The following is a 657,894-nucleotide window of genomic DNA, read 5'->3' as shown; positions in this document are numbered from 1 at the left end:
GCGCTGCTATGCGGACCTTGGGCGGGAAGAAAAGCTGCTTTCTTTGGTGACTTTCTTTGCAGCGGCAAAGAAAGTTACCCCCGCCCCGGGGAGGGGCAGCGCCAACAGACCGACGCGAACACGGGAAGTCCATGAAAGCGCTGGCAAACCAAACACAAGCAACCCACGCGAAGGACCAGAGCGAAGACACAGAGCGCCCCTCCAGGCATGTAACCTGCCTCCCCACCCGCATGGGTTAGACTCACCCGACCCCGTCGAACCCACTCCCCCGCCGAGCCATCAAAACCAAAACCTCGATGCGCTATTCGTTCGAAATCAGGAAGTTCATCTACAGCCAATACTTCTTCGGCGGCTTGCGCATCGCGCTCGGCGTGTCGCTGCCCGCGGTCCTGATGCTCATCGTGTTCCACAACCGCGAACTCGGCTTCACGATCGCCACCGGCGCGCTCGGCGCCTGCGTCGTCGACATGCCCGGCCCGCTCAGGCACAAGCACAATGAGATGCTCGCCTGCACCTTCATCGGCTTCCTTTCCTCGCTCGCCACCGGCATCGCCACCGCGCATCCACTGACGCTCTGGCTGACCATCGTGCCGCTGACCTTCGTGCTCTCGCTGATCGTCGTCTACGGCAACCGCTGGCCGCAGATCAGCTTCGCGACATTGTTCATGATGGTCGTCACGCTCGAAGACCATTTCACGCCGCTGCAGGCGCTCATCAACGCCTCCTGGATCCTGCTCGGCGGTCTCTGGTACACCTACTGGGCCACGCTCGTGAGCCGGCTGCTGGTCTATCGCATCGAACAGCAAGCGCTCGCCGAAAGCATCTTCAGCTGCGCCGAATACCTGCTCGCACGCGCCGATTTCTACGACGGCGACGCCGATCTCGACGAGTGCTATCGCAAGCTGATCGAAAAGCAGATTGCCGCGGTCGAGCGTCAGGAAGCTGCCCGCGACATCGTGCTGCGCAATCTGCCGAAGTTGAAGAGCGGCCGGCTCGACGCGCGCCGCGCCCGGCTGTTCAATCTGTTCATCAACGTGGTAGACCTGCACGAGTTTTTCGTCGGCGCGCACACCGACTATCCGCTGGTGCGCAAGACCTTTGCGGGTTCGGACGTGCTGATTTTCTATCGCGACCTGATGCGCAAGGCTGCCGCCGATCTCGAGGAAATCGGGCTCGCCGTGCTGCAGAACAATGCCGCCGGCCGGCAGATCAGCATGAAGGCGGAGTTGCGCGCGATCGAATACGAACTCGAACTGATGCGCAAGAACGGCCTGCCCGAAAAGAATCCCGAAGCCTACGCGGCGGCGGCGGCCGTGTTCCGCCGGCTCTGGAGCGCGACGCGCCTGATCGACAAGATGCGCCGCCGCACCCGTGACGACGCCAGCCCGACCGAAACCGAAGTGCAGATCGACCACGCGCTGTCACGCTTCATCTCGAGCCGGCGCGTGCCGTTCATGCAGATCTTCTCGAACCTGACGATGGCGTCGCCCAGCTTCAGGCACGCGCTGCGCGTGACGATCGCCGTCGGCGCGGGCTTCTGGCTCGGCCGGCTGCTGCCGCTCACCAACGCCTACTGGATCGTGATGACCACCGTCATCATCCTGAAGCCCGGCTACTCGCTGACCAAGCAGCGCAACACACAGCGGATCATCGGCACGGCCATTGGCTGCGGCGTGACCATCGCGCTCATTCTGTTCGTCAAGGAGCCGCATATCCTGCTCATCGTGATGTTCGCGTCGATGGTGATGAGCTACAGCCTGCTGCTGTTCAACTATGCGGCGAGCGTGGTGTTCACGTCGTCGTATGTGCTGTTGATGTTCCATCTGCTCGCGCCGGGCAGTCTCCGGTTGATCGGCGAGCGCGCGATCGATACGGTGGTGGGTTGCGCGATCGCCATCGCGGCCAGCCATTTGTTCCCTTACTGGGAATACCGGCTGATGGGCAAGCTCGTGAAGGATCTCCTGTCCGCCACACGCAACTATCTGGAAGCGAGCTGGTGGTGGAAGGCGAAGGCATCCGCGCAACCGGACAAGACGCGCGCCGCCGCGCCGGAAACGGCCGTCAACCCCGCCGTGTTCGCCGACGCCAACGCAGGCGCCGCGGCGTCACCCGCGGAGCAGCCGGTCGCCGCGCCCGCCAGCGCCGAAGCCGCGAACGAGCCCCTCGCCGCCACCGCGCCGCTCGATCCCGAAGTCGTCACGGACTCGGCCGTGAAGGCCGCGAACGCGACGGCGCAGAAGCTGGCGGCGGTGAGCATCGGCGAGAGCACGGCGGCCACGGCCAGCAAGGGCGCGTCCGTGGCCGCGACGGTCGCCGCCACCGCGCTCGACCGGGATTTTCGCTATCGGCTGGCGCGCAAGAACGTGCACATTGCCTTCGCCAATCTGGCGCAGGCCTTCCAGCGCATGATGCTCGAGCCGAAGGCGCAGCAACGGTATGTGGCGGAGTTGAACGACCTGCTCGTGCAGAGCCATGTGCTCGCCTCGCAGATCACGGCGGCGGCGCCGCTGTTGCAATCGCTCAATGAGACGTCTGGCCAGGACGGCCAGCGCTTCGACCCCGTGCAGCGCACCTTCGGCATGGTGCGCGAGCATCTGGCCGACGCGCAGGACGAACTGCCCGCCGCGCCTCGACCGGACGCGGCGTCAGCGCCCGCGCAAAGCGACGCGCTGAAGGAGCTGCGCCGCGAGCTCGACGCGATGGTCATTCAAGCCGAACGCGCGCAGGCGCTGCCGCCCGATGCGCTCCACGACCTGAAGCTGCTGGCGCATCAATGCAAGCAGATGCTGAGCGCATCGGCGCTGATCAGCAAGGACGCGACGCAGATCCGCTTGCCCGTGTGAGGTCCGCTATCGGGCGCGCCGCCCCATCGGCTAGTGCGATGCGCCCGTCGCCGGCAGCGCGGGACGCACGTCGCTCGCGGCGGGGGCGTTCTGCTGGTCGAACTCGCGCTTCTCGCGGATCGCATTGAACAGCACCGTGCCGATGACGATCAGCACCACCACCACAATGAACACGCTGATGGCGCGCGTCGGATTCTTTCTGGGCTTGCCGGCGGGGCGGCGGGGATCGTCGATCATGGGCAAGGCGCTTCGTGACGCGGTTTCGGAGAGACCCGACATGGTACCCGCGATGGTTTTCAGTTGGATTGCGGGATGATGTCGCACGGGCCGTGCCGATACCGTGCTCAAGCGGAATCAGAATCAGGGAAACTCGACGGTGGGCCGTACCGGCAGCGCCGTCGAGTATTTGATCTGCTCCATCGCGAAGCTCGAACTGACGTCGTACAGCGGCACCGCGCGGATCAGGATCTTGTAGACGCGGTCATAGTCGTCGATGTCGGACACCACGACGCGCAACAGATAGTCGGTCTCGCCGCTCATCCGGAAGACCTCGACCACTTCCGGGATGTCGCGCACCGCGCGGGTGAAATCTTCCGCCCAGGTCTGCGTGTGCTGATTGGTGCGGACCGCGACGAACACCGTCGTGCCCACGCCCAGCTTCTTCGGATCGCACAGCGCCACTTGTGCGCGGATCACGCCGGTCTCCTTCAGGCGCTGCACGCGCTTCCAGCACGGCGTCTGCGACAGGTTCACGCGCTGCGCCAGTTCGGCGATGGGCATGGTGACGTCGTTCTGCAGCAGTTCGAGAAGCTTGCGGTCGATGAGGTCCATTCCCATGCTGCACCCCCGGTAGGAAATTATTCTATTTCTGGATGTCCGAGCGGAATTATATGGAAACCAATTCTGGAGGCAAGCCGGTATAAATGAAGCGTGCCTTTTTCAATGAATTTCACGGTTCCTACAGCATGCAATCCGAACATGTCAGCCGCCCGGCGCGGCCTTTCGCAGCGGCGCACACCCGGCCTGGCGACGCGCTCGCCACCTTGTGCCAGGAACTCGATGCCGCCTTCGATGCCGCGTCGGCCGGCCCGCGCCACGACTTCGGAGAACGCGTGCGCGCGGCGTTGCGGCGCGCGATCGCCGCGCCGGATCTGCTGCGCCCGGAGCAGCGCGCCGCCGAGGCCCAGCGCTATTGCCGCCACCTGCTCGCCGCCGATCCGCTCAACCGTTACGCCATCGCCGCGCTGGTCTGGGCGCCCGGGCAAGCCAGCCCGGTGCATGGCCATCTGACCTGGTGCGGCTATGCGGTTATCGAAGGAACGCTGGAGGAAACGCTGTATCGCTGGGACGTGCACACGCAAGACGCGGTGCCGGTTCGCCGTCATGCACGTCCTGCCGGTGCGGTGTCCTGCGTCGAAGCAGGACGCGGCGCGATCCATCGACTCGGCAATCCCGCCGATGCCACCGCCCGCGCCATCTCGCTGCATGTCTACGGCGTCGCGGGCGCCGAGATCGCCACGCACGTCAACGATCTGCTCGCCGCCTGAACTCGTCGCGTCGCGGCAGACACACGCCGCTCAGCCCTTGCCCGGCTCCGGCGCCGTGGGAATCTGCGGCGGGATCTGCACTGATTGATCCGTCGGCGGCGGCGCGGCTTGCGGATCGTGCGATATGTCGCGCAACGCGGCAGCCTCGCTCCTGATCTGACTCTGACGCGCGGGTTCCGGACCCGCCATCGCCTCCTCGGGTTCCACCGCGGGTGGCGCCTCGCCGGTCCAGATGCGCCGCGCGCGCTCGTGTCCGAGCGCCGCCGCTTCGCCTGCGAGCGTGTCGCGCGTCATCTGCACGTGCATCTGCGGCACCGGAATCTCCATGCCAGCCTCGTCCATCTTGCGCTTGATGCGCAGATTAAACGCGCGCGCGACGCTCCATTGCTGCAGCGGCCGCGTCTTGATCTGGCCTTTGACGACCATCCAGTTCGGATCGAAGCGATCGAGTCCCCACACTTCCACCGGACCCAGCATCTCCATCCGGTAACGAAAGTCGGACATCAGGTCCGCGCCGACTTCGCGGATCATCTGCGTGACTTCATCGACATCGGCCGAGAACGGCACGCGCACTTCGAACACCGCATACGCGAAATCGCGCGACAAGTTCTTCACCGTCTTGATCTGCGAAAACGGAATGGCATGGACCGCGCCCTGGCCGTCGCGCAGGCGCACGGTCCGGATCGTCAAGCTCTCCACGATGCCTGCGTGACCGCCTTCCACTTCGATCGAATCGCCCACCGAAATGGTGTCCTCGATGATGATGAACAGTCCGGTAATGAGGTCGGCGACCAGCGATTGCGCGCCGAAGCCCACCGCCAGGCCGATCACGCCCGCGCCCGCCAGCAGCGGCGTCACGTTCAGCCCGAGGTTCGCGGCCGTGACGATGGCGGCCACCGTCAGCAGGAACACGAACACGACATTGCGCACGAGCGGCAGCATCGTGCGCGCGCGCATGCTCGGGCCGCGTCCGCCGCGCCGCGTCGAATCCGGCTTGAGCGCTTCCTGAATGCCGGTGTCGATCAGGATCCACACGAGCCACACGACGAAGAAGGTCAGCACGATCATCGCGACGGCGTGCGTGATGCCGCGCGCGGCCACGCTCTCCTCGGCCATGTGCGCGAGCGAGAAGCCCCAGAAGCGCGACGACAGTTCGAGGAACACGAGCCACACGCCGACCACGATCATCGTGCCGACGAATTTCACGAGCCTGCGCACATACGCCGACTGCCGGCGCGGCTTGCGCGACTTCGGCCGCGTGATGCGCACGACGATCGCCGACAGGAAGAACCCGACGACCAGCAGACCGGCGGTCGCGATCGCCATCTGCAGCACGTTCTCGGACGTGCCGATGCCCATCAGCGTGGCCACCACCGAGGCCGACGCCAGCAGCAGCAGCGGCAGTTGCCACAACGACGCGACCACCTCGAAGGTTTCGGTTGCGGCCTTGCGCGTGTTGCGCTGCTCGTAGCTGCGGCTGCGAATCAGATGCGCGACGGGCCGCTGGAAAGCCAGCGCGAAATACGCGGTCAGGCCGGCCGCGCCCATGTTCGCGAAAGTAGAGATGAGCGCCGAGAGGTTGGTGCCGAGCTGCTGGGCGACATCGTAGTTCGCGGCGGCATCGCCGAGCGCGCCGAGGGTGCCGATCACGAACAACAGCCGGCGCGCCTGCACGATCAGCAGATTGACCGCCACGCGCCGGTGCGCCGACCCGAACAGCGAGAACATGATCAGGCAGATGGCCGAGAACACCGCGCCCGCGACGATCGCGTAGGCGGTCACCATCGCCAGCGTGCGGCCGAGCGACAGCGGCATGTAGTGCGTGAAACTCAGCGCCGCGAGGAACGCGAACAGATAGGGCGCGACGCGGCGCAGCGTGAAGCGCAGCAGTTCGCCCGTCGTCGGGTTCGAATGCAGCCCCATGTCGATGCCGTAGCGCGCCTGCACGCGGCGCTGGAGATAGACCAGCACGAAGGCGCACAGGCCCCAGCCGGCGAGCGTCGCGAAGTAATTGAAGAGTGTGCGACCGAAGGACTCGCGGCTCTGGCTCGTGACGATCGTGAAGAGCTCGTTGCCCGCTGCGTTGAAGCGGCCGATCCAGTAGGCGAGCGGCGTCTTGCCGCGCCTGACGTCGGCTTCGATGTTGGTCACCGCCGAGGCAATCGCGCCGAGCAGCCCGGCGTTCTGCGCCATCTTCGCGACGACCGACGCCGCCGACGAACTCGACGATGCCGGCGCGACCGCCGCCGTTGTCGCATCGCTTGCGCCGCTCGCGGCATTGGCGGCGGCGCTGCCGGGGTTGGCGTCCGCTGCCTCGGCGCCGGCCGGCGCGGCTGCGACGCCCGGCGCGGGGACCCCGGCGAGCGCCGCGCGCTTCGCATCGCGCAGCCGCTTGAGTTGCGCGACCAGGGCGGTGCGTTGCCGGTCGCTGTCGAGCGTGGCGATGAGGGTGTCGAGCGAGCGCACCATGTCGGCGTCGGACGCCGTGGGCGCTCCATTCGACGCCGCGTCGGGCGCCGAGGCGGGCGTCGCGGGCTTGATCAGCTCTTCGAAGGAAGGCAGCGTGAGCGCGGCTGCGGCATGCGCGAGGGAAACGGCGGACAGCAGGACAGCGAACAACAGTGCCGGCGACGCCCGCCGCACGCGCGCGCACGTCGCCAGCCAGAAGATCGCGACGAACGCCCACGCGCCGTCACGCGCGCGGTTGCATGACTTCATGACGATACCGGTTTTCAAAAGACCGCCAGTTTAGCGGCTGCGAACTGCCGGCCGTCCGATGCGGACGTAACCGAATGTTAGCCATCGGTTGCATGCCGATTCATCTGAGGGTTCGAATGGAACCGCTCTCCATGCAAGAGAAAGCTTATTTGTCCATTTCGGCGCGCGCATTGCCGGGATCCGGGCTGGCCGTCGCGCCGGACGCCTGAGCGCCGGTCTGGCTTCCCGCCTGGGTGCCGTCCGGACGCGACGACCAGTCCTGCAATTTGCGTCCCGCCGATTGCAGGCCCGCGCCGGTCGCGCTCGCCGCGTTGTTGATCGCGGCCTGGGTGGCGCTGGCCGCGTTGTCGAGGTTGGCGCGCGCCGAGGCTGCCACCCCGCTCGCGGAGATATCGGGCATCGAACCGGCGTTTTCGACATTCTGCTGTGCCGACTGTTTCGCTGCATCGACCTTCTGGCCGACATAGCTCGCCGCCTGATCGAATTTCTGGCCCGTCTGGCTCGCCAGGTTATTGAACGCGCCCGCCGCCTGTCCGGCAGTCGCATCGTGCTTCTCGCAGGCCGCAAGAAGGGCGAGCGTCCCGAGCGCAGCGGCGATGCGGGTCAAGGGAGTCATCTGCATGGTGTTGCCTTCCGTCGTGTGTCGTCTGTCGCAATGCGGGCGCGGCGGCGCGCAATTCTGAAGACCCGTCATGGCGCAACCCTTCGCGGGCGGAATCCGGGTCAAAACTGGCGCACATCATACGCTGCTCGTGTCCAGCCTTCGTCAACCGCGCCCCGTTCGATGCCGGCAAAAGCCTGTCGGCCTGCGATCCGGGCCAACCTTGCATCAAAGGAAAACCCTAGTTGTGCCCGAGCCGCGTCGAAAAGCCGCTTTTGGTCAATTCTCAGAAAAAATCAGGCTGACTATGTCAGATAGAGGAATTCTTCTACATTTAGGAGACTTCTAGTTCTGGCAGGTTGTGCGGTTCGACTATATTTCCTCGCGTCCCGCCCTTCACGAAAGTCTCCCACCATGTTTTTCATGAGTGCCGCCATTGCCCTCACCGCAGGGATGATGCTGTTCGAACCGTTCGCACGCCCGCCCGTTTCCCGCTTCACCACGCCCCGTCTACGCCGCAGTGTGGCCGCCCGCTCCTTCTTTCAGGCCGGGGTCGCACTCTTCACAGCATTGCTCGTGGCGACCAGTCCGCCGGCCCCCGAACGCGTCTCTCCGCTGTACGTCCTGTGCGTCGCGGTGCTCCTGATCCTCGCGAGCATTTACTGGCTGCTCCGTGGCAGACGCATCCTGAAGCAGCGCCGCGTTTTCAATCATCGAAGCTGAAAGTTTGCGGACGTCTGCTGGACTCGTCATCCGCCTGACGTTAGGCAAGCTTGCGTTCCGGACGGCGCCGGGCATATGAAAGCAGGCATTTCGTTCCACTGGCTGCGCCGCTTTGCAGGTATATTCGGGTCAAAGCATCAAGCTTCGACGGGCAAAAAAAAAGGCGCTGCGTTTCCGCAGCGCCTTAAAAGTTCTAGCCATTCCGAGGGCCGTGCTAGAACCTGAGAGACCGTATCCCGAAATGTGAGAACGGGAAGCGCAAAAGCGCACGTCGCTATCAAGTTTCGAAATTCAATTCCATTTTTTATGGGAACGTTGCCCAAGTCAAGCAAAATTTCTGACTCCGAGCAACTGCCCAACTTTATTACCGAAAAAAGAACTTTGTTCCAAAAAGTTCATCGCTGATGCAGCTTATCGTCATCACTTGCATCGCTTGCAAGCTTTGAGAACTGTCCCGGTAGAATGTCGCGCCCCCGACCTTCGGAACAATGTTTCATAAAAAATAGGCTTACATGCAAAATGACCAGCCAACGGGTAAAGAGAGAGCCCGAGAAAAAGACGGCGAGGAAGTCACCGCCCTGGCGCGGGGCCTCGACGTATTGCGCCGCATCGCCGCCGCCGATGCGCCCGTCAGCAACCGCGAACTGACCGACTGGACCGGCATTCCGAAGCCGACCGTCTCCCGCATCACAGCGACACTCGTCGGCGCCGGCCTGCTGTACCGGCTTCCGGACAGCGAACGCTTCGTCCTGACTGCTTCCGTACTGGAGCTCAGCAACGGATTCTTACGCAATTTCGATATTCGTGCTCGCGCGCGGCCCTTTCTGATCCAGCTCGCCGAGCGAACCGGACTTTCGGTGCATCTCGCCGTGCGTGACCGCCTGGAGATGGTCGTCATCGACGCCATCCGTCCGCGCTCCGCCGTCCTCGTTTCACGGCTTGAAGTCGGCGGCCGGATGGATCTCACCCGCACCTCGGTCGGACGTGCCTATCTCGCGGTGCTCGCCGAAGCCGACCGGCGCGCGCTCATCGGCAGCCTGCAGACGGCCTCGGGCGACGAATGGCCGTCCATCGCGAGCAGCCTGCACCGCGGCCTCGACGACGCGCTGCGGCGCGGCTTCGCCATGTCGGTCGGCGAGTGGCACGACGGGCTGAACGCGGTCGCGGCAGGCTTCGTGGGCCCGTCCGAGGAACGCTACGCGGTCAATTGCGGCGGCGCCGCCTACCAATGCCCGCGCGACACGCTGATCGACATCGTCGCGCCCGCGCTGCTCGAATGCGTCGGGCACATCGTGCGCGAGATCGGCGGCACCTATCCGGCGCCCGCCGCGCACGCCGCCGGTTGAGTCACACGGGGCCGGTTAAACTACGCGGCCCGCCATGCCCGAAAGCCTGCGCCCGGCGCAGGCTCTTCGAAAGCCGCCGAAAGCTTGCCGGTCTGCCTGTGTAACAGTCGTAATCAGCCGAAAGAATGACCGGTGGACGGGTCTGAACGTGGGACGTAGCATCATGCTTCGCGCGTGTCGGCGCCCCGCCGGGCTTGCGGCTTGCTTCATGCGACGGCTTTTCAACCGCTTCCCGATGGTCCTGCCCCATGCCCGAGCCCACGCTGCCCGGCGGTTCGCGCTTCCCCGAACCATGATGGGTTCCTCATCCGCGTCCTTGCAAGACAGAATCGAAAGACCCAGCCACCGAACAGATGGACGATCACAAGAATCCTTCAGGGCAACCGCGCCCGACGCCTCCCTCGCCCGCTTCGCCGGCTGCCCACCCTCATGCCACCACCCGCCGTCGCAGAGTCGTGCCGCTGATCATCGCGGTGCTGATCGTGGCGGGCGCGCTGGCGTGGTGGCATCCGTGGAACCGCAATGGCACGAGCGCCCCGGGCGCCCAGCATGAGGCGCGGCAAGGCGGCCGGCGCGGCGCCGCGAACGCGACGAACCAGCCGCAGCCGGTGCATGTCGCAAGCGTCACGCAAGGCGAGATGCCCGTGGTCATCAATTCGCTAGGCACCGTCACGCCGCTCGCCAACGTCACGGTGAAGACGCAACTGAACGGCACGCTGATGGATGTCGCGTTCCAGGAAGGTCAGATGGTCAAGAAAGGCGACCTGCTCGCGCAGATCGACCCGCGTCCATACGAGATCTCACTGCGCAACGCGCAAGGCCAGCTCGCGCGCGACGAAGCGCTGCTGCAAACCGCGCGCCTCGACCTGCAGCGTTACCAGACCCTGCTGTCGCAAGACTCCATCGCGAAGCAGCAGGTGGACACGCAGGCGTCGCTGGTGAAGCAATACGAAGGCACGGTCAAGTCCGACCAGGCCAACGTCGATACCTACAAGCTCGACCTGACCTATGCGCGCATCACGGCGCCGGTGTCGGGGCGCGTGGGGCTGCGTCAGGTCGATCCGGGCAACTACGTGACGACCGGCGACACCAACGGCGTGGTCGTCATCACGCAGCTGCAGCCGATCAGCGTGATCTTCACCACGTCCGAGGACAACCTCGCCGCCATCCTGAAGCCGCTGCACGCGGGCACGAAGATGTCGGTCACGGCCTACGACCGCGCCAACATCACGGCGCTCGAATCCGGCTATCTCGAGACGGTCGACAACCAGATCGACACCACCACCGGCACGGTCAAGCTGCGCGGCACCTTCGACAACAAGGGCGGCATGCTGTTTCCGAATCAGTTCGTGAACACGAAGCTGCTGGTCGATGTCATCAAGAACGCGATCATCGTGCCGACGCCGGCGGTGCTGAACGGTTCGTCGGGCGCGTTCGTCTATGTCGTGAAGCCGGACAACACCGTGACCGTGCGCAACGTGAAGATCGGCCCGGTGGACGGCGAGCGCACCAGCATCAAGTCCGGCCTGCAGGTGGGCGAGCGCGTGGTGATCGACGGCTCCGACCGGCTCAAGGAAGGCGCGAAGATCACGATCCCGGCCGAGAAGTCGAACGCGGCGTCGGGCGCTTCGGGCGCTTCGGGCGCTTCGGGTGCTTCGGGTGCTTCGGGTGCTTCGGGTGCTTCGGGTGCTTCGGGTGCTTCGGGTGCTTCGGGTGCTTCGGGTGCTTCGGGTGCTTCGGGTGCTGCGGGTGCTTCGGGTGCTTCCAGTGCCGCTGCCGCCTCGGGCGCCTCGGGCGCGCATCACGGCGGACATCGGCGTCAGCAGACGCAATCGCAGCAGTAACCCCGAGCTTCAGGTCACGAATCCCGCATGAACCCATCTCGTCTTTTTATTCTGCGCCCGGTCGGCACGGCGCTCCTGATGGCGGCAATCATGCTGGTCGGACTGGTCGCGCTGCGCTTCCTGCCGCTGTCCGCGCTGCCCGCCGTCGACTATCCGACCATCCAGGTGCAGACCTTCTATCCGGGCGCCTCGCCCGACGTGATGACGTCGAGCGTCACCGCGCCGCTGGAGAAGCAGTTCGGCCAGATGGCGAGCCTGAATCAGATGTCGTCGCAGAGTTCGGCGGGCGCCTCGGTCATCACGCTGCAGTTCAGCCTGGACCTGCCGCTCGACATCGCCGAGCAGGAAGTGCAGGCGGCGATCAACGCGGCGGGCAACCTGCTGCCCTCTGACCTGCCCGCGCCGCCGATCTACGCGAAGGTAAATCCCGCCGACGCCCCCATCATGACGCTGGCCGTCAGCTCGAAAACCTTGCCGCTCACGCAAGTGCAGGATCTGGCGGACACGCGCCTCGCGCAGAAAATTTCGCAGGTGGCGGGCGTGGGCCTGGTGTCGGTCAGCGGCGGCAATCGCCCGGCGGTGCGCATCCAGGCGAACACGCGCGCGCTGGCCTCCTACGGGCTCAATATCGACGACCTGCGCACGACCATCGCCAATCTCAACGTCAATACGCCGAAGGGCAACTTCGACGGTCCGACGCGCGCCTACACCATCAACGCCAACGACCAGCTCACCGACGCCGAGGCCTACAAGAGCGCGGTGATCGCATACCGCAACGGCCGCCCGGTGATGCTCACCGACGTCGCGACCATCGTCCAGGGCCCGGAGAACACCAAGCTCGGCGCGTGGGTCGATTCGACACCCGCAATCATCCTGAACGTACAGCGTCAGCCGGGCGCGAACGTGATCGCGGTAGTGGACAGCATCAAGCAGATCCTGCCGCAATTGCAGCAGTCGCTGCCCGCGGCGCTCGACGTGCGCGTGGTCACCGACCGCACGACGACCATCCGCGCGTCCGTGCGCGACGTCCAGTTCGAGCTTCTGCTGTCCGTCGTGCTGGTCGTGCTGGTCATCTACCTGTTTCTCGCCAACGTCTACGCGACCATCATCCCGAGCCTCTCGGTGCCGCTCTCGCTGGTCGGCACGCTCGCGGTCATGTACCTGTGCGGTTTCTCGCTGGACAACCTCTCCTTGATGGCGCTGACCATCGCGACCGGCTTCGTCGTCGATGACGCCATCGTGATGATCGAGAACATCGCGCGCTATGTGGAAGAAGGCGAATCGCCGCTCGAAGCCGCGCTCAAGGGCAGCAAGCAGATCGGCTTCACCATCATCTCGCTGACGGTCTCGCTGATCGCCGTGCTGATCCCGCTGCTCTTCATGGGCGATGTCGTGGGCCGCCTGTTCCACGAATTCGCGATCACGCTGGCGGTGACCATCGTGATTTCGGCCATCGTCTCGCTGACCCTCGTGCCGATGATGTGCGCCAAGTTGCTGCGCCACACGCCGCCGAAGGACAGCAAGCGCTTCGAGGCGCGCGCGCACCGGTTCATCGACTACGTGATCGGGCGCTATGCGGTGGCGTTGAACTGGGTGCTGGCCCGCCAGCACGCCACCTTGTTCGTGTTCGTGCTGACGCTGGTCTTCACGGCGGTGCTCTACATCTATATCCCGAAGGGCTTCTTCCCGGTGCAGGACACCGGCGTGATCCAGGCCATCACGCAGGCGCCGCAGGCCGCGTCCTACCAGGCCGTGGCCGACCAGCAGCAGGCGCTCGCGAAGAAGATCCTGCAGAACCCGGATGTCGAGAGCCTGACGTCGTTCATCGGCGTGGACGGCACCAACATCACGCTGAACAGCGGCCGCATGCTCATCAACCTGAAGCCGCGCGACGACCGCAGCAATAATTCGAGCGACCTGATCCGCGCCATCCAGGGCGAAGTGGCGGACATTCCAAGCATCAAGCTGTACATGCAACCGGTGCAGGACCTGACGATCGACTCCACGGTCAGCCCGACGCAATACCAGTTCATGCTGACCGACCCGAATCCGTCCGAGTTCGCGGAATGGGTGCCGAAGCTCGTCGCGCGCCTGCAAGGCACGTCCGTACTGACCGATGTCGCGACCGACCTGCAGCAGAACGGCCAGTCGGTGTACATCGAGATCGACCGTGCGACGGCCGCGCGCTTCGGCATCACGCCGGCCACCGTCGACAACGCGCTGTACGACGCCTTCGGCCAGCGCATCATCTCGACCATCTTCACGCAGTCGAACCAATACCGCGTGATCCTGGAAGCCGAGCCCAGCGACGCACATTACAGCGACACGCTCAACGGCATCTACCTGCCCTCCTCCACCGCGACCAACGGCCAGGTGCCGCTTGCGGCCATCGCCAAGTTCCACGAACGCGCGGCCCCGCTGCTCGTCACGCACCTCGGCCAGTTCCCGGCCACGACCGTGTCCTTCAATCTCGCCAAGGGCGCGTCGCTCGGCGAGGCCGTGAAGGCCATCGAGCAGGCCAAGCAGGACATCGGTCTGCCCGCCTCGTTCCAGATCCGCTTCCAGGGCGCGGCGCTCGCGTTCCAGGCGTCGCTCTCGAACGAGCTGTTCCTGATCCTCGCGGCCATCGTCACGATGTACATCGTGCTCGGCGTGCTGTACGAGAGCTTCATCCATCCGATCACCATTCTCTCGACGCTGCCCTCGGCGGGCGTCGGCGCGCTGCTCTCGCTGATGATCACCGGGCACGACCTGGACATCATCGGCATCATCGGCATCGTGTTGCTGATCGGCATCGTGAAGAAGAACGCGATCATGATGATCGACTTCGCGCTCGAAGCCGAGCGCGAGGAAGGCAAGTCGCCGCGCGAGGCCATTTTCCAGGCCTGCCTGCTGCGCTTCCGGCCAATCCTGATGACCACCATGGCGGCGCTGCTTGGCGCGCTGCCGCTGATGCTCGGCTGGGGCGCGGGCTCGGAGCTGCGTCATCCGCTCGGCATCGCGATCGTCGGTGGCCTGATCGTCTCGCAGCTACTGACGCTGTTCACGACGCCGGTGATCTATCTCGGCTTCGATTCGCTCGCCCGCAGGCTGCGCGCGCGCTTTCATCGCGAACCGCCGCGCACGCCCGCCGCCGGCGAGGGACGCTGAGCCATGAACCTGTCGCGCATCTTCATCGACCGGCCCGTCGCGACCACGCTGCTGGCCATCGGCATTGCGCTTGCGGGCATGTTCGCGTTCGTGCGGCTGCCGGTCGCGCCGCTGCCGCAGGTCGATTTCCCGACCATCTCGGTGCAGGCGTCGCTCCCCGGCGCGAGCCCGGAGACGGTCGCGACCAGCGTCGCCAGTCCGCTCGAACGGCATCTCGGCACCATTGCCGACGTCAGCGAAATGACCTCGATGAGCTCGGTGGGCACGACGCGCATCACGCTCCAGTTCGGGCTGAACCGCGACATCGACGGCGCCGCGCGCGACGTGCAGGCCGCCATCAACGCGGCGCGCGCCGACCTGCCCACGGCGCTGCGCAGCAACCCGACCTACCACAAGGTGAACCCGGCCGACGCGCCCATTCTGGTGCTCGCGCTGTCCTCGCCCACACGCACGCCGGGCGCGCTCTACGACTCCGCCGCGACGGTGCTGCAACAGACCTTGTCCACGGTGCCGGGCGTCGGCGAAGTGGACGTGAGCGGCTCGGCGAATCCGGCGGTGCGGGTCGAACTGGAGCCGGGCGCGCTGTTTCACTACGGTATCGGGCTCGAAGACGTGCGCGCGGCGCTGGCCTCGGCGAACGCGAACAGCCCGAAAGGCGCGATCGAATTCAAGGGCACGCGGATCCAGCTCTACACCAACGACCAGGCGAGCAAGGCCTCGCAGTACAAGGACCTCGTGGTCGCGTACCGCAACGGTTCGGCGGTGAAGCTCTCGGACGTCGGCGAAGTGGTCGATTCCGTGGAAGACCTGCGCAATCTCGGCCTCATCAACAACAAGCGCGCGGTGCTGGTGATTCTCTATCGCCAGCCGGGCGCGAACATCATCGAAACCATCGACCGCGTCAAGGCGATGCTGCCGCAGCTACAGGCCGCGCTGCCCGCCGACGTCCAGATCACGCCGACCGCCGACCGCTCCACCACTATCCGCGCGTCGCTGCACGATACCGAGGCCACCCTCGCGATCGCGGTGGCGCTGGTCGTGATGGTCGTGTTCCTGTTCCTGCGCAACTGGCGCGCGACGTTGATCCCGAGCGTGGCCGTGCCCATCTCGATCATCGGCACGTTCGCGGCCATGTACCTGCTGGGCTTCTCGCTCGACAACCTCTCGCTGATGGCGCTGACCATCGCGACCGGCTTCGTCGTCGACGACGCGATCGTCGTGCTGGAGAACATCACGCGGCACGTCGAGAAAGGCGTGCCGCGCATGCAGGCCGCGATCATCGGCGCGCGCGAAGTCGGCTTCACGGTGGTGTCGATCAGCGTGTCGCTGGTGGCGGTGTTCCTGCCCATCCTGCTGATGGGCGGCATCATCGGGCGGCTGTTCCGCGAGTTCGCGCTGACGCTGTCGCTCGCCATTGCGGTGTCGCTGGTGGTGTCGCTCACCGTCACGCCGATGATGTGCTCCCGCCTGCTCCAGGAACCGGGCGAGCGCCGAGAGGAAGGCCGCATCGCGCAATGGCTCGAACGCCAGTTCCAGCGCCTGCAGGGCGGCTACACGCGCACGCTGGACTGGTCGCTCGCGCATCCGCTCTTGATCCTGATGACGCTGTTCGCCACCATCCTCCTGAACGTGTTCCTCTACGTGATCGTGCCGAAGGGCTTCTTTCCGCAGCAGGACACGGGACGCATCATCGGCGGCATTCAGGCTGACCAGAGCACCTCGTTCCAGGCGATGAGAGGCAAGTTCTCGCAGATGATGAAGATCGTCGAAGCCGATCCGGCGGTGGACAGCGTGGCCGGCTTCACGGGCGGGCGCTCGACCAACAGCGGCTTCATGTTCATCTCGCTCAAGCCGAAGAGCGAGCGCAAGGTCTCGGCCGATCAGGTCATCAACCGTCTGCGTGCGCCGTTGGGCGATGTCGCCGGCGCGCGCACCTTCCTGCAGGCGGTGCAGGACATTCGCGTGGGCGGGCGGCAATCCAACGCGCAGTATCAGTTCACGCTGCTCTCGGACACGACCTCCGATCTCTACAAGTGGGGGCCGCTTCTCACCGACGCGCTGCAGAAGCGCTCCGAACTCGCCGACGTCAACTCCGACCAGCAGCAGGGCGGACTCGAATCGATGGTCACGTTCGACCGCTCGACGGCCGCGCGGCTCGGCATCAAGCCCGCGCAGATCGACAACACGCTGTATGACGCATTCGGCCAGCGCCAGGTCTCGACCATCTACAACCCGCTGTCGCAGTATCACGTCGTCATGGAACTGGCGCCGAAATACTGGCAGGACCCGGAGATGCTCAAACAGATCTGGATCAGCACCTCGGGCGGCACGGCGAACGGTTCGTCCTCGACGCAATCCACCACCACGTCCGGCGCCACCTCCACCGCCTCGACCTCGGCCACCGGCTCGACCGGCGCGGGCGGCGCCTCCAACAGCGCGACGGATACCAGCGCGGCGCTCGCGCTGGCCGCGGTGAAGAACTCGGCCACCAACGCGATCGCCGCCACGGGCAAAAGCGGCTCGTCGTCGGGCGCGGCGGTGTCCACATCGATGGAAACCATGGTGCCGCTGTCGGCCATCGCGACGTTCGGACCGGGCAACACGCCGCTGTCGGTGAATCACCAGAGCCAGTTCGTCGCCTCGACCATCTCCTTCAACCTGCCGCCGGGCAAGTCGCTCTCCGACGCCACCGCCGCAATCTACGAAACCATGGCCGAGATCGGCATGCCGCAGACGATCCACGGCAGCTTCCAGGGCACCGCGCAGGCGTTCCAGCAGTCGGTCAGCACGCTGCCCATCCTGATCCTCACGGCGCTCGCCGCGGTGTATATCGTGCTCGGCATGCTGTACGAGAGCTATATCCATCCGATCACGATTCTCTCGACGCTGCCCTCGGCCGGCATCGGCGCGCTGCTCGCGCTGCTGCTCTTCAAGACCGAGTTCAGCATCATCGCCTTCATCGCGGTGATCCTGCTGATCGGCATCGTGAAGAAGAACGCGATCATGATGGTCGACTTCGCGATCGAAGCCACGCGCCACGGCGCGGCCACCCCGCGCGACGCAATCCGCGAGGCCTGCCTGCTGCGCTTCCGTCCGATCATGATGACGACCGCCGCCGCCCTGCTCGGCGCGCTACCGCTCGCGTTCGGCACCGGCGAGGGGTCGGAGATGCGCGCGCCGCTCGGCATCGCGATTGTCGGCGGGCTGATCGTCAGCCAGATGCTCACGCTCTACACCACGCCGGTCGTCTATCTCTACATGGACCGCTTCCGCATCCGCGCGGAAGCCCGGCGTGCGCGGCGCCAGGGCCGCGCGCGTCCTGCGGGCGCATCGGAATGACGCGCGGGCGGCAAGGTCCCGTGCGTGGCCCGCGCGGGATCTGAGCGCGTCATACTCGCGGCGCGGCGCTCAGTGTCCAAGTATCGAACGGAGCCGCTCGCGCAGCTGCGCTCGCGCCTCGATGCCCTCCCAGACGTCTGCGCGCACGGAATAGCTGGACGCAATGTGCGTTTGGGGCAGTTCCGCAACGCTTTGGAACTGTGGGCTATATACGATCAAGTACGCGCGTCTGCCGCCGAGCGTGCGCACCTCCAGCATGTTGGGGCCGACGCCGAAAGCGTAGAAACCGTCCCTGAAGAGGAAGGCGGCATTGTTCCGGTCCAGCCACTGGATGGTGGCGGGCACATCCCGATGCGGGTGATTCATCCACTCGAGAAACTTGCCCTTGATGCCGAGCGTCGGAATCCGGGTCACGAAATGCGTCGTGCCGGCGGGCAGGGCCGACTCCGGACGCTGATCGAAGCGGTAGAGCTGTTCGCTCGTTCCCGTGTCGCTGGCATACCTGTGGGAGTTCAGGTTCGAGGCGGGCGGCGTCACCGGCACGCCATCCTCGTCGGTCAGCTTCCAGGTCGACCGGCTGCCTGCGAACGACGCACTGACAAAAGGAACATAGACGGTGTGACCCACGGTCAGGTACTTGCCGTCTTCGGCATGCGTCAGGTGTCCGTTGGAGTAGCGGAATACGCCGTTGAGGCTCGATGAGCCCGGCACAGACCCTATATAGAGATAGTCGTCCGAGCCCACTCGCAAGGTCTTGTTCCAGTTATTCGGATAGTGGAACCGTCCGTCCGATCCCATCACGAACTGCTTGATGTTGCCGGGGTACTGGGCGCTCGCGCGATAAGTCCAGTTCACGTAGACATTGTCCGACGCGTCCGCGTAGAGAATGGCCGGATGATCCACGCCGCCGCCATAGGCGTGCAGCGTCATCGCTCCCCGGTAGTCTTCGTGCGCGGCCTGTCTGCGGCTGGCGGCGTCGAGCCGCTGGACTGCATCGCCATAGAAGTCGGCCTGGATGATGTTCGGGTTGTCCTTTGGCGTATGGCCCACCACCTTGCCGTCGCGCAGGGCGGGCACGACGAACGGTTTGTACGCCAACTCCGTCCACGCCTTCGAATCCAGCGGGAAACGCGCGAGTTGCGGTTGCGCGCCGGCGCTTCGCTGCGCTCCGTACACGTCCCATCGGTAAGCCGGATTGTCCATGAAGTTGGACGCGACGCCGTTCGCGACCTCCCACCAGCCGATGACCTGCGTCGCGTCGATAGTTCCCATCGCGGCGAACTCGTGATTGTCCGGCGCCTGGGCATGGCCGCCCAGCGTGGCATTGACGTCCACGAGGTTGGGGCCGGGCGATATCGCGTAGACGAAGCCGTCCCGCGCCTGGAGCTTGAGACGGTCGAGCGCAACCGTTGGATTCGCGAACGTGGCGAGATAGCCGGCGCTGTCCAGGCTGCGCTTGCCGGAGGCGACATCGAAGTCGTGCGTGACCAGATTGACATCCTTGAGCGACGTCGCAAGCACATGAAAGCCCCCTTCCGTGCTCATCTCGAGAGGCGTCACGGTCGACGGCCTGAACAGGAAATCCGGCTCGGCGTACCGCGCCGTGCGCGCCCCCGCGCGCTTGAAGTCGACGTGGGGGTAGGCCCCGGAAGGCGGGCGCATTGCAGTGGCGACCGGAGGCGGCAGGTCCGCCACCGGCACGACCGGGAAGGAGAGATTGAGCGTGTCGTGCGGATTGGACAGCGCGGCTTGACCCGCCGGCATGGCGCCGGCGTCCTCCGCGTACCAGGTCGTCGCGGCATCCCGCACCCCGCCTTCCGTATGACGGCCGGAAAGAAACGCACGCCGCACGGCCGACGTCATATGCTCGAAGTCGGGGTAATCGAACACGCCGTAGTCCGGCGCCAGAAGCTCGTAACGGTCGCGGCGGTAGTCATTGCCCGGCGTGATCCTCCGGATCAGGAGCGGATCGCTCCGGGCAAAGCCGCTCGCCGATGCGTCGACAGGCGGCGCCTGCCGCGCGAGATCGATCACGACCATGGTGTTGCGCGATCCGCGCGTCGCGCTGTCGCCGAAGTAGCTCGAACCGAAGTTCGCCGCCAGATGGTCGATCAGTTGATCCGCACTGCTGACACCGCTTTCTCCGGCATGCCGGATGTAGCGCGCCACATCGATGGACGAGGTCAACGGCGTGCTTCCGTGCCGGCGCTGCATGCTGTCGACCAGTTGCAGGCGGCGCGCCGGGTCGGACGCGCGCGGGTCGAGCGGCTCCAGTGCGCTGCGGAGATCCGGCATCCCATAGTCGCCGACCATCCGCAACGCAAAGCCTGCCAGCGCCTCGTTGCGGTCAACGCCCTCGAGCGGCCGGCGCGCACCTTCGAAGATCGCTGCGGGCGTCAGCGGATAGGGCCGCAGCGCGGTGTCCGCGTACAGTTGATAGTCGTAGTCCGACTCCGGCGGATTGGAGCCCGGGGTTCCGGGACGGGATGCGAGCACAGGTGCGGATGCGAATTCGCTCGATCCATGCCGTGAGTACACCTGCATCTGCACCGGCGCCGCCCGCCACTCGGTGCCGGAAAACGCGACATCCAGATAGCCGTCGAGCGATCGCTGCATGTCCGTCCGGCTGCCGTACTGGAAAGCGCCGTTGTTGGGATCGAAGATCGTCCAGTGGTCGCTTTGCCCGCGTTGCACGAGCAGCGCATGCCCCCGTTCCTGCAGGGTGCCGGACGCCTCCATGCCGATCTGCAGGTAGGCCATGTCGGCCGGTTGCATCAGTGCGATGTCGTCGCGCATGGCGCGCAGCCGATCGGCGGGCGCCGCATGCCGCGCTTTGAGATTGTCGGGCGCGAGCGGCGTGTAGTGGCTGAAACCCAGCCGGTACGCGTTGGTCTGGAAGGCGTCGACATGCTCGCAGAAGTCCCGTGCGCGGCCGAGTTCGAACTGGCGTCGGCGTCGCTGCGCATGCCCTCGACCACGGAGAACAGGTTTCGGTCCGGCTGGTCGGCGCCTCGGTCCACGCGCCGCATTGCTTCGAGGACGATGCCGTCGCACGCGCCCGTCTCCGGATAAGCGCATCTCTTCTGGTAGTCGAACTGGTCGAACTTCACGCAGTCCGCCGCTCTCGCCCGCAGCCGGTCGCCGCCGCGCCGCTCGCGAAAAATCTCTGCGTTTGCCTGCGAGCCCTGGCAAGCGCCGCGCTCGACGCGCGAAAGCGTATCTCCCGTGTCGGCGGCGTCGGAAGGCAGGGACACAGCCGAAATGTCGGCGCGTGGAAGCGGCGGCGTGGCGGCCGGTGCGTCGTCGCGTTGGCTCGCCTGCATCTGCGCAGCGGTCGACTGGACCGGCGGGTCAATCTTGTCCGGCTCGTCGGTCTTGTCCGTTTTGTCCGGCAGCGATCCCGCCTCGTTGGCCGATGCAGCCGAACCGGCCTCCGCAGGCGCGCGCGCATCGGCGGAATCCGTCGCGCCCTGAGGACTGTCGCGCGGCTCCGGCGCTGCGCCTTGCTCGTCCGACGTCTCCGCACGCGGCAACGCATCCGGTTGTGCAGCCGCGAATGATCCGGCGCCCGCGCGGGCGCCGCTGACACGGGAAACGTCCATCACTTTCTCCCAGGCACGCGAGGGAGCGCTTCGGATCATTCGGCAGGTGTGCAGCGGGGCCGACAGCGCTCAGGGGACTGCCGGCCGAGTGTAGAGGCCGCGCGGCCGTCGCACGCGCTAACCCTGCAACACCCGCGGCGACTCGCCGTCAGGGCCGCTTCACTGCACGCCCACGAGCCGGTAGCCGACGCCTGTTTCGGTCACGATGTGCTCGGGCTGCGCGGGGTCGCGTTCGAGCTTCTGGCGCAGATGCGCCATGTAGATGCGCAGATAGTGCGGACTTTCCACGTGCGACGGCCCCCACACATCCAGCAGCAGCTGCCGGTGCGTGAGCACGCGGCCCGCATGCCGCACGAGCGCCGCGAGCAGACGGTATTCGAGCGGCGTCAGATGCACGCTCTCGCCGTTGCGGGTGACGCGTCGCAAGGCGAGATCGACGCTTACGTCGCCGAAGCCGACGGCAGGCGTTTCGCTGGCCGGCGTCTGATTGCGCCGCCGCAGATGGGCGCGGATCCGCGCCAGCAGTTCGGAAACGCCGAAGGGTTTGGTGAGGTAATCGTCGGCGCCGGCATCGAGCGCGGCGACCTTCTGCTCTTCCTGCGTGCGCGCCGACAACACGATCACCGGCAGCGCGCTCCAGCCGCGCAGTTCGCGGATCACCTCGATGCCGTCGACATCCGGCAGGCCGAGATCGACGATCACGAGGTCGGGCTTGCGCGTCGCCGCCTCGACGAGACCCTGCTGCCCGCTGAGCGCTTCGTGCACGGTCATGCCCTGCGCCTCCAGCGAGACGCGCACGAAGCGGCGAATCTGTTTGTCGTCTTCGATCAGGACGACGGTCGGGGACGGATCGTTCATGTTTCAGTCGTTCAGCGTGTTCACGAACCGTCCCGCGCCCTCGTCAGGGCAGCAGGATGGTCGACCCGGTGGTGCGGCGCGCTTCGAGGTCTTCGTGCGCGCGGCCCGCCTCCGCCAGCGCATAACGCTGGCGCACGTTGGTCTTCACCTTGCCCGAGGCCACCACGTCGAACAGTTCCGCCGCCATGGTGTCGAGATCGCTGCGTTTGGCGATATAGCTGAAGAGCGTCGGACGCGTGAAGAAGAGCGAGCCGCGTCCGGCGAACTCGGACGAATCGATCGGCGGCAGCGGCCCCGACGAATTGCCGAAGCTCACGAACAGGCCCAGCGGCGCGAGGCAGTCGAGCGAGGCGATATACGTGTCCTTGCCGATCGAGTCATACACCACCGGCACGCCCGCGCCGTTGGTGATCTCGCGCACGCGCTGCGTGAAGTTGTCGCGGGTGTAGACGATCGGATGGTCGCAGCCATGCGCCTTCGCAAGCTCGGCTTTCTCGTCCGAACCCACGGTGCCGATCACGGTCGCGCCCAGCGCCTTGGCCCACTGGCACGCGAGCATGCCGACGCCGCCCGCCGCCGCGTGGATCAGCACGGTATCGCCCGGCTGCACGCGATAGGTCCGGCGCAGCAGATACTGCGCGGTCAGCCCCTGGAGCATGATGGACGCGGCATCTTCATAGCCGATCGCGTCCGGCAGCTTCACGACGTAATCCGCCGCCATCACGCGCTCTTCGGCATACGCGCCCGGCGGACGCGACGCGTAGGCCACGCGGTCGCCCGGCTTGAACTGCGTGACGCCCTCGCCCACCGCCGTGACCTCGCCCGCGCCTTCCATGCCGAGTCCGCCAGGCAGCGGCATCGGATAGAGGCCAGTGCGGAAATACACGTCGATGAAGTTCAGCCCCACCGCATGATGCTTGACGCGGATCTCGCCCTTGCCCGGCGCGCCCACCTCCACGTCGACCCATTTCATCACTTCCGGGCCGCCGGCCTTGTCGAATCGGATTGCCTTGGTCATCGCTCGTTCACCTCCATCACGGATTGGGTTCAGGACGCCCGCGCAAGGCGCAGGCGCAAGTCGTCGAGCAGCATGCGCGCCGTCGCGATATTGGTCGCGCACGGCACGTTGTGCACGTCGCAGGCGCGCACCAGCGCGTTGATGTCCGGCTCGTGCGGCTGCGGCGTCATCGGGTCGCGCAGGAAGATCACCATGTCGACGCGCCCTTCGGCCAGCTCCGCGCCGATCTGCAGGTCGCCGCCGTGCGGGCCGGACAGCTTGCGCTCGACCTCCAGCCCGTGCGCCGCCGCGATGCGGCCGCCCGTGGTGCCCGTGGCCACGAGGCTGCATTGCGCGAGCGTGGCGGCGAACTCGCCCGCCAGCGTGACGATGTCGTCCTTCTTCATGTCGTGCGCGATCAGCGCGACGCGTGTGCTCATGTGCTCCGTCCTCCTGTCATTGTCGTTATGGTGTTTCCGATGTTTCTGATGTTTCCGATGTTTCAATACGTGCCCGGATAGGCGCCGCCGTCGATCAGCAGGTTCTGCCCGGTGATATAGCCCGCATGCACGCTGCACAGGAACGCGCAGGCGCGGCCGAATTCCTCCGGCGTGCCGAAGCGTCCCGCCGGCAGACTCTCTGCGCGGCGCGCGCGGATGTCGTCGATGGACACGTTCTGCGCCTTCGCCTGTGCTTCCATCGTCACGCCGATGCGGTCCGTGTCGAAGGTGCCCGGCAGCAGGTTGTTGATGGTGACGCCCGTCGCCGCGACCTTGCGCGCGACCCCGGCGACGAAGCCGGTCAGTCCCGAGCGCGCGCCGTTCGACAGACCGAGCACGTCGATCGGCGCCTTCACCGAGGAACTCGTGATGTTCACGACGCGCCCGAAACCGCGCCCGATCATGCCGTCGATGGTCGCCTTCATCAGTTCGATCGGCGTCAGCATGTTGCCTTCCAGCGCCTTGATCCACATCTCATGCGTGAAGGTGCGGAAGTCGCCCGGCGGCGGCCCGCCCGCGTTGTTCACCAGAATGTCCGGCGCGGGGCAGGCGGCGAGCGCGGCGGCGTGGCCGGCGGGCGTCGTGATGTCGCCCGCGACGGTCTTCACGTCCACGCCGTATTGCGCGCGAATGTGCGCAGCCGTCGCCTCCAACGTCTCCGCGGTGCGCGCGGTGATCACCAGATTCACGCCTTCGGCGGCGAGCGCCTCCGCGCAGCCGCGTCCCAGTCCCTTGCTTGCCGCACATACGAGCGCCGTGCGCCCTGCGATTCCCATGTCCATCGTGCTGTTCTCCGTGATCGTTCGGCACGCGAAGCGGGCGCTGCTCGCACCCCGCTCTCGCTGCCCGGGTTCATCCATCGCGCAATTCTAGAAGAATCGGGGCGGCAACGTCGGGACTTGCCTCGGCGCAGGCATGCGACGCCGCGCAATTCTTCTTAGGCGCGGGCGGCCTTTTCGGTAAACTGTCGCCACTGTCCGCGCGAGACGCACCCGGCGTCAGCGCTTCGAAATCGCGCCGGACCCGCCGTTGCGTTGCGCCCCAGGTGCGACCCGGCAGCCCATCACACGAGCAGGACGCGCCGCGCGCGCGAGACCCATGACACACGACAGCCGCTTTCCCAATCTCTTCATCCTCGATCACCCGCTGATCCAGCACAAGCTCACGCACATGCGCGACAAGGACACGTCCACGCGCACCTTCCGCGAGCTGCTGCGGGAAATCACGCTGCTGATGGGCTATGAAATCACCCGCAACCTGCCGCTGACGACCAAGCGCGTGGCCACGCCGCTCGTCGAGATCGACGCGCCCGTGATCGCCGGCAAGAAACTCGCGATCGTGCCCGTGCTGCGAGCGGGCATCGGCATGTCGGACGGCTTGCTGGACCTGGTGCCGTCGGCGCGCGTCGGCCATATCGGCGTGTATCGCGCGGACGATCACCGCCCGGTCGAATACCTCGTGCGCCTGCCGCCGGATCTGGAGGAGCGCGTCTTCATCCTGTGCGATCCGATGGTCGCCACCGGCTATTCGGCGGTCCATGCCGTCGACGTGATGAAGCGCCGCAAGGTGCAGAGCGAGAATATCGTGTTCGTCGCGCTGGTCGCCGCGCCCGAAGGCGTCAAGGTGTTCCAGGACGCGCATCCGGACGTCAAGCTCTACGTCGCCTCGCTCGATTCGCATCTGAACGACCACGCGTACATCGTTCCGGGCCTGGGCGACGCCGGGGATCGCCTGTTCGGCACGAAGAACTGAGTTTTTCCCCGCCCGCTTCCAATCCTGCAAACCGCCGCGCCCTTCGCGCGGCGGTTTGCATTTACGCCCGCATTTGCGCGTTTTTGCGCCGAATCGACGAAATTTCCTGCGGTTTCGCGCCGCTTCCCCCGTCCGGTTCGCGCGCACGGGTACTGGGGACGGGCGCCTCCATGCTAAAATTTCGGTCTGTTCCCAATCGGGTCGGCAGCACCGGACAGCACCTGGGCGGTCTGCGCGCCATCCCGTCACACGCCCACGCCGGAACGCAGCGGCCGACGGCACGGAACCACACATTCAGCACGACAGCACACTAGGCGCCGGAGCCAAGCCCGCGCGCGACGGAGAAAGGTAATGGCGGGTCATTCGAAATGGGCCAACATCAAGCATAAGAAAGCCGCGGCCGACGCAAAGAAAGGCAAGGTCTGGACACGCCTCATCAAGGAAATCCAGGTTGCGGCGCGCATGGGCGGCGGCGATGTCGATTCGAACCCGCGCCTGCGTCTGGCCATCGACAAGGCCTATGACGCCAACATGCCGAAGGACAACATCAACCGCGCCATCCAGCGCGGCGTCGGCGGCGTAGATGGCGCCAACTACGAAGAAATCCGTTACGAAGGCTATGGCATCGGCGGCGCGGCGATCATCGTCGACACGATGACGGACAATCGCACCCGCACCGTCGCGGAAGTGCGCCACGCGTTCTCGAAGTTCGGCGGCAACATGGGCACGGACGGCTCGGTGTCGTTCATGTTCGATCACGTCGGCCAGTTCCTGTTCGCGCCCGGCACGGCGGAAGACGCGCTGATGGACGCCGCGCTCGAAGCCGGCGCGGATGACGTGGTCACGAACGACGACGGCAGCATCGAGGTCGTCTGCCCGCCGAACGATTTCCAGAAGGTGAAGGACGCGCTCGAAGCCGCCGGCTTCAAGGCGGAACTTGCCGAAACGACGATGAAACCGCAGACCGAAGTCGAGTTCAGCGGCGATGACGCGGTGAAGATGCAGAAACTGCTCGACGCGCTCGAAAATCTCGACGACGTGCAGGAAGTCCACACCAACGCGGCGATCAACGAGGACTGAGCTTCGGATCGCCTGGGGCCAGGGTGAACGCGCCCTTGCCCACGAATGGAACGTCTTTCGCTTCGGCATGATGGGCGAAGCGTGGCCGAAGCGGCGCCGCCGGATGCAGGCGGCGCGGCATCGCCCGAGGAAGGCGCGTGACGCTGCCGCAGTCCGCGCGAGCCGCCTTCTCCACGGGATGCACGCCGCCCGCGACCGCCGCCGTCCGATGACGGGGCCCATGCGCCCGCCGCCTTTTCTCAAGCCGCTTTACCGCTCGCTTTTACGCTTTTACGCCTTTAGTCAGGATTTCGGGGATTCACATGAAGTTACTCGTCGTCGGTTCCGGCGGTCGTGAACATGCACTCGCTTGGAAGCTTGCGCAATCGCCGCGCGTGCAGGTCGTCTATGTGGCGCCGGGCAACGGCGGCACCGCGCAGGACGAACGTCTGCGCAACATCGACATCACGGACCCGGCGGAACTCGCTGATTTCGTCGAGCGGGAGCATGTCGCGTTCACGCTCGTCGGTCCGGAGCAGCCGCTCGCGGCGGGCATCGTCAACCTGTTCCGCTCGCGCGGGCTGAAGATCTTCGGGCCGAGCAAGGAAGCCGCGCAACTCGAAAGCTCGAAGGACTTCGCCAAGGCGTTCATGAAGCGCCACAGCATCCCCACCGCCGAGTACGAAACCTTCTCCGACGCCGCCGCGGCGCACGCCTACATCGACACCAAGGGCGCGCCGATCGTCATCAAGGCCGACGGCCTCGCCGCCGGCAAGGGCGTCGTGGTCGCGATGACGCTGGAAGAAGCGCACGGCGCCGTCGATTCCATGCTCGCCGACAACAAGCTGGGCGATGCCGGCGCGCGCGTCGTGATCGAGGAATTCCTGGCCGGCGAGGAAGCCAGCTTCATCGTGATGGCGGACGGCAAGCACGTGCTGCCGCTCGCGTCCAGCCAGGACCACAAGCGCCTGTCCGACGGCGATCGCGGCCCCAACACGGGCGGCATGGGCGCCTATTCGCCCGCGCCCATCGTCACGCCGCAACTGCACGCGCGCGTGATGCGCGAGATCATTCAGCCGACGGTGCGCGGCATGGAAAGCGAAGGCATCCGCTTCACCGGTTTCCTGTACGCGGGCCTGATGATCGACGCCAACGGCAACCCGAAGACGCTCGAATTCAACTGCCGCATGGGCGACCCCGAGACGCAGCCGATCATGGCGCGCCTCAAGGGCGACTTTTCGAAGGTCGTGGAAATGGCGATCGACGGCAAGCTCGACGCCGTGGAACTCGACTGGGACCGGCGCACGGCGCTGGGCGTGGTGCTGGCGGCGCACAACTATCCGGAGACGCCGCGCAAGGGCGACCGCATCAACGGCATTCCGGCGGAAACCGAGCAATCCGTGACTTTCCACGCGGGAACGACGCTCGCCGACGGCAAGCTGACCACCGCCGGCGGACGCGTGCTGTGCGTGGTCGGTCTGGCGGATTCCGTGCGCGGCGCGCAATCCGTGGTCTACGATACAGTGAACCAGATCTCCTTCGACGGCATGCAGTACCGGCGGGACATCGGCTATCGCGCGCTGAACCGCAAGCACGATAAGCCGGAAAAGCACGGTTGATCCGGGCCTGACGCGGCCCGTGCCGCACGAGTACGCACGCTGCCGGACCTCGCGTCCGGCAGCGTGCTTTTGAGAGTTGCGCGACGGAGGGGTGAGCCCCGTCCTATCATGGCCGCTGAAACGGCGTAATCCAGCAATCGATGAGTGAAACGAACCGCACCGCACAGAACCACGGCGAATCCGGCACAGCCTGCGATATCGCGGCCGTGCGCGCCTACCTGACGGGCTTGCAGACGCGCATCGCCGACGCGCTCGGCGGGTTCGACGGCACGCCCTTTGGCACCGATGCCTGGACCCGCGAACCCGGCGCGCATCTGCGCGGCGGCGGCGTGACCCGCATCCTGGAAGGCGGCGGATTCTTCGAGCGCGGCGGCATCGGATTTTCGGATGTGCAAGGCGACGCGCTGCCGCCCTCCGCGAGCGCCGCGCGCCCGCAACTGGCCGGACGCGGCTTCGAGGCGCTGGGCGTCTCTCTGGTCATGCATCCGCGCAATCCACACTGCCCGACCGTGCACATGAACGTGCGCATGCTGACGGCGCTGAAGGCCGGCGAAGCGCCCATCTTCTGGTTCGGCGGCGGCATGGACCTGACGCCGGTGTACGGCTACGAAGACGACGCGCGGCATTTTCACGAGACCTGCCGCGCCGCGCTCGATCCATTTGACACGCAGTTGTACCCGCGCTTCAAGACCTGGTGTGACGAGTACTTCTACCTGAAGCATCGCAACGAACAGCGCGGCATCGGCGGAATTTTCTTCGACGACTTCTCCGAACCCGGTTTCGAGGCGTCCTTCGCGATGATGCGCAGCGTCGGCGACGCGTTCCTGAACGCCTACCTGCCGATCATCGAGCGCCGCCGCGACACGCCCTATTCCGAACGCGAGCGCGAATTCCAGGCCTACCGGCGCGGCCGCTATGTCGAATTCAATCTGGTGTTCGACCGCGGCACGCACTTCGGCTTGCAGAGCGGCGGCCGGACCGAGTCGATCCTGCTGTCGATGCCGCCCGAAGCGCACTGGCGCTACGACTGGAACGCGGAACCGGGCACGCCTGAAGCACGGCTGGTGGAGGATTTCCTGGTGCGGCGAGAATGGCTGTAAATTTGCCTGTAAAGCCGCCTGTGAATCCGCCGTGCGTCAAGCGTATCGGACTGCTCGGCGGCACCTTCGATCCCATCCACAACGGGCATCTGGCGCTGGCGCGACGCTTCGCCGAAGTGCTGCGGCTGACCGAACTCGTGCTGTTGCCGGCGGGTCAGCCGTGGCAGAAGGAAGGCGTGTCGGCGCCCGAGCACCGGCTGGCGATGACGCGCGCGGCGGCCCGTTCGCTTTCGATACCGGGCGCGGCCGTGACCGTCGCAACCGACGAGATCGATCGCCAGGGCGACACCTATACCGTCGATACCCTGGCGCGCTGGCGCGAACGCGAAGGCGCCGACGCATCCATCTCGCTGCTGATGGGCGCGGATCAGCTGGTCAAGCTGAACTCGTGGCATCGGTGGCGCGAGCTGTTCGAGCATGCGCACGTGTGCGTGGAAACGCGCGCCGGCTTCGACGTGGCTACCCTGCCCGCCGAAGTCGCCATGGAGCTCGAACTGCGCCGCGCTTCGCCTGAAACATTGCAGGCGAGCGCGCACGGTCACATGCTCATCGACGAAAGCCTGCTGCTGGACGTGTCCGCCACGTCCATCCGCGAAGCAGCCCGCACGATGCGCGACGCGCAGGCGCCGGACGAGTTGCCGGAACAGCACGCCCGCGCCCGCGCCGAGGTCCCGGCGGCCGTATGGGACTATATTGTTCAACATCATTTGTACCGGACACGGTAAAGACACCCCGATCATGGAAATTCAAAAGCTGCAACGCGCGATCATCGACGGTCTGGAAGACGTCAAGGCGCAAGACATCAAGGTCTTCAACACCACTCACCTGACCTCGCTGTTCGACCGCGTGGTCGTGGCGAGCGGCACGTCGAACCGGCAGACCAAGGCGCTCGCCAACAGCGTGCGCGAGAAGGTCAAGGAATCTGGCGGCGAGATCATCAGCACGGAAGGCGAAGAGGTCGGCGAATGGGTGCTGGTGGACTGCGGCGACGCGGTCGTGCACATCCTGCAACCGGCGCTGCGCCAGTACTACAACCTCGAGGAAGTCTGGGGCGACAAGCCGGTGCGCGTGAAGCTCCAGAAGCCGAACATGTTCGGCGGCGCGAACGTCACCGCCGACGACGAAGACGAGGACGAAGAAGACGCGAAGCCGGCCGTCAAGCGCGTCGCCCGCAAGCGCGCGTCCTGAGCCACATGAGCTGCTTGAGCCACATGAACCGCGCGGTTTCATGAAGCTCGTCATCCTGGCCGTCGGACACAAGATGCCCGACTGGATCACCAAGGGCTTCGACGAGTATGCGAAGCGCATGCCGCCCGAATTGCGCATCGAGCTCAAGGAAATCAAGCCTGAGCAACGTTCTTCGGGACGCAACGCCGAGAGCGTGATGGCGGCGGAGAAGCAGCGTATCGAGGCCGCGTTGCCGAAGAACGCGCGGATGGTCGCGCTGGACGAACACGGCCGCGACTGGACCACGATGCAGCTGGCGCACGCCCTGCCCGGCTGGCAGCAGGAAGGCCGCGATGTCGCGTTCGTGATCGGCGGCGCGGACGGGCTCGATCCCGCTGTGAAGTCACGCGCCGAACTGCTGTTGCGCGTGTCGAGCCTGACCTTGCCGCACGGCATGGTGCGCGTGCTGCTCGCCGAACAGCTTTACCGCGCGTGGAGCATCACGCAGAATCATCCTTATCATCGCGCGTGAGGCGGGTCGGCGGTTGAATCTCGAGGCCGCGCAGTCTCGCGTGCGCACTCCTGATCTCATTCGACGATGCCCACCTCCTATTCCTTCGTTTATCTCGCCTCCCAAAGCCCGCGTCGCAAGGAGTTGCTTGCTCAACTCGGCGTGCGTTGCGAATTGCTGCTGCCCCGTCCCGATGAAGATGCCGAAGCGCTCGAAGCCGAGCTGCCCGGCGAAGACGCCGCCGCCTATGTCGTGCGGGTGTGTGCGCTGAAGGCGCAGGCGGCGCATGCACGCTTGCTCGCGGGCGGTCATCATGAGGCACCGATCCTGGTCGCCGATACGACCGTGACCATCGACGGCCTGATTCTCGGCAAGCCGCTGCATGAGGACGACGCGGTGGCGATGCTCGAACGTCTGGCCGGCCGCGAGCATGAAGTGCTGACGGCGCTCGCCGTCGTCGATGCGCACGGCACGCTGCTCGCACCGGCGCTGTCGCGCTCGACGGTGCGCTTCGCGCCCGCGAGCCGTGCTGCGCTGCAACGCTATGCCGCCACCGGCGAGCCGCTCGGCAAGGCCGGCGCCTACGGCATCCAGGGCCGCGCGGCGGAGTTCATCGAGCGAATCGACGGATCCTATTCGGGTATCATGGGTCTGCCCCTTTTCGAAACCGCAGCACTCTTGCGCGTGGCGCGCGTCGAATTCTAAACAGGCCATGAACGAAGAAATCCTGATCAACGTCACACCGCAGGAATGCCGCGTCGCACTGGTTCAGCAAGGTGCGGTTCAGGAACTTCATGTCGAGCGCACGCTGTCGCGCGGGCGCGTCGGCAACGTCTATCTGGGACGCGTCGTGCGCGTGCTGCCGGGCATGCAGTCCGCGTTCATCGACATCGGTCTCGAACGCGCCGCGTTTCTGCACGTCGCCGATATCTGGCATCCGCGCATTGCGGGCGAATCGCACGCGTCCACGCCGCATGTGCCGATCGAGAAGATCGTCTTCGAGGGCCAGTCGCTGATGGTGCAGGTCGTGAAAGACCCGATCGGCACCAAGGGTGCGCGCCTCTCCACGCAGGTGAGCATCGCGGGACGCACGCTGGTTTATCTGCCGCAGGAGCCGCATATCGGCATCTCGCAGAAGATCGAGAGCGAAGCGGAACGCGAGGCCGTGCGCGCGCGGCTCACGGCCGTGTTGCCCGCGGACGAGAAAGGCGGCTATATCGTGCGGACCATCGCCGAAGATGCGACGAGCGAAGAACTGGCCGCCGACGTCGCCTATCTGCGCAAGACCTGGGCGACCATCGTCGCGCAGGCGCAGCGCGTGCCGCCGACCACGCTGTTGTATCAGGATCTGAATCTGTCCCAGCGCGTGCTGCGCGACTTCGTCAACGACGAAACCACGCGCATCCAGGTCGATTCACGCGAAACCTATCAGATGCTCGCGGACTTCGCGGCCGAGTTCACGCCGGCGGTGGCTTCGCGTCTGCATCACTACACGGGCGAGCGGCCGCTGTTCGATCTGTACAACATCGAGGCGGAGATCCAGCGCGCGCTGTCTCGGCGCGTGGACCTCAAGTCGGGCGGCTATCTGATGATCGACCAGACCGAGGCGATGACGACCATCGACGTCAACACGGGCGGTTATGTCGGCGCACGCAGTTTCGACGACACCATCTTCAAGACCAATCTCGAAGCCGCGCATACCATCGCGCGGCAATTGCGGTTGAGGAATCTGGGTGGGATCATCATCATCGATTTCATCGACATGGAGAATGTCGAGCATCGGGATCAGGTGCTGGGCGAGCTGAAGAAGGCGTTGTCGCGCGATCGCACGCGGGTGACGGTTAATGGGTTCTCGCAGCTCGGGCTGGTGGAGATGACGCGCAAGCGTACGCGCGAATCGCTCGCGCATGTGCTGTGTGAGCCGTGTCCGGTGTGTCAGGGCAAAGGGCAGGTCAAGACGCCGCGCACGGTGTGTTACGACGTGCTGCGCGAGATCATGCGCGAGTCACGGCAATTCAATCCGAAAGAGTTTCGGGTGGTGGCTTCGCAGCAGGTTATTGATCTGTTTCTCGAGGAAGAATCGCAGCATCTGGCGATGCTGATGGATTTCATCGGCAAGCCGGTGTCGTTGCAGGTGGAGAGTAATTTGTCGCAGGAGCAGTATGACATTGTGTTGATGTGATCGATTGCTCACGCGCGATCACTCTTACGTCTTCCCCATTTCGCGCCGCGCCATTCGGCGGTCTTCCTGCCTCATTTGCATCATGCAATCCCGATCGCTCGGCCATGGCAACATGATTCGCGAGCATTCTTCTTGACTGTAGGCGGCAAACCGTGTGCCGACAACCGCGTCTCGTGCCCTGACGATATTCGTCTGTCTCTACGGTCCGACCTTGGTACTCCATCCTTGCGCGGATGGCCGGAAACAGGTCCGGTATGCGGTCGCCGGACATGCGAGTTCCATCTCGCTCGTGGTGTGTTCGGTCCTGATCGGCGCGACGCATCATGAATCATCCTTCCACGCAGACGAACGGACATAAGGCAGCATGTCGACAATGGCGACCTGCACGCATGTCAATCTCACATCGAGGCCGACGTTCGGCAGCAGATCAAGCTTGATGAAACCGTCCACGCGCGACAACGTCATCTCCATGATCGTCGCCTCTTCGAGCATGGCATCGAGATCAATCTCCGATTGCCGCACATCGAGGCAATCAATCACGACGATTCGATCCACTTGTCCGTCCGTGGGCGGCGGCCCATAGCAGCTGTGAGGCCCTTCGAGCCGCACGTCTATTATGGTTCGCATTAGCCCGTGAGGAAGCTCTTGATCATCGAGTCCCATGCGAGTCTTGCGCCCCCTTCTCATGCACAAGGACCGCACGGCCGAATCATGAAAAGGCGAATGAGCGCCCGGATGCGTCACCAACACCTCGGCGTTCGTCGCCAGTTCCCAACCCCAGGTCCGGGTTTCAACGCGACCGCCCCTCAATGCGCCGCCACAATCAACCGCCAGCGAACCGCCTCCCAGCTCGGATGCTGATGATGATTCTGCGGCGGCAGCGGATGTCCTTCGGTGGACACGGCATTGTGACCGCAGGTTTCGCATCGGTAGATGCCGGAAAACGGCGTCGCGTGTCCGGGATCGTAAAGCGCACCGAATACCGCGTGGTCGCTCTGATCGAGATACTGGGAAAACCGGTAATACGCCATAGGGACGATTTGACTCGCTTGAAAGCCGCCATCATCCCGTTTGCCGCGCAACGTGTGAACGCGATATTTCTTATGTTTCTACGCAGCAAACTTCCATGCGAACCCCACCGAATCAAGCCGCCTGCTGCTGATACTGGATCCGATGCAAATGCGCATACAAGCCATCCTTGCGCAGCAATTCGGCATGACTGCCCTGCTCGGCAATCCGTCCCGCCTCCATCACGAGAATGCGGTCCGCCCGCTCGATGGTCGACAGCCGATGCGCGATCACCAGCGTCGTGCGCCCCTTCATCAGCGTCTCGAGCGCCGACTGCACATATCGCTCCGACTCGGAGTCCAGCGCCGACGTCGCCTCGTCGAGAATCAGGATCGGCGCGTCCTTGTAGATCGCGCGCGCGATGGCCAGACGCTGACGCTGCCCACCCGACAAGCGCATGCCATTGCCGCCGATCAAGGTATCGATTCCATCCGGCAGCGCACTCACCACGTCCGCGAGATTTGCCGCCGTCAGCGCCGACATCACCCGGTCGCGATCCGGCGTCTGCCCATACGCGACGTTTGCCGCGATCGTGTCGTTGAAGAGCACGACATCCTGACTCACCATCGCGAGCTGGCCGCGCAGGTCGTGCAGGTTGTAATCGGAGAGGGGCACGCCGTCGACGAGCACCTGTCCGCCGCGCGGATCGAAGAAGCGCGGCAACAGGTTCACGAGCGTCGTCTTGCCGCTGCCCGACGGACCCGCCAGCGCCACCATCTCGCCCGGCGCGACCTTGAACGACACGCGGTCGAGCGTCGGCCGGTCCGCCGAGCCATACGCGAAAGTCACGTCACGGAACTCCACTTCGCCGCGCGCGCGCTCGAGCGGCTTGCCGCCGCCCTCGGGCTCGGCGGGCTCGTCGATCAGCCCGAAAATCAGCTCCGCCGCGGTCATGCCACGCTGCATCGGCTGATTGATGTCGATCAGATGCTTGAGCGGCGAAATGACGAGCAGCATCGACGTGACGAAGGCCACGAAGCCGCCCACCGTCGTCTGGTCGCTCGCTGACTGCACCACCGCGATGGTGATGACAATGGCGAGCGCAATCGACGCGAGGAACTGCGTCAGCGGCTGCGCGAGTCCGCCCGAGACCTGCATGCGCATCGCATAGCCGCGCAGACGATGACTCATCTCGGTGAAGCGGCCCATCTCATACGGCTCGCCGTTGTGCACCTTCACGACCTTGTAGCCGCCGACCGTCTCCTCGACGATATACGACAGCTCGTTGGTGAGCGTCTGATGCTCGCGATTCAGGCGGCGCAGACGCCGGTTGATCTTGCTGACGAGCCAGCCGATGGCCGGCAGGATCACCGCGACGATCAGCGTCAGACGCCAGTTCAGGATGAACAGATAGCCGAGCAGGAACACGACCGTCAGCGAATCGCGCACCAGGGTCACGACGACGCTCGACAGCACGCTCAGGATCTGGTTCACCTCGAAGACGACCGCGTTGATGATCGTGCTCGCCGTCTCGCGCTGGAAGAAGCCCGCGCTGGTGTGGATCATGCGGTGGAACATTTCGAGCCGCAGTTGCAGCAAGATCTTGTTCGTCACATAGGAGAGGAAGTAGCCCGACGCATATTGCGCCGAGCCGCGCACCAGCGCGAGGCCGATCACGGCGGCCGGCACGAGCCATTTCGCGTGGTCGCTGCCTTTCGCACCGAAGCCGTGATCGAGCAGCGGCTTGAGCAGCATCGGAATGCCGGCCTCGCTCGCCGCGACGATGCCCATGGTCAGCAGGCCCAGCAGCACCATGCCCATCAGCGGGCGGATATACGGCCATAGCCGCTTCATGACGGCCGTCGGCGACGAACTTTCCGTGCCGCCGATCGGCTTGCGCAAACTTGCTTGCTTGTTCAAGAGCGTATCTCCACTTCGCCCGGCGGCTGATTTGTCCTGCCGCGCGGCGCGTGTTGGTGTCGTTGGTGTTTTTCAGGGGCTCCGGCCGCCTGGCCAGATGGCGATCAGCCGATCAACCGATCGGACCACGCCCCGGTTTGCCCCGCGGCTCGCGCGTGTCGTGCGTGATGACCGCGAGCAGCACGGCCCAGATGAGCGCGATGAGTGCGGTGCTCATCACCACCGTGAACACGTCGATGCTCAAACCGAAGATGATAACCGACCCCGACACCGCGATGCCGCAGTACGCGGCCGTCGATACATCGCGATGCGGCGACTTCCTGTAGCGCACGAAGTACACCAGCGGCCCGGCATACAGCAAGCCCAGGCACACGACGCCCAGCGCGCCCAATTCCGAGATGGTCGAGAAGAACTCGCTGTGGGCCCGCTGGTTGACGATATAGGCCGGCACCTCGCCCTGCTTCGCCAGATCGCGCAAGGACGACTCCAGATGCCCCTTGCCGACGCCCGTGAGCGGATGAGCCTCGAACAGGTGAATCGACGCGCGCCACAGCAGCAAACGCGCCCCGATCGAGCTGTAGGCGGTCGAGCCTTCCGCCAGCTGCGTGACATCCGACTGGGTCGCGAGAACGCGCTCGCGGCCCAGCGGCGACGCGAACAGCGCGGCCATCGCCAGCACTACGACCAGCAGCGCGACGATCCAGTGCCGCGCCTGCCTGACCCAGCCGAAATTCAGCGAGCACAGCGCGAGAAACAGCGGAATCGCCAGCCAGCCGCCGCGCGTGCCCGACAGATAGGACGCGTAGACGCCGCCCGCCAGTCCCAGCATCTTCACCGCCCGCCCCACGCGCCGGGCGAGTGCATTCGGATAATCGTCCCAGCGGATCGTCATCACGGAAAGAAAGCCGAGCAGCAGCGCAGTGTTGCCGTAGGGAATCGGATTGGTGAAGGTGTTGCCGAGCCGGTTGATGTCGTTGACCGTCATGTGAATGCTGCTGTCCACGGCCCACACGCCCGCGCCGATGGCGCCGAGCGCGCAGCCCCAGCCGAGCGCCTTCAGATGCCGGATGGGCAAGTTCACCAGCAGGAGAAAGATGGGCAGGCTCAGCGTGAAGCGCGACATGCCGTCGAATTCGCGCGGCAGGAAGTAGCCGTCCGTTGCCTGTTGCAGCGGCAGGTAGATCATGAAGCCCAGCATGCCCACGGTGTACCAGGGGTAGGCGCTGACGAGCAGGCTGCCCTTGAGCCGGAACGCGCGGCTGAAGCCCGCGAAGAGCGCGATGGCAAGCAGCACGAAAAAGCAATAACCGGTTCCACCCCGTACGACGAGCGTGCTCGCGGGCGCCAGCAAGACCATGCTGGCAATGACGTAACGAAGATTTTTTTCCAAATCGTGAACCTGACAGGGGTGGACCGGCCGGCGGCGGTCGCGCATCCCAAAAACCCGCGTTATTATAGCCGCTGGCGCCTGGCACGCTCTTCGCTCAGAGACTGCTCGAGGAACTTTGAAGTCATAGCCGGCAAGGCGCTCCAGCCATCCACGCGTTGTGAAACTGAAATGCCAGCGACACCTCAAGACACGCCGGGCGCGCCGCTCGCAAGTTTCCTGCTTATCACGTTCAATCAGCAGAATACCGTCGCCGATGCGATCCGCGGCGCCGTCGCGCAAACCTGGGCGCCGCTCGAAATCCTCATCTCGGATGACGCCTCCAGCGACGCCACCTTCGCCGCCGCCGAGGCATGCGTGCGCGAGTATCGCGGTCCGCACGTCGTGCGGCTGTATCGCAACGAGAAGAATCTCGGCATCAGCGCGCATCTGAGCGCGCTGGCCGCGCGCGCCTCGGGCGAGATGCTGTTCATCGCGGCCGGCGACGACATCTCGCGGCCCGAGCGGGTCGAGCGCGTGATGCGCGTGTGGCTCGACAGCGGCCGGCGCTACGACCTGATCGCCACCGACCTGCAGGATCTCGACGCCAGCGGCCAGACGCACGACGTGCTGCGCGTCACCGATCTCGACGACTATCGCAGCTTCGACGCGTGGTCGGGCAAGCGGCCGCATCTGGTCGGCGCGGCGCACGCCTGGGCGCGGCGGCTGTTCGACGCATTCGGCCCGATCGCGCCCGGCATCTACGGTGAGGACCAGATCATGGCGTTCCGCGCCATCATGAGCCGGGGCGCGCACACGCTGCACGAGCCGCTCGTGCTGTACCGGCGCGGCGGACTTTCCAGCAAGCGGCGCTTCCGGACGCCGGCTGATTTCGTCGCGCGCATCCGGCTCGCGAACCTGAACGGCTCGGGCGAGACCCGCCAGCTTCTGAGCGATGCCGACAAGGTGGGCGTCGGCGCCCAGATGCGCGCGCTGCTCGCGACCAAGTCCGCGCGCGAGTCCTACGTGAGCGCGATGTTCGGCGCGGGCTCGGTGGGCAGCAAGCTGGCGCTGCTCGCGCGGGCCACGGAGGTCAGCTCTGGCTTTCGCGTCAGAATGTTTGTCTACGCGACCTGTCCGTGGCTGTTCTCGCCATTCTTTTTCCTGAAGTGGCACTTGCGCGGATAATCGCGCAAGTCCGCTCACAGCCTCTTCCGGCGCGCGCCGCCTTTCTACCGCCCCATGACTCTTCCGACGCTCGGCATCGCCATCATCACGCACAATGCCGCCGCCCGGCTCGCGCAGTGCCTGCAGGCCGTCTCCTTTGCCGATGAGATCGTCGTCGTGGACGGCGGCAGCAGCGACGCGACCGTGGGCATTGCCGAAGCGCATCGGGCGCGTGTGATCGTCGCGCGCGACTGGCCCGGCTTCGGCCCGCAGAAAAATCGCGCGCTCGACGCCCTGTCGACCGACTGGGTGCTCTCCATCGACGCCGACGAGATCGTGACGCCCGAACTCGCCGCTTCGATTCGCGCGGCCATCACGGATCCGCAGGCGGACGTCTACGCAGTGGACCGGCTATCGAGTTTCTGCGGCGTATGGGTGAAGCACAGCGGCTGGTATCCGGACTGGATTCCGCGTCTGTTCCGGCGCGGCACCGCACGCTTTTCGCCGGATCTGGTCCACGAACGGCTCGTGCTCTCGACGAGCAAGCCCGTGGTGCGCCTGTCCGGCCGGCTGATGCACTACTCCTACGAGGATTTCGAAGCCGTGTTGCGCAAGCTCGACGCGTATTCGACCGCCGGCGCCGAGCAGCGCCACGCCGCCGGCAAGCGCGGCAGCTTCGGCATTGCGCTGACGCGCGGCGCGTGGGCGTTCGTGCGGACGTATGTGCTGCGGCGCGGTTTTCTCGACGGCCGCACGGGCTTCATGATTGCGCTCTTCAACGCGCAGACGGTGTATTACCGGTTCCTGAAGCTCGCGCACATGAATGAGTTCCGCTGAGTCCGAGCTGGAAACTCAGCGCGCGTTGCCCGCGATGCCGCGCGCCAATTCGACCAGCGCGCCGACGTGCGACGCCACTTCCGCGTCGTAGCGCACCGCGTCGGCGCCCACGCGTTCGCCGGGGCGGCGTGACTCGATGGCGGCCTGCACGGCGCGGCGCAGATCGTCCGCGTCGCCGGACCGGAAGACGTGTTTGGCGTGCTCCGCAATGGCGTCACAGCAGCCGATACACGCCGGAAAGATCACCGGCGTCCCGCACATGACCGATTCGATGCCGACCAGCCCGAACGGCTCATAGCTCGACGCGAGGATGGTGAAATCCGCGGCGCGGTAGGCATCCTCGATGTTCTTCACGTAGCCGATATAGCGCACGTTCGCGGCGGGCGAATCCGGCGCGCGGCCCGCGACGGCCACCACGACGTTCATGCCGGCCAGCGCCTGTTCGATCAGCGGCAGGCCCTTGCGCTCGTGACTGCTCGACGGAAACAGCAGCACCGTCTCGCCTTCCCGGAAGCCGAACTGTTCGCGCAGACGCGCGCGCGCGGCGGAGTCCGCCGGTGCGAAGCGTGCGCGATCCACCGGCGGATACAGCACGCGAATCTTCGCGGAATCGATGTGATAGAGCGTGCGCAGTTCGTCGGCCATCATGTCCGAATGAGCGACGATCACCTTTGCCTGCGCGTATTGCCGGCGTTCCAGCGCGATCTGCCGCGTATCGGATTTTTTCTCGCGCCGCCCGGTGGCGCGCAGGAAGCCGATATGCGTGCCGCCGCAGATCGCGATTTCCGATCCTTCGACGCGATTGCAGCCGATCAGCACATCCACCTTCGCTTTCTTGCGGGCGCGCTTCAATGCCCACGAGAAATAGGCGTCGCGCAGCTTGCCCGGCAGAAACGACACCTTGATGCGATGCGCGTCGACCAACTTGCTTTCCGGCAGCGAAGTATCGATCTTGCGTGCGAAGAATGCGGGCTTGTGGCGGCCTTCGAAGCCGGCGGCGGCGAGGCCGCGCACGAGGTCCATCGCGTAGCGTTCGAGACCGCCGGAATGCTTGAGCGCATTCGCCGAAATGCCGAGACGCAGCGGCATCAGTAGACGATCTCGATCGCGCTGCCCGCGAACTCGCCGCGCAGCGCCAGGATGAGCTCGTCGGTAGGCTTGACGCGCCAGGCGTCGCCCAGACGCACTTCGCCTTCCGCATGCTCGCTGCGATACACGACGCTCACATTCAGGCCGTTCGGGATAGGCGCGGACTGCCGCGAGCGGCCGCTTTCACGTCCTTCGCGTCCTTCGCGTCCTTTATCACGGCCGCTCTCGCGCGCGGGCGGCGGCGCTTCGCCCTGGGCGCCCGCTGCATGCGCTTCGAGCACGCGGCGCAGGCGCAGCGAATCCGCGTTGCCGTTCATCTCGACCTTCACGGACTGCGCGTAGCGGCTGCGGGCGCGCTCGAGATCCATCGCGGTGTCGACGGTGAAGCGGATGCCGCCCGTAAAGGCGTCGTTGCGCGCCATGCCCTGCACGACGAGCAACTCGTCTTCCTTGAACAGCGCCTTGTTCGCCTCGAACTGTTCGTTGAACACGGTGACTTCGCACTGGCCGCTGCCGTCGTCGAGATTGACGATCAGCATCTTGCCGCGCTGGGTCATCTGCGTACGCATCGAGGAAATCACGCCCGCAATCAGTTTGTCGCGCCCTTCCTTCAACTCGCCGACCTTCTGGCGCACGAAGCGCCGCACTTCGCCCTTGTAGGCGTCGAACAGGTGACCCGACAGGTAGAAGCCGAGCGCCGTCTTCTCTTCCTGCAGGCGCTTCTTGTCCGACCACTCCGCTTCCTCGACATACTCGTGCTTCGCGAGCGGCGCGTCGCCCATGTCGAAGAGACCGGCCTGCATGGCATTCGCGGCCGCCTGGTCCGCGGCTTCCATTGCCATGGGCACGGAAGCGAGCAGTTGCGCGCGATTCGCGTGCATGGTGTCGAACGCACCCGCGCGGATCAGCGCTTCCACCGTGCGACGGTTCACGACGCGGCGGTCGATGCGCTCGCAAAAGTCGAACAGGTCGGTGAACGGCCCGTCCTCGCGCGCGCGCAGGATTTCCTCGATGGCGTTCTGTCCGCTGCCCTTGATCGCGCCGAGGCCGTAGCGGATGGTCTTCGAGCGCGCGCCATTGGCTTCCGCGACGGGCTCGAAGCGGTAGGCCGACTGGTTGATGTCCGGCGGCAGCACCTTGAGACTGTTGGTCGCGCAGTCCTCGAAGAGGATCTTGACCTTGTCGGTGTCGTCCATGGCGAGCGACATGTTGGCCGCCATGAATTCCGCCGGATGATGCGCCTTGAGCCAAGCCGTGTAATAGGCGAGCAGCGCATAGGCCGCCGCGTGCGACTTGTTGAAGCCGTAGCCCGCGAACTTCTCCATCAAGTCGAAGATCTCGTCGGACTTGGCGCGCGCGAGGCCGTTCTTCGCCGCGCCTTCCGCGAAGATCTCGCGATGCTGCGCCATTTCCTCGGCCTTCTTCTTGCCCATCGCGCGACGCAGCAAGTCCGCGCCGCCGAGCGAGTAGCCGCCGATGATCTGCGCCATCTGCATCACCTGCTCCTGGTAGACCATGATGCCGTAGGTCTCTTTCAGGACAGGCTCGACACGCGGATCCGGATACTCGACAATCTCGCGCCCGTGCTTGCGCGCGCAGAAGCTCGGGATCAGGTCCATCGGGCCTGGACGGTACAGCGCCACCAGCGCGATGATGTCCTCGAAGCGGTCCGGCTGCGCGTCCTTCAGCATGCCTTGCATGCCGCGGCTTTCCAGCTGGAACACGGCGACCGTGTTGGCCTTCTTCAGGATGGAGAACGAAGCGGGATCGTCGAGCGGCACTTGCGCGAGATTCCAGTCCTGCTTCGAAGGATCCAGACGGCGGATGTAGCGCTCGGCCCAGTCCAGGATGGTGAGCGTGGTCAGGCCCAGAAAGTCGAACTTGACGAGGCCGACGGCTTCCACGTCGTCCTTGTCATACTGGCTGACGACGCCGCCGTCCTCGCCCTGCGTATAGAGCGGGCAGAAATCCGTGAGCTTGCCCGGCGCGATCAGCACGCCGCCCGCATGCATGCCGACGTTGCGCGTCAGCCCTTCCACGCGCTGCGCGAGTTCGAGCAGCTGATGCACCTCGTCTTCGGCGTCGAAGCGTTCCTGCAGCGTGGGCTCTTCCTTCATCGCGTCCGCGATGGTCACGTGCTTGCCCGGCTTGAACGGGATCAGCTTCGCGACGCCGTCGGTGAACATGTAGCCGAGATCCAGCACCCGGCCGATGTCGCGCACGGCGGCCTTCGCGGCCATGGTGCCGAAGGTGGCGATCTGCGACACGGCAGCCGCGCCGTACTTGCCCTTCACGTACTGGATGACGCGGTCGCGGCCTTCCTGGCAGAAGTCGATGTCGAAGTCGGGCATCGACACGCGTTCCGGATTCAGGAAGCGCTCGAACAGCAGGTTGTAGCGCAGCGGGTCCAGGTCCGTGATGCCGAGCGCATACGCGACCAGTGAGCCCGCACCCGAACCGCGCCCCGGACCGACCGGCACGCCATTGTTCTTGGCCCACATGATGAAGTCGGCGACGATCAGGAAGTAGCCCGGAAAGCCCATCTTGATGATCGTGCCGCACTCGAAGTCGAGCCGCGCGTAATAGGTTTCGCGCTGCGCGTCGCGTTCGGCGGTGTCCGGATACAACTGCTCCAGACGGACTTCGAGCCCTTCCTTCGACAGCTGCACGAGGTAGTCGTCCAGCGACATGCCGTCCGGCGTCGGGAACAGCGGCAGCTTCGGCTTGCCGAGTTCGAGCGTGAGGTTGCAGCGCCGCGCGATCTCGACCGTATTGGCGAGCGCGGAAGGAAGGTCCGCGAACAGCGCGCACATCTCGTCCTGCGTGCGGAAAAACTGGTCCTGCGTGAAGCGCTTCTGGCGGCGCGGATTGGCCAGGATGTCGCCTTCCGAAATGCACACGCGCGCTTCGTGCGCGGTGAAGTCGTCGGGCGTCATGAACTGCATCGGATGCGTGGCGACCACCGGCAGGCGCAGTTTCGCCGCGAGCCTCACCGCTTCCTGGATATACGCCTGCTCGCCCGGCTGGCCGGCACGTTGCAGTTCGATATAGAACGCGTCCGGAAACAGTTTCGCCCAGCGTTCCGCGTGACGTTGCGCGCTGGCCGCATTGCCGGCCGCGAACGCCATGCCGATATCCCCCGTCTGCGCGCCGGACAGCGCCAGCAGACCTTCGGCGAGCCCCTCTTCGAGCCACTCGGTCAGCACCTCGGCGCGGCCGCGATACTGGTTCGTCAGCCATGCGCGGCTCAACAGCTCGCACAGGTTGAGATAGCCCTGCTTGTCGCGCACGAGCAGGAGCAGGCGCGCGGGCTTGTCGCGGTCGGCAGGATTGGTGATCCAGACGTCGCAACCGGCGATGGGCTTGACACCCTTACCACGCGCTTCCTTGTAGAAACGCACGAGCCCGAAGGCATTGCCGAGGTCGGTCAGCGCGAGCGCGCCCTGACCGTCTTGTGCGGCAGCTTTGACGACGTCGTCCAGCCGCACGATGCCGTCGGCAATCGAGAATTCGGAGTGGACGCGGAGATGAACGAAGCGGGGATCTGACATGGCGGTATTGTACATGCGGGTCGGTGGCGCGAACCGGCGTGCGGGCGCGCTGACCGAACGGACAAGGCCCTCGCGGCGAGGCCGGCTTGCGCGAACGCAAGGCCGCGTGGATCAATCGGACAAGCCTTCGAACGCGTGCGCCGTTTGCGAGATAATACGGCCTTTGCGCGGTTGCTTCCGGCCGCACTTTTTACCCGTTACAGCCGTTTCGCGCGTCGTCCGATCATGAGCATCCTGAACCTCTCCGCCTATAAATTCATCACCATCGAAGACGGCCCGGCCTGGCGGCCGCTCGTCACCGAACGCTGCAATGCGCTCGGGCTCAAGGGCACGATCCTGCTGGCGCCGGAGGGCATCAATCTTTTCGTCGCCGGGCCCGTTGCCGAAGTCCGCGCCTTCATCGACTACCTGCGCGGCGACGTGCTCTTCGGCGGCCGTTTCGCCGACCTGCAGTTCAAGGAAAGCCTCTCCGAAAAGCAGCCGTTCCGCCGCATGCTGGTGAAGCTCAAGCGCGAAATCATCACGATGAAGAAGCCCGCCATCAGGCCGGAACTCGGCCGCGCGCCTTCCGTCGATGCCCCCACGCTGAAAGCCTGGCTCGACCGCGGCCACGACGACGCAGGCCGTCCGGTCGTGATGCTCGACACGCGCAATGCGTTCGAGGTCGATGTCGGCACGTTCGAGCACGCGCTCGACTACCGCATCACGAAATTCAGCGAGTTTCCGGAAGTCATCGAGCAGAATCGCGCGGATCTCGAAGGCAAGACGGTCGTGTCGTTCTGCACCGGCGGCATTCGCTGCGAGAAGGCTGCGATCCACATGAAGGAAGTGGGCATCGATCACGTGTATCAGCTCGAAGGCGGCATTCTCAAATACTTCGAGGAAGTCGGCGGTGCGCACTACACGGGCGAGTGCTTCGTGTTCGACTACCGCACCGCGCTCGACCCTGCTCTCCAGCCGACCGCCACCGCGCAGTGCTTCGGCTGCCGCGCAGTGGTGCCGGCGGAGGCGCAGAAGTCGCCGTACTACACGCCCGGCAAGACGTGTCCCGCGTGTCATCCGGACGCAAAATCCAGCCAGGCGGCCTGAGCCACGCCCGATGACCTACCGCGGCCGCTTCGCGCCCTCGCCGACCGGCCCGCTGCATGCCGGCTCGCTCGTGAGCGCGCTCGCGAGCTTCCTGGATGCGCGCGCGCACGGCGGCAGCTGGATCGTGCGGATCGAGGACGTCGATGCACCGCGCACCGTCGCCGGCGCCGCCGACGAGATGCTCGCGACGCTCGCGCATTTCGGCATGCAATCGGACGCGCCGCCGGTCTGGCAAAGCACGCGCGACGCCGCGTATCAAGCCGCGTTCGAGCGCTTGCAGGCAGCGGACCTCGTCTATCCATGCGGCTGCACGCGGCGTGAGATCGCGGATTCGCTCGTGCAGGCTCATGCGCGCCACGCGACGCTCGCCTATCCCGGCACGTGCCGCGACGGCCTGCATGGCAAGCCCGCGCGCGCGTGGCGCCTGCGCGTGCCGGACGGCGACGCGGCGCGGATCCGTTTCGTCGATCGCTGGCAGGGTCCACAGACCCAGAATCTCGCGACCGAAGTCGGCGATTTCGCGCTGCGGCGCGCGGACGGTCTGTGGGCGTACCAGCTGGCGGTCGTCGTCGACGATGCCGAGGCCGGCATCACGCACGTCGTGCGCGGCGCCGACCTGCTCGACTCCACCGCGCGGCAGATTTACCTGCAACAGTGTCTCGGCGCGCCGACTCCGGACTACCTGCACGTGCCGGTGGTCAACAGCGCGAGCGGCGAGAAGCTCAGCAAGCAGACGGGCGCGGCGCCGTTGGACCAACACGCGCCGCTTGGCGCGCTGATCGAGGCCGCGCGGCATCTGGGCATCGAGGTGTCGGCGGATACGCTCGACGCCTTCTATCGCGCGGCGACCAGCGAATGGGCCAAACGCTACGGCCCCGACGCACGATAGAAAAAGGCAGCCGCGCGGGCTGCCTTTTTTATTCACTCAGCAATGCAATCAGGACATCACGACGGCTTGCGCGGCATCCCCAGCCCGCCGAGCAACGCCGCGAGCGGCTGCTTCGGCGTGCTCTTGCGTTCGGGCTCGACCGCTTCGTCCTGACGTTTCATCGCTGACGGCGACGGCTCGTACGGCTTCAGGAAGAACTCGTCGACAGGCTGCTGGCGGCCGCGCGGACGATCATGCCCGGCCGGCCCGCGGCGGCGCGCACCGTCCTCGCGCGGCGCGTGACGATGCTCGCTGCGCTCGCCCCGCTCCGCACGGCCGAAGTGCTCTTCACGACGCGGCGCAGGCGAAGTCGAACCATCACGACGCGCGGGCATTTTCACTTCGAGCGGCTCGACTTCGAGCGGACGCTTGATCAGCTTCTCGATGTCCGCCAGTTGCTTGCGCTCGTTGGCGCTGCACAGCGAAAGCGCGTCGCCCGATGCGCCCGCGCGCCCCGTGCGGCCGATGCGGTGCACATAGTCTTCGGCATTGAACGGCAAATCGAAATTGATGACGGCCGGCAGCTCGACGATGTCTAGCCCGCGCGCGGCCACGTCGGTCGCGACCAGCGCCTCGACTTCGCCGCGCTTGAACGCGTCGAGCGCCTGCATGCGCTCGCTCTGCGAGCGGTCGCCGTGGATCGCGGTGGCGATGATGCCGTCGCGTTCCAGCACGCGCGCCAAACGGCTCGCGCCGATCTTGCTGTTGCAGAACACGATGACCTGCTTGAGGCCTCGGTCGCGGATCAGTTGCGCGACCGCGCCCGACTTGTCGCTCTCATGGACTTCGTAGACGATCTGCCGCACGTTCGCATTGGTCGAGTTGCTGCGCGCGACCTCGATGGTTTGCGGGTCGCGCAGATAGGTCGACGCCAGCTTCTTGATTTCAGCCGAGAAGGTGGCCGAGAACAGCAAGGTCTGGCGCTCCTTCGGCAGCAGGTTCAGGATGCGCTGCAGGTCCGGCAGGAAGCCCATGTCGAGCATGCGGTCGGCTTCGTCGAGCACGAGCATCTGCACCTGGCCGAGATTCACCGTCTTCTGCTGGACGTGATCGAGCAGACGTCCCGGCGTTGCAATCAGGATCTCGACGCCGCGGCGCAGCGCGTCCGATTGCGGATTCATGTCGACGCCGCCGAACACCACCGTGCTGCGCAGCGGTGTGTGCTTCGAGTAGGTCTGCACGTTGGCGGCGACCTGGTCGGCGAGTTCGCGCGTCGGCGTGAGCATCAGCGCACGCACCGGATGGCGCGCGGGCGACGCGCTGGTGTTGGCGTTCGGCAACAGGCGTTGAATGATGGGCAGCGAAAAGCTGGCGGTCTTGCCGGTGCCGGTCTGGGCGGCGCCCATGACGTCGCGGCCGGCGAGCACGACCGGAATGGCCTGTGCCTGGATGGGCGTCGGCGTGGTGTAGCCGGACTCGCGCACCGCTTTCAGGATGTCGGCGGACAAACCGAACTGGTCGAACGTAGGCGCGGCGGCCTCGGCGGTGGACGGGTTCGTGGCGACGGAATCGGACATGGTGACTATATTGGCTATCGCTAAAAATCCGCTCGATGCGGAAACGCTCGATGCGGAAAGCGTAAGGAACCGGTCGATCTGGCGCAACCGGTGGCTTCGGTGGCCTCAGTGCCATTCGGTCCAGTCCGGGTCCAGTCCGGTTCCCTACGCGGATGTGTTTCGGTGCGCTCGCGGCGCGTCGGACGCGCGCGGGCGCGTGGTGCCGGGCACTGCGTTCATGAGCGAGCCCGGGTCGCCCTGTTCAATTGCGAATCTGCGCGTTGCGAGTCGGCGGCTTGCAGATCTGCGTCGATGGAACACGCTTTCCGTGACGTTTCCATGGCAGCGTCGCCGCCGGACGGAGAAGCGTTGCCGGCCGGTTGATCGCCATGCAGCGGGCGAGTGCGCCGTTCCGCTGCATGGCCAGCCAGCCATTTCAGCGGCAGACTACGGCCACGTCTGGTTGGCCATGATCCTTTGGCCATGAATCTTGGGCCGCTCGCGCCTGGCTCCACCGGCGTGGCAGCAAGCTGCGCCACCACACCCGTACTGCCCGACCACGCGCTTACCGAGGCCGTAAAGCCCCACATTGTAGCACCGCCTGCACAAGCGCTTCGGCCGCATCGGCGCGCCCGCCCGGAGCGGTGCGCAGCCTGCCGCGCGCCCGGCGAGGATCCGATAGCCTGCTTTCCGGCCGTACTGGCCGTAATGGCCGCACTGGCTGTACTACTTGCGCTCGACGCAATCCGCCAGCAGCGGCGGCGAGTCTTTCGGGGGATTGGCGGGATCCTCGTCGTAGAGGGTGGCCTGCGGGCCCTTGGTCCACCATGTGTACCGGTCGGCGACGTACCTCACGCCCGATGCCGCGATGACACCGACGAACAGCAGCTTGCGCCCGTCGACGGTCAGCGCCGCGAAGCTCTGATCATTCCGCGCATTGGTGTACTGCACGGATACGGTCTTGCCGTCCTTGCAGTTGTAGCGCACGGTTTGCGTCGAATTGGTCTGGATCTGCGGAACCGTCAGCGGCATCGCTTGCGCGGCCTGGGTGCCCAGCCACCCGAGCATCACGGCGATTGCGAATGCGGGAAGTGTCTTCATCGTTCGTTTCGGGTTTGTTTCGGGTTTGTTTCGGGATTCGTTGCGGGATTCGTTGGAGATCGACGCCGCGTCGCCGGTTGCGCATCCGGCCGGTGCCCCGCCGTCAGGGATCGATGACGTCCGCGCAGACATCGGTGGGCGCGGCCGCGACATGCCCGACCACCGGCACGATCTTCAGTCCCGCCGAAGCGATCCGGCACGGCGCGGCCGCCAGTCCGCATCCCGAGAGACCCAGGGTGGCCGCGATCAACGCGGCCAACATGCTTGCTTTCACTTGTCTGCTCCCGCCGGCTCGATCAGCCGCGCATTCATTCAACCTTCACAGGCCTCACCTTCGACGCCGCCTCGCGCGCGCGTGCGCGTGCTTCGGCGGTGTCGGCGCCCGTGGCCACCGCGACGCCCATGCGGCGCTTCACGAAACTCTCCGGCTTGCCGAACAAACGCAAGTCCGCACCCGGCACCGCGAGCGCCTCGGCGACGCCCTCGAACGCGATGCCCGCCTCGTCCAGCCCGCCATAGATCACCGCCGACGCGCCGGACGTGCGCAAGGTCGTATCGACAGGCAAGCCGAGGATGGCTCGCGCGTGCAGTTCGAACTCCGAGAAACGTTGCGTGGCCAGCGTCACGAGCCCCGTATCGTGCGGCCGCGGGCTGACTTCGGAGAACCACACGTCGTCGCCGCGCACGAACAACTCGACGCCAAACAGTCCGCGCCCGCCGAGCGCTGCCGTCACCTGCGCGGCCACCTCGCGCGCGCGTTCGAGCGCAACCGGACTCATGGCCTGCGGCTGCCATGACTCGACGTAGTCGCCCGCCACCTGCACGTGACCGACCGGCTCGCAGAAATACGTCTGCGTCGCGCCGCTGGCGGGGTCCGCCGCGCGCACCGTCAACAGCGTGATCTCGTACTCGAAATCGACGAAGCCCTCGACAATCACGCGCCCGTGATTCACGCGCCCGCCCGCCATTGCGTATTGCCACGCCGGCTCAACGTCGGCTTCGCTCCTGAGCACCGACTGCCCCTTGCCCGACGACGACATCACCGGCTTCACCACGCAAGGAAACCCGATCCGGCCGATCGCGGCCTTCATTTCGTCGAGCGAGTTGGCGAACGCATAGGGCGAAGTGGGCAGGCCGAGCGTTTCGGCAGCGAGCCGGCGAATGCCCTCGCGATTCATCGTGAGCTGCGTGGCGCGCGCGGTCGGGATCACCGTGACCTGGCCCGCCGCCTCGATCGCCGCGAGCGCGTCGGTGGCGATGGCCTCGATTTCCGGCACGATCAGATGCGGCTGCTCCTGTTCGACCAGTGCTTGCAGCGCGGCGGCATCGGTCATGTCGATCACGTGCGCACGATGCGCGACCTGATGACCCGGCGCGTTGGCATAACGGTCCACGGCGATCACTTCCACGCCCAGCCGCTGCAACGCGATGATCACTTCCTTGCCGAGCTCGCCCGCGCCCAGCAGCATGACGCGCGTGGCGTGCGCCGACAGCGGCGTGCCGATGCGCACTGCGCCCGTGTTGGCTGCTTGCGGGCCGGTCGCCGCTGGGCGAGGTGAAACGATGGACATGACGTGCTCCGGAATGAAACGTGAAGTGTTGAATGCGGCGGCGGAATTCGCGGAATCCGCAGAATTGGGCCGGATGTTAACACGCAGCGTCCGCGCCACGAGACTCGTCCGTTTGGCCAGCGGACAGAATCGAAAGTTCTCCGGCGGCCCCGGCATTTCGCCTGTCGACCTGCATTGCATGATTGAATTCCGTGCCTTTCGCCATCGCTGCGCTGGCCATTCTGTCGGCGTTACACCCGGCTGATCATTTCGCTGCTGTTGTCGCTGGACAAATCGTAGGACGAGTGCGATACGCTTACGGTTTCGCCCGCTCCAGGATCATCGATGCCCACGTCCCTCTTTCGCGCGTCCGCTTCGCGCTCATCGTCCCGTTTTCTCTCGCGGATCACGCGCGCGGCCGCCGGAGTGGGCGCCGCGTTGACCGTCGCTAGCCTGGTTTCCGGCTGCGCGATACCGAAACATACGGATGCAAGCGCGCCGCCCACCGATCCGTACAATCCCGCCGCCACGCAATTGCTCGACGACACCCAATGGCAACTGGCGCGCTGGACGGATGCAACCGGCCAGACGCGCGCGCTGCCGGGCGGCGCTCAGGGCACGGCTCAAGCGGACGCCGCGAGTTCCGGCCAGCCGCTCACGCTCGACTTCTCGACTGCCAGCGGCCGCAGGCGCGCGAGCGGCTTCTCGGGCTGCAACCGCTTTGCCGGCACGTACGACCTGAAGGACGGCAAGCTCAGCTTCGGTCCGCTGGCGGGCACGCGCATGGCCTGCGCAGGCGGCGCGGGCGCCGCGCTCGAGCAGCCCTATCTCAACGGACTCGCGCATGTCGCCCGAAGCGGCGTGCAGATGAATCCGCCGCCGTCGCTGCAGCTCACGCTGGAGGACGGCCAGGTGCTCGTCTTCGCGCCGCGCGCCAAATGAGTGCAATGAGGAACGCGATGAACGTAGCGCACGTGGCGAAGCCATGAACGCATGTGTTGCATGCTTGCGGCAGGCGCCTCGTGCACACGCGCCACCCGTTAAACTGCTCGCTCCAACCGCCCGGCCTCCTCACGCAACACACACGGCCGGGCAGCACTCCCTGTCTCATTCAACATCGGTTCAAACTCAGGCATGCACATGGTAGTTCTCGGCTGGTTCGGTGCATCGGTCATCTGGTTCGGCTTCCTGCTCTGGCGTCTCGTCAGGCTGGCGTTGCCGGGCGGCGACACGCGCCGCGGCCCCGGCACGATCCGCCTCTGGCTCAGCTTCGTCGCTGTGCTGCTTTCAAGCAGCATCTTCGAGGGAACGCTTGCGCGATCGCTCGAAACGCAATTGAACATCAATCGAGGTGGGCGCGCGCTCGCATCCGCGCTGAGCGAACTGGCGCATCCGGCCGGCGCGGGCGCGCTGGCCGCGCTGGTACTGGCCATCTTCCTGCCGTCGCTGGTCGAGTTCAGCTGGCGCAGCGTGCTCGCCTGGGCCGACGAGGCCTTCGGCTTCGGCCTGCCGCAAGCGTGGCTCACGCCCCGCGAACGGCCCGCCGAAGCGCGCCCCCGGGAAAGCCGCGGTCAAGCGGCCCAAGCGGCCCGCGACAAGTCGGCCGGCTGGTTCGAGCGCCGCGCCCAGGCCCGCACCGCGCGCGCCCCGCGCGAGGTTCAGGAGCGCAGCGTCCGCGCCGAGCGCTTCGACGCGCTGACGTCGCGCGTCGCGCCCGACGAACCAACGCTCGGCCTGCCGACGGCAAAGCGCGGCAGCCGCTATCAACGACCGACGCCGTGGCGCCCGCCTGCCGTGGGCAAGAGCGCCACGCGGCACACGAACGGCGGCGTTGAAGCTCATGCGCCGCGCGCGGGCCTCGACACGGGCGACGCCGCGCATCGCCCCCAACTGAGCGAACCGGTCGCGCCCGCGGGCTGGCTGAAACCCGGAGCGCCGTCGTCAGGCGTCGCCCGTGACGGCCGTTCGCCTTATCCGGCGCGCCAGGCGTCCGCGTTCGCTGCGTCGGGTTCGGGCCTGCGGGCCTCCATTGCTGCCAACGCGCCCGCCAGCGCGAAGCCCGCTCCCATGAACCCGGGAGTGAATCCTGGTGTTAGCCGTCCGCGTGGGACGGCCACGTCGATGTCAGCACAGCGCACCGCGGCCGCGGCGAGTTCGGTGAGCGCATTGGCGACGGCCTCCGCGCCAGCCACGGCAGGCCCGCGCGCCGTTGCCCGCGGCCCGATCACGGGCTCGCAGCTTGCATCTGGCAGCGTCAAACGCGCTCCGCTGAATCCGGGCGTTGCACCCGGCGCGCGCGAATTCACCACCGCCCCGCTGGCCGCGCCCGCCTTTTCTCGCCTGGCGACGCCACCCGCACCAGCCGGCCCGCCGCCCGCACCCGAATCGATTCAGGCGACGCTGCGCTCCATCGAGGAGAAAACCGCCCTGTGGACGTCGCTCGCCGGCGCAAGCCTCGTGCGCGGACACGTGGCCATGGCGAAGTCAGGACAGCCGTCGAACGACGAAACCTCGTCCGCTCGAGGCGAGCCCGAACCGTACGGATCGCGCAAGCCTGATCTGGAGCACGTGACGATTGCCGAGGAACCGCACACGCATCGTGGAGACGCCGAATACGCCGACGCGCCACTGATCGACGCGCATCTGATCGCGCCTGCGCTCGTCGAACCTGCGCCGTTGTTCGAGATGCGCATGCCGGAGCCACCGGCATCGGCGCTGCCCGTCATGCCGCCTGCGCTCGATGCCCCTTTCGACGCCCCGATGGTCGCCCAACCGCCCGTGCCGCCGGAACCCAAAATCGGCGTACCGCCTGTCGAGCACGCGCCGGAAGCAGCCCTGCCGCCGGAACCGCCGCTGCCCGACATCAGCGAGCCCGCTCCGTCCGTGGCGCCGCTCGACGAAGCGCCGCTCGACGAAGCCCTGCGCGATGCCGACCAGACGCCGCCGTGGCTGGATCTGCCCGAAACCGGGGTCGATAGCGTCGAACCGCCCGCGCCGCCGCGCCTGCACACGCTCGACGCGCCGCGCGAGGACGCGCTGGCAGACGCGCTGGCAGGCGATCAGGATGAGGATCAACGCCAGGTGGCGGGCGACGAATGGGCGTCGCGCTCGAACGTCGTCCGCTTCCCGATCACGACGACAGCCACACTGGCCGCGACACCGGCCGCCACCCCTGCACCGCCCTCTCTCGCCGAGCCGCGCGCGCCCGTGCGCGGCTTCACGTCGACCGAATTCGAATTCCATGCGCCGCACGCGTCGCCCGTCGAATTGCCCGGCCTCGACCTGCTCGAACCCGCCGCAGACGAAAGCGAGCCCGTGTCCGAGGAGCGTCTCCTCGAAACCGGCCAGTTGATCGAGCAACGCCTGCAGGAATTCAAGGTGCCGGTGACGGTGGTCGGCGCATCGGCCGGACCGGTGATCACGCGCTTCGAGGTCGAGCCCGCGCTCGGCGTGCGCGGCAGCCAGATCGTCGGCCTGATGAAGGATCTGTCGCGCGGCCTCGGCCTCACGTCGATCCGCGTCGTCGAGACGATTCCCGGCAAGACCTGCATGGGCCTCGAACTGCCCAATCCGAAGCGCCAGATGATCCGCCTCTCGGAGATTCTCCGTGACGACGTCTATCGCACGTCGAAGTCGAACCTGACCATCGCGATGGGCAAGGACATCGTCGGCAATCCGGTCGTCACGGATCTCGCGAAGGCGCCGCACATGCTGGTCGCGGGCACCACCGGCTCGGGCAAGTCGGTCGCGGTCAACGCGATGATCCTCTCGCTGCTCTACAAGGCGAAGCCCGAGGACGTGCGCCTCATCATGATCGACCCGAAGATGCTCGAGCTCTCGGTCTACGAAGGCATTCCGCATCTGCTCGCGCCCGTCGTGACCGACATGAAGCTCGCGTCGAACGCGCTCAACTGGTGTGTCGGGGAGATGGAAAAGCGCTATCGCCTGATGTCGGCGGTCGGCGTGCGCAACCTGCAAGGCTTCAACCAGAAGATCCGCAACACCGAAGCCGCCGGCAAGAAGCTCTCGAACCCGTTCTCGCTCACGCCCGACGCGCCCGAGCCGCTCTCGACGCTGCCGCTCATCGTCGTCATCATCGACGAGCTGGCCGACCTGATGATGGTCACCGGCAAGCAGATCGAGCAGTTGATCGCGCGGCTCGCGCAGAAGGCGCGCGCGGCCGGCATCCACCTGATTCTCGCCACGCAGCGCCCGTCCGTCGATGTCATCACCGGCCTCATCAAGGCAAACATTCCGACGCGGGTGGCGTTCCAGGTGTCGTCGAAGATCGATTCGCGCACGATCCTCGACCAGATGGGCGCGGAATCGCTGCTGGGCGCCGGCGACATGCTGTTCCTGCCGCCCGGCACCGGCTATCCGCAGCGTGTGCATGGCGCGTTCGTCGCGGATGACGAAGTGCATCGCGTGGTCGAGTATCTGAAGCAGTTCGGCGAGCCGGAATACGAGGAAGGCATTCTGTCGGGTCCGACATCGGAAGGCGGTGGCACCCAGGATCTGTTCGGCGAGACGCCGGACGCCGAAGCCGATCCGCTTTACGACGAAGCCGTGGCCTTCGTCGTGCGGACACGGCGCGCGTCGATTTCGTCGGTACAGCGGCAGTTGCGCATCGGCTATAACCGCGCGGCGCGGCTGGTCGAGCAGATGGAAAGCGCCGGTCTGGTCTCGCCGATGGGCAGCAACGGCAACCGTGAAGTGCTCGCGCCGCCGGGACCAGGCGAGTAAGGCCTGCGTCCGGGCACGCGCCCGAACCTCACCACAGCCGCAAGCGGCGCAGCAGGAAGATCGTAATGGCGGCGCATGCCGTCATTACGCCGACCACGACCCAGAACGACGCCGGGTCCTTCGTGCCCGGCAGGCCCGCCACGTTCATGCCGAAGATGCCGGTCACGAGCGTGGCCGGCAACAGCAAGGCCGACATGATCGCCAGCCACAGCAGCTTGCGGTTGATGTCCTCGGAGAGCGCCGCTGCAATTTCGTCCTGCAGCAGCTTGGCGCGCTCGTAAAGTCCTTCGAGGCCGCCGCCCAGACCGTTCAATACTTGAATGGCCTGCACCAGCGCTTCCATCGAACGCGGCTCGGCCCATTCGAGCCGGCGCAGCACAAGCTGGGTCAGCGCGTTGCGCTCCGGATCGATGAAGCGCTTGACCTCCACGATGCGCCGCCGCACATCGCCCAGCAGCGCGCGGCAGCGTGAATGCCCGCCTTCGAGCACGGTTTCCTCGACATCGTCGAGACAGTCGCCGAGTTCGTCGATGCGATCCGCGAAGGTATCGTTCAGTGCGCGGATCAGGCCCGCGAGGAGATCCACCGGGTCGCGGAAGGTCGTGCCTTCCAGCAGCGCGTGACGCAGGCGGTCGGTGGATTGCAGCGGCCGCGCGCGCACCGTGATCATCCGGTGCCGATCGACGTAAAAACGCAGCGCGCCGGTCGCGCGGTTCGCCTCGCGCGCGTCGGGCGCGGCCGCATTGGCCGTCTTTGCGACGAGTTCGAGATCCGCCACGACGCCGTACATGAAGTTCGTGCCGATATGCACGCGCGGGCGCTTGTCCTCGCCGTTCAGGAATTCGCGCGCCACGTCCGGCATCGACGCGACGCCTTCGAGCCAGCCCTCCACCGTGTCGTCGTTGGCGGACAGATGCAGCCACGTCATGTTCTCGCCGACGATCGACGCACGCGCCTCGTCCCAGGTCAGCCGCAGCGCCTGGCCGCCGGTGAAGCGAAACGCAGTGATGAATCCCGGCGGCGCCGAGGCGTCGCGCTTTTCGGCGGGGTGGTGAGGATCCGTTGCGCGTTCGTGCGCTTCGATCGGTCGAGTCGTATTCAAAATGCTTTCCCTGCAATTGCCTTGCGTCTGCATCACGCGAGACTTTCGCTGCATAAGAGCCGAGGAACGGCGTTGCGTCGCATCGTACTAGAACGCGTAGCGTCCCCAAAAGAACGCGACGTCGCCGTCGTTGGGCCCGGGATGCGCGGGATGATCGCCGCCATGACGGACGCGCGCCGGTAACGCACCGAACCCACCGGCAAGGCGAGCGGCAACGGCACATAGTGGGCCACGTCGCTGCGCGCAGTGACGCCGACGAAAAATCCCCCGCCCGCCTGCAAACCGCCCAGCACCGGCTTCGTGTACCACTGACGCGCGTAACCGCCGATCGGCTCGACGTTGTGATGCGAGTCCGAAAACGCGAAGGCGAAGGCGAACAGGATGTCCTCGTTGCCGTCGGCGCCGGTCCAGTGCCTGCCCAGGCCGCCGCCATACGACCACGGATTCAATTCCCGGCGGTTGTCGAAGCCGTCGATGTGCCAGCCGTAGCCTGTCACATAGAGGTCCCAGGTGCCGTCGCGCGCGACGCGCGTCACCCGCTTGCACGCCGACGCCATCCAGTCGCGCTTGTAGTCGCACTGGCCATCGGCCGCATGCGCGACGAGCGGCGCGCACAGCGCAAGCGCCGTGCACAGCATGAGGAGGCTTCGCTTCATCGTCGTCGGAACGGCCACTGCGCGCACCGCTCGTCTTCAGGAAGGCGAAACGAACTTGAAATCGACCGGTGAGCCGATCGACAGCCGCTTCGGATCCGACGCCAGCTCGCCCGTCTGCGGGTCGCGGCGGTAGAAATACACGCTGTCGCTCTCCTGATTGCCGACGACGAGCCAGCGCCCGGTCGGATCGATCGCGAATTCGCGCGGCGTCTTGCCGAGCGTCGGATAACGGTGCAGCAGCTTCAGCTGGCCACTGGCCGGATCGACCGAGAACGCGACCAGTTCGTTCGCGTCGCCACGGTTGGTCGCATAGAGGAAGCGTCCGTCCGGCGAGAGATGCAACGCCCCGCCGCCAATCTTCCCCCGGAAGCCCGACGCGAACATCGGCACGCTTTGCGTTTGCGTGAGCTTGCCGTCGCGGTAGTCGAACACGAGCACCGACGCGCTCAGTTCCGTGGTCAGATAGGCGTGCCGGCCGCTGGCGTCGAACATCAGATGGCGCGGGCCGGAGCCCGGCTTGATCGGCGTGTAGCGCGCTTCAGTCGGGCCAAACAGGCCGCGGCTGCTCGCGACCGGGTCTGGCGTATAGCGATAGGAAAACACCTTGTCGACGCCCAGATCCTGCGCGAACAGATACTTGCCGTCAGGCGAGAACACCGTGGAGTGAACGTGCGAATTGTCCTGACGGCCCTTCACCGGACCGCTGCCCTCGTGATGCACGGTCAGGACGGAGGTGCCCACGCGGCCATCGGCGGCCAGCGGAAACACTGCAAAGCTGCCGCCCGGATTCGACGCGACCGAGTAGTTGGCTGTCAGCAGATACTTGCCGTCGGGCGAGATCGCGAGATAGCACGGATCGTTGCCTTCTGACGAGACCCGGTTGAGAAAGCTCAACTGTCCGCTCGCGCGATCGAAGCGAAACGCGCTGATGCCGCCGCGCTGCGAGGCCGGACCGTTGTCGCCGGGCAATTCGTTCACGGCGTACACGTAATTCCGGTCGCGGCTCACGACCAGATACGACGGATTTACCGTCTGCGCGGAGGCGATGCGCGACAGTTCGCCGTTGGCCGTATCGAAGCGATAGACGTAAATGCCTTCGCTCTTGCCGCCGGCCGTATAGGTGCCGATGAGCAGATCGAACACCTGTGAGCCGGCTGCGTTGCCCGCCGCGCCGCCCGCCGCACCGCTCATCGAGGCCGGCGCGGCGGGCGTTTGCGCGAAGCTCTGCGCCGCCGCCAGCGACAGCATCAGCGCGATCCCGCGCACCCAAGCCACCGGCCTCCCGCGCAAGGCCACCGGCCTCCCGCGCATCAGGCGCGCGTCTTGCAAGGTGCGGGGGAACGTGGTGACGCCGCCGATTGGGCTCGAATGCATGAAACCTCCTCTTCGTCTTTTTGCTGCGTGTTGTTCAGGGGGGCGATGCGCGACCGAACCCGAGGCGGCCCTCGCATGACCGACGACGTGCGGGAGCAAGTTCTGCTCCAAAGGACGCCGAAGGCACCCAAGGTTCATGACGGGTTCAGGACTTCATGAAGACAGTGTCGAGTCCAAGATACACCACGCACGACGGGCCAACCGATTCAAACCAACAACAGGAGTTGCCGCCATGAACGTTCATCTCGCACTGGGACCGCTGGTTTCGCTGATCGCCGGGATCCTGATTCTCATCATGCCGCGACTGTTGAATTTCATTGTCGCGATCTATCTGATCGTCATCGGGCTGATTGGCCTCTTCGGCATGGGCTCGACGCATTTCTGAGCACAGCGGCGCCTTTCCTCCGGCAACGGACGCGCGAACGCGGATGCACGGCTCATGCCGTGCATCCGCGTGGGAAGTGTTCGTAGTCGGAGAAACCCGGCTGAGGCGTGCCGGGAATAGCAGCTCAGTCAGCAGATCAGCCGTTGGCGAGCCGCTCCAGCCGAAGCCGCCCTTGCAGCGACAGCGCGCCCACCGATACCCCGCTCACGTCGAAGGTATAGCGGCTGAAGCAGCCGCGTTCGGTGAGAAAGGCGGCGGCGGCTTCCATGGCGTTACGCGACAAGCCCAGATGCCGGTGATCGAGCGTGAGCAGCGCTTGCGGATGCGCGATGTCGCTGACGGCGGAAAGGACGGCGATGCAATCGGCTTTCGACGGATAGAGCATGGAATTCCGTTCCTCGAAAACGTTACGTTGGAGACGGGCCCACTGCGCATGGCGTGGCGGCAATGAGCAGGACCAGGAAAACAGGACGGATGAAACTCAACGGAAAGACTCATGAAAGCGGCACATCGTGCGATGCGCATGAATTAGCGCTGCTACCTTTCACGAAGCTTCATTCTAAACATCAGGCCAATGGCGGATCAATGGCGCGAACGGCGCAAAAACCGTCTTTTTCCGCCAGACCGGCGTGACACGCAGTCGCATGTCCGAGGTCGCACAGGCTGCTGTCAGACGGCGCGTTTCCCTGCCCATATCGAACGATTGCGGCAGAATGCGGCCAGAAGGCATGCACGCGGCGCGCTTCAAGAACCCTAACCCGATGGCGCCGCGCTTCGCCCAGGACGCGCAGCGTCCCGGATCCCTGGCTCAACCCACGGCGCGCGTCGACGCATGACGCACGCCGCAAGCAGGAAGATGTTCGCTTATGCCCGCTTTGATTGAAGACTACGCCATGGTCGGCGACGGCCACACGGCAGCCCTGATCTCACGCGACGGTTCGGTCGACTGGCTCTGCTGGCCGCGCTTCGACTCTGCCGCCTGTTTCGCCGCGCTGCTCGGCACGCCCGAGCATGGCCGCTGGCTCCTCACCCCCGACCTGCCCGATGGCCAAAACCCCGTCATCACGCGGCGCTATCGCGGCGACACGCTGGTGCTCGAAACCGACTTCGAGACGCCCCAGGGCGCGGTGACGATCATCGACTTCATGCCCTTGCGCAATGGCCATTCGGAACTCGTGCGCATCGTCGTCGGACGGCGCGGCACGGTGCGCATGAAGATGGAGCTCGTGCTGCGCTTCGACTATGGCTCCGCCGTGCCGTGGGTCAGCCGTCTGCCCGATGACAGCGGCATCCGCGCGATCGCAGGTCCCGATCTCGCCGTGCTGCGCACGCCGGTGGATCTCGTCGGCGAGAACATGCGCACGACCGCCAGCTTCGAGATCAGCCCGGGCGAACGCGTGCCCTTTTCGCTGTGCTATTCGCAATCGCACCTGCGCCTGCCGCCCGCCCACGATCCTCACACCCAGCTCGCCCGCACTGAAAACCACTGGAGCGAATGGTCCAGCCAGAGCGAACTCACCGGCCAGTTCGCGCCGGCAATCCGCCGCTCGCTCATCACGCTCAAGGCGCTGGCCTACGAGCCGACGGGCGGCATCGTCGCCGCGCCCACGACCTCGCTGCCGGAGCAGCTGGGCGGCACGCGTAACTGGGACTATCGCTACTGCTGGCTGCGCGACGCGACCATCACCCTGCTCGCGATGATGCGCGGCGGCTACTACGACGAAGCCCGCGCCTGGCGCGCCTGGCTGGGCCGCGTGATGGCCGGCTCGCCAGCGCAGATCCAGATCATGTACGGCATCGCCGGCGAGCGCCGTCTGCCTGAGTGGGAGGTTCCCTGGCTGCCGGGCTATGAGGGCGCGGCGCCGGTGCGCATCGGCAATGGCGCGGTCAACCAGTTGCAGCTCGATGTCTACGGTGAAGTGATGAACGCGCTGCACCTCGCGCGCGTGGGCGGGCTGCAGAGCGACGAAACCGCCTGGTCGATCCAGTGCGCGATGCTCCAGCATCTCGACACGGTCTGGCAGGAACCCGACGAAGGCATCTGGGAAGTGCGCGGCGGGCGTCAACACTTCACCTTCTCGAAGGTGATGGCGTGGGTGGCCTACGACCGGGCGGTCAAGTCGGCGGAAACCTTCGAGCTGCCGGGCCCGATCGATCACTGGCGCGACATGCGCTCGCGCATCCGCGCCGAGGTGCTGAAGAAGAGCTGGAACCCGAAGCTCAACTCGTTCACGCAGGCTTACGGCAGCGAAGCGCTCGACGCGAACCTCCTGTTGATCCCGTTATTGGGTTTCCTGCCGCCGAAAGATCCGCGAGTAATCGGCACCATACATGCGATCGAGACGACTTTGACGCACGATGGTCTCGTCAAGCGGTATCACACGACCGAAGTCGAGGATGGCTTGCCGCCGGGGGAAGGCACGTTTTTGGCTTGTAGCTTCTGGCTGGTGGACAACCTGGCGTTGCAGGGCCGGATCGACGAGGCGCACGCGATGTTCGAGCGGCTCGTGGGCCTGGCCAACGACGTCGGTCTGCTGGCAGAGGAATACGATACCGTGGCGCGGCGCATGGTCGGGAATTTCCCGCAAGCCTTTACGCACGTAGCGCTGGTGCACACCGGGATGAACCTGATGCGTCACGAAGAGGAAATGGCAAAGGCGACCGGCCAGCCAACCGGCTCCGAAGGCCATGCGGAAGACGCAGCGCAAGCGGAGATCGATGCGGCTTCGGGCGAGTCCTAAATGCTTGTTTTTGCTGGCGAGAACCATGCTCGGACGGTAATATTGGTGCAATGCACAAAATGTATCCTGTTTTTAAGTAAGGTCTGAAGAGTTGTGTAAAATCTGGCAGTTTCGACCGACCGATTGAATCGAACGGGCATTACCCGGAAAATCCTGCGCTCAAGATCAAAGAGCCAGCCGTCGTTAAGTGAAAAGAGCGTCGCTTCCGTGTGAAGCGGCAGTGATCGCAGGAAGACAGTGCCTCGGCCGTGCGGCGTCAGCCCGCTGCGCAGCCGGGGATCATCCAGTACCGTTGAACGTCGTCGCCGGGCCGTGCTTTTTCGGGTCGCAGGCATCAACGGGCGTCCGGTTCCAACCGGCGTTACCGGGGCAACCATGCTCTATCAAATTCACGAATTCCAGCGAGCGGTGCTGTCTCCCCTCACAGCATGGGCTCAGGCAGCATCGAAGTCCTTCGTCAACCCGGCCAGCCCGCTCGCCTACGTGCCCGGCTCCACGCGCTTCGCCGCCGCCTACGAACTGCTCTACCGGCTGGGCAAGGATTACGAGAAGCCGGAGTTCGAACTGCATCAGATCGTCAAGGACGGTCACAACATTCCCATCGTCGAACAGACGGTGATCGAGAAGCCCTTCTGCCGGCTGCTCCGCTTCAAGCGCTTCGCCGACGACAGCGCCACCGTCACCAAGCTGAAGAACGAACCCATCGTGCTGGTGTGCGCGCCGCTGTCCGGCCATCACTCCACGCTGCTGCGCGACACGGTGAAAACCCTGCTGCAGGATCACAAGGTCTATATCACCGACTGGCTCGACGCCCGCATGGTGCCGATCGAAAACGGCCCGTTTCATCTGGACGATTATGTCGAGTACATCCAGGAGTTCATCCGTCATATTGGCGCGAAGGACCTGCATGTGATCTCGGTCTGCCAGCCGACGGTTCCCGTGCTCGCCGCCATTTCGCTGATGGCGAGCCGCGGCGAAGACACGCCGCGCACGATGACGATGATGGGCGGCCCGATCGACGCGCGCCGCAGCCCCACTTCGGTCAACTCGCTGGCGAACGAGCATTCCTACGAATGGTTCGACAACAACGTCATCTATACGGTGCCGGCGAACTATCCGGGCGTCGGCCGCAAGGTCTATCCGGGCTTCCTTCAGCATGCGGGCTTTGTCGCGATGAATCCGGAGCGGCACCTGACCGCCCATTGGGACTTCTACCAGAACCTGCTGCGCGGCGACGACGACGACGCCGAGCAACATCGCCGCTTCTACGATGAATACAACGCCGTGCTGGACATGGCCGCCGAGTATTACCTCGAGACCATCCGCATCGTGTTCCAGGAGTTCCGGCTCGCGGAAGGCACGTGGGAGGTGAACGACGAGCTGGTGCGTCCGCAGGACATCAAGCACACGGCGCTGTTCACCATCGAGGGCGAGCTGGACGATATCTCCGGCAGCGGCCAGACGCGCGCCGCGCATGATCTGTGTACCGGCCTGCCCGCAAGAAACAAGCGCCACTTCACGGCAGAGAAGGCCGGCCACTATGGCATCTTCTCGGGCCGCCGCTGGCGCACGATGGTGTATCCGCAACTGCGCGAGTTCATCCTCGAACACGACAAGCAGCCGAAGAGCGAGGCTGTGCCCGCCTGAGGTCTGCTCTGCTTTCAGCGCAGCACAAAAGAAAACGTCGCGCCCGCTTCCGAGCGCGACGTTTTGCTTTCTGCAACGCACACGGCTTTCAGCGCCGCGTCAGATAAGCCAATAACAGCTCGGTATTCATGCGCACGATCTGCTCGCGCTGATGGGCTTCGTTGAAGTCGAGTCCGAAGGTCGCTTCGAGCGTGAAGCGGTTCGACACGATGTAATAACCGAGACCCGAGAGCGTGACGTAGAACCGGAGCGGATCGACGTTATTGCGGAACAACCCGGCTTTCTGCCCGCGTTCGAGAATGGCGGTCAGCGTCGTGACGATGGGCGAGATCAGCTCGCGCATCCGGTTCGATCCCTTGATGTAGCGCGCCTCATGCAGGTTCTCGTTATTGATGAGACGCAGCAGTTCCGGATGGTCGCGGTAGTAATCCCAGACGAAATGGGCGAGGCGCGTCATGGCTTCGATGGGCGCGACGCCATCCAGTTCGAGCGTGCGTTCGGCCTCGACGAGCGCGGCCAGCGCATGCTCCAGGACCGCCGTGAACAGCTGCTCCTTGCTGCCGAAGTAGTAATAGAGCATGCGTTCATTGGTTTCGGCCCGGCGCGCGATCTGGTCGACGCGTGCGCCGAACAGGCCACCGGCTGCGAACTCCTCCGCGGCGGCAAGCAGGATACGGCGCCGGGTGCCTTCAGGATCTCTTTTGATTTTCGGCTGATTCATGGTGGCATGATTCGGGAGCCGCGTTGCCGGATGAGCGTCACGCAGCCCGAGACGGGACGCATGACGTGAACGGGCGCGCCAAGGTGATTGGGGAACACCGTCCTGCGGTCAAACAAGAGCGATTTGATTATGCGCATATCTAAGAACGTTGGCAATTGGGATTGAAAGCCAGCCGTCACCCCTCCGCCGACTTCGGCGATAATGACGGACAAAACCGGGCACGCGCCCGCAGACGGGACGCGTGACCCACCCACAATGCAACCGGCCTGGAACAGGCAGTGTGCGAGCTGCTTCGAACCGGCAGCGCTTCCAGCGCCTTCGAAGCATCCGGCCCACGCGGCGCCGTCCGCATCCACGCTGCGCCGTTCCCCCGCATCAAAGCACTTCCCCGTGACCGCAACCGTTTCCACCACGCTCGCCGAGCGCATCGAAGACCTGCTGCCGCAGACGCAATGCACCAAGTGCGGCTACCCGGCGTGCCGGCCTTATGCCGAAGCCATCGCCGCCGGCGAGGCGAATATCAACCAGTGCCCGCCCGGCGGCGCCGAAGGTATTGCGCGCATCGCGACGCTGCTCGGCAAGCCGGTGATCGCGCTCGACCCGACGCATGGCATCGAACGGCCGCGGCCGCTGGCCGTCATCGACGAAAGCGTGTGCATCGGCTGCACGTTGTGCATGCAGGCCTGCCCGGTCGATGCCATCGTCGGCGCGGCGAAACAGATGCATACGGTCATCACGGAACTGTGCACGGGCTGCGATCTGTGCGTGCCGCCCTGCCCGGTCGATTGCATCGCGATGATGCCCGTCACCGGCACGCGCACCGGCTGGGACGCCTGGAGTCAGCCCGAGGCCGACGCCGCCCGCACGCGTCACGACCGCCGCACGGCGCGTCTCGAGCGCGAACGCGCGGCCGCCGAAGCGAAGGCGAACGCGCGCCAGGCATCGCGCACGGCGCAGGCGCCGGAGGCGAGCGCGGCGACATCGACGCCGCAGCCCGCGTCTGCCGCATCGCCCGCCCCGGCAGACGATCCCGAAGCGAAGAAACGCGCGATCATCCAGGCCGCGCTGGACCGCGCGCGCAAGAAGAAGGAAGAGATGGCGAAGCTCGGCGCGGGACCGAAGAATACGGAGCACGTGAGCCCCGCAGTGCAGGCTCAGATCGACGCAGCCGACGCGCGCCGCCGCCGTCTCGGCCTGAAAGAAGACGACACGCCCGCGCCGCTGGATCCCGATAAACCCGCGTGAACCCGGACCTCGACCCATGAACGCCAGGAAGCGCCACGCGATCTTCGAAACGCTGCAAAGCCTGAATCCGCATCCGGTCACCGAGCTCGAATACACGACGCCCTTCGAGCTGCTGATCGCCGTGATGCTCTCCGCGCAGGCCACCGACGTCTCCGTCAACAAGGCCATGCGCAAGATGTTTCCGCTCGCGAATACGCCGGCGGCCGTGCTGGCGCTCGGTGAGGAAGGCGTGACGGAGCATATCCGCACGATCGGGCTTTATCGCACGAAAGCGAAGAACGTGATCGCGACCTGCCGCATTCTCATCGACCAATACGGCGGCGAGGTGCCCGACAACCGCGAAGCGCTCGAAGCGCTGCCGGGCGTCGGCAGGAAGACGGCCAATGTCGTGCTGAACATCGCGTTCGGGCAGCCGACCATCGCCGTCGACACTCATATCTTCCGCGTCGCGAATCGCACCGGTCTTGCGCCCGGCAAGGACGTGCGCGCGGTGGAAACCGCGCTCGAGAAGTTCACGCCGACAGAATTCCTGCACGACGCGCATCACTGGCTGATCCTGCACGGCCGCTACGTCTGCAAGGCGCGCGTGCCCGAGTGCTGGCATTGCGTGATCGAGCCGCTGTGCGAGTACCGTCCGAAGACGCCCGCGCCGGTGGAGTGAGCCGGGTTTGAGCGGCGAAAAGCCGTGCGGGCGTACAATACTGGGCTACGAAAACCCGCAAACCCGCAATCGAATCAGCACCTTATGTTCAATCCCAGCCGCGACGAAGTTCGCCAGTTCTTCACTGACGCCTGGCGCAAGGAACGCGCCGGCGAGATCCTGACGCCGCTCGAAAGCATGGCTGCCGACTGGATCAGCGAGCATCCGGAATATCACGACGCATTGGCCCATCCCGAAGCGCGCGAAGCAGACTATTCGCCCGATCGCGGCCAGACCAACCCGTTCCTGCATCTGTCGATGCATCTCGCCATCAGCGAACAATTGTCCATCGACCAGCCGCCGGGCATCCGGCGCGCGCATGACAAACTGGTCGCGCGCCTCGGTTCGCCGCACGACGCACAGCACGCGATCATGGATTGTCTCGGCCAGGTCATCTGGGAAGCACAGCGTTCGAACACGCCGCCCGATACCGATGCCTATCTCGCGCTGATCGAACGGCGCGCCTCGCGCGACTGACGCGCGCCAGGCAACGCCAACGCAGCCTCACCAAATGAAACACCCCGCAAGCGCGGGGTGTCGATGGAACGGCCGAAGCTTCAGTACTTACTTCTTCAGCACAAGACTGCCGTCGAGCGACTCGATGTAAGCCGCGAGATCCTTCAGATCGCTCGGTGAGAGGCTTTGCACCTGTGCCGACATGATGGCGTTATTGCGGCCGAAGTTCGGATTGTTGCCGCCGATCTGATACTGACGCAGCGCCCAGTAGATATACGTGGCGTGCTGGCCCGCGAGCCGCGGATACTCTCCGCTCACCGGCTTGTTGAGACCGGGGCCGTGACAGGCCGCGCAATTGTGGCTGTCGGACAGCGCTTTACCGTTGCTGATGTCGGCCGCGTGCGCCGTGCCGAGCGCCGTCATGCCGATCAGCGCCGCCGCGCATGCTGCCTTGATGCTGCGAAGTGCCTTCGAGGGCTTCATGAATTCTCCTTCCCGTTGTCGCTTTGCGGTGTCACGCGCGGATTACTTGTCGGGATTGTTCTTTGATTGGGGAGTCTGCGCGGCGTAGTACGCGGCGATATCGGCGATGTCCTGATCCGACAGCGTGGTCGCGATGGCGCGCATCGTGTCGAAATGACGGTCGCCCTTCTTGTAGGCATGCAGCGCGTTGGCAATGTACTGCGCGTTCTGGCCGCCCAGCATCGGCACTTCGTAGACTTCGGGATACGCGGTGCGATAGCCGGGGATGCCGTGGCAGCCGATGCACATCGCAACCTTGCCCTCTGCGGCCTTCGCGTTGCCGACGACGTCGGCCGACGCCTGGGTCGCGAAGCCGGCGAGACCGGACAGCGCTGCAATCACGGCACATTTGCCGACAAAATTGTTCATAGCTCTTCTAACCTGGCTTGAGGGGAAATCCGGCGCTCACAAGGCCGCGGCCCGCGCCGAGCGCATACAACCTTCTCGGGACTGTTTGCTGCTTCAGGGTCTGGCGCCACGCAGGCCAAAAAAATCGCGCTAATTGTACCGCGCGACCCACCCTCCGTCCACACGCGCACCCTCTCGCAGCCTTGCTGGCAAGGGGAATCGCCTGAAAAGGACTGCGCTTCGCTGCGACAATTCGTCCCTGTACAAGCAACGAGCCCGCCTGCGCACTCGCTCCGGACCCACCCGGCGCAGCGCCGAACCTGCGCGTGAAGCGGCTCACACGATACCCGGCGGCCCCCGATGTCGGAAGGGCTTCTGACTTATACTGGGATTTTTTTCTCCGACCGGATCTTCGTCATGCGTTTCGAGGGCTCATCGCAGTACGTCGCAACCGACGATCTCAAGCTCGCGGTGAACGCCGCGATGACGCTGCAACGGCCGCTGCTGATCAAGGGCGAACCCGGCACCGGCAAGACCATGCTGGCCGAGGAAGTGGCCGGCGCGCTCGGCATGCCGCTCCTGCAATGGCACATCAAGTCCACAACGAAGGCCCAGCAAGGTCTGTACGAATACGACGCCGTCTCGCGCCTGCGCGACTCGCAGCTCGGCGATGAACGCGTGAAGGACATCCGCAACTACATCGTCAAGGGCGTGCTGTGGCAGGCGTTCGAGTCGGACCAGCCGAGCGTGTTGCTGATCGATGAAATCGATAAGGCCGACATCGAATTCCCGAACGATCTGCTGCGCGAACTCGACCGCATGGAGTTCTACGTCTACGAGACGCGCGAATTGATCAAGGCGAAGCAGCGCCCGCTCGTCATCATCACGTCGAACAACGAGAAGGAACTGCCCGACGCGTTCCTGCGCCGCTGCTTCTTCCACTACATCCGCTTCCCCGATGCCGGGACGATGAAGGCCATCGTCGAGGTGCATTTTCCGAACCTCCGCCAGGACCTGCTCGCCGCGGCGATGCAGAGCTTCTTCGAACTGCGCCAGGTGTCGGGGCTGAAGAAGAAGCCGTCGACGTCCGAATTGCTCGACTGGCTGCGCCTCCTGCTCGCCGAAGACATCGCACCCGAGGCGCTGCGCTCGGCGGACGACAAGCAGATCGTGCCGCCGCTGCACGGCGCCTTGCTGAAGAACGAGCAGGATGTCGCGCTGTTCGAGCGGTTGTTGTTCATGAACCGCAATCATCGTTGAGCCGATGGTGAGCGCGCCATGCTGATCGACTTCTTCTACTCGCTGCGCGGCGCGAAGCTGCCCGTCTCGGTGAAGGAATACCTGACGCTGCTCGAAGCGCTGAAGGCGCAGGTGATCGCGCCGTCGCTCGACGAGTTCTACTTTCTCGCGCGCATGACGCTCGTGAAGGACGAGAAGTACTTCGACAAGTTCGATCGCGCATTCGGCGCGTACTTTCACGGGCTCGCACAACTGCCCGACGAAGCCTTCGACATTCCGCTCGACTGGCTCAAGAAGCGGCTCGATCGCGAGTTCACCGCCGAGGAAAAGAAGCGTATCGAGGCGCTCGGCGGTCTCGACAAGCTGATGGAGCGCCTCAAGTCCCTGCTCGACGAACAGAAGGAACGTCACGAAGGCGGCAGCAAGTGGATCGGCACCGGCGGTACGTCGCCGTTCGGACATGGCGGCTACAACCCGGAAGGGATTCGCATTGGCGGGGAATCGTCGGGGAACCGCACGGCGGTGAAGGTGTGGGACGAGCGCGCCTATCAGGACTACGACGACCAGGTCGAGATCGGCACGCGCAACATCAAGGTCGCGCTGCGGCGGCTGCGGCGCTTCGCGCGCGAAGGCGCGGCCGAAGAACTGGATTTGCCCGACACCATCCGCAGCACCGCCGCGAACGCTGGCTGGCTCGATATCAAGATGGTGCCCGAGCGTCATAACAACGTGAAGGTGCTGATGCTGCTCGACGTCGGCGGCTCGATGGATGACCACATCAAGCGCGTCGAGGAGCTATTCTCCGCCGCCAAGGCCGAGTTCAAGCATCTCGAGTTCTATTACTTCCACAACTGCGTGTACGACTATCTGTGGAAGCACAATCGGCGCCGTCATCAGGAACGCACGCCGACGCTCGACGTGATGCACAAGTTCACGCCGGACTACAAGCTGATCTTCGTCGGCGATGCCACCATGAGCCCGTACGAGGTGTTGCAGCCGGGCGGCTCGGTCGAATACAACAACGCCGAAGCGGGCGCCGTGTGGCTGCGCAGGCTCGCCGACCAGTTCCCGCATCACGCGTGGCTCAACCCCGAGCCCGAGCGTCTGTGGGAATACCGCCAGTCGATCGGTGCGATCCGCCAGATTCTTGGCAATCGCATGTACGGCCTCACGATGTCCGGCCTCGAAAGCGCCATGCGGGCGCTGTCGAAGTAATTCATAGAAAGCAAACAGCAGAACCACCATGAAAGTCCCGTCTGCGGCGCCCGTCGCGCTGCGCCCGTTGTTCGACTCGTCCCTGTCCACCATCGTCGCCGGCTTCGTCGCGATGATGACGGGCTATACCAGTTCGCTCGTGCTGATGTTTCAGGCTGGCCAGGCCGCGCATCTCAGCGATGCGCAGATCTCGTCGTGGATCTGGGCGCTGTCGATCGGCATGGCGGTGTGCACCATCGGCCTGTCGCTGCGTTACCGCGCGCCGATCGTCATCGCCTGGTCCACGCCGGGCGCCGCGCTGCTCGTCTCCTCGCTGCCGAACGTCCCGTATGCGGAAGCGATCGGCGCGTTCGTCGTGTGCGCGGCGCTGCTGACCGCCGTCGGCCTGACCGGCTGGTTCGACACGCTGATGAAGCGCATCCCCGGCGGCATTGCGGCGGCGCTGCTGGCGGGCATCCTGTTCGAGATCGGCATCGAGATCTTCCACGCCGCGCAGACGCAGACGCCGCTCGTGCTCGTCATGTTCTTCACCTATCTCGTGGGCAAGCGCTTCGCGCCGCGCTACGCGATTCCCGCGACGCTCAGCGCGGGCGTGGTCATGGCGGGCGTACTCGGGCTGCTCGATTTCTCGCGCTTTCACGTCGCGCTCGCGCATCCCGTCTTCACGATGCCCGCGTTCTCCGTGTCGGCGGCGATCAGCATCGGCATTCCGCTGTTCGTCGTCGCGATGGCCTCGCAGAACGTGCCCGGCATCGCCGTCCTGCGCGCCGACGGCTACACCACACCGTCCGCCCCGCTCATCTCGGCCACGGGTTTCGCTTCGCTGCTGCTCGCGCCGTTCGGTTCGCACGGCGTGAATCTCGCCGCGATCACGGCCGCCATCTGCACCGGCCGCGAAGCGCACGAGGACCACAACCGGCGCTACACGGCAGCGGTCTGGTGCGGCGTGTTCTATCTCGTCGCCGGCGTGTTCGGCGCGACCATCGCCGCGCTGTTCGCGTCGTTTCCGAAGGCGCTGGTCGTCTCGGTGGCGGCGCTCGCGTTGTTCGGCTCGATCATGAGCGGCCTCACGAATGCGATGCAGGATCCGCGTCAGCGCGAACCGGCGCTCGTCACCTTCATGACGACGGCGTCAGGACTCACGCTGCTGTCGATCGGACCAGCGTTCTGGGGGCTGATCGCGGGCCTGGCGACGCATCTGGTGCTCAACGCCCGGCGGGCCTGATTCGTCCGCCGATTGCGAGGATGCCGCGCGACGGCACGAGAAGTGCGCAAGGAACGCGCAAGCCGGCGCCCGGTCGAACCGGACGCGCCGGAACAGTCCGCGCACGGGATCAGCGCGTTTCCCGCGCGCGGGACTAGAATGACGGAATGGTTTTCAGGGGCGCGCCGCGCGATGGCAGTCGTTTTCAAAATCGCCGCGCGGCGTCGCAATCATGGGCAATCCGCGGGTTCGTTACCGCACTTTGACAAGGCGCCACGCGTCTGAGACTCGACATGACATCCGCTCTCGACCAGCTCAAGCAATACACGACCGTCGTCGCCGACACGGGCGATTTCCAGCAATTCATCGCATTCAAGCCGCAGGATGCGACCACCAATCCGTCGCTGATCCTGAAGGCCGTCCAGAAGGACGACTACAAGCCGCTGCTCGAAAATACGGTCAAGGAGCACGCGAAGAAGCCGATGCCGCAGATCATCGACAATCTGCTCGTCGCGTTCGGCACCGAAATCCTCAAGATCGTCCCGGGCCGCGTCTCGACCGAAGTCGACGCGCGCCTGTCGTTCGATACCCAGGCCTCCATCGCCAAGGGCCGCGAGATCATCAAGCTGTATGAGAACGCCGGCATCGACCGCAAGCGCGTGCTCATCAAGCTGGCCTCGACATGGGAAGGCATCCGCGCCGCCGAAGTGCTGCAGAAGGAAGGCATCCACTGCAACATGACGCTGCTGTTCTCGCTCGCGCAGGCCGTCGCCGCCGCCGAAGCGGGTGCGCAGTTGATCTCGCCGTTCGTCGGCCGCATCTACGACTGGTACAAGAAGTCGGCCGGCGCCGATTGGGACGAAGTCAAGAACGGCGGCGCGAACGATCCGGGCGTGCACTCGGTACGCCGCATTTACGCGTACTACAAGAAGTTTGGCTACAAGACCGAGGTGATGGGCGCGAGCTTCCGCACGGTGAGCCAGATCACGGAACTTGCTGGCTGCGACCTGCTGACCATCAGCCCCGACCTGCTCAAGAAGCTCGCCGACAGCAACGACACCGTCGAGCGCAAGCTGTCGCCGGAAGCGAGCAAGAACGAGAACGTCGAGAAAATCGCGGTGGATGAGCCGACTTTCCGTTTCGCCGTCAACGACGACGCCATGGCCACCGAGAAGCTCGCGGAAGGCATCCGCGCCTTTGCCGCCGACGCAGTCAAGCTGGAGAAGTTGATCACCGCGCTGCAATAACGCCGGCTGGGTCTGAGACACGAAGGACCGCAGCACCGATCCGGTGCGCGGTCCTTTTTCATTTCCACCCGCGCCTGGCGGGATTCACGCGCCGAACGGCCGCGCGCCCTCGATATTCCACCGCCGTTCCACTTCCGACAGTCGCAGCCGCAAGCGCTCCGCCTGCTCGACGAAGCGCATCGCGAGCCAGTGCATGCCTTCCGTGACGTGATCGCCGGGCGTCTCGGCGCATACCGTCGCGTCAACGGCGGCGGTCTCCAGCGCATGATGCAGCAGGTTCACGCGGCCGAAGCGCAGCGCGCGCGCCATCTGCAGCAACTGCCGGCGCACCGCGACTTCGCCCGGCGAGCAGCCAAGCGCAAAACGATGTCCGCCTACGGATGTCACTTCTGGCATCGACGTAACGAGCATTTCGAGCGCCGCGAGCATCGCGCGATGCAGGCGCTGGATTTCTTCGAGCCGCGCCATCGGCAGGTCCGTTTCCTTGGATACCGATTCGAGCAGGCCGCGCGATTGCACGAGCCGCTGGCTCATCCGGAAGAAGCGCTTCGCCATGGCTTCCGGCAGCAGCGGCACGCCTTCGAGCAGCGCGCCGTAGATCTTCGCGCCTTCGCGCAGATTGTCGGCGAGCCGGTAGCGCCACGAATAGGTCGCGTATTGCGGCAGCACGAACGAGAAGCCGAGCGCGATCACCACGCCGATCATCACGTTCGCCGTGCGCCACAGGCCCGTGGTGAACGGCAGGTCACCGTGGCCCGAGACGATGACCATCGTGATCGCCGTGAGCAGCGCGACGTAGCCCGCCTTGCCGATCGCGTAGTAGGCGCAGCCGCCCGCAATCGCGCACATCAGCACGAAGAACAGCATCAGCGAGCCGGTCAGCGCCTGCGCGGCAATGAGCACGAGCCCGAACGCCGCGCCGAGCATCGTGCCGATCGCACGTTCGGCGGCTTTCTTGCGGATGTTGCCGTAATGCTGCAAGCCGCCGACGACCACCAGCACCGAGACTGTCGCCCAAATGCCGTGCGGCACGTCGATGCCGGTGGTCACGGCAATCGACATCGCCACCGCAAGCGCGACCCGCACGCCATGAATCAGGTTGGCGTGGCGATAGCGAAAGTACGGCGATGCAATCCAGCTGAACAGACGCGACAGACGGCCGTGTCTGACTGACGTCGATGTCGGAGAAAACATGGTTCGCTCGCGTCGATGAACAGGGTGGTTCGTCCGGCTGCCGCGTGCGTCGCCCAAACAAAACGCCCGTAGCGGCCAGCGGCTGCTACGGGCGTTTTACCAGCTTTTCGCGAGCCGCGCCGGGTGAGCGTCCGGCGTGGCACAGGCTGCCAGATCAGGTTTCCACGATGTCCAGATAATCTTCCGGACGCGTGCGGTCTTCCGAGCGCTTGAGGCCCAGGACGCGCACGAGCAGGCTCACGGCGATCGACACGATCAGGTTGGCGATCAGCGCCCACACGGCGGCGTAGCCCGGCACGACATAGCCGAACAGATGCAGCGGATAGATCGAGCCCTTCAGCTGCAACGACACGGCCATCCAGGTACCGACGCCAATCCCCGCCGCCCAGCCAATCAACAGACCGCGATGGTCGAGCACACGCGTGTAGAGGCCCAGCACCAGCGCGGGCAGCGTCTGGATGATCCAGATGCCGCCGAGCAGTTGCAGCTGGATGGCATAGGTCAGCGGCAGCGCGAGAATGAACACCACCGCGCCGACCTTCACGATCAGCGACACCAGCTTGGCGACGTTGGTTTCCTGCTCCGGCGTCATCGACGTATTGACGAATTCGCGGTGCACGTTGCGCGTGTAGAGGTTGGCGGCCGCGATCGACATGATCGCCGCCGGCACCAGCGCGCCGATGCCGATCGCCGCGAACGCGACGCCCACGAACCACGACGGGAAGTAATGCAGGAACAGCGCCGGCACGGCGAAGTTCGCGCCGTAGGCCTTGAAGTACGGCGCGTATTCCGGCATGTCCTTCACGCCCGAGGCGAGCGCCATGTAGCCGAGCAGCGCCAGCAGGCCGAGCACCAGCGAGTACGCGGGCAACAGCGACATGTTGCGGCGGATCGTGTTGCCCGAATTGGACGACAGGATGGCCGTGACCGAGTGCGGATACAGGAACAGCGCGAGCGCGGAACCCACCGCCAGCGTCGCATAGGCGCTGTACCCGTTGAGGCTCGCGGCGTCGGGCGCTTTCAGCAGGATCTTCTCCGGCGGCACGATGCCGAAGATATGGCCGAAGCCGCCGAGCTGCGCCGGAATCACGATCATCGCGGCGATGATGGTGATGTAGATCAGCACGTCCTTCACCACGGCGATCATCGCCGGTGCGCGCAGACCCGAGGTGTAGGTGTACGCGGCAAGAATCGCGAAGGCGATGATCAGCGGCAGATCGCCGACCAGACCTTGCGTGGAGAAGCCGAGCGCGCCGATCACCACTTCGATGCCGACCAGTTGCAGCGCGATGTACGGCATGGTCGCGACGATGCCGGTCACCGCGACGGCCAGCGCCAGCATGCGACTGTTGTAGCGGGCATGCACGAAGTCGGCGGCGGTCACATAGCCGTGACGCTTTGCGATGCTCCACAGCTTCGGAAACACGACGAACGCGAACGGATAGATGAGGATGGTGTACGGCAGCGCGAAGAAGCCGGTTGCGCCCGCGCCGAACACGAGCGCCGGAACCGCGACGAAGGTGTAGGCCGTGTAGAGGTCGCCGCCGAGCAGGAACCAGGTCACGATGGTGCCGAAGCGACGGCCGCCGAGACCCCATTCATCGAGTTGGGCGAGATCGCCCTTGCGCCAGTGCGCGGCGATGAAGCCGAGAATCGTGACGCCAACGAAGAAGAGGACGAAGACGAAGGTTGCGGTGGAATTCATCATCGCGCACCTCCGCTCTTGCGGCCCGAGGGCAACGCCTTGGTCTTCTGATAGACGACCGCGGTGATCACCGCGCTGATCAGCACCCACAGCAGCTGATACCAGTAGAAATACGGAAAGCCCCACAACACGGGCTCGATCTTGTTATAAAACGGCACCCATACCACACCGATCCACGGAAGGATCAAAAGCCACAGCCAGTGCTTGTTGCGCGGTTGTCCAGTGCCGGTCGCAGCTTCTTGAGCCATGAACGGTCCTCTCCTCTTGTTTGATTTTGGTCTACGGTCCGGACGGATGACGTGCCGGTTGTCGTATCGGTTCTCACGCCACTTTACTGGCCTGGCGGCCGTTGAAAGCGCCCCGAAATAACAGGAGGAGTATATGGACCCTTAAGTGCCGGTCAAGCAAGGGGATTCCCGACTATTCCCCTGATTTGAAAGACATTTGTAACCATGCTGGAACGCACGTCCAGCACGGTGCCGCACGGTGGTCACACGGTGCGCCGTCAGATCCGGAAGGATTCGCCCGGCTTGAGGCCCGCGCTTTCGGCAAGACCCTTGACCCACTTGCGCGTGGGCACACCCAATTGATCTTCGATCAGCTTCGCGCGCGTGTCGAGCGCACTGAACGGCACGTCGAGCGCCGGCCCCGCGAATGCCAGCGCGACGCGATTGCCGTCGTGCACTTCCGGCAGCGCGATCACGCGCTGATCGAACGCCTCGTTCAGATGCCGCATATTGCGCACGAAGCTCGGATGATCGCCGAACAGGTTGATCGTCACGACGCCCGCCGCCGGCGTGAGGCACGCGCGGCAGGCGCGGTAGAACGACACGCTGTCGAGCACCGGGCGCTGCGCGGCGGCGTCGTACACGTCGATCTGCAGGGCGCCGATGGTGCCGTGATTCGCGCGATCGTTGACGAACTCCCAGGCATCGCGTTCGGTCACGGTGAGACGCGCGTCGTCATAAGGCAGATCGAACATCGCGCGCGCCGCGATCACGACAGCGGGATTCACTTCCACCGCCTCGACCTTCGCGCGCTTCAGGAAGCGGTAGCAGAACTTGGTGAGCGCCGCCGCACCCAGTCCGAGCTGCACGATCCGCTCCGGCGTCTCGATGAACAGCAGCCAGGCCATCATCTGCTGCACGTATTCGAGTTCGATGTGATCGGGCTTTCTCAGCCGCATCGCGCCCTGCACCCATTCCGTGCCGAAGTGCAGATAGCGCACGCCGCCTTCTTCCGAGAACGTCACCGGCGCGAAGCGCGGCTTGCGCGGCGCCTCGATGCGCGGCGCGTGGGCGAGATCGTCGTCATCGTGCTCGCGCGCGGCGCGCTTCTGCTTGCTGTGCTTCTTCGAGTCCTGCTTGCGTCCGAACGCGCGGGCTTCAGCGGACGCGCGTTTGATCAGTGTCGTCATGGGTGAGGAGGTCGCGCCAGAGACGCAGTTTTTGGTCGAACGAGAGCATAGCATTGGCCGCGCTCGACGACGGCAGCACCCGCGTCGCATAGCCCGCGGCGCCGATCACCGGCGCGAACCGGCCCGAGGTCTTGCCGTTGAAGCAGACGCGGCGCAGCGCCGGAAAGCGCGTGTGGAACACCGCGAAGTCATTCGGCGACGCATGGCGAATCGCGCTGTCGAGGCTGCCCTCGCGCTCGCAGGCCGCCAGCACGTCCCACAGGCCGATGCCATGCGCCAGAAGCCGCGCGAGCCGGTCGTCGTAGGCGAGTTCGTGCAGCGGCTCGCCGATCGCCACGCCCACCAGCCGCCAGAACTGGTTGCGTGGATGCGCGTAGTACTGAGCCGCCGCCAGCGAGGCGACGCCCGGAAAGCTGCCAAGAATCAGCGTATGAGTGGCGTGATCGCCGATCGGCTCGAATCCGGCGAGCGTCATTTCGCTTCGCCGCGCACGACGCGCTTCGCGTGCGAACTCAGATGCCCGTACGCGCGCGCGTGTTCGCGCCGGTGCGGACCGTGCAAGCCGTCGAGGCGGGCCCATAGCGCATCGAGCATGCATTCAGTGACCATCAGCGGCGCGCCGTGCCGCTCGAACACCGAACGGCGCGCGACCAGCGCATGGGACACGTCGTGCGGCTGCCGCAGGGCCAACCGGTAGAGCGGATGGCGCGCCGTCAGCCTGCGGCTCGCGAGCGCCGAGCGCGACACGCTGCTGTCGCTGTACAGCAGTTCCGCGAGCGGGCGCGTGCGCAGACGGCGCATCGACTGCCACACGCCCGTGCTGTGCGCCAGCGGCACGATGCTGTGCGCCACGACGAAGGGCGTGCCTTCGACCTTCAACGCGACTTCGCGCAGCCACACCGGCGTACGCGGCGTAATGCCGAGTGCGCGGGCTTCATCCAGCCAGGGAAGACTGACGGCTTCGCGCGTGACATCGACGGTCACGGCGCCGAGCGTGCGCAGATGCGCGGTCAGCGAACCGCCGCGCGTCAGCCAGTCTTGTTGAGCATCGGAGAGAACGGGACAGGGGACGACGCGCCAGTGCGCGTCGGTGGGATCGGTCGGCATGGACATGGCGGCGATTATAAAGGCCGCCCGCCAACGCCCGCCTTACACGTATGCCGACTGCAGCTTAGGAGAATTCGTATGGTCTCGGGCATTTCAGAAGCGGAAACTGAAATGCCGGTCGCGTGCCGCACCGGCTTCATCTTGAGAGGCAAATCAAATGTCGGCAAACAAGAAACAGACTTCCAAACCGGTTGCGCATCTGGCGGCGGAAACACTGCATGATCCGAAGGCATCGGCGACGGCGAAGAGCCTTGCCGCGTCCGCATTGGCTCAGACGCATACGCGCAAGCAAACCAGCGCCGAGATGGAGCACAAAGCCAGCGAAGTGCTCCACAGCACCAAGTATTCTCCGGATACCAAGACGCTCGCTGCGTCCGTGCTCGCGCAATCGAACAAGGAGCGCAAGCGCAAATGAAAACAGGCGCCGCCGGTCTCCCGGCGGCGCCTGTTTCAACCCAGCGTCAGGGCTTTCAGCGCGCGAGCAGCAGCGCGTTGGTCCGCTTGACGAAGCTCGCCGGATCTTCCAGCGTGCCGCCTTCGGCCAGCATGGCCTGATCGAAGAGCAGATGGCACCAGTCCGCGAAGTTGGCATTGTCGGCGCTGAGCGCCTTCACGAGCGGATGCTCCGGATTCACTTCCAGAATCGGCTGCATCTCCGGCGCCTGCTGGCCCGCCGCCTTCAGCATGCGTTGCAGATAGCCGCTCATGTCGCCTTCGTCGGCCACCAGGCAGGTGGGCGAATCGGTGAGACGGAACGTGAGCCGCACGTCCTTCGCCTTGCCTTCCAGCGCTTCCTTCATCTTCTCGACGAGCGGCTTCATGTCCTCGCCGACCTTCTCCTGCTGCTGCTTCTCTTCGTCGTTGAGCGCGCCGAGATCGAGGTCGCCGCGCGCCACGCTCGCGAGCGGCTTGCCGTCGAATTCATTGAGGAATGACAGCATCCATTCGTCGACGCGATCCGTCAGCAGCAACACTTCCACACCCTTCTTGCGGAACACTTCCAGATGCGGGCTGTTCTTCGCGGCCTGCCAGCTGTCGGCGGTCACGTAGTAGATCTTCGTCTGCTCGGGCTTCATGCGCGCGACATACTCCGCGAGCGAAACGGTCTGCTCGCTGCTGTCGCTGTGCGTCGAGGCGAAGCGCACCAGTTTCGCAATGCGTTCCCGGTTGCTGAAGTCCTCGCCGACGCCTTCCTTCAGCACCTGGCCGAACTCGCTCCAGAAGCTCGCGTATTTTTGCTTGCCGGCGTCATCCGTGGCTTCGGCCGATGCGCTCGCGATGTCTTCCAGCATCGACAGCACGCGCTTGGTCACGCCTTCGCGGATCGCCTTCACATCGCGGCTTTCCTGCAGGATTTCGCGCGACACGTTGAGCGGCAGGTCCGCCGAATCCACCACGCCCTTCACGAAACGCAGATATGCGGGCAGCAGTTGCTCGGCGTCGTCCATGATGAACACGCGCTTCACGTACAGCTTGAGGCCGCCGCGATGCTCACGGTTCCAGAGGTCGAACGGCGCGTGTTTCGGCACGTACAGCAGTTGCGTGTACTCGCTGCGCCCTTCGACACGGTTGTGCGTCCACGCGAGCGGCTCGTCGTGGTCGTGCGAGATGTGCTGGTAGAACTGCGTGTATTGCTCGTCGCTGATGTCGCTCTTCGGACGCGTCCACAGCGCGCTCGCCTGGTTGACGGTCTCGTCTTCGTCCTGCGTGACCATCTCGCTCTTTTCCGCGTCCCACTCTTCCTTCTTCATCAGGATGGGCAGCGCGACGTGATCCGAGTATTTCTGGATGATCGACTTGAGCTTGTGCGACGACAGCAGGTCGTCTTCATCGGCACGCAGATGCAGCGTGATGGTGGTGCCGCGTGGCGCGCGCTCGATCTCCTCGACTTCGAAGTCGCCCTCGCCCGCGCTGGTCCAGCGCACGCCCTGCTCCGCCGGCAGCCCGGCGCGGCGCGTTTCGACCGTGATCTTGTCCGCGACGATGAAGCCCGAATAGAAGCCCACGCCGAACTGGCCGATCAGCGCCGCGTCCTTCTGCTGGTCGCCCGAAAGCTTGGAGAAGAATTCCTTGGTGCCCGAACGCGCGATCGTGCCGAGATGCGAAATGGCTTCGTCACGGCTCATGCCGATGCCGTTGTCGTCGATGGTCACGGTGCGCGCGGCCTTGTCGAACGACACGCGGATGCGCAGGTCCGGATCGTTCTCGTACAGCGCGCTGTTCTCGAGGGCCTCGAAGCGCAGCTTGTCGGCGGCATCGGACGCGTTGGAAATGAGTTCGCGAAGGAAAATTTCCTTGTTGCTGTACAGCGAATGAATCATCAGGTGCAGAAGCTGTTTCACTTCTGCCTGAAAGCTCATGGTTTCTTGCGCCATGTCCGGGTCCTCTGTGTTGATTTATCTGTGTTGAAGTGATGCTGACGGCTCAGGTGGCGAAACGCGCGCCGCCCGTGCCGGCAATCCGAGCGATATCGGGGCGATCCGGCGTTTTTCAAGGGCCATTCGAGACAGCGCCTTATGATGGGTCTTTTACCTCGCCGCAGCCCGCCCCGCACCGTCATGCCGCTCCTGCCACGCCGCGCACCGCCAGGCCGTCCGCTCACGCCGGGCGAAACCGGCATGGCGCAGCTCGTGTTCGGCGACGCCATCGACTATGCGGCGGTGCGCGTCCATGCCCGCGCCTATCTGCCGTTCGGCCTGCAGCCGCCGCGCACCGCCATGGCGCCCAACGGCCAACTGTATTTTCCACGCGCCTGCTTCCGGGATGATTTCTCGTGCTGCGACCTGGGCGAGCGCATGGGGTTCATCCACGAGATGACGCACGTCTGGCAATTCCAGCTCGGCTATCCGGTCCGATGGCGCGGCGCGTTTCGGATCGGACTGTCCTACGCGTACCGGCTGGCCGTCGGCAAGCGTCTCGCCGACTTCAACATGGAAGCGCAAGGCAACCTGCTCGCGGATTATTTCGCGCTGCGCTTCTGCGACGGCCAGAACCGGCTCTACGAGCAGCGCTACCGGCAGATGCCCGGCGCGCTCACGCTGTTCGAGACCGTGCTGGCGGACTTCATCCGCGCCCCGTCCGCGCGGCGCAATCTGCCGGGACGAAGGCGTTAGCATCAAGCGTCACGCGCTGCGCCGCGACGCGCGGTCCAGATAATTCGACAGCAGTTCCGGCAGCGCCGGATCGCCGCAATTGGCGACATTGAAACGCATCCAGGTGGTCGGCGACTGCTGCGGCGAGAACAGGCTGCCCGGCGTCAGCAGAAAACCGGCTTCGTGGCCGGCGGCGGCGAGACCGTCGGAATCGACGCCCGCGTCCGCCCACAGGAACATGCCCGCCGACGGCGTCGAGAACAGCCGCAGGCCGGTCTTCTCGAGCATGCGCGCGGTCTTGTCGCGCACGCCGTCGAGCCGCGTGCGCAGACGTTCGACATGCCGCCGATAGTGACCTTCGGTCAGGATCTTGTAGACGACCCGTTCATTCAGCTCGGGGCTCGTCATGCCGACGAGCATCTTCTGATCGGCCAGCGCCTTCGCGACGTCCGGCGCGGCCGCAATATAGCCGACCCGCAGGTTCGCGGCGAGCGTCTTCGAGAAGCTGCCCAGGAAGATCACGCGTTTCAACTGGTCGAGCGAGGCCAGGCGCGTGGCCGGGAAGTTGGTCGGGCACAGGTCGCCGTAGACATCGTCCTCGACGACGATGAAGTCGTATTCCTGCGCCAGTTGCAGGATCCGGTAGGCTTGCGCGGCCGTCAGCGAGGTGCCGGTCGGGTTCTGCAACACCGAGTTGATGATCAGCATCTTCGGCCGCCAGGTGGCGACGAGCGTTTCGAGCGCGTCGAGGTCGGGGCCGTCCGGCGTGTACGGCATGCCGACGAGCCGCGCGCCCTGCGACGCGAAGCGCCCGAACATCTGGAACCACGCCGGATCGCCGACGATGACCGCATCGCCCGGCTTCACATAGAGCCGCGCGATCAGGTCGATGGCCTGCGTGATGCCCGAGGTCAGCACGATCTGCCGCGCCGCCGATGCACCGATTTCCAGTTCCTCCAGCCGCGTCTGCAATTGCTGGCGCAGCGGCAGAAAGCCTTGCGGCGTGCCGAAGCCGAGCATGTGCGCGCCACTCAGGCGGGACAGCGCGCGCAGGGCGTTGGTGATCAGTTCGCCATCGAGCCAGCGGCCGGGCAGATAGCCCAGGCCCGGCCCTTTCTCCGGACTCGACGTGTGCAGCATGTTGCGCAGCAGCCAGACCACGTCGATGGTGTTCTGCAACGGCTCGCGCTCCGAAGCGGCGGCGGGTGCCTCGCCCCGGGCGACAAGCGACGGCGCCGCCCGCTCGCGCACGTAGAAGCCGGAACCGCGGCGCGAATCCAGATAGCCATGCGCGACGAGCCGCTCATAGGCCTCGACGACGGTGAAACGCGACACGCCCTTGTCGAGCGCGAGCTTGCGGATGGACGGCATGCGCATGCCGGGCCGGAACACGCGTTCGTCGATACGGCGGCGGCCCCATTGCACGAGCTGATCCACGAGCGTGAGCTGCGCGGCGTCGTGCGGGGCGGGAATCTGGTCGAGCGGGACGGACATGCGGACCTCCGGGCGGTTGCCGATGCGTTGCCGAACTATCCGGGATCATCAAAAACTGTACCGAACACGGCTGGGTCGATTGTACCGTTACTGTTATGGTAGGAGACGCTACATTCTCCTTTCGGGTCGCCGGAATGCTGAGCGTTGCGTCATGCCAGGCGGCCCTTCCCGTCCAACCGCGCCTGTCATGACCGATTCCCGACTCAAACTCGACCACCTCGTCATCGCCGCGCGCACGCTCGAGGAAGGCGCGCAATTCGTCGCCGCGAAGTTCGGCGTGGAAACCGCGCCCGGCGGCGCGCATCCGTCGATGCGCACGCACAATCGCCTGCTGAACCTGTGGGGCGGCGCCTATCTGGAAGTGATCGCCATCGATCCGGCCGCGCCCGCCGTGGAAGCGCCGCGGCCGCGTCTCTTCGCGCTGGACGATCCGGCGCAGCAGCAGCGCATCGCGGAACACGGTCCGCAGCTCGTGCACTGGGTGGCGCGCGTGGAGCGGCCGAAGTCGCTGACGCGCTGGCGCGAGCAGTATCCCGAACGCATCGCGCCGGTCGCGGCGATGTCGCGCGGCGCCAATACCTGGGGCCTGACCGTTCCCGACGACGGCGCGTTCCCCGCGTGGCAAGGCGCCGGACAAGGCGTGCTGCCGTCGCTGATCCAGTGGGACACGCCGCTGCTGCCTAGCGACGTGCTGCCGCCCAGCGGCATCGCGCTGCGCGCATTGAGCGGCTTTCATCCCGATGCCGCGCGCATCGCCGAACAGCTCGCGTGGCTCGGCGCGGCGCACCTGATACACATCGAGGCGACCTCGGGCGCGCCCGTGCTGGTGGCGGAATTCGACTTGCCGGACGGCTCGACGCTCACGCTCGGCGAATCCGCGGAACAGACCCAGGCGCGCGAGGAAGAGGCGCTTCAGGCGGCCAAACGCCGCCGCGCGAAGAAAACCGACACGCAGGCACCGCAGCAATTCGACCTGCCCGGCACACCCCAACAAGACATCTGAGAGCCGATCCGAGGAGACACCCCACGATGAGAACCCGCGAAACCGAAGGCATGTTGCTCGGCCTGATCGGCGTCGTCATTTTCAGCCTGACGCTGCCGATGACGCGCATCGTCGTCGCGGAGGTGCATCCGCTGCTCAACGGTCTCGGCCGCGCGCTCGTCGCGGCCCTGCCCGCCGCCGCGCTGCTCGCCTGGCGGCGCGAAAAGTGGCCCACCTGGCCACAGGTCAAGAGCCTGGCCGTCGTGTCGCTGGGCGTGATCATCGCGTTTCCGGTGTTTTCCGCCTGGTCGATGAAATACGTGCCCGCGTCGCACGGCGCGGTGGTCAACGGTCTCCAGCCGCTGTGCGTCGCGATCTATGCCGCCTGGCTCTCGCACGAACGGCCGTCGAAGATGTTCTGGGCCAGCGCGTTGGCGGGCAGCGCGATCGTCGTCGCATTCGCGTTGCAGGCGGGCGGCGGCGGCCTGCAAGCGGGCGACCTGCTGATGCTGATCGCGGTCGGCATCGGCGCGCTCGGCTACGCGGAAGGCGCGCGGCTCGCCCGCCAGATGGGCGGCTGGCAGGTGATCTGCTGGGCGCTCGTGCTGTCGGCGCCGTTCCTGCTCGTGCCGGTCGGCGGCCTCGCCTGGGCGCATCACGCGACGCATCCCGGTCCGCTCTCGCTCAAGGTGTGGCTGGCCTTTGGCTATGTCACCCTGTTCTCGCAGTTCCTCGGCTTCTTCGCGTGGTACGCCGGCCTGGCGATGGGCGGCATCGCGCGCGTGGGCCAGGTGCAGCTGCTGCAGATCTTCTTCACGATGGCCTTCTCCGCGCTGTTCTTCGGCGAACACGTGAGCGGCTCGACGTGGCTGTACGCGGGCGCCGTGATCGTGACCGTCGTGCTCGGCCGCCGCGCCGCCGTGCGTCCCGCGCCGCCGCAGACTCAGGCAGCGTCGCCGCCCGCCGCCGGCCCAACGCACGCAAGATGACGCGCTCGCGCGATAATGCTGGATTGCGCGAGCGCCGCTCGCCCGCGCACCCCGATTTCTGACCCAACGCGGGACCACTCCAAAGCCAACCGAGGCACCCCATGAATCAAGCCGATCTCCGCGCCACCCCGTGGCAACTCTCCGAACGCGCCCGCAAGCTCACCAGCTCGGCGATTCGCGAAATCCTGAAAGTTACGGAGCGGCCGGAGGTCATTTCCTTCGCGGGCGGCCTGCCCTCGCCCGCGACCTTTCCGGTCGAGGAAATGCGGCACGCCTCCGAGCGCATCCTGCGCGACCAGCCGTCCGCGGCGCTCCAGTACAGCGCGACCGAAGGCTACCTGCCGCTGCTCGAATGGGTGGCGGCTCGCTACTCGGTGGACGGCGCGTCGATCCGTCCGTCGCAGGTGCTGATCACGACCGGCTCGCAACAGGCGCTCGACCTGCTCGGCAAAACCCTGGTGGATCCGGGCAGCCGCGTGCTGGTCGAGACGCCGACTTACCTCGGCGCGCTCCAGTCGTTCTCGCTGTTCGAGCCTGATTACGTGCAGGTGCCCACCGACGAATCCGGTTTGATTCCCGAAGGCCTCGACGCCGCGCTCACCGCCGGCGCGCGCCTGCTCTACGCACAGCCCAATTTCCAGAATCCGACCGGCCGCCGCCTGCCGCTCGCGCGTCGCCAGGCGCTTGCCGCCCTCGCGAAGACCGCTGCTTTTCCGGTGATCGAAGACGATCCCTACGGCGCGCTCGACTACGCCGGCGCCCCGCTGCCCACGCTGCTCTCGATGGCGCCGGATCACATCGTGCATCTCGGCTCGTTCTCGAAGGTGCTGGCGCCGGGCCTGCGCGTGGGCTACATCATCGCGCCCGAGGAACTGCACTTCAAACTCGTGCAGGCCAAGCAGGCCACCGACCTGCATACGCCGAGCCTCACGCAGCGCATCGTCTACGAAGTGGTGAAGGACGGCTTCCTCGACCAGCACGTGCCGAAGATCCGCACGCTGTATCGCGATCAGTGCGAGGCCATGCTCGACGCACTGCAACGCCACATGCCCGCCGGCGTCGAATGGAATCGTCCGGAGGGCGGCATGTTCGTGTGGCTGACGCTGCCGAAGCACATCAATACGATGAAGCTGCTCGAACAATCCGTCGCGCAGAACGTGACCTTCGTGCCGGGCGGTCCGTTCTACGCCAACGAAGCCGCACACAACACGCTGCGCCTGTCCTTCGTGACGGTGCCGCCCGCGACGATCGACGAAGGCGTCGGCCGGCTCGGCGCGCTGATCCGCGCGAGCCTCTGAATTTCCGGGGCGCCGCGCGCCCCTTCACCCGCTTGAAGTCAAGGAGCAACCGATGGCATCGAATGTGTACGACAAGCTGAAGGAACTCGGCATCGACCTGCCCACGGCAGGCGCGCCGGCGGCCGCCTACGTGATGAGCGCGCAGAGCGGCAACACGGTCTATCTGTCCGGCCATATCGCGAAGAAGGACGGCAAGGTGCACGCCGGCAAGCTCGGCGCCGACATCACCACGGAAGAAGGCAAGGCGGCCGCGCGCAGCGTGGCCATCGACCTCATCGCGACGCTGCACGCGCACGTCGGCGACCTGAACCGCGTCAAGCGCATCGTCAAGGTCATGAGCCTCGTGAACTCGACCTTCGAGTTCACGGAACAACACATCGTGACGAACGGGGCGTCCGAACTCATCGCGGACGTGTTCGGCGATGCCGGCAAGCACGCGCGCTCCGCCTTCGGCGTGGCGCAGATTCCGCTCGGCGCGTGCGTCGAGATCGAGCTGATCGCGGAAGTCGCCGAAGTCGCCTGAAGCGCGCGTCCCGTTCGCTTGTTCATCCGCGAAACCCGACGCAGCGACGCGTCGGGTTTTTTTATGCTCTGCTTCAGCGAGACACAAGCTCATGTCCTCACACAACGTTGAACGCGTAGTCCAGTTCAAGCAGGTCGACGTCTTCACCTCTGTGCCGTTCAAGGGCAACCCGCTCGCCGTGATCTTCGATGCCGACGGCCTCTCGACCGAACGCATGCAGGAGATCGCGCGCTGGACCAATCTGTCCGAAATCGCTTTCCTGCTGCCGCCGACCGATCCCCGCGCCGACTACCGCGTACGCATCTTCACGACCGCGGTGGAATTGCCGTTCGCCGGGCATCCGACGCTCGGCAGCGCGCACGCGCTCATCGACGCCGGCTACACGCCGAAGACGCCCGGACGGCTGGTGCAGGAATGCGGCGTCGGACTCGTGCCGCTCGCCGAACGCGCCGGCGGCGAGTGGGCCTTCGCCGCGCCGCCGGCCCGCATCACGCCGTTGAGCGCGGCGCAGAGCGCGCGTCTCGCGGCGGCGCTCGCCCCCGCCGCACTCGATCCCGAAGCGCCGCCCGCCGCGGTTGACAACGGCGCGCCCTGGCTCGTGGCGCGCGTGCGCGACGCGGCGCAGTGTCTTGCGCTGACGCTGGCGGGCGAGTCGCGCGAAGCGGTCCGGCAAATCGTCGAAGAGACGGGCACGCATGGCATCGTGGTCTACGGGCCGCACGCGCCCGGCGGACCGGCGACCTTCGAACTGCGCGCGCTCCTGCTGGGGGCGGAGAACATCGAGGATCCGGTCACCGGCAGCGCGAATGCCGCGCTCGCCACGCTGCTGACGCAGCAGGGCAAGCGTCCGGGCGCACACTACACGGTTCGTCAGGGCACCGTGCTTGGCCGCGACGGCCGCGTAAGCGTCACTTACGAGGACCATGAGGAGGACCATGAGGACGACCATGAAGACAACCGTGACGACGGCGCGCCGGCATGGATCGGCGGCCACTCGGTAACTGTGATCGATGGGAATTTCCGTTGCTGAAACAATGACCTGTGCATTTACCCCGGCGCGCGTATACCCCCAAGGGCGGCCTCTTTCTTAAAGGAGGAGGCTTCGCTAATATCTGACCAATGGGGATCAAAATAGCGTCGGGCGTGGCGGCGGCAACGTGACCAGGCCGGCAGGGGCGCAGCCCCGAATCCAGACTCGAAGCATCCTTCAGCGGCTCCGCGCCGGCGCGCCAGGACATCGGCGGGCGTTGCCAGGCGCAGTGCGCACAGCGAAAGCCGCGCGCCTGCATGACGCCGCGAACAGGATCTGCCAAAGAATGTCCATCCCTCAGCCGCGGCGTATTGCGCGCGGTATAGTCACTCGTTTCGGCCGAACGCCTCCGCACATGCATCGCTTCATCCACTTCGCGCAGTTCGCAGCACGTCAGCCGCTACGCGATCCAGCGTTGCAGGGAGCGCCATGAAGCGGGCGCGCACGCATGCCGTCCCGGACACCCTCACAAGCGCCCCGGCGGCGCGGCGGCGGCGGGCGCTGCTGGCCATTCCGGTTCTGGGCACCTTTGTGCTGGTGTTGCTGTGGGCGGTCATCTTCGCCCGGCTCTCGGTGGAGCGCGAAGCCACCACGCACGAATCCATGTCTTCCGCCGCCATACTGTCAGCGGCGCTCGAGCAGCACGCCATCAAGGCCATTCATCAGGTCGACCAGATCACCCGTTTCGTCAAATACGAATACGAGAAATCGCCTGACAACTTCGACCTGATCGCCACCGTCGAGAAAGGCGTCGTGCAGAGCGACACGCTGGTACAGGTCTCGCTGATCGACGAATACGGCACGCTGGTCGGCAACACCTCGGACCCGCATCCGAAACCCATCGATCTGTCGGACCGCGAGCACTTCAAGGTCCACGCGCATTCCAACGACGACCTCCTCTACGTCAGCCGCCCAGTGCGCGGCCGCGTGTCCGGCCTGTGGACGCTGCAGTTCACGCGCCGGCTCAATCATCCGGATGGCTCGTTCGCGGGCGTGGTGGTCGTGTCGGAAGACCCGGCCTATTTCACGAGCGACTTCTACAACGTCGCGTCGATCGGCCGCGAGGGCGTGATCGCCGTGGTGTCGGACAGCGGCTCGGTGCTTGCGCGCAGCACGGGCGGCGGCCTCGCCGATGGTGCCGCGGCCGCCAACGCGGCCGCACAGGGCAACCCGGGCGATGCAAGCGCTGCGGCGAGCAGCCGCGCCCGCGCGGACTTCACCGCGAGCGGCGTGTACCCCACGCTGGATCACGCGTCGGGCATCTACGTGGATCCCATCGATCACGTGAAGCGCATCGTGTCGTACCGGCACATCGACGGCTATCCGCTCGGCGTGCTCGTCGGTCTCTCCGAACGCGAGGAGATGATCGACTACAACCACACGCGCAACGTCTATCTGCTGATGGCGGGCTTCATCTCGCTTGCGATGCTCGGTTTCTTCGCGGTCGCAACCGGCCTGATCGGCAAGCTGCTCGGGCGCGAACGCGAGATGACGCATCTGGTCGAATACGACCTGCTCACCGGCCTGCGCAACCGCTACTCCACGTTGCGCGCGCTGCGCCAGGATGTCGCGCAGCAGGAGAACATCGGGCGGCTGGCGCTGCTCTTCATCGACCTCGACAACTTCAAGACCGTCAACGACACGCTCGGCCACAATGCCGGCGACATCGTCCTGCAGATGACGGCCTCGCGGCTCGCGGAGACGGTGGGCCAGAGCGGCACGCTGTCGCGCATCGGCGGCGACGAGTTCGTGGTGGTCGTAAAGGGCGACGAAGTCGAGCAGCGCGCCGTCACGCTGGCCGACGACATCTCCACCATGTTCGCCACCCCCTTCGACGTGCGCGGCAGCGCGTTCGTGCTGCATGCGAGCATCGGCATTGCGCTGTTCTCGGTGTCGAACGAAAGCGAGATCGACTTGCTGAAAAAGGCCGACCTCGGGATGTACAGCGCCAAGGACGCGGGCCGCAACTGCTATCAGTTCTATTCGCCGCAGCTGTCGCATCGCGCGGATCACCTGATGAAGTGGGAACAGCAGCTGCGCGTCGCGCTCACCGAGGAGCAGCTGTTCCTCGTGTATCAGCCAAAGATCGACCTGACGCGCCGCTGCATCACCGGCTTCGAGGCGCTCGTGCGCTGGAACCATCCGCAGCACGGGCTCATTCCGGCGAACGATTTCATCCCGGTGGCGGAATCCACCGGCTTGATCGTCGCGGTCGGCGATTTCGTGATCCACACCGCATGCAGGCAGCTCGCGCAATGGCAGCAGGACGGCTATACGGGGCTCTCGCTGGCCGTGAACATCTCGGCGGTGCAGTTCTGGCGCGGCGACTTGCTGGAGACGGTCGCGCGCGCGATCGAGGCAAGCGGCATTCCGCCGGACAAGCTCGAACTCGAGATCACCGAGACCGTGATGGTCGAATACCCCGAGCTCGTGCAGGAGAAGATCGTCGCGCTGAAGCGCCTGGGCGTGCGCATCGCGCTGGACGACTTCGGCACCGGCTATTCGTCGCTGTCGTATCTGAACCGCTTCTCTGTCGATACGCTCAAGGTGGACCGCTCGTTCATTCAAGCGATCCCCGAGGACCGCAGCGTGTGCGTGATGGTATCGGCCATCATCAATCTCGCGCGTTCGCTCGGCCTGACGGTGGTGGTGGAAGGCACCGAACGCGACGAGCAGATCGCGTGGCTCGCGGCGCTGGGTCCGGTGGAAGCGCAAGGCTTCCTGTTCTCGCGCCCCGTGTCGGCCGACGGCGTTCAGGCGTTGCTCGATCGCTTCGGCGTATGCGGCTGGTCGCGCGGACAGACGCCGCGCATCCTCGGCGACTCCGGGCGGGAGCCTTCCACGCCCGCGCTGACCGACCAGCACGGGGGCCGCTAGCGGCCGCGCGCGGCCCTTTGTCCGCGCGGTCGGGGGCCGGCGGCCGGAGGTGATCCGGGCGGATCGGAAGGAAAATCAATCGCCTTCGAACGGCTCGGCGATTTCCTGGTCAGGATGCTCCCGGTTCCAGTTGTCCCGCATCTTGTTCAACAGCGCCTGTTGCGCCTCGGCGTTCTGCCAATCCTGATATCCGTCGGCAAGACCGTTCAGCACGACGCCCGCCGTCGTGAAGACAATGCTGAAGAGTGGACCGACGACTGGAACCAGACCCACGGCGCCGCCGAGCAGGGTGAACGTTTGTCCGCCCAGATTCAGCTTGTCCTGCGTCGTCAATGTGCCATTGGCCTGCTTCTTGAGATAACTGTCGAGAGAAGCGCCGAAACCGACCGCACCCAACGCCGTGTTGATTCCCGAAGGCAAGATTTCCGTGCGCAGCGGCTTGGAAATCTTGAACCAATCCGGATAAGCGTCTGTGTGCGAGAGAAACGAATTCTGATATTTCTCGAACATTTCGCCATATTTGTTCTTCCATTCCGCAAACTTCATCTGCCGGGCCTCTTGCGTCGGCGCCTTCAGGCCTTCTCCCAACTCCTTGAGTGCGGGCAGGCCCTTGGTGATCAGCGCTTCCCGATTGGCCATCGCGAAGTTGAACTGGTCGTAGGCTTCATGCTTGAGCTTGCCTAGGTCATCGAGCCGCTTGAGCGACTCCAATGCACTGCGATCGCCGGAATTGCGGGCCGCCTCCGCTGAGTCATAGCCCATGTCGTTGAGTCTGCGCATCTGCACCTGTGACTCGGCGTCGATGTTACGAAGGTTCGCGTGCGCCGCTCTCGCCTCTTCGTCCCCGCTTTGCTTGAGGTCGACGCCCAGCTTCTGCATGGCGACGTACTCGCCAGACCTCTCGGACACGGCATCCTGCAGTGCGAGCGGCTGAGCGTCGCGATTGCTGCTCGCGACCTGGTTCGTGATCTGATCCTCGAGTTCTGTATGACGCGCCGTGACTGCCTCGTCGAACTTCGCGTTCATGGCGTCATTGCGCGTGTCGATCTCCCGGTCCATGGAAACGATCGACCTTTGATCATCCGGCTGCGATCCCGATCCGGCCTTGTTAGCCGGAGTGCCTCCATTGGTCGATTTGCCAGCACCGTTCGAGCCATTCACCGGTCCCGACGCCTGTGCACGCTCCAGTTGCCGCATCACGACCAGATGGCGCCCGACATCGGCCCCCAGTCCGACGGTCATGTCATTGATGCCCTGCCCGATCGCCGCGCCGCCCTTCAGAAAGTCGTCGGTCGGATCTTCATGGTCCCGCAGTTTCTGAAAGCCGGACTGGAAAGACGAGAATCCGGAAGTGAAATTGCTGCCCGCCGAGTTGGCGCGCGTACCGGCAAGAATGCCGAGCCGAGGGCCTTTGCCGATGGGATCGAGCACACTCACTCCCGGACGCTGGAACTTGCTGAAGGGTGTGCCCTTCAACACCTCGGATCGGTTGAAACGCCCCTCGTCGAAGATGATGGAACGTATATAGCCGCTCGCCGTCTTTCCGTACTTGCCATATTGCGCGAGGCTATGGTCCTTGTTCAGAGGCGTCAGATCCACCTTGGAATCCTTCGCGATGGTGTCGAGCGTATCCGTATCTTTCGCATGCATGAGCCCGTAGGTAAGGCGGTTCTCCCGGTCTTGCTGATCGTCAGTCGGTTTTGTACTGCCTGTGATCTGTTCGAAATCGTTGTACGCCTTCGCCGCCTCGATCATATGATCAGTCGTGTCCTGGTTCCCTTCAATGTCCTTCGTGGCGCCGCCGAGGGCGGCTGTGAAGCGGTCGCCGGCCTCCGCTGCATCGCTGTTCATGACCAGGTTCCTGGCGAGCGCTCGCGGGCTCATGCCGTCAAACGGGTCGTGTTCCGCCGAAGACCCTGTCGGCGCGGCTTGTGAAGCGTCCGATCTGTCCTGCGCCGCCGAGCCTCGGGACGTCGGCGACGCGCTCGGGGTTTCCGCAGCATCGCTGCCGTACGACGTCTGCGAGAGTGCCAGGCGGTGCGTAGTCCCCAGTCTGGCCGGGCCACCGTTCTGGCCGGTGACGGGCTCGTCCGACGCAGCCCGCGCCGTCTGCGATGCCTGCACCTCCGACGAAGGCAATGCCGGCTGCGAGGCACCATCCGCTTGCGCATCCTCCGAATTCCGCGACCCCGACGACGCGGCCGCGGCTTGAGAACCCGGTTCCGCCTCCGCGGCTGGCGAGCCAGACCCATCTTGCGAGCCCGGCTGCATTCCCGCAGGCCCGGAGCCCTGCGAAGGCGCAGCCGGCTGCGGATCCTCCGACATATCGTTGCTCCCGCTTTGCGTCTGAAGGCTTCTCGAATAGTCACTGGAAATGGAAGTCATAAGAACTCCGCAAGGAAATTTCATTGAATGAATGGTGATTTCGCGCCGTCTTTTTGACGTGACGGAATGTCATGGTCGACCTTATTTCCCGCGTCGATGCGATGAATTTTTATAGAAATAAGCGTTTTTTATCCTGTATAAAAGATGACTTAATTTTTTGACTTTAATAAGCGTGACTTAGGATTTTTCTAAATATTCCTATTGTGGCGACATAACAAATAAGACTTTCCCAAAAGCACTCATTGAATCCACCTGCTTGATGACAACCATGGAGATAAATCAACAATGACCGAATCAACCGCACCGCAAACGCCTCGCCCAAACGACACACGGCGCCGCATCGTGGCAATCGTCGGAGCGTCGTCGGGCAATCTTGTCGAGTGGTTCGACTTCTATGTCTACTCGTTCTGCGCCATTTACTTCGCGTCCACCTTCTTTCCCGCGGGCAACACGACCACGCAGCTGCTCAACACCGCAGGCGTATTTGCCGCAGGCTTCCTGATGCGTCCCATTGGCGGCTGGTTCTTCGGCCGTCTCGCGGACAAGCACGGACGGCGCGCGTCGATGATGGTGTCGGTATTGATGATGTGCGGCGGATCGCTCGTCATCGCGCTGCTGCCCGGTTATGCCGAAATAGGCGCGCTGGCGCCCGCGTTGCTGCTGGTCGCGCGTCTGTTTCAGGGACTCTCGGTGGGCGGCGAATACGGCACGAGCGCAACCTACATGAGCGAGGTCGCGCTCGAAGGCCGGCGGGGCTTCTATGCGTCGTTTCAGTATGTCACGCTGATCGGCGGGCAACTCTGCGCACTGCTCGTGCTGGTCATCCTGCAGCAGACGCTCAGCACCGAAAGCCTGAAGGCGTGGGGCTGGCGCATTCCCTTCCTGGTAGGTGCGGCGGCGGCGGTCATCGCGCTCCTGCTGCGACGCTCGCTCGACGAAACCACCACCGCCGAGTCGCGCCGCAGCAGTGAGGCCGGCTCGTTCAGCGGGCTCTGGCGGCACAAGGGCGCCTTTGTGACCGTGCTTGGCTTCACGGCCGGCGGGTCGCTCGTGTTCTATACGTTCACGACCTACATGCAGAAGTATCTCGTCAACACGGCCGGCATGAACGCGAAGACCGCCAGCCACGTGATGACGGCCGCACTGTTCGTGTTCATGCTGCTGCAACCGCTATTCGGCGCCCTCTCCGACCGCATCGGGCGGCGCAAGTCCATGATCTGCTTCGGCTCGCTCGCCACGTTGTGCACGGTGCCGCTCATGGACACGCTCAAGGATGTCAGCAACCCGCTGGCGGCGTTTGCGCTGATCGTCACGGCGCTCTGCATCGTGAGCTTCTATACGTCGATCAGCGGCCTGATCAAGGCGGAGATGTTCCCGGTGCACGTGCGCGCACTCGGCGTGGGCCTGTCCTATGCGCTGGCGAATGCGATCTTCGGCGGCTCGGCGGAATACGTGGCGCTCTGGCTCAAGCAGGCGGGCATCGAAAGCATGTTCTACTGGTACGTCACCGCCCTGTGCGCCGTGGCCGGGCTCGTGTCGCTGTGCATGCGCGATCCTTCAAAGGAAGGCTTCCTGAAAGATGGCCCGCAACTGGAGCCGCAAGCCGCGCCGCCTCAGCCCCAGACCCCCTTCACAGACCGCGTGACAACACCGCTGCACCAATCGTCACGATACCCAACACCAGATTGATCACGACGAGCCTGCGCACGGTTCCGACGGCGCGCGCGCCGTCGGGCCAGTTCTGCGCCTGCACCGCGCGCCGGATACGCGGAAACACGGCGAAGCGGATGTGCCCGAAGATCAGCATCATCACGACGCCGAGGCCGGCCATTACGTGCAGTGGCAACGCAGCGTGCGTGCCGCCGAATTCGGCCAGCAGGAAGCCGCCCGAGAGCAGGATGACGAGCACCGACGCCGCGACCCAGTTGAAAAAGCGCGTGAAGACGGCTTCCCACAGCGGCAGGCGCAGTTGCGGCGTGAGGTCGCCGAGCGCGGGACGCAGGCAGAAATGCGCGAAGATCATTCCGCCGATCCATACGGCAACGCCGAGGAGATGCAGGAAGAGCGCGGCTTCGATGGCTTTGTTCATTGTGGTTTTGAGCTGACGTCGTGGGCTTCGGGATTCAAGTTTGGCCGTTCGACTAGGACGCCGCCCACCAGTTCCTGTGTATTCGGCAAGAAGCCAAATAAAAACGCCTCGCCGCATGCTCGCGGCGAGGCGTTCCATACGATGCCAAAAGCAGCCTTGATGCTTATCCCTCGAACACCGGCCTCAGTTCCGCCACCTTCAGCGACGAATCCGGCGCCCTTCCCTTCCGCGCCCGCTTGCCGAGATGCAATTGCAGTTGCGAGCCGGCCAGCTTCTCGTCCCTGATCTTGCCGCCGCGCCCCGTGCCGATCATCACCACGCCGCGCGCATCGATGGCGAGCGCCTGGCGCAGCGTTTCCTTCGGATCGAGCGCCATCAGCGTCACGCCGCGCCCGCCGCCGGAGAGCGTCTTCATCTCGTCCATGCCGAACACCAGCAAGCGTCCCGCGCTCGACAGACACGCCACATAGGCCGCGCCCGGAATGACCGGCATCGGCGCGAGCGGCGCCGCGCCTTCGTCGATGGTCATGAACGCCTTGCCCGCCTTCTGGCGGCTCACGAGATCGCCCAGTTTCGCGATGAAGCCGAAGCTGTTGCTCGACGCCAGCAGCAGTTGTTGCTCCGCATTCGCCGCGAAGTAATGCAGCAGATGCGTGCCCGATTCGAGTTCGATCAGCGACGTGACCGGCACGCCGTCGCCCCGTCCGCCCGGCAACGCCGCGACGGACACCGAATACACCCGGCCCTTGCTGCCCCACGCCACCAGCGCGTCGGGTGTGCGCGCCTGGAAGGCCGCGTAGAGACCATCGCCCTGCTTGAAGGTGAAGCCGGCCGGATCGAGTCCATGTCCCTTCAGCGCGCGCACCCAGCCCTTCTGCGACACGACGACCGTCACCGGTTCATCGACGACGCGCGCTTCGAAGGTCGCGCGCGTGGCCTGCTGGATCAGCGTGCGGCGGTCGTCGCCATACTGCTTCGCGTCGGCTTCGATTTCCTTGATGAGCAGACGCTTCATCGCGGTATCGCTGTTGAGCAGTTCTTCGAGCTTCGCCTTCTCTTCGCCCAGGTCCTTGAGTTCCTGCTCGATCTTGATCGCTTCCATGCGCGCCAGTTGACGCAAACGGATGTCGAGAATGTCCTCGGCCTGGCGGTCGGAGAGATTGAAGCGCGCGATCAGCGCCTGCTTCGGTTCGTCGGAATCGCGAATGATGCGGATGACTTCGTCGATATTCAGGAAGACGATCATCCGTCCTTCGAGAATATGGATGCGGTCGTTGACCTTGCCGAGCCGATGCTGCGTGCGCCGCGTCACGGTGACGAAGCGGAAGCCGACCCACTCGTGCAGGATCTCGACGATGCCCTTCTGCCGCGGACGGCCGTCCGAGCCGATCATCACCAGATTGATCGACGCATTCGATTCGAGGCTCGTATACGCGAGCAGCGAATTGACGAACTCGGTCTGGTCAAGGCGGCTCGATTTCGGTTCGAACACGAGCCGCACCGGGGCGTCCTTGCCGGACTCGTCGCGCACGGCGTCGAGCAGGCCGAGCAGGGTCTGCTTGGTCTGCGCCTGCTCGGGCGTGAGCGTCTTCTTGCCGAGCTTGATCTTCGGATTGGTGAGTTCCTCGATTTCCTCGAGCACCTTCTGGCTCGACACGCCCGGCGGCAGTTCGGTGATCACCACCTGCCATTGTCCGCGCGCGAGGTCTTCGATCTTCCAGCGCGCGCGCACCTTGAGGCTGCCGCGCCCGCTTTCATAGGCCGCCGAGATTTCGGCCTGCGACGAGATGATCTGCCCGCCGCCTGGAAAGTCGGGTCCGGGCAGCTTTTCCATCAGGCCGGCGTGACCGATCTTCGGGTCGCGGATCATCGCGACAGCGGCCTGCGCGACTTCGCGCAGATTGTGCGACGGCACTTCCGTCGCGAGGCCGACCGCAATGCCCGACGCGCCGTTCAGCAGCAGGAACGGCAGGCGCGCGGGCAAGAGCTTCGGCTCTTCGAAGGAGCCGTCGTAGTTCGGCATGAAGTCGACCGTGCCCTGGTCGATTTCATCGAGCAGCAGATGCGCGATGGGCGTCAGGCGCGCTTCGGTGTAGCGCATGGCCGCGGCGCCGTCGCCGTCGCGCGAGCCGAAGTTGCCCTGCCCGTCGATGAGCGGATAGCGCATCGAGAAGTCCTGCGCGAGCCGCACCAGTGCGTCGTACGCCGACTGGTCGCCGTGCGGGTGATACTTGCCCAGCACGTCGCCGACCACGCGCGCCGACTTCACCGGCTTCGCGTTGTTCGACAAGCCCATCTCGTTCATCGCGAACAGAATACGGCGCTGTACAGGCTTTTGGCCGTCGCACACGTCCGGCAACGCGCGGCCCTTCACCACGCTCACCGCGTAGGAGAGGTAAGCGCGTTCGGCGTACTCGCCGAGCATCAGTTGTTCGCCTTCCGGTGCGGTCTGGGCGGCGAAGAGATCGTCTGTGGTTCCCATCGAATTTCCGTTATGCGAGTCTCAGGTCCTGCTCAAGTCGGGATCAGGTCGGGCTCAGATGTCCGCTTCGACCTCGTTGCCCTTCTCTTCGAGCCAGCTGCGCCGCGATGCCGCTTCGCCCTTGCCCATCAGCATCGTCATGCGCGACACCGTGAGGTCGAAGCCGAGATCGCCCAGCGCGATGGGCAGCAGGCGGCGCGTGTCGGGGTTCATGGTCGTGTCCCAGAGCTGCTCGGCGCTCATCTCGCCCAGGCCCTTGAAGCGGCTGATGGTCCACGCGGTCTCGCGCACACCGTCCTTGCGCAGCTTGTCGAGAATGGCTTCGAGTTCGCCTTCGTCGAGCGCGTAGAGCTTCTGCGCCGGCTTTTTGCCACGCGCGGGGGCGTCGACACGGAACAGCGGCGGACGCGCGACGCACACATTGCCGCGTTCGATCAGCTGCGGGAAATGCTTGAAGAACAGCGTGAGCAGCAGCACCTGGATGTGGGCGCCGTCCACGTCCGCGTCCGACAGAATGCAGATCTTGCCGTAGCGCAGATTCGACAAGTCGACCTGCTCGTCCGGACCGTGCGGATCCACGCCGATGGCCACCGCGATGTCATGCACTTCGTTGTTCGCGAAAAGCCGGTCGCGCTCGGTTTCCCAGGTGTTCAGCACCTTGCCGCGCAACGGCAGGATGGCCTGGAATTCCTTGTCGCGGCCCATCTTCGCGGAGCCGCCCGCCGAATCGCCCTCGACCAGGAAGATCTCGTTGCGGCTGATATCCGTGGATTCGCAATCGGTCAGCTTGCCGGGCAGCACCGCGACGCCCGAGCTTTTCTTCTTCTCGACCTTCTGGCCGGCGCGGGTGCGCGCCTGCGCCTGGCGAATCACCAGTTCCGCGAGCTTCTTGCCGAATTCGACGTGCTGGTTGAGCCACAACTCGAGCGCGGGCCGCGAGAACGACGAGACGAGCTTGACGGCATCGCGGCTGTTGAGACGCTCCTTGATCTGACCTTGGAACTGCGGATCGAGCACCTTGGCCGACAGCACGAAGGACACGCGCGCGAACACGTCTTCCGCGAGCAGCTTGACGCCCTTCGGCTGCAGATTGTGGATCTCGACGAAGTTCTTCACGGCCTGGAACAGGCCGTCGCGCAGGCCGGATTCGTGCGTGCCGCCGGCGGGCGTCGGAATCAGGTTGACATAGGATTCGCGCAGCAGCGGCCCCTCCTCGCTCCACGCGACGACCCACGACGCGCCTTCGCCTTCCGCGAAGGTTTCCTCGGTGTTCTTCGAGCTTTCGGCGTAGCGTTCGCCTTCGAAGAGCGGAATCAGCAGTTCGCTGCCGCCCATGCCTTCGAGCAGATAGCCACGCAGGCCGTCTTTATACTTCCAGGTCTGGCGCTCGCCGGTTTTCTCGATGACGAGCACGACTTCGACGCCCGGCAACAGCACGGCCTTCGAGCGCAGCAGACGTTGCAGTTCGCCGAGCGGCAGGTTCGGCGAATCGAAATACTTCGAGTTCGGCCACGCGCGCACGCGGGTGCCGTTCTTCTTCGCGCCGCGTTCGCCCGCGCGCGTCGTGAGTTCCTCGACGACATCGCCATTGGAGAACGCCAGCTGCGCGATCTTGTTGTCGCGCCAGACGGTGACTTCGAGACGTGTGGCGAGCGCATTCGTCACCGACACGCCGACGCCGTGCAGCCCGCCCGAAAACGTATAGGCACCGCCCGCGGCCTTGTCGAACTTGCCGCCCGCGTGCAGTCGCGTGAACACGATCTCGACGACCGGCACGCCCTCTTCCGGATGCAGGCCGAACGGAATGCCGCGGCCGTCGTCTTCGACGGACACGGAATTGTCATTGTGCACGGTGACGGTGATCTGCTTGCCGTAGCCGCCCAAGGCCTCGTCGGAGGCGTTGTCGATCACTTCCTGAATGATGTGCAGCGGATTCTCGGTCCGCGTGTACATGCCGGGCCGCTGCTTGACCGGTTCCAGGCCCTTGAGCACCTTGATCGATGCTTCGCTGTAACCGGCTGCCTTGGCGTGCATGACAGGCCGCTTGCCTCGGTCGGTTCCTGTCGCCATTGCGCTGGATTTTTTCGTGGACATAGTTGATCGTGGATCCGGCTCCCGGGCGCGCGCGGAAAAGTGCTGCAACGTGACGCTCGCGTGACGCCCGGCATGCCGGCGAATGCTGATGGAATTGCCTGGCCGGAACGGCCTGCGGCGGGGTGTCGACCCGCCCGGTGCTCCGTGCCGCGCTAGGAGAATAGCGTTTTTCGCTCGCCGCGCCCACCTCGGGAGCGTAAAACACCCGGCTGGTGGAGCGGTGATACGGCCTCGGGCCGGGACCGGGCGCCGCTTGCGCCCGTCGCGACCATTACACCCATCGCGCCGGGCACGCGCGTCATTTCCGTTTTGCTTCCAGTTCCTCCCAACGCTCCAGCGCCACCAGCAATTCCTCTTCGATCGCCGCGTGCCGCTCCGACAAACGCGCGCCTTCCTTCGCATCGCGCGCGAAGACCGAGCCGTCCTCAAGCCGCGCGCCGATCGACTTCTGCTCCTCTTCCAGTGCGGCGATGCGCGCCGGCAGCCCCTCCAGCTCGCGTTGGTCCTTGAACGACAGCTTCACGGTGCGCTGCGCATTGCGGCCCGCCGCGCTGTCCTTGGGCGTCTCGTCCTTCGGCGCTTCCTTCGCGGTCTGACGCGCCGCCTCGTCCGCGATGCGCTCCGAACGTTCGCGCTGAATCTGCCAATCGGAAAAACCGCCGACGTATTCGCGCCACAGACCGCCGCCCTCCGCCGCGAACACCGACGTCACGACGTTGTCGAGGAACGCGCGATCATGGCTTACGAGCAGGACGGTGCCGTCGTAGTCCGCGAGCAGTTCCTCGAGCAGTTCGAGCGTGGGGATGTCGAGGTCATTGGTGGGTTCGTCGAGTACCAGCACGTTGGCGGGCCGCGCGAACAGCCGCGCCAGCAGCAGGCGGTTGCGTTCGCCGCCCGACAGCGAGCGCACCGGCGAACGGGCGCGCTCCGGCGCGAACAGGAAGTCGCCGAGATAGCTCATCACGTGCTTCTTCACGCCGTTCACCTCGACCCATTCGCTGCCCGGGCTGATGGTGTCGGCGAGCGACTTGTCGAGGTCGAGTTGCGCGCGCATCTGGTCGAAGTACGCCGCCTGGATGTTGGTGCCGGTGCGCACGCGGCCTTCGTCGGGCTGCAGTTCGCCCAGGATCAGCTTGAGCAGCGTGGTCTTGCCCGCGCCGTTCGGACCGACGAAGCCGATCTTGTCGCCGCGCATGACCGTGGCCGTGAACGTGTCGACGATGGTGCGCGCGCCATAGCGCTTGGTCACCTCGGTCAGTTCAGCGACGATCTTGCCGGACTTCTCGCCTTGTCCCACGTCCAGCCTGACGTTGCCCTGCACGTTGCGGCGCTCGGCGCGCTCATTGCGCATGTCGACCAGCCGCGCAATGCGCCCGACGCTGCGCGTGCGGCGCGCCTCGACGCCCTTGCGGATCCACACTTCTTCCTGCGCGAGCAGCTTGTCGAACTTGGCCTGTTCGACCTGCTCGACTTCGAGTTGCTGCGCCTTGCGAGTCTGGTACGCGCTGAAATTACCCGGATACGACAGCAGACGCCCGCGATCCAGCTCGACGATACGCGTGGCCACGCGGTCGAGGAACGCGCGGTCGTGGGTGATGAACAACAGGCCCGAGCGCAGCGTGACGAGCAGGTCTTCCAGCCAGCGGATGCCTTCGAAGTCGAGATGGTTGGTGGGTTCGTCGAGCAGCAGCACGTCCGGCTGCACCACCAGCGCGCGCGCCAGCGCCACGCGCTTCTTCATGCCGCCGGACAGCGCGCCGGTGCGGGCGTCGCCGTCCAGGCCGATCTGCGCGAGCGTGGTGGCCACACGGGTGCGCCAGTTCCAGGCATCGCGCGTGTCGAGCGCCGCCTGCAGCGCGTTCATGCGCGACAGCAGCGTGTCGTGCTCCGCGCCTTCGGGCGTGTCGGCGAGCGCATGCGTGACGGCATCGAACTCGTCCAGCAGCGCGCGCGCCTCGGTGAGGCCCGAGGCCACGACGTCGAACACGGTGGCGTCGAGATCGAATTCAGGCTCCTGCGGCACGTAGACCGTGGAGAGCTCGCCCTGACGCGTGATGAGGCCGTCATCGGGCGCAGCGAGGCCCGCGACGATCTTGAGCAGCGACGACTTGCCCGCGCCATTGCGGCCGATCAGCCCGACCCGCTCGCCCGTTTCGAGCGTGAAGTCGGCGTGGTCCAGCAATGCAACGTGGCCGAACGCGAGCTGCGCGTCCGAAATGGAATAAAGCGACATGGGAAAACCGGATGAAGGGCGAAGGATTGCCGGCGTGCCCGGCAATCAAGGGAAGCGCTCATTGTACCGGGCGTGCCGGGCGCGAGGGTCGTGCGCCTCCCTGCTGGCCGAACGGACGACCGAAATCGTGCGGCCGGCCGTTGGGCGGGTTACTGCACGTGGATCTTGATGGTCTGGCTCATCTCCGGACCGTACGAGCGATGCGCGCCGTCGCCGAATTGCAGCGTCAGCGTGTGATCGCCGGGAGGCAGCCTGATATCGGCTTCGGTCTGGCCCTTGCCGTAATGCAACGACGTATCGTTCGCCGGAATCACCGTGCCTTTCGGCAGCGGCTTGCCGTCGATCAGCACGTGATGGTGGCCGGTGCCCTCGGTCATCGTGCCGGCGGGCGAGATCGACATGCCGTCGACGGCGAATTGCACATGCACCGGGCTCGTGACCGTCGCGCCGTCCTTCGGCTGGACGAAATAGACCCGCGCCTGCGCCTGCGCGGCGCTCGTGAAGGACATCAGCACCGCGCCCGACAGCACCGCACCCAACAGCGTCTTCTTCAACATCGTTTTCTCCATGCAAGGTAAACCGGTCGATGGCGCGGCTGCGGCGCCGGGAATTCGCAGCAGCATACACCGGGCGTTCCGGCCGTTAAATCGGGACGACCGCGAAGCGGGCGCGGCGCGGCGCGTCGTCGCGTCCGCGCGGGCCAACGGGAGATTCCTGTAAGATGCGGCTCGCCGCGCTCCTCCCCGTCCGGGCGTGTTCAGCGCGGCGCGTTCATTCTTTCTGGAATCAAGAGTCTGCCGTGAGCGAAGTCATCGAATTCAAAAGCTGGGTCTGCCTGATTTGTGGCTGGGTCTACAACGAGGAAGAAGGCTTGCCCGACGAAGGCATCGCGGCCGGAACCCGTTTCGAAGACATTCCCGCCGACTGGCGCTGCCCGCTGTGCGATGTCGGCAAGGCGGATTTCGTCGCCGTCGAATTCTGATCGTTGCGGCCGCGTGCCCGCGCGGCGGACGTTCCGCCAGCGGGCGCCGGGCGGCAGTCAGCGCGCCACCGCGATCAACTCCCGGCTTGTCTCATCCAGCGGCGCGCGCATCCAGTCTCCATACCAGTCGATGTGCGCAAAACCCGCGCGCTTCAGCAAGTCCGTCAATGCGTCAGCCGTCCAGAAGCACAACTCGCTCTCGGCGCTGAGCGTCTCGACGGCCTCCGTCCCGCCCGGCTTCGACACAAACCGGTAATGCGTCGTGAACGCGACGCGGCCCGTCGTCGCCGGATCGGGTTGCGCGTGCCGCTCTTGCCACACGTCGACCTTGCCGCCGCCGGGGGCCTCGATGCGTTTCATCGAGCGCTCCGGGGTCCAGTCCTCCCATGCCCGCGCCGCCGGATGACGGCTCTCGAACGCGATGCGGCCGCCCGGACGCAGTGCGCGGCGCGCGGCCTGCAACGCGGCGTCATCGAGCAGCACCTGCACGACGTGCCCCGTCATCACCAGCAAATCCGCCGGCGCGCCGACGAACGGCAGCGCCCCGGAGTCGCCTTCGATCCAGGTCACCCGGTCGCCTTCCGGACGCGCCCGCGCCACGCGCAGCATGGCCGGCGACGGATCGATGCCGGTTACGCGCACGCCGCGCCGCGCCAGTTCACAGGCGAGCAGCCCGGTGCCGCAGCCGAGATCCACGACATGCGCGGCCCCATCGGCCAGCGACAGATAGAACGCCGTATCGGCGGCAAACGGATTGAGGAGGTCGTAGAGCGCGACCAGGCGCGGATCGGTGTAGAGCATCAGTGACTCTGATAAGCGAGCGCGTCGCGCAGCGGCTGGCTGGCGATCATGATCGGACCGCTGAAGGGCGTGTCGAGGTCGACGATCACGAGCACGGCGGAGGCGATCGACAGCGCGCCGAGCATGATCGTCACCAGCGAGAGCGCGTTGCGCGGCGCGATCAGGCCGAAGCACAGGAAGATGATGAGCAGCCATCCCACCAGGATGCGGTCGAACGGATAGGAGAGCGAGCCGTGCGCCTCCTCGATCAGCTTCCAGCGCAGCGCAATGAGCTGCTCGAAGCGCCCGGCGCTTTCGTCGGCGAGCGCGCGGTGATAGGCGTCGGACGGCTGCAGCAGACGCACGCTGTGCTGGGCCTGGCCGAGCAGCGCGCCGAGTTCGGGGCTCGCGAGATCGCCGTTCTTGGGGGAAGGCGCAATGGCCGGATAGTCGCCCGTGGGACGCGGCTCGTCGGGCCAGGTGCTGGCGATCGCCGCCGCCGTGTAGGTGCGCAGCAGCGCGCGGGCGTCATCGAGATCGTGACCGTAGTCGCGCATCGTGCGGTCGAGCTCGATGAGCACGGTGGCGTAGGTGCGCATGTCGTTGTTGGTGGTGTCGAAGCCGGTCTTCGCCGACGCGGTCAGCAAACCGAGCACGAGCGCCGCGAAGGTCACCAGCATGCCGACCAGCAACTGGACCAGCTGCACGGTTTCCTGCGCCTTGTGTTCCTCGGGCAACAGCGGCCGCACGATGGCGCCCAGGCCCGTGCTGGCCAGCAGCAGCACGAAGACGAGCACCGCGGTCTGGATTTCCGTCATGGGTGGTTGAGCCGGAAGGGCGTGGCCAAAACATGCGCATTATGGGTGGAAATGGCGTCGCTCGTTTCGATTCCGCTAGAAGTCCAGCGGTGTCAGTCGTGGCAGTCGTTTCAGTCATAGGTGAAGGTCACGGTCGCGGTGACGCCGACCGTCCCCGCCGACATCCCACCGAGCCGGTAGTACTGCGCGACCAGCGGGATGATCATCGTGCCGGTCGGCCCGCTGGTGCCCAGCGGTACGGCGTCGCCATTGATTGGAATGGGCGTGCCGGTGGTCGCGCCCGGCCCGCTTGCCAGCAGCAGTTGCACGCCGACCCGCGCGGCGCTGCCGTTGAGGTTCTTGAGCACGGTGGGAAGCGTATCGGTCGTGCCGCTCACGGACATCGTCAACGACGTTTCCGGCTGACAGCCGGACAGCTCGATGACGAACGCCTTCGCGCCGCTCGTGGCGCCGGTGAAGTCCGCGACCGGCACGGTAGCCAGCGTGACGACCTGCGGCAGCGTTGCAGGGTTCGGGAAGCAGGACGACGCCAGAATCGAGCCGTAGAAGCTGAAGGTGGCCTGCGAGCTGGCGAGCGCCGCGGGGGCGCCCAGCATCATCGAAACGGCTGTCATGAGCCGGATGCCGCGCATTCGGTACGCTCCGTCGAGAGGTCGAGAGAGTGGCGGGCGCGAGCCCGTCATTGATAGAGCACGGTCATGGTCATGATCGTGCTCGCGTTGCCCGGCGTGACCGGGCCTGTCCGGTAGAAACGCGCGGTCAGCGGTACTTGATAGTTGCCGCCGGAGAAACTGCTGTAGCCGGCCAGGGTCTGCCGGGTGTCGAACGGCACGACCTGGCCCGTGCGGTTGTCAAGCAACTGCACACCCACGCCGCCCGCCGAGCCCGCCGCCGGCTGCAATGCGGCGACGTTGTTCGCCGCCTCGCCAAATTGCGGCGAGATCGTGTACGTGACGGAGTGAATCGAACCGGTCAGCGTGCCCGGGTCGTCGGTGCCGCCGGGACAGTTGAGAAATTGCACGTTCAACATCCCCTTGCCCGGCAGCGGCGGCGACAGCGAGCCGACCGCCGGAAAATCCGAGACCATGAACGTGCCGACGTCGACGCTCTGGTCCGGCGTCGTGCAGGTCATCGGGAGGACCATGCTGAGGACCGTCGAGATCGGAAGCGTCGGCGAAAGTGCAGTGTTCACGTAGGGCTGAAGGGTCATGATCTGCTCGCCGCCCACCTGCCCGCCTGTCTGCAAGCGGCCGGTCTTCACGAGTGCGATGGACGTCCGTGCGCCGACTGTCTTCGTGCCCGTCTGGCCGGCGAGCAACGGACTCGACGCGTCGGAATACGCTGGACCGCCCTTGCGCGTGCCTTGCCATGGGGTCGTCGAGCCGTCCGCGGATTCGAACTGCATGGCGATGGCGATCCCGATGCCCTGCGTGGCGGTGGCCAGCACGGGAATGCTCGCGCCGTTGTATGGGACCTCGACACCCGTGCGCGTCGTTGCGTCACCGTTCAGATTCATGATGACCCCGACCGTGTCGTTCTGCGTCTTGCAGGCAAACTCCACGAGGCCGCTCGTCACCCATTGGGTCAAAAGCGCGCCGGGCGGCAGGTCGGACGCCACCGAAAGGCTTGCGGGCAGCGTGAGCGTCTGCGGGGCCGAGCACGTGTAGCAGGTCGCGGAGGGATCGGGGTTGCACGCGGCCGCTTCCCGTGCCAGCCCCGCCGCCGTCAGTGCGATGAGCCGCAACCATGCGGCCGGTCTGAGGTTGAAGCGCTTTGTGTTCGTGTCCATCTTCCTGATCTCTTTGCCCGGCTTGCCCTGTTGGATGTGCAAACCTCATCGGCAACTCGCTTCCGCAAACGCCGCGATCGCCCGGCTCCGTGCCTTCGAAGCAGCCGGCCATTCGACACGCATCCGGCACCGTCCCCCGGCGCCTTCACCCCACTTCACTGTCCATTCGTCCCCGCCCGTTCTGCCGTAGACCAGCGCGCGGCTGCCCTGTCCCACCGTGCCCACGACGTCGCCCTGGGGGTTCAGCACTTCCGCGCCGAACGGCACCGGCTGGCCGTCCGGGCGCCTGATGCGCACGAGCATCACGGGTCCGCGATCTTCCGTGTCGAACTGCACGCGCACGACCGAGCCGGCGGTCGGGGCAAAGCGCTGTTCCGTGGTCTTCAGGCGCAGGCCGATCGGCAAGCCCTTCATGTCGATGCCGACCTGATTGAGCGCGTAAGGCTGCAAGCCCGCGATCAGCGCGTGGCCGTGCCTGTCGATGCGCACGCCCGGCGCACTCGATACATTCGCGCCCGCGGCGGCGTCGGCCTCGATCACGGCGAAGGTGTCGCCGCTCTGCGGCGACACGACGACGCCGCCGCCGTACGCGACGATCGAACCCGACAGCCCGCCGCCCACCTGGGTGTAGCCGTTGGCGCGGCCGGCATTCAGCTGCATCTGCGCGGCCGACGACAGAAAGCCGAGATTCGCGTTGACGCTGTCGTCCGTTTGCGCGCCGCGCCACTGCCGCCCCGTCGTGACGCCATAGTTCAGGCGATGATTCGCACCGGCCGCGCCAGTGAACGACGACTGGAGCTGGCTGCTGCCGTCGCGGGAATCGCGCGTGAAGCTGGTCACCGAGTTCGCGTGGCGCGCGCCGAGACTCAGCGGCACAGAGAGACTCATCATGAAGCGCGTGCCCCAGCGAGCCGTGCTCGAATCGAGTTCCCGCGACACCGAGACGTTCACGCCCACGCGACGGATCGACGTGTTGTAGCCGGCCTGGAACGAGGTATCGCGGCTGGACCGGTTCCAGTAGATCTGGGTGGAACCGGACAGATACATCGAGCCGTAATCGCGCAGGCTCTGATTCACGGTCAGCAGGAGCCGTCCCTTCTGCCTGCCCGTCAGCGCGGACACATTGCCCGCCGTTGCGGCATCGCGAAGGGTCATCGCGTCCGCGAAGCTGAGGAAGCCTTGCGTCGAATAGCGATAGGCGGCAAGCGTGACATCGGTTCGCAGCGGCGCGAAGCTGCGCGAGTAGGACACGCGCAGGCTCTGGCCACCGCGTGACGGCACATTCGGCAGGGACGTGTTCGCCTGGGTCACGTCGAAGCCGAACGCGCCGACCGGCGTGTCGAGCGCCACGCCCGCCGCCACCGCACCGTAGCCGGACGAGACGATAGTCCCGCCGTAGAGCGTCATGAAACGATTGAGGCCGTGCTGGACATTGCCCTGCAACACGAACGGCGTGTTGCTGCCCGTGGCGTTGCGGTACTGGCCCGCGGCGACGCTGTAGCGCCACCGTCCTTCGCGCAGCGCGTTGACGGGCGCGGCGTAGGGCAGCAGCGACGTGTGCCGGCTGCCGTCCGCTTCGGTCACCGTGACTTGCAGGTCGCCACCGTAACCCGTCGCATAGAGATCGTCGATCTCGAACGGACCCGGCGCCACCGTGGTCTCGTAGATCAGGTTGCCACGCTGCGTGACCTGCACCCGGGCGTTCGTGTTGGCGATGCCGCGAACGGTCGGCGCATAGCCGCGCTGCGATTCGGGGACCATACGGTCATCGGTGCCGATCTGCACGCCGCGCAAGCCGAACGAATCGAAAACCGAGCCGTCCGTGTAGGTGTCGCCCAGCGTGAACTGGCTCTTCAGCCGCGCAATGGAGCGCTGCGCGTTGCTCTGGATGCTCTGGCCGCGCACGCCCGCGTTCGTCGCCCCGGTGAGGTTGCCGCCATACCGGAAGCGCCACGGACCCAGGTTCACGCCGGCATTCACGCCGAGATAGCCTTGCGTGTTCGACACGCCGTTGCCGTTCGCGCGATAGACATTGCCGCTGTACTGCACGAGCGCCGCCGGGACGCCGTCGTCCCAGAACTTCGGATCAATCCAGCCGCGCGCGGTGCGGTTCATCGAGGCCTGCGGAACGCTGACGTCGAGGCGCTGTTCGCCCATGTCGAACACGGCGCTCGCGCCGGGTATCAGCTCTGGCAGCAGCGCGGCCTTCGCGGTGTCGAGCCTCGCGCGCGCGGCATCGCCCAGCTTCGTGAAATCCACGCCGATACGCGTCAGCAGCGCGCGGTCGAACAGCGGCTGCGCGGCCGTGCCAGGGCCGTTCACCTCGCGCAGGGTGATATCGGTCGTGCCGATCCAGGTCTGGTTCACGTACAGGTCGGCGTGATAAGTGCCCGCCGCGACGAGATTGCCGCGATCGAAACGGCTGATATCGAGTTGCGCCGCCGCGCTGCCGCTCAGAAACCGTGCGTTGAAGCGCACCGTCGCGGACTCCGGCGCAGCGGGTTCCCGCGACGCGAGCGCGCGGGCCTCACCGGTCGGCGCAGCCGCGTCCGGCCGCGCATTCGCAGGCGGGAGCGCCGCGCTGTCCGCCCTGGCATGCGCGGCGACGACCGCCAGCAACACCGCGACGCCAGCCGGGCTCAGCGACAGGACATCGCGGTTGGACGCGCGCGGCCTCGAGCAGCGATTCTTCTTCATGGATGCCCGGCGAACAGGCGAAAGCGCCCCCTGCCGGCGCAGGGACGCGCCGGCATCGAGGTGCGAGGGTTGATCAATCCGATTGCGGTAATGCGAAGACAGGCGCGGCGGCGGACGGGAGATCATCCGGTCACGCCGGGCGCGTGTTACTTGAATTTGAGCGACGCTTCGTGCTTCACCGGCGCGCCGTAGTCATCGAGCGTGGTGAAGGACACTGTGCCGCTTTGGGCGGGCGTGGCCGACAGCGGCAGCGAGACTGCGCCGCCCGGTGCGACCATGTCGCCGGCATCGAACCGGGCGACCGGCTCGCTCCCGCCAACGCGGGCCGAAATGATCGTGACGTAGTAGCTCGACGGATTCGACACCCGCAGCGCAGACTTGCCGCCTTCGGTGACGATGCGCCATACGAGCGTGCCCGGCGCATCGTCGACCCGGCCGGCCACGCCAGCCGGACGGAAGAAGAACTTGAGCCGGGTGCGGAAAGCCAGCTGCACGTAGTTAGGGCCCGTCATGGCTTCGGCCGGACTGGGCGGCACGTCGAGCAGGTTGAACCACAGCAGGCTCTCGCGATCCGGGGGCATCGGCTCGCCGGTGTAGACGATACGGACCGTCTGCGCCTTGCCCGGGTCGAGGCGCGCGAGCGCCGGCGTCAGCATGAAGGGCAGATTGAGCAGGCTCGGGTCGACTTTCGGATCACCCTCGTCGAGCCACACCTGGGCAAGCGCCGGCGACTTGCCGACATTCGACAGCCTGAGCGTCACTTCCTGTTCTGCTGCCGGATAGATCACCCGCGTACCCGCGATGACGACCGACGCGCAGGCCGGCACCGCCGCCAGCGCCAGCGCCACCGCCACCGCCAGCCACAGCGCGACGAGCAGGCCGACGAACGGCGCCGTAAGCGCTCGCGCGGCCGCGGGCTCGGGGCCTCGTCGTCGGAATCTCATCTGACTGTCTCCGTGGCGCCGGGCTCGGGCCGGTCACTGATACGACATCGAGTACGTCACGACCGTGCTCACCGTGCCGGCCGTCGCGCCGCCCGTGGGCGTGGTGTACTGCGCCGCGTACCGCAGCGTGGCCCGGCCGCCCGCGATCGCGACGTCCTGGGCGTTCTGCGCGCCATCCGTCTTGCTCACATCGATGACCTTCAAGCCGTTGTTCACGTCGACCAGCTGGACTTCGACGTTGCTTGCCGTCCCGGTGTTCTTGAGATTGCCGTTGGGCAGCGTGTTGGCGCCGCTCTCCCAGAAGGCATGCACGTTGCCTGTGTCCGGCGTGCAATTGGTCAAGGCGAGATTGAACGGCGTGTTGCCGCCGGAACGCCCGGCTTCGGCGAAGTCCGACGCCGCGATGGTCGGCAGCGTGACGGTGAAGTCACCGGTTCCGCCATTGCCGCTGACCTGGCAGGTGCTGGCCGTGAGCTGGCCGTTGATCGTCAACGTACCGCCGGAAGCATGCGCCGCGCCGCAGGCAGCGCCAGCCAGCAGGGCAACGAGTGCGAGCACGTTCTTCTTCATTTTCTTGTCCTGATTGATCGTGACCAATCGATCGCCCGCGCTGCGCGAAGGGATCGTCGTTGAACATGAATTCCATCTGAAAGCGTTGTCAGGAATTTGCAGGACTTTATAAGAACGTTCTTCAGATGAAGTTAGGACGATTCTTAATCGCGAACGTCGCTCTCGCGCGGCGCTCAGCCAGCGAAATAGTGCGCACGGCGCGTGCGCCATCGTTTCGCAATGCGACGACAGTCGGCTGATCGAGGGAATGAAAACGACGCGAGAAAACGCTGATCGCTGCCATGCCGCGGCGCGGGTGCAGGAAAGGCGGAGGGGTACCGCTGAACGAGCGGAAGAAGAAAGACGCGGACCACATTGTCCAGAACGCGCCGGAAAACCGTGGTCCCCCCGGCAGGAATCGAACCTGCATCTAGCGCTTAGGAGGCACTCGTTCTATCCATTGAACTACGGGGAGATGAAGGATGTGCTGCGAGGACGACAGCACCGTATGACATGTCTGTCTTCCTGCTGCGTCCGATCCACCCGCGCCACGGCTTCTCTGCTTCTTCCTAAACGAAGCGCCGTTGAGCACGAGGCTCCTGATGCGACCCGTCCCGGTGCACTTTGGAGCGGCCAGAGTATATCAAACGCCGTGACGTCGGAAAGCGCAGCGTCACCTTCGGCAGATGGCCTGCGACCCGGTAAACGTCAGAAAGAAATGCCGATCTCTCCACGATCCGTCATGAAATGTTGTAAAAACGAAACGTTTCTCATTTGAATATGAAGTGAACGCTTCATAAAAATGTCACAAAATGTAAGATCCAGGTCCACAAAAAACACACCAGACACTGGATATGACGGAGCAAGGGAAAGACCACGCGAAACGTCGTGGCATCGGGCGGGCGCACATGCTTGCAGCCATGTTGGCGTGCATCGCGCTCAGCGCTTGCGGCGGCGGTTCCGGGGGCAATGCGCAGGACGGCGCCGGCGTGACGGGCAATGCGTCGAAGGTGAATCCGACGCCGGCTTCGGACGACGCGGCAGACTCGACCACGCCCGACACGCCCGACACGCCCACGGAGCCGGCTTCGTCGGCCAGCAACGATGTACCGGCATCGGAGACATCGCAGGATTCCGATCCCGCGTCGAGCGTCGCAACGCTCCCCATGATTTCCATCGTCACAGACGCGGGCGCGGCCATCGTCGACAAGGAAAACTATATCGGCGCGAATCTGACCATCACGAACATCGATGGCACACAGGCTTACGCAGGACACACCGGGATCAAGGGCCGCGGCAATTCGACCTGGAACATGCCGAAGAGGCCGTATCGGCTGAAGCTCGACAGCAAATCGAAGATGCTCGGCATGCCTTCGGACAAGAACTGGGTGCTGCTCGCGGACTACGCCGACAAGACCCTTCTGCGTAACCGAACCGCGCTGGAACTAAGCCAGCGGCTCGGGATGGCCTGGACGCCGCGCATCGTGCCGGTCGAAGTCACGTTGAATGGCGAATACGAAGGGGTCTATGACCTGGTGGAATCGGTACGGATCGACAAGAACCGGGTGAACATCACTCAGATCGACGACACGACCACGACCGACCCCGCGCTCGGCGGCTATCTGCTCGAGATCAACGCGCGCATGGACGAGGGCTTCTGCTGGTACACGACACAAGGCGTGCCGTTCTGCCTGGACGACCCCGATCCCAGCCTGCCGACGCAGCAGGCCTATATCCGGAGCTACATCCAGTCGGCCGAAGACGCGCTCTTCTCGGATCATGCGCTCGATCCGGCGACCGGCTACGAGGCGTTCATCGACATGGACAGCTTCATCAACTGGTATCTGATCGAAGAACTGACGAAGAACGTCGATACCCCCGTCGGGCTGAGCGTTTATCTGTACAAGAACGCCAACGGCAAACTCAGCTTCGGACCGGTCTGGGATTTTGACCTCGCGCTCGGCAATGACGACTACACGGATGCGACACGGCCCGAAGGCTTCTGGGTAGCAAGCGCGACGTGGGTCGCCCGGATGAAACAGATCGACCCGAGCTTCGAGACCCGGGTGCGGGCGCGCTGGCAGGCCATCAAGGCCACCCAGATCGACACGCTCCCGTCATTCATCGACAACAGCGCGTTCGCCCTGGATGCGGCGCAGAAACGCAACTTCGACCGCTGGCCCATTCTCGGCATCTACATCTGGCCCGATCCGATCATCTCGGGTTCGTACTCCGCCGAGGTCGATTACATGCGCAACTGGCTGACGACCCGCATCGCCTGGATGGATCAGAACCTCTAGCGCCTGGCATCAGCCCCGCCGAGGCGTCGAAACCTTCGACGCCTCAAATCAGATAAATAAGGGTATTCACGTATCAAGATCCGCCGGGTGCCGCCGCCATCGCGTTAATGGACCCCATTTCCGATTCGAAGCCGCAGGGCGCGTTTTCGGCGTTGCTGGCAGACCAAGACCTGACGCACCTCGAAAAGGTGTTGCGGCGCTCGTTGTCGTGCGATCTCGGCGGTCCATTGCTGCCACCCGCGTACTGGCGCGAGCGGCTTGCATCGATCACGCGGCAGTCGCACCTCTCCCATACCCAGATTCAGACCGTGCATCGGCTGTATCTGCATATCGACGCCTTCGAGGCCCACGTTCGCAAGCTTGAAAGCCAACGCGAACGCGAGCGCGCCGCCGAAGCCGATGCTTCCGCGCTTGCCGCTCTTGCCGCCGGCGTCAAGCCGCGCAGCGCCTGAACACCCTTTGCGGATCCCCGCCTAGCCCGGTTTGCGCGCCCGCTGCTGCGCGTGCGCCGCGAGCCGCACCGCGGCGTTGGCCGCGCCATACCCATCGTAGCCGCCGCGCCGCTCGATCACTTCCAGGAAGAAGCGCTGGTCGAGTTGCTCCGTATAGGCGTGAAAGAACTCACCGCCACGCTCGTCGCGATCGTAGAGAATGTTGTGCTCGTGCATCGTCTCGATCTGCTCATCAGGCAAGCCGAAGCGCGCGACCAGATCGTCGTAGTAGTTGCGCGGAATGCGCAGGAACTTGACGCCGTCCGCCTCCAGACGGGGGATGGCATCGAAGATGTCGGGCGTGCTGAACGCCACGTGATTCAGGCCCGAGCCGCGATACGCCGACAGCGATTCCGACACCGCCGTATAGCGGTCCACCGACGCATTCAACGCGATGCGCACCGAGCCGTCGCGGCTGCGCACGGCCCGGCTGCGCACCAGGCCGTATGGGTCGGGCACGAGCACGGCCGCTTCCGTCTCGAAGCCGAACGCGCTGCGGAAGAACAGCACCCAGGTGTCGAGCGCATCGGCGGGCAGCGACAGGCACACGTGATCGATACGCGACAAGGGCCCCACTTCGTACGGTCCGTCGATGTCGGTGAGCACGAAGTCCGACTCCCAGAGCGTCGGGCCGCCGGGCGCTTCGTCGACGAAATAGTCGAGGCTGCCATCGGGCGACTGCACGCCGGGCACATGCCGTTCGTTCGGCCCGATACGCCCCGAAAACGGCTTCGATCCATAGGCGGCGGCGCGTTCGAACGCGAGCCGGGCATCGTCGACATGAAACGCCGACGCGCACAGCGACAGGCCATGCTGCTGGAAGAACGCACTGGCGAACGAGTCGGCCTCGGCGTTGAGCACGATCGAGCCCGCGCCATGCCGGTACAGCTGCACGTCCTTCGAACGATGCTGGCCCGCAAGCCTGAAACCCAGTCTGCCGAGCCATTGTGCGAGGTGCTCGCGCGTGGCCTGATCGACGGCGAATTCCAGAAACTGGAAGCCGATGTGCGCCGGCGGCGCAGGGGGATCGAACAGTTCCGGCGGCGCCTTGTCGCCCATCAGCGCGCGCGTCTGTTCCTCGAGAAAGCGCAGCGAACGATAGCCATCCGCCGCCGTGATCGCAGTGGGCGCGGCGCGGAAGCCATCGTTGAAAATCTCCAGCGACAACGGACCCGTGTAGCCCGCCTCCAGCACGCGCGCCGTGAAGCCCGCGACATCGAATGCGCCCTGCCCCGGGAAACAGCGATAGTGGCGGCTCCATTCGAGCACATCCATGGCGAGGACGGGCGCATCGGCGATCTGCACAAACGCGATGCGTTCGCCGGGAATCGACGCGATCTCGTCCACTGAATCGCCAATCGACAGCGTATGGAACGTGTCGAGCGCGAGGCCGAGGCTCGGGACGTTCACGGCATCGACGAGCCGCCACGCGTGCTTGTACGAATTCACATGCCGGCCCCACGCCAGCGCCTCATACGCGACGACCACGCCCGCTTCTTCCGCCAGACGCGCGAGCACGCCAAGCTGATCGACGATGAGTGCATCGTCGCGAATCATGTCGGGCGACACGTTGGAACACGCCAGCATGCGATCCGTGCCGAGCTCGTGCATCAGCTCGAACTTGCGTTTCGCGCGCTCGGCATTGCGCGCGAGACGCTCCGCGCTCACGCCTTCGAAATCGCGGAAAGGCTGGAACAGATAGATGACGAGGCCCAGGTCTTCACACAGGCGGCGCACGTCGGCGGGCGTGCCGTCGAAGTACAGAAGATCGTTCTCGAAGATCTCGACGCCGTCGAAACCGGCTGCCTTGATGGCCTGCAGTTTCTCGGCGAGCGTGCCGCTGATGGAAACCGTCGCGATGGATGTCCGGATTGAACGCAGCATCGCTGCCTCCTGGTTGCATTCGGTTGCATTCGGTGGGATGCGGCATGGACGGGGCGCGTCTCGTGCCAGTGTAGGCCGTTATGGGCCGCTCGCGCCGGAGATGAACGAGCACGGCGCGCAATCCATGTCAGTCTGCGGCAGCATAGCAAACTAACTAGACCGTACAAATACGTGAAAACACCGAACGACAGGGTTCATGAGGCAGTTCACACTGCGCCGTACTCGATTTCGCACTGCAGCATCGAACCCTCGCGCAGTGCCCCACTTAGCCGGAGCGCATGCATGACTCAGAAGACTTCGTATCTCATCGGCCTGATCGGCTCGGGCATCGGCGGCTCGCTCACGCCCGCGATGCACGAACAGGAAGGCCGCACGATCGGCCTCAACTACGTGTACCGGCGCATCGATCTGCAAGCGCTGCAACTCGAACCCGACGCCCTTCCGGACTTGCTCGTCGCGGCCGAGCGCATGGGCTATGACGGCCTGAACATTACGTATCCGTGCAAGCAAGCGGTGATCCCCCTGCTCGACGAACTCCATCCCGACGCCCGCGCGCTGGGCGCGGTCAATACAGTGGTGCTGAAGGACGGCAGGCGCATGGGTTACAACACGGACGGATCGGGCTTCGCGCGCGCGTTCCAGCGCGGCTTGCCGGGCGTGCCGCTCGAACGCGTCGTGCAGCTCGGCGCGGGCGGCGCGGGCGCAGCCGTCGCGCACGCGGCCCTGTCGATGGGTGCGCGCGCGCTCACGCTGTTCGACTCCGATGCCACGCGCGCCGCGTCGCTCGCCACCGATCTCGGCGCACGTTTTCCAGACCGCACGGTGACGAGCGGCGGCGATCTGCGCGAAACGCTGGCCGCTGCGAGCGGCCTCATCCACGCGACGCCCACCGGCATGGCCAAGCTGCCCGGCCTGCCGTTGCCGGCCGACTATCTGCACAAGGAACTGTGGGTCGCGGAGATCGTGTACTTCCCGCTCGAAACCGAGCTGTTAAAGGCGGCGCGCGCGCTCGGCTGCCGCACGGTCAGCGGCGGCGGCATGGCGGTGTGCCAGGCGGTCGATGCGCTGCGCATCTTCACTGGCCGCGAGCCGGATGCCGAACGCATGTTCGCGCATTTCCAGAGCCTGCTGGAAAGCTGAACGTTCATCCGGTATCACGCAAAAACGGCGGCCTCGAAAGAGAGCCGCCGTCTGGCGCTTCAGCGTTACAGCGCGTGGCGCTCAGTCGTCACGCTGCATGAAACACAGCACGGCATCGACGATCATCTCGCGATGCCGTGCCCGCGATCGCGCGCCCGACGGATCGCGGCCGAATGCGGCGCTCCAGGTGTGGCGATTGCCTACGCGATGGAAGCAGAACGAGCTGATCATCAGATGCAGGTCGATGGGATCGACATCGCTACGGAATTTGCCTGCCGCCACCCCGCGCGCGATCAGATCCTCGATGGTTTTCACGACGCTCGAGTTGCGCGCCTTGAAGGTCTTCGACTGCTCGATGTACTTGGCCGAGTGAATGTTCTCGATGGTCACGAGCCGCACGAAGTCGCGATGCTTGTCGTGATAGTCGAAAGTGAAGCCGACGAATTCCCGCAGCGCTTCCTCCGGCTCCATCTCCGCGAGCTGCAGTTCCTGCTCGAGCGCCCGGATGTCGCCGTAGACCTGCTCCAGCACCGCTTCATACAGCCCTTCCTTGCTGCCGAAGTAGTAGTACAGCATGCGCTTGGTGGTATTGGTGCGCTCCGCGATGGCGTCCACGCGCGCGCCGGTCAGGCCCATCGCCGAGAACTCCTGCGTGGCGATGTCGAGAATGTTCCGCTTGGTCTCCTCCGGGTCGTACTTGCGCCGTCCTTCTGCTGTAGTCGACGAGGGCGCAGTACTGGCGGCCTTGCTTCCTTTTATCATTTTTCTGTCTGAGAACGGCATGGAAAATCGATTCTAGCATGGGCTATATAGGCATCCTTGCCTTACGCGCCAATCCATTCCGGGCGCTTCGCCTATAATTTTCTTCCCCGCATGCAATCAAGAAAATCATTACGCATGAAGCACTCGAAACCGCTGGCAGCGCGCGCGCTGACCGCATGCAGCCTCGCTTGTGGCTTGATGGCAAGCACAGGCCTGTTCGCCCAGACCGCCCTTCCGCCGGGTCATCCCGATGCCAAGCAACTGATGGCCGCGGAAGGCGTCATGACCAGCGCGAGCCTCGCGCGCGGCGCCGCCGACGTCTGTCATATCGACGCCACGAAGATCGCGCGCTTCAAGGACGTGGTTCACACGAGCTACCCCGACGCGCCCGACTTCGACGGCGAATGGAAACTCGGGCTGGCCCAGGCGCAGGCCACCGTCGACCGCTTCGCGCGGCTCAAGGCGAGTCAGCCTGCCGAGTACAAGAAAGAGATGGGTGAGGCATGTCCGGCGCTCGCGCGCGGCATCGACGAAGTCACGGCCCAGCCGCCGCAGTGAGCCGCGGGCCGGCGTTCAGTCGTCCTTGCGCTGGCTCTCTTCGTAGTGCGCGCGCTTTTCCGTGTACATGACGGCATCCGCACGCTGCAGCATGCCCTCGAGCCGTTCGCCGTCCTGGGCCGTGGCGGCGCCCATCGCGAACGATAGCGGCATGCCCGAATAGAACTGATTGTTCACTTCGAGCAACTGCCGGATGCTGTCGATCACCGCCTCACCGCCGCGTTCGTCGGTGCCGGGCAGCAGCACCATGAATTCGTCGCCGCCGATGCGCGCCGCCTGAAACGGCTTCTCCACCGCCTTGCCGAGCACCTCGCCCGCGCGCCGCAGCAGCGCATCGCCGGCGGCGTGACCGAGCTGATCGTTCACTGCCTTCAGGCCGTTGACGTCGATCGCGATGGCGGTCACCGGGAACGGTCCCTTGCGTTCGAGCCGGTTGATTTCATCGACATAGAATGAGCGGTTCTTGAGCTTCGTCAGCACGTCATGCTTGCCGAGGAATTCGAGGTAGGCCTCGGCCTTCTTGCGCGCGGTAATGTCCGTCAACGCGACGAGCACCAGGTCCCAGCGCGCCTCGTGCCCCGGAAACACCGAGAATTGCAGATGCACATGCACCTCGTTGCCTTCCAGCGAATAGTTGACCACCTCGCGCTGATGGAAGAGCTTGTGCTCCCACAGTTCGACCAACTGCTCCTGGAAGTGCGCATGCATGTCGTCGCGGAACACCTCGGGCAAGCGCGACAGCAAGGTCGCCTTGTCGGGTGCGGCGAACATGCGCAGCGTGTGCTGGTTCACGTCGAGGACGTGGATCTCCTGCATGCAGCGCTCGACGAACTCCGGATGCACATTCGTGAAAGTGCGGAAATCGACGATGCCGCGCTCGCGCACGTCGTCCAGCAACGCCTTCACCGAACTGAAATCCTCCACCCACAGCGACACCGGCGAATGCTCGAACAAACCGCGCGCATAGTGTTCGCTGGCGGCGGCGGTGCGCCGCATCGCTTCAAGTTCGGTGATGTCCTCGATCGTCACGAGCACGCGGCTCCACGTGTCCTCATGTCCCGGCAGGACGACCGCCTTGAGCAGCACGTCGAGACGCTTGCCGTCGAGCGTGTAGTTGACCGTCTGGCTCACGAAACGCGCCTTGCCTGACCAGAGCTGCTCCAGTTCGTCGACGTGCGTCTTGAGCATGTCGTCGCGAAACACGCGGTCGAGGTTCTGCACCAGATGATCGGTGTCCTTCGCCTGGAACAGGGACAAGGTGCGCTGATTGACCTTCACCACCCGGATGCGCGACGAGCATTCCGCCACGCGCTGGGGTTCGTCGGCGAGAAACGCGCGCAGGTCCGTGACGCCCGCCGTCCGCCAGCGCTCGAACTGATCGCGCACCGCGCTGAAGTCCTCGAGCCAGAGCGAAACCGGGGCGAGGTCGAACATGTCGGCATCGTCCTCTGCCACGCTCGCCGGCGTGAATTGACCGGCAGCGCGGCGCGGGTCGTTTGGCATGGTGGTCCTTTCGGCTTGCGCCGGCTCTCGGTCATGGCTGATGCATCCGGGATGGCTCCCGAATCATCTCATTATTGTAGCGCGCCATATTTTGCGCGAGCCCGGGCCGCCGCCAAGGCTGGCGCCGGGTATCGGGGGCAGATGCTACACTCGATTCACAGGCCAGGTCCCCGGACGTCGCGCTGCTGCACTGGGCCCGGGCACGTTTGCTGCACGTCCGGCAGATCCACGGCACGTCGCTTTGTGCGCGCGCCACTCGGCACGACACATGGCACGACACACGGCGCGATGCCGCGTTCATCGACACGCAAACACCAGGAGGCATGACTCTCATGGCTGACTTTCGCATCTGGTCGGATGAATTTCCGGCGAATGGCTTCATGACGCGCTCCCACGAATTCGATCAGCAAGCCTTCGGCGGCGCGGGCGAGAATGTTTCCCCGGCGCTGCAGTGGGACGCGCCGCCCGCCGAGACGCGAAGTCTCGCGCTCACTGTCTACGATCCGGATGCGCCAACCGGCAGCGGCTTCTGGCACTGGATCGTCGTCAACATTCCGCCCGACGCCCGCTCCCTGCCGCGCAACGCCGGCAAGGCCGACGGCAGCCTGCTGCCCGCCGGCGCGCTGCACTTGCGCAACGACTACGGCACCGTGGGCTTCGGCGGGGCGGCGCCGCCGCGCGGCGACAAGCCGCATCGCTACATTTTCCGCATCCACGCGCTGTCCGCGGAGAGCCTGCCGCTCGACCTCAACTCGACCAACGCCGTGGCGCGTTTCATGACGCACCTGAACGAAATCGATTCGGCGACCTACACCGGTCTGTACGAACTGAAGTAGGCATGACCAGGGCGCGGGCTTAGAGGTCCGCAAGGTCCGCAAGGTCCGCGTCCCGCCCTTGCAGCGCCCGCGCACAAGCCATTTGAAAACGGCGTGTCATACAATGCGCCGCCGTCACTTCCTGCCCATCGATGGACTCCGATCAAGGTCTGCCGCTGCCCCAGCGTTACTGGGCCATTCTCGTCGTTGCGCTCGGCGTGACGCTCGCGGTACTCGATGGCGCCATCGCCAACGTCGCGCTGCCGACCATCGCGCGCAACCTGAACGCGTCGCCCGCCGATTCCATCTGGGTCGTCAACGCCTATCAGCTTGCCATCACCATCTCGCTGCTCCCGCTCGCCTCGCTCGGCGACCGCATCGGCTATCGGCACGTGTATGTCGGCGGGCTGGCGCTGTTCACGGTGTCGTCGCTGGGCTGCGCGCTGTCCGACTCGCTCGTCGCCCTGACGATCGCGCGCATCGTGCAGGGCTTCGGCGCGGCCGGCATCATGAGCGTCAACACGGCACTCGTGCGCATGATCTATCCCCATAAGCAGCTCGGCCGCGGCGTCGCCATCAACACGACCGTCGTGGCCGTGTCCTCGGTCGTCGGCCCGACGGTCGCCTCGGGCGTGCTCGCGGTCGCCACCTGGCCGTGGCTTTTCGCGATCAACGTGCCGATCGGTCTCGCCGCCTTCGCCATCGGCATCCGCGCGTTGCCGCGCACGCCGGGGCATCGCCAGCCCTACGACTACCTCAGCGCGATCATGAACGCGCTGTTCTTCGGCCTCGCGATCGTCGCGGTGGACGGCGCCGGTCATGGCGCGCACCGGCCCTGGGTCATTGGCGAGTTCGCGGTGGTCGTGGTGATCGGCTATTTCTTCGTCAGGCGGCAACTGACCCGCAGTCAGCCGCTGCTGCCGATCGACCTGCTGCGCATTCCGGTCTTCGCGCTGTCGATCGGCACCTCGGTCTGTTCGTTCTGCGCGCAGATGCTGGCCTTCGTGTCGCTGCCGTTCCTGCTGCAGGACACCTTCGGCATGAGCCAGGTCGAAACCGGCTTCCTGATGACGCCTTGGCCGCTCGTCATCGTGTTCGTCGCGCCACTCTCGGGCATTCTCGCGGACCGATACTCGGCAGGCCTGCTGGGCGGCATCGGACTCGCGATCCTGTCGCTCGGACTGGTCGCGCTAGCCACGCTCGGCGCGCATCCGGACGCGTTCGACATCGCGTGGCGCATGGCCGTCTGCGGCCTCGGCTTTGGCCTGTTCCAGTCGCCCAACAATCGCCAGATCATCTCCGCGGCGCCGCGTCATCGCAGCGGCGGCGCGAGCGGCATGCTGGGCACGGCCCGCCTCACCGGCCAGACCCTCGGCGCGGCGCTCGTCGCGCTGAGCTTCGGCATCGATTCCAAAAGCGGCCCCACCTTCGCGCTCGCACTTGGCGCGGGATTCGCCGCCGTGGCCGCCATTGTCAGTCTGCTGCGAATGACCGGCGGACGCCGCGTCGAGACTGCCTGAGGCACACGCCCGCACCGCTGTAGCCAACCCTTTGGGCACACCCCTTGCTGAACTTCGGGCATGGATTCCGCACACGCGAATCACCCGAAAATTGCTGACAGGAGTGTGTTCATGGGCGCATCGCTCAATGGTTGCAAGGTTGCCATTCTCGCCGTCGACGGCTTCGAGCAGGCAGAGCTCGTCGAGCCGCAACGCGCGCTCGAGGAAGCCGGCGCGCAAGTGCATGTCATTTCGCAGAAGGCTGGTCAGATCCAGGGCTTCAGGCATGTCGACAAGGGTGACAAGGTCGATGTCGATATCACCCTCGACGCCGCCAACGCCGGCGATTACGACGCCGTGGTGTTGCCGGGCGGCGTGGTCAACGGCGACGCCATCCGGCTGGACGCGAAGGCGCAAAGCTTCGTCAAGGAAGCCGACCGGGCCAAAAAGCCGATCGCGGTGATCTGCCACGGCGGCTGGCTGCCGATTTCGGCGGGCATCGTCGCGGGCCGCACGATGACCAGCTGGCCCAGCCTGCAGGACGACGTGCGCAACGCCGGCGGCACGTGGGTGGATCAGGAAGTGCAGGTGGATGGCAATCTCATCACGAGCCGCAAGCCGGACGACCTGCCGGCTTTCAATCGTGCGCTCATCGACGCGCTTGGCAAGTCGCGCGCGGCCTGAGCAGGAAACCTCGCAACGGAGCCATGCCGATGTCGAATCCGTTCAGCCGATACCGGCGCAGGCAAGCACAGGGGCGCAGTTTCCGCCTGGCGGCGCGCGCGCTGGAAAATCGCCGCGGCTGTGCCTATGGCACGGCCTATAGTGGAAAAGCGGCGTCATGATCCTCGCTCACGACATCCGGCGTGTCGCCCACCCTCGTCCCGCTTATGAGGACTCGACCATGCACATCACCTTCGCCGACGAATCCCCCGTTTTTGACGGCGACGACCTCGCCATGCACTTCGCCGCGCTCGTCGATGGCGAGCCGGTCGTCTGTTCGATCTCCGCCGAGGCGCTCGAAGATCACTTCGGCGCGCCCTCGCCGCGCGAAGACGATCTGCGCGCCGCTTTTGCAAATGGCGCAGCGCGCATCCGCGCGGTCTGCGCCGAAGCACTCGATGACAACGGCGGGCAGCCCGTCGTGCTGCGAAGCGGGCTGTTCCGCGTCGCGGGCCTGGAGCCGGAATGATCCGGACCGGCATGCCGCGCGTCGAACCCATTCACCCAGTCGATAAGGAGGGAACATGTCCCTGATCATTGCGGGCCGATTTCAAACTTTTCCCGCAGCCGAAGCGGCGGCGCAGGGCCTGTTCAAGAACGGTTTCGTCGAAGAGGACGTGACGCTGTTCTTCGTCAATCCGAGCGGGCAGCACGCGCGCCATCCGATCGGCGGCGACGTCGGCACCGATGCCGGTGCGAGCGCCGCGCCCAAGGGCGCCGGCAAGGGCGTGACCATCGGCGCGGTGGCGGGCGCGGTCGTCGGCGCGGCGATCTTCGCCGTGTTCCATGCGCCGCTGCTGGTGTCCGTAATCGCGGCGGGCGTTGGCGCGTATATCGGATCGCTGGTTGGCGCGATGTCGCATACGCGCAAGCCGCAGACGTCCGCGCAAGCCGAGGAGCCGATGCGTCATGCCGGCGTAGTGGTGGCCGTGCATGTCTCTCCCGAGTCCCAGGGCCAAGCCGCCGATACGCTGCGCGCGGCGGGCGGCATGGATATCGAGCGGGCGTCGGGACGCTGGAAACAAGGACGCTGGAGCGACTTCGACCCGCTGCAGCCGCCGCATCCGGTAGGCGAATTCGCGCAAACGCGCGCCTGAGGGATCGGCCTGCTTCTCACACGGAAACGCCCGCGAAAGCGGGCGTTTCTGCATTTGCGTCACGACTTGATTTCAGACCCAGAGTCCGGCCGGGTGTGTGGGACGCACATGCGCGCGGATGCTGCAATCGGCGCGCTGCATACGTGGCGTGTCCGTCTGGGCCGACGAAGGCTCGCAGATCGGCGCGGCATGCGAAGGCTGAACGCGTGCGGCCGGCTCCTGAGCGGCGCTGACGTGCTGCCGCACTTGCAGGGTGACCGCCGAAGCCACGATGGCCACAAGTACGAGGGACTCGCGCTTTGCAAGCCGATGCAATAAATCCATGCTGTTTTCTCCGCTTGTCGTGCACGACGCCTCAATGGGATTCGCGCTTGTAATGGCCGGGAAGCAGCAAGCTGTGTGCCGCCCTCTTCCGTTAAGAGCTTCGAGAGGCGAGCCCGAACAGCGCGCCTTGCGGGCACGCTGCATGCGCTAGATATCGGCAAGCCGCAACTCGCAGGGAGGCCGCGGCGCAGCAAGAATCTCAATCCAATAACGGAGGTATCCCATGAGCACGAACGTCGTATCGGTACTCAATGATCTCGTCGAAACCTCGAAGGACGGTGAAAAGGGCTTCCTCAAGGCCGCCGAGGATACGCGCGATCCCAGTCTCAAGCTGCTGTTCCAGAACCGCGCGCAGAAGTGCGCCGAAGGCGCGCGCGAACTGCAGGACGTGGTTCAGCGACTCGGCGGCAAGCCGGAAACCGGCGGCTCGGTGGCTGGCGCGTTGCATCGGGGCTGGGTGGATGTGAAATCGGCCGTCAGCGGTCACAGCGACCATGCCATCCTCGCCGAATGCGAGCGTGGCGAAGATGCGGCGAAGAAGAACTATCGCCAGGCGCTGGACAAGGATCTGCCTGCCGATGTCCGCGCTATCGTTGAGCGTCAATATCAAGGCGTGCTGGAGAATCACGACCGCATTCGCGACTTGCGCGATCAATATGCGGCTGCGAAGTCGTGATGCGCGTTTGATCCGCTGATGGAGAAACGGCCGCTTGCGCGGCCGTTTCTTCTTGCGGTCAGGAACGCGCAGCTTACTGCGGTGCGCCCTTGTCGTTGGTGCCCAGCGACGACGCCGCTGCGGCCGCCGAAGCGCCCTTCAGCTTGTGCGTCTTGTCCTGCTGATGCAGATAGGTGCCCTTCGACTTCTTCGCGTGCGAGCCGGTGGCCGCCGCATCCGATGCAGCCTGTGCGAAGGCGCCCGTGGAGAACGCCAGTGCCAGCGCGCCGATCAATGCCATCTTTTTCGTCTTCATGAAGAGCTCCTTTTGTCGGGGCATCGGAACGGCGCTGTTCTGCACGCTCGTCAACCACCTGTGTAAGTAACGTCCTGAACGGCCGTACTTCGTTTTTAGATTTCGAAGTGCTGCGAGGTAATGCGCACTGCCTGAAGCGGAGTCATGTTGCGACTGCGGCGCCGGATCCGTTGCGACACGAATCACGACGCCCTGATGCGAGAACCCGCGCCCGATCCGGCCGTTCGCCTTCCGGCGAACCATCGGACCCTGCGCGGGTTCCTTGCTGCTGGCACTCAACCGCGGCCCGCCGTGGCGAAGCCGGGCATACGCACTATGCCATTACTTGGCCGCAATTTTAAGATGGTTCTTCACGGATGCAACACCGGAGACGTTCGAGACGACTTCCTCGGCGGCGGTCTTGTCTTCCGCCGACGGCACCGTACCGGTCAGCGACACCACGCCCGAACGGGTCTTCACATGGACGTGCGTCGACTTGACGTTCTTCGCGCCGAGCAGTTCGGCCTTGACCTTGGTCGTGACCGCGCTGTCATCGACCTTCTGGCCCATCGTCGTGCCGGAACCGCTGGTGGACGATGCCGGGGTCACGGTCGCGTTCTGGGCGCTGGCGTTCAGCGCGAACATCACACAAGCGATACCACCGGCAGCCTTCAGGATTTGAGTCGTCTTCATGGCAATACTCCCATTTTGTCGATTTTGGTCTGGCGCACCCACTCGCTGCTAGCAAGCGCGAAGGGCCGCTCTTCGATTTACGTCGCGCCGTAGCACGCGGAACGTGACATCCCTACCGCAACTTGCGTGCCGAACCCTTGTCCACGGTCTGCGTCGGTGGCCTGGAAGCCCACAATCCCTGTGAAGAATCAACGGTTTGTTGTCGCTGCGAAGGTCCACTCGAAGGTCACCAGCGGGTGCAGCAGCAAGCCTGTGGGAATCCGTAAAATGCGCGGCGCTTTTGTCTGAGTGCGTGTAAAAAAGTGCGTGAATGTGGCCTCGGACACGCACCGAATAATCGACGCGGGTGCAAAAAAACCAGTCGCGGCACGAGCTTAACGAACGCTGGCACGGCCTGTGCTTTATAAGCGTCAACATTAGCCCGTCACAGTCAGAACAATCGAGGATCAGCACGCAATGCCGCCCATACTCGAACTCCGCGCGAAGCAAAGCCTCGCGCTTACACCGCGTCTCCAGCAGTCCGTTCGCCTCTTGCAACTGTCGTCGCTCGAGTTCCAGCAGGAACTGCGCAACGCGCTCGACACGAATCCGTTTCTCGAGTACGACGAAACGCAAACCGAAGACAATGCGCTCGGCGCCGATAACGGCAACTCCATGAGCGATTCGACGCTCTCCACTCCCACGGACAGCGCAAGCGAAGGTCCCAGCAGCACCGAATCGTCGAGCGAAAGCGAAGCCAGCGTGGATGCAGGCTCGCGCGACGATTCCATGAACGACTATTCCTCGGACCCGTTCGGACGCAGCGGGTCCCGCAACAACGGCGACGGCGAAGGCTCGGATCCGGCGGATTGGGTCCGCATCGAACCGTCGCTGCACGAAACCCTGCACGATTCGCTGCGCATGTATCAACTGAGCGAGCGTGACCGGGCGATCGCACAGCTCATCATCGAAGCCCTGGATGACGACGGATATCTGCGCCAGGAATTGAGCGATCTGGCCAATGTGGTCGAGATCGAGCCGGCGCTCGGCGAAGATGAACTCACGATTGCGCTCAAGCTGGTTCAATCGCTCGACAGGCCAGGCGTGGGCGCGCGCAATCTGTCCGAATGCCTGACCCTGCAACTCGCAGCGCTCGACGAAGACACGCCGGGCCGCGCCGTCGCGCTCGAGATCGTCGTGCATCACCTCGAGCGTCTCGCGCGACGCGAGCAAGCCGAATTGCAGAAGAAAATCGGCTGCAGCGCCGATGAACTGCGCACCGCCTGCGCACTCGTCCGCCGTCTCGATCCGAAGCCGGGTGAGAACTACGGCCAGAGCGAGGACAATTACGTCGTGCCGGACGTGATCGTGCGCCCGGTCAAGAAGCAGTGGCTCGTAACGATCAATCCCGCCGTGCTGCCGCGCGCCCGCATTCACCGCATGTATGCCGAACTGTTCGCGCAATCGGCTGGTGCCAGCCGTTCGCCGCTCGCGCAGCAGTTGCAGGAAGCACGCTGGTTGATTCGTAATGCACAGCAGCGTTTCACCACGATCCAGCGCGTGGCGGAATGCATCGTGTCGCATCAGAAGGCGTTCTTCGACTATGGCGAGATCGCACTGAAGCCGCTGGTGCTGCGCGACGTGGCGGACGAACTCGGCCTGCATGAGTCGACCATCTCGCGGGCGACGGGCAACAAGTACATGTCCACGCCGCGCGGCATTTTCGAGTTCAAGCATTTCTTCCCGCGCGAACTGTCCACGGAAAGCGGCGGCACCTGCTCGGCCGCAGCCGTGCGCGCGCTGCTGAAGGAAATGATCTCGCAGGAGAACACGCGCGATCCGCTGTCCGATGTGAGTCTCGCGAAGATGCTGGCGGACCAGGGCGTGATCGTGGCTCGCCGCACGGTGGCGAAGTATCGCCATCTGATGAAAGTGCCGCCCGCGGAGTTGCGCCGCCAGGCTTGATGCGCTTCGTTCGCGTGGGCAAGCGGCTCTCGCGGACGCACTGATTGTCACGCTCTCAAGCGCTCGGCGACGACCCGGTCAAGCGAGGCGCCTGAGCGACAGGGAGCGTAGCCGACAGGCCGTCCGTTCGCGGACGGCCTTTTTTTCGCTGTGGCGCGGCGGTTGGATGCCACGCCGCGGCATGAATCAGCGCCACGAATCAGCGCCATCCGGAAGCCCGGTGCGTGCGCTTGCGCGCTGCCGTGGCCGCGAGTTCGGCGCCCAGCAGGAACACGGCCGCCGAGTAATACAGCCACATCAGAATGATCGCCAGCGACCCGGCCGCGCCAAACATGTTGGCCGTCCCGGCGTGCGCGAGGTAGAAAGCGAACAGCCGCTTGCCGCCCTCGAAAAGCAAGGCCGCCGCAGCCGCGCCCAGCGCGGCGTCACGCCAGAGCATGCGGGTCGTCGGCAAGAACTTCAGCAGCACGGTGAAGGCAAGCATCAGCACGGACAGGGAGATTGCCCGCTGGCTGAGCCCTGACAGCACGATGAACGGACTGCCTTCGCCGAGCACCCAGCGCCCGAGAATCTCGACGAGCGCATCCAGCACGAGGAGCGCCGCGACGAGCAGCCCCGCGCCGATAACGAGCCCGAAGGACATCAACCGCACGCGCAGCAATGAGACGATGCTCTCGCGCGCACTGACCGCGGGCGTCGGCCAGATCACGTTGAGCGCGCTGTGCAAGGTAGAAAACGTAGCCGACGCCCCGACCAGCACGCCCACCAGCGACAGCAGCGCCGTGCTGCGCGCGATATCCGCATGCCACGCGTTCGCGACGATCGCTTCCAGCGCGTGAGCCGCGTCGGCGCCGACCACGCCGCTGATTTCATCGAACAGACGTCCCTGCACGGCGTCGGCGCCAAAGAAGACGCTCGCCACTGCGATGACGATGACCAGCGTGGGCGCGACCGAAAACGCCGCGAAAAAGGCAATCGACGCCGAGAACATCAGACAGTGGTCCTGCACCCATTGCGAGACCGGGTCGACCGCCCACGACAGCCAGCCGACCCGCGACGTGCGGCCGGCGGCGACCGTTGGAGCTTGTGGAGTGGTCGGGCGAAGGTTCTGGTCCATCGACAAGAAAACGAAGCGCGGCGAAAGGTGCCAGCGCTGATGTTAGCCCGTACGGACGAAGCGCACATCGGGGGCGCAAATGAAAAGCGGCACGTTCCGGCTGGAATGTGCCGCTTGCGTCTATTCACACTTCACGGTGCTCGGGGGCGCTCGGCGTCCGGATCGGCTTCGTCGTCGGCGATGCCGCGCGTCTCATCCTCCACTTCGTCGGGCAGGATGTCGCCGTCCGGCGTCAGGTGGTTGTCGCCGTCCGCGGACGCCGCTTCACCCGTGCCGTAACGGTCGGTATCGCTGTTCAACTCCGCTTCGGACTGGCCGAGCGCGTGGGCATCGAGTTCGTCTTCGATCTCGCCCGGATAGCGCTTCTCGCCCTGCACGTCCGAGCCGCTGTCCGATGAATCGCTGGGACCGAGCGCGCCCGTTCCATGTCCCTTGCCGTATTCCGCGCCGTCGTCTTCCGGCGGATTCAATGTGCTTCCACTCATCGTGACCTCCATGGTCGGTTCCTGTTCGTGTTCCATGGAGTTCCGCAAAAGCCGTTCCGCGCACCATTAAAAAACCCCGCGCTTCTTTCGAAACGCGGGGTTGCGTGCAACGTGGCTGCAGCGAGGCGTCAGGCCTGCGCTGCCGAAGGCTTGACGGCCGCCGCGCCGGCGGAACTGGTGGCAGACGACGTCGCGTTCTGCTTGACCGTCTTCACGGTCTTCTCCGTTACGGAGGCCGCGGTGGCCACACTGCGCAGGTCCGACAGGAACGAATCGCGCCAGACCGACAGATTGTTCTCGCGCAGCGGTGCCATCATGTCGGCGTGGCGCGCCTGGCGTTCGGCGAGCGGCATGGAGAGCGCGCGCTCCAGCGCTTCAGACATCTGAGACAGATCGAACGGATTGACGACCAGCGCGCCCGGCAGTTGATCCGCCGCGCCCGCAAACTGCGACAGGACCAGCGCGCCCGGATCCTCCGGATCCTGCGACGCGACGTATTCCTTCGCGACCAGATTCATGCCGTCGCGCAACGGCGTGACATAGCCGACCTGCGAGAGGCGGAACAGCGCCATCAGCAAATTGCGTTCGTACTTGCGGTTCAGGTACTGGATGGGCGTCCAGTCGAGCTGCGCAAAACGCCCGTTGATGCGGCCCGCCTCGCCTTCCAGATTCCGGCGAATGCGCTGATAGGTCTGCACGTCGGAGCGGGTCGGCGGCGCGATCTGCACGAGCGACACGCGGCCATGCCAGCCCGGCGCGTTCAGCAGCAGGCGCTCGAAGGCCTGAAAGCGTTCCACCAGCCCCTTCGAATAATCGAGCCGGTCCACGCTCATGATGAGCTTGCGGCCGCGCATGCTGTCGCGCAGGCTGTTGACCTGCTTGCGATTGGCGAATTGCTCGGCGGACTTGGCGATCGCGTCCGGATAGATGCCGATCGGATAGGCGCCGACCTTCATCATCCGTCCGAACGCCTGCAGCATGCCGTCGTCGCTGTAGTGGCCGCGCCCGGTGCGCTCGATGTAATCGATGAACGACTGCTTGTCGTTGTCCGTCTGGAAACCGACGACGTCGTATTGGCACATCGCCGCCATCAGTTCCTCGTGCGGCGGGATGGTGCGCATCACTTCCGGCACCGGAAACGGAATATGCAGGAAAAAGCCGATCGGGTTCGCGACGCCCAGTTTGCGCAGTTCCTGCGCGAAGGGAAGCATGTGATAGTCATGCACCCAGATGATGTCGTCGGGCTTCAGCATCGCCTTCAGCTTTGCGGCGAGGCTCGCATTGACGCGCATGTAGCCGGCAAATTCCTCGCGGTCGAAACGCGACAGGTCATTGCGATAGTGAAAGGTCGGCCACAACGTGGCGTTCGAGAAGCCGCGATAGTACTGGTCATAGTCGCGACGCGTGAGCCCGACCGTCGCGTAGGTCACCTTGCCGCCCTTCTCCACGACTGGCGCCGCCGCCTCGCCGACAATCTCGCCACTCCAGCCGAACCACACGCCCCCTGATTCCTTGAGCGCATCCAGCACGCCGATAGCGAGGCCGCCCGCGCTGGGCTTGCCTTCCTGGATCGGGGCGACGCGATTCGATACCACGATCAATCTGCTCATTACAGCTTCACCTCTCAGTTGCCGTTGCATGCTCGAATTGGCGATCAAGAGTACGCAAAAAATGTGCCGTTCTGTTACCTTCCGTGAATAAAAATTTGTACGTAGATGTTACGGACGAAAAAAAACACGCGGCGACCGTCCGCCGCGTAGAAATTTTTGTTCTTGAAACCAGATTGCCCGAGCCCGATCGACGCCGATCACGAATCCTGCTCGGATCCGAGGTCACGCTGATAGTCCATTCCCTCGCGCCGCACGCCGCCTTGGTTGTGCTCGCCATCGGGCGGAGCGTCAGGCGCGGCGCGGTTCTGACTGGCAGGATCATGCTCTGTCGCGGACGGCGGGCCGGCTTGCGGGCCGGCTGCCTTGGCGGCTTCGGCGCGCGCTTCACGCTTGGATGAATGACGCGCGGAGCGTCGAAGTGCGGGATGCCTCATGATGCCTCCAGAGAGAAGGCCGTCGCGATAGGACCTCGGCGGCGTCGGACCGATGCGCTCCGGTGAGCGCAGCTTCAGAAAAAACAACCGGCGACAAAGCGAATCGCCGGTCATTATTACGTCTTTCCTTGTAATCCCTACCTGAGGGATGGAAACTTATTCAAACCGTGCACGAAGTCTGGGCATGGTCCAACGTCGGCGGTCCTGCAGGCTGTCCAGCCGCCTTTCAAGCGTTCAATACACGTGCGGCGTTTCGTTCGGCCCGGGCGGCGGATCGCCGATCGGCTGTGACGGCGGCACGGGCGGCTCGCGCGTCGGATCCGGATTCGTGTCGGGCGGAATCGGAACCGGCGGCGGCTGATCGGGTGGCGTCACCGGCGGATCCGGCGGTTGCGGCGTCTGCGCCTCGAGATCGACAGCGCGGAAGACATGAGTTGAATCACTCTGGGACATGACGGGCTCCTTGCGGTCTTAAGATCGTACGTTCCCTATCCGGGGGCCGGCGCTACGGCGCAGCGCGCGGATGTCAATCAGAAGACAGCAAGGGCCATGCCCCTTGGGATCCCGCTTTCACGTACTCCCGTAACTCATTATCGGCGCAGAAAAGGCGCCTGCCAATGAAAAAACGCCTGCGCTTTTAACAGCAGCAGGCGTCTGATTCGTCTAGAGATAGACGACGTTCAGGGATTTTCGTGATCTGTCTCGCCGACTTCACCACCCTCGCCGACCGCAGCCTTGCTGGCATCCTCACCGTACTCGACGAGCCGGTTATAGAGCGTCTTGAGGCTGATGCCGAGGATCTCCGCTGCCCGCGTCTTCACGCCGCCGCACTGTTCGAGCGTGGCGAGAATCAGCTGCCGGTCCGCCTGCGCCAGCGACGTGCCGAACGGAATGGTCACCGAGGTCCCCGCCGAGGGCTTCGACAGCGAAATCTGCAACGGCACGGTGGCGGTGCTGTCAGAATCAGACGCGGACATGATGTATGCGCGCTGCACGTAGTTCTTCAATTCGCGCACGTTGCCCGGCCAGGTGTACGAGGCCAGCATTTCCCGCAAGGCAGCCGGGAAGACCTTCTTTGTGCTGTAGCGGTTGTTCAGCTCATCGAGGAACGCCTGTCCGAGCAATTCGACGTCCTTGCCGCGCTCGCGCAGGGGCGGCAGGTTGATCGGGAATACGTTCAGCCGGTGGTAAAGGTCGAGACGCAGCTTGCCTTCGAGCACCGCCTGTTCGGGATCCCGGTTGGTCGCCGCGATCAGGCGCACGTCCGTCTCGATTTCCTTGGTCGTGCCCACCCGCATGAACATGCCGGTTTCGAGCACGCGCAGCAGTTTCACTTGCAGCTCGATCGGCATTTCGGTGATTTCGTCGAGGAACAGCGTGCCGCCATTCGCGCGCTCGAAATAGCCCTTGTGCTGGCGATCCGCGCCGGTGAACGAGCCACGCTCGTGGCCGAACATTTCCGATTCGATCAGGTTCGGCGAGATTGCGCCGCAGTTCACCGCAATGAACGCGTGCTTGCGCCGCAGCGAAAGCTCGTGCAGCGTTTGCGCCGCCACTTCCTTGCCGGTGCCCGATTCACCGATCAGCAGCACCGACGCGGCCGTAGGCGCGACGCGGCCGATCTGGTCGTACACGGTCTGCATCGCCGGGGAATTGCCGAGCATCAGGCCGAAGCGACCCATGCGGCGCAATTCGCCGCGCAACGTGCCGATTTCGGCCTTGAGGTCGCCGGCCCGCGGCAGGCGCGCGAGGATCGCCTTCACGCGCTGCATGTTGATCGGCTTGACCAGGTAGTCGGCGGCGCCCATCTTGAGTGCGCTGACGGCGGATTCCACCGTGGCGTGCCCGGTGATGACGATCACCTCGACACCCGAGCGTGGGTCCAGATCTTCGAACAGATCGACGCCGGTGCCGTCGGGCAGCTTCAGGTCCGTAAAGACGACGTCCGGCGTCTGACGCACGAGCTGGATGCGCGCCTCGCGCAAATCGCTGGCAACGGCCGTTGTCAGTCCGTCTTCGCCGATGATCGCGGCTAGTGCCTCGCGGGTACTGGGATCGTCATCGACAATCAATACGTGTGGCATTGCGTCTCGAATGTTTCCAAAGCGTTTTCAGGTCACACGCCTCGATGCGGCGTGGTCTTCTCCGTGCGGGCAGGCCGCGCGGGCCGGTGCGGAGGGCAGCAGCGCCGGATCCTTTAAAGATGCGCGCGCCGTGTGATTCCGCAAAAATAGAATAATTTCCGATATTCCGCACGCTTGGAATCAACTCATCGTAAGTTTTTCCATTTACACAACTTATGAAAGAGTTTCACTGATTATAAGCGTTTATCAAGTCGAAAACGCACGCTGACCAGACGTGCGTTTCATCGGCTGGAGCGGCTGCGCGCTCTGCTTTCCCGCCGCCGCAGGCGCGCTGGGTATGCGCAGGCTCAGCTACGCGGGAAGTGCCACGCGTCAGCCGTGCCACCGACCACGCCGTGGCCATTCACCGCGCCGCCCGAGGCCGGCGTCAGCACCTTGCCGCCTTCGTCTTCCCAGCGGCTGACGTCGCGCGCGGTTCGCCGGCTGGCGTCTTGCGATTGCACCCATTTCCATGCGAGCACGCTGCCCACTGCGAACAACGCACCGAAGATTCCGATCGAAGGACGTGCCATGAGTGTTCTCTCCCAGTGTCATGAAAAATCGCCGAATCGTGGACGGGATCACAGCGTCCGGCTTTCGGCCTGTGTCATCCGTGCCCGGCGCACGCAGTCAGCGCGAGACGAGCAGCCCGACCAGGAAGCCGACGCCGGCTGCAATGCCGAGCGACTGCCAGGGGTTGTCTTTCACGTATTTCTCCGTGCAGTCCACGCCTGCGCGATAGCGCGTCTGCGCGCTCGCCTGCGCGTCCTCGAGGGCACCGCGGGCCGAATCGACGTGCTCGCGCAGCCGCGACCGCAGTGCGTCCACGCCCTCTCCCGGCAGCGTCGCGGACAGCCGCAGCAACTCTTCCGAATCGTTGAGCAGTACCTTGATGTCTTCGATGATTTTTTGCTTGCCCAACGCAAGCTGGACAGTCGTCTGACTCATGGAATGAAGTCCTCGCCCAAGTGGAGTCATGCACGCATCGCCGCTGCTGCTGGCGGGCGCGCTTGTGTTTATCGATGCGGTGTTCAATGCGTTTCGGCGACGGAGACGGCGAGCCGCTGACCTGCGGCGCCGCGCGCGCGCAGACTCCGCACGAGGCCGCTCGCCACCAGCGCGCCGCCCATCGTGCCGAACACGAAGCTCGTCACGTTTGCCGCGCGCGCCAGCGCGGGCGTTCCTGCCGCATACCCTAACACCGCGCACATGAGCGCAGTCACCAGCGCCACCGCGGCCCAGTGATAGATGTCGATCGGTTCGCTCGCCGGGAGTTCCGGCCGGTTGCCGCGCGTGCCGCGCGGCTTCGCGGGCCGGACGGGCTCGTGCACGATGCTGTCGAAATGCTGGATGTTGTCCATGATGCCCTTGCCTCTCTCGCCCATCCTCGTATCTGCGCCGCCGACCTGACTCATCACGGCGCTTTCGAATTAGTTCGATGGATAAGATGCAGCTTTCGTGCCAGCAACCGTTTTCGTGGAAAGCAAAAGGCCGCGCACGCACCGGCCGCGTCGCCATGAACAGACAGCCGACACCAGCGGGTAACAATTACGCCGTGCCTTTGTAAATTCGCGAGGCGTCCGGCGAACCTTGCCGGAATTGAGCGCCCGTGCCGCTGGCGTTCAGACAAAACACCGCATCGGCCCGAGCGCGCATTGCCGCAATGTCGTTGCGAATGGTTAAATAGCGTTTATGAGACAGGAACGTCCGCGCTCAGGCGGCCTTGAAGCAACGTCAAGGCCGCCTCGCCACGCAGACGCGCCTCGACCGACGCACGGCCAGGCAGCGACATCCGCGCAGCGCGGGGACGCATCTGGCATCGGGCGTCGCGCGTCGCCTTCCGACGCGCGCGGTACTCCACTCCCGCGTTGCTCGCGCGCCGGCCGCTGCCGGACTCAGCGCGGGCGCGCCGCCGGACGCCGCCCGGATAACCCTATTCGCAAGCACTCAGGACACATCAGGACACATGGCGTCAACCGATCTCGATCAGCCGCCCCTCGCAGTCGGCGATACACCAGCGCAGAAAAAGCGCAGCGCGGGAGAAGTGCCCGGCCTGAGGTCCTTTGGACTGATGTTCGGCTCATCGCCCGTGATGCAGGAGTTGTATGCGCAGATCGAGCGCGTCGCCGCCACCGACGCGACCGCGCTCATCATCGGCGAGTCGGGCACCGGCAAGGAGCTCGTCGCGCGGACCATTCACGACCGCAGCGCCCGCAAGGACGCGCCGTTCATCGCCGTGAACTGCGGCGCGATTCCGGACAATCTCATCGAAGCCGAGCTGTTTGGTCACGAAAAAGGCAGTTTCACCGGAGCGGTCCAGGGACGCATCGGTTACTTCGAGCACGCCAACGGCGGCACGTTGTTCCTCGACGAAGTCACGGAGATGTCGCCCGTGCGGCAAGTCAAGCTGTTGCGCGCGCTCGAGACCGGCACGTTCTTTCGTGTCGGCGGCAACGACCTGATCACATCCGACGTGCGCGTGATCGCGGCGACCAACCGCGATCCCGTCGTGGCCGTCAAGGAAAACGGCTTGCGCGAAGACTTGATGTATCGCCTGGCCGTGTTTCCGTTGCGCGCGCCACCGCTGCGCGAACGGGACGCCGACCGCGAACTGCTCGCCCAGCATTTCCTGGCCGAAATGAACGCGCAGGAAGGCACGAACAAGGCATTCAGCAAGCGCGCGCTCGATGTCCTGCGCACCTATTCCTGGCCCGGCAACGTGCGGGAATTGAAGAACACGGTGTATCGCGCGTTCATCCTGGCCGAGAAGACGGTGGAAATCGCGCATCCGCACCTTGCGTCGCGAGTGAAGAAACCGGTGACGCAGGGCGATGCAATGAACGTCTGGGTCGGAACGCCGCTCGCCGACGCGCAGAAGCAGATCATCCTCGGCACGCTCAAACACTGCGGCGGCGACAAGCGGCGTGCCGCGAAGGCGCTCGGGGTCAGCCTGAAGACCCTGTACAACCGGCTTGGCGCCTATGAGAACGACGACTCCGATGCCGGCGAGTCCGCGTCGAAGCACGAAAGCTGACGCGCTGCCGGCAACCTTGTCGATGTGCAATCAACTCGAAGCGAACGCCATGCAGCGTTCGCTTTTTTTTGCCTCCAGGCAAGCAGCCACGCGACGCGCGTTCCGTTCGTTTGCATTTGCTTGCAATTTTCACAGCCCGGTAATTAGAGGCTTGCTTCAGAATGCGCAAGGCTTTGTGAAACGTTAGCGTCGCGCTGTTCACGAGAGCCGCTCCGCCTGGCCAGACCTTGCTCCGGCGGCGGAAGTTAAAGCAGATTCGAGCACCCGGTCAGCTTTGCCGGAAACCGGAAAAATGAAGGGAAGCAACATGCAAAACAGGGAAGACCGGCGTGGCCGGCACGCCGCCGCGCTGGCTGCGCTCGTCACGGGCGTCATGGCCTGCGCGAGCCTGACGGGATGCAACTCCCTCTACAGCGAAGGTGCGGTGGCCGGCGCCGGTATCGGCGGCGCGGCCATCGCCAGCAGCGTCACCAACAATGCGGCCGTGGCCACCGGCATCGGCCTCGGCGCGGTCGCCGCGGCCAAGACTGGCGTGCAGTACAGCCAGCGCGTGGTCCATACGAACACTCAGGATCAGATCGCGTCGGCAGCCGGCCCGCTCGATGTCGGCGCGGTGGCGCCGTGGAAGATCGTGCATTCGGTGCCGATCGAGGACGACGAAAAAGGCCGCGTCACCGTGAGCCGCATCATCAGCAGCGGCGCGCTCGAGTGCAAGGAAGTGGTGTTCTCCGTCGATCGCGACGCCACGCAAGACCGTCCCGCCGACAGCGCCTTCTACGTCGCCTCGGTCTGCCGCGACGGCAACAAGTGGAAATGGGCCTCCGCCGAACCGGCGACGCCACGCTGGGGCTCGCTGCAATGACGCGTCCCATCAGCTTGCCGACGGCGTTGCGCGTCGGCCTGCTCGCCGCCGGCGCCGCGGCCTGCCTGAGCCTGAACGGCTGCGCGTCGATCGGTGCGGCCACCGGCGCCACGGCCGGCATTGCGACGGGCGCTTTCACGACCAATCCGGCCATTGGGTTCGGTGTGGGCGTCGCGGTGCAGAGCGCCACCGACGAGCTCGTGAAGCGCACGATGAAGTCGCTGCATCAGGATCAGCAGGTCATGATCGCGGTGACCGCGGGCACGGCCTCGGTCGGCGAAACGCGGCCGTGGAAGGTCAAGCACACGCTGCCGGTCGAGAATGGCCACGGCGAAGTGCGCGTGCTGCGCGAATTCGGCAGCGCGCTTGCGACCTGCAAGGAGTTCGCCTTCTCGGTCGTCGATGGCGACGACGCGAAGGCGCCCGCCGAATGGTTCGTCGCCACGGCCTGCCAACAGTCGAGTGGCTGGAAGTGGGCATCGGCGGAACCGGCGGTGGACCGCTGGGGCAATCTGCAATAAGGCCTCAACATGCAAAAGCGCGGCCGCCGTCACCGGCGCGCCGCGCTTTTGCTTCGGGCCTTTCGCGCTGTATGGACGACCGTCAGCTCTCCACGTCCTCCAGACTCAGCATCTCGGTCTGATCGTTGTACGAGAAGATCTCGCCGTAACGGCCCCAGTCGATCACCGCATCGAGCGATTCCTGCGCGGCCTTGTCGGAGAGGAAGTCCTCCAGTTCCTGCTCGAAGCGCACGCGCGGCGCCCGGTGCCCCGGCCGCTCGTTCAGCACCTTCTTGATCCGCGCCGCCAGCGGCACGTGCCGCAGCAGATGGTCGGCGAACATCATCTTGCGCTCCTGCGTGCCGAACTCCGCGAACACGCGCGCCTGCGGCGTCAGGAAAATATCGCCCTCGCGCACGTCCGCGAAACCGAGATGCTGCAGCACTTCCGCGACCGGGAACAGGTCGTCCACCTCCAGATGCAGCGTGCGCGCGATCTCCGGCATGTCCGCGCGGCCGTGGTACGGCGCGGCGGCGAGCGTTTCGATGAGACCCGCCATCAGATTGGTCGACACGGACGGCAGCCAGGTGCCGAGCTCCAGCCCCTTCTTCTTCGCCTCGTCCATCGGGCGCGCGGTCATCTTCGCGTAGATGTCGTCGACGAGCCGCCGGAACGCCGGGTCCAGCCGGTTGCGCGGATGCTTGAACGGCACCTTGATCTCGGCCATCACGCGCCCCGGATTCGAGGACAGCACCAGGATCCGGTCGCACATGAACACCGCTTCCTCGATGTTGTGCGTGACGATCAGCACCGACTTGATCGGCATGCGGCCCTGCGTCCACAGGTCCAGCAGGTCGGTGCGCAGGTTCTCGGCGGTCAGCACGTCGAGCGCGGAGAACGGCTCGTCCATCAGCAGCAAGGTGGGATCGACCACCAGCGCCCGCGCGAAGCCGACCCGCTGCCGCATGCCGCCCGACAGCTCGCGCGGATAGGCGTTCTCGAAACCGTCGAGACCGATCAGATCGATCGCCGCCAGTGCGCGCTCGCGCCGCTCGCGCGCGGCCACGCCCTGCGCCTCCAGCCCGGCTTCCACGTTCTGCAGCACGGTCAGCCACGGGAACAGCGCGAAGGTCTGGAACACCATCGCGACGCCCTTCGCCGGGCCGCGCAACGGTTCGTTCAGATAGGTGACTTCACCGGCCGTCGGCTCGATCAACCCGGCGATGATGCGCAACAGTGTGGACTTGCCGGAGCCCGAGCGTCCGAGCAGGCCGACGATCTCGCCCTCGCGCAACGCGAGGTTCGCATCGTCGAGCACCAATAGCTCGCCCTGGGTCTTGTTGAAGCCGCGGCTGACGTTCTGCACGCGCATGATTTCCGCGCCGAGCCGCGGCGGCGTGCCTTGCGGGCGCTGGAAGCCCGGTGCAGCGGACGTCTGCGGGTTTTTAGGGTTCTGCATCGGAACTCGTCCTTAATCCAGCCGGAGCCGTGCTTCGGCGTAGGCGTATAGCGGGCGCCACAACAGGCGGTTGAACAGCGTGACGAACAGCGACATCACGGCGATGCCCAGAATGATCTTCGGATAGTCGCCGGCGGCGGTGGTCTGCGCGATATAGGCGCCCAGGCCGTGCGCGACGACCTCGGTCTTGCCCCACGACACCGCTTCCGCGACGATGCTCGCGTTCCACGCGCCGCCCGACGCGGTGATCGCGCCGGTGATGTAGTACGGGAAGATGCCCGGCAGCATGCACTTCTTCCACCACTGCCAGCCGCGAATCTGGAAGTTGGTCGCGGCTTCGCGATAATCGTTCGGATAGGACGACGCCCCCGCGACCACGTTGAAGAGGATATACCACTGCGTGCCGAGCACGATCAGCGGCGACAGCCAGATGTCCGGGTTCAGGTGCCAGCGCACGATCACGACGACGAACACCGGAAACAGCAGATTGGCCGGGAACGCCGCGAGGAACTGCGCGAGCGGCTGCACCTTCTCCGAGAGCGCCGGACGCAGGCCGATCAGCACGCCGATCGGCACCCAGACCACCGACGCCAGCGCGATCAGCACGACCACGCGCAGCAGCGTGATGAAGCCGAGCACGAACACGTGGCCCACTTCGCTCCAGGTGACGCCCGTCGATACGAACGACACCACCTTCCACACGACAAACACGGTGATCAGCAGCACCGCCGCGCCCCACGCGATGTCGCCCGTGCGCGTGGACGGCACCTTCGCGCGCAACGGCAGCCCGACGTTTTCGAGCGCGCCCTGCAGCGACGGCAGCTTGATCGGCACGCGGGCGACCTTGGCGAGAATCCAGCCCGCCGGCACGAGCAGACGGTGGATCAGGCGCGTGCGGCGGATCAGATCGAGCAGCCAGGAGCTGGGTTCGTCGCCGGAACTGGTGTTCTCCATGCGGAACTTGTCGGCCCACGCGACCAGCGGGCGGAACATCAACTGGTCATAGGCGAGGATCACGACCGTCATCGCAAGGATGACCCAGCCGATCGCGGCGAGATTTCGCTCGCCGATGGCCGCCGCCAGATAGGCGCCGATGCCCGGCAGCACGATCGTCCGGTTGCCGACGGTGATCGCCTCCGACGCCACCACGAAGAACCAGCCCCCCGACATCGACATCATCATGTTCCAGATGAGGCCGGGCATCGAGAAGGGCACTTCGAGCTTCCAGAAACGCTGCCAGTTGGTGAGGTGAAAGCCGCGCGAGACTTCGTCCAGATCGCGCGGCACCGTGCGCAGCGACTGGTAGAAGCTGAAGGTCATGTTCCACGCCTGGCTCGTGAAGATGGCGAAGATCGCCGCGCATTCGGCGCCGATCACGCGCCCCGGGAACAGCGCGAGAAAGAACGTGACCGTGAACGAGATATAGCCCAGCACGGGCACCGACTGGAGGATGTCGAGGATCGGCACCAGCACGATGGACGCGCGCCGGCTCTTGGCCGCGAGCGTGCCGTAGACCAGCGTGAAGATGAGCGAGGCGACCATCGCCAGCAGCATGCGCAGGGTCGTGCGCAGCGCGTATTCGGGGAGATTCGCGGGATCGAGCGAAATGGCCTGCGTTTGCAGCGTCGAGATCGGCGCCAGGGTTTCGTGAAAGCCGACAGCGGCCAGCGCGATCAGGCAGATGATCATCGGGAAGGCGACGAAATCCCAGCGGTTAGGCAGGATCCGCCAGGCCGACGCATTCGCCGTGCGCTTCAGATTGAAACCAAATTCCATGCAAGGCCCTCCCCGTAAGGCTGTGATGCGATCGCGCGAGCGCGGGATAGTACTTGAGACGGCCATCGGGCGTCGGCGGACGGGTGAGTAGTCGCCGGCAGCCCCATGCTCAACGCACGCCGCGGCGAAATGGACGACACCAACGCCCTGCGCGCTGCCCATCGTTTCAAAGATCGCCTGTGCCGAACCGAGCGACACTACACCAAGCAACATGACACGCACAACCGTAACTGCGCGCGCACCCGTCATTCATGCGATGTTTCTGTTGCTCTTCGTCGCGGCAAGGGCACAATGAAGGGTCGGCGGGCGTTTCCGTGAGCGCCTCCCGCGTGCTTTCGCTTCCTTTCAGACGGGCTGCAATCCGTCCCGACCGGGCAGCGCTGCGAGCGGTGCGGCGAACTGCGCGAAAACCGGCGCAGTCAAGTGCGCGAACCCTTGCGCGACGCCTGTGTTGGGCGCATGTCGCAGACCGTCACGAGGCGCTTGATAGGCGGCAAAAAACATCGTCCAATCTGGGCTTGTCACGAACAATAAAATGAGCGCCGATGCAATGCGAGACGCCCGATCCGAGCCGGAAGTCCGCCTGTCCCCTGCCCGCCGTCACGGCGAGAGCCTGATTCACGCTGCCCCGGACGGGGCAGCTTGCAAGTCGCGCGCCCGCTTTGCGGGATGCACGTTCCCCGGGCGGGCGGACAGGCATCGGCCGGGCGGTGCGCCACTCATGCAGGCCGCGTGAACCACCCTTGCGCCCCAGTCCGATGAACAAGCTCATCCTGCACCGTGTGATCGCGACGCTCGGCCTGGCCGCGCTGGCGTTCGCGTGCTGGATTGTCGCGGGCTTGCTGTCGGACCGCATGGTACAGCAGGAAATGACGTCGACGGTGCGCACCGAGCGCAACATGGCGGCATCGATCGTCGACAACATGGCGCAGATCATCGCGAGCGACCTGGCGCTGTCACGCGCCATTCCCGCGACGCTCGCCCAGATGGATCTGACCCAGCGCGCCCTGGCGGAGTCGCGGAATTATGCCTCGAAGCCGGGCGAGACGGAACTCGAACGGCGCAACAAATGGGCGGCGCGTCCCGGGCTCGAGAACGTCAATCTCTTCCTGCATGACGCCCAGGGCTTCTCCGGTCTCGATACGATCTGGCTCGTCAACGAACACGGCTACTGCATCGCCTCCAGCAATGCCAGCGACGAAAACAGTTTCATCGGCTTCGACATGAGCGGGCGCGGCTATGTCGCGCGCGCGCTGCTCGGCGGCTTCGTCGAGATGTACGGCGTGGGCCGGCTGTCGGGCGAGCCGGGCATCTTCATCGCGGCGCCGTCGTATCAGGACGGGATCCTGGTCGGCGCGGTGATCGCGAAGGTGAGCATCGACCGCCTGCGCCACTGGGTATCGCGCGCGGGCACCTTCGTCACCGACGAAAACGGCGTCATCGTGATGGCGCACGACGGCCGGCTCGAATACGAGGCAATGCCCCATGCGCCCGTCAGCCGCATGACCGCGCGCGAACGGGTCGAGCATTACCGGCGCGACAACTTTCCCGAACTGCGCCTCACGCGCGTCGGCGAGCAGATGCGCGCCTCCGAACACTGGCTCGCGCCCGCGCTCGCGCAAACCTTCTATTCCGCCAACGGCAGCAACGTGCCCTCGCTGTATGACGAGCGCACCGGCCTGAATTCCGGACTCTCGGCGCATATCGTGCATCCGCTGACGAGTTGGCCGGAAATCAGCCGCAATCACAGCCGCGACCGTTTTCTGGTCTTCCTGACGATGCTCGGCGTGGTGACGCTCGCCATCGTGATCGCCACGTCGTACTCGCGTGAGCGCCGCCTGCACCGCGCCACGCGCGATCTCGCCGAGCAGTTGCAGGCGGCCAATACCCTGCTTTCCGCCGAAGCGCGCCACGACGCGCTCACCGGCGCGCTGTCGCGGCGTTATTTTCTCGACACGTTGCGGCACGAAGTGGAACTGGCGCGTTCGGTCGGCACGCCGCTCTCGGTGGCGATCGCGGATCTGGACCACTTCAAGCAGATCAACGACCGCTTCGGCCATGCGTCCGGCGACCGGGCGCTCGAACATTTCGTCGAGGTGTGCAGGACCCAGCTGCGGCCGAGCGACGCCATCGGCCGGCTCGGCGGCGAGGAATTCGGCATCCTGCTGCCGCAGACCGCGCTGGCCGACGCCCAGGCCGTGCTCGAACGGCTGCGCAAGCGCTTCCATCACGAGCATTGCGCGCACTTGCCGGACGACGCGGCGCTGTCGGTGTCCATCGGCATCACCGAACTGGCGCCCGACGACGCGCTCGAATGGATTCTCTCCCGCGCCGACCTGGCGCTCTACGAGGCCAAGTCGCGCGGCCGCGACCGCAGCGAAGTGCGGCCCGCCGACCCCGCGCCGCCCGCCCGTCATCCCGAAAACTCGCTCGCGGGCAAGTGAGGCCGCGCGCCACGGTAACGTCCGGTCATGTGCACGGTCATGCGCCCGGCGCGACGCCCGGGCAGCGCGCAGGTATCATCGACATTCGATATCGAATGACGCTGGCCTCAATCGGAGGATTGCATGAAGGGAAATCTGGTGATCGTGTGCCGGGATCAGGACGCGGAAACGTTCGACCACCTGCTCGCCGAATACGGTTCATATCAGACGCGGCTCTCGTCGACGGCCTGGTTCCTGAAGATCGACCTCGCGCCGGAAGCGATCCAGGACGAGATTCTCTCGCGGCTCGGCAAGTACACGACGCACTACATCTTCGAGGCGTCCACGGTGACGTACAACACGGTGGACAGCGAGGCGGCCTCGGCGCTCGAAACGCTGTTCGATTGAGCGCCGTCGGCGCGACCATCACGCCGCACCCGCAGTTTCCTACAGCACGCGCGCTTCCGGTTGCGAACCGGTGCGGCGCTCGTCGGCCGGCAGGGTCGCGAGGTCGAACGGGAACGTCATCCGGACTTGCAAGCCGCCTTCCGCACAATTGGCGACTTCACATTCGCCGCCCGCGCGCCGCACCAGCCGCTCGACGATCGCCAGCCCCAGCCCGCTGTGGCCGCTGCCGCCACGCGCCGGATCGAGCCGTACAAAGGGCCGGCTGGCCTTGATGAGATCGTCGGGCGCAATGCCCTTGCCGTGATCCGTGACCTGCAGGACCCAGCCGCCCGTGCCGCGCCGCGTCTCGATGACGACCGGCGGCGCGCCATAGGCATGGGCGTTGTCGAGCAGGTTCGACAGCAACCGGTCGAGCGTGGCCGCTGGCAGCGCGAAGGTCGGACCCGCCTCCAGCCTCAGTTGCACCGGCTCCGCCCCCGGCGCGACCGCCCGGTAGGCCCGCACGACGCGCTCGCACTGCTGGTCAACCGGAACCGGCTCGCTGCCGTCCGGACGGTCGTGCGCGAACACCAGGAACTGGTCGACGATATGCGCCATGGAATCCACGTCGCGCACGACGCCGTCGCGCATCTTCTCGTCATCCATCATCTCGGCGCGCAGACGCAGCCGCGCGAGCGGCGTCTTGAGATCGTGCGCGACGCCCGCGAGCATGACCGCGCGGTCGCTCTCGGCCTGCGACACCTCGCGCACCATCTGGTTGAAGCCGTGCGTCAGCTGGCGCAATTCGCGCGGCCCGCGTTCGGGCACGACCGGCGTCGGCTGGCCCCGGCCGAAACGCTGCACGGCCTGCGCCAGACCGCGCAGCGGATGCTGCAACTGCCATGCGCCGAACAAGGCCGCGAGCACCGCGGCCGAGAAAATGATCAGGAGCCACACGACCATGCGGTCGCGCGAGCGCGGCGGACGCAGCGGCTGCACCGGCACGACAATCCAGCCTGAATCCTTCGCGCCGTGCACCCACACGCTCGGCGGCCCGCCGGGCTCGTTCAGGCGTACTTCGGTGCCTTCCGGCAGCCGGTCCTTCAGATCCTCGATGAAGTGCTGCAACGGCGGCGGCAGGTCTTCGTCAGGCGGCCTCGGCACTTCGGCATTGCCGAGCGGGACCACGCGCACGCGCGGCGGCAGCGGCTGGTCCGGCGTGTTGGTGATGTGCTGGCGCACCGCCTCGACGAGAAACACCGCTTCCTCGACCGCGAAGCGCGTCTGCACGTTGTCGCGCTCGAAGCGGATGATCGCGAACCACGCGGCATGCGACAACACCAGCATGCCGATGACGATGACGACCAGCCGTCCGAACAGCGTGTCAATTGCCCGGCGCATTTTGCGCGCCGTCGGGCACGAATACGTAGCCGCGTCCGCGCACCGTCTGGATGAAGCGCGGCGCCGACGGATCGGTTTCGAGAATGCGCCGCAGACGCCACACCTGCACGTCGATGCCGCGGTCGGTGCCGTCGTACTCCGGGCCGTGCAGCAGTTCCAGCAGGCGCTCGCGGGTGAGCGTGCGCATCGGGTTGTTGACGAAGATCTTCAGCAACGCGTATTCGCTGCCGGACAGCGTGAGCGGCTTGTCGTCCTGCTGCAGCGTGCGCGACTGGAAATCCAGCCTGAAGCGGCCGAACGAATACGGCTCGCGCTGCTCCGGCGCCGCCGAGGGCACCGTGCGGCGGCGCCGCAGCACCGCCTGCACGCGCGCGAGCAGTTCGCGCGGATTGAACGGCTTGCCGAGGTAGTCGTCCGCGCCCAGCTCCAGGCCGACGATGCGGTCCACGTCGTCGGCGCGCGCGGTCAGCATGATGACCGGGATGTCGTCGCCGGACGCGCGCAGTGACTTGAGCGCGGTCAGGCCGTCGACGCCCGGCATCATCAGGTCGAGCACGATCAGGTCGGGCCGCTCGCGTTCGATGCGGCGTTCGAGGCCACCGGCGTCATGCAGCACCGATACCTCGATGCCCTGCCGGACCAGATAGTCGCGCAGAAGGTCGCGCAGTTCGGCGTCGTCGTCGACGACAAGTATTTGCGTAGTCATGGCTCGAAGTTTAGCGCGTGAGCCGGAGCGCCATCGATGACGGACCGGCCTCAAGGGTTACGGGGTGTTACCACGAAAGCATGGCGTAAACCGGCGTAACAAGCCTGAACCTTGCCGTAACACGGCCTGCATCGCAAACCCCTACGCTGTATCTCACCGACAAGGGCAATGCCGCGAACCGCTGACGGACCTGTCATACAGGCGTTGCTGCCTCGGCTTCAAAACAATCAGGGAGTTTCGAGATGAGCAAGCAATATCGCATTTTCACCGCGGCAGCCGCCGCCATCGCGCTGACGTTCGGCGCCGCGCATGCCGCCACCACGGACGCACCCCCGCCGCCGCCGGCCGGCCCGGCGATGATGGGCGGCCCCGGTGGCCCCGGTGGCCATGGCGGGCATCAGATGGAAAAGCGCATGCAGAAGCAGCTGGATGAACTGCACGGCCAACTGAAGCTGAACGCGGACCAGGAAAAACTCTGGCAGACGGCGCTCACCACGATGAAGCAAAACCATCAGGCGATGCGCGCGAACTTCAAGCAGATGGGCGAGCAGTTCAAGTCGATGGAAAACCAGCCGATCCTCGACCTCAACGCCATGCACGCCGCGCATCAGAAGGCGGATGAACAGAATGCGCAGCTGCGAGAGCAAACCGCCGCCACGTGGCTGAACTTCTACAACGCGCTGAATGACCAGCAGAAGACCACCGTCAGCACGGCGCTCAAGAAGCACTTCGCCCGGATGCACGCGCACGAGCAGCGCATGCATGAGCGCTGGAACAAGAACCGCAGCAGCGCGGACGGGGCACGGCCCACGCCGGGCGCGGCGGCCGGCGCATCGGCTCCTGCGGCACAGTGAGCATGTTTCCGAAGTCCTGAAGCACTGAAGCAGAAAGGCCGCGGAGCATCACGCTCCGCGGCCTTTTTTTAGATCAACGGACCAGGCGTTACGCGAGATCGAAAAGCAGCACCTCCGCGTTCTCACCCTGCTCCACCGAAACCTTCGCGATATCCTCGATCATCGCGGCATCGCCCGCGCCGAGTGACTTGCCGTTCACCGTCACCGCGCCGCGCGCCACGTGCACATAGACACGGCGGCCCGCCGGCACATCGAAGTCCGCGCGCTCGGCGCCGTCGAACAGCCCCGCGAAGATGCGCGCGTCCGCCCCGATGCGCACCGAGCCATCCTCGCCTTCCGGCGATGCGATCACGCGCAGCCGGCCGCGCTTGTCTTCATCGGCGAAACGCTTTTCCTCGTAGCCCGGCGCGCCGCCCGGCGCATCCGGAATGATCCAGATCTGCAGGAAGTGCGCGGTCTCGGTCGGCGACCCGTTGAATTCGCTGTGCCGCACGCCGGTCCCGGCGCTCATGCGCTGGACGTCGCCGGGACGAATGGTCGAACCGTTGCCCATGCTGTCCTTGTGCGCCAGCGCGCCGTCGAGCACATAGCTGATGATCTCCATGTCGCGATGACCATGCGCGCCGAAGCCTTGGCCGCCGGCCACGCGGTCTTCGTTGATCACGCGCAGTGCGCCGAAGTGCATGTGCTGCGTGTCGTAGTAGTCGGCGAAGGAGAAGCTGTGATAGGAGTCGAGCCAGCCGTGGTTGGCGTGACCCCGTTCGTTGCTGCGGCGAATCTCGAACATGATGTGTGCTCCCGCCCAAGGCGTTGATTTGCGATGGAGAGAATGTAAGGGCGACGCGCCCGCTGAACAACGCGTGCAACGGCACTACATCGTTCCGCTGATGCGGGTAATCGGACGCTTCCGGCTTCGCGATCTCGCGTCCGCCGGGTTCGGGTAAAATACCGCGCTTTTCCGGGATGGCAGCGGGTTCCAACCGGGCGCGGGGCCGGCCGGGCGCGGGGCCGGCCGGGCGCGGGTCGTCAGGCATCCCGGAAACCGCACTTGGACGTTTCGCGCGACGATGGCGGCTCGACAGTTGCTGGTCGGCAAGGGTTTGCGAGAAGGGCAAACCCGCGGCAATGCGCATTTTTGACCATCTAGAATACCGACCGCTGGCCTGTTCGCTGAAACACGGAAAGCTCAGAACGGGCCGGGCCAAGGAAATACAGCTGCATCGCGCGGATAACGCGCGGGCGGCCGGGGAGAAAGATGAGACCATTCGCCATGCGCGCGGCGCCGTCATCCACGGCCGCCGCCGCCCGAAGCCCTCGCGCGAACCGTCGTGCGGCGGACTCGTCCCACTGCATGCACGTCGAGCACCTTATCAAGGAATCACCATGTTGCAAGGCTACGGTCCGCTGATCCTCGCGGGCACCTGGCAAACCGTCAAGCTGGCGGTGCTGTCGCTCGCGTTCGCCTTTGTGATCGGTCTCATCGGCGCGGCGGCGAAACTGTCGAAGAACCGCCTGGCCTCGGGGGTCGGCACGATCTATACGACCCTGATCCGCGGCGTGCCCGACCTCGTGCTGATGCTGCTCCTGTTCTACAGCATCCAGATCTGGCTGAACCAGCTGACCGACCTGTTCGGCTGGGATCAGATCGACATCGACCCGTTCCTCGCCGGCATTCTCGTGCTCGGCTTCATTTACGGGGCGTATTTCACCGAAACCTTCCGCGGCGCGTTCCTCTCGGTGCCGCGCGGCCAGCTCGAAGCCGGCGCGGCCTATGGCATGACGCCCTGGCAGACCTTTACGCGCATCATGTTTCCGCAGATGATGCGTTTCGCGCTGCCGGGCATCGGCAACAACTGGCAGGTGATGGTCAAGGCGACGGCCCTGGTGTCGATCATCGGCCTGGCCGACGTCGTCAAGGCCTCGCAGGACGCGGGCAAGGGCACGCTGCGGTTCTTCTTCTTCACGCTTCTCGCGGGCGCGATCTATCTCGCGATCACCACGATCTCGAATCTGGTGCTGATCTGGCTCGAGCGGCGCTATTCCATCGGCGTGCGCCGCGCCGACCTCTAATCCTGCTACTGGTCTAATCACGAGCGTCTGGGATCATGATCGAAATCATCCAGGAATACTGGAAGAACTACCTCTTCACCGACGGCTATCGCATCACCGGTCTCGCGATCACGATGTGGCTGCTGGTCATTTCCATCGGCTTGGGCTTTTGTCTGTCGGTGCCGCTCGCGGTGGCGCGGGTGTCGAAGAACAAGCTGCTGTCGCGCGCCGTCTGGCTCTACACCTACGTGTTCCGCGGCACGCCGCTGTATGTGCAGTTGCTGCTGTGCTACACGGGCCTGTACAGCCTGCAGGTCGTGCGCGATCACATGCTGCTCGCCGAGTTCTTCCGCAGCGGCATGAACTGCACACTGCTCGCGTTCACGCTGAACACTTGCGCGTACACCACCGAAATCTTCGCCGGCGCGATCAAGGCGACGCCCTACGGCGAGATCGAGGCCGCGCGCGCCTACGGCATGTCGGGCTTCACGCTGTATCGGCGGGTGATCCTGCCGTCGGCGCTGCGCCGCGCGCTGCCCTACTACAGCAACGAAGTGATCCTGATGCTGCACGCCACCACGGTGGCATTCACGGCCACCGTGCCCGACATCCTCAAGATCGCACGCGACGTGAACTCGGCGACCTATCAGTCGTTCGAGGCGTTCGGCATCGCCGCCCTGCTCTATCTCTGCATTTCGTTCGCGCTCGTGTGGCTGTTCCGCCGTGCCGAGCATCGCTGGCTCGCTTATTTGCGGCCGCAAGGCAAATAAGTAGTCGAGTCAGTCAAGGACCGTTCATGAACTCCCAGATGCACAAGCTTTTCGTCGACGACATTCACAAGCAGTACGGCAGCAACGAGGTGCTCAAAGGCGTCTCCCTCAAGGCGAAGGCCGGCGATGTGATCAGCGTCATCGGCTCGTCGGGTTCGGGCAAGAGCACGATGCTGCGCTGTATCAACTTTCTCGAGCAACCGAACCAGGGGCGCATCTTCGTCGACGGCGACGAAGTCCGCACGCTGAAGGACAAGACGGGCGCGCTGAAGGTCGCCGATCCGAAACAGTTGCGACAGATGCGCTCGAAGCTCTCGATGGTGTTCCAGCACTTCAACCTGTGGTCGCACATGAACGTGCTGGAGAACGTGACCGAGGCGCCCATCAACGTGCTCGGGCTGCCGAGGAAGGATGCCGAGGATCGCGCACGCATGTATCTGGAAAAGGTGGGGCTCGCGCCGCGGCTGGAGAAGCAATATCCGTCGCATCTGTCGGGCGGACAGCAGCAGCGGGTGGCGATCGCCCGCGCGCTCGCGATGCATCCGGACGTCATGCTGTTCGACGAGCCGACCTCCGCGCTCGATCCGGAACTGGTCGGCGAAGTCCTGAAGGTGATGCAGACGCTCGCCGAAGAAGGCCGCACGATGATCGTCGTGACCCACGAGATGGCGTTCGCGCGCCACGTCTCGAACCACGTGGTGTTTCTGCACCAGGGGCGCGTCGAGGAGGAAGGTCATCCTGATGCGGTCTTCGGCAACACAAAGAGTGAGCGCCTGAAACAGTTCCTCTCGGGCAGCCTCAAGTAACCGCCTTCCTGCTGCACCCGCAAGCATCCCACTCCAGAAAGAGCGCCCGCGAGGCGCTTTTTTTGCGTTCGCGCGCCGCCGCATCCGACTATTGCGCGTGGCGACTCGAACTAGCGCCACGCTTCGTCCGCGTCAATAGGAGACAAACCTGACCCCGAAACTTACATTGCGCTGAAGCCTTGATGGAATAAGGCTTTGCGGGATGTTTCCCATGGTGTGGGTCATCTCCATAACACATCACCATTGCGTTTTTGACACAAACGAACGGCCTTCGTCATTTTTCTTTGGCGCGCATAACGTAATTTGTTAAATTGGTAACGAAAGTACCAAAACGAAGTACCGAAAAAGTAGTTTTACTTCAAAGAGTCCACAAGAAACTGAGGAACGACACCGATCAACGAATCGGCGTCAGATTCGCGCGTACCCCACGCGAATCGCTGCAAGCACTACAAGCCCGCGTGTCCTTCCTCTGAAAAACAATTTTCGGTTGGGTGCGCCTGCATCGAACCACACCGCAGCACTTGGGTTCTATTTCTTGACAGGGTTGGAGGAGATGATGAAGAAAGCTTTGCTCGCGTCGGCAGCACTGCTGACGTTCAGCGCGGTGGCGCACGCTCAGAGCAGCGTGACGTTGTATGGCCGCCTGGACGCGGGGCTCGAATATATGAACGGCGTGCCGACCGGTCCGGCCGGCGCACCCGCCACTGGTAGCTCGCACCGCTTCAAGGCGGAAAGCGGCGACTGGGGTACGAGCTTGTGGGGCATGAAGGGCGTCGAAGATCTGGGCGGCGGCTATCGCGCCGTGTTCCAGTTGGAAGGCAGCTTCAACACCATGACGGGCGCGGGCCCGGGCGGCGGCGGTCTCTTCAATCGCTGGGCGACGGTCGGTGTGGCGAACAACCAGTTCGGTACCCTGCTGCTGGGTCGTGAGCTGTTCATCTCCAACGGCGTGTGGGACTTCGATCCGTTCGGCCAGTCGAACTGGTCGTCGGCGTCGCTGGTGCGTGGCCGCAACTGGCCGCAATCGAGCAACAACATTTCGTACCAGTCGCCGAAGATCGCCGGCTTTGACTTCTACGGCCAGTACGCGCTCTCGAACGCGACGAACTGGAACGGTAACGGCACGACGCCGCAAGGCCGCGAGGGTGGTGCGTACATCACCTACACGACGCCGCTGTTCCAGATTCGCGGTATGTACGATGAAATCCGCAACCCGGCAAACGGTACGCTCGGCGGCGTGTACAACGCGATCGACGGCGGCGCAGGCGGCAACGGCGTGTACGGATATTCGCGTGAGTACTCGGCGATGTTCAACGTGTTCCTGGGCCAGTTCAAGATCCAGGGCGCCTATCAGGCCATCCGCAGTTCCGGCATGACGGGTCAACTGCCCGGCCAGCCGACCGCACTCGATCACGAGTGGGGCGGCGTGACGTGGCAGGCCACGCCGGCAGCGGCGCTGATCGCGGCGGTCTACCACGTGAACGGCAACAACGGCGCGGGTAACGCGAACATCTACACGATCGGCGGTTCGTACAACCTGTCCAAGCGCACGCTGCTCGATCTGCAGGTCGCATCCGTGCAGAACAGCAAGACCGCCAACTACGGTCTGAACGCCAACAACTACGGTTCGGCGGCTTCGACGGACAACCCGTTCCCGGGCCACAGCCAGACCGGCGTGTACGCAGGCATCCAGCACTCGTTCTAAAACACGAGGCTGACAAGAACAGAGTTTCGACAGGTTTTCACGCTGCTGCGAGAGGCGCGTATCGGTGCGGTACCCGAAAGGGTATCGCACCGTTTTTTATTGGAGCGCTGCGTCTGCATCACCCGGCTGACAGCCCCATGCTCACCGGACAAAATTCGACAAAAGCATCCTGCCGAATAGCATCTTTTCTCCTCCAGAATTCGAGTCGGCGGTTCATCCGGCCGCACGTCGCGTCCGATCGGATCGCCGTCGATCAAGGATAGTGGAGGAGACCATGAAGAAGGCTTTGCTCGCGTCGGCGGCGCTATGGACGTTCAGCGCGCTCGCGCAGGCCCAGGACAGCATCACGTTGTATGGACGCCTGGACGCCGGCCTCGAGTACATGACGGGCGTGCCCACCGGCGTTGCGCCGAACGGCGCGGCCACGGGCAGCGCGCACCGCTTTCGCGCCGAGAGCGGCGACTGGGGCACGAGCCTGTGGGGACTGAAGGGCGTCGAGGATATCGGCAACGGCAACCACGTGGTGTTCCAGCTGGAGGGCAGCTTCAACACGATGAACGGCCAGGGCCCGGGCAACAACGGCCTCTTCAATCGCTGGGCCACGGTCGGCCTGAGCAACGACCGGTACGGCACGCTGCGGGTCGGGCGCGAACTGTTCATCTCGAACGGCCTATGGGACTTCGATCCTTTCGGACAATCGGCGTGGTCGTCAGCATCGCTGGTGCGCGGGCGCAACTGGCCGCAATCGAGCAACAACGTCTCCTGGCAGTCGCCGAAGGTTGCGGGCTTCGACTTCTACGGCCAGTACGCCTTCTCGAACACAAGCAGCTGGAATGGCAACGGCACGAGCCCGCAAGGCCGTGAGGCCGGTGCGCAGATCACCTACACCGCGCCGCTCTTTCAGGTGCGCGGCATCTACGACGAGATCCGCAACCCGGCCAACGGCTCGCTCGGCGGCGCTTATGCAAACGGCGGCAATGGCGTCTACGCCTGGTCGCGCGAGTACACCGCGCTGCTCAATGTGTTCCTGGGTCGGTTCAAGCTTCAGGGCGGCTATCAGGCCATCCGCAGCTCGGGCATGACCGGCCTGCAACCCGGCCAGCCTTCCGCGCTCGATCAGGAATGGGGCGGCGTGACCTGGCAGGCGACGCCCGCCGCCGCGCTGATCGCCGCCGTGTATCACGTCAACGGCAACAACGGCGCGGGCAATGCCACCCTGTACTCCGTAGGCGGCTCCTACAAGCTGTCCAAGCGCACCCTGCTCGATTTCCAGGTGGCGACGGTGCAGAACAGCGGCAGCGCGAACTACGGCCTGAGTGCGAACAACGTGGGCAACACGGCCGCGACGGACAACCCGCTGCCCGGCCATAGCCAGAGCGGCGTGTACGCCGGCATCCAGCATTCGTTCTGAATTGCCGTTCAGCCCGTGTAAAAAAACCGCCGGTGTACGCCGGCGGCCTTGGCAACAAAAGCAAAGTCAGCGCGACTCCCGCGCCGACCCCGACGCGCCATGACTCAACCAGTCGAGCACCGCGCCCGCGTCATCGTCGCCGGATGCGCGCGCCTTCTCGACCGTCTCGGTGAGCTTGGCGCCCGGCTGCGGCGCCGCGCGGCGGATCGCCACGCCGACCGCGAGGATGTCGATGATCAGCAGATGCAGGATGCGCGAAATCATCGACAACTGCGACTCGCGGATCTCGATGTGATCGGTTTCCAGCGCGACCGTCGCCCGCTTGGCGAGCGGCGTGTTGCTCGACGTGATGGCGATGACCGTCGCGCCCTGCTGCATCGCCACTTCCAGCACGCGCAGCAGTTCGGGCGCCCTGCCCGACTTCGATACCGCGACGATCACATCGCCCTTGCCCAGCAGCGCGGCAGACGCGGCCTGCATGTACAGATCGCCATACGCGATGGTCGGAATGCCGAAGCGGAAGAACTTGTAGTGCGCGTCCTGCGCGACGATGTTCGAATTCCCCAGCCCATAGAACTCGATGCGCCGCGCGCCGTTGAGGATATCGATCGCGCGCTCGACGTTGTCGAAGTTCAGATGCTCGCGCAGCTGCAGGATGGCGGATACCGTGTTGTCGAGCACCTTCGCGCCGAAGTCCGTGGCCGTGTCGCCGAGATGCACCTGGCTGTGACTCACCGGAATCGTGCCGGTCAGCCCGGTTGCGAGCTTCAGCTTGAAGTCCGACAAACCCTGGCAACCAAGCGAGCGGCAGAAGCGGATCACGGTGGGCTGACTCACGTCGGCCTTGCGCGCGATGTCGATGATCGGATCGTTGATGATCGAGCGCGGATGGTTCAGCGCGAGGTCGGCCACGCGCCGCTCGGCGGGCGTCAACGCATCGCGCATTTGGCGGATGCGCTCGAACACCGCCGAGGAGCCGCTGTTCGCGCGATTCGACAACTGCTCGGACAAAATCGCCGAGACGCCGAGGAACGCCGGATACTCGGCCGTGATGATGAAGGTGGGAATGCCGGCGAGATATTGCTGGAAGCGTCCCTTGGCCTCGAAGCGCTCGCGGAACGGCGACTTGTGGAACAGCTCGCCCAGCTTGAGCACGATGCCGCCGCCGATGAAAATCCCGCCCAGCGCGCCCAGCGTCACCGCGATATTGCCCGCGAAGGTGCCGAGAATCGCGCAGAAGCAGTTGACCGTTTCGAGCGCGAGCGCTTCGCCGTCCAGCGCGCGCTGGGTGACGTCGGCGGCGCTGAAAGAGTCCGCGACGTTCACGGCATCCCGTTCAGCCAGCGCCCGATAGATCAGCTCCAGCCCTTGCCCCGCGCAGACCCGTTCGAACGACACGTGCGGAAACTTGCGGCGCGCGAAGCGCATGACGAGATCTTCGCGTTCGTCGAACGGCGAGAACGTGGCGTGACCGCCTTCACTGCCGAGCGCGATCCAGCGGTCATCGGCGGGAATCAGGCCCGACACGCCCAGGCCCGTGCCCGGTCCGAGCAGCCCGATCACGCTGTTCTGCCGGCGCGCGCCGCCGCCCACCTGGACGCGCTGCGCGTCGGTCAGGCCGGGCACGGCCATGGCCAGCGCAGTGAAGTCGTTCACGACCAGGAGCGTGTCGAAGCCGAGCGCGCGGCGCGTCGCCTCGATGGAGAAGCTCCAGTCGTGATTGGTCATCTTGACGTGATCGCCATCCACCGGATTGGCAATGGCGATCGCCGCATGATTCACGCGGCTGACCTGCGTGTCCTTCAGATACTGCTGCATCACTTCGGCGATGCCAGGATAATCCGCGCCCGGATAGACGCGGATCTGGCCGACCTCGCCCGGCGCCGTCTCCAGCGCGAAACGCGCATTGGTACCGCCGACATCGGCCAGGAGTCTCGGTCCGTCCGCGTGCTGAGCCGCTGCCTTATGCACGCCCTTATGCACACCAGTAGACATCGAGCTTCACTCCTTCAGCATGGGCCAGCGTCGAGATGGCGTTCTTCTGCGGCGCGGCGAGCGCGGCATTCAGGACGTCGAGTTTCTTCTGCCCGGCGATGAACAAATACAGTTGCCCGACCTGCGTCAGCGCCGACATCGACAGGCTGACGCGCGCATGCGGCGCCGCGCCCGGATGCACGGCGACGAAGCGGTCCGGCGTGCTGATGGCGAAGTCCCACTCGGGAGCATCGGCGAAGATGGACGCCGTATGGCCGTCCTCGCCCATGCCGAGCACGGCGACATCGGGCAGACGGCGGCGCGGGTCGGCATTCAGTTCCGCGATATGGTTTTCAAGCGGCTTCGTCGTGTCCACGAGCGGCAGGAAACAGGCGGCCGCCGCCGCGTTCTGCAGCACGGTGTTGCGCGCGAATTCCGCATTGCTCGCCGGATCGGTTTCGGGCACCCAGCGGTCGTCGACCAGGGTGACATCGATATGCGCCCAGTCGAGCGGCTCGTGCGAGAGCGCCTGCAAGAACGGCTTCGGACTGCTGCCGCCCGATACCGCGAGCGTGGCATGCGCGCCCTGGCCGGCGGCGTCGGCGTCGGCCGAGGCTGCGCCCCGCGCCGCGAGCGTCGCGCTCAGTGCGTCCGCCACGGCTTTCGCCAGCGCGTCCGAATGGGCGCGGGGGTCATCGAAAGTGTGAAGCTCGATCACTGCTCCTCCTGCTTGTTTTGGTTTATCGATCCGCTTTCTGCCTGCGCCATCGCAACGATGGGCGAAGCGGTCTGTTGTCGCCGCGCGCCTCTGACGGGCGGCGTCGGCATGACGTCTTCAGTTCTCTTCCTCGAGCCAGCAGGTGCCGTGCTGCGCGAGCATCGCGCTCGATGCCGCCGGCCCCCACGTGCCCGATGCATACGGCTTCGGCTTGTTGGCCGACGACGCCCACGCGTTCAAAATCGGCTCGACCCAGCGCCACGCTGCTTCCTGCTCGTCGCGCCGCACGAACAACGCGAGCCGGCCGTTGATCACGTCGAGCAGCAGGCGCTGATACGCCTCCATCTGTCCTTCCTTGAAGAACTGGTCGAACGCGAGGTCGAGATGGACGCTTGCCAGATTCATGCCTTCGCCGGGCTGCTTCGCAAGGCAGTACAGGCGAATGGATTCGTTCGGCTGCAAACGGATCACGAGCCGGTTCACGCCCACGCGCGACGCATTCGCGCCCAGCGCCGAATGCGGCACGGCGCGGAAGTTCACGACGATCTCCGCGACCCGGTCCGCCAGCCGCTTGCCCGTGCGCAGGAAGAACGGCACGCCCGCCCAGCGCCAGTTCTCGATCTCCACCTTCAGCGCGACGAAGGTTTCGGTGTTGCTGTCGGGACGCACGCCTTTTTCGGTGGCATAGGCCGGCACCGCCGCGCCGCGGATCACGCCCGCATGATATTGACCGCGCACCGCGACCCGGCTGATGTCGCGTTCGTCCACCGGCTTCAGCGCGCGCAGCACGCGCAGTTTCTCGTCGCGCACGGAGTCGGAATCGATGGAATGCGGCGGCTCCATGGTCACGATGGAGAGCAGTTGCAGCAAGTGGTTCTGCACCATGTCGCGCAGCGCGCCCGTATTGTCGTAGAAGTCGCCGCGCGCTTCCACGCCGAGTTCTTCCGCGATCGTGATCTGGATGCTCTCGACCCACTCGCGCCGCCACAGCGGCTCGAACAGCACGTTGGAGAAGCGCAGCGCAAGCAGGTTCTGCACCGGCTCCTTGCCGAGATAGTGATCGATCCGGTAGATCTGCTCTTCCTGAAAGATCTCGCCGACGGCGTCATTGATGGCGTTCGACGACTTCAGGTCGTAGCCGAGCGGCTTCTCCAGCACGATGCGCGCGTTCTGGTTCAGGCCGACATCCGCCAGCGCGCGGCAGATGGGCACGAACAGCGACGGGCCGGTTGCCAGATAGAAGACGCGCGTTCCGTCGTACTGCGCGAGCGCGTCACGTAACGTAACGAAGTCTTCGGCGCGCCCGAGATCGATGCCGACGTACTGGAAGCGTTCGAGGAAGCTGCGCCACGCGGGCTCGTCCACGCCGCTCTTCGACACATGCGGCTTCACGTGCTCTTCAACCCATGCGCGATACGCGGCCTGGTCCAGCGACTCGCGCGCGACGCAGACGATCCGGCCCGCCGGGTTGAGCATGCCCGCGCGATGGGCCTCGAACAGCGCAGGAAGAATCTTGCGCATGGAGAGGTCGCCGGTGCCGCCGAAGAGGACAAAGATGAAGTTCGAATCGCTTTGCATGGGTCTGAACGTGGGTTCCTGACGCTGGGTGAATCGAAATCGGTGGCGCTGTGTTATCGAACTTTCATGCTCATTACGGGACAATTTCAGCACTATTCCGAAGCAGGCGCTGAAGAACTCCTCTAAACCGGCCGTAGTCCGATAAAATTTTTTTTGACACTGAATTGTAGTTTAACTACAATTCAAATCAAGAGGAAATGTCATCGCAGGGAAAATCGCACTGTCAAAGAGAGTCGTCCTGCAGCGCGCAGTTTCTCCGCCGACCTTCCGAGCGCATGTTATCGGAGCCCCGGAACCCTTGCTTTTCACGCAAGGCGTGCCTTTCAGCTCCCAGTGCGTCCGGCCTCGCCGCCGTGCCCGGCGCGCCCCGCAACTCCGCGCGCACAGGCCGGCAAAAATCAAAAGAGGAGACAGCAGTTGCAATTCCACCCACTCATCTCTTGAGAGCCGTGCGGCCGCTATCGGTTGCCGGCCCTGCACGCACGCGGCGTTCCATGCGCCTCGCGCCTGCCGCATCCCGCCGACACCGCCGATTCCCGGCCGCCCACGTTGTGCCGTTTTTTGACCACTGTTTTTCCAACAATGCTTCTGGCGGCTTCGGGAGCCAATCGTTTCTTGTTCAGGTGTCGAGGAGATAAACAATGAAAGTCCGTAAGCTCATGGGCGCACTGTGCGCCGCAGGTCTTCTGTGCGGTGCGACGGCGTCGGCGGTCCAGGCTGCCGAGGCGGTTTCGGTGCTGCACTGGTGGACGTCCGGCGGCGAATCGAAGGCGGTCGGCGTGCTCAAGGACGACATGACCAAGCAGGGCTATCAGTGGAAGGACTTCGCGGTGGCGGGCGGCGCGGGCGCTGCGGCGATGACCGCGCTGAAGACCCAGGTGATCTCGGGCAATGCGCCTTCGGCCGCGCAGATCAAGGGGCCGCTGATCCAGGAATGGGCCGAGCAAGGCGTGCTCGTGCCGATCGACTCCGTCGCGGGTGACTGGAAGAAGAACCTGCCGCCGGAAATCGACAAGATCATCCACGCCGACGGCCATTACGTCGCCGCGCCTTTCTCGGTGCACCGCGTGAACTGGCTGTACATCAACAAGGCGGCGCTCGACAAGGCTGGCGGCAAGGTGCCGACCAACTGGAACGAGTTCTTCCAGGTCGCGGACAAGATGAAGGCCGCGGGCATTATGCCGATCGCGATGGGCGGCCAGCCGTGGCAGGATCTGACGCTGTGGGAAGACGTGGTGCTCTCGCAGGGCGCGGACTTCTACAAGAAGGCGATCGTCGACCTCGACCAGAAGACGCTGACGTCGCCGCAGATGATTCAGGTGTTCGACACGGTCCGCAAGATCCAGGGCTATTTCGACAGCGGCCGCACCGGCCGAGACTGGAACCTGGCCACGGCCATGGTCATCCAGGGCAAGGCGGGCATGCAGTTCATGGGCGACTGGGCGAAGGGTGAGTTCGCCGGCGCGAACAAGAAGGCGGGCACGGACTACATCTGCGCGCCGGTGCCGGGCACGGAGAAGGCCTACACCTTCAACGTCGATTCCTTCGTGTTCTTCCAGCAGAAGGACCAGAAGGCCGCCACGCCGGGCCAGCTCGCGCTCGCGAAGACCATCATGACGCCGGAATTCCAGGAGCAGTTCAGCCTGAACAAGGGCTCGATCCCGGTCCGTCTCGGCGTGTCGATGGCTAAATTCGACGACTGCGCGAAGAAGTCCTACGCTGATGAACAGACGGCGATCAAATCGGGCGGCTATGTTCCGTCGCTCGCGCACGGCATGGCTCAAGGCGACGCCGTCGCCGGCGCCATGACGGACGTCGTGACGAAGTTCATGAATTCGTCGCAGGATTCGAAGAGCGCGGTGGCCGCGCTCGCGAACGCCGCCAAGACGAAGTAAGTCGGCTGCACTCAGAAGCGGCGCGCCCGAGTGAGCGCGCCGCTTCCACCAACAAGCATCTGCATCACCTGCATCACGCCAGCTGCAAGCAGCGCCGTTTGCTTCCGCCGAAGCACAGCCATTCCGCCATCAGGCGCCATAAGAAAAGTGCGACAGAACGCACCGAGCGTCGGCGCATTTTCCAGGAGTCGAGTCGTGACTGCCTCCCTTACCGCGGACAAGAAACCGCAAAACCCGCCGCGTCGCGCGCCGCCCACGTCGGCGCTCGCCGACCGCTGGATCCCGAAGCTGGTGCTCGCGCCCAGCGTCGCGATCGCACTCGTGTTCGTGTACGGCTTCATCGGCATCACGGGTTATCTTTCGCTGTCCGAGTCGCGGCTGATGCCGCGTTACGACTTCGCAGGCTTCGCCCGCTACAAGCAGCTCTTCGCCAACGACGTCTGGTGGACCTCCGCCGCCAATCTCGGCTGGTTCGGCATTCCGTTCATCGGCATTTGCGTGATCCTCGGGCTGTTCCTCGCCATCCTGCTCGACCAGAAGATCCGCAACGAAGGCGCGCTGCGCGCGATCTTTCTCTATCCGATGGCGCTCTCGTTCATCGTGACCGGCACCGCGTGGCAGTGGATCCTGAACCCGGGCCTGGGCCTCGAAAAGGTGTTCCACGACTGGGGCTGGACGAGCTTCTCGTTCAACTGGCTGGGCGATCCGGACAAGGCCATCTTCTGCGTCGTGATCGCGGCGGTGTGGCAATCCACCGGCTTCGTGATGGCCCTGTTCCTCGCCGGACTGCGCGGGGTCGACGCCGAAATCTTCAAGGCCGCGCAAGTGGACGGCGCGACGCTGCCCACCATCTACCGCAAGATCGTGATTCCGAGCATGCGCCCGGTGTTCTTCTCGGTGCTGCTGATCCTCTGCCACATCACGATCAAGACCTTCGACCTGGTGGTCGCGCTGACGGCGGGCGGTCCGGGCACCTCCTCCTCGCTGCCGGCCATCTTCATGTACACGTTCTCCTTCAACCGGGGGCAGCTCGGCGTCGGCGCGGCGTCGTCGATGATGATGCTGGCCACGGTCGTCGCGGTGCTCGTGCCGCTCATGTATCTCGAATCGAGGAGCACCCGCAATGCAGCCTAAGATGACCCTGAGCCGCGCCGTCATCTATGCGGTGCTGATTCTCTTCGCGCTCTATTTCCTGTTCCCGATCTACGTGATGCTGTCGACCTCCTTCAAGGATCTCGACCAGTTGCGCACGGGCAACCTGCTGACGCCGCCGACGCACTTCACCTTCGCGCCGTGGGTCAAGGCATGGCAGGAAGCCTGTACCGGCGTGCGCTGCGACGGCATGCAGCCGTTCTTCATGAACTCGGTGCGCATGGTGATTCCGGCGGTGCTGATCTCGTCCTTCGTCGGCGCGTTCAACGGCTATGTGCTCACGCACTGGCGCTTTCGCGGCGCGGATGGCCTCTTCACGATGCTGCTGGTCGGCTGCTTCATCCCGTTCCAGGCCATTCTCCTGCCGATGGCGCGCCTGCAAGGCTTCCTCGGCCTGTCGAACACGACCACGGGCCTGGTGCTGGTTCACGTGATCTATGGCATCGCGTTCACGACGATGTTCTTCCGCAACTTCTACGTGAGCATTCCGGCCGAGCTGGTGAAGGCGGCGCGCATCGACGGCGCGGGCTTCTTCACGATCTTCACGAAGATCCTGCTGCCGGTGTCGCTGCCGATCTTCATGGTGTGCCTGATCTGGCAGTTCACGCAGATCTGGAATGACTTCCTGTTCGGGATCGTGTTCTCCGGCGTGGATTCGATGCCGATCACGGTGGCGCTGAACAACCTGGTGAACACGTCGACGGGCGTGAAGGAATACAACGTCGACATGGCGGGCGCGATCATCGCCGCACTGCCGACCATCCTGGTCTACATGATTGCCGGACGTTATTTCGTGCGCGGGCTGACGGCCGGCGCGGTGAAGGGTTGATCGCCGCGGTCGCGCGATTCCCTGTTGAAGAGACTACATAGAGGATTCACATGGCAAGCCTTTCCATCCGTGACGTGTACAAGACCTACCCGAACGGGGTGCCGGTTCTCAAGGGCGTCAACATCGACATCGAGGACGGTCAGTTCCTGATTCTCGTGGGCGGCTCGGGCTGCGGCAAATCGACTTTGCTGAACATGATCGCCGGGCTCGAAACGGTCACCAAGGGCGACATCTTGATCGACGGCAAAACGGTCAACGACCTCTCGCCGAAAGACCGCGACATCGCGATGGTGTTCCAGTCCTACGCGCTCTATCCGTCGATGAGCGTGCGCGACAACATCTCGTTCGGCCTGAACATCCGCAAGGTGCCGAAGGACGAACAGAAGAAGATCGTCGACCGCGTGTCGGAGACGCTGCAGATCGGCCATCTGCTGGACCGCAAGCCGGGCCAGCTGTCGGGCGGCCAGCGTCAGCGCGTCGCGATGGGCCGCGCGCTGGCCCGCGACCCCGTCATGTTCCTGTTCGACGAACCGCTCTCCAACCTCGATGCGAAGCTGCGCATCGAAATGCGTTCGGAGATCAAGCTGCTGCATCAACGTCTCGGCACGACGATCGTGTACGTGACGCACGACCAGATCGAGGCGATGACGCTGGGCGATCGCATCGCCGTGATGAAGGACGGCGTCGTGCAGCAGTTCGGCGCGCCGCAGGAGATCTATGATTCGCCGTCCAATTTGTTCGTGGCGGGGTTCATCGGCGCGCCGCCGATGAACTTCATCACCGGCAAGTTGGTGGAAGCGGGCGCGGGCGTCGGCTTGCAGGTGGATACCGGCGTCGCGCAGAAGGTGCTGAATCTGCCCTTCGATGCGGGCCGTCTGCGCGGCAAGGTCATGCAGGACGTGATTCTTGGCTTGCGTCCGGAGCGCATCACCGATTCGCGCAGCGCGCACGATGTCTCGGATACCAGCTTGCAACCGGTGGACGTGCGCGTCGACGTGATCGAACCGACCGGGCCGGACACGCTGGTGTTCGCCCAGGTGAATGGCAAGCGCATCGTGTCGCGCGTGCATCCGGCGTCGAATCCGCAACCGCTGTCGAACATGACGCTGCTGTTCGATGTCTCGAAGGCCGTGCTGTTCGATCCGCAGACGGAGGAGCGGCTGGCCTGAAGCCCGCGCGCGCAAGCAGTCTGGACGCCACGGTTCGCCGTGGCGTCTTTTTTGGTGATGCCCGGATTGAACCGCTGTTGCTAGTGGGATGCCGGCGCAGAGGCCGATTCGGAAACAATTCTCAGGATATTCGGATGGCTTTCCATCCTCAACGGGTTGAAGCTTCCGAAGGTCGGCGCCACGGGTGCGGGCGAGCAGGATCTGGAGTCGGGAATGACTCATGGAACCTCTCCCCGCTCTCAGAAATCAACTTCGCGCGAAAGACATGAGCATGAGCAACTGGCCGAACGGCTGGCAGTCGCGCGATGTGACGACGCGATCATGGGCGCCGGCCGCCCGGGGCCTCTCGCGTTGGCATGTGCACGGCAAAGCGGCGCCGCCGGGACGCCACCTTCTCCGCGTTGCAGAACGTGAGAGAGAGGCGATTCCCTCCGCCCGCTTCGTCGAGGCACGGCTGGCCGGATGCGGCTGGCTGGCACAATCCCTCTTTCGTCACCCGAACCTTCGCACCCCGCATGCCCTTTCTCTCCTCGCATCCCGAACTCGCCTGGCCGGCGTCCGAAGGCGCCGATCCCTTCATTGGCCTCGAAGCCCTCGACGATCCACGCGCGCAAGCCTGGGTCGACGCCCAGAACCGCCGCACGGAGGCTGCCTTCGGCGCCACGCCCGATGCGCATGCGCTCGCCGCGCGGCTGGAAGCCATCTATACATCGCAGGACCGCATCGTCGTGTGCTCGCGCTACGACGACTGGGGCTACAGCACCTGGCAAGACGACGCGCATCCGCTCGGCATCACGCGGCGCACGCCGTGGAGCGCGTGGCTCGCCGGCACGCCCGAATGGGAAACCGTGCTCGATGTCGACGCCCTCGACCTCAATACGCGCGAGGACGCCGACACGCGCTGGACGCTCGCCGGATTCGACCTGCTCTACCCCACTTATGACCGCGCGCTGGTGAGCCTGTCGCCCGGCGGCTCGGACGCGTGCGTGGTGCGTGAATTCGATATCGAGACGAAGCGTTTCGTCGCGGACGGCTTCTGCCTGCCCGAAGTCGGCAAGCACGACATCTCGTGGATCGATCGCGATACGGTCTATGTCGGCTGGGACGACAGCCGGACGAACCCGCGCCCCGAGCTCACCACGTCGGGGTTTCCACGTCAGGCGCGGCGCTGGTCGCGCGGCACGCCGCTCGCCGCGGCGCCCGTCGTCTTCGAAGGCGAACGGCGTGACATATCGGCGGGCGTGGACTACGACCCGATCGACAAGCTGCATCATGCATCGCGCGCCACCAGCTTCTTCGACACGGTGAACTACTGGCTGGACGAAGCCTCCGGCGAGTGGCGCCAGTACGAGCTGCCCGCGCACGCGGACATCGAGCATTGGCACGGCTGGCTCTTCGTCACGCCGCGCAAGTTCTGGAACGCGGGCGGCCGCCGCCATGCGCCCGGCACGCTCACCGTCATCCGCCGCGACGCCTTCCTCGCAGGCTCGCGGCAGTTCACCGTGCTATACACGCCGTCCGAGCGTCGGGTGCTGGCCGACATCGACTTCACGAAACAGTGGCTGATCATCTCGGAAATGGATGACGGCGTGCCGCGCGTCACCCTGCGGCGCCCGCCCGAGGACGACACGCAAGCATGGCAGACGCGTGCATTCGAGCTGCCGGAGGCAAGCCACGCCTATGTGTCCGCCATCGACGGCGAACGCGACGACACCGTGCTCATCGACGTCGAACATTTTCTGGTGCCGCCGTCGCTGCATTACGCGGATCTCGCCAGCGATGCGCCGTGGCAACTGCTCGCCCGCCTGCCCGCCCAATTCGACGCCGGCGGCATGTCCGCCGTGCGCCGTCACGCCATCGCGCCGGACGGAGAGCGCATTCCGTACTGGCTGATCGGACGTGACGTCGAGACGAACACGGCTGCGCGTCCCTGCCTGCTATACGGCTATGGCGGCTTCGAAGTGGCGCTGGAACCGGCCTACGACGCGACGACCGCCATTGCGTGGCTCGAACGCGGCGGACTGTACGCGATGGCGAACATTCGCGGCGGCGGAGAATTCGGACCGGCATGGCATCAGGCGGCCTTGCGCGAGAAACGGCAGATCGCCTTCGACGATTTCATCGCGGTCGCGCAGGCGCTCATCGATTCGGGCGTCACGTCGAGCAAGCAACTTGCCATCCGCGGCGGCAGCAATGGCGGCCTGCTCGTGGGCGCTTGCATGGTGCAGCGGCCGGAGCTGTTCGGCGCGGTGCTGTCGGAAGTGCCGCTGCTCGACATGGCGCGCTTCCATCAGTTGCTGCAAGGCGCATCGTGGATCGACGAATACGGCGATCCCGACAACCCCGACGACCTGCGTGTCCTGATGACCTATTCGCCGTATCAGAACGTGCGGGCGGAGACGGCCTATCCGCCGGCGCTGTTCACGTCATCGACCGTGGATGACCGCGTGCATCCCGCTCACGGCCGCAAGATGGTGGCGAAGATGCAGGCGCAAGGTCATCCGGACGTGTGGTACGCGGAAACCGGTGAAGGCGGCCACGGCGCGGGCGTGGAATTCGAAGCCGTGGCGCGGACGGAAGCCGCCGCGTTCACGTTCGTCGCGGCGAAAGTGGGTCTGCTGAGTTGAGTTGAGCCCGCGCCTCAGACCTTCACCGGCGCCGCGTGCGAACGCAGCACCAGCGTGCGCCCGGCGAAGGTCAGCACTCCGCTCACGCCGATCACGATGCCCATGCCGTGCGGCGAGACATCGTGAAAGAGTCCCACCGCAAGACTCGACAACGCGCCGAGCGCGAGCTGCATCGCGCCGAACACGGCGGCGGCCGCGCCTGCATTGTGCGGATAGCGATGCATCAGTTCGGTCGTGCAATTGGCCGAGAGCAGTCCGACCACGCCGACCACGAAGAACAGGCACACGACAATCGACCACAGCCCGCCCCACCCCGTCAGCGACACGAGCGCCACCGCGAGCGCCGCGGCGACGCTCACGAACGACGCCGCCGAGATCATCTTCATGGCGCCCACCCGGCCGACCCATGTCGTGTTGAGCACATTGCCCGCGATGATGCCCACGATGTTGAGCCCGAACAGGAAGCCGTAGAACTGCGGCTTCACATGGAAGTAGTCGATGTAGACGAACGGCGTGGCCGTGATGTACGCGAACATCGACGCGAAGGCCATGCCGCCGCAGATCATGTGGCCCCAGGTGACCGGATCGGTGAGCAGGTGCCGGTAGGCGGCAAACGACTTGGTCAGCGCCGCGCTCGCGCGCTTCTCCTTCGGCCAGGTTTCCGGCACGCGCAGGAAGGCGGTCACGGCGCAGGTCAGCCCGAACAGCGTCAGCGCGATGAATACGACGCGCCAGCCGCCCAGCAGGATCAACTGCCCGCCGATCAGCGGCGCGAGCAGCGGACCCATCGACGTGACGATGGACAGCATCGACAGCACGCGGGCGGCGTCGGCCGGGGCGTGCGCGTCGCGGGCGATGGCGCGCGCCAGCACCGAGGCCGCGCCCGCGCCCAGCGCTTGCAGGAAGCGCACGAGCACGAGGGCATCGATGGAAAACGCCGCCGCACACGCAATGCTCGCCAGCGCATACAGCGCAATCCCGCCGAGCAGGACAGGCCGGCGGCCGTAGGCGTCCGACATCGGGCCATACAGCAGCATGCCGAACGAAAAGCCGAACATGAAACTCGTCAGCGTGCTTTGCGCGGCGGCCGGGCTCGTGCCGAAGGACGCCGCCAGCGCGGGCAGGCTCGGCAGATACATGTCGATCGACAGCGGGCCGCAAGCGGCGAGCGCGCCAAGCAGCAGAATCAAACGGCCGTCGGGCCGGCGCCGGGAGGTGTCGGACATGAAGTTCGCAGGACGGGAAAGGTGGAGGCGGTGCGGCTTTCGGCCGCGTAAGAGAAGGTCATTGTACGCGACGCTTTCCCATGATCCGACCCTGAACCGCGCCATGCGCTAAGCTCGACGCTCCCTCCTTTACACACCGCGCCGCCCCGATGACCGCCTTCCTGCTGATCTGGAGCCCGAAAAAGTGGCCGTGGCCCGAACTGCCCGATTTGGCGCGCCGGGTGGCCGCGGGGGACGCCGTCACCGATGTCTGGGGCTGCGGCACCGCGCGCGGTCTGCTGCCGGGCGACCGCGTGTTCGTGCACCGGGTAGCGCAAGAGCCGAAGGGCGTGTTCGCGTCGGGCTATGTGACGCGCGCGCCCTACGAAGTGCCGGACGCCAACAGCAAGCGGGGCTACCGGCTGTGCATCGACTTCGTTTATGACTGGCTCGTCGATGCACACGAACAGGTGGTCGTCACGCGCGACGAACTGCGGGCCCATCCCTTCTCGGTGCAGACCTGGGACGCGCAGATGTCCGGCACGCTCATCAAGCCAATGGCCGAAGGCGCGCTGGAAAAGCGCTGGACCGAGCGCACCGGGCGGCGCTCGCGGCCTTCCATGCCGCCGCCGCACATGTCGGCACCGGACCCCGCACCCACCGCGCCCACCGCGCGCCGGACGCGCGCACGCACGGCCCGCAAGCCCGCTTGACGCCGGTCAACGGCCCGGCCCCGACCCGGCCCGGTCGCAACGACTCCGGTACAATTTCAGCACCGCTTTTTCGCGTCGGATCGCGCGTTCCGCGGGCCAGCGCCCGCCCGGCGCGCGGCCGGTCCGGCGCGGCTCCCGCATTCACCTTCAGCGCAGGCTTTCATCCATGTCCAAGAATCAAGCACTCTTCGAACGCGCACAGCGAACCATTCCGGGCGGCGTGAACTCGCCGGTGCGGGCGTTCCGCTCGGTAGGCGGCACGCCGCGTTTCATCGAGCGCGCACAAGGGCCGTACTTCTGGGATGCGGACGGCAAGCGCTATATCGACTACATCGGCTCGTGGGGCCCCATGATCCTCGGCCATGTTCACCCGGACGTGCTCGACGCCGTGCAGCGCGTGCTGGCGCAGGGTTTCTCGTTCGGCGCGCCGACCGAAGCCGAGATCGAAATTGCCGAGGAAATCTGCAAGCTCGTGCCGTCGATCGAACAAGTGCGCATGGTGTCGTCGGGCACGGAAGCCACCATGAGCGCGCTGCGTCTGGCGCGCGGTTTCACGGGCCGCAGCCGCATCATCAAGTTCGAGGGCTGCTATCACGGCCACGCCGACAGCCTGCTCGTCAAGGCCGGTTCCGGCCTGCTCACGTTTGGCAATCCGACTTCGGCGGGCGTGCCGGCCGACATCGCGAAGCACACCACGGTGCTCGAATACAACAACGTCGAGCAGCTCAACGAGGCGTTCAAGGCCTTCGGCGCGGAAGTGGCCTCGGTGATCGTCGAGCCGGTGGCCGGCAACATGAATCTCGTGCGCGCGACCCCTGAGTTCCTGAACGCGCTGCGCGAGCGCTGCACCGAATACGGTGCGGTGCTGATCTTCGACGAAGTGATGTGCGGCTTCCGCGTGGCGCTCGGCGGCGCGCAAGAGGTCTACGGCATTCAGCCCGACCTCACGTGTCTCGGCAAGGTGATCGGCGGCGGCATGCCGGCGGCGGCCTTCGGCGGGCGGCGCGACATCATGGCCCATCTGGCGCCGCTGGGCGGCGTCTATCAGGCGGGCACGCTCTCCGGCAATCCGATTGCGGTGGCCGCCGGTCTCGCGACCTTGCGCCTGATCCAGCGCCCTGGCTTCTACGACGACCTGGCGAAGCAGACCCGCAAGCTCGTGGACGGCCTGACGGCCGCCGCGCGCGAGGCCCGGATTCCGTTCTGCGCCGACTCGATCGGCGGCATGTTCGGCCTGTATTTCTCCGACCAGGTGCCGGCGAGTTTCGCGCAGATCCAGCAAGGCGACACGCTGCGCTTCAACGCCTTCTTCCACGCCATGCTCGACGCGGACGTGTACTTCGCGCCGTCGGCATTCGAAGCGGGCTTCGTGTCGAGCGCGCACGACGACGCCGTGATCGGCGCGACGCTCGACGCGGCGCGCGGCGCATTCGCGTCGCTTGCGGCCTGACGCCGCCGGGCCGCGCCAATGTTCTCGCAAACCGATTTCACGCACATGGAGCGCGCGCTCGCGCTCGCCTCGAAAGGCATGTACACGACGACGCCGAACCCACGGGTGGGCTGCGTGCTCGTCAAGAACGGCGAAGTGATCGGCATGGGTTTTACGCAGCCGGCCGGTCAGGATCACGCCGAGGTTCGCGCGCTGAAGGACGCGCGCTCGCGCGGCAAGGATCCGCGCAGCGCCACGGCCTATGTGACGCTCGAACCATGCAGTCATTTCGGGCGCACGCCGCCGTGCGCGCACGCGCTGATCGACGCGCGCGTCGAAAAAGTGATCGCCGCGATGGAAGATCCGAATCCGGCCGTGTCCGGGCGCGGTCTGACCATGTTGCGCGATGCGGGCGTCGACGTGCGCTGCGGGCTGCTCGCCAACGAAGCGTATGAGCTGAACATCGGCTTCGTGTCGCGCATGACGCGACGCCGGCCATGGGTGCGCATGAAGGTCGCGGCCACGCTCGACGGCCGCACCGCGCTGCCGTCCGGCGCCAGCCAGTGGATCACCGGCGAGGACGCGCGCGCCGACGGCCACGCGTGGCGCGCCCGCGCCTGCGCGATCCTCACCGGCATCGGCACGGTGCGCGAAGACGACCCGCAACTGACGGTGCGCGCGGTGGATACGCTGCGCCAGCCGCAGCGCGTGCTGATCGACAGCCGTCTTGACGTGCCGCCCGAAGCCCGCATTCTCGATGGCGCGCCGCCGTGGATCTTCCATGCCGCCGATGCCGATCCCGCGCGTGCCGCCGCGCTGCGCGACAAGGGCGCGGAGCTGCTCGAGGTATCGAACGAGCAGGGCAAGGTGGATCTCCCCGCCATGCTCACGGCCCTCGCCGATCGCGGCATCAACGAACTGCACGTGGAAGCGGGCCACAAGCTGAACGGCTCGCTGCTGCGCGAAGGCTGCGTCGACGAATTGCTGGTTTATCTCGCGCCGAGCCTGCTCGGCAGCGCGCCCGGCATGTTCGACTTCGCGCCGCCCGACACGCTCGACGCACGCCCGCATCTGAAATTTCATCGCATCGACCGTCTGGGCGACGATCTGCGCATTCTGGCGCGCTTCGCCGATGCCAACGTGGCAAGCTGACGGCACCCCGGTCTCCCGGTTTTTGATTCCGTTTTCTGATTCAAAGGAACGCTCCAGATGTTCACAGGAATTGTCGCGGCGATCGGCCGCATCGAAAAAGTCACGCCGCTTGGGGCGCAGGACGCGGGCGTTCGCCTGACGATCGCGGCCGGCGGGCTCGACCTGAGCGACGTCGAACTCGGCGACAGCATTGCCATTCAGGGCGCCTGCATGACGGTGATCCAGAAGACGCCCGAGTCTTTCGATGTCGATGTCTCACGCGAAAGCCTGAACAAGACGGTCGGCCTGGGCGAGGCCGGCGCCGGCGTGAACCTGGAAAAAGCGCTGCGCGCGCACGACCGCCTGGGCGGCCATCTCGTTTCAGGACACGTGGACGGCCTGGGCGTCGTTTCGAAGTTCGAGCCGGTGGGCGAGTCGCACGAACTGCGCATCGTCGCGCCGAAGGACATCGGCAAGTATCTCGCCTACAAGGGTTCGGTCACGGTGAACGGCGTGAGCCTCACCGTCAACGCCGTCACCGACCGCCCCGATGGCAGCGAGTTCTCGATCAACCTTATTCCGCATACCGTCGAAGTCACGACGCTGAGCGCGCTCAAGGCGGGCACCCGGGTAAATCTGGAGATCGATCTGATTGCGCGTTATGTGGAACGGATGATGAGCGCGTCGTGAGGCCGCCGGATCCGGTCTCCCGGATCGACACCAGATACAGCGTGTCCTGCGCCAGCAGATAGAGCAGCGCGTATTCTCCGGACGGCGCGTCGCCGAACTCGTGCACATACAGCTCGCCGCCCGCCGCTCGCGCCCGCTCCAGCAGCTCGACGAGATAACCCACGCAGAGCGCCGCTTCGAATTGCTCCGGAATCTGTCCGGAAACGTCGCGCCCCATGCGCGGCGCGCTCTTGAGCCGAGGCAGTACTTCAGTGTCCAGGCGTTCGATCAGAAGGTCGAACGCCTCCGCATTGCCCGCCTCGATCCACTGCCGCTCGATTTCCAGCAGCCGCGCCTCGAAATAGTCCGTGATGCGCACCGCCGCGCGATCCGGAGAAAGTGCCGGATCCGTGGCGGTCAGCGCCTGTGATCCGTTCCTGTGCTTCATGCTGATCATGGTTGTCACGCCGTGAGAGTTGAGGTCCAGCCAGTCTCTCACGCCCGGCGCGCACGCACCATTCGTCCGAATGGCCTAGGAAATTTCCCGTCCGCCGTCCCGTGGATTTCGCCGCCCGCGCGGCGGCCGTGGCGTAAAATACGCCCTTTCCCCGAACCGGACCCTTACGGGACGTCATCATGTCGCTCGCCTCCACTCCTGAGATCATCGCTGAACTGAAAGCCGGCCGGATGGTGATCCTCGTCGACGAAGAAGATCGCGAGAATGAAGGCGATCTGATCCTCGCCGCCGAATTCGTCACCCCCGAAGCCATCAACTTCATGGCGAAATTCGGCCGCGGCCTGATCTGCCTGACGCTCACCCAGGAGCGCTGCCAGCAGCTCAATCTGCCCTTGATGACGCAGCGCAACGGCACGCAGTACGGCACCGCGTTCACGGTCAGCATCGAGGCCGCCGAGGGCGTCACGACCGGCATTTCGGCCTCGGACCGCGCCCGGACCATCCAGGCGGCGGTCGCGCCGGACGCACGGGCCGACCACATCGTTCAGCCCGGCCACGTCTTCCCGATCATGGCGCAGCCCGGCGGCGTGCTGGTCCGCGCCGGCCACACCGAAGCCGGCTGCGACCTCACCGCGCTCGCGGGCCTCACGCCCGCCGCCGTGATCTGCGAAGTCATCAAGGACGACGGCGAAATGGCCCGTCTGCCGGACCTCATCGAGTTCGGCGAGCAGCACGGCATCAAGATCGGCTCGATTGCCGACCTGATCCACTATCGCAGCCGCACCGAATCGATCATCGAGAAAGTTTCCGAACGCACCATGCAGACCGCGCACGGCCCGTTCCGCGCCATCCTGTATCGCGACGAACCCTCGCATTCGCCGCACATCGCGCTGGTGCGCGGCATGCCGCGTCCCGAGCAGGAAACGCCGGTGCGCGTGCACGAACCGCTTTCGGTGCTCGACCTGCTCGAAATCGATGCCTCCATGCACTCGTGGACCATCGACGCCGCGATGAAGGAAATCGCCGCGCGCGACCTCGGCGCCATCGTCATGCTCAATTGCGGCGACACGAAGGAACATCTCGTGGCCGTGTTCGAGGCGTTCGACCAGCAGCACAAGGCGAAGGAGCTCCAGCGCCGGCCGATCGACTTCAAGACCTATGGCATCGGCGCGCAGATCCTGCGCGACATCGGCGTCGGCAAGATGCAGGTGCTCTCGAATCCGCGCAAGCTCGGCAGCATGTCGGGCTACGGGCTCGAGGTCACGGGCTTCATCCCGATGCCCGGCTGCCCCGCGACGGCCGCGCCCGTCGAGCCGCCCGTCGCCCAGCTGCGCTCGGCCTGACGCCTCTCAGGCGCCCCTCTCCAACAGAACCAACGGATTCAATTCATGGAAATCGGACAATATCAGCCGAACCTCGACGGCGACGGCCTGCGCATCGGCATCGTGCAGTCGCGTTTCAACGAACCGGTGTGCAACGGCCTCGCCGACGCATGCATCGAGGAACTGGAACGTCTCGGCGTGATCGGTGAAGACGTGTTGCTCGTCACCGTCCCTGGCGCGCTGGAAATTCCGCTCGCGCTGCAAAAGCTGGCCGAGTCCGGGCAGTTCGACGCGCTGATCGCGGTCGGCTGTGTCGTGCGCGGCGAGACCTATCACTTCGAACTCGTGTCGAACGAAAACGGCGCGGGCATTTCGCGCATCGCGCTCGACTTCGGCATTCCGGTGGCGAACGCCGTGCTCACGACCGAGAACGACGAGCAAGCCGTCGCGCGCATGACCGAGAAAGGCCGCGACGCCGCGCGCGTCGCGGTTGAAATGGCGAATCTGTCCGTCGCGCTCGAGCAGCTCGGCGGCGATGAAGAAGACGAAGACGAAGAAGACGAGGACCGCGCATGAAGAGCGCACGACGCCGTTCGCGTGAGCTCGCGACGCAAGGGCTTTACCAATGGCTGCTGTCCGGTGCGCCCGCCGGTGAAATCGACGCGCAGCTGCGTTCCACGCAGGGTTTCGACAAGGCCGACCAGGAACACCTGGACGCCATCCTGCACGGCGTGATCAAGGAAGCGGACGCGTTGTCCGAGCAGTTGCAGCCGTGTCTGGACCGGCCGATCGACCAGTTGTCGCCGGTCGAACGCGCGGTGCTGCTGGTCGCGGCCTTCGAGTTCAAGCATCACATCGACGTGCCGTATCGCGTCGTCATCAATGAAGCAGTGGAACTGACGAAGACCTTCGGCGGCTCGGACGGTTACAAGTACGTCAACGGTGTGCTCGACAAGCTCGCCGTCGCCCTGCGTCCCACCGAGGCGCAGGCGCGCGGGCGCGGAGCGTAGTCGATGAACCACGCAGCGGAGCCGCTGGTGAGGCTGGCGTCGCGGGTCGGCGCCATCGAGCCGTTCTACGTGATGGAGTTGATGAAGCAGGCCCAGGTGCTCGAACGCGCCGGCCGCGACATCATCCACATGAGCATCGGCGAACCGGATTTCACCGCGCCCGAGCCTGTCACCCGCGCCGCCGCCGAAGCCCTTACGCGCGGCGTCACGCAGTACACCAACGCGCTCGGCATCCATGCGCTGCGCGAGGCCATTGCGCAGCATTACCGCGATGCCTTCGGCCTGGATATAGACCCGGCGCGCATCGTCGTGACGGCGGGCGCATCGGCGGCGCTGCTGCTCGCGTGCATGGCGCTGGTCGATCACGGTGACGAAGTCCTGATGCCCGACCCCTGCTATCCGTGCAACCGGCACTTCGTGTCGGCCGCGGACGGCAAGCCCGTCCTGATTCCGAGCGGTCCGGTGGAACGCTTCCAGCTGACGGCCGGACATGTCGAGGAATACTGGACCGACAAGACGCGCGGCGTGCTGCTGGCGTCGCCGTCGAACCCGACGGGCACGTCGATCGAGCCGGACGAACTGCGGCGGATCATTGGCGCGGTGCGTGCGCGCGGCGGCTTCACCATCGTCGACGAGATCTACCAGGGGCTGAGCTACGACGCGAAACCCGTGTCCGCTCTCTCCTTCGGCGACGACGTCGTCACGGTTAACAGCTTCTCGAAGTATTTCAACATGACCGGCTGGCGGCTCGGCTGGCTCGTCGTGCCGCATGCGATGGTCGGCGCGCTCGAAAAACTGTCGCAGAATCTGTTCATCTGTGCGTCGGCGCTCGCGCAACATGCGGCGCTCGCCTGCTTCGAGCCCGAGACGCTCGCGATCTACGAGGCGCGCCGGGGCGAATTCAAGCGGCGGCGCGACTATATCGTGCCGGCGCTGCGCTCACTCGGTTTCGGCGTGCCGGTGGTGCCCGACGGCGCGTTCTACGTCTACGCCGATACCGCCACGGTGCACCATCCCGCCGCCGGTAACAGCGACGCGCTCACGCACGCGATGCTGCATGACGCGGGCGTGGTGCTCGTGCCGGGCACGGACTTCGGGTTTCATGCGCCGCAGCGCTATCTGCGTCTGTCGTATGCGACCGCTTACGCAAAGCTCGAAGAGGCGGTGGCGCGGCTGGGGTCCTTGTTCAGCCGCTGAACGCGTCAACCTGTCCAAATGAAAATGGGCACCCTCGGGTGCCCATTTTCTTTGATCAGACGCTTCAAGCAATCATCAAGCGCCGAATTCCGCCGAAGCAACGTGCTTCGTTTCCGTGTCGCCGTCATCCTGCGCGCCCTGCTTCTTCGGCGTATCGATCGTCACGTGAACGCGTTTTTCAGGCGAGGCGGACGCCAGCACCTGCTGCTTGGGCGCGGCCTGAACCGGCGCCTGCGGGGCGTTGATCGGCACGTTGCGGCCGCGTGCGACGTCGCGCAGACGCGAACGCTCGGCCAGCACCTTGGCGCCGTAGCCGCCGTCGTCCTGCGTCGTCGAGCCCACGTAGAAGCGCAGACCGCCCGCCACCGAACCGCCGCGCGCAATGCAGTCTTTCAGCACGAGCGCGCCGACCTTGATGTTCGCAAGCGGATCGAGCGCCGCGTGCGAGCCGCCGAAGTATTGGAACTTGTCCGAATGAACTTTCGACATCACCTGCATCAGCCCTTGCGCGCCCACGCCGCTTTCGGCATAGGGATTGAAGCCCGATTCGATCGCCATCACGGAGAGCAGCAGCAGCGGGTCGAGGCCGACTTCGCGACCGGTGTCGAAGGCTGCGCGCACGAGTTCGCTGACCGGCTCTTCGGCCACACGGTAGCGCCGCGCGATGAAGTTCGCGACGAGCTTCTGCTCGCGCGTGGAAACGAGTACGCGGTCGTCGCGCGCATCGGCGACGACGCGTTGTGCCGGGATCAGGCTCGCCAGCATGCCGACGGACGGCATGGTACGCGGGTCGAGACCGTTCGGCGACACGGCGAGACTGATGCCGCCGGTCAGCTGGCGGGTGCTGTCGTCGTCGCCGGCGGCAGCGCCGAGCGACGGCGTGACCGCGCCGGGCGCCTTGCTGTCCGCGGCGGGCGTGTTGGCGGCGCTGGCGTTGTTCGCAGCCAGGTTCACCGGCAGCATCGCGTCGTTCGACGGCCGATGCACCGCCGAGAACGGCGGCAGCGGCTGCCCCGCGAGCAGACGGGCCGGACCGGCCTGAACGGCGGCGGACACGAAAGGCATGACCCTTGCGGCAAGCGTGGTGCGCCACGAAGGCAGCAACCACAGCGACAATGCCGTGATCACGGCAACGCCGCCGACCAGGCTGAAGAGATGGTGACTCAAACGGCGCCCACGACGTAGCGCTATGCGCACCAGTTGCGCGGCGCGAGTGTCGGAACCCCACGATAACCAAGCGTTCATCGATGCTCCCAATGTTGCATGATTAGCGCAGATGAATATGAATAAAGCCCATATCAAAAGCACAAATCAGACACCGCTCGCTCTTGGCAAGCGTAAGCGGCATCGGGGATACGGCATGCGCCGTCTGGAAGGCCGGTCCGGCATGAGCACCGGATTGCGCGGCACGTACTGCATGCCCTGAGTGCGCAGATGACCTTCGACGCGAAAAACCGGCGTGAGAAACGCCGGCAGTGACAACCAACACCCATGAGTCGCCGGGCAGGTTCGGCGCAGGCGACGCATGTGCGCCTGTAAAGACCTGAGGCAACGGTAAAAAGTTTCAAAACCTGCTTTGGATGCCAAGCGATTCTAGCAGGGTTTAATGATCCGTCAATGCTATAGACTTCCGTTTCAATTACTTACAGTTATATTGAACAGTGTTCAGTGCCCGAAAGGCACGTTTTTGCTTCCGCCGACACGGCTTTTCGCTGAATGTCCCCCAACGCACGGACGCGAGCACAGGTAAAATCGACAATCGTCTGGCGCGCAGCCGTCCCGCCCTGTGCAGACCTGCCCCGCGGGCGTCCCGAGTTCACCTGCGAGCATCGATGAAATACAAAGACTTGCGCGACTTCACCGCCCGCCTCGAAGCGCTCGGTGAATTGCGCCGCATCCGGCAGTCAGTCTCCCCCGTTCTCGAAATCACCGAAATCTCGGACCGCGTGCTGCGCGCAGGCGGCCCGGCGCTGCTGTTCGAAGCGCCCACCGGCCACACCATGCCCGTGCTGGCCAATCTGTTCGGCACCACGCGGCGGGTCGCGCTGGGCATGGGCATCGAAACGGACGCGCCCGGCAGCGCGGATACGAGCCTCGGCGGCGACGTCGCCGCGCTGGGTTCGCTGCGCGACGTCGGCCGGTTGTTGTCGGCGTTGAAGGAACCCGAGCCGCCGAAGGGCTTGAAGGACGCCGGCAAGCTGCTGTCGCTCGCCAAGGCGGTATGGGACATGGCGCCGAAATCGGTCAGCGCGCCGCCCTGCCAGGAAGTCGTGTGGGAAGGCCAGGACGTGGACCTTTACCGCCTGCCGATCCAGACCTGCTGGCCCGGCGACGCCGGACCGCTGCTCACCTGGGGTCTCACGGTCACGCGCGGGCCGAACAAGCCACGGCAGAATCTCGGCATCTACCGGCAGCAACTGCTCGGGCGCAACAAGCTCATCATGCGCTGGCTCGCGCATCGCGGCGGCGCGCTCGATTTCCGCGAGTTCGCACTGGCGAACCCGGGCAAGCCGTATCCGGTCGCCGTCGTGCTCGGCGCGGACCCGGCGACCATCCTTGGCGCGGTCACGCCGGTGCCGGATTCGTTGTCCGAATATCAGTTCGCGGGCCTGTTGCGCGGCTCGCGCACCGAACTGGCGAAGTGCCTGACGCCGGGCGTCGACACATTGCAGGTGCCGGCGCGCGCGGAGATCGTGCTCGAAGGATTCATCCATCCGCAAGACGGCAATCTCGCAGCCGCGCCCGCGGGCGCGCCGCCGCGTCCCTCGACGGGCGCCGCCGCGCGCTACGAGCACGCGCTCGAAGGCCCGTATGGCGATCACACCGGCTACTACAACGAACAGGAGTGGTTTCCGGTCTTCACCGTCGAGAAGATCACGATGCGGCGCGACGCCCTCTTCCACTCGACCTACACCGGCAAGCCGCCCGACGAACCGGCCGTGCTCGGTGTCGCACTGAACGAAGTCTTCGTCCCGCTGTTGCAGAAGCAGTTCACCGAGATCACCGACTTCTATCTGCCGCCCGAGGGCTGCAGCTATCGCATGGCGATCGTGCAGATGAAGAAGAGCTATCCGGGACACGCCAAGCGCGTGATGTTCGGCGTGTGGAGCTTCCTGCGCCAGTTCATGTATACGAAGTTCATCGTCGTGGTGGACGAGGACGTCAACGTGCGCGACTGGAAGGAAGTGATCTGGGCGATCACGACGCGCGTCGATCCCACGCGCGACACCGTCATGGTCGACAGCACGCCGATCGACTACCTCGATTTCGCTTCGCCGGTGGCAGGCCTCGGCTCGAAGATGGGCCTTGACGCCACCAACAAGTGGGCCGGCGAGACGAACCGCGAATGGGGCCGTCCCATCGTGATGGACGAGGCGGTGAAACGTCGCGTCGACGGATTGTGGGCCGAACTCGGGCTCGACGCATGAGCGCGCGTGCAGCGACGCTCTATCGGGGCGACATCGTCGAAAACACGCATGCGGCACACGTTGCCGTCGTCGATGCGCAGGGCCGGCTCATGCATTCGTTCGGCGATCCGCAGCGCGTCACGTTGCCGCGCTCAGCGGCAAAGCCGGCGCAGGCGCTGGCGGTCATCGAGACCGGCGCGCTCGAACGCTTCGGCTTCACGGAAGAAGATCTGGCGCTGATGTGCGCCTCGCACAGCGGCGAGCCGCGCCACATCGAACGCGTGCGCGCGATGCTCGCGAAAGCGCAGGCGAGCGAGAGCGACTTGCGTTGCGGCGGCCATCCGCCGATCTCGGACGCCGTGCAGCGCGACTGGATCAAACGCGGCTTCACGCCGACCGCCGTGTGCAGCAACTGCTCCGGCAAGCACGCTGGCATGCTCGCGGGCGCCCGTGCGATGGGCCTCGCGCTCGCCGACTATCATCTGCCCGGCCACCCGCTGCAGGCTCACGTGAGACGCACGATGGCGCGCGCCGCCGGCTTGCACGACGATGAAGTCCAATGGGCCATCGACGGCTGCAACCTGCCGACGCCCGCCTTCCCGCTCACGCATCTCGCGCGGCTATTCATGCAGATCGCCGACGCCCCGCAAGACACGCCGCTCGCACGCATCCACCGGGCGATGACGGCGCATCCCGAACTCGTCGCGGGCGAAGGGCGTTTCTGCACGCTGCTGATGCAGGCCTTCGACGGCGCGCTCGTCGGCAAGACCGGCGCGGATGCGTGCTATGCGATCGGCGTGCGGCGCGAGCACGGCACGCTCGGCATCGCGATCAAGGTCGAGGACGGCAATACGGCGGTGCTGAACGCGGTCGTCGTGCACGTGCTCGATCAGCTCGGCATCGGCACGCAGCAGCAGCGCGACGCCCTCGCCGCCTTCCGTCAACCGGTCGTGCGCAACACCATGGGCGTGCCGACCGGCCAGCTCGACGTGCGCTTCACGCTGCATTCCCATCAGGCTTGAACATGCATGCGTGGTCGTTGCTGTCGGACGGATTTTTTCTGTCGCTGTCGCTGTGCCTCGATATCGGCATCGCCAACGTCGCGATCATCTCGCTGGCCTTGTCGCACGGCTTCAGGCCGGGACTCGTGCTCGGCCTCGGCACCTGTTTCGGCGATCTGTTCTATGCGGCGCTCGCGCTGCTCGGAATGACGGCGCTACTGCAGTTTCCCGCGGTGCGCTGGGTCGTGTGGATCGGCGGCGCCATCGTGCTGCTGTTCCTCACCTGGAAGATGGCGCGCGAGGCGCTCGATCCGGCGTCCGCGCCGCCCGTCGAAGGCGAGGCGGATCTCGCCGTGCCGCGTCCCCGGCACTGGAAGAGCTTCGTGCGCGGCTGCCTGCTGGCGGTGTCGTCGCCCAGTGCGATCCTGTGGTTCGCGGCCGTCGGCGGCGCGCTCATTGCCAAGGCGGGCGCGACCAGCGCCGTCAGCGCGTCCCTGTTCCTGACCGGCTTCTTCTGCGGCGGCCTTGCCTGGACGCTCTTCATCTGCACGCTGGCCAGCCACGGCCGCAAACGCGCCGGCACGCGGCTGCTGCGCGCCTGTCATGTGATGTCGGCGGTGCTGTTTGCATATTTCGCGTACAGCGTGATCGTCAATGGATATCGCGACCTGATCGTGCACGCGGCCAGCTGATCCTGCCTTCAGGCAAGGTACTGCGAGAGCTTCGCGAGATCGACGTTGCCGCCGGACACGATCACGCCCACGCGCTTGCCCTCGACCGGCACGATCTTCTGCAGGACCGCCGCCGCCGCGAGGCAACCTGTCGGCTCGACGACCATCTTCATGCGCTGGGCGAAGAAGCGCAGCGTCTCGATCAATTGCGCATCGCTCACCGTCACGATGCGCTCCACGTGTTCGCGGATGATGGGAAAGTTATAAGCGCCGACATGCGTAGCCGCGGCGCCATCGGCGAGGGTGCGGGGCACGTCGATATGCACGATCTCGCCGCGCGCGAGCGACTGTTGCGCATCGTTGCCTGCTTCCGGCTCGACGCCGATCACCTTGCAGTCCGGCGCGAGCGCGGCCGCCGCGAGCGCGCATCCGCCAATCAGCCCGCCGCCCCCGAGGCACACGAACAGATAGTCGAGCGGCCCGGTTTCCTCGATCAACTCCTTCGCCGCCGTGCCCTGGCCCGCGATCACGTGCGGATGGTCATAGGGCGGAATGAGCGTCATGCCGCGCTCGTCGGCGAGTTGCCGACCGATCTCCTCGCGATTTTGCGTATAGCGGTCGTAGGTAATGACCTCGCCCCCATAGCCGCGCGTGGCTTCCATTTTCGCGGCCGGCGCGTCCTCCGGCATGACGATGGTCGCGCGCATGCTCGCAAGCTTCGCCGACAGCGCAATGGCCTGCGCATGATTGCCCGATGAGTAAGTGATGACGCCGGCCGCGCGCTGGCGGGCGTCGAAGTGCGACAGCGCGTTCCATGCGCCGCGGAACTTGAACGCGCCCATGCGCTGGAAGTTTTCGCACTTGAAGAAGAGCGAGGCGCCGGCGAGCTCGTCAGCGGTACGCGACGTCAGGACCGGCGTGCGATGGGCGAAGCCTTCGAGACGCCGGGCGGCATCAGCGACGTCATCGTAGGTGGGTGCGGGAAGGAAGATCATCGGCGGCAACCTGTGCAGGGAGGAAACGGCATTGTCTTAGTTTATGCCGCCCTGCCCGGCTGCCAAAACAACAAAGGCGATGCGCTTTGGAACGCATCGCCTTTAGTTCAGGCTGATGTTCGGCTTGACTCAATGACGCCAGTAACCGGGGCCATGCCGGTAATAACCGTGGTGCCGGTAATACGGCCGGCCGTAATAGCCATAACCGCCATAGCCACCATAAACCACCGCGGGCGGCGGCGCATATACGACCGGAGGCGGCGCGACATACACCTGCGGCGGCGGGGCCACGTAGACCGGCGGAGGCGGCGCGGCGTAAACCGGATAAGAAGGCACCCCGATGCCGACGCCAATCGACACATGCGCCTGAGCCACACTCATGAAGCCGACGCCCAGCGCGCCAGCCACCAACACACTACCGAGCTTTTTCACTTTCGTTCTCCTCGTCGCTTCGCATCGTTTCCGGCTTGCGCGGAACATGAGCGACGGTATGAAACGAATTTAACGAAAAAGCACATTTATCGCTGGGACCATTTGTTGCAAATTGCAAGTTTCTTAACGCGGGTTCAGAGGTGAAAGCTGCGTGCGGCTCAGGAACTCACGTGAAAACGCCAACCAATATGGCTCTCTACGCTCAGGCAGGAACATGCGATGCGGACGCAAGAACAATGGGTAACGTCTGATTACAAATGAACGAAAAAGCCCCATCGGAGGTCTCCGACGGGGCTTTGAAGTGCGATAGGAAAGCGCCCGGGTGTCGCGCGCTTAACCAACCTTCACATAAGCGAACTCGCGCGTGACATTCGGCGGCACATAGGCGCCGCTGATGACGACACGCGGCGTCAGGCGCTTCTTCTGATCCCACCAGCAGCGCCGCTGGGTCTGGCTCAAGAATCGCAGATGCTTCCGGTACGAAAAAATGCTCATGGCGACCTCCGAACGTAGCGAATGAAACCTTAGGAAGAGGTTGAAGGCCGGTTGCACCTGCCTCTTCAGTCGAATGCTTCTTCTCTTTAGTATTTCGCGCTGTCCTCGCTCACTTCGTACGCCAGGGAACTTAATGCTGGCTTCGATGTGGGCTTGACCACATTCAGCAGAATCCATGCCGTTCTGGCCCGCAAAAATGCGCATCGCGTTAGAGGGCCGCCGATGATTCGAACACACCGATGTGCGTCCGTTTCACTTTATGCAGTCTATCCTGCCAGCATTGCGTGACGCGCGCTGTCGACCCGCGTGTCGAAATCGCAACACGGGGCGAAGTTCGGGGATCGGTCTGAAAATTACGGTTCACTTTCATTCGACTGCCATGGAAATGACGATCACGTCGCCGACGCATGCGCTCGGCCGCCCCCAACCGGCGCTGTAGCCGTGTTAAGGTGACGACCGGCGCCCCACCGTGTAGGCCCGGTGGGCGGGGAAGTCAAGTCGCCATGAACAGGATGTCGCGACGTTTCAGGGTCGGCCTGGCAGCGGCCGGCGAGTTGTCAGACTCGTCACGCGCCGCGTCGGCCAATGACGGCTTGCGATGACCTGGTAACACACTCCCGTCCCGAGAACGAACAATGATCAAGGTCAAGCACCCCGAATCGCGCCGCGCGAGCGTGCGCCCCGCTGTCGCAGCCGGCGCTGTTGCCCGCCGCGCACGGAGAGTCGGGCTCCTCCGCTAGTCCTTGGCGTCGTTGGTTTCAAGCTTCTTCCAGTCGACCCGACGCAGCCGCCACGCTGCACACGCAAACAAGAGGACCCGAGATGTTCGGCGATATCGCCCGTTTTCTGCTCAGCACCGTTTTCACCCTGTTCGGCGCGGCACTGCTGCTGCGCGCATGGATGCAGGTCGTGCGCATGCCGCCCTACAACCCGGTTTCCAACGCCGTGATGCAGGCCACCAACTGGATCGTGTTGCCGCTGCGCAAGATCCTGCCAGGCGGCAAGATCGACTGGGCGAGCATCGTCGCGGCGCTGATCGCCGCCGCTGTCTATGTCACGCTGATGGTCGTGCTCGCCGGCGTCGACCCGACGCTCATGCTGCCGATGCTCGCGCTTGTTGCCCTGCTGACGGTCATCAAGTGGGCGCTGAACCTCATCATCTGGATGACGATCCTGATGGCGCTGCTGTCGTGGCTCAACCCGCAGTCGCCGGCCATGCCGCTGCTCTTTCAGATCACCGCGCCGTTCCTCGACCCGCTGCGACGCATCCTGCCGCGGCTCGGCGGCATCGACCTTTCGCCGATCCTGCTGTTCGTCATCGTGCAGGTGCTGCTGATGGTGGTGACGCGCGTGGCGGTATCGATGACGCTGTTCGGGATCTGAGCGGCGCGCGCAATTGCGCCTGCGAAGGCGTTGCGCTTACAATTGCGTGCTCAAGCATCGGCTCAAAGCGGGCGTCGTATAATGGCCATTACCGTAGCTTCCCAAGCTACAGACGTGGGTTCGATTCCCATCGCCCGCTCCAGGTTTCTCAGCACAAGCCGCATCAAAACACCCGGAAAAGCCGCCTCCAGTGTCACACTCGGGCGGCTTTTTGATTTCCAGCATTGCCTCGCCATGAATCACGATTCCCAGAACGAAGACGCCGACGGCGCCCCCGACCATCCCGCCTCCGCCGACGATTCCTCGACGCTGCGGCACCGACGCATCCGCAGTTTCGTCACGCGGGCGGGCCGCGTCTCGATAGGACAGCAGCGCGCCCTCGATGAACTCGGTCCTCGCTACGTCATGCCCTACGCGCCGCAAGCGGCGGACTGGAATGCCCTCTTCGGCCGTGAGGCGCCGCACGTGCTGGAGATCGGCTTCGGCATGGGCGCGACGACAGCGGAAATCGCAACCACGCGTCCCGGCGATGACTTCATCGGCGTGGAGGTTCACGAGCCGGGCGTCGGCGCGCTGCTCAAGCTGATCGGCGAGCAAGGACTCGGCAATATCCGCATCCTGCAACACGACGCCGTGGAAGTGCTCGAGCACATGATCGCGCCGGACAGCCTCGACGGCGTGCACATCTATTTCCCCGATCCATGGCACAAGGCGCGTCACCACAAGCGCCGCCTGATCCAGCCGAAGTTCGTCGCGCTGCTCGTCTCGCGCATGAAGCCGGGCGGCTATCTGCATCTCGCGACCGACTGGCAGAACTACGCGGAGCAGATGCTCGACGTCCTTTCGGCGGAACCCGCGCTCGAGAATACCGCCGACGGCTACGCGCCGCGTCCGGACTTCCGCCCGGTCACGAAGTTCGAGCGGCGCGGATTGCGCCTCGGACACGGCGTATGGGACCTGATGTTCCGGCGTCGCTGAACCTCGGCATAGGGGACGGCCACGAGGCCGCACCCGTGCCACACGATCCGGCATGCGGTCCGTACCCGACGGTTCGGGAGGATGAGCTTATGACGGGACGTGCATCCACAGGTCTGCGCCCATGCAGGCGCACATGCAAAAAAGCCACGGCTCGCCGTGGCTTTTCTTCTATTGCACACCGGACATCAGTCGGCCCAGCTCAGCCCGCCGCTGTAGCCCACGATCAGGATCAGCAATCCAAAGCCGATGCGATACCACGCGAACGCCGTGAAGTCGTGCGACGCGACATAGCGCAGCAGCCAGCGCACACACACGAACGCGCTGATGAACGCCGCCACCAGCCCGATGGCGAACAAGCCGATATCCCCGACGGTCAGCGTGCGCCAGTACTTGGCCATTTCATAGAGCGTCGCGCCGAAGATGATCGGGATGGCGAGGAAGAACGAGAACTCGGTGGCAACGCGCCGCTCCAGTCCGAACAACATCCCGCCGATGATCGTCGCCCCCGAACGCGACGTGCCCGGGATCAGCGCGAAGCACTGGGCGAGACCGACCTTGAAGGCATCGGCATAGGCGAGTTCGTCGACGGACGTCACGCGCGCCGCGACGCCGCGTTCCCGTTGGCGCGACTCGGCCCAGAGAATCACGATGCCGCCCACGATCAGCGCCACCGACACCGGCACCGGCGAGAACAGCACCGCCTTGATGTGCTTCTCCAGCAGCAAGCCCAGCACGATGGCCGGAATGGTCGCGATGATGACGTTGAGCGTGAAGCGCCGCGCATCGGGCCGACTCGGCAGCCCGGTGACGACCGAGCCGATCTTTGCGCGATATTCCCAGCAGATGGCGAGAATCGCGCCGAACTGGATGACGACGTCAAAGGTCTTCGATTGCGCGTCGGTGAAATTCAGCAGACTGCCAGCAACGATCAGATGCCCCGTGCTTGAAACCGGCAGGAATTCGGTCAAGCCTTCCACGACGCCCAGTACAAGCGCCTTCACCATCAATATCCAGTCCATCCGCAGCCCTTGTTCGCCGATACAGCTGTTGTTTGTCAAGCACCGTACAGGCGGATGTCGGCTTACTTCTCGACGATCTGCACACGTATGCCGTTTGTAAGGACTGTGATTGTACCGGGTTCGTAAGACACCCCGGCGAACTGGAGTTCTTCCGGCTTGAAGGTGTGGATCGGATAGCGGTCGAGCAGCTGGGCCGCGAGCTGCGCGCCGACCGATGCAATCTGTTGGTTGTACTGCCCGGCGTCACCGCTGAACTGCGCATCGTCAACAGATGGCGCGACGAGAATGACCGAGCGGCTGGGTGCATCGTAGGCCAGTTGCGTGGACAGCGTGAACGCGCCGACCACGGGATTGGGCATGAAAGGCGTCGCGAGACGGGCATCGACGCGCACCGTCGCGCGATTGCGGTCCGGCGCCATGCCGACCACGGGATTGCTCAGCACGACATCGAAAATCTGCGAGGCCGTGCGTTGCAGCGGGAACTTGCGGGCGACGGCTTCCTGGACCTGCTGCGTCGAGAATGTGTAGTGATCCGGAATGAATGGGAAGATCGAGTTCGACGCCGCGCGGGCGGTCGATGTGAGAGCGAGCGTGGGCAGCGACAGCGCTGCCAGCACGAACCGGCGCCGCAGCGGCGCGACGGTGTGCGTCATGCGTGTTCCTCCAGTGCTGGGTTTTTCGAGTCTTTGCGCCGGCTGGCGCGGTTCGGCTTTTGGACCATCGATCAGCGGGACAGTTGCGTCGCGCGGGGCTGCGTATCCCGTTCGAGCGTTTCGATCCACTGCAACGCAAATTCGCGCGACTCGCCGCACATCTCCGCCGAAGGCTGCAAGCCGCTGCAGCATGCCGGCCTGCGCGGATCGCCGAAGAGGGCGCAGCGCAGGTCATCGCCGAGCTGCACGCAGCGCTCGCCCGCACGCTTGCCTTGCGGCATGCCCGGAATCGGGCTGGAGATGGAAGGCGCGATGCAGCACGCACCGCAAGCCTCGCGGCAGGCGTGAGGCGAAGAGTCGATCGGCATATCGATAAGGAAACGCGGGGACACGAAAATGCGAAAGCCGCATTGTCCCACGCCTTGTCTTGCGCTCCGTCAAACCGCGTATGCCGTTCTGCGACCCTGGCGCGCAGGTCCGCTGCCCGACGCCGCCCTACACTCGAACGGATTCCAGAGGCCCGCCATGACAACCGCCGTTCCGTTCTTCCGCCCCGACCTGCTCGCCCGCTACGACGCGCGCGGGCCGCGCTACACGTCGTATCCGACCGCCGTCCAGTTCACCGACACCTTCGACCCCGCCGACTACCGCGCGGCCGCCCGCCGCGGCCAGCCGCACGAAGCGCTGTCGCTGTACCTGCATATCCCGTTCTGCGACACCGTCTGCTTCTACTGCGGCTGCAACAAGGTCGCGACGAAGAACCGCGCGCACGCCCGGCCGTACCTCGAACGCCTGAAGCGGGAACTGGCGCTGCAAGCGACCTTGTTCGATCCCGCGCGCCCCGTCACGCAGCTGCACTGGGGCGGCGGCACGCCGACCTTCCTGGCGCACGACGAAATGGCCGAACTGATGGCGGCCACGCGCGCGCACTTCAATCTCGTGCCCGACGACCGCGCGGAATACTCGATCGAAATCGATCCGCGCGAGGCCTCGGCGGACACGGTCGCGCTCTTGCGCGAACTCGGCTTCAACCGCCTGAGCCTCGGCGTGCAGGACTTCGACGAACGCGTGCAGCGCGCCGTCAATCGCATCCAGCCGCGCGCGCTGACGGAGCAAGTACTCGATGCCGCGCGCCGGCATGGCTTCCGTTCGGTCAGCGCCGATCTCATTTACGGCCTGCCGCATCAGAGCGTCGAGAGCTTTTCGCGCACCCTCGACGCCCTCATCGCGATGCGGCCGGATCGCGTCAGCGTGTTTGGCTACGCGCACCTGCCGGAACTCTTCAAGATGCAGCGGCGCATCGATGCCACCGCGCTGCCCTCGCCGGCCGTGCGCCTCGCGATCCTCGAACGCGTGATCGCGCGCATGAACGAGGCGGGCTATGTGTACATCGGCATGGATCATTTCGCGCTGCCCGACGACGAACTCGCCCGCGCACACGCGGCGGGCACGCTCCAGCGCAACTTCCAGGGCTACAGCACGCAGGCGGATTGCGATCTGATCGGCATCGGCGCCTCGTCGATCGGCAAGGTCGGCGATGTCTATGCGCAGAACGCGCGCACGCTCGCGGACTACGCGACGGCGATCGACGCCGGCACGCTGGCGATTGCGCGCGGCGTGCGCCTCTCGCCCGACGATGAACTGCGCCGCGACCTCATCATGCGCGTCATGTGCGGCGGCGAGCTGCGTTTCGACGACGTCGCGCAGGCGCACGGCATCGAGTTTCCGGCGGTCTTCGCGAACGAACTCGAACGCCTCGCGCCGATGGCCGACGACGGCCTCATCGAGCTCTCGCGCGACGCGCTTCGGGTCCTGCCCGCGGGACGCATGCTGGTGCGTAATGTCGCGTCGGTGTTCGACCGTTATCTGGGACAGAGCGGCGCGCAGCGCTTCTCACGCACGCTCTGAAGGAAAGACGGGCGGCGGCGAGGCTTCAGGACGCGTATTTCTTACCTCGCTGGCTTAGAATGACAGCCACTCCGGGCGCCGGAGCCGCACGCACCGCACGCATGCATGCACTACGCGTAAGCCCCCGCGCCCGTCCATTCACGCCGATGCGAAGCGCCGGGCTGGTCGAAGGCGCATCGCGGACGGCCCTGCCACCGCCACGTCATGCCCAGCCCTTCGCCGCAGTTCGCTCCGCTCGCCCAACTTGCCGCCGATCTCCACGCCGGCCGCACGACCAGCCGCGCGCTGGTCGAGACGGCCCTGGAACGGATCGCCGATCCCGCGGGTCAGGGCTCGACCGTCTTCGTGCACGTCGATGCCGCTCAGGCCCGCGCCGCCGCCGACGCCCACGACGCGCTGCGCCGCGCCGGCACCGTGCTGTCGCCGCTCGCCGGCATTCCTGTGTCCATCAAGGATCTCTTCGATATCGAAGGCCAGGTGACGCGCGCCGGCTCGACCGCGCTGAACGACGCCGCGCCCGCCCGCGCCGACGCCGTCGCGGTCGGCCGCCTGCGCCGCGCGGGCGCGGTGCTGATCGGCCGCACCAACATGAGCGAGTTCGCGTTCTCGGGCCTCGGGCTCAATCCGCACTACGGCACGCCGCATTCGCCGTGGCGCGCCGACGTGCCGGGCGACGCGCGCATCGCGGGCGGTTCGTCGTCGGGGGCGGCGGCCTCGGTCGCGGACGGCATGGCCGCCGTCGCGCTCGGCACCGACACCGGCGGTTCGATCCGCATTCCATCGGCGCTGTGCGGCATCACCGGCTTCAAGCCCACCGCCAGCCGCATCCCGAAGCAAGGCGGCGTTCCGCTCTCCCGCACACTCGATTCGTTCGGGCCGATCGGTGTCTCGGTGGCCTGCTGCGCACTGGTGGACCGCATTCTCGCGGGCCGCGAGCCCGGCGTGCCGGCCGCCCGTCCGCTCGACGGCGTGCGCCTCGGCGTGCTGACGAACTACGTGACGGACGGCGTCGAGGCGCCGGTCGCCAGCGCGGTCGCCGCGGCCATCGATCATCTGGCGGCGGCGGGCGCGGTAGTCGAGGACGTGCGGTTCGCGCCGCTCGACCGGCTGCCGGAGATCAACCGTTATCCTCTGGTCGCGATCGAAGCCTTTGCGTGGCACCGGAAGCTGATGGCCGAACGCGGCGCGCAATACGATCCGCGCGTACTGGCCCGCCTGAAGCGCGCCGAAGCGGCGAGCGCCGCTGATTACATCGACTTGTGCGAGGCCCGCGCCGCGATGATCGAGGAAGCCCGCACGACGCTCTGGCAGCGCTTCGACGCGATCATCTGCCCGTCCGTGCCGGTGCTGCCGCCGCGCATCGCCGACCTGGACGCCGACGATGACCTCTTCACGCGCACCAACGCGCTCATCCTGCGCAATCCGACCGCCTTCAATTTCCTCGATGCCTGCGGCCTGTCACTGCCGTGCCACCCGCGCGGCGACGCGCCCGTCGGCCTGATGCTGGCCGGCGCGCCGAACGCCGACGACGCGTTGCTGTCCATCGGGCGCGCGGTCGAAGCCGTACTCGACACGACGCGCTGAAGCGGCGGCGCGTCGTCGCGCATGCGGCGTTCGCGCTAGAATTCACCGTCAAGCGGCGCAACTCAGGCACTTCCTTCTCGAATCGTTGCGGAACAATGAACAACTCTTTACATCACTTCTCGATGCACCAGGGCGACCGCGTCATGCGGCGCGAGCGGCGCCTGCTGGTGCTGCTGGCGCTCGTCTGTCTCGGGCTCGTCGGCGGTGCGCTTTATCTTCAGTTCTATCACGGCGAGGACCCTTGCCCGCTGTGCATCATCCAGCGCTATTTCTTCGTGCTGATCGCCGTCTTCGCGTTCCTCGGCGCGGGCTTCAACAATTGGCGCGGCATTGCGCTGCTGGAGACGCTGGTCGCGCTCTCGGCGCTCGGCGGGCTCGCCACGGCCGCGCGGCATGTGTACGTGCAGTCGCATCCGGGCTTCAGCTGCGGGTTCGACGCGTTACAGCCGGTCGTCGACAGCTTGCCGCCTGCGAGCTGGCTGCCGCAGGTGTTCAAGGTCGCGGGCCTGTGCGAAACCCCGTATCCGCCGATCCTCGGGATGTCGCTGCCGCAGTGGTCGCTGATCGCCTTCGCGATCATCTTCGTGCTGGTGCTGGCAAGCCTGCGCTTCAAGCGCAAGCTGCGCGCGACCGCGCGGTAATTCCTGCCGCAGCGCCCTGGTTGTCTCCGGGCGGCGCGTTCGCGCCGCCCGTCTCCCCGCTCCGCTCCGTCTTTCCCGCCACGCATCAGTCCGACCGCATACCCTTGATACGGGGCCGGCAATATTTTTTCGATATTGCGGTGCTAAGGTCGTGTCTGGATGGCGATCTACGTGCGCGCAGTCCGTTCTGCCCAGGCAAGCCGTGTTTTTCCCGGTCAGCCCCGAAACGAACGACAACCGTGTAACGCGCGCCGGGTCCGCAATGTCTCCCTGATCATGACAAAGCACACCATCCGCTTCCCCTGCCACCTCTCTCGCCGCGCACGGCGCCCGCGCGTCCTTGCCGGACCGCTGCGCCCGGCCCTTGCACATCCGACACCCGGCAGTCTCCGCGCGCGCGGGGGCGCATCGAGCCATCCCGATAAACTACGGATTGCGACGATCCACCCTCACGCCACCCTGATACCTTTCCCGGAGCTCCATCGATGCAAGTTTGGCTGAACGACCTGCAACATCTGCTCGCGCACGGCGATGCCGTCGTGCTCGTGACGGTCGCGCGTGTCGAAGGCTCCGCGCCGCGCGAGCCGGGCACGAAGATGATCGTCACGCGCGAGGATGCGCGCTACACCATCGGCGGCGGTCATCTCGAATGGAAGGCCATCGAGACCGCCCGGCAAGTCCTGAAGGAAGGCATGCGCCGGCCGCACCTGCGCAGGCTCGAACGCTTCGCGCTCGGGCCGAGTCTCGGCCAGTGCTGCGGCGGCGCTGTGGTGCTGGCTTTCGAGCGGCTCGACGTCGCGGACCTGAACTGGGTGACCACGCTCGCGAAGCGTACCGCGCAGGGTCTCTCGACCGTGCGCAGCGTCTCGTTCTCGCCGCAGCCCGACGCCGTCATGCTGTCCGATCCCGAAGCGGCCGACGCCGACGCCGACTGTCTGCTCTGGGACGGCGCCGGTTTCGCGGAAAGCGGGCCGCTGCTGACCGAAACCATCGCGCCGCGCGACTTCCAGGTCGTGCTGTTCGGCGCGGGACACGTGGGCGCGGCGCTCGTGCGCGTGCTCGCGACGCTGCCCTGCCACGTGACCTGGGTCGACGAGCGCGACGCCGCTTTTCCCGCGCCGCAGTTCGTGCCGGACAACGTGACGATCGAGCCGAACGACGCGCCCGACGAAGCCATCGACCGCGCGCCGGCCAACGCCTACTACCTCGTGATGACGCACAACCACACGGTGGACCTCGCGCTGGCGGAGTGCATCCTGCGGCGCGGCGACTTCGCGTTTTTCGGCATGATCGGCTCGTTCACGAAGAAGAAACAATTCGAGCACCGGCTCGTGGCACGCGGCATCGACCCGGCGCGCATTGCGCGGATGGTGTGCCCGATCGGCATCGACGGCATCGTCGACAAGGCGCCCGAGGTGATCGCGGTCGCGGCAGCCGCCCAGCTGCTGCAAGCGGTCGAAGCCAACACGCATGCGCGTGCGTCGTCGCAACAGAGCGTCTGAGCCCGGACACAAAACAAGCCCCAACCCATAACAGCCCATGAATCCCACATTCGCCGACAAGATCGCGCACGCGCCCAAGGCCGAGTTGCATATCCACATCGAAGGCTCGCTCGAACCCGAGTTGATCTTCGCGCTCGCGCAGCGCAACGGCGTGCCGCTCGCGTACGACTCCATCGACGCACTGCGCGCCGCCTACGCGTTCACCGACCTGCAATCGTTCCTCGACATCTATTACGCCGGCGCGAGCGTGCTGCTGCACGAGCAGGACTTCTACGACATGACGGCCGCCTACGTCGAACGCGCGCTGGCCGATCACGTCACGCACACGGAGATCTTCTTCGATCCGCAGACGCACACCGAACGCGGCGTGCCGATCGAAACGGTCGTGGCCGGCATCGAACGCGCCCTCGCCGATGCCGAAAAGCGCGGCCTCACCTCGAAGCTGATCCTGTGTTTCCTGCGCCATCTGTCCGAGGAAGACGCGCTCGCCACGTATGAAAGCGCGCTGCCGCTGTTCGACCGGTACGCGCATCGGCTGATTGGCGTGGGACTCGATTCGTCGGAACGCGGCCATCCGCCGTCGAAGTTCGAACGCGTATTCGCGAAGGCGCGCGAGCGCGGCCTGAAACTCGTCGCGCATGCGGGAGAGGAAGGCCCGCCGTCCTACGTGGTCGAGGCGCTCGATCTGCTGAAGGTGGACCGCGTCGATCACGGCGTGCGCAGCATCGAGGACGCGGCGCTGGTTGCGCGACTCGCCGATGCACGCATTGCGCTGACGGTGTGTCCGCTGTCGAACCTCAAGCTGTGCGTGTTCGAAGACATGACCAAGCACACGCTGAAAGACCTGCTCGATCAGGGCGTCGCCGTGATGATCAATTCCGACGATCCCGCGTACTTCGGCGGCTACGTCAACGCGAACTACTTCGCGATCGTCGATGCGCTGAAGCTCGACGATCACGAGGTCTACACACTGCTGCGCAACAGCCTGGAAGCGTCCTTCGTGACCGACGCAGAGCGCGCCGACATGATCGCGCGCCTGGATGCCTACTGGAAGCAGTGAGCCCATGGACACGACCGCTTCGCCCCACCAGGACATGACCGCCGTCGAACGCTTCTTCGGCGTGCGCGCGGCGGGTTCGCGCGTGAAGACGGAAGTCGTCGCGGGCATCACGACCTTCCTCACGGCGATGTACATCATCGTCGTCAATCCGGGCATCCTGTCGCAGGCGGGCGTACCGTTTCCGGCGGCGCTCACGGCGACGGTCATTGTCAGCTTCCTCGGCAGCTGCGCGATGGGCCTGTATGCGCGCAATCCGGTGCTCGTCGCGCCCGGCATGGGCATGAACGCGCTGTTCGCCTTCGTCATGGTGCACGGCGGCAAGATGCCGTGGCAAACCGCGCTCGGCTGCGTGTTCTGGTCCGGCGTGATCTTCGCGGTGCTCGCGGCCTTCAACGCGCGCAAGCTCGTCGTCGATGCCATCCCGGCCAATCTGCGGCACGCGGTGTCGTGCGGCATCGGGCTGTTCATCAGCCTGATCGGCCTCGTCAACGCGAAGTTCGTGGTGAGCGATCCGGTCACGGTCGTGCATTCGGCGTCGCTGAATCCGGTCGTGATCACCTTCCTGATCGGGCTCGCGGTCACCACCATCCTCGTCGCGCGCAAGGTCACGGGCGCGCTGATGCTGGGCATTGTGTTCACGACGCTCATCGCGCTGCCGATCGGCCGCTGGTGGGGCGACGGCACCGCCTACTGGCCCGCCGCGATCGCGACGAAAACGCTCGTGAACTGGAACGGCCTGTTCGCCGCGCCGGACTTCTCGGCCATCGGCCAGCTCGACCTGATGGGATCGCTCAAGGTCATCTACTGGCCGTTCATCTTCGTGATGCTGTTTACGTCGTTCTTCGACGCGCTCTCCACTTTCATGGCGATCTCCGAAGCCGGCAAGCTCTACGACCAGGACGGCAATCCACGCCACATCCGCCAGTCGATGATGGTCGATTCCTTCTCGGCGCTCGTGTCCGCGCCGCTCGGCACCAGCCCGGCGAACGCGTATATCGAATCGGCGGCGGGCATTTCGGCGGGCGGGCGCACCGGGCTGGTGGCGGTCGTGGCCGGCCTGTGCTTCCTGCCGTTCCTGTTCCTCTCGCCGCTGCTCTCGCTGATTCCGGCCATCGCCACCGCGCCTGCGCTCGTGCTCGTCGGCGTGTTCATGATGGAGGCGATCACGAAGATCGAATGGCAGCGTTTCGACGAAGCCATTCCCGCCTTCCTCGCGATGATCCTGATCCCGCTGACCTATTCAATCACGGATGGCGTTGCATACGGCTTCCTCGCGTTCGTCGTGCTCAAGACGGCGACGGGCCGCGCGCGGGAAGTCAAGCCGGCGATGTGGATCATCGCGGCCTTTGCCCTGGTTCTGCTTTCGCAGTTGTAGTCCATTCACAGAAACGGAGACGTTGCATCATGACTCAGACCGCCTGGCGCGCCCAGTTGCTGACTTTCCGGGAAGATCCCGCGCATGCCGCCGACGGCGCGGTGTACGAGGCCGACGGCCTGTTGATCGTCGAGGACGGCCGTGTGGTCGCGGCGGGCGCGTATGCGTCGGTGCGCGGCCAGCTCGCCGCCGATGCGACCGTCCACACGATGCGCGACAAGCTGATCGTGCCGGGTTTCATCGACTCGCACATTCACTATCCGCAGACGGACATGATCGCGTCGCCGGCGCCGGGCCTGTTGCCCTGGCTCAACACCTACACGTTCCCGACCGAACGCGGCTTCGAGAATCCGGCGCTCGCACGCGAGACGGCGAGTTTCTTTCTCGACGAACTGCTCGCCTGCGGCACGACCACGGCGTTCGTCTACTGCACGGTGCACAAGCAATCCGCCGAGGCCTTCTTCACGGAAAGCGAGTCGCGCGACCTGCGCATGGTCGCGGGCAAGGTGCTGATGGACCGCAACTGCCCCGAGTTCCTGCGCGACACCGCGCAATCCGGCTATGACGACAGCGCCGAACTCATCGCGCGCTGGCACGGACGCGGCCGTCAGCAATACGCGCTGACGCCGCGCTTTGCACCGACCTCGACGGAAGCGCAGCTCGAAGCGTGCGGCGCGCTGGCGCAACAGCATCAGGACGTGTTCATCCAGACGCACGTAGCGGAAAACACCGACGAGATCAAGTGGGTCGAGAGCCTGTTCCCGGGGCATCGGAGCTATCTCGACATCTACGATCACTACGGCCTGCTGCGCCGCCGGTCGGTGTACGGCCATTGCATCCATCTCGACGACCGCGACCGCGAACGCATGGCGGAAACCGGCGCGGTGGCGTCGCACTGCCCGACGTCGAACCTGTTCCTCGGCAGCGGCCTGTTCGACTTCGAGAAAGCCGGCGCGGCCAACATGCCGGTGGCGATGGCCACCGACGTGGGCGGCGGCACGTCGTTCTCGATGCTCCAGACCATGGGCGCCGCGCACAAGATCGCGCGCCTGACCGGCCATCATCTGACCGCGACGCGCATGTTCTGGCTCGCGACGACCGGCGCGGCGCAGGCGCTGGAACTCGATGACCGGATCGGCACGCTCGCGCCCGGCAGCGAAGCGGACTTCGTCGTGCTCGATCCGAACGCGACGCCGCTGCTGGCGCGCCGCACGTCGCGCACCGAGTCGCTGGAAGAGTTGCTGTTCGCGTTCGCGCTGCTCGGCGACGACCGCGCGGTCTTCGAGACGCATGCCGCCGGCAAACGCGTGCATACGCGCGACGGGCGCAAGACGGTCATCCTCGACAAGGCGGCGTGAAGCGGCTTATCGAAGGGTCGCGCCCGGCTCGGCGATCCGGGCCGGCCCGAGAACGCTGTTGAGCAATAGATCGCCGTTCGGCAGGAACTCCATCATCGCGTAGGCGCCATTGCCGAACAGGCCGGGGCCGAGGATCGTCGTGTGCACGTCCGCGCCCGTGCCGTCCCAGTCGAGTCCCTTGATGGTCCAGCCCTGATGGTTCGCGGGGTAATACCCGCTCACCAACACGAGCTTCGAGCGCGAACTCATCGCGGGCACCATGTTGTCCGACGAGATATCCGGGCGTGCCCACACGGATGACCATGCGTGCACCTGCGCATCCCACTTGAAACGTTCGACGCCGAGCGGCGAAGGCGGCGCACCCGGCAGGCCGCGAATGAGGTTGTCGACCGCCGGCGTCGTCCCCGTGTCGGACGCGGAGATGTTGTTCACGACGAACGCGCCGTAGCCGTTGACGGTCACGGATTGATCGGTCTGGATATCGCCGGTATAGCCGGAGGGCAAACCGCCGGTCACCGGAATCTGCCCGGCAATGCGATCCGTGAAGCCGGCGGGAATCTGGTCACGCCAGAACGCCACGAGGCCCATGCGCTTCTTGCCGTCGGTGATGACGACCAGATGATCGGGATCGCCACTGCCGAAGCCCATCAAGGTCGGCGTGCTGCCGGAACCGGACCCGAACAGCGTGTAGAACGTATCGCCGGTTGGATACGGCGAACTCCATGCACCGTCCGCCGCACCGTCCGACAAGGCCGTGCCGGTCCAGACGACCTTGCGCATCAACTTGTCGGACACGATGTAGATTCCGTTGTTCTGATCGACTGCCGCCGAGTTGCTGATGCTCTCGTCACTGCCGAAGACCAGCGACGGCACCGCACCCGTGAAGCTCCGGTCCAGGATATGCACCGAGCGCGTTCCCAGCACCACGAGCTTGCCGTCGTAGGTCATCACGATGCCGGTCAGCGCTTCGCCGGCTTGCAGGAAGGTGGTGGTGTCGATCGAGCGCAGGATGTTGATCTGCTTGCCCGCAAGCCCGTCTGACACGCCCAGCGCCAGGATCTGCGTGCCGGTATTGAGGTACAGCACGTTGTTATTGTCGACGACGCTGTAGGCCGACGAGATCCCGCCCGAGCCGCACGACAGTTGCTTGAGAAAGGACTGCGCCAAGGCCACCCTGGCTTGCGGATCGACGGGCTCTTTCAGAAGGCTGGCAAGCAGCGCGTTCAGCCGGGTCACGGTTGCCGGCTGCACGCCCGGCAGCAGGATCCGCGCGACCGCCTTGAAGCCGTGTTGGCGAACGTCGATGTATTCGACACCCGTGGCCGACACGCCCCACATGGTGTCAGCCGACGTGCTCGCGAGTGTCATCAGATTGACGGGGCCGGCCGCAACCTGCGCCACGGAGCCGGGCACTACCGTCTGCGTGCCGCGGCTCACCGGATACGGCAAGGCGTTGGTCTGCGCGGAACCGAGGTGGCTGATGGCGAGCCTCGGCGCAGCGAGAAAGGGATTCGGCGGCGGATTCGCTGCACCCGCCACGCCGGAAGCCATACAGCACAGCAACGATGCAAGCAGCCTTCGTAGTGCGACCATGGTTCGATACATGTCAACCTCTCACGTAAATCGTTGCCGCTGCGACAACCACCGGACGATGCTCGCGTCACGCTGCGTGTGCGTCGGACAAGTGGTCAGAAGCGAGCGGATTTCGGGTAGGGGAAACGCGCGATGAAAAGACAAGCGGCAAGCTGACTACGCACGCTGGCATCGATTCACTTCGCGAAACGCAGAGCACAAGGTAGCCGACTTGCCTTGGCCAGACCGGCGTTCAAACCTAATTTGACGAATCGCGGCATGCATGCGGCGGGCATGCGACGGGCGGCCATCGACGCGCATTCCTGGCATGTCCGCATCATTCGGATGAGTACGATGGCGGAGAACGAACGCACGTTACGCGTTTCGCGTCCTGTCGCCGGGCGGGGTGACATCCATCACCGCACGCGGCTGCAACGTCACCACGCCGTCCGTGGGCGTCACCCTGCCATCCGTTTCACTCTCCAGTCCTGCGAGCACCGGCGCCGTGGCAGGCAACACCCCCTTCTCGCTCGGCCTGAACTGCTCGGCCGGCACGCTGGTCAATCTCACCCTGACCGATGCCACCACGCCGTCCAATACATCGAATGTGCTCACACTGGGAAGCGGAGCGACGGCATCTGGGGTCGGCACGCAGATACCCAACGGCATGACGCCGATCGTGTACGGGGCGGATTCCAGCGCCGCGGGAAACAACAATCAATGGTTCGCCGGCACGGCTAACGGCGGTCCGATGACGCTCCCGTTGAATGTGCGGTACATACGCACCGCGAATCCGATCACGCCGGGAAAAGTCGCCGGATTGGCGACCTTCACCCTGTCATATCAATAACGATGCGCTTCAAGGAAGAGCGACCACGCGCACGCTCTCGACAGTCCAAGCACTTTTATTGCATTCTCGTTAAAGTGCAGCCTGTCACGATCCCGCGCCGCCATGAAGAAGCTCGCCGCCTGCATCACACCGTTTGCGCTGTCGATGGCGCTGGCCTCGTTCAGCGCATTCGCCCACGCGCGTGCCCTCGAAGCGCAGCTCGACTGCAAGTCGACGCCGCACGATTTCATCGCGCCGCTACAGGACGACAATCTGCTGGAAAAGAAGCCGATGCGGGTCGAGGCGAACTCGGTCAACGCGTTCCGCGCCGTGAAGGGCGCGACGCTGACGGCGTATGGTTTCAAGGTCTACGCGTTGGTCGCGTACCAGAAAGACGATCCGCTCTTCAAGCAGGGCAAGGGCGAGCCGATCGGCGATGCGGCTTATGGCGCGGTCGTCTGGGGCGGCGACGAGGAAGTCGCGCAAAAGGTGCGCGAGGCAGGCAGCGACGCAGTGGTGCACCACGTCGCGCCTTTCATCACGGCGATCTTCTGCAAGCAGTGATCGCCGGGAACGCAGCAGATCAGCGCAACAGTTCCACGAAGGACGAGATCAGCCGGTCCATGTCGGCCGTGTCGAGCGCGCCCATGGTCGAGATGCGGAACAGCTCCTTCGACAAGCCGCCCTGCCCCGCATAGATCACGAAGCCCTCGGCCTTGAGCGCGTCGTGCAGCGTTTCATAGGTGACGCCCTGCGGCAGCCGGTACGCCCGCAACACCACAGACGACTCTTCTGGCGCCAGCGCGCTCTCGATGCCGAGCGTCGCAAGCCCCGCGCGCACCTGTTCCGCGAGCGTCGCGTAACGCTGATGCCGCGCACGCCAGCCGCCTTCTTCCTCGAACTCGCGCAGCGCCTCGACCAGCGCGTAGTACGCATGGACCGACGGCGTGAACGGCGTATTGCGCTGATCCTGAAGCTTTGCGAGACGCGCGATGCCGAGGTAATACGTGCGGCTCGCGGCCTGCGCCAGCGCGGTCCGGCGCGCGATGACGAACGCCGCGCCCGGCACGCCGTGCAGGCACTTGTTGGCCGTCGCAGCGATCGCGGCGATGCCGCCGCCGTCGAAATCGATCGCCTCGGCGCCGAAGCTGCTCACCGCATCCAGCAGCAGGCCGACGCCACGCTCGGCGCATGCGCGCGACAACTGATCGAGCGCATTGAGACGCCCGGTCGTGGTCTCGTGATGGATGATGGCGAGGTTCGTGAAGGTCTTGCTGTCGAGCAGGCGGATGATCGCGTCGATATCCGGCGCCTGCATCCACTCGTACTTCACGACTTCATGCTCGATGCCGTATTGCTGCGCGATCTGCGCGATGCGCTCGCCGTAGACGCCGTTCTCCACGATCAGCAAACGCCCGCCTTCCGGCACCAGCCCCGCGATCATGCTTTCGACAGCCGCGGTCCCCGAGCCCGTCATCAGCACGGCGCTCCAGACGGCCGGATCCAGCTCGTAGGCGGCGACGAGACGGCGGCGCGCCTCATCCTGCAGATCGAAGAATTCCGGCTCGCGATGGCACAGGTCGGTTTGCAGCAGGCTCTTGCGCACGCGTTCGCTCAGCGTGACAGGACCCGGATTCAGCAAAAGCATCAACGGCCTCCAATATGGTGTTGCAAACGGGCGCGCACGTCCTCGGGCGTGACCTTCGGACGCGGCAGGTCGGCGGGCGTACCGGTGATGATCGACAAGCGCGCGAAGCGGGCGCCGTCCACATGCTGCGCGTCGAACAGGCGGTCGATCACGCCGATATCGTCGCCGTCGAGCGCGAGCGCATAGCCGCATGCCGCCGCGATCGACGCGAAATCGACGCCGCGTGACACGGTAGCCTGGCCGCCGGTCGATTCGTGCGCGCCGTTGTCGAGCAGCAGATGCACGAGGTTTTTCGGCCCGTAGGCGCCGAGCGTTGCGAAGACACCCATGCGCATCAGCGCGGCGCCGTCGCCGTCGACGGCCACCACGGTCAGATCCGGCCGCGACAGCGCGAGACCGAGCGCCATCGGCGTGACGCAGCCCATCGAGCCGACCAGATACAGCTGGTTCGCGCGATCGTCGATGGCATAGAGTTCGCGGCCGCAGAAGCCGGTCGAGGCCAGCACGACGGTCGAGTCCTGCGGCGTGCGCGCGATCACCCGTTGCAGCGCCGCGTGGCGCGTGACGCGTTCGCCCGCAAAGCGCGCGACTTGCGCCGGCGCGTCATGGGCGCGCAGGCCCGAGAGGCCGCTCGTCTTCAGCTCGTAGGGCGCGACGCTGCCCTTCTGCATCACGAGCGCATAGGGACGGCCGGTGCGGTCCATGGTCTCGGTCGCGCGGTCGAGCGCCGGGCCGATCTGCTCCGCTTCCGTCGGGAACAGTTCCCATGGAATCTCCATGGTGTCGAGCATCTGCGGCGTGATCGGGCCCATCAGCGCGTGCTGCGGCTCATCATGCACGCCCGGCTGGCCGCGCCACGTGACGATCAGCAATTGCGGCAGACGGAAGGTCCAGGTGAGCGACGTGAGCGGGCTCACGGCATTACCGAGACCGGAGTTCTGCATCATCGCGATGCCGCGGCGCTTCGTCTCACCGGAGCCGCCGCCGAGCGCGACGCCCGCGATCAGCGCGACCGCATCGCCTTCGTTCGCCGCCGACACGTAATGCAGCGACTCATCCTGCAACACGTAGTTGATGAAGGGCGTGAGATACGAACACGGCACGCCTGCGTACCAGTCGAAGCCGCGTGCGCGCGCAGCCTCGACGAACTGGGCGGCCTCAATCACGCGAGCGCTCCGTGCTGTCCAGACCGTCCGTGCCGATCGGCGTCTGGCCGTGCGCGAAATCGCCTGCGCGGCGGAAATCGTCGAGATCGTTCACGCCGCGCCAGTGGCCATGCACGTATTGCACTTCGATCTTCTGGCCCGCCGCCAGCAGCGCGTTGAGCAGCGCGGCCATGTCGAGGCTGTCGAAGTCCGGGCGCTGCTGCAATTCGCCGAGCGCGGTGAGCAGGCGCTCTCGTGCGCCCGCGCGCACATTGATGAGACCCATCCAGCGGCCTTGCGGCGCGCGACCCGGCTGCGCGTTCTGTCCCGCGCCGACCACGCTTTCGAGCCACACTTTCTGGCCGAACAGCGCGCGGTCGTCGCCGGTCGAGCAATACACGAAGTCAGTGGCGGGTTCGCCTGCCTGCGGCGCCTGCGACGAATCGACGACCACGCAGAAGTCGCTGTCCGACTCCACCAGATCGCGCAGGATATAGCTGCGGAACAACAGGTCGCCGTAGGAGATGACTGTGTCGCCATTCAGATGCCCGGCGGCGCACGCCAGCGACGCGAGTTCGCCCGTCGACGCATGCCGCTCGTTGACGACCAGACGCACCCCGCCCTTCTCGATGGCATCGGCGCGATAACCGCCCACCACGGTGATGTCGTTGATGCGCTCCTTCTTGAACGCTTCGACCAGATGGCGCAGCAGCGGCTTGCCCGCCACCGGCAGCATTACCTTCGGACGTTCTTCGGTGAGCGCTTCGAGGCCCGCGCCGCGGCTCGCGGCCAGCACCACCGCGCTGCGCTTCTCATTGGCCGCGCTCAGATAGATGTTCTCAGCGGCCGAATATTCATCCGCGTCCTGCAAACGGAAAATCTCGTTGACCGCCGCGATACGGTCTTCCACGTTGACGAGCGTCTCGCAGTCGTGGATTTCCTTCGCGATCGCCTGCATCGCCGAAACCGCGCCGCGAATCAAGTGGTTCGCCCAGATCACGCAGCTGATGCCGGCCTGGCGGAACGCGTCGGTCGGCGTGCTGTAGTACTTCGTCGGCACGATGACGAGCGGGCCGCGCCCCGCCCACTCGCGCGCGAACGTGAGGATTTCGTCCGGCTTCGAGAGCTTGCTGTGGATCAGGATCGCGTCCGCGCCCGCCCGGCGATACGCCTCGGCGCGCTTCAGCGCTTCTTCCATGCCCCAGCCCGCGATCAGCGCTTCCACACGCGCGACGATCGAGAAGTTCGGATCGCTCTGCGAATCCTTGCCGGCCTTGATCTTGCCGCAGAATTCATCGATGTCGGCGAGCGGCTGCGCTTCGCCATTGATGAAGCTGTTGGTCTTCGGAAACTGCTTGTCCTCGATGCACACGCCCGCGATGCCGCGCTGCTCCAGCTTCTTCACCAGGCGTCGCACGTTGTTGAAGTTGCCGTAGCCGGTATCTCCGTCGAGCAGGATGGGCAGGTCGCTGGCGTCCGCCATGAACTCGAGGTTGTCGACCACCTGGGTCCAGCTCGCTTCGTTGTTGTCGCGCACGCCGAATTGCGCGGAGATCGACAGGCCCGAGCCCCAGATCGCCTTGAAACCGGCTTCCTTCGCGATGCGCGCCGAAATGCCGTTGTGGGCTTCCATCAGGAATTCGAGGCGGTTGCTTTGCAGCATCTCGCGCAGGCGCAGCGTGCGCGAATAGCCGACGGGAATTTGGGTAGGTGCGTTCATTGTTGGGAGGCTCCGGCAAACTGATGCAGCGCATTGAGTTGCGGCAGGACTTCGTCAGCCGCGCGCTTCACGTCGTTCTGAAAATCGATTTCGATCCACGGTGCGCCGGTCACATCGGCGATGTCGAACACGTGGGACTTTTCCAGCAGCAGATCGCGCACCGCTTCCTCGTGCGGCAGCTTCGCGCGGCCCGTGGCGACATAATCGGCGCAAATGTCGGCGAGGCGCGTGGCCGTCGCTTGGTCGAAGCGGAAGAAGCCGACCGATTCGCCGATCGTGTCGTACTGCAAGCCGGCCGCCACCTGCTTGCGCAGTTCCACCGGCACGCCGTTTTCGACACACAGCTTCACCGGCTCGTCGCCGGCTTCGAAGTCGCGGTCGATCAGCAGGCGGTTCACGCTCGCGCCCGCCACCAGCGGCGCGAAAATGCGCTCGTCGTAGAGCACGTCGGCGTCCATCAGGAGCACGTCGCCGCCGCGCGTCATGGCTTCGCGCGCGGTATGCACGGACAGCACGCTGCCGAGCGTGAATTCATCGTTGACGACGACTTCGCTCGCCGGCTTCCAGTCGATCGAAGCGAGTTCCGCCTCGATCTGCTCGCTCTTGAAGCCGGTCACGAAGACCACTTCAGTCACGCCGGCGGCTTTCAGGTAATGCAGATGGCGTTCGAGCAGCGAGGCATCGCCGAAACGCAGCAAGCACTTGGGCTTCTGCTGGCCTTCGGGTTGCACGAGACGCAGACCCATCCCGGCCGCAAGAATAATTGCGCGCATGGTTGTTGTTCCCTTCGAGGGTGTTCAGTCGATATCCGGCACGCGCGCGAGTCGGCGGCGCTGCCAGCCTTTTTCAACGAAATGCAAGTAGACGATGCCCGGCACGCCGAGCAGCAACTCCCGCGCGCGCTTGACGAGCGACAACGCGAGCGCCGCCTCGGGCGGCAGGCCGACCAGGCGCGCGAGCAGCAAATAGCCGCCCTCCTGCACGCCGAGCGAGCCGGGAATGGCGAAGGCCGCGCCGCGGATCGCCTGGCCGAGACTTTCGAGCATCAGCGCTTCGGACCAGCCGACCGGATGGCCGAGCAGATGCAGTGCAAACCACACTTCGCCCGTGCCCACGAACCAGCCGAGCAGGCTCAGCCCGAAGCTCGACGCGACCTTGCGGCGCTCGCGATAGAGCTCGTGCACGGCGGCATCGACGGCTTCGGCGCGCGTGACGAGCGACGACCAGTCGCGCTTGGCGGAGAACTTCGCGGCGATGCCGGAAGCGAAGCGCATCGCGCGGCCGAACAGCCCGCGCCGCTGCGCCAGATAGAAGCCGAGGATCATCAGGCCGATCACGCCGATCACCGCGAGCACGGCAATCGTCACGCTCGACGACGATCCGCCCGTCGCGTAGCCAGTCAGCAGCACGACGCCGACCAGCGCGAACAGCAGTTGCGCGACCGTCTGCATGGTCGTGCTGACGGTGATGACGGCGGCGGCATCGCGCGCGCGCATGCCGCGTTGCGCGAGGTATCGGACCATCAGCATCGGGCCGCCGATCTGACCTGCCGGCATCAGGCTGTTGACCGATTCGCCGGCCCAGCGCGCCAGCAGCGCTTCGCGCAACGCCACGCTGCGCTCGTGCGCCGGGAACAGCACGCTGATGGCAACGGCGTCGATGAACAGCGGGACGAAGTGGAACGCGGCCACCGCGACCAGGCCCCAACCGGCCGCGGCGAGTGTCGCCGCGACGGAACCGAAGCCTTGCCAGCCGAGCAGCGCGATGAACAACACCACGCCGGCCGACAGCAGAAAGGTACCGGCGCGACTCATGCCGGCCCGTTCTTGCCGCTCTTGCGGCGAAAGACCTGCCGGAAACCGAAGTACGCGATCGAATCCTTCATGTTCGAGATGAAGCGCTGGAACGGCCGCATCGACGGATTCGTCACGTATTCGAAGGTCAGCGACACGCGCATCTGGTTCTCGCCAAGCGGCGTGACGCGGTGGCGCAGCTTGTCGCCGTCGAAGAACACGAACGCGCCCGGCGGATAGCGCACCGCGCCCGGCTGGTCCGGCACGCCGGGCGTCTTCGTGTGCAGTTCGTATTCGAGCGCGCAGGTGGAGTCGTCGATCACGCCGAGCAGCAAGGTGTAGCGCCGGCCTTCGTAATACGACGTGTCGTAATGCCAGCCGATGTGATCGCCCGGGCGCGTGTAGAAATACAGCGCGTAGGCGTGGGCGTCGTCGGGCGGGGAAACTTGCAGCTTGTCGCCGGTGATCGACTCCAGCCACCCGATCAGCGCTTCCGAGCGGTACAGCTCCGCGATGAACGGCGCAAGCTGGTCGAGCGTATGGCGGCTCACGCTGCCGCCCGCCTTGTGTCCCGGCAGATAATTACGGTTCACGGCCGGCGTCACGGCATGCACGGCGGCAATCAGGCGCTCGGTGAAATCAGCCGGCAGGAAGTCTTCGATGTACAGAAACGAACCTTGCTGGCCATACTCGTCGCGCAATGCGGGCGTGGGCAGCGCGGCGAGGCGCGTCTTCATTGTTGCGTCGATGTCCCGGCGCGACACCGTCGCTGCCGCGGCGGGCTGCGCCGCCGTGTTGTCGGGAAAAGCCGTTGCGCTCATCTCACCGCCTGGAAGTCTTTGCCGTCCTTGGCGGGCGATGCCTGCGCGCGCCGCTGTTTCGCGGCGACGCGCTGATAATCCACGGCCACATACACGGCAAACAGCGGCGCGCCGATGGCCGCGGCCATCAGGAAAGGCGTCATGCCGTTCAGAAGAGTGACGACAGGCAGCAGATAAAGCACGTCTTCGGTCTCGAAGCCGGCCATCGAGGCCTGTTTCGTACCGGACTTGCCGACCATCGACTCGATGCGCATGCGCAGATAGAAGATCAGCGCCACCGCGACGCCCGCGAGGCCGCCGAGCCACTGGGCCGGCACGAGCAAGGACGGATGATGCACGGCCACATAGAAGCCGATGCCGAGAAACAGCAACACCGTGACGAGCGCGTCGCACGCGAGGTCGTACAGGTGGCCGATCTTGCTCGACTGTCCGCTGATGCGGGCCAGTTCGCCGTCGGTGTGATCGACGAGATTCGACAGCGCGATCAGCGCGGCGCCGAGCGAACACAGCCAGAACTCGCCGAGCGAAAGATACCAGGCGCCGGCCAGACCGATCGCGAGGCGCAGCGTGGTCAGATGGTTGGGTGTGACAGGTGTGCCGACGAGCGGCGTGACGAGGCGTCGGGCAAGCCGTGCGTCCCAGGTGGCGGGCTCAGGAACGGCTTTGGGATGGGGCGGACACGATTTTGTCATCCCGGGAATATATCGCTAATTCGCCGAACCTGCATATATTGCGGGCCTTCGTTTCAGCGATAACTCCCTGTTTAGTCAGGGCCGGCGGGCGATTTTGAAAGTTCGACTTTCACTTTCGATAACGCCGTGAATTGTTCCATACGGCAAATATTTCCGATGCCGAACAAGCAGCCAGGCGGCTTGTTCGGCTACGCGATCATTCAACTGTCTTCTGTGCCGGCGCGGGAGCGGGCGGCGGGACTGTGCGCTCGTTCGAACTCGCCGAAGACGCCGTCTCGTTCGACATCACGCCGTCCTTGCCAACCGGCAGCGTGACGGTACGCACGGTGCCGTTGCCGAGCGGGAAGTCGGCGAGCGCGCTGCGGACGAGATAAGGCATGGCCTGGTAGAGCGAGGCGTCGCCCGTCGAATTGACGGCCGTGACCTTGTAGGCTTCGCGGCCGGTCTGACGGTCGGTCATGCGGATCTGCAGCGCGTGGATGTACACCGGATAGGTCTGGTCGACGTAGGCTGTCGGACCCCACGGGCCATAGCCGCCCCAGCCCCCTCCCCAGCCGCCCCACGGGCCACCCCATGGACCGCCCCACGGCCCGCCGTACATCCACGGATCGTAATAGACCGGCTGGCGCACGGTCATCGTGTCACCGCGGACCGAATAGCTGATCGCCACTTGATAGTTCGCGCTCGCGTCGGGCACCTGGCGGAAGTTGTACTTGGAAAGCTCATTCGCGACGAGCGTCTCGTACGTCGTCTGTTCGATGCTGTTGCGCTGCTCGTCCTTGCGGGCGAATGCGTAGGTGAGGGTCGTGTCGTTGCCGCTCCAGTCGGAGAAGGCGGTCACCTGGGTCTGCACGTAGGTCGTGCAGCCCGCGAGCCAGGTCGCCGCGAGTAACAGCGTCCATCTGAAAAACGCCTTCATGGTCCCGTTCATGGTCATCCTCACTTCGTTCCAACGCCCGTTCCGGTTTATGACCAGCCTCCGGGGCAGCCCGGAAGCCTCCTTGTTTTGTGGGGGTTGCGACGCGTCATGCCGCCCGGTTCACGATCGTCGAGCGGCTTGTACAATGATTCGACCAGGCGCGCACGCGTTCGTGCGTTCTGCGTTCGCATGCGGGACGCCGGCGCCGCCGTTCAATCCAAACTTGAAGACCCTGCCATGTCTACCACGACCGCTTCCGCAGTGATCCGCCGCGAGGACTATACGCCACCCGCCTTCCTGATCGAGTCTGTCGCGCTCGAGTTCGATCTCGTGCCGTCGCGCACCGTGGTCAGGAACACAATGAAGCTGCGGCGCAATCCCGACGCTGCCGCCGCCGGGCCTGCCGCGCGGCTCGAACTCATGGGCGAGCAACTGGAATTCGTCAGCGCGACGGTCAACGGTGGGCCGCACGCGGATGCCCGGGTTCACGAGGCGGGACTGTCGCTTGGCGGCCTGCCGTCCGATGCCTTCGAGCTTAGCATCGAGAGCATCTGCAATCCGGCTGAGAACACGACGCTCTCCGGACTTTATGTCTCCAGCGGCAACTTCTTCACGCAGTGCGAAGCCGAAGGCTTTCGCCGCATTACCTACTTCCTCGACCGTCCGGACGTGATGGCCACCTACACCGTCACGCTACGCGCCGACAAGACCGCGTATCCGGTGTTGCTGTCGAACGGCAATCTGATCGCCGAGGGCGATCTGCCGGACGGCCGCCATTTCGCGCAGTGGGAAGATCCGTTCAAGAAACCAAGCTACCTGTTCGCGCTGGTGGCCGGCAAGCTGGTGTGCATCGAGGAGCGCATCCAGTCGGGCTCCGGGAAGGAGAAGCTGTTGCAGGTCTGGGTCGAGCCGCAGGACCTCGACAAGACCCGTCACGCAATGGACTCGCTGATCCACTCGATCCGCTGGGACGAAAAGCGTTTCGGACTGGAACTGGATCTGGACCGCTTCATGATCGTCGCGGTGAGCGACTTCAACATGGGCGCGATGGAGAACAAAGGCCTCAACATCTTCAACACGAAGTACGTGCTGGCCAATCCGGAAACCGCCACCGACACCGATTTCTCGAACATCGAGGCCGTGGTCGGCCATGAATACTTCCACAACTGGACGGGCAACCGCGTGACCTGCCGCGACTGGTTCCAGTTGAGCCTGAAGGAAGGCCTGACCGTGTTCCGCGACCAGGAATTCTCCGCCGACATGGCCGCCGGCGACGCCGACGGCGCGGCCAGCGCCGCGGCGCGCGCGACCAAGCGCATCGAGGACGTGCGCGTGCTGCGCCAGATGCAGTTCGCCGAGGACGCGGGCCCGATGGCCCACCCGGTGCGTCCGGAGAGCTACGTCGAGATCAACAACTTCTACACGATGACGGTCTACGAGAAAGGCTCGGAAGTCGTGCGGATGTACCAGACGCTGTTCGGGCGCGACGGCTTCCGCCGCGGCATGGACCTGTATTTCAAGCGTTTCGACGGCCAGGCCGTGACCTGCGACGACTTCCGTCAGGCGTTGGCCGACGCGAACCATCGCGATCTCGCCCAGTTCGAACGCTGGTACAGCCAGGCGGGCACGCCGCGCGTCTCCGTGCGCGCGCAGTACGACGCCGCCGGCAAGCGCTATACGCTGTCGCTGACACAGGGCTACGGCGACGCGTCCGAAGCCGCGCGCGAAACCCAGAAGGGCCCGCTGCTGATTCCGTTCTCGGTGGGCCTGATCGGCCGCAATGGCGCCGATCTGCCGCTTCGTCTCGAGGGTGAGAAGGAGCCGAACGGCACGACGCGCGTGCTCGAATTCACCCAGCGCGAACAATCCTTTACGTTTGTCGATGTGAACGAGGCGCCGCTGCCTTCGCTGCTGCGCAATTTCTCGGCGCCGGTGATCGTCGAATACGACTATACGAACGAGGAACTCGCCTTCCTGCTCGCGCATGACAGCGACCCGTTCAATCGTTGGGAAGCCGGCCAGCGGCTCGCGACCCGCGAACTGCTGGCGCTCGCCGGGCGCGCGGCGCAGGGCGAGGCGCTGGCCATCGACGATGCGGTGATCGCGGCGTTCGCCCAACTGCTCGACGACACGACCCTCACGCCGGCCTTCCGCGAACTCGCGCTGATGCTGCCTTCGGAAAGCTATCTGGCCGAACAGATGACGGTGTCCGACCCGGCCGCCGTACACGCGGCGCGTGTTTTCATGAGCCGTCGGCTGGCAGCGCAGCTGCGCGACAAATGGCTCGCGACCTATGACGCGAACCGCACGCCCGGCGAGTATCGTCCGCTGCCGGAAGACGCGGGCAAGCGCGGCCTGAGGAACCTCGCCCTTGCCTACCTGAGCCAGCTCGACGATCCCGCCGACGCCGTCCGCCTCGCGCAGGCGCAGTACGACAGCGCCAACAACATGACCGACCGCTCCGCCGCGCTCGCTGCCCTGCTGCTCGCGAGCGCGACGCCCGGCGCGGACGCAACCGTCGCCGACGCCGCGCTGGCCGACTTCTATCGCCGCTTCGAAAAGGAAGCGCTCGTCATCGACAAGTGGTTCGCGCTTCAGGCGACGCAGCGCGGCGGGCCGGATCGGAAGGTAATCGAGATCGTGCGCAAGCTGATGCAGCACCAGGCGTTCACGCTCAAGAACCCGAACCGCGCGCGTTCGCTGATCTTCAGCTTCTGCAGCGGCAATCCGGCGCAGTTCCATGCCCCCGATGGCTCTGGCTACGCGTTCTGGGCCGAACAGGTGATCGCCCTCGACGCACTCAATCCGCAGGTCGCCGCGCGTCTGGCGCGCGGGCTGGAGTTGTGGCGCCGCTTCACGCCGCAATTGCGCGAGAAGATGCATGCCGCGCTGAGCGAGGTGGCGGCGCAGGCGAAATCGCGCGATGTGCGCGAGGTCGTGGAGAAGGCGCTCGCCGCTTGAGCGCTGTTTACTCTGGGTTTTTCTGCCGCTGAGTGATGGACGGTAACCGGCTGGAGGCCGCCGTGCGCAGCGTGGCGCGCGGCGGCCTTGCTCGTCTGGCCGATGCACACCGGCTTTGTCACACGGTGGCACGGGGTCGAGCGGTTAGAATCGCAAATATTCGTCTAACGCTCACGGAGCCTCGCATGTCCTCCATTTCCAGCCGTACCACGCTCACGAAGTATCTGATCGAGCAGCAGCGCGAACACCAGAACCTGCCCGCCGACCTGCGTCTGCTGCTCGAAGTCGTGGCGCGGGCCTGCAAGCAGATCGGCTATCACGTGAGCAAGGGCGCCTTGGGCGAAGCGCTCGGCTCCGCCGGCAGCGAGAATGTCCAGGGCGAAGTGCAGAAGAAGCTCGACGTGCTGTCGAACGAAATCCTGCTCGAAGCCAACGAATGGGGCGGCAATCTGGCCGCGATGGCATCGGAAGAAATGGAAAAGATCTTCCCGATCCCCAATCGCTATCCGAAGGGCAACTATCTGCTGACCTTCGATCCGCTCGACGGCTCTTCCAACATCGACGTGAACGTGTCGATCGGCACGATCTTTTCGGTGCTGCGCTGCCCGGACGGCGTGGAACCGGGCGAACAGGCGTTCATGCAGCCGGGCTCACAACAGGTGGCGGCCGGCTATGCGGTGTACGGTCCGCAAACCGTGCTCGTGCTGACGACCGGCCATGGCGTGAACTGCTTCACGCTCGATCGCGAACTCGGCTCGTGGGTGCTCACGCAGCGCAACATGACGATTCCGGTCGAGACGCGCGAGTACGCGATCAACGCATCGAACAGCCGGCACTGGTATGAGCCGGTGCAGCGTTATGTCGGCGAACTGACCGACGGCAAGGAAGGCGCGCGCAAGGAAGACTTCAACATGCGCTGGATTGCCTCGATGGTCGCGGACGTGCACCGTATTTTGAGCCGCGGCGGCATCTTCATGTATCCGGCCGACAAGCGCGACCCGTCCAAGCCCGGCAAGCTGCGCCTGATGTATGAAGCCAATCCGATGGCCTTCATCGTCGAGCAGGCGGGCGGCGCGGCGACCAACGGCGAGCAGCGCATTCTCGATATCGTCCCGACGAGCCTGCATCAGCGCGTCGCGGTGTTCCTCGGCTCGAAGAGCGAAGTGGATCGCGTCACGCGCTACCATCACGAAAAGAAAATTTGATTCGAGCTATTGCCAATTCGAGAAAGCGATCGCTATAATCTTGTTTCTCTGATGCCGGAATAGCTCAGACGGTAGAGCAGCGCATTCGTAATGCGAAGGTCGGGGGTTCGATTCCTCTTTCCGGCACCATCAGGATTCAGCAGTTAAAAGCCCCGCGTTCACGCAAGTGACGCGGGGCTTTTGCCTTATGCGTTCGCATTCGATCCGCACTCTTTTTGTACCCCACAAGTGGGTGGATGCGTAGACCGCACACCTATGCCACGATCTCATCTAATCCCATTGACTCGCTTCGACACGTTCGTGTCTTTCGCCGAATCTTCCTTCGCGATTTCACGTTCAGTCCGAGTGCGCGTCTGATGTGCTTTTTATGTGCGGCTTCGTACAACAACACACTATTTTCCGCTTCGCACCATTGAGCGTCAACGCAGGTTTCCCGGTATCGTTATATCCATAGAGGAAACGCTACAGTCGGACATGGTTTGAGCCTGCTGGATCGGCAAGCAAGGCGCCGTGCGCCTGACGGCGAGATCCCGCAAGGCTTGCAAGGCGCAGTTTTTGCGATATCACATATAAGGGGCGAGTATGCATTACCGATGCATCACCCTTCGGAACACGAACGATCATGCGTTGTGCTTTAGCCGTATCGATTGGATTCAAGATGAATCGGCAGCCATCCGATAACGCATTCTGAGAGGATTTTGAGTTTGACCTGCTGCTTGCGTGCGGCGGCGCAACAGCCGCACCAATCAAGTTGGCGCAATTGAGTGTAGTCATCGAGGAGAGAGACCATGGACGCAAAACCGACAAAACTCCCGACGCCCGACAAGGTGCTGTGTCCGGATCAGGATCCGGTAGCCGTCGAATTTCTCGCGACCGAATTGCCTGAGCATGTCAGAGCTTTCTTCGACGAGCAGCGCAACGCTGCACAGTCGAAATAGGCAGGATGCACTGGATCAAGCAGTCGTCGTGGGAATGATTGCCCGCCGCGTGCGGTGCAAGCGGGCGTTCGCGTCCGGACGCGGCGCGCGCCAGGTTGACACCCGTCGTTGATTCACGGGCGAGTCGCGCATGTCGGCTCGCCTGCTCAGGACGCTCCCCTCTTCCTCATTGTTGATCCCGGCCGGCGGTACGCTATTCTGGCGCTTTTGCTCGTTCATGCCGATGCGCCGTCGCTCAATCCTCTCCCTTCTCGTTCCCGCCGCTTTCGCCTGCGCGCTTGCGCTTGCCGCACCCGGATCCGCCCACGCAGATGGCGACGAGTCCGCCTTCACCAACGTCATCGCCCTGGTTTCGCAGCGTCTCGCGCTGGCGGAACCGGTCGCGCGCTGGAAGTGGGCACATCACGATGCGATCACCGACGCGCCGCGCGAGGAAGCGCTGCTCAAGCAAGTCGAACAGAAAGCGCGTGCCGCGCAGGTCGATCCTGAGTTTGCGCGCGCCTTCTTCCGCGATCAGATCGAGGCGAGCAAGGACGTCCAGAACGCCCTGTTCGCCAACTGGCGCAAGCTCAAGGCCGCGCCGGAAGGCACGCCGCCGGATCTCGCGAAGGACACGCGCCCGAAGCTCGATCAGCTCACGCGCTCGCTGATCGCGGCGCTTGCGCACGTCGAACCGCTTCGTCACACCGACGATTGCCCCGTGCGGCTCGCAAAGAGCGTCGCGCGATGGAAGCATCTGACGCGCTACGACGCCGCGATGGACGCGCCGCTCGAGCGCGCGCTGTCGCATGTCTGCGCAAGCGGCGGTTTGGGCGCGGTGGGTTGACCGAAGACTAGTACGCGGCGGCGAGCGGACGGCGGTCGAGCGGCGTCACGGGCAGACCGCGCGCGAGTCGCTCGCTCAGGATGCGATGAGTCGTCAATTCGAAGCCAGGCGCCACGATGCCCGCCGACAGCGCAGCCGCCGCGTCCAGCGAATCAGCGGAGCCAAGGTATTGCCACCGATCCACAACGTGCCATACGCGTCGTGCTGACTCGGCGTCGCGTTCCTCGACGGCAATCGCGCCCGGATACGGCCAGGGCGCGCCACGCGCTTCGCCGGAACGCGCCTTCGGCACACGGTTGTGGGCCGGCCGCAAAGCCGCAATCCACTGCGCCTCGGCAAGCATTGCACCGATTTCGCCACCCGTCGCCTTCCATTCGACACGGCGCACGAGCGACGCCAGCCGCAAGTCCTTCGCCGAGCGCTTCGGTCCGACCAGATGCGAGCGCACGCGCTGCCGCAGACGTACGCTTCGCCCGGCGTACAGCGGCGCGTCGTCGTCGCCATGGAACACATAGGCACCGCAGCCGGCGGGAATGCGCTCGATCGTGTCTTCGTCGATGTGCGTTGCAAGCTGGAACCGGCGCGTCACCCGCTCGAGATGCGCCTGCATGACATCCGGCGCGTGTGCGCGATGCAGGTGTTGCCAGAACTGCCAGAGCAGATCGGCGTCGGCGAGCGCGCGGTGGCGCGCCGACGGCACGAGCGCATGACGCTGCACGAGTGCGTCGAGACCGTGACGACTTTCAGACGGATACACCGCCCGCGACAGCTGCACCGTGCAAAGGACGTCCGGCACGAACCGAAGTCCGACGCGCTTGAACTCGCCTTTGAGGAAACTGTGATCGAAATGGGCGTTGTGCGCGATGAAGAGTCGTCCGCTCATCCGTTCGAGCAGGTTCTCGGCCAGTTGGTCGAACGTGGGCGCGTTGCGCACCATCGCGTCGTTGATGCCGGTCAGCTGCTGGACGAACGCGGGAATGGACCGCTGTGGATTGACCAGCGACGTCCACTGCGAGACGCCCTGCGGGCCAACTTCAACAATGCCGATCTCGGTAATGCGGTCGACGCCAAAGGTACCGCCGGTCGTCTCGAGATCGACGAAGACGATGGGTTCGGCCGGGAGCGTGAATCGGGATGAATCGGAGTGCATCATGGACGGCGGAAAAGCGTCGCGCCTGACAGAACCGGGCAAGCGCGTAATAAGGATGAATTGCTCATTCTAACGCAGAGCATCGCTTGTCCTCAGGCGCGCCGGCAGATCATTCAACAATTAAGCGTTCGCCGCGTTTTGCCATGGCGCAATCGAGACGTGACGAACGCGAAGGCGAAAAATAAAAACGTCGAGCATCATTTCATAATTAAACAGGCAATAGAGGCAAACCCTCAATCAAACCGACTAGTTAGCGAGTGAAAGCGGGACTTCGTAAGCTCCAGGAAGCCGAAGCGCGCACCGAGGCAGCGTGGCGCGCGGGCTCGTAGGGGCAAGGCTCGGCCTCGCTGGCGCCTTGCCCTAAGGGGGATACGCGCCGCCAAACCCGCGTAATTCAGGTGATTTTAAAGCCCGTTAATTCAAATCCAAACTGGAGTATTTACAGCGCCAGCTTCGCAAAGCGTCTTACTCATCGCTTTTAATGGCACCGCATCTATTTCAGAACTCAAACAAAGTGGCAAAACCGTGTAACGAGGGAATTACAAGAGAATACTCGACCGCTTGGTAGAGAAAGAATTCGAAGTATGAGCGCTCGCCACGCTTGCCAGATTCTCCGAGCACGTCACTACTCGCCTTTTATCCTCCATTAAGAGCGAGAACTGCATTGACTACGACTGACTTTCAGGAACTTTTCGACAGGAAGCTTTGACCGGGCCGATAAGAACGCAATAGGGAATTTTGTCTCGATGACAACCGGCATCGCCCTGCATCCAAACCCAACTTCTTGTCCAGCCAGTCTAGACAAGGCTCTGCTGATTTTTCGAAAGCGCACGCTCCCGGAGGGCACCGCAAACCGGGGCGCAAAAAAAAGCGCGACTGGGAAGTCGCGCTGACAAAGTTTGGAGATCTTTTTCCGTCAACGAAAAAGTCTGCTTCGGAAAGCAGAGCACTCAGTATAGCGATGCCCCTCGCACAAATTACCTGCATAAAACACAAACTTCTCTTTCAGATTTATCAACAATCCGATTTCCGAAATAACCTGTTGCTTCTAAACGTCAAAATGTGTCGTTCATGCGCAACGCCAATCGATTGACACCTTAGCCCTTACGACTTCATTCGCACTTAAACCGTTGTTAATAAACAGGAATAAGCAGATTTCAGATCATTGCGCGAGGGAGAATGGTTTATTGCGGAAATCGAACAATGCCCAAGATGACACGGTTCTTTACACTTCGTCTGGTCAGGAAACAAATGTGTTGGCTGCCGATGCATTGCTCTTCTGGCCGCGCCCTCTCGCAGCGCGCCGGAACGAGGTTTCCTCAAAGCCTGGGTCTTGGGCCCAATCTGCTCTCGGAGTTACAAAGATGAAAAAGACTCTCATGGTCGCCGCCCTGACGGGCGTTTTTGCTTCCGCCGCCCATGCGCAAAGCAGCGTCACGCTGTATGGCCTGATCGATGCCGGCATCACCTACACGAACAACAACGTGACGACGGCCGGCGGCACGGGCCACAGCAATTTCAAGGCGACGAGCGGTTCGGTGAACGGCAGCCGTTGGGGCCTGCGCGGTGCTGAAGACCTCGGCGGCGGCCTGAAGGCAATCTTCACGTTGGAAAACGGCTTCAACATCATGAACGGCACGAACGGCCAAGGTGGTCGCGAGTTCGGCCGTCAGGCATTCGTTGGTCTGTCGAGCACGCAGTTCGGCTCTGTGACGCTCGGCCGTCAGTATGACTCCGTCGTCGACTTCGTCGGCCCGCTGGCTCTGACCGGCACGCAATACGGCGGCACGCAGTTCGCCCACCCGTTCGACAACGACAACCTGGACAACACGTTCCGCGTCAACAACTCGATCAAGTACACGAGCGCCAACTACGCCGGCTTCAAGATGGGCGCGATGTACGGCTTCTCGAACGAGGCAGGCGGCTTTGCGGATAACCGTGCTTACAGCGTCGGCGCATCGTACAACTACGGTCCGTTGAACGTTGCTGGCGCGTACATGCAACTGAACAACGTCGGTTCGGCGACGAACAATATCGCTGGTGCAGTCGGCAACGACAACTCGCCGTTCACGGCAGGCCGTCAGCGCATCTTCGGCGGTGGCATCAACTACGCGTTCGGCCCGGCAACGGTCGGCTTCGTGTTCACGCAGACGATGCTGGACAACGCAACGTCGCTGAACAACGTCGCGACGAACGCAGGCAACATCAACCTCGGCGACAGCCACGTTCGCTTCACGAACTACGAAGTCAATGGCCGTTACAACCTGACGCCGGCTCTGTCGGTTGCAGGCGCGTACACGTACACGGACAGCCGCATCGCCGGCGAAAAGCCGAAGTTCCATCAGTTCAGCCTGCAAACGGCCTACGCGCTGTCGAAGCGTACGGACGTGTACCTCCAAGGCGAATACCAGCACATGACCGACGACGATGGCCTGCCCATCGGCGCGACGATCAACGGCGTCGGTATGTCGTCGTCGTCGAACCAGGTTTCGGCAACGGTTGGCGTGCGTCACCGCTTCTAAGCGTCACTGGCAGTCCTGCTGTAGAAAAGCCGCTCTTCGGAGCGGCTTTTTTCGTCCTGCAGTTCGTGCAAGCCGTCCCGGGTTGGACAGCTCACACGCCTCAGCCTCAGCGCGGATAGCGCACGTCGAGAATATCGATCTGCCGCACGCCCGCGGGCGTATGCAGCGCCACCGTATCGCCGATCTTCGCCTTCAGCAGCGCACGCGCCATCGGCGAGATCCAGCTCACCCAGCCGCGCTCGAGATCCACCTCGTCCACGCCGGCAATCGTGACCGTCTTCACCTCGCCATCTTCGCCCGCGTAGTCGACGGTCGCGCCGAAGAAGACCTGATCGACGTTCTCCTGCTTGCTGCTGTCCACCACCTCCGCCTTGTCCAGCCGCTTCGTCAGGAAACGGATGCGCCGGTCGATCTCGCGCAGACGCCGCTTGCCGTAGATATAGTCGCCGTTCTCCGAACGATCGCCGTTCGACGCCGCCCACGACACCAGCTTGACCACCTCCGGACGTTCGTTGTCGAGCAGTTGCAGGAGCTCGTCACGCAGGCGCTGATGCCCTTGCGGCGTGATGTAGTTCTTCGTGCCTGCCGGGACGTCCGGGTGGGCGGTTTCGAGATCGTCGTCGCTGTCGTCCGACTCTTTGACAAATGCCTTGTTCATGATGCGAATCCAGATCCGGTTGCGAGATGACACGCTTTCAAAACATCAACTTACCATGCGGAACATGCATGTCATACGAAGAAAACCGGGAATTTGCCCTATAAGCCTTCCATTTCTGGACTAGCTTGGCTATAATTCCGCTTCTGCGTGCGGCTGTAGCTCAGTTGGATAGAGTACTTGGCTACGAACCAAGGGGTCGTGGGTTCGAATCCTGCCAGCCGCACCACTTTTTCCTGATGTCTTCGTCATTGGCGGTCGCGCCATAAGATGATCGCATCGCGCGCTTGACCATAAGCGCATTGAAGTCACATTAAGCAGTACCGTTTTGCGTGCGGCTGTAGCTCAGTTGGATAGAGTACTTGGCTACGAACCAAGGGGTCGTGGGTTCGAATCCTGCCAGCCGCACCATCTAAAGAGGGCCTTCCAGACGGAAGGCCCTTTTTTCTTTTGTCAGCTGTCAGCGTGCACGCGCCCGCGTCGGACCGTGCAATCGGACCGTGCATTCACCCGCGCGGACTTGAACCGATATCGCCGATATGCTTCTCAGGCGCTGGCACGTCTTCCACCGACACCACCGCGCTCGACTCGCCGATCGCCTCCGCACGCGTCCCCAGCAACGATTGCGGGCGGCGCATGAATTCGTCATCCACGGTATCGCCGAACGCCTGCCGTACGAACGCGCGCAGCAACGCGATGCGCAACGACTCTCCGCGCCCTTCCACGCTGTCGCCGTCCTTGCCGAAGCTCACGCTGCAGACCACTTCGCCGCGCCCGTGGTCGTGCATCTCGAGCTTGCAGGCGCGCTCCAGCACCACGGAGGCGGCTTCCCATGACGTCGACGGCAGAAAGCGCCCGTCCCAAGGCCGTCCGCGATCGTTACCGCGGATGGAAAGCGTCTCGCCGCTATCGGTAAAGTGGATTTCCCGAACGAATTCGTGCAGCCCGCGCGCGACCCAGTAGTCGAGCGTGGCGCCTTCGAGATCGGATGTGTTCATTGCGGCGTTCTCTCCTGTCGATGACGGACGGAGCATGCACGCCGCATTCCCGCGCCGGGATCAGTAGTCGGCGCGTTCCCGGTCGATGCGCATGCCGCCGTCCTGATTGCGATGATGCGGCTCGTCGCTCGGGCGTTCGCGCGCGATCCGCATGACGTCGTGATTGGTTCGCACGCGGCGCATCACGTTCGCCAGATGCACACGGTCGCTGACCTGGATCACGAAGCGCAGCAGTTTGGCTTCCTGCGACACGTCTTCGTCCATCGCGATGTGCACGATGTTCGCGTCCGCCGACGTGATGTCGGCCGCGACGCGCGCGAATACGCCTTTGGTGTTCTTCACCAGCACTTTGACGGCGACGTCGAACAGGCGGCCCGGCTGCGGCGCCCAGGCGACGTCGATCCAGCGACCCGGATCGCGCCGATGAATGCGCTGCGCGACACGGCAATCGGTGGTGTGGATCGCCATGCCGAGGCCGATGCCGATGTAGCCCATGATGTCGTCGCCGGGAATCGGGCGGCAGCACGGCGACAACTGCACCGACATGCCTTCCGTGCCCGTGATGACCACCGGCGGCGCGGTATTGGTGTTGTGATGGTCGCGATGCGGATGCTCGTCGTCGTCGAGGCCGTTCATCAGCACCTCGATGCGCTTGGCCATCACCGCGGCCACGCGACGTCCGAGGCCGATATCCGCGAAGATTTCCTGGCGCGTCTTGTTGCCGGTCCAGAGCACGAGCTTTTCCCAGACTTCCGGCGTGACGTCCGACAGCGCGAGGCCGTAGCCCTTGAGACTTTGATCGACGAGGCGCTCACCCAGTTGAACGGACTCGTTCAGGCGCATCGTCTTCAAATAGTGACGAATGGCCGAGCGCGCCTTGCCGGTACGCACGAAGCCGAGCCACGCCGGATTCGGCTTCGAATACGGCGCGGTGATCACCTCGACGATATCGCCGCTCTTCAGCTCCGTGCGCAACGGCAGGAGCTCGTTGTTGATCTTCACCGCGACGCACTGGTTGCCGAGGTCGCTGTGAATGGAATACGCGAAGTCGAGCGCGGTGGCGCCGCGCGGTAACGGCATGATGCGCGACTTCGGCGTGAAGACGTAGACGGCGTCCGGGAACAGGTCGATCTTGACGTGTTCGAGGAATTCGCTCGAATCGCCCGCTTCGCTCTGGATGTCCAGCAGCGACTTGAGCCATTGATGCGCGCGTTTCTGCACGTCGTTCAGGTCGGCGCCGCCGTTCTTGTACAGCCAGTGCGCCGCAACGCCGGCTTCGGCGATCTCGTGCATCTTGCGCGTGCGGATCTGGAACTCGATGGGCGCGCCAAACGGACCGACCAGCGTGGTATGCAAGGACTGATAGCCGTTGACCTTCGGGATCGCGATGTAGTCCTTGAACTTGCCCGGCACCGGCTTGTAGAGCGCATGCAGCGCGCCAATGCACGTATAGCATTCGAGGGCGCTCTCCACGACCACGCGAAAGCCATACACGTCGAGCACTTGCGAAAACGACAACTGCTTGTCGCGCATCTTCTTGTAGATGCTGTAGATCGTTTTCTCGCGGCCGGTGACTTCCGCGTTGATCTTGGCGTCCGCGATGGTGCGCTGCACCGCTTCGAGAATCTTGCCGACCACTTCGCGCCGGTTGCCGCGCGCCGCCTTCACCGCTTTTTCGAGCGTGGCGTAGCGGGTCGGATTGAAGTTCGCGAACGAGAGATCCTGCAGCTCGCGATAGGTATTGTTCAGACCGAGCCGGTGCGCAATGGGCGCGTAGATGTCCAGCGTCTCGCGCGCCACGCGCCGGCGTTTCTCCGGCGGCACCGCGCCCAGCGTGCGCATGTTGTGCAGGCGGTCGGCCAGCTTCACGAGAATGACGCGTACGTCGCGCGCCATCGCGAGCAGCATCTTGCGGAAGTTCTCCGCCTGCGCTTCCTCGCGATTGCGGAATTCCATCTTGTCCAGCTTGGACAAGCCGTCGACCAGTTCCGCGACCTTCGCGCCGAAGCGCTCCGCAATCTCCGTCTTGGTCACGCCCTGATCTTCGATCACGTCGTGCAGGAGCGCCGCCATGATCGATTGCGCGTCCAGCTTCCAGCTCGCGCAAATTTCCGCGACCGCCACGGGATGCGTGATGTACGGCTCGCCGCTTTGGCGATACTGCCCGAGATGCGCCTCGTCGCTGAAATGGAAGGCTTGCTTGACTTCCTTGATCTCTTCGGCCGTGATGTAGCCGGAGAGCGCATTCGTCAGTTTCGCGATGGAAACGACGTCATGCTTGCGCGGCTGTTCGGGCGTGGCGGTCGGGCCGAACAGATGGCGGAAGGATTGTTCGAGAACGGCGTCGATGTACCTGCGCGCCGCATGCGGCTTGTCGGCGTCGAGCAAGGGGTCGGCGTCGGTGTCGAGATCGGGGTCCACGGCGGCGGAGACGGGCAGCGGTGTCTGACTCATGATCGCCTCCGTGGTGATGTGATTCGGCAGATTGCGGGTTGCAGATGGAACTCAGGGAACCGACGCCGGTTCCCTGCTTGCTTCAAGTCCTCAGACGGGCACCTTCTTCAGCATTTCGATGCCCACTTGCCCCGATGCGATTTCACGCAGTGCGACGACGGTGGGCTTGTCGCGGCTTTCGATCTTCGGCGTATGGCCTTGCGCCAACTGGCGAGCGCGATAGGTTGCAGCGAGTGCGAGCTCGAAGCGGTTCGGGATTTGTTTCAGGCAGTCTTCGACGGTGATACGGGCCATGTTGGTTTCCTTCTCGATATGAACTTTATTCTACCTTATGTGACCGATATGACCCGGCCACCGCGGTGGTCATGATTGCGGCGTGGAATGGATGCCGAGATCCACGAAGAGCTGCGTATTGCGGGCGTATTGCGACGTGAAGCGCAGGCGCGTCGCGGCGACGAGGCAACGCAACTCGGTGAGCGCGCGGTCGAAATTCTCGTTGATGACCACGTACTCCGCTTCCGACGCATGCGCCATCTCGCTGCCGGCTGCAAGCAGACGGCGCACGATCACCTTTTCGGAATCCTGGCCGCGTTTCTTGAGGCGGTCTTCGAGCGCATCCAGCGAGGGCGGCAGGATGAAAATCTCCACCGCATTGCGGAACTGCTTCTTCACCTGTTGCGCGCCCTGCCAGTCGATTTCGAGGAGCACGTCGTGGCCCATCTTCATCTGGTCGGCGATCCACACCTTGGAGGTGGCGTAGTAGTTGCCGTGCACTTCGGCGCTTTCGAGAAACTCGCCGCGCTCGCGCCGCTCCATGAATTCATCGACGGACACGAAGTGATACTGCACGCCGTTGGTTTCCTTCGAACGCGCTTCACGCGTCGTGTAGGAAACCGACAGCAGGATGGCCGGATCTTCGGCGAGCAGCGCGTTCACGAGCGTGGACTTGCCGGCGCCCGACGGCGCGACGACCATGAACAGGTTGCCCGGATAAATGCCGGTGTAATGGCTGTGCGAGCGGTGCGGTGCGGGGATCGACATGATGGTGCGTTACTCCAGATTCTGTACTTGCTCGCGCATTTGTTCGATGAGCAGCTTGAGCGTCATCGAGGCGTCGGCGAGTTCCTTCGCGGCGGCCTTCGAACCGAGCGTGTTCGCTTCGCGGTTGAGTTCCTGCATCATGAAGTCGAGACGCTTGCCGACCTTGCCGCCTTTTTGCAGCACATGGCGCGTCTCGGTCAGATGCGCGGTGAGACGCTGCAATTCCTCGGCGATGTCGATACGGATGCCGTAGATGGTCACTTCCTGGCGAATGCGTTCGGCGACTTCCTCGCGCGGCACGCTGGCGGCGGAGGCGCCGTCGGCGGTGGCGATGCCGAGCGCATCCTGCAAGCGCTCGACGATCTTGTGCTGATGCCGCGCGATCAGTTCGGGCACGAGCGGCGTGATGCGCGCGACGATCGCTTCCATCTCCGTCACGCTGTTGAGCAGCACGTTGCCGAGCGCGGCGCCTTCGCGGCCGCGCACTTCGATGAGATCGCCAATGGCCTGCTTGCCGCACGCCAGCACCGCTTCCCGCAGCGTTTCCTGCGATACCGAGCTTTCCGCGAGCACGCCGGGCCAGCGCAGGATTTCGCCGGTACGCATGCGTTCGGCGTCGGGAAAGATGTCGAGCACGGCGCGCTCGAGCGTGGCGAGCTGGCTGAGCGCGTCGCGATTGAGCGCGCCGGCGTTGGCCGTCTGTTCGACCCGATTCAGGTTGATGCGGATATCGACCTTGCCGCGCGAGAGCTTGTTCATCAGCATTTCGCGCAATTGCGGCTCGGTGGCGCGCACGTCTTCCGGCATACGGAAATTGAGGTCGAGAAAGCGCGAGTTCACCGTGCGCAATTCCACTGAGACCCCGACGCCCGAACCGCCCGCGCCATTGGGTCCCGCGCCATCCGCGACGACTTCGCGCGTCGCGCTGGCATAGCCAGTCATGCTGTAGATCATGGTACGTCTCGCGATTGAGACCTTCGTTGCGAAGGCCATTTCGATACGAAGCGCCCGGCGCTCCTGGAAGCCCCTTGGAGTGGCGCGTGTGTGACCGCCGGGCGAGGAACCGGCATTATCCCATTTTTGCCGTGCGGGCCGCCGATAGCGGGGGTCGGTCAGACGAGGCCCGCACGACGCCCTGCGGGGTTTGGCGATAAAATCCAGCCTTGCTGCGCGACGTCTCACGGCTGTCCTGCAAGCGTTCTCTGCCAGACGCGCGCGCGTTCACTCTCACCACTCGATCCTCATGACCGACTCTCCCCTGCTGAAACCTTCTCCCCCGCGTCCGAGCGGCCGCCGCGCGAACCAGTTGCGCGACGTGCGCATCACGCGGAACTACACGAAGCACGCGGAAGGTTCGGTGCTCGTCGAATTCGGCGATACCAAGGTGATCTGCACGGCCAGCATCGCCGAGCGTGTGCCCGAATTCCTGCGCGGCCGCGAACAGGGCTGGCTCACCGCGGAATACGGCATGCTGCCGCGCGCCACGCACACCCGCAGCGACCGCGAAGCCGCGCGCGGCAAGCAGACCGGCCGCACTCAGGAGATCCAGCGTCTGATTGGCCGGGCGCTGCGTTCGGTATTCGATTTGAACGCGCTCGGCGCGCGCACGCTGCATCTCGACTGCGACGTGATCCAGGCCGACGGCGGCACGCGCACGGCGTCCATCACGGGCGCGTTCGTCGCGGCCTACGACGCCACGAGCAAGCTGCTGGCCGCGGGCAAGATCGCGAAGTCGCCGGTGAAGGACTTCGTCGCGGCGATCTCGGTGGGTATCTTCGAAGGCTCGCCGGTGCTCGATCTCGACTACGACGAAGACTCCCAGTGCGATACCGACATGAACGTCGTGATGACGGGCTCGGGCGGATTCGTCGAAGTCCAGGGCACGGCGGAAGGCGCGCCGTTCTCGCGCGAAGAGATGAACGAGCTGATCGCGCTCGCCGACAGCGGCATCAAGGCGCTCGTGCTGAAGCAGAAGGAAGCACTGGGGATTCGCGGTGTCTGATTCGTTTGCATCCGGGGCGGCGCCGGGCCGTGTCGTGCTCGCCTCGAACAATGCGGGCAAGCTGCGTGAGTTCGCGGCGCTGCTGGAGGCGGCGGGCATCGAACTGATCGCGCAGGGCGAACTCGGCGTGCCCGAAGCGCCCGAACCGCACGTCACCTTCGTCGAGAATGCGCTGGCGAAGGCGCGCCATGCGTCGGCGCTGACGGGCCTGCCCGCGCTCGCCGACGACTCCGGCCTGTGCGTGCGCGCGTTGCAGGGCGCGCCGGGCGTGTATTCGGCGCGCTATGCGTCGCTGGCCGGCGGGGAGAAAAGCGACGCGGCGAACAACGCACGGCTGGTCGCGGATCTCGCCGGTGTGGCGGACCGTCGCGCGTATTACTTCTGCGTGCTGGTGCTGGTGCGTCATGCGGAAGACCCCGAACCGCTGATCGCGGAAGGCCGCTGGCACGGCGAAGTGCTCGACGAACCGCGCGGCGCGCATGGCTTCGGCTATGACCCGTACTTCTTCCTGCCTGCGCTGCACGCCAGCGCTGCCGAACTCGATCCCGCCCGCAAGAACGCGCTGAGCCACCGGGCGCTCGCGCTGCGCGACCTGCTGCAGCGACTGAAGGAACTGGCGTGAGCGCGGGACCGAAGACCATCAACGTGGTGCAGACGTTCACGTCGCCGGGCAGCATCCGCCTGACGTCGTTGCCGCCGCTCGCGCTATATGTGCATTTCCCGTGGTGCGTGCGCAAGTGCCCGTACTGCGATTTCAACTCGCATGAGTGGAAGGGCGACAGCTTTCCCGAAGACCGTTATCTCGACTCACTCCGCGCCGATCTCGAAAGCGCGCTGCCGCTCGTGTGGGGACGGCAGGTGCATACGATCTTCATCGGCGGGGGCACGCCTTCGCTGCTGTCGGCGCACGGTCTCGACCGGCTGCTCTCGGACGTGCGCGCGCTGTTGCCCGTCGATGCCGACGCCGAGATCACGCTCGAAGCCAACCCCGGCACGTTCGAAGCGGCAAAGTTCGCATCGTTCCGCGCGAGCGGCGTGAACCGGCTGTCGATCGGCATCCAGAGCTTCAACGAGGCGCATCTGAAGGCGCTCGGCCGCATCCACGATGCAGGCCAGGCGCGCCAGGCCGTGGAGATCGCCGCGCGGCACTTCGACAACTTCAACCTCGACCTGATGTTCGCACTGCCGCAGCAGTCGCTCGACGAATGCCGGCACGACATCGAGACGGCGCTGGCGTTCGCGCCGCCGCATCTCTCGCTGTATCACCTGACGATGGAGCCGAACACGGTCTTCGCGAAGTATCCGCCCACGCTGCCCGACGACGATGCCTCCGCCGACATGCAGGAGTGGATTCACGAGCGCACGCACGAGGCGGGCTACGGGCGCTATGAGGTATCGGCGTATGCGAAGCCGCATCGGCAGAGCCGTCACAACCTGAACTACTGGCGCTTCGGCGATTACCTGGGCATCGGCGCGGGCGCGCATACGAAGCTGTCGTTTCCGTCGCGAATCCTGCGGCAGGCGCGTTTCAAGCATCCGGCGAGCTACATGGATCACGCGCTTTCGCCCACTGAAACTCCGGTGCAGGAAGAACGCGAAGTCGGTCCGCGCGATCTGCCCTTCGAGTTCATGCTGAACACGCTGCGGCTCGTGGAAGGCTTCCCGGTGCATGCCTTCGTGGAGCGCACCGGCTTGTCGCTGTCCGCGATCGAGCCCGCGCTTCAGCGCGCGGAACAGCGCGGACTCATCACGCGCACCCCGGAGCGCATTGCGCCGACCGAGCTCGGCCAGCGCTTCCTCAACGATCTCCAGGAGATGTTCTTGAAGGATCCGCACAATTGAGCGCGTCGACGGTGGCGTCCGGCTCGGTGATGCGGCATCGTCCGTTCGCGCTGTTCTGGAGCGCGCGGGTGATGTCGTCGGTGGCGTTCCAGATGATGTCCGTGGCGATCGGCTGGCAGGTCTATTCGATCACCCACAGCGCCTATGCGCTCGGCTTCGTCGGACTCGCGCAGTTCCTGCCGATGTTCGTGCTGACGCTCGTGGTCGGGCACGTGGCGGACCGCTATGACAGGCGCACCATCGCGTACGTCTGCCAGGCAATCGAGGGGATCGGCGCGCTCGCCCTGTGTCTCGGCGCGTGGCACGGCTGGAATCATGTCGGCCCGATCTATGCCATTGCCACGATCACGGGCGCGGCGCGCGCGTTCGAATCGCCGTCGATGGCGGCGCTCTTGCCGAACCTCGTCGCGCGCACGCAGTTGCAGCAGGCGACCGCATGGTCCACTTCAGCCAACCAGACCGCGATGATTCTCGGCCCGGCGCTGGGCGGCCTGCTGTATGGCTTCGGCGCATTGACGGTGTACGGCGCGGTGACCCTCGCGTTCCTGGCGGCGGCGTGCGCCGTGGCGGCGATCAGCATCGATGAACCGGTCCGCATGCGCGCGCCCTTGTCGTTCGAGGCGCTGTTCTCGGGCATCGGGTTCATTCGCAGCAAGCCGGTGATTCTCGGTGCGCTGTCGCTCGATCTGTTTGCCGTGCTGCTCGGCGGCGCGACGGCGCTGCTGCCCGTCTATGCACGCGACATCCTGCATACCGGTCCGTGGGGACTCGGCGTGCTGCGCGCGGCGCCGGCCGTGGGCGCGCTGACGGGTTCGATCGTGCTCGCGCACTTTCCGCTGCGGCAGCGCGCGGGCACGGCGCTGTTCGGCGGCGTGATCGTGTTCGGCATCGCGACCGTTTTCTTCGGGCTGTCGCACAACATCGTGCTTTCGCTGATCGCGCTCGCCGTGCTCGGCGCGTCGGATGTGATCAGCGTGGTGGTGCGCACGTCGCTCGTCCAGTTGCAGACGCCCGATGACATGCGCGGAAGAGTCGGCGCGATCAACTCGCTGTTCATCGGCACGTCGAACCAGCTGGGGGAGTTCGAATCGGGCATGACCGCGGGGCTGTTCGGCGCGATGCCGGCGGTGTTGATCGGCGGGATCGGCACGATCGCGGTCGCGCTGCTGTGGATGCGGCTGTTTCCGGCACTGCGCGCGACGAAATCGCTCGAGGGGTGAAGGCTCGGGGCGTGACTTGCGCTACAATACGCGCCTTGCTGGAGGTGTGGCCGAGCGGTTTAAGGCACCGGTCTTGAAAACCGGCGAAGGAGCGATCCTTCCGTGAGTTCGAATCTCACCGCCTCCGCCACCCCGCCTATTTTTTCTCGTCTCGTTTCGTTGCGAATAATCGCTGAAACGCCCGCCCGACAAGCTTCTCCGCCCGATCCCTTCTGTTCGACGTGTCTCGACTCGTTGCGTTTCGGCGCGTTCAGTCGTAAATTCTTTGGTGGATGGGTTGGTGGGTAACTGATGGTGGAGGGGTTGGTGGGTATCTCCGCCGGCCCCTTACTCACGATCCCTCAGCCTGCGAAACCCGGATGAGCGACGATGCCGAAGAAAGCGAAAGAGCTTGGACCCCTTGCCGTCAGCCGGCTGAATGAGCCCGGCAAGCATGCCGTCGGCGGCGTCGATGGGCTATACCTGAGCATCTCGGACACTGGCGCCGGGTACTGGGTGCTGCGCGCGACGATCGCCGGCAAGCGGCGCGAGATCGGCCTCGGCGCCTACTCGGCGAAGGGAATGGGCGTGGCTGAGGCGCGCGCCGCAGCGCTGGAGAAGCGCGAAGAGATCAAGCGCGGCGTCGATCCGGTGATGCAACGCAAGGAAGCGGCGAGCCAGCTGCGCGCCGGCCAGGCGCTGGAGATGACCTTCGAGAAGACGGCGGAGCGCTACATCGCGGCGAAGGAAGTCGAATGGCGCAACTCGAAGCATGGCGCCCAATGGACATACACCCTCGCCGAGTACGCGCATCCCATCATCGGAAAGATGCAGGTGCGCCACGTGACGCGCTCTCACGTCCTCGAGATCCTCGAACCTATCTGGCAGGCCAAGACCGAGACGGCGAGCCGCCTGCGCGGCCGCATCGAGGCGATTCTCGACTATGCCCGCGTCAAGGGCTTCCGCGATGAAGGCGTGAACCCGGCCGCGTGGCGCGGCAACCTCGACAAGCTGCTGAGCGCGCCGAAGAAGACCAAGCGCGTGCGCAATCACCCCGCCCTGCCGATCGTGAAGATGGGCGCATTCATGAAGACGCTGCGTGCGATCGAAGGCGTCAGCGCGCGCTGTCTGGAGTTCTCGATATTGACCGCCGCGCGATCTGGCGAAGCGCGGGCCGCTGACTGGCGCGAGATCGATCTCGAAAAGGGCATCTGGTCCGTGCCGGCCGAGAAGATGAAGGCTCGAAAGGAGCACCGCGTGCCGCTGCCCGCGGCGGCCGTGCGCCTGCTGAAGGCGATCGAGCGCCAGGACGATGTCGATCTGGTGTTTCCGAGCCCGCGATCGAACCGCGCGCTGTCGGATATGTCGCTGCTAGCGATCATGCGCCGTCAGGGGCTGGAAGCGACGCCGCACGGCTTCCGCTCCACATTCCGGGACTGGGCGAGCGAATACACGAACTATCCGCGCGAGCTGGCCGAGGTGGCGCTCGCGCACATCAAGGGCGACGCGACAGAGGCTGCCTACTGGCGCTCCGATGTGCTGCAGAAGCGGCGCCGGTTGATGGAGGACTGGGCCGCATTCTGCGACAAGGTGATTGAAGAAGGGGCAGTTATCCCGCTCAACAAGAAGGCATAAAAACGACCATGGACCTCACTGAAGAAGAACCTCTCCCGAACATCAAGACACCAATGATGCAAGCGGCGATTCTCATCGATACGCTCGATGATCTTTTCGTCGAGATGTTCGGGCGCCCAGAGAATGAATTCGCCGCGGCGATGTTGGCGGACGCTGAAAAATCCGGTGAGGTTGATCCGGAGAAGATGGTTTCAGACTTCTTCTCCGAAAACGCCGAGCACCCAGAGGGGCTGTGGCACGGCGGTATAACGATGATGTGGATCTCGGCTGCTTACGCGCTTAGAGCCGTTGTGCTTTCCGCAGAAGGAAATATGGCGGACGCGTGGGTAAGCATTTGCGATGCAAACTACTGGCTCGGACTGATCAAAGGTATTCGGGCAGAGAGGACCGGGCGTATGCCGCCCGCGCACGTGAAAGGCGGTGCCGCTATCAAGGCACGCGGGCAGTTGGTTGGAGATCATGCCTATCGCCTTGCGAAGTCGGGAAACTACACCAGCAGAGCGGACGCAGTCAGAAAGATCAAATTGGACGTCATGCTATTCGCAAGGGAGCAATGCGGCTGGACGATGAGCGAATTGCAGGCACCCGACACGATTGATGGATACCTGAAACAGCGCGGCTATACCCCGAAGGCTAGCCAACAGGAGGGATAGGCTTGTCATCAAGAGCTGTTCTCTAGCTGACACGCTATTGAGCGAGCCGACAGCTAAATACAGTCGTTTCGACCAGTGCAGTTCCGCACTTTTTCGAGTCGATACGATGATCAACACTGAAGTTCGAAACTTCGACAGCCTGCCCGACGCGGCAGGCGTCCGCGTTCAAACCGTTGCGCAGCTGTGCTCCTGCAGCATCTCCGCCGTCTGGAATCGCTCCAAGCGCGGCGCCCTCCCGAAACCCCGCACGATCGGCGGCCACGCACTGTGGAACGTCGGCGAGCTGCGCGCGGTGCTCCTGGGAGAGCCTGCATGACGGATAAAAAAATGGCCGACCCGAAGGCCAGCCAGAACGATTCCCATACTGCCCGCAATGATAGCGTCACCGATGCGCAAGGCCTGCAGTTTCTCGACATCCAGAAGAGCGACAGCGAACGCTTGCGCGTGTACGTGAAGGAGTACCGCGGGCGGACCTACATCGACATCCGCGTGTGGTATCTCGCGGACGGCGGAGAGTATCGGCCCAGCGGCAAGGGCATCACGATGCGCCCGGATCTCGCTGCTCCCCTGCTTCAGGGTGTCAGCTTGGCGGCGCGGTCCTTCGACCCGAAGGAGATGTCGTGATCGCGCGAAACTACTTGCAACGGGTTTACACGAGACTGTATGATTTCAACGTGCCTGAAACAACAGGCGCCGGGTTTAGCAGCCTGGAAAATGTGAGGCGGACAACCGCCACTGTGCGGTTTTTTTACGTCCGTTCGCCTTCGCGCGCCTCTTTCTATGGGCGGGCCTTGGCGGGGAGCCTTCGGGCTGCCGGTTGCCTCCATTTCCGGTCTGCTAACCCCGCTTCGTGCCCGCTCACCCCATTTAGCAGTGGACAGCGGGCCTTCAACCTAATGGAGGCCGCAATGCGTGCCAATGCCCCTGCTCGTCCTGAGCTTTCCGAATCCCAAGTCGCAGCGCAAGCTGCCGCCTTCCTGAACATCGAGATCATCAACCGCGCGCTGCGCGACGCGGCGCTCGCTCCGACCGTCTTCGATGCGCTCGACGTGTGCGCCGATGCCCTGCTCGACCTCGCGCAACTCATCCGTGCCGAGGTCCGGCATGGTTGAAAACATCGATTCCAAAGAACTGGTTTCCCTCGTCGACACGGCGTCCGGAGATTTCGTGAGCGCATCGGAGGCATTCGCCGACATCAGCGCTCTGTTCCAGGCGATCGCCGCTGCATCTCCGGCAGACGCGATGATTCATCGCCTCGCACGCTTGGGCGAAGATCTGGCAGACCGCCGCGCCGCTGACTACGAAAAACTTCAGATCGACTTCAACGGACACACAGAGCGCTTCATGCGCGCCCTGCGCGCGAAGGAGGCATCGTGAGCACAGCCCAGGCGATCAAAGACCGCGTCAATCACCAGATCGAGCGCGAAATCGAAATCTGCAGGAAGCGAATGGGCGAGGCGGCATGGAAAATCCACGGCGATTGGGTAACGGAAAACATCGTGACGGCCGCGAAAATCTGGATTCGGCGCGAGCTGCAGGAGGGCCGGCTGTGAGCGACTATCTCGACGACATCGAGCTCACGGACGACGAGCTGCGCGCGGCGCGCGAGCGGAAGCAGGCGGCGGCCGCCCGCGCCGCATTCTTCAACAAAGGGTCCCCTGAAACGGTTGCCCCTACTGCCCTGCTCACACGTGCGACCGGCATCAAGCCGGAGGCGATTCGCTGGCTGTGGCCCGAATGGATCCCGGAAGGGAAGCTGACGCTGCTGGCGGGCTCGCCGGGCACCGGCAAGACGACCCTCGCGCTCGCGCTGACGGCGACCATCACGACGGGCGGCGCGTGGCCGGATGGCACGAAGTGCGACGAGCCAGGAAACGTGCTGATCTGGAGCGGCGAGGACAACCCTGCCGACACGATCATCCCGCGACTGATGGCGGCGGGCGCCGACCTGAGCCGCGTCTATCTCATCACCGGCCGGACCGATGAGCACGGCGCGATTCTCCCCTTTGATCCGGCGGCCGACATCGGACTGCTAGGCGAGCGCCTGGCCGGCCTCGGCGGCGCGGCTATGCTCGTCATCGATCCGATCGTCTCGGCGATCGCGAAGGATGCGCACCGCGCGAACGACGTGCGGCGCGACCTGCAGGCACTCGTCGACATGGCATCGGCCTATCGTTGCACGGTGCTCGGCATCAGCCACTTCGCGAAGGGCACGAAAGGCACATCACCGGCGGAGCGCGTGATCGGCTCTGGTGCCTTCGTCGCACTCGCTCGCATGGTGCTGGTCGCGGGAAAGGACGAGGCGGCAGAGCGGCGCATCCTCGCGCGGGCGAAGTCGAATATCGCTCCGGACGAAGGCGGGGTGAGCTATGCGATCGAGCAGGCGGACGCGGAAGGCATCCAGGCGAGTCGCATCGTGTGGGGTGAGCTGATCGAGGGCACGGCACGCGAGATCCTTGGCGATGTCGAGCAATCGGACGACGAGCGCGGCCCGCGCGAAGAGGCTCGAGACTTCCTGACGGGCCGGCTCGTTGACGGGCCCGGCCGCGCGAAAGAGTTGACGCGCGACGCGGCCCACGCCGGATTCTGTTGGCCGACGATCTTCCGCGCGGCGGCTGAACTCGGCGTCGAGAAGCGGAAGCTCGGGATGAAGGAGGGGTGGGTATGGGCGCTACCGAAGATTTCAGCCCCATGAAGATTTCACGAAGATTCCACTCTCTTTTACGTGAAATCTTCGGGATACCGTGAAATCTTCCGTACCTACGGGGGTTTCCGTCCCATCCCTTTGAAGGTTTTTGCCGAAGATTTCACGGTACAGGGAGTGCAATCTTCGGCGAAGGAGCGAGCGAAACGCTCACCCCTTGCTCTGAAAACGTATCACTGCGGAGCGATACATTAAGACATGAGAGACACGAAACGGAAGCGCGCAATCCTCGCGATGCTGGAGTCGCACGACGAACGGCAATTCTTGGAATATGGCCCTGCGCCCTACTCCGCGACCACGATAGCGGCCGAGATCGGCGGGAGCACTCAGAGCGTAGCTCGCACCCTGCGCGGCATGCTGAACGAAGGGCTGGTGTTTGCCGTGCGCGACCGGGAGGAAGTATGGAACACGATCGCACGCAACTTCATTCCTATGCCGGTCACCGCCTACTTCAGCGCCCGGACGATGCATGCAGACATCGCGGCGGCGCAGAGATGGCGGGACGGTGCGGCCGCACGATCGGACGAGGCAGGGCAAGCGCTCATGCGTGCGTTCTCGGGCCAATCGCAGGCGCCCATGCTGCCGTTGGTCACCACGAAAGTTTCGTAGTTAGACCGATACGGGAATTCCACGTATCGACCCAGGCCAAAGCCGGAATTCCGGCTTAGGTCATGCAGGTCCTAAACGTTCAGGACCTGCTTCATGCTTCTCTCCGAAGGCGTTCGATTTCATGCACGATCGCAGTGCGGTGTAACTCCATCGCCTGAAGCGCATCATTAAAGGTTGCCAGCAACTCTTCCGCGTCCTCGCGATCGTCGCCAGCGCCGTCCAGCTTACGCAGGATTAACTCCTGTTGCTTGATGCGCTCCTTCGCTTGTTCGATGTCAACATCAGCTTTCGTGAGCGTCAACAACTCTTCCTGCAGCTTGAGGGCGTCTCGCATTTTGATCCTCCTGCCTGAACGTTGCCAGGTTGACTCTCAGGATACACCGGCTCGGTAACGTTCTCTCGACGCGCGACCGCGGGAACCGTGTGCAAAAGCGCCGCTCCTCACGCAGTGTCATTTCGTTTCATCTCGTAGCAGTCCTCAATTACTCCTTTCTGCCTGCTCAAATGCGAAATATAAAAGCCATATTCCGCAAATTGAGAGGCCGCAATGCTGTTCAAAGACATTCGCAGTTTCACGCCGGAGCAATCGAAAGCGGCCCGCGTGACGGCCTATCGGCTGCCCGGCACGCTCGACTGGACTCTGTACGTGAACGGCGACTCCGTCAAGAACTCGCGCGGCGAGGCTCGCACGTTCGGCGGCCTCGATGCCATCGTCGAAACCCTCGACGCTGCCGGCATCGACACGCTGAAGCTGGATCTGAGCTTCGGCAAGACGGGGCGCACCGCCGAGACGCTGCCGGCGCTCGACGCAATGATTTCGTTTCTCGAAACCCAATCGGCCGCGACCGCGGCATAACCACGAAGGATCTCAGCATGAATGCAGATGAACTGCGCACCGGCCTGGAGCGAATCAGCACCCAAGTGCTGGAGCAAGGCCAAAAGGCGCATACCCGCATCGACGAGCTGCAAGCGCAGGTTGACGCGGTTGAAAAGAAGTACGGTCCCGGCGCGACGCGCACGGCAGCCAACACCGCGGCGCGCGTTAGCCAGATCGCGGGCAGCCTGAAGGATTCGACGCAGCTCCAGGCGTTCAAGAGCGGTGAGGCGAAGGAAGCGCGAGTCGTGATCAACAGCTACGGCACGAAGGCGACCGTAGTGTCCGATGGCGCGACGCCGAGCATCACGCCGTTCGCGCAGACGGTCGCAGGCATCACCGCGCCCCTCTTCGAGACGCCGACGCTCGAATCCCTGCTGCCGCATGCTCAGATGGGGACCGGCAAGATCGAATGGACGCGTGAAGCGGCGGGCGCGGACTGGACCGGCGCTGTTCAAGCTGAGCAGGGCGACGCGAAGAAACAGGCCGCTGTCACGTTCGAGAACCTCAGCGCGAACGCGAGCACGATCGCCGTCTACATCAAGGCCAGCGAGCAGGCGCTCGACGACTCCAGCGGCCTCGCCGCGTACATCGAGCAGCGCCTCTCCGACGGCATCGCCGTGGGCACCGAAGCGCAGATCCTGAACGGCACGGGCACCAACGGCCAGATGTCGGGCATCTTGCTGACGGGCAATCACGTCGCGCTGAACACGACGGGCCTCGCCGCCGGCGCCACCGGCCTCGACCGCCTGCGCCGGGCGCGCACTCAGGTCCGGAACGCATTCGGCCGCGCAAATGCCGTGCTGCTGAATCCGAACGACGCGGAGGATCTCGACCTGATCAAGGACTCGGAGGGTCGCTACATCCTTGGCGGCCCTTCGTCGGGTGCGCCGGCAGCCCTCTGGGGTATGCAGCCTGTCGAAACGACCGCTATCGAAGAAGGCGATTTCGTCGCGCTCGATACGCAGCGCTCGGCAACGATCTACGACCGTCAGGAGCTGGTGTTGACCATCGGCCGGGACGGCGACGACCTCACGAAGAACCTGATCACGATTCGCGCAGAGGTGCGCAAGACGCTGGCAGTGAATCGCCCGGCGCTGATCGTGGTCGGAAGCTTCGCGAGCGCGTGACGGTGTTGCGGTGTGGCGCACCAAGGGAGTTTTGATTTCGCCCTGAACGCGCTGGGATTACTGCGTGAGTGCCCGGCCTTCCATCCGAAAACCAGCAGAGCGCACGGCCGCTCCTTAGGCGGCGCGGTGAGCACTGAGCCGCTCCTGAGAGATCAGGGGCGGCTTTTTCACTTTCCATGAGAGGAAGTCCGATGAGACAAATCGTGATCGATGCGAGCATGCGCGTGCTCTATGCGCAGGGGCCGACCGCGGAGGCGGGGTACGCGCGGATCTCCAGCCTTCGGGCGGGAGAAGCGCCCTTTGCTGTTGCGCTGCCCAGCACCGACACCGGGGACGGGCCAGTCATCGAAGTCGACGGAGACACAGTCCGCTGGTCTTGGCGCGCAGCGCCGGCGCCCGTCGTCCTGCTCATTGGGGTGCGCAGCTGATGCCGTTCGGTCTGCAATGCTTCGACGCGACTGGAAAAATCACGGTGGACATCACGGACCGCCTCACACGGGTCTGCGGAACCTTCTCGACCGGCACGAATGCCGGAAGGTTCACCGTGCCCGCCGTGGGCGACGTGTGGTTCGCGCTGATCGACAATGCGCAGTTTTCCCGGACCGCGTTGTCGCCGGTCGTCACGATGAGCGGCAAGATCATCTCCTGGACCTTCCCTGACACGCAGTACGGCCGCCGCGCCGTGACAGTCATGTACGGGGTCTACTGATGGCGGATTTTGGCCTCCAAGTCTTCAACGCGAATGGCTATCTGCAGATCGATAGCACCTACGCGAACCTGGCACTCAGGCAGAAAGGCAGCTTCGTGTCAGGCGGCGCGGCATCGAGCACCGGCTGGTACAAGGCGAGTCTGACGGTTCCATACGGGGTCACGCCGCTGCTGGCAGTCCGCCCGTCGAGCGGCATGTGCTCACTCATATCGTCCAGCGTGAGCGGCAGCAATATCACCTACCTGTTCTATTGCAGTGCTAGCGCCGTTACCCTCAGCTACTGGCTGTTCGACTCGCCGGCCGGCATCGCCGGGTCAGGTTCGTACGGCCTGATCGTCAACAACGCGAGCGGCGTGCGGGTCTTCGACAGTCGCATGCCGTACCTGCGCATCCTCGACTTCATCAACGGATCGGCGACTGGCCCGACGCTATCAGCGAACTATGGGAAAACGATCGCCGTCGTCCAGACCGAGCTTTGGTACGCATACAGCGTCAGCGTGCCGCCATACCCGCAGACCGGCGGCATCATCAACTTCGATGCGATGGCCTTCTCGATCTCATCGGGAAACGCCTTCTCAGCGTCCGGCCAGCTGCTCGAGTACTCGCTCGAAGATCCGGCGCCGGACGTCAACACCACGCCGCGCACCAGTTACGCGTTCCTCGTCGTCGACGTGACCAACCTTTGACCCTGACAAACCGGACAGCGAACCCATGAGGAAGATCGAAACCGATGCCGAGAAGGCGCTGAGGCACGCGACAGAGGCAGCGCAGGCCGTGGCGCAGCGCTGCGACCTGGAGCGCGTGCTGGCGGGCTGGATCGACGGCGGACGAGCCCCAGAACGGGGTGGGTGCGGTCGAACTTCGGCCGCCGGCCGGCCGGGACCGACCGCTCCGTCGAATTTTCACGGCCGCGAAAAATGAAAATCAACTTCGAAGGAAGCCACCATGAAACAGCCACGCCTCAAGACCCTGAAGCCTCGCCTCGCCATCGCATCCACAGCACGTGTCGCGGTGCTTGAAACGAAGACTGGAACGACGCCACGCGTCCGAGGCCGGGCATGGATGGAGACGCGCTTGCGCGTGGCACTGGCGCACGGCTATCGCTGCGTGGACTGCGGTCGCGTGTGGGATGCGCAGCGCGACCAGATCGACCATGTGACACCGCTCGAGCAAGGCGGCAGCAACGACGACGGGAATCTGGCTCCGCGCTGCGACGGCTGCCACAAGGCGAAGACGGCTTCCGAGGCCGCAACGCGCTCAGGCAGGGGGTCTATCGAAAGTTCAGGACGATAGGCGAGCGGAAACCGACCGTTCAGCCATCCAGAGAAAATTTCCCTTTTTCGAAGAAATGTTAAAGCGCTTTAACACCTGTTAAACACCCCCTCAGCCTTGTAGGACGCCGCCCGGCGCGGTATTGCCGGGTCCGGAAAGATGTTGAAACCGACGCGCGGCGGTCACTTCATCGGCGGCTTTCCAGCGGCTTGAAGCTTCTCATTGAGCGCGGCTCGCTTCTGTCGCGCTTTCTCGGGCTGCACATAGAAGAAATCGAAAAGCTCTTCGAGAACATCGAGATTCCATTCCGCTTCCTCTGGCTCGACGGGCAAGATCTGTCCTGTGCTGGTGTCTTTCATCGGATGTGCAGCGAAATTGCCGATGTTGCGGATGGCATCGAGGTTGTCCGCGATCGCGCTGGGCAACGTGTTGGATGCAAGTACCGCCTCAATCGCCTTTACAAGATCCTTTTGAGCATATCCGTTCTCACGCAGAACGGCCTGCAAACAACGGCGGCTCAATGCGGCGGAGGCCTTGGCGCTATCTTCTAAGACCGCGCATGCTTCGTGATAGTCCTCGGAGATATGGTCCGGCACCTCGACAGGCGCCCGCGGCCTTCCGGTCGAGGACGGATAAACCCTCGATACTGGAATCGGTTCTTTCGTTCCCCGGTCGCCCCGCAAGTTAATTATCGGTTCGGCGCAGGCAGGGCAGGTCATGTGCGACACGAACCATCTCCTGCCTCCAATTTGTTCCTGCGTCGTTGCCCCGCCCGCAATGCCATAGACTCTAAGCCGTTCAATCTCAAAATCAGGGTGAATCTCGACGGCGCAATGGGGACACTTCATGGTCTCTCTCGTGTGATTTTTCGAGGCCGTAGAGTCCCGTAAACCTGACCCATTTTCAAGAGTTCGCGTTTGGTGGACGGGATGGTGGACGAATCGCCTACCTGGCCTTCAAAGGCCCGTAAAACGGGCGTGTTGGGCGGACACCGCCTCCGCCAGCATTCAAAAAAAACGGGCCTCTGCGGCCCGTTTTTTTTGCTCACACCCTGATCCGCCAGAAAGATACGGTCAGCGAAATCGGTGCTTCGTGACGCGTTCAACATCACGAAGTCATCCCCACCCGACGAGCCGCCCTCCAATCACTTCAACGCCGTTCGCACGCCGAGACGCAGGGTTCCGAGGGTTTCTGCCGCAAGACCATCAGTTCCAGGAGACCGTTTCCGCTAGCACGCTCGACGGGCCATGGATCGTCGCGGGACCGCTTCCAAGGTCAAGCTCCTGCGGCGTGGCACGAGTCGGCACGTAACCCGATTGTCTAGCGCTTGCGCAGCCAGATGCTCGCACCTGTGTTCTTCATGCAGAGGGGCATGTTCTTCATGAACCAGGCCTCGTGGAAATGCTGCATATAGGTGTTGAACATCACGACCTCGAACGCCGAGTTGTTCTGGAGGAACGCACGCAACATGTACGCCTCGTTCCAGGCACGCCCTTCCTCGATCCATTGGCGTGGATATTCGAACGGGTAGAAGATGTCGTGGAAGTGGACGTACACGCCGCTCGCGAGCGAGGGCAGCACGTTGAAGATGATCTGATTCACGTCGCTGCCCACCTTGCTGACGTGCGTGGAGTCGACGAACAGCACATCGTTCTCCCGCAGCGTGCCGAACGTCGCCAGATCAACGTCCTGAACGCCCGTCGGAATAATGGTGACGCGTTGTGTGTCGCCCTCCTTCAAGAGCGAATGGAGCAACTCGGGATAGGGCTCGATAAACGTGCAGTCGATCGAATTGTCGAACCAGTGCTCATTGGTATCGAGCAGCATGCACGACGAATGCCCTGAGCCGATTTCAATTACGCGGCTTGGCTTGGCGTGGCGCAACATCATGTTGAGAAAGATCGCGTCGGAATGGCCGTAAGCCGGGTTCCGATAGCGATACCGAAATCCTGCGGTTTCATCGTCACCGAATGGCAGGTCGCGATATTTTTCCAGAAACGACTCGAGCAAGGACAATTGCGACGCTTCGCGCAGGTCGATTCCCGGCAACTCGCGCGGCCATTCGCCGAAGATGCGCTGCTGATTACGTCGCACTTCCTGCAGGGCGGGAATGGGCGAATAAAAATGACCGTTGGGCACGAACGGCGGACCTTCGCCGAAACGTTGCAGCCTGTCGAGATCGGCGTGAACACGCTGCAGTATTGGGTGCTCCTGGGTTTCCAAGCTTTCGACGGAGTTGCGTAATGAATCGCGCTCCTCATGGGCTGCCTGCAGATAGACAAGCAACTCATCGCGCTCGGTAGCGAGCGTGTTGCGCTGGACCTCGATTCGGCGGCACTCGGCCGTGACTTCGTCTCGCTCGATCTTTAAGCGGTCGCGATCCGCAGCGGCGGCATCACGTTCCAGGAGGAGCGCACTCTTTGAATCGATCAGTTTTTTTATGGGAGGAGCATTCAGTGCAATTGATTTGGCGAAACTACGCAAATATCCATTCATTTGAATTTCAGCCGCCCTTGTCACGAAGGAAGCATATCCTAACTGAAACAAACGAAAAATAGATCGTTGTATTGAAATGATCGGCCAATCTTCGAAAGCCATGAGCAAAATGCAAGTTCCGGCGATGTTTCTCTTGATATCGAACGGACGGATCGCTCTACTCATGCAAACTTCGCAAGGCCTGGCAGGTCGCGGGAAGTACGCCGGTCAACGCCCTCCCAGCGGGGCGGCGGGCGAAGGGTTGGAGGCTGAGCAGAGCAGCGCATTCGTTAGAGGCGCGCTGCGCTCGTTCCGCCTTCCAGCACGTGAAGGCGCTTGATAATTTCGGGCGCCGGCAGCGCCACGTTTCGCTCGTGCTCGTCGAGGTTCACGCCCGGCGGACAAGCGTAGTACACCGTCGACGCACACGCCTGGGCCCTCATCGAATTCACCAAGGCGACGAAGCGCCACGATCAGAGGGCTCGGCGCCGCCTCGCTGCGGGTCCAGATGCTCAATGCGTGCAGTACCTGCATGACCGCTCGCACCTGATCCGGTGTCATCGCGCAGATACGGCGTCATGGCCATTCCGCACCGCCGCTCCCACATGAACGCATTCTCATCTCGCGCTCATCGTGGCGAAGCGGCCGTTCCGTACTCTATCCCTAACGCTGCTGCACCGGCCCGATCCGATTCGAACCACCCGCCTGCGGGAATAGCGAATACCACCGGAAGCAGCAGCGCAGCCGTCCTCCGGGATGGCGCCGATCTTCCTCACCTCGACGACCATGCGCTGCACCAGCCAGCCTTTATGTCGTCGTCAAGCCACGCGCACGACGGAACTGGTGGCCCGTCGTGCTTTGGTCCGGGCTCTCCGCCCGGACATTTTTTTTTGCGCGCGCCCGACACCGGAAACGCCGAGGCGAACCTCGCCGCTCCCGACCCACCGTCTTCTCAGGCTCCCGCTGCCGCGCCGCACTGGCTGCAAAACTTCGCGCCTTGCACAAGTGCCTGACGACATTGCGCGCACGACTCCGGCACGAGCGGCGTCGCACACTGCGAGCAAAAGCGCGCGCCTTCCGGATGGCCGGCATTGCATCTCGGGCAGATCACCCCGGCGGGCGGACGCGACGCTGCTGGAGCAGGCGCCCTTCCCCAGCCCTCGTTCCCCTGTCCGCCATGATGTCCATGTCCCCCGTCATTCGAACGGCCATGACCGCCTTGCGTCGAATGACCACGATGCCCGCCGAACGCGCGCTCAAACCAGTTCATATCGTCTCTCCTGAAAAGTCGAAAGTCGAAAGTCGAAAGTCGCAAATCACTTGCGCAGCAGACGCAAGCCGTTCGCCACCACGAGCAGGCTCGCGCCGACATCGGCGAACACGGCCATCCACATGGTCCCGATGCCCCCGATGGTCAGCCCCAGGAACAGCGCCTTGATTCCCAGCGCCAGCACGATGTTCTGCACGAGCACGCGATGCGTCGCCATCGACAAGCGGATGAACGCCGGAATCTTTCTCAGATCGTCGTCCATCAGCGCGACATCGGCGGTTTCGATGGCCGTGTCCGTGCCCATCGCGCCCATCGCAAAGCCGATGTCCGCGCGCGCCAGCGCCGGCGCATCGTTGATGCCGTCGCCGACCATGCCCACCGTCGTCTGCCCCGCCGAGAGCTGCTCCACAGCCCGCAGCTTGTCCTCAGGTAACTGATCGCCCTCGGCGCGCTCGACGCCCACTTCCCGGGCGATCGCCGCCGCGGTGTGCGCGTTGTCGCCGGTGAGCATGACGGTGCGCACGCCCAGCGCATGCAGCTCGGCGACGGCCGCGCGGCTCGTCTCCTTCACCGTGTCCGCGACGGCGAACAGCGCCAGCACGCGCGCATCATCAGCAAGCATCACGACGGTCCTGCCGTCTTGTTCATGGCGCTGCAGCTGCGCTTCGAGGTCCGTCGAACACAGTCCGAGCGCCTCCACCATGCGGTGGTTGCCGAGCGTATGGCGACGCCCGTTCACCCGGCCCGCGATGCCTTGCCCCGGCAGGGCTTCGAAGTCGCCGACGGGCAGCAGGCCGACTGCATCCAACGCGCCGGCGCGCGCGATGGCCGTCGATACCGGATGGTCGGAGCGGCTCGCCAGGCTGACGGCGATCGCGCGCACTTCCGCCTCCGGAAGATCGCTCGCCGTCTGCTCGAACGCGACCTGCACCGGCTTGCCGCGGGTCAGCGTGCCGGTCTTGTCGAGTGCGAGCCAGCGCAGCTTCCGACCTTGTTCGAGAAAGGTCCCGCCCTTCACGAGCATGCCCTTGCGCGCCGCCGCGGCGAGCCCGCTGACGATGGTCACCGGCGTCGAGATCACCAGCGCGCACGGGCACGCGATCACGAGCAACACCAGCGCCTTGTACAGCCAGGCGAGCCAGGCGCCCGCGAACAGCAGCGGCGGCAGCACGGCGACGCCCACCGCGACCAGGAACACGATCGGCGTGTAGATGCGGGCGAACTGATCGACGAAACGCTGCGTCGGCGCGCGCGTGCCTTGGGCGTTCTCGACCGCGTGGATGATGCGGGCGAGCGTCGACTGGCCGGCGACTGCCGTCACCTCGTACTCGAACGATCCCGACTGGTTGATCGTGCCGGCGAAGACGTCGTCGCCGGGCGCTTTCTCGACGGGCAGGCTCTCGCCGGTGATGGGCGACTGATCGATCGTCGAGCGGCCCGCGCTGATCCTGCCGTCCAGCGCGATGCGCTCGCCCGGCCGCACCCTCACGATGGCGCCCGGCGTGACCGCCGTCGCCTCGACCTCGCGCCACGAACCGTCCGGCTGCCTGACGGTTGCGGTGTCGGGCGCCAGCTTCATCAATCCTTCGATCGCATTGCGCGCGCGATCGAGCGAGCGTGCCTCGATCAGCTCGGCGATCGTGAACAGCACCATCGCCATCGCCGCCTCGGGCCATTGGCGCAGCGCGAGCGCGCCGGTCACCGCAATGCTCATCAGCGCGTTGATGTTGAGGTTCAGGTGGCGAATGGCGACCCAGCCCTTCTTGTAGGTGCCGACGCCCGAAGCCGCGATGGCCAGCACCGCGAGCGCCGCGACCAGCCACTCGGGCGCGCCGAGCCAGTTGGCGGCTTCCGCGCCCAGCGCGGCGACGCAGGCCGAAGCGAGCAGCCACATGGGCTTGCGGGACGGCGCGAAAGAGGCGGCGGGGGCGCCGGCTTTTGCGTCGTCCGCGCGTTCTGCCGCGAAGCCGAGCGACGTGAGCGCCTTGAGCACCGCATCGAGTCCATCGGGTCGATGCACGACCGTCAGCACGCGCTGCATCAGGTTGAACTGCATCTCGCGGACTTCCGGCAGGGCGCCGAGCTTCTTGCGGATCAGCGCCTCCTCGGTTGGGCAGTCCATCTGCGCGATGCGCATCTGCGTACGGACGAAACCTCCCGATACGACGGACTGGCCCAGCGCGACGGAGGCCGCTGCCGGGTGCGTGTCCGTGGCGTGGTCGTGGTCGTGACTGGGTCCGTGGTCGTGGTCGTGTTGAAGCCCGTCACGATGTGCGGCTCCAACGTCACGCACGTCCGGCTCCTTTCGACGCTCGATGATCGAATCGTGTCCTTCGCAGCACTGTTTCATTTTCGCTATCCCTTGACGCCATGGAGCGAGTAAACACCTTGGAGGAACTCCAGGGTCAAGGGACGATTCCGTGAAAACAGTGCTTTCGCGCGACAGCACGTCGACGCTTGCCTGACGCCATGCACAGGAAGGCACAAGGTGCCGGGGCGCGCAAATGATTCGAGCGTTGTCGGTCATGCGTAACAATCGCGGTGAACAGACGGGCCGCAGGTCCATCTAACCGCCCACATCGATCACTACGCGGAGACGCCTATGAAATCAAACCGCATCCTGCCCTTTGTCTTCGGCGCGCTGCTTGCCGCCAGCCTGCCGGCGCAGGCCCAGTCCAATCCGAATGCGCAATGGCGTCACTCGGAAACCACCTTCTTCGATCTGATCCAGAATGGTTACGGCATCGTCTCGGTAACGAGCGTGGCCGCCCGCAGCACTGGCCTGCCCGAAGACACGTATATCCTGCGAAAGACCAATAGCGTGTTCCGCTGCGTCGAGACCCGCGCAGCGGAAACGGACGCAGTGAGAGCGTCGGCGCCGCTGCGCTGCGCCGAACTGGTCAAACCCTACGTCGACTGATCCGGGAACACCGCGCCCCGAGGACGCCGCGTTTCAACCCACCGGCGTCTCGCCCTCGCCGGTTTCCTTGCCGGGCCGGTCGTTCGGCCCCTGCTTGCGGTTCTCGTCGCTCCGCTCCGGCAGCTTGCTCTTTTCGTTGTCGCTATGCTCGGCCGGCCCAGCATTGTCCGGCGCCTGATTGTCTGCGTTCATGATGTCCTGTCCTCCTTCGAAGCTTTCCAGATGAAAGCCGAAGCAGCAAGTCGCGCGCCCGCACCATCGTGCCGTCGCTCATCCGGCCTGGCCCGGCAAGCACTACCATGGAAGCCGTGCCTTCCACGGTGCCTTCACATGCCCGCCTTCACTCGCCCCACCCTCGCCGCCCTGGTCGGCGCGTGCGCCGTGCTCGCGCTGAGTTCGTGCACCTTCACGCCGCCGCCCGGTGTCGTCGCGGCGCGCATGGCCCCGCCGTCACCCGCGCAAGGCTCGACCCTCGATGACTACAAGCAGCGCATCGCGCAACGCATCTTCGAACGCAATCCGTCGCTGGTGCTCAAGGGCACGCCGCAAGCGATGCTGCGCTCCTTCGTGCTCGTCTCGTTCACGGTGGATCGCGGCGGCCGGCTGGTTGAGTCGTCCGTTTACCGCACCAACGGCGACGACGAAGCCGAAGCCACCGCGCTGGCCTCGCTGCGCCGCGCGGCGCCGTTACCCGCGCCACCCGCGCGGCTCCTGAACGGCCATGGCCAGCTGGAGTTGTTCGAAGGCTGGATGTTCAATGACGACGGCCAGTTCCAGCTGCAAACCTCACACTCGCCCCAGGCGACGACCATCGACTAGCATCGACCGGTGGCGGTCGCCGCGCACGCTCGTTATAATTTTTCGCACCCCGGCCGGACCCGCTTCCGGCGTGGCCTTCGCCCCGCGCCCACCCGGCGCTCCGTGCGAAGCGCCTGAGGCGCAGCCCATCTGCGTCGCGACCACGCGCGGTACTCGCGCATGCCGCCCGGCGCTGGCTCCCCGCGTCACCGCATGACCATCCCGACAAAAAGCTGACGCGCCGATCGACGACATCGTTCGTCATCCCATCGCCCTTCGTCCGGCGATGCGCGCGACAATCATCGGCGCCACGCCCCAACGCAGCAACGAATCAACGCACCACGCATCAACGCCAAGACAACGGAGACAGCATGTCCTCACCCTCGCTCTCCGCCGCCAAGCCCGGCGACGGATCTCAAAGCGCTTCCCGCGTGATTTTCGCGAGCTTCATCGGCACCGCGATCGAGTTCTACGATTTCTATGTCTATGCGACCGCCGCCGCGCTCGTTATCGGACCCGTGTTCTTTCCGCACGACTCGCCCGCCGCGCAGGCACTGTCGGCGTTTGTCACGTTCGGCATCGCGTTCGTCGCGCGGCCGATCGGCTCGTTCCTGTTCGGGCATTTCGGCGACCGCATCGGCCGCAAGTCGACCCTCGTCGCCTCGCTGCTGGTCATGGGCGTGTCCACGACGCTGATCGGCTTCGTCCCCGGCTACGATTCCATCGGCAGCCTCGCGCCGATCCTTTTGTGCGTACTGCGCTTTGGCCAGGGCATCGGGCTCGGCGGCGAATGGGGCGGCGCGGCGCTGCTGGCCACCGAGTACGCGCCCCAAGGCAAGCGCGGGCTGTTCGGAATGTTCCCGCAACTCGGGCCGTCGATCGGTTTCCTCGCCTCCAACGGCCTGTTCTTCGGTCTCGCGCTGTCGCTCTCCGATGAACAGTTCCGCAGCTGGGGCTGGCGTGTGCCGTTCATCGTCAGCGCGGTGCTGGTCGCGCTCGGCCTGTATGTGCGTTTGAAGATTGCGGAGACGCCGGCGTTCCGCGCGGCCGTCGAACGCGAGGAGCGCGTCAAGGTGCCGGTCGCGACGCTGCTCGGCAGTCACCTCGTGCCCACGCTGCTCGGCGCGTTCGCGATGGTCGTCTGCTACACGCTGTTCTATATCTCCACGGTGTTTTCGCTGTCGTTCGGCGTCGGCAAGCTGCATTTCGCGCGCGAGACCTTTCTCGGCCTGCTGTGCTTCGCGGTGCTGTTCATGGCGCTCGCCACGCCGATTTCCGCAATCGCCAGCGACCGCTTCGGACGCAAGCCGGTGCTCGCGGTCGGCTGTCTGCTTGCAATCCTGTCCGGCTTCACGATGGCGCCGCTGCTCGGCAGCGGCAACACGATCCTGGTTGCGCTGTTCCTGACGATCGAACTGTTCCTGATGGGCGTGACCTTCGCGCCGATGGGCGCGCTGCTGCCCGAGCTGTTCCCGACGAACGTGCGCTATACCGGCGCGGGCGTCGCGTACAACCTCGGCGGGATCCTGGGGGCGTCGGTGGCGCCGTATATCGCGCAACTGCTGGCGAACCGCGGCGGTCTGACGTGGGTGGGCGCGTATGTGTCGGCGGCGGCGGCGGTCAGCCTCATCGCGGTGCTGTGCATGCGCGAAACCCGCGATATTACGCTCGAATGAGCACGCTGGAATAAGCGCGCTGGAATGAACCCGGCGCCGCTCAGCGGTCGTGCCGGTTGCCTGCCTGCACGGGCACCGGCCGGCCGTTGACGAGCGCAACGCGCGGCGGCGTCGGCCGCTGCGCCTGATTGACTTCCTTGTCGCGCGCGGCCTTCGCCGCCTTGCGATCGGCCCAGTAACGCGCGAGCGTCAACAACGTGACGATCGCGATGCCATCCGCGATCAGTCCCAGGATCCAGTGCGACGGATAGCGTCCGAGTCCAAGCACGCCCATGGCCCGCAGCGCCGAGTCCAGCACGAGCGATACACACGCGCCCGCGATGAAGCACACGAGCCCTTGCTGCCCGATCGTCACGATGCCCGGCAGCTTGCGCGCGAGCCGTCCGATCCAGCCTGCATAGACGGCGCGCGCGACGATCCACGCGATGGCGGCGAAACTCACGATGCGCAAGGTCGCCAGATTCTGCTTCATGAATCCCGGCGGCGGCTGCATCTCGAAGAACAGCTTGTAGAACGCGAAGACGAGCGCAACGGCAATCGCCACGGCGGTCAACCCGCGCGCGATACGGCTCGCATGAAACCCTTCGCTGATCGGCTGGACGCGCGCAAGCATGCCGGTCACGAACATCAACTGCCACGCGAAGGGATTGAACGACCACGCTTCCGCATACGTGCCGGGCAGCGCGCGAGCAAGCGGCGCGGCCGCGAGCCAGACCAGCAGGCTCGCGAAGATCGCGATCACCGGCTTCTTCTGCGCGAGCGGCACGACGAAGGGCACGGCGAGGGCAAAGACGGCGTACATCGGCAACACCGCCGACAGATACGGCTGCTGCCTGAGCGTCACGATCTCGCCGATCAAACCGAGTGGCCGCGCGAGGAAGTTGGGCCATTCGGTGTACTGGAGCATCGGTGTGTCGATCTTCAGGGCCATCATCAGGCCGCCGCCGATCAGCATCAGCAATGCGGTGAACAGATACGCGCGATAGATCTCCCAACTGCGGCGGAAAAAACGCCGGCGCGCGGCCTTGATGCTACGGCGAGTCGCAAGCGCCGTATAAGCCGCCGCCGACGCGTAACCGCCCAGGAAGACGAACACTTCGGCGGAATCGCAAAAGGCGTATTGATGAAGCGTAAAGCGCGACAGCACGCTTCCCGTTATATGGTCCACCGCGATAATCAGCAGCACGATTCCTCGAAAGAAATCGACTTCGAGAGAACGTGTAGTCGGGGAACTCATCGGGTGAATGCTCCACGGGCTGCGGTTCGGCGCCGACGGGAAACGTCGGCGCACATACGGGGTTTGTACTGACTCCCGAGCGAAAATTCCCTTTATCGACCGTTATTTAAAGTAACACCCAATGCCAGTCGGCAAGCTGGCGGCAAAATGACTTTTTGGCCCGCTACTCAGTCATTTTTGCTGTGCTTATACTCGAAGCGGCAACAAAACGAGTTCGACAAAACCACAACGATCCGGTAGCGCTAATCGCGGATTCTTCTCCGCGCTTCAATCGGGAGGCCAACATGCGTTTTCATCTTCAAGGCTCGCATCTGGTTGCAATGATCGCCATCGCGCTGCTGAGCGCCCTGCTGCTCGCCGTGAAATTCCGGCCGGCAACCTGGCGCGGTGTGGTCGTGGAAGCGGTCGTCGCGAACGTCGGCGCCATTCTGGCGGTCGTCGCATTCGAGGTGCTCACCGCCTGACGTGCTCCCGCTCGCCCGCAAAAAATTTCAAGCTGTTTGAACTTCGCTGCCAAGAGCGCTGTCACACCGGGCAATGTCGTTCAGGCGTCCGGCTCGTTCCGGCTGTTTGAACGGCTTCCTTCTCCTCTCCGTTCCTGCTAGCGCGGGAGCGTTCCAGGGCGCCAGGCGAAAGCCTCGCGCCTGTTCTTTTTTCCGCCCTGCGCTTACTGCAACTCAAGACATGCTTCGCTCACTCGCAGCGGACATGCCTGGCCCGCTTCGTCGGTCCGAGCGTTCCCGAACCCTGCGTGTGCCCGGCATGTCGGAATGATGCGAATCAGACCCAGTGCCCCGGCACATAGCGATACTGCCCGCGATACGGCGACCACACGCCCGCCGCCCAGCGGCGGCCTGCGCGCACTTCCACCCATCGTCCGGCGGCCCAGACGTAGCGGCCTTGCCAGACCCAGTGTCCGGTCTCCCAGATGAAGCCTGCACGCGGCGGCGGAATGCGCTCGTAGCGCGGCGCGGGCGGTGCGCTCGGCGCGATGATCACTGCGGCGGCGTACGCCTCCGACAGCGTAACGGCGCCGGCGGCGATGATCGCGATCTGAACGAGCAGGCGGCGAAGGGACACTTTCATGAACGACCTCTTGTCGAAAAACATCGAACGCGCGCGCGAAGCGCGCGGCAAAGCTCGCGGCGCAGGAACCGCCGCGAAACAGTTCAATGTGTCGACAGGCCAATGCGATGACAGGCGCGAGCATGCCAACAGCCGGAATTCGAAACGATGTGTGGACAAGTGTCAGCGACTGTCGATGCGCCGATCCGCGGCGCGTCGAAGCACGGCGAACACTGCGCGCAAACGATAGCGCCTCAAACGAAAAGAGCCGGAATCATGCGATTCCGGCTCTTCCCTTGAAAGCAAACGGTGCGGCACGCAGACGCGCCGCACGACGTCACGCCTGCGGAATTTCGATCTTCACTTCCAGCACTTCGAGATCGTCCTGACGTTCGAGGCTGACCCGAATGTCGTCGTTGGAAATCTTCACGTACTTCGAAATCACCGCAACGAGTTCCCGTTGCAACGCCGGCAGGTAATCGGCGGCGGCTTTGCCACCTGCGCGCTCGTGCGCAATGATCAACTGCAAGCGTTCCTTCGCGACCGAAGCGGACTTTTTCTTCTCGCCCAGCAAAAACGAAAGAATCGACATTGCGTCCCCTTACTTGGTGCCGAAGATGCGTTGCAGCAGGCCGGGCTTTTGATAATCGGTGAAGCGCAGCGGCTTTTGCTCGCCGAGAAAGCGCGACACCACGTCCTTGTACGATTCGGCGACATCCGTGCCGTCGAGATGCACGGCGGGCAAGCCTTGGTTCGATGCATGCAGCACCGCTTCCGACTCCGGAATCACGCCGATCAGGTCGATGCGCAAGATCTCCTGGATATCGCTCAGCGACAGCATTTCGCCTTCGGAGACACGCTTCGGGTTGTAGCGCGTGATGAGCAAGTGTTCCTTGATCGGCTCCTTGCCTTCCATGGCGCGCTTGGTCTTCGACGAAAGGATGCCGAGGATGCGGTCCGAGTCGCGCACCGACGAGACTTCCGGATTCGTCACGATGAGCGCTTCATCGGCGAAGTGCATGGCCATCAGCGCGCCGGATTCGATGCCCGCCGGCGAATCGCAGATGATGTATTCGAAGTCCATCTTGACCAGCTCGTCGATCACCTTCTCGACGCCTTCGAGCGTGAGCGCGTCCTTATCGCGGGTCTGCGAAGCCGGCAGGATGAACAGGTTCTCGCACTTCTTGTCCTTGATGAGCGCCTGGTGCAGATTGGCTTCACCCTGGATGACGTTGATCAGGTCGTACACCACGCGGCGTTCGCAACCCATGATGAGGTCGAGATTGCGCAGACCGACGTCGAAGTCGATCACGGCCGTCTTGTGGCCGCGCAAGGCGAGCGCCGATGCGAAGCTCGCACTGGTGGTCGTCTTGCCGACGCCGCCCTTTCCCGAAGTCACCACAATGATTTTTGCCATACAAGTACCTTGTGTTCGTCAATAGGTCCGCTCGCGTTGCCTGGGGCGCGCGCCGGGGGGCATCGGTGGCGCGCGGGTGGAGGCGACTCGTCAGGTCAGCCGCAGCGGTTCGATCATCAGTTTTTCTTCGTTCAGCCAGATCTGCACCGGCTTGCTCAGCACGTCGGCCGGCAACGGGTTCTCGGTGGTCCGGTAGATTCCCGCGATGGAGATCAGTTCCGGTTCGAGACACGTGCAGAAGATCCGCGCGTCGAGGTTGCCGTGCACGCCCGCGAGCGCGCGGCCCCGCAACGGCGCATAGATATGGATATTCCCTTCCGCGATGACCTCGGCCCCGTAGGACACGAGCCCGAGCACGATCAGGTCGCCCTTCGCGTAGACCTGCTGGCCCGAGCGCAACGGCCGGTCGATGATGGTCGCCGGCTGCGGCAGCGTGGCGGGCGGCGGCGTATTGGCGACGGCCGCCTCGATCACGGCAGCGGCTTCGGTGTTCGGCTTCGCTTCGTCGACGGAAGGCTTCGGCGCGCCCCGGCGATCGCGTGCTTCGAGGATCGGCAGGCCGCCTTCGTTCGCCCATTGGATCGCCCACGTCTGCGCGGGCAGCGCGACCACGCCGATGGGACGCATGCGCACGCCGGCAAGCAGCTTCTCGAGTTCCGCAAGGGAAATGCGCTCGCCTTCAGCGAGACGTCGAACGTCGATGGCGACGACATCGCCCGCGAAGAATTCGGGAGTCGCCTCGAAACGCCGCGTGAGTTCGGTGCGGAGGGCATCGAGGTCGGGAGTCTTGACGACGAAGAGAAGCGTGTCGACGGAGCCGCTGCGCAGTTCGAAATAGGGCGTTTTGTTGAGCGACATAGGAACGGCCAAAAATTTTGCGTATTTTACAGGCGTTGTCGCACACGGCCATTATTTTTGGCTCGAATTCAGCTATCGAAAACGAGAGGTGCGACGAGAAGTGCGTGCCGCGCGCACGCACGAGACGGCTGCGATGCGCGCTTAGACAGGCTGCCCGGAATGCAGCCGATGCACATGGAGGGATTCGGCTTCCTGCTCGTGCAGGGGCATGGCGCGGCGCTCGCCGGTCGGGCCGAAGGCCAGGCGTTCGTAGAAGCGCATCGCGGTGCGGTTCTCATCGGCGATCCATGCGTGCACGTCGGTCGCGCCCTGCTCCGCGAGCCATTGCGATGCGACGTTCACGAGCAATTCGCCGCCGCGCAGATGACGCACTGCCGGCGCGACCCACAGCCCGTTCACGAAGGCGCGCCCGCCCGGTGCGTCTTCGATGTACGCATGCACCAGCCCGCAGGGATGGCCTTCGGTGTACAGCAGGAAAGTAGCGAGTTTGTCGGCGCTGGCGTGCAGCGCGGCGGTGTAGTCGAATTGGGCGGGTTCGAGCAGCAGCGCATCTTCCAGCGTCTCGCCGAATGCGTAAGGCGCCTCGCGCAGCGATGCCGTGCGAAGTTCGCGCAGGACCGGACCTTGTTGCGCGGCGATGCGGCTGACGGTCAATGAGGGACTCATGCGGGCAATTTCTCTCTGACTTCAGGCTCCATGCGTGCGGCTCGTGCGGCCGGTCCGGCATGTTCAGCCATGGGCGTAGCTTCAACCGATCGGGCGAACCCGTCAATTCCTAAATCCGGGAAAGTGCTTTACAGCGCACATGGCAATGCGTAGCCCTGCTCATGGTCGCTTCGATCATTCATGGCGCCGCGTACGCGCCGGTGCCGTCCGGCCAGGGCGTGAGCAATTCGAACCCCTCCTCCGTCACGGCTACCATGTGCTCCCATTGCGCCGACAGCGAACGGTCCTTGGTCGTCACGGTCCAGCCGTCGCGCGACTGCTGCGTGGCGGCGCGGCCCGCGTTGATCATCGGCTCGATCGTGAACACGAGGCCCGGCTTGAGGCGCAATCCCGCGCCCCGCTGACCGTAGTGCAGCACTTGCGGGTCTTCGTGATACACCCGGCCGATGCCGTGGCCGCAATATTCGCGCACCACGGAGAAACCATCCCGGTGCGCCACGCTCTGGATTGCCGCGCCGATGTCGCCGAGCGTCGCGCCCGGGCGCACTTCGCGGATGCCGGCCACCATCGCCTCGTAGGTGGTTTCGGTGAGGCGGCGCGCCTCCGCGTTCGGCGTGCCGGCGAAGTACATGCGGCTCGTGTCGCCGTAGTAGCCGTCCTTGATGATCGCGACATCGATGTTGATGATGTCGCCGTCCTTCAGCTCCTTCGGCCCGGGAATGCCGTGGCAGACGACGTGATTCACCGAGGTGCACACGGTCTTCGGAAAGCCCATGTAGCCGACGTTGGCGGGAATGGCTTTCAGTTCGTCGACGATAAAACGGTTGCAGAGGGCGTCGAGTTCGTCGGTGGTGACGCCGGGACGGACGTGTTCGCCGATCATCGCGAGGACCTCGGCGGCCAGGCGGCCGGAAATGCGCAACTTGTCGATGTCGGCGGGAGTCTTGAGCGTGATGGCCATTGGGCGATGCAGATGGGTTCAAGCGGCCTCCGTGCGCGGCCTTCGACCCGATTTCAGGGGGACGGCGCACGAGGACAATGGGGCCGATGATAGCATTCCGGCGCCGCCCGGCCTTGGCCGGACGGGTCAGGACGCATGTGGCGGACGTGCACTCTTGTGATGCACGCGGGTTTGTGTTTTAGTGGCCCGGGTTCAGACTTTGCCGGAGCGTGACCACCTTGTCTCGATTTGCTTATCTGTTTGCTACCGTAGCGGGCGTCGCTGCCCTTGCCGCCTGCAGTTCGACGAGCGGTCCCGAATTGCGTGCGTCGAAGCCCGTGATTCATGTGTCGTCGGCGCGGCCCGCGTCGGACATTTCGAGCTGCCTGCAACGCATGATTCCGTCCGCGCAGACGACGCGCGCGCAGGGTTCGACCGAGCTGATGGTCGGATCGAATGCGTGGCTCGTGATCTTGACGCCTTCGGCGTATGGCTCGGAGGTGAAGGTGCAGCAGTCATCCAGCGACGATGGCGGCGTGCCGGAGCCGGAGCTGCGGTTTGATATTGCTCGGTGTACGACTTGAGTGAGGCGCTCGGCGGCGACGCGCGGCTGACGAAGCGTCGAGCGAGCCTGAAACGGCCCGGATCGAAAGCGTCAGGGCATGCAGATCGAGCACCGGCCAATGCAACCGGAATCGGGACGCGACGCGACAAGCGATGAGTGACGAGCTAGGCGCTCCATATCCGCTCACTTTCCCAGCCCGGCGGGAAACCTGCAGCGCGGATGCTCACGAGCTTCGACTGCGGGAAAGCGAGGCAATGCGTTGTCACTGCATCAGACCACCCGCTTTCCGGGCAAATGACTCGCAGCAGGGTTCGGAGGATGCACAGCGTGCCGTACGTCCTCCGCCTTGCAAACTCATCTTTCGCCAGGTGGTGGAGGGTTTGGTGAAATTGAGTGTCGGGAAGCTTCGGCGGTTCGGGGTGGTTACGATTCCACAACCGGGAATGATGCGCCGCGACGTTTCGCACGAAGTTGATCGTGCGTAACCATGACGCCAGATGCTGTCCGTTGATTCCGTATCGGCTTGCGATCTTGTTCTGATCGCCGTACTTCATCCCAGCGAAAAATCTGGACAGTAAGCCGAAGTCCCAAATCTCCGTGGCGACCCAGATCGGAAGCGCTGCGCCGTATTTCTGCGCATGATGGGCGACGAAGTCTTCCTTGCGACTTTTCCTCAGTGCCTCTTTGTATTTTTCCAGCCACTCTTGATGTCGCGTGAGCCCCCTCGGGCCCTGTCGTTTCTGGCAGAAATTCGCGTCCAGATGGACGGTTGATTCATGTGCGCGACGATGCCGCCGCCCAAGCAAATGCGCGATATCGACGCGCACCGCGACCTCGACTCTCTCAATGGCGTCGAGGACGAGAAACCTCAATTTCCTGTCGAACTCGTAGAGCGCCTCGGCCAGTTCGAACGATGCTCCGTCGAGAAAATCATCGTTGCGGCGGACATCGCTGCCTGGAGTCGGGACGCGAAGCGGGAACCAGTAGCCAACGAGACGGTAATAGCCGATTCTTTGCAGCGTTGCTAAAGCCGCGGCATCGTCACCAACAGCCAAGTTTCGCGATCTCAGGAGGTCCAGTTGGTCTGCGTAAGGGCGGTGCAGTTTTAGCGGAGAGAATTCCGGCTTGTTGGTTGCCGTCATGCAAGGATCGGTCGCCACAAATGGAAATCCCCCACATGGGACACCCATCTTTCGATCGGGCTCAGAGGTGAGGGACATATTGGGGATCGATTCTAAATGACCCACAGAAACCGTCAACAAGGAAAATCAAATCGAGATGATCGCCACATAGGGGCATGGCTTTAAAGCGCCGAAATGACAAAAGGCCACCCAATGGGTGGCCTTTCAATTTGATGCTTTCGATGTTCTTGGCGGAGAGGGTGGGATTCGAACCCACGGTACGGGAAAACCGTACGCCTGATTTCGAGTCAGGTACATTCGACCACTCTGCCACCTCTCCGTCTACCCTTTCGGGCCTTCGTCAAGCGGGTCGTTGCTCAGCGAAGAACGAAACTATATCGAAGTCTCCGGGCCTTGCCAAGCCTCTTTTGCCAACCTTCAGCAAAATAAGCCTGGTCCCAGCGTCAGGCCGCAGCCGCCGCTTCGATACGCTCCTGCCCACGCATGTAAGGACGCAACGCGGCGGGAATCGTCACCGAGCCGTCCGCGTTCTGGAAGTTCTCCAGCACCGCGACGAGCGTGCGGCCCACCGCCAGTCCCGAACCGTTCAGCGTGTGCACGAACTCCGGCTTGCCTTGGGCATTGCGGAAGCGCGCCTGCATGCGGCGCGCCTGGAAGGCTTCAGTGTTCGAGCAGCTCGATATCTCGCGATACGTGTTCTGCGCCGGCAGCCAGACTTCGAGGTCGAAGGTCTTCGCCGCTGAAAAGCCCATGTCGCCCGTGCACAGCGTAATCACGCGATACGGCAGCTCCAGCTTCTGCAGAATGGCTTCGGCCTGGCCGACCATCTCGTCGAGCGCAGCGTACGAATGCTCGGGCGCCACGACCTGCACCATCTCCACCTTGTCGAACTGATGCTGGCGGATCAGCCCGCGCGTATCGCGTCCGTACGAACCCGCTTCCGAACGGAAGCACGGCGAATGCGCGGTGAGCTTCACGGGCAGCGCGCCTGCGTCGAGAATGCTCTCGCGCACGGTGTTCGTCAGCGAGATCTCTGACGTGGAAATGAGGTACTGCGTGACCGTGTTCTCCTCGCCGCCCTTCTCCACGCGGAACATGTCGTCCGCGAACTTCGGCAGCTGGCCCGTGCCGTAGAGAATCTCCGGATTCACGATGTACGGCGTGTACGCCTCGGTATAGCCGTGCTGCTCCGTGTGCGTGTCGATCATGAACTGCGCGAGCGCGCGATGCAGCCGCGCAATCTGTCCGCGCAGGAGGGTGAAGCGCGCGCCCGACAGCTTCGCGCCCGTTTCAAAATCGAGGCCGAGCGGCGCGCCGACGTCCACATGATCCTTCACCTCGAAGTCGAACGCGCGGGGCGTGCCCCAGCGCCGCACCTCGATGTTCTGCGTCTCGTCGCGGCCCACCGGCACGCTTTCGTGCGCCACGTTCGGCACGGTGAGCATCAGGTCCGACAGGCGCTTCTGCACATCGTCCAGCTTCGCCGCCGATTCCTTCATGGTGTCGCCGATCCCGCCCACTTCCGCCATCACCGCCGAGGTGTCCTCGCCGCGGCCTTTCATCGCGCCGATCTGCTTCGAGAGGGTGTTGCGGCGCGACTGCAGGTCTTCAGTGCGCGTCTGGATCTCGCGGCGCTCGGCTTCGAGCGCGGCAAACGCGGCGACGTCGAGCGTGAAGCCCCGGTCGGCGAGGCGCTTCGCGACGCCGTCCAGGTCTTTGCGGAGGGTTTGGATATCGAGCATGGCGGGGCTGCTGTATTGAGTATTCGTGAAACGTCGATTCTAGCGCACGGCCAGCGCCGGCCGGGACCGGCACGAGCCCTCAGCGCTTCTTGTCATCGCGATGCTCGCGCCGCCACGCTTGGTCGAGATCGGCAAGCCGCGCAAGCTTCTCGCCGATCTTTCCCTCGAGCCCGCGCGGCGTCGGCTGATACCACGCCGGCTCGCGCATGCCGTCGGGCAGATAGGTTTCGCCGGCGGCATAGGCGTCGGGTTCGTCGTGCGCGTAGCGATATTCGTGGCCGTAGCCGAGTTCCTTCATCAGTTTGGTCGGCGCGTTGCGCAGATGCACCGGCACGCCGCGCGACTGATCACGCCCGACGAAGCGGCGCGCCTCGTTGTACGCGTTGTAGCCGGCGTTCGATTTCGGCGCGACCGCCAGATAGATCAACGCCTGCGCGAGCGCCAGTTCGCCTTCCGGCGTGCCGAGCCGTTCATAGGTCTCGGCGGCGTCGAGCGCAATGCGCGCGCCGCGCGGATCGGCGAGCCCAATGTCCTCCCACGCCATCCGCACGATGCGCCGCGCCAGATAGCGCGGGTCCGCGCCGCCGTCGAGCATGCGGCAGAACCAGTACAGCGCGCCGTCCGGATTGCTGCCGCGCACCGACTTGTGCAGCGCGCTGATCTGGTCGTAGAACGCGTCGCCGCCCTTGTCGAAACGGCGCAGGTTCTCGGCGAGCGCGCTGCCGAGCAACGCGCCGTCGACGTCGCTCTGCTTCTGCTGCGCTGCCGCGCGCGCGACGATCTCCAGATTGTTCAGCAGCTTGCGGCCGTCGCCGTCGGCGGAACCGACCAGCGCATCGCGGGCCTCGTCCGTGAACGTGAGCCCGCCCAGTTCCCGGCTCGCGCGCTCGAGCAATTCCTTCAGCTCGTCCGCGTCGAGGCTCTTCAGCACGTAGACCGCCGCGCGCGACAGCAACGCGCTGTTCACTTCGAACGACGGATTCTCGGTCGTCGCGCCGACGAACACGAACAGGCCGGACTCCACGTGCGGCAGGAAGGCGTCCTGCTGGCTCTTGTTGAAGCGATGCACCTCATCCACGAACACCAGCGTCTGATGTCCGTTCGCGCGATGAATCTGCGCCGTCTCCACGGCCTCGCGGATATCCTTGACACCGGACAGCACCGCCGAAAGCGAGATGAACTGCGCGTGGAACGCGTCGGCCATGAGTCGCGCGAGCGTGGTCTTGCCGACGCCGGGCGGGCCCCACAGGATCATCGAATGCGCTTCGCCCGATTCGAACGCGACGCGCAAAGGCTTGCTCGGGCCAAGCAGGTGTTTCTGGCCGATCACGTCGTCGATGGTGCGGGGGCGCAGGCGCTCGGCGAGCGGAACGGTGCCACGGTTTTCTTCGAACATGGGCTGTGCGATGCAGGTTGACGCGGTTGGGTGGATCGCGGCGATAATCTCGCGCTTCCTGACAGAAGCGCCGGCCGGTGGCGTAACGGGTCATTATGACAGCCGTACCGCTCATGCAGCGGACGCGCCCGCCGGGCACAGTCTCGACAACACCTCGACCATATGAGGACGCAATCCGATGGGGCAAGAGCACACCACGAACGCCGCGGCGCACGGCGAAACGTCCACCTACGCGCCGCTCACCCCCGTGCCGCCCGAACGGCGCGCCTTCGCCACGAGCGACGCCTTCGCGCTGTGGTTCTCACTCGGCATCGGCCTGCTGGTCGCGCAGGCGGGCGCGCTGCTGGTGCCGGGGCTGTCGCTGCCGCATGCGCTTTTGGCGATCGGCATCGGCACGGTGGTCGGCGTCGTGCTGCTGGCGCTCGCGGGCGTGATCGGCACGGACACCGGCCTCGCCGCCATGTCGTCGCTGCGGCCGACGCTCGGCGTGCGCGGCGCCTCCGTGCCGGCGGTGCTCAACGCGGTCCAGCTGGTCGGCTGGGGCTCGTTCGAGATCATCGTGATGCGCGATTCCGCCGATGCCCTCGCGAAGCAATCCTTCCACTTCTCGATGCCCATCATCTGGACGCTGATCTTCGGCGCGCTCGCCACGCTGCTCGCGGTCAGCGGCCCGTTGTCCTTCGTGCGGCGCTTCCTGCGCACCTGGGGCATCTGGCTGCTGCTCGGCGGCGCGGGATGGCTGACGTGGAACCTGCTCGCGAAGCACGATCTCGCCGCGCTGATGGCGCGCCCCGGCACCGGTGAGATGGCGTTCGGCGCGGGCATCGACCTGGTGGTCGCGATGCCGCTGTCGTGGCTGCCGCTGATCGCCGACTACACGCGCTTCGGCCGGAGCGCGGGCGGCACCTTCCGCGGCACGCTGCTGGGCTACGGCATCGCGAATCTCTGGTTCTACGCGCTCGGCGCCATCTACGGTCTCGCGGCCGGAGGCGGCGATGCGCTCCTCACCACCGCGTTCGCGCAGGCGGGCGGCGGTCTGGCGCTGTTCCTGATCCTGATCGATGAAACCGACAACGCCTTCGCCGACATCCACTCCGCCGCCGTTTCGACGGGCACGTTCTGGGCGCGCGCCAGCGTGCCGCTGCTGTCGTGCGCGTTCGGGGCGTTGTGTACGCTGGTCGCGCTGGTCGTCGAGATGGGCAAGTACCAGAACTTCCTGCTGCTGATCGGCTCGGTGTTCGCGCCGCTCTTCGGCGTGGTGCTGGCGGATCACTTCATCGTGCGCAAGCGCCGCATCGACACCGCCGTGCTCGCCGACACCACCGGCCGCTATGGCTATTCCGGCGGCTGGCATGTGAGCGCATTCATTGCGTGGGCCATCGGCATTGCCGCGTATCACGCGATCAACCAGTGGCTGCCGAACCTCGGCGCGACGCTGCCCGCGCTTGCACTGGGCGCGGTGTGCTATCTGCTGCTTTTGGCGGGACGGCGGCGCGCGTACGCATAAGGCCACGAGCAAGCCGGTCGATCAACGCGCCGCGCGATACTCGACGCCCGGCAGCACGCACAGCAATTCGAAGGCGAGATTGGCGCCGAGCAGCGCCGTGGTGCCGAACGGATCGTAGGGCGGCGCGACTTCCACCAGATCCGCGCCGACGATGTTCAGCCCGCGCGCGCCCCGCACGATTTCCAGCGCCTGCGGCACCGTCAGCCCGGCGATTTCCGGCGTGCCCGTGCCGGGCGCGAAGGCCGGATCAATGCCGTCGATGTCGAACGTGATGTAGACCGGACCGTCGCCCATCTGCGCGCGCACTTCCTCCATCAGCGGCGCGAGCGACTTGTTCCAGCATTCCTCCGTCTGCACGACGCGAAAGCCTTGGTCGCGGCACCAGTCGAAATCGCCGGCTTCGTAGCCGGTGCCGCGCAGGCCGATCTGCACGACGCGGGAGCAGTCCAGCAAGCCCTCCTCCACTGCGCGCCGAAACGGCGTGCCGTGCGCGATCTTCTCCCCGAACATGGTGTCGTTGACGTCCGCGTGAGCGTCGATGTGGATCAGCCCGACCTTGCCGTGCTTCGCGTGGATCGCGCGCAGGATCGGCAACGCGATGGTGTGGTCGCCGCCGAGCGTCAGCGGCGTGCAGTCGTGCTGCAGGATCTCGCGATACGCGCGCTCGATGCGGTCGATGGAATCGAGCAGGTTGTATGGATTGATCGCGACGTCGCCGATATCCGCGACGCGCAGCGAATCGAACGGCGCCGCGCGCGTCGCCATGTTGTACGGCCGCAGCAGCACGGATTCGCTGCGCACCTGACGCGGGCCGAAGCGCGCGCCCGTGCGGTTGGACGTGCCGAGATCGAACGGCACGCCGACAAAGCACGCATCCAGCCCGGCGGCGGACGGGACATGCGGCAGACGCATCATCGTCGTGATGCCGCCGCAGCGCGGCATCTGGTTGCCCGACAGCGGCTGCGGGCGTTCGGCGCGGGCGTCGAGAAAGTGGGAATCGAAGTGTTCTGCGGGGGCAAACAGCGCGGAAGTATTCATGGCGTCGGATGAATCAGGATGGAGGTGCTGCCATTCATAGCCGCTTTCTTGCAGCGTTAAAATGACGACAAAAACAACTTCACATCGATTTTTATCGATGTATCGGCGGCCCGCATGTTCACTCACTTGTCCGATCTCGATCTGCGGCTGATCCGCGTGTTCCTCGCCATTGCCGACGCGGGCGGCGTGTCCTCAGCACAGGCGACGCTCAACGTCGGGCAGTCGACCATCAGCACGCAACTCGCGACGCTCGAAACCCGGCTCGGCTATCGCCTGTGCGAACGCGGCCGCGGCGGCTTCGCGCTGACCTCGCGCGGCGAACAGTTCGTCGAGGCATGCCGCACGCTGCTCGCGGCCATCGACACCTTCGATTCCACCGCTCGCAACGTCGGCAAGACGCTGGTCGGCACGCTCACGCTCGGGATGATCGGCAATACGCCGGTCAGCGCGAACGCACGCGTCAGCGAAGCCATCGCGCGGTTCCGGCAGCGCGATGAATCCGTGCGCTTCGCGGTGCTCGTGCGCTCGCCGGGCGAACTCGAGGAGATGCTGCTGGCGGGACGCATCCAGATGGCGATCGGCTATTTCTGGCATCGAGTGCCGTCGCTCGAATACGTCGAAATCTTCGCCGAGGAACAGCTCGCTTACTGCGGCCGCGGGCATCCGCTGTTCGCGCGCGCGGGACGGGTCCGCATGAGCGAGGCCGATGCGCACGACTGGGCATGGCGCAGCTATCCGTTGCCCGAGGCCGGGACGCTTGCGCCACGACTCGTCGGCGCGGTGGCGGACAACATGGAAGCCGTCGCGATGCTCGTGCTGTCGGGACAGCATCTCGGTTATCTGCCCGAGCATTTCGCCGCGCCGTATGTGAAGGAAGGACTGCTCGCGCCGCTGAATCCCAAAGCGATGCGCTATCGCGTCGCGTTCCAGATGGTCACGCGGGCACGGCGTGCGGGCGGCGCGCGTGAGGCGAAACGCGAGATCGTCGATGCGTTCATCGAAGACATGCAGGCCGCGCACGGCTGATATTGCGCACAGGCAAGTGTTTTAAGCCGTCAACAGCTCATCAGCAGGCATGACAATTTTCTACACATTGAATACCGGAATCGTATTGATCAGGCAATACGACTTCTCCTAATATCGATTCATGGACATCTCAAAATTGAACGCGATAACGGAGCCATACGACCGGAAGCGCGCTCGATTGCCACGCTGACTGACCATCGCGGACAGGCGGCGCCTTCTTTCAAGACGAGGGAACCATGATCGACGCAAAGCTGGGTAGGGCACGAAGTGCCGGACAACTCGTTCTGGCCAGCGCGGTGAGTTACTGCGCCATGGCGAGCGCGGGCACGAACGGCGGCGTCATCACCTTCACGGGATCGATCGTGGCCTCGTCGTTCGATGTATCGGTCGGGTCGGGGAATGCCGTTGCAACCGCCTCCCCGAAACGGATCGACCAGACGAGCGGGCGCACCGCGCACGTCATGTTTTCCGCCGAGCCCGGCGAGTCCCCGAGCGCCGCAGTGTCGACATCGGTGATCGGCCACAGCCCGGCATCCGGCGCGCGGCTGCTCGCGACCGGCTTCGTCGACAGCAAGGGGAACACGATGCCGTCCGATGCGGGCGGCACTTACCACGTAGGCAGGCTCGGCGGCACGCTATCGATGCACGCGCTCGACGACACGCCTGCCTCCGTGACCCGCGTCCTGCTGACGACGAGCTACAACTAAGCTGCAAAGAAAACGGCCCGGCGGGCGCCGGGCCATGGTCATCAAGCGTTGATCAGCCGTTGATCAGCCGTTGATCAGCCGTTGATCACGTCCGCGCCCTTCGGCACGGTGAACTTGAACGCATCGCTCTTCATGGGCGGGTTCTTCTGGATGTTCGAGAACGTGAGCAGCGTGACATTGCCGAACACGTCGTGCAGTTCCATCGCTTGCAGGTTGCCGTCCTTGAAGCCGATGCCAACGGTCTCGAACTGCGTGTCCTTCGCCTTCGGCGTGAGTTCGAGCCAGTCGATGCCGCCCTTCTCGCCCGCGTCGCGCAGGTTGAAGTTCTTGTCCAGATCGTTGCTGCCGAACAGGATCGCTGCCGGGCTCGCACCCAGCGCGCCGCCGAGCGTGCGCACGGTGACCTGGTTCAGATCCTTGTCGTACACGTAGAGCTTGTCGCCGTCCGCCTGCAAGACCTGCGCATACGGCTTCTGATACGACCAGATGAACTTGCCCGGCCGCGCGAACATGAACGTGCCGCTCGACGTCGCGCCCTTGGTCGGAACGGTCGTCGACGTGGCGCCGTTGTTGGCCTTGCCCGGCGCCTTGATTTCCTGCTGCGTGAAGTCGCCGCGCGCCGCCTTGACCTGCGACACGAACGCCTTCAGCTGTTCGGTGCCGCTTGCGAAGGCGTGCGACGCCAGCAGCATCGACGCTGAGAACAATGCGGCGCTCAGGACCTTGAGCGTGCGGCTCCCCGTATGGTGTTGCATCGTGGTGTTCTCCTTGTGTTTCGCGCCGCGCGTCATTCGGCGTCGCGTGCCGGCGTCAGGATTTCGCGGTTGCCGTTCGACGACATCGCCGACACCAGCCCCGAATTCTCCATCTGCTCCAGCAGGCGCGCCGCGCGGTTGTAGCCGATGCGCAAGTGCCGCTGCACCAGTGAAATGGACGCGCGACGGTTCTTGATGACGACCTCGACGGCCTGGTCGTATAACGGATCGGACTCGTCGTCCGCGCCGCCGGTTCCGTTCGCACCGGCCGAGCCCTCGTCGCCCTCGCCGGCGAGGCCGCCTTCAAGCAGGCCCTCGATGTAATTCGGCTCGCCTTGCTCCTTCAGCTTGTCCACCACGCGATGCACTTCCTCGTCCGACACGAACGCGCCATGCACGCGCACCGGCATGCCCGAACCCGGCGGCAGATAGAGCATGTCGCCCATGCCGAGCAGCGATTCCGCGCCCTGCTGATCCAGGATCGTGCGCGAGTCGATCTTCGACGAGACCTGGAACGCCATCCGCGTCGGCACGTTGGCCTTGATGAGGCCGGTGATCACGTCCACCGAAGGCCGCTGCGTCGCGAGAATCAGGTGGATGCCCGCCGCGCGCGCCTTCTGCGCGATGCGCGCGATCAGTTCCTCGACCTTCTTGCCGACGACCATCATCAGGTCGGCGAGTTCGTCGATCACGACCACGATGTTCGGCAAGCGCGTCAGCGGTTCCGGTTCGTCGGGCGTCAGGCTGAACGGGTTCGGAATCTTTTCGTCGCGCTTCTTCGCGTCCTCGATCTTGCTGTTGAAGCTCGCGAGATTGCGCACGCCCATCTTGCTCATCAGCTTGTAGCGGCGCTCCATTTCGGCGACCGCCCAGTTGAGCGCGTGACCGGCCTGGCGCATGTCGGTGACGACCGGACACAGCAGATGCGGAATGCCTTCATAGACGCTCATTTCGAGCATCTTCGGGTCGATCAGGATCAGCCGCACCTGTTCCGCGCTCGCCTTGTAGAGCAGCGAAAGAATCATCGCGTTGATGCCGACCGACTTGCCCGAGCCCGTCGTGCCCGCGACCAGCAAGTGCGGCATCTTGGCGAGATCGGCGCAGACCGGATTGCCACCGATGTCCTTGCCGAGACCCATGGTCAGCGGCGATGCGCCGTTCGCATAGACTTCGGAGCCGAGGATCTCGGACAGCTTGACGGTCTGGCGGCGCTGATTCGGCAGCTCGAGCGCCATGTAGTTCTTGCCCGGAATGGTTTCGACGACGCGGATCGACACCAGCGACAGCGAGCGCGCCAGATCCTTTGCGAGGCCGACGATCTGGCTGCCCTTCACGCCCGTGGCGGGCTCGACTTCATAGCGCGTGACGACCGGACCCGGATACGCCGCGACAACGCTCACCTCGACACCGAAGTCCTTCAGCTTCTTCTCGATGAGACGCGAGGTGTATTCGAGGGTATCGGCGGCGATGGTTTCCTGGTTCTTCGGCGGTGGGTCGAGCAGCGCGAGCGGCGGCAAGGTGGAGTCGCCCGGCAGGTCCTTGAAGAGCGGCACCTGCTTTTCCTTTTCCGCGCGTTCCGAGCGCGCCGGCGTGGGCACGGCGGGCACGATCATCACCGGTTCGTGATCTTCGCTTTTCTCGCGCGAACGCACGACCTTGCCTTCGCGCTTGACCGCGGCGGCCTCGCCGAGCTTGCGGTCGCGGCCGGCCTCGCGGCGCAGCTGCGCGCCGGTGATCGCGTTGAGAATGCCGTCGCCGACCTTCTCGCACACCGAGAGCCACGAGAAGCGGAAATACAGCGAGAGCCCGATGGCGAGCGCGATCAGCAGGAACAGCGTGGCGCCGGTGAAGCCCAGCGCGTGCGACACATGGCGCGCGACCATGTCGCCGATCACGCCGCCCGGCGCGCGCGGCAGTTGCACCTTGAGCGACCACATGCGCAAGGCCTCGATGCCGTCGGAGGCGAGCAGCACGAGCACGAAGGCGAAGGCTTCGGCGAGCCAGGTACGGTCCTTCGGCGCGTCGTCCTCGACGACCGGCGGTTGCGTGATGCGCCGGTAGTTCGCGATGATGCGCCGCGCGAGCAGCACGATCAGCCAGTAGGAGGAGAGCCCGAACACGAGCAGCAGGATGTCGGACGTATAGGCGCCGACGCGGCCCGCCCAGTTCGCGATGCGCTCGACGCTGACCGCGTGGGTCCAGCTCGGGTCCCTGCGGCTGTACGAGAGCAGCGCCATCACGAGGAACAGCCCGAGCGCGACCTGGAGGATCCAGCGAATTTCGGTGAAGAGCCGCGACATGCGGTGCGGCAGTGCCTGCGGGCTCGCGGAATAAGGTGCTTTGGCCATTGATTCGATGCTTGGTGTCGCCTGCTTGCGGCCTCGCCGGCCGGGGCGCCGGGACCGCCTGGAACGGTGGCCTATTGTAAACGCTGCATTGCGGGGAACGGCGTAAAAACGGCCGGCGCTTGCAACCTGTAACACACGTCACGCGGGCGTCATGGGCGCGCCTTGCCCGTACCGACCGCGCGCCGCGCCTATCGGCGCAATTGAAAGGTTCACTCGGAAGGCTTTTCGAGGCACCTTTATAATCCCCGTTTTGCACTCAAATACGGTTCATCGGAAGCGCTCCCGCGCCTCCACGCGGCCACGAGCCGCGCGGCGGGCGTCGATATTGCTGCGGTTCGCGCATGGCGGCCAGCGCCCAGCCGCGCCGGCCACGCTGCCGCAAGCTCTTTCCGCGCGCTTTCGAGCCGACCATCAAAAACGGACCAATATCATGTCTTCGCCCAAACACGCCAAAGTGCTGATTCTCGGTTCCGGCCCCGCCGGCTACTCCGCCGCGGTCTATGCGGCGCGCGCGAATCTGTCGCCGCTGCTCATCACCGGCCTCGCCCAGGGCGGCCAGCTGATGACCACCACGGACGTCGAAAACTGGCCGGGCGACCCCTCGGGCGTGCAGGGCCCGGAACTCATGCAGCGTCTCGAAGAACACGCACGCGCCTTCAATACGGACATCGTGTTCGATCACATCCACACCGCCAGGCTCAATGAAAAGCCGATGCGGCTTATCGGCGATTCGGGTGAATACACCTGCGATTCGCTGATCATCGCGACCGGCGCGTCGGCGCAGTATCTCGGCATGCCGTCGGAAGAAGCGTTCATGGGCAAGGGCGTGTCCGCCTGCGCCACCTGCGACGGTTTCTTCTACCGCAACGGTGAAGTCGCGGTGATCGGCGGCGGCAACACCGCGGTCGAGGAAGCGCTCTATCTGGCAGGCATCGCGAAGAAGGTGACGGTGATCCATCGCCGCGACAAGTTCCGCGCCGAGCCGATCCTGATCGACCGCCTGCTCGCGAAGGAAAAGGAAGGCGTGGTCGAGATCAAGTGGAACCACGTGCTCGATGAAGTCACCGGCGACCAGTCCGGCGTCACGGGCCTGCGCGTGAAGCACACGCAGACCGGCGCGACCACCGACGTCGCGCTCCAGGGCGTGTTCGTCGCGATCGGCCACAAGCCCAACACCGATCTCTTCATCAATCAGCTGGAGATGAAGAACGGCTACATCATCACGAAGGGCGGCACGACCGGCGACGCCACGTCCACCAGCCTTCCCGGCGTGTTCGCGGCGGGCGACGTGCAGGATCACGTGTATCGCCAGGCCATCACCAGCGCGGGCACGGGCTGCATGGCCGCGCTCGATGCGCAGCGCTACCTCGAGAGCATCCACGAAACGGCGACCCCGCATTCGATGAGCCACGAAGCGGATCGCTGATCCGTCGGACCGCGCGCGCGGCGAGCCGCTAGAATGTGATCGGCCCGCACGGTGCGCGAGGCGCTTCGCGCACCGTCCAGGAAGCTTGCAGAACGGGCCACGGTTCACGCCGCCGGCCCGTTTTTTTTGCGGCAGGCGCGCGGCGGGCAGGCCTGCTCTTCGTGACTGGCACGCGCGCCTCATCCTCGACTCAGTTTTCAGACGTTCCAACTGGCCGAACGATGCCGAAGAATCACCCCCATCCGAACGAACCGAAAGCCCGGCGCAAGCCTGTGCCGCAAACGGCTCAGCCAGTCGAGCCGGCCAAGCCTGCCGACGTCGCAGCCGCCGTGCGGCGCGACGGCCTCGCGGGTCTCTCGACGCTCAAACGCGCGCTCAAGGCCGACGCCGAGCAGCGCGAAATCCAGCGCGTCGCGGCGGCGCGCGCCGAGCGCGAGAACGTCGCGGATGCCGGTGAATTCCGCCGCGCCATCGACTCGATCGGCGCTGTGGAACCGCTGAAGACCCCGCCCCGCACGACGCTGACCCGCGTGCCGCCCCCGCCGCTGCCGCTGCAGAGCCGTCGCGATGAGGAAGCCGTGCTCCAGGAAGCGCTGTCGGACGAATACGATCCCGAAAGCCTGCTCGATATCGACGAAACGCTGTCCTTCAGCCGTCCGGGCATCAGTCAGGAAGTCGTGCGGAAACTGCGGCGCGGCGCGTGGATCGTGCAGGCGCAACTCGACCTGCACGGCATGCGGCGCGAGGAAGCGCGCGAGGCGCTGGCGGAGTTCATCCGCGAATCGGTGAAGCGCGGGCTGCGCTGCCTGCGCGTGATCCACGGCAAGGGACTCGGCTCGATCGGCCGCGAACCGGTGCTGAAAGGCAAGGTGCGCGCGTGGCTCGTGCAGAAGTCGGAGGTCATCGCGTTCTGCCAGGCGCGCCCGCACGACGGCGGCGCAGGCGCCGTGCTCGTGCTGCTGCAGCCGGGCGGCACTTCGCGTCAGCACAACCATCCGCAGGATCGCGGCGGCGAAGGCAAGTCCAGGCCGAGGCCCGAACGTGCATCCTAGACTGACGCTCGCGATCACCATCATGGAGGCGCTCGCGATCTTCGCGTACGCCTTCTCCGGGCTCATCGAGGCCCGCAAGCGCCGGCTCGACGCGGTCGGCGCGTTTCTCGTCGCCCTCGTCACGGCGTTCGGCGGCGGCACGGTACGCGACGTGCTGCTGTCGCGCCGGCCGTTCTACTGGGTCGAGCATCAGGACTACGTGCTCTTCATCTTCGCGATGGCGATCTTCGCGCCGCTGTTCCTGCGCGTGACCTCGCGCCTGTTCGACCAGCGCGCGCTGCTGGTCACCGACGCGATCGGCCTCGGTCTCTTCAGCGTTTCGGGCACGTCCATCGCGCTGGATGCGCAAATGCCCGCCTTCACCGCGACGATGATGGGCGTCGTCACCGGCGTGTTCGGCGGCGTCATGCGCGACGTGCTGTGCAACGAAGTCCCGCTGATCCTGCGCGATTCGCGTCCCTACGCCGTGTGCGCGTTCGCGGGCTGCTGGATCTATCTCGGACTGGAGCGGCTCGACGTCGACACAATCTACAACGTGCTGCTGTCGACGGCGTTCATCCTGCTCGCGCGCCTCGTCACCTTCAAGCTCGACATCCGGCTGCCGCACTAGACGCCCTGGGGCACACACCGCGAAGCAGGCGGGAAAACCCCTCGTTTTGCTACAATCGCTTCGTTTCCCGCCCCGTCTACGGCCACGGCGCGTATCCGCCCCAGGTCGCCACTACGCACACAGAACATGAACATCGAGCAAGCGCGTTTCAACATGATCGAGCAACAGATTCGTCCGTGGGAAGTGCTGGACCAGGACGTGCTCAATCTGCTTTCGATCGTCAAGCGTGAGAACTTCGTTCCCGCCGCGTACCGCAACATTGCCTTCGCGGACCTCGAAGTGCCGCTGCCCGGCGGCGAACGCATGCTGGCGCCGCGCGTCGAGGCGCGCATCCTGCAGGAACTCGCGGTTCACAAGGGCGAGACGGTGCTGGAAATCGGCACGGGATCCGGCTACATGGCCGCCCTGCTCGCGCATCGCGGCCGCAGCGTGACGAGCGTCGAAATCTCGCCGGAACTGGCCGACCTCGCGCGCCAGAATCTCGCGGCGAACGGCGTGACGAACGCCCAAGTGGTCACCGGCGACGGCGCGCGCGGCTGGACCGACGGCGCGCCCTATGACGTGATCTGCGTGTCCGGCGGCCTGCCGGTCATGCCGCAGGAATTCCTCGAATTGTTGAAGATTGGCGGACGTATCGCGGCGTTCGTCGGCGTGGCGCCGGTCATGAAGGCGCAGATCGTGACCCGTGTCGATGAAAAGCAGTTCCGCGTGTCGGACGTGTTCGAAACGCTGGTCGCGCCGCTCAAGAACGCGGTGCATCCGTCGCTGTTCCGCTTCTGATTGCGCTTCGCGCCGCCGTGCTTTCACGGCGGCGCCCCCCAGTCCCTTGCTGTTCTAGCTGTCGCCTTTCGAAGATCTCCATGCAAAATCTCACTGCACCCGAACTCGCCGCGTGGCTGGCCGATTCCTCGCGCCCCGCGCCCGTTCTGCTCGACGTGCGCGAGCCCTGGGAAGTCCAGACGGCGAAGCTGGACAACATCGTGTCGATTCCGATGCGCGACATTCCCGCCCGCAGCGAAGAACTCGACGACGACGCGCAGATCGTCTGCATCTGCCATCACGGCGCGCGCAGCGCACAGGTCGCGATGTTCCTGGAATCGCGCGGCTTCACGCAGATGTTCAACCTGTACGGCGGCATCGACGCGTGGTCGCGTCAGGTCGATCCGGCGGTGCCTACGTACTGATACGTCATCCGGCGCTCGACCACAGCGCCGTGCCGTTCGCGGCATAGATGACCAGATGGCCGTCCTTCTGGATCAGCGCAACCGCGCCCGGATGACCCGACGTGCCGGTCTGCCACACCCGCGCGCCGTTCCTGTCGTATAGCGCCAGATTGCCGTCTTCCTGCATGCGGACTTCGGCGCCCGGCGCGCCCGCGCTCTGCGACGACCACACGACCGCGCCGTTCTGCATCGCGACGAGATAGCCGTCCGCCTGCACTGTCAGCGTGACGCCGCCGCTGCACGCCGCCAGCGAACCACCCACGCCGAAACCTTCACCTGCCGTCAGACGCCCGCAGGCGCCCGGCGCGTTGACGCGCGGCAGCGCCGCGAACCCGTTCAGGTCGGCTGCGTTCGCGATGGCCTGCGCGCCCGCGTCGTTGGGATGCAGATGGTCGCCGCTGTCGAACGCCGGCGCATACGCGGCCTGATTGCCGGCGTCACCGGTAGCCCCTGCCTGGTCGAGCACCGCATCGCAGCCGCTGCCGGCGCGATCGCGCAGGAACGCGTTGATCTGCTCGCGCGTGGCCTCGATGGCCGGCGTCCATTCCGCGATGCCTTTGAAGGGCGTCAGCGTCGAGCAGATCACGCCGAGCCGCGCGGCGTGCGCCTGCCCGATCACACGCCGGTAGGCGTCTTCGAGTTGCGGCGCCGTGGGCGGATCGGCGTGGACGAGATTGTTGACGGCTTCGTCCGAGACAATCACCCATTTCACGTTCGCCTGCTTCAGCACGTCGCGGGCAAAGCGCGTGAGACCGGCCTGACCCGCCTGATCAGTGAAAAAATCGTTGCCGCTGATGGCCTCGCTCAGCACGCCGACCGTCATGCCCGCGCGCGCCAGCCGCACCGCCAGCCGGTTCGGCCAGCGCCGGTCGGCGTTCGCCGTGGTCCCGAGTCCGTCCGTGATCGACGCGCCGAACGCGACCACCGCGCCCGTCGCGGCGGCATTCATCACGTCGATGCCCGTCAGGAAATAGACCGACTGCCCGCCCGCCGCATTCGCGACGCCGCCGGAAAATGCGGCATCTCCGCTCACGTCGCCGGGCGCGATATAGACGTCCTGCAAGCCGAGATCGTGGCCGGTCGAGTGCGGCAGCGTCTTCGACGGCACATGCAGGCTCACGGCGAGATCGGCGAGCGCGGGCACGTCGAAGGCGACGGCATCGCTTTGCACCGATTCGCCCGCCGGAATCGTGACGTAGGACTGGCCGCTGAACGTGACCGGGCGATCGCTGCCCGCGACCGTCCCCGCCCCGCGTGCGCGTCGCGCAAGATGCACGTCGCCGATCGTCACGGGCTGCGTGCCGTACAGGTTCGAGAGCGTCACCCGCGCCGCCGTACCGCCGATGCTCGTATGCACGATGTGCCGGATCGTCTGGTTGTCGAAGCCGTCGTCGGACGCGACGGACGGCGCGATGGACCACGTGCCGGTCCATTGCGCCTGGGCGAAGACCCTCGGCGCGACGGACCCAAGAGCGGCCATCGCCAGCCATCCGACCACGAACCTGCGCAGAACCGGCTTCATATCCGCCTCCGTTTCCGGCCGGACGCCGGAGCAATGCGGTTTTCTGCAGAGCGATCGTGCATTCGTCGTACCTGCGGCGCGCGCGGGCATGGCACTACATCCAAGAAAAAAGCCGCATGAACGTTCGCTCATGCGGCTTCTATCCTTCCCGGCGCGGCACGAATCACACGACGTTCATCGCCATGGCGCTCGCGCGATAGTGTTCCGCGGCCTGCTGCGTGTCGCCGAGCTGCTCATGCAAACGGGCAAGCGCGCGATGCGTGCGGATCTTGAGCGGTTCGTTGTCGGCGAGCTTCAGCGCCGATTCGAGAAAAGCCTGCGCCTTGCCCCACAACTGCTGGTGCAGGCACAGCCGCCCGAGCGTGAACAGCAGGTCCGCGTCTTCACTGCGCTCCTTCTGCCAGGCTTCGGCGCGCTGGATCAGCGGGAAGGCGTCGCCGCCGACGATGCAGTCCGGATAACGCCGCAACAGCCGCGCATCCCAGTTGTGCGCGAGCGCGTCCTCGACGATCTTCTTCGCCTCCGCGCGACGGTCGAGCGCGATCAGCAGCTCGGCGGCGAGATCGGCGAGACGCGGCGACTGACGCTCGATGGCCGAGAGCGACTGCCAGAACTCGATGAGCGCATCGGGATTGTGACGCCGGTCGCGCAGCAGGTTTTCCGCCGCCACCTGGCGCAGCCGCACCGCCACCGCCGGATGCAGCGCCTCGCGCTTCTCCAGCATGCGCACGAGCTTCAGCACTTCGCCCCAGTTCTTCAACTGCTGCTGCGCCCGCAGCGCGATCTGCTGCGCGTGGATGCGCCGGCCGCCCTGCGCCTGCATCTCGGTCAATGCGACGAGCGCGCCATCGGCGTCGCGGCCGTCGGCGCGCATGTCGGCGGTCGCCATCAGGCGCGCGTCCTGCCACTCGGGGCCGCCCACCTGCGTGAGCCATTCGTCGCGCCGGGCATATTCGTGCAGCCGGTGCGCCGCACTCGCGCCGATCAGCCCGGCCGCGCCCTTGTTGTCGGTCACGGCGAGCGCATCGCGCGCCGCTTTCTCGGCCTTCGAAAAACGGCCGGCATACAGATGTCCGACCGCGTCGCGCAGCGCGGCATTCGCCTTCGCCAGCTTGCTGCGCGCGCGATACGCCGCTACCCGCGACGGCATTTTCCAGACGCCGCGCGCCGCACGGATCAACGCGTACAACACCAGGAACACCACCACCAGCGCGACCACGAACAGGTTCAGCGACATGTCCACGCGATACGGCGGCATGACCAGCAGGATCTGTCCGCCGTTGAAGCCGCCGACCGTCGCGACGATCACCGCGACGGCGAACAGCAGCGCAAGCCAGATGAGTCCACGAGTCGTCATCATCCGCCTCGCTTGAACTGGTGGACGGCGGCGAGGCTGTCATTGAGGTTCGGCACGGCCACCGCGAGCGACGCCTGATCGACCTGCTTCACCAGCTCGCGCACCGCTTCCACCTTCTTCGACGACGGATCGAAGTAGCGGGCCAGCGCGGCATCGGCGGCGCTCAGGTCCGATTTCAGCGTAGGTTCGCTGCGCGACAGCAGCGACAAACGCGCCGACAACAGCCGCAGCTTGACGTTCTCGCGCACGAAGTAGCCTTGATCCGGCGACGTGAGCATGGCGTCGGCGTTATCGATACGGCGCACCGACACGAGGCTCGACAACTGCTGTCCGATGCCGCTCGTGATCTGCCGCCACAGCACCTTCCAGCGCGGCTCGCCGGTGGCCGCGGCGACGGAGGCGCTGTCGGCGGGCGCGGTGGCCTCAGCGCGCGCACGGGCGATCGGCGCTTCGCCGGCGAGCGGCAACGGGTCGATCTGGCCGATGGCCGTATCGAGCTTGATGGCGAGACCGGTGAGGTCGGTGGTCGGCGCGGACTTGAGCTTGTCCATGTCCTGCGCGATGGCCTTGCGGATCGCCACGACCTGCGGGCCATTGGTGGCGGCGAGCCGCGTGTCGGCGCTCTGTAGCGCGAACAGCGCCAGTTGCACGTTGCCGGTCAGTTGGAGTTGCTGGCTCGCGCTCGACAGGATCTGTTCGACTTCGGCGACGGTCCAGTCATCGCGATTGCTCGCGAGATCCTGATATTGCTGCTGCAATGCCTGGCTGTGCGCTTCGGCGTCCGCGAGCTTGCCCTGCATCTGGATGAGCTGGGTGTTGAGCGCGGTGGTGGCGCTCGCTGCCTGATCGGCCTTGGCGCGCAACTCGGCGTTCTGCTGGTCCGCCTGCGCGAGCCGCTGCGACAGTTGTGTGCCGGCGCGGTCGAACTTGCGGTTCAGGACGAACGCACCCGCGCCCGCCGCGACCGCCAGGATGACGACGACGACCCACAACAGGACGAGGCCCGCGCCGCCGCGCCGCTTCTGCTGTTCGAATGGCGTGAACGGCGTGTTGGGCGGCAAGGGCGGTGTCACGTTCGGCTGAGGTGAGTCTTTCTTGGAATCGTTCGGATCAGTCATGCGTGATGGAGCCGGTTGATGGGCCGGTTGCTGGGCCGGTTGCTGAGCCGGGGCCGATTGAGAAGCCGGACCGGCGGCTGCGTCAGCCTCCGGATGCCGGTGGGTCTGGGCCGTATCGTGCGTTTGCTGCGTCTGGAGCGTCTGGGCCGATGCCTCCGCGTCGCTCGTACCGGACGGAAACAAGGCTTCCAGCGCGTGGACGATGCGGTCGTCCCCGGCGCCGGACACCGTCATCCTATCAAAACCCGCTCCCCGCGCGGCCTCGGCGATGCGCGGATGGGGGCAGACCAGCGGCGCACGTTTCAGGCGCGCGATTTCATCGGCGGTGAGATGTTCGTAGGCAAGTTCGTTCAGATTGCGCACGCCTTCGGAGCTGGTCAGCAGCCAGGCATGCGGGATGTCCTGCATGGGCGGCTCGCCGGTGAGCAGCGCGTGCACGCGCTCCCACTTCTGCATCGACGGCTCCGGCAGTACGCGCCGGTAAGCAGCGGCTTTCTCCACTTGCGCGCCCGCGGCGACCAGCCGCTCGGCGAGCCACTCGCGGCCGCCGTCGCCACGCACGATCAGCACGCGCCGGCCTTCGAGACCGGTCGCGCCGAACTCGGCTTCGATGGCCGCGTACAGCGCTTCGGAATCGAAACGGGGATCGGCTTCATCCGCCGACGGCGTAATCACGCGCTGCGCGGGCGCATGCACGCCTTGCCGGGCGAGCGCGGCCACCGAGCCGGGCCCGACCACCGCCACTGGAAGGTCGGCGGGCCACGGCGCGGCGAGCCGGCTGAACGCGTGATCGACCGCATTCGGCGACACGAACACCACCAGCGCGTAACGTTCGGGCGCTTCAGGCGGCAGATAGAGCTGATCGAGCGCGGCGCGCAGCGGCGCGTCGTCGGCGACGGGCGCGATATCGATGAGCGGGAATTCCAGCGAGTCAAACCCGGCGCTGGCGAGACGCGCGAGCAGCGTGGACGACTGTCCCGCCGGACGCGTGACGATGACGGTGGCGCGGCGCGAGCCCGGCATCAGGAACGCGGCCCCGCGGGCGCCGTGTTCGGACCGTCGCCGGAACGCGAGGTGGCGAGCGCAGCGACGATCTCCAGCGCGCCTTGCGCTTTGAGATCCGTCGATACGCGCTGGCCCAGCGCGAGCGCGGCGGCGAGGTCGGGCGCGCGCACGGATTCTTCCGCGCGCAACACGCGCCGGCCATCCGGCATCGACACCGCGCCGCGCAGATGCAGCGCGTCGCCTTGCCATTCGGCGTACGCGGCGAGCGGCACTTCACAACTGCCGCCCAGTGCGCGCGACACGGCCCGTTCTGCTTCGACGGCCAGCGCGGTCCGCATGTCGTGCAGCGGGGCCAGCCACGCGGCGAGCTCGGCGCGGTCGGCGCGAATTTCGATGCCGAGCGCGCCCTGCCCTGCCGCCGGCAAGCTCTGCGCCGGTTCGAGGCGCGCGCGGATGCGCGCTTCCAGGCCGAGCCGCTTGAGGCCTGCGGCCGCGAGGATGATCGCCGCATACTCGCCGCGATCCAGTTTGCCGAGACGGGTGTCGAGATTGCCGCGCAGAGGACGCACGTCGAGCAGCGGGAAGCGCGCGCGGATCATGGCTTCGCGACGCAGGCTCGAGGTACCGACGACACTTCCCGCCGGCAGCGCTTCGAGCGATTCGAAATGCGGCGAGACGAAGGCGTCGCACGGATCCTCGCGCTCGAGAATGGCGCCGAGCGTGAAGCCTTCGGGCAGTTCCATCGGCACGTCCTTGAGGGAATGCACCGCGAGATCGGCGCGGCCTTCGGCGAGCGCAGCTTCGAGTTCCTTGACGAACAGGCCCTTGCCGCCGACCTTCGACAGCGTGCGATCGAGGATCTGATCGCCGCGTGTGGTCATTCCAAGGATCTTCACGTCGCAACGTGGATATAATTTGTGCAGCGCACACCGCACATGTTCGGCTTGCCACAAGGCAAGGCGGCTTTCCCGCGAAGCGATGGTCAGGGTTGCGGGCGGTGTCGCCGAATGCGTCTCGGAATTCATTGATGCTTGATTGAATGACGGGATGGGTGAATGGACATTAGCGAACAATGGTAGCACGCACGCCACGGCTCGCCGACCCGCCGGCATCGCGCGAAAGCCTTGTCCGATGCGCCTTTCGGGGCATTCGCGGCACGTTCGGACCCTGCGGAATGGCGGCTCGGCGCCGCCTTTGCACGGTTCGCGTGGCGCGACGCGGTGAATCGCGCGGCATGCTGTCGCAAGTGTGAAGCGCGGACGCTCGCGGCCAGCGCTTTTTCGCCGTACCACGCGCCGTGCCATACGCCGGATCACGGGTTCGGCGGTTCGGCGTTTCGAGTCGATGTGCCCTGGCTGTGCCGCTTCTGAGAGGAACTCAACGTGACGTCTTCTGCATCGGCGCGCTCCACGCGCCGCAACGCCGCATCGCCCCAGTCGTCCCCCACCGGCACGCCCGCGCCGGCCAGCGACCGCCACAGTCGCAACCGCAGCCAGCCGGCCACCGTCGCCAAGGCATCGAAGGCCGCCATCGCGCCGAAACCCCGGCCCGGCATCAAGGCCGCTTCAAAACGCGCGTCGAAGTCGGCGCAGAAGTCCGTCCCCAAGCCCGCGCTCAAGACGCCCGCCGCGTCGAAGACCACGCCAAAACCCTCCGCCCGCGCGCGCGACGACAAGGACCGGCCGCTCCTCGAAGACATCCGCTTCCTGGGCCGTCTGCTCGGCGAAGTGCTGCGCGAGCAGGAAGGCGACGCCGTGTTCGACGTGGTCGAAGCCATTCGTCAGACGGCCGTGAAGTTCCGCCGCGAAGACGACGTCGAGGCCTCGCAGGCGCTGGAAAAGAAGCTGCGCGCGCTGTCGCCGGAACAGACCGTTTCGGTCGTGCGTGCGTTCAGCTACTTCTCGCATCTCGCCAACATCGCCGAAGACCGTCATCACAACCGCCGCCGCCGCATTCATGCGCTGGCCGGCTCAGGCTCGCAGCCCGGCACGATCGCCTACGCGATCGAACGCATGCGCGAGCAGCAGACCGTCAGCGCGACCCGCAAGCAGCTCGACAAGTTCTTCGGCGACGCGCTGATCGTGCCGGTCCTCACCGCGCATCCGACCGAAGTGTCGCGCAAGAGCATTCTCGATGCGCAGCACGACATCGCCCGCCTGCTCGCCGAACGCGACCAGGAACTGACCGTGCGTGAACGCGCCCGCAACGAAGCCGTGCTGCGCGCGCGCGTCACGTCGCTGTGGCAGACGCGCATGCTGCGCGAAGCGCGCCTCACGGTCGCCGATGAAATCGACAACGCGCTGTCCTACTACCGCGCCACCTTCCTCGCCGAGATTCCGGCGCTCTACGCGGACATCGAGACCGCGCTCGGCGAACACGGCCTGCCCGTGCGCCTGCCGCCGTTCTTCCAGATGGGCAGCTGGATCGGCGGCGACCGCGACGGCAATCCGTTCGTCGTCGGCGAAACGCTCGAAACCGCGATCACGCGCCAGGCAGCGGTCATCTTTGAACACTATCTGGAGCAGGTGCATTTGCTGGGCGCGGAGCTGTCCGTGTCGAACCTGCTGGCCGGGTCGAGCGAGGCGTTGCAGGCGCTCGCCGACGCGTCGCCGGACCAGTCGGTGCATCGCACGGATGAGCCGTACCGGCGCGCGCTGATCGGCATGTACACGCGACTCGCGGCCAGCGCGCGCGTGCGCCTGGGCGAAGGCGTCGTGGCGCTGCGCAGCGCCGGGCCGGGCGCGCCACAGATCCGCGCGACGCCCTATGCGGACGCCTCCGAATTCACGCGCGACCTGCATGTGCTGGTCGATTCGCTCGCCGAGCATCATGGCGCGTCGATGTCGATCCTGCGGCTCTCGCCGCTGGTGCGCGCGTCCGAAGTGTTCGGCTTCCATCTGGCGAGCATCGACTTGCGGCAGAGCTCGGACATCCACGAGGCGGTCATCGCCGAACTGCTCGCGCGGGCCGGCGTGAGCGCCGACTACGCGGCGCTCCCGGAGGAAGAAAAACGCGCGGTGCTGCTGAAGGAACTGGCCCAGCCGCGTCCGCTGCGCCTGCCTTACGCCGACTATTCCGACCTCGCGAAAAGCGAACTCGGCGTGCTGGAAGCGGCGCGTGAAACCCGTCGCAAGTTCGGCGCGCGCGCCGTGCGCAACTACATCATTTCGCACACGGAAACCGTCAGCGACCTGCTCGAAGTGATGCTGCTGCAGAAGGAAACCGGCGTGCTGCAAGGCTGCCTCGGCAACCGGGAAGACTCCGCGCGCGACGGCCTGATGGTGATTCCGCTGTTCGAGACCATCGCCGACCTGCGCAATGCGCCGGTCATCATGGGCGAGTTCTTCGCGCTGCCGGGCATCGACGCGCTGGTGCGCAACCAGGGCAACGAGCAGGAAGTGATGCTCGGCTATTCCGACAGCAACAAGGACGGCGGCTTTCTCACCTCGAACTGGGAGCTGTATCGCGCGGAACTGGCGCTGGTCACGCTGTTCAAGGAACGCGGTACGACGCTGCGCCTCTTCCACGGCCGGGGCGGCACGGTGGGACGCGGCGGCGGCCCGACCTACCAGGCGATCCTGTCGCAGCCGCCCGGCACGGTCGACGGGCAAATCCGCCTGACCGAACAGGGCGAAGTGATTTCAAGCAAGTTCGGCAATCCCGAAATCGGCCGGCGCAATCTGGAGACGGTGGTCGCCGCGACGCTCGAAGCCTCGCTGCTGCCGCATGAAAACGCGCCCGCGCAGCTGCCGCAGTTCGAAGACGTGATGCAGACGCTCTCGGACTCGGCGATGGCCGCGTACCGCGCGCTCGTCTACGAGACGCCGGGCTTCACCGACTACTTCTTCTCCTCGACGCCGATTGCCGAGATCGCCGAGCTGAACATCGGCAGCCGGCCGGCCTCACGCAAGATGCAGGACCCGAAGCAGCGCAAGATCGAGGACCTGCGCGCGATTCCCTGGGGCTTCTCGTGGGGCCAGTGCCGCCTGCTGCTGACCGGCTGGTATGGTTTCGGCAGCGCGGTGACGGCGTATCTCGACCAGGCCGGCTCCGAGGAAGACCGCGCCAGGCGCCTCGCCCTGCTGCGCAAGATGTGCAAGACCTGGCCGTTCTTCAAGAACCTGCTGTCGAACATGGACATGGTGCTCGCCAAGACCGATCTCGCGGTTGCGTCGCGCTATGCGCAACTCGTCAGCGACAAGAAGCTGCGCAAGCACGTGTTCGACCGCATCGTCGCGGAGCATGAGCGCACGTGCGGCGTGCTCGCGGAGATCACCGGCCGGGGCGAACGTCTTTCCGACAACCCGCTGCTCGCGCGTTCGATCAAGAATCGCTTCCCGTATCTCGATCCGCTCAATCACCTTCAGGTCGAGCTGCTCAAGCGTCATCGCGCGGGCGACCAGAACGTGCGGCTGCGGCGCGGCATTCACCTGACCATCAACGGCATCGCGGCCGGCTTGCGCAACACCGGCTGATGCGTGGCGGCGCCGTGTGTGTGCAGCACAACGGCGCCGCTGACTTCAGTCGCGCCGTTGCGCCTCGATCAGCATCGCATCGAGTTCGAACGAGCCATCCTCCGTCACGCTGAAGTACTGGCGCACTTCGTCAGGCGCACTGTTCCACATCGAGCGGATGGCCGTTACGCGCTCGGGCGGCGTGCGCATGCGCGTCACCCACGCATCGAACTCGAGCGGAATGCGCCAGCGTTCGCTGACACGCGCCTCGAAACCGGCGGCGTCCAGCATCGCGAGCCACTCGTCCGCGCGATAGTCGCGGATATGCGAGGCGTCGCGCAGTATTTCGATGGCCTGGATATGCGTGTCGTACAGCGGATCGTCGATACCCGCGATGTCGATGAAGCGCAGCCGCCCGCCCGGCTTCAGCACGCGATGCACTTCCCGCAGCGCCGCCGGCACGTCGCGCCAGTGATGCGCGCTCATGCGGCTCACCGCCCAGTTGAACGACGCATCCGCGAACGGCAGCGTCTCCGCCGCGCCCTGCTGCGTGCGGACAGTCGTGAGACCGCGTTCGCGCGCGGCGGCTTCGACCGTCGCCAGCATCTGCGGCGCGATGTCGTAGGCGACCACCTCGCGCACGTGCGGCGCAATCGCGAAGCTCGCGTGGCCCGCGCCGCAGCCCATGTCCAGCACCGTCGCGTTGCCGCAGGTGGCCGCGAAGGTCGCGGCGAGCGTCTGCAGATCCGCGCCGCTCGCGTGGACGGCGCTCGTGAGATAGGCGGCAGCCGTGCTGCCGAAGGCGTCCGCGACCTGTTCGTGGTGTTTCATGGAGAATCTCCGGTTCGGTGTGGGGAAGGTCTGCCGCTACTAGCCGCTACAATAGAGCCCGCCCTGTACCGGTACAAGTCAAGCAGTTATTCTGGTATCTCCACCACCTGTCATCGCTGAACCCTGCTTTCAGCGCCTTGCATGAGCTCCATCGAGAAACACGACATCCTTGCCGAAACGCCCGCCCACGCGCTCGGCGAGTTCATCCGCGCGCATCGCGAACGCCTTTTGCCGCAGGCCGTCGGGCTGGCGCCCGGTCCGCGCCGCCGCACGCCCGGCCTGCGCCGCGAGGAAGTGGCGCAACTCTGCGGCGTGAGTCCCACCTGGTACACCTGGATCGAACAGGGGCGCCCGGTGTCCGCCTCCGCCGACGCACTCGCGCGCATCGCCGTCGCGTTGCAGCTGTCGCGCGCCGAGCGCGCCTATCTGTTCGAACTGGCGGCGCAGCGCGATCCCGCCGAGCCCGACCCCGCCGGCCAGGACGCGCCCGCCGCGCTGCTGCAGACGGTCGGCCTGATCGGCGCGCCGGCTTATGTGCTGGATCGGCAATGGAACGCGCTGCGCTGGAACGCGCCGGCGGCGGAGCTGTTCGTCGGCTGGCTCGACGGCGCGCACGACCGCAACCTCCTGACCTACACCTTCACGTCGGCGGCGGCGCGCGAGCTGATCGTCGACTGGGACACGCGCGCGCGGCGGCTCGCGGCCGAGTTCCGGGCGGATTCCATCCGCCATCTGAACGATCCGCCCACCCGCGCGCTGATCGACTCTCTCAGCGCGGCAAGCGACGCATTCGCGCGCTACTGGTCCTCGCAGGACGTGTTCGAGCGCGAAGGCGGCGAGCGCGCGTTCCATCATCCGGCGCGCGGCCGCGTGGTGTTCAACCAGATCACCTTCAAGCCGGCGCATCGCGAAGATCTGAAGCTCGTGATCCTCGTCGGGGAGGCGTGACGCCTTTTGTTAAAATCCCAGGTTTCCGGCTGCGCAACGCGCCGCTTCCTCCGACCGCCACAGCACAGCACATCACCATGAGTTCCCAACTCCACAAAAAAGGCGAGGCCTGGTCCGCGCGCTTCTCCGAGCCGATGTCGGAGCTCGTCAAACGCTATACGTCGTCAGTGTTCTTCGACAAGCGCCTCGCCCCCGTCGACATCCAGGGCTCCCTCGCGCATGCAGCGATGCTCGCGGCGCAGAAGATCATCGGCGCCGACGACCTCGCGGCCATCGAGCGCGGCATGGCGCAGATCAAGGGCGAGATCGAGCGCGGCGAGTTCGAGTGGAAGCTGGACCTGGAAGACGTGCATCTGAACATCGAGGCGCGTCTGACCGCGCTGATCGGCGATGCCGGCAAGCGCCTGCACACCGGCCGCTCGCGCAACGACCAGGTGGCCACCGACATCCGCCTGTGGCTGCGCGGCGAGATCGACCGCATCGGCGAGCTGCTGAAGGATCTGCGCGGCGCGCTGATCGACATGGCCGAGCAACACGCCGACACCATCATGCCCGGCTTCACGCATTTGCAGGTCGCGCAGCCGGTGACCTTCGGCCACCATCTGCTCGCCTATGTCGAGATGTTCTCGCGCGACGCCGAACGCATGCGCGACGCCCGCAAGCGCGTGAACCGCCTGCCGCTGGGCGCGGCGGCGCTGGCCGGCACGAGCTATCCGATCGACCGCGAAGCGGTCGCCAAGACGCTCGGCTTCGAGGGCATCTGCGCGAACTCGCTCGACGCCGTGTCGGACCGCGACTTCGCGATCGAATTCACGGCGGCCGCGGCGCTCATCATGACGCACGTGTCGCGCTTCTCCGAGGAACTGGTGCTGTGGATGAGCCCGCGCGTCGGCTTCATCGATCTGGCCGACCGCTTCTGCACCGGTTCGTCGATCATGCCGCAGAAGAAGAACCCGGACGTGCCGGAACTCGCGCGCGGCAAGACCGGGCGCGTGAACGGCCACCTGATGGCGCTGCTCACGCTGATGAAAGGCCAGCCGCTCGCCTACAACAAGGACAATCAGGAAGACAAGGAGCCGCTGTTCGACACCGTCGATACGGTCGCCGACACGCTGCGCATCTTCGCGGAAATGGCCGCGGGCATCACGGTGAAGCCGCAGGCGATGCGCGCCGCCGCCTTGCAGGGCTTTTCCACCGCCACCGATCTCGCGGACTATCTCGTCAAGCGCGGCCTGCCGTTCCGCGATGCGCACGAAGCGGTGGCGCATGCGGTGCGCATTTGCGTGGACCGCGAATGCGACATCGCGGATCTGTCGCTGGACGAGATGCGTAAGGAACTGCCGAACGTCGCGCATCTGATCGGCGAGGACGTGTTCGAGTATCTGACGCTCGAAGGTTCGGTCGCAAGCCGCGCCCATGCAGGCGGCACCGCGCCGGATCAGGTGCGGGCGGCGGCGCGGGCCGCGCGCGCGGCGCTCTGAGCGCACGAGGTTTCACAGCGCCCTGAAGACCCTCCGAGGCCGTTCGCGAGAACGGCCTTTTTCGTTCCCGGCCGCGACCGAGTGTCCCTGCGCAATGCCCGGCTGATTCGCGATAATCGGGTGTCGCGCCCTCCCCACCTCCCGCCCCCTCCCCGCCATGATCATCCGCCCCAAGCTCAACTGGTTCCGGCTGTTGTTCGTCTGGCGCGGCTCCGTGCTGCCGCAGCTTCTGCCGCGGCTCGGGCTGATCTTCGTGTTGTCGGTGACGGCGATCATCATGCACGACACCATGCGCGCCTATCCGGTCGAACTCGGCACGCCGCCGTTCGCGCTGGTGGGCATTGCGCTCGCGGTGTTTCTCGGCTTTCGCAACAGCGCGGCCTATGAACGCTGGTGGGAAGGCCGCAAGCTGTGGGGCGCGCTGCTGAACACCTCGCGCGCGCTCGCGCAACAGGCGCTGTCGCTGACAACGCCGCGCGAGCCGGCGCAGTCGCGCCAGTTCCTCGCCGCGCTCGGCGCTTTGGCGCATGCGCTGCGTCACCAGTTGCGCGGCACCGACGCCCTGGCCGATCTTGCCCCGCGCGTGCCGCCCGAGCTGCACGCGCGTCTCGCGGCCGCGACCTTTCGCCCGGCGCTCATCATGCTCTGGCTCGGCGAATGGGTTGCACAGCGTCAGCGCGAAGGCGCCCTCGACGGCTATGCGGTGCTCGCCTTGCAGCACAACCTGAACGTGTTGTCGGACGTGATCGGCGGCTGCGAACGGCTCGCCTCGACACCGCTGCCGTTCTCGTACTCGGTGATGATCCACCGCACCATCTATCTGTTCTGTGCGCTGCTGCCGTTCGGTCTCGTCGATGGCGCCGGCCTGCTCACGCCGTTGTTCGCGTTGCTGCTCGCCTATGCGTTCATGGCGCTCGAAGCGATCGCGGCGCAGATCGAGGACCCGTTCGGGCTCGAGGAGAACGATCTCGCGCTGAACACCATCTGCGAAGGGATCGAAACCGCCCTGCACGACCTGGCCGCCGACTCCGGCTTCGCGCGCGCGCCGCGTTGCGCGACGAACACGCCCGACTACATTCTCGACTGACCCGCCTTCCGTCCGTGCAGGGTGCGCATGACATCGTCGATAATCGTGCGCACTCAACCTGGAGGAAACGTTTTGAAACTGTTCTACAAGGCGGGCGCGTGCTCGCTCGCCTCGCATATCGCGCTCGAAGAATCCGGTCTGGCCTACACCACCGAAGCCGTCGATCTCAAGACCAAGACCACCGCGAGCGGCGCCGACTTCAACCAGATCAACCCGAAAGGCTATGTTCCGGCGCTGTTGCTCGACAACGGCGAACTGCTGACCGAAGGTCCGGCAATCATGCAGTACGTGGCCGATCAGGCGCCGGAAAAGAACCTCGCCCCGCTCGCCGACGCGATGGCGCGCTATCGGCTGCAAAGCTGGCTCACGTTCATCGGCACCGAGCTGCACAAGAACTTCTCGCCGCTCTTCACACCGCGCCTGGCCAGCGATACCCGAGCCGCCGCCATGGCCACGCTCGAGCGCCGCCTCGCGTATGTCGCGCAGCACATCGACGACAAGCAGTTCCTGCTCGGCGACACATTCAGCATCGGCGACGCCTACCTCTTCACCGTGCTCGGCTGGGCGAAGCATGTGGATCTCGATCTCGGCAAGTGGCCGGCGCTCGTCGCGTATCAGGAGCGGGTCGGCGCACGGCACGGCGTCCAGGCGGCGATGAAGGCGGAAGGCTTGCTGTGAACCTCGCGGCCTGAGCAGCGCGTCATCGGCAGATGCGCCGCACGAGCCATTTGTACAGACGGTCGAGCGTCGGCACGATGCGGCGCTCGGTCCAGTCGAACGACAGCATGGCCACCGAGACGAGCATCGCGCTGCACACGAAGCCCGCGAACCAGGGCTCGACATGCGGCCAGTCCAGCAGCGCGCGGCATGACAGGTAGTACCCGCCCACCAGCGAGATAACGAAGAAGATCACCACGCGCCATGACGAATGCTCGCGCGAACGCGTCAGGTGAATCAGCGCGCCGCACACCACGCCCAGCGTCTGCGCCAGATCGGCATGCATGCCGGATGCAAACGGATCGCAGCAGCGCACCATGTCCATCAGGCATTCGGACCTGCAGGCAGGCGTGACCGGACAGAGAATGATCATGATCTGAAGTGTGCAACGTGGGGTTCCGGCCGGCGGCGCGCTTTATATACGCGCTGCGCCACGCGGCCGGACGTACAGCTGAAATCCTGTGTTTCCGTTTTCGGGTCGTAGGCGTCCATGCCGTACTTCGGTTCGGTCGCACCCTTCGCGCCACAGGTGTTGCCGGGGTCGCCGTTGTAGACCAGCTTGCTGTTCAGCCGGCCGCCTTCGACGTTGCGGACCCTCACGACCTCGTTCGATACCGCGTGGTTCGTCACCTTGCGCGCGTTGCTCATTTCATTCCTCTTGATCCAGTGTGAAAAGGCTTGTCTGCCTGGCGCGCGGCGTGGCCCGGGAGACAGGATCATGTTCAGGAATGCAAGGTGATCAGCACATGGAAAACCTGTGGAATACTCAATGTCCGCCGGGTCTTGCTCGCGTCCACATGAAAAGGGCCCTGGCCGACAGGCTTGATTTCATTCGAGAAGTGCAACCGCGTCCGACCGCCCCTTGCTCGATGCCTTGAAGACGCCGCGGCAACGCCTGCCGACATCCATGCGGGTCTTCAACCCGGGTGCAGCCCATCGTCTTGCGGATGTTCCAGCTAGGTCCGCCCGTGCGCGCATTCGTGCCACTTCTTCCATGGTCTTCAACCCGTCCCTGTTGCTAGGGTACGCGTCTTCAACGCACGAGGGCATGATGGACAACGCACGGAGCAGCACACGATTCGACTGGCAACACGACCGCGTCTGCAGCGGTCAGGTGGCCGCCCGCATCTCAGGCCAGGAAAAGGAAGTCCTGCGGCTGCTGGTGACGGCGCAGGGACGCGTGTGCGAACGCGAGGAACTGATGGATGCCATCTGGGGGCCGCGCGCCGCCTATATGGACGATCTCTATCTCACGCAGTTGGTGTATCGCGTGCGCAAGGCGCTGAAGCCCTTGGGCTTGTGCGAGCGCATCGTGACCCTGCCGCGCATGGGCTATCGGTTCGATGCGGAAGGCTTGCAGATGCAGGACCTCCCCGCTGCGCAGGGCGTGGACGATGCGCCCGCGAACGGGCGGCATGGATGGCGCGCGCTGCTGGAGAAATGTCGCATGCGGCGGCGCGCAGCCGGCGCAAGCGCCGCACCGCAAGCCGCACCATCCGTCTCGAGCGGCTTGCCGGTCATTCACGCCGGGCTCGGGACCGTCACCTTCGCGGGCACGACGGGCCACCTGACCGGCTTCGAACGCGCGCTGCTGGAAGCGTTTGTCGAGCAGCCGGGCGTCACGCTGCGCCGCCAGGAATTGATCATGCGCATCTGGGGCCACGGGGAGAACATCGACGTGCAGCGGCTCACGCGTCTCGTGTCCCGATTACGGCGCTCGCTTGAGCCGCTGGGCCTGGCACAGCGGATCGTCCACATGCCGGGCGTCGGCTACCGGTTCTGCGCGATGGATCCGGCCGCGGAGGCACACGCCGGGACGCACGAGTTGGCGCACGAGATGGCGCGCAAGGAACTGTCCGGTACGCCGTCGTCGTCCGCGCGCGTCGCCGTTCAGAACAATCCAGCAGTTCAGCTGCCCGGGCTGACCGCGCTGGCAATTGCGCTGCTGCTGCTGTTCGCCAACGGTCACCCGACACCCGCGCATCGAGGCGACATGCGCGCAGTCACCTCGACGCCATGTGACCGGCAGGTCATGCACGATGTTTTCGTTCGCGACGTGGCCGCTTCGCTGTTGATCAAACCGCATGGCTCAATGATCGAAGCCGTGAACGACGCCTGGTGTGACGTCGTCAAGGACCTGCGCGCGGCCGGCTGCCGCACCGTCAGCGAGATGCCCGCTTCCTATTCCGGACCCGGGCTGGGCAGCTGACACGGCGCGGCACAGGGAGACATTGCGCTGCGACAATCATGAAAAAAGCGCTCGCGCAGGCTGTTGAATCCTGCGCGGGCGCCCGATGCTCAACGCGCGCGATGAAACCGCTCGCGACGGCTCAGCCGCGCACGCAGTCGACGAAATATTCGACCCGGCCGTTGATCATCTCGCCGACCAGCCCGTGAATGTCCGTGTGGAAACCGGGGAAGCGCTCGTTGAACTCGCGCGCGAAGCGCAGGTAATCGACGATGGTGCGGTTGAAGCGCTCGCCCGGGATCAAGAGCGGAATGCCCGGCGGATACGGCGTCAGCAGGATGGACGTCACGCGCCCTTCGAGTTCGTCGATGGGCACCCGGTCGATCTCGCGGTGCGCGAGCTTGGCGAACGCTTCGGACGGCTTCATCGCCGGCTCCATGCTCGACAGGTACATCTCGGTGGTGAGGCGCGCGATGTTGTTCGCGCGGTACACGCTGTGAATCTGCTCGCACAGATCACGCAGGCCGATGCGCTCGTACGACGGATGCTGTGCGACGAACTCCGGCAGCACGCGCCACAGCGGCTGGTTGTTGTCGTAGTCGTCCTTGAACTGCTGGAGTTCGGTGACCATCGAGTTCCAGCGGCCCTTGGTGATGCCGATCGTGAACATGATGAAGAACGAATACAGCCCGGTCTTCTCCACGATGATGCCGTGCTCGGCCAGATACTTCGTGACGATCGCGGCCGGAATGCCGGTGTCGCCGAACTCGCCGTCCACGTCGAGCCCCGGCGTGATGATCGTCGCCTTGATGGGGTCGAGCATGTTGAAGTTCTCGGCAAGCGCGCCGAAGCCATGCCAGCGGTCATTCGGCTTCAGCATCCACTCTTCGCGGTCGCCGATGCCCTCTTCCGTCAGCGCGTCCGGGCCCCAGACGGTGAAGAACCAGTCGTCGCCGTACTCGGCGTCGACCTTGCGCATCGCGCGGCGGAAGTCGATCGCCTCCGCAATCGATTCCTCCACCAGCGCCGTGCCGCCGGGCGCCTCCATCATCGCGGCGGCCACGTCGCAGGACGCGATGATCGCGTATTGCGGCGACGTGGACGTGTGCATCAGATAGGCCTCGTTGAAGCGATGGCGGTCGAACGTGCTGCTCTCGCTGTCCTGCACGAGGATCTGCGACGCCTGCGAGATGCCGGCGAGCAGCTTGTGCGTGGAGTGTGTCGCGAACACAAGCGCGCCCGTGCGCGGACGGCCCGCGCCGATGGCATGCATGTCCTGGTAGAACGAGTGGAACTCGGCGTGCGGCAGCCAGGCTTCGTCGAAATGGAGGGTGTCCAGCATGTCGCCGAGCAGGTCCTTGATCATCTCGACGTTGTAGATCACGCCGTCATAGGTGCTCTGCGTGATCGTCAGGATGCGCGGCTTGACCTTCGGGTTCTTCGCCAGCGCCTCGCGCGCGAACGGATTCGCCTCGATCTTCTTGCGGATGTTTTCCGGCTTGAACTCGTCGCGCGGAATCGGCCCGATGATGCCGAAGTGATTGCGCGTCGGCGTGAGGAACACCGGAATCGCGCCGGTCATCGTGATGGCGTGCAGGATCGACTTGTGGCAGTTGCGGTCCACCAGCACGATGTCGCCCGGCGCCACCGTCGCATGCCAGACGATCTTGTTCGACGTGGACGTGCCGTTGGTCACGAAGAACAGATGATCCGCGCCGAAGATGCGCGCCGCATTGCGCTCCGACGCCGCGACCGGGCCGGTGTGATCGAGCAGCTGGCCGAGTTCCTCCACCGCGTTGCAGACGTCCGCGCGCAGCATGTTCTCGCCGAAGAACTGATGGAACATCTGCCCCAGCGGATTCTTCAGGAACGCGACGCCGCCCGAGTGCCCGGGACAGTGCCACGAGTACGAGCCTTCGTCCGCGTACTGCACCAGTTCCTTGAAGAACGGCGGCGCCAGCGCGTCGAGATACACCTTCGCCTCGCGGATCACATGACGCGCGACGAACTCCGGCGTGTCCTCGAACATGTGGATGAAGCCGTGCAGTTCGCGCAGGATGTCGTTCGGCAGATGGCGCGAGGTGCGCGTCTCGCCGTACAGGAAGATGGGGATGTCGGCGTTGCGGCGGCGCACCGCCTCGATGAACGCCCGCAGCGCGACGATCGCCGAGGCCAGCTCGGGCGTGTCGCCTTCCACGACGACGTTGTCGGCGTAAGGCAGCAGTTCGTCGTCGTCGATGGACAGGATGAAGCACGACGCGCGGCTCGACTGCTGCGCGAACGCGGCCAGGTCGCCGTAGCTCGTCAGGCCGAGAACTTCGGCGCCTTCCTTCTCGATCGCCTCGGCGAGCGCCCGGATGCCGGAACCCGAGATGTTCTCGGAGCGAAAGTCTTCGTCAATGATGACGACGGGAAAGCGAAACTTCATGAGGCGATTCTCCAAATGGAACGACCGCTGTCCAGGAAGCAATCCCGAAGCCAGCGGTCTTCGACCAAACGTCTGCCGTGTGCGTCTCGAAACGCGCGGCGATGATCAGGTTTTCGGCAGCGTCACGCCGTGCTGCCCTTGATATTTCCCGCCGCGATCCGCGTACGAGATCTCGCACATTTCATCGCTCTCGAAGAATAGGACCTGCGCGACACCTTCGTTGGCGTAGATTTTGGCAGGCAAAGGTGTCGTATTCGAGAATTCGAGCGTCACATAGCCTTCCCATTCCGGCTCGAACGGCGTCACGTTCACGATGATGCCGCAGCGCGCGTAGGTCGACTTGCCGAGGCACACGGTCAGGCACGAGCGCGGAATGCGGAAATACTCCACCGTGCGGGCCAGCGCGAACGAATTCGGCGGGATGATGCAGACGTCGCCCTTGAAGTCCACGAACGATTTTTCGTCGAAGGCCTTCGGGTCGACGATGGTCGAATTGATGTTGGTGAAGATCTTGAATTCGTCGGCGACGCGGATGTCATAACCGTAGCTCGACGTGCCGTAGCTCACGATCTTGCGGCCGTCCTCGGTGACCCGCACCTGATCGGGCACGAACGGCTCGATCATCTTGTGCTGCTCGGCCATGCGGCGAATCCACTTGTCGGACTTGATGCTCATAGGGGACGCTACTCAACGGTGAACGGCTCCGGTCTCGCGACCGCCGCCTGCTGTCAAACGAAGCCTGGCTCGCGGCGGCATTGCTTGCCGCACCCGCCAGACGAAAGCGCGTATTTTACGCGATCGGGCCGCGGCGCCCGACATGCCGCGCCGGGCGTGGCGCGAGGCACGCCCCTAGCGGCGAATCACGCCGCAGGCGAGCGCCGGTCCCACGTTGTGCGGCGCGCTCGCATACGGGTCCATGGCCTCGCGGTGCAGCATGATGGCGCGGGAAATGACCGAGCGCACGCCGTCGAGCGAGACGTCCGTCGCCACGATGAAACCGGTCGCCGCGCCGTTCGCGTCCGCGTGGATGTTGCCGAGCTCGCCCTCGAGGCGGCTCGACGTGCGCCTGCGCTCCGAGGGCAGCGCGAACACCGGGCTCGTGTCCTGGTCGTTGACGGCGATGCAGTCGCCGCGCTCATGCACGGTCAGCGCGTGGTCGCTGTCGGGCGGCATGTCGGTGAGGCTGTAGGAGACTTGCACGCCGTCGGCGCGCTCGATCAACGTGATGGTGCCGCGCGCGGCATTGCCGGGCGTCGGCTGGAGCACCGCGTCCGCGCGTTTTTCGTGGTTCTGGAAGATGAGGCCGCAGCCGCTCAGCAGGACGCTGCACACGGCCGTCGCGATCAAGGCGTGGAGCGCCTTCCCGTCGAATCTGATTCTCATGCGATCCTCTCGGCGGCCCGCTGACGCCCTGTGCATCCACGCGGCCGCGCATCGAAGGCGACATGATACCGCGAGCCGCACCGCACAAGGCTCGCGGTGCTCCGCGCAGTGATCCGTTCAGGTGTTCTGCACCACGATGCTCGGGAACTTCGAGCTCATGTCGCGCTGGCGGTCGGCCACCGCAATCGCGACGCGCCGGGCAATCGCGCGATAGGTTTCAGCGATGCGGCTCTCGGGCTGCGACACGACGGTCGGCTGGCCGGCGTCGGTGCGTTCGCGGATGGCGATGTCGAGCGGCAGCTGGCCCAGGATCTCGACGCCGTATTCCTTCGCCATGCGCTCGCCGCCGCCCGCGCCGAAGATGTGCTCTTCGTGGCCGCAGTTCGAGCAGATATGCGTGCTCATATTCTCGACGATGCCCAGAATCGGAATGCCGACTTTCTCGAACATCTTCAAGCCCTTCTTGGCGTCCAGCAGCGCGATGTCCTGTGGCGTCGTGACAATCACCGCGCCCGTCACCGGCACCTTCTGCGCCAGCGTGAGCTGGATGTCGCCGGTTCCGGGCGGCATGTCGATGACCAGATAATCCAGGTCCTGCCAGTTGGTCTGCCGCAGCAGTTGTTCGAGCGCCGAGGTGACCATCGGGCCGCGCCAGACCATCGGGTTGTCCTGCTCGATCAGAAAGCCGATGGAATTCGCCTGGATGCCGTGGCCGATCAACGGGTTCATCGTCTGGTTATCCGGCGACTCCGGACGGCCCGTGATGCCGAGCATCATGGGCAGCGAGGGGCCGTAGATGTCGGCGTCCAGCATGCCCACCGATGCGCCTTCGGCCGCCAGCGCCAGCGCGAGGTTCGCGGCCGTCGTGCTCTTGCCGACGCCGCCCTTGCCCGATGCCACCGCAATGATGTTCTTGACGCCAGGCAGCAGCTTGACGCCGCGCTGCACGGTATGCGCCACCACCTGCGACGAAACGTCCACTTTTACGTCGGACACGCCGGCAATCTGCCGCAGCGCGTCCGCCACCTGTTCGCGGATGGTCTCGAACTGCGACTTCGCCGGATAGCCGAGCACCACGCTCACCGCGACCGTCGAGCCTTCGACGGACACGCTGCGAAAACTCTTCGTATCGACGAACTTGCGGTGGGTGTTTAGATCGGTCAGTGTGGCGAGTGCGGTGTCGATCTTCACGCGATCAATGCTCATTGGGGCTCCATGGAACGCTTGTTGCTCACCGCTTTCGGGCATTGCAACAATCTGACGAAATTGAAAGTATTTGTTATGGGCCGTTGCGCGCGGCTCGCGTGCGCTGCACTATCCCGCTGCAATTGTTTCCGGGGACGCATCGCACAGGGCGCTCAGACCAGTTTCTCGTTATTGTAGAGGCTCGTCCGGAGGCCCGTCCGAAGACCCTCCCGCACTGTCGGCGCGCTGTCGCCGAATGCTTGTCGATTCAAAGGAGATCAGAGATGAATACGAAGTTCTTGACGCGCCTGTCCGTGCTCGCCATCGCGGGCTCCATTCTTGCCGGCTGCCAGACGCAGCAGGGCACCAACACGGCGGTCGGCACTGGCGCGGGCGCCGCGACCGGCGCGGCGATCGGCGCGATCTTCGGCGGCGGCAAGGGCGCGGCGATCGGCGCGGGCGCCGGCGCGGCGGCGGGCGGCATCGTCGGCTACAACTGGCAGGCCATCCGCAACAAGATTTCCGGCGACTCGAAGGGCACGGGCACGCAGGTGACCGAGCAGCAGGACGGATCGCTGAAGGTGAACATTCCGAACTCGATCTCGTTCGATACGAACAGCTACGCCATCAAGCCTTCGTTCGACCCGGTGCTGAACTCGGTCACGCAGACGCTCCAGCAGCATCCGGAGCTCGTCGCGAACGTCATCGGCCATACGGACAATACCGGCCAGCCGGCCTACAACCAGACGCTGTCGCAGAATCGCGCGCAGAGCGTCGCTTCGTACATCGCGACGCACGGCGTGGCGGCGCAACGCCTGGCTTCGCAGGGCATGGGCCAGAACCAGCCGATCGCCGACAACGCGACGGAAGCCGGCCGCGCCCAGAATCGCCGCGTGGAGATTTATCTGCGCGCGACGGCACAGCCGGGACAGGTACAGTAAAGCGATTGATTTGAAAGGAGAATTCGTCGCGCGAAACGTGTGGCGGGGAGCGGTCCGGCACGAAGACGCAAGCGCCTGAAAAAAATTTGAAACTTGGGCGCGCGGCGCGTGTCTGTCTTTACGGTAGGTGGATGGCCACGCCATCACCTGCCATTCTCCTCTTGTCGTTGTTGCTCCGGGGCCCAATTGGACCCCGGTTTTTTTTGGGCGTACGGTTTGTGAACGTGCCGGACCGATTCACGCCACCGAGATTTTGAGACGCTTGCCGAGCGACAGAAACGCCGCTTCGATGGTCTCCAGCTTCGACGAATGACGCGGGTTCAGCAGGCGGTCCACTTGCGGCATGTGGACGTTGAGCCGACGCGCGAGTTCGGCCTTGCGGACGCCCTGGTGGATCATCTCGTTCTGCAGCAGCACTTTCGAGACGACGAGCGCCGGCAGGGACACAACCGGCTGGCCCTTTCTGGCTTTCGACGGCATGGGCACTTCGCGTTTCTCGTCGAAGTAGATTTCAATTGCGCTCTCCAGCGCATCGACTGCGTTGATGAGCGCCTCGTCCTGATCATCACCGACGGACAGCGCTTCCGGAATGTCGGGGAACGTGACCATGTAGGTGTTGTTCGAATCAAGTTCCAGGTCCACTGGATACGACAGCATGACGGTGGATTCTCCAAAGTACATTCGCGCCCTCGCTTATTTCAATCCAAGTTGCTTCTTTATTCGACTGACCACGTTCGTCCCGATTTCCTTACTTCCATGGTCGGGGAAGATGGTTTCCTTGCCTTTGAGTGCTACCCGGAAGTGGCTTCCCTTTGCGGGAGTGAACACCACGCCTTGCCGGCGCAGCCACCTACGGAACTCACTGTATTTCATACGCCCTCCGCGAGTGATGGAGGCGTAAAAATACAACACGAATGTTATCCTCTGCTAAGCGAAAAACGCAACTTTTTTGATGTATTTTGTCGATGCCATAAGGCATCGATTCAAGGCTTGCGAGGCATGAGGCGTCTGCCCCTCATCCCCTGCTAGAATCGATCTTTCGCCGATTTGATAATCCTTGCACTTCCTCCAGGCCGCGCCTCCATGTCAGCACCGATTCCCGCCACCGCCGCCGCGCCCGCCGCTTCAACTTCTGCCAGCGGCCGCCGCCAGGTCCTCGTCACGTCCGCGCTGCCCTACGCGAACGGTCAGATCCACATCGGCCATATGGTCGAGTACATTCAGACGGACATCTGGGTTCGCACGCTGCGCATGCATGGCCACGAGGTCTATTACGTCGGCGCCGACGACACTCACGGCACGCCCATCATGCTGCGCGCCGAGAAGGAAGGCATCACGCCGAAACAGCTGATCGAGCGCGTGTGGAAGGAACACAAGCGCGACTTCGACAGCTTCGGCATCTCCTTCGACAACTACTACTCCACCGACGCCGAGGAAAACCGCGCGCTCTGCAATTCGATCTACGCCGCGCTGCAACAGGCTGGCCTGATCGAGGCACGCGACATCGAGCAGGCCTACGACCCGGTCAAGGAAATGTTCCTGCCGGACCGCTTCATCAAGGGCCAATGCCCGAAGTGCGGCGCCAAGGACCAGTACGGCGACAATTGCGAAGTCTGCGGTTCGACCTACCAGCCCACCGAACTCATCAATCCGTATTCAGTGGTCTCGGGCGCCACGCCGATCCGCAAGACCTCGACGCATTATTTCTTCCGCCTGTCCGACCCGCGCTGCGAATCGTTCCTGCGCGGCTGGGTCAGCGGGCTCGCGCAGCCGGAAGCGACCAACAAGATGCGCGAATGGCTCGGCGACAAGGGCGAGGCCAAGCTCGCCGACTGGGATATCTCGCGCGACTCGCCCTACTTCGGCTTCGAGATTCCGGGCGCGCCGGGCAAGTACTTCTATGTGTGGGTGGACGCGCCGGTCGGCTATTACGCGAGCTTCAAGAATCTCGCGGACCGCATCGGCCTCGCGTTCGACGACTGGATCAAGCCCGGCTCCACGACCGAGCAATATCACTTCATCGGCAAGGACATCCTGTATTTCCACACGCTGTTCTGGCCGGCCATGCTCGAATTCTCCGGCCATCGCACGCCCACGAACGTGTTCGCGCACGGCTTCCTGACCGTCGACGGCGCGAAGATGTCGAAGTCGCGCGGCACCTTCATCACCGCGCAGAGCGTGATCGACACGGGCATCAATCCCGAGTGGCTGCGCTACTACTTCGCGGCGAAGCTGAACAGCACGATGGAAGACATCGACCTGAACCTGGAGGATTTCCAGGCGCGCGTGAACAGCGATCTGGTCGGCAAGTACGTGAACATCGCGAGCCGGGCGGCCGGTTTCCTGATCAAGCGCTTCGAAGGCCGCGTGCAGGACAGCGCGATGAACCATCCGCTGCTCGGGCAGTTGCGCGCGGCGATTCCGCAGATCGCCGGGTTCTACGAAGCCCGCGAGTACGGACGCGCGCTGCGCACGACCATGGAACTGGCGGACACCGTCAACGCCTATGTCGATACCGCGAAGCCGTGGGATCAGGCGAAGGACCCCGCGAACAGCGTCGCGCTGCATGAAACCTGCAGCGTGAGTCTCGAAGCGTTCCGCCTGCTGTCGCTGGCGCTGAAGCCGGTGTTGCCGAAGCTCATCGAGGCGGTGGAAGCGTTCCTCGGCATCGCGCCGCTGGTGTGGACGGACGCGGCGCGGCCGCTGTCGTCGGCGAGTCCGATCAACGCGTACAAGCATCTGACCACGCGCGTCGATCCGAAGCAGATCGAGGCCCTGCTCGCGGCCAACCGCGAATCGCTGCAGCCGGGCGCGGAAGCGGCCACGGCAGCGGCGGCGCCGGCATCGACTGCCAAGAAGGACGCCAAGCCGAAGCAGGACCAGACGGATGAAAGCGGCGTGATCTCCATCGACGACTTCGCGAAGATCGACCTGCGCATCGCGAAGATCGTCGACTGCAAGGCGGTGGAAGGCTCCGACAAGCTGCTGCAACTCACGCTGGACGTCGGCGAGGAGAAGACGCGCAACGTGTTTTCCGGCATCAAGTCGGCGTATCAGCCGCAGGATCTGATCGGCAAGCTCACGGTCATGGTCGCCAATCTTGCCCCGCGCAAGATGAAGTTCGGTCTGTCCGAAGGGATGGTGCTGGCGGCATCGGCGGCGAACGAGAAGGCGGAGCCGGGCCTCTACATCCTGGAGCCGCACAGCGGCGCGAAGCCCGGCATGCGCGTGAAGTAAGCGCGCCGTAGGGCACCGCTTAAAAGCCGAAGGGCACGCGATTCGCGTGCCCTTTTTTTGTCCACGCGCTCGATTCGCGTGCCCTTCTTGTTTTACCCGTGCGCTCGTGCCTGAAGCGAATCAGTCCGCGTCGCCCGGCGGCGAAGCGTCGGCCGACGACGCCCCGGAAGCCGCCGCGGCCGAATCTGCGGCAGACGCAGTCGCCCGCGACGACGCCCCCGACCACAGCCGCGCCCACGAACTGAACCTGCGCGTATAGGACAGATCGACGCCCTGATACGTGCCGCCGTACACCGTCACGGCCCAGAAGCGCGACAGGTTGAGCGTCGCCTTGACCGCGTTGGCCGCTGACTGCAACCCTTGTTCGTAGCCGATCACGAGGCGCTCGTTGATCGCCTTCGAGAGCAGCACGACTTGCGGATCGGTCAGGCCCACTTCGCTCGACCCCACCGTGAATTCGTCCAGCCCGACCGTCTGCGCGATCTTCGCGCCGCCCTTGCTGCCGAGCAGCGCGAGCGCGCTCGTCATTGCGCTCTGCTGGCCGACGTTGTTGCCCTGATCCGTGCCATGCCCGAACAGCAGCCACGACAGCTTCTCGTTATCGGGCACGCTCGGCTCGGAAATCAATCGTGCGACCGGCGCCTGTACGGTGCCGGTCACCTGCACGCCCGCCTCGACTTCCTGATTGCGCCGCATCGCCAGGATGTTGATGCCCGGATTCGCCACCGGCCCGTTGAAGGTGAAAAACCCGTTCTCGATGTTCAGCTTGCGCCCGAACGCGGTGTACGACGAACCGGGCGTCGTCACGCGCACGTTGCCGACCGCGCGCAGGGGCATGTTCGGCGCGCTCGTCGCCGTGATCGAACCGGCCAGCCCGAGATCCGCGCCCGCGCCCTTGAAGCGGAAACGCTGCCCGAGGTTGATCTCGATGTTCGCGCGCGGCGTGAACGGCCCCACCGGCTTGCCGGTCGCGGCGGTGAGCTGCTGGTTGTCGCCCTTGATGGTGCCGTCGGGGCGTTCGATCACCACGTCGTCGCCGAGCTTCGGCGCGGACGACTCCGGCAAATCGATGAGCGCGTGATCCACCGTGAATTTGCCGTCGATCGCCATGCCGCCCTCCAGCCCCGCGTTGGCGATCTTCGCCTCGCCCGACAGCGTGAGTTCGCGGTCCGGCGACGCGAACAGCTCCAGCTTGTCCGCGATGATGCTCGCCGTCAGATCGGGCTGCTGCTGGTCGAGCCGCACCTTGCCGGTCGCGCGCAGCGTGCCGCTCGCGCCATGAAACTCGACGCGCTGGAAGTCCACCAGATTCTCCGCCAGCGCAATCCGGATGATGCCGTCCTTCAGCTGCACGCCCTGATCGACGACCGTCGCGGAGAGGTTGTCGCCCGTCAGCGAGCCCGACAGCGTCGGCTTCGCCACGATGCCCGCGATCACCAGCTTCAGCGCCATCCTGCCGCCGAGCAGATAGTTCGCGCCGAGCAGGCCGCCGGTCGTGCGCAGTTCGGGAATATTGGCGTCGACGGCGCCGGTGAGCGGCGCGTTGTCATCGACGGTGAGCATGCCATCGCGGTTCACGAGCGGCGTGTGCACGTTCGCGTCGATCACGCCGATCCGGCTCGCCTGCGCATGCAGCGACGCGTTGAGCCGGTTGCCGCCGGAGAAGTCCGCGCGCGCCGTGATGTCCGAGATGCCGAGCGCGGCCACGCCGCGCGTGCCGTCGATGGTCACGTCGCCGGCGCGGCGCTTGATCTGCACGTGGCCCGTCGCCGTCGTGCCGAGCGAGAAGTCCCAGTCGCCGTCGAAGACGAGGTCGGTGCGGATCGGCGGCTCCGCGCCCGTCAGTTCCTGACGCACGTCGAGCAAATGCGGCACCGAGAGATTCGTCAGCGTGCCCGCCGACTGGATGCGGCCATGCTCCATCGCGAAGGACTTGAGGCTCAGCACCGCGCCTTCGGCAACCAGCCGCGTTGCGCCGAGCACGAGCCGCTGCGGCCCGTAGCTCACGGTCAGCGGCGCTTCGAGATTGACCGAGGGCGTGCCCTTGTTCGACAGCTTCGTGATCGTGCCATCCCAGTGCGGGCCATCCGGTGCGTCGGTGAACTTGCCGTTCGCGCCGAGCGCCAGATTGACCGGCTGGCCGCGCACCTTGCCGGTCGCGGTCACGTCGAGCGTGTGATGCGCGCGCGTGCCGTTCAGGCTGGCGTCGAGATTCGCGACTTCGATGCCGTCCGTGCTCGCGTCGCGCGCCTTCAGCGTGAAGACGAGCGCGCCGTTCGCGCCGTCGCGGATATCGGCGCGGCCTTCAGCGTGGCCCAGCCGGTTGGCGCCGAACACGAGGCCATCGGCCTGATAGTTGGCCGCGACGTTCGGATGCGCAATCGAGCCGGTCAGGTCGCCGTCCGCCTTGACCGTGCCGGCGATGCCGAAGCCGAGCCGTTCGAGCGCGGGCGCATCGACACGGAAGCGCAGCCGGTCGCCGGGTGCGCCGAAGCTGCCGTTCAGATCGACATCGTTGCCCGCCACCGACAGCGACGCCTTGCTCGGCAACAGACGCGTGCCCGCGACCTGCACGGTGCCCTCGCCGGTCAGCGGCAGGTTGTCGTACATGCTGTCGTTGAGCTTGAACGTCGCTTTTGCCGTGAGCGCCGGCGCGAGCGTGCCGGCGGCGACGAGCGTGCCGTTCACGCGCGCCTCGACCGGACGCACGGCCGCCGCGGGCTTCTTCGCCGCGCCTTTCTTCACCGGCGCGGGCTTCTGCGCGATCAGTTGCTGTTGCAGCAGCAGCGGATTGAAATCGACGAACTTCGCCTTGAGGTCATAGCTGGACTTCGCGTCCTTCTTCAGCACGCCGTTCGCCTCGACGCGGCCACGGCCCACCGTCAGCTTTACTTCGTCGAGCGTGGTCTGCTGCGGATCGAGCCTGACCTTGGCCTGCGCGCGGATCGTCGCTTTCGGATCGTTGAGGTCGGCGCTGATGCTTTGCTTGTCGCCGTCCAGCACGATGCCGATGGGCCCGGCGAAATCGGTGGGACGCAACGTCGGCTCGATCGCGTTGAGATCGAGCTTGGCCACCTTCAGGTCGAACTTGCCCTTGCCGCCCGCCAGCGACCCGCCGCCGGTCACGGTCGCGTTCTTCAACAGCCGCACATCGAGGTTCGTGATGGTCTGCGCGGAGGCGTCGAGCCGCACGTCGGCGTGGGCGTCGATGAGCGGCAGCAGCTTCTTGTCGATGGAACCCGGCTTCGCGTTGACGATCGACACCGGGCCGCTCACGACGAAGCCCTTCGCATCCGCGCCTTCCACCGGTTTCACTTCCGCGCGCACGGCCAGGTCCGCCTCCGGCGCCGCCGGGCTGAAGGCCTGCGGATTCACGTGATCGAAAGTGATGAGCGCTGACTTGAGCGGCACGTCGGCGAACGGCAGCGCTTCGACATGCGCGCGGCCGTTCAGCTTCATGCCGCTGGCATCGACGTCGGCGATCAGGTCTTCGAGCGAGCCCGACAGCCGCGCGCTGACGGTCACCGCCTCGTTGGCGAGCTTGCCGGAATAGCCGGCGTCGCCCGACAGCGGGAAGGGCCGCGCGCCGCCGTCGAGCTTGAGCGACGCCGTCACCGCGCCAAACGGCGTATCGAGCCGCTGCACCGTCGCCTGGTGATGCTGGCCGTCGGTGCGGCCGCTGATGAGCAAGCGCGAGAACTCGGTGGTCGTCGCGCCCTGGTGCAGGCGCAGCTTGTCCAGCGACACATCGTTGATGACGAGCTGGATCGGGCTGCGCAGGTCCTTCGGCAACTCGGTCTTCTTGCTGGGCTCGTTGGACGGCGCAATGCGCGCATCGACCGTCCCCACGTGCAGATAGTCGATCGTGAAACGCAACGGCTCGCGCGTGAGCGCCCAGCGGCCCGAGACGCTGTCCACCGCGATGTCCGTTCCCTTGCCGTCTTTCCAGTGGACGTCGCGCAGGCGCAGGCCGGTGGCGATCGCGCCGCCGTCGAGCGTGCCGGTCAGTTGCCCCTTGAGCAGCGACGTGGCCGCGTTCCAGGCATAGCGCGTGCCGCGCTCGGTGTTCAGCACATACAAGACCGTGCCGACCGCCAGTCCGACGATCAGCAGCACGACCAGCACCAGCACGCCGAGCCAGCGCGCGAGCCGGCGCGCGGCGCTGCGGCGCGGCGGGGGAGACGGCGGCGGCGGCGGAGTTGAAGCGCCCGCGCCGGCGTCATTGCCGGGCGGCGGGGCTTCAGCGTCGCTGTGCTGGGTCGGCTCGGTCATGCGGGTTCACTGTTCCGTATCAAGGTTCTTGTGCGCGTCAGAAGGCGATGCCGAGCGTCAGGTACGGCTTGATGCTCTTGTTCTTCAAGCCATACGCCAGATCGACATTGACCGGCCCGACCGGACTGCGCCAGCGCACGCCGACGCCCACGCCCGGCTCGAACACGCGCTCGCTCCAGGTATCGGTGGCCGCGCCAATATCGAAAAACATCGCGCCGCCCCAGTCATGCGTGAACCAGTGCTGATATTCACTGCTGCCCGTGACCATGTACTTGGTGGGCAGGATCGAACCGGCCACGTTGTTGCCGATACTCAGATAGCTATAGCCGCGCACCGAGTTCGCGCCGCCCGCCCGGAACAGCAGCGACGCCGGCACGCCGCTCGACGGCCCGCTCGTGAAGACCCCGCCGAACTCCGCGCGGAACACCAGCAGGTCGTTCTTGCCCAGCGGCACGAACTGGAGCGCGTTGGTATAGAGCCGCGCGAAGGTCTGGTCGGTCATCGCGCCCTTCACCGCGAAGCCCGCTTCCGCGCGAATGATGTTGCCGCGGCGGGGAAACAGCGGATCGTCGACGTTGCGCCGCACCCAGCTCCACGCCGGCACAAGCGCACGCGCCGTCGACGGATTGGGCTCGTTCTGCGTCAGGCGGTCGTCGTAGAAGGTGAGCGAGAAAGTCGTGTCGATGTTCTGTCGCGAGCGCGAGCGCTGCACGCCGACCCGGCCGCTGTAGATGTTGGTGCTGGAGACATCGGTGATGGTGTAAGAACCGAACACGGCGTTGACCCAGCCATGTCCGTCGGGCGGCATCGCGAGCTGCACGCGTCCGTACTGCTGCGTCTGGTCCAGGCGTCCGGAGATGGTGAACGGATACGCGGCGTTGAAGGTGTTCAGGTAGCTGTAGGCGCCCTGGATGTGGAAGCCGGTGTCGGTCGCGTAGCCGACGCCATAGCGAATGCTGTTGTACGGATACTCGGACACCTTCAGGTGCAGCGGCGTGTCCTGCGGCTTGCTCACGTCATTGTCCACGTCGATGGCCACGCTCGCGTAATACGGCGTGTTCTGCACCTGGCGCTGAAGTTCGTTGATGCGCGCGACGTCGTAGACTTCGCCGGGCTGGATCGGATTCACGTGATCGACGATCCACGCCGGATAACGCCGCGTGCCGCTGACGTCGAGCTTGCCGAGCGTGAAAGTCGGGCCGCTGTCGAAGGTGACGGAGAGATCGGCGAGATGCGCGCGCGGATTGATGCGCGCCTGCGACCGCACGATCTTCGCGCCGAGATAGCGTTTCGATTGCAGCGCGCGCAGCGCGGCGTTCTTCGCGTCGTTCCAGCCGTCCTGCGTGAACGGATCGCCTTCGTTGACCGAAAACGCAAAGCGCGCCGCGTTCTCCTGCGCGCGGTCCTCGGTAGTCACCGCGCCGGTGAAGTTGAGCTGCACCGAAGCCACCCGCGTGCGCGGCCCGGGATCGACGCTGATCTTGACGGTGCGCTTGCCGTCCTCGCTCGCGACGTCGGTGCGCACGACCGGCGAGAAATAGCCTTCCGTCGCGACGAGATCGCGCACGTCCTTCGGCGCCGCCGTGATGAGGAACTGGATCTGGTCGTCGCTGACGTCGTCGCGTTTGGCGAAGCGGGACAGGTCGAGATTGTCCTTGAGCAGCTTCTTGATGCTACGCGGCGCGTCGATATCGACGTCGTATTTCGCGAAGGCCGGTGTCGCAAAACCAAACACGCCAAACACGCCCAGCACGCCGCACGCGAGGAACGCGGCGAGCACGGAGGGAAAGCGCCTCGGACACAGCGGCTTGACGCGCAGCGCGCGCAGCGGATCAAACGAACGCCCCGCCAAACGTGACCTCCGGCATCGGGATGACTGGATTTGAAAGGATGGCAACCGAGCGTGCAGCCGCCGCGTCGCCAGGCTCGCGCGGCGCGGCGGCAGGTTCAGGCGGCGCAGGCGCTATTTCACCACACTGGCGCAGGCCGGCGGCGCATTGCAGTCCGCGAAACGGTACGGACGAGCGCATGCGGTCCTGCAAGCGCGCCGGTTGGACGGCACACGGCGCGCGGGGTTCCGCGAATCGCGCACGGACGTGCATGTTGCAGCGAGCGGCGTCGGCGGCCCGGGCTTGCGGTAAAATTGCGGCGCGCGGGCAGGAGCGGACCTCAAAGCCGCTTCGAACCAGCCCCACAGCACCGCGCATCGACTCAACGGACAACGGAAGCCGGATCATGTACCAGTCGGACATCACCCAGTTCATCAATCAGCTGAAAGAGCAGAAGCCCACGCTGGAAGCCGAGCAACGCCGCGGCCGCGCGCTGCTGTGGGACAAGCAGCCTATCGACCTCGACGAGCGCGGCGAGCAGCAGCAAGCGCGCGTGCAGCAGACGCCCTACGTCTACTACCAGAACTTCTGAACGTGAGCGCAGCCGGCCACGAGCCGCCTTCGGCGCCCGGAGCGCGGCGTGAAGGCGCACGGGAAGACCGGGCAGTGGCGCTCGCCGCCCCCGCGACCGACTCGACGCCCGACACCATCGACGGCGTCGCGATCGCGCATCTGTACGGCGAACCGCTGTGGAAGCTGCCCACGGATCTCTACATCCCGCCCGATGCGCTCGAAATTTTCCTCGAAGCCTTCGAAGGCCCGCTGGACCTGCTGCTCTACCTGATCCGCAAGCAGAATTTCAACGTGCTCGACATCCCGATGACGGATGTCACGGCGCAATACCTCGGCTATGTCGAGCAGATCCGCGAATCGAATCTGGAGCTCGCGTCTGAGTATCTGCTGATGGCCGCGATGCTGATCGAGATCAAGTCGCGCATGCTGCTGCCGGTCAAGAAGGCCGACACCGGCGAGGAAGCCGAGGATCCGCGCGCCGAACTCGTGCGGCGCCTGCTCGAATACGAGCAGATGAAACTCGCGGCGCAGCGGATCGACCAGTTGCCGCAGCTCGGGCGCGACTTCCTGCGCGCCGACATTCATATCGAACAGGCGGCGGAGCAGCGCTTCCCGGACGTCGACATGAACGACCTGCGCGCCGCGTGGGCCGACGTCATCAAGCGCGCGAAGCTCGTCCAGCATCACAAGATCTCGCGCGAGGAGCTGTCCGTGCGCGAGCACATGAGCGTGATCCTGCGACGCCTGCAAACCGCGCGCTTCATGGAGTTCACCGAACTCTTCGACACCTCGCGCGGCGTGCCGGTGGTCGTGGTGAACTTCATCGCGATGCTGGAGCTGTCGCGCGAAGCCTTGATCGAGATCACGCAGGCCGAGCCGTATGCGCCGATCTACGTCAGACTCGCGTACGCTCCCGCCTGACACCGCTCACCCCTTGGCTTGTTCAGACGCCGCCGCATCCAGGCCGCGCCGACAGGAGACACCCGCTCGATGAAAGTCATCAGCTCCATTCATGAACTGCGCGACCAGTTGCGCGGCCAGAACCGCACCGCGTTCGTGCCGACGATGGGCAACCTCCACGAAGGCCATCTCTCGCTGATGCGGCTCGCGCGCCAGCACGGCGACCCGGTCGTGGCCAGCATCTTCGTGAACCGCCTGCAGTTCGGCCCGAACGAAGACTTCGACAAATATCCGCGCACGCTGCAGGACGACATCGAAAAGCTGCAGCGGGAAAACGTCTACGTGCTGTTCGCGCCGACCGAGAAGGACATGTATCCGCAGCCGCAGGAGTATCGCGTGCATCCGCCGCACAATCTCGGCGATATTCTCGAGGGCGAATTCCGCCCTGGCTTCTTCACCGGCGTGTGCACGGTGGTGATGAAGCTGATGTCGTGCGTGCAGCCGCGCGTCGCGGTGTTCGGCAAGAAGGACTATCAGCAGCTGATGATCGTGCGCGCCATGTGCAACCAGTTCGCGCTGCCGACGGAGATTGTCGCGGCCGAGACCGTGCGCGAAGACAACGGGCTGGCGCTCAGTTCGCGCAACCGCTTTCTCTCGGACGCCGAGCGCGCCGAGGCGCCGCAGCTCGTCGCGCAATTGCAGCGCGTGCGCGAGGCGCTGTTGTCGGGCAATCGCGATATCGCCGCGCTCGAACGCGAGGCGATGAACGCGCTCGCCGGACGCGGCTGGAAGCCCGACTATATCAGCGTGCGCAAGCGCGTCGACTTGCTGCCGCCGGGCGAGGCGGATGCCGACGCGCCGCTCGTCGTGGTCGCGGCGGCGAAGCTCGGCGCGACGCGTCTGATCGACAATCTGGAAATCTGAAGCATTTCAAGCATCTGAAGGAAGAGGAAAGAAGCACCATGCAGCGCACCTTGCTCAAATCGAAAATCCACCGCGCGACGGTCACGCATTGCGAGCTTCACTATGAAGGTTCATGCGCGATCGACGAAGACCTGCTCGACGCCGCCAACCTGATGGAGAACGAGCAGATCGACATCTGGAACGTGAACAACGGCGAGCGCCTGACCACGTATGCGATCAAGGGCGAACGCGGCAGCGGCATGATTTCGCTGAACGGCTCGGCCGCGCGGCGCGCGCAACTGGGCGACCTGGTGATCATCGCGGCGTTCGCGCAAGTGGACGACGAAGAGATCAAGGCGGGCTGGAAGCCGGATCTCGTGTTCGTCGACGAGAAGAACCGCATCAAGGGCAGCCGGGATCACGTGCCGGTGCAGAACTGGACGTGAGGGAAGCGCGTCTCCGTGCCATGTCGGCGGGGCGTCACGGTGAAATAGCTGCATAGCAGCTAAACTAATTTTATCCGCAAACCGGCTAAATTGCTTTTATCCGAATATCAGCTAAACTAGATTTAGCCGAATTACGGATAAACCATGACGACCGCCCTCTCCTTCCAGACTCTGGTGACCGAGTCGCAACTTCGTCAGTTGCTCGTGACGTCGCGCAAACGGCTCAAGCTGACCCAGGCTTCCTTGGCGCAACGCGTCGGCCTGAGCCAGAACCGCATCTCGTACCTGGAAAAAAATCCCGGCGAACTGAGTTTCAGGCAATTGCTGAGCTGGTGCTCCGTAATTGGCCTCGAGCTGCGCCTCGGGGAACGTGAAGCAATCGAAGCAAAAGACGTCTCGGAGTGGTAAGCATGGGTCGCCGCTCTCACAGCCAAACCCTCTCCCTCTGGGCCAACGGTGACTTCGTCGGACGCTGGACCGTCAATGCGAATGGCGCATCCGAGCTTCAGTACGATAGCGCCTGGCGCGACTCAGCCCGTGGACGTCCGATATCACTCTCGCTGCCGTTCAACCTGCGCAATGAGCCGCTGAGCGGAGCAAGCGTGTTGCACTACTTCGATGGACTGCTGCCCGACAGCGACACGATCCGCAAGCGTGTGGCGGCGCGGTTCAAGACCGGCTCCATTGATGCATTCGACCTCCTGACGGCGATCGGTCGCGACTGCGTAGGTGCACTGCAATTGCTGCCGGACGGAGCGGTGCCGGAAGGACTGGACCAGATCGAAGGAGTCGTCGTCGACGAAGAGGCCATCGAGCGACACCTTCTCGAGGTCGTCAGTCCCGACCGCTTTGCTGCGGCAAGCGACCCTGATGACGACTTCCGCATTTCATTAGCCGGCGCGCAAGAGAAAGATGCCTTTCTGCGATGGGACGGACAATGGCTGAAACCGCGCGGCACGACACCGACAACGCACATCTTCAAGCTGCCTATCGGCATCGTGGGCGGACGCAAGGCTGACTTCACGACCTCGGTCGACAACGAGTGGCTGTGTCTGCGATTGCTGAAAGAGTATGGGCTGCCCACGGCCGAGGCGAGCATCGAGACCTTTGGTTCGCAGCGGGTGCTCGTGGTAGAACGATTCGACCGGGTTCCATCGCGGAGCGGAAAACAGCTGTTTCGACTTGTCCAGGAGGACTTCTGCCAGGCGACCGGCACATCCGCATTGGTCAAGTACGAGAATGCGGGCGGTCCGGGTCTCCAGACAATGTTCAACCTGTTGCAACAATCGCAGTCTGCGGCAGAAGACATGCACACGCTGATGGCTGCACAGATCATTTTCTGGATGATGCGGGCGCCGGATGGTCACGCGAAGAACTTCAGCATCCAGCTTCTCGCCGGCGGCGCGGGCCGCTTCAAGCTGACACCCCTGTATGACGTGATGTCCGCCTATCCTGTCATTGGCAATGGTCCAAGCCAGTGGGCCGAACAGGAGATCAAGCTGGCCATGGCCCTGCTCGGGAAGAACAAGCACTATCACGTGCATAAAATCGAGCGGCGTCACTTCAACAGCACGGCCAGGAAAGTCGGATATGGTGACAACGCCGAGCCGCTCCTGCAGGAGATCGTGGGCCGCACACCCGAGCTCGTGGAGAAGGTCCGCGCGGAACTTCCTTCCGGATTCTCCGAGCGGGTCGCGGACAAAGTTCTGGGGGGCTTGCTGGCGTCGGCACGCGCGCTGGAACACATGCCCGCGAGCTGATGCGTCGGGCAACCGGGCCGCTTTCACCGCATCGGCCGTTGCTCACCCGGACAAGAGGCTCGGAAAACCTTTGACTGCACCGGCAACCCGCTAATCCGCCTCGCCCCCTCACTTCTTCCCCGCCCATTCCACGATCGGCGCCCACTGCTCCAGATCCTTCTCGACCCGGCTCTTCGCCACGTCCCACACCGTCAAGCCGTGCGCGGCGAGTTGCACGTAGTTCTGCGTGTCGCGCAGGAAGCCGAGCACCGGCAGCTCCAGCCCCTCGACGAAACGATGCAGCTGGTCCGCCGAGCGCGTGCGTGCATCGACCCGCATGCCCACCACGCCAATTTCAATCGCGCCCTTGCGCACCGCCTTTTCCTTCGCCAGCCGCGCGAGGAAGTCCTGGGTAGCGAGGATGTCGAACATCGACGGCTGCAGCGGCACGATCACCTTGTCCGCCAATTCCAGCGCCAGCGCGAGACGGTTGCCGTGCACGCCGGCGGGCGTATCGACGACGGCTTTTTCCAGACCTTTGGGCGGCTTCGCCGGGGAATCGACATCGACGCCCCATTCTTCGATCTTCGGCAAGGTGTCCGCCCGTAGCGAAAGCCACGCGTGCGAGGAGCGCTGCTTGTCGAGATCGGCGAGCGCGACCCATTCGCCCTGCGCTGCAAAATAGCCTGCCAGATTGGTCGCGAGCGTGCTCTTGCCTACGCCGCCCTTCGGATTTGCCACCACGATCACGGTCATGAAAGGTCCCGGAGAAAGTGCGGCGCGCCGCCCGGACGAGGCCGGACGACACGCGTTTTCGTCTTTATTGAATGAAATTCCTGGCGGATGCCTGTTTCGAGCGTTGATATTATCGGCAAAAGCGCGACATCCGGCATGCCGTCCGAACGGCCAGGCCGCGGCCGGCGCCTGTCGTCCCGCTTCCGACCTTCCCGCAACCCTCACCGGAACCCCTCACGCCCATGACTTCGCTTCGCCCCGATGTGACGCTCGACTTCCTGCGCAATCGTCAGAAAGGCTGCCTGCCCGAACTGCTGGGCGTGCAACTCCTGTCCCTCGATCAGGGCCGGCTGAGCGGCGAACTCGCGATCCGGCCGGAACTGCTCGCGCCCAACGGCTTTCTGCACGCGGCGACCGTGGTCGGCCTCGCGGACACGTGCTGCGGCTATGCGTGCATCGCGCATTTGCCCGAGAACGCGCAGAACTTCACCACGCTCGAACTGAAGAGCAATCACGTCTCGACGGCGCGCGAAGGCAAGATCGTCGCGGCCGCCACGGCGGTGCACCTCGGGCGCAGCACGCAGGTGTGGGACGCCACGGTGACGAACGGCGACGGCAAGCTCATCGCGCTGTTCCGTTGCACGCAGATGATTCTTTATTGACGCCGAGGCCGATACGGCGGCCCGAACGCCGCCTGTAGCGCATCCAGGTCGAGCGCTTGCGCGAACGAATCGGCCAGACGATCCAGCGACGCCTCGCGCAGCGCCGGATAGTCGAGCGCCTGCGCGTCCGTCACGCCAGCCCATGCGAGCAGGGCCGCGCAGGCTTCGGGGGTATCGAAAACACCGTGCAGATAGGTCGCGGCGATCTGGCCATCGGCCGACACCGCGCCGTCACAGCGCCCGCCATCGAGCGCGACCAGCGGCCGGGCGAGCGCCGCGCCGTGCGTGCGGCCCATGTGGATCTCGTAGCCGCGCACGGGCGCGTCCGCCGCGCCGACCGTCAAATGCCCGGTCACGTTCTCCAGTTGCTTGTGCGGCGTCAGCACGGTGGCGAGTTCGAGCAAACCGAGCCCGTCCACACAGCCGGGGGCGCCTTCCACGCCGTCCGGATCGTCGATTTCCCGCCCGAGCATCTGCATTCCGCCGCAGACGCCGAGCACCTTGCCGCCGTAGCGCAGATGCCGCTCGATCGCACGGTCCCAACCGTGGTCGCGCAGCCAGGCGAGATCGCGCTGGACGCTCTTCGAGCCCGGCAACACGATGAGGTCGGCCGGCGGTGGCGCGACGCCCGCGCGCACATAGCTGAAATCGACCTGCGGGTGCGCCCGCAGCGCATCGAAGTCCGTGTGATTGCTGATACGCGGCAGCGCCGGCACGATCACCTTCAGCGCCGGCGCACTACCGCGCGCGTGCGGCTGGCTCGGCAGCATGTCTTCGGCGTCGAGCGTGAGGCCGTGCAGATACGGCAGCACGCCGAACACCGGCTTGCCGGTCTGCGCTTCGAGCCAGTCGAGGCCCGGCTGCAGCAAGCCAATATCCCCGCGAAACCGGTTGATGACAAAGCCGCGCACGCGCGCGCGTTCGCTTTCGGAGAGACACGCGAGCGTGCCGACGAGATGCGCGAACACGCCGCCGCGATCGATGTCGGCCACCAGCACGACCGGGCAGTCGACCCGCTCCGCGAAACCCATGTTGGCGATGTCGTTGTCGCGCAGATTGATTTCCGCCGGGCTGCCCGCGCCTTCGACGATTACCGCGTCGAACTCGTTGCACAGGCGGCCGTGGGAAGCGAGCACCGCGTCCAGCGCGATGCGCTTGAAGTCGTGATAGGCGCGCGCATCGAGATTGGCGTGCGCGTGGCCGTGGATGATGACCTGCGCGCCCCGGTCGCTGGTCGGCTTCAGCAGCACCGGATTGAAGTCGATGCGCGCCGGCACGCCCGCCGCGATGGCCTGCAACGCCTGCGCGCGGCCGATCTCGCCGCCGTCCACCGTGACCGCGCTGTTCAGCGCCATGTTCTGCGGCTTGAAGGGCGCGACCCGCACGCCGCCGCGCCGGGCGAGACGGCACAGGCCCGCGACGAGCGTGCTCTTGCCGGCATCGGAGGTGGTGCCCTGGATCATCAGCGTGCCGCGAGGCGTGAAAGACATACGGGCCAAATCCTGTGATGAACGACGCGCTATCTTAGCCCGTCAGTACAATGTCGCGATGACCCCGGATCTCACTTTCATCCTCGGCGGCGCGCGCTCCGGCAAGAGCGCGCACGCCGAACAACTCGCCGACGGCAGCGGACTGCCGGTCACCTATATCGCGACCGCACGCATCGGCGACGCCGAGTTCGAGCAACGCGTGCAGCTGCATCGCGAACGCAGGCCCGCGCACTGGCCGCTGGTCGAAGCGCCGCTCGATCTCGCGGGCGCGCTGCGCGCGGCGGATCGCGCGGATGGCTGCGTGCTGATCGACTGCCTCACGTTGTGGCTCGCCAACCTGCTGTTTTCGTCCGACAACGATGGCGACGACATCGCCGGTTTGCCCGAGCGCGCCCAAGCCGCCCTCGCCGACTTCGACGCCGCATTGGCAGACGCGCGCGGCAAGGTCATCGTCGTCAGCAACGAGATCGGGCTGGGCGTGGTGCCGCTCGGCTCGGTCACGCGGCTCTATGTGGACGAGCTGGGCCGGCTGAATCAGCGCGTCGCCGCCGCCAGCGCGCGCGCCGTGCTGATGGCCGCGGGCCTGCCGCTCGTGCTCAAGGGCTGACGGAGGAATCGCTACGATGCTCCTGCTCTCCGTCTACGCCATGGCCTTGCTCGCGGTGCTTGGCGTGATCGTCGACCGTCTGTTCGGCGAGCCGCGCACTCGGCATCCGCTGGTCGGCTTCGGCCAGCTCGCGACGAAGCTCGAAGCGCGCATGAACACCGGCGTCCGCGCCCGGCCTGCGGGCATGCTCGCGTGGTTCGCGCTGGTGGCGCCGCCGGTCGCCGTGGCGTGGCTGCTGGTCAGCGTGCTGCCGTTCGCCTATGCGAGTCTCGTGCACGTGCTGCTGCTCTGGTTCGCGCTCGGCGCAAAGAGTCTGCGCCAGCACATCGCGCCGATTGCACGGGCGCTGAGTTTCGGCGACCTCGACCGCGCCCGAGCGCTGACGGCGCGCATCGTGTCGCGCGATACCTCGCAGGCCGATGAAAACGCCCTCTCGCGCGCAGCAGTCGAATCGGCGCTGGAAAACGGCAATGATGCAATCTTTGGCGCGCTGTTCTGGTTCGCCGTCGCGGGCGGACCGGGCGCGCTGATGTTCCGGCTCGCCAACACGCTCGACGCGATGTGGGGCTATCGCACGCCGCGCTTCCTGCGCTTCGGCTGGGCGGCCGCGCGCTTCGACGACGTGCTCAACTTCATTCCGGCGCGCCTGACGGCCACGAGCTACGCGCTCGCCGGCGACACGCACATGGCCTGGCACTGCTGGCGCACCCAGGCGCGTTCGTGGGACAGCCCGAATGCCGGCCCGGTGATGGCCGCGGGCGCGGGCAGCCTGAACGTGCTGATCGGCGGCGCGGCGGTGTATCACGGCAAGCTCGAGGCACGGCCCACGCTCGGCGCAGGGCACAACGCGAATCCGAAGGATGTGGTCGCGGCGTTGCGGCTGGTCGAGCGCGCGACCTTGATGTGGCTCGCGGTGCTGCTGGTGCTCGCGGTTGCGAGCGTGACGGCGGGCGGCTGACATGACTCACACCACGCAACCTGAAGACGCCGACGCTCCGGTGCGCCACGGCGGCAACCTGCGCGAAGCCGCACGCCGCTACGACCTTCCCTTCGAAGACTGGCTCGATCTCTCGACCGGCATCAATCCTCACGGCTATCCGGTGCCGCCGGTGCCGCCCGATGCGTGGCGCCGTCTGCCCGAAGACGACGACGGTCTCGCCGACACCGCAGCGCGCTACTACGGCGCTCCGTGCGCGCTGCCGGTGGCGGGCTCGCAGGCCGCGATTCGCGCGCTGCCCGCGCTGTTGCGGCCGGGCATGGTGGGCGTCGCGCCGCTGACCTACGGCGAGTACGCACCCGCATTTCGCCGCGCCGGCCACACGGTCGTGACGCTCGATATCGATGCGCAGGCGTTGCCGGATGCGCTCGATCACGTCATCGTCGCCAACCCGAACAACCCGACTGCCGAACTCCTTTCCCGCGACACGCTGCTGCGCTGGCATGAACGGCTGGCTTCGCGCGGCGGCACGCTGATCGTCGACGAAGCCTTTGCCGATGTCGATCCCTCCGCCTCGCTGGCGGGCGAGACTGCAAGCGAGGGGCTTGTCGTGTTGCGTTCGGTGGGCAAGTTCTTCGGGCTCGCGGGGATCCGCGCGGGCTTCGTACTGGCCTCGCCTGCCGTCGTCGATCCACTGCGCGCGATGCTCGGTGCGTGGACCGTGAGCGGGCCGGCGCGGCATGCGGTCGAAGCCGCGTTCGCCGACCGCGCATGGCAGCGCGACACACGCGCGCGTCTGCATCGCGACGGCGCGCGTCTTGCCGCCCTGCTCGCGGATCACGGCCTCGACGCACGCGGCACGCCGCTGTTCGCATGGATGCCCGTACCGGACGCGGCCGCGCTCCAGCATGCACTCGCGCGGCGCGGCATCTGGACGCGTCTCTTCGACCTGCCCGGCATGACGCCGAGCCTGCGCGTCGGCCTGCCGGGTGCCGAGGGCGACTGGGTCCGTCTTGCGCGCGCGCTGGCGGAGATTCGCGGATGATCGCGCGCGCGCTGCTTGCGAGCCTGCTCATGGCGGTCTGCGTGAATCTACACGCCGCCATCACCGTCACCGACGACAGCGGCGCCGCCGTCACGCTTGCGCAGCCGGCGCGACGCGTCGTCAGCCTTGCGCCGCACGTCACCGAACTGCTGTTCGCCGCGGGCGGCGGCACGCGCGTGGTCGGCGCGGTGAGCTATAGCGACTACCCGAAGGAAGCGCAGGCCATTCCCCGCGTCGGCGACAACAAGGCGCTCGATCTGGAGCGCATCGTCGCGCTGCATCCTGACCTGATCGTGGTGTGGCGGCATGGCAATGCGGCGCGTCAGCTGGACCGGCTGAAAGCGCTCGGCGTGCCGATCTATTTCAACGAGCCGAAACATCTCGCTGATATCGCGACGAGCCTCACCCAACTCGGCGCGCTGCTCGGCACGCAGCCCACCGCGCGCGCCGCCGCCGATGCCTTCACCAACGACATCGCGCAACTGCGTGAGCGTTATGCCCGGCGGCCGCCCGTGAGCGTGTTCGATCAGGTGTGGGACGAGCCGCTGATGACGCTCAATCGCGACAATGTGTTCGATGAAGTGATCACGCTGTGCGGCGGCGTGAATGTGTTCGCGGCCGAGCCGCTGCGGGTGCCGACGGTCTCGGCGGAAGCCGTGCTCGCGGCGAATCCCGAAGCCATCGTCACCGCGACGCCGGGCGCGACGCCGCCGGACCGCCCCTTGCCCGCGTTCGATCGCTGGCGGCGCTGGACCGCGCTGACCGCCGTGGCGCGCGGCAATCTGTTCGGCATCGACGGCGATCTCATCAACCGGCCAACGCCCCGTCTCGCGCTGGGCGCGGCGCAACTGTGCCGCGATCTCGACGACGCCCGCGCACGCCGAACCCGCTAATCAAGCGTTCCAGCGCACCAGCAGCCACTGTCCGCGCACGCGCCTGAACCACGCGATGCCGTTGAAATCGAGCGGCCATTGCAGCGCATGTTCATTCGCGATGCCCAGCACGTGCGCCGCCAGCAGGCGCATCACGCCCGCATGCGCGACAACGTGAACCGTCTGCTCGCCGGCGCAGGTGTCGTCGAACCAGGCGATCACGCGGCGCGCGAACTGCACCAGATTTTCGCCGCCATGCGGGCGCGCATGCTCGATGTCGGCCGCCCAGGCATCGATGAGCGCCCGCTCGATGCCGTCCCACGCGCGCCCTTCCCATGCGCCGAAGTTCATCTCGGTGAGGCGCGAGTCGAGATGAATCGGGCCATTCGGCAAAAGCGCATGGGCAAGCGACGCGCAGCGCCGCAACGGACTCGCATGCCAGCCGTCGACGCAGCCGGGCACCTTCAGCGCCTGCATGCGCGCTGTCAGATCAAGCGCTGACTCAGCAACATCACGCAGCAAGGGCACGTCCGTCTGCCCGTAGCAGACGCCGGCCTCAATGGCCACTTCCGGATGGCGGATCAGAACGAGATCCATGCGAGCCCGACGAGATAGATCGTGATTTCGAACACCTGCTGCGCGAAGCCGAGGCAGTCGCCCGTATAGCCGCCGATGCGCCGCACGAAGTACCGGCCGATCATCCAGCGCAGCACGCACAGCACGGCAATCGTCACGCCGGCAAGCCTCCAGTCCAGCGCGAAGAGCCAGGGCAAGCCGAACAGCAGCGCCCATCCGAACGATGCCCGACTCATGCGCTGCGCGACCGGCCGGGCCTTGCCTTCGGCGCGAACGTAGTCGAGGGTGACGAGATAACTGATCGCAAAGGCGCGGCTCGCGGCGTGCGCGCCGATCATCGTCCATGCGACGCGATACGGCGGCAACGCGGCCAATGTCTGCCACTTGAGCGCCAGCGCGATCACGAGCGCGATCGCCCCGAACGCACCGATGCGCGAATCGTGCATGATGCGCAGCGCATCGTCCTTCGTGTACGCGCCGCCGAAGGCATCGACGCAATCGGCCAGGCCGTCTTCGTGGAATGCGCCGGTCAGCATGAGCGTCGCGGCCATCGAAAGCAGCACGGCGACGCCCGCCGGAAACACGCGCCACGCGGCCAGCCAGACGAGCGCCGCAACCGCGCCGACCAGTACGCCTACCAACGGAAAATAACGCGCCGCCGCGTTCAGATATTCGCGCTCGAAACCGACCCAGCGCGGCACCGGCACGCGCGTGAAGTAGCCGAGCGCGGTCAAGAAGTAGCGCAGTTCGTCGAGCGGACGCTGCATCTCAGCCGGCCTGATCCGAAACGCCTGCCGACTCGAAGCTCGCCATCTCATCGAGGAAGGCGACCGCCGCGCGCAACACCGGCAGCGCGAGCGCGGCGCCGGTGCCTTCGCCCAGACGCAGGTCGAGTTGCAGCAGCGGCGCCGCTCCGAGATGCGCGAGCATGCGCCGATGACCCGTCTCGTCCGATGCATGCGCGAACACGCAGTAGTCGAGCACCGCCGGCGCGAGCGTCGCGGCGACCAGCAGCGCCGAGGTCGCGATGAAGCCATCGACGAGAATCGTCATGCCCGCACGCGCGGCTTCGAGACACGCGCCCGTCATCATCGCGATCTCGAAGCCGCCGAAAGTCGCCAAGGTATCGACGGTATCGACGGTATCGGCATGCAGTGCCAGCGCGCGGCCCAGCACCTCACGCTTGTGCGCGAGACCGCGATCGTCGAGACCCGTGCCCCGGCCGACACATTCGTCGATCGGCACGCCGCACAGACGGCTCATCAGGCACGCCGCCGCCGACGTATTCGCGATGCCCATCTCACCGAAACCGATCACGTTCGTGCCCAGCGCCGCATGCCGGCGCACGCACGCCGCGCCGCGCGCAATGCCTTCGAGCGCGGTCGCGCGGGACATCGCAGGCTCGCGCGCGAAGTTGCGCGTGCCGGGGCCGAGCGACTCGCGTTCATAGCCCACGTCCGGACCTGCCTGCACAGCTGGAATCGGCGTCGCCACGCCCGCATCGACGATCTCCAGCGCCATGCCCACGGAGCGCGACAGCGCATTGATCGCCGCGCCGCCCGCCAGGAAATTCGCGACCATCTGCGCAGTCACTTCCTGCGGATACGAACTCACGCCTTCCGCGGCGATACCGTGATCGGCGGCAAACACGATCATCGCCGGGCGCACGATGCGCGGCTTCGTCGTGCGCTGGATCAGTCCCGTTTGCAGCGCGAGCGCTTCGAGCCGCCCAAGGCTGCCGCGCGGTTTGGTCTTCATGTCGATGACGCGGCGCAGTTCGGCTTCGAGCGACCGGTCGAGTGCGGGCGGGAGCGGGATGTCGTTGAGCGTGGACATCGGTATTCCTTCAGAAACGGGGGATGGAAGGCACGAGCGCCTCGTGATCGCCGTCGCGCAGCAGCGCAAGCGGATAGCCGAACGCCGCGCTGGCGCGTTCCGGCGTCAGCACCTCGGCGACCGGACCCGCACAGGCGTGGCCGCGGCCATCGAGCAGCAAGGCATGCGTCGCGAAGCGGCGCGCGAGATTCAGGTCATGGCACGAGAACACGACGGTGCGCGCGGGGCCGGTTGAATGTACGCCGGCCGCCGCGCGCAACGCATGCAGGCACGCGATCTGATGATGCAGGTCCAGATGCGACAAGGGTTCGTCGAGCAGCAGCAGCGGCGCGTTCTGGCACAGCACCGCCGCCAGCGCGACCCGCTGCCGTTCGCCGCCCGACAGCGTGAGCACGTCGCGCGCAGCGAATGGCGCGAGGCCGAGCGCGTCGAGCGCCGCGTGCGCGGCGGCGCGATCGTCGGCGCTTTCCCAGCCCCATCCGGTCAGATACGGAAAGCGGTTCAGCAGCACGGTGTCCAGCACGCTGGCGCTGAAGGCGTCGTGAGTTGCCTGCGGCATCAGCGCCCGCACGCGTGCGAGCTGGGCGGCGCGCCATGTCGTGAGCGCTCGGCCATCGAGCGACACGCGGCCTGCCGCCGGCGCGCTCAATCCGGCCAGCACATGGATGAGCGTCGTCTTGCCCGCGCCGTTCGGGCCCGCGACGCACCACATCTCGCCGGGCGCGAAGGTCTGCGTCAGACCGTCGATCAGCGTGCGCTCGCCGGCCCGGAGCACGATGGCGTCGAGATGCAGCTTCATCGCGGTCTCCGCAGCAGCATCCAGAGGAACATCGGCACGCCTGCCAGCGCCGTCACCACGCCCACCGGCAACTGCGCGGGCGCGATCACGGTGCGCGCGGCGAGGTCGGCGGCCATCACCGCGAGACCGCCCGCCAGCGCGGCGGCAGGCACCAGCATGCGTTGATCGTTGCCGAACGCAAGCCGCAGCAGATGCGGCACGACCAGTCCGACGAAGCCGAGCGTGCCCGCCGTGGTCACGGCCGCCGCAGCCGCCAGCGACGCAACCAGGTAGACGCGCAGACGCAGACGCGCCACCGGCACGCCGAGCGCCTGCGCGGCGCTGTCGCCGCGCAGCAGCACGTTCAGCTGCGGCGCTACCGGGAGGATCAACAGCAGCGCGAGCGCCAGCGCCAGCAGTGCGGGCCACGGCGTGGCCGCGCCGTCGAGATCGCCGGTCAGCCAGAAGATCATGCCGCGCAGGCGGTTCTCCGGCGCGATGCTCAACATCAACGTGATCAGCGCGCCCCAGCCGGACGCGATCACGACGCCCGTCAGCAACAGCCGTGGCGATGCGTCCTGGGTGCCGCGCCACAGGTCACGACGCGCGAGCCCGAGCACCAGAACGATGGATGCGAACGCGCCCGCGCAGGCGGCGAGATCGACGCCCCACCACGGCAGCGAGACCAGCATCGCCGCCAGCGCGAAGCTCGCCGCGCCGCCCGAGACGCCGAGCACGTAAGGTTCCGCCAGCGGGTTGCGCAACAGCACCTGCAACAACGCCCCGGCCAGCGCGAGCAGCGCGCCCGACGCAAAGCCCGCGAGGGCGCGCGGCAGGCGCAGCGTAAGGACGATGTCGTCAGCGATATCGGGCGCGGCGGCCCGGGCATGAAAGAGCGCATGAAACAGCGCGGCAAACGCGCGCGAAGGCGGCAGCGCGACGCTGCCCAGCGCAAGCGATGCGATCAGCACGGCGCACGCCGCGGCGGCGAGGCATGCCCATATCGCGGCGGCGCGCGCGCCGTTCATGCCGCGCAGCCGCTCAGGCACGCGGCTCACGACGGATGCCAGCCGAGCGTGAGATAAGCGCCGCGTCGCGGGGTGTTGTAGGCATACGCAAGCTCATAGTCCTTGTCGAAGAGATTGTCGACGCGCGCCGTCACGGTCCATGACTTCGAGATGTCATAGCGCGCCGACAGGTTCACGATGCCGTAGCCCGCGAGCGTCGAATCGTAGTCGCTGCGCTGGCCGCTCACGAGCCACTCGCCGCCCACGCGCCAGCGGCCGACCGTGCGATGCGCGCTCAGCGTCGCGAAATGCCGCGCGCGCCGCGTCAGGTCCTGGTGATTCGTTTCATCGACGGGATTCTGGAACGTGACGCCCGCCCGCACATCCGTTCTGCCGACATGCCCCGCCCACGAACCCTCGACGCCCTGCACCTTCGCCCGTCCGACATTCTGCGCAATGTAGTAGAAGCCGCCGTCGGACACGTAGTCGATCAGGTTCGAATAGCGCGTCTGGAACAGCGTGACGCGCAGCCCGCCGAGTCCGCTCGACGCATACTGCAACGCCGCTTCGACCGAATGGCTGCGCTCCGGTTGAATCGACGGATTGCCGCTGAACGGATAGTAAAGATCGTCGAAGCTCGGCGCGCGGAACGAGGCCGCATAGCTCGCACTCGCCTTCCAGTGCGCGTCGAGGTTGTACGCGTAGCCGAGATAGTAGCTGTTCGCGCCGCCGAAATCGGAATACTGGTCGTGACGCAGGTTCGCCTGGAATTCGCTCGCGCCCAGATGGCCGACATAGCCCGCGAACACCGAATTCACATGCCGGTCGGGGGCGCTGAACTGATCGGAGTCAAGCGTCTGGTCGAGGTGCTCGTAGCCAAAGAGGAACGTGTGCGCGTCGCTGATGCGGATGTCGTTCTGCCACGTGTACTGGCGATTCCCAGAATTGAAGCGGCTCGTATAGACGCCGTTCTGTTCGATGTTCGCGCGATCCTGGCCCTGCGCGATCGTGAAGTGCGTGGTCCAGTTGCCGGTGAGTTTGCCGTTGGCAAACACCGATGCCGAACGCACGCGGTTATGCGATTCGTTAAGATCGGTTGGCTGGCCATAGGCGTCATCGAAGCTGTTGATGCCGTTCGACTGCAGGAAGCGCACGCCCGCATCCCATTGGTCATTGAACCTGTGGCGCAAGGTCGCAGCGACGCTCTCGTTCAGATAGCCGTTCGCGTTGGGATTCGCGCCAGGCGCGAGGTTTGGATCGAGCGACGAGAAGCCGTCGGTCTTCTCACGCGACACGTTCAGGCTGAAGGTGGTGCGGCCGTCTTTGTCCAGCGCGCCGTTCACGCCGGCGGACTGCCGCTGCGTGTGATAGCTGCCGAGCTCGGTCTCGAAGCTGAAACGCGGCGGATGGGGCTCGCCCTCCTTCGTGAAAATCTGCACGACCCCGCCGATCGCGCTGGAACCATACAGCGCCGAGACATTGCCGTTCACCACCTCGACGCGCCCGATCTGGTCCAGCATCACTTGCGACAGCTGCGCCGCGCCGAGCGATGCCGACTCGACCCGCACGCCGTCGATCAGCACGAGTGACTGCGAGGACGACGCGCCGCGAATGAAGAGGCCCGAGTTCGCGCCCGGTCCGCCGTTGCGCGTGATCTGCACGCCGGGCGCCAGCGCGATGAGGCCGAGTGCGTCGTCGGCGTTGCTGTCGGCGATGTCTTGTGTATCGAACAGAGAGGTCTGCGGAATGGAATCAGCGAGCGGCTGCGCTGCACGCGTTGCAGTGACGACGACAGGCGCAAGCGTTTGCGATGCATCATCCGCGGCGGCTGTTGTCGCGGCTTGTGCGGCGCCGGCGAGCGGCAGGAGGACAGTGGCAGCGGCGATGCCGCGACCGGAGAGGCCGTCCCGGACGGCGGCCCATGGCGATTGCATGACGAGTGTTCCCGTGGAGGATGAGCGCGGCCCCGCTCCCCGCGAGGTTCGATGCGCGACGAACGCGCCATGCCGCCAGGAGTCACGCAATGATCGTGCGATGACCGGCGGCAGGCGCGTGGGACTCTGGCCGGTATCCGGGCTGGCGACGGATCGTCCCGCCTTCCCGCGCATCATGCGCAGTGGCGTCGACACGTTTCTTGCAGCGGCCGATGACCGGCCCGGCACATGGATGAATCACGCGAGATCCACGCGCCCACGCTGCAAAAACGCGTATGAGACGACTTGCAACTTGCGTTGCGGTCGCTTACCGTTGCGGGGGCAGCACAGGTTGGCTCCGTCCTGTTCCGCCGCCATTCGGTGGTTTGGCGGCTTCAAGGACTTCGCTCCCTGTTTCCCGTTTGACTGCATGCGCGAGAGCCGCGCGTGCGAGCACCAGAAGTGCGGCAAGTGTAGGAGCGCGGGTCGGGACCGTCAAGAAACGGCGCACCCTGGCGCGAAGGACAGCAGGCGGCGCGTGAAGATGCGAAGAACAAACGAACTCAGCGAGCGAGAATCAGCCTGACTGTATCCACGAGCAAATCAACGCGCGTGTTTTCTGCACACGAATGCACGGCGAGATGCGCGAGAACCCGGGGTTTGCGCGCACGATCGCGTGCTGTTACGTCTCGAAACGAGACAATTATCGGTAGCTCCGTTGAACCGCGCTAAAATGCGAGGTCTTTAGAGGACGCAGCACATGCTCAACGAACTCGAATCACTGTCAGGAAATATCGGCCGGCTGATCCAGATCAGCGAGCGCCACAATCAGGCGCGAGCCGCGCTGCAAGAACAACTCGAGCAACTGCGCACCGAGTACGCCAATCTTCAGTCCGACCTCGCGCAGGTCCGCGAAGAACGCGACACGCTGCAGTCCGAACGCGATTCCCTCTCCGCCAAGATCGACGACGCGCAAGTCCGCCTCAACGCGATCCTCGAAAAACTGCCGCGCGCAAAGTCCGCGCAGCACGGCGAATCCGAAAATCAACTCGATCTCCTCGAAGCCGATTCGCAGGGTGCGCATGAACATGCGCATGCCCCCGAAGCGGAAATGCACGGCGAGCATCATCAAGGAGAGAAGGCATGACGACCACGCAAATCGAAGTCTCCATTCTGGGGCAGCCCTATCGCCTCGCCTGCTCGCCTGAAACGGAAGGCCCCTTGCGCGAAGCCGTCGCACGCGTCGATGCCGAGATGAACAAGGTGCGCAACGCGAGCAACGTGCGCGGCACGGATCGCATCGCGGTGATGGCGGCGTTATCGCTGGCGTCGGAATTGCTCAAGCTGCAGGACAGCGTGCGTCATGGCGAAGCCTTCCCGGCCGAGGAAATTCGTCGCACGATGCACTCGATGAACGACCAGCTCGGCGCCGTCATTGCACAATATGAAGTGCAATAAAGCGCGTTGATGCGGTTGATCAAGCCAGGGTTGTGAAGGGTCAATCAGCGCGCCACGGCGATCGAAAAAAGAAACCGCACCGGGGCTGCAGAAGGCAAACGATTGGTGTAGAGTGACGTTTCCCTGCCTGGTTCGCCAAGGTCATATATTCCTTGAACCAATGCTACATTGGCACGGTTGCGGAACCTTGCAACATGGGCGCGCGCGTCGCTAGTCCGATGTACCCGAAGTGTTGCTTACCGCGACCAATCTTGAACCCAGGTTCAGGATGCCGGCCTAGCGGCTATGGCGGGGACCTCATCTCAAACGGCATCGGTTTTTCCGATGCCGTTTTCATTTGATGCAGTGCTTTTGCATTCCCCTTCCCATCGTCGATCACGCATAACGAACAATCATGCGCTACTGGCTGATGAAGTCCGAACCGGACGAAGCGAGCATCGATCACCTGGCGCACGCGCCGAAGAAAACCCTGCCGTGGACGGGCGTGCGCAACTATCAGGCGCGCAACTTCATGCGCGATCAGATGCAGGTCGGCGACGGCGTGCTGTTCTATCATTCGAGCTGTCCGGAGCCCGGCATCGCGGGTATCGCGAAGGTCTGCTCCACCGCCTATCCGGACCCCACACAGTTCGATTCCAACAGCGACTACTACGATCCGAAGTCCACGCAAGAGACGCCGCGCTGGATGCTGGTCGACGTGAAGTTCGTCAAGAAGACGCCGCTGATTCCGCTCGCCACATTGCGCGAGCATGCTGAGCTCGCGGACATGCAGGTCCTCGCACGCGGCAATCGACTGTCGATCACGCCCGTCACTGATATGCAATGGCGCTTCATTACCGAGCATCTCGTCTAACAAGGAACTTACGACGCGCGGCCGCCGCCTAAAGGCGGTCGCAAATCACGCGACGCATTACATGATTGCCTTGCGTCTGGAGCCTTCGATGACCTACAAGAAAACTGCCGCCGCCCTCGCCCTGCTCGCGATGTCCGGCGCCGCGTTCACCTTCTCTCAATCCGCCGCCGCGCAGACGGTGATCAATCAACAGCCCGCGGGCGTGCTGTCGCTGTCGGCGCAATCGAGCGCGCAGGTGGCGCAGGATGTCGTGACCATCACGCTCTTCTACGAACAGGAAGCCGCCGATCCCTCCTCGCTCACCAACACGCTCAATCAACGCGCCGAGTCGGCCTTGCGCGAGGCACGGGGCGTCGACGGCGTGACGGCGAAGAGCGGCTCGTTTACCGTGTATCCGTCCACGGATCGCGACGGCAAGATCTCCGCCTGGCGCGGCCGCACGGAAGTCGTGCTCGAATCGCACGACTTCGCGGCGGTCTCGAAGCTCGCGGGCAAGATGAGTGCGTCGATGCAGGTGGGCAGCGTGGCCTTCTCGCTGTCGCCGGAAGCGCAGCGCACGGCCGAGCAGAAGCTCGTGACGCAGGCCATCGACGCATTCCGCAAGCAGGCGCAGACCGCCGCGCAGTCGTTCGGCTACAGCAACTTCTCGATCAGGGAAGTGAACATCGGACACAGCGGCGTTCAGCCGCGCCCGGTCATGATGATGCAGTCGCGCGCAATGAGCGCCGATGCGAAGATGGCCGCGCCGATCGCGATGGAAGCCGGCACGACGACCGTGACCGTCGATGTGAACGGCTCCGTGCAGATGGGACGTTAAGCGGGTTGCGGGGCCCGCACGGCCCCGCGTCCTTCAGGCCTGCGCGGATTCCGGCGGCAGGCGCAGATTGCGCTTGTACGCCCACACCATCATCAGCACGCCGGCGATGATCATCGGCAGCGAGAGCCACTGGCCCATCGAGAGATTGAACGCGAGCAAGCCGAGATAGTCGTCCGGCTCGCGCGCGAATTCCACCGTGAAGCGCGCCAGTCCATAGCCGATCAGAAACAGCGCGGAGACGGCGCCAACGGGCCGCTGCTTGCGCGAGAACGTCCAGATCAGGATGAACAGCACCAGCCCTTCCAGCGCGATTTCATACAGTTGCGACGGATGGCGCGGCAGCATGTGATAGCGCTGAAAAATCTCGGTGAGATGGTATTGCGCGTCCAGTTGCGGATTCTTCGAGAGCCACACGGCGTCGTCGTTGGTCGAGTTCTGGAACAACATCGCCCACGGCGCGTTCGGGTCCGTCACGCGGCCCCACAGTTCGCCGTTGATGAAGTTGCCGAGACGCCCGGCCGCGAGTCCGAGCGGCACCATCGGCGCGACGAAATCCGTCACTTGCAGCCAGGTGCGCTTGCGCTGCCACGCGAACAGCACCATGGCGAGCGTCACGCCGAGGAAGCCGCCGTGAAACGACATGCCGCCTTCCCACACCTTGAAGATGTCGAGCGGATGCGCGGCGTAGTAACTCACCTTGTAGAAGATCACATAGCCGATGCGGCCGCCGAGAATCGTGCCGAGCACGCCGTAGAACAGCATGTCGTCGATGTCTTTCGCGCTCCAGCCTTGGCGCGACACATAGGGCAGGCGCAGGCGCAGCCGCCCGATGACGATGGCCGACACGAAGGCCACGAGATACATGAGGCCGTACCAGCGTACGGCGAGCGGTCCGAGATGGATGGCGACGGGATCGAAATTGGGATGTATGAGCATGCTGATGTCGAAGAGCTGACGGACTTCGAGGGGGCCTCGAGCGAACCTCAAGGCCGCATCATACAGAACCGGCGCCTTGCGCCCGCGAACGGACGATGTCGATGAAGCCGGCCAGCACCGGGCTCACTTCCGCCGCGCGCCACACGAGCCCCGTTTCGACGAGCATCGCCGGGTCCTCCGGCGCGCGCAACGGCCGGTACACGACGCCCGTGCGCCGCAGATGCCGCAGCGAACGCGGCACGAGCGCGACGCCCATGCCCGCCGAGACCAGGCTCACGATGGTCTGCATCTGGATGGCCTCCTGGCCGATGCGCGGCGTCAGGCCCGCAGCGCCGTAGCAGCCCATGATGCTGTCGTACAGGCCGGGCGCGAGCCGTCGCGGAAACACGATGAGCGGCGCGCCGGCCAGCGCGGTCAGTTCGACGCCCGTGTCCGCCCACTCCGGCTCGCCCTGCCCGAGCTCGCGCGCGGTGGCGGCGGGCATCGCGACGACCAGTGGTTCGCGCGCCACCGGCAGATACGACAGCGCGCCCGCATGGCGCGCCGGCAGCGGCGGAATGACGAGCCCGGCGTCGATGCGGCCGGCCACCAGTTCCTCGATCTGCACGTCGCTGGTTGCTTCGGTCAGTTGCAGCCGGACGCCCGGATGGCGCGCGCCGAACGCGTGCAGCAGTGCGGGCAGCAAGCCGTAGTCGGCCGTGGAGACGAACGCGAGCGACAGCACGCCCGCCTCGCCGCGCGCCAGTGACTGCGCCAGCGGACGCAGCGCATCGGCGGACGCGAGCAGGCGCCGCACCTCGGGCAGCAGATCCTTGCCGACCGGCGTCAGTTCCACGCTCCGTTTCGTCCGCACGAACAATGCAACGCCAAGCGCTTCTTCCAGCCCGCGTATCGCCTGCGAGAGCGGCGGCTGGGTCATGGCCAGGCGCACGGCGGCGCGGCCGAAGTGCATCTCCTCGGCGACCGTGACGAAGTAGCGCAAGAGGCGCAGATCGAAAGGCGGGGTGCGCGGATCCATTGATATGTTTTGCGACCTTATTAGCCATGAATAATATATTGGACAGATACATCGCGCGAGTCGCATGCTTGCCGGACTAGACCAAAAATTCCCCTCAGGAGCACACCATGGCCTTCAATCGCCGCTCGAAGCACATCACCCAGGGCGTTGCGCGCTCGCCCAATCGCTCGATGTATTACGCCCTCGGCTATCAGGAAGCCGACTTCGACAAGCCGATGATCGGCGTCGCCAACGGGCATTCCACCATCACGCCGTGCAATGCCGGCCTGCAACCGCTCGCCGACGCGGCCATCGAGGCGATCCGCAAGGCCGACGCCAATCCGCAGATTTTCGGCACGCCGACCATTTCGGACGGCATGTCGATGGGCACCGAAGGCATGAAGTATTCGCTGGTGTCGCGCGAGGTGATCGCCGACTGCGTCGAGACCGCCGTGCAAGGGCAGTGGATGGACGGCGTCGTGGTGATCGGCGGGTGCGACAAGAACATGCCGGGCGGCATGATCGGCATGGCGCGCATGAACGTGCCGTCCATCTATGTGTACGGCGGCACCATCCGCCCGGGCAACTGGAAGGGCCGCGACCTGACCATCGTGTCGTCGTTCGAGGCGGTCGGCGAATTCTCCGCGGGCCGCATGAGCGAGGAAGACTTCAAGGGCGTCGAGAAAAACGCGTGCCCCTCCACGGGTTCGTGCGGCGGCATGTACACCGCCAACACGATGAGCTCATCGTTCGAGGCGCTCGGGATGTCGCTGATGTATTCATCGACGATGGCGAATCCCGATCACGAAAAGGTCGAGTCCGCCGCCGAATCGGCGCGTGTGCTCGTCGAGGCCGTGAAGAAGGATCTGAAGCCGCGCGACATCATCACGAAGCAGTCGATCGAGAACGCCGTCGCGCTGATCATGGCAACGGGCGGCTCCACCAACGCCGTGCTGCACTATCTGGCCATCGCGCATGCGGCGGAGGTGGAATGGAGCATCGACGACTTCGAGCGCATGCGCAAGAAAGTGCCGGTGATCTGCGACCTGAAGCCGTCGGGCCAGTATGTCGCGACCGATCTCCACAAGGCCGGCGGCATTCCGCAAGTGCTGAAGCTCCTGCTCGATGCCGGTCTCCTGCACGGCGACTGCATGACGATCACGGGCCGCACGATCGCTGACGAGTTGAAGGACGTGCCGGCCAAGCCGCGCGCCGACCAGAAGGTCATCTTCCCGATCGCACAGGCGCTTTACAAGCAAGGCCACCTCGCGATCCTGCGCGGCAATCTCGCGGAAGACGGCGCGGTCGCGAAGATCACGGGCCTGAAGAATCCGGTCATCACCGGTCCCGCGCGCGTGTTCGACGACGAGAAGAGCGCAATGGACGCGATTCTCGCCGACAAGATCACGGCCGGCGACATTCTCGTGCTGCGCTATCTCGGGCCGGTGGGCGGACCGGGCATGCCGGAGATGCTTGCGCCGACGTCCGCGATCATCGGCAAGGGATTGGGCGAGTCAGTCGGCTTCATCACCGACGGGCGTTTCTCGGGCGGCACATGGGGCATGGTGGTCGGGCACGTGGCGCCGGAAGCGTATGCCGGCGGGACCATCGCGCTGGTGCAGGAAGGCGATTCGGTCACCATCGACGCGCACAAGTTGCTGCTGCAGCTGAACGTGGACGACGCCGAGCTCGCGCGCCGCCGCGCCGCCTGGAAGCAGCCGGCGCCGAAGTACACACGGGGCGTGCTGGCGAAATTCGCAGCGTTGGCGCAGCCGGCCAACAAGGGCGCAGTAACGGGCTAAAGCGCGGGCTGAAACGCGGGCTGAAACGCACGGGCCAATCGTGAACAAGGGGCGCAGCGGCGCCCCTTGCCGCATCATGCGTGTCGCACGCCATGTCTCCTATAATGCGCGACAACGTGAAGCGTGCGCGTGCATCGGGGAGACCACATGAAAGCACAGCTCAGGAGCGTCGTTGCGGGACTGGTGTGGTGGAGCGTGTGCGGCGTGGCTTGCGCGCAGAACGAAAGCGCCTCGATGCTCGCGTTCGCGCAAAGCCACAATTGCATGAGCTGTCATTCGGTCTCGCGCAACTTCATGGGGCCGTCGTTCGACAGCGTGGCTCACAAGTATGGGCAAGTCGAAGGCGCGCGCGACATGCTCGCGCGCCGGATCATGGAAGGCGGCGTGGGCGTGTGGGGCCCGGTGCCGATGCCCGCCAATACGCAGATTTCACCGGATCAGGCCGCGGCGCTCGCCGACTGGATCCTCTCGCTGCACTAACAAGCGCATGCGTCCTTCATGCGCCCTTCATGCGCCCTTCATGCACCGTTTACTCGCCGTGCTGACGGCGCAACTCGATTTCCACCGCCTCGCGCACCCATTCGCTCATGTGGCTCTCGAGCGCCGTCGCCACTTCACGCGTGATGGCCGAGACCAGTTGGGCCGAGTGCTCGCGCAGCACTTCACGGCAGCGCTCCTCGATCAGCGCGCGGGCATCGCCCGTCAGGAACTGCGTGAAGCGTCCGCGCAATTGCCCGGCGATCTGTTCCGCGTCGTATTCGATCGCGAGATTGGCGGACGGCGCACGCGCGTACTCCGGCTTGCCGGGCACGACGACGTCGGTGAGGACCGGAATGGAGGGATCAAAGGAATGCGGCTTGTCCGTCATGGGAAGGGGTCTCCTGTCGAGCGCGGCAGCCAGGCCGCGTCGGTGTTCAAGGCGTGGTGGTTCGAACAGAGCTTAGCCAGCCACGCCCGGCCGCTCTGTTCGCTCACCCGCCCTGATTGCCTTGATTGTGCGTTTCGATGACATAGCCGCGATCGCGATAGAAGCGATAGCGCTCACGCCCCGCCGCCAGTTCCTCGCCCTCGCTGACGACGATCTCCACCAGCCGCTCGAAGCGCGCGAATTGCGCCGACACCGGCGCGCCGAGATTCACCAGCACCTGATGATGCGGCGCTTCGTCGAGATTCGAGGTCAGCACGACCGGCGTGTCCTGCGCGAGCGGACTCTTCGCCATGCAGTGCGGCACGAATTCGAGCGGCTGGAAGGTCCACAGCTGCTCGTCGAAGGCGGCGAGCCGCGCGGGCTCCGCGAGCACGACGAGCGGCTTGCCGCTCAGGTACGCCTTGCGCGCGAGGCGGCAGGCGTACGCGAGCGGATCGCCGACGTTCGTATGGAAGTCGATGCGCGTCATACGTGCGTCATGCCCACATCACGCGCCGGCGCGGTCGATCAGGAACTGCGCGAGCAAGGGCACCGGCCGGCCGGTCGCGCCCTTCGCCGCGCCGCTCTTCCACGCGGTGCCGGCGATGTCGAGGTGCGCCCACGGATAGTTCGCCGCGAAACGCGACAGGAAGCATGCCGCCGTTACGCTGCCCGCCGGACGCCCGCCGATGTTCGCCAGGTCCGCAAAGTTCGACTTGAGCTGATCCTGATACTCGTCGTCGAGCGGCAGGCGCCACGCCGGATCGACGGCTTCGCGCGAAGCGTCGAGCAGTTCGCCCGCCAAAGCGTCGTCCTTCGCGAACAGACCCGTGTTGTGATGGCCGAGCGCGATGATGCACGCGCCCGTCAGCGTCGCGATATCGATCACGGCGGACGGCTTGAAGCGTTCCGCGTAAGTGAGCGCGTCGCACAGGATCAGGCGGCCTTCGGCGTCCGTGTTGAGCACTTCGATGGTCGTGCCGTTCATCGCGGTGACGATGTCGCCCGGCTTGAGCGCATTGCCCGCGGGCATGTTCTCGCAGGTCGGCACCACACCGATCACGTTGAGCTTGAGGCCCATCTCGGCCACCGCGCGCAGCGTGCCGAACACGGATCCCGCGCCGCACATGTCATATTTCATTTCGTCCATGCCCTCGCCGGGCTTGATCGAGATGCCGCCTGAATCGAACGTGATGCCCTTGCCGACCAGCACGATGGGCGCGTTCTTGCCCTTCGCCTTGGTGGCGTCGCCCGCGCCTTGATAGTGCATGACGATGAACTGCGGCGGCTCGACCGAGCCCTTCGCCACCGACAGGAACGAGCCCATGCCGAGCGCCTCGATCTGCTTCTGGCCGAGCACCTCGACCTTGAGCTTCCAGTCGCGGCCGAGCTTCTTCGCGGTCTGGCCGAGATACGTGGGCGTGCAGACGTTGGGCGGCAGGTTGCCGAGATCGCGTGTGAGGTCCATGCCGTTGGCGATGGCCACGCCCTGCTTCAACGCGGCCTTGGCTGCCTTCTCGTCGGCGCTGAAGACGCTGAACACGACCTTCTTGAGCGCGCGCGGCGTGGTGTCCGGCTTGCTCTTCATCTGCGTGAACTTGTAGGTCAGTTCGCGCAGCGCGAGGATGGCGGCGCGCACGGCCCAGTCGCCGCTGCGCTCCTGGATCGGCAATTGCGCGAGCGTGAAGGTGGCCTGGCCGATCTTCGCGCCGAGCAGCACGCGCCATGCGGCGCGCACGGCTTCGCCATAGGCTTTCTGCGTGAAGGCATCTTGCTTGCCGAGCCCGACGAGCAACACGCGCGAAGCGCCGATGCCGGTCACTTCGGGCACGAGCAGCGTGGTGCCGGCGCGGCCGCTCATGTCGCCGGCCTTGACGATGCGCGAAATCAGGCCCTGGGTCGCGACATCCATGTCACGCGCAGCGCCCGTGAGCGACTGCGCTTCGAAGATGCCGAGGACGATGACATCCGACTTTCCGGTAAGGAAACCATTTGCCTCGCCTTCGCTCCAATCACAGGCTTTTATGCTAAAGTCCATCGCGCTTATCCTCGGATAAAATCTTGGCTGAAGGATGAAAGCCGCAATTATCCGCTATTTTTTCCGCGGCAGTCACCGGTTTGCGGCGTGAGGGTAAGCAAGACCCCTCCCCGTCTGCCGAAGAGGTGCGTGCGTGATTCCGCATCGCCGCCAGTCTTAAGCAAAATTCAATGATCTTCGAACGCTCCCTGCAGCGCGAACTCGCGTACACGGCCGGCGCCGTGTTCATGGTGCTGCTCACGATCATGCTGACGACCATGATGATCCGCATCGTCGGCTTCGCGGCGCAGGGTCAGATTGACCCGAGAGACGTCGTCGTGCTGATCGGGCTCACTGTCATCGGCTATCTCGCGGTCATGCTGATCGTGACGCTGTTCGTGTCCATCCTGTTCGTACTGACGCGCTGGTATCGCGATTCCGAAATGGTCGTGTGGCTCGCCTCGGGCGTGAGCCAGACCCAGCTCATCAAGCCGGTCGCCGTGTTCTCCACGCCGATCATCATCCTCATCATGTTCTTCGCGTTCGTCGGCTGGCCCTGGTCGAACCAGCAGAGCAAGCTCATCAAGGCGCGCTTCCAGCAACGCGATGAAGTGTCCTTGCTGGCGCCCGGCCAGTTCCGCGAATCGCCGTCGAGCCACCGCGTGTTCTTCATCGAGAAAATGTCGCCAGACCAGGCCCAGGTGCAGAACGTGTTCGTCACCAGCACGGAAGGCGGCAAGGTCAACGTGATCGTGTCGCAGACGGGTCACACGGAAACGCGCAACGACGGCGATCGTTTCATCGTGCTGGACAACGGCCGCCGCTATGACGGCGAACCCGGCCAGCCCAACTTCCGCATCATGGAGTTCGAGCGCTACGGCGTGAAGATCATGAGCCGCCAGGTCGTCAACACGCCGAGCACCACCGGCATTTCGACGCCCGACCTGCTGGCCACGCCCACCAAGGACAATCTCGCGGAATTCGCCTGGCGCGCGGGGCTGCCGCTCATCGCCATCAACCTGATGCTGCTCGCCATTCCGCTGTCCTACCAGAATCCGCGTCGCAGCCGCACCATCAACCTCGTGATGGCCGTGCTCATCTATCTCACCTATTCGAACCTGCTGAACGTCGTGCAATCGTGGATCGAACAGGGCAAGGTGTCCTTCGGCGTGGGACTGGTGGGACTGCACGTGATCGTGGGCGCGCTGGTCGCGTTCATCTTCTGGCTGCGGATCCGCAACCGGCCGCTCTTCAGGCTTGCATCCCTGACGCGTTCGAAGGGAGCCTGAACCCATGCGCATCTACGAACGATACTTCGCGCGCCAGATCTACCTCGCGTTCATCTTCATCCTGTTCGCGTTTTCAGGCCTGTTCTTCTTCTTTGACCTGATCAACGAGCTGAACACGGTCGGCCACGGCAACTACAAGCTCCCGCTCGCGGTGTTGCGCGTCGCGTTGCAGACGCCGTCGCGCTTTTACGAAATCATTCCGGTCGCCGCGCTCATCTCGGCCATCTACGTCTTCGCGCAAATGGCGGCGGCGTCCGAGTTCACGATCTTCCGCGTCTCCGGGCTCTCGACCGGCGCCGCGCTGCGTTCGCTGCTGAAGATCGGCGTACCGCTCGTGCTCGTCACCTATCTCATCGGCGAGGTGGTGGGGCCGTACACGGACCAGTTGTCCGAGCGTGTGCGGCTCGAGGCGCTCGGTTCGTCGGTATCGTCGAACTTCCAGTCCGGCGTGTGGGTGAAGGACACGCTGACCGCCAAGGAAAACGGCGAGCAGGTGACGCGCTTCGTCAACGTCGGCACGCTGAATCCGGATACGTCCATCGCCGACGTGCGCATCTACGAGTTCGACGGCAAGTTCCGCCTGACCAACGTGCGCATCGCGAAGACCGGCGTGTACGAGCCGCCGGGCCACTGGAAACTGACCGGCGTAACCGACACGCGACTCTCCGACGCACCGCCGCAAGCCGTGAATCCCGGCGATACGCTGAACCCGGTGTATCGCGCGACCCAGACGACGCTGCCCGAATACTCGCTGCGCTCGGAACTGACGCCGCAGATTCTCTCGGTGCTGCTGGTGTCGCCGGATCGCATGTCGATGTTCAACCTGTTCCGCTATATCCAGCACTTGACGGAGAATCATCAGGACACGCAGCGTTATCAGATCGCGTTCTGGCGCAAGATTCTTTATCCGTTCGCCGTGTTCGTGATGCTGATCCTGTCGTTGCCGTTCGCCTATCTGCACACGCGCGCCGGTGTGGTCGGCGTGAAGGTGTTCGGCGGCATCATGATCGGCATGAGCTTCCAGTTGTTCAACACGCTGTTCTCGCATATCGGCAATCTGAATACCTGGCCCGCGCCGATCACCGCGGCCGTGCCTGCCCTCGCCTATCTCGCCGTCGGGCTGCTGGGCTTGAAGTGGGTGGAGCGGCACTGACGGCTCGATTTCCCCGGAGCGCACGATGAGCAAGCACGGCATCATCCTGTTCGGTCACGGCGCACGCGATCCGCGCTGGGCCGAGCCCTTCGAGCGGCTGGCGGCGAAACTGCGCGCAACGCGTGCCGAGCCGGTTACGCTTGCCTTCCTCGAACTGATGACGCCGGACTTGCCGGCGGCGGTGGCGTCGCAGGTTGCCTCAGGGTGCGATGCGATCACCGTCGTGCCGGTGTTCTTCGGGCAAGGCGGACATGTGCGGAAGGATCTGCCGGAGATCGTCGCGCGGTGTCAGGCGGCGCATCCGGGTGTGGTCATTTCTTGCGCGACGGCCGTCGGTGAGGACGATGCCGTGCTGGACGCGGTCGCGGGATATTGCTTGAGGCAAGTGGGAAAGTAAGCCGGCCGCGCGCGCAACGAGACGGCAACCGGACGGAAAACGCAGCATCCTTCTAGCCGACAACGCAAAGAGAAAGTGGCTCAGATTGGTGCAACTCTAGCCCGCTCCTATAACAAAAAAGCGCACCGTTTCACCAGTGCGCTTCTCATGATTTGCTCGAACACCCTGCCTCAAGCCGCCGCCTGCATCCCCTTCAAATGCACCTTCGGCTTCACCAACGCCCGTTCGCGAAACGCCTCGCCAATCATCAACAAGCTCGGCTGCGACGGGTCCAGCCATTCCTGCGCCTCACCCAGCGCCATCTGCGCGAGCGTCAACGTCAGCGTGCGTTCACGCGCCGTGCTGCAGGCCTCGACGATCGCGACCGGCGTTGCGCCCGGACGTCCCGCATCGATCAATTGCTGAGCGATTTCCGGCGCGCTTTCGCGGCCCATGTAGAACACGAGCGAATCCGCCTGTGCCTGCTCGCGGATAGTCTCGCTGTCCGCGGCGCGCGAGTGCGTCGCCAGCGCCACGCTGCGCGACACGCCGCGCAAGGTTAGCGAGCGCTTCAGCGACGCCGCGCTCGCCAGCGCCGCCGTAATGCCCGGCACCACCTCGTACTCGACACCTGCCGCTTCGAGCGCGCGCATTTCCTCGTCGGCGCGGCCGAACAGCATCGGGTCACCGCCCTTCAGGCGCACGACCAGACCATGCTCCTGCGCCGCATCGACGATCTGCTTGTTGATGAAATGCTGGGCCGTCGAACGCTGGCCGCAGCGCTTGCCGACCGCGATCTTCTTCGCGTTGGGCGCGTAGTCGAGCATCGCCGGCTCGATCAGCGCGTCGTGCAGCACCACATCCGCTTGTTCGAGCAGACGCATGCCGCGCACGGTGATGAGATCCGCCGCGCCCGGCCCCGCTCCGATCAGATAGACCTTACCCATAGCTTTCATCGTTGGACTCACGCGTTCAGCATCCTCATGCGGAAACCGCACGAATCATACCGGCCGCGACCGTGTGATGCGTCGCTTCGTCGATCAGCACGAACGCGCCGGTGCCCTGATGCGTATCGTACTCGTCCGCGACGAGCGGCTTCTGCAACGTGAGCGCCACGCGGCCGATATCGTTCATCGCGAGCGTTCCGCGATCCACCGAATGCGACAGCGTATGCACGTCCAGCACCTGCTTCACCGCGCCGATCCGCGTGAACACCGTATTGGTCGTCTGCTTCAGCAAGTATTTGCGCTGCAGCGAAAGCGGTTCTTCGTCGAACCAGCAGAGATCGGCTTCGAGCTTCTTCGCCGGTTCGACCTTCTGCGTCAGCGGGACGAAGGTATCGCCGCGCGACACATCGACGTCTTCCGTCAGGCGGATCGTCACCGTCTGGCCCGCGAACGCGCGGTCCACCGGCGCCACGCCGCCCGGCACCGGGGCGATGATCTCGGCGACCGTCGCTTCGCGGTTGGCCGGCAGCACGGCGATGGCATCGCCCACGCGCACTTCGCCCGCCTCGACCCGGCCCATGTAGCCGCGGAAGTCGTCGGCCTGCGAGCCGTCCTGACGCGCGACCCACTGCACCGGGAAACGCAGCGCCTGATCGTTGGGCTGCGCGACCGGCAGCGATTCGAGCAGATCGAGCAGCGGCTCGCCCGCATACCAGGGCATGCGCTCGCTGGCCGAAACGATGTTGTCGCCCTTCAGCGCCGAGACCGGCACGAAGCGCACGTCAGCAATGCCGAGCTGGCGCGCGAGCACGACGTAGGCGTCGCGAATCTCGTTGAAACGGGCTTCGCTGTACTCGATCAGATCCATCTTGTTGATCGCGACGATCACATGCTGCAGGCCGAGCAGCTTGACGATCGCGCTATGACGCTTGGTCTGCGGCAGCAGTTGCGCGACGCCGTTCTCGAGCGTGACGCGCGTCGCGTCGACGAGAATGATCGCCGCATGCGCGGTCGATGCGCCCGTCACCATGTTGCGGGTGTACTGCTCGTGGCCGGGGGTATCGGCGATGATGAACTTGCGCTTGGCCGTCGCGAAATAGCGGTACGCGACGTCGATGGTGATGCCCTGCTCGCGCTCGGCTTCCAGTCCGTCCGTCAGCAGCGACAAATCGATTTCATCGCCGGCGGTGCGCTTGTTCTTCGCGCGCGAAATCGCGGAAAGCTGATCCGACAATACCGCCTTGCTGTCGTACAGCAGGCGTCCGATCAGCGTGCTCTTGCCGTCGTCCACGCTGCCTGCCGTGATGAAGCGCAACACGCCCAGGTCTTCTGCTTGATAGATGCTCATGATTCGTTCGTCCTTGGGGCGTATCGCTTAGAAATAACCTTGCTTCTTGCGCTGTTCCATCGCGGCTTCCGACGCCTGGTCGTCCATCCGCGTCGCGCCGCGTTCCGTGATTTCCGTCACGGCCGTTTCCGCGATGATCTTCTCGACGTCGTCGGCGTCGCTCGCCACCGGGCAGGTGCAGCTGATGTCGCCGACCGTGCGGAAGCGGACTTGGGTAACCTCGGCCGTTTCGCCCTCGCGCACCGGCGTGAGCGGCGTCACCGGCACCAGCAGGCCGTTGCGGCGCACGATCTCGCGGTCATGCGCGTAGTAGATCGACGGCAGTTCGAGCTTTTCGCGCCCGATGTATTGCCAGATGTCGAGTTCGGTCCAGTTCGAGATAGGGAACACGCGCAGGTGTTCGCCTGCATGCAGGCGCGCGTTATAGAGGCTCCACAGTTCCGGGCGCTGCGCCTTCGGATCCCACTGACCGAACTCGTCGCGGAACGAGAAGATGCGCTCTTTCGCGCGGGCCTTCTCTTCGTCGCGGCGCGCGCCGCCGATCATCGCCGTGTAGCCGTATTCCTCGATGGTCTCGAGCAGCGTCACTGCTTGCACGGCATTGCGCGAATCGGTCTCGCGGCGCAGGCGCACCGTGCCCTTCTTGATGGAATCTTCCACGTGGCCCACCACCAGCTCGGCGCCGATCTCGGCCGCGCGGCGGTCGCGGAAATCGATCACTTCCTGGAAGTTGTGGCCGGTGTCGATATGCACGAGCGGGAACGGCAGCGACGTCTTGCGGTTCGCGCCGAGTCCGAACGCCTTCAGCGCGAGCGCCAGCACGACCACCGAATCCTTGCCGCCCGAGAACAGCAGCGCGGGCTTGCTGCATTCGGCGACCAGTTCGCGAATGATGTGGATCGACTCGGCTTCGAGCCAATCCAGGTGATCCATGCGCGTAGCCTGATTGACGACCGGCGCGTTGACGGTTGAGTCGAGCGTCGTGCTCATGTTCTCGATCCTTTTTTGTGGCGGCGCTTGGGTTCTTCGAAGCGTCGCGTTCAGTGACTGGGTGTAATGCGGCGTCTTATGTGACTTATGCGCCTTGGATCGCCGAGCTCGGTGCTTCCTCGACAACCTTGATGTTCGTGATGTGCAGACCGCATTCCTTCGTATCGCGCGACTCCCACCACCAGCGGCCCGCCCGGCTGTCCTCGCCGGGACGCACGGCGCGCGTGCAGGGTTCGCAGCCGATGCTCGGATAACCGCGCGCATGCAGCGGATTCACCGGGACGTCGAGCGCCTTCAGGTAATCCCACACATCGGCTTCGGTCCAGTCCGTGAGCGGATTGAACTTCGCGATGTTGCGCGGTTCGTCGTGCTCTTCCTCATGCAGTTCGGCGCGCGTGACCGACTGCTCGCGGCGCTGACCGGTCACCCATGCGGACACATCCGACAGCGCACGATTGAGCGGCTCGACCTTGCGGATATGGCAGCAGCTCTTGCGTAAATCAATGCTTTCGTAGAACGCGTTGAGGCCGTGATCGCGCACATAGGCATCCACGGCATCCTGTTGCGGCAGGAACTGCTCGATGTCATAGCCATAACGCTGCTTGACGGTATCGAGCATGCCGAGCGTCTCCGCATGCAGGCGGCCCGTGTTCAGCGAAAAGATGCTGATCTTCACGCCGCGCGACAGAATGGCGTGCGTCAGCACCATGTCTTCCGCGGCGAGGCTGCTGGCTAGCTTGACGCGCTCGTGGCGCGCTGCGATCGAATCGAGCAGCGCGTCGAGGCGTTCAACCTTGGCTTGCAATTCAGGGGTCATGCCTTACGCTCCAAGCGTCGCGATCAATGCCGCGCGGCGGCGAAACAGCGGTTCGGGATTGTCGGTGGCGCCTTGATACAGCTCGGTGAATTCGCCGAACGCATTGAGCGCGTCGTGAATGTCCTTGTCGGCGCGCACGGCGAACGCGTCGAAACCACAGCGCGCGTGAAACGCGACCTGGTCACGCAAGACATCGCCGATCGCGCGCAGTTCGCCGGTCCACTGATAACGCTCGCGCAGCAGGCGGCCGATGGAGAAACCACGGCCATCGCGAAACACCGGGAAATCCACGGCGATCACGTTCAACTGGGCAAAGTCCGCGACGAGGTCGGCGGGTTCGTCATCCGGCGCGAGCCACACGCCGATGTCTTCCTGCGGGCGCGTCGCGACGATCGCCGCCTTGTGTTCCTTCCACAGCGCGAACGGCACGATGATCTTGCCGGCCGGCAGCGCGTCGACGGCGGGCAGCGTGCCGTCTTCCGCCGCGCGCACGACGGTGAAGGCGTCTTCGACAATGGCGCGGTTCTTGATAATCAAGGTCATGTGCGAATCCTTAAGCGTGAGCCTGGCGCGATGCGTACACGCGCTCCTTGAACGGCGCGATGCCGATGCGGTTGAACGTCTCGATGAAACGTTCGCCCTCTCCGCGGTTGTCGACGAAGGTGTCGACCACCTGGGAGATCACATCGGGCATCTCTTCGGCCGAGAACGACGGGCCGATCACCTTGCCGAGATGCGCGCCGGTCGCGCCCGAGCTCTGCTCGCCGCCGAGCGTCACCTGGTACCACTCGGAACCGTCCTTGTCGACGCCCAGAATGCCGATGTTGCCCACATGATGGTGACCGCACGCGTTGATGCAGCCCGAGATGTTCAGCGACAGGTCGCCCAGGTCGTACACATAGTCCAGATCGTTGAAGCGGTCCTGGATGGCCAGCGCAATCGGGATGGACTTCGCATTCGCGAGCGAGCAGAAATCGCCGCCCGGGCACGCGATGATGTCGGTCAACAGACCCACGTTTGCCGTCGCGAAACCCAGCGCCTTCGCACGCTCCCACACGGTGTACAGGTCGTGCTTCTTCACGTTCGCGAGAATCAGGTTCTGCTCGTGCGACACGCGGATTTCGCCGAACGAGAATTCATCGGCGAGCGTGGCGACGTCGTCCATCTGCTGATCGGTGGCGTCGCCCGGCGCGATGTGCTGCGGCTTGAGCGACAGCGTCACCGACGCATAGCCCGGCACCTTGTGCGGACGCACGTTGCGTTCGACCCAGCGCGCGAACGGCTTGCTTTCGATCAGATGCTTTTCATACGAGACGTCGGTGTCCGCGAGCTTTTCATAGGCGGGCGGCGCGAAGTACGCCGACACGCGCGTCACTTCGTCCTGTGTGAGCGTGGACGGGCCGTCCTTCAGATGCTGCCACTCTTCCTCGACCTGCTTCGAGAACTTCTCCGGCGACAGCGCCTTCACCAGAATCTTGATGCGCGCCTTGTACATGTTGTCGCGGCGGCCGTAGCGGTTGTACACGCGCAGGACGGCTTCGCAATAGGTGAGCAGATGCTGCCACGGCAGATCACGCTTGATGATCGCGCCGACGATCGGCGTGCGGCCCAGTCCGCCGCCCGCGAGGATGTCCATTACGACTTCGCCCTGCGCGTTCAGCTTCAGATAGACGCCCATGTCGTGGATCTGCACGGCCGCGCGGTCTTCCGTCGAACCGTTCACCGCGATCTTGAACTTGCGCGGCAACCACGCGAATTCCGGATGGAACGTGGACCACTGGCGCAAGATTTCCGCCCACGGACGCGGATCGACCTGTTCGTCGTGCGCGACGCCCGCGAATTGATCAGCGGTGATGTTGCGGATGCAGTTGCCCGACGTCTGGATGGCGTGCATCTGCACCGAGGCGAGCTTGCGCAGGATTTCCGGCGTTTCTTCGAGCTCGACCCAGTTGAACTGGATGTTGGTGCGCGTCGAGAAGTGACCGTAGCCGCGGTCATGTTCGCGCGCGATGGTCGCGAGCATGCGGAGCTGGTCGCTGCGCAGGTTGCCGTACGGAATCGCGATCCGGTGCATGTACGCGTGGCGCTGATAGTACAGGCCGTTCTGCAGACGCAGCGGACGGAATTCTTCCTCGCTCAATTCGCCCGACAGACGGCGACGGACCTGGTCGGCGTACTGCTCGACACGTTCGTCGACGATGCGTTGGTCGATCTGATCGTATTGGTACATTCGGGGACCCCATGTTCTTGTGGAAAGCAACTGCGTCCTAGGTTACGCAGCGCGTCTCATCCATCGAATATCCATTGAGTTCCTGGCGCGGCCGTCGTTCAGACGGTTCACTCATTTGCATATGACGAAAACAGATATGGATATTGGAAAAATTGGACTGATAGTAAAGAACCTGCTATATATTGCAAACGACTGAAAAGTTACTTTGATATGCGACTGGGTTATAAATGAATCTGCATCAGTTCCGCTTCGTGCGCGAGGCCGTGCGGCAGAATTTCAACCTCACGGAAGCCGCGAAGGCGCTGTATACGTCGCAGCCCGGCGTCTCCAAGGCGATCATCGAGCTGGAAGATGAACTGGGCGTGGAAATTTTCACGCGGCATGGCAAGCGCGTACGGTCGCTGACCGAGCCGGGGCGCATCATCCTGGCGTCAGTCGAGCGCATCCTGCAGGAAGTCGAGAGTTTAAAGCGTGTCGGTAAAGATTACGCGGCGCAGGATCAGGGCAATCTCGTGATCGCCGCGACGCACACACAGGCGCGCTATTCACTACCTGCCGCCATCGCCGAATTCAAGAAGCGTTTTCCGAAAGTTCACCTTTCAATTCTGCAAGGCAGCCCGACTCAGGTTGCCGAGATGGTGATCCGCGACCAGGCGGATATCGCCATCGCCACCGAAGCGATCGCGAGCTACAAGGAACTCGTTTCGCTGCCCTGCTTCCAGTGGCAGCATCTTGCGGTCATGCAGCCGGATCATCCGTTGCTGGAGCGCAAGCTCCTTTCGCTCGACGATCTCGCGCAATACCCGATCATTACTTACGAAGCGTCGTTCGCCGGGCGCACCAAGATCAATCAGGCGTTCCACTTGCGCGGCCTTACGCCCGATATCGTGCTCGAAGCCATCGACGCCGATGTCATCAAGACCTATGTGGAACTGGGCCTGGGCGTGGGCATCATGGCGGACATCGCGTTCAACCCGGAGCGCGACCGCCATCTGCGCGCGATGCCGGTCGGCCATCTGTTCGGCACCAACGTCACGCGGCTCGCACTCAAGCAAGGCGCCTATCTGCGCAGCTATGTGTACACGCTGGTGGAACTGCTGTCGCCGTCGCTCAACCGCAAGCTGATCGAGCAGGCGCTCTCGGGCGATCACGAAAGCTACGAGCTGTGATGAACGCTGTATAAAACGGCGGCCGCGTGCCGCTACAAAAATGATTGCCACTTCCCTGGGGACTTTCCAATGACGTTGTCGAAGTTCATGCGCCGGCTGATTGCGGGCGCCGCCGTCTCGGCCGTTACCGCCGCCGCGCATGCGCAATTGAAAGTGGGCATCGACCTGTCGAGCACCGGCCCCGCCGCCGCGATCGGCATCACGAGCAAGAACGCGATGCTGATGTGGCCGAAGACCATTGCCGGGCAGAACGCGGAATACATCATTCTCGACGACGGCTCGGACCCGGGCGCAGCCGTGCGCAACATCCGCAAGCTGATCACCGAAGACAAGGTCGATGTGATCGTCGGGCCGAACATCACGCCGGCGGCGCTCGCGGCGCTCGATCCGGTCGCCGAGTACGAAACGCCGATGATCACGCTGATTGGCTCGGCGTCCGTCGTGGAGCCGCAGGAAGGCAAGAAGATCTGGGCGTTCAAGATGGCCCAGACCGATCGCGCGATGGCCGACGTCATGACACGCTACATGGCGAACCACGGCGTGAAGACGGTTGGATTCATTGGTTTCGCGGACAGCTACGGCGACAGCTGGCTCAGCGAATTCACCAAGTTCGCCGAGCTGCGGCATATCAGGATTGTGGCGAGCGAGCGCTTCAACCGCACGGACGCCAGCGTCACCGGGCAAGTTCTCAAGCTGATGTCCGCGAAGCCGGATGCGGTGCTGATCGCCGGCGCCGGCACGCCGACCGTGCTGCCGCAGCGCACGCTGGTCGAACGCGGCTACAAGGGCGCGATCTACCAGACCCACGGCATCGCCACGCCGGAGTTCATCAAGCTCGGCGGCAAGGACGTAGAGGGCACGCTGTTCCCGACGCAGCCGGTGGTCGTCGCACGGACGCTGCCGGCGGATCATCCGTCGAAGAAGGCGGCGCTGGCTTTCGTCAGTGCCTATGAGGACAAGTACGGCAAGGGCTCGGTGACCCAGTTCGCGGGCGACGCGGCGGGGGTCTATCCGCGTCTGCAGGACGCCGTGACGCGCGCGCTGAAGTCCGGCAAGCCTGGCACGAAGGAATTCCGTGTGGCGCTGCGCTCGGAACTCGAGCACGCGCATGAACTGGTGGTGCCGAACGGCGTCGTGAACACGAGCGCGACGGATCACGTCGGACTGGATCAGCGCGCAAGTGTCATGGGCGTCATCAGGAACGGGGCGTTTGTCTATCTGGCGCAGTGACGACGCAGTGATCAATTCGGCAGGACTGGCGCACGACAGCGCCGATCCCGCTTGCCCGCGACGGTGTTTTCGGTCATAATCGCGGACTCGATTGGCCTGCATTTCGCGTTGCAACTCCGTGGAACGATCAAGGCTGATCCAAGCCCAGGTGGTGAAATTGGTAGACGCAGGGGACTCAAAATCCCCCGCCGCAAGGCGTGCCGGTTCGATTCCGGCCCTGGGCACCACGAATCCTGTGAAAAGCCGCTCCTCCTAAGAGCGGCTTTTTTGCGTTTGGGGCTGGGGTCCAGGACGGTTTCGAGACAGTTTCGAGACGGCTCCCACAGACGTTTCCACTCCGACACCCGCGCATCAGCGTTCGAACGCGCCTTCAGCCGGTGCAGCGCCTTGCGAAGACCTCAATGAAGGCGCAACGGCATCCTTCGATGGCTTGCCCTTCGCAGCGGCTTTGAGATCATCCGCCAGCACGACGCGATAAAACCAGTCCACGAGTCCCGGCACGCAGAACTGCATGAAAGCGCAGCCAATGATGACTGGCGCATATTCCCGGAAGAATCCCAGCACAATGTTCAACATGTTGTGTTCCTTGCTTTGATTTCGCTGAGCGCGAATGACAGTACGTAGTAGGCCGTAGATTCCCGGTAGGGCCACACAAGAAGAATCTCTCTGACCTCCTGACTAAACGAGGCCACAAGCAAGTATATCCATGGCAACACGCCAAACAGACACGCGAAAACTCCCAGATTAGCGAGAACAATGGCGCGCCCGACGAGCGGGTCTGGCTCCCCTTCGGAATCCGACGGAATAGTCCTGGGAAGCGACGTCAACCCGACGTTCAGACTGACGCCCGGAGCCACCAGCGAGATGGGGAAGAAGTCATTCTGGCCGGGCTGCTTCAGCGCCACCCGCAGCAGGTATTCGATCGCGCCCATAAAGAAAGGCAGGCCAACGAGCAGCTGTCGCGCTGCCGTGTTCAAACCGCTTGTGCTCATCTACATCACTCCGTCATGTCCGATGAGGAAGTGTCACGCGTCTCCGACGCTTCCGACAGTCGTCCGGATGGCCAGTCGGCTCGCCATGACCACGGCTTTAAGCGTTTCCCCTAAGTCCATCGCCATACAAATGTGCGCAATCGCGTAGACGGTCATTTCATCGGCCGAAACAATGAGCTTTCAACCGGCGTCAGGAAGCCTTCGCGCGCGGGGCATGTCGAGGATGCTCGCCCGCGCGGCGCCCGCATTTCGGGTTGCTTAGGACCTGCCGATGTCGTGGCTCGCTCGCGCGACGCATCGAACCCACATTCGAACAGGGGTGCGGCATGAATCGAACCGAATACTCGTTGTCACTCGACTCCGTCATCTGCCTTCGCTGCAACACCCTCTCGCGGGCCGACGAGGACGTGTGTCCGCAGTGCGGCGCCGATCGCCAGGGAGCGATCTTCACCTCCGCCGCCGAAACCGCGCCGGCCGCCGCGATGGCCGAGCCGGAGCTCGCGTCCGAACAGCTCGATATCGTCGACCTGCGCGACACGCACTGGCTCAAGCGCGCCGTGCGCCGCAAGATGGTGACGTCCTATCCGAGCGTCGCCGAGCCAGGCGACGAACCGCAAACCTTGGCCCGCAAGCCCGCGCGGTCCAGCGTGGCTGCGCTGGTCGGCGGCGTCGTGGCCGGGCTGGCGGCCGGAGGGTATTGGTATGTCCATTCGGACGAGGCCGCCGATCCGACGCAAGCCCGTCCGACGCTCAGCGCAGCGGGAGCGATTCATTCCGGCAATCAGCCGACGGACCAGGCCGGCGACGCCCGGCAAGCGTCGCTGTCTCATTCCAGATCCGCTTCGACGGCGGCCTCGCCGGCTCAGACTGCAACGGCGCGCCCGCCGGCCGCGCAAAAGCCGGACACAACGCAGGCGCTCGTTCAGGCGGAAAAGGCCCCAAGACAAGCCGCATCCGCTCCAACGGTCGTGGCGGCGCGCGTCGAGCAATCTACTGCAACCCTGCCGTCACGCGCCGCCGTTGCGCGCAGCGAGGTAGCGGCTGCGGCGACGGCCGCAAGCACGGCGGGTTCTTCGCTCCGGGAAGTTGCGGCCGCGAAGCCGCTGCCCGGCGCGAATGCTTCGGCAAGCACGCCGGTCGCGCCTGTCATTACCGCAACCACGACATCAACAAGCGGACCCGTGGCAAGGCCGTCGTCTGGCACAACGAGCGCGACGCGTCCGTCAACTCAACCAGTTGCGGCCACGAAGCCGCTGCCCGGCGCAAATGCCTCAGCAAGCACGCCGGTCGCGGCCGTCACTACCGCAACCGCGACGTCAGCGAGCGAACCCTTGGCAAGGCCGTCGTCTGGCACAACAACCGCGGCGCGTCCGTCACCTCAACAAGTTGCGGCCACGAAGCCGCTGCCCGGCGCGAACGCCTCGGCAAGCACGCCGGTCGCACCTGTCATTACCGCAACCACGACGTTAACAAGCGAACCCGTTGCAAGGCCGTCGTCCGGCACAACAAGCGCGGCGCGTCCGTCACCTCAACAAGTTGCGGCCGCGAAGCCGCTGCCCGGCGCGAACGCTTCGGCAAACGGTCCGGTCACGCCCACCACTGCGGCAACAAGGCCGTCGTCCGACACGACAAACACCGCGCGTCCGTCGCTTCAGGAGGTTGCGGCCTTGAAGCCGCTGCCCGGCGCGAATGCTTCGGCAAGCGGTCCGGTCACGCCCGCGACACCCACCGTCACGCCAGCGCCAAAACCGGCGCCCATCGTGAACGCGGCGAAGGCGCCCAACACTGCCACGCTCGCCGCCCGGCCCCTCCAACTGGCCGAGCCTCCTCGGACCCCGCTCGCATCGACCGCCCCCGCGAGCCCCGCCCAATCTGAAGCCACGTCGCATAAGCCGGTCTCCCTCGCCGCCGGCAACCCGCCCGCACAGCCCGCACCCGTCCAATCGCCATCCGTCGCACGCACCCTCAGCGCAGTGCAACAATCGCTCGCCAGCCGCGATCTCGCTGCGGCGCGCCGCCATCTGCGCACCCTCAACGCAAACCAGCCGCGCAGCCCCGAGATCCAGCAACTCGCGGCCGACCTGTCGCGTCAGGAACGCGCGCGCGACAGCGCCATCGCGACCGCGCGCACCTGCGCCGCCAACAAGGAACCGTCGTGCGCGCTGCGCAACGCGCGCCGCGCCGTGTCGCTCGATCCGCGCAACGGGCAGGCGCAGGCCAGTCTGCGGCGCGCGCTCGCGGTGCAGAACGAGAGCAATACGGAGTACTTCCAGCAGGCCAGCGGCATCCCGAAGCCGAGCGTTCCCGCCATGACATTCGACGGCCGCTGGGGCGTCGGCGCCCGCCACACGGCCGCGCCGATCGAGACCAGCACGCATCTGACGCTGTTCGGCTGGGGCGTACCGACGGTCGCGAAAGGACGCGGCGACGCCCATTGATCCGCGCCGCGCGGTTCGGACGGCGCGCCGATTGCGAACCACAACGCCGGAATAGCGCTTCGCGCTCATCCGTTTGAAGGTGACGAAACCACTGACGGCAACCTGCCGAAGGAGTCACCATCATGCTGAACGGATTGCGGAACCGCGTCGCCGTGTGCGCGACGGGACTCGCCATGCTGACGGCCCTCGCCTCGTGCGGCGGGTCCGACGACAACATGCCGGCGCCCACCCGCTTCAAGGCGTCGATCGTCGTGTCGGACGGCGCCATCGCTGCGCCGCACACCGATCCGAATCTGAAAAACAGCTGGGGCGTCGCGTTCAATCCGAACGGCTTCGTCTGGGTCGCCAACAACGGCACGCAGACGGCCACGCTCTACGATGGCAACGGCGTCGTCCAGTCGCTCGTCGTGTCGATTCCGGCGACCGCGAACGGTCCCGCCAATCCCACCGGCATCGTTTTCAACAAGGGACCGGACCTGACGCTTTCGCGCGCGGGCAAGTCGGGCGTCGCCGCGTTCCTGTTCGCGGGCGAAGGCGGCTCGATCACCGCGTGGGCGCCCGCCGTCGATACCACGCACGCCTTCACCGTCGTGGATTCCAGCGCGTCGGGGGCGATCTACAAGGGTCTCGCGCTCGGCACCCTGCCCTCGGGCGGTCATCGCCTCTATGCGACCGACTTCCACAACAACCGCGTCGATGTCTTCGACGGCGCGTTCAACCGGATCGCCGTGCCCGGCGGCTTCGCGGACACGCAGATTCCGGCGGGCTTCGCGCCCTTCGGCATCCAAACGATCGGCGCGAAGATCTTCGTCACCTATGCGAAGCAGGACGCCGACGCCGAAGACGACGTGCCGGGCGCGGGCCAGGGTTTCGTCGATGTCTTCGACCTCGACGGCAATCTCACGCAGCGCTTCGCGGCGAACGGCCCGCTGAACGCGCCGTGGGGCCTCGCGCAGGCGCCGGGCAACTTCGGCACATACAGCAACACGATTCTGGTCGGCAACTTCGGCGACGGCACGATCAACGCGTTCAATCCGACGACCGGCGCGTTCGTCGGCCAGCTGATGAACACTGACGGCACGCCGCTCGTGCAGCGCGGACTGTGGGGCATCGCGTTCGGCAACAACCTGAGCGCGCAGCCCTCGAACACCTTGTTCTTCGCGGCCGGTCCGAACTTCGAGGCCGATGGCGCGTATGGGCGTATCGACATGCAGTAGATGCCCTTGCGCCCCACCCGAGCTGACCGAAAGCGCGCCTTGCTAGAATGCGCGCTTCAACTCAGCTCATCCGATGGACCTCGAAACCCTCCTCTTTTCCCAAGGCTTCGGGTCGCGCCGCCAGTGCCGCGGCATGGTGGCCGAAGGCCGCGTGCGCATCGGCGGCGTGGTGCGCGACGACCCGCGCGACGAACTCACCGCCACGTCCGGGCTCGCATTCGAAGTCGATGCCGAGCGCTGGATCTATCGCGAGAAGGCCTATCTCGCGCTCAACAAGCCTGCGGGCTACGAATGCTCGCGCGATCCGCAACACCATCTGAGCATCTTCCACCTGCTGCCGGCGCAATTCGCCGAACGCGGCGTACAGGCGGTCGGCCGGCTGGACCAGGACACGACCGGCTTGCTGCTGCTCTCCGATGACGGCCCGTTCGTGCATGCGTTCACGTCGCCCAAACGCAAGGTGCCGAAGGTCTATCTGGCAACGCTGCGTCATCCGCTCGACGACTCGCAGCTCACGAAACTGCGCGAAGGCGTACTGCTGCACGGCGAAACCCGGCCGAGCGCGGCGCTCGCAGCCGTCCGGCGCGACGAGCGGCTGCTCGAACTCACCGTGCTCGAAGGCAAATACCATCAGGTGAAGCGCATGGTGGCCGCCGCGGGCAACCGGGTCGAGAAACTGCACCGCGAACGGGTGGGCGGTTATGCTTTGCCGTCGACGCTCGCGGAAGGCGCCTGGCGCTGGCTCGAAGACGCCGACCTGGCCGCCCTGCGCGGCGACCCGCTGCAGACGTCCTGAACCCACGGATCAGCCGTCCCACGCCTTGACGTGCTGCCGTGGTTCGCCCGGCAATCGACTCTCGAGGACACCATGCCCATTCTGGCCAGACGGCGGTTCATGTCCCTCTCGCTCGCCGTGCTCGCGGCCGGCATCGGCAGCGGCGCGTCCCGGGCGGAGGCGCAGGACGACGAGCGCGCGGACGGGCTTGCCTACGGCGCGGCGCCGCGCCAGCGCCTCGATGTCTACGCACCGGACCTCCGCAGCGGCGCCGGCCGTCCCGTGGTGGTGTATTTCTACGGCGGAAGCTGGCAGGCGGGCCAGCGCGCCGATGCGCGCGGCATCGGCGAAACGCTGGCGATGCAGGGGATCGTCGCGGTGGCGCCCGACTATCGCGTGTATCCGGACACCATCTTCCCCGGCTTCGTCGACGACGCCGCCACCGCCGTCCGCTGGGCCCGCGATCACGCCGGCGAATACGGCGGCGACCCGCGGCGCATCTTCGTCATGGGGCACTCGGCGGGCGCGCACATCGCGGCGCTGATCGCCACCGATCCGCGCTATCTCGCGGCGCAGGGACTCTCGAAGACTTCGCTGAGCGGCATGATCGGGCTTGCCGGGCCCTACTCGGCCATCCCGCCGCGCGAACCGCACATGGCGGATATCTTCCCGGCGGCGTTGCGCGCCCAGGCGCTGCCGATCGACTTCGTTTCCGGCAACGAACCGCCTATGCTCCTCGCCACCGGCACCGCCGACACCGTGGTCGAGCCGTCCAACAGCCTGCGTTTCGCCGAGGCCTTGCGCACCCACGACGTTCCCGTCGAGCTGAAAACCTACGCAGGCTATGGCCACGGGCAGATCATCGACGCCCTTGCGCCCGCGCGTCAGTCGGATTCGCCGGTGCTCGCCGACGTCACCGCTTTTATCCGCACGCATTGCGCATGCAAATCGGTGTAACCACTGAAAGGCCGGCGCTGCGGCGCAGCATGCCTTCCGCGATCAGCCCTCTTATACTGGTCTTACGGATACCGATAATGACTATCAAAAAAGCAGGAGGGCATCATGGTCTCCCACATGACTGTTGCGCTGATCGCGTTCGTCGCGCTGGGCGCTGTCCTCATCGGGGCATTGGCTGTCGTCATGCACGTGCGGCACCGATACTCCCCGAATCTCATCGGCGCGCTGATTGGCGCGCTGATGTGCTTTGTCCTCCTGGAAGCGATTCCCGCACTGATCTGACGCTGGCGACGCGCTACCGGCGCGCATTGACACGCAGGAAATCGTCGACGGTCGGATGCTGCAGCGCGATACCCAAATCGTGCTTCAGCCGCGCATTGCCGAGCCGCCGCGATTCGCGCATGAACGACAGCGTGACCGGTTCCAGACGTGTCTCGGCTTCTTGCCGGGAAATGCGCGGCACGCGTGGCAGGCCATGGGCATCGGCGACGCGGTCGAAATAGTCCGCCATTCGCAGATCCGTGTCGTCCGACGCATTGAACACCCGTTGCGCCCACCCGCGCGCCAGTGCGCGCACGAGGATGGCGGCGAGATCGTCGGCGTGGATGTGGTTCGTGAAGACGTCATCCTGCTCGATCAGCGCAGGCATGCGCCGTTCGATGCGCGCAAGCGGCAGGCGGTCGGCGGCGTAAATGCCGGGAATGCGCACGATGGACACCCGCCAGCCGCTCTGCACGCCCGCCGCGCGTAGTTGCCGCTCCGCCGACACGCGCCGCTGCGCGCGTTCGTTGGCGGGCCGCGCAGGCCAGGTTTCATCGATCCGCGCGCCGCCGCAATCGCCATAGACGCCTGTCGTGCTGGCATAGACGAAGCGCAGCGGCGCGACGCTGCGAGCCCGGCGGATCATGGCCGCGCGCAGCCCCTCGGGTACAATGAACGCGGCTTTTCCTGCGCGATCCGCATGCAGCCAGCGTCCACCCCCGCCGCGCGCCACCGAACGGCGCGGCGCGCGCAAGGCGGCGATCAGCGCACGCGTGCGGCGGTCCGTTTCGCCGTCGCGCGGCGGCGGCGCCAGATGCACCACGCGGCGCGCGAGCCCGGCGAGCCGTTTGAGGCTGCGGCGCCGGTCGAGATCGCCGAAAAGCGGTTTCGCGCCGGCCGCGCGCAGTTCGTCCGCGCGCTCGGGATGATGCGTAAGCGCGAGAATGCGCGGCGCCGCCGCCTGCGCGTGAAAAAGCGGCAGCGTGCGCATGCCGACATCGCCGCAGCCGACAATCAGCACGCGCGCGCGGCGCAGAGTTCGAGTAGCAATCATCCGGGCATTCTATCCGCCGCCTGCCACACGCGTGCGGCGCCGCCAGGACACACGAGACAATTCCATCCCTCGCAGAAATCGATCTATGGCTTTCAACGTAACGCTCCGGCAAAGCGGCCGGCAGTTTCAAGTAGAACCCGACGAACCGGTCCTGACGGCCGCGCTGCGCCAGGGCATCGGCCTGCCCTACGGCTGCAAGAACGGCGCGTGCGGGTCGTGCAAGGGCGCGGTCGTGAGCGGCGAAGTCGAACAGGCGCCGCATTCGTCGTCGGCGTTGTCGAACGATGAAAAAACGCGCGGCATGGCCCTGTTCTGCTGCGCGACCGCGCAAACGGATCTCGAGATCGACGTGCGCGAAGTGGCGGGCGTCGGCGACGTGCAGGTGAAGAAGCTGCCCTGCCGCGTGAACGCGCTCGAACGGAAGGCCGACGACGTCATCGAACTGAAACTGCAGTTGCCCGCCAACGAACGGCTGCAGTATCTCGCGGGGCAATACATCGAGTTCATCCTGAAGGACGGCAAGCGCCGCAGCTACTCGATGGCCAGCCCCCCGCATCACGAAGGCCCGCTCGAACTGCATATCCGCCACATGCCGGGCGGCACCTTCACGGACCACGTCTTCGGTGCGATGAAGGAGCGCGACATCCTGCGTTTCGAAGGCCCGCTCGGCACCTTCTTCTTGCGCGACGAATCGGACAAGCCCATCGTGCTGCTGGCATCGGGCACGGGCTTCGCGCCGATCAAGGCGATCATCGAGCACGCGGTGTTCAAGAACCTGAACCGCCCGATGACGCTCTACTGGGGCGGCCGCCGCGCCCGCGACCTGTACATGATGACGCTCGCCGAACAATGGGCGCGCGAGATCCCGGACTTCAAGTTTGTCCCGGTGCTCTCCGAACCCGATCCGAGCGACAACTGGAACGGCCGCACGGGCTTCGTTCATCGTGCTGTCATCGAGGATCTGCCAGACTTGAGCGGCTATCAGGTCTACGCGTGCGGCGCGCCCGTGATGGTGGAGTCGGCGCAGCGCGATTTCACGCAGCATCATCGCCTGCCGGAAGACGAGTTCTATGCAGACTCGTTCACCAGCGCAGCGGATCTCGCTCATCCCGTCTGACTTGCGTCGTCGCCGGCACGCGGACAAAAAATCCGCGTGCACGGTTTACAGGCGGGAACGTCATAACGTATCCTTCGCGAATGATCAAAATCCTGAACGCACTTCGACGTCGCCGCTCGCCGCTCCCCTAGGGATGCCGCTGGCTCGTCATGCATTTGCGCGCTCGGTTTGTTTGTTCGAAGCGTACGAAATGAAGCCACGGAATTCCGTGGCTTTTGTTTTTTTCGCGCCGTCTTTTTTCTTCTCGCACCTGCCTCCGTGGAGCCCGCTGTCATGAATTTCAATGAGTACCCTGTTGATTCGCTGATGTACATCACGAACCGTCCCGAAATCGTGTTCACGCACGGAAAAGGGTCTTGGCTCTACGACAACACGGGCAAGCGCTATCTCGACTTCATCCAGGGCTGGGCCGTCAACTCGCTCGGTCACTGCAACGAAGGCATGATCGAGGCGCTGGAGAAGCAGGCGCGCACGCTGATCAATCCGTCGCCGGCTTTCTACAACGGGCCGATGGCGCAGCTCGCGGGCCTGCTCACCGAGCACAGCTGCTTCGACAAGGTGTTCTTCGCCAACAGCGGCGCCGAAGCCAACGAAGGCGCGATCAAGCTCGCGCGCAAGTGGGGCAGGAAGTTCAAGAACGGCGCGTTCGAGATCATCACCTTCGATCACAGCTTCCACGGCCGCACGCTCGCCACCATGTCCGCCAGCGGCAAGCCTGGCTGGGACACCATCTATGCACCGCAAGTGCCGGGCTTCCCGAAGGCTGACCTGAACGACATCGCGTCGGTCGAGAAGTTGATCAACGAGAAGACCGTCGCCGTGATGCTCGAGCCCATTCAAGGCGAAGGCGGCGTGATCCCGGCCACGCGCGAATTCATGCAGCAACTGCGCGCGCTGACGAAGCAGCACAACCTGCTGCTGATCGTCGATGAAGTGCAGAGCGGCTGCGGCCGCGCGGGCACGCTGTTCGCCTACGAGCTGTCGAACATCGAGCCGGACATCATGACGCTCGGCAAGGGCATCGGCGGCGGCGTGCCGCTCGCGGCGCTGCTCTCGAAGGCCGAAGTCGCGTGCTTCGAACCGGGCGACCAGGGCGGCACCTACAACGGCAATCCGCTGATGTCGGCGGTCGGCCATTCGGTGATCTCGCAACTCGTCGCGCCGGGCTTTCTGGAAAGCGTGCGCGAGAAAGGCGAGTACCTGAAGCAGGAACTGCTGAAGCTCTCGGACGAGCGCGGCTTCAAGGGCGAGCGCGGCGAAGGCCTGCTGCGCGCCTTGCTGCTCGACAGCGACAAGGGTCCGCAGATCGTCGACAAGGCGCGACTGATGCAGCCCGACGGCCTGCTGCTGAACGCGGCGCGTCCGAACCTGTTGCGCTTCATGCCCGCGCTCAACGTCACGAAGGACGAGATCGACCAGATGATGGCGATGCTGCGCTCGGTGCTCGATTCGCTGTGATCATCCGCACGTTCGATGCAGGCGATCGCGAGAGCGTGACCGCCCTGTGGCGCGAGGTGTTTCCGGAGTACGCGGACGCCTCGCGGCCGCAGCGCAGTCCCGCGCTCTCCATCGACAACAAGCTGAAGACGCAGCCGGAGCTGTTCTTCGTCGGCACGGTGGCCGGCGCGGTGATCGGCACGGTCATGTGCGGCTACGACGGGCATCGCGGCTGGGTGTATTCGCTGGCGGTCGCGCCGGCGCATCAGGGACACGGCTTCGGCCGCGCGTTGATGCGGCATGTGGAGCACACGCTGGCCGCGCTCGGCTGTCCGAAGGTGAACCTGCAGATCATGGCCTTCAAGACCGACTTGCGCGGCTTCTATGAAAAGCTCGGGTATCGGATGGATGAAGTCGTGAGCCTCGGCAAACGGCTATAAAAAAAGCCGGCTGCAAGAGCCGGCTTTTCATCATCAGCAACGAAGCTTCATTCGCCCAGATACGCGGCGCGCACCTTCGGATCATCCAGCATGGTCTTCGCGTCGCCGGTCATCGTCACCAGGCCCGAATCCATCACATAGCCGCGATTCGCCGCCTGCAACGCCAGACGCGCGTTCTGCTCCACCAGCAGCACCGTCAGCCCTTCCGACGAGATCTCGCGCACCACTTCGAAGATCTTCTCGACCATGATCGGCGAGAGACCCATCGATGGCTCGTCCAGTAGCAGCAGCTTCGGACGCGAGAGCAGCGCGCGGGCCATCGCCAGCATCTGCTGCTCGCCGCCCGAGAGCGTGCCCGCATACTGCGAGGCCCGTTCCTTCAGCCGCGGAAAGAAGCCGAACATGCGCTCGGTGTCCTTCTGGATGGCGTCCGTGTCGGTACGCAGATAGGCGCCCATCTGCATGTTCTCGAGAATCGACATGCGCGCGAAAATGCCGCGGCCTTCCGGCACCATCGCGAGACCGCGCTTCAGGAGCTCGTGCGTCGGCACGCCCTTGATCGACTGGCCCATGTACTCGATATCACCGCCTGAGTAAGGCTTGAGACCCGTGATGGCCTTCATCGTCGTGGTCTTGCCCGCGCCGTTCGCGCCGATCAGCGTAACGAGTTCGCCCTGCCCCACTTCAAGATCGACACCCTTCACCGCCTGGATGCCGCCGTAATTCACCTGCAGACCCTTGACCTTCAACATCGCGCTTGTGGTCGCCATTTAGTGCACCCCCGCACCCAGATATGCCTCGATCACCTTCGGGTCCTTCTGCACGTCCTGCGGCAGACCCTCGGCGATCACCTTGCCGTAATCGAGCACCGTCATGCGGTTGCACAATCCCATCACCAGCTTCACATCGTGTTCGATGAGCAGAATCGTCTTGCCGTCCGAGCGGATCTTGTCGAGCAGACGCGTCAGTTCGACCTTCTCGGTCGCGTTCATGCCGGCGGCCGGTTCATCGAGCGCGAGCAGCTTCGGATCGGTCGCGAGCGCGCGGGCGATCTCCAGACGACGCTGGTGGCCATACGACAGGTTGCGCGACGTGTAGTCCGCGTATTGCAGCACGCCGACGTACTCGAGCAGTTCGAGCGCGCGTTCCTTGATCTCGCGCTCTTCACGGCGCTCGGCCGGCGTCTGGAACACCGCTCCGATCAGCCCGTGCTTCGTGCGCACGTGACGGCCGACCATCACGTTCTCCAGCGCGGTCATGCCGCCGAACAGACGGATGTTCTGGAAGGTCCGCGCGATGCCCGCCTTCGCGACCTGATAAACGGCGGTCGGCGTGTAGGCCTGGCCGTCGAGCTTGAATTCGCCCGAATCAGGCGTGTACAGGCCGGTGATGACGTTGAAGAACGTCGTCTTGCCCGCGCCGTTCGGACCGATCAGGCCATAGATCTCGCCTTCCTTGATCTGGAGGCGCACATCGGACAGCGCCTGCAGGCCGCCGAAGCGCTTGTTGACGCCCGTGACGGACAGTCGTGTTTGCTTGTCGCTCATGTTCAATCCCCCGCCTTTAGGCGCGCACCGGCTTCTTGCCGTTGCGCTTCGCGATCTTCGCGATCTTGTCTTCGTGTTTCGCGGCCGGCCACAGACCTTCCGAGCGATACAGCATGATCAGCACCATCGCCAGACCATAGAGCAGCTGGCGGATGACTTCCGTATCGACGATCTGATGACCGAAGATCGCGTTCTGCAACGGACCCATGGTCGAGCGCAGGAACTCGGGGAACACGGCGAGCAGCACCGCGCCGAGGATCACGCCCGGGATGTGGCCCATGCCGCCCAGCACCACGCACGCCAGCACGACGATCGATTCCCAGAAGGTGAACGATTCCGGCGACACGAAGCCCTGGAACGCGCCGAACATCGCGCCCGACAGGCCGCCGAACGACGCGCCCATCGCGAACGCGAGCAGCTTGACGTTACGGGTGTTGATGCCCATCGCCTTGGCGGCGATTTCGTCTTCGCGAATGGCGGCCCATGCGCGGCCGATGCGCGAGTGCTGCAGACGCGTACACACCCAGATCACGAGCAGCGCGCCCAGCACGAACAGGTAGTAATACATGTACACGGACGGAAACTTCATGCCGAAGAACGTGTGCGTCTGCGACAGGTTGAACCCTGCGATCGTCACCGGATCGATGCCCGTGATGCCCTTCGGACCGTTCGTGATGTTGATCGGACGATCGAGGTTGTTCATGAAGATCCGGACGATTTCCCCGAAGCCCAGGGTCACGATCGCGAGATAGTCGCCGCGCAGACGCAGCGTCGGCGCGCCGAGCAGCACGCCGAAGGTCGCGGCGAGCGCCATCGCGCACGGCACGATGATGAGGAACGGCACGTGCAGTCCGCCGGGCGCGAGATGCGCGATCCATTCGAACTGGGTCGTCAGCTGCGGCGAGGACAGCAACGCCGCCACGTATGCGCCCACCGCATAGAACGCGATGTAGCCCAGGTCGAGCAGGCCGGCAAAGCCGACCACCACGTTGAGGCCCAGCGCGAGCATCACGTACAGCATCGCGAAGTCGAGCACGCGGACCCAGTAGTTGCCGCCTGCGGCGCCGATCACCATCGGCGCAGCAATGACGAATACCGCGGTGAGAATGCCGACGACGAGCGTCTTCGTCGTGTTCTTCTCGGGGATGAGCGTCGTGGACGGCTCAATCGGTTGAATCGAAGTCATTTTTCTGAGCTCCTCACACGAGGTTTAAGCGCGGTCCGCGACACGTTCGCCGAGCAGACCCGACGGACGGAACACGAGCACGATGATCAGCACGACGAAGGCGAACACATCCTGATAGTTCGACCCGAAGACGCCGCCCGTCAGACCGCCGATATACCCGGCGCCCAGCTGTTCGATGAGACCGAGCAGCACGCCGCCCACCATCGCGCCGCCGAGGTTGCCGATACCGCCCAACACCGCCGCCGTGAACGCCTTCAGGCCGGGAATGAAGCCCATGTAGAAGTGCGCATTGCCGTATTCCGACGCGATCATCACGCCGGCCAGCGCCGCCAGCGCCGAGCCGATCATGAAGGTCGCGGAAATCACGAAGTTCGGGTTCACGCCCATCAGCGAGGCGACGCCCGGGTTTTCGGCGATCGCGCGCATCGCGCGGCCGAGCTTGGTCTTGTGCACGAGGAGCAGCAGGCCCGCCATCACGAGGAACGCGGTCACGATGATGACGATTTCGGTCATCGAGATCACCGCGCCCGGACGGGTTTCGTCGGCGGCGATGACGTTGATCGGATCGGTCGGCAGGAGCTGCGGGAAGGCCAGCGGATTGCGGCCCCAGATCATCATCGCGACGGTCTGCAAGAGAATCGAGACGCCGATCGCGGTGATCAGCGGGGCGAGACGCGGCGCCTTGCGCAAGGGCCGGTACGCGACCTTTTCGATGGTGTAGCCAACCAGTGCGCAGACCACTGCGGCGATGACCAGCGCAATGGCCAGCATGATCGGTCCGGGCAGGCCGGGCATGTGGTTCTGCATGACGCCGATGGCCGACAGGGCGACCATCGCGCCGACCATCAGCACGTCGCCGTGCGCGAAGTTGATGATGCCGAGAATGCCGTACACCATCGTGTAGCCCAGCGCGATGATGGCGTAGACGCTGCCAAGCACCAGACCGTTGATGATCTGCTGGATGAAAATATCCATTTAAAGCTCCTTAGCCCCGTGCGTTTCGATTCCGCCTTTATCGCCGGCCGATAAACCGGTGTGAAGCAAAATCTGAAGCGGCACTGCGCGTACTTTTGAAAAAACCGGTAAAGGTTGGTCGGTCGGTTGTCCGGCCGCGGCCGGATAAGGCGGCAGCCGTCCCCGAACGGATGCAAAAACGGCGCTGTCGGTGAAGCGCCGCCGGAACTGCCCACGCTGCTGCTACTGCTACTGCTTGACGACGTCGAGCACGTCCTTCTTCTTGTCCTTGAAGTCGTAAAGCGTAATGGTCCCCGCCTTCAGGTCGCCCCGGTCGTCGAATGCGATATGCCCCGTCAGACCGTTGAAGTCGGTCGTGGCGATCGCCGCGAGCACCTTGGGCGCTTCGATGGAATTGGCGCGCTTCATTGCGTCGACGATCACGTACATCGCGTCATACGTGAACGGCGCGTAAATCTGCACCGGGGTGTGAAAGCGGGCTTCGTACTTCTTCGCGAAATCCGCTCCCTTGTCCATCTTCGAAAGCGCAAGTCCCGCTTCCGAACAGACGAGGTTCTGCACGGCGTCGCCCGCGAGCTCGGCCACCTTGTCGGTGCAGACGCCGTCGCCCGCCAGAATCTTCGCCTTGATGCCGAGCGCCGCCGCTTCCTTCGCGAAAGGGCCGCCCGTCACATCCATGCCGCCGTACATCACGACGTCCGGCTGGATGCGCTTGATCTTCGTGAGAATCGCCTTGAAATTGCGCGCCTTCTCGGTGGTCTGCTCACGTGCGGCAACCTTCACGCCGCCGGCCTGCACGGTCTTCGCGAATTCGTCCGCGAGCCCCCGGCCGTAGGCGGAGGCGTCGTCCACGATCACGACCTTCTTCGCATGCAACGTCTTCATCGCATAGCCGGCCAGTACGGGCCCTTGCAGCGCATCGGTCGACACCAGGCGGAACGTCGTCTTGTAACCCTGCTTCGTGTATTCCGGATTGGTCGTCGACGGCGAAATCTGCGCAATGCCGGCGTCGCTGTAGATCTTCGATGCCGGAATCGACACGCCCGAATTCAGATGGCCGATCACCGCGACCACGTGGTCATCGACCAGTTTCTGCGCCGCTTCCGTGCCTGTGCGCGGATCGGCGGCATCGTCCTGGCTGTCGAGTTCGAGGCGAATCGAGTGCCCGTCGATCGTCAGCCCTTGCGCACTGATCTCTTCCAGCGCGAGCCGCGCGCCATTTTCGTTGTCGCGACCGAGATGAGCCTGCAATCCCGTCAAAGGCGCGACATGACCGATCTTCACGACAGTTGCTTCAGCCGGGGCCGGCGCGGACGCTGCCGGTAACGCCGCGGCACTCGCCGCCGACGCCGCCGTGCTCGCCCCGCCTTCGTCCTTCTTGCCGCATGCAGTTGCCATTGCAACCGCAGCCGCGATGGACACGGCGTGAGCAAACTTGAATCGCATCAATAAGGTCTCCCGCGCCTTCAAAAAACAGTGGTCCGGAACCCTTAGGCCTCAAGACGCGCGAATTGTAACGCTAAAAATGAGACGAGCAATATTCTTGCGTGGCGGGGTTTTCCAGCATTGCAACCGCCTTTTTCGTGCGATTTTCCACGTACAGCGCAACCCGGTTGCAACAGCGGTTTTTGCAGTAGTTGCACCATTGCGTGGGGAAGGTTGTTTCCGTACGCGAATGGGGCTCCGTCCGGTTATCCGATCTGCGGGTAAACCCTTAAGTGATTTAGAAGAAAGCGTCGATTTCAATGCAGGTCCATACAAGGAATCTACGCTTGGTTCCAGATCCGCGAGCAGGGTTCCGTGCCAATTGGCAATCAATGTCACATACGAAAAAAAAGCGCCTGCTGGCGCTTTTTCTCTTGCCCGGCTTCGCCGCCTTACTGCGACAGCGACAGCCCGCGCGGCAGCGGGAAAGCGATGGTTTCCTCGATGCCTTCCAGCGAGCGCACACTGCGCACGCCGAGTTCGCGCAAGCGCGCGATCACCGCCTGCGCCAGCACTTCCGGCGCCGACGCGCCCGCCGTCACGCCGATGCGCTTCTTGCCTTCCACCCACGCCGGGTCGATCTGCGCCGGCGAATCCACCATATAGGCGGGAATGCCGCGCTTCTCGGCCACTTCGCGCAGACGGCTGGAATTCGAGCTGTTCGGGCTGCCGACGACGATCACCACGTCGCACTGCGGCGCGAGGAACTTCACCGCGTCCTGACGATTCTGAGTCGCATAGCAGATGTCCTGCTTCTTCGGTTCCTTGACGTCGGGAAACTTGCTCTTCAACGCGTCGATGATGGCCGAGGCGTCATCGACGGAGAGCGTCGTCTGCGTGACATAGGCGATGCGCTTCGGGTCGGGCAGGTCGAGCTTCAGCACATCCTCGATATCCTCGACGAGATGCATGCCCTCGCCGGACTGTCCCATCGTGCCTTCGACCTCGGGGTGCCCCTTGTGGCCGATCATCACGATGTCGAAGCCTTCCTGGCGCATCTTCGCCACTTCCATGTGCACCTTGGTGACGAGCGGACAGGTGGCGTCGAAGACGCGCAGGCCGCGCGCCTCGGCTTCGCCGCGCACGGCCTTCGAGACGCCGTGCGCGCTGAAGATCAGCGTGGCGCCTTCGGGCACGTCGGCGAGATCTTCGATGAAAATCGCGCCCTTCTTGCGCAGATCCGCGACCACATAGGCGTTATGCACGATCTCATGGCGCACATAGATGGGCGCGCCGAACAGCTTGATGGCGCGCTCGACGATCTCGATTGCGCGATCCACGCCTGCGCAGAAGCCGCGCGGCTGCGCAAGCAGGATTTCGACGTCGGTCTGAACTTCGTTGAGGCTTTCGGTCAGGCTCATGGCTTACAGGATTCCGATGATTTTCACTTCGAAGACGAGCGCCTGGCCCGCCAGCGGGTGATTGAAATCGAACAGCGCGGCCGTCTCGCTCACTTCTTTCAGCACGCCCGCGTAGCGCCCGCCGTTGGGCGCATTGAATTCGACGAGATCGCCGGGCGAAAAGTGCTCGCCGATCATGCTGTTCTCGCGCAGGGTCGCGAGCGACACCCACTGGACGAGTTCCGGGTTGCGCGGGCCGAATGCCTGCTCGGGCGCTAGCTGAAAGGTCGAATGGTGGCCGACCTTCAGACCCAGCAAAATCTCTTCCAGTGGCTCGGCGAGTTGCCCGGCGCCCAGCAGCAGCGTAGCGGGCTTGTCGGAGAAGGTGTTGACGACGTCCGCACCATCGGCAAGCGCGAGCCGGTAATGAAGCGTGACGTGCGAACCGGGTTTCACCTGGGAGATATCGATGATGCTCATGAGTATTGGATGTAGCTGTTCAGTCGGATGCGGGCTGCGGCCCCCGCTTGCGGTGGCACGCCGGCGGCAAGCGGCGAACCGCGCGGCGCCGGGGCATTGCGGGCGCCAAAACCGCCATTGTAAGACAGAGTTGTGTCGGGACGCGTCACGCGCCTTCGGCTTGCGTGCGCTCACGCGCGTGACAAAAGGTCTCGGCGCAAGCCTCGATGCGGGTCTCGATCTACGTTGCAGCAAGCGTCCCGGCCGCATCGGCGCCGGTATGCGCGGTGCTTGCCTGTGAGCGCCGCCGAGTTGCGGCTCGTCCGCACGCCGCCCCGCTTTCAGCCGACAACCGGGCCGGAGCAGGACCCGCCGCCGGCCGTCACGCCCATCCGCACCTGGGCGCGTGCCGACCGGCCGCGCGAACGCCTGCTCGACGCCGGACCGGCATCGCTATCGGACGCCGAATTGTTCGCATTGTTCCTGCGTTCCGGTGTGCCCGGATCCACCGCCGTCGATCTCGCGCGCCGGCTCCTGCGCCGCTTCGGGTCGCTGCGCGGCGTGCTGGACGCGTCCGCCGGCGAACTCTGCGAGGAGCGCGGCATCGGGCCGGCGCGCGCCGCCACCCTGCTCGCCGTCTCCGAACTGTGCCGCCGGGCGCTGGCGGAACGGACCCGCGAGCGCGAGGTGCTGAATTCGCCGGGCATCGTCGAGGATTACCTGCGGCTGTCCATCGGCACGAAGCCTTACGAAGTCTTCGTGTGCCTCTATCTGGATGCACGCCACAAGTTGCTGCTCGCCGAGGAATCGGCACGCGGCTCGCTCACGCGCGTCGCGGTTTATCCCCGCGAAATCGTGCGGCGGGCGCTGACGCTCAACGCAGCGGGCCTGATCGTCGCGCATAATCACCCGTCCGGCGGCGTCGAGCCCAGCGCCAACGACCGCGCCCTGACCCGCACGCTGCACGACGCGCTCGCCCTGGTCGACGTGCGCTTGCTCGATCATCTCGTGGTCGCAACCAACGAAGTGCTCTCGTTCGCGCGCCACGGCTGGCTGTGACCGCGCTCCGCCGAGCTGGCGAGTCCCAAAAGGTTTGATAATGCAGCGTTTTTTCTGCTAGAATCCTCGTTTGCTTTTTTCCACCAGCCTGTTCTGAGTTACGGTGAACTGAGCGCAGTCCTCATTGGCATAACCGTGCTGCCAAATCCCCGATGGGCAAATTGGGCGATCAGAGGCATCGAGAGGTAAAGGATGGAGAGGAACACGTTCCTCGAAACCCATTATCAATCGGGCGTTCGACTCAGACTTAACGTGTATTAGGAGTGTCCTCATGGCACGCGTATGCCAAGTAACTGGGAAAGGCCCGATGTCGGGCAACAACGTTTCCCACGCAAACAACCGGACCAAGCGTCGTTTCCTGCCGAACCTGCAGAACCGCCGTTTCTTCGTTGAAAGCGAAAATCGCTGGGTCCGTCTGCGCGTCTCGAACGCCGGTCTGCGCCTGATCGACAAGAACGGTATTGACGCCGTGCTCGCAGACCTGCGCGCACGCGGTGAAATCTAAGGAGCACGCACATGGCCAAGGGCGCACGCGACAAGATCAAGCTGGAATCGACCGCAGGCACGGGTCACTTCTACACGACGACCAAGAACAAGCGCAACATGCCGGAAAAGATGGCGATCAAGAAGTTCGATCCCGTCGTCCGCAAGCACGTTGAGTACAAGGAAACCAAGATCAAGTAAATCTTGATATTGAGAGCCTGAACGAAGACACCAAAAAGCCCTGCCATTGCGGGGCTTTTTGTCGTTCTGACGCCTGCTTTTCACGCGTTTTTCACACACTCGTGCACGGGTTTTCGCTGTCCCTCATTCTCCCCGCGCGCTATGCTTCCCGGCTATCGACCAGCGACCAGTATCCGGACGGAGAAGCGGCAGCATGAATTTCGATGTAGTGATCGTAGGAAGCGGGCTCGCGGGCCTGAGCGTCGCGTTGAATCTGGCCGAAACGCGGCGCGTCGCGATCCTTGCCAAACGTGCGGCGAACGTGGGCGCGAGCGACTGGGCGCAAGGCGGCATCGCGGCGGTGCTCGATTCGGGCGACAGCATTGACGAACATGTCGGCGACACGCTCGTCGCCGGCGGCGGACTATGCGACGAAGCCGCCACCCGCTTCATCGTCGAGAACGGACGCGCGGCGATCGAATGGCTGATCGAGGAAGGCGTGCCCTTCACCCGCGACCTGTCCGCGGAACTCGGCTTCCATCTGACGCGCGAAGGCGGCCATAGTCATCGCCGCATCATCCACGCCGCCGACGCGACCGGCCACGCCGTCGTCACGACCCTCGGCGAACGCGTGCGGCGCCATCCGAACATCACCATTCTCGAAGATCACCACGCGATCGACCTGATCACGTCCGATCGGCTCGGCCTGCCCGGGCATCGCTGCCACGGGCTGTATGCGCTGGACGTGAACACCGGCCGCACCGTGACGCTGCAGGCCCCGCACACGGTGCTCGCCACCGGCGGCGCGGGCAAGGTCTACCTCTACACGACCAATCCCGACACCGCCACCGGCGACGGCATCGCGATGGCATGGCGCGCGGGCTGCCGCGTCGCCAACATGGAGTTCATCCAGTTTCATCCCACGTGCCTGTTCCATCCGTACGCCAAGTCGTTCCTGATCTCCGAGGCCGTGCGCGGCGAAGGCGGCATCCTGCGACTGCCGGACGGCACGCGCTTCATGCCGGCGCACGACGAGCGCGCCGAACTCGCGCCGCGCGACATCGTCGCGCGCGCGATCGACTTCGAAATCAAGAAGCGCGGCATCGATTGCGTCTATCTCGACATCAGCCACCAGCCACGCGCCTTCCTCGAAGAACATTTCCCGACGATCCTCGCGCGCTGCCAGGAATTCGGCATCGATATCGCGAAGGAGCCGATTCCGGTCGTGCCCGCCGCGCATTACACCTGCGGCGGCGTCGTGACCGATCTCGCCGGGCGCACCGACCGCCCGGGCCTCTATGCAGTCGGCGAAACCTCGTACACGGGCCTGCACGGCGCGAACCGGCTGGCGAGCAATTCGCTGCTCGAGTGTCTCGTGGTGGGGCGCGCGGCGGCGCAGGCCATCGAAGCCGACGGCTTTTCCAACGGTTGCCACGCCGAACTGCCCGACTGGGACGAAAGCCGCGTGTCGGACCCGGATGAGGAAGTGGTCGTCGCGCACAATTGGGACGAATTGCGGCGCCTGATGTGGAATTACGTCGGCATCGTGCGCACGGACAAACGTCTGGCGCGCGCGCAGCATCGCATTGCCCTGTTGCGCGACGAGATCCACGAGTATTACGCGAACTTCAAGGTCAGCCGCGACTTGCTGGAACTGCGCAATCTGGTGGATGTGGCGTCGCTGATCGTGGAGAGCGCGTGCTCGCGGCGGGAAAGCCGCGGGCTGCACTACAGTCGCGACTGGCCGGCGACGCTGCCGAAGGCGCTGCCGAGCGTGCTCACGCCGCCAGCCGCCCGCCGCACGAGTCTTTAAACCAGGCGCATGGAGAAATCGGCCGCGCGCACGTCCTTCGTGAGCGCGCCGATGGAAATGCGATCGACGCCCGTTTCGGCAATCGCGCGCACCGTCTCGACGTTCACCCCGCCCGACACTTCCAGCAGCGCGCGCCCGGCCGTGATGCGCACGGCGTCGCGCATGGCGTCGAGCGTGAAGTTGTCGAGCAGGATCGATTCCGCGCGATGCGCCAGCGCCGTTTCGAGCTGCTCCAGCGTTTCCACTTCGATCTGGATCGGCACGCCGGCCTGCAGCGCGAGCGCCGCGTCCATCGCCGAGCCCACGCCGCCCGCCGCCGCGATGTGGTTTTCCTTGATCAGAATGCCGTCGTACAGCGCGAGCCGCTGATTCGCGCCGCCGCCCACGCGCACCGCGTACTTCTGCGCGAGCCGCAGTCCCGGCAGCGTCTTGCGCGTGTCGAGAATGCGCGCGCGCGTGCCCGCGATGGCATCGACATAACGGCTCGTCGCCGTGGCCACGCCCGACATCAATTGCAGGAAGTTGAGACCGTTGCGCTCGGCGGTCAGCAGCGAGCGCGCCGCGCCGTGCAGCAGCACGACCGGCGTGTTCGCCGCCATCCGGTCGCCTTCGCGATACTGCCATTCGACCTCGATGGCCGGATCGACCCGGCGCATCACTTCGTCGAACCAGGGCACGCCGCACAGCACCGCTTCCTCGCGTACGATGATGCGTGCCGTGCGGCGCGCGCCGGCGGGCACGAGGAGCCCAGTGTGATCGCCGCTGCCGACGTCTTCCTCGAGCGCATCGACGACATTGCGCGCGAGCGCCGCCTGCAACGCCTCGCCGTACTGCGCGCGGACTTCTTCGAAGATCGGGGACTCGGACATCAGGCAGCTCCTACCTGGTTGAACAGCGACGCGTCTTTCGCGAGGTCGCCGCTGGTCTGCACGCGCTTCTTGTGACGCGCCGCGAAGTCGAGCATGCGGTCGATCGGCACACGCGCGCGCATGCCAATGGCCGCATCGACTTTAATCTCGTTGTGACCGCGTTCGAGGACCTCGGCGAGATTCGCCAGGCCATTCATCGCCATCCACGGGCAATGCGCGCAGCTCTTGCAGGTGGCGCTGTTGCCGGCGGTGGGCGCTTCGATAAAGATCTTGCCCGGCGCGGCAAGCCGCATCTTGTGCAGGATGCCGAGATCCGTCGCCACGATGAAACGCTGCGCGTCCATGCGCACGGCGGCATCGATCAGCTGCGTGGTCGAGCCGACGACGTCCGCGAGCGCGACGACGCCTTCGGGCGATTCGGGATGCACCAGGATCTTCGCGTCGGGATACTCGCGGCGCAGCAGATCCAGTTCGATGCCCTTGAACTCGTCATGGACCAGACACGAGCCCTGCCACAGCAGCATGTCCGCACCCGTCTTTTTCTGGATATAACCGCCCAGATGGCGATCCGGCGCCCAGAGAATCTTTTCGCCGCGCGCATGCAGGTCGGCGACGATTTCGAGCCCGATCGACGAAGTCACCATCCAGTCCGCGCGCGCTTTTACTGCCGCGCTCGTGTTTGCATAGACCACGACGGTGCGGTCAGGGTGGGCATCGCAGAAGGCGGAGAATTCATCGGCGGGACAGCCGAGATCGAGGGAACAGGTGGCGTCGAGGTCCGGCATCAGCACGCGCTTGTCCGGGCTCAGGATCTTGGCGGTCTCGCCCATGAAGCGCACGCCCGCGACCACCAGCGTCTTCGCCGCGTGATCGCGCCCGAAGCGCGCCATTTCGAGTGAATCGGCGACGCAACCGCCGGTTTCGTCGGCGAGTTCCTGAAGTTCGGCGTCGACGTAGTAGTGCGCCACCAGCACCGCCTTTTCCCGCTCAAGGAGGGCGCGAATGCGTTTCTTCAGCCGACGCCTTTCTTCCGCCGACGGCGCTTCGGCCACCCGCGCCCACGCTTCGCCCACACCGCAGGTCAGGCCTTGCGGCCGGTCATACTCGATGCTTCTGATCGCTTCCATGTCTCCGATCCCCACGCGCGACGGCTGCACGATCCGCCGCAGATCCGCCTGCACAAAAACAAAGACCCCGCCAGAGCGGGGTCACGTGACGTCACGGAATTTTAACGGATAACGCGCGTCAGGCGTAGCGGCGCAGGCGCAGCGCGAAGTCCTGCAGCGCCTTGATGCCGCTCTCTTCCGCACGATGGCACCAGTCTTGCAATTGCGTGACGAGTTGCTCGCGGGAAGCGTTCGAGCGGTCCCAGATGGCCGAAAGGTCCTTGCGCAATTCGATGAACGTGCGCAGGCGCTGATTGTCCGAGGTCAGTTCCGGGAGCTGCTTGAGCTGCGGCTCGTTCAGGCCGTCTTCTTCCTTGTGGAACCACTTGCGGGCGCCGCGCATCAGCTGATACTTCTCGCGCGCGCCGGCTTCCTTCAGCTTGGCGAGTTCCTGTGCGTAAGCGCGCTTGAGTGCCTTGCCATAACGCGCCATCACTTCGTAACGATTCGACAGCACGGCCTGCAGCGTGTCCTGATCGACCACGGCCTTGCTCGCGGCCAGCTTCGGCGTGGGCGCGACCTTCTTGACCTTGGCGAGACGCAGCGCCGACATGATGCAGATATACATCCAGCCGATGTCGAACTCGTACCACTTGCTCGAGAGCTTCGCCGACGTGGCGAAGGTGTGATGGTTGTTATGCAGTTCCTCGCCGCCGATCAGGATGCCGAGCGGGAAGATGTTGGTGGACGCATCCGACGAATTGAAGTTGCGATAACCCCAGAAGTGCGCGAGGCCGTTGACGACGCCTGCTGCCCAGAACGGAATCCAGATCATCTGCACGGCCCACACCGACAGCCCGACGATGCCGAACAGCGCAACGTCGATCACCATCATGACGCTGATGCCGAGAATCGGATAACGCGTGTAGAGATTGCGCTCGAGCCAGTCGTTCGGCGTGCCGTGGCTGAACTTGCGCATCGTTTCTTCGTTCTTGGCTTCGGTGCGATACAGCTCGGCGCCTTCGAGCAAAACCTTCCAGATGCCGCGCGTCTGCGGGCTGTGCGGATCTTCCTCGGTCTCGCACTTCGCGTGGTGTTTGCGGTGGATGGCCGCCCATTGGCCGGTGAGCATGCCTGTGGTCATCCACAGCCAAGCACGGAAGAAGTGGCTCGCGACGGGATGCAGGTCCAGCGCGCGGTGCGCCTGGCAGCGGTGCAGATAGATCGTGACGCCCGCGATGGTGATGTGCGTCATCACCAGCGTGAACAGCAGAATCTGCCACCAGGAGAGATCCAGCAATCCGTTGGCGAGAAAATCGAGGGAAGAATTCAGCAAGGCAATTTACCTGAGTAGCTGTGAAATTCGGAAAAAATGGCCGGCAAAACACGCTCAAACATGACTTCAGGCGGCCTGTTGGGCACGTGAAAGGATCGTGCCCAAGTTCGATCGCATTCTACTGCATGCGTTCCAAGTCTTTGTCCTAAAGGTGAAATTTTTTGCATGTTAGCAAAACAAGAAAAAAACTCACGCCTCGAACTCGTGTTAATTACGGCTTCAAATCGGCGGATGAGCCGCCAAACCGCACGCACAAACCGATGCTTACGTCGTCGGCGAAGCGCCTGTGTCGCGATGCACGGTATTTAGTACCGAATCGACCGCCATCGGCGCGGCGCCTTCGATAATCCGTATCTCGCGCTGCGCGTACGGAATTTCAATGCCGTGCTCAAAGAATAAACGCCATACAGCGCGATTTACCTGTGACCTTACGCCGCCTGTGCCCTTTGCGGCATCGACGATCCAGAAGCTCAGTTCCAGATTGATGCCGTCCGCGCCGAAGCTCGCCAGCAGTGCGGCCGGCGCCGGATCCTGCAACACGCGCTCGATACCCAACGTGGCTTCCTCGAGAAGCCGCATCGCGCGTTCCACGTCGCTGCGATAGCTCACCTGCACTGCGATCTTCGCGTTGCCGCGCGTCAGGTAAGACGAATGGTTCTGCACCACGTCGGTGATCAGCTTTTCGTTCGGAATCAGCGTTTCGATGCCGTCCAGCCCGCGCACGACCGTATAGCGCGTGCGGATCTGCGTGACCGTGCCCTGGCTGCCGCTCACGTTGATCATGTCGCCGAGACGCAGCGAGCGGTCCAGCAAGATGATGAAGCCGGACACGTAATTGCTCGCGATCTTCTGCAAGCCGAACCCCAGCCCCACGCCCAGCGCGCCGCCGAATACCCCGAGCACCGTGATGTCGATGCCCACGATCGACAAGCTCACCAGAATCGCCGCAAGAATCATCAGTGCCCGGCCGACGCGCGCCAGCACCACTTTCAGATTGGCGTCGAGCGAGCGGGCACGCATCAGGCGGTCGTCGAGCAGCGCGCCGGCCCACATCGCGACGATCAGCGTCACGCACACCCACAGCACGCCCGACGCGAGCGACAGCAGCGTCATGTGCGCATTGGCGAGGTTGAAGCGCACGCTCGCCATCCACGCGACGACATCGTCCTGGATGCCCATCACGGTCAGCGCCATCGCGACCCAGACGATCACCGTGACTAGTTTCTCGAACAGATAGAGCAGCGCGCCGGCGTCGTCTTCCGTCTCGCCGCGCCGGAACACGCGCCGCACGACGTAGAACATCGAGTAGATGACGGCAATGCCGCACAGCGGCACCAGCGCGAGACGCAGGAACGCCGTGTGGATGAACGGCGCGAGCGCCACCTGCGCAATAGACACGAACACCGCGCCGAGCAGCGGGAACAGCGCCTTGTTGAGACTCTCGGCGCCGAAGCGCACGGCCTCGAAACGCGACTGGCGGCGCGCATCGAGCTTCTTGCGCAGGATGCGCGCGCACCACCACGCCACCACCAGCAGCCCGGCCAGCGCCGCGACCTGCCAGATCACCTGCGGCTCGCCGAAATCGCGCGACAGCCGCGCGGTCAGTTCGGGCAGGAAGCGGGTGTCCATGCGCGCGGCGGCTTACGCTTGCTCTTCTTCGGCGGGCTTCTGCTGCTTCGACGCGTCCGGCACGCGCTCCAGCACGGCGGCGAAGAAGCCGTCGGTGCCATGCTTGTGCGGCCACAGCGACAGATACTCGCCCGTGTCGAGGTCGATGCGCTGCTCCGCGAGCACGTCGCGCGCGGGCACGACGCGGAAGTTCGGATGCGTCTCGAGGAACTGCTTGACGACGCCTTCGTTCTCCGCGTCGAGCATCGAGCAGGTGGCATAGACGAGACGGCCGCCGTTCTTCACGAGGCGCGCGGCGCTCGTGAGAATCGACAGCTGCTTGGGTGTCAGCTCCGCGACCGATTCCGGCGACTGGCGCCACTTCAGATCCGGATTGCGGCGCAACGTGCCCAGACCGGAACACGGTGCGTCGACGAGCACGCGGTCGATCTTGCCCGCGAGACGCTTGATCTTCGCGTCCTGCTCGCTGTCGATCAGCACGGGATTCACATTGGACAAGCCGCTGCGCGCGAGCCGCGGCTTCAGCTTGGCAAGACGCCGGTCCGACACGTCGAACGCATAGAGCCGGCCGGTCGAGCGCATCATCGCGCCGAGCGCCAGCGTCTTGCCGCCCGCACCCGCGCAAAAGTCCACGATCATCTCGCCGCGCCGCGGCGCCACCAGCGAGCAGAGCAACTGACTGCCTTCGTCCTGCACCTCGATCCAGCCTTCCTGGAACGGCGCGAGACGCGTCAGCGCGGGCTTGCCGCCGACCCGTACGCCAAACGGCGCAAACGGCATCCCGCCGGCGTCGATACCGGCGGCGGCCAGCGCCTTCACCACCTCGTCGCGGCTCGCCTTGATCGGGTTCGAGCGCAAATCGAGCGGCGCCGGATAGTTCAGCGCGGCGGCGAGCTGCGCGAGCTCCTCGGGCGCGAAGCGCTTGCCGAGCGCCTCGTAGATCCACTGCGGCAGGTTCGTGCGCACGCGCACCGGCAAACTGGCCGGGTCGATCTTCGACACTTGCGCGAGCCATTGATATTCATCCGCCGACACGAACGGCTTCAGCGCCGTCAGGCCGGCCGTCTGCATCAGGCCGAGCAGCGCGAGACGGCGCGCCTGATTGCCGCTGCCGCTTTCCGCGAGATGCGAAAACTCCATCTTCCGGCGCAGCACGGCGAACACCGCTTCAGCGATCACGCCGCGCTCGCTGTGCCCAAGCTTCGGATGCGCGCGGAAGAAGCGGCTGGTCGCGGCATCGGCGGGGCCGGAGAAGCGCAGCACGTCCGCCAGCAACGTTTCGGTTTGTCCAATCAGAAATCCATGCAGCCTCATACGCCCTCCCCGGCAATGTCGGCAAAGAGCCATTGAGGCTCAGACGGCGTGAGAGCGACTCGTTCGCCCTCGATAGAAAGACGCCCCTCGATGAACCAGCGCACCGCGCGCGGGTAGATCACGTGTTCGACGGCCAGCACGCGCGCCGCGAGCGCGGCGGCGTCGTCGCCGGCGAGCACCGGCACGGCGCCCTGCGCGACGATCGGCCCGTGATCCAGCGCCGGCGTCACGAAATGCACGCTTGCGCCATGCACGCGCACGCCGGCGTCGAGCGCCTGCTGATGCGTGCGCAGCCCCGCGAAGCACGGCAGCAGCGACGGATGCACATTGAGCATGCGCCCGGCATAGCGCTCGACGAAAGCGTCGGTCAGCACCCGCATGAAGCCCGCGAGCACGACGAGATCCGGCGCGAAGCGGTCGATTTGCTCGGCGAGCGCCGTGTCGAACGACGCCCGGCTGTCGAACTGACGATGATCCACCACGATGGTTTCAATGCCGTTCGCCTGGGCGCCCCCCGGGCGGGGGGCAGCGGGCGGGTTTGCTAGCCCCGCGGGCCCGGGGGCCGCCCCGCGGGCGCGCGCGCCGGCGCCCACGACGGCCTCCATGTTGCTGCCCCGTCCGGAGATCAGAATGACGATTTTCTTCATCCGCCGATTTTATCATCCGGCTGGGGAGAAAATCGTGCCAAAGCGAGCGGCGCGGGCGACCGCACGCACCTCGCGCAGGACGCCGTCCCGCCCCGCGCGCCCGTGCGCCGGCGCGAGCGTTTATACTCTAACGCTTTGCAGCATCTGCCCCTCATCGCTCAGCCTCACCGACCAACGCCTATCGTGAGAGTCTTTCGCGGCCTTCCCAATGCCGAAAGCCGGGCGCCCTGCGCACTGACCATCGGCAATTTCGACGGTGTCCATCGCGGCCACCAGGCGCTGCTCGCGCACGTGCGGGCAGCCGCCGACGCGCGCAACCTGCCCGTCTGCGTGATGACCTTCGAGCCGCATCCGCGCGAATTCTTCAATCCGGCCGGCGCGCCGCCACGCATCGCGATGCTGCGCGACAAGCTGGAGGCGCTGCGCACCAACGGCGTCGACCGCGTGGTGGTCGAGCATTTCAACAAGACCTTCGCGAGCCAGTCGCCGGACACCTTCGTGAAGAACGTGATCGTCGACGGCCTGCACGCCCGCTGGGTCATGGTCGGCGACGACTTCTGCTACGGCGCGAAACGCGCGGGCGACTTTGCGTCGCTCAAGGCCGCAGGCGAGAAATACGGCTTCGAAGTCGAACGCATGGCAACCGTCGCGCATCCGAACGGCGCGCGCATTTCGTCTTCGTCGGTGCGGGCCTCGCTGGTCGCAGGCGACCTCGATGCGGCGCAAGTCGCGCTCGGGCGTCCGTATGTGATCAGCGGGCACGTCGTGCACGGCGCGAAGCTCGGCCGCGATCTCGGCTTTCCCACATTGAATCTGCCGATCGCGCACAAGCGTCCGGCGCTTGCGGGCATTTTCGTGGTGCGCGTGCACGGCCTCGCCGACGAACCGCTGCCCGCCGTCGCGAGTCTCGGCCTGCGCCCGACCGTCGACGACTCCGGCCGCGTGCTGCTCGAAGTCTTCGTGCTCGACTGGCACGGCGACGCCTACGGCAAGCTGGTGCGGGTCGAATGCCTGAAAAAGCTGCGTGACGAGGAAAAGTACGTGGACCTCGAAACGCTCTCGGCTGCAATCTCGCGCGACGTGGACAACGCCCGCGCGTATTTCGGCCTTCCGCCCGCCAGCAACGCGGGCAGCCGCGCCACGGGATTCGCCATTTCGGCGACTGACCGAATTAGGTGAGCGTGCGGCGCCCGCGTTGACCACGCCGGCGCCGCCCGCTGCCCCGCCTCCCGATTCATCGCGCGCGAGACAAGCGCCGCCTCACCGAATTCACCGAGTCACCCATGAGCGACAAGAAAGAGAAAGCCTCCTCGAAGTACCCCGTCAACCTGCTCGACACGCCTTTCCCGATGCGTGGCGACCTGCCCAAGCGCGAGCCCGCGTGGGTCCAGGAATGGCAGGACAAGCAGATCTACGAGAAGATCCGCGCGGCCAGCCAGGGCCGCAAGAAGTTCATCCTGCACGACGGCCCGCCGTATGCGAACGGCGACATCCACCTCGGCCACGCGGTGAACAAGATCTTGAAGGACATGATCGTCAAGGCGCGCAATCTCGCGGGCTTCGACGCCGTCTATGTGCCGGGCTGGGACTGCCACGGCATGCCGATCGAAATCCAGATCGAAAAGCAGTTCGGCAAGACGCTGCCGGCCATCGAGGTGATGCAGAAGGCGCGCGCCTACGCCGGCGAGCAGATCGAGAAGCAGAAGGTCGGCTTCCGGCGTCTCGGCGTGCTGGGTGATTGGGACAATCCGTACAAGACCATGAACTTCACCAACGAGGCCGGCGAGATCCGCGCGCTCGGCAAGATCATGGAGAAGGGCTTCGTGTTCCGCGGCCTGAAGCCGGTGAACTGGTGCTTCGACTGCGGTTCGGCGCTGGCCGAGGCGGAAGTCGAGTACAAGGACAAGACCGATCCGACCATCGACGTGATGTTCGCCTTCGCCGAGCCGGAGAAGACCGCGCAGGCGTTCGGCCTGAACGCGCTGCCGAAAGCCGAGGGCGGCATCGTCATCTGGACGACGACGCCCTGGACCATCCCCGCCAATCAGGCGCTCAACGTGCATCCGGAGATCGTCTACGCGCTCGTCGATACCCCGCGCGGCTTGTTGATCCTCGCGCAGGAACGCGTCGAGGACTGCCTGAAGAACTACGGGCTGAGCGGTGAAGTGATCGCCACGACGACCGGCGAAAAGCTCGCCAACCTGCGCTTCCATCACCCGCTGGCGGCGGCGCATCCGGGCTACAAGCGCACCGCGCCGGTCTATCTCGGCGATTACGTGACCACCGAAAGCGGCACGGGCGTCGTGCATTCATCGCCCGCGTACGGCGTGGAAGACTTCGTGTCGTGCAAGGCGCACGGCATGTCGGACTCGGACATCATCAACCCGGTGATGGGCGACGGCCGCTATATCGAATCGCTGCCGCTGTTCGGCGGGCTCTCCATCTGGAAGGCGAATCCGCAGATCGTCGAGGCGCTGGAGGCCGCGGGCTCGCTGCTCAAGACCGAGAAGTACACGCACAGCTACATGCACTGCTGGCGTCACAAGACGCCCATCATCTACCGCGCCACGTCGCAGTGGTTCGCGGGCATGGACGTCAAGCCGAAAGACGGCGGCCGCACGCTGCGCGAGATCGCGCTGGAAGGCGTCGAGAACACGGCGTTCTATCCGTCGTGGGGCAAGCAGCGTCTCTACAGCATGATCGCCAACCGGCCGGACTGGACGCTCTCGCGCCAGCGCCAGTGGGGCGTGCCGATGGCCTTCTTCGTCCACAAGGAAACCGGCGAACTGCATCCGCGCACGCTGGAGTTGCTGGAGGAAGTGGCGCAGCGCGTCGAGCAAGGCGGTATCGAGACGTGGCAGTCGCTCGATCCGCGCGAACTGATCGGCGACGACGCGAACCTGTACGAGAAGAACCGCGACACGCTCGATGTCTGGTTCGACTCCGGCACCACGCACTGGCACGTGCTGCGCGGCTCGCACAAGGACTCGCTGCAGTTCCCGGCGGACCTCTATCTCGAAGGCTCGGACCAGCATCGCGGCTGGTTCCATTCGTCGCTGCTGACGGCCTCCATGCTCGACGGCCGTCCGCCCTACGACGCGCTGTTGACGCACGGCTTCACCGTCGATGGCGAAGGCCGCAAGATGTCGAAGTCACTCGGCAACGGCATCGATCCGCATGAAGTGGCGAACCGCCTCGGCGCGGAAATCATCCGCCTGTGGATCGCCTCGACCGACTATTCCGGCGAACTCGCGATCTCCGAAGAGATTCTCAAGCGCGTGACGGAAACCTATCGGCGGATTCGCAATACGCTGCGCTTCCTGCTCGCGAACCTGTCGGACTTCGATTTCGCCAAGGATGCGCTGCCGGTGGAAGACTGGCTGGAGATCGATCGCTATGCAGTCGCGCTCACCCGCAACCTGCAGGACGACGCGCTCGCGCATTACGAGAAGTACGAGTTCCATCCGGTTGTCGCGAAGATCGCGACCTTCTGCTCGGAGGATCTCGGCGGCTTCTATCTCGACGTGCTGAAAGACCGCCTCTACACCACGAAGCCCGATTCGCGCGAGCGCCGCAGCGCGCAGACCGTGCTCTTCCATATCGCACATGGGTTGCTGCGCCTGGTCGCGCCGTATCTGTCGTTCACGGCCGAGGAAGCGTACAAGGTCCTCAAGCCGGGTCAGGACACCCTCTTCACCGAGGTCTATGCGACCTATCCGGACATCGCCAACGGCGGCGACCTGCTCGACAAGTGGACCTTGATCCGCAGCGCGCGCGGCGACGTCACCAAGGCGCTCGAAGAGGCGCGCACGGCGAACCTGATCGGTTCGTCGCTGCAGGCGGAAGTCGTGGTGCGCGCGAGCGGCGCCCGTTACGACGCGCTCGCGAGTCTCGGCGACGCCTTGCGCTTCGTGCTGATCACGTCGTCAGCGCAAGTGGAGAAGGTGGCGGGCGAGGCGGAAGAAAGCGTCGATGTCGCGGCATCGAGCTATCTGAAGTGCGAGCGCTGCTGGCACTATTGCGCGGACGTCGGCGCTCACGCGGATCATCCAGGTCTGTGCGGCCGTTGCTTCTCGAATCTGTTCGGCGCTGGCGAATCGCGAGGCGCAGCATAATGGCAAGGACGATGGCAAAACAAAGCACAAGCAGTGGATCGCTCGCGCCGTGGCTCGGCGTCGCGCTGATCGTGATCCTGTTCGATCAGTTGACGAAGATCGCGGTGCAGAAAGTCTTCGCCTATGGCGACCCGCACGCGCTCACCCCGTTCTTCAACCTGCTGCTCGTCTATAACCGCGGCGCGGCCTTCAGCTTCCTCGCCATGGCCGGCGGCTGGCAGCGCTGGGCCTTCACGGCCCTGGGCGTGGTGGCGGCCATCGTGATCTGCTATCTGCTCAAGCGCCACTCGGGCCAGCGGCTGTTCTGCACGGCGCTGTCGCTCATCATGGGCGGCGCGATCGGCAATGTGATCGACCGCCTCGCTTATGGCCATGTCATCGACTTCCTCGACTTCCATGTGAAGACGTGGCACTGGCCCGCGTTCAATCTCGCCGACAGCGCGATCACCGTCGGCGCGGTGCTGCTGATCTTCGACGAACTGCGGCGCGTACGCGGTTCGAAGTGATGTTCCCGGCGCGGCTCCTTTCACGGAGCCGCGCGTTCATTGCGACGGAGGCAAATTGGAACTCGCAGGCAAACATCTCGTACTGGGCCTGACCGGCGGCATTGCCTGCTACAAGATCGCCGAACTCACGCGCCTGTTGATCAAGGCCGGCGCGACCGTGCAGATCGTGATGACCGAAGCGGCAACGCAGTTCATTACGCCCGTCACGATGCAGGCGCTGTCGGGCCGTCCCGTGTACACGTCGCAATGGGACGCGCGCATGCCGAACAACATGCCGCATATCGACCTCTCGCGCGAAGCCGATGCCATCGTCATCGCGCCCGCCTCCACCGACTTCATGGCCAAGCTCGCGCATGGCCGGTGCGACGATCTGCTGTCCACGCTGTGCATCGCGCGGGATTGTCCGCTGCTCGTCGTACCCGCGATGAACCGCCAGATGTGGCAGAACCCCGCGACCCAACGCAACGTCGCGCAACTGCGTGCGGACGGCGTCGACGTGCTCGGGCCGGACTCGGGCTCGCAGGCGTGCGGCGAAGTCGGCGACGGCCGCATGATCGAGCCGGAAGCGGCCTTCGAAGCCATCTGCGCGTTCTTCCAGCCGAAGATCCTGCGCGGCCAGCGCGTGCTGATCACCGCGGGCCCGACCTTCGAGCCGCTCGATCCGGTGCGCGGCCTGACCAACCGTTCCTCCGGCAAGATGGGCTTCGCATTGGCGCGCGCGGCGGCGCAGGCGGGCGCGGACGTGCATCTGGTTGCGGGTCCTGTCGCGCTGGAGACCCCGTGGGGCGTGTTCCGCGAAGACGTGCAGACGGCGCAGCAAATGCACGACGCCGTCATGCAAGCCACGCCCGACGCCGACATCTTCATCGCGGTGGCCGCAGTCGCGGACTGGCGCGCGGAGCAGGTCAGCGAGCACAAGATCAAGAAAGTGCCGGGCGCGCCGCAGCCGAGCTTCACGTTCGTCGAGAATCCCGACATCCTCGCCACGGTCGCGCGATTGCCGAATCCGCCGTATTGCGTCGGCTTCGCAGCCGAGAGCGGCGACCTTGACGTCAACGGCGCCGAGAAGCGCACACGCAAAGGCATTCCGCTGCTCATCGGCAACATTGGGCAACTGGCATTTGGCCGCGATGACAATGAAGTCGTGCTCTTCGAGGAAAGCGGCACGACGCCGCTGCCGCGCGCCGACAAACAGCAACTCGCCCGCACGCTGATTGCGGAGATTGCCCGACGCGCGCCGAAGACCGGCGGCGCGCTGCTCTCCTGACGCGATGACCAAGCTCTCCGTACTCGACCAGACGCCGGTCATCCACGGCCACACGGCGGCCGACGCCATCGCCGCCACGCTCGATCTCGCGCAACTCGCCGACGATCTCGGCTTCACCCGCTTCTGGTGCGCGGAGCATCACGGCCTGCATGGCGTGTCGAATCCGTGTCCGGAAGTGATGCTCGCGCGCATTGGCAGTCTGACGAAGCGCATCCGCATCGGCTCGGGCGGGGTCATGCTGCCGTATTACGCGTCGTTCAAAGTCGCAGAGCAATTCCTGATGCTTGAAGCCCTGTTTCCAGGGCGCGTGGATCTCGGCGTCGGGCGCGCGCCGGGCGGCGACATGCGCACGGCGCAAGCCGTGGCGGCAGGCGCGTACAACCGTGGCGATATCTTCCCGCAGCAGGTCGCGGAACTCATCGCGCTGTTCGACGGCACCGTGCCGGACGATGCCCTCGCGCATGGCGTGCTGCTGCAACCGCGCATCGACACGCGTCCGGAACTGTGGATGCTCGGCTCCAGCGATTTCGGCGGCCTGCTCGCCGCGCAGCTCGGCATCCGCTTCGCCTTCGCGAGCTTCATCAATCCGCGGATGGGCGAGCATGTGGCGCAAGCGTATCGCGAGCGCTTCGTGGCCGGACACGAAAAGGAGCCCTATCTCGCCGCGGCGGTGTTCGCGATCTGCGCCGATACCGAGCAGGAAGCCGAGGCGCTCGAAAAGGCCGTCGACCTGCGCCGCGTGCAGATGGCCTATGGCCTGAACGAGCCGATTCCCTCGATCGAACAGGGCATCGCGCAACGTTACGGCGAGCGCGAACTGGCCGTGATCGCGCATGAAAAGGCACGCAGCATCATCGGCACGCCGGAGCGCGTCACGGAACAATTGCACGCGTTGCAGGAACGTTGCGCCGCCGACGAACTGATCGTCCTGACGGTCGCCGGCAGCTACGCCGCGCGCACGCGGTCCTATCAACTTTTGGCCGACGCTTTCGAGCTCGGCCGCTGACACCTGATTCCATGAAACTCGACGTCAAGATCCTCGACGCGCGCATGCGCGATTTCCTGCCTGCCTACGCCACGCCCGGCAGCGCGGGCCTCGACCTGCGCGCGTGTCTCGACGAGGCGCTCGTGATCGAACCGCATCAAACCGTGCTCGTGCCGACCGGTCTCGCGATCCATCTCGCCGACCCCGGTTATGCCGCGATGATCCTGCCGCGCTCGGGACTGGGCCACAAGCATGGCATCGTGCTCGGTAATCTGGTGGGCTTGATCGACTCCGATTACCAGGGCCAGTTGATGGTCTCCACATGGAATCGCGGCAACACGGCCTTCACGCTCAACCCGATGGAGCGTCTGGCGCAGATGGTGATCGTGCCGGTGGTGCAGGCGCAATTCAATATTGTCGATGACTTCGACGCCAGCGCGCGCGGCGTCGGCGGTTTCGGCAGCACCGGCAAGCACTGAAGCAATCAGTCAACAAGCAGGCGGCGCCCGTCGCCTGACATACCATCTTCTATACAAAAGTAGCGCGTCCTCTCTGCCGCTTTTGCTCCCGGCTTCTTATTCTCATCGGCAAGTGACGGTTCATTCAAGCCCTCTTCCGGGCTGAACCGTCACGACGCCGTCGCTCCGTCAGGAGCCACGTCCTTCCCTTCAATCTGTTTCGTTGCTTGAAACAGAATTTATTCAGTTATCCAGACAAGCGCGATCGCAGCGGCCGATTTGCTTCGTGCCGTCGATCAATTCGCTTTTTTACTTTGCAGGAAACCACACTATGAACATCCAATATGACGCCGTCGTCGCCCCGGGAGCAGGCCAGTGGTATGGCCAGATCATCGTCTCCAATCTCCGTTATGAAGACGGCAGGCAGGTCAAGGTCGGCAAGTATCTCGCGCTGAATTTCTCTTCGCCGGCCGCCGTGAACGCCACGGACGTCTGGCCGAGCTTCACCTCGTGGGTGTCAACGTCGAATCAGGTGCAATCGACTTCGATCGGCGACAACCTGTACTCCATCGCGCTGGAGATGGACTTCGATGCGCCGCATCTGATCGATACGAAGGATCAGATCACCATTTCCATCAACGGTGACCTGACCGCCAGTCCTGACACGTATCTGAACTCGTTCGTCATCGCGGCGGACCAGGCTCCGGCGGTCAACGCGACCGTCCAGATCGACTGCGACGCCGCGCCCGACGCCGCGCTGCAAGACGTGTCGCCGGTTATCACGCTGTTGCGCGGCTCGCAGGCTACGCCGGTCACGCTCGCGTATGGTGCCAAGACCTCAGTGACGCTCGAGCAAGGCGACTACACCGTGCAATGCGGCGACGTACATACGGCCGACCAGACCGTCGCGGCGCCGCTGATCGTCGCGCCGATGCAGTTCACGCTCGCGGCTGGCGCGACGGTCGCCATGGACGTGACGTTCGGCGCGGTGGAGCGAACGGCGGCGCTCGATATCGTGATCGACACGCTTCAGGGTCTCGACGACGAAACCCTCTCGGTCACGGTGACGGACGAGAACAGCGGCGCGACGCTGGCCGCTTTCGAGACCACGACCGGCACGACCACATCGCTGCGCTCGCTGCCGGTTTCAGCCAAGGCGCATATCGCGATCGACGCCATCAGCGTGAACAACGCGCAATACACGTTCGACATTCACGATGTGAAGCTTGAAAACGCGTTGCAGACGGTGTCGGTCGGCCAGTCGCAGGTCGAGACAAAGAGCGTCGATACCACCGGCTTCGTCCAGCTGCCCATTCACGTCACCGCTGATACGCCGCTGTCACGGAGCATCGTGCTGCGTCTGCAAGGCGACGACATGAACTACTCGCAGACGATCACGGCCACGACCCAGACGACGTCATTCGCGACGCCGGTCAAGCCGGGCACGTACACGGTCACGGCGCCCGCGTTCGTGTCGGGCGGGATCGTTCGCGTCGTCGAAGCGCCCGCCTCGCTGACCGTTGCCGCCAACGGTTCGAGCGTGCTCGACGTGTCGGTGGAGGCTTCCGCGAATCTCAACGTGCGCGGCTTCCCGTCGTACCTGGGCTTTGGTGGTTGCGTGAACCTGACGCAAGGCAATCAGGCCGATCTCGCCGCCGCCCGCGCCACGTCGATCTTCATCTATGCAGGCACCGACGGCGCCGGCGACTCGAACGTCTATCTGTCGGACGATCCGCAGACACGCGCGTTGATCAAGCTCGCGCGCGACACGGAGAGCGCCATGGGCAACACGCAAGCTGTACTGCCGGTTGCGATCTCGTACACATGCAATCTGTCGCTCGGCAACACGCCCGGCATCCTCGCGAACGCCGACGCCCATGCGCACAGCTTTGCGAACTACATCCTCGCGTTGAATATCGCGATGAGCAATGCAGATGAGCAGCACGACGTGCCCGCGGGCTTCATCGTCAATCCCGACTTCCTGGGGGCCTGTCAACAGGCCGGCTTTGGCGCGAGCTACGCGATGCCAGTCATCGAGCCGCTGAAGACGGCGCTCGCGCACTGGAACATTCAGGCTCAGGTGCCTTCGTCGATCACCGATACGATCGGCGGTTACGTGTTGGCGGTGAACTGGCTGACCCGAACGGTGGCGCCGAAGGTGACCTTCGGCTGGCAGATCAATCTGTGGGGCGTGGGCTATTCGGAGTGGATCTATCAGGACATCGATCCGGCCTCGATGGCACAGCAAACCGCTGACTATGTGAAGAGCGTAGGCGCCTGCGACGGCCCGTATGCGCCGGACTTCCTGGCGATCGATCGCTATGAAGCCGACGACTTCACCCAGCGCGCCTACGTGAACGGCTACTGCTACGGTCCGCGTGAATGGCAGCGTTACTTCGACTTCTGCGAGAGCGTGAGCCGTGCGCTGCGCGTGCCCGTCATGCCGTGGCAGATTCCGGCGAGCCGCACGCCTAACGCGAACGATCAGGTCAACGCGGACTTCGACAGCCAGCACTGGGGCACGGGCGGGAGCTGCATCATGGGCGATGCGGCGATCGGCAGCGACTACCACAACGTGAATCCGACGATCCTCGCGTTGCCGTTTTCGCCGTCCTTCCCGGATATGGGCGCGACCGTCGCGGACATGTTCATCCGCTCGGAACCGTTCGACATCTCCGCACCCTTGTACGGCGACTTCCCGCTGCGCGGCATTTTCGCGGTGCTGTTGGGCGGAGGTTCGACGACGGGCATTGTGTCGTCGATCGGCAATCCGGAGTCGTGGACGCGCGACAAGTTGAACGCTTACATGGACGCGCCGCTGGCCTTCGATTCGCTTGAGGATCTGTCGCGCGATTGATCGATTGATCCACTGACGCTGCAAACGAAACGGCGCGAGGGTCACTCGCGCCGTTTTCTCTGCCCATCCTGGATGGCTTACTCGACTTCGATCGTTTCCGGATTCGGATTGCGCGGCGGCGCCGAATTCTCGTCGAAGGTGATCTTCACCTTGTCCTCGTCATCGACATCCACCGTGACGCGGCCGCCGTTCATCAGCTTGCCGAACAGCAGCTCGTCGGCCAGCGCACGACGGATCGTGTCCTGGATCAGACGCTGCATCGGCCGCGCGCCCATCAACGGGTCGAAACCATGCTTGGCCAGATGATGACGCAGCGCGTCGGTGAAGACGGCATCGACCTTCTTCTCGTGCAACTGATCTTCCAGTTGCATGAGGAACTTGTCGACCACGCGCAGGATGATTTCTTCATCGAGCGAACGGAAGCTGATGATCGAATCCAGACGGTTGCGGAACTCCGGCGTGAACATGCGCTTGATGTCGTTCATCTCGTCGCCCGACTCGCGGCGCGAAGTGAAGCCGATCACCGACTTGCCCATGGCCTCGGCACCCGCGTTCGTCGTCATGATGATGATGACATTGCGGAAATCCGCCTTGCGGCCGTTGTTGTCCGTCAGCGTGCCGTGGTCCATCACCTGCAGCAGCACGTTGTAGATGTCCGGATGCGCCTTCTCGATCTCATCCAGCAGCAGCACGCAATGCGGTTTCTTCGTGACGGCTTCGGTCAACAGGCCGCCCTGATCGAAACCGACGTATCCCGGCGGCGCGCCGATCAACCGGCTGACCGCATGACGCTCCATGTATTCCGACATGTCGAAACGCAGCAGTTCGATGCCCAGCGTGAACGCCAGTTGCTTCGCCACTTCGGTCTTGCCGACACCCGTGGGACCGGAGAACAGGAACGCGCCGATCGGCTTGTCCGTCTTGCCGAGACCCGCGCGCGCCATCTTGATCGAGGCCGACAGCGCATCGATGGCCGGATCCTGGCCGAATACAACGGCCTTCAGGTCGCGGTCGAGCGTCTGGAGCTTGCTGCGGTCGTCCTGCGACACGCTTTGCGGCGGCACGCGCGCGATCTTCGAGATGATCTCTTCGATCTCGCTCTTGCCGATGGTCTTCTTCTGCTTCGACTTCGGCAGGATGCGTTGCGCCGCGCCCGCTTCGTCGATGACGTCGATCGCCTTGTCGGGCAGATGACGGTCCGTGATGAAGCGCGCCGACAGTTCCGCCGCCGCCGAAAGCGCGCCCGACGAATACTTCACGCCGTGATGCTCTTCGAAGCGCGTCTTGAGGCCGCGCAGGATGGCGACGGTCTGTTCGACCGACGGCTCAGTGACATCGACCTTCTGGAACCGGCGAGAGAGCGCCGCGTCCTTCTCGAAGATGCCGCGATATTCAGTGAACGTGGTCGCGCCGATGCACTTCAGCTGTCCCGACGACAACGCCGGCTTCAGCAGGTTCGAGGCATCCAGCGTGCCGCCCGAAGCCGCGCCCGCACCGATCAGCGTATGAATCTCGTCGATGAACAGGATGGCGTGCGGACGCTCCTTCAGTTCCTTCAGCACCGTCTTCAGGCGTTGCTCGAAATCGCCGCGATACTTGGTGCCCGCGAGCAATGCGCCCATGTCCAGCGAATAGACCTGCGCGTCCGCCAGGATGTCCGGCACTTCGCCGCGCGTGATGCGCCAGGCGAGACCTTCGGCGATGGCCGTCTTGCCGACGCCGGCTTCACCGACCAGCAGCGGATTGTTCTTGCGCCGGCGGCACAGCACCTGCACCACGCGCTCGACTTCCGGCTCGCGGCCGATCAGCGGATCGATCTTGCCGTCCTTGGCGAGCTGATTGAGGTTCTGCGTGAATTGCGCAAGCGGCGTTTCCTTCTGCGCGGCAGCGTCTTCCGACTCGGGATTGGCCTCGCTGTTCGCCTTGGCGGACTCGCCGCCATTCGTCTTGGCGATGCCATGGGAAATGAAGTTCACCACGTCGAGTCGCGTCACGCCCTGCTGCTGCAGGTAGTACACCGCATGCGAATCCTTCTCGCCGAAGATCGCCACCAGCACGTTCGCGCCGGTCACTTCCTTCTTGCCGTTCGAGGTCGATTGCACATGCATGATCGCGCGCTGGATCACGCGCTGGAAACCAAGCGTCGGCTGAGTATCGACGTCGTCCGTGCCCGGCACGGTCGGCGTGTTGTCATGAATGAAATTGCGCAGGTTCTGCCGCAAATCTTCAATGTTGGCTGCGCAGGCGCGCAACACCTCAGCCGCGGTCGGATTGTCCAACAGGGCAAGCAACAGATGCTCGACCGTTATGAACTCATGCCGCGCCTGACGTGCTTCCATAAACGCCATGTGCAGACTGACTTCCAGTTCCTGGGCAATCATGCTTCCTCCATCACGCACTGCAGCGGATGCCCCGCCTGCCGTGCATGGCTAACGACTTGCTCAACTTTGGTCGACGCAATATCTCGCGTGTAGACCCCACAAACTCCCCTGCCTTCGCGATGAACCTTCAGCATGATCTGCGTCGCAGTCTCGCGGTCCTTATTGAAGTATTCCTGCACGACCATCACGACGAATTCCATCGGCGTGAAGTCGTCATTCAGCAGCACCACTTGGTACATGGCCGGCTTCTTGAGCTTCTGCTCCTGCCGCTCCAGTACCGTGCCGTCCTGCTTGTTGGGATTGGTCGCCATACACCCATTCTAAACAACACGGACATCCCTGCAATCGCCGCTCCAGCACCGGCCCGAAGACCCGGAATAAATGACTGGAAACGTGCTCGCGCAGCGAAGGTCCATCGAATCCTGCCGCGGCCCCTGTGGTCCGGCGCGGCCCGCTTGCACCTCGTCGAACCCAGTATCGCACAGCTTCAAAAAAACCGGCTGTGCCGCCCGCCGCCAGTGCTGGCCGTATCACACAAGTGAGTCGATTATGCGTCTTTTCAAGGTGTGCTGCTTGGACGGCGCCGCACACGCAAAGCAGGAATTACCCCTACGAATGCGCTCTTTGCAACGAGCTTATCGGCCATCCCAAAAATTCCTTGACACTCGATTTAAGAGATTCAACAATCAAACTGGCACTTTTTTCCGGGGGGCCACTCCACGGATAAGAAATGCCCGAGGTGAGCCAGTGAAGAAAAGAGGGCACTCGCAATGAGGGGTGGGTACCAATCTTTTCCAAGGGCTCTTGGGATGCGACGAGAGTTAGAGGGGAAGTACGAATGTCTACTGGTACGGTCAAATGGTTCAACGACGCGAAAGGCTATGGATTCATCACGCCCGATGAAGGCGGCGAGGATCTGTTTGCTCACTTCTCGGCGATTCAAATGAATGGGTTCAAGACGCTCAAGGAAGGCCAGAAGGTCAGCTTTGAGATTGTTCAGGGACCGAAAGGCAAACAAGCTTCGAACATCCAGGACTCTGCCTGACCGTTCGATCAGAACCTGCCTCGTGAACCCGGCCTCCGCGCCGGGTTTTTTTTACGTCTGGTCCAAGCCGGGCGATGACTCAGATATTGCGCATGTTCGCCAAATAAAAACCCCGAAAGGCATAGGTCTTTCGGGGTTTTTCAAATACGCGCTCGAATGAAGGTGAGTCGTCACATATTCTCTATCATCACCTCGCCGAAGCCCGAACAGGAAACCTGAATTGCGCCTTCCATGAGACGGGCAAAATCGTAAGTGACGCGTTTCGACAATATCGACTGTTCCATCGACTGAATCACGCGGTCCGCCGCTTCAAACCAGCCGAGATGACGCAGCATCATTTCGGCTGAAAGAATTTCCGAACCGGGATTCACGTAATCCTTGCCCGCATATTTCGGCGCGGTGCCGTGCGTCGCTTCGAACATCGCAACCGAATCCGACATGTTCGCTCCCGGCGCAATGCCGATACCGCCCACCTGTGCCGCGAGGGCATCCGAGATGTAGTCGCCGTTCAGGTTGAGCGTGGCAATGACGTCGTATTCCGCCGGACGCAGCAGGATCTGCTGCAGGAAGGCATCGGCGATCACGTCCTTCACGACGATGTCATTGCCCGTCTTCGGGCTCTTGACCTTCATCCACGGACCCCCATCGATCAGTTCCGCGCCGAATTCCTTCCGCGCCAGCGCATAGCCGTAATCGCGGAAGGCGCCTTCCGTGAACTTCATGATGTTGCCCTTGTGCACCAGCGTGACCGAACGGCGGTCGTTGTCGATGGCGTACTGGATCGCCTTGCGCACCAGACGCTCGGTGCCCTCACGCGACACCGGCTTGATGCCCAGGCCCGACGAATCGGGAAAGCGGATTTTCTTCACGCCCATCTCTTCGCGCAGGAACTTGATGACCTTCTTCGCCTCGGGCGAATCCGCCGGCCATTCGACGCCCGCGTAGATGTCTTCCGAGTTCTCGCGGAAGATCACCATGTCGATTTTCTCCGGCTCGCGCACCGGCGACGGCACGCCCTTGAAATAGCGCACCGGGCGCAGGCACACGTAGAGATCGAGTTGCTGGCGGAGCGCGACGTTCAGCGAGCGGATGCCGCCGCCGACCGGCGTCGTCAGCGGGCCCTTGATGGACACGATGTAATCCTTCACGACGTCGAGCGTCTCGTCCGGCAGCCAGACATCCGGGCCATAGACCCGGGTGGCCTTCTCGCCCGCGTAGATCTCCATCCAGTGGATCTTGCGCTTGCCGCCGTAGGCCTTCTCCACCGCCGCATCGACGACCTTGATCATGACCGGCGTGATATCGACGCCCGTGCCGTCGCCTTCGATAAACGGAATGATCGGCTGGTCCGATACGTTGAGCGAGAAATCCGCGTTGACGGTGATCTTGTCACCGTCCGCCGGAACCTTGATGTGCTGATACGGCATGGTCGACTCCAGAGAAGGCCGGGCTGAATGGAAGCAAACTGGATGGAGAGCGCCCACTCAGGCATGCGCGCGCGGGTGCATGCCGTCATGGCGAGAACGTCATTCTAACCACGCCGGACGGCCTGCGGGCGGCGCGGGGATCGCGAGCAGCGTGTGCCGCGCGGCGTCACGCATGCTTTAAGATGCCGGATTCTCCAGGCCGAACCCCTCACTGTCGCCGCGCGCGCTTCGCATGCCATTGATCGCCCTGAACAAACCCTTCGGCACCATCTGCCAGTTCTCCGCGCATGAAACGCGCGCGTCGCTCGCGGATTGGGTCAGCACGCCGGACGTCTATCCGGCGGGACGGCTCGACGCCGACAGCGAGGGCCTGCTGCTGCTCACGGACGACGGCGCCCTGCAGGCGCGCATCGCGGAGCCGCGCCACAAGCTCGTCAAGCGCTACTGGGCGCAGGTGGAAGGCGCGCCCGACGACGCCGCGCTCGCACATCTCGCGCGCGGTGTCGATCTCGGCGACTATGTGACGCGTCCATGCCGCGCCGCCTTCGTCGCGAATGAATGCTCGCAGGCGCTCTGGCCACGCACGCCGCCGGTTCGCTATCGCGCGGCGATTCCGACGACCTGGATTGAACTCGCCATCACCGAAGGCAAGAATCGCCAGGTGAGACGCATGACGGCGGCGGTCGGCTTTCCGACGCTGCGGCTGGTGCGCGTGGCCATCGGCGCGCTCGACATCTTCGCGCTCGGACTCGCGCCGGGTCAGTCCGTCGATGTGGCGCCGGCCGCACCCTGGCAACGCCTTCGATGAATCCCATTCACCGTTCTCAAAAATGCTCCGCCGAGTGGGCTTCGATGCGCGCATGAATACGCGTGTCATGAAGATCGGCTAATGCAGTTCGCGGCGTTTTGCGCCGGCCGGATTTTTTTCGGTTCTGCTGCGCATTTTCCGAAAATCCGCGTCAACCGAGTCTTCACACGATGCGTTAAGGGCCCCAGATGCCGCGAAAAGCTATCCGGCATGAGCGCATAACCGATTACAGCACGCTGTGTGCTCCAGGGTGTTTGAAAGGTTCAACGTTCACAGGCGTGTCGCCTCTAAATCAATCGATACGGCTGTCAACCGAAAGGTAGGTGGCTCGTTTACCGACATGACTCCATGACCGGGTCGTCTTGGTTAATCAACTCAAGCTGAGGATTTACAGAATGAACAAACTGATCGCTGCTCTCGTCGCTGGCCTGTTCGCAACCGCTGCATTCGCACAAGAAGCGTCGGCACCGGCTGCAGCTGCTCCGGCAGCTGCTTCGTCGGCTCACAAGTCGTCGGCTCACAAGAAGTCGCACAAGTCGACGAAGAAGTCGCACAAGAAGGCAGCATCGGCTCCGGAAGCCGCTTCGGCAGCTCAGTAAGTTTGGTGCAGAACGCGGTATAGCAGTCAAGAACGAGTCTTACCGCCGTGCTTACGGCGTTGCAGGGCAGACGGCCGCAAGGCGTCTGCCCTTTTGTTTTGTGCTGCCGCATCGAGTAACATGCGCGGGGCTTGTCCAAGCGCTCGAGCAACAGAATGGGCAACAAAGTCGCACTTGAGTGACGCAACTGAATGAACAAGGGAGCTTTGCCGTGAATCTCGTCTTGCGTGCCGTCGCGCGTGTCCGGAATCAACGACTCAACCTCATCAAGCTGGCGCGCGCCTGCGTGATCGCACTCGCCCTGCCGTGCGCGGCGCTGCCGCTCGTGCAGACCGCACAGGCGCAGACCATGCCGCCCGGCGCCAAGCAACCCTCCGACTTCCCGCGCGCCAGACTGACCGCCGGCATGTTCGTGATCGATGCGGCGGTCGCCGCCAGCGACGCCGATCGCGAGCAAGGGCTCATGTATCGCACCCAGCTCGCACCGAATGAAGGCATGCTGTTCGTGTTCAACGAAAACGCCGTGCATTGCTTCTGGATGAAGAACACGTTGATCCCGCTGTCGATCGCCTTCATCCGCGCGGACGGCACGATCACCGATATCGACGAGATGCAGGCCGAAACCGAGAACAATCACTGCCCGCGCAACAACGGCGTCTATGCGCTGGAAATGAGCAAGGGCTGGTTCGCCGCGAAGGGCATCAAGCCCGGCATGCAGCTCAAGGGACTGCCGCGCGCGCAATGACGTGTGCAGTGAAACGGAGCGTCTGAAGAGACGACCTCCGATGATCGAAACCGGCGCATCCCGCCGGTTTTTTTTCGACTCCTCAACCTGCCGCGCGCCTTCCGTGATTCCAGCAAAAAGCCTGCCGACGCGCTATTCTTGAACGATTCGCATGGGCCGGAACGGGCTTTGCACTGCCGGTTCCGGTCGTTTCATCCACAGGAGGTTCACGTGCCCCGCAAGACTCCCATCGAGCGCTATCGGAACATCGGAATCAGCGCTCACATCGATGCCGGCAAGACCACGACTACCGAGCGCATCCTTTTCTACACCGGCGTGACGCACAAGATCGGCGAGGTTCACGACGGCGCGGCCACGATGGACTGGATGGAACAAGAGCAGGAACGCGGCATCACGATCACCTCTGCCGCCACCACGGCCTTCTGGAAAGGCATGGCGGGCAACTATCCGGAACATCGCATCAACATCATCGACACGCCGGGACACGTGGACTTCACCATCGAAGTCGAGCGCTCGATGCGCGTGCTCGACGGCGCCTGCATGGTGTACGACTCGGTCGGCGGCGTGCAGCCGCAGTCCGAAACCGTGTGGCGCCAGGCGAACAAGTACAAGGTGCCGCGCATTGCGTTCGTCAACAAGATGGACCGCGTCGGCGCGGACTTCTTCCGCGTGCAGCGGCAGATCGGCGAGCGCCTGAAGGGCGTGGCCGTGCCCATCCAGATTCCGATCGGCGCGGAAGAGCATTTCCTGGGCGTGGTCGACCTCGTGAAGATGAAGGCGATCGTCTGGGACGACGACAGCCAGGGCATCAACTTCAGCTACGAGGAGATTCCCGACAACCTCAAGGAACTCGCGCATGAGTGGCGCGAGAAGATGGTCGAGGCCGCGGCCGAGTCCAGCGAGGAGTTGCTCGAGAAATATCTGGAAGATCACGAGAGCCTGACCGAGGACGAGATCAAGGCGGCGCTGAGAAAGCGCACGGTCGCCAATGAAATCGTGCCGATGCTGTGCGGCAGCGCGTTCAAGAACAAGGGCGTGCAGGCGATGCTCGACGCCGTGATCGACTACCTGCCTTCGCCGGTCGACGTCCCCGCCATTCTCGGGCACACGGAAGACGACCAGGAAGCCGAGCGTCATCCGAGCGACGACGAACCCTTCTCCGCGCTCGCCTTCAAGATCATGACGGACCCGTTCGTGGGTCAGCTGATCTTTTTCCGCGTGTATTCGGGCGTGGTGAATTCGGGCGACACGGTCTACAACCCGGTCAAGGAAAAGAAGGAGCGTCTCGGCCGGATCCTGCAGATGCACGCCAACGAGCGCAAGGAAATCAAGGAAGTGCGCGCGGGCGACATCGCCGCGGCGGTCGGCCTGAAGGAAGCGACGACCGGCGACACGCTGTGCGATCCGAACAAGGTCATCATCCTCGAACGAATGATCTTCCCGGAGCCGGTGATCTCGCAGGCCGTCGAGCCGAAGACCAAGGCCGATCAGGAAAAGATGGGCATCGCGCTCAACCGGCTCGCGCAGGAAGATCCGTCGTTCCGCGTGACCAGCGACGAGGAATCCGGCCAGACCATCATCTCCGGCATGGGCGAGCTGCACCTCGAAATTCTCGTCGACCGGATGAGGCGCGAGTTCGGCGTCGAGGCAACGGTCGGCAAGCCACAGGTCGCGTATCGCGAGACAGTGCGCAACAAGGTCGAGGACGTCGAGGGCAAGTTCGTCAAGCAGTCGGGCGGACGCGGCCAGTACGGCCACGTGGTGATCGCGCTGGAGCCGGACGCGGGCAAGGGCTACGAGTTCGTCGACCAGATCAAGGGCGGCGTGATTCCGCGCGAATACATCCCGGCGGTGGACAAAGGCATCCAGGAAACGCTCAAGGCCGGCGTGCTCGCGGGCTATCCGGTCGTCGACGTGAAGGTGCGGCTGACCTTCGGTTCCTACCATGACGTGGACTCGAACGAAAACGCGTTCCGCATGGCCGGCTCGATGGCCTTCAAGGAAGCCATGCGCCGCGCGCGGCCCGTGCTGCTCGAACCGATGATGGCCGTCGAAGTCGAGACGCCCGAGGACTTCATGGGCAACGTGATGGGCGACCTGTCCGGCCGGCGCGGCATCGTGCAGGGCATGGAAGACATCGCGGGCGGCGGCGGCAAGCTGGTGCGCGCCGAAGTGCCGCTCGCCGAGATGTTCGGCTATTCCACGTCGCTGCGCTCGCTGACGCAAGGCCGCGCCACCTACACGATGGAGTTCAAGCACTACGCGGAGACGCCGTCGAATGTCTCCGAGGCGATCATCAACTCGAAGTCGAAGTAGAAACGCTAGCAGGGCGCGCGCAGAAATGCGTGTAGCATGCCTGTAGCCTCGAGGTCCGTTGCCGGCGCAGGGTTGGCCGCAACGGACTTTCTCTATCCGCAGACGATACGATACGGCACGAGCACGACATGAGCGACGCACATCAGCATATCGATTGGCGCGAGCACGGCGTCAAGGTCATCCGGGGCGATCAGCTCGACACCAACACCGCGCAGACGCCCGGCATGAACCGCGCCGCCGCGATCAACGCCGCACGGGTCGGCGCCCAGAAGATCTGGGCCGGCACCGTCACCATCCATCCCAATGCGAAGACCGGCGCGCATCATCACGGCGCGCTCGAGAGCGTCATCTATGTCGTGCGCGGTCAGGCGCGCATGCGCTGGGGCGAACATCTCGAATTCACCGCTGAAGCGGGTCCCGGCGACTTCATCTTCGTGCCGCCCTACGTGCCGCATCAGGAGATCAACGCCCGGACCGACGAGCCGCTCGAATGCGTGCTCGTGCGCAGCGACAACGAAGCGGTCGTCGTGAATCTGAATATCGATGCCGTGGAGCAGCCCGAGGAAGTCTATTGGGTCGATCCGATTCACAAGCATCCGCACGACCATTGAAGGCGGTACGCTGAGGACGGCGGCGCGGCGCGTATCTTGCTACCCAAGCCAGACGCGGCGGCGCTTTCGACGCGGCTCAACTGATCGCCCGCCCGGCGCAAGACGGAGCGGGCGCGACAACTACAACATCCGCACACGATGAAGACATCTTCCACCGACGCGCCTCTCCTCGACCTCGCCCGCCCGAATGCGGGCGAACTCGGCAATCATGCGATCGACGAATTCATGGCCGGCCGCCTCACGCGCCGGGAACTGCTGCGCCATGCGAGCGTGCTCGGCTTCGCGCTCACGGCGGGCGGCCTCTTCGGCATGCCGTCGGCGCGCGCGCAGGGCGCGGGCAAGCCGGGCGGCACGATCCGCGTCGCGCATCTGACGCCGGCGGGCGCGGTGGATCCGCTCACCGTCACCGACGCAGCGGGTCTCGCGCTGATCAACCAGACCGGCGAATTCCTGATCGACGACGACAGTGAACACCTGACGCTGCGCCCGGCGCTTGCGCTTTCGTGGAAGTCCAACGACAAGGGCGACGTCTGGACCTTCAAGCTGCGCCCGAACGTGAAGTTCCACGACGGCCAGCCGATGACCGCCAAAGACGTGGTCGCGACCTTCAACCGGCTGTCGGATCCAGGCGCTGGCTCGGCGGCGTTGTCGGTGCTGAAGGGCGTGCTGTCGAAGGATTCGGCGAAGGCCGTCGACGATCACACGGTCGAATTTCACCTCGACGCCCCCAACGGCAATTTCCCGTATTACGTGTCCTCGAATACGTATAACGCGGTGATCCTGCCGGCGAACTTCACCGGTCCGTACGAAAAGACCTTCATGGGCACCGGCGCGCTGAAGCTGGAGAAGTACACGCCGAAGGTCGGCGCCTCGTTTGTGCGCAATGCCGACTACTGGGGCGAGAAGTCGCTGCCGGATCGCGTGAGCTTCTCCTTTTATGCGGACCAGCAGGCGCAACTTCTCGCCATGCAGGGCCGCCAGGCCGACGTGATGGGCGACTTCACGGTGCAGGGCGGCGTCTCGATGCTGACCAATCCGCAGTTCAAGGTGCTCGGCACGAAGTCCAGTTCGCATCGGCAGATCCACATGCGCTGCGACATGGGCGCGTTCAAGGACAAGCGTGTGCGCCAGGCGCTGGCGCTCGCGATCAATCGCGAAGTGATCGTCAAGGGCTTGTTCCGCGGGCGCGCGCAGGTCGGTAACGACAGCCCGTTCGCGCCGGTGTTTCCGTCGAGCGACCTGAGCGTGCCGCAGCGCAAGCTCGATATCGCGAAGGCCAAGCAGCTGCTGGGCGAAGCGGGCGTGGCGAACGGCTTCGACATTACGCTGACCACCGAGAAGTACATGGAGATTCCCGATCTCGCCGTCGTCGTGCAGAACGCGGCGAAGGCGATTGGCATCCGCATCACGCTCAAGGTGGAAAGCCAGGATCTGTACTACGGCTCCGGGACCTTCGGCAAGTCGGACTGGCTCGATTCGCCGCTCGGCATCACGGACTATGGCCATCGCGGCGTGCCGAACGTGTTCCTGAACGCGCCGCTGACGAGCGGCGGCACCTGGAACGCGGCGCACTTCAAGAACGCGGAGTACGACAAGCTGGTCACGCAGTTCGTGGCCGCGCTGGACGTCGCGTCACAGAAGAAGCTGTCCGGGCAGATCCAGCGCCTGCTGCTCGACGAAACGCCGGTCGTGATTCCCTATTTCTACGACCAGTTGATCGTCACGCGCGCGACCGTCTCGGGCGTGCGCTTCAACGCGATTTCGCAAATGTGGTTCGACCGCGCGACGGTGGCGGCCGGTTGAGCGCGGCAAGGAGGTTCACGCGATGAGCACCCTCACGCCCACCACGCGCGTGGTCACGCCGGGCAACGGTGCCGCGAAACTGCGCCGCATCGTGCGCTTCGTCGGCGTGCGCCTGCTGCTCGCGCTCATCACGCTTTGGCTCCTGTCGATGATCGTCTTCGCGGGCGGGCAACTGCTGCCGGGCGATGTCGGCCGCGCGATCCTCGGCCCGCTCGCGGATGCCCGCGCGGTCGCGGCGCTCAATCATCAACTGGGCGTCGACCGGCCGCTGCTCACGCAATACAGCGGCTGGATCAGCCACTTCCTGCGCGGCAACATGGGCGAGTCCTATGCGTTCCGCGCGCCGGTCGCGCCGTTCATCGCGGGCGCGCTGTGGAACTCGGCGAAGCTCGGCGCGCTTGCCTTCGTCGTCGTGGTGCCGCTCGGCATCGCGGGCGGCGTGTACGCTGCGCTCCACGCGGGCCGCTGGATCGACCGGCTCATCAGCATCGGCGGGCTGACGGCGACGGTCGTGCCGGAGTTCGTCTCGTCGATCGTGCTGATCCTGATCTTCGGCGTGTGGCTGCAATGGCTGCCGATCGAAGCCACCGCGCCCGCCGGGGCAGGCTTCTTCACCCAGCTCAAACATCTGGTGTTGCCGGTGCTGCCGCTCGTGTTCGTGTTCTTCGGCTATATCGCGCGGATGGCCCGCGCCGGCACGGTCGAGGCGCTCGACGCCGACTACACGCGCACCGCCATCCTGAAAGGCCTGCCGCAGCGCGTCGTGATCCTGCGGCACGTGCTGCGCAACGCATTGCTGCCGACCATCACCGTCGCCGCCACACAGCTCGGCTACATGATCGGCGGGCTCGTGGTGGTGGAGACGCTGTTTCACTACCAGGGCATCGGCTCGCTCATTTACACCGCCGCGCAAGGCAAGGACTTTCCGATGCTCGAAGCCGGCGTGCTGACGATCGGCGTGATCTACACCGGGGCGAACCTGATCGCGGACGCCTTGTATGTGGTGCTGAATCCGCGCCTGCGCACCTCCGAATCCAGCGGAGACGCACCATGAGCACGACTGCCGCCCCGGCCTCCCCACCCGTCAAACCGCGCCGCTACGAGGCGCTCGGCGCGCTCGTGCGTTCGGGCAGCTTCGACCTCGGCGTGTTGATCCTCCTGTTCTGGGTACTGTGCGCGCTGTTCGGCCACTGGCTCGTGCCGCAGGATCCGTTCGCCTCCGACCCGCTCAATTCGCTCGCGCCGCCTTCCGCCGAACACTGGTTCGGCACCGATCAACTCGGCCGCGACGTGTTCGCGCGGGTGATCGTCGGCTCGCGCGACATCCTGACCATCGCCCCGCTCGCCACGCTGCTCGGCACCGCGGCGGGCACGACCATCGGTCTCGCGGTCGGCTACTTCGGCGGCTGGGTCGACGCCGTGATCGGCCGCGCGATCGACGCGCTGCTGGCGCTGCCGCTCGTGATCGTCGCGCTGCTGGCGCTGGCGGCGGTGGGCGCGAGCAATACCACGGTGATCCTCGTCATCGGCCTGACCTTCGCGCCGATCACCGCGCGCACCGTGCGCGCCGCCGTGCTCGGCGAGCGCCATCTGGACTACGTGCTCGCCGCGCAGCTGCGCGGCGAGAACGCGCTGTACATCATGTTCGCGGAGATCCTGCCGAATGTGCTGCCGCCGATCATCGTCGAGGCGACCGTGCGGCTCGGCTACGCCATCTTCGCGGTCGCGACGCTCTCCTTCCTCGGCTTCGGCATCCAGCCGCCGTCCGCCGACTGGGGCCTCGCGCTCTCCGAGTGCTACACGCTGATGGCCGGCGGCGCGTGGTGGACCGTCGTGTTCGATGCCGCCGCGATCGCCACGCTGGTCGTCGCGGTGAATCTGGTCGCCGACGCCGTGCAGGGAGTGCTCGACCGATGAACGGCCCCCCGCCCTCCGCCTTTCCCACCTTCGGCGCCGCGAAAGGCGATCAGGCCGACGCGCTGACCGTCGTCGGGCTGACGGTCGCCTACCGGTCGCGCGGACGCGAACGCGACGTGCTCCAGGACGTCACGCTGCGCGTGAAGCGCGGCGAGGCGTATGGGCTCGTCGGCGAATCGGGCTGCGGCAAGTCGACCGCCGCGCTCGCGGTGCTGCGCTATCTGCCGCGCAACGGCCGCGTGAAGGCGGGCAAGATCACGATTGCCGGCAGCGACGTCGCCGGGCTCAGCCCCGTCGCACTCCGCGGCATGCGCGCCAACGCCGTCTCGATGGTCTATCAGGATCCGGGGCGCGCGCTGAATCCGTCGCTGACGATTGCGCGGCAAGTCTCCGAAGCGTTCGAGGTCACCGGCGCATCCGCCGACGAAGCCCTCGCCCGCACCGTCGACATGCTCCGGCGCGTGCGCATCGCGTCGCCGGAACGCGTGATGGACAGCTATCCGCATCAGCTCTCGGGCGGCATGCAGCAGCGCGTCGTCATCGCGATGGCGCTGGCCTGCAATCCGGAACTGCTGATCCTCGACGAACCCACCACGGGTCTCGACGCCACCGTCGAGGCCGAAGTGCTCGATCTCATCGCGCAGCTGCGCGCCGAGCTGGGCACGGCCGTGCTCTTCATCAGCCACAACCTCGCGGTGATCGGGCGCATGTGCGAGCGTGTCGGCGTGCTCTATGCGGGCAAGCTCGTGGAAGAAGGCGCGACCGCCGACGTGTTCGCGAAGCCACGTCATCCGTACACGGTGGGTTTGCTGCGCTGCCTGCCGCGCGCGGGACGCAGCAAGGAAACGGGCCGGCTCGACACCATTCCCGGCTCCCTGCCCTCGCCGGGCGCGATTGCGCAAGGCTGCATCTTCGCGCCGCGCTGCAAGCTCGCCGACGAGCGCTGTCTCAAGGACGCGCCGCCGCCGTATCGCGTCGCGGCCGCACACGGCGACCAGATGGCGCGCTGCCATTATCACGAGCGTGCGCAAGACCTGCCGCGCGCCACCGATGAAGTGCCGGTGCCCGTCGCGAACGGCACGGGAAAGCTTGCATTGTCGGCGCGCAATCTGTCGAAGACCTTTCGGGTCGGCGACGAGGACGTGCGCGCCGTCCACGATGTCTCTCTCGACCTTGTGCAGGGCGAGACGCTCGGACTGGTGGGCGAATCGGGCAGCGGCAAGACGACGCTTGCCAAGCTGTTGCTCGGCCTCGTGTCGCCGGACAAGGGCGCCACGCTCGAACTCAACGGCGCCAGCCTGCCCGAGCGCGTAACCCAGCGCAGCGACGAGCAGGTGAAGTCGTTGCAGATCGTGTTCCAGAATCCGGACTCGGCGCTCAACCGCGCGCATTCGGTGCGGCAGTTGATCGCGCGTTCGCTCTCCAAGCTTGCCGCGCTGCATGGCCCGGCGAAGGAAGCGCGTCTGCACAAGCTGACCGAGGCCGTGCGGCTGCCGGCGCGCTATCTCGGCGCGCGTACGCGGCAGCTGTCGGGCGGACTGAAGCAGCGCGTGGCGATCGCGCGCGCGTTCGCGGGCGACCCGCGCGTGGTCGTGTGCGACGAACCGACCTCCGCGCTCGACGTGTCCGTGCAGGCCGCCATCCTCAACCTGCTCGCGGATCTGCAGCGCGAACGCAGCGTGAGTTACGTGTTCATCTCGCACGATCTGCATGTCGTGCGCTATCTGTCGGACCGCATCGCGGTGCTGTATCTCGGCCGCATCATGGAGATCGGCCGCGCCGCCGATGTCTTCGGCGGCCCGCAGCATCCGTACACCGAAGCGTTGCTGTCGTCGGCGCCGTCGCTCGACGGCACGCATGCGCAGCGCATTCGCTTATCCGGCGACCTGCCGAGCGCGGCGCATCCGCCTTCGGGCTGTGTGTTCCATACGCGCTGCCCGCGCAAGATCGGAACGATATGCGAAACCGAAACACCGCCCTGCCGCAACGCCGGCAACGATCACGCGATTCATTGCCACATTCCCGTGGAAGAGTTGCGCACACTGCAGCGCCGGGATAACTGATTGCGCGACGAGCCGCCCGGCGAAAGCATTGACCGGAACCAAAGCGGTCCGCGACATCTCTCATCGGTTCGACGTTCCACAACAATGAGGATTCAACCGATGAAACCCGCCCGTTCCATGGCCCGCGCTTCGCTCGTCGCCGGCGCTGCATTCGCCGTCACCCTTGCCGCTCAGGCGCAGACCACCGCGCCCGCCCCGACGCCCGGCGCCTCCGACCCCACCTTCTCCGCCTGGACGCTCGCGCAGCAGTGCGCCAACAGGTCGGATAACGCCGCACTGGCACAATGCCTGGGCGCGGTGCGCGGCATCGTGCGCGGCTATCAGTACGGCGTGCTGTTCCTGTCGCAGCGCATGTCGCTGCCGGAGACGGAGACGAAACGCGTGTCGCTGTGCCTGACGGACACGCAGGTGTCGTCGATCATCGATGATTTCGTCGCCGACGCGAAGCAGGTCAACGAAGACGACCTGAAGCGCACGCCCGCCGAAGTGGCGGTGCTGGGCTCCGTGCATGCGCATCACGCCTGCAGTTGAGCAGGCGTCCCTTCACAGCATTTCCAGCGGGCGCTTCGACTTCGGCGGCTTGAACTGCTGGTCGATCTCGGCGAGTTCGTCCGCCGACAGGTTGAGGTCGAGCGCCGCGCGGTTTTCGCGGACATGCGCGACGTCCGCCGCCTTCGGAATGGCGAACACCGCCGGCTGCTTCAGCACCCACGCCAGCGCCACCTGAAACGCCGACACCCCGCGCGCCGCCGCGATCTTTTCCAGCGCGCCGCCGCGCGGCAGGCGCGCGTGATCCACGGGGCTGTAGGCCATGGCGGGCATACGGCGTTCGCGCAGCCACGGCAGCAGGTCGAATTCCGCGCCGCGCCGCGCGACGTTATAGAGAATCTGGTTGGTCGCGCATGCGTTGCCGCCTTCGAGCGAGAAAAGTTCTTCCATATCGTCGGTATCGAAGTTGCTCACGCCCCAGTGGCGGATTTTGCCGTCGCGCTGTAATTTTTCGAAGCCGGCCACGACGCCTTCCAGATCCTCGCCGCCTCGCCAATGCAGCAGATACAGATCGATGCGGTCGGTCTTCAGGCGTTTGAGGCTGCGCTCACAGGCGGCCTGAACGCCGCGCTCGCTGCCGTTGTGCGGATACACCTTGCTGACGATGAACAACGCGTCGCGCCGGTCGCCGAGCGCCTCAGCGATCAATTGCTCGCTCGCGCCGTCGCCGTACATTTCGGCGGTATCGATGAGCGTCATGCCCAGATCGACGCCCTCCCGCAAGGCGGCGATTTCCCTGGCCCGCGCATTCGGGCGCTCGCCCATTTCCCATGTGCCCTGTCCGAGTGTCGGAAGGGTTTCGCCGGTCGGCAGCGTGACGGTTGATACGGCAAGGGTCATTCGAGCCTCCTGTTGAGCCAACCGGTCACGAAGCACGGAACACGCCCGCGGCGGATCGAAAATGACGTCCAGCGAGTCAGCCATTGTGCTTGGCGCACGTCCGGGCGACTGATGACACGTGAAAGGGACTCTGTTTCGAAGAACAGAAACCAAGTGGTCATTCAAAGCATTGACCACGCACCGTCCAAGTGCTCGCGTGTGACGCCCCGGGTTAATACCGGCTTACGCCTCAATTAATGCGAACATCGTTAAATGATTGCAACATACATTTTCGAATTTCATGAAATACAAATTCGCTGCCGACGAACATTAATCCGCTTATCCCTTGCTCCGGTTTCATTTTTCGCACCAAAAAACACGTTTCGGCGAATGCCCATAAAAGAATATTCGAAAATGACGAAAATATCAGAAACCGGTAGCAAAACTTTAAAGAAATGTATATTGCAATTCGCGCCGGCCATCAATATTATTTCCACAAGAAACGGGGGTGTTCAAATACTGGACGCACGCCTGGAATATGACGCAGGCGGTGCGTGCCTGTATGACTCCAACATGAGAGGGCAACAATGAACCAGATCCATGCAATGCGGGTTTTCGTGCGGGTGGCGGATACTGAAAGCTTTCGCCGGGCTGCTCAACAACTCGATGTATCGAATGCACTGGTCACGCGGGCAATCGCGATGCTGGAAGCGCATTTGAGAACCCGGTTGATTAATCGAACCACACGAAATCTTTCGCTGACTGAAGCCGGCACCCGTTATCTCGAAGGCTGCCGCGCGTTACTCGAAGAACTGGATCATCTCGAATCCGCCATTACCCACACCGAGGGCGAACCGAGCGGCACGCTGCGTGTCGTGGCATCGAGCGCGCTGTCGCTGCTGACACTGACGCCGCTCATCGACGGCTTCCGCAGGCTGCATCCGAAGGTCAATGTGCGTCTGACGCTCGCCGAGCGTCACGTCGATCTCGTTGAAGACGGCTATGACGTCGGCATCGTCACGGCTTACATGGTGTCGAGCACGGCGCTGGTCGAACGGCCTGTCGGCACCAACACCTTCGTTCCGGTCGCCACGCCCGAGTTCATCGCGCAGCACGGCGTGCCGGTCGCGCCGGCCGATCTCCTCGGACTGCCCGCTGTCGCGTTGCCGAACGAGATGCGCAATCTGACCTGGCATTTCCGACATCACCTCGGCGCCGCCGACCAGATCACGCTCACCCCGGTCTATACGGTGAACAACGGCTTGATGGTGCGACTGGGCACGCTGAAGGGCATCGGTTTCGCCATTCTGCCGGAGGGCATCGTGAATGCGGACCTGAAGGAAGGCACGCTGGTCCGCCTGCTGCCCGACTACGCCATCGACGACCCGGACATCAAGATGTCGATCGTCTATCCAGGACGCCAGTACTTGCCGGCCAAGACGCGCTTCTTCGTCGACTACGCGCTGGACTACCTCAGCCAGCGTTTCGCGACGTCCACGAGCATTCCGGATGAGAGTTTCCGTGCACCGCATCTGGCGGTCAAACCGGTGCCGGCGTCGGTCAACGCGGTGCCTGCCGCCGCGAACTAAAGCGGCGTCCCGGTTCCGGAGGCGGGACGGCGCGATCGAAGCCCGTCCCGCGCTGCCGGTGCGGCGCGCAGGCCGCGCCGTACTCAGGTCTCGCCGTATTCGGCGCTGGCCACATCCGGCGCCGCGCACATCTCGTTCAGCAGCGCCGCTTCGCGCTCGTGCACTTCGACGGGCATGCACAACGCGCCCGCATACGCCATGTAGCGCGCGCGATGCTGGCCGTTGCGAAAGGCCACGACGCCTTCCCGATGCACGCCGAGCAACCCGAGCAAGCCGGGCGAACGCCGCACGCAGATCGTCACGTACGGCATTTCCGGCACGCGCGGATTGTCCGGGTCGAGAAACTCGCGGATGCCGCGCACCTTGCCGGCATGCCAGTCGGCGACGGCCTTGAGCACGTAGTCAGTGTCGTCGCGATCGGCGCACGCGAGCAGCTTCCTCACGTCGACGAGCACGACCCGGTGACGCGAGTCGCGACCCGTGAAAACCCGCTTCAGGCGCACGAAGTCATACTGCGGATGGCTCTGGAGCCTGACGATCCAGACCGCTTCTGCGGCGGTCGGCGTAACCATCGTGTCCATGTCGGTATCTGATGAAGACTGCGGCGCGCGCGCCCCGTGCGCGCGTGTTTCGCATCCATGCTTCGCTTGAACGTTCCGCTTGACCAGCCTCGCAGTTCTCTCTCGGCGAACCTCGGGGCCAGTTAAACTTTTACACCCTAGACGCGATTCATGAAAGCGCCGTGACGGGCACGTGGCGTGCTTTTGTTGCCAGAATTGAACAGACTGGCGAAAGTGGCGGCGCGGCCGTCACGCGACCGTCATACACGCCTCGTGGACGCTCAAGTGGATAACGCTTCCGATCTCATCGTCGCGCGGCCCGAAGGTCTCTTCTGTGCTCCGGGCAACTTTTATATCGACCCTTGGCGGCCGGTCGAACGGGCTGTCATCACGCATGCTCACGCCGATCACGCGCGCTTCGGGCACGCCCGCTATCTCGCCGCCGAACCGGGTGTCGGCGTGCTGGTGTCGCGGCTGCCGGGCATCGACGTGCAAGGGCTTCCGTACGGCGAAGCCATCGACGTGAACGGCGTGCGCGTGTCGCTGCATCCCGCGGGACACGTGCTCGGCTCGGCGCAGGTGCGCGTCGAGTACAAGGGGCGCGTCTGGGTCGCGTCCGGCGATTACAAGGTCGAGCCCGATCCCACCTGCGCGCCCTTCGAACCGGTCCGTTGCGACACCTTCATCACCGAGTCCACCTTCGGCCTGCCGATCTATCGCTGGGATCACCCGCGCATATTGTTCGACGGCATCGATTCCTGGTGGCGCCACAATGCGGCGCAGGGGCGTGCGTCGGTACTGTTCTGCTATTCATTCGGCAAGGCGCAGCGCGTGCTGGCGGGAGTCGATGCCGCCATCGGGCCGATCTTCTGTCACGGCGCAGTCGAGCCGCTCAATCGCGCCTACGCGCAGGCAGGCGTGGCACTGCCGCCGACGCGCCCGGTCAGCGACATCGCCGCGAAGGACAAGGCCGCCTTCAAGGGCGCGCTGATCGTCGCGCCGCCGTCCGCGCAAGGCAGCACCTGGATGCGCCGCTTCGGCGACTACAGCGACGCCTTCGCGTCCGGCTGGATGCGCCTGCGCGGCACGCGGCGGCGCAAGGGCGTGGACCGCGGCTTCGTGCTGTCCGATCACGCCGACTGGCCGGGCCTGCAACTCGCGATCGGCGCGAGCCGGGCTGAACGCGTGATCGTCACGCACGGGCAGATCGAGCCGATGGTCCGCTGGCTCACCGAGCAGGGCCTCGAAGCCGGCGCGTTCACGACTGAATACGGCGACGACGCCATCGAAGCCGACACGGCTCAACCCGAACCCGCCTCGTCATGAAGCGCTTCGCGACGCTCTACACCGCGCTCGACGCCACCACCTCGACCAACGAAAAGCTCGAGGCGCTGACTGCCTACTTTTCGGCAGCGGAGCCGGAAGATGCGGCATGGGCCGCCTATTTCCTCGCGGGCGGCAAGCCGCGCCAGTCGGTGCCGGCGCGCCTGCTGGCCGAATTTGCGCGCGAGCGCGCGGGTCTGCCGGACTGGCTGTTCGAGGAGTCGTATCAGGCCGTGGGCGATCTCGCGGAAACCATCGCGCACGTGCTGCCGCCGGCGACCGGTGAATCGACGCTGGGGCTCGCGCAATGGATCGAGGAACGCGTGCTGACATTGCGCGGCACGGATCCAACGGAGTTGCGCGCGCGCCTGCTCGCCTACTGGGACGAACTCGACTGGAGCGAACGCTTCCTGCTGACGAAGCTGATCGGCGGCGGTTTTCGCGTGGGCGTCGCGCGGCAGTTGGTCGTGCGCGCGCTGGCGGAAGTCGCGGGTGTCGATCACAAGCGCATCGCGCAGCGCATGGTCGGCTGGACCGATTCGCGCCAGGCGCCGGGCGCCGCGCGCTATCTGCGGCTGATCGCGCCGGCCGCCGAGGGCGACAACATCGATACGCCGCATGAAAGCGATCTGGGCCTGCCCTACCCGTTCTTTCTCGCACATCCGCTGCAGGCCGATCCGGAGACGCTCGGGCCACCCTCCGGCTGGCTCGCGGAATGGAAGTGGGACGGCATCCGCGCCCAGCTGGTGAAACGCGGAGGGCGTGTGTGGGTCTGGTCGCGCGGCGAGGATCTCGTCACGGACCGCTTCCCGGAACTCGCGTCGCTGGGCGCGGCGCTGCCCGACGGCACCGTGATCGACGGCGAAATCCTCGCGTGGGAACCCGGCGCCGCCGCGCCTTTGCCATTCGCGCGCTTGCAGCCGCGCATCGCGCGCAAGTCGCTGACGAAGAAAGTGCTCGCGGATTCACCGGCCGCGCTGCTTGCCTACGACCTGCTCGAAGCGGACGGCCGCGACCTGCGCACCGAAGCGCTGCACGCGCGGCGCGCGCGGCTCGACGCTCTTGCCCAGTCGATGTCCAGTACGCTCGCGGTCGATCTGCTGCGCGTATCGCCGCTGGTGAGCGCATCAGACTGGGGCACGCTCGCCGTGTTGCGCGACGAGAGCCGTGCACGCGGCGTCGAAGGGCTGATGCTGAAGGAGCGCGAGTCAATGTATGGTGTGGGGCGCACGAAATCGTCGGGCACGTGGTGGAAATGGAAGATCGATCCGTATTCGATCGATGCGGTGCTGCTCTACGCGCAACGCGGCCATGGACGGCGCGCGAGCCTCTACACGGACTTCACCTTCGCCGTCTGGGATGAGACCGACGGCGTGCGCACGCTCGTGCCGTTTGCGAAGGCCTACTCGGGCCTCACCGACGAAGAGATGCGTCGCGTCGATGCCATCGTGCGCAAGACGACCATCGAGAAATTCGGCCCGGTGCGTAGTGTCACGCCCACCCTGGTCTTCGAGATCGGCTTCGAGGGCATTCAGGCGAGCCCGCGCCACAAGTCGGGGATCGCGGTGCGCTTTCCGCGCATGCTGCGCTGGCGCACCGACAAGGCCATCGAGGACGCCGACACGCTGGAGATGCTCAAGGGTTTCCTCAACGAGGTCACGGCATGAGCGAGACCGATGCAAGCGGCAAGGACCGCCGCCGCGCACCCCGGCCGCGCCGGATTCCGCGCACGCGCGCCGCGCAGGCGAAGCTCGATGCCGCGGCCGAGCTGTTCGTGCCCGTCCCGTTTGCCGTCGACGAGAAAGAGGCCGCGCAGCCCTTCGATACCCGCCTCGCGCGCTGGTTCGAGACACGCGGCTGGCAGCCCTTCCCCTTTCAGCGCGAGGCGTGGCGCGAGATCGCACGGGGCGCAAGCGGGCTGCTCCACGCGACGACTGGCGCAGGCAAGACCTGGGCCGTGTGGCTCGGCGCGCTGGCCGCCTTCGCGGACAAGGCGCCGAAGCCGCAGCACAACCTGCTGCCCGCGCCGCTCACGGTGCTATGGATCACGCCGATGCGCGCCCTCGCCGCCGACAGCGCCCGCGCGCTGCAAGCGGCGGTCACGGCGCTGGCGGTGCCGTGGAGCGTCGGGCTGCGCACCGGCGATACAACGTCTACCGAACGCGCGCGCCAGAACCGGCGCATGCCGTCGGCGCTCGTGACCACGCCCGAAAGCCTCACGCTGATGCTGACGCGCGCCAACGCGCAGGAAGAGCTCAGGCATCTGCGCATGATCGTCGTCGATGAATGGCACGAACTGCTCGGCAACAAGCGCGGCACGCAGACGCAACTGGCGATTGCGCGCCTCGCGCACTGGCGTCCGGACCTGCAGATCTGGGGCCTCTCCGCGACCCTCGGCAACCTCGCGCTCGCGCACGATGCGCTGCTGCATCCCGTCAGGACGCCACGCGTCGTCGTGCAAGGCGCGCAACCGAAGACACTCGTCGTCGATACGCTGATTCCCGACACCATCGAACGCTTTCCGTGGGGCGGGCATCTCGGCGTGCGCCAGGTCGGGCCGGTCGCCGCCGAGATCGATCAGGCGCAAAGCTCGCTGGTCTTCACCAACACGCGTTCGCAGGCGGAAATCTGGTATCGCGCGCTGCTGGAGCTGCGGCCGGAATGGGCCGGCCTGCTCGCACTGCATCACGGCTCGCTCGACAAGGAAGTGCGCGACTGGGTCGAACTCGGCCTCAAGAACGGACAACTGAAGGCGGTGGTGTGCACGTCGAGTCTTGATCTGGGCGTGGACTTCCTGCCGGTGGACCGCGTGTTCCAGATCGGCTCGCCGAAGGGCGTCGCACGGCTGATGCAGCGCGCCGGGCGCTCGGGCCACGCGCCCGGACGCGTGTCGCGCGTGACCATCGTGCCGACTCACGCGCTCGAACTCGTCGAGGCCGCGGCGGCGCGCTGGGCGATCGGCGAGAAACGCATCGAGGGCCGCGACATGCCGCTCAAGCCGCTCGATGTGCTCGTCCAGCATCTCGTGACGGTGGCGATCGGCGGCGGCTTCACGGCGGCCGACATGTTCGACGAAGTGCGCCGCGCCTATGCGTATCGCGATCTCACGCAGGCCGAGTTCGACTGGGCGCTCGCGTTCGTCGAGCGCGGCGGCACGTCGCTGGGCGCGTATCCGGATTTTCATCGCGTCACACGGGGCGATGATGGCGTGTACCGCGTGCCGCGCGAAGACCTCGTGCGCCGCCATCGCAACAACGTCGGGACGATCGTTGCGAACGCAACCATCAATGTGGCGTACCTGACCGGCGGACGGATCGGTGCGATGGAGGAGTCGTTCATCTCGCGACTCAAACCCGGCGATGTCTTCACCTTCGGCGGACGCTCGCTCGAACTCGTGCGCGTGCGCGACATGACCGCTTACGTGAAGCGCGCAACCTCGTCGCGCGGTGCGATGCCGCAATGGGCCGGCAGCAAGATGCCGTTGTCGTCAGAACTTGCGGAGGCCGCGCTCGTGATGCTCGCCCGCGCCAGCGACGGTATCTATGACGAGCCCGAGATGCGCGCCGTCGAACCGTTGCTCGACTTGCAGGCGAAGTGGTCGGCTCTGCCGGGGCCGGGCGTGCTCGTGGTGGAATGCGTGCGTTCACGCGAAGGACATCACTTCTTCTGCTATCCGTTTGCGGGGCGCATGGCGCACATCGGGCTGGGATCGCTGATCGGCTGGCGCGTCGCGCGCGACCAGCCGAGCACCTTTTCCATCTCGATGAACGACTACGGCTTCGAGCTGCTGTCGGCGCAGCCGTTCGACTGGGAGACGCTCATCGCGGAACGGCTGTTTTCACCGGACAACCTGGAGCACGACATTCTCGCCAGCCTCAACGCATCCGAATTGTCGTCGCGGCGATTCCGCGAAATCGCGCGGGTGTCGGGGCTCATCTATCAGGGGCATCCGGGACAGCAGAAGAGCGCGCGTCAGTTGCAGGCGTCGAGCGGGCTGTTCTATGAAGTCTTCCGCAAGCACGACAGCGGCAATCTGCTGCTCGCACAAGCGGATCAGGAAGTCATGCTGCAGGAACTCGAACTCGGGCGCATTCGCGCGGCGCTGCAACGCATGAGCGACAGCCGCCTTGCGCTGACCCATCCGAAGAAGCCGACGCCATTCGCCTTCCCGCTGATCATCGCGCGGCTACGGGAAAAGGTCAGCACGGAGAAGCTGTCGGATCGCGTGGAGCGTATGCTCGCGGATCTGGAGAAGGCAGCGGACAAGTAAATGGCAATAGAAGCACTGACCATCGATGTGAACGGCCACGCGCTCGTGCTCTCGGCCGACCGCGCGGCCTTCGATCCCGTCCTCGGGAGTCTTTTCATCGCCGATGCGCATTTCGGCAAGGACGCCGTGTTTCGCGCGCGCGGCATCCCGGTGCCGGCCGGCACCACCGGCGAGAGCCTCGCGCGGCTCGATGCACTGGTCGCGGCGCATCGGCCGGAATCGGTCGTGTTTCTCGGCGACCTGCTGCATGCACGCGAATCGCACGCGCAGGAAACGCTCGAGGCGCTCGGCGGCTGGCGGGAGAGACATCGGGGCTTGCGGCTCGTGCTGGTCGAAGGCAATCACGACCGGCATGCGGGTGCGCTGCCCGCGGCATTCGGCGTCGAACTCGTGAAGGAACCTTACCGGCTCGGCCCATGGGCGCTGTGTCATCACCCGCAAACGGTGGACGGCGCGTACGCGCTCGCGGGCCATGAACATCCGGTGTACCGGCTCGCGACGCGCCTCGACCGCGCGCGCCTGCCGTGCTTCCGGTTCGGCGCGCGCGCGGGCGTGCTGCCGGCGTTCGGCGCGTTCACCGGCGGCTTCGAGGTGAACGACGACGTGCGCCGCGAAGCGGTCTATGTGATCGCTGGCGAGCGGGTGCTGCCGGTCAGTGATAGATCTTCGTCGATGACTGGAGCTTCGTGAGCTTGCCGCGCGTGAAGCCGTACCAGCCAAGATTGGACTGCATCACCACTTCCTCGCCCTGCCAGAACACCCGCCTGACCGTCATGCGCTGGCCGGTGCGCTGCACCAGCGGCGGCTTGCGACGCAGGTCGTACAGAATCGGGCCGGTGTCGGTCTGCACCAGCATGCGCGCGACGGTCTCGCCCGCACCCGGCGTGTCATCGAAATGGACAATGCGTTTCGCGTCGAAGCGGTCGAACACCTGCGTGTCGATGAGCGCGGCCATGCCGGACTCGTCGCGCAGGAAATGCAGCGTGCCCGCTGACGTGGAGATCGGCCCGGCCGCGTTGCTCTGCGCGAACGCCTGCGCGGCGAGCATGAGCGTGGCCGCTACGGCGGCGCGAATACGGAATTTTGTCGGTGACATGGTTGTTCAGTAGTTGCTGCATTTTTCCAACAGACGCCCGGCCATGCGATCCGCAACGAATGCGCGACGACGGCGCTGTTACCGGAAACATCTGACGCAAGCCGGCGCGACATTCGCAAGACTCATGCGCCGGCACGCGCGACAAAAGAATTTCCATGCGGCGCCGGGCCTCGTTCGGGACAAGCGACCTAGGGTTTATACCAGCATCGCAAAAAGGCTTTCGGTACAATTCGAGCCTTCAAACCGCCCCGACGCCGGCATCGCTCAGTCCGACGATGCGCGCGCGGCGTGACCCCGCTCCGTCTCCACCATGCCCCTGCCTCTTTTCGCTCTCGCCATTGCCGCGTTCGGCATCGGTACGACCGAGTTCGTCATCATGGGCCTGCTGCCCAATGTTGCACGCGATCTCGCCGTATCGATCCCCGCAGCCGGCATGCTCGTCTCCGGCTACGCGCTGGGCGTCACGATCGGCGCGCCGATCCTCGCCGTGGTCACCGCGAAAATGCCGCGCAAGAAAGCGCTGATGGGGCTGATCGGCGTGTTCATTGTCGGTAATATGCTGTGCGCGCTGGCCCCGAACTACTGGGTGCTGATGGGCGCGCGCATCGTCACCGCGTTCTGCCACGGCGCGTTTTTCGGCATCGGCTCGGTCGTCGCCGCCGATCTCGTCGCGCCGAACCGCCGCGCCCAGGCCATCGCGCTGATGTTCACCGGACTTACGCTCGCCAACGTGCTCGGCGTGCCGCTCGGCACCGCGCTCGGCCAGGCGGCCGGCTGGCGCTCGACCTTCTGGGTCGTCACGCTGATCGGCCTTGCGGCGGCCGGCGCGCTCGCCGTCTGCCTGCCGAAGCACATCGAGATGCGCGAAACCAGCATCCTGCGCGAATTCGACGTGCTCAAGAATCCGCAAGTGCTGATGGTGCTCGGCATCAGCGTGCTCGCCTCGGCCAGTCTGTTCTCGGTGTTCACGTATATCACGCCGATCCTCGAAGACGTAACCGGCTTTACGCCGCATGCGGTCACGTATGTGCTGCTGCTGTTCGGCCTCGGCCTCACGGTGGGCAGCACGCTGGGCGGCAAGCTGGCCGACTGGAAGCTGCTGCGCTCGCTGCTGTCGTTCCTGCTGGCCATCGTCGTGATCCTGACGATCTTCGCCGGCACGATGCGCGAGCCCGTCTCGGCAATGGTGACCATCTTCTTCTGGGGCGTGCTCGCGTTCGCGATCGTGCCGCCGCTGCAGATCCTCATCGTGAACCGCGCGAGCGACGCGCCCAATCTCGCCTCGACCCTGAACCAGGGCGCCTTCAACCTCGGCAACGCGACGGGCGCGTGGCTCGGCGGCTGCGTGATCGGCGCGGGCGCGCCGCTTACCGCGCTGCCCTGGGTCGGCATTCTGATGGCCGCGAGCGCGTTCGGCCTGACGCTCGTGTCCGCGACGCTCGACAAGCGCGCCCGCCGTCTGGCGATCGGCCAGGCGGCCTGATCTCCGGGACGGCCATGCATGAAGGTCATCCTCTCGCGTGATTTTCTCGCGCTGATCCTGAGCGTCGCGGTCGTCGGACTGGGACTGGGCGCAACGCTGCCGCTGACCGCCCTCGCACTGACGCAGTCGGGTCACGGCAGCGGCGTCGTCGGCCTGATGACGGCGATGCAGGCGGGCGGCGGGCTGCTGGTCGCGCCGTTTGCGGGCCGCGTGACGGCGCGTTACGGCGCGCGCGAGATCATCATCGTCACGGTGCTGCTCGCGGCGTGCGCCACCATCGCGATGCAGTTCACCTCGAACCTGTGGCTGTGGGCCGCGCTGCGCCTCGTGTTCGGCGCTGCACTGATGCTGCTGTTCACCATCGGCGAAGCATGGGTCACGCAACTCGCCGACGATGCCACGCGCGGCCGCGTCGTCGCCATCTACGCGACGAACTTCACCCTCTTTCAGATGACGGGCCCGGTGCTGATCAGTGTGATCGGCGGCTGGCCGACGCTGCGCTTCGCGATCTGCGGCGCGATCTTCCTGCTGGCGCTGCCGGCGCTGGCCTCGATCCGCGGCGAGCCGCACGCGCTCGCGCCGGAGCCGGACGAAGGCGCGCACGGCAACTGGCGCGACGTGCTGCCGCGCATGCCGGCGCTCGTGATCGGCACGGGCTTTTTCGCGCTCTTCGATACCCTCGCGCTCTCCCTGATGCCGCTGTTCGCGATGGCGCACGGCGTGAGCCAGGACCTTGGCGTGCTGTTCGCTTCCGCGATCCTGCTGGGCGACACGACCATGCAGTTTCCGATCGGCTGGCTCGCCGACCGCTTCGGGCGCGCAAAGGTCCACGCCGGAGCGGGGATCGTCGTGACGGCGCTCTTGCCCGTGCTGCCGTGGGCGGTGGCGACTCCGTGGCTTTGCTGGCCGCTGCTGTTCGTGACCGGCGCGGCGGCGGGCAGCGTCTATACGCTCTCACTGGTGGCCTGCGGCGAGCGCTTTCGTGGACCGTCGCTCGTGTCCGCGACGGCGATCGTCGGGGCATCGTGGAGCGTCGCGAGTTTCGGCGGGCCGATCGTCGCGGGAACGCTGATGCAGCGCGTCGGGGCGGATGCGTTGATCGGCGTCCTGACGGCGGCGGCCGGGGCGTTTCTGGTCGCGGCGTGGTGGGAAAGGCGGCGCGGGACGGCGCGTGTGTCAGGTTGAAACCCGCTACGCTGGATTAACGCGACGCGCCGACCGCCCGACGTTCACTACTTTCGCGTTCGATAGGGCCGTTTGAATTCGACGTGATCCGCATAGATCCGCGTACCTGCAACCGTCAAGCCAACTAATGCGACCATACCCAGGATCACAGCCACGGCCACACTATCCGAGAATTTCCAGCCCAGAAAGACGCCAAGTCCAGCGGCCAGCAATATCACCGTGCCACTTTCCTTCGGCAAGCCGTAGTACACCTCGGCCTGACAGCCTCGACAGACTTGGGCTCCGTGCGGCACGCCGCCAAGACAGTGCGGACAAGTAAGGTCGCTCATTCGGTCTCCGGTTCGAGTACTTTGCGATGCATGTTTCTATCGCGACTCGAACCACGGAGACCATACGATTTGTCCTAACTCGGCGCAGCGCAGCATCACACCGCCTGCACCGCCCCGCCTCGTTCCCGCCGCACGAACGCGAGCACCATCACCAGCCCTGCCGAGCACAACACCGGCAACGCCGCCGCATGGAACAGCGCGACGTTGCTCCAGCCGAGCGCGATCATCTGGCCGCCAACGAGCGGCCCGATCACCGAGCCCACGCGCCCGATCCCGAGACTCCAGCCGATGCCGGTCGAGCGCAGCGCCGTCGGATAGTAATGGCCGGCGAGCGCATTGACCGCCGGCTGTCCGCCGACGATGCAGAAGCCGCTCGCGAACACCGCCACGAACAGCCAGGTCTGCACATGCGCGACGCCGCCGATCATCCCGACGCACAGCGCGCCGAGTGCGAAGCACGCGAGCAGCACGCGCACGAAGCCGAGCCGTTCGATGAACCAGCCGAGCGAAAGCGTCCCGATCACGCCGCCGATCTGCAACAACGTGCCGACCAGCACGGCCATGCCGGGCGAATAGCCGGCGTCGCGCATCACGGTGGGCAGCCAGTTCGACAGGAAATACAGGTCGATCAGATTCATGAAGCTGATGGCCCACAGGATCAGCGTGACCGGTCCTCGACCCGCGCGGAACAGTTCGGCCACGGGCGCGCCGCCGCTGGCCTTTTCGCGCACGACGAGACGCGTCGAGGCGTCGATGCGCAGCGTCGGATCGAACTTCGCGAGCCAGTCCCGCGCACGCGCCTCGCGGCCCTTCAGCACGAGGAATTGGAGCGACTCCGGCAGCGCGGCGATCATCGCGAACGCGAGCAGCAGCGGCACCGCGCCGCCGACCCAGAACACCGCGCGCCAGCCGAACGCCGGAATCAGCGCGGCGCTGACGAAGCCGCCGAGCGCCGCGCCGAGCGTGAAGCCGCACGACACGAGCATCATCCGCTTGACGCGATGCTCGGGCGTCGAGAACTCGCCGACCAGCGCCATCGCGTTCGGCATGATGCAGCCGAGACCGAGCCCGGTGACGAAGCGCAGCACGGTCAGCACGGTCAGGTCGTTCGTGAACGCGGTGGCGATCATCGAGAGGCCGAAAAACAGCGTCGCGCCGATCAGCACCGGACGCCGCCCGATGCGGTCCGCCAGCACCGAGAGTCCGAGCGCGCCGAGCAGCATCCCGAACAGGCTCGCGCTGAACACCGGCCCGAGCGCCGTCTTCGATACATGCCAGTCCGCGATGACGGCGGGCGCGACATAGCCCATGGCTTGCGCGTCGAAGCCGTCGATGACGAGACACAGCCCGCACAGCGCGAGCAGCATCCACTGGAAACCGGGCCGGTGCGCGCTGCCCAGCGCGCGCTCGACGTCGATGGTCGTCTCACTCATGTCTTTGTCCTTGTCCATTCCGATATCAACCGCGCGCCGCCAGGATCCGGCCGGCGCATTCCCCAAAACCAACGCGATAGCCTTCGCCCTGGCACCAGCCGGTGATCACGACTTCATCGCCGTCCTGCAGGAACGCGCGTTCACCGCCGCCTTTCAGCCGCAGCGGCCGCTGGCCGTTCCACGTGCTCTCCAGCAGGCTGCCGCAGGAGTCCGGCGTCGGGCCGCTGATCGTTCCCGAGCCCATCAGGTCGCCGACCCGCGTATTGCAGCCGCTCACCGTGTGATGCGCGAGCTGCTGCGCCATCGACCAGTACATCAGCCTGAAGTTGGTGCGCGAGATCGTCGTTGCCTCGCTCGCGCCTTCGGCTTGCAGCGTCACGCGCAGGTCGATGTCGAAGGCGTGATCGCCGGCATGACGCAGGTAGTCGAGCGGCTGCGGGTCCTGCGCCGGCGTCGCGGTGCGGAACGGTTCGAGCGCGTCCAGCGTGACGATCCACGGCGAAATGGTCGTCGCGAAGCCTTTCGAGTTGAACGGCCCGAGCGGCACGTATTCCCATTGCTGGATATCGCGGGCGCTCCAGTCGTTGAGCAGCACCATGCCGAAGATATGCGCCTCGGCCTGCTCGCACGCGATGGGTTCGCCGAGCGCATTGCCGCGCCCGATGATGAAGCCCGTCTCCAGTTCGAAGTCGAGCTTGCGGCACGCGGCGAACACCGGCCGCTCCGCATCGGGCAGCTTGATCTGGCCGTTCGGCCGGCGCACCGGCGCGCTGCTCACGATCACCGACGACGCGCGTCCGTTGTAGCCGACCGGCAGCTCCGACCAGTTCGGCAGCAACGCGTTCTTCGGATCGCGGAACATCGAACCGACATTGGTGGCGTGTTCCTTCGACGAATAGAAGTCCGTGTAGCCCGGAATCTCGACCGGCAGATGCGGCGTCGCGTCCGCGCGCGGCACCAGCGCGCGGCGGCGCAGCGCCGGGTCGTCGCGCAAGACGGCGTTGCCGTGCGCCAGCAGGCCGCTCAGCGCGATGCGCACCGCCCGCCAGTGCTCGCGGCCCAGCGCGATGAAATCGTTCAGACGCGGCGCATGCAGCGTGCCGTGCGCGGCGAGCAGGCGTGCGTCTTCCAGTGCGGCGAGGTCCACGATCCAGTCGCCGATCGCGACGCCCGCGCGCGGCTGCGCGTTCACGGCGTCGCTGAAAATGCCGAAGGGCAGGTTCTGGATCGGGAAGTCGCTTGCCGGATCGTTCGCGGACTCGATCCAGCTCTTCAGCGAGGGCGCGAGGGTGGCTTGCAGCGCGTCGTTCATCGTTGCTCCGGGTTGAAATGTTTCGTGAGGCCTTGCCAGCACTCGTAGTAGTGGGCCTGCAGTTGCGCAGTGTCGAGCGCGAACTGCGTCGGCCGGATCAGCGTGCGGGTCTCGAACATGAAGGCCATCGTTGCGCCGACCTTGGCCGGACGCGTCGTGTCGCCGTGCGAGGCCTTCTCGAAGGTCTCGGCGTCCGGACCGTGCCCCGACATGCAGTTGTGCAGGCTCGCGCCGCCCGGCACGAAGCCTTCGGCCTTCGCGTCGTAGACGCCCTGCACGAGGCCCATGAACTCACTCGCCACGTTGCGATGGAACCAGGGCGGACGGAACGTATCCTCGGCCGCGAGCCAGCGCGGCGGGAAGATCACGAAGTCGATGCTGTCGACGCCCGGCGTGTCGCTCGGCGATTGCAGCACGAGAAAGATGGACGGATCCGGATGGTCGAAGCTGATCGAGCCGATGGTATTGAAGTGCCGCAGGTCGTACTTGTACGGCGCGTAGTTGCCGTGCCACGCGACCACATCCAGCGGCGAATGGCCGATATCCGCGCGCCACAGCACGCCGTTCATCTTCGTGACCAGCTCGAAGCGTCCTTCGCGGTCTTCATAGGCCGCGTGCGGCGTGAGGAAGTCGCGCGGATTCGCGAGGCCGTTCGAACCGATCGGACCGAGATCAGGCAACTGCAACAGCGCGCCGAAGTTCTCGCAGATATACCCGCGCGCCTCGCCGTCCGGGAGCGCAACCGTGAAGCGCACGCCACGCGGGATCACGGCGATCTCGTTCGGCTCGACATCGACGTTGCCCAGTTCCGTGCGGATCGCGAGACGGCCTTGCTGCGGCACGATCAACAGCTCGCCGTCCGCGTTGTAGAAGAAGCGGTCCTGCATCGAACGATTGGCCGCGTAGACGTGGATGGCGCAGCCGCTCATCGATTCGGCTGCGCCGTTGCCGGCCATGGTCACCCAGCCGTCGATGAAATCGGTCGGCGCGGCCGGCATCGGCAGCGGGTCCCAGCGCAGCTGGTTGGGCGGCGTCGGCGGCGCCTCGGCGAAATTGGCCACCAGTCTGCCCCGCCCGATCTGCGTGAAAGGCATGTGTACCGCCGCCGGCCGGATGCGGTACAGCCACGAGCGGCGGTTGTGCGCGCGCGGCGCGGTGAACGCGGTGCCCGACAACTGCTCGGTGTAGAGGCCGTAGGCCGCGCGCTGCGGCGCATTGCGGCCGATCGGCAGCGCCCCGGGCAGCGCCTCGGTGGCGAAATCGTTGGCGAAACCCGACTGGTAATGCCGGCTGGCGTCCGTGTGGGTGTCGAACGTTGACATGGTCGAAGTCCTCGGCGAGTGAGCGCAATCGAATGCGGCAAGGCGGAACGGCGCAGCGCAATAGCTTCGCGCCTGATGCAATTTACGAATGGTAAAACTAATTACGTTTAGTGAAATTCATCGTAAACCCTGGGCGGCGCGTCTCATCCGGCATATCAATATGTGAATTTGGTGCTGGACGCGGGATGACGCGCTGATACCATCGACCATTCCATCGAAGATGGTGCTTAGCTGCCCTCAGCGGCGCCCTCATAAAACCGACGCCTCTTTCATGATCTCCCCATCGCTGCCTGAACTCGTCGCCCGCGCCAAGGAACATCCCTTCCTCGGCGCGCATATCGTGCTGGGCGACGATGACAAGACGGAAGAGGCCTTCGCGCACTATCGGGACTTGCGCCTCGCGAGCGCTTACGAGCCGATCTTCGATGTCGGCACGCACAGCTTCCCGCAGACGCTGAGCGCGTCGCCCGAAAGCGCCGAGCGTTTCGGCGACGAACTCGGCGTGCAGGCGCTGACGCTCATCCAGGGCGATGCACCGGCGGATCCCTTCGGGCAACTGGAAGACGACCGCGACCTGGTGGCGCTGGACCGGCTGTCGCGGGCGCTGCATGCGTTCAATTTCTTCGGGCCGCATCGGCCGGGGCTGTTGTTCCTGCGGGTGCACGAACGGCTGCTGAAGAGCGTGAAGTACGACCACGGGCTGCACTTCTCGTCGGTGCTGATGGAGTTCGGCATGAGCCCGTCGCGCGTGGTGATCGAGTTGCCGGCGGCCGCGGTCGCGCACAAGACCTTTCTCGGCTATCTCACCAAGAGCTATCAGCACTACGGGTTCAAGGTGGCGGGCAACCTGCCGAATGCCGGGCAGATCATGGCCGTGTCGGACATGGCGCGGCTCGACTTCATCAAGATGGATGCAGGCGCGGCGCTGCGCGATTCAGTGGTGAAGCATCTCGTCGCCTATGCGCATCGACTGAGGATTCCGCTCATCTTCTCGAACGTCGCCGATGAAGCGCAGTTCGACGCCCTGCAGCAGTTCGACGTGCATTTCGTGCAGGGGCCCGTGTTCGATGCACATCCGGTGCATGGGCGTTAGAACGCGGCGCGCCCAGCACGGCGCTAGGCGCTGCGCAACCGATGCATCAGCGGCTTCAACGCCGGATACAGCTCGCGATACACCTCGAACCGGTCCGCATAGATCCGCTGTCTCTCCGCATCCGGCTGCGCCCGTTCGACGAGCGTGACCCAGCCGCCCTCGGCCGTTTCGCGCGATACCAATCCTGCCCCGAGCGCCGCCAGCAACGCCGCGCCCATCGCTGCTTCCACATCCTGTTCGATCGACAGCACCGGATAGTTCGTCACATCCGCGATGATCTGCATCCACAGATCCGAATGCGCCGCGCCGCCCACGACGATCAGCCGGTCATCGAGCGACTGCGCCCCGCGCCGTCCCGCCTCCATGTTGTGCTTCAGCGCGAACGCGACGCCTTCGAGCACCGCGCGGTACAGCGTGGCGCGCGTATGAAACAGGTTCAGCCCGACGAACGTGCCGCTCGCGCGCGCATCCCATACGGGACTGCGTTCGCCCATCAGGTATGGAAGGAACACGACGCCATCTGAACCCGCCGCGATCTTCGACGCGGCCTCTTCCAGCAAGCGGTGCGGGTCGCCGTGCGGCAGTTGCTTCGCGGCTTCGATCTCTGCCTGGCAGAACTGGTCGCGATACCACGCAACGCATTGCCCCGCCGTGCTCGCGCCGCCGAATACATAAAGATCGCGCGTGCCGTTGTAGACGTGCGGCATCGACACGAGTCCATGACGCGCATCTACCGTCTGGTTGATGTAGCCCCAGCACATGCTCGTGCCAATCATCGCGACGTGATGGCCCGCCTGCGTGACGCCCGCGGCGAAGGTCGCCACGGCGGCATCCACGCCGCCTGCGACGACCGGCGTGCCGGCAGCCAGCCCGAGCGCATCGGCCCACTGCGCCGACAGGCCGCCCACGATCTCCGATGACTCCACCAGCCGCTCCGGCATCATCGACGCCGGAATGCCGAGCATGTCGAGCGCCTGCGCCGACCATGCGCGCTGCGCGACGTCGTACACGCCGCCGATATTGCCCGCCGAACTGTGATCGACCGCCAGTTCGCCCGTCAGGCGCTGGATCACGAAGGCATTGGGCGGCAGGAACCAGCGCGTCTTCTGCCACACCTCCGGACGATGCTCGCGCAGCCAGAGCATCTTGGTGAAACCGTAGTAGCTGTCCACGCCGTTGCCCGTGATCTTCTCCAGGCGCTCGACGTCGACATGCGCGCGCACCCAGTCCACTTCGGCCGTCGCGCGGCGGTCCATCCAGATGAGACAGGGATGCAGCGGCTCCATGTGCTCATCGACGGGAATGCCCGAACCGCCATACAGACTGCTCACGCAGAGCGACTTCACATCGGCCGCCGACACGCCCTTCTCGCGCGCCTTGGCCGTGACGCCCGCGATGCACTCGGTCACCGCATCGAACCAGACCGACGGCCATTGCTCCGCCCACAGCGGCTTCGGCGTGTCCGGGTGATACGCGCTCGCATGCTGCGCGACGATCGCGCCGTGCGTGTCGACGAGCAAGGCCTTCGTGCTCTGCGTGCCGATGTCGATGCCGATCACGTAATTCATCTCTGTCTCCTGCATGATGTTTTTTCGCCTATCGTCTAATGTGCCGTTCAGGCCCCGGCGAGGCGCTCACGCACCTTCGTCCAATGGCCGCCGGCTTGCCTATCCGGGTTATTCCGGAGACGTGTATGCACGCTGTCTTGTTGCGGCGCAGCGTCGTCTCCGTTCATGCGTTGCCGCCCTCTCACACACGCCGAGGCGCGCGAATTGCGCCGCGTTGCACGACATATCACGCCTTGACATTCCCCCGAGCGAATACGATTATTCGATCATTAGATCATCAAAAGAGCAAATGCTCACTCCGCCGCAATGTCCCGCGCACGCGCGCCGTTGCGACCAGCGTCCGCGAAGAACGGGCGCGCAGCCCATCAGAGGAAGAGACGACATGACAAGCGAAGCCAACGTGATCCTGCACATCGGCGCCGGGTCTTTTCATCGCGCGCATCAGGCGTGGTATCTGCACCGGCTCATCGAGACCGGCGATGCGAACGATAAGCGCTGGTCGCTGGCGGTGGGCAACATCCGCGGCGACATGAACGCCGTGCTCGACGCGCTCACTGCCCAAAACGGCGAATACACGCTCGAGACCGTCACCCCGAAAGGCGAGCGCGAATACGAGCGGATCAAGGCCATCAAAAAGGTCGTGCCGTGGTCGGCGGACCTCGATGCGCTAATCGCCACGGGCGCCGATCCATCATGCAAGATCGTGTCGTTCACGGTGACGGAAGGCGGCTATTACCTCGACGATCACGATCGGCTCGATCCCTCGAACCCCGATCTCGCCGCCGATCTGAAAGGCGGCCGGACGACGATCTATGGCGCGCTCGCCGCGATTCTCGCCACGCGCATGAAGAACGGCGCGGGCAAGGTATCGCTGCAGAATTGCGACAACCTGCGCAGCAACGGCGATCGGTTCAAGAAAGGCATGCTCGAATTCCTGAGCCTGCGCGGTGAGACCGATCTGCGCGACTGGATGCTCGCGAATACGTCGTGCCCGAACTCGATGGTCGACCGCATCACACCGCGTCCGACGCCCGACGTCGCCGAGCGCGTGAAAGCCGCGACCGGCTTCGATGACCGCGCGCCGGTGATGGGCGAGAAGTTCATCCAGTGGGTGATCGAGGACAATTTCATCGACGGCCGGCCCGCGTGGGAAAAAGTCGGCGCGGAGATGGTCGACTCGGTGCATGCGTACGAGGAAGCAAAGATCCGTGTGCTCAATGCCCCGCACAGCTGCATTGCATGGGCGGGGACGCTGATCGGCTTGCAGTACATCCATGAAGGCACGCAGGACCTGGAGATTCGCGCGCTCGCGGAAGCCTATGTCACCGACGACGTGATTCCCTGCCTCACGCCGAGCCCGATCGATCTCGCGAAGTATCGCGACGTCGTGCTCGACCGCTTCAGCAATCCGTATATCAAGGACACGAACCAGCGCGTCGCGGCCGATGGTTTCTCGAAGCTGCCGGGCTTCATCGCCCCGACGCTGTCCGAGTGCTTCGCGCGCAACGTCGATCCCGATTCGACCGCCATTCTGCCCGCGCTCTTCCTGCGCTTTCTGGAACGCTGGCACGAAGGCACGCTGCCTTATGCCTACCAGGACGGCGTGATGGATCCGGCTGTCGCGCACGCTTATTTCACGTCGCCCGATCCGGTCAAGGCCTTCGTCGCGGACAAGCAGCTATGGGGCAAGATGGCCGGCAGCGAAGGACTCGAACGCGTGATGCGCAACGCCGTCGCGAAGGTCGATGCGTGGCTCGCCAATCGTCCGTGAGACGTTCCATCAGCGCGCGGTTATCGCAACCGTTATCGCAACTGTAATCGCAGCGTCAACTGCGCGCCGCGTCGCTCGGGTAATGTGCCCATGGCGCGGCGCCGCGCGGGGCGTTAAATTAGCGCCTCCCGCTGCGCGGGCCTTCCGCATCGCTCATTCTTCGTTTTCCGCCGGGCGCGAACCTGGCCACGACCCAAGGGTACGTTCATGTACTTAGGCATCGACCTCGGCACCTCCGAAGTGAAAGTCCTGCTGCTCGCCGCCGACGGCAGCGTGATCGGTACGGCGGGCACGCCCTTCACCGTGTCGCGTCCGAAGCCGCGCTGGTCCGAACAGAATCCGCTCGACTGGTGGGAAGGCACGCGCGCCGCACTGTTCAAGTTGCGCGAGAAATTCCCCGCTGAATTCGCACAGGTGCGCGGCATCGGGCTCTCGGGTCAGATGCATGGCGCGGTGCTGCTCGATTCGCAAGACCGCGTGCTGCGCCCTGCGATCCTCTGGAACGACATGCGCAGCGACAAGGAGTGCGCCGAGCTGTACGAGCGCGCGCCCAATCTGCATGAAATTGCCGGCAATCTCGCGATGCCCGGCTTCACCGCGCCGAAGCTGCTCTGGGTCGCGCACAACGAACCGGACCTGTTCCGGCAGACCGCGCGCGTGCTGTTGCCGAAGGACTATCTGCGCATGCATCTGACCGGCACCAAGGTATCCGATCCCTCCGATGCCGCCGGCACGCTCTGGCTCGATGTCGCGCGGCGCGACTGGTCGGACGAACTGCTCGCGGCCTGCGGCATGTCGCGCCAGCAGATGCCCGCGCTGGCCGAAGGCAGCGCGCCGTCCGGCACCCTGCTGCCGGCGCTCGCGCGCGAACTCGGCCTGCCGGAAGGCGTGGTGGTCGCGGCGGGCGGCGGCGACAATGCCGCGAGCGCGGTGGGTATCGGCGCCACCGATCCGGGCGATGGCTTCCTGTCGCTCGGCACCTCGGGCGTGCTGTGCGTGATCGGCGACCGCTTCCGGCCCAATCCGGCCTCGGCGGTGCATGCGTTCTGCCACGCGATTCCGGACCGCTGGCACCAGATGAGCGTGGTGCTGTCGGCGGCAAGTTGTCTGCGCTGGGTCTGCAAGCTGACCTCGACCGACGAGCCCACGCTGCTCGCCGAAATCGAGGCGCTGCCCGCCGATGTCCTCTCTTCCGCGCCACTGTTCCTGCCGTATCTGAGCGGCGAGCGCACGCCGCACAACGATCCCTACGCGCAAGGCGTGTTCTTCGGCATGACGCACGCGACCGATCGTGCGCTGCTGGGCTATTCGGTGCTCGAAGGCGTCACGCTCTCGCTGACGGACGGTCTCGACGCGCTGCAGTCGGCGGGGACACAGGCGCGCGCGTTGTCGATGCTCGGCGGCGGTGCACGCAGCGCGTATTGGGCGCAGATGTTCGCCGATGCGTTCGATACCCCGACGCGCACCCACGGCGGCGGCGAAACCGGCGCGGCGCTGGGCGCGGCGCGGCTCGGCTGGCTCGCGGCGGGCGGTGACCCGGCGACGGTGCTGGCGAAACCCGAGATCAAGCAGGAGTTCACGCCAGATGCGCAGCGCCATGCGTTGCTTCGGCAACGCCTGAAAAGTTTCCGCGAGCTGTACCAGCACGTGCGGCCGCTGTTCGATCCGGCGCGGCCGAGGCTGGCATAACGACGATCATCAGGGCGATCGAGTCCACGGGTGGTTCTGAATTTGGCATCACGTTGTCCAAAATAAGAACTAAAACTTAAGAGCAGACAGCCGCGCAACCACAGTGCCCAAATCCACCGAAAAACTCGACCTCGCCACGCGTGCAGCCTGGCTCTACTACGTCGCCGGCAATACCCAGAACGAGATCGCGGAAAAATTGCAGATCTCGCGTCCGGTGGCGCAACGGCTCGTCGCGTTTGCCGTCGAGAAAAACCTGATCCGCGTGCGGGTCGATCATCGCATCGCCGATTGCCTGTCGCTCGCGCGCTCGCTCAGCGACCGCTACGGCCTCGCGATGTGCGAAGTCGTGCCCGTCGACGGCGACGCGCCCGAGCAGGTCGACCGCAAACTCGCTGTCGCGGGTGCGCAAGTCATGGAGCGCTATCTGCTCGACGAGAAACCGCTCGTGGTGTCGATCGGCAGCGGGCGCACGTTGAAGGCTTGCGTCGCGCAGATCGGGCAGATCGAGCGGCCGCAGCATCGTTTCGTGTCGATGGTCGGCGCCATCGCCCAGGACGGTTCGTCGAATCGCTATGACGTGGCCCAGCAGCTTTCCGAGAAGACCGGCGGCAAGCACTTCATGCTGCCCGCGCCGCTCATGGCCGACAGCGAGTCCGAGCGCGCCCAGTGGGTCAATCACCGGCTGTATCGCATCGTCGATGAACTCGCGCAAGGCGCGGACGTGGCCTTCGTCGGCATCGGCAACGTGGCCGTGAACTGTCCGCTGCATGAAGACGGCTTCATCACGCGCGCGGAAGTGGACGAGATGATCGAGGCCGGCGCGGTGGCCGAATGGCTCGGGCTGCCGATCGACGCCGCCGGCAAGCGCGTGCAGTCGAGCACCGGTGCGCGCGTGACGAGCCTCAAGCTCGATTCACCGCCGCGGCGTCCCACGATCGGCTTCGCGGGCGGCCAGCGCAAGCTGGATGCGCTGATCGCGGCGTTGCAGGGGCAATGGCTGTCGGGCCTGGTCACCGACGAACTGTGCGCGAAGGCCGCGCTCGAAGCGTAACGCGTCAGAAGCCGATCTCGGCCTCGACGTCCTGTCCTACTTCCAGCGCCACGCCTTCACCCGCCAGGACGATCGCGTTCTTGCCGAAGGTGAGCTTGCCGCCCATCTGCTCGCTGGCGCGATAGGCGCTCATCGTGTCGAGCGGCTCGTGCGGCCAGGCGGGGTCCGCCGCGCCCGTGTCCTGGTCGATGGTCGGCATCGGGCAACGCGAGCAGAGCTTGACGAGCTTCAGCTGTGCATCGCCGATCCGCATCTCGCCGACAAAATCTTCCTCATACGCATCGAGTCCGCCGACCACCAGGTTCGGCCTGAAGCGGTTCGCGGGAATCGCGGGCGCGCCCTTCGCGATGAGACGCGCGTTCAGGTCATCGAGCGAAGCCTGGCTCATGACGAGCAGCGGAAAGCCGTCGGCGAAGCGCGTGTGCGTGCTGAGCGGCGCGGTCCAGGTTTCATCGACCACGCGCCGTACCTGCGGCGCAAAGCGGGCCAGCCGCGCCGGCATGCCGAGGAACGCGCTGCACCACTGCGCGGTTTCTTCGCCGGTATCCAGCGCGTCGAAGGTGTCGCGCCAGACGGTCGTGCGCAACGGCTTCGGATCGACGAGCGCTTCGGCACGCAACGGCGTGCGCAGGGTCGGCATGCCGGGCGCGTCGAGCACGAGTGAATCGTCAGCGAAGGATGTCCGGATCAGCGCCATGCGCGGATGCGCGCGCTGCGTGAGCATGCCGCCCGAAGGATCGGTGAGCATCCAGTGGCGGTCGTATTCGAGACCGGTTTCGAGCAGCGTCGCGCGCGTCAGGGCAATGCCCGCGCACGACTTGACCGGATAGACAAAGAGTTCGTTCAGGACGGGCATGGCGATGTCGGGTGGGAGCGCGCCGGCCGTCGGACGCGGCCGGTCGCAGACGCGATTATCCTACGTCGACCAAAAAACACGGCGCCGTTCCTGCGAACGGCGCCGTGCTCATGCCCGTGTACCGCGATGTTTCGACCCTTCAGGCCGCCGTCGCATGTTCGCGCTGCCAGCCATCCACGACCTTGCGCGTGAACGCCTGCCCTTCCGCGTTGAACAAATGGCAATGCTCCGGCGCACTGCCGAGCTTGAGCTTCTCGCCGCGCGCATGCTTTTCGAGCGGCGGGATGCGCGAGATCAGGCCATCCGGCGCGATGTCTGTTTCGGCATAGAGATAGGCCGCGTCGCCGAGCGTCTCGACCGTCATCGCTGAAGCCGACACGCCGTACTCGCCGGCTTCGGGCGAACTCGGCTGGAAGTGCTCGGGACGGACGCCGACCGTTACCGTATCGCCCGGCTTGGCGTTGCCCGGCAGCACGCCGGCCAGTTGCATCTCGCCGCTGGCGTACTTGACCAGCACGCCGTCATTCTGCACGCTGGCCACGGTCCCGGACATGAAGTTCATCTTCGGCGAGCCGATGAAGCCCGCGACAAAGCGGTTCGCCGGCGCGTGATACAGCGTGTTCGGCGTGCCGACCTGCTCGATGTTCCCCGCCGACAGCACGACGATCTTGTCCGCCAGCGTCATCGCCTCGACCTGATCATGCGTCACGTAGATCATCGTGGTCTTGAGGTCGTCGTGCAGGCGCGCGAATTCGAGCCGCATCTTCACGCGCAGCGCGGCGTCCAGGTTCGACAGCGGTTCGTCGAACAGGAACACCTTCGGCTTGCGCGTGATCGCGCGGCCAATCGCGACGCGTTGCCGCTGGCCGCCCGAGAGCGCCTTCGGCTTGCGGTCGAGCAAATGGTCGATATGCAGGATCTTCGCGGCGTTTTTCACGGCGGCGTCGATGGCCGGCTTCTTCTCGCCCGCCAGCTTGAGGCCGAACGCCATGTTGTCGTACAGCGTCATGTGCGGATAGAGCGCATACGACTGGAACACCATCGCGATGCCGCGCTTGGCGGGCGCGAGTTCGTTCACGCGTGTGTTGTCGATCATCAACTCGCCACCGCTGATATCTTCCAGCCCGGCGATCATGCGCATCAGGGTGGACTTGCCGCAGCCCGACGGGCCCACGAACACGACGAACTCGCCGTCGTTGATGTCGAGGTTGATGTTGCGCATCACCTCGGTTTCTTCATAACGCTTGCTGATGTTGCGCAGGGTCAGGCTAGCCATGATGTGTGTCTCCCAGGTCGAACGACGCGTCTTGCAGCCAGTGCGCCACGAGCGCCGGCAAGCGCGTCATGTCGTCGAATACCACGTGTGCGCCCGCTTTCTGGAGCGCGCCAATCTGTCCTTCGGTTGCATGCCCGCCGCCGATGAAACCGAGCACCGGCATGCCCGCCGCGCGCGCCGCCGTGACGCCCGTCACGCTGTCCTCGACCACCAGGCAGCGCAACGGATCGATGCGCATCGCACGCGCCGCCGCGAGATACACGTCGGGCGCGGGCTTCGGGTTCTCGACCATGTCCGCGCAAAAGCGCCGCGCGCCGAAGAAGCGCACGAGGCCGGTGCGCTGCAGCACCGAATCGACATAGGTCGAGAAGCTGTTGCTCGCGCAGGCCTTCGTGAACGGCACGGCCGCGAGCGCCTCGGCGATGCCGGGCACCGCGGGCGCCTCGATCGCCGCTACCTCGACCGCGCGCCGGATCGCGACCACCTGATCATGCGTCAGCGTGCGGCCCACCGTGTCGGCGGCGCTCGCGAGCACGGCCTCGATGCGCAGCCCGAGCAGCGGCATCACGACCGGTTCGACATCGACGCCCGGCCACAGCGCCTGCAGCTCGCCAACGAGCATGCGCGCGGCGACCGCCTCGCTGTCGATGAGCACGCCGTCGCAGTCGCAGATCAGCAGGCGATCGTCGAGGTTGGCCTCGTTGGATGGAGTGAGATTCACGAGCGCGCCCTCACTTCACCGCGCCAAACGTGAGACCGCGCACTAGTTGCTTCTGCGAGAGCCAGCCGACGATCAGGATCGGCGCGACCGCCAGCAGCGAAGCCGCCGAGAGCTTGGCCCAGAACAGTCCTTCCGGACTCGAATACGACGCGATGAACACCGTGAGCGGCGCCGCGTTCGAGCTCGACAGGTTGATGCTCCAGAACGCCTCGTTCCACGACAGGATGATGAGCAGCAGGCCCGTCGAGGCCAGACCGGGCAGCGACATCGGCATCAGCAGGTAGACGATTTCCTGCCAGGTCGACGCGCCGTCGATGCGGCCGGCTTCGAGAATGTCCTTCGGCACTTCGTTGAAGTACGTGTAGGCCATCCAGACGGCGATCGGCAGGTTGATCAGCGTGTAGACGATGATCAGGCCGGACACCGTGTCGAGCAGGCCCGTGTTCTTCCACAGCAGATAGATGGGCACGAGCACGCCGACCGACGGCATCATCTTGGTCGACAGCATCCACAGCAGCACTTTCTGGGTCTTCCGGGTCGGGAAGAAGGCCATCGCGTAGGCGCAGGGCACGGCGAGCAGCAGGCAGATCACCGTGACGCCGACCGAGATCAGGATCGAGTTCCACGCGAAGCCGAAATAATTGCTGCGCGCGAACACTTCCCTGAAGCTTTCCAGCGTCGGCGTGAAGAACAGCGACGACGAATACGCCTGTTGTTCGGTCTTGAACGCCGTGATCGTCATCCAGAAGATCGGGAAGAACAGCAGGATCGACGCGATCCACGCGACGATGCCGGGCACGATGTTCTTCACATGCTCCAGCGCGGACGTGCGCGGCGCGCCGCTCACGGCTTGGGTGCGGACTTGTGTGCTCATGACTCGTACTCCCCCTTGAGGTTCTTCGCGAGCATTCTCACGAGGAAGAACGCAACGATGTTGGCGAGGATGACCGCGAGGATGCCGCCCGCCGATGCCAGGCCGACGTCGAACTGTTGCAGGCCGAGTGCGTAGATCAGGTAAGACAGGTTGGTCGTCGCGGTGCCGGGGCCGCCGCCCGTGGTCGTGTAGATTTCCGCGAAGATCGACAGCAGGAAGATGGTTTCCATCATCACGACGACGGCAATCGCCCGTTTCAGGTGCGGCAGCGTGATGAAGAAGAACATCGCGAACGGTCCAGCGCCGTCGATGCGCGCCGCTTCTTTCTGCTCCTGATCGAGCGACTGGATCGCCGTGAAGAGGATCAGGAACGCGAACGGCAGCCATTGCCACGAGACGATCACGATCACGGCGAAGAGCGGATATTCGGCGAACCAGTCGATGGGCTGCATCCCCAGCGAGCGCATCAGTCCCGCGATCAGGCCGTACACCGGATGCAGGATCATGTTCTTCCAGATCAGCGCGGAGACGGTCGGCATCACGAAGAACGGCGCGATCACCAGCAGCCGCGCAATGCCCTGCCCCCAGAACTTGCGGTCGAACAACACCGCGAGCAGCACGCCGCCGACCACGGTGATGGCGAGCGTCGCGATGATCAGCGTGAGTGTGTGACCGATGGACGGGCCGAACGCCGGATCGGTGACCAGAAACTCGAAGTTGTCGAGACCGGCGAAACCTTTGACGTCGGGATTCAGCAGGTTGTAGCGCGAGAACGAAAACCAGATCGTCATCGCGAGCGGGATCGCCATCCAGAGGAACAGCAGTCCGGTGGACGGCGAGATCAGCCAGCGCACCGACTTCGCGCGCCGCTTGTCGCGCTCGGCGGCGGACTCCTCCAGATGATGATCGGTGATGGGGGGATTCAGTTGACTCATCGTGTCACCTCTCGATGATGAAGCTGACGGACCGCCCCGTGGCGGGACGGTCCGTGTACCGCGATGGATGAAGCTTGTTAGCGCATGCCGCTTGCCTTACTTCTGATACCCGGCTTGCTTCACCGCGCGATCGGCGGCGGCGTTGCCGGCCTTCAGCGCGGCATCGACGCTCGTCTGGCCCGCGACCACGCCTGCAATCGACTGGCCGACCACCGTGCCGAACGACTGGAACTCCGGAATGCCGACGAACTGGATGCCGGTGTACGGCACCTTGTGCAGCGTCGCGTCGTTCGGATCCGCGGATTCGATCGCCTTCAGCACGAAGTCGCCGAACGGCGCGGCCTGCTTGTACTCGGGCCGTGCGTAGGTGGACTTGCGCGTTCCCGGCGGCACCGAGGCCCAGCCTTCATCCTTGCCGACCATCTCGATGTATTCCTTCGAGGTCGCCCACGCGGCGAACTTCTTCGCGGCGTCCTGCTGCTTCGAGGTCTTCGGAATGGCGAGCGACCACGACCACAGCCAGTGCGAACCCTTCGGCGTGACGGCGATCGGCGCGGCCGCGAAGCCAATCTTGTCCGACACCTGCGACTGCGCCTTGTTGTAGAGCATGCCGGCGGCGACGGTGGCATCGATCCACATCGCGCACTTGCCCGACGACATCAGCGTGAGGTTCTCGTTGAAGCCGTTCGAGCTGGCTCCCGGAGGACCGTCGGTCTTCAGCAGGTCCGCGTAGAAACCGACCGCCTTCTTCCATTCCGGCGTGTCGAGCTGCGCTTGCCACTTCTCGTTGAACCACTCGCCGCCGTAGGTGTTCACCACCGTCGACACGAAGGCCATGTTTTCGCCCCAGCCCGCCTTGCCGCGCAGGCAGATGCCATACTGGCCCTTCGACTTGTCGGTGAGCTTGTCGGCGAACTGCTTGATCTGGTCGTAGGTCGGCTGGTCCGGCATCTTGAGGCCGGCGGCCTGGAACAGGTCCTTGCGGTAGTACGTCATCGAGCTTTCGACGTAGAACGGCAGCGCGAACAGCGTGCCGTTGTAGGAGAGGCCGTCGCGGGCCGTCTTCACGACGTCGTCGAGATCGTAGTTCGCGGGCAGGTTGGTCATCGGCGAGAGCCAGCCGCGCTTGCCCCATTGCGGTGCCTCGTAGGTGCCGATGGTCACCACGTCGAACTGGCCGCTGTTGGTCGTGATGTCGGTCGTGGCGCGCTGGCGCAGCACGTTTTCCTCGAGGATCACCCAGTTCAGCTTGATGTCGGGATTGGCTTTCTCGAACGCCGGCGAGAGCTTCTTTAACTCGATGATGTCCGGATTGTTCAGCGTCGCGATGGTGATGGTCGCGGCATGCGCCGACAGCGGCACGAGCGCGGCCGCGGCCAGCGCCGCCGACAGCGCCCCGCTTGCGAACGGTGCGCGGCGCGCGCGCGGTTGGGCTCGAACGATGCGTTGAGTGCGTTTCATGAGGTTCGTCTCCTTTTTGTTGGCACGGACGCCGTGGAGGGTCTCGCTGATATGACCGCGGGCGCCGTGGTTGCCGCTGACTGCTTGTGAAGGTGCGCGACCGGAATCGCGCGTTTGCCGTTGCGTGCTCTATCGGGTGTTCCGTTGCCTGTGCCGCACTTCGTGTCCACTGTGACGCCGTTTCACTATAGACGGTGCTTCCTGCGCTTCAAGCCGCATGCAGCGCGCCGCGCCGCGTCAACTCATCCAGTTGCCGCCATCGACGTTGAGCGTCTGCGCCGTGATGTAATCCGCATCCGCCGAGGCCAGGAACAGCGCCGCGCCCGTCAGGTCGGCGGGTAGGCCCATGCGCCCGAGCGGCACTTCTTCGCCGACGAGCCGCTTCTTCTCGCCGATCGGCCGGTTTTCGTAGCGCGCGAACAGCGCGTCGACGTCCTTCCACATCGGGGTATCGACGACGCCCGGCGCGATGCCGTTCACATTGATGCGCTCTTTTGCGAGCGCGAGCGCCGCCGATTGCGTATAGCTGATCACCGCCGCCTTGGTCGCGCAGTAATGCGACACGAGCGCCTCGCCGCGCCGTCCGGCCTGCGATGACATGTTGATGATCTTGCCGCCCCGGCCCTGTTCGACCATGCGCTGGGCCACGGCCTGCATCAGGAAGAACATGCCCTTGACGTTGACCGCGAAGAGGCGGTCGTAGATGTCCCAGGATTCGTCGAGCAGCGGGCGCATGTCGAACTGCGCCGCGTTATTGAAGAGAATGTCGATGCCGCCGAAGCGCTCCACCGTGCGTTCGACGATGCGCGCGATGTCCTCGCGGCGCGTGACATCCGCCTTGAGCGCGAGCACGCGCGTGGCATGGTCCGTGAAGCGCCCGGTGAGTTCGCTCTCGTCCCGCACGTCGACGACGACGACCTGCGCGCCTTCTTCCAGATAGCGTCGCGCTACCGCTTCGCCGATGCCACCGCCGGCGCCCGTGATAATCGCGACCTTGTCTCTCAGTCTCACCGATGTCTCCGATTTCTTCCGCTTCACTCACGCGGGTGAGCGAACGCTCCTTGAGTGAGCAATTGCTCTTAGTTTGATCGAATGATCGGCGCTGAGCGGGATCGTGTCAAGGCATCGGCACAGGTTTCGATGCTGCGTCGCGCAATTGGCCTTCTTGCTCGGGAAATCCCCATCTGACAAAGGCGCGAGCAAAGCAACTCACGTTCCTGTACGCACCGATTACCAGCCGCACGCGAGCGCGTTTTGGTCCAGCCGCAAGCCTTGTAGATTTGTGACGCTTGTTCGCTTTCAGAATCACCTCTCAGTCGCTTAGGCTGGCTTGCTCGAGCCGGCCTTAAATTCAGTCAAGCAGATTAGCTCTCTCTTGGCAGCCTGTTATCAAACCAAAGCAAACAATCAAGTTAGTCAGTTAATCAATAGCCGTATTTTCAATCAAAAAGACAATGAGATTATCCGAAAGCATGAAACGAAGCACGGGATATGTGTTCACAACGCTGTCACTGGCGTTTCATTCGAGTTTGACTCCTGCATCCTGCATTCAGACAATCGACACTTCGTGGTCGATCAGCGCAGGTGAAGCGACGGATCCTGCAAAACGGCTGGTCTGGAAACGGTGCGCCGTGGGGATGGAATGGAATCAGCGCAGCGGGCGCTGCACGGGAAATCCGTTGGGCCTGAGTCATGACGAAGCGAAAAAGGCCGCCAAACGAACCGGACCCGGCTGGCGCCTGCCGACGGCCGAAGAACTGGGCAGCCTGAGACGCAGAACCTGCAGCGGTCCAAAGATCGACGCCAGGGTGTTCCCCGCCGTCGCCGCCTCGGATGTCGGCGAGGGCGCGAATTTCTGGAGCGCCACCGCCGCGGAGATCCCGGGCACGCTCTACTACGTCAATTTCACGGACGGCAGCTATGACTTTCACAGCGCCGGTTTCTCGTTATCGATTTTCCTGGTCAAGAATTTATAACTGACAAATTACAGTCGTCCGCATCATCAACTGCATGAAAGCAATTGAATTTTTAAAAAAACTCCGACGAAGCAGGTTAATTGCCATTCATGACATGCGGTTCTTTGTCGAAAAACAAAACTTTACGAATACATAACGAGAAACAAGGATTGGCTCGTGATCTAATTTTTATGGACGCGGCGCTCAAACCTGATTCCCAGCGCAGCACTTTTCCATCGATGTTCAAGCAGTCCCGGCGGACATCACGAACCCCTTTCTTAGCGACCGTTCATGACTTTCTCATTCATCGCGGTACCTCACTCAGGGCGCAAGCCTCCACCTTCGCTGGCGAATCTGCAAAGCGAAGGTGAATGCTTCGAGATTGCAGGCTGGCAACTCTGGCTGAAGACATGGCGAACAGCGTCCTTTGCGGCGCTCTCGCATGTCGAACGCCATCAGACTCATGTGCTGATCGGAACCGTCACGAACATCGACGAACTGCGTGCACTCGCCGCCCTGACCACGACCGAGGCGCTGACCGCGAATGAAGCCGAAGTCCTGCACATCCTGCACAAGGTGTATGGAGACGCCATCTTCGCCATGGTCGAAGGGCCGTTCAACTTCCTGACCTTCGGCTCGCGCGGCACGCTGGCGGTGAAAACAGACGCCCATGGCTTGCAACCGGTGCATGCAGTGAGCGGGCGCAGCGCGTTCTGGCTGACTTCGGAACTCAAGAACGTCGCCCGTTGCGCACGCGATGAACTGGATTTCCTCCCCGAGGACGACGTGCTCGCCCATGACAACCGGGCAGACACCTTCCTGCCGTTGCGCAACGGCGCACGCCTGCGTCCGGGTTCGGCGTATTCGTTCGGGTCCGACGGCCGCGAGCATCCCACCATCCATTCCATCAGTTATCTGGGCCATCGGCTGGCCGCGCCGCAACGCCTGCGCCGCGAACAGGCGCGCGACATGACCCATGCCCTGCTGTCGGACGCCATCCGGTCGCTGTCGCGCTGTCCCGGTCCGCTCTCCATTCCCTTGTCCGGCGGGCTCGATTCGAGCATGGTCACGGCCATCGCGGCGCGCCACCGGGACGACGTCAGAACCTTGGCAATCGGCACCGGGACGAGCAACGAATTTCCTTTCGCCCGCACCGTCTCGCGTCACGTCCGGACCACGCACAGCGAGCAAACCTTCACGGACGAAGAGATCCTGCGCGGTGCGCACGAGGCCATCTACTTCAACGAGATCTTCGACGGCCTGTCCGCCGAAATCCAGGCAAGTCTGTTGTGCCTCTATCGATCGATCGAGGGCATCGGCGGACGCGTCATCACCGGCTATGGTTCCGACCTGTTGTTCGGCGGCGTCCTGAAGCCCGGCAGCGCGCCGGCCGACGCGAACCCCGAACTCTGGCGGCAGATTTATCGCACGCGCTGGACCGGCGAGTTCTCGCCGTTCGGGGCGAATCGCTATGGGCTTGACCTGCATCACCCGTTCTGGACGCCGCGGCTCGTCGCGTTCGCACTGAACCTCGCGCCGGACATGAAAGTCACGGCCGACGAAGTCAAGGTGATGTTGCGCGAGTGCGCCGCCGAGCACGCGCTGCTGCCGGACGAAATCGTGTGGCGCAAGAAGGTCGGCATTCACGAGGGCTCGTCGGTCAATCAGATCTATGCGTCCCATATTGGCGTCGAGACCGGCGACTACGTCGGCAAGACCCGCTACACCTATCGCCGCTATCGCGCCTTACTCAGCGGAGAAGACGCGCTGTGAGGCATGCGCCGTGACGTGAGTCATTTCCAGGAAGCTCAAGGACACTCAAGGACGCTCAAGGAAGCGAAGGAGGACCCAGCATGGCAGCAGTTTCCGAAGCAGACGAAGGCAGCATCCGTGTCATCACGTTGCGGCACGCCAATCGCAACAACCCGTTCAGCGCGGAACTCGAAGACAGCATCAAGGCCGCGCTCGCCCGCGCCGACCGCGATCCGAAGGTCGGCGCGGTGGTCGTGACCGGCGGCCAGGATCGCTCGTTCAGCGCTGGCGGCGACTTCAATGAAGTCCGCCTGCTCAAGGGCGGCGCGGACGTCGACGACTGGATCGATCGCGTCACGGATCTGTACCTGAGCGTGCTGAACGTCGAGAAACCCACGGTGGCGGCCATCGACGGCTATGCCATCGGCATGGGCTTTCAGTTCGCGCTGATGTTCGACTGGCGTCAGGCCGCGACCACGGCGGAGTTCCGCATGCCCGAACTGCGTCATGGCATCGGCTGCTCGATGGGCGTCGCCATCCTGCGGCATGCCATCGGCCATTTGGCCATGCAGGACATCGTCTTCGCCTGCGAGCCGATTCCCGCCGAACAGGCCGCGGGCTACCGGATCGTCAATCGTCTCTCCCGGCCCGATGCGTTGCTGAAGGACGCCATCGCCCGCGCGGAGACACTCGCGAGCTATCCGCAGGTGCCCTATCGCGCGACCAAGGCCACCATCGTCGCCGGCATGCGCGGCGTGCTGGTGCAATCGGCCGAAACGTCCAAGCGCGTGCATCGCGCCGCCTTCGCCGCGCGCAGTCCTCATGCGCATTTTGCCCGCGTGCTGGGCGACGAACACGTCGAGGCCGCCAAGCCATGAGCCACGCAATGAAACACAGCGCCTTCCTGTCGCGCCCGCTGGATGCCCGCTCACCGGTTCCGCAAGGCTTCGCGACCTTCGTTGCAAGCGCCGGCATACGGAATCACACGCGGGACATCGCCGTGGTGCATGCCGAGACGCCCTGTGCCGTGGCCGGCGTCTATACGCGCAGTCATTTTGCCGGCGCGGCCGTGCGGGCGTCCCGCGCGCAACTGGCGAAAGGCAGCGCCCGCGCGTTGCTGGTCATTTCGAAGAACGCGAACGTTGCCACCGGCGCCCAGGGCGAGGCGGATCTTGAGCGTTTGCTGGAGACGCTGTCGCACGAGCTTGCCATCGCGCCCGATGAGATCCAGACGGCGGCGACCGGCGTGATCGGCCAGCGGCTGCCTGTCGAGCGCATCGCCGCGTGTCTTGCGCAGACGCGGGAACGCCTGGCGCGGCCGGCCGACTTCCTGTCCTTCGCCGAAGCAATCATGACCACGGACACCACGCGCAAGGCCGTCGCGATGCGTGTGGGCAAGAGCGTGCTGGTGGGCGTCGCGAAGGGCGTCGGCATGATCGAGCCGGACATGGCCACGCTGCTCGTCTACTTCTTTACCGACGCGCGCATCGCTCAGCCTGCCCTCCAGTCCATGCTGACCCAGGTGGCGGACCGCACGTTCAACTGCATCACGATCGACTCCGACACCTCCACGAGCGACAGTTGCGTCGCCTTGTCGAGCGGGCTTGCGGGACCGGTCGAGACGAACGCATTCGCCGACGCGTTGCTGGACGTCGCCTCGCACCTGGCCATGCTCGTGCTGCGCGACGGCGAAGGCGTGACCAAGGTGTTCACGACGATCGTCGAGCATGCCGAGTCGGATGCCGTCGCGCGTGCCGTCGCGAAGTCCATCGCCAATTCGCCGCTCGTCAAGACGGCCATCCACGGCGCGGATCCGAACTGGGGCCGCGTCGCGATGGCCATCGGCAAGTGCGACCGCAAGTACCCAATCGATCCGCAGCGCACCCGCATATCGATCTGCGGCACGTGCGTATATCCCGCCGTTGTCGACGAAGCTGCGCTCGCCGCGTTGCGCGGCACGATGGCGGCGGCAGAACACATCGATATCCGCGTCGACCTGGCGGCCGGACACGGCCGCGCCGAGGCATGGGGCTGCGACCTGTCGCCGGCCTATGTCGAACTGAACAGTCACTACACCACCTAGCGCCGGATTCCCTGCCGCGCCGGCCTGAAAAAACATCCCGTTGTTTGTCATCAGCATGGAGCATTGAATGGATACACGCGTACGGCTTTACGAAAGGGAATCGGTGCTGGCGTCCGGTTTCGGAGCGATCCTCAACCGCGAGGCCTTCATTGCGGCCGACCCGGAAGACATCAAGTCGATCCTGATGGAAAAGGGCTTCGTGCTCGTCCGCGATCTCGACTTCGAACGGCAGGACTTCCTGAACCTGTATGCGCGTTACGGCAACATCGTCGCGTATGTGAACGAGCGGGAAAAGGTCGGCTATGGCTATCGGGACACGCTGGAACTCGACGGCGATCGACGCAAGATCGTCACGGGCCGCGGTCAACTGCCGTTTCATGCAGACGGCGGCCTGCTGCTGAGTCAGGTGGACCTCGTGTTCCTGTACGGCGCCCGCATCGAGAACATCAAGTTTCGCGGCGCCACGCTCGTCACCGACCACGTGCTCGCGTGCGAGGAACTGCCGCTCCATCTGCGCAACGTGCTGGAGGAAGAAAGCTTCGAAGTGCGGGTGACGGAGCGCGGCTATTACGTGGACGTCTCGCCGGAAGGCTGGTTCAAGGTGCCGGTCTTCACGGATCTCGGCTGGGTCAGGAAGATGCTGCTCTACTTCCCGTTCGACGAAGGGCAGCCCGCCAGTTGGGAACCGCGCATCGTCGGCTTCACGCCCTACGAGACGAAGAAGTTCTTCACCGAGCTTTCGCAATGCTTCAAGCACCCGCGCTACACCTATACGCACCACTGGCGCCGGGGCGACCTGCTGATTACCGACAATCGCCGCAGCATTCACGAGCGCGAGGAATTCAACGACCCCGCCATCGAACGCGTGCTCTGGCGCGGGCAAACGGCGGAGACGGGCGCATCCGGCCCGGTGCGCGATATCGGTCTGGGCTGATTCGTACGCTCAAGTGCGTCACGCCTGAGTGCGTGGCGCTTCCCGGCTCACATGTTCAGAGGATGCATGGAAACAATCGGCATGACGCAACGCCTGATTCCGCTGGATCACTCGCGTTCAGGCGTCGTGCAGTTGACGCTGCACGGCGCGACACCGGCCAATGTTCTCGATACGGCAGCGCGGCAGCGCATTGTCGGAACGCTGGAAGCAGCGGCCACGGACCCGGAAGTGGCCGCGTTGATCCTCTCCGGTCCCTCCGGCGGCGCATTTTGCGGCGGCGGAGATGGGCAGGAAGTGTCGAATCTGAACAGCGAAGCGGACGTCGATGCCTGGCTCGACAGCATCATGGCGCTGTATCACGCCGTGCTGAAGTTTCCGAAACCGGTGATCGCCGCCATCGACGGTCAGGTGAAAGGGCAAGGTCTGCAACTCGCGCTGCTGTGTGACATTCGCATCGCGGCCTACGGCGCGCGCTTCTCCGAACCCGAACTCGCGCAGGGCGTGAGCTGTGCCGTCGGCGCGGCCATGTTGCGGCAGTTCGTGCCCCATGGCGTGGTGTCGGAAATGGTCTATGGCTGCAAGGAGTTCGGCGCCATCACCGCGCTCGAACACAGTCTGATCAACTTTGCAGTGCGTGAGCACGAACTGATGTCCATGGCCCTGCATTGGGCCCGGCGGCTGTCGGATCACGCGCCGGCCGCGTTCGCACACACCAAGGGCATCATCGCGCACAACCTGAGGCAGGCGCTGACCGCGTGCCTGCCCGCCGCCCGCGCGACCCATCGGCAACTGCTGGTGCGTCCATGCGCATGATGCGGCACGCGATCCTGTGCGGCCTGTGTCTCCTCGTGACATGGACCGCGAACGCGGCGCTTTCGCAGGCAGCGGCTCCCTGCGCATCGGAAGGCAAGTTTCTGCGCGCCGTCGCGACCTGGCCGGACGTCAGAAGCGCCATCGACGCGCGACTTCCCTATGGATCGGACGCGCCGCAGGCATCGCCCACGCCCTCGCCGTTCATCGAGAGCACCCGGGCGTTCCTGAACGAATCCGGCCAGGGCGAAGTGCAGCACGCTTTCCGCTCACTCTCGCAGCTGGCGCGCGACGGCGATCCGGAGGCGGCGTTGCTCGTCGGCTTCATGCATGCCCGCGGCATGGGCACGCCCATCGACTACTGCGCCGCCCAGGCGTGGTTCTGCCGCGCGGGCGACGGCGGTATCGAGGAAATCAAGCACGCGATGCGAAACCGCTGCCCCGAATCCCAATGACGTTTTCCCACTACCGCGTCGAGCCATGCCCGCTCGCCCCACTTGCCTGACCAGATCATGAAATCGCTGCTATCGAGTTTCGGTGCCATCGCCGTCGGTGTCTTCCTGAGCCTGTCGACGCCGCTGCATGCCACCGCGCCGGGCCGATGGATCGAATCCTCCGATCCGCCCTACGTCGCGCGGGTCGCAGACGGCGCGCTGCTGTCGATCCAGCTTCAGCCCGTGCGCCTGAAGCTCGACATGAACCCGCACAATTCGGTCAAATCCGAAACCGACGACTTCAAGCCCGCACGCTATTCGTTCCCGCGCGCGCACGTTCCGCAAGCCGTGCTGCATCGGCTGACGGACATCTATCGCTACGAGCGCCGCAGGGACGTGCCGATCGTCTCCTCCGGCGGCAACTGGGTCATTGCCGAATACTTTCCTGCTCATTCGCACATTCCGGTCGCGCGTTTCCAGCTGCTGGGCGGGCGCGTGCAGCGTCAGGAACGGCTTGACCGGACCGGCCGCACGACGCAGATCGTCGTCATCGGCTGGGCGCGTGTTGCTGCGCCCGCCGACGAGGAAGCAAGCGATCTCACCGCACTCGGCGAGCGTCCCGCGTGGATCCGGGTCTTCCGTGTGTCGCCGTCGGGAGCGAGAACGCTGGTGGCGGTTGCCCGGCGCAAGCGCAGCTTCACTGCGCCGCCCCGCCCCGACGACGTGCCGCAAGCCGGCGATCTGACGTTCGGCGTGCCGAATGGCGCATCCGAATGGCGTTCGATGGCCGAGTTCGCGGCCGCGCAAGACATCGACCTCGATGCCGCCGCGCTATCCGGAAAGTCCGGCACAACGCAGCGCGCCGCTTCGAGCGCCTGACTCATGCTTCAGGAGAACGCGGTGCGCGCACCCCGATTGATGCTTCACTGGCTGGCGGCTGCGCTCGTCCTGCTGAGCGCGGATGCCCGAAGCGCGGACGCCGCCGCGCAGGCTCACTACTACATCGGCCGCCAGGGCGACGCGTTCGAATACGCCCGGACGCCTGCCAGCGAAGGCGCAGCCGAGCGGCGCGTGCTCGTCTGGTATCTGGGCAACCGGACCGGCAAGACGCCGTCCGTCCGCTACCAGGATGGCGCGAGCAACGGCACCCTGACCTGCTATGACGATTGCCAGTTCGTTCGCGGCGTGACGACCATCGCGGGGAAAGTCGTGCATGTGGGGCGCATCCGCGTGACGAACGACCCGCTCATCTACGCCATCATGCACGACGCACTCGCCGGGCATCTGTCGAAACCTTGAGCGCGAGGAAGCGGCGTGAACGGTGTCCATCGGACCCCGCGTGCATCTTCTCGTGATACGTTATATCATCGCCGGATTGCATCGCGAGCGGCTGGTCCGCCCCCGCATTCACCCCTTGCCTGGCTCGCGCTCCGCGTGGCCCGAATGTCATGACCGATTCCGTCGAAACCAAGCTCGCGCGTGCCGAGGTGCTGGCCACCGAGCGCGGCGTAGCGCTGACGCCGCTGCGTCGCCACGTGTACGAACTCGTCCTTCAGGCGCACAAGCCGATCGGCGCCTACGACCTCATCGACGCCATGCAGCCCCAGCGCGGCTCGCGCGTGCCGCCCACGACCGTGTACCGGGCGCTCGAATTCCTGGTCGACAACGGTTTCGTGCATCGCATCGAATCGAAGAATGCGTTCGTCGCGTGCTGCGACGCGGGCAAGCCGCACGAAAGCCAGTTTCTGATCTGCGACGAATGCGGCGCGACGCTCGAGATCCAGGGCCGCGAACTCGCGTCGTCGCTGTCGGCGAGTCCGCCCGCGCATGGCTTCAAGGTGCATCACCAGGTCGTCGAGCTGAGCGGCCTGTGCGCCGACTGCCAGAAGAAGCATCGGGCGCAGCATCGCCCGCACGGCGCCTGACGCGCCCGCCAGACACGACACTCAACCCGGCACTGACCGCCACTCACGAGGAAATCGATGAAATTCGCGCACGTCCTGACCTGCTTCGCGCTCGCGCTCGGCTTTTGCAATGCCGCTTCGGCGCAGGCCGCGCGCGTGCCGGTGGTCGCGGCCGAAAACTTCTACGGCGACGTGATCCGCCAGCTCGGCGGCGATCACGTGCAGGTGACGAGCATCCTCAGCAACCCGGACGAAGACCCGCATCTGTTCGAGGCCAGCCCGAAAACCGCGCGCGCGTTGCAGCACGCGTCGCTCGTCGTGTACAACGGCGCGGACTACGATCCGTGGATGGACAAGCTGCTTGCAGCATCGAAGAGCAACGACAAGCGCACGGTGATCGTCGCGGCGCAGCTGGTCGGCAAGAAAGCGGGCGACAACCCGCACCTCTGGTATGACCCGGCGACCATGCCCGTCGTCGCGCGCGCGGTGAGCGCCTATCTCGTGAGCGCCGACCCGTCGCACAAGAGCGATTACGATGCCCGTCTCGCCACCTTCCTCGACTCGCTCAAGCCCATCGACGCCAGCGTCGCGCAACTGAAGGCGCACTACAGGGGCGTGCCCGTGACGGCCACGGAACCGGTGTTCGGCTACATGGCCGATGCCATCGGCTTCGAGATGCGCAACCTGCGCTTCCAGATGGCGTCGATGAACGAAACCGAGCCGAGTCCCGCCGACATCGCCGCGTTCGAGAAGGACTTGCGCGAGCGCCGTGTGCACGTGCTGATCTACAACAGCCAGGCCACCGGCGCGCTGACCAAGCGCCTGCTGGGCGTCGCGAAGGACGCGCATGTGCCGAGCATCAGCGTGACGGAAACGCTGCCCGCGAAGAAGACCTATCAGCAATGGATGCAAGCGCAGCTCGACGCACTCGCGGGCGCGCTGCAAGGATGGCAACAATGAATGCGTCACGACCCGCGCTCGAAGTCGAACGCGTCACACTGGAGCTCGGCGGTCGCGAGATCCTGAACGACGCGAGCTTCACGGTCCACAACGGCGAGTTCATCGGCGTGCTCGGACCGAACGGCGCGGGCAAGACCACCTTGATGCGCGCGCTGCTCGGCCTCGTGCCACTGAAGAGCGGCGCGATCCGCGTCAACGGCGAGGCCGTGGTGCGCGGCAACGCGTCGATCGGCTATATGCCGCAGATCCGCAGCGGTCTCGCGAATCGCCGCGTGCTGGGCCGCGACTTTGTGGCGATGGCCGCGGACGGACATCGCTGGGGCCTGCCGCATCGCGATGCGCGCGTGCGTGCCGAAGTTGAACGCGTGCTCGAACTCGTCGGCGCGCGGCAGCTGGCGTCGCGACCGCTGTCGGAACTGTCGGGCGGCGAACGGCAGCGCCTGCTGCTCGCGCAGTGCCTGCTCGGCAATCCGCGTCTGCTGCTGCTCGACGAACCGCTCATCAGCCTCGACCCGCGTCATCAGACCGGCGTGGTGGAACTCGTGCGGCGTGTCCAGCGCGAACTGAACATCACGGTGCTGTTTTCAGCGCACGAACTCAATCCGCTGCTGAACTCGCTCGACCGCGTGCTCTATCTCGGCAGCGGACGCGCGGCGCTCGGCACCGTCGACGAGGTCATCTCGAAGCCCGTGCTGTCACGGCTGTACGGTTCGCCGATCGACGTGATGCGGGTGAACGGCCGCATTTTCGTGATGTCGGGCGATGTCGAGATCGACAAGCTCGATCACGCCCATGAGGAAGACGGCGAGCACGCGCACGACCATGACCACGGGCATGGCCATGCGCATCACCACGAGCACGCCGGCGTTCAGGGCAAGAAAGGAAGCCACACGCACAATGTTTGAATACGACTTCATGGTGAATGCATTCGCGGCGTCGGGCATCGTCGCGGTGCTGGCGGGCATCGTCGGCTATTTTCTGGTGATGCGCGGGCAAACCTTCGCAGGCCACGCGCTCTCGCACGTCGGCTTCACCGGCGCGACCGGCGCGGTGCTGATCGGCATGCCGCCGCTCTGGGGCATGGTCGGCGTCACGCTCGCGGCGGGTATCGGCATGGGCGCGCTCGGCGAAAAGCTCTCGGGCCGCGACGTGGCCATCGGCGTGATTCTCTCGCTGTCGCTGGGCTTCGGCCTGCTGTTCCTGCACTTCTTCACCGCCTATGCCACCCAGGCCACCGCGCTGCTGTTCGGCAACGTACTCGGCGTCAGCCATGACACGCTGATCGTCCTGCTCGGTCTCGCGCTGGTGAGTCTCGCGGCGCTGGCGTTCATCATGCGGCCGCTGATGTTCGCGTCGCTGCAACCGGAACTGGCCGAGGCCAAGGGCGTGTCGCTGCGGCTCGTGTCGGTGCTGTTTCTTGCCATCACCGCGCTGGCGGTGGCGGCGTGTACGCAGATCGTCGGCGTGCTGCTGGTGTTCGCGCTGATGGTCGGGCCGGCCGCCGCCGCGCAGAACGTCACGACGCGGCTCTCATCGGGCTTGCTGCTCGCCGCTGCGTTCGCCCTCGGGCAGGCGTGGCTCGGGCTGACGCTCGCCTACTACACCGACTGGCCGACGAGCTTCTGGATCACCATGCTCGCCGCCCTCGTCTATGGCGCGAGTCTGATCGGACGGCGCGGCGACTGAGCGCTCGCGCCGGCACCGTCCTGCACACTCACTTGCACAACACCCGCGCGTGATGCGCGACATGCTCGCCCACGAAGGTCGAGATGAAGAAGTAGCCGTGATCGTAGCCTTCGTGCCGCCGGACCTCGACCGTGTGTCCGGCTTCACGTGCATTGCGCTCGAACACATCAGGATGGAGCTGTTCGGCAAGGAACTGATCCGCAAGCCCCTGATCGATCAGAATGCCGCCCTCGAAGCGCGCCGCCGCATCGCCCTTGATGAGCTCGCTCGCGTCATATTGCTTCCACGCTTCGCGATCATCGCCGAGATAACCGGAAAACGCCTTCACGCCCCACGGACACTGCGAAGGCGCGGCGATGGGCGCGAACGCCGACACCGACCGGTACAGCCCCGGATTGCGCAATGCAAGCACGAGCGCGCCGTGCCCGCCCATCGAATGGCCGAAGATGCCGATGCGGTCCTCGCGCACCGGCAACTCCGCGAGCACCGTCTCGCGCAATTCCTGCGTTACATACGAGTCCATCCGGTAGTGCTTCGACCATGGCGCGCGCGTCGCATCGACATAGAAGCCCGCGCCCACGCCGAAGTCCCACGCGTCCTTCTCGCCGGGAATATCGGCGCCGCGCGGTGACGTATCCGGCGCGATCAGCGCGATGCCATGTTCCGCCGCATACCGCTGCGCGCCCGCCTTGATCGGAAAGGTTTCTTCGGTGCAGGTCAGGCCGGCGAGATAGAACAGCGCCGGCACCTTGCCCGACGCTGCCTGTTGCGGCAGGAAGACCGAGAAGCGCATCGGCAGGCCGATGCTTCGGGCGTCGTGCTTGTAGATGCGCTGCACGCCGTCGAAACAGCGGTGCTCTTCCACGAGTTCGAGCATGAAGGCCTCCGGGTTCAGTAGACCACGACCGAGCGGATCGATTCGCCCTTCTTCATCAGGTCGAAGCCGTCGTTGATCTGTTCGAGCTTGAGATGGTGCGTGATCAGGTCGTCGATATTGATCTTGCCTTCCATGTACCAGTCGACGATCTTCGGCACATCGGTGCGTCCGCGCGCGCCGCCGAACGCCGAGCCCTTCCATTCGCGGCCCGTGACCAGCTGGAATGGCCGCGTGCTGATTTCCTGGCCGGCCGCCGCCACGCCGATGATGAACGACTGCCCCCAGCCCTTGTGCGTGCATTCGAGCGCCTGGCGCATCAGCGTCGTGTTGCCGACGCATTCGAACGAATAGTCCGCGCCGCCGTCGGTCAGCTGCACGATGTGATCGACGACGTTCTCCACTTCCTTCGGGTTGATGAAGTGGGTCATGCCGAATTTCTTCGCCAGCTCGATGCGGCCCGGATTGATATCGACGCCGATGATCTTGTCCGCGCCAACCATCTTCGCGCCCTGGATTACGTTCAATCCGATGCCGCCCAGCCCGAACACGACGACGTTCGCGCCCGCCTCGACCTTCGCCGAGTACACCACCGCGCCGACGCCCGTGGTCACGCCGCAGCCGATGTAGCAGATCTTGTCGAAGGGCGCGTCTTCACGCACCTTGGCGACGGCGATCTCCGGCACGACGATGTAGTTCGAGAATGTGGACGTGCCCATGTAGTGGAACAGCGGCTTGCCGCCGAGCGAGAAACGCGAGGTGGCATCGGGCATCAGGCCACGGCCCTGCGTCGCGCGGATCTTCTGGCAGAGATTCGTCTTGCGCGACAGGCAGAACTTGCATTCGCGGCATTCCGGCGTGTAGAGGGGAATGACGTGATCGCCCTTGCGCAATGTGCCGACGCCCGGCCCGACATCGACCACGACGCCCGCGCCCTCGTGCCCGAGGATGGCGGGGAAGATGCCTTCGGGATCAGCGCCGGACAGCGTGTAGTAGTCGGTATGGCAGATGCCGGTCGCCTTGACTTCGATCAGCACCTCACCGGCGCGCGGACCTTCGAGATCGACCTCTTCGATCGTCAGCGGCTTGCCTGCTTCCCATGCGATTGCGGCTTTCGTCTTCATCGTTCAGCTCCTCGGTTTTGTAGCGAATTCGGTTCAGCGCACGACGTTCAAGACTTCGTAGCATGCGCCCATCGTGTGATAGTCGGTCTTGCCGGCGGGACTCTTTTCGTCGCTGTACTGGCGGTTGTCGCGCGTCAGGATGCGATACCACGCGCCCCACTTGTGATCGACGAAATGTTCCCAGGAATAGGCCCACAGGCGGTCGTAGTCGCTCCAGTAGCGTGCGGCGAGCGCCGTGTCGCCCGCGTTGCGCGCGTGCTCCGCGAGCAGCGCCGCCGCGGCGAGCGATTCCGCCTGCACCCAGAAATACTTGTCCTCGTCGTAGAACTGGCCTTCGGGATCGAAGCCATAGACCATGCCGCCGTGCTCGTGATCCCATGAGCGCTCCAGCGCCCGGTCGAACAGTTCGCGCGCGCGCGTGGCATGCCATGCTTCCGGACGATGCCGGTCGAGAATCAGCAGCAGCTTCGCCCATTCGGTCTGATGTCCCGGCTGGAAGCCCCACGGCCGGAAGATGTTGCTGCGGTCGCCCTTGTTGTAGTCCCAGTCGACGGACCAGTCCGGCTTGTAGTGCTCCCACACGAGGCCGCCCGCGAGCGCCGCCTGACGGTTCACCATGTTGTCGGCGAGCAGCGCCGCGCGGTCGAGATAGCGCCCGACGCCGGTGGCCTCGAACGCGGCGAGCAGCGCCTCGCAGGTGTGCATGTTGGCGTTCTGGCCGCGATAGTCCGACACCTGCCAGTCCGCGCTCGCCTCGTCCTTGTAGAGACCGTGCGGCGCGTCCCAGAAGCGGGCTTCCATCAAATCCCAGGTTTCGTCGAGATAGGCGCGCGCCTCGTCGACGCCGGCTTCGACCGCCTTCGCATACGCAAGCATGACGAACGCCAGCCCGTAGCAATGATTGGTCGCATCCGTCACTTCACGGCCGTTCAGCGTCCACGCATAGCCGCCCGTCTGCGGATTGCGGTGAAACTCGCGCAGATAGTTGATCCCATGCACCACGCCGCCGCGATATTCGTCCATGCCCCAATGCTTGTAGGCCATCGCGTAGTTGAAGACGAAGCGCGTGCTCGACACCAGATGCCGCGAGGTGCGGTCGTAGATCGTGCCGTCGTTCTTGTAGTAGTGGAAGAAGCCGCCCGCCGGGTCCATGCAGTGTGGATGATAGAAGGTCATCGTGCGCAGTACGTGGTCCAGCAGGAAGGCGCGCGAACGGAAGTCGGGATGGGACGGCGAAGGTGCGGGCATGGCGGATTCCGGAGTGAGCGGGACGATAGCGGACATCATGCCCCGCTCATATGAAGCGGCGCTTCATGATGCGCGGCGCGCGTTGCATCGGCTTCGAGGGTACGCAAGTTTAAGCGCTCTCGCGGCGGACCGTGAACCCGCCTGCGGACCGCGTGGTCGGATCGAGGCAGCGCAAGAAGCGTTCGTCGAGCGACGGACCGGCGATGTAAAGCGCATCGATTCCAGAAAAAACCATGGGATGGCGGAAGCGGAAAAAGGCCTTAGGGAAAACGCGCAAAACGGGGGTTTACCCCTGCGCCACGCGACCCGCGCCGAAAATCGACTATACGCGCGGGGTAATGCACATCATAACGAGCACCGCAGGAAGTCCGCCTTGCACGACCCGACGAATTTCCCTTGCAATGCGTCAAACCCCTTGTGGCCGGGACTTGCGCACGTTTGCGTTCGCGCCGCCGCGCCTGATCCATATCGGCGGGCGAACGCGACGTATAGCGCCGCGTAGTCTTGTTCATGCATTTTGATGCACTTAACGTGGAGGCCATTCCAGTGAGAAGGCAATAAAGGAGAGAGACATGGCATCAAGTTCGGTGAATCCGTCCGTGCATCCGTGCGACGAGCGGCTACCTGCCGGTCAGTTGTTGACCTTGGGCATCCAGCACGTGCTGGTCATGTACGCCGGCGCGGTCGCGGTGCCGCTGATCCTCGGCGCCGCGATGGGCTTGCCGAAGGACCAGGTCGCGTTCCTCATCAGCGCTGACCTGTTCTCCTGCGGCGTCGCGACGCTGATCCAGACGCTCGGCCTGTGGATCTTCGGCATCCGCCTGCCGGTCATCATGGGCTGCACCTTCGCCGCGGTCGGCCCGATGGTTGCGATCGGCACGAATCCCTCGCTCGGCATTCTCGATGTATTCGGCTCGACCATCGCAGCCGGCGTGATCGGCATCCTGCTCGCGCCGATGATCGGCAAGCTGCTGCGCTTCTTCCCGCCGGTCGTGGTGGGCACGGTCATCGCGGTGATCGGGCTCTCGCTGATGGGCGTCGGCATCAACTGGGCGGCGGGCGGCATCGGCAATCCCGACTACGGCAACCCGGTGTTCCTGCTGCTCTCGCTGGTTGTGCTCTCGCTGATCCTGCTCATCAACAAGTTCGCGCGCGGCTTCATCGCCAATATCTCGGTGCTGCTTGGGATCGTCGCGGGCTTCGTCATCGCCGCGCTGCTCGGCCGCGTGAACATGGAGGGCGTGGCCCATGCGCCGTGGGTCGGCGTCGTGCTGCCGTTCCACTTCGGTCTGCCGCATTTCGATCCGCTCTCGGTCGCGACGATGGTCATCGTCATGTTCGTCACGTTCATCGAATCGACCGGCATGTTCCTCGCGGTCGGCGATCTGGTCGAGCGTCCCGTCGATCAGAAGGCGCTGGTGCGCGGACTGCGCGTCGATGGCCTCGGCACGCTAATCGGCGGCGTCTTCAACTCGTTCCCGCACACGTCGTTTTCGCAGAATGTCGGCTTGATCGGCGTGACCGGCGTGAAGAGCCGCTTCGTCTGCGCGACCGGCGGCGTCATTCTCGTCGTGCTCGGCCTGTTCCCGAAGATGGCGCAGGTCGTGGCTTCCGTGCCGCCGTTCGTGCTGGGCGGCGCGGGCATCGTGATGTTCGGCATGGTCGCGGCAAACGGCATCAAGACGCTGTCGCGCGTGGACTTCTCGACCAATCATCACAACCTGTTCATCGTCGCGGTCAGCGTGGGCATGGGCATGGTGCCGGTCGTCGCGCCGAAGTTCTTCACCCAGCTGCCGCACGCGCTCGAACCGATCCTCCACAGCGGCATTCTGCTGGCCTCGGTGACGGCGGTGATCTTGAACATCGTGTTCAATGGCGTGCGCAAGGAACGCCAGGCGCGGCGCGAGATTCGCGAAGCCGCGCACGATTTCGATGGCGCGGCCCACGCGGGCGACGCGCATTGACGACGGAGTAGTCCCAGGAAGTGCTTGCGTTGAGCGCCGCGATGAAAGTTGCGGCGTTTTTTTTGGGGTGCGAAAGCGTGTGAGCTTGATCTGAAGGCGGGTTGCGGGGCGTGAGCGGCAGGTGCCTCACGGCACGCGAGTGGCAGACGCCTCACGCCACGTGAGCGGCAAGCGCCTCACGGCGCTTAAGCGGCAGGCGCCTCACGGCACGCGAGAGGCAGGCGCCTCACGCCACGTGAGCGGTAAGCGCCTCGCGGCGCGTAAGCGGCAGGCGCCTTGTGGCGCGCAAGCGGCAGGTACCTCGCGGCGCGTGAGCGGCAAGCGCTTCGTGGTGCGTGAGCAACAAGCGCCTCATGCGCGTGAGCGGCAGGTGCCTCGCGCCGCGTAAGCGGCAAGCGCCTCACGACACCGCCTGCGCAGATCACGAACTCGCGTCGGCCGGACGCGGCGCGTCCCCCGTCTTCTCGACCCACCCGCCACCCAGCGCCTGATACAGGCTCACCAGATTCACCAGCCGCTGCGTGCGCGCGGAAACGAGCGTCTGTTGCGCGGCATAGAGATCCTGCTGCGCCGTCAGCACGTTCAGATAGCCATCGACACCTTGCCGGTAGCGCAGTGTCGAAAGATCCAGACGACGCTGCTGCGCCGCCGTGTCCCGCTCGAGCGCCGCGATCTGCTGGTCGAAGGTGCCGCGCGCGGCGAGACCATCAGCGACGTCGCGGAACGCCGCCTGGATGGTCTTCTCGTAGCGCGCCACCTCGATCCGCTCGCTGACGTTCGCCAGGTCCAGGTTCGCGACATTCTGGCCGCCCGAAAAGATCGGCAAGGTGAGGGTCGGCGCGAAGCTCCAGGCAGCCGAGCCCGGCTTGAACAGCCCGCCGAGCGACGGGCTCAGCGTACCGAAGCTGCCGGTCAGCGAAATGCTCGGAAAGAACGCCGCGCGCGCCGCGCCGATGTTTGCATTGGCCGCGATCAGGTTCTGCTCCGCCTCCATGATGTCGGGCCGGCGCAGCAGCAAGTCCGACGGCAGTCCCGCCGGCAGATCGGTCAGCATCGTCTGGCGGGCGAGCGGCTGGCCTTCCGGCAGATCGTCCGGCACGGGTTCGCCGAGCAGCAGCGCGAGCGCGTTCACGGCCTGGGCCCGCGCGCGTTCCTGCGCCTGCAGATTGGCCGCCGCGGTTTCCATCACGGTTTGCGACTGGCTCAGGTCCAGCTCCGACGCGGTGCCGTTGTCGAACTGCAGCTTGACGATGCCGAAGGAATCGCCCGCGCTTTTCAGTGTCTGGCGCGTGACGGCGAGCAGGTCGTCGGCTTGCAGCACTTGCAGGTATTGCGTGGCCACCTGACCGACCAGCGAGATCTCGGCCGCCTTGCGTGCGTAGGCGGTCGCGAAGTAGGTGGCGAGCGCCTGGTCCTTCAGGCTCTGCACGCGGCCGAACAGGTCGATCTCCCACGATGCGTTCAGGCCCACGGAGTAGCTGTTCTGGATCGTCTGGTTGGCGATCGCGAGATTCCGCGGCGTGCGCTGCTTCGTCTGTCCCCCCTGCGCGCTCACCGACGGCAGCAGCCCGGCGCGCGCGATGCGGTATTGCGCCTGCGCCGCCTGCACGTTCAGCACCGCGACGCGCAGGTCGCGGTTGTTGCGCAACGCGATGTCGATGAACTCCTGCAAGCGGGCATCGACGAAGAAATCGCGCCAGCCGACATCGGCGGCCGGGGTAGCGGGCGTGACTTGTGCCGCTTGCGCCGCGTACACGCCATCGGCGATAGCCCGCCGGCACCGGCAATGCCGGCTGCGCGTACTTCGGCGCCAGCGTGCAGCCGCTGGCAAGCCACGCGATGGCGGTGGCAATCAAGGTCAATCTCAGCATGTCAGTGTCCCTCCTTGCCTGCTTCCGCGCGGCGTTTCTGGTCGTAGTGCGCGAGCGCGGCTTGCGGATCCTCCTTGTCGCCGCCGAAGCGCGAACGCACGACGACGAAGAACATCGGCACCATGAAAATGGCCAGGAAAGTCGCGGTGAGCATGCCGCCGATCACGCCCGTGCCGATCGCGTGCTGGCTGCCCGATCCGGCGCCGTTGCTGAGGGCGAGCGGCAGCGTGCCGAGGATGAAAGCCAGCGAGGTCATCAAAATGGGCCGCAGACGCAGGCGCGCCGCTTCCATCGCTGCTTCGACCGGCCCCATCTTCTGCGTGAGTTGCAGGTCGCGCGCGAACTCGACGATCAGAATGGCGTTCTTCGCCGACAGCCCCACCGTGGTCAGCAGGCCGACCTGGAAGAACACGTCGTTTTCCAGACCGCGCAGCGACACGGCAAACAGCGCGCCGATCACGCCGAGCGGCACGACCATGATCACGGCAAACGGCACCGACCAGCTCTCGTACAGCGCCGCGAGACACAGGAACACGACGAGGATCGAGATGCCGTACAGGACGGGCGCCTGGGAACCGGACTGGATCTGCTGATAGGACAGCCCGGTCCACTCGAAGCCGATGCCCGCCGGCAGCTTCGCCGCGAGCGCTTCCATCGCGTTCATGGCCTGCCCGGTGGATTTGCCCGGCGCGGCAACACCCTGGATTTCGATCGACGAGTGGCCGTTGTAGCGTTCGAGTTTCGGCGAGCCGTAGCTCCAGCTGCCGGTTGCGAACGACGAGAACGGCACCATCGCGCCCGACGCATTGCGCACGTACCAGCTGTCGATGTTCTTCGGCGCCATGCGGAACGGCGCATCGCCCTGCAGGTAGACCTTCTTGATGCGGCTGTCGGTATCGAGGAAGTTATTGACGTACTTCGACGCCCACGCAATCGAGAAGGTCTGGTCGATCGCCGACGGATCCACGCCCTGCGAGAGCGCCTTCTGGCGGTCGATGTTGACGCGGAACTGCGCGTTGTCGTTGAGGCCGTTCGGACGCACCTGCGCCAGCGACGGATCCTTCGCCGCCATGCCGAGCAACATCGCGCGCGCCTGCATCAGCTTCTCGTGACCGAGCCCCGCGCGATCCTGCAATTCGAAGTCGAAGCCCGACGCCGTGCCGAGTTCCGGAATGGACGGCGGATTCACCGGAAACACCAGCGCGTTCTTGTAGCCCGCGAAGTGCCCGAAGGTCCGGCCGACCAGCGCCTGCACCTTCGCCTTTGCGCTGGTGCGCTGGGCGAAGTCCTTCAGGCGCACGAACACGAGGCCCGCATTCTGGCCGCGCCCCGCGAAGCTGTAGCCGTTCACGGTGAAAGCCGATTCGACGATCGCGCCTTCCTGCTTGAGCAGATAGCCCGAGACGTCGTCGAGCGCGCGCTGCGTCAGTTCCTGCGTGGAGCCGGCGGGCGTGGCGACGAGCACGAACATCATCCCCTGGTCCTCGTCGGGCAGGAAGGCTTTCGGCAGGCGCGCGAACAGCAGCGCGACCGCCGCGATGATCACCAGATAGACGATCATGAAGCGGCCCGAGCGGCGGATCACCTGATACACGCCGTCGTGATACTTCTCCTGGCTGCGCGCGAAGACCCGGTTGAACCAGCCGAAGAAGCCGGTCGTCTTCGGCCCGTGTCCCGGCGGCAGCGGCTTCAGGAGCGTGGCGCACAGCGCCGGCGTGAGGATCATCGCCGTGAGCACGGAGAGGCCCATGGAGGCCACGATCGTCAGCGAGAACTGCCGGTAGATCGCGCCCACCGAGCCGCCCGAGAACGCCACCGGCACGAACACCGCCGCCAGCACCAGCGCCACGCCGACCAGCGCGCCGGTGATCTGGCTCATGGCGCGGCGCGTGGCCTCCTTCGGACCGAGACCTTCCTCGGTCATCACGCGCTCGACGTTCTCCACCACGACGATCGCGTCATCCACCAGCAGGCCGATGGCGAGCACCATGCCGAACATCGACAGCGTGTTGATCGAGAACCCCGCCGCCGACATGATCGCGAAGGTGCCGAGCAGCACCACCGGCACGGCCAGCGTAGGGATCAGCGTGGCGCGCAGGTTCTGCAGGAACAGGTACATCACGAGGAACACCAGCACGATGGCCTCGAACAGCGTCTTCACCACTTCGCTGATGGACTGCCTGACGAACGGCGTCATGTCGTAGGGATACTCGACGACCAGCCCCGGCGGGAAGAACTTCGAGAGTTCGTCGATCTTCGCGCGCACGGCGTTGGCGGTGGCCAGCGCGTTCGCCCCGGTCGCGAGCTGGATGCCGAAGCCGGCGGCCGGCTTGCCGTTGTAGCGCGTCTCGAAGATGTAGTTCTCGCCGCCCAGGCCCACGCGCGCGACGTCCTTGATGCGCACCTGCGAGCCGTCCTGGTTCACCTTGAGCAGCACGTTGCCGAACTGCTCGGGCGTGCGCAGCAAGGTGGCCTCCGTGATGGTCGCCTGCATGGCCTGGCCGGGCACGGCGGGCGTGCCGCCCAGCTGCCCCGCCGCGACCTGCACGTTCTGCGTCTGCAGCGCGTTCTGCACATCCACCGGCGTGAGGCTGTACTGCGTCAGCTTGTTCGGGTCGAGCCAGATGCGCATCGCGTATTGCGTGCCGAACAGCGTCACCGTGCCGACGCCGTTGAGACGGCTCACCGGATCCTGCACGTTCGACGCCACGTAGTTCGCGAGATCCTCGCGGCTCATGCTGCCGTCCCTCGACACGAACGCAAGCACCAGCAGGAAGCTGCTGCTCGACTTCGACACACTGGTGCCGAGCTGCTGCACGACCTGCGGGAGGTTCGGCGTGGCCAGTTGCAGCCGGTTCTGCACCTGCACCTGCGCGATATCGGCATTGGTGCCGGCGGCGAAGGTCAGCGTGACGGTGGCGGTGCCGCTGTCGTCGGAGTTGGAGGACAGGTACAGCAGATGGTCGAGCCCGCTCATCTGCTGCTCGATCACCTGCGTCACCGTGTTTTCGACGGTCTGGGCCGAGGCGCCCGGATAGGTGGCGGAAATCTGGACGGCGGGCGGTGCGATCGTCGGATACTGCGCGACCGGCAAGGTCGCGACCGACGCCGCGCCCGCCAGCATCAGGATGATGGAGATCACCCACGCGAAAATCGGGCGATCGATGAAGAAATTGGCCATGGCGCGTGTCTCCCGTCCTTACGCACCGGCGGCCGTGGCAGCACCGGAAGCGGCCGCCGGCGCGGCGCCGGCCGCTTCCGGCAGATGCGCGGGCTGCGTCTTCACCGTCATGCCGGGACGCACCTTGTCGATGCCCTCGACGACCACGCGCTCGCCCGGCTGAAGTCCGCTCTCCACGATCCAGTTCTGTCCGTAAGTGCCGCCGGTGACGAGCGGACGCAACGCCACACGGTCGTCGCGGCCGACGACCATGGCCTGCGCCCCGCCCTTCTGGTCGTGCGACACGCCCTGCACGGGCACGACCAGCGCGTTCGGATTCACGCCTTCCTCGATGCGCGCGCGCACGAACATGCCCGGCAGCAGCACGCGGTCCTTGTTCTCGAAGATCGCGCGCACGGTCACGGAGCCGGTGGACGGGTCCACGGTGACGTCGCTGAATTGCAGCTTGCCCTGCTCGGGATACGCACGGCCGTCCTCGAGGATCAGGCTCACCTTCGCCGCGTTCGGGCCGTGGGTGGCGAGCCGCCCTTCCTGGATCTGCCGGCGCAGCCTGAGACCGTCGATGCTCGACTGGGTCAGGTCCACATACATGGGATCGAGCTGCTGGACCGTCACCATCAGCGTGGCTTGCGCGGCCTGCACATAGGCGCCCGGCGTGACCTGCGAGATGCCGGCCTGGCCCGTGACGGGCGCGACGACGTCGGTGTAGCCGAGGTTGATCTGCGCGGCGTCGATCGCGGCCTTCGCCGACGCGACATCCGCCGCAGCCTGCGACTGCGCGGCGACGGCGTTGTCGTAGTCCTGCCTGCTGACCGCGTTCGACGCAACCAGCACCTTGTAGCGCGTGGCCTGCGCGCTGGTCGAATCGAGATTGGCCCGCGCCTTCGCGAGCGACGCCCGGGCGTTGTTCAACTGCACGATGTACGGCGCCGGATCGATCTTGTACAGACGCTGCCCCGCCTTGACGACGCTGCCTTCGGTGAACTCGCGGCGCAACACGATGCCGTCGACGCGCGCCCGCACCTGGGCGTCGAGGAAGGCGCTGGTGCGCCCGGTCAGTTCGGTCGAAACGGGCACCGTGACGGGTGCGAGCGTGACGACGCCGACCTCGGGCGTGTGCGGCGTCATCGCGGGACGCTTCTCCCCGCAGGCGGCGGTCAACAAGGCGACCGTCGCGACACCGATGAGGCGGTATGGAATCCGTGTGAGACGCATGGAACGCGAACCTCTTTGATGACTGAAATTGAAATGACGCATGGCACCCGCGGGCACCCGCGGGCACCCGCGAGCACCCGCGAAGACCCGCGCGTGCGCGGTCATGCGCGCCGGCCACGATGGCCGCGCGCACGCTGCGCAAGGTGCGCAAGTTGTGATGCGAGGGCCGCTCAGACAGCCCTGATGGTGGGAATCACTGGCGCTTCGGACTGAAACGCGCGCTGGACGAGCGCCGTGCAGGGCGTCGCGCGTCGTGTCCGAAGGCGAATCGGATTATTTCGGGATGACTAATCTTTTTGCTTGCTCGCATCGCGGGATTTCAGCGTTTCGATACAGCCAGACGCGTTGTTTCGACTGGCGCTCAACACACGCCGGACGATCCCACGGACAGGCCACAGAGACTGACGCAGTACTTGCTGCGGCAAACAATTGATTATAGTGAGCGCGCGAATCCAGTCCGCCCGATCATCGGGCAGATCCGTCAACGTTTGTCTTTGTTGGTTGAATTTCAACAAACCCCGTCAGCGCAGGGCCGTTACGGGCGAAAAAAAGCCCGGCGCAAGGCCGGGCTTCATCGCATCGAGCGGAACGGAAGGCGTCAGCCCGCCGGCGCCGAGGCCGGCTGCGGCGCGCTCCGCGAACCGTAGTCCACGGGCGCGTCCGCGGGACGCGGGGCATCGCCGGAATGCTCGATCCAGCCGCCGCCGAGATACTGATACAGATCGACGAGGTTGGTCAGGCGGTTCAGGCGCGCCGAGATCAGCAACTGTTGCGCCGAGTACAGGTCGGTTTGCGCCGTCAGCACGGTCAGGTAGCTGTCCACGCCGTTGCGGTAACGCAGGTCGGACAACTCCAGACGGCGGCTTTGCGACTGCACGAAGCGTTCGAGCGACTTGATCTGCTCGTCGTAGGTGCCACGCGCCGCGAGACCATCCGCCACTTCGCGGAACGCGGTCTGGATCGCCTTCTCGTAATTCGCGATTTCCACCCGCTTCTGGATGTTAGCCAGATCCAGGTTCGCCACGTTCTGACCACCTTCGAAGATCGGCAGATCGATCGTCGGCGCGAACGACCACGCGGCGGAGCCCGGCTTGAACAAGCCGCCGAGGGTCGGCGAAAGCGTGCCGAAGCTGCCCGTCAGCGACACCTTCGGAAAGAACGCCGCGCGCGCCGCGCCGATGTTCGCGTTCGCCGCGAGCAGCGACTGCTCGGCGGCCGCGATATCCGGACGACGCGTCAGCAGGTCCGAAGGCAAGCCCGCCGGAACGTCCGACAGCAGGTTCTGCGTGTCGAGCGGCATGCCCTTCGGCAGGTCTTCCGGCAGCGGTTCGCCCACCAGCAGCACGAGCGCGTTCTCGGCCTGGGCGCGCAGACGCGCCTGGGCCTGCAGATTCGCCTGCGCCTGCTGCACGACGCCTTCCGACTGGCGCAGATCGAGTTCCGAGCCGGTGCCGTTGTCGAACTGCAGCTTCGTGATCCGATACGACTCCTGCGCCGTCTTCAGCGTGTTTTGCGTGACGACAAGCTGATCGTCGTAGGCGAGCATCGTCAGATACTGGTCCGCCACCGACGACACCAGCGAGATCTCCGCCGCCTTGCGCGATTCCGCCGTCGACAGATACTGCGCCAGCGCCTGGTCCTTCAGGCTCTGTATGCGGCCGAAGAAGTCGATTTCCCACGAGGCGTTCAGGCCCACGCTGTAGGTATTCGAGATCGTCTGGTCGAAGAACGACAGGTTTTTCGGCGTGCGTTGCTTGCTCTGCGACGCAGCCGCATCGAGCGTCGGGAACAGGCCCGCGCGCGTGATGCGGTATTGCGCCTGCGCGGCCTGCACGTTCAGCACCGACACGCGCAGGTCACGGTTGTTCTTCAGCGCGAGCGCGACGATCTGCTGCAGACGCGGATCCGCGAAGAAGTCGCGCCAGCCGATCTCCGGCGCGCTCTGCCCGTTGGCCGTGCGGCCGTTGCTCGCCGTGGAGTTTGCGTCGGGCTGGGTCGCGTAGACGCCGCCCTGCGGGAACTCCTGCGTGACCGGCGCGGCCGGGCGCTCGTACTTCGGCGCCATGGTGCAGCCGGCGGCGAACAGCGCCACGGCAGCCGCGATCAAGGAATGTTTAAGCATCTCAATGTCCTTCCTTATTCGAGCCGTGCGAGCCGTCCGGGCCGTGCGAGCCGCCATGCGGACCATCGAAGCCGCCCGAGGTGCCCGGCGAGGCCACGTCCTTGCTCTTGCTGAACTTCGAGATCACGACGAAGAACATCGGGATCATGAAGATGGCAAGGAAGGTCGCGGTCAGCATCCCGCCGATCACGCCCGTGCCGATCGCATGCTGGCTCGCCGAACCCGCGCCATTGCTGATCGCGAGCGGCATCACGCCGAGAATGAACGCGAGCGAGGTCATCAGGATCGGGCGCAGCCGCAGCCGCGCCGCTTCCATCGCCGCTTCCACGGTCGACATGCCCTGCATGCGCAGCTCCCGCGCGAATTCCACGATCAGAATCGCGTTCTTCGCCGACAGACCCACGGTCGTCAACAGGCCGACCTGGAAGAACACGTCGTTCTCCAGACCGCGCAAGGTAGCGGCGAGCAGCGCGCCGAGCACGCCGAGCGGCACCACCATGATGACCGAGAACGGAATCGACCAGCTTTCATACAGCGCCGCGAGACACAGGAACACGACCAGGATCGAGATGCCGTACAGGATCGGCGCCTGCGAACCCGACTGGCGTTCCTGATACGACAGGCCCGTCCATTCGTAGCCGATCCCCGCCGGCAGCTTCGCCGCGATCGCTTCCATCGCCGTCATGGCCTGGCCGGTCGATTTGCCCGCCGCGGCCGCGCCCTGGATTTCCATCGCCGAGATACCGTTGTAACGCTCGAGCTTCGGCGAACCGTAGATCCATTCGCCAGTCCCGAACGCGCCAAACGGCACCATGGTTCCGGAGGCATTGCGCACGTACCACTTGTTCAGGTCGTCCGGCGTCATGCGGAACTGCGCATCGCCCTGCACGTAGACCTTCTTGATCCGGTTGTCGACGTCGAGGAAGTTGTTCACGTACTGTGACGCCCAGGCAATCGAGAAAGTCTGGTCGATGTCCGTCACGGCCACGCCCAGCGCGTTCGCCTTTTCGCGGTCGACGTTCACCTTGAACTGCGGCGTGTCGTTCAGGCCGTTCGGACGCACCTGCGCAAGCGTCGGGTCCTTCGCCGCCATGCCGAGCAGCATGTTGCGCGCTTCCATCAGCTTCGCATGCCCCATCCCCGCGCGATCCTGCAGCTCGAAGTCGAAGCCCGCCGCCGTGCCGAGTTCAGGAATCGAAGGCGGATTGACCGGGAAGATCATCGCGTCCTTGTAGGGCGCGAAGTGCATGAACATCCGCCCGACCAGCGCCTGCACCTTCTGGTCGCTGTGCTGGCGGTCCGCGTAGTCCTTCATCCGCACGAACACGAGGCCGGAGTTCTGGCCGCGTCCCGCGAACGAGAAGCCGTTCACCGTGAACACCGACTCGACGATCGGCTTCTCGTCCTTCAGCAGATACTCCTGCACGTCCTTTAGCACGTGCGCGGTGTACTCCTGCGTGGAACCGGCCGGCGCCTGCACGAGCACGAACATCGTGCCCTGGTCTTCATCGGGCAGGAACGACTTCGGCAGACGCAGGAACAGCATGCCCACCGCGACGATCACCACGATATAGATGATCAGCCAGCGGCCCGAGCGCCGGATCACGTGCTGCACGCCCTTGTGATACTTGTCCTGGCTCTTGTTGAAATTGCGGTTGAACCAGCCGAAGAAACCCTTCTTCTCGGCCACGTGGCCTTCCGGATGCGGCTTCAGGATCGTCGCGCACAAGGCCGGCGTCAGCACCAGCGCGACCATCACGGACAGCACCATCGCGGCGACGATCGTCAGCGAGAACTGCCGGTAGATCGCGCCCACCGAGCCGCCCGAGAACGCCACCGGCACGAACACCGCCGACAGCACCAGCGCCACGCCGACCAACGCGCCGGTGATCTGGTCCATCGCCTTGCGAGTGGCCTCGCGTGGCGATAAGTGCTCCTCGGACATCACCCGTTCGACGTTCTCCACGACCACGATCGCATCGTCCACCAGGAGGCCGATGGCGAGCACGAGGCCGAACATCGACAGCACGTTGATGGAGAAGCCCACCGCCGACATGATCGCGAAGGTGCCGAGCAGCACCACCGGCACCGCGATGGTCGGGATGATCGTCGCCCGCAGGTTCTGCAGGAACAGATACATCACGAGGAACACCAGCACGATGCCTTCGATCAGCGTCTTGACCACTTCTTCGATCGACAGGCGCACGAACGGCGTCGTGTCATACGGGTACTTGACGACGAGACCGTGCGGGAAGTACTTCGACAGCTCGTCGACCTTCGTCCGGACCGCCTTCGCCGTGGCCAGCGCGTTCGCGCCGGTGGCGAGCTGGATACCGAAGCCTGCGGTCGGCTGGCCGTTGTACTTGGTGTCGAAGTTGTAGTTTTCGCCGCCCAGCTCGATGTGCGACACGTCCTTCAGGCGCACCTGCGAGCCGTCCTGGTTCACCTTCAGCAGGATGTCGCCGAACTGCTCGGGCGTGCGCAGCAGCGTGGCTTCCGTGATGGTCGCCTGCAGCATCTGCCCCGGCACCGCCGGCGTGCCGCCCAGCCCGCCCGCCGCCACCTGCACGTTCTGGTTGGTGATGGCGTTCTTCACGTCCACCGGCGTGAGCGAGTAGTTCGTGAGCTTGGTCGCATCCAGCCAGACGCGCATTGCGTACTGCGAGCCGAACAGCGTGGTGGTGCCGACGCCGTCGAGACGCGAGAGCGGATCCGCTATGTTCGACGCCACGTAGTTCGCGAGGTCGTACTTGTTCATGCTGCCGTCTTCGGACACGAAGGCGAGCACCAGCAGGAACGAAGAACTCGACTTCGTGACCTTCGTGCCGAGCTGCTGCACGACCTGCGGCAGGAGCGGCGTCGCGAGCTGCAGCTTGTTCTGCACCTGCACCTGCGCGATATCGGGGTTGGTGCCCGCCGCGAACGTCAGCGTGACGGTGGCCGTGCCCGAGTCATCCGACGTGGACGACAGATACAGCAAGTGGTCGAGGCCGGTCATCTGCTGCTCGATCACCTGCGTCACGGTGTTTTCCACCGTGCTCGCCGATGCGCCCGGATACGACGCGCTGATCTGGATCGCGGGCGGCGCGATGGTCGGGTACTGCGCGACCGGCAGCGTGAAGATCGAGGCCATCCCAGCCAGCATCAGGATGATCGCGATCACCCACGCGAAGATAGGTCGATCGATAAAAAACTTTGCCATGTAACAGGCTCCCTTTTATTACGCGCCTGACGCAGCGGAGGCGGCCGAAGCCGGCTGTGCGCCGCTGCCGTTTGCCGGAGCCGACGCGCCCTGCGTGCCCGACCCGCCCTGTGCGCCTTGTGCATCCGACGCCGCCGGCGCCGACGCAGCCTGCGCGCCGGATGCCGGATACGGGAACTTGGCGGCGACCGGCTTCACCTGCATGCCCGGCTTGGCCTTCTCGACACCGTTCACGATCACGCGGTCGCCCGGGTTCAGGCCGCTGTCGACCACCCAGTTGTTGCCGCTGGTGCCGCCGGTGACGAGCTGGCGCAGCTCGACCTTGTCGTCCTTGTTGACGACGAGCGCGGTCGGCGTGCCCTTCTGGTCATGCGTGATGCCGATCTGCGGCACGACCAGCGCGTGGTCGTTCATGCCTTCCTGGATCCGCGCACGCACGAACATGCCGGGCAGCAGCACGCGGTCCTTGTTCTGGAAGATCGCGCGGATCGTGACCGAACCCGTGCTCTGGTCGACGCTCACGTCGGAGAACTGCAGCTTGCCCTGCTCGGTGTAGGTGCGGCCGTCCTCGAGCACCAGCGTGACCTTCGCGGCGTGAATGCCATCGGTCTGCAGACGCCCTTCCTGAATCTGCCTGCGCAGCTTGAGACCCTCGACGCTGGACTGCGTCAGATCGACGTAGATCGGATCGAGCTGCTGCACGGTCGTGAGCAGCGTCGCGGCGCTCGCCTGCACGTAGGCGCCCGGCGTCACCTGCGACAGACCGGTGCGGCCGGAGATCGGCGAGAGCACGTCGGTGTAGCCCAGGTTGATCTGAGCGGTATCGACAGCCGCCTTGCCCGACGCGACGTCCGCGACGGCCTGGCCTTGCGTCGCCACGGCGTTGTCGTAGTCCTGCTTCGACACCGCGTTGGCCGCGACCAGCACCTTGTAGCGCTGCACCAGCGCGTTCTGCGTCGCGACGTTCGCCTGCGCCTTCGCAAGCGTTGCCTTGGCGGTGTTCAGCGAGGCGATATAGGGCGCCGGATCGATCTTGTAGAGACGCTGGCCAGCCTTGACGTCCGAGCCTTCGGTGAATTCACGGCGCAGCACGATGCCGTCGACCCGCGCGCGCACTTGCGCGACCAGGAAGGCACTGGTGCGGCCGGGCAGATCGGCGACGACCGGCACGCTCGTCGGCTGGACGGTGACAATGCCGACTTCCGGCGTTTGCGGAGGAGGGGCTGACTGTTTTTGCCCGCACGCTGCCAGGAACATGGCAGCCGTCGCGGCGGTGATTAAGCGGAGTGGTACCCGTTCGACACGCATGGAGCGACCTCTGTCTAAGACTGAGAGTGAAGTGGGTGCGCAGCGGCCTTCCCCGGGCAATGCCGCGCACGAGCGTCGCAAGACGCTGACCAATAACCAAACCAGTGAGACCAGTGAGCGCAACCGCCGGCCAGCGGCCGGGCTTTCACAAATTCCGTGCGCGACGCTCGCGGAGCGCCGCCTCGAGGCCTTAGGACGGCCAGAACGGCAATCGAAATGAAAGCTAGGTTCGGATACTACTCGCCGCCTGCTACTTGGGCTATCGGTCGACGGGTGGTATTGTATATACATTCACGAATGAATGTAAAAAACTGTACGTGTTTGTCCCGATGAGCCACGAGAAAAATCCGCTCGGGGAATCGATTACGTACAACAAACCTTCGACATCGCCGCGTTCGCGCGCGGCTTTCATGGGCAGCATCAGGGAGCAGACGGTCCACGGGCCGGACGATATGGTCAGACGAACCAAGGAAGAAGCGCAGGCCACGCGCAATCGCGTTCTGGACGCGGCCGAACGGGTCTTCTATGAAAAAGGCGTGTCGCGGACGACGCTCGCGGACATCGCGCAGGCGGCGGGCGTCACGCGCGGCGCAATCTACTGGCACTTCGCCAACAAGGGCGACCTGTTCAACGCAATGTTCGACCGCAGCCTGCTGCCGCTCGACGAACTCATCGAGGCCACGCTGGACGGCAAGGAAGAAGATCCGCTCGCGCGCCTGCGCGCCCTGTTCGTCTGGTGCATGCACAACATCACGACGGACGCGCAGCGCCGGCGCGTCTTCGACATCCTGTTCATGAAGTGCGAGTTCGTCGAGGAAATGGGACCGGTGCGCGAGCGCCATCAGAACAACATGCGCGACGGCATGGAGCGCATCGAGCGGGCGCTGCGCAACGCGGTCGAGAAACAGCAGTTGCCCGCCCGGCTCGACACCCGCCGCGCCACGACCCTGCTGCACTGCCTCTTCACCGGCATCCTGCACGACTCGCTGATGCTGCCCGATCTCGTCGATCCGGAGCGCGACGCCGAAGCGCTCATCGACGCCGGCCTGGACGCCTTGCGCACCAGCGCGGCCTTGTTGCTACCGGCCGGCGACTGACGTCACGTCACGCGCCCGCTGGTTCGACGCGTAGATGTTGTCGCGCACAGGCGGCTCGCCGGTGTCGAGCGCGGCGATCCACTCGGCGGTATCGAGCACGGCGGCGAAGCGCGACTGCATCACCACCGTGAAGACCCGATGAATTTCCTCCGCGCTCGCCCGTCCCGCGCGATTTTCGTAAGGCACGGCGCCGGTTGCGTCGGCGAGAAACTCCACGGCAAGGCCGGCATGCACGGCGTGCTTGACGGTGGAATCGTCGCAATTGTGGGTCATGTATCCCGCGATCACGAGCGTGTCGATCTCGTGGGCGCTCAGCCAGTCGGCGAGATCGGTACCGGCGAACGCGCTCGGCAGCGACTTCTCGACGTAGTGCGCGCGCGGCCGCGACGTGACTGTTTCGTGCAGGTCGGCCAGCGCGGAACCGCGCGCGAAGATCGGCGCGCTCGCGGGAGCAAAATTCTGCACGACGACGACCGGCACGCCGTGTCGCTGTGCGGCGTCCATCGCCCGGCCGATGTTGGCGAGCGACACGTTCACATCGGGATATTCGATCGGCAGGTTGCCGGTGACGTACTCGTTCTGCACGTCGATGACGATCAGGGCGCGGCGCGGCATGATCAACTCCTTGGCGGATGAGCGCGGGTTGGACCGGCGCATTGTCGCCGATGAGCCAGATCGGCGCTCATACCGCCTGCCTTACTGCAACCCGATGTACTGCGCCACGAACGCGAACAGCGCGACGCACACGAGCATCGCCGCCCAGGCCCAGGCCGGCAAACCAAGCGGATGCGGATCATGCGAATGGTCGCGCTCGCGATGCCCGAACGCCTGTCCATGCAGACGATGCCGCAGCACGCCGCTCGCGTGCGGGTTGGCGGCGATTCCGCGGGTGGCGCCGGGACGTCGCGACAATACCGTCGACATCGCGCCCGGGCGGAGAAACACGTGGCGTCGCGGCGTGTCGCCCCCCACCGCGCGCAGCGACGGAAAGCCGTGCTTCGCCCGCACCACTTCGCAGAATTCGGCGAAGAAATCGTCGGCGCCTTCGCGCAGCGCATTCTCGATCTGCCGCGGCGGCAGGCCCGCGAGCGGGCCTGAAACCGTTGCCCAGACCGTGTATTCGATCCACGTCGAACTGCCCTCGTCCTGCGGAGTCAGCGTCACCGCGATCTGTCCGCGCAGTGAGCCGACGCCCTCCCCGCGCGCCTTGAAACTCAGCGTGCGCGCATAGCCGGCGCCTGTGTCTTCGTTGCCGCCGGGTTGCGCGTCTTGCTCGTGAGCCGGGTCGCGCGTGCGGCCGGCCAGGTGCGCGCGAATCTCGTAACGCGCGCGCAGTGCGCCGAGCGGCACGGTCAGCGTCAGCGCGTACTCGCCGCCCGGCGTGCGCGTAAAGGATTCGCAATTGTCGAGACTGGCGCGGACCAGCGCGAGATCGCCCAGCGCCTCCCGGACGTGGTCCGGGTCGAGCGGAACGCGAAACGCATCGGTGACTTCCATGCAAGCCTCCGGGGCGGAAAACGCATGCGTCCGTTATCGCCGAGTGAAGGGAAAGCTGTCTGTACGGATGCCCGCCTACGACGTTTCGTCGATACGATCGACACGTCCGTGATAAAACGCGAGATAGCCCTTGATCTTCGCTGCAGCGTCGAGCGGCGCCTCATAGCTCCAGACCGCGTTTTCGACCGGACCGTCTTCTGTCAGCAGATGATAGTGCGTGGCCTCGCCTTTGAACGGGCAGTGCGTCGTGTGAATCGAGCGCTCCAGCCGCGCCATGTTCACGTCGGCGCGCGGGAAGTAATGCACCTTGTCGGTGCCGGTTTCATGGAGCGTGAAAGCAGCGTGCGTATCGGCGTACGTGACGCCCTGATGGATCACGCGACAGCGCCGGCCGTTCGGCGTGATCTCGATGCGATGCGCCGCGTCATGTGCGTCGTTCAGTTCCGTGCCCATCGTGATGCGCCTCCCGCGTGGCGGCCGAAAACGAAAAAGCCACGAGCGCCCGCCGGGTGACGGATGCTCGTGACTTCATTATGGGACAAACTGCCCGACCGGGTGGCGTGCTTTTCGACGGCCGACGCTACCGGGCAGCTGTCCTGATCGCTTACTGGATGCTCCAGTGGAACGCCGCCTTGGCCTTGCCCGGACCCGCCACGCTGACGGACTGCTTCTTTTCCTGATCCTTGTATTTTGCGTACACGGTATAGCTGCCCGGCGGCAGCTTCACGAGCATGTACGGGCCCATTGATTCGGTGTTCAGCACCTCGCCGCCCTTCCCGCCGACGATGCGCACATGCACGCCCGACAGGTAATCGGCAGTCGGTCCGGTGAAGCGCAGCGACAGCGGCCAGTGCGCCTGCTCGCGGATCAATGCGTGCGATTCGTCGAGACCGACGCCGCCTGACGTGTAGGACACGTCGCCCTGTTGCTGGACTTGCGGCAGGCCGCCGCCGTTGGTGTTGCCGGCGCTCGATTGATCGGCAGTGGTGCCGCCCGTGGTTGCGCCCGATGTTTGCGCCCAGGCGCCGCCTGTCATGCCAGCACCCAGGGCCGCCGTGAGCAGCGTGGCGGTCAGTTTGCCCGTGATTTTGCTCGTCATGTTTTTGCTCCTTTTTATCGATGTCGCGACACCTCCGGACTGCGTTGGGGTCATGGCGACGTCACGCCCGATGCGCCGGTTTCAAGCCGGTTCAAGGCTCGATTTACGCGATAGGGCACCGGGAACAGGTGAGCATGCATCGTGCCCGGGGCGCGGACACGATGCCGTAACGCGCGCTCAGCCCAGGTCGACCGGGACGAAGATCTGCGCGTTGTCACGCTGGATCAGGAGCGCGATGCTGTCGCCGGCGTGCGACACCATGGTCTTCAACTGCTGCACCGACGTCACCGGCTGGCCGTTGACGGCGAGGATCACGTCGCCGGCCTGGATGCCCGCGTTGGCCGCCGCGCCGTTCGATTGCTGCACGAGCAGGCCGCGCGAGAGCGAATCGCTCTGCTTTTCGTCCGGCGTGAGCGGACGCACCGCGACGCCCAGGCGGGCATCCTGCGCACCGGCATCGTCGTCGCCCTTGGTGTCCGTGCTGGCGGTCTTGGCGTCCTTCAGCGCGCCGATCGTGACGCTCAGGTCCTTCGAACCCTTGTCGCGCCACACCGTAACCTTGGCCGACGTGCCCGGCGCGAGGCCCGCGACCTGCGACGGCAGCGACGTGGAATCCGCGACGGCCACGCCGTTCACCGCGGTGATCACGTCGCCCGGTTGCAGACCGCCCTTCGCGGCCGGACCGCCCGGCTCGACCGAGCTCACCAGCGCGCCTTGCGGCGACTTCATGCCGAACGAGTTGGCCAGGGTCTGGTTCATGCCCTGCACCGTCACACCGAGCCGGCCGCGATCGACGTGACCCGTCTTGATGAGCGCGTCCTTCACCTTGATGGCTTCGTTGATCGGGATCGCGAACGAAAGGCCCTGGAAGCCGCCGGTCTGCGAGTAGATCATCGAGTTGATGCCGATGACTTCGCCTTGCAAATTAAAGAGCGGTCCGCCCGAGTTGCCCGGGTTCACCGGCACGTCGGTCTGGATGAATGGCGTGTAGTTCTCGTTGGGCAAGGCGCGCGACTTCGCGCTGATGATGCCCGAGGTCACGGTGTTGTCGAATCCGTACGGCGAGCCGATCGCCACGACCCACTGGCCGACCTTGCTGCCGTTCGGATCGCCGATCTTCACGGTGGGAAGATTCTTCGCGTCAATCTTCAGCACGGCGACATCGGATTGCTTGTCCGCGCCGATGACCTTCGCGCGGTACTCGCGTTTGTCCGTGAGCTTGACGGTGACGACATTGGCGTTGTCGACGACGTGTGCGTTCGTCAGGATGTAGCCGTCGCTCGACACGATGAAGCCAGAGCCCAGCCCTTCGCTCGGACGATCGGCACCCGGGCCGCCGTCGCCGCCGCCCATGCCGGGCATGCCGCCGAAGCGCTTGAAGAATTGATAGAAAGGATCGTCGGGATCCATCGGCACCTGATTCATGTTGCGACGGTTGGACGTCTGCTTCACGACATGCTTGGCGCTGATGTTCACGACGGCTGGCCCATACGTCTCCACGAGACCCGAGAAGTCGGGAATGCCGGTCTTGGCTGCGGCTTCGGCGGGCATCATGGCCGCGGAAGCCGGCGAAATCACCTGCGGAGCAGGCACGTTTTTATGGCCGGCCACATAGCCCGCTGACAAGGCGACGGCAACCGCCACTGCAACGGCGCTACGGGTGAGGATCTTTGCGTTCATCGTGTGCTCCTGACGAGGATGCGCTCTTCTGGAGCGCGCTATTTCGATGGAGCAAGATTACGGGGTGTCGCTTAAAGCTTTCTTAAAGTTCGAAGCAAGGCGGACGCGCCTTTGAACTGCTTCATGAAACGGCACAATGGCTCGGGACGGCAGCCCGATGAGACTGCCGTCCTTCGCACCGCCGACGGTTTGCTTCGAACTGCTTTACTGCTTCGTTACAGCCGGCTGCCTTGATGAAATGAGGCTCAGAACTCGTAGCCCACCTGACCCCGCACGCCGGTGTCGCCGCTCGGCGTGAAGGCTGCGGCGCCGTTCACCAGCCAGCGATTGTTTTCCGAACGATACGTGCCGCCAAGGCCGACTGCCGTGTAGCCCTTGTAATTGCCCACGCCCACGGCAACGACGGTCTTGCCCGGCGCGCTCGGCGTCAGGTTCGGCATGGCCATCGCCGCGGCGACGCCGGAGAAGGCCTGACGCGCCACGGTGTTGACGCTGTTCTGCACCGCACCCAACTGGTTCATGTTGACGGCATCGGTACCGTTCACGCCTGGCGCCACGTTGGTCAGACGGCGTTCCTGGCCCTTTGCGCCGATCGACACGGTGTTGTCCTGATCGGCAAGCGAACCGCTGCCCAGTGCGACCGCATTGTTGCCGGAAGCAATGGCCCCGTTGCCGATCGCGGTGGAATCCGTGCCGCTGGCGATAGCGGGCGTGTCGTTGGTCTGCGCGGCGATCGCGGCGCCGCCGCCGCCGGCGAAATTTTGCACCCGCGACGTGATATCGGCGATCTGCTGGTTCGTCGTCCACAACTGGGCGCCGTTCACGGCGTCCGTGCTGTCGGCGGAGAGCGTGCCTGCAGACACGCCCGTCACCGTGCGCGTGCCTTCGCTGCCTGTCACGTCGACGACCGTGCCGCTGGCGTTCTGCCCCACCGTGATCTTGCGCGAAGCCGGATCCTGCTGGACGAGACCGACGGTGCCGCTGTTGATCTGAGTGGTGATGCCGGCGATATCGGTCGTGTTCCTCTCGATTGCGGCGGTGTTGTTCGCGACGTTCGTTTGCAGGTTCGAAATGTTCGACGTGTTTTGCGACGTGCGGCCGTCGAGGTTCGTGAATGCGGCTTCTACGCCTTGTATGGATTGACCGTTGAGGGTGTAGCTTGGCGGGGTGACCAGACCGTCGGCGTCCACGGAGGAACCGCCGCCGAGTGCGGATGCGGTCGAACCGGCAAGTGCATGGAGTTGCGAGCCGTTCACGGCCTCGTTGCTCGTTGCACCCACCGCGCCGTTGGCTACACCGATCAGCGCGCGCGAGCCTCCCGAACCCGTGAAATCGACTACCGTGCCGTCGGTGTTTCTCGCGAGCGTAATGACGCGCGAAACGGCGTCCTGCTGCACCAGTCCGATTGTCCCGTTGCTGATCTGCGTGTTGATCGTGCTGATGTCCGTGGCGTTCTGCGTCGTGCGGCCGTCGACGTTGGTGAATGCCGCCTCCACGCCTGACACGGATTGACCGTTGAGCGTGTAGGTAGGCGTCGTGACCAAGCCGTTTGCGTCTACAAACGAACCACCGCCCAGCGCTGCTGCGGTCGAGGCTGAAGCCGCAAAGAGTTGTGAGCCATTCACGGCCTCCGTACTTCCGCCGCGCACTGCACCGTTCGCTACGCCCGTCAACGTGCGCGCGCCGCCCGATCCCGTGAAATCGACCGCCGAGCCGTCCGCGTCCTTGCCAACGGTGATCGTGCGAGTCGCCGGGTCTTGTTGAACCAGGCCCACCGTACCGCTGTTGATCTGATTGGTGATGTCGTTGATCGCGGCCGTGTTGTTCGTGATGTCGCCTGTGTTTTGCGTGGTACGGCCGTCGAGGTTCGTGAACGCTGCTTCCACGCTCTGCACGGACTGACCGTCGAGGGTGTAGGTCGGCGCCGTGACGAGCCCGTTGGCGTCTACGGATGAGCCGCCACCCAACGCGGCGGCTGCCGAACTTGAAACCGCAAAGAGTTGCGAGCCGTTCACGGCTTCCTTGCTTACGCCGCTTACCGAGCCGTTCGCGACACCCATCAGCCTACGCACACCTGCCGTGCCCGTAAAATCGACTACCTCACCATCACTGTCCTTGGCCACCGTAATGACGCGCGAAACGGCGTCCTGCTGCACCAGTCCGATCGTCCCGCTGCTGATCTGCGTATTGATCGTGCTGATGTCCGTGGTGTTCTGCGTCGTGCGGCCATCGAGGTTGGTGAATGCGGCCTCCACGCCTTGCACGGATTGACCGTCGAGCGAATAGGTCGGCACCGTCACCAGTCCGTTGGCATCTACGGACGAACCGCCGCCCAACGCGGCTGCGGCCGAACTTGAAACCGCAAAGAGCTGCGACCCGTTCACGGCTTCACCGCTGGCGCTGCTCACTGCGCCATCAGCCACACCCGTCAGCCTGCGCATGCCCCCGAGGCCAGTGAAGTCAACCGCCGTACCATCGGTGCCCGTTGCAACCGTGATCTTGCGCGTCAGCAGATCCTGACCCACCAGCCCGATTCCACCCAGGCTGATCTGCGCGCTGATGTCGCCGATGTCCAGCATGTTCTGCGTCGTGCGTGCGTCGATGTTCGAAAGTGCCGCGCCAACGTTGTTGATTGGAAGGCCGGCAATCGTGAACGTGGGCGGTACGATCGTTCCGTTGACGCTCACCGTCGCGCCCCCGCCGAGCACCGCAGCGGTCGAACCTGCCGTGGCAAACAGCTGCGAGCCGTTCACCGCCTGAGTGCTCGCGCCGTTCACCAGGCCATTGCTCACTCCCGTCAGCTTCCGAGTGCCCGTGATGCCCGAAATATCGACGGTCGCGCCAGCCGAGTTCCTGGCCACGGTTACGGTACCCAGGACGGCATCCAGCTGCACCAGGCCGATGGCCCCGGTGTTGATCTGATTGGCGATGTTGGCGACGGAAACTGTATTGCTCGTCACGGACGTGTTGAGTACGCTCAGTGCCGCATCGACCTTGGCGAAACCCGTGCCGATGTTGGTCGCCGCGCCGCTCGTGCCGGCAATCAGGTTAGTGCTGGCGAGCGCATAGGAAGGCCCGGTGACAGCACCCGTCGTTGCATTGAGCGAAGCGCCGCCTCCGAGCACGGCCACCACCGGACTGAATTGTCCGACGTTGATGGCGTCCCGTCCGCTCAGGCCCGCCGCGATGCCCGACAGCAAAACGCCGCCGTTCACGCTGTCAGTCATCGTGGCGATATACGTACTCGGCGAGAACGCCAGCTTTTTCTGCGTCGTCGAAGCGACGATTTGCGTGGTGCCGCTGCCCATCGCGTTCCAGATGCCGACGGCGGGCAGGTCGCCGATGATGTCCCCGCCTCCCCAGAATCCGCAGTTCGACGAGACGCCCCCTGACGTGTAGTTGAAATTGGCCGCTCCCATATTTGCACACATATCCGCCCATGCGCTTCCCGACAGCAAGAACGTGACCGCTCCCGCTCCACACGTGACCCGCCTGATGCGCCCTGGCTTGTCCTCGCCACGCGCCTCGACACATGCCTGCACGGCACTCCGGAAGGTGCCGTCCCACCACGCTCCAAACTTCGAATTCATTTCTTTTCCCAGGAATCTTTTTGTTGTGAACACCCCGGCCTCTCCGAGGCGCCTCGACGGCATGAATCGGCGACACGCACAATGTCGGAACAGAGGGAAGATTCGAAATGAAGCCCGGCGGTCAGACGAGCGCGCGCTCGCCCACGCCGATCACTCGTCGGACGACCTTCTCTGGAACAGACGGGAGTCGTGTCAGGAATTCCGGTGGATCTTTAGGAATCCGTCGATTGCCGCTTGCGGAATTCTAAGAACCGGGATGCCGGCAGCGTATGAGTAAAGTCTCAAAGTTGCCGGTGAGATATGAATTTCGTCTTTCTCTGATGGAAGCAGCATTCATAACGCTGCCAAAAGAAATCATTCAGGCGCTGACGGTCAGAAGATGAAGCCTCCTGACTGCCGGTCAGCAATAGAACCGCTGTCCAGCAGACTCGGTCAATCCGATGCTCAAAACCGGATCGATACCTTCAACCCGCCGGCTTGCGATTCCCCGAGCTCCACGCGCGTGCCGTGCTGCGCGGCAATCCGGCGCACGATCGCGAGGCCCAGTCCGCTGCCTGACACATCCGTGCGCGCCCGGTCCGCGCCTTCGCCGACGCGATAGAAGCGGTCGAACACCCTTTCTCGTTCTTCTTGAGGGACGCCGGGTCCGGTATCCGAAATCTCGACCAGCGGCCGGCCTTCCTGCACCTTCAGGCAGACATCCACGCGGCCGCCGCGCGGCGTGTATTTGGTCGCGTTGTCGATGAGATTGTTGAACATCACGCGCAGCGCATCCGGGTTGCCCTCGACGCTCGCCGGCTCGCTCGCCTCGATGCCGAGATCGACGCCGCGCTCCTGCGCCACCAGGACATAACCGCGCACGCAGCCTTCCAGCAGCGCACACAGGTCGACCGTCACGCCGGCGCCCTGGCCATCCGGCTCCGACCGCGCCAGCGCGAGCAGTTGCTCGGCGAGCCGCGTCGCGCGGGCGATGCCTTCGTTCAGGTCCGCGAGCGCCTCGCGCCGCGCGTCATCGTCCTGGGCGCGCCCGACCAGCTGCGCCTGGATCTGCACCGCCGCGAGCGGCGTGCGCAACTCGTGCGCGGCGTCGGCGACGAAGGCTTTCTGGGTGTCCAGCGCCGCCGACAGACGCGACAGCAACGCATTGAGCGCCCGCACGACCGGCCGCACTTCCTGGGGCAGACGCCGGTCGGAGAGCGGGTCGAGCGCTTCGGGATGACGCGTGTCGAGCGCGTGCGTGACGCGGCGCAGCGGCGCGAGCCCGCGTCCGACGATGACCCAGATGGCCACGCCCAGCAGCGGCAACAGCAGCACCAGCGGCCACAACGTGCGCCATGCGACGCCGGCCGCGACGCGGTTGCGGATCGACAGCGGCTGCGCGAGCTGCACCACGTTGTCGCCGACGATCGCGCTGTACACGCGCCATTCGCCGCGCGGCGTGGTTTCGGTGGAGAAGCCGAGTTCCGCATGCGGCGCAAGCGGTACGCGCGGATGCGAGTAGTACATCAGCACGCCATTGCGATTCCAGATCTGGATCACGACGCCTTCGTCGCTCTCGCTGCGTGAACTGAGCACCGACGAAAACGGCTCCGACGGCAACGCGGACGCGATCTGCTGCAACTGGTAATCGAAGAGTTCGTTGGCTTCGGCGAGCGCCTGCCGGTAGATCAGCCAGCCCGCGAAACCGACGCCGAAGATCACCAGCGCGAGCAGCCAGATAAGCAGCGTGCGGCGGATCGACCGCATCAGGCGTCCTTCGCGACCATGTAGCCCAGGCCACGCACGTTGCGGATCAGATCGGCGCCGAGCTTCTTGCGCAGCGAATGGATGTACACCTCGACCGTATTGCTGCCGATCTCCTCGCCCCAGCCGTAGATCTTTTCCTCGAGCTGGCTCTTGGAAAGCACCGCGCCCGGACGCGCCATCAAGGCTTCGAGCAGCGCGAACTCGCGCGCCGACAGCGCCACCGGATTGCCCGCCAGCGTCACCTGGTGGCCGACGGGATCGAGCGCCAGCTCGCCGTGCCGCACGAGCGACTCGCCGCGGCCCGCGTGACGCCGGATCAGCGCGCGCATGCGGGCGCCGAGTTCGTCGAGGTCGAACGGCTTGACGAGGTAGTCGTCCGCGCCGGCGTCGAGCCCCTTGACGCGGTCCGCGATGGCGTCGCGCGCCGTCACGACCAGCACCGGCAAGCCATTGCCGCGCGCGCGCAGCGTCTTCAGCACGTCGAGACCGTCGCGCCGGGGCAGGCCGAGGTCGAGCAGCATCAGGTCGTAGGGCTCGCCCGCGACCGCCGTGAGCGCAGCCTCGCCGTCCTGCACCCAGTCGACTGCGAAGCCGTCCGCGCGCAGCGCCTTGCGCACGCCTTCGGCGATCATCCGGTCATCTTCGACAAGCAGGATTCGCATGGCACATGTCTATCGGTGGTTACGTTAGCGGCCTTCTCGACCGCGGTCCATTGTAGCCGCGCGCCTGCGGCACAGGCTTAAGCCGGTCTTAACGGCGCGCCATGCACGCGGTGTGGCCCGGCGCCGCGGCATGTCGCATGCATGCCGAAGCGCGCCGCCACTCAAGCCGATTCGTACGATTTTCGCAAGCCAGCTTGTCTACAATAGCCGCTGCCCGCCAACCCGCCTCGACTCCAACGTTCGTCCATGCCGCTCGCTTTCCGCTCCGTGTACCGCCGAATCGCCCCGCTCACTCTCGCTGTCATGGCCTGCGTCGTGGCCCTCGGCGCGACGCCCGAGGCTCACGCACGCGGCGGCACGAAAGCCGAAGCCCAGGCGCATGCGCCGGAACGGGCGGCGAAGGGTGGCAAGAGTGGCAAGGCCGCCGCGCCTTCGAAGCAGGCAAAGACCGGCCGCACGGCGAAGATCAGCGTGCCCGCCGGTCCGCTGCCCGCCTCGGTGATGACCGCGCTGGCACGCGCGCATGTGCCGCTGTCGTCGATGAGCGTCGTCGTGCAGCGGGTCGGCGCGCCGGTGCCGCTCGTCGCGATCAACGCGAACGAGCCGATGCTGCCCGCCTCCACGATGAAGCTCGTCACGACCTTTGCGGGCCTCTCGATCCTGGGCCCCGACTATCGCTGGAAGACCACCGCCTACGCCGACGGCGAACTCGATGCGCAAGGCGTGCTGCACGGCAATCTCTATATCCAGGGCACGGGCGACCCGAAGCTCGTGCCGGAGGAACTGATCGATCTCGTCGAGCAGATCCGCAAGAGCGGCATCACCGGCATCGACGGTGCGCTGGTGCTCGACAAGCGTTACTTCGACGTCTCCACGCGCGACCTGCCCGCCTTCGACAACGAGGATTCCGCGCCCTATAACGTCGGCCCGGACCCACTGCTGTACGCATTCAAGTCGCTGTCCTTCACGCTCACGCCGGGCACGGACGGACAGGTGGCCATCGACGTGCTGCCGCAGCTCGCGCAACTGCAGATCGACAACGAACTGCGCGTCACGCGCGGCGCGTGCGTCGGCTCGCTGCAGGCGGCGTCGCCTTCGGTGGCGCAGGTCCAGGGCGGCTTCGTGCAGGCGTCGTTCGTCGGCGATTATCCGCTGCGCTGCGGCCCGCGCACCGTCAACGTCGCGGCGCTCGATCACTCGACCTTCTTCGCGGGCGGCTTCCTCGCGTTGTGGAAGCAGGCGGGCGGCACCTTCCAGGGCGCGACGCGCGAAGGTCCGACGCCGTCCGGCGCGCGGCTGGTCGGCACGCATCGGAGTCCGGTGCTGTCGGACGTGGTGCGCGACATCAACAAGTTCAGCAACAACGTGATGGCGCGCAACCTGTTCCTGACGATCGGCGCAGCGCAGCTCAAGCCGCCCGCGACCACGGCGAAATCCTCGCAAACCATCCAGGCGTTCCTGCGCCGCAGCGCCCTGCCGATGAACGGCCTCGTGCTCGACAACGGCTCGGGTCTGTCGCGCGACGAGCACATCAGCGCACTCTCGCTCGCCGACCTCCTGTTGGCCGCCAATGCGAGCCCGGTGGCGCAGGTGTATATCGAATCGCTGCCGATCGCCGGCGTCGACGGCACGATGCGCAACCGCCTCACCAATGCGGGCGCGCTCGGCAATGCCCACATCAAGACCGGCACGCTGCGCGACGTGCGCGCCATCGCGGGCTATGTCGGCGCGGAGAACGGCGAGAGCTACGTGGTCGTGAGCTTCATCAACGATCCGCGCGCCGAGGCCGCGCGCGCCGCGCACGACGCGCTGCTCGAATGGGTCTACGAAGGCGCGCGCAAGGCGGGCGTCGAGGATTGAAGGCGGCCGGGCACGCGGCGCGCGGGCATGGCAGCGGGCACGGAAAAGCACGGACGACCGAAGATTTCTTCTACGAAGTCGAGTCTGGAACAATGCGTGTGACGTGTACGCTGTCGGGCACGGCGCTCGGCCGCTTGGGCCGGATACGCCGCATCACTTAAACTCGCGGTAGCGAGGCGAGGCGTCAGGGCCGGAATATAGGCCGAACGCCGCGATCGAACTATAAACACCAGAAGACGGAGACGAGGTCCATGAAGAAGCAACGCTCGACGCGCGCCGCCCTGACGCGCCTGGCCCAGACCGCGACGGCCTGCGCCGCGATTGCCGTACTCGCCGCGTGCGGCGGCGGCGGTGACGACAACAACAACTCCACGCCCGCAGGTGGCGTCAAGCTGCAGGTGGTGTCCTTCGGCGACAGCCTGTCGGACGTCGGCACGTATGCGCCGGTCGCGGCGGCCAATTTCGGCGGCGGACGCTTCACGACGAATCCGGGCCAGGTCTGGGTCCAGAACGTCGCGCAGTATTACGGCGGCACGCTGACCGCGGCCATGACCGGCGGCTTCGGCGTCGCGCCGGTGAACCAGACTGGCCTGGGCTACGCACAGGGCGGCTCGCGCGTGACCAACCCGATGGGCATCGGCCACGCCACGGATCCGAACAGCTACGCGGGCGCGCTGACCGTGCCGGTGTCGACGCAGGTGCAGAACTACCTGGCCGCGCACGGCAGCTTCAACGCCAGCCAGCTCGTCATCGTCAACGGCGGCGCGAACGACATCCTCTACAACCTGCAGGCGCTCAAAGCCGGCGCGATCAGCCAGGCCGATGCCTTTGCCGCGATCGGACAGGCCGCGCAGCAGTTGGGCGGCATCGTCGCGTCAATCCTGAGTCACGGCGCGACCCACGTGCTGGTGTCGAACGTGCCGGATATCGGCACCACGCCGCAGGGCGCGATGAGCGATGCCCTCACGCGCGGCGCGCTTTCGAGCGCTTCGGCGGGCTTCAACAACGCGCTCGATCTGACGCTGCAAGGGCTGCAGATCAAGTCGAAGGTCATCTATCTGGACGTGCCGCCGAAGCTCGCGCAAATCGCCGCGAACTATCAGCAACTCGGCTTCAAGGTGTCGAACACGGGCACCGCGTGCAACCTCCAGGCGATGGCCGCGGCCGCCGCGAAATTCGGCGAGCCTGACCCGCAGGACTTCGCGACGTCGCTGTTCTGCTCGCCGCAGGTGCTGACCGAGGCCGGCGCGGACCAGACCTACATGTACGCCGACACCGTGCATCCGACCACGCACCTGCACGTGCTCTATGCGCAACAGGCCGAGCAGACGATCGCGGCATCGGGACTCGGGAAGTAACTCGGCAAGTAACTCGGCAAGTAAGCGCGCTTGTAGCGCCACGCTGAAAGACAAACCGCCCGGTCGACTTCGACCGGGCGGTTTTGTTTGAGGCCTTGAATCAGGTCAGGCGTCCGCTTCGAAGGCCGCCGCCGCCCGACCCAGCCGGTCGTTCACCGCGATCCATTCGATCGATTCAGGCAGCTTCTCGATCAAAATGCGTTCCACGTTCGCCCGATCGAGCGCCCGCAGCAGCCCGTACAGATCGCGCGCATAGCTTTGCGGGTCCTCGGGCGCGGCGACGAAGTGCACGTTCGGCGCATGGGCCCACTCGCCCGCGCTCGACGCCCGCGCGACCAGTGCGATCTTCCTGCCGCTCGACCGGTCCTGCGCGGCGAGCAAGGGCGCGAGCGCCGCGAACGGCAACAGCGCGAGCGGCGTGCGCGGCGCGTAATGCGCCTTCAGCGTGCCAGACGCGCGCGGAGCCGTGGCATCCGAACCGTCGGGCAGGCGCGGCGCCACGCCGAGCACGTCCGCGATCTGCTGCGGACTGACATGCCCCGGCCGCAACAACGCCGCAAAACCGCGCGACAGATCCAGAATCGTCGATTCGATCCCCACGTCCGCCGCGCCGCCGTCGACCACATGCACCGCGCTGCCGAATTCCTCGCGCACGTGCTGCGCGGTGGTCGGGCTGACGTGTCCGAAGCGGTTCGCCGACGGCCCGGCCACGCCGCCCTGCCGCCCGGTGCCGAGACGTCGCCTATGAAACGCCGACAACAGCTGCTGCGCCACCGGATGCGACGGACAGCGCACGCCCACCGAATCCTGTCCGCCGCTCACCGCAGCCGGAATATGCGCTGCGCGCTTGAGGATCAGCGTCAACGGGCCGGGCCAGAACGCATCGATGAGCTTGCGGGCCTCAGCGGGAAGCTCGCGCACCCAGTAGCCCGGATCGGCCTCGGGCGCCAGATGCACGATCACCGGATGATTCGCCGGACGGCCCTTCGCCGCGTAGATGCGCGCGATGGCGTCCGGATTCTCGGCGTCGCCGCCAAGGCCATAGACCGTTTCGGTCGGGAACGCGACGAGTTCGCCGGCATCGAGCAAGGCGGCCGCCTCGTCGATCTGCGCGGCGCTCGGAAAGTGGAGGGTCATGGCCTGCTGCTTCGGTGAAGCTCAGTCGAGCGGAATGTGCAGCATGCGCGCGCAGTCGCGCGCCGCCGTGCGCGCTTCCTCGAGCGTCGCCGCCGTGAAGTTGATGTGCCCCATCTTGCGCCCGCGCCGCGCCTCTTCCTTGCCGTACAGATGCAGCCGCGCCGCCGGCATCGCCGCGACCTCGGTCCAGGCCGGCGGACGCGACTTGTCGCCGTCGAACCAGATGTCGCCGAGCAGGTTCAGCATCGCGGCCGGCGAGTGCTGGCGCGTGTCGCCAAGCGGCATGCCGGTCATCGCGCGGACCTGCTGCTCGAACTGACTCGTTGCGCAGGCATCGACCGTGTAGTGCCCGGAATTGTGCGGACGCGGCGCCATTTCGTTGGCAATCAACGACCCGTCTTCCAGCACGAAGAACTCGACGCACAGCACGCCCACATAGCCGAGTTTCGCCGCGATGGTCAGCGCCGCGTCCTGCGCCTGCGCGACCAGCGCGTCGGACGCATCCGGCGCGGGCACGACCGTCTTCGCGAGAATGCCGTTGACGTGCACGTTCTGCGCGAGCGGGAACACGGCCGACTTGCCGTCGCCGCCGCGCGCGATCAGCACGGACACTTCGTACTTGAGCGGCATGCGCTTTTCCAGCACGCACGGCACGCCCGCCAGGGACGCATGCGCCTCGCGCACTTCCTGCACGTTGCGCACGTTCACCTGCCCCTTGCCGTCGTAGCCCAGGCGCGCGGTCTTGAGGATGCCGGGCAGCACGGCGGCGAGTTTCTCGTCGGGCAGCGCCACGAGCGCTTCGGTCGATTCGATCACCACGTGCGGCGCCACCGGCACGCCTGCCTGCGCGATGAAGCGCTTCTCCGCCACGCGATCCTGCGCGATCGCCACGCAGCTCGCGGCCGGGCTCACGAAGGTGCGCGACGCGAGAAATTCGAGGCTCGCGGACGGCACGTTCTCGAATTCCGTCGACACCGCCGCGCACAGGCGGCCGAGTTCGGTGAGCGCAGTCGGGTCGTCGTAGGCGGCGCGGATATGACGGTCCGCGACGGCGCCGGCGGGGCTCGTCGCGTCCGGATCGAGGACGGCGACGCGATAGCCCATCGACTGCGCGGCGAAGCAGAACATGCGGCCGAGCTGGCCGCCGCCCACCATGCCGAGCCAGGCGCCCGGCAGGATGGGGGAGATCGGGGAGTTATGTGGGTTCATCGTGGGGGTTGGGGGGCTGGCGAGCGGTTCAGGAAAGCGTCGTCGGAATGATAAGTGGGAGCGCGGCCCGTTTTCGACACGCGGGCCGCGCGCCCAGTCCTTACAGCGGCGGCAACGCCATGTCCCGTGCCGCCTGATTCTGCTTCACGCGGAACGCCGCGAGCGCATCGGCGAATTTCGCGTCCGTGGCGCTCAGGAGCGAGACCGCGAACAGCGCCGCGTTGGCCGCGCCCGCCTCGCCGATGGCGAAGGTCGCGACCGGCACGCCCTTGGGCATCTGCACGATCGAGTGCAGCGAGTCCACGCCCTTCAGATACTTGCTTGCCACGGGCACGCCCAGCACCGGCAGCGTGGTCTTGGCGGCCAGCATGCCCGGCAGATGCGCGGCGCCGCCCGCGCCGGCGATGATGGCGCGCAAGCCGCGCTCGCGCGCCTGCTCCGCGTAGGCGAACATCTCGTCCGGCATGCGGTGCGCGGACACCACCTTCGCCTCGTAGGGCACGCCGAATTCCTGCAGGATTGCCACGGCGTGCTTCATCACGTCCCAGTCGGAACTGGAACCCATCAACACACCGACGAGCGGCGCGTCATGCACATGCGCGCCGGTCTGTACTTCGCTCATTCCGTTTCCCTTGAAATGCATGCGCCGCCTGCAATAGCGGCGCGAGTCAAACCTGACCTGTCTCCGCCGACCTCAGGAAAGCGTCTGGCCGGTCAGGCGCTGCAACGCTTCCTGATACTTCTCGGAGGTCTTCGCGATCACGTCGTCCGGCAGCTTCGGCGCGGGCGGTTCCTTCTTCCACGGCTGGGTTTCGAGCCAGTCGCGCACGAACTGCTTGTCGAAGGACGGCGGATTGGTGCCGACCTGATAGCCGTCTGCCGGCCAGAAGCGCGACGAATCGGCGGTCAGCACTTCGTCCATCAGGAACAGCTCGCCCTTGTTGTCGAGGCCGAACTCGAACTTGGTGTCCGCGATGATGATGCCGCGCGTCGCCGCGTATTCCGCCGCTTCCTTGTACAGCTGGATGGAAATGCGCCGGATGGTCGCCGACAGTTCCGTGCCGATGCGCCGTTCCATCTCGTCGTAGGTGATGTTTTCGTCGTGATGGCCCATTTCGGCCTTCGCAGCGGGCGTGAAAATGGGCTCGGGCAGCTTTTGCGCGTTCTGCAGGCCCGGCGGCAGTTCGACGCCGCATACCGCGCCCGTCGCCTGATAGTCCTTCCAGCCGCTGCCGGCGAGATAGCCGCGCACCACCGCTTCGACGAGGATCGGCTCCAGGCGCTTCACCACGACCGCGCGGCCTTCGAGCTGGGCGGCTTCGTCCGCCGTCACGACGCTCGCGGGATCGATGCCCGTGTTGTGGTTCGGCACGATATGGCCGAGCTTCTCGAACCAGAAATCGGCCATCGTGTTCAGCACGCGGCCCTTGTTCGGGATCGGCTCGCCCATCACGACGTCGAATGCGGAAAGGCGGTCGGTCGTGACGATCAGGAGCTTGTCCTGACCGACGGCGTAGTTGTCGCGGACCTTGCCGCGGCCGAGCAGCGGCAGCGATTTGATCGTGGATTCGTATAGCGTGGACATCGTCGTGTACCGAAGAGTGCTGGAAAGGTGGACTGCCGCCTCGGACCGTCTCTGGCGGCAAGCCGGGACGGCGGGGCAAAGCGAACGGGTCCCGTCGCCGGAACCCGTTGATTTTACTTTACAAAGACCGCGACGCTCAGCGGGCGCTCAATTCGCCGTCATTTGACGATCTGCGCGAACTCGCCGGACTTGTACTTCTCGGCGATCTTCTCGAGCGGCACCGGCTTGATCCTGCCCGCCATGCCCTCGCAGCCGAACTGCATGTAGCGCTGGCGAACGATTTCCTTGGTCGCTTCGCGCGCCGGCTTCAGGTAGTCGCGCGGATCGAACTTCGACGGATTCTCGATCAGGAAGCGGCGGATCGCGCCGGTGATCGCGAGACGCAGGTCGGTGTCGATGTTCACCTTGCGCACGCCGTGCTTGATGCCTTCCTGGATTTCCTCGACCGGCACGCCATAGGTTTCCTTCATGTCGCCGCCGAATTCGCGGATCTGCGCGAGCAGTTCCTGCGGCACCGACGACGATCCGTGCATCACCAGGTGCGTATTCGGGATGCGCTGATGGATTTCCTTGATGCGGTCGATGGCAAGGATATCGCCCGTCGGCTTCTTGGAGAACTTGTACGCGCCGTGCGAGGTGCCGATGGCGATCGCCAGCGCATCGCACTGGGTTTGCTTGACGAAGTCGGCGGCCTGTTCGACGTCGGTGAGCAGCTGTTCGCGCGTCATCGTGCCTTCGGCGCCGTGGCCGTCTTCCTTGTCGCCCTTCATGGTTTCGAGCGAGCCCAGCACGCCCAGCTCGGCTTCGACGGTGACGCCGATCGCGTGCGAGAAGTCCACGACCTGCTTCGACACCGCGACGTTGTACGCGTAGGACGCGACGCTCTTGCCGTCGGCTTCGAGCGAGCCGTCCATCATGACGCTGGTGAAGCCGGAGCGGATCGCGGCCATGCACACCGCCGGCGACTGGCCGTGATCCTGGTGCATCACAATCGGAATCTGCGGATACGACTCGACGGCCGCTTCGATCAGATGGCGCAGGAACGCTTCGCCCGCATACTTCCGCGCGCCGGCCGACGCCTGCATGATGACGGGCGCGTTCACTTCGCTGGCGGCCGCCATGATGGCCTGGACCTGCTCCAGATTGTTGACGTTGAACGCCGGGAGTCCGTAGCCGTTTTCGGCTGCGTGATCCAGCAGTTGACGCATTGATACGAGAGGCATTGTGGTGAGACTCCAAAGGTGAAACGAGATTCTTGGCACGCACGATTCCGCTCTTGGGCGGTTTTCGGCTTTTTCCGTCGCCATGACTGACGCGGGCAAGCATTCGCTTGCCCGCGTGTCCTGCGCGCCTGTGCGCTCATCCTGCGAGCGCGTGTTCCTGCTGTCTGACGCCTAGATGTGATCGCCCACGCGCACGATCTTCAGCGTGTTGGTGCCGCCCGCCGCGCCCATCGGCTCGCCGACCGTCAGCACGACCATGTCGCCGCGCGCCGCGTAGCCCTTCGACACCACCACTTCCAGCGCCTGATTGAGCGCGGCGTCGCGATCCATGTTGGTGTCGACGTGCAGCGAGGTCACGTTGCGGTACAGCGCCATCGTGCGTTCGCTGGAGACGCGCGGCGTCAGCGCGAAGATCGGCACATGGGTCCAGTGACGCGACATCCACAGCGCCGTGGAGCCCGATTCCGTCAGCGCCACGACCGCCTTCGCGCCCAGGTGGAACGCGGTGAACAGCGCGCCCATCGCAATGGACTGGTCGATGCGCGTGAACGTGCGGTCCAGGAAATCGCGGTCCAGCTGCGACTCCTCCGATTTCTCCGCCTCGATACACACGGCCGCCATCGTCTCGATGGTCGTCACCGGATACTTGCCCGCCGCGGTTTCGGCGGACAGCATCACGGCGTCGGTGCCGTCGAGCACGGCGTTCGCCACGTCGGACACTTCGGCGCGCGTCGGCACGGGCGCGTGGATCATCGACTCCATCATCTGCGTGGCGGTGATCACGAGCTTGTTCGACTCGCGCGCCATGCGGATCATGCGCTTCTGCAGCGCCGGCACCGCCGCGTTGCCGACTTCCACCGCCAGATCGCCGCGCGCGACCATGATGCCGTCGGACGCGTCGAGAATGCCCTGCAGCGCCGGAATGGCCTCGGCGCGTTCGATCTTCGCGATCATCTTCGGCTTGATGCCGTAGGGCGCGCCCGCGATGTTCGCGAGCTGGCGGGCCATTTCCATGTCGGTCGCGTTCTTCGGGAACGACACCGCGACGAAGTCCGCGCCGAGCGACATCGCCGTCTTGATGTCCTCCATGTCCTTCTCGGTCAGCGCGGGCGCCGTGAGGCCGCCGCCCTGGCGATTGATGCCCTTGTTGTTGGACAGCTCGCCGCCCACCTTCACGACCGTATGAATTTCCTCGCCGATCACGCGCGTCACGTCCAGCACGATCAGGCCGTCGTTGAGCAGTAGCGTGTCGCCGGCGCGCAGGTCGCGCGGCAGGTCCTTGTAGTCGAGGCCCACGCGCTCGTTGCTGCCGAGCGGGCAATTGGCGTCAAGGATGAACGGCTCGCCCGCGACGAGCATGGTCTTGCCGTTCTCGAACTTGCCGACGCGGATCTTCGGGCCTTGCAGGTCCGCCATGATCGCGACTTCGCGGCCGACCTGGCGCGCCGCGTCGCGCACGATCTCGGCGCGCTGGCGATGGTCGTCGGCGGTGCCGTGCGAAAAGTTGAAACGAACGACGTCGAGGCCGGCCTGCAGCATTTGCAGCAGGATGTCCGGGCTCGTCGAAGCCGGACCGATGGTGGCAACAATCTTGGTGGCGCGATGCATGTCTTTCCTCGTCTCTGTAGGAACGCCTGTGTTGAGGCTGCGAGCACGTTGCGCAAGCGATGAGGTGTTGCTCACCGCTTGCGCGTGCGCGCCGGTTCGTGCCGGCGTCGCTTTGTCGATGTCCTTCAATGCGTGGGCGGGCATGCCGCCGATGATGACCGGCGGCGTCGCGGGAATGACGCCCTCCCCGCTGGCTTCCGGCTGCTCCGGCCGGGCCGCTTCGGCGATGACCTGAGCGGCCTCCGCGGCGGCGTCCGCTTGCTTCTCTGTTTGACCCTCTGCCTGCACGTCTGCCTGCGCGCCGCCGGCTTCCTGCGCGCCCTTCTTTGCTGCCTTCGCCGGACTATTGCGGGCCGCCAACGCCTCAGGCTCCGGCGCGCGATTCGAGCACTTCGACCGCCGGCAGCGTCTTGCCTTCCAGGAATTCGAGGAAGGCGCCGCCGCCCGTCGAGATGTAGCTGACCTTGTCGGCGATGTCGTACTTCGCGATGGCCGCGAGCGTGTCGCCGCCGCCCGCGATCGAAAACGCCGACGAACTGGCGATGGCCTGCGCGAGCGTCTTCGTGCCGTTGCCGAACTGGTCGAACTCGAACACGCCGACCGGGCCGTTCCAGACGATGGTGCCCGCCGTTTCCAGCTGGGCTGCGAGCGCCTTGGCCGTGTCCGGACCGATGTCGAGGATCATGTCGTCGTCGGTGACGGCGGCGACCGGCTTGGTTTCCGCCTTGGCCGTGGGCGCGAATTCCTTCGCGGTGACGACGTCGCTCGGAATCGGCACGGAGGCGCCGCGCGTGCGCGCCTGCTCGATGATCTCCTTCGCCTCGCCGACCAGATCCTTCTCCGCGAGCGACTTGCCGATGTTGAGGCCGGACGCGACCATGAACGTGTTGGCGATGCCGCCGCCGACGATCAGCTGATCCACCTTCTCCGCCAGCGACTTCAGGATGGTGAGCTTGGTGGAGACCTTCGAGCCGGCGACGATCGCCACCAGCGGGCGCTTCGGGTTGCCGAGCGCACGGCCGAGCGCGTCGAGTTCGGCGGCCAGCAGCGGACCTGCGCACGCCACGGCCGCGTACTTCGCGATACCGTGCGTGGTGGCTTCGGCGCGGTGCGCGGTGCCGAAGGCGTCGTTGACGTAGATGTCGCAGAGCTTCGCCATCTTTTGCGCGAGGCCGTCGTCGTTCTTTTTCTCGCCCTTGTTGCAGCGGCAGTTTTCCAGCAGCACGACCTGGCCGGGTTGCACCTGCACGCCGTCGACCCAGTCGGCGACCAGCGGCACGTCCGCGCCCAGCAGTTCCGACAGGCGCTGCGCGACCGGCGCCAGCGAATCTTCCGGCTTGAACTGGCCTTCCGTCGGACGGCCGAGGTGCGAGGTGACCATCACGGCCGCGCCAGCGTCGAGCGCCGCGCGGATCGCCGGGACCGACGCGCGCACGCGCGTATCTTCGGTGATGTTGCCGGCATCGTCTTGCGGCACGTTGAGATCCGCGCGAATGAAGACACGCTTGCCGGAGACTTTGCCTTCGGCGATCAGATCGGTGAAACGCAGTACTTTCGTCATGGGAGTCAACGTAGGTAGAGAAGCGGTTCGGGCGAGAAGACCGGTGGGGAAACCGGCCGGTTCGTGGAGTCGCCGCGCACGGGCCGCCGGGCAGGACGGCTCGCGCGCGGATCAGGCTGGCGGCGAGGGCCGCGCGTCGAAACCTACGGCGCGGACCATGGGCGGGAGGAAGGAGTCGGACAGGGGCATCCGGCGCGGACCACCGTCATGCGGGCACGGCAGCCGGTGCGGCCGGGGCGTGCGCGACGAAGTGGACAACCGTAGCGGGGTGACTGCCGGACACACTTTCGACCTCGCTCACTCGGAAAAGACGCACATTTTAACCGATCACCCTGAATGCTTTTAGCTGGCAATCGATGATGACCCGTATTTGGCGAGGCCCTTTCGCCTCACGCGACGAGCCGCAGCAGCGTGAACACGAGCATGCCGACGGCGATCGTGCCCATCATGCCGCGCCGCCACAGGTAGTACGCGAGCGCGGCCACCGACGCCCACAGCGCATGATTCGACAGCGCGAGCGAAATGCCCGTGGACGTTTCCAGCAGATCCGGCACGACCACGGCCGTGAGCGCGGCGGCGGGTGCGTAGCGCAGCGCGCGCTGCACGGCGGCCGGCAGCACCATGCGCTCGCCGCCGATCAGGAACAGCGTGCGCGTCAGCGCGGTGACGAGGCACATCGCGACGATCGCCAGCCAGATTTGCAGCGCGCTCATCGGACGGTCCTCGCGGGGTCGGTTTCTGGAGGTTTCGGGGCTTTCGAGGTGTTCGGCAACTTCGGGCGGGCGCGGTCGGTGATCAGGTCCGCCAGCGTCCCGGCGAACAGCGCGGCGAACACCGCCAGCGGCAAGCCCAGCCGGTAAGGCAGGTCGAAGGACAGCAGCGCCACCACACTCGCCACCGCCACCGCCGCGAAGGTCGAGCGCGTGGCGATCGCCGAGACGATCAGCGGCAGCAACGCCAGCGTGCCGGCGAGTTCCAGGCCCCAGTTGTCAGGAATCAGGCTCGCCAGCAGGATGCCGAGCACCGAGGAAATCTGCCAGGACCCCCAGCTGCACGCGACCAGCCCCCAGAAGAACGCTTCCTTGCCGGGTTGCCAGCCGGTCGCGTAGTTTCGCTTCGAGAACATCAGGTAGACGATGTCGCCGTTGAAATAGCCGAGCATCAGGCGGCGCTTCAGCGGAAGATAGGAGAAATGCGGCGCGAGGCCGGCGCTGAAGATCACGAAGCGCAGATTGACCATCCCGGCGGTCAGCAGAATGGTCCAGAGCGGCAGCTTGGCGGCGAAGAGCGGCAGCACGCCAGTTGCGAGGAGCCCGCGTACACCATGACGGTCATGCCGAGCGCCTGGGGCACCGTCAGCACGGACTTGGTCATCGCGATGCCGGTGACAAGGCCCCAGGAGAGCGTCGCCAGGACGGCGGGAGAGAACGTGCGCACGCCCTCGAAAAAGGCGCGGCGATTGGTGTCGGACAGCCGGTCGAACATGGATCGGGGCAAGGCCTGGATGAGAAGCCGGGCGGCGGGCCTCGAAACCCGGGGCCCGGGTTGCAGGCGCGGGCACGGACGAGCCGCCGGAGGTTTTCGACCGTGCGGTTCGGCTGCGGCGATCGATCGAGCGGGCAGGCCGCGGCGAAAGGCAAATTATAGCGTCGTGAAAGACGCGCCCAGATCGGTTTCGTTGCGAAAAGACGCTAAAATGACGCTCTTTCGCCGCCTTTGCGCCTCGGGCGCGCGTTCCTCCCGCAGGCATGTCCCACTCTGCGTCGCAGGAACCGCACGCAAACCCGCGCACGAGCGCCGCCCCTCACCGCCGGGCGGCCTGCCCGACCCCACTTGAACGAGAGCTAGGAGAACCGTATGTCAATGGCCGACCGCGACGGCAAGATCTGGATGGATGGCAAGCTGATCGACTGGCGTGATGCCAAGATCCACGTCCTGACGCACACGTTGCACTACGGCATGGGCGTATTCGAAGGCGTGCGCGCGTACAAGACCGCGCAGGGCACCGCCATTTTCCGCCTGAAGGAACACACGAAGCGCCTGCTCAACTCGGCCAAGATCTTCCAGATGGACGTGCCGTTCGACCAGGCCACGCTCGAAGCAGCGCAGCTCGAAGTCGTGAAGGAAAACCATCTGGAATCGTGCTACCTGCGCCCGATCATCTGGGTGGGTTCGGAAAAGCTGGGCGTCTCGGCCAAGGGCAACACCATCCATGTGGCCATCGCGGCGTGGCCGTGGGGCGCGTATCTCGGCGAAGACGGCCTGAACCAGGGCATTCGCGTGAAGACGTCGTCGTTCACGCGCCATCACGTCAACGTGTCGATGGTGCGCGCCAAGGCGTCCGGCTGGTACGTGAACTCGATTCTCGCCAACCAGGAAGCCGTCACGGACGGTTATGACGAAGCGCTGCTGCTCGATGTCGACGGCTACGTCTCGGAAGGCTCGGGCGAGAACTTCTTCCTCGTGAACAACGGCAAGATCTATACGCCCGACCTGGCCTCGTGCCTGGACGGCATCACGCGCGACACGGTCATCACGCTGGCGCGCGACTTCGGCATTCCGGTGATCGAGAAGCGCATCACGCGCGACGAGGTCTACACCTGCGACGAAGCCTTCTTCACCGGCACCGCCGCCGAAGTGACGCCCATCCGCGAACTGGACAACCGCACCATCGGCGCCGGCAAGCGCGGCCCGATCACCGAGAAGCTGCAAAGCGCCTTCTTCGACGTGGTCGGCGGCAAGAACGAGAAGTACGCGAGCTGGCTCTCGAAGGTCTGAGCGAGGCGTCCATCGACACGGCGGGCGCGCGCGTCCGCCGTGGTCCGCCCGCTCCGGCCCGCAATGCAACGCAACGCAACGCACGACACCTGATACGAGATAGCAATGAGCGACCTGAAGGAAATGCCGCTGGTGGAACTGACCGCCAAGGACCTGCCCGCTTTCTGCCCGAACCCGAAGATGCAGCGCTGGAGCACGCACCCGCGCGTGTTCATCGACGTGACGCACGGCGAAGCGCGCTGCCCCTACTGCGGCACGCGCTACAAGCTGAAAGACGGCGAAGTGATCAAGGGCGGCCACTGACGCCTTCCGACCTCCGCGCGGGCAGCCCCCGGCGCTCGCCCGCCGGGCACGTGCCCGCGGCTTCACACCACCCACGACACCCGCCGACCCGCCCCAAGATGACGGGCCGCGTTTCTTTTTTGAGATCGGATAAAGACAGATGCGCCGCGCGCTGGTTATAGCACCGAACTGGATCGGTGACGCATTGATGGCGCAGCCGCTTTTCACGCTTCTGCGAAAGCTGCATCCGCGCATCGCGATCGATGCCGTCGCGCCCTCCTGGGTCGCGCCCGTGCTCGAGCGCATGCCCGAGATCCGCGACGTCTACGCCACTGACCTGGCGCACGGCAAGCTGCAGTTGCTGCGCCGCTGGCAGCTGGCGAGCGACCTGCGCGACGTCGGCTATGACGCCGCCTACGTGCTGCCCAACTCCGTGAAGTCCGCGCTGATTCCGTGGATGGCGGGCATCAACCTGCGCATCGGCTACAAGGGCGAGAGCCGCTACGGCTTGCTGAACGTGCGGCACGCGAATCCGCCGAAGACCGAGCGGCCGCCGATGACCGCGCATTACGCCGCGCTCGCCTACGCGCCCGGCGCGAAGCTGCCGTTCGTCGACCGCTTCGCGCAGCCTGAGGCCGCCACCCGTCCCGACGCGCAGACGCTGCCGGTGCCGCGCCTCGAATCCGATCCGAACGAAGCCGCGCGCGTCTCGGCGCGCTTCAATCTGGATACGCGCACGCCGCTCGTCGTGTTCTGCCCGGGCGCGGAGTACGGCCCGGCCAAGCGCTGGCCGCCCGAGCACTTTGCGTCGCTCGCGCAGTTCATCGCGCAGTCGTTCCCGTATGCGCGCATCGTCGCGCTGGGTTCGAAGAAGGATGCGCCGATCGCGCAGGCCATCGCGGACCGCGCGCCCAACGTGCGCAACCTGTGCGGCCAGACTTCGCTCGGCGAGGCCTGCGCGCTGATTTCGCGGGCCAGCGCGGTCGTCACCAACGATTCCGGCCTGATGCACGTCGCGGCGGCGTCGCGACGGCCGCTGGTCGCGGTCTACGGCTCGACCGACCCGCGCCATACGCCGCCCTTGTCTGATCTCGCAAAGGTACAATGGCTGCATCTTGAATGCAGTCCGTGCTTTGCCCGCGAGTGTCCGCTCGGCCATCTGAACTGCCTTCGCGAACTCACCGCCGAACAGGTTTTCGGCGACTTGCGCGGCATGCTGCTCGCGCATCGCTGAAATCTCCCCGCTTCGGCCGTTTTCCTGATACGGCGGTTTCGGGCGGTTAGCTGCCGTGTGTGCGGGCGCGGACACGCGAATGTCTCCGAACGGGGGCATGCTTTGACCAATGACTGATGCAGCGCGCCGCCCTGCCGCTATCCGCGGCAGCAAGGCAACACGGACGGCGCCCGCATCGAAAGCCAGAGACCCACGAGCCATGCCACGTTTCGCCCGCCTCTTCGAAGCCGCCGCCGATACTCTCAATGCCTACTATCAGGCCGTCGCGGACAACAGCATCGACGCGGTCATGTCGTTGTGGCTCGACGAGGAATTCGCCACGTGCGTTTGTCCGGACGGTACGCATCTGCACGGGCTGGAGAGCATCCGCGCGGGTCTCGGCAAGCAATTCGAAGCGCAGCCGGTCACCATCGAGCCGCTCGACATCCGCGTGTACGACAGTCTCGGCACGGTCGTCTACGCGATTGCGGAGGCGCATCAGCCGGCGGCGGCGTCGAACGGCGTGCCGCGCATGGTCTACACGACCTACGTGATGGTTCACGAGCGCGGCGAATGGCGTATCGCGCACATTCACGCGAGCGCCATGCCGATGGAAACAGCGGGACAGTACGCGGCCAAGCTGCGGCACGGTCAGGGACCGCTGCATTAAGAATAATGAAGCGCTGAACAAGACGTTTGTCGGGGAGGGGCCATGAAGCGCGATCCGTTGTTGACACACGATTCGTCGTTCGTGGACAAGGCGCCTGCCATGGCCCTGCGCGACGCCGTGCGGGCGCTCACGCCGGGCGCGGCGGACTGGCTCTACAGCGCGCCGCGCTGGCTCCCGACGAGCCATGCGCAAACCATCGTGCCCGCGCTGTTCGGCCGCAAACCCGCCGTGCAGTACCGGCGCGAGCGCTGGGACACGCCGGATGGCGATTTCATCGACCTCGACTTCCTCGCGCACGACCCGGCCTCCGAACCCGCCGCGACCGCCCCGCTCTTCGTGCTGTTCCACGGTCTCGAAGGCAACTCCGACTCCCACTACGCCCGCACGATGATGGCCGCGGCCCAGGCGCGCGGCTGGCACGGCGTGGTGCCGCATTTCCGCAGTTGCAGTGGGCCGTTGAACCTGTTGCCGCGCTTCTATCACCTCGCCGACGGCGCTGAGGCCGACTGGATCCTGCGGCGGCTCGCGCAGCGGCATCGCGGGCCGATCGTCGCGGCGGGGGTCTCGCTGGGCGGCAACGTGCTGCTGCACTGGCTGTGCGAGCGCGGCAGCGACGCGTCGATCATCCGCGCGGCGGCGGCCATCTCCGCGCCGCTCGACGTACACGCGGGCGGCGAAGCGATCTCGAGCGGTTTCGGCATGGTGTACACGCGCAGCTTCCTCAAGTCGCTGAAGAAGAAGGCGCTGGCGAAGCTCGGGCAGTATCCGGGCCTGTACGACCGCGAGGCCGTGCTCGCGGCCCGCACACTTTACGAGTTCGACAACGTGGTCACCGCGCCCGTGCACGGTTTCCGCGACACCAACCACTACTGGTCGACCGCTACCGTCCGCGCTCATCTGAAGCATGTGAAGGTGCCCGCGTTGCTGTTGAACGCGCGCAACGACCCGTTCCTGCCGGAATTCGCGCTGCCGTCGCAAGCGGAAGTCTCGGCGCGCGTCACGCTCGATCAGCCGAATCACGGCGGACACGTCGGCTTCATGACCGGGCCGTTTCCGGGCCGCATCGACTGGCTGTCGCTACGCGTGTTCGGCTATCTGGAGCACTTCGTTTCGTGATCGATCATGGATGACATCGTCAGGCAGGCGCTCGCCAAATGGCCCAACGTGCCGCATTGCACGGGCTGGCTGATGCTGGACCGGCGCGGCCAGTGGCGCATGCGCGACGACGCCGCGCAAGCTGCCGGACAACCCGGCACGCCGATCCGCCACGACGCGCTGCTCGGCTTCATCAACCGCAACTACGAACGCGATGCCGAAGGCCAGTGGTTCTTCCAGAATGGGCCGCAGCGGGTGTATGTCGAACTGGGCTATACGCCGTGGATCGTGCGTCTGCTGGAGGTGGACGGGAGTGTGCGCCTGACGGACCAGGCCGGCGCCGACTTCGAACCGGCGCGCGCGTGGCTGGATGACGAAGGCAACATCCTGTTCTCGGACGACGCCACGCCTGCGCGCATCGCCGCGCTGCATGACCATGATCTCGAAATCTTCGCGAACCATGCTTCGCTCGACGAAGCCGGCGCGGGCGGCGTGTTCCATTGGCGCGACGACGCCGATCTTCCCGTGAGCCCGATCGCGCGCGAACAGGTCGCGGAACGCTTCGGCTTCGTGGCAAGTCCCGCGACGCGGGCCGCGGCGGCGGGCTGACTAGCCATTTTTCTCCTGTTCGCGCTCTTCCTTGTAGCGCGTCTCGAAGTCGAGCAGACGCGCTGAAATGGCGGACAGATCGTAGAAGCTTGCGTTCTTCACGTCGCGCGCCTCCTTCAACTGACGGATCGCGGACGGCCACGCGCCGTCCAGCGCGAGTTTCTCCGCCATGGCCTGATGCTGTTGCAACGGGTCGTTGAGTCCCTTGCTCGCCTGCGCGAGATAGAGCCACCAGTCGGGGCGTGCCGGTTCCGCGCGGGTTTCCTGGCGCGCCAGCGTCTGCGCTTCGCCATAGCGGTGCGCGGCCAGCAGCGATTGCAGCTGCACATCCAGCGCCGCGTGCGACTCGGGCCAGCGTTTCCTGGCGTTCGCCGCCAGCCGGATCGCATCGTCCAGCCGGCCGGCGCGCCGTGCGATGTCGGCGGCGAGTACGTCAAGGCTGGGCGAACTGCGAACGAGCGCCGGAGCGGCCGGCGTTTTAGGCACGGGCGCGGGGCCGCCTTTGATGCGCACCGGCGCCAGCGCGATATCGACGGAGCGCGCCTGAGGCACCGACGCAGGCTTCGGCGGGGCGAGAACGCGGCCGAGATCGAGCGACGCGTGCGTGCGGTCGAGCGGCGTCGCGGTCATCAGCGAATCCGCATTGCGCAGCGATGGGCTCGCATCGGCGGCGGTTTCGGTGCGCGGCGGCGGCGTCGCGGGCCTCGCGCTCGATGCCGCTGTGCCCTTCCCCTTCTCAATCTCCTGCCGAACCTGCGCCGATGCCGCCGCGCTGCTCGCTTCCTCCCCCTCGAAGAGCTTGCGCGCGCGGGCAAGCGCTTCCTTGGCGGCGGCGTAGTCGCCGGTCAGTGTTTGCGCCAGTGCAATCCCATACCAGTTCGCGGCGGGATTGAGCGCGGTCTGATCGTCGATTTCGGCCTTCAGGCGGCTCGCCACCTCGCGATAGTCGCTCGCGAAATTCACTTGCAGCACCCGCGCGCGGGCACGCACGAACGCGTATTCGGTCGACTGACGCGGCTGCCGGTACGGCACGCGCCGCGCACGGCCTTCCATGTCGGCGATGCGCTCGGTCGTGAGCGGATGCGTGCGCACATACGGCGGCACGCCGTTGTCGGCCATCGTCGAGCGGTCGAGGCGTTCGAAGAACGCGGCCATCGCGTACGGATCGTAGCCGGCGGCGGCCAGCATCTGGAAGCCGACACGATCGGCCTCGTGCTCGGCCGCGCGCGAGAAGCGCAGCTGGTTGTCGACGGCCAGCGCCTGGCCGCCCATCGCGAGTCCCATGCCGAGATCGCCGCTGTGCGCGAGCAGGCCGGCGAGCAGTCCGGCCAGCATGCCGGCGAGCGCGGTGTACGTGTTCTTTTCCTGCGCGCCGAGCATGCGCGCGATGTGCCGCTGGAGCACATGTCCCATTTCATGACCGATGACCGACGCCAGCTCCGATTCGGTCTGGGTCGCCGCGATCAGCCCGGTATTCACGCCGATGAAACCGCCAGGCATGGAAAACGCGTTGATCTGGGCGTCGCGTACGGCAAACAGGTCGAAGTCCGGCCGATAGCCGCCGAGATACTGCGTCGCGGCCGCGGCGGACAGCTTGGAGGAGACGGAGTCGAGGTAGTCGCGGATCAGCCAGTCGTCGAGGTAGTCGGGGTCGGCGCGTACTTCGCGCATCGCCCGTTCGCCGACGCGACGCTCGGCTTGCGGCGTCAGCGAGCCGCCGGAGCCGTCGCCGAGATCGGGCAACTGCACCGACGAGAGCGGTGCGCGCAGGCCGGACATTGTGCCCGGGCGGTTGGCGAAGCGGCTTTCCGCGCCGCCATAGACGCCGAAGACGCCTTCCGCGACGTTGCCGGGCAGGTCGCCGGGGTTGTTGCTTTCCTGCGCCGAGCGCAGTTGTGATGCGGCCAGCGTTCCGGTGCCGCCGAACGTGTTCGTGGTGTTCGTGGTGTTCGCGCTCTCGACAGGCGCGCCAGATTGCGCCAGCGCGGCGGGCGGCGTGGCGAGGGCCAGGCACAGCAGGAAGACGAGCACGCGGCTCGGACGTGTCGAAGGCATGACGCGAAGGCGATGCGGAACCGGCAGCCGGCTGGAAAAAGGGAACGGGCTTATCGTATCAAGTGTAGGGCGCACGGCGGCCGGATTTGGCGCCTGAGTGTTGATGCAACCGGGGTCCGCGGGCCAAGAACCGCGCCTCTCCACGCTGTTATGATAGGCGCCCATTTCGAAGGAGACGCCATGTCCGGACTCACCCATTTCGATGCCGCCGGCGAGGCGCACATGGTCGATGTCGGCGCTAAAGACGAGACGCGCCGTGTCGCGGTCGCGCGCGGTTCCATTGTGATGCTCGATGCCACGCTCACGCTGATTCGCGAAGGCCGCGCGAAGAAAGGCGATGTGCTGGGCGTCGCGCGCATCGCCGCGATCCAGGGCGCGAAGCGCACCGCCGATCTGATCCCGCTATGCCATCCGCTGGCGCTCACGCGGGTTGCGGTGGATTTTTCGATCGACGAGGCGCTGCCCGGCGTGCATTGCGAAGTGCGCGTGGAGACGGTGGGACGGACTGGGGTGGAGATGGAAGCGCTGACCGCCGTGCAGGTCGGGTTGCTGACGATTTATGACATGTGCAAGGCGGTGGATCGGGGGATGACCATCAACAACGTGCGGGTCATGGAAAAGCATGGAGGGAAGTCGGGGGATTGGGTGGCGAAGTGACTCCGGTGCTCCGGGATCCGAGGCCGCTCGCGTCGCACTGGCATGGGCAAAACGGCTGCTTTGCTCATCAACCGTCACCGACCTGTTCGTCCATTCCGCGCCGCTGCGTTTGAGGCCGCGAGCGCACCGGACGCACTGTCGTCTGCGCGCTGTGAAAACGCACCCTCGCCCGCCTCGATTCCCCAGCCTCAATCACTGTCCTCATCATCTCCGTCCGCCGAAGCCGGCTCGTCCTTCGGCATCCCATACAACCTGATCAGATCCGCCTTGAACGCGGTGAGCGGCGTCCCCGCCTCATCGATCAATCCATACACCGCCGCCAGTTGCTTGGGCCAGTCGTGCAACTCGGTAGCGAAGATCTTGAGACGGGCCATCGTATCGAGCCCCTCGGCTCTCTGTCCAGCAAGCGCCTGAAGCACCGCATAGCGGCGCAGGACCGTCTCTCCCGGCAACAGCGCGATCGCCTTCCGGTGCGCCGCAAGCTTCGCCTGCACGTTCTGCGCGTTGATCGGCAAGAGCGTCGCCGCCCCGTATTCGCCCCACGCCGTGAACAGGAACGACGGCGCGTCACGATATTGCTCCGCTGGCCGCGACCCGTAATACAGCACCTCGGCGCGGTTGTAGTCGCGCAGCGTCGGATACAGCGCGGCCAGCCCGCCCAGCACCAGCACGACATACACGCCATACGACACCGGCCGTGCGACGAGCCGTAACGGCCGCGTGTCCAGCAAACCGATGACGAGCATCGCCGGCATCAGAAAGAACATGTACTGCTGCGGATATTCGACGAGCGCATGCATCATCAGCACGCCGAGCAGCGACAGCCCGAAAATACGCGCCGGCGTATGCGGCGCCCGCAGTACGCGAATCAACCAGAACACGACGCCCGCCACGAGGATCGCCACGCCGAGCACGCCGGTCTTCGCAAGCAGGTCGATGAAGATGTCGTGCGCGTTGTTGGCGATCTCGACGCCGCCGAGATCGCGCACGAGGTCGAACTGATAGCGCGGAAACTCCCCCCAGCCGACGCCCAGCAGCGGATGCGTCCTGAACATCGTCCAGCCGTACTTCCATAGCGCAAGACGCGGCGCGATCTGGTTCGCGTCCTGCATGCGTTCCGCCGCCGACTGCGCCAGGCCGAAGTCGTAACGGGTATTGGCCCAGCGCACCGCCGCATTCACCGCGAAGAACACGACGGCGAGCAGCAGCGGCACGAGCCACGCGCGCAGGTCGCGCTTGCCCGGTCCGTCGAAGCCGTCCGACGCGCGCGGCCTTCCCTGCACCAACGCCATCCACAAGCCGCCGACGACGATCACCGCCGTCTGCAGCCACGGCCCGCGCGACACCGTCAACGCCAGCCCGAGCGAGTACACCACCGACACCGCCACCCACACCACCAGCGGCAACCGACGCGTTTGCACGAAGAACAGCGCGCCCGCCATGGCGAAGGCAATGACCGTGGCCAGGTGATTCGCCTGCGCCATGTTGCCGAAGGGACGCCGCTCGGTCATGACGTTGTAGGCCACCACGAAGGGCGTGAACTTCACTTCGAGATGAAACAGCTGCACGACCTGGCAAAACACCGCAAAGAGTCCGCCGAGCATCAACGCGGCCGCGCCGACGCGCAGCGCCTTCTCACCGAGCCCCGCGCGCACGAGCCCGAAACCCGTATGCACGGCGACGAACGACGCCAGCAGATAGGCGCCGCCCAGCCAGTTCATGGAGGGCTGCGCGATCGGCAGCAACGCGGTCTGGGCGACCAGCAGCACGCCGAAGGCAAGCGGCATCAACGCGACGACCGGCGAGGCGAACGACACCTTCGGCTCCGCCACGCGCACCAGCAACGCCACGGTCGCGCCGAGCGCCAGGTAGAGCGCGAGCGCACTGTATTCGGCGTAGAAAGTCGGGATCGGATACGTGTGGTTGACGACGGCGAAAGGGATCGTCAACGCCAGGCACAGGACCGCAAAACAAAGATAACGCGCAGATTGGGAAGGCATGAGGGACTGGGAACGTCGGGAACCGGCGCACTATACAAAACTTTGCCCCCGCTGTCCGTCGAACGAACGGAATTACGACGAAAACCCCGCCTTTGCCGCAAAAACGACCCGCACGGCGCGGCGGCCCCGTAAATGCTGCCGCCGCGCTTCGATGCGTTCTTTACCGCGGTGACCCGCTTCACGCCGCTCGACTCATATGCCCATCAAGCACGACACTCCGGCGGCGCGAGATTGGCCGCCAAGGTGGGCGGATCAACCGGCAGCGGTCCCGAGCCCGGCGGCGGCAACGACGAAACCGTCTTTGCCGCCGCAAAACATTCCCACGTGACCGAGCCCGCCTGCACCACGCCGCGACTCAGCGTCACGCGGGCGGTGGGCGTCTCGGCGTTGTCCGGCGTGGACGGAACCAGCACGAGCGTGTTCGAGCCCGCCGGCGCGACGCGGGTCGAATACGCGATGGTGATCTGCCCCGTGTCGCTATCGACGTGAATGGACTCGACATTGCGCGTACCCGGCGGCGACGCGTAGCCACCCGCGAAGTCCGCGCCGCTGGCCGCGTTCTCGGCTACCGCCAGCCGCGCCGAGGCCGCCAGCGCGATGCCCTCGCCCACCCAGCTGCGCGCCAGATAATCCTGATAGGCAGGAATCGCGTAGGCCGCGACCACGCCCACGATCGCCAGCACGATCATCAACTCAATGAGCGTAAAGCCCCGCACCAGCATGTCCCTGGCCCGTCCCAACCACCACACGCGCGGCTCGCGCGGCGCGTGCATCACACCTAGCAACAACGTTGTCATCTCTGCTCCCGGGAAAACGAAAAAAGCGCCCTGCCGCGCAATGCGAACAGGACGCTTCGATCGTATTCAGAGCGAGCCTTCGGCGACAGTCGTCCGAATGGCCTAGGTCCAACAAGGCCTCAGCCCGCCGCACGCCTCCCCGCTTCGAGCGCGCGCCGCTTGAGCAACCATCCAAGGGCGACAACCAGCACCGCGCCGGCCACCCGCGCCGCGTAGATCGCGAACTCGGTGTTGAGCGCGGGCCAGCGGTCGATGAACGGATCATCGATGATCAGGCCGCCCGCGATCCAGCCCAGCAGCCCCGCGCCGAGCAGCACGACCATCGGAAAGCGGTCGATCAGCTTCAGCACCAGCGTGCTGCCCCACACGATCAGCGGAATGCTGACGACCAAGCCGAAGATCACCAGCGTCAGCCGATGACGCGGATCCGCCGCCTCCGCCGCGCCCGCGATGGCGATCACGTTGTCGAGGCTCATCACGGCATCCGCGACGATGATGGTCTTCACCGCGGCCCAGAGACGGTCGGATGCGTCGATCTCGTGCTCGCCGTGCTCCGGCTGGAGCAGCTTCACGCCGATCCACAGCAGCAGCAGCCCGCCGACGAACTTGAGGAAGGGAATGTCCAGCAGCAGCACCGCGAAGGCGATCAGCACGACGCGCAGGATGATGGCGCCGAGCGTGCCGAACACGATGCCGCGCGTGCGCTGCCGGTCCGGCAGATTGCGGCACGCGAGCGCGATGACGACGGCGTTGTCGCCGCCGAGGAGGATGTCGATCACGATGATCTGGACGACGGCGCCCCAGTGAAGCGTAGAGAAGAATTCGAGCATGGTGCAGAGCGAAAACGGAGGCGAAAAAAAAGCGAGGAAGCAACGCTCCCTCGCTTGGCATCGGCTCATACGAAAGGAATCAGTAAGAGTACCAAACCCTCGCGTAGTTTGTCCGCTTCGGTATTAGATGACCGACTTCAGCAGGCGGGCCATCTCGGACGGGTTCTTCGTGACCTTGATGCCGCACGCGTCCATGACTTCGAGCTTGGCGTCCGCCGTGTCCGCACCGCCCGAGATCAGCGCGCCTGCGTGGCCCATGCGCTTGCCCGGAGGCGCCGTGACGCCCGCGATGAAGCCGACCACCGGCTTCTTCATGTTGTCCTTGATCCAGTAGGCCGCGTTCGCTTCGTCCGGGCCGCCGATCTCGCCGATCATGATGACGGCGTCCGTATCCGGATCGTCGTTGAACATCTTCATCACGTCGATGTGCTTCAGACCGTTGATCGGATCGCCGCCGATACCGACCGCCGACGACTGGCCAAGACCCAGCGCCGTCAGCTGGCCGACTGCTTCATACGTCAGCGTGCCCGAGCGCGACACCACGCCAATGCGGCCCTTCTTGTGGATGTGACCCGGCATGATGCCGATCTTCAGCTCGTCCGGCGTGATCGTGCCGGGGCAGTTCGGTCCGAGCAGCAGCGTCTTGCGGTTTTCGCGGCGCATGCGGTCCTTGATTTCGAGCATGTCGCGAACCGGAATGCCTTCCGTGATGCAGATCGCGAGATCGAGATCGGCTTCGACGGCTTCCCAGATCGCCGCGGCAGCGCCCGCGGGCGGCACGTAGATCACCGAAACCGTGGCGCCGGTTTCGGACTTTGCTTCCTTGACGGACGCATAGATGGGGATGCCTTCGAAATCCTCGCCCGCGCGCTTCGGGTTCACACCCGCGACGTAGGCTTCACGGCCATTCGCGTATTCGCGGCAGGCGCGCGTATGGAACTGACCGGTCTTTCCGGTGATGCCCTGCGTGATGACCTTCGTGTCTTTGTTGATCAGAATCGACATGTAGTGACCTCTGTTCGTTTGGCGTCGCCAAGGCCTGGGCCCCGCGCCGCCATTCGTATCTGGTGGAACGCTCTTCTAAGGCAGGCAGCGCGTGCGCTTACTTGCCTTCGGCAGCCGCGACGACCTTCTGCGCAGCTTCTTCCATGCTGTCAGCCGAGATGATCGGCAGGCCGGAATCCGCCAGCATCTTCTTGCCGAGGTCCTCGTTCGTGCCCTTCATGCGCACGACCAGCGGCACCTTCAGGTCCACCGCCTTCGACGCGACCATCACGCCTTCCGCGATCACGTCGCAGCGCATGATGCCGCCGAAGATGTTCACGAGGATCGCCTTCAGGTTCGGATTCTTCAGCATCAGCTTGAAGGCTTCCGTGACCTTCTCGGTCGTGGCGCCGCCGCCGACGTCGAGGAAGTTGGCCGGCTCTCCGCCGAACAGCTTGATGGTGTCCATCGTGGCCATTGCGAGACCCGCGCCGTTCACCAGACAGCCGATGTTGCCGTCGAGCGAGATGTACGCGAGGTCGAACTTCGACGCTTCGACTTCAGCCGGATCTTCTTCGTCCAGATCGCGGTACGCGACGATTTCCGGGTGGCGGAACAGTGCGTTCGCGTCGAAGTTGAACTTCGCGTCGAGCGCGATCACCTTGCCGTCGCCGGTCACGATCAGCGGATTGATTTCCGCGAGCGATGCGTCGGTTTCGTAGAACGCCTTGTACAGGCCTTGCAGGATCGCGCGCGCTTGCGGGATCGATGCGTCCGGAATGCCGATCTTGCGGGCCAGGTCGTCCGCGTCCTTGTCCTGCAGGCCGGTCGACGGCTCGACGGCGAACTTGTGCAGCAGTTCCGGCGTCTTTTCCGCGACTTCCTCGATGTCCATGCCGCCTTCGCTCGACGCCATCACGACGACCTTCTGCGTCACGCGATCCAGCACGAGGCCGACGTACAGTTCCTTCTTGATGTCCGCGCCTTCTTCGATCAGCAGGCGGTTCACCTTCTGGCCTTCCGGGCCGGTCTGGTGTGTGACGAGCTGCATGCCGAGGATCTGGTTCGCGTACTCGCGGACCTGTTCGATCGACTTCGCGACCTTCACGCCGCCGCCCTTGCCGCGGCCGCCAGCGTGGATCTGCGCCTTGACGACCCAAACCGGGCCGCCCAGCTCTTCCGCGGCCTTGACCGCATCATCCACCGAGAACACGGGTGTGCCGCGCGGGACCGCGACGCCGAATTTCCGCAGGATTTCCTTACCCTGGTACTCGTGAATCTTCATGCGTGATTCCTTCAGTCTGAGAGTTGGAGTGAACTTCTATGTGTTTGAACCGCTGATTCTTCGATTCTTGTTTGAATGCCGTGCGACCGCGTGAGCGCGTGCGCTGCACGAGGCGAACTATGTCTCCCGCCTGTCTTTCGGGTCTGCTTGCTCGCTGGTTTGCGCGCTTGCATCTTGCATGGCGACCGTGGATTTTTTTTCTGCCGGCGTGTAGCCGAACCAGCGCGGGTAATGTTCCTTGACCGCGGGACCGTCGAAACGCAACGCGTGACAGCGGCCGAGCTGGAACGGCGGCTCTTCGGGCGCGTTGCGGTCGGGCTGGCTGGCGTCGGCACGCTTGAACGGGTTGCCGTTTTCGATCTTCCAGACATCGCCCGCGAAGGCCTGGACGGCCGCGGTCGGCAGCACGCCGCACAGTTCCGTGAGATGCGTGCAGCCGGCCGTGCCGCGCAACGCCTGATTGGCTTCGCGGCGAAAATTCTGCAGGAGGTTGAGGCCGATGAGCTTGCGATAAGCCGTGTTGGACTCGGCGCACAGTTCGCCATAGGGCGACCAGTCGGACGATGCTTCCGCGCCGACGATGGTGCAATTGCGGTCGATGGTAATGCGCAGCCAGAGTTCATGGATCGGCAGGCCGAGCGGCCGGACGCCCGTCGCGAGTGTGAAGTCGCGCGGTTTCTCATCGGTTAGACAGGCTTCGATATCCCACAGACCATCTTCGCGCTCGAAGGCTTCCAGCCGAATTGCGCGTCGATGGCGCAAGTGTCGGGGAGCGGAAGGCGAGAGAGGCATGCTGGAGTGAGCCGGTACGGAGAAAATCGTGCGATTTTAGCATATTGGGTATTTCCGGCCGGACATGGCCCTGAGGGTTGGCGCATGCGGCTGGCGTGCGCTGGGTCATGCCCTTGGTAGTGCGCTGTGTAGTGCGCTGTGTAGTGCGCCGGTTCATGTGGCGCGATGCAGGCTCGGGCGGCGGCGCTCAGTCGTCGACGATCTCTTCGCTCCAGTCCTCGTCGCCACCCTTCAGGATCTTGCTGATCGTGCCACCGGAGAAACCCCGCGCCGCCAGGAAGCGCGCTTGCTTGGCGCGTTCCGCGGGCGTCTCCGGCAAGGCGCCGTACTTCTTCTCCCAGACCGCCTGCGCGCGAGCGGTCTCGGTTTGCGCGAGCTTGTCGGCGGTCTCGCTGATGAGCGACTCGCCGACCGCATGGCGCTTCAACTCGCCGATGATCCGGCTGCCGCCCATGCGCGCGGCCCGCCGATGCACGACGCTTTCCACGAAGCGTTCGTTCGACAGCCAGCCGTCGCGCTCCAGTTCGTCAAGCACGGCGTCGAGGGAATCGGCTTCACCGACGTAGGGACTCAACTTTCGCGACAACTCGGCACGGCTATATTCGCGACGCGACAGTGCCGCAAGCGCCCGCCCTTTTAACGAGCGCTTCGGACGCCTTGGGTCGTTCGCCTCCGCAACTGAAGTCTTGCGTGTGCGCTGGCTTGTGCGCGTGAACACCGCTTCTTCCGCCACGGCCGATGGTGCTTCCTCAGGCGCGCATTGCTCGAATGGCTCGAACGGGTCGGCGTCGTCGAAGGGATCTGTGAATGATGGAGGCGCTGGCTGAGCGAACCGGGGGGCGGACGCGGGCCCGACTGAGCCCGGTGCGCACTTGGCACGCGGAGCCTGTGGCTGTTCGGTAGCCTGCTTCAGCAGGACGCGAGCGTGTGCGAGACGCGTTGAGCGAGGGCTTGCGTCGCTTGCATTGGATTGAGCGTCCGAGGCGTCCGATGCAGGCGCGATATCCGATGCCGAAGCCGGCTCGTCCGACCGACCGCCCATGCTTGCCCCGGAAACGCGACGCGCCGACGCGAAAGACTTCTTCGCGTCGGCGCGTTTCTTGTCGCCGCGTGGGAATGCGCCTTTGGACGAGGCACCGCGCCGTTCGCTGCTTCTTTCATAGCGATCGACAGATGCGCCACCTTCTTCGTTAGCCTCATCCGCCGAACCGAGCTTCGAATCAGCCTTCGAATCCGTCTTCGAATTTGCCTTCGAACCGGGCCGGCGCCTGAGCATCGTCCTTCAGGCTCGACGCTTATTCTTCGTCGGCCACTACGGCCTTGGCGACAACCGCTTCACCCATTGCAGCCACGCCCAGCGATTCGCGGATCTTGTTCTCGATCTCGCGCGCGATGTCCGGATTCTCGCGCAGGAATTCACGCGCATTGTCCTTGCCCTGACCGATACGGTCGCCGTTGTAGCTGTACCAGGCACCGGCCTTGTCGACCAGCTTGGCCTGCACGCCAAGGTCGATGATTTCGCCCTGACGCGAGATGCCTTCGCCATACAGGATGTCGAAGATGGCTTCGCGGAACGGCGGCGCGACCTTGTTCTTCACGACCTTCACGCGCGTTTCATTGCCGATGACTTCGTCGTTCTTCTTGATCGAGCCAATGCGGCGGATATCCAGACGCACCGACGAGTAGAACTTGAGCGCATTGCCGCCGGTGGTGGTTTCCGGATTGCCGAACATCACACCGATCTTCATGCGGATCTGGTTAATGAAGATGACGAGGCAGTTCGTGCGCTTGATGGTGCCGGTAAGCTTGCGCAGCGCCTGCGACATCAGACGCGCCTGAAGACCCGGCAGCGAGTCGCCCATTTCGCCTTCGATTTCCGCCTTCGGCACGAGAGCAGCCACAGAGTCGATGACGATCATGTCGATGGAACCCGAGCGCACCAGCGCGTCCGCAATTTCGAGCGCCTGCTCGCCCGTGTCCGGCTGCGAGATCAGCAGCTCCGACACGTTCACGCCGAGCTTGCCTGCGTATTGAACGTCGAGCGCGTGTTCCGCGTCGATGAAGGCCGCCGTGCCGCCGAGCTTCTGCATTTCGGCAACGACCTGCAGCGTGAGCGTGGTCTTGCCCGACGATTCCGGACCGTAGATTTCCACCACTCGGCCACGCGGCAAACCGCCGACGCCGAGCGCGATGTCCAGACCGAGCGAACCGGTGGACACCACCTGAATGTCTTCGACCGCCTCACCTGCGCCGAGCCGCATGATCGACCCTTTGCCGAATTGCTTTTCGATCTGCGCGAGCGCGGCGGCCAGGGCCTTGCTCTTTTCCGCAGTCATTCCAGCCGGGCCTTTCTTGCTTTCTTCCATGAATCGTCCTTTGCTATGATGAACGGCGTCTGAGGCAGTGTTCACGGGCATTTTCGCTGCTCGAACGAGCTTCTCGAAAGGCCTTTTCACACGCACGCAGACACTGTATAAAAAAACAGTAGTTTTTGCAAGCGGGTAGCGCCGCGACGCAGCTTTTTTTCCGCGTCACGCAAGTTGCACACCCCTGCGCAAGAACTGCAAATACACCTGGAGACCGCCGCGCCGGGCGACATTCGGTGCCGGCAATGCCGCTGCGCTTCGCCGCGCATGGGGCGTACCAAGGCGCACACGACGATGCGAATCCTCATTGCCGAAGACGACAGCATACTCGCGGACGGTCTCGTCCGATCACTCCGCCAATCGGGCTATGCCGTTGATCATGTGAAGCATGGCGTCGAGGCGGATACCGCCCTTTCGCTACAGACTTTCGACCTCCTGATCCTCGATCTCGGCTTGCCGCTGATGCCCGGCCTGGAGGTGCTGCGCCGCCTGCGCGCACGCAATTCGCAGATGCCCGTGCTGATCCTCACCGCCGCCGACAGCGTCGACGAACGCGTGAAGGGACTCGACCTCGGCGCGGATGACTATATGGCCAAGCCCTTCGCGCTCAACGAGCTCGAAGCGCGCGTGCGGGCGCTGACGCGGCGCGGCGCCGGCGGCGGCCCGACGGTCGTGAAGCACGGCTCGCTCTGCTTCGACCAGGTCGGGCGCATCGCGACGATCGGCGAGCAGGTCATCGACTTGTCCGCGCGCGAACTTGGCGTGCTCGAAGTGCTGCTGCAGCGAAGCGGCCGGCTCGTGTCGAAGGAACAGCTCGTCAATCATCTGTGCGAGTGGGGCGAGGAAGTCAGCAACAACGCCATCGAGGTCTACGTGCACCGGCTGCGCAAGAAGATCGAGCCGAGCGGCGCGAAGATCATCACGGTACGCGGGCTCGGTTACACGCTGGAGAAAACGGGCGCGTCGTCGAATGGCGCGGGGCCGCAGCCGCCGGCCGACCCGATGCCCGCCAGCCATCACTACAAGTAGGCGGTATGGCGTCGTCGGCTTCCACTGAATCGCGCGCGCCGAAGCCCTCCGCTGACGCCTCCGCCGACTCCGACACGCTGCGCGACGCGCGCTACGCCAACCCGTTCGCGCCGCCCGACGAACTCGAACCCGATACGCACGCGCATCCGCGCTCGCTCTTCGGCGAAATTCTCGACTGGATGCTGGCGCCGCTGCTGCTGCTCTGGCCGATGAGCATCGCGGTGACCTATCTCGTTGCCAAGTCGATCGCCAACGGGCCCTTCGACCGCGCGCTCGAAGCCGACGCCTACGTGCTGGCGCGGCAGATCCAGCCGGTCAACGGCGTCGCGGAGCTGCGCCTGCCCGATGCCACCCGCGACTTCCTGCGCGCCGACAACATCGACAGCGTGTTCTTCCAGGTGCTCGGCACGCGCGGCGAGCTGGTCGGCGGCGACCGCGACATGCCGCTGCCGCACGACGACGACCGGCCGCAGCCCGGCATCGTCGAATTCCGCGACGACGTATTGCGTGGCAACGACATCCGCGTCGCCTACACCACGGTCGATCTGCCCGGACTCGCGCCCGGACGCGATCCGGCCAGCACCCAGCCGGTGCTGGTGCAGGTCGCCGAGACGCTCGACAAGCGCAGCCAGCTCGCCAACGACATCATCAAGGGCGTGATCCTGCCGCAGTTCGTGATCCTGCCGCTCGCGATCATCCTGGTGTGGTTCGGCCTGTCGCGCGGGCTCGCGCCGCTGCATGCGCTGCAGTCGAACATCCGGGCGCGTCGTCCGGACGATCTTTCGCCGCTGGAAGCGGACCGCGCCCCGCCGGAGATCGCGCCGCTGGTCGCCTCGTTCAACGATCTGCTCACGCGGCTCGAACAGAACATGGAGTTCCAGAAGCGTTTCATCGCCGATGCCGCGCATCAGATGAAGACGCCGCTCGCGGGCTTGCGCATGCAGGCCGAGTTCGCGATGCGCCAGGAGGTGTCGGCGGAGGTGCAGCGCTCGCTGGAGCAGATCGCGACGAGTTCCGAACACGCGGCCCGCCTCGTCACGCAACTGCTGGCGCTGGCGCGTGCCGAGAATCGCGCGGCGGGCGGCATTTTCTCGCGCATCGAGCTGACGACGCTCGCACGGCTCGCGGTGCGCGACTGGGTGCAGCCTGCGCTCGCCAAGCGCATGGACCTGGGCTTCGAGGAGCCGCCGCATCCGGTGGAGGTGGAAGGCAATGTCGTGATGCTGCGGGAGATGCTCTCGAACCTGATCGACAACGCGATCCGCTACACGCCCGCGGGCGGGCGCATCACCGTGCGCGTGCGGATGGATGACGCTCACCTCGACCTCGTGCATCTCGAAGTGGAAGACTCGGGGCTGGGCATTCCGGCGGCGGAGCGCGGGCGCGTGGTGGAGCGGTTCTACCGCATTCTCGGGCGCGAAGGCGACGGCAGCGGGCTGGGGCTTGCGATCGTCAAGGAGATCACGACGATGCATGGCGGCACGCTCGCGATCGAGGATCACGTGTATCAGGACAGTCCACGGCTGGCTGGAACCCTTGTGCGGGTCAGTCTTAAGCGGGTTTATCCTGCCCGGGACAAACCCTGACCGTCAGGATCGATTCTTCCCTTCTCGGGCGTCAGAAGCCCGACGTTGCCCGAAAATAGACGATCGTTTGCACCACGATTCCGTCAAATCGGGGCGTTCAGCCAGCAATAGCGCATCTGACGGCCTGACGCCGCGCGTCAGAACGCCGTAAGTTTTCGTTCCAATAATCGTTGCACCGGAGCCGCCAGGTCGCGGACCGATATATTCGAAAAATTCAAATCAGCACAGGAGGCGGTACATGGCTACGGTTGAGGGGCGCGTTTCGCACGCACCGATGACGGCGGACGAAAAGAAGGTCATCTTCGCTTCGTCGCTCGGGACGGTGTTCGAGTGGTACGACTTCTATCTGGCGGGCTCGCTCGCCGTGTACATCAGCAAGACCTTCTTCTCGGGCGTCAACCCGACGGCCGGCTTCATCTTCACCCTGCTCGGCTTCGCGGCGGGCTTCGCGGTGCGTCCGTTCGGCGCGATCGTGTTCGGGCGGCTCGGCGACATGGTCGGGCGCAAGTACACGTTCCTCGTGACGATCGTCATCATGGGCCTGTCGACGTTCCTGATCGGCTTCCTGCCGGGTTACGCGACGATCGGCATCGCGGCGCCGGTCATCTTCATCGCGATGCGTCTGTTGCAGGGCCTGGCGCTCGGCGGCGAGTACGGCGGCGCGGCGACCTACGTCGCGGAGCACGCGCCTTCGAACAAGCGCGGCGCGTGGACGGCGTGGATCCAGACCACGGCGACGCTCGGCCTGTTCATCTCGCTGATCGTGATTCTCGCGGTGCGCACGGCGGTTGGGGAAGAACAGTTCGGCGCGTGGGCGTGGCGCATCCCGTTCCTCGTGTCGATCCTGCTGCTGGCCATTTCGGTGTGGATCCGGATGAAGCTACATGAATCGCCGGTGTTCGAGCGCATCAAGGCCGAAGGCAAGACCTCGAAGGCGCCGCTCACCGAAGCGTTCGGCGAGTGGAAGAACCTGAAGATCGTGCTGCTGGCGTTGTTCGGCCTGACGGCGGGCCAGGCGGTCGTGTGGTACACGGGCCAGTTCTATTCGCTGTTCTTCCTCACGCAGACGCTCAAGGTGGACGGCACCAGCGCGAACATCATGGTCGCCGTGGCGCTCCTGATCGGCACGCCGTTCTTCGTGTTCTTCGGCTCGCTCTCGGATCGCATCGGACGCAAGCCGATCATCATGGCCGGCTGCCTGATCGCGGCGCTCTCGTTCTTCCCGCTGTTCAAGGCGCTCGCGCACTACACCAATCCGACGCTCGAGGCCGCGACGCAAAAGTCTCCGATCGTCGTGATCGCCAATCCGGACGAGTGCTCGTTCCAGTTCAATCCGGTGGGAACGGCGAAATTCACGTCGTCGTGCGATATCGCGAAGGGCGCGCTGTCGAAGGCCGGCCTGAACTACGAGAACGTGGCGGCGCCGGCGGGCACGCAGGCGCAGATCAAGGTGGGCGAAACAGTCGTCAACACCTATGACGGCAAGGGCGCCGACGCCAAGGCCCAGGGCGCCGCGTTCGACAAGACGCTCGCCGGCACGCTGAAGAGCGCGGGCTATCCGCCAAAGGCCGATCCGGCGCTGATCAATTGGCCGATGGCGATCGTGGTCCTGACCATCCTCGTGATCTTCGTGACGATGGTGTACGGGCCGATCGCGGCGATGCTGGTCGAGATGTTCCCGGCGCGGATCCGCTATACGTCGATGTCGCTGCCGTATCACATCGGCAATGGCTGGTTCGGCGGCTTTCTGCCGGCGACGGCCTTCGCGATCGTCGCGGCCAAGGGCGATATCTACTCGGGGCTGTGGTATCCGATCGTGATTGCGCTGGCGACGTTCGTGATCGGCATGCTGTTCGTGAAGGACACGCGCAAGTCGAACGTGTATCACGAGGATTGAGGAGGCTGGGTCGGGCCGTCTTAAGAAATCGCTGGGAGAGGCTTGACAGCCCGAACCGCCCTCTGCATAATCTCGTCTTTCGGCGAATTAGCTCAGCCGGTTAGAGCGACGGAATCATAATCCGCAGGTCCGGGGTTCGAATCCCTGATTCGCCACCAGCTTCAAGAAAAAAGCCGCTGTTCTAAAAGGACAGCGGCTTTTTTGCGTCTGCGCGGCAAGAGTCCTCGCGGCAAGAGTCCTTTGAAGCGGCGCGTGTCAGGTTCCAGCGATGCTCTGGAGACGGATTCGGAGAACATGCCATGACGCACCCATACCTGTGTCCGCGCTATGCGTTCGGCTCGTTCTCCAGAGGTTCAAGCGTGCCGTCCGACCTCACTTCAAATGTGTAAAGACTGCGTTGCGGCGTCTCGCCTAGCTCCACAAGCTCGCTCAGAATTTTTCCATCCCACCAGACCACAGTCCAAGCGGGCAGTGCTCGCTTGATAGCGCGTGCAATCGCGAGTCCTTCCGCATTGAACTTGTCCCAGTTCAACCGGTTCTGACGCTCCTCCGGCGGCTTGAAATCATCGTTGATGTTGTACCAGTCGGCCCACTGCGCGAGCCGAAGTTTCAAGTCGTTCGGCACCGGAAGTTCTTCCGGATCCATGTGCATGCCGTCGAAGTGCCAGATGCAGTTCGACGCATAGTCCGGCATGACCCGGACGTGAACAGGGTTCTCGTCAATCTCAAACTCGTCTTCTTCGTGCTTTGACATGTCTTGAAGTTCGGTGTCAGTCGATTCAGGCGGCGCACATCACCATTGCGCCCGATTCTCGCACGCGAATATGAGCCCACGGATGAAGGGGGTGTTGTTCATCACCAGATCGGCAATCTCAGCCGCTCAATCCCACGTTGAAAGAAAGACGGCGCAAAGGCATCCCCGCGAAGTTTGCTTACAAATGTCACACCTCTCGCGTCCACCGCGCGCGCCGCATCGCGTTTATGGCAGACAGGCACCCGCGCTTCGCATGCCGACAACCGGAGTCACCGCCATGAACGCCCTTCCCCAGATCCCGTCCGACGTCCCGACGAAAGCCTCGCGCATTCATCCGCTGGTCGCGGCTGCGGCCGTATCGGTGATCCTTGCCTGCGGCACCGGCATCGCGGCGATGACCGGGCTGCTGCCGTCTTCGAAGGCCACCGCCAACACGGTCACCGCGTCGCCGCTCGTCGACACGCAGGTGGCCAAAGCGGCATCGTCACCCTCGCCGTCAGCGAGCCAGAAGAACACCCCCCTGCCCCGCGCAGTACGCGGACATCACGTGAACCCTGCCCGCCCCGTCGAGCCGGTTCGCGAGACCGTCCAGCCCGCGCAGAATCCCGTCCCCGCCTACGATCCCTACGCCGGCCAGGTGACCGCCGTCAACGCCGTGCAGACCGCGCAACCGACGACGGGCATCGGTGCGGTCGGCGGCGCGGTGGTCGGCGGCCTCGCGGGCACGCAGATCGGCCAAGGCCGCGGCCGCACGGCAGCGACGATTCTCGGCGCGATCGGCGGGGGCCTCGCGGGCAACCAGATCGAGCATGTCGTGCACAAGACGACCACCTATCAAGTGCAGGTCCGCATGAACGACGGCAATCTTCGCAGCTTCAACTACGACGCCGCGCCGGGCGTGGCGGTCGGCCAGAAGGTGCGTGTGTCGGGTGAGACCTTGACGCCCGCCTGAGACAAAAGACTCATCGCTTAAGACAAGCCTAATTTTCCGGTGCGAAGATGCATTCCATGTCGAATGCATCCGCGCAACCCGCGTCCCGGCGTCGCGCAGCGCGTCGGCCCACGCGAGAAACTCAATCGGGAGTGCTTCTGTGAAGAAGAAATCGAGCAGCATGAAATCCAGCCGTCCGGCCATGTCGCCGTTGCTCCGCTCGCTGACGTACAGCCGCGCGGCGCGCGAGCCGATGATCGACGGCATGTTGTTGCAGTGCTACGCCGCACTCGACGCATTCGATCGTGGCCACGGCTCGCAGACGCTCTTCATGACACTGTGCCGTCATCTGCTGGTCGCCGAGGAACTGTGTCAGCTCGGCCACGCAGCCGATTGCGCCGACGACATCACGGTCGCGCACGAAGCGCTCGTCGCACTGGATAACCGACACTCCGCCGAAGGCACATGGATTCTCGATGCCGACGCGCACGCTCAACTCTGCACGGCGCTCGCGCTCTTCGGTCAGCAACTGGAGGAAGCGACGCTCGAACATATCGCCCAGGCGGAAGCGCGGATGGTCACGCAATCGCTGCTCGCCGCGAGCATGCGTTCGAGTCTCAAGCGCGCTCAAGTTGCGTGATGCCTGATGATCGGTGGCGTGTTCGCAACACATGACATCCGTACTTTCCCGCAAAGCGTGCAGCAACGGGAACAAGTGTTTGCAAACGTACAGTCAGACGAATCAACGCTCACGATACTTGTCCTTAGCGCACGGGGGGAAGCAGTACGGCGCGCTGAGAGACCGAGAAACAGGATGGGCGGCACTCGAACGGTTCGTTGATGGAAGCAGAGCGCACAAGCTGGATCACAACAACAACACGCGCATGCTTTTGACAACGGCCCTGTGAGTCGCAGGCAAACAAGCCGACGCTCCGACAACACGATGTTCAAAAGCCGGCTTGCGCCGGCTTTTTCTTTTGCTGTCACGCTGAAGTCCAACGCTGAACGACGAAACACATTCAGCGATATCGCGAAAAAACCCTTCGTGCGCACTCCGCGCACCAGACGCGCGGCGCAAGCTCTGCACGGGCGCTCCAGACATGACCGTACGCGCACTGCCATTGAAGCGGCGTGGCGTCATCGACATAGCCTGGCGAGAGCAGCAAGCCGCCGCGTGCCTGTGCCATGTCGCGCAGACGTCGCGTCGCCGCATCGGGACGCTGCAACGCGCAGTTCATGCACCGCACGTTCTGCGACGCTTCGAGCGACGCATCCCACGCATGTCCGCACGCGCACGTCCACAGCATGGACGTATCCGGGTTCCCGCCACTCGCTGCGCGTTCCCGATAGCGCGCTGCTGCCGCCATCGATTGACGATGCGCGTTACGTTTGTCCGGGCGAGCCATAGGGTGCCAGGGCGTGGTCAGTGCTGACCGCCGCGGATCGACTCGGAGCGCGAGGTCGTCACGACCGTGCCGTCCGGGCCGAAGTGCGCGTTGAACATCGCGTCCTGATTCACGCCGTCCTCCAGCCAGTGCCAGCTCCACACACGCTCCTTCTTGAGCGGATATTCGGCGATGGCCGTCGGCTTGCCCAGCAGCCTGCGGGCTTCGTCCATGGTCATGCCGGGGCGCACCTTCGCGAAGTTCGCGGCAGTCAGGACCTGCGTGACCGAGACAAAGCGGCCGTTGGCATCGAGATCGACCATATAGGTATTCGTGCCGGCCGGGCCGCGCGGATATTCGAGGCGCTTGCTGCCGTCAGTGAAGTTCCGTTCGGACTCGGGCTCGCCCATCTGGTCGCGGATCTGCGCCTCGGTCGTGACGCCCGGCTGCAGATTCTTGAGCAGCAGCGTGTCCGGCTTCACCGCATTGAAGAACGCCTTGAGCTTGTTCAATGCATCCTCGCCTGGTTGCTGATCGCAGCCCGACAGCAGCGCCACGGCCGATACCGCGACCCACGCGCTGCACACGATCTTTCTCATCTTCGCCCCCTTCGCCTGCGTGTCGATGCGCGGAATCAGCCGCCGGCCGAGCCCAGCAGCGGCATCGGATCGATGGCGGCGCCCGCCTTTCTCACTTCGAAGTGCAGTGCCGGCGTGCCGCTCGGGCCGGTGCCCATGTCGGCGATGGTTGCGCCCTGCTTGACGGTGTCGCCTTCCTTCACGAGCAGCTTTTCGTTGTAGGCGTAGGCGGTGAGATAGTCGTTGCCGTGCTTGACGATGATCATGCGGCCATACGAGCGCAAGCCGCTGCCCGCATACACGACCTTGCCGGCCGCCGCGGCCTTGACCGGCTGGCCGACCTTGCCTTCGATGTCGATGCCCTTGTTGCCGCTCGCCCCGAACTTGCGGACGACATCGCCGTGCGCCGGCCACGCGAAGGTGCCCTTGCCCACGGGCGCGCTGCTGGTGCTCGCGTGTTCTGTGGCCGGAGCCGGGGCCGGCTTCGCGGCCGCCGCCTTGTCGGGCGTGGGCAGGAGCGGCGGCTGCGCCGACTTCGCCGTCGATGAAGACGCCGTGCCCGACACCGCAGCCACGGTCGAGCCCGGCGGCGCAATACGCAAGACCTGTCCGATGTTGACCTGCTTGCTCTCGGGCAGATGGTTCCACGCGATCAGGTCGGCGGGTTGCTGCTTGAAGGTGCGCGAGATGCCATAGAGCGTGTCGCCCGGCTGGACCCGATAGAGGCCCGCTCCAACCGGCGCGAGCGGTGCAAGCGGTGCGGCGGCGGGCGCCGCGAGCGGCACCGGCGCCGCGGTCGTCATGCCCGCCGACGCGCTCTGCACGACCGGCGGCGCACTGCTCACCGAACTTTCGACGATCGGCGCCGGCGTGCGCGGCGTCGACGAACACGCGGCCAGACCGGCCGCCATCCCCGCTGCGAGCAGCGTACGCGTAATCGAACGATGCGTGCTCGACTCCCGCGCCGCCTGCACCTCAAACGCTTCCATGTGCATCACCACCTGCTTTCTCATGCTTTTCGTCTTGATCTTTTCTGACTTTGCGTCCGCGTCGGCACGCGGCTTCATTCCTTGCGCCGCTCATGCCGCCTGCGCCGCGCGGATCCCGATTGCTGGAACAGCACACACCTCGCCAGCATAAAACATTGGCGGGGCGAATTCGTTCAAATGAGCCAAACGATACCCATCGTCCGGCTCCGTGAGCGCTTGCCGGGCCCTCAGGCCTTGGAGTTGCGTCGGCTCATTTTCCACAGCGCGCCGAGCAACACCGGCACGATCGCCGCGCCGATCCCCACCAGCACGATCACATTCAGATACTGCTTGATGAACGGAATGTTGCCGAAGAAGAAGCCGAGCAGCACGAGCAGCAGCACCCAGAACAGCGCGCCGAGCACATTGAACAACTGGAAGCGCGAATGGCTCATGCCGGACACGCCCGCGACGAACGGCGCGAAGGTCCGCACGATCGGCACGAAACGCGCAATCACGATGGTCTTGCCGCCGTGACGCTCGTAGAAGTTGTGTGTCTTCTGCAGCGCGGCGCGGTCGAGAAAGCGTTCGAGCACGGGAATATGGGTGTCGAAGACCTTCGGCCCGATGGCGCGGCCAATCCAGTAATTCAGCGTGTTGCCGGTGATGGCGGCGACCAGCAGCAGCGCGATCAGCGCCAGCAGATTCATCTCGTGGGACGCCGCGAACGCGCCGCCGATGAACAGCAGCGAATCGCCCGGCAGGAACGGGAACACGACAAGCCCGGTCTCGCAGAATACGATCAGGAACAACACCGCGTAGACCCAGGCGCCGTAGCTCTGGATGAAGACCCCCAGCGACTTGTCGATATGCAGGATGAGTCCCAGAAATTGCAGCAGCGTGTCCAAAAGCGTTCCTCGAAAGAAGTCCAGTCGCCGCGGCGAGCGGCGCGTCCGGTGGTCAGAAAAGGGAGTCGCGCCATGATACCGAAGTGCCGCGTCGCGTCAGTTAAAAAGCACGCAGTGGAGCACTTCCTGGGGCGCCTGGGCAAGATGGCCGACGCCTGGGCCGACGCCGGGGCCGACGCGGGCGAATCGCTATAATTCGCCATGGCCGACCTCAACGAACCCTCCGCCGCCGCTTTGACCGCGGATGACCCGCGCCGTTCGCGCGGCATCGCGCCGCTGCCCGACCAGCTCATCAGCCAGATCGCCGCGGGCGAGGTGGTGGAACGGCCGGCGTCGGTAGTCAAGGAACTGCTCGAAAACGCCCTCGATGCCGGCGCCCGGACGCTGCGCATCACGCTCGACGAAGGCGGCGTCAAGCGCATCGTTGTTGCCGATGACGGCTACGGCATGCCGCCCGGCGAGTTGCCGCTCGCGCTGCTGCGCCATGCCACCAGCAAGATCCGCTCGCTCGCCGACCTCGAAGCGGTCGCCACGCTCGGGTTTCGCGGCGAAGCCATTGCGTCGATTGCATCGGTGGCTGAGCTATTCATCACGAGCCGCACCGACGCCTGCCCGCACGCCACCCGCATCGACGCCCAGACGGGCGCGTTGTCGCCCGCAGCGGGCACGACCGGCACGACCATGGAAGTGCGCGAGTTGTATTTCAACACGCCCGCGCGCCGCAAGTTTCTGAAAAGCGAGCAGACCGAACTCGGTCATTGCCTGGAAGTGATCCGCCGCACGGCGCTGGCGCGCCCGGACGTGGCGATCTCGGTGATGCACAACGGCCGTGCCGTCGAGCACTGGAACGCAAGCGATCCGCAGACGCGCGTCGCGAAGATTCTGGGCGAGGTCTTCGAAACCGCGCACCTGCCGCTCGACGAACGCGCCGGACCGCTCGCCGTCTATGGCTGCGCGGGCCTGCCCACCGCCAGCCGCGGCCGCGCCGACCAGCAGTACTTCTTCGTCAACGGCCGCTTCGTGCGCGACAAGCTGCTGACCCACGCGGTGCGCGCCGCCTACGAAGACGTGCTGCACGGCAACCGTTACCCGGCCTACGTGCTGTTTCTCGACCTGCCGCCTGAATCCGTCGATGTGAACGTGCATCCGTCGAAGATCGAGGTGCGGTTCCGCGATTCACGCTCGATTCACCAATACGTGTTCCATGCCGTGCAGCGGGCGCTGGCGCGGCACGCGGGCGCGTCGCCGGAAACGACCTCGGGCGGACACGCGGCGCAATTGCAGGCAACGGGTCCGGCGTCGTTCAGCGCGAAGCCGTTCGCCGGCCAGGATCCGCTGGCCGCGCGCGGCGTGAGCGGCACGAGCGAGAACGGCACCAACTGGCTGCGCCAGTCGCGCATGACCCAGGGCACGCTGCCGGTCGCGCAGCCGCTGGCGCTGTACGACGCGCTGTTCGGGCGCAAGGACGCGGGCGCATCGAGCGGCACGACGTCGCCGGAGACGCGTGACACGCCCTACCCGACATCCGCGCAAACGCCCGTCTGGGCCAGCGACAGCGCCACGCCTGCTACCTGCGGACCCGCCGCTTCCGCGCACGCCGACGACCAGCCACTCGGCTTCGCGGTCGGGCAGATCCACGGCATCTATGTGCTGGCGCAGAACGCGCGCGGACTCGTCCTCGTCGACATGCACGCGGCGCACGAGCGCATTCTCTACGAGCAGTTCAAGCACGCCCTCGGCGATCACACCATCGCCGTGCAGCCGCTGCTGATTCCGGTGTCGATGACAGCGGAGCCGGTGGAAATCGGCATCGTCGAGGAGGAGAAAGAGACGCTCGATGCGCTCGGCTTCGATCTCGCGGTACTTTCGCCGACTTCCATCGCAATCCGCGCCGTGCCCGCGTTGCTGAAGGACGCGGATCTGCAAGCGCTCGCGCGCGCCGTGCTCGCCGATCTGCACGCCTACGGCGGATCGCGCGTGCTGACCGAACGCCAGCACGAACTGCTCGGCACGCTCGCGTGCCACAACGCGGTGCGGGCGAACCGCCGCCTGACGCTCGACGAAATGAACGCACTGCTGCGCCAGATGGAAGCGACGGAGCGCGCGGATCAGTGCAATCACGGGCGGCCGACCTGGTTTCAGTTGACGCTCGCGGATCTCGACCGCCTCTTCATGCGCGGACAATGAGCGCTGCCGCCCTGCCCGTAGCCTGTCTGCTCGGACCGACGGCGTCCGGCAAGACCGCCGCCGCGCTCGCGTTCGCCGCGCGGCATCCGGTCGAGATCATCAGTGTCGACTCGGCGCTGGTGTATCGCGAGATGGATATCGGTACGGCGAAGCCCAGCCTCGAAGAGCGCGCGGCGGCGCCGCATCATCTGATCGACATCATCGATCCGGCCGAGTCCTATTCCGCCGCGCAGTTCCGCGCCGACACGCTGCGGCTGGTCGAGGAGATCGTCGCGCGCGGCAAGCTGCCTTTGCTGGTCGGCGGCACGATGCTCTACTTCAAGGCGCTCACGCAGGGCCTCAACGATCTGCCGGGCGCCGATCCGGCGGTGCGCGCCGCGCTCGATGCCGACGCCGAACGCGACGGCTGGCCCGCGCTGCACGCGCGCCTCGCCACGCTCGATCCGGACACGGCGGCGCGGCTCGCGCCGAACGATTCACAGCGTATCCAGCGCGCGCTCGAAATTCACATGCTGACCGGCCAACCGATGTCCGCGTTGCTCGCCGCGCCGCGCGCGGTCGAGCAGGACACGCGCTGGCGCTTCGTGCCGGTGGCGCTGGAGCCGTCGGACCGGGCGGTGCTGCACGGGCGCATCGAGGCGCGCTTCGATGCGATGCTGGCGCACGGTTTCATCGACGAAGTGAAGCGCCTGCGTGCGCGCGGCGATCTCGATCTGTCGATGCCGTCGATGCGCTGCGTCGGGTATCGGCAGGCATGGGAATATCTCGATGGCGCGACGCCCTACGGCGAGATGCGCGACAAGGGCGTGTTCGCGACGCGTCAGTTGTGCAAGCGGCAGTTGACCTGGCTGCGCGGAATGCCGGAGCGGGTCGTGGTGGATTGTTGCGCGGCGGATGCGACGGAGACGGCGATGGAGGCGCTGGAGCGGGCGGCGCAGCTCTAGCTGCACAAACAAAAAACCCTCGCACACCGCGAGGGTTTCTCTCATTCAGCCCAAAAACCCAGCATCAAAGCACCACGGTCTGCGCCTCGCCCGCCTGGCTCTCGCGCACGACGCCGATCTTCCAGACCTGCTCGCCCGCGCCCGACAACAGACCGATGGCCGCTTCCGCGTCTTCTGCCGCGACGATCACCGCCATGCCGATACCGCAGTTGAACACCCGATGCATCTCCGCATCCGCGACGCCGCCATGCTTCTGCAGCCACGCGAACAGCGGCGGCAACGGCCACGCGCGGTGATCCAGTTCCGCCGTGAGCCCCTCGCGCAGCACGCGCGGAATGTTCTCCACCAGTCCGCCGCCGGTGATGTGCGCCATGCCCTTCACCGTGATGCTCTGCATCGCCTGCAACAGCGGCTTCACGTAGATGCGCGTGGGCGCCATCAGTGCGTCGGCGAGCGTGCGGCCGTCGAAGTCGGCGTTCAGGTCCGGATTCGCGCGCTCGATGATCTTGCGCACGAGCGAAAAACCATTCGAATGAATGCCGCTCGACGCCAGCCCCAGCACGACGTCGCCCGGTTTGATCGTGCTGCCGTCGATGATCTTGCTCTTCTCGACCGCGCCCACCGCGAAACCCGCGAGGTCGTATTCGCCGTCGGGATACATGCCCGGCATTTCCGCCGTCTCGCCGCCGATCAGCGCGCAGCCCGCCAGTTCGCAGCCCTGCGCGATGCCCTTCACCACGTCCGCCGCAGTGTCCACGTCCAGCTTGCCGCAGGCGAAATAATCGAGGAAGAACAGCGGCTCGGCGCCTTGCACGAGGATGTCGTTGACGCTCATCGCGACGAGATCCTGGCCCACGGTGTCGTGGCGCTTCAACGTGAACGCGAGACGCAGCTTGGTGCCGACGCCGTCCGTGCCCGACACGAGCACCGGCTCCTTGTACTTCTTCGGCACCTCGAACAGCGCGCCGAACCCGCCGATGCCACCCAGCACGCCGTCACGCAACGTCTTCTTGGCAAAGGGCTTGATGCGGTCGACGAGCGCGTCGCCTGCGTCGATGTCCACGCCCGCGTCGCGGTAAGACAAACCTTGGGTTTCCGGGGTGGATTTCGGCTGATTCATGGGGGGAGTGCGAGAAGGTCGGTAAAATGCGATTTTACCCGATGATGACCCGCCGACCGATTCTCACGCTGTTGCCACGCGCGAGCATCGCTGCGGCAACGGCGTCCCGGACTCCGGCGCGGCCGCGCGTCGCGCCCGTCATGGCGCGCGCATGGCCGGCGGCCGTGGTCCTGCACACCCGCGTCGCTCATCCGCGCCGCCTGCCCGCGTCGCGCCCCCGCGCGGCCCGGCCGCACGTTTCGAAACCTGCCCGACCCCAGGCCCGACGACTCCGATTCCCGTGCAACGCCAACTGACGCTCGATCTCGGCACGCCGCCGCCCGCCACCTTCGCCAACTTTTTCGCCGCCGGCAATCACGAACTGATTTCGCGGCTGTGCGAACTCGAAGGCGCGCTCGCGGCCGGGCCCGTTGCCGACCGCACGTTCTATATCTGGGGCGAGCCGGGCAGCGGCCGCAGTCACTTGCTGCAGGCGCTGATCCACGAAGCCAGCGGCCACGCGCGTTATCTGAGCCCGCAAAGCGCCCTCAACGCGTTCAACTTCGATCCGCGCGTGACGCTCTACGCCGTCGACGATTGCGATCACCTTTCACCCGCCCAGCAAATCGCGCTCTTCAACCTGTTCAACGAAGTGCGCGCGCATCCGGTGAGCGCGCTCGTGGCGACCGGCAACGACGCGCCGCTCGCGCTCACGGTGCGCGAAGACCTGCGCACGCGGCTCGGCTGGGGCCTCGTGTTCCATCTTCAGCCGCTCTCCGACGACGCCAAGGCCGCCGTGCTGAAGCACGCGGCGCGCGAGCGCGGCATCGTGCTGGCGGACGACGTGCCGGGCTACCTGCTCACGCATTTCCGCCGCGACATGCCAAGCCTGATGGCACTGCTCGACGAACTCGACCGCTTCTCGCTCGAACAGAAACGCGCGGTCACGCGCCCGCTGCTGCGCGCCATGCTGCAACAGGGCGGACGCGGCGCGCCGGCCGACCTGCCCGGCGAGCCGTCCGGTCCGGATGCGCCGCCCGTCGCCACGGACAACGATCCGACCCGCTTCAAGTAAAATGCGCACCCATGAACCTCGCCCTCTTTGATCTCGACCACACGCTCATCCCCACCGACAGCGACCACGAATGGGGCCGCTTCATGGTGAAGCTCGGCATCGTCGACGCGAATTCCTTCGCGCGCCAGAACGATGCCTTCTACGCCGACTACAAGGCGGGCGTGCTCGACATCAACGCCTATCTGCATGCCATGCTCGCGCCGCTCGCGAAGTATTCGCGCGAGCAGCTCACCGACTGGCACGCGCAGTTCATGCAGGAAGTGATCAACCCGCGCATCGTGCCGTCCGCCGTCACGCTGGTGCGCGAGCATCAGGACAACGGCGATCTCTGCTGTCTCGTCACCGCGACCAACGCGTTCATCACCGCGCCGATCGCAGAAGCATTCGGCATCGAAACATTGATCGCCTGCGAAGTCGAAACCGTCGACGATCACCCGCACGGCGCGCTGACCGGCAAGCCGACCGGCACGCCGAGCTATCGCGAGGGCAAGATCGTGCGCGTGGAGCAGTGGCTCGCCACGCTCGGCAAGACGCTCGACGACTTCAAGCACAGCTTCTTCTACAGCGACTCGCATAACGACATCCCGCTCCTCGAGCGCGTCACCGACCCCGTCGCCACCAATCCCGACGACACCCTGCGCGCGCATGCGCAAGCCCGAGGCTGGCGCATTCTGAATCTCTTCGACACACGTGATTAAAAAACTCATCCGCAAGCTGTTCGGGCAAGAAAGCGCCGAATCCACCGGGACCGCGCCCAACGACACGCCGACAGCTTCGCCCGACGCCCGACCCGCCCGCCCCGCCAGCAAGAGCCCGCGCAAGAAAGCCGCCGCGCCGCCCAAGCGCGACCCGAGCGTGCCGGTGATCCTGTCTTCGGAGATCCACGGCATCGATCCGTCGCTGATCTCGAAGAACGCGGTGCGCGTCACCGACGGCCTGCAGCAGGCGGGGCATCGCGCGTTCATCGTCGGCGGCGCGGTGCGCGACCTGTTGCTCGGCGTTGCGCCGAAGGACTTCGACGTCGCCACCGATGCCACGCCCGACCAGGTGCAGAAGCTGTTTCGCCGTGCGCGCATCATCGGCCGGCGCTTTCAGATCGTGCACGTGCAGTTCGGCCAGGACATCATCGAGACCTCGACTTTCCGCGCGCTGATGGACGCGCCGCCCGAGCCCGCCGCCGAACCGCCGCGCCGCCTGAAGCGCGGCGAACTCGACAGCCGCACGCACGCGGTGGATGCGAGCGGCCGAGTGCTGCGCGACAACGTCTGGGGCGAGCAGCACGAGGACGCCACGCGCCGCGACTTCACGATCAACGCGATGTACTACGATCCGGCCACGCAAACCGTGCTGGACTATCACGACGGCATGGCCGACATCCGCGCGCGCTTGTTGCGCATGATCGGCGACCCGGCCACGCGTTATCGCGAGGACCCGGTGCGCATGCTGCGCGTGGTGCGCTTCGCGGCCAAACTCGGCTTCGAGATCGACGAAGCCACGCGCGCGCCCATCAAGGAACTCGCCGACCTGATGAACAACGTGCCGGCCGCGCGTCTGTTCGATGAAATGCTCAAGCTGCTGCTGTCCGGCCATGCGCTCGCGTGTCTCACGCGGCTGCGTCAGGAAGGTTTGCATCACGGCGTGCTGCCCTTGCTCGACGTCGTGCTTGAACAGCCGCACGGCGAGAAATTCGTGACGCTCGCGCTCACCAGCACCGACGAACGCGTACGCGCGGGCAAGTCGGTGTCGCCGGGCTTCTTGTTCGCCACGCTGTTGTGGCACGACGTGCAGACCCGCTGGCAGCAATACACGGCGAACGGCGAGTATCCGGTGCCGGCGCTGCATCGCGCGATGGACGACGTGCTCGACATGCAGACCGAGAAGCTCGCGATCCACAAGCGTTTCTCGTCCGACATGCGCGAGATCTGGGGTCTTCAGCACCGGCTGGAAAAACGCGGCCGCAGTGCGCTGAAGCTGCTCGAACACCCGCGCTTCCGGGCGGGGTATGATTTCCTGCTGCTGCGTTGCGAATCGGGCGAGCTCGATGCGGAGACCGGTCAATGGTGGACCGACTTCATCGAGAGCGATCACGTTGCGCGCGAAGGCTTGCTCACGCAAGGCGGCAAGGAAACCAGCGGCCCGAAGAAGCGGCGCCGCCGCAGCAACGCGAAGCGCCGTTCGGGCGATGCCGCCGCAGCCGGTCCGCAAACCGAAATGAATTCAGGCAGTGTTGACGGCGACGCACCGGACAACGCAAGCAGGCGCGAAGACGCGGACAACGCATGACGCCGGTTTTGGTTACAGTAGCGCAGAGCGACATCGCCTGACTGTGTCGCTTGTCCGCTTCTGCTTTTGCTGAGACCCACGCGTAGGACTTCTGCCATGACGATTGCTTATCTCGGCCTGGGGGCGAATCTCGGCGATGCGCGCCAGACCCTGAAAGACGCCGTCGTGTGTCTCGCCCAGCAGCACACGATCACCGTGCTCGCGAAATCGAGCCTCTACCGGACCGCGCCCATCGACGCCACCGGCGACGACTACTTCAATTGCGTCGTCAAGCTCGAAACCAGCCTGCCCGCCCGCGCGCTGCTGCGCCTGTGCCACGGCATCGAAGAACAGTTCGGACGCGAGCGGCCGTATCGCAACGCGCCGCGCACGCTCGATCTCGACATTTTGCTGTACGGCGCAACGAGCATCGACGAACCGGATCTCGTCGTGCCGCATCCGCGCATGACCGAGCGCGCCTTCGTGCTGGTGCCGCTCATCGAACTCGAACCCGATCTCATCCTGCCCCAGCGCGGCCGCGCGGACGCCTTCATGGCGGCCGTCACCGAGCAGCGCATCGAGAAAGTCGCCGCCTGCCAGTGCATGGCCGGCTCACCCGCACGCGGCGCGAATCCCGCCGCCTCCAACAAGACCGATTGCCGATGAGCGTTCCGCCTCTCACCGTCACCGCGCCGCAACTCAAGCCGCCGCATCGTTACATTGCGATCGAAGGGCCGATCGGCGTCGGCAAGACCACGCTCGCCACGCTGCTCGCCGAACGCTGGTCGATGCGCACGCTGTTCGAGCGTCCGCAGGACAACCCGTTTCTCGAACGCTTCTATCGCGACACGACGCGCCATGCGCTCGCCACGCAACTGAGCTTCGCGTTGCAGCGCGCCGCACAGGCAGCGGAGGCCGCCGACATCGTCGCGAGCGGCACGCCGCTGATGGCCGACTTCGTCACGCAGAAGAGCGAGCTGTTCGCGCGCCTCACGCTGAGCAACGAGGAATTCCAGCTGTACAAGGACATCGCGGGCCGTCTGCACGCCAGCGGCCCCGCGCCCGATCTCGTCATCTACCTGCAGGCGAGTCCTGAAGTGCTGTTCTCGCGCATTCAGAAACGCGCGCTGCCGATGGAACTGCAGATCTCCGACGCGTATCTGCGCGCACTCTGCGACGCCTACAACGAGTTCTTCTATCACTACGACGCGACGCCGCTGCTCACCGTGAACGCGGAACATCTGAACCCGCTCGCGTCGGATGAAGATCTCGTCTTGCTTCTGGAGCGCATCGACAGCATGCGCGGGCGCAAGGAATTCTTTGTCAAGGGCGTGTCGGCGTGAGCGCATGACAGCCTGGCGACGCCACGGCGCCCTTTCTCCTCTCCAGTGAAACCATCATGACGTACCTGCAGGAAACGAATCGCTCGACGATCACCGTCCCCAAGCTCCAGGCCATGCGCGAGGCAGGCGAACGCATCGCGATGCTGACCTGCTACGACGCAAGCTTCGCCGCGCTGCTCGACCGCGCGGGCGTCGATGTCTTGCTGATCGGCGACTCGCTCGGCAACGTGCTGCAAGGTCACGGCACGACGCTGCCCGTGACGGTGGACGACATCGCCTATCACACGGCCTCGGTGGCGCGCGGCAACAAGAGCGCGCTGATCGTCGCCGACATGCCGTTCGGCACACTCGGCTCGAAGGAAGACGCCTACGGGCACGCCGTCAAGCTGATGCGCGCGGGCGCGCAGATGGTGAAGATCGAAGGCGGCGAATGGCTCGCGGAAACGGTGCGTTTTCTCATCGAACGGTCGATTCCGGTGTGCGGGCACGTCGGGCTGACGCCGCAATCCGTGCATGCGTTCGGCGGCTTCAAGGTGCAGGGCAAATCGGACGCCGGGGCCGAACGCATGAAGCGCGACGCCCTCGCCCTCCAGGAAGCGGGCGCGCAGTTGCTCGTGATCGAAGCCGTGCCCACTTTGCTCGCCCGCGACGTGACGCAGAGCCTCGCCATCCCGACGATCGGCATCGGCGCGGGTATCGACTGTTCGGGCCAGGTGCTCGTGCTGCACGACATGCTCGGCATCTTCCATGGCAAGCGCCCGCGTTTCGTCAAGGATTTCATGCAGGGTCAGCCGAACATCTTCGCCGGCGTCGAAGCCTATGTCCGCGCGGTCAAGGACGGCAGCTTTCCCGGTCCGGAACACACGTTCTGACGCGGCGCGGGCCGCACGCTCCGGCCCCGCACATCCTGCCCACGAATTGCGTTTTCTCGTACATACTGGTGAGCTTCTTGCGGCTATGCTCGACAACAGTCACTAAAAAACAGCGAGAACGATCATGTGGCAAGTTCTTCCCGACGAGTACGTTCGGGCTCAACTGGCAGTCGGTTCACTCGTCGCGCTCGGGGTGGCGCGCGTGGTGGCGGCAGGCATCGGCGCCCAGCGCGGATGGCGCATCTCGCGGGTGACGCGCTGTTTCATCGGCGCGGCTGCGGTGTTCTGCTTGCCGCAAATGCTCGAAGTCATCTTCCACAGCGACTCGCACGTCGCCTTCGTCGAATTGCAGGGGAAGGTCATTGGCTGCGCGGTGGCTTTGTTCTGCGCGCCGATCATCAGTCACCGGCTCGGGTACGAATAGGCGCGGCCACGCTCAACCCGCGAGCGACGCCCCCGGCACGCTGTGAGACAGCACGGCCGCGGCCACGAACACCCCGGCCATCAGTAGCGCCTCGAGGCGCAGGACGTTGATGACCGTGTGCGCATCCGCGGTTGCCGCGCTGCGTTGCAAGCGCGGCAATCCCGACCATCGGTTCAGCGCGCCGAGCAGCAGCGCCGCCGCGATCAAGCCGAGTTTGACGAGCAGCGCGTGACCCCATGCGCTCGACATCAGCACGCCCGGCGAGCCGCCGGTGCCGCGCCACGCATTGAACGCGCCCGTTGCGATGACCAGCGCCACCGCGATCGTCGCCGCGCGAGACATGCGCGCCGTGAGGCGGATCAGCGTCGCCCGCGCCGTCGATGTATCCAGCGCCGGCAGCGCCCACGCGCCCGCGATGACCAGACCGCCCCATGCAGCCGTGGCGAGCAGATGCAGCGCCTGCACGGCTTCGGCTGCGGAGAATGCGCCGGCGTCGGCCGCATGTCCGACCGCCGACTTGCCCGCCGCCACAACCAGCATCGCGCACGCTGCCAGTCCGAGCCGCGCAGCCGATGCCGGCCGGCCCGACACCACGGCGAGCCACAAGAGCACACTGCCCGCCAGCCCCACCGCCCCGCCGATGCCCGCGTGCGTGTCCGTCGCCACGAGCCACAGCGAGGCGCCGGCCTCGAGAACCGGCGCGCCGCTCATCGCCGCCGCTTCCAGCCAGAGCGATGCGAAGCTGCACAGCACGAGCACGCTCGCGGCGATCGTCCCGATGCGCGCGGCCCGGCGCCAGCCGGCCAGCGCCGGTGAAAGCGGCGCGACGGCCTGTTCGCGGGACAGCCAGAATCTGAACATCGAGGCGCCAAGCGCGCAGGCAAAAGCGATATCCGCCGCCGCCGCGAAGGCGGTCTGCGCGAACCAGAGGGAATCGTCACTCATCGTGCTGAGTTGAACGCGAAGGTAAGAACAAGGGGAAGGCGCATGGCCAAAAGGATGATCGCGAAGAGAAACCGGGGCGAGTCTAAACCAAGCCGGGCAACTCGATCGGACAGGTGACGGTGCGGCACAGCATCGATTGCCTGCGAAACGCCTTGCAATTTGCCCATCCACTTCCGAAACTGCATGGATCGCACGGGCTGAACCACGCATCCGAGTCGAGTCTTTGTCGAGTGACAACGAGCATTTTTGAGGCGTTCGCTGCTGCGCGGCATATTGTCGCGAATGCGCTGCCACCGAACGCACAACGCGATTGTGTCAAATAGTCATCATCATGCATCGATGATAGAATGCCGCGTCGCATCAGAGGCTCGTCGAGCCGCTGTGGCCGTGGTCCGCCACCTGTCGCCACTGTCAGTCCCCTGCGTGGCCGTGGTTCGCCACCTTCGCACCGAGCCGCACGAAGCTCGGCAGGTCCCCGAATTTCATGGAGTGTCGCGTGTTTTCAAGACGCATCTTCCGTCCGCTGCTTGCCTTGGCTCTGATCAGCAGCGCCGGCGTTTTCGGCGCACAAGCGCAAGCCCAGACGGCCAATCAGCCGGCGACCGACAGCATGGCCGCGCGCGTGCAAGGCTGCACCGCGTGTCACGGCGTTCACGGCGAAGGCACGGACAACGACTACTTCCCGCGTCTGGCCGGCAAGCCTGCCGACTATCTGTACAACCAGCTCCAGAATTTCCGCGAAGGCCGGCGCCGGTATCCGCCGATGAACTACCTCGTCACGTACCTCTCGGACGACTACCTTCATCAGATCGCCACGTACTTCTCGAACCAGCGTCCTCCGTATCCGCCGCCTGCCAAGTCGAACGTGTCGAGCAGCACGCTCGCGCGCGGCCAGCAGATCGTGCTGAACGGCGATCCCTCGAAGAACATTCCCGCGTGCGCGGCCTGCCACGGCAAGGGTCTGACCGGCATGCAGCCGGCCATTCCGGGTCTCGTCGGCCTGCATTCGGATTACATCAGCGCGCAGGTCGGCGCATGGAAGTCGGGCACGCGTCACGCGAAGGCTCCTGACTGCATGCAGCAGATCGCCTCGCGCCTGACGGACGACGACGTGACCGCCGTCGCCGCCTGGCTCTCCACGCAACAAGCACCCGCCAACCCGGTGCCCGCGCCCGCTGGCTCGTTGAAGATGCCGCTCACCTGCGGCAGCGAACCGCAATAAGGCGTCTGGAGCGACAACACAATGAAACGCAAGTCCCTGTTCGCACTTTCCTCGGCTGTCGTGGTGGCAGCCGTCGCAGCCGGCGCCGTCCTCTGGTCGGGCGGCGACAACCTGCATTCAGGCGGCGCCATTGCGGCGACGCCGGCCGACAAGGCCGCCCTCATCAAGCAAGGCGAATATCTGGCCCGCGCCGGCGACTGTATCGCCTGCCACACGGTGCGCGGCGGCAAGCAGTTCGGCGGCGGCCTGCCGATGGCGACGCCGTTCGGCACCATGTTCACGCCGAACATCACGCCGGACGATCAATACGGCATCGGCAAGTGGACGTCGGACGATTTCTATCGCGCGATGCACACCGGCCGTTCGAAGGACGGCAGCCTGCTCTACCCGGGCTTCCCGTTCACGAGCTACACGAAGGTCACGCGCGCCGATTCGGACGCGATCTACGCGTACCTGCGCTCGGTCGCGCCGATCAACGAGCCGAGCCGTCCGCACGAACTGCGCTTCCCGTTCAACAACCGCAACCTGCTGATCGGCTGGCGCACGCTGTTCTTCTCGGAAGGCGAGTACAAGCCGGATCCCACCAAGTCGGTCGAATGGAACCGCGGCGCGTATCTGGTCGAAGGCCTCGGCCACTGCGGCATGTGCCACACGTCGATTAACGCGATGGGCGGCCCGGTCAGCTCGGCGGCCTTCGCCGGCGGCCTGATCCCGCTGCAGAACTGGTATGCGCCTTCGCTGACGTCGAACAAGGAAGCCGGTCTCGGCGACTGGGACCTGAAGGACATCAACGACCTGCTGAAGACCGGCGTGTCGCAACGTGGCGCGGTGTTCGGCCCGATGGCCGAAGTGGTCCACAACAGCCTGCAGTACATGACCGACGGCGACATCAACGCGATCTCGACCTATCTCAAGTCGATCCCGCAGAAGAAGGAAGCGCCGGAAGTCATGCAGCTCGAAACCTCCGAGAAGTTCGGCGGCGAACTGCTGACGCTGGGCAAGAAGGTGTACACCGAGAACTGCGCGAAGTGCCACGCGGAGAACGGTCTCGGCAAGCCGCCGGCTTACCCGCCGCTCGCCAACAACCAGTCCATCCAGATGCCGTCGGCCGTCAACCCGATCCGCATGACGCTCAACGGCGGCTATCCGCCGAGCACGGAAGGCAATCCGATGCCGCACGGCATGCCGCCGTTCGCGCAGGCGCTGTCGGATACGGAAGTGGCTTCGGTCGTGACGTACATCCGTATGTCGTGGGGCAACCACGGTACGCCGGTGTCGCCGCAACAGGTCAGCAACCTGCGTTCGGCGCCGCTCGACTGATGCTCGACTGACATGTCCGGCGGTCATCCGCCGAGACAGCGTACAATACGCCATGGGGCGCAGCCTTCGTAGTTGGGGCCGCGCCCCTTGCTTTTTGGCTGGGCCGTTTTACGGTTGCCGCGTCTGCGGCCCTGTAGCGTGGAATTCCTATGCATGTCGGAGAGCGTTTCAACAGCATCAGCCATCTGATCGGCGCCTTGCTGTCGGTGGCGGGTTTGGCGACGCTCGTTACACTCGGCGCGCTCGAGGGCGATCCCTACAAGGTCGTGAGCTTTGCGATCTACGGTGCGATGCTCTGCGCGCTGTATGTCATCTCCACGCTGTATCACTGGGCGCGCACGCCGCGCGTCAAGGCCATACTCCAGAAGTGCGATCACTCGGCGATCTACTTGCTGATCGCCGGCAGCTACACGCCCTATACACTGGTGACCTTGCGTGGGCCATGGGGTTGGTCGCTGTTCGGCGTGAGCTGGGGACTCGCGGTGTTCGGCATCACGCAGGAACTGACGCTCGGGCGCCGAACCCGCAGCGTCTCGATGGTGCTCTATGTGCTGATGGGCTGGCTCGCGCTCGTAGCCGTCCATCCGCTCGTGACGGCGCTGCCGCCCGCGGGACTCGCGTGGCTGGTGGCGGGCGGTCTGGTCTACACCGCCGGCATCTGGTTTTTCATCAACGACGAGCGCATCCGGCACGGACATGGCATCTGGCATCTGTTCGTGCTGGCAGGCAGCCTGTGCCAGTTCGTGAGCGTCGCGCGCTATGTCGCGTGAGCTCAAACTGGACGGATGTCGCGGCATCGCAATATCGTCGATGCAACTTAGCGCCAGATGACGTGTCTTGATAGCACGTCTTACCTTGCGGTATTGCCGGGCAGTCACTGACCGCCAATCGGCCCGCCGCCCGATTTTCTCCGAGCGTCACGCATGCGCTCTGCCAACCGGACTCCGGTTCGCCGCAGCCTCGTTCGCATGCGCGCCGTTCGACACAACGAAGTGAACGCCATCCATGTCTTTTGATTCACTCGGCTTGTCCGAACCCCTGCTTCGCGCCGTCAACGAACTCGGCTATTCCATCCCCACGCCCATTCAGCTCCAGGCGATTCCCGCCGTCCTGAAGGGCGGCGACCTGCTCGCGGGCGCGCAAACCGGCACGGGCAAGACCGCCGGCTTCACGCTGCCGATCCTGCAACGTCTGTCACAACTCGCGCCGGCCGCGGGCGGCGCCAAGCGCCCGGTGCGCGCGCTGATCCTCACGCCGACGCGCGAACTCGCCGCGCAGGTCGAGGAAAGCGTGCGTGCCTATGGCAAATATCTGAAACTGCGGTCGACCGTGATGTTCGGCGGCGTCGGCATCAATCCGCAGATCGACGCGCTGCGCCGTGGCGTGGACATCGTCGTCGCGACGCCGGGACGGCTGCTCGATCACATGCAGCAGAAGACGATCGACGTGTCGCAGCTCGAGATCCTCGTGCTCGACGAAGCCGATCGCATGCTCGACATGGGTTTCATCCATGACATCAAGCGCGTGCTGGCCCGTCTGCCGGCGAAGCGCCAGAACCTGCTGTTCTCGGCCACTTTCTCCGACGAGATCAAGGCCCTCGCCGACAGTCTGCTCGCCTCGCCCGCGCTCATCGAAGTGGCGCGCCGCAATACGACCGCGGAGACCGTTGAGCAGAAGATTCATCCGGTCGATCGCGATCGCAAGCGCGAGATGCTCACGCACCTCATCCGCACGCACAACTGGTTCCAGGTGCTGGTGTTCACGCGCACGAAACACGGCGCCAACCGGCTTGCCGAGCAGCTCGGCAAGGACGGCATCAGCGCGCTCGCCATTCACGGCAACAAGAGCCAGTCGGCCCGCACGCGCGCGCTCGCGGAGTTCAAGGACCAGACGCTGCAGGTGCTGGTCGCGACCGATATCGCGGCGCGCGGCATCGACATCGATCAACTGCCGCACGTCGTCAATTTCGATTTGCCGAACGTGCCGGAAGATTACGTACACCGCATCGGCCGCACCGGCCGCGCGGGCGCGGAAGGCGAGGCCGTGTCGCTGGTGTGCGTCGACGAGCATCAGCTGCTGCGCGATATCGAACGCCTCATCAAGCGGCCCATTCCGCAGGAAGTGATTGCCGGCTTCGAGCCGGATCCGAGCGCGAAGCCCGAGCCGATCCAGCGTCGCAGCCAGGGTGGCGGGCGCGGTCAGGGACAAGGGCAAGGCCGGCAGGGACAGGCGCCGCGTGGTGAAGCCCGTCCGAAGAGCGAAGCGCGGCGCAGTTCGGCCGAGCAGCCCCGTCGCGACGGCGGTCGTCCGAGCGGTGAAGCGCCGCGTGCGGCGCGGCCGGCCAACGGCGCCAGCGGCGGCCAACCCGCGCGCGATGCACGCAACCACGGCAACGGCAAACCCGCTGCCAAGCCGAACACGGGCAATGGTTCGGCGCCGCGTCGTGCTGAATCGGCAACGGCAGCGGCAGGTCACGCCGACAACCGGCGCAAGCCCGGCGGCAATCCGGGCGCGTTGCTCGGCGGCCGCCGCGATCCGCAGCGTTCGGGCGATCGCAGCCGCCAAGGCTAAGGCTTTTGCTGACCCGGGCTCCCGGGTCAGCCCTTCATGACGCGGCGGCGCTCGCCGCCCGCTTCAGCCACTCGATCTGCTCGCGCCAGCGCGCGAGCACCGTGGCCTCGTCCTCAAGCTCGAATGCCATGCCATGCGTAAGCCGCGCATAAGGCACGCGCTGCGTTTCGGCGCTTTCGATCGTCGCGACGAAACACGCGAGCGGCACGTCGTCGAGCGGCACTTGCCGCACATCCAGATGGATCTGATGGAACGCTTCGTCGAACACGAAGGTGATCGTCGCGCGTCCGCTGCCGGCGATGGCCCGCGCCGTGCGCGACGACGGCCACAGCGCGAAGGCGAGCGTGCGCTCGTCGGGGGCGAACAGTTCGCCGGTGCTGAGGAGCGCGGTCCGCACGCAGCGGGCATCGGTATCCGCGACACATAACGACGCCGTGAAACGGTCGGCGGCCCCGGCATGCGTGCCATCGAAGCAGGCGCGCAGCGCAGGCGGCCAGGCGTCGAACACGTCATGCGCCGACAGGACAGGTTTCAATGGGGTGGAAGCTGACATAAGAAAATGCCGGCTTGGGCCGGCATCATGGGTTGCGTAGCGGTCTAGCGGAAGAATAGCTGCGTCATCTTGGAAAGCGGATAGTGAACGCCGGGCTGGATGCGCGCGGGCAGGTCCAGCGGCTTGAGCAGCATCTTGATGGCCTGATCCGCCGACAGGTTGCGTCTCACCAGCGCGTTCACCCGCGCGGAGAGTTCCCGGTTGTAGTTCGAATCCTGTGCGTGTTCCGGATAACGGACGGCGAACACGTGCCGCAGCGCGATTTCGGAATCCTCGCTCTTCAATTCAGCGACGCGCCGGATCAACGCACCGAGCACGGCGATGCGGCCATTGCCCTCGATCTTGTTCCACTTTTTGAAGAAACGGAAAAAGTGCTTGTAGTGGCGCACTTCGTCCGTGCGGATGTTGTCGGTGATTTCCTTCAGCACCGGTTCGTCCGAACAGTCGTTGATCGCCCGATAAAGCGTCGCCGTGCCGGTTTCAACGACACAGCGCGCCACCATTTCCAGCGCGCGTTTTTTTTCGAAGGCTTCGTAAGAGCAGGTCAGCGAATATTCATCGAAGAAACTTTTGAACGCCGTGTCCCAGTCGAATTCCGGCCAGACGTAATTGATATAAGTCTTGAGCGCCCTGCCATGCTGCATCTCCTCGGGCTCCCATTCGGTATTGAGCCAGGCGGAGATTTCAGGATCGTCATGGAAATACTTGCTGAGGTTGCTCGTGTAGAGATCAGTGCCGCTCTCGATGAACGAGCAGGCGCACAGCAGCAAGAGAAGATGCTCGTTGGATTGCGCCTTTTGAAGGTCGATCCGGGACAGATCGATGTCTTCGATGCGCCACGGCATGACGTGGCTTGTTTCAGTGTGCATGTATCGCGCTCCTGGCTGGACTGAACGCGCCTTCGGCCAACAAGAGACGGCCGAGGTTTCAGGCGACGCCATGACCGGTTTCGTCATGGCATCTTCAACTTCATGTGTTAGCAGCTTGTTTTTGCATCTTAGCCGCCCTGCCGCGAGTTTGCAGGCATGGGGGACAGACTCGCGCGCGGCTGCATCGGTTCCGCATGTGCAGAATTTCCACGGCTCGAATGCCCGCGCGTGTCGCTGCGATGCAGCATGAAACGTGCCGGAACGGGTGGTTGGGATGTCGATGCAGAGAGCGCGTCGGAAGTTCGGCGGCCGTCAGGCCGCGCGGGGCCTGACGCACCGGACGGTCACAGCAGAAGGGCGGCGTTCCGCCTGATGCGGAAGCCGCAACAATGCGGCTTCCCTCGTGCTCAGAAGCCGGCGGCGAGCCCGTCGCGACGGCTGTCGCTGGCCGCGACATAGCCGCGTTCCGGATCGTTCCGGTCGAGCTTCCAGATGTATTGTCCGGAACCGAAATCCATATACGGATCGTCCACCGACTTGATGCGATGGCCGAGCCCTTCGAGCGCACGCGCCGTGTCGAGGTCCAGCGTGGACTCGATGTCGATGGTGAAGTCGTGGTTGACCTTCCAGCGCGGCGCATCGCACGCGGCCTGCGGCTGCTGGCCGTAATCGAGCATGCGTACGATGGATTGCAGATGTCCCTGCGGCTGCATGTCGCCGCCCATGACGCCGAAGCTCATGATGGCTTCCTGCCGGCCTTCGACCTGTTGCGTCAGGAACGCGGGAATGATTGTATGGAACGGGCGTTTGCCACCGGCGACGACATTCGCCGACTTCGGGTCCATCGAGAAACCGCAGCCACGGTTCTGCAGCGAGATGCCCATGCCGGGCACCACGACGCCCGAGCCGAAGCCCATGTAGTTCGACTGGATGAAACTGACCATCATGCCGCGCTCGTCCGCCACGGACATGTAGATGGTGCCGCCTGACTTCGGCATGCCGAAGTCGAAATGCGCTGCGCGCGACGGATCGATGAGTTTGGCGCGCTCGGTGAGATAAGCGTCGTCGAGCATCTGTTCCGGCGTCACTTCCATCGACCTCGGGTCCGCGACGTAACGATAGACGTCCGCGAAGGCCAGCTTCATCGCTTCGATCTGCAAGTGCTGCGACTCGATACGATCGACGCTCAGTGCGCCGACCTCGAACTTGTCGAGAATCCCGAGCGCGATGAGCGCCGCGATGCCCTGTCCGTTTGGCGGGATCTCGTGGACCGTGTAGCCGCGATAGTCCTTGCTGATCGGCTCGACCCAGTCCGCGCGATAGGTGCGGAGATCCTCCAGGGTCAGCGCCGCTTCGCCTTCGCGGGCGAAGGCTGCGATGCGCTCAGCAATCTCGCCTTCGTAGTACGCGCGCGGGCCTTGTTCGGCCAGCATGCGCAGCGTCTTTGCGTGACCGGGAAAGCGCACGAGTTCGCTCACTTCGGGTGCGCGGCCATGCGGCATGAAAACCTCTGCGAAGCCGGGCTGATTCCTGAGTTCAGGCACCGCCGCCGCCCATTTGTAGGCCACGATGCTCGCCACGGCATGACCGCGTTCGGCGATCTCGATGGCAGGCTCCATCAGATCCGCGAACGGCAACGTGCCGAACTTCGCATGCAACGCTTCCCATCCGGCGATGACGCCCGGCACCGTGACCGCGTCCCAGCCGCGCTTGGGCTGCCGCGCCAGGCCGTTGTCCTCACCGTATTTGCGGCGGAAGTAGTCGACGTTCCATGCCGCCGGCGACACGCCCGACGCATTGAGGCCGTGCAGTTTCCCGCCGTCCCAGACCAGCGCGAACGCGTCGCCGCCCAGACCGCACGACACGGGTTCCACCACCGTGATGGCCGCCGCCGCCGCGATGGCGGCATCGACTGCGTTACCGCCCTTCCACAACATGCGCAGGCCAGCCTGCGCGGCAAGCGGATGCGAAGTCGACACGATGTTGCGGGCGAACACCGGCAGACGCGGTGTGGGGTAAGGGTTTTGCCAGTTGAAGCGAGTCATTGAGTTGAATCCGAAATACCTGCGCTTCCGGTAAAGAGCGGAAGTCGCGTGGAGGGTCATACAAAGGACTAAGTTTGCATTGCGCGCTTAATCCCTAGCAAATTCGTTTATCGTATTTATTCATGATTTTCATTCATGAAACGGACGGTACTGTGCCGCTTCGCGAAACGAGACGGCAGCCTCTGTGCATGGTGCAGCGCGACAAGAACTTCAAGTAGATTCTGCAAATTCGCCTCGGCGAAGGACCGCTTCCGGCAGGAAGAAAAGTCAAAGCCAAAATTTTTCACTGCGAGTTTGGCACTCGTCTGACACTTGCCTACAATCCCAATTCCCGGAGCCCGCGGCACAACAACAGCGCGTCCCGGCGCTTGTTCAGTTTCCCCGTACAACGTTTCGAAGCAAAAAGATCCGGCTTACAAGGCCGGCTGCTTATGCCGTTCGGTGGTCATGGAGAACACAATGCTGAGTCCGCACGAATTTGCCACGCTGCTACTGGTTCAGGAAGCACCCAATCAAGTGGACATGGAGCGTCAGGAACTCGACGCCCTGCTCGAACGCCAACTCGTTCAACTCGAAAGCCTCGCCTCGGGACGTCAACAATGGCGTCTTACCGCAACCGGCGACTCCACCGTCAAGGCTTTCAAGCGCTATTCGTAGCACGCGCGGCAGGACTCCGGACGCGGCCCGCAGCCGCGTCCGTTTCATGTTCCCCTTTCAGGAATTTCCGCTACTTCCGACGCGTCATCCGGCGCGCAAGGTGGGATCGACAGCGGCTCGCCAGCTCAAAGCGCGAGCGCGCTGATCCAGGAAGAAATTCGCCCACGCACTTTGCGATTCAGGCCCGGGATTGGCCTTCCAGACGCGGTACTGTTCTCCAATGCCCGCCTGGAACGCGCAGAAGCGCTCCCTGGAAAGGCCGCCACGACGCTCGGCGACAAAGGCGTCAAAGAACGCCGAGTAGACTGACTGAGCGTCGCCGCCGTAGTCGGCTGGCGAAACGCCGCACATCTCCTGCAGCGCGCCGAAGGACGGCGCGCCCAGCGATCCGTCGAGACTTGGCGTGCTCACGCATCCCGCCAGCAGCGCCGCACCCAGCACACCTGAAGCTACCCGCACTCGCATTGCCCTCACCTCTTTCCGATTGACTGACGCCAGTATCGGTCCAAGCGCACCGGCGCGCCACTCGGCCGAATGGCATAGGCATCGCGCGGTTTGCGACTTTCTCTCTGCAATGTCCGCGCGTCCTATGCCATTCGGCCGAGTTGTCCGCGCGGCCCGGCTCCGTTAGATTTGCCGAGACGACATTCAAGCCACGATGTACGCCCGAACCCGGAGATGACCATGCAGGATCAGACCATTCTCGCGCTCGACCAGGGAACCACCAGTTCGCGCGCCATGCTGTTCGACCGCCGCGGCAACATCGTCTCAGTCGCGCAGAAGGAATTTCAGCAGATATACCCACAGTCGGGCTGGGTGGAACATGATCCGCGCGAGATCTGGTCCACGCAGGCCGGCGTGGCCGCAGAAGCCGTCACGCGCGCGGGCGTGAGTGCGTCTTCCATTGCCGCCGTGGGCATCACGAATCAGCGCGAGACCACCATCGTCTGGGATCGCGAGACCGGTACGCCGCTCTACAACGCAATCGTCTGGCAGGACCGTCGCACGGCGGCGTTCTGCGATGAACTCAAGAACCGTGGTCTCGAGGCCATGGTGCGCGCCAAGACGGGCCTGCCCGTCGACGCGTATTTCTCGGCCACGAAGATCCGCTGGATCCTGGACAACGTAGAGGGCGCGCAAGACAAGGCGCGCCAGGGGCGCCTCGCCTTCGGCACGGTGGACAGCTGGCTCATGTGGAATTTCACGCGTGGCCTGCATGTCACGGACATCACGAACGCCTCGCGCACGATGCTCTTCAACATTCACGAACGGCGTTGGGACGACGAACTGCTCGACGCGCTCGACATTCCGCGCAGCATGTTGCCCGAAGTTCGCAGTTCATCGGAGGTGTACGGCACCACGCGCGGCACCGTGTTCGCGCAGGATCTGCCACTTGCCTCGATTGCCGGCGACCAGCATGCCGCGCTGTTTGGCCAGATGTGTACAGAGTCAGGCATGGTCAAGAACACTTACGGCACAGGCTGCTTTCTTGTCATGAACACCGGCGAACAGCCAATTGAATCGCGCAACAATCTCGTGACCACCATTGCGTGGCAGATTGGCGACCAGGTCAACTACGCGCTCGAAGGCAGCATCTTCATTGCAGGCGCGGTCGTGCAATGGCTGCGCGACGGCCTGGGCCTGATCCGCCACGCACGGGAGATTGAGGCGCTCGCGCGCCAGGTGCCGCACAGCGACGGCGTCTATCTCGTGCCGGCCTTCGCCGGGCTCGGCGCGCCGCACTGGACCCCGAGCGCACGCGGCACGCTCTTCGGCGTGACGCGCGGCACGGGCGCGAGTCACATTGCGCGCGCGGCGCTCGACTCCATCGCCTATCAATCCGTCGACGTGCTGAAAGCCATGGAAGCGGACTCGGGCTTGCGCATCGCGGAACTGCGTGTCGATGGCGGCGCGTGCGCCAACGACCTGCTGATGCAGTTCCAAGTCGACCTTCTCGGCGTGGAGGTCGCCCGGCCCCGCATCGCCGAAACCACGGCGCTCGGCGCGGCGTATCTCGCAGGACTGGCTGTCGGGTACTGGAAGGATCTCGGCGAACTCAAGGCGCAATGGCAGCTCGAACGGCGCTTCACGCCGTCGATGCCGGCGGAGGACGTCGCATCGCGTCTCGCGGGCTGGCAACGGGCGGTCGGAGCGGCGAAGGCTTGGGCGGACGGGTGAGTTCAAGCCGCGTGGGAACCGGTCGAAATTCGCGCGTCGCGCGTGCCGTGCGGTGACACGCCATGACGCGCGTTGACATGCAGTGACGTGCAGCCTCAAGCGACCACATGCGGCCCGGCGCACAAGCCCCGAAAAGCGCTACGTGCTGCTCCCAGCCGCGCGTTCGCCCCCACCCCGCCAACGCCAGCGCCAGTGCCAGCGCCAGCGCCAGTGCCAGCGCCAGCGCCAGCGCCAGCGCCAGCGCCAGCGCAGCCAATCAGGAAAGCACGTCCCCGAAATCCCCGCGCACCCCGGCAGCAACCAGCGCGGGCAGCTCGTCCATATGCTCCATGATCCGCGTGATGCCCGTTTCGCGCAGCACTTGGGCATACCCGGAAGGAATATGACTCGCGCCCACGAACGCAATGGTCTTCATGCCCGCCGCGCGCGCCGCCGTCAGTCCGGCCACGCTGTCCTCCACGACGAGACAGCGCGCCGGATCGACATCCAGCGTGCGCGCCGCCAGCAGATAGACATCCGGATAGGGCTTCGGACGCTCGACCTGCTGGGCGCTGAATACACGAGGGCCAACGATCTCCTCCAGCCCCGCGCGCCGCACGGAAGCGCGCACGCGCTCCAGGCGGCTGTTCGACACCACCGCGACCGGCAGCCCGCAGCCTTCGAGCGCCGCGCGTACTCCCGCGATCGGACCGACCGATCGTGCGAGTTCCACGGCCACCCGCGCTTCGATCGTATCAACGAAACCGGGCGGCATCAGGATACCGAAGCGGCCTTCAAGCTGCGCCAGGAAACGGGAGGTCTGCTGGCCGAAGGCCGTCTTGACGACCGGTTTGAAGTCGATGCCGGGAAACGTCTCGGTGAGCACGTCCAGCATCACGCGATCCGCGATGATTTCGCTATCGACGAGCACGCCGTCGCAATCGCAGATGAGATGATCGATCATGTTGGCTCGAATTACGTTAAGCCAACATGATAAGCGCTCAGCAGGCGTCGGCAGCGTTTATGTCAGAACGATTGGAAGCGCGGCGGGGCGCATCCAGACGCGCCGCGAACCACGTCACGCCAAGTGCAACAAGCGCGACGACGGCGGCAGCCCACGGCAGCGCATCGAGACCGTGGCCATGCGTCAGCACCGCGCCGCCCAGCCACGCGCCACCGGCATTGCCCACGTTGAACGCGCCGATGTTCAGCGTCGAAGCCAGGTTCGGCGCGTCCTTCGCCTTCTCCACGACGCGTGTCTGCAAAGGTGGCACCGTCGCGAACGCCGCGATACCCCACACGAAGATCGTCAGGATCGCACCGGACTGGCTGTGACTCGTCTTCGCGAACACCGCCATCACGATCGCCAGCGCGAACAGAATGCCCATCAGCGAGCGCATCAGCGCACGGTCGGCGAGCCGGCCGCCAATCGTATTGCCGATCGTCAAACCCACGCCGAACAGCACCAGGATCAGCGTGACCGCGCGCGGCGAGAAGCCGCCGACCTGTTCGAGGATCGGCGCGATATAGGTGAACACGATGAACACGCCGCCGAAGCCAAGCACCGTCATCGTCAGCGCGAGCCAAACCTGCGGGTCGCGCAGCACGCGCACTTCGCGGCCCAGACCACTCGGCGCGGCGTCGTGACGGTTCGGCACCAGCGCCGTCACGCCCAGCGCGGACAACACGCCGAGCCCCGCGACAATCCAGAACGTTGCGCGCCAACCCAGCTCCTGCCCGACGAACGTACCGAACGGCACGCCCAGCACATTGGCGAGCGTGAGGCCGGTGAACATCAACGCAATCGCGCTCGCGCGCTTCTCGGCCGGCACCAGCGATGCCGCCACGACCGCCCCGATACCGAAGAACGAGCCGTGCGCGAACGAGGTGACGACGCGCGCAACCATCAGCAGGCCGTAACCCGGCGCGACCGCGCACAACACGTTGCCGACGATGAACACCGCCATCAGCAACTGCAAGGCGAGCTTGCGCGGCATGCGGGCCGTCAGCACGGCGAGCAGCGGCGCGCCGACCGTAACGCCCAGCGCGTAGCCGGTGACGAGCAGGCCAGCCGAGGGAATCGACACCGAAAGATCGTGCGCGACGTTGGGCAGCAGGCCCATGATGACGAATTCCGTCGTGCCGATGGCGAAAGCGCTGATGGCCAGCGCGAGAAGAGGCAGGGGCATGATGGCTCCGGTTCAGGATTGAGTGGTCACGAATTCCACGACGACGGCCGGCGCGAGCCGCACGAACAGTTGCCGTTCGCGGGACAGCGGAACGTCGGCGAGCTGATAGGGATAGCCGTGACAGTCCAGGCGCTTGAGCAGCGTGAGCCACTCGTCGGTGTCATCGATTCGCAATGCAACGTGATCGATGCGCGTCGTGGCCGGACGCTGCGCCGCTGCATCAATGCCCGCCGCGATCAAGTGCACCACCGGCCGCCCGCCGAGATACAGCCAGTAACCGCCGACGCCGAACGGCGGCCGCGGCCCGACTTCCATTCCGGCGATATCGACGAAGAAGCGCATCAACGCATCGCAGTGCGGCGCGACGATCGTGACGTGATCCAGCTGCATGATCTGAACCTCCGTGACCACAGAAAGCCGCATTCTCCGGTTCGCGCATGTGTTTGAGAATTGGGCTAGTCTTTGAATCATTCTCAAACAGGATTTGAAAATGGCGATGGATCGGCTGGGCGACATGCGCCTGTTCATGGAAACGGCGACGGCCGGCAGCCTGTCCGCGGCGGGCCGCAAGCTCGGGCTTTCCCCGGCGGCGGCGAGCGCGCGGCTCATCAAACTGGAGAAAGCGTTGCAGGCGCGGCTGTTCGAGCGCACCACGCGCCAGTTGCGCCTGACTGACGAGGGGCGCGTCTATCTGCAACATTGCCGGATCGCATTGCAGGCCATCGACGACGCCGAGGCCGCGTTGCAGGCAGGTCAGAACGTCGTGCGCGGCAAGGTGCGCATCTCGGCGACATCGGATTTCGGGCGCAACCTGCTGCGCGGCTGGCTCGACAACTTCCGCGCGCTGCACCCCGAGGTCAGCTTCGCGCTGACGCTGTCGGATTCGGTGTCGAACCTGCTGCACGAGGACATCGACCTCGCGATCCGTTTCGGCGCCCCGCCCGACAGCGGCCTCGCGGCCCGCGTGCTGGCGCCGAACCGCCGCGTGTTGTGCGCCGCGCCGGGCTATCTGGCGCGGCGCGGCACGCCGCTCACGCCGGCCGGGCTGGTCGGCCACGATTTCGTAGTGGTCGTCACGTCGAACGGGCCGCTCAGCGAACTCGACTTCACGCGCGGCGAGGAGCGCTACACGTTTTCGATGCCGGTCGCGGATTCCTGGGAAGCCAACGACGGCGCGCTGGTCCACGCGTGGGCGCTGGCGGGACATGGCATCGCGCACAAATCGATCTGGGATATCGCCGCCGATGTCCGCGCCGGCAGACTGCGCATGGTGCTGCCCGACTGGTGCACGCACGAGGCGCCCGTGCACGCGCTGTTTCACGCGAACCGCTACATGGCGCCGCGCGTGCGGGCCGTGCTGGATTTCCTGGTGGCGCGCTTCGACGAAACCACCGCCGCGCTGCTCGGCGACCTCGCGTTTCCGCCGCGTCGGCGCGAGGAAGGTCAGGATGGGTCTGCGGCGCTATAATATAGCCCTCAATTGCAGTAAAAAGCGGGCAGATCGAAACAGAAAAGCCACGCAAAACGACAACTTCCGCGATGTCCCCTTTCAACTCCTAACCAGCGCCCCCAGATCAACCACTGCGACCGGCGACGATTCATGACCAAGAAAGTTTATGTAAAGACCTTTGGCTGCCAGATGAACGAGTACGACTCCGACAAGATGGTCGACGTGCTCGGTGCAGCGGAAGGACTCGTCAAGACGGACACGCCCGAAGACGCGGACGTCATTCTGTTCAACACCTGCTCGGTGCGCGAAAAGGCCCAGGAGAAAGTCTTCTCCGATCTCGGCCGCGTCCGCGAGCTCAAGGAAGCCAATCCCAACCTGCTGATCGGCGTCGGCGGCTGTGTCGCGAGCCAGGAAGGCGCGTCGATCGTCGCGCGCGCGCCCTACGTCGATCTCGTGTTCGGCCCGCAGACACTGCACCGCCTGCCCGCCATGATCGACCAGCGCCGCGCCACGGGCCGCGCCCAGGTCGACATCTCGTTTCCGGAAATCGAGAAGTTCGACCATCTCCCGCCGGCCCGCGTCGACGGTCCGAGCGCATTCGTGTCGATCATGGAAGGCTGCTCGAAATATTGCAGCTACTGCGTCGTGCCGTACACGCGCGGCGAGGAAGTGTCCCGCCCGCTCGACGACGTCCTCACCGAAATCGCCGGCCTGGCCGATCAGGGCGTGCGCGAAGTCACGCTGCTCGGCCAGAACGTGAACGCTTACCGCGGCGCGCTGACGCTCGGTTCGAGCGAAATCGCCGACTTCGCGACGCTGATCGAATACGTGGCCGACGTGCCCGGCATCGAACGCATCCGCTACACCACGTCGCATCCGAAGGAATTCACGCAGCGTCTCATCGACACCTACGCGAAGGTGCCGAAGCTCGTCTCGCACCTGCATCTGCCCGTGCAGCACGGCTCGGACCGCATCCTGATGGCGATGAAACGCGGTTACACCGTGCTCGAATACAAGTCGGTCATTCGCAAGCTGCGCGCGATCCGCCCGGACCTGTCGCTGTCCACCGACTTCATCGTCGGCTTCCCCGGCGAGACCGAGGACGACTTCGACAGGATGATGGCGCTCGTCGACGAGATGCGCTACGACACGAGCTTCTCGTTCATCTACAGCCCGCGTCCTGGCACGCCCGCCGCGAACCTGCACGACGACACGCCGCGCGAAGTCAAGCTCAAACGCCTGCAACATCTGCAGGCGACCATCGAGGAAAACGTGCAGCGCATCAGCGCGTCGATGGTCGGCAAGATCGAACGCATTCTCGTCGAACGCCCGGCGCGCAAGGATCCGAACGAACTCGCGGGCCGTACCGAGAACAACCGCGTCGTCAACTTTCCGGCGCCGGTGGAGACGCATGCACGGCTGATCGGCCAGATGATCGACGTGAAGATCGTGCACGCGTACCCGCACTCGTTGCGCGGCGAACTGGTGATGGTGGCGGACGCGCCCGCGCTGGCTCACGGGATGGCTTAATAAAGGACATTTGGTTCACTTTGAAGAACGCTCCCACGCAGCATCTGGAATTCACTGCCCCGCGCGAGGACAACGCGCGGCTCGCCAACCTCTGCGGCCCGCTCGACGAAAACCTGCGGCAGATCGAGCAGGCGCTCGACGTCACGCTGTCCCGGCGCGGCCACAAGATTTCGATCCGCGGACGCGGCGCCAAGGTCGCGCTCGCCGCGCTCGAAAACTTCTACAACCGCGCGCGCGATCCGATTTCCGTCGATGACATCCAGCTCGCGCTCGTCGAGGCTCGTCACGCCACGCGGCGCGCGAAGGAAGCACGCGCGGCCGGCGGCGAGGAAGGCGAAGCCGATCCGCGTTTTCGCGGCGATCTGGATCATCCGTTCGACGAACCCAGCGCGACGCTCGATCTCGGCGACGACGAAGATCACGGTCCGAAGCTCTACACGCGCCGCGCCGACCTGCGCGGCCGCACGCCCGCGCAGCGCGACTATCTGAAGCAGATCCTGTCGCACGACGTGACCTTCGGCATCGGCCCGGCAGGCACCGGCAAGACCTATCTCGCGGTGGCCTGCGCGGTCGACGCGCTCGAACGCGACCAGGTCAAGCGCATCGTGCTGACACGGCCGGCGGTCGAGGCGGGCGAGCGGCTCGGCTTCCTGCCGGGCGATCTCGCGCAGAAGGTGGATCCGTATCTGCGCCCGCTGTATGACGCGCTCTACGACCTGCTCGGCTTCGACAAGACCGCGAAGATGTTCGAGCGCCAGATGATCGAGATCGCGCCGCTCGCGTACATGCGCGGCCGCACGCTGAATCATGCGTTCATCATTCTCGACGAAGCGCAGAACACCACGCCCGAGCAGATGAAGATGTTCCTGACGCGGATCGGCTTCGGCTCGAAGGCGGTCGTCACCGGCGACACGACTCAGGTCGACTTGCCGCGCGGCCACAAGAGCGGGCTGATCGAGGCGCAGCATGTGTTGTCGGAAGTACGCGGCATCGCCATCACCCACTTCACGTCGGCAGACGTGGTGCGGCATCCGCTGGTCGCGCGCATCGTCGAGGCTTACGACGCGCAGTCGCAGAAGGACGCCGCGCTCGCCGAAGCGGCCCGTCAGGCACAACCCGCGAACAGGTCTGAATGAGTCCGCGCCTCACCCTGTCGATGCAGTTCCCCGCCGCCAAGACGTATCCGTCGCACAAGGCCGTGCTGCCGCGTGCGACGGTCGCGCGCTGGATCAAGGCAGCGCTGTTCGCGGACGCCGAACTCACCGTGCGTTTCGTCGATGAAGAAGAAGGGCGCGTGCTCAACCGCACGTACCGGCAGAAAGACTACGCCACCAACGTGCTGACCTTCGCCTACGCGGAATCCGAAGTCGATCCGGTGACGGGCGATCTGATCCTGTGCTGTCCGGTCGTCGAGCGCGAGGCGGCCGAACAGGGCAAGCCGCTTGACGCGCATTACGCGCATTTGATCGTCCACGGCACGCTGCATGCGCAGGGCTACGACCACGAAGTGGAAAGCGAGGCGCAAGAGATGGAATCGATCGAGACGGATATCATGCAGTCTCTAGGTTTTCCCGATCCTTACGTGCCGCTGACCTGAAGCCGGTCCGATGCCCTCTCACGCACCGTGAACGACAAGACACCCGATCCCGCGCAGTTTCCGCCTGTCACGCCCGCAATCGCCGCTGACGCTGACTATCCGCCCATGCTCGGAGACTCGGCGCTCTGGACCGATGCGCAGCTTGCCGCGTCGCGCGAAGCGGCGCTCGCGGGCTGGGACGGACGCTCCGACCTGTGGCTGTTCGGCTATGGCTCGCTGATCTGGAACCCCGGCCTGCCGACGCTCGAAGCGGTGCGCGCCCGCGTGCACGGCTACCATCGCGGGCTGTATCTGTGGTCGCGCGTGAATCGCGGCACGCCGGAACAGCCGGGCCTCGTGCTCGCGCTCGACCGCGGCGGATCGTGCTCCGGCATGGCGTTCCGTCTCGCGGGCGCCGACGCCGCCGAGCACCTCGAAGTCCTGTGGCGCCGCGAAATGGCGATGGGCTCGTACCGGCCGGCGTGGCTGCCCTGCACGTTCGCCGACGGACGGCGCGTCGAAGCGCTCGCATTCGTGATGCGGCGCGAAGCCAGCTCCTACACCGGCAAGCTTCCCGACCCCATCGTGCGCACCGTGCTCGGCTGCGCCAGCGGGCGCTACGGCACGACGCTTGACTACGTGAGCCGGACCGTCGAGGCGCTGCGGGAAAGCGGCATGCCGGACCGCGCGCTCGAAGCCTTGCTGAAACGCTGCCGGGCGCAACAGGGCACCGGATGACATCCGCGTCGCTTACGTATTTACGTATGAAGGTCACTTTCGCATGCCGTTCGGCCAGCGCCGGCCACCGGACACACTCGTCGCATATTTTTCCGCTAGCATGGTTTCCATCGCACACGCCGCGCCGCCCGGCCGGCGTTTTACCTTGGTGTATGCTTAACTTTCTGCTAATTTGCGCCCGGAAACGCCTGGGCGCTTCACTATGAACGAACCCTATCCCAGTCGACGCCATACCGACAAACCGCCGGAAAAGCGCTCGCTGCTCGAACGCCTGACCGATTTCATCTCGCACGAACCCGAGTCGCGCGACGAACTTCTCGAAGTGCTGCAGGACGCGCACGAGCGCAACCTGCTCGACGCCGATTCGCTCTCGATGATCGAAGGCGTCTTCCAGGTCTCCGATCTCTGCGCGCGCGACATCATGATTCCGCGTGCGCAGATGGACGCCATCAACATCGCGGACACGCCCGTCGAATTCATTCCCTTCGTGCTCGACAAGGCGCACTCGCGCTATCCGGTCTACGAAGGCAATCGCGACAACGTCATCGGCGTTCTGCTCGCGAAAGATTTGCTGCGTTACTACGCCGAAGAGGAATTCGACGTGCGCGGCATGCTGCGCCCCGCCGTCTTCATCCCGGAATCGAAACGCCTGAACGTGCTGCTGCACGACTTCCGCGTGAACCGCAATCACATCGCGCTCGTCGTCGATGAATACGGCGGCGTCGCGGGCCTCATCACCATTGAGGACGTGCTGGAGCAGATCGTCGGCGACATCGAGGACGAATATGACTTCGACGAGGAAGCCGGCAACATCATCGCCACGCCCGACGGCCGCCATCGCGTGCGCGCGCTCACCGGCATCGAGCAGTTCAACGAGGCCTTCGGCACCGATTTCTCCGATGACGAAGTCGACACCATCGGCGGTCTTGTCACGCATCGTTTCGGACGCGTGCCGCATCGTGGCGAAAAGGTGCGCATCGACGACTTCGCCTTCGAAATCCTGCGCGGCGACGCCCGGCAGATTCACGTCCTGCTCGTGCGGCGCGTGCCGAATCTCACGCAGCCGCATCATCACGCGGGCGACGACGAAGACGAACTGCGCGACTGATCGCCGCAATCGCCGCGCGAGCGGCGGGGCATCGCAGTACGCCACGCCGCGCCCGCCCTCCTCCGTGACCCCGCTTCCGTTTCATCTCGACCGTCATCAATGGCCGATTCATCGTCCCCCCTCTTCTCCCGCAAGCGCACCGCCTCCGTGACCCCGGCAGCTGCCGAATCGCCGCGCGCCCTGCCCTTCTGGCATTACCTCGTCGCCGCCGTGCTCGGCGCGGCGAACACGCTTTCGTTCGCGCCGACACCGCACGGCGGCTGGCTCGAACTCGTCATCTTCGCGCTGTTCTTTGCGTGGCTCACGCGCACCCGTGGCTGGCGCGGCGCCGCCATGACCGGCTGGGCCTTCGGCTTCGGCAACTTCGTCACGGGCGTGTGGTGGCTGTATGTCAGCATGCACGTCTATGGCGGCATGGCCGCGCCGCTCGCCGCAGCGGCCGTCGCGCTGTTCTCGCTGTATCTCGCCGTGTATCCGGCGCTGTCGAGCGTGGTGTGGTCGCTGGTCGCGGGCCGGGCCCGCTTCGGCGATGAAGACGCCGCCACCGCGCGCGACATCGACGCCTCGCCTCGCCATGCGCCGACCTGGCACGGCGCGTTCGCCTTCGCGAGCGCCTGGGCGCTGGGCGAATGGCTGCGTGGCCTCGTGTTCACCGGCTTTCCGTGGCTCGCGAGCGGCTATGCGCAAGTCGATGGTCCGCTCAAGGGCTTCGGCTCGGTCGTCGGCGTGTATGGCGTCGCGTGGGTGCTCGCGCTGGTTGCCGCGCTGATCGTCCAGGCGGTACATCAGTGGCGACGCGCGGGTCTCGGCGCGCGCACGCTGACTCCGGTGGCGGTGGTTGTCGCGCTGCTGGCGGCGGGCATGCTGCTGTCGCTCGTGCAATGGACCACGCCCGCCAACGCGCCGCTCAACGTGCGCCTGTTGCAAGGCAACGTGAAGCAGGAAATGAAGTTCGAGCAGGCCGGCGTCGATGAATCGCTCGCGCTCTACAAGCGTCTCATCACCGAGAAGCCCGCCGATCTGATCGTCACGCCGGAAACCGCGCTGCCGGTGCTGTCGGTGCAGATTCCGCAGGACTTCGCCGTGGCCATCCGCAACTTCGCCGACACCACCAACTCGTCGATCCTGTTCGGCGCGATCGGCGTCACGATCCTGCCCGACGGCCGCGCAACCGACTACACCAACAGCCTGTTCGGCGTCACGCCGCGCGTGAACGGCGTCTATCGTTACGACAAGCATCACCTCGTGCCCTTCGGCGAATTCGTGCCCTACGGCTTCCACTGGTTCGTGCGCCTGATGGGCATCCCGCTCGGCGATCTCGCGCGCGGCCCGATCGCGCAGAAGGCGTTCATCGTGCACAACCAGCCGGTCGCCGTCGATATCTGCTACGAGGACATCTTCGGCGAAGAAATCGCGCGCACGATCCGCGAACAGGAAACGCCCGCGGGCATTCTCGTCAACTCGACGAACCTCGCGTGGTTCGGCAACACCATCGCGCTCGACCAGCATTTGCAGATTGCCCGCATGCGCTCGATCGAAACCGGCCGGCCGATGCTGCGTGCCACCAACACCGGCATGACGGCGGTGATCGCGGCCAATGGCGATGTCGTGTCGAAGCTGCCAGTCTTCACCACGGGCGTGCTCGAAGCGACCGTTCAGGGCACCTCCGGCAGCACGCCCTACGTGACGAGCGGCAACATGACGGTGATCGCCATCTCGCTGATCCTGCTCGCGTTCGGCTTCGCGTTCGCGCCGAGCCGCAAGCGTTCGTAGCGCGCTCGCCCGAAGGCCGCGCAACGCGGCCGGCACACTTGCTTCCACGGGACACGGGTCGGCCAAAAACCGCACCCGTTCCCCGTTCGGATAAAATTCAATGTTTAGCGCTTCGGCCGGTTCACTGAATCGCGTCCTCACGACGATGGCCGCGCCCCGCACAAGGCAATCATGCTCACTTTCCAGCAAATCATTCTGACGCTGCAGTCCTACTGGAACGAGAAGGGTTGCGCGCTGCTCCAGCCGATCGACATGGAAGTCGGCGCGGGCACCTCGCACGTCCACACGTTCCTGCGCGCGATCGGTCCCGAACCGTGGCGCGCGGCCTATGTTCAGCCCTCGCGCCGCCCGAAGGACGGCCGCTACGGCGAGAACCCCAACCGCCTGCAGCACTACTACCAGTATCAGGTGGTGCTCAAGCCCGCGCCGGAAGACATCCTCGACCTTTACCTCGGCTCGCTCGAAGCGCTCGGCTTCGACCTGAAGCAGAACGACGTGCGCTTCGTCGAGGATGACTGGGAGAACCCGACGCTCGGCGCGTGGGGCCTCGGCTGGGAAGTGTGGCTCAACGGCATGGAAGTGACGCAGTTCACCTATTTCCAGCAGGCGGGCGGCATCGACTGCAAGCCGGTGCTGGGCGAGATCACCTACGGTCTCGAACGTCTCGCGATGTATCTGCAGAAGGTCGAGAACGTGTACGACCTGGTCTGGATCGAGTGGGAAGAAGACGGCCCGAACGGCAAGGCGCTGCGCCGCCTCACTTACGGCGACGTGTATCACCAGAACGAAGTCGAACAGTCCACCTATAACTTCGAGCACGCGAACGTCGACCTGCTCTTCACTTTCTTCAAGAGCTACGAGGAAGAAGCGAAGAAGATGATCGAGGCGAAGCTCGCGCTGCCGGCGTATGAACTTGTGCTGAAGGCGGGCCATACGTTCAACCTGCTCGACGCGCGCGGCGCGATCTCCGTGACGGAGCGCGCGGCGTACATCGGCCGGATTCGCGCGCTGTCGCGTCTCGTCGCCCAGGCTTATTACGAGTCGCGCGAGGCGCTCGGCTTCCCGATGCTCGGCAATCCGGTGAAGGGCGACCGCGACCTCGTCACCGACGAACAGGAAGCGCAGCGTCCCGCCTGGACGCCGCCGCTCAAGCCCGAAAGCACGCCGCCGGGCGAACGCAGCAACAACGAACAGGTTTGACGAGGCTCGACAGAACAATGACGCAATCCCATCACGCTTCCCTGCTCGTCGAACTGCTGACCGAGGAACTTCCGCCGAAGGCGCTGGCACGTCTCGGCACCGCTTTCGCCGATGGCATCGTGGAGCGTCTCGCCGCGCGCGACCTGATCGACGGCGCGCCTGACTTCGAGAATTACGCGACGCCGCGTCGCCTCGCCGTGCTGATCCGCAACGTGCGCGATGTCGCGCCGGAAAGACAGGTACGCGAGAAAGTGCTGCCGGTGACGGTGGCGCTCGACAAAGAAGGCAATCCCACGCCTCCGCTCGCGAAGAAGCTGGCGGCGCTCGGCTTCCCCGACTTCCCGCTCGCCGATCTCGAACGCGCGCAAGACGGCAAGGCCGAAGCCTTCTTCCTGCGCTATGCCGCGCCGGGCGCGACCTTGAGTGAAGGCCTGCAGGCCGCGCTCGACGAAACCCTCGGCAAGCTGCCGATTCCGAAGCTCATGACCTATCAGCGCCCGGACGGCACCAGCGTGCAGTTCGTGCGTCCGGTGCAACGCCTGATCGCGCTGCACGGCCGCGAGGTGGTGCCGGTCAGCGCACTCGGCATCGATGCCGGCGACACGACCCTCGGGCATCGCTTCATGTCGGAAGGCCTGGTTCCCATCACGCACGCCGAAGACTACGCCGACACCCTGCGCACGAAGGGCCGCGTGGTCGCGAACTTCGACGACCGCCGCGAATCCATTCGCACGCAATTGCAGGCGTTCGCGGGTGAAGACCGGGTCGTGATGCCTGAAGCGCTGCTCGACGAAGTGAACGCGCTGGTCGAATGGCCGGTGGTCTACGAATGCCGCTTCGACGAGGAATTCCTGCAGGTGCCGCAGGAATGCCTGATCCTCACGATGCAGACGAACCAGAAGTACTTCGCGCTCACCGACCAGAACGGCCGCCTGCGCTCGCGCTTCCTGATCGTGTCGAACATCGATACGAAGACGCCGGGCGAGATCGTCGAAGGGAACGAGCGCGTCGTGCGCCCGCGTCTCGCCGACGCGAAGTTCTTCTTCACGCAGGACAAGAAGAAGCGTCTTGAAGACCGCGTGCCGCTGCTGGCGAACGTCGTCTATCACAACAAGCTCGGTTCCACGTTGCAACGCGTCGAGCGTCTCGAGTCGCTGGCTGGCGAGATCGCGCCGATGGTTGGCGTCGATGCCGCGCTGACACGCCGCGCCGCGCGGCTCGCGAAGGCCGACCTGCTGACCGACATGGTCGGCGAGTTCCCGGAACTGCAAGGCATGATGGGCACGTACTACGCGCGCCACGACGGCGAGCCGGAAGAAGTCGCGCTCGCGTGCTCCGAGCATTATCAGCCGCGCTTCTCCGGCGACGACACGCCGTCCACCGGCGTGGGCGCCGCGGTCGCGCTCGCGGACAAGCTGGAGACGATCGTCGGCATCTGGGGCATCGGCCTCGCGCCGACCGGCGAGAAAGATCCGTTCGCGTTGCGCCGTCACGCGCTGGGCGTGCTGCGCATCCTGCTCGAGAAGAAGCTGCCCGTCGACCTGCGCGAACTCGTCGCCGCCGCGCAGCGCCAGTTCGCCAACGTGCCGCACGTCGCGGATTCGCAGGAAGCCGTGTACGCGTTCTTCCTCGACCGACTGCGTGGCCTGCTGCGCGAACGCGGTTTCGAGGCCAACGACATCGAAGCGGTGCTGAGCCTGAACCCGACGCGTCTCGACGACATCGTCGCGCGCCTCGACGCCGTGCGCGAGTTCGCCACGCTGCCGGAAGCCGCGTCGCTCGCGGCGGCCAACAAGCGCATCTCGAACATCCTGAAGAAGTCGGAACAGGGGGCGCCGGGCGCGGTGAATCCGGCTCTGCTGGTCGAAGCGGCAGAAAAGAATCTGTACGCGCAAATCGAGCAGGTGACGCCGCGCGTTCAGAGCACGCTCGCCGCGCGCAACTACACCGAAGCGCTGACGGCGCTCGCCGCGCTGCGCGAAGCGGTGGACACCTTCTTCAACGACGTCATGGTGAACGCAGAAGATCCGGCCTTGCGCAACAACCGCCTGGCGTTGCTCCATGCGTTGCATCAGCAGATGAACTGCGTCGCGGACATCTCCAAGCTCGCGGCCTGAAGAGAGTAAAAAGGACGCACCATGGGCGTGAACAGGAAACTGGTGGTGCTCGATCGCGACGGCGTCATCAACGTCGACTCGGACGCCTACATCAAGTCGCCAGACGAATGGGTCGCCATTCCCGGCAGCCTTGAAGCCATCGCGCGGCTGAACCAGGCGGGCTACCGCGTGGCCATCGCGTCGAATCAGTCGGGCATCGGACGCGGCCTGTTCGACATGGCCGCGCTCAACGCGATGCATCAGAAGATGAACCGCGCTGCCGCGTCCGTGGGCGGCCGGATCGATGCCGTGTTCTTCTGCCCGCACACGGCCGAAGACCAGTGCGACTGCCGTAAGCCGAAGCCCGGCATGCTGCAGCAGATCATCGACCGGTTCGAGATCGACGCGGACGACACGCCCCTCGTCGGCGATTCGCTGCGCGATCTCCAGGCCGGCGAGACGCTCGGCTTTCGTCTCCATCTCGTGCTGACCGGCAAGGGCGAGAAAACGCTCAAGGAAGGCAATCTGCCGGAAGGCACCGTCGTCCACAAGGATCTGCGCGCCTTCGCGCTCGACCTGATTGCAAAGCATCAGGACTGACCCGCCGTTCGTTTCGCTGAGACTCCATGCGCTTCATCCGTTCGTTGTTGCTGCTGATCTATTTCATCGTGTACACGGTGCCGTACGCGACCGCCTGTTTCATCGCGTTCCCGTTCATGCGCGCCGACCGGCGCTACTGGATGGCCGCCGGATGGTGCAAGTCGACCATCGTCGTGCTGCGGCATCTGGTCGGCATCCGCTACCGGATCGAAGGCATGGAACATCTGCCGGACGGTCCAGCCGTCCTGCTCTCGAAACACCAGTCGGCCTGGGAGACGCTCGCGTTCCCCGCGCTGATGCCGCGTCCGCTCTGCTATGTCTTCAAGCGCGAACTGCTCTTCGTGCCGTTCTTCGGCTGGGCGCTGGGGCTGTTGAAGATGGTGCATATCGACCGCAAGCAGGGCCGCGATGCGTTCACGTCCGTGACGCGCCAGGGCCGCGCGCGCATGGACGAAGGCGCGTGGGTCATCATGTTTCCCGAAGGCACGCGCACGCCCACGGGCAGCCAGGGCAAGTACAAGACCGGCGGCGCGCGCTTCGCGGTGGCGACCGGCGCGCCGGTCGTGCCGATCGCGCATAACGCCGGGCGCGTCTGGCCGCGCCATTCGTTCATCAAATATCCGGGTATAGTCACAGTGTCGATCGGCAAGCCGATCGACACCGCCGGTCTCACGCCCGAGGAAGTCAACGTGCGTGTCGAAAGCTGGATCGAAACTGAAATGCGCCGCATCGATCCGCACGCCTACACCGCGCCAACCGCACCGCCGGGCCGAGCCGGCGCCGCGGGCGCGGGCCGCTGAGCGGCCGGGCATCAGGTCGACCACGGCGTGCCCTACTCGTTCTTCTCGTCATTCCTGCGCCGCGAGCGCAAAGCCGAACCGATGCAGAAGCCCCCATCGCGGCAGCGTCCCGCCGTCGCGCTCGATACCCTGCAACTCGATCTGCCGTTCGAGCATGCGCCCGCCTATTCGGGTGCGCCGTCCGCAAGCGGTCCCGCGCCGCTGCGTGGCGACATTCCGCATGCCGAACCCGCGCCGGTCCTCACGCCAAGCGCACCGCCCGCGCCGCTGCCGGAAGGCGTGCGCCTGCGCCGCATCACGCTCAAGGCGGGCACGCTCGATTACCGGCTGAAACGCTCGTCGCGGCGCACGATCGGGTTCTGCATCGACGGCACCGGCCTCGCCATCACCGCGCCGCGCTGGGTGACGATCGCGGATATCGAAACCGCGATCCTCGACAAGCAAACCTGGATCGTCAACAAGCTCACCGAATGGCAGACGCGGGTCGAGCAGCGCGCGCTGCCGCGTATCGAATGGAAGGACGGCGCGCAGTTTCCGTATCTCGGCAAGACCATTCACGTGGCGCTCGGCGCGGCCGCGTCGCTGTCCTTCGATGACGCGACGAGCCTGCTCTCGCTGCCGCTGCCCGCACACGCGGATGCGCAGCAGATCAAGGATCGCGTGCAGGGCTGGCTGCAATCGGAAGCGAAGCGCATCTTCGGCGAGCGGCTCGTGGTGTACGCGGCGAAGCTCGGCGTCGAGTATCACGCGTATGCGCTGTCGTCGGCGGCGACGCGCTGGGGCAGTTGTTCAAGCGACGGCAAGATCCGCCTCAACTGGCGGCTGATTCACTTTCCGCTGTCGATCATCGATTACGTGGTCGCGCACGAACTCGCGCATCTGCGCGAGATGAACCATAGTCCGCGTTTCTGGCAGACGGTCGAGTCGATCTTCCCGGAGTTCCGCGAGGCGCGGCACACGCTCAAGCATCATCCGCCGGACCTGCTGCCGGCGCTTTGAGGGCTCCGGCAAGGCCGCGGCGCCAACGGTACAATTTCATCCGCATCCCCGCCGCAGGCGCACGGGGCTACACCCGAACACAATCGCGCCGCGCGGGCATCTCCCCCACAACAGGAACCCCATCATGCGACTCCTTCATACGATGCTGCGCGTCGGCGACCTGCAGCGTTCGATCGATTTCTACACGCGCATTCTCGGCATGCACGTGCTGCGTCAAAGCGAAAACACCGAGTACAAGTACACGCTCGCGTTCGTCGGCTACGGCCCCGAGAGCGAACACAGCGTGCTCGAACTCACCTACAACTGGGGCACCGAGAAGTACGACATGGGCACCGCGTATGGCCATATCGCGCTCGAAGTCGACAGTGCCGCCGATGCCTGCGAACGCATCCGCCAGGCGGGCGGCAAGGTCACGCGCGAAGCCGGTCCCGTCAAAGGCGGCACGACCGTGATTGCGTTCGTCGAAGATCCGGACGGCTACAAGGTCGAGCTGATCGAAAAGCATTCCTGATGCAGGCATGACACCACGCGCCGCACCTTCGCTGCGGCGCGCCTCCCGCGCCCGATCTCCACGGGCACGTCCCGGCCTTTCAGTCGTCTCGCCCGTTCGCTGGCACAATCGACGCTCCAAATCTGTGCATGACCGTTGCGCGTGTCGCGCCGGCCGTGTGCGCCACCGTCAACGAACCAGCCGATGAGCACCTCTCCCCTCACCGCGCGTCGCCCGCTGGACGCCACCGCCGTCATCACGATGATCGTGTTGTGCGGCGCGTGGGGCTTCCAGCAGGTTGCGATCAAGGAGGCGAACGCGTCGATTCCGCCGCTGTTGCAGGCCGGCATCCGTTCGCTGATCGCCACCGTGCTGCTGTGGCTCTGGACCCGCATGCGTGGCGTGCCGCTGTTCAGGCGCGACGACACCCTGACCGCCGGCCTGCTCGCGGGCCTGTTGTTCGGCGGCGAGTTCGTCTGCATTTTCTTCGGTTTGAGCCTCACCAACGCCACGCGCATGGCCGTGTTCCTGTACACCGCGCCGTGCTTCACTGCGCTCGGCCTGCACTGGTTCGTCGCGGGCGAGCGGCTCGCGCGCGCGCAGTGGTGCGGCATCGTCCTCGCGTTTTGCGGCATTGCGCTCGCGTTCGCGGACGGCTTCCTGCATGGTCATCCGCCAAGCGGGTCTGTCATGCAAGGCGTCGCGGGCGATGCGCTCGGCGTGCTCGGCGGCATCCTGTGGGCCGCGACGACGGTGCTCATTCGCGCGTCCTCGCTGTCGCATGCGAGCGCGAGCAAGACGCTGTTCTATCAGCTGGCGGTGTCGGCGGTGTTGTTGCTCGCGCTGGCGGTCGGCGCGGGACAGACGCAAGTGGGCACGGTGTCGCCGCTTGCCCTCGCGAGTCTCGCGTATCAGGCGGTGATCGTCTCGTTCATCAGCTATCTGACATGGTTCTGGCTGCTGACACGCTATCTGGCGTCGCGCTTGTCCGTGTTTTCGTTCCTCACGCCAATCTTCGGCGTGGGCTTCGCCGTGTTGCTGCTGGGCGAGCACGTCAGCGTGCGGTTCATGACCGCCGCCGCGATGGTACTCGCAGGCATCGCGCTGGTGAACCGGCCAGCGCGGCGCCGCGCCTGACGCCGCCCGGGCTCACTCCGGCGCGGTGGCGCGGATCGTCACCATGTCGTGATCGATATCGTCGTGAGTGGCGGGAACGTGCAGGTGCTCAGCGGAAATCGGCTCGACCGGATAGCCATGTTTCTCCCACGCGTCCAGCCCGCCCTTCAAGGGCCGCACATGCCGGAAGCCCTTGTCGCGCAATTGCCGGGCGATGATCTTCGCCGTCGCTTCGTTCGGACACACGCAGTACACGACCACCTCGTGCTCCGCATAGAGCTGATCCGCGCGATCCGGTGAATCGAGGTCCAGCGCGACAGCGCCCGCAATCCGGTACGGCTCCTTGCGGCGCACTTCCGGCGGACGCGCGTCGTAGATCACGGGCGGCATCGCGGAGCGCATCATTTCGTCGAGCTGGCCGGGCGTGATGTGATACTTCTCGAGCCACTGGCGGAACTGCGCGCGCCGGATCCAGCGATACAGCAGAAAGCCAAGCGCAAGCATCGCCAGAATGTCGATGACCGTGGTGCCGTTGGCGCGCACCAGCACAATGAGCCGGCCGATCTGCTCCTGCAGCGCCGCGCCGCCGAGCATCCAGAAACTCGCCCACGCGGTTGCGCCGATCAAATCCCACAGCACGAACACCCGGATCTCTATCTGCGTGGTGCCGAGCAGCGGCGCGGACACGAGCCCGAGTCCCGGCACGAACTTCGACAGCGCGAGCAGCGGCACGCCAAAGCGCTCGAACCAGCGACGCGCGGTGCGCAGCGTCGAGTCGATCGACAGGGAGAAGCGCACGAGCGAGTTGAGGAAGCGCCGGCCATACAGACGGCCGGCTGCGAACCACAAGGAGTCGGCGATCAGCACCGCCAGCACGGCGGCCAGCAACATTTGCCAGAACGACGCCGCGCCGGAGGCGACGAGCGTGCCGGCTAGAATGAGCATCGGCGCGGCGGGGACCGGCACGCCGAGTTGCGTCGCGAGGACGCTGACGAAGACGGCCCACGCGCCCCACGACGTTGCAAGCGAGGTCGGGACGTGCGGCATGTTGTTTTCTCGATGAGGCTTCTTCTTGCGCGATCAGTGACGCACTGAGTAGCGCAATGCGCAGCGCACGGGGAGCCGGCGCAAAGGGTTACACTTTATCTCGATCCCGGCAAACCCGCCCAATGGGTCCGGCCGGCATCGGCTGACTTCCCTATGTGCGGGCAAAGAGACGCCAAGCAAGGGAACAGGGAGCATCAACATGCAACCGACCATTCAGCCCTTCCACGACGCCGCCACGGGCACGATGACCTACGTGGTCTTCGAGCGGCCCGGTTCGCCTGCGGCGATCATCGATTCCGTGCTCGACTACGACCCGAAGGCCGCGCGCACCTCCACGCGCTCGGCCGATGCCGTCATCGCTTTCGTGCGCGCGCAGCGGCTCGCGATCGAGTGGATTCTCGAAACCCATGCGCACGCGGATCATCTGTCAGCCGCGCCGTATCTGAAGCGGCGGCTCGGCGGGAAGATCGGCATCGGCGAGTCCATCCGGACCGTGCAGCACGTGTTCCGGAAGATCTTCGATCTCGAGCCGGCCTTCCGGCTCGACGGCTCCCAGTTCGATCATCTCTTCCACGACGGCGAGCGTTTCGCCATCGGCGAGCTTGCCGCCGATGCGCTCTTCGTGCCCGGCCACACGCCCGCCGACATGGCGTATCGGATCGGCGATGCGGTGTTCGTCGGCGACACGCTGTTCATGCCGGACGCCGGCACCGCACGTTGCGACTTCCCGGGCGGCGACGCACGCACGCTGTTTGGCTCGATCGGACGTCTGCTGGCGCTGCCGCCCGACACGCAGCTATTCGTCTGCCACGACTATCCGCCCGATTCGCGCGCTGCCCAATGGCAGGCGACCGTGCGCGAACAGCGCGAACGCAATATTCATGTGGGCGGCGGCAGGGGCGAAGCCGAGTTCGTTGCCATGCGCGAGGCCCGCGATGCGACGCTCGGCATGCCGACGCTCTTCCTTCCCGCGATTCAGGTCAACATACGCGCCGGGCGGTTTCCGGATCCATCCGGCAACGGCACGACCTATCTCAAGATTCCGCTCAATACACTCTGAGCGCGTCTCAGGCCTCGATCCGCCCGCGCGTCACGCCGAGCAGATCCGCCATCGCGCGGCGCGCGGCGGCGGCATCACGGGCGACGATCGCGTCGAACACGGCGGTATGTTCCGCGAGCGACGCGTTGTACACCTCCGCCCGCTTTGCATTGAGGCGCAACTGACCTTCGAGGGTCCGCTCGATCAGCGCGCCGAGCGGAATCAGCAGTTCGTTGCTGCACGCCGCCAGCACGCACAGGTGAAACGCGAGGTCGGCACGGACCCACTCGTCCATGTTCTGCGCGTCGGCCATGGCCTGGTGCGCCCGCGTGAGACACGCGAGGGTGTCGTCGTCGTGATTGTCGGCGGCGAGCGCGGCCGCGTACGGCTCGATCATCTCGCGCATTTCCTGCAGCTTGAGCGCGAACTGGAGCGGCGGCGACACGCGCGAGTACCAGTCGAGCATGTCGGTATCGAGCAGGTTCCACGCATGCCGTGGGCGCACGCGCGTGCCCACTTTCGGCCGCGACTCGACCAGCCCTTTCGATGTCAGCGTGCGCAACGCCTCGCGCAGCACGGTGCGGCTGACATCGAAGCGCTCCATCAATTCCGCCTCGCGCGGCAAGGCTGCCCCGGGCGCGATGTCGCCGCGCAGAATCGCCAAGCCCAGTTCATGGGCAACGCGGCCATGCAGATCTCGATGAATGATGGCCTCCAATTGAGTGCTGGCAGGATTATCCGGTATTTGTCTGATGTGCCAACTGCTTTACGTTGAGTCCAAATAATACTATTAATATGCTCACTGAACCTGTTTTTGCTAACATGCGAAATCCCTCTGGAGACGCTCTATGAAAATCACGAAACTCGAGACCTTCATCGTTCCGCCGCGCTGGTGCTTCCTCAAGATCGAAACCGACGAAGGCATCACCGGCTGGGGTGAGCCCGTCGTTGAAGGCCGCGCGCATACGGTGGCCGCCGCCGTCGACGAACTGTCGGACTATCTGGTGGGCCGTGATCCGCGCCACATCGAAGACCTGTGGCAGGTGATGTACCGTTCGGGCTTCTATCGCGGCGGGCCGATCGGCATGAGCGCGATCGCGGGCGTGGATCAGGCGCTGTGGGACATCCTGGGCAAGTATCACGGCGTGCCGGTGCATGCGCTGCTCGGCGGCCAGGTGCGCGACAAGATCAAGGTGTACTCGTGGATCGGCGGCGACCGTCCGAGCGATGTCGCGAACAACGCGCGCGCCGTGGTCGAGCGCGGCTTCAAGGCCGTGAAGATGAACGGCTCGGAAGAGCTGCAGATCATCGACACCTTCGACAAGGTCCAGGGCGTGATCGACAACGTGCGCGCGGTGCGTGAGGCGGTGGGGCCGAACGTGGGCATCGGCGTGGACTTCCACGGCCGCGTGCACAAGCCGATGGCCAAGGTGCTCGCGAAGGAACTCGACCCCTTCAAACTGATGTTCATCGAGGAGCCGGTGCTGTCGGAGAACGTCGAGGCGCTGCGCGACATCGTCAACCAGACCAGCACGCCCATCGCGCTCGGCGAGCGGCTCTATTCGCGCTGGGACTTCAAGCACATCCTGGCGGGCGGTTACGTGGACATCATCCAGCCGGACGCGTCGCATGCGGGCGGTCTCAGCGAATGCCGCAAGATCGCGACCATGGCAGAAGCCTACGACGTCGCGCTCGCGCTTCATTGTCCGCTCGGGCCCATCGCGCTTGCGACCTGCCTGCAGATCGACGCCGTCAGCTACAACGCGTTCATCCAGGAACAGAGCCTCGGCATTCACTACAACAAGGGCAACGACCTGCTCGACTACATCAAGAATCCTGAAGTCTTCAAGTACGACGACGGCATGGTGTCGATTCCGCAGGGACCGGGCCTCGGGATCGAGGTGAACGAGGAGAAGGTGCGCGAGATGGCGAAGGTCGGCCATCGCTGGCGCAATCCTGTGTGGCGTCACGCGGATGGCAGCGTGGCCGAGTGGTGATCTTCTTCTTGTGAGGGGGCGGCGTCAGTGCTTGAGCGTCGCCTCTAACGCGCCGCGCAGCGCGTTACTCACGAGCAAGGCGTCGGCGCGCTTCAGGTCCGCTGGCGTCAGCGTGCGTTCAGCCGCGCCGAGTTCTTCCATCAACACCGCTCGCATCACGCCGGGAAGTACGCCCGCGTCGATCGGCGGCGTCCACCACTTGTCGTCCAGACGGACGAACACGCTGGACCGGCCGCCTTCGGTCAGCTCGCCGCGTTCGTTGCAGAACAGCATGTCGAACGCGCCTTCTGCTTCGGCGGCCTTCCATGCACGGTCGTAGTCGCCCCGATGGGTGGTCTTGTGGCGCAATAGCGGATCCGCCGATGCACGCGGCGCAAAGCCACGCTCCAACGCGAGGAGCACGGCGACGCCGGGCGTCGGCAGGCTGCCGAGCGGCGCGCCCGTGAGCGCGAACTGCCCGCGCTTGTCGAGTGCGATCCGCAAGCGGTACGGCGTGTTTTCCTCGAAGCCGGCGCAGTGCTGCGCGACGTGTGCGGTCAGCGCGGCCTCGTCGAACCGGAAGCCCAGGCTGGTAGCACTGCCTTTCAATCGCGCGATGTGCCGGGCGTAATGACGTACGCCCTCGGCACGAGTCGCATACGTGGTCTCGAAGAGTTCGAAACCCGGATCGGCGCCGGTCAGGAAATGCGCTTTCAACAGACACTCCTGGTATTCGTCGGCGGCGACGCTGTCAAGCACGATGCCCGCGCCGATGCCCAGCACGCCGCGCTGCTGAGCGGCATCGACGACGAGCGTACGGATCGCGACCGACAGACGGCAGTCGCCGTTCGCATCGAGCCAGCCGATTGCGCCGGTGTACAGACCGCGCGGCGATGTCTCGATCTCGTCGATCAAGTGCATCGTCCGATACTTCGGCGCCCCGGTAATCGAGCCGCACGGAAACAGCGCGCGCATCAGGCCGGCGAAGTTCGTGCCGGGAATCGCGCGGGCCTCGATGGTCGAGGTCATCTGCCACAAGGCCCCATAGGACTCGACGGAAAACAACGCCGGCACGTGCACCGAACCCGTGACCGCAACGCGCGACATGTCGTTGCGCAGCAAGTCGACGATCATCACGTTCTCGGCGCGGTTCTTCGGGTCGCTGCTGAGCGCGTCCGGCGGGGTATCGCGCGGCGCGGTGCCTTTCATCGGTCGCGTGCGCAGTTGGTCACCCTGTTTCTCGAAGAACAGTTCCGGCGAACACGACACCACCGACCTGCCGTCCGGCAGCGCGATCAACGCGCCGTAGTGCACGGCCTGGCGCTCCCGCAGACGCCGGTAGAGGGCGAGCGGCGAGCCGAACACAGCGAAATTCAGGCGAAACGTGTAGTTGATCTGATAGGACTCGCCTTCGCGCAAGGCCTGTTGCACGGCGGCGATGGCGGCATCGAATTCGGCGTGCGTGACGCTCGGCTCGATGTCCGCAATACCCGCCACCGAAGGCTGCGCGTTCCCGGCGTCCTGCGACGCGAGCCACGCGCTCGCTTCATCACGCGAAAGAGGCTGGCAGGCGCGGAACATCAACACACGCAACGCCTGGTCTTCGCCACGGCCACGGCGGTTGAATTGCAGATTGCGACCGAACTCGTAATCCGCGACCACCACCGCATGCAGTCCCGCTTGCAGGTCGCGTTCGATTTCTCCGCACACGGCGTCGAGCGCCTGCGGGTCCACACACGTGCGTTCGTGCGCGAAATCCGTGTACAGACGACTCGACCGCCTTCGGGCGGTCGAGTCGTGGTCGTCGAGCAGCGCGAATACCGCGCTGCGCTCCTCGGTCTTCATGACAGTGCTCGCGCTTCCGTCGATCGCATCAGTCAAAGAAGCTCTTTACGCGGTCGAACCAGCTCTTGCTTTGCGGACTATGCCGCGCGCCGCCTTCTACCAGTGACTTCTCGAACTGCTTCAGCAGATCGCGCTGCTGCTCCGTGAGCTTGACCGGCGTTTCCACCTGCACGTGCACGTAGAGATCGCCCGCGATGCTCGAACGCAAACCCTTGATGCCCTTGCCCCGCAGACGGAACGTTTTGCCCGACTGCGTACCTTCCGGCACGGTGAAGCTGGCGCGCCCGGCGAGCGTCGGCACTTCGATCTCGCCGCCCAATGCTGCCGTGGTGAACGGAATGGGCATCTGGCAATGGAGGTCGTCGCCGTCGCGTTCGAACACCGAGTGCTGCTTGATGTGGATCTCCACATACAGGTCGCCGCTCGGCCCGCCGTTGATGCCCGGCTCGCCGTTGCCCGCCGAACGGATGCGCATGCCGTCGTCGATGCCCGCCGGAATCTTCACTTCCAGCGTCTTGGTTTCCTTTACCTTCCCCTGGCCGTGACAGTTCGTGCACGGCTCGGGGACGTACGTGCCGGTGCCGTGGCACTTCGGGCACGTCTGCTGGATGCTGAAAAAGCCCTGCGACATGCGCACCTGGCCTTGGCCATGACAGGTCGGGCAGGTTTCGGGCTTGGTGCCCGGCTTCGCGCCCGAGCCGTGGCAGACGTTGCAGTTGGCCCAGCTCGGCACGCGAATCTGCGTGTCGTAGCCGTGCGCCGCCTGCTCCAGCGTGATTTCCATGCTGTAGCGCAAGTCCGCGCCGCGATACACCTGCGGGCCGCCGCGCCCACGGGCGCCGGCTGCGCCGCCGCCCGCGGCCTGACCGAAGATGTCGCCGAAGATATCGCCGAAGGCGTCCGCGAAACCGCCAAAGCCCTGCGCACCCGCGCCCGCCATGTTCGGATCCACGCCCGCATGACCGTACTGGTCGTAGGCGGCGCGCTTCTGCTGGTCGGAGAGCATTTCGTAGGCCTCTTTGACCTCCTTGAAACTCTCTTCCGACTTCTTGTTGTCCGGATTGCGGTCAGGGTGATACTTCATCGCGAGCTTGCGATATGCCTTCTTGATCTCGTCGTCGCTCGCGTTTTTCGCGACGCCCAGAACCTCGTAGTAATCCCGTTTCGCCATATCGGTTCAATGCCGCCGCGCTGAAGCGGCAGTTCCTGTCAGATGCCCGGACCGCCAGGCCCGCGCTTTGAAACTTTCGCGCCGTGCTCGAACGCGCCGAATGAGGCCTCGAGCATGACACGCTGAAAAAACAACGTGCCCGGGGAGCCGCGAGGCCCGCCAGGCGCGTTACACGTCAGACGCGTCCCGCGTCCCGGTCAAACCACCGCGGGCGCGGGACGTTGCCATCCACGCGCCCTTGCGGCTTAGTCCTTCTTCACTTCCTTGAAGTCGGCGTCGACGACGTCGTCGTGCTGCTGGCTCGCGCCCGCATCCGCCGACGCGCCCGCTGCACCGGCTGCCGCAGCCGCAGCGCCTTGCTGCGCCTGCATGTCGGCGTACATCTTTTCGCCGAGCTTCTGCGATGCCGTAGCCAGCGCCTCGACCTTCGCTTCGAGCGCGGTCTTGTCGGCGGCGTTGTCCTTCAACGCGTCTTCAAGATCCTTCAACGCGGCTTCGATCTTTTCCTTCTCCGACGCGTCCACCTTGTCGCCGTATTCGGCAACGGCCTTCTTCGTGCTGTGAACCAGTGCGTCACCCTGATTGCGTACGTCGGCCAGTTCACGCAGCTTGCGGTCTTCGTCGGCGTTGGCTTCGGCGTCCTTCACCATATGGTCGATTTCGGCGTCTGTCAGGCCCGAGTTCGCCTTGATGGTGACCTTGTTTTCCTTGCCGGTTGCCTTGTCCTTCGCGCCGACGTGCAGGATGCCGTTCGCGTCGATGTCGAAGGTCACTTCGATCTGCGGCGTGCCGCGCGGCGCCGGCGGGATGCCTTCGAGATTGAATTCGCCGAGCAGCTTGTTGCCCGCGGCCATTTCACGCTCGCCCTGGAACACCTTGATGGTCACGGCGCCCTGGTTGTCATCCGCCGTCGAATACACTTGCGCGTGCTTCGTCGGGATCGTGGTGTTCTTGTTGATCATCTTCGTCATGACGCCGCCGAGCGTTTCAATACCCAGCGAAAGCGGCGTGACGTCGAGCAGCAGCACGTCCTTGCGGTCGCCCGACAGAACCTGGCCTTGAATGGCCGCGCCAACCGCCACGGCTTCGTCCGGATTCACGTCACGGCGCGGATCCTTGCCGAAGAACTCCTTCACCTTTTCCTGCACCTTCGGCATGCGCGTCATGCCGCCGACGAGAATCACGTCGTCGATTTCGCCGACCTTCACGCCCGCGTCCTTGATGGCGATGCGGCACGGTTCGATCGTGCGCTCGATCAGTTCTTCGACGAGCGCTTCGAGCTTGGCGCGGGTGAACTTGAGGTTCAAGTGCTTCGGACCTGACGCGTCTGCCGTGATGTACGGCAGGTTGATGTCGGTCTGCGCCGTGGACGACAGTTCGATCTTGGCCTTTTCAGCCGCTTCCTTGAGGCGTTGCAGCGCGAGCACGTCCTTCGAGAGGTCGACGCCCTGTTCTTTCTTGAACTCGCCGATGATGTAGTCGATGATGCGCTGGTCGAAGTCTTCACCGCCGAGGAACGTGTCGCCGTTGGTGGAGAGCACTTCGAACTGCTTCTCGCCGTCCACGTCCGCGATTTCGATGATGGAAATGTCGAACGTGCCGCCGCCCAGGTCGAACACGGCGATCTTGCGGTCGCCCTTTTCGGCCTTGTCGAGACCGAAGGCGAGCGCGGCTGCCGTCGGTTCGTTGATGATGCGCTTGACTTCCAGGCCGGCGATGCGGCCCGCGTCCTTCGTGGCCTGGCGCTGGCTGTCGTTGAAGTACGCCGGAACCGTGATGACGGCTTCCGTCACCGGCTCGCCGAGGTAGTCTTCAGCGGTCTTCTTCATCTTGCGCAGCACTTCCGCGGACACCTGCGACGGCGCGAGATTCTTGCCGTGCGCCTCGACCCATGCGTCGCCGTTGTCGTGCTTGACGATCTTGTAGGGCATCAGGTTGATGTCCTTCTGCACTTCCTTCTCTTCGAAACGGCGGCCGATCAGGCGCTTGACCGCGTACAGCGTGTTGCGCGGATTGGTGACCGACTGACGCTTCGCCGGCGCGCCGACGAGGATTTCGTTGTCGTCGAGATACGCAATGATCGACGGCGTGGTGCGCGCGCCTTCCGAGTTCTCGATGACCTTGACCTGATTGCCTTCCATCAGCGCCACGCACGAATTCGTGGTGCCGAGGTCGATGCCGATGATTCTGCCCATTTTTTATACTCTCCTAGCTTTGATCGCAGTGGCGTTACGGCGGCCGGGTGGATCGCCTGATGCCGGCGGATTTCGCCGGCTCATTCGCCGATTTACCGGGCCGAACGCCCAAAATTCATACCTGTACGCAAGATAAGAGCGCCAGTTTCGATTTCAAGACCCTGGAACCGATGCGGTCTATAGTTTTTTTGCGAAGCGGGCGGCTGCTTGCGCGGCAACTGGACGGACGAACCGTCCAACTCGCGCCGCCGAGCCGGCCGGATCGCTCAAGCGCAACTCATACGTAACTTGAGCGCGCCTTATTTCGGGGCCGCGACGGTCACGAGCGCCGGACGCAGCACGCGGTCGGCGATCACAAAACCCTTTTGCAGCACCGAAACGACCGTGTTGGCATCCTGCTCGGCGGGCACCATCGAAATGGCCTGATGACGATGCGGATCGAACTTCTCGCCGACCGGATTCAACGCCACGACACGGCCCTTTTCGAGCGCGCCCGTGAGCTGCTTGAGCGTCAGTTCTACGCCCTCGCGCACCTTGGCGAGGTCGCTCGACTGGTCGGCAAGCGCGGCTTCCAGGCTGTCCAGCACCGGCAGCAGGTTCTCCGCGAAGCTTTCGATCGCGAATTTATGCGCCTTCGACACATCGTCCTGGCTGCGGCGGCGGACGTTTTCCGTCTCCGCCTTCGCGCGCAGGAAGTCCTCCTTCAGCGCAACGATGGTGGCCTGCGCCTCGGCAAGCGCGGTGTCGGCCACATCCGCCGCGGGCTGCGCGGCAGCCGCTGCGTTGGGCTGTGCAGACTGCGCCGTTTCGGCTGCCGGCTGCCCAGGATTGGCATCGGCGGCCTGGCGCGCGGTTTCGTCGGCGGGCGTGGGGTTCTGGCTCGCTGAATTCTCTTGCGTGTTTTCCATGTCGCTGAATGTGTATTGCTGTGAGTTGAATCGGATGGGGAAACGGCGCATTGCGCTGTTTTCCGCACTAACGGCGGAAGTTGGGGCGGCAGGCACATTTTCAAGCCGGGGCCGCGAACTTTTCGGACGATTTTCAGCGCGCAGACGAAGCGCTGACGCCTGAAACAAGCGGTAACGCGCGTATTGCCGCACCGCGCAGAATGAGATTGAGGGAAAGCCCTCGGTCTTCTACACTCCAGAGTAGCACCGCAGAAAGCACGTTAACCCTAATCCTACGAATGCTTCAAATCGCTGCTTCGCATTGCTTGCGTCAAATCGCTTTTGGCCCTTGCCCGTTTCCTGACCCTGCCCCGTAGCGCCCGCATGCGCCTCGCGGCCGGGGAAACCCATCACCGGGGGTACCATGAAACTGACCTTTGCTATCGCGGTGGTCGCCCTGGTACTCGTCGCGGGCACGACCACCATCTGCATGTCAGGCGCGGTCACCGACCGCACCACCGAATACGGCGGCGTTCACGCCACCATGGAACGCTACTTCAATCCGAACCAGAAAGTTTGTCGATGACGCGCCGGTCGCGCTTCGTCGGCCTGCCCTGCAGCTGGGCGGCCGGCTCGCGGAAGGTCCGGCGGCGTTCTGCTTCGGCCATGCGTTGCGCGCGTCCGTCTTCCGTCTCGGCATAGAGCGTCTGCGCCACGCTGGCCGGGCCCCGCACGTCACACACGCCCAGCACTTCAACCTGCCAGACGATTCGTTCGATGTCGATCTCGACGAGATCGCCCACACGCACTTCCTTGGACGGCTTTACACCCGCGCCGCCGATCTTCACGCGGCCCTTCTCCACTGCATCGCTTGCGAGCGAACGCGTCTTGAAGAAGCGTGCCGCCCACAGCCATTTGTCGATGCGCAGCCGCGCGCCGGGTTCCGTCGAAATGGTGTAGTTCATCGCTGCTTGCTGGTTGGAGCCGGATTCACGCGACCGCGCTGACCGGCTGCTGGACCTGCACGGGCCATCCTTGCAGATGCTGCGCCGCGATTTCGCCGATGCCCTTGATCCACGCGGGCGACGCGTTCAGGCAAGGAATCCGGTGAAAGTGCTTGCCGCCGGCCTTCAGGAACTCGTCGCGCACCTCGATGCCGATTTCCTCGACGGTCTCCAGACAATCCGCCGTGAAACCGGGGCAAAACACGTCGACACGCGTCACGCCGCCCGCGCCCAGTTCCGCAAGAGTAGGCGCGGTATAGGGCTGCAGCCACTCCGCGCGGCCGAAGCGCGACTGGAAGGTCACGCGGCACTCCACCGTCGTAAGCCCGAGCGCGGCGGTGAGCAGCGAGCCGGTCAGCTGGCACTGGTCGTGATACGGATCGCCGAGATCCATGGTGCGCTTGGGCACGCCGTGGAAGCTCAGCACCAGTTTGTCGCCAGCGGCGAAATCCGGCGCGCCGTGATGCCGCCAGTAGTCGCGCACCTGCTCGGCCAGCGCCGCGATATACGCCGGATGATCCGCATAGTGGCGCACCGTGCGGATCTCGGGCTGATTGCGCACACGCTTCAGGGCGGCAAAGGCGTCGTCGAAGGCGGTGGCCGTGGTGGAGGACGAATACTGCGGATACATGGGCAGGAGCAGGATGCGCTCCGCGCCTTCGAGCTTGAGCTGATTCAGCATGGCGCCGATTCCCGGGGTTCCGTAACGCATTGCATAGTCCACGATCACGCGATAGTCGTTCGCCGCGAACAGCCGCCGCAATCCTTCCACTTGCTTCTCGGTATGCACCCGCAACGGCGAGCCTTCCGGCATCCACACCTGCGCATACTTGCGGGCCGAGGCGCGCCCGCGCAGCGGCAGGATCAGCACGCGCAGGATGATTTGCCAGACCAGCGATGGAATCTCCACCACGCGCGGGTCCGAGAGGAACTGCGCCAGATACTTGCGCACGGCCCGCGGCGTGGGCGCGTCCGGCGTGCCGAGATTGATCAGCAGCACCGCGACGCGATGTGAAGCGCTGGGCTGCGAGGGCAACTCGAGGTCGAAACGCATAGTGGAGGCGGGCCGGAAGCGGTGTCTAAAAGGTGAGGACCATTATAGCGGCGGGTTTTCGGCCACGACATTGGCCGAATGGCCGAGTGGCGCCGCCCGTCGACACCCGTCAAGATGAGTGCAACGAGGACGTCACTGGTGACTGAGCGACATCGAGAGGAGCCGCGCGGTGATATCCACGATCGGGATCACGCGGTTGTACGCCATGCGCGTCGGGCCAATCACGCCGAGCGTGCCCACGATTTTCCCGTTCACTTCATACGGCGCGGTGACCACGCTCATTTCTTCGATCGGCACGAGAGTCGACTCGCCGCCAATGAAGATCTGCACGCCCTGCGCGTGGCTGGACACATCAAGCAGTTGCAGCAGCGAGGTCTTCTGGTCGAACAGGTCGAAGAGCTTGCGCATGCGCGCCATGTCGGAGGAGAGGTCGGCCACTTCGAGCAGGTTGCGCTCGCCGGAAATGAGCACGGTGTCCATCGGGTCCGTCTCGGCGGTGCTCGCCACCACGGCCGCCTGCATCAGCGTGGCCATGTCACCGCGCAGCTGGTCGATTTCCTCGCGCAGGCGGCGGCGCACCTCGTCAAAGGACAGGCCCGCGAAATGCGCGTTGATGTAGTTGGAGGCTTCGGTGAGCTGGGACGGCGAGTAATCGCGCTGCGTCGCCATCATGCGATTCTGCACGTCGCCCTCAGGCGTCACGATGATGAGCAGAATGCGTTTGTCCGACAGCCGCATGAACTCGATCTGCTTGAACATGTGGCTGCGGCGCGGCGTCAGTACGACGCCCGCGAACGAAGACAGGCTGGACAGCACGCTCGCCGCGGCCGCGACGATCTTCTGCGGTTCCTCGCCCTGCAACCGGGTCTTCACCGCGGTTGTCATCGCTTCGTCTTGCGGCGCTTCCACAGTCAGCATCGTGTCGACGAACAGGCGGTAACCGCGCGGTGTGGGAATGCGTCCCGCAGAGGTATGCGGACTCGCCACGAGGCCCAGGTCCTCGAGGTCGGACATCACATTGCGAATTGTGGCGGGGCTCAACTCCAGGCCGGAGTGCCGTGATAACGTGCGCGAACCGACCGGCTGACCTTCGGCGATGTAGCGCTCGATCAGCGTCTTGAGGAGGGTTTGTGCACGTGGGTCTAGCATGGCCGGATTTTAGCTCAACGACGCGGGTGGCGGCGCGCCGCGGCTCATGGGTAGAGTTGGGGGTGGTGTTGGCGTTCCACGATTGTCACGTTGCATCGCGTTGCATCGCATTCTTCGCCCGCTCCATTCTAGCGAGAAACAATGGGCGTGCCCGCGTCAGCTTCGCCCAGGCTCGTGGGAGCGCTTGCGAGCGCTCACGGCGCGGGCCCCACGGTTCTTTTCGCTCACTGACTATGGTGTAATGCCGGCATGGAAATCGGTCAATTCAAGACGGTCGCCCTCGTCGGGCGCCCCAATACGCCGGGCATCGAGCCGCCGCTGAGAGCGCTTGCCGACGTCCTCGCGCAGCAAGGCTTCGAAGTCGTGTTCGAGGCGGGCACCGCGAAGGAGGTCGGCGTGACCGAATTCCCGGCGCTCTCCATCGCCGAGATGGGCGCCCGCGCGGACGTCGCCATCGTGCTCGGCGGCGACGGCACGATGCTCGGCATCGGCCGGCAGCTCGCGCCGTACCGGACGCCGCTCATCGGCGTGAATCACGGGCGCCTCGGCTTCATCACGGACATCCCGCTCAAGGAAATGGGCGAGATCATTCCGCAAATGCTCGCCGGGCAGTTCGAGCGCGAGGAACGCACGCTGCTCGAAGCGCGCATCGTGCGAAACGACAAGCCCATCTATCACGCGCTCGCCTTCAATGACGTGGTGGTGAACCGCAGCGGCTTCTCCGGCATGGCCGAGTTGCGCGTCTCGGTGGACGGGCACTTCATGTACAACCAGCGTTCGGACGGCCTGATCGTCGCCACGCCTACCGGCTCGACCGCCTACGCGCTGTCGTCGGCGGGACCGATCCTGCATCCGCAGCTGCAAGGCTTCGTGCTCGTGCCGATCGCGCCGCATTCGCTGTCGAACCGGCCGATCGTGCTGCCCGACGACTCCAAGGTCACCATTCAGATCATCGGTGGACGAGACGTGAACGTGAACTTCGACATGCAGTCCTTCACCGCCGTCGAGCTGAACGACGCGATCGAGGTCCGCCGTTCGAAGCACACGGTGCCGGTGCTGCATCCGGTCGGCTACAGCACCTACGCGACGCTGCGCAAGAAGCTGCACTGGAACGAGCATCCGTCGCAGGACACCTCCACTCTCTGATCCGATTCGCCAGACTCTCTTCCGCGAAGCATCCATGCTCCGACACCTCTCCATTCGAGACTTCGTCATCGTCGCCGCGCTCGACATCGAGTTCGACTCTGGCTTCACGGTCTTTTCGGGCGAAACCGGCGCCGGCAAATCCATCCTGATCGATGCCCTCGCGCTCACGCTCGGCGCGCGCGGCGACGCGGGCGTCGTGCGCACCGGCCAGGCGCGCGCCGACATCACCGCCGAATTCACTGCGCATGCGCTGGTCGTTACCTGGCTGGAGGAGCACGCGCTCGGCGAAACGGGGGCTGACACAGTCATGTTGCGGCGGGTGATCGATTTGAACGGCCGCTCGCGCGCGTTCATCAACGGCACGCCCGCGACGCTCGCGCAGCTGCGCGAAGTGGGCGAAATGCTGGTCGATATCCACGGCCAGCACGCGCATCAATTGCTGATGCGTCCCGACGCGCAGCGCGAACTCTTCGACACCCACGCGCAGTTGCTGGACACGGCCGGCGCGGTGAATCGCGCGTGGCGCGCCTGGCGCGACGCGCAGCAGGCGCTGGAGAGCGCGCAAAGCCGCGATCGCGAACTGCAACTGGAACGCGAGCGCCTCGCATGGCAACTGAGTGAATTCGACAAGCTCGCGCCGCAGCCGGGCGAATGGGAAGAAGTGAGCGCGGAGCAGCACCGGCTGTCGCATTCGGCGAGTCTCATCGACGGCGTGCAGGGTGCACTCGGCGCGCTGTCCGAGTCCGACGAAGCGATGATCTCGCAGCTCGGCGCAATTACGTCGAAGCTGCGCGGCCTCGCGGATATCGATCCGGCGCTGAACGACGTGCTCGCGTCGCTCGAACCGGCCGAGATCCAGTTGCAGGAGGCGGCTTACTCGCTGTCGCATTACGCGCAGCGGCTCGAACTCGATCCCGAGCGGCTGGCGCAAGTGGACCGGCGCATGGATCAGTTGCACTCCACCGCGCGCAACTTCCGTCTTCAGCCCGAGAACCTGCCCGAGGAGCATGAAGCACGCCGCCGCCAGCTTGCCGACCTCGACGCCGCGGGCGACCTCGACGCGCTCGTCGCCGTCGCCGAGAAGGCGCACGGCGTCTATCTCGAACAGGCGAAGGGGTTGTCGAAGGCGCGCACGAAGGCGGCGAAGAACCTATCGAAAGCGGTCACCGAGGGCATGCAGGAACTGTCGATGGCAGGCGGCAGCTTCGAGGTGGCGCTCATCCCGCTCGCGGAAGGCGGCGCCAACGGCCTGGAGCAAATCGAGTTTCGCGTCGCGGGTCATGCGGGCGTCGCGCTCAGGCCGCTCGCGAAGGTCGCGTCGGGCGGCGAACTGGCGCGTATCAGCCTCGCTTTGGCTGTCATCGCCAGCACCGCGAGCCCGACGCCGACCCTCATCTTCGACGAAGTGGATACCGGCATCGGCGGCGGCGTGGCGGAAGTGGTCGGGCGTCTGCTGCATCAACTCGGACAGCATCGTCAGGTGCTGTGCGTCACGCACCTGCCGCAAGTCGCGGCGCGCGGCGACCAGCATTTCCAGGTGGCCAAGGCCGCCGACGACGCGGGCGGCACCGTCAGCATGGTCACGCCGCTGGACAAGCCGAAGCGCATCGAGGAAGTGGCGCGCATGCTCGGTGGTCTGGAAATCACCGCGACCACGCGCAAGCATGCGAAGGAAATGCTCGCGGCCTGAGCGAACGGCGCGGCTCTGAAGCCGCGCCGTTCAGAATGCTGACTCAGGAGGCCACGGCAAACACCCGCTCCCACAACGCCGTCACCGCCTCGCGCTCGCCCTGCACTTCGTCTGGCGCCACGCGCGCCTTTTCCATGCCGTCGAGCCGCATCCGGTGCTGCAGCTTGCGATAGTGCCGGTAGATGGCGCCAATCGCGTCCGCTTCGTCAGCCGAAATCAGACCGCTCTGCGCGGCAATCCTGAGCAGGGAAATATTGCCCGCGTTGCGCACGAACTCGCGATGCTCGCGCGCATGCAGCAACACCCAGTACTGCACGACGAACTCGATATCCACCATGCCGCCGCGATCGTGCTTCAGGTCGAACAGCGCGCTCCGGTTCGGATGCCCGTCGGCGACGCGCTGACGCATCGACGCAATCTCCCGCGCCAGCGCCGCCGCATCGCGCTCCGTCACCATCACGTCCGCACGGATCGCTTCGAACTGCGCGCCGATGCCCGCATCGCCCGCGCTGAAGCGCGCGCGCGACAGCGCCTGATGCTCCCACACCCACGCCGTGTTGGCGGCGTCGCCCTCGCGGATCTGATAGCGGCGGAAGGTATCCAGGTCGGTCACCAGCAAGCCGGACTCGCCGTTCGGACGCAGCCGCAGATCGACATCGAACAGCGTACCCGCGCCGGTCGCCGACGTGAGCCAGGTGATCAGGCGGCGGGTGAACATCGCGTAGATCTCGGACGCGGCGTCATGCGGATCGTCGTACAGGAAGATGAGATCCAGGTCCGACGCATAGCCCAGTTCCTTGCCGCCCAGCTTGCCGTAGGCGATAACCGAAAACAGCGGTGTCTCGCGGTGCCGCTTCGGAAACTGCTGCCAGACGGTCTGCACGGTGACATCGAGTACGGCGTCGGCCAGCTCGGACAGACGGTCGCTCACGTGCTCCACCGTCAGACGCCCCGCGAGATCGATCAGCAGGATGCGGAACACTTCGGCCTGATGCGCGTGGCGCAGCAGATCCATCTGATGCTCGGCGTCCTCGGCGGACTGCAGCCGGGACGTCAGCGAGCGCTTGAACTGCGTCCAGTCGAACGGGCTTGCAATGGCCTCGTCGTCGAGCAACTCGTCGAGCAACTGCGGATGGCGGATCAGATAGCCCGCCGCCCAGCGCGAACCCGACAGCACCGAGAGCACACGCGCCAATGCCGCCGGATACTCGGTCAGCAAGGCCAGATAGGCGCCGCGCCGGCCAATACCTTCGAGCAAGTCGAACAGGCGGGCGATCGTATCGGCGCGACGGGCCGCATCGATCGACTGTACGGCTTCGAGCGCCCGCTGCGCGACGATGTCGAAACGCTCGCGGCTCTGCGGCGGCAGGCTGGCGTAGCGGGTCGAATTCCACACGGCGGTCAGGCGCGACAGCACCGGCGCCGGGTCCGCGAAACCCAGTTCGACGAGCCGCGCGGCCAGTTCTTCCTGCGCGGAATCGTCGGCGAGGGCGCTGCTCCAGATCCACGACGCCGCCGAATCGTCCGACACGCCGCAGCCGCCCTGGCCGCTCACCTTGTCGGCGAAAATCGCGTCGAATTGCTGTTCGACGAACTCGCGATGCGCGTCGAGGTTGTCCATCAACGCAGCGTAATCCGCGAAGCCGAGCGAGACCGCGAGACGCGCGCGTTCTTCGTCGTCGACGGGCATCGCGTGCGTTTGCGCGTCGTTGCGATATTGCAGCCGATGCTCGACCGTGCGCAGAAAGAGATACGCGTCCGACAACGCCTCGCACACGGCCGGCGCGAGCAGCCCGTGCGCCTCGGCGCGTTCGAGCACGGCGAGCGTCGGCCGAATGCGGAAATCCACGGCCTGCCCGCCGCGAATCAACTGGAACACCTGCGCACTGAATTCGATCTCGCGGATGCCGCCGCGCCCGAGCTTGATGTCGTCGGCCTTGTCGGGACGCATCGAGGCGCGGCGCCGCGCTTCCTGACGGATCTGCTGATGCAGCGCGCGGATCGCCGCAATGACGCCGTAGTCGAGATAGCGCCTGTAGATGAACGGCGTCGCGATGGCTTCGAGCTGCCTGACGAGGCGCTGCCCCGATTCGCTTTGCGTCTCCGAGACGAGCCGTCCCTTGATCCATGCATAGCGTTCCCACTCGCGGCCCTGCACGTAGAAATATTCCTCGAGCATGCCGAGACTGCACACGAGCGGCCCGGAGTCGCCGTTCGGACGCAGCCGCATGTCCACGCGGAACACGTAGCCGTCTTCGGTGATTTCCGCGAGCGCGCCGATCAGCCGCCGGCCGAGCCGTGTGAAGAATTCCTGGGTCGTGAGCGCGGCGCGCGTGCCGCCGGCCGTTTCGCCGTCTTCCTCGTAGACGAAGATCAAATCGATGTCCGACGACGCATTCAGTTCGCGCCCGCCGAGCTTGCCCATGCCGACCACGCCGAGCGTCAGCCGTTCGCCTTCCGGTCCGCGCGGCTCGCCGAACAACGCTTCGAGATCCGCCGAAAGCACGGCGAGCGCGCGTTGCACGGTCACTTCGGCGAGATCGGTCATGGCGCCGGTGACTTCGGCGACATCCGCCGCGCCTGCGAGATCGCGTTCCATCACCGTGCAGAACACTTCTGTCCTCAAACGCCGCAGCGCGGTCTTGAGCGCGGCTTCGTCGAGCGGGCCGCGTGCGGCGCGCGGTGCGCAGTGCGCATCGAGCCGTGCTTCGATCCATTGCCGCGTGACGGGCGCCTGCCGCCACTCCGCCACGCTGGACGCCAGTTCGGGACGCGCCGCATAGGCACGCGCTGCATAGTTGGAATAATCGGAACTGAGGAGAGTGGCGTCGGTCATGAAAGGTTGGGTTCGCTCATTGCTTCTGCTCTTTACTTCCTGAAATGTCCCGGACCCCGTGCACTGCCGTCCGAGTCTTGCCGGGCGCGGCTCTGCGCGCTTTCACGAGCGCACGGAGGGCGGCGGTCAACGCCATGCCCGTGTTACATTTCAGCGTCAAACACGCAAAACTACCATATCGCCGATTAGCCGCAGCATGTCCGACAGCAGACGATCCGTCGACCCGACCGAAGTTGGACAAGCCCAGCCCAGCGGCAACGCCGAGCGCGTGCTTTCGCGCGTCTTCAGAATCGTTCTGGTCATCGCGGCGGTCCTCTATTTCGCGGTGGCGGCCCTCTACATCGGCTTGCGTTACATCGTGCTGCCGCAGGTCGATTCGTTCCGGCCGCGCATCGAGCAGATGGTCTCGTCGAAGATTCATGCGCAGTTGCATATCGGGCGGATTTCCGCGCGCTGGTCGGGCCTCTCGCCGATACTCGACATCGACAATCTGCGCATCGACGCCGCCGACGGTTCGCCCGGACTCGCCGTGCCGCACGCCAGCGCGAGCATCGCGTGGAGTTCGCTGGTGCGGCTGCGGCCCAAGCTCGCCGACCTGATCGTCGACGGGCCGGACGTGATCATCGCGCGCAATCCGGACGGCGCGCTGAGCATCGCCGGCGTGCCGCTTCCCACGCATCGCACCGGTTCGAACGCATTCACGACCTGGTTGCTCGGCCAGGACCGCATTCTCCTGCGCGACGGCACGCTGCGCTGGCGCGACGCGCAGCGCGCGGCGCCCGAGATCGCGTTCAAGCGCCTGCAATTCGTGATCCTCAACCAGGGCACGCGCCATCGCGCCGCGCTCCGGGCGCCCGCCGACGGCGACGTGCTGCACGGGCCGCTCGACCTGCGCGCCGACTTCCGCCATCAGCCGTTCTCCGCGATGGGCGCGCCCGCGAACTGGACCGGCCGGCTGTACGCCTCCACCGGGCCGGTCGACCTGCCGATGCTCGCGCGCTACGTGAAACTGCCGTTCCAGATGTTCGGCGGTCAGATCAACAACGAGATCTGGCTCAACTTCGCGGGCGGTCAATTGCAGAACGCGACCGGCGAACTGACCGGCTCGAACATCGGCTTGCGCGTGCACCCCACACAGCCGCGCCTCGACCTGCCGATCGCGCGCTTCGGCTGGACGGTCGACAAGAACGACACCGCCTACACGCTCGAACTGCGCAACCTGCACGCCGAACTGGGCCAGTTGCCGCTCGACGACGGCACGCCGGTATCGCGCCTGCTGGTGTCGCGTCTGCTCACGGCCACGTACCGGCCGCCGAGCGTCGGCAAGGGACAACTGTTGCGGCTGACGGGCGATACCGTCGACATCGGCATCCTGGCGGAATTCGTGCGCGCGCTGCCGGTGCCGGCGAAGGTCCTCAACGAGCTGGTGCGCTTCAATCCGCGCGGCCAGGTGTCCAACTACACGATCTACACGGAACGGACCGCGCCGAAGACCGAAGAGGAAGCGGCCCAGCAGCACAAGAAGGGCGATGCCCCGCTGCTGCACTACGCCTTCAAGGGCGATCTCCAGGGACTGAGCGTGCAGGCCCAGGAACCGCCGCCGGGTCTCACGGTGAACAACCATCCGCGCGCGGGCATTCCGGGCGTCGAGAACCTGTGGGGCGCGGTCGACGCCAACGAGAAGGAAGGCCGCATCACGCTCGACACGAAGAACGCGGCGATCATCATTCCCGGCGCGTTCGACGACCCGCGCCTCACCTTCGATACGTTGCAGGGCAAGGTGAACTGGAGCGTCGCCGATGCGATTGCGCCCGGCGAGCAGCGTCGCGCATTCAAGATCCATGTCGATACGCTGCGCATCCGCAACGCCGACGCCGAGGCCGAAGCCACCGCCGACTATTGGAACCAGGGGCACGGTCGCGGCAACCTGGATTTGAAGGCGAAGGTCGCGCATCTGAAGGTCACGCGCCTGGTGCGCTATCTGCCGACCAGCCTGAACGAGCGCGTGCGCGTGTATCTCGGCCACGCGCTGCAGGCGGGCACCGCGAAGAACGGCACGATCGAAGTGCATGGCGACCTCACGCGCTTCCCGTACGCCAAGTTTCCGAATGATGGCGTGTTCAGGATCAACGCGCCGTTTACCGGCGGCAAGTTCGACCCCACGCCGTTCCCGCCGCGCACGATGGCCAACGGCCTGCCGAACTTCTGGCCGGCGTTCGAGGGCATCGACGGCACCTTTACGCTCGCGCAGAACAAGCTCGGCTTCGACATCAACCGCGGCCATTACCGTGGCGTGAAGGTGTCGAAGGTGGTCGGGCGGATCGACGACACCGGCAATCGCGAGACCAAATTGTGGATCGACGGGAAAGCGCGCGGCCCGCTCGCCGACATGCTGCAATACGTGGACGACAGCTCGCTCGGCCTGATGGCGAAGCACCGCACGCGCAACATCGCGGCTAAGGGCGACGCACTGCTCGACCTGACGCTCGGCATTCCGCGCTATCGGCCGCCCGCGCCGCAGCCGCCGCTCAAGACCGACTACAAGGGCTCGCTCACCTTCGCCGACAACGAAGTGGCCTACGGCAAACTGCCGCCGCTCACGCATCTGCGCGGCCGCGCCGACTTCGGCGCGAAGACCGTCACGCTCGATGGACTGACCGCGCAACTGCTCGGCGGCGACGTGCGCGCGAAAGGCGGCGTTCAGCCGGACGGCAGTTATGCGATCGACGTCAACGGCCGCCTCGGCGCGGACGCGGCGGAACGGCTGAACACGCACATCAGCCCACAGGTGGTGCAGTTCATGAAGCGCATCAACGGCACCGCGCCCTACGAGATGCACGTGCGCGGCACGAAGAACGCGCTGCCGAACGTGCAGGCGAGTTCGGATCTCACGGGCCTCTCGATCAATCTGCCCGCGCCGTTCGGCAAGGCGCAAGGCACGCCGATGCCGTTCTCGTTCAGCTTCGGGCCCGCGCCGGGCGGTCCGTCCGACCTGCACGACGCCGAACTCACCCTCGGGCCGGTGCGCGCGCACTACGTGCTGCAGCAGATCGGCCGCGCACAGGTGAAGATCGATCCGCAGAACGCCGCCGAACCGATGAACATGCGCGCGCAGCTGAAGGTGGCGCGCGGCGCGATCGCGGTGAACAAGCCCGCGGATCTGCCGGCCGAGGGCGTGAGCGCCGTCGTGGATCTCGACGAACTCGACGCCGATGCGTGGCGCAAGACCTTCGCGGAAATCAGCGCGGCGACGCCGGTCACCACTGTCGCCGCCAATGCGGAACCCGACGCGCCGCGTCCGCCGTTGAGCGAGAACGTGCGGCAGTTCATCCCGACGCGCGCCGCCATCCACTTCACGACGCTCAAGCTGCTCGACCGGAAATGGGAGAACGTCGCGATCGGCGCGAGCGAGACGGATCGCAAGTGGCAGGCAAACGTGGCGTCGAATCAGGTGTCGGGCTATCTCGCCTGGACGCCCGGCCCGACCCGTGCGAGCCCCGGCACCTTGCAGGCGCGCTTCGCCAAGGTCGTGATTCCGGAGAAAACCGAGAACGATCTCGTCGGCCGGGTGATCCGCAAGCCGCCGCGCAACATGCCGACGATCGATCTCATCGTCAACGAACTGGTGTTTCGCGGTCACAACCTCGGGCGGCTTGAGGTGGATGCACACAACGAAGTCGCCGTCGACGAACCGATCTGGATGCTGGACAAGCTCGAACTCGACAACCCGGACGCCACGCTCACCGCCCGCGCGACCTGGCGCACGCTGCCGGGCGCCGTGACGCGCTACGCACAGGCCCCGCAGCCCGACACCCTGCCCTACGACACCGATGACGGTATCCCGCGCCGCACGTCGCTCGACTTCCGTCTCGATGTCAGGAACGGCGGCCAGTTGATCGACCGCTTTGGCGCGCCGCACGTGGTGAATGCGGGCAACGGCACCGTGTCCGGCGAGGCGGCCTGGAACGGCGGCCCGACCACGCCCGACCCGGACACGCTCGAAGGCAAGCTCGCCGTGGAGCTGCATCACGGCCAGATCCTGCGGGCGCCGGGCGCGGCGAAGTGGCTCGGCATCTTCAGTCTGCGCAGCCTCGCAAACCTGCTGACGCTGCATTTCGACGACGTCGTCGGCAAGGGGCTGCCGTTCGAGAAGATCACGGGCAACGCGCACATCGCCGACGGCATCGGCCGCACGGACGACTTCCTGATGGTCACGTCGCCCGCGCGCGTGCAGATGCAAGGTCTGGTCGATCTGCCGAAGCAGACGCAAGACCTGCATGTGAAGGTGATCCCCACGGTCGGCGCGGGCGTCGCCGCGATTCCCGCCGCGGTCATCAACCCGCTGCTGGGCCTCGGCGTGCTGGCGGCGGATATCGCGCTGTCGGCGTCGATCCGCAAGGCCTTTGCCGTCGACTACGCCATCACCGGTTCCTGGACCAAACCGGTCGTCCAGCGACTCAAGAGCGATCAGGGTAAGATCGAAACACCGGCGGCCGCCGTTGCGCCGAGCGCCGTCCAGTGAGAAAACGGACGTGCGCCCGTCACGGCGGCTCTGAAATCGTCCCTTCAACTCGTCCCTTTTTTTTCATCAGCGCACCCAGGACATGAGCGAAACATCGAGCGAAGGCGCGGCCCCGTTCCAGGTCGCCGCGCTGCAGATGGTCAGCACGCCGGACCGCGAGCGCAACCTGGCCGCCGCCGGACAACTCATCGCAGAAGCCGCCCGCCGCGGCGCGCAACTGGTTCTCCTGCCCGAATATTTCTGCTTCATGGGCTTCAAGGACACCGACAAGCTCGCCATCCGCGAGCAGCCCGGCAGCGGTCCCATCCAGCAGTTTCTGGCTGACTCGGCGCGCGAGCATCGCGTGTGGATCATCGGCGGGACGCTGCCGCTGCAATCGCCGGAAGCGGAGCGCGTGCTCAATACGACGCTCGTCTTCGATCCGCACGGCAAGCAGGTCGCGCGCTACGACAAGATTCATCTGTTCAATTTCGAAAAGGGCGAGGAATCGTTCGACGAAGCGCGCACCATCTGTCCCGGCAGCGACGTGCGCACGTTCGAGGCGCCGTTCGGACGCGTCGGTTTGTCGGTGTGCTACGACCTGCGCTTTCCGGAGCTGTACCGCCAGCTCGGCGACTGCGCGCTGATGGTCGTACCGTCGGCCTTCACGTGGACCACCGGCAAGGCGCACTGGGAAACGCTGCTGAAGGCGCGCGCCGTCGAGAACCAGTGCTACGTGCTGGCCGCGGCGCAGGGCGGCACGCACGAGAACGGCCGCCGCACCTGGGGTCACAGCATGCTGATCGACCCGTGGGGCGAGATCATCGACGTGCAGGATGAGGGGCCGGGTGTCGTGCTCGGCGGCATCGATGCGCAGCGCATCGCCGCCGTGCGGCAGAGTCTGCCGGCGTATCGGCACCGTGTGCTCTCGTAGAAGACTTGAAGATGCGGGATTCTCCCCGCACATGAACTGACAGAATCAGACCGTAGAATAGTCTTGGATTCGTCTGAATTATCACCGAACGCGTTGCAATCGACGCAACAGGCACCGAACAGGCACCGCATGAACATCATCGAACCCGGCATTCGCAACCTGGTCACGGCAAAAGACGTTTTGCTCACGCCGTACGGCCTTGACGAAGGGCTGATCACCCGCACGCTCGCGGAAATCTTCGAGCATCGCATCGATTACGCCGACCTCTATTTCCAGTCCACGCGCAGCGAAGCGTGGAGCCTGGAGGAAGGCATCGTCAAATCCGGCAGTTTCAGCATCGATCAGGGGGTCGGCGTGCGCGCCGTCTCCGGCGAACGCACCGCCTTCGCCTACTCCGACGATCTCTCGGCCGACTCCATCCGCCAGGCGGCCATCGCGACCCGCGCGATCGCGAAAGCCGGCGGCGGCAAGCACAAAATCAAGTCGGCCAGTTCACTGACGGGCGTCTCCGGCCGCGATCTCTACCTGCCCGCCGACCCGCTGCACTCGCTCGAGGCACATGCCAAGGTCAAGCTGCTGGAGCGCGTCGAGCAGATGGCGCGCAGCAAGGACCCGCGCATCACGCAGGTAATGGCGGGCATGGCCGGCGAATACGATGTCGTGCTGATCGCGCGCAGCGACGGCGCGCTCGCCGCCGACGTGCGTCCGCTGGTGCGCGTCTCGGTGACGGTGATCGCCGAACAGAACGGCCGTCGCGAGATCGGCACGGGCGGCGGCGGCGGACGCTTTGACTACGGCTATTTCACGGACGCCGTGCTGCAGAAATACGTCGATGACGCCGTGCATGCCGCGCTCGTGAATCTCGAAGCGCGCCCCGCGCCGGCCGGCGCGATGACCGTCGTGCTCGGGCCGGGCTGGCCGGGCGTGCTGCTCCACGAGGCCATCGGCCACGGCCTGGAAGGCGACTTCAACCGCAAGGGCTCGTCGGCATTTGCGGGACGCATCGGCGAACAGGTCGCGGCGAAGGGCGTCACCGTGGTCGACGACGGCACGCTGCCGAACCGGCGCGGCTCGCTCAACATCGACGACGAAGGCAATCCGACCCAGTGCACGACGCTGATCGAGGACGGCATGCTCAAGGGCTACATCCAGGACTCGCTCAACGCGCGCCTGATGAAGATGCCCGTGACCGGCAACGCGCGCCGCGAATCCTACGCTGCGCTGCCGATGCCGCGCATGACCAACACCTACATGCTCAACGGCGACAAGGATCCGCAGGAGATCATCGCGTCCGTGAAGAACGGCCTGTACGCGGTGAATTTCGGCGGCGGCCAGGTCGACATCACCAACGGCAAGTTCGTGTTCTCGGCCTCCGAGGCGTACATGATCGAGAACGGCAAGGTCACGTATCCGGTGAAGGGCGCGACGCTGATCGGCAGCGGCCCGGAGTCACTCAAGTACGTGACGATGATCGGCAACGACATGTCGCTCGACAGCGGCGTCGGCGTGTGCGGCAAGGAAGGCCAGAGCGTGCCGGTGGGCGTCGGCCAGCCGACGCTGCGCATCGAAAAGATGACCGTGGGCGGCACCGTCTGATTATGCGAAGAACATGCGGGATTTCCGCGTCGCTTAAGCTCGGAACATACATTCCGACTGAAAACGATGCGGATTTTCCGCGTTCTTCGCTGCGCAGGCTTGCCAGCTTCGCGTCCCAGAGGTTATAAACGCAGACACCACTTTTTCACCCGTACTGATTCCGCCATGTCCGCCAAGTTTTATTTTTATTTCTTTTGGCATCTCAACCCGCTGGCGGATCGAGAGGGGTGATTACCGGTTGAAGAAACCAAATTCCCGAAAAACCGCCAGCGAGTCTGGCGGTTTTTTTTCGCCTTGCCGCCCTGCCGAATATCGCTGGACCTGCCTGTTGGAGAAATGAAATGCCCCCGCACAATACCGATGACGTCCGCATCCGTGAATTGAAAGAGCTGACCCCGCCCGCGCATCTGATTCGCGAATTCCCCTGCGCCGAACCGGTTTCCGAACTCATCTACAACGCGCGGCAGTCGATGCACCGCATTCTCCACGGCATGGATGACCGGTTGATCGTCATCATCGGGCCGTGCTCCATTCATGATCCGAAGGCGGCGATCGAATACGCCGGACGCCTGATCGAGCAGCGCAAGCGCTTCGCGGGCGAGCTGGAAATCGTCATGCGCGTGTATTTCGAGAAACCGCGCACGACGGTGGGCTGGAAGGGGCTCATCAACGACCCGTACATGGACAACAGCTTCAAGATCAACGACGGCCTGCGCGCCGCGCGCGAGCTGCTGATGCACATCAACGAACTCGGGCTGCCCGCCGGCACGGAGTACCTCGACATGATCAGCCCGCAGTACATCGCGGACCTGATTTCCTGGGGCGCGATCGGCGCGCGGACCACGGAGTCGCAAGTGCATCGCGAGCTGGCTTCGGGGCTGTCCTGCCCGGTCGGCTTCAAGAACGGCACGGACGGCAATGTGAAGATCGCCGTCGATGCGATCAAGGCGGCGTCGCAGCCGCACCATTTCCTGTCGGTGACGAAGGGCGGTCATTCGGCGATCGTCTCCACTGCCGGCAACGAGGACTGCCACATCATCCTGCGCGGCGGCAAGACGCCGAACTACGACGCGGCGAGCGTCGATGCCGCGTGCAGCGACATCGGCCGAGCGGGTCTGGCAGCGCGTCTGATGATCGATGCGAGCCACGCAAACAGTTCGAAGAAGCATGAGAACCAGATTCCGGTGTGCGCGGACATCGGGCGTCAGCTGGCTGCGGGCGATGAGCGGATTGTCGGCGTGATGGTCGAGTCGCATCTGGTCGCCGGACGGCAGGACCTGAAGGAAGGCTGCGAGCTGACTTATGGGCAGAGCGTCACTGATGCGTGCATCGGGTGGGACGAGAGCGTCGGGGTGCTTGAGGGGCTGGCGGAGTCGGTCAAGCTGCGGCGGGTGGCGCGAGGCGGGGGGAATTAAGGAGTGAGCGCGGGCCGACGTCATGAGAATTGAGTGGCGTCGGCCCCGTACTTATTCCAATTCTGTGCCGCAGGTGAGGCAGCGTTGCCAATCCCAACTAACCACGTTTCCTTTGCATTCTGCTGCAGGGCAAGCCTTCCATTCAATCTTTTGATGTTGACCGCACACAAAGCACCAGATCGCATCTGACCTCGCCTGATTTATGGAAAGCATTGCAGTTCTCGGTTCGCACCCGTCATTTCTGAGATACGGGTTGTACGCGCAGTCGGGGCAGATAAGATTGCTACTATCCTTCTCGAAACCAAAAAACCTTTTGGAATCGGATGGAGACAAAATATCGCGAACTACAATAAACTCAGCAACGAGTCGTGCGCTCGCATATGTTTCGGCATACATCTTCGAAAGAGGAGAATTCTCCAGATAACGTTGGCGCACCTTTACCCAATTCTTTTCCCTTCCTAGCGCATGATTGATCAGCAAAACATGTCCTAATATCTCCGACGCGTGTATCGATAGACGTCGATCTACTCCATGCACAATCGCGTTTCTTGTCTTCCTTGTGATCTCAAATTTACTCACGAAATCCGGACTCAGCGGATCGGCTCTAACACTACCATGTACTTTTAAGAGGTCTTGCGCGTCGATAGACCGAAAATCCGAAAAAGGAGTTGGACTTGAAACGCTTGTTTTAGGCCAGTCCCTAGGATGAGCAACAAGTAGAAGAAAAGGGCTCACCTCCGCAATTCGCCCCTTTAACAGAAACTCACTGCCTTGATGCGCGATCGATAAAGCCGTGAAAAGCTGTGTTCGAGCAGCCTTCCAATATTCTTGATTTAAGGAATCTACTTCGACGTCAGTGTATCTCACAATATCTAGGTCACAGAACAACGAGATGGCCGTATCCCAAGCCAGATTCAATAGTTGAATTCCAATTTCCTCGAAGTCTTCGAGAGTCGGTATTTCAGTGATCATTCTGGATTACTATCGGACCAGTTTTCAGTGAGAGAGCGATTAGACAAGCTTGTCTATCCGTTAAAGCGCGGCACGCGCCCATGGCTCATCGATCTTTCTTCAAATGGCTCCACAACACATCCGTCCCCCCATCGACGCGATTCAACACCCTCGCCAGCACGAACATCAAATCCGACAACCGGTTCACATATCGCCTCGGCGCCTCATTCACACCCGCGCTGTCCACCCGCCCCAACGCCACGATCGTCCGTTCCGCCCGCCTGCACACCGTCCGCGCGACATGCGCCACCGCCGCCGCCCGCGATCCGCCCGGCAGAATGAATTCCTTCAACGGCGGCAGCGTCGCGTTGTACTCGGCGAGCCATTCATCGAGTTGCGCCAGATGCGACTCCTCTATCATCGAATGCCCCGGAATGGACAACTCACCGCCGAGATCGAACAAATGGTTCTGGATCCGTGTCAGCGCATCGCGCACGTCGGTGGGCATCGGCTCGCACAGGAGGACGCCGAGCGTCGAATTCAGTTCATCGACGTCGCCGATCGCCGCAATGCGTGCATCGTCCTTCGACACGCGGCGTCCATCGCCCAGACCGGTGGTGCCGTCGTCGCCGGTGCGCGTCGCAATCTTGCTCAATCGATGTCCCATCATCTGCTCCCGAAGTCCCCAGAAAAACTGCCGGCCCATTATAGGCACGCACGAACCCGCCTCCAGACCCCCATCCCGCCCCGTCGAGCCGCGCCCCAAAAGCGTAAAATGAAGCAAACAGAGCGCGTGGCCGCACACGAAAAGCCCGGCCATCCGCGCCGAGCCCTACCGGCCGCAACGGACCGTCGAGCAAAAAACGCAACGTCCGTACCCAGCGCGCCGGAGCCATACCGAACCCACCGCACATCACATCGCGCCGCCCGGAGACCCCGCCCGTGAACCATCCCAACGAACCTCACGTCTTCCACAAGCGTCCCTTCCCCGCCGCGCTCCTCGAAGCCCTGCAACAGCAATTCGCCGAGCGCGTCTCCATCGCCCAGGCCGTGCGCGAACATCACGGCCGCGACGAATCGCCGTTCGACCCGCAACTCCCCGACGCCGTCGTCTTCGCGCGCACCACCGAAGAAGTGCAAGCCATCGTCAGACTGTGCGCGCAGCACGACGTACCGGTGATTCCCTACGGCAACGGCTCTTCGCTCGAAGGCCATCTGCTCGCGGTCCAGGGCGGGGTCACGATCGACCTGTCCGAGATGAACCAGGTCGTCTCCATCAACGCCGAAGATCTCACCGTCACAGTCCAGCCGGGCATCTCGCGCAAGCAGCTGAACGAAGCGCTGCGCGACACCGGCCTGTTCTTCCCGATCGACCCGGGCGCGGACGCCAGCATCGGCGGGATGACCGCGACGCGGGCCTCCGGCACCAACGCCGTCCGCTACGGCACGATGCGCGAAAACGTCCTCGGCCTGACGGTCGTCACCGCGGACGGCCGCGTCGTCAAGACCGGCACGCGCGCCCGCAAATCGTCTGCGGGATACGACCTCACGCGTCTTTTCGTCGGCTCGGAAGGCACGCTTGGCGTCATCACCGAAATCACCGTGCGGCTCTACCCGCAACCCGAAGCCATCTCGGCCGCCGTGTGCGCGTTTCCGTCGATCGGCAATGCCGTGCGCGCGGTCATCGAAACCATCCAGATGGGCGTGCCGATCGCGCGCGTCGAGTTCGTTGACACGCTCGCCGTGCGCGCCATCAACCGTCACTCGAACCTGACCCTGCGCGAAGCCCCGATGCTGTTCTTCGAGTTCCACGGCACCGAATCCGGCGTGCAGGAACAGGCGCGCACCGTGCAGGACATCGTCGCGGAGCACGACGGCGAAGACTTCGAATGGGCGACTCGCCCCGAAGACCGCAGCCGGCTCTGGAACGCCCGTCACAGCGCCTACTTCGCGATGCTGCAACTCAAGCCCGGCTGCCGCGCCGTGACCACCGACGTCTGCGTGCCGATCTCCCGTCTTGCCGAATGCGTCGACGAAACCGAACAGGACCTGATCGCCTCGACCTTGCCGTGCCCGATCGTCGGCCACGTTGGCGACGGCAACTTCCACGTCGCGATGCTGCTCGACCCGGACAAGCCCGAGGAACTGGAGGAAGCGGAGCGCATCAACCACCGGATCGTCGGCCGGGCGCTGAAGATGGGCGGCACCTGCACCGGCGAGCACGGCGTCGGGCTGCACAAGATGGGCTTCATGGTGGAGGAACATGGCGCGGACGCCATCGGCGTGATGCGTGCGATCAAACATGCGCTCGATCCCAAAAACCTGATGAATCCGGGGAAAATCTTCGCTTTCGAAGGCTGACGAAGTCGCGCAAGATGCAAGGATGACCTGGGCGCACGCAAAAGCGGCGCGCTCACGAAAGCGCACTCACAGCGCAGGCATCACAAGGAGGAGACATGAACGCACCCGACGAGCTCAAGCCCGAGCACGTGGCGCCGAACCTGCCGTACGAAGACGCGCCCGAACTCACCGAAGACCAACTCGCGGCGCGTCAGCGTGAAGTGGTGCAGGCCCTGATGGCCGTGCTCCCCACGCATTGCCTGCTGTTTCGCGACGAAGACACCGCCGCCTACGAATGTGACGGCCTCGCCGCCTACCGGCGCCTGCCGCTCGCCGTCGCGCTGCCGGAAACCGAAGCGCAGGTGCAGCGCGTGGTGCAGATCTGCAATCGCCTCGCCATTCCCATCGTGCCGCGCGGCGCGGGCACCGGCCTCTCCGGCGGCGCCATGCCGATCCGCCACGGCATCGTGTTGTCGCTGGCGCGCTTCCGCAAGATCGTCGAAGTGGATCCCTATGCGCGCACCGCCACCGTCCAGCCGGGCGTGCGCAATCTCGCCATCTCCGAAGCCGCCGCGCCTTACGGGCTCTACTACGCGCCGGATCCGTCATCGCAGATCGCCTGCACCATCGGCGGCAATGTGTCCGAGAATTCCGGCGGCGTGCATTGCCTGAAATATGGCCTGACCGTGCACAACGTGCTGCGCGTGCGCGCCGTGACCATGGACGGCGATGTCGTCGAGTTCGGCTCGCTCGGGCCGGACGCGCCGGGCCTCGATCTGCTCGCGGTGCTGATCGGAAGTGAAGGCATGTTCGCGATCGTCACCGAGATCACGGTCAAGCTGATTCCGAAGCCGCAGACCGCGCAGGTCATCATGGCCAGCTTCGACGACGTCGTGAAAGGCGGCGATGCAGTCGCGGCGATCATCGCCGCAGGCATCATCCCGGCCGGCCTCGAAATGATGGACAAGCCGGCGACGCGCGCCGTCGAGCAGTTCGTCAACGCGGGCTACGACCTCGACGCCGCCGCCATCCTGCTGTGCGAGTCCGACGGCACGCACGACGAAGTCGCCGAGGAAATCGTCCGCATGACGGCCGTGCTGCGCGAACACGGCGCCTCGCGCATCCAGATCTCGCGCTCCGAAGCCGAACGGCTCAAGTTCTGGTCAGGCCGCAAGAACGCGTTTCCCGCCGCCGGCCGCATCTCGCCCGACTACTACTGCATGGACGGCACCGTGCCGCGCCGTTCCATCGGGCCCTTGCTGCGACGCATCGAGGAGATGGAGAAGAAGTACGCGTTGCGCTGCATCAACGTGTTCCATGCCGGCGACGGCAACATGCATCCGCTGATTCTCTTCAACGGCAATGATCTCGACGAATGGCATCGCGCCGAAGCATTCGGCTCCGACATCCTCGAATGCTGCGTCGAGCTGGGCGGCACGGTGACGGGCGAACATGGCGTGGGCATCGAAAAGATCAATTCGATGTGCGTGCAGTTCTCGCCGGAAGAGCGCGACGCCTTCTTCGCGGTGAAGCGCGCCTTCGACCCGCCCGGCCTGCTCAATCCCGACAAGGGCATCCCGACGCGCAGCCGCTGCGCCGAGTACGGCAAGATGCACGTGCGCGGCGGCTTGCTGCCGCATCCCGAACTCGAGCGCTTCTGAAGCGCAATCTCAAGCGCCGTGTGGGCGGCGCGCGTTCCGCTATCCATGTTTCTCCGAGTGCGGCGGCGTTAAGCGGCCGGTACAATCGACCGGACAGCCGTCAGAAGTCAGCACACTGAATCAGACAAGTCGAATCACGACATCGACGCTCAGACGGAACACTCATGGAACAGGACGACATCGTCGCCGGCTGGTCGGAACGGATCGCCCGGGCCACCGGCAATGGCACGCCGCTGCGCATCCGCGGCGGCGGCACGAAGGACTGGTACGGCCAGACGCTCCAGGGAGAGATCCTTGACGCGCGCGCGTATCGCGGCATCATCGCCTACGATCCTGCTGAACTCGTCATCACGGCCCGCGCCGGGACGCCGCTCGTCGAGATCGAAACGGCGCTGCGCGAACACGGCCAGATGCTGCCGTTCGAACCCCCCCACTTCGGCCGCAATGCAACGCTCGGCGGCTGCATCGCCGCGGGACTCGCCGGCCCGCGCCGCGCCTGGACCGGCGCACCGCGCGACTTCGTGCTGGGCGCCGTCGTCATGAACGGCCTGGGCCAGGTGCTGCGCTTCGGCGGGCAGGTGGTCAAGAACGTCGCGGGCTACGACGTCGCGCGGCTCCTCGCCGGTTCGCTCGGCACGCTCGGCCTGATCCTCGAACTCTCCATCAAGGTGCTGCCGCGCCCCGTCGCCGAAGCCACGCTCAAGTTCGACATGCACGCCACCGACGGCGTGCGCAAGCTCAACGAATGGGGCGGCCATGCACTGCCGATCTGCGGCAGCGCATGGCGCGACGGCACGCTCGCGCTGCGTCTCGCCGGCGCGGAAGCGGCCGTGAAGACCGCCCGCACCGCGCTTGGCGGCGAAGTGGTGGACGCGGTCGAAGCGGACCGCTTCTGGATCGGCATGCGGGAACAGACGGATCCCTTCTTCGCGGTGATCGAGCCACGTTCGGCGCTGTGGCGGCTCGCATTGCCGTCGATCGCGGAACCACTGCATCTGCCCGGCGCGCAACTGATGGAATGGGGCGGCGCGCAACGCTGGTGGATCACCGACACCGATCCGCAGACCGTGCGCATCAGCGCCAAGCAGGCCGGCGGCCACGCGACCATTTTTCGCGCGGGATCCGCTTATGACCGCAACGCCGGTGTATTCACGCCGCTGCCCGCGCCGCTGATGAAGATTCATCGCGGGCTGAAGACGGCTTTCGATCCGGCGCGCATCTTCAATCGCGCGCGGCTGTATCCCGATTTCTAGACGCATCGCTGGCCGAACCGGAACTGAACGATGCAAACGAATCTCGCCGACTTCATCCGCGGCACCGCTGACGGCGACGAAGCCGACGCCATCCTGCGCAAGTGCGTGCACTGCGGCTTCTGCACGGCGACCTGCCCGACCTATCAACTGCTCGGCGACGAACTCGACGGACCGCGCGGGCGCATCTACCTGATGAAGCAGATGTTCGAAGGCGCGCCGGTCACGCGCAGCACGCAACTGCATCTGGACCGCTGCCTCACGTGCCGCAACTGCGAAAGCACGTGCCCTTCAGGCGTGCAATATGGGCGGCTGGTCGAGATCGGCCGCAAGGTGGTGGAAGAGAAAGTCGAGCGGCCCCTGCGGCAGCGCTTGCAGCGTCGTCTGCTCGCAAGCTTCCTGCCCAACAGCACGCTGTTCACGCCGGCCATGAAGCTCGGCCAGCAGTTTCGCGGCCTGCTGCCGCGCTCGCTGCGCGCGAAGATTCCGGTGCCCGAGCGGCCGCTCGCCGCGCCCACGCGCAAGCACGAACGCAAGATGCTGATGCTGGCCGGCTGCGTGCAGCCCGCGATGATGCCGAACGTGAACACGGCCACGGCGCGCGTGTTCGATGCGCTCGGCATCGAGATGGTGACCGCGCCGGATGCGGGCTGCTGCGGCGCCATTCGTCTGCACCTGGGCTACAACGACGACGCGCTCGACGACGTGCGCAACAACATCGACGCGTGGTGGCCGTATGTGGAAGACGGCGTCGAGGCGATCATCATGAATGCCTCCGGCTGCGGCGCGACGGTGAAGGAATATGCGCACCTGCTGCGCCATGATCCGAAGTATGCGGAGAAGGCGCGGCGCATCGTCGACATCACGCGCGACCTGGCCGAGATCCTGCCGATCTACGAGGAAGAGCTCGTCGCGCTGGCGCGGCGGCGCAGCGTGCATACGGTGGCGTTTCATCCGCCCTGCACGTTGCAGCATGGCCAGCAGATTCGCGGACACGTCGAGCAGTTGCTGACCGCCCTCGGCCTCGACGTGCGCCTGCCCGCCGACGCTCACCTGTGCTGCGGATCGGCGGGAACCTACTCGGTGCTGCAGCCGAAGTTCTCCTATACGCTGCGCAATCAGAAGCTCGACCGGCTCGAAAAACTCGAGCCGCAGTTGATCGTATCGGCGAATGTCGGCTGCATTGCGCATCTGCAAAGCGGCACGTCCACGCCCGTCACGCACTGGATCCAGCTGGTCGAGCATCTGATCTACGGGTAAGCCGTTCGTATAATGGCGAGTCGCTCGTCAAGCCCTTTCAAGGTCGCTTTCCAGCATGTCCATCAGTCAACATCTCGAAGAAGTCCGGCAGCGCATCGCCCAGGCCGCGCAGGACGCCTCGCGCGAGGCGTCGTCGGTCGCACTGCTCGCCGTCACCAAGACCTTCCCCGCCGCCGACGTGCGCGCCGCCTTCGAAGCCGGCCAGCGCGCCTTCGGCGAGAACTACGTGCAGGAAGGCATCGGCAAGATCGCCGAACTCGCGGACCTGCGCCGCGACATCGAATGGCATTTCATCGGGCCGCTGCAATCGAACAAGACCCGCGTGGTGGCCGAGCAGTTCGACTGGGTGCATTCCATCGACCGCGTGAAGATTGCCGAACGGCTCTCCGCGCAACGTCCCGAAGGTACGCACGCGCTCAACGTCTGCCTTCAGGTGAACGTGAGCGGCGAGGCCTCGAAGAGCGGCGTCGAGCCGCACGAGGCCGCCGCGCTCGCGCATGCGGTCGCGGCGCTGCCCGGCCTGCGGCTGCGCGGCCTGATGGCGATTCCCGAACCCGCCGAAACGCTCGACGCGCAACGCCAGCCGCACGCGCGCCTGCGCGAACTGATGGCCGCGCTGCGCGCTGACGGCCTCGCGCTCGACACGCTCTCGATGGGCATGTCCGCCGATCTCGAAGCCGCCGTGCTCGAAGGCGCGACGATGGTGCGCATCGGCACCGCGATCTTCGGCAGGCGCACCACTCCTCACTGACTCTTTCTCATCATGAAAATCGCATTCATCGGCGGCGGCAACATGGCCGCGGCGCTCATCGGCGGACTCATCAAGCGCGGCACGGCGCCCGCCGACATCTTCGCCATCGACATCAATGACGAAGCCCGCGCGCGCACCGCGAAGCAGTTCGGCGTGGCGACCGGCGCCGCCATCGACGGGCAGCTCGCCAGCTTCGACGCCATCGTGCTCGCCGTGAAGCCGCAAGTGCTGAAGAGCGTGGGCGAAGCGCTCGCGCCGCATCTGTCGAAACAGACGGTCATCAGCATTGCTGCGGGCATCCGGGCGACGGACCTGTCGCGCTGGCTCAACGGCTACACGCAGATCGTGCGCACGATGCCGAACACGCCGGCGCTGATCGGCATGGGCGTCACGGGGCTTGCCGCACTGCCGGGTGTGAGCGAGGCCGCGAAGGCGCTGGCTTCGCAGGTGCTCGAAGCCGTTGGCACGGCGGTGTGGTTCGACGACGAAGCGCAGCTCGACGCCGTCACCGCGATCTCGGGCAGCGGTCCGGCCTACGTGTTCTATTTCATCGAAGCGATGCAGGAAGCGGCGCGCCGGCTCGGCCTCGACGATGAACAAAGCCGCGCGCTCGCTGTCGCCACCTTCACGGGCGCCGCGCAACTGGCGGCGCAATCGGGGGAACCGGCAAGCGTGTTGCGCGAACGCGTGACCTCGAAGGGCGGCACGACGGCGGCGGCGCTCGCCTCGTTCGACGCGCAGGGCGTGAAGGAAGCGATCGTGCGCGGCGCGCTGGCCGCCGAGGCGCGTGCGAAGGAAATGGGCGACGAACTGGGTGCAGCCTGAGTTTTCAACCTCAGTGCGCTGGAGACGACAACGGCAGCCGAGGCTGCCGTTTTTCATTTACGTCATCGCGTAATGCAGCGCGATGCCCGCGAACAACATCCCGCCGAGCCAGTTGTTGTGCTTGAACGCCGCGAAGCACGCCATGCGCTCGCGGTTGCGGATCAGGCCATAGTGATAGGCGGCACAGGCCGCCGCCGCCAGCCAGCCGAGCCAGTAAAGCCAGCCGAAGCCAAGCGCCACGCCGATGCCGACATAGATCGCCAGCGTGGCCGCATAGCACAGCATGACGGCGGCCACGTCGAAGCGGCCAAAGGTGAGCGCTGAAGTGCGGATGCCGATCTTGATGTCGTCGTCGCGATCGACCATCGCGTATTCGGTGTCGTAGGCCACGGACCAGAACACGTTGGCCGCGAGCATGATCCACGCGAGCATCGGCACATGGTTCTGCACGGCGGCGAAGGCCATTGGAATGCCGAAGCCGAACGCAATGCCGAGATACGCTTGCGGAATCGCGAAGAAGCGCTTGGTGAACGGATAGCTGCCCGCGACGAACAGCGCGAACACGGACAGTTCCTTGGTGAGCGTGTTGAGCGGCAGGATCAGCAGGAACGCGACGAGCGCGAGTGCCGCCGCCAGCGCCACCGCCTCCCACGCCTTGACCTTGCCCGAGGTGAGCGGACGCTCGGCGGTGCGCTTCACGTGGCGGTCGAAGTCGCGGTCGGCGTAGTCGTTGATCGCGCAGCCCGCCGAGCGCATCAGGATCGTGCCGACGATGAAGATGACGAGGAGCATCGGCTGCGGCCGGCCGTCGGACGCAATCCACAGCGCGTTGAGCGTCGGCCACAGCAGCAGCAGGCTGCCGATGGGCTTGTCGAGGCGCACGAGGCGCATGAAGAGCGGAAGTCGGGCGAACATGGCGGAAGTCGGGACAGGAGATACGGCAAGCGCGATCCGGCTATTTTAGAGCAGCGCGTTGAAGCGCCCTCAAAAGCACAAACCCCGCATGAAAGCGGGGTTTGCGGTGATGTCGAAACGTGCCTCGAAGCTCAGGCGAGCATCGCGCGCAGCATCCACGCAGTCTTTTCGTGCGTCTGCATGCGTTGCGTGAGCAGGTCGGCGGTCGGCTCGTCGTTGGCGGCTTCCGTTGCCGGGAAGATTTCGCGCGCCGTGCGCACCACCGCTTCCTGGCCTTCCACCAGCTGGCGGATCATCTCTTCCGCAGCGGGCACGCCGTCCGCTTCCGGAATCGACGACAGCTTCGCGAACTCCTTGTAGCTGCCCGGCGCATGCACGCCCAGCGCACGGATGCGTTCCGCGATCGAATCGACGGCCAGCGCGAGTTCGGTGTATTGCGTTTCGAACATCAGGTGCAGCGTATTGAACATCGGACCCGTGACGTTCCAGTGGAAGTTGTGGGTCTTCAGGTACAGCGTGTAGGTGTCGGCCAGCAGACGGGACAGTCCGTCGGCAATCTTCTTGCGGTCCTTGTCGCTGATGCCGATGTTGACGGCAGGTGCAGTGCCTTTCTTCGCCATGATGACTCCGTGAGAGCGTGGTTCGAACGGTGCGGACGCCGGGCATCGGCTTGCATCGGCCTGCATCGGCCTGACTATGCGGCGTCTCGAGCGCTCGACAGTTTAGCGTAGAAATGGGGAGCGCTTCATGACGCATGACGCGCTTCCCGTCTTCTCAGGCCGTGGCAATACCGCTCGCCACGACGACGCCATAGGCCGCCGCGACCATCCCGAACGCCAGCGCGACACGCACGCCGCGCGAGGCGTTCACGCTGACCGCTTCGATGTGATCGACCGCCTGGGCGATATGGTTCAACGCTTGAGACATGATGAGTTCTCCCGGTGTTTCTGAGCGCCGCTGTCAGACAGCGGCTTCGTCCGTGACATCGACCGTCTGGCCAAGTTGCGCCAGCGCCGCGACGACACCGTCCGCGTACGCCGGATCGATACGGCGGAAATGCTCGATCTGACGCGCGACGATATCGTTCGGCACGCCGTGAATGTGCCGCGCGATATTGCCGAAGAAGCGTTCCCGCTGCGCGTCATCGAAGAGTGCGAACAGCGCCGCCGGCTGGCTGGTGTAGTCGTCATCCTCCCGATGGTCGTAGCGGTACACCGTGCCGCCCGCGAGCGGCGGCTCGTTCGCCGCGGCATCCTGCGCGAATTCCCCGTAGCGGTTCGGCTCGTAGTTCACGCGGCCGCCAAGGTTGCCGTCGGTGCGCATCGCGCCATCGCGATGGAACGACTGACCCACCGGCGCGCGCGGCGCATTCACCGGCACCTGGTGATGGTTGATGCCGAGGCGATAGCGCTGCGCATCGCCATACGAGAACAGGCGCCCCTGCAACAGCCGGTCGGGCGAGAAGCCGATGCCCGGCACGACATTCGCCGGCGTGAAGGCGGCCTGCTCCACGTCCGCGAAGTAATTCTGCGCGTTGCGGTTCAGCTCGATCGTGCCGACATCGATCAGCGGATAGTCCTTGTGCGGCCAGACCTTGGTGATGTCGAACGGATTCATCCGCGACTCGGCCGCCTGCTGTTCCGTCATCACCTGAATGCGGAAATTCCAGCGCGGCACATTGCCGCTGTCGATGTTCTGCACCAGATCGCGCTGCGCACTCTCGCGATCCTGCGCGATCACGGCGGCGGCTTGCGGGTCGGTGTAGTTCTCAATGGCCTGCTGCGACTTGAAGTGGAACTTGACGTAGAAGCGCTCGCCGTCCGCGTTGATGAACGAGAACGTGTGCGAGCCGAAGCCGTGCATCTGCCGATAGTTCTTCGGTATGCCGCGGTCGCTCATCAGGATCGTCACCTGATGCAGCGATTCCGGATGACGCGACCAGAAGTCCCACGCGGCTACATTGCTGCGCATGTTGGTGTACGGATCGCGCTTCTGCGTATGGATGAAGTCGGGGAACTTGAGCGGATCGCGGATGAAGAACACCGGCGTGTTGTTGCCGACCACGTCCCAGTTGCCTTCCTCGGTATAGAACTTGATCGAGAAGCCGCGCACGTCGCGCTCCGCATCCGCCGCGCCGCGTTCGCCGGCGACCGTCGAGAAGCGCATGAAGATCGGCGTTTCCTTGCCGATTTCCGAGAACACATTCGCCTTGGTGTAGCGCGAGATGTCGTGCGTCACGCGGAACGTGCCGAACGCGCCCGAACCCTTCGCGTGCACGCGGCGCTCGGGAATCACTTCGCGGTCGAAGTGCGCGAGCTTCTCGACGAGCCAGAAATCCTGCAGCGTCACCGGACCGCGCGGGCCGGCGGTCTGCGCATTCTGGTTGTCGCCGACGGGCGCGCCTGCTGCGGTCGTGAGTCGTTGCGTCGTCATCGTGGTGTTCCTTGTTGTGGTTCGAATGGGATCGGGCGGCCGGGCTTGACTCAGGCAGCGGCGCGGGCGAAATCGGCAAGTACGCTGACGGCAACGCGACGCCAGCTTTCGAAGCGCGCGTTGAAGGTGAATGTGCGGGTCATCGACTTCCTCCGGTTCGGGCGTCCACCGTTGTTGAGGACTGATGGAAGGAGCTTATATAATGCTATCGATATTTATAATTTAATAAATTTTATCTATCTGATAGGCGTAGTGCGGCTTCAAATGACAACGCGCCGCGTCCCTTACGGGAACGCGGCGCGTCGGATGCAGCGGGCGCTTGCGGCTTAGTTAACCGCCACCGGCATGTCCAGCTTCCTCACGCCGGGCAGGTCGCACGCTGCGATGGCGTCGGAAATGGCATCGATGGCCGGCAAGCGCGTGAAGCTCTTGCGCCAGGCCAGCACGACGCGACGATCAGGCACGGGTTCGTCGAACGCCACGTAACTGAGCAAGCCCGAGTCGATGCCCGGCGCATGCGGCTTGACCTCGCTCACCGACATGCGCGGCAGCACCGTGATGCCCACGCCGCTCGCGACCATATGGCGGATGGTCTCCAGCGATGAACCTTCGAAGGTCTTCTGGATGCCGTCGGCGTTCTGCGAGAAGCGCATCAGTTCCGGACACACACCGAGCACGTGATCGCGGAAACAGTGGCCGCTGCCGAGCAGCAGCATGGTTTCCTGCTTGAGGTCGTCGGGATCGATCTTCGCGCGGTTTTCCCACGCGTGACCGGACGGCATGGCGACCACAAACGGCTCGTCGTACAGCGCGCGCACCATGAGCCCGGTCTCGGGGAACGGCAGCGCCATGATCGCGACATCGATTTCGCCCTGCTTCAGGAGCTCGATCAGCTTGAGCGTGTAGTTTTCCTGGAGCATCAAGGGCATTTGCGGAACCGCCTTGATCATCTGCTTGACCAGCGTCGGCAGCAGATACGGCCCGATGGTGTAGATCACGCCCAGGCGCAGCGGCCCGACCAGCGGATCCTTGCCCTGCTTGGCGATCTCCTTGATGGCGAGCGTCTGTTCGAGCACGCGCTGCGCCTGCGTCACGATCTGCTCGCCGATGGGCGTCACGCTGACTTCGCTCGTGCCGCGTTCGAAGATCTGCACATTCAGTTCGTCTTCGAGTTTCTTGATTGCCACCGACAGCGTCGGCTGGCTGACGAAGCACGCCTCCGCCGCGCGGCCAAAATGCCGTTCGCGCGCGACCGCGACGATGTACTTCAGTTCAGTGAGCGTCATTGGGGGCCAATGGAAGACATTGATTCAATAGGTTTGAGTTATACACCTGCTGGCGGCGATCCGACAACTTTTGCCGGTGCGCCGCTCCGATGCGGCTAAATAGGGACCGACATGGCGCCCGCGAGTTCACGCTTATGTCTGCAAAATCACGCCTTCAGATACTGTTCGCGCACGCCGAGCCAGCGGGCGAGATGGCGCGTGACGGCGTCGGGGAACGTGGAGAGCATGGCGTCGGCGGCCTGGCGGGCGGGCTCGATCAGCCAGCCGTCGTTCTCCAGGCTCGCGAAGCGCAGCATTGCCTCACCCGACTGCCGCGCGCCGAGGAACTCGCCCGGCCCGCGAATTTCGAGATCACGCCGTGCGATTTCGAAGCCGTCAGTGGTTTCGCGCATCGTCGCGAGGCGCGCGCGGGCGGTCTGCGAGAGCGGATTGGCGTACATCAGCACGCACACGGACGCGGTGCTGCCCCGGCCGACGCGCCCGCGCAGCTGATGCAACTGCGCAAGCCCGAAGCGCTCGGCGTGCTCAATCACCATCAGCGACGCGTTCGGCACATCGACGCCCACTTCGATCACCGTCGTCGCGACCAGCAACTGCACTTCATTGCGTGCGAACGCGTCCATCACCGCCGCTTTCTCGGCGGGCGCGAGCCTTCCATGCACGAGTCCCACGCGCAACTCCGGCAGCGTGGCCACCAGCGTCTCGAAGGTCTCGACGGCGGTCTGGAGCTGCAGCGTCTCGCTTTCCTCGATCAGCGGACAGACCCAGTACACCTGCCGTCCGGTCAGCGCCGCCTCGCGCACCCGGCCGATGATCTCGTCACGGCGGCCATCGGACACGATCTTGGTCAGGATCGGCGTGCGGCCGGGCGGCAGTTCGTCGATGGTCGAGACGTCGAGGTCCGCGTAGTAGGTCATCGCGAGCGTGCGCGGGATCGGCGTGGCGGACATCATCAGCTGGTGCGGCTGGAAGTCCTGCGCGCCGTCCGCCGCGTTCTGCGCCTTGGCACGCAACGCGAGCCGCTGCGCCACGCCGAAGCGATGCTGTTCGTCGACGATCACGAGCCCGAGCCGTGCGAATTCCACCGCGTCCTGGATGATCGCGTGCGTGCCGATGACCAGTTGCGCCGTGCCGAGCGCCGCCGCTTCGAGCGCCGCGCGTTTGTCTTTCGCCTTGAGACTGCCGGCGAGCCACGCGACCGATACGCCGAGCGGCTCCAGCCAGCCGCGCAGCTTGCGCGCGTGCTGCTCCGCGAGGATTTCGGTGGGCGCCATGAGCGCGGCCTGATAACCGGCGTCGATAGCCTGCGCCGCCGCGAGCGCCGCGACGATCGTCTTGCCGCTGCCGACATCGCCTTGCAGGAGACGCTGCATCGGATGCGGCAGGGTCAGCTCCCCGGCGATTTCCGCGACCACGCGCTGCTGCGCGCCGGTCAGCGCGAACGGCAGCGCCTGCAACAGGCGCGTGGCGAGGGACGCTTCGTCGTCGGGCGCGCGGCGCGGCATGGCGGGCGCGGAGCGGCGGCGGCGCTCCTCGTGCGCGCGCTTGAGCGACAGTTGCTGCGCGAGCAATTCCTCGAACTTGATGCGGGTCCAGGCGGGATGCGTGCCGTCGATCAGCGCGGTCTCGTCGGAATCCGCGCGCGGGTGATGCAGCGTCTTGACCGCGTCGAGCAGGCCGGGCACGTTCAGCGGCGCGAGATGCGCGCGCGCGATCGGCTCCGGCAGCAGTTCCGGCAGCGACACGCGTCCGAGCGCGGAATCGATGGCCTTGCGCAAATAGCCTTGCGAGATGCCCGCCGTCGACGGATACACCGGTGTCAGCGCCTGCGGCAGCGGCGTGTCTTCGTCCACCGGGCGCACCGTGGGATGCACCATCTCCGTGCCGAAGAAGCCGCCGCGCACGTCACCGCGCACCCGCAGACGCACGCCGATAGCCATCTGCTTGACCTGCGAGCCATAGAAATTGAGGAAGCGCAGCGTGAGTTCGTCGCCGGCGTCGTCGTGGATTTTCACCAGCAACTGGCGGCGCGGACGGTAGGCAATCTCGTTGTCGAACACGACGCCTTCGGTTTGCGCGTTGTCGCCGGGAATCAGTTCGCCGACGGGCGTCAGCGAGGTTTCGTCCTCGTAGCGCATCGGCAGGTGCAGCACGAGGTCGATGTCGGACTTCAGGCCGAGCTTGGCGAGCTTGTCCGCCGTCTTGACGACGGTCTTGGGCTTCTCGTCGGCTTTGGCCTTTGGCTCCGCCTTCGCCCGCTTGCGCGCGGGCGCGACGGCGCGCGGCGCTTCGCCGTCTTCCACGGACAGCGGATCGGTCGAGGTGACGCGGCGGTCGGACAAGGGCATCTAATCTCTTCGCAAGTACAATATGAGGTTTGTTCGGCGCGCTTGTGCCGCGTTCGTGCCTTTCTTCACGCCCATGTTCACGCTTTCCGATTTCGATTTTAATCTGCCGCCCGAGCTGATCGCGCAGAGCGCGCTCACCGAGCGCAGCGCAAGCCGTCTGCTCGAGGTGGACAACCACGCCGCGCCCGCCCGCTTCACCGACCGCCGTTTCGCCGAACTGCCGGCCCTGCTCGACGCTGGCGACCTGCTCGTCTTCAACGATACCAAAGTGCTCAAGGCGCGCTTCTTCGGCCAGAAGGCCAGCGGCGGCCGCGTCGAGGTGCTGGTCGAACGGCTGACGGGCGCGACCACGGCGCTGGCGCAGATCCGCGCGAGCAAGAGCCCGCCGGAAGGCAGTACGATCCGTCTGGCGGACGCGTTCGACGTCACCGTGGGCGAGCGTGTCGAGCCGTTCTACACGCTGCACTTCCCCGCCGATTGCCTGACGCTCATCGAGCAATATGGACGGCTGCCGCTGCCGCCGTACATCGAGCACGACGCCGACGCCTACGACGAAACCCGCTACCAGACTGTCTACGCGGCCAATCCGGGCGCCGTGGCCGCGCCGACCGCGGGCCTGCACTTCGACGAGGCGCTGTTCGCCGAGCTGGACGCACGCGGCGTCGAGCGCGCGACGCTCACGCTGCACGTCGGCGCGGGCACGTTCCAGCCGGTGCGCGTGGAGAATATCGCCGAACACACGATGCACAGCGAGTGGTATGACCTGCCGCAGACGCTCGTGGACCGGATCGCGGCCGTCAAGGCGCGCGGCAACCGCGTGATTGCAGTCGGCACGACCTCAATGCGCGCGCTCGAAGCCGCCGCCCGCGACGCCGCCGAGGCCGGCCGTCCGCTCGCGGCCACCCAGGCCGAAACCGATATCTTCATCACGCCGGGTTACGCGTTCCGCGTGGTCGACCGGCTCGTGACGAACTTCCACCTGCCGAAGTCGACGCTGATGATGCTCGTCTCGGCGTTCGCCGGCATGGACACGATCCGCGACGCGTACCGTCACGCGATCGAGCAGCGCTACCGCTTCTTCAGCTACGGCGACGCGATGCTGCTGACGCGGCAAACCTGAATTCCTCAACCACACTTTGCGCCGGACTGTTCTCCGGTTGCAGCGGAGTCTCATCGATGACCGACGGTCACGTCACCCCGCCCGAGAACGGGCTCAAGTTCGAATTGCTCACCACCGACGGCCAGGCGCGCCGCGGCCGGCTCACGCTGAATCACGGCGTGGTCGAAACGCCGATCTTCATGCCGGTCGGCACCTATGGCACCGTCAAGGCAATCCAGCCGCGCGAACTCGAAGAGATCCGCGCGCAGATCATCCTCGGCAACACCTTTCACCTCTGGCTGCGGCCGGGGCTGGAGGTCATCGGCGCGCACGGCGGCCTGCACAAGTTCATGGGCTGGAACCGCCCGATCCTGACGGACTCAGGCGGCTTCCAGGTGTTCTCGCTCGGCGACCTGCGCAAGATCACCGAAGACGGCGTCACTTTTGCATCGCCCATCAATGGCGACAAGCTGTTCCTGTCGCCCGAAGTGTCGATGCAGATCCAGAAGGTGCTGAACTCGGACATCGTCATGCAGTTCGACGAATGCACGCCCTACGCCACCCAGGGCGTGCCGACTTCACATCAGGACGCCGCCGATTCCATGCGCATGTCGATGCGCTGGGCGAAGCGTTCCATCGACGAATTCAACCGGCTCGGCAATCCGAACGCGCTGTTCGGCATCGTGCAGGGCGGCATGTTCGAGGATCTGCGCGACGAGTCGCTTGCGGGACTGTCGGCGATCGGCTTCCATGGGCTCGCCATTGGCGGGCTGTCGGTCGGCGAGCCGAAGGAAGACATGATGCGCGTGCTGAACCATATCGGTCCGAAGCTGCCCGCCGAGAAGCCGCACTATCTGATGGGCGTCGGCACGCCGGAAGATCTGGTGGCGGGCGTGGCGGCCGGCGTCGACATGTTCGATTGCGTGATGCCCACCCGCAACGCACGCAACGGCTGGCTGTTCACGCGCTTCGGCGATCTCAAGATCAAGAACGCAAGCCACAAGAACTCGATGAAACCGCTCGACGAAAGCTGCGGCTGCTACACGTGCCGCAATTTCACGCGCGGCTACCTGCATCACCTGCATCGCGTGGGCGAGATTCTCGGCGCGCAACTCAACACGATCCACAACCTGCACTACTACCTCGAATTGATGGGCGAAGTGCGCGAATCGATCGAAAATCACACGTTCGACGCGTTTCGCAAGACTTTCGCGGAGAATCGGGCGCGCGGCGTGGACTGACACGGACCGGAAACGAACGCCCAAGCATTACAATCGCCTTTCTACTGCTTGCAGCGCGGGTCGCGGAGGCCGCGGAATTAGCGTCTTCACAGCCTGATAACAGCTTGAAGACAAAGCGCATTCCTAAAGTCTCGCGCCAAGTGCGGGTGGTAGAATAGCCGGCTAATTTCATTCGAGATTATCGAACGTATTCATCGAACGCTTTTTTGCGTCATAACGGAGAGACCAACGTGTCGTTCATTTCCAATGCCTTTGCACAAGGCACCACCGCGAGCAGCGCGGAATCGAGCCTGATGAGCTTCCTGCCGCTCATCCTGATGTTCGCGGTGCTGTATTTCATCATGATCCGCCCGCAGATGAAGCGTCAGAAGGAGCATCGCAACATGCTCTCCGCCATGGCCAAGGGCGATGAAGTGGTGACGAACGGCGGCATCGTCGGCAAGATCACGAAGGTGACGGACGCCTACGTGGGCGTGGAAATCGCCGAAGGCACGGAAATCACCGTCCAGAAGGCATCTGTGACCACCATCCTCCCGAAGGGCACGATCAAGTCGCTGTAAGGCCACCTGTTCCGCCGCGTCCGGCGCGGCCTCGCCGCCGGGCGTCGGATCTCCCGACGCCCCTCCGCGCACACTGCCGGACGCCCTCTCCCCCGAAGCCAACTTGACGGTCGGCCATCCCCATGAATCGTTATCCCCTCTGGAAGTATGTCGTGATGCTGATGGCGCTCGTCATCGGCCTCGTGTACACGCTCCCCAACTTCTTCGGCGAAGCGCCGGCCGTGCAGATTTCGAGCGGCAAGGCCACGGTCAAGCTCGACTCGGCCACACTCGCGAACGTCGAGAGCGCGCTTGTCGCAAACCACGTCACCGCCGATGAAGTCACGTTCGACAACTCCCAGCTGAACGCGAACATTCGCGTGCGCCTGAAGGACACCGACACGCAATTGCGCGTGAAGGACCTGTTGAGCCACGCGCTCAACAGCGACCCGAGCGATCCTCAATACATCGTCGCGCTGAACCTGCAGAGCGCTTCGCCGCGCTGGCTGACGGCCCTGCACGCGTTGCCGATGTATCTCGGTCTCGACCTGCGCGGCGGCGTCCACTTCCTGCTGCAAGTGGACATGGCCGGCGCGCTCAACAAGAAGCTCGATTCCGACGCCGCCGACGCCCGCACCTACCTGCGCGACCGCAACGTCCGCGACGGCGGCGTGAATCGCGTCGGGCAATCGGTCGTCGTGAATTTCTCGGACCAGAGCGCGGCGGACAACGCGCGCACCCTGCTCCAGACCGGCGTCAACGAACTGCAATGGAGCACGCGTCAGGGCGGCGACGGCTATCAGGTGGTCGGCACGTTCTCGGCGGCGACGCAGCGAACCGTCGAAGACGGCGCGCTCAAGCAGAACATCACGACGCTGCATAACCGCGTCAACGAACTGGGCGTCGCCGAGCCGGTGATCCAGCAGCAGGGTTCCGACCGTATCGTGGTCGAGCTGCCGGGCGTGCAGGACACGGCGAAGGCGAAGGACATCATCGGCCGCACGGCGACGCTCGAAGCGCGTCTCGCTGATCCGGTCAATACCTACATCGGCCTGAACGATCCGGTGCCGCCCGGCGACGAAGCCTTCAAGCAAGGCGACCGCAACGTGCTGCTGCGCAAGCAGGTCATCTTCACCGGCGACCGCATCATCGACGCGTCCGCGGGCTTCGACGAACATCAGCGCCCGTCCGTCAATATCCGCCTGGATTCGGCCGGTGGCCGCGCGGTGTCGGCGGTGTCGCGCGACAACATCGGCAAGCCGATGGCCATGGTGCTGTTCGAAAAGGGCAAGGGCGAAGTGCTGACGGTCGCGACCATCCAGTCGGAACTGGGCGATCGCTTCCAGATCACCGGCCAGCCCACTCCGCAAGCCGCCGCCGACTTGGCGCTGCTGCTGCGCGCGGGCTCGCTCGCGGCGCCGATGGACATCATCGAGGAACGCACGGTCGGCCCGAGCCTCGGCGCGGACAACATCAAGAAGGGCTTCGACTCGGTGCAGTACGGTTTCGCCGCCATCGCCGTCTTCATGATCGCGTACTACCTGCTGTTCGGCCTGTTCTCGATGCTGTCGCTGTCGGTCAACCTGCTGCTGCTGGTCGCCATCCTGTCGCTGCTGCAAGCCACGCTGACCTTGCCGGGCATCGCGGCTATCGCGCTGGCGCTCGGTATGGCAATCGACGCGAACGTGCTCATCAACGAACGCATCCGCGAAGAACTGCGCAACGGCGCGCCGCCGCAGACCGCGATCCAGGAAGGCTTCAAGCACGCGTGGGCCACGATTCTCGACTCGAACGTCACCACGCTGATCGCCGGTCTGGCGCTGCTCGCGTTCGGCTCGGGTCCGGTGCGCGGCTTCGCGGTCGTGCACTGTATCGGCATTCTGACGTCGATGTTCTCGGCCGTGTTCTTCTCGCGCGGTCTCGTGAACCTGTGGTACGGCGGCAAGAAGAAGCTGAAGTCGCTGGCGATCGGCCAGGTGTGGCGTCCGGAAGGCGGCAACGCCGAAGCCGCCGCGGCGGCCTATCTGGCAGCCCAGCGCGGCGACGACTCGCCGGTGGATGAAATCGTGAAAACCGCGAAGGGCAAGACCAAGACCGCCGCGCCGCGCGCGCCGGCTCAGGCGCCCGTCCAGACGCAGGCACGCAGCGGCAAGCCGACGGTGCGCCGTCGTTCAGGCCCCGGCGTCGATCAACAGAAACCGGGCCAGTCCCGCTGAACCCGGAGATCTAGATCATGGAATTCTTCCGCATCCGCCGCGATATTCCGTTCATGGAGCGCGCGTTGATCTTCAACGTGATTTCGCTCGTGACCTTCCTCGCGGCCGTGTTTTTCCTCGTGCATCGCGGGCTGCATCTGTCGGTGGAGTTCACCGGCGGGACGGTCGTCGAGGTGCAGTATCCGCAGGCCGTGTCGCCCGAACCCGTGCGCGCGACCATGACGAAGCTCGGCTATGCCGACGCCCAGGTGCAGAACTTCGGCACTTCGCGCGACGTGCTGATCCGCCTGCCGATCAAGCAGGGTCTCACCTCGGCGCAGCAGAGCGATCAGGTGATGAGCGCGCTCAAGGCCGACAACCCGCAGGTGAGCTTGCAGCGCGTCGAGTTCGTCGGCCCGCAGGTGGGCAAGGAGCTCGTCACCAACGGCCTGCTCGCGCTGGCGTGCGTGGTGATCGGCATCGTGGTCTACCTGTCGTTCCGCTTCGAATGGAAGTACGCGGTGGCGGGCGTCATCGCCAACCTGCACGACGTGATCATCATCCTCGGCTTCTTTGCGTTCTTCCAATGGGAGTTCTCGCTCTCGGTGCTGGCCGCAATTCTCGCGGTGCTCGGCTATTCGGTGAATGAATCCGTGGTTATCTTCGACCGGATCCGCGAAACCTTCCGCAAGCAGCGCAAGATGACCGTCATGGAAGTGATCGACCACGCGATCACCAGCACCATGTCGCGAACCATCATCACCCACGGCTGTACGGAAATGATGGTGCTGTCGATGTTCTTCTTCGGCGGCCCAACGCTGCATTACTTCGCGCTGGCGCTGACCGTGGGTATCCTGTTCGGTATCTATTCGTCGGTGTTCGTCGCCGCGGCGCTCGCCATGTGGTTCGGCGTGAAGCGCGAAGATCTCGTGAAGGACAAGAAAGACAAGTTCGATCCGAACGACCCGAACGCGGGCGCTCAGGTCTGAGCCTCGAACATACCCAAGGCGCAACAAAAAAGCGGCCGGTCTTCACAGACCGGCCGCTTTTATTTGGAGCGCTGAAACGCTTACTGCTTCACGCCTTCCGCCTGAATATGCAGCACCGTCTTCAGGCTGAAGCCATACGACTTGCCGTAGTCCATGCCGAAGTCGCCGCGATCGAACGTCGCCGTCGCTTCCACGCCGCACACTTCCTTCTTCATCATCGGGTTCACGAAGCACTTGAAGTGCTCGACCTTCAGGTTCAACGGCTTGGTAACGCCGTGCATCGTCAGCGTGCCCATCACTTCGCTCGGCGCATCGCCGTCGAACTTCATCGACGTGCCCTTGTACTCCGCCGTCGGATACTTCGATGCGTCGAAGAACTCCGCCTTTTGCAGATGCTCGTTGAGCTTGTCGTTGCCCGTATCGACCGAGGCGATGTCGATCGTCACGTTCACCGTGCCGGTCTTCGCCGCGCGGTCGAGCGTCACTTCGCCGCTGCTCTTGTTGAACTTGCCGCGCCACGTCGACACGCCGCCGAAGTGGTCCGCCTCGAAGCTCGGATAGGTGTGGTTCGGGTCGAGCTTGTAGGTGTCGGCGGCCAGCGCGCTGAAGGACAGGCCGAGCGTGCCGAGTGCGAGCGCGCCCGCAGCGATGATCGAAAGCTTTTTCAAGTTCTTCTCCTGACTAGATACACAAAGCGTGTGCGAAAAGGGTTGATGCGCCGCTCACTTCTTCGCGGCGACGATATGAAACTTGATGACGACGTCGTCCGCCACGACCGACGTATCCTTCCACTCACCCGTGCCGATATCGAACTGGGTGCGCTTGATCGGCAACGCGCCGTCGAAGGTTTCGGTCGCGCCCTGCTGCGTGACCGTGACCGGGACAGTGACCGTCTGCGACTTGCCCTTGATCGTGATCTTGCCGGTCACGTTGTACTTGTTGCCACCGGCCGGCGCGATCGCGCTCGAGACGAAGGTCGCGGTCGGATACTTGCCGGCGTCGAACCATTCGGCGCCGCGCACCTGCTTGTTGTAGTCGTCGTCGCCGAGGTCGTAGCTGCCGGTGTCGATCGTGATGTTCGCGGTGCCCGCCGTGGGCTTCGCCGGATCGAAGGCGATCTGCGCGCTGAACTTGTTGAACTTGCCGTCGGTGGGCACGTTCATCTGCTTCGACGTCGCCACCACCGAGCTCTTGCCCAGATCGACCTGCGCATGCGCCGCCGCGACCAGCGCGAACGCGGCGCCCGTTGCCATCATCCAGCGATTCAGTTTCACTTTCATGTGTGTCCTGTTTCAGACGGTACGAACCTGAACCCTCCGTGCGAACGGCGATTCCGGAACAAAACCGGTATTGGAAATCAAAAGACCGCGATAACAATCAGCCGCCGGGAAACGCCCTGCCAACGGCGAGGAAACAATGCGCCATCAGCGCAGGAACGGCAGCATGCGAGCGAGCAGTCCGTCACGATCGACGAAATGATGCTTCAGCGCGGCCAGCACGTGCGTGACGACGAAGAACAGCAGCGTGTAGTTCAGCGCGATATGCACGAGGCGCAGGGTGGCTTTCAGCGCCTTGTCCGGACCGATGATCGTCGGCAGCGGCAGCACGCCGAGATACACCACTTGCAGGCCCGCCGCCGAGCTGTACAGATAGCCGGAGGCCGGGATCACGAGCATCAGCACATAGAGCGCGAGGTGGCCGAGATGCGCCGCGCCCTGCTGCCAGCGCGGCATGCCGCCGGGCAACGGCGGCGCCGGATGCGTCACGCGCCACAGCAAGCGCAGCACGGCGAGCGCGAACACCGTCACGCCAATCCATTTGTGCCACGAGAAATACTTGAGCTTGGTCGGCGTGAATCCGGGAATGTCCGTCATGATCCAGCCAAGGTAGAAACCGCCCACGATCAGCAACGCAATGATCCAGTGCAGGCCGATCGCCGTGGCGCTGTAACGCGGTTGCGATGCGGCGGTCGCGACATGTGCGGTACTTTCCATAGTGCTTCATCCAGAGAGTGCTGTGTGTAACGGTATGACGGGGTAACGGCCCGCCTTCATGCAAGGACATGCAATGAGGGGACGCAAGGCCGCCATGCTACCTCAACGCCGCTCAACCGCCAGCGTCTGCCAAAAGTCCGTGCAGGTTAGCCGAAAGTCATATTCCACGCGGGTTTGCGGCCGGTCCAGGGCTGCTTTCACGACGCTCGCTCCACCCGTGCAACGAACTATTCCATGCATGCAACGGTCGATGTCTGCGCGACCTCGCGGCGTCAACCGCGGCGCATTCCGGGCGCGATGTCGCCTCGAAGACTTAACGGATGAACGGGCCATTTCATTCCCCGTTGTGAAGAAGCGTACGGCTTCATCCGCCATCAAGGCGCCATTTGATACCATGCGGATTGCGTTTGCGCTGGCCCGCTGCTTGCTATGCTCCACCGGAGCCGGTCCCCGCGGTCCCCGCAGCGCCCGCCAACCCTGCTCGACACGGCTCGGGCTTCGACCATGAACGCCAATCAACCGGACCACCTGATCGCGTGTCACGAATGCGACGCGCTCTCCCGAAAATGTGACCTGCCCCAGCATGCGTCGGCGAAGTGCCCGCGCTGTGGCTCGCTGCTTTATCGAAGCATTTCGTCGAACCTCGACAAGATCTGCGCGATGACGCTCGCGGCGCTGGTCACGTTCCTGATCGCGCAGGGCTTTCCCATCGTCGAACTGGAGGCCAACGGGCTCACGTCGGAGACCACGCTGATTGGCGCGATCGTCGCGCTGTGGAGCGAGCAGATGGAGATCATGGCGGTGCTGGTCTTCTGCTCGACCGTCCTGTTCCCGCTGTGCGAACTGCTCGCGCTGCTCTATGTGCTGCTGCCGCTGCGCTCCGGCTACATCCCGCCGGGTTTCAACGCGGTGCTGCGCGGCATTCAGTTCGTGCGGCCGTGGGGCATGATCGAAGTGTTCATGCTCGGCGTGCTCGTCACGCTCGTGAAGATGGTGAGCATCGCGCGCGTGATTCCCGAAGCCGCGCTGTTCGCTTTCGGCGCGCTGACGCTGATGTTCGCCGTCGTGGTGAGCTTCGATCCGCGCGCGCTGTGGGACATCGCGAGCCGCCTCGAACCGCGTCCGGCCAGGCGCCGGCGTCAAGCCAGACCGGTGCCCACCAAGAGGCAAAAACCATGAGCGACGCCATCGAGCAAGCAGCCGATCAGCCGGATCAAGCCGATCCGCCCGCCCTGCACTACACCACGGCATCGCGCGCGCAGGTCGTGGCGTGCCACGCCTGCGGACTCGTGCAGCCGCTCGCGCGCACCATCGAGAAACAGCGCTGCACCCGCTGCGACGCCGTCGTGCACCGGCGTCATCCGGACAGCATCGCACGCACGTGGGCGCTGCTCATCAGCGCCGCGATCCTCTATATTCCGGCGAACCTGTTCCCGATCATGCACACGTCGTCGATTCTCGGCTCGCAGGACGACACCATCATGAGCGGCGTCGCGCTCTTCTGGAACGACGGCGACTATCCGCTGGCGGCGGTGATTTTCATCGCCAGCATTCTCGTGCCGATGCTCAAGCTCGCCACCCTCAGCTTCCTCGTCATCAGCGTGCAGCGCCGCTCGACCTGGCGGCCGCGGCAGCGCACCACCCTGTTCCGCATCGTCGAGGGAATCGGGCGCTGGTCGATGCTCGATGTCTTCGTCATCACCCTCACCATCGCGCTGGTGCGCTTCAAGTCGCTCGCCGTCATCACGCCGGGACCGGGCGCGCTCGCGTTCGCGTCGGTCGTCGTGTTGACGATGATCGCGTCCATGCAATTCGACCCGCGCCTCATGTGGGACAACATCGAACCGTCAGGAAAGAAACATGACTAGTGCCCAAGGTCCGAACGACCCGAAGCAGCCCGCGCCGCCCGCCGACACCGGCGCCGGTGCAGGTGCCAATAAAGGCGGCGGCCTGCCGCCGAATCTTCCGGAACCCGTGATCGAACCGCGCAGCCGCTGGCTGCCCTCGCTCGTCTGGGTGATTCCGCTCGTCGCGGCATTGATCGGCGTGATCCTGGTCGTGAAGACGGTGTCGAGCCGCGGGCCGACCGTGACCATCAGCTTCGCCAGCGCCGAGGGTCTGGAAACCGGCAAGACCAAGGTGAAGTTCAAGGACGTGGATATCGGCACGGTCAAAGGCATCACGTTGTCGAAGGATCATTCGCGCGTGCTCGTCGACGTGCAGCTCACCAAGGAAGCCACCGATTTCGCCGTGAAGGACACGCGCTTCTGGATCGTGCGCCCGCGGGTGGCCGCGAGCGGCGTGACGGGCTTGTCCACCTTGCTGTCTGGCGCCTTCATCGGCGTCGATGCGGGCAAGTCGACCGAGGACCAGAGCTATTTCGTCGGGCTGGAGACGCCGCCCGCCGTCACCGGCGACCAGAAGGGCCACACCTTCACGCTGCACGGTGAATCGCTCGGTTCGCTCGATATCGGTTCTCCGGTCTACTATCGCCGCGTACAGGTGGGTCAGGTCGCGGCGTTCTCGCTCGACAAGGACGGCACCGGCGTCACCCTGCAGGTCTTCGTCAATGCGCCGTACGACCAGTATGTCGGCACGAATTCGCGCTGGTGGCATGCGAGCGGCGTGGACCTGCGCCTCGACTCCAGCGGCTTCACGCTCAACACGCAGTCGCTCGCGACGGTCGTGCTCGGCGGCATTGCCTTCCAGACGCCGGCCAACCAGCAGTCCGGGCCGCAGGCGCAGAACAACGCCACCTTCCGCCTAGCCTCCGACCAGTCCGACGCCATGCGCGATCCGGACGGCCAGGCCGTGCACGTCGTAATGAACTTCAACCAGTCGCTGCGCGGGCTGGCGGTGGGCGCGCCGGTCGATTTCCGCGGCATCGTGCTCGGTCAGGTCACGGGCATCGGCGTGCAATATGACCAGAAAACGCATGCGTTCATGATGCCGGTCACCATCGATCTGTATCCCGACCGGCTCGGCAAGCGCGCCAGGCAGGCGCTGCCGGAACAGGGATCGTCGGCGAGCCAGGACATGCTGGAACTGCTCGTGAAGCGTGGCTTGCGCGGCCAGTTGCGCACCGGCAACCTGCTGACGAGCCAGCTGTACGTCGCGCTCGACTTCTTCCCGAAGGCGCCGCCGGCGCAAGTGTCCGCCAACAACGATCCGATCGAACTGCCGACCGTGCCGAACACGCTCGACGAGCTGCAACTGCAGATTGCCGACATCGCGCGCAAGATCGACAAAATTCCGTTCGACCAGATCGGCAACAATCTGAACGGCTCGCTGAAAAACGCCAACGCGCTGTTCGACAAGCTCGACAAGGAAGTCCTGCCGGACATGCAGGGCACGCTCAACGAGGCGAAGAAGACCTTCAGCGCCGCGCAAGCCACGCTGCAATCCGATTCGCCGATTCAATCGGACACGCGCCAGGCCATGCAGGAACTCACGCGCACGCTTCAATCGCTCAATGCGCTCGCGGATTATCTGGAACGCCATCCGGAATCGCTGTTGCGCGGTAAATCGGGAGACAAACCATGAAGTTCGGCCCGTTGATGTTGACTTTGGCCGCGGCCGGCATGCTCGCCGCCTGCGCCTCGCCGACGAGCCGTTTCTATACGCTCGCCGGCGGCGAGGCGCGGCCCGTGCCTTCGTCGCCCGCCGCGTTCTATTTCGAACTCGCGCCGGTCGACATGCCGCAGCAGGTCACGCGCAACCAGCTGGTCGTGCAGACGAGCCCGGCGCAGGTCCAGATACTCGAGCAGGACCGCTGGTCCTCGCTGCCGTCCGATGAAGTGCGCCGCGCGCTGTCCGCCGATCTCACCCAGCAGCTCGGCGCCATCGACGTCTACAACACGCCGCATCCGGAGTCGGTGCCGGTGTATCGCGTAAAGGTCAACGTGCAACGCTTCGAGTCGTGGCCGGGCGAGCGCGCGGTGCTCGACGCGGTCTGGAGCGTGCGCGCCGCGGGGTCGTCGACGGTGCTGACGTGCCGGACCGTCGCGCAGGAGCCCGTGGGATCCGGTTACGACGCGCTGGTGGACGGGCACCGCAAGGCCGTCGACGAACTGGCTTCGGCCATCTCGGCCGGCATGCGCAGCGTGGCTTCGCTGCCGATGGACGCGTCGGCTGCGACGGCTGCGCCAGGCACGCCCGCGAAAGGCAAATCCGCGGTCACCGCCAAGCCCGCAAAGGCGCCGCTTTTGCCCTGCCCTTCGTCGGGCGCGCCGGCTACCGCCAGCGCATCGTGAGCCACGGCGCGTCGTGTTGTCCACAGACGACACGCGCGCCGAATCTGGCATGAGGCGCGGGGTCGCCCGGTTAAGATCATCGACGCCCGAAACACCCCGCCACCCGAAGACAACATGATGAAACTAATCGGTTCGCACACCAGCCCGTTCGTCCGCAAGGTACGGATCGTCATGGCAGAGAAAAAGATCGATTGCGAACTGGTTCTCGAAGATGTCTGGGCAGCCGGCACGAAAATCCACGACTTCAATCCGCTCGGCAAAGTGCCCTGCCTGCTTCTCGACGACGGCGATGCCGTGTTCGATTCGCGCGTGATCTGCGAATTCGTCGATACGCTGACGCCCGTCGGCAAGTTGCTGCCGCAGGAGCGGCGCGAGCGCACCGAAGTGCGTTGCTGGGAAGCCCTCGCCGACGGCATGCTCGATGCCACCGTGCTGATCCGTCTCGAAGGCGTGTTGCGCGAGGAGGAACATCGCAGCGAAGCGTGGGTCGCGCGGCAACGGCACAAGGTGGATGACGGACTGCGCGCGATGTCGCGCGGCCTCGGTTCGAAGCAGTGGTGTTCGGCGAATCGCTTCACGCTGGCGGATATCGCGTGCGGCTGCGCGCTCGGCTATCTCGACCTGCGCCTGCCCGACTTGAGCTGGCGCGACGCCCATCCGAGTCTCGACAAGTACTACGCGCGCTTGTCGCAACGGCAATCGTTCATCGATACCGCGCCGGTCTGACCCGTTCAGATGGCCGCGCCGTGCGCGCGTGCCGACGTAGCGTCCGACTGCATGAACACGCAGCGCAGACGCGTTTCAATTTAAATCTACTACTAGATAGACGTAAGCTTCCTCACGCCGCCATGTGAGACCCATGTGAGACATCAGTTCGACGTCCCGGTACGCCGAATGATGGCAAACCGCGTGTGAATCACGCACGGCAGTTTCCGAAAACCTTCGCCGCGCTCCGACCCGCCAAAATCTATCTATTCAAAGATAGACAGTCAGCGCCTCTTTCCGGTGTTTTTCACAGGGTTATCCACAGGCTTATCTACCGCCGTACCGAATCGGCGATCTCTTCCAGCCGCGCTCGCACCTGAAACAGACGGCTTGCCAGCAAGCCTCCCTGGAACGCAGCGTAAAGCGTCCGGGCGGCGGCCTCGGGTTTTCCACCGGCATCGAGCGTATCCTGTGCTTCGCCCTCAGCCAGCACTTTCGCCAGCCAGTTCTCGTTCGCCTTGAAATACGCCTGCACCGCTTGACGCACCTTGTCCGGCAGCGATTCGATATCCGCTGCCAGCATGCCGCACAGGCAGATCTGATTGCCGCCGCCGAGAATCCGCCCGAACACCTTCGCATAGCGATCGAGCTTCTTGTCGGCCGGCGCGGAACTGTCGATGGCATACACCGACGACATCAGGTCCGCGCTATAAGCGTTCACCGCTTCAAGCGCCAGATCTTCCTTTGCGGGAAAGTAGTAGTGGATGCTCGACGTCTTCACGCCGACCAATTCGGCCAGATCGCGATAGCTGAACGCGTTATAGCCGCGCGTCATCAGCAAGGCCTGAGCGTGTTCCAGAAGCGCTTCGCGTACCGTGTTTTTGTCCATTTCCGGGATTGACCTTAGCATCGACCCGTTTAACTTATCTATCGCTAGATAGACGGTCAAGCACTTGTATCAAAAAAGTTTTTCCTGAAACGTAACGCGGCGAAGTGTCAATTTTTGAACTAACAAAGCCCTGACCGGAGTCAGGGCTTGTGGCTGAATGGCTGCCAAAAGGTCTAACGCGCAGCCGCAGCAACGGCAGGCGTCTGCGATGCTTCGTGCCCCATCGATGCCTGTTCGATGATGCCGCCGCCCAGACAAACGTCGCCCTGGTAGAGCACGGCGGACTGGCCCGGCGTGACGGCCCATTGCGCTTCGTCGAAACCGAGTTCGAAGCGCCCGTCGTCAGCGCGTGAGAAATGACATACGGCGTCCTGCTGCCGGTAACGCGTCTTGGCGCCGCACGCCACGCCTTCGTCCGGCGCGAAGCCGGCAACCCAGCTCGGATTGCCCGCGACCAGCGCCGGCGACAGCAGCCAGGGATGGTCGTGGCCCTGCACGACATACAGCGTATTGCTCGCCACATCCTTGCCGGCGACGAACCAAGGCTCGCCGCTGCCGTCCTTCGCGCCACCGATCCCGATGCCCTTGCGTTGGCCGAGCGTATAGAACGCCAGCCCGATATGTTCGCCGACGAGTTTGCCTTCGGCCGTTTTCATCGGACCGGGCTTGGTCGGCAGATAGCGGTTCAGGAAGTCTCGGAACGGCCGTTCGCCGATGAAGCAGATGCCGGTCGAATCCTTCTTCTTCGCGTTCGGCAGACCGATCCGGGCCGCGATCTCGCGCACCCGGGTCTTCGGGATCTCGCCAAGCGGAAACAGCGTCTTCGACAGCTGCGCCTGATTCAGCCGATGCAGGAAGTACGACTGGTCCTTGGTCGAATCGGTGGCCTTGAGCAGCTGGAACAAGCCGTCGCGCTCGCGCACGCGCGCGTAATGGCCGGTCGCGATGGACTCCGCGCCGAGCGACATCGCGTGATCGAGGAACGCCTTGAACTTGATCTCGGCGTTGCACAACACGTCGGGATTGGGGGTGCGGCCCGCCGAATACTCGCGCAGGAACTCCGCGAACACGCGGTCCTTGTACTCGGCGGCGAAATTGACCGCCTCCACGTCGATGCCGATCAGATCCGCGACCGACACCACGTCGATCCAGTCCTGCCGCGTCGAGCAGTATTCGCCGTCGTCATCGTCTTCCCAGTTCTTCATGAACAGGCCGACCACCTCGTAGCCTTGTTCCTTCAGGAGCCACGCCGTCACCGACGAATCCACGCCGCCCGACATGCCCACCACGACTTTTTGCTTGCTCATAGAGATACCGCGTTGACCCGCACAGCGCCGAAGAAGTGCGGGAGTAGCACCGCCCGAGGCGGTTCTGAATCTGGCGCCGCTGCGAAAGGCGTCAAGCCCGCAGCGCCGGCGCGACCGAATGCGTATGAATGAAATCGAGCGGCACGCGCCGCCCGGACAGGTAATCCTCGAGACACGTCAGCACGATCGGCGTGCGATGTCGTTCGACGGACGCGCGCAACTCGTCGGCGGTGAGCCACATGGCGCGCACGATGCCGTCGTCCAGCGCGCGTCCGGCCTCCTCGCCCGCCGACTTGCCGCAGAACGTGAAGCGCAGATACGTGACGTCGCCATCAGGCCGCTGGAAGTGCGTCATGTACGCGCCGACCAGCGCCTCGGGCTCGAAGCGATGCGCGGTTTCCTCGAAGGTTTCGCGGATGACCGCCCGAACGAGCGTTTCGCCCGCTTCGAGATGACCGGCCGGTTGGTTGATTCGCAGCCCTGCCGGCGTGTGCTCCTCGATGACGAGAAAGCGTCCGTCGCGCTCGACGATCGCCGCCACCGTTACGTGAGGCGCCCAAGTGTCTGATTTCATGGTCCGTTATTTTACCGTCACGCGATCGTTTACGCCCGCCGCGCTGGGCGGACTGCCCTGAACGCCTAAGGGAAAGCGCTGATGACCATAATCAGTAACAAGTGCCGGATCGAATATTTGCGCGGGCTTTCTTCGGTTACAGTGGCGAGAGCCGTTCATTCCAGCATTTGAAACAAGACTCGGCCTTGGTCGTTCGAGCCCTGCCCAAGGGACACGACGACACAAAGACAGGAGGATTCAAAGATGCATATCGGAGTACCCGCTGAAACGCGGGCGAACGAGGCGCGCGTCGCCGCCACGCCCGAAACGGTCAAGAAGCTCGTCACGCAGGGGCACCGGATCTCGGTGCAAAGCGGCGCGGGCTTGCAGGCGAGCTATATCGACGACGCCTTCGCCCAGGCGGGCGCCGATCTCGTCGATGCCGCCGCCGCCTTTTCCGCCGAGATCGTCCTCAAGGTTCAGTCGCCGTCCGAGAGCGAACTGGCCCTGCTGAAACCGGGCGCCGTGCTGATCGGCATGCTCGATCCCTTCAATACCGACAACACCGCGCGGCTCGCGGCAGCGGGCGTGACGGCCTTCGCGCTCGAAGCCGCACCGCGCACGACGCGCGCGCAGAGTCTCGACGTGCTGTCGTCGCAGGCGAACATCGCCGGGTACAAGGCCGTGCTGATGGCCTGCCAGTACTACCAGCGCTTCATGCCGATGCTGATGACCGCCGCCGGCACCGTGAAGGCCGCGCGCGTGCTGGTGCTGGGCGCGGGCGTCGCGGGCCTTCAGGCCATCGCGACGGCCAAGCGGCTGGGCGCGGTCGTCGAGGCATCGGACGTGCGGCCGGCCGTGAAGGAGCAGATCGAGTCGCTGGGCGCCAAGTTCGTCGACGTGCCCTTCGAGACCGACGAGGAACGCGAGGCGGCGGTCGGCGTCGGCGGCTATGCGCGCCCGATGCCGCCAAGCTGGCTCGCGCGGCAGTCGGCGCAGGTGCACGAGCGCGCCAAGGCCGCGGACATCGTGATCTCGACCGCGCTGATCCCGGGCCGTCCCGCGCCCACTTTGTTGTCGGTCGAAACGGTCAAGCACATGAAGCCGGGCTCGGTGATCGTCGATCTCGCCGCCGGACGCGGACCCGAGTTCGAAGGCCGCAAAGGCGGCAACTGCCCGCTCACCGAAGTGGATCAGGTGGTGATGAAGCACGGCGTGCATATCGTCGGCCATACGAACCTCGCGTCGATGGTCGCCGCCGATGCCTCCGCGCTCTACGCCCGCAATCTTCTCGACTTCCTGAAGCTGATCCTGACCAAGGAAGGCACGCTCAACATCGACCTTGCGGACGACATCGTCGCGGCCACGCTTCAGTGCCGCGACGGTCAGCCCGCCCGCGCCCCGGCCTGACACGGAGACGAACATGGACGTCATCAATCACACGGTGATCAATCTCATCATCTTCGTGCTGGCCATCTACGTGGGCTACCACGTGGTGTGGAACGTCACGCCCGCGTTGCATACGCCGCTGATGGCCGTGACCAACGCGATCTCGGCGATCGTCATCGTCGGCGCGATGCTCGCGGTGGGCCTGACGGTCGGCGCGGCCGGCAAGTTCTTCGGCACGCTAGCGGTGCTGCTCGCGGCGGTGAACGTGTTCGGCGGCTTCCTCGTCACAAGACGAATGCTCGAAATGTTCAAGAAGAAGGAGCCGAAGAAGATCGCTCACAAGGAGGGCGCGTAAATGAGCTTGAACGTCGTCACCCTCCTGTATCTCGTCGCCTCGGTGTGTTTTATCCAGGCGCTCAAAGGCTTGTCCAATCCGAAGACCGCCCGCATCGGCAACACGTTCGGCATGGCGGGCATGGCGATCGCCATCCTCACCACGCTCGCGCTGATCGTGAAACAAGCCGCCTATCTCGAAGCGAATCTCGCGCTGGGGCTGTCCCTGCTGTTCGTCGCGCTGATCGTGGGCGGTGGCGCGGGCGCGTACATCGCGGCGAAAGTCGAGATGACGAAGATGCCCGAACTCGTCGCGGCCATGCACTCGCTGATTGGTCTCGCGGCGGTGTGCATCGCCTATGGCGTGGTGGCCGAGCCGGCCGCGTTCGGCCTCGCGCCGCTCGGTGAGCCGATTCCGTACGGCAATCGCGTCGAGCTGTTCATCGGCACCTTCGTCGGCGCGATCACGTTCTCGGGTTCGGTCATCGCGTTCGGCAAGCTCTCGGGCAAGTACAAGTTCCGGCTGTTCCAGGGCGCGCCGGTGGTGTACTCGGGGCAGCATCTGATCAACCTGCTGCTGGCCATCGCGATGATCGGCTTCGGCGTGATCTTCATGCTCACCGAATCGTGGCTGCCGTTCATCATCATGACGATCATCGCGTTCGCGCTGGGCGTGCTGATCATCATCCCGATCGGCGGCGCGGACATGCCGGTGGTGGTGTCGATGCTCAACTCGTACTCGGGCTGGGCGGCGGCGGGCATCGGCTTCTCGCTGAACAATCCGATGCTGATCATCGCGGGGTCGCTGGTGGGTTCATCGGGCGCGATCCTCTCGTACATCATGTGCCGCGCGATGAACCGGTCGTTCTTCAACGTGATTCTGGGCGGCTTTGGCGGCGAAGCGGGCGGAGCCACGGTGGGCGGGGCGCAGGAACAGCGGCCGGTGAAATCCGGTTCCGCCGATGACGCCGCGTTCATGCTCGGCAACGCGGAGAGCGTGGTGATCGTGCCGGGCTACGGCCTGGCGGTGGCGCGCGCGCAGCATGCGTTGAAGGAGCTGACGGACAAGCTTGTGGAGAAAGGTATCGACGTGCGCTACGCGATTCATCCGGTTGCCGGGCGCATGCCGGGGCACATGAACGTGCTGCTGGCCGAAGCCGAAGTGCCTTACGAGATGGTCCACGAGATGGAGGACATCAACAGTGAGTTCGGTCAAACCGACGTGGTGCTCGTGCTCGGGGCGAACGACGTGGTGAATCCCGCCGCGAAGACCGATCCGAAATCCGTCATCGCGGGGATGCCGATTCTCGAAGCGTACAAGGCGCGGACGATCATCGTGAACAAGCGCTCGATGGCGGCGGGCTATGCGGGCCTCGACAACGAGTTGTTCTATATGGACAAGACGATGATGGTGTTCGGCGATGCGAAGAAGGTGGTGGAAGACATGATGAAGGCAGTGGAGTGATATCTGCTGCCGGATGCAGATGCACGCCGGAGTCGTGACGAGGGGCCCGCGAAAAATGCGGGCCCTTTTCGTTGGAGCAGGGCGAACGAGCAATCAGGATGCAGTCCTGTACGTACGTTCGACGCGCTGCTGCGTGCCCAGCCGATACGAATACTCCTCGACCAGATCTTTCGTGAAGAACCATTCGGCGACTGTCCGCCTCGCCCACTGGAAGGCGCCCTTGTGCAGGGAGCGAAGCAACGCACCGATCGTCGTGAGGTACACCATCACGGAATAGATCAGGAGCATGAGAAGGGAGCCATTGATCATATACCTCAACATGATGTCGAACGCGCGTCTGCGGTAATCGACGACAAACCCCTTGAGCGCTTCGTCCTCAACGTCCAGTTGCTGCTCAAGGCCGGTTTTCATTGCGTTGAACAGTGAAGGATTGGCTCGAATCCGGATTTCGAGGTACAGAAACGGGATCAACGAAAACGCCTCGGTAGACCGCAGGTAGCCGTTGGCGAGCTGACGCAAGCGGGCATACAGTGGACTGCTCATCTCCCAGCCGCGCAGCAAGTACGTCTCGCGCAGTTCGTCGCGCAAGTCGAAAAGCTGGTCCCGGTAATAATCAAGAATGCTTCTGCGCAACGCGTAGTGCCACACACTCATGAATAACAGCAAGCCCAATCCAAGCAGGAACATCTGCATCGTCATCACCTTTCTATCGAATGGGCGTCTCGCCCGTCGCGGTCAACCCGCTGCTGGAGTGGCAGGGATCGCCGCATTCCAGTTGCCGCCGAGTCTCGCCAAGCTTGCGGATTGCTCGCTTCTTCCCTGTGCGTTCGAAAAACCAGCCAACTCCGGTCATGGCAGCAACCAGGTAACCCATCAGGTTGCCGAGATGCATATGTTCCACGACGCGAGCAAGCGCCTTCAGCGACTCGGGATTGGCCGTGGAGATGTTCTCGATACCGGAGAACATCAGGTGCGCGCACACTATCAAACCGATCACAGTGACAACGTGTCTCGCCAAACCCAACCATTCCCGGAGGTTCACTGAGCTGAGCGTGAGCCGTTGGAGTTCGAGTTCATGCTTGTTCAAGTGGACATCCCTCTCAACGGCAAACAAGCTGACTGCTTCAATGTAGAAACTGACATTGAGCATGGTTCAATTCGGGTTGACTGCTGTCTTCGCATAACTACGCTCTTCGGTTGAGTTTGGCACAGCCCCGTTCACCCTGCGCCCCCCGACAATATCCCCCCGCGCACCCGCCTCACAAGTCACTTAGTCCGAATTGCAAGACGGCCAGCGTACAATGCGCGGTTTGAATGATCGATACCGCTGCCCTCATGTCCTCCCCTCTCTTCGACTGGTTCGTCCCCTGCCCGCGCGGTCTTGAAGCACCGCTTGCCGCCGAGCTCACGGAGATCGGGGAACGGCATGTCTCCGCTGCGCCGCTCTCGGGCGGCGGCGCGCTGACCGTCGGCGCTCAGGTGCCGGGCGGTGTGCACTTTCGCGGCGGCTGGGTTGCCGGCATGGCCGCGAACCTGCACTCGCGCATTGCCAGCCGCGTGCTGCTGAAGGTCGCACAAGGTCCGTATCGCAACGAACACGACATCTACGAACTGACGCACCGGCAGCGCTGGGAAAACTGGTTCACGCCGAGCCAGACCATGCGTGTGGATCTCACCGCGATCAAGTCGCCGGTGAAGAGCCTCGAATTCACGACGCTGCGCGTGAAGGACGCCGTCTGCGACCGCTTGCGCGACGTGGCGGGCGCGCGTCCCAGCATCGATACCGCGCAGCCGGACGTGCGCGTGTTCGCGTTCCTCACGCTGAACGAATGCACGCTGTACCTCGACACCTCCGGCGAACCGCTCTTCAAACGCGGGTGGCGGCTCGACAAAGGCGCGGCGCCGCTGCGTGAAAACCTCGCGGCAGGCATCCTGCGCCTGACCGGCTGGACGCCCGGCACGCCGCTCTTCGATCCGATGTGCGGCAGCGGCACGTTCCTCGCCGAAGCGGCGCAAACGGCGCTCGGCATTGCGCCGGGCAGCGAGCGGCGCTTCGGCTTCGAGAAGCTCAAGCCCTTCCACCCGGGCATGTGGCAGAAGCTCAAGCAGGCCGCAACCGAACAACGCCGCGCTGCGCGAGCCTCGCAGAGCGAGCTGAACATCTTCGGCAGCGACATTTCCGGCGACATGCTCGACAAGGCGCGCGCCAACCTGAGCCGCGCGGGTGTCTCCAACCTGTCGCTCAAACAGGTGGATGCCCGCAACATGGTGCCGCCCACCGATGCGCCGGGCATCCTGCTCGCCAACCCGCCGTACGGCGAACGTATCGAGGTACGTGGCCGCGGCCCGCGCGGCGAGATTCGCGAGACACCGCGCAACCGCCGCGACGAGGAAGACGCTTTCGCACGCGCCCAGCCGGATCCCGCGGACACCGAGTTCTTCATCAACTTCGGCAACGCGCTCAAGCAGCGCTTTCCCGGCTGGCGCGCCTACGTGCTCACGTCCGACCGCAAGCTGCCCGGCCTGCTGCGCCTGCGCGAATCGACCAAGACGCCGCTCTTCAACGGCGCGCTGGAATGCCGCCTGTTCCGTTTCGACCTGATTGCCGGAAGCGTGCGCAATCGTCCCGCTGACGAGTAAGCATGCCCTGTCGCTTCGCGACCGCGCAATAGGCCGAATGGCCGAGTCACGCCGTCGCGAAGCCGGCGCTACAATCGGCGCATGAACTCTCTCACCGAACTCGTCCAGCCCATTGCCGTCGGCGTGTACCGCGCTCGTCGCGAGCGCGTGCTCGCCGCGCTGCGCGCGCAGGGTGGCGGCGTCGCCATCTTGCCCACGGCGCCGGAAGTCATGCGCAATCGCGACACGGACTATCCGTTCCGTCACGACAGCTACTTTTACTATCTGACCGGCTTCAACGAACCCGAGGCCGTTCTCGTGCTCGACGCTGACGCGCAGGACGGCGAGCCCGCATCCATCCTGTTCTGCCGCGAGAAGAACGCCGAGCGGGAAACCTGGGAAGGCTTCCGCTTCGGCCCTGAAGGCGCGCGCGAAGCGTTCGGCCTGGACGCCGCGCTGCCGGTCGCCGCGCTGGACGACGAAATGCCACGCCTGATTGCCGACGCGGCCGCGCTCCATTGCGCGCTCGGCACCTCGGCGGAACTGGACGCGCAAGTGCGCGGCTGGCTCGCGGCAGTCCGCGCGCAAGGCCGCAGCGGCGTGCGCGCGCCAGCCACCGTGCACCATCTGCTGCCGCTGCTGGACGAAATGCGCCTCGTCAAGGATGAGCATGAGATCGGCATCATGCGCCGCGCCGCATCCATCTCGGCTGAAGCGCATCGCCGCGCCATGCAAGCGTGCCGTCCCGGCATGCGCGAATTCGAGATCGAGGCCGAACTGCTTTACACGTTCCGCCGCCATGGCGCCCAGGCGCCGGCGTATGGCTCGATCGTCGCGGCGGGCGCGAACGCCTGCGTGCTGCATTACCCGGCGGGCAACGCCATTGCGCGCAAGGGCGATCTCATCCTGATCGACGCAGCCTGCGAACTCGACGGCTACGCATCCGACATCACGCGCACCTTTCCCGCCAGCGGCCGCTTCACGCCGGCGCAGCGCGAGCTCTACGACATCGTACTCGCCGCGCAAGCCGCCGCCGTCGAGGCCACGCGTCCCGGCGCGAGTTTCGACGCACCGCATCAGGCCGCGCTCAAGGTACTGTCTCAAGGGCTGCTGGACACCGGCATTCTCGACAAGACGAAGGTCGGCACGCTCGACGACGTCCTCGCTCAGCGCGCCTATGCGCCCTTCTACATGCACCGCACGGGGCACTGGATCGGCATGGACGTGCATGACGCGGGCGAGTATCGCGAGGCCGGCGGTCCGCTCGACGAGCAAGGCGCGCGGCCCTGGCGCACGCTGGTGCCCGGCATGGCGCTTACGATCGAGCCGGGTCTCTACGTGCGCGCTTCCGGCGACGTGCCCGAGCGCTACCGGGACATCGGCATCCGGATCGAGGACGACGCCATCGTGACGGACACCGGCTGCGAGCTGATCACGCGCGAAGTGCCCGTCGCCGCCGATGAAATCGAAGCGCTGATGCGCGCATCCAACCCGGATCGGTCATGAGCGACGTTCAAGGCACCAGGCCGCATTTCGATTACGACATCGCCATCGTCGGCGCGGGGCCGGTCGGGCTCGCGCTCGCGGGCTGGCTCGCGCGGCGCAGCGCAACCTCGCGGCTGTCGATCGCGCTGATCGACGCACGCACGCCCGAAGCCGCCGTTCAGGATCCGCGCTCGCTCGCGCTGTCGCACGGCAGCCGCGTCATGCTCCAGCCGCTCGGCTTCCCCGGCGACGCCACGCCCATCCGGCGCATCCATGTGTCGCAGCGCGGGCATTTCGGCCGGACCCTGATCGAGCATGATGAGCACGAGCTTCCCGAGCTCGGTTACGTGGTGCGCTACGGTTCGCTGGTCGGCGCGCTCGCCGCCGCGGTGCGCGCCACGCCCGTCCACTGGATCACCGACACCTCCGCGCTCGCGCCGCTTCAGGACAACGACGGGATCACCCTGCCGCTGCAAGCGGCGGACGGCGAGCGCTCGATCCGCGTGAAAGTATTGGTCAACGCCGAAGGCGGGCTCTATCAGAAGAACGAGAAGACGAGCGAAATCAGCACGCCCGGCGAGCGCCGCGCGCGCGACTATGGCCAGACGGCCATCGTCGGCACGGTGAGCGTGTCGGATCCTCGCCCGAACGTCGCGTGGGAACGCTTCACTAACGAAGGCCCCATCGCCCTGTTGCCGTGCGGCGGCCCGCGCCACGCGGACTATTCGCTGGTCTGGTGCAGCGCGCCCGAGGAAGCCGCACGGCGCATGCAACTCGACGAAGCCAGCTTCCTCACGGAACTCGGCGCAGCATTCGGCACGCGCATGGGCCAATTCACGCGCATCGCGGGCCGTGCCGCATTTCCGCTCGGACTGTCGGCGCTGGAGGTGCTGGTCGACCGGCGCACCGTCGCCATCGGCAATGCCGCGCAGACGCTGCATCCGGTCGCGGGACAAGGACTGAATCTCGGCCTGCGCGACGCGCTCGCGCTCACCGACGCGCTCTCCGCCGACGGCCCGCGCCCCTTGGCCCTCGCCCGCTTCGCCCAGCGCCGCGCGCTCGACCGGCGCCTGACCATCGGCGCCACCGATACCCTCGCACGCCTCTTCACGTCCGACTTCGCGCCGCTCGCAGCGATGCGCGGGCTCGCCCTCACCGCGCTCGAATTTCTGCCGCCGGTAAAAACTGCGCTCGCCCGCCAGATGATGTTCGGTCAGCGCCGCTAGTCTGTCCGAAGGCAATCGCCTGCGTCATCCGAGCTACTTATCCTCTATGACTGCGCCTTCTTTCATAGAAGATTTAATGACTTGCACGCGATTGCCCTTAATTTCAGCACGCGCTTCGCGTTAAGATACGCGTTTCCCCATCTGTGACATTGCCTCCGCCAGACGCGTTTGCGGCCGCCATCAGCCGGACTCAGCCACGCGGATGCTCAAGCCTTCATGCCCATCATTGGTTCACACGTTCTGCGCAACAACCTGTTCGTCGCCCCGATGGCAGGCGTCACCGACCGCCCCTTCCGCCAGCTCTGCAAGCGCATGGGCGCGGGCTACGCGGTGTCGGAGATGGTCGCGTCGAACGCGCAATTGTGGAAAAGCGAAAAGACCCTGCGCCGCGCGAACCACGCGGGCGAGGTCGAACCCATCTCCGTACAGATCGCAGGCGCTGATCCGCAGATGCTCGCCGAAGCCGCGCGACACAATGTCGCGAACGGCGCGCAGATCATCGACATCAACATGGGCTGCCCGGCCAAGAAGGTCTGCAACGTGGCTGCGGGCTCCGCGCTGCTGCAGAACGAACCGCTGGTCGCGCGCATCGTGGAAGCCGTGGTGCAGGCGGTCGGCGTGGGGCCCGACGCCGTGCCCGTCACGCTCAAGATTCGCACCGGCTGGAATCGCGACAACAAGAACGCGCTGACCATTGCGCGAATCGCGCAGGACGCGGGCATCGCCATGCTCACGGTGCACGGCCGCACTCGCGCAGATCTCTATAAAGGCGATGCGGAATATGAAACCATCGCCGCCGTGAAGGCCGCGGTGAAGATCCCGGTGGTCGCGAACGGCGACATCGCCACGCCCGAAAAAGCCCGCGACGTGCTCGCCCTCACCGGCGCCGACGCCATCATGATCGGTCGCGCCGCGCAAGGCCGCCCGTGGCTGTTTCGCGAAATCGAACATTTCCTGAAGACCGGCGAGCACATGCCGCCGCCGCGCATCGTCGAGATCCAGCAGGTGATGAACGAGCACCTCGAAGATCACTACGCCTTTTATGGGGAATTCACGGGCGTTCGGACTGCGCGCAAGCATATCGGCTGGTACACTCGCGGCCTTTCCGGCGCCAGCACCTTCCGGCACCGGATGAATACGCTGGACACGACCAAAGAACAATTGCTCGCAGTCAACGAATTCTTCGACGCACAAAAGGCGTTGTCCGACCGTCTCGTGTACGTGGACGAGGCCGGGGAAGCGGACGGCGCAGCCGAAGAAGAATCGTGCGGCGGGCTCAACAACACGACAGACCGACTGATTGCCGCATGAGCAGACATAACATCGAACAATGCGTCCGCCAGAGCCTCGACAACTACTTTCAGGACCTGGACGGCTCCAATCCGCACGACGTCTACGACATGGTGATCTCGTGCGTGGAAAAACCGATGCTGGAAGTGGTGCTTGAGCAGGCCGGGGGAAACCAGTCGCTGGCGGCTGAATATCTTGGCATCAACCGCAACACGCTCCGCAAGAAGCTGCAGCAGCACGGATTGATTTGATTCATCGGACCGAGGCGCCGCCTCAGTCCGGCCTGGTTCTTTTTTCTCGGTTTCAGTGTTCATCATGATCAAGCAAGCGCTCCTTTCCGTTTCCGACAAATCCGGCATCGTCGATTTCGCGAAATCGCTGTCGGCGCTCGGCGTCAAGCTCCTCTCGACCGGCGGCACGGCGAAACTGCTCGCCGACGCGGGCCTGCCCGTCACCGAGGTCGCCGACTACACCGGCTTCCCGGAAATGCTCGATGGACGCGTGAAGACGCTGCATCCGAAAGTGCATGGCGGCATCCTCGCCCGCCGCGACCTGCCCGAGCACATGGCCGCGCTGGAGAAGCACGAGATTCCGACCATCGATCTGCTGGTCGTGAACCTGTATCCGTTCGTGCAGACGGTGTCGAAGGAAGAGTGCTCGCTGGAAGACGCGATCGAGAACATCGACATCGGCGGGCCGACCATGCTGCGCTCGGCGGCGAAGAATCATCGCGACGTGACGGTCGTCGTCGATCCGGCCGACTACGCCACCGTGCTCGACGAAATGCGCGCGAACGGCAACAGCGTCGGCTACACGACCAACTTCCGTCTCGCGACCAAGGTGTTCGCGCACACCGCGCAGTATGACGGCGCCATCACGAACTACCTGACGAGCCTGACCGAAGAACTGAAGCATTCGAGCCGCAATACGTACCCGGCCACCTTCAACCTCGCATTCGAGAAGGTGCAGGACCTGCGCTACGGCGAGAATCCGCACCAGAGCGCCGCGTTCTATCGCGATCTGTCGGTCCCGGCCGGCGCGCTCGCCAACTACACGCAGTTGCAGGGCAAGGAACTGTCGTACAACAACATCGCGGATTCGGACGCGGCGTGGGAATGCGTGAAGACCTTCGACGCGCCCGCCTGCGTGATCATCAAGCACGCGAACCCGTGCGGCGTGGCGCTCGGCGCGGACGCAAACGAAGCGTACGCGAAGGCGTTCCAGACGGATCCGACCTCGGCGTTCGGCGGCATCATCGCGTTCAATCGCGAAGTCGACGAAGCGGCAGCCCAGGCAGTCGCGAAGCAGTTCGTCGAAGTGCTGATCGCGCCGTCGTTCAGCGACGCGGCGCGTGCCGTGTTCGCCGCGAAACAGAACGTGCGCCTGTTGCAGATCGCGCTCGGCGACGGTCACAACACGTTAGATCTGAAGCGTGTCGGCGGCGGGCTGCTGGTGCAGTCGCTGGACGCGAAGAACGTGCAGCCGCATGAACTGCGCGTGGTGACGAAGCGCCACCCCACGCCGAAGGAAATGGACGACCTGATGTTTGCGTGGCGCGTCGCGAAGTTCGTCAAGTCGAACGCCATCGTGTTCTGCGCAAACGGCATGACCATGGGCGTCGGCGCGGGCCAGATGAGCCGCGTGGACTCGGCGCGCATCGCGGGCATCAAGGCGCAGAACGCCGGCCTGACGCTGAACGGCTCGGCCGTGGCGTCGGATGCGTTCTTCCCGTTCCGCGACGGTCTCGACGTGGTCGTGAATGCAGGCGCAACCTGCGTGATCCAGCCGGGCGGCTCGATGCGCGATGACGAAGTGATCGCCGCCGCCGACGAGCACAACATCGCGATGATCCTCACCGGCACGCGTCATTTCCGTCATTAAATTCAGACGCTTCCATTAAGATGGGCCTGTTTGCGCAACACACGGCGCAAACAGGCCCTTTTGATATCGACTACCCGGTCGACGACCCGCATCGCGAACGAATGAGAATCCTAGGCATCGACCCCGGCTTGCGCGTGACCGGCTTCGGCATCATCGAGAAGCACGGACACACGCTCAGCTATGTGACGAGCGGCGTCATCAAGACCGCCGATGCCGATCTGCCCTCGCGTCTGAACACCATTTTCAGCGGCATCTCGACGCTCATTGCGCAGCACAATCCGGATCAGGCGGCCGTCGAGAAGGTCTTCGTCAACGTCAATCCGCAATCCACCTTGCTGCTGGGCCAGGCGCGCGGCGCCGCGATTTGCGGGCTGGTGGCGGGCGGCGTGCCGGTCGCCGAATACACCGCGCTGCAATTGAAGCAGGCCGTGGTCGGCTACGGCCGCGCGACCAAGGAACAGATGCAGCAGATGGTCGTCCGCCTGTTGAGCCTCACGGGCGTGCCGAGCACCGACGCGGCCGACGCGCTCGGCATGGCCATCTGTCACGCGCACGGCGGCGGCGGGCTCGCGACGCTGGGCGAGATTGCGCCGGGGCTCGCGAAGAAGGGCCTCCGTGTCCGTCGCGGGCGGCTTATTGGCTAGAACACCTCACACGCATATACATCCATGATCGGTCGCATCGCCGGCGTTCTGCTGGAAAAAAATCCGCCGCATCTGCTCGTCGACTGCAATGGCATCGGCTATGAAATCGACGTGCCGATGAGCACGTTCTACAACCTGCCGAACACCGGCGACAAGGTCGTGCTGCTCACGCAGATGATCGTCCGTGAAGACGCGCATCTGCTTTACGGCTTTCTCACGGCGCAGGAGCGCTCGACTTTCCGCGAATTGCTGAAGATCAGCGGCATCGGCGCGCGCATGGCGCTGGCCGTGCTGTCCGGCATGAGCGTGCACGAGCTCTCGCAAACCGTGACGACGCAGGACGCCGCGCGGCTGACACGCGTGCCGGGCATCGGCAAGAAGACCGCCGAGCGCCTGCTGCTCGAACTGAAAGGCAAGCTCGGCGCCGATCTCGGCGCGATGGCGAGCGCCGCCTCGCAGTCGGACCACGCGTCTGACATTCTCAATGCGCTGCTCGCGCTCGGTTATTCCGAGAAGGAAGCGCTCGCCGCCATCAAGAACGTGCCGGCCGGAACGGGCGTCTCGGAAGGCATCAAGCTGGCGTTGAAGGCGCTGTCGAAGGCGTAACGCCTGGATTCGGCCTGGGCCTTCCGGCCAGATTCGCCGCGCAAAAGCTCGCTGTACAATCGGACCATGATCGAAACCGACAAACTCGCCGCCGAACGCGTCATCTCGGCCTCCCCCGTCTCGCCCAACGAGGAAGCGTTCGAGCGCGCGCTGCGCCCGCACAAGCTGGACGAATACATCGGGCAGGAAAAGGCGCGCGGGCAGCTCGAAATCTTCATCGAAGCCGCCAAGCGGCGTTCCGAAGCGCTCGATCACGTGCTGTTGTTCGGGCCGCCGGGTCTCGGGAAAACCACGCTCGCGCACATCATCGCGCGGGAAATGGGCGTGAATCTGCGGCAGACATCGGGGCCGGTGCTGGAGCGCGCAGGCGACCTCGCTGCGCTGCTTACGAATCTCGAAGCCAACGACGTACTGTTCATCGACGAAATTCACCGGCTGTCGCCGGTCGTCGAGGAAATCCTGTATCCGGCGCTGGAGGATTACCAGATTGACATCATGATCGGCGAAGGTCCGGCCGCGCGCAGCGTGAAGCTGGACTTGCAGCCGTTCACGCTGGTCGGCGCGACCACGCGCGCGGGCATGCTGACGAATCCGTTGCGCGACCGGTTTGGCATCGTGTCGCGGCTGGAGTTTTATAACGCGAGCGAACTGGCGCGCATCGTCGCGCGTTCGGCGTCGCTGCTGAAGGCGGATATCGTCAATGAAGGCGCGCTGGAAATCGCCAAGCGTTCGCGTGGCACGCCGCGGATTGCCAACCGCCTGCTGCGGCGCGTGCGCGATTACGCCGAAGTGAAAGCGGACGGCATGATCACCGCCGATGTCGCCGACAAAGCCCTGAAAATGCTCGACGTCGATCCGGTCGGCTTCGACCTGATGGACCGCAAGCTGCTCGAAGCGATCCTGCACAAGTTCGACGGCGGCCCGGTCGGGGTGGACAATCTGGCGGCGGCCATCGGCGAAGAGCGCGACACCATCGAGGACGTGCTGGAGCCGTATCTGATCCAGCAAGGCTTCCTGCAACGCACGCCGCGCGGACGCGTGGCCACGATGCTCACGTATCGCCACTTCGGGCTTGTCGCGCCCGACGCCGGTCCGGTGCGCGACATGTGGAACGCCAATAACGGCTAGGCGCGTTTGCGGAGGTTGTCGTCGTCGGTATCGGTGGAAAGGTGCGCGACGTCACCCCACGACACCACGGTGGCGCCGTCCACGCCGTAATCCACGATGTTGATGCTGCAATTGAGCAGCGGCCAGTTGCGCGGCTCCTGCAACGGCAGTTTCATTGCGAACCGGTAGATGCAGTCCAGCACGCCGCCGTGCGCCACCACCGCGATTCGCCCGCCCTCATGCGCGGCCACGATCGGCTCCATCGCATGCACCACACGGTGATAGAACACGCGCTGCGATTCGCCGTCGCCGGGCGGCGAGAAGCCCGGATCGCGCGTCTGCCATTCGACATATTCAGCGGGGAACTTCTCATTGATCTCGTCGCTGTCGTGCGCCTGGAATGCGCCGAAGAAACGCTCGCGCAGTCCTTCCGACAAACGCATTTCGAGACCAAGCGCATCGGCGAAAGGCTGCGCGGTCTGACGCGCGCGTTGCAGATCGCTCGAATAGACGGCATCGAGACGCGCTTCACGGGCGAGCCTCGCACCCAGTTGCTCCGCCTGCTGCACACCGTGCGCCGACAGCGGAATATCGACGTGTCCCTGAATGCGTTTGAGGCGATTCCAGTCGGTTTCGCCGTGTCGAATGAAGAGGACCTGCGTCGTCATAGGCTTCCTGTTTTCACGGCCGCACTTGCAGCCAGAAGGTGACCGGACCGTCGTTGACGAGCGACACCTGCATCTCGGCGCCGAACTCGCCCGTCTCGACGATCGGATGCTTCGCGCGCGCCTGCGTCACGAAGTAGTCGAAGAGCCGCTTGCCTTCGTCCGGAGGCGCGGCCGGGGTGAAGCTCGGGCGCAGTCCGCTCGAGGTGTCGGCGGCCAGCGTGAATTGCGACACCAGCAACACCCCGCCAGCACCGCCCGCGCCATCCATGTTCGAGACCGGGAGATTCATCTTGCCGGCGGCATCACTGAACACGCGATACGCGAGCATCTTCGCGAGCAGTTTGTCCGCAGCGGCTTCGTTGTCGCCGCGCTCGGCGCAGACCAGCGCGAGCAGGCCCGCTTCGATCGCGCCCGTCACGCGTTCGTTCACGCGCACGTCGGCGCGCCTGACCCGCTGAATCAGCGCGATCATCGCTCAGGCGGTCAGCGTGACGCGCGCAAAGCGGCGCTTGCCCACCTGCACGATAAATTCGCCCGCTTCGATCTTCAGCGCCTTGTCGGAGACGGTTGCGCCGTCGATCTTCACGCCGCCCTGCTCGATGTTGCGCAGGGCTTCGCTGGTCGAAGGCACGAGGCCCGCCTGCTTGAGCAACTGGCCGATCGCAAGCGGCGCGCCCGCGAGCGTGATGCTCGGGATGTCGTCCGGCACGCCGCCCTTCGCGCGATGATTGAAGTCGTCGAGCGCACGCTCGGCATCCGCTTGCGAATGGAAACGCGCGACGATCTCTTGCGCCAGCATCACCTTGAAGTCGCGCGGATTGCGTCCGCCTTCGGCTTCGCGCTTGTAGCCTTCGATTTCGCTCATCGGCCGGAAGGACAGCAGCTCGAAGTAACGCCACATCAGCACGTCCGAGATGCTCATCAGCTTGCCGAACATGTCGGTGGGCTTCTCGCTGATGCCGATGTAGTTGTTCTTCGACTTCGACATCTTCTCGACGCCGTCGAGACCTTCGAGCAGCGGCATGGTCAGGATGCACTGCTGTTCCTGGCCATATTGCTTCTGCAGTTCACGGCCGACGAGCAAGTTGAACTTCTGGTCCGTGCCGCCGAGTTCGAGATCCGCATTCAGCGCGACGGAGTCGTAGCCCTGCATCAGCGGATAGAGGAATTCGTGGATCGAGATGGGCACGCCGCCCTGGAAACGCTTGGTGAAGTCTTCGCGTTCCAGGATGCGCGCGACCGTGTAGCGCGAGGCCAGCTTGATCATGCCGTCGGCGCCGAGCGGCATCGACCATTCGCTGTTGTAGCGGATCTCGGTCTTGTCGCGGTCGAGCACGAGCGCGGCCTGCTCGAAATAGGTCTTCGCGTTGGTCTCGATTTGTTCGCGTGTGAGCGGCGGGCGCGTGGCGTTGCGGCCGGACGGATCGCCGATCAGCGAGGTGAAGTCGCCGATCAGAAAGATCACCTGATGGCCGAGATCCTGCAACTGACGCATCTTGTTCAGCACGACCGTGTGACCGATGTGAATGTCGGGCGCCGTCGGATCGAGGCCGAGCTTGATGCGCAGCGGCTTGCCCGTCGCGGCGCTCCTCGCGAGCTTCTGCGCGAATTCGTCTTCGATCAGCAGTTCGTCGCAGCCACGCTTCGCGATGGCGAGCGCGCTCTTCACTTCGTCGGTAATCGGAAAGCTCTGGGCGGCAGGCGCGGAAGAAGCGTTGGAGTCTGTGGTCATGCTTGCGGCTTGTGAAGTCAAAAGGTTCGATGGCTGGCGTTGGCGGCGGCTCGTGCGCGCCTTGGCCGCGGTCCGGGCTGGCCGGATGGGTCGCCGCGGCGGTCCGCGGCGCGCGCGGCGAATGACGGAATCGCGCGCATTGAATGCTTCAAGCCGGCAATTTTACGCGATCAGGCGGCTATTCGTGCCGTTTCGTATCGATTTGCACCGTTCGAGGGCGGCCTGTCGCACGCTCGAATGTGCTGCACGAGACAGATCGTTTCAGACGCATCTTAACGATTCGGTCCGTAACCCGGATAATCGCCGCTGGATCGAGGAATCGGGCGGCATCGAGCATCGTAGCGACGAGGAGAGCAGCGTGGGAAAGAAAGCCGAAGCAATCGAAACCGGCAAGGCAGATGGCGTGTACTTCGGCTTGATGTCCGGCACCAGCATGGACGGCGTGGACGGCGTAGCGGTGCAGTTCGCGGCCGGCAAGCCGCCCGTCGTGCTCGGCGAGGCGCACGTGTCGTTTTCGAAAGGCTTGCGGGACGCACTCTTCGCGCTGCAAGCGCCCGGCGAGAACGAGATCGAGCGCGAAGCCCTCGCCGCCAACGCGCTCGCGACACGCTATGCCGTGTGCTGCCACGAACTGCAGAGCATGAGCGGGTTTTCGGCGGCGAAGGTGCGCGCCATCGGCGTGCATGGGCAGACGGTGCGGCATCGGCCGGAAAAGGGTTACACGCGGCAGATCAACAACCCGGCGTTGCTGGCGGAGATGACCAGCATCGATGTCGTCGCGGATTTCCGCAGCCGCGATGTCGCGGCGGGTGGCCAGGGTGCGCCGCTCGTGCCCGCCTTTCACGCAACGGTGTTTGGCGCAAGAAACGAGACGCGGGTCGTGTGCAACCTGGGCGGCATCAGCAATATCACGATCCTCGCGGCGAGCGGCGAAGTGCGCGGCTTCGATTGCGGGCCGGCGAATGCGCTGATCGACGAATGGACGCTGCGTCACCTGCAAAAGCCCTACGACGAGGGCGGACAATTCGCGGCACAGGGACAGGTGAATGCGGCATTGCTGAACACGCTGCTCGACGAACCGTTTTTCGATCTTCCGCCGCCCAAGAGCACCGGGCGCGACCTGTTCAATCCGACGTGGATGGACGCCAGGCTGGGCGCGTTTGCCGAACTCCCGCCTGCCGATGTCCAGGCAACCCTCACCGCGCTCACCGCGACGACGGTTGCTCGCGAGATTGCCCGGCATGCGTCGGACACGCGCGCGGTTTATGTATGCGGCGGCGGCGCGCGCAATCCGGTCTTGCTGAAGATGCTGCAGCAGGCGCTGGAGGACGGTGGCGTGAACGGCGTGCCAGTGATGACGACTGAGGCGCTTGGCGTGCCGCCGCAGCAGGTGGAGGCGCTGGCCTTCGCCTGGCTCGCAATGCGCTGTGTCGCGCGTGAGCCGGGCAATCTTCCGGCGGTGACGGGTGCGGCGGGTGAGCGGGTGCTCGGCGCGATCTATCCGCATTGAACGCGGCGTCGAGCCAATAAAAAACGGAGCCTGCGGGCTCCGTTTTTTCATGCACGCTACGTGCGAACTGCGCTCAAACCGAAAACGACGATCCGCAACCGCAGGTGGTCGAGGCGTTCGGGTTCTTGATGACGAACTGTGCGCCGTTGATATCGTCCTTGTAGTCGATCTCCGCGCCGACCAGATACTGATAGCTCATCGAGTCGATCAGCAACTGCACGCCGCCCTTTTCCGTCACGGTGTCGTCTTCGTTCACGGTTTCATCGAACGTGAAACCGTACTGGAAACCGGAGCATCCGCCGCCCTGCACGAACACGCGCAGCTTCAGGTCCGGATTGCCTTCCTCGTCGATCAATTGCTTGACCTTGTCCGCCGCTGCGTCGGTGAAGACGAATGGCAACGGCATTTCGGTCGTGGGGGTGTCGCTGACAGCGCTCATTCGAACTCTCCAATTAAGCTTCTAGCCACTATTGTAGGGCTGATCTCGATATCGTGCCGAAAGCCCATGAAATCAATGGGCTGGTAGAAATTTTGACAGCCTGGACTGACGTGTGTCGGAAAAGAAAAAGCCGCCGGCACAGCAGTGCGGGCGGCCTTTGCAGCAGCTTCGCAACGAGGCCGAAAACCGGCCCCCAACGCGAAACCTGAAACCCCGAGCGCTTAACGCTTCGAGAATTGCTTCCGGCGACGTGCCTTGTGGAAACCGACCTTCTTACGTTCCACTTCACGCGCGTCACGGGTGACGAAGCCGGCGTTCGACAGTTGCGACTTGAGCGTTGCGTCGTAGTCCATCAGCGCGCGGGTGATGCCGTGGCGAACCGCACCGGCTTGACCCGTCTCACCGCCGCCGTTCACGTTGACCTTGATGTCGAACGTGGTGCCGTGGTTCGTGAGTTCGAGCGGCTGGCGCACGATCATCAGCGAGGTTTCACGCGAGAAGTAGTCGGCGATGGGCTTGCCATTGACGATGATCTCGCCCTTGCCCGACTTGATGAAGACGCGAGCGACGGCGCTCTTGCGGCGGCCCGTACCGTAATTCCAGTTACCGATCATGTGGGCTCCCCTTAGATCTCGAGCGCTTTAGGCTGTTGAGCCGTATGCGGATGCGTTGCTTCGGCGTAGACCTTCAGCTTCTTGATCATCGCGTAGCCGAGCGGACCCTTCGGAAGCATGCCCTTGACAGCCTTCTCGAGCGCACGGCCCGGGAAGCGCTCCTGCATCTTGCCGAACGTCGTTTCGTAGATGCCGCCCGGGTAGCCCGAGTGACGATAGTACTTCTTGTCCGTGGTCTTGTTGCCGGTGACCTTCAGCTTGCCGGCATTGACGATGATGATGAAATCACCGGTGTCGACGTGCGGGGTGAATTCAGGCTTATGCTTGCCGCGAAGACGGCGTGCCACTTCGCTGGCGACACGGCCGAGAACCTTATCCGTCGCGTCAATCACGTACCATTCGCGCGTCACCTCTTCGGCTTTTGCGGAAAACGTCTTCATGATCGATCCAAAAAATTGAATTGCCCTTGAACTTGGCGTTGTTCGGCCCTGCTTATTGGGTGCGTTCGCGGGACTTTCATGCCGTTCCACGACGCGTGCAGGCTCTCACAAGCCTCTCTCCGCGGGCGTGTGGCGAAGAGAACTTTGAATTATATAGGGAAATCAAGCGCTGCGTCAAAGGGGCGGGCTGAATCGGTCGCGTCGCTTGCGGAAAGCCGAGGAAGCGGATGCAGCGAAAAACAGAAGGACGAAAAAAAGCCCGGGCAACTGGGGCTCGGGCTTAATCCACCAAAGGAGGAGGTGGAGGAGACAGAAACCAGTATAGGCACGACCATGCTGCGAGGCAAGAAGATTTGCATCATGAAATCTCATTTCATTATTCGAAATAAAAGAATGGATTGCGTCAATTCTATTTTTTCATTTAAAATCAGCTATTTAAGATTCGTTTCTTCTCGATAAGCGGCCGATTTTCAGCGTCTGGAGCTTGCCCTCGACTTGCTTTTCGCCGGTGCATACCGCGGTCGTTAGCACCCTTTCCTGCCCGTCAACCCGGAAATGTGCGTAAGCCGCCTGCAGGCCGAATGCCACGACCCGCTACAATGACTCCTTCTGTAACGAAGCGTTGAGCAGCTGGAGCCTGAGCATGGAATGCAAAGTAAGCTGGATGGGGCAAGACGGCATGGCCTTCGCTGCCGAAACGGGCAGCGGCCACCTCGTGAACATGGACGGCGCGCCGGAAGGCGGCGGTCGTAACCTCGCGCCGCGGCCGATGGAAATGGTGCTGCTCGGCACCGGCGGCTGTACCGCCTATGACGTGGTGATGATCCTCAAGAAGAGCCGTCAGGAAATCAAGGATTGCTCGGTCACCCTCAAGGCCGACCGCGCCAGCGAAGATCCGAAGGTCTTCACGAAGATCCACTTCCATTTCACCGTGACCGGCAAGAACCTGAACCCGGCGACGGTCGAACGGGCGATCAACCTGTCGCACGACAAATACTGCTCGGCGTCGATCATGCTGGCGAAGAGCGGCACGGAACTGACGCATTCGTTCGACATCGTCGAAGCGTAGTCCCAGCCGGACCTGCAAGCGCAAACAAAAAGAGCCGACGTCGCGAGACGCCGGCTCTTTTTTTTTGAATAAAGACAAAGCGGGCCGATAAGCCGGATTCTGTGCACGCACCGGCCGAAACCGGCGCACGTGGCAATCATTCCTCTAGACGCGCCATTGCTGGCGCGCTCAAGCTTCCTACCCGCAGACGAACGGGGGCCCCGTCCTGCATCGCGAAGATGCTTGCCTGCCTATTTGGAATTGCTCCGGGTGGAGGTTACCGTGCCGGAACGCCTCGCGACGTCCGCGGTGCGCTCTTACCGCACCGTTTCACCCTTACCTGATCTTCGGACTTGCGCCCGAAGCCATCGGCGGTTTGCTTTCTGTTGCCCTGTTCCGCGTGTTGCCACGGATGGCCGTTAGCCATCACCCTGCCCTGTGGAGTCCGGACTTTCCTCGCCCTCTTCGGCCGAAACCGTCGAGGCCGCGATTGCCTGGCCCGCTTTGCGGCATCGATTCTAACATCCGGCTAACGGTGAATCGTCCGTCGTCCAGACCGGAACACCTTGGCATCGTCGTAGAAGGCGGCGGCCGCATTCGCATCGCACCAGCCCGGCACGCCCAGCACCGGCAGCGGCGCGAAGGCGCGGCTGTCGAACGGCCCGGCGGCGAGGCGCGTCGCGACGCTTTCGTCGACGAGCGCGCGGCGGCCGTCATCGTTCAGCGAGAAGTACTGGGAGGGAACCTCGACGATCCATGCGTGCCCCGTACACGCCTTGTAGGGCGCGACGAGTTTCTCCAGCAGCGCATGGCCGAAGATGCGCGCCTCGCTACGCGTGCCCCACGCCGCGCGCCCGGCGACGAACAGCGCGCGCCAGTCGAAGGCGCGCAGGGCATCGGCTTGCGCGGCATCGGCGGAAATGAACAGTACGGCGTTTTCGTCGAAGAGCGTAAGGGCATCCCGCACGACACCACGTGTGGGCCCGATGCCGAACGCCGCGATCTGCTCCGCCTGGCGCGCGTTGAGCGCCGCCTTGATGCGCGGATACGCGAACCACATCGACGCGTTGAAGAAATCGTGCAGGTTGTGGCGCGTAGGCACGCAGCCAGTCTCGGCAATGTGACCTTCGTAGGACGCGCCTGCCGGCAAGGCGTCCTGCCCGATGAACGCGAGCCGCGCGCCGCGTCCCGTCACGTGCGCGGCGTCCGATGCGTCCGCGTTCAGCACCGCGAGATAGTCGGCATGACCGGCAAGCGCCGCCGCCTGCCAGCGCCTGCCGCGCGCCTCGATGGACGCAAGCCACGGCCGCGTCCAGTCGATGTCGGCGAAACCGGCGCTCACGCCCGAAGTTTTAGCTGGCGTCCGCGAAGCGCCAGCCGATGGTTTCGCCGCCGCGCAACGGCACGATGGTCGCGTCGCCGGCGGTGAATTCCGCAGGCAGCGTCCACGCGCCGCGTTCCAGCGTCACCGTTTCCGTGCTGCGCGGCAGGCCGTAGAAGTCCGCGCCGTGGAAGCTCGCAAAGCCTTCGAGTTTGTCGAGCGCGCCGGCCTTGTCGAAGCTCTCGGCATACAGTTCGAGCGCGTGCAGCGCCGTGTAGCAGCCCGCGCAGCCGCAAGCATGCTCCTTCAGTCCCTTCGGATGCGGCGCGCTGTCCGTGCCGAGGAAGAAACGCGGATTGCCCGATGTCGCCGCCTCGACCAGCGCGACACGATGCGTCTCGCGCTTGAGCACCGGCAGGCAGAAGTAATGCGGCCGCATTCCGCCGACCAGCATGATATTGCGGTTGTAGAGCAGGTGATGCGCGGTAATGGTCGCTCCAATGGTGCCATCGGGCCCTTCGGCCTCGCGCACGTAGTCCGCGGCGTCCTTGGTCGTGATGTGCTCGAACACAACCTTGAGCGCGGGGAAATCGCGGCGCAGCGGCGTCATCACCCGGTCGATGAACACCTTTTCGCGATCGAACACGTCGATGTCGCTATCGGTCACTTCGCCGTGAATCAACAGCGGCATGCCGCTTTCCTGCATTGCCTCGATCGTCTTCGCGCATTTCGCGAGACTCGTGACGCCCGCGTCCGAATTGGTCGTCGCGCCCGCCGGATACAGCTTCACGCCATGCACGAAGCCGCTCGCCTTCGCGCGACGGATTTCGTCGGGCGGCGTGTTGTCGGTGAGATAGAGCGTCATCAGCGGCTCGAAACGCGCGCCGGCGCCTTCCTTCGGTAGCGCCGCCAGGATGCGTTCGCGGTAGGCGGCGGCCAATTCGGTCGTCGTGACCGGCGGCTTCAGGTTCGGCATGATGATCGCGCGGCCGAACTGCCGCGCCGTGTGCGGCAACACGGCCGCGAGGGTGGCGCCATCGCGCACGTGCAGGTGCCAGTCGTCGGGGCGCGCGAGGGTGAGCGACTGAGTCGGGGAAGAGGTAGCGGACATGGCGAGATGACGGGGAACGTTGGAATGGCGCAAGCCACGCGAGCACGGGAAAAATCCGCCGTGGAAATTGCACAACGCGCGCTGTTATGAGCGGTTGGGCGATTTTTTCGCGCTTGCCTCGGTGATATGCTTGTCGGACGTATTGTAACAACCCGTTCAGGGCGACCGCCCGCCTGCCTCAGCGACATGTGCCAACTTCTCGGAATGAATTGCGCCGAACCCACGGACGTGACGTTCTCGTTCACCGGGTTTGCAGCGCGCGGCGGCGTAACCGATCATCACGCCGACGGCTGGGGCATCGCATTCTTCGAGGACAAGGCCTGCCGGCTGTTCATCGACCATCAGTCCTCGGCCAGTTCGCCTTTGGCGGACATGGTCAAACGCTATCCGATCAAGTCGAAGAACACCATCGCCCACATTCGCAAGGCGACGCAAGGGCACATCCTGCTGGAGAACTGCCATCCGTTCATGCGCGAACTGTGGGGCCGCCACTGGATCTTCGCGCACAACGGCGACCTGAAAGGCCATGCACCGGAACTGACCGGCGTTTATCAGCCGGTCGGCACCACGGATAGCGAACTCGCTTTCTGTGCGCTGCTGCAAGGCCTGCGCCGCCAATTCCCCTGCTCGCAGCCGCCGCTCGACGAACTGTTCGACGCCCTGGCCAACCTCACGCGCGAGATCACGCAATACGGCGTGTTCAACTTCCTGATGTCGAACGGCCAGGCGCTGTTCTCGCACTGCTCTACCCATTTGTACTATCTGGTGCGCAGCTGGCCATTCTCGACGGCGCATCTGATCGACGCCGACATGTCCATCGACTTCGCCAAATACACGACGCCGGAAGATCGCGTGGCGGTGATCGCCACGTCGCCGCTCACCGACGACGAAATCTGGACCCGCTTCGCCCCTGGCGATCTCGCGATGTTCCAGTGCGGCGCGCTCGCGCGCACGGTGAACGTGCCGGTGCCGGAAGAAGTCGCCAGGAAAGCGGCCGAGCCGCTTGCGAAAGCGTGCGTCGGCTCGGCGCTGCAGATCGAGGCAATGCGCAGCACGGCCACGGTCGAATCGGAACTCGGGATCGAGTGAGATAAAAAAACGGCGCTTTGAAGCGCCGTTTTCATTTCGCATTACGCGGTCAATCAATGCAGGATCTTCGCGAGGAAGTCCTTCGCGCGGTCCGACTTCGGATTCGCGAAAAACGCTTCCTTCTGGTCGTCCTCGACGATCAGCCCGCGATCCATGAAGATCACGCGGTTCGCCACCTTCTTCGCAAAGCCCATTTCGTGCGTCACGCACATCATGGTCATGCCTTCCTGCGCGAGCTCCACCATCACGTCGAGCACTTCGTTGATCATCTCCGGATCGAGCGCCGAGGTGGGTTCATCGAAGAGCATCGCGATCGGGTCCATCGAGAGCGCGCGCGCAATCGCCACGCGCTGCTGCTGACCGCCCGACAACTGACCCGGGAACTTGTCCGCATGCGCGCGCAGACCCACGCGATCCAGCAGCTTCATACCCTTCTGCGTCGCTTCCTCGTTCGAGCGGCCGAGCACCTTGACCTGCGCGAGCGTCAGGTTCTGCGTGATGGTCAGATGCGGGAACAGCTCAAAGTGCTGGAACACCATGCCGACCTTCGAGCGCAGCTTCGAGAGATTGGTCTTCTTGTCGGTGAGCGACTGGCCGTTGATCGTGATCTCGCCTTTCTGGAACGGTTCGAGACCGTTCACCGTCTTGATGAGCGTCGACTTGCCCGAGCCCGACGGACCGCACACCACAACCACCTCGCCCTTCTTCACATCGGTCGTGCAGTCCGTCAGCACCTGGAACTGCCCGTACCACTTGGAAACATTCTTGATAGAGATCATCTTGCGACCTTTTTCTGAAGACTTTTGACGAGGGCCGACGCCACCACGCAAATCACGAAGTAGCAGGCGCCCGCGAACAGGATCATTTCGACGGATGTGCCGTCGCGGTCCCCGATGTTCGTCGCCGTGCGGAAGAAGTCCGCGAGGCTGATGACGTACACGAGCGACGTATCCTGGAACAAAACGATGGCCTGGGTGAGCAGCAGCGGCACCATCGCGCGGAAGGCCTGCGGCAGCACTACCAGCTTCATGGCCTGGCCGTAGGTCATGCCGAGCGCGAACGCGGCGTTCACCTGGCCGCGCGGCACGGCCTGAATACCGGCGCGGATGATTTCCGAATAGTACGCGGCTTCGAACAGCGAGAACGCGACCATCGCCGAGGCGAGGCGGATGTCGATGTCCGCCGACAACCCGAGCACGTTCTGCAGCAACTGCGGCACGATCAGGAAGAACCACAGCAGCACCATCACGAGCGGAATCGAGCGGAACAGCGTGACGTAGGTGCTCGCGAACCATTGCAGCGGCTTGACGCCGGAGAGCCGGAACAGCGCGAGCACCGTGCCCCAGATGATCCCGATCACGATGGCCAGCACCGTGATCTGCAGCGTGATCTTCGCGCCGGTCATCAGCGTCGGCCAGGACGCGAGGATGTCATTCCAGTTGAAATGCATTACTTGCCTCCGATGTAGCCGGGCAGGCGGCTCTTCGCCTCGAGCAGGCGCATCAACTGCATCACGACGAGATTGATGATCATGTAGGCGATGGTCACCGCGATGAACGACTCATACGTCTGCGCCGTGTAGTCGACGAGCTGGCGGGCTTGTGCAGACAGATCGAGCAGACCGATGGTCGACGCCACCGCCGAGTTCTTGAACACGTTGAGGAACTCCGACGTGAGCGGCGGCACGATGATGCGGTACGCGACCGGCATCAGCACATAACGGTACGTCTGCCATTCGGTGAAGCCCATCGCAAGGCCCGCGTTGCGCTGGCCGCGCGGCAAAGCGTTGATGCCCGAGCGCACCTGTTCGCACACGCGCGCGCCGGTGAAGAGCCCGAGACAGATGATCGACGATGAAAAGAACTGCGCCGACGGCGGCAGTTGCTTGAACCAGTTGCCCCACGAAACGGGCAGCAACTCCGGAATCACGAGATACCAGACGAAGAACTGCACGATCAGCGGAATATTGCGGAAGATCGCGACATAGACGGTGCCGATGGCCGCGAGCTTGCGGTTCGGGACCGTGCGCAGAATGCCGAACAGCGAGCCGACCACCAGCGCGATCACCCAAGCGGCGAGCGACACGGTGATCGTCACCCAGAAGCCGGAGATCAGCCAGCCGAGATAGGTCGTGGGCTCGCCGGTCGAAACGGGGCTCAGCAGAACGCCCCAGTTCCAGTGATAAGACATGGACTCACTCCAAAAAGAAACGGAAGAAGCAAGCTCCTTCCGTCTCGTTCGTTCGATACTCGAACCGGTTAGTCGATGGCCTTGTCATTCGGGCTCTTGTAGAGAGCCTTGATGTCATCACTTTCCGGGAAGTTGAGGTTGAGACCCTTCGGCGGGATCGGGCTTTCGAACCACTTCTTATAGATCTTGTCGGCGTCGCCCGAGGTTTCGACCTTGGCAATCGCGTCGTCCACGACCTTCTTGAACTCCGGATCGTTCTTGCGGATCATGCAGCCGTACGCTTCATGCGACTGCGGCGCGCCGACGATCACGAAATCGTTCGGGTTGTTCGACTTGGCGCGCTCGCCGGCGAGCAGCGCATCGTCCATCATGAAGGCCACCGCGCGGCCGGTCGACAGCGTCAGGAACGACTCGCCGTGATCCTTCGCGCTGATGATGTTCATGCCCATGCTCTTGTCCTGGTTCATCTTGCGAAGCAGGCGTTCGGATGTGGTGCCGGCGGTCGTCACGACGGTCTTGCCCTTCAGGTCGGCCCAGTCCTTCACGCCCGAATCCTTCTTGGTCATGAGACGCGTGCCGATCACGAAGATCGTGTTCGAGAAGGCCACTTGCTGCTGGCGTTCGGCGTTGTTCGTGGTCGAGCCGCACTCGATGTCCACCGTGCCGTTCTGCACGAGCGGAATGCGGTTCTGCGAGGTGATCGGCGTCAGCTTGACCTTCAGGTCCGACATGCCGAGCTTCGTCTTGACGGCCTCGACCACCTTGAGTGCGAATTCGTGGGAATAGCCGACGACCTGTTGCTTGTCGTCATAGTACGAGAAAGGAATGGACGATTCGCGATGCCCCAGCGAGATCACACCCGTGTCCTTGATTTTCTTCAGCGTGCCGGCGTCTTGCGCGTAAGCGCTCGATGCGATGAAACCGAGCGCGGCAACCAGCAGCGCAGCCTTTTTAATCTTCATGTGTTCGATCTCCTGTGGCGAAAAACCGGGCCAAGTTTAGCAGGGTAATTATTCTGAAAGAATGATTGTTAACCCACTCCGTCTTATTTTTAAGACGGATGGCCGCCCGATTGCGACGGCGCATATTACTGGCGTTTTTTGACTAACGCGTGGCGTGTTGCATCTGCCGCGCCCGCCTGTAGTTTTCATGCAAATGCGTGCGGCATTCTGTCGAAAGCCGCACGCATGAATCAGTGAGCGAAGCGCTGGTCCGCCTCCCGCGGACTGCTCATGTGCCGACCGCTTCCGCGTACCGGATCAGGGATACAGGCCGCGCATCTCGCGCGCCTGAAGAATCCGCGAGCACGCAACGATGAACGCCGCCGTGCGCACCGACACCTGATGCTCGCTCGCCACCTGCCAGACGCCGGCGAAGGCTTCGCGCATCACGCGTTCCAGACGCTGGTTGATCTCGTCCTCGGTCCAGAAGAAGCTCGAGAAGTCCTGCACCCACTCGAAGTACGACACGGTCACGCCGCCCGCGTTGGCGATCACGTCGGGAATCACGAGGGTGCCCTTGTCGGTCAGGATGTCGTCCGCCGCGGTGGTCGTGGGGCCGTTCGCGCCTTCCACCACGATCTTCGTGCGGATCTTGCCGGCGTTCTTCTCGGTGATCTGGTTTTCGAGCGCCGCCGGGATCAGGATGTCGCTTTCGATCATCCAGAATTCGTCGGCCTGCACCGGGTCCGCGCCCGCGAAGCCGCCCACGCCGCCGTTCTGCGCAACGTGCTCGAGCAGCGCGACCGTATCGACGCCCTTCGAGTTATGAATAGTGCCGGTGTGATCCTGCACGGCGATCACGCGCGCGCCCGCTTCCTGGAACAGCTTGGCCGCGATGCCGCCCACGTTGCCGAAGCCCTGCACCGCGATGCGCGCGCCTTCGATCTCCATGCCGATACGCCGCGCCGCTTCGCTTCCGACCACGAACACGCCGCGTCCGGTGGCTTCCTTGCGGCCGAGCGAACCGCCAAGCGAGATCGGCTTGCCGGTCACGACGCCGGTAGCCGTCTGCCCCTGGTTCATGGAGTAGGTGTCCATCATCCACGCCATGATCTGTTCGTTCGTGTTCACGTCGGGCGCGGGGATGTCCGTGTTCGGCCCGATGATGATGCCGATCTCGCTGGTGTAGCGGCGCGTCAGCCGTTCGAGTTCGCCGCGCGACAGCGTGCGCGGGTCGACGCGGATGCCGCCCTTCGCGCCGCCATACGGCACGTTCACGGCGGCGTTCTTCACCGACATCCACGCGGACAGCGCCATGACTTCCGAGAGCGTCACGTCCTGGTGGTAACGCACGCCGCCCTTGCCGGGGCCGCGCGACGTGTTGTGTTGCACGCGATAGCCTTCGAAGTGCGCGACGGTGCCGTTATCGAGTTCGATCGGGCAGTCGACGACGAGAATGCGCTTGGGGCGCTTGAGGGTTTCGAGCCAGCGGGAGAGAGAACCGAGATAGGGAGCGACGCGATCGACCTGCTTCAGATAGTTTCCCCAAGGACCGAGATCATCGGCATTGAGGTACGACGGGATGGCATGTTTGGCGTCCGGCGTTTGCGCGTTCGACGAAGACATTGATGCTCCAGCGGTGAAGGAATGCAGCCATTGTCGAAAAACGGGGTCTGCAAATCCAATGCCGGTTTTTTATCCCGTCATGCGTTTCGTGCATAACGTATGCAAGGGTCACGTGCTGGCCGTTTCAGCGGCCTTGAGCAGCTCTTCGTTGACCGCGTCCCAGAGCGCGCGCATCAAGGCCTGACGTGGTTCCTCGCCTTGCGCCGCCAGCTTGTCGCGATACAGCCGGATGTCCATGGTCAACGTGAACTGGCCGGCCGACATGCCGCGCGTGCCCCGGTCGAGGCGGATGAGCCGGCCCTCCTCCACCGCGTCCTGCACAGCGCTATGCGGCAGGAAAGCGATACCGTGGCCCGCGATCGCCATCGCCTTCAGCCCTTCGGCCATGTCGGTTTCATAGACCTTGTCGAGATAGAGGCGTACCGCCGAGGTCGCGATGATCGTCTCGGTCATGCGTCCGAGGTACGCGTTCGGCGTATAGGACAGATACGGCACCGGCGACTCGGCGGACGCGGGCAGCGTGAAGCGCGCGCGGCCGCCTTTCGTCACCGCGGAGAACGGACTGATCGGTTCGGTGCCGAGCGTAAGCATGTCGTAGCGCGCGGGATCGAGCGCCACCGGATGGCTCGGATGGTGATAGCCCATCACCAGATCGCAGCCGCCTTCCACCAGCGACAGCACCGCGTCGTGCACGTTGAGCGCGCGCAGTCGGGTGCGAATGCGTCCGAGCCGCGCCTCGATATGTTCCAGCCAGCGGGGAAAGTACGTCAGCGACAGCGTATGCGGCACGGCGAACTCGATGGTCGCCGCTGGCACGCCGCCCTGTCCGCGCAACAGCGTGCGCGCCTCGTGGAACTGCGAGAGCATCGCGAGCGCCTGCTCGTAGAAGACCTGGCCGGCTTGCGTGAGCCGCGTCGGATAGACGGACCGGTCGATCAGTTCGGTACCGAGCCACGCTTCGAGCGCCTGGATGCGGCGTGAGAACGCGGGCTGCGTGATGTGCCGCAATTCAGCGGAGCGGCTGAAGCTGCGCGTCTCCGCGAGTGAAACGAAGTCTTCAAGCCATTTGAGTTCCATGCTTCGTCGTGCGCGCAATGCGCCTGTGGCAGCAAAACACGCATTTTATCGACACGCGGGCGACTCAGGCCCGCTGCTCACCGCGATCTTCAAACCCTCGCCGTATCCCGCTGATCGGCCGCTTCTCCCGCCTTTTGCTGCTGCAACGCCCACATCTGCGCGAAGAGACCGCCTGCATCGAGCAATTCGGCAAAGGTGCCGCGTTCCACGATGCGCCCGTGATCCATCACGATGATCTGCTGCGCATGCACGACCGTCGAGAGCCGGTGCGCAATGATCAGCGTGGTGCGCTCGCGCGCGATCGAATCCAGTTCGCGCTGAATGGCGCGCTCGGATTTCGAATCGAGCGCGGAGGTGGCTTCATCGAAGATCAGGATGGGCGGATTCTTGAGCAGCGTGCGCGCAATCGCGACGCGCTGCTTCTCGCCGCCCGACAGCTTCAGCCCGCGTTCGCCGACCGGCGTGTCGTAACCCGCAGGCAAAGCCTCGATGAAATCGTGGATATGCGCCGCGCGCGCCGCCGCGATCACTTCGTCGCGGCTCGCGGAAGGCCGTCCATACGCAATGTTGTAATAGATCGAATCGTTGAACAGCACCGTGTCCTGCGGCACGATGCCGATTGCCGCGCGCAGCGAATCCTGCGTGACGTCGCGAATATCCTGTCCGTCGATGCGGATGCTGCCGCCCTGCTCGCGGTCGAGATCGTAGAAGCGGAACAGCAGGCGTCCGAGCGTCGACTTCCCCGAGCCGCTGTGTCCGACCACCGCGGTCGTGGTGCCGGCGAGAATCGTGAAATCGACGTCATGCAGGATGGTCCGCGCGCGTTCGTAGGCGAAGCTCACATGCTCGAAGCGCACCTCGCCGCCGCGCACGGCGAGCGCGGGTGCATCCGGCGCGTCGGGCACTTCACGGCCCGCGCCGAGCAACGTGAACATGCGGTCCATGTCGGTCAGCGCCTGCTTGAGCTCGCGATACACGACGCCCAGGAAATTGAGCGGGATATAGAGCTGCAACATGAAGGTGTTGATCAGCACGAGGTCGCCGAGGGTCAGGCGCCCGGCCATCACGCCCTGCGTCGCTCGCCACAGGATGAACACGAGCCCGACGCCGATGATCGTCTGCTGGCCGAAGTTCAGCATCGACAGCGAGCGCTGCGACTTGATCGCGGCCGCGCGATAGCGCTGCAAATTCTCGTCGTAGCGGCGCGTTTCCCATTCTTCGTTGCCGAAGTACTTGACGGTCTCGTAGTTGAGCAGCGAGTCGATCGCGCGCGAATTCGCCTTCGAATCGAGGTCGTTCATCGTGCGGCGGTAGTGCGTGCGCCACTCGGTCACCTTCACGGTGAAGACGATGTAGGTCACCAGCGCGACCCCCGTGACGATCGCGTAATACGCCTCGTATTTGGTCACGAAGAACGCCAGCACGAGCCCGACTTCGACGATTGTCGGCAGGATGCTGTACAGCGAATAGGACACGAGTTGCTGGATGCCGCGCGTGCCGCGCTCGATGTCGCGCGACATGCCGCCCGTCTGCCGCTCCAGGTGAAAGCGCAGCGACAGCGCATGCAAATGCCGGAACACGCGCAACGCGAGTTGCCGCACGGCGCTTTCGGTGACCTTGGCAAACAGCAATTCGCGCAGTTCGGTGAACAGCGAGGTGGAGAGACGCGCGGCCGCATAGGCAACCACCAGCAGCCCGATGCCGCCGATCAGCACGATCCCCGGCGCATCCGTCGCGCGGCCGAGCGCGGTCAGATGCTGCACGGAAGACAGGCCATCGACGATCTTCTTCATCACGATCGGCACGCCCAGGTTTGCAACCTTCGCGCCGATCAGGCAAGTCAGCGCGAACGCGACGCGCCATCTGTACGTGGTGAGATAAGGCAGCAGCGAGCGAATCGTCTGCCAGTCGTTGCGCGGGCCCTGGTGCACAGGCCCGGGCTCTCGGTTGGACGTGCGGCGCATGAGTATCGTGGGGCAAGCGCGCCGCTTCCAGCCGGAATGCGGCGCCGGGTAACGCATCGGTCGTCGGGGCGGGAGCCGGTCTCGCGCAGGCTTTCCCGTACAATTTACGGCAAGCGCTTGGCGCCGCCGCAGGTTGCCGGGCGGCCGGAAGCGCATCCATCAATCGGCATTGTCGCAGAAGGCCCAAGGGGCCGCTTGCGCCGGCCGCCCGCTCCTCCCTCGCCAACCGGATACCCTGCCATGACCGACCAATCCAATCTTCCCCAGAAGCAGGTCGCGCTGCGCGTCGTGCCGCAACCCGCCGACGCCAACGTCCACGGCGACGTCTTCGGCGGCTGGATCATGGCGCAGGTGGACATCGCCGGCTCCATTCCCGCGAGCCGCCGCGCCAACGGACGCGTTGCGACCGTGGCGGTGAATTCGTTTCTCTTCAAGCATCCGGTGTTCGTCGGTGACCTGCTGAGCTTTTATGCCGACATCGTGAAGACGGGCAACACGTCGGTCACCGTGTCGGTCGAGGTCTATGCGCAGCGCATGAGCCTTGCCGAAGAAGTCGTCAAGGTGACGGAGGCAATGCTCACCTACGTCGCGACCGACCGCGACCGCCGTCCGCGCGTCCTGCCGCCCCTCGACTGACACGCGTCAGTTCGGCAGCACGCCTTGTTGCAAGAGGCCCGGAATCGCTTCGTGCGGCATCGGGCGCGAGAAGAAGTAGCCCTGCATTTCATCGCAGTCGCGTGCGCGCAGGAATTCGTGTTGCGCCGAGGTTTCGACGCCTTCCGCGATGACCTGCAAGTCCAGCGAATGCGCGAGCGCGATGATCGCCGAGGTGATGGTTTCGTCATCGCTCGACGCGCCGATGTCCGCGACGAACGAGCGGTCGATCTTCAGCCGGTGCACCGGAAAGCGCTTCAGATAGGACAGGCTTGAATAGCCGGTGCCGAAGTCGTCGATCGCAATGCCGATCCCCAGCGCGGACAACTCGGACAGCATCGTGATCGCCTCTTCGGCGTTGCGCATGATCGCGCTTTCGGTGAGTTCGAGTTCGAGATAGCGCGGCTCCAGTCCGGTTTCATCCAGCACGGACGTGACCAGACGCGCGATGTCGCGTTGCTGGAAATGCCGCGCCGACAGATTCACCGACACCCGCGCGGGCGGCAGGCCGGCATCCTGCCAGGCCTTGTTCTGGCGGCACGCCTCGCGCAGCACCCACTCCGACAGCGGCCCGATCAAGCCGCTTTCTTCCGCGACCGGAATGAATGACGCCGGCGACACCAGACCTTGCTCCGGGTCGTGCCAGCGCACGAGCGCCTCGATGCCGACGATCTGCCGCGTTGTCATGTCCACCTGCGGCTGATAGTGCAGCAGGAACTCGCCGTCGCGCAGCGCACGCCGCAGACGGCGTTCGAGGTTCATGCGCGCGCCGACGCTCGCATTCATCTCCGGCTGATAGAACTGATAGGTGTTGCGGCCCATGTCCTTTGCGCGGTACATCGCGAGGTCGGCCTTCTTCATCACCGTCTCGGCGTCGTCGCCGTCCTGCGGATAGAGACTCGCGCCCATGCTGCAACCCACATACAGCTCGGTGTCGTCGATCCACACCGGCTCCGAGATGGCCGCGCGGGTGCGCTCCATCCATGCAATCAGGCCGGCTTCGTCGGTCAGGTCGGGCAGCACGATCACGAACTCGTCGCCGCCGTGGCGCGCAACGGTGTCGCTCGTGCGCGCCGTGCGTGCGAGCCGTTCCGCGATCACCGCGAGCAAGCGGTCGCCGACGCTGTGGCCCAGGCTGTCGTTGACGTTCTTGAAGCCGTCGAGGTCCATGAACACGACCGCGATCTTCGTCTCGCGCCGCCGCGCCGCTTCGATGGCGTGCTGCAAGCGGTCCTTCAGCAGGTTGCGATTCGGCAGGCGCGTGAGCGTGTCGTAGTTCGCCTGGTATTCGAGCTCTTCCTGATAGCGCATCAGGTCGGTCACGTCGTTGATGATGCCGATGTGATGCGTCGTCAGTCCCTGCGCGTTCGGCACGGGCGCGACGAACAGCTGGTTCCAGAACAGCGCGCCGTCCTTGCGATAGTTGCGCACCACGACGCTCGCTTCGAGATTGACATCGAGCGCGCGGCGGATCGCGGTGAGCCCGTCCTGCTCGCCGTCCGGTCCATGCAGGAAGCGGCAATCCTGGCCGATCACCTCGCTCGGGTCGTAGCCGGTGATGCGCTTGAACGCCGGATTCGCATACTCGATGACATTCGCGCCGTCTATCACGCCCGTGATCAGGATGGCGTTGACGCTGGCGTCGAGCGCGCGGCTTTGCAGGCGCAGCGCCAGTTCGGCGCGCTTGTGGTCGGTGACGTCGTGATAGGAGCCGAGCACGCCGATGGTCTGCCCTTCGCCGTCGAGCAGCGGCAGCTTGCTGGTGACGAGCGTGCGCAACTGCTCGCCGATGACGATGTCGCGCTCGACGTGCATCTTGGGCACCGTCGTGACGATGACTTCTTCGTCGTCGGCGCGCACGAGGTCCGCCAGCGCGCCCCACGGCAATTCGTAATCCGTCTTGCCGATGACCTGCTCGTTGTACGCGAGACCCGCGTCGCGCGCGAAGGCGTTGTTGCAGCCGAGATAGCGCAGGTCGCGATCCTTCCAGAACACGCGTTGCGGAATATTGTCGATGACGGCTTCGAGCATCTCGTTCGAACGGCGCGCCTCGGCTTCCGCGTTGATGCGGTCGGTCACGTCGTTGGCCAGCATGAAGATGCCCGGCCGGTTCGAATACACGAGCGAGTGATGCGAGACATCGGCGGCGACGATGGAACCGTCCTTGCGCCGATAGCGCCACACCCCCGCCGACGCCTGTCCCGCGTTCGCCCGTTCGCCGGTCTCGCTGCCGCTGCGCGCGAGCCGGGCGGCGAAGCTGTCGAAGTCGTCGGCGTGATGCAGGTCGCGCAGCGTCATGCCCAGGAACGCCGGCTCGTCGAATCCGAAGTGTTCGAGTGCCGCCGGATTCACCGCGATGAAACGCATGGTCTCGCGATCGACGATCCACATCGGCACCGGATGCGCCTCGAACATGCTGCGAAAGCGCTCGTTGCTACGCTGCCGCGCCCGCTCGATGCCGAGCTTCTCGCGCGACTGGCGCTCGTTGTTGGCGAACAGATAAATGAGCACCGCGCTGCCGGCGAGCATCGTAAAGATCAGCAGCAGCATCGCGCCGCTGGAGGCCTGCGCGGATTCATCGAGCGCCGCGATGGTCGCGTTGTCGATTCTCGTGCGCACCGCCGACAGTTCTTCATCGACCGCCTGCTGGTCTTCGCCAAGTGTGACGAAGGCGGCGTCGGCCCAGGCGCGGGAAGCATCGGGAGGCGCATGACGGGCATGCTCGAATGCCTGATTGGCGTCGCGCCGCAGCACGGAAGCGCGCGCGGCAAGCGCCTCGAACGCGCTGCTCATGCCGGGCTCCGCCGAGGTCTGTGCGCGCAGGCCGCTCTCGAGCGCGGCGAGGTGAGCTTCGCGCTCCAGATGTTGCGCTTCGGTTTCGGCCAGGCCAGTGGCCTCGAAGCGGCTCAGCTCGGGCAGCGCCTCGCCAAGCGTGCTGCGGTAGGCGCCCAGATCGCGCATGAGGCTCATCGAGCGCAGGGTGTGCGCGTCGCTTTCGCGGAGTCCGCCAATGCGCTCGCAGGCGACGAAAGCGTTTGCGCCGAGCGCGGCCAGCACCACGGCGATGTTGACGAGCAAACCCCTGGAGAGGAAACGAGTCATGCGGCGGGCGTATCCCTTTGGTGCGCGCCGGACGCGCCTCGAAGAAACGCGCCCACGCGGTTGCGCGTTGTGAGAAACGCTCACATCGCGACTATTGGATAACGCCCAATATCGGCAGCAACGGCCCCGAATTTAGGGCTTGTTGCCGAATAATATGATCAATGCAGCAGCAAAACGTTTGCGAGCGCTCTTCGTCATTCGACGAGGCCAAACTCGTGCATGGCCGGCAGGAAGTCGTGATTGACCTTGTCCGTGTTACGCGAGAGTTTCGCCAGCGCATAACGCTGGAAACGGTCGAGTTTGCCCCAGTGCGACAGACTTGGCGCGCTCACGCCGCACAGGCTGCTTTGCCGGATGACGGTCTCGGGCACGGCATCGGCGTGGGCCCAGACCGGATCGGGATCGCGCTCGATCTTCTCGGGCGCGGTGTTCGCATGCGTCTTCATCATCTCTTCGAGCGCGAGGTCGAAGTTCTTCTCGACTTCGGCTTCGTCTTCGATGGGAAAGCGCGCAAGCAGCACGCGATCGTCATACGGAAGCTGCTGCCACTCGTCGAGCGTGATGCGCATGCCGAAGCGATCCAGGTTGAAGCGCACGGCAAGCGGAATGAAGCGCAGATTCTCCGAAGATTCGACTTCGAATCCAAAGAGTCGCGCGGCGTCATAAAGTCCCATAACAAGCCTCGTTGGATTGAGGGCGTGCGCGACGCGCAGTGCCGCCTTAAGTTATTGTAGGGCCTTGGAGCTGGCTGGAACCGTTGCAAACAAGCCGCTGGGCGCACCTTGAAAACGCGCGAACAGCAAGCACCGGCAGCAAGTCGCATACCCGACTTTACTCGAAGAAGCGGTCAGGAGCAGTAGAAGTGAGCCAACTCGAAACCGACGATCAACCCGGCTTCGTCGAGCGTCCGGTGCGCCGGCATCGCGCGGGCGCAAGCGCGGTGGCGGCCGACCAGGTCGGCCAGGAATGGCCGGTCGCGCTGGTGTACAACGGCATCTCGCACGCGGTCATGATGTGTACGCCGCGCGATCTCGAAGCGTTCGCCGTGGGCTTCTCGCTGACCGAGGGCATCATCGAACGCGGCAGCGACATGCATGACATCGAGGTCACTTTCCACGATCATGGCGACGTGCTGCCGCATGCCGAAGTGCAGCTGCAAGTCGTGCAGCAGTCGTTCATGGCGCTGAAGGACAAGCGTCGCGCCATGGCCGGCCGGACCGGCTGTGGCGTGTGCGGAATCGAAAGCATCGAGTTGCTGGATCTGCAACCCGAACGCGTGCCCGATACCGGTTTCCTCGCGCGTCTCGCACCCGATGCCATCGAACGCGCGGCGCGCGAACTGTCCGCGCATCAGGTGCTCTCGAAGCTGACGGGTGGCCTGCACGCCGCCGCGTGGTGCGATGAAACGGGCGCGATCCGCTGCGCGTTCGAGGACGTCGGGCGTCACAACGCGCTCGACAAGCTCATCGGCCATCTGGTCCTGCAGCGGCAGGACACGACGCAAGGCTTCGTGTTCCTGTCGAGCCGCGCGAGCTACGAGCTCGTGCGCAAGTCGGCGCGCGTCGGCGTGCCGATGATCGCGACCATCTCCGCGCCTACGTCACTGGCCATCGCCATCGCGAAACAGGCGGGCTTGCGGCTCGTCAGCTTCGCGCGCGAAAACAGCTTCGTCGAATACGACGTCGAGTAAAGCGGCTCACTCGAACTGGCTGAAGTTCGGTTTGCGCTTCTCGAAGAACGCCTGGAACGCCTCGCGGGCCTCGGGCGCGGCCAGCATGCGGGAGAAATGCGCCGCTTCGTCTGCCATGCGCGCGGTCACTTCGCCGGACTGCGCGCCCTTCATCAGCGACTTGGTCACGCGCAGCGACGACGCCGGCAGCAACGCGAGCCGCCTCGCTTTTTCAAAGGCATAGGCGTCGAGTTGCGCGGCATCGATTGCGCCGTTCACGAAGCCCATCGCGATTGCCTCGTTCACGTCGAACGCCTCGCCCAGCAGCAGCTTTTCCGCCGCGCGCTGATAGCCCGCGACGCGCGGCAACAGCAGGCTCGACGCCGCCTCCGGACACAGGCCGAGCTGTGCGAACGGCAGCGAGAACTTCGCGTTCGGACTGCCGTAGACGAGATCGCAATGCAGGAGCATCGTCGTGCCGATGCCCACCGCCGTGCCGCCCACCGCCGCGACCAGCGGCTTGGGGAAGGCGCTCAGGCGCCGCAGGAACTGGAACACGGGCGCGTCGAGGCCCTTGGGCGGATCGTTGAGGAAGTCGTCGAGATCGTTGCCCGCGCTGAAGACGCCGCCGTTCGCGCGAAGCAGCGCCGCGCGCACGGTCGGGTCCATCTCGGCTTCATACAGGCCATCGGCCATTTCCTGATACATCGGCGCGGTGATCGCGTTCTTCTTGTCCGGACGATTGAGCACGATGCTCAGCACGCCGTCCGCGCGTTCGATCTGAATCTCCATGCGCTGTCTCCTTGTACCGTGCGCGAGCCTTTGAACGACCCCCGGCTCGCGCACCGTTCGCGTCAAAGCCGTTCGATGATCCCCGCCGCGCCCATGCCGGTGCCGACGCACATCGTCACCATGCCGTACTTCAGGTTGCGCCGGCGCAGGCCGTGGACGACCGTCGCCGCGCGAATCGCGCCGGTCGCGCCAAGCGGATGGCCCAGCGCGATCGCGCCGCCGAGCGGATTGACCTTCGTGGTGTCGAGACCGAGATCGCCGATCACCGCGAGCGCCTGAGCGGCGAAGGCCTCGTTCAGTTCGATCCAGTCGAGATCGTCCTGCTTCAGGCCCGCAGCTTTCAGCGCGGCCGGAATGGCTTCCTTCGGCCCGATGCCCATGATTTCCGGCGGCACGCCGCGCACCGCGAAGCTGACGAAGCGCGCGAGCGGCGTCAGGTTGAACTGCTTCAGGATCTTCTCCGACACGACGATCAGCGCGCCCGCGCCGTCCGACGTCTGCGAACTGTTGCCGGCCGTGACCGAGCCCTTGTTGGCGAACACCGGACGCAGTTTGCCGAGTCCTTCCACCGAGGTCTCGGCGCGCGGACCTTCGTCGAGTGCGATCTCGCGCGCGTTGATGCGCACCTGGCCCGAGGCCAGATCCGGAAAGCGCTCGTTGAGCGTGTAGGCGGCGATTTCGTCGGCGAATTCGCCCGCCTGCTGTGCAGCCAGCGCGCGCCGATGCGACTCCGCCGCGAACGCGTCCTGCGCCTCGCGGCTCACCTTCCAGCGCTCCGCGACCTTCTCCGCCGTCAGACCCATGCCGTACGCGATGCCGACGTCCTCATTGCGCTCGAAGATATGCGGCGACAGCGAGGGCTTGTTGCCCATCATCGGCACCATGCTCATCGATTCGCAGCCGCCCGCGATCATCGCATCGGCCTCGCCGACACGAATGCGGTCGGCCGCCATGGCGAGCGCCGTCAGGCCGGACGCGCAGAAGCGGTTCACCGTGACGCCGCCGACCGTATTCGGCAGGCCCGCCAGCAACGCGCCCATGCGCGCCACGTTGAGGCCTTGCTCGGCCTCGGGAATCGCGCAACCGATGATGGCGTCCTCGATCACGCTCATATCGAGTCCAGGCACTTGCGTGACGGCGTTTTTGATCGCGTGGACCAGCAGTTCGTCCGGACGCGTGTTCTTGAACACGCCGCGCGGCGCCTTGCCGATCGGCGTGCGGCTCGCGGCGACGATGTATGCGTCTTGCAGTTGTTTGCTCATTGTGTGCAGCTCCTGTATGTCGCGCGCGTCAGTTACGGACCGGCTTGCCGGTCTGCAACATGCCCATGATCCGCTCCTGCGTCTTCTGCGTGCCGAGCAGGTCGACGAAGGCGCGGCGCTCGAGCGCGAGGAGCCATTCCTCGTCGACGAGACTGCCTGCCTCCACTTCCCCGCCGCACACCGCTTCCGCGATGCGGCTCGCGATCAGATAGTCGTGTTCGCTGATGAAGCGGCCGTCGCGCATGTTGACAAGCGACGCCTTGATCGTCGCGATTGCCGAGCGCCCCGCCACCGGCACCTGCTTCACGCGCAACGGCGGCCGGTAGCCGGCATCGCTCAACGCGCGCGCTTCCTTCTTCGCAATGTCGAGCAACTCGTGCACGTTGAAGACGATGGTGTCGGTGGGCTTCAGATAGCCCATTGCGCGGGCGTCGAAGGCGGAGGACGAGACTTTCGCCATCGCCGCGTTTTCGAATGGCTTCTGCAGAAACTTGAGCAGATCGCTGGTGGCATTGACGGCGGCCGCCGCCTCCGCCGCGCGCAACGCCGCTTCCTTCAGGCCGCCGCCCGCCGGCACCAGGCCGACGCCCACTTCAACCAGCCCGATATAGCTCTCGACGTGCGCCACGCGCTTCGCCGACTGCAACAGCAGCTCGCAGCCGCCGCCCAGCGCGAGGCCCGACACCGCCGCCACCACCGGCACGTTCGCGTACTTCACGCGCAGCATGCCTTGCTGGAACTTCGCGACGAACGGCTCGATGCCCTTGGCGCCGCCCATCATGAACGCCGGCATCGCCTCTTCGAGATTCGCGCCCGCCGAGAACGGGCCGCCCGGCGCGCCGAGCTGCAGCGAGGTCGGCTGCCAGATCACCACGCCGCGATACGCCTTCTCGGCGAGTTCGATGGACTGCGTAAGGCCGTCGATCACACCCGGCCCGATCGTGTTCATCTTCGTCTTGAACGAGACGATCACGATGTCGCCCTGATCGCTGTCGAGCCACGCGCGCACGCTCTCGGTCTCGAACAGCGTCTTGCCGTAGGTCTTCGGATCGGCGCCGGTCTCGCCGACCAGCGGCGCGCGAAACACCTGCTTGCCGTAGACGGGCAGCGTCGAGCGCGGTTCGAACCGCTTCGAGCTGGGCGACCACGAGCCTTCGTCCGAATGCACGCCCTTCTCCGCGACGGGGCCGTCGAGCACCCATGCCGGCAGCGGCGCGTTCGAGAGCGCCTTGCCCGCATCGATGTCTTCCTGCACCCAGCGCGCGACCTGCTGCCAGCCCGCCGCCTGCCAGCTCTCGAACGGCCCCTGGTTCCAGCCGAAGCCCCAGCGGATCGCGAGATCGACGTCGCGCGCGTTGTCCGCGATCGATTCCAGATGCACCGCGATGTAGTGGAACACGTCGCGGAAGATCGCCCACAGGAATTGCGCCTGCTGGTTGTCGGTCTCGCGCAGCAGCTTGAAGCGCTCGGCCGGCGGACGCTTGAGAATGCGGCCGATCAGCTCGTCGGCCTTCGCGCCGCCCTCGACGTATTGCGCCGTCTTCGGATCGAGCACCTTGATCGACTTGCCTTCCTTGCGATAGAAGCCCGCGCCCGTCTTCTGACCGAGCGCGCCGTTCTTCACGAGCGCTTCCAGCACGGGCGGCGTCTTGTAGACGGCGAAGAACGGGTCGTCCGGCAGGTTGTCCTGCATCGTCTTGATGACGTGCGCCATGGTGTCGAGCCCGACGACATCCGCCGTGCGGAAGGTCGCCGACTTGGCGCGGCCAAGACGCGCGCCGGTGAGGTCGTCGACTTCGTCGAAACGCAGGCCGAACTTCTCCGCTTCCGCGATCACCGCGAGAATCGAAAACACGCCGACGCGGTTCGCAATGAAATTCGGCGTGTCCTTCGCGCGCACCGCGCCCTTGCCGATCACGCTCGTCAGGAAGGTTTCGAGCTGGTCGAGAATGGCGGGTTGCGTCGCCGCGGTCGGGATCAGTTCGACCAGATGCATGTAGCGCGGCGGATTGAAGAAATGCACGCCGCAGAAGCGCGCCTTCAGCTCATCCGAAAAGCCCTCCGACAACGCCGTGATCGACAGGCCCGAGGTGTTGCTCGCGAAGATCGCGTGCGGCGCGAGGTGCGGCGACACCTTCTTGTAGAGATCGTGCTTCCAGTCCATGCGCTCGGCAATCGCCTCGATCACGAGATCGCACTCGGCGAGCCTGGCGATGTCGTCATCGTAGTTCGCCGGCTCGATGTAGTGCGCGTCTTCCTTGATGCCGAACGGCGCCGGCGACAGCTTCTTCAGGTTCTCGATGGCCTTCAGCGCAATGCCGTTCTTCGGGCCTTCCTTCGCGGGAAGATCGAAGAGCAGGACGGGCACGCGCGCGTTGATCAGGTGCGCGGCAATCTGCGCGCCCATCACGCCCGCGCCGAGCACGGCGACTTTGCGAATGTTGAGGGTGCTCACGGGTAAGCCTCCGGGATGACGGGTTTGCTTCGAAATGAAAGGCGTGGCGCACGCCGCGTTCCATCAGGGATCTCGCGGCGTGCGTGAGACTCGCTCAGAACAGCGCTTCGTCGTAGTCCATCATCGGCTTGGCGCCGGCGCGCGCGGCGCGGATGGTCGAAGCCGTTTCCGGCAGCAGCTTGGCGTAATAGAAACGCGCGGTGGCGAGCTTGGCCTTGTAGAAGGCATCGCCCGATGCGGCGTTGTCCAGCGCGACGCGCGCCATGCGCGCCCAGAAGTACGAGAACACCAGATGGCCGACCGTGCGCAGATACGGCACCGCGGCCGCGCCCACTTCGTCGGGGTTCTGCATCGCCTTCATGCCGATTTCCATCGTGAGTTTCTGCACCTTTTCGCCGATATCCGCGAGCGGGTTGATAAACTCCTGCATCTCCGGCTTCACGCCTTCCTGCTCGACGAAATCCGCCACCAGCTTGCCGAAGCGCTTGAGCTTCTCGCCCATGTCGCCCAGGATCTTGCGGCCGAGCAGGTCGAGCGCCTGAATGGAATTCGTGCCCTCGTAGATCATGTTGATGCGCGCGTCCCGCACGTACTGCTCCATGCCCCATTCGGAAATGAAGCCATGGCCGCCGTAGATCTGCATGCCCATGTTCGTGCCTTCAAAGGCGTTGTCGGTCAGGAAGGCCTTGATGACCGGCGTCAGCAGCGCGACAAAATCCGCGGCCTCGCGGCGCACGGCTTCGTCCGAATGGGAGAGCTCCTTGTCGATGTTCAGCGCCGCCCAGTAGCTGAACGCGCGGCCCGCTTCGGCATAGGCCTTTTGGGTGAGCAGCATGCGGCGCACGTCGGGATGCACGATGATCGGATCGGCGGGCTTGTCCGGCGCCTTCGGGCCGGTCAGCGAGCGCATTTGCAGACGCTCCTTCGCGTACACGAGCGAGTTCTGATACGCGACTTCAGTGAGGCCGAGCCCCTGCATGCCGACGCCCAGGCGCGCGGCATTCATCATCACGAACATCGCGTTCAAGCCTTTGTTTTCTTCTCCGACGAGCCAGCCCTGCGCGCCGTCGAGATTCATCACGCAGGTCGCGTTGCCGTGAATGCCCATCTTGTGCTCGATCGAGCCGCACTTGATGCCGTTGCGTGCACCCGGCGCACCGCTCGCGTCCGGCACGAATTTGGGCACGATAAAGAGCGAGATGCCCTTGGTGCCCGTCGGCGCGCCCGGCAGACGCGCCAGCACCAGATGGACGATGTTCTCGGCCATGTCGTGCTCGCCGCTCGAAATGAAGATCTTCGTGCCGGTGAGCGCGAAGGAGCCGTCGGCGTTCGGTTCGGCCTTCGTGCGCAGAATACCGAGGTCCGTTCCGCATTGCGGTTCGGTCAGGCACATCGTGCCAGTCCATACGCCCGAGACGAGCTTCGTCAGATACACCGATTTCTGCTCCGGCGTGCCATGTGCATGCAGGCATTCGTATGCGCCGTGCGACAGGCCCGGGTACATCGTCCAGGCCTGATTCGCGGAGTTGAGCATCTCATAGAGCGCGTTGTTGACGAACGCGGGCAGACCCTGGCCGCCATACTCGGGATCGCAGCCCAGTGCCGGCCAGCCGGCCTCCACGTACTGCCGGTAGGCTTCCTTGAAACCCGCCGGCGCCTTCACGACGCCGTCGCCCTCGTAGGTGCAGCCTTCGCGATCGCCGCTCTGGTTGAGCGGAAACACCACTTCCGAGCAGAACTTGCCGGCTTCCTCGAGCACCTGGTTAATGGTGTCGGCGTCGAGGTCCGCATGGCTGGGCATGCTTTTCAGTTCGGCTTCGACGTTCAGCACTTCGTGCAGCACGAATTGCATGTCGCGAAGGGGGGCGGCGTACTGTCCCATGAGTCTCTCCAGTTTTCGAGGCTTCTCGTTGCGCGCCGCCGGACCGCTCAAGCCTGTGTTTCCGTGCGGCGCCGCTAACGCGTGTCGGTGTGTTGCGAAGTCAGATTGACCGTCACGTTCGCGCCGGGCAGCATCCCGGCTTCGGCAGGCGTACGCGGCAACTGATACGAGACGATCGTTTTTTCCAGCGCGTCCCGCGTCAGTTGCACGGCTTCCGGAAGATGCAGGAAGCGCGCGTCGTGATGCAGGCCGAGCGTAAAGCTGTACAGCTCGAAAAGCATCAGTTGCGGATCGGTCTCCGGCTTCAGATGCCCCTCGTCCTTCGACTGGCGGATCGCGCGCAACAACGCCTCGCGCCACATGCTCACGCTGTGCACCAACTGCTCGCGCACCGCGCTCGCGGCACGGTCGTCGTACTCGACCGCCCCGCTGATATAGATACAACCCGTGGTCACTTCCTGGATGCGCTTTTCCATCCAGCGATTCATCATCGCGCGCAAACGCGGCAGGCCGCGTGCTTCGCGCAGGCTCGGAAAGAACACTTCATCCTCGAAGCGCCGGTGGTACTCGCGCACCACCTCCACCTGCAAATCCTCGCGCGACCCGAAATGCGCAAACACACCGCTCTTGCTCATCTGCATCCGCTCGGCCAGAAGGCCGATGGTCAGCCCTTCCAGACCGTCCCGACTCGCCAAGTCCAGCGCTGCGTCGAGAATCGCGGCCCGCGTCTGTTCGCCTTTTCGCATGATGTCCCTACCGTTCTTATGTGACCCGTGAAATCGAACGGCCGTTCTATTATTATGGCCGGACCGAGGTGAAACAAGCAATTTTTTAGAAACGCGAATCTAAAAACAGTCGAGCGATGTCTTTAGGATAAGTCTCAACATTGCCCGCGCACATTGTCGCGTTTTAAATACGGACTGCCTGTAAGTGACTGCCCGAGTTCCCAGTTCGTGGGAGCCACGTGCGCGTTTCTAAAATAGATATTCTTGCGCAATCGTTGTGAAATGGCAGATTAATCGTACTGCCCGATGGTGATGACCTTCATCATCAGACGATACGTGTTATAGGCAAACCAATTAAGCACGCGCTCCGTAATGGGACGCGCCACATAATGTTTTTCGTCGATGCGCCGGCCTTCGTCGAAGGCTTTAAGAATCGCGTCGTGCAATCCTGCGATTTCAGGATGATTGACGAGCACCATGTTGGCTTCGTTGTTGAGCACGAGCGAGAGCGCGTCGAGGTTCGATGAGCCGATGGTCGCCCAGTCTGCATCGACCACGGCGACCTTGCCGTGCAGCATGGTCTTCTCGTACTCCGCGATTCGCACGCCGTGTTTCAACAGATTGCCGTAGAGAAACGGCGTCGCGTAATCGAGCGCGACGAACTCCTTGCGCCCGATCACCAGCGACACGCGCACGCCTCGTTTCGCTGCATACACGAGCGCGCGGCGCAGCCGGCGGCCCGGCATGAAATAAGGATTCGCAAGCAACACTTCGCGTTCAGCGTGGGCGATGGCGCGCAAATAGGCTTTTTCGATGGCGCGCCGGTTCAGCAGATTGTCGCGCGCGACGAACGCCACGCACGGCCGGTCCACTGCATGGATCTCGCCGAGACGCGCGCGCCGGCGCGCCACCATCGCGCGCTTCGCGCTCCAGCGGCTCGGCTGCGCCTCGGGTTCGCAGCCCGGCGGCGTTTCCTTTTGCGGCGGCTTCACGCCGAGCCGGATGCGCTGCCATTGCGTCTCGAACGCCTCGCGCACGTCTTTCACGACCGGTCCTTGCGCTTCCATCGCAAAGTCCCAGCGCGGACGTTCCAGTTGCGTGCCGTTCTGGTCGTAATCGTCGACGATGTTGATGCCGCCGCAATACGCGTAAGTGTCGTCGATCAGCGCGAGCTTGCGATGTGTGCGCGACCAGCCCTGCGGCCCGAACAGCAGATGCGGGTTGTAGATGCGATGCTCGACGCTCCGTTCTTGCCACAGCGTGAACATCGGCAGCTTGCTTTCGGTGCCGATGCCGTCCGTGATCACGCGCACCTTGACGCCTCGGTCCGCGGCGCGGATGAGCGCGTCGGACACGGCGCGGCCGATGTCGTCGTTGGCGAAGATGTAGGTTTCGAGCGAGACCGAATGGCGCGCCGCGTCGATGCGTTCGATCAGCGCCGGAAAGAACTGCACGCCGCCCTTGAAGATGCGCACGTGGTTGCCGGCGGTAAAGCAGAAGCGCGACGGGCGACGCCCGGAGAACATGGCCTGGCGGAGCCGTTTGAAACTGCGCGTGGGACGCACGCCGATCATCGGTTATGCGCCGCGAGGCGTTCGGGCAATTGCAGGATCGCTTCCCGGTTCGACCACGAGAAACAGGCGTCGGCGGCCTCGCGCAACGGCAACCAGCGGTGCGCGGTGTGTTCGCGCGGGGCGAGGATCACTTCGAGACAATGCGGCACGAGCAGGCTGAACTGATGCTCGGTGTTGCGCGTGACGCCTTCCGCATAGCGATGCCGCCACTGCGGATAGATGTCGTACTGGATGCTGTGATGCCAGTCGAGCAGCGCCCGCTCCGGCACGAGACTGCCGCCGATCACGATGCCCGTCTCTTCCTCCACCTCGCGCGCGGCGGTTTCCGCGAACGGCTCGTCAAGGCGGTCCTTCGAGCCCGTCACCGATTGCCAGAAACCCTTGTGATCCGCGCGCTCGATGACGAGCACATCGAGCTCCGGTGTATGAATGACGACCAACACGGATTCGGGGATTTTGGGCGGCTTCTGCATGTCGGTGTGAACGCGTTGCTCTGTTTTGTCTTTGGCCCAAAGACTGTAACGCAAAAAGTAAAAAAGGCGCATTGAGCGCCTTTTTCATCACATCGACAAAGTCACGTGCTTCGTGCTTAGTGTGCTTTCTGCTCCGGCTGACGCAGACGGATGTGCAACTCACGCAGCTGGCGCTCGTCGACTTCGCTCGGCGCCTGCGTGAGCAGATCCTGCGCGCGCTGCGTCTTCGGGAAGGCGATGGTGTCGCGGATCGAATCGGCGCCGGACATCAGCGTGACCACGCGGTCCAGACCAAACGCGATACCGCCATGCGGCGGCGCGCCGTACTGCAGCGCGTCGAGCAGGAAGCCGAACTTCAGGCGCGCTTCCTCAGCGCTGATCTTCAGCGCGCGGAACACCTTGCTCTGCACGTCTTCCTGGAAGATCCGCACCGAACCGCCGCCGATTTCCCAGCCGTTCAGCACCATGTCGTAGGCCTTCGCAAGGCAGCGGCCCGGGTCCGTTTCCAGATACTCGAGATGCTCGTCCTTCGGGCTCGTGAACGGGTGATGCGCGGCCACGTAGCGATTCTCTTCCTCGTCGTATTCGAACATCGGGAAGTCGATGACCCACAGCGGCTTCCAGCCGGTTTCGAGCAGGCCGGTCGAACGGCCGAATTCCGAATGGCCGATCTTCAGGCGCAGCGCGCCCAGGCTGTCGTTCACGACCTTCGCGCGATCCGCCGCGAAGAAAATGATGTCGCCGTTCTGCGCGCCGGTGCGCTCCATGATGGCGGCCAGCGCCGCGTCATGCAGGTTCTTGACGATCGGGCTTTGCAGGCCGTCGCGGCCGCGCGTCGTGTCGTTGACCTTGATCCACGCGAGACCCTTCGCACCGTAGATGCGCACGAACTCCGTGTAACCGTCGATATCGCCACGCGACAGCTCGCCGCCCTTCGGCACGCGCAGCGCCGCGACGCGGCCGTCCTTCGAGTTGGCCGGCATGCTGAACACCTTGAAATCCACGTCCTTCACGGCATCCGTGAGGTCCGCGAATTCGAGCTTCACGCGCAGGTCGGGCTTGTCCGAGCCGAAGCGGCGCATCGCTTCCGAGTACAGCATGACCGGGAACTGCTCCGGCAGCGCGACGTCCATCGTTTCCTTGAAGACGTGGCGGATCATGTTCTCGAACAGATCGCGGATTTCCTGTTCCGTAAGGAACGACGTTTCGCAATCGATCTGCGTGAATTCCGGCTGACGGTCGGCGCGCAGGTCTTCGTCGCGGAAGCACTTGGTGATCTGGTAGTAACGGTCGAAGTTCGCAACCATCAGCAGCTGCTTGAACAGCTGCGGCGACTGCGGCAACGCGAAGAACTGGCCCGCGTTCACACGCGACGGCACCAGGTAGTCACGTGCGCCTTCCGGCGTGCTCTTGGTGAGCATCGGCGTTTCGATGTCGATGAAGCCTTGCTCGTCCAGATACTTGCGCACTTCCATCGCGACGCGATAACGCAGGCGCAGGTTCTTCTGCATCTGCGGACGGCGCAGGTCGAGCACGCGATGCGTGAGGCGCGTGGTTTCCGACAAATTATCGTCATCGAGCTGGAACGGCGGCGTCACCGACGCGTTCAGCACGGTGAGTTCATGGCACAGCACTTCGATCTTGCCGCTCGTCAGGTTCGCGTTCACCGTGCCTTCGGGACGGTTGCGCACGACGCCCTTCACCTGCACGCAGAACTCGTTGCGCACGCCTTCGGCGACCTTGAACATGTCGGCGCGGTCCGGGTCGCAGACGACCTGGACAAGCCCTTCACGATCGCGCAAGTCGATGAAGATAACGCCGCCGTGATCGCGACGGCGATGCACCCAGCCGCACAGCGAGACGGTTTGACCCAGGCGGGCCTCGGTCACCAGACCGCAGTATTCAGATCGCATCGACATGATGTTGTGTCTTTCGTTGTTCGTTGATCAACGGCTCGCGCGTTCGGGTCTCGCTCTTTCGCTCGGCGGACTCACGGTGCGCGCGCGCCGGCATTACATCGGCGGCTCGGTGGGGCGGCGGACAGGCGCTACCTGCGCCGGCGCGCTCGGCGCGGGGGCCACCACGCCCATCGAGACGATGTACTTCAGTGCGGCGTCGACGGTCATGTCCAGTTCGACGACCTCGCTTTTCGGCACCATCAGGAAGAAGCCGGATGTCGGGTTCGGCGTGGTCGGGACATAGACGCTCACGTGTTCTTCATCGAGATGATTGAGCACGTCGCCGCCCGGAATCCCGGTGAGAAAACCGATGGTGTACGAGCCCTTGCGCGGGTATTCGATCAGCAGCGCCTTGCGGAAGGCATTGCCGCTCGATGACAGCAGCGTGTCCGACACCTGCTTCACGCTCGTGTACAGCGGGCCGACCACGGGAATGTGCCGCAGGACGGCGTCCCACCATCCGACGAGCTTCTGCCCGACAAAGTTCTGTGTCAGCAGCCCGACGATGAAGATAAAAGCCAGCGTCAGCACCGCGCCGACGCCCGGCAGATGGAACCCGACAACGCGTTCCGGCTGCCAGGCCTGCGGCAGCAGCAACAGCGTCTGATCCATGGTGCCGATGACAAGGCCCAGCACCCAGAGCGTAATGGCAAGCGGAACCAGCACCAGGAGGCCGGTGAGGAACACGGATTTCAGCGTAGTCTTTTTCGTCGTCATTTACACGGGGCGAAGGCTGCGCCGGCTCTCGAAAACAGGGGAGATTCGGCTTGGCGGGCGAGCCGCGCCCGGTGGAGCGCGCTCGGCGAGGTCACTGCAAGGCTTCGGACTGCACGGCGCGCCGGCTGGCCCATCAGGTTTGGGCCGCTCGGGCGGTGCAGGTGGCGTTCTCAGGCGGCGCTGCCCGACGAAGCGGACGTGCCCGCCGCAGGCTTGGCCGTTTCTGATGCCGAAGCTGCGCTTGCCGGAGCGGCCGTGCCGCCGCCGGACACCGCGCCGCCTTCCGCTTTCGACGCCGAAGCGTCCGATCCGTTCGCACTGGCGGCGGTCGATTCGGCGTTATCGCTCTTGCCGTTGTTGCCCTTGCCGCTGCCGTTGCCGCCGCGGAAATCGGTGACGTACCAGCCCGAGCCCTTCAGCTGGAAACCAGCGGCGGTCACTTGCTTCGAAAACGAGTCCTTTCCGCACGCGGGACACTGCGTGAGCGGCGGATCGCTCAGTTTGCGCAATACATCTTTTTCGTGGCCGCAGTCTGCGCAGCGGTAGGCGTAAATCGGCATGGCACTCTTCCTACAATGATCTTTCGACGCTTGCAAAGCCTTGAATTATAGCCGCAAACCAATATTGCCCCGCGACTTTCAGGAAGCCGGGACGCGACGTGAGCCGGCTGGTAGATCTGGGTCGATACGGCGAATTCAAGGGCCGAGGATCAGGAACGCCGCCAGGTCATCCAGCGTTCGCGGCCCGCAAATACAGGAATCGAGTCGCCGACCTCGCGCTCTTCGATCAGCTCGAAGTGCGGCGAGAGCAGCGCGTCCAGTTCGCCACGCTCGATGCCGAACGGCGGCCCTTTCGGCGTCGCGCCAATGAAGAAGAAGCCGGCGAGCAGCGCGCCGGGCGTCAGCAGCGCGGCCATCCGCTCGGCGTAATCCCGCCAGCGATCGCGCGGCAGAGCACAGAGAAAGGCGCGCTCGTACATCCAGTCGATGGCAAATGGCGGCTGATAAGCGAAGAAGTCCGCCTGTTCCACCGCCGCCGCGTGCGCACCGAGTAGCTTGCGCGCGGCGTCGACCGCGCCCGGTGCGAAATCGATCGCCCGGACCGGCCAGCCGCGTTCCGCGAGATACAGCACCTCATACGCGCTGCCGCAGCCCGGAATCAGCACATTCTGCGCATCGCGCGCCGCGACGAAAGTCTTGAACGCCTCGGGAACGCCGGACTGGTCCCACGGCATGAAGCGCTCGGCGAAACGCTCGTCCCAGAAACTGGGCGAGTTCGGATCGCGGTTCTCGAAGTCCGGAACGGCAGGCTGGGTCGGATCGCTCATGATGAGGGCTCGCTGAAAGGGTGCGCCAGAGAATCGATCAGGGATGGCCGAGCCACAGCATTTGCGCGATCACGATGCCCGCACCCGCTATCGCGATCAGTCCAACGCCCAGCAGCGTCATCAGCAGACGATTAGTGCGTTTCTGCTCGGCCAGCAGCTGGCGCATCGTGTCTTCATTGCCGCTCCTGGGCGCGTCGTGATGTTCGGCCAGCAGATGATGGATCAGGCGGGGCAGTTGCGGAATCGTCTTGCTCCACTGCGGCGCCTCCATTTGCAGACGCTCGTACCAGCCGCGCCAGCCGATCTGCTCGTTCATCCAGCGCTCAAGATACGGCTTGGCGGTTTTCCACAGGTCGAGTTCCGGGTCGAGCGAGCGACCGAGACCCTCGACATTCAGCATCGTCTTTTGCAGCAGCACCAGTTGCGGCTGGATCTCGACGTTGAAGCGGCGCGATGTGGAGAACAAGCGCATCAGCACCTGGCCGAGCGAGATGTCCTTCAACGCGCGATCGAAATACGGTTCGCAGACGGCGCGGATCGCGCTCTCCAGCTCCTCGACGCGCGTGCTCGGCGGCACCCAGCCGGACTCGAGATGCAGCGTGGCGACGCGATGGTAATCACGCTTGAAGAACGCGAGAAAGTTCTGCGCGAGGTAGTTCTTGTCGAAGTCCGACAGCGCCCCGACGATGCCGAAATCCAGCGCGATATACCGGCCGAACGTCGCCGGGTCGAGACTGACCTGGATGTTGCCCGGATGCATGTCGGCGTGAAAGAAACCGTCGCGGAACACCTGCGTGAAAAAGATCTCGACGCCTTCGCGCGCCAGCTTCGGAATGTCCACGCCCGCCGCGCGCAGCGTCTCGACCTGGCTGATCGGCACGCCGACCATGCGTTCCATGACCAGCACGGTCGGCGCGGACAGATCCCAGTACATTTCCGGCACCAGCAGCAGATCGAGGCCCTGGAAATTCCGGCGCAACTGGCTGCCGTTGGCGGCCTCGCGCATCAGATCGAGCTCGTCGTGCAGGTATTTGTCGAACTCGGCCACCACTTCGCGCGGCTTCAGGCGCCGACCGTCCGGCCACAGACGTTCGGCCCAGATCGCGACGTCGCGCAGCAACGCGAGGTCCGAATCGATCACCGGCAACATGCCCGGCCGCAGCACCTTTACCGCCACCGCCTTGCCCGCGTGCTCGCCGTTCTTGATCTTGGCGAAATGCACCTGAGCAATCGACGCGCTCGCCACGGGCACGCGCTCGAAATCGTCGAACAACTGGTCGATGGACGCGCCGAGCGATTTCTCGATGATCGACACCGCGACCTCGGAATCGAACGGCGGCACCTGATCCTGGAGCTTCGCGAGTTCGTCGGCGACGTCGACGGGCAGCAGATCGCGACGCGTCGAGAGCACCTGGCCGAACTTCACGAAAATCGGCCCGAGACTCTCCAGCGCGAGACGCAGGCGGATGCCGCGCTCGATGTCGAAACGGCGGCCGAACGTCGTGATGCGCATCAGGTAGCGCACGCGACGATCGTTGATGCCGCTCATGACGAGCTCGTCGAGCCCGAAGCGGACGATCGTAAAAAATATCTTGAGAAAACGCAGAAAACGCATGGTTCGGATTCGCTTCAGCTCGTTATTCGTGCGAGTCGCGCACTGACTCGCCGCCGGGTCGCGCTGAGGCGCCGCTTGCCGGATGCTTGGGTTGACCTGCTGTCACGCTGGCCTGTTCGATTCTTTCGATGCGCTTCTCCACGCGTGCCAGCGCATCGCGCGCTTTTGACAATTCGGCGTCGAAGGCCGAGAGCGCGCTGCGGCGCACGAGTTGCGGACGTTCGTCGAGGAAAAACTCGCTGAACGTGTCCAACAGATTGCGCCCGGTGCGCTGCGCCTGCTCCTGCACGGACCGCGCGATGATGCCCAGCCGATGCGCGGGCGCGTCGCCGATCACGCGCGCCAGGTCTTCTTCCGGGTCCCAGCGCAGATGTTCGGCAAGTTTCGCCAGCGTGGTCGCGAATTCGGCATCGCCCTCGATCCGGACATGCTTCATCACGGCCGCCTGACCGCCTTGAACGAAGGCGGGCAACGCGTCGAGCGGCACGGCGATGGTGACGTCGAACTGAGCGGCTTCGGCTTCGGTTGTCGCAGCGAACAGGCCGTCCGGTTGCACCATGAGGGCGATGGACACCGGCGCGCAGGACAGTTTCACGCGTCGGGCGGCATAGGGTTTCAGGCGCTCCAACGCCCACGGCTCGCGCACGAGCAGATGATTCACGGCGGCCGCGAATGCGCCGGAAGCGGTCTTCAAGGCGGGGTTTGCTGCGGGACGGGCGAATTCGTCTGCGTTCGTCATCGGCTGTGAGATGAAAAAACCCGCGCGAGACGCTTCTCGCGCGGGTTCATATTCTACCGCCGCCACCGGCGATCACACTGACGCTTGCCAGTTTCCGGCGAGTGCGCCGGCGCCGCGACGCGCGGGACGCGTCCGGCGCGCGGTGGCGCTCAGCTGACCTGCTGGATGCCTGCCAGCAGCCAGCCTTCATTGCCGGACTTCTGCTTGGACAGGTTCCAGACCTCGACGAACGGCTCGGCCGCTGATCCTTCCGACTCGCGAATCAGACCATGGAAGCGCACGCTCGCCAGATATTCCTGCGGGCGATCTTCCACGCCGAGGACGTCGGCGTTGAGCTGTACGACATCGGTACGGTTCGGCGCACTGCCACGCGCTTCGACGTCCAACTTCACTTCCGCGAACATTTCGGGCGTGGTGAACTCGCGGATGTCGTTCGTGTTGCCGCGATCCCAGGCGTCCTGAAGGCGCACGAAGTAGACCTTCGCGTTACGCACGAACGCTTCGGTATCGAAGCCGGCCGGCACGTTCGGATTGACGACCTGCTGCTGCTGCGCCGACTCGATGTACGTCGCGCCGTAACCGCCCGATTGCTGCGGCACTTGCGCCGGCGCCGGGTCCAGACCCGTGCGCGCGCTTGCGCCGTACGGCGAACCCGAGGACGAGCCTGCACCGGCGTAAGCCGGGGTATTGCTGCCCTGAGCACCTTGACGCTTGCGCATGATGAAGCGGAACAGCATGACCGCGGCCAGCACGATGAGCGCAATGATGATCATGTTCGCCATGGCGCCGGCGAAGGCTTCGCCCAGCCCGAAGTGCGACAGGAGCGCCGCGATGCCGAGACCGGCCGCCAGACCGGCGATGGGCCCGAGCCAGCGGTTGCGCGCGGGTTGCGCGGCGGCCGGCGTGGCGGGCGCGGGTTGCGCCCGCTGTGCCTGCGCGGCCTGGCCTTGCTGCATGGATTGCGACGGCGGCGTCGCCTGATGCTGTTGTGTGGCGGTGGTCGACTGCCGGCCCATGCTGCGGCCGCCACCCATGCGCTTGGCGTCCGCCGTTTCTGCGAAGAGTGCGCCGGCCGCAATAACGCCAGCCAGCGCCAGTATTCCGGCCTTCCTGAAGAAGACGTTCAGGAAACCCCGGGTTTGGGGTATGCGCGAATCGGACATTTCGAATCCTTTGAAGAGTGGAACACTAAAATTTGGTCCCGACGTGTAACGCTACCACGCCACCTGACAAATTGTAATATTCGACTCGATCCAGTCCCGCTTGTTCCATCATTGTTTTCAAAGTTTCCTGGTCCGGATGCATCCGGATAGACTCCGCCAGGTACCGGTAGCTCTCCGCATCATTGGCCACCTTCTCGCCCAGCCACGGCAAAATCTTGAAACTGTAGATATCGTACGGCTTCTTGAGCGGATCCCACACTTTTGAGAATTCCAGCACCAACAGCCGCCCGCCCGGCTTGAGCACGCGCGTCATTTCGGCCAGCGCACGGTCCTTGTGCGTCATGTTACGAAGACCAAATGCAACCGTAATGATATTGAAATAATTGTCCGGGAACGGAATCTTCTCGGCGTCGCACAGCAGGGTCGGGGTCATGACGCCCTTGTCCACCAACCGGTCTCTGCCCACGCGCAGCATCGATTCGTTGATATCCGTGTGCCAGACTTCACCCGTCTCGCCGGCCTGCCGGGCGAAGGCCATCGCCAGGTCGCCGGTCCCGCCCGCGATGTCCAGCACCTTGTAGCCCGGCCGCACTTTGGCTTGCCCGATCGTGAAATGCTTCCAGATCCGATGCAGTCCGCCGGACATCAGGTCGTTCATCAGGTCGTAGTTGCTCGCGACGGAATGAAACACACCCGCCACCTTCTTCGCCTTGTCCTGCTCGTCGACCGTTTCGTATCCGAAGTGGGTCTTGCTCATCGCGCTGTTTCCTTACCTGTTGTTCTTTCCAAGCCGCGCAATCGCCGCGCCGGGTGCGCGGCGATATGCCGCAGCCGCATTTTGACTGAATCAGTGGCAATGACCGCCGCCGGACGTCTTGACGGCCATCGGCGTGTCGCGATCGACGCCCGCCGCCTCCAGTCTCGCCAGATAGTCGCGCCAATGTTCGTCCTGGCGCGACGCGAGATCGTGAAGGATGTCCCAGGAGTAGATGCCGGTATTGTGGCCGTCTGAAAAATTGAGTTGCAGCGCGTAGTGCCCGACCGGATCGATGCCGATGATCGTCACCTCGCGCTTGCCGGTCTGCAGCGTTTCCTGTCCCGGCCCGTGGCCCTGCACTTCCGCCGACGGCGAATACACGCGCAGCAACTCGAACGGCACACGATACGACGCGTCGCCATATTGCAGTTCCAGCACGTGTGATTTCGAATGCACGACGACGCCGGTGGGAATCGGCGTCGTTGAAGTGAGTCCGCTCATGATCTTGTCTTATGGATGACCAAACTGCTGGTTCAGTTCGTTGCGCACCTGCTCGCGCAGGAGCGTTGCCTGGGCGCGCCGCTTCGACAGTTGCGATTCGGACACGGTGCGCTGGCGCGGCGCCCAGATCGGCAGCGGAAAGCGGGAGTCGTTTGAGAAGC

The 657,894-nt window shown here is 64.9% G+C and carries 592 protein-coding genes, 9 tRNA genes, 2 other RNA genes, 4 pseudogenes and 1 riboswitch (1 of these 608 cut by a window edge); of the genes and pseudogenes, 311 read left to right on the top strand and 296 right to left on the bottom strand.

Annotation, left to right across the window (positions count from 1 at the left end):
* Positions 1–296 precede the first annotated feature (296 nt).
* Complete coding sequence (locus QCE63_RS05995; RefSeq protein WP_309831472.1) at positions 297–2,843, top strand: FUSC family membrane protein; 2,547 nt, start codon at positions 297–299, stop codon at positions 2,841–2,843.
* A gap of 30 nt (positions 2,844–2,873) precedes the next feature.
* Here the strand turns inward: QCE63_RS05995 and QCE63_RS05990 are convergent, their stop codons facing one another.
* Both QCE63_RS05990 and QCE63_RS05985 read right to left on the bottom strand, forming a co-directional pair.
* Positions 2,874–3,080, bottom strand: a complete 207-nt coding sequence (locus QCE63_RS05990) for a hypothetical protein (protein WP_309831470.1) — start codon at positions 3,078–3,080, stop codon at positions 2,874–2,876.
* A 123-nt stretch (positions 3,081–3,203) separates the two neighbouring features.
* Positions 3,204–3,680: an Lrp/AsnC family transcriptional regulator gene (locus QCE63_RS05985; protein WP_309831469.1), complete on the bottom strand. Its 477-nt coding sequence runs from the start codon at positions 3,678–3,680 to the stop codon at positions 3,204–3,206.
* A 128-nt stretch (positions 3,681–3,808) separates the two neighbouring features.
* Here QCE63_RS05985 and QCE63_RS05980 point away from each other — a divergent pair, with 128 nt between their 5' ends.
* Positions 3,809–4,390 carry a cysteine dioxygenase family protein gene (locus tag QCE63_RS05980; RefSeq protein ID WP_309831466.1) on the top strand — a complete coding sequence of 194 codons (582 nt, stop codon included), beginning with the start codon at positions 3,809–3,811 and terminating at the stop codon, positions 4,388–4,390.
* A gap of 30 nt (positions 4,391–4,420) precedes the next feature.
* Here the strand turns inward: QCE63_RS05980 and QCE63_RS05975 are convergent, their stop codons facing one another.
* On the bottom strand, positions 4,421–7,108 hold the full coding sequence (locus QCE63_RS05975) for a mechanosensitive ion channel family protein (protein WP_309831464.1): 2,688 nt from the start codon (positions 7,106–7,108) through the stop codon (positions 4,421–4,423).
* A 145-nt stretch (positions 7,109–7,253) separates the two neighbouring features.
* Positions 7,254–7,730: a hypothetical protein gene (locus tag QCE63_RS05970; protein WP_309831462.1), complete on the bottom strand. Its 477-nt coding sequence runs from the start codon at positions 7,728–7,730 to the stop codon at positions 7,254–7,256.
* 393 nt (positions 7,731–8,123) lie between these two features.
* Between QCE63_RS05970 and QCE63_RS05965 the strand changes: the two genes are divergently transcribed.
* The 5 genes from QCE63_RS05965 (at position 8,124) to QCE63_RS05945 (ending at position 18,111) form a co-directional block, all read left to right on the top strand.
* Positions 8,124–8,432, top strand: a complete 309-nt coding sequence (locus QCE63_RS05965; protein WP_309831460.1) for a hypothetical protein — start codon at positions 8,124–8,126, stop codon at positions 8,430–8,432.
* Positions 8,433–8,944: 512 nt separating this feature from the next.
* Positions 8,945–9,778 (top strand): IclR family transcriptional regulator, encoded by an 834-nt coding sequence (locus tag QCE63_RS05960; protein WP_309831459.1) that lies wholly within the window; start codon positions 8,945–8,947, stop codon positions 9,776–9,778.
* Between the two features lie 353 nt (positions 9,779–10,131).
* The gene (locus QCE63_RS05955) at positions 10,132–11,622 is read left to right on the top strand and encodes an MdtA/MuxA family multidrug efflux RND transporter periplasmic adaptor subunit (RefSeq protein WP_309831456.1); all 1,491 of its coding nucleotides are present in this window, start codon (positions 10,132–10,134) and stop codon (positions 11,620–11,622) included.
* 27 nt (positions 11,623–11,649) lie between these two features.
* Positions 11,650–14,772, top strand: a complete 3,123-nt coding sequence (locus QCE63_RS05950) for an MdtB/MuxB family multidrug efflux RND transporter permease subunit (RefSeq protein WP_309831454.1) — start codon at positions 11,650–11,652, stop codon at positions 14,770–14,772.
* 3 nt (positions 14,773–14,775) lie between these two features.
* Positions 14,776–18,111: an efflux RND transporter permease subunit gene (locus QCE63_RS05945; protein ID WP_309831451.1), complete on the top strand. Its 3,336-nt coding sequence runs from the start codon at positions 14,776–14,778 to the stop codon at positions 18,109–18,111.
* A gap of 69 nt (positions 18,112–18,180) precedes the next feature.
* Here the strand turns inward: QCE63_RS05945 and QCE63_RS05940 are convergent, their stop codons facing one another.
* From QCE63_RS05940 to QCE63_RS05915, 6 genes are all read right to left on the bottom strand, one after another.
* Positions 18,181–20,907, bottom strand: coding sequence for an enterotoxin A family protein (locus QCE63_RS05940; RefSeq protein WP_309831449.1), 2,727 nt, complete (start codon positions 20,905–20,907; stop codon positions 18,181–18,183).
* Positions 20,886–21,713 (bottom strand): hypothetical protein, encoded by an 828-nt coding sequence (locus QCE63_RS05935; protein ID WP_309831446.1) that lies wholly within the window; start codon positions 21,711–21,713, stop codon positions 20,886–20,888. The genes QCE63_RS05940 and QCE63_RS05935 overlap by 22 nt, the downstream gene beginning before the upstream one ends.
* 159 nt (positions 21,714–21,872) lie before the next feature.
* The gene (kdpE, locus tag QCE63_RS05930) at positions 21,873–22,571 is read right to left on the bottom strand and encodes a two-component system response regulator KdpE (protein ID WP_309831444.1); all 699 of its coding nucleotides are present in this window, start codon (positions 22,569–22,571) and stop codon (positions 21,873–21,875) included.
* Between the two features lie 43 nt (positions 22,572–22,614).
* Positions 22,615–23,589: a quinone oxidoreductase gene (locus tag QCE63_RS05925; RefSeq protein ID WP_309831443.1), complete on the bottom strand. Its 975-nt coding sequence runs from the start codon at positions 23,587–23,589 to the stop codon at positions 22,615–22,617.
* A 29-nt stretch (positions 23,590–23,618) separates the two neighbouring features.
* Entirely contained in the window at positions 23,619–24,008 is a 390-nt protein-coding gene (locus QCE63_RS05920) for a methylglyoxal synthase (RefSeq protein WP_309831441.1), read from the bottom strand.
* A 62-nt stretch (positions 24,009–24,070) separates the two neighbouring features.
* Positions 24,071–24,850 (bottom strand): SDR family oxidoreductase, encoded by a 780-nt coding sequence (locus QCE63_RS05915; protein WP_309831439.1) that lies wholly within the window; start codon positions 24,848–24,850, stop codon positions 24,071–24,073.
* 316 nt (positions 24,851–25,166) lie between these two features.
* Here QCE63_RS05915 and upp point away from each other — a divergent pair, with 316 nt between their 5' ends.
* The 9 genes from upp to rng all read left to right on the top strand — a co-directional run bounded on the left by upp (position 25,167) and on the right by rng (position 33,458).
* Positions 25,167–25,820, top strand: coding sequence for a uracil phosphoribosyltransferase (upp, locus tag QCE63_RS05910; protein ID WP_309831436.1), 654 nt, complete (start codon positions 25,167–25,169; stop codon positions 25,818–25,820).
* Positions 25,821–26,171: 351 nt separating this feature from the next.
* The gene (locus QCE63_RS05905) at positions 26,172–26,900 is read left to right on the top strand and encodes a YebC/PmpR family DNA-binding transcriptional regulator (RefSeq protein ID WP_309831434.1); all 729 of its coding nucleotides are present in this window, start codon (positions 26,172–26,174) and stop codon (positions 26,898–26,900) included.
* Between the two features lie 302 nt (positions 26,901–27,202).
* Entirely contained in the window at positions 27,203–28,498 is a 1,296-nt protein-coding gene (purD, locus tag QCE63_RS05900) for a phosphoribosylamine--glycine ligase (protein WP_309831432.1), read from the top strand.
* A gap of 140 nt (positions 28,499–28,638) precedes the next feature.
* Positions 28,639–29,598 carry an oxygen-dependent coproporphyrinogen oxidase gene (gene hemF, locus QCE63_RS05895; RefSeq protein WP_309831430.1) on the top strand — a complete coding sequence of 320 codons (960 nt, stop codon included), beginning with the start codon at positions 28,639–28,641 and terminating at the stop codon, positions 29,596–29,598.
* Positions 29,589–30,323, top strand: a complete 735-nt coding sequence (locus QCE63_RS05890) for a nicotinate-nucleotide adenylyltransferase (protein ID WP_309831428.1) — start codon at positions 29,589–29,591, stop codon at positions 30,321–30,323. Before hemF ends, QCE63_RS05890 begins: the two co-directional genes overlap by 10 nt.
* Positions 30,324–30,336: 13 nt before the next feature.
* Positions 30,337–30,786 carry a ribosome silencing factor gene (gene rsfS, locus QCE63_RS05885; protein WP_309831426.1) on the top strand — a complete coding sequence of 150 codons (450 nt, stop codon included), beginning with the start codon at positions 30,337–30,339 and terminating at the stop codon, positions 30,784–30,786.
* A 40-nt stretch (positions 30,787–30,826) separates the two neighbouring features.
* Entirely contained in the window at positions 30,827–31,297 is a 471-nt protein-coding gene (gene rlmH / locus QCE63_RS05880; protein WP_309831424.1) for a 23S rRNA (pseudouridine(1915)-N(3))-methyltransferase RlmH, read from the top strand.
* Positions 31,298–31,363: 66 nt separating this feature from the next.
* Entirely contained in the window at positions 31,364–31,981 is a 618-nt protein-coding gene (locus QCE63_RS05875; RefSeq protein WP_309831422.1) for a Maf family protein, read from the top strand.
* Between the two features lie 7 nt (positions 31,982–31,988).
* Positions 31,989–33,458, top strand: a complete 1,470-nt coding sequence (gene rng, locus QCE63_RS05870) for a ribonuclease G (RefSeq protein ID WP_309831420.1) — start codon at positions 31,989–31,991, stop codon at positions 33,456–33,458.
* Positions 33,459–33,779: 321 nt separating this feature from the next.
* Here rng and QCE63_RS05865 read toward each other — a convergent pair whose 3' ends face one another.
* The 4 genes from QCE63_RS05865 to QCE63_RS05850 form a co-directional block, all read right to left on the bottom strand.
* On the bottom strand, positions 33,780–34,121 hold the full coding sequence (locus QCE63_RS05865) for a hypothetical protein (RefSeq protein WP_309831418.1): 342 nt from the start codon (positions 34,119–34,121) through the stop codon (positions 33,780–33,782).
* Positions 34,122–34,264: 143 nt separating this feature from the next.
* Positions 34,265–34,540 (bottom strand): hypothetical protein, encoded by a 276-nt coding sequence (locus QCE63_RS05860; protein WP_309831416.1) that lies wholly within the window; start codon positions 34,538–34,540, stop codon positions 34,265–34,267.
* A gap of 61 nt (positions 34,541–34,601) precedes the next feature.
* Positions 34,602–36,320 (bottom strand): lipid A export permease/ATP-binding protein MsbA, encoded by a 1,719-nt coding sequence (gene msbA, locus QCE63_RS05855; protein WP_404990116.1) that lies wholly within the window; start codon positions 36,318–36,320, stop codon positions 34,602–34,604.
* Positions 36,321–36,498: 178 nt separating this feature from the next.
* Complete coding sequence (locus QCE63_RS05850) at positions 36,499–37,776, bottom strand: O-antigen ligase family protein (RefSeq protein ID WP_309831413.1); 1,278 nt, start codon at positions 37,774–37,776, stop codon at positions 36,499–36,501.
* Positions 37,777–37,944: 168 nt separating this feature from the next.
* Here QCE63_RS05850 and QCE63_RS05845 point away from each other — a divergent pair, with 168 nt between their 5' ends.
* Both QCE63_RS05845 and QCE63_RS05840 read left to right on the top strand, forming a co-directional pair.
* Positions 37,945–38,940 carry a glycosyltransferase gene (locus QCE63_RS05845; protein ID WP_309831411.1) on the top strand — a complete coding sequence of 332 codons (996 nt, stop codon included), beginning with the start codon at positions 37,945–37,947 and terminating at the stop codon, positions 38,938–38,940.
* A gap of 54 nt (positions 38,941–38,994) precedes the next feature.
* Positions 38,995–39,756: a glycosyltransferase family 2 protein gene (locus QCE63_RS05840; RefSeq protein WP_309831408.1), complete on the top strand. Its 762-nt coding sequence runs from the start codon at positions 38,995–38,997 to the stop codon at positions 39,754–39,756.
* Positions 39,757–39,771: 15 nt separating this feature from the next.
* Here QCE63_RS05840 and QCE63_RS05835 read toward each other — a convergent pair whose 3' ends face one another.
* Positions 39,772–40,845 (bottom strand): glycosyltransferase family 4 protein, encoded by a 1,074-nt coding sequence (locus tag QCE63_RS05835; RefSeq protein WP_309831406.1) that lies wholly within the window; start codon positions 40,843–40,845, stop codon positions 39,772–39,774.
* The gene (dnaE, locus tag QCE63_RS05830; RefSeq protein WP_309831404.1) at positions 40,845–44,411 is read right to left on the bottom strand and encodes a DNA polymerase III subunit alpha; all 3,567 of its coding nucleotides are present in this window, start codon (positions 44,409–44,411) and stop codon (positions 40,845–40,847) included. The genes QCE63_RS05835 and dnaE overlap by 1 nt, the downstream gene beginning before the upstream one ends.
* A gap of 210 nt (positions 44,412–44,621) precedes the next feature.
* Here dnaE and QCE63_RS05825 point away from each other — a divergent pair, with 210 nt between their 5' ends.
* Both QCE63_RS05825 and gluQRS read left to right on the top strand, forming a co-directional pair.
* Positions 44,622–45,485: a sulfurtransferase gene (locus QCE63_RS05825; RefSeq protein ID WP_309831402.1), complete on the top strand. Its 864-nt coding sequence runs from the start codon at positions 44,622–44,624 to the stop codon at positions 45,483–45,485.
* 10 nt (positions 45,486–45,495) lie between these two features.
* Positions 45,496–46,374, top strand: coding sequence for a tRNA glutamyl-Q(34) synthetase GluQRS (gene gluQRS, locus QCE63_RS05820; protein WP_309831400.1), 879 nt, complete (start codon positions 45,496–45,498; stop codon positions 46,372–46,374).
* 56 nt (positions 46,375–46,430) lie between these two features.
* Here the strand turns inward: gluQRS and QCE63_RS05815 are convergent, their stop codons facing one another.
* From QCE63_RS05815 to purT, 4 genes are all read right to left on the bottom strand, one after another.
* Positions 46,431–47,930, bottom strand: coding sequence for a DEAD/DEAH box helicase (locus QCE63_RS05815; RefSeq protein ID WP_309831398.1), 1,500 nt, complete (start codon positions 47,928–47,930; stop codon positions 46,431–46,433).
* 705 nt (positions 47,931–48,635) lie between these two features.
* Entirely contained in the window at positions 48,636–49,010 is a 375-nt protein-coding gene (locus QCE63_RS05810; RefSeq protein WP_309831396.1) for an MliC family protein, read from the bottom strand.
* A gap of 103 nt (positions 49,011–49,113) precedes the next feature.
* Entirely contained in the window at positions 49,114–49,272 is a 159-nt protein-coding gene (locus QCE63_RS05805; RefSeq protein ID WP_309833703.1) for a DUF6726 family protein, read from the bottom strand.
* Positions 49,273–49,318: 46 nt separating this feature from the next.
* The gene (purT, locus tag QCE63_RS05800) at positions 49,319–50,581 is read right to left on the bottom strand and encodes a formate-dependent phosphoribosylglycinamide formyltransferase (protein ID WP_309831394.1); all 1,263 of its coding nucleotides are present in this window, start codon (positions 50,579–50,581) and stop codon (positions 49,319–49,321) included.
* 13 nt (positions 50,582–50,594) lie between these two features.
* Here purT and QCE63_RS05795 point away from each other — a divergent pair, with 13 nt between their 5' ends.
* The 3 genes from QCE63_RS05795 (at position 50,595) to QCE63_RS05785 (ending at position 55,303) form a co-directional block, all read left to right on the top strand.
* Positions 50,595–50,825, top strand: a complete 231-nt coding sequence (locus QCE63_RS05795) for a hypothetical protein (protein WP_309831392.1) — start codon at positions 50,595–50,597, stop codon at positions 50,823–50,825.
* Positions 50,826–50,905: 80 nt separating this feature from the next.
* Entirely contained in the window at positions 50,906–51,502 is a 597-nt protein-coding gene (locus tag QCE63_RS05790; protein ID WP_309831390.1) for an META domain-containing protein, read from the top strand.
* A gap of 198 nt (positions 51,503–51,700) precedes the next feature.
* Positions 51,701–55,303 (top strand): DNA translocase FtsK, encoded by a 3,603-nt coding sequence (locus QCE63_RS05785; protein WP_404990115.1) that lies wholly within the window; start codon positions 51,701–51,703, stop codon positions 55,301–55,303.
* A gap of 28 nt (positions 55,304–55,331) precedes the next feature.
* On the opposite strand, the gene QCE63_RS05780 is transcribed toward QCE63_RS05785, so the two are convergent.
* Genes QCE63_RS05780 through QCE63_RS05770 form a run of 3 tightly spaced genes read right to left on the bottom strand, consistent with a single transcriptional unit; the run spans position 55,332 to position 58,372 of the window.
* On the bottom strand, positions 55,332–56,405 hold the full coding sequence (locus QCE63_RS05780; protein ID WP_309831386.1) for a transporter: 1,074 nt from the start codon (positions 56,403–56,405) through the stop codon (positions 55,332–55,334).
* Between the two features lie 32 nt (positions 56,406–56,437).
* Positions 56,438–57,061 (bottom strand): antimicrobial peptide resistance and lipid A acylation PagP, encoded by a 624-nt coding sequence (locus QCE63_RS05775; RefSeq protein WP_309831384.1) that lies wholly within the window; start codon positions 57,059–57,061, stop codon positions 56,438–56,440.
* Between the two features lie 36 nt (positions 57,062–57,097).
* Entirely contained in the window at positions 57,098–58,372 is a 1,275-nt protein-coding gene (locus QCE63_RS05770) for a lactonase family protein (protein WP_309833701.1), read from the bottom strand.
* A 295-nt stretch (positions 58,373–58,667) separates the two neighbouring features.
* On the opposite strand from QCE63_RS05770, the gene QCE63_RS05765 reads away from it, so the two are divergent.
* On the top strand, positions 58,668–58,820 hold the full coding sequence (locus QCE63_RS05765) for a DUF3096 domain-containing protein (RefSeq protein WP_309831382.1): 153 nt from the start codon (positions 58,668–58,670) through the stop codon (positions 58,818–58,820).
* A gap of 136 nt (positions 58,821–58,956) precedes the next feature.
* Here the strand turns inward: QCE63_RS05765 and QCE63_RS05760 are convergent, their stop codons facing one another.
* Positions 58,957–59,205: a hypothetical protein gene (locus tag QCE63_RS05760; protein WP_309831381.1), complete on the bottom strand. Its 249-nt coding sequence runs from the start codon at positions 59,203–59,205 to the stop codon at positions 58,957–58,959.
* Between the two features lie 481 nt (positions 59,206–59,686).
* Between QCE63_RS05760 and QCE63_RS05755 the strand changes: the two genes are divergently transcribed.
* Together QCE63_RS05755 and QCE63_RS05750 are read left to right on the top strand one after the other, a co-directional pair.
* Positions 59,687–61,561: a glycoside hydrolase family 15 protein gene (locus tag QCE63_RS05755; RefSeq protein WP_309831379.1), complete on the top strand. Its 1,875-nt coding sequence runs from the start codon at positions 59,687–59,689 to the stop codon at positions 61,559–61,561.
* A 375-nt stretch (positions 61,562–61,936) separates the two neighbouring features.
* Positions 61,937–63,208, top strand: coding sequence for a polyhydroxyalkanoate depolymerase (locus tag QCE63_RS05750; RefSeq protein WP_309831377.1), 1,272 nt, complete (start codon positions 61,937–61,939; stop codon positions 63,206–63,208).
* Between the two features lie 88 nt (positions 63,209–63,296).
* Here QCE63_RS05750 and QCE63_RS05745 read toward each other — a convergent pair whose 3' ends face one another.
* Positions 63,297–63,929: a TetR/AcrR family transcriptional regulator gene (locus tag QCE63_RS05745; RefSeq protein WP_309831375.1), complete on the bottom strand. Its 633-nt coding sequence runs from the start codon at positions 63,927–63,929 to the stop codon at positions 63,297–63,299.
* Between the two features lie 390 nt (positions 63,930–64,319).
* On the opposite strand from QCE63_RS05745, the gene rsxB reads away from it, so the two are divergent.
* The 3 genes from rsxB to QCE63_RS05730 all read left to right on the top strand — a co-directional run bounded on the left by rsxB (position 64,320) and on the right by QCE63_RS05730 (position 66,351).
* Positions 64,320–65,174 (top strand): electron transport complex subunit RsxB, encoded by an 855-nt coding sequence (gene rsxB / locus QCE63_RS05740; RefSeq protein WP_309831373.1) that lies wholly within the window; start codon positions 64,320–64,322, stop codon positions 65,172–65,174.
* A gap of 16 nt (positions 65,175–65,190) precedes the next feature.
* The gene (gene nth, locus QCE63_RS05735) at positions 65,191–65,835 is read left to right on the top strand and encodes an endonuclease III (RefSeq protein WP_309831371.1); all 645 of its coding nucleotides are present in this window, start codon (positions 65,191–65,193) and stop codon (positions 65,833–65,835) included.
* Positions 65,836–65,919: 84 nt separating this feature from the next.
* Positions 65,920–66,351: a DUF1841 family protein gene (locus tag QCE63_RS05730; protein WP_309831367.1), complete on the top strand. Its 432-nt coding sequence runs from the start codon at positions 65,920–65,922 to the stop codon at positions 66,349–66,351.
* A gap of 87 nt (positions 66,352–66,438) precedes the next feature.
* Here QCE63_RS05730 and QCE63_RS05725 read toward each other — a convergent pair whose 3' ends face one another.
* Entirely contained in the window at positions 66,439–66,813 is a 375-nt protein-coding gene (locus QCE63_RS05725) for a c-type cytochrome (RefSeq protein WP_404990084.1), read from the bottom strand.
* Positions 66,814–66,855: 42 nt separating this feature from the next.
* Entirely contained in the window at positions 66,856–67,221 is a 366-nt protein-coding gene (locus QCE63_RS05720) for a c-type cytochrome (RefSeq protein ID WP_061121774.1), read from the bottom strand.
* Between the two features lie 396 nt (positions 67,222–67,617).
* Between QCE63_RS05720 and QCE63_RS05715 the strand changes: the two genes are divergently transcribed.
* The 4 genes from QCE63_RS05715 to tal all read left to right on the top strand — a co-directional run bounded on the left by QCE63_RS05715 (position 67,618) and on the right by tal (position 72,105).
* Entirely contained in the window at positions 67,618–68,460 is an 843-nt protein-coding gene (locus tag QCE63_RS05715) for a MoxR family ATPase (protein ID WP_309831364.1), read from the top strand.
* 18 nt (positions 68,461–68,478) lie between these two features.
* The gene (locus QCE63_RS05710) at positions 68,479–69,654 is read left to right on the top strand and encodes a VWA domain-containing protein (RefSeq protein ID WP_309831362.1); all 1,176 of its coding nucleotides are present in this window, start codon (positions 68,479–68,481) and stop codon (positions 69,652–69,654) included.
* A 28-nt stretch (positions 69,655–69,682) separates the two neighbouring features.
* Positions 69,683–70,879, top strand: coding sequence for a benzoate/H(+) symporter BenE family transporter (locus tag QCE63_RS05705; protein ID WP_309831361.1), 1,197 nt, complete (start codon positions 69,683–69,685; stop codon positions 70,877–70,879).
* 272 nt (positions 70,880–71,151) lie between these two features.
* Positions 71,152–72,105, top strand: coding sequence for a transaldolase (gene tal, locus QCE63_RS05700; protein ID WP_309831359.1), 954 nt, complete (start codon positions 71,152–71,154; stop codon positions 72,103–72,105).
* A gap of 84 nt (positions 72,106–72,189) precedes the next feature.
* On the opposite strand, the gene QCE63_RS05695 is transcribed toward tal, so the two are convergent.
* From QCE63_RS05695 to QCE63_RS05670, 6 genes are all read right to left on the bottom strand, one after another.
* Complete coding sequence (locus QCE63_RS05695; RefSeq protein WP_309831358.1) at positions 72,190–73,299, bottom strand: FUSC family protein; 1,110 nt, start codon at positions 73,297–73,299, stop codon at positions 72,190–72,192.
* A 154-nt stretch (positions 73,300–73,453) separates the two neighbouring features.
* A complete protein-coding gene (gene mctP / locus QCE63_RS05690; RefSeq protein WP_309833697.1) occupies positions 73,454–75,004 on the bottom strand; it encodes a monocarboxylate uptake permease MctP in 1,551 nt (516 codons plus the stop codon).
* Complete coding sequence (locus QCE63_RS05685) at positions 75,004–75,252, bottom strand: DUF3311 domain-containing protein (RefSeq protein WP_309831356.1); 249 nt, start codon at positions 75,250–75,252, stop codon at positions 75,004–75,006. The genes mctP and QCE63_RS05685 overlap by 1 nt, the downstream gene beginning before the upstream one ends.
* 257 nt (positions 75,253–75,509) lie before the next feature.
* Positions 75,510–76,421 carry a spermidine synthase gene (locus QCE63_RS05680; RefSeq protein ID WP_309831354.1) on the bottom strand — a complete coding sequence of 304 codons (912 nt, stop codon included), beginning with the start codon at positions 76,419–76,421 and terminating at the stop codon, positions 75,510–75,512.
* On the bottom strand, positions 76,390–76,896 hold the full coding sequence (locus QCE63_RS05675; protein WP_309831352.1) for a DNA-deoxyinosine glycosylase: 507 nt from the start codon (positions 76,894–76,896) through the stop codon (positions 76,390–76,392). The genes QCE63_RS05680 and QCE63_RS05675 overlap by 32 nt, the downstream gene beginning before the upstream one ends.
* Complete coding sequence (locus tag QCE63_RS05670) at positions 76,893–77,534, bottom strand: chorismate lyase (protein WP_309831350.1); 642 nt, start codon at positions 77,532–77,534, stop codon at positions 76,893–76,895. The genes QCE63_RS05675 and QCE63_RS05670 overlap by 4 nt, the downstream gene beginning before the upstream one ends.
* Before the next feature lie 151 nt (positions 77,535–77,685).
* On the opposite strand from QCE63_RS05670, the gene QCE63_RS05665 reads away from it, so the two are divergent.
* Positions 77,686–77,943, top strand: coding sequence for a hypothetical protein (locus tag QCE63_RS05665; RefSeq protein ID WP_309831348.1), 258 nt, complete (start codon positions 77,686–77,688; stop codon positions 77,941–77,943).
* Positions 77,944–77,998: 55 nt separating this feature from the next.
* Here the strand turns inward: QCE63_RS05665 and htpG are convergent, their stop codons facing one another.
* The gene (htpG, locus tag QCE63_RS05660; protein ID WP_309831346.1) at positions 77,999–79,903 is read right to left on the bottom strand and encodes a molecular chaperone HtpG; all 1,905 of its coding nucleotides are present in this window, start codon (positions 79,901–79,903) and stop codon (positions 77,999–78,001) included.
* Positions 79,904–80,086: 183 nt separating this feature from the next.
* Here htpG and QCE63_RS05655 point away from each other — a divergent pair, with 183 nt between their 5' ends.
* A complete protein-coding gene (locus tag QCE63_RS05655; RefSeq protein ID WP_309831342.1) occupies positions 80,087–80,641 on the top strand; it encodes a Rhs element Vgr protein in 555 nt (184 codons plus the stop codon).
* 9 nt (positions 80,642–80,650) lie between these two features.
* Here the strand turns inward: QCE63_RS05655 and QCE63_RS05650 are convergent, their stop codons facing one another.
* Positions 80,651–82,114, bottom strand: coding sequence for a PLP-dependent aminotransferase family protein (locus tag QCE63_RS05650; RefSeq protein ID WP_309831341.1), 1,464 nt, complete (start codon positions 82,112–82,114; stop codon positions 80,651–80,653).
* Between the two features lie 187 nt (positions 82,115–82,301).
* Between QCE63_RS05650 and QCE63_RS05645 the strand changes: the two genes are divergently transcribed.
* The 6 genes from QCE63_RS05645 (at position 82,302) to QCE63_RS05620 (ending at position 89,813) form a co-directional block, all read left to right on the top strand.
* Positions 82,302–83,117 carry a VOC family protein gene (locus tag QCE63_RS05645; RefSeq protein WP_309831339.1) on the top strand — a complete coding sequence of 272 codons (816 nt, stop codon included), beginning with the start codon at positions 82,302–82,304 and terminating at the stop codon, positions 83,115–83,117.
* 26 nt (positions 83,118–83,143) lie between these two features.
* The gene (locus QCE63_RS05640) at positions 83,144–84,085 is read left to right on the top strand and encodes a DMT family transporter (RefSeq protein WP_309831337.1); all 942 of its coding nucleotides are present in this window, start codon (positions 83,144–83,146) and stop codon (positions 84,083–84,085) included.
* A 101-nt stretch (positions 84,086–84,186) separates the two neighbouring features.
* Complete coding sequence (locus QCE63_RS05635) at positions 84,187–85,383, top strand: PLP-dependent aminotransferase family protein (protein ID WP_309831335.1); 1,197 nt, start codon at positions 84,187–84,189, stop codon at positions 85,381–85,383.
* 52 nt (positions 85,384–85,435) lie between these two features.
* Positions 85,436–85,906, top strand: coding sequence for a RidA family protein (locus QCE63_RS05630; protein ID WP_309831333.1), 471 nt, complete (start codon positions 85,436–85,438; stop codon positions 85,904–85,906).
* Positions 85,907–85,997: 91 nt separating this feature from the next.
* On the top strand, positions 85,998–86,936 hold the full coding sequence (locus tag QCE63_RS05625; protein WP_309831331.1) for a PhzF family phenazine biosynthesis protein: 939 nt from the start codon (positions 85,998–86,000) through the stop codon (positions 86,934–86,936).
* A 429-nt stretch (positions 86,937–87,365) separates the two neighbouring features.
* Positions 87,366–89,813, top strand: coding sequence for an EAL domain-containing protein (locus QCE63_RS05620; RefSeq protein ID WP_309831329.1), 2,448 nt, complete (start codon positions 87,366–87,368; stop codon positions 89,811–89,813).
* 75 nt (positions 89,814–89,888) lie between these two features.
* Here the strand turns inward: QCE63_RS05620 and QCE63_RS05615 are convergent, their stop codons facing one another.
* Complete coding sequence (locus QCE63_RS05615; protein ID WP_309831327.1) at positions 89,889–92,198, bottom strand: hypothetical protein; 2,310 nt, start codon at positions 92,196–92,198, stop codon at positions 89,889–89,891.
* 285 nt (positions 92,199–92,483) lie between these two features.
* Between QCE63_RS05615 and QCE63_RS05610 the strand changes: the two are divergent.
* A pseudogene (locus tag QCE63_RS05610) lies at positions 92,484–93,785 on the top strand (MFS family transporter); the annotation flags it as partial.
* A 43-nt stretch (positions 93,786–93,828) separates the two neighbouring features.
* Here QCE63_RS05610 and QCE63_RS05605 read toward each other — a convergent pair.
* The 5 genes from QCE63_RS05605 to QCE63_RS05585 all read right to left on the bottom strand — a co-directional run bounded on the left by QCE63_RS05605 (position 93,829) and on the right by QCE63_RS05585 (position 101,653).
* Positions 93,829–94,287, bottom strand: a complete 459-nt coding sequence (locus QCE63_RS05605; protein WP_309807778.1) for a CopD family protein — start codon at positions 94,285–94,287, stop codon at positions 93,829–93,831.
* Positions 94,288–94,450: 163 nt separating this feature from the next.
* Positions 94,451–96,769, bottom strand: a complete 2,319-nt coding sequence (gene parC, locus QCE63_RS05600) for a DNA topoisomerase IV subunit A (protein ID WP_309831325.1) — start codon at positions 96,767–96,769, stop codon at positions 94,451–94,453.
* Between the two features lie 54 nt (positions 96,770–96,823).
* Positions 96,824–98,803, bottom strand: coding sequence for a DNA topoisomerase IV subunit B (locus QCE63_RS05595; protein ID WP_309831323.1), 1,980 nt, complete (start codon positions 98,801–98,803; stop codon positions 96,824–96,826).
* A 358-nt stretch (positions 98,804–99,161) separates the two neighbouring features.
* Positions 99,162–101,096 carry an ATP-binding cassette domain-containing protein gene (locus QCE63_RS05590; RefSeq protein ID WP_309831321.1) on the bottom strand — a complete coding sequence of 645 codons (1,935 nt, stop codon included), beginning with the start codon at positions 101,094–101,096 and terminating at the stop codon, positions 99,162–99,164.
* A 149-nt stretch (positions 101,097–101,245) separates the two neighbouring features.
* Positions 101,246–101,653: a DUF4399 domain-containing protein gene (locus tag QCE63_RS05585; RefSeq protein WP_309831319.1), complete on the bottom strand. Its 408-nt coding sequence runs from the start codon at positions 101,651–101,653 to the stop codon at positions 101,246–101,248.
* 242 nt (positions 101,654–101,895) lie between these two features.
* Between QCE63_RS05585 and QCE63_RS05580 the strand changes: the two genes are divergently transcribed.
* Positions 101,896–102,078, top strand: coding sequence for a rubredoxin (locus tag QCE63_RS05580; protein ID WP_309831317.1), 183 nt, complete (start codon positions 101,896–101,898; stop codon positions 102,076–102,078).
* A gap of 57 nt (positions 102,079–102,135) precedes the next feature.
* On the opposite strand, the gene QCE63_RS05575 is transcribed toward QCE63_RS05580, so the two are convergent.
* The 9 genes from QCE63_RS05575 to QCE63_RS05535 all read right to left on the bottom strand — a co-directional run bounded on the left by QCE63_RS05575 (position 102,136) and on the right by QCE63_RS05535 (position 110,130).
* Complete coding sequence (locus tag QCE63_RS05575; RefSeq protein ID WP_309831315.1) at positions 102,136–102,879, bottom strand: class I SAM-dependent methyltransferase; 744 nt, start codon at positions 102,877–102,879, stop codon at positions 102,136–102,138.
* Complete coding sequence (locus tag QCE63_RS05570; protein WP_309831313.1) at positions 102,879–103,676, bottom strand: hypothetical protein; 798 nt, start codon at positions 103,674–103,676, stop codon at positions 102,879–102,881. Before QCE63_RS05570 ends, QCE63_RS05575 begins: the two co-directional genes overlap by 1 nt.
* Before the next feature lie 110 nt (positions 103,677–103,786).
* Entirely contained in the window at positions 103,787–104,290 is a 504-nt protein-coding gene (locus tag QCE63_RS05565) for a fimbrial protein (protein ID WP_309831311.1), read from the bottom strand.
* A 65-nt stretch (positions 104,291–104,355) separates the two neighbouring features.
* On the bottom strand, positions 104,356–105,465 hold the full coding sequence (locus QCE63_RS05560) for a fimbrial protein (RefSeq protein ID WP_309831310.1): 1,110 nt from the start codon (positions 105,463–105,465) through the stop codon (positions 104,356–104,358).
* Between the two features lie 45 nt (positions 105,466–105,510).
* Positions 105,511–108,162 (bottom strand): fimbria/pilus outer membrane usher protein, encoded by a 2,652-nt coding sequence (locus QCE63_RS05555; protein WP_309831308.1) that lies wholly within the window; start codon positions 108,160–108,162, stop codon positions 105,511–105,513.
* A gap of 146 nt (positions 108,163–108,308) precedes the next feature.
* Complete coding sequence (locus tag QCE63_RS05550) at positions 108,309–109,106, bottom strand: fimbria/pilus periplasmic chaperone (protein ID WP_309831306.1); 798 nt, start codon at positions 109,104–109,106, stop codon at positions 108,309–108,311.
* Between the two features lie 33 nt (positions 109,107–109,139).
* The gene (locus QCE63_RS05545) at positions 109,140–109,676 is read right to left on the bottom strand and encodes a fimbrial protein (RefSeq protein ID WP_309831303.1); all 537 of its coding nucleotides are present in this window, start codon (positions 109,674–109,676) and stop codon (positions 109,140–109,142) included.
* Between the two features lie 121 nt (positions 109,677–109,797).
* Positions 109,798–109,959 (bottom strand): hypothetical protein, encoded by a 162-nt coding sequence (locus QCE63_RS05540; RefSeq protein WP_309831302.1) that lies wholly within the window; start codon positions 109,957–109,959, stop codon positions 109,798–109,800.
* Between the two features lie 96 nt (positions 109,960–110,055).
* Positions 110,056–110,130 (bottom strand) — tRNA-Arg (locus QCE63_RS05535).
* 433 nt (positions 110,131–110,563) lie between these two features.
* Here QCE63_RS05535 and QCE63_RS05530 point away from each other — a divergent pair.
* A complete protein-coding gene (locus tag QCE63_RS05530) occupies positions 110,564–111,955 on the top strand; it encodes a CotH kinase family protein (RefSeq protein ID WP_309831300.1) in 1,392 nt (463 codons plus the stop codon).
* Positions 111,956–112,062: 107 nt separating this feature from the next.
* On the top strand, positions 112,063–112,407 hold the full coding sequence (locus QCE63_RS05525; protein ID WP_309831298.1) for a hypothetical protein: 345 nt from the start codon (positions 112,063–112,065) through the stop codon (positions 112,405–112,407).
* Positions 112,408–112,428: 21 nt separating this feature from the next.
* Here the strand turns inward: QCE63_RS05525 and QCE63_RS05520 are convergent, their stop codons facing one another.
* Complete coding sequence (locus QCE63_RS05520) at positions 112,429–114,318, bottom strand: TIM barrel protein (RefSeq protein WP_309833695.1); 1,890 nt, start codon at positions 114,316–114,318, stop codon at positions 112,429–112,431.
* Positions 114,319–114,612: 294 nt separating this feature from the next.
* Between QCE63_RS05520 and QCE63_RS05515 the strand changes: the two genes are divergently transcribed.
* The gene (locus QCE63_RS05515) at positions 114,613–115,470 is read left to right on the top strand and encodes a shikimate dehydrogenase (protein WP_309831297.1); all 858 of its coding nucleotides are present in this window, start codon (positions 114,613–114,615) and stop codon (positions 115,468–115,470) included.
* A gap of 81 nt (positions 115,471–115,551) precedes the next feature.
* Here the strand turns inward: QCE63_RS05515 and QCE63_RS05510 are convergent, their stop codons facing one another.
* Complete coding sequence (locus tag QCE63_RS05510; RefSeq protein ID WP_309831294.1) at positions 115,552–116,232, bottom strand: TetR/AcrR family transcriptional regulator; 681 nt, start codon at positions 116,230–116,232, stop codon at positions 115,552–115,554.
* 135 nt (positions 116,233–116,367) lie between these two features.
* Between QCE63_RS05510 and QCE63_RS05505 the strand changes: the two genes are divergently transcribed.
* Positions 116,368–116,790, top strand: a complete 423-nt coding sequence (locus tag QCE63_RS05505) for a hypothetical protein (protein WP_309831292.1) — start codon at positions 116,368–116,370, stop codon at positions 116,788–116,790.
* Positions 116,791–116,805: 15 nt separating this feature from the next.
* Here the strand turns inward: QCE63_RS05505 and QCE63_RS05500 are convergent, their stop codons facing one another.
* Complete coding sequence (locus QCE63_RS05500) at positions 116,806–118,293, bottom strand: sensor domain-containing diguanylate cyclase (RefSeq protein WP_309831290.1); 1,488 nt, start codon at positions 118,291–118,293, stop codon at positions 116,806–116,808.
* Positions 118,294–118,625: 332 nt separating this feature from the next.
* On the opposite strand from QCE63_RS05500, the gene QCE63_RS05495 reads away from it, so the two are divergent.
* The 5 genes from QCE63_RS05495 (at position 118,626) to QCE63_RS05475 (ending at position 122,427) form a co-directional block, all read left to right on the top strand.
* On the top strand, positions 118,626–119,129 hold the full coding sequence (locus tag QCE63_RS05495; protein WP_309831288.1) for a YbhB/YbcL family Raf kinase inhibitor-like protein: 504 nt from the start codon (positions 118,626–118,628) through the stop codon (positions 119,127–119,129).
* Between the two features lie 131 nt (positions 119,130–119,260).
* Positions 119,261–120,628, top strand: coding sequence for an MFS transporter (locus QCE63_RS05490; protein ID WP_309831286.1), 1,368 nt, complete (start codon positions 119,261–119,263; stop codon positions 120,626–120,628).
* Between the two features lie 111 nt (positions 120,629–120,739).
* Positions 120,740–121,291: a type 1 glutamine amidotransferase domain-containing protein gene (locus tag QCE63_RS05485; RefSeq protein WP_309831284.1), complete on the top strand. Its 552-nt coding sequence runs from the start codon at positions 120,740–120,742 to the stop codon at positions 121,289–121,291.
* Between the two features lie 157 nt (positions 121,292–121,448).
* On the top strand, positions 121,449–121,799 hold the full coding sequence (locus tag QCE63_RS05480; protein ID WP_309831283.1) for a DUF1488 domain-containing protein: 351 nt from the start codon (positions 121,449–121,451) through the stop codon (positions 121,797–121,799).
* Positions 121,800–121,854: 55 nt separating this feature from the next.
* Entirely contained in the window at positions 121,855–122,427 is a 573-nt protein-coding gene (locus tag QCE63_RS05475; protein ID WP_309831281.1) for a glycine zipper domain-containing protein, read from the top strand.
* Between the two features lie 72 nt (positions 122,428–122,499).
* On the opposite strand, the gene QCE63_RS05470 is transcribed toward QCE63_RS05475, so the two are convergent.
* Positions 122,500–122,751, bottom strand: a complete 252-nt coding sequence (locus QCE63_RS05470; protein WP_309831279.1) for a hypothetical protein — start codon at positions 122,749–122,751, stop codon at positions 122,500–122,502.
* Positions 122,752–122,974: 223 nt separating this feature from the next.
* On the opposite strand from QCE63_RS05470, the gene QCE63_RS05465 reads away from it, so the two are divergent.
* The gene (locus tag QCE63_RS05465) at positions 122,975–123,427 is read left to right on the top strand and encodes a PA2169 family four-helix-bundle protein (protein ID WP_309831278.1); all 453 of its coding nucleotides are present in this window, start codon (positions 122,975–122,977) and stop codon (positions 123,425–123,427) included.
* A gap of 73 nt (positions 123,428–123,500) precedes the next feature.
* Here QCE63_RS05465 and QCE63_RS05460 read toward each other — a convergent pair whose 3' ends face one another.
* The gene (locus QCE63_RS05460; protein ID WP_309831277.1) at positions 123,501–123,722 is read right to left on the bottom strand and encodes a hypothetical protein; all 222 of its coding nucleotides are present in this window, start codon (positions 123,720–123,722) and stop codon (positions 123,501–123,503) included.
* Positions 123,723–124,043: 321 nt separating this feature from the next.
* Positions 124,044–124,394, bottom strand: coding sequence for a BON domain-containing protein (locus QCE63_RS05455; RefSeq protein WP_309831275.1), 351 nt, complete (start codon positions 124,392–124,394; stop codon positions 124,044–124,046).
* A gap of 456 nt (positions 124,395–124,850) precedes the next feature.
* On the opposite strand from QCE63_RS05455, the gene QCE63_RS05450 reads away from it, so the two are divergent.
* Positions 124,851–126,338: an RNA polymerase factor sigma-54 gene (locus tag QCE63_RS05450; RefSeq protein ID WP_309831273.1), complete on the top strand. Its 1,488-nt coding sequence runs from the start codon at positions 124,851–124,853 to the stop codon at positions 126,336–126,338.
* 199 nt (positions 126,339–126,537) lie between these two features.
* Here the strand turns inward: QCE63_RS05450 and QCE63_RS05445 are convergent, their stop codons facing one another.
* The 9 genes from QCE63_RS05445 to QCE63_RS05405 all read right to left on the bottom strand — a co-directional run bounded on the left by QCE63_RS05445 (position 126,538) and on the right by QCE63_RS05405 (position 133,468).
* Positions 126,538–127,455, bottom strand: a complete 918-nt coding sequence (locus tag QCE63_RS05445; protein WP_309831271.1) for a YihY/virulence factor BrkB family protein — start codon at positions 127,453–127,455, stop codon at positions 126,538–126,540.
* Positions 127,456–127,586: 131 nt separating this feature from the next.
* Positions 127,587–127,940, bottom strand: a complete 354-nt coding sequence (locus tag QCE63_RS05440; protein WP_309831269.1) for a chemotaxis protein — start codon at positions 127,938–127,940, stop codon at positions 127,587–127,589.
* 128 nt (positions 127,941–128,068) lie between these two features.
* Positions 128,069–129,550 carry an alpha,alpha-trehalose-phosphate synthase (UDP-forming) gene (gene otsA / locus QCE63_RS05435; RefSeq protein ID WP_309831266.1) on the bottom strand — a complete coding sequence of 494 codons (1,482 nt, stop codon included), beginning with the start codon at positions 129,548–129,550 and terminating at the stop codon, positions 128,069–128,071.
* A gap of 197 nt (positions 129,551–129,747) precedes the next feature.
* The gene (locus QCE63_RS05430) at positions 129,748–129,984 is read right to left on the bottom strand and encodes a hypothetical protein (protein WP_309833693.1); all 237 of its coding nucleotides are present in this window, start codon (positions 129,982–129,984) and stop codon (positions 129,748–129,750) included.
* 234 nt (positions 129,985–130,218) lie between these two features.
* On the bottom strand, positions 130,219–130,437 hold the full coding sequence (locus QCE63_RS05425) for a hypothetical protein (protein ID WP_309831264.1): 219 nt from the start codon (positions 130,435–130,437) through the stop codon (positions 130,219–130,221).
* Between the two features lie 227 nt (positions 130,438–130,664).
* The gene (locus QCE63_RS05420) at positions 130,665–132,068 is read right to left on the bottom strand and encodes a sigma-54 dependent transcriptional regulator (RefSeq protein ID WP_309831262.1); all 1,404 of its coding nucleotides are present in this window, start codon (positions 132,066–132,068) and stop codon (positions 130,665–130,667) included.
* Between the two features lie 347 nt (positions 132,069–132,415).
* The gene (locus tag QCE63_RS05415; RefSeq protein ID WP_309831260.1) at positions 132,416–132,640 is read right to left on the bottom strand and encodes a hypothetical protein; all 225 of its coding nucleotides are present in this window, start codon (positions 132,638–132,640) and stop codon (positions 132,416–132,418) included.
* 97 nt (positions 132,641–132,737) lie between these two features.
* A complete protein-coding gene (locus QCE63_RS05410; RefSeq protein ID WP_309831258.1) occupies positions 132,738–133,055 on the bottom strand; it encodes a DUF883 family protein in 318 nt (105 codons plus the stop codon).
* Positions 133,056–133,138: 83 nt separating this feature from the next.
* Positions 133,139–133,468, bottom strand: coding sequence for a hypothetical protein (locus QCE63_RS05405; RefSeq protein ID WP_309831256.1), 330 nt, complete (start codon positions 133,466–133,468; stop codon positions 133,139–133,141).
* A gap of 605 nt (positions 133,469–134,073) precedes the next feature.
* Between QCE63_RS05405 and QCE63_RS05400 the strand changes: the two genes are divergently transcribed.
* The 3 genes from QCE63_RS05400 (at position 134,074) to QCE63_RS05390 (ending at position 136,524) form a co-directional block, all read left to right on the top strand.
* Positions 134,074–135,141, top strand: coding sequence for a sigma-54 dependent transcriptional regulator (locus QCE63_RS05400; protein WP_309831253.1), 1,068 nt, complete (start codon positions 134,074–134,076; stop codon positions 135,139–135,141).
* Between the two features lie 307 nt (positions 135,142–135,448).
* A complete protein-coding gene (locus QCE63_RS05395; protein ID WP_309831251.1) occupies positions 135,449–136,003 on the top strand; it encodes a hypothetical protein in 555 nt (184 codons plus the stop codon).
* Positions 136,000–136,524: a hypothetical protein gene (locus QCE63_RS05390; RefSeq protein WP_309831249.1), complete on the top strand. Its 525-nt coding sequence runs from the start codon at positions 136,000–136,002 to the stop codon at positions 136,522–136,524. The genes QCE63_RS05395 and QCE63_RS05390 overlap by 4 nt, the downstream gene beginning before the upstream one ends.
* Before the next feature lie 82 nt (positions 136,525–136,606).
* Here QCE63_RS05390 and QCE63_RS05385 read toward each other — a convergent pair whose 3' ends face one another.
* A complete protein-coding gene (locus QCE63_RS05385; RefSeq protein WP_309831247.1) occupies positions 136,607–137,962 on the bottom strand; it encodes a nitrate/sulfonate/bicarbonate ABC transporter ATP-binding protein in 1,356 nt (451 codons plus the stop codon).
* Between the two features lie 12 nt (positions 137,963–137,974).
* Complete coding sequence (locus tag QCE63_RS05380) at positions 137,975–139,738, bottom strand: ABC transporter permease subunit (RefSeq protein WP_309831245.1); 1,764 nt, start codon at positions 139,736–139,738, stop codon at positions 137,975–137,977.
* A 105-nt stretch (positions 139,739–139,843) separates the two neighbouring features.
* Here QCE63_RS05380 and QCE63_RS05375 point away from each other — a divergent pair, with 105 nt between their 5' ends.
* The 3 genes from QCE63_RS05375 (at position 139,844) to QCE63_RS05365 (ending at position 142,569) form a co-directional block, all read left to right on the top strand.
* Positions 139,844–140,056, top strand: coding sequence for a hypothetical protein (locus tag QCE63_RS05375; protein WP_309831243.1), 213 nt, complete (start codon positions 139,844–139,846; stop codon positions 140,054–140,056).
* Between the two features lie 440 nt (positions 140,057–140,496).
* The gene (locus QCE63_RS05370; RefSeq protein WP_309831241.1) at positions 140,497–142,182 is read left to right on the top strand and encodes a diguanylate cyclase; all 1,686 of its coding nucleotides are present in this window, start codon (positions 140,497–140,499) and stop codon (positions 142,180–142,182) included.
* A 123-nt stretch (positions 142,183–142,305) separates the two neighbouring features.
* Positions 142,306–142,569, top strand: a complete 264-nt coding sequence (locus tag QCE63_RS05365) for a hypothetical protein (protein WP_309807664.1) — start codon at positions 142,306–142,308, stop codon at positions 142,567–142,569.
* A gap of 39 nt (positions 142,570–142,608) precedes the next feature.
* Here the strand turns inward: QCE63_RS05365 and QCE63_RS05360 are convergent, their stop codons facing one another.
* On the bottom strand, positions 142,609–143,949 hold the full coding sequence (locus tag QCE63_RS05360; protein WP_309831239.1) for an ATP-binding protein: 1,341 nt from the start codon (positions 143,947–143,949) through the stop codon (positions 142,609–142,611).
* Positions 143,933–144,655: a response regulator gene (locus QCE63_RS05355; protein ID WP_309831235.1), complete on the bottom strand. Its 723-nt coding sequence runs from the start codon at positions 144,653–144,655 to the stop codon at positions 143,933–143,935. Before QCE63_RS05355 ends, QCE63_RS05360 begins: the two co-directional genes overlap by 17 nt.
* A 242-nt stretch (positions 144,656–144,897) precedes the next feature.
* Here QCE63_RS05355 and QCE63_RS05350 point away from each other — a divergent pair, with 242 nt between their 5' ends.
* A complete protein-coding gene (locus tag QCE63_RS05350) occupies positions 144,898–145,509 on the top strand; it encodes a Spy/CpxP family protein refolding chaperone (protein ID WP_309831233.1) in 612 nt (203 codons plus the stop codon).
* An 88-nt stretch (positions 145,510–145,597) separates the two neighbouring features.
* On the opposite strand, the gene QCE63_RS05345 is transcribed toward QCE63_RS05350, so the two are convergent.
* Complete coding sequence (locus tag QCE63_RS05345) at positions 145,598–146,296, bottom strand: pirin family protein (RefSeq protein ID WP_309831231.1); 699 nt, start codon at positions 146,294–146,296, stop codon at positions 145,598–145,600.
* Positions 146,297–146,892: 596 nt separating this feature from the next.
* Here QCE63_RS05345 and QCE63_RS05340 point away from each other — a divergent pair.
* The 5 genes from QCE63_RS05340 to QCE63_RS05320 all read left to right on the top strand — a co-directional run bounded on the left by QCE63_RS05340 (position 146,893) and on the right by QCE63_RS05320 (position 152,250).
* Positions 146,893–147,579: a histidine ABC transporter permease HisQ gene (locus QCE63_RS05340; RefSeq protein ID WP_309833691.1), complete on the top strand. Its 687-nt coding sequence runs from the start codon at positions 146,893–146,895 to the stop codon at positions 147,577–147,579.
* Positions 147,580–147,614: 35 nt separating this feature from the next.
* A complete protein-coding gene (locus tag QCE63_RS05335) occupies positions 147,615–148,328 on the top strand; it encodes an ABC transporter permease (protein WP_309807656.1) in 714 nt (237 codons plus the stop codon).
* A gap of 26 nt (positions 148,329–148,354) precedes the next feature.
* Positions 148,355–149,134 carry an ATP-binding cassette domain-containing protein gene (locus QCE63_RS05330; RefSeq protein WP_309831229.1) on the top strand — a complete coding sequence of 260 codons (780 nt, stop codon included), beginning with the start codon at positions 148,355–148,357 and terminating at the stop codon, positions 149,132–149,134.
* Between the two features lie 556 nt (positions 149,135–149,690).
* Positions 149,691–150,839, top strand: a complete 1,149-nt coding sequence (locus tag QCE63_RS05325; RefSeq protein ID WP_309831226.1) for a porin — start codon at positions 149,691–149,693, stop codon at positions 150,837–150,839.
* Positions 150,840–151,113: 274 nt separating this feature from the next.
* Complete coding sequence (locus QCE63_RS05320) at positions 151,114–152,250, top strand: porin (protein WP_309831224.1); 1,137 nt, start codon at positions 151,114–151,116, stop codon at positions 152,248–152,250.
* A gap of 66 nt (positions 152,251–152,316) precedes the next feature.
* Here the strand turns inward: QCE63_RS05320 and QCE63_RS05315 are convergent, their stop codons facing one another.
* The 3 genes from QCE63_RS05315 to zwf form a co-directional block, all read right to left on the bottom strand.
* Positions 152,317–154,245, bottom strand: a complete 1,929-nt coding sequence (locus QCE63_RS05315; protein WP_309831222.1) for a bifunctional transcriptional regulator/glucokinase — start codon at positions 154,243–154,245, stop codon at positions 152,317–152,319.
* Positions 154,226–154,942, bottom strand: a complete 717-nt coding sequence (gene pgl, locus QCE63_RS05310) for a 6-phosphogluconolactonase (protein ID WP_309831220.1) — start codon at positions 154,940–154,942, stop codon at positions 154,226–154,228. Before pgl ends, QCE63_RS05315 begins: the two co-directional genes overlap by 20 nt.
* A gap of 117 nt (positions 154,943–155,059) precedes the next feature.
* On the bottom strand, positions 155,060–156,520 hold the full coding sequence (gene zwf, locus QCE63_RS05305) for a glucose-6-phosphate dehydrogenase (protein ID WP_309831218.1): 1,461 nt from the start codon (positions 156,518–156,520) through the stop codon (positions 155,060–155,062).
* A gap of 641 nt (positions 156,521–157,161) precedes the next feature.
* Here zwf and QCE63_RS05300 point away from each other — a divergent pair.
* The 5 genes from QCE63_RS05300 to QCE63_RS05280 all read left to right on the top strand — a co-directional run bounded on the left by QCE63_RS05300 (position 157,162) and on the right by QCE63_RS05280 (position 164,192).
* Positions 157,162–158,415, top strand: a complete 1,254-nt coding sequence (locus QCE63_RS05300) for an ABC transporter substrate-binding protein (protein WP_309831216.1) — start codon at positions 157,162–157,164, stop codon at positions 158,413–158,415.
* Positions 158,416–158,610: 195 nt separating this feature from the next.
* Positions 158,611–159,549 (top strand): sugar ABC transporter permease, encoded by a 939-nt coding sequence (locus QCE63_RS05295; protein ID WP_309831214.1) that lies wholly within the window; start codon positions 158,611–158,613, stop codon positions 159,547–159,549.
* Entirely contained in the window at positions 159,539–160,396 is an 858-nt protein-coding gene (locus tag QCE63_RS05290; RefSeq protein ID WP_061166786.1) for a carbohydrate ABC transporter permease, read from the top strand. Before QCE63_RS05295 ends, QCE63_RS05290 begins: the two co-directional genes overlap by 11 nt.
* A gap of 50 nt (positions 160,397–160,446) precedes the next feature.
* Entirely contained in the window at positions 160,447–161,565 is a 1,119-nt protein-coding gene (locus QCE63_RS05285) for a sn-glycerol-3-phosphate ABC transporter ATP-binding protein UgpC (RefSeq protein WP_309831209.1), read from the top strand.
* Positions 161,566–162,080: 515 nt separating this feature from the next.
* Positions 162,081–164,192 (top strand): prolyl oligopeptidase family serine peptidase, encoded by a 2,112-nt coding sequence (locus tag QCE63_RS05280; RefSeq protein WP_309831207.1) that lies wholly within the window; start codon positions 162,081–162,083, stop codon positions 164,190–164,192.
* 14 nt (positions 164,193–164,206) lie between these two features.
* Here the strand turns inward: QCE63_RS05280 and QCE63_RS05275 are convergent, their stop codons facing one another.
* Positions 164,207–165,418 (bottom strand): Bcr/CflA family multidrug efflux MFS transporter, encoded by a 1,212-nt coding sequence (locus tag QCE63_RS05275; RefSeq protein WP_309831205.1) that lies wholly within the window; start codon positions 165,416–165,418, stop codon positions 164,207–164,209.
* A 149-nt stretch (positions 165,419–165,567) separates the two neighbouring features.
* Here QCE63_RS05275 and QCE63_RS05270 point away from each other — a divergent pair, with 149 nt between their 5' ends.
* The 4 genes from QCE63_RS05270 to QCE63_RS05255 all read left to right on the top strand — a co-directional run bounded on the left by QCE63_RS05270 (position 165,568) and on the right by QCE63_RS05255 (position 169,360).
* Positions 165,568–166,110: a hypothetical protein gene (locus tag QCE63_RS05270; RefSeq protein WP_309831203.1), complete on the top strand. Its 543-nt coding sequence runs from the start codon at positions 165,568–165,570 to the stop codon at positions 166,108–166,110.
* A gap of 166 nt (positions 166,111–166,276) precedes the next feature.
* Positions 166,277–167,560, top strand: a complete 1,284-nt coding sequence (gene hemL, locus QCE63_RS05265; RefSeq protein ID WP_309831201.1) for a glutamate-1-semialdehyde 2,1-aminomutase — start codon at positions 166,277–166,279, stop codon at positions 167,558–167,560.
* 18 nt (positions 167,561–167,578) lie between these two features.
* Positions 167,579–168,691 carry a bifunctional diaminohydroxyphosphoribosylaminopyrimidine deaminase/5-amino-6-(5-phosphoribosylamino)uracil reductase RibD gene (gene ribD, locus QCE63_RS05260; protein WP_309831199.1) on the top strand — a complete coding sequence of 371 codons (1,113 nt, stop codon included), beginning with the start codon at positions 167,579–167,581 and terminating at the stop codon, positions 168,689–168,691.
* A gap of 57 nt (positions 168,692–168,748) precedes the next feature.
* Positions 168,749–169,360 (top strand): riboflavin synthase, encoded by a 612-nt coding sequence (locus QCE63_RS05255; RefSeq protein WP_309831197.1) that lies wholly within the window; start codon positions 168,749–168,751, stop codon positions 169,358–169,360.
* Here QCE63_RS05255 and QCE63_RS05250 read toward each other — a convergent pair.
* The gene (locus tag QCE63_RS05250) at positions 169,284–169,787 is read right to left on the bottom strand and encodes a hypothetical protein (protein ID WP_309831195.1); all 504 of its coding nucleotides are present in this window, start codon (positions 169,785–169,787) and stop codon (positions 169,284–169,286) included. The genes QCE63_RS05255 and QCE63_RS05250 overlap by 77 nt on opposite strands.
* 188 nt (positions 169,788–169,975) lie before the next feature.
* On the opposite strand from QCE63_RS05250, the gene ribBA reads away from it, so the two are divergent.
* Genes ribBA through QCE63_RS05230 form a run of 4 tightly spaced genes read left to right on the top strand, consistent with a single transcriptional unit; the run spans position 169,976 to position 173,325 of the window.
* Positions 169,976–171,139: a bifunctional 3,4-dihydroxy-2-butanone-4-phosphate synthase/GTP cyclohydrolase II gene (ribBA, locus tag QCE63_RS05245; RefSeq protein ID WP_309831193.1), complete on the top strand. Its 1,164-nt coding sequence runs from the start codon at positions 169,976–169,978 to the stop codon at positions 171,137–171,139.
* A 45-nt stretch (positions 171,140–171,184) separates the two neighbouring features.
* Positions 171,185–171,694: a 6,7-dimethyl-8-ribityllumazine synthase gene (gene ribH / locus QCE63_RS05240; protein ID WP_309807635.1), complete on the top strand. Its 510-nt coding sequence runs from the start codon at positions 171,185–171,187 to the stop codon at positions 171,692–171,694.
* Positions 171,691–172,128 carry a transcription antitermination factor NusB gene (gene nusB, locus QCE63_RS05235; RefSeq protein WP_309831191.1) on the top strand — a complete coding sequence of 146 codons (438 nt, stop codon included), beginning with the start codon at positions 171,691–171,693 and terminating at the stop codon, positions 172,126–172,128. Before ribH ends, nusB begins: the two co-directional genes overlap by 4 nt.
* 3 nt (positions 172,129–172,131) lie before the next feature.
* Entirely contained in the window at positions 172,132–173,325 is a 1,194-nt protein-coding gene (locus QCE63_RS05230; protein ID WP_309831189.1) for a pyridoxal phosphate-dependent aminotransferase, read from the top strand.
* Positions 173,326–173,400: 75 nt separating this feature from the next.
* Here the strand turns inward: QCE63_RS05230 and QCE63_RS05225 are convergent, their stop codons facing one another.
* A complete protein-coding gene (locus QCE63_RS05225; protein WP_309831187.1) occupies positions 173,401–174,570 on the bottom strand; it encodes a transglycosylase SLT domain-containing protein in 1,170 nt (389 codons plus the stop codon).
* A 587-nt stretch (positions 174,571–175,157) separates the two neighbouring features.
* On the opposite strand from QCE63_RS05225, the gene QCE63_RS05220 reads away from it, so the two are divergent.
* The 3 genes from QCE63_RS05220 to QCE63_RS05210 are packed head-to-tail and all read left to right on the top strand — an operon-like array spanning position 175,158 to position 178,425.
* Entirely contained in the window at positions 175,158–176,753 is a 1,596-nt protein-coding gene (locus QCE63_RS05220; RefSeq protein ID WP_309831185.1) for a UbiD family decarboxylase, read from the top strand.
* On the top strand, positions 176,750–177,754 hold the full coding sequence (locus tag QCE63_RS05215) for an asparaginase (RefSeq protein ID WP_309831183.1): 1,005 nt from the start codon (positions 176,750–176,752) through the stop codon (positions 177,752–177,754). The genes QCE63_RS05220 and QCE63_RS05215 overlap by 4 nt, the downstream gene beginning before the upstream one ends.
* 2 nt (positions 177,755–177,756) lie before the next feature.
* Entirely contained in the window at positions 177,757–178,425 is a 669-nt protein-coding gene (locus QCE63_RS05210; protein ID WP_309831181.1) for a LysE family transporter, read from the top strand.
* Between the two features lie 8 nt (positions 178,426–178,433).
* Here QCE63_RS05210 and QCE63_RS05205 read toward each other — a convergent pair whose 3' ends face one another.
* From QCE63_RS05205 to QCE63_RS05195, 3 genes are all read right to left on the bottom strand, one after another.
* On the bottom strand, positions 178,434–179,399 hold the full coding sequence (locus QCE63_RS05205; protein ID WP_309831179.1) for a threo-3-hydroxy-L-aspartate ammonia-lyase: 966 nt from the start codon (positions 179,397–179,399) through the stop codon (positions 178,434–178,436).
* A 129-nt stretch (positions 179,400–179,528) separates the two neighbouring features.
* Complete coding sequence (locus tag QCE63_RS05200) at positions 179,529–179,831, bottom strand: hypothetical protein (RefSeq protein ID WP_309831177.1); 303 nt, start codon at positions 179,829–179,831, stop codon at positions 179,529–179,531.
* Between the two features lie 333 nt (positions 179,832–180,164).
* Complete coding sequence (locus tag QCE63_RS05195; protein ID WP_309807623.1) at positions 180,165–180,326, bottom strand: hypothetical protein; 162 nt, start codon at positions 180,324–180,326, stop codon at positions 180,165–180,167.
* Between the two features lie 822 nt (positions 180,327–181,148).
* Between QCE63_RS05195 and QCE63_RS05190 the strand changes: the two genes are divergently transcribed.
* From QCE63_RS05190 to trmB, 3 genes are all read left to right on the top strand, one after another.
* The gene (locus QCE63_RS05190; RefSeq protein WP_309831176.1) at positions 181,149–181,709 is read left to right on the top strand and encodes a YggT family protein; all 561 of its coding nucleotides are present in this window, start codon (positions 181,149–181,151) and stop codon (positions 181,707–181,709) included.
* 67 nt (positions 181,710–181,776) lie between these two features.
* Positions 181,777–181,851, top strand: a tRNA-Gly gene (locus QCE63_RS05185).
* Positions 181,852–181,943: 92 nt separating this feature from the next.
* On the top strand, positions 181,944–182,687 hold the full coding sequence (trmB, locus tag QCE63_RS05180; RefSeq protein WP_309831173.1) for a tRNA (guanosine(46)-N7)-methyltransferase TrmB: 744 nt from the start codon (positions 181,944–181,946) through the stop codon (positions 182,685–182,687).
* Positions 182,688–182,872: 185 nt separating this feature from the next.
* Here trmB and QCE63_RS05175 read toward each other — a convergent pair whose 3' ends face one another.
* The 3 genes from QCE63_RS05175 to QCE63_RS05165 all read right to left on the bottom strand — a co-directional run bounded on the left by QCE63_RS05175 (position 182,873) and on the right by QCE63_RS05165 (position 184,727).
* Complete coding sequence (locus tag QCE63_RS05175) at positions 182,873–183,706, bottom strand: undecaprenyl-diphosphate phosphatase (protein WP_309831171.1); 834 nt, start codon at positions 183,704–183,706, stop codon at positions 182,873–182,875.
* Between the two features lie 62 nt (positions 183,707–183,768).
* Positions 183,769–184,359, bottom strand: a complete 591-nt coding sequence (locus QCE63_RS05170) for a DUF1439 domain-containing protein (protein ID WP_309831169.1) — start codon at positions 184,357–184,359, stop codon at positions 183,769–183,771.
* Positions 184,360–184,430: 71 nt separating this feature from the next.
* Entirely contained in the window at positions 184,431–184,727 is a 297-nt protein-coding gene (locus tag QCE63_RS05165) for a YkgJ family cysteine cluster protein (protein WP_309831167.1), read from the bottom strand.
* A 157-nt stretch (positions 184,728–184,884) separates the two neighbouring features.
* Here QCE63_RS05165 and hemN point away from each other — a divergent pair, with 157 nt between their 5' ends.
* The 7 genes from hemN (at position 184,885) to guaD (ending at position 193,787) form a co-directional block, all read left to right on the top strand.
* Positions 184,885–186,267, top strand: a complete 1,383-nt coding sequence (hemN, locus tag QCE63_RS05160) for an oxygen-independent coproporphyrinogen III oxidase (RefSeq protein WP_309831165.1) — start codon at positions 184,885–184,887, stop codon at positions 186,265–186,267.
* A gap of 204 nt (positions 186,268–186,471) precedes the next feature.
* Positions 186,472–187,851 (top strand): amidase, encoded by a 1,380-nt coding sequence (locus QCE63_RS05155; RefSeq protein ID WP_309831163.1) that lies wholly within the window; start codon positions 186,472–186,474, stop codon positions 187,849–187,851.
* Positions 187,852–187,973: 122 nt separating this feature from the next.
* Positions 187,974–188,492 (top strand): disulfide bond formation protein B, encoded by a 519-nt coding sequence (locus QCE63_RS05150; RefSeq protein ID WP_309833689.1) that lies wholly within the window; start codon positions 187,974–187,976, stop codon positions 188,490–188,492.
* Between the two features lie 485 nt (positions 188,493–188,977).
* Positions 188,978–189,994 (top strand): xanthine dehydrogenase accessory protein XdhC, encoded by a 1,017-nt coding sequence (gene xdhC / locus QCE63_RS05145; protein WP_309831161.1) that lies wholly within the window; start codon positions 188,978–188,980, stop codon positions 189,992–189,994.
* Positions 189,995–190,031: 37 nt separating this feature from the next.
* Entirely contained in the window at positions 190,032–191,054 is a 1,023-nt protein-coding gene (locus tag QCE63_RS05140) for an adenosine deaminase (protein ID WP_309831159.1), read from the top strand.
* 4 nt (positions 191,055–191,058) lie between these two features.
* Positions 191,059–192,429: an NCS2 family permease gene (locus QCE63_RS05135; RefSeq protein WP_309831157.1), complete on the top strand. Its 1,371-nt coding sequence runs from the start codon at positions 191,059–191,061 to the stop codon at positions 192,427–192,429.
* 29 nt (positions 192,430–192,458) lie between these two features.
* A complete protein-coding gene (gene guaD / locus QCE63_RS05130) occupies positions 192,459–193,787 on the top strand; it encodes a guanine deaminase (RefSeq protein WP_309831155.1) in 1,329 nt (442 codons plus the stop codon).
* A 6-nt stretch (positions 193,788–193,793) separates the two neighbouring features.
* Here guaD and QCE63_RS05125 read toward each other — a convergent pair whose 3' ends face one another.
* A complete protein-coding gene (locus tag QCE63_RS05125) occupies positions 193,794–195,392 on the bottom strand; it encodes a hypothetical protein (RefSeq protein ID WP_309831153.1) in 1,599 nt (532 codons plus the stop codon).
* A 373-nt stretch (positions 195,393–195,765) separates the two neighbouring features.
* On the opposite strand from QCE63_RS05125, the gene QCE63_RS05120 reads away from it, so the two are divergent.
* Both QCE63_RS05120 and QCE63_RS05115 read left to right on the top strand, forming a co-directional pair.
* Positions 195,766–196,209: a fimbrial protein gene (locus tag QCE63_RS05120; RefSeq protein ID WP_309831151.1), complete on the top strand. Its 444-nt coding sequence runs from the start codon at positions 195,766–195,768 to the stop codon at positions 196,207–196,209.
* A gap of 102 nt (positions 196,210–196,311) precedes the next feature.
* Positions 196,312–196,752, top strand: coding sequence for a hypothetical protein (locus tag QCE63_RS05115; RefSeq protein ID WP_309831149.1), 441 nt, complete (start codon positions 196,312–196,314; stop codon positions 196,750–196,752).
* A gap of 19 nt (positions 196,753–196,771) precedes the next feature.
* Here the strand turns inward: QCE63_RS05115 and QCE63_RS05110 are convergent, their stop codons facing one another.
* From QCE63_RS05110 to QCE63_RS05075, 8 genes are all read right to left on the bottom strand, one after another.
* A complete protein-coding gene (locus QCE63_RS05110) occupies positions 196,772–197,836 on the bottom strand; it encodes a 2-aminoethylphosphonate aminotransferase (protein WP_309831147.1) in 1,065 nt (354 codons plus the stop codon).
* Positions 197,836–199,002, bottom strand: a complete 1,167-nt coding sequence (aepY, locus tag QCE63_RS05105; protein ID WP_309831146.1) for a phosphonopyruvate decarboxylase — start codon at positions 199,000–199,002, stop codon at positions 197,836–197,838. The genes QCE63_RS05110 and aepY overlap by 1 nt, the downstream gene beginning before the upstream one ends.
* Positions 198,995–200,701 carry a phosphoenolpyruvate mutase gene (gene aepX, locus QCE63_RS05100; protein WP_309831144.1) on the bottom strand — a complete coding sequence of 569 codons (1,707 nt, stop codon included), beginning with the start codon at positions 200,699–200,701 and terminating at the stop codon, positions 198,995–198,997. Before aepX ends, aepY begins: the two co-directional genes overlap by 8 nt.
* On the bottom strand, positions 200,698–201,474 hold the full coding sequence (locus QCE63_RS05095) for a phosphocholine cytidylyltransferase family protein (RefSeq protein WP_309831142.1): 777 nt from the start codon (positions 201,472–201,474) through the stop codon (positions 200,698–200,700). The genes aepX and QCE63_RS05095 overlap by 4 nt, the downstream gene beginning before the upstream one ends.
* 24 nt (positions 201,475–201,498) lie before the next feature.
* Entirely contained in the window at positions 201,499–202,515 is a 1,017-nt protein-coding gene (locus tag QCE63_RS05090; RefSeq protein WP_309831139.1) for a flippase-like domain-containing protein, read from the bottom strand.
* Positions 202,512–203,315: a 2OG-Fe(II) oxygenase gene (locus QCE63_RS05085; protein ID WP_309831136.1), complete on the bottom strand. Its 804-nt coding sequence runs from the start codon at positions 203,313–203,315 to the stop codon at positions 202,512–202,514. Before QCE63_RS05085 ends, QCE63_RS05090 begins: the two co-directional genes overlap by 4 nt.
* Positions 203,312–204,007 carry a CDP-alcohol phosphatidyltransferase family protein gene (locus QCE63_RS05080; RefSeq protein WP_309831134.1) on the bottom strand — a complete coding sequence of 232 codons (696 nt, stop codon included), beginning with the start codon at positions 204,005–204,007 and terminating at the stop codon, positions 203,312–203,314. The genes QCE63_RS05085 and QCE63_RS05080 overlap by 4 nt, the downstream gene beginning before the upstream one ends.
* 196 nt (positions 204,008–204,203) lie before the next feature.
* Positions 204,204–204,938 (bottom strand): DUF4136 domain-containing protein, encoded by a 735-nt coding sequence (locus tag QCE63_RS05075; RefSeq protein WP_309831132.1) that lies wholly within the window; start codon positions 204,936–204,938, stop codon positions 204,204–204,206.
* Between the two features lie 225 nt (positions 204,939–205,163).
* Between QCE63_RS05075 and pepN the strand changes: the two genes are divergently transcribed.
* From pepN to QCE63_RS05050, 5 genes are all read left to right on the top strand, one after another.
* Complete coding sequence (gene pepN / locus QCE63_RS05070; protein ID WP_309831130.1) at positions 205,164–207,887, top strand: aminopeptidase N; 2,724 nt, start codon at positions 205,164–205,166, stop codon at positions 207,885–207,887.
* A gap of 185 nt (positions 207,888–208,072) precedes the next feature.
* The gene (locus QCE63_RS05065) at positions 208,073–209,092 is read left to right on the top strand and encodes a class 1 fructose-bisphosphatase (RefSeq protein WP_309831128.1); all 1,020 of its coding nucleotides are present in this window, start codon (positions 208,073–208,075) and stop codon (positions 209,090–209,092) included.
* Positions 209,093–209,145: 53 nt separating this feature from the next.
* Positions 209,146–209,221 (top strand) — tRNA-Thr (locus tag QCE63_RS05060).
* Positions 209,222–209,880: 659 nt separating this feature from the next.
* Positions 209,881–210,030, top strand: coding sequence for a hypothetical protein (locus QCE63_RS05055; RefSeq protein WP_309831126.1), 150 nt, complete (start codon positions 209,881–209,883; stop codon positions 210,028–210,030).
* Between the two features lie 223 nt (positions 210,031–210,253).
* Positions 210,254–210,856, top strand: coding sequence for a chorismate mutase (locus QCE63_RS05050; RefSeq protein ID WP_309831124.1), 603 nt, complete (start codon positions 210,254–210,256; stop codon positions 210,854–210,856).
* 7 nt (positions 210,857–210,863) lie between these two features.
* Here QCE63_RS05050 and QCE63_RS05045 read toward each other — a convergent pair whose 3' ends face one another.
* The gene (locus tag QCE63_RS05045; protein ID WP_404990114.1) at positions 210,864–212,006 is read right to left on the bottom strand and encodes an exonuclease domain-containing protein; all 1,143 of its coding nucleotides are present in this window, start codon (positions 212,004–212,006) and stop codon (positions 210,864–210,866) included.
* Between the two features lie 1,364 nt (positions 212,007–213,370).
* Between QCE63_RS05045 and QCE63_RS05040 the strand changes: the two genes are divergently transcribed.
* Positions 213,371–214,528: a porin gene (locus tag QCE63_RS05040; protein ID WP_309831121.1), complete on the top strand. Its 1,158-nt coding sequence runs from the start codon at positions 213,371–213,373 to the stop codon at positions 214,526–214,528.
* A 106-nt stretch (positions 214,529–214,634) separates the two neighbouring features.
* Here QCE63_RS05040 and greB read toward each other — a convergent pair whose 3' ends face one another.
* Entirely contained in the window at positions 214,635–215,186 is a 552-nt protein-coding gene (gene greB / locus QCE63_RS05035; RefSeq protein ID WP_309831119.1) for a transcription elongation factor GreB, read from the bottom strand.
* 149 nt (positions 215,187–215,335) lie between these two features.
* Between greB and QCE63_RS05030 the strand changes: the two genes are divergently transcribed.
* Together QCE63_RS05030 and QCE63_RS05025 are read left to right on the top strand one after the other, a co-directional pair.
* Positions 215,336–215,412 (top strand) — tRNA-Arg (locus QCE63_RS05030).
* A 105-nt stretch (positions 215,413–215,517) separates the two neighbouring features.
* A tRNA-Arg gene (locus QCE63_RS05025) sits at positions 215,518–215,594 on the top strand.
* 95 nt (positions 215,595–215,689) lie between these two features.
* Here QCE63_RS05025 and QCE63_RS05020 read toward each other — a convergent pair.
* From QCE63_RS05020 to QCE63_RS05000, 5 genes are all read right to left on the bottom strand, one after another.
* The gene (locus QCE63_RS05020; protein WP_309831116.1) at positions 215,690–216,181 is read right to left on the bottom strand and encodes a phage protein NinX family protein; all 492 of its coding nucleotides are present in this window, start codon (positions 216,179–216,181) and stop codon (positions 215,690–215,692) included.
* A gap of 60 nt (positions 216,182–216,241) precedes the next feature.
* Positions 216,242–218,635: a bifunctional (p)ppGpp synthetase/guanosine-3',5'-bis(diphosphate) 3'-pyrophosphohydrolase gene (locus QCE63_RS05015; protein WP_309831114.1), complete on the bottom strand. Its 2,394-nt coding sequence runs from the start codon at positions 218,633–218,635 to the stop codon at positions 216,242–216,244.
* Positions 218,636–218,725: 90 nt separating this feature from the next.
* Positions 218,726–218,929: a DNA-directed RNA polymerase subunit omega gene (rpoZ, locus tag QCE63_RS05010; protein ID WP_050456014.1), complete on the bottom strand. Its 204-nt coding sequence runs from the start codon at positions 218,927–218,929 to the stop codon at positions 218,726–218,728.
* 69 nt (positions 218,930–218,998) lie between these two features.
* Positions 218,999–219,676, bottom strand: a complete 678-nt coding sequence (gene gmk, locus QCE63_RS05005) for a guanylate kinase (protein WP_309831112.1) — start codon at positions 219,674–219,676, stop codon at positions 218,999–219,001.
* 9 nt (positions 219,677–219,685) lie between these two features.
* Entirely contained in the window at positions 219,686–220,630 is a 945-nt protein-coding gene (locus tag QCE63_RS05000; RefSeq protein WP_309831110.1) for a YicC/YloC family endoribonuclease, read from the bottom strand.
* A 289-nt stretch (positions 220,631–220,919) separates the two neighbouring features.
* On the opposite strand from QCE63_RS05000, the gene rph reads away from it, so the two are divergent.
* The 14 genes from rph to QCE63_RS04930 all read left to right on the top strand — a co-directional run bounded on the left by rph (position 220,920) and on the right by QCE63_RS04930 (position 230,320).
* Positions 220,920–221,678, top strand: coding sequence for a ribonuclease PH (gene rph, locus QCE63_RS04995; RefSeq protein WP_404984113.1), 759 nt, complete (start codon positions 220,920–220,922; stop codon positions 221,676–221,678).
* On the top strand, positions 221,671–222,300 hold the full coding sequence (rdgB, locus tag QCE63_RS04990) for an RdgB/HAM1 family non-canonical purine NTP pyrophosphatase (RefSeq protein WP_309831107.1): 630 nt from the start codon (positions 221,671–221,673) through the stop codon (positions 222,298–222,300). Before rph ends, rdgB begins: the two co-directional genes overlap by 8 nt.
* Entirely contained in the window at positions 222,297–223,520 is a 1,224-nt protein-coding gene (gene hemW, locus QCE63_RS04985) for a radical SAM family heme chaperone HemW (protein ID WP_309831105.1), read from the top strand. The genes rdgB and hemW overlap by 4 nt, the downstream gene beginning before the upstream one ends.
* 29 nt (positions 223,521–223,549) lie before the next feature.
* Complete coding sequence (locus tag QCE63_RS04980) at positions 223,550–224,740, top strand: MFS transporter (RefSeq protein WP_309833688.1); 1,191 nt, start codon at positions 223,550–223,552, stop codon at positions 224,738–224,740.
* 40 nt (positions 224,741–224,780) lie between these two features.
* Positions 224,781–224,870 (top strand) — tRNA-Ser (locus QCE63_RS04975).
* A 239-nt stretch (positions 224,871–225,109) separates the two neighbouring features.
* Complete coding sequence (locus QCE63_RS04970; RefSeq protein ID WP_309831103.1) at positions 225,110–226,354, top strand: phage integrase central domain-containing protein; 1,245 nt, start codon at positions 225,110–225,112, stop codon at positions 226,352–226,354.
* A gap of 8 nt (positions 226,355–226,362) precedes the next feature.
* The gene (locus tag QCE63_RS04965; RefSeq protein WP_309831101.1) at positions 226,363–227,007 is read left to right on the top strand and encodes a hypothetical protein; all 645 of its coding nucleotides are present in this window, start codon (positions 226,363–226,365) and stop codon (positions 227,005–227,007) included.
* Between the two features lie 106 nt (positions 227,008–227,113).
* A complete protein-coding gene (locus QCE63_RS04960; RefSeq protein ID WP_309831099.1) occupies positions 227,114–227,323 on the top strand; it encodes a transcriptional regulator in 210 nt (69 codons plus the stop codon).
* Positions 227,324–227,334: 11 nt separating this feature from the next.
* Positions 227,335–227,631 (top strand): transcriptional coactivator p15/PC4 family protein, encoded by a 297-nt coding sequence (locus tag QCE63_RS04955; RefSeq protein WP_309831097.1) that lies wholly within the window; start codon positions 227,335–227,337, stop codon positions 227,629–227,631.
* Between the two features lie 284 nt (positions 227,632–227,915).
* Positions 227,916–228,119, top strand: a complete 204-nt coding sequence (locus QCE63_RS04950) for a hypothetical protein (protein ID WP_309831095.1) — start codon at positions 227,916–227,918, stop codon at positions 228,117–228,119.
* Complete coding sequence (locus QCE63_RS04945) at positions 228,112–228,384, top strand: hypothetical protein (RefSeq protein ID WP_309831092.1); 273 nt, start codon at positions 228,112–228,114, stop codon at positions 228,382–228,384. The genes QCE63_RS04950 and QCE63_RS04945 overlap by 8 nt, the downstream gene beginning before the upstream one ends.
* Positions 228,381–228,560 (top strand): hypothetical protein, encoded by a 180-nt coding sequence (locus QCE63_RS04940; protein WP_309831090.1) that lies wholly within the window; start codon positions 228,381–228,383, stop codon positions 228,558–228,560. The genes QCE63_RS04945 and QCE63_RS04940 overlap by 4 nt, the downstream gene beginning before the upstream one ends.
* Positions 228,557–229,702 (top strand): AAA family ATPase, encoded by a 1,146-nt coding sequence (locus tag QCE63_RS04935; protein ID WP_309831088.1) that lies wholly within the window; start codon positions 228,557–228,559, stop codon positions 229,700–229,702. Before QCE63_RS04940 ends, QCE63_RS04935 begins: the two co-directional genes overlap by 4 nt.
* Before the next feature lie 207 nt (positions 229,703–229,909).
* Complete coding sequence (locus QCE63_RS04930; RefSeq protein WP_309831087.1) at positions 229,910–230,320, top strand: hypothetical protein; 411 nt, start codon at positions 229,910–229,912, stop codon at positions 230,318–230,320.
* 91 nt (positions 230,321–230,411) lie between these two features.
* Here the strand turns inward: QCE63_RS04930 and QCE63_RS04925 are convergent, their stop codons facing one another.
* Positions 230,412–230,654 (bottom strand): hypothetical protein, encoded by a 243-nt coding sequence (locus tag QCE63_RS04925; RefSeq protein WP_309831085.1) that lies wholly within the window; start codon positions 230,652–230,654, stop codon positions 230,412–230,414.
* A gap of 213 nt (positions 230,655–230,867) precedes the next feature.
* Between QCE63_RS04925 and QCE63_RS04920 the strand changes: the two genes are divergently transcribed.
* From QCE63_RS04920 to QCE63_RS04890, 7 genes are all read left to right on the top strand, one after another.
* Positions 230,868–231,176, top strand: a complete 309-nt coding sequence (locus tag QCE63_RS04920; protein ID WP_309831084.1) for a hypothetical protein — start codon at positions 230,868–230,870, stop codon at positions 231,174–231,176.
* Between the two features lie 17 nt (positions 231,177–231,193).
* Positions 231,194–232,324, top strand: a complete 1,131-nt coding sequence (locus tag QCE63_RS04915; protein ID WP_309831082.1) for a phage major capsid protein — start codon at positions 231,194–231,196, stop codon at positions 232,322–232,324.
* A gap of 191 nt (positions 232,325–232,515) precedes the next feature.
* Entirely contained in the window at positions 232,516–232,752 is a 237-nt protein-coding gene (locus QCE63_RS04910; protein WP_309831080.1) for a hypothetical protein, read from the top strand.
* Between the two features lie 44 nt (positions 232,753–232,796).
* Positions 232,797–233,033 (top strand): hypothetical protein, encoded by a 237-nt coding sequence (locus QCE63_RS04905; RefSeq protein ID WP_309831078.1) that lies wholly within the window; start codon positions 232,797–232,799, stop codon positions 233,031–233,033.
* Complete coding sequence (locus tag QCE63_RS04900; RefSeq protein ID WP_309831077.1) at positions 233,033–233,719, top strand: hypothetical protein; 687 nt, start codon at positions 233,033–233,035, stop codon at positions 233,717–233,719. Before QCE63_RS04905 ends, QCE63_RS04900 begins: the two co-directional genes overlap by 1 nt.
* A 25-nt stretch (positions 233,720–233,744) precedes the next feature.
* A complete protein-coding gene (locus tag QCE63_RS04895) occupies positions 233,745–233,954 on the top strand; it encodes a hypothetical protein (RefSeq protein ID WP_309831075.1) in 210 nt (69 codons plus the stop codon).
* A 24-nt stretch (positions 233,955–233,978) separates the two neighbouring features.
* Positions 233,979–234,326 carry an HNH endonuclease signature motif containing protein gene (locus QCE63_RS04890; RefSeq protein ID WP_309831073.1) on the top strand — a complete coding sequence of 116 codons (348 nt, stop codon included), beginning with the start codon at positions 233,979–233,981 and terminating at the stop codon, positions 234,324–234,326.
* Positions 234,327–234,487: 161 nt separating this feature from the next.
* Here the strand turns inward: QCE63_RS04890 and QCE63_RS04885 are convergent, their stop codons facing one another.
* From QCE63_RS04885 to QCE63_RS04870, 4 genes are all read right to left on the bottom strand, one after another.
* Positions 234,488–235,153: a DUF4145 domain-containing protein gene (locus QCE63_RS04885; protein WP_309831071.1), complete on the bottom strand. Its 666-nt coding sequence runs from the start codon at positions 235,151–235,153 to the stop codon at positions 234,488–234,490.
* Between the two features lie 472 nt (positions 235,154–235,625).
* A complete protein-coding gene (locus QCE63_RS04880) occupies positions 235,626–236,966 on the bottom strand; it encodes a class I SAM-dependent methyltransferase (RefSeq protein WP_309831069.1) in 1,341 nt (446 codons plus the stop codon).
* A gap of 766 nt (positions 236,967–237,732) precedes the next feature.
* Positions 237,733–238,050 (bottom strand): zinc-ribbon domain-containing protein, encoded by a 318-nt coding sequence (locus QCE63_RS04875; protein ID WP_309831067.1) that lies wholly within the window; start codon positions 238,048–238,050, stop codon positions 237,733–237,735.
* 46 nt (positions 238,051–238,096) lie between these two features.
* Entirely contained in the window at positions 238,097–240,400 is a 2,304-nt protein-coding gene (locus tag QCE63_RS04870; protein WP_404990083.1) for a heavy metal translocating P-type ATPase, read from the bottom strand.
* A 252-nt stretch (positions 240,401–240,652) separates the two neighbouring features.
* On the opposite strand from QCE63_RS04870, the gene QCE63_RS04865 reads away from it, so the two are divergent.
* Positions 240,653–240,970, top strand: coding sequence for a hypothetical protein (locus QCE63_RS04865; protein ID WP_309831065.1), 318 nt, complete (start codon positions 240,653–240,655; stop codon positions 240,968–240,970).
* Positions 240,971–241,003: 33 nt separating this feature from the next.
* Here the strand turns inward: QCE63_RS04865 and QCE63_RS04860 are convergent, their stop codons facing one another.
* Positions 241,004–241,162, bottom strand: a complete 159-nt coding sequence (locus QCE63_RS04860) for a hypothetical protein (RefSeq protein WP_309831063.1) — start codon at positions 241,160–241,162, stop codon at positions 241,004–241,006.
* 138 nt (positions 241,163–241,300) lie between these two features.
* Between QCE63_RS04860 and QCE63_RS04855 the strand changes: the two genes are divergently transcribed.
* On the top strand, positions 241,301–241,789 hold the full coding sequence (locus QCE63_RS04855; RefSeq protein WP_309831061.1) for a TonB family protein: 489 nt from the start codon (positions 241,301–241,303) through the stop codon (positions 241,787–241,789).
* Between the two features lie 350 nt (positions 241,790–242,139).
* Complete coding sequence (locus QCE63_RS04850; RefSeq protein WP_309831059.1) at positions 242,140–243,444, top strand: MFS transporter; 1,305 nt, start codon at positions 242,140–242,142, stop codon at positions 243,442–243,444.
* A gap of 40 nt (positions 243,445–243,484) precedes the next feature.
* Here QCE63_RS04850 and opgC read toward each other — a convergent pair whose 3' ends face one another.
* A complete protein-coding gene (opgC, locus tag QCE63_RS04845; RefSeq protein WP_309831057.1) occupies positions 243,485–244,681 on the bottom strand; it encodes an OpgC domain-containing protein in 1,197 nt (398 codons plus the stop codon).
* Positions 244,682–244,965: 284 nt separating this feature from the next.
* Here opgC and QCE63_RS04840 point away from each other — a divergent pair, with 284 nt between their 5' ends.
* Positions 244,966–245,145, top strand: coding sequence for a hypothetical protein (locus tag QCE63_RS04840; protein WP_309831055.1), 180 nt, complete (start codon positions 244,966–244,968; stop codon positions 245,143–245,145).
* A gap of 316 nt (positions 245,146–245,461) precedes the next feature.
* Here the strand turns inward: QCE63_RS04840 and QCE63_RS04835 are convergent, their stop codons facing one another.
* The gene (locus QCE63_RS04835; protein ID WP_309831053.1) at positions 245,462–245,767 is read right to left on the bottom strand and encodes a hypothetical protein; all 306 of its coding nucleotides are present in this window, start codon (positions 245,765–245,767) and stop codon (positions 245,462–245,464) included.
* Between QCE63_RS04835 and QCE63_RS04830 the strand changes: the two genes are divergently transcribed.
* A complete protein-coding gene (locus QCE63_RS04830; RefSeq protein WP_309831052.1) occupies positions 245,766–245,996 on the top strand; it encodes a hypothetical protein in 231 nt (76 codons plus the stop codon). The two genes, QCE63_RS04835 and QCE63_RS04830, sit on opposite strands and share 2 nt — an antisense overlap.
* Before the next feature lie 87 nt (positions 245,997–246,083).
* Here QCE63_RS04830 and minE read toward each other — a convergent pair whose 3' ends face one another.
* The 5 genes from minE to map form a co-directional block, all read right to left on the bottom strand.
* A complete protein-coding gene (gene minE / locus QCE63_RS04825) occupies positions 246,084–246,338 on the bottom strand; it encodes a cell division topological specificity factor MinE (RefSeq protein ID WP_035926261.1) in 255 nt (84 codons plus the stop codon).
* A 9-nt stretch (positions 246,339–246,347) separates the two neighbouring features.
* Positions 246,348–247,163: a septum site-determining protein MinD gene (gene minD, locus QCE63_RS04820; protein ID WP_309807571.1), complete on the bottom strand. Its 816-nt coding sequence runs from the start codon at positions 247,161–247,163 to the stop codon at positions 246,348–246,350.
* Between the two features lie 90 nt (positions 247,164–247,253).
* A complete protein-coding gene (gene minC, locus QCE63_RS04815) occupies positions 247,254–248,021 on the bottom strand; it encodes a septum site-determining protein MinC (protein ID WP_309831050.1) in 768 nt (255 codons plus the stop codon).
* Positions 248,022–248,162: 141 nt separating this feature from the next.
* The gene (locus tag QCE63_RS04810) at positions 248,163–248,687 is read right to left on the bottom strand and encodes a GNAT family N-acetyltransferase (protein WP_309831047.1); all 525 of its coding nucleotides are present in this window, start codon (positions 248,685–248,687) and stop codon (positions 248,163–248,165) included.
* Positions 248,688–248,865: 178 nt separating this feature from the next.
* A complete protein-coding gene (gene map / locus QCE63_RS04805; RefSeq protein WP_309831045.1) occupies positions 248,866–249,648 on the bottom strand; it encodes a type I methionyl aminopeptidase in 783 nt (260 codons plus the stop codon).
* 209 nt (positions 249,649–249,857) lie between these two features.
* Between map and QCE63_RS04800 the strand changes: the two genes are divergently transcribed.
* Positions 249,858–250,211: a hypothetical protein gene (locus QCE63_RS04800; RefSeq protein ID WP_309831043.1), complete on the top strand. Its 354-nt coding sequence runs from the start codon at positions 249,858–249,860 to the stop codon at positions 250,209–250,211.
* A gap of 145 nt (positions 250,212–250,356) precedes the next feature.
* On the opposite strand, the gene QCE63_RS04795 is transcribed toward QCE63_RS04800, so the two are convergent.
* From QCE63_RS04795 to QCE63_RS04780, 4 genes are all read right to left on the bottom strand, one after another.
* Complete coding sequence (locus QCE63_RS04795) at positions 250,357–251,334, bottom strand: Abi family protein (protein ID WP_309831041.1); 978 nt, start codon at positions 251,332–251,334, stop codon at positions 250,357–250,359.
* 228 nt (positions 251,335–251,562) lie between these two features.
* A tRNA-Ser gene (locus tag QCE63_RS04790) sits at positions 251,563–251,653 on the bottom strand.
* Between the two features lie 124 nt (positions 251,654–251,777).
* Positions 251,778–253,076: a serine--tRNA ligase gene (serS, locus tag QCE63_RS04785; RefSeq protein ID WP_309831039.1), complete on the bottom strand. Its 1,299-nt coding sequence runs from the start codon at positions 253,074–253,076 to the stop codon at positions 251,778–251,780.
* Between the two features lie 79 nt (positions 253,077–253,155).
* Positions 253,156–254,472 carry a replication-associated recombination protein A gene (locus QCE63_RS04780; protein ID WP_309831037.1) on the bottom strand — a complete coding sequence of 439 codons (1,317 nt, stop codon included), beginning with the start codon at positions 254,470–254,472 and terminating at the stop codon, positions 253,156–253,158.
* Positions 254,473–254,650: 178 nt separating this feature from the next.
* On the opposite strand from QCE63_RS04780, the gene cytX reads away from it, so the two are divergent.
* On the top strand, positions 254,651–255,979 hold the full coding sequence (gene cytX, locus QCE63_RS04775; protein ID WP_309831035.1) for a putative hydroxymethylpyrimidine transporter CytX: 1,329 nt from the start codon (positions 254,651–254,653) through the stop codon (positions 255,977–255,979).
* Positions 255,980–256,000: 21 nt separating this feature from the next.
* On the opposite strand, the gene speB is transcribed toward cytX, so the two are convergent.
* Positions 256,001–257,017, bottom strand: a complete 1,017-nt coding sequence (gene speB, locus QCE63_RS04770) for an agmatinase (RefSeq protein WP_309831033.1) — start codon at positions 257,015–257,017, stop codon at positions 256,001–256,003.
* Between the two features lie 114 nt (positions 257,018–257,131).
* On the opposite strand from speB, the gene QCE63_RS04765 reads away from it, so the two are divergent.
* Together QCE63_RS04765 and QCE63_RS04760 are read left to right on the top strand one after the other, a co-directional pair.
* Positions 257,132–258,043 (top strand): LysR family transcriptional regulator, encoded by a 912-nt coding sequence (locus tag QCE63_RS04765; RefSeq protein WP_309831031.1) that lies wholly within the window; start codon positions 257,132–257,134, stop codon positions 258,041–258,043.
* Positions 258,044–258,279: 236 nt separating this feature from the next.
* Positions 258,280–258,750, top strand: coding sequence for a hypothetical protein (locus QCE63_RS04760; RefSeq protein WP_309831029.1), 471 nt, complete (start codon positions 258,280–258,282; stop codon positions 258,748–258,750).
* Between the two features lie 74 nt (positions 258,751–258,824).
* Here QCE63_RS04760 and lolA read toward each other — a convergent pair whose 3' ends face one another.
* Entirely contained in the window at positions 258,825–259,505 is a 681-nt protein-coding gene (gene lolA, locus QCE63_RS04755; protein WP_309831027.1) for an outer membrane lipoprotein chaperone LolA, read from the bottom strand.
* A 32-nt stretch (positions 259,506–259,537) separates the two neighbouring features.
* Positions 259,538–261,853 carry a DNA translocase FtsK 4TM domain-containing protein gene (locus QCE63_RS04750; protein WP_309831025.1) on the bottom strand — a complete coding sequence of 772 codons (2,316 nt, stop codon included), beginning with the start codon at positions 261,851–261,853 and terminating at the stop codon, positions 259,538–259,540.
* Between the two features lie 430 nt (positions 261,854–262,283).
* On the opposite strand from QCE63_RS04750, the gene trxB reads away from it, so the two are divergent.
* The 5 genes from trxB to QCE63_RS04725 all read left to right on the top strand — a co-directional run bounded on the left by trxB (position 262,284) and on the right by QCE63_RS04725 (position 266,125).
* Positions 262,284–263,279, top strand: a complete 996-nt coding sequence (gene trxB, locus QCE63_RS04745) for a thioredoxin-disulfide reductase (RefSeq protein WP_309831022.1) — start codon at positions 262,284–262,286, stop codon at positions 263,277–263,279.
* A 221-nt stretch (positions 263,280–263,500) separates the two neighbouring features.
* Positions 263,501–264,331: a Smr/MutS family protein gene (locus QCE63_RS04740; RefSeq protein ID WP_309831020.1), complete on the top strand. Its 831-nt coding sequence runs from the start codon at positions 263,501–263,503 to the stop codon at positions 264,329–264,331.
* The gene (locus QCE63_RS04735) at positions 264,321–264,941 is read left to right on the top strand and encodes a trimeric intracellular cation channel family protein (RefSeq protein ID WP_309807554.1); all 621 of its coding nucleotides are present in this window, start codon (positions 264,321–264,323) and stop codon (positions 264,939–264,941) included. Before QCE63_RS04740 ends, QCE63_RS04735 begins: the two co-directional genes overlap by 11 nt.
* 126 nt (positions 264,942–265,067) lie before the next feature.
* Entirely contained in the window at positions 265,068–265,721 is a 654-nt protein-coding gene (locus QCE63_RS04730) for a protein-L-isoaspartate O-methyltransferase (RefSeq protein ID WP_309831018.1), read from the top strand.
* Positions 265,722–265,801: 80 nt separating this feature from the next.
* Positions 265,802–266,125 (top strand): rhodanese-like domain-containing protein, encoded by a 324-nt coding sequence (locus tag QCE63_RS04725; protein WP_309831016.1) that lies wholly within the window; start codon positions 265,802–265,804, stop codon positions 266,123–266,125.
* 4 nt (positions 266,126–266,129) lie between these two features.
* Here QCE63_RS04725 and QCE63_RS04720 read toward each other — a convergent pair whose 3' ends face one another.
* The 4 genes from QCE63_RS04720 to hemC form a co-directional block, all read right to left on the bottom strand.
* Positions 266,130–267,686, bottom strand: coding sequence for a GDSL-type esterase/lipase family protein (locus tag QCE63_RS04720; protein ID WP_309831015.1), 1,557 nt, complete (start codon positions 267,684–267,686; stop codon positions 266,130–266,132).
* A 163-nt stretch (positions 267,687–267,849) separates the two neighbouring features.
* On the bottom strand, positions 267,850–269,043 hold the full coding sequence (locus QCE63_RS04715) for a heme biosynthesis protein HemY (protein WP_309833685.1): 1,194 nt from the start codon (positions 269,041–269,043) through the stop codon (positions 267,850–267,852).
* Positions 269,043–271,184: a fused uroporphyrinogen-III synthase HemD/membrane protein HemX gene (gene hemDX / locus QCE63_RS04710; protein ID WP_309831014.1), complete on the bottom strand. Its 2,142-nt coding sequence runs from the start codon at positions 271,182–271,184 to the stop codon at positions 269,043–269,045. The genes QCE63_RS04715 and hemDX overlap by 1 nt, the downstream gene beginning before the upstream one ends.
* Positions 271,184–272,191, bottom strand: a complete 1,008-nt coding sequence (gene hemC / locus QCE63_RS04705; RefSeq protein WP_309831013.1) for a hydroxymethylbilane synthase — start codon at positions 272,189–272,191, stop codon at positions 271,184–271,186. Before hemC ends, hemDX begins: the two co-directional genes overlap by 1 nt.
* A gap of 357 nt (positions 272,192–272,548) precedes the next feature.
* Here hemC and ppc point away from each other — a divergent pair, with 357 nt between their 5' ends.
* The gene (gene ppc / locus QCE63_RS04700; protein WP_309831012.1) at positions 272,549–275,641 is read left to right on the top strand and encodes a phosphoenolpyruvate carboxylase; all 3,093 of its coding nucleotides are present in this window, start codon (positions 272,549–272,551) and stop codon (positions 275,639–275,641) included.
* A 45-nt stretch (positions 275,642–275,686) separates the two neighbouring features.
* Here ppc and QCE63_RS04695 read toward each other — a convergent pair whose 3' ends face one another.
* The gene (locus tag QCE63_RS04695; RefSeq protein WP_309831011.1) at positions 275,687–276,451 is read right to left on the bottom strand and encodes a class I SAM-dependent methyltransferase; all 765 of its coding nucleotides are present in this window, start codon (positions 276,449–276,451) and stop codon (positions 275,687–275,689) included.
* Positions 276,452–276,592: 141 nt separating this feature from the next.
* Here QCE63_RS04695 and QCE63_RS04690 point away from each other — a divergent pair, with 141 nt between their 5' ends.
* From QCE63_RS04690 to gstA, 4 genes are all read left to right on the top strand, one after another.
* The gene (locus tag QCE63_RS04690) at positions 276,593–277,399 is read left to right on the top strand and encodes a helix-turn-helix transcriptional regulator (protein ID WP_309831009.1); all 807 of its coding nucleotides are present in this window, start codon (positions 276,593–276,595) and stop codon (positions 277,397–277,399) included.
* A gap of 77 nt (positions 277,400–277,476) precedes the next feature.
* The gene (argH, locus tag QCE63_RS04685) at positions 277,477–278,880 is read left to right on the top strand and encodes an argininosuccinate lyase (protein ID WP_309831006.1); all 1,404 of its coding nucleotides are present in this window, start codon (positions 277,477–277,479) and stop codon (positions 278,878–278,880) included.
* Positions 278,881–279,037: 157 nt separating this feature from the next.
* Complete coding sequence (locus tag QCE63_RS04680) at positions 279,038–279,967, top strand: bestrophin family ion channel (RefSeq protein ID WP_309831004.1); 930 nt, start codon at positions 279,038–279,040, stop codon at positions 279,965–279,967.
* Positions 279,968–280,039: 72 nt separating this feature from the next.
* The gene (gstA, locus tag QCE63_RS04675) at positions 280,040–280,645 is read left to right on the top strand and encodes a glutathione transferase GstA (RefSeq protein ID WP_309831002.1); all 606 of its coding nucleotides are present in this window, start codon (positions 280,040–280,042) and stop codon (positions 280,643–280,645) included.
* Between the two features lie 22 nt (positions 280,646–280,667).
* On the opposite strand, the gene QCE63_RS04670 is transcribed toward gstA, so the two are convergent.
* Entirely contained in the window at positions 280,668–281,057 is a 390-nt protein-coding gene (locus QCE63_RS04670; RefSeq protein ID WP_309831000.1) for a putative holin, read from the bottom strand.
* On the bottom strand, positions 281,054–281,404 hold the full coding sequence (locus tag QCE63_RS04665; RefSeq protein WP_309830997.1) for a hypothetical protein: 351 nt from the start codon (positions 281,402–281,404) through the stop codon (positions 281,054–281,056). Before QCE63_RS04665 ends, QCE63_RS04670 begins: the two co-directional genes overlap by 4 nt.
* Before the next feature lie 142 nt (positions 281,405–281,546).
* Between QCE63_RS04665 and QCE63_RS04660 the strand changes: the two genes are divergently transcribed.
* On the top strand, positions 281,547–282,893 hold the full coding sequence (locus QCE63_RS04660; protein ID WP_309830995.1) for a helix-turn-helix domain-containing protein: 1,347 nt from the start codon (positions 281,547–281,549) through the stop codon (positions 282,891–282,893).
* A 121-nt stretch (positions 282,894–283,014) separates the two neighbouring features.
* Here QCE63_RS04660 and QCE63_RS04655 read toward each other — a convergent pair whose 3' ends face one another.
* The 4 genes from QCE63_RS04655 to apbC form a co-directional block, all read right to left on the bottom strand.
* Positions 283,015–285,300, bottom strand: coding sequence for an arginine/lysine/ornithine decarboxylase (locus QCE63_RS04655; RefSeq protein WP_309830993.1), 2,286 nt, complete (start codon positions 285,298–285,300; stop codon positions 283,015–283,017).
* A 105-nt stretch (positions 285,301–285,405) separates the two neighbouring features.
* Positions 285,406–285,975 carry a dCTP deaminase gene (gene dcd, locus QCE63_RS04650; protein WP_309830991.1) on the bottom strand — a complete coding sequence of 190 codons (570 nt, stop codon included), beginning with the start codon at positions 285,973–285,975 and terminating at the stop codon, positions 285,406–285,408.
* 174 nt (positions 285,976–286,149) lie between these two features.
* A complete protein-coding gene (locus QCE63_RS04645; protein WP_309830989.1) occupies positions 286,150–286,683 on the bottom strand; it encodes a superoxide dismutase family protein in 534 nt (177 codons plus the stop codon).
* Positions 286,684–286,800: 117 nt separating this feature from the next.
* Positions 286,801–287,889, bottom strand: coding sequence for an iron-sulfur cluster carrier protein ApbC (gene apbC / locus QCE63_RS04640; protein ID WP_309830987.1), 1,089 nt, complete (start codon positions 287,887–287,889; stop codon positions 286,801–286,803).
* A 263-nt stretch (positions 287,890–288,152) separates the two neighbouring features.
* On the opposite strand from apbC, the gene QCE63_RS04635 reads away from it, so the two are divergent.
* Complete coding sequence (locus QCE63_RS04635) at positions 288,153–288,809, top strand: OmpA family protein (RefSeq protein WP_309830986.1); 657 nt, start codon at positions 288,153–288,155, stop codon at positions 288,807–288,809.
* A gap of 237 nt (positions 288,810–289,046) precedes the next feature.
* Here the strand turns inward: QCE63_RS04635 and QCE63_RS04630 are convergent, their stop codons facing one another.
* Positions 289,047–289,466 carry a type II toxin-antitoxin system HicB family antitoxin gene (locus QCE63_RS04630; RefSeq protein WP_309830984.1) on the bottom strand — a complete coding sequence of 140 codons (420 nt, stop codon included), beginning with the start codon at positions 289,464–289,466 and terminating at the stop codon, positions 289,047–289,049.
* Positions 289,467–289,502: 36 nt separating this feature from the next.
* Positions 289,503–289,682: a type II toxin-antitoxin system HicA family toxin gene (locus QCE63_RS04625; protein WP_309830982.1), complete on the bottom strand. Its 180-nt coding sequence runs from the start codon at positions 289,680–289,682 to the stop codon at positions 289,503–289,505.
* A gap of 210 nt (positions 289,683–289,892) precedes the next feature.
* Between QCE63_RS04625 and metG the strand changes: the two genes are divergently transcribed.
* Positions 289,893–292,046 carry a methionine--tRNA ligase gene (gene metG / locus QCE63_RS04620; protein WP_309830979.1) on the top strand — a complete coding sequence of 718 codons (2,154 nt, stop codon included), beginning with the start codon at positions 289,893–289,895 and terminating at the stop codon, positions 292,044–292,046.
* 120 nt (positions 292,047–292,166) lie between these two features.
* Here the strand turns inward: metG and QCE63_RS04615 are convergent, their stop codons facing one another.
* Both QCE63_RS04615 and QCE63_RS04610 read right to left on the bottom strand, forming a co-directional pair.
* Positions 292,167–296,318 carry a translocation/assembly module TamB domain-containing protein gene (locus QCE63_RS04615; protein ID WP_309830977.1) on the bottom strand — a complete coding sequence of 1,384 codons (4,152 nt, stop codon included), beginning with the start codon at positions 296,316–296,318 and terminating at the stop codon, positions 292,167–292,169.
* 37 nt (positions 296,319–296,355) lie between these two features.
* On the bottom strand, positions 296,356–298,170 hold the full coding sequence (locus QCE63_RS04610; protein WP_309830976.1) for an autotransporter assembly complex family protein: 1,815 nt from the start codon (positions 298,168–298,170) through the stop codon (positions 296,356–296,358).
* Between the two features lie 380 nt (positions 298,171–298,550).
* Between QCE63_RS04610 and QCE63_RS04605 the strand changes: the two genes are divergently transcribed.
* From QCE63_RS04605 to QCE63_RS04580, 6 genes are all read left to right on the top strand, one after another.
* On the top strand, positions 298,551–298,739 hold the full coding sequence (locus tag QCE63_RS04605; protein ID WP_309833683.1) for a DUF3460 family protein: 189 nt from the start codon (positions 298,551–298,553) through the stop codon (positions 298,737–298,739).
* A 74-nt stretch (positions 298,740–298,813) separates the two neighbouring features.
* Positions 298,814–299,641 (top strand): ScpA family protein, encoded by an 828-nt coding sequence (locus QCE63_RS04600; RefSeq protein ID WP_309833682.1) that lies wholly within the window; start codon positions 298,814–298,816, stop codon positions 299,639–299,641.
* Between the two features lie 69 nt (positions 299,642–299,710).
* Positions 299,711–300,544 (top strand): pantoate--beta-alanine ligase, encoded by an 834-nt coding sequence (gene panC / locus QCE63_RS04595; RefSeq protein WP_309830974.1) that lies wholly within the window; start codon positions 299,711–299,713, stop codon positions 300,542–300,544.
* Between the two features lie 38 nt (positions 300,545–300,582).
* Positions 300,583–300,969 carry an aspartate 1-decarboxylase gene (gene panD, locus QCE63_RS04590; RefSeq protein ID WP_309830972.1) on the top strand — a complete coding sequence of 129 codons (387 nt, stop codon included), beginning with the start codon at positions 300,583–300,585 and terminating at the stop codon, positions 300,967–300,969.
* Positions 300,970–301,113: 144 nt separating this feature from the next.
* Complete coding sequence (locus QCE63_RS04585) at positions 301,114–301,377, top strand: helix-turn-helix domain-containing protein (RefSeq protein ID WP_309830970.1); 264 nt, start codon at positions 301,114–301,116, stop codon at positions 301,375–301,377.
* A gap of 2 nt (positions 301,378–301,379) precedes the next feature.
* Positions 301,380–302,729 carry a type II toxin-antitoxin system HipA family toxin gene (locus QCE63_RS04580; RefSeq protein WP_309830968.1) on the top strand — a complete coding sequence of 450 codons (1,350 nt, stop codon included), beginning with the start codon at positions 301,380–301,382 and terminating at the stop codon, positions 302,727–302,729.
* 108 nt (positions 302,730–302,837) lie between these two features.
* On the opposite strand, the gene QCE63_RS04575 is transcribed toward QCE63_RS04580, so the two are convergent.
* Positions 302,838–303,464 carry a ParA family protein gene (locus tag QCE63_RS04575; protein WP_309830967.1) on the bottom strand — a complete coding sequence of 209 codons (627 nt, stop codon included), beginning with the start codon at positions 303,462–303,464 and terminating at the stop codon, positions 302,838–302,840.
* Between the two features lie 221 nt (positions 303,465–303,685).
* Here QCE63_RS04575 and QCE63_RS04570 point away from each other — a divergent pair, with 221 nt between their 5' ends.
* Positions 303,686–304,105: a PaaI family thioesterase gene (locus tag QCE63_RS04570; protein ID WP_309830965.1), complete on the top strand. Its 420-nt coding sequence runs from the start codon at positions 303,686–303,688 to the stop codon at positions 304,103–304,105.
* Here the strand turns inward: QCE63_RS04570 and QCE63_RS04565 are convergent.
* On the bottom strand, positions 304,099–305,595 hold the full coding sequence (locus QCE63_RS04565) for a cobyric acid synthase (RefSeq protein ID WP_309830962.1): 1,497 nt from the start codon (positions 305,593–305,595) through the stop codon (positions 304,099–304,101). The two genes, QCE63_RS04570 and QCE63_RS04565, sit on opposite strands and share 7 nt — an antisense overlap.
* A 58-nt stretch (positions 305,596–305,653) precedes the next feature.
* Here QCE63_RS04565 and cobU point away from each other — a divergent pair, with 58 nt between their 5' ends.
* From cobU to QCE63_RS04545, 4 genes are read left to right on the top strand one after another with little or no spacing between them, the layout of a single operon-like run.
* Positions 305,654–306,202, top strand: coding sequence for a bifunctional adenosylcobinamide kinase/adenosylcobinamide-phosphate guanylyltransferase (cobU, locus tag QCE63_RS04560; RefSeq protein WP_309830960.1), 549 nt, complete (start codon positions 305,654–305,656; stop codon positions 306,200–306,202).
* A gap of 16 nt (positions 306,203–306,218) precedes the next feature.
* Positions 306,219–307,160, top strand: coding sequence for an adenosylcobinamide-phosphate synthase CbiB (cbiB, locus tag QCE63_RS04555; protein ID WP_309830958.1), 942 nt, complete (start codon positions 306,219–306,221; stop codon positions 307,158–307,160).
* A 1-nt stretch (position 307,161) separates the two neighbouring features.
* The gene (cobD, locus tag QCE63_RS04550; RefSeq protein ID WP_309830957.1) at positions 307,162–308,184 is read left to right on the top strand and encodes a threonine-phosphate decarboxylase CobD; all 1,023 of its coding nucleotides are present in this window, start codon (positions 307,162–307,164) and stop codon (positions 308,182–308,184) included.
* Positions 308,181–309,077: a cobalamin-binding protein gene (locus QCE63_RS04545; RefSeq protein WP_309830955.1), complete on the top strand. Its 897-nt coding sequence runs from the start codon at positions 308,181–308,183 to the stop codon at positions 309,075–309,077. Before cobD ends, QCE63_RS04545 begins: the two co-directional genes overlap by 4 nt.
* Here QCE63_RS04545 and QCE63_RS04540 read toward each other — a convergent pair whose 3' ends face one another.
* Genes QCE63_RS04540 through QCE63_RS04515 form a run of 6 tightly spaced genes read right to left on the bottom strand, consistent with a single transcriptional unit; the run spans position 309,078 to position 315,187 of the window.
* Positions 309,078–309,653, bottom strand: a complete 576-nt coding sequence (locus QCE63_RS04540) for a histidine phosphatase family protein (protein WP_309830953.1) — start codon at positions 309,651–309,653, stop codon at positions 309,078–309,080.
* The gene (locus QCE63_RS04535) at positions 309,638–310,399 is read right to left on the bottom strand and encodes an adenosylcobinamide-GDP ribazoletransferase (protein WP_309830951.1); all 762 of its coding nucleotides are present in this window, start codon (positions 310,397–310,399) and stop codon (positions 309,638–309,640) included. The genes QCE63_RS04540 and QCE63_RS04535 overlap by 16 nt, the downstream gene beginning before the upstream one ends.
* A gap of 1 nt (position 310,400) precedes the next feature.
* Positions 310,401–311,468, bottom strand: coding sequence for a nicotinate-nucleotide--dimethylbenzimidazole phosphoribosyltransferase (gene cobT, locus QCE63_RS04530; protein WP_309830949.1), 1,068 nt, complete (start codon positions 311,466–311,468; stop codon positions 310,401–310,403).
* A gap of 10 nt (positions 311,469–311,478) precedes the next feature.
* On the bottom strand, positions 311,479–312,267 hold the full coding sequence (locus QCE63_RS04525) for an ABC transporter ATP-binding protein (protein WP_309830947.1): 789 nt from the start codon (positions 312,265–312,267) through the stop codon (positions 311,479–311,481).
* A complete protein-coding gene (locus QCE63_RS04520) occupies positions 312,264–313,274 on the bottom strand; it encodes an iron ABC transporter permease (protein ID WP_309833680.1) in 1,011 nt (336 codons plus the stop codon). Before QCE63_RS04520 ends, QCE63_RS04525 begins: the two co-directional genes overlap by 4 nt.
* 26 nt (positions 313,275–313,300) lie before the next feature.
* Positions 313,301–315,187, bottom strand: a complete 1,887-nt coding sequence (locus QCE63_RS04515; RefSeq protein WP_309830944.1) for a TonB-dependent receptor domain-containing protein — start codon at positions 315,185–315,187, stop codon at positions 313,301–313,303.
* 110 nt (positions 315,188–315,297) lie between these two features.
* A riboswitch (cobalamin riboswitch) is annotated at positions 315,298–315,642 on the bottom strand.
* Positions 315,643–315,926: 284 nt separating this feature from the next.
* On the opposite strand from QCE63_RS04515, the gene QCE63_RS04510 reads away from it, so the two are divergent.
* The 5 genes from QCE63_RS04510 (at position 315,927) to QCE63_RS04490 (ending at position 318,294) form a co-directional block, all read left to right on the top strand.
* Positions 315,927–316,313: an ATPase gene (locus QCE63_RS04510; protein WP_309830941.1), complete on the top strand. Its 387-nt coding sequence runs from the start codon at positions 315,927–315,929 to the stop codon at positions 316,311–316,313.
* Positions 316,310–316,624 carry a cell division protein ZapA gene (locus tag QCE63_RS04505; protein ID WP_309830940.1) on the top strand — a complete coding sequence of 105 codons (315 nt, stop codon included), beginning with the start codon at positions 316,310–316,312 and terminating at the stop codon, positions 316,622–316,624. Before QCE63_RS04510 ends, QCE63_RS04505 begins: the two co-directional genes overlap by 4 nt.
* 117 nt (positions 316,625–316,741) lie before the next feature.
* A non-coding RNA gene (ssrS, locus tag QCE63_RS04500) (6S RNA) lies at positions 316,742–316,923 on the top strand.
* A gap of 95 nt (positions 316,924–317,018) precedes the next feature.
* Positions 317,019–317,477 (top strand): EVE domain-containing protein, encoded by a 459-nt coding sequence (locus QCE63_RS04495; RefSeq protein ID WP_309830938.1) that lies wholly within the window; start codon positions 317,019–317,021, stop codon positions 317,475–317,477.
* Between the two features lie 88 nt (positions 317,478–317,565).
* The gene (locus tag QCE63_RS04490; RefSeq protein ID WP_309830936.1) at positions 317,566–318,294 is read left to right on the top strand and encodes an SIMPL domain-containing protein; all 729 of its coding nucleotides are present in this window, start codon (positions 317,566–317,568) and stop codon (positions 318,292–318,294) included.
* A 33-nt stretch (positions 318,295–318,327) separates the two neighbouring features.
* On the opposite strand, the gene lgt is transcribed toward QCE63_RS04490, so the two are convergent.
* Together lgt and QCE63_RS04480 are read right to left on the bottom strand one after the other, a co-directional pair.
* On the bottom strand, positions 318,328–319,230 hold the full coding sequence (gene lgt / locus QCE63_RS04485; RefSeq protein WP_309830934.1) for a prolipoprotein diacylglyceryl transferase: 903 nt from the start codon (positions 319,228–319,230) through the stop codon (positions 318,328–318,330).
* Between the two features lie 58 nt (positions 319,231–319,288).
* Entirely contained in the window at positions 319,289–320,248 is a 960-nt protein-coding gene (locus tag QCE63_RS04480; protein WP_309830931.1) for a LysR family transcriptional regulator, read from the bottom strand.
* Positions 320,249–320,355: 107 nt separating this feature from the next.
* On the opposite strand from QCE63_RS04480, the gene ilvD reads away from it, so the two are divergent.
* On the top strand, positions 320,356–322,029 hold the full coding sequence (ilvD, locus tag QCE63_RS04475; protein WP_309830929.1) for a dihydroxy-acid dehydratase: 1,674 nt from the start codon (positions 320,356–320,358) through the stop codon (positions 322,027–322,029).
* 147 nt (positions 322,030–322,176) lie between these two features.
* Entirely contained in the window at positions 322,177–322,509 is a 333-nt protein-coding gene (locus QCE63_RS04470; protein ID WP_309830927.1) for a c-type cytochrome, read from the top strand.
* A 49-nt stretch (positions 322,510–322,558) separates the two neighbouring features.
* Here QCE63_RS04470 and QCE63_RS04465 read toward each other — a convergent pair whose 3' ends face one another.
* The 3 genes from QCE63_RS04465 to QCE63_RS04455 form a co-directional block, all read right to left on the bottom strand.
* Positions 322,559–322,897 carry a DUF2486 family protein gene (locus QCE63_RS04465; protein WP_309830924.1) on the bottom strand — a complete coding sequence of 113 codons (339 nt, stop codon included), beginning with the start codon at positions 322,895–322,897 and terminating at the stop codon, positions 322,559–322,561.
* A 103-nt stretch (positions 322,898–323,000) separates the two neighbouring features.
* Entirely contained in the window at positions 323,001–323,426 is a 426-nt protein-coding gene (locus QCE63_RS04460; protein WP_309830922.1) for a DNA polymerase III subunit chi, read from the bottom strand.
* 18 nt (positions 323,427–323,444) lie between these two features.
* A complete protein-coding gene (locus QCE63_RS04455) occupies positions 323,445–324,974 on the bottom strand; it encodes a leucyl aminopeptidase (RefSeq protein WP_309830920.1) in 1,530 nt (509 codons plus the stop codon).
* A 170-nt stretch (positions 324,975–325,144) separates the two neighbouring features.
* Between QCE63_RS04455 and lptF the strand changes: the two genes are divergently transcribed.
* Genes lptF through QCE63_RS04440 form a run of 3 tightly spaced genes read left to right on the top strand, consistent with a single transcriptional unit; the run spans position 325,145 to position 327,792 of the window.
* A complete protein-coding gene (lptF, locus tag QCE63_RS04450; protein ID WP_309830918.1) occupies positions 325,145–326,242 on the top strand; it encodes an LPS export ABC transporter permease LptF in 1,098 nt (365 codons plus the stop codon).
* Positions 326,243–326,246: 4 nt separating this feature from the next.
* Positions 326,247–327,395 (top strand): LPS export ABC transporter permease LptG, encoded by a 1,149-nt coding sequence (gene lptG / locus QCE63_RS04445; protein ID WP_309830916.1) that lies wholly within the window; start codon positions 326,247–326,249, stop codon positions 327,393–327,395.
* A 25-nt stretch (positions 327,396–327,420) separates the two neighbouring features.
* Entirely contained in the window at positions 327,421–327,792 is a 372-nt protein-coding gene (locus tag QCE63_RS04440) for a CbiX/SirB N-terminal domain-containing protein (protein ID WP_309830914.1), read from the top strand.
* Between the two features lie 170 nt (positions 327,793–327,962).
* Here QCE63_RS04440 and cobA read toward each other — a convergent pair whose 3' ends face one another.
* From cobA to QCE63_RS04410, 6 genes are all read right to left on the bottom strand, one after another.
* Positions 327,963–328,718 carry a uroporphyrinogen-III C-methyltransferase gene (cobA, locus tag QCE63_RS04435; RefSeq protein ID WP_309833679.1) on the bottom strand — a complete coding sequence of 252 codons (756 nt, stop codon included), beginning with the start codon at positions 328,716–328,718 and terminating at the stop codon, positions 327,963–327,965.
* A gap of 34 nt (positions 328,719–328,752) precedes the next feature.
* Positions 328,753–330,066, bottom strand: a complete 1,314-nt coding sequence (locus QCE63_RS04430) for a sulfate adenylyltransferase subunit 1 (protein ID WP_404990082.1) — start codon at positions 330,064–330,066, stop codon at positions 328,753–328,755.
* 27 nt (positions 330,067–330,093) lie between these two features.
* Complete coding sequence (gene cysD, locus QCE63_RS04425) at positions 330,094–331,056, bottom strand: sulfate adenylyltransferase subunit CysD (RefSeq protein ID WP_309830913.1); 963 nt, start codon at positions 331,054–331,056, stop codon at positions 330,094–330,096.
* 85 nt (positions 331,057–331,141) lie between these two features.
* On the bottom strand, positions 331,142–331,873 hold the full coding sequence (locus QCE63_RS04420; protein WP_309830911.1) for a phosphoadenylyl-sulfate reductase: 732 nt from the start codon (positions 331,871–331,873) through the stop codon (positions 331,142–331,144).
* Positions 331,874–331,876: 3 nt separating this feature from the next.
* The gene (locus QCE63_RS04415) at positions 331,877–332,416 is read right to left on the bottom strand and encodes a DUF934 domain-containing protein (protein ID WP_309830909.1); all 540 of its coding nucleotides are present in this window, start codon (positions 332,414–332,416) and stop codon (positions 331,877–331,879) included.
* A 10-nt stretch (positions 332,417–332,426) separates the two neighbouring features.
* Complete coding sequence (locus tag QCE63_RS04410; RefSeq protein ID WP_309830907.1) at positions 332,427–334,103, bottom strand: nitrite/sulfite reductase; 1,677 nt, start codon at positions 334,101–334,103, stop codon at positions 332,427–332,429.
* Positions 334,104–334,330: 227 nt separating this feature from the next.
* Between QCE63_RS04410 and QCE63_RS04405 the strand changes: the two genes are divergently transcribed.
* The 3 genes from QCE63_RS04405 (at position 334,331) to QCE63_RS04395 (ending at position 336,729) form a co-directional block, all read left to right on the top strand.
* Positions 334,331–335,272, top strand: coding sequence for a CysB family HTH-type transcriptional regulator (locus QCE63_RS04405; protein WP_309830904.1), 942 nt, complete (start codon positions 334,331–334,333; stop codon positions 335,270–335,272).
* A gap of 69 nt (positions 335,273–335,341) precedes the next feature.
* The gene (locus QCE63_RS04400) at positions 335,342–336,502 is read left to right on the top strand and encodes an ABC transporter substrate-binding protein (protein ID WP_309830902.1); all 1,161 of its coding nucleotides are present in this window, start codon (positions 335,342–335,344) and stop codon (positions 336,500–336,502) included.
* Positions 336,503–336,644: 142 nt separating this feature from the next.
* Positions 336,645–336,729, top strand: a tRNA-Leu gene (locus QCE63_RS04395).
* A gap of 124 nt (positions 336,730–336,853) precedes the next feature.
* On the opposite strand, the gene QCE63_RS04390 is transcribed toward QCE63_RS04395, so the two are convergent.
* Entirely contained in the window at positions 336,854–337,078 is a 225-nt protein-coding gene (locus QCE63_RS04390; protein WP_309830900.1) for a hypothetical protein, read from the bottom strand.
* Entirely contained in the window at positions 337,072–337,494 is a 423-nt protein-coding gene (locus QCE63_RS04385; RefSeq protein ID WP_309830897.1) for a hypothetical protein, read from the bottom strand. The genes QCE63_RS04390 and QCE63_RS04385 overlap by 7 nt, the downstream gene beginning before the upstream one ends.
* Before the next feature lie 326 nt (positions 337,495–337,820).
* On the opposite strand from QCE63_RS04385, the gene QCE63_RS04380 reads away from it, so the two are divergent.
* The 5 genes from QCE63_RS04380 (at position 337,821) to QCE63_RS04360 (ending at position 343,163) form a co-directional block, all read left to right on the top strand.
* Complete coding sequence (locus QCE63_RS04380) at positions 337,821–339,932, top strand: hypothetical protein (protein WP_309830895.1); 2,112 nt, start codon at positions 337,821–337,823, stop codon at positions 339,930–339,932.
* Positions 339,933–340,054: 122 nt separating this feature from the next.
* On the top strand, positions 340,055–341,149 hold the full coding sequence (locus tag QCE63_RS04375; RefSeq protein ID WP_309830892.1) for a TIGR03118 family protein: 1,095 nt from the start codon (positions 340,055–340,057) through the stop codon (positions 341,147–341,149).
* Between the two features lie 73 nt (positions 341,150–341,222).
* Entirely contained in the window at positions 341,223–341,945 is a 723-nt protein-coding gene (locus tag QCE63_RS04370) for a 16S rRNA pseudouridine(516) synthase (RefSeq protein ID WP_309830890.1), read from the top strand.
* Positions 341,946–342,044: 99 nt separating this feature from the next.
* Positions 342,045–342,881, top strand: a complete 837-nt coding sequence (locus QCE63_RS04365; protein ID WP_309830888.1) for an alpha/beta hydrolase — start codon at positions 342,045–342,047, stop codon at positions 342,879–342,881.
* A gap of 105 nt (positions 342,882–342,986) precedes the next feature.
* Positions 342,987–343,163 (top strand): hypothetical protein, encoded by a 177-nt coding sequence (locus tag QCE63_RS04360; protein WP_309830887.1) that lies wholly within the window; start codon positions 342,987–342,989, stop codon positions 343,161–343,163.
* Positions 343,164–343,176: 13 nt separating this feature from the next.
* On the opposite strand, the gene QCE63_RS04355 is transcribed toward QCE63_RS04360, so the two are convergent.
* Entirely contained in the window at positions 343,177–344,196 is a 1,020-nt protein-coding gene (locus QCE63_RS04355) for an NAD-dependent epimerase/dehydratase family protein (RefSeq protein WP_309830886.1), read from the bottom strand.
* Positions 344,197–344,281: 85 nt separating this feature from the next.
* Here QCE63_RS04355 and QCE63_RS04350 point away from each other — a divergent pair, with 85 nt between their 5' ends.
* The 3 genes from QCE63_RS04350 (at position 344,282) to QCE63_RS04340 (ending at position 347,190) form a co-directional block, all read left to right on the top strand.
* On the top strand, positions 344,282–345,313 hold the full coding sequence (locus tag QCE63_RS04350) for a CDP-6-deoxy-delta-3,4-glucoseen reductase (RefSeq protein ID WP_309830884.1): 1,032 nt from the start codon (positions 344,282–344,284) through the stop codon (positions 345,311–345,313).
* Positions 345,314–345,586: 273 nt separating this feature from the next.
* Positions 345,587–346,771 (top strand): acetylornithine transaminase, encoded by a 1,185-nt coding sequence (locus QCE63_RS04345; RefSeq protein WP_309830882.1) that lies wholly within the window; start codon positions 345,587–345,589, stop codon positions 346,769–346,771.
* Entirely contained in the window at positions 346,768–347,190 is a 423-nt protein-coding gene (locus tag QCE63_RS04340; RefSeq protein WP_309830880.1) for a GNAT family acetyltransferase, read from the top strand. Before QCE63_RS04345 ends, QCE63_RS04340 begins: the two co-directional genes overlap by 4 nt.
* Before the next feature lie 47 nt (positions 347,191–347,237).
* Here QCE63_RS04340 and QCE63_RS04335 read toward each other — a convergent pair whose 3' ends face one another.
* The 7 genes from QCE63_RS04335 to QCE63_RS04305 form a co-directional block, all read right to left on the bottom strand.
* Positions 347,238–347,942 (bottom strand): ABC transporter ATP-binding protein, encoded by a 705-nt coding sequence (locus QCE63_RS04335; RefSeq protein WP_404990113.1) that lies wholly within the window; start codon positions 347,940–347,942, stop codon positions 347,238–347,240.
* Positions 347,943–347,960: 18 nt separating this feature from the next.
* Entirely contained in the window at positions 347,961–348,737 is a 777-nt protein-coding gene (locus tag QCE63_RS04330) for an ABC transporter ATP-binding protein (RefSeq protein ID WP_061135759.1), read from the bottom strand.
* A 16-nt stretch (positions 348,738–348,753) separates the two neighbouring features.
* Positions 348,754–349,923 carry an ABC transporter permease subunit gene (locus tag QCE63_RS04325; RefSeq protein ID WP_309830877.1) on the bottom strand — a complete coding sequence of 390 codons (1,170 nt, stop codon included), beginning with the start codon at positions 349,921–349,923 and terminating at the stop codon, positions 348,754–348,756.
* Between the two features lie 24 nt (positions 349,924–349,947).
* A complete protein-coding gene (locus tag QCE63_RS04320) occupies positions 349,948–350,898 on the bottom strand; it encodes a branched-chain amino acid ABC transporter permease (RefSeq protein ID WP_309830874.1) in 951 nt (316 codons plus the stop codon).
* Between the two features lie 228 nt (positions 350,899–351,126).
* The gene (locus QCE63_RS04315) at positions 351,127–352,344 is read right to left on the bottom strand and encodes a branched-chain amino acid ABC transporter substrate-binding protein (RefSeq protein ID WP_309830872.1); all 1,218 of its coding nucleotides are present in this window, start codon (positions 352,342–352,344) and stop codon (positions 351,127–351,129) included.
* Positions 352,345–352,775: 431 nt separating this feature from the next.
* On the bottom strand, positions 352,776–353,744 hold the full coding sequence (gene ispH, locus QCE63_RS04310) for a 4-hydroxy-3-methylbut-2-enyl diphosphate reductase (protein WP_309830870.1): 969 nt from the start codon (positions 353,742–353,744) through the stop codon (positions 352,776–352,778).
* Positions 353,745–353,747: 3 nt separating this feature from the next.
* Positions 353,748–354,203, bottom strand: coding sequence for a peptidylprolyl isomerase (locus QCE63_RS04305; protein WP_309830868.1), 456 nt, complete (start codon positions 354,201–354,203; stop codon positions 353,748–353,750).
* A gap of 276 nt (positions 354,204–354,479) precedes the next feature.
* Here QCE63_RS04305 and radC point away from each other — a divergent pair, with 276 nt between their 5' ends.
* The 4 genes from radC (at position 354,480) to nadB (ending at position 357,717) form a co-directional block, all read left to right on the top strand.
* Positions 354,480–355,241 (top strand): DNA repair protein RadC, encoded by a 762-nt coding sequence (gene radC / locus QCE63_RS04300; protein ID WP_404990081.1) that lies wholly within the window; start codon positions 354,480–354,482, stop codon positions 355,239–355,241.
* A 271-nt stretch (positions 355,242–355,512) separates the two neighbouring features.
* A complete protein-coding gene (gene rpmB / locus QCE63_RS04295; protein ID WP_035968094.1) occupies positions 355,513–355,746 on the top strand; it encodes a 50S ribosomal protein L28 in 234 nt (77 codons plus the stop codon).
* A gap of 11 nt (positions 355,747–355,757) precedes the next feature.
* Positions 355,758–355,925, top strand: a complete 168-nt coding sequence (rpmG, locus tag QCE63_RS04290; protein ID WP_006478046.1) for a 50S ribosomal protein L33 — start codon at positions 355,758–355,760, stop codon at positions 355,923–355,925.
* Positions 355,926–356,118: 193 nt separating this feature from the next.
* Positions 356,119–357,717, top strand: coding sequence for an L-aspartate oxidase (gene nadB / locus QCE63_RS04285; protein WP_309830866.1), 1,599 nt, complete (start codon positions 356,119–356,121; stop codon positions 357,715–357,717).
* On the opposite strand, the gene nadC is transcribed toward nadB, so the two are convergent.
* From nadC to purN, 6 genes are all read right to left on the bottom strand, one after another.
* Positions 357,714–358,586 carry a carboxylating nicotinate-nucleotide diphosphorylase gene (gene nadC, locus QCE63_RS04280; protein WP_309830864.1) on the bottom strand — a complete coding sequence of 291 codons (873 nt, stop codon included), beginning with the start codon at positions 358,584–358,586 and terminating at the stop codon, positions 357,714–357,716. The two genes, nadB and nadC, sit on opposite strands and share 4 nt — an antisense overlap.
* Positions 358,586–359,713: a quinolinate synthase NadA gene (gene nadA / locus QCE63_RS04275; protein ID WP_309830862.1), complete on the bottom strand. Its 1,128-nt coding sequence runs from the start codon at positions 359,711–359,713 to the stop codon at positions 358,586–358,588. Before nadA ends, nadC begins: the two co-directional genes overlap by 1 nt.
* A 118-nt stretch (positions 359,714–359,831) precedes the next feature.
* Positions 359,832–361,028 carry an acyl-CoA desaturase gene (locus QCE63_RS04270; protein WP_309830860.1) on the bottom strand — a complete coding sequence of 399 codons (1,197 nt, stop codon included), beginning with the start codon at positions 361,026–361,028 and terminating at the stop codon, positions 359,832–359,834.
* A 264-nt stretch (positions 361,029–361,292) separates the two neighbouring features.
* On the bottom strand, positions 361,293–362,657 hold the full coding sequence (locus QCE63_RS04265; protein ID WP_309830859.1) for a mechanosensitive ion channel domain-containing protein: 1,365 nt from the start codon (positions 362,655–362,657) through the stop codon (positions 361,293–361,295).
* Positions 362,658–362,669: 12 nt separating this feature from the next.
* Positions 362,670–363,971, bottom strand: coding sequence for an RsmB/NOP family class I SAM-dependent RNA methyltransferase (locus tag QCE63_RS04260; protein ID WP_309830857.1), 1,302 nt, complete (start codon positions 363,969–363,971; stop codon positions 362,670–362,672).
* Positions 363,968–364,618 (bottom strand): phosphoribosylglycinamide formyltransferase, encoded by a 651-nt coding sequence (gene purN / locus QCE63_RS04255; RefSeq protein WP_309830856.1) that lies wholly within the window; start codon positions 364,616–364,618, stop codon positions 363,968–363,970. Before purN ends, QCE63_RS04260 begins: the two co-directional genes overlap by 4 nt.
* Before the next feature lie 183 nt (positions 364,619–364,801).
* Between purN and QCE63_RS04250 the strand changes: the two genes are divergently transcribed.
* The 7 genes from QCE63_RS04250 (at position 364,802) to QCE63_RS04220 (ending at position 374,806) form a co-directional block, all read left to right on the top strand.
* On the top strand, positions 364,802–365,797 hold the full coding sequence (locus QCE63_RS04250; protein ID WP_309830853.1) for a bifunctional riboflavin kinase/FAD synthetase: 996 nt from the start codon (positions 364,802–364,804) through the stop codon (positions 365,795–365,797).
* A 104-nt stretch (positions 365,798–365,901) separates the two neighbouring features.
* On the top strand, positions 365,902–368,733 hold the full coding sequence (gene ileS / locus QCE63_RS04245) for an isoleucine--tRNA ligase (protein ID WP_309830851.1): 2,832 nt from the start codon (positions 365,902–365,904) through the stop codon (positions 368,731–368,733).
* The gene (lspA, locus tag QCE63_RS04240) at positions 368,733–369,239 is read left to right on the top strand and encodes a signal peptidase II (RefSeq protein WP_309830849.1); all 507 of its coding nucleotides are present in this window, start codon (positions 368,733–368,735) and stop codon (positions 369,237–369,239) included. Before ileS ends, lspA begins: the two co-directional genes overlap by 1 nt.
* 55 nt (positions 369,240–369,294) lie before the next feature.
* Positions 369,295–370,506, top strand: a complete 1,212-nt coding sequence (gene coaBC / locus QCE63_RS04235; RefSeq protein ID WP_309830847.1) for a bifunctional phosphopantothenoylcysteine decarboxylase/phosphopantothenate--cysteine ligase CoaBC — start codon at positions 369,295–369,297, stop codon at positions 370,504–370,506.
* Positions 370,507–370,510: 4 nt separating this feature from the next.
* Positions 370,511–371,512, top strand: a complete 1,002-nt coding sequence (locus QCE63_RS04230; protein ID WP_309830845.1) for an LLM class flavin-dependent oxidoreductase — start codon at positions 370,511–370,513, stop codon at positions 371,510–371,512.
* A gap of 11 nt (positions 371,513–371,523) precedes the next feature.
* The gene (gene dut / locus QCE63_RS04225; RefSeq protein ID WP_309830842.1) at positions 371,524–371,970 is read left to right on the top strand and encodes a dUTP diphosphatase; all 447 of its coding nucleotides are present in this window, start codon (positions 371,524–371,526) and stop codon (positions 371,968–371,970) included.
* 310 nt (positions 371,971–372,280) lie between these two features.
* The gene (locus tag QCE63_RS04220; protein ID WP_309830840.1) at positions 372,281–374,806 is read left to right on the top strand and encodes a hypothetical protein; all 2,526 of its coding nucleotides are present in this window, start codon (positions 372,281–372,283) and stop codon (positions 374,804–374,806) included.
* A 77-nt stretch (positions 374,807–374,883) separates the two neighbouring features.
* Here the strand turns inward: QCE63_RS04220 and clpA are convergent, their stop codons facing one another.
* Both clpA and clpS read right to left on the bottom strand, forming a co-directional pair.
* Complete coding sequence (gene clpA, locus QCE63_RS04215; RefSeq protein WP_309830838.1) at positions 374,884–377,187, bottom strand: ATP-dependent Clp protease ATP-binding subunit ClpA; 2,304 nt, start codon at positions 377,185–377,187, stop codon at positions 374,884–374,886.
* Entirely contained in the window at positions 377,184–377,498 is a 315-nt protein-coding gene (clpS, locus tag QCE63_RS04210; RefSeq protein ID WP_309830836.1) for an ATP-dependent Clp protease adapter ClpS, read from the bottom strand. The genes clpA and clpS overlap by 4 nt, the downstream gene beginning before the upstream one ends.
* 527 nt (positions 377,499–378,025) lie before the next feature.
* Here clpS and QCE63_RS04205 point away from each other — a divergent pair.
* Positions 378,026–378,232 carry a cold-shock protein gene (locus tag QCE63_RS04205; protein ID WP_309830834.1) on the top strand — a complete coding sequence of 69 codons (207 nt, stop codon included), beginning with the start codon at positions 378,026–378,028 and terminating at the stop codon, positions 378,230–378,232.
* Between the two features lie 170 nt (positions 378,233–378,402).
* On the opposite strand, the gene icd is transcribed toward QCE63_RS04205, so the two are convergent.
* Positions 378,403–379,659 carry an NADP-dependent isocitrate dehydrogenase gene (gene icd / locus QCE63_RS04200; RefSeq protein WP_309830832.1) on the bottom strand — a complete coding sequence of 419 codons (1,257 nt, stop codon included), beginning with the start codon at positions 379,657–379,659 and terminating at the stop codon, positions 378,403–378,405.
* 232 nt (positions 379,660–379,891) lie between these two features.
* Here icd and QCE63_RS04195 point away from each other — a divergent pair, with 232 nt between their 5' ends.
* The 10 genes from QCE63_RS04195 (at position 379,892) to QCE63_RS04150 (ending at position 391,052) form a co-directional block, all read left to right on the top strand.
* Entirely contained in the window at positions 379,892–380,467 is a 576-nt protein-coding gene (locus tag QCE63_RS04195; RefSeq protein WP_309830830.1) for a pseudouridine synthase, read from the top strand.
* Between the two features lie 395 nt (positions 380,468–380,862).
* Positions 380,863–381,066: a hypothetical protein gene (locus QCE63_RS04190; RefSeq protein WP_309830828.1), complete on the top strand. Its 204-nt coding sequence runs from the start codon at positions 380,863–380,865 to the stop codon at positions 381,064–381,066.
* A 271-nt stretch (positions 381,067–381,337) separates the two neighbouring features.
* On the top strand, positions 381,338–381,811 hold the full coding sequence (locus QCE63_RS04185) for a DUF192 domain-containing protein (protein WP_309833675.1): 474 nt from the start codon (positions 381,338–381,340) through the stop codon (positions 381,809–381,811).
* 210 nt (positions 381,812–382,021) lie between these two features.
* Entirely contained in the window at positions 382,022–384,127 is a 2,106-nt protein-coding gene (gene fusA, locus QCE63_RS04180; protein WP_309830826.1) for an elongation factor G, read from the top strand.
* 128 nt (positions 384,128–384,255) lie between these two features.
* Positions 384,256–384,738 carry a cupin domain-containing protein gene (locus QCE63_RS04175; protein ID WP_309807436.1) on the top strand — a complete coding sequence of 161 codons (483 nt, stop codon included), beginning with the start codon at positions 384,256–384,258 and terminating at the stop codon, positions 384,736–384,738.
* A gap of 138 nt (positions 384,739–384,876) precedes the next feature.
* Entirely contained in the window at positions 384,877–386,541 is a 1,665-nt protein-coding gene (locus tag QCE63_RS04170; protein ID WP_309830823.1) for an ABC transporter substrate-binding protein, read from the top strand.
* Positions 386,542–386,563: 22 nt separating this feature from the next.
* Positions 386,564–387,595 (top strand): ABC transporter permease, encoded by a 1,032-nt coding sequence (locus tag QCE63_RS04165; RefSeq protein ID WP_309830821.1) that lies wholly within the window; start codon positions 386,564–386,566, stop codon positions 387,593–387,595.
* Positions 387,592–388,458: an ABC transporter permease gene (locus QCE63_RS04160; protein ID WP_309830818.1), complete on the top strand. Its 867-nt coding sequence runs from the start codon at positions 387,592–387,594 to the stop codon at positions 388,456–388,458. The genes QCE63_RS04165 and QCE63_RS04160 overlap by 4 nt, the downstream gene beginning before the upstream one ends.
* A complete protein-coding gene (locus QCE63_RS04155; protein ID WP_309830816.1) occupies positions 388,455–390,521 on the top strand; it encodes an ABC transporter ATP-binding protein in 2,067 nt (688 codons plus the stop codon). Before QCE63_RS04160 ends, QCE63_RS04155 begins: the two co-directional genes overlap by 4 nt.
* Before the next feature lie 99 nt (positions 390,522–390,620).
* Positions 390,621–391,052 carry a hypothetical protein gene (locus QCE63_RS04150; RefSeq protein WP_309830813.1) on the top strand — a complete coding sequence of 144 codons (432 nt, stop codon included), beginning with the start codon at positions 390,621–390,623 and terminating at the stop codon, positions 391,050–391,052.
* A gap of 12 nt (positions 391,053–391,064) precedes the next feature.
* On the opposite strand, the gene QCE63_RS04145 is transcribed toward QCE63_RS04150, so the two are convergent.
* Positions 391,065–391,910, bottom strand: coding sequence for an aldo/keto reductase (locus tag QCE63_RS04145; RefSeq protein WP_309830811.1), 846 nt, complete (start codon positions 391,908–391,910; stop codon positions 391,065–391,067).
* A gap of 566 nt (positions 391,911–392,476) precedes the next feature.
* Here QCE63_RS04145 and QCE63_RS04140 point away from each other — a divergent pair.
* Positions 392,477–393,478, top strand: a complete 1,002-nt coding sequence (locus QCE63_RS04140) for a LysR family transcriptional regulator (RefSeq protein ID WP_309830809.1) — start codon at positions 392,477–392,479, stop codon at positions 393,476–393,478.
* Positions 393,479–393,561: 83 nt separating this feature from the next.
* On the opposite strand, the gene QCE63_RS04135 is transcribed toward QCE63_RS04140, so the two are convergent.
* Positions 393,562–394,059: a plasmid fertility inhibition factor family protein gene (locus QCE63_RS04135; RefSeq protein WP_309830807.1), complete on the bottom strand. Its 498-nt coding sequence runs from the start codon at positions 394,057–394,059 to the stop codon at positions 393,562–393,564.
* Between the two features lie 264 nt (positions 394,060–394,323).
* Here QCE63_RS04135 and QCE63_RS04130 point away from each other — a divergent pair, with 264 nt between their 5' ends.
* The 4 genes from QCE63_RS04130 to pdeM are packed head-to-tail and all read left to right on the top strand — an operon-like array spanning position 394,324 to position 400,321.
* Positions 394,324–395,364, top strand: a complete 1,041-nt coding sequence (locus QCE63_RS04130) for a ligase-associated DNA damage response exonuclease (protein WP_309830806.1) — start codon at positions 394,324–394,326, stop codon at positions 395,362–395,364.
* Positions 395,361–397,028: an ATP-dependent DNA ligase gene (locus QCE63_RS04125; protein WP_309830805.1), complete on the top strand. Its 1,668-nt coding sequence runs from the start codon at positions 395,361–395,363 to the stop codon at positions 397,026–397,028. The genes QCE63_RS04130 and QCE63_RS04125 overlap by 4 nt, the downstream gene beginning before the upstream one ends.
* Positions 397,025–399,631 (top strand): ligase-associated DNA damage response DEXH box helicase, encoded by a 2,607-nt coding sequence (locus QCE63_RS04120; RefSeq protein WP_309830803.1) that lies wholly within the window; start codon positions 397,025–397,027, stop codon positions 399,629–399,631. The genes QCE63_RS04125 and QCE63_RS04120 overlap by 4 nt, the downstream gene beginning before the upstream one ends.
* On the top strand, positions 399,632–400,321 hold the full coding sequence (pdeM, locus tag QCE63_RS04115) for a ligase-associated DNA damage response endonuclease PdeM (protein ID WP_309830801.1): 690 nt from the start codon (positions 399,632–399,634) through the stop codon (positions 400,319–400,321).
* Here the strand turns inward: pdeM and QCE63_RS04110 are convergent.
* A complete protein-coding gene (locus QCE63_RS04110) occupies positions 400,284–400,727 on the bottom strand; it encodes a hypothetical protein (protein ID WP_309830798.1) in 444 nt (147 codons plus the stop codon). The two genes, pdeM and QCE63_RS04110, sit on opposite strands and share 38 nt — an antisense overlap.
* 310 nt (positions 400,728–401,037) lie before the next feature.
* Between QCE63_RS04110 and QCE63_RS04105 the strand changes: the two genes are divergently transcribed.
* A complete protein-coding gene (locus tag QCE63_RS04105; RefSeq protein ID WP_309830796.1) occupies positions 401,038–402,210 on the top strand; it encodes an MFS transporter in 1,173 nt (390 codons plus the stop codon).
* Positions 402,211–402,228: 18 nt separating this feature from the next.
* Positions 402,229–403,395 (top strand): MFS transporter, encoded by a 1,167-nt coding sequence (locus QCE63_RS04100; RefSeq protein ID WP_309830794.1) that lies wholly within the window; start codon positions 402,229–402,231, stop codon positions 403,393–403,395.
* Positions 403,396–403,442: 47 nt separating this feature from the next.
* Here the strand turns inward: QCE63_RS04100 and QCE63_RS04095 are convergent, their stop codons facing one another.
* The 4 genes from QCE63_RS04095 to hmgA form a co-directional block, all read right to left on the bottom strand.
* On the bottom strand, positions 403,443–403,724 hold the full coding sequence (locus QCE63_RS04095; RefSeq protein ID WP_309830792.1) for a hypothetical protein: 282 nt from the start codon (positions 403,722–403,724) through the stop codon (positions 403,443–403,445).
* A 95-nt stretch (positions 403,725–403,819) separates the two neighbouring features.
* The gene (locus tag QCE63_RS04090; RefSeq protein WP_309830790.1) at positions 403,820–405,157 is read right to left on the bottom strand and encodes an MFS transporter; all 1,338 of its coding nucleotides are present in this window, start codon (positions 405,155–405,157) and stop codon (positions 403,820–403,822) included.
* 25 nt (positions 405,158–405,182) lie between these two features.
* Positions 405,183–406,469, bottom strand: a complete 1,287-nt coding sequence (gene fahA / locus QCE63_RS04085) for a fumarylacetoacetase (RefSeq protein WP_309830788.1) — start codon at positions 406,467–406,469, stop codon at positions 405,183–405,185.
* Positions 406,466–407,791 (bottom strand): homogentisate 1,2-dioxygenase, encoded by a 1,326-nt coding sequence (gene hmgA, locus QCE63_RS04080; RefSeq protein ID WP_309830786.1) that lies wholly within the window; start codon positions 407,789–407,791, stop codon positions 406,466–406,468. Before hmgA ends, fahA begins: the two co-directional genes overlap by 4 nt.
* Positions 407,792–408,062: 271 nt before the next feature.
* Between hmgA and QCE63_RS04075 the strand changes: the two genes are divergently transcribed.
* A complete protein-coding gene (locus QCE63_RS04075) occupies positions 408,063–408,884 on the top strand; it encodes an EAL domain-containing protein (RefSeq protein WP_309830783.1) in 822 nt (273 codons plus the stop codon).
* Between the two features lie 23 nt (positions 408,885–408,907).
* On the opposite strand, the gene QCE63_RS04070 is transcribed toward QCE63_RS04075, so the two are convergent.
* Positions 408,908–410,452 (bottom strand): FGGY-family carbohydrate kinase, encoded by a 1,545-nt coding sequence (locus QCE63_RS04070; protein WP_309830781.1) that lies wholly within the window; start codon positions 410,450–410,452, stop codon positions 408,908–408,910.
* 382 nt (positions 410,453–410,834) lie between these two features.
* Between QCE63_RS04070 and dalD the strand changes: the two genes are divergently transcribed.
* From dalD to QCE63_RS04055, 3 genes are all read left to right on the top strand, one after another.
* The gene (gene dalD / locus QCE63_RS04065) at positions 410,835–412,223 is read left to right on the top strand and encodes a D-arabinitol 4-dehydrogenase (protein WP_309830778.1); all 1,389 of its coding nucleotides are present in this window, start codon (positions 410,835–410,837) and stop codon (positions 412,221–412,223) included.
* Positions 412,224–412,430: 207 nt separating this feature from the next.
* Positions 412,431–413,912: a xylulokinase gene (gene xylB / locus QCE63_RS04060; protein ID WP_309830775.1), complete on the top strand. Its 1,482-nt coding sequence runs from the start codon at positions 412,431–412,433 to the stop codon at positions 413,910–413,912.
* Between the two features lie 103 nt (positions 413,913–414,015).
* The gene (locus QCE63_RS04055) at positions 414,016–414,963 is read left to right on the top strand and encodes a sugar-binding transcriptional regulator (RefSeq protein WP_309830773.1); all 948 of its coding nucleotides are present in this window, start codon (positions 414,016–414,018) and stop codon (positions 414,961–414,963) included.
* 4 nt (positions 414,964–414,967) lie between these two features.
* On the opposite strand, the gene QCE63_RS04050 is transcribed toward QCE63_RS04055, so the two are convergent.
* The 7 genes from QCE63_RS04050 to QCE63_RS04020 form a co-directional block, all read right to left on the bottom strand.
* The gene (locus QCE63_RS04050; protein ID WP_309830770.1) at positions 414,968–415,819 is read right to left on the bottom strand and encodes an MOSC N-terminal beta barrel domain-containing protein; all 852 of its coding nucleotides are present in this window, start codon (positions 415,817–415,819) and stop codon (positions 414,968–414,970) included.
* Positions 415,820–415,958: 139 nt separating this feature from the next.
* The gene (locus QCE63_RS04045) at positions 415,959–417,095 is read right to left on the bottom strand and encodes a sn-glycerol-3-phosphate ABC transporter ATP-binding protein UgpC (RefSeq protein WP_309830768.1); all 1,137 of its coding nucleotides are present in this window, start codon (positions 417,093–417,095) and stop codon (positions 415,959–415,961) included.
* Positions 417,088–417,816 carry an HAD-IA family hydrolase gene (locus tag QCE63_RS04040; protein WP_309830767.1) on the bottom strand — a complete coding sequence of 243 codons (729 nt, stop codon included), beginning with the start codon at positions 417,814–417,816 and terminating at the stop codon, positions 417,088–417,090. The genes QCE63_RS04045 and QCE63_RS04040 overlap by 8 nt, the downstream gene beginning before the upstream one ends.
* A gap of 10 nt (positions 417,817–417,826) precedes the next feature.
* On the bottom strand, positions 417,827–418,690 hold the full coding sequence (locus tag QCE63_RS04035) for a carbohydrate ABC transporter permease (RefSeq protein ID WP_309830765.1): 864 nt from the start codon (positions 418,688–418,690) through the stop codon (positions 417,827–417,829).
* Positions 418,687–419,625 carry a sugar ABC transporter permease gene (locus QCE63_RS04030; RefSeq protein WP_309830763.1) on the bottom strand — a complete coding sequence of 313 codons (939 nt, stop codon included), beginning with the start codon at positions 419,623–419,625 and terminating at the stop codon, positions 418,687–418,689. Before QCE63_RS04030 ends, QCE63_RS04035 begins: the two co-directional genes overlap by 4 nt.
* A 96-nt stretch (positions 419,626–419,721) precedes the next feature.
* Positions 419,722–421,086 carry a sugar ABC transporter substrate-binding protein gene (locus tag QCE63_RS04025; protein ID WP_309830761.1) on the bottom strand — a complete coding sequence of 455 codons (1,365 nt, stop codon included), beginning with the start codon at positions 421,084–421,086 and terminating at the stop codon, positions 419,722–419,724.
* Positions 421,087–421,323: 237 nt separating this feature from the next.
* A complete protein-coding gene (locus QCE63_RS04020; RefSeq protein WP_309830759.1) occupies positions 421,324–422,097 on the bottom strand; it encodes an L-iditol 2-dehydrogenase in 774 nt (257 codons plus the stop codon).
* Positions 422,098–422,558: 461 nt separating this feature from the next.
* Here QCE63_RS04020 and QCE63_RS04015 point away from each other — a divergent pair, with 461 nt between their 5' ends.
* From QCE63_RS04015 to QCE63_RS03955, 13 genes are all read left to right on the top strand, one after another.
* Positions 422,559–423,062, top strand: a complete 504-nt coding sequence (locus QCE63_RS04015) for a DUF1566 domain-containing protein (protein ID WP_309830757.1) — start codon at positions 422,559–422,561, stop codon at positions 423,060–423,062.
* Between the two features lie 270 nt (positions 423,063–423,332).
* Positions 423,333–424,814: an asparagine synthetase B family protein gene (locus QCE63_RS04010; protein WP_309830755.1), complete on the top strand. Its 1,482-nt coding sequence runs from the start codon at positions 423,333–423,335 to the stop codon at positions 424,812–424,814.
* 80 nt (positions 424,815–424,894) lie between these two features.
* Positions 424,895–425,671, top strand: a complete 777-nt coding sequence (locus QCE63_RS04005; protein WP_309830753.1) for an enoyl-CoA hydratase/isomerase family protein — start codon at positions 424,895–424,897, stop codon at positions 425,669–425,671.
* A gap of 8 nt (positions 425,672–425,679) precedes the next feature.
* Positions 425,680–426,876 carry a bifunctional glutamate N-acetyltransferase/amino-acid acetyltransferase ArgJ gene (gene argJ, locus QCE63_RS04000; protein ID WP_309830750.1) on the top strand — a complete coding sequence of 399 codons (1,197 nt, stop codon included), beginning with the start codon at positions 425,680–425,682 and terminating at the stop codon, positions 426,874–426,876.
* A 67-nt stretch (positions 426,877–426,943) separates the two neighbouring features.
* Complete coding sequence (locus QCE63_RS03995) at positions 426,944–427,810, top strand: TauD/TfdA family dioxygenase (protein WP_309830748.1); 867 nt, start codon at positions 426,944–426,946, stop codon at positions 427,808–427,810.
* Between the two features lie 81 nt (positions 427,811–427,891).
* Positions 427,892–428,623 (top strand): enoyl-CoA hydratase-related protein, encoded by a 732-nt coding sequence (locus tag QCE63_RS03990; protein WP_309830747.1) that lies wholly within the window; start codon positions 427,892–427,894, stop codon positions 428,621–428,623.
* The gene (locus QCE63_RS03985) at positions 428,614–429,075 is read left to right on the top strand and encodes a hypothetical protein (RefSeq protein WP_309830745.1); all 462 of its coding nucleotides are present in this window, start codon (positions 428,614–428,616) and stop codon (positions 429,073–429,075) included. Before QCE63_RS03990 ends, QCE63_RS03985 begins: the two co-directional genes overlap by 10 nt.
* Positions 429,076–429,132: 57 nt before the next feature.
* Entirely contained in the window at positions 429,133–429,933 is an 801-nt protein-coding gene (locus QCE63_RS03980; RefSeq protein WP_309830743.1) for a hypothetical protein, read from the top strand.
* A gap of 21 nt (positions 429,934–429,954) precedes the next feature.
* Positions 429,955–430,353: a hypothetical protein gene (locus QCE63_RS03975; protein WP_309830742.1), complete on the top strand. Its 399-nt coding sequence runs from the start codon at positions 429,955–429,957 to the stop codon at positions 430,351–430,353.
* A gap of 149 nt (positions 430,354–430,502) precedes the next feature.
* Positions 430,503–430,979 (top strand): Fur family transcriptional regulator, encoded by a 477-nt coding sequence (locus QCE63_RS03970; protein ID WP_309830739.1) that lies wholly within the window; start codon positions 430,503–430,505, stop codon positions 430,977–430,979.
* A 57-nt stretch (positions 430,980–431,036) separates the two neighbouring features.
* Positions 431,037–431,918, top strand: coding sequence for a metal ABC transporter solute-binding protein (locus QCE63_RS03965; RefSeq protein ID WP_309830737.1), 882 nt, complete (start codon positions 431,037–431,039; stop codon positions 431,916–431,918).
* Positions 431,915–432,823 carry an ATP-binding cassette domain-containing protein gene (locus QCE63_RS03960; protein ID WP_309830734.1) on the top strand — a complete coding sequence of 303 codons (909 nt, stop codon included), beginning with the start codon at positions 431,915–431,917 and terminating at the stop codon, positions 432,821–432,823. The genes QCE63_RS03965 and QCE63_RS03960 overlap by 4 nt, the downstream gene beginning before the upstream one ends.
* Positions 432,816–433,604 (top strand): metal ABC transporter permease, encoded by a 789-nt coding sequence (locus tag QCE63_RS03955; protein ID WP_309830731.1) that lies wholly within the window; start codon positions 432,816–432,818, stop codon positions 433,602–433,604. Before QCE63_RS03960 ends, QCE63_RS03955 begins: the two co-directional genes overlap by 8 nt.
* A gap of 28 nt (positions 433,605–433,632) precedes the next feature.
* On the opposite strand, the gene fghA is transcribed toward QCE63_RS03955, so the two are convergent.
* The 3 genes from fghA to QCE63_RS03940 are packed head-to-tail and all read right to left on the bottom strand — an operon-like array spanning position 433,633 to position 436,850.
* Positions 433,633–434,481 (bottom strand): S-formylglutathione hydrolase, encoded by an 849-nt coding sequence (fghA, locus tag QCE63_RS03950; protein WP_309830729.1) that lies wholly within the window; start codon positions 434,479–434,481, stop codon positions 433,633–433,635.
* A 14-nt stretch (positions 434,482–434,495) separates the two neighbouring features.
* Complete coding sequence (locus tag QCE63_RS03945) at positions 434,496–435,602, bottom strand: S-(hydroxymethyl)glutathione dehydrogenase/class III alcohol dehydrogenase (protein WP_309830727.1); 1,107 nt, start codon at positions 435,600–435,602, stop codon at positions 434,496–434,498.
* A gap of 33 nt (positions 435,603–435,635) precedes the next feature.
* Entirely contained in the window at positions 435,636–436,850 is a 1,215-nt protein-coding gene (locus tag QCE63_RS03940; RefSeq protein ID WP_309830725.1) for an AGE family epimerase/isomerase, read from the bottom strand.
* Between the two features lie 572 nt (positions 436,851–437,422).
* Here QCE63_RS03940 and QCE63_RS03935 point away from each other — a divergent pair.
* Entirely contained in the window at positions 437,423–438,814 is a 1,392-nt protein-coding gene (locus QCE63_RS03935; RefSeq protein WP_309830723.1) for a nucleobase:cation symporter-2 family protein, read from the top strand.
* A 421-nt stretch (positions 438,815–439,235) separates the two neighbouring features.
* Here QCE63_RS03935 and QCE63_RS03930 read toward each other — a convergent pair.
* The 6 genes and pseudogenes from QCE63_RS03930 to QCE63_RS03905 all read right to left on the bottom strand — a co-directional run bounded on the left by QCE63_RS03930 (position 439,236) and on the right by QCE63_RS03905 (position 451,713).
* A pseudogene (locus tag QCE63_RS03930) lies at positions 439,236–440,685 on the bottom strand (efflux transporter outer membrane subunit).
* Between the two features lies 1 nt (position 440,686).
* The gene (locus tag QCE63_RS03925; protein ID WP_309830720.1) at positions 440,687–443,866 is read right to left on the bottom strand and encodes an efflux RND transporter permease subunit; all 3,180 of its coding nucleotides are present in this window, start codon (positions 443,864–443,866) and stop codon (positions 440,687–440,689) included.
* Positions 443,867–443,884: 18 nt separating this feature from the next.
* Positions 443,885–445,081 carry an efflux RND transporter periplasmic adaptor subunit gene (locus QCE63_RS03920; RefSeq protein ID WP_309830717.1) on the bottom strand — a complete coding sequence of 399 codons (1,197 nt, stop codon included), beginning with the start codon at positions 445,079–445,081 and terminating at the stop codon, positions 443,885–443,887.
* A 598-nt stretch (positions 445,082–445,679) separates the two neighbouring features.
* Entirely contained in the window at positions 445,680–447,203 is a 1,524-nt protein-coding gene (locus QCE63_RS03915) for an efflux transporter outer membrane subunit (protein ID WP_309830713.1), read from the bottom strand.
* Between the two features lies 1 nt (position 447,204).
* A complete protein-coding gene (locus tag QCE63_RS03910) occupies positions 447,205–450,405 on the bottom strand; it encodes an efflux RND transporter permease subunit (RefSeq protein WP_309830711.1) in 3,201 nt (1,066 codons plus the stop codon).
* Between the two features lie 18 nt (positions 450,406–450,423).
* The gene (locus tag QCE63_RS03905) at positions 450,424–451,713 is read right to left on the bottom strand and encodes an efflux RND transporter periplasmic adaptor subunit (RefSeq protein ID WP_309830709.1); all 1,290 of its coding nucleotides are present in this window, start codon (positions 451,711–451,713) and stop codon (positions 450,424–450,426) included.
* A gap of 452 nt (positions 451,714–452,165) precedes the next feature.
* Here QCE63_RS03905 and QCE63_RS03900 point away from each other — a divergent pair, with 452 nt between their 5' ends.
* On the top strand, positions 452,166–452,810 hold the full coding sequence (locus QCE63_RS03900) for a TetR family transcriptional regulator (protein WP_309833674.1): 645 nt from the start codon (positions 452,166–452,168) through the stop codon (positions 452,808–452,810).
* On the opposite strand, the gene QCE63_RS03895 is transcribed toward QCE63_RS03900, so the two are convergent.
* From QCE63_RS03895 to QCE63_RS03860, 8 genes are all read right to left on the bottom strand, one after another.
* Positions 452,793–453,425 carry a cysteine hydrolase family protein gene (locus tag QCE63_RS03895; protein WP_309830706.1) on the bottom strand — a complete coding sequence of 211 codons (633 nt, stop codon included), beginning with the start codon at positions 453,423–453,425 and terminating at the stop codon, positions 452,793–452,795. The two genes, QCE63_RS03900 and QCE63_RS03895, sit on opposite strands and share 18 nt — an antisense overlap.
* An 81-nt stretch (positions 453,426–453,506) precedes the next feature.
* Positions 453,507–454,307, bottom strand: coding sequence for an SRPBCC domain-containing protein (locus QCE63_RS03890; protein ID WP_309830704.1), 801 nt, complete (start codon positions 454,305–454,307; stop codon positions 453,507–453,509).
* A 75-nt stretch (positions 454,308–454,382) separates the two neighbouring features.
* Positions 454,383–454,760, bottom strand: a complete 378-nt coding sequence (locus QCE63_RS03885; protein WP_309830703.1) for a DUF427 domain-containing protein — start codon at positions 454,758–454,760, stop codon at positions 454,383–454,385.
* A gap of 151 nt (positions 454,761–454,911) precedes the next feature.
* Positions 454,912–455,406 (bottom strand): carboxypeptidase regulatory-like domain-containing protein, encoded by a 495-nt coding sequence (locus tag QCE63_RS03880; RefSeq protein ID WP_309830701.1) that lies wholly within the window; start codon positions 455,404–455,406, stop codon positions 454,912–454,914.
* A gap of 177 nt (positions 455,407–455,583) precedes the next feature.
* Positions 455,584–457,086, bottom strand: coding sequence for a DegQ family serine endoprotease (locus QCE63_RS03875; RefSeq protein WP_309830699.1), 1,503 nt, complete (start codon positions 457,084–457,086; stop codon positions 455,584–455,586).
* Between the two features lie 245 nt (positions 457,087–457,331).
* The gene (locus tag QCE63_RS03870) at positions 457,332–460,505 is read right to left on the bottom strand and encodes a YadA-like family protein (protein ID WP_309830697.1); all 3,174 of its coding nucleotides are present in this window, start codon (positions 460,503–460,505) and stop codon (positions 457,332–457,334) included.
* 615 nt (positions 460,506–461,120) lie between these two features.
* On the bottom strand, positions 461,121–462,422 hold the full coding sequence (locus tag QCE63_RS03865; protein ID WP_309830695.1) for an ATP-binding protein: 1,302 nt from the start codon (positions 462,420–462,422) through the stop codon (positions 461,121–461,123).
* Positions 462,422–463,084 (bottom strand): response regulator, encoded by a 663-nt coding sequence (locus tag QCE63_RS03860; protein ID WP_309807361.1) that lies wholly within the window; start codon positions 463,082–463,084, stop codon positions 462,422–462,424. The genes QCE63_RS03865 and QCE63_RS03860 overlap by 1 nt, the downstream gene beginning before the upstream one ends.
* A gap of 246 nt (positions 463,085–463,330) precedes the next feature.
* Between QCE63_RS03860 and dacB the strand changes: the two genes are divergently transcribed.
* Together dacB and QCE63_RS03850 are read left to right on the top strand one after the other, a co-directional pair.
* Positions 463,331–464,944, top strand: coding sequence for a D-alanyl-D-alanine carboxypeptidase/D-alanyl-D-alanine-endopeptidase (dacB, locus tag QCE63_RS03855; protein WP_309830693.1), 1,614 nt, complete (start codon positions 463,331–463,333; stop codon positions 464,942–464,944).
* A gap of 251 nt (positions 464,945–465,195) precedes the next feature.
* Entirely contained in the window at positions 465,196–466,302 is a 1,107-nt protein-coding gene (locus QCE63_RS03850; RefSeq protein WP_309830691.1) for an SGNH/GDSL hydrolase family protein, read from the top strand.
* A gap of 105 nt (positions 466,303–466,407) precedes the next feature.
* Here the strand turns inward: QCE63_RS03850 and QCE63_RS03845 are convergent, their stop codons facing one another.
* The 9 genes and pseudogenes from QCE63_RS03845 to QCE63_RS03805 all read right to left on the bottom strand — a co-directional run bounded on the left by QCE63_RS03845 (position 466,408) and on the right by QCE63_RS03805 (position 476,110).
* The gene (locus QCE63_RS03845) at positions 466,408–467,439 is read right to left on the bottom strand and encodes an L-threonylcarbamoyladenylate synthase (RefSeq protein WP_309830689.1); all 1,032 of its coding nucleotides are present in this window, start codon (positions 467,437–467,439) and stop codon (positions 466,408–466,410) included.
* 21 nt (positions 467,440–467,460) lie between these two features.
* Entirely contained in the window at positions 467,461–468,648 is a 1,188-nt protein-coding gene (locus QCE63_RS03840; protein WP_309830687.1) for a 5-(carboxyamino)imidazole ribonucleotide synthase, read from the bottom strand.
* A gap of 100 nt (positions 468,649–468,748) precedes the next feature.
* Positions 468,749–469,270 (bottom strand): 5-(carboxyamino)imidazole ribonucleotide mutase, encoded by a 522-nt coding sequence (gene purE / locus QCE63_RS03835; protein WP_309830685.1) that lies wholly within the window; start codon positions 469,268–469,270, stop codon positions 468,749–468,751.
* Between the two features lie 72 nt (positions 469,271–469,342).
* On the bottom strand, positions 469,343–470,233 hold the full coding sequence (locus QCE63_RS03830; RefSeq protein ID WP_309830683.1) for a phosphoribosylaminoimidazolesuccinocarboxamide synthase: 891 nt from the start codon (positions 470,231–470,233) through the stop codon (positions 469,343–469,345).
* Positions 470,234–470,391: 158 nt separating this feature from the next.
* The gene (gene fba, locus QCE63_RS03825) at positions 470,392–471,456 is read right to left on the bottom strand and encodes a class II fructose-bisphosphate aldolase (protein ID WP_309830681.1); all 1,065 of its coding nucleotides are present in this window, start codon (positions 471,454–471,456) and stop codon (positions 470,392–470,394) included.
* A 171-nt stretch (positions 471,457–471,627) separates the two neighbouring features.
* Positions 471,628–473,424 carry a pyruvate kinase gene (pyk, locus tag QCE63_RS03820; protein ID WP_404990080.1) on the bottom strand — a complete coding sequence of 599 codons (1,797 nt, stop codon included), beginning with the start codon at positions 473,422–473,424 and terminating at the stop codon, positions 471,628–471,630.
* 4 nt (positions 473,425–473,428) lie between these two features.
* Entirely contained in the window at positions 473,429–474,625 is a 1,197-nt protein-coding gene (locus QCE63_RS03815) for a phosphoglycerate kinase (protein ID WP_309830679.1), read from the bottom strand.
* Between the two features lie 389 nt (positions 474,626–475,014).
* Positions 475,015–475,338: an AzlD domain-containing protein gene (locus QCE63_RS03810; RefSeq protein WP_309830677.1), complete on the bottom strand. Its 324-nt coding sequence runs from the start codon at positions 475,336–475,338 to the stop codon at positions 475,015–475,017.
* A pseudogene (locus tag QCE63_RS03805) lies at positions 475,335–476,110 on the bottom strand (AzlC family ABC transporter permease). The gene QCE63_RS03810 and the pseudogene QCE63_RS03805 overlap by 4 nt, the downstream one beginning before the upstream one ends.
* 372 nt (positions 476,111–476,482) lie before the next feature.
* Here QCE63_RS03805 and QCE63_RS03800 point away from each other — a divergent pair.
* From QCE63_RS03800 to QCE63_RS03775, 6 genes are all read left to right on the top strand, one after another.
* Positions 476,483–477,403, top strand: coding sequence for a branched-chain amino acid transaminase (locus tag QCE63_RS03800; protein ID WP_309830674.1), 921 nt, complete (start codon positions 476,483–476,485; stop codon positions 477,401–477,403).
* Positions 477,404–477,508: 105 nt separating this feature from the next.
* The gene (locus QCE63_RS03795) at positions 477,509–477,706 is read left to right on the top strand and encodes a zinc-finger domain-containing protein (protein WP_309807346.1); all 198 of its coding nucleotides are present in this window, start codon (positions 477,509–477,511) and stop codon (positions 477,704–477,706) included.
* Positions 477,707–477,845: 139 nt separating this feature from the next.
* A complete protein-coding gene (waaF, locus tag QCE63_RS03790) occupies positions 477,846–478,919 on the top strand; it encodes a lipopolysaccharide heptosyltransferase II (protein WP_309830672.1) in 1,074 nt (357 codons plus the stop codon).
* A gap of 199 nt (positions 478,920–479,118) precedes the next feature.
* A complete protein-coding gene (locus QCE63_RS03785) occupies positions 479,119–479,568 on the top strand; it encodes a nuclear transport factor 2 family protein (protein ID WP_309830670.1) in 450 nt (149 codons plus the stop codon).
* Positions 479,569–479,610: 42 nt separating this feature from the next.
* Entirely contained in the window at positions 479,611–480,684 is a 1,074-nt protein-coding gene (locus tag QCE63_RS03780; RefSeq protein ID WP_309830668.1) for an alpha/beta fold hydrolase, read from the top strand.
* A 6-nt stretch (positions 480,685–480,690) separates the two neighbouring features.
* A complete protein-coding gene (locus tag QCE63_RS03775; RefSeq protein ID WP_309830667.1) occupies positions 480,691–481,272 on the top strand; it encodes a DUF2946 family protein in 582 nt (193 codons plus the stop codon).
* Here QCE63_RS03775 and QCE63_RS03770 read toward each other — a convergent pair whose 3' ends face one another.
* A complete protein-coding gene (locus tag QCE63_RS03770; protein WP_309830665.1) occupies positions 481,273–483,327 on the bottom strand; it encodes a M48 family metalloprotease in 2,055 nt (684 codons plus the stop codon).
* A gap of 180 nt (positions 483,328–483,507) precedes the next feature.
* Between QCE63_RS03770 and moaC the strand changes: the two genes are divergently transcribed.
* Positions 483,508–483,984, top strand: a complete 477-nt coding sequence (gene moaC / locus QCE63_RS03765) for a cyclic pyranopterin monophosphate synthase MoaC (protein ID WP_309830663.1) — start codon at positions 483,508–483,510, stop codon at positions 483,982–483,984.
* Between the two features lie 188 nt (positions 483,985–484,172).
* Here the strand turns inward: moaC and QCE63_RS03760 are convergent, their stop codons facing one another.
* The 8 genes from QCE63_RS03760 to recA form a co-directional block, all read right to left on the bottom strand.
* The gene (locus QCE63_RS03760) at positions 484,173–485,984 is read right to left on the bottom strand and encodes a Wzy polymerase domain-containing protein (protein WP_309830661.1); all 1,812 of its coding nucleotides are present in this window, start codon (positions 485,982–485,984) and stop codon (positions 484,173–484,175) included.
* Positions 485,985–486,187: 203 nt separating this feature from the next.
* Positions 486,188–486,757, bottom strand: a complete 570-nt coding sequence (locus QCE63_RS03755; RefSeq protein WP_404990112.1) for a pilin — start codon at positions 486,755–486,757, stop codon at positions 486,188–486,190.
* Between the two features lie 143 nt (positions 486,758–486,900).
* Entirely contained in the window at positions 486,901–487,611 is a 711-nt protein-coding gene (locus QCE63_RS03750; RefSeq protein WP_309830659.1) for a TerC family protein, read from the bottom strand.
* Between the two features lie 123 nt (positions 487,612–487,734).
* On the bottom strand, positions 487,735–488,616 hold the full coding sequence (gene sucD, locus QCE63_RS03745; protein WP_309830658.1) for a succinate--CoA ligase subunit alpha: 882 nt from the start codon (positions 488,614–488,616) through the stop codon (positions 487,735–487,737).
* Positions 488,617–488,713: 97 nt separating this feature from the next.
* Positions 488,714–489,895: an ADP-forming succinate--CoA ligase subunit beta gene (gene sucC, locus QCE63_RS03740; protein ID WP_309833670.1), complete on the bottom strand. Its 1,182-nt coding sequence runs from the start codon at positions 489,893–489,895 to the stop codon at positions 488,714–488,716.
* A 102-nt stretch (positions 489,896–489,997) separates the two neighbouring features.
* Positions 489,998–490,672, bottom strand: a complete 675-nt coding sequence (locus QCE63_RS03735; protein WP_309830656.1) for a DUF2889 domain-containing protein — start codon at positions 490,670–490,672, stop codon at positions 489,998–490,000.
* A gap of 187 nt (positions 490,673–490,859) precedes the next feature.
* Positions 490,860–491,714 (bottom strand): recombination regulator RecX, encoded by an 855-nt coding sequence (recX, locus tag QCE63_RS03730; protein ID WP_309830652.1) that lies wholly within the window; start codon positions 491,712–491,714, stop codon positions 490,860–490,862.
* Positions 491,715–491,967: 253 nt separating this feature from the next.
* On the bottom strand, positions 491,968–493,038 hold the full coding sequence (gene recA / locus QCE63_RS03725; RefSeq protein ID WP_309830650.1) for a recombinase RecA: 1,071 nt from the start codon (positions 493,036–493,038) through the stop codon (positions 491,968–491,970).
* A 294-nt stretch (positions 493,039–493,332) separates the two neighbouring features.
* On the opposite strand from recA, the gene QCE63_RS03720 reads away from it, so the two are divergent.
* From QCE63_RS03720 to QCE63_RS03705, 4 genes are all read left to right on the top strand, one after another.
* Positions 493,333–494,067, top strand: coding sequence for a response regulator transcription factor (locus QCE63_RS03720; protein ID WP_309830648.1), 735 nt, complete (start codon positions 493,333–493,335; stop codon positions 494,065–494,067).
* A gap of 5 nt (positions 494,068–494,072) precedes the next feature.
* Positions 494,073–495,653 (top strand): sensor histidine kinase N-terminal domain-containing protein, encoded by a 1,581-nt coding sequence (locus tag QCE63_RS03715; RefSeq protein ID WP_309830646.1) that lies wholly within the window; start codon positions 494,073–494,075, stop codon positions 495,651–495,653.
* 238 nt (positions 495,654–495,891) lie between these two features.
* On the top strand, positions 495,892–497,550 hold the full coding sequence (locus QCE63_RS03710; RefSeq protein ID WP_309830644.1) for an MFS transporter: 1,659 nt from the start codon (positions 495,892–495,894) through the stop codon (positions 497,548–497,550).
* 81 nt (positions 497,551–497,631) lie between these two features.
* Positions 497,632–497,708 (top strand) — tRNA-Met (locus QCE63_RS03705).
* A gap of 167 nt (positions 497,709–497,875) precedes the next feature.
* Here QCE63_RS03705 and QCE63_RS03700 read toward each other — a convergent pair.
* A complete protein-coding gene (locus QCE63_RS03700; protein ID WP_309830642.1) occupies positions 497,876–498,304 on the bottom strand; it encodes a hypothetical protein in 429 nt (142 codons plus the stop codon).
* Between the two features lie 277 nt (positions 498,305–498,581).
* Between QCE63_RS03700 and QCE63_RS03695 the strand changes: the two genes are divergently transcribed.
* Both QCE63_RS03695 and QCE63_RS03690 read left to right on the top strand, forming a co-directional pair.
* Positions 498,582–499,256, top strand: a complete 675-nt coding sequence (locus QCE63_RS03695; RefSeq protein WP_309830640.1) for a glycine zipper 2TM domain-containing protein — start codon at positions 498,582–498,584, stop codon at positions 499,254–499,256.
* 139 nt (positions 499,257–499,395) lie between these two features.
* Complete coding sequence (locus QCE63_RS03690) at positions 499,396–499,875, top strand: hypothetical protein (RefSeq protein WP_404990079.1); 480 nt, start codon at positions 499,396–499,398, stop codon at positions 499,873–499,875.
* A 379-nt stretch (positions 499,876–500,254) separates the two neighbouring features.
* Here the strand turns inward: QCE63_RS03690 and QCE63_RS03685 are convergent, their stop codons facing one another.
* The 4 genes from QCE63_RS03685 to QCE63_RS03670 form a co-directional block, all read right to left on the bottom strand.
* A complete protein-coding gene (locus QCE63_RS03685; protein ID WP_309830637.1) occupies positions 500,255–500,542 on the bottom strand; it encodes a hypothetical protein in 288 nt (95 codons plus the stop codon).
* 116 nt (positions 500,543–500,658) lie between these two features.
* Complete coding sequence (locus QCE63_RS03680; RefSeq protein ID WP_309830635.1) at positions 500,659–501,219, bottom strand: hypothetical protein; 561 nt, start codon at positions 501,217–501,219, stop codon at positions 500,659–500,661.
* Positions 501,220–501,254: 35 nt separating this feature from the next.
* Positions 501,255–502,211, bottom strand: coding sequence for a peptidoglycan DD-metalloendopeptidase family protein (locus tag QCE63_RS03675; RefSeq protein ID WP_309830633.1), 957 nt, complete (start codon positions 502,209–502,211; stop codon positions 501,255–501,257).
* A 203-nt stretch (positions 502,212–502,414) separates the two neighbouring features.
* Entirely contained in the window at positions 502,415–503,074 is a 660-nt protein-coding gene (locus QCE63_RS03670; RefSeq protein WP_309830631.1) for a VTT domain-containing protein, read from the bottom strand.
* A gap of 201 nt (positions 503,075–503,275) precedes the next feature.
* On the opposite strand from QCE63_RS03670, the gene mutL reads away from it, so the two are divergent.
* A complete protein-coding gene (gene mutL / locus QCE63_RS03665; protein ID WP_309830629.1) occupies positions 503,276–505,261 on the top strand; it encodes a DNA mismatch repair endonuclease MutL in 1,986 nt (661 codons plus the stop codon).
* The gene (gene miaA / locus QCE63_RS03660; protein WP_309830627.1) at positions 505,258–506,205 is read left to right on the top strand and encodes a tRNA (adenosine(37)-N6)-dimethylallyltransferase MiaA; all 948 of its coding nucleotides are present in this window, start codon (positions 505,258–505,260) and stop codon (positions 506,203–506,205) included. Before mutL ends, miaA begins: the two co-directional genes overlap by 4 nt.
* Positions 506,206–506,269: 64 nt before the next feature.
* On the opposite strand, the gene purM is transcribed toward miaA, so the two are convergent.
* The gene (gene purM, locus QCE63_RS03655) at positions 506,270–507,325 is read right to left on the bottom strand and encodes a phosphoribosylformylglycinamidine cyclo-ligase (protein ID WP_309830625.1); all 1,056 of its coding nucleotides are present in this window, start codon (positions 507,323–507,325) and stop codon (positions 506,270–506,272) included.
* Between the two features lie 274 nt (positions 507,326–507,599).
* On the opposite strand from purM, the gene hda reads away from it, so the two are divergent.
* From hda to QCE63_RS03620, 7 genes are all read left to right on the top strand, one after another.
* Positions 507,600–508,379: a DnaA regulatory inactivator Hda gene (hda, locus tag QCE63_RS03650; protein ID WP_309833669.1), complete on the top strand. Its 780-nt coding sequence runs from the start codon at positions 507,600–507,602 to the stop codon at positions 508,377–508,379.
* Positions 508,380–508,390: 11 nt separating this feature from the next.
* Positions 508,391–509,077, top strand: coding sequence for an HAD family hydrolase (locus QCE63_RS03645; protein WP_309830623.1), 687 nt, complete (start codon positions 508,391–508,393; stop codon positions 509,075–509,077).
* Positions 509,070–510,662, top strand: a complete 1,593-nt coding sequence (gene pcnB / locus QCE63_RS03640) for a polynucleotide adenylyltransferase PcnB (RefSeq protein ID WP_309830621.1) — start codon at positions 509,070–509,072, stop codon at positions 510,660–510,662. The genes QCE63_RS03645 and pcnB overlap by 8 nt, the downstream gene beginning before the upstream one ends.
* 96 nt (positions 510,663–510,758) lie before the next feature.
* Complete coding sequence (folK, locus tag QCE63_RS03635) at positions 510,759–511,307, top strand: 2-amino-4-hydroxy-6-hydroxymethyldihydropteridine diphosphokinase (RefSeq protein ID WP_309830619.1); 549 nt, start codon at positions 510,759–510,761, stop codon at positions 511,305–511,307.
* On the top strand, positions 511,304–511,984 hold the full coding sequence (locus QCE63_RS03630) for a deoxynucleoside kinase (protein ID WP_309830617.1): 681 nt from the start codon (positions 511,304–511,306) through the stop codon (positions 511,982–511,984). The genes folK and QCE63_RS03630 overlap by 4 nt, the downstream gene beginning before the upstream one ends.
* 56 nt (positions 511,985–512,040) lie before the next feature.
* Positions 512,041–512,856: a 3-methyl-2-oxobutanoate hydroxymethyltransferase gene (gene panB, locus QCE63_RS03625; RefSeq protein WP_309830615.1), complete on the top strand. Its 816-nt coding sequence runs from the start codon at positions 512,041–512,043 to the stop codon at positions 512,854–512,856.
* Between the two features lie 124 nt (positions 512,857–512,980).
* On the top strand, positions 512,981–513,280 hold the full coding sequence (locus QCE63_RS03620; RefSeq protein WP_309830613.1) for a hypothetical protein: 300 nt from the start codon (positions 512,981–512,983) through the stop codon (positions 513,278–513,280).
* A gap of 12 nt (positions 513,281–513,292) precedes the next feature.
* Here the strand turns inward: QCE63_RS03620 and QCE63_RS03615 are convergent, their stop codons facing one another.
* Complete coding sequence (locus QCE63_RS03615) at positions 513,293–514,225, bottom strand: CopD family protein (RefSeq protein ID WP_309830611.1); 933 nt, start codon at positions 514,223–514,225, stop codon at positions 513,293–513,295.
* A 484-nt stretch (positions 514,226–514,709) separates the two neighbouring features.
* Between QCE63_RS03615 and QCE63_RS03610 the strand changes: the two genes are divergently transcribed.
* The 4 genes from QCE63_RS03610 (at position 514,710) to QCE63_RS03595 (ending at position 519,338) form a co-directional block, all read left to right on the top strand.
* A complete protein-coding gene (locus QCE63_RS03610; protein ID WP_309830609.1) occupies positions 514,710–515,447 on the top strand; it encodes a c-type cytochrome in 738 nt (245 codons plus the stop codon).
* 21 nt (positions 515,448–515,468) lie between these two features.
* Positions 515,469–516,767: a cytochrome c gene (locus QCE63_RS03605; protein ID WP_309830607.1), complete on the top strand. Its 1,299-nt coding sequence runs from the start codon at positions 515,469–515,471 to the stop codon at positions 516,765–516,767.
* A 149-nt stretch (positions 516,768–516,916) separates the two neighbouring features.
* Complete coding sequence (locus tag QCE63_RS03600) at positions 516,917–517,537, top strand: hemolysin III family protein (RefSeq protein WP_309830605.1); 621 nt, start codon at positions 516,917–516,919, stop codon at positions 517,535–517,537.
* Between the two features lie 235 nt (positions 517,538–517,772).
* Positions 517,773–519,338, top strand: coding sequence for a DEAD/DEAH box helicase (locus QCE63_RS03595; RefSeq protein WP_309830603.1), 1,566 nt, complete (start codon positions 517,773–517,775; stop codon positions 519,336–519,338).
* Positions 519,339–519,372: 34 nt separating this feature from the next.
* Here the strand turns inward: QCE63_RS03595 and QCE63_RS03590 are convergent, their stop codons facing one another.
* The 3 genes from QCE63_RS03590 to QCE63_RS03580 form a co-directional block, all read right to left on the bottom strand.
* Positions 519,373–519,891 carry a hypothetical protein gene (locus tag QCE63_RS03590; protein ID WP_309830601.1) on the bottom strand — a complete coding sequence of 173 codons (519 nt, stop codon included), beginning with the start codon at positions 519,889–519,891 and terminating at the stop codon, positions 519,373–519,375.
* Positions 519,892–519,935: 44 nt separating this feature from the next.
* A complete protein-coding gene (locus QCE63_RS03585) occupies positions 519,936–520,760 on the bottom strand; it encodes a ferritin-like domain-containing protein (protein ID WP_309807298.1) in 825 nt (274 codons plus the stop codon).
* A gap of 407 nt (positions 520,761–521,167) precedes the next feature.
* The gene (locus QCE63_RS03580; RefSeq protein ID WP_309830599.1) at positions 521,168–522,805 is read right to left on the bottom strand and encodes a gamma-glutamyltransferase family protein; all 1,638 of its coding nucleotides are present in this window, start codon (positions 522,803–522,805) and stop codon (positions 521,168–521,170) included.
* A gap of 459 nt (positions 522,806–523,264) precedes the next feature.
* On the opposite strand from QCE63_RS03580, the gene QCE63_RS03575 reads away from it, so the two are divergent.
* Entirely contained in the window at positions 523,265–523,462 is a 198-nt protein-coding gene (locus QCE63_RS03575; protein WP_309807295.1) for a hypothetical protein, read from the top strand.
* A gap of 84 nt (positions 523,463–523,546) precedes the next feature.
* Here the strand turns inward: QCE63_RS03575 and QCE63_RS03570 are convergent, their stop codons facing one another.
* The gene (locus QCE63_RS03570) at positions 523,547–523,927 is read right to left on the bottom strand and encodes a hypothetical protein (protein ID WP_309830597.1); all 381 of its coding nucleotides are present in this window, start codon (positions 523,925–523,927) and stop codon (positions 523,547–523,549) included.
* Positions 523,928–524,146: 219 nt separating this feature from the next.
* On the opposite strand from QCE63_RS03570, the gene glpK reads away from it, so the two are divergent.
* Positions 524,147–525,640 carry a glycerol kinase GlpK gene (gene glpK / locus QCE63_RS03565; RefSeq protein WP_309830595.1) on the top strand — a complete coding sequence of 498 codons (1,494 nt, stop codon included), beginning with the start codon at positions 524,147–524,149 and terminating at the stop codon, positions 525,638–525,640.
* Positions 525,641–525,896: 256 nt separating this feature from the next.
* Here glpK and QCE63_RS03560 read toward each other — a convergent pair whose 3' ends face one another.
* Genes QCE63_RS03560 through QCE63_RS03550 form a run of 3 tightly spaced genes read right to left on the bottom strand, consistent with a single transcriptional unit; the run spans position 525,897 to position 528,198 of the window.
* Positions 525,897–526,583 (bottom strand): HAD family hydrolase, encoded by a 687-nt coding sequence (locus tag QCE63_RS03560; RefSeq protein WP_309830593.1) that lies wholly within the window; start codon positions 526,581–526,583, stop codon positions 525,897–525,899.
* Positions 526,584–526,620: 37 nt separating this feature from the next.
* Positions 526,621–527,808 carry an MFS transporter gene (locus tag QCE63_RS03555; protein WP_309830591.1) on the bottom strand — a complete coding sequence of 396 codons (1,188 nt, stop codon included), beginning with the start codon at positions 527,806–527,808 and terminating at the stop codon, positions 526,621–526,623.
* 12 nt (positions 527,809–527,820) lie between these two features.
* Positions 527,821–528,198 (bottom strand): VOC family protein, encoded by a 378-nt coding sequence (locus QCE63_RS03550; RefSeq protein ID WP_309830590.1) that lies wholly within the window; start codon positions 528,196–528,198, stop codon positions 527,821–527,823.
* Between the two features lie 106 nt (positions 528,199–528,304).
* Between QCE63_RS03550 and QCE63_RS03545 the strand changes: the two genes are divergently transcribed.
* The 14 genes from QCE63_RS03545 (at position 528,305) to QCE63_RS03480 (ending at position 543,305) form a co-directional block, all read left to right on the top strand.
* Entirely contained in the window at positions 528,305–529,276 is a 972-nt protein-coding gene (locus QCE63_RS03545; RefSeq protein WP_309833668.1) for a LysR family transcriptional regulator, read from the top strand.
* A gap of 132 nt (positions 529,277–529,408) precedes the next feature.
* Complete coding sequence (gene miaB, locus QCE63_RS03540) at positions 529,409–530,788, top strand: tRNA (N6-isopentenyl adenosine(37)-C2)-methylthiotransferase MiaB (protein WP_309830588.1); 1,380 nt, start codon at positions 529,409–529,411, stop codon at positions 530,786–530,788.
* A gap of 20 nt (positions 530,789–530,808) precedes the next feature.
* The gene (locus tag QCE63_RS03535; protein ID WP_309830586.1) at positions 530,809–531,924 is read left to right on the top strand and encodes a PhoH family protein; all 1,116 of its coding nucleotides are present in this window, start codon (positions 530,809–530,811) and stop codon (positions 531,922–531,924) included.
* Complete coding sequence (gene ybeY, locus QCE63_RS03530; protein ID WP_309830584.1) at positions 531,921–532,385, top strand: rRNA maturation RNase YbeY; 465 nt, start codon at positions 531,921–531,923, stop codon at positions 532,383–532,385. The genes QCE63_RS03535 and ybeY overlap by 4 nt, the downstream gene beginning before the upstream one ends.
* A 27-nt stretch (positions 532,386–532,412) precedes the next feature.
* Entirely contained in the window at positions 532,413–533,102 is a 690-nt protein-coding gene (locus tag QCE63_RS03525) for a gamma-glutamylcyclotransferase (RefSeq protein WP_309830582.1), read from the top strand.
* Between the two features lie 202 nt (positions 533,103–533,304).
* Entirely contained in the window at positions 533,305–534,210 is a 906-nt protein-coding gene (locus QCE63_RS03520) for a transporter associated domain-containing protein (RefSeq protein ID WP_309830579.1), read from the top strand.
* Positions 534,211–534,309: 99 nt separating this feature from the next.
* Positions 534,310–535,983, top strand: a complete 1,674-nt coding sequence (gene lnt, locus QCE63_RS03515) for an apolipoprotein N-acyltransferase (RefSeq protein WP_309830577.1) — start codon at positions 534,310–534,312, stop codon at positions 535,981–535,983.
* A gap of 171 nt (positions 535,984–536,154) precedes the next feature.
* Complete coding sequence (gene glyQ, locus QCE63_RS03510; protein ID WP_309830575.1) at positions 536,155–537,183, top strand: glycine--tRNA ligase subunit alpha; 1,029 nt, start codon at positions 536,155–536,157, stop codon at positions 537,181–537,183.
* 17 nt (positions 537,184–537,200) lie between these two features.
* Positions 537,201–539,300 carry a glycine--tRNA ligase subunit beta gene (gene glyS / locus QCE63_RS03505; RefSeq protein WP_309830573.1) on the top strand — a complete coding sequence of 700 codons (2,100 nt, stop codon included), beginning with the start codon at positions 537,201–537,203 and terminating at the stop codon, positions 539,298–539,300.
* A gap of 21 nt (positions 539,301–539,321) precedes the next feature.
* A complete protein-coding gene (gene gmhB / locus QCE63_RS03500) occupies positions 539,322–539,879 on the top strand; it encodes a D-glycero-beta-D-manno-heptose 1,7-bisphosphate 7-phosphatase (protein ID WP_309830571.1) in 558 nt (185 codons plus the stop codon).
* Between the two features lie 26 nt (positions 539,880–539,905).
* Entirely contained in the window at positions 539,906–540,679 is a 774-nt protein-coding gene (locus tag QCE63_RS03495) for a lysophospholipid acyltransferase family protein (RefSeq protein WP_309830569.1), read from the top strand.
* 81 nt (positions 540,680–540,760) lie between these two features.
* Positions 540,761–541,678: a SprT family zinc-dependent metalloprotease gene (locus tag QCE63_RS03490; protein ID WP_309830567.1), complete on the top strand. Its 918-nt coding sequence runs from the start codon at positions 540,761–540,763 to the stop codon at positions 541,676–541,678.
* A 124-nt stretch (positions 541,679–541,802) separates the two neighbouring features.
* Positions 541,803–542,189, top strand: coding sequence for a lactoylglutathione lyase (gene gloA, locus QCE63_RS03485; protein ID WP_309830565.1), 387 nt, complete (start codon positions 541,803–541,805; stop codon positions 542,187–542,189).
* A 183-nt stretch (positions 542,190–542,372) separates the two neighbouring features.
* Entirely contained in the window at positions 542,373–543,305 is a 933-nt protein-coding gene (locus QCE63_RS03480; RefSeq protein ID WP_309830564.1) for a DMT family transporter, read from the top strand.
* Positions 543,306–543,317: 12 nt separating this feature from the next.
* Here QCE63_RS03480 and QCE63_RS03475 read toward each other — a convergent pair whose 3' ends face one another.
* A complete protein-coding gene (locus tag QCE63_RS03475; RefSeq protein ID WP_309830561.1) occupies positions 543,318–544,331 on the bottom strand; it encodes a DedA family protein/thiosulfate sulfurtransferase GlpE in 1,014 nt (337 codons plus the stop codon).
* A 199-nt stretch (positions 544,332–544,530) separates the two neighbouring features.
* Between QCE63_RS03475 and QCE63_RS03470 the strand changes: the two genes are divergently transcribed.
* The gene (locus QCE63_RS03470; RefSeq protein ID WP_309830559.1) at positions 544,531–545,391 is read left to right on the top strand and encodes an MBL fold metallo-hydrolase; all 861 of its coding nucleotides are present in this window, start codon (positions 544,531–544,533) and stop codon (positions 545,389–545,391) included.
* 7 nt (positions 545,392–545,398) lie between these two features.
* On the opposite strand, the gene QCE63_RS03465 is transcribed toward QCE63_RS03470, so the two are convergent.
* Positions 545,399–546,076 (bottom strand): FadR/GntR family transcriptional regulator, encoded by a 678-nt coding sequence (locus tag QCE63_RS03465; RefSeq protein ID WP_404990111.1) that lies wholly within the window; start codon positions 546,074–546,076, stop codon positions 545,399–545,401.
* A gap of 142 nt (positions 546,077–546,218) precedes the next feature.
* Here QCE63_RS03465 and dgoD point away from each other — a divergent pair, with 142 nt between their 5' ends.
* Complete coding sequence (gene dgoD, locus QCE63_RS03460; RefSeq protein WP_309830557.1) at positions 546,219–547,367, top strand: galactonate dehydratase; 1,149 nt, start codon at positions 546,219–546,221, stop codon at positions 547,365–547,367.
* Positions 547,368–547,391: 24 nt separating this feature from the next.
* Here the strand turns inward: dgoD and pabB are convergent, their stop codons facing one another.
* The 4 genes from pabB to grpE form a co-directional block, all read right to left on the bottom strand.
* Positions 547,392–549,191, bottom strand: a complete 1,800-nt coding sequence (gene pabB, locus QCE63_RS03455) for an aminodeoxychorismate synthase component I (protein ID WP_309830554.1) — start codon at positions 549,189–549,191, stop codon at positions 547,392–547,394.
* A gap of 28 nt (positions 549,192–549,219) precedes the next feature.
* Positions 549,220–550,362 carry a molecular chaperone DnaJ gene (gene dnaJ, locus QCE63_RS03450; RefSeq protein ID WP_309830553.1) on the bottom strand — a complete coding sequence of 381 codons (1,143 nt, stop codon included), beginning with the start codon at positions 550,360–550,362 and terminating at the stop codon, positions 549,220–549,222.
* Between the two features lie 245 nt (positions 550,363–550,607).
* The gene (gene dnaK, locus QCE63_RS03445; protein WP_309830551.1) at positions 550,608–552,557 is read right to left on the bottom strand and encodes a molecular chaperone DnaK; all 1,950 of its coding nucleotides are present in this window, start codon (positions 552,555–552,557) and stop codon (positions 550,608–550,610) included.
* 299 nt (positions 552,558–552,856) lie between these two features.
* Positions 552,857–553,465, bottom strand: coding sequence for a nucleotide exchange factor GrpE (gene grpE / locus QCE63_RS03440; protein WP_309830548.1), 609 nt, complete (start codon positions 553,463–553,465; stop codon positions 552,857–552,859).
* Between the two features lie 403 nt (positions 553,466–553,868).
* Between grpE and QCE63_RS03435 the strand changes: the two genes are divergently transcribed.
* Entirely contained in the window at positions 553,869–554,030 is a 162-nt protein-coding gene (locus QCE63_RS03435; RefSeq protein ID WP_309807266.1) for a hypothetical protein, read from the top strand.
* Here the strand turns inward: QCE63_RS03435 and QCE63_RS03430 are convergent.
* The 3 genes from QCE63_RS03430 to hrcA all read right to left on the bottom strand — a co-directional run bounded on the left by QCE63_RS03430 (position 554,002) and on the right by hrcA (position 556,651).
* Positions 554,002–554,409 (bottom strand): RNA-binding S4 domain-containing protein, encoded by a 408-nt coding sequence (locus QCE63_RS03430; RefSeq protein WP_309830546.1) that lies wholly within the window; start codon positions 554,407–554,409, stop codon positions 554,002–554,004. The genes QCE63_RS03435 and QCE63_RS03430 overlap by 29 nt on opposite strands.
* Before the next feature lie 25 nt (positions 554,410–554,434).
* Entirely contained in the window at positions 554,435–555,502 is a 1,068-nt protein-coding gene (gene hemH, locus QCE63_RS03425; RefSeq protein ID WP_309830544.1) for a ferrochelatase, read from the bottom strand.
* 132 nt (positions 555,503–555,634) lie between these two features.
* Entirely contained in the window at positions 555,635–556,651 is a 1,017-nt protein-coding gene (gene hrcA, locus QCE63_RS03420; RefSeq protein ID WP_309830542.1) for a heat-inducible transcriptional repressor HrcA, read from the bottom strand.
* A 249-nt stretch (positions 556,652–556,900) separates the two neighbouring features.
* On the opposite strand from hrcA, the gene QCE63_RS03415 reads away from it, so the two are divergent.
* Together QCE63_RS03415 and recN are read left to right on the top strand one after the other, a co-directional pair.
* Positions 556,901–557,797 carry an NAD kinase gene (locus tag QCE63_RS03415; protein WP_309830539.1) on the top strand — a complete coding sequence of 299 codons (897 nt, stop codon included), beginning with the start codon at positions 556,901–556,903 and terminating at the stop codon, positions 557,795–557,797.
* A gap of 34 nt (positions 557,798–557,831) precedes the next feature.
* Entirely contained in the window at positions 557,832–559,487 is a 1,656-nt protein-coding gene (gene recN, locus QCE63_RS03410; protein WP_309830537.1) for a DNA repair protein RecN, read from the top strand.
* Between the two features lie 43 nt (positions 559,488–559,530).
* Here the strand turns inward: recN and glnE are convergent.
* Positions 559,531–562,362, bottom strand: a pseudogene (gene glnE, locus QCE63_RS03405) (bifunctional [glutamate--ammonia ligase]-adenylyl-L-tyrosine phosphorylase/[glutamate--ammonia-ligase] adenylyltransferase); the annotation flags it as partial.
* Between the two features lie 157 nt (positions 562,363–562,519).
* On the opposite strand from glnE, the gene QCE63_RS03400 reads away from it, so the two are divergent.
* The 4 genes from QCE63_RS03400 to aroG all read left to right on the top strand — a co-directional run bounded on the left by QCE63_RS03400 (position 562,520) and on the right by aroG (position 570,769).
* Positions 562,520–566,845 (top strand): AsmA-like C-terminal region-containing protein, encoded by a 4,326-nt coding sequence (locus QCE63_RS03400; protein ID WP_309830535.1) that lies wholly within the window; start codon positions 562,520–562,522, stop codon positions 566,843–566,845.
* A gap of 82 nt (positions 566,846–566,927) precedes the next feature.
* Positions 566,928–567,758 (top strand): carbon-nitrogen hydrolase family protein, encoded by an 831-nt coding sequence (locus tag QCE63_RS03395; RefSeq protein ID WP_309830533.1) that lies wholly within the window; start codon positions 566,928–566,930, stop codon positions 567,756–567,758.
* Positions 567,759–567,887: 129 nt separating this feature from the next.
* On the top strand, positions 567,888–569,354 hold the full coding sequence (gene tldD, locus QCE63_RS03390; protein WP_309830531.1) for a metalloprotease TldD: 1,467 nt from the start codon (positions 567,888–567,890) through the stop codon (positions 569,352–569,354).
* A gap of 341 nt (positions 569,355–569,695) precedes the next feature.
* Positions 569,696–570,769 carry a 3-deoxy-7-phosphoheptulonate synthase AroG gene (aroG, locus tag QCE63_RS03385; protein WP_309830529.1) on the top strand — a complete coding sequence of 358 codons (1,074 nt, stop codon included), beginning with the start codon at positions 569,696–569,698 and terminating at the stop codon, positions 570,767–570,769.
* A gap of 51 nt (positions 570,770–570,820) precedes the next feature.
* Here the strand turns inward: aroG and QCE63_RS03380 are convergent, their stop codons facing one another.
* Both QCE63_RS03380 and QCE63_RS03375 read right to left on the bottom strand, forming a co-directional pair.
* Positions 570,821–571,741, bottom strand: a complete 921-nt coding sequence (locus QCE63_RS03380) for a hypothetical protein (protein WP_309830527.1) — start codon at positions 571,739–571,741, stop codon at positions 570,821–570,823.
* An 85-nt stretch (positions 571,742–571,826) separates the two neighbouring features.
* Positions 571,827–572,387 carry a cob(I)yrinic acid a,c-diamide adenosyltransferase gene (locus tag QCE63_RS03375; RefSeq protein ID WP_309833666.1) on the bottom strand — a complete coding sequence of 187 codons (561 nt, stop codon included), beginning with the start codon at positions 572,385–572,387 and terminating at the stop codon, positions 571,827–571,829.
* Positions 572,388–572,662: 275 nt separating this feature from the next.
* Between QCE63_RS03375 and QCE63_RS03370 the strand changes: the two genes are divergently transcribed.
* From QCE63_RS03370 to proC, 6 genes are all read left to right on the top strand, one after another.
* A complete protein-coding gene (locus tag QCE63_RS03370; protein WP_309830525.1) occupies positions 572,663–574,081 on the top strand; it encodes an FAD-linked oxidase C-terminal domain-containing protein in 1,419 nt (472 codons plus the stop codon).
* 95 nt (positions 574,082–574,176) lie between these two features.
* The gene (locus QCE63_RS03365) at positions 574,177–575,721 is read left to right on the top strand and encodes an FAD-linked oxidase C-terminal domain-containing protein (protein ID WP_309830523.1); all 1,545 of its coding nucleotides are present in this window, start codon (positions 574,177–574,179) and stop codon (positions 575,719–575,721) included.
* Positions 575,722–575,885: 164 nt separating this feature from the next.
* Entirely contained in the window at positions 575,886–576,974 is a 1,089-nt protein-coding gene (gene glcE, locus QCE63_RS03360) for a glycolate oxidase subunit GlcE (RefSeq protein WP_309830521.1), read from the top strand.
* A 30-nt stretch (positions 576,975–577,004) separates the two neighbouring features.
* Positions 577,005–578,231: a glycolate oxidase subunit GlcF gene (gene glcF, locus QCE63_RS03355; protein ID WP_309830519.1), complete on the top strand. Its 1,227-nt coding sequence runs from the start codon at positions 577,005–577,007 to the stop codon at positions 578,229–578,231.
* Between the two features lie 55 nt (positions 578,232–578,286).
* Positions 578,287–578,982 carry a YggS family pyridoxal phosphate-dependent enzyme gene (locus QCE63_RS03350; protein ID WP_309830517.1) on the top strand — a complete coding sequence of 232 codons (696 nt, stop codon included), beginning with the start codon at positions 578,287–578,289 and terminating at the stop codon, positions 578,980–578,982.
* A gap of 12 nt (positions 578,983–578,994) precedes the next feature.
* Positions 578,995–579,807 (top strand): pyrroline-5-carboxylate reductase, encoded by an 813-nt coding sequence (gene proC, locus QCE63_RS03345; protein ID WP_309830515.1) that lies wholly within the window; start codon positions 578,995–578,997, stop codon positions 579,805–579,807.
* A gap of 57 nt (positions 579,808–579,864) precedes the next feature.
* Here the strand turns inward: proC and ubiA are convergent, their stop codons facing one another.
* From ubiA to recG, 6 genes are all read right to left on the bottom strand, one after another.
* Positions 579,865–580,722 carry a 4-hydroxybenzoate octaprenyltransferase gene (gene ubiA / locus QCE63_RS03340; RefSeq protein ID WP_309830513.1) on the bottom strand — a complete coding sequence of 286 codons (858 nt, stop codon included), beginning with the start codon at positions 580,720–580,722 and terminating at the stop codon, positions 579,865–579,867.
* A 131-nt stretch (positions 580,723–580,853) separates the two neighbouring features.
* The gene (locus tag QCE63_RS03335) at positions 580,854–581,342 is read right to left on the bottom strand and encodes a Dps family protein (protein ID WP_035497719.1); all 489 of its coding nucleotides are present in this window, start codon (positions 581,340–581,342) and stop codon (positions 580,854–580,856) included.
* 154 nt (positions 581,343–581,496) lie between these two features.
* Complete coding sequence (locus tag QCE63_RS03330; protein ID WP_309830509.1) at positions 581,497–581,649, bottom strand: hypothetical protein; 153 nt, start codon at positions 581,647–581,649, stop codon at positions 581,497–581,499.
* Between the two features lie 33 nt (positions 581,650–581,682).
* On the bottom strand, positions 581,683–583,155 hold the full coding sequence (locus tag QCE63_RS03325; RefSeq protein WP_309830507.1) for a catalase: 1,473 nt from the start codon (positions 583,153–583,155) through the stop codon (positions 581,683–581,685).
* 326 nt (positions 583,156–583,481) lie between these two features.
* The gene (locus QCE63_RS03320; protein ID WP_309830505.1) at positions 583,482–584,441 is read right to left on the bottom strand and encodes a hydrogen peroxide-inducible genes activator; all 960 of its coding nucleotides are present in this window, start codon (positions 584,439–584,441) and stop codon (positions 583,482–583,484) included.
* 146 nt (positions 584,442–584,587) lie between these two features.
* Entirely contained in the window at positions 584,588–586,789 is a 2,202-nt protein-coding gene (gene recG / locus QCE63_RS03315) for an ATP-dependent DNA helicase RecG (protein ID WP_309830503.1), read from the bottom strand.
* Positions 586,790–586,862: 73 nt separating this feature from the next.
* On the opposite strand from recG, the gene queA reads away from it, so the two are divergent.
* The 5 genes from queA to secF all read left to right on the top strand — a co-directional run bounded on the left by queA (position 586,863) and on the right by secF (position 592,852).
* The gene (gene queA / locus QCE63_RS03310) at positions 586,863–587,909 is read left to right on the top strand and encodes a tRNA preQ1(34) S-adenosylmethionine ribosyltransferase-isomerase QueA (protein ID WP_309830501.1); all 1,047 of its coding nucleotides are present in this window, start codon (positions 586,863–586,865) and stop codon (positions 587,907–587,909) included.
* A gap of 56 nt (positions 587,910–587,965) precedes the next feature.
* Positions 587,966–589,129, top strand: a complete 1,164-nt coding sequence (gene tgt, locus QCE63_RS03305) for a tRNA guanosine(34) transglycosylase Tgt (protein ID WP_309830499.1) — start codon at positions 587,966–587,968, stop codon at positions 589,127–589,129.
* Between the two features lie 230 nt (positions 589,130–589,359).
* Positions 589,360–589,689, top strand: a complete 330-nt coding sequence (gene yajC, locus QCE63_RS03300; protein WP_309830497.1) for a preprotein translocase subunit YajC — start codon at positions 589,360–589,362, stop codon at positions 589,687–589,689.
* A 122-nt stretch (positions 589,690–589,811) separates the two neighbouring features.
* Positions 589,812–591,884: a protein translocase subunit SecD gene (gene secD / locus QCE63_RS03295; protein ID WP_309830496.1), complete on the top strand. Its 2,073-nt coding sequence runs from the start codon at positions 589,812–589,814 to the stop codon at positions 591,882–591,884.
* A gap of 17 nt (positions 591,885–591,901) precedes the next feature.
* The gene (gene secF, locus QCE63_RS03290) at positions 591,902–592,852 is read left to right on the top strand and encodes a protein translocase subunit SecF (RefSeq protein WP_309830494.1); all 951 of its coding nucleotides are present in this window, start codon (positions 591,902–591,904) and stop codon (positions 592,850–592,852) included.
* A gap of 80 nt (positions 592,853–592,932) precedes the next feature.
* On the opposite strand, the gene QCE63_RS03285 is transcribed toward secF, so the two are convergent.
* The 3 genes from QCE63_RS03285 to QCE63_RS03275 all read right to left on the bottom strand — a co-directional run bounded on the left by QCE63_RS03285 (position 592,933) and on the right by QCE63_RS03275 (position 594,846).
* Positions 592,933–593,520, bottom strand: coding sequence for a YceI family protein (locus tag QCE63_RS03285; protein ID WP_309830492.1), 588 nt, complete (start codon positions 593,518–593,520; stop codon positions 592,933–592,935).
* Positions 593,521–593,574: 54 nt separating this feature from the next.
* Positions 593,575–594,132, bottom strand: coding sequence for a YceI family protein (locus tag QCE63_RS03280; protein ID WP_309830490.1), 558 nt, complete (start codon positions 594,130–594,132; stop codon positions 593,575–593,577).
* A gap of 144 nt (positions 594,133–594,276) precedes the next feature.
* Positions 594,277–594,846: a cytochrome b gene (locus tag QCE63_RS03275; protein ID WP_309830488.1), complete on the bottom strand. Its 570-nt coding sequence runs from the start codon at positions 594,844–594,846 to the stop codon at positions 594,277–594,279.
* A gap of 504 nt (positions 594,847–595,350) precedes the next feature.
* On the opposite strand from QCE63_RS03275, the gene QCE63_RS03270 reads away from it, so the two are divergent.
* The 5 genes from QCE63_RS03270 (at position 595,351) to QCE63_RS03250 (ending at position 599,825) form a co-directional block, all read left to right on the top strand.
* Positions 595,351–596,025: a paraquat-inducible protein A gene (locus QCE63_RS03270; protein WP_309830486.1), complete on the top strand. Its 675-nt coding sequence runs from the start codon at positions 595,351–595,353 to the stop codon at positions 596,023–596,025.
* Between the two features lie 53 nt (positions 596,026–596,078).
* Positions 596,079–596,714, top strand: a complete 636-nt coding sequence (locus QCE63_RS03265) for a paraquat-inducible protein A (protein ID WP_309833664.1) — start codon at positions 596,079–596,081, stop codon at positions 596,712–596,714.
* Positions 596,707–598,389: an MlaD family protein gene (locus QCE63_RS03260; RefSeq protein ID WP_309830484.1), complete on the top strand. Its 1,683-nt coding sequence runs from the start codon at positions 596,707–596,709 to the stop codon at positions 598,387–598,389. Before QCE63_RS03265 ends, QCE63_RS03260 begins: the two co-directional genes overlap by 8 nt.
* On the top strand, positions 598,386–599,099 hold the full coding sequence (locus QCE63_RS03255) for a PqiC family protein (protein WP_309830482.1): 714 nt from the start codon (positions 598,386–598,388) through the stop codon (positions 599,097–599,099). Before QCE63_RS03260 ends, QCE63_RS03255 begins: the two co-directional genes overlap by 4 nt.
* Before the next feature lie 114 nt (positions 599,100–599,213).
* Positions 599,214–599,825: a glutathione S-transferase C-terminal domain-containing protein gene (locus QCE63_RS03250; RefSeq protein ID WP_309830480.1), complete on the top strand. Its 612-nt coding sequence runs from the start codon at positions 599,214–599,216 to the stop codon at positions 599,823–599,825.
* 310 nt (positions 599,826–600,135) lie between these two features.
* Here the strand turns inward: QCE63_RS03250 and QCE63_RS03245 are convergent, their stop codons facing one another.
* From QCE63_RS03245 to QCE63_RS03235, 3 genes are all read right to left on the bottom strand, one after another.
* Positions 600,136–600,693, bottom strand: coding sequence for a TetR/AcrR family transcriptional regulator (locus tag QCE63_RS03245; RefSeq protein ID WP_309830478.1), 558 nt, complete (start codon positions 600,691–600,693; stop codon positions 600,136–600,138).
* 173 nt (positions 600,694–600,866) lie between these two features.
* The gene (gene mnmA, locus QCE63_RS03240; protein ID WP_309830475.1) at positions 600,867–602,000 is read right to left on the bottom strand and encodes a tRNA 2-thiouridine(34) synthase MnmA; all 1,134 of its coding nucleotides are present in this window, start codon (positions 601,998–602,000) and stop codon (positions 600,867–600,869) included.
* Between the two features lie 91 nt (positions 602,001–602,091).
* The gene (locus tag QCE63_RS03235; protein WP_309830473.1) at positions 602,092–602,574 is read right to left on the bottom strand and encodes an NUDIX hydrolase; all 483 of its coding nucleotides are present in this window, start codon (positions 602,572–602,574) and stop codon (positions 602,092–602,094) included.
* A gap of 243 nt (positions 602,575–602,817) precedes the next feature.
* Between QCE63_RS03235 and QCE63_RS03230 the strand changes: the two genes are divergently transcribed.
* The 3 genes from QCE63_RS03230 to QCE63_RS03220 are packed head-to-tail and all read left to right on the top strand — an operon-like array spanning position 602,818 to position 605,740.
* Positions 602,818–603,963 (top strand): Re/Si-specific NAD(P)(+) transhydrogenase subunit alpha, encoded by a 1,146-nt coding sequence (locus tag QCE63_RS03230; protein ID WP_309830471.1) that lies wholly within the window; start codon positions 602,818–602,820, stop codon positions 603,961–603,963.
* Between the two features lie 13 nt (positions 603,964–603,976).
* Positions 603,977–604,297, top strand: a complete 321-nt coding sequence (locus QCE63_RS03225; RefSeq protein ID WP_309830469.1) for an NAD(P) transhydrogenase subunit alpha — start codon at positions 603,977–603,979, stop codon at positions 604,295–604,297.
* On the top strand, positions 604,298–605,740 hold the full coding sequence (locus tag QCE63_RS03220; RefSeq protein WP_309830467.1) for an NAD(P)(+) transhydrogenase (Re/Si-specific) subunit beta: 1,443 nt from the start codon (positions 604,298–604,300) through the stop codon (positions 605,738–605,740).
* Between the two features lie 93 nt (positions 605,741–605,833).
* Here the strand turns inward: QCE63_RS03220 and QCE63_RS03215 are convergent, their stop codons facing one another.
* A complete protein-coding gene (locus QCE63_RS03215) occupies positions 605,834–606,433 on the bottom strand; it encodes a hypothetical protein (RefSeq protein WP_309830465.1) in 600 nt (199 codons plus the stop codon).
* Positions 606,434–606,446: 13 nt separating this feature from the next.
* Positions 606,447–606,890: a hypothetical protein gene (locus QCE63_RS03210; RefSeq protein WP_309830463.1), complete on the bottom strand. Its 444-nt coding sequence runs from the start codon at positions 606,888–606,890 to the stop codon at positions 606,447–606,449.
* Positions 606,891–607,075: 185 nt separating this feature from the next.
* On the opposite strand from QCE63_RS03210, the gene QCE63_RS03205 reads away from it, so the two are divergent.
* The 9 genes from QCE63_RS03205 to ruvB all read left to right on the top strand — a co-directional run bounded on the left by QCE63_RS03205 (position 607,076) and on the right by ruvB (position 616,619).
* Entirely contained in the window at positions 607,076–608,380 is a 1,305-nt protein-coding gene (locus QCE63_RS03205; RefSeq protein WP_309830461.1) for a class I SAM-dependent RNA methyltransferase, read from the top strand.
* A gap of 81 nt (positions 608,381–608,461) precedes the next feature.
* Positions 608,462–609,865: an aminopeptidase P N-terminal domain-containing protein gene (locus tag QCE63_RS03200; protein ID WP_309830459.1), complete on the top strand. Its 1,404-nt coding sequence runs from the start codon at positions 608,462–608,464 to the stop codon at positions 609,863–609,865.
* The gene (locus tag QCE63_RS03195; RefSeq protein ID WP_309830456.1) at positions 609,862–611,070 is read left to right on the top strand and encodes a UbiH/UbiF/VisC/COQ6 family ubiquinone biosynthesis hydroxylase; all 1,209 of its coding nucleotides are present in this window, start codon (positions 609,862–609,864) and stop codon (positions 611,068–611,070) included. The genes QCE63_RS03200 and QCE63_RS03195 overlap by 4 nt, the downstream gene beginning before the upstream one ends.
* Positions 611,071–611,286: 216 nt before the next feature.
* The gene (gene dusB / locus QCE63_RS03190; RefSeq protein WP_309830454.1) at positions 611,287–612,381 is read left to right on the top strand and encodes a tRNA dihydrouridine synthase DusB; all 1,095 of its coding nucleotides are present in this window, start codon (positions 611,287–611,289) and stop codon (positions 612,379–612,381) included.
* Entirely contained in the window at positions 612,378–612,611 is a 234-nt protein-coding gene (locus QCE63_RS03185) for a Fis family transcriptional regulator (RefSeq protein ID WP_008351548.1), read from the top strand. The genes dusB and QCE63_RS03185 overlap by 4 nt, the downstream gene beginning before the upstream one ends.
* Before the next feature lie 64 nt (positions 612,612–612,675).
* Positions 612,676–614,241, top strand: coding sequence for a bifunctional phosphoribosylaminoimidazolecarboxamide formyltransferase/IMP cyclohydrolase (gene purH / locus QCE63_RS03180; protein WP_309830452.1), 1,566 nt, complete (start codon positions 612,676–612,678; stop codon positions 614,239–614,241).
* A 101-nt stretch (positions 614,242–614,342) separates the two neighbouring features.
* Positions 614,343–614,885 (top strand): crossover junction endodeoxyribonuclease RuvC, encoded by a 543-nt coding sequence (gene ruvC, locus QCE63_RS03175; RefSeq protein ID WP_309807212.1) that lies wholly within the window; start codon positions 614,343–614,345, stop codon positions 614,883–614,885.
* A gap of 24 nt (positions 614,886–614,909) precedes the next feature.
* Positions 614,910–615,491 (top strand): Holliday junction branch migration protein RuvA, encoded by a 582-nt coding sequence (gene ruvA / locus QCE63_RS03170; protein WP_309830450.1) that lies wholly within the window; start codon positions 614,910–614,912, stop codon positions 615,489–615,491.
* A 66-nt stretch (positions 615,492–615,557) separates the two neighbouring features.
* The gene (gene ruvB, locus QCE63_RS03165) at positions 615,558–616,619 is read left to right on the top strand and encodes a Holliday junction branch migration DNA helicase RuvB (protein ID WP_309830448.1); all 1,062 of its coding nucleotides are present in this window, start codon (positions 615,558–615,560) and stop codon (positions 616,617–616,619) included.
* On the opposite strand, the gene QCE63_RS03160 is transcribed toward ruvB, so the two are convergent.
* From QCE63_RS03160 to tyrS, 3 genes are read right to left on the bottom strand one after another with little or no spacing between them, the layout of a single operon-like run.
* The gene (locus tag QCE63_RS03160) at positions 616,616–617,266 is read right to left on the bottom strand and encodes a histidine phosphatase family protein (RefSeq protein ID WP_309830446.1); all 651 of its coding nucleotides are present in this window, start codon (positions 617,264–617,266) and stop codon (positions 616,616–616,618) included. The genes ruvB and QCE63_RS03160 overlap by 4 nt on opposite strands.
* Positions 617,267–617,279: 13 nt before the next feature.
* Entirely contained in the window at positions 617,280–617,738 is a 459-nt protein-coding gene (gene dtd / locus QCE63_RS03155) for a D-aminoacyl-tRNA deacylase (RefSeq protein ID WP_309830444.1), read from the bottom strand.
* A gap of 3 nt (positions 617,739–617,741) precedes the next feature.
* Positions 617,742–618,998, bottom strand: coding sequence for a tyrosine--tRNA ligase (gene tyrS / locus QCE63_RS03150; protein ID WP_309830442.1), 1,257 nt, complete (start codon positions 618,996–618,998; stop codon positions 617,742–617,744).
* A gap of 379 nt (positions 618,999–619,377) precedes the next feature.
* Here tyrS and QCE63_RS03145 point away from each other — a divergent pair, with 379 nt between their 5' ends.
* On the top strand, positions 619,378–620,508 hold the full coding sequence (locus QCE63_RS03145; protein WP_309833663.1) for an anhydro-N-acetylmuramic acid kinase: 1,131 nt from the start codon (positions 619,378–619,380) through the stop codon (positions 620,506–620,508).
* Between the two features lie 73 nt (positions 620,509–620,581).
* Here QCE63_RS03145 and erpA read toward each other — a convergent pair whose 3' ends face one another.
* The 3 genes from erpA to rplM all read right to left on the bottom strand — a co-directional run bounded on the left by erpA (position 620,582) and on the right by rplM (position 622,001).
* Positions 620,582–620,947, bottom strand: a complete 366-nt coding sequence (erpA, locus tag QCE63_RS03140) for an iron-sulfur cluster insertion protein ErpA (RefSeq protein WP_309807205.1) — start codon at positions 620,945–620,947, stop codon at positions 620,582–620,584.
* Positions 620,948–621,168: 221 nt separating this feature from the next.
* The gene (gene rpsI / locus QCE63_RS03135) at positions 621,169–621,561 is read right to left on the bottom strand and encodes a 30S ribosomal protein S9 (protein WP_035497678.1); all 393 of its coding nucleotides are present in this window, start codon (positions 621,559–621,561) and stop codon (positions 621,169–621,171) included.
* A gap of 11 nt (positions 621,562–621,572) precedes the next feature.
* Positions 621,573–622,001 carry a 50S ribosomal protein L13 gene (rplM, locus tag QCE63_RS03130; RefSeq protein WP_016344249.1) on the bottom strand — a complete coding sequence of 143 codons (429 nt, stop codon included), beginning with the start codon at positions 621,999–622,001 and terminating at the stop codon, positions 621,573–621,575.
* A gap of 643 nt (positions 622,002–622,644) precedes the next feature.
* Between rplM and QCE63_RS03125 the strand changes: the two genes are divergently transcribed.
* The gene (locus tag QCE63_RS03125; protein WP_309830440.1) at positions 622,645–623,070 is read left to right on the top strand and encodes an OsmC family protein; all 426 of its coding nucleotides are present in this window, start codon (positions 622,645–622,647) and stop codon (positions 623,068–623,070) included.
* Positions 623,071–623,142: 72 nt separating this feature from the next.
* On the opposite strand, the gene rnpB is transcribed toward QCE63_RS03125, so the two are convergent.
* From rnpB to pyrC, 3 genes are all read right to left on the bottom strand, one after another.
* Positions 623,143–623,555, bottom strand: an RNA gene (rnpB, locus tag QCE63_RS03120) — RNase P RNA component class A.
* 23 nt (positions 623,556–623,578) lie between these two features.
* Positions 623,579–624,391, bottom strand: coding sequence for a DUF3025 domain-containing protein (locus QCE63_RS03115; protein WP_309830436.1), 813 nt, complete (start codon positions 624,389–624,391; stop codon positions 623,579–623,581).
* 10 nt (positions 624,392–624,401) lie between these two features.
* On the bottom strand, positions 624,402–625,481 hold the full coding sequence (gene pyrC, locus QCE63_RS03110) for a dihydroorotase (protein WP_309830434.1): 1,080 nt from the start codon (positions 625,479–625,481) through the stop codon (positions 624,402–624,404).
* A gap of 186 nt (positions 625,482–625,667) precedes the next feature.
* On the opposite strand from pyrC, the gene QCE63_RS03105 reads away from it, so the two are divergent.
* Entirely contained in the window at positions 625,668–626,570 is a 903-nt protein-coding gene (locus QCE63_RS03105) for a class II glutamine amidotransferase (RefSeq protein WP_309830432.1), read from the top strand.
* A gap of 53 nt (positions 626,571–626,623) precedes the next feature.
* Here QCE63_RS03105 and QCE63_RS03100 read toward each other — a convergent pair whose 3' ends face one another.
* The 7 genes from QCE63_RS03100 to QCE63_RS03070 all read right to left on the bottom strand — a co-directional run bounded on the left by QCE63_RS03100 (position 626,624) and on the right by QCE63_RS03070 (position 634,368).
* Positions 626,624–627,349 (bottom strand): amino acid ABC transporter ATP-binding protein, encoded by a 726-nt coding sequence (locus QCE63_RS03100; protein WP_309830430.1) that lies wholly within the window; start codon positions 627,347–627,349, stop codon positions 626,624–626,626.
* Entirely contained in the window at positions 627,346–628,020 is a 675-nt protein-coding gene (gene gltK / locus QCE63_RS03095; protein ID WP_309830428.1) for a glutamate/aspartate ABC transporter permease GltK, read from the bottom strand. Before gltK ends, QCE63_RS03100 begins: the two co-directional genes overlap by 4 nt.
* Positions 628,020–628,760: an amino acid ABC transporter permease gene (locus QCE63_RS03090; RefSeq protein WP_309830426.1), complete on the bottom strand. Its 741-nt coding sequence runs from the start codon at positions 628,758–628,760 to the stop codon at positions 628,020–628,022. The genes gltK and QCE63_RS03090 overlap by 1 nt, the downstream gene beginning before the upstream one ends.
* Positions 628,761–628,828: 68 nt before the next feature.
* Complete coding sequence (locus QCE63_RS03085) at positions 628,829–629,722, bottom strand: glutamate/aspartate ABC transporter substrate-binding protein (protein WP_309830424.1); 894 nt, start codon at positions 629,720–629,722, stop codon at positions 628,829–628,831.
* Positions 629,723–630,019: 297 nt separating this feature from the next.
* Positions 630,020–631,327 carry a Glu/Leu/Phe/Val dehydrogenase gene (locus QCE63_RS03080; RefSeq protein WP_309830422.1) on the bottom strand — a complete coding sequence of 436 codons (1,308 nt, stop codon included), beginning with the start codon at positions 631,325–631,327 and terminating at the stop codon, positions 630,020–630,022.
* 108 nt (positions 631,328–631,435) lie between these two features.
* Positions 631,436–632,404: a LysR family transcriptional regulator gene (locus tag QCE63_RS03075; RefSeq protein ID WP_309830420.1), complete on the bottom strand. Its 969-nt coding sequence runs from the start codon at positions 632,402–632,404 to the stop codon at positions 631,436–631,438.
* Between the two features lie 89 nt (positions 632,405–632,493).
* Positions 632,494–634,368: an ABC transporter ATP-binding protein/permease gene (locus QCE63_RS03070; protein WP_309830418.1), complete on the bottom strand. Its 1,875-nt coding sequence runs from the start codon at positions 634,366–634,368 to the stop codon at positions 632,494–632,496.
* Between the two features lie 240 nt (positions 634,369–634,608).
* On the opposite strand from QCE63_RS03070, the gene QCE63_RS03065 reads away from it, so the two are divergent.
* On the top strand, positions 634,609–635,004 hold the full coding sequence (locus QCE63_RS03065; protein WP_309830416.1) for an acyl-CoA thioesterase: 396 nt from the start codon (positions 634,609–634,611) through the stop codon (positions 635,002–635,004).
* A gap of 6 nt (positions 635,005–635,010) precedes the next feature.
* Here QCE63_RS03065 and QCE63_RS03060 read toward each other — a convergent pair whose 3' ends face one another.
* Both QCE63_RS03060 and QCE63_RS03055 read right to left on the bottom strand, forming a co-directional pair.
* Positions 635,011–638,124 carry an EAL domain-containing protein gene (locus tag QCE63_RS03060; protein ID WP_309830414.1) on the bottom strand — a complete coding sequence of 1,038 codons (3,114 nt, stop codon included), beginning with the start codon at positions 638,122–638,124 and terminating at the stop codon, positions 635,011–635,013.
* 194 nt (positions 638,125–638,318) lie between these two features.
* Entirely contained in the window at positions 638,319–638,798 is a 480-nt protein-coding gene (locus tag QCE63_RS03055) for a nitrate reductase associated protein (protein WP_309830412.1), read from the bottom strand.
* 188 nt (positions 638,799–638,986) lie between these two features.
* Between QCE63_RS03055 and fdhD the strand changes: the two genes are divergently transcribed.
* Entirely contained in the window at positions 638,987–639,814 is an 828-nt protein-coding gene (gene fdhD / locus QCE63_RS03050; RefSeq protein ID WP_309830410.1) for a formate dehydrogenase accessory sulfurtransferase FdhD, read from the top strand.
* Between the two features lie 6 nt (positions 639,815–639,820).
* Here the strand turns inward: fdhD and QCE63_RS03045 are convergent, their stop codons facing one another.
* The 17 genes from QCE63_RS03045 to QCE63_RS02965 form a co-directional block, all read right to left on the bottom strand.
* Entirely contained in the window at positions 639,821–640,585 is a 765-nt protein-coding gene (locus QCE63_RS03045; RefSeq protein WP_309830408.1) for an enoyl-CoA hydratase, read from the bottom strand.
* A 62-nt stretch (positions 640,586–640,647) separates the two neighbouring features.
* Positions 640,648–641,847 carry an acetyl-CoA C-acyltransferase gene (locus QCE63_RS03040; protein WP_309830407.1) on the bottom strand — a complete coding sequence of 400 codons (1,200 nt, stop codon included), beginning with the start codon at positions 641,845–641,847 and terminating at the stop codon, positions 640,648–640,650.
* Between the two features lie 28 nt (positions 641,848–641,875).
* Complete coding sequence (locus QCE63_RS03035; protein ID WP_309830405.1) at positions 641,876–644,302, bottom strand: 3-hydroxyacyl-CoA dehydrogenase/enoyl-CoA hydratase family protein; 2,427 nt, start codon at positions 644,300–644,302, stop codon at positions 641,876–641,878.
* A 94-nt stretch (positions 644,303–644,396) separates the two neighbouring features.
* Complete coding sequence (locus QCE63_RS03030) at positions 644,397–646,184, bottom strand: acyl-CoA dehydrogenase C-terminal domain-containing protein (protein WP_309830403.1); 1,788 nt, start codon at positions 646,182–646,184, stop codon at positions 644,397–644,399.
* A gap of 74 nt (positions 646,185–646,258) precedes the next feature.
* Positions 646,259–646,930, bottom strand: a complete 672-nt coding sequence (locus tag QCE63_RS03025) for a TetR/AcrR family transcriptional regulator (RefSeq protein WP_309830401.1) — start codon at positions 646,928–646,930, stop codon at positions 646,259–646,261.
* Positions 646,931–647,199: 269 nt separating this feature from the next.
* A complete protein-coding gene (locus QCE63_RS03020; RefSeq protein WP_309833662.1) occupies positions 647,200–648,435 on the bottom strand; it encodes a phospholipase D-like domain-containing protein in 1,236 nt (411 codons plus the stop codon).
* A gap of 44 nt (positions 648,436–648,479) precedes the next feature.
* Complete coding sequence (nudB, locus tag QCE63_RS03015; protein WP_309830398.1) at positions 648,480–648,956, bottom strand: dihydroneopterin triphosphate diphosphatase; 477 nt, start codon at positions 648,954–648,956, stop codon at positions 648,480–648,482.
* Between the two features lie 116 nt (positions 648,957–649,072).
* Complete coding sequence (aspS, locus tag QCE63_RS03010) at positions 649,073–650,875, bottom strand: aspartate--tRNA ligase (protein ID WP_309830396.1); 1,803 nt, start codon at positions 650,873–650,875, stop codon at positions 649,073–649,075.
* 93 nt (positions 650,876–650,968) lie between these two features.
* Entirely contained in the window at positions 650,969–651,631 is a 663-nt protein-coding gene (locus tag QCE63_RS03005) for a DUF502 domain-containing protein (RefSeq protein ID WP_309830393.1), read from the bottom strand.
* Positions 651,632–651,801: 170 nt separating this feature from the next.
* Positions 651,802–652,191, bottom strand: a complete 390-nt coding sequence (locus QCE63_RS03000; protein ID WP_309830390.1) for a zinc ribbon domain-containing protein — start codon at positions 652,189–652,191, stop codon at positions 651,802–651,804.
* Positions 652,192–652,340: 149 nt separating this feature from the next.
* Positions 652,341–652,958, bottom strand: coding sequence for a methyltransferase domain-containing protein (locus QCE63_RS02995; protein ID WP_309830388.1), 618 nt, complete (start codon positions 652,956–652,958; stop codon positions 652,341–652,343).
* A gap of 37 nt (positions 652,959–652,995) precedes the next feature.
* Positions 652,996–654,573, bottom strand: coding sequence for a ubiquinone biosynthesis regulatory protein kinase UbiB (gene ubiB / locus QCE63_RS02990; RefSeq protein ID WP_309830385.1), 1,578 nt, complete (start codon positions 654,571–654,573; stop codon positions 652,996–652,998).
* A gap of 22 nt (positions 654,574–654,595) precedes the next feature.
* A complete protein-coding gene (locus QCE63_RS02985; protein WP_404990078.1) occupies positions 654,596–655,312 on the bottom strand; it encodes an SCP2 domain-containing protein in 717 nt (238 codons plus the stop codon).
* 149 nt (positions 655,313–655,461) lie between these two features.
* Positions 655,462–656,475 (bottom strand): Tim44-like domain-containing protein, encoded by a 1,014-nt coding sequence (locus tag QCE63_RS02980; RefSeq protein ID WP_309830381.1) that lies wholly within the window; start codon positions 656,473–656,475, stop codon positions 655,462–655,464.
* A 25-nt stretch (positions 656,476–656,500) separates the two neighbouring features.
* Entirely contained in the window at positions 656,501–657,232 is a 732-nt protein-coding gene (gene ubiE / locus QCE63_RS02975) for a bifunctional demethylmenaquinone methyltransferase/2-methoxy-6-polyprenyl-1,4-benzoquinol methylase UbiE (protein ID WP_309830379.1), read from the bottom strand.
* Positions 657,233–657,322: 90 nt separating this feature from the next.
* The gene (locus QCE63_RS02970) at positions 657,323–657,733 is read right to left on the bottom strand and encodes a DUF971 domain-containing protein (RefSeq protein ID WP_309830378.1); all 411 of its coding nucleotides are present in this window, start codon (positions 657,731–657,733) and stop codon (positions 657,323–657,325) included.
* 9 nt (positions 657,734–657,742) lie between these two features.
* Positions 657,743–657,894, bottom strand: the final stretch of a protein-coding gene (locus tag QCE63_RS02965) for an HIT family protein (RefSeq protein ID WP_309830375.1). 283 nt of this gene lie beyond the right edge of the window; only the last 152 of its 435 coding nucleotides appear in the window; the start codon falls outside the window, past its right edge — the gene reads right to left on this strand; it ends in the stop codon at positions 657,743–657,745.

This window comes from Caballeronia sp. LZ065 (genome assembly GCF_031450975.1).
Taxonomy (GTDB): domain Bacteria; phylum Pseudomonadota; class Gammaproteobacteria; order Burkholderiales; family Burkholderiaceae; genus Caballeronia.
The sequence above is the reverse complement of the archived record's forward strand: the minus strand, read 5'-3'. Positions and strand labels throughout refer to the sequence as shown.

Excerpts from the sequence above, each read along its gene's own strand:
- QCE63_RS03915 (WP_309830713.1), bottom strand. The coding sequence starts at position 447,203 with ATGCTTAAACATTCCTTGATCGCGGCTGCCGTGGCGCTGTTCGCCGCC.
- QCE63_RS04720 (WP_309831015.1), bottom strand. The coding sequence starts at position 267,686 with ATGAAGCCGGTTCTGCGCAGGTTCGTGGTCGGATGGCTGGCGATGGCC.
- QCE63_RS04390 (WP_309830900.1), bottom strand. The coding sequence starts at position 337,078 with ATGTTGAACATTGTGCTGGGATTCTTCCGGGAATATGCGCCAGTCATC.
- QCE63_RS05190 (WP_309831176.1), top strand. The coding sequence starts at position 181,149 with ATGTTCGGCGATATCGCCCGTTTTCTGCTCAGCACCGTTTTCACCCTG.
- QCE63_RS05890 (WP_309831428.1), top strand. The coding sequence starts at position 29,589 with ATGGCTGTAAATTTGCCTGTAAAGCCGCCTGTGAATCCGCCGTGCGTC.
- QCE63_RS05685 (WP_309831356.1), bottom strand. The coding sequence starts at position 75,252 with ATGGCTCAAGAAGCTGCGACCGGCACTGGACAACCGCGCAACAAGCAC.
- QCE63_RS05090 (WP_309831139.1), bottom strand. The coding sequence starts at position 202,515 with ATGAGTCGCGCCGGTACCTTTCTGCTGTCGGCCGGCGTGGTGTTGTTC.
- QCE63_RS05970 (WP_309831462.1), bottom strand. The coding sequence starts at position 7,730 with ATGCAGATGACTCCCTTGACCCGCATCGCCGCTGCGCTCGGGACGCTC.
- QCE63_RS05705 (WP_309831361.1), top strand. The coding sequence starts at position 69,683 with ATGAAAGTCCCGTCTGCGGCGCCCGTCGCGCTGCGCCCGTTGTTCGAC.
- QCE63_RS04760 (WP_309831029.1), top strand. The coding sequence starts at position 258,280 with ATGATCGACGCAAAGCTGGGTAGGGCACGAAGTGCCGGACAACTCGTT.
- QCE63_RS05905 (WP_309831434.1), top strand. The coding sequence starts at position 26,172 with ATGGCGGGTCATTCGAAATGGGCCAACATCAAGCATAAGAAAGCCGCG.
- QCE63_RS05170 (WP_309831169.1), bottom strand. The coding sequence starts at position 184,359 with ATGACGCACACCGTCGCGCCGCTGCGGCGCCGGTTCGTGCTGGCAGCG.
- QCE63_RS05490 (WP_309831286.1), top strand. The coding sequence starts at position 119,261 with ATGGACTCCGATCAAGGTCTGCCGCTGCCCCAGCGTTACTGGGCCATT.
- QCE63_RS03185 (WP_008351548.1), top strand. The coding sequence starts at position 612,378 with ATGAGCAGACATAACATCGAACAATGCGTCCGCCAGAGCCTCGACAAC.
- QCE63_RS05110 (WP_309831147.1), bottom strand. The coding sequence starts at position 197,836 with ATGCTTTTGCTGAATCCGGGTCCTGTCACGCTGAGCGAACGCGTGCGC.
- QCE63_RS03000 (WP_309830390.1), bottom strand. The coding sequence starts at position 652,191 with ATGCCGATTTACGCCTACCGCTGCGCAGACTGCGGCCACGAAAAAGAT.
- sucD (WP_309830658.1), bottom strand. The coding sequence starts at position 488,616 with ATGTCGATTCTGATCAACAAAGACACGAAGGTCATCACGCAGGGCATC.
- QCE63_RS03395 (WP_309830533.1), top strand. The coding sequence starts at position 566,928 with ATGAGCGAAACATCGAGCGAAGGCGCGGCCCCGTTCCAGGTCGCCGCG.
- QCE63_RS03160 (WP_309830446.1), bottom strand. The coding sequence starts at position 617,266 with ATGACGACGCAGGTCCTCTTCATTCGACACGGCGAAACCGACTGGAAT.
- QCE63_RS05300 (WP_309831216.1), top strand. The coding sequence starts at position 157,162 with ATGAAAGTCCGTAAGCTCATGGGCGCACTGTGCGCCGCAGGTCTTCTG.
- QCE63_RS04440 (WP_309830914.1), top strand. The coding sequence starts at position 327,421 with ATGAGCAAGCACGGCATCATCCTGTTCGGTCACGGCGCACGCGATCCG.
- QCE63_RS03785 (WP_309830670.1), top strand. The coding sequence starts at position 479,119 with ATGCCACGTTTCGCCCGCCTCTTCGAAGCCGCCGCCGATACTCTCAAT.
- QCE63_RS05720 (WP_061121774.1), bottom strand. The coding sequence starts at position 67,221 with ATGAACAATTTTGTCGGCAAATGTGCCGTGATTGCAGCGCTGTCCGGT.
- rph (WP_404984113.1), top strand. The coding sequence starts at position 220,920 with ATGACCGACTCTCCCCTGCTGAAACCTTCTCCCCCGCGTCCGAGCGGC.
- QCE63_RS05545 (WP_309831303.1), bottom strand. The coding sequence starts at position 109,676 with ATGAAGAAGAACGTGCTCGCACTCGTTGCCCTGCTGGCTGGCGCTGCC.
- recG (WP_309830503.1), bottom strand. The coding sequence starts at position 586,789 with ATGCCCTTGTCCGACCGCCGCGTCACCTCGACCGATCCGCTGTCCGTG.
- minD (WP_309807571.1), bottom strand. The coding sequence starts at position 247,163 with ATGGCAAAAATCATTGTGGTGACTTCGGGAAAGGGCGGCGTCGGCAAG.
- QCE63_RS03585 (WP_309807298.1), bottom strand. The coding sequence starts at position 520,760 with ATGCACACTGAAACAAGCCACGTCATGCCGTGGCGCATCGAAGACATC.
- QCE63_RS05655 (WP_309831342.1), top strand. The coding sequence starts at position 80,087 with ATGCCGCTCCTGCCACGCCGCGCACCGCCAGGCCGTCCGCTCACGCCG.
- clpA (WP_309830838.1), bottom strand. The coding sequence starts at position 377,187 with ATGATTGCCCAGGAACTGGAAGTCAGTCTGCACATGGCGTTTATGGAA.
- QCE63_RS04850 (WP_309831059.1), top strand. The coding sequence starts at position 242,140 with ATGTCCTCACCCTCGCTCTCCGCCGCCAAGCCCGGCGACGGATCTCAA.
- folK (WP_309830619.1), top strand. The coding sequence starts at position 510,759 with ATGACGATTGCTTATCTCGGCCTGGGGGCGAATCTCGGCGATGCGCGC.
- QCE63_RS03985 (WP_309830745.1), top strand. The coding sequence starts at position 428,614 with ATGCGCATGATGCGGCACGCGATCCTGTGCGGCCTGTGTCTCCTCGTG.
- xdhC (WP_309831161.1), top strand. The coding sequence starts at position 188,978 with ATGCAAGTTTGGCTGAACGACCTGCAACATCTGCTCGCGCACGGCGAT.
- QCE63_RS03070 (WP_309830418.1), bottom strand. The coding sequence starts at position 634,368 with ATGCGCCGCACGTCCAACCGAGAGCCCGGGCCTGTGCACCAGGGCCCG.
- QCE63_RS03245 (WP_309830478.1), bottom strand. The coding sequence starts at position 600,693 with ATGGACAAAAACACGGTACGCGAAGCGCTTCTGGAACACGCTCAGGCC.
- QCE63_RS05640 (WP_309831337.1), top strand. The coding sequence starts at position 83,144 with ATGAGAACCCGCGAAACCGAAGGCATGTTGCTCGGCCTGATCGGCGTC.
- dnaJ (WP_309830553.1), bottom strand. The coding sequence starts at position 550,362 with ATGGCGAAACGGGATTACTACGAGGTTCTGGGCGTCGCGAAAAACGCG.
- QCE63_RS05810 (WP_309831396.1), bottom strand. The coding sequence starts at position 49,010 with ATGAAGACACTTCCCGCATTCGCAATCGCCGTGATGCTCGGGTGGCTG.
- QCE63_RS04695 (WP_309831011.1), bottom strand. The coding sequence starts at position 276,451 with ATGAAACACCACGAACAGGTCGCGGACGCCTTCGGCAGCACGGCTGCC.
- QCE63_RS04260 (WP_309830857.1), bottom strand. The coding sequence starts at position 363,971 with ATGAGGCTGCATGGATTTCTGATTGGACAAACCGAAACGTTGCTGGCG.
- QCE63_RS03830 (WP_309830683.1), bottom strand. The coding sequence starts at position 470,233 with ATGTCCACGCTATACGAATCCACGATCAAATCGCTGCCGCTGCTCGGC.
- ribBA (WP_309831193.1), top strand. The coding sequence starts at position 169,976 with ATGTCGCTCGCCTCCACTCCTGAGATCATCGCTGAACTGAAAGCCGGC.
- purE (WP_309830685.1), bottom strand. The coding sequence starts at position 469,270 with ATGAGCGAAGTACAGACCGGCGCGCATGTGCATGACGCGCCGCTCGTC.
- QCE63_RS04740 (WP_309831020.1), top strand. The coding sequence starts at position 263,501 with ATGCCGAAGAATCACCCCCATCCGAACGAACCGAAAGCCCGGCGCAAG.
- purH (WP_309830452.1), top strand. The coding sequence starts at position 612,676 with ATGATCAAGCAAGCGCTCCTTTCCGTTTCCGACAAATCCGGCATCGTC.
- QCE63_RS05950 (WP_309831454.1), top strand. The coding sequence starts at position 11,650 with ATGAACCCATCTCGTCTTTTTATTCTGCGCCCGGTCGGCACGGCGCTC.
- panC (WP_309830974.1), top strand. The coding sequence starts at position 299,711 with ATGAAAGTCATCAGCTCCATTCATGAACTGCGCGACCAGTTGCGCGGC.
- QCE63_RS04460 (WP_309830922.1), bottom strand. The coding sequence starts at position 323,426 with ATGACGCGCATCGACTTCCATACGAACGTCGGCGATCCGCTCGCGTAC.
- QCE63_RS04860 (WP_309831063.1), bottom strand. The coding sequence starts at position 241,162 with ATGAACGCAGACAATCAGGCGCCGGACAATGCTGGGCCGGCCGAGCAT.
- ruvB (WP_309830448.1), top strand. The coding sequence starts at position 615,558 with ATGATCGAAACCGACAAACTCGCCGCCGAACGCGTCATCTCGGCCTCC.
- clpS (WP_309830836.1), bottom strand. The coding sequence starts at position 377,498 with ATGGCGACCAATCCCAACAAGCAGGACGGCACGGTACTGGAGCGGCAG.
- QCE63_RS03575 (WP_309807295.1), top strand. The coding sequence starts at position 523,265 with ATGCTGAGTCCGCACGAATTTGCCACGCTGCTACTGGTTCAGGAAGCA.
- QCE63_RS05440 (WP_309831269.1), bottom strand. The coding sequence starts at position 127,940 with ATGAGTGGAAGCACATTGAATCCGCCGGAAGACGACGGCGCGGAATAC.
- QCE63_RS02985 (WP_404990078.1), bottom strand. The coding sequence starts at position 655,312 with ATGACGAACGCAGACGAATTCGCCCGTCCCGCAGCAAACCCCGCCTTG.
- QCE63_RS03595 (WP_309830603.1), top strand. The coding sequence starts at position 517,773 with ATGTCTTTTGATTCACTCGGCTTGTCCGAACCCCTGCTTCGCGCCGTC.
- QCE63_RS03470 (WP_309830559.1), top strand. The coding sequence starts at position 544,531 with ATGCAACCGACCATTCAGCCCTTCCACGACGCCGCCACGGGCACGATG.
- QCE63_RS04150 (WP_309830813.1), top strand. The coding sequence starts at position 390,621 with ATGAAACCCGCCCGTTCCATGGCCCGCGCTTCGCTCGTCGCCGGCGCT.
- serS (WP_309831039.1), bottom strand. The coding sequence starts at position 253,076 with ATGCTCGATATCCAAACCCTCCGCAAAGACCTGGACGGCGTCGCGAAG.
- QCE63_RS03555 (WP_309830591.1), bottom strand. The coding sequence starts at position 527,808 with ATGCCCCTGCCTCTTCTCGCGCTGGCCATCAGCGCTTTCGCCATCGGC.
- QCE63_RS03605 (WP_309830607.1), top strand. The coding sequence starts at position 515,469 with ATGAAACGCAAGTCCCTGTTCGCACTTTCCTCGGCTGTCGTGGTGGCA.
- QCE63_RS05000 (WP_309831110.1), bottom strand. The coding sequence starts at position 220,630 with ATGATCTACAGCATGACTGGCTATGCCAGCGCGACGCGCGAAGTCGTC.
- QCE63_RS03970 (WP_309830739.1), top strand. The coding sequence starts at position 430,503 with ATGACCGATTCCGTCGAAACCAAGCTCGCGCGTGCCGAGGTGCTGGCC.
- QCE63_RS04015 (WP_309830757.1), top strand. The coding sequence starts at position 422,559 with ATGAAACGAAGCACGGGATATGTGTTCACAACGCTGTCACTGGCGTTT.
- QCE63_RS05825 (WP_309831402.1), top strand. The coding sequence starts at position 44,622 with ATGAGCATCCTGAACCTCTCCGCCTATAAATTCATCACCATCGAAGAC.
- QCE63_RS05225 (WP_309831187.1), bottom strand. The coding sequence starts at position 174,570 with ATGAACGCTTGGTTATCGTGGGGTTCCGACACTCGCGCCGCGCAACTG.
- QCE63_RS04420 (WP_309830911.1), bottom strand. The coding sequence starts at position 331,873 with ATGACCCCTGAATTGCAAGCCAAGGTTGAACGCCTCGACGCGCTGCTC.
- dut (WP_309830842.1), top strand. The coding sequence starts at position 371,524 with ATGAAACTCGACGTCAAGATCCTCGACGCGCGCATGCGCGATTTCCTG.
- lnt (WP_309830577.1), top strand. The coding sequence starts at position 534,310 with ATGGCCGATTCATCGTCCCCCCTCTTCTCCCGCAAGCGCACCGCCTCC.
- QCE63_RS04810 (WP_309831047.1), bottom strand. The coding sequence starts at position 248,687 with ATGAGTCCCTCATTGACCGTCAGCCGCATCGCCGCGCAACAAGGTCCG.
- QCE63_RS03645 (WP_309830623.1), top strand. The coding sequence starts at position 508,391 with ATGAACCTCGCCCTCTTTGATCTCGACCACACGCTCATCCCCACCGAC.
- QCE63_RS05355 (WP_309831235.1), bottom strand. The coding sequence starts at position 144,655 with ATGACTACGCAAATACTTGTCGTCGACGACGACGCCGAACTGCGCGAC.
- cytX (WP_309831035.1), top strand. The coding sequence starts at position 254,651 with ATGGGGCAAGAGCACACCACGAACGCCGCGGCGCACGGCGAAACGTCC.
- QCE63_RS03280 (WP_309830490.1), bottom strand. The coding sequence starts at position 594,132 with ATGAAAGTGAAACTGAATCGCTGGATGATGGCAACGGGCGCCGCGTTC.
- mnmA (WP_309830475.1), bottom strand. The coding sequence starts at position 602,000 with ATGAGCAAGCAAAAAGTCGTGGTGGGCATGTCGGGCGGCGTGGATTCG.
- QCE63_RS05940 (WP_309831449.1), bottom strand. The coding sequence starts at position 20,907 with ATGCGCGACGACATCGCACTGATGCAACCGGCCGACATGGCCTACCTG.
- QCE63_RS05405 (WP_309831256.1), bottom strand. The coding sequence starts at position 133,468 with ATGGACAACATCCAGCATTTCGACAGCATCGTGCACGAGCCCGTCCGG.
- QCE63_RS03795 (WP_309807346.1), top strand. The coding sequence starts at position 477,509 with ATGAGCGACCTGAAGGAAATGCCGCTGGTGGAACTGACCGCCAAGGAC.
- QCE63_RS05080 (WP_309831134.1), bottom strand. The coding sequence starts at position 204,007 with ATGACAAAATCGTGTCCGCCCCATCCCAAAGCCGTTCCTGAGCCCGCC.
- QCE63_RS04510 (WP_309830941.1), top strand. The coding sequence starts at position 315,927 with ATGCTCAACGAACTCGAATCACTGTCAGGAAATATCGGCCGGCTGATC.
- QCE63_RS04385 (WP_309830897.1), bottom strand. The coding sequence starts at position 337,494 with ATGAGCACAAGCGGTTTGAACACGGCAGCGCGACAGCTGCTCGTTGGC.
- QCE63_RS05995 (WP_309831472.1), top strand. The coding sequence starts at position 297 with ATGCGCTATTCGTTCGAAATCAGGAAGTTCATCTACAGCCAATACTTC.
- QCE63_RS03430 (WP_309830546.1), bottom strand. The coding sequence starts at position 554,409 with ATGAACTACACCATTTCGACGGAACCCGGCGCGCGGCTGCGCATCGAC.
- QCE63_RS05485 (WP_309831284.1), top strand. The coding sequence starts at position 120,740 with ATGGGCGCATCGCTCAATGGTTGCAAGGTTGCCATTCTCGCCGTCGAC.
- moaC (WP_309830663.1), top strand. The coding sequence starts at position 483,508 with ATGTCCGGACTCACCCATTTCGATGCCGCCGGCGAGGCGCACATGGTC.
- QCE63_RS05450 (WP_309831273.1), top strand. The coding sequence starts at position 124,851 with ATGCCGCCCATACTCGAACTCCGCGCGAAGCAAAGCCTCGCGCTTACA.
- QCE63_RS05645 (WP_309831339.1), top strand. The coding sequence starts at position 82,302 with ATGACCGATTCCCGACTCAAACTCGACCACCTCGTCATCGCCGCGCGC.
- QCE63_RS04195 (WP_309830830.1), top strand. The coding sequence starts at position 379,892 with ATGCCATTGATCGCCCTGAACAAACCCTTCGGCACCATCTGCCAGTTC.
- dnaE (WP_309831404.1), bottom strand. The coding sequence starts at position 44,411 with ATGTACAATACCGCCATGTCAGATCCCCGCTTCGTTCATCTCCGCGTC.
- QCE63_RS04870 (WP_404990083.1), bottom strand. The coding sequence starts at position 240,400 with ATGAAACAGTGCTGCGAAGGACACGATTCGATCATCGAGCGTCGAAAG.
- glyQ (WP_309830575.1), top strand. The coding sequence starts at position 536,155 with ATGCTCACTTTCCAGCAAATCATTCTGACGCTGCAGTCCTACTGGAAC.
- QCE63_RS03215 (WP_309830465.1), bottom strand. The coding sequence starts at position 606,433 with ATGCAGATGTTCCTGCTTGGATTGGGCTTGCTGTTATTCATGAGTGTG.
- tgt (WP_309830499.1), top strand. The coding sequence starts at position 587,966 with ATGACCGACGGTCACGTCACCCCGCCCGAGAACGGGCTCAAGTTCGAA.
- QCE63_RS05745 (WP_309831375.1), bottom strand. The coding sequence starts at position 63,929 with ATGAATCAGCCGAAAATCAAAAGAGATCCTGAAGGCACCCGGCGCCGT.
- QCE63_RS05095 (WP_309831142.1), bottom strand. The coding sequence starts at position 201,474 with ATGCGCGCAATTATTCTTGCGGCCGGGATGGGTCTGCGTCTCGTGCAA.
- QCE63_RS04345 (WP_309830882.1), top strand. The coding sequence starts at position 345,587 with ATGAATTTCAATGAGTACCCTGTTGATTCGCTGATGTACATCACGAAC.
- QCE63_RS05770 (WP_309833701.1), bottom strand. The coding sequence starts at position 58,372 with ATGCGCGGGAGGCCGGTGGCCTTGCGCGGGAGGCCGGTGGCTTGGGTG.
- QCE63_RS05420 (WP_309831262.1), bottom strand. The coding sequence starts at position 132,068 with ATGCCACACGTATTGATTGTCGATGACGATCCCAGTACCCGCGAGGCA.
- QCE63_RS03090 (WP_309830426.1), bottom strand. The coding sequence starts at position 628,760 with ATGTCTTATCACTGGAACTGGGGCGTTCTGCTGAGCCCCGTTTCGACC.
- ybeY (WP_309830584.1), top strand. The coding sequence starts at position 531,921 with ATGAGTCCGCGCCTCACCCTGTCGATGCAGTTCCCCGCCGCCAAGACG.
- QCE63_RS05750 (WP_309831377.1), top strand. The coding sequence starts at position 61,937 with ATGCTCTATCAAATTCACGAATTCCAGCGAGCGGTGCTGTCTCCCCTC.
- lptF (WP_309830918.1), top strand. The coding sequence starts at position 325,145 with ATGATCTTCGAACGCTCCCTGCAGCGCGAACTCGCGTACACGGCCGGC.
- QCE63_RS03195 (WP_309830456.1), top strand. The coding sequence starts at position 609,862 with ATGAGCGACGTTCAAGGCACCAGGCCGCATTTCGATTACGACATCGCC.
- msbA (WP_404990116.1), bottom strand. The coding sequence starts at position 36,320 with ATGAAGCGGCTATGGCCGTATATCCGCCCGCTGATGGGCATGGTGCTG.
- lspA (WP_309830849.1), top strand. The coding sequence starts at position 368,733 with ATGGCAAGGACGATGGCAAAACAAAGCACAAGCAGTGGATCGCTCGCG.
- QCE63_RS03700 (WP_309830642.1), bottom strand. The coding sequence starts at position 498,304 with ATGTCAAAGCACGAAGAAGACGAGTTTGAGATTGACGAGAACCCTGTT.
- hrcA (WP_309830542.1), bottom strand. The coding sequence starts at position 556,651 with ATGCTAGACCCACGTGCACAAACCCTCCTCAAGACGCTGATCGAGCGC.
- QCE63_RS03860 (WP_309807361.1), bottom strand. The coding sequence starts at position 463,084 with ATGCGAATCCTGCTTGTCGAAGATGACCGGATGATCGCCGAAGGCGTG.
- QCE63_RS04320 (WP_309830874.1), bottom strand. The coding sequence starts at position 350,898 with ATGGATATTTTCATCCAGCAGATCATCAACGGTCTGGTGCTTGGCAGC.
- QCE63_RS05140 (WP_309831159.1), top strand. The coding sequence starts at position 190,032 with ATGAATCCCACATTCGCCGACAAGATCGCGCACGCGCCCAAGGCCGAG.
- QCE63_RS03720 (WP_309830648.1), top strand. The coding sequence starts at position 493,333 with ATGCGAATCCTCATTGCCGAAGACGACAGCATACTCGCGGACGGTCTC.
- QCE63_RS05790 (WP_309831390.1), top strand. The coding sequence starts at position 50,906 with ATGCCCACGTCCCTCTTTCGCGCGTCCGCTTCGCGCTCATCGTCCCGT.
- QCE63_RS05395 (WP_309831251.1), top strand. The coding sequence starts at position 135,449 with ATGCAAAACAGGGAAGACCGGCGTGGCCGGCACGCCGCCGCGCTGGCT.
- QCE63_RS03905 (WP_309830709.1), bottom strand. The coding sequence starts at position 451,713 with ATGCGTGTCGAACGGGTACCACTCCGCTTAATCACCGCCGCGACGGCT.
- QCE63_RS04495 (WP_309830938.1), top strand. The coding sequence starts at position 317,019 with ATGCGCTACTGGCTGATGAAGTCCGAACCGGACGAAGCGAGCATCGAT.
- QCE63_RS04585 (WP_309830970.1), top strand. The coding sequence starts at position 301,114 with ATGACGACCGCCCTCTCCTTCCAGACTCTGGTGACCGAGTCGCAACTT.
- purM (WP_309830625.1), bottom strand. The coding sequence starts at position 507,325 with ATGAATCAGCCGAAATCCACCCCGGAAACCCAAGGTTTGTCTTACCGC.
- QCE63_RS04835 (WP_309831053.1), bottom strand. The coding sequence starts at position 245,767 with ATGAAAGTGTCCCTTCGCCGCCTGCTCGTTCAGATCGCGATCATCGCC.
- nadC (WP_309830864.1), bottom strand. The coding sequence starts at position 358,586 with ATGTCCGAGTCCCCGATCTTCGAAGAAGTCCGCGCGCAGTACGGCGAG.
- QCE63_RS04855 (WP_309831061.1), top strand. The coding sequence starts at position 241,301 with ATGCCCGCCTTCACTCGCCCCACCCTCGCCGCCCTGGTCGGCGCGTGC.
- QCE63_RS05475 (WP_309831281.1), top strand. The coding sequence starts at position 121,855 with ATGTCCCTGATCATTGCGGGCCGATTTCAAACTTTTCCCGCAGCCGAA.
- QCE63_RS03275 (WP_309830488.1), bottom strand. The coding sequence starts at position 594,846 with ATGGAAAGTACCGCACATGTCGCGACCGCCGCATCGCAACCGCGTTAC.
- tal (WP_309831359.1), top strand. The coding sequence starts at position 71,152 with ATGACATCCGCTCTCGACCAGCTCAAGCAATACACGACCGTCGTCGCC.
- tyrS (WP_309830442.1), bottom strand. The coding sequence starts at position 618,998 with ATGACCACAGACTCCAACGCTTCTTCCGCGCCTGCCGCCCAGAGCTTT.
- QCE63_RS05470 (WP_309831279.1), bottom strand. The coding sequence starts at position 122,751 with ATGGATTTATTGCATCGGCTTGCAAAGCGCGAGTCCCTCGTACTTGTG.
- QCE63_RS05510 (WP_309831294.1), bottom strand. The coding sequence starts at position 116,232 with ATGATAAAAGGAAGCAAGGCCGCCAGTACTGCGCCCTCGTCGACTACA.
- QCE63_RS05425 (WP_309831264.1), bottom strand. The coding sequence starts at position 130,437 with ATGTCCCAGAGTGATTCAACTCATGTCTTCCGCGCTGTCGATCTCGAG.
- QCE63_RS03895 (WP_309830706.1), bottom strand. The coding sequence starts at position 453,425 with ATGCCGCGCCGCGCCCTGATCGTCATCGACGTGCAGAACGAGTACGTC.
- QCE63_RS04915 (WP_309831082.1), top strand. The coding sequence starts at position 231,194 with ATGAATGCAGATGAACTGCGCACCGGCCTGGAGCGAATCAGCACCCAA.
- QCE63_RS03570 (WP_309830597.1), bottom strand. The coding sequence starts at position 523,927 with ATGCGAGTGCGGGTAGCTTCAGGTGTGCTGGGTGCGGCGCTGCTGGCG.
- QCE63_RS03965 (WP_309830737.1), top strand. The coding sequence starts at position 431,037 with ATGAAATTCGCGCACGTCCTGACCTGCTTCGCGCTCGCGCTCGGCTTT.
- QCE63_RS04520 (WP_309833680.1), bottom strand. The coding sequence starts at position 313,274 with ATGAACGGCGCGCGCGCCGCCGCGATATGGGCATGCCTCGCCGCCGCG.
- QCE63_RS05650 (WP_309831341.1), bottom strand. The coding sequence starts at position 82,114 with ATGTCCGTCCCGCTCGACCAGATTCCCGCCCCGCACGACGCCGCGCAG.
- QCE63_RS03620 (WP_309830613.1), top strand. The coding sequence starts at position 512,981 with ATGTGGCAAGTTCTTCCCGACGAGTACGTTCGGGCTCAACTGGCAGTC.
- lolA (WP_309831027.1), bottom strand. The coding sequence starts at position 259,505 with ATGCAACACCATACGGGGAGCCGCACGCTCAAGGTCCTGAGCGCCGCA.
- QCE63_RS04865 (WP_309831065.1), top strand. The coding sequence starts at position 240,653 with ATGAAATCAAACCGCATCCTGCCCTTTGTCTTCGGCGCGCTGCTTGCC.
- QCE63_RS05210 (WP_309831181.1), top strand. The coding sequence starts at position 177,757 with ATGCATGCGTGGTCGTTGCTGTCGGACGGATTTTTTCTGTCGCTGTCG.
- grpE (WP_309830548.1), bottom strand. The coding sequence starts at position 553,465 with ATGGAAAACACGCAAGAGAATTCAGCGAGCCAGAACCCCACGCCCGCC.
- secF (WP_309830494.1), top strand. The coding sequence starts at position 591,902 with ATGGAATTCTTCCGCATCCGCCGCGATATTCCGTTCATGGAGCGCGCG.
- QCE63_RS04630 (WP_309830984.1), bottom strand. The coding sequence starts at position 289,466 with ATGCTGTCGTATCCAGTGGACCTGGAACTTGATTCGAACAACACCTAC.
- waaF (WP_309830672.1), top strand. The coding sequence starts at position 477,846 with ATGCGCCGCGCGCTGGTTATAGCACCGAACTGGATCGGTGACGCATTG.
- QCE63_RS05350 (WP_309831233.1), top strand. The coding sequence starts at position 144,898 with ATGAGCAAGCAATATCGCATTTTCACCGCGGCAGCCGCCGCCATCGCG.
- QCE63_RS03695 (WP_309830640.1), top strand. The coding sequence starts at position 498,582 with ATGAACGCCCTTCCCCAGATCCCGTCCGACGTCCCGACGAAAGCCTCG.
- QCE63_RS05390 (WP_309831249.1), top strand. The coding sequence starts at position 136,000 with ATGACGCGTCCCATCAGCTTGCCGACGGCGTTGCGCGTCGGCCTGCTC.
- QCE63_RS04625 (WP_309830982.1), bottom strand. The coding sequence starts at position 289,682 with ATGAAATACAGTGAGTTCCGTAGGTGGCTGCGCCGGCAAGGCGTGGTG.
- QCE63_RS05385 (WP_309831247.1), bottom strand. The coding sequence starts at position 137,962 with ATGCAGAACCCTAAAAACCCGCAGACGTCCGCTGCACCGGGCTTCCAG.
- panD (WP_309830972.1), top strand. The coding sequence starts at position 300,583 with ATGCAGCGCACCTTGCTCAAATCGAAAATCCACCGCGCGACGGTCACG.
- QCE63_RS04715 (WP_309833685.1), bottom strand. The coding sequence starts at position 269,043 with ATGACGACTCGTGGACTCATCTGGCTTGCGCTGCTGTTCGCCGTCGCG.
- QCE63_RS04645 (WP_309830989.1), bottom strand. The coding sequence starts at position 286,683 with ATGAGAATCAGATTCGACGGGAAGGCGCTCCACGCCTTGATCGCGACG.
- QCE63_RS05985 (WP_309831469.1), bottom strand. The coding sequence starts at position 3,680 with ATGGGAATGGACCTCATCGACCGCAAGCTTCTCGAACTGCTGCAGAAC.
- QCE63_RS03900 (WP_309833674.1), top strand. The coding sequence starts at position 452,166 with ATGGTCAGACGAACCAAGGAAGAAGCGCAGGCCACGCGCAATCGCGTT.
- QCE63_RS05530 (WP_309831300.1), top strand. The coding sequence starts at position 110,564 with ATGCTTGCAGCCATGTTGGCGTGCATCGCGCTCAGCGCTTGCGGCGGC.
- QCE63_RS05455 (WP_309831275.1), bottom strand. The coding sequence starts at position 124,394 with ATGAAGACGACTCAAATCCTGAAGGCTGCCGGTGGTATCGCTTGTGTG.
- QCE63_RS03065 (WP_309830416.1), top strand. The coding sequence starts at position 634,609 with ATGACCGACCAATCCAATCTTCCCCAGAAGCAGGTCGCGCTGCGCGTC.
- QCE63_RS05805 (WP_309833703.1), bottom strand. The coding sequence starts at position 49,272 with ATGTTGGCCGCGTTGATCGCGGCCACCCTGGGTCTCTCGGGATGCGGA.
- QCE63_RS05680 (WP_309831354.1), bottom strand. The coding sequence starts at position 76,421 with ATGACGACACTGATCAAACGCGCGTCCGCTGAAGCCCGCGCGTTCGGA.
- QCE63_RS05845 (WP_309831411.1), top strand. The coding sequence starts at position 37,945 with ATGCCAGCGACACCTCAAGACACGCCGGGCGCGCCGCTCGCAAGTTTC.
- QCE63_RS04355 (WP_309830886.1), bottom strand. The coding sequence starts at position 344,196 with ATGATTGCTACTCGAACTCTGCGCCGCGCGCGCGTGCTGATTGTCGGC.
- cobU (WP_309830960.1), top strand. The coding sequence starts at position 305,654 with ATGACCCCGGATCTCACTTTCATCCTCGGCGGCGCGCGCTCCGGCAAG.
- QCE63_RS04945 (WP_309831092.1), top strand. The coding sequence starts at position 228,112 with ATGGTTGAAAACATCGATTCCAAAGAACTGGTTTCCCTCGTCGACACG.
- QCE63_RS04880 (WP_309831069.1), bottom strand. The coding sequence starts at position 236,966 with ATGAGTAGAGCGATCCGTCCGTTCGATATCAAGAGAAACATCGCCGGA.
- QCE63_RS03815 (WP_309830679.1), bottom strand. The coding sequence starts at position 474,625 with ATGACGAAAGTACTGCGTTTCACCGATCTGATCGCCGAAGGCAAAGTC.
- QCE63_RS05570 (WP_309831313.1), bottom strand. The coding sequence starts at position 103,676 with ATGACGGAAATCCAGACCGCGGTGCTCGTCTTCGTGCTGCTGCTGGCC.
- QCE63_RS05230 (WP_309831189.1), top strand. The coding sequence starts at position 172,132 with ATGAACCACGCAGCGGAGCCGCTGGTGAGGCTGGCGTCGCGGGTCGGC.
- QCE63_RS03270 (WP_309830486.1), top strand. The coding sequence starts at position 595,351 with ATGAACGCCAATCAACCGGACCACCTGATCGCGTGTCACGAATGCGAC.
- QCE63_RS05865 (WP_309831418.1), bottom strand. The coding sequence starts at position 34,121 with ATGGGACTCGATGATCAAGAGCTTCCTCACGGGCTAATGCGAACCATA.
- QCE63_RS03030 (WP_309830403.1), bottom strand. The coding sequence starts at position 646,184 with ATGGGACAGTACGCCGCCCCCCTTCGCGACATGCAATTCGTGCTGCAC.
- xylB (WP_309830775.1), top strand. The coding sequence starts at position 412,431 with ATGTACTTAGGCATCGACCTCGGCACCTCCGAAGTGAAAGTCCTGCTG.
- erpA (WP_309807205.1), bottom strand. The coding sequence starts at position 620,947 with ATGAGCGCTGTCAGCGACACCCCCACGACCGAAATGCCGTTGCCATTC.
- QCE63_RS04970 (WP_309831103.1), top strand. The coding sequence starts at position 225,110 with ATGCCGAAGAAAGCGAAAGAGCTTGGACCCCTTGCCGTCAGCCGGCTG.
- pabB (WP_309830554.1), bottom strand. The coding sequence starts at position 549,191 with ATGAAGACCGAGGAGCGCAGCGCGGTATTCGCGCTGCTCGACGACCAC.
- nth (WP_309831371.1), top strand. The coding sequence starts at position 65,191 with ATGAACGCCAGGAAGCGCCACGCGATCTTCGAAACGCTGCAAAGCCTG.
- QCE63_RS03080 (WP_309830422.1), bottom strand. The coding sequence starts at position 631,327 with ATGTCTTCGTCGAACGCGCAAACGCCGGACGCCAAACATGCCATCCCG.
- QCE63_RS04725 (WP_309831016.1), top strand. The coding sequence starts at position 265,802 with ATGCAAAATCTCACTGCACCCGAACTCGCCGCGTGGCTGGCCGATTCC.
- hemC (WP_309831013.1), bottom strand. The coding sequence starts at position 272,191 with ATGAATTCCGAGACGCATTCGGCGACACCGCCCGCAACCCTGACCATC.
- QCE63_RS05360 (WP_309831239.1), bottom strand. The coding sequence starts at position 143,949 with ATGCGCCGGGCAATTGACACGCTGTTCGGACGGCTGGTCGTCATCGTC.
- QCE63_RS04680 (WP_309831004.1), top strand. The coding sequence starts at position 279,038 with ATGATCATCCGCCCCAAGCTCAACTGGTTCCGGCTGTTGTTCGTCTGG.
- QCE63_RS03685 (WP_309830637.1), bottom strand. The coding sequence starts at position 500,542 with ATGCTGTGGACGTGCGCGTGCGGACATGCGTGGGATGCGTCGCTCGAA.
- QCE63_RS05715 (WP_309831364.1), top strand. The coding sequence starts at position 67,618 with ATGCGTTTCGAGGGCTCATCGCAGTACGTCGCAACCGACGATCTCAAG.
- QCE63_RS04005 (WP_309830753.1), top strand. The coding sequence starts at position 424,895 with ATGGCAGCAGTTTCCGAAGCAGACGAAGGCAGCATCCGTGTCATCACG.
- QCE63_RS03890 (WP_309830704.1), bottom strand. The coding sequence starts at position 454,307 with ATGGAAGTCACCGATGCGTTTCGCGTTCCGCTCGACCCGGACCACGTC.
- QCE63_RS05400 (WP_309831253.1), top strand. The coding sequence starts at position 134,074 with ATGGCGTCAACCGATCTCGATCAGCCGCCCCTCGCAGTCGGCGATACA.
- QCE63_RS05135 (WP_309831157.1), top strand. The coding sequence starts at position 191,059 with ATGGACACGACCGCTTCGCCCCACCAGGACATGACCGCCGTCGAACGC.
- QCE63_RS05665 (WP_309831348.1), top strand. The coding sequence starts at position 77,686 with ATGTCGGCAAACAAGAAACAGACTTCCAAACCGGTTGCGCATCTGGCG.
- parC (WP_309831325.1), bottom strand. The coding sequence starts at position 96,769 with ATGGGAACCACAGACGATCTCTTCGCCGCCCAGACCGCACCGGAAGGC.
- dnaK (WP_309830551.1), bottom strand. The coding sequence starts at position 552,557 with ATGGGCAGAATCATCGGCATCGACCTCGGCACCACGAATTCGTGCGTG.
- QCE63_RS03475 (WP_309830561.1), bottom strand. The coding sequence starts at position 544,331 with ATGCCGCACGTCCCGACCTCGCTTGCAACGTCGTGGGGCGCGTGGGCC.
- QCE63_RS03940 (WP_309830725.1), bottom strand. The coding sequence starts at position 436,850 with ATGCCCGCACCTTCGCCGTCCCATCCCGACTTCCGTTCGCGCGCCTTC.
- QCE63_RS05625 (WP_309831331.1), top strand. The coding sequence starts at position 85,998 with ATGTCCTCACACAACGTTGAACGCGTAGTCCAGTTCAAGCAGGTCGAC.
- QCE63_RS03435 (WP_309807266.1), top strand. The coding sequence starts at position 553,869 with ATGAAACTGACCTTTGCTATCGCGGTGGTCGCCCTGGTACTCGTCGCG.
- QCE63_RS03210 (WP_309830463.1), bottom strand. The coding sequence starts at position 606,890 with ATGCTCAATGTCAGTTTCTACATTGAAGCAGTCAGCTTGTTTGCCGTT.
- aroG (WP_309830529.1), top strand. The coding sequence starts at position 569,696 with ATGCCCCCGCACAATACCGATGACGTCCGCATCCGTGAATTGAAAGAG.
- purD (WP_309831432.1), top strand. The coding sequence starts at position 27,203 with ATGAAGTTACTCGTCGTCGGTTCCGGCGGTCGTGAACATGCACTCGCT.
- QCE63_RS03330 (WP_309830509.1), bottom strand. The coding sequence starts at position 581,649 with ATGTCTCAAGCGTTGAACCATATCGCCCAGGCGGTCGATCACATCGAA.
- QCE63_RS03945 (WP_309830727.1), bottom strand. The coding sequence starts at position 435,602 with ATGAAGACGAAAGCCGCAATCGCATGGGAAGCAGGCAAGCCGCTGACG.
- QCE63_RS04030 (WP_309830763.1), bottom strand. The coding sequence starts at position 419,625 with ATGAGTCAACTGAATCCCCCCATCACCGATCATCATCTGGAGGAGTCC.
- QCE63_RS04615 (WP_309830977.1), bottom strand. The coding sequence starts at position 296,318 with ATGACCGAGCCGACCCAGCACAGCGACGCTGAAGCCCCGCCGCCCGGC.
- dacB (WP_309830693.1), top strand. The coding sequence starts at position 463,331 with ATGCCGCTCGCTTTCCGCTCCGTGTACCGCCGAATCGCCCCGCTCACT.
- QCE63_RS05430 (WP_309833693.1), bottom strand. The coding sequence starts at position 129,984 with ATGAGGCATCCCGCACTTCGACGCTCCGCGCGTCATTCATCCAAGCGT.
- QCE63_RS03480 (WP_309830564.1), top strand. The coding sequence starts at position 542,373 with ATGAGCACCTCTCCCCTCACCGCGCGTCGCCCGCTGGACGCCACCGCC.
- fahA (WP_309830788.1), bottom strand. The coding sequence starts at position 406,469 with ATGAACGACGCGCTGCAAGCCACCCTCGCGCCCTCGCTGAAGAGCTGG.
- QCE63_RS05695 (WP_309831358.1), bottom strand. The coding sequence starts at position 73,299 with ATGTTTTCTCCGACATCGACGTCAGTCAGACACGGCCGTCTGTCGCGT.
- QCE63_RS05960 (WP_309831459.1), top strand. The coding sequence starts at position 8,945 with ATGCAAAATGACCAGCCAACGGGTAAAGAGAGAGCCCGAGAAAAAGAC.
- QCE63_RS05370 (WP_309831241.1), top strand. The coding sequence starts at position 140,497 with ATGAACAAGCTCATCCTGCACCGTGTGATCGCGACGCTCGGCCTGGCC.
- ribD (WP_309831199.1), top strand. The coding sequence starts at position 167,579 with ATGTTCTCGCAAACCGATTTCACGCACATGGAGCGCGCGCTCGCGCTC.
- secD (WP_309830496.1), top strand. The coding sequence starts at position 589,812 with ATGAATCGTTATCCCCTCTGGAAGTATGTCGTGATGCTGATGGCGCTC.
- rsfS (WP_309831426.1), top strand. The coding sequence starts at position 30,337 with ATGGAAATTCAAAAGCTGCAACGCGCGATCATCGACGGTCTGGAAGAC.
- trxB (WP_309831022.1), top strand. The coding sequence starts at position 262,284 with ATGTCTTCGCCCAAACACGCCAAAGTGCTGATTCTCGGTTCCGGCCCC.
- QCE63_RS05155 (WP_309831163.1), top strand. The coding sequence starts at position 186,472 with ATGCCCAGCCCTTCGCCGCAGTTCGCTCCGCTCGCCCAACTTGCCGCC.
- QCE63_RS04170 (WP_309830823.1), top strand. The coding sequence starts at position 384,877 with ATGAAGACATCTTCCACCGACGCGCCTCTCCTCGACCTCGCCCGCCCG.
- QCE63_RS04125 (WP_309830805.1), top strand. The coding sequence starts at position 395,361 with ATGAAGCGCTTCGCGACGCTCTACACCGCGCTCGACGCCACCACCTCG.
- QCE63_RS04525 (WP_309830947.1), bottom strand. The coding sequence starts at position 312,267 with ATGAAGCTGCATCTCGACGCCATCGTGCTCCGGGCCGGCGAGCGCACG.
- QCE63_RS03750 (WP_309830659.1), bottom strand. The coding sequence starts at position 487,611 with ATGCTCGAATTCTTCTCTACGCTTCACTGGGGCGCCGTCGTCCAGATC.
- QCE63_RS03380 (WP_309830527.1), bottom strand. The coding sequence starts at position 571,741 with ATGATCACTGAAATACCGACTCTCGAAGACTTCGAGGAAATTGGAATT.
- rpmB (WP_035968094.1), top strand. The coding sequence starts at position 355,513 with ATGGCACGCGTATGCCAAGTAACTGGGAAAGGCCCGATGTCGGGCAAC.
- QCE63_RS04360 (WP_309830887.1), top strand. The coding sequence starts at position 342,987 with ATGGTCTCCCACATGACTGTTGCGCTGATCGCGTTCGTCGCGCTGGGC.
- QCE63_RS05460 (WP_309831277.1), bottom strand. The coding sequence starts at position 123,722 with ATGAAGACGAAAAAGATGGCATTGATCGGCGCGCTGGCACTGGCGTTC.
- QCE63_RS03770 (WP_309830665.1), bottom strand. The coding sequence starts at position 483,327 with ATGCCTTCGACACGTCCGAGCCGCGTGCTCGTCTTCCTGCTGTGCCTG.
- QCE63_RS04305 (WP_309830868.1), bottom strand. The coding sequence starts at position 354,203 with ATGAGCATCATCGATATCTCCCAGGTGAAACCCGGTTCGCACGTCACG.
- QCE63_RS05215 (WP_309831183.1), top strand. The coding sequence starts at position 176,750 with ATGAGCGCGCGTGCAGCGACGCTCTATCGGGGCGACATCGTCGAAAAC.
- QCE63_RS03735 (WP_309830656.1), bottom strand. The coding sequence starts at position 490,672 with ATGCCTCTCTCGCCTTCCGCTCCCCGACACTTGCGCCATCGACGCGCA.
- QCE63_RS03005 (WP_309830393.1), bottom strand. The coding sequence starts at position 651,631 with ATGACGACGAAAAAGACTACGCTGAAATCCGTGTTCCTCACCGGCCTC.
- QCE63_RS04780 (WP_309831037.1), bottom strand. The coding sequence starts at position 254,472 with ATGTTCGAAGAAAACCGTGGCACCGTTCCGCTCGCCGAGCGCCTGCGC.
- rpmG (WP_006478046.1), top strand. The coding sequence starts at position 355,758 with ATGGCCAAGGGCGCACGCGACAAGATCAAGCTGGAATCGACCGCAGGC.
- QCE63_RS04765 (WP_309831031.1), top strand. The coding sequence starts at position 257,132 with ATGTTCACTCACTTGTCCGATCTCGATCTGCGGCTGATCCGCGTGTTC.
- gloA (WP_309830565.1), top strand. The coding sequence starts at position 541,803 with ATGCGACTCCTTCATACGATGCTGCGCGTCGGCGACCTGCAGCGTTCG.
- QCE63_RS04955 (WP_309831097.1), top strand. The coding sequence starts at position 227,335 with ATGGCCGACCCGAAGGCCAGCCAGAACGATTCCCATACTGCCCGCAAT.
- upp (WP_309831436.1), top strand. The coding sequence starts at position 25,167 with ATGACACACGACAGCCGCTTTCCCAATCTCTTCATCCTCGATCACCCG.
- purN (WP_309830856.1), bottom strand. The coding sequence starts at position 364,618 with ATGAAGAAAATCGTCATTCTGATCTCCGGACGGGGCAGCAACATGGAG.
- nadA (WP_309830862.1), bottom strand. The coding sequence starts at position 359,713 with ATGGAAGCGATCAGAAGCATCGAGTATGACCGGCCGCAAGGCCTGACC.
- QCE63_RS03680 (WP_309830635.1), bottom strand. The coding sequence starts at position 501,219 with ATGAGAAAGATCGTGTGCAGCGCGTGGGTCGCGGTATCGGCCGTGGCG.
- QCE63_RS03715 (WP_309830646.1), top strand. The coding sequence starts at position 494,073 with ATGGCGTCGTCGGCTTCCACTGAATCGCGCGCGCCGAAGCCCTCCGCT.
- ruvA (WP_309830450.1), top strand. The coding sequence starts at position 614,910 with ATGATCGGTCGCATCGCCGGCGTTCTGCTGGAAAAAAATCCGCCGCAT.
- rlmH (WP_309831424.1), top strand. The coding sequence starts at position 30,827 with ATGAAGCTCGTCATCCTGGCCGTCGGACACAAGATGCCCGACTGGATC.
- map (WP_309831045.1), bottom strand. The coding sequence starts at position 249,648 with ATGGCCATCACGCTCAAGACTCCCGCCGACATCGACAAGTTGCGCATT.
- QCE63_RS05250 (WP_309831195.1), bottom strand. The coding sequence starts at position 169,787 with ATGAAGCACAGGAACGGATCACAGGCGCTGACCGCCACGGATCCGGCA.
- QCE63_RS04025 (WP_309830761.1), bottom strand. The coding sequence starts at position 421,086 with ATGAAACGCACTCAACGCATCGTTCGAGCCCAACCGCGCGCGCGCCGC.
- QCE63_RS05710 (WP_309831362.1), top strand. The coding sequence starts at position 68,479 with ATGCTGATCGACTTCTTCTACTCGCTGCGCGGCGCGAAGCTGCCCGTC.
- QCE63_RS05020 (WP_309831116.1), bottom strand. The coding sequence starts at position 216,181 with ATGAACACATCCGATCTCGAAGGCGCCACGCTCGACTACTGGGTCGCG.
- QCE63_RS03325 (WP_309830507.1), bottom strand. The coding sequence starts at position 583,155 with ATGACGACGCAACGACTCACGACCGCAGCAGGCGCGCCCGTCGGCGAC.
- ribH (WP_309807635.1), top strand. The coding sequence starts at position 171,185 with ATGGAAATCGGACAATATCAGCCGAACCTCGACGGCGACGGCCTGCGC.
- QCE63_RS03870 (WP_309830697.1), bottom strand. The coding sequence starts at position 460,505 with ATGGGAGCGGCCAATTTCAACTACACGTCAGGGGGCGTCTCGTCGAAC.
- QCE63_RS04690 (WP_309831009.1), top strand. The coding sequence starts at position 276,593 with ATGAGCTCCATCGAGAAACACGACATCCTTGCCGAAACGCCCGCCCAC.
- QCE63_RS03415 (WP_309830539.1), top strand. The coding sequence starts at position 556,901 with ATGGAAATCGGTCAATTCAAGACGGTCGCCCTCGTCGGGCGCCCCAAT.
- htpG (WP_309831346.1), bottom strand. The coding sequence starts at position 79,903 with ATGGCGCAAGAAACCATGAGCTTTCAGGCAGAAGTGAAACAGCTTCTG.
- QCE63_RS04135 (WP_309830807.1), bottom strand. The coding sequence starts at position 394,059 with ATGGACACGATGGTTACGCCGACCGCCGCAGAAGCGGTCTGGATCGTC.
- argJ (WP_309830750.1), top strand. The coding sequence starts at position 425,680 with ATGAAACACAGCGCCTTCCTGTCGCGCCCGCTGGATGCCCGCTCACCG.
- QCE63_RS04375 (WP_309830892.1), top strand. The coding sequence starts at position 340,055 with ATGCTGAACGGATTGCGGAACCGCGTCGCCGTGTGCGCGACGGGACTC.
- QCE63_RS03055 (WP_309830412.1), bottom strand. The coding sequence starts at position 638,798 with ATGGGACTTTATGACGCCGCGCGACTCTTTGGATTCGAAGTCGAATCT.
- glpK (WP_309830595.1), top strand. The coding sequence starts at position 524,147 with ATGCAGGATCAGACCATTCTCGCGCTCGACCAGGGAACCACCAGTTCG.
- QCE63_RS04570 (WP_309830965.1), top strand. The coding sequence starts at position 303,686 with ATGACTTCGCTTCGCCCCGATGTGACGCTCGACTTCCTGCGCAATCGT.
- QCE63_RS03025 (WP_309830401.1), bottom strand. The coding sequence starts at position 646,930 with ATGCGAAAAGGCGAACAGACGCGGGCCGCGATTCTCGACGCAGCGCTG.
- QCE63_RS03780 (WP_309830668.1), top strand. The coding sequence starts at position 479,611 with ATGAAGCGCGATCCGTTGTTGACACACGATTCGTCGTTCGTGGACAAG.
- QCE63_RS03105 (WP_309830432.1), top strand. The coding sequence starts at position 625,668 with ATGTGCCAACTTCTCGGAATGAATTGCGCCGAACCCACGGACGTGACG.
- QCE63_RS04930 (WP_309831087.1), top strand. The coding sequence starts at position 229,910 with ATGAGAGACACGAAACGGAAGCGCGCAATCCTCGCGATGCTGGAGTCG.
- QCE63_RS04070 (WP_309830781.1), bottom strand. The coding sequence starts at position 410,452 with ATGAATTACGTGATCGGCATCGACATCGGCACGCAGAGCACGAAGGCC.
- QCE63_RS04655 (WP_309830993.1), bottom strand. The coding sequence starts at position 285,300 with ATGAAGTTTCGCTTTCCCGTCGTCATCATTGACGAAGACTTTCGCTCC.
- QCE63_RS05275 (WP_309831205.1), bottom strand. The coding sequence starts at position 165,418 with ATGTCCGACACCTCCCGGCGCCGGCCCGACGGCCGTTTGATTCTGCTG.
- QCE63_RS05055 (WP_309831126.1), top strand. The coding sequence starts at position 209,881 with ATGGACGCAAAACCGACAAAACTCCCGACGCCCGACAAGGTGCTGTGT.
- QCE63_RS05915 (WP_309831439.1), bottom strand. The coding sequence starts at position 24,850 with ATGGACATGGGAATCGCAGGGCGCACGGCGCTCGTATGTGCGGCAAGC.
- QCE63_RS04430 (WP_404990082.1), bottom strand. The coding sequence starts at position 330,066 with ATGAGCATCTATCAAGCAGAAGACCTGGGCGTGTTGCGCTTCATCACG.
- QCE63_RS05045 (WP_404990114.1), bottom strand. The coding sequence starts at position 212,006 with ATGCACTCCGATTCATCCCGATTCACGCTCCCGGCCGAACCCATCGTC.
- QCE63_RS03560 (WP_309830593.1), bottom strand. The coding sequence starts at position 526,583 with ATGATCGATCATCTCATCTGCGATTGCGACGGCGTGCTCGTCGATAGC.
- QCE63_RS05075 (WP_309831132.1), bottom strand. The coding sequence starts at position 204,938 with ATGAACGGGACCATGAAGGCGTTTTTCAGATGGACGCTGTTACTCGCG.
- QCE63_RS03060 (WP_309830414.1), bottom strand. The coding sequence starts at position 638,124 with ATGACTCGTTTCCTCTCCAGGGGTTTGCTCGTCAACATCGCCGTGGTG.
- QCE63_RS05495 (WP_309831288.1), top strand. The coding sequence starts at position 118,626 with ATGGCTGACTTTCGCATCTGGTCGGATGAATTTCCGGCGAATGGCTTC.
- gmhB (WP_309830571.1), top strand. The coding sequence starts at position 539,322 with ATGGGCGTGAACAGGAAACTGGTGGTGCTCGATCGCGACGGCGTCATC.
- QCE63_RS03205 (WP_309830461.1), top strand. The coding sequence starts at position 607,076 with ATGTCCTCCCCTCTCTTCGACTGGTTCGTCCCCTGCCCGCGCGGTCTT.
- QCE63_RS04580 (WP_309830968.1), top strand. The coding sequence starts at position 301,380 with ATGGGTCGCCGCTCTCACAGCCAAACCCTCTCCCTCTGGGCCAACGGT.
- QCE63_RS05675 (WP_309831352.1), bottom strand. The coding sequence starts at position 76,896 with ATGACGCTCGCCGGATTCGAGCCGATCGGCGATCACGCCACTCATACG.
- QCE63_RS05730 (WP_309831367.1), top strand. The coding sequence starts at position 65,920 with ATGTTCAATCCCAGCCGCGACGAAGTTCGCCAGTTCTTCACTGACGCC.
- dgoD (WP_309830557.1), top strand. The coding sequence starts at position 546,219 with ATGAAAATCACGAAACTCGAGACCTTCATCGTTCCGCCGCGCTGGTGC.
- QCE63_RS05840 (WP_309831408.1), top strand. The coding sequence starts at position 38,995 with ATGACTCTTCCGACGCTCGGCATCGCCATCATCACGCACAATGCCGCC.
- QCE63_RS03885 (WP_309830703.1), bottom strand. The coding sequence starts at position 454,760 with ATGGGCACGGAACTGAACGACGCACATGACGCGGCGCATCGCATCGAG.
- trmB (WP_309831173.1), top strand. The coding sequence starts at position 181,944 with ATGAATCACGATTCCCAGAACGAAGACGCCGACGGCGCCCCCGACCAT.
- gmk (WP_309831112.1), bottom strand. The coding sequence starts at position 219,676 with ATGTCGATCCCCGCACCGCACCGCTCGCACAGCCATTACACCGGCATT.
- QCE63_RS04190 (WP_309830828.1), top strand. The coding sequence starts at position 380,863 with ATGAACAAACTGATCGCTGCTCTCGTCGCTGGCCTGTTCGCAACCGCT.
- QCE63_RS03810 (WP_309830677.1), bottom strand. The coding sequence starts at position 475,338 with ATGAGCGCGCTGCAAATCTGGCTGGCGATCGTCGCGATGTGCCTCGTC.
- QCE63_RS04635 (WP_309830986.1), top strand. The coding sequence starts at position 288,153 with ATGAATACGAAGTTCTTGACGCGCCTGTCCGTGCTCGCCATCGCGGGC.
- QCE63_RS05615 (WP_309831327.1), bottom strand. The coding sequence starts at position 92,198 with ATGACTTCCATTTCCAGTGACTATTCGAGAAGCCTTCAGACGCAAAGC.
- QCE63_RS05925 (WP_309831443.1), bottom strand. The coding sequence starts at position 23,589 with ATGACCAAGGCAATCCGATTCGACAAGGCCGGCGGCCCGGAAGTGATG.
- QCE63_RS05760 (WP_309831381.1), bottom strand. The coding sequence starts at position 59,205 with ATGCTCTATCCGTCGAAAGCCGATTGCATCGCCGTCCTTTCCGCCGTC.
- QCE63_RS04910 (WP_309831080.1), top strand. The coding sequence starts at position 232,516 with ATGAGACAAATCGTGATCGATGCGAGCATGCGCGTGCTCTATGCGCAG.
- pdeM (WP_309830801.1), top strand. The coding sequence starts at position 399,632 with ATGGCAATAGAAGCACTGACCATCGATGTGAACGGCCACGCGCTCGTG.
- QCE63_RS04795 (WP_309831041.1), bottom strand. The coding sequence starts at position 251,334 with ATGACGGCAACCAACAAGCCGGAATTCTCTCCGCTAAAACTGCACCGC.
- QCE63_RS03040 (WP_309830407.1), bottom strand. The coding sequence starts at position 641,847 with ATGAGCAAACAACTGCAAGACGCATACATCGTCGCCGCGAGCCGCACG.
- QCE63_RS05165 (WP_309831167.1), bottom strand. The coding sequence starts at position 184,727 with ATGCCGATCGACTCTTCGCCTCACGCCTGCCGCGAGGCTTGCGGTGCG.
- ispH (WP_309830870.1), bottom strand. The coding sequence starts at position 353,744 with ATGAGCCTGACCGAAAGCCTCAACGAAGTTCAGACCGACGTCGAAATC.
- QCE63_RS03775 (WP_309830667.1), top strand. The coding sequence starts at position 480,691 with ATGGATGACATCGTCAGGCAGGCGCTCGCCAAATGGCCCAACGTGCCG.
- QCE63_RS05815 (WP_309831398.1), bottom strand. The coding sequence starts at position 47,930 with ATGTCCGATTCCGTCGCCACGAACCCGTCCACCGCCGAGGCCGCCGCG.
- QCE63_RS05965 (WP_309831460.1), top strand. The coding sequence starts at position 8,124 with ATGTTTTTCATGAGTGCCGCCATTGCCCTCACCGCAGGGATGATGCTG.
- QCE63_RS03220 (WP_309830467.1), top strand. The coding sequence starts at position 604,298 with ATGAGCTTGAACGTCGTCACCCTCCTGTATCTCGTCGCCTCGGTGTGT.
- QCE63_RS04350 (WP_309830884.1), top strand. The coding sequence starts at position 344,282 with ATGGCTTTCAACGTAACGCTCCGGCAAAGCGGCCGGCAGTTTCAAGTA.
- QCE63_RS04980 (WP_309833688.1), top strand. The coding sequence starts at position 223,550 with ATGCGGCATCGTCCGTTCGCGCTGTTCTGGAGCGCGCGGGTGATGTCG.
- QCE63_RS04370 (WP_309830890.1), top strand. The coding sequence starts at position 341,223 with ATGGACCTCGAAACCCTCCTCTTTTCCCAAGGCTTCGGGTCGCGCCGC.
- QCE63_RS05315 (WP_309831222.1), bottom strand. The coding sequence starts at position 154,245 with ATGTCTACTGGTGTGCATAAGGGCGTGCATAAGGCAGCGGCTCAGCAC.
- QCE63_RS03020 (WP_309833662.1), bottom strand. The coding sequence starts at position 648,435 with ATGTTCTCCGGGCGTCGCCCGTCGCGCTTCTGCTTTACCGCCGGCAAC.
- QCE63_RS05540 (WP_309831302.1), bottom strand. The coding sequence starts at position 109,959 with ATGGCAGCGATCAGCGTTTTCTCGCGTCGTTTTCATTCCCTCGATCAG.
- QCE63_RS04315 (WP_309830872.1), bottom strand. The coding sequence starts at position 352,344 with ATGCGATTCAAGTTTGCTCACGCCGTGTCCATCGCGGCTGCGGTTGCA.
- QCE63_RS05635 (WP_309831335.1), top strand. The coding sequence starts at position 84,187 with ATGAATCAAGCCGATCTCCGCGCCACCCCGTGGCAACTCTCCGAACGC.
- glyS (WP_309830573.1), top strand. The coding sequence starts at position 537,201 with ATGACGCAATCCCATCACGCTTCCCTGCTCGTCGAACTGCTGACCGAG.
- QCE63_RS04405 (WP_309830904.1), top strand. The coding sequence starts at position 334,331 with ATGAATCTGCATCAGTTCCGCTTCGTGCGCGAGGCCGTGCGGCAGAAT.
- QCE63_RS03865 (WP_309830695.1), bottom strand. The coding sequence starts at position 462,422 with ATGCGGTCGATCCGCCGCACGCTGCTTATCTGGCTGCTCGCGCTGGTG.
- QCE63_RS03910 (WP_309830711.1), bottom strand. The coding sequence starts at position 450,405 with ATGGCAAAGTTTTTTATCGATCGACCTATCTTCGCGTGGGTGATCGCG.
- QCE63_RS04220 (WP_309830840.1), top strand. The coding sequence starts at position 372,281 with ATGAACATCCAATATGACGCCGTCGTCGCCCCGGGAGCAGGCCAGTGG.
- QCE63_RS04120 (WP_309830803.1), top strand. The coding sequence starts at position 397,025 with ATGAGCGAGACCGATGCAAGCGGCAAGGACCGCCGCCGCGCACCCCGG.
- QCE63_RS05280 (WP_309831207.1), top strand. The coding sequence starts at position 162,081 with ATGCCCTTTCTCTCCTCGCATCCCGAACTCGCCTGGCCGGCGTCCGAA.
- QCE63_RS03255 (WP_309830482.1), top strand. The coding sequence starts at position 598,386 with ATGAAGTTCGGCCCGTTGATGTTGACTTTGGCCGCGGCCGGCATGCTC.
- QCE63_RS04330 (WP_061135759.1), bottom strand. The coding sequence starts at position 348,737 with ATGAGCGACAAGCAAACACGACTGTCCGTCACGGGCGTCAACAAGCGC.
- panB (WP_309830615.1), top strand. The coding sequence starts at position 512,041 with ATGACGTACCTGCAGGAAACGAATCGCTCGACGATCACCGTCCCCAAG.
- QCE63_RS04075 (WP_309830783.1), top strand. The coding sequence starts at position 408,063 with ATGATCTCCCCATCGCTGCCTGAACTCGTCGCCCGCGCCAAGGAACAT.
- QCE63_RS05725 (WP_404990084.1), bottom strand. The coding sequence starts at position 66,813 with ATGAAGCCCTCGAAGGCACTTCGCAGCATCAAGGCAGCATGCGCGGCG.
- QCE63_RS03230 (WP_309830471.1), top strand. The coding sequence starts at position 602,818 with ATGCATATCGGAGTACCCGCTGAAACGCGGGCGAACGAGGCGCGCGTC.
- ubiE (WP_309830379.1), bottom strand. The coding sequence starts at position 657,232 with ATGAGCAAGACCCACTTCGGATACGAAACGGTCGACGAGCAGGACAAG.
- QCE63_RS04145 (WP_309830811.1), bottom strand. The coding sequence starts at position 391,910 with ATGACCCTTGCCGTATCAACCGTCACGCTGCCGACCGGCGAAACCCTT.
- hmgA (WP_309830786.1), bottom strand. The coding sequence starts at position 407,791 with ATGTCAACGTTCGACACCCACACGGACGCCAGCCGGCATTACCAGTCG.
- QCE63_RS05115 (WP_309831149.1), top strand. The coding sequence starts at position 196,312 with ATGAAGAAGCTCGCCGCCTGCATCACACCGTTTGCGCTGTCGATGGCG.
- QCE63_RS04480 (WP_309830931.1), bottom strand. The coding sequence starts at position 320,248 with ATGGATCCGCGCACCCCGCCTTTCGATCTGCGCCTCTTGCGCTACTTC.
- QCE63_RS03590 (WP_309830601.1), bottom strand. The coding sequence starts at position 519,891 with ATGTCAGCTTCCACCCCATTGAAACCTGTCCTGTCGGCGCATGACGTG.
- QCE63_RS04950 (WP_309831095.1), top strand. The coding sequence starts at position 227,916 with ATGCGTGCCAATGCCCCTGCTCGTCCTGAGCTTTCCGAATCCCAAGTC.
- QCE63_RS05755 (WP_309831379.1), top strand. The coding sequence starts at position 59,687 with ATGCCCGCTTTGATTGAAGACTACGCCATGGTCGGCGACGGCCACACG.
- QCE63_RS03375 (WP_309833666.1), bottom strand. The coding sequence starts at position 572,387 with ATGGGACATCGATTGAGCAAGATTGCGACGCGCACCGGCGACGACGGC.
- QCE63_RS03225 (WP_309830469.1), top strand. The coding sequence starts at position 603,977 with ATGGACGTCATCAATCACACGGTGATCAATCTCATCATCTTCGTGCTG.
- QCE63_RS05525 (WP_309831298.1), top strand. The coding sequence starts at position 112,063 with ATGGACCCCATTTCCGATTCGAAGCCGCAGGGCGCGTTTTCGGCGTTG.
- QCE63_RS03990 (WP_309830747.1), top strand. The coding sequence starts at position 427,892 with ATGACGCAACGCCTGATTCCGCTGGATCACTCGCGTTCAGGCGTCGTG.
- QCE63_RS03800 (WP_309830674.1), top strand. The coding sequence starts at position 476,483 with ATGTCAATGGCCGACCGCGACGGCAAGATCTGGATGGATGGCAAGCTG.
- dusB (WP_309830454.1), top strand. The coding sequence starts at position 611,287 with ATGCCCATCATTGGTTCACACGTTCTGCGCAACAACCTGTTCGTCGCC.
- QCE63_RS04045 (WP_309830768.1), bottom strand. The coding sequence starts at position 417,095 with ATGGCTAGCCTGACCCTGCGCAACATCAGCAAGCGTTATGAAGAAACC.
- rpoZ (WP_050456014.1), bottom strand. The coding sequence starts at position 218,929 with ATGGCCCGTATCACCGTCGAAGACTGCCTGAAACAAATCCCGAACCGC.
- QCE63_RS05205 (WP_309831179.1), bottom strand. The coding sequence starts at position 179,399 with ATGATCTTCCTTCCCGCACCCACCTACGATGACGTCGCTGATGCCGCC.
- recX (WP_309830652.1), bottom strand. The coding sequence starts at position 491,714 with ATGGGCGGTCGGTCGGACGAGCCGGCTTCGGCATCGGATATCGCGCCT.
- QCE63_RS03920 (WP_309830717.1), bottom strand. The coding sequence starts at position 445,081 with ATGCGTCTCACACGGATTCCATACCGCCTCATCGGTGTCGCGACGGTC.
- QCE63_RS03710 (WP_309830644.1), top strand. The coding sequence starts at position 495,892 with ATGGCTACGGTTGAGGGGCGCGTTTCGCACGCACCGATGACGGCGGAC.
- QCE63_RS04665 (WP_309830997.1), bottom strand. The coding sequence starts at position 281,404 with ATGATCCTGTCTCCCGGGCCACGCCGCGCGCCAGGCAGACAAGCCTTT.
- ruvC (WP_309807212.1), top strand. The coding sequence starts at position 614,343 with ATGAGAATCCTAGGCATCGACCCCGGCTTGCGCGTGACCGGCTTCGGC.
- QCE63_RS05195 (WP_309807623.1), bottom strand. The coding sequence starts at position 180,326 with ATGAGCATTTTTTCGTACCGGAAGCATCTGCGATTCTTGAGCCAGACC.
- miaA (WP_309830627.1), top strand. The coding sequence starts at position 505,258 with ATGAGCGCTGCCGCCCTGCCCGTAGCCTGTCTGCTCGGACCGACGGCG.
- QCE63_RS04730 (WP_309831018.1), top strand. The coding sequence starts at position 265,068 with ATGAACATCGAGCAAGCGCGTTTCAACATGATCGAGCAACAGATTCGT.
- QCE63_RS04895 (WP_309831075.1), top strand. The coding sequence starts at position 233,745 with ATGAGGAAGATCGAAACCGATGCCGAGAAGGCGCTGAGGCACGCGACA.
- QCE63_RS03880 (WP_309830701.1), bottom strand. The coding sequence starts at position 455,406 with ATGACGAGCAAAATCACGGGCAAACTGACCGCCACGCTGCTCACGGCG.
- QCE63_RS04545 (WP_309830955.1), top strand. The coding sequence starts at position 308,181 with ATGATCGCGCGCGCGCTGCTTGCGAGCCTGCTCATGGCGGTCTGCGTG.
- QCE63_RS03350 (WP_309830517.1), top strand. The coding sequence starts at position 578,287 with ATGTCCATCAGTCAACATCTCGAAGAAGTCCGGCAGCGCATCGCCCAG.
- pepN (WP_309831130.1), top strand. The coding sequence starts at position 205,164 with ATGTCTACCACGACCGCTTCCGCAGTGATCCGCCGCGAGGACTATACG.
- QCE63_RS03100 (WP_309830430.1), bottom strand. The coding sequence starts at position 627,349 with ATGATCTCTATCAAGAATGTTTCCAAGTGGTACGGGCAGTTCCAGGTG.
- QCE63_RS05670 (WP_309831350.1), bottom strand. The coding sequence starts at position 77,534 with ATGTCCATGCCGACCGATCCCACCGACGCGCACTGGCGCGTCGTCCCC.
- QCE63_RS03400 (WP_309830535.1), top strand. The coding sequence starts at position 562,520 with ATGTCCGACAGCAGACGATCCGTCGACCCGACCGAAGTTGGACAAGCC.
- rplM (WP_016344249.1), bottom strand. The coding sequence starts at position 622,001 with ATGAAGACGTTTTCCGCAAAAGCCGAAGAGGTGACGCGCGAATGGTAC.
- QCE63_RS04455 (WP_309830920.1), bottom strand. The coding sequence starts at position 324,974 with ATGGACTTTAGCATAAAAGCCTGTGATTGGAGCGAAGGCGAGGCAAAT.
- QCE63_RS02995 (WP_309830388.1), bottom strand. The coding sequence starts at position 652,958 with ATGAGCGATCCGACCCAGCCTGCCGTTCCGGACTTCGAGAACCGCGAT.
- QCE63_RS04035 (WP_309830765.1), bottom strand. The coding sequence starts at position 418,690 with ATGAGCACACAAGTCCGCACCCAAGCCGTGAGCGGCGCGCCGCGCACG.
- dtd (WP_309830444.1), bottom strand. The coding sequence starts at position 617,738 with ATGATCGCGCTGATTCAGCGGGTCAGGCGCGCCGACGTGCGCGTGAAC.
- QCE63_RS03600 (WP_309830605.1), top strand. The coding sequence starts at position 516,917 with ATGCATGTCGGAGAGCGTTTCAACAGCATCAGCCATCTGATCGGCGCC.
- QCE63_RS05410 (WP_309831258.1), bottom strand. The coding sequence starts at position 133,055 with ATGAGTCAGACGACTGTCCAGCTTGCGTTGGGCAAGCAAAAAATCATC.
- QCE63_RS05945 (WP_309831451.1), top strand. The coding sequence starts at position 14,776 with ATGAACCTGTCGCGCATCTTCATCGACCGGCCCGTCGCGACCACGCTG.
- QCE63_RS05595 (WP_309831323.1), bottom strand. The coding sequence starts at position 98,803 with ATGCACGCCAAGGCAGCCGGTTACAGCGAAGCATCGATCAAGGTGCTC.
- QCE63_RS02970 (WP_309830378.1), bottom strand. The coding sequence starts at position 657,733 with ATGAGCGGACTCACTTCAACGACGCCGATTCCCACCGGCGTCGTCGTG.
- QCE63_RS04140 (WP_309830809.1), top strand. The coding sequence starts at position 392,477 with ATGAACCAGATCCATGCAATGCGGGTTTTCGTGCGGGTGGCGGATACT.
- aspS (WP_309830396.1), bottom strand. The coding sequence starts at position 650,875 with ATGTCGATGCGATCTGAATACTGCGGTCTGGTGACCGAGGCCCGCCTG.
- recA (WP_309830650.1), bottom strand. The coding sequence starts at position 493,038 with ATGGAAGAAAGCAAGAAAGGCCCGGCTGGAATGACTGCGGAAAAGAGC.
- hemDX (WP_309831014.1), bottom strand. The coding sequence starts at position 271,184 with ATGCCGGGCTCGCGCCGCGCCACCGTCATCGTCACGCGTCCGGCGGGA.
- QCE63_RS04565 (WP_309830962.1), bottom strand. The coding sequence starts at position 305,595 with ATGTCTTTCACGCCTCGCGGCACGCTGATGATCCAGGGCACCACCTCC.
- metG (WP_309830979.1), top strand. The coding sequence starts at position 289,893 with ATGTCAGCACCGATTCCCGCCACCGCCGCCGCGCCCGCCGCTTCAACT.
- QCE63_RS03980 (WP_309830743.1), top strand. The coding sequence starts at position 429,133 with ATGAAATCGCTGCTATCGAGTTTCGGTGCCATCGCCGTCGGTGTCTTC.
- rpsI (WP_035497678.1), bottom strand. The coding sequence starts at position 621,561 with ATGATCGGTAACTGGAATTACGGTACGGGCCGCCGCAAGAGCGCCGTC.
- cobT (WP_309830949.1), bottom strand. The coding sequence starts at position 311,468 with ATGTCCACGCTCAACGACATCCCGCTCCCGCCCGCACTCGACCGGTCG.
- fba (WP_309830681.1), bottom strand. The coding sequence starts at position 471,456 with ATGCCTCTCGTATCAATGCGTCAACTGCTGGATCACGCAGCCGAAAAC.
- QCE63_RS03045 (WP_309830408.1), bottom strand. The coding sequence starts at position 640,585 with ATGGAGATTCAGATCGAACGCGCGGACGGCGTGCTGAGCATCGTGCTC.
- QCE63_RS05175 (WP_309831171.1), bottom strand. The coding sequence starts at position 183,706 with ATGGACTGGATATTGATGGTGAAGGCGCTTGTACTGGGCGTCGTGGAA.
- QCE63_RS05990 (WP_309831470.1), bottom strand. The coding sequence starts at position 3,080 with ATGATCGACGATCCCCGCCGCCCCGCCGGCAAGCCCAGAAAGAATCCG.
- mutL (WP_309830629.1), top strand. The coding sequence starts at position 503,276 with ATGGCCGACCTCAACGAACCCTCCGCCGCCGCTTTGACCGCGGATGAC.
- QCE63_RS05335 (WP_309807656.1), top strand. The coding sequence starts at position 147,615 with ATGATCGAAATCATCCAGGAATACTGGAAGAACTACCTCTTCACCGAC.
- QCE63_RS04920 (WP_309831084.1), top strand. The coding sequence starts at position 230,868 with ATGCTGTTCAAAGACATTCGCAGTTTCACGCCGGAGCAATCGAAAGCG.
- QCE63_RS04110 (WP_309830798.1), bottom strand. The coding sequence starts at position 400,727 with ATGTCACCGACAAAATTCCGTATTCGCGCCGCCGTAGCGGCCACGCTC.
- QCE63_RS04175 (WP_309807436.1), top strand. The coding sequence starts at position 384,256 with ATGAGCGACGCACATCAGCATATCGATTGGCGCGAGCACGGCGTCAAG.
- mctP (WP_309833697.1), bottom strand. The coding sequence starts at position 75,004 with ATGAATTCCACCGCAACCTTCGTCTTCGTCCTCTTCTTCGTTGGCGTC.
- nadB (WP_309830866.1), top strand. The coding sequence starts at position 356,119 with ATGAATTTCGATGTAGTGATCGTAGGAAGCGGGCTCGCGGGCCTGAGC.
- rng (WP_309831420.1), top strand. The coding sequence starts at position 31,989 with ATGAACGAAGAAATCCTGATCAACGTCACACCGCAGGAATGCCGCGTC.
- QCE63_RS05515 (WP_309831297.1), top strand. The coding sequence starts at position 114,613 with ATGACTCAGAAGACTTCGTATCTCATCGGCCTGATCGGCTCGGGCATC.
- gltK (WP_309830428.1), bottom strand. The coding sequence starts at position 628,020 with ATGCATTTCAACTGGAATGACATCCTCGCGTCCTGGCCGACGCTGATG.
- QCE63_RS05285 (WP_309831209.1), top strand. The coding sequence starts at position 160,447 with ATGGCAAGCCTTTCCATCCGTGACGTGTACAAGACCTACCCGAACGGG.
- QCE63_RS03960 (WP_309830734.1), top strand. The coding sequence starts at position 431,915 with ATGAATGCGTCACGACCCGCGCTCGAAGTCGAACGCGTCACACTGGAG.
- QCE63_RS04365 (WP_309830888.1), top strand. The coding sequence starts at position 342,045 with ATGTCCCTCTCGCTCGCCGTGCTCGCGGCCGGCATCGGCAGCGGCGCG.
- QCE63_RS05975 (WP_309831464.1), bottom strand. The coding sequence starts at position 7,108 with ATGAAGTCATGCAACCGCGCGCGTGACGGCGCGTGGGCGTTCGTCGCG.
- glcE (WP_309830521.1), top strand. The coding sequence starts at position 575,886 with ATGGAACAGGACGACATCGTCGCCGGCTGGTCGGAACGGATCGCCCGG.
- pyrC (WP_309830434.1), bottom strand. The coding sequence starts at position 625,481 with ATGTCCGCTACCTCTTCCCCGACTCAGTCGCTCACCCTCGCGCGCCCC.
- QCE63_RS05555 (WP_309831308.1), bottom strand. The coding sequence starts at position 108,162 with ATGAAGAAGAATCGCTGCTCGAGGCCGCGCGCGTCCAACCGCGATGTC.
- lptG (WP_309830916.1), top strand. The coding sequence starts at position 326,247 with ATGCGCATCTACGAACGATACTTCGCGCGCCAGATCTACCTCGCGTTC.
- QCE63_RS04415 (WP_309830909.1), bottom strand. The coding sequence starts at position 332,416 with ATGACCTTGATTATCAAGAACCGCGCCATTGTCGAAGACGCCTTCACC.
- nusB (WP_309831191.1), top strand. The coding sequence starts at position 171,691 with ATGAAGAGCGCACGACGCCGTTCGCGTGAGCTCGCGACGCAAGGGCTT.
- nudB (WP_309830398.1), bottom strand. The coding sequence starts at position 648,956 with ATGCAGAAGCCGCCCAAAATCCCCGAATCCGTGTTGGTCGTCATTCAT.
- gluQRS (WP_309831400.1), top strand. The coding sequence starts at position 45,496 with ATGACCTACCGCGGCCGCTTCGCGCCCTCGCCGACCGGCCCGCTGCAT.
- hemN (WP_309831165.1), top strand. The coding sequence starts at position 184,885 with ATGACAACCGCCGTTCCGTTCTTCCGCCCCGACCTGCTCGCCCGCTAC.
- QCE63_RS04465 (WP_309830924.1), bottom strand. The coding sequence starts at position 322,897 with ATGACGGACAAGCCGCATTCCTTTGATCCCTCCATTCCGGTCCTCACC.
- QCE63_RS05765 (WP_309831382.1), top strand. The coding sequence starts at position 58,668 with ATGAACGTTCATCTCGCACTGGGACCGCTGGTTTCGCTGATCGCCGGG.
- QCE63_RS05620 (WP_309831329.1), top strand. The coding sequence starts at position 87,366 with ATGAAGCGGGCGCGCACGCATGCCGTCCCGGACACCCTCACAAGCGCC.
- QCE63_RS05480 (WP_309831283.1), top strand. The coding sequence starts at position 121,449 with ATGATCCTCGCTCACGACATCCGGCGTGTCGCCCACCCTCGTCCCGCT.
- QCE63_RS04105 (WP_309830796.1), top strand. The coding sequence starts at position 401,038 with ATGCCCCTGCCTCTTTTCGCTCTCGCCATTGCCGCGTTCGGCATCGGT.
- QCE63_RS03495 (WP_309830569.1), top strand. The coding sequence starts at position 539,906 with ATGCGCTTCATCCGTTCGTTGTTGCTGCTGATCTATTTCATCGTGTAC.
- hemL (WP_309831201.1), top strand. The coding sequence starts at position 166,277 with ATGTCCAAGAATCAAGCACTCTTCGAACGCGCACAGCGAACCATTCCG.
- ilvD (WP_309830929.1), top strand. The coding sequence starts at position 320,356 with ATGGCCTTCAATCGCCGCTCGAAGCACATCACCCAGGGCGTTGCGCGC.
- QCE63_RS05085 (WP_309831136.1), bottom strand. The coding sequence starts at position 203,315 with ATGAGCGCAACGGCTTTTCCCGACAACACGGCGGCGCAGCCCGCCGCG.
- QCE63_RS04410 (WP_309830907.1), bottom strand. The coding sequence starts at position 334,103 with ATGTACCAATACGATCAGATCGACCAACGCATCGTCGACGAACGTGTC.
- QCE63_RS05015 (WP_309831114.1), bottom strand. The coding sequence starts at position 218,635 with ATGAGTCAGACACCGCTGCCCGTCTCCGCCGCCGTGGACCCCGATCTC.
- QCE63_RS04095 (WP_309830792.1), bottom strand. The coding sequence starts at position 403,724 with ATGAGCGACCTTACTTGTCCGCACTGTCTTGGCGGCGTGCCGCACGGA.
- QCE63_RS05505 (WP_309831292.1), top strand. The coding sequence starts at position 116,368 with ATGAAGCACTCGAAACCGCTGGCAGCGCGCGCGCTGACCGCATGCAGC.
- QCE63_RS05835 (WP_309831406.1), bottom strand. The coding sequence starts at position 40,845 with ATGCCGCTGCGTCTCGGCATTTCGGCGAATGCGCTCAAGCATTCCGGC.
- dcd (WP_309830991.1), bottom strand. The coding sequence starts at position 285,975 with ATGAGCATCAAGTCCGACAAGTGGATTCGCCGCATGGCCGAGCAGCAC.
- tldD (WP_309830531.1), top strand. The coding sequence starts at position 567,888 with ATGAACATCATCGAACCCGGCATTCGCAACCTGGTCACGGCAAAAGAC.
- QCE63_RS03755 (WP_404990112.1), bottom strand. The coding sequence starts at position 486,757 with ATGCACGCGCCGCGCGAGCCGCGCGTGTGGTGGTTGGGACGGGCCAGG.
- QCE63_RS03335 (WP_035497719.1), bottom strand. The coding sequence starts at position 581,342 with ATGGCGAAGAAAGGCACTGCACCTGCCGTCAACATCGGCATCAGCGAC.
- proC (WP_309830515.1), top strand. The coding sequence starts at position 578,995 with ATGAAAATCGCATTCATCGGCGGCGGCAACATGGCCGCGGCGCTCATC.
- QCE63_RS05255 (WP_309831197.1), top strand. The coding sequence starts at position 168,749 with ATGTTCACAGGAATTGTCGCGGCGATCGGCCGCATCGAAAAAGTCACG.
- miaB (WP_309830588.1), top strand. The coding sequence starts at position 529,409 with ATGACCAAGAAAGTTTATGTAAAGACCTTTGGCTGCCAGATGAACGAG.
- QCE63_RS03250 (WP_309830480.1), top strand. The coding sequence starts at position 599,214 with ATGATGAAACTAATCGGTTCGCACACCAGCCCGTTCGTCCGCAAGGTA.
- QCE63_RS03550 (WP_309830590.1), bottom strand. The coding sequence starts at position 528,198 with ATGCAGCTGGATCACGTCACGATCGTCGCGCCGCACTGCGATGCGTTG.
- QCE63_RS05345 (WP_309831231.1), bottom strand. The coding sequence starts at position 146,296 with ATGTTCGAGATTCGCCGCAGCAACGAACGGGGTCACGCCAACCACGGC.
- QCE63_RS03490 (WP_309830567.1), top strand. The coding sequence starts at position 540,761 with ATGCAGAAGCCCCCATCGCGGCAGCGTCCCGCCGTCGCGCTCGATACC.
- QCE63_RS04265 (WP_309830859.1), bottom strand. The coding sequence starts at position 362,657 with ATGGACACCCGCTTCCTGCCCGAACTGACCGCGCGGCTGTCGCGCGAT.
- QCE63_RS04505 (WP_309830940.1), top strand. The coding sequence starts at position 316,310 with ATGACGACCACGCAAATCGAAGTCTCCATTCTGGGGCAGCCCTATCGC.
- QCE63_RS03125 (WP_309830440.1), top strand. The coding sequence starts at position 622,645 with ATGGAATGCAAAGTAAGCTGGATGGGGCAAGACGGCATGGCCTTCGCT.
- QCE63_RS05775 (WP_309831384.1), bottom strand. The coding sequence starts at position 57,061 with ATGAAGCGAAGCCTCCTCATGCTGTGCACGGCGCTTGCGCTGTGCGCG.
- otsA (WP_309831266.1), bottom strand. The coding sequence starts at position 129,550 with ATGAGCAGATTGATCGTGGTATCGAATCGCGTCGCCCCGATCCAGGAA.
- QCE63_RS05935 (WP_309831446.1), bottom strand. The coding sequence starts at position 21,713 with ATGGACGTTTCCCGTGTCAGCGGCGCCCGCGCGGGCGCCGGATCATTC.
- QCE63_RS05585 (WP_309831319.1), bottom strand. The coding sequence starts at position 101,653 with ATGTTGAAGAAGACGCTGTTGGGTGCGGTGCTGTCGGGCGCGGTGCTG.
- QCE63_RS05550 (WP_309831306.1), bottom strand. The coding sequence starts at position 109,106 with ATGAGATTCCGACGACGAGGCCCCGAGCCCGCGGCCGCGCGAGCGCTT.
- QCE63_RS05875 (WP_309831422.1), top strand. The coding sequence starts at position 31,364 with ATGCCCACCTCCTATTCCTTCGTTTATCTCGCCTCCCAAAGCCCGCGT.
- QCE63_RS05320 (WP_309831224.1), top strand. The coding sequence starts at position 151,114 with ATGAAGAAGGCTTTGCTCGCGTCGGCGGCGCTATGGACGTTCAGCGCG.
- minE (WP_035926261.1), bottom strand. The coding sequence starts at position 246,338 with ATGTCGATTCTTTCGTTTTTGCTGGGCGAGAAGAAAAAGTCCGCTTCG.
- QCE63_RS03845 (WP_309830689.1), bottom strand. The coding sequence starts at position 467,439 with ATGACCCTCCACTTTCCGAGCGCCGCGCAGATCGACGAGGCGGCCGCC.
- QCE63_RS04010 (WP_309830755.1), top strand. The coding sequence starts at position 423,333 with ATGACTTTCTCATTCATCGCGGTACCTCACTCAGGGCGCAAGCCTCCA.
- QCE63_RS05630 (WP_309831333.1), top strand. The coding sequence starts at position 85,436 with ATGGCATCGAATGTGTACGACAAGCTGAAGGAACTCGGCATCGACCTG.
- lgt (WP_309830934.1), bottom strand. The coding sequence starts at position 319,230 with ATGCTCATACATCCCAATTTCGATCCCGTCGCCATCCATCTCGGACCG.
- QCE63_RS04960 (WP_309831099.1), top strand. The coding sequence starts at position 227,114 with ATGATCAACACTGAAGTTCGAAACTTCGACAGCCTGCCCGACGCGGCA.
- QCE63_RS05500 (WP_309831290.1), bottom strand. The coding sequence starts at position 118,293 with ATGCCAAACGACCCGCGCCGCGCTGCCGGTCAATTCACGCCGGCGAGC.
- QCE63_RS03545 (WP_309833668.1), top strand. The coding sequence starts at position 528,305 with ATGGATCGGCTGGGCGACATGCGCCTGTTCATGGAAACGGCGACGGCC.
- cobA (WP_309833679.1), bottom strand. The coding sequence starts at position 328,718 with ATGGGTAAGGTCTATCTGATCGGAGCGGGGCCGGGCGCGGCGGATCTC.
- glcF (WP_309830519.1), top strand. The coding sequence starts at position 577,005 with ATGCAAACGAATCTCGCCGACTTCATCCGCGGCACCGCTGACGGCGAC.
- QCE63_RS05380 (WP_309831245.1), bottom strand. The coding sequence starts at position 139,738 with ATGGAATTTGGTTTCAATCTGAAGCGCACGGCGAATGCGTCGGCCTGG.
- QCE63_RS03235 (WP_309830473.1), bottom strand. The coding sequence starts at position 602,574 with ATGAAATCAGACACTTGGGCGCCTCACGTAACGGTGGCGGCGATCGTC.
- QCE63_RS04965 (WP_309831101.1), top strand. The coding sequence starts at position 226,363 with ATGGACCTCACTGAAGAAGAACCTCTCCCGAACATCAAGACACCAATG.
- QCE63_RS05560 (WP_309831310.1), bottom strand. The coding sequence starts at position 105,465 with ATGGACACGAACACAAAGCGCTTCAACCTCAGACCGGCCGCATGGTTG.
- QCE63_RS04205 (WP_309830834.1), top strand. The coding sequence starts at position 378,026 with ATGTCTACTGGTACGGTCAAATGGTTCAACGACGCGAAAGGCTATGGA.
- queA (WP_309830501.1), top strand. The coding sequence starts at position 586,863 with ATGTTCACGCTTTCCGATTTCGATTTTAATCTGCCGCCCGAGCTGATC.
- QCE63_RS03840 (WP_309830687.1), bottom strand. The coding sequence starts at position 468,648 with ATGAACCCACATAACTCCCCGATCTCCCCCATCCTGCCGGGCGCCTGG.
- QCE63_RS04160 (WP_309830818.1), top strand. The coding sequence starts at position 387,592 with ATGAGCACGACTGCCGCCCCGGCCTCCCCACCCGTCAAACCGCGCCGC.
- dalD (WP_309830778.1), top strand. The coding sequence starts at position 410,835 with ATGACAAGCGAAGCCAACGTGATCCTGCACATCGGCGCCGGGTCTTTT.
- QCE63_RS04100 (WP_309830794.1), top strand. The coding sequence starts at position 402,229 with ATGAAGGTCATCCTCTCGCGTGATTTTCTCGCGCTGATCCTGAGCGTC.
- QCE63_RS03955 (WP_309830731.1), top strand. The coding sequence starts at position 432,816 with ATGTTTGAATACGACTTCATGGTGAATGCATTCGCGGCGTCGGGCATC.
- QCE63_RS03630 (WP_309830617.1), top strand. The coding sequence starts at position 511,304 with ATGAGCGTTCCGCCTCTCACCGTCACCGCGCCGCAACTCAAGCCGCCG.
- QCE63_RS03675 (WP_309830633.1), bottom strand. The coding sequence starts at position 502,211 with ATGAGAAAGCAGGTGGTGATGCACATGGAAGCGTTTGAGGTGCAGGCG.
- QCE63_RS05575 (WP_309831315.1), bottom strand. The coding sequence starts at position 102,879 with ATGCTCTACACCGATCCGCGCCTGGTCGCGCTCTACGACCTCCTCAAT.
- QCE63_RS05330 (WP_309831229.1), top strand. The coding sequence starts at position 148,355 with ATGAACTCCCAGATGCACAAGCTTTTCGTCGACGACATTCACAAGCAG.
- QCE63_RS03580 (WP_309830599.1), bottom strand. The coding sequence starts at position 522,805 with ATGACTCGCTTCAACTGGCAAAACCCTTACCCCACACCGCGTCTGCCG.
- QCE63_RS05365 (WP_309807664.1), top strand. The coding sequence starts at position 142,306 with ATGAAGGGAAATCTGGTGATCGTGTGCCGGGATCAGGACGCGGAAACG.
- QCE63_RS05150 (WP_309833689.1), top strand. The coding sequence starts at position 187,974 with ATGCACCAGGGCGACCGCGTCATGCGGCGCGAGCGGCGCCTGCTGGTG.
- QCE63_RS05065 (WP_309831128.1), top strand. The coding sequence starts at position 208,073 with ATGTCCTCCATTTCCAGCCGTACCACGCTCACGAAGTATCTGATCGAG.
- QCE63_RS03320 (WP_309830505.1), bottom strand. The coding sequence starts at position 584,441 with ATGACGCTCACTGAACTGAAGTACATCGTCGCGGTCGCGCGCGAACGG.
- QCE63_RS04380 (WP_309830895.1), top strand. The coding sequence starts at position 337,821 with ATGAATCGAACCGAATACTCGTTGTCACTCGACTCCGTCATCTGCCTT.
- QCE63_RS04575 (WP_309830967.1), bottom strand. The coding sequence starts at position 303,464 with ATGACCGTGATCGTGGTGGCAAATCCGAAGGGCGGCGTAGGCAAGAGC.
- QCE63_RS05050 (WP_309831124.1), top strand. The coding sequence starts at position 210,254 with ATGCGCCGTCGCTCAATCCTCTCCCTTCTCGTTCCCGCCGCTTTCGCC.
- QCE63_RS02980 (WP_309830381.1), bottom strand. The coding sequence starts at position 656,475 with ATGTCCGATTCGCGCATACCCCAAACCCGGGGTTTCCTGAACGTCTTC.
- ubiA (WP_309830513.1), bottom strand. The coding sequence starts at position 580,722 with ATGTTCGCCCGACTTCCGCTCTTCATGCGCCTCGTGCGCCTCGACAAG.
- QCE63_RS04890 (WP_309831073.1), top strand. The coding sequence starts at position 233,979 with ATGAAACAGCCACGCCTCAAGACCCTGAAGCCTCGCCTCGCCATCGCA.
- QCE63_RS05220 (WP_309831185.1), top strand. The coding sequence starts at position 175,158 with ATGAAATACAAAGACTTGCGCGACTTCACCGCCCGCCTCGAAGCGCTC.
- QCE63_RS04670 (WP_309831000.1), bottom strand. The coding sequence starts at position 281,057 with ATGATCATTCTCTGTCCGGTCACGCCTGCCTGCAGGTCCGAATGCCTG.
- QCE63_RS05375 (WP_309831243.1), top strand. The coding sequence starts at position 139,844 with ATGCTCAACGCACGCCGCGGCGAAATGGACGACACCAACGCCCTGCGC.
- QCE63_RS05340 (WP_309833691.1), top strand. The coding sequence starts at position 146,893 with ATGTTGCAAGGCTACGGTCCGCTGATCCTCGCGGGCACCTGGCAAACC.
- recN (WP_309830537.1), top strand. The coding sequence starts at position 557,832 with ATGCTCCGACACCTCTCCATTCGAGACTTCGTCATCGTCGCCGCGCTC.
- kdpE (WP_309831444.1), bottom strand. The coding sequence starts at position 22,571 with ATGAACGATCCGTCCCCGACCGTCGTCCTGATCGAAGACGACAAACAG.
- QCE63_RS04400 (WP_309830902.1), top strand. The coding sequence starts at position 335,342 with ATGACGTTGTCGAAGTTCATGCGCCGGCTGATTGCGGGCGCCGCCGTC.
- QCE63_RS04155 (WP_309830816.1), top strand. The coding sequence starts at position 388,455 with ATGAACGGCCCCCCGCCCTCCGCCTTTCCCACCTTCGGCGCCGCGAAA.
- icd (WP_309830832.1), bottom strand. The coding sequence starts at position 379,659 with ATGCCGTATCAGCACATCAAGGTTCCGGCGGACGGTGACAAGATCACC.
- speB (WP_309831033.1), bottom strand. The coding sequence starts at position 257,017 with ATGAATACTTCCGCGCTGTTTGCCCCCGCAGAACACTTCGATTCCCAC.
- QCE63_RS04875 (WP_309831067.1), bottom strand. The coding sequence starts at position 238,050 with ATGAACTGGTTTGAGCGCGCGTTCGGCGGGCATCGTGGTCATTCGACG.
- QCE63_RS05590 (WP_309831321.1), bottom strand. The coding sequence starts at position 101,096 with ATGTCGCTTTATTCCATTTCGGACGCGCAGCTCGCGTTCGGCCACGTT.
- QCE63_RS05415 (WP_309831260.1), bottom strand. The coding sequence starts at position 132,640 with ATGGCACGTCCTTCGATCGGAATCTTCGGTGCGTTGTTCGCAGTGGGC.
- QCE63_RS04925 (WP_309831085.1), bottom strand. The coding sequence starts at position 230,654 with ATGCGAGACGCCCTCAAGCTGCAGGAAGAGTTGTTGACGCTCACGAAA.
- QCE63_RS05980 (WP_309831466.1), top strand. The coding sequence starts at position 3,809 with ATGCAATCCGAACATGTCAGCCGCCCGGCGCGGCCTTTCGCAGCGGCG.
- QCE63_RS04885 (WP_309831071.1), bottom strand. The coding sequence starts at position 235,153 with ATGAAGTGTCCCCATTGCGCCGTCGAGATTCACCCTGATTTTGAGATT.
- QCE63_RS04535 (WP_309830951.1), bottom strand. The coding sequence starts at position 310,399 with ATGCAGCGTCCGCTCGACGAACTGCGCTACTTCTTGACCGCGCTCGGC.
- guaD (WP_309831155.1), top strand. The coding sequence starts at position 192,459 with ATGACTCAGACCGCCTGGCGCGCCCAGTTGCTGACTTTCCGGGAAGAT.
- QCE63_RS03260 (WP_309830484.1), top strand. The coding sequence starts at position 596,707 with ATGACTAGTGCCCAAGGTCCGAACGACCCGAAGCAGCCCGCGCCGCCC.
- QCE63_RS04540 (WP_309830953.1), bottom strand. The coding sequence starts at position 309,653 with ATGGATCTCGTTCTGATCCGCCATCCGGAAGTGGCCATTGAGGCCGGC.
- QCE63_RS03085 (WP_309830424.1), bottom strand. The coding sequence starts at position 629,722 with ATGAAGATTAAAAAGGCTGCGCTGCTGGTTGCCGCGCTCGGTTTCATC.
- QCE63_RS04900 (WP_309831077.1), top strand. The coding sequence starts at position 233,033 with ATGGCGGATTTTGGCCTCCAAGTCTTCAACGCGAATGGCTATCTGCAG.
- QCE63_RS03520 (WP_309830579.1), top strand. The coding sequence starts at position 533,305 with ATGAACGAACCCTATCCCAGTCGACGCCATACCGACAAACCGCCGGAA.
- QCE63_RS05955 (WP_309831456.1), top strand. The coding sequence starts at position 10,132 with ATGGACGATCACAAGAATCCTTCAGGGCAACCGCGCCCGACGCCTCCC.
- QCE63_RS05465 (WP_309831278.1), top strand. The coding sequence starts at position 122,975 with ATGAGCACGAACGTCGTATCGGTACTCAATGATCTCGTCGAAACCTCG.
- QCE63_RS04335 (WP_404990113.1), bottom strand. The coding sequence starts at position 347,942 with ATGTTGAAGGTCAAGGGTCTGCAGGTGAATTACGGCGGCATCCAGGCG.
- QCE63_RS04830 (WP_309831052.1), top strand. The coding sequence starts at position 245,766 with ATGAACGACCTCTTGTCGAAAAACATCGAACGCGCGCGCGAAGCGCGC.
- QCE63_RS04490 (WP_309830936.1), top strand. The coding sequence starts at position 317,566 with ATGACCTACAAGAAAACTGCCGCCGCCCTCGCCCTGCTCGCGATGTCC.
- QCE63_RS04090 (WP_309830790.1), bottom strand. The coding sequence starts at position 405,157 with ATGAGTGAGACGACCATCGACGTCGAGCGCGCGCTGGGCAGCGCGCAC.
- QCE63_RS04470 (WP_309830927.1), top strand. The coding sequence starts at position 322,177 with ATGAAAGCACAGCTCAGGAGCGTCGTTGCGGGACTGGTGTGGTGGAGC.
- QCE63_RS04515 (WP_309830944.1), bottom strand. The coding sequence starts at position 315,187 with ATGCAATCGCCATGGGCCGCCGTCCGGGACGGCCTCTCCGGTCGCGGC.
- QCE63_RS05445 (WP_309831271.1), bottom strand. The coding sequence starts at position 127,455 with ATGGACCAGAACCTTCGCCCGACCACTCCACAAGCTCCAACGGTCGCC.
- QCE63_RS03875 (WP_309830699.1), bottom strand. The coding sequence starts at position 457,086 with ATGAACGCAAAGATCCTCACCCGTAGCGCCGTTGCAGTGGCGGTTGCC.
- QCE63_RS04325 (WP_309830877.1), bottom strand. The coding sequence starts at position 349,923 with ATGACTTCGATTCAACCGATTGAGCCGTCCACGACGCTCATCCCCGAG.
- QCE63_RS05605 (WP_309807778.1), bottom strand. The coding sequence starts at position 94,287 with ATGAACAAAGCCATCGAAGCCGCGCTCTTCCTGCATCTCCTCGGCGTT.
- apbC (WP_309830987.1), bottom strand. The coding sequence starts at position 287,889 with ATGAGCATTGATCGCGTGAAGATCGACACCGCACTCGCCACACTGACC.
- QCE63_RS05040 (WP_309831121.1), top strand. The coding sequence starts at position 213,371 with ATGAAAAAGACTCTCATGGTCGCCGCCCTGACGGGCGTTTTTGCTTCC.
- QCE63_RS03365 (WP_309830523.1), top strand. The coding sequence starts at position 574,177 with ATGAACGCACCCGACGAGCTCAAGCCCGAGCACGTGGCGCCGAACCTG.
- QCE63_RS05290 (WP_061166786.1), top strand. The coding sequence starts at position 159,539 with ATGCAGCCTAAGATGACCCTGAGCCGCGCCGTCATCTATGCGGTGCTG.
- QCE63_RS05325 (WP_309831226.1), top strand. The coding sequence starts at position 149,691 with ATGAAGAAAGCTTTGCTCGCGTCGGCAGCACTGCTGACGTTCAGCGCG.
- QCE63_RS04050 (WP_309830770.1), bottom strand. The coding sequence starts at position 415,819 with ATGCCCGTCCTGAACGAACTCTTTGTCTATCCGGTCAAGTCGTGCGCG.
- QCE63_RS05125 (WP_309831153.1), bottom strand. The coding sequence starts at position 195,392 with ATGTATCGAACCATGGTCGCACTACGAAGGCTGCTTGCATCGTTGCTG.
- QCE63_RS05785 (WP_404990115.1), top strand. The coding sequence starts at position 51,701 with ATGGTAGTTCTCGGCTGGTTCGGTGCATCGGTCATCTGGTTCGGCTTC.
- purT (WP_309831394.1), bottom strand. The coding sequence starts at position 50,581 with ATGTCCATCGTTTCACCTCGCCCAGCGGCGACCGGCCCGCAAGCAGCC.
- QCE63_RS03200 (WP_309830459.1), top strand. The coding sequence starts at position 608,462 with ATGAACTCTCTCACCGAACTCGTCCAGCCCATTGCCGTCGGCGTGTAC.
- minC (WP_309831050.1), bottom strand. The coding sequence starts at position 248,021 with ATGTCGCTCAACAAAACGCCCTATTTCGAACTGCGCAGCGGCTCCGTC.
- ubiB (WP_309830385.1), bottom strand. The coding sequence starts at position 654,573 with ATGCGTTTTCTGCGTTTTCTCAAGATATTTTTTACGATCGTCCGCTTC.
- QCE63_RS04165 (WP_309830821.1), top strand. The coding sequence starts at position 386,564 with ATGAGCACCCTCACGCCCACCACGCGCGTGGTCACGCCGGGCAACGGT.
- QCE63_RS04230 (WP_309830845.1), top strand. The coding sequence starts at position 370,511 with ATGACCAAGCTCTCCGTACTCGACCAGACGCCGGTCATCCACGGCCAC.
- QCE63_RS04750 (WP_309831025.1), bottom strand. The coding sequence starts at position 261,853 with ATGGCCAAAGCACCTTATTCCGCGAGCCCGCAGGCACTGCCGCACCGC.
- QCE63_RS04840 (WP_309831055.1), top strand. The coding sequence starts at position 244,966 with ATGCGTTTTCATCTTCAAGGCTCGCATCTGGTTGCAATGATCGCCATC.
- QCE63_RS05920 (WP_309831441.1), bottom strand. The coding sequence starts at position 24,008 with ATGAGCACACGCGTCGCGCTGATCGCGCACGACATGAAGAAGGACGAC.
- cbiB (WP_309830958.1), top strand. The coding sequence starts at position 306,219 with ATGCTCCTGCTCTCCGTCTACGCCATGGCCTTGCTCGCGGTGCTTGGC.
- QCE63_RS03610 (WP_309830609.1), top strand. The coding sequence starts at position 514,710 with ATGGAGTGTCGCGTGTTTTCAAGACGCATCTTCCGTCCGCTGCTTGCC.
- opgC (WP_309831057.1), bottom strand. The coding sequence starts at position 244,681 with ATGAGTTCCCCGACTACACGTTCTCTCGAAGTCGATTTCTTTCGAGGA.
- QCE63_RS05565 (WP_309831311.1), bottom strand. The coding sequence starts at position 104,290 with ATGACAGCCGTTTCGATGATGCTGGGCGCCCCCGCGGCGCTCGCCAGC.
- QCE63_RS03995 (WP_309830748.1), top strand. The coding sequence starts at position 426,944 with ATGGATACACGCGTACGGCTTTACGAAAGGGAATCGGTGCTGGCGTCC.
- hemH (WP_309830544.1), bottom strand. The coding sequence starts at position 555,502 with ATGCGTTTCGACCTCGAGTTGCCCTCGCAGCCCAGCGCTTCACATCGC.
- cobD (WP_309830957.1), top strand. The coding sequence starts at position 307,162 with ATGACTCACACCACGCAACCTGAAGACGCCGACGCTCCGGTGCGCCAC.
- QCE63_RS05795 (WP_309831392.1), top strand. The coding sequence starts at position 50,595 with ATGAAACGTGAAGTGTTGAATGCGGCGGCGGAATTCGCGGAATCCGCA.
- QCE63_RS05270 (WP_309831203.1), top strand. The coding sequence starts at position 165,568 with ATGACCGCCTTCCTGCTGATCTGGAGCCCGAAAAAGTGGCCGTGGCCC.
- aepX (WP_309831144.1), bottom strand. The coding sequence starts at position 200,701 with ATGAACGCACCTACCCAAATTCCCGTCGGCTATTCGCGCACGCTGCGC.
- QCE63_RS03925 (WP_309830720.1), bottom strand. The coding sequence starts at position 443,866 with ATGGCCAATTTCTTCATCGATCGCCCGATTTTCGCGTGGGTGATCTCC.
- argH (WP_309831006.1), top strand. The coding sequence starts at position 277,477 with ATGAGTTCCCAACTCCACAAAAAAGGCGAGGCCTGGTCCGCGCGCTTC.
- QCE63_RS03760 (WP_309830661.1), bottom strand. The coding sequence starts at position 485,984 with ATGCCTTCCCAATCTGCGCGTTATCTTTGTTTTGCGGTCCTGTGCCTG.
- zwf (WP_309831218.1), bottom strand. The coding sequence starts at position 156,520 with ATGCAAAGCGATTCGAACTTCATCTTTGTCCTCTTCGGCGGCACCGGC.
- greB (WP_309831119.1), bottom strand. The coding sequence starts at position 215,186 with ATGAACAAGGCATTTGTCAAAGAGTCGGACGACAGCGACGACGATCTC.
- QCE63_RS03850 (WP_309830691.1), top strand. The coding sequence starts at position 465,196 with ATGAAGAAGCAACGCTCGACGCGCGCCGCCCTGACGCGCCTGGCCCAG.
- fghA (WP_309830729.1), bottom strand. The coding sequence starts at position 434,481 with ATGCTCGAACTCGTGGAAGAGCACCGCTGTTTCGACGGCGTGCAGCGC.
- hemF (WP_309831430.1), top strand. The coding sequence starts at position 28,639 with ATGAGTGAAACGAACCGCACCGCACAGAACCACGGCGAATCCGGCACA.
- QCE63_RS03075 (WP_309830420.1), bottom strand. The coding sequence starts at position 632,404 with ATGGAACTCAAATGGCTTGAAGACTTCGTTTCACTCGCGGAGACGCGC.
- QCE63_RS03935 (WP_309830723.1), top strand. The coding sequence starts at position 437,423 with ATGGCATCAAGTTCGGTGAATCCGTCCGTGCATCCGTGCGACGAGCGG.
- cysD (WP_309830913.1), bottom strand. The coding sequence starts at position 331,056 with ATGAGCACGACGCTCGACTCAACCGTCAACGCGCCGGTCGTCAATCAG.
- ileS (WP_309830851.1), top strand. The coding sequence starts at position 365,902 with ATGAGCGACAAGAAAGAGAAAGCCTCCTCGAAGTACCCCGTCAACCTG.
- QCE63_RS03615 (WP_309830611.1), bottom strand. The coding sequence starts at position 514,225 with ATGAGTGACGATTCCCTCTGGTTCGCGCAGACCGCCTTCGCGGCGGCG.